We start from the raw sequence: 922746 nt of genomic DNA, 5'->3' as shown, positions 1-922746 counted from the left end.
GAGCCACGGCGCTGCTGGCAGAGCTCCATGATCGCGCCGACGTAGTCCTTCGGCGCGAGGATCGCCGCGCGCACCATCGGTTCGCGGACCTCGACGATGCGCCCCGTCGGGAACTCGGACGGGTTCGTGACCTCGGTGACGGTGTTGTCCTCGGTCGTGACCTCGTAGACGACGCTCGGCGCGGTGGTGATGAGGTCGAGGTCGAACTCACGACGCAGGCGCTCGGTGATGATCTCGAGGTGCAGCAGGCCGAGGAACCCGCAGCGGAAGCCGAAGCCGAGCGCCACCGAGGTCTCCGGCTCGTACACCAGGGCGGCGTCGGACAGCTTGAGCTTGTCGAGCGCTTCGCGGAGGACCGGGTAGTCGCTGCCGTCGATCGGGTACAGGCCAGAGAACACCATCGGCTTCGGGTCGGTGTACCCGGCCAGGGCGTCCGTCGCGGGACGCTGCGCGCTCGTCACGGTGTCGCCGACCTTGGACTGGCGCACGTCCTTCACGCCCGTGATGAGGTACCCGACCTCGCCGACCGACAGGCCCTTCGTCGGGCTCGGCTCGGGGCTCGACACCCCGATCTCGAGGATCTCGTGCGTCGACTTGGTCGACATCATCTGGACCTTCTCGCGCGGCTTGATCGAGCCGTCGATCATGCGCACGTAGGTCACGACACCGCGGTAGCTGTCGTAGACGGAGTCGAAGATCATCGCGCGGGGTGCGGCGTCGACGGTCCCGACCGGGGCCGGCACCGTCCGGACCACCCGGTCGAGCAGCTCCGCGACACCTTCGCCGGTCTTGCCGGACACCCGGAGGACGTCCTCCGGCTTGCCGCCGATGAGCTGCGCCAGCTCGGCCGCGTACTTCTCCGGCTCGGCGGCCGGCAGGTCGATCTTGTTGAGGACCGGGATGATCTCGAGGTCGTTCTCGAGCGCCAGGTACAGGTTCGCGAGCGTCTGGGCCTCGATGCCCTGCGCCGCGTCCACGAGGAGGATCGCGCCCTCGCACGCCGCGAGGGACCGCGAGACCTCGTACGAGAAGTCGACGTGCCCCGGCGTGTCGATCATGTTCAGCGCGAAGGTCTCGCCGTCGAGCTCCCACGGCATGCGCACGGCCTGCGACTTGATCGTGATGCCGCGTTCGCGCTCGATGTCCATCCGGTCGAGGTACTGCGCACGCATCGCCCGGTCCTCGACGATGCCGGTGATCGACAGCATGCGGTCGGCCAGCGTGGACTTGCCGTGGTCGATGTGCGCGATGATGCAGAAGTTGCGGATCGCGGCGGCCGGCGTCGAGGCGGGCTCGAGCGGCGCAGATGCTTGTGGGCTCACGGTTCCTCGGGGTGGGTCGGACGGTTCGTCGATTGTCCCATGCTCGCGCCTCGGCGGCGCGCACGGACGGGAGGCGCCGACCGGCACCCGACACCGGTCGGGCCGGCGCGTCCCCGCGACGACGCTGCTCAGACGTCGGTCGCGTGCGCTCCGACGGTCGGGACGGGCAGGGCGCCGAGCCCGCGGCGGAGGTCCTCGGCCGTGGCCGCCAGGCACACGCGGATCCACCCCTCGCCGGTGCGGCCGAACGCGCTGCCCGGCGCGACCGCCACCCGTTCGCGCTGCAGGAAGGCGAGCGCCCACTCGGCCACGTCGCCGTCGGTCGCGTGCGACACGTCGATCCAGAGGTAGAACGCGCCCTTCGGGTCGTTGTACCGGATGCCGGCGGCGTCGAGCACCCCGGTCGCGATCTCGAGGTTCCGGCGGTAGTGCTCGCGGGCGTCCTGCACGGGCGAGTGGTCGCCCACGATCGCCGCCAGCGCAGCCCACTGGTCGGGCTCCGCCACGCAGCTGATGATCGACTCCTGCACGGTGCGCATCGTCGGGCCGAGGCCCTTCGGCGTCACCAGGTACCCGACCCGCACGCCCGTCATCGCGTACGTCTTGCTCAGCGAGAAGGCCGAGAACACCCGGTCGTCCTCGTCGAGCGAGGCCAGGCTGACGTGCCGGGTGCCGTAGGTGAAGTACTCGTAGACCTCGTCGCTGATCACCCACAGGTCGTGCCGCTTCGCCAGTGCCAGCAGGTCCCGCAGTGTCTGCTCGCCGAAGACGGAGCCGAGGGGGTTGGACGGCGAGTTGACGACGATCGCGCGCGTACGGTCGGTGATCCGCGCCTCCAGGGCCGCCAGGTCCGGCTCGAACCCGTGCGCCGGGGACAGCTGGTACGGCACCGGGTCCGCGCCGATGATGTGCGCGTTCATCGTGAAGGTCGTGTAGCCGGGGTCGGGCACCAGCACCTCGTCGCCGGGCGAGAGCACGAGCGTCATCGCGGTGAACAGCGCCTGCGTGGCGCCGACCGTGACCCACACCTGCTCGAGGTCGACCTCCATCCGGTTCTCGCGCCGCAGCTTGTCCTGGATCGCCTGCCGCAGCTGCGGGATGCCGCCGTTCGGGCCGTAGTCGGTGCGGTCCTCGGCCCAGGCGCGGCGCGCGGCGTCACCGATGTGCTTCGCGACCGGGACGTCCGGCTCACCGATGACGAGCATGGTGACGTCGTCGAGGAGTGCGGCCTGCTCGAACACCCGGCGGATGCCCGACGGCGGGACGGTGTCGATGCGGGGTGCGAGGGACGGCATGTCGACACCGTATCCGCTCCGCTCGTGGCGCCACGCGGACCGTGTCGGGCTTTGGTCGGGACGGGTCGGCCTGGTAACGTTTGTCGCTGGCTTACGCGTTCCGTCGCCCACGGGTGGAACGCGATGCGACGAAGGGCCCCTCTACCCGGGATCGCAACCACCCGTCCGAGACGAAACCAGGAGCAACACGCATGGCGAACATCAAGTCGCAGCTCAAGCGCATCAAGACCAACCAGAAGGCCACCGACCGCAACAAGGCGTACAAGTCGGAGCTGAAGACGTACATCCGTCACACCAACGAGGCCATCGCCTCGGGCGACAAGGACAAGGCCGTCGCCGCCCTGTCGCTCGCCGCGAAGAAGCTCGACAAGGCCGTGAGCAAGGGTGTCATCCACAAGAACCAGGCCGCGAACCGCAAGTCGGCCATCGCGAAGAAGGTCTCCGCGCTCTGATCTGAGTCGCTGACGACGAAGGCCCCGCACCGGTGGTGCGGGGCCTTCGTCGTTCCCGGGGGTCGCCACGGCTGTGAGGCTCGCTGTCGGCACGGCCGGGAGGCTCGGTGCCCGTCAACGTTCCTCGCCGCGTCGGGCGATGGTACGGACCATCAGCTCCAGCGCGAAGTGGGCGTCGCGGGAACCGCCCTTCACGGCCGCATCGGCCGCTGCGATGCTCATGATGGCGTTCGCGAGACCGGCTTCGCTCCACCCGGCGACGTCGCGCTGGGCACGCTGCACCTGCCACGGCGCCAGACCGAGTGCGGAAGCGGCCTGCCCGCTCGACCCGCGGTAGGAACTCACCTTCGCCATCGTGCGGATCTTGCTCGCGAAGGCGGCGACGATCGGGACCGGGGCCTCACCGGTCGCGAGGGCGTGCCGCAGTTCGACGATCGCCGGAGCGGAACGACCGGCGAGGGCGATGTCGGCCACCTTGAACGCGTTCGTCTCGACCCGGCCGCCGTAGTACTTGTCGACGGTGCGGTCGGTGATCTCGTCGGCCTCGTCCGCGAGGAGCTGGCGACATGCAGCGGCGAGTTCGGCGAGGTCGTCGGCGAACGCGGCGACCAGGGTGCGGACGGCCGAGGGTGCGATCTTCCGGCGGGCGGCGCGGAACTCCGCGTTGACGAAGTCGATCCGGTCGGTGTCGCGCTTGATCTCGTCGCACTGGACCTCGATGCCGCCACCGACCCCGCTGCGGATGGTGTCGAGGAGCTTCTTGCCCCGGACTCCCCCACCGTGTCGGAGCACCAGGGTGACGTCGTCCGCCGGGGCCTGCAGGTACGAGATGCTCTCGGTGATGAAGGCGTCCGTGCACTTCTCGACGTGCGTGACGCGCACGAGCCGGGGTTCACCGAACAGCGACGGGCTCGCCAGCGTGGCCAGCAGGCCGGGCGCGTACTGGTCGGCTTCGAGGTCGTGCACCTCGAGCGCCGGGTCCTCGCCGACGAGCAGGTCCCGGAGCATGCCGATCGACCGCTCGGCGAGGAACGTCTCCGCGCCCGTGACCAGGACGACCGGTGCCGGCCGGATCGCCGACCACGGGACCTGGTCGATCTTCGCTGCGGCGCGCGCGGGCTTCTTGGCAGGCATGCGGGTCCTTCCGGTGGTGCTGGGTGGCGACGCCGGCCCTTCCGCTGCACAGTCGGCAGGAACGGTCGAGGTCGCCTCGATCCTACGGGCGACAGCCGACGAGCCCGGCCGACGACGGCGACCAGGGCTGCGGGCCTGCTGCTGGTGCCGGACATGCTCTGGCCGGAACCTGTGTCGTCATCGCGACGTTCCGTCCACACCTCGAGCGGGCGAAGACCGATCGCCTCGGCCGGGCCGCTGACGTCTCCCCCGATTGCCCCGTCATCGGCATCGTCGCCGGCGCCCCTGTCCGGAGGCTCGCCGCCCCGGATGACGATCGTGCCCGACCGGTCCGTCCGGTACGGAGTGGTGCCGGCCGCCACGAGCATCTCCAGCGCCCGTTCCGTCGGGTGCCCGTAGTCGTTGTCCGCCCCGACCCCGATCAGGCCGACGCGGGCAGCGAGCACGCGGTACAGCTCCGGGTCCTGGTCGGCGGATCCGTGGTGCGCGACCTTGACCACGTCGACCGGCGCGAGCGCGTCCGGCGCCGCGGTCCGGAGGAGTCGGCGTTGCGCGTCCTCGCCCAGGTCGCCGAGCAGCACCGTGCTGAGGCACCCGGGGCAGGGCTCTCCCGGCGCCGGGTCGACCCGGAGGACGATGCTCGCCGCGTTGCCGGCGCGCTCGTCCCCGCTCGGCGGCCACAGCACGCGCCACCCGAGCTCGCCGAGCAGCCCGCTGGTCCCGTCGGCAGCCTGGCGGACGTCGACCTGCGCCGCCCGCAGATCGGACACGACGCGGGCGTCCGCGGGCCTGCCGACGGGTCCGACGAGGGCGGTGTCGACCTGGCGGGAGACCTCGGCCACGGCACCGACGTGGTCGCGGTCGAAGTGCGTCAGGACGAGCAGGTCGAGGTGGTCCACGCCGAGCAGCGCGAGGCAGTCCCGGAGCCGTCCGGGATCGTCCCCGGTGTCGACGAGCGCCGTCCGGCCGGCACTCCGGAGCACGGTGGCGTCCCCCTGCCCGACGTCACACATCGCGATCGTCCACCCCGTCGGCACGCTGCCGCGCACCAGGACCTCGGGCACCGCGACCGAACCGACGCCGACCGCAGCGATGACGGCTGCCAGGACGAACAGGCTGCGGCGGACCCGACCCGGCGCGAGCACCCCCACCGCCAGCGCGACACTCACCGCGGCGGCGCCGACGATCCCGCCCGTGCCGGACGGCCACGGCACCGATGCCACCGGCAGCGCGGCCGCCCCGTGGGCGACGGCTCCGATGGCCGCTGCCGGGACCCATCCCACGCCCGCGAGCACCCCCGCGCCGGTGGGCCACAGCGGTGCGAGCAGACATGCGCCGAGGCCGACGACGGTGGCGACCGGGGCCAGGAACTCCGCGAGCAGGTTCGCCGGCACCGCGTAGGTCGGCACCGTCGGCGACAACGGGATGGTGACCGGCCAGCACGCGATCTGCGCCGCGACCGGCACCGACACGGCTGCCGCGACCGGGGGCCAGGTCCGACGGGCGAGCAGGTCGGTGAGCGGCGGGGCGAGGACCACGATGCCGGTCGTCGCCAGGACCGAGAGCGCGAACGCGAACGAGCGGGCGACCCACGGGTCGACCACGAGCATGCCGAGGACCGCGATCGCGATGAGCGGCACGCCGCGCACCGGCCGTCCGGTCAGGTGCACGACGAGGACCACCACGGCCATCACGGCAGCCCGGGTGATCGACGGGTCGGGGCGGACCAGGACGACGAAGCCGAGCAGCACCGCGACCGCGACTGTGGCCCGCACGATCCGCGGGACGCCCAGCGCACGGCCGAGCAGGACCACCAGGGCGACGACGACTGCGCAGTTCGAGCCGGAGACCGCCGTCAGGTGCGTCAGCGCCGACGTCTCCATCGCCTGCTCGGTCTCCGGGTCCAGCCCGGACCGGTCACCGATCGCGAGCCCGCGGAGGAGCGCGCCGCCCGGCTCCGGGAGGCCCGTGGTGACCGTCACGAAGGCCGCCCGCGCGACGGCACTGACGCCGAGGACACCCGTCGGACCCGCCGTGGTCTCGATCGGACCTTGGGCGAAGACGACGACGGACGTCGGTGCACCGGGATCGTCCGCCTGGAGCTGACCCCGGACGGTCACGAGTGCTCCGGCCGGCACCACGGGCGCGCGTGGCTCGTCGGCCGGCGGGACGAGCCGGACCGGCACGCGCAGACCCGTGTGCAACTCGGCGCGCACCACGACCGTCTCGAGCGTGCCGACCACGGACCGGTCGTCGGCGGCGAGGTCGCGGTCGAGCCGGACACGGGTCTCCACCCTGTGGTCGGTCGCGTCGAGCACGATCGCGGGAGCCCGGGCACCCTGGCCGGCAGCGACCGCACCGGCCGCCAGGGCGACCAGGAGGGCCGTGGTGAGCACGAGCGCGGCGGTGCCGCGCACGGCGTCGACCGGGACCGCGCGAGCGGGACGGAGCCAGCCCGCTCGGTACCGACCGTCCCCGACCGGACCGGTCGCGGACGGACCACTCCCGAACAGGAGCGCACCGGACACCAGCCCCGCCACGGCAGTCGCGACTGCGGCGACCACCACCCCCACCTGCGGCACCCCGACGAGCACGACCACCACGATCCACGTCACCGCGACCGGGCCGGCCAGTCGCAGGTCCGCCACGGAGGTCCGCGGCGGACCGCCGCGAGCGAGACCGGCACCGGTCGACGTCTCCGCGCTCACACCCGCACCCGGTCCTGCAACTCGGCGAAGCGGCCTTCCCCGATGCCGCTGACCTCGAGCAGGTCCTCCACCGAACGGAAGCCACCGTGCTCCTCCCGCCACGCCAGGATCCGCTCGGCCAGCGCGGGCCCGATGCCGGGCAACGTCTCGAGGGCAGTGGCGTCGGCGACGTTGAGGTCGACGACCGCCGGAGCACCGCCGGCTCCCGCGCCCCCGGCCCCACCGCCTCCCGGCGCGGCCACGCTGCCACCAGGGCCGGCGCCCGCACCCCCGCCACCACCCGCCGGGATCTCGGCGGGGATCTCGGTCTCCCCGGCCCGCGGCACGTACAGTCGCTCCCCGTCGACGACGGGCCGGGCCAGGTTGAGCCGGGAGAGGTCCGCGTCCGCCGACGCTCCCCCGGCCGCCGTCAGCGCGTCCGAGACCCGTGCATCCGGCGGCACCGTGACGACTCCCGCCCGACCGACGGCCCCGACGACGTACACCACGGCCACGGCGGGCGCGCGCGACGGCGAGCCGGAGGGGGCGCCGGACAGCCCGGCCACCGGTGAGGACCCACCGGTGGCCGGAGACGACGGGGAGCGCCTCGACGGCTCGCCCCCACCCGCCACCGTCGGCGCTCCGGAGACGACCGTTACCCCGTCGGCCGACGCTCCTCCGCCGTCACCCGTCCATGATCCGGCCAGGACGACCCCGAGCGCGAGCACCAGCACGATGCCGACGAGCACCAGGGCGGCGCGGGGAGTGAGCACGAAGCGGGACATGCCGGAACGCTACGGAGCCCGGTCTCCCGACCGGGCTCCGTAGCGACACCCCTGTGGACGGCGTCAGCCGTACCGGTGCTGTGGAGGGGCGTTACCCCTTGATGGCGATGTTGACGAGCTTCGGCGCCCGCACGATGACCTTCACGATCTCGCGGTCCCCGATGTACCGCTGCACCGCTGCCGAGGTCCGGGCGAGCTGCTCGAGCTCGTCGGCCTCGATCGACTTCGACACCTCGAACGAGTCGCGCACCTTGCCGTTGACCTGCACGACGGCGGTCAGGGTCTCCTGCACGAGCAGCGTCGGGTCGGCCTTCCGCCACCCGAACGTCGCGACCGGCGAGTCGTAGCCGAGCGTCTGCCACATCTCCTCACCGGTGTACGGCGCGAAGACGCTGAGGCCCAGGGCGATGGTCTCGGCGGCCTCCCGCACGGCGGGATCGGCGGCACCGGGGCCGCTGTCGATCGCCTTGCGGGTGACGTTCACCAGGTCCATCAGCCGCGCGATCACGACGTTGAACTTGAACGACTCCATGAGCCCGGGGGCGTCCGCCAGGAACCGGTGGGTCGCCTGTCGCACGCTGCGGTCACCGGTCGACCAGACGGCGTCCGGCGTCGAGGTGACGTCGACCGCGATGCGGTACGCCCGGGCCAGGAACCGAGCCGAGGCCGCCGGCGAGACGTCCTCCCAGTTGATGTCGTCCTCCGGCGGACCGGCGAAGCCCATCACGAGGCGGATGGCGTCGACACCGTGTGCGTCGAGCTCGTCGCCGAGCGACACCCCGCCCTTCGACTTCGACATCTTCGAACCGCCGGAGAGCACCATGCCCTGGTTGAGCAGCGCCGAGAACGGCTCGGTGAAGTCGAGGTAGCCGAGGTCGAAGAGCACCTTCGTCACGAAGCGTGCGTAGAGCAGGTGCAGGATCGCGTGCTCGACGCCGCCGATGTACTGGTCGACGGGCGCCCACTTGTTGACCAGCGCCGGGTCGAACGCCTGGGTCTCGTCGTTCGGCGACAGGAAGCGCAGGAAGTACCAGGACGAGTCGACGAACGTGTCCATCGTGTCCGGGTCACGGCGGGCCGGGGTGCCGTCCACCGGGTTCGGCACGTTCACCCAGTCGGTGGCACCGCCGAGGGGCGAGGTGCCCTTCGGCTTGAGGTCCAGGCCCTCGGTGTCGGGCAGGACGACGGGCAGCTGGTCCTCCGGGACCGGGTACTGCGTGCCGTCCTCACCGTGGATGATCGGGATCGGGGTGCCCCAGAAGCGCTGGCGGGAGATGAGCCAGTCGCGCAGCCGGTACGTCTTGGCGGCACGGCCGGTCCCGCGCTCCTCGAGCAGCCCGATGGCGGCGGTGATGGCGTGCTGCTTGCTCATGCCGTCGAGCGGGCCGGAGTTGATCATCCGGCCCTGTCCGGTGAGGGCCTCGCCCGTGGTGGTCGGGTCGAGCGACGGCAGGTCGTCGAGGGTCGCGCCCTCGGCGATGACCGGGATCGCACCGGTGACGGGCTGGTTCGTGTCGACGACGACCTTGACCGGCAGGTCGAAGGCGCGGGCGAAGTCGAGGTCGCGCTGGTCGTGCGCCGGAACGGCCATCACGGCGCCGTGACCGTAGTCGGCGAGGACGTAGTCGGCGGCCCACAGCGGCAGGCGCTCCCCGGTCAGCGGGTGGATCGCCGAACGACCGAGCGGCACACCCGTCTTCGGTCGGTCCGCGTTCTGGCGGTCGATGTCCGACGCCTTCTGCGTGGCGACCAGGTACTCCTGGAACGCGGCACGGGTGGCGTCGTCGACCGAGGGGTCCGCGACGAGCTCCGCGGCGAGGTCCGAGTCGGGTGCGACGACCAGGAAGGTCACGCCGTGGATCGTGTCGGGACGCGTGGTGAACACCGTGACGGGCTCGTTCCGCCCCTCGATGAGGAAGTCGACGTCGGCACCGACCGAGCGCCCGATCCAGTTGCGCTGCATCGCGATGACCTTCGACGGCCACCGGCCCTCGAGCTGGTTGAGGTCGTCGAGCAGGCGGTCCGCGTAGTCGGTGATCTTGAAGTACCACTGCGTCAGCTTCTTCTTGACGACGACGGCACCGGAGCGGTCCGAGGTGCCGTCGGGCAGGACCTGCTCGTTGGCGAGGACGGTCTGGTCCACCGGGTCCCAGTTGACCCAGCTGTCCTTCCGGTACGCCAGGCCCTTCTCGTACATCTTGAGGAACAGCCACTGGTTCCACTTGTAGTACTCGGGGTCCGAGGTGTGGATCTCGGTCGACCAGTCGAACGAGGGCGCGTACCGCTTGAACGAGGCCTTCTGCTGCGCGATGTTCGCGTAGGTCCAGTCCTTCGGGTCGACCCCGCGCTTGATGGCGGCGTTCTCGGCGGGCAGGCCGAAGGAGTCCCAGCCGATCGGGTGCAGCACGTTGAAGCCCTGCTGGCGCCAGTACCGCGCCACGAAGTCGCCGAGCGCCCAGTTCTCGGCGTGCCCCATGTGCAGGTCACCGGACGGGTACGGGAACATCTCGAGGATGTACTTGCGCGGGCGCTTGTCGTCGGGGTCGGCGGTGAAGAGGCCGAGCTCTTCCCACCGTGCCTGCCACTTCTGCTGGATGCGCCGGAAGTCGTAGGTGTGCGGGTCCTCGACGTGCTGCTCGATGGTCACGGTCCACAACGATACAAGCCGGGAGGCTCCCCCCGCGTCCGCGCATCGGCTCACCGCGCGAGCAGGCGTCCGTCCGCCATCCGCAGGGTGCGGTCGACCAGGTCGGCCGGAACCGGCACGTGGGACACGACGAGCAGCGTGCGGCCCGCGGCCCGGACGGTCGTGACCAGGTCGCGGAGCACGGCGTCGCCGAGGTCGGGGTCGATGTCGGCGGTCGGTTCGTCGAGCACGAGGACCGGGAACGCGTGGAGGAGCGCCCGGGCCAGCGCCAGCCGGTGCGCCTGCCCGCCGGACACGAGCGACCCGCGCTCCCCGACGCTGGCGTCGAGTCCCCCGCGTCGTGCCACCCAGTCACCGAGCCCGACCCGGTGGAGCACGTCGAGCAGTTCGGCGTCGGTGGAGCCCTCGCGGGCGAACAGCAGGTTCTGACGGACCGACTGGTCGAAGACGAACGGGTCCTGCTCGATGAGCCCGACGCGGGCGCGGACCGCGTCCGGGTGCAGGGTCCGCGCCGCGACGCCGTCGAGCGTGTACCCGCCGGTGTGGTCAACGAACCGGACGAGTGCATCGACGAGGGTCGACTTGCCCGCGCCGCTCGGACCGCTCAGCACGACGACCTCGCCGGGCTCCAGGTCGAACGACACGCCGTCGACTGCGGGCGCCGGTGCGCCGGGCCACCGGACGGACAGGTCGCGCACCCGGACTGTCACGGCCGACGGCACGGCGAGTTCCTCGGCCGTCGCGGCCCGGTCCGGCTCCGGCACGAGTCCGGCGGGCAGCTCGGCGGGCACGACCTGCTCGACGCGCTCGGCGGCGGCACGGACCCGGCGGAGGGTGAGGACCGCCAGCGGGACGCTCCCGACGACCTCGAACAGCGCGAGCGGGACGAACACCGCCAGGGCCCAGAGCGGACCGTCCAGGGCGCCCGCCACCACAGTGGGGGCCCCGACGGCGAGCACACCGAGGACCGCGGCACCGCCGACGAGCCCCACGAGCGCACCGACGAGGGACTCGACGGCGCCGCGCCGACGGACCGCACGGGTCACCCGGTCGTCGAGGCGGCCGAGGTGCGTGAGTCGCTCCTCGAGCGTGCCGTACGCGGCGAAGACGTCGAGCGTCCGCACGGTGTCGAGCACGAGGTCGGCGACGTGCCCCCGGTCGGCCGCGGTCTGCCGGTCGGACCGCGTCGCCACGACGCTCGTGACGACCGTCCCGACGAGCGCGGCGACGCCGAGCGCCAGGAGGAGCACGAGGGCCGCCGGCAGGGACACGAACGCGACCGCGACCACCGAGAGGAGCGCGGTGGCACCGGCCGAGACGAGCGGACCGACCACCCGGATCGGCAGGTCCTGCAGCCGGTCGGTGTCGGTGACGAGCCGGGTCATGAGGTCGCCGCGACCGGTCGACCCGAGCCCGGCGGGGGCGACCGACGCCAACCGGCGGTACATCTCGGTGCGGACGACGGCGAGTTGACGGAAGGACGCGTCGTGCCCGGCCAGGCGGTCCACGTACCGGAAGACGGCGCGGCCGAGTGCGAAGGCGCGGACCCCGACCATGACGAGCGTCAGGTAGAGGATCGGCGGGTGTTCCGCTGCACGGGTGATGAGGTACCCGCTCGCGGCGAGCAGGGCGACGCCGCACAGCGCGCTGAGCACGCCGGCGGCGACCGCCTTCGCCCAGCCGCGCCCGCGGGGCATGGCGAGCCGGAGGACGGAGCCGGGACGGGCCTCCCGGTCGGTCCCGGCGGCACTGCCGCGCGTCGCCGTCATGCGGACACCACCCGGGCGGTCCGGATCGTGACGGCACCCGAGGGGTCGACGGTCGCCACGACGTCGGCGGCAGCGATGACCGCACGCCGGTGGCTCGCGACGACGACGACGGCCCCGTCGTCCGCCAGTCGGCGCGCCGCGGCGACGACGAGCGACTCGGACTCCGCGTCGAGGGCGGACGTCGGCTCGTCGAGGAGCACCAGCGGGGTCCGGCGGGCCGCGGCCCGGTACAGGCCGCGGGCCACCGCGACCCGCTGCGCCTGACCGCCGGACAGCCCCGTGCCACCGGAACCGACCGGGAGGCCCGGCTCCAGTCCCAGCCCGACCGCACCGAGCGCGGTCCGCACGCGCTCGACGTCGGGGGTCGCGGACAGGGCGACGTTCTCGGCGACCGTGCCCCGGACGAGGCGGGGGCGCTGGTCGACCCAGGTGGTGCGCTCCGTCACGGGTGTGCCCGCCGCGCCGGGGACGACGACCGTGCCGTCGTGCGGGAGGACGCCACGGAGCGCGGCGAGGAGGCTCGACTTGCCGGACCCGCTCGGGCCGGCCACCGCGACGACGGTGCCGACCGGGGCGGTCAGGTCGACCGGACCGACGACGACGTCGGGACGGTGGACGGTGAGGCCCCGGAGGACCAGTGCGTCGGCGGCAGCGTCGTCCGCGCTCCGCGCGGCTGGTGCCGAGGCGTCGGACGTGTCCCGCTGCGGGTCGTCGAGCACGTCGAGCACGGTCCGCGAGGCCTCGACCCCGTCCTGCGCCGCATGGAAGTCGGCACCGACCTGTCGGAGCGGGGCGAACGCCTCGGGCGCGAGGACGAGCACGAACAACGCCGCACCGAGGCCGAGCGAGCCGTCGACCAACCGGATGCCGATCGACACCGCGACCAGGGCGACGGAGAGGCTGGCCGCGAGCTCGAGCGCGAACCCGCTCACGAAGGACAGCCGGAGCACCCCGAGGGTCCCGCGGCGGTACTCGTCCGTGACGCGTCCGATCCGGCTGACCTGCCGTCGGGCCCGCCCGAAGACCTTGAGCGTCGCGAGCCCCTCGACCGCCTCGGTGAACGCGCCGCCGAGTCGCGCCAGCGCGTCCGCCTGACGGCGCTGGAGCGTCTGCGTCGCCAGGCCGATGAGGATCATGAAGACCGGGATGACGGGCATCGCGCACACGATGACGATCGCGCTCGTCAGGTCGCCGAGTGCGATCGCGACCAGGAGGACCGGGGTCGCGACCGCCGTGAGCGCGAGCTGCGGGAGGTAGCGGCCGAAGTACGCGTCGAGGGCGTCGAGACCGGGCCCGAGCGTCGTGGCGAACCCGGCGCTCGACCGACCGGCGAGCCATCCCGGCCCCCGGTCGGCCGCGCGCCGGAGCACGGCCGCGCGGAGTTCGCTCTTCACCCGGGCGCCGGCACGCGCCGCCAGGTCGTCCGTGGCCCACGCCGCGACCGCCCGGAGCAGGAAGGCGGCGCCGAGGAGGGCGAGCGTGCCCCCGAAGGTCGTGGGCACCTGCCCGGACCGGACCGCGTCGACGACCTGGGTCACCGCCGCGGCGATGCCCCAGGCGATCCCGATGGTGGCGGTGGTCCGCACCGCGCCGGTCCCGGCGGCGGCGAGGACGAACCCGCGCGCGGTCCGGGACAGCCGGAGCAGACGGGGGTCGAGCGGCTTCATCCGGGCCTCCGGCTCAGTGCGCGGCCTGCGCGACGGTGGCGCGTGAGACCCGTTTGCGGAAGACCCAGTACGTCCACGCCTGGTAGGCGAGCACGAGGGGGATGAACACGACCGCGACCCAGCTCATCACGGTCAACGTGTAGCTGCCGGAGGAGGCGTTCGCGACGGTGAGGCTGTTCGCCGGGTCGTTCGACGCGGGCATGACGTCGGGGAACACCGCGGTGAACATGGCCATGACGACCGCGGCGATCGTGACGGCCATGAGGGTGAACGCACGGCCCTCCCGCCCGCGTGCGGCGCACAGGACGGCGATGATCAACGCGACCGCGGCGACGGCGGAGAGCACCAGCGACGCCGGGGTGGCGCGCACGAACGCCATCGTGACGAGGAACGCGGCGGCCACGGCGATGGTGAGGACGCCGGATCGCTTCGCGAGGTGGATCGCCCGCTGGCGCATCTCGCCCTCGGTCTTCAGCGCGACGAACACGACGCCGTGGGTGAAGAACACCAGCAGTGTCGCCGCGCCGGTGAGCAGCGCGAACGGGTTGAGCAGGTCGAACAGGGTGCCGGTGTGGTTGTGGCCGGCGTCCATCGGGATGCCGCGGACGACATTGCCGAACGCGACCCCCCAGAGGAACGAGGGCACGGCGCTGCCGATGACGATCATGCGGTCGAAGCGGCGCTTCCACTCGGGGTGCTTGCCCTGGTGGCGGTACTCGAACGACACCCCGCGGGCGATGAGGGCGGCGAGGATGAGCAGCAGTGCCAGGTAGAAGCCGGAGAACATCGTGGCGTACCACTCGGGGAACGCGGCGAACAGGCAGGCGCCGGCGACGATGACCCAGGTCTCGTTGAGGTCCCAGACCGGGCCGATGGTGTTGATGAGGACACGGCGGTCGGTGTCGTCCTTGCCGAGGAACGGCAGGGACATCCCGACTCCGAAGTCGAACCCGTCGAGCACGAAGTACCCGACGAAGAACGCCCCGACGATCGCGAACCAGAGAACGGGCAGGTCCATCTCAGTACACCGTCACTTCGTGCTTGACCTCGCCGGTCCCCTGGTCGACCTCGGCCGGAGCGGCCGGCCCCTCCTGGGCGACCTTCTTGATGAGTCGGAACTCGACCACCGCGAGGGATCCGTAGATGAGCGTGAACACGACGAGCGAGATGAGCACCTCGACGCCCGTCACGTTCGGGGAGACGCCGTCTGCGGTCTTGAGCAGCCCGAACACGAGCCATGGCTGACGGCCCATCTCGGTGAAGACCCAGCCGACGATCATCGCGGCCATCGGCAGCGGCACCGCCCAGATCGCGATGCGCCACATCCACCGCTGCTGCGGGAAGCGGCCCTTGCGGGTCAGCCAGAGCCCGGCGAGCGACACCATCACGGCACCGACACCGAGCGCGATCATCCAGCGGAAGGACCAGTAGGTCACCCAGATGACCGGCTTGTAGTCACCAGGGCCGTAGACCTGCGTGTACTGCGCCTGCAGGTCGTTGATCCCCTCGACGGTGCCGGTGAAGGTGTGCGTGGACAGGAAGGACAGCAGGTACGGGATGCGGATCGAGAACAGCTCGCGGACACCGTCGGGTGTGCCGAGGGTGAAGACCGAGAACGAGGCGTCCTTGCCGGTCGCGGTGCCGTAGAGCGCCTCGGCCGCGGCCATCTTCATCGGCTGCGTCTCGACCATGGTCAGGCCGAGCTGGTCACCGGTGAGGACCGTGAGCGCACCGGCCGCGACCATCGTCCACAGCCCGAACTTCAGTGCTGGCATCATCGTCTCGAGGTTCTGGTTGCGCGACAGGTGGAACGCCGCGACGGAGATGATCACGCCGGCTGCGACCATGAAGCACGCGAAGACCGTGTGCGGGAACGCGGCGAGGGCGACCTTGTTGCCGAGGACGGCCCAGATGTCGGTGAGCTCCGCGCGGCCCTTGGCCTCGTTGAGCGCGTACCCGACCGGGTGCTGCATGAACGCGTTGGCGGCGATGATGAAGTACGCCGACATGATCGTGCCCGCGCTGACGCACCAGATGCTCGCGAGGTGGAGCTTCTTCGGCAGCCGGTCCCAACCGAAGATCCAGACGCCGATGAAGGCTGCTTCGAAGAAGAACGCCAGGATGCCCTCGAGCGCGAGCGGGGCACCGAAGACGTCGCCGACGAACCGCGAGTAGTCCGACCAGTTCATCCCGAACTGGAACTCCTGCACGATGCCGGTGACGACACCCATCGCGAAGTTGATGAGGAAGATGCGCCCGAAGAAGCGGGTGAGCTGCAGGTAGTGCGCGCGACCGGTGCGGACCCAGGCCGTCTGGAACACCGCGACGACGACCGCCATGCCGATCGTCAGCGGGACGAAGAGGAAGTGGTAGATCGTCGTCAGACCGAACTGCCACCGCGACAGGAGGAGCGGATCGAGGAGGTCGTTCATGCGGCCGGGCCCGTCGGGGTCGCCGCGCGCTGTTCGTGCACGTTGAGATGCTTCCTGTGGAAGGGGTTCTGCTCGTTGCCGTCACGTCGTCGGGACCCTTCGACGGTACTGCTCGGCGACTCACTTCGACAAGTTGTAGAGGCCTCTCCTGCACATACGTGCACGGGCCCTGCACGGCACAACCGTGCGGAACCGATGTCGCTCCAGGGGCACATTCGTGCTGAACAGCTGTGCCCGGTCGAGCCCCTCCGGGAACGCGGACAGGCGCCGGGCTGGGAGCCCGACGCCTGTCCACGAGATGGAGGATGTGCCGCCTAGAGGAGGCCCTTCTCCGTCAGGAACTCCTCGGCGATGTCCGAGGACTTCTCCTTGTCGACCGTGCTCTTCGTGTTGAGGTCGATGAGCGCCTCGGTCGTCAGGACCTCGCTCACCTCGTCGATGGCGTCGGCGGCCTTCTCGTCGACCTTGTCCGACACGACCGGCGTGACGTTCTGCGGGACGATGAGGTTCTCCGGGTCCTTCAGCGTGACGAAGCCGTTCGCCTTGATGCTCGGGTCCGCGGTGTAGATGTCGGCGAGCTGGACGGTGCCGTCCTTGAGCGCCTTGACCGTGAGCGCGCCGCCCGAGTCCTCGATCGCCTTCGACTCGACGTCGACGCCGTACACGGACTTGAGCCCCTTCGGGCCGTACGGCCGCGTCTGGTTCTCGGAGTTCGCCCCGACGGTCAGCTTCTCGTCGACGTTCTTCAGGTCGGCCAGGCTCGTCACGTCGTTCTGTTCGGAGAACTCCTTCGTGACGGTGTAGCTGTCCTGGTCGGTGGCCTCGGCGGCGTCGAGGGCGCGGATGCCCTCCGGCAGCGCCGACTCGAGCTCGTCGGCGATGTCGGACTCGCTCTTCGCGGTCGAGTCCTTGTCGTAGTACTGCAGCAGGTTGCCGCTGTACTCCGGCATGACGTCGATCGCGCCCTTCTGCAGCTGGGGCAGGTAGACCTCGCGCTGACCGATCTGGTAGTTGCGCTCGACGGTGAAGCCGTCCTTCTCGAGGACCTGCGCGTAGAGCTCGGCGATGATCTCGTTCGAGTAGTAGGCCTGCGACCCGATGACGATGGTCTTCGAGTCCGACGAGGCGCTGGAGCCGCTGTCGAGCGGGCTGCTGGACGAGCAGCCGGCGAGGGCGGCTGCGACGCCCAGGGCGACCGCGGCGGCGATGCCGGCGCGGAGCTTGGGTGCTGTGATCACGAGGGGGTTCCTTCCGGGATGGGTTTGCGGGGCCGCTCGCGCGATCCCGAGCGTCGCCGTGTCGCGCGCTCGGCGACGCCCGCGGGCACCACCGCCCGCTGGAGCACGGCGAAGACGGCTTCGAACGCGATCGCCAGGGCGATCACGAGGACGGAGGCGCCGAGCATCATGGCGTAGTCCTGGGTCTTGAGCCCGAGGAACACGTAGCCGCCGAGACCACCGGATCCGACGTACGCGGCGAGCGTGGCGGTCGCGACGACCTGCAGCACGGCGGCACGGATGCCGCCGACGAGCAACGGGAGTCCGAGGGGGATCTCGACCTTCGTCAGGATCTGCCACCCGGTCATGCCCTGCGCGCGCGCGGCGTCGACGGTGACCGGGTCGACGGACTCGATCCCGGCGTAGGCACCGGCGAGCACCGACGGGATCGCCAGGATGACGAGCGCGAGCAGCGGCGCCTGCAGGTTCACGCCGAGCAGCAGGCCGAACAGCGTGAGCACCCCGAGCGTCGGGAGCGCACGGACGCCGCCGGACAACGCGATCGCGAGCCCCCTGGCCTTGCCGGTGTGACCGATGAGGTAGCCGATCGGCACCGCGATCACCGCGGCGATGACGACCGCGAGGAGCGAGATCCAGACGTGCTCCCACAGCCGGACGGGGATGCCGTTCGGGCCGGGGTGGTTGGCGGGGTCGAGCACCCAGGCGAAGGCCTGTCCGATGATCACGACGAGACCTCCGCGGTCTGCAGCATCCGTCGGGCCGCCCGCTTCGACGGGACCGACCGACGCGTCCACGGCATCACGATCCGACCGAGCAGCACGAGCAGCCCGTCGAGCACGAACGCGAGGACGAGGACCATGACGATGCCGGCAACGATCTCCTCCGGGATGTTCCGCCCGATGCCGTCGGTGAACAGCGACCCGAGGCTCTGGATGCCGAGTACTGCGCCGACCGTGGTGAGCGAGATGGTCGACACCGACACGACCCGGAGGCCGGCGAGCAGGACCGGACCGGCGAGCGGGAGGTCGACACGGAAGAAGCGCTGCACGCCCGAGTAGCCCATCGCCGTCGCCGCCGACGTGGTGGCCGGGTCGACCGACCCGAGCCCGTCCACGGTCGACCGGACCATGAGCGCGAGACCGTACAGCGTCAATCCGATCACGACGTTGACCGGGTCCTGCAGACCGGTACCGATCAGCCCGGGCAGTGCGATGAACAGCGGGAGGGACGGGACGGCGTACAGCAGTCCCGCGAACGTGACGATGCCGCCGCCCACGCCGCTGCTGAGCCGCCGAGCGCCGGGTCGCCGGAGTCGGACCACCAGCCAACCGATCGGGATCGACAGCAGGAACGCGATGACGATCGGCGGCAGGGCGACGGCCAGGTGCGCCAGCGTGTCGTCCCCGATCGTGTCGAGGTTCGACAGCACCCACTTCACCGGGTGCTCCCACCCTGCGCCGCAGCACCCGGGACGCGTGCGGGCGTCCCGGCCTCGGAGCGGACAGCGGCAGCGGCGTCGACGACGCCCGTGGGACCGGTCAGGACGCCGGCGGCGCGGCCGTCACCGTCCACGACGATCGGACCGGTCGGGGTCTGTTCGACCCGGAGCGAGCGGCGTCCCCGCCCGGCACCGATGAAGTTCGCGACGAAGTCGTCGGCCGGCTCGGACAGGATCTCCGCCGGTGTGCCGAGCTGGGCGATCTCGCCGCCCTTCTTGAGGATGACGACCTGGTCACCGAGCTTGAAGGCCTCGTCGATGTCGTGCGTCACGAAGACCACGGTCTTGCCGAGCTCACGCTGCAGCCGGATCAGCTCGTCCTGCAGGTCGTTGCGTACGAGGGGATCGACGGCACCGAACGGCTCGTCCATGAGGAGGATGTTCGGGTCCACGGCCAGACCGCGGGCCACACCGACGCGCTGCTGCTGGCCGCCGGAGAGCTGGGAGGGGTACCGGTCCGCGAGCGAGCGGTCGAGACCGACGGTGTCCATGAGCTCGAGCGCGCGCTTCCGCGCGTCGCCCTTGGACACCCCCGTCAGGAGCGGCACGGTGGCGATGTTGTCCGCGACCTTCCGGTGCGGCAGCAGACCGGCGTTCTGCATGACGTAGCCGATCCGGCGCCGGAGCTGCACGGGGTCGACGCCGGCGATGTCCTCGCCGTCGATCTGGACGGAGCCCGCCGTGGGGTCGATCATCCGGTTGATCATCCGGAGCAGCGTGGTCTTGCCGCATCCGCTCGAACCGACGAACACCGTCGTGGTCCGCGAGGGGATCACGAGGTCGAACGACTCGACGGCGGTCGTGCCGTCCGGGTAGGTCTTGCGCACCGAGCGGAACTCGATCATGGGTGCCCTTCTTGGTGGAGGTAGCCCGACTCCGGACGACAGTACAGGCCGGAGTCCATACCGGTTCTCTCGTGTCGGCGCATGACGTCTGGCGGACATCGGGGCGGTTCCCGCGCAGTCCGGACAGCTCCGGACACACGGACGCCCGCCCCTCCTGTTCGGAAGGGACGGGCGTCCGGGTTGGGTCGGGTCTGGGCAACCGGTCAGGAGGCTCGGATCACCGACTCCAGGTAGGGCCGGCTCATCGCGCGGTAGGCGTCGATGAGCGCCTGGTCCGGGTGCTCGCGGTCGACGTGGGCCCGGGCGAGGACGGCGTGCGCCGATTCGGCCAGCACCACCCAGGCCCGTGCGAGTGCCTCGGACTGGGGCAGGCCGAAGCGTTCGCGCATGACGGTACCGACGGCTCCGCCGAGCGCGGCGAGCCGGTCGGCGTCCTCGTCTCCGGAGGTGGTGTCGATGTCGGCGAACCGGATCGCCCGGAAGCCCGGCTCGGTGCGGTACATCTCGGCGGTCATCTCGATGAGGGCGTCACAGCCCTCCTGCCAGGTGGTGGCACCGGACGCGTCGAGCGTCTCGACGAACCGGGAGGCGAGACGCTGCGTGCAGCGGATCGCCAGCGCCTCGACCACGGCGATGCGGTCCGGGAAGTACCGGTAGACCGTGCCGATGGACGCCCCGGCGCGCTCGGCGACCATGGCCGTCGTCAGGCGCTCGAACCCGATCTCGTCGATCACCGCCGCGGCGGCGTCGAGCAGACCTGCGAGGCGGGCCGAGCTCCGTGCCTGGACCGGCTCGTTCCTGAGCAGTGATGATCCCCCTGGCAGAGCGTTCGGAACCTCGGTGACGAGCACGTGTTCTCCTTCTCGCGGTGACCGCGGGCTTGGTGACTGAGACGGCAACTCTGACAGAGACCGCCTTGGTCTTGGCTGCGATTCCCGGGGTGTCGGACGCGGACCGGGCTCCTGGACACCCCCGCATGGGATGATGGCCAGATGCCCGAGACGACGCCTCCGGACCCTTCTGCGCCCCGGGACACCAGCACTCCCCCACAGCGGGACGCCCGGTCCGTCGAGCGGGAACACGACCGCCGGGAGCAGGCGCCGTGGGGCATCCAGCAGTGGGAGACGGCGATCCCGGAGCCGATCCTGCACCGGGCTGCCCGGATCGAGGACGCCGTGCAGGAGTTCCGCGAGCAGCACGCCCGGAAGCGCGGCCAGGTCCCGACGGTCATCCCGTACACGGGGTACGGCGCACCCGGGTGGGTCCGTGTGCTCTGCCGGGTGCTGCTCACCCGTCGCGGCTTGGCGTCGGACGTCTCGTACTCCGGGGTCCGCGGGTGGCGCAGCTTCACGAGCGTCGCCGTCGACCACGCCGAGGTCACCATCACGGCCGGGGGAACGACGCACACCGTGACGAGTGACCGCGGTGGCGTGGTCGACACGATCGTCCCGATCGACCTCGAGCCGGGCTGGCAGAAGATCCGCCTGTCCGCCGGGGGCATGCGCGATGTCGACGCCGACGTCTTCGTGGTGCACCCGGACACCCGCTTCGGCCTGCTCTCCGACATCGACGACACCGTCATGGTCACGAGCCTCCCCCGCCCGATGCTCGCCGCCTGGAACTCCTTCGTGCTCACCGAGCACGCCCGCCGTCCGGTGCCCGGCATGTCGGTGCTCTACGAACGCGTCCTCGCGCAGCACCCGGGCGCGCCGACCGTGTACCTGTCCACCGGGGCGTGGAACGTCGCGCCCACGCTCGGACGGTTCCTCTCCCGCAACATGTACCCGTCCGGCACGCTGCTGCTCACCGACTGGGGCCCGACGCACGACCGCTTCTTCCGCAGCGGGCAGCAGCACAAGCAGGACAACCTGCGGCGGCTCGCGCGGGACTTCCCGGACGTCCAGTGGCTCCTGGTCGGTGACGACGGCCAGCACGACGAACAGCTCTACGGCGAGTTCGTCCGCGAGCACCCGGACAACGTCGCCGCCGTGGCGATCCGACAGCTGTCGACGAGCGAGGCCGTGCTCGCCGGTGGTCGTTCCCGGGCGCAGGAGCGCACGCGGGACTCCACGAAGCCCTGGGTGTACGCCCCGGACGGCGCCGGGCTCTGGACCGAACTCGGCCGGGTCGGGATCGCCGACGTCGACTGAACCGAGCCGTCGGCGGGCCTGCTGCCAGCGGGATCCTCGGGATTCCCGTCGGCCGAGGTCCTGCCGGGCGTGATCTGAACGCACCCTCAGCGCAGGTGCCCTCGGGGGCCGGGTGGTTCGATCGGGGACATGGCTCAGCGCATCGAGGACCACGCCCTCATCGGGGACTGTCACACCGCCGCACTCGTGACGCGGGACGGTGAGATCGACTGGGCGTGCCTCCCCCGCTTCGACAGCGCGTCCACCTTCGCCGCCCTGCTCGGCGACGAACACGACGGGCAGTGGTCCCTCCGCCCGACCGACCCGGCGGCCACCTCGGTCCGACGACACGACGGCGACTCCCTCGTGCTCTCGACGGTCTGGACGACACCGACCGGCGTCGTCGAGGTCACCGACTTCATGCCCGTCGACGCGCACCGAGCCACGATCGTCCGCCGGGTGCGCGGTCTCTCCGGCACGGTCGAGGTGCAGCAGGTGCTCCGCATCCGGTTCGGCTACGGCGACGTCCTCCCCTGGATCCGCCAGGTCGGCGACGACGACGGACCGGTTCTCGTCGCGACCGCCGGCCCGGACGCCGTCGTCGTCCGGGGGCCCCGGTTCCGCCCGGACGACCACCGCCACGTCACGACGACGACGATCGCCGACGGGGACGTCCTCGACACCACCCTCACGTGGTACCCGTCGCACCGTGAACCACCGGAGCCGTTCGACGTCACCGCCGCCCTCCACCACACGCGCGACTGGTGGCACGACTGGACCTCCCGCACCCGCGCCGAGGGGAAGTACGCACCCGCCGTCCGCAGGTCCCTCATGTACCTGCGCGCGATGACCCATGCGGAGACCGGCGGCGTCGTGGCGGCCGCGACCACGAGCCTCCCGGAGGACCCCGGCGGCGAACGCAACTGGGACTACCGCTTCGTGTGGCTACGAGACGCCTCGTTGGCGCTCGCGTCCCTCATCGCACACGGCTACCGCGACGAGGCGTCCGACTGGCGGTCCTGGCTCCTGCGGGCCATCGCCGGCGACCCGGAGGACGTGCAGATCATGTACGGCATCGCCGGCGAACGCGAGCTGCCCGAACGGACGCTCGAGCACCTCACCGGGTACGCCGGGTCCACGCCCGTCCGCGTCGGCAACGGCGCCTCCACGCAGTACCAGGGTGACGTCTTCGGCGAGGTCCTGTCGGCGCTGCACGACGCCCGAGAACTGGGCGTCGAGGAGAGCGGGGCGTCCTGGTCCCTCCAGCGGGCCCTCCTGCGGTACGTGGAGGAGCACTGGCAGGACCCGGACAACGGCATCTGGGAGATGCGTGGTCCCCGACGGCACTTCACCCACTCCCGGGCCATGATCTGGGCGGCCTTCGACCGCGGTGTCGCCGCGTGCGAGGAGTTCGGGCTCGAGGGACCGGTCGAACGGTGGCGGACCCTCCGCGACCAGGTGCGCGCCGAGATCGAGGAGCACGGCTGGAACGCCGGACGCGGCTCGTACCGCCAGCACTACGACACCGACGAGGTCGACGCCAGCCTGCTCGTCCTGCCCCAGATCGGCTACTGCCGGCCGGACGACCCCCGGATGCTCGGGACCGTCGCGGCGATCGAGGAGGACCTCCGCGTCGGCGACGACGGGCTCCTCCTCCGCTACCGGACCTCCTCCGGCTTCGACGGCCTGCGCGGCGCGGAACACCCGTTCCTGGCCTGCTCGTTCTGGCTCGTCGAGCAGTACGCCGGTTCCGGCCGGTCAGCGGACGCCGAACGCCTCATGGACGTGCTGGTCGGGTTCGCGAACGACGTCGGCATGCTCTCCGAGGAGGTCGACGTCGCCACCGGCCACCACATCGGCAACACCCCGCAGGCGCTCTCGCACCTCACGCTCGTGACCGCGGCGGACGCGATCGCCCGGGCCCAGGGCGCTGCGGCTGGGCACCGGACGCGCGCGGCCCGGCGCAGCGGCGGCACCTGGAGCGTCACCGGGGCCGGCGAGCAGGCCGGGCGCGCCGGCTGACCACGGGCGCGGACACGACGGGAGGCCCGGTGCCAGCTGGCACCGGGCCTCCCGTCATCAGGGGTGGGAACGTCCGTCAGGGCAGGCGCCGCCCCGATCGGTCAGGACGAGCTGACCCAGTCCGCCGGGCCGCGCGAGCCCGCGCGGTACTCCTCGAGCGGGACCTGGTCGGCCTTCCACGCCGAGACGACCGGCTCGACGATCTCCCAGCAGCGCTCCGCGACGTCACCACGGATGGAGAGCAGCGGGTCGTCGTGGAAGATGCCGTTGAGGACCTCGCCGTAGGGCGTCAGCTCGCCGTCGTCGAAGGACGACGACAGCGTGACCTGCCCCATCTCGAACGGGTTGCCGCCACCGTTCGCCGACACCGACAGCTCGATCTCGTCGGGGTTGAGGACGATGCGCAGCGTGTCCGCCTTCGGCCGGCCCGTCAGGCCGGACGGGAGGCGCGTCACCGGCTTGAAGGTGATGAGGACCTCCTTGCGGCTGGCGCCGAGCGCCTTGCCGGAACGGAGCGTGAAGGGGACACCGGCCCAGCGAGCGGTGTCGACCTCGACCTCGATCTCGGCGAGCGTCTCGGTACCGCGCGAGGGGTCGACGCCGTCCTCCTGCTGGTACGACGGCAGGTCCTTGCCGTCGATCGTGCCGGCGGTGTAGACCGCGCGACGCGAGGCGATCGTCGCGTCGTCGCCCTTGAGGCGGGTCGACCGGAGCACACGGGCCAGCGACGAACGGAACTCGACCGAGTCGATCGCTGCCGGGGCGTCCATCGTCACGAGGGCCAGGATCTGCAGCAGGTGCGACTGGATCATGTCGACGAGCGCGCCGGCCTCGTCGTAGTACTGGGCGCGGTTCTCGAGGCCGAGCGTCTCGTCGTAGAAGACGTCGACCTTCTCGATGTTGTCGGCGTTCCAGATCGGTTCGAACAGACGGTTCGCGAAGCGCAGACCGATGATGTTGAGCACGGTGGTGCGACCGAGGAAGTGGTCGGTGCGGTGCACGCGCTCCTCGGGCACGAGCTCGAGGACGGTCTTGTTGAGGGCCTCGGCACTCGCGACGTCGGTGCCGAACGGCTTCTCGAAGGCGAGGGTGGTGCCCTCCGGGAGCTCGACGTGCTGCAGGGCCTCGCAGATGTCCGACGCGATCTGCGGCGGGAGCGCGAAGTAGAGGATCGGCTCGGCCTCGGCGGCGTCGAGCAGTGCCGTCAGGTGCTCCGGGTCGGTCGGGTCGCCCTGGATGAACTTCGTCGACTCGATGGTCGCGTCGACCTCCGGGCCCTTCACGTCCTGCGAGGCGAACGACTTCGTGACGACGTCCTTCCACTGCTCCTCACTGCGGGCGCTGCGCCCCGTGCCGATGAGCTGCACCGGGACGGACCGACCGCTCTGCAGGAACGTGCCGAGACCGGGCAGGAGGAGGCGGGAGGCGAGGTCGCCCGTCGCGCCGAAGATGATGAGGGTGCGCTTGTCGGTCACCTGAGGTGACTCCTTTCGCTTGTGGACGGTCCGCAGGACCTCAGGCCGCGAGCATGCGGTCCTCAGGACCCAAGGCCCATCGTGCCCGGGTGATTCCCGGACCGTTTCGAGATGTGGTCGATGTGTGTCGGTGGGCGGGGCGGAGGGGTGCCCCGGACGGGGACCCGAACTGCCCCGGACGCAGTTCGGGCGGCACCGAGATGGTGCCGCCCGAAGCGCGTGTGGTGTGGGTCAGTGACCGAAGTTGCCGCGGTAGTACTCGTAGACCCAGCCGACGAGGGTGATCGCGACGAGGGCGAGACCGATCGGCACGATCCAGAGGCCGGCTGCGACTCCGAGGAAGCAGACCGCGATCGCCGCGGCCAGGAAGATCGGCCACCACGACCACGGGCTGAAGTGCCCGAGCTCGGCGTCGCCGTCCTCGATGTTGGCGTCCTGGCGGTCCTCCGGCAGCACTCCGCCCTGAGCCGACATGACGCGACCCAGGTAGAAGGCGATGAAGGCGGACATGATCCCGGTCAGGCCGATCGACAGGGTGCCGACCCACTCGATGCTGCCGTAGTAGATCACGGACCAGATCGTGTACGCGGCATCCGCGATCACGAAGAAGATGAACAGGATCCAGAACAGGTTGGTGTTCGCGCGCATGGCGGTTACTTCACCTCGCCCTTCGCGGCGTCGTAGGTCGGAGCGTCCGGAGCGTCCTTCGCCGGGCCCACACCGACCGGCACGCCGGCCTCGGGGTGGTTCAGGTCGAACGCCGGGGACTCGGAACGGATCCGCGGGATCGACGTGAAGTTGTGCCGCGGCGGCGGGCAGCTCGTGGCCCACTCGAGCGAGCGACCGTAACCCCACGGGTCGTTCACGGCGACCTTCGGCGCGTTCCGCGCGGTGACGTAGACGTTGAAGATGAACGGCAGGAAGGAGATGCCGAGGATCATCGAGCCGACCGTCGACACCTGGTTCATCCACGTGAAGCCGTCGTCCGGCAGGTAGGTCGCGTAGCGGCGGGGCATGCCCACGACGCCGAGCCAGTGCTGGATGAGGAACGTCGTGTGGAACCCGATGAACAGCAGCCAGAAGTGGATCTTGCCGAGACGCTCGTTGAGCATCTTGCCGGTGAACTTCGGCCACCAGAAGTAAAAGCCGGAGAACATCGCGAACACGACGGTGCCGAAGACCACGTAGTGGAAGTGCGCCACGACGAAGTACGAGTCGGAGACGTGGAAGTCGAGCGGCGGCGAGGCGAGGATCACGCCGGTGAGACCACCGAACGTGAACGTCACGAGGAACCCGATCGCCCAGAGGATCGGGGTCTCGAAGGTGACCGAACCGCGCCACATGGTGCCGACCCAGTTGAAGATCTTCACGCCGGTCGGGACCGCGATGAGCATCGTCATGAGCGAGAACCACGGCAGCAGGACACCGCCGGTGACGTACATGTGGTGCGCCCACACGGTGATCGACAGGGCAGCGATGGTGATGGTCGCGTAGACGAGGGTCTTGTAGCCGAAGATCGGCTTGCGGCTGAACACCGGGAAGACTTCGGACACGATGCCGAAGAACGGCAGCGCGATGATGTACACCTCGGGGTGCCCGAAGAACCAGAACAGGTGCTGCCAGAGCAAGGCGCCACCGTTGGCCGGGTTGAAGATCTGTGCGTCGAACACACGGTCGAGCCCGAGGCCGAACAGCGCCGCCGCCAGGACCGGGAAGGCCATCAGCACGAGGAGGCTCGTCACGAGGACGTTCCACGTGAAGATCGACATGCGGAACATCGTCATGCCCGGAGCACGCATCGTGATGATCGTGGTGATGAAGTTCACCGCACCGAGGATCGTCGAGAAGCCGGTCATGCCGAGCCCGAACACCCAGAGCGTCCCGCCGAGCCCCGGCGTGAACGTGGTGTCACTCAGCGGCGCGTAGGCGAACCACCCGAACGAGGCGGCACCCTGCGGGGTGAGGAACCCACCGACGGCGATCGCGCTGCCGAAGAAGTACATCCAGAACGCGAGGCCGTTCAGACGCGGGAACGCGACATCCGGTGCACCGATCTGGAGCGGCATGATCGCGTTCGCGAAGCCCGAGAAGAGCGGCGTCGCGAACATCAGCAGCATGATCGTGCCGTGCATCGTGAACAGCTGGTTGTACTGCTCCTTGGTCGCGAGGACCTGGAGACCCGGTTCGAACAGCTGCGCGCGGATGACGAGCGCCATGATGCCGGCGAGCAGGAAGTAGAGGAACGAGGTGATCAGGTACATGTACCCGATCGTCTTGTGGTCGGTGGACGTCGCCCACCGCACGATGATGTTGCCCTTGCGACCGACCTTCGACGCCTGGAAGTCCGGCGTCGAGGGCCTGGTGGTCGCCTGGCCGACGAATGACGTTGTCATTGAGACGCGCCCTTACTTCTTGTCGCTCGACGCCTCGGCAGGCGCCTCGTTGTTCGGCTGGTTCGTGTTGGTGTCGTACTCGTTGCCGAGCAGACCGACCTTGCCCTCGTCCCGCAGGGACGCGAGGTAGTCGTCGTACTCCGCCTGCGACACGACCTTCACCTGGAAGAGCATCAGGGAGTGGTACTCACCGCAGAGCTCGGCGCACTTGCCCTGGAACGTGCCTTCCTTCTGCGGGATGAAGTACTCGTAGTTCGTCTTGCCCGGGAGCATGTCCTTCTTGTAGAGGAAGTCGATGACCCAGAACGAGTGGTTGACGTCGCGCGAGCTGAGCTCGATCTCGACCTTCTTGCCGACCGGGAGGTACAGCGTGGGGAGCAGCGACTCGTCGATCGCCCCGCCGCCGTTCTCTTCTTCCTGGGCCTGGATGCCCTGGTAGTAGACGCTCTCGTTCGGGTTCTTCTGGTCGATGTAGTTGAAGTCCCAGCCCCAGCGCTTGCCGTAGACGTGCACGGTGGCGTCCGGCTGCGCGAAGGGCTTCTCGATCGCTTCCTGGTCCTTCGCGGTGAACGCGAAGAAGCCGAGCACGAGGATCAGCGGCACGAGCGTGTAGAAGATCTCGAGCGGCATGTTGTACCGCATCTGCACGGGCAGGCCGGTCTGGCCCTTCCGGCGGCGGTAGACGATCGCGGCCCAGATGACGAGGCCCCACACGATCAGACCGACCGCCAGCAGGACGATCCAGCTCGTGGTCCACAGGCCGACGATGCGGCTCGTGTGGTTGGTGACGTCCTTCGTCTCTCCCGTGCCGGGGAGCCATCCGTTCAGCTGCTGCTGCGAGCAGCCAGCCAGTGCGATGACCAGACCGACGGCCACCGGGACGGCCGCCCAACGTATACGGCGATTCGAACGCACTGTTACCTCTCGGAAAGACGTGGGCCGGATCCAGTCGTCGTGCGACTGGCTGACGACGGGGACCCCGTCGACGAGCACCGCGGTCGGCACGAGGCCGGCGCATGGGTGGCTCCCAGCTTGGTTGGAACACTCCTAGCTTACTCGCAGCTGTCGACACCGAGCGCACAACCGACACGCGTTGTGGACGGAACGAGGCCTGCGGCAGCGGGTTTGCCCTGGTCATCGGCGTCGGGACGGCGATGCGGAGACGCGAGTGGGGAGCGACCGTGTCGGTCGCTCCCCACTCGCGTGTCGGACTGACGGGCGATCAGTGGAAGCTGTCGCCACACGCGCAGCTGCCCTGCGCGTTCGGGTTGTCGATGGTGAAGCCCTGCTTCTGGATGGTGTCCTCGAAGTCGATCGTCGCACCGTCGAGGTAGGGCACGCTCATCTTGTCGACGACGACTTCCACGCCGTCGAACTCCGCCGTGGCGTCGCCGTCGAGCAGTCGCTCGTCGAAGTACAGCTGGTAGATCAAGCCCGAGCACCCGCCCGGCTGGACGGCGAGACGGAGGCGCAGGTCATCGCGGCCCTCCTGTTCGAGCAGGCTGGCGACCTTCGCCGAGGCCGCGTCGCTCAGCAGCACACCGTGCGACGTGGCGTCGGTCGCTGCTTCGGTCGTGATGGTGTCGCTCATCGGCGTCTCCCTCGTTGGCGGTGACCTTCACCGGCTGTCGCGTCGATTCTAAGCACGCGCACCGACGACCGACACCCGGGTCCAGGACCTGTGGAGGACGGACGTCACGCGCGACCCTGCAGTCGGGCGAGCAGGACGGCCTCCGACAGCACCGCGCGGTGCAGCACGCCCAGGTGCTGCGACTCGTTCGGGCTGTGTGCGCGGGTGTCCGGGTCCTCGACCCCGGTGACCAGGATCTGGGCCTCCGGGAACTCGGCGGCCAGGTCGGACACGAACGGGATCGACCCGCCGATGCCCTGCTCCACGGGTGCCGCGCCCCAGCCCTCCGACATCGCGGTCCGGGCCTCCTGGACGGCCCAGCCGGACGCGTCTACCAGGAAGCCGTCACCGGTGTCGACCTCGGTGATCTCGATCCGGGCGCCGAAGGGGACGTGGCTGCGCAGGTGCGCCTCCACGGCGGCGAAGGCCTCCGTGGCGGGCTGACCGGGCGCGACCCGCACGGACACCCGAGCGGCGACGGTGGGCAGCAGCGTGTTGGACGCGTTCGCGACGCTCGGGACGTCGAGGCCGGTCACCGTGATCGACGGCTGGAACCACATCCGGGACAGCACCGGACCGCTGCCGACCGGACGCGCACCGTCGACCAGGGCGGCCTCGGCCGCGAACTCGTCCTCGGAGCGCTCCGGCACGGGGGCGTCGTGCGCGCTGAGGCCCGCGACCGCGACCGCCCCGTCGTCGTCGTGCAGCGACGCGAGCAGGCGGACCATCGGCATCATCGCGTCCGGCGCCGCTCCCCCGTACATGCCGCTGTGGCTGGCGTGCTCGAGCGTCGTCACGGTGAGCTTGAACGTCGTGTTGCCCCGGAGCGAGACGGTGATCGCGGGGACCTCGGTCGACCAGTTGTCGCTGTCGGCCACCACGATGACGTCGGCGGCGAGGTGCTCCCGCTGCTCGCGCAGGAACGTGCGGAACGAGCGGGACCCGAACTCCTCCTCGCCCTCGACGAACAGCACGATGCCGACGTCCAGGTCGTCGCCGAACTGTGCGTGCACCGCTCGGAGCGCTGCCACGTGGGTCATCACGCCGGCCTTGTCGTCGGAGGCGCCGCGGCCGTACAGGCGGTCGCCGCGGAGCGTCGGCTCGAAGGGAGGTGTCTCCCACAGCGCGTCATCGCCCTGCGGCTGCACGTCGTGGTGCGCGTAGAGCATCACGGTCGGCCTGCCGTTGCGGGCGGGGCGGACGGCGAGCACCGCCGGCTGGCCGAGCTCGGCGTCCGCCGCAGTGGACCCGCCGTCGATCGGCGTGTCGCCCTCGACGGCCGACCGGACGACGCGTACCTCGTCGAAGACCCCGGTCGAGCGGACCAGGTCGGCGACCGCCTCGGCGCTGCGCTCGACGTGGGCCGGGTCGAAGGCCGACCACGACACCGAGGGGATGCGGACGAGGGCGGACAGGTCGGCGATCGTGGTGGGCAGTGCGCCGTGCACGTGCTCGCGCAGCGCCTCGAGCAGAGCGGGGTCGGTCGCGGGTGCCTGCGACCCGGCGTCGGGACGGTGCTTCTCGGTGTCGGTCATGGCCGGTAATCTAGAGGACGTCCAGCACGCAGAGCGCCGTTAGGAACCACCGTGGCGAAGGCATCCCCCAAGACCAACGTGACCGTGAACCCCGGTGACGACGAGCTCGTCGCGCACGGCAAGGGTCGCCCGACGCCCTCACGACGTGAGCGAGAGGCCGCCAACCGGCGTCCGATCGTCGGCAACTCCCCCGCCGACAAGAAGGCCGCTCGGGCGCGTCTGAACAGCGAGCGCGAGCGTGCGCGCGTCGGCATGGCGAACGGTGAAGAGCGCTACCTGCCGGCGAAGGACCGCGGTGACCAGCGTCGCTTCATCCGCGACTTCATCGACGCCCGCTGGAACGTGGGCGAGGTCATGATGCCGGTCCTCGTGCTCTTCCTCATCGTGGGTTTCGTCGCCGCGCAGACGCCCGCGGCGTCGTACTCGCTGCTGTTCATCTGGGCGTTCGTGTTGCTCTTCGTGCTCGACTGCACCGTGCTCTGGTTCGCGCTGCGTCGCAAGTTCGCCGCGGCCGGGCAGGACTTCCAGCGCGGCAACTTCCTCTACATCCTCACCCGCGGGTGGCAGCTGCGGTTCCTCCGTCTGCCCAAGCCGCAGGTCAAGCGCGGGCAGTACCCGACGCTCTGACCGAGCGTGTGCCGTGCGAGCGCCGTCGACCTCCGGGTCGGCGGCGCTTCGTCGTCCGTCCGGGCGTCGTCGGCGTCGTCCGGGACCCCGCGGCCGCGCGGTCGCGACCAGGTGCCGGACGGGAGGACCGTGCCGGCCAGGTCCGAGCCTTCCGGCCGGGCCGCCAGCGGCTCGCGACCACGCGCCGCCCGGGCCGACGTCCGACCCCGGGCCCGACGCGCCGCCACACGGCCACTCGCCAGGTGCGGCGTCAGCGGCGGCGCAACCGCCGCCGCCGGAGCCGGTTGATCCGCATGGCCCAGGTCGGCCCCTCGTAGAGGAACGCCGTGTAGCCCTGCACGAGCGTCGCCCCCGCGTCGATGCGCGCCTGGACGTCCGCCTCGGTCGTGACCCCGCCGACGGCGATGACGCAGAACCCGGCGGGAACGGCAGCGCGGACGCGACGGAGCACCGCGAGCGAGCGCTCCCCGAGCGGCGCACCGGACAGTCCCCCGGCGCCCATCGCCGCCACCTCGGCGTCCGGCGTCGTCAGGCCGTTGCGCTCGATGGTCGTGTTCGTCGCGATGACGCCGGCCAGTCCGAGTTCGACCGCGAGCCCCGCGATCGCGTCGATCTGATCGTCGGTGAGGTCCGGCGCGATCTTCACGAGCACGGGAGTCCGTCCGGCGGTCTCGTGCACGGCGGCGAGCAGCGGCCGGAGCTGGTCCAGTTCCTGCAGTCCGCGCAGACCCGGCGTGTTCGGCGAACTGACGTTGACGGCCAGGTAGTCGGCGAAGGGGGCCAGCAGCCGCGTGGACTCGCGGTAGTCCTCGGCGGCGTCCTCGACGGAGACCACGCGGCTCTTGCCGATGTTCACGCCGATGACCGGGCGACCGGGGTTGCGGCGGGCACGTTCCAGGCGACCGGCGGCCTTGACGGCCCCGTGGTTGTTGAAGCCCATCCGGTTGATGAGCGCGCGGTCGGCGATGAGCCGGAACAGCCGGGGGCGTTCGTTGCCCGGCTGCGCCCTGGCGGTGACGGTGCCGACCTCGACGTGTCCGAAGCCGAGCAGACCGAGGCCGGCGATGCCCCGAGCGTCCTTGTCGAAGCCGGCGGCCATGCCGAAGCGCGACGGGAAGTGGATCCCCATGGTGGTGATGCCGTCCTCGGCGGGGGGCCGAGCGTACCGCTCGACCGTGCTGGCGAGGAAGGGCACCTTCGGGAGGACGCGGATCACGGCGAACGCCAGGTGGTGCGCCCGTTCCGGCTCCATCTTCGCGAACACGGAGCGGAACACGACGCCGTACCCGGCCCGGACGAGCGCCTCGACGCCGGTCACGCGCTGGCGCCGTCCGTGGTACGGCCCGGTGCGCCGACCGTGCCGGGCCCGGCGTGGTGGTCGATCCGGAGCTGGCCGATCGCGTCCTCGAAGTCCTCGAGCGAGTCGAACGCCTGGTAGACGCTGGCGTAGCGGAGGTAGGCCACCTCGTCGAGCTCCCGGAGCGGGCTGAGGATCGCCAGTCCGATGTCGTTCGCCTCGATCTGGCTCGCGCCGGAGGACCGGACGATCTCCTCGACGCGCTGCGCGAGCACCGCCAGGTCCGAGTCCGTCACCGGCCGCCCCTGACAGGCCTTCCGCACACCCGAGATGATCTTCTCGCGGCTGAACGGCTCGAGGACGCCGTTGCGCTTCACGACGCTCAGCGACGCGGTCTCGGTGGTCGAGAACCGCCGTCCGCAGTTCGGGCACTGACGGCGTCGGCGGATGGAGGTTCCGTCGTCGCTCGTCCGGGAGTCGACGACGCGGGAATCCGGGTGGCGGCAGAAGGGGCAGAACATGTCGCCCTCAGGCTACCGGTTCGTGCGTTCCGACACGGCGGCCCCGTGCGCCGGCAGCTGCTCTTCGGTGCAGAGCGCCACGATGTGCGGGACCACCTCGGCCAGGGCGGCCGCCGTGTACCGGACGACCTGCTGGGGCCGGAGGAACGTGGACGCGGACAACCCCGCTCCGAACCGCGCCTGACCGCCGGTCGGCAGGACGTGGTTCGAGCCGGCCAGGTAGTCGCCGAGGCTGACGGGCGAGTCCGGCCCGACGAACACCGCCCCCGCCGCGTCGATGTCGGCGAGTACGGCGTCGTCGTCGGCCGTCTGGATCTCGAGGTGCTCCGGCCCGTACGCGTTGCTGACGGTCGCGGCATCGGCGAGCGAGTCCACGAGGACGATCGCCGACTGTGGCCCGTCCAGGGCTGCCTGGAGGCGCGTCGCGGTCCCGAGCACCGCCGTGCGTTCCGGGATCGCGGCCTCGACCGCGTCGGCGAACGCGGCCGACGTCGTCACGAGGACGCTCCCGGCCTGTTCGTCGTGCTCGGCCTGGCTGATGAGGTCGGCGGCGACGTACCCGGGGTCGGCCGTGTCGTCCGCGATCACGAGGATCTCGGAGGCACCGGCCTCGGAGTCGATGCCGACGACACCGCGGACGAGACGCTTCGCCGCGGCCACGTAGTTGTTGCCCGGACCGGTGACCAGGTCGACCGGCTCGAGGTCGATCTCGGGCACGCCGTACGCGAGCGCGCCGACGGCTCCGGCGCCGCCCATCGCATAGACCTCGTCCACGCCGAGCAGTCCGGCGGCGGCGAGGATCGTCGGGTGCACGCGGCCCCCGTGGTCACGCTGCGGCGGGGAGACGAGTGCGATCGACCCGACGCCGGCGACCTGCGCCGGGACGACGTTCATGACGACGCTCGACGGGTAGACGGCCTTGCCACCGGGGACGTAGAGGCCGACGCGACGCATCGGCTGCCAGCGCTGGTGGACCGCTGCCCCGTCGGCGAGGGAGGTCACCGATCCGGTGGGGACCTGCGCGGCGCTGGCCGCGCGGACCCGGCGGATCGCTTCGTCGAGGGCGACCCGGAGCTCGGGTGCGAGACCGGCCACGGCCGCTGCGATCTCGGCGGCCGGCACCCGGACGTGCTCGGGCGCTCCCCCGTCGAAACGCTCCGCCTGCTCGTGCAGCGCGGCGGCCCCGTGCTCGCGGACGGCATCCACCAGCTCCTGGGCCGCGGCCGTGGCACTGCTGACGTCACCGGCGGCCCGCGGCATGAGACGGAGGAGTTCGGCGCGGGGCGGGAGCCCGCCGCGGAGGTCGATTCGCTGCATCATGAGGCCCCCAGCGTACCGAGCACCGCCGTCGGTCGGTGACCGGCAGCGGTGCTCGGGCGTCGGGCAGCGACGAGCCGGTCAGACCAGGCAGCGCGGACCGAGCAGGCTCTTCAGTTCGCCGAACAGGTCCGGCGTCAGGGCCACCGGGAACGGCAGCTCGAACGTCCGGGCCACGTCGTCCTTGAGGAGCTTCAGCCGCACCTCGGTGTCGCCCTGGTGCCGACCGAGCACGGCCGCCAGCTCGGTCACCGTCTGCGTGGTGGCCTGCCGCTCCGGCAGGGACAGCGTGAGCGGCCCGGAGCCCATCGCGTCGCCGACGTTCGGCTGGAACATGCTCACCGCGTGCAGGGCCTTGCCGTCGTCGCGGACGTTGACGCGGCCGCGCAGGACCACGATCGAGTCCGGGACGAGCGACGGGCCGAACTCCTGGTACGTCTTGCCGAGGAACATCACGCCGATCTGGCCGCCGAAGTCCTCGATGTCGACGATGCCGTACGGGTTGCCGCTCGTCTTCGCCACACGGTGCTGCACGCTGGTCAGCAGTCCGGCGACCGTGACCGTCTCGCCCTCGACCGAGTCGTCGGCCACCAGCAGGTCGGCGATCGTGATCGACTGGTGCTTGGCGAGTTCGATCTCGAGTCCGGCGAGCGGGTGGTCGGACACGTAGAGCCCGAGCATGTCCCGCTCGAACGCCAGCTTGTCGCGCTTCGACCACTCGGGGCGCTCCGGCACCTGCGACACCGTCAGCGATGCCGGGTGCTCCTCGGCGACCTCGGCGAAGAGCGAGTCGAAGTCGAACCCGACGTTGCCGTGGGCCTCGTCGCGCTTGACCTTCACCGCGGCCTCGACCGCGCCCTCGTGGATCTCGACGAGCGCGCGCCGACTGTCGCCGAACTCGTCGAACGCACCCGCCTTGATGAGCGACTCCACCGTCCGCTTGTTCGCGGACGAGATCGGGATCTTGCGGAGGAAGTCGTGGAAGGACTCGAAGGCGCCCTTCTCGGTGCGCGCCTTCACGATGTCGTCGACGACGTTGAACCCGACGTTGCGGATCGCGCCCATGCCGAAGCGGATGTCGTCCCCGACGGCCGCGAAGAAGCCGATCGACTCGTTGACGTCCGGCGGCATGACCCGGATGCCCATCCGGCGGCACTCGTTGAGGTAGAGCGCGAGCTTGTCCCGCGCGTCCCCGACACTCGTCAGCAGCGCGGCCATGTACTCGGCCGGGTAGTGGGCCTTGAGGTAGGCGGTCCAGAACGACACCACACCGTACGCCGCCGAGTGCGCCTTGTTGAACGCGTAGTCGGAGAAGGGCAGCAGGATGTCCCACAGCGTCTTGATCGCCGCGTCGGAGTACCCGTTGTCCTTCATGCCCTGCTGGAACCCGGCGTACTGCTTGTCCAGCTCGGACTTCTTCTTCTTGCCCATCGCGCGGCGGAGGATGTCCGCCTGGCCGAGGGAGAACCCGGCGACCTTCTGCGCGATGGCCATGACCTGCTCCTGGTAGATGATCAGGCCGTAGGTCCCGCCGAGGATCTCCGCCAGCGGCTCCTCGAGTTCCGGGTGGATCGGGGTGATCGCCTGCTCGCCGTTCTTGCGCAGCGCGTAGTTCGTGTGCGAGTTCGCACCCATCGGCCCCGGCCGGTACAGGGCGATGAGCGCGGAGATGTCCTCGAAGTTGTCCGGCTTCATGAGGCGGAGCAGCCCGCGCATGGGCCCACCGTCGAGCTGGAACACGCCGAGGGTGTCGCCGCGCTGCAGGAGCGCGTAGGCCTCGGGGTCCTCGAGCCCCATGTTCTCGAGGTCGAGGTCGATCCCCCGGTTGGTCTTGATGTTGTCGAGGGCGTCACTGATGATCGTGAGGTTCCGCAACCCCAGGAAGTCCATCTTGATCAGGCCGAGCGACTCCGCTGCCGGGTAGTCGAACTGCGTGACGATCTGGCCGTCCTGCTCCCGCTTCATGATCGGGATGATGTCGATCAGCGGGTCGCTCGACATGATGACGCCGGCGGCGTGCACGCCCCACTGCCGCTTCAGCCCCTCGAGCCCGAGCGCGGTGTCGAACACCGTCTTGGCCTCCGGATCGGTCTCGACGACGGTGCGGACGTCGACGGCTTCCTTGAACCGGGGGTGGTCCTTGTCGAAGATCCCGGTGAGCGGGATGTCCTTGCCCATCACGGGCGGCGGCATCGCCTTCGTGAGCTTCTCGCCCATGCCGAAGGGGAAGCCGAGCACGCGCGAGGAGTCCTTGAGGGCCTGCTTCGCCTTGATCGTGCCGTAGGTGACGATCTGCGCGACGCGTTCCGACCCGTACTTCTCGGTGACGTACTTGATCGCCTCACCGCGGCGCCGGTCGTCGAAGTCGACGTCGAAGTCGGGCATCGAGACGCGGTCCGGGTTGAGGAACCGCTCGAAGATCAGGCCGTGCCGGATCGGGTCGAGGTCGGTGATGCGCATCGCGTAGGCGACCATGGAGCCAGCGCCGGAACCACGGCCGGGGCCGACCCGGATGCCGTTGTTCTTCGACCAGTTGATGAAGTCCGCGACCACCAGGAAGTAGCCCGGGAACCCCATCTGGTTGATGATGCCGACCTCGTAGTCGGCGCGCTGCTGGACCTCTTCCGGGATGCCGCCCGGGTACCGGTACTCCAGCCCCTTCGCCACTTCCTTCTCGAACCAGGAGTGCTCGGTCTCGCCCTCGGGCACCGGGAACTTCGGCATGTAGTTCGCCGCGGTGTCGAACTCGACGTTGCAGCGCTCGGCGATGAGCAGCGTGTTGTCACACGCTTCGAGGTTGTCGCGGAAGACGTGCCGCATCTGCGCCGGGGTCTTGAGGTAGAACTCGTCGGCGTCGAACTTGAAGCGGTTCGGGTCGTTGAGCGTGGACCCGGACTGCACGCAGAGCAGGGCCGCGTGCGAGGTGGCGTCGTGTGCGTGGGTGTAGTGCAGGTCGTTCGTGCCGACGAGCGGGATGTCGAGGTCCTTCGCCAGGCGGATGAGGTCGCTCATGATGCGCCGCTCGATCTCGAGCCCGTGGTCCATGACCTCGGCGAAGTAGTTCTCCTTGCCGAAGATGTCCCGGTAGTCCGCCGCTGCCTGGACGGCTTCGTCGTACTGCCCGAGGCGCAGCCGCGTCTGGATCTCCCCCGAGGGGCAGCCCGTGGTGGCGATGACGCCCTCGTGGTACTCCTGCAGCAGCTCGATGTCCATGCGGGGCTTGAAGTAGTAGCCCTCGATCGACGCCCGCGACGAGAGGCGGAACAGGTTGTGCATGCCCGTCGTGTTCTCGGCGAACATCGTCATGTGCGTGTACGCGCCCGACCCGGACACGTCGTCCCCGCCGCCGTCGCCCCAGCGGACACGGGTCTTGTCGGAGCGGTGCGTGCGCGGCGTGATGTACGCCTCTGTCCCGATGATCGGCTTGACGCCACCCGCCTTCGCGGTCTTCCAGAACTCGAACGCCCCGAACATGTTGCCGTGGTCGGTCACCGCCACGGCCGGCATGCCCTGCGCGGCGGTCTCGGCCACGAGGTCGGAGAGCCTGGCGGCACCGTCGAGCATCGAGTACTCGCTGTGCACGTGCAGGTGGACGAAGGAGTCGGAATCCGACACGGAACCTCCGGTTCGTACGGTCTGCGGCGGGGTGGGAACAGCCTAACCGCGACCGGTGACGAACCCGAGCGTGTCGCGTCGGGAGCAGCACGGGCCGCGCGACGACGCGGGTCAGGCCGCGCGGATCCGGTCGAGTGCCTGCTGCAGGTCGTCGGGGTAGGACGCCTGGAACTCGACCCAGTCCCCGGTCCGCGGGTGCGCGAACCCGAGCCGGACGGCGTCGAGCCACTGCCGGGTCAGGCCGAGCTCCGCTGCGAGCACCGGGTCGGCGCCGTACGTGGTGTCGCCCACGAGCGGGTGCCGCGTCGCCGCCATGTGGACCCGGATCTGGTGCGTGCGCCCCGTCTCCAGGTGCACCTCGAGCAGGGTCGCGGAGCGGAACGCCTCGAGGGTCTCGTAGTGCGTGACGCTCGGCTTGCCGTCCGCCGTGACCGCGAACTTCCAGTCGCTCGACGGGTGCCGTCCGATGGGGGCGTCGATCGTGCCCGACGTCGGGTCCGGGTGGCCCTGCGCGAGCGCGTGGTAGACCTTCTCGACGGTCCGCTCCTTGAACGCCCGCTTCAGGTGCGTGTACGCCAGCTCCGTCTTCGCGACCACCATCAACCCCGAGGTGCCGACGTCGAGTCGGTGCACGATCCCGGCGCGCTCGGCGGCACCCGACGTGGCGATCGTGAAGCCGGCGGCGGCGAGACCGCCGGGCACGGTCGGACCGTCCCACCCGGGTGACGGGTGCGCGGCGACGCCGACCGGCTTGTCGACGACGACGATGTCCTCGTCGTCGTGCACGACGGTCATGCCGGGGACGGCGGCCGGGACGATGCGGGGCGGCTCCTTCGGCTGCCACTCGACCTCGAGCCAGGTGTCGGCGTGCAGACGGTCGGACTTGTCGACGACCGCGCCGTCGACCCGGACCCCGCCGGCTGCGACCACCTCGGCGGCGAAGGAGCGGCTGAAGCCGAGGAGCTTGGCGATGGCGGTGTCGACGCGCTCACCGGCGAGCCCGTCGGGCACGGGGAGGCTGCGGGACTCGGTCATGATGCCGGCGTCACGTCGCGTCGTGGCCGAGGGCGTCGTGCGGACGGCCGTCGTGGGGGCGGCCGTCGTGCACGGTGCCGTCGCGGTCCGTCCGGGAGGCCCGTCCCTCGTCCGGCACGTCGGTCGCGTCGGCAGCGGCACGCGCCTGCTGCTTCTCCGACACCGCTCGCGTTCCGTCGAGGTTGACCCCGAGGACCACCAGCAGCACGAAGACGACCATGCTGACGCAGATGAACGAGTCGGCGACGTTGTAGATCGCGGGCATCATCCACGGCGTCGAGATGAAGTCGACCACGTGTCCGCGGCCGAAGCCGGGCTCACGGAAGAGCCGGTCGGTCAGGTTCCCGAGCGCACCGCCGAGGAGCATGCCGAGCACGAGCGCCCACCACATCGAGCGGATGCGACGGGCGTACACGACGATCGCGACGACGACGGCTGCCGAGATGACCGAGAACACCCAGGTCATGTTGACCGCGAAGGAGAACGCCGCTCCGGGGTTCCGGACGGACAGCAACTGCAGTGCGTCCCCGAGCACGGGGACGACGACGCCCTCGGGCAGGTTCGCGACGACGAGCGCCTTCGTGACCTGGTCGAGCGTCACCACCACGACAGCGGCGAAGGCCAGTGCCGCGATCGCGCGTGCACTGACCTTCGCTCGTGGGACGGGTCGGTCCAACGTCAGTTGCCGAAGCCCTGCGCCGAGGCCGGGGCCGGAGTGAAGCCGGACTGCTCGGTGCTGGCAGACGAGTCGAGCTCGGCGAGCTGGCTCTGGATGTAGCTCTTGAGCTGCGCACGGTAGTCGCGCTCGAACGTGCGGAGTTCGTCGATCTTGCCCTCGAGCTGCGTGCGCTCCTGGTCGAGCACCGCGACGCGCTGACGGTTCTGGTTCTCGGTGTCCGCGATGATCTGGCGCTGCTTGGCTTCGGCCTCGGAGACGAGGCGGGCGGCCTGGGCCTGGCCCTCGGCGATCAGGGCGTCGCGCTTCTCGACACCTTCACGGACGTGCTCTTCGTGGAGGCGGCGGGCCAGCGTGAGCAGGTTCGTCGTGCCCTCGGTGTCCTCGTCCGGGTTGACCGTGGTGGTCGGCGCGGCGGCGGGCACCGGGGTGGGCTCGGGCGCGGCGGCGACCGGGGCCGGCTCCGGAGCCGGTGCCGGCGCGGACTCGTCGTCCTTGGCGAGCGACGGCGCGGAGTCGGCCGACTGGAGGCGCTGGCGCAGCTCCTCGTTCTCCTGGTTCAGGCGACGCAGCTCGGCCACGATCTCGTCGAGGAAGTCGTCGACCTCGTCCTGGTCGTAGCCCTCGCGGAACTTGGTCGGCTGGAACCGCTTGTTGACTACGTCTTCCGGCGTCAAAGCCATTGCCGTCACCTCAATAGAACTGCTGAACGTGTGGAACCGGGGCCCTGCTGGCCGTCCGTGCTGAACCTACCAGCCGGGGCTCCCGGTGCGGATGTCCCGCCAGGGCGGGGCATCGATCCCGACCACCGTACACCGAGGGCGGCTCGGAACCGTGTCGGTTCGCCGCGTGGCGCGTGTCGGGGTGGTCGGGATCAGACGAATCGGTAGGCCAGGGACTGGACCACGACACGCAGGATGATCACGACGAGCATCACGATCGTCCACCCGAAGTCGAGCGCCACGGGACCGAGCCGGAGCGGCGGCAGGACGCGTCGGACGGCCTTGATCGGCGGGTCCGTGACGGTGTACACGAACTCCGCGATGACGAGCAGCACACGCTGCGGACGCCAGGTGCGGTTGAACGCCTGGACCATGTCGAGGGCGAAGCGACCCCACATGATGAAGAAGTACAGCGTGAGGAGTAAGGAGAGGATCGTGAAGATGAACACGGTTCGGCTCGCTCGTCTCGTGTGACCGGGGCCGGGGTGGGCCGGTCACGGGGCGGGTGGGCCTGGGTGCCGAGCGGTGTTCCGGGACCCGCGGGCACCGGCACCGCACGGGCGGCTCAGGACTGGGCGAAGAAGTTCGCCTCGATGTCGGACTCTACCTCAGCAGGCTCGCCACTCACTGCGATGTGCGCGGGCGACAGCAGGAAGACCTTGTTTGTGACACGCTCGATCTTGCCGTACAAGCCGAGCGACAGGCCGCTCGCGAAGTCGATCATGCGACGGGCGTCCGTCTCGGTCATCTGCGAGAGGTTGATGATGACGGGGATGCCGTCGCGGAAGCTCTCGGCGATGGACTGGGCGTCCTTGTACTCGCGCGGGTGGACGGTGAGGATCTCGTTCATTTCCTGGACCGGGGTCGCCTTCTGTGCGGTCGTGTGCGAGCGGCGGAGCGGGGTGACCTGCGCGCCGCGCTGGGAGGTGTGCTGGGGCTTCACGGCGACGGCGGCCGGAGCGGCAGCCGCCGGTGCTGCGGCGGCCGGAGCGGCAGCGGGCGTCGCGGCGGCCGGGGCCTCCTGCTGCGCTGCCGCGCCCGGAGCCTGCTGCCGCGTCTGCGTTGGCGCGGTCTGCTGCTCGTCCTCGTACTCGAGTTCCTCATCGGCGAGGCCGAGGTAGACCATCGTCTTCTTCAGGGGGTTGGCCATGGTTCCTCCGGGGAGTGCGTGCTCGTTGGTGCCCTGCGTCGAGGCTAGGGCGCGGCGGGGCGATTCCCGGTGATTGCGGTCCCGATCCGCAGGTGTGTCGCGCCCTCCGCGATCGCCTCGGCGTAGTCGCCGCTCATGCCGGCGGAGATGTCCGTCGCCGCGGGATCGAGCAGACGGACCCGCTCGGAGACCACACGGAGCCGGGCGAACGCGGCGCGGGGCTCCTCGTCGAGCGGGGCGACCGCCATCACGCCGCGGAGTCGGAGGGTCCCGGTCGCCAGGACCCGCTCGGCCAGCGCGTCGACGTCGTCCGGCGCGACCCCGCCACGACCGGGGTCGTCCGTCAGGTTCACCTGGACGAACCCGTCGAGCACACGGGGCTCCGGTTCGGTCTCGGTCGGGGCGAAGGCGTCGACGACGCTCGCGCGGTCGAGGGACTGCACCACGTGGGCGTACCGACGCGCCTGCCGGGCCTTCTTCGACTGCAACTGCCCGACGAAGTGCCAGGTCAGGCCGAGGTCTGCGAGTTCCGCGGCCTTGGCCTGCGCCTCCTGGTGGCGGTTCTCCCCCACGTCGGTCACCCCGAGCGCGGCGAGCTGCCGGACCAGGGTTGCCGGGTGGTACTTCGTGACGACGACGAGCGTCAGCTCGTCGGCGGAGCGACCGGCGGCGCGGGCGGCGTCTGCGATGCCCGCCCGGACGGACTCGAGCCGAGCCTCCAGACCGGTGTCGGACGCTGCGGACACGGGCCGAGCCTCCGGTCCGGGGTCGGACGGGAGGCTCGGCTCACGCTGGTCGGCGTCACTCACGTGCGCGGACGGCTCACTTCAGGAAGTCGGGGACGTCGAGCTCGTCGTCGTCGTCGTCGAAGGCCGGGTCGGCGGCGCGCTGCGCCGGCGGCTCGTGCTCCTGCGACGCCCAGGACGGGGTCGAGTGGCCGGAGTCCTCGATGCGGTTGGACGAGCCGGTGGTGACCGGCACGGTGGCACCGGCATCCGGGTCGACGTAGCTCGAGCGCCGCTCCTGGTGCTGCTGCTGCGACGGCTCGCCGCCGTCGAAGCCGGCGGCGATGACGGTCACGCGCACCTCGTCACCGAGTGTGTCGTCGATCACCGCACCGAAGATGATGTTGGCCTCGGGGTGGACGGCCTCCTGCACCAGGCGGGCCGCGTCGTTGATCTCGAAGATGCCGAGGTTCGAGCCGCCCTGGATCGACAGCAGCACGCCGTGCGCACCGTCGATCGAAGCCTCGAGCAGCGGCGACGCGACGGCGAGCTCGGCCGCCTTGATCGCACGGTCGGCACCCCGCGAGGAGCCGATGCCCATGAGCGCCGAGCCGGCACCCTGCATGACGCTCTTGACGTCGGCGAAGTCGAGGTTGATCAAACCCGGGGTCGTGATGAGGTCCGTGATGCCCTGGACACCGGCGAGGAGCACCTGGTCGGCCGTGGCGAAGGCCTCGACCATGGAGATCCCGCGGTCGGAGATCTCGAGCAGGCGGTCGTTCGGCACGACGATGAGCGTGTCGACCTCGTCCTTCAGGCTCGCGACGCCGTTCTCGGCCTGGGACTGGCGGCGCTTGCCCTCGAAGCCGAACGGCTTCGTGACGACACCGATGGTCAGCGCACCGATGGACTTCGCGATGCGCGCGACGACCGGGGCGCCGCCCGTCCCGGTGCCACCACCCTCGCCTGCGGTGACGAAGACCATGTCGGCGCCCGCGAGCGCTTCCTCGATCTCCTCCGCGTGGTCCTCGGCGGCACGGCGGCCCACCTCGGGGTCGGCACCGGCGCCGAGCCCGCGGGTGATCTCGCGACCCACGTCGAGCTTCACGTCGGCGTCGCTCAGGAGCAGCGCCTGCGCGTCGGTGTTGATGGCGATGAACTCGACCCCGCGGAGTCCGAGTTCGATCATGCGGTTGACGGCGTTGACACCGCCGCCGCCGACACCGACCACCTTGATGACGGCGAGGTAGTTGTGGTTCGTGGTCACGTCTGTCCGGCCTCCGGTCAAAACCCTCAACCTGTGCTTGAAGTTCAGAGTTCTAGCTGCTACGAATGGTGCTGGCCCCGACGCTACGGGTGCCGTCGTGCTCGTGACGACCCGCCACGCCGCGTGTCGCCGATGCCGCCCGGCTTTTGTCCGACGGTGTCAGGACCGCGGCCGGATGATCCCGTTGTCGGGTGCCGACACGTCGAACTCGACCTTCGAGTCCGGCGACCGCTTCGCGTGGTCCGCCACGAGGGCGGCGAGGAGCTCGGCCTTCGCCGCGGACTCGTCCGGACTCCCCCACACCACGCTCGACCCGTCGCGCATGCTCAGGGTCACGTCGTCGGTCGTCGAGGCGCCGATGCCCGACACCTGGGCCCGGACGGCCTCCGGCATCGCGAGGACGACCTCGGTCATGGTCCGGAAGACCGGGCTCCCGAGCTTCGCGCGTCCGATGTCCGCGACCGGCATGTCGCCCGGTCGCTTCGTCGTCGACTGCACGACGATGCCGGCCGGGTCGACCAGGTCGAAGGTGCGCCCGGACTGCACCGCGACGACCGGGGTCCGCTCGGTGACCGTGACGACGAGGGTGTGCGGTGGCTCCTCTTCCGTCACGTAGCTCTCGATGAGCGGGAACCCGGCGATCCGCTGCTGCACCTCGTCGAGGTCGATCCGGGCGAGCGGCGTGCCGAGCTGCCCGGACAGCGCTGCTCGCACCTGTGCGGCGTCGACCCGGTCGGTGCCCTTCACCTCGATCGTGCGGAGCGCCATGAGCGGCGAGTACACCGCGACGAGGATCGACACGACGAGCACCGCGACGACACCGCCCGCCGCGGTCCACGCAGCGCGGCGGTGTCGGCTGCGACGCGTGAACCGACGGACCTCTGCGCGCTCGAGCAGACGGCGACGCTTGCGGGCGACCCGGGCCTCGCGGGCCGTCTCGGCAGCGCGGACACGGGCACCGATCGGGGTGGTGGTCGAGGGGACGTGCGGTGCGACGCCCGGGGTCGCGCCCTCGTCGACGCGCGCGTCCGGTCCACCGGCCGGCTCCGGCTCCGCCGTCGGTTCGACGACGCGGTCGTCCTCCGTGACGTCGACCACCGGCAGCTCCGGCAGACCCGCCGGCTGCTCAGCGGCGCCGCGGACGGCATCTTCGCCGCGGCGCCGTACGACACGGTCGCCGTCGGCGGCATCCCGTGCCGGACCCGCTCCGCGCAGGGCGTCCTCGTCCCCAGCCGGTGTCCCGGAGCCGCGGCGGGCCTCCCGGACGCCGTCCAGCGCTGCGCGCAGACCGGCACCCCGGGACGGACGCGGCGGCTTCCGTGGCCGGTCCGCCGCAGCGCTCGGTCCGGTGCGGCGGTCGTCGGCCCCGGCGTGCTCGTCGAAGCCCTCGGGACGCTTCACCGGCCCGCGGCTCCCGGGCCGCTCTGCAGCGCGGTCAGCACCTGCGGGATGATGCGGTACACGTCACCACAGCTCAGGGTCATCACGATGTCGCCCTCCCGGGCCACCGCGGCGGCACGGGCGGAAGCCTCGGCCCAGTCGGGCAGGTAGTCCACCCGTTCCTGGTCGGCGAAGCGCTCCTGCACCAGTGCGCCGGTGACGCCGGGCTCCGGGTCCTCACGGGCGCCGTAGACGTCGAGGACCACGGTGTGGTCGGCGAGCTCCTCGTACACCGCCGCGAACTCGCCGGCCATCATGCGGGTGCGCGAGTACAGGTGCGGCTGGTGGATCGCGATGATCCGGCCGTCGCCGACGACGTTGCGCGCGGCCCGGAGCGCCGCGGCGACCTCGGTCGGGTGGTGCGCGTAGTCGTCGTAGACCGACACCCCGCGCTCGACGCCGTGCAGTTCGAAGCGTCGTTCGGTCCCGCCGAACGCCTCGATGCCGCGGACCGCGTCGGACGGCTCGACCCCCAGGCCGACCAGTACCGCGAAGGCGCCCACGGCGTTCACCGCGTTGTGACGACCCGGCACCCGGAGAGCGAGGTGGTACGAGGAGCCGCCCCAGCGGAGGTCGACGCCGACGCCGACGCCCTCGTCGATGCGTTCGATCCGGACGTCGGCGTCCTCGGCCACACCGAAGGTGACGATCTCGGGGGCGTCCGACCGTGCCCGGAGGCCCTCGGTGACCCGCACGGCGCCGGCGTCGTCACTCGAGACCACGACGCGTTCGCGTGCCTCGGCGGCGAACGCGACGAACGCGTCGATGAAGGCCTGCTCACTGCCGTAGTGGTCGAGGTGGTCCGGGTCGACGTTCGTGATGAGCGCGATCGCGACGTCGTAGAGCAGGAAGGAACCGTCGGACTCGTCCGCCTCGACGACGAACAGGTCGCTGCTGCCCGGTGCCGAACTGGTGCCGAGGGACTGGATGACGCCCCCGTTGACGAAGCTCGGGTCGAGACCGAGTTCGACGAGCGCGGTCACGATCATCCCCGTCGAGGTGGTCTTGCCGTGCGCACCGGCGACGGCGACCAGGCGGTGTTCCGAGATGAGGGCGGCGAGGGCCTGCGACCGGTGCAGCACCGGCAGCCCCCGGCGCTTCGCCTCGAGCAGTTCCGGGTTGTCCGGCCAGAGCGCGCTGGTGACGACCACCGTGTCGGCGTCGCCGAGGTTCGCGGCGTCGTGGCCGATCCGGACGTCGGCGCCGAGCTCGCGCATGCGGCCCGTCGTCGCGGTCTCGCGGGAGTCACTGCCCGTGACGCGGTGGCCGGCGGCGAGGAACATCCGGGCGATGCCGCTCATGCCGGAGCCGCCGATGCCGACGAAGTGCACCGTCCCCAGGTCCTCCGGGATCGGCTGCGTGAGGTCCGGCTTGATGGTCATGGTTCCTCCGTGGTGCTGGTGGTGCTGGTGCCGCGGGCGTTCCCGGTCCTGCCCGTGCTGCGTCCGCTGGCCTCCGCGGCACCGAGGACGAGCTCGGTCATGCGGTCGGCGCCGTCGCGGTGTCCGACGCTGCCGGACCGGACGGCCATGTCCGCGATGCCGGCACGGTCCTCCAGGATGCTCAGCAGCTGCAACGTGATCCACTCCGGCGTGAATTCCTGGTCGGCGACGAGCACCGCTCCCCCGGCGGCCACGACGTCGCGCGCGTTGTGCCGCTGCTCGCCGTTCCCCACCGGGTACGGCACCAGGACGCTCGGCAGGCCGACGGCCGTGAGCTCGCACACCATGCCGGCACCCGACCGCGAGACCACGAAGTCCGCGGCGGCGTACGCCAGGTCCATGCGGTCGCAGTACGGCAGCACGTGGTAGCCGTCCAGGTCGCTCGCGCCGATGTCGGAGGCGGCGCCCACCACGTGCAGGATCTGCCAGCCCGCGCCGAGGATCGTCGCCGCCGCACGGTGCACCGTGCGGTTGATGCTCCGTGCGCCCGAGGAACCGCCCGTGACGAGCAGGACGGGCCTGTCCGGGTCGAGCCCGAACTCCGCGAAGCCGGCGGCGCGTTCGGCACGCCGGTCCAGGCGCTCGATCTCCCGGCGCAGCGGCATGCCGACGACCCGCGAGTGCGGCAGACGGGTGTTCGAGAACGTCACCCCGACGTGCTCGGTCAACACCGCCGCCATCCGGTTCGCGAGCCCCGGCTTGGCGTTCTGCTCGTGCACGACGATCGGGGTCCCGGTGCGCTTGGCCGCGACGTAGGCCGGGGCGGCTGCGTACCCGCCGACACCGAGGACGACGGCGATCTCGCGCTCGCGGATGATCCGCTCGGTGCGGCGGACGGCCGACCAGAAGGCACCCGGGAACCGGAGCGCTGCGGCGTTCGGCCTGCGTGGGAACGGCAGGCGCGGGATGGTCACGAGCTCGTACCCGCGCATCGGCACCAGCCGGGACTCGAGCCCCTCGGCGGTGCCGAGCACCAGGACCTCGTCCTCCGGGGACCGCTGGGTCAGCCGGTCGGCCACCGCGAGCAGGGGGTTCACGTGGCCGGCGGTCCCGCCGCCGGCGAAGAGGTAGCGGCTCACCGCAGGGCTCCGTTCTGCGTCCCGGCAGCCGGGACGGTGGTGCGACCGGTGGAGCTGCCGGCCCCGCCCGACCCGGTCCGGGTGGGCAGGTCGCGGGCGAAGGACAGCACGATGCCGATCGCGACGAGGGTCATGATGAGGGCCGATCCGCCGGCGGAGATCAGCGGCAGGGGGACGCCGAGGACGGGCAGCAGGCCGAGGACGACGGCGATGTTGACGAGCGCCTGCCCGATCACCCACGCGAGCACGCCGCCCGTGACGGTCCGGACGAACGGGTCCGGGGAGAGTCGGATGACCCGCACCATGCCGATCGCCAGCACGACGAACAGCGCGAGCACGACGACCGCGCCGATGAGTCCGAGCTCTTCGCCGACGATCGCGAAGATGTAGTCGTTGTCCGCCTCGGGCAGCCACGACCACTTCAGCTTCGAGTTGCCGAGCCCGACGCCGAACACTCCGCCGGACGCCAGGGCCCACATGCCGTGCACGGGCTGCCAGCAGAGGTCCTGGGCCTGGTTCGAGTCGGTGCAGCCGGAGAGCCACGCGCTGATGCGCGACTGCCGGGAGCTCGAGGCCATCGTGACGACGGGCAGCATCACCGCGATCGCGACGATGCCGACGGCGAGGTGCCGGAGGCGCGCGCCCCCGACGAACAGACTGCCGAACACGAGGATCATCATGATCATCGCCGTGCCCTGGTCACCGCCGAGCAGCACGAGGCCGATCGACACGGCCGTCGCCAGCCCGACGGGGATGAAGACCTCGCGCCAGTCGTGGAGCTTCTCGCGCTTCCGGAAGAGCACCGCACCGATGCCGAGCACGAGCGCGAGCTTGAGGATCTCGGACGGCTGCGCGGTGAACCCGCCCAGACCGATCCAGTTCCGGTTGCCCTGCACCGAGATGCCGATCGGGGTGAAGACGAGCAGCTGGAGCACGAGCCCCGCGCCGAGGATCCGCATCGCCCACCGACGCCAGAACTCCGCGGAGAGCCGGCTCACCACGAGCATGAGCGGCACGCCGATGAGCGCGTAGAGGCCCTGCTTCGCGAACGCGCCGAAGAAGCCGTGCTTGTAGCGGTACTCCTCGACGCTCGACGACGACAGGACCATCACCACGCCGAAGACGACGAGGAAGAGCGTGACGCCGAGGATCGTGTAGAAGGTCGTCGACTCGGCGACGAACACGTTCTTCACCGCCACGACGGCCCCGTTCGAGCGGCGTCGTGCACCGTCGACACCGGACGTGACGCGGGCACCAGCAGCGGCCCCCGCGGCGCTCGCTCGTGCTCGGGGGCTACGGCCGTTCGTCGGCAGATCCGTCGGTGTCGCCATCGGCGTCGCCTCCCAGGTGCTCGTGGACCGCAGCCGCGAAACGCTCGCCCCGGTCGGCGTAGGAAGCGAACTGGTCGAACGACGCCGCCGCCGGGGCGAGGAGGACCGTGTCGCCCGGTCGCGCGACCGATGCGGCATGCCGGACCGCCTCGGGCATGACCTGCTCAGTGTCCGTCGCTTCCACCTGGAGCACCGGGACCGCGGGCGCGTGTCGTGCGAATGCCTCGAGTACCGGGGCGCGGTCGGTGCCGATGACGACGACGCCTCGGATGCCGGGACCGAACCGCTCGACCAGCCCGTCGACGTCAACGCCCTTGAACAGCCCGCCGACGATCCACACCACGGATTCGAACGCCGACAGCGACGCCGTCGCCGCGTGCGGGTTCGTGGCCTTCGAGTCGTCGACCCAGGCGACGCCGTCGGAGCTCGCGACCGACTCGGTGCGGTGGTGGTCGGCACGGAAGCCCTGCACCGCGGCCCGGACGGCGCTCGGCTGCACGGCCGCCGCGCGTGCGAGTGCGGCCGCGGCGAGCACGTTCGCCGTCATGTGCGGGCTGTCGAGACCGGCGAGCTCGAGGTCCGCCACGGTCGCGAGCTCGAGCGCGCTGTTGCGGCGGTCCTCGGTGAACGCTCGGTCGCAGAGCACGTCGTCCACGACGCCGACGTCGCCGGGCGCAGGCACGCCGAGTGAGAAGCCGACCGCGCGGCAGCCCTCCACGACGTCGGCCTCCTCGACCATGCGTCGGGTGACCTCGTCTGCGGTGTTGTACACGCACGCCATGACGGTGCGCTCGTACACCTTGGCCTTGGCGGCCCGGTAGGCCTCGGCCGAGCCGTGCCACTCGAGGTGGTCGTCGGCGATGTTCAGGCACGCCGACGCGAGCGGGACCACGGCGCCCGGCCCGGTGGTCGGCATGTAGTGCAGCTGGTGACTGGACAGCTCGACGACGAGGACGTCGAAGCCCTCGGGGTCACGGACGACGTCGAGCACGGGGACCCCGATGTTGCCGCAGGCGACGGCCCGCAGGCCACCCGCGGTGTACATCGCCGTCGCGAGCTGCGTCGTGGTGGTCTTCCCGTTCGTGCCGGTGATCGTGACCCACGGCGCGGCGACGGGTCCCTTCACGACCTTGTCCCGCACCCGCCAGGCGAGCTCGATGTCCCCCCACACGGTGCTGTTCGCGACGGCCCACGCGACCGTCGCGTTGTGCGGCGGCAGCCCGGGCGACACGACCACGAGGTCCGGCGCGTGCGCGACGAGTTCCGGTGGCACGGTGTCGAGCGGCGTCTGCACGAACCGGGCACCGATCACGTCGAGCAGCTCCACGCTGTCGTCCGGCGCGTCGGTCGAGTACACCACCACGTCGCTGCCGAGTTCGGCGAGCGTGTCGGCGACGGAGAACCCCGTGGCACCGAGTCCGAGCACGGCGACCCGCAGGCCCTTCCAGCCTCCGGAGTACCAGCTGTCGAGACCGTTCAGGCGTTCGCTCATTGGACTCGTGCGATCCATTCCAGGTAGAACAGTCCGACCCCGGCCGCGACGCAGAGCCCCGCGATGATCCAGAACCGGACGACGACGGTCACCTCGGCCCAGCCCTTGAGCTCGAAGTGGTGGTGGAGGGGGCTCATCCGGAAGATGCGCTTGCCGTGCGTGATCTTGAAGTACGCGCGCTGCAGGATCACCGACCCGGTGACGATGAAGAACAGGCCACCGATGAGGATGAGCAGGAGCTCGGTGCGGCTGAGGATCGCGAGACCGGCGAGGGCACCGCCGAGACCGAGCGAACCGGTGTCGCCGAGGAAGATCTGGGCCGGCGAGGTGTTGTACCAGAGGAACCCGATCAGCCCACCGCAGACCGCGGCCGCGACGACCGCGAGGTCGAGCGGGTCGGTGACGGTGTAGCAGGCGTGCCGGGTGCTCTCGTCGATGCGGGCACCGCCGCAGATCTGGTTCGACTGCCAGAACCCGATGACGACGTAGGAGCCGATCGCGAGGATGCTCGATCCGGTCGCGAGGCCGTCGAGGCCGTCCGCGACGTTCACGCCGTTCGAGGTCGACACCGTCAGCAGCACGATCCACGCCAGGAACAGGATCGTCCCGATGACCGTGCCGAGTGCCATGAAGTCGAGCCACGGCACGTCCCGGATGGCCGAGATCATGGTCGACGCCGGCGGCTTGCCGCTGTCGGTCGGCACGACGAGGGCGATCGTCGCGAAGACGACGCCGACGATGACCTGACCGAGGACCTTCGCCCAACCGCCGAGACCCAGGCTGCGCTGACGACGCACCTTGAGGAAGTCGTCCACGAACCCGACCACGCCGAGCCCCACCATGAGGAACAGCACGAGCAGGCCGGACAGCGTCAGCGGGTCACGACCGGCCAGGTGCCCGACGAAGTACCCGAGGACGGCGCCGAGGATGAGGACGATGCCGCCCATCGTGGCGGTGCCGCGCTTGGTGTGGTGCGACTGCGGGCCGTCGTCTCGGATGAACTGTCCCCACCCGAGACGGTGGAACAGCTTGATGAACAGCGGCGTGAGCAGCAGTGTGAACACCAGCGACACGGCGCCGGCGACGAGGAGCGCGATCATTCGGGGACACCTCCGAGGCGGTCGCCGAGGAACCGCAGCCCGGCCGACTTCGAGGACTTGACCAGGACGACGTCACCCGGACGCACGATCTCCTGGAGGGCACGGACGGCGTCGTCGACGTCCTCGATGTACACGGACTCGCCGTCCCACGATCCCTCGAGGGTGGCGGCCTGGTGGACGGCCATCGCGCCGCGGCCGACGACCACGAGCTGTCCGATGCCGAGACGGACGACGAGCCGACCGATCCGGTCGTGCTCCTCCACCGAGAACTCGCCCAGCTCGGCCATCTCGCCGAGGACGGCGACCGTGCGCTCCCCCGGGCGGGCGACCTGCGCGAGCGTCCGGAGCGCCGCAGCGGTCGAGTCGGGTGACGCGTTGTACGCGTCGTTGATGACGGTGACGCCGTCCGGGCCCTGCAGCAGCTCCATCCGCCAGCGCTCGGCGCGCGTCATGGACGCCAGCGCGTCGGCGCCGTCGGCGAGTGGCACACCCCAGAGGTGCGCCACCGTCAGGGCGGCGGCCGCGTTCATGGCGTGGTGCTCACCGAGGATGGCGAGGCGGACGTCGACGGTCTCGAGAGCGTCGGACGGGCCTTGCGTCACGTCGTCGGGTGCCGGTGCACCGTCACCGACGGGAGGCGCGGTGAGCGTGAAGCGGGTGCCCTCGCGGTCCGTGGTGACCCCGCTGATGCGGTAGTCCGCCCCGGCGGACGTGCCGAAGCCGACCACGCGGGCGGCGGTGCGCTCGCGCATCCGCGCGACGCGGTCGTCGTCGACGTTGAGGAGCGCGGTGGCGGTGGTCGGCAGATCGGTGACCATCTCCGACTTCGCGCGCTCGGTGGCTTCGATCCCGCCGAATTCACCGGCATGGGCGAGCCCGACCTTGAGGACGACGCCGACGTCCGGCTCCGCGATGCGGACGAGGCTGGCGATGTGACCGATGCCGCTCGCGCCCATCTCGACCACCAGGAACCGGGTGTCGACCGTGATCCGGAGCATCGAGATCGGTGCGCCGACGTGGTTGTTGAAGGACCCCTCCGGCGCGACGGTCTCGCCCGCGCGGGACAGGATCGTGCGGAGCATGTTCTTCGTGCTCGTCTTGCCGTTCGAGCCGGTGATGCCGACGACCCGCAGGGCACCGCCGGCGCGGACGCGCGCGACGACGTCGTGCGCGAGGGCGGCCAGCGCGGCGTACCCGTCGGTCACCACGATCTGCGCGGTGGTGGAGTCCGTCGGCAGGTCGACGGCACGCTCGGTGACGACCAGGGCGGCCCCGGCGGTGGCCGCGGCCGGCACGAACCGGTGTCCGTCCGTCTCCTCGCCGAGCAGGGCGAAGAAGACGCTGCCCGGCCCGACGAGACGCGAGTCCGTCTCCACCGAGCCGTCGACGGTCGTGTCGGCGGCACCGCGGACGAGCTCGCCGTCGACCGCGGCAGCGATCTCGGCGAGGGTCAGAGCGATCATCGGGCGTCCTCCGCCGGACCGGAGTTCGGTTCCCAGCCGGCTTCACGGAGCGCCGCACGGGCCTCGTCGCGGGCCGAGTACGGCGTCCGGACACCCTGGATGTCGCGGTAGTCCTGGTGGCCGGGGCCGGCCCAGAGGATCGAGTCCCCGTCGCCGACGAGCGCGACGGCGGCGCGGATCGCCGCTTCGGGCGGGCTGACCTCGTGGATCTCGTGGTCGGGGTACGCGGCGCGGGCGGCGTCGACCAGGGTCTTCCGGATCGACGCGGCGTCCTCGAAGCGCGGGTGGTGGTCGGTCACGACGAGGATGTCGGAGCCCGCTGCCGCGACCCGGGCCATGTCGGCGCGCTTCGTCGTGTCGCGGTCACCGTCGGCACCGAAGAGCATGACGACCTTGCCGGGCGTGAACTGTCGGACCGCCGCGAGCGTGTTGAGGAACGCGTCCGGGCTGTGCCCGAAGTCGACGTAGACGCTCGGCCCGGTGTCGCCGGAGACGCGCTCGGTGCGCCCGGGCAGGTAGCACTCGATGGCGCTCACCACGGTGCCGTCGGTCTCGTCGGGGTAGCGACGGTGGTTGGTCTCGAGCGCGTGCGCGATGGCCCCGAGCTCGAACCCGCCCTCGACGAGCATCACGATCGCGAGTGCGGCGTTCGCCGCCATGTGCCAGCCGATGAGCGGCACGCGGGTGGTGAGGCCGCGGCCCTCCGGACCGGTCAGCCGGAACTCGGTGTACGCGGCGTGCGCCTCGAGGATGTCGACGTGCCACTCCGCCTCGACGTCCGGGTGCACCGTGATGGTGGTGACCGGGATGCGGGAGTCCTGCACGACGCGGTGACCCCAGTCGGTGTCGAGCGAGACGACCCCGCGGCGGCCGTGCTCCGGCTGGAACAGCGGCAGCTTCGCCTGGAAGTACTCCTCCATGTCGGCGTAGTCGTCGAGGTGGTCGTGGCTGAGGTTCGTGAAGGCGACGACGTCGAACACGATGCCGTCGACCCGGTGCCGGCTGAGGGCCTGCGCGCTGACCTCGACGGCGACCGCGCGCACCTCGCTCTCGCGCATCCGGGCGAGGAGCGCGTGCATCTCGCTGGCCTCGGGCGTGGTGAGGCGGCTCGTCACGCTGAGCGACCCGATGTGGCGCTCGGCGGTGGAACTCAGACCGGTGACCAGCCCGAGCTGCTTGAGGACGCCCTCGAGGATGTACGACGTGCTCGTCTTGCCGTTCGTCCCGGTGACGGCGAAGAGCTGCGGCAGCTCGGCCTCGTCGGGGTTCGTGCGGTACACCCAGGCCGAGACGTCGCCGAGCGCTGCCCGGGGGTCGTCGACGACGAGGACCGGCAAGCCGGAGGCCTCGGCGATCGCGACACCGTCGGCGTCGGTCAGCACCGCGACGGCGCCGCGCTCGGCGGCGTCCGTGGCGAACTCCGCGCCGTGGCGGTTCGCGCCGTGCACACCGACGAACAGGTCACCGGGCTGCACCTCGGCGGCGCTCAGGGTGACGCCGGTCGTCTCGACACCGTCGAGCGAGCCGACGACCCGGAGCCCGAAGGCGTTCGCGAGTTCGGCGACGGGCCGCGGGGTCGGGTGTTCGGGCCGGAGGACCGGGGGGATCCGTGCTGACAAGTGCTCCTTCTTCCTCACCACGTGGACGGGCAGGCCTACCAGGTCGACGGGTAGGTCCGTGGCTGCGTCGTGGAGGGGGCGACTCGGTACTTCTCGAGCACCTGGGACATGAGTGTGCGGAACGCCGGAGCCGCTCCGCTCGACCACTTGGTGGTCTGCGGCTTCGTGAACGTCACCGTGACAACATACTGGGGGTCTTCGGCGGGTGCCATTCCGGCCACCGAGATGATACGGTCCGCGCCGTAGCCCTTCGCGCCGTCCGCGACCTCGGCGGTACCGGTCTTCGCGGCGATGTTGTAGCCGGAGATCGGCTTCATGCCGACGAGCGTGCCGCCGGTGACGACGCTCTGCAGCATGTCGACCGTCTGGCTCGCCGCCTGCTCGGAGACGACGCGCTTGCTCTGCACGTCGGGCGCGTCGGTCACCGTGCCGTCCTCGGCCTCGCAGCCCTTCACCATGTGCAGCGGGATCCGGACGCCGTCGTTGGCGAGGGTCTGGTAGACGCTGGAGACCTGCATGGCGGTGGTCAGGATGCCCTGGCCGAACATCGAGTTGATGTCGGTCTGCTGGTCCCACTGCGGGCTCGAGCCGTAGTCCATCGTCGGTTGGCCCGGGTAGTCGATCGCGGGCTCCGGCTCGAAGAGCCCGAACTCGCGCATCACGTCGTACCGCTGCTGGGTCGACATCTGCGCACCGAGGTCGGTGATCCCGACGTTCGAGGAGTCGCGCAGGATGCCGGTCAGCGTCAGGTTCTCGGTCGGGTGGAACTCCGAGTCGTGGATGGTGCCGCCCCACGGGAACGTCTTGGAGTACGGCACCACGACCGGCGTCGTCGGGCTCGCGAGCCCCCTGTCGATCAGGGCGGCGGCGATCGCGGCCTTGATGGTCGATCCGGGCTCGTAGGCCGCTGTCAGCGCCCGGGAGCCGTACGCGCCCGGGTCCGTCGTGGCGTCGACGTCGTTCGGGTCCACCGTCGGGTAGTCCGCGACGGCGAGGACCTCGCCGGTCTTCGCCTTGATCACCGTGGCGGTCGCCGACTCGGCCTTCAGCTGCTGCGCGGCGTCGGCGATGTCCTGCGAGGCCATGTACTGCAGGTCACTGTCGATCGTGGTGACGAGCGTGCCGCCGTCCTTCGCCCGCTTCTTCGTGACGGTGCTGCCCGGCAGTTGCACGCCGTCCTCGCCGCGCTCGTACGTCTCGGAGCCGTTCGTCCCGGCGAGGCACTCCTGGTACGCCAGCTCGAGGCCGGCCTGGGCACCGTCCGTGCCCATGAAGCCGGTGATGTTGCCCGTCGCCGCAGCCGTCGGGTACGTGCGGGACGCCTGCTGCTCCTTGTAGACCCACGGGATCCCGAGTGCGGTGACGGCCTCGTAGTGCTTCGCGTCGATGCCCTTGACCAGGTAGGCGAAGTCCGACTTCCGGTCGGCGGCGATGTTCTTCCGCATGGTGTCGACGTCCCCGCCCGAGGCCTGGGCGACGGCGCTCAGCGCCTGCTCGACGGTGACGTCCTTGACGCGGGTGCCGCCGAGCTTGCCCTCGAAGCCCTTGACGAGCCGGGGCGAGGTCGTGATGTTGTAGCGGATCACGCTCTCCGCCAGCGCGGTGCCGTCCCGGTCGACGATCGCGCCACGCGTGCCGTAGAGGGTCACCGGGATGCTGCGCTTCGACTCGGCGGCCTTCGTGAGTTCGGCGGCCTGCACGACCTGGATGTCGACCAGGCGGACGACGAACACCGCCACGAGCGCGATGACCGCGATCATCACCACGCTGTAGCGGAGTCGGCGGTTGCGGAGGGTCTTCGTCACGAGCGGCCTTTCCGGGATGGAGCTGAGCCGTGGGTCACCGGGTCGTGGGTGCCTGGAGCTGGTTCGCGTCGGACTCTACGGACGACTTCGCGGAACCCTGGTCCGACGCGCTGGCCCCACCGGTGTTCCCAGCGTCGTTGGCCGACGCGCCGGCAGCAGGGGCGTCGGCAGCGGTGGCAGGGTCCGCGCCGGTCTCCTTGCTCGTGGCGGTGTCGCCCGCCTGCGCCGCGAGCGGGACGTCCCCGAGCAGGGAGTTCGGCACCTGGTTCGCGGTGTTGCCGGTGGCCTCTTCCGGGGTCGCGGGCTTGGGCGTGCCGTACACCGTGCCGGTCTTCGGGTCGAGGTAGACGGGCGTGGAGTTGGCGATCATCCCGAGGGCCTGCGCGTTCCGGGCCAGGTTCTGCGGCGACTCGAGCACCTTGAGGTCCTCGGACAGCGAGGCCTGCGTCCGGTTGAGGCCGGTCTGCTCGCTCTTCAGGGAACTGAGCGTGTAGGCCCCCTGACTGAGCGCCATGCTGATGCCGAGCTGCGCGAGGAGCAGGACGCCGAGCGCGGCGATCGCCACCACGGCGTAGGCGACCCGCGGCCGGGCCCGACGCTGCGCCTTGGTCGGGGTGACCTCGACGAGTTCGGGGCGGTTCCGTGCCGGACGGTCGTGCTCCGGACGCGGGGCACGCGACGGGGCGACGGCAGGGTCGACGAGTGCGAGGTTCGTGCTCATGTCACTTCCGGATCCGCTCGGCCGCGCGCAGGCGCACGGGGGTAGCTCGGGGGTTGGCGGCGCGTTCGGCCTCGTCGGCCTGTTCCGCGCCCTTGACGACGAGGGCGAAGGTCGGCGCGTGCTCGGGGAGCTCCACCGGCAGGTCCGCCGGGGCGCTCGAGGTGGTGCGCTCGACGAGGGCCCGCTTGACGATGCGGTCCTCGAGCGACTGGTAGGACTCGACGACGAGGCGCCCGGCGACCCGGATGCGGTCGAGTGCGGCGGGGATCGCGCGCTCGAGGACGCTCAACTCGGTGTTGACCTCGATCCGGAGCGCCTGGAACACGCGCTTGGCGGGGTGGCCCTGACGCTGCACGGCGACCGGCGTCGCGTCGTGCAGCACCTGCACCAGGTCGCCGGACATCGTGAACGGGGCGGTCGCGCGCCGCTCGACGATGGCCTTCGCGTACCGGCCCGCCAGCTTCTCCTCGCCGTACCGCTGGAAGATCCGGCGGAGTTCACCCTCGTCGTACTCGGCCAGGACCTCCGCCGCGGTGATGCCCTGCGTGCGGTCCATCCGCATGTCGAGCGGGGCGTCCTGGCTGTAGGCGAAGCCGCGTTCGGCGCGGTCGAGTTGCAGCGACGAGACGCCGAGGTCGAACAGGACGCCGTCGACCTCGGCGATCCCGAGACCGTCGAGCGCGGCCGGGAGTTCGTCGTAGACGGTGTGCACGAGGTGGACACGGTCGCCGAACCGGGCCAGCCGCTCACCCGCGATGCCGAGTGCATCGGTGTCGCGGTCGAGCCCGACGAGCGTGAGCTCCGGGAACCGCTCGAGCAGGCCGGCGGAGTGTCCACCCATGCCGAGCGTGGCGTCGACGACGACCTTGCCCGGCCCCTCGAGCGTCGGGGTGAAGAGGTCGACGATCCGTTCGAGCATCACGGGGGTGTGCGGGAACTTCTCCGGTGCTGCCATGTGCGCCCCTGGACTCCTGGGCCGCGGGTCCGGATCCCCATCCATGCGACCTGACACCGGGGAAGGTGTGTCAGGGCTTCACGGCTGGGAGTCCCGATCCGCGGATCAGAAGATCCCCGGGATCACCTCCTCGTCGTTCTCGGCGAAGGCCTCCTCGGCCTCGGCGTAGTAGGCCTCCCATGCGCTGGTCGACCAGATCTCGGCACGGTCACCGCTGCCGATGACCGTCAGGTCCCGCTCGAGCCCCGCGTACTCGCGGAGGTTCTGCGGGATCGTGACGCGGTTCTGCTTGTCGGGTTGTTCGGCGCTCGCTCCGGAGAGGAACAGGCGCATGTAGTCGCGGGTGCGCTTCGACGTCATCGGCGCCTGGCGGATCCGTTCGTGGAGTTCCTCGAAGGTCCTGGCGCTGAAGACGACCACGCACCGCTCCTGGCCGCGGGTCATGACGAGACCGCCGGACAGTTCGTCCCGGAACTTGGCCGGGAGGATCACGCGACCCTTCTCGTCGAGCTTCGGGGCATGGGTACCGAGCAGCACGTCGGGGCCTCCCCTCAGCTCCACCGGTCTTCGTCGTGCCCCACCGTACTCCACTTCCCTCCACTTCGCTGCTGATCTGCCCCACTCTCAGCCTCAGCCACCCCTACTGGGGGCACATGAGAGCCCGGCGTGGGCCGCTCGATCCGCGCTGTGACGGGCCTGGAGCCCGGGTGGAGGGCAGTGGAGGGAGACCAGGGCGCAGCGAACACCGGTGACCGTCGATCGGACCGCGCGATGCGGCGGCGCCGACGACGGACACCGGGGGTCCGCCAGGGTCGATGAGTCCGGCGGGCACGGAAAACGGGGCCGGCCCGGGAGGGCCGACCCCGTGGAGGATCGTGGAGGACCGGTGGAGCTAGTCCTGCTGGTTGCGCTTGTCCCAGCGCTCGTTCATCCGGTCGATGAAGGAGCCGCCGGACGACCCGCGTGCGGGACGGGAGCCGCCACGCGCTGCCGGTCCGGAGGACGCGGTCCGGGTGGGGCGGGCGGTCGGGGTACGACCGCCGGGCCGGAGGGCGAACAGCACCCCGCCGAGCATCACGACGAAGCCGAGCACCCCGATCAGGGGCTGCTTGACGACCAGCCCGAGGACGATCACACCGACGCCGACGAGACCGATCAGGACACCGATCGTGATGGCGGTGTACGTCGGACGTCCCTGGCGGCGGGTGACGCGCGCCACGAAGTCGGAGTCGTTCTGGTAGAGGCTCCGCTCCATCTCTTCGAGGAGGCGCTGCTCTTGCTCCGAGAGTGGCATCTTGGTTCCCTCTTGTTCCTGGGATCGACGCGGTGGAAGGGGTGGATCGATCTTACGACCGGACCACCCACTAAGGTAAGGACCGTGGCTGAGAGTACGCGATTAGTGGACCTCGTCTCGGCGCGGATCGATCGGGCTCTCGACGAGCAGCGCGACCGCCTCGCGGCGATCAGTCCGGACCTGCTCCCGTTCGACACGTTCGCCCGCGACCTGCTCGCCGGCGGCAAGCGCTTCCGGGCCCTGTTCTGCTACTGGGGCTGGCAGTCCGTCGCCGGCCGGTCGGGGTCGTTCGACCCGCTGTCCGAGGGCTCACGCCAGACCACCGCGGAGGCCGTCGTCACCGCCGCCGCCGCACTCGAGGTCTTCCACGCCGCGGCCCTCGTGCACGACGACATCATGGACCGCTCGGACACCCGGCGCGGGCGTCCCGCCGCGCACCGCCGTTACGAGTCGCTGCACGCCGAGTCCGGCTGGGTGGGCGACCGTGCGCTCTACGGCACGAACGCCGCCCTCCTCCTCGGTGACCTGCTGCTCTCGCTGAGCGACGCGGTCTTCGACGAGGCCCTCGCACTCCTCGACCCGGTGCGGGCGCGCATCGTCCGCCAGGAGTTCCACGCGATGCGGCTCGAGGTCACGGCCGGTCAGTACCTCGACATCCACGAGGAGACCGCCTGGCCGACGGTGGACGACGCCGAACAGCTCGTCCGCGCCCAGCGCGTCATCGTCTTCAAGTCCGCCAAGTACTCCGTCGAAGCACCGCTCCTCATCGGCGCCCTCATCGCCGGCGCGGGCGAGAACCAGCTCGACGGCCTGCGCTCGTTCGGCCTCCCCCTGGGCGTCGCCTACCAGCTGCGCGACGACATGCTCGGGGTCTTCGGCGACCCGGAGGTGACCGGCAAGCCCGCGGGCGACGACCTCCGCGAGGGCAAGCGCACCGTCCTCGTGGCCACCGCCCGGAAGGCGCTGCCGGTCGGGGCACGCCAGCTCCTCGACGAGCTGCTCGGCGACCCGGACCTCGACGACGACCAGGTGCAGATGCTGCGCGCGACGCTCACCGAGTCCGGCGCGGTCAGCGCGGTCGAACGGTCGATCGACCGGCACGTCCAGCGCGCCAAGGCCGCACTCGACGCCGCCCCGCTCACCCCGTCGGCACGTGAACAGCTCGCGGCCCTCGCCGACACCGTCAGCCGCCGGGCCTCCTGAGCGGAACGACTGCTCGCTGCGCCGACAGCAGCGACTGCGCGCTGTGCCTACAGCAGCGACTGCGCCACGCGGCGCACTTCCGCCTTGCGTCCGGCGCGGAGCGCGGCGATGGGCGTCGTGCCCATGGAGTCGTCGACGGTGAGCATCCAGCGGACGGCCTCGTCGTCGGTGAAACCGTTGTCACCGAGCACGATGAGGGTCCCGCGGAGTTCGGGCAGCGGTTCGTCGTCCTCGAGGAACTCGACCGGCACGCGGAGCACGCCGTCGACGCGGGCGGGCAGCAGGGTGCGCTGCTCGAACAGACGGTGGACTCGGCCGGGGCTCACCCCCAGCAGGTCGACCAGGTCGGGCACGGTCAACCAACGTTCGGACAGGGCGTCGTCTCCGGGAAGGGTGGCACTCACGAGGTCCATCGTGCCAGAGGCGGACGGGCGCGCACAGCACCGGGCTGCCTCGAGGACCACCGTGGCCTGCGCCAGGACGACCACTGATGTCCCATCAGTCACACCCACAACATCCGACTCTCTGGTTGACTTGGGATTCACAGCATGTCAGCGTGTGGTCACCTGTGCGTGCCGTGCGTGCGCGCACGGCCGCCAGACCCACCCCGTGCCGACGACGTGCGGAGACAGGAGAACGACCGTGGACAGGGACACGACCGCAGACGAGGCGGCTCGCCGCATCCGCTCGGCGCGCTTCGCGACGATGCCGATCGTCCTGGCCGGCACGATCGCCGTGACCGCCGGGCTCACCGGACCGATCGCGCACGCCGACCAGCGCCACGACGACCAGGCCGGCGGGCGTCACGTGGACGAGGACCGGAACGTCGGGTCGCGCCCGGTGTTCGGGACCGCCGTGGCTCGGCCCTCGACGCCGGTCGCCACCACCGTCGCCGCGACGCGCACCGCCACCCCCACCACGTACACGGTGCAGCAGGGCGACACCGTCTCCGGCATCGCGGCCCGGTACGGCCTCTCCGCACAGGAGATCCTCGTCCGCAACGGCCTCGGCTGGAACACGATCATCCACGCCGGTCAGACGCTGCGCCTCGCCTCGACCCCGGTCGGCGCGGCGGTGTCGACGACCGCCAGCACGGCGAGCTACCACGTCAAGCAGGGCGACACGGTGTCCGGCATCGCCGCGAAGGTCGGCGTCCCGACCGCTGCACTCCTCACCGCGAACGACCTGTCCCAGCGCAGCGTCATCTACCCCGGGCAGAGCCTCAAGGTCCCCGCGGGCACGGCCAGCACCCCGAAGACGTCGACCACCGCAGGACCGGCGGTCGCGTCCCCCGGCGCTCCGACCACGTCCGCCGCGGTCTCGCGCGGCGGCTCGGTCACCATCGGCAACGGTGACACCATCGCCTCGGTCGCGACGACGCACGGGGTGTCCGTCGCGTCGCTCCTCGCCGCGAACGGCCTGACCTACACGAGCACGATCTACGCCGGCGGCACCCTGGTCCTGCCGACGAGCGGCCCGTCCCTGACGAGCGAGCAGCGCACGAACGCCGCGACGATCGTCCGCGTCGGACGTTCCCTCGGCGTGTCCGACCGCGGGCTCGTCATCGCGCTGGCGACCGCCATGCAGGAGTCGAGCCTGCGCAACCTCGCGCACGGCGACCGCGACTCCGTCGGGCTCTTCCAGCAGCGGCCGAGCCAGGGCTGGGGGACGCCCGGGCAGCTCCAGGACACCGCCTACGCCACCGAGCTGTTCTTCGGCGGGTCGCGGAACCCGAACGCCGGTGTCACCCGGGGGCTCCTCGACATCCCCGGATGGTCGTCGATGAGCGTCACCGAGGCCGCGCAGGCCGTACAGCTGTCGGCCTACCCGAAGGCGTACGCCCAGTGGGAGCAGTCGGCCACCACCTGGTTGCGCTCGCTCTGAGCCGACTCCACCGGGTCTGACCGCGTCGCCCGGGTCATCCCTCCGGTCGAGATCGTGTAACGACCGGAGCGCCGGTGCAGCCGTCCGCCGCGCCGCTTCGTAGAATGCCGCAGATGACCACGAACGCCGCCACGGACCCGATGATCGGTCGCATGATCGATCAGCGGTACCGCGTGCGCTCCCGCATCGCGCGTGGGGGCATGGCGACGGTGTACCTCGCCACCGACGTGCGTCTCGAGCGCCGCGTCGCGGTCAAGATCATGCACGGCCACCTCGCCGACGACCAGGCCTTCCGGGAGCGCTTCATCCAGGAGGCCCGTTCGGCCGCCCGGCTCTCGCACCCGAACCTCGTGGGCGTCTACGACCAGGGCGCCGAGGACGACTGCGTGTACATCGTCATGGAGTACATCCCGGGCATCACGCTCCGCGACCTCCTGCAGGAGCACCGGGCGCTCACCCCGGAGCAGGCGACCGACATCCTGCGTGCCGTGCTCGCCGGTCTGGCCTCCGCGCACCGCGCCGGGATCGTGCACCGCGACCTCAAGCCCGAGAACGTGCTGCTCGCCGACGACGGCCGGATCAAGCTCGGCGACTTCGGACTCGCCCGTGCCACCACCGCCAACACGGCCACCGGTGCGGCGCTGCTCGGCACCATCGCCTACCTCTCCCCCGAACTCGTCACCCGCGGGGCAGCCGACTCGCGCAGCGACATCTACGCGCTCGGCATCATGCTCTACGAGATGCTCACCGGCGAACAGCCCTACAAGGGCGAACAGCCGATGCAGATCGCCTACCAGCACGCGAACGACACCGTCCCCGCGCCCAGTGCCGCGCTGCCCGGTGTCCCGTCCGAACTCGACGACCTCGTCGCCTGGGCCACCGCCAGGGACCCCCGCGACCGCCCCCGCGACGCCCGCGAGATGCTCGACCACATGGCCGTCGCGCAGCAGCGCGCGACCGGGCAGTACCGCACGGCCGTGCTACGCCCCGAGAACGCGACCGCGATCCTCCCGTCCGGTGGCAGCGCCGGGGCCGTGGCGTTCGGCGACGACGACGTCGAGGACGCGAGCGAGCACGACACCACCGTCCTCGACCGCCGCGGCACGCAGGAGACCCCGCCACGCCGCCCGGGTGGCCGTTCCGCTCCGGGGCCCCGACGGACCGGCGCGGTCGCCGCGACGCTCTCCCCGGCCGGGCAGCGCCTCGCCGACAAGTCCGCCAAGCGGCGCAAGCGCGGCTGGATCGCCCTCGTCGTCGTCGTCGTCCTCGCGCTCGTCGGCGCCGGGATCGCCGCTTGGTACGGGCCGGGCCCCGGCGGCAACGTCCGGATCCCCGCCGTCGCCGGCAAGACCGTGCAGCAGGTCCGGCAGGTGCTCGCCTCCAACGGCCTGCAGGCCGCCGCCGCGACCCGGAGCGAGCCGGACCGGACCATCGAGGCCGGCCTGGTCACCGCGACGCAGCCGCCGGCCGACCGGACGGTGCGCAAGGGCACCGCGATCCGCATCGTCGTCTCGAGCGGACCGCGGATGATCGCCCTGCCCGCGATCGTCGGCCAGTCGGTCACCACCGCGCAGGCGGCGCTCGACGACGACTTCGACCTGCAGGACGTCCGGTACCAGTTCTCGGCTGACGTCGGCGCCGACACGGTGATCGCGGCGACCGGACGTGGTGACGACGGTCCGGTGGACCTCACCACCGTGGAGCGGTACCCCGAGGGGGCCCCCGTGGCACTCACCGTGTCACTCGGGGCCGTTCCGGACGTCACCGGGAAGACCGTCGACGACGCCAGGGCCACGCTCGAGGGCGTCGGCCTGGCACTGGGCGCCCAGGCACGGCAGTTCAGCGACACGGTGCCCGCTGGTCAGGTCATCTCGGCCACCCCCGCCGCCGACCCCGCCGTGGAGGGCACCGCCGTCGACGTCGTCGTCTCGGACGGGCCGGTCCCGATCGCCCTGCCGGACGTCCGCGGGGCGACCATCGACGAGGCGCGGGCGACCCTCGAGGCGAGCGGCCTCGAGGTGACCTACCCCGACTGCACCAACATCCTCTGTGGCTTCTACGACTGGGAGAGCAAGCTCCCCGTGCGGTCCACCGACCCCGCCCCCGGGACGACGGTGCACAAGGGTGACACCGTCACCCTCACCTACCAGCAGTAGGCGCAGCCCGGCCCGGACGGACGGGAGGCCCGACACCGGTCCCGGTGTCGGGCCTCCCGTCCGTCCGGGACCTGCGTCCGCAGGACGGCTGTCAGCGGGCGACGGAGGGGTGCGCGCGGAGCTCCTCGGCCACCAGGAAGGCGAGTTCGAGGGACTGCATGTGGTTGAGCCGCGGGTCGCAGAGCGACTCGTAGCGGGTGGCCAGGGTCGCCTCGTCGATGTGCTCGGAACCGCCCAGGCACTCCGTCACGTCGTCGCCCGTGAGCTCGACGTGCATGCCGCCCGGGTACGTGCCGACCGCGCGGTGCACCTCGAAGAACCCGAGGACCTCGTCCACGACGTCGTCGAACCGGCGGGTCTTGTACCCGTTCGGCGTGGTGAGGCCGTTGCCGTGCATCGGGTCCGTCACCCAGAGCGGGTTCGCGTCCATGCCCTTGACCGCCTCGAGCAGCTTCGGCAGCTCGTCGCGGATCTTGCCGGCACCCATGCGGGTGATGAACGTCAGACGGCCCGGTTCGCGCTCCGGGTCGAGCTTCTCGATGAGTGCTTCCATGTCGGCGACCGTGGTGGTCGGACCGAGCTTGACGCCGATCGGGTTCCGGACGCGCGACAGGAAGTCGACGTGCGCTCCGTCGAGGTCGCGGGTGCGCTCCCCGATCCAGATGAAGTGACCGGACGTGTCGTACGCCTGGCCGGAGCGCGAGTCGATGCGGGTCATCGGGCGCTCGTAGTCCATGAGCAGGCCCTCGTGCGAGGCGTAGAACTCGACGTGCTTGAGGGCCTCGAAGTCCGCGCCGCAGGCCGCCATGAACTGGATCGCACGGTCGATCTCGGCCGCGAGGTTCTCGTAGCGCGCGTTCGCCGGGTTGGCGGCGAAGCCCTTGTTCCACGAGTGCACCTGGCGCAGGTCCGCGAACCCGCCCTGCGTGAAGGCGCGGACGAGGTTCAGCGTCGACGCGGCCGTGTGGTAGCCCTGCACCAGGCGACGGGGGTCAGCCTGTCGGGACTCCGGGGTGAAGTCGTAGCCGTTGACGATGTCGCCACGGTACGCCGGCAGGGTCACGTCCCCGCGCGTCTCGAAGTCGCTCGAACGCGGCTTGGCGAACTGTCCCGCCATCCGGCCCATCTTGATGACCGGCGTCGACGCACCGTAGGTCAGCACGACGGCCATCTGCAGGATCGTCTTCACCCGGTCACGGATGGAGTCGGCGGTCGCCCCGGCGAAGGTCTCGGCGCAGTCGCCGCCCTGCAGCAGGAACGCCTTGCCCTGGGCGGCGGCGGCCAGACGGTCGCGCAACTGGTCGACCTCACCCGCGAACACGAGCGGCGGCAGCGTGGCGATCTCGGCGGAGGCGGCCTCGGCAGCGGTGGGGTCCGGCCACGTCGGCTGCTGCTTGATCGGGAGCGTGCGCCAGTGGTCGAGGCCCTCGATCACGTCCGGATCCTGCAGGGTGAGGGAGTCGATCGACTCGGACAAGGCTGCACCTCGGTGTTCTGGTCGCACGCGGCCGTCACGCGGACGGCGCCCCGGCGGTTGCGGGACTGTCCGAGCCTACCGTCCGGGGGTGACCCGACGCTCCCGCATGACGGTCTCGCGTGCGGTCGTCGCGCGCTCCTTGACGCTCGTCGCGTAGACGTCCTCGTACTCCTGCCGGCTCAGGCCGCGGAGCTCGTGCATGATCTCGTCCGTGACGCTCCGGAGGATGAACCGGTCGGTCTCGAGCCCCTCGAAGCGCGAGAAGTCCAGCGGCTTGCCGAAGACGACGCCCACCCGCTTGAACTTCGGGAACTTCTGGCCGATCTGCTGGACCTCGCGGGTGCCGACCATGGCGACGGGCACGACGACGACGCGACCCTCGAGCACCATCCGGGCGATGCCGGTCCGGCCGCGGTACAGCTTGCCGTCCGGGCTGCGGGTGCCCTCGGGGTAGATGCCGAGCTGCTCGCCGCGGGCCAGGACCTGCAGCCCGGTGCGGAGCGACGCCTCGGACGCCTTGCCGCCGGAGCGGTCGATGGGCAGCTGACCGATGGCGTTGAAGAACGTCTTCGTCGCCCAGCCCTTGAGCCCGCGTCCGGTGAAGTAGTCGCTCTTGGCGAGGAACGACATCCGCCGGTCGAGCACGGCGGGCAGGATCACCGAGTCGATGAACGACACGTGGTTCGAGGCGAAGATGACCGGGCCGGAGCGGGGGACGTTCTCGCGTCCGATCACCCACGGTCGGAACAGCGTCAGGATGAGCGGGCCGAGCACGAAGTTCTTCAGCAGCCAGTAGAGCATCGTCGACTCCGTCGGGTGGGGGTGCGGGTCAGGCCGTGCGGGCGTGGATGCGGGCGAGGTCGGCGGCTCCGACCACGCCGGCGTCGTTGACGAGCTCGGCGATGACGAAGTCGGGCTCCGGGTGGTATCCACGCGCCGGCAGGTTGTTGAGGTACGCCTGCTTGATCGGTTCGAGCAGCCGGTCCCCCGCGCTCGCGACCCCGCCACCGAAGACGAACAGCTGCGGGTCGAGCACCGCGGACAGCGACGCACACGCCTCGCCCAGGTGCCGACCGAGGCGGCGGAGTGCCGCGAGGGCGCCAGGGTCGTCGGCGAGGATGAGGTCCCCGACGACCGCGCCGTCGAGGTGCCCGCCGTTCGCGTCACGGGCCTCGGCCAACGCCACGCCGATGCCGCCGGCGTCCGCGACGTCGTTCGCCATCCGCTGCAGCGCGCGACCGGAGCCGTACTGCTCGATGCAGCCGCGGGCGCCGCACCCGCACGGCAGGCCGTTCGGGACGATGCGCAGGTGGCCGATCTCGCCGCCGGTGCCGAACCCGCCCCGGAACAGGCGGTCCTCGGTGACGATCGCGCCACCGACCCCGGTGCCGATGGTGAGCATGGTCATGTCCGACACCAGACGGCCGGCGCCGAATCGGAACTCGGCCCAGCCGGCGGCGTTCGCGTCGTTGTCGACCGTGATGTGCAGGTCGCCCAGGCGCTCCTGCAGCTTCTGGCGGAGCGGCTCGTTCCGCCACCGGATGTTCGGCGTGTAGTAGACGATCGACTGCGAGGCGTCGATGAAGCCCGGCGCCGCGACCCCCACCGCACCGACCTGGTGCTGGAGTCTGAGGCGCTCGACCATCGACACGACGTCGTCGAGCATGGCGATCGGGTCCGCAGCGTTCGTGGCGACGCGGTCCTCGGCGAGGATCTCGCCGAGCTCCGTGACGACCGCTCCCGCGATCTTGGTGCCCCCGATGTCGATTCCGATGGCATGCACGAACACGGAGCCTACCGGGTCGACGCGTCCGCACCGAACGGTCGGACGCTCACCGAACTCGGGAGGAGTCGTCCTATGCTGAGTGTGAGCCGACTCGACGATGAGCGGACTCACATCGAACCGGCCGACGAGGGAGTTGCCGTGACCGATCAGCGTGCCGACCGCACCACGTCCACCAGCAGGGGCGGGACACCCGCCGAACACGACACCGGCCCGGTCGCTCCCGACCACGGCTCGGCGGCGCGCCTGCTCTCCGACCGGGCGCGGCTCACCCCGGACCGCCCGATCCTCGCCGAGCGCACCGGTGACACCTGGACCGGCATCAGCGCCGCCGACGTCCTGGCTCGCGTCCGTGGCATCGCGAAGGGCTTCGTGGCCGCGGGCCTGCAACCGGGCGCCCACGTCGCGATCCTGTCGCGGACCCGGATGGAGTGGACGCTCGTCGACTTCGCGGTCTGGACCGCGGGGTTGGTGTCCGTCCCGGTGTACGAGACGAGCGCGCCCGACCAGATCCGGCACATCCTGTCCGACTCCGAGTCCGTCGCGATCGTGGTGGAGAAGGAGGAGCACGCTCGTCGTGTCGCGGGCATCGCCCCCGACCTGCCGCACCTCGGCCAGCACTGGACGATCGACGGCGGCGGCCTCGACGACCTGACACGGCTCGGCGAGGACGTCAGCGACGCGGAACTGGACGGTCGGACCGCCACGGTCTCGGGCCGTGACGACGCGACGATCATCTACACCTCGGGCACGACCGGTCGGCCGAAGGGCTGTGTGCTCCGGCACGACAACTTCACCGCCACGGTCGAGAACTCCACCGAGGCGATGTCCGAGGTCGTCTCCGGCGATGCGTCCACGCTCCTCTTCATCCCGATGGCCCACGTCTTCGCCCGGTTCATCGCGGCGATGTCCGTCTCGGCCGGGGTGCTCGTCGGGCACGAACCGGACACGAAGGACCTGCTCAAGGCGGTGTCGACCTTCAAGCCGACCTTCCTGCTCGCCGTCCCCCGGGTGTTCGAGAAGATCTACAACTCGTCGGAGCAGAAGGCCGACCTCGGCGGCAAGGGCCGGGTCTTCCGTGCCGCCGCCGCCACCGCCGTCGCGCACTCCGAGGCCGTCGCCGCCGGTCGTGTGCCGTTCGGACTCGCGCTGCGCTTCCGGCTCTTCGACAAGCTCGTGTACGCGAAGCTCCGGGACGCGCTCGGCGGCCGGGTCCGCTACGCGATCAGCGGGTCCGCGCCGCTCTCTCCCCGGCTGTCGCACTTCTTCCGGTCCATCGGCGTGCACATCCTCGAGGGGTACGGGCTCACCGAGACGACCGCCCCGGCGACCGTGAACCGTGCCACCGAGCTCCGGATCGGCACCGTCGGCCGGGCCCTCCCCGGCGTCGAGGTCCGGATCGCCGACGACCAGGAGATCCTCATCCGTGGCGTCGACGTCTTCGACCGCTACTGGCAGAACCCGGAGGCGACCGCCGCCGCGTTCCGGGACGGCTGGTTCCGTACGGGCGACCTCGGCCGGCTCGACCCGGACGGCGTCCTCACGGTGACCGGGCGGGCGAAGGAGCTCATCGTCACGGCGAGCGGCAAGAACGTCGCGCCGGCCCCGCTCGAGGACGCCATCCGCGAGCACCCGCTGGTCGCCCAGGTCGTCGTGGTCGGCGAGGGCAAGCCCTTCGTCGCCGCGCTCGTCACGCTCGACCGCGAGATGCTCCCCGGCTGGTGCGAGGCCCGCGGCATCACGCCCGCGCTGACCCCTGGCCAGGCCGCCCGTGACGACCGCGTGCAGCAGGCGGTCCAGGAGGCGGTGGACGCCGCGAACGGACGCGTGTCCCGCGCCGAGTCGATCCGGTCATTCTCGGTCGTGGACGTGGAGCTGACGGAGGGCTCGGGTCACCTCACGCCGAAGCTCACCGTCAAGCGGTCGGTCGTGCTCCGCGACTTCGCCGCCGACATCGAGCACATCTACTCGGGCTCTGCGGTGCAGACCACGTCGACGCCGGTCGTGCCGTCGCGGCGTCGGCACTGACCGCCGCGTCCGCAGGACCCCGCAACCGCCTGGAGGCCCGTCACCTGTCCATGAGACGGGTGACGGGCCTCCAGTGCGTCGCCTGGCGGCGACAGGCCGGACGGATCAGGCCTGCGGGACCTCGGGAGCGTCGATCGGGTCGAGGACCGCGGTCGCGGCGGTGCTCGTCGAGACCTGCTCGGGGCGGCGGTTGGTGCGGGTGCGGTGCGAGCTGAGCTCGTCGTTCTGGGGTGCCATCGTGCTCGTCCTGGGTGAGTGGGGACCGCCGGCGGGTGACCGACTGGGCAACACGGTACCTCGCGATCAGGACAGCGCGACAATCCCGCGTCCGGGTGTCACGGACCGTCCCCCACGGGCGTCCCCCGCCCCGGTCACCGGGGGTGCCGGAGCGCGCGTCAGCGGACGGTGACGGACCGACACCCGAGCAGCGGGTTGGTCGTCCCGGCACCGACGTTGATGCCGTACGTGCAGAGCTCGTGGGTGCCCTTCGACAGGGCGATCGTGCGTGCGTACCCGGAGTTCGCCGGCGCTGCCGGGTGCGCTCGGACCACGTCCGGACGTGCCACCGAGGTCGACACCCGGCCGAGGTGCCGCGACCCCGAGGTGCGGTCGTAGAAGGCGACGGAGAGCGGATCGCGCGTGTCGGGGTCGTACGCCCAGCCCGTGACGGTGACGCCGCCGCTGCCCACGGTCGCGGTGTCGAGGCGGCCGACCGGGTCGTGTGACCGGTCCACGCCCACCGTCACCTGCCGGCAGGCGCCCAGCAGGGGGTTGGTCGTGCCGGGACCGGTGTTGAGGCCGTAGGCGCAGATCTTGTGCGAGCCGGCGGAGAGCGGCACGGTGAGCGACCATCCGCTGTTCGCCGGGGCAGCCGGACGCGCACGCCGGACGTCGCTCCGGGCGATCGACGTCGTGACCGTGCCGAGGGAGCGGGAGCCCGAGGTGCGGTCGTACACCCGGACCTGCACCGCGCTCGCGTCGGGGTCGTAGGCCCACCCGGTCAAGGTGACGCCGCTCGTGGTGCCGGTGCCGCGCTCGAAGTTGCCGATCGGGTCGTGCGACGTCGCCGGGTCCACCGCGGCACCCGCCTTCATCACGACGGGAGCGCTCGCGGTCTCGCTGTCCGAGCTGCCGTCGGGGTGACGCAGCGTCACCTGGACGGCGTACTTGCCGGCTGGCCGTGACCCGAGCCGGAAGGGCACGGTGTTCGACCCCTTCGTCACGGCCACGCCCGATGCGATCCGCTGCCATCCGCCGCTGCCGGTCCTCACCGCGACGTCCGCCGTGCTCCCCGCGACCCAGGCGTTGTCGTGGAACGTCACGTTCGTCGACCCGGTCGCCGCCGGATCGGCGCGCAGGTGCACGGACTTCAGGTGCCACACCGCCTTGCCCGGGTCCTCGTTCGGGTCGAAGCGCAGCCCGGTGATCGTCTGCCCACCCCAGCCGGCCTTCGGCGCGATGGCGTCCTCGTCGAGCGGGTTCTGCGCCGTGAGGTCGACGGTCGTCTCGGCGGCGTTGCCCGACGAGTAGGTGAGGATGTCGTTGCTGATCTGCGGGGTCCCGGTGCCCGAGACGTTCCAGATCGCCCTCGCCATCTTGCCGCCGCCCGCCGAACCGGACAGGTCGAACGGGCCGTCGTAGGTCAGGTCGAACTGCAGGTGGTGGTAGGTGCTGCCGGCGAGCCGGGAGACCGGGAGGTGCACCTGCGGGTCGTTCTGCCGCGGGCCGTTGTTGCGGGCGGTGATGCCACGGCTGTCGCGCGCCAACACCGTCGTGTTCGAGTACCTGACCCGCGACGTGGCCGCGGCCGACGTGAAGTTCCACGGCCGACCGGTCGTGGCGGTCGCGTAGTCCTGCCCCTGCGTCGGGTTCGGGCTGTCGACGACGAGCTGCGGTCGCGGCGTCACCGTGTACCCGCTGTAGGTCCCGGCCGGCATGCCCGCCTGCGGGTGCGTCGCATCCGGTGCGGCGTGCAGGCGCATCCAGTCGATGCTTGCCTGCTTCCCGGTGTTCCCGGAGCCGTTGGCGAGGATCACGGGGTCGACGCGGAAGACCACCTTCTTCGCCGATCGCCACGGCACCTTCGCGAGCAGGTTCGACTTCGCCGTCAGGTCGAAGCTGTACACGTGCGGGCCCTGCACGATGGGGAACGTGAACCCACCGCCGCAGGCCGAGGTCTGCTCACGGCAGGTGAACCAGTAGACCGCGCCGATGTGCTTCGTGAGCGGCTGGTCCATCGAGAAGGTCAGTCGCGAGTACCGCGCGGGGTCCACCGGCTGCCGCGCGCCGTCCCGACCGGTCGCCAGGCTGCCCGAGATGGAGTGCACCATGAACAGGCGGTTGCCGGGTGCGAGGTCGACCTTGAGTGCGCCGCCCGTGACCCGAGCCGGGGTCCCCGAGAAGTCCGTGTTGAAGTCCGAGGAGTTGGTGAAGTCCCAGGCGTCGCCGTGGACGTCGCTGGCGTAGTCCGCGGCCTCGGACTCGCTCGCGGGCGCCGCGGTCGCGCGGCCCGGTGAGCCGACGGTCACGCCGACGGCGAGACCCGCCGCGACCGCGACGGCCGTGGCGACGGCCAACGCTCGTCGTGTGGCGCGCGAGATGGGAGTGTGGTCGTGCATGTGCTGTCCCCTGCCTGGTCATCCGGTGCCCTGTGGACGGGGCAACGGTACGCAGACGGCCCGGCCGCGCCGAGCCCCCGTTCCGGGCGCGGCACGTCGGGAGTGCACGAGGCCGTCGACCGGAGCCTACGACGCCCAGGGCGGCAACGGAAGCGTGACGATCCGCGGCGCGCAGTGGTCGGTCGAGCCCTAGTGGAACCAGTCCTGCGCGCGGATGTCGCGGAGCGCCTGACGACGGGTCTCCGGGTCGAGCGTCATCACGTAGACGGTGCCGTCGAGGTGGTCGCACTCGTGCTGCAGTGCCTCCGCCATCAGGCCGGTGCCCTCGAGCACGACCTCGGCGCCGTCGACGTCGACACCGCGCACCTTCGCGTACGGGAACCGCTTCGTGGGGTACGCCAGGCCGGGCACCGACAGGCACCCCTCGTCCATGAGCTCGGGCTCGCCAGCGGTCTCGACGAGTTCCGGGTTGAGGACGTACCCGACCTCGCCGTCGACGTTGTACGAGAAGGCCCGGAGCCCGACGCCGATCTGTGGCGCCGCGACGCCGGCACGACCGGGTTCCTTGACGGTGTCGATGAGGTCCTGCACGAGCTCGCGGACTCCGTCGGACCCGATGCGGACCGGGTCGGCGGGCGAACGGAGGACGGGGTCGCCGAACAGGCGGATGGGACGGACGGTCACGTTACTGCAGCACCACCAGGAGGTCGCCGGCGTCCACCTGCTGGGTCACCGGGATCGCGAGACGGCCGACGGTCCCCGCGACGGGAGCCGTGATGGCCGCTTCCATCTTCATCGCCTCGATGCTCGCCACGGCCTGACCGGCCTCGACGACGTCACCGACGGCGACCTTGAGCGTCACGACCCCGGAGAACGGGGCTGCGACGTGCTTCGGGTCGGACCGGTCCGCCTTCTCGGCGGCCTTGGTCTCGACGACGACCGACCGGTCACGCACGGCCACCGGCCGCAGCTGCCCGTTCATGGTGGCCATCACGGTCCGGATGCCCCGGGCGTCGACCTCGCCGATCGCCTCGAGCCCGACGAGCAGGTTCACGCCCTTGCCGAGCGGCACCACGTGCTCCTCCCCCTGGCGCAGGCCGTAGAGGTAGTCGACGGTCGGGACCACCGACAGGTCGCCGAACTCGTCGCGGACCTGCTGGAACTGCCGGGTCGGCTGCTCGAACAGCAGCCGGTTGAGGGCCTGCTGGCGGACGGTGCCCGGAGTACCGAGGGCTGCTCGCTCGTGCTCCGGGACCGGGGTGACCTCGATCCGGATGTCCCGCCCGGCCAGGACCTTCGACCGGAACGGCTCCGGCCACCCGCCCGGCAGGTCGCCGAGTTCGCCCGCCATGAAGCCGATCACCGAGTCCGGCACGTCGTACTTCTCCGGGTGTTGCTCGAAGTCGGCAGGGTCGGCGTCGACCGCGGCGAGCTGGAGCGCGAGGTCGCCGACGACCTTCGACGACGGCGTGACCTTCGTCGGACGGCCGAGGATCCGGTTCGCCTCGGCGTACCAGTCCTCGACCTGCTCGAACCGGTCGCCGAGCCCGAGGGCGATGGCCTGCTGTCGGAGGTTCGACAACTGTCCGCCCGGGATCTCGTGCTTGTACACGCGGCCGGTCGGCCCGGCGAGCCCGGACTCGAACGGGGCGTAGGCGCGGCGGACCGCTTCCCAGTAGGGCTCGAGGTCCCCGACGGCACCGAGGTCGATGCCGGTGTCGCGTTCGGTGTGGGCCAGTGCGGCGACGAGGGCCGACATGCTCGGCTGGCTGGTCGTCCCGGCCATCGGTGCCGCGGCGACGTCGACGGCGTCCGCACCGGCACGGGAGGCCGCGAGGAGCGTCGCGAGCTGACCACCGGCGGTGTCGTGCGTGTGCACGTGGACGGGCTGGTCGAAGCGCTCGCGCAGCGCGCCGACGAGCTTCTCCGCAGCACCCGCGCGGAGGAGCCCCGCCATGTCCTTGATCCCGATGACGTGCGCGCCCGCCTCGACCATCTGCTCCGCGAGTCGCAGGTAGTAGTCGAGCGTGTACAGGTCCTCGGCCGGGTCGAGGAGGTCGCCCGTGTAGCAGAGCGCCGCTTCCGCGACCGCCGTGCCGGTGGCGAGCACGGCCTCCAGGGCGGGACGCAGCTGACCGACGTCGTTCAGCGCGTCGAAGACCCGGAACACGTCGACGCCGGTGGCGGCGGCCTCGGCGACGAACGCGTCCGTCACCTCGGTCGGGTACGGCGTGTAGCCGACGGTGTTGCGACCGCGCAGCAGCATCTGGATCGGGATGTTCGGCATCGCCTGACGCAGCGCGGTCAGGCGCTCCCAGGGGTCCTCGCCGAGGAACCGGAGCGCGACGTCGTAGGTCGCACCGCCCCAGGCCTCGACGCTGAGCAGCTGCGGGGTGAGCCGCGCGACGTGCGGGGCGACCGCGACGAGGTCCTTCGTGCGGACCCGGGTGGCGAGCAACGACTGGTGTGCGTCCCGCATCGTCGTCTCGGTCACCGCGAGGGCGGTCTGCGCGCGGAGCGCCTCGGACCACGCGGCCGGACCGACGCGCAGCAGCAGGTCGCGCTGTCCCTCCGGCACCGGTGCCGCGAGGTCCGTGGTCGGCAGCTTCAGCGCCGGGTCGACCACGTGCGCGGCGGGTGAGCCGTTGGGCTTGTTGACGGTGACGTCGGCGAGCCAGTTGAGGACCTTCGTGCCGCGGTCCTTCGACACGTGGCCGTCGAACAGCTGCGGACGCTCGGCGATGAACGCGGTCGAGACGTCACCGCGGGCGAAGTCCGGGTCCTCGAGGACGGCCTGCAGGAACGGGATGTTCGTGCTGACGCCGCGGATCCGGAACTCGGCGAGGGCACGGCGCGCCCGCGCGACCGCGGCGGGGAAGTCCCGACCGCGGCACGTCATCTTCGCGAGCATCGAGTCGAAGTGCGGGCTGATCTGGGCGCCGGTGGCCACGGTGCCGCCGTCGAGGCGGACACCGGCGCCGCCCGGACTGCGGTAGGTCGTGATCCGGCCGGTGTCCGGGCGGAAGCCCTGCGTCGGGTCCTCGGTCGTGATGCGGGTCTGCAGCGCCGCGCCGTGCACCGAGACGGTGTCCTGGGTCAGGCCGAGCTCGGCGAGCGTCGCTCCGGCGGCGATGCGCATCTGCGACTGCACGAGGTCGACGTCGGTCACCTCTTCGGTGACGGTGTGCTCGACCTGGATGCGGGGGTTCATCTCGATGAAGACGTGCTGCCCCGCTCGTTCCCCCACCGTGTCGAGGAGGAACTCCACGGTGCCGGCGTTGACGTACCCGATCGACCGCGCGAAGGCCACGGCGTCGCGGTGGAGCGCCGCCGCGATCGACGGGTCGAGGTCGGGCGCCGGGGCGATCTCGACGACCTTCTGGTTGCGGCGCTGCACGGAGCAGTCCCGCTCGAACAGGTGGATCGTGCCGGTCTCGCTGCCCGTGGCGTCGGCCAGGATCTGCACCTCGATGTGCCGCGGACGCAGGACCGCCTGCTCGAGGAACATCGTCGGGTCGCCGAACGCGCTGTCGGCTTCGCGCATCGCTTCCTCGAGGGCCGGACGGAGCTCCGCGGGCGTCTCCACCCGGCGCATGCCGCGACCGCCACCACCGGCGACCGCCTTCGCGAACACCGGGAAGCCGATCGCCTCGGCCCCGGCGACGAGTTCGTCGACGTCGCGGCTGGCCGGCGTGCTCGCCAGGACCGGGACTCCGGCGGCGATCGCGTGCTCCTTCGCGGTGACCTTGTTGCCGGCCATCTCGAGCACGTGCTCGCCCGGGCCGATGAACGTGATGCCCGCGGCCGCGGCCGCAGCGGCGAGCTCCGGGTTCTCGGACAGGAAGCCGTAGCCCGGGTAGATCGCGTCGGCACCCGACTCGCGCGCGACCCGGATGATCTCGGAGACGTCCAGGTAGGCCCGGACCGGATGCCCGCGCTCCCCGATGAGGTACGCCTCGTCGGCCTTCAACCGGTGCAGGGAGTTGCGGTCCTCGTACGGGTAGACGGCCACGGTGCGGGCACCGAGCTCGTACGCCGCACGGAATGCTCGGATGGCGATCTCGCCACGGTTGGCGACCAGGATCTTGTCGAACACGAGGTCCCTTTCAGCCCGGGTTGAGGTGTCACAACCCTACTGGCGGTAACGTTGCTCATCGTGCATGTACTCAGCGTGAGCTCCCTCAAGGGCGGTGTCGGCAAGACGACCGTGACACTCGGCCTGACCTCGGCAGCGTTCGCCAAGGGTCTGCGCACCCTGGTGGTGGACCTCGATCCGCAGTCGGACGTCTCGACGGGCCTCGACATCGACCTGACCGGGCACCTCAACGTGGCCGACGTCCTCGAGAACCCGAAGGAGAAGATCGTCCGTCAGGCGATCGCCCCGTCCGGGTGGACGAAGGGGTCCCAGGGCAAGATCGACGTGATGGTCGGCTCCCCCTCGGCCATCAACTTCGACGGGCCGCACCCGTCGATCCGCGACATCTGGAAGCTGGAGGAGGCGCTGGCGAACGTCGAGGCCGACTACGACCTCGTCCTCATCGACTGCGCTCCCTCGCTGAACGCGCTGACCCGCACCGCCTGGGCTGCCTCTGACCGGGTCTCGGTCGTCACTGAGCCCGGCCTGTTCTCCGTCGCCGCCGCCGACCGCGCCCTCCGTGCGATCGAGGAGATCCGTCGCGGACTCTCGCCGCGCCTCCAGCCGCTCGGCATCATCGTGAACCGCGCGCGGGTGCAGTCCCTCGAGCACCAGTTCCGCATCAAGGAACTGCGCGACATGTTCGGCCCGCTCGTGCTCTCCCCGCAGCTGCCCGAGCGCACCTCGCTCCAGCAGGCGCAGGGTGCTGCGAAGCCGCTGCACGTGTGGCCGGGTGAGTCGGCGCAGGAGATGGCGCGGAACTTCGACCAGCTGCTCGAGCGGATCATGCGCACGGGCAAGATCGGGCCGTACGCCGACGGCGCGGGCGCGATCGCCTGACGCGGGTTCGTCATCCGGAGGGTCGCCCGCGGGCGGCCCATCGTCGTTCCCGGTGCGGTGCTGCCACTGCTGGGGCTCGAGTCTGAGCCCCTGCGGCTCACCGCATGCGGTACGTCACGGTTCCACGACGTGCCGCATGCGGTCGTCGCGGTTCCAGAAGTCCGGCATCTCGGACGCCGAGATGCCGCGATCCCGGAACCTGGAGCTGGCTGGCGGCCCGGGAGGCGCCGAGCGGCCGCGTCAGGACGCCGGCGGCGTCAGGAGGCGCGCGTCGCGCGGCGCGCCGCGAGTTCGTCGCTCGGGTCCTCCGCCGGGGTGGCGTCGAGCTCGACCAGCGAGGACTCGACCTCGCGCAGGACCTTGCCGACCGCGATGCCGAACACGCCCTGGCCGCGGGACACCAGGTCGATGACCTCGTCGTCCGAGGTGCACAGGTAGACCGAGGCGCCGTCCGACATGAGGGTGGTCTGCGCCAGGTCGCTCACGCCGGCTTCGCGGAGCTGGTTCACGGCGGTGCGGATCTGCTGCAGGGAGATGCCGGTGTCGAGCAGGCGCTTGACGAGCTTGAGCACGAGGATGTCGCGGAAGCCGTAGAGCCGCTGCGACCCGGATCCGGCAGCGCCGCGGATGGTGGGCTGGACGAGCTCGGTGCGGGCCCAGTAGTCGAGCTGGCGGTAGCTGATGCCGGCTGCCTTCGCGGCGACGGTGCCGCGGTAGCCGTTCTGCTCGTCGTGCTCGGGCAGGCCGTCGGTGAACAGCAGCCCGAGGTCGTACCGCGTCATGTCAGACGGGGTACCGGGGACATCGTTCCCACTCATCAGCTTGCCTTCCACGACGATCGAGCTCCCACCCGAAGCTTCAACAGCGGGTTGAGAGTTGTTCCGAGGTCCACGGTAGCGAGTCGGGCGGCGTGGAGGCGGGACATCCGCTCCGGCGCGTCCGGCGTGTCGAGGATATGCCCCGGCACCGACCCACGTCGAGGGTCGACGACGCCCTGAGCGCTCACGAGTCGAGCCGACCGATGGCCGCTCGGATGAGTGACGAACGGATGACCTCGAGGTGTCCGGCGATCTCCCGGGCGAGTTCGAGCGCCTTCGCACGCGAGGTGGCGTCACCCCGGCGAGACACCGGCATGAGCGCGGACTCGATGAGTCCGACCTCGCGCTCGGCGGTGGCACGGAAGGTCCGGAGGTGTCGCGGCTCGATCCCGGAGCGCTGCAGCTCGACGAGGGCCTTGAGGACGCCGACGGACTCCTCGCCGTAGGTGTCCGCCGCCGGGATGAGCGATGACGACACCGCGTCCCCCACCAGCATCGGGGACGCACCCGCCGCACGCTGGAGTTCGTCCCGCGAGTACCGACGCTCGCGCCCGAGCATCGACGGACGGGGGACGTCCCCACCACCCGGCAGGGCCGGCTCGCGCCCCGCGTCGAGGTCGGCGAGGTACTCCTTGATGACCTTGAGCGGCAGGTAGTGGTCCCGCTGCAGGCCGAGGACGATGCGCAGCCGGTCGACGTCGGCGGGCGAGAACTTCCGGTAGCCGCTCTGTGTCCGGACGGGCGTGACGAGCTCACGCTCCTCGAGGAACCGGAGCTTCGAGCTCGACAGATCCGGGAAGTCCGGCTTCAGTCGTGCCAGCACCTGACCGATCGTGAGCAGGTCCGGCGCCGGCGACACCGCCCGCGCCGCAGCGGAGCGGGGGGCCACTACGCGTTCGCCAGGCGCGCCAGGTCGACCCGGGAAGCGTAGAACGTCAGGCGGAACTTGCCCACCTGGACTTCGGACCCGTCGACGAGCAGTGCTTCGTCGATGCGCACACCGTCGAAGTACGTCCCGTTGAGGGACCCGAGGTCCTTCACGCTGAACGACGTCCCGCGGCGGACGAAGTCGGCGTGCTTGCGTGAGACCGTGACGTCGTCGAGGAAGATGTCGGCGTCCGGGTGTCGACCGGCCGTCGTGACGTCCGAGTCGAGGAGGAAACGCGCTCCGACGTTGGGACCGCGTCGGACGACGAGCAGCGCCGACCCCGACGGCAGCGCCGAGATCGCGTCGCGTTCTTCCGCAGAGACTCCGGCCTCGGGCGTGAGCGCCGCGGCGTTCTCCATGCTGAAGGTCAGCGTGGTGTCGACCAGCCGCTGCTCCGGGGTTCGTCGTCCCGGCTGCGGGACCACTGGATCTGGCATCGTGGACCTCCTCCTCTTGGTCGTCCAGCGTATCGGAAACCGGCGGGTCGGCGAGAGCCCCGTCCACAGGGGACACGGGAGGCTCCCCACCGACCGGTGGGGAGCCTCCCGTCCGGAGCCTGCCGGACCCGTCCACGCAGGTGTGCAACCGGATCCAGGGCGAGCCGTCCGGGTCGCTGGTCGACGCCTCGGGGCTGTCGCCGGTGTTCCACCACTCCGCCTGGTACGGCGTGCCGTCGAACAGCACCCGGTCGCCTGTGCCGGACCGGCGAGTCCGACCGGGGGCTGCGCCCCGCCTGGAGGCCCGGTCCACGCAGGTCGAGCGCGTCCCGGACCGCATCCGCTCGGCTTCCCAGCACGCGCGGGCTATCCGGGTCGGCTCCGGCCGGTCAGCGTCCCGGTGGCACCCGGTCAGCGTCCGCGCGCGAGGAGCCAGAGCAGGTACGGCGCGCCGACCACCCCGGTGACGACCCCGACGGGCAGGGTCACACCGGGCAGTGCGAACTGCGCGACGAGGTCGGACCCCAGCGTCACGACCGCACCGACCGCGGCCGCCGGGCCGAGGGCGGTGCGTCCCCCGCCGACGAGCCTCCTGGCGATCGGGGCGGCCATGAGCGCGACGAACGACACCGGCCCGGCGGTGGCGACGGCCCCCGCGGTGAGGAGCACGGCGGTGAGGAGCAGCAGCACCTTGGCGCGGTCCGGCCGGAGCCCGAGCGAGGCCGCGACCTCGTCCCCGAGCGACAGCACGCCGAGGCGCGGCGCCTGCAGGAGTGCGAGCGCCATGAGCACGACGAAGCCGACGAGCAGCGCCCCGACGACGACACGGTCGACCGCGTTGAGACTGCCGGAGAGCCACAGCAGCGCGGTCCCCGCCTGCTGCACGCTGCCACTGGTGAGGAGCCACCCGGTGATGCTCAGCGAGACCGCGCCGACACCGACGCCGACGAGGACGACGCGGTTGCCGGTGATCCCCCGGCGCCAGGCGAGCGCGGCGATGAGCACCGCGACCGTGACGGCGCCGACGAGCACCACGCCGAAGAGGGCGACTCCGGATGCGCCGAACAGCACGATCGCGACCAGTCCCGAGGCGCTCGCCCCGGCCGTGATGCCGATGATGTCCGGGCTCGCGATCGGGTTCCGGACGACGCTCTGCACGATGGCACCGGCCGTGCCGAGACTCGCGCCGACGAGCAGTGCGGCGAGGACCCGTGGGCCGCGCAGCTGCCCGAGCACGAAGTCCGACACCGCGTCGCCGCGTCCGAGGAGGGCGCCGAGGACCTGTCCGGGGGACAGCGGGATGTCGCCGACGCCGAGGCCGACGAGCACGAGGCCGAGCAGCACGACGAGGGCGCCGGCGAGCACGAGGACCTCACGGCGGGCGGCACCACGGCGGGGGACGTCGCCGGTCCCCCGGGCGGTGGTCCTGGTCGGTGTCGTGCTCACAGGCCCCGCACCGCCCGGGACCGGACCAGGGCGATGAAGACCGGCGCGCCGATCAGCGCCGTGACGATGCCGACCTGCAGCTCCCCCGGGTACGCCACGACACGGCCGATGACGTCGGCGACGAGCAGCAGCGCGGGCGCGACCACGGCGGACAGGAGGATCGTCCAGCGGTGGTCGGGCCCCGACAGCCGACGGACGGCGTGCGGGACGGCCAGTCCGACGAAGGCGATCGGCCCGGCGGCCGCGACGGCCGACCCGGCGAGCAGCACCGTGACGACCGCCCCGACCGCGCGGACGAGCACCACGCGCTGACCGAGCGAGGCGGCGAGTTCGTCGCCGAGCGCGAGGGTGTTCAGCGAGCGCCCGAGCCCGACCGCGACGACGAGCCCGAGGACGACCGGAGCGACGACCACGCCGGCCGTGCCGAGGTCCCCGCCGGCGAGCGCACCGACCTGCCAGAATCGCAGCTGGTCGAGGAGCGACGCGTTCGTGACGAGCACCGCGGTCGTGATCGAGGACAGGGCGGCGGCGGTGACCGCCCCGGAGAGCGCGAGGCCGACCGGGGTGAGACCGCCGCGGGCGACCGCGGCGATGCCGTACACGAGCAGGGCGGCGAGGGCGGCCCCGGCGAACGCGAACGGCAGGTAGGCGGCGGTCCCGCTCACACCGAACACGGCAATCCCGACGACGACGGCCAGGGCGGCTCCCGCGTTGACACCGAGGATGCTCGGGTCGGCCAGCGGGTTGCGGGTGATCCCCTGCATCACCGCGCCGGCGACGCCGAGTGCGGCACCGGCGAGGAGGCCGACGACGGTGCGCGGTACGCGGTTGCCGACGACGATGAGACCGACCTCGTCGTCACGCCGCGGGTGGGCGAGCGTGTCGAGGACGACTCCGAGTGGGATCGGCCGGGACCCGACGGCGATGCTCAGGGCACAGGCGACGGCCAGCACGACGACCGCGAGGACGACGGCCAGCACGAGCCGGGACACGGGAGCGGGCGCGGGACGCACGACGGTTCGGGAACGCATGGGAGGTGCGGCGAGCCTAACCGATCACGCACGCAGCACGGGGGGGCCGCGTTCGGCGGCTCCCGAGGGTGTGCACGGCCAGGCCACGGTTCGTTCATGGGTTGGTCATCGGAAGCGGACCTGTACTGGTCTCCATCGACGGCCGACCGGGCCGTGAGGACGACCGGAGAGCACCATGAACGAGACCCCGAACCGAGCCGCGGACGACGCCGGGCAGCCCCGTGACGAGCAGCACGGGACGGCGTGGGAGTCGCCGCACGCGGACCCGGCGACCCTCCGTCCCGCCCACGCCTTCGACGGCTCGGGTCCGTACCTGTTCGGCCCGGACGGTTCCGGCCCGTACGCCTACTCCCCCGACGGTCGCGGCCCCTACCGGGTCGGCAGCGCGGCCCTCGGGGTCGCCACCGCACCGGAGGGGTGGACGGGGGCCTTCGGCGCTGTTCCCGGTGCCGCTCGTGGGACGGGTCGACGACCGCGTCGTCTCGGGCTCGTGATCGGGTCGGGCATCGCCGCCCTCGCGATCGTCGGGGCCGCCGGCGGCACCGCACTCGGCCTGTCGTCCCCACACACCACGACGACGTCGAGCCAGTCGCAGGGCACCACGACCGTCCCCGGCACCGGCTCGGGGTCGGCCGGGGACGGCAGCGGCACCGACGGCTTCACGGTCCCCGGACCGGGCGGGACGAGCGGCGGGACGGGCACCGACGGCGGCACGGGCACCGACGGCGGCACGGGCACCGGCGGCAGCGGCGGCACCTCGCAGTCGGCCGCGACGGCGGCCACCGCGGCGCAGACGGAGGGCGTCGTGACGATCGACACCGTGATCGGCTACGACGACTCCCAGCGGGCCGCCGGTACCGGCATGGTGCTCACCTCGGACGGCACGGTGCTCACGAACAACCACGTCATCCAGGGCGCCACCGCCATCGAGGTGACGGACGAGACGACCGGGAAGCAGTACACGGCCGACGTGGTGGGGGCCGACGCGACGAACGACGTCGCGGTGCTGAAGCTGCGGAACGCCTCCGGGCTGTCGACCGTCGCGCTCGACGACGACGGCGGGGTCAGCACCGGCGACGCCGTCACCGACGTCGGCAACGCCGAGGGCACCGGTGACCTCGTCGCCGCCGAGGGCACCGTGACCGCGACGGACCAGGACATCCAGGTGCAGAGCGAGTCCGGTACCGGCACCGAGTCGCTGACCGGGCTCATCGAGGTCGCCGCACAGATCGTCTCGGGCGACTCGGGCGGCCCGGTCCTGGACAGCGAGGGCGAGGTCGTCGGCATGGCGACCGCCGCGTCGTCGGGCTCGGCGGAGGTCACCGGCTACGCGATCCCGATCAGCACGGCGAAGAGCATCGCGGACGAGATCCTGGCGGGCCGGTCCTCGGACACCATCACGATCGGCCTGCCGGCGTTCCTCGGCGTGCAGGTCAGCAGCAGTGCGACCGGCACCACCAGCGGTGTCCCGGTCGCCGGCACCGTCGAGGGTTCCGGCGCCGCCACCGCCGGGCTCGCCGCGGGCGACACGATCACGAGCATCGACGGCACCACGGTCACGAGCCCGGAGCAGCTGACCGCGGCGATCGGGCAGCACGAGGTCGGCGACCGGGTCACCGTCGGCTACACGACGGCCGACGGGACCGCGACGACGGCCACCGTCACCCTGACCGCCGGCCCGGCGCAGTGACCCGGGCCGGCACAGTGTGACCCGGGCCGGGGACGGCCGGGTCGATCGTGGCCGCGGGACGAGCAGCGTCAGCCGAGCACGGCCCGGACGACCGACCGGTAGACGTTCGCGGACGCCTCGGCGGTGAACGCCGTCGCCCCGCCCTCGGAGCGACCGACGCGCGCGAAGCCGATCCCCTCGGCCGACACGACCACGACCGGACGTGTCCGTCCCGGGCGGAGGAGCGCCGACACGGTCCACGGGGCCGCCCAGAAGGCAGCGAGCGTCGGGTCCTCCGCGGCCAGAGCGGCGGGAAGGTCGGGTGCGGACGCGCCACCCGCCAGACGACGGTCCAACAGGTCGCTCGACAGGACGGGTGTGCGGAACGGCCAGGTCCACGTCGGGCGGACCCCGAGCCTCCCGGCCAGCAGCCCGACCACGCGGTCCGCCGGAACGGACGCGACGACCGACCGGCCGTCGGCCCCCGTGTCCACGACCGTCCCGGCCCAGGCCTGGAGGCGCGTCACGCGCCCGTCGTCGTCGTGCTGGTCGAGCGTGGTCGGCTGGACGCCCTCGGCCCAGGGGGCGAGGACCGCGGCGGTCTCGGGCGGCACCGTGCCGAAGCGGCCCACGAGGTCGGCCGCGACGAGCTCCCGGCCGCCGTCGGTGCGGAGCAGGGCGGGGTTCCAGCGCCTGCCGGCGAGGTTCTGCAGCGTGGCGACGGCCTCGGCGCCGAGCGACGGACCGGTCAGTGTCGACCCCGAGAGCAGGACCGGCAGCGCCTCGAGGGTGCGGGTCTCGGTGGCGGTGACATGGTCGAGCACCCGGACGGAGTCGAGGACGGCGAACACGCCGTCGTCGGTCGCGGTCATGCGGGCGAGCGGTCGTTCCACCGTGACGTCGACCCGGTGCCGACCCGTCACGAGCAACAGGTGCGCGCCGACGACGTCCCCCGCTTCGTCCGGGCGGACGTACTCGACGAGACGAGCAGGAGCCCCCGCGGTCGTCCAGACGTCACAACCGAGCAGGAGCAGTCCGTCGACCGAGCCCGGCAGTCGTTCCAGCAGCGAGGCGTTCTCGTCCCCGATCGCCCGGTCGCTCGGCCGGGACCGGACGGTGAGGACGACGTCGTCACCGCGCACCCGGAGGTCGGCGCCGGGGGCCTCCTCGGCACGCCAGCCGGTCGGACGGGTGAACCGGACGCGGGCGGTGCGGTCCTCGGTGGTCCCGGCAGCGGCGGCGGGTGGGTCGGGGACGGCCATGTTGCGAGGCTACGTGCGCCCTGGTGGAGAGCGGTCAGCGGCTCGCCGGGACCGGTCGGATCGCGTCGGACGGTCAGCTCGACGGCTCGACCTCCGACCGACGCGCCCGGCGCGGTGGGGGCGGCGGCACGGGCTTCGCGGCGACGACGTCCGAGCGGCGGACGGTGACCGGTCCGCGACGGGTGGCGATCGTCACGGTGTCCGCGGTCCGGTCGGTCAGTTCACCGAGTGCGTCCCGCGCACCGTCACCGTCGTGCGCCCGGACGACGAGCCGGTCGCCGAGCTCCGCCCCGTCGAGTGCGGCGAGTGCCCGCGCGCGGGCGAGCGCCGCCTGGGACGGACCCGTCGTCGGCAGGTCGGGGTCGGTCATGGCTCCGAGGGTACGGGCGCGGACGGGTCGGGTGGGGACGGGACGGACGTCGAGGGGACGCGGGACCGGCGCGGCTAGGGTGGCGGGATGGACAAGGCCCGGGTGGACAGCTGGATCTGGGCGGTCCGGATCACCAAGACCCGGTCCGCGGCGACGACGGCGTGCAAGGCCGGGCACGTCCGCGTCAACGGGGAGCGCGCGAAGCCGTCCCAGCCGGTCGGCCCCGGGGACGAGGTCCGCGTGCGCCAGTCCGGCTTCGACCGGATCGTCGTCGTGAAGAGCATCATCCTCAAGCGGGTCGGTGCGACCGAGGCGGCGAAGCACCTCGAGGACAAGACCCCGCCGCGCCTGCCGCGCGAGGAGGCCGGCTTCGTCCCGATCCGGGAGCGCGGGGCCGGACGGCCGAGCAAGCGGGAGCGCCGCGACCTCGAGAAGCTCCGGGGCTACTGAGCCCCGCCGCTCAGACGAACCGGACGGTCTGCTGCAGTCGGTCGCGGATCGCGAAGACGTCGACCGAACCCTCGGGCGACCAGACGCCGGAGAGCACCTGCCCGAGCGCACTCCGGCGGACGATGAACGCCGTGGGCTTCCGGGGCGTGCCGATGAGCTCGACGTCCTCGTCGACGGCGGAGTCCGCCACCACGAGGACCCGGCCGGTGAACCGGACCCTGGTCTGCTTCTGCACGGCACGGGCCGCACGGACCAGTTCCTTGACCGGCCGTTCCCCCGACCCGAGCGTCTCGCCCACGACCTCGCCGTGCTCCACCGTGACCGGGCCACCCCAGTCGATCGACTCGACGGCCCACAGCCCGGTCGGCGTGAGGATCGCGTGGTCGAGCTTGCCCTCGGCCCCGGCGTCGAGGTCGTGCCACACGGTGACGCCGATGCCCATGTCCGCGACGATCGCCGCCGTGGCCTCCTCGGCCAGCGCCTCGCCGAGGAGCCGCCGGACGTGCCGGGGCGCCGAGCGCACGAGCACCGGGTCGTAGGGGTCCTCGATCGGGTCGCCGAGACCGACCCACTCGCGCTCCGCGGCGAGGAAGACCTCGCGCGAGCGCCCGCCGGGATGCCCGTACGACCGGGCCCGCGGGCGGGAGTCGCGACGGGCCGACGGGGGTGCGTAGGCGTCGCGACCGGCGTCGGGCCTCCAGGCGGCGGAGCCCGTCGGGGCGGAGGTCGGCGACGACGTACCCGGCCGGACCGCGCCGGAGTCGTAGGCACGGCGGGCCGCAGGTGTGCCGATGCGCTCCCAGGCCACCTGCACCCGGCGGAACCGCTGCGCGTCCCCACCGAGGTCGGGGTGGCTCTCCCGCGCGGCACGCCGGTAGGCGCGGCGGAGGGTGTCGTCGTCGGCGGTCGCGGGGACCCCGAGGACCTCGTACGGGGTGGCGTCCGCCGGGCTGTCGGTCATGGCCCTGGAACGCTACCCGACGCAGCGTCGGTGTCCGCCGCGAGCGCGCTGGACACGCGCTGAGCCGCCGGGGCCGGACGGGCTCCTGCGGTGCGGGACCGCCCTCAGCGCAGCGCGGCCGTGATCCGGTCCCCGTGCTCCTCGAGCCAGGCGACGTCGGCCCGGTACAGGTCGGCGTGCCCGTGCGCCAGGTCGCTCACGAACTTCGGGTTGCCGGCGGCGGCCTCGGTCTCGAGGGTCGTCACGAGGGCCACCAGTCCGGCGGTGATCGTCTCGACGAGCATGCCGCGTGAACGGTCGTCGAGGCCGTAGGCGCGGCAGAACTCGGCGGCACGGGTGATCCGGTCCTCGAACGCCGGCACGGGTCGACCCTCGTCCGCCCCCGTCGTGAACGGCGCGAACCGGTACACGGCACTGGCGACGTCCCAGACGCGAGGGCCCGGGTGGGCGGTGTCGAAGTCGATCACGCCGACCGCTGCGATGCCGTCGTAGACGACGTTGTACGGGGCGAAGTCGCCGTGCACGACCGTCTCGACCGGCACGCGGGCGGCCTGCGACCAGACGTCGACGGAGTCGTCCAGGGGGAAGCTCGCCGCGGCGTCGTGGAACTGACGGAGGAGCCGCGCACTCGTGACGAGCGCGGCCTCGCTGGCGACGTCCTCGGTCCAGGGGTACTCGCCCGCCACACCCGGCACGAACGACACCGTCTCGAGCGCGTCGCCGAGGGCGATCGGTGCCGGGGCCGCGACGAACCCCTGCTCGTGCAGGTGCGCGAGCAACCGGTGGACCGTCGGGGTCCACGGACCGGCAGGGCGGTGCACCCGGTCGTCGGTCTTGGTGATCCGTTCCATGGGGGAACCTCCTGAGCGTCGTCGTCGACGTGCCCGCAACTGTAGTGGCTGCACCCCTGGCGGTGTCCGGCTGGTGCGGACACCATCCGGAGGACGCGCTCTGGTGCGACGACTCGCGCGCGTGGTCCTCAGGCGGGCAGGAGCTCCCGCAGCCACGAGGGCCCGCGCACGTCGGCACCGACGGCCGTCACCCGCTCGCGGAGCCCCCGGTCCGCGGTCACGACGACGACCGGCCCGTCCCCGGCGACGACGGCGGCCTCGGCCGCGGTGACGATCGCGTCGTCCCCCGCCGCGGGCGCGCGGTGGATGACGACCGTGGGCAGACCCGGGCGGCCGTCGACGTCGGTCGGGGATGCACCGCGGGCCTCCCCCTCGAGCACCACGGTCCACCGCGGCCACCACCTGGCCGGCGGCAGGTCGAGGGCTCCGCCGTCGACCCCGGACGCGGCGAGCGCCGACACCCGGGCGACGAGTCGGGAGGCGGCGCCGGCACGGTCCGCCCACCAGCCGTCCGGGACACTCCCGACGACGTTCGCCGCGTCGACGACGACGTGAGGTGTCCGGTCGAGGGTGGCGCGCAACGCCGGCCACGAGGCGCCGAAGCCGGGGTGGAGCGGCAGGTCCTGGACCTCTGCGACGGGGACCCACGCGAGCGCGAGGCTCTCGCGGTCGGCCACGACCGGCTGGAACGGCCGGGAGGCCCGCCCCACGACGGTCGTGTAGGTCCAGAACCCGAGGTCGAGCACGGCGGTGTGGCGGAGGTCGATGCCGTCCTCCGGGACGCCGGCTTCCTCGGCGGACTCGCGGAGGGCGGCGGTGACCGGGTCCTCGTGCTGGTGGCGGGCGCCGCCGGGGATGCCCCAGGTGCCGCCGTGGTGGCTCCACTCGACGCGGTGCTGCAGGAGCACGCGGCCGTCGCCGTCGTCGACGAGCAGGCCGGCCGCACCGAAGCGACCCCAGGCCTTGGTGCCGTCGGGTCCGATCGCCCAGGCGTCACCGGGGTCGCGCGGCCCGGTCGGGGGTCCGGGTGGCGGTCCCGCCGGGGTCGCGGTCCGTCGTTCGTCGTCCACGGCCCCAGCCTCCCACACCGGTCGTGCACGTGCCCCTGGACGTGGGCGCGGGAGCGTGTACGGTGTCGTCCGAGACACGGGGTGCCGCATCCGAGCGGCTGAGATCACACCCGTCGAACCTGCTCGAGCTCGTACTCGCGAAGGGATCGTCCATGGAGCACGCTGCGCCCACGACCGACTGGGCACACCGCACCGCCGACCTGCTGGAGGCCGTCCGTACCCGGGCGCCGCTGGTGCAGTGCATCACGAACACGGTGGTGCAGAACGTCACCGCGAACGTGTTGCTCGCGCTGGGGGCGTCGGCCGCGATGGTCGACGTGCCGACCGAGGCGGGGCCGTTCGCCGGCGTCGCCGACGGTCTGCTCGTCAACACCGGCACGCCGCACGCCGAGCCGTCGGCCGCGTCGCTCGAGGCCGCTGCCGCAGCCGTCGTCGCCGGGACGCCGTGGGTCCTCGACCCGGTGGCGGTCGGGTCGTTGCCGGTGCGGACGGCCCTGGCACGTGACCTGCTCGCGCTGCGGCCGACGGTGCTGCGCGGGAACGCGTCGGAGGTGCTCGCGGTCCTCGGGGCCTCGGCGGGTGGTCGGGGCGTCGACAGCACGGTGGGCACGGAGGACGCCCGCGACGCCGCGACCGCCGCCGTGGACGCCGGCACCGTCCAGGCGGTGGCGGTGTCCGGCGCGGTGGACCTCCTGGTGGCTCCGGACGGGCTGGTCCGCGTCGCGAACGGGACCGAGCTCCTCACCCGGATCACGGGTGGTGGGTGCGCGCTGGGTGCGGTGGTCGCCGCCTTCGCCGCGGTGGCCCCCGGCCGCCCGCTCGACGCGGCGGTCGCCGCGACGGCGGTGCACACGATCGCCGCGGAGCTCGCCGCGCGGGACGCCGGCGGCCCCGGCACCTTCCAGCCGCTGTTCCTCGACCGGCTCGCGTCACTGACGCCGGAGGACGTGGTCCGGGAGGCCCGGATCACCGCCCACGGTCCGGCCACCACGGCCGCTGCCGCGACGAGCGGACCGACGTCGTGAGCACGCCCGACACCGCTGCTGCGACCTCCGGGAGCGCCGGCCTGGGCGTCTACCTGGTCACCGACACCGCCATGGCCGAGCGGCACGGGCACGGGGTCGTCGGTGTCGTGCGGGCTGCCGTGGGAGCGGGGGTGCGGATCGTGCAGGTGCGGGACAAGACGGCGTCGGCGCGGGACCTCCTCGCGCTGACGGCCGCGGTTGCCGACGCGGTGGGCGACCGTGCCCTCGTCGTCGTGGACGACCGGCTCGACGTGGCGTTGGCGGCCCGGCACGCGGGTCACCGGGTGGCCGGGGTGCACCTCGGCCAGTCGGACGTCCCGGCGAGCGCCGCCAGGGCACTGCTCGGTCCGGACGGCCACGTGGGGTTGACGGCGAACACGACCGAGCACCTGGTGGCGGTCGCGGCCCTGCCGACCGGGACGGTGGACCTGCTCGGTGTCGGGGTCGTGCACCCGACGAGCACGAAAGCGGACCACCCGCCGGCGCTCGGCGTGGACGGGTTCGCTCGGATCGCGGTGACGACGACCGTCCCGTGCGTCGGCATCGGCGGTGTCGGGTTGGCTGACGTCGGACCGCTGCGGGACGCCGGGGCCGCGGGGGTGGCGGTCGTGTCGGGGATCTGCGCGGCGCCGGACCCGGCGGCTGCTGCTGCGGCGTTCGTCGCTGCGTGGGACGGAGCGGGGCGATGACCGCGGGGACGGTCACCACGGCGGGTCCGTCGCCGATGCCGCGGGTGCCGCGGGTGCTCAGCATCGCCGGCACGGACCCGACCGGTGGGGCGGGCATCCAGGCGGACCTCAAGTCGATCGCCGCGCACGACGGGTACGGCATGGCGGTGGTCACGGCCCTGGTCGCGCAGAACACCCGCGGCGTGCGGTCCGTGCACGTCCCCGACTCGGCGTTCCTGGGCGAGCAGCTCGACGCGGTGTGGGACGACGTCACGGTCGACGCGGTGAAGACCGGCATGCTCGGCACCGCCGAGGTCGTCCGGGTCGTCGTCGACGGGTTGCGACGGCACCGGCCGCGGTGGCTGGTCGTCGACCCCGTGATGGTGGCGACGAGCGGGGACCGCCTGCTCGACCGTGACGCCGAGGCGGCGATGGTGGACCTCTTCGCCCTCGCTGACCTCGTCACCCCGAACCGCGACGAACTGCGGGTCCTCGCCGACCTCGCCGGGTCCGACGCCACCGACCCCCTCGACGCGGCCCTGGCGGTCGCCCGGCACTTCGACGTCCGGGTCCTCGCGAAGGGCGGACACGACGGCGGTCCCACGTCGGACGACGCCCTGGTCACGCCGGACGGCTCCGTGCGGGTGTTCACCGGGCCACGGGTGGCGACGGAGAACACGCACGGGACGGGCTGCTCGCTCTCGAGTGCGATCGCGACGACCGTGGCCCGGCACGGGGACTGGGAGCTCGCCGTCGGCACCGCCAAGACGTGGCTCACCGCGGCACTCCTCGGGGCGGACGCGCTCGCGGTCGGACAGGGTCACGGACCCGTCGACCACAACGCCGTCGTGCGTGCTGCACTGCCGACGCCGCGGGTGACCGACGTGTGGTGGACCGATGCCACGGCGGTGCTCGACGACACCCTCGCGTGCACGTTCCTCCGGGGCCTCGCCGACGGCACGCTCGACGCCGAGGTCTTCGCCGGGTACCTCGCGCAGGACGTGCACTACCTCCGCGCGTACGAGCAGCACCTCCGGGCGGTCGCAGCGGGGTCGACGGGTGACGCCGCGGCGTTCTGGACCTCGGCGAGCGAGGGCTGCGCGGACGAGGCCCGCGACCTGCACCACCGCCGGTTGGCCGGCTCGCACGCCGACGACCCGGTGCACCCGGTCTGCGCCGGCTACCTCGCTCACCTGTCGTCGGCCGCCGACGAGGCCGCTCGGACGGGTGACGTCTCGGTGCTCGCCGCCGCCGTGCTGCCCTGCTTCCGGGTGTACGCGTGGGTCGGGGAACGGCTCGGCACGGCGCCGGTCGGGCATCCGTTCGCGGACTGGATCACGGCGTACGGGGATCCGGCATTCGCGACGTCGAGTGCGCGGGCGACCGACCTCGTCGAGGAGCTCGCGGCACGAGCGGACCCGGAACTGCGCGGGCGGATGGCCCGCGCCTTCCGGGAGTCGGTCGCGCAGGAGCTCGCGTTCTTCCGCATGCCCGAGCAGTTCACCGGTCCCCTGCCCGACGGAGGCGGGGCGGGCCTCCCGGCCGGTGCGCCCCTTCCGGGTCCGACCGCGGGTGCGGGGTCAGGCCGGGTGTGAGCGGGCGGTGCGGACCCCGTCCGCACCGGGCCCGCGCCGCACGAGGGTGACCTGCACGTCGGTGCCGTCCACCGAGCAGCGCATCCACGTGTGGTCCGGTTGACGACGACGGTCGGTGGGCGACCCTGGGTTGAGCAGGCGCATGCCGTTCGCTGCTGTCGAGTCCCACGGGATGTGCGAGTGCCCGAACACGAGCACGTCGACGTCCGGGTGGTCGACGACCGCTCGTCGTTCGCGTCCCGTCGCCGCGCCGGTCTCGTGCACGACCGCGAACCGCAGCCCCTCGACGCGGCGGGAGGCGACGAGCGGCAGCCGGTCCTCGAACCCGACGTCGTTGTTCCCCCGCACCGCGAGGAGGTCACGGGACCGGGCCGCCAGGAGGTCGACCGTCGCCAGGTCCACCCAGTCCCCCGCGTGCACGACGAGGTCGGCGGCGTCGATGTCCGCCCAGAGTTCCGGTGGCAGGTCCTTCGCCCGCTTCGGCAGGTGCGTGTCGGACAGCAGGACGAGCGAGGTGGTCACGGCTCGGTCGATCTGGCCGGCATCGGCAGCTCGGCCTCGTCCGCGGCACCGAGCCGCTCGAGCATCCCGGCGAGCAGCGCGACGTCGTCGTCGGACCAGTCGGCCAACCGCTCCACCAGGGCGTCGCGGTGGAGCTGGACGGATCGGTCGAGGGCCTGGCGGCCGGCATCGGTCGCCTCGAGCGGCTTGGCGTTGCCGGTGCCGCCGTCGACGGTGCGGACGAGCCCGGCGGCGAGGAGCCCGGACAACTGGCGCGAGATGGTCGACCGGTTCAGACGCAGGTACCGGGCGATGTCGATGGCCATGCACCCCGGGTGCTGCACCACGAAGTCGACCAGGGACTGGTCGACGACACTCAGCACGTCCGCGGTCCCGCGGGCCCGGACACTCGCGCGTCGGGTGATGCGGGAGAGCTCGGTGTACGCCCGTCCGATGTCCGCTTCGCGGATCCCCGGGCCCCTCGGGTCGGCCATGGTGTTCCAGTCTGTCGTCCGGCCGTCGGCCGGTGGCGGGTCGCCCCGGTACGGAGCGCGGTGCTGCGTCGGCGGTCCCCCGCGTCGGTGTCGCGAGGGCCCCTCCGCCGACGGTGTCGACCCCACGATAACGACGGTCCCCCGGAACGGGGACCGGTGTGACGGGACGAGCCCGGACCTCCGTGCGGCGGTCCCTGCCGGTCTCGGCCTCAGTCCGCGACGCCGCGGCTGAGCAGGTCGACCTTGTCGGGGTGCTCGTCGAACCACTGGCTGACGAACCAGCACATCGGGACGATGCGCTTCGTGGACGTCGTCTCGACGTCCGTGACGGCGTGCTCCACGAGCTCACCGGCGTACCCGTGCCCGCGGTGCGCCGGGACCGTGTACGTGTGCGGGAAGGCGATCGCGTCACCGTTCACGCGGTAGTCGAGGACGCTCACGAGCGCCCCGTCGACGTACATCGCGTAGCGGTCGCGCTCGGCCTCGTTCCGGAACTCGTGTGTCATGGCGCCATCCTGCACCGCGCACGCACGGCCGGTCATGCGTCGGTCCCGAAGGCGTGGCGGTGCGCGTGGAATGACCGGTGCGCGAGCGTGTTGCACCCCTCATGACCACCATCGGAATCATCGGAGCAGGCAACATCGGATCCCAGCTCGCACGCCTCGCGGTGCAGCACGGCCACCAGGTCGTGATCGCGAACTCACGGGGACCGGAGACGCTGACGGACCTCGTGGCGGAGCTCGGCGAGCACGCCACCGCCGGCACCCGCGAGGACGCGGCCGCGCAGGGTGAGATCGTCGTCGTGACGGTGCCGCTCGGTGCCGTCGAGACGATCCCGGTCGAGCCGCTCGTCGGCAAGGTCGTCATCGACACGGACAACTACTACCCGCAGCGCGACGGGCACATCGCGGCCCTCGACGACGAGACGACCACCACGGCCGAGATGCTGCAGGAGCGCCTGGTCGGCGCGCACGTCGTCAAGGCCTTCAACCACATCGTCGCCGCCGACCTCACCACGGACGGCGCCGCCCGCGGCACCGAGGGCCGCCGCGCCCTCGTCGTGGCCGGTGACGACGAGGGCGCCAAGCGCACGGTCGCGGACCTCATCGACGAGTTCGGGTTCGACACCGTCGACGCCGGTCCGCTCGCCGAGGGGTGGCGCATCCAGCGCGACACCCCGGGCTACGGCGTGCGCATGACCGCGGACGAGCTGCGTGACGCCCTCGCCGCCGCGAAGCGGTACCGCGACATGTGACGGTCCTGCACCGACCGTTCCACCCCCTCTGACTGGGGCGTTCGGCCGCTGGTCCCTCCCGGTAGAACTGACACTGGATCGATCCAGGGAGAGGAACAGCGGCCGTGGCGTCTCATCGCATGCCCGAGTCCGAGCGACCCCGTCGCGCGGTGCCCGCCTGGGTGACCGCGCCCCCGGAGGACGCCGGTGCACCTGCCCCGAGCAGCGTCGTCCCCGCGGTCGTCGTCGCCGACCGCGCCGGTGCCGATCCGGTCACCGACCGCACCCGGCCCGGTGCCGAGGCGGCGCCGGTCCTGGAGGCACGCCCCACTGCCGCCCCGCCGGTCCTCGACCCGGACGCGGTCGTCCCCGACTTCCCGCCGACACCGGAACTGCTGCCGCCGGCTCCGACGTCGCCCAACGTCGACACGGTCCCCTTCTCGGCGCTCGCCAGTGCTCGCGCGGTCGTCGCGGGTCCCGGCCCGGCCGATGGCTCCGGTGTGCAGGTCGCCGGTGACCGGGGGGAGGCCGGGAACGCCGACAGCACGCGCGCCGCCGGGCGACACGGGGCTGCCCGGGTCGCCTCGGGCGATCGACAGGACGTCGCTGCCGGCAGCGGGATGGCCCTGCCGGTCGCACCCGTCCTCGGTGGTGCCCACGCTGCCCACACGCGCTCGACCGCCCGCGCGCCGGGCACCCACGAGGTCCAGCCCGCCACGCCCACCTCGCTGCCGACCGCTCCGCACGGGCTGCTCCCGAGCGGCTCACTCCCCGCCGGGTCACCGCTGCCCACCGTCGGCAGCGACCAGGGCACTGCGGCGGGAGCGACCACCGTCGGCACTCGGGCAGCCGGCAGCGCACCGGCCCCGGCCATGCCGCCGGCACCCGTGCTCCCCGTGGTGCCCGCGCCCGGTCAGCCGCGGTTCTCGGTGCCCGGACTCGAACACGTCGTCGTCGAGGGTGTCGAGCCCGAGCCCGTCGGACCCATCGGGTACCGCACTCCGGCCCGCTTCGCCCGACAGCAGGCACGTGTCGTCCCGCCCGCGGTCACCGCACCGCCGACGTTCGACGCCGTGCTCGCCAGCCCGGCACAGAGCACCGCAGCCCGGTTCCCCGGTCCGGCGGCCGAGGCGCAGCCCGTCACCGCGCCGGTCGTCCCCGCGGTCACGCGCGCCCTCCCGGCCGTCACGCCGACCCAGGACATCGCGACGGAGACCGTGGCGTCCGACGGTGCGGCGACGCACCTCCCGACCCCTGCCCGCGAGCACCGGAACGCTGCCCGTGGCCGCGCCACGAGCAGCCGACGTCCCTTCCTGCCTCGGCGACCGACGGCCCCGCCCGCCAAGACGCGCTCCACCGCGGTTCCCCTCGCCGGGACGACGACGCCGGAACACGCCCCGACGGCGGCGCCCGTGTCGGAAGCCACCACAGGCCGACCAGCCAGCACGGCTCGCTCCGCCGCGCGCGCGGGACGTCCGCTCGGGTCGACGCCGGGTGCCGTGCTCGGCGCCCTGGCCGGTCTCGGCACGCTCGGCCTGGCCGCCTGGTGGTTCACCGCCACCGCGACCGTGCACGCCGTCGGTGTCCTGCTCGGCGTGATCGCGGTCGTGGTGTCCTCGATGGCGATGCGGAATCCGGCGTCGACCTGGCAGAGGCCGGTCGCGCTCCTCGGCACCGTGCTCGGCGCGGTCGGCGCGCTCGTGCTGCTCTGGGCGGCCGCATCCGCGCTCGGTGCGCCGCTACCGGACCTGACCGGCACGGGAACCACGCCGACGATCGTGCCCTGAGTCCACTCCGGGCTCACCCCCTCACACGGCACGGACGACGCCGCGCGACAGGATCGCGTTCGTCAGCGCCTCGATCGGCTCGCGCTGCACGGTCGGGTTCGCGATGAGGACGTAGTCGACCGCCGGCAGGTCCGGCAGCGACGCCGATGCCGGCACGGACCGCGGCGAGCACCCCGTTGACGTCGCGGGTGTTGCAGGTGATCCGCCAGGTGCGGCCCCCGGCCTCGAGGGCGTCGATGGCCATCTGTCGGCTGATGCTCGGCGCCTGGTACGCGATCAACGGCACCGGGTCATCGACCTCGAGCGCGATGCCGTCCTGGGCCATCCACACCATCTGGTCCGACGCGACCCGGGTGCCCTCGGCGGACTCCCCCGCCGTCCGCTTGATGAAGACGAGGTCGAGCTGCCCCGCGTGCACCCGTCGGAGCAGCGGTGCGGACTGGTTCACCGTCAGCTCGAGGTCCACCTGCGGGTGCAGCTTCCGGAAGTCGCGGAGGATGCGCGGCAGCTGCGTGATCGCGAGGTCGTCGGCCGCGCCGAACCGGAGACGCCCGCGAGCGGCCACCCCGGAGAAGTAGGCGTCCGCGGTCGCGTGCGCCGCCAGGATCGTCCTGGCGAACCCCGCCATCGCGTCGCCGTTGTCGGTCAGGCGCACGCCGCGGGTGTCCCGGGCGACGAGGGTCCGGGCGACCGCGGACTCGAGCCGGCGCACGTGTTGCGAGACCGTCGGTTGGCTGATGCCGAGACGGACACCGGCCTGCGTGAAGCTGCTCGTCTCGGCGACGGCGAGGAAGGTCCGGAGCAGGACGGGATCGAGCACAGCGGGCCCTTCATTCGACATCGCAATGGAGTGATGCCGATCATAGGAGGATCGAATGGGTTCGGAACGGTTAGTTTCGATCGGGTACCGTTCCCGCCCTCGACAGCCGGAGTCCCCCACACCGTGCGTCCGTCCCCGACGACCGTCCACCCGCCCACCGAGCCGCTCCCGATCAGCACGACCCGCCCTCCGTGGCGACGCTCCTTCATCGCGCTGTCGGTGCCGAACTTCCGGCTCTTCACCGCCACCAACCTGGTGGCGATGACCGCCGGGTGGATGCAGCGGATCGCCCAGGACTGGCTCGTGCTGCAGCTCACCAGCTCGGTCGCGCAGGTCGGCATCACGGTCGCGTGCCAGTTCGCCCCGATGCTGCTGTTCGGGCTCCTCGGCGGGGTCTTCGTCGACCGGTACTCGAAGCGCGCGCTGATGATGATCACGCAGGGCGCCTTCGCGGTCCTCTCCCTGCTCCTCGCCGTCCTCACCCTGGCCGGGGTGGTGGAGGCGTGGCACATCTGGGTGATCGCGTTCCTGGTCGGCATGGTCACCGTGATCGACAACCCGGCGCGGCAGGTGTTCGTCACCGAGATCGTCGGGCACCAGCACCTCCGCAACGCGATCAGCGTCAACTCGTCGGTGTTCCAGCTCGGCGGGATGATCGGTCCGGCGCTGTCCGGGATCCTGCTCGTCGCCGTCGGGGCCGGGTGGTCGTTCGGCATCAACGCCGTCGCCTGTGTCGCGGTGGTCGTGACGCTCGGGTTCCTCCGCGTCTCCGAACTCCACCGCACACCGCCGGCCGCCCGGGCGAAGGGGCAGCTCGTCGAGGGGCTGCGGTACGCCGCGGCCAAGCCGACGATCATCGTGCCCGTCGTCCTGCTCGCGTTCTTCTCCGTCTTCGCGCTGACGATGCCGGTGCTGCTGTCCGCCTTCGCGTCCGACGTGTACGGAGTCGGTGCCGGCGGCTACGGCCTGTTCAACTCCGCCGTCGCGGTGGGCGCGCTGACCGGCGCGGTCCTCTCCACCCGTCGCGCGGTGGTGCGCCTGCGCACCATCGTCGGCGGGGTGTTCTGGACCGGGCTGTTGCTCGTGGTCGCCGGGTCGGCGCCGACCATCGCGCCGTTCACCGTCCTGCTCGTCGTGGTCGGCCTGTCGCAGCTGCTCTTCATGACGGCGTCGAACTCGCTCGTCCAGCTGTCGTCGAACGTCGCGATCCGCGGGCGGGTCATGTCGTTGTACGTCCTCGTACTGCTCGGCGGCCAGGCCGTCGGTGGTCCGGTGATGGGCCAGGTCGTCGACCACTTCGGCGCGCACGTCGGGATGGTGGTCGCCGGTGGCGTGCCGGCCGCGGCGGCCGCGGTGATCGCCCTCGTCCTGGCCCGGCGAGGCGGCCTGCACCTCGAAGTGCGGATGCGCCACCACCTGCCGCTGCCGGCCATCGTCGGCGACCGCTGACCGCGGACGGTGCGCCCCCCCCCCACGCCGCCGGTACCGGACCGACGCGCCAGCGGCGGGGCGGCCGTGACGGACGGGAGGCCCGTGACCAGCCGGTCACGGGCCTCCCGTCCGTCCCGTGGTGACGCGAGTGCCTGCGCTCAGTAGGCGACGCCGAACCGCGCCTGGTGGTGCTTCGGCTCCTCGATCTCGTCGACGACCGCGATCGCATAGTCGGCGCCCGAGATGTCCGAGTTGCCGTCGGCGTCGGTGAGGAGGACGTCGTCCGAGGTGCGGTACGTGCCGCGACGCTCGCCCGGGTTGTAGCTGCCGAAGGCGGCGGCGGGGCTGACGTAGAACCAGTCGACGTCGGTGCCACCGGCGCGGAGGGACTCGAGGACCTGACCGTGGCTCTTCGCCTCGCCCTTGAACGCGTCGGGGAACTCGGCCGTGTCGTAGAGGGCCGGGCCGCCCTCGGCGACGAGGAGCGAGCCGGCACCGCCGACGATGCCGAGGCGCGCACCGGCAGCGGCCGCGGCGTCGACGAAGTGCTGGAACCGGTCCTTCAACTCGGTACCGTCCGACTGGACCGCGTGCAGGGCGACGATGACGACGTCGGCGTCCTTCGTGACGTCCGAGACGAAGCCGGCGTCGAACGCGTCGCCCTGGGCGAGGGTGAGGTGCTCGGCCGCGTCGAGCTTGGAGGTGTCACGCGCGACGGCGATGACCTCGTGGCCGCGGGAGAGGGCTTCACGGACAATGGCGGAGCCGGCGTAGCCGGTACCCCCGAAGACGACGATGGTGGACATACGAGCTCCTTCGTGGTGGTGGTGCCGACGCGATCGCGCGCCGTGTCACTCACTGTACGGGTGTTACTCTCTTTCGGTGAGTAGGCACCTCGCGGTGCGTGACGGAGGTCCGGATGAGTGCGCTCGAGTACAGCCCCTACGCGGCGGACTGCCCCTCGCGGCAGCTCCTCGACCGGATCGGGGACCGCTGGAGCGTCCTGACGATCGGTGCCCTCGCCGACGGACCGCGACGGTACTCCGCGATCGCGACGCGGGTGCAGGGTGTGTCGCAGAAGATGCTCACGCAGACGCTCCGGGCCCTCGAGCGTGACGGCTTCGTCACCCGGACGGTCTTCCCCGAGATCCCGCCGCACGTCGAGTACGAGCTCACCGACGTCGGCAGGTCCCTGCGCGCGGTGCTCGTGCCGCTCGAACAGTGGGCGATCGACCACATGGACGGGGTCGCCGAGGCACGCACGGGGTACGACTCCCGCTCCTGACCGCACCCGGTCTGGAATCGTCGCCGACCGCGGGTGGTTGCGTGGAGGCATGCGATCCATCGTCTACTCCCAGCCCGGAACGTCCGCCGTCCTCTCCCTCGCCGACCGTCCTGTCCCCGAGCCCGGCGCCGGTGAGGTCCGCGTCCGCGTCGTCGTCTCCGGGGTGAACCCCACTGACTGGAAGGCCCGGCAGGGCGGCACGTACGGCGACGGTCTGCCGTTCCCGGAGATCACGCCGAACCAGGACGGCGCCGGCGTGGTCGATGCAGTCGGCGACGGCGTCGAGGGTCTGTCCGTCGGCGACCGCGTCTGGCTGTTCATGGCCGCCGCGTCCCGCCCGACCGGCACCGCGCAGGAGTTCACCGCCGTGCCCGCCGCCCGCGTCGTCCCGCTGCCCGAGGGCGTCTCGTTCGACGTCGGTGCCAGCCTGGGCGTCCCGGCGATGACCGCACACCGTGCCCTCACCGTGCACGAGGACGGCCCCACCCGCCTGTCCCCCGGCTCCCTGTCCGGCAAGACCGTGCTCGTCGCCGGCGGCGCGGGGGCCGTCGGACACGCCGCGATCCAGCTCGCCCGCTGGGCCGGCGCGACCGTCATCGCGACGGTCAGCTCGGACGACAAGGCAGCCCTCGCCACCGCTGCCGGCGCGCACCACACCGTGAACTACCGCGAGGACGGCGCGTCCGACCGCATCCGGTCGATCGCCCCGGACGGCGTGGACATCGTCGTCGAGGTCTCGATCCCCGCGAACGCCGACCTCGACGCCGCGGTCCTGGCGAACCACGGTGTCGTCTCGATGTACGCGGACAACGGCGGCGACGCGGCCTCGATCCCGGTCCGGCCGAACATGGGCATCAACGCGCGCTACCAGTTCCTGCTGCTGTACACGATCGGCGACGCCGCCCTCGCAGCGGCGGCCGAGGACATCACGGCTGCGCTGCGGGACGGGGTGCTGGCAGTGGGCGAGGACGCCGGGCTCGCACTGATCCGCTTCCCGCTCGAGGAGACCGCGGCGGCCCACGACGCGGTGCAGGGCGACGCGGTCGGCAAGGTGCTCATCGACGTGCAGTCGGTGGAGTAGGACGGGTCAGCGCGGCCGGTGCCCACCGGTCGCGCGCCCGCCCGTCGCACGAGCGAGCCGCGTCCGTGCGGCAGCGACGGCACGTTGCAGGTTGGCTGCGACGACGCGCGGGTCGTCGTAGTCCCGGTCGTCGCCGCCGACGGATCGCGGCGGCGTCACCCGAGCGCGGCCGAACCCGGCAGCGCCCGACGGACTGATGCTCGTCATGGCGTCATGCTACGTCTCGGCCCCGACACGAGGACGCTGCTCACCGGACGGGTTCCGTGCCAGCCGCCGACACCGGGTCCAGCACCGGTGGGAAGGCGAGCACACAGGCGGTCGCGACGAACTCCGCGATGACGGCGACGTTCCGCACGTCGAGGTCGACGAACGCGTCCGGCGCCGGACTGTCGACGGTGAGCATGCCGAACGAGTAGTCCTCCGACCGCACCACGACCGCGACGTAGGAGCGCCAGCGCGGCTCGAACTCGGGATCGTCGTCCTCGGCGTCGACGTCGGACTCACGGTCACCGACGACCCGCGGCGGACCGCCCTGCAGCACCCATTCCAGGTTCCGGTCGCCGTACGGGGTGCCCGCACGGAAGGTCCCGGCGGTGTCGCCGGCGCCACCGTGCCCGATCGGTTCGAGGGCGTCCAGCGCCGGTGCGAGCAGGTACACGTTCGCCCGGACGTCGGGGACGTGCGGCAGCAGGTAGAAGGCCAGGGCCGCGGCCGCCCGGTCCGCGAACGCGCTCAGCTCGGTCCGTCGGACGACCGGGTCGTGCCCGGCGAACCGCGCCAACCGCGTGGCGATCTGCCCGAAGCCGTACTGCACGGCGACCTCGTACGCGGCGAGCGCAGCCGCACCGGTCTCCTCGGCGGAGGCACGGGCCCGTGCAGCGTGTCGGGCCCGGAGGACCTGCCAGAGGACGACGGCGACGAACACCACGAGGCCCGAGACGACGAGCCAGGCGCGGCCGACCGGCACGCCGACCAGGTTCGGCAGTTGGAAGACCGCCGTCGGCAGCGCCGCCGCGACGATCGGCAGCGCCACGTCGCCGGCGCGCCCTCGCCGTCCGTTCCCCTGTCCCACACGAGCACGGTACGGCCGACCACCGACGACCGAACACCGACGACCGGAACGGTCGGGAGGCGCGTGGCGGTGTTGGTCCGCGCCTCCCGTCCGTCGCGTGACGGGGCCGGCAGGACCGACACGGTGCCCGCTCATCGGTGGGCTTGGTATGCAGGAGGCATGACCGACGTCGCAACGCCCCCTCCCACGCCCGGAACCAGAGCAGTCGTCCTCGGAGGGGGTGGTGTCGCCGGCATCGCCTGGGAGCTCGGCGTCCTCTCCGCCCTCGAGGACGCGGGGGCCGACCTCGGGGCCGCGGACCTCGTGGTCGGCACGAGCGCCGGCAGCGTCGTCGGGGCCTTCCTCCGCGCCGGAGGGGTCCGCGGGGCCTACGAGCAGCAACTGAGCCCGCTCCCGACCACCTACGAGGAGCCCGCACCCGTCGACGTCACCGCGGTCGAGCAGCGGTTCGCCGCCGCACTGCAGGGTGCCACCTCGGAGCAGGACGCCCGGGCACGCATCGGCGCCGCCGCGCAGGAGGTCACCGGCGGACAGAGCGACGACGAGCGCGTGGCCACCTTCCGCGAGACGCTGCCCACGGCCGAGTGGCCGGACCGCCCGTACGCGGTGACCGCGGTCGACGCCGTCGACGGCTCCTTCCGCGTCCTCCGCGCCGAGGACGGCGTCCCGCTCGAGCGGGCCGTCGCCGCGAGCTGCTCGGTACCGATGGTGTGGTCACCGGTGCGCATCGACGGGCACCCGTACGTCGACGGCGGAGCCAGGTCGGCGACCAACGCGGACGTGGCGGCCGGGTACGAGCGCGTGCTAGTGATCGCCTGCAGCCCCGAGGGACCGTCCCCGCTCGGGCCGTGGCTCGACCGGGCCGTGGCGACGCTGCGCGACGGCGGCTCGCAGGTGGAGGTCCTCGTCGCCGACGAGGCGTCGCAGCGGGCCTTCGGCACGAACTCGCTGGCGCTGTCCACGCAGCGACCCGCCGCGGAGGCCGGGCGTGCGCAGGCGGAGCGGGTCGCTGACCGGATCGTCGCGTTCTGGCGCTGAGCCGACCCGGCGGGGATCAGCTCAGACGAACGCCGCCTGACCGGTGACGGCGCGCCCGACGATGAGCGTGTTGACCTCCCGCGTCCCCTCGTACGAGTAGATCGCTTCGGCGTCGGCGAAGAACCGGGCGACGCCCTTGTCGAGGACGATGCCGTTGCCGCCCTGGACCTCGCGGCACCAGCCGACGGTCTCGCGCATCTTCGCCGTGGCGAACGCCTTTGCCATCGCCGAGTGCTCGTCGCCGCCGAGGCCCTGGTCCTGCAGCGCGGACGCCTGGGTGCACAGGGCGATCGACGCGGTGATGTTCATGAGGGACTTCACGAGCAGGTCCTGGATGAGCTGGTGCGACGCGATCGGCTTGCCGAACTGCTCCCGCTCCCGGGCATACCGCAGGGCGGCCTCGTAGGCACCGACCGAGATGCCGACGGCCTGCCACGCGACCTCGGTGCGGGTCAGGCGGAGCACCGCAGCCGTGGACCGGAACGAGTCGGCGCGCTGCAGACGACGCGACTCCGGCACGCGGACGTCCTGGAGCGTGATGTCGGCGTTCTGCACGGACCGGAGCGCGATCTTGTCCTCGATCTTCGTCGCGGTGAACCCCGCGGTGTCGGAGGTCACGAGGAAGCCCTTGACCTGGCCGTCGGCTTCGTCCTTCGCCCAGATGACGACGACGTCGGCGAAGGTGGCGTTGCCGATCCAGCGCTTCGAGCCGTTGAGCACCCAGGTGTCACCCTCGCGCCGGGCGGTGGTGCGGAGGCCGCGGGCGGAGTCGCTGCCGGAGAGCGGCTCAGTGAGCCCGAACGCCCCGACGAGTTCGCCGGACGCCATGCGCGGCAGCCACTCGCGCTGCTGCTCGTCGCTGCCCGCGACCGCGACCGAGTTCATCGCCAGGCCGGACTGCACGCCGATGAAGGTCGCGACGCCGGCGTCGACCCGACCGAGTTCGAGCGCCGCCCAGCCGCGGTACACCGCGGAGTTCTCGAACTGACGCACGAGCGGCACGCCGGGCCCGTACATGCCGAGCTCGGCGAGCGGTGCGATGACCTGCTTCGGGAACTCGGCGCGGGCCCAGTACTCGTCCGCGATCGGCGCGACGTCGCGCTCGAGGTACTCGCGGAGCCTACCGAGCGAGTCGCGCTCCTGGTCGGTCAGCTGCTCCTGGAACCGGTAGAAGTCGGATTCCAGCAGGGGCGTCCGCGCAGCCGTCGTTGACATGGATCCAACGATGCATCATTCTCAGAAACGTTGCAAGACGCTGACGACGACTTGGGGGCAACCGTGAGCAGACAGCCACTCGGTGCCCTCGGGTCGGCGCTCGTCCCGAGCGCGCTCGCCACCCGCCTGGAGGCCCATCCCGACGCCCGACGTGCCTTCCGCGCCGCCCGCCACAGCTTCATCGACGGCGCCCGCGTCGACATGGGAGCGCTCGCGTCGTCGCTCGGGGTCGACCGGACCTCGTTGTTCCGCTGGGTCGGCAACCGCGACCAGCTCCTGTCCGAGATCCTCTGGTCGCTGGCCGTCCCGACGCTCGACGCCGCCGGCCGAGCAGCTGCACCGTCGGGAGCGGCACGGATCGTCGACGTCCTCGACCACTTCACCGCGGACCTCATCCGGGCGCCGTACTTCCGCGCGTTCCTGACCCGCGAGCCGGCCCGGGCACTGCGACTCCTGACGACGACCGACAGCGACGTGCAGCGCCGGTTCGTCGCCGTGGTCTCGACCCTGGTCGCCACCGAGCAGGAGTCGGGGGCATTCGACCCGTCGCCGCTCTCCCCCGAGGAACTCGGTCGACTGCTCGTCCGCGTCTCGGAGTCGTTCACCTACGCGGACCTGATCTCGGGTGACATCCCCGACTCCGAGCGGGCACGCACGACGTTCGAGTACATCCTGCGCCCTGCACGGTGACGGCCAGTGGTGAGCCAGCAGCTCAGTGGAACCCGTCCCCGTCGACCGAACGCGGCACCCCGTGGCCCGGACAGCGGTCACGACGGCGGACGCCACGGAGGACCTCGCGGACGTGCTCTCCGCACCCGGTCCACGTCGCCTTCCCACACACCAGGCACTGCACCGACTCACACATGCACCCGTTCTACCGACGCCTCGCCGAGGGCGGACCCGGAGAGCGTCGACCGGCTGCTCCCTGCCTCCGCCGGGCCCTTCCCACGGCACGCACCGCGGAACGGACACAGCACCACGACGATGCGCGGTGCTGTGTGGCGTTCTGCGGTGTCGAGCCGGCAGCAGCCGTCAGATGAGGTCGTCCGACAGGTGGTTCGGCGTCCCGAAGCGGTGCGCCGTGATGGACACCGCCTGCTCCCGGAGGAACGGCAGCATCTCGATGCGGCCGGCCTCGGTCACGGGCTCCGCGTAGACGGCGACGTCGGGCCGCCCGTCCGTCCCGACGGCGAGCGCGGCAGCGTCCCCGGCGATGACTCGGACGCGCGTGGACGGGCCGGCAGCGATCCGAGCGGCGAACGTCTCGTCCGACTCGGTCTGCCGCACGGACTCGACGACCGGGAGGGCTCGGAGCGCGGTGGCCACCGCGTCCGGGAGCGCGACGGCAGTGGAGACCTCGACGGCGGTGCCCGCACGGAGCGCCGCGGCGACGACCCGCACGAGGTCCTCGGTCGTGCCCTCGGCACCCAGGCGCACGTGCACGCTCGGGAACGGCAGGTACCGGAAGACGTTGCGCTCGGCCGAGAGTGCGGACACGTCAGCCGCGGTCCCGAACTCGGACGTCCACGCGAGCTCGTCGGACGCGATCGCACGGTCGACCGACTCGGACGCCACACCGGTCGCCCGGACGAAGGCCGACACGTCGGACGAGGGCGTCGAGCCCGCAGTGGCGACGGAGGGCGCCCACGAGCCGAGGCCGACCAGGTAGTTCACGCCGCCGGCCTTGGTGCCCGCACCGACCGCCGACTTCTTCCACCCGCCGAAGGGCTGACGGCGGACGATCGCGCCGGTGATGCTGCGGTTCACGTAGAGGTTGCCCGCTTGGATGCGTCGGAGCCACGTCCCGATCTCGCCCGGGTCGAGCGAGTGCAGGCCGGAGGTCAGGCCGTAGTCGACCTCGTTGACGATGTCGATCGCCTCGTCGAGGGTCTCCGCGACCATCACACCGAGGATCGGCCCGAAGTACTCCGTGCGGTGGTACTCCGAGCCGCGCCGGACTCCCTGCCGGACACCGGGGCTCCAGAGCTTCCCGGTCTCGTCGAGCTGCTTCGGCTCGATCGCCCAGGACTCCCCCGCGCCGAGCGTCGTGAGGCCGTCGAGCAGCTTGCCCGACGCCGGTTCGATGATCGGCCCCATCTGCGTCGTCGGGTCGGTCGGGTAGCCGACGGTCAGCGAGGACACCGCGTCGAGCAGCTGGTTCCGGAAGCGCTTGGACTTCGCGACCGAGCCCACCATGACGACGAGCGACGCGGCCGAGCACTTCTGCCCCGCGTGTCCGAAGGCCGAGGCGACGACGTCCTTCACGGCCAGGTCGAGGTCCGCCGACGGGGTGACGATGACGGCGTTCTTGCCGGAGGTCTCGGCGAGCAGGGGCAGGTCCGGACGGAAGGACCGGAACAGCTCGGCCGTCTCGTACGCGCCGGTCAGGATCACGCGGTCGACGAGCGGTGACGCGATGAGGTCCTTGCCGAGCTCCGACTCCTCGACGTCGAGGAACGCCAGGACGTCGGCCGGAGCACCGTGCGCGTCGAGGGCGGTCTCGATCACCGACGCCAGCACGGCGCCGCTGCGGGCGGCCGGCGGCGCGGGCTTCAGCACGACGGCGGACCCGGCGGCGAGGGCGGCCAGCGTCGACCCGGCCGGGATCGCGACGGGGAAGTTCCACGGCGGTGTGACGAGCGTCAGCGCAGCGGGGGTGAACGACGCACCGTCGACGGCGTCGAGCGACGCGGCCAGTTCGCCGTAGAAGTGCGCGAAGTCGATCGCCTCGGACACCTCCGGATCGGCCTGGTCGATGGTCTTGCCGGTCTCCGACGCCATGACCTCGATGAGAGCGGCACGGTTCGCCTCGAGGGCGTCACCGACGGCGTGCAGGACGGCGCCGCGAGCCGCGCCCGACCACGAACCCCAGGTCGTGCCGGCAGCGCGGACGCGCTGCAGGGCGGACTCGAGGGTCGTGGCGGAGGTGATGCGGGCCTCCCGGACGGCGGAGACGCCGAGCGTGGAGGTGGCGATCCGCTCGGTGATGGCGGCGCCCCACTCGCGGACGGCGCCGACGGACGGATCGCTGTCCGGGGTGTTCTCGAAGTGGCCGGGGACCGGACGCTCGACGGCCGCGTAGCGGTCGGCGACGCGGTGCGACGCGGGAGCGTCGAGTCCGCCGGGCAACGCGAGCGGCGCGAGGGAGTCGCGGAAACGTGCCTCTTCGCGGGCGAACAGCGTCGGGGACGAGGCGAGGGAGAACACCGCGGACATGAAGTTGTCCTGCGACGCACCCTCCTCGAGGCGACGGATCAGGTAGGCGATGGCGACGTCGAACTCCCCCGGGTGCACGACCGGCGTGTAGAGGAGCAGCGAGCCGACGGTCTTCTTCACCGCGGCCGCCTGTCCCTGCGCCATGCCGAGGAGCATCTCGAACTCGATGCCGTTCCGGACCCCGCGCTGCCCGGCCAGGAGCCAGGCGTGTGCGACGTCGAACAGGTTGTGCCCGGCGACCCCGACCCGCACGTTCGCGATCCGCTCGGGCGTCAGTGCCCAGTCGAGTACGCGCTTGTAGTTCGTGTCGGAGTCCTGCTTCGTGTGCCAGGTCGCGAGTGGCCACCCGTGCACGGAGGCCTCGACCTGCTCCATCGGCAGGTTCGCGCCCTTGACCAGGCGGACCTTGATGTCAGCGCCTCCGCGGGCACGGCGGGCGGCGGACCACTCCTGCAGGTGCTCCATCGCGGCGAGCGCGTCAGGCAGGTACGCCTGCAGCACGATCCCCGCTTCGAGGTCGGTGAACTGCGGCTCGTCGAGGAGCTTCGTGAAGACCGCGATGGTGAGGTCGAGGTCCTTGTACTCCTCCATGTCGAGGTTGATGAACTTCTTCGGCGTCGCCGCTGCCGCACGCTCGAACAGCGGCCGGAGCTGCCCGACGATGTCCTCGACGGCGTGGTCGAACGCCCACGGCGAGTGCGGGTGCACGGTCGACGAGACCTTGATCGAGACGTAGTCGACGTCACCGCGGCTCAGCAGCGCGTGCGTGCCAGCGAGGCGCCTGGCGGCTTCGCGCTCGCCGAGCACGGCTTCACCGAGCAGGTTCACGTTGAGGCGGATGCCGTCCTGCTTGATCTTCGCGATCGCCGGACCGAGCTTGGCGTCGGTGGCGTCGACGATGAGGTGGCCGACCATGTTCCGGAGGACCCGTCGGGCGACGGGGACGACGACACCCGGGAGGCTCGGTGCCAGTCCGCCGCCGAGGCGCACCAGGCCGCGGAGCGCGGCCGGCAGGAAACCGGGGGCGTCCGGCGCGATGGTGCGAAGTTTGCGTGCGGCGACGCCGAGGTCCTCAGGACGGACGACACCGTCGACGAACCCGACCGCGAACGCGAGGCCCTTGGGGTCGGCCAGCACGCCGGCGAGCTGCTTCGCGGAGCCGTCGACCGGGTACGTCTCGGCCTCGGCGAGCCACTGCCGGACGAGGGCGACGGACTCGTCGGCGAGGTCGTCGGATGCGGGCGAGGTGGCGGCGTCGGTGCGCGGCTGGACGTCGGTCATGGGGACAGTGTGACGGGCGCTCTTTCGGTAGCGGAAGCAACTCTTCCTGATGCATTCCGTTCAGCTCAGCTACGCTTTCGGCATGCTCGACGTCCGTCGCCTGGTGCTCCTGCGCGAGCTGTCGATCCGCGGCACCGTGGCCGCGGTCGGCGAGGCGATGAACTTCACCCCGTCGGCGGTGTCGCAGCAGCTCGCGGTGCTCGAGCGCGAGGCCGGCGTCCAGCTCCTCCGCCGCGCCGGTCGGCGCCTGCAGCTCACTCCGCAGGCCGAGGTACTCGTGGCAGCGGCGAGCGAGGTGCTCGACACGCTGGAGCGCGCACAGGCGTCGGTGGAGTCGACGCTGACGAGCGTGCAGGGGCGGATCCGGGTCGCCGTGTTCCAGTCGGCGGCGCTGGCCCTCATGCCGTCCGCGCTCCGCACGATGGCCCTCGAACACCCGGACGTGCGGGTCGAGATGGTGCAGCGCGAACCGGAGACGGCCCTCAACGAGACCTGGGCCCGGGACTTCGACATGGTGGTCGCCGAGCAGTACCCGGCGCACGCCGCTCCCCGCTTCCCCGGACTGGACCGGCGCGACCTGACCACGGACCCGGTGCGCCTGGCGCTGCCACCGGTGGCGACGGCGCTGTGGCCGGTGACGTCCCTCGACGAGGCGGCGACCCTGCCGTGGGTGATGGAACCGCGCGGTGCCGCCTCCCGGCACTTCGCCGAGCAGACTTGTCGTCGTGCCGGGTTCGAGCCCGACGTCCGGTACGAGACCGCGGACCTGCAGGCGCAGATCCGGCTCATCGAGTCGGGCAACGCCGTGGCGCTCATGCCCGACCTGGTCTGGGCCGGTCGGTCGACGAGCTGCCGACTGCTCGAGTTGCCGGAACCGGGCCGTCGGACGATCTTCACGGCGCAGCGGATCGCGAGTGCGGAGTCCCCCGCGGTGACCGCGTTCCGCGCTGCGCTCGAGCGGGCGGCGAACGCACCGCGAACCTGAGCACACCATGTCGGAAAACCCCCGATCATGACGACTGTCCAGCCGTTTTTTCCGTGACGGATTCGTGACCGGGAACGGCCTTCCCGGGGCGCCTGACGACCCTACGATCAGCTCACGGGCACCACCAGGGCGACCCAACCACACGTTCATCCCAGGGGGGAACACATGCACAAGACCTGCCTGCCGCCGATCCACCGGATCGCGGCCATCGGCTCCGCCGTCGCGATCGTCGCGGCGTCGTCGGCATTCGGCATCGGCGTCACCAGCGCCTCCGCCGACGAGCTCGCACCGACCACCGGCGTCGGCACCTCCACCAGCGTCGACGCACCGACCGCGAGCCCGACCACGGACCCCGCTGCCGACCCGGCCAGCGCCGCCGCCGAGATGCCGGCCGAGCCAGCTCCTGCCGTGACCGCTGCACCGGCGCCGACGACCACGCCGACGGCACCGACGACTCCGGCCGCTGCAGCCCCGGCCGCCCCCGCTGCGGCAACCCCCGCGCCGAGCGACGACGCCGCCGCGACGGCGACTCCCGCCGGGACCGTCACGATCAGCGGCACGACCCGAGCGTGGCGTACCGTCTCGGCGGACACCGCCGGCTGGCCCGCCGGCACGACCTTCACCTACCGGTGGGACTTCCACCACCCGGTCCTCACCAACCGTGACCAGGGCACCGAGCGGACGTACATCGTCGACCCCGAGCAGGCCGACGGCACCTTCACGGTCACCGTCACCGGCACGGCTCCCGGCCTGACGCCCACGTCCGTCACCAGCGCACCGAGCACACCGGTCGTCGTCGAGGACTCGGACCGCCAGTTCATCTACGGTCAACGCGTCATCCCCGTCACGAGCGGGGAGCCGTTCTCCGTGGACCTCGCCCCGGCCGACAACCCGGACCTGTCCTTCTTCGTGAACGGCTCCATCGGCGGAACGGCGGACCCGAGCGTGCTGCCCGAGGGCGTCACCCTGTCGGCGAACGGGGTGATCTCCGGGACGCTCGACTCCTCGACGCCGCTCCGCGACCAGATCTGGGTCCACGTCTCGACGCCGTACCACCCGGGCGGCGGGCTGTCGGAGCGCATCCTGCTCTCGGCCGCGCCCCCGGAGAACACCGGCGGACTGTCCTTCGCGGGCGGGACGACCGAGGACCACGCCGTGCAGCTCCACGCCCAGGCCGGCGAGCCGTTCTCACACACCTTCCGCGCCACGGGCGGCCCCGTCGACGAGCCGGTGCGCTACTCGATCCTGCGGACGGACGGGCAGCCGTTCCCGGCGTCGGACGTCGGCGCCTCCTTCCCCGCGGGCATCACGCTCGACCGGACCACCGGGGTCCTCAGCGGCACGGACGACCAGGCGGCCTTCTACTCCTTCGCCGTGGTCGCGACCTCCGGCGGGCAGACGGCCGTGCAGTACGTCGACCTCCGCACGGCTCCCGCTCCGGCCGTCGGCGCCCTCGTGACGGTGACCCGCCCCGGGGACCGGTGGGAGCAGCGCACCTGGGTCATCCAGCCCGACGGCTCGGTGGAGAGCACCTGGTTCCCGAACGGACCGCAGCACGAGATCGAGCGGGAGGTCGGCGGTCGTCCCACCGCCGCGCAGGGCTCGACGTTGCGGATCGCAGCAGCACCGGTCGACGCCTTCGGCAACATCACCGTCCCGTTGGACGGCGACTGGGACGGCAGGACCCCCGTCACCGTGACGAGTGACGTCGCGACCGACGTGGTTCAGCGGGTCGGGTGGAACGCGGAGATCACCTTCCCCCACGCGTCGACGCACACGTTGACCGTGACGAGCCAGGGCGTCTCGACCACGTTCCCCGTCACGGTGGTCCCGTCCACCCCCACCGGGACGACCGGGACGACCGGGACGACCGGCAGCCTTGCCTTCACCGGCGCCGACACGACCGGCCCGGTCACGTGGGGGCTCGGCCTGCTCGCTTCGGGAGTGGCGCTGCTCACGGTACGGGCGCGCCGCCGGCGGGCCTGACCACCGCACGGGGAGGAGGGGCGTGTCCGTGTGGGCACGCCCCTCCTCCCGTGCGCGGCCGTGGCGCCGACGGGCCCGACCGGGGGAAGACGAGGGGCGCGTCCTGACCGAGCGTGCGGGAACCGGATCGGGCGGTTTGCGGGAAACCGCACGATCCGTGTCGGCGACGCATGCGTACCCCCAACCCGGGGTACTTCTGCTGTTGCGCGTCCCGTTACACCTTCAGAGCCCAATACGCTCCGACCACCCGAGGATTCTCGGCGAACTCTTGTATTCCGGCACCCGGCCGGACTCGACCTGGGGGAAGACCCGTGCACCGCAGCACCTCCTTCGTCCGACGCGCCTGCGCCGTCGGCACCGCAACCGCCCTGATCGGCCTCACGACCGGCCTCGGTGTCATGACCGCCACGACCGCGTCCGCGGCCGAGGCCCCGACGACCGGCTCGTCGGTCGCTGCTCCCGTCCCCCCGGGAGCCGACACGACCGCGCCCGGCGCAGACGCCACCACCCCGGGAGCCGGCGCGACCGCGCCGGCCGAGCCGGGCCTCCCCGCCGACGGCGCGACCAGCGCACCCGGCGGCACCACCCCGATGGCTCCCGTGACCGCCGCACCGGCGCCGTCCGGGTCGACCAGCACGAAGCCGAGCGCCACCAGCCCCGCCGAGGCCGCTCCCGCGGCAGCGGCTGCTGCGACCGTCACGATCTCCGGCACCGCCAAGGTGGGTGAGACGCTCAACGCGAAGCCGAAGGGCTTCACCGACCCGGCCGCCCTCGCGTACCGGTGGTCCGTCGACGGCGTCGTGACCGGCGACCAGGGATCGACCTACGACGTGGTCGCAGCGGACGCCGGCAAGGTCGTCTCGGTGACCGTGCAGAACACCTCGACCGGGCACACCGACGAGACGGCGACCACGAGCAGTGCCGTCGTGCGGCAGGCCCCGGTGTTCGTCGACGCCGCCGGTGCGCCCGTCGTCGGCGGGACCGATGCCGACGAGGACGTCCTGCCCCTCGGGACGACCGCCGGCGAGGCCTTCTCGTACACCTTCCGGACCGTCGGGTTCCCCGCTCCGGAGCTGACGCTCGCGTGGTTCTACGACGGGCTCGAAGCGGACCCCGAGTTCCCGGAGGACACCCCCGAGGGTCAGCTTCCCGAGGGCATCACCTTCGACGCGGAGACCGGCGTCCTGTCCGGGACGGCCGAGTGGGCGTCTTCCTACGACTTCGCCGTCACCGCGTCGAACGGCACCGACTCCGTCACGCAGTACGTCGAGCTGACGGTCGACGCCGCAGCACCGGTCGGTGTCGAGGTGTTCGCCTCCGACCGCGCCGACTACATCGAGTTCATCGAGGACGGTCTGGCGTTCGGCTTCGAGGACGACGCGGCCCGCGAGGGCAGCGTCCGGAGCTGGATCATCGACGCGGACGGTGACATCGACACGCTCGACCTCAACTGGAGCACCGGCCCGGAGGGTGGTGACGTCATGCCCGTCGTCACTCCCGGTGGGCAGCCCACCGTGGCCCAGGGCGGGACCCTCCTGGTGAACGGCGGGGTCGTCGACCGCTTCGGGAACCAGGTGATCGACGAGGAGGGGGACCTCTCCCCGGTCACCGTGACGTCCGACGTCGCGTCGGACGTCGTCACGGTCGACGAGGATTTCGGGGGCTTCACGAACTTCGTGGACGTGACCTTCCCGCACGCGTCGACGCACACCCTGACGGTGGCGTCGGAGCAGTTCGCCACCTCGTTCCCGGTCGAGGTCGTCCCGACCGCCACCGCCCCGGTCGCGACGCCCCCGATCGTCACCCCGCCGACGGCCGCGGCCCCGATCGGCACCGTCCCGGTCCGGTCCGCCTCGCACGGCCGTCTTGCCTACACCGGCTCCGACAGCACCGACGCCCTGCCCTGGGCGCTCGGCATGCTCGCCGCCGGTGCGGCCATGGTGGGCCTGCGCATCGTCCGTCGTCGCGCCCAGCGCTGACCCGGACGGGAGGCTCATCCCGCGGCCCCGTCGATCCCGTCACGGATCGACGGGGCCGTTCCCGTTCGGCAGCGCGATCGGTCGGCTGCCCGCCGGCGGGTCAGACGGGTCGGACCTCGTCGGCGCGACCGAGCAGGTCGACGTGGTACGCGGTCTGCCGCAGAGCGCTGCCGAGCAGGTACCCCGACAGCGCTCCGATCCCGCCCGTGAACGGCACGCGGGACGCCACCTCGAACAGTGTGGGGCGGTCGAGTCGGTCGAGGGCGTCCGCCACGTGCCGGGTGCGTTCGTCCCGGTGCCGCACCAGCTCCCGGCCCCGCGACACGACGTCACGGAAGCGGTACTCGTGCCCCGGGCACACCTCGAACGCGGCGAACCCGGCCAGTGCGGCCAAGGAGTCGAGCGAGTCGCGCAGCGGGTTCGACTCCGTCCGGCCACCGAGTCCGATGCCGGAGTTGATGCGCGGCAGCACGTGGTCGCCCGTGAAGAGCAGCCCGTCCGGCTCGTCCACGAAGCAGACGTGTCCCCCGGTGTGCCCCGGCGTCCACAGTGTGCGGATCGACCGGCCCGGGATCGGCAGCACGTCGCCGTCCGCGAGCAGCAGGTCGGCGACCGGAGCCCCCGTGGCGCCGGAGCCGATGCGCCGACCGGTCCCCCACGCAGCCAGCACCCCGCCGAGCAGGTGCTCGGGCACGCCCCACGTCCGGACGTCCCGCTCGTCCTGCTCGGCGTCGTCACGCTCGTGCTCGAGCGCCCGGACCTCCGCCGCGTGCATCGCGACCGGGGCGCCGGAGACCCGTCGCACGTGGGCGGCAGCACCGAGGTGGTCGGCGTGCAGGTGCGTGACCGCGATCAGGGTGACGTCCTCGACGGCCCGACCGATGGCCCGGAACCCCTCGGACAGCACGTCGAGCGCCCCGTCCCCGCTCCCCCCGGGGTCGATCACCGCGAGCGATCCGTCGGCGCCCTCGACGACGTACGCGAGCGTCGCGTCGGGGACACCGCCGCGGAAGGGGACGGCGACGGTCCAGATGCCGGGCCGGACCTCCTCGACGGGCGGCAGGACACCGGCGGCGAGCGCCTCGGCCTGCACGCTGCTGACGGGCGGCGGGATCGACACGCGACCACCATAACGACCGACGGCGTCCTGGCGGGCCCGGGTCGCGCCTCCAGGCCGGACCCGTCGTCTGCGCGTAGACAGGCCGCATGGAGACCATCGCGCCCATGCTCGCCAAGGCCGTCGCCACCGTGCCCGACCCCGACAGCGTCGCCGGCGGCCTGCGGTACGAGCCGAAGTGGGACGGCTTCCGCGGCATCGTGACGATCGAGGGCGACGAGGTCGAGATCGGCAGCCGCGGGTCGAAGCCGCTGACCCGGTACTTCCCGGAGCTGGTCAAGGCGTTCCGCGACCAGTTCGGCGGTCGCGACCACCCGGTCGTGCTCGACGGTGAGGTGATCGTCCGCTCGGGCGAGCCCGGGCACGAACGGCTGGACTGGGAGGCGTTGTCGCAGCGGATCCACCCGGCGGCGTCCCGGATCGCGAAGCTGTCGGTGGAGACACCCGCGCAGTTCGTCGCGTTCGACGTGCTGCACCTGGACGGCGAGGACCTGACCGGTCGACCGTTCGACGACCGACGGGCGGCGCTCGAGGGACTCGGCGACGGTCTGACGGCTCCCCTGTTCGTGACCCGGACGACGCTCGACGTGGAGACCGCCCGCCGGTGGTTGACGACCTTCGAGGGGGCGGGACTGGACGGGGTGGTGGCGAAGCCGCGGCGTCGTCCCTACGAGCCGGCCAAGCGGACGATGCTCAAGGTGAAGCACCACCGCGAGGCCGACGTGGTGGCGGTCGGGTACCGGGTCCACAAGAGCGGGACCGGCGTCGGGTCGCTGTTGCTCGGCCTGTACGACGAGGACGGCGAGCTGCGGATGGTCGGCGGCGTGTCCGCGTTCTCCGACAAGCGCCGTCGCGAGCTGGTCGACGAGTTGGAGCCGCTCGTCGAGCGGGACGCGGACGGGAGGCCCGTCACCGGCGACGGGGAACGGTCGCGGTTCTCGTCCGGCCGCGACACGTCCTTCGTCCGGTTGGCACCGGAGCGCGTGCTGGAGGTCCGGTACGACCAGATGGAGGGCGACCGGTTCCGGCACACGGTGCAGTTCTCGCGATGGCGGCCGGACCGCGAGGCGCGCTCGTGCGGGTTCGACCAGCTGGAGGTCCCGGCGGCGTACGACCTCAGCGACGTCCTGTCCTGACAGGGCAGCAACGGGCGAGCAGTTGTCCGATTGGCGCTTCGGTCCCATCAGTAGTTAGCCGAACTAGTGAAACTGTGGAAGCATTCGAGATACCAGGGGAACGGTGGCCCGCCACCGTCTCGACACCACGGATCGGAGTGGACATGAGCAACGAGATCCTCGTACGCCGAGCACAGCGCAGCCCTCTCAGCGAGGTCCGCGAGGCGCGTCACCAGCGTGCCCTCCAGACCAGCGCGGTCGTCAGCGGCATCGCCGGCGTCACCGCCGCAGCGCTCGCCTTCGTCACGGTCGGGCTCGGCGCATGATCGTCCTCGACGGCGTCACGCAGGGCAACCGCCGCACCTGGTCGCGCCTCACCCGACTGCACACCGCCACGGTCGGCCTGCCGCTGCAGACCTCCCGCGTCGAGGACGACGGGGCCCGTCGCGAGGACGCTTCCTCGTTCGTCTAGGCCTTCCTGGCTCGGGACGGCTGCACGCGGGGCGGCTCGCCGGGCATCTTCGGGAAGTCCGGCGGGAACGGCAGTTCGCCGAGACCGTCCTCCAGGTCCCGTCGCCACCACTCGAGCAGGGGGTCGATGCTCCGCGGCGCAGCGGACATCGCCTCCCACGGGTCGCCGACCGTGGCGAGCCGCTCGGGCACGGTCCGGATCGTGAACGCGGTCGGGTCGGCTGCGTCCAGCTCGTCCCAGGCGAGCGGGGTCGACACCGCGGCGTGCGGCAGTGCGCGCGGACTGTACGCGCCGGCCATCGTCCGGTCGCGGTTCGCCTGGTTGAAGTCGACGAAGACGCGCTGGCCGCGCTCCTCCTTCCACCACGCCGTCGTCACCTGCTCGGGCATCCGTCGCTCGAGTTCGCGTGCCGCCGCGATCACCGCGTGCCGGACGTCGAGGAACTCGTACGCGGGCTCGATCGGTGTGAACACGTGCAGGCCACGGTTGCCGCTCGTCTTCACCCATGCCTCCAGACCGACCTCGGCCAGGACCTTCCGCAACTCGTGCGCGGCGGGGACGGCGTCGTGGAAGTCGGTACCGGGCTGCGGGTCCAGGTCGATGCGGAGCTGGTCCGGGTGGTCGCTGTCCTCGGCTCGGGACGCCCACGGGTGGAAGACGACGGTGTTCATCTGCGCCGCCCAGACCGCGACGGCCGGCTCATCGACCACGAGTTGCGGGTGACTCCGGGCGCTCGGGTAGGTCACCGTCACGGCGCGGACGTAGTCGGGGGCGCCCTTCGGCGGGTTCTTCGAGAAGAACTGCTCGCCGTCGACGCCGTCCGGGAACCGCTGCAGCGAGATCGGCCGGTCGCCGTTCGCCCGGACGAAGGGCTCGCCCACGTCGACGAGGTACTGCGCCAGGTCGAGCTTGGTGATGCCGAGGTCCGGCCAGAGCACGCGGGACGGACTGGAGATCCGGACCTCCCGGTCGCCAGCGGGTCCGGGCACGGTCAGCGTCGTCGCCGGTGTCGCCATGCTGCGGAACCTACTCCCTCGGCGCGGGTGCAGGTGCTCGGGACCGGTCCGGGCCTCCCGTCCGACCCGGTGGACGACGTGGGCCGGCAGCCCGCCGTCGTCGCTCCTGTGCGCCGGGAGCAGCGTCCCGCGGCCTGGCCGCGGCCACCCGCTCGCTAGGCTGGTCCGGTGAGCACGACGACCGAACCGCTGCGCATCGGGCTGGTCTCGCTGCACACCTCCCCCGGTGACGAACCGGGTTCCGGCGAGGTGGGCGGCATGAACGTCGTCGTGCGGCACCAGGCCGAGGCCCTCGCCGACCGGGGCCACCAGGTCGACATCATCACCCGCCGGTCGGCTCCGACGCAGCCCGACTCCGTGGCCCTCGTCCCCGGGGTCTGCCTGCGGTTCCTCTCCGCCGGCCCTGCCGAACCGGTCCCGAAGGGCGAGCACGACGGCTTCATCGAACCATTCCGACAGGGACTCGCCGCCCTCGGACCGTTCGACGTGTTCCACTCGCACCACTGGTTCTCCGGCGCAGCCGCACTGCCCGTAGCCCGTGATCGCGGCGTGCCGCACGTGCAGTCCTTCCACTCGATCGCCGCCGACGCCGCGACGCCCCTGTCGGAGGGCGAGCGACCGGAGTCGGCCGGGCGGATGGCCGCCGAGCAGCAGCTCGCCCGCGACTCCGACGCGATCGTCGTCGTGAGCGAGGCCGAGGCCGAGACCGTCCGCGCCCGGCTCGGCGGCGACCCGTCGCGCGTCTGGATCGTCCCGCCGGGGGTGGACGGGTCGGTGTTCCGACCCGCCGGCCTCGGTGCCCGCCGCGCGGCCGCCCCGTACGTCGTCGCCGCCGCACGCGTGCAACCGCTCAAGGGCCTGGACCTCGCGATCGAGGCCGTCGCCGGCATCGACCGGGAGGCCCGTCCCACCCTCGTCATCGCCGGGGATGCCTCGAGCGAGGCGGGCGACCACGTGGCCGAACTGCGTCGGCTCGCCAAGTCGCGGGGCATCGCCGACCGTGTCACCTTCATCGGGCCGCAGTCGCGCGCCGACCTGGCGTTCCTGTTCCGCGGGGCGGCAGCCGTGCTGGTGCCGTCGCACTCCGAGACCTACGGCCTGGTGGCGCTCGAGGGTTCCGCGTCCGGTGTGCCCGTCGTGGCAGCCGCTGCCGGCGGCCTCCGCGAAGCCGTCGTCGACGGGGAGACCGGTGTCGTCCTCGAGTCCCGCGACCCCGCTGTCTGGGCCTCGGAGATCCAGCGCATCCTGACCGAGCCGGAGTACGCCGCCGCGCTGGCCTCCGCCGGTCGCGAGCACGCGGAGCGCCTGAGCTGGGAACGGTCGGCCGCCGGGCTCGAGCGCGTGTACCTGCGGGTCCTCGGACGCTGAGGGCGACGTGACGCTCGACACCGCACCGGTCGACCTGGCCGCGTTCTGGGCGGCGCTCGACGCCGTCCCGGCAGCGGCGGACGCCGAGCGCTTGTTCGACGTCGACGGCGTCGGCGGGGCGGGGACCCTCCGGCGCGCGAACCTCGACCGCTACCTGCAGCGGTCCGGGCCGGGCGCCGACACGATCCTGGTCGCGGAGGCTTCCGGCTGGCGCGGCATGACGAACACCGGCGTGCCCTTCACGAGCATGCGGGAGCTGCAGGACCCGGACGGGCTCTTCGCCGACGTCCCCCTCACCGTCCCCGACGCCCCGACCGCGCCGTGGGAGGCGTCCTCCCGGGTGGTGCACGCCGCCCTCCGCGGATGGCACGGCCCACTCCCGGTGCTGTGGGCGGTGTTCCCGCACCACCCCTTCGTCGCCCCGGACCGGCTGACGAACCGGACGCCGCGGCCGGCCGAGGTGCGGGACGGCGCTCCCGTCGCACTCGCCCTGGCCGAGGCCGTCGGAGCGCGTCGGTTCGTCGCGGTGGGGCGGAAGGCACAGGGCGCCCTGGCGGCAGCGGGCATCGACGCGATCGCCGTGCGGCACCCCGCTCAGGGAGGCGCGGCGCAGTTCACCGCGCAGCTCGCCGAACTACGCTGACGCGTGGTGTGCGGCCGGGCGGTGTTCGACCGGTCGGTGCGCGGTCAGGCGTCGCAGGCGGGCGGTGCCCCACGGTGCGTCGGCGTCAGGCCGAGCGGACCTCGACGCCCTTCGCGGTGAGCGCCTCGGACACGTGCGCCGGCAACGGCGCTGCCGCGTACACGACCCGGAGGGCCGGCAGGTCGACGAGGTCGTCCCAGTTCTGCGGGTCGTAGCGGTCGTCGGACCCGTCCCACCCGGGGTGCAGGTCCTGCAGGATCTCCAGGTCCGAGTCGACGGTGAGCTCCGTCACCAGGTCGAGCTGCGACGGCAGGAGGTCGAGCTCGTCGTAGTACTCCCGCGCCCGGTCGTCCTGCCCGTCGACGTCCTCCTCCGCGACGACGTCCTCGTCGTCGTCCCCGTCGTAGGGCTCGATGACGTCGAGGTCGTAGCAAAGCACGTCGAGCACGAGCAGCTTCGCGTTGAAGTCCGCGAACTCGATGGGTTCTTCGGTGGTCGTCGACTCCTCGTCCATGCAGGGCAGCGTATCGACGGACCGCTGCACGTGCCCGGGCCGGCGGATTTCCCTGTGGGACTGGACAGGGAGCGGTCAGCAGGACCAGGGTGAGGCATGGCGACCACCACGAAGACCGAGCACGACCCGGGGCAGCAGACCGAGCTCCGTCGCGTCATCGGTCCGAAACTCCTGCTGCTGTTCATCGTCGGCGACATCCTCGGAACGGGGGTGTACGCGCTCACCGGGCAGGTGGCGGCGGAGGTCGGCGGTGCTGCGTGGCTGCCGTTCCTCATCGCCTTCTCGGTGGCGCTGCTCACGGTGTTCTCGTACCTGGAGCTCGTGACGAAGTACCCGCAGACGGCCGGTGCCGCCCTCTACGTGCACAAGGCGTTCGGCATCCACTTCGTCACGTTCATCGTCACCTTCATCGTGATGTGCTCGGGGATCACGTCGGCGTCGACGGCGTCGCGGGCGTTCGCGGCGAACCTCGGCGTCGGCTTCGGGCTCGAGCTGCCGAACACCGTGGTGATGCTCATCGCGATGGGGTTCATGCTCGCGGTGATGGCGGTGAACTTCCGCGGGGTCAGCGAGAGCGTGAAGACCAACGTCGTGCTCACCCTCGTCGAGCTCTCGGGTCTCGTGCTCGTCATCCTGGTGGGCTTCGCCGCCATCGCCGGGGGCAACGCGGACTTCTCGCGGGTGGTGATGTTCGAGACCCCGGAGGACAAGAGCCTGCTGCTCAGCGTCTCGACGGCGACGTCGCTGGCGTTCTTCGCGATGGTCGGGTTCGAGGACTCGGTGAACATGGCGGAGGAGACGAAGGACCCGTCGCGGATCTTCCCCCGCGTGATGCTGACCGGCCTCGGCATCACCGCCGTCATCTACGTCCTCGTGTCGATCTGTGCCGTCGCCGTGGTCCCGATCGGCCAGCTCGCGGGCAACGAGACCCCGCTGGTGACCGTCGTGCAGACCGCGGCGCCGGACTTCCCGATCGGTGCGGTCCTGCCGTTCATCTCGATGTTCGCGGTCGCGAACACCGCGCTCATCAACATGATGATGGCGTCCCGGTTGCTGTACGGCATGAGCAAGCAGGGCGTGCTGCCGGGCTTCCTCGGACGGGTCTCCCCCACGCGTCGGACCCCGTCGACCGCGATCGTCTTCACGACCCTCATCTCCCTGGTGCTCATCGGCTGGGTGTCGCTCGACCCGGAGTCGCCGATCGTGGTGATCCTGGGCGGGACGACCTCGCTGCTGCTGCTGGCCGTGTTCGCGGTCGTCAACACCTCGGTGCTCGTGCTGCGACGGGACAAGGTCGGGCACAAGCACTTCAGGGCGGGCGTCGTCCTCCCCGTCATCGGGGTGGTGGCGTGCCTGTGGCTGGTGCTGCCGTTCTCGTCGGGCCGCGCCGGTGAGCAGTACCAGATCGCCGGGGCGCTGCTCGCGCTCGGCGTCGTGCTGTGGCTCGTGACCTGGTTCACGCACGGCCGCAAGGTCGCGGACAAGGCGCCGACCGGCCTCGTCACGGAGCCGACCGCCGTACAGCGCGACCGCAGCGACGACCACCGCTGACCCGGACCCGTGCGCCGGGCTCAGCCCGGCGCACCGACGGCACCGACGACCCCGGTGGCCCGCCCGACTCAGGCCCACCCGGCTCAGGCCCGGCGGGCCGGCAGCCCGAGCGGGCCCGGGGTCCGCTCGATCGCCCGGACGGCCAGCGCCCGGACCCAGTCGAGCCGCTTGCCCGGCCACCCGTGCACGAGCACGGTCCAGTGCTCGGGCAGCGCCGACGCCCCGGCGAGCGCTCCGGCCAGTCCGCCGGTGATCGCGGCGACGGTGTCGGTGTCCCCACCCCCGCGGACGGCCCGCTCGAGGGTGTCGACGACGCCGTCCCCGTGCGTGATCGCCGCGACGGCGCCCTGCAGCGACGCGACGACCCAGCCGTTCCGTCCGGTGTGGTCCGCCGGCGTCGAGGCCTCGGCCTCCGCGATCCGGTCGAGCCACAGGGTGCGGCGTTCCCGCGGCAGCAGCGGCACCCCTCGGCGGACGTCGAGCCGCCCGCGGCGGATTGCGTGCCGGATCGCCACCGTCCAGAGCACGCAGGCGTCGCCGGCGTCGTCCTCGTGGTGCGTGAGGTCGCTCACCCGCCGGGCGGCGACGGCGAGGGAGCGCTTCGTGCCGTCGCCGAGGAACCCGAGCACGAGTGGCGTCGTCCGCATGAGCGAGCCGTTCCCCGCCGACTGTCCGCGCTGGTCGTGCACGGCCCGAGCGGCGGTCTTCGCGGCGTCCTCGGTGTTCGCGGTCATCCGGCCGAGGACGGCACGGGTCTGCGCGCCGACGTCGGGAGCGTCCTGCGCCCAGTCCGACCACGCGGCCAGGAGCCGTCCGTGGGTCCGGGTCTCGTTCCACCGAGCGCCGTTCGCGACCGCTTCGAGGACCGGGATCGCCATGCTGGTGTCGTCGGTCCACTCCCCCGGCCCCCAACCGAACGGCCCGCCGCCGCGCATCTCGACCGGGTGGTCGGCCGCCAGTGGCGGACCGAACTCGTACGGGGCTCCGAGCGCGTCCCCGCACGCACTCGCCAACACGGCGCCGAGCGCCCGGTCCTGCATCGCTGTGTCCATCGTTCCCTCCGCGCCCCACGGTAGTGCCGCGAACCGGGGGCATGTCGGCACGCCCGCCGTCCAGCAGGAGCGCTTAGCCTCGTGGTACCGGAGGGTGCCCGATCCGTCCGGTCCCGTTCCGACCCGCCCACCCTGACGGAGGACCCGCCCATGCGCCGTGCCGGCATCGCACTCGCATCGGTGTTCGGCGTGGGCGTCGTCGCTGCCGTCATCGGGGTGATCGTCCTCGTCGTCATCGCGGTGAACTCGCTGTCCGGGGTCCTGTCGTCGTCGGCGACCCCGCAGGCGCTGACCTGCCCGGCCGCTCCCGCCCGGACGGTGGGCGGTCTCGTGGTGCCGGCCGGCCCGGTCGCCGGCTTCTGCCAGGACCGCCTGGTGAACGCCGCCGAGGTCATCCGCGCCGCCCGTGCCCTCGGCATCGGCCCGCACACGCAGGCGGTCGGGGTCATGACCGCCATCGGGGAGTCCGGTCTCGTCAACCTCGACCACGGCGACGCCGTCGGACCGGACAGCCGCGGGCTGTTCCAGCAGCGCGACAACGGCGCCTGGGGCACGTACGAGCAGCGGATGGACCCGTACACGGCGGCGTCGATGTTCTACGCCAAGCTCGTCAAGGTGCCCGGGTGGAAGACCATGACGCCGACGCAGATGGCACACGCGGTGCAGGTGAACGCCGATCCGGACCACTACGCGAAGTACTGGCCGACGGCGAAGCGCGTGGTCGAGGGCCTGACCGGCGAGACCGTACCGGACGTGGCACCGCAGGGGTAGCAGCACGCCACGGCTGCGAGGGGCCCGCTGGCCGCCGTGGGCAGCCCCCGGCGCCGCGGTCACGCCACCGCCGCGGTGACGGGTTCGTCGTCGTCGAGTTCGATCATCGACGCGCCGTCGTCGTGCACGACGACCTGACCGCGCAGCCGGACGCCGTGCTCGTCGAGGCTGCACGCCATCGCGTCGACCCACTCCCAGTCGACGGGGAACAACCCCGTGGCGCCCGGCCGTTCCCAGGCGATGACGACCTGGGCGGCGCCGACCTGCGCGACGACGTCCTCGATCAGGGCGCCGAAGTCGGCGACCCGGTCGTCGGGCTCGTAGGGCAGGTCCGCGACGGGCATCACCAGGTGGACGGGGACGCCCCGCTCGCTGAGGAACAACACCCAGCACTGTCGTCGGACAGGGGTCTCGAGGAGGGCGACGACGAGGTCGACCACGTCGTCGTCGGTACGGACTGCGGTTCGCTCGAGTCGTTCGAGCACGTCGGTGTCTGGCATGCCCTCAGCGTCACCGCTCGAGGCCGGACCAGGCCTCCTCGGCGATCGACCTGTGGACGACCACGCCCGTCGGAGCAGCTGTGCAGGACTGTCGGCTCAGATCCCGATCGTGACCGTGCCGCCCACGACGAGCCGCGCCACCAGGAACACGACGACGAGCACCCCGAGTCCGAGCAGCGCCACCGGCCACGCGATCCGCCGCCGGACCAGGCGGCGCACGCAGCAGAGGACCGTCGCGAGGAACACCAGCGCGACGAGCACCGGCGCGAGCGTCACGACCGTCCCGCCGAGCCCCTCGTCGCACCGGTTGCCGGGGGCCTCGCACGAGCCGAACCCGAGTGCGAGCAGCGAGATCCCCCACCCGGCGGTCACCGCGGCGAGCGCGTCGACCACCAGCAGGACGACGGAGGCGACCACGTCGGCGGCGCGGCGGGCCCCGCGCGGGCCGGTCCGGGCCTCCCGGCCGTCACCGTCGGCGGGCGTCATCGACGGCCACGCGTCCGGCGGCTCGACCACAGGGCGGCCGCGAGCACGAGGACAGGACGCAGGAGCACCCGAGCGGAGGAACGCATGGGTCCATCGTGCCTCGTCGCCGCCGCGCCGGTTGCCGCTACGGTCGGGGCATGGCCCGTGCGCGCGACCACGAACCCCCGGCAGCTCCTGCCACCGCAGCCGTGCTGCTCGGCGGGTTCGCGTTCCTGCAGGGGCTGATCCTGCCCGCCGAGGGTGTCGGCCGGCACCTGGCGATCGGGTTCCTGTTCGGCGGACTCGGCCTGTTGTCGGCGTGGCGGGCGATCAGGATCGGCCGTCGCCGACGTGCCGCTCGCCGGTGGGCGTGGTTCGCGGCCGCGCTGGGGATGCTCGGGGTCGGGATGCTCGCCTACCAGGGGCTCGTCATCCTGACGGGCGGAGCGCTGCCGCCGCCGTTCTGGTGGCCCTACGCGCGACGGTGAGGGACGGGCAGCCGTCCGGCCGTGCTCGGCCACCGACCGGACGGGAGGCCCGACCCGCCTCCGGTGCGGCGGGTGCCGATCCGCCGTGACGGGTGCAGGATGGGCCGCATGGCAACGACGCCGCGCTCCTCCACCGTGTTCCGCCGGAAGCCGATCGACACGATCGACGACGACTCCGGGGGCGAGGGCGGCCTGAAACGCCACCTCGGGCTGTGGCAGCTCACCGCGATCGGCATCGGCGGCATCATCGGCGCGGGGATCTTCACCCTCGCCGGTACCGTCGCGAACGGCGTCGCCGGGCCCGCCGTCCTCATCAGCTTCCTGGTCGCCGGCGTGGCCAGTGCGGCGGCGGCACTGTCGTACGCGGAGTTCGCGGGCCTCATCCCGAAGGCCGGCAGCGCCTACACGTACGGCTACGCGGTGCTCGGCGAGATCGTCGGGTGGTTCATCGGCTGGGACCTGCTGCTCGAGTACACCGCGATCGTGGCGGTGGTCGCGATCGGCATCTCCGGGTACGTCGGGTTCCTGGTCGGACAGTTCGGCATCGAGCTGCCCGCCTGGATGCTCGGTGCACCCGGCACCGGGCAGGGCCACGTCGTCGACGTCTTCGCGATCGTGCTGTGTCTGCTGACGGCGTTCGTCCTCACGCGCGGCATCCGGAGTGCCGCCCGGTTCGAGTTCGTCGCGGTCGGCATCAAGGTCGGACTCGTCGTGCTCATCATCGTGCTCGGGGTCTTCCACATCGACAGCGCCAACTACTCGCCGTACTTCCCGTTCGGCTTCGGCGGCGTGATGACCGGTGCCGCGACGGTGTTCTTCGCCGTGTTCGGCTACGACGCGATGTCCACCGCCGCCGAGGAGTCCACCGACGCCCGCAAGCACATGCCGAAGGCGATCCTGCTGTCCCTCGGCATCTCGATGGTCCTCTACGTGCTCGCGACGCTCGTCCTGACCGGGATGCAGGACTACCGGGACATCGACCCGGCCTCCGGCTTTTCGTCGGCGTTCGCGTCGGTCGGCCTCGGCGGGATCGCGAACGTGATCGCGATCGGGGCGATCGTCGGCATCGTGACGGTCCTGGTGACGTTCATGCTCGGGGCTTCTCGCGTCTGGTTCTCGATGAGCCGCGACGGCCTGATGCCCAAGTGGTTCGCGAAGACCGACCCGAAGCGCCACGTGCCGACCCGGGTGACCTGGATCCTCGGGATCGCGTCGGCGGTCCTGGCCGGCGTGCTGCCGATCGGGGTCGTCGCCGAGCTGACGAACATCGGGATCCTGCTCGCGTTCGTGGTCGTGTGCACCGCGGTCATCGTGCTCCGCTACCGGCAGCCCGACCTCGACCGGCAGTTCCGGCTGCCCCTCATGCCGATCGTGCCGGCGGTCGGCGTGCTGGCGTCGCTGTGGCTCGTCTCGTTCCTGCAGTGGGAGACGTGGGTGCGCTTCGGGATCTGGTTCGCGATCGGCCTGGTCGTGTACTTCGCGTACTCGCGGAAGCACAGCGAACTCGCCGGACCCCCTCCCCGGTGAGCGCCCGTTTTCGGCGGCGGTCAGTCGCGCCGGTGCTTGCCGAGCGAGGCCGTCGGCGCCGCCATCGGGTGGTTCCGGAACCAGCGGAGGAGCTCGCGCGACCGGCTCGCGTCGGCGCTGGTGTCCCCCGTCCCGAGGAAGTCGCTGAAGCCCGAGGGCGGTTCGACCTGCTCGTCCCGGTCGAAGGCCATCTTCCACTCCGGGAACCGGCGCGTGTGGATCGACTCCTCCACCAGCAGCCGGACCTCGTCGTGGCGCGGGTCGGTGACGATCCGGCCGTAGGTCGCGACGACGGCGTCGTGCGGCCCCTCGAGCAGCTGCATGAAGCGCCCGGCGCGGTGCACCAGGAGACCGGTCAGGCCGTCCTGGGTGTTCCGCTCGCGCGAGTACTCGAGCACCTCGTCGAGGGCGTCGTCATCGAACGGCTGGGTGGCCGAGCTCATGTAAACGAGTGACTGCAGCATGGTGATCCCGATGATGGCTCAACGACGCGGCCACCGACCAGCCCCCGAACGGGCCTGACACGATGCGGACAGACCGACCGCGTGCCGCCCGCCGGCCTGGTACCGGAGCGTCGGCGGCGCCTGGCACGATGGCCCTGTGCCAGCTGCCCCGATGATCGACGCCGTCGACGTCATCCGGTTCGTCGGGCCGCAGACCTTCGGGCGGGCCCGTGACGTCGTGCGCGCCGGTCTGGTCGAGCACGCCACCTGGCACGAGGACGGCACCATCACCGCGACCGTGAGCGGCAGCGGTGACCACCCGTACGACGTGCACGTCGACACGACGACCGCCCGCGGTGAGTTCGTCCGCCCGGTCCGCAGCCGCTGCACGTGCCCCCTCGGCGGCGAGTGCAAGCACGTCGCCGCCGCACTCCTCACCGTCAACGCCCGGGCCCTGGCCGCGCAGGCCGGCCCGCGCACACAGGCCCCGACGCCGCCGACCCCGGACTGGAGGCGCGACCTCGCCCGCCTCGCCGGCGACGACGGCCCCGCCGGGTCAGGAACCCTGCCCGCGACCGGCGGGATGGGCCTCCAGTTCGAACTCCGGGACGCCGTACCGGCCCGACTCGCCGGTCGAGCGCGGGCGGCGGGGCGGACGATGCCCGTCGCGTCCCGCGCAGTGCGACTCGGAGTGCGGCCGGTGAGTCGGAGCGCCGCCGGCAACTGGGTGCGTGGACAGCTGACCTGGGGCGCACTCCCCTACTCGATGAACCGTCTCGGCCTCGAACCGGAGCAGCACGCCTGGTTCATGCAGTTCGCGGCACTGCACCGCGCCGGGCAGCTCGCCGGCCTGCCGGGTGAGAGCGACTGGATCCACCTCGACGACTTCCGGAGTCCCCTGCTCTGGCCGCTGCTCCGCCAGGCCGGACCACTCGGCATCGCGTTCGTCACCGGCAAGCGGGAGGCCGGGGTCGACCTCGGCGCTGACGCCCGCGTGCTGCTCGACGCCGTCCGCACCGCCGACGGGTTGGTCATCGGCGCGAGCGCCGTCATCGACGGGCGGCCGGTCGCCGAGGGCGCCGCACGCGTCGTCGGGGACCACGGTGTGTACGCGTTCCGGGAGTCCCCCGAGTTGCACGTCGCGCTCGCCCCCACCCCGGCACCGGTGCCGGAGGACCAACGCCGGATGCTGGTCGAAGCGGCCCGGATCACCGTCCCCGCAGACGAGGTCGACGAGTTCCTGGCCGACTGGTCGCCGCGCCTGCGCGGGTCGCTCGGGCTCGTCAGCTCCGACGGGTCGCTCGAGCTGCCGGAACGGACGCCGCCGGAACTCGTGCTCACCGTGACGTTCGAACCGGCACGGGCGCCGCGGACCGACGACCGGGCGCATCTGCAGTGGCGGTGGAGCGTCGACGGGCGGAAGGACCCGGTCGCGCTGCACGGGCCGCTGCCCGACCTCGGGAGCGTCCTGGCCGCGGACGATGCTGCGGGTGCGGACGCTCCTGCTGCTGATGCGGACGCGGACGCTGCGGCCGATCCGGCGGCGAACGCGGGCGCAGATGCCGCCCTGGAGCCGGCCGAGCCGGAGACGCAGGACGCGGCGGCGGGGCGATCCGAGCCTCCCGGACCGGGCGGCGGCCTCGCCTGGTTCGAGGACGGGACCATCGACGGCGCCGACGTCGCGGTCCTCGCGAACGAGCTGTTGCCCGCGCTGCCGGCCCTCGGCGTCCGCGTCGTCGTGCAGGGCGAACGGGTCGACTACGAGCGCCTGAGCGGCCGGCCGCACATCCGTGTGACGACGATGCCGTCGGAGAAGCACGACTGGTTCGACCTCGGGATCATCGTCAGCGTCAACGGCAAGGAGATCCCGTTCACACCGCTGCTCCGGGCGCTCGCGAAGCGCGACCGGCGGCTGAAGCTCGTCGACAACTCCTACCTGTCCTTGGCGGACCCGGCGTTCGACCGGCTCAAGGAGATCATCGAGGAAGCGCGCGAGCTCGACGAGTGGGAGCCCGACCAGCCCCTGACCGTCACCCCGTACCGTGCCGCACTCTGGTCGGAGTTCGACCAGCTCGCCGACGAGACCGAGCACGACGAGCGGTGGAAGGAGATCGCCGGCCGCCTGCTCGACGCGACCGCTCCGGCCGACGCCGTCGTCCCCGCGACGGTCCACGCCGAGCTCCGGCCCTACCAGCGTGACGGCTACGCCTGGCTGACGTTCCTCGTCGAGCACGGTGTCGGCGGCGTGCTCGCCGACGACATGGGCCTCGGCAAGACACTGCAAGCACTCGCGATGATCGCGGACCGTCGGGCCGCCGACCCGGAGGCGCCGCCGTTCCTCGTCGTCGCGCCGACCTCCGTCGTCGGCAACTGGGCGGACGAAGCGGCGAAGTTCGTGCCGTCGCTGCGCGTCACGACGGTCGCGGGGACCTCGCTGAAGGACCACGCCCGGGTCGCGCGAGCCGCCGCAGCGTCCGACGTCGTCGTCACCTCGTACGCGCTGCTCCGCCTCGATGCGGCCGCCTACCTCGACCGGACCTGGTCGGCGCTGCTGCTCGACGAAGCGCAGTTCGTGAAGAACCCGCAGTCCCAGACGCACCGGGTCGCCGCGGAGCTCCGTGCTCCCGTCAAGATCGCCGTGACCGGGACACCGCTCGAGAACGGGCTCGCCGACCTCTGGGCGCTGTTCTCGATCGTCGCGCCCGGGCTGCTGTCGTCGTGGACGCGCTTCGGCGACGACTACGTGAAGCCCCTCGCCTCGCCCGACCTCCGTGGTGCGGCGCGGAAGGAACTGACCGACCGACTCCGGCGTCGGATCCGGCCGCTCATGCTCCGACGGACGAAGGAGAGCGTCGCCGCTGACCTGCCCGAGAAGGTCGAACAGGTCGTGCGCGTCACCCTCGACCCCGCTCACCGCGACCTGTACGAGACGACGCTGAACCGGGAGCGGCTCAAGGTCCTCGACCTGGTGGACGACCTCGACCGCAACCGGATGATCGTGTTCCGGTCCCTCACCCTGCTCCGGATGCTCGCGCTCTCCCCCGCGCTCGTGTCCGACGACCACGACGACGTGCCGAGCGCCAAGCTCGACCTGCTGCTCGACGAACTCGAACAGCTCGCGGCGGAGGGCCGGCGGGCGCTCGTGTTCAGCCAGTTCACCTCGTTCCTCACGATCGTGGCGACCGCCCTCGACGAGCGTGGTGTCGCGTACGAGTACCTCGACGGGTCCACCCGGCGCCGAGGGGTCGTCATCGACCGCTTCCGGGACGGCACGGCCCCGGCGTTCCTCATCTCGCTCAAGGCCGGCGGGTTCGGACTCACCCTGACCGAGGCGGACACGGTCTTCGTGCTCGACCCCTGGTGGAACCCGGCCGCCGAGAACCAGGCGGTCGACCGGACGCACCGGATCGGACAGACCCGGTCGGTAACGGTCGAACGGCTCATCGCCGAGGACACCATCGAGGAGAAGGTGCTCGCGCTGGCGCAGCGGAAGGCGCAGCTCTTCGCGACGATGATCGACGACGACGCGCTGTTCGCCGAGGGGTTGAGCGCGGAGGACATCCGGTCGTTGCTGGCGTGAGCCCGAGACCGGGCTGCAGCGACATACGAAGTACCGATTCGTTGGCCCTGGCCGGACCTGCTCGCTACCGTCTCGCCATGCTCCTCGCCAGCCCTGCTCCGCACGCCGCCACCCGCGTGCGGACCACGGGCGGATGCTGACGCTCGACGCCAACGTCATCATCGCGGCACCGACGCGGAGGACGCGGCGCACGCGCGAGCGCTGGACGTCGTCGAGTCGTACGAGTGGGAGGGCTTCGCCACGACCTACGCGCAAACTCGGGTTCCCCGTGATCGACTGCAGCGAGACGGATCCCCACAGAGAACCGGCCTGGCGGGTGTGGGTCCCACCAGGCCGGTGACGGTGCAGCGGTCGGTCAGTTGCCGAGGCCGTCGATCCGCGCGATCTCGTCCGCGCTCAGCTCCAGCGTCGCCCCGGCGGCGTTCGACCGGATGCGGTCCGGGTTCGACGACTTCGGTATGACGACGAACTGGTGCGCAACGTGCCACGCGACGATGACCTGCGCGGCGTCGGCGTCGTGCGCCTGGGCGATCTCGACCAGCGTCGGGTCCTGCAGGTTGCTCGCCTTGAAGGGGCTGTAGCCCTCGAGGACGACACCCCGGTCGCGCAAGCCGTCGGCCACGGCACGATCGAACTCCACCGGGCTCCAGCGGATCTGGTTCACGGCCGGGGTCGCACCGGTCGCGTCGATGAGCTCGTCGATCTGGTCGAGCGAGTAGTTGCTCACACCGATCGCCTTCGTCAGGCCGGCCTGCTGCGCCTCGACGAGCTGCTGCCAGACGTCCGGACGGGCCTCGCCGTTCGGCGGCCAGTGCACGAGCCACAGGTCGAGGTGGTCGAGGCCGAGCTGGTCGAGGCTCTCCTCGATGGTCTGCCGGACGCGGTCGGCGTTGTCCGGCGGGAGCTTCGTGGTGATGAACAGGTCCTCGCGGGCGAGGCCGGAGTCGGCGATCGCCTTCCCGACACCGCGCTGGTTGCGGTATCCGGTGGCGGTGTCGATGTGGCGGTAGCCGGCCTGGAGGGCGGCGGCGACCGCGGCGGGAGCGTCGGGCTCCTCGATCTGCCAGGTGCCGAAGCCGAGGAGCGGCATCGAGCCTCCGGTGACGGGTACGGACGGTTGTGCGTAGTCGGTCATGGCTCCTCTCTACGCGCGGTGCGGGACGGCGGACCCAGGTCCCTTCGTCCGTGCACGGTGCGGCTTCCCGACCGTGTCGGCGGCCTCCGCCAGGATCGACGGGTCCCCCGAGCACCACCAGGAGCACCACCAGGAGCACCACCGAGCATGACGTCCCGTCGACGCCGCACCCGCACCACCGTCCAGTCCTCGATCGTCGCGCTCGCCCTCGCCCTGGGCATCTGGGCGCTGTTCGCGTCGGGGGTCCTCACCACCGACGCCGGTGCTTCGACGAGCGCCGCGACCACCAGCGCCACGATCGATCCCGCTGACGAGCCGACCATCGCGACCGCGTCGACACCGACGCCCGGCGCACCAGAGCCGAGCCGGGCCTCCAGTCCGTCGGCTGGCGGGAGCAGCGACGGGAGCAGCGACGGGACCGATGCCGCGGCAGCCCGGGCGACCCTCGCCGCCCTGCCCGTGAAGGGGAAGGCGCCGTCGACGGGCTACGACCGCGAGGCGGACTTCGGCACCGCGTGGCTCGACGTCGACCACAACGGCTGCGACACGAGGAACGACGTCCTGGCTCGCGACCTGACCGACATCGTGCGGCAGGGCCCCTGCAAGGTCATGTCCGGCGACCTCGTCTCCCCCTACACGGGCGCTCCGATCACCTTCGTGCGGGGGAACACGACGTCGACCCTCGTGCAGATCGACCACGTCGTGGCGCTCGAGAACGCGTGGCGCACCGGGGCACAGCAGCTCAGCCAGGCCGAACGGCAGGCACTGGCGAACGACCCGGACAACCTGTTCGCCGTCGACGGGCGGTCGAACGCGCAGAAGCGGTCGGCGGACGCGGCGACCTGGCTGCCGGCGGCGAAGGGCTTCCGCTGCGAGTACGTCGAACACCAGATCGCCGTGAAGGCGGAGTACCGACTGTGGGTCGTGCCGGCCGAACGCGACGCGATGGAGCGGGTGCTCGCGGCCTGCTGAGAGACCTCGCCACACCGCTCGCAGTCAGACGACACCTGTAGCGTAACTCGTGTCCGGCGGACACCGTCGGACCGGACTCGCCGCCCGGTGCCGCGACCCAGCGCACCGTTCCCGGACCCCGAGCCCTTCATCGTCGAAGACCGCAGGAGGCCCTCATGACCAGCACCAGTTCCACCAGCACGCGTTTCACCGACCGCGTCGTGCTCATCACCGGCGGCGGCTCCGGCCTCGGCCGCGCCACCGCCGTGCGTCTCGCCACCGAGGGCGCGAAGCTCGCCCTCGTCGACGTCTCCGAGCAGGGCCTCGAGGCGACGAAGGCCGCCGTCCTCGAAGCCGCTCCGGATGCCGAGGTCCTCACGACCATCGCCGACGTCGCTGACGAGGCGCAGGTCGACGCGTACGTCGCCGCCACCCGCGAGCGCTTCGGCCGCATCGACGGCTTCTTCAACAACGCCGGCATCGAGGGCAAGCAGAACCTCACCGAGTCGTTCACCGCCGCCGAGTTCGACAAGGTCGTCTCGATCAACCTCCGTGGTGTGTTCCTCGGGCTCGAGAAGGTCCTCGCCGTGATGCGCGAGCAGGGCTCCGGCATGGTCGTCAACACCGCGAGCGTCGGCGGCATCCGGGGCGTCGGCAACCAGTCCGGCTACGCCGCCGCCAAGCACGGCGTGGTCGGACTGACCCGCAACTCCGCCGTCGAGTACGGCCAGTACGGCATCCGCATCAACGCGATCGCCCCGGGCGCGATCTGGACGCCGATGGTCGAGAACTCGATGAAGCAGATCGACCCGGAGAACCCGCGCAAGGCCGCCGAGGAGTTCATCCAGGTCAACCCCACCAAGCGCTACGGTGAGGCACCCGAGATCGCGTCGGTCGTCGCGTTCCTGCTGTCCGACGACGCGTCCTACATCAACGCCGCGGTCGTCCCGATCGACGGCGGGCAGTCCGCCAAGTACTGACCCCCACGGTCCATGCGGGTGGGGCGCGCCGTCCTGACGGGAGGCGCGCCCCACCCGTCCAGACCCTCCTGCGTGGCAGCATGGCCGGTGACACGACCCTGGAGGGGGAACGCGATGAGCGCGAACGGAACGACCGGGTCGAGCTTCGGCCCGGGTGCCGATGACGCGGTGCCGAACGACGCCGGCCAGCTGCGGCGACGCATGAGCGAGTCTGCCGAGGGCTTCCTCGGCAGCGCCGCTTGGGTGCCGTGGAAGACCGACGGGGCCGGCGGTGACCCCGCGGACGGCAGTGTCGCGCACGTCGTCATCCGCGAACGCCAGTTCGTACCGGTCTTCACCGACCCGTCGGAGCTGCGGACGAGCCTCCCGGGCCTGGAAGCACGTGCGATGCCGATGGCCGAGCTCGTGACGGCACTGCCCGAAGACTTCGGGATCGTCGTCGACCCGACCAGCGCCCAGGCGGCGAACTTCCTGCAGGCCGACGTGCTCGCCGGGCTGCGGGCCGGCATCGGCGGCGTCACGCCGGACGACCTCCGCCCGTCGGGCTCCGACCCGTCCTGATGCCAGGCCGGCTCACGCTGCCAGAGGCGCTGGCGCTCCTGCTGCTCGCTCCCGACGGCCGACTGACGACCACCGGACAGGTCGTGGACGCCGGTCTCGCCGGAGCGATGCTCGGCGAACTCGCTCTGCGCGGCCGGATCTCCCTCGATCGTGGGCGCGTCGTCGTCACGAAAGCGCCGCCCTCGGGCGAACCGACACTCGACGGCTTCGTCGGGTTCCTCGAAACCGCACCGTCGCCACGCCGCCCCACCAGCTGGGTCTCCCGCCTGGGGAACCGCAACCTCCGCGACGCGGTCCTCGGCGGGCTCGCCGAGCGCGGTGTCCTGGGTCGGGAGGAACGGCGGGTGCTGGGGGTCTTCCCGTCCCTGCGCTGGCCGGAGCGTGACAGCGGGCCGGAGAAGGCGCTGCGCGCAGAGGTCTGGGGACGTCCTGCAGGGACACGTTGCGCCCATGCCGTTCCCGGCGGCGCTCATCGGGCTGCTCAAGGCGACCCGCACGCTGCGGACGCAGTTCGGGACGCAGGACCGGACGCGGGTGCGGTCGATCACGGAGGGCGCCTGGGTCGCCGCGGCGGTCCGGACCGTCGTGCAGCAGGCGCAGTCAGCGGGTAGCGGGTTCGGCGGCGACAGCGGAGGCGACGGCGGAGGCAGCGACGGGGGCGGCGGCGGCGACTGATCCCACCGCCGGCCTACGGGCTCACTCCCGCGGCGCGACCAGCTCGATGAACCGCGACAACAGCGCCAGACCCGGGATCGACGGCGGCAGCGCCGTCGTCAACGCCGGCGAGTGCACGAGGTACGCCGCCCACTTGGCCCGCGACAGCGCCACGTTGAGCCGGTTCGGCATGAGCAGGAAGTCGAGCCCGCGCGGGATGTCCGCCGCCGAGGACGCGGCCAGCGAGGTGATCGAGACCACCGCCTCCCGGCCCTGGAACAGGTCCACGGTCCCGACCTGCGTGCGGCCGAAGCCTGCCCGGTCGAGCGCGTCCCGGATGACTGCACCCTGCGCGTTGTACGGCGCGACGACGATCACGTCCTCGTCGGTCAGCTGGCGGGTGCCGCGGTCGTCGGTCCACGTCCGACCGACGACGTCCGCGACGAGGGCGACGACCTGCGCCGCTTCCTCCGGGGACGAGGTCGTGTTGCCCGCGTGCACGACCGGCACCGGGTGGACGCCGGCGTCGATGCCGTCTAGGTGCCGCCCGGACACCATCGACGCGAGCTGCCCGTCGTAGGACAGCCCCGACACCGCCGCGGTCAGCGCCGGCTCCATCCGCCGGGTCTTCGCCAGGAAGTACCCGAACTCCGGCGGCAGCACGTGCTCGCCGTCCGCCAACCACCCCAGCGCGGACTCGTCGACCGGCTCGGGGTGCGACCCCTGCGACACCTGCGGGAGCTGCTGCGGATCGCCGAGCAGGAGCAGTCGTGATGCGGCGATCGCGGAGGCGATGGTCGGCGCGAGGGAGAACTGCCCGGCCTCGTCGACGACGAGCAGGTCCAGGGAACGCCGGCCGATGGTCGCGTCGTTCGCGAAGGTCCACGCCGTCCCGCCGACGACGCCGCCGGTGCCCGTGTCGGCGCAGGACTGCAGGAATGCCGCGATCGCCGCGCCGTTCTTCACGGGCGTCCACTGGGCGGCCTCGATCTCGTCGGCGTCGGCACCGCTCTTCGGCTGCTTCACCACGCGCTCCGCCGGCACACCGGCGGCGATGACGGCGTCGAGGAAGTTCTCGCTGGTCGCGTGCGACTGCCCGACGACGCCCACCCGCCACCCGTGCTCGCGCACGAGCTTCGCCACCACGTTCGATCCGACGTACGTCTTGCCGGTGCCGGGAGGCCCCTGGATCGCCAGGTACGACCGGTCCAGTCCGAGCAGGGTCGCCACCACGGCGCCCACCGTGTCGTCACCCGCGACCGGTACGAGGGCCCCACGAGGCGGCACCCGTCGGAGGAGGTCGAGCGCCGGGTCGGGCAGCATCTCGGGCAGGGCGTCGAGCACCTCGGCGCCCCACTCGGCGATGGCCTCGGGCTGCGGCTTCGCCCGAGGGGGCGACGACGGCGCGAGCGCGACCGGGTAGTCGGTGTGCGGTTCTCCCCCGCCGACCGGCATGCGTTCCAGGAGGAGTACCTCGGTGGCGTCGCCGTTGTCCCACACCTCCAGGATCGAGGCGCGGTCCGTCGCACCCTTCGAGCCGGGCCCGGGGGCGGCGATCGACGCCGGGAGTGGGTCGTCGTACACGAGGTGGGGCGAGCCTCCCGGCCGGAGCCGCGAGCCGGGCGCGAGCGTCCCCGACACCCGGATCTCCCGTGACACCGAGCGGGCGCGCGGCAGCGTCGCCCAGTCCCGCTCGGTGGAGGCGCGCTCGACGACCAGGACGTCCCGGGTGTCGGCCCACTCGTCGACGGGGTTGCGGAGCCGGTCGAAGTGGTCCTGCCAGAAGGTCTTCGCCTCGCGGCGGTGGTAGTCGATCGCGGCCGCGGCGAGCGCCAGCGCGGTCTGGTCGGGCGTCCGGTCGAGGGCGTCCACGTCGCCGAGGTACTCGGTGAGCGCGACGGTCACCGGGTTCGGCTCGCGCTCGACCGGGATCGGCGGGAGGCCCTCGAGCTCGGTCGTGGTGGTGGCGTCCGGCGCGTGTTCGGCGCGGAGGCCGAGCAGCCAGTCGCGGAGGCGCAACGTCGACCGGCAGTCGTAGGCGTTGTAGTCGGCGACCTGGTCGAGCTGCCGCTGCCCCTCGGCGGGGTCGCCGGTCCGGAGCTCCTTGATCGCGTCGACGTAGGCGGTGATGCTGTCGGCGGCGTTCGTCACGTCGCTCAGGCGGAGGTCGTCGCCCATGTACAGCGGCTCGAGCTTCTTGATCGAGTAGCTGCGGCTGCCGACCACCAGGGCCTTCCGCACGATCGGGTACAGGTCGACCAGGACGCCCGCGCGCAACAGGTCGTCGACCGCGTCCTCCCCCACTCCATGCCGGGCGGCGAGGGACAGCAGGTGCGTCCGCTCGTAGGCGGCGTAGTGGTAGATGTGCATGTCCGGGTACTGCTCGCGGCGCTCGGCGACGAACGCGAGGAAGTCCAGCAGCGCCTGCCGCTCGTCGCGGATCGTGTGCGCCCAGAACGCGCGGAACTCGGCTTGGTCGTCGACGAGGCCGAACAGGTAGTCGAGGCCCCAGTGCACGCCGTCCTCGGTGTGGAGCGGGTCGCCCTCGAAGTCGAAGAAGACGTCGCCAGGATCGGGTGCCGGGATCGCGTCGAGGGCACGCGGGTCGCGGACCTCGAAGGCAGGACCGGTCCGTCCCGCGTCCGTCCCGTCGCTCAGGTTCGCTGCGCGCTCCGTCTCGATCTGGAGGCTCGCCTGCCGCACCAGACGATCCAGCGTCGTCTTCGACATGGTCGCCACCGGCGCGGTCCGGACCGCCAGGTCGTCGATCGACCGGACGCCCTGCCGGATCAGCTTCGTCCGCTGGTCCAGGCGCATGCCGGCGACGAGGACCAGGTCGCGGTGCAGCTGCACCTCCTGCTGGCAGGCGGCGCACCGGCCACAGCTCGAGTAGCGCGGGTCGCCCCACTGCATCGGCTCGTCGGCGGCCAGGCGCTCGGAGATCACCCGGATCAGCTCGGTCCGCTGCGTGCGGTACACCGGCACGATGTCGGCCAGCTCGTGTGTGGTCGTCGTGCGGTCGCCGAGGACCAGGTGCACCTGCTGCCCGGTCGGGATGTCGTTCGCCCGCATCTGCTCGGCGTAGGCGGCGAGCTGGAGCAGGGCGCTGATCTTGGCGTGGCGGGCGAGCTTGGTGTCGTAGACCTCGTACTCACCGCGGTCGTTGCGGATGATGAAGTCCGCGAAGCCGATGAAGCCCGTGCCGTCTGCGGACGCCGGGACGTGGAACGTCGGTTGGAAGAGGACGTTCGCGCCGTTCCGCATCGCGTTCCGCGCTTGTTCGGCGGCTTCGGCGTACTGCGGCGGGGCCGGGCGGTCGAACTCCACGACGTCGTGGGTTTCCTTGAGGATCTCGAGGTAGCCGAGCTCGTGCTGGTCCCCCAGGCGGGCCGTCCGGTCGAGCATGTCGTCGTGCTCGTCGGGCAGGGGTTCGCCGCGGCCGAGCTTGGCGTCGAGGCGGCGGAGGAACGCCCACTCGCAGGTCGCCCACGTGGTGAGGTCGCTCGGGCTGAGCAGGGCTCGGCCGTCCTCGGTGATCTGCACTGCGCTCCCTGCTGTCGGTGTCCGTCCAGGGTAGGGGCGGGCACCGACGTGCCCGGCACCACCGACCACCGCCGTCATCGTGCGCGATCGCGCAACCCTCGAACGGGGCCTGGCGAAACGTGACCGAAGCTCCGAAACTGAGCGCACACCAACTCTGGGGAGCACTTCGTGATCAGGAACCTGAAGCACCGTCGCACAGCTGTGATCGCCGGAGGTGCTCTCGCCGTCGTCCTCGCGCTCAGCGCCTGCAGCTCCCCGGGCGAAACCGAAGCGGCTGCCGGCACCACGACGCCGACCTCCACCAGCTCGGCGTCAGCGACGGCAGCGGCACTCCGAGCGGCGGCGGAGGAAGCAGCGGCAGCGAAGGAAGCAGCCGAGAAGAAGGCAGCAGAAGAAGCCGCTGCGGTGCAGGCCAAGGCCGAGGCGGACGCCAAGGCTGCGGCAGACGCCGCTGCGGCGAAGGCGGCGGCCGACGCGAAGGCAGCGGCAGATGCAGCGGCCGCCAAGGCCGCCGCGGATGCGAAGGCTGCGGCCGATGCCGCTGCCGCCCAAGCCGCCGCGGCCGCCGCGGCAGCACCGGCACCGCTCGCGCAGCCCGCACCGGCCGGTGGCTCCGCCTACTACGAGAACTGCGACGCAGTCCGGGCAGCGGGCGCAGCACCGATCACCGTTGGAGACCCCGGATACTCGCGGAAGCTCGACCGCGATGGGGACGGCGTGGGCTGCGAGGTCTGAGGAGGGCAACGCCAGGCGCGCTGCTCGCTGCCCTACGGTTGCCCCATGGATCCCGGGGACTCCAGCACCGAACTGCTGCGGAAGAACGCCAACCTGCTCATCGACCACGGTGCGAAGGACCAGTCCGTCGCGGCTGAGCTGGGCCTGCTCGTGCCGGGGCGGAAGGGCACGGAGGGCATCGGCGGCAAGCTCGTCCTCACCTCGACCGCGCTGTTCTTCGAGGGGCACGCGGTGAACCGCGTCCGTCCGCAGTTCGGCTTCCCCCTGTCCGAGATCGCGTCCCTCAGCGACGTTTCACGCGGCCTGTCGCGGCAGCTCCGGGTCGAACTGCGGAGCGGTGTGCACGGGCGCTTCGTGGTCTGGGGTGTGCCGGGGCTCATCGCGGCGATCGAAGAAGCCCGCGCCGCGCTCTGAGCCGAGGTCGCGGCCGGGGCCGCGCCCCGCCGCCTCAGGCTTCCAGGCGCACGAACCTCGGTCCGTCGTACCCGTCGCGCGACACGTGTGCGCTGAAGTCCGCGAGGGCCCGCACCCAGTGCCCGTGCTCGCCGTACAGCGCCTGGTAAACGACGACGGGGTCCTCGGTCTCGACGTCCTGCGCCAGGAGCACCACCTGGTACTCGCCGCCCTTGAAGTGCCGGTACCGCCCTGGGGTCACGTCGTCGCTCATCCTCCCGATGGTACGGAGACAACAGCCGACCGTGCGCCGCGGTTCCCGGTACGGTTTCCGTCGAAGGGGGAACGATGAGCGACAGCATCAACCAGTGGGGCGGAAGCACGACCAAGGCGGAGGTGGCGCCGATGATCGTCGTGCGCCGGCCGCTGTTCCCCGGGGTGATCTTCTTGGCCCTCGGGGTGTTCGGCCTGGTCATCGGGATTCCGGGGATCCTCTTCCAGCTCACCGCCGGCTCCGATGACAGCCCCGCGTTCGGGATCCTCTTCGGCCTCGGAGCCGTCTTCCTCCTGTTCGGCCTGGCCCTCGCCGCCGGCCGCATCAACGTGTACGACCGGCACTACGACGTGAAGTCGGGGTTCGGCAAGTTCCGCCGCCGCGAGGTCGACGACATCCACACGCTCCGCCTCGGCAAGCAGTCGAACGGCAGCGTGACGTTCATCAGCCTCACCGCTTGGAATGAGCAGCGGAAGAAGCAGTTCATGGTCTTCACGAACTACCGCGGCTACCGCGAGTTCACCGCTTGGCTCGACAAGCGCCGCCCCGAGCAGTGGGCGGAGTGCGAGCGGCTCGGGCTGCCCGACTAGTCACACCGCTCAACATCCTTGGTCCGGCGGCCCGGGCGACGTAGGGTCCAGGCCATGACCGTCGCCCTCTCACTCGCGATCGTCGCCGGCGTCCTCGCCGTCGCGACGGTCCTGGGTCTGCTGCTCCGTAGCCGCACCGGCCGAGCACGAGTGGTCTCCTCAGGCGTCAGCGATGCGACCACAGTTGCCGACCTCGCCAGCCGGGAGGCGTTCGGCACCGCCGCCACGCTCCTCCAGTTCTCGACGCCCACGTGCGCACGCTGCCCCGCCACCGCGAGACAACTCGACGCGGTCGCCGCGTCAATGTCGACGACGGCGCCGGGTCCGGACCGCGTCCGCCGACTCGAGATCGACCTCGCCGAACGCCCGGAGCTCGCCCGGCGCTTCGACGTGATGCAGACGCCGACCGTGCTCCTCGTGGACGGAACACAGACCGTCCGTGCCCGCTTCGGTGGACCGCCCCGCCAGCCCGAACTCGTCGCCGCACTCGACGCCGTCCTCACCGAGGAGCACTCATGACCACCAGCCCTGCACCCTCCCGAGGGATCGACCCGCGTTCGCCCCGCTTCGGCGCCGCGATCACGACGGTCCTGCTCGCGCTCGACATCGTCCTCACCCTCAACGACAGCACTCGGACGATCGGCATCGTGCTGCTCGCCGTCATCGCCGCGCTCTTCGCCTGGGGAGGCCTGGCCGGTATCACGCGGCACCCGTACGGCGCATTGTTCCGCCGCCTGGTGCGCCCGCGGCTCGGCCCGCCCGCCGAACTCGAGGCACCCGAGCCCCCGACGTTCGCGCAGCGGGTCGGACTCGTGGTGACCGGGGTCGCACTCGTTCTGGCGCTCATCGGCGTTCCGTACGCAGCTCCGGTCGGCGCTGCCGTCGCACTGGTCGCAGCCTTCCTCAACGCCGCGTTCGACGTCTGCATCGGGTGCCTGATGTACGTCTGGCTGGTGCGTGCCGGGGTGTTCCGGGGCCGCAGCAGCGTGGCGTAGAACCGAGTTCGGCGCCGGGCGCCGAGCGCCGAATGGGGTCCTAGAGCGGGTCGAGGGTAACGCCGCTGAGTTGTCCTCGCGGCTCGAGGGCCCAGTGACTCATGGCGGCATCGCGTTCGGACGTTGATGGTGCGGCAGGCCTTCAAACCACGCATCGGTCAGGAGCGAGTAGGGAACGAACCACAGCGCGGCCTCCTATAGAGGACTGAGCCGCGTAAAACCGCCACGATCCGAGTGCCAGACCGTTATCCCGAGAGAATGGCAGAGCTCAAGCAGGTCCTCACCTGGCCGAGCCGGCAAGAGGATCGACGGGGCCACTTGGAAGCCGTTGAGGCGGGCGACGTTGGAGTAGTCCAGGGCCTGACCAATCGCCATGCGGACATCGTGTCGAGCTACCGATCTCTTCGCCTCGACTACCTCACCGGTCGACGAGTTGTAGAGGTCGGGCTCGATGAAGGTGCCGGCGGTGGCGAGCCTCAGCGCTCTCACTCGATCCCCACGCGCGATCAGCCATCGCCCGAATTGAGCCTGCAGCCTGAACTCGTCACGCATCGCCGCGCGCGCCACCGTGCCCGAAGACGCCGTGAGGTACTGGTTGCTCGACGGCGCAATCCAGTCCCGAATCCCGGTCGACTTCTCAATCCCTCCGTAGGCAGGGAGAACGTCGCACGCTGCAGCTTCGATCGGCTCGAGGTTGAAGATGATGCCATCGCGATCGGGACCTGCCGTCGACGGAATGCGTCTGATCTCGAAAGCAGGCTCACCGAGCGTGAAAGCCCCGACGTAGGTAGCCATGACGCCAGCAGTGCGGAACAAACGGATGTCGCGGCCCTCCGCCTGCGCGTCGCGCAGCGCGCGGTTCCCACGCTGGAACGTCTGGTCGCCGTTCTGCCCCTCGCCGGTGTAGGCGTACGTCCCGTCCTCGCGCAACCCCTCAAACCGGTCGTACCCGTGATGAGCGCCAAATGCGGGGGTCAGTGAACACGAGAATCTCCGGAGAACCCGCAACGGGCGCGATACCGTTCTGACGACTACCCCCGCCGACCAGCTTGTGGACCTCTCGACGCCTGAGCGTCTGCCCGACGGTGATCTCCCAGACCATTCCCATACCCCCTGTGATGGGAATGGTAGCCGCTCAACGCTAGGCGATTGGATCCGCTTCGGAGGATGGTCCTCTCCGAGCTCAGTGGTGGCACTTGAAGCACCCTGTCAGAGGAATCTGCGAAGCCATGCTCGGAGAGACGGGTCACTGACGAAGAGGTACGTTCCGCGAACACCGCGAGTGAGTAGAACTGCGTACACATTGGCGACCAGGACGAGAAGGTCTTCATCTGAGTACGTGATGCCCAGGCGGGGGTTGTTCTCCATGCCCTTCTTGTCGAAGTAACTCGAGCGCTCGAACACGAGCCGCTGCGCGTCAGCGTCGAAGCGAAGGTCCGGCCCGATGATGACACCGACGTAGTTCAGGTCATAGCCCTGAACCGTGTGGATTGATCCGACCTGATCGATCGCGCCAGGCGAGTTGATCCAGTCGGTCTGCGCCTGGTTCCACTGCAGGTGCTGGCCGTCAATCTCGATGTCGAACGCCTCACTGTCCCTCTTGCTCTTCCACTCCCACGCGTAACCTGCGACGAGACGCGACAGACCTACTTCCGAGTCCCGAGCACGGATCGCCTCGTGCATCTCTCCGACGTCATCGAACATGCGGAACTCGTAGTCTCCGAATGTTCGACGCTCCGGCGACTCTCCCCTCATTATTGCTCGGACGTAGGAGACGTAGTCGGCCCCTCCCTGCACTCGCATTTGCGTGAACAGGCGGTAGTACCGATCGCGGTCGCGCGCGGAACGAACCAGATCAGCCTGGACTCTCTGCGGCAGATCCGCAGGACGAACGCTTTGTTCCGAGTCGAGCAGAAACAATTGATTCGTGCTCTGCTCGCGGATCCAGTCCAGCTGGGTCCAGTGATCCGCGTCAGCGCCGAACAACTTCGCATTGATGTCACCGAAGCTTTTGTTCTGCGGTCCCGACGCCTGATTCGCCCGATGATTCAGGCGGTGCGACTCGTCGACGACCAGCAGATCCCACTTCTCATCGCTCTTACCCACCTCAAACGGCGTGAGCACCATCGTCTGATCGAGACCCGGCGTCTTCCGGAAAACACGCTTCAACGACGCACGCAACGCCTGTTGCGGCACCACCAGTCCGAAACGGAAGCCAGCCAGGAGACGGCGGTTCTCCTCCGTGAAGAAGTCGGCGAACAACGAATCTCCACCGACGTCATCGACACCGGTGCCGTCCGAGATGTCCCGCAGGAGCTTGAGCAAGAAGACGGCGACGACCGTCTTCCCCGTACCTGGATCACCTTGCACGACGATGGTGCTGCCGCCAGCACCACTGGCACGGTCGGCGAACAAGCCCTCGAGGATGTCCTCCATGACGATCGCCTGGTCCCGGTTGAGCGCCTTGAACGGCGACAGCTTGAACAGCTCGCTGTTCTCGATCTCCGGGATGCTCCGGGTGAACAGGTTCTGTCGGCGAAGAGCTTCGAATATTTCGGTGAACTTGTCGCGGTACTGATCGCGGTCGTAGTAGTCGCCGTTGACGATGCCCTTGTTACTGTTCATCACCACGTACTTGTCGTCGCCCGCGAACAGCCCGATGAGTTGGGATTCAAGGTCGAGGCAGACCGACTTGTTGAACGTGCTGTCGAGCACCAACCGGACTGCCTTGAGTGAGCGGCGGTCTTCCGATTCCAGGTGCTGCCGCATGCGCGCGGCAGTGTTCAAGGTCTCACCGACGTAGACACGCCGTCCGTCGTCGAGAATGTACACAACGGGCCAATTCACGAAGCGCGGGTCGGCGTCCCGCCATGATCGAAGATGTTGCTCAGTGAACGGCCATCGCATGATCTCAAAGTCGGTCATGTTTCGTGCTCCGTCCGCGTGCTATGTCTGAGGGGTACTTCACCCTCGTCACGGCGAGCTTGCCCCTGACCACAGCGTCCGGATCGAGGCCAAGACGGTCGGCCAGCAAATGACAGTAGGTGAGAACGTCTGCGAGCTCCGATTCAACCCGCGTGATGTCTCCGTCTCCCGACCACTGGAAGCATTCGAGGAGTTCCCCGGCCTCGATCGCGATGCTCTTTGCCAGGTTCTCCGGTGTGTGAAACTGTTCCCAGTCGCGTTCCGCCACGAACTCGCGAAGCTCGTCGCGCAGTCCCTCATCCGTCATGTCGGAACGCTAGCAGTCTGTATGAAGCCTCTACGGCCGGGTGCATGTTCATCTTTCCTCCATCGACACGGGCTCGTGCCAAGCAGGAATTGGTCGGGTCGACTGTTCCGTGGCCGCCCCACCCCCCACAACAGGTGCTCCCGCCGCCGCGCCCGCTCCCCGAGGATGAGTCAGCACCGCCAGTTCCGGGGACCACAGGCGGTGCCCGTCTCGATGCGTCCCCGAGGGGCACATCACGATGACGATCGCAGGGGAATCGGCAGGCGTCGAAGCACGCCGTCAGCGCGGCCGAGCAAGCGAACTCCGCCGACAGGCCGACGAAGCCGAGCAGCGCGCAGGCCGCTTCGAGATCGCCCACCGCACCGAGGCCGAGACAGCACGCACGCTCGCGCCCCTGGCCGGCGTCGGCTACCACCTCCTCGCCGACCGCCGCTGGCCTGGTAGTGGCACCGCGAACGTCGACATGGTCGTCGTCGGCAACTCCGGCGTCTGGATCGTCGACACGAAGGCTTGGCGCGAGGTCGCGATCGACAACGACCGCATCAGGCGCGGCCAGGAGGACGTCACGGACGACGTTGCACGCCTCGCCGACCTCGCGTGGGACACCGAGAAGGTCCTGGCCGACGTCGGCCTCGCTCCCGGTGAGGTGCACGCCGTCGTCGCGCTCGCAGGCAAGAAGGGCATCGAGGCGCGTGTGGCCTCGGTCGACATCGTCGGCACGCACGACCTCATCGGACACATCACCCGCCCGAAGGCTCGACTCTCCCCCAGGCGCGTCGACGAGGTCCTCGCCGCCATCATCTCGCACTTCCCGGTGATGGACGGCGCGGCCGCAAGTACCCAGCAAGTGATCGTCCCGCAGACCGTCATCTCTCGCACGCCCGAGCCGCAACCGGAGCCGGTCGATCAGGACGAGCTCGACCGTCACCTCCTCGACGGCATCCTCGAGGCGCCGATCGAGGAGTGGATGGCCTCGCTCGACCCCGCACAGGCGAAGCTCGTCCGTCGCAGCTTCAACGGCCCGGCCCGTATCCGCGGGGCAGCCGGCACGGGCAAGACCGTGGTCGGCCTGCATCGGGCCGCCTACCTGGCCCGCTCGACGGGCGGCCGCATCCTCTTCACCACCTACATCCGCACGCTGCCGGCAGTGCTCGAGTCGCTCCTCGAGCGCCTGGCCCCGGAGATGGTCGGCCGCGTCGACTTCGTCAACGTGCACGCATTCGCCACCCGCCTCCTCAAGGAACGCGGGATCGCGTTCCGCACGCCCGGACGGGAGGCCCAGTTGGCGTTCGCCGATGCATGGAACGCGATCAGCGCCTCCAGTCCGTTGAAGGCGACGCGCTTCACGCGTCGCTACTGGGAGGAGGAGATCAGCCACGTCATCAAGGGACGCGGGCTGACGCACTTCGACGAGTACGCGGACCTTGCGCGTGTGGGCCGCAAGCACCGGTTGACCGTGGACGACCGCCAGGCCGTGTGGGACCTGTACGAGGCGTACTCGGCCGGTCTCCGCGAGCGCGGCGGCTGCGACTGGGAAGACGTCATCCTCCTCGCCCGCGACGCACTGCGGGAGGTCCCGCTCGACCGGTACGACGCGGTGATAGTCGACGAAGCGCAGGACCTGTCCTGCGCGATGGTCTCGCTGCTCCACTCGCTCGTCGGCGACCGCTCCGACGGGCTCACCCTCATCGGCGATGGGCAGCAGACCATCTACCCGGGCGGCTACACACTCGGAGAGGTCGGCATCAGCCTCGCCGGACGCGGTGTCGTGCTCGACGTGAACCACCGCAACACGGCGGAGATCCTCGAGTTCGCCAAGCAGATGGTGGCCGACGACCAGTTCGTCGACATCGAGGGCGTCGACGGTGCCGGCGACTCGGTCTCCGCGGTCACGCGCTCCGGACCGCAGCCAGGCATCAACCGGTTCTCGAGTCGGGCGGAGCACGACGACGCACTGCTCACCCGTGTGGAGGAGGTCCTCCGCCTGGTGGGCACGGGACGTGGTGACGTCGGCATCCTGACGGCGACGAACCCGCAGGCCGACAAGGTGATGGCGCTGCTCGCCGATGCCGGGGTGCCGACCGTCTCGCTGAAGAACTACGCCGGCAAGAGTTCCGACATGATCCGTGTCGGCACGATCAAGCGGGCGAAGGGCCTGGAGTTCAAGCAGGTGCTCCTCCCGCACGTGCCCGCGAAGCTGCTCGCCGACCCGCCGCTCACGGAGTCGGAGTCAGCGAAGGAGCGGCGCGAGCTCGACCGACGGGAACTGTACGTCGGGATGACGCGGGCGCGGGACGGGCTCTGGGTCGGGGTGCGGTGACCTCCTTCGTCGCCGCTGGCCGCGAGGCCGGAGAAGAGCATCGCTGGTCTGTGGGTTCGTACCTCGCAAGACCGATGAGACGTGTGTGGGTCGACGAGCAGTCGTCACCTGATCACCTAGGAGAAAGGACCTCGAGTGCTTCGTAGGGTCGAGAATGTCGGATTCACGCATCGGGTGAACTTGTTCACCAGGAGGGGCCGGGTTCAGCTTCGAATCGGCAGGGACACGTACCTCGTGGGTCCGAAGCTCCGGAAGGACGAGCTCCAGGAGATCTTCGCGCAGTCGAACGACCGACCGGCGCGTATCGGCCGGATCAAAGAACGTCAGTACTGGTGGTTCCGCGACCGGTGGTTCTGGGACAACGACGGCCTCCAGGCCGAAGACGTCTTCGCTCTGCTCGTCACGCGCGACCGTCGACAGGCGGCGACGCTGGCACGGGCGCAGACCACGGCTTTCGCTCCCGAGCAGCCGACGCGGTACCGGAGGGGGGCGATCCCGGCCGATGTGAAGCAGTACGTCTGGGCACGCGACGGCGGCAGGTGCACGTTGTGCGGGTCCGTCACAGAACTCCAGTACGACCACGTCATCCCGGTGTCGCGCGGTGGCAGTAGCGAGCCCGAGAACCTCCAGATCCTCTGCGGCTCCTGCAATCGGCGGAAGGGTGCCTCAGTGAGCTGACTCCTGCCCGTTCGACACGACGAGCCGCCCTTCGTCGCACGGCGGCGGAGCGACGCATGCCACGATGAGACCCACGACCCGGAGAGGGGCACCAATGGTCGACAAAGCACTCCGTGACCGACTGCAGATGCTCTCCACCGTTGCGGCAGAGGTCCGCCACCACCGCGCCTCCATTCAGGACGCCGCCTCAACGGCGAAGGACACCCTCCTCGCCCGCCGCCTGACGATCACCGGCCCAGCCCTCTCGTGCTCCGTCCTCCCCCTCCGCGCCGCCGACACCACCCTCGCCGCTGCCATGCAGCACGCCGCGACGCTCCCCCACCTCGACGCCCCCGCCGACAACGTCCTCACCGTCCTGACGAAAGACGTCCCACTCGCCCTCGCCGACATGGACGCCACCTCCGGCATCGCCGGCATCTTCGCCGGCAAGGAACGCCGCGAAGCAGCCGCACGAGCCGAGTACTACCTGGCCGAGACCAGCGCATGGCTCGACGCCAGCGGCGCCCTCACCTCCCTCCAAGCCGTCGACACCCGCCACCTCCCCCGTCCCGACGTCACACTCGACGCCCTGCTCGACACCGAGGGCCCGCTCCTCACCGCCACCGCGCACCTCGGCCCGGTCGCACTGATCGACCTCGCCCCGATGGCGCACCTCCCCACGACGATCGCGACGCTCCGGTCGGTGGTCGAGACGGAACAGGAGGCACGGGCCCGCGTCCTCGACGCCGGCCACCGCGTGCGGGACGTCGCCGCCCGGCGCGAGTTGAACGCGATGGACATCGACCGCCTCCGCGACGTCACCCGCGACCAGCTCCGGCTCAGCGCGGCCCGGGACGCCGGCATCCAGTCGGTCGGCGAACTCCTGCGTGCCCCGATCACCGCCGGTCAGCTCCCCGGCGTCGGCGAGACCACCGCCGCACGCATCAACGCCGCCGCCCGGTCGATCCAGGACGCTGCCCGCGAGGACGCCGCCGTCCAGATCGACGCCCGCCGCCAGGACACCGCGAGCGTGGCGTTGGTCTCGGCGCTCCGTCAGTGGGAGGCCGCGAAGAACGGTGGTGGCCCGCGAGCCGCCGTCCTCGTCGAGGAGCTCGCTCCCCTGGCCGACGCGGTCGCGCAACACGCGGTCCTGGGCATCGTGCACCAGCCGGGAGCACTGGCCTCCGGCTCGTTCAACCCGGCCGAAGGTGCCGTCGAGCGCATCGAGGCGGACGTCGACGACGCCCGCCAGCGTGCTGTCCGCGCAGCCGGCGACCGTGACCGGATCGCGACCACGGACGACTGGAGCGACTTCCTCGACCGCCCGGCGAGCTACTTCGCCCTCCTCGACGAGGTCGGCCTCACCGACTCGACGACGGCCGGCCGCGGGTCACTGCCCGAGGGCCTGATCGAGCAGATCGAACAGTTCCACCTCGACACGTCCCTCCTCTCTGCCTCCCTCCGCGGGTACCAGCGCTTCGGCGCCGCGTTCGCCCTCGTGCAGGAGCGGGTCGTGATCGGCGACGAGATGGGCCTCGGCAAGACCGTCGAGGCACTCGCTGCGATCGCTCACATGGCCGCCACCGCGCAGGACGGCATGCCGCGGTTCGTGGTCGTGTGCCCCGCCGCGGTGGTGGTGAACTGGCTCCGTGAGACGGAGAAGCACACGTCCGTCCCGGCGTTCCGCCTCCACGGCCCGGAGCGGGTGCGCGGCATCACCGGCTGGCTCCGCGACGGCGGTGTCGCCGTCACCACCTTCGAGACCCTCGAGTGGTTCCGCTCACAGGTGCCCGAGGAGCAGCGCTTCGCCGCGGTCATCGTCGACGAAGCGCATTACGTCAAGAACCCCGACGCGAAGCGCACGAAGCACACCCGCGCACTCCTCGAACGCGCCGACCGCGCCCTGCTCATGTCCGGCACCCCGCTCGAGAACCGGGTCGAGGAGTTCCGCGTCCTCATCGACCACATCCGCCCGGACCTCCTCGTCGACGATCAGGACCACGACCCGCTGACGTTCCGGAAGCAGATCGCGCCGGTCTACCTCCGCCGAAGCCAGGAGGACGTCCTCACCGAGCTCCCCGAACTCGTCGAGGTCGAGGAGTGGACCGACCTGACCCCTGCCGAGGCCGAGCGCTACGCCACCGCAGTGGCCGGCGACAGCTTCCACACGATGCGCCAGCTCGCGATGCTCGACGGCGCCGCGTCGAGCAAGATCGCGTCGCTGCGCGACGTCATCGCCGAAGCGCGTTCCACCGGCCGCAAGACGATCGTCTTCTCGCACTACCGCGCCGTCCTGGAGGCGGTGCTCGCCTCCGTCGACGGAACCGTCTTCGGTCCGCTCAGCGGCTCGATGACGCCCTCCGGGCGGCAGGACATGATCGACGCGTTCTCCGCCGCGGCACCCGGCGCGGTGCTGGTCGCGCAGATCATCGCCGGCGGCGTCGGCTTGAACATCCAGGCGGCGTCGGTCGTCGTGATCTGCGAGCCACAGCTGAAGCCGACCACGGAGTGGCAGGCCATCGCCCGAGCCCGTCGGATGGGCCAGCTCGACGTGGTGCAGGTGCACCGCCTCCTGTCCGAGGACGGTGTCGACGCTGCGCTCGTGCGGATGCTCGCGCGGAAGACCAGGACCTTCGCGGACTTCGCCGCCGTCAGCGAGACGGCGAGCGCGTCGGCGCAGGCCTTCGACATCTCCGAGTCGCAGCTCATCGCGCAGGTGCTCGCCGAGGAGCGTGCGCGGCTGGCCGGTGCCGTGGCGACGCCGGAGCTGGCCGTCTATCCGGCTGAGCCCTGACCGGCGGCGGCGAGCGCCGCCTCCAGGACGTCCTCTTCGATGATGGGGATGCCGTACTGGCGCGCCTTCCGCGCCTTGCCGGACAGGCTGTCGACGTCCGCTGCGATGAGCACCGCGGTCTTCTTCGTGACGTTCGGCGCCGACTTGATGCCGAGCCGTGCGAGGTCCGCCTCGATCTCGGGACGACTGCGACGCATCTCGCCGGTGAGGGTGACGATGCTGCCTTCGCCCAGGTCGATCGACGGCTCGGCAGCTGCCGCGGTCGACGTCGGCTGCTGCGCGGCGGAGTACGACCGTGCACCCATGCGGGCGGGCTGCCGGCTGTGCACCGCGTGCTCGAGCTCGTCGTCGGTCACGTCGAGCAGCCGCGCCACCCGCTCGAGCTGGATGTGGTCCTGGATGGTCAAGACGCCGTCTGCCCAGACCGCTTCGACCAGGTCGCCGAAGTACCGCCGGTGCAGGTTCGCGCGGGCACCCGCGTCCAGCCCGAACTCGGTCGCGTACGCGCTGAGCTGATCGGCGTCACTCGCGGCGAGCAGGTCCTCGGACACCGCCCGGTCGAGGACGGCCGCGTAGAGCGTGGCCTCCGCGCTGCCGTCGACGGCGGGCAGTCGGTCCGTCGCCACGTCGACGCGGGTCCGGGGCGCTGCTCCGGTCGAGCGGTTGCGCGCGGTCCACGCCCGGCCACTCCGCGGGACTCCGGGCCAGCGCTGCCCGCCGGCCAGGGTGCCCCAGGTCGCCCACCGCGGGTCACGCCGTGACGATCCGATGTAGGCGCCGAGCAGGCGGGCGGTGGCGTGCGCGTCGGCGAGCGCCTCGTGGGCGTCGACGAGCTCGATGTCGTAGGCGCTGCAGCAGTCAGCCAGCTTCCGGCCGGACCCGGGGAGGAACTCCTGCGCGAGCCGCATGGTGCAGAGCGCACTGCTCGCTTGCTTCAGGGGCGAGCGATGTCCGAGCCGTTCGTACTCGGCGTGCAGGAACCGCGCCTCGAACGAGGCGTTGTGCGCGACGACGACGCGACCCTGCAGACGCTCTGCCAGGTCACCGGCGACGTCCGCGAAGGTCGGAGCGCCCGCCATGTCGGCACCACGGAGGCGGTGGATGTGCACGGGGCCGAGGTCGCGGTTCGGATTGACGACGGTCTCGAAGGTCTGCTCGACCTCGCCGTCCGGCGTGACATGGACGATCCCGATCTCGATGATGCGGTGCCCGTACGACGGAGCGAGTCCGGTCGTTTCGAGGTCGATCACCGCGTAGCCGTTGTGCATCGTGCACTCCTCCTCAGGGCCACGGTCCCGCGCGGCGCTGCCCCATCATCACCGCGATGGTGACCCGCGGCGACCACCTGTTCGAGGGGCGTCCGCCCGAGCCCTCGGCCCAAGCCATGGTCCCGGACCGGGCGCCAGGCCCCCGACCAGCACGGAGGGGCATCCTCCGCCATCGAGGTCCGCCCGCAACGCACCGCTGACCGTCATCCGATCGGTACGAAGCGCGGCCCCTCGTACCCGTCACGCGACACGTGCGCCGTGAAGTCCGCGAGGGAACGCACCCAATGCCCCCGCTCCCCGTACAGCGCCTGGTACACGACCATCGGTTCCTCGGTTTCCACGTCCTTCGCGACGAGCACGGCCTCGTACTCCCCGCCCTTGAAGTGGCGGTACCGGCCGGGCATCACGTCGCTGCGGTCAGTCCCACGTCGCCAACGCCAGGATCACCGCGATCGGCAGCGACACCGCGAGCACGATCCCCACGACGATCGCCAGGATCCTCGCTGCCCTGACCCCCTGCTGCCCGACCCACACGAGCAGCAGGATCGCCGAGAGGTACAGCGGCGGGACGAACAGCAGCGGCACGAAGCCGAGCCCGGTCCACTCCACGAGCGCGCCGGCGAGCAGTTCGTACACGGTGCACGCTGTCGACACCGCGAGCGCGACCCACACGCCGGACGACGTTCGGTGGCGCGGGACAGCGATCTCGTCCTTCTCACTCATCGTCGTACCCATCGCCAGGCCCTCCGGCAAGGCACGTCGTCTCGATGGACACGTCGCCCGACACCTCGGTCACACCCGCGTACGCCTCGCGCAGCCAGTCGTCACCGATCGCGCGGACGTCCCAGCCGTACGGGTCGACCTCGCGGAGTCCGGCGTCGCGGAAGACCTCGCGGACGGGAGCGATCCGCCGCTCGACCTCGGCCGCCGGCAGTTCGTCTGCCTTCCGCTCCGCGTCGGAGCGCGGGTCACCGTCCGGCACTGACGATGCGGACCACTCCCACGTGTACTCCGTGCCCTGCTGCAGGTTCGACAACGGGCACTGGCGCGTGTACCGCCCGACCTCGCCGGCGCGCAGGTCTTCACTCAGTGCGCGCACGGCACGCTCTCCGACGCCCGCGAGGTCGTGCTCTGCCTCCGTCTGCGTCCTGCTCGTCTCGAGCTCGGTGAGCGGCTGCGCCCGGCGATCCGCATCCGCAGCCAAGGTCTCCGCGACCCCCACCGTCGGGTAGCCGAGGCTCCCGGCCGCGAGGACCGCGAACACCGTGCACGCCACCGGCCCGACCAGCGTCACCGACCGGTCCCGTCGTCGCTGCACCAGCAGCACGACCACTCCGGTCAACGGCACCCCCGCACACACGGCCGTGACGACGATGCTCCTTGTCGTCTGCGTTGCCAGTGAGTGGGTCGAGTTCCCAGCGCCGTTGTAGCCAGCGAGCGCGACGAGCAGCCAGGCGATCCACCCGGCCGGCAGCAGTAGTCCGCTCGCCACGATCCACCAGATTCCGTTCCGCCGCCTCGGCGGCGACCACGCGATGTCGTCCATCATCCGTCCCCCGTTCCCCGCGTCCACCGTACCGACGGCCCGGGAGGCGCGGCACCCGACCGCCACGCCCCTCCCGTCCGCACCCGCCGGACGGGAGGCACGGCACCGGCCCGCACCGCCTCCTGTCCGTCCGACGGGAGGCACGGTACCGGCCCGCACCGCCTCCTGTCCGTCCCCCGGTCACCGGCACGCGGCCACCGGTCCTCCGCCGATCGCCTGCTCCGAACCGCCGGTCGTCCAGACGCCCCGTCAATGAGGGGCCGTGCTCGCGCCGACATGCAATGACTCGCCCGCCCACGCGACGAGCGCCGGATCGTGCGTCGCGACCAAGATCGCGCTGCCCGCGGTGCGGAGTACGTCGAGCCCGAGGCGGACGCGCTCGGCGCTGCCCTCGTCGAGGGACGCTGTCGGCTCGTCCGCCAGGACCACGCGGGGCCGTTGCACGAGGACCCTGGCGACGGCGACCCGCTGCTGTTCGCCACCACTGAGTCGGCCGACCCGCGCACGAGACCGACCGCCCAGGCCGACCACGACCAGGGCGTCCTGCACCCTCGCCTCGAGCACGGCCCGCGGGACGCCAGCCGGACGGACGACCCGGAGGTTCTGCCCGACAGTCCAGTCGGGGACGACCGCATGGTCCTGCATGACGAAGCCGAGCACCTCACGTCGGAGGCGGCGCCGGACCCGGGCGGATGACTGGTGGAGCTCGACATCACCGATGCGGACCATGCCGCGGTGCGGTCGATCGAGCCCGCCCAGGCACCGGAGCAGTGTGCTCTTCCCAGCCCCGGACGGACCACCGATCGCGATGACGTCTCCGGGCGTGACGACCAGGTCGAGGCCGTCCCAGAGCGTCCTCGTCCCCAGGTCGTACCCGAGGTTCGATGCAGTCAAGAGCGGTCGCCGGTTGGTCATGGCTGGTCCTTCCCGCGCAGACGGTCGACGACGATCTGGATCGTGAGGACGAGTGTGGCGAGGCACACGGCGCCGGCTGCGGGAACGACCACCGCGGCTCCGACCAGGCCCGTCGCCCCGAGCGTCGCGAAGACGGTCACGCCGGTCACACCTGCGGCGCCGAGCACGAACGGCACGTGGTGCACTGCGGGGTGGCGTCCTGTCAGCGAACGGACCGCGGCGGCGTCCCGACGACGGGTCCGATGGTCGGCCACGAGGCTCGACGCCACGAAGAGTGCCGCGAGCCCAGCTGCGATCGTCGCGCCTGCGAGGCCGAGCTGCTCGGCGCGCACCTCCGCCAAGCGTCGATCCACCACAGCGCCGACACGGTTGACCTGTGTCACGACGTCGAAGACGCCTGACCGATGGAGCGCTCGGACGAGGGCCGCTCGGTCGGAGAACCGGACCTCGCCGTTGCGGGTCGCTGTGGCGATGCGGTTCGGAGCGATGTCCTCGACCCCTGCCACCACGACCACCGTGTCCAGCGGACCAGTGCTGTCCGGGAACCCGAGTTCGACCCATCGACCCGCCGCGTGCACGATGGCATCCGTGCTCGGGACGATCTCGGAGCGGACACGTGGCCGGCGCGGCGGGTCGCTGTCGTCCACTTCCCATCCTTCCGCGATGCCGTCGAGCACCGTGTCCTCGACGGCACGAGCCCGCCCTGCGAGAGCGTGCGGAATGAGGACGGTGACGCCGTCCCGGTGCACGACGTCGCTGGCGACGCCCGGGGTGCCGTCACCGATGACGAGGAGCGCCTCCGGGATCGCGTTCGTCATCGCCATCCGTGCGGTGCCGCTGACGAGCGCCCGACGACCGATGTCTCCGAGCAGGTCTTCTTGCTCCTCGTCGCTGAAGCCCACGCCCAACACGACGTCGTCACCGTGCTCGGCTTCGGCGCTGAGCGACCGCTCCAGCTGTCGGGCCCTGCTGTTCTCGACGACGGCGCCCGACGCCCCTGCGGCGATGAGCGCCACGAGGACCACGCCGGACACCCCGACGACGACGGCGCGCCAGCGTCCTGCATCGACGCCGTCCAGTCGGTACCCACTGACCATCGCGAGCACGACGTGCAACGCGGCCACCAGCGACACGGCCGCGGGGACCACGAGTGCGGCGGACAGCGCGGAGAAGACCCACACGGCATGACCGGCACTCCGCACGACGAGGAACAGGCTCAGCGCCCCGAAGACCGTGCCGAACACGGCCGCGATGAGCACCATGAGGTCGACCAGCTCGCACACCGCGATCCGCCGCGACGTCCGACCGGCGAGGCGGCGGACCCGCTGGCGTGAGGCGCGCCGGTGCGAGTCAGCGACGAGCGCGACCACCACACCGACCGCCACGGCGACACCGACGATGGCGACGCCGGGTGTCCTGAAGACGTCGACCAGCGTCGGGACCGCCTGCGGAGTCGAGTCGACGAAGGCGAACCCTCGGTCGTGCAGGTCTTCGAAGAACCGTGCGACGTCGGTCGGTTCGCCGTCGACGGCGTAGGTCCACGCGATGACCGCATCGTCGATCGCGCTCGCGGGTCGCTCCGTGATCTCGCCCCAGAACACCGGTCGGGGCAGTCCTCCATGGAGCACGTACGCGTCGAGTTCGTTCGGCGCGCCCGACCGCTCCGGTGTGAGGAGGACGAGGGACACGTCAGCATCGGCTGCGATCTGCTCGAGCATCTCGACGTGTTCGCGCTTCGACGGTCCGAGCGGCAGGTCGATCAGGTCGATCGTGGAGCGAGCGGACACAGACCCGAGGGCTTCCACGCTCCCGACGGCGAGGACGACCAGGCCGGCCGCGAACAGTGCGACGGCTGCCACCGCGGTGACGGTGGCAGCCGCGAAGCCCCGGATCAGTAGATGTTCCAGAACGCCTGGTTCCCGCTACGAGCGGAAGGACGGCTCGCGACGGCCAGCTTCCCCTTGGCCACCCGGCCGGACGACTTGGTCACTCCGGACGACTTCACCGCCGTGCTGTGGACGAACCGGTGGTTGTCGTACACCGACGTGACCGCTCCCGCGCCGACCCCGTACGTCCAGATCCCACCGCCGACCACGTGCGTACCGCCACGGGTTTCCCGCGTGGCGTCGGCCGACGCGCTTCCACTCGTCGTCGTCACCGCCGGCGTGTTCGGCGCCGCAGACGCGGTCCCGCACGTCAGCGCCGCGACGAGCACGGCTGCTCCGAGTCCGGCGATCGTCGTGGTGGTCCTCTTCATGGTCGTTCCCCTCGTGGTGTGGACGGTTCGGGAGACGAACCTACCGGCTGAAACATCAGACATCAACACCGGATCCGTAGCTGCCGGAGCCGAGGGCGGCCCGGCACACCGCAGCCGGTCCGCGTACGCTCGAACGAATGCCCGCACCACGAACCACAACGGATCCGACCAGCGAGCGGGACACCATCGCGACCCCGGCCCCCGACGGCTTCATCCGCGTCCGCGGCGCCCGCGAGAACAACCTCCGCGACGTCGACGTCGACATCCCCCGTGACCGCATCGTCGCCTTCACGGGCATCTCCGGCTCCGGCAAGTCGAGTCTCGCGTTCGGCACGGTGTTCGCCGAAGCTCAGCGCCGCTTCCTCGAGTCCGTCGCCCCCTACGCCCGCCGCCTCATCGCGCAGGGCTCCACCCCGCACGTCGACTCGATCACGGGCCTCCCGCCGGCGGTGGCCCTGCAGCAGCGCCGCGGTGCCCCGAGCTCCCGCTCGACGGTCGGTACGCTCACGACGCTGAGCAACTCGACGCGCATGCTCTACTCCCGCGCCGGCACGTACCTGGAGGGCGCCGAGCAGCTGTACTCGGACTCGTTCTCACCGAACACGGTCGCCGGCGCCTGCCCGCGCTGCCACGGCCTCGGCGTCGCCCACGAGGTGACCGAGGCATCCGCCGTCCGCGATCCGTCGCTGAGCATCCGCGACGGTGCGATCACGGCGTGGCCCGGTGCTTGGCAGGGCAAGAACCTCCGCGACGTGACGGCCGTCCTCGGCTACGACATCGAGCGCCCCTGGCGGGACCTCCCGCAGGAGGACCGCGACTGGCTCCTCTTCACCGAGGAGCAGCCCGTGGTCGAGGTCAACCCGAAGCGTGACCGCGTCGCCAAGCCCTACAAGGGGCGGTTCTGGAGCGCCCGCCAGTTCGTCATGCACACGCTCGCCGACTCGCAGAGCGAGACCCAGCGGAACAAGGTCCTGCAGTTCGTCGAGTCCGGCCCGTGTGCACTGTGCGGCGGCTCCGGGCTGACGCGGGCAGCGCTCGCGGTGACGTTCGGCGGCAGGACCATCGCCGAGCTGAACGCCCTGCCGCTCTCGGGCGTCGCCGAGGTCCTCCGCCCGACGGCCGAGCTGACCGACGCCGCTGCCGCCACGTCGCGGACGTCATCAGGCGAGCGCACCGAGGTCGCCGTCGCCATCGCCCGCGACCTCCTCGGCCGGGTCGAGGTCCTCACCGGCCTCGGTCTCGGGTACCTCAGCCTCGACCGCGCAACCCCGACACTCTCCCCCGGCGAGATGCAGCGCCTCCGCATCGCCACGCAGCTCCGCAGCGGTCTGTTCGGTGTCGTCTACGTGCTCGACGAGCCGAGTGCCGGCCTCCACCCGGCCGACGCCGAGCCGCTCGTCCAGGTCCTCGAGGACCTCCGCGCCAGCGGCAACAGCGTCTTCGTCGTCGAGCACGACATGCGCATCGTCCGCCAGGCCGACTGGGTCGTCGACGTCGGCCCCGGAGCCGGCTCCGCCGGCGGCACCGTCCTCTACAGCGGCCCCGTCGAGGGGCTCGCCGACGTCGAGGCGTCCGTCACTCGCCGCTTCCTGCAGCCACGTGCCTCCGGCCTGGAGGCCCGCCCTCCTCGACAACGGATCGGCACCCTGGAACTGCGCGGCGTCACGCAGCACAACCTCCGGGACCTCGACGTCGACGTCCCGCTCGGCGTCCTCACCGCGGTCACGGGAGTGTCCGGCTCCGGCAAGTCGTCACTGGTCGGAGGCGTCCTCGCCGACCGGGCCGCCGAGCACCCACAGGTCAGCCGCGTCGTCGAGGTCGATCAGAAGCCGATCGGCCGCACGCCCCGCTCGAACCTCGCCACCTACACGGGCCTGTTCGACGCGGTCCGTGCCGCGTTCGCCGCGACCGACGACGCGAAGGCCCGTGGGTGGACGGCCGGCCGGTTCTCGTTCAACGTCGTCGGCGGCCGGTGCGAGGTGTGCCAGGGCGAGGGCTCGGTGTCGGTCGAGCTGCTGTTCCTGCCGGGCAGTTGGGCGCCGTGCCCGGAGTGCCACGGCTCCCGGTACAACGACGAGACGCTCGAGGTCCGCTGGAACGGATCGACCATCGCCGAGGTGCTCGGCATGACGGTCGACGATGCCGCTGAGTCCCTCGCCGACCTCCCCGCCGCTGCCCGCGCCCTCGATGCCCTCCGTCAGGTCGGTCTCGGCTACCTGCGGCTGGGTCAGCCCGCGCCGGAGCTGTCGGGCGGAGAGGCCCAGCGCATCAAGCTCGCCACCGAACTCCAGCGCGCCCGCTCCGGCCACACGCTGTACCTGCTCGACGAACCCACCACTGGCCTGCACCCCGCCGACGTCGAGCGCCTGACCGAGCAGCTGTCTCGCTTGACGGACGCGGGCAACACGGTCGTCGTGGTCGAGCACGCGATGTCCGTCGTGGCGGCAGCTGACCACGTCATCGACATGGGTCCGTCCGGCGGCGATGCGGGCGGCCAGATCGTCGCGGCGGGCACACCGGCCGAGGTCGCTGCTTCCCCCTCGAGCCGCACGGCGCCGTACCTCCGCGCCGAGCTCGAGGGCTGACCGCCGGAGTCCTCCACGGATCCCGCCGATGCGACTCGGGGGGCTCCACTCCCTCGGTACCGTCACGGCATGCAGCACTGGGACGCCGACGAGGAGCGCAGCCGCCACATGGCCCGGTTCGGGCGCCGTGACACCGCGCCGGAACTCGCCCTGCGCCGCACCCTCCACGCCCGCGGCCGACGGTTCTTCGTCGACCGCCGCATCAGCACCCGGACACGGGCGCGTCCCGACGTCGTGTTCCCCCGTGCCCGTGTCGCGGTGTTCGTGGACGGCTGCTTCTGGCACTGGTGCGAGGAGCACGCCCACCTGCCGAAGGCCAATGCCGAGCTGTGGCGGAGGAAGCTGCTCGCGAACCGGCAACGTGACGCCTGGCACGACGCCGTCCTCCGCAGCGAGGGGTGGAGCGTCATCCGCGTCTGGGACCACGACGACGTGCAGACGGCTGCGGACACCGTCGAGGCAGCGCTCGACCGCTGGGACCAGATCACCGGCGGGCACCACCGGCACCGTGGCCAGGGGACACACCCGTCGCAGCGAGCGGTTCCCGGTCCGGAGCCGCAGGCGCCGCCTTGTGCGTCACGAGGCGCGACGTGGCCAGCGCCGTCGCAACGACTGCGTGCGATGGCGAACGACGAACGGACGCGAGGCCCGGCACCGGCTGGTACCGACCCTCCCGTCCGTCATGCGGTCACCGCAGCTGCGTCACCAGGTGAGGACGAAGCGACCGCGCGTCCCGCCGGCCTCGAGCCGCTCGTGCGCCTCGGGTGCGCGCTCGGCCGGCAGGACCTCGGCTACCCGGGGCACGATCGTGCCACCCTCGACGCCGTGGCGCAGCCGCTCGAGCTTGTCGAACGACCGGTACTCGCTGAACACGGACACCCGCTCGAACCGGATGGTGGGGGCACCGTTGCCCTCCCAGCCACGGACGTCGACGAACACACCGCCGTCGCGGATCGCCGGGACCACCAGTTCGCGCTGCAGCGCACAGTCGAACAGGGCGTCGACACCCTCGGGCACGATCGACCGAACGGAGGCAGCGAAGCCATCCCCCCGCGGCACCACGTGGTCCGGACCGAGCGAGCGGACGAGGGCCTGGTCCTTCTCGGAGCTGTCAGCGATCACGGTGATGCCGGCGGCCTTGGCGAGTTGCACGACGTAGTTGCCGAGGAGTCCGGCGGCGCCGGTCACGGCGAGCGTCTGCCCACGTTCGAGCCCGGCGAGCTCGAGCATCTGGATGGCGGTGAGCCCGTTCATCGGCACGGTGGATGCTTCCTCGATCGTGGTCCCGCGCGGGATCCGCGTGAACGACCCGACCGGGGCGACGAGGTACTCGACGTACGCACCGCCGTGCCCGGTGAGCGGCAAGGCGATCGCCATCACCTCGTCACCGACGGACCATCCCTCGACGTCGGGTCCGACCTCGTCGATGACGCCGGCGGCGTCCATGCCGGGGACGTACGGCGCCGTGGCCTTCGAGCTGTCACGCTCCCCCGCTCGCACCCCGGTGTCCGTGGGGTTCACCGCGAACGCGCGGACGGCGATGCGGACGGAGCCGGCACCGGCGTGCACCTCGGGTACTTCATGGACGGCGAGGGCGCGGGGCCCTCCGAATGTTTCGACTCCGACGACCTTCATGTCTCCGGTCTACCCGGAGCCCGTCACCGCCTGCTCAGCCGCGGTGTACCTCGTTCCGACCGGGATCGAGAATGCGTCCGGGGACGCAAAAGAGCCCCTGGGCGGGTGAGCATTTCTGCTCGCCCGTCCAGGGGCTCTTTGTTGTGAAAAGGAGTCCGGCGGCGTCCTACTCTCCCACAAGGTCCCCCTTGCAGTACCATCGGCGCTGAGAGGCTTAGCTTCCGGGTTCGGAATGTGACCGGGCGTTTCCCTCTCGCTATGACCACCGGAACACGTTCGACACTTCTACCAGGGAAGGTTCGAAACAGTTCCGCGCATGCGCGGTGTTCAGTTTCAGTTGTTCCCGATCGTCTGTCGGGAACCACAAAGTGGACGCGAGCCCCACACCGAAGTGTGGGAAAAAAGTGTGTGTCAAGTCTTCGGCTTATTAGTACCGGTCAGCTCCACGGGTCGTTAGTCCCCGCTTCCACATCCGGCCTATCAACCCAGTAGTCTGCTGGGAGCCTCTCACACTCAAGGTGCATGGAAATCTCATCTCGAAGACGGCTTCCCGCTTAGATGCTTTCAGCGGTTATCCGGTCCGAACGTAGCTAATCAGCGGTGCCCTTGGCAGAACAACTGACACACCAGAGGTTCGTCCATCCCGGTCCTCTCGTACTAGGGATAGATCTTCTCAAATTTCCAACGCGCGCAGCGGATAGGGACCGAACTGTCTCACGACGTTCTAAACCCAGCTCGCGTACCGCTTTAATGGGCGAACAGCCCAACCCTTGGGACCTACTCCAGCCCCAGGATGCGACGAGCCGACATCGAGGTGCCAAACCATGCCGTCGATATGGACTCTTGGGCAAGATCAGCCTGTTATCCCCGAGGTACCTTTTATCCGTTGAGCGACAGCGCTTCCACAAGCCACTGCCGGATCACTAGTCCCGACTTTCGTCCCTGCTCGACCTGTCAGTCTCACAGTCAAGCTCCCTTGTGCACTTACACTCGCCACCTGATTGCCAACCAGGTTGAGGGAACCTTTGGGCGCCTCCGTTACTCTTTGGGAGGCAACCGCCCCAGTTAAACTACCCATCAGGCACTGTCCATGAACCCGATCAGGGTCCTACGTTAGACATCCAAAGTGACCAGAGTGGTATTTCAACAATGACTCCACGAACACTAGCGTGCCCGCTTCACAGTCTCCCACCTATCCTACACAAGCCACTCCGAACACCAATACCAAACTGTAGTAAAGGTCACGGGGTCTTTCCGTCCTGCTGCGCGTAACGAGCATCTTTACTCGTAGTGCAATTTCGCCGAGTTCGCGGTTGAGACAGCTGGGAAGTCGTTACGCCATTCGTGCAGGTCGGAACTTACCCGACAAGGAATTTCGCTACCTTAGGATGGTTATAGTTACCACCGCCGTTTACTGGGGCTTAAATTCAGAGCTTCGCCGTGAGGCTGACCCTTCCTCTTAACCTTCCAGCACCGGGCAGGCGTCAGTCCGTATACATCGTCTTGCGACTTCGCACGGACCTGTGTTTTTAGTAAACAGTCGCTTCCCACTGGTCTCTGCGGCCTTCAACGCTCACGGAGTGAATCCGGTCACGTGTCCGGCCCCCCTTCTCCCGAAGTTACGGGGGCATTTTGCCGAGTTCCTTAACCACGATTATCTCGATCTCCTTGGTATTCTCTACCTGACCACCTGAGTCGGTTTCGGGTACGGGCGGCTGCAACCTCGCGTCGATGCTTTTCTCGGCAGCATAGGATCACTGATTTCCCCTTACGGGTACGCGTCGGGTCTCAGGCATACAGACGACGGATTTGCCTATCGTCAGCCCTACATCCTTACACCAGGTTCACCTTACGGATACCATCGCCTGGCTCAGCTACCTTCCTGCGTCACACCTGTTCATACGCTAACCGCACCAGCATGGGGTCGAGCGTTAGACCGGCGACCATCACCCCGAAGGGATCCGGTACGTCCGGGTTAGGACTCTTAGCACCACTGGATTAGCTTGGGCGGTTGTTCGCCGGTACGGGAATATCAACCCGTTGTCCATCGACTACGCCTGTCGGCCTCGCCTTAGGTCCCGACTTACCCAGGGCGGATTAACCTGGCCCTGGAACCCTTGGTCTTTCGGAGGACGGGTTTCTCACCCGTCTTTCGCTACTCATGCCTGCATTCTCACTCGTGTGGCGTCCACGGCTGGATCACTCCGCCGCTTCACTCGCCACACGACGCTCTCCTACCACTCCGCACGACTGAACCACGAAGGCTTGTCTAGTGTGCGAAATCTACAACTTCGGCGGTGTGCTTGAGCCCCGTTACATTGTCGGCGCGGAATCACTTGACCAGTGAGCTATTACGCACTCTTTCAAGGGTGGCTGCTTCTAAGCCAACCTCCTGGTTGTCTGTGCAACTCCACATCCTTTCCCACTTAGCACACGCTTAGGGGCCTTAGTTGGTAGTCTGGGTTGTTTCCCTCTCGACGATGAAGCTTATCCCCCACCGTCTCACTGCTGCGCTCTCACTCACCGGCATTCGGAGTTTGGCTGACGTCAGTAACCTGTTGAGGCCCATCGGCCATCCAGTAGCTCTACCTCCGGCGAGAAACACGCAACGCTGCACCTAAATGCATTTCGGAGAGAACCAGCTATCACGAAGTTTGATTGGCCTTTCACCCCTATCCACAGCTCATCCCCTCCATTTTCAACTGAAGTGGGTTCGGTCCTCCACGACGTCTTACCGTCGCTTCAACCTGGCCATGGATAGATCACTTCGCTTCGGGTCTAGGACATGCGACTGAAATCGCCCTATTCAGACTCGCTTTCGCTACGGCTACCCCACACGGGTTAACCTCGCCACATATCGCTAACTCGCAGGCTCATTCTTCAAAAGGCACGCCGTCACCCCTACAAGGAGGCTCCGACGGTTTGTAAGCAAACGGTTTCAGGTACTATTTCACTCCCCTCCCGGGGTACTTTTCACCTTTCCCTCACGGTACTTGTCCGCTATCGGTCATCTGGGAGTATTTAGGCTTATCAGGTGGTCCTGACAGATTCACACGGGATTTCTCGGGCCCCGTGCTACTTGGGATACACATCCGGCCATAACACCATTTCGTCTACGGGGCTGGCACCCACTACGGCCCGGCTTTCAAACCGGTTCGACTATGATGCGCTGTAACCGCCCCAGTCCGGCAGAACTGAGCGACGTGTCCCACAACCCCGACCATGCAACGCCCGCCGGCTATCACACATGATCGGTTTAGCCTCATCCGTTTTCGCTCGCCACTACTCACGGAATCACATGTTGTTTTCTCTTCCTGTGGGTACTGAGATGTTTCACTTCCCCACGTTCCCTCTACCCGCCCTATATATTCAGGCGGGAGTCACCAGGTCGACAAGTCGCCTGGCGGGGTTTCCCCATTCGGAAATCCTCGGATCGAAGCTCGATTATCAGCTCCCCGAGGCTTATCGCAGATTTCTACGTCCTTCTTCGGCTCCAGATGCCAAGGCATCCACCGTTTGCTCTTAGAAACTTGACCACAAAGATTAAAATTGCGATCCAACGCCACACCAACACCACGCCGATCACCACAAAGGCAACCAACCGGTCTCGGATGACGCGAATCTAAAGATGCTCGCGTCCACTGTGTAGTTCTCAACATACGATCGGCACCACACTCCCCCAGACCAACCGGTCTGACATCATGCGGCCCACCGAAGGACCTTCCGGCCCAACCCCCAACCACCGAACCACCCGAAAGTGACCCACCGTGGCCAGGAAGCCTGGTCCCTCAGGACCCAACAACGTGCACCAGCCGACCCGCTCCCACCCGACCCGTTCCAACCCCGCAAGCGGGACGTACTGAGACCGGAAGACGCGCTCCCGACTGCACTGTCAATGTTCCACCCATGAGCTACCCGTCGGACACGTTCGGTCCGAACCGGGCGCCTGGACCAGCAACCAACCCACCACACGGTGAGCAGCGCTGACCAGATGCTCCTTAGAAAGGAGGTGATCCAGCCGCACCTTCCGGTACGGCTACCTTGTTACGACTTAGTCCTAATCACCGATCCCACCTTCGACGGCTCCTTCCACAAGGGTTAGGCCACCGGCTTCGGGTGTTACCGACTTTCATGACTTGACGGGCGGTGTGTACAAGGCCCGGGAACGTATTCACCGCAGCGTTGCTGATCTGCGATTACTAGCGACTCCGACTTCATGAGGTCGAGTTGCAGACCTCAATCCGAACTGAGACCGGCTTTTTGGGATTCGCTCCACCTTACGGTATCGCAGCCCTTTGTACCGGCCATTGTAGCATGCGTGAAGCCCAAGACATAAGGGGCATGATGATTTGACGTCATCCCCACCTTCCTCCGAGTTGACCCCGGCAGTCTCCTATGAGTCCCCGGCATAACCCGCTGGCAACATAGAACGAGGGTTGCGCTCGTTGCGGGACTTAACCCAACATCTCACGACACGAGCTGACGACAACCATGCACCACCTGTACACCGACCACAAGGGGGCGACCATCTCTGGCCGTTTCCGGTGTATGTCAAGCCTTGGTAAGGTTCTTCGCGTTGCATCGAATTAATCCGCATGCTCCGCCGCTTGTGCGGGCCCCCGTCAATTCCTTTGAGTTTTAGCCTTGCGGCCGTACTCCCCAGGCGGGGCGCTTAATGCGTTAGCTACGACACAGAAACCGTGGAAAGGTCCCTACATCTAGCGCCCAACGTTTACGGCATGGACTACCAGGGTATCTAATCCTGTTCGCTCCCCATGCTTTCGCTCCTCAGCGTCAGTTACGGCCCAGAGATCTGCCTTCGCCATCGGTGTTCCTCCTGATATCTGCGCATTCCACCGCTACACCAGGAATTCCAATCTCCCCTACCGCACTCTAGTCTGCCCGTACCCACTGCAAGCCCGAGGTTGAGCCTCGGGATTTCACAGCAGACGCGACAAACCGCCTACGAGCTCTTTACGCCCAATAATTCCGGACAACGCTTGCACCCTACGTATTACCGCGGCTGCTGGCACGTAGTTAGCCGGTGCTTTTTCTGCAGGTACCGTCACTTTCGCTTCTTCCCTACTAAAAGAGGTTTACAACCCGAAGGCCGTCATCCCTCACGCGGCGTTGCTGCATCAGGCTTTCGCCCATTGTGCAATATTCCCCACTGCTGCCTCCCGTAGGAGTCTGGGCCGTGTCTCAGTCCCAGTGTGGCCGGTCACCCTCTCAGGCCGGCTACCCGTCGTCGCCTTGGTGAGCCATTACCTCACCAACAAGCTGATAGGCCGCGAGTCCATCCCCAACCAAAAAATCTTTCCACCACCAGGCCATGCGACCAGTAGTCATATCCAGTATTAGACGTCGTTTCCAACGCTTATCCCAGAGTCAGGGGCAGGTTACTCACGTGTTACTCACCCGTTCGCCACTAATCCGCCCAGCAAGCTGGGCATCATCGTTCGACTTGCATGTGTTAAGCACGCCGCCAGCGTTCGTCCTGAGCCAGGATCAAACTCTCCGTAAAAAATTACAACCAACACCGAAGTGTCAGCGAGTTGATCTTGACTGTTGACTGTCTACTGACAATCTTCAATCCAAAAGGAATTGCTCCACACCCGATCAGCCGAAACCGACCAGGCACGGGGTCAATAAAATTGGCATTGACAATGTGCACGCTGTTGAGTTCTCAAGGACCAGACGCACTCCCCACTCGACATCATCACGATGTCTCGCCAGAGAGGCTGGTTCGTTGCCCGGGGAAGATCGGAGCCAGACTGCATCTCCCAGGTCGTTGACCCGGTCAGCGTCTCGGCCGATCCGTTCTCCGCCTCAGCGGCAACGAGTGATTACTTTACGCACGGGTGAACGGCAGCGCCAAGCCAGCTCGACTCCCGGGCGTGTCGCGCCTGCTCCCCTGCTGTTCCGGGCGGCGGAAGCCGTACGCGATCGCGGCCGCTGACCGTCCCTGGGAACGACAGAAGGCTCCCCACCGGGCACGGCCAGCCCGCCGCTGGCGCGTCGGTCTGGAACCGGCCGTCGTGGGCCCAGATGCGTACTCGCACCGCGCCTCCCGTCAGAGCCGTCGCTCACCTGACCGACGAGTCGGTCAGCCGTCAGTCGGCCGCTGCCAACTGCCCGCAGGCACCGTCGATCTCCTTGCCGCGGGTGTCGCGGAGGGTGGTCGGGATGCCGGCGGCGTTGAGTCGGCGGACGAACTCGTCCTGCACGTGCACCTCGGACGAGGTCCACACAGACCCGGGCGTCGGGTTGAGCGGGATCGGGTTGACGTGCACCCAGCCCTTGCCGCGCTTGTTGAGCTTCTCCGCCAACAGATCCGCACGCCAGGCGTGGTCGTTCATGTCCTTGATGAGCGCGTACTCGATCGAGACGCGGCGACCGGTCTTGACGTAGTAGTTGTGGGCGGCGTCGATCGCCTCGTCGACCTTCCACTTCGAGTTCACCGGGATGAGCTCGTCGCGGAGTTCGTCGTCCGGCGCGTGCAACGACAGCGCGAAGGTCACCGGGATGTCCTCGTCGGCGAGCTTCAGGATCGCGGGCACCAGGCCGACCGTCGAGATCGTGATGCCGCGGGCGCTCATGCCGAGGCCGTTCGGCTGGGGCGCGGTCATGATCCGCACCGCGTCCATCACGCGCTTGTAGTTCGCGAGCGGCTCCCCCATGCCCATGAAGACGATGTTCGTGACGCGCTCGGCATCGACCCGGTCCTTGCCGCCCTTGCGAGGATCGCCGCCGAGTTCCCCGGCAGCGATCGCCTCGTTCGCCCGGACGATCTGCTCGATGATCTCGGCCGTCGACATGTTGCGCGTCAGGCCTGCCTGGCCGGTCGCGCAGAACGGGCAGTTCATCCCGCAGCCGGCCTGGGACGAGACGCAGAGCGTGATGCGCCCCGGGTACCGCATGAGCACCGACTCCACGAGGGCGCCGTCGTGCAGCTTCCAGAGGAACTTGATCGTGTCGCCCTTGTCCGTCTCGAGACGACGGGTCTCGGTCAGCAGGGGCGGCAGCATGCCGGCGACGAGTTCGTCGCGCTGGGCCGCCGGCAGGTCGGTCATCTTGGCCGGGTCGGACGTGTAGTGCGTGAAGTAGTGGGTGGCGAGCTGCTTGGCGCGGAACCCGGGCAGACCGAGTTCCTTGACCTTGGCTTCGCGCTCCTCGGCCGTCAGGTCGGCCAGGTGCACGGGCGGCTTGCCCCGCTTCGGCGACGCGAACTGCAGCAGTGGTCGGCCGTCGGTCCCCGTGGCCTGCTGCCAGCCCTCGGTGCGCGGGCGCACCTGCGGGCGGACGGAGCGTGCTGCGCTCTGCTCCTCGAACGGGGTGCGGGTGTCGGTGGCCATCACTCCAGCTTACGGGAGGCCCGCAACCCTTCGCGAGTCAGCCCAGCGATCCTGCGTGGTCGGGCTGGTCAGACCGACTGCACGACGGTCCCGGCCTCCGTGAGCACACGCACGGGGAACACGTGGCCGGTCGGAGCCGTCGGCCTGCACGGCGACGACCCCGCCGCTCAGGAACCGGCAGGCAGGAGCCGGGCGAAGTGGTGCGGCATCGAGTACATCGGGACGATGTCCACGACCTCGCCCGGGTGCGGTGCCTGGAGCACGAGTCCCTGCCCGAGGTACAGGCCGACGTGGTCCTCGTCGTCGAAGACCACCAGGTCCCCCGGCGCCGCCTCGGACTCGGGGACGGTCTCCGCGGCGGCGTCCTGCGTGGGGACGTAGTGGGCGAGCTCGATCCCGACCGCCTGGTACGCCACCATCGTCAGGCCGGAGCAGTCGATGCCCGCGTGGTCCGCTCCGCCCTCGAGGTACGGGTCGCCGAGGTACTGCAGTGCCGTCTGCAGCACCGTGGCGCGGTCGCCGCCTGCCGAGAGCGCCGCGGACAGTGCCGACTGCGCCTGGGCCTCGGTCACGCCGAAGCGGAGGACCAGGGTCGGGTACGACACGACCGATGTCGTCGTCACGCCGTCGGACGACGTGATCGGGACCTCGACGTCGTGGGCGACGGTGTAGGTCTGCAGCTCGAGGGAGGTCGTCGTGGGCACCGCAGCCGGTGCGGCCGTGGCGGCCTCGGCCGGGATCGAGAGGGACAGGGTCGAGGTGACCGCCAGTGCCGGGGCGATCAGCAGTGCGGCGCGTCTGGCGGTGGCGGCACGTCGCACGTGCCGCGGGTCGGCCGCGCGCTCGGCGCGGAGCGCGGCGGTCCGGGAGACGAGCGTGCCGGTCACGGGGTCGGCGACCGGGTGGGCGGTCCGCGCCGGGGAGAGCGTCACGACGCGGGCCGGGCGCTCGTGCGCCACCCAGGTGCTGCGGGCGACGGATGGTCCGGCGGCGGCGCGGCGGCCGCGTGCCCGGGTCACGGGGGCGACGGTTGTGGGGACGGTGCCGGCGCCCGATCGACGGTCGTCGTCAGCGGGCAGTGCTTGGCGTCCCATGGTTCCTTCCGTGTCTGGACCGCCCGTCTCGGGCGGCGACCCGGAGAGACAACGTATCGGTCAGGAACCTGACCACGGCTGGGGAACCTCGGCGAGTTCCTGCGGTCCGTCACAGACACGCGGCCTCCCGGTCGTCGGCGAGCGCGTCGAGCCGTGCGGCGAGCGCGAGCACGGACGGGTCGGGAGCCGTGGCCGACGCGGCGGCGAGCGCTCCCGACACCGGTGCGCCGGCACGCACCGCGACCGGCAGGACACCCGCCCAGACACGGTGGTCCTCACCGTCGTCGGGTGCCTCACCGACGCCGGCGGCACGGACCTTGACGCTCGCCGTGTCGAGCGGGAGTTGCAGGACCTGGGTCTGGCGGACCTCCTTGGCGGTCATCTCGCGCACCTCGGCGCGCCGGCCGGGCATGAGGTGGTCCGCGACCTGGCGGAGCGCCTCGGCACGCTGCTCGGTCGGCACCACAGTCGCGCGGCCGACGACCATCGCGCTGCGGTAGTTCGCGGAGCTGTCGAAGGTCGAGCGGGCGAAGACGATGCCGTCCAGGTGGGTGACCGTGGCGGAGACGGGGACGCCCTCCGCGCCGGCGTCGAGGAAGAGCCCGCCGCCCGTCGACCCGTGCAACAGCAGGACCGGTCCGGCACCGAGGTCGCCGACGCCGTACAGGTACGGCAGGACGATCGGGAAGCCGTCACGGACGAGGGCGACGTGGGCGACGAAGCCCTCGGCGAGGACCTGACGGAGCGCCTCCGGATCGGTCTGCTGGCGCTCGCGGAGACGGCGGACGGTGAGGGAAGGCAGTGCGTCGGGAGCGGGCATGTCTCGACGCTAGGGTCGGGACTGGACCAGCACGTAGACCAGATCGGGGCGCTCCAGGTGGACCAGTCGAGCAAGGTGGCCGCCGTCGTCGCACGGGTGCGGGCCCTGGTGCACGACGGGACCCTCGGCGCCGGTGACCCGCTGCCGTCGACGCGGTCCCTGGCGGGCGAGCTCGGGGTCGCGCGCGGCACAGTCGTGGCGGCCTACGAGCAGCTCGACGGCGAGGGGTACCTCCGGACGCGGCAGGGCGCGGCGGCCCGGGTCGTGGCCGGAGCGGGCGGTGCGCCCGGGGTGAGCCGCGGGCAGCGGGGGCCGGCGCCGGATGTCGCACCTGCCGAGGCGCCGGAGCGACTCGGCGTCGACTGCCGACCGGGGATCCCGGCCGTCGCCGCGATCAGCGACCGGGACTGGCGAGCGGCCTGGCGGGCCGCGGCCGACGCGCCGCTCCGCAACGCGCTGTCCGAGCCCGCGGGGCTGCCCGCCCTGCGCGAGCAACTGGTCGTGCAGCTCGGTCTCGCGCGCGGGTTCTCCCCGTCGGTGTCGCAGGTCCTCGTCGCTGCCGGGACCTCGGAGGCGCTGTCCCTCGTCGCCGAGGCACTGGGCACCCTGCTCGGCCGCGCGCCCCGGATCGCCGTCGAGGACCCCGGGTACCGTTCCGGCCACCGCGCCCTGACGAGTGCCGGCGCGGACCTGGTGGCCGTCCCCGTCGGACCGGACGGCGTCGACCTCGCCGCCCTCGCCGCGGTCGACGTCGACGCGGTCGTCGTCTCCCCCACGCACCAGTACCCGCTCGGCTCCGTGATGCCGGTCGGGCACCGGCGAGCGCTGCTCGCGCACGCCTCGGCGGTCGGCATGGTCGTGGTCGAGGACGACTACGACTCCGAGTTCCGCCACCGGGGCAGTCCCGTCCCGGCCCTCGCCGCGCTCGACACCGACGGCGTCGTGGTGCACCTCGGCGGCTTCTCGAAGACCCTCGACCCGCGGCTCCGGTGTGCCTACGTCGTCGTGCCCGCCGGTCCGGTCGGCGAAGCGGTCCGATCGGCCCGGACGGCCCGCGGTGCGGTCGTCGCCGAGCCGGTACAGGTCACGCTCGCGCACCTGCTCCGCACCGGGGCGTTCCGCCGCCACCTCGGCCGGGTGCGCCGGGACTACACGCACCGACGGGAACGGATCGCGGTCCGGCTCGCCGACACGGGCATCCCCGGCCTGGAGGCCCGTGCCCTCACCGGCGGTCTACACGCGGTCCTGACGTGGCCGGGTACACCGACCGGCGCTGCCGTGGTCACCCGCGCGGCGGCGGACGGTGTCCTGCTGGCCGACCTCGCCGACTACGAGCTCGAGCGGGGACGGTCGGGCAACGGGATCGTGCTCGGGTACGGGGCCGTGACACTGCCCGAACTCGACCGGGCGCTCGACGTCGTACTCACCGCGGTCCGGGCGGGGTCGTCCGGTCCGGGCTGAGGACGGTCTCGCCGGAGCCGGGCCGTGGTCGGCCGTGCTCCGGAGCTCATCGCGACGGGGTCAGCGCTGTCGGGCCCGGTCCGCCGGGGTGCGGTCGCTGCGCCAGACGTCCTCGAGCGACGGCACCGGCACGTCCGCCGGGACCGCCCACCCGCGGCGAGCGGCCTTGCGGGCGGAACGGTAGGTGGTCACGTGGAGCGGCTCCACGTCCTGGTTCGATTCGTACTTCGTCATGGCGTGCTCCCTGTTCACGGCGCCCGCGCTCCGGTGCCGTCCTCCCCGGGACGATCATGGACCGCGGGACACGAGACGAACTCTCTTCTGCTCGGACGGTACGCGGCACCGGGCCGGGGTGCGCCGCCCGGCCCGAGGGCCCGCGCCATCCGGACGAGGGCACGCGGGGGTCCGCGACAGCCGCCCGGTCAGGACCGGGGTCAGCTGTCGGGCAGCGCTTCCTTCGGGAGCTTCCGCAGCTTCGTGCGTCGACGACGGCGGTCCGGGATCATCGAGCGCATCTCCTCGAGCTTGCCGAAGCACAGCAGCCGGTCACCGGGCTCGAGCACCACGCCACTGCGGGGGTTCGGGATGACCGACGTCCCGCGGTGCAGCGTGAGGACCGTGATGTCGCGGTCCCACAGCCCCGAGTCTTTGATCGTCTTGCCGACCAGGTCCGCGTTCGTGTGCACGAGCAGCTCGGCGACGCCGTACCCCGTCGAGACACTGAGGCGCTGCCGGACGTCGATCTCGGGGAACGCGACCTGGTTCGCGATGAAGTCGATGATCGCACCGGCGACGTCGAGGCCGGTGGCGCGCTCGATGCCCTCCAGGCCCGGGGAGGAGTTGACCTCCATCACGAGCGGTCCCTCGTTGCCCTCGAGCATGTCGACGCCGGCGACCCGGAGCCCCATGATCTGGGCGGAGCGCACGGCGGCCTCCTCGTACTCCGGCGTCAGCGTGACCTGCTCGACGGTGCCGCCGCGGTGCACGTTCGAGCGGAACTCGTCGCCGGACGCGGACCGGCGCATCGCCGCGACCACCCGGTCCCCCACCACGAGCGCGCGGATGTCCTTGCCGCGGCTCTCCGAGATGAAGCTCTGGATGAGCACGTTCTGCTTCGTCGAGTGGAGGGTCTCGACGATGGACTCGGCGACCTTCGCCTCGGGCGCCAGGATCACCCCGATCCCCTGCGTGCCCTCGAGCAGCTTGATGACGACCGGGGCGCCACCGACCCGCTCGATCGCACCGCGGACGTCCGCCCGGCTGTTGACGAACGTCGTCGCCGGCATGCCGATGTCGTGCCGGGACAGGATCTGGTTCGCGCGGAGCTTGTCGCGCGAGTTCGTGATGCCGTTCGCGGTGTTCGGCGTGTAGACGTCCATCTGCTCGAACTGTCGGACGACCGCGGTGCCGTAGTACGTGATGGAGTTGCCGATGCGCGGCAGGACGGCGTCGTAGTCGGACAGCAGCTTGCCGCGGTACTGCAGGTCCGGCTGCTCACCGGTGAGGTCGATCGCGAACCGGAGGGTGTTCAGCACCTTGACGGTGTGACCGCGTTCGGCGGCAGCGGTGCGGAGACGCTGCGTCGAGTACGCGTGCGGAGCGCGCGACAGGATGGCGAGTTTCATCACTGCCAAGATAGGGGCATGGCCGACCCCGCGAAGCGCCCCGACGGCGGGAAGTCCGCGTCCCGTGTGCGGATCGTCGCCGGGTGGCGGGAGTGGGCGGCGCTGCCGGACATCGGCATCCCCTGGATCAAGGTCAAGCTCGACACCGGTGCCCGGAGTTCGGCGCTGCACGCCTTCGACGTCGAGGAGCTCCCCGGCGGCCGCGTCCGGTTCTCGGTGCACCCGTGGCAGGACTCCGACGTCGACCCGCAGACCGTCGAGTGCGCGATCCACGACCGCCGCGTGATCCGCAGCTCGAGCGGTCACACGCAGGAGCGGATCGTGGTGCTGATGTCGATCGAGCTCGCCGGGCGCACGGTCCTGGCCGAGGTGACGCTGAGCAACCGCGACCAGATGGGCTTCCGGATGCTCGTCGGGCGCGAGGCGCTGCGGCAGGGGTTCGTCGTCGACCCGGCCCGCTCGTTCATGGCGGGGCGTGCCCCCAAGGCCGTGCGTCGGCGGAACCGCGGCCGGAGCTGAACGGGCTCTGAACTCCTGGGAACCCCATCACCGCTGGGAACAGTCGTCTCCCCCGCAGGCCACACTCGGGCGTGAACCCGAGTCCGTGACCAGAACGCAGAGAGGACGACGCCATGACCGACGTCTCCAGCCAGCCACCCGCCGAGGGTGACGACCGCCGGGTGCTCACCAACCGGCAGGGCCACCCCGTCTACGACAACCAGAACCAGCGCACGGTCGGGGCCCGCGGCCCGGCGACGCTCGAGAACTACCAGTTCCTCGAGAAGATCAGCCACTTCGACCGCGAGCGGATCCCGGAGCGGGTCGTGCACGCCCGCGGCGCGGTCGCCTTCGGGTACTTCGAGGCCACCGGCACCTGGGGTGACGAGCCGATCGCGCAGTACACCCGCGCGAAGCTCTTCCAGGAGGCCGGCAAGCGCACCGACGTCGCCATCCGGTTCTCGACCGTGATCGGCGGGCGCGACTCGTCAGAAGCCGCTCGCGACCCCCGCGGCTTCGCGGTGAAGTTCTACACCGAGGACGGCAACTGGGACCTCGTCGGCAACAACCTCGGTGTCTTCTTCATCCGCGACGCCATCAAGTTCCCGGACGTCATCCACTCCCTCAAGCCGGACCCCGTCACGTTCCGTCAGGAGCCGGCCCGCATCTTCGACTTCATGTCGCAGACGCCCGAGGCGATGCACATGCTCGTCAACCTGTTCAGCCCGCGCGGCATCCCCGCGAACTACCGGACGCAGCAGGGCTTCGGCGTGAACACCTACAAGTGGGTGAACGGCGACGGCGACACCAAGCTCGTCAAGTACCACTGGATCCCGTCGGTCGGCGTCAGCTCGATGACCGAGGCCGACGCGGCCGTGGTGCAGGGCGGTGACCTCGGCCACGCGTCGAAGGACCTGTACGAGGCCATCGAACGGGGCGAGTACCCGGAGTGGGAGCTCCGCGTGCAGCTCATGGACGACCACGACCACCCCGAGCTCGACTTCGACCCGCTCGACGACACCAAGGTGTGGCCCGAGAACGAGTTCCCGCCGAAGGTCGTCGGCAAGATGGTGCTCAACCGGAACGTCACGAACCACTTCGCCGAGAACGAGCAGCTCTCGTTCGGCACCGGCGTGCTGGTCGACGGACTCGACTTCTCCGACGACAAGATGCTCGTCGGCCGCACGTTCTCCTACTCGGACACGCAGCGGTACCGCGTCGGCCCGAACTACCTGCAGCTGCCGGTGAACGCGCCGAAGAACGGGAACGTCGCCACGAACCAGCGCGACGGGCAGATGGCGTACCACCAGGACCACGGTGGCGAGAACCCCCACGTCAACTACGAGCCCTCGATCACCGGCGGACTGCGCGAGGCCGAGTACCCGACGCACGACGACCAGGGTCCGGAGATCGTCGGCCGACTCACCCGCAAGCGCATCCCGCGGACGAACGACTACACGCAGGCCGGTCAGCGGTACCTGCTGCTCGAGGACTGGGAGCGCGACGACCTGGTCGCCAACTTCGTCGACCTCATCTCGCAGGCGGCCCGACCGGTGCAGGAGCGCATGCTCTGGCACTTCTACATGGTCGAGGACGACCTCGGCCGCCGCGTCGGCGAGGGCCTCGGCATCACGCTCGACGAGGTGAAGGACCTGCCGCCGCTGCAGTCCCAGACCCTCGACGAGGCCGAGTTCGCGCGCCTGGCGAACCTCGGGCACAACGGCTCGCGTGACGTCGAGGGCCTCATGATGACGCACTGCGTGCCCGACGAGCGCGCCGTGCGCGTCTGAGACGCGACCTGCCGCAGACGGGAGGCCCGGTGCCAGCTGGCACCGGGCCTCCCGTCTGCACGACCAGGCCGGCCCCGTCCGGCAGGATGGACCCATGCCACACGCACCATCAGAGGGCATCGACGAGTTGCTCGCAGCATCACGCGGACTGCTGGGAGTCGTCGCCCGGTCACTCGCACCCGCACTCGAGCACGTCACCGTCCCGCAGTTCCGCCTCATCGTCCTCGTGACGACCCTCGGTCCCACACGGTCGGGCGACCTCGCCGAGCGCCTCGCGGTCGGCGCGTCGACGCTCACGCGGATCGTCGACCGTCTCGTCGAGGACGGGTGGGTCGAGCGGCTGCCGAGCACCGAGAGCCGCCGCGAGGTCCTCGTCGGAGCGACCGGGCAGGGGCGCGCCCTGGTCGCGGACGTGATGGAGCGGCGCCGGGTCGAGATCGTCGGGCTCCTCGACGCGATCCCGGAGGCCGAGCGGGCGAGCGTCGTCGCGGGGGCGGCCGCGCTCCGGCGGGCGATGCACGAGCCGCTGGTGGAGGAGATCTCCGCGTTCGGTGGCTGACGCGCTCGCCCTCAGCGCAGGGCGCAGAACCGTTCGGTCCGTGCGACCGGCCCGATGACGATCAGGGTGTCCCCGGCCTGCGGGACTGTGTCCCCGGCGGCGCTGTGCCACTGCCCGTCGGCACCCTTGATCTTCACCACGGTGATCCCGAACCGCCGTCGGAGGACCGATTCGTCCAAGCGGTGGCCGACGACCTCCTCCGGCACCACGGTCTTCGCCACGACGAGGTCCTGGTCGAACTCCACGTAGTCGAGCATCGACCCGCGTACCAGGTGCGCGACGCGCCGCCCCATGTCGGCCTCCGGGTACACCACGTGGTCGACGGCGAGCTGCTCGAGGATGAGGCCGTGCTGCTCGCTGATCGCCTTCGCCCAGATCGTGGGCCCGCCCATCCGTTTCAGCAGCGACGTCGTGAGGATGCTCGCTTGGATGTCGGTCCCGATGCCGATGACCACACGGTCGAACTCGCGCAGCCCGAGCTGGTCGAGGGTCGCCTGACGGGTGGCGTCGGCGCGGACGACGTGCGTCAGGACGCCGTTGTGCGCCTGCACGATGTCCTCGTCGGTGTCGATCCCGAGGACCTCGGTGCCGGACCGGGCGAGCTCGACGGCGAGTGCACCGCCGAAGCGTCCGAGGCCGATGACGGCCACGGCGGAGGCGGTACGGGACGCCGCCTTGCGGGAGAACGGGTTGTCAACCAATGATCGGACGCTCCTTCGGGAGTTCGTAGACGCGGGTGCCCCGGGACAAGGCGAGCGCGGAACCGAGCGCGACCGGCCCGAGACGGCCGATGAACATCAGTGCCACGAGGACGAGCTGCGCCGCCGCCGGCAGGTCCGCAGTGATCCCGGTCGACAGTCCGACCGTCGAGAAGGCGGAGATCACCTCGAACAGGACGCGGTCGAGCCGGACGTCGGTCATGAGCATGATGACGAACGTGGAGGTGACGACCAACGCGACGGACAGGAGCGCGACGGTGAGGGCCTCCCGGTGCGTCGACCGCGGCAGCCGCTTGTTGAACATGTTGACGGCGGTGTCACCGCGCAGTTCTGCGATCACGATGAAGAGGAGCACCGCGAACGTGGTGATCTTCAGCCCACCACCGGTCCCGGCCGGTCCGGTGCCGATGAACATGAGCACGTCCGTCACGAGCCAGCTCGCCGGGTGCATCGCGCCGATGTCGATGTTGTTGAACCCCGCCGTGCGCGGCATGACGCCGGCGGTGAACCCGACCAGGAGGCGCTGCAGCGGATCGTAGGCACCGAGCGTCGCCGGGTTGCGCCACTCCAGGGCCGTGATGGTCGCGGCTCCGACGACGAGCAGCACGACGGTGCCGACGACGACCGTCGTCGTGTTGAGCGTCCACGTGCGCGGGACGAGGAACCGGCGGCGCAGCTCCATGATGACCGGGAACCCGAGCCCGCCGAGGATGATGGCGGCGCAGATCGGCAGGCAGATCCAGGGGTCGGCGGCGTAGCTGACCAGGCTGTCCGCCCGGAGCGCGAAGCCGGCGTTGTTGAACCCGGAGATGCTGTGGAAGACGCCGAGCCAGAGCGCACGGCCTGGTGACTCGTCGTACGCGAGTGCCCACCGTGCGGTGAGCAGCACAGCCACCGACGCCTCGACCACCACGGTGATGAGCCCGACACCGCGGAGGACGCGCGCCACGTCCCCCGGCCCGACGCCGTGGGTCTCGCTCACGGCTGTGAGGCGGGTCCGCAGGCCGAGTCGCCGGGCCACGAGCAGCCCGAGCAGTGTCGCGAGGGACATCACCCCGAACCCACCGACCTGGATCAACGCCAGGATGACCACCTGCCCGAACGGTGACCAGAACGTCCCGGTGTCGACGACGACGTGGCCGGTCACGCACAGGGCACTCGTCGCGGTGAAGAGCGCCTCGACCACGGTCGCCCGGTTGCCGGGGGTCGTCGACACCGGCAGGAGCAAGAGGACCGTGCCGACGAGGATCGCGGCGGCGAAGGCGGCCGCGATCACCCGGCTCGGCTGCGCGAGGACGCGCAGTCGGCGGAACGGTCCTCGCACGCTGCTCCTCGTCCTGGGCGGTCGGTGGTCCCGACCCTGGTCGATGCTAGCCGTCCGGTCGAGTGCCGCGCAGCCGCATCGTGCTCGTCCGATCGCCGGGCGGTCGCCGTTGCCGCGTGGTCTCGTCGCAACGGAGGAATGGCCCTTCGGCGTCGGCGCTTGTTGCGTCCATGACCACCCCTTCGGACCGCCGCGGCTGGCTGAGCGTCCTGTCGGTCGCCCTCGGCTCGTTCGTCCTCGTCCTCTCGGAGTTCCTGCCCATCGGTCTGCTGCCGTCGATCGCCAGGGACCTCGACGTCGACACCGGCACGGCGGGACTCATGGTGGTGTTCACGGGCCTCACCGGGGCCGTGGCCGCTCCGGTCGTCACGGTCGCGACGTCACGCCTGGACCGCCGGACGGTCCTGCTCGCCCTGACGGTCCTGTTGGTGGTGGCGGACGCCCTCGCGGCACTCGCGCCGACCTTCGGCGTCCTGCTCGTCGCCCGGATGCTCCTCGGCGTCGGCATCGGCGGGTTCTGGGCGATCGGCGCGGGCATCGCCGGGAGGCTCGTGGCACCGTCCGCGGTGATCCGTGCGACCTCCTTCATCACCGCGGGGGTCTCCGTCGCCACGGTGGTGAGCCTGCCGCTCGGCGCCTTCGTGTCGTCGCTGGCCAGCTGGCGGCTCGCGTTCGTGATCGGTGGCGCGCTGGGGCTGGTGGCGCTGGTGCTCCAGGTGATGATGCTGCCGAGCATCCCGTCGTCGCAGCGGGTCCGGTTCTCGACACTCGCGGGCCTGCTCCGGGTCCAGCGTGCCCGCGTCGGCCTCATCGCGGCCGCGTTCCTCTTCGTCGCGCAGTTCGCTGCCTACACCTACGTCGCCCCGTACCTGGAGGAGCTCGTCCGGGTCGGTCCGGACACCGTCACCCTGGCGCTGCTCGTGTTCGGGATCGCTGGCATCGCCGGGAACTTCGTCGCCGGCGTCACGCTGAGCCGGAACGTCATCGGCACCATCGGTGTCGCGAAGATCGTGCTCGCCGCGGCCGTGGTCCTGCTGCCCTTCGCCGCACACTCGGTCGTCGGGGTGTTCGCGCTGCTCCTGGTCTGGGGATTCGTCTGGGGTGCGCTGCCACTCGGGACGCAGACGTGGATGTCGACCGCCTCGCCGGCGGGCGCGGAGAGCGGGCTGGCGTTGTTCGTCACGACGATCCAGCTCGCGATCGCCGCGGGGTCGGTGCTCGGCGGCGCGGCGGTGACCTCGTTCGGCCTCTCGGCGGACTTCTGGTTCTCCGGAGCGGTCGCCGTGGTGGGAGCGGTCGTGCTGCTGACACTGGGCCTGCGCCGGTCGAGCGCGGTCCCGCAGGCCGAGGCGCCGACGCACCCCACGCCGGTCGTGGCACCAGCGGACTGACAGGTCAGCCGACGGGAGCGCCGCCGTCATCGGACACGGTGAGCCGTCGCAGTCCGTGCCGACGGATCATGAACACGACCGTCACCGCGAGGAACACCAGCGGCACCACCAGGACCAACGGCACGTGGTCGTACGGACTGCCGGACACCGCAGCCGCCAGCAGGAGCAACGGTCCGTTCGACAGGTACGCCCCGGCGAGCGCCGTCACGACCCAGCCGCCGACGACCAGGCGGGTGAGCCGCTGGTCCCGAGCCGCCAGCTCGTTCGACGCGTAGCGCGGTCCGGGGCGGCGCAACGCTCGTCGGGCGAGGACCAGCACGAACGCCAGGACCACGCCGAAGAGCACGAACGCGGCGACGAAGCCGCCCGGGCCGAAACTCCAGCCGAGCGCGAGGGCGAGACCGCCGCCGACCGAGAGCGGGATGCACACCAGGATGATCCCGGCGTGCACGAACCGGCGTGCCGGGGCCCGCACCAGCAGCCCGAAGGCCGTCAGGACCGTCGCGATCGGCACCCCGGTGAAGACGAGCCCGAGGACCAGTTCGCCAGCGGCCTCCGGAAGCCGCAGGACGCTCGAGAACGCCATGCTGAGGAGCGCGGCGACGACCACGATGTCGGCCGCGAGGACGACGAGCGCGAACACCTGCTCACCGCGGCCGGACGACGTCGGCTGCTCCCCCGGTCCGGTCGGTGCCGCCGATGCGTCCGCGTCCCGTGCCGGTTCCGTCATGCGCTCCCCCTGGTCGATCGTTCCCCTCCGATCAGTCTGCCCGCGCATTCCGTTGCGCGTCCAGGAGGCCCGCGCGGCTCCGGCAGACCGGTCAAAAGAACGAGCACGCACGAGGAGCTCGATGTCCTGGCCGCCACCTGCCAGTTCTGGCGCGATCGGTCCGGCCATCATCCGAGTTCAGTGGAGGATCACGCCTCGATCCTGCCAGGGCAGCCGCCGCCCTCCGCCGTGAGGGCCACGTCGACGTGTTTCACGGCGGCGAAGCGTCGACCGGGGTACCGCAGTCCCGCGAAGTACATGTTGGTGTGGGCGACGATCTGCTCACCGGTGATGACGACGCCGTCGTGCTCGGCGTCCGTGGTGGTGTGGGCATCGGAGACCAGCGTCACGTCGTACCCTCGAACAGCTGCTGCCTGCGTGGTCGTGCGGACGCAGTAGTCGCTCTGCGCGCCGGCGACGACGAGGTGCTCGGCACCCAGACCTTCGAGTACCTCCGCCAGGTCGGTACCCGCGAAGGAGTCGCGGAAGTGTTTCCGCACGAGCGGCTCGTCCTCGCTCCGGCTCAGCGGCTCCGCCAGCTCCCACCCAGGGGTCCCCTCCGCGAAGCCCTCGTGGTCCTGGACCCAGACGACGGGGACGCCCTCCGCTCGCGCACGGTCGACCAGACGGGCGATCCGACGTAGCACCGCGACGACATCGAAGCACCCGTCGACGACCCCCGTCTGGAGGTCGATGACGAGCAGCACGGTCGAGGGCACGGCCCGAGTCTCCCACCGGAGTTGGCGGTCCTGCGCGCGGCGACGGCAGTTCGAGCAGACCCGACAGTCGCTGGCTGCCAACACCGGAAGTCGACGCGGACGGGCAGACGCAGCCTGAGCACGAGAGAGCCCCGGCGGAACCTGTATTCCGTCGGGGCTGTCCGGTCGGGCTGACAGGATTTGAACCTGCGACCCCTTGACCCCCAGTCAAGTGCGCTACCAAGCTGCGCCACAGCCCGTGAGTCCGTGAAGACCCAGACCCCGCGTCCACGAAGGATGCTGCAGGCCCTGCTCCCCACCCGACCGAGCGCGGAGCAGCCCATCCAGCATAGCGGAAGCGCGAGCCCCACCGCGCCACGGCCCGCAGCCCGCGCGCGTCAGCCCTGGGGGTGCAGCGCCGACGTGCCCTCGCGGTGAGCGCCGACACCCTGGGCAACGTGACCAGGTCGCACGACCCGCCGCTCCCGCGACAACCACGGCAGCGCGAACCCGGCGAGCAACGCGCCGAACCCGTCCGCGGCCAGGTCCCCGATGGTGTCGTCGTAGCCGACGACGATCGTCTCGTCGACGAAGTTGTGCCCGAGCCACTCCCCGATCTCCCACACCGAGCCGGTCGCCATCCCGGCGGCGAGCGCCACGAGGGCGGACAGCAGCACCCCGGCGCGTGGGGCCGAGGCGATGACCCCGGCGTCCGAGGCGATGACGTACAGCAGTCCGGCGAGCAGCCCGACAAGGATGACGTGGACGACCTTGTCCCACAGGAACACGGTCGTGTACCAGTCGAGCATGCTGCTCCACGCGGCGACCAGGCTCAGCAGGACGACGGCTGCGTCGAACGTCGGCCGGAGTCCGAGCATGCGCGGGACGACGGCGCCGAGGAGTGCGAGCGCCATCACGGCGAACGCCACCGCGCCCCATCCGACGGCGGCGACGGGCACGCTGGCGAGCGTCAGGATCCGGAGCACGTCGGCGGCCCAGACGGCGCCGTGCGGCCGGCGGAGGAACGTCAGCCCGAGCGTGGCGATCACGCGGGCGCTCCGAACGACAGGACGGCGTGCACGGCGAGGTGGTCCGAGGGCCACACTCCCCCGGGCCGTCTGGTGGACACGGCGACGCGGGACACGACGGCGTCCTCGGTCGCGAGCACACCGTCGATGCGCGGCCGGTCGGCACGTGGCTCGCGGTAGGCGGCGTACGTCCCGACCTCCGGCGTCTCCTGACGGGAGGCCCGCCCCCAGGTGTCGGACACGCCTGCGTCCGCCAGCGCGCGCCACGGCGCCGACCCGGCGGCGGCGTTGAAGTCGGCCATCACGACGGCCGGCAGCCCGGATTCGGCCACGATCCTGCCGAGGAGCTGCGCGGACCGGAGCCGCGCCCACGGTGAGGCGACGTCGAGGTGCGTCGCCAGGGCGAGGAAGCGTCTGCCGGTGGCGTGGTCGTCGAGGACCACCCCGACCGCGTGGCGGGGGAAGGCGGTGGCCCAGGCGCGGCTGCCCGGGCGGAGCGGGCGGCGGGAGAGCGCCCACGAGCGGCGTTCGACGACGGTGCAGCGCTCGGGGTCGACGAGGACCCCGACGGCCTCGCCGTCCCCGTGGCGGTCCCGCCCGAGCAGGACGGCTTCCCAGCGTTCGCCGATGCCGGTGGCGAGGTCCACCGCCTGCGGACGCAGGGCCTCCTGGACGGCGAGCACGGTCGGCTGCTCGGAGGCGACGAGCGCGACGACGGCGTCCCGTCGGTGCTCCCACGCGTCCGGGTGCCCGGCAGGGCGAGGGACCTGACGGCGCAGGTTGAGGGTCATGCAGTGCAGATCGGGAGGCGACACCGGCCCGATGGTCGGTCGGTCGTCGGCCTGTCGGAGCATGCTCCCGTTCTACCGACCGGACGGACCCGGTTCCCAGGCTGGTGGTCGTCCGGCTCCTATGGTGGCTCGATGCGTTCCCGACCCGTTCGTTCCCTGCTCGCGCTCGCGGTGACCGGCCTCGTCCTCGGTGTCACCGCCTGTTCCGGTGCCACGCCGGTCCCGCGCCCGACCTTGGCCCGCGCAGCGTCCGACGCCGTGACGGTGGTCGCGCAGGACTCAGGAGTGGAACGGTCGATCCGGACGAGTCGAGCGCTGTTCCGGTCGGCTCCCGGGGCGGTCGTGGCGCCGGCGGACGACGCCGACGCGGTGCGACGGGCCGCGAGCGCCGCGGTCCGCGCGCACGTGCCCGCGCTCCTCGTGGGGACGGGACCGGAGGCGGTCGACGCCGAGCTCGAACGACTCGATGCGTCCTGGTATCAGGCGGTCGGCAGGGTCTCGCTCGACACGGACGTCGCGGAGCGGGACGCGCCGGAGGCGGGCCAGCGGGCGGAGGGGGGACGTGCCTCCCGGCAGACGGTGCTCGTGGCGGACCGGTCAGCGGACGCCGCTGCGGTGGCGACCGCCCGCGCTGCCGGTGCTCAGCTGGTGGAGATGCCCTCGGGCGTGTCGGACCCTGCCGCGTCGGGTGACGTCGTGCGTGCGCTGCACGGTGCGGAGGGTCGGCCGACGCTGCTGCTCGGTGCCGCCTTCGCGGACCTCGGCGACCCCGAGTGGGTCGTCCGGGCGGCGCAGACCGGGTACCGGATCGGTGACGGCGGGCAGCGGCCCTTCGACGGACACCGGTACACGGCTCTGTACGGCGCTCCGGGGGCGTCGGTGCTCGGGGTGCTCGGCGAACAGGACCCGGCGGCGAGCGTCGAGCGCGCGAAGACGCTCGCGCAGGAGTACCGCGGCATCTCGGACGTACCCGTGACGCCCGCGTTCGAGGTGATCGCGACCGTCGCTGCCGGCGAGGCCGGGGACGACGGCGACTACTCGCGTGAGCTGCCCGTGTCCACCCTCGAGCCGTACGTCGACGCCGCGCACGAGGCCGGCATGCCGACGATCATCGACCTCCAGCCCGGACGGAGCGACTTCCTCTCCCAGGCGCAGCGGTACGAGTCGCTGCTCCGGCGGCCGGACGTGTGGTTGGCGCTCGACCCGGAGTGGCGGCTCGGGCCGGACCAGGTCCCGCTCGAGCAGATCGGCTCGGTCAGTGCGCGAGAGGTGGACGAGGTGTCGGAGTGGCTCGCGGAGCTCGTCCGGCGTGAGGGGCTGCCGCCGAAGGCGCTCGTGCTGCACCAGTTCCGGTCGTCGATGATCGCCGACCGGGGATCGCTCACGTCACACCCGGAGCTCGACCTGCTCGTGCACGTCGACGGGCAGGGGGCGCAGCCGGACAAGCAGGCGACGTGGAAGGCGCTGCACGAGGGCGGTCCGGAGGGGCTGCACTGGGGGTGGAAGAACTTCCACGACGAGGACTCGCCGATGCTGACGCCGGAGCAGACGATGTCCGAGGTGCAGCCGACCCCGTCGCTGGTCACCTACCAGTGACTGGTCGCGGATCCTCCACAGCCTGGCGCGCCCGCTCAGCGGCGACGCGGAGCGTTGCGCGGGGCGCGCCGACCGAGCCTGCGAGGGAGGGGCCGGGTTCGTCGGTCGCTGCTGACAGCATGGGGGCATGAGTTCAGCTGCTGCTTCCTCCGTCCCGCCGGCTGCGGGGGTCGCGCCGACCGCGGGTCCGACCGCCGCCGCGGATGCGGCACCGTCGGCCGGTCCGGCACCATCGGCTGCGATCGCTGCCGAGGCACAGGAGGCCCTGCAGGCGTTGACCGGTCGGGTCGACGCCGTCTTCCACCCGGGGCAACTCGAGGCGATCTCCGCGCTCGTCGAGCACCGGCAGCGTGCCCTCGTCGTGCAGCGCACCGGATGGGGCAAGTCGGCGGTCTACTTCCTCGCGACCCTGCTGCTCCGGCGCCGGGGCGGCGGGCCGACCGTGCTCGTGTCGCCCTTGCTCGCGCTCATGCGGGACCAGGTCGCCGCGGCCGCGCGGGCCGGGGTGCGAGCGGTGTCCATCAACTCGGCGAACGCGCACGAGTGGACCGAGACGCAGGCCGCCCTCGCCCGCGACGAGGTCGACGTGCTCCTCGTCTCCCCCGAGCGGCTCAACAACCCGAAGTTCCGCGACGAACAGCTGCCCGCGCTCATCGGGCGGATGGGGATGCTCGTCGTCGACGAAGCGCACTGCATCTCCGATTGGGGGCACGACTTCCGGCCGGACTACCGGCGCCTGGCCGAGCTCATCCGCTCCCTGCCGCACGGCGTCCCGGTGCTCGCGACGACGGCGACCGCCAACGAGCGCGTGGTCGAGGACGTCGCCGAACAGCTCACGGCCGGCCCTGATGACCCGGTGTTCACCATCCGCGGGTCGCTCGCCCGGGCCTCCCTGCGGCTCGGCGTGCTCACGCTGCCCGATGCCCGTGCCCGGCTCGGCTGGTTGCTCGCGCACCTCGGCGACCTGCCCGGCAGCGGCATCATCTACACGCTCACGGTCTCAGCTGCCGAGGACATCGCCCGCCTGCTGCGCGAGTCCGGGTACGCGGTCCGCGCCTACACGGGCCGCACCGACAACGAGGAACGCGAACAGCTCGAAGGGCAGCTGAAGGGCAACGAGCTGAAGGCACTGGTCGCGACGAGTGCGCTCGGCATGGGGTTCGACAAGCCCGACCTCGGCTTCGTCGTGCACATCGGCGCGCCGTCCTCCCCCGTCGCGTACTACCAGCAGATCGGTCGTGCCGGCCGCGCGACGGACAACGCCGACGTGCTGCTGCTGCCCGGACGTGAGGACCAGGAAATCTGGCAGTACTTCGCCAGCGCGTCCATGCCGACCGAGTCGCGCGCCTCGGCAGTGCTCGGCGCGCTCTCCCCCGACAGCGCCATGTCGACCGTCGCCCTCGAAGGGCTCGTCGACATCAAGCGATCGACGCTCGAGCTCCTGCTCAAGGTGCTCGACGTCGACGGCGCCGTCCGTCGTGTCGGCGGGGGCTGGGTCACGACCGGCCGCCCGTGGGAGTACGACGCCGCCCGCTACGAGCGTGTCGCCGCTGCCCGTGCCGCCGAAGCCGCGTCGATGCTGGCGTACGAGTCGACCAGCGCGTGCCGGATGCAGCTGCTCCAGCAGGACCTCGACGACCCCTCGGCCGAACCGTGCGGCCGGTGCGACAACTGCGCCGGCGCCTGGTACCCGACGGACGTCTCCGACGCCGACCGCTCCGGCGCCGCGACCGCACTGGACCAGGTCGGCGTCGAGATCGCCCCGCGTGCGCAGTGGCCCTCGGGCATGGCGTCGCTCGGGGTCGCGGTGAAGGGGAAGATCCCGGCCGGCGAACTGGTCGCGCCGGGCCGTGCGGTCGCCCGCCTCACCGACCTCGGGTGGGGCGGGCCGCTCCGTGCGCTGTTCTCTCCGGGGACGCCCGACGGGCCGGTCTCGCGGGAACTCGTCGACGGCTGTGTCCGCGCGCTGAAGGACTGGCCATGGGAGGTCCGGCCGACCGGTGTCGTCGCGATGCCCTCACACTCCCGCCCGCAACTCGTCTCGTCGCTCGCGCAGGCCCTGTCGTCCATCGGGCGGCTGCAGCACCTCGGGACCCTCGACCGCGACGGCGGGGTTCCCCGTGGGGACGGTGCGACGAACAGCGCCTACCGACTGTCCGGCGTCTGGGACACCTTCGTGGTCGGTCCCGAGCTGGCAGCCGCACTGCAGGCGCACGAGGGGCCGGTGCTGCTCGTCGACGACCTGGTCGACAGCCGGTGGACGATCACCGTCGCGGGGCGCGAACTCCGCCGAGCCGGTGCATCGGCCGTGCTGCCGTTCGCGCTCGCCACGGTGGCCTGATCCACGACGCGGGATCACGATGCTCGGCCGACGAGTGGGACGAGACGATCGCGGTCAGCGATCCCGAGTGGCCCCCCGCGTCGGCTTCGGGAAGGTGGTCCGCATGTGGTCGCTGGTCAGGACGTCCCCGACGCCGACCATGAGCACCGAGAACACGATCTGCTCGATGACCATCCAGAACGGGTAAAGGCCCGGGATCGCAGCGACCACCAACGTCACGATCGGGAAGATGCGACTGAAGAGCCGCAGCCGCTGGTACGCCCAGTAGTACCCGAGCTGCGCCCGCCACGCGAACACGGAGAGCGTCAGGGTGATGAGCAGCACGACCGTCGCGCGGAACCAGACCGCCCACGGAACGTCCTGCCCGGCCCGGGTCAGGACCGCGGCGACGACGATCGCGGTCAGTCCGACGACGGTCTCGGCGATGAGCAGCCACCGGATCCACCGGAACGACCGCACGGTGTCGGCATGGGCGAGCATGTCCTCGCGGATGACGTAGCTGCCCTGACGTCCGCCAGCCAACCGGTCGAGCCGGAGACGGGTCCACGCACGGTCCGCTCGGACGGAGAGGGCGGGAAGATGCTGCGTCACCGTCCCATCGTGCCGTATCCAGTCCGGCTTCCGGCCCGCGGGTCTCCCAGTGGCAACGCGGCCCCGGTAGGCAGCACAGGTCCGGCAGGGAGCACAGGTCCGGCAGGGAGCACGGCTCCGGCTGAGAACACGAACGGCCACCAACGCGGTGACGTCGATGGCCGTTCGTGACCGGTGCCGCGGGGAGCGCTCCGGCTCCCCGTTGCGGGGTCAGCGCTTCCGGCGCTCGCGGACGCGCATGTTGACCACGATCGGAGTGCCGTCGAAGCCCCAGACCTCGCGGAGACGTCGGGTGATGAAGCGGCGGTACTGCGGGTCGAGGAACGCCGACGTGAACAGGACGAAGGTCGGCGGCTGGCTCGACGCCTGCGTGGCGAACAGGATGCGGGGCTGCTTGCCGCCGCGCACCGGGTGCGGGTGCTCCTGCACGAGTTCGGCGACGAAGGCGTTGACCTTGCCCGTCGGGATGCGGGTGTCCCACGACTCGAGTGCGGTCTCGAGGGCGGGCACGAGCTTCTCGAGGTGACGTCCGGTACGGGCCGAGATGTTCACACGAGGAGCCCAGGCGACGTGCGCCAGGTCCTGCTCGATCTCGCGCTCGAGGTAGCGGCGTCGCTCGTCGTCGAGCAGGTCCCATTTGTTGTAGGCGAGGACGAGGGCGCGTCCGGACTCGAGCACGAGGTCGATGATGCGGAGGTCCTGCACCGAGACCGGCTCCGTGACGTCGAGGACGACGACGGCGACCTCGGCCTTCTCCAGCGCGGCCGTCGTGCGGAGCGAAGCGTAGAAGTCGGCGCCCTGCTGCATGTGCACGCGCTTGCGGATACCCGCGGTGTCGACGAAGCGCCAGGTCTTGCCGCCGAGCTCGATCTGCTCGTCGACCGGGTCACGGGTCGTCCCCGCGAGCTCGTTGACGACGACGCGCTCCTCGCCGGCGGCCTTGTTGAGCAGCGAGCTCTTGCCGACGTTCGGGCGTCCGAGGATCGCCACGCGACGCGGCCCACCGATCTCCTGCTTCGCGACCGCGGACACGTCCGGCAGCGTCGCGATGATGAGGTCGAGCAGGTCTGCGACACCGCGACCGTGCAGGGCCGACACCGGGTGCGGCTCGCCCAGCCCGAGGTTCCACAGCGCGTGGGCCTCGAGGTCGCGGCGCTCGTCGTCGGACTTGTTGGCGACGACGATCACGGGGCGGTCGGTGCCGCGCAGCATCTTGACGACGTGCTCGTCGGTCGCGGTGATGCCGACCGTGACGTCCACGACGAAGAGGACCGCGTCGGCGAGGTCGATCGCGACCTCGGCCTGAGCGGCGACCGAGGCGTTGATGCCCTTCGCGTCGGGCTCCCATCCGCCGGTGTCGACGATGGTGAAGCGCTTGTCGTTCCACTCGGCCTTGTAGCTGACCCGGTCTCGCGTGACGCCCGGCGTGTCCTGCACGACGGCTTCACGGCGGCCGAGGATGCGGTTCACGAGCTGCGACTTGCCGACGTTCGGCCGTCCGACGATCGCGAGCACCGGGAGGGCCGGCAGGTACGCGACCCCGTCGACACCGAGCTTGCCGGCTTCGAGGAGCGCGATGTCCTCGTCGTCGAGCTCGTAGTCCTCGAGCCCGGCGCGGAGCGCGCTCGCACGCTGGTCCGCTTCGGCCTCGTCGATGTCAGCGAGCCGCTCGCCGAGGGAGTCGTCGTACTCGGGGAAGTCGTCGTCGCTTCGGTCGTCCAGCTGCGCCATGGTGGTTTCCTTGCCGGCGGCCGGGCGGCCGCGTGTTCGTGGTCCAGTTGCGGCCGTGTGGCCGCCTTGTCGTCAGTTCGTGGCCGAGCGGGCCAGATCGACCACCGCCTGCACGGTCTGGTCGAAGTCGAGGTCGGTGGAGTCGAGGGTGGTGACGCCGTCGGCGGCGTTCATGAAGTCGACGACCTTCGCATCGGCAGCATCCCGACGGGCGAGGGCGGCCGAGGTCTCTTCGGCCGACTGGGTCGTGACCTCTGCCGACCGACGTGCCATCCTAACGGATTCGTCGGCGGTCAACAGGATGCGGACTTCGGCGTCCGGCGCGACGACCGTCGTGATGTCGCGCCCCTCGGTGATGATCCCCTGCCCATCGGCCATCCGCATGACCTGGCGGAACAGCGAGACGAGCTTCGCGCGGACGTCGGGCAGCTTCGAGATGTGCGCGACCGCGGCCGTGACCTCGGGCGTGCGGATGGCGTCGGTGACGTCGACACCGCCGACGCGCACGTAGTAGTCGTCGGGATCGGTTCCGATCTCGTAGTCGAAGTGGTCCCAGCTCGCGAGCACCGCTGTCGGGTCGTCGAGGTCGATGCCCTGCTGCAGTGCGTGCCAGGCGAGCGCACGGTAGGCCGCGCCGGTGTCCTGGTACCCGAAGCCGAGCGCACGGGCCGCAGCACGGGACACGCTCGACTTGCCGCTGCCGGCGGGACCGTCCACGGCGATGACGAACTTCGCGACGAACGCGCCGGCCGGGAGCCCGGCGGGCATCGGGTCGCGCGTCGAGCCCAGTTCACCGGCGCCCTGACCGTCCGGACCGCCGGTGACGTCCCCACCGCCGAGCGGGCCGGGCTGGTCGGCGGGGGTCGGCAGACCGGCGTCGGGCCCGTCCGGGCCTCCGGTCACGCCGGACTCGAGTGCGGTGTCGTGGTCGTTCAGGCCCATGCTGCTGCGATCCTCCATCCGCGACCCTCGAGTTCCTCGACGAGTCGCTGTTCGTGCTCGGGGACGACCGACACCTCGACGATGCCGATCTGCGCCCGTGGCGAGTGCTCGAGGTGCAGGTCCTCGAGGTTGATGCCGAGCTCCCCGATGGTGGTGAGGAGTGCGGCGAACTGCCCGGGCCGGTCATCGATGAGGACGACGACCCGGGCGAAGCGGGTGGTGGAGCCGTGCTTGCCGGGCAGCCGCTCGACCCCGCGGTTGCCGGATGCGATGGTCTCGGCCAGGCTCCGGGGCGACCCGGGGGCCGTCGGATCGGCGAGGGCGCCGATCACCCGGTCGAGTTCGTCCCGCAGGTCCGTCAGCACCGGTCGGATGTGGGCGGCGTTCGCCCCGATGATCTGTACCCAGAGCCCGGGGTCGCTCGCAGCGATGCGGGTGACGTCACGCACCCCGCCGCCAGCGAGCCCGAGGGCCTCCCCGGGAGCGTCACGGAGCCGAGACGCCATCAGCGTCGACACCAGCTGCGGCACGTGCGAGACGACGGCGACCGCCTGGTCGTGCGACTCGGGGTCCATCGGGACGACGGTCGCACCGAGGTCGAGCGCCAGGTCCTCCACCGCGGCAGCTCGGTGGTAGGTGATGTCGTCGTGTCCGGCGATCACCCACGGTCGACCGATGAACAGGTCGGCCCGGGCGGCGGTGGGGCCGCTACGCTCTCGACCGGCCATCGGGTGCGAGCCGATGTACCGCGAGACGTCGGCGCCGACGGCACGGAGCCGTTCGAGCGGCCCCGACTTGACGCTGGCGACGTCGGTGACGACGGCGTCCGGGAAGGCGGCCAGTTCGCGTTCGACGACGGCGGCCGTGACGTCCGGCGGCACCGCGACGACGATGAGCTCCGGCGCGTCACCCGGCGACGGACGACGCCCGGCACCGTAGTCGACGGCGAGCGCCAGCGCGGCCGGGGACACGTCGTCGAGGACGACGTCCACCCCCTTGTCACGCAGGGCGAGCCCGATCGAGGCGCCGAGCAGCCCGGTGCCGACGATCCGGACCGGCCCGCGGAGGCGCCGGTCCGTCTCCGACGGCGAGCGGTCGTCGGAGACCGGTGCGTCGGGGGTGTTCGTGCTGGCGTCGGTCACGCGGCAAGCCTAGCGAGGGGTGCTGCTCGGCAGCGGGACGGCGCCGGGCCTGTGGAGAACTCCCCACACGCTCCCGGCGCCGTCCGTGGCCTCGTCAGTCCGTGCTCTCCGCGTCTTCGTCGCCCGTGCGGGTCCCCGCCGTCCGCGCGATGCCGAGCAGCTTGCCGAGCTCGACCGTGGTCAGCTCGCGCACCTGACCGGGCGCGAGGCTGCCGAGCTGCAGCGGTCCGAAGGACCGTCGGACGAGCTCGAGGACCGGGTGCCCGACCGCTTCGAGCATGCGGCGGACGATCCGGTTGCGACCGGAGTGCAGCGTGATCTCGACCAGGGACTCCCCGCGCGAGGACTCGAGCAGACGCGCCTTGTCGGCGGCGATCGGCCCGTCCTCCAACTCGATACCGTCGAGCAACAGCTGCAGGGTGGACGGCGTCATCGTGCCGTCCACCTTCGCGACGTACGTCTTCGTCACACCGAACGACGGGTGGGCCAGCACGTGCGCGAGTGCGCCGTCATTCGTCAGGATGAGCAGGCCGGCGGTGTCGTAGTCGAGGCGGCCGACGTTGAACAGTCGCTCCTCGAACCGGTCGACGAACCGGGAGAGGTCCGGACGGTCGTGCTCGTCCTGCATGCTCGAGACCACACCGGTCGGCTTGTTGAGGACGACGTAGCGGCGGGAGGTGTCGGTCTGCACCGGCACACCGTCGACGGCGACCTCGTCGGTGTCCGGGTCGACGCGACGACCGAGCATGTCGGCGACCTCGCCGTTGACGGTGACACGTCCCTCGGCGATCAGGTTCTCCGCGACACGACGGCTGGCGACGCCCGCAGCGGCGATGACCTTCTGCAGGCGCTCACCACCCTCCTGGAGGTCCGGCTCGCCTCCGTCGGTCGTCGTCCCGTCCGCCGGGTCCCAGTCCGGGATGATCGGGCGTTCGGGCGTGCCCTCGGCGGGACGACCCGCGTCGTCCCGCTCGCCGGCGGGCAGGGGCGTCGTGCGCTTGCGTGCGGGGTCATTGCGCGGGCTGGTCGTGCCACCGACGTAGCGGCGGCCGTTGTGCCAGACGCTGCTCGGGGCACCGTCCGGGCTCCGACGGTCGTCGCGGCGCGGGTCGCCACCACGCTCGGCACCCCGGTCGTCCGGGCGACGGGTCGCCCCGCGGTCGTCACGGCCTCGGTAGCCACCGCGCTGGTCGTCGCGGCCGCCACCGCGGGAGTCACGTCCCTGGTAGCCGCCACGCTCAGCGCCACCGCGGGAGTCACGTCCCTGGTAGCCGCCACGCTCACCGCCACCGCGGGAGTCACGTCCCTGGTAGCCGCCACGCTCACCGCCACCGCGGGAGTCACGTCCCTGGTAGCCGCCACGCTCACCGCCACCGCGGGAGTCACGTCCCTGGTAGCCGCCACGCTCGGCGCCGCGGTCGTCGCGCGGCCGGTCACCGCCGCGGTACCCGCCGCGCTGGTCGTCACGACCACCGGCGCCGGGCCGACGGTCGGAGTCGTCGCGGCGCACGAAGCGGCCGCGGTCGTCGTCCCGGCTCACGAAGCCACCACGGTCGTCCGATCGACGGTCGGAGCTGCGCGCGTCGCGGTCCGGACGTCCGCGGAACCCACCGGAAGACCGGTCGTCACCGCCGCGGTACCCACCGGAACGGTCGTCACGGCCTCGGAAGCCACCCGTCGGACGGTCGCCACCACGGTCGTCCCGCCCTCGGAAGCCACCGGAGGACCGGTCGTCCCGCCCACGGAAGCCACCGGTCGGACGATCCCCGCCCCGGTCGTCACGCCCACGGAACCCACCGGTCGGACGATCCCCGCCCCGGTCGTCACGCCCACGGAACCCACCGGCCCCGCGGGCGTCGTTCCCGCGGTACCCGCCCCGGTCGCCGGCACCACGCTCGTCGCGCCCGCGGGACCCACCGCGGTCTGAGGACCCGCGGTCGTCGCGACCTCGGAAGCCACCCGTCGGACGGTCGCCACCGGCACGGTCGTCGCGCCCGCGGTACCCGCCCGTCGGACGGTCGCCGCCGCCCGATCGGTCGTCACGCCCGCGGTACCCACCGGCACCCCGGTCGTCGCCGCCGCGGTACCCACCACGGTCGCCGCCAGCACGCTCGTCGCGCCCGCGGTACCCACCGCGGTCACCGGCACCCGCACCACGGTCGTCGCGCCCGCGGTACCCACTGCGGTCACCGGCACCCGCACCACGGTCGTCGCGCCCGCGGTCGTCGCGCCCGCGGTCGTCGCGCCCGCGGTACCCACCGGAGCCGGCCCCGTCACGTCCGCGAGGTGCGTCGTCACGGCGACCCGCGCCTCCCGGCCGGTCACCGCCCGCGCGTCCGGAGCCGCCGCGGCGGTCGCCGTCTCGTCGTGGTCTGTCGTTCTGGTCAAACCCGGCCATCGGGGATCCCTTCGGTCTGCCCGAAGCCGTCCGCGCCGTCCTCGAGGAGGGGCGAGATGAGCGGAAGCTCGTCGAGCGAGTTGATGCCGAGCTGCTGGAGCAGCAACTCGGAGGTGACGTAGTTGATGGCGCCGGTCTCGGAGTCGGTGAACGACTCCTCGATGAGGCCGCGCGCGACGAGGGTCCGGACCACGCCGTCGACGTTGACGGCCCGGATCGCGGCGATCTGGGAGCGGGTGATCGGCTGCTTGTAGGCGACCACGGCCAGGGTCTCGAGGGCTGCCTGGGACAGCCGTGCGGGACGCTCGGCCTCGACGAACTGCTCGACGACCGCGTCGAGTTCGGCGCGGACGTAGAAGCGCCAGCCGCCGCCGACCTCGCGGAGTTCGAAGCCGCGACGGACGGTCCCGTCGACACCGTCGAAGTCGGCGACCAGACGGTCGACCGCCTGTCGGACGACGGCCACCGGTTCCCCGACGGCGGCGGCGAGCGCGACGAGGGACTGCGGTTGGTCCGCGATCATGAGGATGGCTTCGAGCTGTCGGTCGACGGGGGCGTCGACCGGAGCAGTGCCCACATCGCCGGACGCAGCGTCCGCGTCCTCGACATCGGCGCCGACCTCAGCACGACCCGCTGTCGTTGCCCGGAGCGCGAGTTCGAGCGCTCGGGCGTCCTCGATCTCGTCGGAACCACCCGGCTCGGCGGACCCACCGGCGCGGGCGCGAGCACCGCGAGCATGCACGTCATCCGTCATAGTCGGCTCCCAGGTTCGCGAGGCTCTCGTCCGTCCAGTCGAGCGCGGTCCACCGGAGGATCAGTTCCCCGAGTGGTTCGAGTTGCTCGAACGAGATGGAGGCGTTCCGGTACAGCTCCAGGATCGCGAGGAAACGAGCCACCACGATACCCGCCTGGTCGACGCCCGCGATCAACTCGCGGAAGGTCACCTCCGGGGCTCCCTCTTCCGCGCGGGTGCGGAGGACCGACACGACGATGGCGGCCTGCTCCCGGATGCTCACCGCGGGGGCGTGCAGGTGGTCGAGTCCGACGGTCGGGATCTCCCGTGGGGCGAAGGCCAGCGCCGCCATCGCCGCGAAGTCCTGCACGGACAACGTCCACACCAGTTCCGGCGTCCGGGCCCGGAACCGTTCCTCGAGCCGGACGCTCCGGACGTGCCGTCGGGACTCGGTCGCCCAGCGGTCGCCGAACCATTCCGCGGCCTGCTTGAACGCCCGGTACTGCAGCAGTCGTGCGAACAGCAGGTCACGGGCCTCGAGGAGCGCGACGTCCTCGGCGTCGACGAGTTCGCCCTGCGGCAGCAGTCCGACGATCTTCAGGTCGAGGAGCGTCGCCGCGACGACGAGGAACTCGCTCGCCTCGTCGAGTTCATCGCTCGACTCGGCCTGGCGCACGTACGCGATGAACTCCCCCGTGACCGCACTCAGGGCGACCTCGGTGATGTCGAGCTCGTGCTTCGTGATGAGCGAGAGCAGCAGGTCGAACGGTCCGTCGAAGTTGCTGAGACGCACCCGGAACCCGGGTGCCGTCGTGGTGCCGACCGGCGCGTCGCGCGCGTTATCGACGGGTCCGGGCGTGCCGGACGGGAGGCTCGTGGCCGGGTCCTCAGGCGACGGCGCCACGCTGGACGAGCTCTCGGGCCAGCTGCCGGTAGGCGTGCGCCGCGGCGTGCTCGGGAGCCGTCTGCGTGATCGGCCGTGCGGACACCGTGGCGTCCGGGAACTTCACGGTGCGCCCGATGACGGTGTCGAGGACACGGTCGCCGAACGTCTCCACGACCCGCTCCATGACCTCGCGCGAGTGCAGGGTCCGCGAGTCGTACATCGTCGGCAGGATGCCGTCGAGCGTGAGCGCGGGGTTCAGGCGGTCCCGCACCTTGTCGATCGTCTCGATGAGCAGGGCGACACCGCGGAGCGCGAAGAACTCGCACTCGAGCGGGATGAGCACGCCGTGCGCCGCCGTCAGGGCGTTCACGGTGAGGAGGCCGAGCGAGGGCTGGCAGTCGATGAGGATGACGTCGTAGTCGTTCGACACCTTCCGCAGCACGCTCGCGAGGATCTGCTCCCGGGCGACCTCGTTGACCAGGTGCACCTCGGCCGCGGACAGGTCGATGTTCGCCGGGATGACGTCCAGCAGGGGCACGTTGGTCGGCTGGATGACCTGGTTCGGGTCCTTCACGGCGCCCATGAGCAGGTCGTAGACGGTGGGGATGTCGTGCGTCCGCACCCCGAGACCGGCGGAGAGGGCGCCCTGCGGATCGAAGTCGACCGCCAGGACCCGGCGACCGTACTCGGCGAGCGCCGCGCCGAGGTTGATGGCGGTGGTGGTCTTGCCGACCCCGCCCTTCTGGTTGCACAGCGAGATGATGCGCGCGGGACCGTGGCCGTCCAGCTCGTCCGGCACGGGGAACGCCCGCACGGGCCGACCGGTCGGACCCGTGACGATGTCGCCGGTACCGGAGGCTGTCGTCGGGATGCTGCTCACTCGGCCATCGTACCGGCGTGGCCGCGGGTGGCCGGGCCGCACCGCCGGTCGGGGCGAGCGGCGGTGGTTGCGCGGGCGGGTCCTCCCGGCCGACACACCGGGGTGGACGGCCGCGCGGTCGCGCGTGTCAGGCGGCGCGCAGCGCGACGCGCATGCTGTCGACCCGCTCGGCGATCACCGGATCGGTGGCCCATCGCTGCTGCAGGCGGCCGACCAGTTCACCGATCTGCTCCCGGTCGAGTCCGGCGACGAGCCGGAGGCCGACCGTGAGTTCGGGCCCGGCGAAGCGCGACAGCGGGTCCCCCGGCGACAGTTCGACCCGGACCACGGCGGGCTCGGTCTCGATCGTGCCCGCGAAGGCCCGCGCCACCTCAGGGTCCTCCGAGCACGGCGTCCACGGCAGGTCCTGGCCGAGTGCCCACACCGCGGGGCGGCGCAGGACGAACTCGGTCGTGGCCGTCGGGTCGAGCACGACCAGCTGCGTGTCCTCGCTGGCCGCGGCCATCGCGACCCGGCGGGACTCGACCGGGATCGGGCGCGCGTCCGCGTCCCAGGCGCGCATCGCCTCGACCGAGGTGAACGCCGGCATCACCGCGCGACCGTCCGGCCCTGCGACCGTGACGATCGAGAGCTCCTGGGTCTTGTCGACGATCCGACCGTCCGGGGTCTCGCCGACGTCACCTGCCTCGGCGACGAGCGGGATGAGCAGTCGTGCCGTCCGGAGTGCCGCCACGACCGCCGCGTGGGACCCGCCGTCGGCGACGGCGGTGATCGCCGCGACGAGGGCCGGGTCGGCCAGCCCGTCGTCCTCGGTGAACGTCGTGTCGTGCGCGTCGAAGGTACGGCCGGCCCACGGGTTGCCCGCCGAGTCAGCGGCGTGCGCGTGGTCGTGCACTGCCTGCTCGTCGGCGTCCGGACCCGCGCCGCGGCCGTTCGAGATGCCCGCCACGGAACGACTACTCCGACGCGATGTCGAGCGCGGCCGGCAGCGTGAACGCGCCGGAGTAGAGCGCCTTGCCGATGATGGCGCCCTCGAGGCCGTGCGGCACGAGCTCGCGGAGCGCCCGCAGGTCGTCGAGCGTCGAGATGCCCCCGGACGCAACGACGGGCTGGTCGGTCCGGTCGCACACCTGGCGCAGGAGGTCGACGTTGGGCCCCTGCAGCGTGCCGTCCTTCGTCACGTCGGTGACCACGTACCGCGCGCACCCGGCGTCCTCGAGCCGGTCGAGCACCTCCCACAGGTCCCCGGCCTCCTCGGTCCACCCGCGGCTCGCGAGGGTCGTGCCACGGACGTCCAGGCCGACGGCGATCTGCTCGCCGTACTGCCCGATGACGCGTGCGGCCCAGTCGGGGTTCTCCAGCGCGGCGGTGCCGAGGTTCACCCGGGCGGCGCCGGTGGCGAGGGCGGCCTCGAGCGAGGCGTCGTCGCGGATGCCGCCGGAGAGCTCGACCGAGACACCCTCGACCTCGCGGATGGCGTGCGCGATCACCCGTCGGTTGTCGCCACGACCGAAGGCCGCGTCGAGGTCGACGAGGTGGATCCACTCCGCGCCCTGGTCGCGCCAGGTGCGTGCCGCGACGACGGGGTCGCCGTACCCGGTCTCACTGCCGGCTTCGCCCTGGGTGAGGCGCACCGCCTGGCCGTCGACGACGTCGACGGCCGGCAGCAGGACGAGGGGTTGGGTGGTGGAGAGCTCGGTCATGGTCCCGTCGGGATCGGGGGTCACAGCGACGAGACCCAGTTGCGGAGGAGGCGGATGCCCGGCTCACCGGACTTCTCCGGGTGGAACTGCGTGGCACTCAGCGGGCCGTTCTCGACGGCGGCGACGAAGCGTTCCCCGTGCTCGGCCCAGGTGAGCTTCGGCGCGCGGAACGGCCCGTACGCCTCGAGCGGGAAGTCCGTGACGCCGTAGGAGTGCACGAAGTAGAACCGTTCGTCACGGAGACCGTCGAACAGGACCGAGTCCTCCGGGGCCTCGACCGTGTTCCACCCCATGTGCGGCAGCACCTCGGCCTCGATCGGTTCGACGACGCCGGGCCACTGGCCGAGGCCCTCGACGTCGGCGCCACGCTCGACCCCGCGCTCGAAGAGCACCTGCATGCCGACGCAGATGCCGAGCACAGGGCGACCACCGGCCAGGCGGTGATCGACGATCTCGCCGCCGCGCACCCCCTCGAGCTGGTCGACGACCGCGGCGAACGCACCGACACCCGGGACGAGGAGTCCGTCGGCCTTGAGCGCGGCCTGCTTGTCGTTCGAGAGCGTCACGTCGGCGCCGGCCCGCTCGAGGGCCTTCGCGGCGGAGTGGACGTTGCCGGAGCCGTAGTCGAGGACGACGACGTTCGGCCGGGTGGTGCTCACAGCTTGCCCTTCGTGGACGGGATGCCGTCGACGCGCGGGTCGAGTTCGACGGCGCGGCGCATCGCTCGGGCGAAGGCCTTGAACTCGGCCTCCGCGATGTGGTGGGGGTCGCGCCCGTCGAGGACGCGCAGGTGGACGGTGATGCCGGCGTTCATCGTGATCGCCTCGAACACGTGGCGGACGAGCGACCCGGTGAAGTGGCCACCGATGCGGTGGAACTCGAAGCCCGCGGGCTCCCCCGTGTGCACGAGGAACGGGCGACCGGACACGTCGACGACGGCCTGCGCGAGGGCTTCGTCGAGGGGGACGAGGGCGTCGCCGTAGCGGCCGATCCCCGCGCGGTCCCCGAGCGCCTGCCGGAGCGCCTGGCCGAGCACGATGCCCGTGTCCTCGACCGTGTGGTGCACGTCGATGTCGGTGTCGCCCGAGCTCTGCACGCGCAGGTCGATCAGGGAGTGCTTGCTGAACGCCGTCAGCATGTGGTCGAAGAACGGCACGCTCGTCGAGATCTCGGACCTGCCGGTGCCGTCGAGGTCGAGCGACAGGGAGACGGTCGATTCGCTCGTCGAGCGGGTGATCTCGGCGGTGCGCGCGGTCATGCTGCAACCCTAACGGGCGGCTGCTCGGCGGCGACCTGCCGCATGGCGTCGAGGAAGGCGGTGGTCTCCTCCGCCGTCCCGGCGCTGACGCGGAGGTGGTTCGGGATGCCGAGGTCGCGCACGATCACGTCCTGCTCCAGCAGCGACTCGAACGCTGCCCGCGGGTCGGCGACGCCACCGAACAGGACGAAGTTCGACCACGTCTCGTGCGGCTGGTACCCCATGGCACCCAGCTCCGCCACCATGCGGTCGCGCTGCCCACGGATGTCGTCGACCATGCGGAGCATCTCCGGGGCGTGCCGGAGCGCGGCGACCGCTGCCGCCTGTGTCAGGGCGGACAGGTGGTACGGCAGCCGGACCAGGCGGAGGGCGTCGATCACGGCCGGATCGGCGGCGAGGTAGCCGACACGGGCGCCGGCGAAGGCGAACGCCTTGCTCATGGTCCGCGACACCACGAGGCGCTCCCGACCCGGCAGGAGGGTCAGGGCTGTGGGCTGCCCGGGCGGCATGAACTCGGCGTAGGCCTCGTCGACCATCACGATCCCGTCGGTGGCGTCGTACACGGCCTCGATCGTCGCGAGTTCGAGCGGGGTCCCCGTCGGGTTGTTCGGGCCGCACAGGAACACGAGGTCGGGCTGGTGGGCATCCACCGCGGCGACGGCGGTCTCGGGTGAGATCCGGAACTCGGCGTCGCGGTCGGCGGGGATCCACCGGGTCCCGGTCCCCGACGCGATGATCGAGTGCATCGAATAGGTCGGCGGGAAGCCCAGCACGCTGCGCCCCGGGCCCCCGAACGCCTGGAGCAGCTGCTGGATGACCTCGTTGGAGCCGTTCGCCGCCCAGATCGACTCCGCGCTCAGGCCGTGCCCGAGGTACCCGGCGAGGGACTGCCGCAGCTGGGTGAACTCGCGGTCGGGGTACCGGTTGACCGTGCCCAGGGCCTGACGGATCGAGGCGACGATGTCCTCGGCCACGTCCTCCGGCACGGGATGCGTGTTCTCGTTGACGTTGAGCTGCACGCGCACGTGCTTCTGCGGAGCGCCGTACGGGCTCTGCCCGCGCAGGTCGTCGCGGATGGGGAGGTCTTCGAGCGTGGTTGCCACCGATCCATCGTAGGCCGCTCCGGCTCTGCGACGACCGCCCGTCCGGACGGTCACCGGAGCACGACGGCCCTCGGATCAGCGGTCGTACTGAGCCGGGATCGAGATCTCCTGCCCGGCCTGCACGCCCGAGCCGTCGAGCGCGTTGAGGTTCACGACGTCCTGGATGAAGTCACGGGGGTCGGAGTCCGGAGCGGTCTGCTCGGCCAGCTGCCAGAGGGTCTCACCGGACTGGATCGTGACGGTGTCGAAGTGCACGTCCGCCGCACGGTCCCCGGCCGACGCCTGACCGCCGTTCAGCATGGCGAGCCCGACGCAGAGCAGCACCGGAAGGGCGGCGAGGGTCGTGAAGACGACCCGGCCACGGCGGGTGAGACGGAGGCGCGTGCGCGCGACGGGTGCTGCGGTGTGCTGCGAGTCCGCGATGGCGTTGGTGCTCATGTCGTTGCCTTCCTGCTTGCCGTCGGTGCCGGTCGCCCGGGAATGGGTCAACCGAAGCCGTGTACCGAACATACGTTCGACTCAGTGGATACACAAGTCCCCTGAGGGGATCGGTGTGGGTTTTTCGTGCGACACGCTCGAACAGGTGTTTGTCCGACATGTCACGGTCGGATACTGTTTCGAGCGACTGGAGCAAGTCTTCACGGGACCACCGACATTCCCGCGGGCACCGTTCCACTTCCGACGAAGGGCGAGACGTGACGGACGAACTGCGCGGACAGAAACCGTTGACCGCGAAGCAGCAGTCGATCCTCGACGCCATCCGCGCGTCGATCGCCAGCCGGGGTTACCCGCCGAGCATGCGCGAGATCGGCGACGCCGCCGGGCTGTCGTCCCTCTCGAGCGTCTCCCACCAGCTCGGGCAGCTGGAGCTCGGCGGCTGGATCCGCCGTGACCCGAACCGCCCCCGCGCCCTCGAGGTCCTGGTCGACGAGCCCACCCCGGACTCCGACGGCCCGGACGTCGACGCCACGACGCTCGTGCCCCTGGTCGGCCGCATCGCCGCCGGTGTCCCGATCACCGCCGAGCAGCACGTCGACGAGATCATCCCGCTCCCCCGACAGCTCGTCGGGACCGGCGACCTCTTCATGCTCAAGGTCGTCGGCGAGTCCATGATCGACGCCGCGATCTGCGACGGCGACTGGGTCGTCGTCCGGTCGCAGCAGACCGCCGAGAACGGTGACGTCGTCGCGGCGATGCTCGACGAGGAAGCCACCGTCAAGGTCTTCCGGCAGCGCGACGGTCACACCTGGCTGCTGCCCCGCAACACCGCGTTCGAACCGATCCTCGGCGACGCGGCGACGGTCCTCGGCAAGGTCGTGGCGGTCCTCCGCTCCATCTGACCCCCGGTCGGCCCCTGGACGGGACGGGGCGGACGGACGGGAGGCGCGGTGCCAGCCGGCACCGCGCCTCCCGTGGGTCAGACCAGTCGTCAGGCCGAGGCGACGGGCGCGACCACGTACGGGTCGAGTTCTGCGACCTCGCGCTGGAAGACCCGCACCCGCAGGCGCGTGCCCTCCGGTACGTAGTCGAGCGACTCGACCGCGCCGGAGTCGTGCAGCTGCGAGACGAGGTCACCGCGCGAGAACGGCAGCACGACGGTGAGCTCGACGTCGGGCTCGGGCAGGCGGGACTCGATCGCCGCGAGCAGGTCGGAGATCCCTTCGCCCGTCCGGGCCGACACGAACACCGCGTCGGGCGCGAGCCCGACGAGCACCATGCGCTGCGTGTCGTCGACCAAGTCGGCCTTGTTGAAGACGACGACCTCGGGGATGTCGCGGGCGCCGACGTCGCCGATCACCTCGCGGACGGTGGCGAGCTGCGCTGCCGGGTCCGGGTGCGACCCGTCGACCACGTGCACGATGACGTCCGCGTTCCCGACCTCTTCGAGGGTGGAACGGAACGCCTCGACCAGCTGGTGCGGCAGGTTGCGCACGAAGCCGACGGTGTCGGTGAAGGTGAACTCCCGGCCCTTCGACGTCTCGGTCCGACGCACCGTCGAGTCGAGCGTGGCGAACAGCTGGTTCTGCACCAGGACACCGGCACTCGTGAGGCGGTTGAGCAGCGAGGACTTCCCCGCGTTCGTGTAGCCGGCGATCGCGACGCTCGGGACGTCGTTGCGGTCGCGGTCCGCTCGCTTGGCCTCGCGCGCGGGTGTGAACGACGCGATCTGGCGGCGCAACTTGGCCATCCGGGTGTGGATGCGGCGACGGTCGAGCTCGATCTTCGTCTCACCAGGACCACGGGAGCCCATACCGGCACCGCCGGAGACCTGACCACCGGCCTGGCGGGACATCGACTCACCCCAACCGCGCAGACGCGGGAGGAGGTACTCGAGCTGCGCGAGCTCGACCTGGGCCTTGCCCTCGCGCGTGGTGGCGTGCTGGCTGAAGATGTCGAGGATGACCGCGGTCCGGTCGATGACCTTCACCTTGACGACGTCCTCGAGCGCACGGCGCTGCGAGGGCGCCAGTTCGGTGTCGGCGATGACCGTGTCGGCACCGGTGGCCTTGACGACCATCGCGAGCTCCTGGGCCTTGCCCTTGCCGAGGTACGTCGCCGGGTCGGGGTTCGGCCGGCGCTGCAGGAGCCCGTCGAGGACCACGGCACCCGCGGTCTCGGCGAGGGCCGACAGCTCGCGGAGGGAGTTCTCGGCGTCGGAGGCGTCGCCCTGCGCGTACACGCCGATGAGGACGACGCGCTCGAGCCGGAGTTGCCGGTACTCGACCTCGGTGACGTCCTCGAGTTCGGTGGAGAGACCGCCGACGCGCCGCAACGCCGCACGGTCCTCACGGTCGTACTGTTCGCCGTCACCGTCCCAACCCTGCTCGTCCACCGAGCGGGTCTGGATCGCCTGTGCCGGCGCGAAGATGGAGGATGCCGCACGCTTGTCGGCGTTGCGCAGCACCCGTTCGACGACACCGTCTGCGCTGTCGTCGTGGATGGTCTGTTCGTCCTGCTGATGGGATTCCGTCATGCTGTGCACAGGCTACCTCCGGAGCCCTCTGGACACACGGGGTTCCCGGTACGGTTCTTCCATGGCGAACGACCACTACTTCTCGGCCACCCCGGAGAGCCAGGCGCGTCCGCGGCAGATCCGTGTCACGCTCGCCGGTCGGACGCTCGAACTCACCACCGCCGCCGGTGTCTTCAGCCCCGACGGCATCGACCGCGGCACGAGTGTGCTGCTCCACAACGTCCCCGCCCCCGCCGTCGACGGCGACCTCCTCGACGTCGGGTGCGGATGGGGTCCGCTGGCGATCACGATGGCGCTCCGTTCCCCCGACGCGCACGTGTGGGGCGTCGACGTCAACGAGCGGGTCCTCGACCTCGCCCGGACCAACGCCGCCGCCGCCGGGGCCGGCAACGTGACGGTCGGACTCCCCGCCGACGTCCCCGCCGACAAGTCGTTCCGGACCATCTGGTCGAACCCGCCGATCCGTGTCGGCAAGGACGAACTGCACGACATCCTCCGCACCTGGATCCCGCGGCTCGAGGTCGGCGGCGACGCCTGGCTCGTCGTGTCGAAGGACCTGGGCGGTGACTCCCTGCAGCGGTGGCTGCAGCAGACCCTGGCCGACGGCTTCACGGTCACCCGCGCCACGACGGACAAGGGGTTCCGCGTCATCCGGGTGCACCGGACCGCCTGACGCGGGCGGCCCTGCGCCGGCAGACCCGGGTTCAGACCGTGAGGTCGCCCGAGAACACGAGCTCCGCCGGGCCGGCGAGCGACACGTGCTCGCCGTCCTCCGTCGCCGTCATCCGCACCGTCAGGACCCCACCGGGGACGCGCACACGCCAGGTGTCCGGTGCCGCGGATCCTGCCCAGTAGCGGGTCGCGAGAGCAGCGGCGACCGCCCCCGTGCCGCACGACAGGGTCTCGCCGCTGCCGCGCTCGTGCACACGCATGGTGATCTCGCCGACGCCGTCGGTGACGAGCGGGTCACCGGGCAGCACGAACTCCACGTTCGCTCCCGAGGCCGGCGCCGGGTCGAGGACGGGCACGTAGGTGAGGTCGATCCCGGCGAGCTCTTCCTCGCTGGCGACGGCCACGACGACGTGGGGGTTGCCGACGTCGATGCCGAGACCGGGTCGGGCCCGGTCGAGGTCCTTCGCCCGCACGAGGACGTCGTCCGATCCGCCGCCGTCGATGCCGAGCCGCCAGCGGCCGAGGTCCGCGGCGAACCCGGTCGAGGAACGCTGGATGTCGACGACGCCCTTCCGGCTGCCGACGGTCAGGGTCCGCCCGGGAGCGAGGTCGACGAGCCCCGCCTCGGTCAGGTACCGCGCGAACACGCGGATGCCGTTGCCGCACATCTCGGCGACCGAGCCGTCGGCGTTGTGGTAGTCCATGAACCAGGTCGCGTCCGGGTCCTCGGCGAGGATCGCCTGCCCCTCGGGGATGGCGTCGGAGCGCACCGCGCGGATGACCCCGTCGGCCCCGACGCCGAAGCGGCGGTCCGCGATGGCGCGGATGCGGTCGGGGGTGAGGTCGACCGTGGCGTCGGGGTCGGCGAACAGGACGAAGTCGTTGCCGGTCCCGTGTCCCTTGGTGAAGTGCAGCTCGGTCACGGGACGATCCTACGGGCCAGTCCCGACAGCTCCGCGGCCCCGGCACCCGTGACGTCGAGCGCGGTGACGCGGGTCGTGTCCGTGTCGGCGTACCGCTTGAACCAGGACACCTGCCGGCGCGCGTACTTCCGCGTCGCGATGCTGGTCGCCTCGACGGCGTCGTCGATGGTCGCCCCGCCGCGGAGGACCTCGAGCGCCTGGGAGTAGCCGATGGCGGCCCGCGCGGTCCGCCCCTGTTCCAGTCCCCGCTCCCGCAGGCCCGCGACCTCGTCCACGAGCCCGGTGGCGAACATCCGCTCGGCTCGGGTCCGCAGGGCGGCGACGAGCTGCTCCCGGTCACGGCGCAGGTGCAGCACGTGCGCCGGCCGCCACAGTCGCGGGGCTGCCGGGAGGCTCGGGGTGACGCGGTCGGACCGGCTCGCGATCTCGACGGCGCGGATCAGGCGGCGCGGGTTCCGGGCGTCGATCGCGGCGGCTGCCGCCGGGTCGAGTCGGCGGAGCCGTTCGAGGAGGACGTTCGGACCGAGCTCCAGGTGCTCCCGCTCGAGCTGCTCCCGGAGCACCGGGTCCGTGCCGGGGAAGTCGAGGTCGAAGAGCACCGCGGAGACGTACAGCCCGCTGCCACCGACGAGTACCGCGACCCCGCCGTCCGCGGTGATCTCCGCGATCACCGCGCGCGCATCGCGCTGGTACGCCGCCACACTGGCCTCGTCCGTGACGTCGAGCACGTCGAGCTGGTGGTGCGGGACACCGCGGCGGTCGGACTCCGGCACCTTCGCGGTCCCGATGTCCATGCCGCGGTAGAGCTGCATGGCGTCGGCGTTGACGATCTCCGCCCGACGGCCCTGGGCACGATGCCGTTCGGCGAGTGCGAGGGCGAGCTCCGACTTGCCGGTGCCGGTCGCGCCGACCACGGCGACGAGCTCCGCGGCACCGGCCGCCTCGACCGGTGCGCCCTGCCCGTCCCCGACGCTCGGGTCGACGTCGGCAGCGGCGCCCGGGTCAGCGGCCGACACGGAGTGTGGGGAGGCCGAGCGAGACCGGACGCGGTCCGTCGCCCGGCACCGTCGGGGTGGGCACCCCGCACGACTCTGCCTGCGCCCGGTCCCAGGCGTCACCCGCACGGGTCCGGCGGATGCGCAGGGGTGCGTCCGAGTCGGCGACGAGGAAGTGCGGTGCCGTCCGGGTCACCTCGACCGAGACGACGTCGCCTGGTCGCGGAACGTCGGACCCGCTCGGCACCGAGAAGTGCACGAGCCGGGAGTCCTCCGCACGCCCCGAGAGCCGGTGCGTGCTGGCGTCCTTCTTGCCCTCCCCGGTGGCCACGAGGACCTCCAGGGTGCGACCGAGCTGAGCGGCGTTCTCCTCCGTGGTGATCCGTTCCTGCAGCGCGATGAGCCGCTCGTACCGCTCCTGCACGACGTGCTTGGGCAGCTGCTCGGGCATCGTCGCCGCCGGGGTGCCGGGGCGGATGGAGTACTGGAACGTGAAGGCCGTCGCGAACCGGGCCTGCTCGACGACACGCATGGTGTCCTCGAAGTCCTCGTCCGTCTCGCCGGGGAACCCGACGATGACGTCGGTCGAGATGGCGGCGTGCGGGATCGCAGCCCGGACGCGGTCGAGGATGCCGAGGAAACGCTCGCTCCGGTAGCTGCGCCGCATCGCCTTGAGGACCCGGTCGGATCCGGACTGCAGCGGCATGTGCAGCTGCGGCATGACGTTGGGGGTCTCCGCCATCGCCGCGATGACGTCGTCGGTGAAGGCCGCCGGGTGCGGGCTGGTGAAGCGGACGCGTTCGAGGCCCGCGATCTGCCCGGTCGCGCGGAGGAGCTTCCCGAACGCCTGTCGGTCCCCGAACTCCACCCCGTACGAGTTGACGTTCTGCCCGAGCAGCGCGACCTCGATGGCGCCGTCGTCGACGAGGGCCTGGATCTCGGCGAGGACGTCCCCCGGGCGACGGTCCTTCTCCTTGCCGCGGAGGGACGGCACGATGCAGAACGTGCAGGTGTTGTTGCAACCGACGGAGATCGACACCCAGCCGCTGGAGGTCGACTCGCGCTTGGTCGGCAGGGTCGACGGGAAGACGTCGAGCGACTCGAGGATCTCGAGCTGCGCCTCGTCGTTGTGGCGGGCCCGCTCGAGCAGGGTCGGCAACGACCCCATGTTGTGCGTGCCGAAGACGACGTCGACCCAGGGCGCCTTCTCGAGGATGACGTTCTTGTCCTTCTGCGCCAGGCACCCGCCGACGGCGATCTGCATGCCCGGCCGCTCACGCTTGATCGACGCCAGACGGCCGAGGTTGCCGTACAACCGGTTGTCGGCGTTCTCACGCACGGCACAGGTGTTGATGACCACGACGTCGGCCTGCTCGCCCTCGGCAGCGACGTACCCGGCGGCGCGGAGGGAGCCGCTGAGGCGCTCGGAGTCGTGCACGTTCATCTGGCACCCGTAGGTGCGGACTTCGTAGGTACGCGGGCGCGAGGCGACGGTGTCCATGATCGTCCCAGTGTAGAACCGGGCGTGCACGGGACCGGGCAGGAGCCCGTGCGTCCGGAGCACGTGCTCAGGAGCCCGTGCGTCCGGAGCACGTGCTCCGGTGCGGACTACTCGAACCGGACGGTCCCGCCACCGGTCGGCGGACGGCGCGGACCGTCGAGGGCCCGCGCGACGGCGATGCGCACGACGCCGCCGTTGTAGCCCTTGCGCATCAGGAAGCCGGACAGCCGGCGCTCGGCGGTCGCACGGTCGAGGCCGCGCATCTGGCCGGCTCGCTTGGCCGCGAGCTCGATCGCCCGGACGAACTCGTCGTCCTCGTCGTCGGCAGCCGCCTCGAGGGCGGCGTCGATCGCGACTTGGTCGATGCCGCGGCGGCGGAGATCGGCGACGATCGCCTGGCGTCCGAGGCCCTTCCGCGCGTGCAGCCGGTCGACGAGGTCGGTGGCGAGCGCGACGTCGTTGAGCAGACCGACACGGGTCAACCGCTCGATCTCGTGCTCGACCACGTCGGCGTCGAGGTCGTCGTGCGCGGACAGCATCGTGCGCAGTTCGGAGGTGCTCACCCCGCGTCGCCCGAGGGCCCGCATGCTGATGCGCTCGGCGTCCGCACGCTGCTCGTCGAGTGGCCGAGGGGCATCCGCCGGATCGAGCTCGTCGCCGGCGATCGAGAAGACGGAGGCCGACTTCGCCTCCGCCTCGTCACCGTCGTAGCCTCGCTGCTCGGCGCGGGAACTCGCACCGGAGCCGTCCCCGACGACCGGAGACAGCCAGGCCGTCTGTGCACCTCGGACGGGTAACGGGACCGGCGTGTCGGCGTCGAACGACGTGGGCTCCGGAGCACCCCCGGCGTCGGCATCGGTGCCCCCGTCAGCCTCCCCGCTGCGGCCAGTCCCTGCGCCAGTGCCACGGGTGTCCGTGGGACCCGTACCCGCATCGGACTCCGTGGTGCGGGATCGACGACGTGACCTCGCACCGAACAGGTCGGTGACCGGTGCGAGGTCGTCGTCGTCGTGGTCGGTCGTCACGCGCCCTTGCGCTCCGCGAGCTTCGGAGCGATCGAATCGACCGGCGCTTCTTCCTTCGCCCCACCGACGCCGAGCTTGGCGAGGATCTTGCCCTCGATCTCAGCGGCGATCTCGGGGTTCTGGATGAGGAACGACCGCGAGTTCTCCTTGCCCTGTCCGAGCTGGTCGCCGTCGTAGGTGTACCAGGCACCGGACTTCTTCACGATCCCGTGGTCGACACCGAAGTCGAGCAGCGAGCCCTCTCGCGAGATGCCCACCCCGTAGAGGATGTCGAACTCGGCCTGCTTGAAGGGCGGCGCCATCTTGTTCTTGACGACCTTGACGCGCGTGCGGTTACCGACGGCGTCGGTCCCGCTCTTCAGCGTCTCGATGCGACGGATGTCGAGGCGGACCGACGCGTAGAACTTGAGCGCCTTACCACCGGACGTCGTCTCGGGCGACCCGAAGAACACGCCGATCTTCTCGCGCAGCTGGTTGATGAAGATCATCGTGGTCTGCGTCTGGTTGAGACCACCGGCGAGCTTGCGGAGCGCCTGCGACATGAGTCGCGCCTGCAGACCGACGTGGGAGTCACCCATCTCGCCCTCGATCTCGGCGCGTGGCACGAGCGCCGCGACGGAGTCGATGACGATGAGGTCGATGGACCCCGAGCGGACGAGCATGTCAGCGATCTCGAGGGCCTGTTCGGCGGTGTCCGGCTGGGACACCAGGAGGGCGTCGATGTCGACACCGAGCTTCTTGGCGTACTCCGGGTCGAGCGCGTGCTCGGCGTCGATGAACGCCGCGATGCCGCCGTTGCGCTGCGCGTTCGCGATGGCGTGGATCGTCAGCGTCGTCTTGCCGGAGGACTCCGGACCGTAGATCTCGATGATGCGGCCACGCGGGAGCCCACCGATCCCGAGCGCGACGTCCAGCGCGACGGAGCCGGTCGGGATGACGGCGACCGGAGCACGTTCGTCCGTGCCGAGGCGCATCACGGCACCCTTGCCGAACTGACGGTCGATCTGGGCGAGTGCGGTCTCGAGGGCCTTCTCGCGGTCTACTGGTGATGGCACGGGGTGCTCCTTCGTACTGGTGGCGGCCGCCTGTAGGCTGTCGCGTCCGGACCGGCCGATGGTGCAAGGCCACTCGTTCTGCGACAAGGCTTCGGACGTGTTCCGATGTCCATGAACCTACGGCCGCCCACCGACATCGCTGCCGACGAGCGCGTCGGTTGTGGATGGAGCACCCGGTCAACGTCGCTGTGCAGGAACGTAGCACCGTCCGAACAGGTGTTCGAGCGACACGCCGAACACACGTTCGGCACGGGTGCGTGTACCCGGAACCGCTCGGTCGGTCAGTCGCGCGGTTCCTGCAGCCCCTTGCCGTGCCGTCGTTCGAGCGGGACGTCCTGCGAGTCGCAGAGCGCGTCCCACACCGCGCGGGCGTCGATGCCCGCCGCCAGGGCGTCCGCCGCCGACCGACCGCCGAGCTGCTCGAGCACGACGTCACGGGCGACGACCGCACCGTAGGCGTCCCCGAACACCTGGTCGACGGCCCGCCAGAACTCACTCACCCGCATCAGGCCACCCTAACAACGGCGAACGCCCCCGCCGGCGGACCGGCGGGGGCGTTCGTGCGGTGCTGCTCAGCGCACCGCGAGGTCGTTGTCGAACTCGGCGACGAGTTCATCGGGAAGCGTGTCCGGGACACGGGCGAGGCCTTCGACCACGGCGAGGCGGTCGCCCACTTCGCGCATGATCGTCGAGATCGGAGTGTCGAGTGCATCCGCCACCGACGCGAGGATCTCCGAGCTGGCTTCTTTCTGACCGCGCTCGACCTCACTGAGGTACCCGAGGGCAACGCTGGCCTTGGACGCGACCTGACGGAGGGTCCGGCCCTTCTGCAAGCGGAAGTCCCGCAGCACATCGCCGATTTCCTGACGAACGAGAACCATGAGAACTCCTCCTTCCTGTCATCTCCGCGCCCGCTCGGTCCGGATGACCGAGCTCGGGTCCGGCAACGCTGACGTTGCCGGTTGCAGCATGTTAGCCAGTACGGCTGCCGTCCTGCTGGAGATTGCGTGAGATGTAACCTGGCGGTCACGCCGCCTATTCCACGCTCCGGAGCCTGGATCGCAGTCGTGCCAGGAGTTCGGAGACGACCGCCGCTCGGATTGCTCCGCGGTCCCCGTCCAGGTGGAGTTCGACCGCCTCGCTGCCGGTCCCCGTCGCGATCCCGATGAACACGGTGCCGACGGGCTGGCCGTCCTGCGGGTCAGGGCCGGCGACCCCCGTCGTGCTGATCCCCCACGTGGCCGGGACGCCGTCGACGGTCAGCGCCATCCGCACACCGGCTGCCATCTGCCGGGCCACCTCGGGGTCGACGGCTCCACGTGTGGCGAGCAGGTCGGCGTCGACGCCGAGGACCGTCGCCTTCACCGGGGTCGCGTAGGCCACGACACCACCGCGGACCACGGCACTCGCACCGGGCACCCCGACGAGTTCGGCGACGACGAGCCCCCCGGTCAGGGACTCCGCGACGGCGACCGTCTCACCGCGCGCGGTCAGCTCGCCCACGACGGCAGCCGCGGCTCCGACGGGCGCGGTCACGCAGTGGTCCGGTTGTGCTTCCACGCCTGCACGAGGTAGTCGATGCCGCTCGCCACCGTCGCGACGACGGCCGCGGTCATGGTGATGCCGTTCGCCCAGTGGGCGAGGTCACCGACCAGGTGCCACCACGGGAACAGCGCGAGGGTGATCGCGACGGCCTGCAACACGGTCTTGACCTTGCCGCCGCGGCTGGCCGGGATCACCCGGTCCGACAGCACGGCGAACCGGAAGACGGTGATCCCGATCTCGCGGACCATGATGAGCACGGTCACGTACCAGGGCAGTTCACCGAGGATCGACAGGGCAACGAGTGCGCCGCCGATGAGGACCTTGTCGGCGATCGGGTCGACGAGCTTCCCGAAGTCCGTGACCAGGTTCTGGCGCCGGGCGATGATGCCGTCCGCACTGTCGGTGACGATCGCCACGACGAACAGCACGGCCGCCCAGAGGCGCACCGGCCCGTCGGCACCGGCGTCCGCCAGGAGCAGGACGAAGAACAGCGGTGCCATGAGGATGCGCACCACGGTGATGATGTTGGCGACGTTCGCGGTCGATGCCGGACCGGGCCCCTTGCGGAGGATCCGGCCTCGCCACGGGAATCGATTGGTCGTGCCGTCGGAGGCGGTCATGGTCTCACTCCCTGCCCGTCAGGCCCCAGGCGTCCTCGTCGGTGTCGCCCTCCACCTCATCGTACCCGCGCGTCATGCCGGCCACCGGGTCGTCTCCGTAGCGGTCGTCGGAGCCGTCGCCGGACGGCGCAGCCGCTGCTGGCGCAGCGGGAGCGGCGGGCGCCGCCGGGGGTTCCTCACCGCGCAGCTTCGCGAGCACCGCCGGCAGCTGGTCCCCGGTGACGAGCACGTCGCGGGCCTTGGAGCCCTCGGACGGCCCCACGATGTCGCGGGACTCCATGAGGTCCATGAGACGCCCGGCCTTGGCGAAGCCGACCCGGAGCTTGCGCTGCAGCATGGACGTCGAACCGAACTGCGTCGAGACGACCTGCTCGACCGCCGCGAGCAGCAGTTCGAGGTCGTCGCCGATGTCCGCGTCGATCTCCTTGCGCTCGACCACGGCGGCGACGTCCTGCCGGTACTCGGGCTGGGCCTGCCGGGTGACGTGCTGGACGACCTCGGCGACCTCGGTCTCCTGCACCCACGCGCCCTGCACGCGGACGGCCTTCGACGACCCCATCGGCAGGAACAGTCCGTCACCCTGGCCGATGAGCTTGTCGGCACCGGGCTGGTCGAGGATGACGCGGGAGTCCGTGACGCTCGTGACGGCGAACGCGATGCGCGACGGCACGTTCGCCTTGATGAGCCCGGTGATGACGTCCACCGACGGGCGCTGCGTCGCGAGCACCAGGTGGATGCCGGCGGCGCGGGCGAGCTGGGTGATGCGGACGATCGACTCCTCGACGTCGCGTGGGGCGACGAGCATGAGGTCGGCGAGCTCGTCCACGACGACGAGCAGGTACGGGTACGGCTTGAGCTTCCGCTCACTGCCGGCCGGCAGCACGATCTCCTCGTTCTGGACGGCCTTGTTGAAGTCGTCGACGTGCCGGAACCCGAAGGACGCCAGGTCGTCGTACCGCATGTCCATCTCCTTCACGACCCACTGCAGCGCTTCGGCCGCCTTCTTCGGGTTCGTGATGATGGGGGTGATGAGGTGCGGCACGCCCGCGTAGATGGACAGCTCCACGCGCTTCGGGTCGACGAGGACCATGCGGACCTCGGACGGCTTCGCGCGCATGAGCAGCGAGGTGATCATCGAGTTGATGAACACCGACTTGCCGGAGCCGGTGGAGCCCGCGACGAGCAGGTGCGGCATCTTCGCGAGGTTCGCGACGACGAACCCGCCCTCGACGTCCTTGCCGACACCGATGGTCATCGGGTGCTTCGACTTCGTGGCGGCGCTCGAGCGCAGCACGTCGCCGAGGGACACGATCTCGCGGTCGGTGTTCGGGATCTCGACACCGATCGCGCTCTTGCCCGGGATCGGCGAGAGGATCCGGACCTCGTTCGAGGCGACCGCGTACGACAGGTTCTTCGACAGCGCCGTGACCCGCTCGACCTTGACACCGGGGCCGAGCTCGATCTCGTACCGGGTCACCGTCGGCCCGCGCGAGAAGCCGGTGACCTTCGCGTCCACCTTGAACTCCGTGAGCACGCCGGTGATCGCCGCGACGATCTCGTCGTTGGCCTGGCTGCGCGCCACGGACGGCGTGCCGGCGCTGAGCGTCGTCGCCGCAGGCAGGCGGTAGGGGTGCGCCGGGTCCTCCTCCGCCGCGACGGGCGGGAGCCCGTCGGGCTCGTCGTCGACGCCGACGTCGCCGAGGTCCGACTCCGCCGCCACGACGGGGACGGAGGGAGCCTCCGGCGCGGGACCGGTCGCGAGGCCCGTGGCGACGGCCGCCGCGACGTCGCGGTCCGGACGGAACGCCTCGGTCGGGGACGACGGTGCGGGTGACCCGAAGTCGCGAAGCGCCTGCTCCGCCCGGTCCAGGTCGTCGGCGACGTCCTGCTCGAGTGAGTCGTTGAGGTTGACCGACACGGGCTCGGCCGGCGTCAGGTCGCGCAGGCCGCCGGCAGCGCCGGTGGCAGGTGCGGCGGCAGCAGCGGCCGGAGCGACCCCGGTACCGGTCGGCGGGATGACGGGGCTGTCGTACGCCGGGTCCTCTTCCCGCCCGGACTTGTTGCGACGCCACCACGGCAGGTGCTCGTCGGCGTCCTCGCCGGCGGGAGCGCCGTCCTCGTCGAACCCGAGGTCCTCGAACAGCGGGAAGTCCTGCGACTGCCCCTTCGCACCGCGCTTGCGGGTCGGCTTCGTCGCGGGCGCTGCCGCGTCCTCGGCGACCGGCGCCTCGGCGGCGGGACCGGGCGCACCGAACAGGTACGCGTACAACTCGTGCAGACGTCGGCCGAGCTTGTTCGGCGGCGTCTTCGTGATGATGAAGAGCGAGAGCGCCAGCAGCACGATCGCCACCGGGACCGCGACCCACGCCGTGGCGACGGCGACGAGCCAGCCGATGACGACCCAGCCGAGCACACCCCCGGCCGCGGCCAGGGCCGGCATGCCGTCCGACGCGTTCGGCTGGCCACCGAACACGTGGCAGAGCGAGGCGATCGACACCACCATCAGACCGAGGCCGATGCCGATCCTGGTGTTGTCGTGCACGGACGCCGGGTGCCGGAAGAGCCAGCCCGCGAAGACGACCATGATCACCGGCAGCGCGAACGCCAGACGCCCGAACAGGCCGCCGAACGTGTACGCGTCGAGCGCGACGGAGACCGGGTTGGTGGGGTTGAGCCACTCCACGACGGCCCCGACCACCGCGAGGACGAACAGCAGGAACGGGAACCCGTCCCGACGCTGGTCCTTCTCGAGCGACTCCTTGCCGAGCAACCGGAAGCCGGCGCCGACGCCGTGCGCCATGCCCAGCCACGCGGTGACCAGCGGGTTCTGCTCGCGGAACACCGGTGTCGGTGCCGCCTGTGGCAGTTTCTTCGTCGTGGCCTGGGTGCGCGACGTCCCGCGCGACCCGCCTCCACGGGTCGACGACGAGGACGCGCGCGAGCGCGTGGTCGACTTGGTGCCTCCGGCCATGGGGAGACCCTAACGCCAGCGGGCGACGAACGACGCGAGGCCCGCCGCAGCGTCCGTGGTGGACGTGCGACGGGCCTCCTGGCCGTGTGACGGGACCTACGCCTCGATGACCACCGGGACGATCATCGGACGTCGGCGGTGCTTCGTGTTCACCCAGCGACCCACGGTGCGGCGGACGACCTGGCTGAACGCGTGCGCGTCGCGCGTGCCGTTGCCGGCGGCGTCGGCCAGGGCCTTGGCGATCTGCGGCCGGACCTCGTCGAAGACCGAGTCGTCCTCGGCGAAGCCCCGCGACTGGATCTCCGGGCCGATGACGCACTGCCCCGTGGTGAAGTCGACCGCGCAGAAGACGGTGATGAAGCCCTCTTCGGCGAGGACCCGGCGGTCCTTGAGGTCGGCGTCCGTGATCTCGCCGACCGTGGAGCCGTCGACGTAGACGTACGCGATGTCGAGCTGCCCGGCGACGGTGACCTGGCCGTCCTTGAGGTCGACGACGGTGCCGTCCTCGCCGAGGATGACGTTGCGCGGCGGGACACCCGTCTGGATCGCCAGGTCGGCGTTCGCGAACAGGTGGCGGTGCTCGCCGTGCACGGGCATGACGTTGCGCGGACGCAGGATGTTGTAGCAGTAGAGCAGTTCGCCGGCGGAGGCGTGTCCGGAGACGTGCACCTTGGCGTTGCCCTTGTGCACGACCTTCGCGCCGAGCTTCGTCAGGCCGTCGATGACCCGGTAGACGGCGTTCTCGTTGCCCGGGATCAGCGACGAGGCGAGGATGACGGTGTCGCCCTCGCCGATCTCGATCTGGTGCTCGAGGTTCGCCATGCGTGCCAGGACCGCCATCGGCTCGCCCTGTGACCCCGTCGACATGTAGACGATCTGGTCGTCGGGGACGTTCTTCGCCTTCTTCGTGTCGATGAGCACGTTCTCCGGCACCCGCAGGTACCCGAGCTCGGCGGCGATCGTCATGTTGCGGATCATCGACCGGCCCATGAACGCGACCTTGCGGTCCGCAGCGGCGGCGGCGTCGAGGACCTGCTGGACGCGGTGCACGTGCGACGAGAAGCTCGCCACGACGACCTTCTTGCGGGCGCGCGTGATGATGTTCTCGAGGACCGGTCCGATGTCGCGCTCCGGAGCGGTGAAGCCCGGCACGTCGGCGTTGGTCGAGTCCGGCAGGAACAGGTCGACGCCCTGCTCGCCGAGACGCGCGAACGCACGGAGGTCCGTGATCCGGTCGTCGAGCGGCAGCTGGTCCATCTTGAAGTCACCGGTGTGCAGCACGCGGCCGGCCGGCGTCGTGATGGCGACGGCGAGAGCGTCCGGGATCGAGTGGTTCACGGCGACGAACTCGAGGTGGAACGGGCCGATCTGCTCGGTCTGGTCCTCGGCCACGTTCAACGTGTAGGGCTTGATCCGGTGTTCCTTGAGCTTCGCCTCGACGAGCGCGAGGGTCAGCGTGGAGCCGATCAGCGGGATGTCACCGCGGAGCTTCAGCAGGTACGGGACGGCGCCGATGTGGTCCTCGTGGCCGTGCGTGAGCACGACACCGAGGACGTCGTCGAGGCGGTCCCGGATCGGCGCGAAGTCCGGCAGGATCAGGTCGACACCGGGCTGGTGCTCCTCGGGGAAGAGCACCCCGGCGTCGACGATGAGGATCTTGCCCTCGAACTCGTAGACGGTCATGTTGCGACCGATCTCGCCGAGTCCCCCGACGGGGATGACTCGGAGCGTTCCGGGTTCGAGCGGCTGGGGTGTGGAGATCTGTGTGGGCATTCGGTCCTTGCTGCTTCCGGCGGCGCACCGTGGTGCGCCGCGTCCTGTCAACGGGTGGTGCCTGGCACCTTCGGTAGAGCGCCTCCGGCCGCGGCGTTGCGGTCGGGGCGGAAGTTGGAGAAGTCGGCGCCCGGGACGCCCTGGACGGCTTCGAGCGAGGTCTCGATGGCGTACGCCTCGGAGTCCTCGGGCCCGACGAGGGGCAGGCGGACACGCGGGCTGCCGATCCGGCCGAGGCCGTGCAGCACGTACTTGGCGGCGACGGTGCCGGGCACGTGGGTCATGATCGCGCGGACGAGGGGCTCGAGCCGCTTGTGCTCGGCGGTCGCGGTCGCCAGGTCACCACGGTTCACGGCGTCGACGATGGTCCGGTACGGCGCGCTGGTGATGTTGGCGGTGACGCCGATGAGCCCGGTGGCACCGATCGACAGGTGCGGGAGCACGTTCGTGTCGTCGCCCGAGAAGTACATGAGGTCGGTGTTGTTGAGCACGCGGGAGACCTCGGCGAAGTCGCCCTTGGCGTCCTTCACGGCGAGGATGTTGGGGTGCTTCGAGGCTCGGAGGATCGTGTCGTACGTGATCGGGATGCCGGTGCGGCCCGGGATGTCGTAGAGGATGACCGGCAGGTCGGTCGCGTCGGCGATCATCCGGAAGTGCGTCAGGACGCCGGCCTGCGTCGGCTTGTTGTAGTACGGCGTGACGATCATCACCCCGTCGGCGCCGGCCCGCTCGCTCTGCTTGTACAGGTGGATCGCGTGCGCGGTCTCGTTCGAGCCACCGCCCGTGATGATCTTCGCGCGTCCGGCGGCGACGGACTTGCCGACCTCGACCAGGCGGAGCTTCTCGGGGTCGGTGAGCGTGCTCGTCTCACCGGTCGTCCCGGTCACGACGATGCCGTCGGCACCGGCGGTGATGCAGTCGTCGATGTGCTGTTCGACGCCCGGCCAGTCCACCTCGCCGTCGGCGGTGAACGGGGTCACGAGCGCGACGAGGACCTGACCGAAGGGATTCTCACGCGTGGACACGGGGTCCAGCGTACCGGGGATGCGCGCGAGCACCGCCGTCCGCCCGGACGGTGGGCGGCCGGGAGGCTCGGATCACCTCCGGCGGGCGGCGCGGGAGCGCGGGTTCAGGCGCCGCGCCGCCACTCGAGGAAGCGGTAGCGGGTGCCGTCGACGCGGGACTCCTGCCAGGGCCCCTCGTCGACGAGGGTCCAGTCGTCGCCGAGGGTCGGCGCGACCGTGTCCCCGTCGACCTCGACGTCGACGACGGTCTCGGAGACGCGGTCGGCGAAGGCCACGGCGTCGGCGTAGACCGCACCGCCACCGATCACCCAGACGGGCTCGTCGGTGTCGAGTGCGGTCGCGAGGTCGTGGACGACCTCGGCACCGGCCGCGGACCAGGTGTCGTCACGGGTGAGCACCACGTTCCGCCGGCCCGGCAGCGGCCGGAACCGTTCGGGCAGCGACTCCCACGTGCGTCGGCCCATCACCACGACGCCGTCACCCGTGACCTGCCGGAAGTGCGCGAGGTCCTCCGGCACGTGCCACGGGATGCTCCCGTCCGCACCGATCACCCCCGAAGCCGTGCGGGCCCACACCATGCCGACACCGGTGCCGTGGGACTCCATCAGACCGCGACCTTGCCGGAGATCGCCGGGTGGTGCTCGTAGCCGACGACGGTGATGTCCTCGTACTCGTAGTCGTCAATCGAGTCGCGGGCGGCGAGCTCGAGCGTCGGCAGTGGGAACGCCGTCCGGGACAGCTGCTCCTGTACCTGCTCGACGTGGTTGTCGTAGATGTGGCAGTCGCCGCCGGTCCAGATGAAGTCGCCGACCTCGAGCCCGGTCTGGGCCGCGACCATGTGCGTCAGCAGCGCGTACGAGGCGATGTTGAACGGGACACCGAGGAACATGTCCGCGCTCCGCTGGTACAGCTGGCACGAGAGCTTGCCGTCGTTGACGTAGAACTGGAAGAACGCGTGGCACGGGGCGAGCGCCATGCTCGGGATGTCCGCCACGTTCCATGCCGACACGATGAGCCGACGCGAGTCGGGGTCCGAGCGGATCTGCTCGATGACCTGGGCGACCTGGTCGACGTGTTCGCCGGACGGGGTCGGCCAGGATCGCCACTGCACGCCGTAGACCGGTCCGAGGTCGCCGTCCTCGCCGGCCCACTCGTTCCAGATCCGGACGCCGTGCTCCTGCAGCCAACCGACGTTCGAGTCGCCGCGGAGGAACCAGAGCAGCTCGTACGCGATCGACTTCATGTGCACACGCTTCGTGGTGACGAGCGGGAAGCCCTGCGACAGGTCGTAGCGCAGCTGGGCACCGAACAGGCTGCGGGTCCCGGTGCCGGTCCGGTCGCCCTTCGGGGAGCCCTCCTCGAGCACTCGGCGCAGCAGGTCTTCGTACGGCGTGGGGTTCTCGGTCACGACGACGAGCCTAAGCGACCGCAGGGACATCACGGGGGCGTCCGTTCCGGACGTGGTCCGCGCCCGCGAGCCGGGGTACGGGGTCGCACCGGGCCCCCGGCAGCTGGCTGAGTACCGTGGCGGCATGACGTCACAGCCGCTCTCGATCCTGGTGGCCGGCGCGTCCGGCTTCATCGGCACCCCGCTCGTCCGCGCCCTCCGCGACGCCGGACACCACGTCTCGACGCTGGTGCGCCGCGAACCGCGGACGCCGACCGAGTTCCGGTGGTCGCCGGGCGAGCGGCCGCTCGACCCGACCGTCCTGGACGGCGCCGACGTCGTCGTCAACCTCTCGGGGGCCAACCTCGGCAAGTTGCCCTGGACGGACGCGTACCGTCGCGAGATCCTGTCGTCCCGCATCGACGCCACCACGACCCTGGTCGAGGCGATGCACGCCGCGACGACACCGCCCCGCGCCTTCCTGTCCGGCTCGGCGTCGGGCGTGTACGGCGACCGGCCGGCCGACGTGTTGGAGGACGACGCGACGAGTGGCAGCGGGTTCCTCGCCGACGTCTGCACCGCGTGGGAGGCCGCTGCGACCCGCGCACCGGAGGGCGTCCGCGTCGTGCTCCTGCGGACCGGCATCGTGGTCGGGCAGGGCGGCGGGGCCCTCGCCCCGCTCGTCCCGCTCACGAAGGCCGGCCTGAGCGGCCGCCTCGGCACGGGCGGTCAGTGGTGGCCCTGGATCGCCCTCGAGGACGAGGTCGGCGCGATCGTGCACCTGGTCACCGCCGAGGACGTCTCCGGCCCGGTCAACCTGGCCGGTCCGGAACCGGCGGTGGCGGACCGCATCACCAAGCGCGTCGCCGAGGCCCTGCACCGCCCGTACCTGTTCCGCGTGCCGGCGTTCGCCCTCCGCACGCTGCTCCGGGACGCGGCGGACGAGATGCTCCTGTCCAACCAGCGATTGGTCCCGACCAAGCTGCTGGGGTCCGGCTACACATTCCGGTACACGCGGGCCGAGGACGCCGTCGACGCCGCGTTCTGAGCGTCGCGGCGACGGACCTGCGCCGACGCGCCTGCGTCGACGGACCCGCGTCGACGGACCCGCGTCAGCGCGCTGCGTCAGCGCGCGTGCGTCAGGGCGCGTGCGTCAGGGCGGTGCGCATGGCCGCGCGGGCGCGCTTCCGGTCCCCCGCCGCGTCGTAGACGACCCCGAGGCGGTACCAGGCGCGCCAGTCGGACGGGTCGGCCTCGACCGCTGCCCGGTAGCGCGGGAACAGGTCGTCGGCGGCGCTGCGGTCCGGACGTCCGGACGGGCGGACGGGGACCACGTCGTCCGGCGCTCCGCCGTCGCGTTCGAGCCGGGCGCCGAGGCGGGTGATGCGCACCCCGAAGCGGAGCTCCAGCACGAGGAGCAGCGCCCCGACCACGGCGACGACGATGAGCGCGACGCCGATGCCGATCCCGACCGGGATGCCCGTCGCGACGAACGCCACCGCCCGCTGCCCGACGAGCACGATGTAGACCACGAGCAGGACGGTCATGAGCAGCACGCCCCAGAGCGGTGACCGCAGGCCTCGCACGAGCGTCTCCTAGCCGATGCCGAGCACGGAGCCGAGTCCGACCGTCAACCCGCGCATCGGACCGACGGCCTGCAGTGCGGCACGGATGCCGGGCAGGTACGCCGCGTCGTCCCCGGTGTCGTGCCGGATGGTCAGGGTCTCGCCGGGGCCGCTCAGCACGACGTCCTGCACGGCCTTCACCCCGGGCAGCCGGAGCGAGTGGACCGGCACGCTCGCGACCTGCTGTCCGCGGGCGCGCTGGTCGACGTGTGGCGCCTCGACCGGGCCGACGTCCCGCCGGGCCTCGGCGATGAGCTCGGCCGTGCGGACCGCGGTGCCCGACGGCGAGTCGATCTTGCCCGCGTGGTGGCTCTCGACGATCTCGACCGAGGGGAACCAGGGTGCGGCGATCGTCGCCAGGTGCGTGCCGATCACCGACCCGATCGAGAAGTTCGGCACGACGAAGGCGCCCTGCTCGGGCCGGTCGGCGAGTGACGTCCGCAGCCTGCCGAGCCGCTCCCCCGACCAGCCGGAGGTGCCCACCAGCACGTTCGCGCCCGTGGCCAGGGCGTTCTCGACGATCGCGGGACTCAGAGCCGGGACGGTGACGTCGACGACGATCCGGGCGCCCGCGAAGACCGACCCGGGGGCGTCGTGTGCGCTGTCCCGCGAGGACAACCGTGCGACGAGTTCGAAGTCGTGGAGTTCCTCGACGACGGAGGCCACGAGACCCCCGAGCCGACCGGAGGCGCCGACGACGGCGACGGGAGTGACCATGCCCCCATCCTAGGATCGGAGCATGCCCGAGGATCGCAGTCAGGTCAGCGTCCGCGTCGTCCCCGCCGACCTCCCCGAGGTCGACGACCTGCTCGACCGGTACCTCGACGAACGCGAGGCGACGTTCCCGAGCGCGCAGGGCAGCTACTCACGCAAGCGCACCCCGGCCGCCGAGTTCGTCCCGCCGAACGGTGTGTTCGTGGTCGCGTTCGACGGTGACACCGCGGTGGGCTGTGGTGGGCTCCGGCGCATCCCGGACGCCGACGGCGACGTGCGCTTCGAGGTGAAGCACGTGTTCGTCGCGCCGGAGGGCCGGGGCCGCGGGGTCGCGACCGCCGTCATGGACGTGCTCGAAGCCGCCGCGGTGGAGTTCGGGGCGACCGGCGTCGTCCTCGACACCAACGACTCGCTCGTCGCAGCGGGGGCGATGTACCGCGGTCGCGGCTACGAGCGGGTGGCGGCGTTCAACGAGAACCCCAACGCGACCGCCTGGTACCGCAAGCCGGTGCGCTGACACGGCCGGCAGCCTCCCGTCCGGGATCGTCCACGGGACGGGCGGCCGGCGTCCCGTCAGAGCGGCTGCGGGACGGGCAGTCCGGTGCGGAGCTCCACCGGCAGGTGCGCCAGGTCGTTGAGTGTGACGAGCTCGGCGGGCTTCGCCGAACGGATGCGGACGATCGTGAGCGACCCGTGCGCGACGTTCGTGCCCATCCAGCGCCACTCCGGGGCCTGGAAGACCTCGCGCACGAACCAGCCGATCACGGCGTTGTGCGTGATGAGGAGGTCGTGCCGGTCCTCCATGGCGGGGGTGAACCACTCGGCGACCGCGTCGCCCATCTGCGCCTGCCCGGCAGCGATCTCCTCCTCGGTGACACCGCCGTACCAGCCCTTGTAGGCGTGCGGCATGTCGGGCGTCGGTCCGGACGGGATGCAGTCGAACAAGAGGGTGGACGGCTCCGGCTGGATGGCCGGCAGCCGCTGCTGCAGGAAGGACGCGGTCTCGCTCGGGGCGTCGAGCGGGGAGTGCCAGACGCCGTCGAAGGGCACGCCACCCAGTCGGTCCGCGATGAGCATCGCCTGCCGCTTGCCGCGTTCCGAGAGCTTGCCGTCCCGCAGACCGTGCTCGGCGTCCTGGTGTTCACCGTGCCGGACGAGGTAGAGGTAGTGCGACATCGTGGAGGTCAACCGTCGATCCCGAGTGCGGCCGCCAGACGGTCGCGCTGCACGTCGCCGACGACGGCGGTCACCGTCGGCCGGGTCAGGAGGTCGCGGGACAGGTCGAGCACGTCGGCGGCGGTGACGCGGTCGACGCGCTCCAGGGCGGTTGCGAGGTCGGTGAACTCACCGGTGCCGAGCTCGGCGCGGCCGAGGCGGGTCATCCGCGCGTCGGAGTCCTCGAGCGAGAGGGTCAGCGCGCCTTCGATCTGGCCCTTGGCACGGCGGAGCTCGTCCTCGGTGATGCCGTCGTCGACCATGCGGCGGAACTCGCCGTCGATGATCTCGACGACGCCGGTGACGTTGTCCGGAGCGCAGCCGGCGTAGACCCCGAAGGCACCGTTGTCGAGGTAGGCGGGCGCGAAGGACGAGACCGCGTAGGCCAGTCCGCGGCGCTCACGGACCTCCTGGAAGAGCCGTGAACTCATCCCGCCGCCGAGCACGGCGTTGAGGACACTGAGCACCGGGCGGCGGTCGTCGCGGAGGTCGAGACCCTGGGATCCGCGGAGCATGCTGACCTGCTCGGTGGGGCGGTGCACGACCCGCACCGAGGACTGCACCGGGTCCGCCACGGGCTGCGCGGTGCGCCGTCCGAGCGGCGCGGCTGCCGCGGCGTCGGCGAAGACGGACTCCACGAGCGCACAGAAGTGGTCGTGGTCGACGGCGCCGGCGGCGGTCACGACGATGCCGTTCGGCTCGTAGTGCTCGGCGTAGTGCGCCATCACCTCGTCGCGCTGGACCTCGCGGATCGACTCCGGGGTTCCACCGATCGGTCGGCCGAGGGCGTGTCCGTCGAAGGTCGCGGCGAAGAACGCCTCTCCGGCGACGTCGGCCGGGTCGTCCGCAGCCATCGCGAGTTCTTCGAGGATGACGCCGCGCTCGACGTCGAAGGCCGCGGGGTCGAGTGTCGAGTTCGTCACCATGTCGCCGATGACGCCCACCGCCATCGGGACGTCGGTGTCCCGGACGCGGGCGTAGTAGCAGGTGTACTCCTTCGCGGTCGCGGCGTTGTGCTCGCCACCGACGGAGTCGAACGCCACCGCGATGTCGAGCGCGCTGCGGTTCGCGGTGCCCTTGAAGAGGAGGTGCTCGAGGAAGTGCGTGGAACCGTACTGCCCGGCGCGCTCGTCTCGAGAGCCGACTCCCACCCAGTACCCGATGCTCGTGGAGTGGACGGACGGGACGGACTCGGTGAGCACACGGACGCCCGAGGCGAGAACGGTGCGCCGGACGAGGGCTCCACCGGACGTCACGAAGGACGTTTCCGGAGCCTCGAGCGGCAGCGGCACTGGGCGGTTCATCGTGATGACTCTACTGAAGGCCGTCGGGTGCACCGCCCAGTTTCCCGCCCGTGTGGGGAGGTCACTCGATCAGGGGTACAAAAAAGAAGGACAGACGGACTCGTCTGTCTGTCCTCCTTGTGCTACAGTGATGTCACCGGATCGGGAGCCCCCCTAGATCTCGATCCGGTGGCTCGGGACATCAGTCCTGCGCGGCAACGAGTCCCCCCACTCCGCCGCGGAGCCGATGACCCAAGGAGAGCCACGCTGTGACGGTCGATTCCCCCCAACCGACCGTCCAGCGTCTCCTGGGCCAGCGTCTGCAAGGACCGGTCTCGAGCAACCAGAACCTCGCGTCGCCGGACGGGTCGAGCGTCCCCCCGGCTCCCCGCTCCGGCGGCGCGAAGGTCCGCATCCTCGAGACGGCGACCCGTCTGTTCTACGAAGAGGGCATCCACGGCGTCGGCGTCGACCGTCTCATCTCCGAGGCGAGCGTCACGAAGGCGACGTTCTACAAGCACTACGGCTCGAAGGACAACCTGATCCTCGCCTACGTGCGTGAGCAGCACACGCGCGTGCAGGCCTGGATGGAGTCCGTCGTCGCCGACGCGGACACCCCCGAGTCGGCCGTCCGCGCCTGGGTCGACGCCCTCGCTGCCGACGTGAACCGCTCTGGCTTCCGCGGTTGCGCGTTCCTCAACGCCGCCGCCGAGTACCACGACCCGCGTGACCCGGTGCGCGAGGTCGTCGCGATGCACCGCGACTGGTACACCGAACGACTCGGCGACCTGCTGCAGGCCGCCGGACACCCGCTCGCCGGGGACGGTGCCGACGAGCTCATGCTCGCCCGCGACGGTGCGATGTCCGGCGCCTACGCCGGTGACGCGATCGCGGCGACCGCGGCGCTCACCCGGGTCGCGGACCGGGTCCTGTCCGCCTGAGGGGCCGGTCGACCGTTCCCGGTGTCCGTGGGGCGTGCGGGTGTTGGCTCGGAGCATGACCAACGACCCCAACTGGAACCTGCCCGACGTGGCGTCCTTCGCCCTCTCCAGCCCCGACTTCACCGACGGTGGACAGCTGCCCGGATGGGCGCGCGGCACCGACGCCGGCGGCGAGGACCGCTCCCCCGCGCTGACGTGGTCCGGGGCACCCGAGGGCACGCAGAGCTTCGTGCTCACGGTGTACGACCCCGACGCCCCCACCGGCTCGGGCTTCTGGCACTGGACGGTCTCGGACATCCCCGCGTCGGTCACGTCCCTGCCGCAGGGCGCCGGCACCGACGACACGCTGCTGCCCGAGGGCGCGACCCGTCGCCGCAACGAGTACGGGACGGACACCTTCCTCGGTGCGGCCCCGCCTGCCGGCCACGGCCCGCACCGCTACTTCTTCACGCTGAGCGCGCTCGCCGTCCCGACGCTCGAGGTCCCCGCCGACGCGACGCCGGCCGTCGTCGGCTTCATGCTCCGCGAACACCTGCTGGGTCGCGCGCAGCTCGTCGGCATCCAGGAGACGCCCGCCTCCTGACCCCGCCGCCGCCCGGCGACGGACCGTCGGGAGGCCCGCCCCGCGACACGACGACGGCCGCCGTCCATCAGGACAGCGGCCGTCGTGGTGTTCCGGCGATCGGTGATCAGCCTTCGGCGGGCATCTCCGCGTGGGTGCCGTGGTCGTCGCGACCCTCGGTGTCCACCTCGTCGGCCACGACCGGGGCGAGCGACAGCTTGCCGCGGTCGTCGACCTTGGTGACCTCGACCAGGATCTTCTGGCCGACGCCCAGGACGTCCTCGACGTTCTCGACGCGCTTGCCTCCGGCGAGCTTGCGCACCTCGGAGACGTGCAGCAGACCGTCACGGCCCGGCAGCAGCGACACGAAGGCGCCGAAGGTGGCGATCTTCACGACGGTGCCGAGGAACTGGTCCCCGATCTCCGGGTTCGTCGGGTTCGCGATCGCGTTGACCTGGGCACGGGCGGCCTCGGCCGACGGACCGTCGACGGCACCGATGTAGACCGTGCCGTCGTCCTCGATCGAGATGTCGGCACCGGTGGTGTCCTGGATCCCGTTGATCGTCTTGCCCTTCGGGCCGATCAGCTCGCCGATCTTGTCGACCGGGATGGTGACCGAGATCACGCGCGGGGCGGTGTCGGCCATCTCGTCGGGGGCGTCGATCGCCTCGGTCAGCACGCCGAGGATGGCCGAGCGGGCCTCCTTGGCCTGCTTGAGGGCGGCGTCGAGGACCGACGACGGGATGCCGTCGAGCTTGGTGTCGAGCTGGATCGCGGTGACGAAGTCCGCGGTGCCGGCGACCTTGAAGTCCATGTCGCCGAGGGCGTCCTCGGCACCGAGGATGTCGGTCAGCGCCGCGTAGCGGGTCTGACCGTCGACGGTGTCGGAGACGAGGCCCATCGCGATGCCCGCGACCGGCGCCTTGAGGGGCACACCGGCGTTGAGGAGCGACAGGGTCGAGGCGCAGACGGAGCCCATCGACGTCGAACCGTTGGAGCCGAGGGCCTCGGACACCTGACGGATGGCGTACGGGAACTCCTCGCGCGACGGCAGCACCGGCACGAGGGCGCGCTCGGCCAGGAAGCCGTGCCCGATCTCACGACGCTTCGGCGACCCGACGCGGCCGGTCTCACCGGTCGAGTAGGGCGGGAAGTTGTAGTGGTGCAGGTAGCGCTTCTTCGTGACGGGCGACAGCGAGTCGATCTGCTGCTCCATCTTGAGCATGTTCAGCGTGGTGACGCCCAGGATCTGGGTCTCGCCGCGCTGGAAGATCGCGGAACCGTGGACGCGCGGGATCACGGCGACCTCGGCGTCGAGCGGACGGATGTCGGCGAGGCCGCGGCCGTCCATGCGGACCTGCTCGGTCAGGATGCGGTCGCGGACGACCTTCTTCGTGACCGACTTGTACGCGGCGCTGACCTGGCCGTTGGCGGTCTCGGGCAGCGTGCCCGCGGCGACCTGCTCGGCGATGGCCGCCTTGACGCGGGCCTTGAGGGCGTCGTCGGCGTCCTGGCGCTCGAGCTTGCCGGCGATCTGGTAGACGCCCGTGAGGTCCTCGAGCGCGATGGACTCGACGGCGGCGTAGACCTCGTCGGCGTACGGCGGGAAGACCGGGTAGTCCTGGATCTCCTTGGCCGACTGCGCGGCCATCTTCGCCTGCGCCTCGACGAGCACCTTGAGGAACGGCTTGGCCGCTTCGAGGCCCTGCGCCACGACGGCCTCGTCCGGCTTCGTCGCACCGCCCTCGATGAGGTCCCAGCTGTGCTCGGTGGCCTCGGCCTCGACCATCATGATCGCGACGTCCTCGTTGCCCGCCTCGTCGGTGACGACACGGCCGGCGACGGTGAGGTCGAAGACGGCGTCGGCGAGCTGCGAGGCCTTCGGGAACGCGACCCACTGGTCGGTGCCGTTCGCACCCGGGATCAGGGCGAGGCGCACACCGGCGATCGGGCCGGAGAACGGCAGACCGGAGATCTGCGTCGACGCGGAGGCCGCGTTGATCGCGAGCGCGTCGTAGAACTCGTCCGGCGCGATGCTCAGGACGGTGATGACGATCTGGACCTCGTTGCGGAGGCCGTCGACGAACGACGGGCGCAGCGGCCGGTCGATGAGTCGGCAGACGAGGATCGCCTCGGTGCTGGGGCGGCCCTCGCGGCGGAAGAACGAGCCGGGGATCTTGCCCGCGGCGTACGAGCGCTCCTCGACGTCGACCGTCAGGGGGAAGAAGTCGAAGCCCTCGCGCGGGTGCTTGCCGGCGCTGGTGGCCGACAGCAGCATGGTTTCTTCGTCCAGGTACGCGGCGACGGCACCCTGTGCCTGCTGCGCGAGACGACCGGTCTCGAACCGGACCGTCCTGGTGCCGAAGCGACCGTTGTCGATGATCGCTTCGGCGAACTTGATCTCGGGACCCTCCAAGAGGATGCCTCCTTGCGTGTGTGATGCAGCAGACCCGGCCTCGGGCACACGCGTGCACGTGCGCTCCACGACGCGGAACGCATGTCTGGCCAGCAGTAGAAGCACTCGGGACGCATGTCCGGCCCGGATGCCACCACCGATGACCAGCTTCGTGCCGGTCTGCGTGCGGTGTTGTGTGTCGTCTCGGGGAACGGTCCCCAGACGAGCCGACCTTAGCATTCTGCGGTGGACCAGCGGCGGCGCTGACGGCGAACGGGCGTGTCCTCGGTAGCCTGCACCCATGCGCGGGGAAGCAGCACGACGGAACGCCGGACCACGGGTCGCAGCACCGGGCGACGTCCCTCGGCGGACGGGGGCCCGTCGTGCCCTCCTCGTCGCGGGCGTGCTGGTCGGCGCCCTCCTGGTCCCCGCCGTGACCGCGGCGCCGTCCTCGGCGACCGAGTACCCGACGTGGCAGGACGTCGAGCGGGCGAAGGGCGACGAACAGGCGAAGCAGGCCGAGGTGACGAAGGTGCGCGCGGCGCTGCGCGCGGTCCAGGCCGACGCGGCCGAGACGTCGCAGGCCGCCCTCGAGGCCGCAGCCGACGCCGCTGCGGCCGAGGCGGACCTGACCGAGGCCACGCGGACCGCGACGGGCCTCCAGGCCCAGGCCGACGAAGCGTCCGCGACCGCCGAGCGCGCCCGCACCCGGGCCGGGCAGCTGGCCGCCGACCTGTACCGGGACGGCTCGACCGACCAGATGACGACGCGGATCGCGACGGCCGACGACCCCGAGCAGCTGCTCTACCAGCTCGGCGCGCTCGACCAGCTGTCGACGACGTGGGACGGGGTGATGGACGAGGCCGAGGTCGCCGCCGGGACCGCATCCGCACTGCACGACCAGGCGGCGCGGGCCGAACACGAGCGTGCGTCCCTCGCGGCCGCGGCGGAGACGACGGCGTCGACCGCGCGCGCGGCGAAGCGCCGGGCGGACGCGGCCGTGGCCCGGACCCGGTCGCACAGCGACGAGCTGTACGCGCAGCTCGCCGAGCTCGAGGACTCCACCGCCGAGACCCAGCGCCGCTACGAGGTCGGGCAGGCGGTCGCGGCACAGGCGGCGGCGCAGGCAGCCGCGGCACGGGCCGCCGCCGAGGCTGCGGCACGGTCGGCATCGGGGGCTGCGACGTCGTCGGACAACGCCTACCCGAGCACCGACGGTGTCACGGTCGACCCGGCGGCCGCGCAGGCCTACGCGCACAGTGCCCTCGGCAGCCACGGGTGGGGGGACGACCAGTTCGGCTGTCTCGTCTCGCTGTGGACGCAGGAGTCCGGCTGGCGGGCGAACGCGCTCAACTCCTCGAGCGGTGCGTACGGGATCCCGCAGGCCCTGCCGGCGTCGAAGCTCGCCGCCGCGGGCGCGGACTGGCGGACGAACGCCGAGACGCAGATCGACTGGGGCCTGGCGTACATCCAGGACCGCTACGGGTCACCGTGCGGTGCGTGGGACCACGAGATGAGCGTCGACCCGCACTGGTACTGACCGTGCGGGCCCCAGCGGCCTGCAGCTCGGGCGGGTCGATCCCGGCGGCCTAGTTCCGCAGGCCGCCGAGCAGCGACGCGAAGTCGGTGACCGCCGGCAGCGTGTCCGCCGACTGCGGCTGCCGCCGGGAGGCCCGGACCGCCCAGGCGAGGTCGGCCCCACCCCGCCGGATCCGTGCGTCGAGCGCGCCCGCGTCGTCGCTCCCCCAGTCGTCCGTGGCCGCGAAGACCGCGGTGGGGACGACGGCGGCGCGGAGGTAGGCGAACACCGGCCGGATGCCGTGCTCGAGGGCGAGCGAGTGCCGTGCGGTCCCGCCGGTCGCGCCGAGCAGCACCGGCATGTCGGTGAGGGCGTCCTTGTCCAGCACGTCGAGGAAGGACTTCGCCAGGCCGCTCATGCCTGCCGTGAAGACCGGCGTGACGAACACGACCGCGTCCGCCTCGACGACCGTTGCCGTCGCGGCCGCGAGTGCCGGTGCGGAGAAGCGGGTCAGCATCGCGTCGGTGATCTCGTGCGCGAGCGGGCGGAGGTCGACGTTGCGGACCTGGACCGGGCCTCCCGGCTCGCCCTCGAGCGCGGCGACGGCGGCGGCCGCGAGGCGGTCGGCGAGGAGGCGGGTCGAGCTGGGCTCGGAGAGACCGGCGGAGACGACGGCGATGGTGGTCATGGGAGCTCCCGACTTTCAATGCGTTTGCATGAACAGTACACGGAACCGGGCCGGACCCGTCGGCATTCCCGCGGTGCTCGTGCGGGCACGTGGCGGAACGGGGCACTGGTCGGCGACCGGGCACCCTGGACGACGGAACTCCGGGAACGACGGAGCCCCGACCCTCACGAGGAGGACCGGGGCTCCGGACCAGCAGGGCTGCGACGAGGCAGCACCCTGACGATGACTAGCGGCGCAGGCCGAGGCGCTCGATGAGCGCGCGGTAGCGGGCGATGTCGACGTCGGAGAGGTAACCGAGGAGACGGCGACGCTGACCGACCATGAGCAGCAGGCCACGACGCGAGTGGTGGTCGTGCTTGTGCTCCTTGAGGTGCTCGTTCAGGTCGTTGATACGACGCGTCAGAACGGCGACCTGGACCTCGGGGGATCCGGTGTCGCCCGGGTGGGTCGCGTACTCTTCGATGATCTCCTGCTTGATCTTCGCGTCAAGTGCCATGGAGGATCCCCTTTCCTGCTCTGCGTGAGAGCGTGTCCGTTGCGCGGTGCCCACACCTGCTGTGTGAGCGCTCTTGATCCGCGGCCGTTCGACGGCAACCGAACGAGCATACCAGAGCGGGAGCAGGCCAGGACGAGCCGGCGGGCTCAGGCGGTCCGGGCACGCAGGGGTCGACGCCGACGCCGCTCGGGCAGCAGGCTCCGGACGAACCCGACGAACGTCGCACCGAGCAGGCCGCCCATGCCGTTCGACAGCACGTCGCGGGGGTCGGCGACCCGGTAGGGCAGGTACACGGCCTGCGCGAACTCGATCCCGACCGACAACCCGACGGCGACGACCGCGCCGAGGATCCACCAGCGTCGGGGCAGCCACAGCGCGGCGATCAGCCCGACCGGCACGAACATCGCGACGTTCGCGAGGAACTCCGTCCGGTCGTAGGTGAACCACGCGCCGTGCGGCAGCTGCTGGACCCAGGCGACCGCGTGCAGGACGAGGGAGTTCTCGGCCTCGGTGAAGACGTGCGGCGTCAGCGTCATGCGCCAGATCACCCAGGCGTAGCCCGCCGTCAGGGCGAGGAGGAGCAGTTTCCGCAGCATCACGTCAGTCTGCGGCACCGCTGCTGGCCGGGTGCTGGGCAGTGCCCTGGCATCCGGTGCCGATCGGATGGGAACATGGCCGACAGCAGCGGCGTCGATCGGGGGCGGCGCGCGACAGGGAGGATCGGCCGATGCCGGGAGCGCAACGGGCGTCGACCGCGAGACAGTGGGTGTGGATCGGGGTCGTGGCCGCGCTCGTCGTCGCGGTGGTCGTCGCGGTGACCGTGGTCCTGCCCCGGACCGGGGACCGGCAGGTCGTGCACCGCAAGAGCGTCGCCGAGGCCTGGCCCGGCGGGCTCGCGCACCAGCCCTCCAGCGCCAACCAGCCGCGCTGGCACGTGACGGCCGCGCGCGAGGCGGGACAGGTGGCCACGGCGGAGCGGCTGGCCGTGATCGCCGACCAACCCATCGCGACCTGGCTCACCGACCCCTCGGTACCGGAGACGGTCGCCACCGTGGAGCGCGTCCTCGCCGCCGCCCGGACACAGCAGAAGACGCCGGTGTTCGTGCTGTACGCGATCCCGGACCGCGACTGCGGACACTGGTCCCGCGGCGGCACGACGGCCGACGCCTACCTGCCGTGGGTCCGGGCGGTCGTGCGGGCGCTCGCGGGCTCGCAGGCGGTCGTCCTCGTCGAGCCCGACTCGATCGCGCAGATCGCCGTCTGCGCGCGCCTGCGCGACACCCGGCTGCCGCTCCTCCGGGAGGCCGTCGGCGCCCTGAGCGGCCACGGGCTGACGGTGTACCTCGACGGCGGCAACGAGAACCGCGTACCGGTGCCGACGATGGCCGACTGGCTGCGGCGCGCGGGCGTCGACCGGGTGCAGGGCTTCGCCACGAACGTGTCGAACTTCTACCGCGTCGACCAGGAGCGTGCCTACGCCGACGAGCTGGCCGACACGATCGGCGGTGACCCGCACTTCGTCATCGACGTCTCGCGGAACGGGCAGGGCTGGCGCGGTGACTGGTGCAACCCCGACGGCGCCGGCCTCGGGCAGACGCCGCACGTCACCCGCGGCACGACGCGGCTCGACGCACTGCTCTGGGTGAAGACGCCCGGACTGAGCGACGGCAGCTGCAACGGCGGTCCGGCCGCCGGCGAGTGGTGGGAGTCGTACGCGCTCGCCCTGGTCGCCAACCGCAAGCGGGACTGACGACAGCCCGGTCGCGCTGTCGGCCGCCGGTGGTTGCATGTCGCCATGACCAGCCGCACCCGGCGCTCCGTCGTCCCGCCGTACCTGCTCCGTGCCGTCGCCGACGCGCCGGAGGACCGCTTCCCACGGGCCACCTCGGCCGCACGCACGGCGCTCGCCACGATCGACCTCGTCCAGGAGCCGAAGCAGGCGACCGGCCTCCGGGCTGCCCGGACCGTCGGTCGGACGGACACGTCGCCGCAGCGGACGGTCTCGGACGCTGCCGGCACCACCACCCTGCCGGGCAGGGCGGTCCGGCTCGAGGGCGAGGGCGACACCGGCGACCCGGCCGTCGACGAAGCGTACGCCGGGCTCGGCGCCACGCACGCGTTCTGGCTCGACGTGTTCGGCCGTGCGTCGATCGACGGCGCCGGACTCCCCCTCGACGCCACCGTGCACTACGGACAGCAGTACGACAACGCCTACTGGGACGGTCGACGGATGGTGTTCGGTGACGGGGACGGCGAGGTCTTCCGGCGCTTCACGATCGCCCTCGACGTGATCGGGCACGAGCTCGCACACGGTGTCACCCAGTACACCGCCGACCTCGTCTACCAGGGGCAGTCGGGCGCGCTCAACGAGTCGATGAGCGACGTGTTCGGGTCGCTCGTGGCCCAGTACGCGGCCGGGCAGACGGCGGAGCAGGCGACCTGGCTCATCGGCGCCGGCCTCTTCACCGACGCCGTGCAGGGGGTGGCCCTCCGCTCGATGCGGGCGCCCGGCACGGCGTACGACGACCCGGTGCTCGGGAAGGACCCCCAGCCGGCGACGATGGCGGACTACGTCGACACGACCGAGGACCAGGGCGGGGTGCACCTCAACTCCGGCATCCCGAACCACGCGTTCTTCCTGGCGGCGACGGCGATCGGCGGTCCGACCTGGACCGGGGCCGGTGCCGTGTGGTGGGACGCGCTGACGTCCGCCGAGGTCGGCGCGTCGATCGACTTCGCGGGGTTCGCGGCCGTCACCGTGCGGGTGGCCGCCGACCGGTTCGGTGGCCGCTCCCGCGAGCACACCGCGGTGGCCGAGGCGTGGCGGAGCGTCGGGGTGCGGCCCTGACCCGCGGCCCGACGGCTGGACCGACCGCGTGCTGACGGCGTAGGTTCCGCAGCATGCAGATCGTCGTGCGCCGCAGCGGTGGGTTCGCCGGGACGACGCGGAGCTGGCGGGTCGACACCGACTCCCGACCCGACCAGGACCGGTGGGACGCGCTCGTGGGGGCACTCCCCCGCGACGTCGCCGGGCCGGCGGACGACGACGGTGTCCGGGACGACTTCGTCTGGACGGTGAGCGTGGCCCGGACGACGGTGACGATCCCCGGGCGGCGGCTCGACGGCCCGTGGGCGACGCTCGTGGAGCGCGTGCGCGACCAGGGCGAGCCGGGCTGACGGGCGAGCGCCGGGCCTCCCGTCCGCCCGGACGGGCAGCCGCCGCGCCGACGGCTGCGCACCGCTCGCTGCTCGCTGTTCGCTGAGCGAGGGCGGCCAGAGCGGTTCGGGGACCGCTGCCCTTGGTCGGAGGCAGGTTCAGGCGACCGTCAGGACCGTCAACCGCCGCGTCGGACGCGTCATCGCGACGTAGACCGCTGCCGCCGCCCGGGCCGCGTCGGACCCGACCCGGTCCGGGTCGACGAGCAGGACGCCGTCGAACTCCAGCCCCTTCGCGTCCGCGCCGGTGAGCACGGTCACCGACCCCGGGCGCGGCGAACCCAGACCACGGACGTCGGCGTCGGTCCGGGCGAGGCGCTCCCGGACGGCGGTGACGTCGGCCTCCGGCACGATGACGCCGATCGTCCCCGACCCGATCAGGTCCCGCTCGGCGTCGACGCGCTCGGCGACCGCGTCGAGGAGGTCCGCACGGGCGACCGTCAGCTCCTCGACCGGGTCGCCGTCGCGCACCGCCTCGTTCGCGGTCACGGTGAGGCCCGCCGACTCGGCGAAGGCACCGGCGGCCTCGACGATGGAGCGCGGCGTGCGGTAGTTGACGGTGAGCTCCTCGACCCGCGAGTCGAGCGGCACCTGCGGAGCACGACCACGACGACGACGGGCCAGCGCCCCGCGCACGTCGTCCCAGGTCCGGGCGGCACCGGGCGACGACCCCTGCGCCATGTCCCCGACGATGGTGAAGGACCGGAGCGGGTTGCGCCGGGCGAGGATCCGCCACTGCATCGGCGAAAGCTCCTGCGCCTCGTCGACGACGATGTGCCCGTAGGTCCATTCGCGGTCCTCGGCGGCGCGCTCGGCCGTGGAGCGGGGGTCCCCGCCCTCGGCGAACGCCCCGGCGACCTGCTCGGCGCTGACGATCCCCTCGACACCCATGTTCTCGATGGCCTGCCGGGCGTTCTCGATGTCCCGGTTCCGGCTCGCCTTCGCCTGCCGCTTCGCCGCACCACCGGTCGGGTCGAACACGCCGAGCAGCTCGGCGGCCTCATCGAGGAGCGGGACGTCCTCCACCGTGAACCCGGAGCCGCGCGCACGGCGGAGCAGTGCCCGACGCTCGGGGGTCCAGTTCGGCGTCAGGGACTCGAGCCAGTTCGGCCGGGCGTACAGGTCCTCGAGGAGCTTCTCGGCGGGCAGCGGCAGCCATGCGGTGTTGAGCAGGACGCGGGCATCGTGCGAGCTCCGGATGTCCTCGCGCAGGACCTTCTCGTCGGCCTCGTCGACCGTCGTCCCACGCTGCCGCAGCTGCTCGGCCAGGAGACGCGTCATCGCGTCGAGCGCGGTCTTGTTGAAGGTGACCCGAGCGACGTTGTGCGGCTTCCCGCGGTCCTGCGCCCGACGCATCGCCTCGGCGACGAGCTGCGGCGGGACGACCAGTCGCTCGCCCTCGACGTCGAGCGTCACGGTCTCGGTCGGGACGACCTGACGCGAACGGACGGCTCGACGGAGCAGGTCGGCCATCTCGGCGGAGCCCTTCACGGCGGCGACGTCACGGCGGTCGTGGACCGTGGTGTGCAGCCCCGGGTACAGCGAACCGAGGGACGCCATCACGACGCCGGTCTCACCGAGGGACGGGAGCACCTGCTCGATGTAGGTGAGGAACGCCGGCGACGGTCCCACGACGAGCACGCCGGACCCGCGCAGCCGCTCGCGGTACGAGTAGAGCAGGTACGCCGCCCGGTGCAGGGCGACGGCGGTCTTGCCGGTGCCGGGACCACCCTGCACGATGAGGACGCCCTCGAGCGGCGACCGGATGATGCGGTCCTGCTCACCCTGGATCGTCGCGACGATGTCGGTCATCCGGCCGGTGCGCTCGGCGGTGACGGCCGCGAGCAGGGCTCCTTCGCCCTGCAGGTGCGTCCGCTCGTCGTCGTACAGCGAGGCGTCGAACACCTCGTCCTCGACGCCGACGACCGACCGGCCCTCGAGCGTCAGGTGGCGACGGGCACGCATGCCCATCGGGTGAGCCGCCGTCGCCTGGTAGAAGGCACTGGCCCCGGGCACGCGCCAGTCGAGGAGCAGCGGACGGTGATCGGCGTCCCGCAGGCCGACCCGGCCGATGTACCGGAACGTGTCCTCGTCGGCGGGCGGGTCCTGGACCTCGAGTCGCCCGAACACCAGGCGGTCGCCCACCTGTCGGAGCGTGGCGACGGTGTCCTCGTACAGCCTGGCGAAGGCGTCACGCTCGGTGCGGCTCTGGTGGTTGCCCCCGACGGCCTGGCGACGGGTCTCGACGAGGCGCTGTTCGGCGTCGGCGGTCAGCTCGTCGAGACGGCGGAACAGCCCGTCGACGTACCCGCGCTCGCGGTCGATCTCGGTCGGTTCGGACACACGCGCTTCGGACACTCGCAACCCTTCGGGACAGGGGTACCAATGGTATCCCCCTGCCCCGGTCGGGTTCGACGCGTGTGCGGCGTCTACATCTCCTCGTGCGTGTCCGGGTCGCCGTCCCAGAGCCGACCGCGCTCGAGCGCCGAGATGGCCCGGACCTCGTCGTCGGTCAGCGTGAAGCCGAACACGTCGAGGTTCTCGCGCTGGCGGTCCGGGTCGCCCGACTTCGGGACCGGGACGGCGCCGAGCTGGACGTGCCAGCGGAGCACGACCTGGCCGGCCGACACCCCGTGTGCCGTGGCGGCGGCGGTGACGGGCTCCTCGGTGAGGAGCTCCGACTGCTTCGCCAGCGGGCTCCAGCTCTCGGTCGCGATGCCGAGACGCTCGTGCACGGCGCGGAGCCCGGCCTGCGGGAAGTACGGGTGCAGCTCGACCTGGTTCACCGCGGGGGCGACCCCGGTGGCGTCGAGGATGCGGTCGAGGTGCTCCGGCGTGAAGTTCGAGACGCCGATCGAGCGCACCTTGCCGCTGTCGCGGAGGTCGACGAACGCCTTCCAGGTCTCGACGAACTTCCCGACCGAGGGGTTCGGCCAGTGGATGAGGTACAGGTCGAGGTGGTCGAGCCCCAGGTTCGCCAGGGTCTCGTCCACGGACCGGTGCGCCTCGTCGTAGCCGTGGTGGCGTCCCGGCAGCTTCGACGTCACGACGAACTCGTCGCGCGGCACGTCGGACTCGCGGACCGCGCGGCCCACCGCGTCCTCGTTGCCGTAGTTCAGCGCGGTGTCGAGCAGGCGGTACCCGCTCGTGATCGCTGCGCCGACCGCCGCGACCCCGTCGTCCCCGTCGAGCGAGTACGTGCCGAGACCGAGCGCCGGGATCCGGTGCCCGTCGTTCAGCTCGAGGGTCGGGACCTCCGGGACGCCCGCCATCAGCGGACCCCGAGCAGGTCGATGACGAAGATGAGCGTCTTGCCGGAGAGGAAGTGTCCGCCACCGGCCGGGCCGTAGGCGAGCTCCGGCGGGACGACGAGCTTGCGGCGACCGCCGACCTTCATGCCGGGGATGCCCTCCTGCCAGCCGCGGACGAGTGCCGCGAGGGGGAAGTCGATCGGCTCGCCGCGGCCCCAGGAGCTGTCGAACTCCTCGCCGGACTCGTACTCGACGCCGGCGTAGTGCACCTTGACGGTCGAGCCGGCCTCGGCGACCTCGCCGTCGCCCTCGACGATGTCGGTGATGACGAGGTCGGTGGGGGCCGGGCCCTCGGGGGCGTCGAACTCGGGCTTGCTGTTCAGGTCAGTCATGCCCGCCAGTCAACCAGAGGACGCGCACGTGCCCCGCAGGAGCCCTCCAGGCCACAGAATGGTTCCATCGTGACACCAGATGCCCCCGCGAAGCTCCGCCGTTCCCTGCTCGCCGACCTGACCCCGCTCCGCCGCTCCCCCGCGTTCGCGCGGCTCTGGATCGGCAGCTCGATCGCCGGCATCGGCACCATGATGACGAGCGTCACGGTGGGCCTCGAGGTGTACGAGATCACCCGGTCCACCTTCATGGTGTCGCTCGTCGGCGTCATCTCCCTCGTCCCGATGATCCTCGCCGGCCTGTACGGCGGGATGCTCGCCGACGCCTTCGACCGCCGCACCGTGGCCCTGGTCTCCGCGGTCCTGGCGTGGGTGTCGACCGCGCTCATCGCCGCCCACGCGTGGCTCGGCTTCGACAGCGTCACGCTGCTGTACGTCCTCGTCACCGTGAACGCCGTCGCCGGCACCGTGATCGGGGCGTCGCGGGCGGCGATCGTGCCCCGCCTGGTCGGCATCGAGCTGCTCCCCGCGGCGAGCGCCCTCAACAGCATCAGTGCCGGGTTCTCGGTGACCGTCGGTCCTGCCGTCGGCGGCGTGCTCGTCGCCGCGTTCGGCTTCGCGCCCACCTACACGGTCGACGTCGTCCTGTTCAGCGCGGCGTTCCTCGGGGTGGTCACCCTGCCGCGGATGGCCCCGGAGCACGACGCCCTGCGCCCCGGGCTGTCGTCGCTGATCGAGGGGGCGAAGTTCCTCCGCCGCTCGCGCAACATCACGATGACGTTCGTGCTCGACATCATCGCGATGACCTTCGGGCAGCCCCGGGTGCTGTTCCCCGCGATCGGCGCCCTCGTCGTCGGCGGCGGGTCGATCACCGTCGGGACCCTGACGGCGGCCTACGCCATCGGCGCGCTGCTCTCGGGGATCTTCTCCGGCCCGCTCGGCCACGTGCGCCGCCAGGGCGAGGCGGTCGGCTGGGCGATCACGGTCTACGGCGGAGCGATCGCTGCGTTCGGCGTCGTCGTCGCCTGCGCGCACCTCCTCGGCGGCCGGGCCTCCGAGACGTTCTCGGCGGGCATCCTGCCGGCGCTGGCGCTCTGCGCGCTCTTCCTCGCCGTGGCCGGCGGCGCGGACAACGTGAGCAGCGTGTTCCGCGGGACGATCCTCCAGGCCGCCGCGCCGGACGGGATGCGCGGCCGGTTGCAGGGCATCTTCATCGTGGTCGTGACCGGTGGACCGCGGGTCGGCGACCTGTACGCCGGGCTCGTGGTCGCCGCCGGGTTCGCGTACCCGCCGGTGATCGGCGGGGTGCTCATCATCGCGCTCGTGGCGCTGTTGCTCCGGCTCGTCCCGTCCTTCCGGCGGTACGACGCCCTGCACCCGAACGCGAACTGAGGCGCCCGGCACGTCACCGGCTGACGGACGGGAGGCGCGGGGAGCGGCCGCCACGGGCCTGCCGTCCGACGTCGGACGGGGACCCGCCGCTCGCCTCCCAGGTCAGGGCTGGCGGGGGCGGGAGGCCGCCTCGCGCTCGTGCTGCTCGAGCATCGCCTCGGTGACCACCGGCATCGCGCCGGTCGCCAGTTCGATGCCGGACAACCGGGCCGGGCTGAGGACGCGGTGCACCTGGTGCTCGTCCATCAGGCCGGCCGCGATCACCAGTGTCGAGATCGGCGTCGAGGTCGTCAGCGCCGTGTGCGCGATCGAGGCGGCGGCCGCGTAGCCGATGTACGGCGTCAGCGCGGTGACGACGCCGACGTTCGTGTCGACCTGAGCGGCGAGCTTGGCCTCGTTCGCCTCGATGCCGGTGACACAGTGCTCGCGGAGGGTCGCGCAGCCCCGCGCCATCCACTGCAACGACTGCAGGATCGAGTGCGCGATGATCGGCTCGAAGGCGTTGAGCTGGAGCTGTCCGCCCTCGGCCGCCATCGTCACGGTCGTGTCGGCGCCGGCGACGGCGAACGCGATCTGGTTCACGACCTCCGGGATCACCGGGTTCACCTTGCCCGGCATGATCGACGAGCCGGCCTGGCGTGCCGGCAGCGTGATCTCGCCGAGGCCCGCCTGCGGACCGGACGCCAGCAGCCGCAGGTCGTTGCAGATCTTCGAGAGCTTGGCGGCACTGCGCTTCACCGTGCCGGAGAGGGTCATGAACGAACCGGCGTCACTCGTCGCCTCGATGAGGTCCGGAGCGGTGACGACGTCGATGCCGCTCGCCTCCTGCAGCTGCCGGCGCACCTCGTCGCGGTAGAGCGGATCGGCGGTGATGCCGGTCCCGATGGCCGTCGCGCCGAGGTTCATCTCCGCCAGCAGCGGCACCACCCGGCGGAGCTGGACGACGTCCTCCTGGATGGTGTGCGCGAAGCCGGTGAACTCCTGCCCGAGGGTCATCGGCACGGCGTCCTGCAGCTGGGTGCGGCCGACCTTGAGGACGTCGGCGAACGCGTTCCCCCGCTCGGCGAACGCGGCCGAGAGCTGCTCGAGCTGGTCGGCCAGACGGCGCACCCCGTAGATCATCGCGATCTTGATGCTCGTCGGGTACGTGTCGTTCGTCGACTGGCTGCGGTTCACGTGGTCGATCGGGTGCAGGTACGCGTAGTCCCCGCGCTCCCGGCCGAGCAGTTCGAGGGCCCGGTTCGCCAGGACCTCGTTCGTGTTCATGTTCGTGCTGGTGCCCGCGCCGCCCTGCACGACGTCGACGACGAACTGGTCGCGCAGCGCCCCGTCACGGACCTCCTGCGCGGCCCGGTCGATGGCGTCGGCACGCTCGGCGTCGAGCACCCCGATCGCCCGGTTCGCGCGGGCGGCGGCCTGCTTCACGGTGACGAGGGCGGCGACGAGGTCCGGGTACACCGCGATCGGCACCGACGCGATCGGGAAGTTCTCCATCGCCCGCAACGTGTTGATTCCCCAGTAGGAGTCGACCGGCACCTCCCTCGAGCCCAGCGAATCGGTCTCGGTGCGGGTGGCAGCGCTCGTCAACGTCGTGGTCCTCTCCGTCGCGGTCAGATCCCGAGGGTAGTCCGCGACCGTCCGGTCGGTACGGCGCGGCGTGCTCGGCGGGACGTGGCCGTGCGGTCGGCGTCAGTGGAAGGCGGGGACGATCAGGTAGATGCCGTACAGCACGGCCGCGCCGCAGAGCGCGAAGCAGACCACGGCGAGCGCCCGGAACAGCCGGATCGCCGTCGCGGCCGCGGTCGGGTCCGGGAACCCGGCGGTGGCGGGGCCGATCGTCCCGTCGTCCTTCACGGTGTACTTGCCGGCGCGGGCGTCGGCGGCGCTCCAGAACCGGAGGCCGACCGAGTACACGGCGACGACGAAGCAGGCCGAGACGACGGCGACCAACGCCACGAGCAGGAAGGCTCCCCAGTCGATGCCCATCAGCAGGTCCTCCCCAGCAGGAACGCTCCACAGCGTCCGTCCACGGTGATGCCCATCAGCGACGGCCTCCCTTGCGTCCGGCCATGCGACGGAGGGTCCGCTCGCGGCTCAGTTCTGCGCGTCGGGCGGCGACCGCCTCGGCACGCTTGGCGCGCTGCAGGTCGCGCTGCTCCTTGCGGGTCAGCACGGCGTTCGCGGCGACGTCCACCTCGATCGCCGAGGCGTGCTCGTGCGGTTTGCGCAGCGACCAGAGGTACAGGCCGAGGACCACCGCACCGCCGACCACGGCGTCGATGACGAGGCCGACCACGCCGAAGTGCGCGATGCCCGAGGCGACCGCGCCGACCGCTGCGGCAGCCGGGAGCGTGATGAACCAGGCGATGACGATCTTGCCCGCCGTCGACCACTGGATCTTCGACCCGCGGCGGCCGAGGCCGGCACCGATGATGGACCCGGACGACACCTGGGTCGTCGACAGGGCGAACCCGAGGTGGCTCGAGGCGAGGATCGTCGCGGCGGTCGACGCCTCGGCCGCGAAGCCCTGCGTCGCCCGGATCTCGGTGATGCCCGATCCGAGCGTTCGGATGATCCGCCAGCCGCCCGTGTACGTGCCGAGCGCGATCGCCAGGGCGCAGGCGGCGACGACCCAGAACTGCACGCCCTGGTCGGCGGACTGCGCTCCCGAGGCGATGAGCGTCAGCGTGATGACGCCCATCGTCTTCTGCGCGTCGTTCGTGCCGTGCGCCAGCGACACCATCGAACTGGTGAACACCTGGCCGATCCGGAAGCCGCCGCGCTCGTTCGGGAACACGGGTCGCCGGGTGATCCGGTACGCGATCCGCGTGGCGAGCAGCGACACCAGGGCCGCGATCACCGGCGACAGGAACGCCGGGATGATCACCACCGTCAGCAGGGCCGCGTAGTTCACCGAGTCGAAGCCAGCACCGACGATCGCGGCACCGATGAGCCCGCCGAACAGCGCGTGCGAGGACGACGACGGCAGTCCGCGCAGCCACGTGATCATGTTCCAGACCACCGCCCCGATCAGGCCGGCGAAGATCATCTCCGGACTGATGGCGACGCCACCGGGTCCCTCGTTGATGAGCCCGTGCGAGATCGACGTCGCCACAGCGGTGCTGAGGAACGCCCCGACGAGGTTGAGCACCGCTGCGACGGAGACCGCCACCGTGGGCTTCATGGCGCCGGTCGCGATCGGGGTCGCCATTGCGTTGGCGGTGTCGTGAAAACCGTTTGTGAAGTCGAAGAAGAGGGCCAACGCAATGACCAGGACGACTATGAGCGTGATGTCCACCGCGGGCAAGTGTCCCAGGCCGGGCGGTGCTGAGCAAGCCGAGTGGTCACCTGGTGTTCACCCGGGCTTCACATCCGCTCAGGTCGGGACGGAACCGATGGGAGGATGGAGCCCGTGGACATCGCCGAGTTGCTCATCCTGTTGGTCGGATCGCTCGCCGTCACCGGGTTCGCCCGCGCCTGGGGTCTCCCCGCTCCGCTGCTCGTGACGGCGGTCGCGCTCGGGGTGTCGTTCATCCCTGGCCTGCCGCACATCGAGATCGACTCCGAGGTCATCCTGACGGTCGTCCTGCCGCCGCTGCTCTACTCCGCCGCGCTCGACGTGTCGTGGCAGAGCTTCCGGGGGTCGATCAAGCAGATCCGACGACTCGGCGTCTTCCTCGTCATCGTCACGGCGCTGGCCGTGGGCCTGGCCGCGTACCTGATCATCCCGGACATGACGTGGCCCGCAGCGATCCTGCTCGGTGCCATCGTCGCCCCGCCGGACGCGGTCTCCGCCGCCGCGATCGGACGGAAGCTCGGACTCCCCCGTCGGGTGATGACGGTCCTGTCCGGCGAGAGCCTCATCAACGACGCCGCGTCGCTCACGCTGGTCCGGGTGTTCACGCTCATCATCGCCGGGACGTCCCTGACCATCTGGCAGGACCTCGGGATCTTCGGACTCGCGATCGGCGTCGGCCTCGTCGTCGGCGGCGTGCTCGGCGTCGTCGTGCACTGGATCCGGATGCGGATCAACGACCCCGTCGTCGAGACGATCATGAGCATCCTGCTGCCGTTCGTCGCGTACATCCTGGCGGAGGAACTGTCCGGCTCCGGAGTCATCGCGGTCGTCACGGCCGGTCTCTACATCGGCTACAACTCCCCCAAGGAGGGCTACGCGACCCGGCTGCAGGAACGCCCGCTGTGGACGAGCGTCGACGTCATCCTCGAGGGCTTCGTCTTCGCGCTCATCGGCCTGCAGCTCAGCACCGTCGTGCAGGACCTCGTCGAGAGCGAGCGGAGCCTCGGCCAGACCCTGACCGCGGCGGCCGTCGTGCTCGCGGTCGTCATCGTCGTGCGTCCCCTCTTCATCTTCGAGTCGTACGCACGGAACCGCCTGCACGGCCGGTTCATCCGACCGCTCCGGATCCGCGCCTCCCGGGGGCACCGGTCCCTCCGGTGGATCCGCGGCTCGGCCGAACCGAAGCTCAACTGGCGGGAACTCACCGTGATCTCGTGGACCGGCATGCGCGGAGTGGTGACGCTCGCTGCGGCGGCCTCCGTCATCGACAACCCGATCGAGATCCCCGCGCAGGACACCATCGTCGTCATCGCGTTCATCGTCACGGTCGGCACCCTCCTGCTGCAGGGCCTGACGCTGCCGCTCGTGATCCGCGCCCTCAAGGTGCAGGACCCCGCCGAGGACGACCAGGACCGCCGCAGCGAGATGCTGCTCAACCAGCGCACGACGGTGGCCGCGATCGAGCTCCTCGACCGTCGTCGCCCGGACTGGGCCGAGCGCTACGGCCACCAGGCGGTCGACTCGGTCGTCGCCCGGCTGAAGGCCCGTCTGGAACGGCAGGCCGAGACCTTCCGGCAGGACGCAGAAGAAGAGGAGACCGAGGAGCGCAACGCCCCCGCACGGCTCCGCGGCACCCAGATCCAGGACATCCGGCGTGAACTGCTCGACCGTCGCCGCGAGATCGTGCTCGAGGAACGCGAGAAGGGCAACCTGGACGAAGAGGTCATGCGCCGCGTGCTCGTGACGCTCGACGCCGAAGAGCTCGCGATGGACTCCGCGCAGGCCTCACGCAGCCGCTCCTGATCGCCGCCCTCCTCCCCCGAGCCGCCCGGCCGACGCGGCGTATCCTGGGTCGCCAGACGACGAGACAGGAGCGCAGCGCCGAGTGAGCACCCCGCGGAACCACGAACGCAGGAACAACGACCTGCCGGCGCCCAGCGCCGACACCGTGGTGAGCGGAACGCCGTCCGCGCCGCCACGGTCGCCGCGGTCGCCACGTCCACCGCGCGCGACCCGGCCCACGCCGCCACCGAAGCAGCACATCGGCCGTTACCGCCGCTGGTACTCCACGCTGCACCCGTCGCTCCAGCTCATCGGCCTGCAGCTCTGGATGCCGCTGTTCTTCATCGTCGGGTTCTGTCTCTGCTACGTCTTCGCCTTCCACGCACCGCACCCGCACGACGTCCCGGTGGCGCTCGTCGGCAGCGACCCGACGTTCGTCGCCGCCGTGCAGAAGGCCCTGCCGGGTGAGTTCGTCTTCCACTCCTACGACTCCCTCGCGGCGGCGAAGCGCGATGTCCTCGCCGGTTCGATGGCGGTGGCGTACGACCCGTCGACGAACGAGTTCTCCAAGGCCAGCGCGCACCAGTTCCAGGTCGCGAACCTCGTCCCGGCAACGCTCACGGCGGTGCTGACCGGCATCGGGGTCGCGACGCCGGAGGTCACCGAACTCGCCGCGCTCCCGGCGTGGGACGAGTACGGCACGGTTCCGATGTACGTCATGCTCGCGTGGTGCATCGGCGGCTACATGGTGGCGATGTTCATCGGCATCATGGGCGGCCCGCTGCGGCACCGCACCCGCATGACCGTGATCGTCGTCGGCGGCCTCGTCATCTCCGTCATCACGAACACCCTCGCGGGCCCGGTGGTCGGGGCGATCCACGGACACTTCCTGCCGCTCGTGCTCATCGCCTGGGGCTGGATCGTCGCCATCGGCCTCGCGGTGAACGGGCTGAGCTACTTCGTCGGACGCTTCGTCGCCGCCCCCGCGATGATCTGCTTCGTCTTCCTGTCGATGCCGTCGTCCGGCGGGGCCTACCCGAAGTGGTTCATGCCGGAGCCGTTCGCGTGGCTCAACCACGTCGTGGTGGGCTCGAGCATGGTCGACATGATCAAGCACCAGGTCTACGGCGTCGGCCCCGGTCCCGCCCGCGGCCTCGTCACGATGGCCTGTTACGCGGCCGCCGGACTCGTGCTCATGTACTTCGGCAAGAAGTGGTGGGAGCGCCGTCGCATCCGGGCGATCGTCACCGGCCGGACGACGATGTTCCAGGACGCGAACACGGCGAACCGCGAGTTCCTCGGCCGTGAGCGCGACGCCGAGCTCGAGCGGCACGGCCTCACCTCGACCGCGACCGGCACACTGCAGGTGGTGCCCGACGACGGGTGGGAGGACGAACGGGCCTCCGGGGACGTCTTCACCGGTGGACGCGACGGCCTCGAGAACGAACCGCTGAACCCCGGCCGGTAGCGGTTCCGGGGATCGGTATCCTGGGGCGATCATGTCGCGTACCGCCTGGCACCGCCTCCTCGTCACGATCGTCGTCGTCTTCCTCGTCATCGCGGCGATGTCGTACGTGACGAGCATCGTCCTCGCCCCGAGCGGTGGCCGCAGCGTCGCCGGACTCTGGGACGGCTGGGCGATGTTCTCGCTCGTGGCCGCGATCGCCTTCGGTGTCGTGGACTTCTTCGTCCGCCCGCTCGGCGGCCAGAGCGGTGACGCGGACGTCATGGCGGCGGCCGAGGAGGCCCGGACCGGCAGCACGCGCACCCAGCGCAGCCGCTGACGACGATCGATCGCCGCTCGGTCGCGGCGCGCCTCAGCCCGGCTCCCCGATGCCCGTCCCAGTGAACCCCGCGACCGAGGCGTTGTCCTCCGCGAACACCACGCGCGCGTCGACCCGTCCGCCCGCGAGCACACCGGGCAGCCAGTAGCGGGCGTCGTCCCACATCGCGTCGTAGGGTACGGCGTCGACCGGCACCCACCGCGGCTCCAGCTCGTCGCCGCCCGACGGGTCGCCCTGCCAGCGGCGGCAGACGAAGACGTCCGAGACCTGGGACCAGGACGGGCGGAACGGGAACCGGTAGCGCAACGTGCCACGGGCCTCCAGGTCGGCAGCGTCGACGCGGAGACCGACCTCCTCTGCGACCTCGCGGACGGCGGTCTCGACCGCCGTCTCGTCACCCTCGCGCTTGCCGCCCGGACCGACCACGCGGCCCGTGCCGAGCCCGCGTCGCTTCTCGCCGAGCAGGACCTCCGGCCCGGTCGCACCGTCCCGGAGCAGGTACACGACGACCACGGCCGGGTGCTGGGACTTGCTCTCGTCGCGCTCGGTCATGTGGTCCAGTGTGGCCGATCCGATGACGTACGCTCGATGCATGGCAGGCGTGCTCTGGGGGCGTCATGGCTGAGTCCCGGAGGGCGGGGCGCAGCCTCGAGGTGCTGCGCGCCGAAGCCGCCGAGGAGATCTCGGTCATCGTCGAACACCGCTGTCGGCAGGGCGACGACCCGTGGGACTTCATGCACACGCTGCCGAGTGTCGACGAGCAGGTCGTGCTCATCCTCCGTGCCGAGGCGATGGAGGTCGACGTCCGGATCGGCCGCCGGAGCTCGCAGTGGTCGGCGCACCCTGCCTCCGGTCACGGCACCGAGCACGGCGAGGAGTACCACCGCCTCCGCCGCATCGCGCTCCAGCACCCGGAGCTGACGCAGGCGGTCTGGAAACTCATGGACACGCTGCCCGGCGGTCACTGACCTGGGGTTGGATGGGGACCATGACCGACACCGTCCTCGCCGTCCTGAACCAGCCCTCGCGCGACGCAGCGCCGCACGACCCCGAGGCGGACGCCTTCACGTGGGAGAAGCCGCTCGAAGAGCACGTCCAGGTGATGGACCTCGGGCTCACCCGCGGGGACGGCGTGTTCGAGACGATCACGGTGATCGACGGTCGACCGCAGGCGCTCGAGGCGCACCTGGCCCGCTTCGGTCGCTCCGCCGCCAGGCTCGACCTGCCCGAGCCGGACCTGGACGCCTGGCGACGAGCGATCGAGGCCGTCTGCGCCCGCCTCGACCCGGTGCGCGAGGCGTACGCCAAGACCGTCCTGACGCGCGGTGTCGAGGGGCTGGGTCGGCCGACCGGCTGGGTCTACGCGGCACCGTCCGCCGATCAGACCCGTGACCGCACCGAGGGCATCGGGGTCGTCACGCTCGACCGCGGCTACCGGCACGACGTCGAGCGGACCTCGCCGTGGCTGCTGCAGGGTGCGAAGACGCTGTCCTACGCGATCAACATGGCGGCGCTCCGCGAGGCCGTCCGGCGCGGCGCCGACGACGCGCTCTTCGTCTCGACCGACGGCTACGTGCTCGAGGGCACGCGGGCGAACCTCGTCATGTCCGTCGGCGGGCGGTTCGTCACGCCCCGTACCGACATCGGCATCCTCGACGGCACCACACAGGCCGACGTCTTCCGCTTCGCCGAGCAGGAGGGCATCGAGACCGGCTACGAACTCGTCACGCTCGACGACCTGCGGGCCGCCGACGCGCTGTGGCTCGTCTCCAGCATCCGGCAGGCGGCGCCGATCCACACCGTCAACGGGGTGCGGATCGACATGGACCTCGGCATGACGGAGCGCATCAACGACTTCCTGCTGGCGCGCGAGGACTGACGCGGCGTCGGACGGGAGGCGCGGGGCGGCGCCGCGTCGCGCCTCCCGTCCGACACGGTGTCACCAGCGCGGCGTCGTGACGCCCTGACCGTCGACGTAGGCGAAGACCTGGCGGCCCTCGATCCAGACGCGCTGGGCGCGGCTGGTCGCGTCGAGCGGGTCGTCGTCCCAGAGGACGAGGTCGGCGTCGTACCCCACGGCGAGGCGGCCGACACGGTCGCCGAAGCCGAGGATGTCCGCGGGGGCGGAGGTGATCGCCTCGAGCGCGGTCTGCCGGGGCAGGCCGTCGCGGACGGCCATCGTGGCCTGGGTCACGAGCATGTTGATCGGGACGACCGGGGCGTCGGTGGTGATCGCGACGCGGACCCCGGCGGCGGCGATCGTGGCGAGGTTCGGGATGCCGCGGTCACGGAGTTCGACCTTCGACCGGCTGGTGAACAGCGGTCCGTAGACCACCGGGATGCCCTTCTCGGCGAGCAGGTCGGCGAGCTTGTGGGCCTCGGTGCCGTGGTTGACGACCAGGCGGTAGCCGAACTCCTCGGCGAGACGGACAGCGGTGGCGATGTCGTCGTGGCGGTGGGTGTGCTGGTCCCAGGCGAGTTCGCCGTCGAGGACGCGCGCGAGCGTCTCCTTCGTCAGGTCGCGCTCGAAGGGCTCCCCCTTCGTCTCGGCCGCTGCCCGGGCGTGCCGGTAGTGGTCGGCTGCGAGGAAGGCTTCGCGGATCACCTTCGCCACGCCCAACCGCGTCGACGGCGTCTGGCCCTTCTCGCCGTAGACCCGCTTCGGGTTCTCGCCGAGGGCGCTCTTCACGCTGACGCTGTCCGAGATGAGCTGTTCGTCGATCGTCCGCCCGCCCCAGGTCTTGATCGCGACCGTCTGCCCTCCGATCGGGTTGCCGGAGCCGGGCTTGACGACGATGCTCGTGATGCCGCCGGACAGGGCGTCGCGGAAGCCCTCGTCCTCGATGTCGACCGCGTCGATCGCCCGGACGGCGGCCATGTTCGGGCCGGTCATCTCGTTCGTGTCGTTGCCGGCCGAGCCGTTCGCCTCTTCGTGGATGCCGACGTGGCCGTGCGCCTCGACGAAGCCGGGCAGGAGCCAGGCACCGGCGGCGTCGACGACCGGCAGGCCGTCGGGCGGTGTCACGTCCGGGCCGACGGCCGTGATCCGGCCGTCCTGCACGACGACGGCACCGCCGTCGAACTCGTCGCGGTCGACGGGGACGACGTGGGCACCGGTGATCACGAACGAGTTGTCAGTCATTCTACAACGGTACCGATCGGGGCCCGGAGCGCCGCCGAGCGTGTACCGAGTGCCGCTCGTGCACACGACATCCCGATTCCTCGCTGTCGGGGCAGCCCGGCCACTACCGTCGACGGCCGCGAGGAGCGGGAGGCAGCATGACGGGCAACACGGAAACGACGGCCAGGACCGACACGAGGAGGACCGACACGACGGGAAACACGGCTGCGACCGGCAGGACGGCTGCGACCGACCGGACCGGCGCGACGGACCGGACCGGCGCGACGGAGGACGGCATCGCGATGACCGAGCGCGCCTGCGACGGCGTCGCGCTCGCGGCGACCGGGCGTGGTCATGGCGGAGCCGGGTGGCCGCGCCACGGCTCGACCACGCGTCCGTGGCGGAGCACCGGACGCCCGCCGCGGGCCGACCGCATGACGCGGTCGGTGCGGTGCTCGCTGCCGCCCGCGATCGCGGATCAGGCGTTCGTGGCGCCGCCCCACCTCGCCGACCTGCTGGCGCGCGCGACCGACCGTCTGGTCGACGTCGACCGCCGGCTCGGGGACCGCACGGCCGCCTTCGACCTGCTCCTCGCCCGCACCGAGGCGGTCTCGTCGTCCCGGATCGAGGAGGAGCACGCCACGCTCGACGACTACGCCCGGGCACTCGTCGGCATCCGGGCGAACGGCAGTGCCACGGCCATGGTCGGTGCGACCGCCGCGCTGCGCGGGATGATCACGGCCGCCGGACGCGGCCGCATCACCGAGCGGTCCGTGCTCGACGCCCACGCGGTGCTCATGCGGGACGACCCGGTGGACGGTCCCGTCGCCGGACAGTGGCGTCGGGTGCAGAACTGGATCGGCGGCGGGGCCTCTCCCCGGGACGCCGCGTACGTGCCGCCGCCTGCCGACGACGTCCCCGCTGCGATGGCCGACCTCTTCGCGTTCCTCGCGCGGGACGACGTCGACGCCCTGGCGCAGGCCGCGATCGCGCACGCCCAGTTCGAGTCCGTCCACCCGTTCACCGACGGCAACGGAAGGATCGGACGAGCGCTGGTCAACGCGGTCCTGCGACGGCGTGGCGTCACGACCGCACTCGTCGTGCCCGTGGCCGCTGCCCTGGTCGCCGATCGAGCGGGCTACTTCACCGAGCTCGAACGCTACCGGGACGGCCACGTCGACGGGATCATCGCCCTGACGGCGCGGGCGGTCGGGGTCGTCTGCGACGAGGTCGAGTTCACCGCGCTCCGACTCGACGAGGTCGAGCACGACCGGAGCGCGGTCCGCCCGTCGGGCAACGGGCAGCAGGTCACACACCACTCGGACCTCCTCCGCGTCCTCCTGGCCGACCCGGTCCTGACCGAGGCCGCGGTCAGCGCAGCGCTCCCGGCGGACCTGCCGTGGACCGACGCGGTGATCGGGGAGTTCGTCGACGCCGGCGTGCTCCGGCCCGTCACGGCACGTCGGCGGGACCGGGCATGGGTCGCGTCCGACGTCCTGGCAGAACTCGACGCACTGGCCGAGCGGATCCGGGCGGCAGCGGCACCGGGCATGTCCAGCCTGATCCCAGCGGCACCGGGCATGTCCAGCCTGATCCCAGCGGCAGCGTGACGGGGCGGCAGCGTGACCGGAGCGGGCGGTGACCGCAGCGGCGAGCGCCGCCGCCGGACGGAGCCGGGTCGGGCCTCCACCCCGAGCGCATAGGGTGGGCCGGTGACCAGCGAGCACGACGTGACCACCCCGCCGACCGCAGCCAAGCGGCCCGTGACGCGGACCCACCACGGCATCGACTTCGTCGACGACTACGAGTGGCTCCGGGACAAGGAGTCCCCAGACACCGTCGCGTACCTCGAGGCCGAGAACCGGTACACCGAAGCGCAGACCGAGCACCTCGGCGCGCTCCGCGACCGCCTCTTCGACGAGGTGAAGAGCCGCGTGCAGGAGACCGATCTCTCGGTGCCGGTGCGGATGGGGCAATGGTGGTACTTCACCCGCACGAGCGAGGGCAGCCAGTACGGCGTGCAGTGCCGCGCCCCGATCAGCGGGCCGGACGACTGGACGCCGCCGTCCCTCGACGACGGTGCCGCCACCCTCCCGGGTGAAGAGGTCGTCCTCGACGGAAACGCCCTCGCCGACGGACACGACTTCTTCTCGCTCGGCACGTACGACATCAGTGACGACGGCAGCCGCCTCGTGTACGGCGTCGACGTCGAGGGCGACGAGCGGTACACGCTCGCCGTCCGCGACCTCGAGACCGGGCAGGACCTCGCCGACACGATCCCGAACACCGGAGCCGGCGCGACGTTCGACCCCTCCGGTCGGTACGTCTTCTACCCGACGGTGGACGAGTCCTGGCGCCCGGACCGCATCTGGCGGCACGAGGTCGGAACTCCCGCCGAGGCCGACGTCGTCGTGTTCGAGGAGCCGGACGACCGGTACTGGGTCGGCGTCGGGGTCACCCGCTCGTCGCAGTACATCGTCATCGAGCTCGGGTCGAAGATCACCTCCGAGGCGCTCGTCCTCGACGCATCCGACCCGACCGGCGAGTTCCGCGTCGTCTGGCCGCGCCGCGAGGGCGTGGAGTACGAGATCGAGCACGCCATCGTCGGGGGCAGCGACCGTCTGCTCGTCCTGCACAACGACGGTGCCGAGAACTTCGAGCTGGTCGACGTCCCCGCGGACGACCCCACCTCGGCGTCCGACCGCCGGGTCGTCGTCACGCACCACCCGGAGCGTCGCATCGAGTCGGTGGACGCGTTCGCCGGGCACCTGGCGCTCGAGTACCGCTCCGAGGCACTCCCCCGGATCGCCGTCATCCCGATCGAGGGCGACGGCTACGGCGAGCCGCACGAGGTGCCCTTCGACGAGGCGCTGTTCTCGGCCGGGCTCGGCGGCAACCCCGAGTGGGACCAGCCGACCCTCCGCCTCGGGTACACGTCCTTCGTGACCCCGTCCGAGGTGAGCGACCTTGACCTCGCGACCGGACAGGTGACCGTCCTCAAGCGGCAGCCGGTGTTGGGCGGGTACGACGCGGCCGACTACGTGCAGGAGCGTGACTGGGCGTCCGCGGCCGACGGCACCCGGGTCCCGATCTCGCTGGTCTGGCGCAAGGACGCTGTGGACGCGGACGCCCCGGCGCCGCTGCACCTGTACGGCTACGGGTCGTACGAGCACTCGATCGACCCGGGCTTCAGCGTCATGCGCCTGTCGATGCTCGACCGTGGGGTCGTCTTCGCGGTCGCGCACGTCCGCGGTGGTGGTGAGATGGGCCGGCACTGGTACGAGGACGGCAAGACCCTGACGAAGAAGAACACCTTCACGGACTTCGTCGCCGTCGCCGAGCACCTCATCGACACCGGTCGGACGAGCGCGGACCAGCTCGTGGCCGAGGGCGGGAGCGCCGGTGGGCTCCTGATGGGCGCCGTCGCGAACCTGGCCCCCGAGCGCTTCGCGGGCATCCTCGCCGCGGTGCCGTTCGTCGACGCGTTGACGAGCATCCTCGACCCGGACCTCCCGCTGACCGTCATCGAGTGGGACGAGTGGGGCGACCCGTTGCACGACGCCGAGGTCTACCGGTACATGAGCGAGTACTCGCCGTACGAGAACGTCCGCGACGACGTGCAGTACCCGCGCATCCTCGCCGTGACCTCCATCAACGACACCCGGGTGCTGTACGTCGAGCCCGCGAAGTGGACCGCGAAGCTCCGCGAGGTCGGGGCACCTGTGCTGCTGAAGACCGAGATGGCTGCCGGGCACGGTGGTGTCAGCGGCCGGTACGACTCGTGGAAGGAGCGGGCGTTCGAGCTGGCCTGGCTGCTCGACGTCCTCGGTCTCGCCGACGTCTCCCCCGCCGCGGCGACGGCGAACCCGATCGCGGCGGGCTGACACCGCCCCGGAGCCGACACGACGACGGCGCGCACCCTGGTCGGGTGCGCGCCGTCGTCGTGTCGGAGTTCGACGTCAGACGCGGTCCAGCGCGTGTACCGCCTCGTCGTAGGACTCCTCCGCCAGCCGCACCCGGTCGCCCGCGAGGACGCCGTACCCGAACGTTCCCTCACCGCCGCGCTCGGCGATCCCGGACTGCACACGCAGCTGCTCGAGCGCGTGCAGGGACCGCACCCGCTCGGTGAGGACGTCGGCTGCCGTGCCGATGCGCTTCCAGAGGGCGTGCGGGAACGCGTCGTCGCCGAGGACGTCCATCGCCATCCGGGCGCGGAGCGTCGCGTGCCACGCGCGCTCGGTCGCCTCGCGGTCGCCGGTCTCGTCGGCAGGGTCGTCCCCGACGGCGGCCCGGACGAGCTCGCGGACGCGCGGCTTCTCGACGGCGGACACGTCCTGCGCGACCTGCTTCGGGTCGCGCAGGGCCCACGTCGTCGGCTGCGGACGTTCGACGGCGTCGTCGAGGGCCTCGAGGAGTTCGAGGAACGACTCCTCGTGGAGGGCGAGCACGACTTCACGGGTGGCGTCGTCCCGGCGCTGCCGGGTGGAGGCGAGGATGCGTTCGCGGGTGACCGAGTCGACGAGGGCCTCCTGTGCTGGGCTCGACGCGCGTGGCAGTCGGTCGACCAGGTACTCGGCGAGTGCGGCTCGCGCCGTGACCGCTGCGAGGGTGTCGGCCGCTGCGGCGGCACGGTCCATGGTCTCCCCGTCGGCGAAGGCGGGCCGGTAGGAGCCGAGGACGGCGGCGATGCCGAGTGCGGTCTCGGCCGTCTCGGTGAGGTCGGTGGGCGCACCGGACCGGAGCCGGGCCTCCTGTCGGAGCAACGCGGTCCGCAGCTTGCGGAGCCGCTTGGTGAGTGCACGCGCCGCGGTGCCCTTCTGCGGCTTCTCCTCGGTCTGGAGGCGCGGTGCCGGTGCGCCGGCGAGCCCGCGTGCCAACTTGGACGCGACGGCGGCGGGGCCGGCGCCGACGGCGGCGAACCGGTCGTCGAGGGCGGCGAAGAGCTCGCCGGCGACCTGTGCGTCCACACCCTCGACGGCTTCGACCTCGACCTCCCGCCAGGTGCGCGCGTCGGCCGGCGCGTCGGCGTCGAGGCGTTCGGCGACGACCCGGTCGTCCGCGAGCTCGGCGATCTGGTCGCCGTCCTCGTCGAGCAGTCGCGTGACGGTGCGGGTGGTGGTGATCCGGACGACCGGGTGCAGGCCGCGGCCCCGGCGCTCGGTGAACAGGGCGGCGAGGACCTCGTCGGGAACGGTGTCCGGGTCGTCGGTGAGCGGGAAGTGCTGCTCGTGCCGGACGGTGTCGGACTCGGCGCGCTTGATGTGCCAGCCGGCGTCGTGCCCCCCGGTGCGGCGGCGGACGGTGACGAGCGCGGCGACGAGGTCGTACCGCTGCGTGTCCCAGTAGGTGGCGTCGAGCTGGAAGGGCTCCTGGTGCTCGATGCGCATGACGCCACCGACTCCGATGAGGTCGGGCAGTGCCGCGCCGTCGGGTAGGTCGTAGGTGCGCTCGATCTCGAGGTGGGTGTCGCTCACACGGTCTTGTCTACCAGGGTGACGGCGTGCTCCTCACCGCGGGTGCTTCGACTGGACCGGGCGGTCCGCCAGGCGAGAAACCCGGCGACGACCACCGAGAGCCCGGGCAGGGAGACGATGCACGGCTGCAGCCGGATCGGCACGACCGCCCACAGCGCGCCGCTCTCGACCAGGGTGGCCACTCCGAGCGGGAGCAGCAGGAGCAGCCACGCGCGTCGTGGCGCCTCGATCGCGACGAGCCAGCCGGCGAGCGCGAGGAGGAACGGCAGCACCGCCGGGAGGATGCTGACGGGCCAGCCGGAGCCCGGGACGACGAGCGGGGTGACGACTGCACCGGCCGCAGCGGCGGCGACCAGCGCGGCGCCGAGGCGACGGCGACCGGGACCCGATCCGGACAGGAGCAGGGCCGCCGCGGTCACCGCTGCCCCCGGCACCAGGTACGACAGGAGCCAGATGCCGACCAGACCGACGGTGCGGTCGAGGTCGCTCTCGTACCCGTAGTTGGGCTGCAGGATCAGCCACGGTCCGGTCATCAGGATCGCGAGGACGGCGACCGTGACCAGCACGGGAACGGTGCGGATGGTGTGCGGTGTCGCCGCTGTCGAGAACGGTGTGGTGGTCATGGTCTCTCCCCAGGTGGTACGCCGAACCCCTCGGCGGTGGAACAGTGCGGTGGTCAAGGCGCCGAAGGCCAACGCCGTCGGCGAGAGCCCGAAGTCGGCCGCGTCGCGCAGGTCCGCCTGCCACTGCTCGCGGCGGACCAGGCGGTCCTCGGCGGGTGAGATGGCCACTGCGGTGGCGACGAGGGCGCGACCGAGCGCGATCACGAGGTCACCGGGCGGGAGCTCGGGCGCGGTGCGGGACGGGCGGCTGCGGCGTCGGCTGCTCGTCGGGCGTCGATGAGCTCGGCCGCTGCCTGTCGTCCGTCGGCGGTGAACTCGTAGAGGCGGCGTCGGGGGCCGGAACGCTCGGCGTCGTCGTCCCAGCTGGAGTCGATCCATCCCTGACGCTCGAGTCGTTCGAGGATCGGGTAGACCGTGCCGGACGGCCGTCCGATCACCTTGATGAGTTGCAGACCCCAGGCCGGGCCCTCTGCCGCGAGCAGGGCGGCGACGACGTCGAGCGTCGGAGCGGTGACGCGGAGCAGCGGTTCCATGTTGGTAACCTAGCTATGTAGGACAAGCCGGTCAAGGGCTTCCCGGGGAGCGGGGCGAGAATGAGCACATGAGCGAGACGATCACCCGTGACGCGTTCGTGCCCGAGGCCGGCGGCGTCACCATGTTCACCACGAGCTGGTGCGGCTACTGCGCGCGGCTGAAGAACCAGATGGCCAAGGCCGGTGTGCCCTTCCGCGAGGTCGACATCGAGCAGACGCCGGGCACCGCCGAGCTGGTCGCCGAAGTCAACGGCGGCAACCAGACCGTGCCGACCCTGGTGTTCCCGGACGGCAGCACCGCGACGAACCCGTCCCTGGCGGAGGTCCAGTCGCGCGTCTGACGCGCACGGCACTCCCGCACCCCGCGCGAGCCGCACACGAGCACGCGCCCCGTTCCGACGGGGCGCGTTGTTCGTTGCGGGGCGCGGAGCCGAGCCGCTAGCGGCTGAGGGCGTCCATCAGCAGCGCAGCCATGGCGTCGAGCTGGATGTCGCCGGAGTCGACGACCTCTTCGTCGGAACCGTCGAGCGCCCGCGCGGCCAGCCCGGCCTTGCTGTCGATGAGCTCGGCGATCTTCGTGTCGATCGTCTGCGCGGCGATGATGCGCCACGCGGTGACGGGCTCCTCCTGCCCGATCCGGTGCACGCGGTCGATCGCCTGGGTCTGCTCGGCGCTCGTCCAGGACAGCTCGGCGAGGACGACGTTGGACGCCACCTGCAGGTTGAGCCCGACACCCGCCGCGGTGAGCGAGCAGACGATGACGGCCACGTCCGGGTCGTTCACGAACGAGTCGATCTCGGCCGTGCGCTGCGCCGGCGTCTGGTCGCCGCGGATCGTCGCCGTGCGCAGGTGCCGACGGGCGAAGACCTCTTCCGCCTGGTCCATCACGTCGAGGTGCTTCGCGAAGAACACCACCTTGCCGACGTTCGAGGCGAGCTGCGCCGCGTAGTCCGCCGCGAGCTGCGCCTTGGCCCGGCCGATGCGGCGCACCATGGAGAACACGTTCTCGCCGGTGGACGAAGCGTCCTGGTCCTCGAGCTCCCAGCGGGCGACCTGGCGGACGAGCTTCTCGTCGATGCCGACGACCGGGTCCTGGCCGGTCCGGGCGGCGAGCGCCTGGTGGTACCGCTTGACGAGCTTCGCGGTGAGCTCGCGCTCGGCGTCGCGGATGGAGCGACCCTCGTCACCGTCGAGCTCGACGGGGATGTCGGCGATCCGGCGGGCGGGGATGTCCGCCGCGACGTCGACCTTGCGCCGTCGGACGATGCCGAGGTCGATCACGGCCTTCCGCGCTTCGGTGAAGAAGCCCTGGTCGGCCGGGGTGAGCCCGATCTCCTCGAGCTCGTTCATGAGCTGCGCGCGGGGCTTCTTGTCGTCGATCCAGCCGAGGAACTCCCAGATGGTGCGGAAGTCCTCGACGGAGTTGATGAGCGGGGTACCGGTCAGGGCCATGAGCAGCGGGTTCGCCGTCCGCTCCCGGATCTTCTCGGCGAGCTGCAGCACGTACTTCGAGCGCTGCGACTCCTTGTTCTTGATGAAGTGCGCCTCGTCGACGACCATGCCCTTGAACCCGAACGTGCCGAGCCAACCGACGTGCCGGTCGAGGATCTCGTAGTTGACGATGAGGATGTCCGCGAACCCGTCGAGGTCCTGGCCGTCACCGTGGATGACGGTCGCACGGTGGTTCGGGACCCAGCGCTCGGCTTCACGCGCCCAGTTCGTCTTGACGACGTTCGGGACGACGACGAGCAGCGGGAACGCCTTGGCCGCGTCCGCCGCGAGCAGCGACTGCGCGGTCTTGCCGAGACCCGGCTCGTCGGCGAGCAGGAACGTGCGGTGTCCCTGCGCGGCGGCGGTGACGAGTTCGGCCTGGTGCTTCATCAGGGTCACACCGGAGGGCGTGTGCAGCGAGGACGGTTCGGGCAGCGGCATCGAGGCAGCTCCCCCGCCCGCGCCGTACTCGAAGGACTTGAACAGGGGGCCGAACAGTTCCCAGTTCGCCAGCCGGCGCGGGTGCGCGACGGGCTGGTCGGCGAGGGCGAAGTCCGGCGGCAGGAACGGGTTCGCGAGCTGGCGCTGCACGACGGCCTGGGGCACCACGGCGCGTTCGGGGGTCTCGACCGCGGCGGCGGGCTCGGTCGCGATGACGAGGTCCTCGGGCTGGAGCTCCATGCCGGCGGCGATCATCATGTCGCGCTTGACGGTGCGGGTGGCCTCGGAGACCGCTGCCTCCTCGGTGAGGAGCTGGATGACGCTGGTGTCACGGGCGGCGGTCTTCGCCAGGATCGTGGCGACACCGTCGAGACGCTTGAGCTGCTCGGCGCGCTGGGCGTCGGTGAGGGTCGTGTCCGCCTTCACGCGGGCACGCTCCTCGCGCATGAGCAGGGCGACCGCCTGGAACTTCGTGCGGTTCGTGGCCTTGAGGGCTCCACGCTGCGCGGCGGCCTCGACCTCGCGGACGGCGCGGGCGAGGACGGGGATGAGACCGTCGTTGTCGAGCGGCCGGGTCCGGCGCGACGCCGTCCGCGTGCCACCGGCAGCGCGGCGGGTACCTGATCGAGCCAAGGCTCCTCCTGTTCCGCCCTCGTCGGGGCGAGCCACCCGGTACGGGCGGAAGTCGTGTCGGTGCGTCCGTCGCACCCGGGTCCACCACGGGCCGCCGTGGCCCGCAGTACGCCGGATCGTCCGGCTGACCGCATCGAGGGCCCAGGGTGTGGGCCGGTGGTCGATGTGCCGGTCTGCGCGGGGGTCCGGCGCCGTCACACGCACGCCCCGTCCTGGGTGTGCCCCAGCGAACTCCGACCACCGGGAGGCCACGCCTCGGAAGGCCTGCCCCGAGCGGTCCGAACTCAGACGACGCGGATCCGGTGCCCGCACCGGTCAGGTGACCGGTCGTCGCGTCAGGAATCGACGCCACATGCGAACACGCGGTGCGTGCGCGGTCAGTTTACTCCCCAGCCGCCGACGGGGGCGACTCTCCACAGCCCGCGCGTGGCGGGCCTCCCGGCGGGAAGCTGCCGATTCGGTCGCGTCCGGAGCAGTGCCCGGCAGCGGCCGGCCCCGCAGGCGACGAGCGACGGACGCTCAGACGCGCGGCGCGGACCGCGGACGGCCGGTGCCGGACGGGAGGCTCGGGGCCGGTTCCGCCAGCGCGGCCCGCGTCGCCGCGAGCAGCTGTTCCGCCGTCGCGATCCCGTTCGCCGACCCGGTCGTGGCCTGCCCGCCGGCGTGGGCGAGGAGCTGCGCGCCGATCGCGGGACCGATGCGCTCGGCCTCCTGCGGGTTGCGCGCCACCCAGTCGCGGGCGACGGCGTCCGCGAGGCGCTCGGCAGCCGCACCGCGCTCGGCGTCCCCTCGTGACCGGTGCCACAGCCCGGTGACGACGAGGTGCGCGACCACGGCACCGATGTCCCGCACCGGGTGCCCCCACCCCGCGGTGTCGATGTCGAGCAGCCCCGAGATGCGCCAGGGCTCGTCCTCGTCGACGAACACCTGCTCGAGGTGCAGGTCCCCGTGCACGACCTGCTTCGCTCCGGCGGCCCAGCCGATCGACCGACGTCCGATGGCGTCGTACAGGCGGTCGATCTCCTCGGCCTCCGCCGGCAACGCGGTCGTCAGGGTCCGGCGGTGCCAGTCGGCGTGGTCCATCGCGTCGGCGCGGGCCTGCTGCGTCATCGGCACGGTCGCGATCCGCCCGGTGAGGGCGGCGAGGGACGCCACGAACCGGGGGTCGTCGGCGATCTCGGTGATCCGGCTGCCCGCTGGTACGCCGCGGACGAGTTCGAGGACGAGCAGCCCGTCGCCGCGGCTCGACAGCACACGTGGGACCGGCAGGCCGGCTGCGGCGAACTGCTCGTGCGTCCGGACGATCGGGGCGACGCGGTGTGGGCGGACGATCTTGATGAACAGGGTCCGCTCCGGTGCGTCCACGCGGACGACTGCACGCTTGCCGGGCCGGTAGGCGGCGACCGTCAGCGTCGGGTTCGTCACCGGCATCCCGAGCGTGGTGAGGAGCTCCGCGACGGCGTCACGGTACGTCACCTGCGGCAGGACCGGGAGGCCCGGGTCGTTCGGGTAGGCCCACACCGACACCGGGTCCCCGGTGGCGGGGTCGGTGACGATGGCACTGTTCTGGTCGTGCGCACCGCCGGTGTCGACGTACGTCAGGACGGTGGCACGCTGACCGGCCCGGTCGACCGTGTCCACCTCGTACCCGTACAGGTACCCGTTGCCGGACGGTTCGACCGAGTGCGCGCGGGCGGCCACGACGGTCGTCCCGGACCCGGCGAAGGCCTCGGGGATGACTCGCTCATGGTTCGGCCACACAGCGACAGTCAACCGTGTCGCCGGGGTTTCGTCGCGTTCGTGCACGGCTCGGCGTGCGGCTCGTGGCTACCGTGGAGGGGTGAACCCGGTCGCGCGCCTCCGCAGCTCGAGCCGCACCCCGTTCCTGCAGGTCGTGAAGACCGCGGTGGCGGTGGTCGCGGCGGTGCTCCTGTGCGAACTCCTCATCCGCGGGCCCTTCCCCACCTTCGCCGCCATCGCCGCGCTGCTCGTGGTGCAACCGAACATCAACCAGTCGTTCGTGAAGGGCCTCGAGCGGAGCGCCGGGGTCCTGCTCGGGGTGGTGCTGGCGACCGGGGTGCACCTGCTCCTCGGCGATGCCGTGGCGGTCGTCCTGCTCGTCGTCGTCCTCGCGATCCTGCTCGCCTGGGCGCTGCGACTCACCCCGACGTCGGCGACGCAGGTCGGCATCAGCGGGATGCTCGTGCTCACCGCCGGGGTCGTCACCCCGAACTACTCGGCCGACCGGATCCTCGAGACCGTGATCGGCGCGGTGGTCGCCCTCGCGGTGAACGCCGTCATCGTGCCGCCGGTGCTCCTCGAGCCCGCCCACCTCGCCGTCGCCCGGCTCGCGCGGGACACCGCCGCCGCGTTCGAGCGGATCGCCGTCGGGCTCACCGAGGGGTGGGACGCTGCACGGTGGGACGAGGCCCTGCTGCAGGCGCGGGCGCTCCGGCAGCAGCACGCCCGGACCGAGGCGGCGCTGACGTCGGCCCGGGACTCGCTGACGATGAACCCGCGCGGGGGTCGACACCGCACGATCCTCGAGCGCGACGTCGCGGTCGCCGAGCACCTGCGCGTCCTCGTCACCCGGGTGACCGGCATGACCCGCGCCGTCCGGGACAACACCGCTCCGGACCTCCGCGCGGACCCGATGGTCGGCCGGATCGCCACCGAGGTCGCCCGGATCGGCGCGGACGTCCGTCGTCTCGGCGCGCAGGTGGAGTCCGCGCGCCTGACGCCGGGCGAGCTCGCCGACGGGCAGGACGACACGGACCTCGAGCACGCGTTGACGGCACCGCTCGAGGTGGTCCGCCCGAACTCCCGACACTGGGTGCTCATCGGTGCCCTGCTCGAGGACGTCCGACGGGTGCGTGAGGAGATCCTCGGCGAGGACGACTGACGCCCGACGGGCGCTGACGACGAGCGCGGACGGCCGACGGGCGTTTCAGCGGACGGGTTCGCCCGCTGCGTTCGCGGCCTCGACCGCGGTCGCCAGCACGTCGACCCACACTTCGGACGCCGGCCAGGTCGGGTCGGAGGTGACCACCTCGACGTCGGCGAACCGGCGGATCTCGGCGACCACGGCCTCCTGTCCGGCGGTCCGTGCCGCTCGACCCGCGCTGTCCGGCACGGCCGTGCGCAGGTAGGCGACCACGCGGTCGCGGTGTGGTCCGTCCGACGAGCCGAGGCTGACGACGCCCTTCCAGGCGGCGTCGAGTTCGGCGCGCAGGCGGACGATCTCCGGAAGGTCCGGGTCGTGCATCGTGCCCCCAAGTACAGGACGGTCTGTCGGGTACAGCGTCCGAGGCGGAGCATAGCAACGACGGGGGTACTGTCAGTACCCGTCAGTCTCGGGTGTCCACTGACCGCAGCTCGGCAGCAGCGGGCTGTGACGCTGCTCAGGCGTCGCGCAGCCGGATCCGCCCACACGGTCCGTGTTCGATGCCACGATGGTCGCAGGAGGTCCAGATGCGCTTGTTGGTGGTCGAGGACGACGACGAGATGCGCGCGCTCATGGAGCGCGGGCTCGCCGCCGAGGGGTACCGCGTCACCGCGGTCGAGAACGGCGTGGAGGCGCTCATCGCCCTGGGCGAGCAGGCCTACGACATCGCCGTGGTCGACGTGATGATGCCCGGCATGTCCGGATTCGAGCTGGCGCGCCGCGTCCGCGAGCGTGAGGACCCGGTCCGGATCCTGCTCGTCACCGCGCGCGACGCCGTCGACGACCGGGTCTTCGGGCTCGACGCCGGCGCCGACGACTACCTCACCAAGCCCTTCGCGTTCGCCGAGCTCACCGCTCGCCTCCGTGCCCTCGGTCGCCGCGAACCCGCCGGCGCTCCCCGGACCATCGAGGTCGGGGACGTCTCGATCGACTCCGAGGCCCGACGCGTCTCCGTCAAGGGCCAGCGAGTCGCCATGAGCCCGACGGAGTTCGCGCTGCTGCGCTTGCTCGCACGTTCGGTCGGCACCGTCGTCGACCGTCCGAAGATCCTCGAAGAGGTCTGGGACGGGTCGCAGCACGTCGACCCGAACGTCGTCGAGCAGTACATCTCGTACCTGCGGAAGAAGCTCGTCGCGCACGAGGCGACGGTCGTCATCAGCACCGTGCGCGGTCGCGGCTACCGACTCGACCTCGTCAGCGCCTGACGACCGCGTGATGCGGTCGGACGACGGGGAGACGGCGCGACGGACTCCAGGGTCGCGCGGGGCTCCGGGGTGGCGCCGTGGGCCGGGGACCAGGTGGCTGCGGACGTCGCGTCCGTCGTCGTCGCGGTCGCTGTCCCTGCGGTCGCTGTCCCTCCGTGCCCGGATCACCATCGGGTCGACCGTGATCGCGGCCGTCGTCATCGCGCTGCTCGTGCTCGTGATGCGTCTGCAGGTCGTCAACGTCGTCGCGAGTGCCACCGAGACCCTGCTCGACGCCGACACCGACCCGTACGTCGCCACGCTCGAGGTGGACAGCGACCCGAACCTCTCGCCGCCCGGCAACGCCCAGTTCGTCGCCGTCGTCTCCCCCACCGGCGACATCACCCTCTCCTCGATGCCCCGCCGGCTCGAACAGTCGCTCGGCAGCCTCCGCACGACGCCGGCGGGCACCTCGGTGGTCGAGCTCGGCGGGTCCCAGTACCGTGTGGTCGTCGAACACCCGGTCAACCAGGCCGGACGGTGGACCGTGGTCGCCGCCCGCAACTCGCAGGCCGAGGCGATCGTCGTCGACGAGCTCACCACCACCCTGTCGTTCACCGGGTTGGCGATCCTCCTGGCCTTCGGCGTCGCGTCGTGGGTGCTCGCCACCACCGCCCTCCGACCGGTCAACCGGATGCGCCGCGAGGCCGACCGACTCTCCGTCGCCTCGGAGCGTGCCGAACTGCCGGTCGGGCCGGCGCAGGACGAGCTCGCGTCACTCGCGACCACCCTCAACGCCTTCCTCGCCCGGACGCGGCAGGCCACCGAGCGCGAACGGCAGATGGTGTCGGACGCCAGCCACGAGCTCCGTACCCCGCTCGCGATCCTCACCACGCAGCTCGACCTCGCCGCCCTCGACCGTGGCGACGCGCGTGCCCTCGCCGCGCACATCGAGCGTGCGAAGAACAGCGTCGCCCGGCTCTCCCGACTGGCGAACGACCTGCTCACGCTGTCCCGCATCGAGGAGTCGGAACGCCGTGCCGCCGACGGTGCGCCGCAGTCCGCCACGTCCTGGTCCGACCTCGGTGACGAGGTGATGGCCGCCGTCGACCGGGTCCGGCTCATCGCGAGCGCGAAGGACGTCACCGTCGACTTCGAACTCGAGCCGCCGGTTCCGGTCGACGGCCCCGACGGGAGCGGCTCCGGCTCGGGTTCCCGTTCGGGTTCCGGTTCCGGTTCCGGTTCCGGTCCCGGTCCCGGTCCCGACGAGCCGCGGTACCGGCTCGACACCGGGGGGATGGCGCAGCTCGTCACGAACACCGCCGGGAACGCGGTCGCTGCGCTCCCCCGCGGCGGCACCGTGCTCGTCACGTGGCGGGCGACCCCCGGCGAGGGCGTGCTGCGGGTCACCGACGACGGGCCCGGCGTGCCGGAGTCGTTCGTGCCCGTCGCGTTCGACCGCTTCACCCGGCCCGACGAAGCCCGCACCTCGCGCCGCGACCCGGACCCGGCGACCGGCGGGATCCCGATGCCGGGCGGGTCCGGCCTCGGACTCGCGATCGTGCGCGCGGTCGCGGAACGGGCGGGAGGCTCGGCCTCCCTCCGCAACCTGCCGGCCGGTGGTCTCGAGGTGACGGTGCGGGTGCCGGAGGTGCGAGGAGCGCCGGAGGTGCGGGCAGCGCACTGAGCCGCTGTCGGCCGGTGTTCCTGGGGGCGTCCCCCTCGTGACGGCACGGCCGGTGTGCCCGTCCTGCCTGCATCCGTCCTGCCCGCGTCCGTCTGCCCGCGTCCGTCTGACCGCGTCCGTCCTGACCGCGTCCGTGTCACTGGAAGTCCCGCGACCGGGTCCGGACGGCGAGCGGTAGGTGCTCGATCCGGTCCGCGACGAGGTTGACCACCCCGTCCGGCGACCGCTCGAGGATGCCCCGCACGATGACCGCCGGGGACTCCCGCGCCACCCGTCGGTACCGCCCCCACACCCCGACGCTGCAGATCACGTTCACCAGGCCGGACTCGTCCTCGACGTTGAGGAAGGTGATCCCCGATGCCGTCGCGGGACGCTGCCGGTGCGTCACGATGCCGCCGACCTCCACGCGCCGACCGGTCTCCGCCGTCCGGGTGTCCTCGACGCTGAGCACACCCCGCGCCGACAACCGCTCGCGGAGGTGCCCGACGGGGTGGTCGTCGGTGGACATCCCCGTGGACCACATGTCCGCGATGAGGACGTCACCGCTCGTCATCTGCCCGAACAGCGGCGGTTGCACGACGACCTGCGTGTCCGGCAGCTGGTCGGGCCGTTCCGCCGCCGCCTGTGCCGCCGACCACATCCCACCACGTCGGTCGATCCCGAGTGACTCGAACGCGTCCGCGGCCGCGAGCGCCTCGAGCTGCGCGGTCGTGAGGCCGACCCGACGGGCGAGGTCGGACATGTCCGTGAACGGGCCGTTCGCGCGGCGTTCGGCGACGATCCGCTCAGCGCTCCGGCGACCGAGCGACGCCACCTCGGCGAGTCCCAGCCGCACGGCGAAGGCGCCGTCGCGACGGTGGTCGGCGGTGTCGTCCGGAGCATCCCGGTCGAAGGGCAGCACCGGTGGCTGTTCGGTGGCGAGGCACGCGTCGTGTCCGCCTGCCGTGGGCCCGCCGGCGGTGGCCGCGTCTGCCGTGGCCGCGTCCGTGTCCGTGTCCGTGTCCGTCCGACCCTCGATCGGCTCGAGCGTCGCATCGACCTCCGACCGCAGGATGTCCGGCCGGAGCACCCGCACACCGTGCCGTCTGGCATCGGCGACGAGGGTCTGCGGCGAGTAGAACCCCATCGGCTGTGCCCGGAGCAGCGCCGCCAGGAACGCGCCCGGGTAGTGCAACCGCATCCAGGCGCTGGCGTAGACGATGAGCGCGAAGCTGATCGAGTGGCTCTCCGCGAAGCCGAAGTTCGCGAACGCCTGGATCTTGGCGTAGATGGCGTCGGCGTCCTCGCCGTGGATGTCGTTCTCCGCCATCCCCCGGTAGAGCTTCTCGCGCAGCCGGTCGATCTTCTCGAGGCCGCGCTTGGACCCCATCGCCCGCCGGAGCAGGTCGGCGTCATCGCCGGAGCAGTTGCCGACGGCGATGGCCATCTGCATGAGCTGCTCCTGGAACAGCGGCACCCCGAGCGTCCGTTCCAGCACCGGTTCGAGAGCGGGGTGGATGTAGGTCACCGGTTCCTCACCGGTGCGTCGACGGATGTACGGGTGCACCGCGCCGCCCTGGATCGGCCCGGGACGTACGAGGGCGACCTCGATCACCAGGTCGTAGAACCGACGCGGCAGCAGCCGGGGCAGCGTGCCCATCTGCGCTCGGGACTCGACCTGGAAGACGCCGATCGTGTCGGCCCGGCAGAGCTGGTCGTAGACGCCCTGCTCCTCCTTCGGGATGGAGTGCATGTCCCACCGCTCCCCGCAGTGCTCGGCGGCCAGGTCGAACGAGTACTGCAGGGCGGCGAGCATGCCGAGCCCGAGCATGTCGAACTTGACGAGTCCCATGTAGGCGCAGTCGTCCTTGTCCCACTGCAGCACGGTCCGACCGTCCATCCGGGCGTGCTCGATCGGCACGACCTCGCCCACCGGCCGGTCGGTCAGGACCATCCCGCCGGAGTGGATGCCGAGGTGCCGCGGGAACCCGAGGACCTGCTGGGCCAGGTCGACCACCGGCTCCGGGATGTCGTGGTCCTGGCTCTCGGTGACCGACCCCCACCGTTCGACCTGCTTCGACCAGGCGTCCTGCTGGCCGGGGCTGTGGCCGAGTGCCTTCGCCATGTCCCGCACGGCCCCCTTCGGCCGGTAGGTGATGACGTTCGCGACCTGCGCCGCGTTGAACCGGCCGTACTTGTCGTAGACGTACTGGATGACCTCTTCCCGCCGGTCGGAGTCGAAGTCGACGTCGATGTCGGGTTCCTCGTCGCGCATGGCCGACAGGAACCGTTCGAACGGCAGCCCGTACCGGATCGAGTCGACGGCGGTGATCTCGAGCAGGTAGCAGACCGCCGAGTTCGCGGCCGAGCCCCGACCCTGGCACAGGATCCCCCGCCCGCGGGCGTACTGCACCATGTCCCGCACGATGAGGAAGTACCCGGGGAACCCCTTGTCCTCGATGACCGCCAGTTCGCGTTCGATGCGTTCCCGCTTGTGGGCGTCGACACCGTCCGCGTCGCCGGGGTAGAACCGACGGGCTCCTCGCCAGGTGAGTTCCCGGAGCCAACTCATCGGCGTGTGGCCCTCGGGCACGTCGAGGTCGGGCAGCCCGGGCTTCGCCGTCTTCAGCTGGAAGCCGAGTTCGTCGGCGAGCACCACGCTCTGCTCGACGGCACCCGGCCACCGGGCGAACCGCCGGGCCATCTCGGCGCCCGAGCGCAGGTGCGCGGTGTCGGCGGCCGGCAGCCACCCGTCGATCTCGTCGAGACTGCGCCGGGCCCGGACAGCGGCCAGTGCGGTCGCCACCGGGAACCGGTCGGGGGTCGCGTAGTGCACGTTCCCGGTCGCCACGACCGGCAGCGCGTGCCGGGCGGCGAGCGCGGCGAGGACGTCGTTCCGGGCACTGTCGAGCGGACCGCCGTGGTCGGAGAGTTCCACGACGACGGCCCCGGTGCCGAACCGGTCCAGCAGTGCCCGGAGTGCCCGCTCGGCAGCGCTCTCCCCGTCGCGTTCGAGGGCCTGTCTGACGGTGCCCTTCCGACAGCCGGTGAGCACCCGCCAGCGCCCACCGGACCGCTCCGCGAGGTCGTCGAGGTCGTAGCGGGGACGCCCTTTCTCGGAACCGGCGGCGAGGTGCGCGGCCGTCACCGCGCCGGCCATCCGGTGGTACCCGTCCTGCCCGTCGGCCAGGAGCAGCAGGTGCGAACCCTCCGGGTCCGGGACGCCGTTCTGGGGTTCGGTCAGCCCGAGGGACAGTTCGGCACCGTAGACGGTGGTGACACTCGGGTACGTCTCGGCGACCTCGGCCATCCGCGCAGCACCGTAGAAGCCGTCGTGGTCGGTGATCGCCAGGCCGTGCAGGCCCAGGCGTGCGGCCTCTTCCAACAGGTGTTCCGGTGGGCTCGCACCGTCCAGGAAGCTGAAGGTGGAGTGCGCGTGGAGTTCGGCGTACGGCACGGCGGGCGGCGCGTCCGGCGCGGCGACGTCCGTCGGGCGGTACGGCGCGCGCTTCCGAGACCAGGCCGGACTGTCGCCGCCGTCGCCCTCGGGGGTCGTGCCGGGACTCCGCTTGTCGGACAGGGCGTGCTCGAACTGCGACCACGGGATCGGCGGGTTGCTGTAGCCCATCAGTGTCCGTCCTTCACGTCGCGATCGCCTCTGCCCACCAGCGGTGGTCGGCGAGGACCAGGTACCACGCCCGCCCCTCGGCGTCGACGAGTTGCAGGCGGTGCAGTCGCCGTCCGCCCGACTCCCACCACCGCACGACGAGCGGCCACGGCCCCGCCCACGCCGTGACCGGCGCGAACCGCCCACCGCGGTCACCGTCGGAGCGGAACCGTCCGGGTTCCCCGGTCAGGGCACCCCGGTCGTCGACGTCCACCGCGCCGCCGTCCGCCGTGACGACGTCCACCGGCCGGGGGCGCTCGAGGACCGTCGCCGGCGGCGGCCCGGGCAGCTTGCCGGGCCACGGACGGTCCCGGACCACCGCGAGGGCGCGTTCACCCCCGGCCGGCGCGTCGCCCCACGGCACGAGCACGATGCGCTCGGCGAGCGTGCGACCGCCGCCGATCCGGGGGGTGACGACGCCGTCGTGTCCGACCATGCCCTGCACCCGGGCCAGTCCGTGGTGCACCCGTTCGTCCGGCCCGGAGCCCCAGAGTCCCCGCTCGTGGTTCGCGACGTCGTCCACGGCGACGGGTTCGAGCACGACCGTGGTGACCGGTGCCTCGAGCCCCGTGGGGTCGACCCCGCCCGCGAGCTGCCAGCGCACCCGGTCCACCACGTCAGCGGCGTCGAACCACCGTGGGTGCGCCCACACCCGTTCGAGCAGGACGTCCCGCTCGTCGACGATGCCGACCCGGATCGTCGTCGCGACGAGCCCGGCTGCGCGGAGCTTCGCGGCGAACTCGTCAGCGGAGCGGCGGAAGGCGAAGGCGATCTGGTCGGCACGGTCGAGGGGTGGTTCGAAGGACGCCTGGACCTCGAGGTCGGGCGGGACCTCACGCGCGGAGACCTCTCGGGGGTCGCGCCCGCCGGCGAGTCGGTGCAGGAACGCACCGGGGACGCCGAACCGGTCGCGCACCTGTTCGTCGGTGAGCGCGGCGAAGTCCCCGAGCGTCGCGATCCCGAGTCGGCCGAGCACCATCGCGAGGTCGGGATCGCCGAGCACACTGAGCGGCAACGGGGCGAGGAACTCCGCCGATCCGCCCACCGGTACCATCCGGACGCGCTCCCCGGGACGCCGAGGTCGTGCCCGTGCGGCCTGTTCGGCGGCGAACGGGGTGTCGGCCACCCCGGCTCGGACCCCCGGCGCACCGTGGTCGGCCGCGATGCCCGCCAGGATCGTCGCCGCCGCCCGTTCGCCACCGTGGTAGCGCGCCGGACCGCGGGCTCGGAGCGCGATCGTGCCGGGACGCAGGACCTCGACCCCGGGTGCGGCCGCCTCGATCGCGCGGATGACCGGCTCGAACGCACGGTGGTCGAGTGCGTCGTCGTAGGGCTGCGTGACGAGGTCGGTGCAGCGCGCCTGCGCTTCCCGCACGCGCAACCCCCGGACCACCCCGACCTGCCGTGCTGAAGCGGAGCTGGCGAAGACCAGGCCCTTGGCGATGAGGGCGAACGGCTGCTCCGGTGGCGTTCCGGCAGCCCGGGCGGCCGCGATGACGGGCCAGTCCGGGCACCAGAGGACGATCGTGCGGGTCGGCGGGGGTTCCGGCAGCCCCGCTCCGCGGCTGAGCGCGTCGGCCCTGACCGCACCGACCCCCGGCAGACCGACGCCGGGCAGCGCGGCCCCGGCCAGCGCGGCGCCGGCACCTCCGCCCGCCTTCGGCGTGCCGACCAGCGCGCGGCGTCCGCGGGGGCTCACGAGGCCACCGCCACGGGACGCAGGACCCGTCCGTCGGCCGGCACCGCCGTGACGGCAGCCGTCGGGACCGCCGCACGGACCGAACCGTCGGCAGCGGGCAGCAGCAGTTCGGCGCTCGTCGGTCGGACCGCACCGGCACGCCCCGAGGCCGTGACGGTCACCCGCCGTTCGGTGAGGTACCCGTGACCGAGGCCGATGCCGCTCCAGCGCGACTCGGTGACCCGCAGGGTGACGTCCGCCCCCGGCCAGGACCCGAGTGCGACGAGGGCCGCCCCACGCTGCCGGAGGCGCGCGGAGAGCCGGGCGACGTCACCGGGCACCACGCGGCCGAGGGGTCGGGTGAGCACGATCTGGGCGACGTCGGCGAGGGCCGCGGTCACCGCGAGCCACTGGTCGCCCGGGTCCGGCACGAGCACGAGTCGTTCGAGGTCGATCCCCGCCGCGGCCGCCGCTTCCACGCCGAAGGACGGCACACCGACCACCGCACACCAGGCGCCTGCTGCCGAGGCCGCCTGCAGCATGGTCTGGGCGAGCAGCACGGACTCCGGGACGGCGTAGGTCCCGCCCGCGCGGATCGCACCGCCGGGCAGCAGCGGGGCGAGGGCGTCCGCGGTGGGCAGCCCGTCGGTGTCCACCCGGGTCGACTCCAGGTCGGCCACCCGGGAGCGCAGCGCGGTGATCTGGTCGAGTGCTGCCCGTGCTGCTCCGACGTGGTCCGGCCCCCGGCTGCCGTCCCCGGCCCCACGGGCACCGCCCGCGCTCCCCCGGACAGCACCGTTCCGCCCGATGTGCTCACGATCGCCGCGTCCGCGGTCGCCGCGCTCATCGGGCGACCGGAGTGCCGCCGCCGTCTGCATGCCCTCATGTTCGAACATGTGTTCGATGATGTCAACCGGCACCGACATGCCGCGGACAACTGCATCGAACACGCGTTCGATCAGGTCACCAGTGCACCGCTGCCCCCACCCCACCGAGCACCGACACCGTCTTCGTCTCGACCTCGTCGGCCTCGTCCGCCGCGGTGGACGACCACGTCACGGCACCGCCCGCTCCGAGCGACCTCCGCCGTACGGACCCGTCCGGGTGGAGGACCGTCACCAGTGTCCGGATGGCCACCGACAGATCGACCGCCCCGTTGGCCGAGAAGTACCCGATCGCCCCCGAGTACACCCCGCGCGGCGCGCCCTCGAGCCGGTCCGCGATCGCCGTCGCACTGCGCTTCGGCGCGCCCGTCATCGACCCGGGCGGGAACGCCGCCCGCACGACCGCGGCCCGGGAGGCCCCCGACGGCAACCGGCCGGCGATCGTCGACACCATCTGGTGCACACTCGCGTACGTCTCCACGTCGCAGAGCCGCTCGACGCGTACGGACCCCGGGCGCGCCGTCCGCTGCAGGTCGTTCCGCAGCAGGTCCACGATCATGACGTTCTCGGCGCGGTCCTTCCCGCTGGCCGACAGTTCGCCACGGGTCTCGGCGTCCGCGACCGGGTCCGCCCGTCGCGGTCGGGTCCCCTTGATCGGCTCGGCCACCACAGCACCGTCGGCGTCGATGCGCAGGAAGCGCTCGGGTGACCGGCTGGCGATCCGCAGGTCACCGGTCCGCAGGTAGGCCCCGAACGGCACCGGGTCGGCCCCACGGACCCGCAGGTACTCGGCCAGGTACCGGTCACCTGCCGCCGCCGATGCGTCCGGGACGGCGAACGCCGTCGTCAGGCACACCTGGAACGCGTTCCCCTCGCGGATCTCGTGCCGGCACGCGTCCACCGCGCGTTCGTAGACCGCTCGGTCGACGCGACCACGGGCCTCCAGGACAGGCTGGTCCGGTGCCGGCACCCCCACCGGGATGCCGGCAGTGACGTCCGGGAGGCCCGTGGTGACGTCCGCCCGGTCGCGGGACGACGCCGGGACGGATGCTCCCGGCACGGCGGACTCCCACACGAGCGGCTCCGGCACACGCAGCCCCGACGACCAGGCCCGGTTCGCCGCGGAGGCAGTCGGCTCGTCGTCGTCGACCAGCGTCACCGCCCACGCGGCACCGTCCCCCCGCACGATGACCGCACGGTCCACGAACCGGAGGTCGGCATCTGCGTGTCCGTCCGCGACCCGGTCCGGCCCGTCGACCTCACGTCCGAGCTCGTACCCGAGGAAGCCGACCCACCCGAGCGCGAACGCGCAGCCGTCGACCGGGGCGTCGAGCGCCGGTGTGCGCCGCAGCAGGCCCTCGAGGACGGTGAACGCCGGGCGCCCCTCGGCCCGGGGCGGCCCGAACCAGCGCTCGGCCGGGGGCGACACGTCGACGCGGGCGACGCGGTCCTGGTGGCGGAGGCGCGCGGCGAACGGTCCGTCCGTGAGCGCGAGGACCGACCACGCTGCGCGCGCCGCTGCCGACCCCGGTGCCCCCTCCGGCAGGGCGGAGTCGAACCACACCAGGTCCGAGGTGCTGCCGAGGGCGAGCGCCCCGAGGTCGACGGAGCCGATCCAGCGGGTCTCGAGCCGTGGCCCGGCCGACGGCACCAGGTCCCGCTCGGCCGTCAGACCGCCGAGATCGTCCATGCGGCAGCGTGGGCGGCGCCCGGCTCGAGGACGACGAGACCGGCGTCCACGTCGCCCGCGAAGGCGTCGGCGTTGAAGGCGTTCGGAGCGCAGGTCATCGGCTCGACGGCCAGACCCGCGCGGTGGTACTCGGGGACGACGTGGTCGGCGGTGTGCACCTGGGCCCATCCGCACTCCGGACCGAAGACGACCCGCACGCCGTGCCCGTCCGCGGCCGTCACGGTGACGGCCGCGGTGCCGTCCGCGCCGCGGTCGAACCCGGTGAAGGCGTGGTCGATGAAGCGCTGCCCGATCGGCGTCGGCGTGCGGAGGTCGAACTCGTCGTGCACGGGCACGAGCCCGGTCGGGATGAGGCGGTCCTCGGTGACCTCGAGCACCTCGGCCGCGGGGAGCGTCAGCGTCCAGTCGTCGACCGTCCCGGCGCCGGCGACGAGGTACGGGTGCGGGCCGGTCCCCCAGGGCGCCCGGTCGTCGCCGGTGTTCGTGCCGGTGACGGTCGTGTGCAGACCATCGGCGTCGAGCCGGTACTCCACCCGGACCTCGACCCGGTAGGGGTAGCCCTCCTGCGGCTGCACGGTCGTGGCGAGCAGCACGCGCTCGGCGTCGTGCTCGAGCACCGCGAAGTCGGTCCAGGCGACGAGCCCGTGCAGGGCGTGGGAGCGCTTGGGCTCGGTCAGGGCGAGTTCGTGCTCGATGCCACCGAAGGTGTACCGGCCGTCCACGACGCGGTTCGGCCACGGTGCCAGGACTGCACCACGGAAGACCGGACGGACGTCGTCCGCGTCGAACGTGGTGACGAGGTCACGGCCGTCGTGACGGAGCGCCCGCAACGTCGCACCGACGCTCGCGATGTCGGCGGTGTAGCCGGAGGAGGCGATCGTCGTCTGGGACCCGGACCGGGGCGCTGCGCTGCTCATGCGGTCAGCGTATCGGCCGACCGCGGCCCTCCGGGCGTCCTGACGAGGCCCTGTGGAGAAGGTGGTTCCACGAGCCCAGCGGGAATGACAGAAGCCCCGCGGCTGACGAGCGTTCTCGACCAGCAACGGGGCTTCGGTGGTGGATCTGAGGGGACTCGAACCCCTGACCCCCTGCATGCCATGCAGGTGCGCTACCAGCTGCGCCACAGACCCATCGGCCGCAAGCGGCCTGTTGGTGTTCCCCCGGTTCCCCGGAGGCACCAGTACAGCGTACACCACGCGAACACGGGGTGACGAAATCGTCGTCGCCCCCCGGGCGCGTCGCCGCTCAGGCGGAGTGTTCGGCCGCCTGCGTCTGGTCGACCGGCAGCTCGAGCGGGATGACCGGGCAGTCCGACCAGAGACGCTCGAGCGAGTAGTACTGGCGCTCTTCTTCGTGGAAGACGTGCACGACGATGTCCCCGAAGTCGATGAGTGCCCAGCGGCCTTCGCTCCGACCTTCGCGACGCAACGGCTTGGAGCCGGCCTCGAGCATGCGGTCCTCGATCTCGTCCGCGATGGCGAGCACGTTGCGCTCGTTGCGGCCGGTGGCGAGCAGGAAGACGTCGGTGAGCTGGAGCGGTCGGGTGACGTCGAGGGCGACGAGGTCCTCGGCCTGCTTGGAGTCGGCCGCTTGAGCGGCGATCTGCACGAGTTCGAGTGCGCGAGCGGAGGCGGTCACGGATTCCTTCCGGTGGTCATCACGACGTCAGGCGTCGCGATGTTCATGATGGGTCACGATCATAGGTCAGACCGCTGACACGGTCACGCCCGGTGTGAGACGAGCAGCGCGGCGCAGCGACCGGACAGCGGCTCAGGAGCCGAAGAAGTTGGTGGCGACGAGGGCGATCACGATCACACCGGCCGCGACCACGCCGACCGCGCTGGCCGCGACGGCGAGCACGACGGGCGTCTTCGAGTCCTTCGGCTTCGCCGCGGCGAGGACGACCTGCCGCGTCGAGGTGTGGCTGGAAACCGCACGGCTGGCACGGACGGGGCTGGCGTCGGTGTCCGGCTGCTCGTCCTGCTGGTCGAGCATCCGGTCGACCTCGGCGCCGTCGATCGGCCGGTGCGACCCGGTCGAGGACAGCGACGACGGCAGGTCGATCGACCCGGTGAGAATGACCTCGCCGGTCGCGTTCAGCGCACCGGTCGGGTCCGCCAGTGCCGAGTTCGGCAGGATGATCGCGCTCGACCGGGCCTCGGCGACGCGGCGCGTACCGGTCTCCTCGTCGTGCACCTCGGCATCGTTCGAGTCGTGCGCGAAGGTCGACCAGTGGCCGGCCGGCGCCTCGAACGCGGTGGTGACGGGCTTGGGCTCCCGCGTGGCGTCGGACGACGCCGGACGCGACGCCGAACCGGGCTGCGACGCGGATCCCGGACGGGCGGCGGAGGCCGGCTGTACAACCGGAGCCTCGACCGGCACGGCGGGCACGACGGGGAGCGGGACCTCGTTCGTGTCGTCGTCGTCGAGGTCGAGCGGGAACACGCCCGGCGCCGCGGCGGGCGTACCGGTCGCGGGGACGACGTCGGCAGTCGCACCGGTGCCGTCGACGGCACCACCCTCGTCCGCCGCCCGGAGGTCTTCCGGGTCGGCGTCGTGGGGCGCCCAGGTGGTGCGGTGCTGACGCGGCTCCTCAGCGTGCGCCGCAGCCGCCTCGAGGGGCTCGATGGCGTCCGGCGAACCGTCGGCGGACGTGGCCTGCTCGACGGCCGCAGGGTCGAGGTGCGAGACCTCGGGGTTCGGGTCCTGCCAGTGCGAGGACTCGCCCTCGTCACCGGCAGCGGCGTCTCCCGACCGGTCGTCGTCCTCGGCGGAGTCGTCGGCCGAACGGTCCGCGGTGTCGGTGGGAGCGGTGAACCCGAGGGGCACCAGCGGGGTCCGTCCGGCGCCCGACGAGGCCGTCTCCTCCGGGGTCGGCAGCGACGGGACCTGCGCGTCGGGGGCCGGGTCGGACAGGGTGCCGAGGACGTCCTGCACCGTCCGGTCCGAGGAGGCCGGGGTGGGGTTCTGCAGTGGGACCGGTCGGCCCCCCTGCTCCTGCGCCTCGCGGAGCAGCCGCAGCTGGCGACGGGACATCCCGCCGGTGCCGGGCACGATCTCGGTGGCGGACGCCGGCGGCAGGTCGGGCACACCCGCGGACCGCGGCACTGCCGACTGCGCGGGCGCGGCCGACCCGGGGGCGACGTGCGAACCGGGTCGACGACGGCCCTCCGGGGCGCTGTCCGCGGCGACGGTCGGCGGCGGCGTGACGGGCTGGGCACCGCCCGAGGCGGCGCGCTCGCGCTCGCGCATCTGGCGCCGCGACAGCGGCGGCTGCGCGTCGGACGAACTCATGCAACGCTCCGATACAGATGGTGCTTCGAGATGTACTGGACGACGCCGTCCGGAACCAGGTACCAGACGGGGAACCCGCTTCTCACCCGGTCGCGGCAATCGGTCGAGGATATCGCCAGCGCGGGGACCTCGAGAACACTAACGTCCCGTTCTGGGAGTCCGGTGATGCTCAGCGCGTGTCCCGGTCGTGTCACGGCCACGAAGTGCGCCAGGTCCCAGAGCCCGTCGTGGTCCTTCCAGTCCAGGATCTGCTGGACCGCGTCGGCGCCCGAGATGAACACGAGCTGCGCGTCGGGCCGCTGTTCGCGGAGGTCGCGCAGAGTGTCCACCGTGTAGGTCGGGCCCGGGCGGTCGATGTCCACCCGGCTGACCGTGAACATCGGGTTCGACGCGGTCGCGATGACCGTCATCAGGTACCGGTGTTCGGCGTCGGTGACGTCGGCCTTCATGTACGGCTGACCGGTCGGGACGAACACGACCTCGTCGAGGTCGAAGTGCTTCGCGACCTCGGAAGCCGCCACGAGGTGACCGTGGTGGATCGGGTCGAACGTCCCGCCCATCACCCCGATGCGCGGCCGACCCGTGCTCTCGAGCATCGGGGGTCGGGTCAGATCTTCGAGTGGCCGAACTCGTCCACGCCGGTCTCGTGCTGCCGGGTGGCCTGGAACTTGTGCGAGTGACGGTAGGCGACGTCACGGAAGCTCCACGTGACGAACCCGAGGAAGGTGAAGAAGCAGGCGGCGACGATCGGGTAGACGATCGCGGGGACGCCGGCCGCGTGCTCGGCGGCCTCAGCGAGGAGTGACATCTGGCAGTGCTCCGATCGGTCGAGGAAGACTCCGGACCATCCTAGCCGCGGATGTGTCCCTGCCCGCGCACGAGCCACTTGGTGCTCGTGAGCTCCGGCAGCCCCATCGGCCCCCTGGCGTGCAACTTCTGCGTGGAGATCCCGACCTCGGCGCCGAAGCCGAACTCGCCACCGTCGGTGAACCGGGTGGAGGCGTTGACCATCACCACGGCGGAGTCGACGCCGGCCAGGAAGCGCTCCGCGGTGTCGACGTCGTTCGTGACGATCGACTCGGTGTGGTGTGTCGACCACTCGGCGATGTGCGCCATCGCCGCGTCGACGTCCGGCACGACGCGGATCGACAGGTCGAGGTCCATCGACTCGGTCGCCCAGTCGGCGTCGGTGGCGCGGAGGACCCCGGGGACGATCGTCCGCGTGGGGTCGTCACCGCGGAGGGTCACCCCGGCGGCGCGGAGCCGGTCGGCGAGCACGGGCAGCAGCCGCTCGGCAGCCCGCTCGTGCACCAACAGGGTCTCGAGCGCGTTGCACACGCTCGGCCGCTGGACCTTGCTGTTGAGGACGATGTCGACGGCGCGGTCGAGCGGCGCGGACTCGTCGAGGAACACGTGCACGACTCCGGCGCCGGTCTCGATCACCGGGACCTGGGACTCGGTCACGACGGTCTGGATGAGGGAGGCGCTCCCCCGCGGGATGAGCACGTCGACGAGCCCCCGTGCGCGCATGAGCTCGGTTGCTCCCTGACGTCCGAACTCGTCGATGGTCTGGACGAGTGCGCGCGGGAGTCCGACCGACGCGACGGCGTCCTGGATACGTCGGACGAGCACCGCGTTCGTCCGCTGCGCGGCCGATCCCCCGCGCAGAACGACGGCGTTGCCGGACTTCAGGGCCAGCGAGGCGATGTCGACCGTCACGTTCGGTCGCGCTTCGTAGATCGCCCCGACGACCCCGAACGGCACGCGGACCTGGGTGAGCTGCAGGCCGTTCGGCAGGACCGATCCGCGCACGTGCTGTCCGACCGGGTCGGTCAACCCGACGACCTGCTCGACCGCGTCGGCGAGGGCGTCGACCCGGGCCACGTCGAGCCGCAACCGGTCGAGCAGGCCCGAGGACAGCCCGCCGTCCTCACCCGCGACGAGGTCCTCGTGGTTGGCCGTGACGATGTTGGCGGTGCCGGCGCGCAGCTCGTGCGCGATCGCCCGGAGGGCGGCGTCCTTCACGGCGGTCGTCGCGGTCGCGAGCGCCGTGGACGCCGACCGGGCGTCGGTCAGGACGTCGACGAGGGTCGGAGCGGTGGCGGTGAGGGACATGGACCGATCGTAGTCCGGCGACCGGCCGCGTGACGCGGCCTGTGGACGGACGGGAGGCGTGCCTCCAGGCCGGCGGGGCCCCGCGCTCAGGCGCGGGGTGCGGCCCGGAACCAGGTGCCGACGTGCTCGCCGCCGAGCGCGCGCTCGACGAGCGCGGTGGCCGTGACGAGGACCGCGGTGCCGGCCTCGGCCGCGAGCCGTGCAGCGGCGACCTTCGTGCCGGCCCCTCCGGTGCCGACACCGGCTGCACCGATCGAGCCGAAGGTCACCCCGGCGAGTTCGTCCCCGAACGGGACCTCGTCGATGCGGGTGGCACCGGGCTGCTCCGGCGGCTTGGTGTACAGGGCTTCGACGTCGGACAGCAGGACGAGGACGTCCGCCTCGAGCTGACGGGCCACCAGGGCTGCGAGCCGGTCGTTGTCGCCGAACCGGATCTCGTGGGTGGCGACGGTGTCGTTCTCGTTGACGATCGGGAGGACCCGGAGCTCGAGCAGCCGGTTCATCGCACGGCGGGCGTTCACCCGGTGCGTCGGGTTCTGCAGGTCCCCCGCGGTGAGCAGCACCTGGGCCGCCGTGACGCCGTGACGGTCGAGCTCCTTCTGGTACCGGAACACGAGCACGGCCTGCCCGGTCGCCGCGGCCGCCTGCTGGGTCGCGAGGTCGTCCGGTCGTCCCTCGAGCCCGAGGAACGGGAAGCCCGTCGCGATCGCGCCGGAGGACACGAGGACGACCTCGGTCCCACGGCGGTACGCGCCGACCAGGGCGTCCACCAGTGGGCCGATCTGGGCGGCGTTGTCCCCGCTGACCGAGGACGACCCGACCTTCACGACGATCCGACGCGCGCGCGGGATGTCCGTTCGCTCGATGACGGCTCCGGCGGTGCGCTCGCTCGTGTCGGTCATGGTCGCTCCCGGGTCAGTCCCGCTCGCCGGCCGCCTGCTCGAGGGGCTCGGCAGCAGCCGTGTCGGCGCCGGTCGGGGTCGCGTCCGTGTCGACGGCGTCGTCGTCCGCCCAGAGCCCGGCCCGGCGCTCCTGCTCGAGCTCGGCGCGGGCTGCGGCCTTGGCGTCCATCCGCTCGAAGTAGTCCGCGCGACGCTCGTTGCGCGTCGGACGGGCGTTGAGGTCGAGTCGGGCGTCGGTGCCGCGGGCGCTCGTGATGAGCTCGGCGGTGGACGTGAGCGTGGGCTCCCAGTCGAAGACCATCCCGCCCTCACCGCCGATCACGACGGTCGAGCCGGCGACGGCACCGGCCTTGAACAGGCCGTCCTCGACGCCGAGCTTCGCGAGGCGGTCGGCCAGGTAGCCGATCGCCTCTTCGTTGGTGAAGTCGGTCTGCTGGACCCAGCGCTCCGGCTTCGCGCCGCGGACGCGGTAGAAGCGGTGCTCCTCGCCGCCCTCGGCACGCACCGTGAACGGCTTCGCGTCGACGGCCTTCGGGCGGATGACGATGCGCTCGACCTCGGGCTCGGCCGCACGTTCGGCCCGCGCCTGCTCGACGACGTCGGCCAGGGCGAACGTCAACTCGCGCAGGCCCTTGTGCGAAGCGGTCGAGATCGGGAAGACGCGGTAGCCGCGCGACTCGAACTCGGCGGTCACGAAGGCTGCGAGTTCGGCGGCGTCCGGCACGTCGATCTTGTTGAGCGCGATGAGCTGCGGACGTTCGAGGAGCGGCACCTGTCCCTCGGGGACCGGGTACTGCTCGAGCTCACGGAGGATGACGTCGAGGTCGCTCACCGGGTCGCGGCCGGCGTCGAGCGTCGCGCAGTCGATGACGTGCAGGAGTGCCTCGCAGCGCTCCACGTGCCGGAGGAACTCGAGCCCGAGGCCCTTGCCCTCCGATGCGCCCTCGATGAGGCCGGGGACGTCGGCGACGGTGAAGCGGGTCGTGCCGGACTCGACGACGCCGAGGTTCGGCGTGAGGGTCGTGAACGGGTAGTCGGCGATCTTCGGCTTCGCTGCCGAGATCGCGGCGATGAGCGACGACTTCCCCGCGCTCGGGTACCCGACCAGGGCCACGTCGGCGATGGTCTTCAGCTCGAGGCTGACGTCCCCGCTCCAGCCGTCGGTGCCGAGCAGCGCGAACCCCGGGGCCTTGCGCTTCGTGGTCGCCAGCGCGGCGTTGCCGAGCCCGCCCTGCCCACCGGGGGCCACGACGACGCGGATGCCCGGCTCGGTGAGGTCCGCGAGCACCTCGCCGTCCTCGTCGTACACGACCGTGCCGACGGGGACCGGGAGCTCGAGCGTCTCACCGCTGACACCGCTGCGGTGGTCCCCCATGCCCGGTTGCCCGTTGCGGCTGGAGCGGTGCGGCGACCGGTGGTAGCCCAGGAGTGTGGTGACCTGCGGATCGGAGACGAGCACGATGTCGCCGCCGTCACCGCCGTTGCCACCGTCGGGCCCGGCGAGGGGCTTGAACTTCTCGCGACGGACGGACACACAGCCGTTGCCACCGTTGCCTGCCGTCAGGTGCAGGGTCACGCGGTCGACGAACGTCGCCATGGGTTCACTCCTGGTTGTCGTGGGGGAATACAGAAGAGGGGCAGGCACACGGCCTGCCCCTCCCGCTGATGTCGTTCGTCAGCGACTACGCGTTGACGATGTTGATGACCTTGCGGCCACCCTTGGTGCCGAACTCGACCGAACCGGCCGAGAGGGCGAACAGCGTGTCGTCGCCACCGCGGCCGACGTTCGCGCCGGGGTGGAAGTGCGTGCCACGCTGGCGGACGATGATCTCGCCGGCGTTGACGACCTCGCCACCGAAGCGCTTCACGCCGAGGCGCTGTGCGTTCGAGTCGCGACCGTTGCGAGTGGAACTCGCACCCTTCTTGTGTGCCATGTCTCTGCTCCCGCCTTACGCGATCTTCGTGACCTTGACGCGCGTGAGGTCCGCGCGGAAGCCCTGGCGCTTCTTGTAACCGGTCTTGTTCTTGAACTTCTGGATGATGACCTTCGGGCCGCGGAGGTCGGCCAGGACCTCGGCGGTGACCGTCACGTTCGCGAGCTCGGCCGCGGCGGAGGTGATCTTGTCCCCGTCCACGAGGAGCACCGGCGCGAGGTCGATGTTGCCATTGTCGTCGGCCTTGATGCGGTCGATGGTGATGATCGAGCCGACCTCGACCTTCTCCTGACGGCCGCCGGCGCGCACTACTGCGTAAACCACGTGGATTCCTTACGTAACTCTGCTTGAGGGAAGTCTCGGGTGCCCACTTCTGCGCGATCCGCCCGGGTCGCCCCGGACTGCCCGGGTCACCCCGGATCCCGGGTCACCCCGAGTGGATCGGCGACGCAGGCAGAACGGCCCGCTGACACCAGGGATCGAGAATACTCGATCCGACCAGGTGGGTCAAACGCCGACACACGTACCATGGCGGGATGACCGTGCTGATCGATCCTCCGGCCTGGCCCGCGCACGACACGCTCTGGTCACACCTGGTCAGTGACTCATCCTACGACGAGCTCCACGCCTTCGCCGACCGGGCAGGTGTCCCACGACGTGCGTTCGACCACGACCACTACGACGTGCCGCAGGCCCGGTACGCCGAGCTGGTGGCCTCCGGGGCCTCGCCGGTGACCGGTCGCGAGCTCGTGCTGCGGCTCATCGCGAGCGGGCTGCGGGTCCCACAGCGCGACAAACGGCGCTGAGACGGCTCCGGCGACGCGATCGGTCGCTCCCCCGGGCTCTGGTCACGTCGTCAGTGCGCCGGGACGGGGCCGGGAGGACGGCGCGCCACGTCGTGTCGAGGCGCGACCGCCGACCTCAGCCCTCCGGCGGCCCGGACGGGTGGGACGGTCGGGAGCGCGCTCGTCCGAGCCAGAGCCAGGCCACTGTGGACGACCCGAGGAGCATGAGGGTGAGCGGCAGCCCGATCTGCACCGGCGTGGTCACCACGTCGACGAGCAGCCGGCCGATGCCCTGCCCGAGCGTCCCCTGACGGACGGCTTCGTACGCCCCGGTGGCGACGCCCACGAGTGCGAGCGCGAGGGTGCCGCCCGCACCGGCGAGCACGGTGCGCAGCAGGACCACCGGCAACGGAGCCCTGGGTACGACCGGCACCAGGAACGCCAGCACGAGGAAGGCAGCCAGGTGGAACGGGAAGCGTGCGACGAAGACGTTCTGGACGAACGCCTCGACCAGGCTGGTCCCGCCGTGGTTCCGGAAGGGCCCGACGATCGTGCTCGTCCCGATCAGGCCGACCAGGCCCGCCACGAACTCCACCACGACGACGCTCACGACCGTGAGGGCCGCGCCCGTCGTGGCCAGCGAGGAGGCTCCTGGCACGACGACCGGCGTCCGGTACCCGGTGTACGTCCCTGCCGGCTGCGGGGCGCGCGGGGGCACGGCGGTCCAGCCGCCGTCCTGGCGGTCACGGTCCGGCACGGGACCGTGACCACCCGGACGGCGCTCGTCGGTCACGTCACCGCCCGACGATGACGGTGCCGTCGTCCTCGGTGCCGGTGGGGTTCGCCGGAGCACTGATGCTGCCGGAGGAGACGCGACGCGACCGCGAGCGTCCCTGACCGGGCTGCTTGGGCTCCGGGAGTGCTTGCAGGACGGAGTCGAGGAGGGACTCCGCTGCCTCCTCGCTGACCCGGCGCGGCTCGCGCTTCGCGACGCCGACCGGGATGTCGAGGATGGCGACCGTGGTGTCCGCCGGCGTGATCGCAGCCGAGGAGCTGACCCGTCGACGGCCGGCGGGGCGTTCCTTCGGCACGACCGGCGTGACGGGCTCCGCTGCGACCGGCTGCTGCGTGACGGGCTGCTGCATGGCGGGTTCCCGGGTGCCGGAGACGGCAGCGGGCTGCTGCTCCTCGGGTGCGGCAGCGGCCTGCTGCGCGGCGGTCGTGTCACTGCTGGACGTCGTGCCCGGCAGGACGGCCTCGGCCGCGGGGGTCTCGAGCGTGGACGCCTGCTGCGCGTCACCGGCCCGGCTCCCGCGACGACGACGACGCTTCGACCCACCGGTGGACTCACTCGGCGTCTCGGCCGCCGGGGCGACCGGCGACGTCGGCGAGGCGACCGTCACCGGCGACACCGGCGACACGGTCGTGGCGATCCCCGTCAGGGGCTCGCCGGACTCCTCGTGCGCGATGGTCGACGCGGCGATCCGGGAGAGCGCGTGCTTGACGTCGTCCGTGATCTGGTGCGCCGACGACTTCTGCTCGGACCCGCCGTTGCCGCCGTTGGCGGCCCCGCCGTTCCCGTTCCCGTTGCCGCCCCTGGCCTTGCGGCGGCCCTTGCTCGGACCGGGATCGGCGTTGTTGTCGTTGACCTTCGCGTTGACCTCGTCGAGCGACTCGCGCAGGCCGACACCGATCTTCTTGCGGGTCATCTGCACGAGGCCGAGCGAGGTGACCTCGGCCACCTGGTGCTTCGTGCGGTCCCGGCTCAGGCACTCGACGAGGCGGCGGAGCACGAGGTCCCGGTTCTCCTCGAGGACCATGTCGATGAAGTCGACGACGATGATCCCGCCGATGTCGCGCAGGCGGAGCTGGCGGACGATCTCCTCGGCGGCCTCGAGGTTGTTCTTCGTCACCGTCTCTTCGAGGTTGCCCCCGGAGCCGACGAACTTGCCGGTGTTGACGTCGACGACCGTCATGGCCTCGGTGCGGTCGATCACGAGCGAACCGCCGGAGGGCAGCCACACCTTGCGGTCGAGGGCCTTCTCGATCTGCTCGTTGAGCCGGTACTCCTCGAACGAGTCCGGTCCGTCGTAGATCTCGACGCGGTCCTTGAGGTCCGGCGCCACGGCCGTCAGGTACTCGTCGATCGTCTGGCGGGCGGACTCGCCGTCGATGATGAGCTTCGTGAAGTCCTCGTTGAAGACGTCGCGGACGATCTTGACGAGCAGGTCGGGCTCCGAGTGCAGCATGACCGGGGCCTGCCCGCTCTGCACCTTCTTCTCGATGGCCTCCCACTGGCTGGTGAGGCGCTGCACGTCACGGGTGAGCTGGTCCTCGGTGGCGCCCTCGGCAGCCGTGCGGACGATGACGCCGGCGTGCTCCGGGAGGACCTCCTTGAGGATCTTCTTGAGGCGGGCACGCTCGGTGTCCGGCAGCTTGCGGGAGATGCCGTTCATCGAGCCGTTCGGCACGTAGACCAGGTAGCGGCCCGGCAGCGACACCTGGCTGGTCAGGCGGGCGCCCTTGTGGCCGACCGGGTCCTTCGTGACCTGCACGAGGACCTTGTCGCCCGGCTTGAGGGCGGCCTCGATACGACGACCGTGGCTGGTGTCGACCGAGTTCCAGTCGACCTCGCCGGCGTAGAGCACGGCGTTGCGGCCGCGGCCGATGTCGACGAAGGCGGCCTCCATCGACGGCAGGACGTTCTGCACCTTGCCGAGGTAGACGTTCCCGATGAGCGAGACGTTCTGCGACTTGGTGACGTAGTGCTCCGCGAGGACGTTGTCCTCGAGCACGCCGATCTCGATCGTGGAGGAACTCGACCGGACGATCATCTGGCGGTCGACGCTCTCGCGGCGGGCGAGGAACTCGTCCTCGGTGACGACCTGACGGCGACGCCCGGCGTCACGCCCGTCCCGGCGGCGCTGCTTCTTCGCCTCGAGGCGCGTCGAACCCTTGATGCGCTGCGGCTCGGTGATGAGCTCCGGCTCGCGGTGGCGCGGCTCGGCCTGCTCGCGGTCGCTGCTGCTCCCCCGGCGGCGGGTCCGGCGGCGGCCGCCACCCTGCTCGTCGCGGTCCTCGTCGTCCCAGCGATCGGTCCGGTCGGCGCGCTCGCTGCGCTCCGGACGGTCGTCGCGGTCGTCGCGGTCGAAACGGTCCGCACGGCCGTAGCCGTCACCACGGCCGCCACGCTCCGGACGCTCACTGCGCTCGTACCGGTCGCGGCCGGAGCGGTCGCGCTCAGGGCGGGCCGGCAGGTCGGGCAGCACCGGGGCGTGGAAGATCAGGCTGAGCGTGCTCGTGGCCTTCGGGACGAACGGCTCGGCGGGGGTCGGCTCGGCGGTCTCGCCGGTCCGGGCCGGACGGGAGGCCCGCTCCGCGTCCGCCTCGTCGCTCGCGTCCGCCGCGCTGACGGTCGGTGCGGCACCGGACTCGTCCGGGCCGGCCGCCGTGTCGTCCTGGCCGGCCGTCACGTCCTGGCCCGCGGTCTCGTCCTGCGCGGCCGTCTCGTCCTGCGCAGCGGTGCCGGTCGGCGTTGCGGTACCGGCCTGCGCGGCGGTGCCGGCCGTGTCCGCGACGGTGGCGTCTCCGGTGCGGGTGCTGACGTCCTCGGGCGCGGTGCCCGCACCCGAGGTCGTGTCCACGGCGACGGGCACGGGACCGGTGGCGGTGTCGAGCACGAGCTCGTCGGCCTCGGACGTCTGCTCGACGTCCGCCTCGGCCGTGTCCGTCACGTCGGCGGTGTCGACGACGTCCACGCCGTCCACGACGTCGACCGTCTCGGCGACGTCGACGGTCTCGGCGACGTTGACCGTCTCGGCGACGTTGACCGTCTCGGTCACGTCGACCGACCCGGCGACATCCGGCTCGTCGTCCGAGCTGACCGTCTCGACCGCGTCCGTCGACGTGTCGGACGGCTCGTGGGCCTCCAGGCCGCCGGACCGGGCGCGGCGGCCGCCGAAGAGGCGGGTCCGGCGCTTCGGCGCGTCGTCGGTGTTCTGGTTCTGGTTCTCGTTCTGATCCACCATGGACTGGTGCACTCCTCGACCCCGCACGCACCCGGAGGGTGGCGGGAATTCTCTCGTTTCGGTGCGGGCGGCGACTCCGCCCCCGCGCTCGCTGCTGTTGCGTGACCGGTCCGTCGTCTCCGCGTCCGTCGTCGTGGGCACCCGGCTCACGGCGGCTCGGCGTCGGAGGTGACGCGTCGTCCGGTCACGGTGCTCTCTCACAGCACCATCACGTCCGGGCGGTGGCCCGGCAAGTTCTCGTCGTCGCCCGGATCGGCCGGGTGACTCCCCCATCATCGCACGCGGTCACGGAGAACGTCGGGAGCCCCGTGCGAAGATGACGCCGTGAGTTCCACGCCTGTCGCTCCCCGCCGCCCCGTCGCCGTCGCGATCCTGCTGCTCGTCACCGGTGTGGTCGGGCTCTACGCGGCCTTCCGGCTGGTCCTCGACGAGTTCGAGAAGTACGAGAACCCGCAGGCCGTGCTGTCGTGTGACGTCAGCCCCTTCGTGAACTGCTCGAACGTCATGGCGAGCGCGCAGGGACACCTGTTCGGCTTCCCCAACCCGGTGCTCGGCGTCATGGGCTTCGTCGCCCCGATCGCCGTCGGCGCGGTGCTGCTGGCGGGCTTCCGCGGGACGAAGTGGTTCTGGACGCTCTTCAACGCCGGGCTGCTCCTGGCCTGGGTGTTCGTCACGTGGCTCTTCACCCAGACCGTGTGGTTCATCGGGTACCTGTGCCCCTGGTGCATGCTCGTGTGGGCGATGACCATCCCGATGTTCTGGGTGTTCACGATCTGGAACCTGGCGAAGGGGAACCTGCCCTTCGGTGCCGGCGCCCGCCGCGTCGGCAGAGCACTGCTGCCGTTCTGCTGGGCGTTCCCGCTGGCGAACTACCTGTTCATCATCGTGGTGATCCTCGTCACGTTCCCGACGGTCCTGACCACGCTCTGAGCCCGGGTCGGTGCCCCGTCCGACCCCGGCGGTCGTGACCGTCCGCCGACAACGCCGGTGACGCGTCACCGGATTCCTGGGTGCTTCCCAGCACAGCGGCCCGATCGTGTTGCCCGCGGGCATTACGCTCGTTCCCGATGAGCGACAACGAGAGCAAGAAGGCGCGCCGGAACGCTGCGCGCGAGCGTGCCCGCGAGGCCCGCCAGAAGGAGCAGGCCCGTCGGCGTCGGAACAAGACGCTCACGATCAGCGGGATCATCGTCGGGTCGCTCGCGCTCGTCGCGGTCGTCGTGCTGGTGATCGCCAACTCGATCCAGCCCGTCGGGCCCGGACCGAAGAACATGGCGAGTGACGGCATCGTCCTGACCGGTGAGAGCGGCAAGATCGTCCCCGTCGAGACGAAGGCCATCCCCGAGGGCGGGGAGCCGACACCGACGAAGCAGGACGACTCGGTCACGAACATCACCGTGTACGAGGACTACATGTGCCCGATCTGCAACCAGTTCGAGACCGGCAACATGGACCAGATCAAGCAGTGGGTCCAGGACGGCACCGCCACGCTCGAGGTGCGCCCGTTCAACCTGCTCGACCGCGCGTCGCTCGGCTCGAAGTACTCCACCCGCTCGGCTGCCGCCGCCGCCTGCGTCGCGAACTACGACCCCGAGGCCTTCCTCGACGTCAACAGCGCGTTCTACGAGAACCAGCCGTCGGAGAACACCCGCGGGCTCAGCAACGACGAGCTGGCCGACATCGCGAAGGAGGCCGGCGCGACGAACGCGAAGGTCGAGTCGTGCATCACCGACCAGGAGTTCGCCGGCTGGGTCGCGGACGCCACGAACCGGGCGCTCACCGAGCCGCTGCCGAACTCGGACCTGCCGAAGCTGACCGGCACACCGACGGTCATCGTCAACGGGAAGCAGTACAACGGCCAGGGCACGAACTCGTGGGCCGACGCGCAGGCGTTCGCCGCCTTCGTCGAGGCGAACGGCGCCTCGGGCCAGTAACACCCGCACCGCACGACGACGGCCCCGCACTCCGAGGAGTGCGGGGCCGTTGCCGTACCGAGCGGAACTGGTCCGATCAGGTCGCGTCAGGCGAACCAGAGACCGAGCTCACGGGCGGCGGACTCGGCCGAGTCGGAGCCGTGCACGAGGTTCTGCTGGACCTTGAGGCCCCAGTCGCGACCGAGGTCACCACGGATGGTGCCAGGCGCGGCCGAGGTCGGGTCGGTGGTGCCGGCCAGCGAGCGGAACCCGGCGATGACGCCGTTGCCCGCGACGCGGACGGCGACGACCGGTCCGGACTGCATGAACTCGACGAGCGGCTCGAAGAACGGCTTGCCCTGGTGCTCCTCGTAGTGGCTGTCGAGCAGCTCGCGCGGCGCGGTCAGCATCTTCAGGTCGACGATCTCGTAGCCCTTCGCCTCGATCCGGCGGAGGATCTCACCGGTGAGCTGGCGGGCGACGCCGTCGGGCTTGACGAGGACGAGGGTCTCTTCGAGTTCGGACACAGCGGGACTCCCTGCGGTTCGAGGTGGGATGGATCAGTCCTCGCCGAGTGCGGCGCGACGGGCGGCGTTCTGCCGGTCGAGCTGACCGCCCTTGACGAAGCAGAAGACCCACAACGCCAGGAACACCAGGCCCACCACGACCATGAAGGGCTCGATGAACCCGGTGGCGAGGATGGCCGCCTGCAGCAGCCACCCGAACCATACACCGGCCGGGGAACCCGTCATCCGGGACGCGAGGGCGAGCACGACGATCGCCGCGAGTCCCCCGCCGAACGCGAGTGCGGCCGGCAGGGTGTGCTTGCCGTAGACGACGAGCATCGGGAAGAAGAACATGATCGCCTCGAGCACGAGCGTGATCGACAGCAGGCTCTCGCGGGCTCCGCGGTCGCGACGCGGTCGGCGGGTGCGGGGTGGCCGGGAGGCCCCGCCGGCGTCCGTCACTTCGTCCCGCCTTCCCGGTGGACCAGGTCCATGACCGCACCGACCATGACGATCGAGCCGGCGACCAGGACCATCGCGTCCTCGGCGTCGGCGTCCTCGGCCAGGTCGCGAGCCTCCTGCAGGGCACCGGCGAGCGAGGGCTCGACGACGACGCGGTCGTTGCCGACCTCGTCGACGACGACCCGGGCGAACTCGTCCGCGTCCAGGGCGCGCTCCCCCGGCGGCTGCGTGACGACGAAGGTCGCGACGGTGTCCTTCAGCGCCCGGACGAACCCGCGGGCGTCCTTGTCGCGGAGGATCCCGACGACGCCGACGACGTGCCCGGACGGGAACGCCACCGGGAGCGCATCGGCGAGTGCCTTCGCCCCGTGCGGGTTGTGCGCGGCGTCGACCACGACGGTCGGTCCGGTCGCGATCGGCTGGAGGCGCCCGGGGCTCGTGGCGTTGGCCAGCCCCTCGCTGAGGACGTCCTCGTCGAGCGCCTGACTCCCCCGCCCGAGGAACGACTCGACCGCAGCGATCGCGACCGCCGCGTTGTGCGCCTGGTGCGCACCGAACAGCGGCACGAACAGGTCGTCGTACGTGCCGGCGATGCCCTGCACGCTGACGAGCTGCCCGCCGACGGCCGGGGTGTCGCTCGTGACCCGGAATCCCTGCGAGCTCGGCCTGCCTGCCGCTCCCCGACGGTCAGGTACCGGCTCGGAGGGGCCCACGGTGCCCTCGACCGCGAGGGTCGACTCGGTGAGTTCGGCCGCGCGCTCGAGCTCCGCGAGGGCCTCTGCGGTCTGCGCGCTCGTGACCACCGACGAGGACGGCTTCACGATGCCGGACTTCGTGCGGGCGATCTCGGCGACGGTGCTGCCGAGCTGCTTCGCGTGGTCGATGGCGATCGGGGTGAAGACCTGCACCTGGCTCTGCACGACGTTGGTGGAGTCCCACTCGCCGCCCATGCCGACCTCGATCACGGCGACGTCGACGGGCGCCTCGGCGAAGCACGCGAGCGCCAGCACGGTCAGCGCCTCGAAGAACGTCAGCGGCTGCTCGCCCTTCGCGGTGAGCTCGGCGTCGGTCATCTCGAGGATGGGGGTGATGTCGTCCCAGTTCTCGACGAACCGGTCGGCGGCGATGGGCTCGCCGTCGATGACGATGCGCTCCCGGATCGACACCAGGTGCGGGCTCGTCATGAGACCGGTCCGGAGCCCGTGGGCGCGGACGATGCTCTCGGTCATCCGAGCGGTCGACGTCTTGCCGTTCGTCCCGGTGATGTGGATGACCGGGTACGCCAGGTGCGGGTCGCCGAGGAGCTCGACGGCACGTCGGGTGGCGGTCAGGCGCCGTTCGGGAGCCTGCTCCCCGATCCTGGCGATGAGCGCTGCCTCGACACGGCGGACCTCGTCGTCGTCGCCGCCGTACGGCAGTTCCTCGCCGGGAGCGGTGTCGCCCGCCGGACCGACGGGGATCTCGATCCCGTCCGCGTCCTCCGCCGGGACCTCGTACTCGTTGCTGTCAGTCATGCGCGCTGGACCTCCACGGTCACCTTCGCTCCGTCGCCGACCGCGACGGTGTCCTCGTCCTGACCGAACACCGTCGGCACGACCTGCACTCCGCCGGCGAGGGTCTCGTTCGCGATGAGCGTCTCGTGCACGCCGATCGCGGCAGCGGCCGTCTCGTCGGCGCGGAGCGTCAGGACGATCCGGTCGCCGACGTCCAGACCGGCGTCACGACGAGCCTGCTGCACCGCGCGCACGACGTCGCGGGCGATGCCCTCGGCCTCGAGCTCCGGCGTGGTGACGGTGTCGAGGACGACGAACCCGCCGCCGTCGAGGAACGCCACGGCCTTCGACGTGTCGGCCACGGTGAGGTCGAGCGTGAACTCGCCCTCGACGAGGTCGATGCCGCCGACGGTCACACCGGTCTCGGTCGCGGTCCAGTCGCCCTTCTTGGCGGCCGGGATCACCTGCTGCACGGCCTTGCCGATGCGGGGGCCGGCCGCGCGGGCGTTGACGGTGAGCTTCCGCTCGATGCCGTACTGCGCCAGGGACTCCTCGGCCTGCTGCTCGAGCACGACCCGCTTCACGTTGAGCTCGTCGCGGAGGATGTCCGAGAACGGCTCGACGGCGGCGGTGTCCGGCACGACGAGGGTCAGCGTGGCGAGGGGCAGGCGGACGCGCTTGCCGGTCGCCTTGCGGAGCGCGAGACCCTTCGACGCGACGTCCCGCACCCGGTCCATCGCGGCGACGAGGGCGTCGTCAGCGGGGAACTCGTCGGCCGACGGCCAGTCCGTCAGGTGCACGCTGCGGTCACCGGTCAGGCCCTTCCAGACCTCCTCGGTGACGAGCGGTGCCAGCGGCGCCGCCACCCGGGCGAGCGTCTCGAGGACCGTGAACAGCGTGTCGAACGCAGCCCGGGCCTCCGCGGAGGTCTCCGCGCCGGCCCAGAACTTGTCCCGCGAGCGGCGGACGTACCAGTTCGTCAACACGTCGGCGAAGTCGCGGATCGCCTGCGCGGCCAGCGGGGTGTCGAGCGCGTCGAGGTGCGTCGTGACGTCGGCGACGAGCACGCGGGTCTTGGCGAGCAGGTACCGGTCGAGCACGTCGGTCGAGTCCGTCCGGCGCTCGGCACCGTAGCCGGACCCGCCCGACGCGTTCGAGTAGAGCGTGAAGAAGTAGTACGTCGACCACAGCGGGAGCAGGAACTCGCGGACGCCCTGGCGGATGCCCTCTTCGGTGACGACGAGGTTGCCGCCGCGGATCACCGACGACGACATGAGGAACCAGCGCATGGCGTCGGCGCCGTCGCGGTCGAACACCTCGGACACGTCCGGGTAGTTCCGCAGGCTCTTCGACATCTTCTGCCCGTCGGACCCGAGCACGATGCCGTGGCTGATCACGTTCGTGAAGGCCGGACGGTCGAACAGGGCGGTGGACAGCGCGTGCATGACGTAGAACCAGCCGCGGGTCTGCCCGATGTACTCGACGATGAAGTCCGCCGGGCTGTGGGTGTCGAACCACTCGCGGTTCTCGAACGGGTAGTGCACCTGCGCGTAGGGCATCGACCCGGAGTCGAACCAGACGTCGAACACGTCGGTGATCCGGCGCATGGTCGACCGCCCGGTGGGGTCGTCCGGGTTCGGCCGGGTCAGCTCGTCGATGAACGGGCGGTGCAGGTCGACCTCGCCTTCGGCGTTCCGGGGCAGGCGGCCGAAGTCGCGCTCGATCTCCTCGAGCGAGCCGTAGACGTCCTGGCGCGGGTACTCGGGGTCGTCGGACACCCACACCGGGATCGGCGTGCCGAAGTAACGGTTGCGGGAGACCGACCAGTCGATGGCGTTGCCGACCCACTTGCCGAACTGACCGTCCTTCACGTTGTCCGGCACCCAGGTGATGTCCTGGTTCAGCTCGCCCATGCGGTCGCGGAACTCGGTGACGCGGACGAACCACGACGAGACCGCCTTGTAGATGAGGGGCTTGCGGCAGCGCCAGCAGTGCGGGTAGCTGTGCTCGTACGAGGCCTGGCGGAGGAGCCGGCCGGCGTCGCGGACGGCCTTCGTCAGCGGCTTGTTCGCGTCGGACCAGAGCATCCCGGCGACCTCGCCGAACTGCGACGTGAAGAGGCCGCCCTCATCGAGGGAGAGCACCACGGGGATGCCCGCGGCCGCGCAGACCTCCTGGTCGTCGGCACCGTAGGCCGGGGCCTGGTGCACGATCCCGGTGCCCTCGCCCGTCTCGACGTACTCGGCGACGAGGACCTTCCAGCCGTTCTCCATGCCCTCGGTCTCCGACAGGAAGTCGAACAGGCGCTCGTAGGTGACGCCGTCGAGCTCCCGGCCCTCGATCGTCCGGGTGACGGCGTCGACGGCCTCCTCGGCCGAGGCGTAGCCGAGGTCCTTCGCGTGCGCGGCGACCGTGTCGGACGCGAGCAGGTACGTGGCGGAACCGGCGGCGCCACCGTCAGATGCGCCTCCCGGACCGGCCGGCAGGACCGCGTACGCGATCGCCGGACCGACCGCGAGCGCGGCGTTGGTCGGCAGCGTCCACGGGGTGGTCGTCCAGGCGAGGGCGCGGACGCCGGTCAGCCCGAGCTCGTCCGCCCGCGCACCCGTCAGCGGGAACGCGACCGTGACGGACTGGTCCTGACGCGTCTTGTAGACGTCGTCGTCCATGCGGAGCTCGTGGTTCGACAGCGGGGTCTGGTCGTTCCAGCAGTAGGGCAGGACACGGAAGCCCTCGTACGCCAGGCCCTTGTCCCAGAGGGTCTTCCACGCCCAGAGGACGCTCTCCATGTAGGTGACGTCGAGGGTCTTGTAGTCGTCCTCGAAGTCGACCCAGCGCGCCTGCCGGGTGACGTACTGCTGCCACTCGTCGGTGTACTGCAGCACCGAGCTCTTGGCGGCGGCGTTGAAGACGTCGATGCCCATGGCGTCGATCTCGTGCTTCTCCGTGATGCCGAGCTGGCGCATCGCCTCGAGCTCGGCGGGGAGGCCGTGGGTGTCCCAGCCGAAGCGGCGGTGCACCTGCTTGCCGCGCATGGTCTGGTAGCGCGGGAAGACGTCCTTGGCGTAGCCGGTCAGCAGGTGGCCGTAGTGCGGCAGGCCGTTCGCGAACGGCGGGCCGTCGTAGAAGGTCCACTCGTCCGATCCCTCGCGCTGCGCGACGGAGGCACGGAAGGTGTCGTCGCCCTTCCAGAAGGCGAGGATGCCGTCCTCGACCGCGGGGAAGGACGGGGACGGGGTCACGCCGTCGGAGTCGGAGTTCAGCGGGTACCGCACGGGAGGCTCCTGGAGGTCGGTGGAACTGGACCACGAGGACGGAGCCTGCGCTCCGCGGTACCACCTCGCTTGCCACGGACCGGCGCAACGCCTGCTCGTGACCACTCTGCGTCGGGGTGGTGTCGGTCCCGAACCCGCCTGGTTCTACTGACGACCCCCGTCGGGTGCCGCGTTCTTCCGGGAGGCTCCCCGGTGATGGCCGGATCGATGCCTGTGGGTCCGACTCTACCGGACGGGAGCATGCTGGAGCGATGCCCTCGTCGTCGTCCCCCGAGGCTCCGGGAACCGCTCCGGACGCCTCGTCCTCGCAGCAGAAGCCCGAGTCGCTGCTCACCGTCCTCATCGCCTTCGGGGCGAACCTGCTCGTCGCGATCGCGAAGTCGGTCGCCGCCCTCGTGTCGGGCTCGGCGTCGATGGTCGCCGAGGCCGCGCACTCGTGGGCGGACACCGGCAACGAGGTCTTCCTGCTCGTCGCGGAACGGCGGGGTGCCCGGAAGCGCGATGCGAGGCACCCGCTCGGCTACGGCCGCGAGACGTACATCTGGTCGATGTTCGCCGCGTTCGGGCTCTTCACCGCGGGCGCGATCGTCTCCATCACCCACGGCATCGGCGAGCTCGGGGACACCGGCCCGGCCGAGGACGTCACGCTGAACTACATCGTGCTCGGCGTCTCGTTCCTGCTCGAGGGCACGAGCTTCCTGCAGGCGTACCGACAGGCGCGCGGCGCCGCGACGAAGCGTCGGGTCCCGGTGCTCCGCCACGTGCTGCAGTCGTCGAACCCGACGCTCCGAGCCGTCTTCGCCGAGGACGCGGCCGCCCTCATCGGCCTGGTCATCGCGTTCCTCGGGGTCTTCCTGCACCAGGTCACCGGGCTCGCCGTGTTCGATGCGATCGGGTCCATCGCCGTCGGGCTGTTGCTCGGAGTGGTCGCGGTCGTGCTCATCGACCGCAACCGGCGGTTCCTGCTCGGCGAGAGCACCTCACCCGAGCTCGAGAACGCGGTCCTCGTCGAGCTGCTCGCCCGGGAGCAGGTCGAGAGCGTGAGCTACCTGCACCTCGAGTTCGTCGGCCCGTCGCGCGTGTACCTCGTCGCCGCGGTCGACCTGGTCGGCAACGACACCGAGGAGCACGTGGCCGGGCGACTCCGCCGGATCGAGGAGTCGCTGGAGGAGAGCCAGTACGTCGAGGAGGCGGTGCTCACGCTGTCCGTGCCGGGCGCACCGGTGCTGCAGCCGACGAGCGACGAGATCCCGGAGGTCGTGCGGGACGGGACGGTCGAGGACGTGGCCGCCGGCGGCGCAGGGACGCTGCGGGCCTGACCGGCCGACGGCGCCGCTCAACAGTCGTCGTTCGTGAACTCCAGGTCGACGGTCTGGTCGGAGCCCGGGAACACGTAGGAGTACCGCATCGCGATGTCCTCCTCGAGGATGTCGCGGGTCGCCGTCGTCGAGCAGAGGTTCGACAGCACGGAGTCACGGATCGACTGCTCGGAGATCGCCGTGGGATCGGCGTCCACGCTGTAGCGGTAGTGGATCGCCTCGTCCTCGGCCTCCACCCCGGTCCACGTGGTGATCGAGTCGACCTGCTTCGGGAACGTCGTCTGCTCGGAGATCTTCGCGACGCCCTCGTCGACCAGCTCCTGCTTGGACGGACCGCCGAAGGACGCGAAGCCCCACCGGACCAGCGCGGCGGCGATCACGAACGCGAGGATGCCGGCCACCGTCACCAGGACCCGGCGTCCGCGGGACTGCTGCGGGGGCTGGGCACCGAAGGCGGCAGCGCCGCCGGGCTGCGGCACGGGACCAGGGCCCTGCCACTGCTGCTGACCCTGTGGCCCGGCCGGGTACTGCTGCTGCCCGGGCATCGGCGACGCCTGCGCCGCGGGGCCCTGGGGAGCGCCGGTCTGCGCGTCACGCCCGCCGGTCCACTGCGGCGGCGGCACCTGCCCCTGGCCTGCCGGGCGCTCCTGCCCCTCGGGACGCTCGGGGTCCGGTCCGCCCGGTCCGGACGACGACGGCTGCTGTGCGGGTGTGTCGGACAAGGGTCCCCCTGGTGTCGGTGCCCGTCCCCCTCGGACGGCGCACCTGGGAACCTACCAGCGGCGCGGCCCCGCGGAGCCGTCCGACCGCGAGTCGCCCGGACGCGTCACACCGACGCCCACGACCGCGGCGTCAGCGTGCGTCGAGCCCCGCCGCCACCGGCGTCAGCGCCGCCCCGACGTACTCGACGAGCGGCCGCCGTGCGACCCCGTCGGTCACCCACACGCCGAACGCCGCAGCCGCCGCGCCGAGCATCGACCCCGCCACGGTCTGCGGCCAGAGGGACCCGGGGTGCTCGCCCGTCCGCCCGGCGACGAAGGACGCCACGGCCTGGTGCTGGGCCGTCACCCGTGTGGCCACGCTCGCCACGAGTTCGGCGCCGACGTCCATCACCTCGGCCTGCGCGATCGCCCACGGGACGCGCTCGGGGTCGTGTGCGCGGGCAGCGGCGAGCAGGGCGTCCTCGACGGCGCGGACGGCGCTCGGCTCGGTGGAGGAGGCCAGGTGCTGCGGCAGGTCCGTGACGGCGGCGTCGAGGTCGAGCCACATGACGTCGGACTTCGCGGTGAAGTAGTTGAAGAACGTGGCCCGGCTGACCCCGGCCCGGGCGGCGATCTGGTCGACCGTCGTGCGCGCGTAGCCCTGCTCGAGGAAGAGTTCGGCGGCCGCGTCCGCGAGCACCTCGGCGCTCGAGCGGCGGGGGCGGCCCCCGCGGCGGATCGGTTCGTCCATGCGCCCAGTAAAGCGCTAGACTCGACCAGCCATGATCTTGGACCCAGTACAGAAAAGCCCGGCGCTGCGGCGCATCGTGACCGGCGTCGCCGGCGCGGCCACGATCCTCCTGGCCGTCGCCGCGTGCTCCGGCGGCGCTCCCAGCGACAGCAGCACGCCGGTCCGCGGCGGCACGCTGACGTACGCCTCCGGTGACGCCGAGCCGACCTGCCTCGACCCGCACGTCGGCGGCAACTACCCGCAGGCGCTGCTGGCGACGCAGTACATCGAGGAGCTCGTCGGCCTCGACGACGACGGCGAGCCGACGCCCGAGCTCGCCCAGGAGTGGACGACGAGCGACGACGGCACGACCCTCACCTTCACGCTGCGTGACGACGTCACCTTCACGGACGGCACGCCCTTCGACGCCGAGGCCGTGGTCGCGAACATCGAGCACGTGCAGGACCCGGCGACGGCCTCGAGCACCGGGTACCTCGCCCTGCAGTCGATCGAGGAGGCCACGGCCACCGACGACCGCACGGTGACGCTCACGCTGAGCCGGCCCGACGCAGCGCTCCTCGAGTCCTTCTCGCAGCCCTGGGTCGGCATGGAGTCACCGAAGGCCCTCGAGCGCGACCAGGCGACGAACTGCGAGTCCCCGGTCGGCACCGGTCCGTTCGCGGTGTCCGACTGGAAGCACGGCGACCGCGTGACGCTGACGAAGAACGCGGACTACACCCCGCTCGGCGGCTCCACCACGAAGCCCCGGCTCGACGGCCTGACGTGGCGGTTCCTGCCGGACTCGACCTCCCGCTACGCGGCGTTGCAGTCCGGCCAGGTCGACGTGATCGACAACGCCCAGCCCGACCAGCTCAAGGCCGCGTCGTCGAAGGCCGCCATCCGCGACCTCGACGCTCCCCGCCCCGGCGCCTCGAACCGGCTGGAGCTCAACTCCGGTCACGGTGTGTTCCGCGACGAGGCCGTCCGCAAGGCGTTCATCGCCGCCGCCGAGATCGACCCCGGCCTACAATCGCTGTTCCTCGGCACCGCGAAGCGCTCGTACTCGGTGCTGTCGAGCGTCGAGCCGACGTCGTACTCGGACGAGTCGCTCTTCGCCTACGACCCGTCCGAGGCGAAGCGCCTGCTCGACGAGGCCGGCTGGAAGACGAACAGCGACGGCGTGCGCGAGAAGGACGGCACGCCCCTCACCGTGACCTTCCCGGTCTCGACGAACCAGTCGGTGCCCGCCGAGCGCAGCCTGTTCCAGCAGATCCAGGCCTCCGAGGCCGAGGTCGGCATCCGGGTCGAGCTGCAGGAACTCGACCTGTCCAGCTGGTACGCGGCACTGGCGGCGAACCGGTACGACGTCGTGAGCGCCCCGTACACGAAGGTCGGCCCGGACGTCCTCCGGATCCTCTACGACTCCGCGTCGATCACGCCGGCCCCGTCGGGGTACTTCGCGAACCTCGCCCAGCTCGACGACCCGGCCCTCGACCAGCTGCTCCAGAGGGCCGCGCAGACGTCGGACTCCTCCGAGCGCGCCGGTCTGGTCGAGCAGGCGCAGGAGACCATCCTCGAGAGCCGGACGGTCCTGCCGCTCTACGACCAGCAGAACCACTTCCTGTACCGCTCGGCCGTGCACGGCATCTCGACCACGTCGGTCTCCACGCCGTGGTTCGGGACGGCGTGGCTCGCCCGCTGACGCAGCGGTGACCAGCACACCGGTGTCGCCCGGGAGGCCCGGCACGCGTCCCCCGCGTCGCGCCCCCCGCGTGGGGTGGGCGCGCTGGGTCATGCGCCGGCTCCTCGGCGGCGTCGGGGTCCTCTGGGCGGTCGCCACGATCGTGTTCGTCGCGATCCGCCTCATCCCGGGTGACCCCGCCCTGGCGATCCTCGGAGGGCCCGGGTCGCAGGCCTCCGCCGACGCGGTGGCACAGGTCCGCAGCGAGTACGGCCTCGACCGACCGGTGCTCCTGCAGTACCTGGTGTTCCTCAGCCGCCTGGCCACCGGACAGCTCGGCGACTCGTACGCGTTCCGCACACCGGTGTCGACGCTGCTGGCCCAGCAGCTCCCGGTCACGCTCACCCTCGCGGTGGCGGGGCTCGTCGTGGCGTGGGTGCTGGCCGTCGTCGCCGCGTGGTGGTCGACACAGCGGGGCCGAACGGCGGCACTGCTGACGACCGGGCTCTCGGTGACCGCCAGCGTGATGCCGCACTTCTGGCTCGGCAGCGTCCTCATCGTGGTGTTCGCGAGCGGCCTCGGGTGGGTCCCCGCCGTGAGCGACGGCACGCTGCGCGGGTGGGTCCTGCCGGTGCTGGTCGTCGCGGTGCCGGTCGCCGGGTACCTGGCCGAGACGATCCGCGACGGCGTGGTGGACGCCCAGCGGTCCGCCTTCGCGCTCGCCGCCCGCGGCCGTGGGGAGTCCCGCGCGGGGCTCTTCGGCCGACACCTGCTCCGGCACGCCGCGCTCCCCGGGATCGCCCTGTCCGCCTGGGCCTTCGGGTCGCTCGTGTCCGGTGCGGTCGTCGTCGAGTCGGTGTTCGCCCTCCCCGGGATCGGCCGGGCGCTGGTGACCGCCGTGACGCAGCGGGACATGCCCCTCGTCGCGGGGATCGCCCTCGTGTCGGCGGCGGCGTACGTCGTCGTGCTGGCGGTCGCGGACCTCGTCGAACGGGCCGTCGACCCGCGGGGCGCCGAACGGCACGACCCGCCGGGGTCGACGCGTGACGGGGCGGAGGCACGATGAGCGGCATCGCCGACCCGGGCCTCCCGTCCCGGCCCGCCCCCGTGGACGGCGTGCCCGGCAGCACGCCGCCGCCCCAGGACTCCGGTGCCCGCGCCGGACGCCGGTCCGAGCGATCTCGTGGGGGGACGCTCGGGCCGGCAGGGACCACCGCGGCCGCCGTGGTGGCGGTCGCGGTGGTCGCCGCGCTGTGGCCCGCGCTGCTCGGCGGCGCGCACCCGCTCGCGGTGCAGCCGTCGGAGGCGCTCCTGCCGCCCGGTGCCGGCCACCCCTTCGGGACGGACGAGTCGGGCCGTGACGTGCTGGCACGGGTGGTCGCCGGCACGCGGGCGTCGCTCCTGGTCGGGGTCGTCGCCACGCTCGTCGGTGGCGGGACCGGTGTCGTGCTCGGCGTCCTGGCCGGCCTCGGCGGACGGGTCGTCGACGCCGTCGTGGGACGGGTGACCGAGGTCGCCTTCGCCCTGCCGCTGCTGCTCGTGGCGCTCGTGGTCATCGCCGTGACCGGGCCCGGGCCGGTGCCGGCGATGCTCGCGGTCGGGTTCGCGACGGCTCCCGGCTACGCCCGGATCGTCCGGGGCCTGGTCCGGACGGCCCGGTCCTCGCAGGTCGTGGAGACCGCCGTGCTGCTCGGCCGCTCCCCCACCACCATCGTGTTCCGCCACGTGCTGCCCGCGGCCCTGTGGCCGATCGTCGCCGTCGGCACGCTCGGCATCGGACAGGCGGTCGTCTGGGCGTCGGCGCTGAGCTACCTCGGCGTCGGCACGCCCCCGCCGGCACCGGAGTGGGGTGCGATGCTCGCCGACGGCCGTACCTACCTGCAGACCGCGCCGTGGATGAGCACGTTCCCCGGTCTCGCGATCGTGGTCCTCGCGACCGCCGTGACGGTGCTGGGTCGCGCCCTCCGCCGAGCGGGAGCGGCACGGTGACGGCGCGCGCGGCCGACGGGCTCCCGGTGTCCTCGGCCCCGGCACTCGAGGTCGCCGGGCTCTCCGTCGTGATCGGCGACGTCCCCCTCGTCACGGACGTCGCGCTCCGCGTCTCCGCCGGGGAGTGCGTCGCACTCGTCGGCGCGTCCGGCTCCGGCAAGTCCGTGACCGTCCGGGCCGCGCTCGGACTCTCCGCCCCGGGTGCCGTGGTCGCCGCCTCCCGGCTCATGGTCGCTGCGCAGGACGTCCGTGGTCTGTCGGAACGCCGTTGGCGCGCGGTCCGCGGTCGGCACGTCGGGTACGTCGGACAGGAGGCCCTGGGCGCGTTGGACCCGCTCCGCCCGGTCGGGCGCGAGGTCGCCGACGCCCTCCGGTTGCACACGGCACTGTCCGCGCGTGAGCGCGTCGAGGCCGTCCACGCCGAGCTCGAGGCCGTGGGGCTGGATCCCGCGCTGGCCTCCGACGGGCGCACGGCGGGCACGCTGTCGGGCGGGATGCGGCAGCGCGCCCTCATCGCCGCTGCGACGATCGGTCGGCCGGGCCTCCTGGTCGCGGACGAACCCACCACCGCGCTCGACGCCGGCATCGCACTGCGCGTGATGGAGCAGCTGCACGCCGCGCAGGAGCGTGGGACCGGGCTGCTCGTCGTCACGCACGACCTCGGACTCGTCGCCGGGTGGGCCGACCGGGTCGCCGTGATGGACGGCGGACGGATCGTCGAGGAGGGCTCCACCGACCAGGTCCTGGCCGCGCCGGCGCACCCGGCCACGCGATCGCTGGTGCGCGCAGCCCGTGCTCCGCGTCCCCCCGGTCGGGCGACGGCCGCGGTCAGGACGACCCCCGCGCGCTCGGCCGCCCCGGTGCTCGCCGCCGAGGGGCTCCGACGCTCCTACCCGGGCGTCGCCGCCGTCGCCGATGTCTCCCTCCGGGTCGCACCCGGGCAGGTGCTCGGGGTGGTCGGCGCGTCCGGGTCCGGCAAGACCACCGTCGCCCGGATGCTGCTCGGCCTCGAGACGCCCGACGCCGGCACCGTGCAGTTGAGCGGGCAGCCGTGGGCGCCGTTGCCGGAGTGTGAGCGCCGCGGCCGCCGGCACCGGGTCGCCGCCGTCGTGCAGGACCCGGGTGCCACGTTCGACGAGCGGTGGGACGTGGACCGGGTGCTCGCCGACGCGCTGACCGGTGGACGGGCTCGACGAGCGACGGGCGCGCTCGGCGACCGCGTGGCGGAGGCGCTGCGGGAGGTCGACCTCGACCCCGTCCTCCGGCGGCGGTCACCCCGCACGCTCTCCGGCGGGCAGCGGCAGCGACTCGCGATCGCCCGCGCGCTGGCCACCGACCCCGAGGTGCTCGTGCTCGACGAGCCGGTGACCGCCCTCGACGCCACCGTGCAGGACGCCGTGCTCGGGCTCCTCGAACGGCTCCGCGACGACACCGGGGTCGCGATGGTCTTCGTGTCGCACGACCTCCGTGCAGTCCGCCGCCTGTCCGACGAGGTGCTCGTGGTGCACGAGGGCGCGGTCGTCGAGCACGGCACTGCGGCGGACGTGTTCGAGCGGCCGCAGCACGCGGTCACCGCGCAGTTGGTCCGCGCGGCCGAGCGGCTCGCCGCCGGCCCCACCGCCTGACGCGCGTGCGACCCGACGGCGCCCCGGGGGGAAGGGTCAGGAGCCGGCGGGTGCCCTGTCTTGCGTGTCCACCGGACCGTCGGCGGACACGATCGGGATCTGGCTCGTCGAGAAGTCCTTCGCCCAGTCGGACTGCGCGAGCTCCGACGTCGGGTCGTTGTAGTCCGCGATGACGTCGGCGACCTCGTCCTCGTGCGCGACCGTCGGGCCGGAGCCCATCAGCGGTGAGCTCGCGGTCTCCTTCGTGAAGTACACCGCGACCAGCCCGATGACGGCGGCGAGCATGAGGTAGAAGGCGGGGATGTCCTCGGCCCACCCGAAGCCCGCGTCCTTCGCGCCCGCGATGAGCGCCTGCGTCGCGAGCGGTGTCGTACCGCCGAACAGCGACACCGACACGTTGAAGGCGATCGCCAGTGCGCCGTAGCGGATGATCGTCGGGAAGAGCGCCGGCAGGGTCGACGGCATGGTCGAGGTGAACGTGACCAGGACCAGACCGAGGATGAGCAGGCCGGCGAAGACCCCGGGGCCGGTGCCGGTCTGCACGAGCTCGAGTGCCGGCCAGGACAGCACGATGAACCCGATGCACCCCGCGGCCAGCACGGGGCGACGCCCGAACCGGTCCGACAGCCGTCCGCCGAACGTGATGACGACCATCATGAGGATCATCACGATCACGATGAGGATGAGGCCGAACGTGGCGTTCTGCCCGAGGTTCGTCTCGAGGTAGGTCGGCATGTACGACAGCAGCATGTAGTCGGTCACGTTGAACACGAGGACCAGGCCGATGCAGACGATGAGCGAGCGCCAGTTCTCGGCGAAGAGCTTGAGGAACGGCGTCTTCTGCGACTCGCGCTCGGCCGCCTGCTCCTGCTGCTTCTGGAACGCCGGGGTCTCCTCCAGCTTGAGACGCAGGTAGAGCCCGATGAGGCCGAGCGGTCCGGCGACGATGAACGGGATGCGCCAGCCCCAGCTGAGCAGGGCGTCCTCGGGCAACGTGTACTGCAGGATCGTCACGATCGACGCGCCGAGCACGTAGCCAGCGAGCGTGCCAAACTCGAGCCAGGAGCCCATGAAGCCGCGGCGCTTGTCGGGCGAGTACTCCGCGATGAAGGTCGCCGCACCGCCGTACTCACCGCCGGTCGAGAACCCCTGCACGAAGCGGGCGACGAGCAGCAGCACCGGGGCCCAGAAGCCGATCGTGTCGTAGGACGGGATCAGGCCGATCATGAGCGTGCCCGCGGCCATCAGGATCATCGTCAGCGCGAGGACCTTCTGCCGGCCGATCCTGTCGCCGATCGGGCCGAACACCGCGCCGCCGATCGGACGGACGATGAACGCGGCGGCGAAGAAGCCGAACGTGGCGACCAGGTTCGAGGTCGGGTCGCCCGCCGGCAGGAACACCTTCGAGATCGTGACCGTCAGGTAGGCGAAGATGCCGAAGTCGAACCACTCCATGGCGTTGCCGAGGGCCGCTGCGGCGACGGCACGCTTGAGCAGCGACTCCTCGACGACGGTGACGTCGTCCTCGGTGAGTTTCCGTCGTGCGCGCTTGACGGCGCCCTTCGTCCGCAGCGGGCGGTCCCCGTGCGTCTGCTTCGGTGTCTCGTTGGCTGGCAAGAGCGTTCCTCCGGTGTGCTGTGCGTCCTTCGGGCGTCCGACGAAGACGGCGACACTGGCGACCTGCGAGCCGCGCTCGCCGGACAAACCCCGGAAGCCTACCAGGCGGGCGGTCGCGGGTGGCATGTCAGTGCCGCCCGGCAGGCTCGTGGCAGCGGCGTGACCGCTACGCTGAGCAGACCCCGTCGAGCGCGGGGACACTCAGGCACCTCATCACGGACTCGGTGCCGCACATACGAACGGAAGGCGCAGCCATGACCAAGCCCATGCCCGACAAGCCATCGGTGGACGGACTCGAGCAGGTCTGGGGACCGCAGTGGGAGCAGGACGGCACCTACCGGTTCGACCGCGCCGCCGCGGGTGACCGCTCCGCCGTCTTCTCGATCGACACCCCGCCGCCGACCGCCTCCGGCTCGCTGCACATCGGACACGTGTTCTCGTACACACACACCGACCTCAAGGCCCGGTACGAGCGCATGCGCGGCAAGCACGTGTTCTACCCGATGGGCTGGGACGACAACGGTCTCCCCACCGAGCGTCGCGTGCAGAACTACTACGGCGTCCGCTGCGACCCGTCGCTCCCCTACGACCCCGACTTCACGCCGCCGTTCGAGGGCGGCGACGGCAAGTCGAGCAAGGCCGCCGACCAGCTGCCGATCTCCCGTCGCAACTTCATCGAGCTGTGCGACCAGCTGACCGTCCAGGACGAGCAGCAGTTCGAGGAGCTCTTCCGCACCCTCGGGCTCTCCGTCGACTGGACGCAGTCGTACCGCACGATCGACGCGACCTCCCGCGCCAGTGCCCAGCGCGCCTTCCTCCGCAACCTCGAGCGCGGCGAGGCGTACCAGGCCGACGCCCCGACCCTGTGGGACGTGACCTTCCGCACCGCGGTCGCGCAGGCCGAGCTCGAGGACAAGGAGATGCCGGGCGCGTACCACGGCCTCGCCTTCCACAAGTCCGACGGCAGCGGTGACGTCGTCATCCAGACCACCCGCCCCGAGCTTCTGCCGGCCTGTGTCGCCCTCGTGGCCCACCCGGACGACGAGCGGTTCCAGGACCTGTTCGGCACGACGGTCCGCTCCCCCCTGTTCGACGTCGAGGTCCCGGTGCTCGCGCACCACCTCGCGCAGAAGGACAAGGGTGCCGGCATCGCCATGATCTGCACGTTCGGTGACACCACCGACGTCGTGTGGTGGCGCGAGCTGCAGCTGCCGAACCGCTCGGTGATCGGCTTCGACGGCCGCATCCGCTCGGAGGAGCCGGCGTGGATCGAGTCCGCCGAGGGCCGCGCGCTCTACGCCGAGATGGCCGGCAAGACGGTCTTCTCCGCCAAGAAGGTCGTCGTGGACGCCCTCACCGAGTCCGGCGAGCTCGTCGGCGACGTGAAGACCATCAACCACCCGGTGAAGTTCTTCGAGAAGGGCGACAAGCCGCTCGAGATCGTCTCCACCCGCCAGTGGTACATCGTCAACGGCGCCCGCGACGAGCAGCTCAAGCAGACCCTGCTCGAGCGAGGGAACCAGATCGCGTTCCACCCCGACTTCATGAAGGTCCGGTACGAGAACTGGGTCGGCGGTCTGTCCGGCGACTGGCTCATCTCCCGCCAGCGCTTCTTCGGCGTGCCGATCCCGGTCTGGTACCCGCTCGACGCCGACGGCAACCCGGTCTTCGACCAGCCGATCGTCCCGACCGAGGCGCAGCTGCCCGTCGACCCGTCGTCCGACCCGGCCCCGGGGTACGACGAGTCGCAGCGCGGCGTCGCCGGTGGGTTCCAGGGCGAACTCGACGTGATGGACACCTGGGCGACCTCGTCCCTCACCCCGCAGCTCGCCGGCAAGTGGGAGACCGACCCGGAGCTCTACGGCCTGGTGTACCCGTACGACGTCCGCCCGCAGGCGCAAGACATCATCCGGACGTGGCTGTTCACGACCGTGCTCCGCAGCCAGCTCGAAGCGGACGTGGTGCCGTGGACGAACGCCTCGATCTCCGGCTTCATCGTCGATCCCGACCGCAAGAAGATGTCGAAGTCGAAGGGCAACGTCGTCACGCCGCTGTCGATCCTCGAGCAGCACGGTGCCGACGCGGTCCGGTACTGGGCGGCCTCGTCGAAGCTCGGGACGGACGCGGCGTTCGACCCGCAGAACCCGAAGCAGATCAAGGTCGGCCGTCGTCTGGCGATCAAGGTCCTCAACGCGGCGAAGTTCGTCTACGGCTTCGAGCTCCCCACCGGCGCCCACCAGGTGACGGAGGCGCTCGACGTCGACATGCTCGCCGCGCTCGGCACCGTCGTCGACCAGGCCACGGCCGCGTTCGACGCCTACGACCACGCCCGTGCACTGGAGATCACCGAGCGGTTCTTCTGGACCTTCTGCGACGACTACCTCGAGCTCGTCAAGGAGCGCGCCTACGGCACCGCTCTCGACGCGAGCCACGAGACGCAGGCGAGCGCGGTCCTCGCGCTCCGCGGCGCGATCGACGTCCTGCTCCGCCTGCTCGCGCCGTTCCTCCCGTACGCGACGGAGGAGGTGTGGGCCTGGACCCACGAGACCAGCGTGCACCGGGCCTCCTGGCCGACGCGCGCCGACCTGCCGGTCGACCAGGCCGAGACGGGGCTGCTCGCCGCCGTCGGACAGGCACTCATCGGCATCCGTGGCGCGAAGACCGCGGCGAAGGCGTCCCAGAAGACGCCCGTCACCCGGGCCGTCGTGCAGGCGCCCGCGGGGGTGCGCGAGCTCGTCGAGCGTGCCGCCGTCGACCTGGCGGCCGTGGGCCGGATCCAGGACCTGTCGTTCATCGACGGTGACGAGTTCGCCGTCACCGAGATCGAGCTGGCGGAACAGCCCTCCGCCTAGGCGGACCGCCCGGGCCTGAACCCGACGACGGACGCCCCGTTACCGTGGAGACACGGGCGGGGCGTCCGTCGTCCCGACGGACTCCGCCGTGGACACGAACCCGCCGGCACGGACTGGAGGCACGGATGCAGCTGGGAACGAGATGGAACGTCGGTGCGGAACCACCCGCGCGACTGCCCGAGACGATGGTCGTCGCCGTCCGGCGGGTCGAGGACGAGTTGGCCGCGGAGTCGGTCGACGCCTCGACCTGGCGCTGGACGATGACGTTCCTGGAGGGCAAACCGATGGTCGAGCTGGACGACGGAACGTCGATCCACCTCGACCCGCTCGGGCACGCGCAGGTGACCGACCCGAACGACGCGGGGTCCGAGGACTGACCACGGACCACGGGTGGGCGCGCAGCTGCCGGATGCTGCACGGTCCGGCAGGGTCCGTAGGCGCCGGACCGCGTCCGCCGTCCGGCGCAGGTCGGCGGTGTGGCGCGCGAGTACGATCGAGAACGCACGTTCCCGGACCACCAGGGGCCCGGCGGACGGACGAGCGGACGGGGAAACGGATGGCGACGACCACGGTCGAGTCGGAGACGGCATCGCGGATCCTCGACGCCGCCGACGCCCTGTTCTACGCGCGCGGCATCCAGGCGGTCGGCATGGACGAGATCCGTTCGGCCGCCGGTGTCTCCCTGAAGAAGCTCTACGCCGCGTTCCCCGGCAAGGAGCAGCTCGTCGCCGCCGTGCTCGCCGGACGCCACGCGGTCTGGGAGCACGGCATCCGGGCCGCCGTCGACGCGGCCGACGGCCCCCGCGCGCAGTTGCTCGCCGTGTACGACTTCCTCGAGTCCTGGTTCGGGGACGACACGTTCCGCGGCTGCGGCTTCATCAACGCATTCGGTGAGCTCGGCGCGACCTCCCCGGCCATCGCCGAGATCGCCCGCGAGCACAAGGACTCCTTCCAGCGCTTCGTCGCCGGGATCACCGCACGGGCCGTGGCCGACACCGGCCGTGCCGAGGAACTCGCAGCGCAGCTCGCCCTGCTCGCCGAGGGGGCGCAGACCACGGCGGCGATCGCGGGGACGACCGAGGCAGCCGTGCACGCCCGACGTGCGGCGGCGGTGCTCATCGACGCAGCGGCCCGGTGAGGACGCCGGCCCGCTCCGCGCCCCACCCGGTCGTCGCCCGCGTCGCTAGGTTGGGGCGATGGACACTCCGTTCGACGAACCGAGCACACTCCCCTACGCCCTCCCGCCGTTCGACGGCGTCCGGACCGAGCACTACCGGCCGGCCTTCGACGCCGGCATGGCCGAGCACCGGGCCGAGGTCGAGGCGATCGCCAACGACCCGCACCCGCCGACGTTCGAGAACACCCTCGTGGCCCTGGAACGGTCGGGGCAGCTGCTCCAGCGCGTCGAGATGGTCTTCTCCACCGTCACCTCGGCCGACTCCACGGATGAACTCCGTGACCTCGAGGCCGAACTCTCCCCGCTCCTCGCCGCCCACCGGGACGCGATCGTCCTGGACGCCCGGCTGTTCGCCCGGGTCCGTGCCGTGCACGACGACCTCGACGGCGTCGAGGGGCTGTCGGACGAGGACCGACGCTTGGTCGACCGCACCCTCACCGAGATGACCCTGGCCGGCGCCGGACTCGACGGCGCCGGCAAGGAGCGTCTCACCGCGATCAACCAGGAGCTGTCGTCACTGACGACGACGTTCGAACGGAACCTGCTCGAGGACACGAACGACGCCGCCGTGCACGTCACCGACGAGGCCGGACTCGCCGGGCTCGACGACGGGGCGAAGTCCGCCGCTGCCGGTGCCGCCGCCGACCGGGGCCTGGACGGCTGGCTCGTCACGCTGCCGCTGTACACCGGCCACCCGTGGCTCGCCTCGCTCACGGACCGGGGGATCCGGCAGCGGATCATGGAGGCGTCGCTCTCCCGCGGGCGTCGGGGCAACGCGTTCGACAACCGTGCCGTCCTGCTGCGGATCGTGCGCCTCCGTGCCGAACGAGCCGAGCTGCTCGGATTCCGTGACCACGCCTCGGTCGTCACCGCGGACGAGACCGCCGGCGACCCGGACGCGGTCGCCGGGCTGCTGTCGTCGCTCGTCACGGCGGCCACCGCGAACGCACGGGACGAACGGGCCGTCCGCTCCCGCACCGTCGGCTTCGAGGTCGAGTCGTGGGACTGGGCGTACGCCACCGAGGTCCTGCGCGGGGAGCAGTTCGCCGCCGACGGCGGAGCGCTCCGCCCCTACCTGGAGGCCGACCGGGTCCTCACCGACGGGGTCTTCCACGCGGCGTCGGCCCTGTACGGGCTCCGCTTCGCCGAGCGTCCCGACCTGCGCGGCTACAACGACGACGTCCGGGTCTTCGAGGTCACCGACGAGCAGGACGGGCCCGTGGGGCTGTACCTGCTCGACCTGTACACGCGGGACGGCAAGCGCGGCGGGGCGTGGATGAACCCCGTGGTGGAGCAGTCGTACCTGCTCGGCACGCTCCCCGTCGTCGTGAACAACCTCAACGTGCCGAAGCCCGCGCCCGGTTCCGCCACGCTCCTGACGCAGGACGAGGTGGAGACGCTGTTCCACGAGTTCGGACACGCGTTGCACGGGCTCATCGCACGGACGACCTACCCGCGCTTCTCCGGCACGAACGTGGAGCGGGACTTCGTGGAGTTCCCGTCCCAGGTGAACGAGATGTGGGTCACCTGGCCCTCTGTGCTCGCGAACTACGCCAAGCACCACGAGACGGGCGAACCGATGCCGCCCGAGCTCGTCCTCGGGCTGAGCGACTCCGAGGGCTTCAACGAGGGGTTCGGCACGACCGAGTACCTCGCCGCCGCGCTCCTCGACCAGGCCTGGCACCGGCTGACCGCCGCCGAGGCCGCAGCGGTCACCGACGTCGAGGCGTTCGAACGCCAGGCCCTGGCCGCGGCCGGCATCGACGCTCTGGCCGTCCCGCCCCGCTACTCGTCGACGTACTTCGCACACACGTTCTCCGGCGGGTACGACGCCGGGTACTACGGGTACATCTGGAGCGAGGTGCTCGACGCGGACACCGTGGAGTGGTTCCGCGAGCACGGCGGGCTGTCGCGCGAGGCCGGGGAACGCTTCGCACGCCTGCTGCTCGGCGTCGGTGGGGCGAAGGACCCGCTCGAGGCCTACCGCGAGTTCCGGGGCCGCGACGCCGAGGTCGGGCCGCTGCTGCGCCGTCGCGGGCTCGAGTAGCCCGCGCGGCCGACCGCTGCTACGCGGACTTCTCGACGCGCTTCGGTGCGGAGCGCGGCACGATCGTCGGTGCGGCGTTCTCGAGCACGGTGGCCCGGTTGATGACCACACGCGCCACGTCGTCATCCGACGGGATGTCGAACATGATCGGCCCGAGGACCTCTTCCATGATCGCGCGGAGTCCACGGGCGCCGGTCTGGCGCAGGACGGCGAGGTCCGCGATGGCCTCGAGCGCGCCCTGGTCGAACTCCAGCTCGACGCCGTCGATCTGGAACATCCGCTGGTACTGGCGCACGAGGGCGTTCTTCGGCTCCGTCAGGATCTGCATGAGCGCGGCCTGGTCGAGCTTCGACACCGTGGTCACGACGGGCAGACGACCGATGAACTCCGGGATGAGCCCGAACTTGTGCAGGTCCTCCGGCAGGACGTCGGCGTACAGGTCCTGCTGGTCGAGCGGGCTGTGCAGCTGCGCGCCGAAGCCGATGCCGTGCTTGCCGACACGCGACGACACGATCTCCTCCAGCCCCGCGAACGCACCGGCGACGATGAACAGCACGTTCGTCGTGTCGATCTGGATGAACTCCTGGTGCGGGTGCTTCCGGCCGCCCTGCGGGGGGACCGAGGCGACCGTGCCCTCGAGGATCTTGAGCAGCGCCTGCTGCACGCCTTCACCGGAGACGTCCCGCGTGATCGAGGGGTTCTCGGCCTTCCGCGCGATCTTGTCGACCTCGTCGATGTAGATGATGCCGGTCTCAGCGCGCTTGACGTCGTAGTCGGCGGCCTGGATGAGCTTGAGGAGGATGTTCTCGACGTCCTCGCCGACGTAGCCGGCCTCGGTCAGGGCCGTGGCGTCGGCGACGGCGAACGGCACGTTGAGACGCTTCGCGAGCGTCTGTGCCAGGTAGGTCTTGCCACAGCCGGTCGGCCCGATCAGCAGGATGTTCGACTTCGCGATCTCGACGTCGTCGCGGTCCTCTGCGGCGGTGATCTGCCCCTGCGCCCGGACGCGCTTGTAGTGGTTGTAGACGGCGACCGCGAGCGCTCGCTTGGCCGGGTCCTGCCCGATGACGTACTCCTGCAGGAAGTCGAAGATCTCGCGCGGCTTCGGGAGGTCGAACTCACCGCTGCCGGTGTCCTCGCTCGCTTCGGCGAGGCGCTCTTCGATGATCTCGTTGCAGAGCTCGACGCATTCGTCACAGATGTACACGCCGGGACCGGCGATCAGCTGCTGCACCTGCTTCTGGCTCTTCCCACAGAAGGAGCACTTCAGGAGGTCGGCGCTCTCTCCGATGCGTGCCATGCTCTCGGCCTTCCCTGGTCGACGTGCGCCGCCAGTGCGGTACACGAGGTCGTCGTGTCACCGAGCCTAACCGCATCCGGCGACACAGAGCGGGACCCCCGGCCGCGTTCGCCCACGGCGTCGCCGGCCTGGTAGCGTGGACCGCGTTGCTCTACAAGTTGTAGAGAACGGCTCCTGGAGGAACCATGCAGAAGCGCCTCGCCACCGGCGGCGTCGCGACCCTCGGTGTCGCCGCCGCGATCGTCCTCGGCTCCGCGGCATCGGCCAGCGCCCACGTCGGCGCGGAAGCCACCTCGACGGCGGCCAACTCGTACACCACGGTCACGTTCTCCGTCCCGCACGGCTGCGACGGATCCCCCACGACGAAGCTGCAGTTCCACGTGCCCGAGTCCGTGATCGAGGTCACGCCGACGGTCAACCCGAACTGGACGATCACGAAGCACACCGAGCCCTACGCCGCCGCCACCACCGCAGCGGGCGAGGACGAGTCCGAAGCAGCGGCCGAGCGCGTCACCAGCGTCACCTACACCGCGAAGACCCCGCTCCCCGCCGACGAGCGCGACACCTTCGCACTGTCGTTCGCGTTGCCCGACGGCAAGGCCGGCGACACCGTCGCCATGCCGGTCTCCCAGACCTGCGAAGAGGGCTCCACCGAGTGGGACCAGGCGACGACCGCCGGCGAGGCGGAACCGGAGCACCCGGCACCGATCATCACGCTGACCGCAGCGGACGCGGCCGACGAGCACGCGCACGGGGCCACGGAGTCGACCGAGTCCGACGAGGCGGCGGCGACCACCGCCTCCAGTTCGTCCTCGTCCATGCCCGCCGACCCGGACCTGGTCGGCCGCTTCCTCGGCCTCGGCGGTCTCCTCCTCGGTGCCGTCGCGCTCGTCGTCTCCGTCGCGGCCTCGCGCCGCCGCGGCAGCAGCAAGTGACGTCCGGCACCACGAAGAGCCACTCCCGCCCGGCGCAGCCTCGGCGCCGGGCCGGGAGGCTCGGCGCCGCGTCCGCCGCTGTCCTCGCGATCGCGGGTGGTGCGGTCCTCGGCCTCGCCGCGCCCGCCAGCGCGCACAACTACCTCGTCTCGGCGACGCCGGCGGCCGACAGCACCCTGACCGAGCTGCCGGACACGTTCGCGATCACGACGAACGACCGGTTGCTCGACATCGGCGACACCGACTCCGGGTTCGCCATGCGCATCGTCGGCCCCGACGGGAAGTACTTCGAGGACGGCTGCGTCGACGTCGACGGTCCGACGATGTCCACCGCGGCGTCGCTCGGTGACCCGGGCGAGTACCAGGTGGAGTGGCAGATCATCTCCGCCGACGGCCACACCGTCTCGGACGCGTACGACTTCACCTGGGATGCCCCGGCCGGGTACTCCCCCGCCGAGGGTTCGGCGACACCCCCGGCCTGCGCCACCGCCGGCGACGGGTCGTCCGCTGCCGCGACCACGACGGGGTCGGAGTCCGGCGAGTCCTCGTCGACCACCTCGGACGCGCTGTGGATCGGCGCCGGCGGGCTCGTCGTCGTCGCCGCGGTCGTCGCCGTCCTGCTGCTCGTCCGTCGTCGCCCGGCGCCGGCCGCCGACGACCCCGACGAGGGCTGACGCCGCGCGGCTCCGCTGCAGCGTGACGCCTGCTGTCCTGGCCGCTCCGCACGCCGTGGACACGACGACGGCCCCGCACCGATGAGGTGCGGGGCCGTCGTCGTCCGAGCGCTACTTGACGAGCGCCGGCAGGTTCTTGCGGCTGGTGAGGACCTGGTCGATCAGGCCGTACTCCACGGCTTCCTGCGCGGACATGATCTTGTCGCGCTCGATGTCGTGGTTGATCTCCTCCGGCGTCTTGTTGGAGTGCTTCGACAGGGTCTCCTCGAGCCAGGTGCGCATGCGGAGGATCTCCGCCGCCTGGATCTCGATGTCGGACGCCTGACCGCCACCCTGCTGGGTCGCGGGCTGGTGGATGAGCACACGGGCGTTCGGGAGCGCGAGGCGCTTGCCCGGGGTACCACCGGCGAGGAGCACCGAGGCGGCCGAGGCAGCCTGGCCGAGGCAGACCGTCTGGATCTGCGGACGGATGTACTGCATCGTGTCGTAGATCGCCGTCATCGCGGTGAACGAGCCACCGGGCGAGTTGATGTACATCACGATGTCGCGGTCGGGGTCCATCGACTCGAGCACGAGGAGCTGGGCCATGACGTCGTCGGCCGACGCGTCGTCGACCTGGACGCCGAGGAACACGATGCGGTCCTCGAAGAGCTTCGCGTACGGGTCCTGGCGCTTGTAGCCGTAGGCCGTGCGCTCCTCGAAGCTCGGGAGGATGTACCGATCAGTGGGGGCCGGGACGTTCTGCGCGCCACCGAGCATGGGGAGATGCATTCTCGTTTCCTTTTCTTCGGTGGGGATCAGGACTGGGCGTCGGGCTCGGCGGCCGGGGTCGGCGTCTCGCCGTCGCTGACCGTGCCGCCACCACCGATGACCTCGGCGGACGAAGCACGCAGGTGGTCGACGAACCCGTACTCGAGGGCTTCCTGCGCCGTGAACCAGTTGTCACGGTCGTTGTCCTTGAGGATCTGCTCGATCGACTTGCCGGTCTGCTCAGCCGTGAGCTCGGCCATCCGCTGCTTCATGTCGAGGATGACCTTCGCCTGCGTCTGGATGTCGGCGGCGGTACCACCGAACCCACCCGACGGCTGGTGCAGGAGCACGCGCGCGTTCGGCGTGATGTAGCGCTTGCCGGGCGTGCCGGACGAGAGCAGGAACTGCCCCATCGAGGCGGCGAGGCCGATGCCCACCGTGACGATGTCGTTCGGCACGAACTTCATCGTGTCGTAGATCGCCATGCCGGCGGTGATCGAGCCACCGGGCGAGTTGATGTAGAGGTAGATGTCCTTCTCAGGGTCCTCGGCGGCGAGGAGCAGCAGCTTGGCTGCGATCTCGTTCGAGTTGTCGTCGCGGACCTCGGAGCCGAGCCACACGATCCGGTCTCTCAGAAGGCGGTCAAAAACACTGGGGTTCAGTGTTGCTTCGGCCATGGAAAAGCTCCCGTTCAGTTGTCGCTTGTTGTCGAACTTATCGGTTGCAACGCACGTGGTCTCGTGTGTTCGCTGTCGGCGGTCAGGCAGACCGGGAACACGGTCGGAACGTGTGGGAAAGCGAACGGGAGGCACGGTGCCAGCTGGCTCCGTGCCTCCCGTTCGTGAGGATGGTCGCGACTACTTCGCGTCGGCCTCGGCCGACTCGTCGTCGGTCTCGTCGGCGTCGACGTCGTCACCCTGGGCGACACCCGCGGTGAAGGCGGAGAGGTCGACCGGGTTGCCGGCGGTGTCCTTCACGGTGACCTTCGACAGGACCGTGGCGACGGCCTTCGAACGAGCGACCTCGCCGACCATGCCGGGGATCTGGCCGTTCTGGTCGATGACCTTGATGAACTCGGCGGGCTCCATGCCGTACTGCGCAGCGGCCTGGATGAGGTACTGCGTGAGCTCCTCCTGCGAGACCTGGATCTGCTCCTTCTCGGCGATGGAGTCGAGCAGGATCTGCGAGCGGAACGCCGTCTCGCTGGACTCGGCGACCTCCTTGCGGTGCTCGTCGTCCTCGAGACGGTTCTCCTGCTCGAGGTGGCGGTGCACCTCGTCCTCGATGAGCTTCTCGGAGATCGGGATGTTCACCGACTCGAGGAGCTGCTCGACGAGCTTGTCGCGAGCGGCTGCGCCCTGGCCGAAGGTCTTCGACTTGGCGATCTGCTCCTTGAGGTCGGCCTTGAGCTCGTCGAGCGTGTCGAACTGGCTCGCGATCTGGGCGAACTCGTCGTCGGCCTCGGGGAGCTCGCGCTCCTTGACGGCGGTGACGGTCACGGCGATCTGGGCGGTCTCGCCCTCGCGGTCGCCACCGACGAGCTTCGACTCGAAGGTGGTGGACTCGCCGGCGGTGAGCGACTCGAGTGCCTCGTCGATGCCCTCGAGCAGGTCGCCCGAGCCGATCTCGTAGGAGACGCCGGTGGCCGAGTCGACCTCGTCGTCACCGATGGTGGCGGTGAGGTCGAGCTGCGCGAAGTCGCCGGTCTTCGCCGGACGGTCGACGGTCACGAGGGTGCCGAAGCGCGTGCGGAGGTTCTGCAGTTCCTCGTCGATCTCCTCGTCGGAGACCTCGACCGCGTCGACCTCGATCTCCATGGAGCCGTAGTCGGGCAGGTCGAACTCGGGCCGGACGTCGACCTCGAAGGTGAGGACGAGGTCGCCGGAGAAGTCCTTGACGTTCGGGAGCTCGGCGACGTCGGCCTCGGCACGGCCGAGGATGCGCAGCTCCTGCTCGTCCACCGCCTGGCGGTAGAAGGTGTCGATCGCGTCGCCGACGGCGTGGTTCAGGACCTCGCCCCGACCGACACGCTGGTCGACGATCGCCGGCGGGACCTTGCCCTTGCGGAAGCCGGGGATGTTGATCTGCTCGGCGATGTGCTTGTACGCGTGGTCGATGCTCGGCTTGAGATCTTCCGGCGTCACGTTCACGGTGAGCTTGACGCGGGTGTCGCTCACCTTGTCGACGGTGCTGGTGGCCAAGGGATGTTCTCCTGTTGGTTGACGTTCGATGTGACCTGGTCGGGGCGACAGGATTTGAACCTGCGACCTCCCGCTCCCAAAGCGGGCGCTCTACCAAGCTGAGCTACGCCCCGGTACGAGGGCCAGGATCGTCGTGTGCGCCTGTTGACGCGCGGGCAGGACGAGTCCGGCCCCACGACCTCGATGAGTCTAGCGGGCTCGCGATGCGCGATCCCCGGTAGGACCCTCGGTTGTGGGAAGTCAGTCGTCCGCGGACTTCCGCAGGCCCCGACGCCACTGCACCCCGACGACGACCTGCACCGCCAGCGCCGCGACCCCGAGCAGCAGACCGACGACGATCCGCCAGACGTGCAGGAGCGCGTGCCACGGCTGTGCCCGCGGGTCGCCGAACAGCTCCGGTCGCAGGGACAGCACCACCGCCGCGACGGCGACGAGCACGAAGGACAGCACCCGGGAGCGCTTGATCGTGCGCTGCGACGACTCGTCGGGCGGCGGCAGGATCATGGCGGTGTCGATCGTCCGGTATGGTGGTGGGGCTGCGACTCGTGCGCGGCTGCGGGGATGTAGCTCAATGGTAGAGCCCCAGTCTTCCAAACTGGCTACGCGGGTTCGATTCCCGTCATCCCCTCCGAAGAAGCACGCTGTACCCCGATGGTCCACATTCCCGGGGACTACCGTGGCGCTGGCCGGAAGGACGTCGACCGTGCGGAGCACTCCGCTGCCGTGAGGATCGACGGCGGCGCAACCATGTCACGAGTCCGCACGGCCGTCCGGTCCGCCGTCACGCTCCCCGCCCGCGTCGGACGGTTCAGCGAGTTCCTGTTCCGCCGTTCCGACGCGGCCTTCGACGTCTACCCGGACGACCCCGCGGAGGGGACGGTCCCCGGTCCGGACGTCGGACGAGTCTGGTTCCTCGGCGAACGCGGCGAGCTCTCCCTCGGCGTGCGCACCCACGAGCTGTCCCTGCCGGCGTTCTTCGCCCGGCACCGTGCAGCAAGGGGTCGCGGGACGTCGTGGTCGATCGCGAGCGCGCCGTCGTCGAGCGTCCGGGACCTGCCGTCCGTGGTCGAGGGACACCGGGAGCACCTGGGCGCGTGCGAGGTCGTCGTCGTCATGGTCGGCATCACCGACGCCCTGCGGGTGATGTCGCCGCTCACCTGGGAACAGCACCTCAGCGACACCCTCACCGCGCTCCTCGACGCACTGCCGCCCGGAGCCCGGGTCCTCGTCGGAGCGATCCCGCCCCTCGACAACGCGGGGAGCCTGTCCCGGCCCGCTCGGATCGCCGCAGGAGCGCACGGGCGGGAGCTCAACCGCCGGTCGTGCGCGGTGGCAGCGGACCACGCACGGGTCGACGTGGTGGACTTCCCCGAGGAACTGACACGGTCGGTCTGGCGCCCGGAAGCGGAGGAACACCGCTACCGGGACACCTACGCCGTGTGGGGCGCGCACCTGGCCGACCACGCCTGACGCTCCGTCACAGGCTGACTCAGCCCAGCAGTGCCCGCAGGGCGGCGACGTGCGCTCGGTACGCGCGCCGACCCTCCGGGGTGAGGGCGAGCCACGTCTTGACACGGCCGTTGCCGGTGGGCTTGCTCACCGTGAGGTAGCCGGCCGACTGCAGCACCTTCACCTGTTTGCTCGTCACCGAGTCACTCACACCGAGTGCGTCGCGGACGACCGAGAACTCGGCTTCGTCGAGCGGGTCGAGGAAGGCGCAGATCTGCAGACGGTTCGGGGCATGCACGACCTCGTCGAAGGTCGGAGACGCGCTGCTCGCCGGCTCGTCGAGCGGGGAGGCCATCAGGACGCGACCACGTGGCCGCTGCGCAACTCCGACCGCAAGCGCGCGTCGAACCGCCGCCCGAGAGCGACGATCAGGACGAACAGGACCCCGGCGCACACCCACACCGGCCAGAGGAGCCCCGTTGCGGCATGGACGACCATGGCGGTCACCACCACGACGACGCCCGACACCCCCATCGCCACCGCCCATCGCGTGGCGGCGCCTGCCCGGTGTCCGGAGACCCAGACACCGGTCCGGCGACGGTAGACGGAGACGAGGGCGCCGAGTCCGACGAAGAAGGCGATGAGGACGCTCATCCGGACGACTGTGCCGCCGAGCGTGTAGCCGACGAGGTAGGCGGCGGTCAGCAGCCCGAGCGTCGGGTGGTACCACCAGGGCGTCACGAGGCGGTCGGCGACGGAGGCGCGGGTGGCGTCGACCGCGGCGAGCGCCGCACGTGCTCGATCCAGGTCTTCGTCGTTTTCCATGTCGGCAAGTCAATCACTTGCCTTTCCGGAAAGTCAACGGATCAGCGCCACCGGCGGGTCATCGCGGAGGCGTTGGAACATGAGGTGATCCTGCCACCGGCCCGCGATCTCGAGGTACCGCGGCGCCAGGCCGTACTGCAGGAAGCCGTTGCGGGCCAGCACCCGCTGCGAGGCGGTGTTGTGGACCAGTGTCTCGGCCTGGACCCGGTGGAGGCCGAGCTCGTCGAACGCGTGGCCGAGCGCCGCCGCCACAGCCCGGGTGGCCAGCCCGCGTCCGGTGCGGTCCTCCGACAGCCAGTACCCCATCGCGCACGACCGGAAGGGTCCCCGCACGATGCCGCTCAGCGTCAGCCGGCCGGCGACCGCGCCGTCGTCGTCGAGGATCACGAACGGAGCGGCTTCGCCCCGCTGGTGTCGGTCCAGCACGAGCGCGATCTCCGAGCGCTGGCCCTCGACGGTTTCGTGGCCGTCGGCCCGGATCGGGCTCCACGGTGCCAGGAACTCCCGGTTGCGGACGAGCAGGTCGGCGAGCGCCGTGCTGTCCTCCGGTGAGACCAGACGGATCGGGCTCACCGGGGAGCGCCTTCCGGCCGACCGGCCTGCTCGAGTGCCCGGACCATCTCCAGCGTCGACCCGTCCGTGAAGCCCACCGGTCGGGTCCGGCCGGTCTCGACGAACCCGTGACGGGAGTAGAAGCGCCGCGCCGGCGTCCCGTGCTCGTACACGTACAACCTGAGGTGGTCCGCGCGGCGACCCGCCCAGTCCATGATGCCCGCGAGGAGGGCGTCGGCGACACCGTGCGTCCGACCGCGGAACGCCGGCGAGACGAAGACCCCGGTCAGGACCGGGCCCGGACCGTCCTCGTCCCCGATCTGGGCGCTCATCATCCCGATCCACCGGCCGGACAGGTCGTCGACCGCGGCGAGGCTGGTCGTGTCGTTCCCCTGGCCGCGCCGAGCGCGGAGACGCCAGTCGTCCTCCGTCATGCCGAGGGTGGTCTCCAGGGTCGCCCCGTACGAGATCGGGTTGTCGGTCGCGTTCTCGATCCGGAGCTCGCGGACCAGCGGCCAGTCGTCCTCGACGGTCCGGCGGATGGTGAACGCGGTGTCCATGCGAGCGACGGTACCGGTGCCACCGCCACCTCACGAGCCGCTCGTTGCGCGCGCCGCTTCAGTCGGTGACGTCGAGGGGGATCTCCGGCTCGCGGAGCGGTAGGCCCAACTCCCGCGCGGTCTCGACGTACGCCCGGTAGACCGCCGCGTACTGCTCCCGTGCCCGATCAGCCTGCTCCTGCATGAAGGGGCGCTCGACGTACGTCTCGTACCCGATCGTCCGACGTCGGTCGGCCTCGGCCGTGACGGCGACGCTCCACCGCCACACGTCGGCTGGGCTGGCGTTCGCCGGCGCTGCGGCCAGCACCTCGGCCGGGACGGGCACGACCGCCCCGGGGGTGCTCCGCGGTCCGCCCGAGGTGACCACGAACGCGGTTCCGATGCAGATCCAGACCCCGATCAACGCCCCGCCCGCTCCGAACGTCGTCGCGCGCAGGGACGGGCCCGCCACCAGGACGCCGACCCCGAGGCCCGCTGCCGCCACCAGTGCGACGGTCACGAGGGCGAGCAGCGTCCGACCCCATACCGTCCGTCGCTGTCGCCGGCGGACGGCAACGGGGTCGTACCGGTCCCGCCACCGCCGCAGCGTCGCGGCACCGGGGCCGTCGCGGTCCACGTACACGTCCCCGTCGGGTGCGACGAAGACGGCTGAGTCGGGCGAGCGCGGGTCGATCACGGACCCAGCGTCCCACCGCTCGCCACCGGGGGTGCGGGAGTCCGGGCGTCGGGCGAGCAGCGACCGCCGAGCGCCGGTGCGGGGACGAGGGTCAGGAGACCGCTGGCTGCGGCGTCCGCCGCCAGGCCAGCAGCGACCGCCACCGGGGGACTTCGGTGACCACGACGGTTCCGCACAGCGCGGTGACGACGACGGCCAGCCAGGAGGGCCAGATCGCCCATGCGGCGACGGTCGCGCCGACGAGGTGTGCCAGGACCGACACGATCGTGACGGTGCCGTGCGTCGCGATCGGTGCATCGCCTCCCGGCCGGTCACCGGGCGTCGAGAACACGGCGGGCGGGACGAGCAGCAGGAGCACGGCCACGATCGCGAGCGGGATCGAGTGCGGCCAGAGTGCCCACGGCACGGCGACCCAGGCGACGAGTTCGGCACCGGCGCGGAGGCCACCGCGGACGGGGTCGTGTCCGACGCTCATCGTGTCGGGCCGGCGCGCAGGCCGCGGTCGAGGAAGTCGATCATCCACGTGAAGCTCTCGTCGACGTCGGTCCCCATCTGGAACCCGCCCGACACCTCGAGCGTCGCGAAGCCGTGCAGCACGCTCCGGAGCATCCGGAGCGCGTGGACCTCGTCCGCCGGGTCGAGGCCGTAGTCGCGGAGGACGGCGGAGAACGACGACAGTGTCCGGTCGAGCGCGAGGGTGAGCGGGTCGTCGGCGTCCGCGGGACGGGCGCCGGTCGTGGCCGCGTAGCGACCGGGATGCTCGCGCACGTACCGGCGGACCGCGCCGGCGGCGGCGGCCAGGGCGTCCCTCCCGGCTCGCCCCTGCGTCGCGTCCCGCAGCGCCTCACTGAGTTCCGCGACCGCGAGGACGGCGATCCGTCGGGTGAGGTCGGTGAGCCCGCCGACGTGCTTGTAGAGCGACGGCGCCTTGACGCCGAGCCGTTCCGCGACGGTGCTCATGCTCACCTGCGCGAGACCGTTCTCGTCCGCGAGCGCAGCGGCGGCCTCGGTGACGACCGCCGCGTCGAGTCCCGCCCTAGGCACGGTCGTCGCCGGTGGGGATCGCGGTGAGCGTGCGACCGAGGAACGGGAGCAGGAGGGCCAGGACCTCGGCCGGGGTCTCGGTGTGCGGGTAGTGCCCGGCACCGTCGATGACGGCGAGCTCGCCGAGACCGGACGGCAGGTCGGCGAGGACCCGTCGGCCCTCGGCGGCGGGGTCGGCCCAGTCCGGGTCGGCGCTGCCCTCGACGACGAGGACCGGGCAGCGGACGTCCGCGAGCCGGGCGCCGGCGTCGGCCGGGGAGGTCTTCGTCATGGCGTGGAGGACGGCCATGCGCTCGGGCTGCTGGAGCGTCTCCTCGATGCGGCGACGCTCCTCCGTCCAGTCCGCGGGCTTGGTGTGCACCGCGATGTCGAGGTAGGCGAGCCAACCCGGCAGGCGGCCCATCGTCATGACCTTGAGGAGCTGGAACGTCCCGGCGCGGTGCTGGTTCCGGTTGCGGAGGAACCCACCGAGGTCGAACGACTGCGCGCGGGTGAAGGGGGCGAGCTCGACGATGCCGGCGACGACGTCGGGTGCGTCCGCGGCGGCGATCGTGGCAGCGCCACCGCTGATCGACTGCCCGACGATGACGGCGGGCCCACCGAGGTGCCGGACGACGGCCACGAGGTCGGCGGCGATGTCGGCACGCTCGTAGCCGGACCAGCCGGTGCTCGAGTCGCCGCAGCCGCGGATGTCGACGTTCGCGACCCGGTAGCCGGCAGCAACGAGCTCCGGGACGAGGAACCGGTACGAGTGTCGGCTGTCGCCCATGCCGTGGGCGAGGACGACGAGCGGACCGGTGCCACTGACGTCGACGGCGATGGTGCCGCCATCCAGTGCGATGTGTTCAAGCATGAGCGCCTCCCGGCTACGAGTGTTAGCCATAAGCTAACACCCTTAGCCAAGAGGTGTCAACGCCCGGTCAGGACGCACTCCCGTCGGCGGCGACGAGCTGCAGCTGCGTCAGGGTGACGGGCGTCACGGCCTCGAACGAGAGCGTCCCCGCGCTGACACCGCCGGCGAACGGGAAGACCCGCGTCTGGCCGGCCCACACGAACTCCTCGTCTTGCGCGTCCAACTGGTGGACCACGCGATCGTCGGCGTCCCGCAGGGTGATCCGCCACGACGACCGTCCGGCCTCGGCCGCCGTCACCGTGACGAGCGAGGCCGCCGCGACCGTGACCGGCACCACGACGGACTCCCCCGCGGCGAGTGCTACCCGGGTCAGCCCGGTGTCGTCGGTCAGCGGCGACACTCCCACGGGCAGGACGTCGTCCGGGGTGTCCCGGTACCCGTGATGCTCGGACGCCGAGGTCGGGCGCGTGTCCGCTGCCCAGCCGACCGGGGTCTCCGACAGCGCGACGACGATCCGCGACGCCCCGACCACGACCGCGTGCGGGATGCTGATCGACTCCCACGGTTCGTCGTCGACCGTGACGGCGGCGATGAACCGACCGGTGCCGGTGGTCTCGATGACGGTGGGCGAACCGTTCCCCGGCGGACGCAGCACCGTCCTCCGGACCGACGGCGGCACGAGCACGTAGGTGCCGGTCGACGGCGCCAGCGGGTACAGCCCGATGGTCGCGAAGACGTACCAGGCGCTCATCTCGCCGTTGTCCTCGTCACCGGGGTACCCCTGGCCGAGGTCGGAGCCGACGAACAGCCGGTCGAGGCACTCGCGGACGATGCGGTGCGCGTCGTCGTGCCGGCCGGTGAACATCGGGAAGAACGGGATGTGGTGTGCGGGCTGGTTCGACAGACCGAGCATGCCCATCCGGATGTCGCGGGCCTCGGTCATCTCGTGGATCGCGAACCCGTACGAGCCGGAGTGCTCGGTGCCGCCCGTCTCGCGGCGCTCGGAGAAGCGGGCGAACGCCTCGTCGAACGCCGCGGGGCCGCCGTGCAGGTCGACGACCCCGGCACCGTCGTGCGGGGCGGTGAACATCGTGCCCCAGGCGTTCGTCTCGGTGTAGTCGCTCCCCCACACGTCGGGGTCGAAGTCGTCCCGCCAGCAGCCGTCGGGCGTCCGGCCGATGAAGAACCCGCGCTCTCGGTCGAAGACGTTCCGGTACTGCAGGGACCGGCGGGCGAACCACTCGTGCTCGGCCCGGTAGCGCGCTTCGCCGCCCGCGTCGCCCGCGGCCGCGGCACGCTCCGCCATCACCCGGGCCAGGACGGCGACACCCCAGTCGTTAATGGCTGCGTCGAGGGTCCACGACATGCCCTCGCCGGTCGCCGTGTCGACGTACCCGCGGAACAGGCCCGGGAGGCTCCCCTTCCGTCCGACCCGCCGGTCCCGTGCCGGGACGGTCGCGTTCCGCACCGCGGACCGGTAGGCCTGCTCGACGTCGAACCCGTCGACGCCCTTCGCGACGAGGTCGGCGAAGACCGTGTCGCTCGTGGTGCCGGTCATGACGTCCTCGGCGCCGGGGGCACTCCAGCGCGGGGTCCAGCCGCCGTCGGCGAAGTGTCCGACGACGCCCTCGGCGAGGTCGGCCGCCGTGTCCGGGGTGAGGAGCGCGAGCAGCGGCCAGGCCGTGCGGTAGGTGTCCCAGAACCCGTTCGTCGTGGTGAGCGGTCCGTCGACGACCTCGGGACCGGGCTCGTCCCGGATCGGCTCGGTCAGGACGTCGCCGTAGGGGGAACGGTGGCGCGGTGTCCCGTCCAGGGCGGTCTCCCCCGCCCGCGTCGGGTAGAGGAACGCGCGGTACAAACCGGAGTACAGCGAGACGAGCTGGTCCTCGGTGGCACCCTCGACCCGCAGCACGTCGAGTTCCGCGACCCAGCGTTCCTCGGCGTGCTCGCGCATCGTGTCGAAGTCGCCCGCGGCGGCGAGGTTCGCGACGGCGTCCTCGGCGGAGACGGTCGAGATGCCGAGGAGCACGTCGGTGTCCCCGGCGACCTCGATCCACCCCCGGAGCTCGCCGTCGACGAACGCCGTGTTGTCGGCGACGGCGTGCGCGATCCGCACGTACACGTGGTGCGGCGGGGTCTCGGCCCGGTCGTCGAGCAGGGCATCCACGACGGCCGTCCCGTCCTCGAGTCGGACCGAGCACGAGCGGAGCACGCCGTGGTGGTCGAGCACGACGCTGCGGATGCCGGTGAACCGCCACGCCAGGGCGAACTCCCCCGCGGTCATCTCGGCGGCCACGCCCTCGTCGAGGGTGACCCGGTAGCGGTGCGGTCCGTCGAGTTCGTCGACGTGGTCGAACCCGAGCGCGCGGGCGGCCCGGTCCACGTCGGGCGAGACGAGCGGGGACGGCATGACCTGGAACACCCCGCGGTCGGCCATCCAGGGCGAGGGCAGGTGGCTCGTCGCGAACGCCTGGATCGTGGGCCGGTTGTCGCTCGGACGGTTGTGCTCCTGGTAGGCGTACGGCCACCGGTTGTCGGACGCGTTCGTCATCGGCAGGCCGAACACCCCGCCGTGCGGGAGTCCGACGAGCGGGGCGTTGTTCCCGCGCGAGAACGTACCCGACGAGTGCGTCCCTCGGGTGGTGCGGACGTGGTCGAGCGGGCGACAGCCAGGAGGCACGGCGCCGGTCCTGAGACCGGCCGGCTCGATGCGGACGTCGTCCAGCCAGCCGCGCACGGCGCTGTCTGACCCGTCGACGGTCGCTGGCCGGTCTGCCCTCCCGAGCCGAGCCTCCAGGCGGTCCACCACCCGGCCGGCGACCGCCGACAGGTCGACGGTCCGCCGGTTCCACTGGTCGACCCACTGCTTGCGGGCGTCGTCCTGCGCCTCGGGCGTGACGGGCTCGCCGTACTGGTCTCGGGCGCCGCCCTCGCTCAGTCGGGTGCCGTCGGTGAAGACGATGTCGAGTGCGAACGCCGTGGCGGCCCAGAACCCGTCGAGGTCCCGGACTGCCGGTTCGGTCTGCCCCTCGGGCAGCGACCGCTCTGGGAACCAGACCCAGGTCAGGACGTCGGCGCGGCCGACCTCGCGTCCCGCGAACCCCGGGACGACCTGCACGGTCCCCCTCGGGTCGGTCTGTTCGACCAGGGTCGCCTGCTGGGAGACGAACCCGACCCCGTTCCGGGCCGCGACCGCGGTCACGGGACCGGTGTTCGTCGGGCTGTCAGCGGTCGGGCCGCCACGGCGTTCGTCACTCATGGATCGATCGTTCCCCTACTTGTAGACGGCGGACTGACCGTAGAGCACCTGCGTGAACTGCGACACGTACGGGCTGACGTCACCGTCCGGCAGGTTGTACGTCATGAAGACGCCGTACCCGTCGGCCTTCGTGCGCTCCGCGAGCGTGACCGCGAGGTCCACCGGGGTGTTCTGGATGTCGACCGCCGCAGCCGAGAGCTTCGACTTCGGCAGACCCGGGATGGTCGGCGCCGTGTAGGTGCCGTAGTACGGGTTCCACGCGTAGTCGAGCTTGTGGCCGATCGACGGCTTCTCCTGCTGCAGTGACGTCGACGACGGGCCGATGTCGTAGAAGGAGATGATCTTGCCGGGCATGTCCGCGCGGAGCGCGGAGATGAGCCAGCCGATCGACTGGTCGTTCGGCTGCGGTGTGCCGTCCACGCCGTAGTCCGAGTACTCGTCGTCGAGGTCGACGCCGTCGAGCCCGTACTTCTCCACGGTCGCCGACACCTGCGCCGCGAAGTCGCGCGCGTCCGCCTTCGAGGTGAAGTTCGCCAGGCCGGTGCCCTGGTGGTTCCCGAGCACCGAGAGCGTCACCTTGATGCCCTTGGCCTGCAGCGGACGGATCTGCGTGGCCGCCTGGTCGAGGGTGCGCTGCACGTTCTCGTTGGCGTACAGGACCGCGTCGCCGTCCGCGTCTCGGTTGATGTTCGCGGCGAAGATGATCGCCACGTCGAAGGCGTTCGCGCCGTTCTCGAGCGTGTACCGGCCGACGTTCCGGAGTTCGTCGTTGTTCACCTCGACGTAGGCGATGCTCGTCGGCCCCGACTTGGTCGGAGCGTGCTGCCCCGGTCGCCCGTGGCCGTGGCCGTGGCCGTTGCCGTGCCCCGAACCGTGGCCCTGGGCTGCTGCCGGTCCGCCCGGTGCTGCCGACGCGGCGGCGGGCACCATCGGTGCCGCCACCATGGCGACGAGCGCCGCCACGATCCCGATCTTCATGGTCTTCTGCATGACACTCCTCTTCGAGTGGTGTCCGCGGCGGCGAGGTGCCGCCGCGGGCCCACGACCGGTCCGGCCGTGGGACCCACCGCCGGGACACCCGAAGTCCCGGCGGCGGGGGTCTTCTGAGCCGGTCGTCAGTGCGCCTCGCCCCGTCGGGGGAACCGGAAAGTGCGGACCTCGAAGGCGTCGACCGGGAAGGCCGCGCCCCCGTCCGTCACCGCGGCGACGCCCGGCAGCGCCGGGTCGGTCTCCTCGAGCAGCGTCACCTCGACCGGATCGCCGAACGGCCCGTCGACCGACAGGCCTCCGGTGCCACGGCGGCCCTCGGGCTCGTACACGCGGACGACCAGGTCACCCGAGCGGTCGTCGGCGAGCTTGACCGCCGAGACCACCACGTCGCCGGACGCCTGCACGAGCGAGTCGAACCCGTGCGCACCGGTCACCCGTCGGGCCGCGGTGTTCATCACGGTGCCGGCCGCGGTCGCACCGACGACGTCCGTCCCGATCACCAGGCCGTACCGGTGGGTCTGCACGCCCTGGTCGGTCTCCGGGTCGGGGAACCGCGGGGCCCGCAGGAGCGACAGTCGCAGCGTCGTCGTGACGTGGCCGTCGACCGCGTCGCGCGTCACGTCGAACCCGTGGATCGAGTCGTTCACCAGGGCGACGCCGAACCCGGGCTCCTCGACGAGCACGTAGCGGTGCATCGACGTCTCGAACTTCGCGGCCTCCCACGACGTGTTCGTGTGGGTCACCCGCTTCTGCGCACCGAACTGGGTCTCCGCGATGGTGTGCTCGGCGCGGACGTCGAGCGGGAACGCCACCTTGAGGAACTTCTCGGTCTCGTGCCAGTCCGTCACCTGGTCGAACTCGAGCGTCCGCCTTCCGGGAGCGAGCGTGATCTCCTGGGTGACCGTCGACTCGCTGAACGTGCGCGACACCGTGACGCGGGCGGTGCCGTCCTCGTCGACCGACCCGCGCAGGGCGGTCACGTCGACCAGGTCGTCGACCCGGTTCCGGTAGTACCGGTCGACGTCCCACGCGTCCCACATGTTCGGGAAGTCCTGGTGGAGCTGGAGCAGGTTCGCGACCTGCCCGGGGGCGATCGCGTCCCGACCGGTGGCCAGGTCGATCGCGCTCGGGACGAGCCCACGGCCGTCGATGACGACCCGGACCAGGTCGTTCGTCAGCACGAAGCCGCCGTCCGCCTCGGCGAGCGTGACCGGGGTCGTCGCCTCCAGGTCCGTCGTCAGGACGGCGCTGTGGGCGAGGGCACCGCCCTGGAGGCTCGGGGCCGGGTTCACGACGACCGACCGGTCCCCGTCGCCGGCGAGCGCCGACAGGGCGGACGTGATGAGGGCCTCCAGGCGCTCCGCGATCTCCGCGTACCGTTCGACGGCCTCGCGGTGCACCCAGGCGATCGAGGTGCCCGGCAGGATGTCGTGGAACTGCTGCAGGAGCACCTGCTGCCAGAGCGCGTCGAGCTCGTCGTACGGGTAGGCGAAGTCGGTGCGGGCGGCGGCCGTGGCGCACCACAGCTCGGCCTCGACGAGCAGGTGCTCGCTGCGGCGGTTGCCCTGCTTGGTCTGGTGCTGGCTGGTGAGGGTCGCCCGGTGCAGCTCGAGGTAGAGCTCGCCGACCCAGACCGGCGGGTTCTCGAGCTCGGACTTCGCGCGGTCGAAGAACGCGTCCGGGTGCTCCCACGTGACGCGGGCGCTGCCCTCGAGGGCGGCCAACCGCGCCGCCGTGCCGGTCATCTCGCGGGTCGTGCCGCCGCCGCCGTCGCCCCAGCCGACCGGGGCGATCGATCCGGTGGCCAGGCGGTTCTCGCGGAACTGGCGGGACGCCTTGGCGACCTCGGACCCTGACAAGCGCGAGTTGTAGGTGTCCATCGACGGGAAGTGCGAGAACACCCGCGACCCGTCGATGCCCTCCCAGAGGAACGTGTGGTGCGGGAACTTGTTCACCTGGTTCCACGAGATCTTCTGCGTGAAGAACCACTCGAAGCCCGCGCGGCGCATCAGCTGCGGCAGCGCCGGCGAGTACCCGAAGCTGTCCGGCAGCCAGACGCCCTTCGGCCGGATGCCGAACTCGCGCTCGAAGAACCGCTGGCCCTGCGAGAACTGACGGACGATGCTCTCGCCGGTCGGCATCACGGTGTCGGACTCGACCCACATCCCGCCGAGCGGCAAGAACCGGCCGGCGGCGACGGCGTCCTTGACCTTCGCGTAGACCTCGGGGCGGTGCTCCTTGATCCAAGCGTACTGCTGGGCGCTCGACATGCCGTAGAGGAAGTCGTCGGTCTGGCCGATGAGCTCGGTCATGCTCGAGGTGGTGCGGGCGACCTTGCGGATCGTCTCGCGCACCGGCCAGAGCCAGGCGGAGTCGATGTGCGCGTGGCCGACGGCGGAGATCCGGTGCGCGGAGGCCTCGGCGGGTGCGGCGAGCACCTCGGCGAGCGCGGCGCGTGCATCGGGCGCGGTCTCCGGGATGTGCTGCAGGTCGAGGGCGTCGAGGGCGTCGTCGAGCGCCTGGAGGATCCGCATCCGGCGGGGGCCCTGCGGCAGCTCCTCCTGCAGTTCGAGCAGGACGTCGATGTCGAGCGCGAGTTCGTGCACCTCGGCGGCGAACACGGCGAGGTCCATCCGGCGGCTCGTGTACAGCCGCTCCGGGGACGACGTCCGGATGTCGCCCTCCTGCGTGACGAGGAAGGGGTGGTAGTCGAGCAGCACCGGGTTGGACGCTGCCTCGACGAAGAACTCGACAGTCTCGCCACCGGCGGCTGCTTCCGTGATGAGCACCCACTGGTTGCGCGGGTTGATCGACTTCACGGGGGTGCCGTCGGACAGGTAGACGAGCCCCTCGCACTGGAAGCCGGGCATGTTCTTGTCGAAGCCGAGGTCGACGACGGCCTCGACCCGCTGCCCGGCCCAGCTCTCGGGCACGGTGCCGGAGAGCCGGAACCACGTGGTGCCCCAGGCGGCGCCCCACGGCGTGCCGACCTCGTACGGCTCGAACGTGAGCGACAGCCCCTCGGCGGGGGCGATCGGCTCGCCGGGCAGCTCGTGCCAGGCGGTGTCGAGCGGGACGGCGGTGGCGTGCACCTCGGGCAGGATGCGCTCGTCGAGCACGCGTCGCGCGCGGCCGATGGTGAGCGGGATGTCGTCGTGCATGGGGTCCTCCGGGGGACGGCGGTGCGCGTCCGGGTCGTCGGGGCGTGGGGCGTCGTGCGGGGTGGTGCGGTCAGTGCGGTCAGTGCGGTCAGTGCGATCAGTGCGGTCAGGGCATCGTCGCGGGGTGTGCGACGGAGACGGTCGCCGACGCCGTGCCGGTCGGGACGTCGACGCAGGTGGTGATCCCCCGCGCGGCGAGGAGTGCGGTGTCGCCGAGTCGCGAGCGCAGCGCGACCTGGGGGCCGCGGCCGTCCTGCTCGGCGATCGCGAGCCATGCCACCGCGAACCGGCCACCGGGGGCGGAGTCGGCCCGCGTCCCGCCGAGCGGCGCCCCGTCCGGGGCGACGTCGTCGAGCACGAGCGCAGTCGAGGGCGGGGTCGGGGGCTGGTACCGGCCGTCGCCGAACAGGGCCATCTCGCGGAACCGCTCCCCCGTCGGCTTCACGCGGCCGTCGTTCGTGAGCAGCCCGAGGTCGTACTCCAGCTCCGGGAAGTCTGCCAGCGACCGGGAGACGTCGTGCGAGCACCACCACGTGATGCCGGACAGCTCCTGCACGTCGAGGGCGTGCCGGATCGTCTGCTCGGTGAACGTCGGGGCGTCGGCCACGTCCACCACGTTGGTCGGTGCGCCGACCTCCTGCAACCAGTTCGGCCGGTCTGCGCGTCCGTTCCACGCGGCGGCGAGCTGGAGCAGGTACTCGCCGTGGCGGACGGACCCGGGGCCGAGGGCGCCGTGGAGGCGGGCGGCACCGTTGAACACCCACGAGTGGGTGACCGTCGCGTCACCGTGCTCGGCCGCGTGTTCGGGGCCGAACGGTTGGGCGTCGTCGTACCAGGCGGCGTCGTACTGGGCGAGGGTGACCAGCGGCTGCCGGGCCGGCGGGACGGAGGCACCACGGGCCTCCCGTCTGCTGTCGGTACCGGTACCGATGCCGAGGCCGGCGCGCGCCGCGGTGACCATCGCCGCCGCCCACGCGTGCCCCTGCGCCGGGCTCGTCTCGAACGGCGACGGGTGCGGCGCGTGCGCGAACTGGTTGACCTCGTTGCCGATGGTCACACCGAGCAGGTTCGGCCGGTCGGCCACCGCCCCGGCGAGCGCCCGCACGTAGTCCGCGGTCGAGGCGACGACGTCCGGGTCCGTGAACATGTTCCGGCGGTGCCAGCTGTCCAGCCATGACGGCACGAAGTCGAAGCTCGACAGGTGGCCCTGCAGGGCGTCGACGTTCACGTCGAGCCCGAAGGAGCCGGCGATGTCGACGACCGTGGCGACGTCCTCCAGCGCGGACGGCCGGATCAGGGTGCGGTTCGGCTGCACGACCGGCCAGAGCGGGAAGATCCGCACGTGGTCGGCGCCGAGTGACGCGATCGCCTCGAGGTCCCGCGCGGTGTCCGAGGCCGAGAAGTCGAGCCACGAGTGGAACCAGCCCACCGACGGCGTGTGGTTCACCCCGAAGCGCATCAGCCCTTCACCCCGCCCTCTTCCACGCCCTTGAAGAAGAAGCGCTGGAGCACCGCGAAGATCACCGCGATCGGGATGAAGGCGATCATCGTGCCGGCGGCGATCATGCGCTGGTCGGTGGCGAAGGTGCCCTGCAGGTACTGCAGTCCGACGGTCAGCGTGAGCTTGTCCGGCGACTGCAGCACGATGAGCGGCCAGAGGAAGTCGTCCCACGCGCCGATGAACGAGAAGATCGCGATCACGGCGATCGTCCCCTGTACGGCGGGCAACGAGATGTACCGGAGCCGCTGCATGGCGTTCGCGCCGTCCATCACGGCGGCCTGGTCGATCTCCTCGGGCACCTGCCGGAAGGCGTTGTACATGAGCAGCACGTTGAGCGCCGCGATCATGCCGGGCAGGGCGACACCGACCAGGGAGTCGGCGAGACCGAGGTCCTTGACCGTGACGAACTGGGAGATGATCGTCGCCTCGCCCGGCAGCACGAGGGTGGCGAGGAAGAGGCCGAGGACGACCTTGCGGCCCTTCCACTGCAGGCGGGCGATGGCGAAACCGGCGAGCGTGGCGAACACGATGTTCCCGATGACGTCGATCGCGGCGACGATGAGCGAGTTCCCGATGTACCCGAAGACCGGGATGGCGTCGCCCACGCGGAGGTAGTTGCCGAACGTCGGCTGCGACGGGATGAACGACGGGTTCGCGGTGTAGATGTCCTCGCCGGTGCCCTTGAGCGAGGTCGAGAGCTGCCAGAGGAACGGACCGATCGTGATGAAGAGCACCACGACGAGCAGGACGTAGCGGAGCACCTTCTCGCGGGTGGACATGACGCCCCAGACGGCGCGGCGGCGCTTGCGGCTCCCTGGCAGGGACTGCCGGGAGGCACGGCCCGCGTCCGTCGCGCCGGCCACGTCGGGTGTCGGTGCGGCGACACCGGCGTTGCCGCCGATGGCCGGTTCGCTGGTGCTGGTCGTGTTCGTCACTTGTCCGCCTTGCTGTTCATCCGGGCGAGGGCGAGCATCGGGATCAGCGTCACGGCGAAGAGCAGGAGGCTCAGGGCGGACGCGTAGCCGAGGTTGCCGGTGAAGCCGCGGGCGTACTGCTGGATGAGCATGACGAGGGAGTTGTCCTGGCCGCCGGGGCCACCCGTCCCGTTCGTCAGGATGTAGAGCTCGCTGAACACCCGGAGGGCGCTCACGCACACGAGGATGCCGACGAGCGTCATGGTGCCGCGCACGCCCGGCATCGTGACCGACCAGAACCGGCGAACCGCCCCGGCGCCGTCGAGCGCGGCTGCCTCGTGCAGGTCCTTCCCGACGTTGCCGAGGGCCGCCAGGAAGATGATCATGTAGTAGCCGAGGCCCTTCCACACGGTCAGGCTGATCGCACTGAAGAGCAGCAGCCACCGGTCGGACAGGAACGGGATCGCGCCCTGCACGACACCGAGCGACTGCGCCATCTCGTTGACGACACCACGGTCGTCGAGGATCCAGTTCCAGATGAGCCCGACGACGACCGCGCTCGCGATGACCGGCGTGTAGTACGCGGTCCGGAAGAACGCGATGCCGGGCATCTTGTGCTGCACGAGCACGGCCATGAGGAGCGGGAGGACCGTCAGCAGCGGCAGGCACACCACCATGTAGATGACGCTGTTGAGCAGCGCCTCCCACACCTGCGGGTCCGCGAGCAGGGTCCGGAAGTTCGCCGTCCCCACCCACGCACTGACCCCGCCGAGCGGGCTGGCGTTCGTGAACGACAGCCGCACGGTGTTGATCGACGGCCAGAGACTGAACGCGAGCAGCCAGACCAGTGCGGGCAGCACCAGCAGCCAGGGCGTGAACCAACGGTTCGCACGCATGACGATCCTCCCTCTTCCTTCGTGTGGCGGGCTCGATCAGCCGTTGGCGAGCAGGGTGTTCATCTTGGTCTGGGCGTTCTGCAGCGCCTTCTCCGGGCTCGTGCCGCCCTTCATGGCCAGCGCGATCTGCTGGTCGAGGAAGTCGGTCATCGCCGAGTTCGCCTCGACCGGGTTGAGGTTCTTCGCGGTCTTCAAGGCGTCGTTCGCGAGGACGCGGGCCTTCGCCTGCACGGTGCCGTCGTCCTCCGAGAAGAACGGGTCGGACTGCGAGGACTTGGTCGACGGGAAGATGTTCACCAGGTGGGCGAACTCCTCCTGGTTCTCCGCGTTGGTCATGAACGCGGCGAGCGCTTCAGCGGTGGCGAGGTGCTTGCTCTTCGCCGAGACGCTGAGGCCCTGCACGTACAGCGGCGGGTTGTCGAGGGCCGGCGAGACGATGATGTTGCCCTTGAGCGACGGGTTGTTCTTCTCGAAGTCGCTGATCGCGGTCGCGCCGCCGGTGGTCCAGGCGACCTTGCCCTGCGTGAACAGGGTCGAGTTGCCGAGGTAGTCGGTGTTGAGGACCGAGGACGGCATGAGGCCGTCCTGGTAGGCCTTCGCGTACTTCGCGATGAGGTCGGCGGCCTTCGAGGAGTCTGCGAACGTGAACTTCGTGCCGTCTGCGTTCAGGATCTTCACGCCGGCCAGTGAGAAGTCGGACAGGCCGGGCTTGCGGCTCATGAGGTAGTCGTCCGGGCACTGCTCGTGCATGGTCGCGGCCTGGTCGAAGAGCTCGTCGGTGGTCGTCGGCGGGTTCTCGGGGTCGAGGCCGCACTGCTGGAACATCGTCTTGTTCCAGTAGTCGATGTCGGTGTTGAGGTACCACGGGTACCCGAACGTGCCGTCGACGCCCTTGTACCGGTAGGCCGCGAGTGCGCCCTCGACGTAGGTCTTCCCGAGCGTGGAGTCGTCCTTCGCGACGTCCTGCAGGAACCCGCGCTTGGCGAGGGGCAGGGCGATGTCCGGCGGCAGGTTGACGACGTCGGGCAGGGAGTTCGACGACGCCTGGCTGAGCACCTTCTCGGCGTAGCCGTCGCCTGGCTGGTCGACGAGCTCGACCTCCGCGTCGGGGTACTTCTCCTCGAACGCCTTCACGACGCCGTCGAGGTAGTCCGTGTACGTCGGTGTGAGTGCCCAGGTCTGCAGGGTGATCGACCCGCTGACCTCTCCGTCGCCACCTCCACCGGTGGCCGCCCCGCTGCCGCTCGAGCAACCGGTGAGGACGAGCGCTGCGGCGGCAGCGCCGGCGAGGATCGCGGCCACTCGGCCCGACGTCGTGCGTGGGGTGGTTCTCATCGTTGCTGACTCCTTCGTCGAGCTACTGAACCGGTTCAGCCGTCATCGGTGAACCGCTGCGTGACGGCGACGATGCCTGACTAAAGCGCTATAGTCAAGCCTGTGGCCACAGGACGCCGGACGACGATCGCCGACATCGCGGCACGGGCTGGCGTTTCGATCAGCGCCGTGTCCTTCGCGCTGAACGGGCGCCCCGGCGTCTCCGAGGCGACCCGCGAGCGGGTCCGCCAGGCGGCACGAGAACTCGACTGGCAGCCGCACACCGCCGCCCGTGCACTCGGCGGCGCGAAGGCCGGGTCGATCGGCTTCGTGCTGAACCGGCCGGCACGCACCCTCGGCACCGAGTCGTTCTTCGGCGACCTCATCTCGGGGATCCAGCTCGGGCTCACGGGGACCCACATCGGCATGACGCTGCTCGTCGCCCGCGATGCCGACGAGGAGCTCGAGACCTACCGGGACTGGTGGCGTGGGCACCGGGTGGACGGCGTCATCGTGATCGACCCGCGCCGGGACGACGAGCGGCTCCGCCTGCTCGCCCAGCTCGGGATGCCGTCGGTCGTCGTCGGGTCGCACCCCACTCCGGCCGGATCGGCACCGAGCGTCTGGATCGACGACTCGGACGCCACCGACACCGTCCTGCGGTACCTCCGGGCACTCGGGCACCGCCGCATCGCCCACGTCTCCGGCCCGCCGGAGTTCGAGCACACAGCGCTGCGGATCGAACGCGTCCGGGCCTTCGCGGGCACCTTCCCCGACGCCAGCGACGACGACCGCACCGAGTCCGTGCCCACCGACTACTCCGCCGAGGCCGGTGCCGCTGCGACCCGCCGCCTGCTGTCCGGCGCGCGACGACCGACCGCGATCGTGTTCGACAACGACGTGTTGGCCGTCGCGGGCCTCGGCGTCGCGAGTGAGATGGGGGTCCGGGTCCCGCAGGACGTGTCGATCGTGTCGTTCGACGACTCGGCCATGATCCGCCTGGTCCGCCCCGCGATCACGTCCCTGACCCGCGACACCGTCGAACTCGGGCAGCGGGCGGCGGTCCTGCTCCGCGAGCAGATCGAGGCGGACGGCCCACTGCCGTCACGGCCGGGGCCGGAGCTGACGCTGAGCGTGCGGGAGTCCACGGCGCGCGTCGGGAGCTGAGGACCCGCTCGGCGAGCCCTCGAGCACCGGGGCGGACTCCGGCTGGGCTACGACCGCTCGTCGACGAGGGCGACGAACCGGCTGCCGATCCCCTCCACCTCGTGCCGGGTGAACCCCGCGGGAGGTTCGGGTGCCTGGTACGGCGCGTGGTAGTCGCACATCAGGTGGTCCCAGTCGGGCCACCACTTCTTCGGCCGGGCGACCTCGGCGAACCCGCAGACCACGCACTCGAGGTGCACCCACACCTTCTTGGCGCCGGTGCGGTTCGCCCGCGACTGGACGAGCCAGGCGGGCGGGTCCTGCTCGATCGCCTCGAGCTCCGCCTCGCTCAGGCGCGCCGGGATCCCGTGGTGGGTCGCCATCTCGAGGGGGATGTCGAGCCGGACAGCGGCGTCGCGTCGGGAGAGCATCCGCTCAGGGTAGGTCCTGTCGGCCCACACCCGGTGCAACGGCTCCGGCCCGGCTCAACCGAGGTCCTCGGGGTGCAACCGGTCGCCCGGCTGCGGCGTGCGGAACACGGGCTGCCCGTCCGTTCCGTCGGCAGCAGGGCCGTCCGCCCCGGTCGGGCTCTGGTCGTCGATCCCCGACGTCACCTGCTCAGCCTGACCACGCTCTCGGTCGATCTCACTGAGCGACGTCGAGTCGACCGGCGCGTCACCGGGATCGGGTTGACCAACGGGATTGAAAGGACCACTCATCGACATGACCCAGAGCTTGCTCCCCGGCCCGTGTGTGCGCGTTGCGGTCCCGCGATCGCGGCTCGATCGAGGCCGCTCCACGGTGCGCTCAGCCCGCGCCGCCCTCGTCGGCGGCCACGTCACGCTCGCGTCGGAGCGGCTCGGGGAGGCCCATCACGAGGCGCCATCGGTTCCCCTCGGGGTCGCGCTCGTACGAGAAGTCGTCCATCAGCAACTCGATCATCGCGATCCCGCGCCCGGACTCCGCCATCTCCTCGGGGTCCGGCATCTCCGTGCGGAACGGCACGTGCACCTCTGCTCCGCTGTCACTGAGCACCGCCTCCAACGCGGTCGACGTCCGCCGGAGCGTCAACTGGCACAGCAGGCGCTCGCTCCCTTCGGCGTGCTCGATGACGTTGCCCGCGAGTTCGAGCAGCGCGGTCTCGAACCGGATGCGTTCCGCGGTGCCGAGGTCGGCGTTGAGGTGCCAGAGGTCGTCCACCGACTCGTGCACCTCGTCCACGTCGTTCGGCGGGACCACGAGCAGCACCGTGCGTTCCCAGGCCGGCCCGTGGATCGCCGAGACATCCGCGCCGTCAGTTCCCATGGGCACATCCTCACATCCGATCGCCCCCGCCGGCCACGACCACCCGGATGGACACCGGTCCGACATGGTGTGCAGCCGGTCACGCCCTTCGTCGTGCATCCGTCAGAATCAGCTGGTGGACGAAGCGACGGTGGAACGGACGCGAACGGTCGAGCAGACCCGGGACATCGCGCACGCGCGGGAACTGGTCGCGCGGGCGTACCGCACCCACGGCCTGCAGGTGACGGCGGGCGAGAAGCCGTTCTCCTTCGAGGAGACGGTGACCGGGACGGAGCTGCTGTCCCTGGAGTCCACGAAGAGCACCGGGACCGTCCGGGGCGAGGTCGAGGGGGACGGCGAGGTGATCGTGGCCTGGTTGAAGTCCGGACGGGGCACGGTGGACGGTGACGAGTTGCTGGTCGGCCGTCCGGTGATCTACCGGGAAGGCCGACAGTCGTTCCGCTGGGACGACTTCGCCGAGGACGTGATACGCATCGACCGGGACACCGTCGAACGGGTCGCCGCCGAGCGCGGCGGGTGGAACCAGGCCCCGCTGGAGTTCAAGCCGCACCACGTGCCGGAAGGCGCACCCCTGGCGGCCTGGTGGCTCATCGTCCGCTCGATCGCGGGAGAGATCCTCGGCAGCGTCGGCCCGGTCTCGGCGGAACGGGAACGGGAACTGACCCGGTACGCGGCCGCGGGGTTGCTGACCGCGGTGCCGCACTGGCCCGTCGGGCAGGGACGGGAGGCACCAGCGCGGACACGACTGGCCAAGGCGGAGGCCTTCCTGCTGGACCACGTCCCGGACCGCATCACGATCGACGACGTCGCGGCGGCGGCCGGGCTCAGCGTCCGTGGGCTGCAGGGCGCCTTCCAACGCGTCCACGGAACGTCCCCGCTGACCTACCTGAAGGGCATCCGACTGCTGCTCGCGCGCGAGCAGCTCGAATCGGGGGCTGCCGGATCGGTCGCGGCGGTGGCGCGGTCCGTCGGGATGCACCACCTGAGCCGCTTCGCGAGCGCCTACCGGTCCGAGTTCGGCCAGCTTCCGGGTGAGGTGCTCCGCGAGGCGTCGACGGATCGGACGCCGGTCGAGCGGTAGTGCAGTGCCGTGTCGACGGCCACGAGCCGGTAGTACACGCGGCGATGGGCGCTCGTCAGACCGTCGGGGACGGTCAGCACGAGGAGGCCCGGGCCCGACGGGCGTGCTCGGCGAGCGCGGTCTGCGCCGCGCGCAGGGTGCGGTAGTCGCCGAGGTACTCCCCGAACCCGTTCCGGACGAAGAAGTGACGCCCGTGCTGGTCGACCGTGCCGGCGAAGGCACCGGCGTCATCGGCGACCCAGAAACCGTCGTCCGCTGCAGCCCATCGGAGCTCGGGCTGCGTGGTGACGGCGGTCGCGGGGCGGTCCAGGAGGACGGTCATGCAGTACGGCCTTTCCCGTGGCACGGCGGCCACGACGACTGTGCAGGCGCTACCCGGGTCGTGCTTCCGGCGTGACTGCCGGGGTCGTCGCGAGGGGCGCTGGGTTCCTGACGGGGATCAGGCTACGAACCAGCCCGCCGTGCGCCTAACTTTCTTAACCAGAAGCGCTATCTGGTCAGAGGGATCGGGTGGCGGTGCGGTCGACGACGACCTGCACCGCGGCTGCGAGCGCGATCATGCGCTCTGCTTCGGCGGTCGGCACCGCGTCGAGCAACTCCTGCACGGCGCCGGGGAGGTCCTCGTACGCCTCCGACAGACCGCGCTCCCCGTCGGCGGTCAGGCGGATGATCCGAGACCGGCGGTCGTCCGGATCGGGCTGCCGCTCGACGAGGCCACGGCCGACGAGGCGATCGACCGTCTGGGTCGCAGCAGCACTGGTGACACCGAGCACGTCCGCGAGGTCCGTCGCTCGAGCGGGCGCCCCGACGGATCCGCGGGCAGCGAGGAACTGGAGTGCCTGGAAGTCGCTGGCACGCAGGGCCATCCGAGCACGGGCGCGGGTCTGGAGCATCGTCTCCGCCGCCCGCAACCGGTTCACGGACTCCAGCAGCAGCACACCCACCGGTACCCCCTCGTGATGCTCCGCCATCACCGCCTCCGTCCACAGCCCGCTGCTCCCCGCGCCGGACCACCCGCGCGTCACCCGCTCGTGCCGAACTGCCACCTCGGGTCGGGCTGCGTCCAGTGTGGCAGGCCGGTGACGACGGGTCATCGCCCGTCCCGCACGGATGCCGGTCCCATCGACACCGGGGTCGGTGACGTCGGCGCCGCCTCCGACCCGAGGAAGCGCCGACGCGGACACGCCGGAACGCACCTCGGACTTGACGCAGCATTCGAACACACGTTCGAATACGAGGGTGGGACGGCGTCGCGAGAACCGGTGGCAGCCCCCGGAACACCCGGAGGTCGAACGCCCCCGCGCCTTCTCGTTGTCGGAGGAGGCCAGGGGCGGTGACGTCTGTCACGCCGTCACCCCGATCCCCGTCTGGGCGTGGGTGCAGTTCCCGACGTTCCACGTCCGCGTCAAGGCGTTCGCCCGCAGCTGGACACGGGACGCCGTGCTCGTCGAGTGGGCCCAGTTCGGGCAGCAGGCCGACGCGTGGATCTGGCGCTCAGCGGTCAAGCACCGCACCCTCCGCGCCGCCGACCCCCGTACCGGGCACACCCCGACGAACGGCGCACGCTCCGATCCCCGACCGGTCCGACAGCGCTCACCGGAGTCCGCCTGACGCACTGCGTTGACTTCGCGGACGACCGCGAGGATCGTTCCCGACACACCGGTTCGCGAAGATGCTCGACTTTCGAGCAGTCCGTCCGGACCGGGGATCGGAAGGAGGCACCATGAAGAAGACCGAGGTGCCGTCCTGGGTGGCCCACGTGCTCACCCCGCCCGAGGTCATCGCGGCCTACGTCGACCGGCGGGTCAACGACCCGTCGCTCCTGTCGGGTGTGCAGGCGGAACCCACGTACGCGGACTTCCTCCGCGGCGAGTAGACGGATGGCCCGGTGCGACCGACGTCGGTCGCACCGCCGACGTGGTTCGGGCCTCCTGGCCGGCCAGGAGGCCCGCGTCAGGTCCCGGACACCGCAGTCGGTGGTCACGACCACCGTCGATCAGAGCGGCGCCGCTCCGCGGCGCGCGGTGAGCGTGACACCGGCGCTCGCCGCGGTGACGCAGGCGAGGGCCACGACCTCCAGGGGTGAGAGCGCCTCGTGGAGGACGACGAGTCCGGCGAGGGCCGCGATCGCCGGACCGAGGCTCTGCAGCACGCCGAACACCCGCGTCGGCATCCGGCGGAGCGCGGTCATCTCGAGCGCGTACGGCAGCACGCTCGACAGGACCGCCACGACGCCGAAGACCACCAGGAGCACCGGGGCCGCGACGACGCCCTCGACCGCGGGCCGGATCCCGAACGGGAGCGCCACGACCATCGCGACGAGCATCGAGACGCTCAGGCCGTCGATCCCGGGGATCGCCGCGCCGACGCGCCGGTTCATCACGATGTAGGCGGCCCAGCACGCTGCGGCGAGCACCGCGGCGACGACTCCCCCGGCGTCACCGACCGCTGCGGGCCCGACGCCGAGCAGCACCACGCCGGCGAGCGCGAGGGCGGCCCAGACGGCGTCACGCCACCGGCGGGTGTGCACGAGGGACAGCGCCAGCGGGCCGAGGAACTCGATCGTCACGGCGACCCCGATCGGGATCGTCGCGAACGCCAGGTAGATGAAGACGTTCATGCCGCCCAGGGCGAGACCGAGCACGACGGCCCCGCGCCACTGGGCACGCGTCCAGTGCCGCACCCGCGGGCGGACGACCGACGCCAGGACCAGGGCGCCGATGACGAGCCGGAGGGTGACGGCGCCGAGCGAGCCGACCTCCTCGAACCGGGTCTTCGCGACCGCGGCACCGATCTGGACCGACACCATCGCGGCGAGCGCCAGCAGCGGTGCCGGGACCCGGTTCATCCGAGGTACGCCAGGACGGCCAGGACCCGGCGGTGGTCCTCGCCGGTGTCCTCGAGCGCGAGCTTGGCGAAGATGCTCGACACGTGCTTCTCGACCGCTCCGGTGCCGATCACCAGGGCGCGGGCGATGGCGGCGTTCGTGCGGCCCTCCGCCATCAGCCCGAGGACCTCGCGTTCGCGCGGGGTCAGGGCCGCGAGCGGATCGCGGCGGCGGCTCATGAGCTGCGTGACGACCTCGGGGTCGAGCACCGTGCCGCCCGAGGCCACCCGGCGTACGGCGTCGTCGATCTCGTCGAGCCGGGTGACGCGGTCCTTGAGCAGGTAGCCGATGCCCGAGCTGCCGGCGGCGAGGACGTCTTCCGCGTAGGTCGCCTCGACGTACTGCGAGAGGAGCAGGATCCCGGTCCGGGGCGCGATCCGCCGGGCCTGCACGGCGGCCCGGACCCCTTCGTCCGTGAACGTCGGCGGCATCCGCACGTCCATCACGACGACGTCGGGCGCGAGCGCGGGCAGCGCCGCCAGGAACGAGGCCGGGTCGCCGAACTGACCGACGACGTCGATGCCGGCTTCGTCGAGGACGCGGGCCAGTCCCTCGCGGAGCAGGACGGCGTCGTCGACGACGACGGCCCGGATGCGTGCTGCATCCGGGCCGTCGGTCATGCGGTCAGCCTAGCGGCGACCGGCAGCGGTCAGGCGCGCGGGGTGGGCACGCCGTTCAGTGCGCCGAGCGGGATCCTCGCGGTCGCCTCGGTGGGACCACCGGGAGGGCTCGACACGGTCAGTTCGCCGTCGAGCGCGCGCATGCGGCCCATCAGGCCCTCGATGCCGTGTCCCTCGCGCGGGCTCGCGCCGCCGCGGCCGTCGTCGGTGACGCTGACGGTGAGGAACCACGTCCCAGACGGGTCGACGAGCAGCCCGAGGTACACCCCGGCCGCCGAGGCACCGGCGTGCTTCGCGGTGTTCGTCAGCAGCTCGCTCACCGTGAAGTACACGTTCCGCTGGACCTCGGACCCGAGCTCGAGCCCGTCGGGCAGGCGGACGTCGAGCCCGACGGGGATCGGCGAGCGGGAGCACAGGGCTTCGAGGGCCGCGATGAGCCCGCGGTCGAGCAGGATCGGCGGTGCGAACCCACGGGACAGCGCCCGGAGTTCGTCGAGTGCGTCCTGGGCGTGGCCGGACGCCTCGGAGATGAGACGCTTGGCGCGCTCCGGGTCCTTCTCGAACGACCGTTCCGCCGATGCCAGGTCCATCCGGAGCCGGACGAGCCGCTGCTGCGGGCCGTCGTGCAGGTCGCGTTCGATCTGGCGGAGCGCCTGCCCCTCGGCCGTCACGGCGCCCGCGCGGGAGGCCTGCAGGCCCGCGACCCGCTGCTCGAGCACCTCGGCGCGGAAGCCCCCGAGCAGCCCGTGGTCGATCCAGTAGTGGGCGAGCACCGAACCGCGCAGCCAGAGCGGGAACAGCACGACGCTCGCCGCCATCGACAGGAGGGCGAGGAAGACGAGCCCGGCGATCGAGCCGATCTGGTTCGGGTCGATCATGTACTGCCCCAGGACGACGTAGGCCAGCACGACGGCGACCGGCCAGAGGAACCCGACCGCCAGGAGCAGACCGGCACCGACCGTGACCACCGCCGCCATCGGGTAGACGACGACCGCGTGCAGCAGGTACAGCCAGTAGTGCGGGTTCGCGACGGCGGAGCCGGTGCGCGTCCACCAGTTCTGCTGCCAGCGGGGTGTCCAGTCCACCGGGCGGATCGGCCGCGGCTCCGCCCAGCTCATCCGGAGCTTCTCGAACTGGCCGAGCCAACGCGCGACGAACAGCGCCACGAAGAAGAGCAGCAGGGTGAAGGGGTTGAACACGTCGCGCGAGCCGAGGCCTCCGATGCCGAGGACCGCCGGGAACGCGAAGTACAGCGTGCAGAGCAGCACAGCGGTGAGGGCCATGTACCCGAAGTCCCGCGGTGACCGACGCCAGGCCTCCCGGTAGAACGCGCCGGCCGACATGCCGCTGCCGCCACCACGACGCACCGGCGACGCCGGTCCCTGCCCGGAGCCCCGTGGGGCCGACGGCGGCGGGGTGGCGTCCCACGACGGCCCGCCCCCGTCGTGGGCGGGCTGGGAGGGCATCGGTGCGGTCGCTCTCGGGGTCGTGGTGGAGGTGTGTCGCTCCGGGTCGGTGTCGTTCCCGGGGGCGGCGGTCGCTCCGTCGAGCGGGGTGGTCTCGGCGGTGTCGGGCGAGCCCGTCACGTCGTGCAGCGGAACGGTCTCGGCGTGGTCGGGCGAGGCCACTGCGTCGCCCAGGGGGACGGTGCGTGCCAGGTCGAGCCGGTCGGTGTCGGTCATGCATCGAGCCTCGCGGAGACGAGCGCTCGGTCCCATCCTGCCGTCTCCCGGACCGGGGGTGGGGTTGTCCCCACCCCCACCCCGCGCCCTGGCGCAGGTCGCCGGGTGATGTGTAGAGTTCCGCTACTGCATCGAGGCACGAGGGGGAACCGTGGACCAGACCCAGTACGAACGACTGTCCGCGCTGGCCGCCGTCCTGGCCGCGCTCGTCCCGGCCTTCGCCGTCGTCGTCGGGTGGCTGGACCCGATGGCCGAGTGGCCCGTGTCGTCCGGACTCGGCGTCGTCGGTCTGGTGGCGGGAGCCGTCACGGCGCTCCTCGCCGCCCGACGCGGTGACCGCGCGACGCTCGGCTTCGGGCTCGCAGCCGTCGCCCTCCCGCTCGGTGTCCTGCTGCCCACCGTGCTGCACCCCGTCGGGACGGTGCTGCTGCTCCTCGCGCGCGTCCTGCTCGTGGTGTTCGGCGTCGTGCTCGTGGTGCGGTCGTCCGGGTCGCGCCGCACCGCGGGCTGGTTCGTCACGGTCGGCGCCGGCGTCTGGCTGCTCTCCGAAGCAGCGACGAACGTGCTGTTCCGGGTCTGGATCCCGCCGCAGGAAGCGCTCATGCCCCTCTTCACCGTGCCGCAGGCCGGCGAGTTCGTGGGCTTCGCCGCGGCCGCACTGGTGTTCGTCCCGCCGCTCGTCCGACCGGTCGGCGCGGGCGTGCGCCGGCTCTGGGACACCGCCGACGTGCGGTGACCCCGCCGACGTGCGGTGACCCGCCGCCGTGCGGACCGGTTCGGCCCGACGGGGCGTCACACGAGCGCGGCCGCGACCTCCGGCGTCTCGTCCGGAACCGACCACGGCCGCTGCGTCATGCCGCTGTCACCCCGCACGGACACGATCGCGCCCGATGCGTCGCGCGTGAACACGATGTCCTCGTCGATCGACCCGAACCGGTTGCCGGACGCCATCCGGACCGTGTCGGCGTCGAGGACCTCGAGCCGGACCGGTGACTCGGTCGGCACCGGCTGGGTCGGGTCGATCGCGAGCAGGCGGTCCCCGACGCGGGCGATGTCGGTGATCCCCTCGAACGTGGTGAAGCGGCCGGTGTACCGGTCGGGGTCGACGTCCGCGGGGACCGGCGCACCGGCAGCGTGCTCGTCGGCGGCGGCGTCGAGCAGGTGCACGATCCCGTACGCGAGCATCGTCGCGGGTCCCGTGGCGCTGCTCGTCAGGACGGACACGACCAACGAGGACTCGGGATCGAAGACCGACTGCGTGATCTGCCCGGGGAACCCGCCGGAGTGACCACGGACCTCCCGGCCGTTGATCCGGTCGACGACGAACCCGGCGCCGTACCCGCGGGCCGCCGGGTCGGAGTCGAGCGCACTCCACGCCTTCCGCTGGGCGAGCCGCTTGGCGCGGTCGGACAGCAGCGATCCGCGGCCCGGGACGTGTGCGGAGAAGTACCGGACCAGGTCCGAGGCGGTGCCGTGGAACCCGGTGGCCGCGGCGAGCGCCCCCGTCGTCACGTGCGGGACGCGCTGCCGGGTACGGGCGGTGTGCAGCCCGGTGTAGCCGACGACGAACTCGTCCTCGCGGGCGGGGTCGAACTCGGGGCCGGTGCCGGTCAGCCCGAGCGGCTCGGTGATCGCGGCGCGGACGTGTTCGGCGTACGAGGTGCCGGTGACGGCCTCGATGACGAGACCGAGCAGGCCGTACCCGAGGTTCGAGTAGTTGAACGCCGACCCGACGGGGACCTTCGCGCCGCCCGCCACGACGAGCGCGACGAGTTCGTCGGCGTCCGGGAACGGGTGCGCGAGCGCCCAGTGGTCCCCGTCAGCGCCGTCGCGGACGACCCCGGCGCCCATCTCCATGAGTTCGCGGACGGTGGCGTCTGCGATCGGGGACCCGGCCTCGACGAGGGCGGGGACGAACGAGCCGACGGTGTCGTCGAGGCGCAGCGCACCGGAGTCGGCGAGCTGCAGCAGCGCGGTCGCGGTGAACGTCTTCGAGTGCGAGGCGATCCGGAACAGGTCCGACGTGGTGAGGCGACGTCCGGCCTCGACGTCCGCGTACCCCCACGCCCCGGCGAACAGCTCCTCGCCCTCGAACCCGACGGCGACCTGCACGCCCGGCAGCCGGAGCTGCCACACCTTGTAGGCGATCCACTCGCGGACGTACGGCAGGACGGACTCGTAGGCGGCGCGCTTCTCCATGCCGACCAGCCTGGCATGTGCCACGCTCGTCGCATGCGGCACACACCCTCCTTCCTGATGACCGAGGTCGACGAGGTCCGACGACTCGTCCGCGGGAACCCCTGGGCGACGATCGTGTCCTCCACCGCGGCGGGGCTCGTCGCGTCGCACTACCCGTTCCTGCTCGAGGAGCAGCCCGACGGCAGCGACGACATCGTCCTCGTGTCCCACGTCGGCCGTCCGGACGAGGTCGCCCACGAACTGGGGCAGCACGAGGTCCTGGTCATCGTGCAGGGCCCGCACGGGTACGTCTCCCCCGCCTGGTACCCGCCCGAGCAGTTCGTGCCGACCTGGAACCACACCACCGCGCACCTCTGGGGCACGCCGGAGATCCTGTCCGACGACGACAACTTCCGCGTCCTCGGCGACCTGGTGGACCACTTCGAGCGGGAGATGCCGTCACCGGCGTCCCTCGACGTCGACGAGGACACCGCCCGGCGCATCGCCCGCGGCACCGTGGGCATCCGCCTCCGGGTCAGCCGCTTCGACGCCCGCGCGAAGCTCAGCCAGAACAAGGCACCCGAGGTGGTGGAGCGGATCATCGCCGGCCTGCGCGCCGACGGCCCCTACGCCTCCCCCGCGCTCGCCGACGAGATGGCGCGCGTCCACGACACCACGACCACCGGCCGGGAGGCACGATGAACGCGACCCTGCTCCGCACCGTCCGACGCGTGGGCACCTCGGGCGCCCCCGCCGACGTCCTGGTCATCGACGGTCGGGTCGCCGCGATCGCCCCGGCCGGCACGCTCGACCCGCTCGACCGCGGGACCGACACCGAGGTCGTCGAGGCGGAGGGTGCCTGGCTCGGACCGGGCCTGCGCGACCACCACGTGCACCTCGACCAGTGGGCACTCGTGCGTCGCCGGATCGACGTGACGGACTGCGGCTCCGCCGAGCAGACCGCGGACCGACTCGCTGCCGCAGCCCGGAGCGGCGACCCGGACCGCGTGCTCGTCGGACACGGCTACCGGGACGGGCTCTGGCCGCGTCCCGCCCGACGCGAGTTGCTCGACCAGGCCGCGCCGGGCCTCCCGGTCGTCGTCGTGAGCGCGGACCTGCACGCGGTCTGGTGCAACGAGCTCGCCCTGGCGCACTTCGGTGCCGTGCTCGGCCGGGCGCTCCCCGCCGGTGCCGACGGCGTGCTCCGCGAGCAGGACGCCTTCGACGTGACCGGCGCGCTGTCCCGCGCGCCGGACGACCAGCTCGACGCCTCCGTCGCGGACGCGGTCGAGGCGGCCGCGGCACGGGGCGTCACCGGGGTCGTCGACCTCGAGATGGACGCCGACATCGACCGGTGGGTGCGGCGGATCCACGCCGGGACGGACGGGCTGCGCATCGCCTCCGGGGTGTACCCGGCACGGCTCGACGAGGCGGTCCGGCGCGGGTTGCGGACGGGCGACGTCGTCGACGGAACCCGCGGCCTGCTCACCGTCGGGCCGTTCAAGGTGATCACCGACGGGTCGCTCGGCACCCGGACCGCCGCGACCGCCGACGGCGAGGGCGTCCTCACCTGGACGCCGGAGGACCTCGTCCCCCTGCTCCGTCGGGCGGTGGACGCCGGGCTCGTCCCCGCCGTGCACGCCATCGGCGACCGGGCCGTCACGCTCGCCCTCGACGCCCTCGAGACCGTCGGCAGCCGTGGCTCGATCGAGCACGCGCAGCTGCTCTCCGCTCTCGACGTCGAGCGCTTCGCCCGGCTCGGAGTCGTCGCGTCCGTGCAGCCCGAACACGCCATGGACGACCGGGACATCGCCGACCACTACTGGGCGGGCCGCACCGACCGGGCCTTCCCCTTCGCCGCGCTCGAACGTGCGGGCGGCGCGATGGTGCTCGGCTCGGACGCTCCGGTCGCGCCGCTCGACCCGTGGGTGTCGATGGCCGCCGCCGTCGGGCGCGACCGGGACGGCCGCGACCCGTGGCACCCCGAGCAGCGGATGTCGGCGCTCGCCGCGTGGCGTGGCTCGACGGACGGGCGGGTGTCGGTCACGGTCGGCGACGTCGCGGACCTCGTCCTCGTACCGACCGACCCGCTCGCGGCGTCGTCGTCCGCGCTCCGGGACATGCCGGTCCTCGGCACGGCGCTCGCCGGCCGCTGGACGCACCGCAACCTGTGACGCCAGGGGCTACTTCTGGTCCTTCGGGCACCAGTAGAGCTTGCGGCCGGCCATGTCGGCGACGCGGATCTCGGTGCCGCACACCCGACACGGCTCCCCCGCGCGGTGGTAGACCCAGTGGCGGTCGGCCCGGGAGCGCATCGCCTTCCGGTACTCGGCGTCGGTCAGGCCGTCCATCGTCATCATCTGACCGATGCGGACCCCGTCGTGCAGGAGCGTCGACCAGTCCTGCCACAGCGCCTTCGCCTGCTTGACGGTGATCTTCTTCCCGGGCTTGTACGGGTCGATGCGCTGCCGGAACAACAGCTCCGCACGGTAGACGTTCCCGATGCCGCTCACCACGGACTGGTCCATGAGCAGCTGGCCGATCGCGACGTTGCGCTTCCGGACGTTGTCCACGAAGACCTTCTCGGCCTCGGGTCCGTCGTCGTTCATCGGGTCCGGGCCGAGCTTGTCGAGCGCCCGCTGCACCCCGGCCGGGTCCTCGACCACGCAGGCGGTCGGCCCGCGGAGGTCGGCCACGGCGGTCTCGGTGAGGATCCGCACGCGGACCTGGCCGACCGGGTCCGGTGGGAACGCCTCGATGGGGTCCTCGACCTTCTCCTGCTCGGCCATCCGGTAGCGGGAGCGCCGCGGGGCGCCGATGGAGCGGAGGGAGTCCTCGCCGGCGTCGTCGGGGACGTGCTCGGCGCCGTCGCCCGCGTCGCTGTCCTCCGTGACCGTGCCGCGCTGGTTGGTCTGCCCGATCCGCCCCTTCGCGCTGCGCATCGTCGCGTCGGTCGAGATGTCACCCGCGAAGTCCCACGCCCCGTACAGGCCGAGGTGCACGCGGAGGAACAGGTCGCCCTCGAACTCCAGGAACATCTGCTTCGCCACGGCTCGTGCCGCGACCATCTTCCGGCCGTCGAGCTGCGCGGCCCCGGCGGCGAAGCGGCCCTGCGGGCTCGAGACCTCGCAGACCTGGCCGACGAAGTGCAGCTCGAACTGACGGGCGATGCGGTGGACGGAGTGACCCTCGGGCATTGCTCTTGTCTACTCGGCCCTACTGGTCGATCTGCTTGCCGGCGATGAGCCCGGTGGTCTCGTACTCCGCGAGCTGCGCGATCCGGCGGGCGTGACGCTCCTCGCCCGAGAACGGCTCGGCGATGAACAGGTCGACGAAGCGGATCGCCTCGTCCTCGGTGTGCTGACGGGCGCCGATCGAGATGACGTTCGCGTCGTTGTGCTGACGGGCGAGCAGCGCGGTGGACTCGTTCCACACCAGGGCCGCGCGGATGCCCTCGACCTTGTTCGCGGCGATCTGCTCGCCGTTGCCCGACCCGCCGAAGACGACACCGAGCGCCTGGACGCCGGCGCGCTGGTCCTGCACCACCGCATGGGCCGCGTTGATGCAGAACGAGGGGTAGTCGTCGAGCGGCTCGTACTCGGTCGGTCCGTGGTCCACGACCTCGTGACCGGCTTCGGTGAGGTGCGTCGCGAGGGTCTTGTTGAACTCGAGGCCAGCGTGGTCCGTTCCGAGGTGGATGCGCATGGGACCGATCCTATTCCTGTGTGCGGGCCGGACGGCCCTGTCCGGCGGACGCGGGACGGGCCTCCCGTCAGCGCTGTCGAACCACGACCACGACGTACCGGCACGGCTCGTCGCCAGGGTTCCGGTAGACGACGTCGGCGGGCTCACCGAGCTCGATGCGGTCGCCGGCGCCGAGACGGGTCGTCGTGTCGCCGACCTGGAGTTCAAGGGTGCCGTCGACGACCCAGATGCAGTGCCGGAGGAAGGCGTAGGCGCTGGCGGGGTACGCGACCTCGCGGCCGGACGGCAGCCGGACCTCGGTCACGTCGGCGGGGAAGTCGGCGCTCGACAGCGGGCGACGGCGGTACCCGGTCTCGGGGTCGGTCCACGAGTCGGCCGAGGCCGCACGCTGCACACCCCTGGCCTCGTCCGGGTCGCTCGTGCGCGGGACCTCGTGCTCGAGGGCTTCGTCGAGCAGCTGCGAGACGGTCAGTCCGAAGGCGCCGGACAGTCGGCCGAGGATCGTGGCGGTCGGACTCGAGACGCCCCGCTCGACGCGGTTGATCATCGCGCGGGAGACGCCGGACTCCTCGGCGAGCTCGGTGAGGCTCCAGCGACGTTCGGTGCGGAGGCGCTGCAGGCGTTCGCCGAGGCGGCGCTGGTCGGCGTCGTCCGGGTCCTCGACGGCGTCCCGGGTTGCAGCCGGAGCCTCCTGCTCGTCTACGATGTGAGACATGGCGACAGCATATGCGACGAACGCGGTGACGGTCCGCGACTGCACCCCCGCCGACCTCGACGTCGTGCACGCCCTCCACGTCGACGCCGTCCTGCACTCCACCGTGATCTGGCAGGAGGAACCGCACCCCCGGGCGTGGTTCGACACGTGGTTGGCGGAGCGCCAGGCCGACGGGTGGCCGGTCGTCGTCGCCGAGGTCGACGGTGTCGTCGCCGGGTACGCCTCGTACTCGCAGTGGCGGCCACACCCGGGCTACCGGCACACCGTCGAACACAGCGTCTACGTCGTCCAGGGCTTCCGCGGACGAGGTGTCGCCTCGACGCTCATGGGCGCACTCGTGACGCGTGCGACGGCGGAGGGCCGACACGTCATGATCGCCGGGATCTGCAGCACGAACACGGGGTCGATCGCGCTGCACGAGCGGCTCGGGTTCGAGACGGTCGCCGTCGTCCCGGAGGTCGGGCGCAAGTTCGACCGGTGGCTCGACCTGACGCTGATGCGGTTGCCGCTCACCTGAGCGGCGCGGGGGCCGCGCCCCGGTCCGCCCGTTCGCCCCGGTCGCACGTCGCGCCCCGTCGGAACGCGGCGCGATGCGCGTGCGGGGCGCGAACGGGCGGTCAGTCCTCGACGGTGTCGAAGACCGGGCCGGTGGTGCGGGAGCGCTTGAGTTCGAAGAAGCCCGGGTAGCGGGCCGCGGCGACGACGCCGTCCCAGAGGTTGAGCGCCTCCTGCCCCTTCGGCGCCGGCGAGATGACCGGCCCGAAGAACGCGACGCCGTCGACGGCGATGACGGGCGTGCCGACGTCCTGGCCGACGCGCTCGATCCCGTCCCGGTGACTCTCCCGCATCGCGGCGTCGGTCTCGTCCGTCCAGGCGGCATCGGCGAGGTCGGCGTCGAGGCCGAGCTGTTCGAGCACGGCCGGCACGACCTGCTGCGGGTCCTTCTGCTGGCGGTGGTGGACCTGCTCGCCGAGCGCGTCGTAGAGCGGCTTCACGACCGCCTGGCCGTTGCGGGTCTTCGCGGCGGTCACCAGGCGCGCGTACACCTGGTTCCGTTCCAGGGCGTCGCGGTACTCGGCGGGCATGTCCTCGTTGTGCTCGTTGAGGACGAACAGGCTCATCACGTTCCAGGTGACGTCGAGGTCGCGGTGCCGCTCGACCTCCCCCACCCAGCGGCTCGTCATCCAGGCCCAGGGGCAGGTCGGGTCGAACCAGAACTCCACAGCAGTCCGGGTCCCAGGGGTCTTCTCCACAGTCGTGTCGGTCACGGATCGCAGCGTACGCCCGCTCGCTAGGCTGGTCGCCGAGCCGTCCCACCGGTGCACGACGCCGGCCGGGACACCCGACACGCGGACATCGATCGTCCGCGTCCGCAGCGAAGATGGAGCGTCCGTGCCCGGAGAGAACCTCACCCGAATCGAAGCCCAGGAACGCGCCGGCATCGTCAGCGTGCAGACGTACGACGTCGAGCTCGACCTGACGCGCGGAGCCGAGACCTTCGGCAGCACCACCCGCGTGCGCTTCACCGCCACCGCCGGCGCATCGACCTTCATCGACGCCATCACGAAGACCGTGCACTCGGTCACCCTGAACGGCACGGCGCTCGACGTCGACGCGGTGAACGACGGCGTCCGCATCCAGCTCGCCGACCTGCAGGAGCAGAACGAGCTCGTCGTCGTCGCCGACGCGCTGTACACGAACACCGGTGAAGGACTGCACCGCTTCGTCGACCCCGTCGACGACGAGGTCTACCTGTACTCGCAGTTCGAGGTGCCGGACAGCCGCCGGATGTTCGCCGTGTTCGAGCAGCCCGACCTCAAGGCCGAGTTCTCCTTCACCGTCACCGCACCGGCCCGCTGGCAGGTCGTCTCGAACGCCCCGACGCCGGAGCCGCACGTCGACGGCGACCACGCCACATGGACCTTCCCGCCGACCGCGCGCATCTCGAGCTACATCACCGCGCTCATCGCGGGCCCGTACGAGGTCGTCCGCAGCGAGCTGACCAGCCGCGACGGTCGGACCATCCCGCTCGGCGTCTTCGCGCGCAAGTCGCTCGCCGAGTACCTCGACCCGGACTACGTCTTCGAGACGACGCGGAAGGGCTTCGCGTACTTCGAGGAGAAGTTCGACGTCGCCTACCCCTTCGAGAAGTACGACCAGCTCTTCGTGCCGGAGTTCAACGCCGGCGCGATGGAGAACGCGGGCGCGGTCACCTTCACCGAGACCTACGTCTTCCGCTCGAAGGTCACCGACGCCATCAAGGAGCGCCGGGTCGTCACGATCCTGCACGAGCTCGCGCACATGTGGTTCGGCGACCTCGTCACCATGAAGTGGTGGAACGACCTCTGGCTGAACGAGTCGTTCGCCGAGTGGGCCTCGACCATCGCGACGGCCGAGGCCACCGAGTGGACCGGCGCCTGGACGACGTTCCAGGCGATGGAGAAGTCCTGGGCCTACCGCCAGGACCAGCTCCCCTCGACGCACCCGATCGTCGCGACGATCAACGACCTCGAGGACGTCCAGGTCAACTTCGACGGCATCACCTACGCCAAGGGTGGCTCGGTCCTCAAGCAGCTCGTCGCGTGGGTCGGCATCGACGCGTTCTTCGCGGGTGTCTCGGCGTACTTCGGGAAGCACCACCACTCCAACACCGAGCTGAAGGACCTGCTCGTCGAGCTCGAGGCCACCAGCGGTCGCGACCTGTCCGAGTGGTCGAAGCTCTGGCTCGAGACCGCCGGCGTGAACACCCTGCGCCCCGAGATCGAGACCGACGACGACGGTGTCATCACCTCGTTCGCCGTCCTGCAGGAAGCTCCGTCGGACTACCCGACGCTGCGCCCGCACCGTCTGGCCATCGGCGTGTACGCCTTCACGAACGACCCGTCGGCACCCTTCGGTGCGGACACGGCTTCGTCCGGCGGCAAGCTCGACCGCGTCCACCGCGTCGAGATCGACGTCGACGGTGCCCGCACCGAGGTCCCCGAGCTGGTCGGCGTGCACCGCGGCGACCTCGTGCTGCTCAACGACGACGACCTGGCGTACGCCAAGATCCGTCTCGACGAGCAGTCGCGTCGCACCGCGATCGAGCACCTCGCGGCGATCGCGAACCCGCTCGCCCGGTCGATCGTCTGGGGTGCCGTCTGGGACGCCACGCGTGACGCCGAGTCCCCCGCCAGCGACTACGTCACCCTGGTGCTCGGCAACATCGCCACCGAGACCGAGTCCACCACGATCCGCACCACGTTGTCACAGCTGCTCCTGGCGGCACGCAACTACGTCGCCCCGTCGAAGTCGGACGCCACGGTGCGCACCGTCGGTGACACGCTGTGGCAGCTGGCCTCGTCGGCCGAGTCCGGTTCGGATGCGCAGTTCCAGTTCGTGAAGTTCTTCGCGCAGATCCCGTCGACGCCCGAGCACGTGGCGACGCTGCAGGGCCTGCGTGACGGCTCGGTGACGCTGCAGGGGCTCGAGGTCGACACCGACCTCCGCTGGGAGCTGCTCGAGGGCCTCGTGCTCGCGGGCGCTGCGGGCAACGACGAGATCGACACCGAGCTCGCCGCCGACCGCACGGCCTCCGGTGAGCAGGCAGCCGCTCGTGCCCGGGCGACGATCCCGACCGCCGAGGGCAAGCTCGCAGCGTTCTCGTCGCTCGTCGACAGTGACGACGCGCCGAACGCGATCGTCCGGCAGACCACGATCGGCTTCCAGCACGTGAACGCCCCGGTCGTGCTCGAGGGCCTCGTGCAGCGGTACTTCGACGTGATCACGCGGATCTGGGACGAGCGCAGCTACCACATCGCCGACACCGTCGTCACGGGCCTGTACCCGGCACCGCTGGCGTCGACGGAGCTGCGCGACGCCGCCCGGGCCTGGCTCGACGCGCACCCGGAGACGCCGGCGCTGCGCCGGATCGTCAGCGAGAACCTCGCCGGCACCGAGCGCGCGCTCCGCGTCCAGGCAGCGGACGCCTGATCCCGATGTGAGCAGGGGCGAGGCTCCGGCGTTCCTCCAGGGGCGTCGGAGCCTCGCCGTTTAGCATCGTCCGGACATGATCTCGGCAGCAGACACCACCGACGACGTCTCGAAGTGGGCGTCGAACACGTTCACCCAGTTCGTCGACACCTGGCACGTCCCGATCACGATCCTCATCGTCCTGCTCGCGGCGGTCATCATCCGCCTCGTCCTCCGCCGGACGATCAAGCAGGTCGTCGACCGCATCGTCAACGGCGTGAAGAAGCGGCAGGGCGCCGCGGACACCCAGGCCCTGGTGGCCTCCCCACTGCAGACCGCCCGCGTCGTCCAACGCACCCGGACGCTCGGCAGCGTGCTCGAGAACCTCGCGACCGTCGTGGTCGCGGTGATCGCGTTCGCGATCATCATCTCGACGGTGTTCCCGACCGCAGCGGTCGGGATCGTCGGTGGCGCCTCCGTGGTCGCCGCCGGCCTCGCCGTGGGCGCGCAGAGCATCGTCCGCGACATCCTGTCCGGCATCTTCATGATCCTCGAGGACCAGGCCGGCGTCGGGGACGTCGTCGACACCGGACAGGCGACCGGGGTCGTCGAGTCCGTCGGCCTCCGGGTCATGCAGATCCGCGACGTGAACGGCATCCTCTGGTTCGTGCCGAACGGTCAGATCCTCCGCGTCGGCAACCTGTCGCAGGGGTGGTCGCGCGTCCTCGTCGACATCACCGTGCCGTACGACACCGACATCGACGCCGTGCAGGACGCCCTCCTGCACGCCGCGGTCACGATGTCCCAGGAGTCCCGCTGGCGGCAGCGCATCGTGGAGAAGCCGGAGATCTGGGGTCTGCAGTCCGTCACCGACTCGGGCATGGTGTTCCGCCTGGTCGTGAAGACCCGCGCTTCGGAACTCGACGTCGTCGGTCGGGAACTCCGCGTCCGCCTGAAGCGCAGCGTCGACGAACTCGGCGTCACCCTGCCGGCGATGGCGATGATCATGCCCGAGGGATGGGAGAACGCCACGTCGGTGAACGGCCTCCGTCCCGTCCGCACCGCGCCGGTGCCCACCCCCGCGCCGCGGGCCCGCCGCGGCCGGATGAACATCCTGGGCCGGGCGATCCGGACCGGGGACGACAGCAAGGACCCTGAGGACACGCCATGACCGGACCGTCCATCCCCCTCGGCCCGCCTGCGGGCGAGCGGACAGGCGGCGTCCCCGCGCAGCCCGTCACCCTCCGTGTGGGACCGGGCGGGGCTGCGGCGAGCGGTTCCCTGTTCGACCGGATCGGTGGCGCCCCGACCTTCGACCGCCTGGTCCGCCGCTTCTACGAGGGTGTGCAGCAGGACGAGGTCATCTGGCCGATGTACCCGGCCGACGACCTCGAGGGCGCGGTCTGGCGGCTCTCGCAGTTCCTCCAGCAGTACTGGGGCGGCCCGTCGACCTACAGCGAGCAGCGCGGCCACCCCCGACTCCGGATGCGACACCACCCGTTCCGCATCACGCCCGAGGCGCGCGAGCACTGGCTCCAGCACATGCACGACGCCGTCGAGTCACTCGACCTCGCTCCGCTCGACGAGGCCGAGCTGTGGGCCTACCTCGACCGTGCGGCGCACGCGATGACGAACTCCTTCGACTGACGGGAGCGCCGGGTGCCGCCGCAGCGGCGTGCCGACGAACCGACGGGAGGCCCCTGGCGAGCACGCCACGGGCCTTGCGTCCCTCGGTCAGGAACTGAGCGTCCAGGCTCGGCGCTTCACGAGCACGTGCCCCCTGGAGGTCGTCAACCGGCTCCACGGGCCCGTCTCGAACAGCCGGACCGGCTCGGTCCCGAGGAAGCCGAGGCTCTCGGCGGCGAAGCCCGCGCCGGCCGGCAGGTGCTCGACGCCCGCGATCGGTCGACCCCACACCTCGGAGCGGACGCGGCGGACGATGGACTCCCCCGAGCTCGTCGGCACGGAGGCGGCGACCTCGTCGATCCCCTGGCGCGCGGCACGGTGCAGCAGTTCCGCCGAGACGTCGGGGAGCGGCACCCAACCGCCCCGGGGCGGGGAGATCGCAGCCCAGGTCACGGTGTGCACCTCGAGCGGGAGTTCGACCTCGATCGGGGTCGCCCGCGTGGGGTCCGCTGCATCGGCGTGCTCGACGTCGTTCGCCTCGGCGAGCAGGCGCAGGCGCTCCTGGAACGAGCGGAGCGGCACCACGACGTCGATGTGCTCCGGCTGGGTGAGGGCGAACGTGCGCAATCCGAGCACGGTGGGCAGTTCGTCGAGCAGCCCGAGCGGGTAGAGGATCGCCGTGTACACGGCCAGGACACCGGAGTCGGCGATGAGGCGGACCGACCCGTCCTCGATCCGAGCGGCTCGCCCGAGGTAGGTGCGGAGGTCACCGAGCGAGGCGGCGTCGGGAAGGGTGAACGAGCTGCTCATGTCACGTTCGATCCTAGCCGCGCACGACCTTCCGCTCCCTGGTCCCCGGCGCTCAGCGAGCTCTGAGCCCGTTTTTGGCACTCTCCGGGTTCGAGTGCTAAAACGGGAGGCAGTTGAGTCAGGGCGACTCAACCGCGAAGCACTCAGTGAAGGAGTTGATGCAGATGGCCATGACCTTCGATCCGTTCCGCGAGCTCGACCGCCTCGCCGGATCCCTCCTCAGCGGCGCAGCAGCCGGGCCGCGCTCGATGCCGATGGACCTCTACCGTGCCGGTGACCACTACGTGATGGACGTCGACCTGCCCGGAGTCGATCCAGGCTCCGTCGACATCGACGTCGACGGGTCGGTCCTCACCATCCGGGCCGAGCGCACCCTCGGCGCTCCCGACGGAGCGCAGTGGCTCACGCGGGAACGCCAGCCCGGCTCGTTCGTCCGCCAGCTCACCCTCGGCGACGGCCTGGACGTCGAGCGGATCGCCGCGCACTACGACAACGGTGTGCTGAGCGTCACGATCCCCGTCCAGGAGTCGTCGAAGCCCCGGAAGATCGCCGTCAGCACGAGCGGTGCGGACGCCGGTTCCGCCGCCGGAGCGCAGCCGCTCGCGGTCGGGCAGGGTGGCTCCGGCAGCTGAGCCGGCATCTCCCGGGGCCGACGGGCCGACCCGGAGCGGGTCGGCCCGTCGGCTCCGCCTCCCACTGTCACAGTCGACGTCCTCGCCGACTCGTCTCGTCTCGTCTCGTCTCGTCTCGTCTCGTCTCGTCTCGTCTCGTCACCACGGTCCCGCCCATGCCGCACCTCGTCAACGCACTGCTCTCCGTCCTCGTCGTCACCGGTCTGCTGGCCGGCCCGAGCCTCCGTCCCCGTCTCGCCCTGTTCCTCGGCGTGACGGGCTCGGTCATCGCCAACCACCTCGTCTGGCTGGCCGCACCCGTTCTCTGGTCCCATGTGCTCACACCATGGGCGGCCAGCGTCAGCGGAGCACTCGTCGCGGTGGCGATCTGGAGCCTGCTCCGGACCTCCCCGACGGCGGCGAGCCTCGTCGATCCGGATGCAGCGGCCCTCCAGGACGTGGCGGGCGACCCAGCCGACCAGGAGGAGCCGGTCCCGTCGGACGTCATCGACCTCGGTACGGCGGGCAGGCCCCCCGCGCCCTCCTCGGCCACACCGGGTCCCGTTCGTAGACTGGCGGCGTGATCCGCGAACCCGACTTCCTCACGACCCTGCGACTCGAGGACACCGGGGCGAGCACCAGGGAGACGATCCTGACCGGTGCCAGCCACTGGTCCCCCGGAGGACGGGTGTTCGGCGGCCAGGTGCTCGCGCAGTGCATCGTCGCAGCGCAGACCACCATCGAGGGCCGGGACATCCACTCCGTGCACGGCTACTTCCTGCGCCCCGGTGCGATCGACGTCCCGATCACGTTCGGCGTCGAGCGCATCCACGACGGACGCTCGTTCGCGACCCGACGAGCCCAGGCGTACCAGAACGGTCTCCCGATCTTCTCGATGATCGCGTCGTTCCAGGTCCCGGACACCGGCGCGGAGCACCAGGATCCGTTCCCCGTGGACGTCCCCGACCCGGAGTCGCTCCCGTCGGCGGCGTCGGTGCTGGGCGCGGTCGACCACCCCACGGCCCAGGCCTGGGCCGAGCGCTCGATCGACCTGCGGCACGTCGACGGCCCGGTCTACTTCGACGTGCAGGGCGCTCGCGTCGCCCACCAGGCGGTGTGGTTCCGGGTCGAAGGGGACCTGCCGGACGACCCCGCGTTGCACCGCGCGGTCCTGGCCTACGCGAGCGACCTGTCCCTCCTCGAACCGATCATGCGTCGGCACGGGGTCGCGTGGGGCACACCGGGCGTGAAACTCGCGAGCCTCGACCACGCGATGTGGTGGCACCGCGACGGGCGCGCTGACGACTGGGTGCTCTACGCGCAGGAGTCGCCGAGCGCCCAGGGCGGTCGGGGCCTCGCGCTCGGTCGCATGTTCTCCCGCGACGGACGGCTGCTGGCGACCGTCGCACAAGAGGGCATGATGCGCCTGCCCACCGAGTGAGACTGGCCCCGCTCGACGAGCGGGGCCTGTCTCAGCGACGTCGGTCAGCGGCGGACCGAGGTCACGGCCGAGGTCGCTGCGGGAGTCTCACGGCCGGGAGAACCGCACGGGTGGCTCGATGTACGGCTGGCACGCCGCTCGCTCGGCTTCAGTGAGCCGTCGCGGTCGGTTGGTCGTCGCGTCCACGAGGACGAGCGCCGTGGTGGCGCGCGTGTATAGCTCCGCCGGCTCGTGTCCGGCGGGCGACCAGACCTCGTACGAGATGTCCAGGCTGGCCCCACCGATCCGCCCGATCCACAACTGGATGTCGAGCGGCCGACGGAAGTACGGCGTGGATGCCAGGTACTCGAGCCGCTGCGCCGCGATGACCGTCATCGTCCCGGAACCCGGGCGCCCGTCGATCACGGGTTCCGGCGCGGACCCCGACTCGTCCACCTCGTCGGGGTCCGGCGCCCAGAACGCCAGCACGCGTGCTTCTTCGAGCAGCCGGAGCATCGCCGAATTGTTGACGTGCCCGTAGGCGTCGATGTCGCTCCAGCGGATGCGGACCGGCGCGTGCAGTCTCGCCACGGGGGCTAGTCCCGCGTGAGCTTGCGGTACGTCGCGCGTCCGGGCTTCGCGGCGTCGGCACCGAGGCGCTCGACCTTGTTCTCTTCGTACGCCTCGAAGTTGCCCTCGAACCAGTACCAGATCGGCGTGCCGTCCTCGTTGAGGCCTTCCCACGCGAGGATGTGCGTCGCGATGCGGTCGAGGAACCACCGGTCGTGCGTGATGACCACGGCGCAACCGGGGTACTCGAGCAGGGCGTTCTCGAGGCTGCCGAGGGTCTCGACGTCCAGGTCGTTCGTGGGCTCGTCGAGGAGCAGCAGGTTGCCGCCCTGCTTGAGCGTCAGCGCGAGGTTCAGACGGTTGCGCTCACCACCCGACAGGATGCCCGCACGCTTCTGCTGGTCCGGGCCCTTGAACCCGAACTGCGAGACGTAGGCACGCGACGGGATCTCGGTCTTGCCGACCTGGATGTAGTCGAGACCGTCCGACACGACCTCCCACAGGTTCTTGTTCGGGTCGATGCCGCCGCGGCTCTGGTCGACGTAGGAGATGTCGACCGTGTCACCGATCTTCAGCTGGCCGCCGTCGAGGGGCTCGAGCCCGACGATCGTCTTGAACAGCGTCGTCTTGCCGACGCCGTTCGGGCCGATGACCCCGACGATGCCGTTCCGCGGCAGCGTGAACGACAGGTCGCCGATGATGACGCGCTCACCGAACTGCTTGTGCAGGTGCTCGGCGTCGATGACCTGGGACCCGAGACGCGGGCCGACGGGGATCACGATCTCCTCGAAGTCGAGCTTGCGCGTGCGCTCGGCTTCGTTGACCATCTCCTCGTAGCGGGCCAGGCGCGCCTTGGACTTCGCCTGGCGGCCCTTCGCGTTGCTGCGGACCCAGTCGAGCTCGGACGACAGGCGCTTGGCGAGCTTGGCGTCCTTCTTGCCCTGGACCTCGAGACGAGCGCGCTTCTTCTCGAGGTAGGTCGAGTAGTTGCCCTCGTACGGGTAGAGACGGCCTCGGTCGACCTCGGCGATCCACTGTGCGACGTGGTCGAGGAAGTACCGGTCGTGGGTCACGGCGAGGACCGCACCGTGGTACTGCTGCAGGTGCTGCTCGAGCCACTGCACGCTCTCGGCGTCGAGGTGGTTGGTGGGCTCGTCGAGCAGGAGCAGGTCGGGCTTCTGGAGCAGGAGCTTGCAGAGCGCGACGCGGCGCTTCTCACCGCCGGAGAGGTGCGTGACGAGCTCGTCCCCCGGGGGGCACTGGAGCGCGGCCATCGCCTGCTCGAGCTGCGAATCGAGGTCCCACGCGTCGGCGGCGTCGATCTCTTCCTGCAGGGTCCCCATCTCGGCGAGGAGCGCGTCGAAGTCCGCGTCGGGCTCGGCCATCGCGGCCGAGATCTCGTTGAAGCGCGTGAGCTTGCCGTGGATCTCGCCGACGCCCTCCTGCACGTTCTCGAGCACCGTCTTGGTCTCGTCGAGCTCGGGCTCCTGCATGAGGATGCCGACGGTGAAGCCCGGGGTCAGCTTCGCCTCGCCGTTGGACGGCTGGTCGAGCCCCGCCATGATCTTCAGGATCGTCGACTTGCCCGCACCGTTCGGCCCGACGACGCCGATCTTGGCGCCGGGGAGGAACGACATCGTGACGTCGTCGAGGATCAGCTTGTCGCCGACCGCCTTGCGGGCGCGGACCATCTGGTAGATGTACTCAGCCATATCGGACCGAGTCTACCGATCCGAGGCCCTCAGCGCTGCCCCGCTCCCGGTGTCGGCGCGGTCGGCGCTGCGCCGGACCCCGCGGCGACGGTCGCGGCGTCACCCCGGCTCCTGCCCGGGGAACAGATCGACGGGTGACACGGAGCCGTCGGTGTGCGACGCGGTGTCGTGCGCTCCGACGCCTCCGGCGTCGTACGACGCGTCGACGAGCACGTCGTCACCGTGCTCGTCGCGCCCCCGGACGGGGTCGACGGACCCGGTCGTGTCCGCGGCCGGGCCGCGATCGTGGAGGTCCCCGTCGACCGGGTCGTCGTCGCCGACCTCGCCGGTCCGGGGGTCGACGTCCGGGCCCGCCCCGTACGCGGAGGGCGCGTCGCCGACGTGCCGCGGGACGCGGATCCAGTTGCTGATGCCCCAGGCGAGGTCGTGGCCGAGCGCATCGGCGTCGACCTCGACGGAGGTGCCGCCCCGGCCGTCGCGCTCCCAGTTCCGGATCCGGACGCGCCCGGTGACGACGATGCGGTCGCCCTTCTTCACGGACTTGTGCACGTTGGCCGCGAGCGACCGGAACGCCGTGACGGTGTACCAGTTCGTGGGGCCGTTGGCCCAGCTGGACGTGCTGCGGTCCCAGCGGCGCGAAGGCGAGGCGAGACGCATGCTCGTGATGGCGACGCCCGTCTCGGTGACGAGGTGGCGGGGTTCGGTGGCGATGATGCCGCAGACCGTGATCGTGTCGTTCATGCACCGATCGTCGGTCGGCGCTCCGCCTCGACGGCAGCGCAGAGTCGACCTGTGGACAGGAGGCCCGGACCACGGTCCCTGTGGAGGGAAGGTGATCCGGGCCTCCCGGTCGAGGGCCGCGTCCGCGGACTCCTCGGTCAGTGCGCGTGGAACTCCGGCCGGTCCGCGAGCGGACCCATCGCCTTGTGCACCGCGCCCTTGGCCGACTGCAGCGACGGGTACGTCCCGCCCGGACCCCGTCGTCCGTAGAGCTCGACCCGGAACCCGTCAGCCGCCCGGTGGATCGTGCCCACCGCACCGGCCGGACCGACGGCGACCCAGGTCTCCGTCGTCGCTGTCGCCGTCGTCGTGTCGTTCGTCATCGTCCGACCACCTCCTCGTGGCCCCGACGCCCCTCCGTCAGGACGCCAGGATGTACTGACCGTACGCCTTCCGGACCTTGTTCACCTTGGGCAGTGCGACGGCGAGGCAGTACCCCTGGCCCGGGTTCTTCGCGAAGAAGTCCTGGTGGTACTCCTCGGCCCGGTGGAACTCGCCGAGCGGCTCGAGGGTCGTCACGATCCCGCCGTCCCACATCTCCGACGCCCGCTCGAGCGCCTCCTCGAAGAGGGCTCGCTGCTCGTCGTCGGCCGGGAACATCGCCGAGCGGTACTGCGTACCGACGTCGGCGCCCTGGCGGTTGAGCTGCCGCGGGTCGTGCAGGGTGAAGAAGACGTCGAGGACGACGTCGGCGGGGATCACGGCCTCGTCGAAGGTCACGGCGACCGCCTCGGCGTGGCCGGTCGTGCCCGTGCACACCTGCTCGTAGGTCGGGTGCGGGTCACTGCCGCCGATGTACCCGGACACCACGTCCTGCACGCCCTGAAGCGTGCGGTAGACGGCGTCGAGACACCAGAAACAGCCACCGGCGAGGACGAACGTGGTCATGGGGACCTGCCTTCCTGGCTCCGGAGAGCGCGGTACTGGACTCCCCTCCACAACACGGCGACGCTCGTGCGTGTTCCCCAGCACGGGCTCGTCACCTCCGGCGTGTCGGTGGTCGGTCGTACGGTCGTCACAGATCACACGACCAGGAGGCCCACATGCAGTCCACGACGGACGCCCGGCTCAGCATCCACTCGCCCCGCCCGACGGCGCGGTCGCGGGGCGACCTCCGCATCCTCGACGTCCGCGACGACCTGAGCCGGGTCACCCGGGCGAACGGGGAGATCGTCGGGTACGTCGACCGCGTGGACGTGGCAGGGGGCACCGCCTACCGGGCACGTCGCTACGTGGCCGCCGAGCGACGGTTCGTCGAGCTCCCGAACGTCTGGAACGCCGAGGACGCGGTGGACACCCTCCGCTGGTGATCGTGGCGCGCGACGGGATCGGATGCGGCGGATGTCCGTCCCGTCCGCCTGTCGTCCCCGGCACCTGACCGATCCACAAGTACGGTACGCGCATGCAGTGGTGGAACGACCTGATCGACTGGACCTCGTCCGACACGGGCTGGCGCGTGCTGTCGGGGGCGGTCATCCCCTTCGTCGCGATCCTCGTGGCGGGCATCATCGCCGCACTGATCGGTCGTGGTGCTGTCAAGCGCATCGTCGCCCACCAGGAGCGCGAGGCCAGGAACGCCGCCGTCGCCGGCCTCGTCTCGGCCGCGCGGAAGGCCGTCAGCTGGGGCTCGCTCGGACACGACGAACGTGCCTACGCGGACCACCTGGCCGAGGACGCGGACATCCGGCTGCGTCTGCTCCCGATCGCCGGCGCACCGGTCGCCGCGGACTGGGCGAAGCACGAGATCGCGGACATCAAGAAGAACTCCTCGACCTTCACCTCCCACGCGGACAACTCCCTCGCCGAGTTCCGCGACCGGATGCTCGAGTGGCAGGCGCGGCCCAACCGGGCTCGCAAGCTCTTCAAGAGCGACCTCGAGCGGTGGAAGTTCGATTCCCCCGATCCGGACGCCGACCTCATCACGCGTCAGCAGGAGTGGAACGCGGACAGGGTCGACTCCTCCCGGGCCCCCGAGCCGGCCCCGACGCCGACGACCACCTCCCTCCGCCCGGCGCAGCCGAACGTGACCCCGGCACAACCGAGCGCGAGCCCGGCGCAGCGGAGCACGATCCCGCAGCAGCCGAGCGCGGGCCCGGCCCGTTCGAGCGTGCACCCGGGCCAGGCCGACGTCACGGCGATGGCTCCCACGAGCGGGCACGACGCGACCGTGCCGATCGGCGACGACGCCACCCGGCCGTACTCCGACGGTGAGACGACCCCGATCCGCCCGACGCTCGGCTCCCCCGCGTTCCGTGCCCCCGCCGTCTCTCCGGGGTCGAACGGCGGCGGTTGGTCGGCGTCGCGCGACGCCGACAACGACGACGTGGTCGACGACGTCCGGATCGGCGGTGCAGACCGTCCCGGTCCCGACGACCGTGCTGCCTCCGGCGACCGCTCCCCGGTCCGCGACGAGCAGGACCGCCGCGATGCCTCCCCCCGGGCGCACGGCTTCGGATCGACGACCACGACCACGGACCCGAGGGGCGCGGCCGACGGCACTGCCGTCCCCGCCGACGCCGACGAGACGTCCGGCACGCCGTACGCCAACCCGGTCAGCGCCAGCGAACTCCGGCGACGCGCTGACTCCGACGACGAGTGACCCGACGTCACTCCTGACGAGACCGTCACGACGAAGGCCGCCACCCGGGCAGGGTGACGGCCTTCGTCGTCGGTGCCCCCGGCAGGAATCGAACCCGCGGCACGGTGGGTAGAAACCACCTGCTCTATCCACTGAGCTACGGAGGCGGACGCCGACGATCTTATTCGGTACCGACCAGCAGGCGGTCGACGAACCGCTCGACCTCCCGCTGCGAGCGCAGGTGCACGACACGCAGGTGCGGAGCCGAGTCGGCGAGCGCCGGGACCTGCCTCCGCATCTCGTTCCGCTTCGCGATCCCCCACCGGAGGATGTGCTCCCTGCGGGTGACGAACGTCCACAGCGGTGGTTCGACGTTGCCGTTCCACAGGACGGTGCGCCGCAGACGTCGTCGAACGGTCCGCCGGAGCAGGCGCCAGAACGCGACCCGTCTCGGGAGGTCGAGCCACACCATGGTGTCCGCTCGCTCGACGAGGAGCGCGCGGACCTGCCGGTACTGCCACTCGGAGACCCACGTCCCCCGGGCGGTGAAGTCCTCGACCTCCTGCTCGAACGTCGGCAGGACCGTCCAGCCGGGCCCGTGGTACAGCGCGTCGAGCTCCGTGTGCGGCACTCCGACGGCCTGCGCGATGCGCCGTGCGGTGGTGGTCTTGCCGACGCCGGCGGTCCCGGCGACGAGGACCCGTCGGGGCGGTGGATCGAGGACGTCTCCGGCTCCGAGCACCCCTCGACCCTAGGCCGCGGTCGGCTCCCCCACCAGGTGGTCGAGGACGTGCCGGCGCCGACCACCTTCCGGAACGGTTCGTCGCCCGTCCCCCTGTCGTTCCCCTCGGCGTCACCACCGCTCCCTACGTTTCCCCCATGAGCTCCTTCCCCCGCGTGATCGCGGTGATCCCGGCGCGGGCGGGCTCGAAGGGCATCCCCGGCAAGAACCTCCGAGAGGTCGCCGGCCGCTCGCTCGTCGCGCGGTCGATCGAGGTCGCGCTGGCGACCCGGACGGTCGACGAGGTCGTCGTCAGCACGGACGGCGACGCCATCGCGGCCGAGGCCGTCGCAGCCGGTGCGCGCGTGGTCCGTCGTCCCGTGGAACTCGCCGGGGACGAGGCGTCGTCCGAGTCCGCGCTGCTGCACACCCTCGACGTGGTCAGCCAGGACGCCGCGGATCCCGAGGTCCTCGTCTTCCTGCAGGCCACCTCGCCCTTCACCGACCCGGCGGACGTCGACGCCGCGGTCGACCGCGTGCTCGCCGGTCGAGCCGACGCGGTCCTCGCCGCCGCGCCCTCGCACGCGTTCCTCTGGCGCGTGGCCGAGGACGGCTCGGCGATCGCCGTCAACCACGACGCCGCCACCCGACCGCGGCGACAGGACCGGGAGCCCGAGTACCGCGAGACCGGCGCGTTCTACGTGGTCCGCGTGGCGGGCTTCCGACAGGCGCGTCACCGCTTCTTCGGCCGGGTCGGACTCGCGATCGTCCCGGCGCGCACCGCTGTCGACATCGACGACGCCCACGACCTCGACCTCGCGTCGGCGCTGGCACCGCTGGTGGAACCGGAGGGCCGTGCGCCCTCGACCGGTGCGTCGCGGTCGGCGGCACCGGCGTCGCCCCCCGGCCCCACCGAACCCGACCCCACCGACCCCCACCCCGCGCGGACCCCCGCAGCGGAGAACGGAGCACCATGAGCGTCCGCATCGGCCTGTCCACCATCGGCACCGGGAACCCCGCCTACCTCATCGGCGAGATCGGCCTCAACCACAACGGTGACGTCGAGATCGCCAAGCAGCTCATCGACGTCGCGGCCGACGCCGGCATGCAGGCGGTCAAGTTCCAGAAGCGCACTCCCGAGATCTCCACGCCCGAGCACATGAAGTCGATGCCGCGCAGCACGCCGTGGGGCGAGATGACCTACCTCGACTACCGCTACCGCGTCGAGTTCGACCGCGACCAGTACATCGAGATCGGTGACCACGCGACCCTCCGCGGCCTCGACTGGTTCGCGTCACCGTGGGACGAGCCGTCGGTGGCCTTCCTCGAGGACCTCAACGTCGTCGCCTACAAGATCGCCTCGGCGTCGGTGACCGACCTCGGCATGCTCGCCGCCGTCGCCGCGACCGGCAAGCCGGTGATTCTGTCGACGGGCATGTCCACGCTCGATCAGATCGACCGTGCGGTGCAGACCCTCGGCACCGAGCGGCTCGTCCTCATGCACGCCACGTCGACGTACCCGCTCCCCGCAGAGGAGGCGAACCTCCGCATGATCGACACGCTCCGCACGCGCTACGCCTACGCCGGCGTCCCGGTCGGCTACTCGGGTCACGAGCCGGGCCTGCAGATCTCGCTCGCCGCCGTCGCGCTCGGTGCCACGGCGGTCGAACGCCACATCACGCTGGACCGCACGATGTGGGGCTCGGACCACGCCGCCTCGCTCGAGCCACACGGCCTCCGCACGCTCGTCCGGGACATCCGCATCATCGAGACCGCGATGGGCGACGGCGTCAAGCGCATCTTCCCCGGCGAGGAGGCGCCCCTCGCCAAGCTCCGCCGGGTGGGTGCGTGAGCGCTCCGGGGAACGACCTCGACGCGGTCGCTGACGGACGTCAGGCCCGCCTCCCGTCCGCCCCGCGGCCTCGCCGGCGGCGAGTGGTCGGTCTGGTCGACACCGACTCGTTCGCGAAGTGGGGCGCACACCTGCTCTCCGCAGCCCCGCCGAACTGGTCGCTCGAGCTGCTGACCGTGGCGACGCCGCGGTCGGCGAGCCCCGCGCAACTGCGTGCGGCCTTCCGCGACGTCGACGCACGGTTGGGCCCGATCGACCTCGCGCCTCCCGAGCCGATGAGCGTGGACGACGTGGTGGCGCGCCTCCAGGCCGAACCGCCGGACGCCGTCCTGGTGTCCTGCATCGGTCCGGTGGCCGAGGTGGTCATCGACGAGGTGACGCGTTCGGTCCCGCGCCGACCCGTGCTGGTGAGCGGGCTCCCGGGCATCTCGTTCCCGGCGAAGTGGAAGGGCGTGTTCCTCCGCGCCCGCGCCGACCTGTTCGTGCTGCACAGCCACCGCGAGGTCCGCGAGTACACCGCGATGTCGACGGCCGGCGGGATCGAGCCGTCCTTCGCACTCGCCACGCTGCCGTTCGCACGGCCGACCGTCGCGGACCGGGCGGGCGTCACGCGCGACTCGGTGGTCTTCGCGGCGCAACCGAGCGTGCCGAAGGACGAGGACGACCGCCGCCGAGTCGTGGGGTGGCTCGTCGAGACCGCCCGGGCGCACCCGGAGTGGCGCGTGGTCGTCAAGACCCGGGCTGCCGCGGGCGAGCACCAGACCCACCGTGAGACGTACCCGTACGCGGACCTGGTGCCGGCGGACGCGCCGTCGAACCTCGTGGTCGAGGCCGGTCCGATGTCGGTGCACCTCGACCGGGCCGTGGCGCTCGTGACGATCAGTTCGACCGCCGTCCTCGAGGCGGCGGCCCGTGGCGTGCCGGCACTGACGCTGACCGACTTCGGCACGTCCCGGTCCCTCATCAACGAGGTCTTCGTGGACAGCGGGCTCGAGGGCGACGCGGACGACCTGGTCCGTGGACGCTTCGGCACGGTCCGACCGGGGTGGATGACGGACAACTACTTCCACGATCCGGAGGACGACGACTGGGCCGACCGCACCGAGACGTTGATGGCGCTCCGCGACGCCGGCGCCCTGGTCGACCGCCCGGCCGCCCGGCGGAGTCGCGGCGGGGTGCTCCGACGTGCCTGGGAACGGCGGAACGCGCTCGGTGACCACGACCGCTCGGTGATCGGGCAGGTCGCACTGTCCATCGGCACGCCGATCCGTGCCGTGAAGCGACTCCGTCGGCGTGCGCTCAGGACACTGCGACGACGCACGGCCCCGGTCGCGCCCGAGGTGCGGCCGGAGTCAGTCCAGCGCCTTCGCGACCGCGACGAGGAACTGGTCGCGGGTCGGGACGCCCGCTGACCGGAACACCTCGGTCCCGTCGTCGCAGCGCACGATGACGGTGGGCGTCGAACGGATGCCGAGCTCCTCGACGACCTCGGGTTCGGCCGCGGCGTCCCGCTCCGTCACGGCGAGCGCCGGGACCAGGCGGGCGGCGTCGCCGACCACACGGCGCGCGGCGGCACACGGCGCGCAGAACGCGGACGTCCAGAGATCGACCTGCATGTCCTCCTCCAACGCGGACCGCGGCCCCGGCACTCCCGATCGGCGTCGGGCCACGGACGGAGTGGGCAGCGGAGCGCCCCGGCCGTCGACGACGACCGGGGCTGTCCGGGGCTGTCCGGGGCGCTGGCTACTCGCGGTCGAACTCGCCGCTGCGGTCGCCGCGGTCCTGCAGGTCGTCGACCGGGTCGGACTCGTCGGGCGCGAAGGTGTAGTCGACCGAGATCTGGTCGAGCACCTGGCGCGAACCGGTGGACTTGTAGGTGAAGGCCGTCTGGAGGCCCTCGACGTCCGCGAACACCGTCACCTCGTCGTCCAACGCATCGCTCGTGGCGGTGCGGGTGTCCGTGGTCCCGTCGAAGGGGCCCCCGTGGAAGATGGCGGTGAACTCGTCACCCTCGTGGATCGTGATGTCGCTCATGTGTCCCTTCTACCAGCACCCGGAGCAGCCCGGTCCAGCGCGCGGTGACCAGGGGCGCGACCCGAACGGTCCGGCGGGCGTGCCCCGGACCCCCTTGCCGAATCCATAGCTCGGCTATATAGTTCCGGTATGGAACAAGCGCGGGACCAGACCATCGAGACGCTCCTCGTCTCCGTCAACCGGCTCATCCGGTCCGCGCTCCAGGCCACGGGGCACACCACCTCGACCGCCGTCTGGCGGACCCTCGGCATCCTCGAGACGGAGGAGTCCCTCCGACTCGGCGAACTCGCCCGGGCGTCGCGGGTGTCCCAGCCGACCATGACCCGCCTGGTCGCCGGCATGACCGCCGACGGGCTGATCTCGCGCACCGTCGACCCGGACGACTCCCGCGGGCAGCTCATCGAGATCACCGACGCCGGCCGCGAGCGTCTCGCGGCCTGGCGGGCCGCCCTCACCAGCACCGTCGGTCCCCTGTTCGCGGACCTCAGCGACGACGACTGGGACATCCTGCACCACGCATCGGCCCTCATCGCAGCGAGGACCAGAACGGAGACCACCGCGTGAACACGCACGCACCCGCCGGACAGGCCGCCTCGCACGCACCCGCCGGCTCGATCCTCAAGCAGTCGTCCGCGGTGTGGGCCATCGCCTTCGCCTGCGTCGTCGCCTTCATGGGCATCGGCCTCGTCGACCCGATCCTCCCCGCGATCGCCGAGTCGCTCCGGGCCACCCCCGCGCAGACCGAGCTCCTCTTCACGAGCTACCTGGCCGTCACCGGCATCGCGATGTTCTTCACGAGCTGGGTGTCGAGCCGCATCGGTGCGAAGAAGACCCTGATGACCGGGCTCGCCCTCATCGTGCTGTTCTCGGTCCTCGCCGCCGTGTCGAACGACGTCTGGACGATCATCGGCTTCCGTGCCGGATGGGGTCTCGGCAACGCCCTCTTCATCTCGACCGCACTCGCGACCATCGTCGGTGCAGCGTCGGGCGGGACCGCGTCGGCGATCATCCTGTACGAGGCCGCACTCGGCCTCGGCATCGCGGTGGGCCCCCTGGTCGGCGGCCTGCTCGGTTCCGTCAGCTGGCGCGGACCCTTCTTCGGCGTCACCACCCTGATGGCCGTCGCGTTCATCGCGATCCTCGTGCTCCTCAAGTCCGGGAGCCTCGAGAAGCCCACCCCGACCAAGCTCTCGGCACCGTTCCGCGCCCTCGGTCGACCGGCCCTGGCCGCCCTCGCCGCGACCGCGCTGTTCTACAACATCGGGTTCTTCGTCCTCCTCGCCTACACGCCGTTCCCGCTCGGCTTCGGGGCGCTCGGCATCGGGTTCACGTTCTTCGGCTGGGGCGTCGGACTCGCGATCACCTCGGTGTGGGTCGCCCCGATGCTCACCGCGCGGATGCGCCGCACCAGCGTCCTCAAGCTCGCGCTACCGCTGCTCGCCCTCGACCTGTTCGCCGCCGCCGTCGTCGTCCGGTCACAGGCCGGGCTCATCGTCTGCGTCGTCATCGGCGGTCTCGTCCTCGGTGTCCTCAACACCGTGCTGACGGAGTGCGTCATGGAAGCGACCGACCTGCCCCGCTCCGTGGCGTCCAGCGCCTACTCGGCCGTCCGCTTCATCGGTGGTGCCATCGCCCCGCCCGTCGCCACCCTGCTCGCCGACGCGTACTCGCCGAGCGCCGCCTACGTCTTCGCCGGCGTGGCCGTCGCCGTGGCGTTCCTGGTCGTCGTGCTCACCACGAAGGTGCTGCGTCGCGTCGACGACGGGGCCGAGCCGGAGCGCGTCGAGGCCGAGGCGATCTCAGCCGGCGAGATGGCGTAGACCGGTGGGACACTCGTCCTCCACAGGGGCGCGGCGGCGTCGGCGGGCGGAAGTAGGATCAGGGCATGTCTGCAGCGAATGACCGCCTCGTCTGGATCGACTGCGAGATGACCGGTCTCGACGTCGAGGTCGACGAGCTCGTGGAGGTCGCGGTCGTCGTCACGGACTTCGACCTGAACCCCGTGCACCCCGGCTTCGACATCGTCATCAAGCCCGACCAGTCAGCGCTCGACAACATGAACGAGTTCGTGACGAAGATGCACACCACCTCGGGCCTGATCGAGGAGATCCCGAACGGCGTCTCCCTGGCCGATGCCGAGTACCAGGTGCTCGAGTACATCCTCGCCCACGTCCCCGCCGAGGGCACCGCTCCCCTGGCCGGCAACACCATCGGCACTGACCGGGCCTTCCTGGCGAAGTACATGCCGCGCATCGACAACCACCTGCACTACCGAAGCGTCGACGTGTCGAGCGTCAAGGAGCTCTGCCGTCGCTGGTTCCCGCGCGTGTACTTCAACTCGCCCGAGAAGCACGGCGGGCACCGCGCCCTCGCCGACATCCTCGAGTCGATCCGGGAGCTCGAGTACTACCGCCGCGCCGGGTTCACGCCCGAGCCCGGGCCGGCGAGCGACGACGTCAAGACCATCGCGGCCGAGGTCGTCGCGAAGTGGGAACCGCGCCTGACCCCGCAGCCGAGCCCGACACCCGCCGAGTAGCGATCGTGGTCCGGGCAGGCGCTCGGATGTACTACAATCGAGTGGTTGCTCCGGCTCGCCGGACCGACACGTGGTGGGTATAGCTCAGCTGGTAGAGCGCCTGGTTGTGGTCCAGGAGGTCGCGGGTTCAAGCCCCGTTACTCACCCCAGCATCGCTGACACAGCGACACGAAGGCCCTCGTCCGACGGACGGGGGCCTTCGTGATGTCGATGGTGTCCCGGAAGGAGCGGAGCCCGCCGCGGCCAGCTCTCCCCCGGGCAGCTGTGTCACGATCACCTCGTGATGGAGATGTCGGCCGAGGACTTCGAGCAGCTGGTGACCGACGAACTCGACCTGCTGCCGGACGAGATGGTCGACGGGCTCGACAACGTCGTCTTCGTCGTCGAGGACGAACCCGAGGACGGCTCTGACCTGTTCGGCGTGTACGACGGCGTCGCCACGACCGAGCGCGGCCAGTACGGGTTCGGTGAGCTGCCCGACCGGATCGTCGTCTTCCGGAAGCAGCACCTGGCGGAGTGCGACACCCTCGACGACCTCAAGGACGAGGTGCACACCACGCTCGTCCACGAGATCGGACACTTCTACGGCATCGACGACGAGCGGCTGCACGAGCTCGGTTGGGCATGAGTCGAGGGCGACGACCGCTCGATGCTCAGGTCCGCACCACCAGGTCGGCGAGTGCCACCGGCTGCTCCGCCGCGATGAACGCCTCCTCCTGCGCGGCCCATCGCTCCCACTCGCGCGCGAACGCGGCGCCGTCCCGGCCGATCGCCCGGTCCCACCGCACCGCGTCGTCGGCCTCGAGCCACACCCGCACGGTGGCCAGCGGCGCGGCGGCGCGGGAGAGCGCTCCGCACCCTTCGACGACCAGCGCCGCGTCGGGGTCGAGCGCCCGCCATCCGGACGGCCGGTCGGCCTGCCAGTCCCACCTGCGGTACCCGGACGGGGAGCCGAGCACGTCGGTCACCACGGCCTCGGCGGCGGCCCGCAGACCGTCCCACCCGGGGTAGAGGTCGTCGAGGTGCACCACCTGCGCGCCGAGCGCGGCGGCGAGCGCGTTCCCGAGCGTGGTCTTGCCCGTCCCCGACCGTCCGTCGACGAGCACCACCACGCGGGCACGGGCACCGGCACGACCGACACCGTCCGCACCGGCGGCGTGGACCCGTGCCACGACCTCGTCGACCACACCCCCGACGTCGGACGTGCTCCCCGCCGGCTCCTCAGGCACGCCAGGTCCCCGCGGCCACCGCGACGGTGACGGCCACCGCTCCGACGCCGACCAGTGCGCCGACCATGGCCCACTCGGGACCGGCGAACCGGACGCTGCGCGCCCAGGTCCGCCGTCCGGGAGCGCCGAACCCGCGCGACTCCATCGCCACCGCGAGCGTCGTCGCCCGCCGGAGCGCCAGCACGAGCAGCGCGAACGCCATCGACGCGCCGCGCCGCAGACGACCGGTGTCGGCCACGCCCCGGGCTCGCCGTGCGCTGCCGAGCTGTCGCCAGTCGTCACCGAGCAGGGTGGTCATCCGGATCGCCGCGAGGGCGCCGAGCACGAACCGCGACGGCAGCCGGAGCAGTTGCGCGAGTCCGTCGGCGAGGTCCGTCGGGTCCACCCGCACGAACAGCGCGATCGCGGGCAGTCCGACCGCGAGCACGCGCAGCGCGGTCGCGAGGGCGAGGACCAACGACCCGTCCGTCACGTGCGCGAAGCCGACGTCGAACCACTCCCGTCCAGAGGGACGGCCGTACAGGGCGATGCTCACCGCCGTCAGCGGCACCGCTGCCAGCAGGGGGACCGTCCGCAGCAGCAGCGTCCGGGGCGGGATCCGGAGGAGCGGCAGCAGCAGCACCTCGAGCGCGAGCGCGACGGCCGCCGACACGACGTCGAGACTCAGCACGAGGCACAGGCCGAGTGCCAGCACGCCGAGCAGCGACGCCACGGGCTGCACGCCACCGACACCGCGGGGGCGGACGGGAGGCTCGGCCCACCCGGGCGGTCCGGCCGCGGCCCCGGGGGTCGTCGCGCTGGTGCGCTCGGTGCTCGTGCTGCTGCGCCGGCCGACCGCGACGGCCGAGTCGACCGGCGCGGCCGGGTCGGTCCGGGCGGCCACCCCGGAGCGAGCAGCCGAGTCGGTGGCGGTGGCCGAGTCGGTCTCCGCGACCGAGTCGGTCTCCGCGACCGCCGCGACCGTCCGACCGGCGGCTACCACTCCCGTGTGCCGCAGCGGGTCCTGCCTCCGCGACCCCGCTGCGCGGACCCCGTCGGCACCGAGCACGACCTCGTCCGCGTCGAGCGCCCGCACGAGGTCGCGGTCGTGCGTCACGGCGACCACGGTGGTGCCGGCGTCGGCGAGTGCGCCGATCCGCTCGACCACCGCCTGCCAGGTCGCCCGGTCCTGCCCCGAGGTCGGTTCGTCGAGCACGAGCACGGGTGGCTCGGCGGCGATCACGGCCCCGATCGCGAGCCGGCGCTGCTCACCACCGGACAGGCTGAACGGGTGCTGGTCGGCGAGGTGCGCCAGGTCGAAGTCGGCGAGCACCCGGTCCACCCGGTCGTCGACGTCGTGGTGACCGACGGCGCGCGGACCGGCGGCGAGCTCCTCGCGGACGGTCCGGGCGATGAACTGGTGTTCGGGGTCCTGGAAGACGGTGCCGATCCGGGCGGCGAGCTCGCGGCTGGACCACGCCGAGGGGTCCTCCCCCGCGTCCCCTCGGAGCGCTGTGGTCGCACGGAGCGAACCCGCTGCGGGTCCGAGGAGCCCGCCGAGAGTCAGCCCGAGCGTGGACTTCCCGACGCCGTTCGGACCGGTGATCGCGATGACCCGGCCGGCGCGGACGGTGAGGTCGATCCCCCTGCCGATCTGCGGTCCCCGGCCCCGCGCCGTCCCGAGGGCCGACGCGACCAGGCGATCGGTGCCTCCCGACCGGTCTGCCGCGTGGGCACGGTCCGTGCGGCGACGTGCCGAACCGGGTGCGGGCTCGCTGCCCGGCACCCAGACGCCGGCCGCGGTGAGCGCCGGCCCGTGGGCGGCGAGCACCTCGGCCGGAGGCCCGTCGGCCACGACGCCGCCGGCCGGTTCGAGCAGCACCAGGCGGTCGACCAGGTCGAGCCAGGTGCTGATCCGGTGTTCGACGACCAGGAGCGTCGCTCCGGACTCCTCCAGCACGGCACGGACGGCGTCGTGGACCTGCGCGACCCCGTCCGGGTCGAGGTTCGCGCACGGCTCGTCGAGCACGAGGGCCCCCGGGCGCATCGCGAGCACCCCGGCGAGTGCCAGCCGCTGCCGCTGCCCGCCCGACATCGCCGTGGTGGACCGGTCGAGCGGCAGGTCGAGCCCCACGACGTCGAGCGCAGCGCGGACCCGTGGCCAGATGGCCTCCGGTGGCACACCGGTGTTCTCGCACCCGAAGGCCACGTCGTCGCCGATCCGGGACATCACGGTGTGCGCCTCGGGGTCCTGCATCACCAGACCCACCCGGCCGCGCGCGCTGCCGGGTGCGGTCCCGTCGACGAGCACCTCACCCTGGACCGCGGCGGCCGTGTCGTCGTCCGGATCGGGCTCGTCGGGCAACACGGCGGCGACGGCTCGGAGCAGGGTCGACTTGCCGGCGCCGGACGGTCCGACGATCGCCACGCGTTCGCCGGGTTCGACGGTCAGCTCGACCCCGCGCACGGCCCAGGCGTCACGCGATGCGTACCGCCAGCCCCAGTCGCGGAAGGTGATGCGGGCCGCTGGTGTGGCGGTCACGGACCCAGGGCCGGCAGCGGCTGCCGGTGCGGTCGTCACGCCGGGGTTCGGGCCGCACGCTTGGTGTGCTCACGGCCGGCGGCGAACGACGAGAGCACGCCCGTGGCCGCGAGCGCGCGGACGATGAGCCACGAGCCGAGGCCCGCGATCACGGCACCCGAGATGACGGCGCACACGACGTACACGGCCTTGAAGCCGGCGTCGAGCCCCGCGTACCAGAGCAGCGAGTCGTTGATCCCGAGCGCGAGGCCCGCGGCGGCCCCGGCGAGGACGATCACCGGCAGTCGGTAGACGCGGTAGAGGAACACCGCCAGGACGAGTTCGGCGCCGAGGCCCTGCACGAGACCGGCCTCGAGCGTGAGCCAGCCCCACTGGGTCCCGAGCAGGGCCTCGACCGACGCCGCGACCATCTCGGCGTACAGGGCGGCCCCGGGCTTCCGGACGACGATCGCGACGATCGGGCCGGCGAGCAGCCAGACACCGCCGAAGAGCGACTGGGACCCGGGGAGCACGAGCGCGGCGGCGGCGCTGATCGGCTCGTAGCCGAACTCCCAGAGCTTGAAGACGACGCCGATCGCGACGGCGAGGACGCTCGCGACGACGATGTCCACGACGCGCCACCGCAGCGAGCGGGTGGCCTTGGTGGACGGTACTGCGGACTGCATGACAGCAGGCATGACCTGGACTCCTCCCTGCGCCGGCATGATCCGGATCAGGTTCGACGGTCGGAGCGCCGTTCGCTCCCTCTCAGCCCGGTGAACCCGGACTCCCGTGTGTGTCCCGCCAGTGTAGTGGCGATGAGGTCATGGGACGCGACCACTGACGGCCGGGAGGCACGGTGCGGATCCGCACCGTGCCTCCCGGCCGTCACAGGGGTCAGACCGTCACTTCTTGAGCGCGCGGATCAACTTGGCGAGCACCTTGCCGGTGACCCAGATGACCGGGATGCTCACGGTGAGGAGCGAGATGAGGTTGGGCTCGAAGGCCAGGTCCTGCCCAGGGCGGCGGACGTACGCGCCGACCGGGAGCGAGACGGCACCGCCGCCACCGCCGCCAGCGCCGTCCTCGTCGGCGTCGGAGCCGCCGCCGAAGCCGTACCAGTTGACGGAGACGGGGATCAGCGTGCTGTCCCCGACGTCCACCGGGTCGCCGTAGTTCGAGGCGACGCCGACGGGCCGCACCTTGTCTGCGATCTGCGTGACGATGTTGGTCATGGCGGCGACGCTACTCCGCGAGCGCTGGCTGTCCGGTCGTCCGTGACGAACTGTGGAGAAGTCGTGCGAGGCCGTCAGCGGTGGCGGACAGGGCCACTGCACGGCACGACGCGGTGGGGAGGGAGAACGCTCCACAGTGCGCGGTCCGAGCCCGGACATCACAGGGGCCCGCCGATACGTTGGCCACGTTCACCCCTTCTGGAGGCACGTTTGCACACCTGGCCCGGCAACCCCTACCCGCTCGGCGCGACCTACGACGGCAGCGGCACCAACTTCGCCGTGTTCAGCGAGGTCGCCGAACGGGTCGAGCTCTGCCTGTTCGACGCCGACGGCACCGAAGAACGCGTCCGCCTCGTCGAGGTCGACGCGCACGTGTGGCACGCGTACCTGCCCACCGTCGGCCCCGGGCAGGAGTACGGCTTCCGCGTCCACGCCCCGTACGACCCGGCGAACGGCCTGCGCTCGAACCCGGCGAAGCTCCTGCTCGACCCGTACGCCAAGGCGACGAGCGGCGACATCGACTGGGACCAGTCCCTGTTCTCGTACACGTTCGGCGACCCGGACTCGACGAACGACGAGGACTCGGCGTCCCACATGATGAAGGGCGTCGTCATCAACCCGTTCTTCGACTGGCAGGGCGACCGCGCACCGCGGATCCCCTACGGCGAGACGGTCATCTACGAAGCGCACGTCAAGGGCCTCACCGAGACGCACCCCGACGTCCCCGAAGAACAGCGCGGCACCTACGCCGGCGTGGCCCACCCGGCGGTCATCGAGCACCTGAAGCGGCTCGGCGTCACCACCCTCGAACTCATGCCGGTGCACCAGTTCGTGAACGACTCGACCCTGCAGGACAAGGGACTGTCGAACTACTGGGGCTACAACACGATCGGGTTCTTCGCGCCGCACTCGCACTACTCCGCCGCGGGCGACAAGGGCCAGCAGGTGCAGGAGTTCAAGGCGATGGTGCGCGAGCTGCACCTGGCCGGCATCGAAGTCGTGCTCGACGTGGTCTACAACCACACGGCCGAGGGCAACCACCTCGGCCCGACGCTGTCCTTCCGCGGGATCGACAACGCCGCGTACTACCGCCTGATGGAGGACGACAAGCGGTACTACCGCGACTACACGGGCACGGGCAACTCGCTCAACGTCGGCCACCCGCACTCGCTGCAGCTCATCATGGACTCGCTCCGCTACTGGGTGACCGAGATGCACGTCGACGGCTTCCGCTTCGACCTCGCTGCCGCGCTCGCCCGTGAGTTCTACGAGGTGGACCGGCTCGCGGCGTTCTTCGAACTGGTGCAGCAGGACCCGATCGTGTCCCAGGTCAAGCTCATCGCCGAGCCGTGGGACGTCGGCCCCGGGGGCTACCAGGTGGGCAACTTCCCGCCGCAGTGGTCGGAGTGGAACGGCAAGTACCGCGACACGGTGCGCGACTTCTGGCGGGGTGAGCCCTCGACGCTCGGCGAGTTCGCGTCGCGCATCTCCGGGTCCGCCGACCTCTACGAGCACGACGGCCGCACGCCCAAGGCGAGCATCAACTTCATCACCGCGCACGACGGCTTCACGCTGTACGACCTGGTCGCCTACAACGAGAAGCACAACGACGCCAACGGCGAGGACAACAACGACGGCGAGAGCCACAACCGGTCCTGGAACTCCGGCGTGGAGGGACCGACGGACGACCCCGCCGTGAACGAACTCCGTCTCCAGCGCCGACGCAACTTCCTCGCGACGCTGCTCCTCAGCCAGGGCGTCCCGATGATCGCGCACGGCGACGAACTCGGACGCACCCAGCAGGGCAACAACAACGTCTACGCGCAGGACTCCGAGCTGAGCTGGATCGACTGGGCCGCCGCCGACGACGAACTGATCCAGTTCACCGCCGACGTCGTCAAGCTCCGCCACGACCACCCGACGTTCCGCCGGACCCGGTACTTCAACGGCCGTCCGGTCCGTCGTGGCGAGGGCGAGCCGTTGCCCGACGTGGTGTGGCTGACCCCGGCCGGCGACGCCATGCAGCCCGAGGAGTGGGACTCCGGCTTCGGCAAGAGCGTCGGCATGTACCTGAACGGCGAGGGCATCCGCGGCCGCGACGCCCGCGGCGAGCGGGTGACCGACGTGGCGTTCCTGACGTACTTCAACGCCCACGACGGGGTCGTCACGTTCACCCTCCCACCGGAGGAGTACTCCCCCGGCTGGACCGTCCGGATCGACACCGCGCAGCCGGGTGCCCGCGACGACGTGCTCGAGGCCGGCGACGCGCTCGACGTGCCCGCCCGGTCGATGATCGTGCTCCGCGCCGAACCGGAGCACGAGATCCAGCGGACGCCCGTCGACACCGCGCAGCAGGACGAGCCGGCGCACCCCGCCGCCAGCCCGGCGAACCCCGCGGGATCGGCAACGCCCAGTGCCGCGGGGACACCCGGCGCTGCCGGGACATCCAGTGCCGCCGGGACGCCCGGTGCCGCCGGCGTCGCCCCGACGATGTCGAGCACGCCGACGAACACGACGGCGGCGAGCACCCCGCCCGCAGAACCCGAGCCGGCTTCGTCCGCGACGACGGACGCCGACGCCGGAACCGAGACCCCTGCCACATCCCCCTCCGACGACGCTGCGTCCGAGCGCGACGCGCCCGGCGCCGCCGGAGCCGACACCCCTGGAAGTGCCGCATGACCCGCCGCAACCCGACCTCCACCTACCGCCTCCAGGTCACGGCCGACTTCGACCTCGACGCCGCCCGCGACGTCGTGGACTACGTCCGGGACCTCGGCGCCGACTGGCTGTACCTCTCCCCCGTCCTGCAGGCCGAGCCGGGCTCCGGCCACGGGTACGACGTCGTCGACCACACGCACGTCGACACCGAACGCGGTGGCGACGACGCCCTCCGGGCGCTGGCCGAGGCCGCACACGCGGCGGGCCTCGGTGTCCTGGTCGACGTCGTGCCGAACCACGTCGGTGTGGCCACGCCCGCGGTGAACCCGTGGTGGTGGTCGCTCCTCGAGCACGGCCAGGAGTCCCCGCTGGCGTCGGCGTTCGACGTCGACTGGGCGGCCCGCGGCGGACGCATCCGCATCCCGGTGCTCGACGACCGACTGCTCGACGGCGTCACGCTCGACACCGGCGACGCTGACGGCGCGCCCCGCCTGCTCGTCGGCGAGACCGCGTACCCGACCGCTCCCGGGACCGTGCACGACGGCGACGACGTCGAGACCGTGCACGCGCGGCAGCACTACGAGTTCGTGCACTGGAAGCGTGCCGACTCGGAGCTCAACTACCGCCGGTTCTTCGCGGTGAACACCCTCGCGGCGATCCGCGTCGAGGAGCCCGAGGTGTTCGCCGCCTCGCACGGCGTGATCGGCTCCTGGTTCCGGGACGGCCTCGTCGACGGTCTGCGCATCGACCACCCGGACGGTCTGACCGACCCGGCCGGCTACCTCGACGACCTCGCTGACCTGACCGGCGGCGCCTACACGCTCGTCGAGAAGATCCTCGAGCCCGGGGAACTCCTGCCCTCGTCGTGGCCCGTCGACGGCACGACCGGCTACGACGCGCTCGGGTACATCGACCGCGTGTTCGTCGACCCCGCGGGTGAGGCCCCCCTCACCGCGCTCGAGGACCGTCTCCGCGGTGCGCACGTGGCCTGGCAGGACCTGACCCGCGGCACGCGCCGCGGCATCGCCGACGGCATCCTCAACAGCGAGGTCCGTCGTCTCGCCCGCCTGCTCGTCGTCGACCCGGTCGTGCAGGCCGACGGTGCGCCGCTGGACGAGGAGCGGATCGTCGACGCCGTCGCCGAGGTCGTGGCGAGCTTCGAGGTCTACCGGACCTACCTGCCGGAGGGCATCCACCACCTCATCGAGGCGCTCGAGGTCGCCGCAGAGTCCCGTCCGGACCTCGCCGACGTCATCGACCGCATCGCGCCTGCGCTGTGCGACGGGGACGACGCCGCCGCGATCCGCCTGCAGCAGACCAGCGGCATGGTGATGGCGAAGGGCGTCGAGGACACCGCGTTCTACCGGACCTCCCGCCTGTCCTCGCTGAGCGAGGTCGGCGGCGACCCGAGCGTCTTCGCGGTCACCCTCGACGAGTTCCACGCGGCCCAGCGCGAGCGCCTGGCCAGCTGGCCGCTCGCCATGACCACGCTCACCACGCACGACACGAAGCGAAGCGAGGACACCCGCGCCCGCATCGCGGTCCTCGCTGAACTCGGCGAGGAGTGGACGGCGACGTTCGACCGGCTGAACGCCCTCGCCCCGCTCGAGGACGGCGTGTTCGCGAACCTGCTCTGGCAGGCGATCGTCGGCGCCCGCCCGGCCTCTCGCGAGCGTCTGCACGCCTACGCCGAGAAGGCCTCGCGCGAAGCCGGCGACAGCACGACGTGGACCGAGCCGGACGAGGCGTTCGAGCAGCAGATGCACGCACTGGTCGACGCGTCGTTCGACGATCCGGCCGTGGTCGCCGAGCTGGACGCCCTCGACGAGCGGGTCACCGCGGCGGGCTGGTCGAACGGCCTCGGCGCGAAGATCCTGCACCTGACCGCGCCCGGCGTCCCCGACGTCTACCAGGGCACCGAGGCGTGGGACCGCTCCCTCGTCGACCCCGACAACCGTCGTCCGGTGGACTACGCCGAGCGTCGGCGGGTCCTCGCCACGCTCGACGGTGCGGACCACGACGGCCCCGACGCCCTGCCCGGCATCGACCTCGACGCCGCCGCGAAGACCCTGGTCACGAGTCGGGCGCTCCGCCTCCGCCGAGACCACCCGGAGCTCTTCACCCGGTACGTCCCGCTCGACGCCACGGGCACGGCGGCCGACCACGTGGTCGCGTTCGACCGTGGCGGTGCCGTGACGGTCGCCACCCGGTTGCCGCTCGGTCTGGCGGCCGTCGGCGGCTGGGCGGACACCCTGCTGCACGTCGTCCCCGTCGAGCGCGTCGACCTGTTGACCGGCAGGCGTTTCCCGGCCGACCGCGACCTGCTGCTCGACGAGCTGCTCACCGACTTCCCGGTCGCGCTCCTCGTCCCGGCCGACGTCGTCGACGGCGCCGGGCACGACGCGGCCCTCGGCGCCGAGGACGCCCGGCACGCCGGCACCGGCGCCAGCGCCGGCACGACCACCAGCACCACCACCGATGACACCGAGACCGACGCGCAGGCCGAGGTCGAGATCCTGGAGGGTCACGCATGACCAGTCCTGACCGCTACGGCGTCTGGGCCCCCGAGCCCGAGAACGTCCGCCTCGTCGTCGACGGGACCGAGTACCCGTTGACGCGCGGTGACGACGACTGGTGGACCACCGACGAGGTCGTCCCCGTCGTCGGCGCTCGCTACGGCTTCCGCATCGGCGACGACGACGCCGTCCGTCCCGACCCGCGCAGCCGGTTCCAGCCCGAGGGCGTGCACGGCCCGTCCGAGGTCGTCGACCCCGCCCGCTTCGCCTGGACCGACGACGCCTGGACCGGTCGCCCGGCCCGCGGTGGGGTCGTCTACGAGATGCATGTCGGCACCTTCACCCCCGAGGGCACCCTCGACGCCGCCGCCGCCAAGCTCGAGCACCTCGTCGAGCTCGGCGTGGAGTTCGTCGAGCTCCTGCCGGTGAACGGCGTCAACGGCGAGTGGAACTGGGGCTACGACGGTGTCGCCTGGTACGCGGTGCACGCGCCGTACGGCGGCCCGGACGCCTACGACCGCTTCGTCGACCGGGCGCACGCGCTCGGTCTCGGGGTCATCCAGGACGTCGTGTACAACCACCTCGGCCCGAGCGGCAACTACCTGCCGCTGTACGGTCCGTACCTGGTGCAGGGCCTGGCGAACACGTGGGGCGACTCCGTCAACGTCGAGCACCCCGAGGTGCGCCGGTACGTCCTGGACAACGTGCGCATGTGGTTCCGCGACCACCACGTCGACGGGCTCCGGCTCGACGCCGTGCACGCCATCCGCGACACCACGCGACCGCACATCCTGGCGGAGATGGCGAGCGAGACCGACGCGTACTCGGCGTTCACGGGCAAGCCGCTCTCGCTCATCGCGGAGTCGGACCTCAACGACCCGGTCATGTTCCGTCCGCGCGAGGCCGCGGGCTACGGGCTCGCCGGGCAGTGGTCGGATGACTTCCACCACGCCGTGCACGTCGCCGTCACGGGCGAGACGAACGGCTACTACGCCGACTTCGCTCCCCTGACGGCGCTGGCGAAGGTCCTCGACCAGGGGTTCTTCCACGACGGCACGTGGTCCTCGTTCCGGGGCAAGCGGCACGGTCGTCCGATCGACCGGGGCACCTCCCCCACCACGGCGCTCGTCGTCGCGAACCAGAACCACGACCAGATCGGCAACCGGGCAGCCGGTGACCGCCTGGCCGCGACGGTGTCGGACGAGGGGCTCGTCATCGCGGCGGCCCTGACCCTGCTCGGCCCGTTCACGCCGATGCTGTTCATGGGCGAGGAGTTCGCCGCGACGACCCCGTGGCAGTTCTTCACGTCGCACCCGGAGCCCGAGCTCGGCAAGGTGACGGCCGAGGGTCGCATCAAGGAGTTCGCGGAGCACGGCTGGGACGAGTCGACGGTCCCGGACCCGCAGGACCCGACGACGTTCACGAACTCGAAGCTCGTCTGGGCCGACGCCGAGTCGGAGCGTGGCGCCCGGATCCTCAACGCCTACCGCGTGCTCGTCGCCCTCCGCCGGACCGACGAGGCCTTCATCGACCACCGGTACGAGGCGAACGCCGTCCGGTTCAGCGAGGACGAGCGCTGGCTCGTGCTCACCCGGGGGCTCCTCGGGCCGACCGCGGCACCGGTGCACGTGGTCGTGAACCTGTCCGACGGTGCGGCCGAGGTCCCGCTCGTCGGCGCCACGGGCGAGGTGCTCTTCAGTTTCGGTGACGCCGATTTCGACACGGACGGCGTCCGCTTCGGCGGTCGCGGACTGGTCGTGGTGCGCTGACGGCACACGTCACCGACAGACGGACGGGAGGCCCGGTACCAGTCGGTACCGGGCCTCCCGTCTGCCGTCGGGGGCGTCCGCGCGGACGGGCCCGCGACTACGCGGGGCGCGACGCGGGGCTGACGCTCTTCGAGGCGTCGCGCTCCGGGATGTCCCCGAGCGCCTCGTCGATGGCTGCGAGGGCGTCAGCATCGAGCTCCACGCCGGCGGCCTTGACGTTGTCGGTGACCTGCTCCGGACGGGATGCGCCGACGATGGCCGAGGCGACGTTCTCGTTCTGCAGCGTCCACGCGATGGCGAGCTGGGCGAGCGTCAGGCCGGCCTGGTCGGCGACGGGCTGCAGGCGCTGGACGGCCTCGAGGACCTCGTCGCGCATGAACCGCTTGATCATGTCCGCGCCGCCCTTCTCGTCCGTGGCGCGGGAGCCCTCGGGCAGCGGCTGACCCGGCTTGTACTTGCCGGTGAGGACGCCCTGCGCGATCGGCGACCAGACGATCTGCGACAGCCCGAGCTGCTTCGAGGCGGGGACGACCTCGCCCTCGATGACACGCCAGAGCATGGAGTACTGCGGCTGGTTCGAGATGAGCCGGAAGCCGAGCTCCTTCGCGAGTGCAGCACCCGCGCGGATCTGCTCGGCGTTCCACTCGCTGACGCCGATGTAGAGCGCCTTGCCCTGGCGGACGACGTCGGCGAAGGCCTGCATCGTCTCTTCCAGCGGGGTCTCGTAGTCGTAGCGGTGCGCCTGGTACAGGTCGACGTAGTCGGTCTGCAGACGCTCGAGCGAGCCGTTGATCGACTCCATGATGTGCTTGCGGCTGAGGCCGACGTCGTTGTGCCCCTTCGGCCCGGTCGGCCAGTACACCTTCGTGAAGACCTCGAGCGACTGCCGACGCTCACCCTTGAGCGCTTCGCCGAGGACGGTCTCAGCGGCCGTGTTGGCGTAGGTGTCCGCGGTGTCGAACGTGGTGATGCCGGCGTCGAGCGCTGCCCGGACGCACTGGGTGGCGACGTCGTTCTCGACCTGCGAGCCGTGCGTCAGCCAGTTGCCGTAGGTGATCTCGGAGATCTTGAGTCCGGAGTTGCCCAGGTACCTGAATTCCATGGGTGCGACGCTACTGGAGTGAGCGCTCCCGTGAGGGGTCTCGGCAGTACCCGGGTCGACGACCCGGTGAACAATGGTTGACGCTTCAACCAAACGCGTGCAGAATGGGCTACCATCAGGTTCGATGCAGGCGCATGCACCATCGCGTCCGCCCCAGCACTCACCGCTCGAAGAAGGACACACCATGGCTCTCACCGCCTCCGCCATCCCCGGCTACGTCACCGGCACCTGGAAGCTCGACCCGACCCACTCCGAGGTCAGCTTCTCGGTCCGCCACCTCGCGATCAGCAAGGTCAAGGGCAAGTTCGAGCAGTTCGACGCGACGCTCGTCACCGCCGAGAACCCCCTCGACACCACCCTCGAGGCCTCGATCGACGTCTCGAGCATCAACACCAACCAGCCGCAGCGCGACCAGCACCTGGCCACCGGTGACTTCTTCCTCACCGAGGAGCACCCGCACATGACCTTCCGCTCGACCGGCATCCGCGAGGACGGCGACGACATGCTCATCGACGGCGAGCTCTCGCTGCGCGGCGTCACCAAGCCCGTCACCCTGAAGACCGAGTTCGGCGGCGTCACCACCGACGGCTACGGCCAGGTCAAGCTCGGCGCCGAGGCGACCACCAAGATCGACCGCACCGAGTTCGGCGTGAACTGGAACGCGGCCCTCGAGGCCGGCGGCTTCACGCTCGGCAACGACGTCACCATCAACCTCGACGTCCAGTTCGTCCTCCAGGCGGCCTGACCCCTCCCCCGACACGGAGCCCCGGCGCCCTCGGCGTCGGGGCTCCGTGCTGTCCGGGCTCGGACGCGCGGGCAGCCCGGAGGGCCCGCACAGTCCCCCGACGCACCGTTCGGACCCAGGACGCGCCGACCCCGAGCGGACCACGACGAGCGGTAGCGTGGACCGCGCCCGAGCCGCCCGCGGGAATCCTCCCCGCAGCCCGGGAGTTGCACGCAGCACCGCTGGACAACGGCCGAACAGGAGTCATCACGATGCCCACCGACTGGATCGCCCTGCAGACCCTCGCGGCCGCGGAGTTCGGCCGCCGCGTCGCCGCCGTCACCGACTGGGACGCGCCCACCCCCGACTCTGAGTGGACCACCCGCGACCTCGTCGCCCACGTGGTGGACGAGCAGCGGTGGATCCCGAAGCTGCTGACGGGGTGCGACCACGAGCAGGCCGCTGCGGACCTCGAGCCGATCGGCGACGACCTCGTGGCCGAGTGGCAGCGGCACTCGAGCGCCGCGATCGAGGCCTGGCACCAGGCACCGCAGGACACCCCGGTTCACCTGTCGACCGACGTGGTGAGCGCCGGCGAGTACCTCGTCGAGCAGACGAGCGACATCGCGATCCACACCTGGGACCTCGCCCGGGCCACCGGCAGCGACGAGCACCTGCCGGGCGAGCTCGTCGAGGCGGTGTGGACCCACTTCGAGCCGCAGATCCAGTCGCTCGCCGCGACCGGCCTGTACGCGGCACCAGTGCAGGTAGACGACGATGCTCCGCTGCAGGTGAAGCTCCTCGCGGTGACCGGGCGCGACGCCCGTACCGACGCCTGACGCCGCACCACACACGTCACGGAAGGACCCCGTATGTCCGACACGACCGTCCCCACCACCCGCCTCGGCAGCACCGGCCTCGAGATCTCGAGTGTGATCCTCGGGATGATGTCCTACGGCGACCCGGCCGAGGGCTCGCATGCCTGGAGCGTCGGCCTCGACGACGCCCGCCCCTTCGTCCGCCGCGCCTTCGAGTCCGGCATCACGACGTTCGACACCGCGAACGTCTACTCCGCGGGCAGCAGCGAGGAGATCACCGGGACGCTCCTCAAGGAACTCGCCCCGCGCGAGGAGGTCCAGGTCTTCACGAAGGTCTTCAACCGCATGCGCCCCGGCCGGAACGGCGCGGGGTTGTCGCGTGCGGCGATCATGCACGAGATCGACGCGTCGCTGACCCGCCTGGGCACGGACTACGTCGACCTCTACCAGATCCACCGGTTCGACCCGGCCACCCCGGTCGAGGAGACGATGGAGGCACTGCACGACGTCGTCAAGTCCGGCAAGGCGCGCTACATCGGTGCGTCGAGCATGTGGGCGTGGCAGTTCGCCGAGATGCAGCACGTCGCCGAGCGGCACGGGTGGACGCAGTTCGTCGCGATGCAGGACCAGTACAACCTGCTCGAACGCGAGGAGGAGCGCGAGATGCACCCGTTCTGCGCGCACACGGGTGTCGGTGTGATCCCGTGGAGCCCGCTCGCCCGCGGCAAGGTCACCCGACCATGGGACGCGCAGGGGTCCGGCTCACGTGCCGACACGGACGAGTTCGGCAAGACCCTGTACCGCCAGGACGAGGACGCGAACCGTGCGATCGTGGACGCCGTCGGTCAGGTCGCCGAGGAGCGCGGTGCCAGCATGGCGCAGATCGCCCTGGCGTGGGTCGCCGGCAAGCCCGCGGTCTCCGCGCCGATCATCGGCGCGACGAAGGAGCACCACATCGACGACGCGGTCGCGGCCACCGCGATCACCCTGACCGAGGACGAGGTCGCGCGACTCGAGCAGGCGTACACGCCGCGGGTGCCGTCCGGCTTCTGACGCGGCGTCGTCCCCTCGGGCACGAGGCTCCGCACCGGCACGCCGGGACCGTCGCGCAGGCGTCGGCCCGGGAACGGCGGCGGCAGGCCCGGGCCAGCCGACACCGGGCCTGGCGTCCGTGCTCCGGCGGCCGACGAGAGCCTCAGGCCGCGCCGATGCCCTGCTCTCCCGTGGCCTCACGCTCGAGCCGCGCGATGCGGGCCAGTGCAGCGCGCTCGCTGCCCGTCTGGGCGCCGAGCACGCTGCTGATGCCGCCGAGGACGAGTCCCGTGGCCCGGTCGACCGGCAGTTCGACCGGGCCGATCGACGGCGTGCGGACGCCGAGGAGCGACCGGTGCCGCGGGTCGAGGGTGGACACCGCGCCCTGGTAGATGGCGCGGTACCCGGGCCGGAGCATCTGCGCGAGCGGCGGGTTCTTGATGAAGCGGAGGACCTCGCGGGTCCGGGGCGTCACGGCGAGCTCCCCGCGGTCGAGGTAGCCGTCCATCTGCGCCCGGAGTGCGGCTTCGGTCTCCGGAGCGTCCTCGACGCGCATGAGTCGCCCGGCGATCGCCCACTCGCGGACGTACGCGTCGGCACCGCCGGGGATGGGCTCACCCCAGCGCTGCGCGGTCCGGAGGAAGGCGTCCGTGAACGCCAGGTGCACCCAGCGCGCCAGGTCGGGGTCGTTCGCCGTGTACGGTCGGCCGATCCCGTGCCCGTCGACGTACTGCCCCCGCACGCGTTCGTGCAGCCGGAGCACCCACTCGCTCCCCGCCCTGGCCGTCGCGGTGTCGCCGTGCGTGACCGTGTAGATCCAGCGGATCGTGCCGGCGAGCCGCCCGAACGGGTCCTCTCGGTAGCGGGAGTGGTCGGCCACACCCGCCAGGGCACCCGGGTGCAGCGCCTGGACGAGCAGCGCGCGCACGCCGGCGACGATGGTCTGGTTGCCGCCGTGCACCGACCACGTGGCCGACCCGGGGCCGAAGAACCCGGCGTCGGTCCCCTGCTCGAGGTCGTCGACCCACTCGGGGCTGGTGCCGGAGGTGCTGCCCGTGAACGTGGCCTGCAGACGGGTGCGGAACGCATCGGTGACGAACGACATGCTCCATGGTCCGTCGGGCCCCTGACAGCGAGCCCTGACCTCGGCCACGGAAGGCGCCTGACAACGGCTCGGATCCGCCCGCTAGGTTGGACGGCGTGAGCATCGACACGCCTCGTCCCTGGCTTGCCTCGTACGCCTCAGGGGTCCCGAACGACATCGAGCCGATGACGGGGTCCCTGCCGGACCTGGTCGAGCAGTCGGCAGAACGCTTCCCGAAGGCGGTGGCGCTGGAGTTCTTCAAGCGGACGACGACGTACGCCGAACTCGACGAGCAGATCGCCCGTGCGGCGAACGGCCTGCGGAAGCTCGGCGTCACGAAGGGCGACCGCGTGGCCCTGGTGTTGCCGAACTGCCCGCAGCACGTGGTCGCGTTCTACGCGGTCCTGCGGCTCGGGGCGATCGTCGTCGAGCACAACCCGCTCTACACGCCGCGCGAACTCCGGCACCAGTTCGAGGACCACGGCGCCCGGGTGGCGATCGCGTGGGACAAATCGGTGGCGACGCTGCAGGACTTCCCGAAGGACGTCGCCCTCGACGCGATCGTCTCGGTCGACCTGACCCGGGCGATGCCGCGGAGCACCCGGCTCGCACTCTCGCTGCCGGTCGCGAAGGCCCGCGAGTCCCGGGCGAAGCTCACCACCACGGTGAGCGGCACGACCCGCTGGGACGACCTCGTGTCCGCCCGGAAGCTGTCGAAGCGGCACCCGCGCCCCGAGACCGACGACGTCGCCCTCATCCAGTACACCTCGGGCACCACGGGCACCCCGAAGGGCGCCGTCCTGACCCACCGCAACCTGCTCGCGAACGCCGCACAGGCGCGGGCGTGGATCCCGCAGATCAGCGCCGGCGACGGCAGCGTCGTGCACGCCGTCCTGCCGATGTTCCACGCGTACGGCCTGACGCTCTGCCTCACCTTCGCGATGAGCATCGCCGGCCGACTCGTGCTCTTCCCGGCGTTCGACCCCGCGCTCGTCCTGGCCGCGATCAAGAAGCGTCCGCCGACGTTCCTGCCCGCCGTGCCCCCGATCTACGCCCGACTGCAGCACGCCGCCGACTCCGCCGGGGTGTCGCTGCAGGGCATCGACATCGGCATCTCCGGTGCCATGCCGCTGTCGAAGGACGTCATCGAGCCGTGGGAGGCCCGGACCGGCGGGTTCCTGGTCGAGGGGTACGGCCTGTCCGAGTGCTCTCCCGTGCTCATGGCGAACCCGGTGTCCGACGCGCGACGCCTCGGCGCGATCGGCCTCCCGCTGCCGTCGACCGAGTGCCGCGTGGTGGACCCCGACGACCCGACGAAGGTCCTCGGCACCGATGAGTCCGGCGAGCTGCAGGTCCGTGGGCCACAGGTGTTCAGCGGCTACTGGGGCAAGGCGGACGCCACCGACGAGGTCTTCACCCCCGACGGCTGGTTCCGCACCGGCGACATCGTCGCGATCGACGCGGACGGCTTCGTGCGGATCGTCGACCGGCTCAAGGAACTCATCATCACGGGCGGCTTCAACGTCTCGCCGTCCGAGGTCGAGGACACACTCCTCAAGCACCCCAGCGTGAAGGAGGTCGCGGTGGTCGGCATCACGCAGGCCGGCAACGAGCAGGTCGTCGCCGCGGTGGTCCCGTCCGACCCCGCCTCGTTCGACGCCGACGCCCTGCGCTCGTGGTGCCGCGACCAGTTGGCGGCGTACAAGGTGCCGCGCCGCGTGGTGGTCGTGGAGGACCTCCCCCGGTCGATGATCGGCAAGGTGCTGCGCCGGAAGGTGCGTGACGCGATCCTCGGCGGCGACTAGCCCTCGTCACTTGCTGCTGATCCGGGTGTACTTGTTCACCGCCCAGGGCACGAACACGACCAGCATCACCGCGATGCCGATGAGCACGGTCGCGATCGGGTGCTGCATCGTCCAGACGTCGGGTACGGGCGCCGAGCCGGCGTTGCCGAACAGCTGCCGGGCGGCCTGCACGAGCGAGGAGACCGGGTTCCACTCCGCGAAGACCCGCAGCACCAGCGGCATGGTCTCGCTCGGCACGAACGCGTTCGAGATGAACGTCAGCGGGAACAGGATCATGAACGAGGCGTTGTTGATCACCTCGGGGGACTTGACGCTCATCCCGAGCAGCGCCATCACCCAGCTGAACGCGTAGCTGAACAGCAGCAGGAGCGCGAGCCCACCGACGAACTCGAGGGGTGACGAGTTGACGCGCCAGCCGACGGCCAGTCCGGTCGCCATCATGATGACCATCGAGATGCCGTTGAGCACCAGGTCGGAGTTGGTCCGCCCGACGAGCACCGCGGACGCCGACATCGGCAGCGTCCGGAACCGGTCGATGAGCCCCTCCTTGAGGTCCTGCGCCATGGCCGATCCCGAGAAGGTCGCCCCGAAGACGACGGTCTGCGCGAAGATCCCCGCCATCAGGAACTGCGTGTAGTCCGTGCCCTGGACGCTGATCGCGCCGCCGTAGACCTGACTGAACAGCAGGACGAACATGATCGGCTGCAGGACGGCGAACACGAGCATGTCCGGCGACCGCTTGATCTTCGTCAGGTTCCGCTTCGTGACGGTCCAGCCGTCCTCGAACCAGACCGCGACCGGCGAGGTGACGACGACGGGCAGCTGCCGCCCGAGGGCGGACGTGGTGGCGGTCATCGGACGTGCTCCGCTCCGGTGGTGTCCGCCGGGACGGTGGTCCGGTCGTCGCCGCCGGGTGGTCGGTCGCTCGTGCCAGGCCGGGAGGCCCGTCCGCCGCCCGCCACGGTCGTCGTGTCGTCCTCGTCCTCGGTGGCAACGTGCCCGGTGAGCCGGAGGAAGACGTCGTCGAGCGTCGGCCGTCGCATGCCCGCGTCGTGGAGTCCGACCCCGGCCGCACCGAGGTCGGCGAGCACCCGCTGGAGGGCAGCCGGCCCGGCGTCGACCGCGATCGCCCGGGTCCGCCCGTCCCCGCTCGTCTCGACGTCACCCGTGCCGTACCGCGCGAGCACGGTCGAGGCGGCGTCCCCGTCCGCGGCGTCGACGAGGGTGACGACCACGCGGTGCCCGCCGACCTGCGCCTTGAGCTCGTCCGCGGTGCCCTCGGCGATCACCCGGCGGTCGTCGATCACGGCGATGTCGTCGGCGAGCTGGTCGGCCTCCTCCAGGTACTGCGTGGTGAGGAGCACCGTGGCACCGTCGGTCACGAGGTCCTCGATGATGCCCCAGAGCGCGAGACGGCTGCGGGGGTCGAGCCCCGTCGTCGGTTCGTCGAGGAACAGCACGCGCGGGTTCATCACGAGCGCTCCGGCCAGGTCGATGCGCCGCCGCATGCCCCCGGAGAAGCCCTTGACCGGGCGGTCGCCCGCCTCGGACAGCCCGAAGACGTCGATGAGTTCGCGCGCCCGGTCCCGGGCGGCCCGCCGACCGAGGTGGTACAGCCGCCCGATCATCTCGAGGTTCTCGAACCCGGTCAGGTTCTCGTCGACCGCGGCGTACTGCCCCGAGACGCCGATCGCACGGCGGGTGCCCTGGGGATCGGCGACGACGTCGACACCGGCGACCCGGGCCGACCCCGTGTCGGGTTCGACGAGCGTGGTGAGCACCTTGACGGTGGTCGTCTTGCCGGCGCCGTTCGGCCCGAGCAGCGCGGTGACGGTGCCCTCGGGCACCGAGAGGTCGAGACCGGTCAGGGCGTGCACCGGCCCCGACTTCGATCGGTAGGTCTTGGTCAGGCCGGAGGCCTCGATGATCGCCATGTCGCTCCTTCGTGACCGGCCGGACACCAGTGGGTCGGAGGAGCGACCGGCGTCACTCAGACGTCGAAGTCGCCGCCACCGAAGTCGCTGAAGCCCTGGTCGAACCCACCGCCGTCGGACGCACCGCCCCAGTCGGATCCACCATCGCCCCAGGAGGCGTTCTCGGTCCCGCCGCCGTCGGTCGCACCGCCGTCGCCGGATCCGTCACCAGTGTCCCCCGCGCCGCCGTCATCCGCACCCCCTGCATCGGTTCCACCGTCGAACGAACCGGGGTCGGGCAGGAAGGCGCTCATCAGGGCGGACCCGATCACGTACCCGCCGACGGTGCCGAGCAGCGAGGCACCGAGCATGCTGCCGAAGCCGGAACCCTGTCGACCACCGAACCCACCACCGCCGCCGATGCCGCCGAGCGACCGCTCCATGTACCCGGGCTGCCGGAGCTCCGAACGGGTCGCCGACTGGGCGAGGGAGCGCGGGTCGTCGCCACGCGGGGCGTCACCGGCGGGTGCGGTGCGCGTGAACTCCTCGTAGACCATCCGGCGCTGCTCGGGCGTCAGCTGCGCGAAGGCCTCGGCGTGGACCTCCTCGATGCGCTCGGGCGGAGCGGTCCGGAGCAGGTAGCGGTAGCGGGCGACGGCGCGCTCGTCGTCGGCACCGCCCGGCTGCTGCGGTGCGCCGTACGGCTGTCCGGTTGCGCCGTACGGCTGTCCGGTCGCGCCGTACGGCTGCTGGTAGGACTGCTGGCCGTACTGGTACCCCTGCTGGCCTGCACCGGGTCGTGGCTGCTGCGGACGCTCCTCGCGGCCGAGCAGACGGTCGAGGAATCCCATGACGTGCTCCTTCGTGCGGACACCGTGCCCGCTGGCGCCCACGGTAGGCACCGACGGCTCCGGCTGACTGGGTGTGTGCTCAGAAGCAGCCGCGGAGCGTCACGGTCACGACTCGGAGCCGCGCAACGCCGCCGCCCACACCTCGTGCAACTCGTCGGCCGCGCCGGGGTGCGCCACGAGGAACGGCGCGCCCACCGGCGGGAACTCCGACACCGGGCCGTCGAGGGTCAGGACGAGGCCGCCGGCCTCGTGCACGAGCAGGACCGCGGCGCCGTGGTCGACCGGGTCGAACGCCGGCGTGCACGCGCCGATCCCCCGTCCGGCGGCGACCTGGGCGATGGTCAGCGTGCCGGACCCCGTCACCCGGACCGAGCAGGACCTCGCGGCGAGCGCCGCCACGAACGCGGTGAAGCCGGGCCACGGCCGGTGCCCGTCGAGCTCGGTGCCGACGACGGCACCGGCCAGTGCCCGCGGAGCGTCGTCGAGTCGCAGGACGCGGTCGCGTTCGGTCGCGCCCCGGCCGCGTCGGGCCTCCAGGACCTCGCCCCGCCACGGGTCCGCGACGACGCCGACGACGGGTCGCCCGGAGCGCGTCAGGCAAAGCGACGTGCTCGTCCAGGGCACGCCGTTCGCCAGGTTGGTGCTGCCGTCGACGGGGTCGAGGTACCACCGGTGCTTGTCCCCGGGGGCGACGCCGTACTCCTCGCCCGTGAAACCGTGCTCCGGGAACGCTGCCCGGACCCGTCCGCGGACGTGCTGCTCGATCGACCGGTCCACGTCGACGACCCGGGCGGCCGCGTCCCCGGCGTCCGTGCTGACCCGGTGCTCCCGGGTGAACGCGATCACCTCGTGTGCGATCCGGTGGGCCAGGGCCTGCGCACGCCCGGCGACCTCCGGCTCGGTCGGCTCGCGTCGGGGTACGTCCCACCCGTCCCGCTCCGCAGCGGCGAGCACGGCGTGCACGGTCGCCACGTCCTCGGTGAGGAGCAGGTCGGCGCCGAGTCGTGTCGCCCACCGCGTCGGCTCCGGGTCGTCGACGGTCCACACCGCGACGCACAGGCCCAGTGCGTGTGCCGCGCGGACGGTCGCCGGCGTGAGGAAGGCGACGTCGAGGTCGAGGGTCGAGGGTCGCAGCGCCGTCAGGTGCGCGGCGGTCGGGGGCTCGAGCGCGTCCCACGGCATCCACACGTCTGCTTCGGGCAGCAGCGCCCGGACCGCTCGCATCGCGGCGGTGGATCCGCGCCAGGCGACGACCGCGGTGCCGGTGACGCCCTGCACCGTGCGGACCGCCGCCTCGGCGTCGGCGGGGTCGGCGAGCCCGACCAGCAGCGTCGCCGAGCAGCCCTCCAACCGTTCGAGCACGGCGTCGAGCCGCGGGATGCGGTCGAGCCCGTTGCCGAGCCTGGCGACGTCGCACCACGAGACGTCCGACACCCGGCGTCCGTCGCCCCACATCCGGCCGAGGGTCGCGTCGTGCAGCAGCACCGCGACGTCGTCGGCCGTGCGGCGCACGTCGACCGCGATGACGTCCGCGCCGAGCGCCTCGGCGACCGCGACGGCCGGCAGGGTGTTCTCGCGGCGGACGCGCGGCGCACCGCGGGAGGCGACGACCCGTGGCGGACGGAGGGCGGGCCTCCCGGTGGGCGCGGGGGCCGGGCTCTCGAGCGTCGTCACCGCTCCATGGTGGGAGGGCCGTCCCAACGGCACGTGACGGGACGGTGAACAGCCGGCTGCCTGTGGACACCCGGTCGCCTGCGAGGATGGACGTGTGGAGACTCGTACCTGGGGTTGGCTCGCGGCGGTCGTCGACGTCGTGCTCATCGTGGCGTTCGCCGTGATCGGGCGGAGTTCGCACGGCGAACCGTTCGCGCCGCTCGGACTGTGGACGACCGCCTTCCCGTTCCTGGCGGGCTGGGCGATCGCGTACGTGACGTCCGGGGCGTGGTCGCGTCCGCTGGCGACCTGGCCCACCGGGGTCGTGGTGTGGGTCCTGACGGTGTTCGTCGGCCTGGCGATCCGGGTCGCCACCGGCCAGGGCGTGGTCGACGGGAACCCACTGCCGATCTCGTTCGTCGTCGTCACGACGATCGTGCTCGGGGTGTTCCTGGTCGGGTGGCGGCTGCTCGCCCGGCTCGTCCTGCGTGCCCGGGACCGCCGGAGCCCGGCGCACGGCGCGGAGCGCCCCGCCCGGCGCTAGAACAGTCCGCCGCGACGGCCCTCGTCCGGGCCGTCCAGCCCGCGGAACATGTCGGACACGAGCGCCGCGATCTGCGGTTCCACCAGGCGCTCGACCGCTTCGGCGATCCGCTCCCGGTGGTCGATGAGCGCCAGGCACACGGCCGTGCCGGTGGACCGAGCACACTCGTCGGACAGCTCGATCTCGTGCCGGAGCGCGGCCTTCGCTTCGTCCGACAGCGGCTCCCGCGGCTCCTGCTCGCTCGCGCCGGTGCCGGCGAGCTCACCGAGCGTGAACAGGAACGGCTCCCCGGGCTGCGGCTGCGGGTCGACGTCGAGGCCCTGGAACTCCGGCTCGAGCCCCTCGGCCGGCTGGTACCCGGCGCGCCGCCTGCGGGCCGCGGCGCGCTCGAGTTCGCGCTGGAGCAGCGGCAGGTTCCTCGCAGTGTACTCGTCGACGGCGTCCTCGACGATCACCGACATCCGACCGATCAACGCGTGCTGGACGGGGTGCGGCACGTCCGGGCCGAATCCCGCTGCCGCAGCGACCGGCGAGCCGGTGCAGCGTCGGCAGATCCGGGTGCGCGGGCGGGCGGAGCCGATCTGCCACCGCGGCAGCCAGCGCAGCCAGACGTCGACGGCGTTCCGCACGCGTCCGTCGATGCCGTCCATCCCGTCAGCGTAAGCGGCGCGCCCGGGATCTGCGCCGAGGCTCGGGGCGGACGACGGAACTCGTCGGTCGGAGCGCGCCGGTCCGGCGACGGCGTCTCGGCCGGGAGGCGCGGGGCGCCGCCGGCAGGCAGCGGATCAGGCTGCTTCGGTCACGAAGTCGATCAACTCCTCGACCCGGCCGAGCAGCTGCGGCTCGAGGTCGGCGAAGGTCCGCACCTGTCCGAGGATCCGCTGCCACGCCCGGGCGATGTCGGCCTGCTCCGCGTGCGGCCACCCGAGCGCCTGGCAGATGCCGGCTTTCCACTCGATCGACCGCGGGATCGTCGGCCACTCGCGCAGTCCGACCCGCGCGGGCTTCACCGACTGCCAGACGTCCACGAACGGGTGCCCGACGACGAGCACGTGTGCGCCCCACTTCCCGCGCATCACGGCGTCCGCGAACCGGGACTCCTTCGAGCCCGGCACCAGGTGGTCCACGAGCACGCCGACCCGGCGCTCCCGGGTCGGCCGGAAGTCGTCGAGGACGTCGGCGAGGTTGTCGACGCCGGAGAGCTCCTCGACCACGACGCCCTCGACCCGGAGGTCCGCGCCCCACACCTTCTCGACGAGTTCGGCGTCGTGCTTGCCCTCCACCATGATCCGGCTCGGCAGGGCCACGCGGGCGCGCTGCTGCTCGACCGCGAACGACCCGGACGCGGTGCGGAGGCGACCACCCTCGGGCGCACGCCGGACCGCCGGGGCCGGGTCGGGCCTCCCGGCAGGCCCGCTCGTCCTGGCCGGCGGCGCCGCGGCGGCGGAGCGGCCGACGGGTGCCTGCGGGCGGGTCAGCGTGACGAGTTCGCCCTCGAGCAGGAACTGCCCGGTGAAGGGGAAGGCGCGGGTGCGGCCCTTCCAGTCCTCGAGCGACACGGTGCCCGCCTCGAGCCCGACCACGGCGCCGGCCCACCCGGAGGAGGGGTCCTCGAGCACCATGTCCCGTTCGAGCGGCACCTGCCGCACCTTCCGCACGCCGCGCGAGCGCCAGTCGCCCGAGAGCACGTCACTGCCGTACCGGTCCTCGTCCACCCGCACGAGCGTACTGTCGACGGGCGGCCGGACGACGTCGACCGGCCGGTCCCCCACCATCACGACGGAAGGCACTCCCCGTGCGCGCAACAGTCATCCACGCCCCTCGCGACATCCGCGTCGAGGAGCGTGACGCCCCGACGATCATCGAGCCGACCGACGCCGTCGTCCGCATCACCGCCGCCTGCGTGTGCGGCTCCGACCTCTGGCCGTACCGGGGCGTCCGCGACACCGCGGAGCCGCGCGCGATCGGCCACGAGTTCGTCGGCGTCGTCGACCAGGTCGGCGACGAGGTGACCGACCTGCACGTCGGGGACTTCGTCATCGCGCCGTTCACCACGAACGACGGGACCTGCCAGGCCTGCGCGCACGGCATGACGAGCGGCTGTGACCACCGCTCCACCTTCGGCGTGACGCCGGACGCGTACGGCCACCCGCTCGGCGGCGCGCAGGCCGAGTACGTCCGCGTGCCGGATGCCGCGGCCACCCTGGTCGTCGTGCCGGGCCCCGTGGACGACGACCTCGTGCCGTCCCTGCTGACGCTGTCGGACGTCTTCTCGACCGGACACCACGCGGCGGTCTCCGCCGAGGTCGGCCCCGGCAAGACCGTCGTCGTGGTCGGTGACGGCGCGGTCGGCCTGTCGGGTGTGCTGGCCGCGGCGCGACTCGGCGCGGAGCGGATCATCGCCATGAGCCGGCACGCCGACCGGCAGGCCCTCGCACGCGAGTTCGGGGCGACCGACATCGTCGAGGCCCGCGGCGACGATGGCGTCCAGGCGGTGCGCGACCTGCTCGGCGGCGACCTGGCCGACTGCGCGCTCGAGGCCGTCGGCACGGCGGAGAGCATGGACCAGGCACTGCGGGTCGTCCGTCCGGGCGGCAACGTCGGCTACGTCGGCGTGCCCGCGGGTGACCCGGAACTGCCGATGCCGTTCTTGTTCGCCCGGAACATCACGGTCGGCGGTGGGATGGCCCCGGCCCGCGCCTACATCGAGGAGCTGCTCCCCGACGTGCTCGCGCGCACGATCGACCCGGGCCGCGTGTTCGACCTCGAGCTCCCGCTCGACGACGCCGCCGAGGCGTACGCCGCGATGGACGAGCGCCGGGCGATCAAGGTGCTGCTGCGGCCGTAGGGGTCCCTGTCTCGCCACAGCGGGGGGGGTCAGTCGCTGACCGCGAGGACCCGGTGCGGGGACGCCGGCTCGGCGCGCCACCCGGGTGGCAGGGCGGCGGCGAGCTCCGGCACCGTGAAGCTCCGTCGGATGGAGCGCAGCCCGTCCTCACGGATGAACGTCCCCGCGGTGACGAGCACCGACCCGACCGCGTACAGCCGGTAGGCGGCTGCGGACCGCCGGATGTCGGAGTGCACGCTCCGTGACACGGCGAGCGCCGCGGAGTCGCGCAGGAACGCGTCGCGCTCGGTGTCGCCGAGGTGGTGCAGCACGTGGTTCGAGACGACCACGTCGAACCGCTCCCCGGCGGCCACGAGCTCGGCGCTCGACTGCTGCCGGAAGGTGACCCCGGGCGCGGACCGCCGCTCGGCCGCCCGGATCGCCCGCGGGTCCGGGTCGACACCGACGACCTCGAGGTCGAAGCCGTCACCCCGAGCCCACCGGGTCAGCGACCGGGCGAGGTCTCCGCCCCCGCAGCCGAGGTCGAGCACGCGTGCCCGGCCGGTCGCCGGCAGCGCCGGCACCACGTGCGTCTGCCACACGGATCGCCAGCCGCTCACGGCGGCGTTGACGACCGCGAACCGTCGGAAGGTGCGGTCGAGGGTCGCGGCGTCACAGTCCGGATCGTCCATGAGTTCCCGCAGGTCGACGGCACGGGTGGACAGGTCGATCCGGTCCGTCACGCCTCCACCACCGTGAGGGCCGCGGCCTCCACCGTCAGCCCCGGCCCGAAGGCCAGCGCGACGACGGGGGTGCCGTCGGCGGGGTCCGCCGCCAGCGCCTCCCGGAGGACGAACAGGACCGTCGCGCTCGACATGTTGCCGTGCTCCCGCAGCACCGTGCGGCTGGCCGTCAACGCACTGTCGGGCAGGTGGAGGGCGTCCTGCGTGCGGTCGAGGATGGCCCGGCCGCCCGGGTGCACGGCCCACACCGGCACGTCGTCCGGCGTCCAGCCGCGCGGGTCGAGCAGCGGCGCGACCGCCGCCTCGGCGTGCACACCGATGAGCTTCGGCACCGCGGTGCTGAGGACCATCTCGAAGCCCTCGTCGCCGATGTTCCACGCCATCTCGCTCGCCCCTTCGGGCAGCACCATGGTCGTGAACGCGTCGAGCCGCAGGCCCGGGCCGTCGGCGGTGACGACCGCGGCGGCCGCGCCGTCCCCGAAGATGCTGTTCGCGACGATCTGGTCCGGGTCCTCGGAGTTCCGCACGTGCAGCGTGCAGAGCTCGGCGCAGACGACGAGCACGACCGCTGACGGGTCGGCGCCGACGAACGCGTCGGCGATCCGGAGCGCGGGGAACGCCGCGAAGCAGCCCATGAAGCCGATGTGCTGACGGAAGACGTTCCGCGGCAACCCGAGTTCCTCCACGATCGCCAGGTCCGGCCCTGGCTGCGTGAACCCGGTACAGGACACCGTCACGACGTGGGTGACCGTCCCCGGGTCGACGGCGGCGCGGTCGAGGGCGTCACGGGCGGCGCCGACGAAGAGCGGTGGCGCGAGCTCGCGGAACCGGTCGTTGCGCATCCCGGTGCTCGGCGAGGTGAGGACGCCGTCCACATCACGGAAGGGGCCGGGCGCCGCGGCGGCATCGAGCTCCGGCAGGACGCTGTGCCGGTGCTCCACCTCGGACGCGCCGAACGCCGCCGGGACGAGCCGCGACGCCAGCCGCCCCAGACCAGGCTGGGCGGCGAAGAGGTCACGGACCTCGGCCTGCCCGAGGGTGGTCCGCGGGACGGCGGTACCGATGGCTCGGATCGTTGCTGACACGCTCCATCCTGTCACCGGATCGCTGACGTGTCCCCAGGATGAGCCGGAGGCCATGGAACGCGGACGCGGACCGGTCGCGCAGCTGTCGCCGGACGGACCGGAGGCCCGTGGCGGATCCGCCACGGGCCTCCGGTCAGGGGGACGTGCCTACTGCTGCTGTGCGCGCTCCAGGACCAGCTCACGGACACGCGCCGCGTCCGCCTGGCCCTTCATGGCCTTCATCACGGAGCCGATGATCGCGCCGGCGGCCTGCACCTTGCCGTCACGGATCTTCTGCAGCACGTCGGGCTGTCCGGCCAGGGCCTCGTCGACCGCGGCGGTCAACGCCGAGTCGTCCGAGACGACCTTCAGCCCACGTGCCTCGACGACCTGGGCCGGCGAGCCCTCGCCGGCGATGACGCCCTCGAGGACCTGACGCGCGAGCCGGTCGGTGAGGTCGCCGGACTCGACGAGCGCGATGACCTCGGCGACGTGCTCCGGGGACACGAGGTCACCGGGAGCGGCGTCCTGGGCGTTGGCGACGCGGCTGATCTCGCCGGTCCACCACTTGCGGGCGGCCTGCGGAGCGGCACCGGCGGCGAGGGTGGCCTGGACCTCGTCGAGGAGCCCGCCGTTGACGACGTCCTGGAACTCGAGGTCGGCGAAGCCCCACTCGCCCTTGAGACGACGACGACGTGCGACCGGAGCCTCGGGCAGCGCGGCGCGCAGTTCCTCGATCAGGGCGGGGTCGGGCACCACGGGCAGCAGGTCCGGCTCCGGGAAGTACCGGTAGTCGTCCGCGTCCGACTTCGGTCGTCCCGCCGACGTGCGCCCGGTGTCCTCGTGCCAGTGCCGGGTCTCCTGCGTGATCGTCCCCCCGGCGGCGAGGATCGCAGCCTGGCGCTGGATCTCGTAGCGGATGGCACGTTCGACCGCCCGGAACGAGTTGACGTTCTTCGTCTCGGTGCGGGTGCCGAGCTTCTCCTGGCCCCAGGGGCGCAGCGAGATGTTCGCGTCGCAGCGCAGGTTCCCGCGCTCCATCCGGGCCTCGGAGACGCCGAGCGCACGCACGAGGTCACGGATGACCTGCACGTACGCGGCACCGAGCTCGGGCGCGCGCTCCTTCGCGCCGATGATCGGCTTCGTGACGATCTCGACGAGCGGGACGCCGGCACGGTTGTAGTCGACCAGGGAGTACTCGGCGCCCTGGATGCGACCGGTGGCACCGCCGACGTGCGTCAACTTGCCCGCGTCCTCCTCCATGTGGGCGCGCTCGATCGGCACCTGGAAGATCGTGCCGTCGGCGAGTTCGACCTCGACCTCGCCCTCGAACGCGATGGGCTCGTCGTACTGCGAGATCTGGTAGTTCTTCGGGTTGTCCGGGTAGAAGTAGTTCTTCCGCGCGAACCGCGAGCTCTCGGCGATCGAGCAGCCGAGCGCGAGCCCGAGCTGGATCGAGTAGCGCACGGCCTGCTCGTTGACGACCGGCAGTGACCCGGGCAGCCCGAGGTCGACCGGGGTCACGTTCGTGTTCGGTTCGCCGCCGAAGAAGTTCGGCGCGTCCGAGAACATCTTGGTCGCCGTCGCGAGTTCGACGTGCACCTCGAAGCCGAGGACCGGTTCGAACCGCTCGATCGCCTCGTCGAAGTCCATGAGTGCGTCCTTGGCCATCAGATGACACCTTCCTCTGCGGCGGACTGCTGTGCGGCGTCCAGGTTCGGGATCCGGGAGATGAGCGGGGCGCCCCACTGCTGTTCGAGCAGGCGCTCGAGGGCGGCGCCGACCCGGTAGAGCCGGGCGTCCTCGCGCTGCGGGGCCATCAGCTGGACACCGGTCGGCAGGGAGTCCTCGGGAGCCAGGCCGTTCGGGATGCTCATGCCGGGCACGCCGGCCAGGTTCGCCGGGATCGTGGTGAGGTCGTTGAGGTACATCGCGAGCGGGTCGTCGATGCGCTCACCGATCTTGAACGCCGTGGTGGGCGCCGACGGGCTGATGAGCAGGTCGACCTGGTCGAACGCGGCGGCGAAGTCCCGCTGCACCAGCGTGCGGACCTTCTGCGCGCTGCCGTAGTAGGCGTCGTAGTAGCCGGCGCTCAGCGCGTACGTGCCGAGGATGATGCGGCGCTTGACCTCGGGACCGAAGCCGGCCTCACGCGTGGCGGCCATGACGTCCTCCACCGTGGCCCCGCCCTCGGGGGTGACCCGCAGGCCGAAGCGCACGGAGTCGAACTTGGCGAGGTTCGACGACGCCTCGGCCGGGAGGATCAGGTAGTACGCGCTGATCGCGTAGGCGAACGACGGAGCGTCGATCTCGACGACGACCGCACCGGCGGACTCGAGCAGCGCGACGGTCTCCTGGAAGCGCTGGGTGACGCCGGCCTGGAAGCCCTCGCCACCGGCGAGCTCCTTGACGACGCCGATGCGGACGCCCCGGAGCGAGTCGGCCTGCAGGCCCTCCCGTGCGGCGGCGGCGAACGACGGCCACTCCTGGCGGAGCGACGTGGAGTCCTTCGGGTCGTGCCCGCCGATGACGTCGTGCAGGAGCGCGGCGTCGAGGACGGTGCGGGACACCGGGCCGATCTGGTCGAGGCTCGACGCGAGCGCGATCGCGCCGTACCGGCTGACGCCGCCGTAGGTCGGCTTGACGCCCACCGTGCCGGTGACGGCACCGGGCTGGCGGATGGACCCGCCGGTGTCGGAGCCGAGGGCGATCGGCGCTTCGTGCGCGGCGACCGCGGCGGCCGAACCACCGCCGGACCCGCCGGGGATCCGGTCGAGGTCCCAGGGGTTGCGGGTCGGACCGTACGCCGAGAACTCGGTCGACGAGCCCATCGCGAACTCGTCCATGTTGGTCTTGCCGAGCGGCACCAGGCCCGCGCGGCGGAGCTTGGCGACCGGGGTGGCGTCGTACGGCGGCACCCAGCCCTCGAGGATCTTCGACCCGGAGGTGGTGGGCATGTCCTGCGTGCACAGGACGTCCTTCACGGCGATGGGCACGCCCGCGAGCGGCCCGAGGTCGTCCCCGGCGGCACGGCGCGAGTCGATCGACTTCGCCGCGGCGAGGGCGTTCTGGTTGACGTGCAGGAACGCGTGGACGTCCCCGTCGACGGCGGCGATGCGGTCGAGGTGCGCCTGGGTGGCCTCGACGCTCGAGACGTCGCGGGCCACGAGGGCGTCGGCGAGCGCAGCGGCGCTCAGCGTGGTGATGTCGTCGGTCACTGTTCTTCCGCCTACTGTTCTTCGCCGAGGATCGCGGTCACCCGGAAGCGCTCGCCGTCCGAGTCGGGGGCGCCGGAGAGCGCCTGCTCCTGGGTCAGCGTCTGGCCGACCACGTCGGGGCGGGAGACGTTCTCGAGCGGGACCGGGTGGCTCGTCGCGGGGACGTCCGGGGTCGCGACCTCGGTGACCTTCGCGACGCTGTCGACGATGAGTGACAGCTCCTCGGTCATCTTCTCGATCTCGTCGGGCGTGAGTGCGATACGTGCGAGGTTCGCCAGGTGGGCGACCTGCTCGCTCGTGATGTCAGGCATGGTGCTCCGTCGATCGGTTCGTGGAATGCCGCCCAGTCTATTGGGAGCGCTGAGCGGGGGTCGGGTCACCCACGCCGGGCAGCGCCGCCTGCCCGGCGCCGCCGGCCGACTCCGGGCTCGTCGGCGCCGGCGACTGCGGCGACGGCACCTGCGTCCCCTGCTGCGCACTCGCTCCGGGCGCCGCTCCCGCCGCCACACGAGTGCCGATCATCGCCGGGTCCGGTGCCGGCAGCGCGTCCCCGCCGATGACGCCGTCCAGGTAGGCCATCATCTGCTTGCCGACCCCGAACTTCGCGCTGTACCCGGTCCTGCCCTGCAGGAACGGCCAGTCCGCCAACCGCACGTGCCCCTGCACGTTGCCGATCCACGTGGCGTTCGTGTACTTCGTCGACGAGGTGACGAGCCAGTTCTGCTCGTCGCCGTCGGTGGTGCCCGTCTTCGCGAACTTGGGCACCGCGTCGCCGGGGTCCGCACTCGCGGCGGTCCCCTTCCCCGCCAGCACGCCCTGGAGCGCGGAGTCGACGGTGCCCGCGACCTGGGCGCTGACGCCGCGCGTGCACGTCGACGGGGTCGGTCGGATCGTGGCGCCGCTGGCGGTCGTGACGGAGTCGATCGTGGTCGGCGTGCAGACGACGCCGCCGTTCGCGAAGCCGGCGTAGGCCTCCGCGAGGTCGATCGGTGACAGCGGGTTCGTCCCCAGGACCGATGCCGGGTTCGAGTCGGGCGCACTGCCGTCGGCCTGGTGGATGCCCATCGCCTCGGCGGTCTTCTGGATGCCGCACAGGTCGAGTCGCTTCGCCATCGCACCGAACGCGGTGTTGATCGACTCCACGGTGGCCTCGAGCACGCTCATCGACGCCGGCACGACCTCGGCGTTGGCCACCTGCCACGGCTCGCCGCCGAGCGGGCTGCAGGAGTTCGTGAACTCCGACTGCGGGAACCTGTGCTCGGTCGTCGACACCGACTCGGACAACGTGTGTCCGTTCGCCAGCCAGTCCGCCAGCGTGAAGACCTTGTAGGTGGAGCCGGTCGGGAAGCCGCCCGAGCTGCCGACGGCCTGGTCGGCGTTGTAGTCGACCGCCGTGGCACCGGCGGCCGGCGCGTCCGACTGCGTGTAGTCCGTGTTCTGCACCATCGACAGCACGCGCCCGGTCCCCGGCTCGACGGTGACGTTCGCGCCGCCGGCGTCGACGCCCGCCATGGTGGTGGGGACGTACGACGACAGCGCTGCCTGCGCGGTGTGCTGCAGGTCGAGGTCGAGCGAGGTGTGGATCGACAGCCCCTTCGTGTCGAGCGTCGCGATCCGGTCCGAGGCCGTCTTGCCGAACGCGGGGTCCGCGAGCACCTGTGACCGGACGGCGTCGCAGAAGTACCCCGCGTCGTACTCCGTCGCGGCGCTCGAGCACCCGTTCGCGGTGTCGGTGATCCGCGGGGTGATCGGCGTCGCCACGGCCTTGCGCAGCTCCGCCGACGAGATCGTCCCGTGGGCGTGCATCCGGCGCAGGACGTAGTCACGCCGGACCTTCGTCAGCCGGTACCCGTTCGCGGCACCGTTCGCCGTGCTGTCCGGCTCGTCGATGCGCAGGTACGACGGGTTGTTGAGGATCGCCACGAGGGTCGCGGACTGCACGAGGGAGAGGTCCGCCGCGTGCACGCCGAAGTAGTACTCCGCTCCGGCTTCCGCCCCGTAGACGCGTCCGCCGAGGCCGACGATGTTGAGGTACCCGGTCAGGACCTGGTCCTTCGTGTACTTCTCGTCCACCGCGATCGCGTACCGGATCTCCTGGAGCTTCCGGGCCTTGGTCTGGCCGGCGACCTTGTCGTAGCAGGCGTCCACCTTCGTCTTGGTCGACGCCGGGTCCGTGCCGGTGAGCTGCTCACACTGCTGCACGAGCACGTTCTTCACGTACTGCTGCGTGATGCTCGACCCGCCCTGGACCCCCGCGTGCAGGGCGTCGGCGATGGTGGCTCGGATGGTGCCGACGACGTCGATGCCGCCCTCGTCGCGGAACCGCGGGTCCTCGGTGTCGATCGCGGCCTGCTTGAGGGTGTCGGCGATCTGCGAGGACGTCACGTCCGTGCGGTTCTCCGCGTAGAACGAGGCGATCGGGACGTCCTTGCCGCCCTGCTTCGCGTACACCGTCGAGAGTTGCTGCGGGGTCTGGATGTCGAGGTAGCTCGGCAGGTCCTCGAAGAACTCCGCGGCCCCCGAGGCCCCCTCGCCCGCCACCGCCACCGTCGGCGTCACCGCGACGGCGACCAGCAGCCCGGCGAGCACGGACATGACGACGAACATCAGGAAGGCCCCCGGCCGGCGCGCGATTCGCATGTCGAGGACGGTAAGGAGCCGTGCTGGGTCCGGTCTGCTGCGCGGCGCCCCGCGACTGCGCAGCCCCACAGGAAGGGCCGAGACCGGCCCGGACCGACCCCGACGCCGCGGCTTGGAGGCACGGATCGCCTGCCAGCGCGCCTCCGGTCACGATCTGGTCACGTCTGCCTGCCCCGGGTGACGGTCAGTCGCGAGGCTGGAGGTCCTGCGGGCGGACGAGGTACATGTCCGGGGTCGCCTGCACGACACCGCCGTCCGGCCCGTCGCCCTCGCGGTGCTCGCCCCGGACCAGGTCACCCCGCCCCACCGCGATGAGCGCCACGTCGTGCAGCGAGGCGGTGCCCGGTTTCAAGTAGTCGTTGTGCCCGAAGGGCTGGCGGAACACGTCGCCGCGTCCGTCCGGGTCGTCGGTGGCGAGGAGGTCGAGCCGTGCCGCCCCGAAGGCGGCGAGTCCGGGGTCGGTGCCGAAGAAGCCCGTCCCGGCGACCGGATCCCAGTGGGCTCCACCGACGTACACCTCTCCCGGGGTCACCGCGAGCTGGTCGGCCGTCGTCACCGAGCTCCCGGGGGATCCGAGCATGGTGAGGCTGTCGACGGAGACCCGTCCCGACGACAGCGCGATCATCGCCGTGGTCGACCCGTACGAGTGCGCCACGACACCGAGCCGCGGTTCGTGGCCGGTGCGGACGGAACGGATGCCGTCGAGCGTCCGGACGAGCCGGTCCGCGCCGAGGTGCGCGAGGTCGAGCGACATGAAGTCCGAGATGCCCGGCGTGCGGTACCCCATCCAGGCCAGGACCGCCACCCCGGCGCCGTCCGCCGGAGCCGCCACGGGAGCGAGGGTCGCCTGCTCCCGGTACACGTCGCCGGCCGTCGCGGTGAAGTCCGCCATCTGCCCGTTGACGGTGAAGAAGATGCCCGGGACGACGACCGAGACGTGCCCGGCCGTGCCGATGTCCCCCACCGAGATCGCACACCGACCGCTCCCCCGGGTGTCGAGGGTGACGAGGTACTTGCGGGGGTCCCCCGGCTCCTGCGCCAGTGACTCCTGCACCTGCCCGAGCATCGCGGTGAGCGCGGTCGAGGCCTGCGGATCGGCGAGCCTCGACGTCAAGACCGCGCGGTTCGCGGCATCCCGGACGTCGAACGGCACGCCGTCGAGGTTCCCGACCACCACCGGGGCGTCATCGGTGAGGACCGTCCGGCTCGCGGGAGTGAGCGCTGCCCACCATGCGGTGACGAGCGTGCTGCTCGGCGGGTCGTCCATCGCGGTCGCGGTCACCCGGGCGTCCGAGTCGGCCGCCCGGAGGACCGTCGGCGGCGCTGCCGCGAGGACGTCGAGCCAGGCCTGGCCGGACGCGGCCGCCAGGGCGTCGACGGCTGGGCCGGGCGCGATCTCGGGAGGCGCGTGTCGCATGGGCGCGGACGCCGCCACCCGGGCGTCGGTACTCGTGGGCACGGCCGTGGCCTCGACCACTCCCAGTGAGTGCATCGAGGCGGTCAGCAGCGCCGCGGCGATGAACAGCAAACGGGTCTCCCCCTGGAAGGCCAGCCTGTCGTTCCCCTGCAGACGACAGGTGATGCTCTGTCGAGTGTAGGGAGAACGGCCCTTCGGGGGTCATGCGGGATGCAACTTGTCCCTCGAACTGGGGACACCCGCGGGCGCGTCGCAGCGGCCGGATCCCGCTCCGACGTGCAAGCGGTCGGGTCAGCGGGCGTCGTCGGCTGCTGCCTCGGCGTCGGTTGCGGTGACGGCCCCGGTTCCACCGTCCTCGTCCGTGCCCTCCGCCGGAGCGTCGGCGAGTGCCGCCGGCCCCTCGGTGACGAGGACGGCGAACTGGGCGGCATCGATGACCCGGACGCCGAGCTGCTCGGCCTTCGCGAGCTTCGAGCCCGCACCCGGACCGGCGGCGACGAAGTCGGTCTTCTTGCTGACGCTCGAGGCTGCCTTCCCACCGGCGGCCATGATCGCCTCGAGTGCGCCCTCTCGCGTGAAGCCCTCGAGGGACCCCGTCGCGACGACGGTCACACCGCTGAGGACGCCGCCCTCGGCGACCGCGGCACCGGGACCCGGGTGACCCGGCGTGCTGAGCTGCACGCCCGCGGCCGTCCAACGGTCGACGATCTCGCGGTGCCAGTCGACCTCGAACCAGTCGAGCAGCGCATCCGCGATGATGCCGCCGACGCCGTCCACCGCGGCCAGGTCCTCGCGCGAGGACGAACGGATGGCGTCGAGCGAGCCGAAGTGGTTCGCCAGGGCCCGGGCGGCCACCGGCCCCACGTGTCGGATGTTGAGGCCGACCAGGATGCGCCACAGCGGCTTGGTCTTCGCGGCGTCGATGTTCGCGAGCATCTCGAACGCGTTCTTCGACGGGTAGCGGGTCGGCTCGCCGGTGTAGTCGGCGCCGCGGGCGTCAGGGTCGTACGGCGGGTCGGTCTTCTTGCGCGCCCGGCTGAACGGGGTCACCCGCTTCGGGCCGCCGCCGTCCTCGGTCTTCTCCATGCCGGTCTCGGCGTCCCGCACGATGACCTCGATCGGGACGATGTCCTCCATCGTGAGGTCGAAGAGACCGGCCTCGGTCACGAGCGGCGGGGTCTCCGGGTGGACCGGCTGCGTCAGGGCGGCCGCCGCGACCTCGCCGAGGCCCTCGATGTCGAGTGAGCCGCGCGAGGCGATGTGCTCCACCCGCCCGCGCACCTGGGCCGGGCAGCTCTCGGCGTTCGGGCAGCGGAGGTCGATGTCGCCCTCCTTCGCCGGGCGCAGGGGCGTGCCGCACTCCGGGCACTCGGTCGGCATCACGAACTCGCGCTCGGTGCCGTCACGGAGTTCGACGACGGGCCCGAGGACCTCGGGGATGACGTCCCCCGCCTTGCGGAGCACGACCGTGTCGCCGATCAGGACGCCCTTCGCCTTGACGACCTGCTGGTTGTGCAGGGTGGCCTGGCGCACGACGGACCCGGCGACCTCGGCCGGCTCCATCGACGCGAACGGGGTGGCACGCCCGGTCCGTCCGACGCTCACGACGATGTCGAGGAGCTTCGTGTGGACCTCTTCCGGCGGGTACTTGTAGGCGATTGCCCAGCGCGGGGCACGGGAGGTCGAGCCGAGCTCCTCGTGCAACGCGAGGTCGTCGACCTTGATGACGATGCCGTCGATCTGGTGCTCGACCGCCGACCGGCGCTCCCCGTAGTCCGTGACGAACCCCAGGACGTCCTCCACCGAGTCGAACACGCGGTGGTGCGTGCCGGTCGGCAGTCCCCACTCGTGCAGGAGCTCGTAGACCTCGGACTGCGCCCGGACGTCGGTGTCACGCTCGAGTTCGCGGACCGGCCAGGCGCCGATGCCGTGCACGAGCATCCGCAGTCGGCGGAGCCGGTCGACCATGAGCTCGCGCTTCGCCGGCGACTTGCCCTCTTCCTTCTGCCGGAGCGACCCCGCGGCGGCGTTCCGTGGGTTCGCGAACACGCGCTCACCCGCATCACGCTGCCGGGCGTTCAGTTCGTCGAACTGCGCGACCGGGAAGAAGATCTCGCCACGGACCTCCACGAGGGGCGGGTGTCCGGTGCCGGCGAGCCGGTCCGGGATGGTGCCCATCGTGCGGACGTTGCCGGTGACGTCCTCGCCCACGACGCCGTCGCCACGGGTCGCCGCCGAGACGAGCCGGCCGTGCTCGTACCGCAGGTTGATCGCGAGCCCGTCGATCTTCAGCTCGGTCAGGAACCGGACCCGCTCCGCCCCGGCGTCACGCTGGACCTTGAGCGCCCAGTCCGTCAGCTCGTCCGGGCTGAACACGTTGTCGAGGCTGAGCATGCGTTCGGCGTGCTCGACCGGGGCGAACTGCGTCGTCTGCGCCTGCCCGCCCACGGTCTGCGTCGGGCTGTCCTCGGTCAGCAGCTCCGGGAACCGCTGCTCGATCGCGTCCAACCGGCGCATCATGGCGTCGTACTCGGCATCGGCGACCGGGGAACCGTTGCCCTCGTAGTAGGCGTGTCGGAGCTCCGTGACGCGGGCGCGCAGCCGTTCGACCTCCCGAGCGGCCTGCGCGGCGTCGAGCCCCGCGGGGTCGATGGTCTCGAAGGTCGCGTCGGTGTCGCTCATGTGTCAGTTCTACCGCGCGCCACCGACCCTGGTCGCACCGTCCGCGCTGGCCGGGAGCGCCGCACGCGGACGGCGTGGGACGGGAGTCAGGCGGGGACGGGCGCCGCCGACACGGTGGTGTCGATCGTGCACTGCCCGAGCACCCGCGTCCCGACGTACACGACCGCGGTCTGCCCGGGCGCGACGCCGGAGAGCGGCGCGTCGGGGACGATCACGAGCGCGCCGTCCTCGACCCGTGCGGTGGCGGGCTCCGGATCGGCGTGGGCGCGGATCTGCACGTCGCACCGGAACGGCTCCGACGGGTCGGCCGGTGCCGCACCGGCCCAGGTGTAGCGCGTGCCGGAGAGCGAGGCGACGTCGAGCGCCTCCTTCGGTCCGACGACGACGGTGTTGTCCTTCGGCCGGATCTCGAGCACGAACCGGGGCTTGCCGTCGGCAGCGGGACGACCGAGGGCCAGCCCGCGGCGCTGCCCGACCGTGTAGCCGTGCGCACCCTCGTGCGAGCCGACCACGGTGCCGTCACGCTCGACGACGTCACCGGTCGCGCTGCCCACGCGGTCGGCCAACCAGCCACGGGTGTCGCCGTCGGGGATGAAGCAGATGTCGTACGAGTCGGGCTTCTGCGCGACGGTGAGGCCGCGGGCAGCAGCCTCGGCCCGGACCTCGTCCTTCGAGGGCGTGGCCCCGAGCGGGAACATCGCGTGCCGGAGTTGCTCGGCGGTCAGGACGCCGAGCACGTAGGACTGGTCCTTCGCCCACGCCGCCGAACGGTGCAGTTCACGCGACCCGTCCGGGCCGGTGACGATGGAGGCGTAGTGGCCCGTGCAGACGGCGTCGAAGCCGAGGGCGAGCGCCTTCTCGAGCAGCGCGGCGAACTTGATGCGCTCGTTGCACCGCATGCAGGGGTTCGGGGTGCGGCCGGCCTGGTACTCGGCCACGAAGTCGTCGACGACGTCCTCCTTGAACCGCGCCGAGAAGTCCCAGACGTAGTAGGGGATGCCGAGTGCGGCGGCGGCCCGCTGAGCGTCCATCGAGTCCTCGATGGTGCAGCACCCGCGGCTGCCGGTCCGGAGAGTGCCCGGCATCCGGCTGAGCGCCAGGTGCACGCCGACCACGTCGTGACCGGCCTCGACCGCCCGGGCAGCCGCCACCGCCGAGTCGACCCCACCGCTCATCGCCGCCAGAACACGCATGCGTCCAGGGTAACTCCGACACCGGCGTACCGTTGCTCGACGATGACGAGCACTCCGAACGACTCCTTCGACCTGCGGGGCGTCCTGCTGTCCGGGTTCCTGCCCGCGGCGCTCTTCGCGATCGGCGAGGGCGCGATCATCCCGATCATCCCGATCGCGGCGGACTCCCTCGGAGCCAGCCTGGCGATCGCCGGCTTCGTCGCCTCGCTGATCCTGGTCGGCGAGCTCATCGGAGACGTCCCCTCCGGCGTCGTGGTCGCGAGGATCGGCGAGCGGAACGCGATGATCGGCGCCGCCGTCGTCTCGGTGCTCGGCCTGCTCGTCTGCACGGCGGCCCCGAACCCGCTCGTGCTCGCGGTCGGGGTCTTCCTGGTCGGCCTGTCGACCGCCGTGTTCGCACTCGCCCGACACGCCTACATGACCACCGCGATCCCGCTGCGGATCCGGGCGCGGGCACTGTCGAGCCTCGGCGGCGTGTTCCGGTTCGGGTACTTCGTCGGACCGTTCCTCGCGGCCGGCGTCGTGCACCTCACCGGGACGACGCAGAGCGCGTTCTGGGTGCACGTCGTGTGCTGCCTCGGCGCAGCCGTGGTGCTCCTCGTCATCCGCGACCCCGCGACGGGCGCGCGCGGCCTGCAGCGGCCGACCCGGGCCTCCCGGCCGGCACCCGCCGACGCGACGGACGGACCCCGCACGACGGACGGGTCCGCGACGGGGACGCCCGACCACGAGGGCGAGCAGTTCGTCAAGGAGGAGTCCGAAGGCCTCTTCCGCACCCTCCGTTCCCACCACCGGGTCCTCGTCCGGCTCGGCAGCGGCGCCGCGCTCATCGGCGCGATGCGCGCCGGTCGCCAGGTGATCCTGCCGCTCTGGGCGGTCGCCGTCGGCCTCGACGACTCGGCGGCCGCGCTCGTGATCGGCATCGCGGGGGCCGTCGACTTCGCGCTGTTCTACACGAGCGGGCAGATCATGGACCGCTGGGGCCGCCTGGCGAGCGCCCTGCCCTGCATGCTCGGCCTGAGCATCTGCTACTTCCTGCTCGCCTGGAGCGACCACCTCGACGCCCGCGTCGGCTGGTTCATCGCGGTCGCGATGGCCATGTCCCTCGCGAACGGTGTCGGCTCCGGCATCCTCATGACGCTCGGCGCCGACCTCGCGCCGGCCGACCGTCCGGCGCCGTTCCTCGGCGCGTGGCGCTTCACCGGCGACCTCGGTTCCGCCGCGGCACCGCTCGTCATCTCGGGCGTCACCGCGGTCGCGACGATCGCGGTCGCGAGCGGTGTGATGGGCGTGCTCGGTCTGCTCGGCGCGGGCATCCTGCTCCGGTACGTGCCGCGGTACCTGCCGCGGTCGCTGCGCTGACGAGCCCCGCGCGCCCCGGTCGCGGCGTAGCCGGTCCCGACGTGACGTCGGCACCGTCCGGGAGGACCGCCCACCGTCCGCCGGACGGGCTCCTGCGTACACTGGGTCGGCCAGCGGGAGTGGTGGAATCGGTAGACACGCAGGATTTAGGTTCCTGTGCTTCGGCGTGAGGGTTCGAGTCCCTCCTTCCGCACCGGGGACCGCCGTGTCGGCGAGCGGCGCCGTGCCCGTCCGCTCGCCGTGCGGCGGGGCCGACGACGTCACCCTCGCGACGGATGGGCCGGACACGCCCGCACGGTACCCTCGGTCCGGCGGGTGCACTGTCCGCCCTCGTCCGCCGACCGGAAGAACCATGCACTCCGTCGCACTCGCCCTGATCCCCTGGCTGGATCCGCAGTACATCCTCGACCACTTCGGGGCGTTCGCCGTGCTCGTCGTCTGCGCGATCATCTTCGCCGAGACCGGCCTGCTGGTCGGTTTCATCTTCCCCGGGGACAGCCTGCTCGTCATCACGGGCCTGTTCGCCTTCGACCGTGACGGGCAGATCGGCGGGATCCCGATCTGGGCCGTCGCGCTGATGATCGGTGCCGCCGCGTTCATCGGCGGGGAACTCGGCTACTACATCGGCAAGAAGGCCGGACCGCCGGTCTTCGAGCGCAAGGACAGCGGACTGTTCTCGAAGGCGAACGTCGACCGGACGAACGCGTTCTTCCACCGGTACGGCGCCCTCGCGGTGATCCTCGCCCGCTTCGTCCCCGTCGTGCGGACCTTCGCACCGATCGCGGCCGGGGTCGGTCGGATGGACTACCGCAAGTACTCGCTGTACAACGCCGTCGGCGCCGTCGTCTGGGGGGTCGGTGTGACCTTCCTCGGGTACTTCCTCGGCTACATCCCCGCCGTCGCGTACATCGTGCGCAACTACATCGACGTGATCCTGCTGGCGGCCGTCGTCGTCACGGTGGTCCCCGCCCTCCTCACCTACTTCCGCAACTCCCGAAAGGCGAAGCAGGCCGAGCAGTAGGAGCCGGCGGGCCCGCGTGCGAGACGGGCCCGTCGGTGCGGGACGCCGCGAGAGCACCGAGACGCCGCCGGACCCGGCGGCGTCTCACGTCCTCGGCGGCGTCGCGCCCCGACGGAGGCGTCTCGGCCGACACCCGGACGCGCCGTGCGGCTACCGCTCCGCGCCCTGGAACCACTCGCGGACGATGGGCGCGATGCCCCGGAACGCCTTCGACCGGTGGCTCAGCGCGTTCTTCTCGGCGCGGGTCAGCTGCGCCGCCGATCCGTCCGCGTCGTCCGGTCGGAACACCGGGTCGTAGCCGTGACCGCCGTCACCGACGGGCTCGGTCGCGACCTCGCCGTTCCAGACCGCCTCGAACACATGCTCGGTACCGGACGGCGTCACGAACGCCGCGGCGCAGACGAAGGCCGCGGTCCGCTCGACCACGCCCTCCAGGTTCTGCAGGAGGAGCGCGATGTTGTCCGCGTCCACCCGGGTCCCGGCGTACCGGGCGGAGTGGATGCCCGGTGCACCGCCGAGCGCGTCGACCGCGATGCCGGAGTCGTCCGCGAGCGCGGGCAGCCCCGTGTGCGCGACCGCAGCACGGGCCTTGATGAGGGCGTTCGCCGCGTAGCTGTCACCGTCCTCGACCGGCTCGGGCCCGTCGTAGGCGACGAGTTCGATCCCGCCGAGCGCGTCCCCGAGGATGTCCCGCAGCTCGACGACCTTCCCCTGGTTGTGCGTCGCGAGGACGACCGTGCCGGTCACGAGGCCAGCCCCAGGGCCGCGCGCTGGACCGCGGCGAGCGAGGCGTTGCCGGCGAGCCCGAGGTCGAGCAGCGCGTCCAGCTCGTCACGGTCGAACGGCGCGTGCTCGGCGGTGCCCTGGACCTCGATGAACTTCCCCGACCCGGTCGTGACGATGTTCATGTCGGTGTCGGCGCGGCTGTCCTCCTCGTACGCCAGGTCGAGCATCGGCACCCCGCCGACGATCCCGACCGAGATCGCCTGCACGCTGTCGGTCAGCGGCGTCGCCTTCTTGCCGATGAAGCCCTTCGACCGGCCCCACTCGATCGCGTCCGCCATCGCGACGTACGCGCCGGTGATCGACGCGGTGCGGGTGCCGCCGTCGGCCTGCAGCACGTCGCAGTCGAGGACGAGGGTGTTCTCCCCCAGGCCCTTCATGTCGACCACGGCACGCAGCGAGCGGCCGATGAGCCGCGAGATCTCGTGCGTGCGGCCGCCGACCTTGCCCTTGATCGACTCGCGCTGCATGCGCTCGTTGGTCGACCGCGGCAGCATCGAGTACTCGGCGGTGACCCAGCCGGTCCCCTTGCCGGCCATCCACCGCGGCACCCCGTTGGTGAACGAGGCGGTGCAGAGGACCTTCGTGTTGCCGAACGAGATGAGGGCGCTGCCCTCGGCCTGGGTGCTCCAGCCGCGCTCGATGGTGACGGGTCGGTGGTCGGTGGTGGTGCGGCCGTCGATGCGGGCGGGTCCGTCGGTGGCGTTCATGGTGTTCCTCTCGGTCCGGCCTGGAGGCTCGGTGCGGGTGGTCCGGTCGTCGTGCGCCCGCCGGGTGGCGGCGCGGGCATGGTCAGCGCGGGGCGCGCGGGAGCGTGATGGCGCCGGTCTCGAGGTGGCCGACGCTCGCGACCTCGGGCCCGAGGAACCGGCGGGCGAGTCGGATGAAGCCGGCCGGGTCGGCGCCGGTCGCCTCGAACGAGTGGCTCGGGGGCTCGGTGCTCGTGCGCTCGAGCCCGTGTTCGACCAGGCGTCGGTAGACGTCGCTCGCGGTCTCCTCGGCGCTCGAGACCAGCGTGACGTCCGGCCCCATGACGTACTGGATCGCGGCGGACATGAGCGGGTAGTGCGTGCAGCCGAGCACGAGGGTGTCGACGCCGGCGTCCCGCACCGGGGCGAGGTAGCCGGCGGCGACCTCGCGGAGACCGGCGGACGAGGTGTCCCCCGCCTCGACGAACTCGACGAAACGGGGGCAGGCCGCGGTGGTGAGGGTGACGTCGGCGGCGACCGCGAAGGCGTCCTCGTAGGCACGGGAGGCGATCGTCCCGATCGTGCCGATCACACCGATGCGGCCGGTGCGGGTCTGCTTGACGGCGGCGCGGGCCGCAGGCTGGATGACCTCGACGACGGGGATCCCGACGGCCTGCTCGTACCGTTCCCGGGCGTCGCGGAGCACGGCCGAGGACGCGGTGTTGCAGGCGATGACGAGCGCCTTGACGCCCTGGTCGACCAGGTCGTCCATCACCTGCAGCGCGTACCGCCGGACGTCGGCGATCGGCTTCGGGCCGTACGGCGAGTGCAGGGTGTCCCCGACGTAGCGGACGCTCTCGCGGGGCAGCTGGTCGATGATCGCCCGGGCCACCGTGAGCCCGCCGACGCCGCTGTCGAAGACTCCGATCGGTGCATCCGTCACGGTGACCAGCGTACCGACGCGCGCCGACCCGCCGTCGCGCTCCGGGCCTCCAGGGTCCGATCCGTGCCTGTCGGCCCGGTCCTGGCTAGGGTCGGTGGGGTGACCACCGCGCTCCTCACCGACCAGTACGAACTCACCATGGTCGACGCCGCGTTGAAGGACGGCACCGCCGACCGCCGCTGCGTCTTCGAGGTGTTCGCCCGCCGCCTGCCGGACGGGCGCCGGTACGGCGTCGCCGCCGGGCTCGGGCGGTTCCTCACCCAGCTCACGGAGTTCCGGTTCGGCGACGAGGAGATCGGCTTCCTCCGTGACCGTCGGGTGATCGACGAGGGCACCGCACGCTGGCTCGCCGACTACCGGTTCACCGGCGACGTCCGCGCCTACCGCGAGGGCGAGGTGTTCTTCCCGAACTCCCCCGTCCTGCAGATCGAGGGCACCTTCGCCGAGGCCGTGATGCTCGAGACCCTCGCGCTCAGCGTGTTCAACGCCGACTCGGCGATCGCCTCCGCCGCGGCCCGCATGGTCTCCGCCGCCGACCGCCGACCGCTCGCCGAGATGGGCTCGCGCCGCACCGGCGAGTGGAACGCGGTCGCCGCTGCCCGGGCCGCGTACATCGCGGGCTTCGGCGCGACGAGCAACCTCGAGGCCGGGCGCACCTGGGGGATCCCCACGATGGGCACCGCCGCGCACGCCTTCACGCTCCTGCACGACTCCGAGGAGGCCGCCTTCCGGTCGCAACTCGACGCCCTCGGCAGCGGCACGACGCTGCTCGTCGACACGTACGACATCGAGGCCGCGGTCGAGACGGCGGTCCGCCTGACGGACGGCAAGCTCGGCGCGGTCCGCATCGACAGCGGCGACCTGCCGTCGGTCGTCGCGAGCGTCCGCGCGCAACTCGACCGGCTCGGCGCGACCGGCACGAAGATCACGGTCACGAACGACCTGGACGAGTACACGATCGCCGCGCTCCGTGCCGCGCCGGTGGACTCCTACGGCGTCGGCACCTCGGTCGTGTCGGGCTCGGGACACCCGGCAGCCGGCATGGTGTTCAAGCTCGTCGCGCACCACTCCCCCGCCGGCGAGTGGGTGCCGGTCGCCAAGAAGTCGGCCGACAAGGCGTCGACCGGCGGCCGCAAGGAGGCGGGACGCCGTCTGCGGAACGGCATCGCGACGGCGGAGGTCGTGCTCACCTCCGGCTCGGTCGGGCCGGACGAGCGCGACCTGCTCGTGCCCGTGGTCACGCACGGCGAGGTGGACCCGGCGTTCCTCGGCGTCGCGGGCGTCGAGGCGGCGCGGGCGCACCACAAGCGGGCGAAGGCCGAACTGCCGGCGGACGCGGAGCGCATCGGTCGCGGCGACCCGGCGATCCCGACGCTCGTCATCTGACCCCGCGGGCGGGCGCGCCTGCAGCCCGGTGCTACTCGGACTTCATCCGCTCGTAGATCTTCTTGCAGTCGGGGCAGACCGGGAACTTCTCGGGGTCGCGGCCCGGGATCCACTTCTTGCCGCACAGCGCCTTGACGGCCTTGCCGGTCAGGGCGGACTCGAGGATCTTGTCCTTCTTGACGTAGTGCGAGAACCGCTCGTGGTCGCCGGGCTCGATCGCCTCCTCTTCCAGGAGCTTCTCGAGTTCGCGGTCCATCACGTCGAGGCCGCCACCACCGGGTTCCGTCGTGCTCATGACACCAGCGTACGTCGCCGTCCGCGGTCGCGCTGCCTCCGCGGGCTCCGGTCCCGCCCTGCCCGGTCGCGTGCGCCGGGTGGGGCGCCCGGGGTCCGGTGCGCCGGGTCGGGCGCCGCGGTCCGGTCCGCGGTGCGCCGCGTCAGTTGCGCTGCGCAGCGGCCAGGAGGTCCGGACCGCGTCGGTCGAACACCGCACCGCCGACGACGACGCCGACCACGAGCAGCACCAGCCCGACGCCGACGCCGAGCCAGAGGGTGGGCCAGGCGTCGCCGCCGTCGAGCAGGACCACGGCCGCGGACCAGCCGGCGGGGACCATGCAGACGAGGGTGCCGAGCACCATCAGCGTCTGCGCGACGGTGGCCGTGGCGCCGGCGGCCTGCGGCTGCTGGAAGGGGTGGTCGCCGGGCCGGACCGTCGGGTAGGGCAGCACGACCGACACGATGCTCGACAGGCCGAGTCCGCCGAGCAGCGCACTGACCGAGACCCCGACGAGCAGCGGGAAGGCGATCGGGTCGCCGTACAGGGTGGCCGACAGCCAGGCTCCGACGACGAGCAGCGGCAGGCCGACCACGATGAGCGGGACCAGACGGCCGAGGCGGTCCGTCCACCCCGGGGCACCCGAGGCGACGTGCAGCCAGACGGCCGTGTTGTCGTAGGAGACGTCGTTGTGCGGCAGGAACCCGGCGATGAGCGCCATGAGCGGCAGCGGTGCGAGCGCGGTCCACGCCCACGGCACCCCGGCGACGCCGAGCGGCACCACCACGAGTGGCACGAAGACCAGGATGAGGTACGAGCTGCGGTACCGCGGGTCGCGACCCCAGTAGGTCAGCGCCCGGGCGGCGACCGCACCGAGGGGGGTGGACCCGAGCCGGTCGAACCAGCCGAGCGTGCGGTGGTGGCGCGCCCGGGTCTGCCCCGACACCGTGACGAGCAACCGTCCGACCAGCCCCCACCAGGCGAGCGTGAGCACCCCGACGACGGCGAGTGCGACGGCGAGCTTGCCGACGGCGGCGCCGACGTGTCCGCTCGCCGCGTCTGCCGGGACGGCCCACGCGGCGCCCCACGGCGTCCAGCCGGCGACGTCGGCGATGCGCTGCAGTTCGGCGCCGGAGGCGTCGATCCAGTCGGGACGGAGCAGCAGCGGCACCGTGGCCACGAGCAGCACGACCACGACGAACGCGACGGACCAGGCAGCGTCCTGGACGCGGTGTGCCGGGAAGAGCCACGCGCCGACGGCGCTGCCGACCCGGAGGAGCAGCGCGGTCGTCGCGACGACGAGGACGGCCGCGAGGACGCCGAGGAGCGCCGGGCCGACCCCACGGCTCCACGTCACCACCTGTGCGACGGCGAGCACCGCGACCGCGAGCACCGGGATGCCCAGGAGTCCGGCGAGCCCCAACCCGACGGCGAGGTCCTTGCGACCGATGCCGTGCACGGCGAAGCGCCGCGGGTCGAGCGGGTCCGCCACCCCGACGGCGAGCGGGACGACCGTGCAGCCGACGGCGACGGCGGCACCGACCAGCACCACGACGGCCCGGGCGGCCGCGGGGTCGGCGGCGCGGAGGTCGACGAACACGGACGCGACCCAGACGGCGACGACGAGGGCGGCGAGACTGCCGAGCACGACGGCCACGGACCGGCGGGCTCCCCTGCGGACCTCGCCCGCGAGCAGGTCGGCCCTCAGCCGGAGAAGCTGTGCAACCATTCCATGCTCTCCGCGACGGGGCGACCGCCGGCGAGTTCGACGAACGTGTCCTCGAGGCTGCGGCGCCCGCGCACCTGCGCCATGGTGCCGGCGGCCAGGACCTTGCCACCGACGATGATCGCCACGGAGTCGCAGGTGCGCTGGACCAGCTCCATGGAGTGGCTGGAGAGCACGACGGTGCCGCCCCCGGCGGTGTACCGCCGCAGGATGTCGGTGATGGTCGTCGCGCTGACCGGGTCGACGGACTCGAACGGTTCGTCGAGCACGAGCACGCGCGGCGAGTGGATGAGCGTGGCGGCGAGGGCGATCTTCTTCGCCATGCCGACGGAGTAGTCCGCGACGGGTCGGCCGAGGGCGTCGCCGAGACCGAACGCTTCGGCGAGGTCGGCGCTCCGGCTGCGAGCGGTCGCACCGTCGAGCCCGCGGAGCGTCGCCGAGTAGAACAGCATCTGCGCGCCGGTCAGGCGGTCGAAGAGCCGGAGCCGGTCCGGCAGGACGCCCATCGCCCGCTTGGCAGCGGTCGGGTCCGCCCACACGTCGTGGTCGAGCACGGTCACCGAGCCGGCGTCGGGACGCAGGAGGCCCGTGAGGATGGACAGCGTCGTCGTCTTGCCCGCCCCGTTCGGACCGACCACGCCGAAGATCGAGCCCTTGCGGATCTCGAGGTCGACATCGTCCGCCGCCAGGGTCTGTCCGTACCGCTTGACGAGGCCGTCGGCACGGAGCACGACGGGCTGCTGTGGCACGTTCGGACGCGCGGTGGGCCGCTTGGTCGACGGCCGTGCGCTCGTCGAGGCGCCGGATGCACCGGACGCGTCCCGAGCGCCCGTGCCCGAACCGTCCCGCGCCTCCTGTCCGCCGCGCTCGGCCCGCTGCTCGGGCGTGCGCGCCGCTGCTGCCCCCTGCGGGCGTGTCGCCCGTCCGGAGCGCTTCTTGCCCTTCTTCACCGGTCGCGCCGGGGTCGCCCCCGCGGCGGCCGTCGGCGGGGCGTCCGCCCCGGCGCCTTCCGGGGCCTGGACCGCACTGCCGGTCGTCTCGTCCGTCATCTCGTCACCCGCGGGCGCACCCTGCGCACCCGTGTCCCCCGTGTCGTCGTGGTCGCCGCTGCCCGTCCTCGAGCCAGCGGTACTGCCCGTCCCCGGGGCAGCGTTCGCGTCGTCGTCCTGATCGGCCGTCCATGTGGCGTCCGACGTGCTGTACACGTCGTCGTCTCCCGTTGTTCCTGCCGACACGAGCCCAACCGTACCAACGGTTCCGACCGCCCGCTGGGCCGCGTCCGGCCGGGTCACGATCCGAACACGATGCCGGGCGAGCCGTACCCCGATCCCGGCTCGTTCCGTATCATTCACCGAGACACGATGCAGTGTTCACCACTCGGAAACCCGTCCGGACGAGCCGGAGCGGTCGCCGTACGGAGCGCACGTCGCTCCGGATCACGCGATCCGCGGCGTTCTCGCACGGATGACGAGCAGACTCGAAGAGTCCACCCAGCCCCACACGGAGCGCCCCCCGGGCGACTCCACCGCACGGGGCGGGCGGACACCGGAAGGGACAAGCATGACCACGCAGATCGTGATCCTCGCAGCGGGGATGGGCAGCCGCCTCGGGCGCAGCCTGCCGAAGCCGCTCACCGAACTCAGCGACGGCCGCACCATCATGCAGCAGCAGTTCGACAACATCCGCGCCGCCTTCGGGTCGAGCGCCCGGGTGACCATCGTCGTCGGCTACAAGTCGGAGTACATCGTCGAGGCGTTCCCCGAGGCGAACTTCGTCTACAACGAGTCCTACGACTCCACGAACACCTCGAAGAGCCTGCTGCGCGCCCTCAAGGCGACCGGCAAGAGCGGCGTCCTCTGGATGAACGGCGACGTCGTCTTCGATCCGATGGCCCTCGTCCGTGCCGCCGACATGATCGACGAAGGTCGCTCGTTCGTCAGCGTCAACACCGAGAAGGTCTCCGACGAAGAGGTCAAGTACACCGTCGACGCCGAGGGCTTCATCGCGAAGCTGTCGAAGAAGGTCGTCGGTGGGCTCGGTGAAGCCGTCGGCATCAACTACGTCTCGGCGGCCGACAAGCAGGCCCTCGTGCGCCAGCTCGGCCGGGTCGACGACCAGGAGTACTTCGAGGGCGGCATCGAGGCTGCCATCGCCGAGGACGGGCTACGCTGGACGCCGATCGACATCTCGGACCTCTACGCGGTCGAGATCGACTTCGCCGAGGACCTCGAGCGCGCGAACGACCTGTTCGCCTGACCAGCGTCAGGACCCCCTGGTCGTCTCCTCCCTCCGGCGTCGTCACGGCCGGAGGGAACCCATGAGTGGAACGCGCACGCAGTCAGCCGCCGTCGCGGCGTCACCGATGCGGTCCCGTGGCGCGGGCCGCCGGTACCGTCAGGCGCTCTGGCTGCTGACCGTCCGCGACCTGCGTGTGCGGTACTCGACGTCGGCCCTCGGGTACTTCTGGTCGATCCTCGACCCACTGGTGATGTCGGCGATCTACTGGTTCGTCTTCACGCAGGTGTTCCACCGCGGGTCGGTGGGTGAGGAACCGTACATCGTGTTCCTGCTCACGGCCCTGCTGCCCTGGATGTGGTTCACCGGCGGCGTCTCGGACTCGACCCGTGCCTTCATCAAGGAGTCGAAGCTCATCCGCTCGACGACGATCCCGCGGAGCATCTGGGTGGCGCGGATCGACGCGTCGAAGGCCGTCGAGTTCCTGCTGAGCATCCCGGTGCTCGCCGTCTTCGCGGTCGCCACCGGCGCGCACCTGCACTGGCAGGCCGTGCTCTGGCCGCTCGCGATCGTGCTGCAGGCCACCCTCGTCTACGGTCTGGGGCTCATCGTGGCGCCGCTCGTGGTCTTCTTCCGGGACCTCGAGCGCGCGGTGAAGCTCGTGCTCCGGTTCATGTTCTACGCGTCCCCGATCATCTACGGCACGCAGGCGCTCCCCCCGGTGCTGCACGACCTCGCCGCGATCAACCCGCTCAGCGGCATCTTCGGCATCTACCGCTCGGCGTTCTTCCCGGGCCAGCTCGACTGGGTGGAGGTGGCCGCATCGGTCGTCGTCACCGCGGTCGTGCTCGTCGTCGGGGTCGTCGTCTTCCGCCGAAGCGAGCACCGCGTCCTCAAGGAGCTGTGATGGCCACGACCGAACCCTCCGTGACCGCGAGCACCACCGCACCGGTGATCTCCGTCACCGACGCCGGCATCCGGTTCAAGCGCAACCGTCGGGCGAGCCGGAGCTTCAAGGACCTGTTCGGACGCGGACAGCGCCGCCGCAAGGCCGACGAGTTCTGGGCGTTGCGGAACGTGTCGTTCGACGTGCGCCCGGGCGAGGCGATCGGCGTCGTCGGTCGGAACGGACAGGGCAAGTCCACGCTGCTGAAGCTCGTGGCGCAGGTGATGCTCCCGGACGAGGGTCGCGTGCACGTCGGTGCCGGTGTCGCCCCCCTCATCGAGATCACCGGCGGGTTCGTCGGGGACCTCACCGTCCGCGACAACGTCTTCCTGACCGCCGGCCTGCACGGCATGTCGCGGGCCGAGATCCGCGACGCGTTCGACGAGATCATCGCCTTCGCCGAGATCGGCGACTTCGTGGACACCCCGTACAAGCACCTCTCCAGTGGCATGAAGGTGCGGATCGCCTTCGCCGTGATCTCGCGGCTGGACGAGCCGGTGATCCTGGTCGACGAGGTCCTGGCCGTCGGCGACAAGGCCTTCCGCGAGAAGTGTTACAAGCGCATCGAGGAGCTGCTGGCCGGCGGGCGCACGCTGTTCTTCGTCTCGCACAGCGACAAGGACCTGCGCCGTTTCTGCGACCGCGGGCTGTACCTCGACAAGGGCCGTCTGCAGTTCGACGGGCCGATCGACGAGGCCCTCGACCGCTACAACGCGGACCACGGGGCCTGAGCGCCTCTCCTCCACAACCCGGGCCTCCCGCAGCGCGCTCCACAGCCCGGTGTCCTCCGGGGGGCCGGCGGGGCCCCGACGTCGGACCCCACCCCTAGCGTGCTGCCCATGCACCACCCCAGCACCGCCTACCCAGTCCCGTTCACCGTCGACCGATCGGCCGCCCCACGGCGGTACGAGATCACCAACACCAGCAGCGAGACCCTCGACGGCATCGACCTGACGCATCTGGGCACGGGGTACTCCCCGCCGCTCGTCGTGCGTCGGCTCGAGCCCGGCCGTGGGTTGTCCCTCGCCGTGTTCGGTGCCGCCCCGGACGAGACCGGCGTCGTCATCGTGCGGTGGCGCCGACCGGACCGCTCCGAGTACCTGTGGCGGATGTCCCTGGCCGGGCCCGGGCTCGCTCCCTGATCCGCAGTCGGTCCGGGTCCTCAGCGACCGGAGCGCTCGGCGGCGACCTCGTGCCAGCGTGCGACCAGGCGGTCGACCGCGGCGTGGAAGCGCGAGGTCGCCGCACCGGGCGTCGTGTCGCCGAAGTAGCGCTCGACCCAGTGCCGCAGGCGAGCGAGCTGCTCGGCGTCGTTCGCGGCCCGGTCCACGCGCGCGAGCACGTCTCCGGCGTCCTCGGCCCGGAGCCAGTCGGCGTCGGACAGGTACCCGCGCTCGTCGACCTCGGCGTCCGCGGACACCGGACGGGTCACGAGCAGGGGCCGCCCCACGGCGAGCCGGTCGTAGATCATCGCGCTGATGTCGGTGATCGCGACGTCGGCGCCCGCGAGCTGCCAGCCCAGCGTCGGCCCGTCGTCGTACACGTGGTGCGCCGACGGGTCGGCGGCGTTGGCCGCGGCGATGGCGGCGACGATCCGCTCGTGGGCGGCCTTGTACCCGGGGTCGACCACGCCGCTCCGGGGATGCGGCCGGTACACGAAGCGGTGCTGCGGCGACGCGAGCACCCGCTCGGCGATCGTCGTCCCGTGGCTCGCGATGGACCCGTAGGCCGCAGCGCCGCGGTCTCCCTCCCACGTCGGTGCGTAGAGCACGACGGTCCGCTCGTCGGCGGGGTACGGGGGCTCCCCCACGAAGTGGTCCGCCTGGGGACGGCCGATGGCGATCGTCCTGGCGTCCAGGTCGTAGTCCCACAGCGCATCGGCGAGCCGGTCACGGGCGGCGTCACCGGCGATCAGGGCGTAGTCGTACGCCTTGAACTGGTTCGTCGTCATGTACATCTTGTCGCTCTCACCGTGGTTCACGAAGACGTGCCACATGCGCCCGTACCGCATCATCTGGAAGTTCCGGGCGTTCTGGTTGACGTAGAGCACCGTCTTCGGCGACTGCTCCGCGACGAACCGCTCGAGGTCCACCACCTGCCGTGCGTAGACGACGGGGACCGGCGACTCGTCGAGCAGCGCCAGCATGGTGCCGGGGCTCCGCGACACGATCGCGACCCCGCGGTGTCGGGACAGTTCGGCCAGCGGGCCGTACCACTGCCGGATCTGGTACATGTTCACCGGTCCGTCGGCGAAGTACACGGCGATCTCGACGGAGCCGGGCGCGGGCGTCGGTGCCGAGGGCAGCCGGCGGGCCAACCGGCCGCGCACCTGCCGCGACCGCACCAGCCGGAGCACGAGACGGATCGCGGTGCGGGCGTCGTTGACGATGGCCATGCTGTGCTCCTGGGCGCTGGTTCGGTGGAGTCGGGTCGGCACGGTGTGGACCGTGTCGGGACGGGTCGGCTGCGGGATCAGACGACGGGCGGTCGGCCCGCCAGCGTCATCCGTCCGATCGTCAGCCATCCCATCACGTGCACCGGACCGCAGTCCGTCCGCCAGCCCTCGGCGACGCCGGCGAGCCAGGTCGCGAGGCGTCGCGGCGAGCGCCACCACCGGAGCGCCTGGATCGCGGCCCAACTGCCCACGTAGAGCGGTTGCAGGACCGCTGGGAGGTTCCGTCGCGCCAACCACACCCGGTTCCGGGCGTTCAGCCGCACGTACTCGCGGTGCCGTGCGGGATCGATCGCTGGGTGGTTCGCCACGAGGTCCCCCGCGTACCAGGTCCGTCGTCCGGCGTCCCACACCCGCCACGCGAGCTCGATGCCCTCGTGCGCGTAGAAGTACTCCGCTCCCCAGCCGCCGACGGCACGCCAGACGTCCATCGGCAGGACGACGGCGCCCTCCCACACGGAGAACACCGGCGAGCTCTGCTCCGGGTCGCCCTTCCGGATGCGGGGCACCCAGCGCCGGGGGTTCGCCGCGCCGCTCGGATCGACGACCCGCGGCTGCACGAGGCCGAGCGACGGGTCCTGCTCGAACAACGCGATGGTGTCCCGCAGGAACGTCGGCGACGGCACCGACGCGTCGTCGTCGAGGAAGAACAGGTAGTCGCCGTCCACCACGGCCGCCCCGGCGTTCCGGCCGGCGGGGATGCCGAGGTTCTCCGGCAGCGCCAGTGCCCGGACCCCGTCGGGCAGGTCGACGGGCTCCCAGCCGTTGCCGACGCAGACCACGTCGAGTTCGACGTCCTGCTGCGCCAGCACGCTGTCGAGCCCGCGCCGGAGGTCCTCCGGCCGGGTGCCCTGCGTGAGACTGACGACGGCGACCCGAGGGCGGTCGCGGTGCGGTACCGCGTGGCGTCGGTCGGTGCCGCCGGTCACGCGCGGACCCGCTTCGAGGAGATGATGGCCAGGAAGTGGCCGGCGGTCGCCAGGACGGCGAGCGGCAGGAGCGCCCCGACCAGGATCCGGTCGGCCAGCGGGTGCCCGATGACGAGCGCCACCAGGGCCACGACGAACGTGATGATCGTCAGCTCGACCGAGTGGTAGAGCCGGTGGAACGGCAGGAACCGCGCGACGCGGCGGAGCGAGGCCAGGCGGGCACCCGACGGCGCGGTCGCACCGTCACGGCGGTCGGCGAGCTTCTCCATCCCGCCGTGCGCCCGGGCGACGTGAACCATGTCGTTGAGGGCCTTGTTGAGCACGATCACCAGACCGAGGGCGCACCCGATCGTCGTCCACATCCAGTCGACGCCCTCGATCGGCCACGTCGCGGCGCGGACACCGAGGGCGATCGGGATGAGTCCCTCGGTCGTGTAGTGCCCGACCTTGTCGAGGAAGATGCCGGCGGGCGACCGGGTGCCGCGCCACCGAGCGACCTCGCCGTCGGAGCAGTCGACGAGCATCTGGAGCTGACCGAGCACGAGGGCGATGAGCGCACCCCAGATGCCCGGGATGAGCAGTGCGGCCGCGGTCGACCAGCCGACCAGGATCATCAGGCCCGTGACCTGGTTCGCGCTGACCCGGGTCCGGAGCAGCACGGACGTCAGGTAGGGCGAGATGTCCCGCAGGTAGAGCGAGGCCGTCCAGTGCTCGGCGTTGGCGCGTGCGCGGACCTCGTCCGGCTGGGCCACGGCGCGGAGTTCCGCGATCGAGGTGGGACGTGCGAACCCGTGGCTGTCCCGGGGACCCGGCGCAGCGCCGTTCCCGAGGTCGTCGTCGGCCATGTCGGTCACCGTCCCGTGTGCGTGGTCAGATCGGAGGTCCGGGTGAGGAACCCGATGATGAAGCCGACGCCCCAGCCGACGTGGATGCACGGCAGCACGACGAGCAACCACGCCCGGGTCGCCGGATCCGATCGTCGCGACACCGCGAGCGCGCCGACGACGACGAAGAGCAGGTAGGTCGCCGGGATCGCGAAGCCGGTCAGTGCCCACGCGAGCGGGCCGCCGAGCAGCGCTCCGACGACGCCGACGAGACCGGCGACGAGGCCGAGTGCGACGGCGACGACCATGAGCGGCGGGACGAAGTAGCGCAGGCCGTTGCCGGCGGGGAACCGCCGGGCCAGCTCACCGCGCCACAGCCCGGTCGCGACGAACTGCCGCACCAGGCGGCGCAGGCTCGGTCGGGGCCGGTAGGTGACGACGAGCTCCGGGGTGAACCACACGGTGCCGCCGGTGGTCCGCAGCCGTCGGTTGAGCTCCCAGTCCTGGCCGCGCTTGATGCCCTCGTCGAAGAGCCCGACGGCGAACAGCCGCTCGCGCCGGAACACCCCGAGGTAGGCCGTCTCGGCCGGACCGGCCTGCCCGCCGACGTGGTGCGGCGTGCCGCCGAGGCCCACCCGGCTGCCGTAGGCCAGCGCGACGGCCTTCTCGAACGGCGTGCGGCCCTCGGCACGCATGATGCCGCCGACGTTGTCCGCTCCGGACTCCTGCAGGGTCCGGACGGCGATCCGCGTGTAGTCCTGCGGCAGGACGCTGTGCGCGTCGACGCGCACCACGATCGGGTGTTCGGAGGCCCGGATCGCCACGTTGAGACCGGCGGGCGTCGAGCCGACGGGGTTGTCGACCGCACGGATCCGCGGGTCGGCGGCGCTCATCTCGGCGACGAGTTCGTTCGTGCCGTCGATCGAGGGCCCGAGGGCGAGGATCACCTCGAAGGGACCCTGGTAGTCCTGCTCGAGCAGACTGCCCACCGCCGCGCGGACCTCGGTCACCTCGTTGAGCACGGGCATGACGTAGGAGACACCCGGCAGGGCCTGTCCGTCGTCGTGCTGCATGTGATCCTCGGGGTCCGGCGGGCGCGGCACGGCCCGCCTGGGCCGCCTCGCAGAGCGGACCCGAGCCTATCAAGCACCTGCGGCACCCACCTGGCCGCACCCCGCGTGCCCGACGGACGGACGGGAGGCTCCCCACCACCTGGTGGGGAGCCTCCCGTCCGGAATGTGCCGGGTCAGTTCGAGCTGTCGTACGTGCCGAGTTCCACGTCCGCCGTGCGGGTCTGCCCGTCGCGGACGTAGGTGACCTTGGTCGTCGCGCCTCCGGCGTAGAAGCGGACCTGGGCGGTGAGGTCGGTCGCGTCGGCGATCGAGGCGTCGCCGAGCTTGGTCACGACGTCGCCCTTCTGCAGACCGGCCTCGGCGGCCGCGCCGCCCGAGGTCACCGACTTGATGAGCGCGCCGACCTGCGAGGCGTTCGCGTCCTCGGTCGCGTCACCGACCGACGCGCCGAGCAGACCGTGGGTGGCCTTGCCGTTCTCGACGATCTCGGTCGCGACGCGCTTGACCAGGTTCGACGGGATCGAGAAGCCCACGCCGATGCTGCCGGCCTGCGAGCTGGACGAGTCCGAGCTGCCGGCACTGGCGATCGCGACGTTGATCCCGATGAGCGCGCCCTTGTCGTCGAGGAGCGCACCACCCGAGTTGCCGGGGTTGATCGATGCGTCGGTCTGGATCACGGGCAGCGAAACGGTCGTGCTGGCCCCGGAACTACTGCCGTTGTCGCCGTTGCCCCAGAAGTCGAACGGGCCGTTGCCGTTGTTGCCCTGGCCCTCGTTCGTGTCGCCACCGGCGTTCGGGTCGCTCGACGTGACCTGGATGCTTCGGTTCAGGGTCGAGACGATGCCGTCCGTGACGGTGTTCGACAGGCCGAGCGGGGCACCGATCGCGACCGCCGTGTCACCCACGTTGAGCTTCGACGAGTCGGCGAAGTCGATCGGGGTGAGGTCGGGCGCGTCGATCTTGACCACCGCGAGGTCCACCGTCGGGTCGGTGCCGACGAGCGTGCCCTTGTAGACCTTGCCGTTCGAGGTCGTCACCGAGATCGTGCCGTTCGCGCTGTCACCGTCGAGGGTCACCACGTGCGTGTTCGTGACGATGTACCCCTCCTTGTTCAGCACGACGCCCGACCCGGTGCCGGCCTCGCTGCTCGCGGAGACGTTGATCGTGACGACCGACGGGGTGGCCTTGGCGGCGACCGCGGTCACGACGGTGGCGGAGTCGTAGTCGTTGACGGTGAGGTTGCCGCCGCTCTGCGAGGTGCCCGAGCCGCCCACCACCGTGCCGCCGTCGGAGGCCGCACCGGCGGCCCAGCCGGCGCCGCCGCCGACGAGACCGGCGATCACCGCGGCCGCGACGAGCGGCAGGACGAGCCGGTTCTTCCCGGAGCGTTCACGTGTGGCGGTACCGGCCGACGCCGGGGCACCGCTGAAGTAGTGGCCGTTCGCACGCTGCTGGTCGGCTGCCTCGCCGAACGCGCTCGTCGCCGAGGTCGGACGCTGCTCGGAGGACCGGGCCGGAGCGGACGCGGCGGAGTACTCGCCGTACTGCGGGCGGTCCTGGCCGTACTGGCCCTGCCCGTACTGGCCGTACTGGCCGTACTCGCTCTGCTGGCCGTACTGGCCGTACTGGCCCTGGCCGTACTCGCTCTGCTGGCCGTACTGGCCCTGCTGGCCGTACTGGCCCTGGCCGTACTGGCCCTGGCCGTACTGGCTCTGCTGGCCGTACTGGCCCTGGCCGTACTGGTCCTGCCCGTACTGCGTGCCCTGGCCGTACTGGCCCTGCTGCGCGTACTGGCCGTACTGGCCGTACTCGGCGGTCGGCGCGGATCCACCGTCCGCGGTCGGGTACGGCGCGGTGGAGCGGTCGGTGCGGTGGTCCGAGGCGGCAGCGAACTGCTCGGTCTCCTGCGCCGGAGTCGTCCCCACCACGTCCGTGTCGTCGGCGCCGTGGTGCCCGTGACGGGCCCCGTTCGACTCGTCCGGACCGGTGGTCTCGTCGCGACGGTCGTCGTCGCCGTGCCCGTGGGGCGTGGTGTCGCTCATGCTGGACGTGCTCCTTCCAAAGCTCCTGCAGTCTTCCCCACCGACCTGGGCGGTCGTGATGGCGCAGCTGCGAGCTGACCAAGCCGATCGTATGCGTCAGCTGTGTGGAGGTTCCGGACGACTGTCCACCGGAGGCGACGGGAGGCGGACGCTAGGTTGGGGTGCGACGCGCGCCGAGCCTCCCGGTCGGTGCCCGGGAGGCTGAGAGGGGTCGCACATGCGGCAGACCGGTCCGTGGCTCCGAGCCGCCGAAGGCGCCATGCTGCTCGGGCCCGACGGGGTGCCGGCACCCACCGTGTTCGCGGAGATGAGCGCGCTCGCCGCCGCGACGGGAGCGATCAACCTGGGACAGGGGTTCCCCGACGAGGACGGGCCGGCCGAGGTCCTCGAGGCCGCGGTCCAGGCCATCCGCGCCGGCGCCAACCAGTACCCGCCGGGCCGCGGGACACCGGACCTGCGCGCCGCCGTCGCCGAGCACCAGGCACGCTGGTACGGGCTCGTCGTCGACCCTGACCGCGAGGTCCTCGTCACCGCCGGGGCCACCGAGGCGCTGGCAGCGACCCTGCTGGCCCTCGTGGAGCCGGGCGACGAGGTCGTGACGTTCGAGCCCTTCTACGACGCGTACGGCGCGCTCATCCGACTCACCGGCGCGGAGCACGTCACCGTCCCGCTTCGGGCGCCCGACTTCCTGCCCGCCGAAGCGGACCTCCGCGCGGCGTTCTCGGACCGCACCCGGGTCGTCCTCGTGAACACCCCGCACAACCCGACCGGACGGGTGTTGCCGGTGGAGGTCCTCCGCACCGTCGTCGAGCTGGCCGAACGGCACGATGCCGTGATCGTCACCGACGAGGTCTACGAGCACCTGGCCTTCGCAGGGTCGCACGTCCCGCCCGCAGCGCTCCCGGGGGCACGGGACCGCACGGTGTCGATCTCGAGCGCCGGCAAGACCTTCAACACCACGGGCTGGAAGATCGGCTGGCTCACGGCTCCGGCGGCACTGGTCGAGGCCATCACGACGGTCAAGCAGTACCTGACCTTCGTCAACGGGGCGCCCTTCCAACCGGCCGTCGCGACCGGTCTGCGGCTGCCCGACGCGGTCTTCACCGGGATCGCCACCGAGCTCGGGGCGAAGCAGGAGATCCTGGCCACGGGGCTGGCCGAGGCGGGGTTCGGGGTGCTCCGCCCGGATGCGGGCTACTTCGTCATCGCGGACGCCGCCCCGCTCGGACACGACGACGCCCGAGCGCTCTGCCTCGAGCTGCCCCGACTGGCCGGCGTCGTCGGTGTCCCGGTGTCGGCCTTCGTCCGGCCCGAGCACGTCGCCGGGTACCGGTCGCTGATCCGCTTCGCGTTCTGCAAACGACGGACGGTGCTCGAGGAGGCCGTGTCCCGTCTGACGGGAGTCGCTCAGTCGCGGGGAACGACCGCGTAGCGACGCAGCGACAGCGACGGGTTCACCCCGCGCACCCGGCGCGTGACGGCAGTGTCGACGGTCACGACGAGCAGGCCGGGCTCCGCACCGAGTGCTGCCACCGCCGTGCCGCTCGGGTCGAGCGCCACCGAGCCGCCGATCCCGGTCGGCGGTGCCTGCCCGACGCCGACCACCCAGACGGTGTTCTCGATCGCCCGAGCGGTCAACAGCGTCCGCCAGTGGTGCTCCTTGCCCGGACCGCGCACCCACTCGGCCGGGAGGACGACGACGTCCGCAGCACCGTCCTCGGCTCCGGCCAGGCGGCGGGTGACCTCCGGGAACCGCAGGTCGTAGCAGGTCTCGAGTCCGACCCGGACGCCGCCGACCTCGATGACGGGCAGCTGTGCCGGGTCGCCCGGCTCGATGCGGTCGGACTCGCGCGAGCCGAAGGCGTCGTAGAGGTGCACCTTCCGGTACGTGCTCAAGAGTGAGCCGTCGGGAGCGACGGCCACGAGGGTGTTCCGGAACCGGTCGGGTGTCTCCCCCGCCTCGGCGACGCCGACGACGAGTGCGACCCCGGTGCTGCGGGCGATGCGCCGGAGCCCGGTGACGAACGGACCGTCGAGCGGTTCGGCGGCTGCGACGAAGCGGTCGTCGATCTCCGGGGTGAAGTACGACGTGTACTCGGGCGTGACCAGCAGCTGGGCGCCCCGGGCCACGGCGTCCACCGCGGCTGCCCGGACGGTCTCGAGGTTGGCCGCGGTGTCGTCGACCGGAGCGAACTGCGCCGAGGCGATGGTCAGTGTCGTCACGGTGCCAGGCTACGGGAGGCCCGGTGCCCGGCGGCACCGGGCCTCCCGTCGCGTCCGAGCGGCACGGGACGCACCGGCCCGCGAACGCCAAGAAGCCCCGGTCCGTCAGGACCGGGGCTTCTCGTGTCGCGTTGGTTGCGGGGGCAGGATTTGAACCTACGACCTCTGGGTTATGAGCCCAGCGAGCTACCGAACTGCTCCACCCCGCGGCACATGGAAAACACTACACGGGTTCGGGCGGGGTGCCAAATCGAGCACCCCGCCCGCCCGGATCAGCCGTCGGAGCCGCTACCGCCCTGCGCTGCGATGGCGGCCTCGATGGCCTCCTGCAGTCGCTTGTCGGCCTCGGCCGCGGCGACCAGGTCGTTGTCGGCGTACGCCTGCTCACGAGCCCGGAGCGCCTCGTCGGCCTCGGACAGCGCCTGCTGCAGGTCCGGGCTCGCGCTGCCGGCGGACGAGCCGCCGGTCGCGCCGCCCGTGGCCCCGCCGGTCGAGCTGCCGCCCGTCGACGTGTCCGAACCGTCGTCGTCCGTCCCGGAGTCCGGCGTGCCCGCGGCGGCCTCGGAGTCACCCGCGGCAGCCCCGGAGTTGCCGCCGAAGAGCTCGTCGAGCGCCTGGTCGAGGGTGTCCTCGAAGGCGATCTTGTCGCCGAACGCCACGAGCACCTTCTGCAGCAGCGGGTACGACCCGCTCGACGTCGACTGCACGTACACCGGCTGCACGTAGAGGAACCCACCGCCGACCGGCAGCGTCAGCAGGTTGCCCTGCTTGACGGTGCTGTTGCCGCGCTTGAGGATGTTGAGCTCCTGCGAGACGGTCGGGTCCGAGTTGAACAGGTTCTGCACCTGCGACGGGCCGGGGATGCTGTCGGTCTTCGGGATTGTCAGCAGCGTGAGCTTGCCGTAGCCCTCGCCCTTCTTGCCCTCGCCGGCCCCGCTGGCGTCCGAACCGACGGCCAGGTACCCCGTCAGCACGTTCCGCGCGTTCGACGACGAGTTCTGCTTCGGGATGTAGGTGCTGTACAGCGAGTACGCCGTGCCCGCGCCCGGCACCTTCATCGTCAGGTAGTACGGGTCCTGCTGGTCCGGGTCGGTGGCGGTGGTCTGCGTCCCGAGCGCGTTCGTGGTGTTCGCGTTCGTCCCGGTGGTCGTGCCCGCCGAGTCGGCGTCCCCCGCGCTGGTCGAGGTCGAGGTCGGGTCGACCGGCGTCGTCCACGCGTCGTCGCCCGAGTAGAACGAGTTGGCGTTGGTGACGTGGTAGGTGCCGAGGATGCTCCGCTGGACCTTGAACAGGTCGGTCGGGTAGCGGACGTGGGCCAGCAGGTCGGCGCTCATCGCGGAGACCGGCTCGAGCGAGGTCGGGAAGACCTTCTGCCACGTCTTCAGCACCGGGTCCTTCGTGTCCCAGGCGTAGAGCGTGACCTTGCCCGTGTACGCGTCGACCGTGGCCTTGACCGAGTTCCGGATGTAGTTCACCTGGTCGGTCCGGAAGCTGCCGGAGTCGGTGCCGTTGATGCTGTCCGTCATGCTCTGGCTCTGCGAGTACGGGTACGCGTTGCTCGTCGTGTAGCCGTCGACGACCCACTGGATGCGGTTGTCGACGATCGCCGGGTAGGCGTCGCTGTCGAGCTTCAGGTACGGGGCGACCTTCTGGACACGCTGCACCGGGTCGCGGTCGTACAGGATCTGCGAGTCGGCGTTCACGGCGTTCGACAGCAGGATCTGCTCGGACTGGAACTTCGCCGCGTAGACCAGGCGGTTGAAGAAGTTCCCGATGGTGGGGCCGCCGTCCGCCGCGTACGTCGTGGTGGCGTTGCCGTCGTTGTCGTCCGAGCCCGACGGGTAGTCGAGTTCGACGTCCTTCGTGCCCTCGGGCGCACCGACGATCGAGTACGCCGGCGAGTTCTCGCCGAAGTACACGCGCGGCTGGTACTTGCCCAGGGCGTCACCGGACGGGATGCCCGACTCGATGAACACCGGCTTGCCGTCGGTCGCGCGCTGGTTGCCGTAGGCCGCGACGACGCCGTAGCCGTGCGTGTAGACGAAGGTCCGGTTGTACTGCGTGGCCGAGGCGCCGAGCCCGTCGAGGTCGATGTCGCGCACTGCCAGCACGGTGTCCTCGGTCTTGCCGTCCACCTGGTACCGGTCGACGTCGAGCTGGTCCGGGAACTTGTAGTACTGCCGGTACTGCTGGAGCTGGCTGTACGTGTCCGCGACGATCTTCGGGTCGATGATGCGGATGTTCGCGGTGGTCTGGGCGTCCTCGGACAGCGCGCCGGTCGTCGCCGTGGTGGTGGCGTCGTAGTCCTGCTCCTGCACGTCGGCCACGTTGTAGGCGTCGCGCGTGGCGTCGATGTTCCGCTGGATGAAGGCGGACTCGAACGACCGCTCGCTCGGGGCGACCTGCAGGCGCTGGACGATCCACGGGTAGATGCCGCCGATGACGATGGCGGACACCAGGAGCAGGCCGGTGCCGATGATGGACACGCGCCAACGGCCGATGACCGCCGTCACGATGAACAGGATCGCCACGATCGCCGCGATGCCGGCCATGATCTCGCGGCCCGGGATGGTGGCGTTCACCTCGGTGTACTGGGCACCGGTGATGAGCGAGTTGTCCTTGGTGAGCGCCGCGTACTGGTCGAGCCAGAGACTGGCGGCCTGCAGGGCGATGTACAGCCCGGCCGTGACGGCGAGCTGGATGCGCGCGGCCTTCGAGATGCGGACGTCGCGCCCGCCGAACCGGATCGCGCCGTACAGGTAGGTCGCGGCCAGGGCCGCGAGGCCGGCGATGAGCACGACCGCCGACGAGTAGGCCACGAGGGCGCGCCAGAACGGCAGCTCGAAGACGTAGAACCCGATGTCGAGCCCGAACTGCGGGTCGGTCTTGCCGAACGGCGTGCGGTTGAAGTACTCGAGGACCATGCTCCAGCGCGGTGCCGTGGCGAGCCCGGCGAAGACGCCGAGGACCGCGGGGATGCCGAGCATCACGACGCGACGGAGCGGCTCGATGACCTGCTGGTACCGGTCGAGCTGCGAGTTGAGCTTCGCGTAGACCGGACGGAACCGGAAGGCGAGCGCGATGCTCACCCAGACCGGGATCGCCATGCCCAGGAAGCCGGCGACGAACATGGCCGTCCCGGCGAGCCACCGGGTGGTCAGGACGCGCTCGAACCCGAGCTGCGCGAACCACGCGTAGTCGGTGTACAGGCTGGCGAAGATGAAGAAGCCGATCACCAGTGCGGCCAGCACGATGATCGTGACCACGATCGGGACACGCGGCGAGCGCCGTCCCGCGGTGGACGAGGTGTTCGTCACTTGTTGTGCTCCAGACGTGTCGGACCGGCGGCGCCGGCAGGCCGAGCCGTCAGTGCTGACGATCCTATTCGTCCTGACCGACAGTCAACCTGTGCCGCGTCTCAGGAACGCGCTCCGGGCCTCCCGTCCGTGCCGTGCGGCGCCCCGGCACGACGCCCTGGAGGCCCGTCCGCCGTCCGCCCCGCAGCCCCCGTCAGGCCGTGCAGCGCTCGAGACCGGCCGTGCTCCGGCCCGCCGCGAGCGTCTCGAGGTCCGTCACCGCCTGGTCGAGGGTCGAGACCGCGTACACGTCGAGTCCGTCCGGAACGTGCCCGACGACCTCGTCGCAGTTCTCCTGTGGCGCGAGGAACACGGTCGCGCCCGCGGCCTGGGCCCCGTAGAGCTTCTGTCGGATGCCGCCGATCGGGCCGACGTCGCCTGCGGCGGTGATCGTGCCGGTGCCCGCGACGTGCTTGCCGCCGTTCAGCTCGCCCGGCGTGATCTCGTCGATGATCCCGAGGGCGAACATCATGCCGGCCGAGGGTCCGCCGACGTCCTGCAGCTCGATGTCGACCTCGAAGGGGAAGTCGTAGCGCTCGACCACGCCGACGCCGAGGAGCGCTGTGCCCTGCTCGGACCGGGGGGTGACCGAGAGCTCCCTGGTGGCTCCGTCGCGCTCGACCGTGACCGTGGCGGGCGAGCCGGTGCCGTGCCGCGCGACGAGTTCCCGGAGGGCCGTGGCGTCGGAGTTCGTCGTGAGCGAGGTGCCGTCGAACGCCGTGACGATGTCCCCGGTGCGGATGACCCCGTCGGCGGGCGACCCCTCCTGCACGGTGCCGACCTCGAGCTCGCTCGGGATCTCGAACCCCTGCTCGACGAGGGCCGCGGCGACGGCGGACTGCTGCGAGTTCGTCATGTCGGCGGCGTCCTGCTCGTTCACCTGCTCGGTCGTGCGCCCCGGCGGGTAGATCGCACTGGCGGGCACCACGGCCTGCGACTTCGTGAACAGGGCCCGGATGACACTCGTCCACGGCGGCCGCTCCGTCGCCGTGCCCTGCACGCTGACGGTGAGCATGTCGAGCGCACCGGAGGTCGGGTAGGTGCGGTGCCCGTCGATCTGGATGAGCTCGACGTCCTTCGCGTCCTCGCCCGTCCCCTGCCGCTGCGTGCCGATCGTGTTGAACACCGGACCGGGCATCTCGATCACGTAGGGGCTCGGCAGCAGGCTCGCGACGACCGCCAGCACGAGGGCGCCGATGACGAAGGCCCAGCCGATGGTCCGTGATCGCGAGCGACGGCGTGGGGCGGGGGCGAAGAGGGTCACACGGGTCCTTCCGGGGGCTGTTCGCCCACGGCGCAGCCGGACGGGCGGATGCCCGGGCCGGTCCCAGGTCCGGGCCCGCGGGCAGCGGTTAGCGTAGTCGGCATGCCTGATGAACCGCAGCCGGGGCCGGACGACGACTTCCAGGAGATGCTCCGCAAGCTCCTCTCCGGCGAGGGCCAGATCGACCCGTCGCAGCTCGCCGGCGCCGCCGGCCTGCCGAACGACCCGGCCTTCGTCGCGAACCTGATGAGCCAGCTCCAGCGGGCCGCGCAGAACGGCGGCGACGGCATCGACTTCACCGTGACGGCCGAGCGCGCCGCCGCGATCGCCCGCGAGGGTGAACAGCCGCTCGACCCCGCCACCGCCCAGGCCGCAGCGCAGGCCTTCCAGGTCGCCGCACTCTGGCTCGACGAGGTGACGACCGTCGCGGAGCTCACCTCGACGCCGAGCGTCTACACCCGCGAGCAGTGGGCGAAGGCGACGGCACCCGTGTGGTCGCAGATCGCCGAGCCCGTCGCGTCGAGCATCGCGACCGCCCTCACCGAGGCGATCGACCAGCGCGCGCCCGAGGAGCTGAAGCTCATGCTCGGCGACGTCTCGAAGGCCATGCGCGGGGTCGGTGGCGCGCTCTTCGCGATCCAGCTCGGCCAGGTCGTCGGACAGCTCGCGAAGGAGGTCGTGTCCGGCGGTGACGTCGGCGTGCCGCTCCTCGACGAGCAGGTCGCCGCGCTCGTGCCGCAGAACGTCGCCGAGTTCGCCGACGGCCTGGACGTCCCCGCCGACGAGGTCCGGATCTACCTGGCCGTCCGCGAGCTCGCACACGCCCGGCTGTTCCGCTCGGCTCGCTGGCTGCGTCTGCACATCATCTCGTCGATCACGGAGTACGCGAAGGGCGTCCACATCCCGTTCGACCGCGTCGAGGAGTCGCTGTCCGGGATCGACCCGACCGACCAGGAGCAGTTGCGCGACGCACTGGCCTCCGGAGCGCTCATCCCGCCGCGGACGCCGGAGCAGGACGCCGCCCTCGCCCGACTCGAGACGATGCTCGCGCTCGTCGAGGGCTGGGTCGACACCGTCACTGCCGCCGCGACCGCCCGACTCCCCCGCTCCGGTGCGATCGCCGAGATGGTCCGGCGTCGCCGTGCCGCCGGCGGCCCCGCCGAGTCCGCCTTCGCGACACTGGTCGGCCTCGAGCTGCGGCCGCGTCGTCTGCGCGAGGCGGCGGCGATGTGGCAGCGGGTCACCGACGAGCTCGGCGCCGGGGAGCGCGACGCGCTCTGGGCCGCGTTCGACCTGGTGCCCGGCTCCGACGACATCGACGCCCCGGAGGCCCTGGTCGCCCGACTCCGCGACCCGTCGCAGACGCCGGAGGACGACGCGTTCGACCGCGCGCTCGAGGACCTGCTCAACGACGCGACGGACGACCGCCCGCACGAGGACGAGGACGGCGGCATCGACGGCCCCGGCAGTGGCCCGACGGACGGGTCCGCCGACGGTGGTCCTGGCGACGGCGGCCCGGCCGACGGCGGTCCGCGGCACTAGTCGACCACGCCGGTGGTGTGGCCGGGAGGTGCGACCCGCCTCCTGTCCACACCGCCCGACCCAGCCGGCTTGTCCACAGATCGGCCGTCTCCGTACCACCTCCGGCGCCGGATGCACCAGCGTTGACCCATGGGCATCCGCATCGATCCGGCCCTCGAGTTCGTCTGGCGCGATCCCTGCACCGTCCAGCTCGGGGTCGACCCGCCGCGCTCCGTGGTGCCGGTCCCGACGACGGCCGAGGAACGCTTCCTCTGCGCACTCCGCCGTGAGACCGGTCGGGATGCCATGTCGGGCGTCGCCCAGAGCGTCGGGTGTGCGCCGGCGGTCGCCGCCCGGCTGCTCGGTGACGCGGCCCCCGCTGTGGTCGACATCCGCCCGGAACCGACCGCCCGGGTCGAGGTCTCCGGCACCGGTCCGCTCGCGCAGGAACTCGACCGGATGCTCACCGGTGACGGGGTGACGGTCGTCCGGACGTCCGCTCCTCGGGGCGGTCCGGTGCCCGAGCCCGAGCCGCCGCCGGTGCTCGCCGTCCTCGTGGCCGACCACGTGACGGACCCGGCGGTCCGCGCCGCGTGGTGTCGCCGGTCGGTGCCGCACCTGCCGGTGGTGGTGGGCGACGGCCGGGTCCGCGTCGGTCCGTTCCTCGTGCCGGGCGCGGGGCCGTGCCTCCAGTGCGTCGAGCTCGAACGCACCGACGCCGATCCGGCCTGGCCGGCGATCGCCGCACAGGTGTGGGGCCGACCGGCGGCCGCGCTGTCGCCCTACCGTGCGGCGACGATCGCCACGACGGTGACCCGTCTGGTGCTCGAGCGCCTCCCCCTCGTGGCGCAGTACCCGGACGCGCAGCAGCTGCTGGTCGACCGGACGGACCTGTCGGTCACGGTCCGGCGGGTCGCTCCGCATCCGCGGTGTGCGTGCCGAGGGCTGCCAGGAACCGGCTCGCCACCCGGGCCCCGCCCCGTGTGGAGCCCTGCGCGGACCACGTCATGGTCAGGGAACGACGGGCACGGGTGATGCCGACGTAGAACAGCCGTCGTTCCTCGTCGATGCCCTCGTCGGTCGTCGCGTACGAGATCGGGAGCAGCCCCTCGGCGACGCCGGCCAGCACCACGTGCGGCCACTCCAGGCCCTTCGACGAGTGCAGCGTCGCGAGGGTGACGGCGTCGAGTTCCGGCTCGTGGTGGGTCGCGGCACGGTCGACCAGGTCGGCCGTGAACTGCTGCATGGTCGTCCCGGCCGGCGCGGCCTCGGCGAGCTGCATGATCGCCTGCAGCGCCTCCCACTGCTCGCGGACGGCGCCGGTGCCCTCCGGAGCGGTGCGGGTCCAGCCGCTGATCTGCAACACGAGCTCCACCCGGCGCAGGAGCTCGTCGTCCGTCTGCCGGACCGCCTCCCCGCGCATGTGGTGGACGGCGAGCTTGACCTCGGGTCGGTCGAAGAAGCGCTTGCCGCCCTGCACCCGGTACGGGATCCCGTTGCGGCCGAGCGCCGACTCGATCGCAGCGGACTGCGCGCCGACCCGGAACAGCACGGCGCAGTCGCCGTACGCGGCTCCGCCGTCGACGAGTTCCGTGATCCGCCTGGTGATCGTGGCGGCCTCGTCACCGTCGTGCGCGCACGCCAGCACGGTCGGGTCCGGACCCGACTCGGCCTGCTGCGCGACGAGGTCGAGCGCGCCCGGCTGCCCGCGCATCAGGGCGTTGGCGGCGTGCACGACCTCGCGCGTCGAGCGGTAGTTGCGTTCGAGCCGGAGCACCGACGCGCGCGGGAACTCGGAGCCGAACCCGAGCAGGTAGCGGCTGGACGCGCCGGTGAACGAGTAGATCGTCTGGCTGGCGTCGCCGACCACGCACAGGTCGTCCCGGCCGCCGAGCCAGGCGCGGAGCAGGTCGTGCTGCACGGGCGAGACGTCCTGGTACTCGTCCACCACGAAGAACCGGTACTGCTGCCGCACGTACGAGGCCACCCGGGGCTCGGACTCGACCATGCCGAGGGTCGCGAGGAGCACGTCCTCGAAGTCCATCTGCCGACGGTCGTCCTTCAGCCGCTCGTACGCGCGCATGAGGTCGACCACCCGGGACGGCGAGGTGTCGCGCGGCATCGTCCGTCCGGTCGCAGCGGACTCGTACTCGTCGTAGGTCAGGCGCTGCACCTTCCGCCACTCGACCTCGCCCGCCAGGTCGCGCAGCGTCGGGGTGTCGACCCGCAGGCCGATGGTGTCCGCGGCGTGCGCGATCATCCGGCCCTTGGACTCCACCAGCCCCGGGGCGTGCCCGCCGACGGTGTCCGGCCAGAAGTACCCCAGCTGGGACATCGCCGCGGCGTGGAACGTCCTGGCCTGCACCGCGCCGGCGCCGAGGGCACGCAGCCGGGACCGCAGCTCACCGGCCGCCCGGGTGGTGAAGGTCAGCGCGAGGACGTGGTTCGGCGAGTAGGTGCCGGTCGCGACGCCGTAGGCGATGCGGTGCGTGATCGCACGGGTCTTGCCGGTCCCCGCGCCGGCCAGGACGGCGACCGGACCGAGGAGCGTCCGGGCGACCGTCCGCTGCTCGGCGTCGAGCGCGGCGAGCAGGGCGTCGGGCGACGGGGTCGCCGGGTCGACGGCGCCGGGTGCGCCGGTCACGGCAGATCGAGCGGCCCGCCGTACCACTCCTCGATGATGACGCGGGCGATCGAGGTCCGGCCGGGCAGCAGGACGGTGTCACCGGCGTGCTCGCGGATCTCGTCGCGCGAGAACCAGCGGACGTCGATGATCTCCACGCCGTCCGGACGCGCGGTGGAGGGGTCGCCGTCGACGGCACGGGCGCGGAACCCGACCATCAGGGACGCCGGGAACGGCCACGGCTGCGACCCGAGGTACTCGGGCTCCTCGATCGCGACACCGGCCTCCTCGAAGACCTCGCGTCGGACGGCGTCCTCGAGGGACTCCCCCGGCTCGACGAACCCGGCGAGGAGCGAGTAGCGGTTCGCGTCCCACGCGGCGTTCGAGCCGAGCAGGATGCGGTCCTGGCCGTCCGTGATGCCGACGATGACCGCCGCGTCGGTGCGCGGGAAGTGCTGGTGGCCCTCGGGGTCGCGGCGGACCCACCCGCCGACGGTCGACTCGGTCGCCGAGCCGGTCCGCGGCGAGAACCCGTGCACGGCGTGCCAGTTCGCCATCGCGACGGCCTCGACCGCGAGCCCCTGGTCGCGGGCGGACAGTTCGGTGCCGAACATGCGGAGGTTCTCCCACGCCGCGGTGTCCGGTTCGATGCGGGCAGCGGCGTCGTCGTCGACGAGCGCGGCGACGAAGCGGGTGCCGGCCGGAGCGTCCGCGGCGTCGGCGATCGCCCGTCCGAGGTAGAGCAGCGTGGCGTCGTCGGGCACCTGCCCGGCGTCGACGAAGCGGAGCGTGCCGTCGCCGTTCCGGAGCATCGCACCACCGTGGACGGGCAGGAACCGGGTCGCCGGGTCGTCGCGCAGCACGCGGTCGAGGTCCGGCGTCGACCGGTACTCCGCGTCGCGGTCGAGCTCGTTGCGGGCGAGCGGCAGCCGGGCGGCGAACTCCACGGTCACACGGATCTCCTCGTGGTCGACACGTCCCGGGTCAGCGTGGCGCGCACCGATCGGATGCGCCGCGGACCTACCCTGATGGGCATGGCGGGATCGCAGTTCACTCTAGCCGCGTTGGCGACGACGGCCGTGCCCGGGCTCGTCCTGACCGGGACGCGCACGCTCGGCTCGGTGGCCGCCGGTGACTACGAGTCGGCGGTCGTCCGCGACGACGAGGGCCGGAGCTCGGCCATCCGCCGACCCCGGAACCAGCGCGCCGAGGCGCGTCAGTCCGCCGACCTCGTCGCGATCCGGGCCCTCAGCGCCGGGATCCGCACGCGCCTCCCGTTCGCCGTCCCGGAGTACCGCGGTCAGGCGCCGATCGGCTCGACCCGCGCGATCCTGACCTCGTACGTCGAGGGTGAGCACCCCGCGCTCCGTGACCTGACCGACCGCCCGGAGCTGGCCACCAGCGTCGGTCGTGCGGTCGCCGCACTCCACGTCCTGCCGACGAGCTTCGTCACGGACGCCGGCCTGCCCTCGTTGACGCCCTTCGAGGTGCTCCGCTCCGCCGTGTCCGTGATGGACCGCGCCGTCGCGACGAAGCTCGTGCCGGCCGCGCTCCAGGAGCGCTGGGAGGGTGCCGCCCGCGACCAGCAGCTCTGGCAGTTCACCCCCACCGTCGTGCACGGCTCGCTCGGCGTCGACTCGCTGCTCGTGCAGGGCGACGAGGTCACCGGTGTGCTCGGCTGGGGCGAACTCCGCCTCGGCGACCCGGCGAAGGACCTCGCCTGGGTGCTCGCCGGCCGTCGTGCGGCCTTCGACACCGTCCTCAGCGCCTACACCGCCGGTGGCGGCGGCCGTGACCGCCAGCTCGGCCAGCGCGCCCGCGTGCACCACGAACTCGAGACCGCGCAGTGGCTCCTGCACGGCGTGCAGGTGAAGAGCACCGAGGTCGTCGACGACGCGGTCGCGATGATGCACCGCCTTGCCGAAGCGGTGCACGCCCCCACCGCCGCTCCCCTGCAGGCGGTGTCGCCGGAGACCATGGAGATCGGCGAGGTCGAGCAGCTCCTGTCCTCCACCGAACGCCGGCACGGCTGACAGGGCCTCGTCGGGCCCGGACGCTCGGCGCGGTTCAGCCGATCGCCTCGCGCCAGGCGCGCTCCAGCCCGGCACGGTCGAGCAGTGACGTCGGTCGGACCTCGAGGTCGTCCGCGACGAAGTAGAACACCGCGTCGACGTCCTCGATCGGACGCCCGGTGAACTCGGCGTACGCGACCCGGTAGAGCGCGAGCTGCAACTGCCGACGATCGAGGTCGTCCGCTCCGGTCGGGGCCCCGCCGGTCTTCCAGTCGACGACCTCGATGCGACCGTCGATCTCGTACACGGCGTCGAGCTTGCACACGACGCTGTGCCCGAGGAACGGGATGTGGATCTCCCGCTCGACCTCGAGGGGGGTCAGGCCGGCCCACCGCGAACGGGCGAAGGTGTCCTGGAAGGCGGCCAGGCGCCGGGCGTCGTCGTCGGTCACCGCGAGGTCGCCGTCGACGGCGGGCGCGGTCTCGCCGAGGTCGAGGTCGAGCTCGCCGTCCCACGCGTCGAGACCGCCGTCCCACCCACCGAGCGGCGCCACGGCACCTCCACCACGAGCACGCTGCTCGACCCACTGGTGGAACAGCGTGCCGAGGCGGGTCGCACGGTAGGGCCGTTCCGGCATCGGGCGGCGCAACCGCTCCGCGACCCGGTCGGGCTCACCGAGGTAGTCCTTGAACCCGGACGCCGGCACGCGGTGCGGGACGGCCACCGCGTGCGTGGCCGATCGCGACGCCCGTCGTTCCGCGAGCAACAGGTCGATGTCGGCGGCGTGGCGACCGGCGGCTCCGGGGTTGGCGTTGCGCACGCGCTCAGCGGCCGCGAGCACCCGTGGCCCCCGCGAGCCGAACGGCACGTGGGGCCAGGTCTGCGACGCCCCCTGGTCGCCGAGCGGGTTCGACTCGTGCGCGGAGCCCTCCGGGATCCGGTCGGCCGGCAGCACCCCGGCGTCGACGAGGTCGTGCAGGTACCGGCTCGGAGCCGTGGGCTTCACGCCCGTCGACCATGACGACCCGGTCACGAGCAGCTCGTGCTTGGCGCGGGTGAGTGCGACGTACGTCAACCGACGCTCCTCGTCCTCGTTCCGCGCCTTGACCTCGTCCTTGAACGCGTCGATCGCGTCGACGACGTCCTTCTGGGTCTCCTGCCCGCGCCAGGCGAGGCGCGGCAGCTCCTCGGCGTCACCGCGGAACTCGTACGGCAGACGGCCGAAGCCGAGCCAGCCCGTCGAGCCCTCCTGCGGACGCGCCGGCAGGGCGCCCTCCACCATCCGGGGCACGGCGACGGCGTCCCACTCCAGGCCCTTCGACCCGTGGATCGTCAGGATCTGGACCGTGCCGCCCTCGGGCTCCTCGGACCGCGGGCCCATGTCGTCACGACGAGCGGCCGCGTCGATCCAACCGAGGAACGCGCCGAGGTCGGCGCGGTCGTCCGTCTGCACGAACCCGCTCAGCTCGTCGACGAAGGCGTCGAGGTACGCCGAGCCGCCCTGCTCGTGTGCGGCGACCTCGATGTCGAGCCGCATCTCCTGCACGACGAGGGTGACGAAGTCGACCAGGTCACCGCCGGCCCGCGCGCGGAGCGAGGCCAGCTGGGCACCGAGGGCACGCATCCGCTCGCGCCCGGTCGGGCTGATGTCGGCCAGCGCGGAGTGGTCGTCCGGGGCGGTCGTGACGAAGTCGAGGGCGTCGACCACGGAGCCCTGCTCCCCCGCGGCGACGGAGGCCCGGAACGCCGCCGTGACGTCGTCGTCGAGGCGCCGGTGCGTGTGGTCGCGCCCGAACAACCAGCGGGCGAGGCCGTGCAGGGCGACGACGTCCGCGGCGCCGACCCGCCACCGGGCCCCGGCGAGCAACCGGATGAGGTCGTTGCCGGCGGCCGGGTCGTGGAGCACGCGGAGGCACGCGACCAGGTCGACGATCTCCGGCCGCTGCAGCAGTCCGCCGGTGCCGAGCACGTGGTACGGCACCGCCCGGGCCGCGAGGGCCGCGGTGAAGGCCGCCAGGTCCTTCCGCGCGCGCAGCAGGAGCGCCATCGACCCACCGGGGTTCCGTGCGCGGTGGTCCGCGAACCAGGCGGCGACCGCATCGGCCTCTTCCGGCAGGGTCTCCGGGAAGACGACGGCGACGGTGCCGCGGTCGGCTCCCGGCCGGGGTGCGAGCTGCTCGACCCGGACCTCGGACGCGGCCGAGAGCGGGTGCACGACCGCGTTCGCGGCGGCGAGCACGTCGACGGGGTTCCGCCAACTCGTCGACAGGGCGTACGTCACGACGGGTCCGGCGGCCGGCTCGCCGAAGTCCGCCGGGAAGCGGGCGAGGTTCGCGGCGCTCGCACCGCGGAACCCGTAGATGGACTGGTGCGGGTCCCCGACCGCCATCACCGGGTGGTCCCGGAACAGCCGAGCGAGGAACCGCGTCTGCACGACCGACGTGTCCTGGTACTCGTCGAGGAGCACCACCGCGAAGCGTGCGCGCAGGTCGGTGGCCACCCGGGGGGCTGCGTCGGCCGCGGCGAGCGCCAGGGCGATCTGGTCGGAGAACTCGACGAAGCCGCGGTCCACCTTCTGCCGGCGGAACTCCTCCACGAGGTCGGCGAGCGGCTCGAGCGACCCGATCGCGGCGACGGCGTCGGTGACGGCCCGGTACGGCGTGCCCCGGCTCGACCCGGGCAGTTCCAGCAGCTCCCCGAAGTCGATGGCGAAGCGTCGGAGGTCCGCCGGGTCGACGAGGTGCTCGGACGCGGCCCCGGCGAGCGCGACGACCGCCGCGGTGATGGTGTCGACGTTCCGGTCGAGGCCGGCCAGGCGGTCGTCCCGCGCGGCGACCACCACCCGGCGGGCGAGCTGCCAGGCGGAGGGTTCGGTGAGCACCTGGGACTCGCCGTCCCGGCCGACGAGCAGGGCGTTCTCGCGGAACACGGCGTTGGCGAACGCGTTGTACGTCGACACCGTCGGCGCGAGGAAGGCGTCGCCGGTCGGGATGAGTCCGGCGTCCTCGAGCGCGGCGATCCGGTCGTTGATGCGGACGCCGAGCTCACCCGCCGCCTTGCGGGTGAAGGTCAGACCGAGCACCTGGTCCGGCTGGACGTACCCGTTCGCGAGCAGCCAGACGACCCGGGAGGCCATCGTCTCGGTCTTCCCGCTGCCGGCCCCCGCGACGACGAGGGCGGGCGCGAGCGGTGACTCGATGACCGCGCGCTGCTGCTCGGTCGGTCGGGGCTTGCCGAGCGCGTCGGCGATCGCGTCGGCACCGACCCGCGGGAGCCGCTCCAGGGCGCTGTCGGTCGCGGGACCGTCCAGCGCCGTCGTCTCCTCCGCGCTCACCAGGTCACTTCGCCCACCACGTGGATCCGGCACTCGGTACCCGTCCGGGCGCGGTCGCAGTGGTCGTCGACGTTCGCCAGGAACGTCCGCCCCGCCATGCCGCGGGCGACGTCGTGCAACCGCTCGCGGTACGCCTCGCGGGACTCCGGGTCGAGTGCCCGTTGCGTCCGCTCGGAGTAGGCGTGCACGCCCTTCGGGTTCTGCACGAACACGAGCCGCGCGTCAGTGGTCTCCGAGCCCGCCGGGACGCCCTCGACCGCACCGTCGGCGACGGCGAGCTGGTAGGCGGCGAGCTGCGGGTGCCCAGGCATGTCGTTCTTCTCGCTCGGCATGGAACGTCCGGTCTTGAGGTCGACGATGCTGATCCGCCCGTCCGGGTCGACCTCGATGCGGTCGATGCTCCCCCGCACCCGGGCCGGGCCGGTCACGAGCGCGAACGACGACTCCGCGCCGAGCAGACGACGCCCCGCGCTCGCGAAGGTCCGCAGGTAGTCGCTGAGGCCCTCGATCATCCGCCGGGTCCGGGCGCGCTCGCGGTCGGCGATCCACGGCGACTCGAACGTCAGCTCGTCCCACCGGTCCTCGACGCGCTGCCACAGCGACTCGACGTCGACGTCGGTCGCGTGCTCCATGGCCTCGTGCACGATCGTCCCGATGCCCATCGCGGGGCTCGGGGCACCGCCGCCGAACGTCTGCGCGAACCAGTGCACCGGGCACTCCTCGAAGGTGCCGATGCGCGACGGCGACACCGACACGGTCGGCGGGACCGGCTCGTCGCCGCCGTCGGGCACGACCGGCTCGGCGTCCAGGTCGACGAGCGGCGCATCCGTCGTGGGCTCGGCCAGGCCGTACCAGTCGTCGGGCGACGCGCCGGGGACGTCCTCGGCGGCGAGTCGTGCGAGCGCCGAGGCGGCCTCGGAGTCGCCCGTGGCGACCACGCGGCGGCGCAGTGACCCGGCCAGTCCGCGCAGCGAGAGCGGGTGCGCCGACGGCTGCCGGTCCGGCGGCACCGGCACGAGCCGGACGAACGGTGACGGCGACTCGTCGTCGTTCGCCACGGTCGCGATGACGACCTGGGTCGTCGCCCGGGACACGGCACGGGCGAACAACCGCAGCTCGTCCCCGATGACCGCCGCCCGGTCGTCCGTCGGCGAGTGCGGGATCCCGGCGGCGGCACGGACCAACCCGTCCGGGTCGAGCAGGCTGCCGCGCACGCGGGTGTTCGGCCAGACACCGTCCTGGAGGCCCGTCACCACGACGACGTCGCACTCCAGTCCGACGGTGGCCGAGGGGGTCAGCACCCGGACGCGCCCGGCGGTCCGGTCCGGCCCGATCGAGTCCTCGGGGAGGTCGGCACCGAGGAGGTCGTCGATGAACACGCGCGCCGGGGCGTCCGGCGTCCGCTCGACGAAGCGCTTGGCGGCGGTGAAGAGCCCCACCACGGCGTCGAGGTGACGGTCCGCCTCGGCAGCACCGACACCGCCGGCGACCGACTGCGACCGCCAGACACCGGCGAGGCCGCTGCGTTCCCACAGCCCCCAGAGGATCTCCTCGATGCTCGCGCCGGTCTCGGCGTCGTGACGGGCGGTCACGAAGCTCGTCGCCAGCCGCGCGGCCCGTCGGGCGAAGGCGGCGTCGATCGTCGCGAGCCGTTCCGGGGCGCCGAGGGCGTCGACGAGGAGCTCGTCGGCCGTGCGGGTCCCGCCACCGGCCAGCTCCTCGCGCCGGAGCGCCAGACGGAGTCGGCGGATCGCCAGGGTGTCGAGCCCACCGAGCGGCCCCGTCGCGAAGGACGTCGCGAGTGCGGCGTCGAGCGGCACCACGCCGAGTGCGACGGCGGCCGCGTCGACGAGCGCCCGGGAGGCCGTCTCGTCGCGGGGACGGGTGGGCGCGGCTCCGGCGGTCGCGGGGACCTCGGCGACCGAGAGCGCCCGGACGAGTTCCGGGATCGCGGCGCCGCTGCGGGTGACGACGACCATCCGGTGCCACGGCACCCCGTCGAGCAGCCGGTGTTCGCGGAGACGTCTCGCCACCGCCGCCACCATCGCGGAACGGCTGGGGGCTTCCAGGTGCAGGACGGCGTCGGAGCGGCCACGGGCCTCCCGCGATGCGGCAGCGCGTTGCCGACCGGCGGCCGCGGTGCCGATGCGCCCCGTGACGCCGGTGACGAGGGACCGGATCGGGGCCGCGTGCCGGTGCACCGTGCCGAGCACGATCTCCTGCACGTGCTCGACGCCGAGGCGTGGACCGAGCCGTCCGAGCACGTCGGGGACCCCACCGCGGAAGGCGGATGCGGCGATGTCCGGGTCCCCGAACGCCACGACCTGCACGCCGGAGCGGGCGAGCGCACCGAGCAGGGCGATCTCGCCCTCGACGAGTTCCTGGACGTCGTCGACGACCACCAGGCGCAGTGCGGCCACCGCGGGCGGGAGGTCGCCGCGGAGCACCGCGGCGGTCGCGAAGGCAACGAGTTCGGCCGCGTCGAGGTTCGTCGCACGGAACGCGGTCACGGTGGCGCGGTACTCGTCGACGAGGTCGCCCACCGCACGCCACTCGGGGTGGCCCGTCTCGTCGCCGAGCTCGCGCATGTCGTCGGGTTCGATGCCGGCGGCGACCGCCCGCATCATGAGGTCGCGGAGGGCCGTGCGGAAGCCGGCGCGCTCCCGCACCACCGCGGTGATCGGGGCCGGCCAGTCCGGGCCGGTGCCGTCGAGCTCGTGGCCGGCGAGGAGGTCGGCGAGGATGCGGTCCTGCTCACCACCGGTCAGGAGGGTCGGCGCCTCCTGCCCCTGCACGGTCGCCGCGTGCGCCACGACCTGGAAGGCCAGGGAGTTCACGGTGCGGGCGAGCGCTCCCGGCGTGACCCGGTCCACGGCGGCGGCGAGCCGGTCGCGGAGGGCGGTGGCGGCCACGCGCGCCGAGGTCAGCGCCAGGACGGTCGCGTTGCCCGCGGCGTCGACGGCGTCGGGACGGGCGAAGCGGTCGGCCACCAGACGCGTGAGCGTGCTCGTCTTGCCCGTGCCCGGGGCACCGGACACCGCCGCGTGCACCCCGTCCGGCAGTGCCAGGACGGCCTGCTGGCCGGGGTCCGCCACGAGCGCGCGCGTGACCGTGCCGAGGTCCGGCGCGGGCGTCAGGGTGGTCGGTGGCACGGTCGTACGGTACCGAGCGCGGCCGACATCCTGTGCCGCCCGCGCCGGGTGCCGGGCGGGGTGTGCGCCCGCGGCGAACGAGCCGGGCGGGCAGGGGGCGCTCGACTACGCTGAGCTTCGTGGACATCAAGATCGGCATCATCAACAGCCCGCGTGAGATCGGTTTCGAGACGGCGCAGTCCGCCGACGAGATCGAGACCGCCGTCTCCGAGGCCCTCGCCTCCCAGGCGACGCACCTGTCACTCAAGGACGACAAGGGCCGCCGGTTCATCGTGCCGGTCGCTGCTCTCGCGTACGTCGAGGTGGGCTCGGAAGAGTCGCGCCGCATCGGCTTCGTCGCCTGACGCTCCTGGCGTGGAGCTCCTCTTCGCCGTCCTCGGCGGGATCCTGCTCGGGGCCGTCGCCCACGTGGTCGTGCCGTGGCGCAGGACCCGTGGCGTCGTGGTCGGCCCGGTGGTCGGCGGCATCGTCGCGGCCGTGCTGTGGGAGGCGCTGACCTGGGCCGGGTGGCCGTACGACGGCACCTGGATCTGGGTCGTCCCCCTGCTCGGTGCCGCCGCGGTCGCCCTGGTGGTCGAGGTCGTCCTCGGCCGCCGTCGCACCGCCGCCGACCAGGCGCACTACGAGCGTTCGGTCAAGCAGGGCGTCTGACGCCCGCTGCGCGGTCGCGTCGCACCGGCGGGTCAGCCCCGACAGGCTGACTGTCAGGCCGTCAGGCCGAGCGCGTCCATCCGCCGGGTGTGCGCCGCGATGAGCTCGGTCCAGACCGGCTCGAGGCGCTCCTGGTCCTCCCGGGCGTGTGACGCCAACGCGGACCGGGCCACGAGCAGCGTGTCCCCGACCAGCCGTCGTCCCCACATCGCCAGACGGGACGCCACGACCGGGTCCTCGTCGATGCGGGCGGTGAGCTCCTCGACCACGGCGGGTTCCTCCCGCGCGTCGAACACCGTGCGCAGGCGCTGCCGGACGTCGATCGGGAGTGACCGGAGCAGGTTGGCGAACAGGTCGTTGAGGATGCCCGCGGTCACGTAGCCGGTCAGCATCGACTCGTACCAGTCCGCACCACTCGTCCGCTCGAGGAACGTGTCGATCGCGTCCCGGTGCGGCGCCATCAGCTCGGCGGGTTCCTCACCGCCGCGCTCGATCTCGGCGACGATGGTCCGGTGCCGCTCGAGGGCGGTCGTCGCGAGCACCCCGGTCACCAGACGGCCCGAGAGCGTCGGCGCACCGGCTCCGGCACGCCCCATCGTCTCGTACAGCGACAGCTGGAGGTAGGCGGCCTGACCGAGGTAGACGTCGAGCTCGGGACTGACGTCGTCGAGTCGCAGACGCTCGACGGCACCGCCGCGCGGGTTCCGCGACGCGAGCCAGGCCGCGGCGAGCTGCGCAGCGCGCTTCCGGTTCCACCACGACACCACACGACCAGCATACGGGTCGGCTCATCCCCGTCCGGCACGTCGGTAGACTGGGCGGGACTCCTCCCCACGAACAGGGTGAACTTCTTGACTTTCTCAGAACTCCAGATCGAGCAGGACATCGTCGATGCGCTCGCGAGCAAGGGCATCATCGAGCCCTTCCCGATCCAGCAGCAGACGATCCCGCTCGCCCTGACCGGCCAGGACATCATCGGTCAGGCCAAGACCGGCACCGGCAAGACCTTCGGGTTCGGCCTGCCGCTGATCCAGCGCCTCGGCGCAGACCCCGGGCCGGGGGTGAAGGCGCTCGTCGTCGTGCCCACGCGGGAACTCGCGGTGCAGGTGTCCGAGGACCTCGAGTCCGCGATGGTCAACCGGTCGACGAAGCTCGTCTCGATCTACGGCGGCAAGGCCTACGAAGGCCAGGTCGAGCAGCTCAAGGCCGGCGCCCAGATCGTCGTCGGGACGCCCGGCCGTCTCATCGACCTGCAGCGGCAGCGCCTCCTCGACCTCTCGCAGGTACAGGAGATCGTCCTCGACGAGGCCGACCGCATGCTCGACCTCGGGTTCCTCTCCGACATCGAGCGCATCTTCCAGTCGGTCCCGGCGGTCCGCCACACCATGCTCTTCTCGGCGACGATGCCCGCGCCGATCGTCGCACTCGCGCGTCGCTTCATGTCCCGCCCGGTGCACATCCGCGCGACGGACCCCGACGAGGGTCTGATGCAGGCGAACATCAAGCACGTCATCTACCGCGCGCACTCCCTGGACAAGGACGAGGTCATCGCCCGCATCCTCCAGGCGGAGGGCCGCGGCAAGACCGTCATCTTCACGCGCACCAAGCGTGCCGCCGCACGCATCGTCGAGGAGCTGAAGGACCGTGGCTTCAACGCCGCGGCCGTCCACGGCGACCTCAACCAGGAGCAGCGCGAGCGCGCGATGGCCGCCTTCAAGGCCGGCAAGCGCGACGTCCTCATCGCGACCGACGTGGCCGCGCGGGGCATCGACGTGGACGACGTCACGCACGTCATCAACCACACGATCCCGGACGACCCCGACACGTACCTGCACCGCGCGGGCCGCACCGGTCGTGCCGGCAAGACCGGCATCGCCGTCACCTTCGTCGACTGGGACGACCTGCACAAGTGGACGCTCATCGACAAGGCGCTCGAGTTTGGCATCCCCGAGCCCGTCGAGACGTACTCGTCGTCGCCGCACCTCTTCACCGACCTGGACATCCCGGCCGGCACCAAGGGCCGCCTGCCCGGCGCGTCGTCGCACGCCGCCACCGCCGGCGCCGAGAAGCCGGCTTCCGGTGGACGCTCCGGGTCCGGTTCGGGCTCCGGCAGCGCCAGCGGGTCGCGGTCGCGCAGCCGCACCCGGTCGTCGGGCTCCGAGCAGACCGGCTCCCGCCGCACCTCGGGTGACCGCCCGGCTCCGGAGCGCTCCGCCCCGGCAGCGGACGCCGCTGCCCCGGCCACTGCGTCGGCACCCACCTCCCCCGCCGGTGACGACGCCGCCGACGGCGTGCAGAAGCGCCGTCGGCGTCGCCGCCGTCGCGGCGGCGGTGGCTCGTCGGAGGCGGCCGCGTCGGCACCGCAGGGATCCACGGACGGCGAGTAGCGCCTCCAGGCCGAAGGCCCCGTCACGAGCGTGACGGGGCCTTCGTCGTCCCGGGGCCCGTGGCGCGGCTGCGACCGACACGGCCGGCTCGCCTGTGGAAACCGCGGTTCCGGCCCCTGCGGCGGCTCGACGCACCCTCGGACGGGAGGCCCGTGACCCGGCCGACGGACCGGCCGACCGGGTCAGGACAGGCGCGAACCAGGGCCGACGACGGGCACGCTACCGGTCGCCTGGCCGACGATCGTGTCGAAGGAACGGCGCGCCGTCCGGTGCTCCCCGAGGCGGTTCGGCTTGCCGGTGCCGTGGTAGTCGCTCGAACCGGTGACGAACAGGCCGTAGCGCTCAGCCCACTCCAGCAGCGTCCGCTTGCCCTCGGCGACGTTCTCCCGGTGGTCGACCTCGAGCCCGCCGAGGCCGGCGTCGACGAGTTCCCGGAGCATCGGTTCGTCGATCACGATGCCACGCGACGAGGCCGCCGGGTGCGCGATCACCGGGACGCCACCGGCCGCGCGGACGAGTTCCACGCCGCGCAGGGGCGTCGGGGCGTCGTGGGGTTCGTAGTACCCGGACGACGGGTGCAGGATCCCGCCGAACGCAGCACTCCGGTCCGTCTCGAGCCCCAGCCGGACGAGCGCATCGGCGATGTGCGGGCGCCCGATGGTCGCTCCGACGCTCGCCTCGGCCAGGACGTCGTCCCAGGTGATGGGGTGGTCACGGCCGATGGCATCGACCATGCTGCGGGCACGCGTGAGCCGACCGTCACGGATGGCGTCGGTCTCGGCGACGAGTGCGGGATCCGTCGGGTCGACGAGGTACCCGAGCACATGCACGCTCCGCCAGCCCGTCCGGGTGCTCAACTCGAGCCCGGGCACCAGGGTGAGCGGGAGCTCTCGAGCGGCGTCGGACGCCTCTGCCCATCCGGCGGTGGTGTCGTGGTCCGTGAGGGCGACGCAGTCGAGCCCGCTCACCGCCGCCGCACGGACGAGGTCAGCAGGGCGCTCGGTGCCGTCGGAGACGCTCGAGTGAGCGTGCAGGTCGATGAACGCTTCAGGCACGCGGCAATGCTATCCACAGGTCACCGGCCGGTCGCACGCCGTTCACGGACGCGTGGCCGATCACCCACCGCTGCCGCCGCTGCCGCCGTTGCCGGGGTGCATCTCGACCACGGGCGGAGTCCTCGGCGTGCTGGATCCGTCGCGGAGGGCGGCCGCGAGCCGGGACGCGAAGCGTTCCACGGCGGCCGCTTCGTCGTCGCTGAGCGCGTCGATGGTCGCGATCAGTGGAGCATGGATGTGTCCGTAGGCAGCTGCGAGGTCCTGCTCCGCTGTTCCAGCTGCGGTGACGACGACACTGCGACGGTCACGCGGGTTCGGTCCGCGAGCCGCCCGGCCGTCGCGGACGAGTCGATCGACGAGCTTCGTGATCCCAGCGGTCGAGAGCCGCAATGCCTGTGCGAGCTGCGTCGGCTTCACCGTTCGCGCCTCGTGCCGGGCGAGCACGAGGTACCGCAGGGCGAGAGCATCGATGGGCAACATCCCCAATGCGCGCAGCGCCCGCTCGTCCGCGTCGTGGACGCTGTCGCTGAGTTCCTGCAGGCTCGCGATGGCGGCGGCACCCCCGCTGGTCCGGGGCTCGCTGGTGAACAGGCCGGGTGTCTTGTGCGCGTCGCCTTCGGACTTCATCGTCGATCGTCCCCTCGTGTCCTGGATGATCGCCATCCTCCTCGGCGTCGCTGTGAACCGAAGCTGAGTGAGTAATCAACCGAGCGAGACAAATGTCGCGTGCATGACGCCATCGAAGTGCGGTGGCGGAGATCAGAAGGAGTGACCATGTCGAACACGGCAGGGAATCCCGCACGACACGACTCAGTCGTCCGTGCCACCTGGAACGAGACCAAGTCCGCGCTCAAGACGACCGAGTTCTACGCGTGGCTGGTCGTGTCGATCGCGATCCTCATCGCGTCGGCGGTCGTCGACAACGCGGACGAAGGCCACAGCGGCTTCGGCGCCGACCAGGCCTGGCTGTACGTCGCGATCGTGACGGCCGCCTACATCCTCAGTCGCGGTGTCGCCAAGTCCGGCGTGCGCAAGCCCGACTGGAACGACGACGACCGACGCGACGTCAACGGACGCTCGAACTGACCATCGAGCACCACTCGTCCAGCCGGTGGTCCCCCGACGGACCCGGCGGGCAGGCACCGGTGTCGCAGGTCGTCTGACCGGCGACGCGAGGGCGGGCCGTTCCGATCCCGGAACGGCCCGCCCTCCGTGTTCCGATGCCGCCACAGGTGGCCGCGGAACGCTCCCCCTGCGTCGCGGAACCGGCCGGGTCGATCCGATCGGACGCCCGCCACGCGAAGACCCGGAAGCGCGGTGCGATGATGGGGGACATGGCCGACACCACTCCCCGCGCGACGAGCAACCGCTCCACCACTCCCGGCTCGTCCGTGTTCAAGGACCACATCGCTTCGAACTGGGCCGAACGGGAGCGTCCGCTGCCGGCGCCACGCGAGCAGTCGGCCTTCGCCGCCGCACGTCGTGCCCGTCTGTCCGAGCTGCACACCGGCCGCACGATCGTCGTGCCGGCGGGACAGGCGAAGGTCCGCTCGAACGACTGCGACTACCCGTTCCGCCCGCACTCCGCCTTCGCCCACCTGACCGGGTGGGGCACGGACACCGTGGTCGGCTCCGTGCTCGTCCTCGCGCCGAACGGCAGCGGACACGACGCCACCCTGTACTTCCGTGCGACGGCGGGCCGCGACTCGGAGGAGTTCTACGCCAACCCGGAGATCGGCGAGTTCTGGGTCGGGCCGCGCCCCTCCCTGGCCGAGGTCGCGGCCGACCTCGGCGTCGCGACCGCCGACCTCGGTGAGCTCGACGACGCGCTCGCCGGGCTCGACGCCTCCGTGCTCGTGGTCCGTGACGCCGACCCCGACTTCACGCGCGCACTCGACGAGCGTCTCGGCACGACGGTCGGCGGAGCGGCGGAGCAGGACGGTACCCCCGCGACCGACGACGTCCTGTCGCGCGACCTGTCCGAACTCCGCCTCGTGAAGGACCCCTACGAGGTGCACGAGCTGCGCAAGGCCGTCGACGCGACCCAGTACGGCTTCGACGACGTCATCGCGGACTTCGACGCGGTGCTCGCGCACCCCCGCGGCGAGCGCATCGTCGAGGGCACGTTCAACCGTCGCGCCCGCGCGGACGGCAACACGGTCGGCTACGACACCATCGCCGCCGCCGGCCACCACGCCTGCATCCTGCACTGGACCCGCAACGACGGCGCCGTCCAGCCGGGCGACCTCATCCTCATCGATGCCGGGGTCGAGGTCGACTCGTTCTACACGGCCGACATCACCCGCACGCTACCCGTGAGCGGCACGTTCTCCCCCGTGCAGCGGATGGTCTACGAGGCCGTGCTCGAGGCCGCCGACGCCGCGTTCGCGATCGTCGAGCCGGGCATCACGTTCCGGCAGGTGCACGCCACCGCGATGGAGGTCATCGCGCGGAAGACCGCCGAGTGGGGCTTCCTGCCGGTCTCCGCCGAGGAGTCGCTGCAGCCGGACAACCAGTTCCACCGTCGCTACATGGTGCACGGCACGAGCCACCACCTCGGCCTCGACGTCCACGACTGCGCGAAGGCCCGGCGGGAGATGTACCTCGACGGCATCGTGCAGCCCGGGATGGTCTTCACGATCGAGCCCGGCCTGTACTTCCAGCAGGACGACCTCACCGTGCCCGAGGAGTTCCGCGGGATCGGCGTCCGGATCGAGGACGACATCCTGGTGACCGAGGACGGCGCCGAGAACCTGTCCGTCGGCATCCCCCGGACCCCCTCGGAAGTGGAGGGGTGGATCGCCCGTTCTGCGCGCTAGCCTGAGCCTCGTGAGCGCTGAAGCCCCCTCGAGTACCTTCCTGATCGACGTCGAGCACTTCGACTCGCCCGACGCACAGCGGCTGCGAGCAGCACAGCGCATCGAGATCGAGAGCACGTACGGAGCGGACACCGAGCCGGGCCCGAAGCCGACCGCCGACTCGATCGCCGTGTTCTTCGTCGCGCGCGACGAAGCGGGGACGCCGGTCGGGTGCGGTGGGCTGCGGATGGTGGACGACGGGATCGCCGAGGTGAAGCGGATGTACGTGCGGACCGAGTCCCGCGGGTCCGGCGTCGCGGCGCTGATCCTGCGTCGGCTGGAGGAGGCGGCGCTCGACCTCGGATCCCCGGCGCTCGTCCTCGAGACGGGGACGGAGCAGAAGGGCGCGATCCGGTTCTACGAGCGCGAGGGCTTCCGCCGCATCGCGAACTTCGGGCCGTACGTGGGCGCTGCACAGTCGGTCTGCTTCTCGAAGATCCTCTGACGACCCACCGAGTCGGACCCGGAGTGCTCCGGGAACGACGACGGGCTCCCGGTCGATCGGCGTCGACCGGGAGCCCGTCGTCATCTGTGGTGTCCGCCGGAACGGCGGCGCATCCGACACGTGCCGGCGACGCGGTCGACGCGCGCAGTCGGCCTGCAGCAGCGACGGGACGTCATGCCCGCCGGTCGTCACCCGCTCGCCGGTCCGTGCCGTCGTCCTGACGATGCCCGGCGTCCGGGGTCGCCGGGTCCCCCTCAGCGGCGGGACCGGTGCCGCCCGCCGACGTCGGAGCCTGCTCGCCGTAGCGGGGCCCGTCGTTCGTGCCGTAGCTCCGGGTCGACCCGGACGGACGCTGCGCCTGGTCGGCACCGGCACCGCCGTCGGATCCGGGTGTCCGGGCGGCCCCCTCGTTCGTCCCGTACCGCGGCGCGGCGGGGCGGTGCGCGGGACCGTCACCGGTCGGAGCCGGACGGACCGCTCCGTCGTTCGTGCCGTAGCGGGGCCCGTCGTTCGTGCCGTACCGGGGCGTCGCCGGCCCCTGTCCGCCCGGAGCGCTCGGCGCTGCTCCGTCCCCACCCTGCTGCTGGTCCGGTCCGGCGGGCCGCCCCGGGCCTCCCGGCTGGTGCGGCGTCGCGTGACCGCCGTACGGCGACCCCTGCGGCGCAGCGCCCGGACGCCACTGCTGACCAGGCTGGCCGTACTGCGGCGGCGCACTCTGCGGCGGGACGCCGGGACCGGGACCCCACTGCTGCTGGCCGGGCCCGCCGAGCTGCCCCTGGCCCTGCTGCTGCTGCTGCTGCTGCTGCTGCCCGCGGTACCCGGGCCCGCCGGGCTGGTCCCACGACGTGTGCTCGATCGCGCCGCCCTGACCGAGGATGCGCTGCGCCTGACCCGACAGCTGCGGATCGACGACGATCTGGTAGGTGGTGGCGAGGACCTGGTGGATGCTCGTGAAGTCCCGCTGCCGCTTCGTGATCGCGAACGAGACGATCCCGTACAGCATGCCGAAGCCCGCACCGATGACGGCCGCGGCGAAGAAGAGCCCGCCGGCCTGCGGCGAGAAGAGCGTCAGGACGATGCCGAAGAAGAACCCGAGCCAGAGCCCGGAGAGCGCACCCGCCAGGGCGGCCCGCCCGTAGGTCATCTTGCCGGTGACCCGCTCGACGGTCTTGAGGTCGTTGCCGACGATGGACAGTTTGGCGACCGGGAAGTCCGCCTCGGCGAGCTTCGCGACCACGCGCTGTGCTTCGGGGTAGCTGTCGAAGGTGCCGAGGACGTCACCGCGGGGCAGCGTGGGGAACGCCTGTGCCGTGCGGCCGCCGAAGGGGCTTTGAGTGCTCACCCAGTCATCATCCACCGGAGTCCTTGCGATCACACGAGAACCACCAGGGAAGGGGCGGCGAGCAGGGGCGGGCGAGCGACTACGCTGGACGGGTGAGCGCCTCGAAGGTCTTCGTCGCCCGCCTCGCCGGGTGCTCCGTCTTCGACCCCGCGGGCGACCGTGTCGGCCGGGTGCGTGACGTCCTCGTCGTGTACCGCCGCGTCGACGCCCCGCAGGTCGTCGGCCTGATCGTCGAGGTCCCCGGCAAGCGCCGTATCTTCGTCAGCATCGGCCGGATCACCTCGATCGGTGCCGGGCAGGTCATCACGACCGGACTGGTCAACATGCGCCGCTTCGAGCAGCGCGGCGGTGAGGTCCGGGTGATCGCGGAGATCCTCGGCCGCAAGGTGCTCATCAAGAAGGAGCAGATCCGGGCGACCATCGAGGACGTCGCGATCGAGGACCACGGGCAGGGCGACTGGTCGATCGCGCAGCTGTTCCTGCGCAAGCCGAAGACCACGCCCTCGCCGTTCGGCAAGGGGCCGACCACCTTCGCCACGTGGAACGAGGTCACCGAGGACGAGCTCCCCGGTGAGTCCCAGTCCGCCGAGCACGTCATCGCCGCCTACTCCGACCTGGTGCCCGCCGACCTGGCGTCGACCCTGCTCGACCTGCCGTCCGAGCGCCGCTTCGAAGTGGCCGAGGAGCTGCCGGACAACCGGCTCGCCGACGTGCTCGAGGAGATGCCGGACCAGGAGCGGATCGAGATCCTGTCCGCGCTGCGGGACGCCCGCGCCGCCGACGTCCTCGACCAGATGCAGCCGGACGACGCAGCCGACCTGCTGGCGCAGCTGCCCGACGAGCGCAGTGAGGCCCTCCTCGAGCTGATGGAGCCGGAGGAGGCGCAGGACGTCCGCATGCTGCTCGAGTACGAGCCGGACACCGCGGGTGGTCTCATGACGACCGAGCCGGTGATCCTGTCCGCCGACTCGACCGTCGCCGAGGGCCTGGCCCTGGTGCGTCGCCACGAACTCGCCCCGGTGCTCGGCGCCGCGGTGTGCGTCACGCTGCCGCCGTACGAGCCGCCGACCGGCCGGTTCCTCGGCCTCGTGCACTTCCAGCGCATGCTCCGGTACCCGCCGAACGAGCGTCTCGGCACCCTCATCGACCAGCAGACCGAGCCGGTCAAGGTCGACGCGAGCGCCGCCGAGGTCACGCGCGTGATGGCGACCTACAACCTCCTGTCCGTCCCCGTGGTCGACGACGCCCACCGACTCGTCGGGGTGGTGACCATCGACGACGTCCTCGACCACGTCCTCCCGGACGACTGGCGGAGTCAGGACGCGGCCGACGCCAACCCCGGCGCCGCGTCGCGACCGCGGACCCGCACCCGCCGCACGGCGGTCCCCTCGGGAAGGAGGACGAATCGTGGCACGCCCAGATGAGAACCGCCGGGAGCGGCCGGAGGAACGCCTCGACTCCCCGAAGGGCATGCGCACCCGCGTCCTGCCGACCCGTCGACGTGGACGCGGTGACGCGTTCGGTCGCGCGACCGAGGGCATCGCTCGTGCGATGGGCACGCCCTGGTTCCTGATCGGCCTGACCCTGTTCTGCGTGCTCTGGATGGGCTGGAACACGCTGTCACCGAAGTCGTGGCAGTTCGACTCCGCGGCGATCGGCTTCACCGCGCTGACCCTGGTGCTCTCGCTGCAGGCTTCGTACGCGGCACCGCTGATCCTGCTCGCGCAGAACCGGCAGGACGACCGCGACCGCGTGCAGTTCGAGCAGGACCGGCAGCGGGCCGAGCGGAACCTGGCCGACACCGAGTACCTGGCCCGCGAGGTCGTCGCCCTCCGCCTGGCGATGCGCGACATGGCCTCGAAGGACTTCATCCGCGCCGAGCTCCGCTCCCTGCTCGAGGAACTCGACCGTCGCGACGGCGACCCCGAGGACCTCGACGACCTGGACGACCGCGGGCACGGCCACGAGCGTTCGGTGACGCGTGGCTGACGGCACCACCACCGAGGACCAGCTCGCCGCCGCGGTCCTCACCGCGCTCGGCCGCGTCCTCGACCCCGAGATCCGCCGGCCCGTCACCGAGCTCGACATGATCCGCGGCGTGGACGTCCAGCCGGGAGGCTCGGTGCGCGTCGACCTGCAGCTCACGATCGTGGGGTGCCCGGCTGCGGACACCATCGAGCGGGACGTGCGGTCCGCCGCCGCTTCCGTGGCGGGCGTCGCGACGGTCGACGTGGACGTGTCCGTGATGGACCCGGCCGTGCGTCGGGCCCTCACGGAGCGGCTGCGCGAGGGTCGTCCCCAGGGCGTGCAGTTCACCCCGGATTCGCTGACCCGGGTGATCGCGGTGACGAGCGGCAAGGGCGGCGTCGGCAAGTCCACGGTCACGGCGAACCTCGCCGTGGCGCTCGCCCGTCGAGGGCAGCGCGTCGGCATCGTCGACGTCGACGTGCACGGTTTCAGCATCCCGGGCCTGATGGGCCTCACCGACGAGCACGGCGTCGCCCCGCGGCCGACCCGCGTCGACAGCATGATCCTGCCGCCGGTCGCCCACGAGGTGAAGGTCGTCTCGATCGGCATGTTCGTCGACGACGTCTCGACCGCGGTGTCCTGGCGTGGCCCGATGCTGCACCGGACCGTGAACCAGTTCCTGTCCGACGTGTGGTTCGGCGACCTCGACGTGCTCCTGCTCGACATGCCGCCGGGCACCGGGGACGTGGCGATCTCGGTCGGCCAACTGCTCCCGCACGCCGAGGTGCTCGTCGTGACCACCCCCCAGGCGGCAGCGGCGGACGTGGCCGAGCGCAGCGGGATCGTCGCGCGGCAGACCGGTCAGAAGGTCATCGGCGTCGTCGAGAACATGGCGGGGCTCGTGCAGCCCGACGGCAGCGTGTTGCACCTGTTCGGCGAGGGCGGCGGGGACGAGACCGCTCGGCGCCTGTCCCGCGGGCAGGACGCCCCCGTGCCGGTGCTCGGCCGGGTCCCGCTCTCGGTGCCGCTGCGCGCCGGGGGTGATGCGGGCCTCCCGGTCGTCCTCGGGGACCCGGCGGACCCCGCGGCGGTCGCGCTCGACGCCGTGGCAGACCGGCTCACCGCGATGGGTCGGGGACTCGCCGGCCGGAAGCTCGGCTTGACGCTGTCCTGACCCCCGGTGCCCGTGTGTGCCGACGTCAGGTCGCTTCGGCGTCGAACGGCGCGGGTTCACCCGCAGTGAGTGGCACGACCGGCGCGGGCGCCCGCACCTTGGCGGCGGTCACGGTCGCCGCCGTCGCTGCTTCCGCCCCCGACGAGGGCGAGTCGAGCAGGGCGTCCCGGATGATCCGGCGCGGGTCGTACTGACGCGGGTCGAGCTTCTGCCAGTCCACGTCGTCGAAGTCGGGGCCCATCTCCTCGCGCATCCGGTCCTTGGCGTTGTCCGCGAACCGGCGGACGGCCTTGACGAAGTCGGCGAGTTTCTGGGCGTAGAGGGGCAGCCGCTGCGGCCCGAGCAACAGCACGGCGATGATCCCGATGATCAGGATCTTGTCGAGCTGGATGTTCACGGGAGCGAGCCTAACGCGTGGAGTCGGCGAGTCACCCGTAGAGTTGACCGACGAGGAGTGTGCGTGTCAGAGAAAGACTCGAACTGGAAGTTCGCGGAGGACATCGTCTCCGAACCCGACGGTGTCGCCCGTGCGCGTGAGCACTCCCTCGAGCTCGGGGTCGAACCGGTCTCCCCGGCCATCGGGGCGCAGATGAGCGTCATCGCCGCCGCATCGCGTGCGACGAGCATCATCGAGATCGGGACCGGCCTCGGCGTGTCCGGGCTGTACCTGCTCGCGGGTGCGCCCGACGCCACGCTGACGACGATCGACGTCGAGATCGACCACCAGCAGTACGCGCGGGACGCCTTCATCGCCGCCGGTACCGCTCCCGGTCGGGTCCGCCTCATCCCGGGTCGTGCGGCCCAGGTGCTGCCGCGGATGAACGACGCCAGCTACGACGTCGTCCTCATCGACGCCGATCCGGAGCACGTCATCGAGTACGTCGAGCACGGCCTGCGCCTGGCGAAGACCGGCGGCACCGTGCTCGTCCCGCACGCGCTGTGGCGCGGCAAGGTCGCCGACCCCGTCAAGCGGGACCGTGCGACCACGGACTTCCGCCTGCTCCTCACCGAGGTCTCCACCTCCGGCGCGGTCCGCAGCGCCCTGTCCCCCGCGGGCGACGGGCTGCTGCAGATGACGAAGCTCACGGCCTGACGCGGTCGGCACCGGGTGCGTCGGGTCGGTGCGTCCGCCGGGAGACCCGGGTCACTCCAGGTGCCGCAGGTACCGTCCCGGGTCCTGCAGGAACGCGCGCTGGTTCCGGACGAGGTCCAGGTCCGCCCAGTCGGACCGCCGGATGCCCCACTCCCCGACCTCGAGGACCGTCGCGTCCGGGAACGCCGCGAGCACCGGCGAGTGGGTCGACAGAACCACCTGCCCGACCCCGTCCTCGACGATGGACCGCAGGAGCGCGATGAGCGTCAGGCAGCCCGAGAACGACAGCGCCGACTCCGGCTCGTCGAGGAGCCACAGACCGGGCCACCGTGCGCGGTCGATGACGAACTCCAGGAACGACTCCCCGTGACTGCGCTCGTGGTACCGCGTCTCGGGTCGGGCGCCCGGGTGCTGCTCGAGGGAGGTGAAGAGCCCGTGCATGGTCTCGGCCCGGAGGAAGAACCCACTCCGCGCGGCACCGAAGTCGCGGACCACGCGGATGTGCTCCGACAGGGACGACTCCGAGGGACGGGTCGAGTGCCCCGATCCCGTCGATCCGCCCTCCGGCGACATGCCGAACGCGAGGGCCATCGCCTCGACCAGGGTGGACTTGCCGACACCGTTCTCGCCGACCAGGACCGTCACGGGGCCGAGTTCGAGGCCGTCGTCGAGGAGCTGCCGGACCGGTGGTAGCGTCGCCGGCCACTCGTCGCGGGGCATGGGACTCGGGTCGAGGTACTCCTCGACACGGCGGATCGGCAGGTTGCGGATGCGGTCCCGGGGCACGTGACCATCATGGCGGGCGCGACCGACAGCTCCAGGCCAGGGCCGGACGCACGGAAGGCCCGGGACGTACGCGTCCCGGGCCTTCCGTGGTGGTGCGTCGACGTACTAGGCCGAGACGACCTCTGCCAGTGCGTCGTGGAGTTCCTTGGCCTCGGCGTCGTTGACCGAGACCACCAGGCGGCCTCCACCCTCGAGCGGAACCCGCACGATGATGAGTCGACCCTCCTTGACAGCCTCCATCGGCCCGTCGCCGGTCCTCGGCTTCATCGCTGCCATCAGATGTCCCCTTTCGTGCAGTACGAACAGGGGCCATTATCCCGTAGACAGGCGCGACTGCGAAACCGCCCGGCTCGGGGGTGTCCGCGGCGGGCACCCGGAACGGTCACGGTGGCGTCCAGTCGTACCCGTCGACCCACCAACAGAAGTACAGCCAGGTCCACTGCGACACGACCGCGAGGACCACGAGGACGACACGGTAGACCCGCGATCGCGGCAACGCCACGACGCCCAGCAGGGGTGCGATCGGGAGCAGGATCCGCCACGTGCTCGACTGCGGGAAGAACACCGCGAGCAGGTACACCAGGTACGCCACGCCCCAGAGCCGCAGTTCGAGGCCGATGCGACGGGCGGCCGGCTGGAACACCACGGCCGCGAACCCGACGAGCACCACGACGAGCAGGATCGTGCCCGCCGGCTGCCGGAACCACCACTCGAAGCCCTGCACCCACGGCGTGAACGGGACGAGTTCTCCCCAGCCGATGTAAGACGACCGCCAGGCGAGCTCGGTGTCGGTGTACGCCTTCGGGACCCCGGTCGCCGCCCACGCGATCGCGGGCCAGGCGAGGCCGACGAGTCCGGACACCACCGCGACCACGGCCGGGGCGAGAGCGGTGCGGAGGGTCAGCCGCTCGGACATCCGCAGCCAGGCCGGCCGGAGCACCCCGACGAGCACGAACAGGCCCATGAGGAGCGCGAAGGCCAGGCCGGTCGGTCGGGTCATGCCGAGCAGCAGCACCACGGGCAGCATCGCCCAGAAGCGCCGCTGCACGAGCAGGAGCAGCGCGACGAGGAGCAGCAGGAGGCCGAGCGCCTCGGCGTACGCGACCTGGAACACCACGGAGACCGGCGCGACACAGAACAGCACCGTGGCGAAGGTCGCGCGCGTCGGGTCGAGGAACCGTCCCATCAGCCGCCGGAACACCAGGGCGGCACCCCACCCGGCGAGCAACGAGACCCACACGGCGACGAACTCGAACGAGGCGCCCGTCAGGGTCATCAACGCGCGGACCGTGAACGGGTACACGGGCATGAACGCCCATGCGTTCTCCGTCACGTGTCCGGCGGCGTCCACCGGCAGCGTCGACGGGTACCCGCTCGCCGCGATGACCCGGTACCAGGCGCCGTCCCAGATTGACGCGAACGACAGGTACGTCGGGTGCTGCACCGTGAACGAGTTGGCGGGCTGGATCCTCGCGAAGCCGGACATGAGCGCCGTCGTCAGGACCCGCGAGAGCGCGTAGACCGCCGTGATGCGCAACCACCACGGCACGAGCCGCCACCGGACGACCACCCACGTCGGCGCCGCTCGCGACGACCGTGCACGCGGCACGGCCGATGAGGCGGTGGTCACGCCGTCAGCCACCGCCGCAGCCCGTCCTCGACGGCCGTGATCTGGGCGACGGGGACCTGCTCGTCGTCGTGGTGCGCGAAGACGGGCTCGCCGGGGCCGTAGTTCACGGCCGGGACGCCGAGCGCCGAGAACCGCGCGACGTCGGTCCAGCCGTACTTCGGGCGCGGCGCGGGACCGCCCACGGCTGCGACGAACTGCTGCGCCAGCGGTGCGTCGAGGCCCGGGCGGGCACCGGCGGCGAGGTCGACGATCGTGACGTCGTAGCCGTCGAAGAGCTCGCGGATGTGCTCGACCGCCTCGTCCGCGGAACGGGAGGGGGCGAACCGGTAGTTGACGTGCACCATCGCCTCGTCCGGGATGACGTTGCCGGCGATGCCGCCCGAGATCCCGACGGCGTTGAGGCCCTCGCGGTACTCGAGTCCGTCGACCGTGACCGTGCGGGGCTCGTAGGCGGCGAGGGTGGCCAGGATCGGGGCCGTCTTGTGGATGGCGTTGTCGCCGATCCAGCTCCGGGCACTGTGCGAACGCTTGCCGGAGGTGCGGATCTCGGCCCGGAGGTTGCCGTTGCAGCCGCCCTCGATCTGTGCGCCCGAGGGCTCGCCGAGGATCGCGAAGTCGCCGGCCAGGAGTTCAGGACGCGTCCTCGCCAGGCGGCCGAGACCGTTCAGGGCGTCGCTGACCTCCTCGTGGTCGTAGAAGACCCAGGTCACGTCGACGTTCGGGGCGACGAGGTCCACCGCGAGCTTGAGCTGCACCGCGCAGCCGGCCTTCATGTCGACCGTCCCGCGACCCCAGAGGATCTCGGTGCCGTCCTCGGTGGTGCGCAACTCGGTCGGCAGGTTGTCGTTGAGCGGCACGGTGTCGATGTGCCCGGCGATCACGACCCGGCGCTCCCGACCGAGCTGCGTCCTGGCGACGATCGCGTCGCCGTCGCGGACCACGTCGAGGTGGTCGAGCGGGGCCAGGGCGGCTTCGATCCCGTCGGCGAGCGCGCCCTCGTTGCCGGACACCGATTCGATGTCGCAGATCGCGCGGGTGATGTCGATGGACGAGGCACTGAGGTCGAGCGGCTGCGGCATGCGGTCACCTTATCCGGCAGCCCTGGCGTCCCGCTGGCGCGGCGGCGCTCCGCTCGGGAGGCCCGGTCCGGCCCCGCAGCGTCCGTCCGGCCGGTCCGGAGGTCCGGTCCGGCACCTCGGTACCCTGGTGCCGTGACCGACTCGACCGACACGACCGCCGACCCCCGCCCGACCTCCGCTTGGGGCCACGGCCTCGCGACGATCGCCGCCGACGGCACGGTCCTCGACACCTGGTTCCCGTCGACGTCCCTCGGCGAGCGCCCAGCGGACGCAGCGGTGCCCGCCGGCCTGCAGGCCGCGGCCGGGGAGGACCCCGTCCGCGAGGTCCGGCTCGAGGTCGTCACCGTCGACATCGTGATCGACGACGCTCCGACGAGCACGCCCGACGCCTACCTCCGCCTCCACCTGCTCAGCCACCTGCACGTGCGGCCGAACGAGATCTCCCTCGACGGCGTGTTCGGCCACCTGCCGATCGTCGCCTGGACCAACGCCGGCCCGGTGCACCCCGGAGCGCTCACCCGCCTCCGCCCGGCCCTGCAGCGCGCCGGCATCGCCGTGCACGCGATCGACAAGTTCCCCCGGCTGGTGGACTACGTCGTGCCGGACCGGGTCCGGATCGGTGACGCGAACCGGGTGCGGCTCGGAGCGCACCTCGCCCCGGGTACCACCGTCATGCACGAGGGCTTCGTCAACTTCAACGCCGGCACCCTCGGTGAGGCGATGATCGAGGGCCGGGTCTCGCAGGGCGTCGTCGTCGGCGACGGCACCGACATCGGCGGCGGCGCGTCGATCATGGGCACCCTGTCCGGCGGCGGCACGCACCGTGTCCGACTCGGCGCCCGCGCGCTCCTCGGGGCGAACGCCGGCCTCGGCATCTCGCTCGGGGACGACTCGGTGGTCGAGGCGGGGCTGTACGTCACCGCGGGGACGAAGGTCGTCCTGGTCGGAGCCGCCCCGAACCCGGACGGCACGCCACGCACCGTCAAGGCCGCCGAGCTGTCGGACGCGCCGAACGTCCTGTTCCGCCGCAACTCCCTGACGGGTGCGGTGGAGGCGCTGCAGCGGAAGGGCGAGGGGATCCAGCTCAACACGGCGCTGCACGCCTAGGGCGTGCTCGACGCGTCCGTGGCGCCGCTCGCTCCCTGTTCGCGCACGGCGTCGAACCGCTCACGGTGGTCCACGATCTCGTGCTGGTGGGCGCTGACCCAGTCGGCGAGCGAGAGCGAGACCTCCTGCAGGACGTGCGTCAGCCCGTCAGGGTGTCAGCGGTGCGGCAGGTCCCGCTTCGGGTGCCCCACGTACAGCTGCTGCGGGCGCCCGATCTTGTTGAGCGGGTCGTTGTTGAGCTCGCGCCACTGGGCGATCCAACCCGGCAGGCGGCCGATGGCGAACAGCACCGTGAACATGCGCGGCGGGAACCCCATCGCCTTGTAGATGATGCCGGTGTAGAAGTCGACGTTCGGGTAGAGCTTGCGGCTGACGAAGTACTCGTCCTCGAGCGCGATCTGCTCGAGCTCCTTCGCGATGTCGAGCAGGTCGTCCTGCACCCCGAGCGCCTCGAGCACCTCGTCGGCGGACTCCTTGACGAGCTTCGCGCGCGGGTCGTAGTTCTTGTACACGCGGTGTCCGAAGCCCATGAGCTTGACCCCGCGCTCCTTGTTCTTCACGCGCTCGACGAAGCGGGTGACGGGCTCGCCGGAGTCCTTGATCTGCTGGAGCATCTCGAGCACGGCCTCGTTCGCACCGCCGTGCAGCGGCCCGTAGAGCGCGTTGATGCCCGCGGAGATCGACGCGAACATGTTCGCCTTCGTCGACCCCACCAGGCGCACCGTGGCGGTCGAGGCGTTCTGCTCGTGGTCCTCGTGCAGGATGAGCAGCCGGTCGAGCGCCTTCGAGAGCACCGGGTTCGGCTCGTACGGCTCGGCCATGGTGCCGAAGTTGAGCCGGAGGAAGTTGTCGACGAAGGACAGCGAGTTGTCCGGGTACAGGAACGCCTGCCCGATGGCCTTCTTGTGGGCGTACGCGGCGATGACCGGCAGCTTGGCGAGGAGCCGGACGGTCTGCAGCTCGACCTTCTCGGGGTCGTCGACGTCCATGTCGTCCTCGTAGTACGTCGACAGGGCGCTGACCGCGCTGGACAGGACGGACATCGGGTGCGCCGAGTGCGGGAGCGCGTCGAACAGCCGGCGGAGGTCCTCGTGCAGCAGCGTGTGCCGCCGGATCCTGCTGTCGAACGCCTCGAGTTCGGTGGGCGTCGGCAGTTCGCCGTAGATCAGAAGCCAGGCGACCTCGAGGAAGGTGCAGTTCGAGGCGACCTGGTCGATCGGGTAGCCGCGGTACCGCAGGATGCCCTGGTCGCCATCGATGTACGTGATGGCGCTCTTCGTCGAGCCGGTGTTCACGAAGCCGTAGTCGAGCGTGTTCATCCCGGTCTGCTTCTTGAACGTGGAGATGTCCACGGTCGAGGCGCCGTCGACGCTCGGCAGGATCGGGAACTCCGCCTGCCCGCCCGGGTACGTCAGCGTGGCCGTCTCGGTCGCCTGTCCGGCGCCGGGGCTCACGGGGACGGGCGTCGTGGGCGGTGTGGCCGTCTTCTGAGCGTCGTTGGCAGTGTCAGTCACGCTGGACAGCCTAACGGCGGCGACTGTCGATCCGGTACAGCCCGGAGACCGTCGGTTGGTGTGGAACCACGGTTGCGCGGACGCCGGGTCGGTGGGTGGAGTCGGTCTGGAGGCCCGTCAGCCGCCCGTCACGCGCCCTGCGCTGGCGAGTCGCTGGGCGGCCGCCGCGATCCGGTCGTCCGTCGCCGTCAGGGCGACGCGGACGTGCCGCGCTCCGGCGGCACCGTAGAACGTCCCCGGAGCGACGAGGATGCCGCGGTCGGCGAGCCACGCGACGGTGTCGAGGGCGGGCTCGTCGCGGGTCGCCCACAGGTACAGGCCGGCGCCGCTGGCGTCGATGCGGAACCCCGCTCGCTCCAGTGCCGTCCTGAGCACGGTGCGCCGGTTGCGGTACCGGGCCTTCTGCTGCTGCACGTGGGTCTGGTCCTCGAGCGCGACGACCATCGCCTGCTGCACGGGCAGTGGCGGCATCATGCCGGTGTGCTTGCGGATCGCGAGCACGTCTGCGAGGAGTCGGGGGTCACCGGCGACGAAGGCCGCCCGGTACCCGGCGAGGTTCGACTGCTTCGAGAGCGAGTACACGCTGAGGACACCGTCGAACGAGTCGCCCACCACGCGGGCGTCGAGGATCGTCGGGGTGGGCGTGGTGTGGTGGGGGGCGTCCCAGCCGAGCTCGGCGTAGCACTCGTCGCCGACGATGACGGCACCGAGCTCCCGCGCGCGCTCGACGGCGGCACGGAGCTGCTCGACCGAGAGGACGCGCCCGTCGGGGTTGCCCGGGGAGTTCAGCCAGACGAGCTTCGTGCTCGTCGGCCACGACGCCGGGTCGTCGGCCGCGAGGGCCTCGGCGCGCACGAGTGCGGCGCCCAGCTCGTAGGTCGGGTACGCGGCCTCGGGGAAGACGACGGTGTCCCCCGGGCCGAGCCCCAGCCAGAGCGCGAGGCCGGCGATGAACTCCTTCGAGCCGATGGTCGGCAGGACGTGGTCGGCGGTGAGCTGCACGCCCTGACGTCGGCCGTACCAGGCGGCGATGGCCTCGCGCAGGGCCGGGGTGCCGGCGACCTGCGGGTAGGCGTGGGCGTCGGTCGCCTCGGCCAGCGCGCGACGGACGACGTCGGGCGTCGGGTCGACCGGCGAACCGACACTGAGGTCGACGATCCCGCCCTCGTACGCCGTCGCCCGCTGCTTGTACGGAGCGAGCTGGTCCCAGGGGAAGTCGGGCAGGTCGAGCGCCACGGGCGTCAGGCCCGGGGCTGGGCCATGACGACCGGGTGGTCCGCGTGGATCACGCCGACCTTGGCGGCACCGCCGGGCGACCCGATCTCGGAGAAGAACTCGACGTTCGCCTTGTAGTAGTCGGCCCACTCCTCGGGGAGGTCGTCCTCGTAGTAAATGGCCTCGACCGGGCAGACCGGCTCACACGCACCGCAGTCGACGCATTCGTCGGGGTGGATGTAGAGCGACCGGTCACCCTCGTAGATGCAGTCCACGGGGCATTCGTCGATGCACGCACGGTCCTTCACGTCGACACAGGGCTGAGCGATCACGTAGGTCACGAGCGGGTGCTCCCTTCCGGGGTTGAGCGACTGCGAGTCTACCCGTGCGGGGCTGCGACCTCGGACCGGGCGGCCTCCGGCGCGGGACGGACCCGGAGCCCGGAGAGGTCCGGCCAGGCCAGCACGAGCATCGCGACGACCGCCGGCCCGAAGGTCCAGACGTACCCGGCGGTGTTCGCGAGCACGAGCGGCGAGCTCGATCCGGCGACGGCCACGAGCACCTGGGTGGCGAGGATGATCCCGATGCCCACGGCCGCGACGAGCAGACGCGACCGGTACAACAAGCGGACGCCCACCACGACCCCGATGACGATGAGCGCGGTGAGGACCATGCCGATCGGTGCGGCGCTCCACGACCCGAGCGCGACGGTCTGCTGGTGCGTGATCGTGCCGAGGCCGCCGACGAGCAGCCCGACCGCCGCGGTGACGACGACGGCGGCAGCCCGACCGGGGCCGGACATCTCGACGAAGGTCTGCGGTGCCGTCGGGACGGGGGCCTGGTCGTGGCGGAAGCCCTCCTGCGCCGGTACGGCCTGGCGCACGCCGTGTGGCATCACGTAGGACAACCTGCCGGGCTCGGACGGGTCGGCGGGGTCGACCGTGATCTGGCTCCGGTACTGCTCGAGCGCGGCTCGGACCTTGCCGCGGACCGGGAGGACGTCGACCGTGGCGTCCGCGAGCCCGGAGTCCGCGTCGACGATCATCGAGAACGCGACCTCCTCCGCCCGGGCCGCGTACCGGGCGGCAGCGTGCACGCGGAGGTGGTCCGGGTGTCCGTAGCCGCCGTCGTCCGCGTAGCTCACCACCGCGTCGGCACCCGTCGACCGGATCGCCGCACGGATGTCGTCGACGACCTCGCCGAGGTCCGCCCGGGTCAGGGAGTCCGCGGGGGCGTCACCCGCGGCCGTGGCGCGGCCGTCCGGGCCCCACTGCATGCCCGAGTCGGTGTAGCGACGCTCGGGCAGGTCCGTCGGCCGGGCACCCGGGCCGCCGAGCCACAGGTGCGCCGGGCCGCCGAGGGCCGCGAGCGCCGCCGCGATCTCGGTCTCACGGTGGGCCGCGACGCGCCGGCCGTCCCCGGCGAGCGGTGCGAGTTCCGCGGTGAGCATCTCGCCGCGCTCCCCCCGGGTGGCGGTGAGGACCGTGACGTGGGCGCCGAGCTCGAGCAGGGTCGCGATCGTGCCGCCGGACGACAGCGTCTCGTCGTCGGGGTGCGCGTGGACGAAGAGGACGCGTTCGGGGCGCGTGGTCGGTGCCGTGGACATCGCCTGCAAGCGTACGGGAAGCGGTCCGGGAGCCCGGTGTCGGCCGCCCAGACCCGGCGTCAGCGCGAGGTGACGATGTACGTCGCGGTGGCGCCGCCGTCCGCCTGCGAGAACGTCAGGACGACGCGGTGGTCCTCGCTCCGGAACATCCCGAACGCGCTCGACCGGTCGGTCCGCTCCGCCGACGCCGTGAACCCGGCGTCCGCGAGCTGCTGGGCCGCGGCTGCGAAGTCGTCGACCGAGGCCGTGCGGACCTGCACGACCCAGCCAGAGCCTCCCGGGCCGGATCCACCACCGAGCACGCTCCCGTCGACGAGCGGGACGGCCGACGACGGGAACCCGTCGGGGACCTGGCCGTCGCTCGTCACGTCCGCACCGCGCAGGGCGGTGTCGAGCGCGCCGTCGATCCCGCCCGCGACGTCCGCCATGCCCCGCTCGATCGCGGCTCCGTCGATGCCGTCGACCCCCTCGCTCACGCTCGACGCGACCGAGGAGCCGAGGTCGGTCGCCTGGCGCACGGCGTCCGACGAGCAGCCGCTGAGACCGGCGAGTGCGATGCCGGCGGCGACGGCGGCGGTCAGTGAGGTGCGGATCGGGCGACGCATGCCGGTACCGTAACCGGCCGGACGGCGCACTCGTGGTGCGTTCGCTGGGAAGTCGCCTCGGCGGGCGTCAGGAGAGGTAGGCCCGGGCCGCCGCGACGAGGGCGTCGACCCCGACCGGGATCGACGTCTCCGCCTGCGGTGCGTAGAACGGCGAGTGGTTGCTCGGGATCTCCGCACCGCGGCGGAACAGCTCGGGGTCGGTGATGCCGGTGAACCAGTACACGATCGGGGCGCCGGCTGCGGTGGCGAGCTGTCCGACGTCCTCCGACGCCATCGCCAGCCCCGACTCCATGTCGACGGCGTGCGGCACGACGGCGCGCACGGCGGCCAGGACGACGGCGGCCTGCTCGGGGTCGTTGACGAGGACGTCCGCTCCCGGCGCACGCTCGATCGTCGGCTCGGCCAGTCCCCCGGCCTCGCTCTCGGCCCGGACGATCCGCTCGATCGACGCGATGATCCGCGCCCGGGTCTCCTCGTTGCGGGCTCGGGTCGAGATCTCGATCACGGCGGTGTCCGGGATGATGTTCGGCCGTGTGCCGGCGTGGAACGAGCCGACCGTGACGACACCGGCGTCGCTCGGGGAGACCTCGCGCGACACGATCGTCTGCAGCCGGACGACGGCGGACGCAGCGGTGACGATCGGGTCGAGGGACGCCTGGGGGGCCGAGCCGTGCGCCCCACGGCCGTTGAACGTCACCGTGAAGCGGTCGCTCGACGCCATCACGGCACCGGCACCGACCGCGACCACCCCGACCGGCGCCGGAGCGGAGTGCTGTCCGAGCACGACGGTCGGCTCCGGGAAGCGCTCGACGAGGCCGTCCTCGATCATGGCCCGTGCACCGGAGATGACCTCTTCCGCCGGCTGGAACACCGCCACCACCGTGCCACGCCAGTCCCCGGTGGTGGCGACGAGGCGCTCCAGGGCCCCGAGCAGCCAGGTCACGTGCATGTCGTGTCCGCAGGCGTGCATCGTCGGGCCCTCGTTGCCGTCCTCGTCGGTGCCGCGGTACGTGCTGGCATACGGCAGTCCGGTGCGTTCCTGCACGGGCAGACCGTCCATGTCGGCGCGGAGCCAGAGGACCGGGCCGTCGCCGTTCTCGAGCACCCCGACGACCCCGGTGCCACCGACCCCGGGCGTCACCGTGACGCCACCGATCTCCGCCAGCCGGTCGGCGATGACACCGGCGGTCCGGTGCTCCTGGAACCCGAGCTCCGGGTGGGCGTGCAGGTCCTGGTAGATCGAGAGCAGGTCGAGAGTCACCCGACCACCGTATCCCCCGGCTCGGACGCGTCCTGCACGGACGCCGACGGCCCGGCCACCTGGAGAGGTGACCGGGCCGACGGACGGAGGACGGGCCTCCTGGGCGGTGCTGGTGCTCAGGCGTCCTGGCGCTTCAGGCGGGCGTAGGCGCGCTGGCGTGCCTGCGCGTCGAGCTCGACCTTGCGGATGCGGACGGCGTCCGGCGTGACCTCGACGCACTCGTCCTCGCGGGCGAACTCCAGGCACTCCTCGAGCGACAGCTGCCGGGACGGCGTCATCGACTCGAACGTGTCGGCGTTGGCCGACCGCATGTTGGTGAGCTTCTTCTCCTTGGTGATGTTCACGTCCATGTCGTCGGCGCGCGAGTTCTCGCCGATGACCATGCCCTCGTAGACCTCCTCGGTGGGGTTGACGAAGAACGTCATCCGCTCCTGGAGGTTCGTGATGGCGAACGGCGTGACCACACCGGAACGGTCCGAGACGATCGAGCCGTTGATTCGGGTCTGGATCGAGCCGGCCCAGTCGTCGTAACCGTGGAAGATCGCGTTCGCGATGCCGGTGCCACGGGTCTCGGTGAGGAACGACGTCCGGAAGCCGATCAGGCCGCGCGACGGGACGATGAACTCCATCCGGATCCACCCGGTGCCGTGGTTCACCATGTTCTCCATGCGGCCCTTGCGGGCGGCCATGAGCTGGGTGATGGCGCCGAGGTGCTCCTCCGGCGTGTCGATCGTCATGTGCTCGTACGGCTCCTGCAGCTTGCCGTTCTCGTCACGCTTGGTGACGACCTGCGGCTTGCCGACCGTGAGCTCGAAGCCCTCGCGACGCATCTGCTCCACCAGGATGGCGAGCGCGAGCTCACCACGACCCTGGACCTCCCAGGCGTCCGGCCGGCCGATGTCGACGACCTTGAGCGAGACGTTGCCGACGAGCTCGCGGTCCAGACGGTCCTTGACGAGACGCGCGGTGAGCTTGTGGCCCTTGACCTTGCCGACGAGCGGCGAGGTGTTGGTGCCGATCGTCATCGAGATCGCCGGGTCGTCGACCGTGATGGTCGGCAGCGGACGGACGTCCTCCGGGTCGCTCAGGGTCTCACCGATGGTGATCGTGTCGAAGCCGGCGACGGCGACGATGTCACCGGGGCCCGCGGACTCGGCCGGGAACCGGTTGAGCGCCTTGGTGATGAGGAGCTCGGTGATGCGGGCGTTCTGGACGGTGCCGTCGTGCTTGACCCACGCGACCGTCTGGCCCTTCTTCATCGTGCCGTGGAAGATGCGGAGCAGGGCGAGGCGGCCGAGGAACGGCGAGGCGTCGAGGTTCGTGACGTGCGCCTGCAGCGGGTGCTCGTCGTCGTACGTCGGGGCCGGCACGTGCTGGAGGATCGCTTCGAAGAGCGGCTCGAGGTCGGCGTTGTCGGGCAGCTCGCCGTCGTTCGGCTTGTTGCGGCTGGCGGCACCGGCACGGCCGGAGGCGTACACCACCGGGACGTCGAGGATCGCGTCGAGGTCGAGGTCGTCGACCTCGTCCGCCATGTCGGACGCGAGGCCGAGGAGCAGGTCCTGGGACTCGGAGACGACCTCGTCGATGCGGGAGTCGGGCCGGTCCGTCTTGTTGACGAGCAGGATCACCGGGAGCTTGGCGGCGAGCGCCTTGCGGAGCACGAAGCGGGTCTGCGGCAGGGGGCCCTCTGACGCGTCGACGAGCAGCACGACACCGTCGACCATGGAGAGGCCGCGCTCGACCTCACCGCCGAAGTCGGCGTGGCCGGGGGTGTCGATCACGTTGATGGTGATGGGACCACCCGCGCCGTACTCAGCGGCGTGCTTGCCGTTGTAGAGCACCGACGTGTTCTTCGCGAGGATGGTGATGCCCTTCTCGCGCTCGAGGTCGTTCGAGTCCATCATCCGGTCTTCGCCCTCGAAGTGGGCGTCGAACGAGTTGGTCTGCGTGAGCATCGCGTCGACGAGGGTGGTCTTGCCGTGGTCGACGTGTGCCACGATGGCGACGTTGCGCAGGTCGGACCGAGTGGCGAGCGCCATACAGGACATCCTTTTGTGTTCGGAAGATGATCGGGCGAGCGCCCGGTTTCGGGACCGGCCCGAAGGTGTTCGGGACCAGCCCGAGGAGTGCGGGACGTGCCCGACGGAGTTCGGGACCATGCCCGACTCGCCAGTCTACCGGTAGTTGCGCAACCAGGAGGAGTACACCGCATGAGCCGACGGCGAACGTGGACCGAGATCACCGTCGTGCTGATGCTCTCGCTCGGTGCCAGCGCGCTGTACTCGATCCTGCAGATCGTCGACGACCTGTCGCAGACGACACCCCTGGGTGACCAGTCCACGGCGCTCAACAGCTCGACGACGACGGTGCAGTACGTCGACCTGGCGCGACAGCTGCTCGGCATCGCGGTCGACCTCGCCCCCGTCGCGCTCGTGTGCATGCTGCTCTGGAGCTCCTCCCGCCCGCACCTCGGCCGGCTCGGCATCGACCGGTTCCGGGCTCGGCCGGACCTCGGCGGCGCGGCGCTCATCGCCCTGGGCATCGGCGTCCCCGGGCTGGCGCTCTACTTCACCGGACGTGCGCTCGGCATCACCGTCGCGGTGGACCCGGCTGCACTCGACTCGTACTGGTGGACGATCCCGGTGCTGCTGCTCTCCGCCGTCCGGTCCGGGCTGCAGGAGGAGGTCATCGTCGTCGGCTACCTGTACGCCCGCCTCGGCGACCTGGGGTGGGGCCGCTGGCAGGTGGTCCTGTCCACCGCCGTCCTGCGTGGGAGTTACCACCTGTACCAGGGGTTCGGCGCGTTCATCGGGAACGCCGTGATGGGCGTCGTCTTCGGATGGATCTACACGAAGTGGGGGCGGCTGCTCCCCCTCGTCATCACGCACGTGCTGCTCGACGCGACGGTCTTCGTCGGCTACCCGTTCGTCGCGCGGGCGTTCCCCGGACTGTTCTCCTAGCCCGTCCTGGCGGTGCGGTGGCCCCACGTCCACCCCGCCCGTCCGGCCGGGAGGCCCGGTGCGGGTCCGGAGCTGAGTTCCCGGTCCGGCGCCGGACCTCCGGTCCGGCGTGCGCTCGGTTCTCCACACCGCGACGGTCGCCTCGCTCGTGAAATGCTACGTTCTACACGTCAGCAAGAGCGATGTGGGGGACGATGGGGATCGAGTTCGACGACGCCGCGGCCGTGCGGCTGCTCTCGTGCGCGACCGAGGTCGCGCTGTCACTCCGAGCGAGTGGCGCCGCTCGACGCGCTGCCGCCGAGCACGCCCTGCACGACTTCCACGGCGCCTACGCACGACTGTTCGAGCAGGCGCGCACGATCGAGTCGGAGGACCGCGTCCGCCTGGTCCGGGCGCTCGACGACCTCGCCGGGCAGCTCCACGTCCTCCGGCGTCAGGCGCACGACGAGCAGCGTCGGCAGCACGACCTGGCGGCATGGCGCGAGCGTGAACGGCAGCGCGACCAGGTGCTCGTCGGCATCGGGGCGCCGGTGCGATCCGCGCTGGACTGGAGCGACGCGGTGATCGACCCGAAGCCGTCCGAGATGCCGGTCCGCCCGACGCCGCTCACGGCGTGGTTCCGCGCGCGGGCCCGGGTCCGGACGAGCAGCGGCGGGTCCGGCGGCCGCAGTGGCGCGGACCCGGAACGCCTGCGCCGGTCCGCTGCACGCGCCCGCGCACAGGACGCGGCCACCGCCCAGGAACTCACCCGGGTACGGAACGCCTGGGTGACCTTCACCCGGACGTGCGCATGGGTGCCGGTGGACGACGCGACCCTCGTGCCGGGGTTCGAGGACCACCTCGCCGAGAACGCTGCGGACGCTGCGTGGCTCGACCGGATCGCGGACGCCTTCGCCGCTGCCGGAGGCGGGTCCCTGTCCGACGGCGTGCTCGACGTGGCCGGGGCGTCCCGACTGCCCGGGGAGCTCCAGCGCGTCCTCGACCCGTCGTCGACCACCGTCGAGGTCGCGGCGGCCTGGCACGCGCTCGGCCTGTCCGACCAGGACGTCGATGCGCTGCCGCTGACGACGAAGCTGCAGCTCGCCGGGATCGACGGGCTCCCGGCAGCGGTGCGGGACATCGCCTCGCGCGCGGTGCTCCGTGCAGCGGTCGCGGACCCGGGGCGGGTGTACCGGATGCTCGGGCTGCCGTACACGTACGGCGCGGTCGACCTCGAGGAGTTCACGCGGCAGGTCGTGGCGTTGCGGGACGGGCTCGAGCGCGCTGACCAGTCGGCTGCCAGACTCGCCCCGCCGTCGGCGAAGGTCGCTCAGCTGGTCGGGTTCGGAGCCTCGAACGGCGCCCTGGTGGCCGCGATCTCGCTCGGGGACCTCGACACGGCGTCGAACGTGACGGTGAACGTGCCGGGCGCGACGACGACGGTCGGGAGTGCGTCGGAGAAGGTACGCGCTGCACACGGGCTCCTCTCGACGGCAGCGCGTCTGGACCAGAAGTCGTCGTTCGCTGTCGTCTCCTGGTTCGGCTACCGCGCACCGTCCTTCCCCGAGGTGCCGGGCCGAGGCCGGGCCAGCACTGGTGGAGCGAACCTGGCTTCGTTCCTCGACGGCGTCGTCGACGCTCGCGCAGATCGCCCTCCGCGGTCGACGACCGTCCTCGGTCATTCCTACGGATCGACGACCGCTGCGGAAGCACTCGCGCAGGCACGGCACAGGATCGACTCCTTCGTCACGTACGGCTCGGTCGGCTTCACCGAGACCACGAAGCCGGACCACCTCAACGCCCACCGCGTGTTCGCGACCGAGGGTCGGGACGACCACGTCGCGGCCCTCGGTCGGTCGAACCGTACAGACCCACGGGATCTCCGTGGGGTCGAGGTCTTCTCCTCGGAAGTCGGCCCCGGCACGAAGGCCGTCACGGGCCACGAGATGTGTCCACGGCACGGAGTCGGGTACCTCTCGTCCGGGTCGACGGCGCAACGGCACATCGCCGAGATCATCGCGGACGGAGAGCCAGCATGAAGGCCATGAAGACGGAACTGCGCGCGATCGTCGTCGCTGCCCTGACACTCGGGCTGACGGTCAGCTGCGCAGCAGGAGGAACCCCCATGCCGAAGGACGCGGCTGGACTGACACGTGCTGACGTCGCCGAGCTCAGCTTGCACCAGGAGTTCGACCGGTACCGGGAGCACTACGAGGAGATGCAGCGGGTGCTGGCCGCGGCACAGCGTGCGGTCCACCAGGGCGAGTGGGACTGGAACGGTGGTGACGACAACCCGGGGATCGGTGGAGACGGTCGCACTCCCCTTCCCGGTGCAGACGTCGACAACAGCTACTTCCTCGAGTCGAGCCGAGCGTGGACTCCGGAAGGAGCCACGGGATCCAGAACAGACCTCGACCCGATGATCGACTACTTCGCACAACGGGGCTGGGACACCCACGTCGAGCGGGTCGCGGACACCTACTACCTCGACGGCACCGCCCACGACGGCTGGCACGTCGAGTACTTCATCCAACCGAGCGGCCGCTACTCCCTCACCGTTTCGAGCGACCTCTTCTGGACCAACAACGCCGACGCACTCTCCCGGGCGGTGTTCGGACGAGCACCGCTGCGATGGCCGGATCGCTCTTCTCCCGGCGAGTACCCGAAGCCGCCCGAGTGGGACACGCCGATCATCAATCGCCCCACGATCTGATGCAGTCACGAAGACGGACGCTCACCCTCGTCACCCTCGTCGTGGTCGTACTCCTGGCCGGCTGCGCAGCGGGAGCAGCGCACACGACGGAGGACGCAGCCGGACTCACGCAGGACGACGTCGCGGAACTCACGCTGCACGAGGAATTCGACCGGTACCGGGATCGCTACCGACACATGCAGCACCTCCTCGCGGAGACGCAGAACCAGGTACACCACGGAGAATGGGAGTGGGACAGGGGCGACGACCTTCCATTGGATGGATCGAACGGTGTCGCACCGCTCCTCGGCGCGACCTTCGTCAACAGCTACTACCTCCACGCGCCACGTACGTGGGCACCGCCCGGCGCATCGGGCGCGAAGCGTGACCTCGATCCGATGCTCGAGTACTTCAGGACGAAGGGATGGACGTTCCGAGTGCGAGCGATCTCGGGCAGTCACGAGGTCTGGGCGTGAACCGGGGACGGGTGGCAGATCCAGTACTCCCTCGACGTCGACGGCCGGTACTCCCTCGACGTCTACAGCGAACCGTTCTGGACCAACGACTCCGATGCGCTGTCCGCAGCCGTCTACGGTCGAGCAACGCTGAACTGGCCGACCGAGTCCCGACCGGGTGAGTACCCGACGCCGCCGACGTGGGACGATCCGGTCGTCAACCACCCGAAGATCTGAGCAGGCGGTCGGTGCACGGAGACGGACGGGAGGCGGCGTGCAGTCCGTGCGCACCGCCTCCCGTCCGGCATCCGGTTACGCCGCGATCGAGGGCACCTTCTCCGGGTAGTGGCACGCCGCCCGGTGGTCGACGTCCTCGCCGCGACGCGGCGCCTTCTCCGGCTCCTCCTGCTCGCACCGGCGCCGCTCGTCCTCCGGAAGGAGCGCGTAGAGCGGGCAGCGCGACCGGAACCGGCACCCGGTCGGGCGCTCGGTCGGGCTGGGCGGGTCCCCCGGCAGCAGGATCGTCTTCCGTGCGCGCTCGACGACCGGGTCCGGTACCGGCACCGCCGACATGAGTGCCGCGGTGTACGGGTGCATCGGGCGCTCGAAGACGTCGTCGACGGCGCCTTCCTCGACGGTGCGACCGAGGTACATCACGCTGACGCGGTCGGCGACGTGTCGGATGACCGACAGGTCGTGCGACACGAACAGGTAGGACAGTCCGAGCCGTGCCTTGAGCTCGGCGAGCAGGTTGAGCACGCCGGCCTGGATGGAGACGTCGAGCGCGGAGACCGGCTCGTCCAGCACCACGAGGTCCGGCTCGACGGCGAGGGCGCGCGCGATCGAGATGCGCTGCCGCTGGCCGCCGGAGAACTCGTGCGGGTACCGGTCGGCCTCGGCTGCCCGCAGACCGACGAGCTCGAGCAGCTCCGGCACGCGCTCGCTGATGCGCGACGCCGGCGCACCGACCGCGCGGAGCGGTTCGGCGACGACGTCGTACACCGACATGCGCGGATCCAGGCTGGCGGAGGGGTCCTGGAACACCATCGAGATGCGCTGCCGCAGGGCACGGGTGCCGGCAGCACCCCGGGCGGTCGCTTCGGCGAGTGACTCCCCGAACAGCTCGACCGTGCCGGCCTCGGGCCGGTCGAGGTCCATGAGCTGGTGCAGGGTCGTCGACTTGCCGGAGCCGGACTCCCCGACGAGGCCGAGGGTCTCACCGCGGCGGATGTCGAGGTCGACCCCGTCGACGGCGTAGACGTCACCGACCTTGCGGCGGAAGACGGACCCCTTGACGAGCGGGAACGTCTTCGTCAGGCCCTCGACGTGCACGACGGGCTCGCGGGCGGTCCGCGCCGCCTCGAACGCGACGGCATCGGCGTCCTGCGGGATGACGGGGAGCGAGAAGATCCGGCCGGCATCGGCTTGCTCGGCGGCGACCTCCGCCGTGCGGTGGCAGGCGGCGGTGTGTCCGGCCGACGCCGTCCGGGCGGCCGCGGCGATCGTGTCCGCGCCGTCACCGACGCCGACGGGCGGCGCGAGCACCGGCTCGGTGGACCGGCAGACCTCGCTGACCAACGGGCACCGATCCGCGAAGGGGCAGGCGTCCGGCAGGCCGATGAGCGACGGCGGTGCGCCTGGGATCGGCACGAGCGGTGACCGGTCGGTGGCGTCGAGCCTCGGCAGCGCGCCGATGAGCCCGATCGTGTACGGCATCCGCGGGCGGGCGAAGAGCTCCTCGGCCGTGGCCGTCTCGACGATCCGACCGGCGTACATGACCGCGATCCGGTCGGCGATCCCCGCGATGACGCCGAGGTCGTGGCTGACGAACACCAGCGCGGCACCGGTCTCGCGTTGCGCGGTCCGGAGCACCTCGATGATCTGTGCCTGGATCGTCACGTCCAGCGCGGTGGTCGGCTCGTCCGCCAGGATCACGTCCGGGTCGTTCGCCATGGCCATCGCGATCATGGCACGCTGGCGCATGCCGCCGGAGAACTCGTGCGGGAAGGCGTCCACGCGGCGGCTCGGTTCCGGGATGCCGACGAGTTCGAGGAGTTCGATGGCCCGTGCTCGCGCCTCCGCCTTCGAGGCTCCGCGGTGCAGTCGGACCGTCTCGGCGATCTGGTCGCCGATCGTGTACACCGGCGTGAACGCGGACAGCGGGTCCTGGAAGACCATCGCGACCTTGTCCCCGCGGAGCCGGCTCAGCTGCTTGTCCGACCGGCCGAGCAGCTCCTCACCGTCGAGCTCGACCGACCCGCTGACCTTCGTGGTGTCGGGCAGGAGTCCGAGGACCGCCATGCTCGTCACCGACTTGCCCGACCCGGACTCGCCGACGATGCCGAGCACCTCGCCCCGGCGGAGTTCGAGGTCCACGCCCCGGACCGCGTGCACGGTCCCCCGCGGGGTCGGGAACCGGACGTGCAGGTCCCGGACCCGCACGATCGGCTCCGTGGTGGTCGCGCCCGTGGTCGAGCCGTTCGTGATGGTGCTCATGCTGCTTCCCCGGTCGTCCGCGACGCTCATGCGCCCGATCCGGCCTGTGTGTTCAGCGCGGCCACGTCGACGGCCGCCTGGTTCTGGTCCCGACGGCGGTTGCGCTTCTGCCGCTTGCCGGTCGTCGAGGTCGGGTCCAGCGCGTCGCGGAGCCCGTCCCCGATGAGGTTCGCCGCGATCGCGAAGACCACGAGCGCCCCGGCGGCGAAGTAGAACAGCCACGGACTCGTCAGGGCGTTGTCCTGGTTCTGGGCGATGAGCGTCCCGAGTGAGACGTCCGGCGCCTGGACACCGAAGCCGAAGTAGCTCAGCGTCGTCTCGCCGAGCACCGCGGTCGCGACCTGGATGGTGCCGTCGATGATGAGGAACGACGCCACGTTCGGAAGGATGTGGCGGAAGATGATCCGGAACGGCCCGATGCCCATGTACCGGGCGGCCCGCACGAACTCGCGTTCCTTCACCGACAGCGTCATGGCCCGCACGACCCGTGCCGTGATCATCCAGCCGAAGACGGTGATGAGGACCACGAGCACGATCCACCCGGCGTTCTGGATGCGCGGGCTGATGATGGCGATGATGAGGAACGACGGCAGCACGAGCAGCATGTCGACGAAGAACATCACGATGCGGTCGACCCAGCCGCCGAAGTAGCCCGCCGCTGCCCCGGTGATCGCCGCGATCGCGGTCGAGAACACCGCGACGAGCAGCCCGATGAGCAGGCTCTTCTGCATGCCCCGCGCGGTCTGGGCGAAGACGTCCTGCCCGATGCCGTTCGTCCCGAACCAGTGCGCGCCGCTCGGGGGCCGGGTGAACGACGTGTAGTCGATCTCGGAGTACTGCCACGGGCTGACGAGCGGCCCGATGAAGGCGAAGGCGAACAGCAGCAGGACGACGACGACGCCGATCCCGGCACCGCGGTTCATGAAGAGCCGGCGCACCGTCTGGAGGAGCCGGTTGCCCTGCCCCGTCGGTCGGGCCGGCACGTCGCTGCGCGCGACGAGCGTCGGGTCGACGGGTTCGATCCGGGTGTCGGTCATGTCATGCCCTCCTGACGCGCGGGTCGAGCGCTGCGGTCGCGAGGTCCGCGAGGAACCCGGCGACGAGCACCACCACGGCCGCGAACAGCGTGTACGCCGTGACCACGTTGACGTCGTTGTTGTTCACCGCGTCGATGAACCACGACCCGAGCCCGTTCCAGGCGAAGATCTTCTCGGTGAGGGTCGCACCGGTCAGGATGCCGAGGAACCCGTAGGCGAAGAGCGTGGTCATCGGGATGAGCGCGGTGCGGAGGCCGTGCTTGAACGTCGCCCGTCCGCGCGTGAGTCCCTTCGCCCTGGCGGTCCGGAGGAAGTCGGAGCCGAGCACGTCGAGCATCGTCGCCCGCTGGTACCGGCTGTAGATCGCGATGAGGCCGACGGCGATCGAGATCGTCGGCAGGAGCAGGTGCACCCCGCGGTCGACGAGCAGTGTCCACGGTGTCCCGTCGAGCCCCGGGGTCGCCTCTCCGGTGAAGTTGACGAGCTGCCGGCCGGCGTCCTGGTTGAGCTTCGTCGCTCCGATCTTGAGGAACACCGCGGTGAGGAAGACGGGCGTGGAGAACAGCACGATCGAGATCGCCGCGCTCACGCGGTCCGAGATCCGGTACTGGCGGATCGCGTTCCACACGCCCACGAGCACTCCGAGCACGATGCCCGCGACCGACCCGACGAGCAACAGCCGGAGACTCACCCCGAGCCGCGGGAAGAACTGCTCGTTCACCGAACGGTCCTGGATCGTCTGCCCGAGGTCGCCATGCACGACGTCACCGAGCCAGTGCGTGTACCGCACCACGACCGGCGTCTTGTCGTTGACGCCGATGTCGTCGAGCTTCGCGTCGATGACCTGGGCCGAGGGTGCGGGGTTGCGCTCCGCGTAGACGGATCGAGGGCTGAACGTCGCCGAGGCCAGGAAGTACGTCAGCGAGGTCGCGAGGAACACGAGCACGACGTAGTACACGAGTCGACGCGCCAGGAAGCGGATCATGGAGGCCACCATAGGGCCTGGTTTGTTTCCGGTACATGTCGCCGGACGACCCGCTGCGTAACGAACGGACGTCGTGTGCAGAAAAAGCGCTCTACCCCCGTCGGAGGGCCCTAGGCTCGACGACAACTTCCAGAGGGGAACCACATGAAGCACAGGAAAGTCCTCGCGGTGACGGCGGCCCTCGCCGGCATCGCCCTCGCCGTGACCGGCTGCGCAGGCGGCTCCGGCGACTCCGGCGGAACCAGCGGGAACGACTCGGGCAAGAAGACGCTGCCGACCTCGGCTCAGATCAACGCCACGCCGGTGTCCGACCTGCAGGACGGTGGCACGCTCCGTCTGCCGATCTCGCAGTGGGTCTCGCAGTGGAACTACAACCAGGTCGACGGCCCACTCGTCGACGCGTCGACGATCGAACAGGCGACGATGCCGTTCATCTACACGATCGACGCGAAGGGCGCTCCGACGCTCAACAGGGACTACGTGACCAAGGCCGAGGTCACGAGCGACGACCCGCTCACGATCGAGTACACGATCAACGACCAGGCGCAGTGGAACGACGGCACGCCGATCACCTGGCGTGACTTCGAGAACGAGTGGAAGACCACGAACGGCGAGGACGAGGCGTACCTGATCGCCGGCGCGACCGGCTACGAGGACATCGAGTCCGTCACGAAGGGCGCGACCGACCGTGACGTCGTCGTGCGGTTCGCGACGCCGTTCTCGGACTGGAAGTCGCTGTTCAGCCCGCTCTACCCCGCGAGCCAGACGAGTACGCCCGAGCAGTTCAACAACGGCTACAAGGGCAAGGTCCCGGTCTCCTCGGGTCCCTACGAGATCACGGACCTCGACGAGACGGCCGGCACCGTCACGATGAAGCCGGACGACAACTGGTGGGGCGACGAGCCGAAGCTCGACCAGGTCATCTTCCGCTCGCTGGACGGCAACGCCGACGTGGACGCGTACCTCAACAAGGAGATCGACTCCGTCCTGACCACGACGTCGGAGCGGTTCGACCGGGTGAAGGACGCGAAGAACACGAAGATCCTCGCGTCGACCTCGGCCCAGTACACGCACGTGGACTTCTCGTCCAACGGCCTGCTCAAGGACAAGCAGCTCCGGCTGGCGATCCAGCACGCGGTGAACCGCGACGCGCTCGCGCAGGTCATCGGCGGCACCCTTCCCTACAAGCTCGGCACGCTCGACAACCACCTGTTCCTGTCCACGGACAAGGGCTACACGTCGAACACCAAGCCGAACGCCACGTTCGACGTCGAGAAGGCGAAGCAACTGCTCGACGACGACGGTTGGAAGACCGACGGTGAGTACCGGTCGAAGGGTGGGAAGAAGCTGTCCATCGCGATCACCATTCCGTCCGGCGCTCCGACGTCCCAGCAGCTGGCGCAGGTCATGCAGCAGCAGCTGAAGGAGGTCGGCGTCGAGCTGAAGCTGAAGTCCGTCGCCACCGACGACTTCTTCGAGCAGTACGTCACACCGGGCAACTACGACATGACGATCTTCGTCTGGGGTGGGACCGGCTTCCACTCGAGCAGCGCGACGATCTACACCTCGGGCGACACCGGTCAGAACTACGGCCGCGTCAGCTCGAACGCGATCGACAAGCTGACCGAGAAGGCCCTGTCCGAGCCGGACACCGACAAGGCGAACGCCATCTGGAACCAGATCGACGAGCAGGTGTGGGCGATCGGGCACTCGATGCCGATCACCGCGAAGCCGGCGCTGGTCGCGCAGAACCCGAAGCTCGCCAACTACGGCGCCTTCGCGGGCGCGCAGAACATCGACTGGACCAAGGTCGGGTTCACCGGCTAGCGGACGCCGCTGATCGAACCACGAGGGGCCGGACGCATCGCGTCCGGCCCCTCGTCGGATCCGGTGTGCGCTCTCGCAGCCGATTCGCGGTGCCGTCCCCGGGTCAGTGCACCGACCGACCGTACTGTTGGGCCATGGCCATCCCCGAGACCGGGTCCGCGGCGCCGGGCTTCACACTCCCCGGCATGCTCGTCCGCCAGGGCGTCCGCACCGACGCCGAGTACTCGCTCGCGTCCGAGATCGGTCGCCCCGTCGTGCTCGCCTTCTACCCCGGCGACGCGACCCCGGTCTGCACGGCGCAGCTCTGCTCCTACCAGGAGGAACTCGACGACTTCCGCGACCTCGGCGCGGTCGTGTGGGGCATCAGTCCGCAGGGACTCGACTCGCACGAGGGCTTCGCCCGCGGGTCGTCGCTCACCTTCCCCCTGCTCTCGGACGTCGGTGGGGACGTCATCCGTGCCTACGGCGTCCACGTCCCGGGCCTCGGACTCCGTCGTTCCGTGTTTGTCATCGGTCCCGACGGTGTGGTCCGCTGGCGACACGTCGGGCTCGTGGGACTGCGGTTCCCGCGCGCCGAGGTCATCCGCGAGCAGATCGAGCTGCTCGTCGCCTGATCCGCCGACAGTCCGACCCGTTGACAGTCCGACCCGTTGACAGCCGGACCCGTCGGGGTGACCATGGTCTGACGAAGACCTCCGGGTTCGCCTCCTCGGGACATCGGGTCTTCCGCCGGTACGCGCACGGCCTGTCTGGTCCGCTCGGTTGGTGGTCCCGAGGAGGCGCTCTCGTCGCCCTCGCGCAGGTCGTCTCATAGGCTTGCCCCATGCCCGCCCGGATCGTCGCGACGAACATGCGCCGCTTCGCCGTCGCCCTCTGGGTCGTCGCCGCAGCCCTCGTCGTCATCGGCCTCGTCACCAACGGGCCGAGTGCCGCGCTGCTCGTCCCCGTCCCGTCACTGTTCACCGCATGGTTCGCCTGGGTCGTGCTGTGGCGACCGCGGATCGAACTCACGGCGGACGCCCTGGTCGTCGTGGACGTCCGTCGCACCACCCGGTTCGCCTGGCGGCGCGTGCGGGCGGTGCGGACGAAGTACGGGCTCGAGGTCGTCACCGACCAGGGTGAACACCGCGTCTGGATCGCGCCCCGGCCGAACGCCCGGCTCACGCTCGTCCGACCGGGAGGCTCGGTGCCGGTGGACGTCGACGCAGCGGCCGACGAGATCCGTGCCGTCGTCCCGCCGCCGCTCGTGTACGACGGTGATCCCCCCGCCACGGTGACGGCCGCGCCGATCGTGCACGAGGCGCACGGCTGGGCGATCGTGGCCCTGGTGGTGCTCGGCATCGCCGGGAGCCTGGCCGGCGCTCGTCTCTGAGCCGGCGGTCCCGACACGTCTCAGTCGTTGGCGAGGCCCACGAGGACGCCGCCCGTGATCCGCACGCTGAGGTTGTACAGGACGCTGACCACGGCGCCCAGCACGGTCCCGACGACGACGTCGAGGACGCCGACCACGATCGAGAACCCGACGACCTGGCCCAGCGAGAACTGGTCCATGAGCGAGTAGCTGCTCTGCCCGGTGACGTCCTGCAACAGCCCGTCGGCCTTGTCGAACACCCCGGTCTGGTCGAGGACGCCCCACACGAGCGCCGTGGCGACGACGAGCACGATCGACACGGCCAGGGCGATGAGGAACGACAGCTTCACCATCGACCAGAAGTCGACGTACACCAGGCGGAGTCGGACCTGACGCGTCCCACTGGGACGTCTCGTCTTCTGCTGGAGCTTCTCGGCGACACTACTCATCGTGTGACTCGTCATCTCCGACCCGGGTGAGGTCGGCGTCGGTGGGCAGGTCGGTGGGAGCGCCGAACACGACGGGCCCACCGTCCGTCGCGCCGGTGCGCGGCTTCCAGGCTAGGAGCGACGGGTCCTCGTCACATCAGTCGGACGGCGGAACCCGTCCGACGACCGGACGATGTGTGGCGGCGGCAGGACGTGCCTCCCGTCCGCTCCGCAGACGACGGAACGCGCCGCCCCGGTACCGGGGCGGCGCGTTCCGTGGTGGCGGCGGAGCGGTCCGGGTCAGCGGCCGAACTCGAAGCCCGCGCCGGGGATGGCGGCCAGCAGGTCCTTCGTGTACTGCTCACGCGGGTTGGCGAAGACCTCGTCAGTCGTCGCCTTCTCGACGATCTGGCCCTTGCGCATGACGCAGACGTTGTCCGCGACGAGGCGGACCACCGCGAGGTCGTGCGTGATGAACAGGTAGGTCAAGCCGAGCTCGGACTGCAGCTCGGTCAGCAGGTCGAGGATCTGCCCCTGCACGAGCACGTCGAGAGCCGAGACCGCCTCGTCGAGCACGATGACCTCGGGCTTGAGCGCGAGCGCACGCGCGACGGCGATGCGCTGGCGCTGTCCACCGGACAGCTCGCTCGGGTAGCGGTTCACCATCGACTTCGGCAGCGCGACCTGGTCGAGCAGCTCGAGCACCCGCGCACGACGGGAGGCCTTGTCGCCGACCTTGTGCGTGGTGAGCGGCTCCGCGATCGTGTTCCCGACGTTGTACATCGGGTCCAGCGAGCCGTACGGGTCCTGGAACACCGGCTGGACGCGACGACGGAAGTCGAACAGGTCCTTGCCCTTGAGCGCGCCGATGTCGATGCCGTCGAACTGCACCGAGCCCGACGTGATCGACTCCAGCTGCAGCACGAGCTTCGCCACCGTCGACTTGCCGGAGCCGGACTCGCCGACGAGCGCCGTGGTGGTGCCCTTCGGGATCGAGAACGAGACACCGTCGACGGCCTTCAGCTCACGCGTGGCGACGCCCTGCCCGCGCAGCTTGTAGACCTTCTGCAGGTCCTTGACGACGATGAGGTCCTCGGTCGGCTTGCTCTCACGCTCGTGGGCACGGGCGAGGAGTTCGTCGTCCTCGCTGCCGGTACCGAAAGCGATGTCGACCGACTGGTGCTGGACCTTCGACTGGATGCGGCGGCTCGCGAGCGACGGCGCAGCAGCGACGAGGCGCTGTGTGTACGGGTGCTGCGGGTTCGCCAGGATCTCCTTCGACGGACCGGCCTCGACGACCTGCCCCTTGTACATCACCACGAGCTTCTCGGCGCGCTCGGCGGCGAGACCGAGGTCGTGGGTGATGAACAGCACCGAGGTGCCGAAGTCGCGCGTCAGGCTCTCGAGGTGGTCGAGGATGACCCGCTGCACGGTGACGTCGAGCGCGGAGGTCGGCTCGTCGGCGATGAGCAGCTTCGGACGGCTCGACAGACCGATTCCGATGAGCACACGCTGGCGCATGCCGCCGGAGAACTCGTGCGGGTACTGCTTGAGGCGGCTCTCGGCGTCACCGAGCCCGGCCTCCTGCAGGACCTCGATCGCCCGGGCGCGGATGGCGGACTTGCCGGTCGCCATGCCGTTCGCCTTGATGGCCTCCTCGACCTGGAACCCGATCTTCCAGAGCGGGTTGAGGTTCGACATCGGGTCCTGCGGGACGTACCCGATCTCGGTGCCGCGGATCTCGGCGAGCTGCTTCTCGCTGAGGCCGACGAGCTCGCGCCCGTTCAGCTTGATCGAGCCGCCGGTGATCGTGCCGGTGCCCGGGAGCAACTTGATGATCGCCTGGGCGCTGGTGGACTTGCCCGAGCCGGACTCGCCCACGATCGCGAGGCGCTCGCCCTGCTCGAGGGTCATGTTCACGCCACGGACTGCCTGGACGAGGCCGCTCTGCGTCTGGAACCCCACGTGCAGGTCGGTGATCTCGAGCAGCGGCGCGCCGGGGGTGCCGGACGTGCGGGCGTTCGGCTGGGTGAGTGTCTCGCTCATCGGCGGGCCCTCGCCTTCGGGTCGAGCGCGTCGCGGACCACGTCACCGAGGAGGAGGAACGCGAGCACGGTGATGGACAGGGCGGCGGACGGCCAGAAGATCGTCGACGGGTTCGTGCGGATCGACGTGCGCGCCGTGCCGATGTCGAGGCCCCAGCTGAGCGCCGACGGCGGCAGACCGATACCGAGGAACGACAGCGTCGCCTCGGCCACGATGAACGTGCCGAGCGAGACGGTGGCGACGACGATGACCGGTGCGAGCGAGTTCGGGATGACGTGCTTGACCAGGGTCTGGAAGCGCCCGACGCCGAGGGCCGCGGAGGCGGTCACGTAGTCGGCCTGCCTGGCGCTGAGCACGGCGCCACGCATGATGCGGGCGATCTGCGGCCAGGCGAACACCGCGAGCACGAGGGACACGGTCACCGCGTTGCGCTGCGGGATCACGGACATGATGACGATCGCGCCGAGGACGGTCGGGATCGAGAAGAAGATGTCCGCGATGCGGGACACGACCGCGTCGAGCCATCCGCCGTAGAACCCGGCGATGGAACCGACGACGATGCCGACGATCGTCACGAGGACGGTCGCGAGCAGGCCGACGATCAGGGAGTTCTGCGCACCCCAGATGACGCGGGCGTACACGTCGGAACCCTGGCGGGTGTACCCGAGCGGGTGACCGGCGCGAGGGCCCTCGTCGCTGTAGTCGAGGTTCGCGGCACGCGGGTCGATGTGCGTGAACAGCCCCGGCACGACGGCGACGACGACGATGAGCAGGATGAGGACGGCGGAGATCCAGAACGTCGGACGACGACGCATCGACTCCCAGGCGTCGGTCCAGAGGGAACGGGTCTTCTCGTCCTCGTTGACCTGGTCGACCGCCTGCAGCGGGGTCTCCTCGATCGGTGCGACGTAGTGCGTCGCCGAACGGGGTTCGGTGTTACTTGGCATAGCGGATCCTCGGGTCCAGGACGGCGTAGAGCAGGTCGACCAGGAGGTTGGCGAGCATGAAGATGATGACCATCACGGCGACGAACGACACGACCGTCGGGCCTTCGCCGAGGGTGACGGCCTTGTAGACCGTCCCACCGACGCCGTTGATGTTGAAGATGCCCTCGGTCACGATCGCGCCGACCATCAGGCTGCCGATGTCGACACCGAGGTACGTGACGACCGGGATGAGCGAGTTCCGGAAGATGTGGACGCTGACCACACGGCGACGGGACAGGCCCTTCGCGGTCGCGGTCCGGACGAAGTCGGCGCTGGTGTTCTCGCTGACGCTCGCACGCGTCAGACGCACGATGTACGCGAACGACACGGTCGCGAGCACGATCGCCGGCAGCACGAGTTCGGACCACGGCGCCTGACCGGACACCGTCACCCGGAAGAGCCCGAGGTTGATGCCGAAGACGTACTGCAGCACGAAGCCGACGACGAAGGTCGGGACCGAGATGAGCAGGAGCGACACGACGAGCGCGGTGGCGTCGAACCACTTGCCCTTGCGGAGACCCGCGATGACGCCGACGACGATGCCGGCGACGGCCTCGAAGACGAGGGCGAGGAGCGCGAGTCGAGCCGTGATCGGGAACGCGGTCGCGAGCTGCTGGCTGACCGGGAGGCCCGAGTACGTCAGCCCGAGGTCACCGCGGAAGAGACCGCCGACCCACAGGAGGTACTGGACGAGGAACGGCTTGTCCAGGTTGTACTGCGCCCGGAGCTGCTCGATCACCTGCGGCGACGGCTGTCGGTCGCCGAACAGCGCGGCGATCGGGTCGCCGGGCAGCGAGAAGACCATGAAGTAGATGAGGAACGTGGCCCCGAAGAACACGGGGATGAGTTGCAGGAGGCGCTTGCCGAGGTACCAGAGCATCAGATCCCTGCCTGGTTCGCTGCGCGCATGTCGTTCAGGTTCATGTCGTGTGGGGTGGACGGTCCGAGGGTCGGCACGGGTGTCCGGTGCGGGCGGCGGCGCCCGCGTTCGTGGGGGAAGGTGTAGCCGCCGTGGTACGGGGGTTCGGGGACAGTGTGGTCCCCGAACCCCCGTCCGGTTGGCCGCGGAGCAGGATACCTGCTCGCGATGGGTCCTCTGAGAGGACCGGTGTTACTTGGTGACTTCGATGTCGTAGTACAGCGGCACCGAGTCCCAGCCGAACTTGACGTTCTTGACGTTGTCAGCAGCCCACACGCCGGTCACGTTGGAGTACCAGAGCGGGATCTCGGGGAGGTCCTCGAACAGCAGCTCCTGCGCCTGGTCGAAGTACTTGTTGCCCTCTTCGACGGTCGAGGCCGAGCGGCCCTTGTCGAGCAGCTCGTTGAACTCGGCCGAGTCGTAGCGCGAGTAGTTGTTCGACGAGCCCTCACCCATGGTCGGGCCGAGGAAGTTGTACAGCGACGGGTAGTCGGCCTGCCAACCGGTGCGGCTTCCGCCCGTGAGCTTGTCGTCCGTCTGGAGCGCGAGCGCCTCGGCGAAGGTCGGGAGCGCGTTGCCCTCGGCCTTGATGCCCAGCGTGTTCGAGATCGAGTTGGTGACCGCGGTCACCCACGCCTCGTGCCCGCCGTCGGCGTTGTACGAGATGGTGAGGGTGTCGTCGTACTTCGAGATCTCGTCGGCCTGGGCCCAGAGCTTCTTGGCCTCGGCCTTGTCGTACTTCAGGACGTCAGAGCCCTCGAGGTCGTCCGACCAACCGTCGATGACCGGCGAGGTGAAGTCCTTGGCCGGGGTGCGGGTGCCCTGGAAGATCTTGTCGGTGATCTGCTTGCGGTTGATCGACATCGAGATCGCCTCGCGGCGGAGCTTGCCCTCTTCACCCTTCCAGTGGTCGAGGTAGTAGGGCAGGTAGATCGCCTGGAAGATCGCGGCGGCCTGGTTGACGTTCGAGTCGGGGAAGTCCGACTTGTAGGTCGAGAACGCGGCGTCCGGCACGGCGTCGAGGACGTCGAGGTTGCCGCCCTGTGCGTCGGAGTACGCGGTGTCCTGCGAGCTGTAGAACGTGATCGTGAGACCACCGTTCTTCGGCTTGCGCTTGCCCTGGTAGTCCTCGTTCGCGACGAGCTTGATGTCCTGGTTGTGCGTCCAGGCGCCTTCGCCGTCGAGCTTGTACGGGCCGTTGCCGATCGGGTTCTCACCGAACGCCTTGGGGTCGTCGTAGAACGCCGAGGGGAGCGGCACGAAGGCGTTGTAGCCGAGCGACAGCGGGAAGTCCGACTGGGCCGACTTGAGCGTGACGGTGAACTCGTCGTCGTCGACGACCTTCAGGCCGGTGAGCTCGGAGTCCTTCTCGGCGTCGTAGCCCTCGATGTTCTCGAAGAAGTAGCTCGCGCCCTGCGCGTTCGACTTCTGCGCTGCCCAGTTCCACGCCTTCGTGAAGGACTCGGCGGTGATCTCCTCACCGTTGGTGAACTTCCACCCGGTGTTGATCGTGATGTCGAAGGTCTTGGAGTCGTCGGTCGAGACGTCCTTGGCCAGTTCCTTGACGGGCTTGCCGTCGGCGTCGTACGTGAACAGACCATCGAACAGCGACGTGATGATCTTGCCGCCACCGGTCTCGGTGGTGTTCGACGGGATGAGCGGGTTCTGCGGCTCGCTGCCGTTGGTGGTGACGATGCCGTTCGCGTTCGTGGAGCCCGAGCCGGAGCCCGAGTCACTTCCGCCACCGTTGCCGGAGCAGCCGGTCAGGGCGAGTGCTGTGGCCCCGAGCACGGCGAGGGCAGAGAGCCCAGCGCGCTTCTTGATCAAGAGTTCCTCCTGGTGCATGGGACGCGCCGGGCACAGAGGTCCCTCCCGCCGCGTTTGACTCCTGAACTGTAGGCAGTGCTGACAGGCCCGTCCAAACCCAGCGCGCATCGGTTACACGCCCGAAACCAAGTTGCACGATCGTTGCGGCAAAGTGCAACATCCGCGCGTCCCTCGTCATCCCGCGCTCGATCTGTTGCGTTTGCATCGAGGTCCGTGCATCGTCCAGGTGACGTTCCGATGAACCACAGGTGCCATCGGCGACGGCTCGTGTTCGGAGCGCTCCACCCGTCGTCACGGTACCGGACCACGACGGACGGGAGGCCCGTGGCATGGTCGCCACGGGCCTTGCGTCCGTCGTCGCCGTCGCTGACGACTACGCGAACGCCTCGATCGGCGGGCAGGCGCACACGAGGTTTCGGTCGCCGTACGCCTGGTCGATCCGGCGCACCGGCGGCCAGTACTTCCGCCCGGCCTGCCCGGCCGACGGGTAGACCGCCTGCTCACGCGTGTAGGCGTGCTGCCACTCGCCCGTGATCACCGACGCGGCGGTGTGTGGCGCGTTGACGAGCGGGTTGTCCTCGGCCGGCCACTCGCCGCGAGCGACCGCGTCGGCCTCCGCGCGGATGGCGAGCATCGCGTCGACGAACCGGTCGAGCTCGGCGAGGTCCTCGCTCTCGGTGGGTTCGACCATGAGCGTGCCCGCGACCGGGAACGACATCGTCGGAGCGTGGAACCCGTGGTCGATGAGCCGCTTGGCGACGTCGTCCACCGTGATGCCCGTCGCCTCTCGCAGGGGACGGAGGTCGAGGATGCACTCGTGCGCGACCAGGCCGGACTCCCCCGTGTAGAGGACCGGGAACGCCTCGCGCAGTCGTGCCGCCAGGTAGTTCGCGCCGAGCACGGCGACCTCGGTGGCGCGGGTGAGCCCCTCGACGCCCATCATCCGCACGTAGGTCCAGGTGATCGGCAGGATGCTCGGGCTGCCGTAGGGCGCGGCCGAGACCGGTCCGCCGGCGTGGGCGAGACGGTCGCCGTCGGCGTTCGCGTCCGCGCCGGTGCGACGGTCGGCGTCCTGTGCCATCGGGTGCCCGGGCAGGAACGGTGCCAGGTGCGCCTTGGCTGCGACCGGCCCGACGCCCGGACCACCACCGCCGTGCGGGATGCAGAACGTCTTGTGCAGGTTGAGGTGCGAGACGTCCCCGCCGAAGTCCCCGAAGCGGGCGTGCCCGAGGAGCGCGTTGAGGTTCGCACCGTCGACGTACACCTGACCGCCGGCGTCGTGCACGGCGGCGCAGATCTCGGTGATGTCGTGCTCGTACACGCCGTGCGTCGACGGGTAGGTGATCATGAGCGCGGCGAGCTGCTCGGCGTGCTGGGCCGTCTTCGCGCGCAGGTCGTCGAGGTCGACGTTGCCGTCCTCGTCGCACGCCACGACGACGACCCGCATGCCCGCGAGGACCGCCGACGCAGCGTTCGTCCCGTGCGCGCTCGACGGGATGAGGCAGACCGTGCGTGCTTCGTCCCCGCGCGAGCGGTGGTACCCACGGATCGCCAGGAGTCCGGCGAGCTCGCCCTGGCTGCCGGCGTTCGGCTGGACCGAGACGGTGTCGTACCCGGTGACCTCGGCGAGCCAGGTCTCGAGGTCACCGATCATGGCGAGGTAGCCCTGCACGTCCTCACGCGGGGCGAACGGGTGCAGGCGGGCGAACTCCGGCCAGGTGACGGCGGCCATCTCGGTCGCCGCGTTGAGCTTCATCGTGCAGCTGCCGAGCGGGATCATGCCCCGGTCGAGCGCGTAGTCCTTGTCGGACAGGTGCTTGAGGTACCGCATCATCCGGGTCTCGCTGCGGTGGGCGCTGAACACCGGGTGGGTGAGGAACGCACTCGCACGCTCGAGACCGGCCGGGAGGCCCGGGACAGCGTCGCGCACGGCGGTCTCGGTCGCCGGGACGGTCGCGTCCGTCGCACCGAACACCGCGGCGAGGGCGACGAGGTCCTCCGGCGTGGTGGTCTCGTCGACGGACAGCTGCAGGGTGTCGGCGTCCACCAGGTGGAGCAGGTAGCCGGCGTCGTGCGCGGCGGCGACGACGGACTCCGCACGCCCGGCGAACCGGAGCGTCAGGGTGTCGAAGAACCCGTGGTGCGCGAGGTCGGCACCGGCGGCACGGGCGACCTCGGCGAGCACCGTCGTCGTCCGGGCGACCCGCTGCGCGATGAAGCGCAAGCCCTCGGGCCCGTGGTAGACCGCGTACATCGAGGCCATGACGGCGAGGAGCACCTGCGCGGTGCAGATGTTGCTCGTCGCCTTCTCCCGCCGGATGTGCTGCTCGCGGGTCTGCAGGCTGAGCCGGTAGGCCATGCTGCCGTCGGCGTCGAAGGAGACCCCGACGAGTCGGCCGGGCAGCTGGCGCTCGAGGCCCGCGCGGACGGCGAGGTACCCGGCGTGCGGGCCGCCGAAGCCGAGCGGGACGCCGAAGCGCTGGCTGGTCCCGACCGCGACGTCCGCCCCGAGGTCGCCGGGGCTCGCGAGCAGCGTCATCGCGAGCAGGTCGGCCGCGACGACGGCGATGCCGCCTCCGGCGTGGACGCGCTCGATGGTCCGGCTCGGGTCGACGATCCGACCGGAGGCACCGGGGTACTGCAGGACCACGCCGAACGCGCCGTCGAGCTGCTCGTCGGTGGGACCGTCGGCAGCGTCGAAGCCGCGCAGGGTGATGCCGACGGCTTCGGCACGGTGCCCGAGGAGCGCCGCGGTCTGCGGCAGGAGGTCGGCGTCCACGAGGAACGCGTCGCCCTGCACCTTGGAGGCACGTCGGGCGAGGAGCATCCCCTCGACCACGGCCGTGCCCTCGTCGAGCATCGAGGCGCCCGCGGTGGCCATGCCGGTGAGGTCGGAGACCATCGTCTGGAAGTTGATGAGGGCTTCGAGGCGTCCCTGCGAGATCTCGGGCTGGTACGGCGTGTAGGCCGTGTACCAGCTCGGGTTCTCGAGGACGTTCCGCTGGATGACGGCTGGCGTGTGCGTGTCGGAGTACCCCAGGCCGATCATGGCGCGGCGGACGGTGTTGCGCCCGGCGACGCCACGCAGCTCGGCGAGCGCCTCGGTCTCCCCCACCGCGGCCGGCACGGAGGAGTGCGCGATCGGGGCGGCGTGGATCGACTCGGGCACGGCGGCGCGGACGAGGGCGTCGAGGGACGGCTGCCCGACGACGTCGAGCATGGCCTGCTGCTCGGCCGAGGTCGTCCCGATGTGACGGTCGGCGAAGGTGGTCTGCAGGTTCGTCGACGTGGTGAGGTCCTGGTCCGCGGTCATGCGATCGAGGCCCGGTACGTGTCGTGGTCCATGAGGTCCTCGGGGAAGGAGGTCCCGTCGACCTTGAGCTTGACGAGCCAGCCGGCGCCGAACGGGTCCTGGTTGACGGTGTCCGGGGTGGCGACGACGGCGTCGTTGACCTCGACGACCTCGCCCTCGATCGGGGCGAAGAGCTCGCCGACGCTCTTGGTGGACTCGATCTCGCCGAGCTGCTCGCCGGCGGTCGTGGTGGTGCCCACGGCGGGGAGCTCGACGTAGACCACGTCACCGAGCTGCTCGGCCGCGTGGTCGGTGATGCCGACGGTGACGACGTCGCCCTCGACGAGGATCCACTCGTGGTCCTTGGTGTACTGCAGTGCGGTCTGGTCGGTCATGGGATCAGCCTTTCGAGGCGCGGCGGTAGAAGGGGAGGGCGGTGACGGTTCCGGGGATGGCGGTACCGCGGACGTCGATGTGGAGGACCTGTCCCCCGTCGGCGCAGTCGGGGTCGATGAACGCCATCGCGACCGGGTGACCGAGCGTCGGCGAGAGGGCGCCGGAGGTCACGGTGCCGACGACCGCTCCGTCGCGCAGGAGGTCGTACCCCGCACGGGCAGCGCGGCGTCCTTCCATCACGATGCCGACGAGCACGCGGGCGTCGGGGGCGGGCTGCACGCCGGCGTCGCCGACGAAGGAGCCCGAGGTGGCGACGACGCGGCCGAGCCCGGCCTGCGCCGGGCGGACCGAGGTGTCGAGCTCGTGGCCGTAGAGCGGCATGCCTGCTTCGAGACGGAGGGTGTCGCGCGCCGCGAGTCCGGCGGGCACGACCCCACGCTCGGCTCCGGCGTCGAGCAGGGCGTCCCAGATCACCGTGGCGACCTCGGTGTCGCTGTACAGCTCGAAGCCGTCCTCGCCGGTGTACCCGGTGCGGGCGATGAGGACCTCGCTGCCGTCGAACAGTGCGTGGAGCACGCGGTAGTAGCGGAGTTCGTCGAGCGGGGTCTCCGGCTGCAGCCGGTCGGCGACGACGAGGGCGTCGAGCGTACCCGCCGCGGCCGGCCCCTGGATCGCGACGAGGGCCGTCCGGTCGGAGTCGTCCGTCACGAGGACGTCGTGGCCGGCGGCGCGCTCCTGCATGGCCCGGACGGCGACGTCCCGGTTGCCGGCGTTCGCGACGACGAGGAAGACGTCGTCACCGGTGCGGTAGACGACGAGGTCGTCGAGGATCCCGCCGTCCGCGGTCAGGAGCAACGAGTACTTCGCGCGACCGACCGGCATCGCGCCGAACGACCCGGCGAGCGCAGCGTCGAGGTACGCCACGGCCTCGGGCCCCTGCACACCGATCTCGGCCATGTGCGAGAGGTCGAAGACACCCGCGGTCTGGCGCACGGCGTGGTGTTCGGCGAGGTCGGACGAGTACCGGACCGGCATGCGGTGCCCGGCGAAGTCGGTGAACGTGGCACCGGCGGCCTCGTGCGCGGCCTCGAGCGGCGACGAGCGCAGCGGTTCTGACATGACGGAGTTCTCCTGGCATCGGCAGGGCCCGACGACGCTCGTCGGGTGGGAACTCCCCCTCTGTCATGGGCCTGAGAGTTTCACCGCGGCCCGCGAGGTCCGTCGGCTTTCACCGTGGGCGAGGCGGACCACCGCGGGATGCGCCCACGTCGATCGCGTCTGCTTTTCAGAGTGGCCTGTCCGCTGCGGTGTTGGACCTGAGAGATTGGCGGGGAGCTTGCTCCTTCGGTGCCCGGGACCGGTGACGAGCATCGCTGGTGCTCGTCGGTCCGGTCGGGCTCTCCCGCGGCGGGTGGTCGGCCGTCGTGTTCTGTTGTCCGGCGAGCATACCGAGCCCGCGTTACGGGCATGTGTCGTGGCGCAGCGTCCGGCGCCTGCCCAGGGGCGGCGAGGACGACCGCCTGTGCCAGGCCGGCGAGACCCCGCCGACCGCCCTTCGACGTCACGTAGAGTGACGACGTGGCTGGACAGCGATCGCGCCCCCGTGGGCAGCTCGAGCAGGCGGTGCTCGACACGCTCTGGTCCGCCGACGCCTCGGCGGGCGACGGGCTCACCGCCCGCCAGGTCCTCGATGCCTTCGCCGAACCCCGGCCGGCGCTGACGACGGTCCTCACCGTGCTCGACCGGCTCGGCCGCAAGGGTGCCGTCCTCCGCGAGGAACACGCCGATGCTCCGCTGACGTTCCGGGCAGCGCACTCGCGCGAGGACCACACCGCGTCGCTGATGTCGAACGCGCTGGCCGCCGCCTCCGACCGTGAGGCCGCGCTCCTCCAGTTCACCGGTTCGCTCGCGTCCGGGGACCTCGAGGTCCTCCGCCGCGCGATCGACTCCCGAACGCGCTCCTGACCGGTCCGGCCCCGTGGTCGTCACCGGCGTCTGCCTGGTCGTGCTCGCCCTCGTCGTGGTCGCGTTCGTCCCACGCGTGCTCACGAGGTCCGGCTGGACGATCGACCGTCCACGGACCGCGATCCTGGCGTGGCAGGCCGCGGTGGTCGTCGGGATCGTCGGTTTCGTCGTCGGCATCGCGCTGGTCGTCCTCGCAGGTCGCCCGCTCGGTGACCCCTTCGGCATCGGGGACTCCCCGAGTCACGGGCTGAACGTCGGTGTCGCCGTCCTCGCGGTCATCGCGTTCGCCGTCGCGGTCCGCGTCCGGCCCGGTCCCGAGCACGAGGCCGTGCGCGAGGCGATCCGCACCGGTGCCGCCGGGCACCGCGAGGTCGACGGCACGCTCGTCGCCGTCCTGCAGGCCGACACCGCGCTGGCCTGCGCGGTGCCCGGCCGCTCCGGCGGTGTCCTCGTCAGCAGCGGCCTGGCGGACCGGCTGCGCACCGACGAGCTCGAGGCGGTGGTCGCGCACGAGCGCGCCCACCTCCGGCAGCACCACGCGTCCGTCGTCGGGTTCGCCGAGTCGGTCGAGCGGGCGGTCCCGTGGGTGCCGGGCGCGCGCGCGATGGCCCGCTCGACACGGGTCCTCGTCGAGTTCGCCGCCGACGACGCCGCCGCTCGTCGCGTCGGCCGTGACGCGCTCCGCCGGGCGGTCCTGGTGGCGGACGGGACAGGTGCACTCGGCGCGGTCCGGGCCTCCAGACTGTCCTGAAGCGGCCGGGAGGCCCGCTCTGCGTCCGCCTGTCGGCGCACGGGGCTAGCCTGGTCCGGTCCGCCACCGCGAGGGGAACCGTGCAGCCGCTCACCGAATCCGACATCCGATCGTCCTTCGTCAACGCGACGCCCGACGAGCTCGCCCAGCTCCCGATCCCGGGGCTGCACGAGACGTTGTGGAACGAGCGCGAGTACCTCGGCTGGCGCGACCCGCAGGCAGCCCGACGCGGCTACATGGTGTCGTGGATGGACGGCAAGCCCGTCGGCATCGTCGTCCGGGCCGCGGGCGGCTCGCTCCGTCCGGGCATCGCGGCGATGTGCTCGTTCTGCCACTCCCCCCAGCCGGCGACGCAGGTGCGCCTGTTCTCCGCGGCCCGCGCGGGTGAGGCCGGGCGGAACGGCAACACGATCGGCTCGTACATCTGCGAGGACCTCGGCTGCTCGATGCTCATCCGCACGGCACCGCCGCACCTCAACCCGCCGGCGACCATCGCGATGCGGTCCGAGTCGCTGCTCGCGCGGCTGCACAACTTCACGGCCGACATCATGAAGACGGCGTGACCGCGGACCGCTTCCGCACCGCACGGTGGGCCGTCGTCGAGGAGCTCGGCGACGGCCGCTGGCGTCTCACGATCCGGGACGAGGCCGACGACGAGCTCGGTGCGTTCGGCCTCGGCGTCGAGGGGCCGTGGGACCCCGACGTCGAACCCCACGTGGCGTTCGTGCTCGTGCAGCTCGGGCTCGCACTGACCGGCGCCCGGCCGTGGCGCGAGGACGAGCTCGGCGACCAGCGCGCCCCGGTCCTGCCACTCCGCTGACGTCGCTCCGGGTCAGTCCGCGGCGGCGAAGTTGCGGAGGACCTCCCGGTCGTCGTCCGCGCGCGATGCCCAGACGAGTTCACTGCGGTGCGGGCTGCCCTCGAGCGGCAGGAGCACCACCGTGTCCGGTGCCGCGAGCGCCGCGCTCTCCGGTAGCACCGTCACCCCGAGGCCGACGCCGACCAGGTGCAGCACGGTCGCCCAGGTCGTGGCTTCCTGCACGATGACGGGTCGTCGACCACCGGACGCGACGGGGGCGGTGTTCCGCTCCGTGGCGAGCGCGCCGGCCTCGGCAGGGAAGAACACGAACGGGTCGTCGAGCAGTTCCGGTCCCCGGATGGTCTTCCGTTCGGCGAACCGGTGGTCACGCGGCACCGCGGCCACGAACGGCTCGCTCCGGAACCGGGTGAACCGCACGCCGTCGACCGGGTCCGGGTCGCGCACCACGGCGAGGTCGAGCTCACCGCGTTGGACGGCAGCCACGAGACGGGAGGAGAAGCCCTCGGTGAGCTCGACGCGCACGAGGGGGAAGCGCTCCCGGAACCGTTGCACGCGTTCGATCGGACCGAGTGGCAGTGCCGAGACGACGAACCCCACGTCCAGGCGGCCGGCCTCGCCTCGCCCGACCCGCACGGTCTCGTCGAGGTCCCGTCGGGCCTGCGCCAAGAGGGACCGCGCCCGCCCCTGCAGCACCCGGCCGGCGGGCGTGAGGGCGACACTCCGCGAGGTGCGCGCGAACAGCTCCACGCCGAGGGCGACCTCGACCCGGCGGATGAGCTGCGACAGCGCGGGCTGCGCGATCCCCAGGTCGACGGCCGCCCGACCGAAGTGCAGTTCGTCGGCGAGCGCCAGGAAGGCCCGGAGTTGGCGGAGGTCGACCTCAGGAGCGCGTTCCATACATCGATGCTATCGATCCGATCGAACGAGTATTGGACGTGTCTGGTTCGTCGAACCAGGATGGAGGCATGCCCGTCACCACCCAGGTCGTCATCGACGACATCTCCTCCGCCGCCGACGCCGCCGCGTTCCGGTCCCTCAACGAGCGCTGGATCACGACGTTCTTCACGCTCGAGGACGAGGACCGTCGGCTCCTCGGCGACCCCGTCCAGCACATCGTCGAGCCCGGCGGCGTCGTCCTCGTCGCCCGTCTCGGCACCGCCGTGGTCGGCTGCGTCGGACTGGCCCCGCACGGCGCCGACGCGTTCGAACTCGTGAAGATGGCCGTCGACCCGGACCACCAGGGACACGGCACCGGACGCCAGCTCATCCGCGCCGCGGTGGACCGCGCTCGGGAGCTCGGCGCCCGCCGGGTGCTCCTCGAGACGAACAGCGCACTCGCGAGCGCCGTGCACCTGTACGAGACGACCGGGTTCCGCCACCTCGGAGCCGACGAGCACCCGCCGAGCCCGTACGTCCGGGCGGACGTGGCGATGGCGCTCGACCTCTGACGCCGGCGACGCAGGCCGGAGCGCGCACCGGTCGACGGGCCTCCCGGCCGGTCCGCGTACGGTCCTCGGCATGCCCCGTGACCAGTACGAGTACAGCGACCCGACGACCCGGTACCCGAACACCAGCCCGGAACCGCAGCAGCAGCCCGAGCCGGGCCTGGAGTCGCGGATGGACCCGGAGCCGGACCACGGCGAGGACTCCTACCGCGGCACCGGGCGTCTCACCGGGCGTCGTGCGCTGATCACCGGCGCCGACTCCGGCATCGGCGCGGCCGTCGCGATCGCCTACGCCCGAGAAGGCGCCGACATCGCCCTCGCCTACCTGCCCGACGAGGAGGAGGACGCACAGCGGATCGTCGCCCTCGTCGAGGCCGCCGGTCGCACGGCCGTCACGATCCCCGGTGACCTCACCGCCCCGAACTACCCCGCGGCCCTCGTGGAACGGGCCGTCACGGAACTCGGCGGACTCGACGCCATCGTCAGCTGCGCCGGCAAGCAGCACTGGCGCGCCGAGGTCACCGACATCCCCGACGACCAGCTCGTCGACACCTTCACCGTCAACGTGCTCTCGCTCTTCCGGCTCGTGCAGGCGGCGCTCCCCCACCTCGAGCCGGGCTCGACGATCATCACCACCGCGTCGATGGAGGCCTACCAGCCCGCTCCGGACCGGCTCGACTACGCGGCGTCGAAGGCAGCCGTCAACAACTTCTCGAAGGGGCTCGCGCAGCAGCTCATCCCGCGCGGCATCCGCGTCAACGTCGTCGCCCCGGGGCCGACCTGGTCGGTGTTGCAGGTGTCCGCCGGGGTCGACCCCGAGACGCTGCCGGACTTCGGGTCGAGCGAGTCCCCGATGGGACGCCCGGGACAGCCCGCCGAACTCGCACCCGCGTACGTGTTCCTGGCCTCGCACGAGTCGAGCTTCGTCGTCGGCGAGACGCTCAACGTGAACGGCGGCATGGTCACGCCGTGACCGTTCCCACCCGCTGACCGACCGGGGCGCTCCTGTCCTGGTCGGTCCGGTGGTGCCGTTGCTACGCTTCGGGCATGGCGACGCACGAGGTCCAGGCCGTCCGCGAGCAGGGCATGTGGCAGGTGTTCATCGACGGGTTCCCCGTGACCGAGGTCCGTCGGTGGCCGTCGGTCGCCTTCGTGGCCCGCGAGTGGATCTCCCTCACCGACCAGGTGCCCTCGCGCCAGGTCGACCTGCACGTGACCGTCATCGGACGCAACCACTTCGCGCCCGTCGCCTGAGCACGGGTCACTCCGCGGCGGCCACCAACTGCTGCGCTCGCCGGTACGAGACGTCGAGCAGCGGTCCGTCAGGCGACGTGCCAGACGACCCCCTCCTGCGCACTGGACGGGTACGCGGCAGCGATGCGGAACACCGCCTCGCGCAGCGTCTCCGGCGAGCACGCCAGGTTGATCCGGGCGAAGCCCCTCCCCTGCGCGCCGAAGGGCAGCCCGGAGTTGAGCGCCACGAACGCGTGCTCCCGGAGCTGCACCGCCGGGTCGTCGCCGAGCCCGAGCCCCCGGAAGTCGAGCCAGGCCAGGTACCCGGCTCGGGGTCGCGCGTAGACGACGCCGGGCAGGTGCTCGGCGAGGAGCTTCGCCAGCAGCCGGTCGTTCGCGACGATGCGGTCGATGACGTCGTCGAGCCACCCGACGGCCAGGCTGAAGGCCGCGACGTTCGCGTGCAGCCCGAGGATGCTCGTCCGACAGGCCACCTCTTCCCACAGCGTGTCGAGGAGCTCGGCGGTGCGGGCGTCCCCGGCGACGATGACCGAGCACTTCACGCCGGCGAGGTTCCAGCCCTTGCTCGCGCTCGTCACGCAGACGCTGCGCGCACCGGCGGGCTCGGCGACCGTCGCGAACGGCGTGAACTGCACGCCCGGGTGCGTCAGCGGCGCGTGGATCTCGTCGCTGATCACGAGCACGTCGTACCGCGCGGCGAGTTCGGCGAGCGCCACGAGGTCCGCTCGGTCGTGCACGAGCCCGATCGGGTTGTGCGGGTTGCAGAGCAGGAACACGCGGACCCCGTCGGCGAACGCCCGCTCGAGCCCGTCGAGGTCGAGGCGGTAGACGCCCCACCGCTCAGTGAGGGGTACCTCCTCGACCTGACATCGGGCCTCCTCGACGAGTTCGAAGAACGGCGGGTACACCGGCGGCGCGATCGCCACGCGCCCACCGTCCGGCAACGCGAGCCGGAGCGTCTCCACGATCCCGACGCTGACGTCCGTCGCGAGGTACACGCGCTCCGGGGCGACGTCCCAGCCCCAGCGGTCGCGGGCGAACCCGGCGAACGCCGGCGCGAGCGGCCCCGGCCCGTCCAGGTACCCGAGGTCCGACTGCTGCACCCGCTCGACGAGGGCCTGCCGGATCTCCGGCGCGACCTCGTGGTCCATCTCGGCGACGAACAGGGGCAGCACGTCGGGCGCGTACCGCGTCCACTTGATGCTCGTGCGGACCCCACGGAGCGTGCCGACCGGGTCCTGTTCGTCGCTCGCCATGCCTTCCAGCATGCCCCGCCGGGAGGCCTGGTGCGACTCGGTCCGTCATCCTGCGTCGTCTGCGTCCGCGTCCCAGGCCGAGTCTCGGCTGAGCGCCTGCGCACCGGAGGGCAGCCATCCGCCTACTGTCGGCGGCATGACCACGAGCACCGCCGAGAAGGCGACGACACTCAAGTCCCTGCACGAAGCACCGCAGATCCTGCGGGTCGTCAACGTCTGGGACGCGATCAGCGCGAAGACGGTCGCGGCCCTGCCCGAGACGCACGCGATCGCCACCGCCGGGCACTCGATCGCCGCGTCGTACGGGTACCAGGACGGCGGCATGCCGCTCGACCTCGCCCTCGCCGGCGCGAAGACCGTCGTGGACGCTGTCGACCTGCCGGTGACCGCCGACCTCGACGACGGGTACGAGGACCCGGCCGAGACGATCCGCCGCGCGATCGGCCTCGGCATCGTCGGCGCGAACGTCGAGGACCGCCTCCGCCCGTTCGACGAGTCCGTCGCCCGCGTCGCCGCGATCATGAAGGCCGCGGAGCAGGAGGGTGTCGACTTCCAGCTGAACGCCCGCACCGACGCCATCGCCCGCGGCGGCGACCGCCCGATCGCGGAGAGCATCGCGGACGCCATCGCCCGCGGCAAAGCGTTCCTCGACGCGGGCGCACCGCTCGTGTTCGTGCCGGGCGGGCACCAGCGCGAGGTCGTCGAACAGCTCGTCGAGGGCCTCGGCCACGGAAAGCTCAGCGTCATCGGCCTGCCGGGCGCGCTGCCCGCGTCGGAGTACGAGGCGCTCGGCGTCGCCCGCATCTCCTACGGCCCGCTCACGCAGCGCGTCGCCCTGCGGGCGCTCCGCGACCTCGCCGCGGACCTCTACCTCGGTGGCGTCGTGCCGGAGGACACCCCGACGCTCAACTGAACCGACGACGGACGCAAGGCCCGGGCACCAGCTGGTACCCGGGCCTCCCGTCCGTCCACGGTCGCGGCAGCGACCTACCCGAGTGCCGGGTACAGCGCCGGACTGGTGCGGGCGTGGGTCGCCTGCTCGAAGCTGTAACCGAGGCCGATGACGGTGCCCTCGTCGTAGGAGCGGCCGAGGAACTCGAGGTTCACGCCCGCCCCGGTGATCGTGGCGTCCGCCGCGGTGGCCTGTCCCATCGGGACGGTCACGGCCGGCATGCCGGTGTTCGGGCTGAGGCGCATGTTCGTGCCCTGCGTGCCGTACGGGGTGCCCGACGGGTAGACGAGCGCGTCGAGGTCCTGCGCGTCCATCATCCCGGTGACGACCTGCTTGCCCGTCGCGATCTGCGTGGTGTGCGAGCCCTCCGGTCCCGCCCAGGCCTGGTACTGCGCCTCCGTGATCGCGTTCCGCTGCTGGTACGTGCTCTTCCGGCTGGGAACGTACTTCCCGGAGTCGAGGATGCCCTGCAGCGAGCGCGCCGTGACGTCGGGGTCGAGGTGCTTCGCCACGTACTGGTCGAGGTCGTGCTTGAACTCGTTCGTGCTGCCGCTGCCCTCGCTGAGCACCCGGTTGAACTCGGGCGTCGCGGTGATCGGCACGACGGTCGCACCCTGGGCCTCCAGGGTGGCCCGGGCCTCGGCGAAGAGCCGCGCGGTGGTGCGGTTCGACCCGACCATCGACGTGACGTAGCCGATCCGCTTGCCGTGCAGGGCCGTCGGGTCGAGGAACTGCGTGTACGAGGTCGGGACCTTGCCCGCCTGGCCCTGCGTGACCGGGTCGGCGGCGTCGATACCGGTGACGGCGTCGAGCGCCACGGCGGCGTCGGTGACCGAGCGGGCGAGCGGGCCACCGGTGTCCTGGGACAGCGCGAGCGGGATGATGCCGTCGCGGCTCGCGAGACCGACCGTCGGGCGGATGCCGACGAGCTGGTTGTACGACGACGGGACGCGGATCGAGCCACCGGTGTCGGTGCCGAACCCGATGCCCGCCAGGTTCGCCGCGATCGCCGCGCCCGTGCCGCCGCTCGAACCGCCGGCGGTCTGCGTCGTGACGTACGGGCTCGCGACGAGGAGGGACGAGCCCGCCGGCTGGTTCGAGGAGAACTCGGACACGAAGCCGAAGGCGAACTCGTCGAGGCTCGCCTTGGCGAGGACGACCGCCCCCGCCTCGCGGAGGCCGGCGATCATGGCCGCGTCGGTCGTGGTCTGGTTGTCGTCCCAGCAGCCGCAGCCGCCGGTGGTCGGCATGTCCTTCGTGTCGTAGTTGTCCTTCAGCGCGATCGGGACGCCGAGGAGCATGCTCGTCATCCCGTGTGCGGCACGCTCGGCGTCGGCGGCCTTCGCGGCGGCGATCGCCCCGGCGTTGGTCGTGACGATCGAGTTGAGCGGCCGCCCGCCCGCCCCGGTGTCCGTGGTGGTCCGGTCGTAGGCGGCGATGCGGTCGAGGTAGTCCTGGGTGATCTCGGCTGAGGTCGTGACGCCCGCGTTCATGGCGGCCTGCATGTCGAGCGTCGACGCCTCGACGAGCGTGAACGGTCCGTCGTCGTAGATCATGCGCTGGGACGACGTGGCGACGTCCTGCAACGTGATCGTGCCGTCAGTGTCGCTGTCCGCGGCTGAGACGGCGGACCAGTCCGGGTCCGTCGAGGTCGCACCGAGGTGGTCGGACAGGACGGCGAGGTCGGCGGTCGTGACCTGGTCGTCGCCGGTCAGGTCGAGCGCTGTGTAGTACGGCGCGAGCATCGCCGCGGGGCTCGTGTCGACCGCGGCCGGCGCGGCGCTCGCGGCGAGGGACGGGGTCGCGACGACGGCGGTGCCGACGAGGGCCAGGAGCGCGGCTCCGGCGACGGTGGTGCGACGACGGCGGGTCACGGGGGTTCCTCCGGGGGTTCGGGTCGAGCTGGCGTCGGTCGTGCGGGTGCGGTCGGTGGCGGTCATCGCGCGTCCTCCGCCCGGGCACGGGAGGCACGGCGACGGGCGACGACGAGGCCTGCTCCGGCGAGCAGCAGGACGACGCTGGCGGCGACCCAGGGTGTGAGGTCGGCACCGGTCCAGGCGAGGGCACCGCCAGCGGGCGCCGACGAGGTGTCGGTCACCGGATCGACGGACCCGCCGGTTCCCGTGCCGGTCCCGCTCCCGCTCCCGCTCCCGGTTCCACCGGCACCGCCCGGTGCGGCGGTGGGGGCCGCCGTCGGGACGCTGGTGGGCCCGGCGGTCGGAGTCGGGCTCGGCGTCGGGACCGCTGTGATCGTGATCGTCGTCGAGGTCGGGTCGGTCAGGGTGGTGGTGCTGCCGTCGGTGGCGACCAGGGTGACGCTCGTGACGGCGAGGTCGACCGTGGCGGGGCTCGTCGCGGTCAGGTCGAACGAGGCGGCCAGGTCACCGGACACCGCGGGCGAGGTGCCGAGGCGGGTGTGCAGGAGCGTGACGGTATCGCCGTCCTGCTCGACCGAGTCGAACCCGCCGTCCGGGCCGGTCGCGCTGCCGTCGACGACCTCGACGGCGTCGGCGTCCGCCGCGACGTCGATCTGGTAGGCGAAGACATCGGACGTGGCGGGCAGGGTCAGGGCGACGTCGATGGTGTCGCCGACCGTCACCACGGCCGGTGCGGTGATCGTGGCCGTGGTGGCGGCCGGGGCCGCGGCGGCCGGTGACGCGGCGAGGACGGCGAGTCCGATGCCTCCGGCGGTGATGACGGCCGTGCGGAGTGTGGTGGTCAGGCGGGTGGTCGTGCGGGAGCGGAGCCGAGTGCGGTGCTGCATCCGTGCGGGTCCTTCGTCGGGGTTCGGGCTGAACGCTTGCTCAGTGCTCGAACCGTAACGACGGGGTGTTTCGCGCTCAGGCCCGGTCGGTTTCCCACGTGTTACGCGTTGCGAGTGCGACCGGCAGGGCCGGGAGCTGACCGCACGAGTGGACAGACGGGCTTGGGCGGAGTACAGTTCCTAGTTGGTGCATTGCAGCGAACCCATCTGACTCGCGCACACCGACCGTCTCGAACCGATCCCCCTGGATCGCATTCCAGCGAGACCACCGCTCCCCGACTGGCGAGCATGCACGTCGAGTGTCGACGTGCGCGTCCGTGCTCCTGCGGCCGACGAGACCATCGAGTCCGTCCGGCCCCGCGCGACGCCGAACGACTGAAGAAAGACAGCACCATGACCACGAACGAACACACCATCATCACCGGGACCGCCATCGCGGCTCCCACCGTCACCCCCGACCGCATCGCCGAGTTCCCCGTGCGTGACGACCGCTCGCAGCGCGAGTACCTCGTGCGCCTGCCGGCCGACGACCTCGGCCTCTTCCTCACCCCCGGCGCCCGCGTCGCGGTCGAGGGCGAAGCGGGCTGGGTCGTCCCCGGCCGCTCCTGGCGCGGCGAAGCCAGCCGCACGATCCTCCAGGCGCGGGCCGTGCACGCGCCGGAACTGGCGCTGGCCGCCTGACCCCGAGGTCGGGGCGCCCCGACACTCGGACACGAGACGCCGTCCCGTCGGGGCGGCGTCTCGTCGTCGTGGCTAGTCGTCCTCGGCGGCTCCGACGAACCGCCGTCGGCCGTCCGCGTTCACCGGGCGTTGATCGCCGCACTGCTCGGCGGCGTCCCGGAGTCGGCGGATGAACGACGGGTCCTCCGGCTCGAGCTCGTCGTCCGGCGCCTCCCGCACGACGAGTTCGCTCGCCGGACCGACGAGCATCGTGGTCCGTTCCAGTGCTCCGTCGTCCCCGATGGACGGTACGGCGATGGTGTCCGTCCGGGTGTTCGCCCCGAGGACCGCCGCGTAGTCCGCGACCGCGTCCGCGATGAGGTCCCCTGTCAGGACGTCAGTGCCGTCGTAGTGGATGTACTTCACGATCCGACCTCCCAGACACCGACGGTAGGCACCGGGGTGCTCCGGGTGGCACAGGATCGGGTCGGAGGCGCGGGCAGTGGACAACGCAGCGCTCGGTGCACGTCCGGAACAGCCGTCGGGCAGCGGATCCCGGCGCTGATCGCGGCGCGGCTGGGTCGCCTCTGTCGGTCTCCCCTGGTGGAGCTTCCCGATCGGGGGCTCAGTCGTCGAAGCGGAAGTCCGCCTCAAGGCCGGGCATGCCCGCCCAGGACCTGGTCCGTCGTGGCGATGCCGCCGAACGGGTACTGCACCCAGTGCTCTCGGTCGCCCGACTCGAACAGCTCGATCGCCCGGGAACGGCAGTGCTGTTCATCGTTCCGCGCACCGCCGGGCGCGATGCCGAGCGCGTCGCGCAGTCCCGCCGTCTCCACGACCGCCGACGCCCCTGCTCCGCTCGACACCTCCCACGTGGCGACGCTGGACGTGAGCACGAACCGGCGTCCCGGTCGTCCTACGACCCGGAAGTACCGCGTCTCCGATGCGGGTGACGGAGAAGGTGATGTCATCGCAGGTCCCGACCGAGCTGGGGGCCCTGGGAGTACCCGAACAATCGGCTCCCCTCCATGTCGTGGTACCGGCTCGGTCCAAACCGGTCGACCCCTGCGGGGCACGGTGGTCAGTTGTTGAAGCGGAACTCCACCACGTCGCCGTCCTGCATGACGTAGTCCTTGCCCTCGATGCGGGCCTTGCCCTGCGCGCGGGCCTCCGCGATCGAGCCGGTGGCGATGAGGTCGTCGAACGAGATGACCTCCGCCTTGATGAAGCCCTTCTCGAAGTCCGTGTGGATGACGCCGGCGGCCTGGGGAGCCTTCCACCCCTTGCCGATCGTCCACGCGCGGGACTCCTTCGGGCCGGCCGTCAGGTAGGTCTGCAGCCCGAGGGTCTCGAACCCGATGCGGGCGAGCTGGTCCAGACCGGACTCCGTCTGACCGGTGGACTCGAGGAGCTCCGCGGCGTCCGCCGGGTCGAGGTCGATGAGCTCGGACTCCACCTGGGCGTCGAGGAACACCGCGTTGGCCGGGGCGACGAGTGCGGCGAGCTCGGCCTTGCGGGCCTCGTCGGTCAGGATCGCCTCGTCGACGTTGAACACGAAGATGAAGGGCTTGGCGCTGAGCAGCCCGAGCTCCTTGATCGGCTCGAGGTCGATCGAGGTGGCGGAGAGCAGCACGCCCTTCTCGAGCTCGGCGCGGGCCTGACGAGCGGTCTCGAGCACGATCGGCTCGGCCTGCTTCAGCTTGAGCATCTTCTCGTACCGCGGGAGCGCCTTGTCGATGGTCTCCATGTCGGCGAGGATCAGCTCGGTGTTGATGACCTCGAGGTCGTCCGCCGGCGAGACCTTGTTCGCCACGTGCACGACGTCGTCGTCGGTGAACCCGCGGACGACCTGTGCGATCGCGTCGGCCTCACGGATGTTGGCGAGGAACTTGTTGCCGAGCCCTTCGCCCTCGCTCGCACCCTTGACGATGCCGGCGATGTCGACGAACGACACCGGCGCGGGCACGGTCTTCTCCGAGCCGAACAGCTCCGCGAGCTGGTCGAGGCGTGGGTCGGGCAGGTTCACCACGCCGACGTTCGGCTCGATGGTGGCGAACGGGTAGTTGGCCGCGAGCACCTGGTTCTTGGTCAGGGCGTTGAACAGGGTCGACTTGCCGACGTTCGGGAGACCGACGATTCCGATGGTGAGAGCCACGGGAGCACAGCCTACCGGCGGCGACCCGCCGGGGCCGACCCGGGCCTCCCGGCCGACGGTCAGAGCGCCGCGCGGACCGCGCGGTCGACGATGTCGAGCACGTCGGCCTGGAGGCGCTGGGAGCGCCGCCAGTCACCGGGGACCTCGAGCGCGTGGTCGGCTCCGTCGACGGTCACGAGCCGCGCCTCCGTCCGTGCGACGCGCCCCGGCTGCCACATGGGATCAGCGGAGCCGCCGACGGCGACGTGCGGGAAACCGACCGCGGCGAGCGCGTCCCGCACCACGTCGTCGGTGAGCACCGGCGTCAGCCAGACGCCCGGGACGTCGTTCGCCACCGCCCACGGGAGCGCGAAGCACCCGAAGGACTTGGCGATGACGAGGTCGGGTCGACGCCCTCCGAGCGCGGTCTCGACGTGCTGCGTGACGAAACCGACCGGGTCAGCACGGGCCGCGTCATCGACTGTCCACGCGGGCGCGATGAGCTCGCAGTCGGCCTGTCGCGTCACTGCCGCCGACCACCAGAGGAGCGGCGCCTGCTGCCCGTACCCCGCCCCCGCCAGGACGAGGACGAGCGGGGCGTGCGCGGGACCGGTCTCCATCGCCCCAGCGTACGAGCGGGGGCTCCCGCCGCCGGCACCACGCCGCGCCCGATTCCGGTGATGTCGTATCTCCGTGCGACGATCGATGACGTGTTGAACTTCACCGCGATCGACTTCGAGACCGCGAACAACTCGCCCGCCAGCGCGTGTTCCGTGGGTCTCGTCAAGGTGCGCGGCGGCCGCGTCGTGGAACGGGCCTCCTGGTTCATCCGTCCGCCCGCCGGGCACGGCGCGTTCCTCGAGTGGAACACGCGGATCCACGGCATCGTCGAGTCGGACGTGACCCACGCCAAGACGTGGGAGCAGCAGTACCCGGACCTCGTCGCGTTCGCCGAGGGGGACGTGCTCGTCGCCCACAACGCCCGCTTCGACATGGGCGTGATCGCCGGCGGGTGCGCGGCGACGGGGATCGACATCGCCGAGCACCACTCGATGTGCTCGCTGGCGGTCGCCCGCAAGACCTACACGCTCGACTCCTACCGCCTGCCGGTCGCCGCGACGGCAGCCGGCTTCTCCGGCTTCCAGCACCACGACGCGGCCGCCGACGCCGAGGCCTGCGCCGCCATCGTCGTGCACGCGGCCGGGTTCCACGGCGTCCCGACGGTGGAGGCGCTCGGCGCCGTGACCCGGGTCACGATCAACCCGGTCCGGGCCCGTGCCGAGAAGCCGAAGGCCACCACGCCGCAGCCCCGGCTGTCCCGCCGCCCCATGGTCTTCTCGGACTGACCGCCGGTCCGGCGGGCCCGACCGGTGCGTCGCACGGCTCGCCGCCGGCCGGGAGGCCCGGTGTCGGTGGGACCTGCCAGGGTCGCGTCATGCAGATCCTCGCCCTGGTCATCGGTCTCGTGATCGGCATCGCCGTCGGCGCCGTGGTCGCGTGGTCACTCGCCCGGTCCCGGGCCGGCGTGGACGCCGCCACCGCGAACGCGACGGCGGACGGCCTCCGCTCCCAGCTCGACGCAGCCCGGCGTGACGCCGAGGAGCGGCTCGACGCGCAGGACACGCAGTACCGCCGGCAGGTCGACTCCCTGGAGCGCCGGGCTGCCGAGCTGGAGCACCTCGTGCAGCGCATGCACGGCGCCGAGTCGAACCGCGCGCAGGACGAGTCGAAGGTGCTGTCCGCGCTCAGTCCGGTGGCCGACACGCTGCAGGTCATGCGGGAGAAGATCGCCGAGCTCGAGCGCTCCCGGAGCGAGCAGTACGGAGCGCTGTCAGCGCAACTCCGGTCGGCCGCCGAGTCCGAGGAACGCCTCCGCGCCACGGCCGAGACCCTCGCGAGCGCGCTGTCGTCGAACAGCACGCGCGGGGTGTGGGGCGAGACGCAGTTGCGGAACGTGGTCGAGGCCGCCGGCCTGCTCGAGCGGGTCGACTTCGACGTGCAGTCGTCGGTGACCACCACGGCGGGGGCGGCCCGCCCGGACATGATCGTGCACCTGCCCGGAGGCAAGAGCATCGCCGTCGACGCCAAGGTGCCGTTCGCCGCGTACCTGCAGGCGATGGACATCCCGGCGTCGGCGACCGGGGCGGAGGGCGCACGCCGCGAGCAGCTCATGGCGCAGCACGTCAAGGCGCTCCGGGCACACGTCGACGCCCTCGCGGCCCGGGAGTACTGGTCGGGCTACGACGCGTCCCCCGAGCTCACCGTGGCGTTCATCCCGTCGGAGTCCCTCATCGCGAGCGCCCTGGCCGCCGACCCGGGTCTGCTCGACCACGCGTTCCGCAAGCGGGTGGCCCTGGCCTCACCCGTGACGCTGTGGTCCGTACTGAAGACCGTGGCGTTCTCGTGGCAGCAGGACGTCGTCACGCAGGAGGCCCGTGAGCTCTTCCGCGTCTCGCGTGAGCTCCACGGGCGGCTGTCGACGATGGCCGGGCACGTGGACAAGCTCGGCCGGTCGATCCGCGGCGCCGTCGTCGACTACAACCGGTTCGTCGGGTCGCTCGAGCGGCAGGTGCTGCCGAGCGCCCGGCGGCTGTCGCTCCTCGACGAGTCGAAGGTCATCGCGGACCCGACGTCGATCGAGGACGAGCCGCGGTTGCTCACGGCGCCGGAGCTGGTCGCGAGCACCGAGCGCGACTGAGCGCCGCTGGAGCATCTCTGGGCGTCGCGGGGCGGCCGGTCGCGCCGGGCGGCCGGTCGCGCGGCGGTCGCGCCGGGCGGCCGGTCGCGCCCCGACAGGGAACGCGCCCCGTCGGGACGCGTTGTCCAGGCGGGGGCGCGATCCCCGGGGGGGGACGCTGGGCCGCGCGGCGGGTCAGCGGATCAGAACCACTTCTCGGCGCGGTGGTCCGCCTGGATGCGACGGATCGTGTTCGAGCGGGAGCGCAGCACGAGCGAGTCGGTGTGGATGACACCGCGCGAACGACGGACGCCGTCGACGAGGACACCGTCGGTGACGCCGGTCGCAACGAAGAACGTGTTGTCCCCCGTGACGAGGTCGTCCTGGTCGAGCACCTTGTCGAGGTCGTGACCGGCCGCGATGGCGCGCTCGCGCTCCTCGTCGTCCTTGGGCTGCAGCTTGCCCAGGATCACACCATCGAGCGCCTTGATCGCGCACGCCGTGATGATGCCCTCGGGGGTCCCGCCGACACCGACGCACATGTCGATGTTCGAGCCGGGCAGTGCGGCGGCGATGCCACCGGCGACGTCACCGTCGAGCAGCAGCCGCGTGCCGGCACCCGTTGCACGGATCTGCCGGATGAGTTCGTCGTGGCGGGGGCGGTCGAGCACGGCGACGACCATGTCCTCGAGGTCCTTGCCCTTCGCCTTCGCGAGCGCCCGGATGTTCTCGCCGATCGGCTTCTCGAGGTCGAGCACACCGCGACCCTCGGGCCCGGCGGCGATCTTGTCCATGTAGAACACGGCCGACGGGTCGTACATCGAGCCGCGGTCGGAGACGGCCATGACGGAGATGGCGTTCTGGCGGCCGGCGGCGGTCAGCGAGGTGCCGTCGATCGGGTCGACCGCGATGTCGCAGGCCGGTCCGTGGCCGTTGCCGACGTGCTCGCCGTTGTAGAGCATCGGGGCGTTGTCCTTCTCGCCCTCCCCGATGACGACGACGCCGTCGAAGTTGACGGTGCCGAGGAACTTGCGCATCGCGTCGACGGCGGCACCGTCGGCGAGGTTCTTCTCGCCCCGGCCGACCCACGGCTGGGCGCGGATCGCGGCGGCCTCCGTCGCACGCACGAGCTCGAGCGCCAGGTTGCGGTCGGGCTGGAGGAACAGGGAGCCGGTCTCAGTCGTGGGAGTCACGACCCGAGCCTACCGACCACCACCCTCCCGACTTTCCTGCGCGCACGGATGTGCACGCCGCGCCCCTCCACAGGTCCCGGTCACATCCACCGCCCACCAACCGGCCCTGACTAGCATCGGTTCCGACATCACCGAAGAAGTCGAAGGAGATCCCAGTGCCCATCGCAACGCCGGACCAGTACGCCGAGATGATCGACCGCGCGAAGGCCGGGAAGTTCGCCTACCCCGCGGTCAACGTCTCGTCCTCCCAGACCATCAACGCGGTCCTCCAGGGCCTGACCGAAGCGGGCTCCGACGGCATCATCCAGGTCACCACCGGCGGCGCCGACTACTTCGCCGGGCACACCGTCAAGAACCGTGCAGCCGGCGCGCTCGCGATGGCGGCCTTCGCGCACGAGGTCGCGAAGAACTACCCGATCACCGTCGCACTGCACACGGACCACTGCCCGAAGGACGCCCTCGACGGCTTCGTGCTCCCGCTCATCGCGGCGAGCGAGGAAGAGGTCCGCGCGGGCCGGAACCCGATCTTCCAGTCGCACATGTGGGACGGCTCGGCGGTCCCCCTCGACGAGAACATCGAGATCGCCAAGACGATGATCGAGAAGACGCGGAACATCAACGCGATCCTCGAGGTCGAGATCGGTGTCGTCGGCGGCGAAGAGGACGGCGTGCAGCACGAGGGCACGAACGACGCGCTGTACACCACCTCGGGCGATGTCGAACGTGTCGTCGAAGCGCTCGGCATGGGTGACCAGGGCCGCTGGATCGCCGCGCTGACCTTCGGCAACGTGCACGGCGTCTACAAGCCGGGCAACGTCAAGCTCCGCCCCGAGCTCCTGGGCGAGATCCAGGACGCCATCGCTCAGAAGCACGGCACCGGTCAGAACCCGCTCGACCTCGTCTTCCACGGCGGCTCGGGCTCGACCGACGACGAGATCCACGAGGCCGTGCGCAACGGCGTCATCAAGATGAACATCGACACCGACACGCAGTACGCGTTCACCCGCTCGATCGCCGGGTCGATGTTCTCCAACTACGAGGGCGTCCTCAAGATCGACGGCGAGGTCGGCAACAAGAAGCAGTACGACCCGCGCGCCTGGGGCAAGGTCGCCGAGACGGCGATGGCCGCTCGCGTCGTCGAAGCGACGAAGGTCCTCGGCTCGGCTGGCCAGTCCCAGAGCTGACGACACGGATCCGGCCCGGCCGGAGGAACGGGGCGCGTCCGACGGACGCGCCCCGTTCTGCGTCCGGCGGCCTCCACCGCGTCCGCCCACTGCCGCCGTGCCACGATGGACGGATGACCGTCGACGCCATCGCCAGCGAGTTCGCCCACTTCGTCACGGAGTCCCCGACGGCGTTCCACGCCGCCGCGGTCGCCCGCGACCGCCTGGTGGCGGCCGGGTTCACCGAACTTGCCGAGACCGAGGCGTGGCCGACCGGACCGGGCGCGTACGTCGTCGTCCGCGACGGGGCGGTCATCGCCTGGCGTCTTCCCGGGGGCGCCACGGCGACGACGCCGTTCCGCATCCTCGGCGCGCACACGGACTCCCCCGGGTTCCGCATCAAGCCGAACCCGACCGTCCGCGCCGGCGGCTGGGAACAGCTCAACGTCGAGGTCTACGGCGGTCCGGTCCTGTCGACGTGGTTCGACCGCGACCTCCGCATCGCCGGGCGGGTCGTCCACACCGACGGCACCACGAGCCTGTTCGACACCGTCGACGCCGTCGCGCGGATCCCGAACCTCGCGATCCACCTCGACCGTGGCGCCAACGACGGCCCCGGCATCGACAAGCAGCGCCACACGCTGCCGATCGTCGGCACGGACGGCACCACCGGTGGCACCGACGTCGAGGCGTGGCTGCGCTCCCGGCTCGGGGAGACGGCCGTGGCGTGGGACCTCTTCCTCGCCGACTCGCAAGCCCCGTCGCGGGTCGGCATCGACCGGGCGTTCCTGGCGTCCGGTCGGATGGACAACCTGACGAGCGTGCACGCCGGACTCCGCGGGATCGTCGAGGCGCCGGGCGACGGCGACCACATCCCGGTGTTCGCGGCCTTCGACCACGAGGAGATCGGGTCCTCCTCGCCCTCCGGTGCCGGCGGGCCGTTCCTCGAGGACGTCCTCGCCCGCGTGCAGGAGGGCCTCGGGGCGAACCGGTCCGAGGCCGCCCGGGCGTTCCGGTCGTCGTGGCTGCTCTCGAGCGACGCGGGACACCTGGTGCACCCGAACTACTCGGAGAAGCACGACCCGACGAACCGTCCGCGCCCGGGTGGTGGCCCGCTCCTGAAGATCAGCGCGAACCAGCGGTACATGACCGAGGCGAAGGGCACCGCCGTGTTCGCGGCGGCATGCGAGGCCGCGGGCGTGGCGTTCCAGCCGTTCGTCAACGTGAACACGATCCCGGGCGGCTCGACGATCGGACCGATCGCGGCGACGCGGCTCGGCATCCCGACGATCGACATCGGCGTCGGTCTGCTGTCGATGCACTCGGTCCGGGAACTCGTGCACGTCGACGACCTGGCCGACCTGCACGGTGCGGTCGCCGCGTTCCTCGCCTGACGTCGGAGCGGCCGCCCTCGGCTGACGGCACCTCGGCGGCCCTGGCCGCCGAGCCGCCGGGCTTCCGGTGGCCTCAGCCGCCGGCGGCCTGCCGCATCATCGCCGCGACGAGCCCGTCGTCCTGCAGGACCACGGCAGCGAAGACCACCGCGCTGAGCAGGGTCGCCACCGCTCCCCCGAGCAACGGCACCCAGAAGCTCCTCCGGCCTGCGCGGAGCCGGACGACGGACCACCAGAACACGAGCGCGAAGACCACGAGCATCACGACGGAGCTGATCATCGCCGCACCGTTGAGGGCTCCCGGGTCCTGCAGGGCGGTGTAGGTCGTCTCGAGCTGCTCGCGGACCGTGGAGGCGACGGACCCGATCGAGAGTGACTGGACGACACTCACGAGCCCCATCCCGAGGAGCACGAAGGTCAGGAGCACATCGACCGGGGAGGCGCCGAGCCGTCGGACCGACGAGGCGTCCCCGGTGGTCGGCTCGCGGTCGGCCGTCGCGGCAGCACGCGTCCGGACCGCGGAACGACCCGACCCGCCGGCCGTCCCGGGAGCGGCCGACGCAGCAGCGCGCTCACGGTCCTCGCGTTCCTGACGTTCCTGTTCGAGGAGGACCGGGTTCACCCATCCCTCGGGTGCGTACTCGCCGTACTGCGGAGCCGGTCGCCCAGCCGGGGCGGCTCCCGTGGTCTGCGTGGCGGCGACCGCGGAGTCGGAGGTGATCCGGGCCTCCTGAGCGTCCACGGCCGTCGTGCCGCGCGGCGGGACGCCGTCCCACCCGGTCGGGCGTCCGTCCGTCGCGCTCATCGGCTTCGCCCACCGAGCGGACGCGTCGGCTTGCCGTCGGCGTCGGTTCGGAGCTCGCGCGGGAGGGAGAACATGAGGTCCTCGTGCGCGGTGACGACTTCCTCGACCGTGCCGTAGCCGGCGTCGGCGAGCTGTTCGAGCACCTCGGTGACCAGGAGCTCCGGAACGGAGGCGCCGCTCGTCACCCCCACGGTCTCGACGCCGTCGAGCCACTCCTGGCGGATCTCCTCGGCGTAGTCGACACGGTGCGCGTCCTTGGCGCCGTACTCGAGTGCAACGTCGACGAGCCGGACGCTGTTCGACGAGTTCGCGGACCCGACCACGATGACGAGGTCCGCCGCCGGCGCGACCTTCTTCACCGCGACCTGCCGGTTCTGCGTGGCGTAGCAGATGTCGTCCGACGGCGGGTTCTCGATGGACGGGTACTTCTCACGCAGCAGCCGCACCGTCTCCATCGTCTCGTCGACACTGAGCGTGGTCTGCGACAGCCAGACCAGGTTGTCGGGGTCCGGGACGTCGAGCGCGGCGACGTCGGCCGGTCCGTTCACCAGGATCGTGCGCTCCGGAGCGTGCCCCATGGTGCCCTCGACCTCTTCGTGGCCGGCGTGACCGATGAGGATGATCGTGCGCTCGGCCTTCGCGAAGCGTGTGGCTTCGCGATGGACCTTCGTCACGAGGGGGCAGGTGGCGTCGATGGCGTGCAGGTCGCGCTCGGCCGCTCCGGCCACCACGGCCGGGGAGACGCCGTGCGCGCTGAAGACGACGTGCGACCCTCGGGGCACCTCGGCCACGTCGTCGACGAACACGGCGCCGCGCTGCTCGAGGGTGGACACCACGTGGACGTTGTGGACGATCTGCTTGCGGACGTACACGGGTTCGCCGTACTGCTCGAGCGCCTTCTCGACCGCGACGACGGCCCGGTCGACGCCGGCGCAGTAGCCGCGCGGGGCCGCGAGCAGGACCCGCTTGGTCCCGCTGACCGGGAGGTCACGCAGTCGTCCGCGCGCTGCGGGGACCCGCGGCGGGGCGAGCGGGACCGAGTGGCCGTTGGTGATCGTCACGTCCCCGATGATAGGTGAGCGGGACCCGCGCCGGCTGGGCGTGGACGAGCCTGTGGAGGGCGCCCGGACGGCCGGGATGTCCCCGGTGTCCGGCAGCATGGACCGGACGACAGAGAGGGGCACGATGGCGATCGAACAGGGGCCGCCCACGGCGGAGGACCCGTGGCCCGTCGCGCTGCTCGGCGCGAAGCTCCGCGACTGGATCGACCGGCTCGGCGTCGCCTGGGTCGAGGGCGAGATCACGCAGTGGAACGTCGCCGGTGGCAACGTCTACGGCAAGCTCAAGGACGTCGACGTCGACGCGACCGTGTCGTTCTCCATCTGGTCGAGCGTGCGCTCCCGGGTGCCGACCGACCTCAAGCAGGGCGACCGGGTGGTCGCCGCCGTCAAGCCGAACTACTGGGTCAAGGGCGGCTCGCTCACCATGCAGGTCGTCGAGATGAAGCACGTCGGGCTCGGCGACCTGCTCGAGCGGCTCGAACGGCTGCGACGGGCCCTGGCGGAGGAAGGGCTGTTCGACCCGTCCCGCAAGAAGCGCCTGCCGTTCCTGCCGCACCGCATCGGGCTCATCACCGGCAAGGACTCCGACGCCGAGAAGGACGTCAAGCGGAACGCGCAACTCCGGTGGCCGCAGGTCGAGTTCCGGACGGTGCACACGGCGGTGCAGGGTGACCGCGCCGTGGCCGAGGTGACGGCCGCCATCCAGGAGCTCGACGCGGACCCCGAGGTCGACGTCATCATCGTCGCCCGCGGCGGCGGCGACTTCCAGAACCTGCTCGGCTTCAGCGACGAAGGGCTGGTGCGGGCGGCGGCGGCGGCCGTGACCCCGCTGGTGTCCGCCATCGGTCACGAAGCCGACCGGCCGATCCTCGACGAGGTCGCCGACCTGCGCGCCTCCACCCCGACCGACGCGGCGAAGCGGGTCGTCCCCGACGTGGCCGAGGAACTCGCGAACGTCCGGCAGGCCAGGGCCCGACTCGGCCTGCGTCTCTCGCACACCCTCTCGGTCGAGGCGGACCGGATCGCAGCACTGCGGTCCCGTCCGGCGCTCGCCTCGACGGCCTGGCTGGTGGACACGCGCGCGGAGGAAGTCGCGCGGGACCTCTCCCGCGCCCGCGAGCTCCTCGACCGTCGGATCGAACGGTCCCACTCCGACATCGGTCACCTGACCGGGCGCCTCCGGGCGCTGTCACCGCGTGACACACTCCGCCGCGGGTACGCGATCGTCCAGACGGGCGACGGGGCGGTGGTCCGCGGAGCCGACGAGCTCGACGGCGCGACCGCCGTGCACGTGACGCTGGGTGCGGGGACCGCGGTCGGCACGCTCGAAGCGGACGGCCCCGGCCCCGACGGTTCGGGTGCCGACGGCGTGGGGGACGACGCTGTCTGACCCGGGAGGCCCGGCGAGACCTCCGCAGGCACGTCCCGTCCCCGGCTGTGCGGTCCTCCACAGCCGCTGGTCGGCAGCGGAATCGTCGGTGTCGGCTCGGTAGGATCGGACCGTGTCTTCCGAGCAGCAGTCCGAGCAACCCGACGTCCGCTCGCTGAGCTACGAAGCGGCTCGCGACGAACTCGTCCGTGTCGTCTCCGAGCTCGAGCAGGGGTCGGCGACCCTCGAGCGCTCCCTCGGGTTGTGGGAACGCGGTGAGGCGCTGGCGGCGCGCTGCGAGGAGTGGCTGATGGGAGCACGTGCACGCCTCGACGCTGCACGTGCCGCGACGGACGACCGGGCTGCGACCGGGTCCGCTGACGACTCGACGCTCGGCGGTGCCCGATGACCGACCCGGACACCGGCCGTCCGATCGTCGCCGAACTCGGGCGCCCCGAGACCCCTGAGGAGACCTGGGCGCGGAAGGACACCGCGCGGCGTGCCCGACGGGAGCACCAGACGGCGTTCAACCTCGTCCTGGCGCTCATCGCCTCGCTCGGCATCGTGCTCTTCCTCGTCGCGGTCGTCGTCCGCCCCGACCAGTCGATCGACCGGGCGGTGGACTACCGCCCGGTCGCCGAGCAGGCGGACGTCTCCGGTGCGACGCTCGTGGTCCCGACGCTGCCGTCCGGCTACACCTCGAACCACGCCGACTACCAGTCCGGCTCCGCTCGCGGCGTCGCGGTCTGGACGATCGGCCTGCTGACGCCGGACTCGCAGTACATCGGGATGCACCAGGGCATCGACGCGAACGACACGTGGATCGCCGACCAGCTCGACCAGCAGCCGGCGACCGGCTCCCGCACGATCGACGGCACGGAGTGGACCGTGTACGACCGTCGTGACGAGGGCCGGGACGCCGGCAACAACGCCTACGCCCTCGTGACGACCTCGGGCAGTGACACCGTGGTCCTCGCCGGGACCGCCGACGACCGCTCCTTCCGCACCGTCGCCACCGCGGTGGGCAAGCAGCTGCGCGACTAGGCCTCCGACCGGCCCGCACTCGTCGACGAGCAGCACCGGACCGATGCCAGCGACACGACCGACGACACACCGACCCCCGAGAACCCGAACGCCCGAGGAACGACACACGATGACCGACCGCGCCGCCTCCACCCCCGCCGACGCCCTCCGACTCCTCGTCGACGGCAACGCACGTTTCGCCGCCGACAAGCGTCGCACCGGGCGGATCGACCCCGAACGCCGCTCCGAGCTGCAGGGCTCGCAGTCGCCGTTCGCCACCGTCCTCGGGTGCTCCGACTCCCGCGTGCCGTTCGAGCACGTGTTCGACGCGGGCATCGGCGACGTCTTCGCCATCCGGAACGCCGGTCAGATCGTGGACGAGGTCGTGCTCGGATCGATCGAGTTCGCCGTCGTCGCCCTCGGGACCCCCCTGGTCGTCGTGCTCCGGCACACCAAGTGCGGAGCGGTCGCCGCGGCCCGGTCCGGCGAGCCCGTGCCGGCCCCGCACCTCCAGGTCCTCGTCGACGCGATCGCGCCGAGCGTCGAGCGCGTCCGGGCGACCGACCCCGACCTCCCGCAGGAGTCCATCGGGGCGGCGCACCTGGAGTCCAGCCTGAAGGCGATCCTCGACCGCTCCGGCGCCGTGTCCGACGCCATCGCGGAGGGTAGGTTGGCCGTGGTCGGCGCGACCTACGACCTCACCACGGGCGAGGTCACGATCGACACCGTCGTCGGACAGGCCTGACCCGCACGGCCCCGGCCCGCGCCGAGCAGCGCAGGCGGACGCCACGGGAGCGGACCACGCTCCGACGACGACACCGCCCCGGCAGCGACGAGCCGCCGGACGGACACCGACACCGCCCGCGACCGCGACCCGGTGCGAGCACCACGAGGAAGGACCACGACGACGTGACCGACACCACCACCCCCGCCGACGGCGAGTTCCGCATCGAGCACGACACGATGGGCGAGGTGCGGGTCCCCGCGTCGGCGCTCTACCGTGCGCAGACGCAGCGGGCGGTGGAGAACTTCCCGATCTCGGGCACGGGCCTCGAGTCGGCGCAGATCGTGGCCCTCGCCCGCATCAAGCGCGCTGCGGCGCTCGTGAACGGCCGCCTCGGCATCCTCGACGACACCGTGGCCCGGGCGATCGCGACCGCTGCGGACACCGTGATCGGCGGCGAGCACCACGACCACTTCCCCGTCGACGTCTACCAGACCGGCAGCGGCACCTCGTCGAACATGAACATGAACGAGGTCCTGGCGACCCTGGCCTCCCGGGTCGCGGGCACCGAGGTGCACCCGAACGACCACGTCAACGCCTCGCAGTCGTCCAACGACGTCTTCCCGACCTCGGTGCACGTCGCGGTCACGGACGCCCTCATCCGGTCGCTCGTGCCGTCGCTCGAGCACCTGGCCGAGTCCCTCGAACGCAAAGCGTCCGAGTGGGCCGGCGCCGTGAAGTCCGGGCGCACCCACCTCATGGACGCGACGCCCGTCACCCTGGGGCAGGAGTTCGGCGGATACGCGCGGCAGGTCCGCCTGGGCATCGAGCGCGTCAACGCCACCCTCCCCCGCGTCGCCGAGGTCCCGCTCGGCGGCACCGCGGTCGGCACCGGCATCAACACGCCGAAGGGGTTCCCGCAGCAGGTGATCGCCCAGCTGGCCGACGACACCGGTCTGCCGATCACCGAGGCCCTCGACCACTTCGAAGCGCAGGGCGCACGCGATGCGCTCGTCGAGGCGTCCGGTGCCCTCAAGGTCATCGCGGTCAGCCTGACGAAGATCAACAACGACCTGCGTTGGATGGGCTCCGGTCCGAACACGGGCCTCGGCGAACTGCACATCCCCGACCTGCAGCCCGGGTCGTCGATCATGCCAGGCAAGGTCAACCCGGTCATCCCCGAGGCAACGCTCATGGTCGCCGCCCGGGTGATCGGCAACGACGCCACGGTCTCGTGGGCCGGCGCCTCGGGTGCGTTCGAGCTCAACGTCGCGATCCCCGTGATGGGCACGGCCCTGCTCGAGTCCATCCGCCTGCTCGCGAACAGCTCGCGCGTCCTCGCCGACAAGACGATCGACGGACTGCAGGCCGACCTCGAGCGTGCGCGGGCCTTCGCCGAGTCGTCGCCGTCGATCGTCACGCCGCTCAACCGCGTCATCGGGTACGAGTCGGCGGCGAAGGTCGCGAAGCACGCGGTCGCCGAGGGGATCACGGTCCGCGAGGCGGTCGTCGCCCTCGGCTTCGTCGAGCGAGGTGAGGTCTCCGAGGAGCAGCTCGACAGCGCCCTCGACGTGCTCAGCATGACCCGTCCCGCCTGACCCGCCGGGTTCCCGGCGTCGGACGGGAGGCCCGGTGCCGGTCCGCACCGCGCCTCCCGTCCGCGGGTCGGCCGCCGCTACGCCAGGTCCGGCGAGTCGAGCATCTCCGTCACGAGCGCCGCGATGGCAGAGCGCTCCGACCGCGTCAGTGTGACGTGCGCGAACAGCGGGTGCCCCTTGAGACGCTCGATCACCGACGCGACCCCGTCGTGTCGGCCGACCCGCAGGTTGTCCCGCTGCGCGACGTCGTGGGTGAGCACCACGCGCGAGTTCTGCCCGATCCGGGACAGCATGGTGAGCAGGACGTTGCGTTCCAGGGACTGCGCCTCGTCGACGATGACGAACGCGTCGTGCAGCGACCGGCCGCGGATGTGTGTGAGCGGCAGGACCTCGAGCATGCCGCGTTCGACGACCTCGTCGAGCACGTTGTCGGAGACGAGCGCCCCGAGGGTGTCGAAGACGGCCTGTGCCCAGGGGTTCATCTTCTCGGAGGCGTCGCCCGGCAGGAACCCGAGCTCCTGCCCGCCGACGGCGTAGAGCGGCCGGAACACCATGATCTTCTTGTGCTGCTGACGTTCCAGGACGGCCTCGAGTCCGGCACACAGGGCGAGCGCCGACTTGCCGGTGCCGGCGCTGCCGCCGAGCGAGACGATGCCGATCTCCGGGTTGAGCAGCGCGTCGATCGCCAGGCGCTGCTCGGCGGAACGCCCGCGGAGCCCGAAGACCTCGCGGTCGCCACGGACGAGCGACACGGCGCCCGCCGAGTGCACCCGACCGAGGGCCGAGCCGCGCTCGGAGTGGATGACGACGCCGGTGTTGACGGGGACCCCGTCGAGTTCGGCGGTGCGGATCTCCTCGGTCTCGTAGAGGGCCGCGACCTGGTCACCGGACACCTGCAGGGTCGTGATGCCCGTGTAGCCGGTGTCGACGGCGAGTTCGGCGCGGTACTCCTCGGCGGCGAGGCCGATGGACGCCGCCTTCACCCGGAGCGGCAGGTCCTTCGAGACGACGACCACGTCGAGGCCGTCGTTCGCCAGGTTGGAGGCGACCGCGAGGATGCGTGAGTCGTTGTCGCCGAGCTGGAGCCCGGAGGGCAGGACCGACTGGTTGGAGTGGTTCAGCTCGACGCGCAGGGAGCCACCGTCACCGACCGAGACCGGGAAGTCGAGGCGCTCGTGTTCGATGCGCAGCTCGTCGAGGATCCGCAGCGCCTGCCGGGCGAAGTACCCGATCTCCGGGTCGTTGCGCTTCGACTCGAGTTCGCTGACGACCACGACGGGCAGGACCACCGCGTGCTCGTCGAACCGGAACAGGGCACGCGGATCGCTGAGCAGCACCGACGTGTCCAGCACGTACGTGCGCTGGGCGACCGGCGTGGACGAGTCCGCGGCCCGGCTGCGCGCAGCGGTGGGCTGCGGCGAGGTGGACGACGTTCCGCGAGAGACGTTCTGAGAGGTCACGACCACTCCATCCCCGGGCCGCGCTCGGCCCGGTCATGTCCTTCGACGCGGCCACAGGAGCGGTCCCGGAGCACCGACCGTGGCCGCTCCGACCGGGCGCGTTGCCCGATGTCGCCAAGCTACGACGACGGCGCGCAGGGCACCAGCGACACGCCTGATCCGGCGGTTACGGTCGTGTGTCGCCCGGCTGAACGTCCGGGAGGCGCGGGGCGGCACCGGCACGTGCCTCCCGTCAGCGCCGCGACATAACTCGGCTGACGGGGCGACGTGACCGATCGGCGGGACGGCGGTGCCAGCGGGCGGCGTCAGCCCGTCGTGGCGTACGAGACGCAGGCGTCGCGGAACATGCCGAGCGTCTCGTCCGTGGTGGACGCGAACACGGACACCCGCACCTCGCCGAGGCGGGCGGTCGCGGTGACACCGTGGTTGTGCAGCGCCGCGCTGAGCGCCGTGAGTCGGCCCTGCGCGGGTCGGAGCACGACGATGCCGGCGCGCTCCCGGGGGTCGCGGCTGGACTCCACGGGCAGCCCGAACTCGTCCGCGATCTCGATGACCCGGTCGACCCGGTCGGCGACGCGCTCCTGCACGGTGCCGACGCCGACGGCGGTGAGCCGTTCGAGGGACACGGCGAGGCGGGCCTGGGAGACGGGGTCGATCCGCGACATGGTGAAGGCCGCGGCACCGGAGCGGACGCTCGGCACGTCGGTGGGCCAGCCGGTGGTGCCGTGCGGGCCGGAGAGGGCCGGTCGGATCCGTTCGAGGGCCCGGTCGCTGAACGACACGAAGCCGGTGCCCCACCCGGCGTGCAGCCACTTCTGGCCGCCGGTGGCGACGACGTCCGCCACCTCGTACGGGGCGTCGACGACGCCGAAGCCCTGGATGGCGTCGACGATGAGCAGGCGGTCGCCGATGACCTCCCGGATCGCGGCGAGGTCGGCGAGGTACCCGGTCCGCCAGTCGACCAGCGACAGGGCGACCGCGGTGACGTCGTCGGAGAGCCGCTCGCGGATCAGCTCGGGCGTGAGCCAGCCGGCACCCGACTCGATGACGACGGGCTGCACCCGGCCGCCGGTCGCCGAGGCGGCGCTCGCGAGCGCGAGTGGCAGCGACGGGTACTCGTCCGCGGCGACGAGGACCCCACCCGTCAGGCCGAACGCGGTGTGCAGCAGGCCGGGCGTCGTGGCCGGCTGGGAGACGACCTGGTCGGCGCGACGACGGACGAGCCGGGCGGCCACGGCGCGCACCCGGGCGTCCTGCTCGTCGAGCGTCTCCATCGCCCCGAAGCGCATGTGCTCCTGGATGTGGCCGAGGACGCGCTGCTCCTCGAGGACGGCCGTCTGCACGGGGCCGAACGCGGCGTGGTCGAGGTAGCCGGGCTCCTCGGCGAAGCCGGCGACGTACTCGTCGATCGTGGTCACGGGGTGCACCTTCCAGTGGGCAGAACCCTGTGAGCCTACTGGGACCCGTCCATGCGGTCGAATGCAGTCCGCGGAACGCCAGGAGCAGGAGGCCGACGCCCGGCGGGCTCGAGCGGAGGTCGTTCCCTGTGGGGGGACTCAGACCGTGGTCCGGTCAGCCTCCGAACCGCCGCGACCGCAAGCCGAAGTCGCGGACCGCACGGAGGAAGTCGACCTCGCGCAGGTCCGGGTAGAACGCCTCGACGAAGTAGAACTCGCTGTGGGCGCTCTGCCAGAGCAGGAAGTCCGACAGCCGCTGCTCGCCCGAGGTGCGGATCATGAGGTCCGGGTCCGGCTGGCCCTGCGTGTACAGGTGGTCGCCGATGAGCTCGGGGGTGAGCACCTCGGCCAGGGTGTCGAGCGTCCCGCCGCCCTCGCCGTGCGACCGGACGATGCTCCGCATGGCGTCCGCGATCTCGCGCCGACCGCCGTACCCGACCGCCAGGTTGATGTGCAGCCCGGTGTGGTCCGCCGTGCGCTCCTCGGCGCGCTCGAGCGCCGCGACGAGTTCCGACGGCAGACCGTCGTTCGACCCGACGTGCTGGACACGCCACGTGCGGTGGTGCGAGAGCCGCTCGGCCAGGTCGGCGATGATCCCGACGAGCTGGTCGAGCTCCTCGCCGCCACGACCCTTCAGGTTGTCGGCGGACAGCAGGTAGAGCGTGACGACCTGGATGTCGAGGTCCTCGCACCAGGACAGGAACTCGGGGATCTTCGCGGCGCCGGCCCGGTGGCCGTGCGCCGCCGTCTCGAGCCCGAGCTGCCGGGCCCACCGACGGTTCCCGTCGACGATCATCGCCACGTGCTTGGGCTTCTGCGCACCCTCGATCTGGCGACGGATGCGGTTCTGGTACGCACGGTAGAGGAGCCCACGCCCCGCCCATCCCAGCCTGCCCGTCACGCGTCGACTGTAGTGCAAGCACCCCTCGGGAGGACTCCCAGCCGCTCTTCCGTGATCCGGTCGTAGCGTCGAGGGCATGCAGTCAGACCAGGACGCGCCAGCACTCCCCCACGTCCCGTTCACGGAGGAGGCCACCGCCGCGGCCACGACCACCTCCGACGCGCCCCGTCCGGCCTGGCGGGGCTGGATCCACGCCGGCACGTTCCCGTTCGCCGTCGCGATGGGGATCGTGCTCATCTCGCTCGCGGCCACCCCGGCGGCGAAGGCGGCGAGTGCGGTGTTCATGACGACGTCGATGGTCATGTTCGGCGTCTCGGCGACCTACCACCGGTTCCCCTGGGGACCCGTCGTCAAGCGCGTGCTGAAGCGCATCGACCACACGAACATCTTCCTGCTCATCGCCGGCACGTACACGCCCGTCGCCGTCTGCGCACTGCCGCACACGCTCATGGTCGTGGTGCTCTGGGTGATGTGGAGCGGGGCGCTGCTCGGTGTCGCCTTCCGCGTCTTCTGGATCGGTGCGCCGCGGTGGCTGTACGTGCCGTTGTACCTGGCGCTCGGCTGCGCGGCGTTCCTCATCCTGCCGCAGCTCTTCGCGGCGAGCGTGCCGATGACCGTGCTCGTGCTCGCCGGCGGGGTGGCGTACATCCTCGGCGCGGCCGTCTACGGCTTCAAGCGCCCGGACCCCTCGCCGACGTTCTTCGGCTTCCACGAGGTCTTCCACGCCCTCACGGTCGTCGCCTTCGCCGCACAGTGGGCCGGCATCCTCGTGATCGCGCTCGACCCCGTCCGCTGACCCGCCGGGGTCGTCGCACCACACGACGGACGGGAGGCTCCCCACCAGCTGCTGGGGAGCCTCCCGTCCGTCGTGCGTCGCGTCAGCCGCGCTCGGTGTCGTCGCCGACGTCGGCGCGGCCGTCCTCGGCCGCCCGCCGGGTCGGCTCGTCGGTCGCGGCGCCGTCGGAGCGGCCGTCAGCCACCTCGGCCTCGAGGCGCTCCCGCACCTCGGCGCGGTAGCGGGTGCGGCGGATGCGGCGGGTCATGTCCAGCACGAGCAGGATCGTCACGATCGCGACGACCGCGATGGCGACGAAACCGGCGACCCCGGGAGTGACGTCGACGTCGGGGACGCCGCTCGGGCTGGGGCTGGGGGTGGCGGCCAGTACCGCGGCGATGGTGCTCACGCGTGCGCGTCCTCTTCGGATGGGATCCCTGCGAACAGGTCGGACTCGGGGAGCTCGGTGGGCACACGGGCCTCGACGAGCTGGTAGTCCTCGGTCGGCCAGACCTCGGCGAGCAGGTCGTTCGGCCAGTAGAAGAACGGACTGTCGGGCGGCACCTGGCTCGCGTGGGCGCGGAGCGCGGCGTCCCGGGCGTCGAAGTACTCGTGCACGTCGACGTGGGTCGTGGCGAGGTCCGGCCGGTCCGCGAACCGGGCCACCCACTCCCCGAGCTGCTCGATGAGCGGGCTCTCCGGGTCACGGGCGCGGAGTGCGTCGTAGAACGCGGAGAAGCGCCGTGGGTTCATCGTGCGCTCGTAGTACAGCTTCGAGACGGACCACGCCGGACCGGCCTCCGGGTACGCGTCCGGGTCGGCGGCGTCGCGCCACGCAGCGACCGAGACCTCGTGCGTCCGGATGTGGTCGGGGTGCGGGTAGCCGCCGTTCTCGTCGTACGTGACCAGGACGTGCGGACGGAAGCGGCGGATCACCCGGACCAGCGCCGCGGTGCTGTACTCCAGCGGGACCGTCGCGAACGTGCCGGGTCGGACCGTCTCGCCCTTCTCGGCGTCGGGCAGACCGGAGTCGTGGTAGCCGAGCCAGACGTGGTCGATACCGAGAGCTGCCTGCGCGGCGGCCATCTCGGTGCGGCGGAAGCCGGCCATGTCCCGGTGCGCCCGGGCCTTCGCCGCGTCGGGGAGCTGCTCGTTGAGGATGTCGCCGGCCTCGCCCCCGGTGCACGAGACGACGAGGACCTGCGCGCCGTCGGCCACGTACTTCGCCGCCGTGGCCGCGCCCTTGCTCGACTCGTCGTCGGGGTGGGCGTGCACGGCGAGCAGACGATGGGGCACAGCGTTCCTCCACTGCTCACGGACCTGGGGTCGCGGGTGGCGCACGGCGAGCGTGAACTACCCTGGGATCAGGATAATCACCCCGGGAGCCCCGAACTGTCCGATCAGCACCACGCCCCAGCAGCAGGGCCAGCAGCAGCCGGCAGCGCAGGCCTCGACGACCGCGCAGCGCTCGACGACCGCTACGGTCGGAACGCCGACACCCGCCGTCGCGGGAAGCTGCTCGGGATCGTCATCGCGGTCGCGATCGCCGTGGTGTTCGCCGTCTGGGTGATCTGGGCCGGCCCCGGGCAGACCGACCACGGGCTCGACACCGACGACGTCGGGTACGAGGTGGTGTCGGACCACGAGGTCGTCGTGCACACCCAGCTGGCGGTCGACCCCGGGACGAGCGTCGAGTGCGCGGTCCAGGCGCTCGACAAGGCGTACACGATCGTCGGCTGGCGGGTCGTGACGGTCCCGGCGGACGACCAGCGCAGCCGCTCGATCTCGACGCCGGTGAACACCACGACGCGTGCCGTCACCGGCTTGATCCACTCGTGCTGGGTTCCCTAGACTGCTCGGAATCACGATTCGAGACCGGCCGCCGGCCGGTCTCGATTCTTTTGCGCCACACGCCGTGACCGGTCCTGACCGTCCCGGCCGAAGGGAAACGACATGAGCAACGACACGCAGGGCACCTGGCTGACCCAGGAGGCGTTCGACCGTCTCACCGCCGAGCTCGAGCAGCTCACCGGCCCGGCCCGCATCGAGATCGCGAGCCGCATCGAGGCCGCCCGTGAAGAGGGAGACCTCAAGGAGAACGGTGGCTACCACGCCGCCAAGGACGAGCAGGGCAAGATCGAGGCGCGCATCCGCTCCCTCACCGAGCTCCTCAAGCACGCCACCGTCACCGAGGCCGAGTTCGACGGCACCGTCGAGCCGGGCACGGTCGTCACCGCCACCATCGCGGGCGACCCCTCGACCTTCCTCGTCGGCAACCGCGAGATCGTCGCCGAGGGCTCCGACCTCACCGTCTACAGCCCGGTGAGCCCCGTCGGTGCCGCGATCGTCGGCCTCCGCGCGGGTGAGAAGACGACGTACACCGCACCGAACGGCAAGGAGATCGCCGTCGAGGTGACGAAGGTCGAGCGCTACGAGCCGTAGCGCTCGCTCAGCGTGCGGGCAGGGCGTTCCAGACCTCGGCCCAGACCGCCTCGAACCCCACGGGGTCGGTCCTGCCCGCACGGAGCTCGTCCTCTCCGAACGACAGCGCGCCGAGGGCCACGGTCATCAGTCGGGCGTCACCGTGCACCTTCGGTCGGCCGTTGCCGTGGAACGTCGTCACGGTGAGCGCCCGGACGAGTGACCGCACCCGACGCGTCGCCCACCGCAGCACGAGGAACCCCAGCGCGTACCCGACCAGGCCGACCACCGCCCCGAGCGCGGGTGCAGCGGTCCACGTCACCGTGACGACGCCGGTGAGGACCAGTCCGGCGAGGGGCCACGAATGCGCCGCCCGGAGCAGCGCGCGCTCGCGCCGGTCGGTGCCCGGCGGGTAGACCACGAGCGTGCGGGTCGCCCACATCGTCCGGCCGACCGGGCGGACATCGAGCCGACCCCAGCGGTGCGGTCCGTCGACGACCCGGGTCCGGACCGCGCCGACGACGGTCACCGGGACGCCCCGGTGACCGTCACGACCGCCGCCACCTCGCGGTGCGTGAGCGCTCGGCGGCACGGGAAGCACACGAGGTCCCCGACCGCGACGTCGCCCGGCACCACGAGCACGGCGGCGTCTCCGGCGGCAGGGTACGCCTCGGTCGCGGCTCCGACACCCGGGAGGGCCATGACCACGGCCGCCGTCCGGGGCGCGGTCGTGCGGCGTCCGATGAGCCGTGCCTCGTCCAGCACCGCGCAGTCGGGCAGCACGGCGTCGAGTTCGAGCACGAGCCCGGTCGGTGTCCGGCGCACGCCCGTCACCGCCGCGACCGCGACGCTCATCCCCCGCGGTGCCCAGTCACGGGGACGGTAGCGAGGCGGTGACTCCTCGGCCGTGTGCACGCACGGTGTCCCCGCCACGTCGGCGAGACGTGACATCGACACGGCGCTGACCCGGACGTCGTCGCAGGTCGGCTCGGTGTGCACGGGCCAGGCGGCCACGTCGAGCGGGTCGGGGATCGTCGCCCGGAGCGACGGGAGGATCGCGGTGAGGGTCATGCCGACGAGCCTCGCTCCCGTGGCGTCCGTCGGCGCTGCTCCTCACGGGTCGCTGACGCCCCGCCGGCCGATCCGTGCGCGCCGCTGACACTCCGGCGAGCGGCGACCGGTCAGTTCGTGAGCTGCTCCGGACGGAAGCCGGCCTCCTGCAGACGGGCCATCACCTCGTCGGCGTGGCCGGGGCCGCGCGCCTCGATCGACAGGTCGAGTGCGACCTCGCTGATGACGAGTCCCTGGCCGTGACGGGTGTGCAGGACCTCGACGACGTTCGCGCCGGCGTCCGAGATGATCTGCGAGACGCGGGCGAGCTGCCCGGGACGGTCCGGCAGCATGATGCGGATGCCGATGTACCGGGACGCGGCGACCAAGCCGCGTGTGATGATCCGCTCCATCATGAGCGGGTCGATGTTGCCGCCGCTCAGCAGCACCACGGTCCGCCCGGTGTCGTGCACCGCGCCGGACATGATGGCGGCGACCCCGACGGCCCCGGCAGCCTCCACCACGAGCTTCGCGCGCTCGAGGAGCACGAGCAGGGCCCGTGCGACGTCGTCGTCGGAGACCGTGACGATGTCGTCGACGAGGTCGCGGATGATCGGGAAGTTCATGTCGCCCGGACGGGCCACGGCGATCCCGTCCGCGATGGTCGGCGTCGTCGTGATCGTCACCGGCTCCCCCGCCTCGATCGATGACGGGTAGGCCGCGGCGTTCTCGGCCTGCACGCCGATCACCCGGATGTCCCGACCGAGGCGCTCGGCCATCCCCTTCACGGCGATCGCGATGCCGGAGATGACGCCGCCACCACCGATCGGCACGACGACGGTGTCGACGTCGGGCACCTGGTCGAGCATCTCGAGGCCGAGCGTGCCCTGACCGGCGATGACCGCGGGGTGGTCGAACGGCGGGATGAAGACCGCTCCGGTCCGGGTGGCGAAGTCCTTGGCGGCCGAGAGCGCCTCCTCCACCGAGTGCCCGCGGAGCACGACGTCGGCCCCGTACCGGCGCGTGGCCTGCAGCTTCGGCAGGGCGACGCCGACGGGGGTGAAGATCGTGGCGGGGATGCCGAGCTCGCGTGCGGCGAACGCGACCCCCTGCGCGTGGTTGCCGGCGCTGGCGGCGACGACCCCGGCCTCCCGCTGCTCCGGGGACAGTGTCGACAGCCGGTTGTAGGCGCCGCGCACCTTGTACGCACCGGTGCGCTGCAGGTTCTCGCACTTGAGGTGCACGGGCGAGCCGAGCAGCCCTTCGAGGAACTTCGACGTCTCCATCGGGGTGACCCGTGCGACTCCGGCGATCGTCTCGCGCGCGGCCTCGATGTCGGCGAGCGTCGGGATCGGGGGCGCAGTCGTGTCGGTCACGGTCCCATCATCGTCGGTCACGGCGCGGTCGGGTGCCACGTGACGCTCAGTTGGTGCTGGCGGTACCGGGCTCCGCCGCGGGCTCGGCATCGCTGCCCGGTGCCGGCACGTCGTCGCCGACCTGGTGACGGCGCCGTCGGAGGAGCTGGATCCGGCCGTGCTGGCCACGCTTCGGAGTGGCCTCGAGCACGTGGTCGGAGTCGAGCCCGCGCCACCGGCCGCTGGCGATCGTCGTCACCATGGCGTTGAGCGTCGCGATCAGCGGGACCGCGAAGAACGCCCCGGCGATGCCGGCCAGCCCGGAGGCCGCGGTCACGCCGAGCACGACCGCGAGCGGGTGCACCTTGACCGCGTTGCCCATGACGAGCGGCTGCAGGATGTGCCCCTCGATCTGCTGGACGAGCAGGACGACCGCGAGCACCAGGACCGCCGCGAGCGGACCGTTGAAGATCAGCGCGACGAAGACCGCCAGGAAGCCGGTGACGATGGCACCGACGACGGGGATGAACGCACCGAGGAACACGATCGCGGCGATCGGGATGATGAGCGGCATGCCGCCGAAGAACAGGCCGACGATGAACGCGCCGAGTCCGATGCCGACGGCGTCGACGAACGCCACGAAGATCTGCACGCGGATGAAGCTCGTCAGGGTGATCCAGCCCGCGACGCCCGCCCCGTCCACGGTGGCCCGGGCCTTGCGCGGGAAGAGCCGCACGGTCCAGCGCCAGACGTTCTTGCCGTCGACGAGCAGGAAGATCGTGGTGAACAGGATGATGAAGAGCGCCTCGAACACGTGCGTCGCGCTCGACCCGGCGCTCGCGACCCCGGACAGGATCGTCCCGGTGTTGTCCTGCACCCACTTCGTCGCCTCGTTGATCCAGGTGTCTACGTCCGCCTGTGAGATCCCGAACCCGGAGGTGAGCACGAGCTCCCGGACGTTGGCGAACTGGGACACGGTGCGGTCCCGGAGCGAGGGGTAGGACGCGATGATCTGGTCGATGACGAGCCAGAGCAGGCCCGTCACCGCGGCGAGTCCCGCGAGCAGGCTGAGGACGATGGCCAGCCACTTCGGCACGTGGTGGCGTTGCAGCCAGTTCGAGACCGGCACGAGCAGCGCGGAGATCACGATGCCGATCAGGAAGGGGATGAGGATGTCGCTGAACACCGTCATCAGCCAGACGAAGAGCGCGATCACGCCCGCGACGGCGAGCACCCGCCACGAGAACGCGCCCGCGATGCGCATGCCGATCGGCACCGAGTCCTCGACCACGGGGTCGGGATGCGTCTTCTTTCCCCAAGCCATGCGCACACTGTATCCACGGCGTGCCGGGCGAGTACCGGACGCGGCATGTGTCCGGCGACGGAACGCTGTCGGCCGCCCTCGGTAGCGTTCCCCCATGGTCAGGACCACGCTCTCCGCCGCCGAGGCCCGCCGTGTCGCCCTGGCTGCCCAGGGGTTCGGTCGAGCCCGCCTCGAGCCGGTCTCGGCACGGACGGTGTCCGCGGGCGCAGCTCGGCTGGGCCTGCTGCAGATCGACTCCGTCAACGTCTTCGAGCGCAGCCACTACCTGCCGTTGTTCGCCCGGCTCGGCGCCTACGACAAGGGGACCCTGGACCGGTTGACCCTCACGCAACGCAGCCCGTGGCTCGAGTACTGGGCGCACGAGGCCGCGTTCGTCCCACGCGACGACCTCCGCCTGTTCCGGTGGCGGATGGACGCGTACCGGGAGCGCGATGCGACACGACCGAACCGGGTGGCCGGGGTCGAGCGCACCGCGCGGGTCCGTGACGAGCTCCTGACGATGCTCGCGGCCGAGGGCCCGATGCCGGCGAGCGCGGTCGAGCACGAGTCGAATGTCCGACGCGGTCCCTGGTGGGGGTGGAGCGACGTCAAGCACGGTCTGGAGCAGCTCTTCCGCTGGGGTGACGTCGTCAGTGCGGGCCGCGCGGGCTTCGAGCGGGTGTACGCGTTGCCGGACCAGGTGTTGCCGACCGGGTACTTCGCGACCGCGCCGGGTCGAGCCGACGCCGTTCGGGAACTCGTCCGCCGGTCGGCCCGCGCCGTCGGCGTCGGTACCCGGGCGGACCTGGCGGACCACCACCGGTTGCGTGCGGACGACACCGCCGCGGCGATCACCGACCTCCAGGACGCCGGGGAACTCGTCCCGGTCACGGTCGAGGGCTGGCGGGACCCGGCATGGATGCACGTCGACGCCCGGGTGCCCCGACGGATCGATGCCGATGCGGTACTCAGCCCGTTCGACCCCGTCGTGTGGTTCCGCCCGCGCGCCGAGCGACTCTTCGGCTTCCACTACCGGATCGAGATCTACACACCGGCACCGAAACGGGTGTTCGGCTACTACGTCCTGCCGGTGCTGCAGGACGACGCACTCGTGGGTCGCGTCGACCTCAAGAGCGACCGGCAGCGCGGCGTGCTCCACGTCCGCACCGCGTGGCACGAGCCCGGCTCGGTGGTGGACGTCGGCCGACTGGCGGCGCTGCTGCGTCGGACCGCGGCATGGCAGGGGCTCGGGGACGTCGAGGTCACCGACCGCGGGACGGCGGCACCGGCACTGGCCGCAGCGCTGGGCGTCCGCCCGCACTGAGCCGTCCGGGTGGCCGGCGGCGCATCGCCGTCAGAACTGCACGCGCGGGGGTTCGGCGATCGCGGCCGGTTCGGCGGTCTCGAAGAACGGTGCCGGGCCGACGCCGCGGCTCTTCGCGAACGTCGACGTGGGGAACGACTTCACCTTGGTGTTGAGTTCGCGGACGCCGCCGTTGTAGTGCCGGCGGGCGGACTGGATCTTGTCCTCGGTGGAGACGAGCTGCGACTGGAGCTCGAGGAACGCCTGGCTCGACTGGAGCTGCGGGTAGTGCTCCGCGACGGCGAAGACGCCCTTGAGCGCCTTCTGCATGTGTCCTTCGGCGGAGGAGGCCGCGACGGCGTCCCCGGCGGCGAGCGTCTCGGTGCGGGCGTCGGTCACCGCAGCGAACACGGACTTCTCGTGCGAGGCGTACCCCTGCACGGTGCTGACGATGGTCGGGATGAGCTCGGCACGCTGCTGCAGCTGCTCGGCGATCTCCGACCACGCGCTGTCCACCCGACCCTGCAACGCCACGAGGGACTTGTGACTGACCCAGAGCCAGATCCCGATCACCACGAGGACGACGACCACCACGCCGATCACGATGAGTGTCGTGACGAGTCCGGTGTCCATTCGGGCGTACTCCTTTGCGCGTCGGGTCGCGGTCGTGCCGGACCCCTGCGGGTCCGTCGGGTCGGACCAGGACGGTCCGGATCGATCTTACCGAGCAGGTCCGGACGCCTTCGCCGGGGACCGATGTTCACGGGCGATTCCCGAGTGCCGCACACCGGGTTCGCGGGCGCTGTCCGGCGGAGACGTCGATCGAGCGCGGAACCGAACCGGTCACCGCGCGGGGTGTTGACCCCGGCGTCCGGATCACGTGGGATGGACCGGATGGACACGGCAGGGGACGACGTGGGACAGCGGGACGGCAGGGGCGACGTCTCCCGTCGTCGACCGCGGACGACCCCGGGCGGTGCCGGCAGACGCGGCCGGAGCACGAGCGGCAGCGTCGCCCGCCTGCTCGTCGTGACCGCCGGACTCGTCCTCGGGCCGCTCGTCCTCCTGCCGCTCGACGCCGTCCCCGCGGTGGCTGCCACGTCGACCCTCCCCGGCGCCGGCACGAGCCCGGCACCGACCCAGCCGCCCACCTTCGCGAACCCGGTGCCGGCGCCGGGCGCCCCGAGTCCCTCGCCGACCAGGACGCCGGTCGCCCCTCCGTCGAGCGGTGCCCCGACGGCCCCCACGATCACCGACCCTGGTGACATCACGACCGACCTCGCACGCTTCTCGGGACGCGCCACCCCCGGCCACGGTGTCCGCGTCGCCGACCCCGCCGTCCCCTCGGCCTCGGTCTGCCGGACGACCACCAGACCCGACGGGACGTGGTCGTGCGTCGGGACCGTGCACTCCGGTCCGGCCCAGGTCTTCACCGTCCTCGACACGACGACGTCCTCCCTCCCGAGCGTCGACGCAGCCCCGTCGGACGTCATCGTGCCGCCGGTCGTCGCGACGCGACAGCCGACCACGGGTGCCGTCGCCGGCACCGGGCGGGCCGGTGCGACCGTGACGGTGACCCGCGCCGGGAGCCCCGCGGTGCGCACCGCGACGGTCGGCCCCACCGGCACCTGGCACGTCTCGTGGGGTGTCGGCCCCGGTGCGCCGGCGGACGGCACCTTCACCGTCACGGCCACCCAGACCGCCAGCACGGCGGACGGCTACCGCTCCGACCTCCGCAGCGCGGTCTCCGCACCGAGGAGCGTCACGATCGACCGGACCCCGCCGGCGGCGCCGCGCATCAGCACGCCGGCCGCTGCCTCGCGGGTCGATGCACGCTCGCTGCGCATCGCCGGCAGCGCCGAGGCGGGCACCATCGTGACCGCCTACGTCGACGACGTGGCGGTGTGCCGCTCGGAGGTCACCACCGCCGGCTCCTGGTCGTGCCGCGTCGCGGACGTGTTGCGGCCCGGGTCGCACCGCGTCGGCGCGGGTGCGCAGGACGTGGCCGGCAACACCTCCCGGTCGGCGTCCGCGGTGACCGTCCGGGTGGGCGGTCCGTCCGCTGCGGGCTCCGGCGGACCGACCGGCGCGAGCGACGCCTCCGGAGCACCCTCGTCCGGTCGGGGTCCGACGACCGGCACCACGCCGGGAGCCGGTGCCGGGGACGGGACCGGCCGCGGTGGCGCAGCCGGCCGCGGCGCGGGGAGCGGTCCCGACGGCGGTGACGACCGGGGGTCGGCAGGCGGACTGCCCGGTGGCGGGACCGACGGTGGACACGGCGGGCGGCCGGACTGGTCCGGGCCCGCGGGCGACTGGTCGATCGCCACGACCTACGACCACGCGGTGCCGACGATCCAGTCCTCGTTCTCGTGGCGCACGCTCGCGATCGCCGCCGGTGCCGCCGTGGCGTTCCTCCTGCTCGTCGCCGGTCCGGTCCGGGCCCTCGCCGGGGCCCTCCGCGTCCGGGCACCGGGCCCTGCCTCCCGGTTCACCGGCCGGAACCGGCCCCGGTCCGAGCGCACCCGCGGCGACGACGCCCTGCCGGCCTGGGCCTCCGTCGGCATCGGGGTCGCCCTCGCGGGACTGCTCGCACTGCTGAGCACCGGCATCGCGCTCGAGGCCCGGTACGTCCGCCTCGCCCTCGGCGTCGTCGCCGGGGTCGCCGTGCTCACGGCCGGCGTCGTGCTCGCCGCTCGGTGGGCCGCGGGCGAGGACCGACGGGCCGTCACGTTCCGCGTCTCGCCCTGGCTCGTGCTCGCCGCGGTCGTCGCGAGCGGCCTGACCCGCGTCGCGGACCTCTCCCCCGCCCTCGTCGTCGGCGTCCTCCTCGTCCCGGTCGGACGCACGGACGTCGACACCGCAGCGATGCGGCTCGGCAACGGCGTCGCCGCGTGTGCCCGGAGCGCGACCTGGCGTTCGGTGACACTGCTCGTGATCGCGGCCGCCGGCTGGGTGCTCCACAGCGTGACCCCGAGTGCGGGCTTCGCCGGCTCGCTCGCGTCCGAGTTCGCGAGCACGCTCTGCGTCGGCGCCCTCGGCTCGCTCGTCGTGACGCTCCTCCCCCTGCGCGGCTCGGCGGGAGCCGCGCTCGCGTCCGTCTCCCGTCCGCGGTACGCGGCCCTCGCGGCGGTGGCCGTCGGGCTCGCCGCCGCGGTCTACTCCGGCCCGACCGGGACACACGTGCCGGTCGCCGCGATGGCTTCGGGCATCGCGGTCCTCGTCGTCCTCGGAGCGGCCGCGTGGGTCTGGCTCCGGCACCAGGAGGGCGCGCAGACTCCCTGATCCGGCCCCGCCGGCCGGACCGGACGGAGGCCCGTCAGGAGGTCGGGGCGGACCGGGCGAACAGACCGGGCAGCAGGCCGCCGATCTTCGTCCCGACGCAGAGACTGACGAAGGTCGCCAGCGGCGTCGCGAGGGCCGCCGCGTCGAAGGTCGCGACCGCGACCAGCCCGACCGTGCCGGGCACGAGCAGCAGGAACGCCGGGCGGAACGACACCGTCGCCGGGACCACCGGCACGATCCGCTCGAGGACGCGGGTCGCGACGAACAGCAGCGCCGCGGCGAGGCCGGTCGCGACGACGCTGCCGCTGAACGGCGTGAGCCATGACACCAGCGCATAGGCGGTGACCATGACGACCACCGACGCCGCCGTGAGCCGCCAGCCGGAGCCGAACACCAGGCTGATGCCGGTCGCGAGGACCACGACGGCGACCCAGGACGCCCAGAGCGCCGGGACGGCCTCCCAGCCGGCACGGTCGGTCCCGATCCCGGCGACCTCACCGACGAGCGCCGCGGAGGTCGGATCGACACGGAGCCCGGTCACCGCGCTCCCCGCAGCGATCCCCGCGGCCATGAAGCCGAGCATGATGAGGCCCTGCATGAGCCGGGCGGAACCGGTCACGATGTCGGCGGCGGTGAGCTCGAGCAGGGCGTTCGTGATGAGGGCTCCCGGCACGAACACCGCGACCGGGGCGCACACCGCGTAGAGCGGGACGTGGTCGAACCCGGTGCCGGCGGCCACGAGTCCCACCACGGCCGTCGAGCAGAAGGCCGCGAGGAACGGGACGACGGCCACGGCCTCGCGGAAGCGCCGCAGCAGCAGACCGATCACCCCGACGAGCGCTCCGACGACGAGCGCGAGGAGGACCGCCCACCACGGGCAGCGGAACACCACGGCGAGCCCGGCCGACGTGAGCGCGTTGCCGAGCACCCACGGCACCGGGGCCGGCGGCCGGGTCCCCTGCCGGATGCTCCGGACCCGGGCGGGTATCTCGGCGAGGGCGATCGCGCCGCGCTCCAGGCCGAGCACGAGACGGTTCGCGCGGGCGGACTGGCGGAACGAGAGCTCGATGCCCTCGGCGTTGACGATGGTGGCGGCACCGGTCGCGGTCTCGCTGACGATGACGAGCGCGGGCAGCACCCCGATGGCGAGTCCGTCGCCGACCCCGGCCGAGTCGCGGGCCTTCTCGAGCGCCGAGCGGACGTCCGTGACGGAGCTGCCGGCGTCGAGGAGCAGGGCGCCGAGCGTGCCGAGCAGCATGCCGACGGGGACGGTCTCACCGTCGATGACCTCGACGTGGGCCTCGGGGCGCCGCAGCGCATCCCGGAGGTTCGTCAGCGCACTCCCGATCCCGACCACCTGGTCAGCGTAACGAGTACGCCCGGAGGGACTCGAACCCTCGGGTCTTCGTACCCCCGGAGGGACTCGAACCCTCAACTCGGCGATTTTAAGTCGCATGCCTCTACCGATTGGGCCACGGGGGCGCACGACCGCTGACGGTCGGGCCGGATCAGCCTACCGACGCACGGAGGGCGGCCTCCCACCGGGTGACCGCCCTCTCGACCGCGTGTGTGCGGTGCTTACTCGGTCTTCGCCGACTCGCCGGCGCCGACGGGCTCGGCGGCCTTCGAGACGTCCTCGGCGGGCGTCGCGTAGGCGGGACCGGCAGCGCCGGCCGGCTGGCCCTCGGCCGGGGACTCTGCTGCCGGAGCGGCCTCGACGGCCGGCTTCGGGCGTGACGCCCAGGCCTCGAACGCTGCGCGCGGGGTCTCACGGTCGTCGAGGGAGGCGATGTCGCGACCCAGGAAGAAGTTCCCGACCCAGTCGCCGACGACGCGGATCTTGCGCTCCCACGAGGGCATGGCCAGGCCGTGGTAACCACGGTGGGCGCCCCAGGCGAGGAAGCCCTTCATCGAGAACTTGCCGGACTGGAAGACACCGATGCCGAGACCGAGGCCCGCGACGGCGCCGAGGTTCTCGTGCTTGTAGTCGACGGTGGCTTCGCCGCGGATCGTCGCGACGAGGTTCTTCGCCAGCTGCTTGGCCTGGCGGACCGCGTGCTGGGCGTTCGGGACGCACATGCCGCCGACGCCACCACCGGTGAGGTCCGGGACGGCCGCGACGTCACCGCAGGCCCAGGCGTCGGCGATGACCGTGCCCTCGTCGACGATGCGGAGGTCGGGCTGCACCGTGATGCGACCGCGGGGCTCGAGCGGGAAGTCGGTGCCCTTGACCATCGGGTTCGCCATGACTCCGGCGGTCCAGATGATGAGGTCGGACTCGATGACCTCGATCGACTCGTCCTTGGCCTTGAGCTGGCAGACGCCACCCACGGCCGAGGCGAGCTGCGTCTCGAGGTGCACCGTGGCACCCCGCTCGGCCAGGTTCTTGAGGACCCAGTGCGAGGTCTCGAGCGAGACCTCGGGCATGATGCGCCCCATGGCCTCGACCAGGTGGAAGTGCGTGTCCTCGAAGGCGATCTGCGGGTAGCTGCTGAGCAGGTCCGAGACGAAGGAGCGGAGTTCGGCGAAGACCTCGATGCCGGCGAAACCGCCACCGACGACGACGACCGTGAGCAGACGCTGCCGCTCGGGGCCCGCGGGCAGGTTCGCCGCCTTCGCGAAGTTGGTGAGGATCTTGTCGCGGATCGCGGCGGCCTCTTCGATCGTCTTGAGGCCGATGGCCTCGTCCGCGACGCCCGGGATCGGGAAGGTGCGCGAGACGGCACCGGCCGTCATGACGATCTGGTCGTAGGACTCCTGCCACGGCTCACCGACGGCGGGGGTGATCGTCGCGGTCTTGTTCGCGTGGTCGACCCCGGTGACCTTCGCGGTGACGACGCGCGTCGTCTTGAGGTGACGGCGGTGCGAGACCACGGCGTGACGCGGTTCGATCGAGCCGGCGGCGACCTCGGGGAGGAACGGCTGGTAGGTCATGTACGGCAGCGGGTCCACCATGACGACCTCGGCTTCGCCCTGGCGAAGGTGCTTCTCGAGCTTCCATGCGGTGTAGAAGCCGGCGTAACCGCCGCCGACGACGAGGATCTTGGGCACGGGTGGTGATCTCCTTGGGGTGGTTGAGCTGCTGGGAGGCTGGTCAGGACTCGCCGCCACCCACCCCGACTCCGGCGTCTGCACCATCATCATAGGCCCGGCACTCACACCGGGAGGGCGACCAGTCCGCACGCTGCAGCGCGAGGTCGCCGATGGGGTTGACGCCGGGTCCGGCGGCGAGGGCGTGACCGACGAGCGCGTGCAGGCACTTCACCCGGGTGGGCATGCCACCAGCGCTGATGCCCGCGATCTCCTCGACGTGCTCGATCGACTCGCGGTCGTCGAGGTACGCCTGGTGCGCGCGGCGGTACTGCTCAGCGGTGTCGGGGTCCTCGAGCAGTGCGGCCAGCTCGGGCATGACCTGGTTGGCCTCGAGGGTGCTGACGGCTGCGGTGGCGGCCGGGTGGCACAGGTAGTACAGCGTCGGGAACGGGGTGCCGTTGCCGAGGCGGGGCTTCGTGGACACGACCGTCGGGTTGCCGCAGACGCAGCGAGCGGCGATGCCGATGACGTCGCGGGCGGGGCGGCCGAGCTGGGCGCTCACCACCTGCACGTCGTGCGCGGTCGGCGGGTCGAACGGAGGGGTCGTCACGGGGACGTGAGCCTACCGGACTCCGCGCGTCGGCCCTACTTCGAGGTCGAGCCGCCGTCGGTGGCGCCGCTGTCCGAGCTGCCGCTGTCCGTGGTGCCGCTGCTGCCCTCGAGTTCGTCGCTCGTGTCGTCCGACAGGCCGGACTCGAGCACGGAGGACAGCATCGACTGCACCCAGTCGACCTTCGGCGTCTGCACGGTCGAGCTGACCGGAGTACCGGAGTCGGTGGTCGGCGCGGGCGTCGCCGAGGTCCCGCCGTCCCCGCCCATCACGAGGTAGCTCTCCTCGCCCGGGTACACGTAGAGCAGTCGGTCGCGCGCCTGCGCCTCGATGTAGGCCGGGTCGTCCCAGCGTGCGACGTCGTGCTTCTTCTGCGCCACGTCGGCCTTCTGAGCCGCGACCTGGCGCTGCATGCCGGTGATCTGCTCCTGCTGCTGCACGAGCGTGCGGAGCGAGGGGGCGAGCACCACGACGAAGAGCACGATGATCGCCAGCATGAGCAGGCTGAAGCCCGAGAAGTGCAGCGACCGGTACCACGGTTGCCCGGAGGTCGCGCCCTCGGGCATCACCACGGGGACGCGGCGGACGCGGGGCTTCTGGCTGGGCACGGGACGACGATAACGCGGCCGCCGGGGCTCGGCACCCCGGCGCGCGCGCGTTGCGCAGCCTCTCAGCGACGCGGCCGGCCTGGGAACCGGCCCCGACACGCTGCCGCGTCCAACGGGCGCCTCTGAGCGGACGAGACACCGCCGAGTGGACCGGACGCCACTCAGCGGGCCAGACGCCGCCGGATGGGCCCGGCGGCGCCCAATGGGCCGGACGCCGCCGAGTGGGCCAGACGCCGCCGAGTTCGACGGCGTCTCGCGCGGAAGAGGGCGTCACGCGCAGACAGACGCGTCTCGCACCGGAGGCCCGCCTCACCTCCCCGAGGGCCGTCTCAGCCTGCCGGGACGACGGGAACGCCGCCCTCCCCGGAGGGAGGACGGCGTTCCGAGGGTGCTGGTTACAGCGATGCCGAGCGCGGGAACGCCGAGCGGCCGGCGTAGACCGCGGCGTCGCCGAGCTCTTCCTCGATGCGGAGGAGCTGGTTGTACTTCGCCACGCGGTCCGAGCGGGCCGGGGCGCCGGTCTTGATCTGACCACCGTCGACCGCGACCGCGATGTCCGCGATCGTGGTGTCCTCGGTCTCGCCGGAGCGGTGCGACAGGATCGCGGTCATGCCGTGACGGTGCGCGAGGGAGACGGCGTCGAGGGTCTCGGTCAGCGTGCCGATCTGGTTCACCTTGACGAGGATCGAGTTGCCGGCCTGCTCGTCGATGCCACGCTGCAGACGCGTCGGGTTCGTCACGAACAGGTCGTCGCCGACGATCTGCAGCTTCGAGCCGAGCTCGGCGGTCAGGTGGGTCCAGCCCTCCCAGTCGTCCTCGGCCAGCGGGTCCTCGATCGTGGCGAGCGGGTAGTCGCGGGCCAGGTCGACGAAGTACTGCGTGAACTCTGCGCTCGAGAGCTGCTTGCCCTCGAAGGAGTACTTGCCGTCGTGGAAGAACTCGGTGCTGGCGACGTCGAGGCCCAGCGCGATGTCCTTGCCCGGGGTGAAGCCGGCCTTCTCGATCGCCGCGAGGAGGAAGTCGAGCGCCGCGCGGTTCGAGGCGAGCTCCGGTGCGAAGCCGCCCTCGTCACCGAGGCCGGTCGCCAGGCCCTGCTTCTTCAGCTCGCCCTTGAGGGCGTGGTAGGTCTCGACACCCCAGCGCAGGGCCTCCGAGAAGGACTCCGCGCCGTAGGGCACCAGGAAGAACTCCTGGATGTCGACGTTGGTGTCGGCGTGCGCGCCACCGTTGACGACGTTCATGAGCGGGACAGGCAGCGTGTGCGCGTTCGGGCCGCCGAGGTAGCGGAACAGCGGCAGGTCGACCGAGTCGGCCGCGGCGCGGGCCACGGCGAGCGAGGCGCCGAGGATGGCGTTCGCGCCGAGGCGGGACTTGTTCTCGGTGCCGTCGAGCTCGATGAGTGCGGCGTCGACGAGGCGCTGGTCGGTGGCGTCGAAGCCCTCGAGCGCCGGGCCGATCTCGTCGAGCACCGCCTCGACGGCCTTGAGGACGCCCTTGCCGCCGTAGCGGGAGTCGTCTCCGTCGCGCAGCTCGTACGCTTCGAAGGCGCCGGTGGAGGCACCGGACGGGACGAGGGCGCGCGAGACGACACCGTCGTCGAGGAGGACCTCGACCTCGACCGTCGGGTTGCCTCGGGAATCGAGGACTTCGCGTGCGCCTACGGCATCGATCACTGCCACGGGGTACTCCCTGTCGTTGGGTTGTTGTGGTTGCGTGGTCGATCCTAGCGACGCCGGTCGGGCTCGACGGCGGGCTGTGGATGACCGGCGGGCGTCCGTCAGGCGAGCGGACGGAACTCGACGCCCTCGAGCGTCTCGGTGTCGGCGCCCACGGAGGCGAACGCGCCGAACCCCTGCTCCGCGAGCCCGGCGAGCAGGTTCTTCATGTTCTTCGTCCGCTTTTCGAGCCGGACGCGGTGGTGCGCGTCGAGCGCCTCGGCCTTCAACGCCGCGAGCCGGACCGGATCGACGTCCTTGTCGTAGACCAGCACGACCGCGTCGGACTCCGCCGAGCCGGGCAGCGACACGAGGTCCACGAGCCGCTCGAACCCGAGCGAGAACCCGACCGCCGGGACGTCCTGCCCCAGGAAGCGTCCGATCATGCCGTCGTAGCGTCCGCCACCGCCCAGGCTGTACCCGAAGTCGGGGTGCGCGACCTCGAAGATCGTGCCGGTGTAGTAGCCCATGCCGCGGACGAGCGTCGGGTCGAAGCGGAGGTCGACACCGGGCAGCGCCGCCCGGAGCCGCTCGAGGTCGGCGAAGGCCTCGGCGTCGAGCCACTCGGCACCACGGACACTCTCCCAGTCGGCGGACTCGAACGCCCGGATGGTGTCGGCCGTGGTCCCGGGGTCGAGGCCGAGCGTCTGGCCGAGCTCCTCCGCGACGCCGACGGCCCCGATCTTGTCGAGCTTGTCGACCGTGATGAGGGCTCGGTCGGCTGCCGACTGCTCGGTGACCCCCCACGATGCGAGGAGGGCGAGCAGGATGCGGCGGTCGTTGATGCGGATCGACGTGCCGACGATGCCGAGCGCGTCGAGTGCCGCGGTGGTCGCCCGGATGAGCTCGATCTCGGCGAGCTGCCCGGGCTCCCCGAGGACGTCGATGTCGCACTGCACGAACTGGCGGTAGCGGCCCTTCTGCGGCCGCTCGGCACGCCAGACCGGGGCGATCTGCACGGCACGGAACACGCTCGGCAGTTCGGCACGGTGCGATGCGTAGAACCGCGCGAGCGGCACGGTCAGGTCGAACCGGAGCCCGAGGTCGGCGAGGTCGAGGGGTGCAGCGGCCTCGCGCAGGTCGTCGGTGGTGAGGCCGCGGCGCATCACGGCGAAGGCGAGCTTCTCGTTGTCGCCCCCGAGCCCGGAGTGCAGACGCGCGGCGTCCTCGACGACCGGCGTCTCGATCTCGTCGAACCCGTGGCGCGCGTAGACACCGCGGATGACGCCGAGCACGTGCTCTCGCCGGGCCTTGTCGGCGGGGAGGTGGTCTCGCATGCCTCGGGGGGCAGTCACGGTCGTGGCCATGGCGTCAATCTTCGCAGAGCAGGAGCCGGGGTTGCAGCCGCCGGTGTCCGCTGATATGCTGCATCCAGAACCTCGGCCGGAACGTGCCTGATCCACATGCCGGTCGTCAGCGGGGGCGATGTGCTGCAGGCGCCTCCGCGGTTCGGGCGGGATCCCCTGACGAGACGTTGCTCCCTGGTGGCGTCTCCTCCCGCTCGCGGGCGTCCTCCTTTTTCGGGTTAGGAGGACGCCCGCTCCACGTCGTCGCCGCCCCCGGGCTCGCTGGTCCCGGCGACGCCACGCTCGAGCTCCCGACCCGAAGCCTCGAGCATCGCCACGGCGGCGCGGAGACTCGCGACGGGATCGATCCCCTGCTCGTGCGCCACCGAGACCTCGGCCAACATCCCGGCTCCCCAGGCGGCATCGACCCGGGTCCCGGCCTGCGAGCCGAGCACGGCCGCAGCGACGTCCCCGGCCCCCGCAGTACCCGCGACAGCCACGTCTCCCGCAGGATCGGTCCCGCCGGTGGCGGTCGGAGTGGCCGTGCCGTCCGCCACACCGTCTGCATCGGCAGCGACCGGCTCGTCCCCCGCAGCGGAGGCCCCCACGACGTCGAGCACGGCCCCGTCCGTCACCGAGGCCACGGCTGCGTGCAGGTCGCCACGCTCTTCCAGGCGTTCGAACAGCTTCACCGCGCGTTCGAGCGGCGGCATCGCCCGCGGCACCCCCGTGTAGGTGCTCGTCCGCGAGGACTTCTCGGCGGCCTTCGCGGCACGCCAGACCCGGATGACGTCCTCGACCGTGTGCGCCTCCTCGTCGCCGAAGACGTGCGGGTGGCGGCGCTGCATCTTCTCGCGGACCGCCGCGGCGACGTCGTCGAGGTCGAACCGCCCCTGACGTGCGGCGATCCCCGCGTGCAACACCACCTGGTACAGGACGTCGCCGAGTTCCTCCCGGAGTTCGTCGTCGTCCCCGTCGTCGATGGCGTCGACGAGTTCGTACGCCTCCTCCACGGCGTACCGGGCGAGGCTGGCGTGGGTCTGCTCGCGGTTCCAGACGCATCCGTGCTCGGGGTCGAGCAGGCGGTCCACGACGGCGACGAGTTCGGCAACGACAGTCATGCCGCCATGCTGCCACCCGCAGCTCCGCGTGGATCGGACACCAGGGTCGCCCCACTACGATGGGCGTCGGTGTGTCGGGAAGTCTGGTCGACGGTCCGTTCCCCGTACCCGACCACCGGGTGCCCGTTCCCCCTCGGAGCCGCATGCCCTCCTTCGTCCGTTCGCCTCGCTTCAGCGCGATCGCCCTCCTCTCCGCCGCCGTCCTCGGACTGATCGTCGCGAACACCGCGCTCGGCCCCGGGCTCGAGCGCGGTCTCGACTGGCACACCCCCTGGGGCGCGGTCGGCCTCGACCTGTCGGTCGCCCATTGGGTCAGCGACGGCCTGCTCGCGGTCTTCTTCCTCCTGGTCGCCGTCGAACTGAAGCACGAGCTGGTCGCCGGTGAACTCGCCAACCCGAAGACCGCCGTCGTCCCCGCCATCGCCGCCGTCGGTGGAGTGCTCGTCCCGGCGCTCGTCTACCTGCTCGTCACCGCCGGCACGCCGTACACACACGGCTGGCCCATCCCGACGGCGACGGACATCGCGTTCGCGCTCGGGGTCCTGGCCATGTTCGGGCGGGGGTTGCCCTCGACGATCCGGGTGTTCCTGCTCGCCCTCGCCGTCCTCGACGACCTCATCGCCATCGTCATCATCGCCGTCGTCTTCGCCCACGGCACCGACTTCCCGGCCCTCGGCGGCGCCGCGGTCCTGCTCGTCGTGTTCGCGCTGCTCGGTCGTCGGCTGCGGCCGGGCAGCGCCGCGCAGCCGGTCCTCATCGTCGCGATGGTCCTCATCGGCCTGGTCACCTGGTGGCTCGTGTACCACTCCGGGGTGCACGCGACGATCGCCGGCGTGGCCCTCGGGCTGGTCCTCCCCCGTCGACCGGGCGGCACCCTGCACGAGCACGTGGAGCCGTGGTCGAACGCGATCGTCCTGCCGGTCTTCGCCTTCGTCTCGGCGGCCGTCGTCATCCCCGCCGTCGGACTCGGGGAACTCTCCCCGACGTTCTGGGCGGTCGTGCTGGCACTCCCCGTCGGCAAGGTCATCGGCATCACGCTGTTCGGTGTCGTCGCCGGTCGACTCTTCCGCGGTCCCGGTCGGTCGACGCTCTCGTTCGGGTCGGTGGTGACCGTGGGCGTCCTCGGTGGCATCGGGTTCACGGTCTCGCTGCTCATGAACGAGCTGGCGTTCGCCGCGAACGAGGAGATCGTCGACGAGGGCGTCCTCGCGGTCCTCGTCGGGTCGGGCATCGCGATGGTCGCGTCCGCCGTCGTCGTGTCCGTGCGGGCGCGCCGGTACCGCCAGCGCCGCGAGCTGTCCGAGGCCGAAGCCACCGAGTAGCGCCGGTCCGCGCACCAGCGCGACCACCAGACGGACGGGAGGCCCGGGACGGATCCGCCGCCGCGGGCCTCCCGTCCGTCCGGTGGTCACCGGACGACGACCGTCAGGCGGCCGGCGCCTCCGCACGGGCGGGCGCACCGTAGACCGCGGTGAGGATGCTCTCCACCCAGCTGATGAGCGCGTCGTCCGGCAGCGTCTCGCCGTGCGGCTTCGGCACCGGGATGCTCGCGGCGTCCTGCTGCGGGAACCACCGCGCGCCCGCGAACATCCGCTTGAGCCGGACCTGCGCGGAGTCGGCGAGTTCCTTGCCGGCGACCCGCAGGTTCGAGCCCATCACGACGACGTCGGACAGGCCGACCTGCTGGGCCATGCGACGGAGGCGCGAGACCTCGATGAGCGTCAGCACGGCCTGCGGCGGGGTGCCGTACCGGTCGGTCAGCTCGTCGAGGACCATGTCGATCGCCTCGGGCTGCGCGGCCGGGGCCGATGCGGCGGAGAGCTTCTGGTAGGCCTCGAGTCGGAGCCGCTCGGACTCCACGTAGTTGTCCGGGATGTGCGCGTCGACGGGGATCTCGAGCCGGAGCTCGGTCTGCCCCTCAGCGACGTCACCGCGGAACTGCGACACCGCCTCGCCGATCATCCGCAGGTACAGGTCGAACCCGACGCCCGCGATGTGCCCGGACTGCTCACCGCCGAGCAGGTTGCCGGCACCGCGGATCTCGAGGTCCTTCATCGCCACCTGCATGCCCGCACCGAGCTCGTTGTTCGCCGCGATGGTCTCGAGGCGGTCCTGCGCGGTCTCGGACAGCGGCTTGTCGGCGTCGTAGAGGAAGTACGCGTAGCCCCGCTCGCGTCCACGACCGACGCGACCACGGAGCTGGTGCAGCTGTGACAGCCCGTACTTGTCCGCCTTGTCGATGATGAGTGTGTTGGCGTTCGCGATGTCCAGGCCGGTCTCGATGATCGTCGTCGACACGAGGACGTCGAACCGGCGCTCCCAGAAGTCGACCATGACCTGCTCGAGGGCCTGCTCGCCCATCTGCCCGTGCGCGACGGCGATGCGCGCATCGGGGACGACCTCGGCCAGGTGCGCTGCGACCGACTGGATGTCCTTGACGCGGTTGTGCACGTAGAACACCTGCCCCTCACGGAGCATCTCACGCTTGATCGCCGCGGCCACCTGCAGGTCCGACTGCGGCCCGACGAACGTCAGGATCGGGTGGCGGTCCTCCGGCGGGGTCGCGAGCGTCGACATCTCACGGATCCCGGTCACCGCCATCTCGAGCGAACGCGGGATCGGCGTCGCGGACATCGCCAGCACGTCGACGTTCGTCTTGAGCTTCTTGAGCTGGTCCTTGTGCTCGACACCGAAGCGCTGCTCCTCGTCGATGATCACCAGCCCGACGTCCTTGAACTGCACGCTCTGCGACAGGATCCGGTGCGTGCCGATGACGATGTCGACGGTGCCGTCCGCGAGGCCCGCGAGCGTCTCCTTCGTCTCCTTCTCGGTCTGGAACCGGCTCAGGGCGCGCAGGTTCACCGGGAACCCGGCGAACCGCTCCTGGAACGTCTCCATGTGCTGGCGGACGAGCAGGGTCGTCGGCACGAGCACGGCGACCTGCTTGCCGTCCTGCACGGCCTTGAACGCGGCGCGGATCGCGACCTCGGTCTTGCCGTAGCCGACGTCACCGGACAGCAGCCGGTCCATCGGGATCGGGCTCTCCATGTCGCGCTTGATCTCGTCGATGGTCGTCAGCTGGTCGGCGGTCTCGGCGAACGGGAACGCCTCTTCCAGCTCGCGCTGCCACGGGGTGTCCGGGCCGAACGCGTGGCCCTTCGACGCCATGCGCGCCGAGTAGAGCTTGACGAGGTCGACCGCGATGTCCCGGACGGCCTTGCGCGCCTTCGACTTCGCCGCCGACCAGTCCGAGCCGCCCATCTTGGACAGCGTCGGGTTCTCGCCGCCGACGTACCGGGACAGCTGGTCGAGCTGGTCGGTCGGCACGAAGAGCTTGTCGCCTGGGTAGTTCCGCTTCGACGGCGCGTACTCGAGCACCAGGTACTCGCGCTGCTGCTTCACGGCGTTCCGGCCGCCGGAACTGACCTCGCGACTGACGAGCTCGACGAACTTGCCGATGCCGTGGGTGGCGTGCACGACCACGTCGCCCGGCTTGAGCTGCAGCGGGTCGACGACGTTCTTGCGCCGGCTCGCGAGCTTCTTCACGGTGCGCGCGCCCTGCTGGACGCTGCGGCCGTAGAACTCGGCCTCGCTGAGGAGCGCGATGCGCGGGTCGGCGACGGCGAAGCCGTGCTCGACGCTGGCCGTCGTGACGATGGCGACGCCCGGCTCGGGAGGCCCGTCCAGCGTCTCGGCGCGCGCGGCCACTCCGGCGTCCGCCAGCACCTGCACCGCACGTTCGACGAGGCCCTGGCCCTGCGCCGTCACGACGACGGCCCACTGGTCGTCGGTGAGCGCCTTGACGTGGGCGACCGCCCCGTCCGCGCTGCCGGCGAAGCTCGGGATCGCCTCACCGGGGACCCGGACGTACTCACCCGCCTCGGCGACGGCATCGGCGTCGGTCAGGGGTTCGTCGGCGCCGGAGTCGAACGGCGACACCGTCCACCACGTGCGCTGCCCCCGGGTGTTCTTGAGCTGCTGGACCGTCAGGAAGTTGCCGGCGTCGAGGTCGATCGGCGCCTGTGCACCCGCCACCGCCGCGCTCCACGCCGCCTGCAGGAACTCCTGGTTCGTCTCGGCCAGGCTGTGTGCCCGACCGCTGACCCGCTCGGGCGAGAAGACGGCGACGGTGGCGGCCTCCGGCAGGTACTCCGTCACCGGCACCAGCTTGTGGACGAGCGCCGGCGCGAGGGACTCCATGCCCTCGACCGGGATGCCCTCCGCCACCTTCGCGAGCATCTGCGACAGGTTCGGGAACTCGTGCAGCATCTCGCGCGCCCGCTGTCGGACGTCGTCGCTGAGGAGCAGCTCGCGCGAGGCGGTGAGCTCCACCGCGTCGAGGTCGTCGTCCGTGGACCGCTGGTCGGCCACCGAGAACGCCTTGATGCCCTCGATCTCGTCGCCGAAGAAGTCGACGCGCACGGGGTGGTCGGCGGTCGGCGGGAAGACGTCGAGGATGCCGCCGCGGACGGCGAACTCACCGCGGCGGGTGACGAGGTCGACACGGGCGTAGGCGAGGTCGACGAGTTGGGCGGCGATGGCGCCGAGGTCGTTGCCCCGCGAGCCGGTCCGCAGCACGACCGGTGCGAGCTCGGTGAGGTTGTCGGCGATCGGCTGCAGTGCTGCGCGGACGCTCGCCACGACGACGGTCGTCCGACGCTCGTCGACGGGGGCGTCCTGCCACCGCCGGAGGGCCCGGAGCGTGGCGATGCGCGTGCCGACGGTCTGCGGGCTCGGGCTGAGGCGCTCGTGCGGCAGGGTCTCCCAGGCGGGGAACTCGAGCACGTCGGCATCGGGGACCGTGCAGCTGAGGGCGTCACGGACCGCTTCGGCCTCGCGCCCGGTCGCGGTGATGACGAAGGCGCACTGGGGACCCGAGCGCTCGGCCAGCAGGGCGGCGAGCAGCGGCACGCGGAGGCCGTCGACCACCGAGAAGTCGGCGTCACGAGGAGCGGCACGGAGCGCACGATCGAAGGAGGATGCGCGCGAGAGCGCAGGGATGATGCCCGAGATCGTCACTCACCCCATGGTACCGGCGGCCCCCGACACCGGTCGCGGCGTGCGCGACGGGCGAACAGGAGGCGCGTGGCGGAGTCGGTACGGGCCTCCCGGCCGGTCCCGCGTCAGGAGCTGCCCGGCTCCAGGTCGTCCGGTGGGGGCGCCGGCTGGCTCTCGCGCGCCTGCTCGGCCACGCGGTGACCGAGGACGCGCGCCGTCCAGACGAGCGTGATGCCCATGACCGAGACGACGACGAGCGCACCCATGGCGAACGGGTTCGTCGCGAGCACCACGGCGGTCGTCATGCCGGCGCGTGGAAGCGCTGCTGCGCGGCGAGCAGGCCGTCGGTCACGATCGCCTCGACCGCGTCCGCGGCGTCGGCGAGGAGGTTCGGGAGCGTCTTCTTCTCGGCCGCGGAGAAGTCACGCAGCACGTAGTCGGCCGGGTCCTGGCGACCGGGGGGACGGCCGATGCCGACCCGCACCCGGGCGAACTCGTTCGTGTTCGTCGCCTTGATGACGTCACGGATGCCGTTGTGCCCGCCGTGGCCGCCGTTGCCCTTGAGCTTCACGGAGTCGAACGGCAGGTCCAGCTCGTCGTGCACCAGGATCAGGTCCGACGGGGGCACGCTGTAGAAACCCAGGACGGCCGAGACGGGGCCGCCGGAGGTGTTCATGAACGACCCGGGCTTCGCGAGGACGAGCTTCGGCCCCCCCGGCACCAGGCGCCCCTCGGCGACCTGGTTCGGGGTCTTGTGCTTCTTGAACGTGGCGCCCATCCGGGCTGCCAGTTCGTCGAGGACCATCTGGCCGACGTTGTGGCGGTTGCCCGCGTAGTCGGGCCCGGGGTTCCCGAGCCCGACCACGACGAACGTGCGGTCTGCCATCAGCGTCGGCCAGATGTCTTCGTGTGGTTACTCGGAGTCGGCGTTGGCGTCGACCGGCTCGGAGCCGCCCTCGGCACCGGCTTCGGCGCCGGCCTCGGCCGAGGCCTCGTCGGCGGCGTCGTCGTCAGCGGTGCCACGCGGGGTGACGATCGCGACGACGAGGGACTCGCCCTCGATCTCGAGCTCGGCGCCGGCCGGGAGCTCCAGCTCGGAGGCGTGGATCTGCGCGCCGTCCTCGAGGCCCTCGACGTTCACCACGACGTGCTCGGGGATGTCGGTCGCCTCGACGAGCAGGGAGACGCTCGCCAGGTCCTGCACGTGGATGGTGCCGGAGAAGGACTCGCCCTCGACGACGACGGGCACGTCGACCGTGACCTTCTCGCCACGACGGACGACCACGAGGTCGACGTGCTCGATGATCTGACGCACCGGGTCACGCTGGACGTCTTTGACGAGGGCGAGCTGAGCCGCACCCTCGATGTCGAGGTCCACGACCGCGTTGGCGGTACGGACGAGGAGCATCGTCTCGTGGCCCGGCAGGCTGATGTGCTGCGGCTCGGTGCCGTGGCCGTAGACGACGGCGGGGATCTTGTCGGCGGCGCGGAGCTTGCGGGCCGCACCCTTGCCGAACTTGGTGCGGACTTCCGCCGCGAGCTTGGTGTAGTCAGCCATGATGCCTCCTGGTGTCGGGGACGACGCCGGAGTGCCGGCATCGGGGGTCTGTGGTGTTGCAACTCGAACGCGTGCACGCGTGAGGAACGTTCCCAGGTCTGGCCGGGTCTCCCACCGCGTCGATCACGGCCGCTTGCGCGGCCCTCGCCGAAGTCAGTCACCGAGTCTAGCAGGGCCTCCGGGCGTGTCGCGACGATCAAAGGTGGATCGCGACGGCGACGACGCTTTCATCCGAGTGGATGAGGGCGCGGATCAGGAGCGCTCGCGTCGGTGACGGCGCGCGGCGACGAGGGCCTCGCGGGCGCGGTCGCTCGCGGCCTCGGCGTCGTCACGCTCCTGCCCGAGCCGTTCGGCCTCCGCGTCGAGGTCGGCCCGCTCCTGGTCGAGGGCGGCGAGCTGTCGCTCGAGGTCGCGACGGCGACGGTCGAGGTCGGCGCGTCGGTCCTCGACGTCCTCGAGAGCGGACTCCGCCTGGTCGAGAGCGGCATCGGCCTGCCGGGAGGCACGTCGCGCTGCCGCCTCGGCCTCGCGCGCGGCACGGCGCTCGGCTACGGGGTCGCGCTGGTCGTCGTCGTGGACCGGCGCGTCGGGCTCGGCAGGACCATCCGGTTCACCAGGAGCGTCCGGTTCGTCAGGAGCATCCGGTTCGTCAGGAGCATCCGGCTCGTCAGGAACTGCCCGCTCGCCGTCTGCGCGACCGCGCCCCGCCGGGCGGCGTGCACCGCGCCTCCCGGCCGTGATCGGGATGGGAGGCGCGTCACTGCCGGACCACGCGTCCGGGACGGCGCCCGGGACGGCCACCGCGTCGGTCAGGTCGACGTCCTCGAACCCGACGCTCTCGAGGGGCCGCAGGAGGAGGCCCGATCGGATCGCGGCGCCGGCGTGCGGGTCGGCCATGCCGGCCTCGATGGTCGCGCGGACCTGCTCGAGCACGGCCGGTGTCGGCGGGTGCCCGGCTGCGGCTGCCCGGTCGGCGCCGGTGTCGGCGAGCGCCGCCACGACCTGTGACCGCTGCTTCCGGAGTGTCGCGATCTGCTGCGGGTCCGCGGAGGCCTGCGCCTGCCGGAGGGCGGGACCGAGGTCGACGGCGTCGTCGAGGGCGTCCTCGGAGGCGAGCAGGTCGACGATCCATGCGGCCGGCGCGGGCTTCTTCAGCTTCCCGATCGCGGCCGCGAGCTCCCGGTCGTCCTTCCGGGCCGCTCGTTGCCGTGCCGTCCGCGCGGCCACGAAGTCGCCCGGAGCGGCGCGCAACAGATCGCGGGCGACGTCGGCGAGCGCTGCGGGGTCCACATCACCACTCTGCCCGTCGGGCACGGTGCGGCGCCCGAGAACAGCTCACCAGTCGTGCACGGTGCCGTCCGCCAGGCGGTTGAACGGCAGGTACGCCTGCTCGTACGGGTACTTCCCGGCCTCGTCGACGTCGAGCGAGACCCCGATGCCCGGCTCGTCGCCGGGGTGCAGGTACCCGTCCGTGAACGTGGCCGTCTGCTGGAACACCTGGTTCGTCCTCGGACCGTGCTGCATGTACTCCTGGATCCCGAAGTTGTGGATGGCGAGGCCGAGGTGCATCTGAGCCGCCATCCCCACCGGCGAGATGTCGGTCGGCCCGTGGAACCCGGACTTCACCTGGTACATCGCGGCGTAGTCCATCGTCTTCCGTAGCGGGGTCACGCCGCCCATGTGGGTGACGGCGCCGCGGACGTAGTCGATGAGCTGGTCGCGGATGAGGTCCTTGAAGTCCCAGATCGTGTTGAAGACCTCACCGATGGCGAGCGGTGTCGTGGTGTGCTGCCGGACGAGCCGGAGCGCTTCCTGGTTCTCGGCGGGGGTGCAGTCCTCGAGCCAGAACAGGTCGTACGGCTCGAGGGACTTGCCGAGCTTGGCGGCCTGGATCGGGGTCATCCGGTGGTGTCCGTCGTGCAGGAGGGGCAGCTCCGGCCCGAACTCGTTCCGGACGGCTTCGAACACCGTCGGCAGGTGCCGGAGGTAGGCGCGGGTGTCCCAGTCCTCCATGGCCGGGAACACACCGCGCTGTGCGGGTTCGAAGTCGTACCGGACACCCGCGTTGCCTTCGGTGGTCCGGTTCGACGCGATTCCGTAGATGCTCTCGAGCCCGGGGACGCCGGTCTGGACGCGGATCGACCGGTACCCCTCGGCCTGGTGGGCGCGGATGGAGTCGAACAACTCCGGCAGCTCCTTGCCGGAGGCGTGGCCGTACGCCATGAGCCCGGTCCGCGAGGCACCACCGAGCAACTGGTACAGCGGCATGCCGGCCGCCTTCGCCTTGATGTCCCAGAGCGCCATGTCGACGGCGGCGATCGCGGCCATGGTGACCGGGCCTCGGCGCCAGTAGGACGAGCGGTAGAGGAACTGCCAGGCGTCCTCGATGCGGCTGGCGTCGCGGCCGACGAGCAGCGGCACGACGTGCTCCGACAGGTAGGCGGCGACGGCGAGTTCGCGGCCGTTCAGGGTCGCGTCGCCGAGGCCCGTGACGCCGTCGGCGGTCGTCAGCTTGAGCGTGACGAAGTTCCGGTCCGGGCTGGTGACGATGACCTCGGCACGGTCGACGAGCTGTCCGCGGTCCGTGCTCGCCCAGGTGTCCGGCCTGGAGGCTGTGCCTCCGCCCGCAGAGCGGGCGTCGGTCGCACCGGGGGTCGGGTTCGCGGGATCGGTCACGGCGTTGCTCCTCCTCGAGGTGGGCACGGCGCTCCTCCGCGGCGGTGCGGGAGCGTCCGACGTCCACCTGTCGAGCCTGCACCGGCGGCGGCCGTGTGTCCATCGTCAGCAGCCGGCTCGAGGCGCGCTCAACCCCGACGCACGGCGGGTGTCAGGTGTCCGACGATGCTCGGGACGTCGTCGAGCCGTCCCTCTGCGATCGCGACGATGATGGTATCGAACTGGTGTCTCCGGTCATCCGGTCCATCCGGGAGTGACGAGGCCGGTCTCGTAGGCGAAGACCACGAGTTGGGCGCGGTCGCGAGCGCCGAGCTTGATCATCGCCCGGGACACATGGGTCTTCGTGGTGGCCGGGCTGACGAACAGGCGCTCGGCGATCTCGGCGTTCGTCAACCCGCTCGCCACCAGGCGCATGACCTGTCGTTCGCGGTCCGTCAGGGCGCCGAGCTCAGGGGCGAGCGCCGCCGGCTTCGCGTGCGCGGCGTACGCCTCGACGAGGGAACGGGTCGGTCCGGGCGACAGCAACGACTCCCCCGCGACCACGGTGCGGATCGCCCGGAGGAGTTCGCCGGGCTCGGTGTCCTTCACGAGGAACCCGGCAGCCCCACCACGGATCGCCTCGAAGACGGTGTCGTCCTCCTCGAAGGTCGTGAGCACCACGACGTGCACCGCGGCGAGCGCGCGGTCCTCGGAGATCCGCCTCGTCGCGACGAGGCCGTCGGTCCCCGGCATGCGGATGTCCATGAGCACGACGTCGGGCAACTCCCGTGCGGCGACTGCGACGGCCGCGTCACCGTCGGCCGCCTCACCGACGACCTGCATCCCGGGCTCGGCCGAGATGAGCGCGCGGAGTCCGGCACGGATGAGGCCCTGGTCGTCGACCAACACCACCCGGATCGGGTCCGGCGTGGTGGTGGTCGCGGGCATGCTCATCCGTCCGTCTCCTGCTCTCCGATTGTGGGGCGTGCGGGTTCGCCGATCGGCAGGCGAGCCCTGACCGACCACCCGCCGTCGGGCGTCGGTCCGACCGCGAGGGTGCCACCGGCGGCCGCGGCCCGCTCGTGCATCCCGACGAGGCCGTTGCCCTGACTGCTGCCGCTGCTGCGGGTCGACCACGCGGCCTCGGTGTCCGGGCCGACCACGCGCGCGGGACGGGACGAGGCACGGTGCCCTCGGTGCGCCTCCGCTGCTCGGGGAGCACCGGTGACGGTCGAGACCCTCGGGACGTCGGTCACCGTGATGTCGACGATCTCGGCACCCACGTCGACGACGACCGTGGCGCGGTGGTCAGCGGCGTGCTTCATGACGTTCGTGACCGACTCCTGCACGATGCGGAACGCGTTCCGCGAGACGACGCCGGCGACGCCGTCCACCGGGCCGTCGAGGTGCAGCGTCACGTCCACTCCGGCCGCGCGGGCTCGGTCGACCAGGTCGGGAACACGGTCGAGGCCGGCGACCGGCGCGCGGTCGGAGGTGCCCGACGGCGCGTCGACAGCACGGAGCACGCCGAGGATCGTCCGGAGTTCGACCAGCGCCTGCTTGCTGGAGTCTCGGATGCTCAGCAGCGACTCCCGCGTCTGTTCCGGGAGTTCCGCGCCGAGGTGCAGGGCCACCCCCGCCTGCAGGTTGATGAGCGACATGCTGTGGGCGACCGAGTCGTGGAGTTCCCGAGCGATGCGGACCCGTTCGGCACCGGCCCGCTGCTGCTCCGCCGCGAGCCGGGCACGACGGGCGTCAGCGGCGCGGACGAGCCGCACCCGGACGAGCTCGGTGACGGCGATCGTGACCGTCAGCCACGCCAGGCAGAGCGTCGTGGTGGTGACGGTCGGGAAGGGCGCGCGCCCGGTCAGGGTGTCCGCCGAGGGCAGGACGACCTGGGCGACCGCGGCGGCGACGTAGACCGGGACGCGGTGTCCGCGGAACCAGGCGTTGGCGAGCGCCATCGTCAGCGCCGCGACGAACGGACCCCGCGGGCTGACGACCAGGGCGTAGCCGATCGTGGTACCGAGGGTCAGGGCCAGGACCACGACCGGCCATCGCCAGCGGAAGGGCAGGACGACGATCCCGCTCACGAGCAGCACCCATGCCAGGGGCCCGAGGAACACCGGTTCGACGCCGTCCCCCAGGCGTTGCGTCCACGGTGGTCCGCCGTCGACACCACCGGGTCCGGCCCCGGTGGCCAACCGGGTGGCGACGACCGTCCCGACGAGCTGCACGAGCGCGACCGGCAGCACCCGCCCCACGCGGGCGAACCGGCGTCCGCCCACGGGGCGGTCGTCGGAGCGGGTGTCGGTGGTCATGCAGCGAGCCTACGGTCGGCCCTCCCCCGGGACATCGCGCACCGGGAGCGCCTGTGGACTACGCCCGAGGGAGTAGTCGCCTGTGGAGGGACGGGCGAGGGTGCACCGGCGGGAGCAGGCGGGAGTGGGCTCGCCCAGCGGACGCGCGTCGGGCCTCCCGGGCGGCAGCCTTGTCGTGTCGCGACCGCGGCACGAACACCGACCTCGGAGGTCCCCATGCTCACCACACTCGCTGCCACCGCTCCGTACTGGCACGGCGGAGCGCCGTCGCACGGCTTCCCCGTGTTCCCCGTGCTCCTGCTCCTGCTCGTCGTCGGAGCGCTCGTCTTCGGAGTCCTGCGCCGTGGTGCCGGACGGGCGCTCGCCGACGCGCGGTCGGTGCTCGCCGACCGGTTCGCGCGCGGCGAGATCGACGCCGAGGAGTACCGCGCCCGCCGATCGGAACTCAGCCGGAAGTAGACACGACGGTCAGACCGTCCAGCACGGGACGCTCAGGGCAGGACCGCGAGGATCGCGGCGACCGTCTCGTCGACGGACCCGCGGATCGGGACGGCGGCCGAGGCCTCGTCCGACTCCGGGCGCTCGAGCGTCGCGAACTGCGAGTCGAGCAGCGAGTTCGGCATGTACTCGTGGTGTCGGTGGCGCTGTCGCTCCGCGATGAGGTCGCGTGAGCCGTCGAGGAAGGCGATGAAGAGACCCGGCGCGTCCTCGCGGAGGCGGTCGCGGTAGACGCGCTTGAGGGCCGAGTTCGCCATCACGCAACGAGAGCCGGAGGCCTGGACGTCGGCGATCCGGGACGAGCACGCGTCGAGCCACGGCCGCCGGTCCTCGTCCGTGAGGGGGACGCCGTCGCGCATCTTGTCGACGTTGGACTGCGGGTGGAGCGCGTCGGCGTCGACGAACTCCGCGGCTTCCCCGCGGGCGACGAGCGCCTGCGTCAGGGCTTCGCCGACGGTGGACTTGCCGGAGCCGGAGACCCCCATCACGAGCACGGGCGGGAGGACGGTCGCATCGGCCATGCACCCACAGTACGAACCAGGGGGACCGCCGTACCCAGGATGCGGAAGACCTGGATGAGCACATCGGGGGCTGCATAGATTGGCCGTGGCCGTCAGGACACGAAGGAGTCGACGTGGCAGACAACAAGGAACAGGCGAACATCGGGGTCATCGGCCTCGCAGTGATGGGCTCGAACCTGGCGCGGAACCTCGCGTCACGAGAGGGCAACACCGTCGCGGTCTACAACCGCACCTACGCCCGCACCGAAGAGCTCATGAACGAGCACGGCGACATGGGCTTCATCGCGTCCGAGGACATCGACGGTTTCGTCGCCTCGCTGTCGAAGCCGCGGACCGCGATCATCATGGTCCAGGCCGGCAAGGGCACCGACGCGGTGGTCTCGCAGCTCGCCGAGCGGTTCGAGCCGGGCGACATCATCGTCGACGGCGGCAACGCGAACTTCCACGACACCATGCGCCGCGAGCACGACCTGCGTGAGAAGGGCCTCAACTTCGTCGGCACCGGCATCTCGGGCGGCGAAGAGGGCGCGCTGCACGGGCCGTCGATCATGCCCGGCGGATCGGACGAGGCCTGGGAGACGCTCGGGCCGATCCTGAAGTCGATCGCGGCCGTCGCCGAGGGTGAGCCCTGTGTGACGCACGTCGGGACCGACGGTGCCGGGCACTTCGTGAAGATGGTGCACAACGGCATCGAGTACGCCGACATGCAGCTCATCGCGGAGTCCTACGACCTGCTCCGCCGCGTCGGCGGGTACAGCGTCGACCAGCTCGTCGACGTGTTCGACGAGTGGAACAAGGGCGACCTCGAGTCCTACCTGATCGAGATCACCGGTGAGGTCCTCAAGCAGCAGGACGCCGACACCGGCACACCGCTCGTCGACCTCATCCGCGACGCCGCCGGCTCGAAGGGCACCGGCGTCTGGACCGTGCAGAACGCGGTCGGCCTCGGCATCCCCGTCTCCGGCATCGGCGAGGCGGTGTTCGCCCGCGCGGTGTCATCGAGGTCGTCGCAGCGCGCCGCGGTCCAGAAGTCGGTGCAGAACCGTCCGTCGATCGTCGAAGTGCCCGACACCTTCGCCGACGACGTCCGAGCGGCGCTCTACGCGTCGAAGGTCGTCGCGTACGCGCAGGGCTTCGACCTCATCATCGCGGGGGCGAAGGAGTACGGCTGGGACATCGCCCTCGGCGACATGGCGAAGATCTGGCGCGGCGGCTGCATCATCCGCGCGCAGTTCCTCAACCGCATCGTCGAGGCGTACGACGAGAACCCCGAGCTCGAGTCGCTGCTGGTCGACCCGTACTTCGCGAACGCCGTCGCCGAGGGTGAAGCAGCCTGGCGTCGCATCGTCGGGATCGCGGCCGCGTCGGGGATCCCGGCACCCGGTTTCTCGTCCGCGCTGTCGTACTTCGACTCGCTCGCGTCCGAGCGACTGCCCGCTGCGCTCATCCAGGGACAGCGTGACTTCTTCGGGGCGCACACCTACCAGCGCATCGACAAGGACGGCACGTTCCACACCCTGTGGTCCGAGGACGACCGTCGTGAGGTCGAACAGGAGCCGTCCACCCACTGAGCGGACGGGTGCGCTGGGCCCGGGACTGCTCGGGTCCGCCGGAACAGCGGGCTCCGTCGCTGACGGGGCCCGCTGCCCCGGGCATCGACCTCAGGCGACGATGCGTTCCCGGGCGAGCCGGGCGAGCAGCCCGTCGAGACGGTCGCCCGGACCGAGCAACCGGTCGGACCCCGGTGCCGCGCGGACGAAGAACGTCGCGACGGCGGTGGTGTCGTCGGCCCGGACGTAGTGGAGCGCAAGGGCAGGAGCAGTGCGTCGACCGGCGCCCGGCACGAGGACCTCCTCGACCCCGACGTGCATGACCCGGCTCCAGCGGATGACGAGCAACCGCGTCGCCCGGCGCTCGTCGAGTTCCCACATCGAGGCCTCCGTCGCGCCGAACGCCCACGTCACGCGGTCGGACAGGGGCACCTCGGGCCGGACGGCCTCGATCATCCCACGGAGTTCCTGGGTCGGGCTCGCGGGCACCGACCAGACAGTGGGGTCGATGCGTCGTACCGCGAGGGCGAGGACGTCGTCCTCACGACGACGGCCGACGCTGCGGGCCCGGACGACAGCGATGACGACGACCGCCACGCCGACGGTGACGGCGATCGCCTCGGCGACACCGAACGCACGCAGGTCCGCGTCCGGGTCGACCGTGACGACGACGACGCGGACGGTGAGGAGCGCAGCCCAGACCGCGACGACCGCCCACCGCAGCGCGAGGAGTCGACCCGCGGAGGTCCAGCCGTGCCAGCCCCGGGCGCGACCAGGGCCGGGCACACGGTCGGGTCGGCACCCTGCGATCCTGTCACGGCACCAGCACGATGCACCTCGCTCCCGGATGAACGCTCTGGCGGGACCCCGTCCGACGCCTGGTTCCCAGCACCACTGACCTACGATCCGAACGTGACCGAGCCAGACCCGCGCCTCCTCCCGCACCGCAGGTGGGCCGCAGCGCTCGTCGGCGTCATCGCGATGCTCGCGTTCCTCGCCGTGGCCGAGCTCGGCGCACTGGTCCTCGGTGGCGCGGGCAGCCCCCTGGTCGCGGTCGGTTCAGCCGTCATCGACCTCGCTCCCCGGGCGGCGAAGGACCTGATGGTTTCGCTGTTCGGCACCGGCGACAAGGTCGCACTGTTCGTCCTCATGACCGTCGTCCTGGTGGCGGTCACGGCCGGCGCGGGCGTACTCGAACGCCGCCACCCGCCGTACGGAGCGCTCGTCTTCGCCGCCGGCGGTGTCCTCGCGCTCCTCGCGGTCACGACCCGTGCCGGGAGCGGTACCCTCGACGGCGCTCCCACGGTCGCCGGTGTCGCTGCCGCCGTGGTGGTGCTGCGCCTCCTGCTGCAGCGCCTGCACCGGTGGGAGGACGCGCGTGCCGTCCCCTCCGCCGATCCCGCCCGGGCCGGGGCGGTCGGACGGCGGTCCTTCATCGCGTGGACGGTGACGACCGCAGCGGTCGCGGCGGTGGTGGGAGGGGCCTCCCGGATCGGGTCGGCCTCCCTGCAGGCAGCAGCCGCGGTCCGCCGGGCCGTGCGCCTGCCGGAGCCCGCGACGGCTGCCGCTCCCGTCCCGAGCGGTGCTGCTCTCGACGTCGAGGGGATCACCCCGTACGTCACGCCGAACGCCGACTTCTACCGCATCGACACCGCGCTCCGCGTCCCCGCCGTCGACCCCGCCGACTGGTCGCTCAGGATCACGGGTGAGGTCGAGGAGGACATCGAACTCACCTGGGACGAGCTGCTCGCGCTCCCCCTCGAGGAGCACATGGCGACGCTGAGCTGCGTGTCGAACGAGGTCGGCGGGGACCTCATCGGCAACGCGCTGTGGCTCGGCTACCCGATCCGCTCGCTCCTGGCACGCGCTCGGCCCCGCGCCGGGGCGGACATGGTGCTGTCCCGCAGCGTCGACGGCTTCACGGCCGGCACCCCGCTCGACGTCCTGCAGGACGAGGGGACGGACGCGCTCCTGGCGGTCGGCATGAACGGCGACCCGCTGCCCGCCGAGCACGGCTTCCCCGCACGGCTGGTCGTCCCCGGACTGTTCGGCTACGTGTCCGCGACGAAGTGGGTGACCGAACTCGAGGTGACGCGGTTCTCCCGAGCGCAGGGGTACTGGACGCCGCGAGGCTGGTCCGAGCGCGGTCCGGTCAAACTCGAATCCCGCATCGACACCCCGGCCGACGGCGCGTCCGTGTCCGTCGGCGACCGGGTCCCGATCGCGGGTGTCGCCTGGCAGCCGCACACCGGGGTGAAGGCCGTGCAGGTCAAGGTCGGTGACGCGGACTGGCAGGACGCCGAGCTGGCGGACTCGGTCTCCGCCGACACGTGGCGGCAGTGGGTCTACCGCTGGACGGCGACGGAGGGTCGGCACGACGTGCAGGTCCGGGCCGTCAGCGCGGACGGCGAGGTGCAGACGAGCGTGCAGCGGCCGCCGGCACCGAACGGTGCGACCGGGTGGCACGGCGTCACCATCACGGCGTCCTGACGCGAACCCCGTCGCCGCCGTCACGACGGCCGCGGCAGTCGCGACGGCCACGACCTCGGGGGGGGGAGCGACCGGCAGCCTGCGCTCAGGCGGGCAGGGTCGCGACGACGCAGGTCCCGTCGACCTCGTCGTCCTGTGCGAACTCCACGGCGAACCCGGTCGCGCGGAACAGGTCCGCGGAGACCGGCGCCTGCTCGCCCGACACCTCGATGACCACCGACCCGCCGGGCCGCACCCAGTCGGCAGCGCCGGCAGCGATCCGCCGGTGGAGGTCGAGTCCGTCGACACCGCCGTCGAGCGCGACCCGGCGCTCGTGCTCCCGGGCCTCGGGCGGCATCGTCGCGATGGCGTCGGTGGGCACGTAGGGGGCGTTCACGGCGAGGACGTCCACGACACCGCGGAAGCGTGTGGGCAGGGGTGCGAACAGGTCGCCGGTGACCACGATGCCCCGGTCGCCCAGGTTCTCCGCCGCCACCTCGGTGGCGTCGGGGTCGATGTCGGCCGCGACGAGGTCGAGCGCGCCCACCCGTTCGAGCAGCGCCATCGCGACGGCCCCCGATCCGCAGCACAGGTCGACGACACGGTCGTACCGCCGGAGACGTCGGGCGGCTTCGGTCACGACGACGCGTGTACGGGCTCGGGGCACGAAGACCCCCGGGGTCACGCGGACCCGGTGTCCGTCGAAGGCCGCCCAGCCGAGGACGTACTCGAGCGGCTCACCCGCGAGCCGCCGCTGCACCAGGCCGCGCAACCGGACGGCGTCACCGTCGCCGGCTGCGAGGAGCAGGTCCGCTTCGTCCTCGGCGAACACGCTCCCGCCGGCCCGGAGCCGGGCGGCGAGGGCGTCCCGCGCGGTCGGTGCCACCGTCAGCGCCGACCGATCAGGCGGCGCCGTCGAACATCGACGTCACGGAGCCGTCGTCGAACACCTCGTGGATGGCGCGGGCGATGAGCGGGGCGATCGGCAGCACCTCGAGCTTGTCCCAGCGCTTCTCGGGCGGCAGCGGCAGCGTGTCGGTGACGACGACGCGGTCGATGAACTCGCTCTGCAGCAGCTCGGTCGCCGGGTCCGAGAACACGGCATGGGTGGCGGCGACGACGACGCCCTTGGCGCCGCTGGCCTTGAGGGCTTCGGCCGCCTTGGCGATGGTGCGTCCGGTGTCGATCAGGTCGTCGACGAGCAGGCACCAGCGGCCGGAGACGTCACCGACGATCTCGTGCACGGAGACCTGGTTCGGCACGAGCGGGTCGCGACGCTTGTGGATGATCGCCAGCGGGGCGCCGAGCTTCTCGGACCAGATGTCGGCGACGCGGACACGCCCCATGTCGGGCGAGACGACGGTCAGGGTCTCCGGGTCGAGCATCTCCTTGAAGCGCTCGAGCAGGACGGGCATGGCGAACAGGTGGTCGACAGGTCCGTCGAAGAAGCCCTGGATCTGCGGCGCGTGCAGGTCGACGCTCATGATGCGGTGCGCGCCCGCGGCCTTGAACAGGTCGGCGACGAGGCGGGCCGAGATCGGCTCGCGCCCGCGGCCCTTCTTGTCCTGGCGGGCGTACGGGTAGAACGGCGCGACGACGGTGATGCGCTTGGCCGAGGCACGCTTCAGCGCGTCGACCATGATGAGCTGCTCCATGAGCCACTCGTTGATCGGGGCGGTGTGCGACTGGATGACGAAGGCGTCGCACCCCCGCACCGACTCGTCGAAGCGGGCGTAGAGCTCGCCGTTGGCGAAGGTCCGGGCGTCGGTCGGGACGAGGTCGACACCGAGCTCTTCCGCGATCGCCTCTGACAGTTCCGGGTGCGCTCGCCCGGCGACCAGGACGAGTCGCTTCTGGCCGGTTGTCTTGATTCCGGACACGTGTGGTGCTCACTCCCTGACCCCGAGTGGGGGCCGATCTGACCCCGCCGGGGCCGATGTCCTGGGCTCCGATCGGGGCCCACCGCTGACGGCCGCGTGGACCGTCGAAGGTGTCATTCGCCGCGCGCGCCGAGCAGCCTCGGCCGCCGGGGTGCCGGGTCGGTTCTCCTCGACCCATCCCTCGGTGTTGCGCTGGGGGGCGTAGCTGATCGCGAGCGACCCGGCCGGCACGTCCTTGCGGACGGTCGTACCTGCACCGGTGTACGCCCCGTCCCCAATCCTAACCGGGGCGACGAACACGTTGTGCGACCCGGTCCGGACGTCCGAGCCCACGACGGTGCGGTGTTTGTGCACGCCGTCGTAGTTCGCCGTGATGGTGTTCGCGCCGATGTTGGAGTCCTCACCGACCTCGGCGTCGCCGATGTAGGACAGGTGCGGGACCTTGCTCCCACGGCCGATCACGGCGTTCTTCGTCTCGACGAACGTGCCGATCTTGCCGCGGTCACCGAGGACCGTGCCCGGGCGGAGGTAGGCGAATGGCCCGACCGAGGCGCCGTCCCCGATGACCGCGAGGGTGGCGTCGACCCGGTTCACGGTGGCGCCGGCACCGACCTCGGTGTCGCGGAGCGTGGAGCCCGGACCGACGACGGCCCCGGACGCGATCGCCGTCGCGCCGAGCAGCTGCGTGTCGGGCAGCAGTTCCGCGTCCGGCTCGATCGAGACGTCGAGGTCGATCCACGTCGACGTCGGGTCCTGCACCGTGACACCCGCGAGCTGGTGACGGCGGACGATCCGCGCGTTGAGTTCCCTCGCGGCGTCGGACAGCTGGGCGCGGTCGTTGATGCCGGCGACCAGCCACGGGTCGGTCAGGGTGACGACGTCCACCCGGCCACCGCGGGCGGCGATGAGCGCCGGGACGTCGGTGATGTACTTCTCGCCCTGGGCGTTGTCGGTGGTCAGCGAGGGCAGGACCGCTCGCAGGTGCGTCACGTCGAACGCGTAGATGCCGGCGTTCGTCTCGGTGACGGCGCGCTGCTCGTCGGTGGCGTCCTTGTGCTCGACGACACCGGTGAAGGCTCCGGAAGCGTCACGCAGGATCCGGCCGAGGCCGGTCGGATCGTCCTGGATGGCGCTGACGAAGGTGACGGCGTTGGACTGGCTGGTGTGCGCGTCGACGAGCCCGTGGAGGCTCTGCGCGTCGAGCAGCGGGACGTCTCCGGAGAGCACCACGACGACGCCGTCGAAGTCGGCCGGGAGGGCGCCCACCGCGACCTCGACGGCGCGGCCGGTGCCCGGGACGTCGTCCTGGTCGACCACGAGGGCGTCCGGCGCACGCTCGGTGGTCTCCGCCGCGACGCGCTCGCGCTCGTGCCGCACCACGACGGCGACGTGCTCGGGCGACAGGGACTCGGCGGTCCGGAGCACGTGGGCGATGAGGGGCAGCCCGGCGAGCCGGTGCAGCACCTTGGGGAGCGAGGACTTCATGCGCGTGCCCTGCCCGGCGGCGAGGACGACGACGGCGATCCGCTGGTCGGTCATGCAACCCATCCTGGCGCACCGCTCCCCCGGCGTCCGACCGTCGCACCGATCTGTGCGCAACTCCGCGCCGCTCCCCGCTGTGGAGGAGCGGTGCCCGGTCGCGAGCGCCTGGAGGCCCGGCGCCGGTCCGCCGGACCGGTGCCGGGCCTCCAGGCCGAGCCGTGCGTGCGTGCAGGCCGAGCCTGCGTGCAGGCCGAGCCGTGCGTGCAGGCCGACCGTCAGGCCGACGTGTCCGTCAGCTCCACCTTGATCCACCCGGGCTCGCGGCGGTCGAACGCCTCGTACGCGTCGATCGCGGAGCCGATCCCCTCGTGCTCAGTGATGAGCGCGGTCGGGTCGAACTGCCCCGCGGCGACCATGTCGATGAGCGGCGGGGTGACCGAGTGGTGGTCACAGTTGCCCATCCGGATGGTGAGGTTCTTGTTCATCGCCTCGCCGATCGGGTACGACTGCGCGGTCGGTCCGTAGACGCCGATGATGCCGATCCGGCCGTACTTCGCGACCGAGGCGACCGCCCACTGCGCGACCTGCGACGGGCCGTCGCCGGGCTTCCACTGCTGCTGCTCGCCGAAACCGTCCGGGGAGGCGTCCGGGGCAACCTGCTGCACCTCGGCGTCGAAGGCCGCAGCCTGCTCGTCGGTGACTGCGGCCGGGCCCCGCTTCGGGCGCTCGGCGTCCACCCCCACCGCGTCGATGACGGCGTCGGCGCCGATCCCGTTGGTGAGGTCCAGGATCGCCTGCACCGGGTCCTCGCGGTTGTAGTCGACGATCTCGCAGTTCTGCGCGAGCGCCGCGGCCAGGCGGGTCTCCTCGCCGTCGACGACGATGACACGACCGGCGCCCTGCTTGAACGCCGACGCCGCGGCGAACTGCCCGACGATCCCGGCACCGAACACCACGACGACGTCCCCGCGGGTCACGCCCGCGAACTCCGCTCCGAACCAGCCCGTCGGGAAGATGTCGGAGAGGAGGATCGCCTGCTCGTCGGTGACGTTCTCGGGCAGCGGGTGCATGGTGTTCTGCGCCCATGGCACCCGGACGTACTCCGCCTGCAGGCCGTTGACCGGGCCGGTGGACTCGGGCCCGCCGAAGAAGCTCGTACCGGCCTGCGGCCCGTTCGGGTTCGCCACGTCGCACTGCGCCGTCTGTCCCATCCGGCAGTACCGGCAGGCGCCACAGGAGATCGTCGAGTTGATCACGACGCGGTCGCCGGCGCTGAAGCCGCGGACGGCGTCGCCGACCTGGGTGACGACGCCGACGGCTTCGTGGCCGAGGATCGTTCCCTCCTGCATCGGCGCCATCGTCCCGCGCACGAAATGCAGGTCGGTGCCGCAGATCGCGGAGCGGGTGATGTGCACGATCGCGTCGTGCGGGTCCTGGATGGTGGGCTCCGGGACCTCGTCGAGCCGGATGTCGCCGATGCCGTGCCAGACCACTGCCTTCATGGGGTTCCTCCTCGGGATTGCCGTTGCGCCGGACGGTACGCGCGGCCGACTCCGTGCCCGCAGACGTCACGCGCCCCGCGGACACCGGGAGCATGACGACCCGGCGGAACCGAGCGGGGTGTCGTGGCCGGAGCGGGTCAGGCCGCGGGGCGGCGTTCATCGCGCACGAAGGCCATGAGCACGAGTCCGGTGACGAGGACCACGACGACCCCGAGGATCCCGTACCGCGTCGACCCGCCGATCGTCACCGCGACGCCGAACAACGCCGGCGCGATGAACGACGCCGCGCGGCCGGTCGTGGCGTAGAGGCCGAACAGCTCGCCCTCGCGGCCCGGGGTCGCGAGCTTCGCCAGGTACGCCCGCGAGGACGACTGCACCGGCCCGACGAACATGCACAGCCCGAGGCCGAGCACCCAGAACGAGACCTGGGCCGAGCCGGCGAACAGCACCGCGGTGCCGAACACCGACAGTCCGACGAGCGACACCATGATGAGCGGACGGGAGCCGAACCGGTCGTCGAGTCGGCCGGAGAGCACGGTCGAGATGCCCGCGACGACGTTCGCCACGATCGCGAACAGGATCACCCCGGACGGGCTGAAGCCGAACACCTGTGCGGCGATGATGCCGCCGAAGGTGAAGACGGCGCCGACCCCGTCGCGGAAGACCGCGCTGGCCAGCAGGAACGCGAGCACGTTGCGTCGCGTCCGCCAGAGCCGTGCGACGTCACGTCCGAGATCGGCGTACGCCGTCCACAGTGACCCCCGCCGCGTCGGGTCGGCGGGGGCTTCCGGTACGGCGATGAAGAGCGGGATCGAGCTGACGGCGAGCCACACGGCGGCGATGCCGATCGCTGCGCGGACGTCCCACTGCCCGCCTGCCACGGTCGCCGGCAGCTGCAGGAGTCCGCCCCGTCCGTCGACCCCGAAGTCCTGGATGCACAGCAGGAGCAGGACGACGAGGAGCACGATGCCACCGAAGTAGCCGGCAGCCCAGCCGATCGCCGACACCCGACCGGTCTTCGGTCCGGGTGCGACCTGCCCGAGCATCGCGTTGTAGCCGACGCAGGCGATCTCGTAGGCGACCGTCCCGATGCCGATGAGTGCGGCGCCGAGGACCAGTGCGGGCTGCTCGGGCGCGACGAACACCATTCCGACGATCGAGAGGAAGACCCCGACGGTCGCGATGAGCACCGAACGCTTCCGGTGCCCGGACGTGTCCGCCAGTCGTCCGACCGCCGGGGCGACCAGCGCCACCAGGATGCCCGCGACGGTCAGTGCCGTCGAGACCACGGCGGCGTTGTGGGCGAGTTCCCGCTCCACGGCGGCGGCGGCGGCCGTCGAGGAGTCCTCGGCCGCGACGAGTGCCGGGTCCACGAAGGCCCGGCTCGCCAGGTAGGTGCTGAAGACGAACGTCGTGACGACGGCGTTGAAGGCCGCGGAACCCCAGTCCCAGAGCGCCCAGGACACGAGTGCCCGGCGTCGGGTCGGGGTCGGCGGGGCCGCGGCGGTCGTCGACGTACCGGTCATGGCGGAACCGTAGCGCGTCCGGGTGTCCGGTCGGGGAACCGTGCGGTGCGCGCACAGCGCTCCGGCTCGGCTCGTCGACCGCGGTCAGCGGCGGAGCGTCTGCTTCGGGTACTCACCGAACCGCTCGGCGTAGGCGGCGGAGAACCGTCCGAGGTGCGCGAAGCCCCACCGGGTGGCGACCTGCCCGACCGACACCGTCCTGGGGTCCCGGGCGAGGAGCTCCTCGTGCACGCGGTCGAGGCGCACCTGCCGCAGGTAGGTCAGGGGTGAGACGCCGCACGTCCGGCGGAACGACTCCTGCACGCTGCGCACGCTGAGCCCCGCGACCCGTGCCAGGTCCGCGATCGTGATCGGGTCCTCGGGGTGGGCGTGGATGTGCTCGACGGCTGCACGGAGCTTGGCCTGCCGGGGGTGCAGCAGTTCGGCGGGCAGCCGGTCGAGCTGTGGCGGGACGACCCGGAGGAAGGCGTCCACCGTCTGCCGCTTCGCCTCGTGCCACACGAGCGAGTCGGTACCGCCCTCGCGGAGCGCGCGGGCGAGTGTGCCGAGCGCGTCGCGCCAGTGCCGCACCGCCACGGCGTCCGGCGGTCTCAGGTGGTCGAAGCGCAGGTCGCGGGTCCCGACGTCGAAGTGCTCGGCGGCGACGTCGCGGACGAACCGACGGTCCAGGTGCACGAGCTGCTGGTCGTAGTCTGTGGCGACGAACACCACGTCGCGGTGGGCGGGGAACAGCATCGGGTTCCCGACGCGGAGCGGCACCCGGTCGCGGAGGGTGTCCGGGATCCCGGAGCCCGCGGTGAGCCAGCTCATCACCAGGTCGTCACCGGGTGCGGACGCGCCGCGGAGGAACCCGCTCATGGTGGAGCGCCGCATCGACAGCTCGGAGTCACCGACGGCCGTGTACCGGTACGAGAACTCCCCCTCGGTCCGGCGGGACAGCCACTGCTTGCCCTCGTAGATCCCGGCGAGGTCGCGGACGGCGGCGTCCGGCTCGGTCCCGGCGACCTCGAACCGGACCGGGACGACGGTGGGCTCGTCGGGGACGCCCTCGCTGGACCCCGTCGCCGTCGACCCGCTCACCGCGCCACCCCGCTGGAGCGCGGACCAGCGCCATCTGGATACCCTTGCCTCGAGCGTGCCGGGGACCCGACCTGCGCGCCGCTGCGGGGAGAGGAGGTGAGCCGGTGAGCGACCTCGACGTCATGGGCGCCCTGACCCGGCTCGAGCACGCCTCGATCTCGTTGCGGGACCGGCTCCGCGACCGCACGGGCATCTCCGGCACGGACCTGTCGGTGCTGCAGTACGTGTGGCGCGCGAAGTCCGGTCGTCGGACGGTCCGGGTGAAGGACCTCAGCGTGCACCTCGGTCTGACGGGTCCGGCGGTGACCGGCATCATCGACCGGCTGGAACGTCAGGGCGTGCTGCAGCGGGTGCCGAACCCGGAGGACGGCCGCAGCCGCTTCATCGAGCTGACGCCCGGACAAGAGGAGGTGTTCGCGGCGGCGCTGGACGGCACCAACGAGCAGTTGCACGAACTCCTGTCCTCCTTCTCCGAACGAGAGCGCCGGCGCCTCGTCCGCATCGTGGACCGCATCGTCACGGCGCTCGACGGCGGAGTACCACCGACGTCGTAGTGCAGGCTATGGGCCGGTCCGATCGCGGACGGGGGCTTTGTCCACGCAACGCGGATGGGTAACTGCACGACCTACTTCGGCGGACGCGTCCCCGTCCGCAGTCGTACCGTCGGATGCGATCAGGACCCCTCACACGGGGGTCATGTCCGACGGGAAGGGACACCATGGGCATGTACGAGTCCGAGCCGGGCGTCGACCCGGTGCGCATCACCACCATCCGACGTCTGCGCCGCCGCTGGAAGCACGGCGAGCAGCCGACCGACGACCAGGGGCTGTTCGACGACCTCTTCGTGGGCACGACGAAGCAGCGCTGACGCACCGAGGGCGATGCGCCAGCGCGGTCGCGCTGGAACCCATGACGGGAGGCCCGTGGCGGAGATCGCCACGGGCCTCCCGTCATGTCCGGGGCCGGTTCAGCCCTTGACCGCGCCCGAGGTGAGGCCGGAGACGATCGACCGGCGGAACACCAGCACGAGGATGACGATCGGCACCGTGGCCGCCACGCTCGCCGCGAAGATCTGCGCGAACGGCACCGTGAACTGTGTGCCGAAGAGGGCGATGCCGACCGGGATCGTCCGGAGCGAGTTCTCGCTGTTGAAGGTGAGCGCCATGAGGAACTCGCTCCACGACGCGGTGAAGGTGAAGACCCCGACGGTGAACAGCCCGGGCTTCGCCATCGGCAGGATCACCGAGAGCACCGTCCGCCAGGCGCCGGCACCGTCGATCTCGGAGGCCTCCTCGATCGTCGACGGGATGCCCTGCAGGTAGTTGCGCATGATCCAGATCGCGAACGGCAGGTTGAACGCCACGTACGGCACGATGAGGCCCGGGTACGAGTTGAGCAGCCCGAGGTTCCGCTCGAGCAGGTACAGCGGGGTGAGCACCGCGATCGCCGGGAACACCGACAGCATGAGCAGCGAGGTCATGATCGCCGTCCGCCCGCGGATCCACCGTCCGGCGAGCGCGTACCCGGCCAGGAACGCCAGCGCGAGCACGATCACCGTCGTGGACACCGACACGATGACGCTGTTCACCATGTACTGCCCGAGCGCGTTGTCGCGGAAGGCCACGACGAAGTTGTCGAGCGTGAACGACACCGGGAAGGCCGTCGGCGGGGACTGCGCGATCTCGGACGACGGCTTGAACGACGTCGTCACGAGCCAGTACAGCGGCAGCGCGGTCACCACCGCGATCACGACGGCACTGACGTTGACGGTGTTCACCCACCGCCGCCATCCCTTGCGGATCCGTTGACGGGGCATCAGGCCTCGCCTCCCTTCGCCTGGTTCCGGAACGCCCGGAGGAAGAGCAGGCAGCCGGCGGCCACGATGAGCGCCGTGCTCGTCGCGATCGCGGCTCCCGGCCCGATGTTGATGTCCTGGAAGAGCACCTTGTAGCCCATGATCGCGAGCGACTGGGTACTCGTGCCGGGGCCGCCGTTCGTCAGCACGAACGGCAGGTCGAAGACGCCGAACGCCTGCAGGATGCGGAACAGCACGGCGATGGTCAGGGTCGGCGCGAGCTGCGGCAGCACCACGCGCCAGAACGTCTGCCACCCGTTCGCCCCGTCGAGTTCGGCGGCCTCGTAGTGGTCCTCGGAGATCTGCACGAGCCCGGCGAGCAGGATGATCGCGACGAACGGCGTCGTCTTCCAGATGTCCGCGACCATGAGTCCGGTGATCGCCGGGACGGGCTCGCCGAGGATCACCGGAGCGTCGCCGAACAGGGTGAAGAACCACGTGGCGACGCCGTAGGTGGAGTCGTAGACGTACTTCCAGAGCTGCGCGTTGACGATCGTGACGAGCGACCACGGGATGAGCATGAGCGCGAGCATCCAGCCCCGGGTGGCGCCGAGCCGCTCGAGCACGAGGGCGACGAGCATGCCGAGGACGAGCTCCACGAACACCGTCACGATCGTGTACAGGAACGTGAAGCCCAGCGCCCGGTACCAGTCGGCACTCTGCACGAGGGCGACGTAGTTGTCGAACCCGAAGCCCTGGATCGCGAAGCCGTCGTAGCCGATCTCGACGTCCGCGAAGCTGAGGACGATCGAGTACACGACGGGGAAGATCGTCACCGCGGCGACGACCAGGAGGGCCGGGGCGGCGAAGCCCCAGGCGCTCCGGGCGCGGAGGCGGTCGAGACGGTTGCGTCCGCTCCGGCGAGCGACGGGGTCGGGCCGGGTCGGGCCTCCCGGACGGGTCGGTGTCCGGACGTCGGTCGCGGCGCTCACAGCGCTGCTCCCCGGAGCGCGAGGTCGATGGCGTCCGCCATCGCGCTCGTCCCGCCGTCGACGGTGCGCTGCCCGCCGAGGATGCCGTTGCCGTTCTGGTAGACCCCCTGCGAGACCTTCGGGTAGTAGGCCGTCGACGTCGGACGGGGCACGAGCGTGATGCCGGCCGCCGTGTCGTACGTCGGCCGCTGCTGGCGCTTCGCGTCGGCGCTGACGAGCGACGCGGAGCGGGCCGGCAGGACCCCGCCCTCGCGCGTGAGGAACTGCTGCGCGGTCTCGCTCGACATCCAGCGGGCGAAGGTGAGCGCCGCCGCCGGCTGCTGCGTGTGCGGGTTGATGTAGTTCCCCCATCCGCCGATCGTCGAGTGGTGGTCGTCCATCCCGTCGAAGGTCGGACGGGCGGCGAGCCCGACCTTGCCCTGGACCGCACTGTCCGGGCCGTTCGCGATGCCCCACGCGTAGGACCAGTTGCGGAGGAACGCGGCACGACCGCCGGAGAACGCGTCGTTCGTGTCCTGCTCCTGGTACGTGAGCGTCGCCCGCGGGCTGGCGCCGGAGGTGACGAGCGAACGCATGAACTCGAACGCCCGCCGGGTCTCGGAACTCGTCGTCGTCGCGTTCTCGAGGCCGTCGTCGAGGAGCGATCCGCCCGCGTCGGCCACGAACTCGGTGACGTTGCAGGTCAGCCCCTCGTACACGTCGCCCTGGAACGCGAACCCGTAGGAGACGTCCCCGGTGTCGACGAGCTTCGCGGCGGTCTCACGGACCTCCTCCCACGAACCCGGCACCTGGAAGCCGTGCTTGTCGAGCAGGTCCTTGCGGTACAGGAAGAACGACTCGTCGATGTACAGCGGGAACATGTAGTACGTGCCGTCGACGCTGGCGGCGAGCCGGAGCCCCTCGGGGAACTGCTCGAAGAAGTCCTCCCCCACGAGCGTGTTCACCGGTGTCGCGAGCTTGTTCTTCGCGAACTGCCCGGGCCAGGCGACGTCGCCCAGGTACACGTCCGGGGTCGGCGACCCGGCGGCGATCTGCGTCGTCAGCGAGGTCCGGTTCGTGTCGGTGTCACTCGGGGCGCTGACGATGCGGACGCGGATGTCGGGGTGCTCCTTCTGGAACTCCGCGATGAGCCTGCGACGCAGGTCCCCGCCGTCCTTCGACGCCACCTGGCCGGCCCACCAGCTGATGGTGGCGGGGCCCTCCGGCGGGTCGGTCGGCCAGTCGGCGACCTCGGTGCGCTCGGGCCGCGTGGAGCAGCCGGCGAGCAGCAGCACCCCCGTGCCTCCGAGCAGGAACAGCCTGCGGTCGATGTCCATCCGTCCTCCTTGACGTCCGGTCCGCACCCCCGGCCACCGTCTGAGCGGGCGCGCGAAGCTGTGCGCCCACTCAACCCCTGCCCACACGATCGCGCCTGGGAGTCCGCCGAGCACCGCGCCGCACCTGCGTCGACGCCCTTCCGTCCCGTCCGCCCGGCGCACCCATCGACCCCCCGGAGCCGTGCCGGACACGGCTCGGGTTACGGTGACCGGGTGCGCGGACGACGGACGACGGAGCCAGCGCCCGACGACGCCGACCGCGCACCGAGGGCCGTGGTCGTCGTGTCCCCCGACCCACGTCGACGTCCCGCCCGCGCGACCCCATGGCGTCGAGTCCTGGTGGGGGTCGTGCTCGCGGCGGTGTTCGGCGGGACCGCGGTCGCCGCAGCCGGGACGCTCGTGTCGCAGCGGACCGCCGAACGCTTCGCCGTCGAGGACGCCAGCCGCGACACCGCGACCGTCGCCCGGATCGTCGTCGAACCCGCGCTCCGCGACGCGATCGCCGAGCCGGATGCGGACGCCGCCGAACGTCGCCAGGCGCTGGACGGCCTCGACCGCGCCGTCCGCCGTGCCACCGCGGCGAGCGCCGCCGTCCGCGTCAAGCTCTGGGCACCGGACGGGACCGTGCTCTGGTCCGATGAACCCAGACTGACGGGCGAACGCTTCACCCTGTCCGACGAGGACCTCGAAGCACTCGCCGAGGACCGGTCCGATGCCGAGGTGTCCGACCTGACCGCACCCGAGAACCGCTACGAGCGGGGGCAGGGTCCGCTCCTCGAGGCCTACCAGGCGGTCCACGTCCCCTCCGGCGCCCCGCTGCTGCTCGAGGTCTACTACCCCTACGACGCCGTGCTGGAGAGTTCGGCATCGCTGCGGACCGCGTTCGCGGCGCTCGCCTTCGGCACGGTGACCGTCGTGATCGGTCTGCTCCTGCCGGTGCTCCTCTGGCTGCTGCTGCGCCTGCGCTCCGGCCAGCGGGACCGCGAGCGGCTGCTGGTCCGTGCGCTGGACGCCGAGACCGCCGAGCGCCGCCGGATCGCCGCGGACCTGCACGACGGACCGGTGCAGGACGTCGCCGGGCTCGCGTTCTCGCTCGGCGCGGTGGCGCGGGGTGCGACGGGACCGAGCGCCACAGCGCTCGACGCCGCCGCCTCGACCCTCCGCAGGGCGGTCTCCGCGCTGCGCTCGGTGATGTCGGCGGTGCAACCGGCGGCCCCGGACCGCGACGGCCTCGGTGCCGCGCTCGCCGACGCCACCGCGCGCGCCCACGCCTCCGGCATCGCCACCGTCCTGGACGTACCGGACCGGGTGGACGCCCCGCCGGCCGCACTCACGGCGGCCGTGCGGTTCGTGCGGGAGGCGGTGTCCAACACGGTGCGGCACGCCGGAGCCTCGCAGGTCGAAGTGGTCGTCCGGCGGCGAGACGCGGACCTGACGGTGCGGGTGGCCGACGACGGCGTCGGGTTCGACCCGCTGACGGTGCTCGCGACCCGGCGGGAAGGCCACCTCGGCACCACGCTGCTCCGACAGGTGGCCGAGGACTCCGGCGGGTCCCTGCACCTCCGGACCGCGCCGGGAGCCGGGACCACGTGGGAGTTCGCCCTGCCGGTGCGGGGCGACCGGTGGTGAGGGTGTTGCTCGCCGACGACCACGCACTCGTCCGCAACGGGTTGCGTGCGGTGCTCGACACGACAGCGGACTGCACGGTGGTCGGTGAGGCCGGAACGGGTGAGGCGGCCGTCGAACTCGCTGAGGACCTGCAGCCCGACGTCGTGGTGATGGACCTGTCGATGCCGGGCGCGGGCGGGGTGGCCGCGACAGCCGCACTCCGCGAGCGGGTCCCGACGGCACGGGTGCTCGTGCTCACGACGTTCGCGGACGACGCACGGGTGCGCGCGGCGCTGACCGCCGGGGCGACCGGCTACCTGCTCAAGGACGCCGACCCCGACGACGTGGTCCGCGCCGTGCGGGCGACGGCGCGGGACGAGGTGCCCCTCGACCCGCGGATCGCCCGGGGCCTCCTCCCGCGCGGTGGCGATGGTCACGGTGCCGGTGGTCCTGCCCGGAACGGCGCCGGTGGTCCCGTCCGGGCCGAGGCCGACCGGAACGCTCCGGACCTGCCCCCGCGCGAGCGCGACGTGCTGGTGCGCCTGGCCCGCGGTCTGTCGAACCGGCAGATCGCCTCGGAACTCGGCATCGCCGAACGGACCGTGAAGGTGCACGTCGGCAGCGTCTTCCGGCGGATCGGTGTCGCCGACCGGACGAGTGCGGCCCTCTGGGCCCGGGACCACGGGTGGTGATGGTGGGCGCCCGCCGTCCGGGATCCGGGTACTAGTACCAAGGTCCGATGGTGCCGTCCCGCCGGACCGGCGACGATCGTGCCCAGGGGACGCACCGCCCCCGAGCACAGGAGGCACACCATGGACACCACGACCACCCACCGCGCACGCACCGCGGGTCGCCGCACGGTCGGCATCGCCGCCACCGTCGTCGCCGCAGCGGTCGCCGCGGTCGCCCCTCGTCGGGGTCACCCCGGCGCAGGCATCCGGCAAGACCTCGACCGGCGGGGACTACGCCGTCACCGTCAACGGCACCACGACGAACCCCGCGGTCGGCAAGGACTTCAGGCTCCGCGACACCGCGGTGTCCGGCACGATCGCCGTCCGTGGCAAGCACAACGGATTCGACATCCGTCTCGCCGACCTCGGGGTGTACGACTACACGCTCACCGGCGCTCCGGACACCCAGCGGATGGTGACGAAGCCGACCGTCGTGTTCGCCTCGAAGGTCCCGGCGCTGACCGCCGCCCAGCTCGCCGGCACACGACTCTCCTCGCTCGAGGTCCGCGACGACACCCTGGTCGCGATCTTCAGCACCGGCGCCGGCAAGTTCAAGGTCCAGGCCAAGGACGGTGCACAGGGCGGCGTCTTCCAGATGGAGACCGAGTTCGCCGGACCGGTGACGTTCACGCACACCCTCGGCGCCGGCCTGTTCTACTTCGTCAACCCGTACACGGGCAAGGTCAACTTCGGCGACGGCACCGCGGCGGTGACCTCGGGCAGCGGCACGCACCAGATGCTCCTCGGCAAGGACAGCCCGCAGGTCGCGACGAAGACCTCGCAGACGGCCACCACCACGACCTGGACCGTGCAGCCGGGCGGACGCATGGGCGGGGTGCTCGGCGAGGACGCCGTCGAGCTGAGCGCGGGTGCGACGAACTGCACGAGTGACTGCCAGGCGCAGAACCAGGTCCGCGGCTCCCTGCCGGTGCCGCCGGACCCGGTGGACCCGACGCCGATCGCGTCGCGCTGACCGACGGACCGACGACCTGACGGACGGGAGGCCCGGTACCAGCTGGTACCGGGCCTCCCGTCCGTCTGGCGCCCGTCGGGTGTCGGAGGCCGTGCGTCGCGCTCCACGCGTCAGCGTGGGATGACCGAGAACATGAACTTCTTCCGCACCATGTACCAGACGAGCAGGATGAGCACCGTGTGGGTGATCGTGCCGATCCAGACGTTGCCGTAGTCGACGGGGATCGAGGCGATCACGAGCGCGAAGAACACCTGCCACACGAACACGTAGAGGCTGGCCTGTCCGAGCGGGATCCACAGCCACCCGATGACGGCGTTCACGGGCTTCCAGAACACCGTGAGGATCGCGTACGACACCGTCGCGAAGAACGCGATGTCGACCAGACGACCCCACTGCAGGTCCACGCGCTGGTACGCCGTGTTGTAGAGCTCGCGGTACATCTCGTCGGGGAAGGGCACCGGGGTGAACCCGAAGCGGTCCCCCGCCCAGACGTAGACGAGGAAGGCCGCGTACCCGCAGACCAGGACGCCGACGATGACCTTGCCGAGCCGTCCGGTCAGTGCCCGCGTGATCTGGCGTCGGTAGTACCCGAGCACGAGACCGTGCGTGAACACGACCTGCCAGATGAACAGCGGGAACACCGCGTCGAACTGGGCGTTGACCGGTTTGAACGCCGGGTTCAGCACCTGGAACACGTAGAGCGCCCAGCTGACGATGAGCAGCGCCCACCAGAACCCGCGGCGGATGACCCACATGAACACCGGGATGAACAGGCTCAGCACCACGAACAGGCCCATGATGTTGAACGGCCACGGGCCCATCTCGAGCAGCAGGAACTGCCGGATCGCGTACCAGGGCGGCGGGTAGGCGAGCAGCTGCATCGCGTTCGGGTACAGGTCGTAGATGCGGCCCTCGGCCTGCACACCGTCCGTCCCGGTGCCGCGGTCGGTGAACGTCGTGATCGCGTCCGTGTTGAGGAACGGGACGAAGCTCAGTGCGAAGACGACGAGGATCACCACGAGCGTCACGACGTACTGCTTCCGCGCGCGTTTGAACGCACCGATCGCGGAGGCCCACTCGCCGAACTTCGCGACACCGAGCGGGTAGACCATGCCGAGGACCATGCCGGACAGGAACACGAACATCTCGGCGCCGGTGATCGCGCCCACCGCGTGCAGCGTGAGGTACGAGTACGGACCGGACACCTCGATGTGCGTGATCACCACCGCGAGGATGATGAACCCGCGGAACAGGTCGAGGCGCAGATCGCGTCCGGGCTTGCCGTCGTCGGGGTACCGCCAGCTCGGCACGAGCCGCCCGACCAGTCCGCTCAGCACGAACACGACCGCGAGGCCGGCCGCCAGCCAGACGATCCACGCCATCTGGTCGCCGCCGGTGTCGAGCTGCTGGTTGGTGGCCTCGGCGCCCTGCTGCGGGGTGACCCGGTCGGTGACGGGGCCGAAGACGAAGCGGTCGGACTCCTGCATGTCGGTGCGGAAGGACCCGGCGACCCCGGGCGCCTTCGCGAACCGCCAGTCCGCGGGCCGGTTGCCCGCTTCGGGCTCGCGCCGGATCGCGTCGATGTACGTCACACCGCGGATCTCCGGGTGGTCCCGGACGGAGTCGATGACCTGCCGCCACCACCCCTGCTTGACGGGCAGTTCTGCATCCCCGCGGAGCGAGTGGTCGTAGAGCGCGCCGGTGTCGAGGAGCATCGGCAGGTCCCGGCCCTCGGCGAAGCGCTCGGTGAACGTCTCCGACTGGGGCCGTTGGTAGCCCCACGTCTCGGCGAAGCGCTGCGCGACCTCGTCGGACTCGGGCACGTCGTTCCGGGTCAGCGGGACGTCACGTCCGGCGGCCTGCGTCGCCGCCCCCTTGCCGAAGTAGAACATCGACAGCCCGACCCAGTCGACGGACGCATCGCCCGGCCAGTAGGGCAGGTACGGGTCGTCAGCCTCGGTGAGTTGCCCGTCGCCGCTCGTGTCGAGCTTGTCGGTGTCGGTCGCCGACAGGTCGGCCAGTCGCCCGGCGGAGGAGCCGAAGGGGTAGCCGGCGCCGTACGACGGCTGCCACACCATGCGGGCGTGCGAATCGCCCGCGTGCACCTGGGCCGCGAGCGCCCGGAAGGCCCGGATGAACTGCGTCGGCTGTTGCCCCCAGCGCACCCACGTGCCGTTCATCTGCGGGGCGAAGCGGACCAGCAGCTGCGTGCCGTACTGCCGGTTGATCTCCTGCAGGAGCGTGTTCGCCCGGCGTGCGTCCGCCTTCGTGAGGGTCCGGAGCGCACGGTCGGGCTCGAGGCTCACCACGAGCACGGCACCCTGCGCGGCAGCCGCGCGGGTCGCACGCAGGAGTTCCCGTTCAGCGGACCGGTCGATCGGGTACGCGACCTCGACGCCGTACATCGACGGCGTCGCGCCGAGTCGTCCCTCGTAGCCGTCCGGGGAGTCCGAGCCCCAGTCGAGGTCCGGACCGAACCAGGTCTTGCCGCTCGCGGGCTCGCGGACACCGGGCGTCACCGCCTCTGCTGGCAGTGCTCCCCCGAGCAGGAGCACGCCGAGCGTGACGAGGAGCGCGACGGCCTTCGCCGCGTGCCGCTTCAACGAGCGCACACCAGCGTCCAGACGTTGCGGCCACCCTGGTGACTGTGCTCGAGGTGGTCGAGGGCGGCGATGGCCAGGGCGAGCCCGCGGCCTCCTTCGTCCTCCGGGTCCGCCATGGTGACCTCGCTGAGGTCGATGTCGACCGGCATGCCGTTGTCGGACAGGACCGCGACGAGGTCGTCGCCGTCCGTGCCGAGGTCGAGCAGGAACCGACGGCCCTGGCCGACGTCCGACCGGCGCGTGTGCTCGATCACGTTGGCCGCGATCTCGACGAGCGCGGTCTCGAACCGGAACCGCAGCGAGGCGTCGTCGATCGCCAGGCCCTCCCACCACGACCCGAACGTGTCCTGCACGGTGTCGAGGGACGCCGGGACCGCGGGGACGTCGATGCTGGCGTGCACGTTCACAGGGGTCCTCCGACCGTGGTCGATTCGTGGGCCAGGGGCATCTCGGCCTCGGGCCCGCGGTAGCGCACCGCACGGATGACGATGCTGAAGATGAACAGGTCGAAGACGACCCAGGCGGTGTTGACGAGCGGCGCGATGCCCTCGGCCTGCCCGGCCAGGTAGCGGATCCCGATGATCACGAGTGCGGCGACCAGCGCCCCCATCGCGATGAGCTGCGGCTTGACCAGGTCCCACCGCGGTCGCGCCTCGGACTCGTCGCGCACCTTCGGCGTCACACGGAAGCCGAGGGGCTTGCCGCGGAAGACGTTCTCGAACGCACTCGTCACCGATTCGATCCACACCGGGAACAGCGCGAGGGAGTACTGCTGCCCACGCCAGGTCGGTCTGCCCGCGGCCACCACCCAGAACAGCAACTGGTTGAGCACCAGGAACGGGATGAGCCGGGCGAAGAAGTCGACGCTGTACGCCTGGACCGGCACCACGCCGAAGGACAGGCAGAGGACCGGTGCGGCGATGTAGACGACCGCGGCGAAACCCGACAGGTAGCTCCACATCGTCGAGAAGTACATGAGGCGCTGCCCGAACGACAGGCCCTTCTGCACGAGCGGGTTCTCGCGGAAGAACACCTGCATGGTGCCCTGCGCCCAGCGGAGCCGCTGCACGAGCATCGTCTGGAGGTCCTCGGGTGCCAGGCCCTTCGCGAGGATCTCGTCGTGGTACGCCGACTTCCAGCCGAGACCGTGCAGGCGCATGGCGGTCGCCATGTCCTCGGTCACCGAGATCGTCGCCAGCGGCATGATCGGCTGCGCCTCGTCGTCACGGTTCACGTCGAGCGCGCGGGTCAGCACGGCGATCGCCTCGATCGCCGCCACCGGCGACGCGTCGCGCTGCCCGAGCACGTCCAGCGCGGCGTCGTCGAGACCCGCGAAGGTGTTGGCGTCGGTCGACATCGCCGCGAGTTCCTGCAGTTCGGCGCGGACTGCGTCGAGGTCCGCCGCGGCGAACCGGAACGCGATCGCGTCGATGCCCCGCTGGAACCGGTAGGTGACGTCGCCGAGCGGCTCGCCCGCCGCGATGTCCGCCCGCGCCTGGTCGACGACGATCTCCGCGTCGTCGAGAGCGGTGAGCACGCGGGGGTCGGTCTCGGTCTCGCGCGCGCGGGCGAGGAGCTTCTTCGCGGTCTTGACCGTGCGCTGCACGCTCGTCTCGACCTCGCGGACGTACCGCGTGATGCCGAGCTGCATGAGGGCCTCCCGCCGGAGGATCGCGTTGGACCCGCAGAAGAACGCCGCGTTCCAGCCGTCCTTCGACTGCTGGATCGGCCCGTAGAACAGCGGCGCCTGGCTGCCGAGCGGGTCGGACTCCGGGACGTTCTCGAACCACTGCGGGGTCTGCACGAGCGCCATGCGCTCGTCCTTGAAGTACCCGAGCGTCCGGTCGAGGATGGCAGGGTCCGGCACCTGGTCGGCGTCGAGGATGAGCAGGAACTCGCCCTGCGTGGCGAGCAGCGCGTTGTTGAGGTTGCCGGCCTTGGCGTGACGTGGGCGGTCCACCCAGTCCTTGCCGCGCGTGATGACGCCGAGCCCCTCGGCCTCCGCCGCGGCACGCATCTCCGGACGGTTGCCGTCGTCGAGGATCCACGTCTCGTGCGGGTGGCGGATCGCCTTCGCTGCACGCGCGGTGCGCATGACGAGGTCGATCGGCTCGTTGTACGTCGTGATGAAGACGTCGACGGTGACCGGGTCCTTCGGCGGGGTCGGTGGCTCGCCGCGTTCCCGGAGCTTCCACGCCCCGAAGGCGAAGAGCACCGAGTCGATGACGCTGTACGTCTCGGCGAGGATCAACGGCACGGCGATCCACCACGAGTGCCAGTTCACCGAGGCCACCCACCGCCACGCGATGTAGTTGATACCGGAGACGGCCGCGAGCACGGCGACGGTCCGGACGGCGACGAGCCGGCGGCGAGGGGTGCCGACCTCGAGTCGTCGCCGGTCCTGGCGCCCGACCTCGACCGCCGTCATCGGCGTGCCCCCGGTGAACCGTGGAAGCTGTGCACGGCGTCCCCTCCTGATCCCGAAGCCCCGTGCGCGCGGTTGCCGAGCACGGGAGTGGCAGCGGGGTCGGCGGCGGTCCCGGGTCCCGTCGGTCGCTCCCCTCCGCGCGACGTCGCTCCCTGGCGACGTCGGCGTGCTGTCTTGTCTACCGCAGCCAGGCGACCACTGTCAGCACCACGCCCCGATCTGGGGACGCGCGTCCCGCTCCCCGTCCCGCCCCGGATCCCAGGCCTAGACTCGGCACATGCTGTTCGGGCGAGCACGACAGAACGCGGAACCGGTCGATCTCGGGTCGCTGGAACCCTGGCGGTCCGACGCCGTCACCGCCCGGTGCGTGCCGTTGCCCATCGGCCGCAAAGGCAAGACCATCCCCGGCGTCATGCTCTTCGACGGATCGGTCTCACCGGTGTTCGCGGTGCGCGAGGTCCAGCAGCTCGTCGACCACGACCTGAACACCGCCGAGAACGTCAACCAGCCGCCGATCGCCTTCCTCATGTGGCCGGACGACGCTGCCGACGACTCCCCCGCCGGGCGATGGCTCCGGCACGCTCCCGCCGAGAGCCTGACGCTGCTCGTCGACCCGCTGGAGACGCCGCCGACGGTCCAGCTGCAGGGCGAGGCGCTGGAGTCGTTCCGCGAGTGGGTCCACGCGCTCCCTCGCTGACCGCGGCTCAGCGGCCACGAGGCCCCGGGGATGCCCACCGGGACCGCGATGCCCACGACGGACCGGCAAGCAGCAGCGACCAGGGCCACGGCGTGACCACGCGCACGCGCACGCGCGAGGATCGTGCGGCGTCGGTCACCGCGGTGCGCGACCGTTGACGAGCCAGCGCACGTGTGCTCCGAACACCGAGCCCGCGAAGCTGCACATGATCCACGGCAGCAGAGCGGCGTCCCACCCGTCGAGGACGCGGGTGAACAGGAACACCGCGCCGACGATCCCCACGACGAGGAGCAGCGACGCCGTCGCCGGGCGGAACACGGCGAAGGCGCCCGTCCACACGAGACCCGCGACGAACTCAGGTCCGGCGCCTGCGCTCAGCCAGCCATCGGAGATGCGCACCGAAGACCGACCCGGCGAAGCTGGCGAGGATCCACGGTGGCAGCGCCACGCTCCACCCGTCGAGCACCCGGTTGAACAGGAACATGGCAGCGAACATGGCCGCGACGAGCACGAGTCCCGACCACCCCGGCCGGAGCAGGGAGAACGCCACGACCCCGAGCAACAGCCCCCCGACGAAGCCGACCGCCAGGTACGGTGCGGCCCGTCCGGCCTGGTCCCCGACGACCATGAGCGGCACGAGGAGTCCGACGCCCGCTCCGACCACGGCGGCGATCAGCGTGACGGGGTGCTGTCGCTGGCCTCGCCACTCCTTCGTCATGGTCACTGAGGGTAGACCCCCTGGTCCTTCAGCCACGACTGCGCCGCGTCCGTCCCGACCCCGAGGCTGCCGCCGACACCCGCGGACTGCCACAGCCGAACTGCGTTGGTCGACCCGCTGAAGACGCCTTCGAAGGTCCGGATGTTCGTCTGCGCCATCTGGTTGAGCGACGCGCTCGGAGACTGCCCGCCCGGTACGGACGCTCCGACGACGCCCGTGCCGGTGTTCCACAGGACGTCGGACACCGACGTGGGCTTGCCTGCGATGAGGTTGTCCGCGGCGCCGCCGATGACGCTGCTCCCGCCGCCGAACCCGAGCGTCGCGACGCGAGCGGTCACCGAGGTGGTCGTCTGCCCGAAGCGCTGCGCGAAGGTCCCCCCGGCCGGCCCCGCCATGCTGCCGAGCGCGGAACTCGCGCCACCACCCGCCACGTGCGCGAGGAAGTCACGGTTGTTCCACTCCCCCTCGTGGTTCACGGCGTACGAGACGCCGCTGCTCGTGGCTCCGACAGCACCGTTGACCGAGGCGTTGACGGCCGCGGCACCCGCCAAGCGGCTGGTCGACGACGCTGCTGCCGCCGCCCGGCTCGCGACCATCATCCCGCCGCCGCCGACGGCACCGGTGATCCCGCCCACTGCGGTGTCCACCGCGACCTGCCCCCAGTCGACCGTGCCCTTGGTGGCCTTCTGGGACGCCGTCGAGATCGCTCCGCTGACCATCGCGCCCGACGCCGCCATGAGCGCGATGCCCGCGGGTCCCCCCACCCCGGTGAACAGCAGCGCCACGCCGATGCCGACGCCGATCGCGCCGACGACCCCGGCGGCCACGTACTCCCAGTGGCTGCCGTGCTCCGCCTGGTACGCCTGCAGGTCCGCGTCCGTCGCCGGCCGGAGCCCGAGCGGGTCGGCCGCGTGCAGCGGGTCGTTCCCCGCGTACGCGTAGGGGTTCGCGGCCCACGCCGTCCCGATCACAGGCGGCAGCGGGTCGACGGACAGGAAGCCGCGCGCCACCGGGTCGTACACGCGGGCGCCGAGCCACTCGAGCCCGGCGATCGCCAGACCGCCCGTGACGCTCAGGCCGACACCGGCAGGGAGGCCCGGGGGCGCGTCGGCCGCGCCCGTCGCCCCGGGACCGGCCGTCGCTCCGGACGCACGCCACGGGTCGGCGAGGTCCGTCGCCCGACCCGGTCGCCACGACGGAGCAGCCCACGTGCCCCCGACCGCGGTGATGCCACCCGCCAGACCCAGGACCGCCGTGCCGCCGATCGACGTCAGCGACGGGAGCGGGGCGGCGCTGTCCCACCAGGTCTCGGCACCGTCGACCTCGAGCGGTTCGCCGAGGACGTCCACCCGGATACGGTGCCCGCCGGTCTCGACGTACGTCGCGTCCCGCTCGACCACGCCGGCGAGGTACCCGAGGTCGTCCCACGCGTACTCGGTCGTCGAGCCGTCGGCGGCGGTCCGTCGGGCCCGTCGCCCGAGCCCGTCGGAGACGTACTCCACCCGTGCGCCGGTCGCGACGTCGGTGCTCGCGACGAGCTGCCCGGCGGCGTCGTGCTCGTGGCGCAGGGAGGTGTCGCCGGAGCGCTCCGCGACGAGTCGTCCGGCGGCGTCGTACTCCCAGGTGGAGACGCTGCCGTCGGGACGCTCGGCGCGGACGAGCTGTCCGGCGGCGTCGTGCGTGTACGAGGTCGTGCCGTCCCCGTACACGACCGCGCGGATCCGGTCCTCGGCGTCGTGTTCGACGCGAGCGACCTCGACGCCGTCGGTCGTCGTGGTGGTGTGCGTGACGAGCCGGCCGCGCTCCCAGCTCCAGGCGTGCACGACGTCGCCCGCCGCTGCCTGCACCGGTCGGCCGACCGGGTCGAGGACGAACGAGACGTCGGGCAGGTCGGCCCGCTGGACGGCGACGACCCGGCCGGCTGCGTCGCGGCGGTACACCGTCCGGGTGCCGTCGGGGTCGGTCCGGGCGGTCCTGCGGCCGTCGGCGTCGTACTCCCAGACGACGGCGCGGTCCCCCCGGCTCCGCGAGACGAGCAGCCCACGCCGGTCGTACCGGAGTTCGTGGTCGAACGCGCGACCGGCACCACCGCTGTGGTCCGTGACCACGATGCTCCGAGCCGCCCGGTCGACGCGCACCTCGGACACCGTGCGACCGTCCACCGCCACGGTGGTCTGCCGACCGCCGTCCTCGAACGTCCACGTGGTGGTGTGCCCGTCGGGGTCGGTCTGCCCGGTCTGTCGACCGGCCGCGTCGTAGGACGCCGTCGACCTGCGGCCGAGCGGGTCCGACACGGCCACCACCCGGTCGGCCTGGTCGTACTCGTACCGGGTGACGCCGCCGAGCGGGTCGGTGACGCTCGTCACGCGCCCACGGAGGTCGTGGTCGAACCGGGTCACCCCGCCGAGTCCGTCGACGGCCTCGACGAGCTGTCCGGCGGCGTCGTACCGGAAGCGTCGCTGCCCGGACCGGACGTCCTGCGTGGCGACGAGTCGTCCGGCGGCGTCCCAGCGCCAGCGGGACGTGCCGGCACCCGGAGTGGTCCGCGACACCGGTCGGCCCACCGCGTCGTAGGCAGTGCGTTCGACGTCGCCGGTGGGCAAGGTCCGCGTGACGACCCGGCCGTCGGCGTCGTACCCGAGCTCCGTCCGCGCGCCGAGCGAGTCGGTGCTCGCGACCGGACGGCCGCAGGCGTCGTACTCGTACGTGGTCCGGGCACCCGAGGGCTCGACGACCGCGGTCACCCGGCCGGCGAGGTCGCGTTCGAGACGGGTCAGTCCGCCCTCGCCGTCGACGAGTTCGACCGGTCGGCCGCAGCGGTCGTACGTGACGAGCTCGGCGGTGCCGTCCGCACTCGCGACCTCGACCGGTCGGCCGTACTGGTCGGAGCGCACCGTCGTGGTGCCGAACGCGTCACGGAGGGTGGCGACGCCCGTCGACAGGTCCGTGGTGCCCTCGACACGCTGGCCGGTGGGGTCGGTCACGCCGGTGAGGTCGCCGTTCCGGTCGTGGTCGCGGCGCCACACCTGCCCCGCGGGGTCGACCGTCTCGCGGAGGCGGGAGAGCGGGTCGTGGACGAAGGTCCAGTGGCCGCCGTCGGGCAGGTCGAGCGCGGCGAGGTTGCCGAGGTCGTCGAAGGTCCGGGACGTGGTGCGTCCGAGCGGGTCGGTCGTGCGCTCGAACTCGCCGTTCGTGCCGTACCCGTAGGTCGTCCGTGCGCCGGTCGGATCGGTCGTGGCGACGAGGCGGGTCCCCTCGTGCTCGAACGACCACACCGCGCCGTCCGCGTCCCGGCGGGAGGTCACCCGGCCGGCTTGGTCGTAGCGGTACTCGGTCCGCGCACCGGACGGCATCACCACGGCGGTCGGGCGTCCGGCGGGGTCGCGCTCGACCCGCATGACGTCGCCCAGGGCGTTCCGGGTGGCGACGAGCTCGCCGTGCTCGTCGTGCTCGAGCTCGACGACCACCCCGGTCGGGTCCACCGCGCGCCGCAGGAGTCCCCGCTCCCATGTGAGTTCGCTCCGCCCGCCCTCGGGGTCGACGACGACGGAGGGGTCCCGGTCGTCGCCGACGTACTCGTAGGTGACGACGGAGCCGGTCTCGGTGACGACGGTGGTCACCCGGTCGCGTTCGTCGTACCCGTAGGTGATGTCCGCCCCTGAGGGCGTCACCGTCCGGGTGCGGCGGCCGCGGGCGTCGACCGCGTGGACCGTCACGGCTCCGGAACGGTCGGTGACGGAGACCAGGCGGCCGCGGGCGTCGTACTGCATCGACTGGCGGGCGTCGTCGGTGTCGACGACCCCGACCAGCCGACCCTTCGCGTCGGAGATCCAGGTGTTCGAGCGTCCGCCGTCCGGGTCGGACACGACGGTCACCCGACCTGGCAGGTAGGCGAACCGGACCGTGCGGCCGTGCGGGCTCACCTGCTCGACGACGCGGCGCCGTTCGTCGTAGGTGTTGCGGGCCTCGACGACACCGTCCTCGTCGACGACCGCGACGACGAGCCCCGCGTCGCCCCACTCGTACGTGCGGGTGCCGGTCGCGCCGTGGACGTGCGTGAGCCGCCCGGCCTCGTCGTACGCGTACTCGACCCGGCGCCCGTCCGAGGCGCGGGCGACGACGACCCGTCCGTCGAGCGTCTCGACGTCGATCCAGCGCCCGCGCTCGTGGGCGAGACGCGTCAGCGCACCGTCGGCGTCCCGCTCGACGGTCATCGTCGTGCCGGGGCCGGATCCGGCTGCCAGCCAGGTGCCGGCCGGTGAGAACGCCCACCACGCACCGGTGGAGTCACGGACGACGAGCCGGTCGTCCTCGCGCGTCAGTCGCAGGTACTCCTCCACCGCCGTGGCCCAGCCGTCCCCGTCGCGGGGAAAGCGGAGGACTCGGCCGTCGGCCTGGGTCAGGGAGACGCCCTCGTCGTCGACGTCGAGCCGCGTCTCGAGGACGGATGCCCAGCCCGGCCCGAACAGTCCGGAACGGTCGTCGAGCGAGTTGTACATGCGGGTGAGCCGGAGCGACTCGGACGCTCCGGCGAACCCGAGGTCGAGTTCCGACTCGAGGAAGTTGCCGGTCGAGGTGTTGATGGGGTCCATCGAGTAGCCGGTGGTCGGCACCGCGCCGAACGCCTGCGGCGGCTCGATGGTCAGGCCGGAGCGCTCAGCCGAGACCCCGGCGCCCTGCAACGCGGCCGCGAGCGCCACGTCGGACACGGTCGACACCGAGCCGCTGCCCCCCGCCGCCTCGAAGGCCGAGGCGACCGTGTTCGCCCAGGACACGTCGGTCTCGTTCGCCTCGAGCCACTTGTCGATCGCGGTCGCGACACCGTGGGCGCTGATGCTCCCCCACTTGCAGCGGGAGGCGAAGTCGTCGAGCTTGCCGCGCAGCGCGGAACCACGACCGGAGAGCTGTCCGTTCAACGACGACGACCCCGTGGCGAAGGAGCGCAGGTCGTCGGGGCGAGCGGACGACGTCCCGCCGCCGCCACCACCACCGGAACCGGGCGTCGGCGTCTGTCGAGCGGTCGTGGGCGGGGTGCTCGCGTGGAACACGGGTGCCGGTTCCGCTTCCTCCGTCGGCGGCTTGTCCTCGCCGAAGAGCCAGTCGTGGCCCTGCTCGAACCAGTTGCGGGAGTCGTGCTCGGCCTGCCAGTCACGGGCTCGCTTGCGGCGGGCGTTCTCCTGCTCGGCGGCGGTCTTGAGCGTCCGGACCCATCCGGCGACCTCGCGGAGCGTCCCGGTCAGGCGCGTGGCGTCGCTGGCGGCCGTCGAGGCGTTCTGTCCGAACAGGTCGGCGAAGTGCCCGCGGAACTCCTGCGCGGCGGTGCTGACGTAGGAGGAGCGGCTGCCTGCCTGCCCGTCGATCGAGTCGGCCGAGGACGTCAGCTCGGCGATGAGCGCGTCGGCGGTGCCGTTGTCGAACTCGAGCGGTTCCGCTCCGTGCAGGTCGGCCATGATCTGTCCCCCGGTCGTCGTGCTGGTCGTTCTGGTCGTTCTGGTCGTGCTCGCGGCCGCGTCTGCCCTGCCGGCCGCGCTGGTCCTGCTGCTCGTGCTCTCCGGCGGTCAGGCTCTCCGGCGGTCAGGGACCGGTCATCGGAGACGACAGCAGCCCGGGCCGTCGAGCTCGTCGACGACCCGGGCACTGTACGGGCGGTGTTACGCGCCGCCACCCGCGGTGAAGATGTCCTGCGAGATCTTGTCGAGCTGCGTGCGGAGCTGCTCGAGCTCGGTCTTCGCCTTGTCGAGCGCAGCCTTGGTCTCCGGCCACGTCGAGCCACGGAAGTTCGCCGCGAGCGGGCCGTCCCACACGTTCGAGTCGGACAGGATGCGCCCCTGGGCGTCGAGCTGCGAGATCTGGTCCGTGAACCCACCGTTCACGATGGACTGGATCTGACGGATGGCGGTCTTCGCCTGTTCGGTCGAAAGCACACGCGACATGGTGAACCCCTCTTCTCTTCGTACCTGCACCCCCGCGCAGAAGATCCCCCGGAGGCTCTGACGGTGCCCACCATACCCAATCCGTGACGACGCGCACCAGGGTGCGTCCAGGAACGACGGGAGGCCCGGTACCAGTGGTACCGGGCCTCCCGTCAGCAGGTGCTCGCGTCTGCGAGCGACGGCGTCAGTCGCGCGTCTGCCGCGGCTTGCGGAACGGGCGGTCGTCACCGTGGCCGCGGTCGTCACGACCACCGCGGTCGTCACGGTCGCCGTAGCGTCCGCCGTCACGGCGCGTCCCGCTGTCGCGGCGGATCGGTCCGCGGCGGTCGGGCTGGATCTCGATGAGCTTGCCGCTGATCCGGGTGTCCCGCAGCCGGTCGAGGACGTCGGAGCCCATGTCCGTCGGCAGCTCCACGATCGAGAAGTCCGGCCGGATCTGGATGGCACCGAAGTCGTCGCGACGCAGGCCGCCCTCGTTCGCGAGGGCGCCGACGATCTGACGGGGCTCGACGCGGTGACGTCGGCCGACCTCGATGCGGTAGGCCGTCATCGGCACCGACCGGCGACGACGGTCCCCACGGTCGCCGTCGTCGTCACGTGCGGGACGGTCGTCGCGGCTGCGGCGGTCGTCGCGCTCGGCCTGCTGGCGGACGCGGTCGTCGGACGGGTCGAGGAGGAGCGGGGTGTCCCCCTGTGCGACCACGGCGAGGGCGGCGGCCACGTCGGACTCGGGGACGTCGTGGTGCTCGACGTAGTGGGCGATGATGTCGCGGAACGCCGTGATGCGCGACTGCTGCTCGAGGGCCGCGGTGATGGCGTCGTCGAAGCGGGTGAGTCGCGTCGAGTTGACGTCCTCGACGCTCGGCAGTTGCATCTGCGTGAGCGGTTGCCGCGTGGCCCGCTCGATCGCGGTGAGCAGGCGACGCTCGCGCGGGGTGACGAAGCTGATCGCGGCACCCGAACGACCGGCACGACCGGTGCGGCCGATGCGGTGCACGTAGGACTCGGTGTCGACCGGGATGTCGAAGTTCACCACGTGGGTGATGCGGTCGACGTCGAGCCCACGGGCGGCGACGTCGGTCGCGACGAGGATGTCGAGCTTGCCGGACTTCAGCTGGTTGACGGTGCGCTCACGCTGGGCCTGCGCCACGTCACCGCTGATCGCCGCTGCCGCGTACCCGCGGGCACGGAGCTTCTCGGCCAGGGTCTCGGTCTCGCTCTTGGTGCGGACGAAGATGATCATGCCCTCGAAGTCCTCGACCTCGAGGATGCGGGTGAGCGCGTCGACCTTCTGCGGGTACGACACGATCAGGTACCGCTGCGTGGTGTTCGCCGAGGTGGTCGTCTTCGCCTTGACCGTGATCTCGGCCGGGTCGTTGAGGTACTGCTTCGAGATGCGACGGATCTGCGCGGGCATCGTCGCCGAGAACAGCGCCACCTGCTTCGTGTCCGGGGTCTCGGCGAGGATCGTCTCGACGTCCTCGGCGAAGCCCATCTTGAGCATCTCGTCGGCCTCGTCGAGCACGAGGTACTTCAGCTCGGACAGGTCGAGCGTGCCCTTCGCGATGTGGTCCATGATACGGCCGGGCGTGCCCACGACGACGTCGACGCCGCGGCGCAGTGCGGACAGCTGCACGCCGTAGGCCTGGCCGCCGTAGACGGGCAGGACGTGGACGTTCTTCATGTGCGACGCGTACTGCTCGAACGCCTCGCAGACCTGGAGCGCGAGCTCACGGGTCGGGGACAGCACGAGCGCCTGCGGCAGCTTCGCGCCGGACTCCATGCGGCTCAGGACGGGCAGCGCGAAGGCCGCCGTCTTGCCGGTACCGGTCTGCGCGAGGCCGACGACGTCGCGGCCCTCGAGCAGGGTGGGGATGGTGGCGGCCTGGATCGCGGAGGGGGTCTCGTACCCGATCTCCTTGACGGCCTTGAGGACGGGGTCGCTGAGCCCGAGGTCGGCGAAGGTGATCACGGGCTCCTCGTCGACTGCTTCGGTGGGGGTGTTCGTCTCGGTGCTCATAGGAGGAACGGTATCCCGTTTTCCGGCTGCACCCCAGACGGCACGGGGCGCAGCGGACGGACGGGAGGCCCGTGGCGGGGTCGCCGACGGACCTCCCGTGCGCCCCGGGGCCGACTCAGACGACCGACCAGCCGCCGTCGCTCGGCAGGACCGCTCCGTTGACGTTCGCGGAGTCGTCGCTGAGCAGCCAGGTGATGGCGGCCGCGAGCTGCTCCGGCTGGGCGACCGGCGGGATCGTGGTCTGCATGATCGGGCCGACCCGGCGAGCGGCGTACTCGCTCCGCATCGGGGCCTCGATGTTCGTGGCGACGGCGCCGGGTGCCACCGCGTTCGCGCGGATGCCCTGCGGACCGTGGAAGAAGGCGACGCTCTTGGTGTAGCCGGCGATCGCGTGCTTCGAGGACGTGTAGGCGGCACCCGCGGCGGAGGCCTTGAGCGCCGCCTCCGAGGCGACGTTGACGACCGAGCCCTTGCCGGCCGCGATCATGAGCGGCAGGACGGCGCGGGTGAGACGCATCGGGCCGGTGACGTTGACGCTGAACACGCGCTCCCAGGTGGCGTCGTCGACCTCGTCCGGCGGCAGGAACGCATCCATGATCCCGGCGACGTTGGCGATCCCGTCGACGCGGTCGCCCGCGGCGGCCAGGAGCGCGTCGATGGTCTCGCTCGCGGCGACGTCGCCGACGACGGTCTCGACGTCGAGACCGTCGAGCTCGGTACGCAGGTCGTCGAGGCGCTCGGCGACGACGTCCGTGGCGATGACGCGGCCGCCCTCCCGTGCGATCCGGGTCGCCGTGGCGCGCCCGATGCCGGAGCCCGCTCCGGTGACGATGATGGTGGAGCCGGCGAAGCGTCCGGCGGTGGTGTCGGTCATGGGTGTCTCCTCGCTGAGTCGCGCTGACTGCGCACCACAGTTGTAGCACTGAGTGCCGAAAGGGTGCCATGAACGACCGACCGACCGGCCGACCGCGGACGATCGACCCCGACGCGGTGTCCCTCGTGGCCCTCCGGCTGTTCGACGAGCGCGGGTACGACAGCGTGTCCATGGACGACGTGGCTGCCGAGGCCGGGGTCAGCCGACGGTCGCTCTTCCGGCTGTTCCCGACGAAGGGCGCCCTCGTGTGGGGCGGACTCGACGAGTTCCGCGAGCGGTTCGAGGACGCCCTGACCGACCGCCCCACCGACGAGCCCGCTGCCACGGCACTCCGCGGGGCCTACCGGGTCGCCGCGACGTTCCCCACCGACGCCCTCGAGGTGACGCGACGGCGGCTCCGGGTGATCGGGGCGAACCCGAGCCTGCGACAGGAGGGGGCCTTCTTCGTCACCGAACTCGAGCACACCCTCGTCGCCTTCGTCGCCGCCCGTGACGGCGTGCCGGAGGACGACCTCGGCGTCCAGGTGCGGTGCGCGGTGTTCGCGGCGGCGGCCGACGCGGCGCTCACGTGGTGGGCCCGGCACGGCGAGGGTGGGCCGGAGGAGGTCGTCGACGGGGTGCTGGCCGAGCTGGGCTGAGCAGCCGGAGCCACCGACCGCTCACTGCCCCTGCGCCGCCCCGGCAGCCTCGTCTCCCGTCCCCAGCACCTCGGCTGCCCGGTCGTTGAAGCGGGCCAGCAGTCGGGCCAGGTCGCGCAGTTCGTCGCCGTCGAACACGCTCGTGACGTCGTCGAACACCGCGTCCCCCTGTGCATCGAGCTCGTCGAGCAGCGCCCGACCGGCCGGTGCGAGGGCGAGGAGGGCCGCGCGACCATCGGCGGGGTCCGGCGTCGTCCGGACGTAGCCCGCCTCGACGAGCCCGGCCACCCGACGACTGACGACGGGGCGGGACAGGCCGGTTCGCTCGGCGACGACGGTCGACCGCACCTCGCCGAGCCGCTCGACGGCGCGCAGGATCACCCGCGCGGTGGGGTCGAGCCCGCCGGACTGCTCGATGAGCACGGTGCGGAGGGTCTGCCGCACCCACAGCCGGTCGAGTTGGCGGCGGAGCAGTCGTTCGGCCTCGGGGCGATCGTCCTGGGACACGCCGTCATCGTACGGTGCGCGGAGATGGTTGCTTCCAGAACGCAACGGATGTAAAGTTGCGGAGCCTGCAAGGTTTCAGGTTGCGCAGCGGCCCTTCCCGTGGCCCCCGCACCCGCCTCGCCTCCGCCCGACGACGCACTCGCCGTCCGGCACGTCGAACCAGAAGGACCCGCATTGTCAACAGTCACCGCACCGACGCCGATGCCGGGCCGGAGCGCCGCCACGCCCGGTACACCCGGTCAGCACCCCCTGATGACCCACCGTCAGATCCTGCTCGTCATCTACGGCCTGATGGCGGGCATGTTCCTGTCCTCGCTCGGACAGACCGTCTTCGGCACGGCGATCCGCACCATCGGTGACGACCTGCACGGGCTCGACCAGCAGGCCTGGGTCACCACGGCGTACCTCATCACCTCGACGATCGCCACGCCGATCTACGGCAAGCTCTCCGACATCTTCGGGCGCCGTCCGCTCTACATCTTCGGCATCGTGGTGTTCATCGTCGGTGCCGTGCTGTCGTCGATGTCCACGTCGATGCTCATGCTCGCGGCCTTCCGCGCCGTGCAGGGCATCGGTGCCGGCGCGCTCATGTCCCTGCCGCTGGCGATCATGGGCGACATCCTCGCCCCGCGTGAACGCGCCAAGTACCAAGGGTACTTCCTCGCCGTCTTCGGCATCTCCTCGGTCATCGGTCCGCTCATCGGCGGGCTGCTCGCCGGCGCGTCCGAGATCCTCTTCATCACCGGCTGGCGCTGGGTGCTCCTCATCAACGTGCCGATCGGCGTCGCCGCGCTCGTCATGGTGATCGTCTTCCTGCACCTGCCGAAGGTGCACGACACCAAGGACAAGCCGGTCGTCGACTGGTGGGGCGCGACCTCGGTCATCGTCACCCTCGTCCCGCTGCTCCTCGTCGCCGAACAGGGCCGCACGTGGGGCTGGGGCTCCGCGGCCGCCGTCGCGTGCTACGTCATCGGCGCCGTCGGCCTCGTCGCGCTCCTGCTCATCGAGTCGAAGATGGGCGATGCGGCGATCATCCCGCTGAAGCTCTTCCGCTCGGGCACGTTCTCGATGGCGACCGTCATCGGGTTCCTCGTCGGCTTCGCGATGTTCGGTGCCATGCTGACCATCCCGCTGTACCTGCAGATCGTCGTCGGCCTCAGCCCGACCGAGTCCGGCTTCGCCACGTTGCCCCTCGTCGGTGGCCTCATGATCGCCTCGATCGTGTCGGGCCAGATCGTCGCGCGGGTCGGTCGCTACCGGGTGTTCCCCGTCATCGGCACCGCGCTCGTCTCGGCCGGCTACGTCGTGCTGACGTTCATGACGATCGACAAGCCGCTCTGGTTCCTCATGATCGGCATGTTCCTCATCGGGCTCGGGCTCGGCTCCGTCATGCAGTCCCTGACCCTCGCGTCGCAGGGCTCGGTCGAGGCCCGGGACATGGGCGTCGCGACCAGCTCTGCGACCTTCTTCCGCCAGATCGGTGGCACGCTCGGCACCGCGGTGCTGCTGTCGATCCTGTTCTCGGTGATGCCCGCCAACATCGTGCACGCCACCGCGGACAAGGCCGACCTGACCGACGCACTCGACGCGGCGCTCAACCCGACCGTCGCCAGCGCGAAGGCGAACCAGGGCGTCATGGACCAGATCTGGAACCCGATCGTCGACCCGATCCAGGACAGCATCGACTCCGGGCTCGCCCGCGGCACCACCGCCGCGAAGCAGGCCGCCGACCAGGCCGTCACCCAGCAGGTCACCGCCGCCGTCCAAGCGCAGGTCGCCGCCGGCACGATCCCGGCGGCAGCCGCCCCGACCGTGATCGCCCAGCAGGTCGCCGACGCCACCCCGCAGGCCGAGGCCACCGCCCTCGCAACGGCCGCCGACCAGGCGCACGCCAGCGTCGTCGACGGACGGCTCGCGGTCGACTGGACGGACGCCGGACAGCGCACCTACTGGGTCCACCAGGTCGTCCCGGACCTGGTCGAGCAGATCGACGCGGGCGCGAACGACGACTCGAGCGCCTCGGCCACGAACGACACCTCGTTCCTGACCGGTGCCGACGCCCGTCTGACCCGCCCGTTCATGGCCGGCTTCAACGCCTCGTCCGTGACGATCTACTGGGTCGGACTCGGCGTGATCCTGCTCGCGTTCGTGCTCACCTGGTTCTTCAAGGTGCCGCCGCTGCGTCAGCGCTCGGCCCTGCAGGAGCAGGCGGACCTGTCCGCGCAGGCGCAGCTCGAGTCCGAAGCCGGTCTGGCCGCTGCCGAGGCCGGGTCCTTCACCGGCCCGATGACCGGTTCCACGCCGACCCAGCGTCGGTGACCATCCGGGCCGTCCGCTCGACCACGAGCGGACGGCCCGCCGTCGTCTCCCCCCAACGGAGGTCGCACCGTGCCCACCACGGCAACACCCGCACAGCACGCCGACACCGGCGGATCGTCCGACACCACACGGTACGGCAGCGTCCGCCCCGGCAGCACCGGACCCTGCACGCTCCGGGAACGCAAGAAGCAGCAGACCCGTCAGGCGATCCACGACGCCGCACTCACCCGGATCACCGAGCAGGGTCTCGACGGCGTCACGGTCGAGCAGATCTGCGCGGACGCCGACGTCTCCCCCAGGACGTTCTTCAACTACTTCTCGTCGAAGGCCCACGCGGCCATCGGGCTCGACACCGTCGAGGTCCCCGACGCCGTCCGTGACCGCTTCGCGACGGCTGACGGTCGGCTCATCGACGACGTCTGCGAGCTGGTCGCCGACACCGTCCCGCTCTCGGCGGACCGCGCCCGCGCCAAGGAACTCCTCGTCCGGCGCCCCGAGATGACGTCGATGGTGATGCGGTGGATGGCCGAGTCCCGTCAGGCCCTCATCGCGGTCGTCACCACCCGGACCGACGAGGACACCGCCCGCACCGCCGTCGCCCTCGTCATGTCCGCGCTGTCCGAGGCCGCGCACCGTTTCAGTGTGCAGTCCCAGGCCGACCTCGCCGCCCGCCTCCGCGCCGTCGTCGCCGAGATGGTCGCGCTCGCCACGGCCGCGCCGCAGCAGCCCGAGTAGCCGGACGGGAGGCCCGGGACGGCCCCAAGCCGCGCCTCCCGTCCGGCGCCGGTCACGCTCCAGGGACCGGGACGGGTCTCAGGAGCGCCGGTCCGGCCAGTCCCCGCCAGCGCGCCGCAGCGCTCGGAGCTCGCGGAGGAACGCTGTCGGTGTCGTGGCCCGCTCCTCCTTGAAGAGCTGCTGCAGGCGGCGCGGCCGGAGGCCGGCCGCCGCGGCGATGTCCGCCACCGAGCACGGCCCGTCCAGGTGCGCCTCGATGTACTCCACCGCGCGCCGGATCCGCCACGACGAGCGACCGTCGGACCGTTGCGACGTCGACGCCCGGAGCGTCGCCGACGGGTCCTCGCCGTGACGGGCGCGGTAGGCGACCGCGAAACGGCTCGGGTTCGTGAAGCGCCACTTCCGCGCGACCTCGAGCACGCTGTTCGGGGACGCTCCCCGGAGGAGCTCCCGGCGCACCTCGTCGAGCCGCTGGTCGCGGAGGAACCCGTTCGGAGTGACCCCGAGCGTCCGGGCGAAGACCTCCTGCAGGCCGCGCTCGCTCAGCCCCGCCGCCGCCGCGATGGCCGGGACCGAGGGCCGGTCACGCGCGTGCTCCTCGATGAACGCGATGGCGTCACGGAGACGACTCGCGGTCGGGACGTCGTCGCCCCGGTCGCGGAGCGGGAAGGTGTCGAGGACGACGGTCGCGAGCCGACGGTTCAGCGCCGTCCGCATCGCCCCACGTACCCGGTCGTCCATGAGCGTCGGGCTGACCTCGCCCAGCAGGCGACGCAGCGGCCCGTGGCGGGCGACCCGCTCGTCCTGCTGGTCGAACAGCACCGGCCCGTCCGGCATCCGGTACCCGAGCTCGGCCGCGGTCTTCCGGAGGAACGCGTCGGAGATGTGCACGCCGTTGTAGACGGTGCCCTCGGACGCGAAGCGGTACGCCTCGGACGCCGACGCGATGTAGGGGCTCCCCGGCTCGACCACCCGGGACCGGTCCGCGAAGTGCATCTCGAGGCGGCCTTGCTGGAGCCAGAACAGCACGTGGTCGTCCCGCGGCCCGATCACCCCGCCACGACGACCGCCGTGCGCGTTCATCGTCCGCAGGGTCAGGTCGGCGTCGCCGATGAGGAAGTACTCGAAGCGGGTGCCCTCGGTCGCGAAGGTGCCGGTGACCGTCGAGGTGGCGTCGGTGAGTCCCCGCTCGGAGTACTCCGATCGGAAGATCGCCGTGTAGTCCGAGCCGCCGGCGTCCGTGAACCGCTGTTTGCGGAACCCGTTGTCGTCGTCGGTCGGTGGCACCCGGCCATCATCCCATCCGGGGACCACCCGGCGACCGACCGTCACCCGCTCAGGGACGGTCGGGAGCGGTCAGCTGCGGATGAGCGGTGCCCAGAACGCGTCCGGGCCGTCCTGCTGCACGGCGTCCCCCTCGAACCGGAAGCCGTAGCCGCGGACGAACTCCGCGGCGGCGGCGAGTTCGTCGACCCCGTCGTCCTGGGAACGGTCGAAGAGGTGGATCCCGTGGCCCATGGCGACACCGCTGTCACTCACGATCGTGAGGTCCCAGCGGCCCTCCTCTGCGCGTTCGACACGGACGACGGCGGCCTGGTCTGCGGTGAAGTCGGACATGCCGTCCAGCCTACGCACGCGGCCCGGCGGCGGTGCGCCTGGCAACGGGGCCGCCGCACGCGGTCCGGGTGCGCAACGTCGGGTCAGACGCCCGCGAAGAAGACGGCGTAGGTGGACTCGCGGGAGTACGTCGACGGGACACCGTGTCCGCTGCGCGCATCGGCAGCACCCTGACTGCTCGTGAGGAGGGCGGGTCAGACGGTCCGGCGACGGCGCAGCGTCACCGACGGCGGCTCACCGAAGGTCGCCGCGTAGGTCCCCGAGAACCGCCCGAGGTGCCCGACGCCCCACCCGAGGGCGACCTGTGCGACCGTCGTGACGTCGGGGTCGGCCGCGGTGAGTTCGGCCCGGACCCGGTGCAACCGCACCTGCCGGAGGAAGTGCATCGGCGACGCACCGGTGTGCCGACGGAACGACGCCTGCAGGGACCGCACGGCGACCCCGGCGGCCTCGCTGACGTCGGTGATCGTGATCGGTCGCCGAGCGTTCGCGACCATCCACTCCTGGGCGATCCGCATCGTCGCCGGACCGTCGCTCAGGAGTCCGGACGGCGCGGCGGGAGCAGCTCGGAAGGTGTCGACGACGGCCTCGGCGACGGTCGTGTTCAGTGCGGTCCGGCGGTCACGGTCGGTGCGCGGGTCGAGCAGCGCTGCCGCTGCTCCCGCGATCACCGTGCGCAGACGGTGCAGGGCGTCAGGGTCCGGGTCGCGCGCGAAGCGCAGCGGTGCCGGAAGGTCGCCCTCTCGCGCGGCGGCGACGGACTCGAGGAAGGACCGGTCGAAGCGGATGACGTGCTGGGCGGTCGGAGCGGCGTCGAACGCGAACGCGCGCCCCGCCGGGTACATCACGGGTACGCCGGGCTGCATCTCGATCGGGTCCGCTGACCCGGTGTCGAGCCGGATTCCGGGTGCCGACGCCCAGGCGAGCACGTAGTCGTCGCCGGGTTCGACCGTGCCCCAGCGGCGCGCTGCCACCGACGACGTGCCGACGGTGACGTCGTCGTCGCCGACCGCTCGGTAGCGCCAGGAGAACCCCTCGGCCGCGGGCTCGCCGATGTGGATGTCGTGGCTCGAGTAGACGCGCTCGTAGAACGCGACCGCTTCATCGACGGCGAAGCCGCGGTGGTCGACGTGCACGAGGGGTTGTTCGACGGAGTCCATGCACGGTCAGCCTGACGCGCACCACCGACAGTCGCAGCCGGGCGGGCAGCATCACCGGAGCGGGTCCGCCCCGGACGCAGACGAGCCCCGCACCTGACGGTGCGGGGCTCGTCGTCTCGGCGGCGTGTGCCGCGGGGTCGGTCAGGCGCGGGCGCCGCGGCGACCGGTGATCGCGCCCCAGATGAGCAGGACGATGATGGCGCCGACGATCGCGATGATCCACGACTGGATGCTGAAGAAGCCGTCGTAGCCCACGTTGAAGATGAGGCCGCCGAGCCAACCGCCGATGAGGGCGCCGATGACACCGAGGACGAGCGTGGCGATCCAGCCGCCACCCTGGCGACCGGGGAGGATCAGCTTGGCGATGGCGCCGGCGATGAGGCCGAGGAGGATGAAGCCGAGGAAGCTCATGGGAGTGCCTTTCGAGACGGGCACGGAGTGCCGTTGTGGTGCAGGGGTGTCACCTCGTGAGGCGACGGGGAGACCGGTACCGGCCTCCCGGACCGGACGGTCCGATCAGATGGAGTCGACCAGGCTCTCGCGGGCCTGTTCGGCGAAGAGTGCGCTCATGTCGATCGCTTCGGTGGGGGTGTCCCCGTCCACGAACGACTGCGTCGCGGGCTTCGTGTGCATCTGACGGATCCTTCCGGGTTGCTGCGTGTACCGCTCCAGCATGCTCCTGGATCAGTAGTTAGGCAGACTACACACCTGATGGTGCGTTATGCGGATGAAATCCGGTCCCCCATCCGCGGGACGCCACGTCGGGCCGCTGCGATCGCGTCGTGACGAGGACCGGGAGGCCCGTGGCGTCCCGACTCAGACCGCCCGCCTCGGCTTCGAGGGTGCCGCGCGCGCCTCCGGTGACGGGGTACACCGTGCTGTGGACCGGGGCGATCCCGGAGGTAGGAACGACGCATGACGGCGACCGCGTTCTGCCTCCACGCCCTCGGGTCCAGCTCCGAGGAGTTCGTGGCACTGCGCGCGCGCCTCGGCGGCACCATCGACCTGGTCGGCATCGACCTGCCGGGCTTCGGGACGAGCTCGGCGGTGACCGGCACGACCGTCGAGGAGATGGCCGAGCTCGTCGAGCGGGCGATCGGGACGAGCGGCGCGACGGAGTGGGCCCTCGTCGGCCACTCGATGGGCGGCAAGGTCGCCGCGGTGGTCGCCGACCGCACCATGAGCGGCACGAACGGGCTGTTCGGCCTGCGGGCGGTCGTGCTCCTCGCCGCCTCCCCACTCTCCCCCGAACCGATGGAGGAGGCTCGTCGGACGCGGATGCTCGCGTGGGCGGCGGACCACGAGATCGGACCCGACGAGGCCGCCGAGTTCGTCGACGCGAACACGGCCGACCAGTTGCCGCCCGAGCCGTACGCCACGGCCGTGCACGACGTGCAGCGCGCCGATCCGGCCGCGTGGACTGCATGGCTCCTCCGCGGCAGCCGGGAGGACTGGTCCGACACCGTCGACCCGAACCCGGTGCCAGCACTCGTGCTCGCCGGTGCCGAGGACGGCGACCTCGGACCCGACGCCCAGCGCCGCCTGACCCTGCCGCACTGGCCGCAGGGCGAGTTCGACGTCGTCCCCGGTGCCGCCCACCTCCTGCCGTGGGAACAGCCCGACGCCGTCGCCGACCGGATCCGCTCGTTCTGGGAGCGTCGCGTGGACCACGGGCCCGTCGTCCCGACCGCGTCCGCGCGGGTGATCGCCTCGCCGCGGGTGAGCGCGAGGACCCGCGGGGTCCTCGCAGCGCGCGCTCTGCCCGACGATCCGGCAGCGTCACCGCGTGCCCTCACCCCGGCGCAGCTCGACGTCCTCCGCGCCGTCGCCCGTGTGGTCGTGCCGCAGCACGGTGACCGGGGGATCGACCTGGCACTCCGCGTCGACGCGCAACTCGCCGCGGGAGAGGGTGACGGCTGGCGCCGGGACGGGCTGCCGGCCGACCCGGACGCCTACCGGGCTGCCCTCGACACCCTCGCACCGGAAGCGGCCGTCTCCGACGAGCACCTCGCCGACGTGCTCGACGCGATCGACGCCGGTGGGTACACGCCCGCCGCCGGAACCCTCGACGCCGGGCAGCTCCGCGCGTGGTCGGAGGACGCCGGCGTCGACCTCGTCCGACAGTGGCTCGCACACCCGGCGACGATGGCCGGGATCGACTACGACGGCTTCGCCAACGGCGGGGACGGGGTGCGCAAGCAGGGCTTCCAGCTGCTCGGAGCCGGGCAGCGCGAAGCGTGGGAACCGGACGGAGTGACACGATGAGGCTCGACCACCAGCGTCGGTACGGCGAGGACGAGACCGTCGACGTGGTCGTCGTCGGGACCGGAGCGGGTGGGGCGCCCCTCCTCGCGACCCTCGCGCGCGCCGGCCTCCGGGTCGTCGCGCTCGAGGCCGGTCGCAACACCGAGCCGGGCGACCACCTGCCCGACGAGGTCGTGGCTCCGGCCGACATCAACTGGATGGAGGAGCGGATCAGCGGCGGCGGCACTCCGACCGCGTTCGGTCCGAACAACAGCGGTACCGGAGTCGGTGGGTCCACACTGCACTGGGGTGCCTTCACGCCCCGCCCGAGCGCCCACGACCTGCGCCTGGCGACGGAGTCCGGGTACGGTCACGACTGGCCGGTCGACCACGCCGAACTCGTCCGCTCCATCGAGCAGGTCGAACACGACGTGGGTGTCGCGGGCCCGGAACACTACCCGTGGGACCCCGCCCGGCGGTACTCGATGCGTCCGCCCGGTCGGAACGCCTCGTCCGACATGATGGTGCGCGGTGCCGCGGCGGCCGGGATCACCGCGACCGACGCGCCCGTCGCCCTGACCACCGAGGACCGCCAGCAGGAGCACCACGGGCTCCGGCACGCCTGCGTCTCGTGCGGCTCGTGCCACCAGGGCTGCCGGAACGGGGCGAAGGTGTCGATGGACACCACGTACCTGCCCACTGCCGTGGCGTTCGGCGCCGAGATCCGCCCGGAGTCCTTCGTGCACGGCATCGAGCTCGACGCCCGCGGCGAGGTCGGGGCGGTCGTCTACCGTCAGGACGGCCGTGACCACCGCCAGCGCACCCGAGCACTCGTCCTCGCCGCCGGCGGGGTCGAGACGCCGCGTCTGCTGCTGCACACCGGGATCGCGAACAGCAGTGGGCAGGTCGGGCGGAACTTCACCGCGCACGGTGCGACCCAGGTCTGGGCACGGTTCGATGAGTCGATGCGGTCCTACCGCGGGTACCCGTCCTCGATCATCAGCGAGGACTTCGTCCGGCCCACCGACGCGGACTTCGCCGGCGGGTACCTCATCCAGAGCCTCGGCGTGCAGCCGCTCACCTTCGCCACGTCCCTGGTGCGGGGCGGCGGGCTCCGTGGTGCTGCCCTGGTCGCGGCGATGCGCGACTACCCGTACATGGCCGGTGTCGGCATCAACGCCGAGTGCCTGCCGTACGAGGACAACCGGCTCGTGCTCGGGGACGAGGTCGACGAGCACGGGGTCCGCAAGGCGACCGTCACCTTCACGCCCGGCGCCAACGAGGAGGCCATCCGTCGGCATGCGGTCCGCTCCATGACCGCGATCGTCGAGGCAGCGGGCGGTCAGGACGTCCGGGTGCTGGAGCGGACCGCGCACACCATCGGCACGGCTCGCATGGGCGCGCACGGCGACAGCTCGGTGGTCGACGCCGCCGGTCGCTCGTGGGACGTCCCGAACCTCTGGATCGCGGACAACTCGGTGTTCCCGAGTGCGGTCATCGCCAACCCGGCCCTGACGATCATGGCGCTGTCCCTCCGGACCGCGGAACGCATGCTGCGCGGAGACGCGGCTGCCGACCGCAGCGCCGGAAGGGCCGTGGCCGCCTGAGCCGAGCCGGCCTGCGGACGGACGGGAGGCCTCGACGCGACGTGCGTGGAGCCTCCCGTCCAGCAACGTGGAGCCGACGCTCGCCTCGCGGTTCTACCACCCGAGACTGCTGCGGTCAACCCCTGATCGTCTGCCGGACAGATGCGTACAGTTCCAGGCAACGCGCCCCGTCGTCCGCTCGTCTGCGAGACCGGTCGGGGCACCGCGACCAGGACAGCAGGGAGTCCGTCATGACCAGCACGCTCGACGTCGACACCAGGCGGGCATCCGGCACGCGCCCTCGGTCATCGGTCCGGGCGGTCCGCATCGAGGCCTCGGGGACGTCGACGGACGCGGCGGTGGCGGACATCGGTCGGCTCTACGACGGCCGGGAGTGGACGGCGCGGGCCACCGACCACCCCTTCGCGTACCGGTACAGCGCCGTCGGCGACCGTGACGTCACGCTCCGCCGGTCGCAGATCGGTGGGTTCATCCGCGGGGTCGTCCCCCGTTCCGAGGACTACATCGTGCAGTGGATCACGAGCGGCCACGGGGTCCCGGACGTCGTGCAGGACCGCGTCCCGCTGCAGATCGACGTACCGATGCTCTTCCCGACCGGCCGTGACTTCCTGTTCGAGTACCAGGACCACGACCAGCGGCTGGTGCACCTGTCCCGCCGACTCGTGCACGAGGTCGCCGACGAGCAGTTCCACACCGGCGACGTCCGGGACCTCGGCCTCGACCACCTCCGGGAACTGGACCCGGCCGCCGTGACCCAGTGGCGCAACAGCCTGGCCCTGCTCTCCCGCGAACTCCGCACCGGCGGCGTCGACACCCTCCTCTGGCACACCCTGACCCGCGGCACCGCCGCAGCGTTCCTCCGGATGTACCCGCCGACCGTCACGGCCCTGCCGCCCGCCGTGCTCCTGCCCCGACGCGCCCGCCTCCGCGCCGCCGTCGAGTACGTCCACGAGCACGTCGCCGAACCCATGTGCGTCTCCGACATCGCCGGAGCCGCGGGCCTCAGCGTCCGGGCCACGCAGGAGGCCTTCCAGCGACACCTCGACCAGACACCGATGACGTACCTGCTCCGGACCCGGCTCGAGCACGTGCGCCGTGACCTGCTGCAGGCGGACCCCACGACGACCTCGGTCCAGGCCGTCGCCCGCCGGTGGGGGTTCGCGCACCTCGGCCGGTTCTCCGCGGCCTACCGGGACGAGTTCGGCGAGTACCCGCGCGCGACCCTCCGCAGCTGACGTGGCAGCGGGCCCGGCGCTCCAGGCGCCGGGCCCGCCCCGTGCGCACTACCGCATCGATCGCACCGTGCTCACCCGAAGGTGCTCGAAGGTGCTCGTCGACCCGGCACCGCCGAGCGAGATGAGCCCGATCCGCGGGGTCGACCCGAGGTCCGCCGTCCACGTCCCGCCGCGCACGAAGCGCCGACCGTCGACGCTCGTGTACGCCGTGTAGCGGTGTTCCCCGTCGACGACCCGGTGCACGATGCGGAGCGTGGTGGTGTCCCCCACCGGACCGACGACCATGTTGCCGTAGCTCGGCGCCCCCTCCGGCTGCCCGCTGACCTGCTTGCCGAACTCGGTCTGCCGGGTGTTGAAGATCGAGTTCGACACCAGTCGGACGTAGTTCCCGTCGTCGCCGTACACGACGAGCCCGCCCTGCCGGTAGTTGAACGTGTCACCGGTCGACGGGGTGTCCATCCGTACCCGGGTCTCGACCACGTAGTCCCCGGCGGGGGCCGCTTCGGTCAGCACCGAGGCGAGCGGGGTCTGCGGCGGGTGCAGGTCGGCGGCCTGGGTGCGCCACCGGAATGCGCCGCCGGAGACCCCGAACGTCGCGGGGTCCGGCTGCCGGGTCCACGTGAGCGTCGGTGGGAGGGCCCCGCCGTCGAACTCGGTGGACAGCGACCGGATCGGCCGCGCCGGGACGTCGACCGGGGCGAGCCGCGGCCGGTACGCCGACCGCTGCCCGGGCTGTGCCGCCGGAGCCGGCTCGACCGAGTCCGAGGGGCCCGCTCCCCCGCGGACCACCGGCCACCCACCGACCCAGTCGATCGGGTCGATGAGGGCCGGGCGCTTCGTGTACCCGGTCTGCCCGGCGTAGTACGGGTCGGTCCGGTCGACGGCGTGGTAGATCATCCAGTCCTGGCCGGCGAAGTCGGTGACGACGGTGTTGTGACCGGTGCCCACCCAGCGGTTGCCGTTCTGCGCGAGGAGGGGCGAGCCACCCACCCGGGTGTCGGTGATCGCCACCCCGTCACGGTCCCGGAACGGTCCGAGCGGGCTCTTCGAGCGGGCGACGAAGACGCCGTACCCGGTCAGCGAGCCGTTGCAGCAGTTCGTCGCCGAGCCCATGTAGTACCACCAGCCGCCGTGCCGCATGAGGTACGACCCCTCGTAGCGGTTGTCGATCGCGATCTGACGCTCGGTCTCCGGCCGTGAGCGCAGGCCGTCGGCCGTGAGCTGCCGCACGTGCACCCCGCCGAAGTAGCTGCCGAAGTACAGGTAGGTGCGGCCCGAGTCGGTGATGACCTCGGGGTCGAACGACCAGCGGAAGCCGTCGCCGTTCGGCGCCGTCTGCGGTGCCACGACGGGACCGCCGGAGTCCGTCCAGGGACCGGTCGGGCTGCTGCTCGTCGCGACGCCGATCGCCGATCCGCCGCCGGTCGGGCCGGTCGCCGAGGGGGTGTCCGACGCCGTGTAGTAGAGGAACCAGGTGCCCGGCCTCCCGTGCGCTCCGGCGCGGTACACGACGTCCGGGGCCCAGATGCCGTTCGCCGCACCGACCCACGCGGGCTTGGTGTCGAAGGCGTCCCCGACGTACGTCCAGTTCGTCAGGTCGGTCGACCGGTAGGTCGGGACGCTGTGCTGCACGAGCGCACCGTCGGGCGTCTGCTCCGTCTCCGTCAGCGCGTCCGTCGTGCAGTACAGGTACCAGTTCCGGTCGCGTCCGGCACCGTGGAGGGCGGTCGGGTCGGCGCAGCTCGCGGCCGTCTCACCGTCCGGGAGGCGCAGCGCCATCGGGTTCCGGTGCGTCGCCGTCGGCGCGTGACCGCGCGCGGTGATCGTCGGCGCGGCACCGGCCGCCGCAGCGGCGGGTGGTGCGGGAGCGGCGGGTGGTGCGGCGGTCGCGGGCCCGGCCAGGGCCTGCGCCCCGACGATGCTCACGGCCGCGAGGGTGATCGCGATGGTTCGGCGCACGGGACAGCCTCTCGTCGTTGAGGAGGTGGTGATCGCGAGCGTAGCCCCGCCCCGCTCCCGTCGCCAGGGTCCGGTTGCGATCGGTACCGCGGACCGGAGGCTCGCTGCCAGCTGGTGACGAGCCTCCAGTCCGTGCGGGCCGGCGGGTAGAACAGGATCATGACGCGACGCAGCCCCGGCCACCCCTCCCCCGTGCAGCCCGGCCCCGGCCAGGAATCCGTCTGGGACTACCCACGACCACCGCGGGTCGAGCGGACCGGTGCCCGGGTCGTCGTGCGCCTGGGCGGACGGGTCATCGCCGACACCACCGGAGCCGTCCGCGTCCTCGAGACCAGCCACCCGCCCGTCTACTACCTGCCGATCGCCGACTTCGCGCCCGACGCCCTCGTCCCGACCACGGGGTCGAGCATGTGCGAGTTCAAGGGCAGCGCCTCGTACTTCGACGTGCACGGCGGGGACGAGGTCGTGCCGCGCGGTGCCTGGACCTACCGGACGCCGTGGGCAGGGTACGGCGAGCTGCGCGACCACGTGGCGGTGTACCCGTCACGGATGGACTCGTGCGAGGTCGCCGGCGAGACCGTGCGGGCGCAGGCGGGCGACTTCTACGGGGGCTGGATCACGGCCGACGTCGTCGGGCCGTTCAAGGGCGAACCCGGGACCCTCGGGTGGTGAACCCGGCTCCGCTGCCCTCGGGCACCACCAGACGCCGGGTCGAGCTGCGGCTCCGGAAGCCCTGGTTCGCGTGGGGTGCGCGGCCGACGGTCACCGTGGACGGCGTGGGGAACCCGGCGCAGTGGGGCACCGGGACGTGGGCCCTGCCGGACGGGCGCGCCGTGGAGTTCGGCGTCTACGGCATCAACCGGGGCTGGCGGTTCGGCGCGGCGTCGGTGCGGGTCGAGGCCGCGGCTGCCGGTGCCGGTGCCGTGCTCGAGTACCGGGCGGGTCTGCTGCCGTTCGGCCGCGGGACCCTGGTCGTCGCGCCCCGGTGACGGCGGCCGGCGGCGGTCGCAGTCGCAGTCGCAGTCGCAGGCGCAGTCGCAGTCGCAGTCGCAGTAGAGGACGCGCCCACACCGGTCTCAGCGCCGGTCGGGCGACCGCGTCGGTCGAACGCCGACGTGCGTCAGGCGCGCTCGGGCCGTCGTTCCAGGGCGGTCCTCGTCCGCTCGGTGATGTCGGCCACGAACTCACGGTGCTCGGGCTCGAGCAGGTCGTCGGCTGCAGGCTCGGCCAGCACGCCGATGCCCGGACCGAGCACGATCTCGACGGTGATCGGCACCCCGGCGATGTCGACCGCGGGGACGGCGACCAGGTCGCTGCCGCCGGTCCGGACGAGCGCCACGGCGTAGTGCATGACCGCGGTGGCCGCTGTCGTGCTGGTGAGGACGGAGGTCAGTCCGTAGACGACGTACTTCATGGGAACCGGTTCTGACCAGTTCGATGCGCGCTCGGCGGAGGCCGGCGGGGTGTGGGCGGGTGGACTCCACCGGGAGGCGGAGCACCCGCAACCGGAGGCAGGGCAACGGTCTCGTCGGGAACGCACGCATCGGGATGGTCCGTACGCGCACAACGCTACACGGCACCCGAGCACGGCGCGGACGCGGGGTCCGAGCGGTGCGGACGCCGGACGAACCGATGTCCTCCGGACGGGAGGCGCGGGGCGGGCGACTCCGCGCCTCCCGTCCGGGCTCGACCCGCCGGAGCGGTCAGCTGCCGTCCGTCTCGAGCGCTGCGGTCAGCTTGACGATGACGTCGGCCGCGTCCGCGAGGACCGCCCGCTCCTCGGGCGTGAGCACCCGCTCGGCCGCCGCGAGGACGCGAGCCGATCGGCGCGTCCGCAGCTCCTCGATGGTCACCCGACCGGCGTCCGTCAGCGAGATGAGCACGCCGCGGGCGTCGGCAGGGTCCGGGGTCCGCTCGACGAGCCCCTGGGCTTCGAGGTCGGCGACCGTCACACGCATCGTCTGGTGTCGTACACGCCGGAGGCGTGCGAGGCCGGCGATGCTCTGCGCACCGTCCCGCACCAGGAAGCCGAGCACCTCGACCTGGCCCTCGGGCTCGGTCTCGGACCGGCGGACCGCGCGGGTGCTGTCGCCGATCGCGCGCCGCAGCGCGTTGGCGTCGTCGAGGGTGAAGGGACGGAGGGCCATGGACGAAAGTGTACAGGTTGCCTGTACAGTTCCGGTCATGGAACTCACCAAGCACACCCACGCCACCGTTGCCCTCCGCGACGGTGATCGCACCCTCGTCATCGACCCGGGTGCCTACACGCCGAACTCGGCCGACCTCGTCGCCGGCACCGACGCGGTGCTCGTCACCCACGACCACCCCGACCACCTCGATGTGGACGCGCTCACCGCGGCCCTCGATGCGCAGCCGGGGCTCCGGGTCTGGGCGCCCGCGAGCGTCGTCGCCGCGCTCGGCGAGCACGACGGACGCGTCACCGCCGTCGCTGCCGGTGACACCATCCGGCCGGCCGGCTTCGACGTCACGGTGTCCGGCGGTGCCCACGCGGTCATCCACGCGGACCTCCCGCGTACGGACAACGTCGGGTACCTGGTCGACGGCCGGCTCTTCCACCCTGGCGACTCGTACGCGGCCCCCGGGGTCCCCGTCGAGACGCTGCTCGTCCCGACGTCGGGTCCGTGGGTGAAACTCGGCGAACTCGTCGACTTCGTCCGTGCGGTCCAGCCCTCCCGTGCCGTGCAGATCCACGACCTCATGCTCAGCGAGGTCGGCAAGGGGTCGTTCGCGCAGTTCGCCGGGCAGCTCACCGGGGTCGATCTCGTCACGCTGGCCGACGGGGAGACGATCACGGTCTGACGACCCGGAGCGGCGCGCGTCCGTCCTGAGAGCGACACGCGCCGCTGGCACGAGGTCCCTCGGACTGGGGCGGCACCACGCCGTTGACCCGCGGTGCCGTCGCTCCGTAGCGTTGCCGGCACACGACCGGAGGATCCCGATGCGCGCCATCAGCACCGCCACCACGACCGTCCGGCTTGCTGCGGCGGTCGTCGCCGTCGTCCTGCTCGCCGCGCTCCTCGTGGCGCTCCGGTCCCCGTCGGCCAGCGCCGCCCCGACGGTGCTGTCGTCGGGCCGGCCCGCCACCGCGTCGTCCAGCGACTCGACCGCGCGCACGCCTGCGAAGGCGGTCGACGGGAACACCACCACCCGCTGGGCCAGCGCCCGCACGGACTCCCAGTGGTTGCGCGTCGACCTGGGCAGCACGGCGAAGATCTCGACCATCACCCTGCGGTGGGAGGTCGCGTACGCCAAGGCCTACCGACTGCAGGTGTCACGCGACGGCAATACCTGGGGGACGGTGTCGAACGTGACGGCCGGCAAGGGCGGCGTCGTCCGGACGAACGTGTCGGCGACGGGGCGGTACGTGCGCATGCTCGGCATCAAGCGCGGGACCCAGCACGGGTACTCGCTCTGGGAGTTCCAGGTCACCGGGACGCCGGGTGCCCCCGTTGCTCCCGCTGCCCCGACGCCGCCGCCGCCGGCCACCGGTGTCCGGGTCACCGGTACGCAGGGTGCGTGGCAGCTGACCGTCGACGGCAAGCCGTGGCTCGTCAAGGGCGTGACCTACGGGCCCCCGAACGCCGAGGCCTCGTCGTACATGGCGGACATCGCCGGCATGGGCGTGAACACGATCCGGACGTGGGGCACCGACGCGTCCTCGGGGCAGCTGTTCGACGCCGCGAAGGCCCACGGCATCCGGGTCGTCGCCGGACTCTGGCTGAACCAGGGCGCCGACTACGTGAACGACTCCGCGTACAAGTCGAACACGCTCGCGAGCATCACGAAGACCGTCACGAGCTACCGTGACCACGGCGGGCTCCTCATGTGGGACGTCGGCAACGAGGTCATGCTCGGGCAGGGCGAGGCGCAGCGCGTCGCCTACGCGAAGTACGTGGAACAGGTCACGAAGGCGATCCACGCCGCGGACCCCGCGCACCCGGTGACGTCGACCGACGCCACGACCGAGGCCTGGGACTACTACCGGCAGTACACGCCGAGCCTCGACCTCTACGCGGTGAACACCTACGGCGGCATCGGCTGGGTACAGCAGAAGTGGCGGGACGGCGGCTACACGAAGCCGTACCTGGTCACCGAGACCGGACCGGCCGGGTCGTGGGAGGTCCCCGCGGACGCGAACGGTGTCCCGCAGCAGCCGAGCGACACCGCTGCCGCGCGCTCGTACACCGACGCGTGGAAGGCCGTCACCGCCGCGCCCGGGGTGGCCCTCGGTGCGACGATGTTCCACTACGGCGTCGAGGACGACGAGCAGGGCGTGTGGCTGAACCTCCGCACCGGTGGTCTCAAGCGCCTGTCGTACTACGCGGTGCAACAGGCGTACGGCGGACCCGTGACCGGCAACCGGCCGCCCGTCATCCAGCGGATCGCCGCATCGCCCTCGACGGGTGTCGCACCCGGGTCGACGGTGACCGTGACGGCCCCGGCAGTGGACCCGGACGGCGACGCCGTGACCTACCGGGTGTCGGTGACGAGCCGCTGGATCAACGGCGACGGGGCGCTCCGGCCGACACCGGTGACGTCGGCGGGTGACGGGACGCTGCGCATCACCGCGCCGTCGACGGCCGGCAACTGGAAGCTCGCGGTGTACGCGATGGACGGGCACGGCAACGCGGGCATCGAGACCGTGACGGTGCGGGTGCGCTGAGCGCGGCGACGCGAGCACGCGTCGGAGCAGGCATGGATCGGACGCGGTGGAAGCAGGTGGAGTGGCTTCCGGCGCCGGGGAGGCGTCGTGTCGGATGATGGGTCGGTGAACCGGACCGATCGTCTCTACGGTCTCGTGGAGGAACTGCGAGCTGTGTCGCCGCGTCCGCGAAGCGCGCGTCGTCTCGCAGAACGCTTCGAGGTGTCCGTGCGGACCATCGAGCGCGATCTCGCCGCGTTGCAGCAGTCGGGTCTGCCGATCTGGGCGGAGCCCGGCCGAACGGGTGGGTACGTCATCGACGCGTCAGCGACGCTCGGCCCGGCAGGGTTCACGCTGGATGAGGCGCTTGCGGTGCTGATCGGGCTCGGCTCGCTCCGCCACAGCCCCTTCCGGCACTCTGCTCGGACTGCCGCCCGGAAGATGCTCGCGGTCATGCCGGACCGGGACGCGACACGTGCCAGGGCCTTCGCATCCCGGGTGCACTTCCTGGAGCGTGAAGAGGACACGGCCGCGCCGGTCGAGTTCGCAGAGGCCCTGCGAGCGGACCGTGTCGTGCAGCTGCGCTACCAGGACGCCGGCGGTGCGGAGTCCTGTCGGGACGTCGAGCCGTTGGGGTCGATCGAGAAGGGAGGGCAGTGGTACCTGGTCGCCTGGTGCCGGCTCCGACAGGGTGTGCGGGCGTTCCGTGGAGATCGGATGCTCTCGGTCAGGGTCACCGATGAACGGCCTCCGATGCGCACACTCCGCGCCGAGGACCTCGCGATCCAGTACGGACGACTCAGGTCCGTCGTCGACGACTGATCGCCATCCGACGTCTTCCACGAAACACCGACAGGACGGTGTCGCGACGACCAGCGACGCTGGTGCTTCCACCTCACCAGCGCCACTGAAGGAGCCCCATGTCGTTCGCATCCATCCGCATCGTCACCGACGACCTCGAAGGTCTCATCGCGTTCTACGAGCAGGTCACCGGCCGGCAGGCCGAGCGCCCCGCCCCGGTCTTCGCGCAGTTCAGCGGCCCTGGCGCGAACCTCGCGATCGCCAGCACCGCGACCGTCGCGATGCTCGGTGGCGCTCTCACCCCTGCCACGAACCGATCCGTGTTCATCGAGTTCGAAGTCGCTGACGTCGACGGCGACTTCGCCAAGCTCAAGCCCGAGAGCGAGGACGTCATCCTCAAACCGACCACGATGCCCTGGGGCAACCGCTCCGCACTGGTCCGTGATCCCGACGGCAACGTCGTCAACCTGTTCAGCAAGCCGACCGCCGGCTAGGCGGAGAGCCTCACAGCAACCGCCGCAGCACACCGCGATGTCCGATCGGGTCGTCGCCCCACCGCGCGCCGCACCCGCCCTCCGTCAACAGCGTGGAGCAGGGAGGTCGTTCGACCGCCGCCCTACACGTCGGCGGTGCTCATGGACGCCCGGGCACACCGCCTCAACGCGGCAGCCGCGGCACCGCGTCGAGCAGCGCCCGGGTGTAGTCCGACCGCGGCGACGCCAGGACCGCACCGGTGTCGCCCTGCTCCTCGACCCGACCTCCGCGGAGGACCACGGTCGCCGTGCAGAGTCGGGCGACCACCGCGAGGTCGTGCGACACGAGCACGATCGTCATCCCGTGCTCCTCGGCGAGCCGCTCGAACAACTCGAGGACGGTGACCCGGGTCGTCAGGTCGAGTGCGCTCACCGGCTCGTCGGCCACCAGCACCCGTGGGCCGGACACGACCGCGCGGGCGATGGCGATGCGCTGCCGCTGTCCGCCCGAGAACTCGTGCGGGTACCGCCGACCGGCATCGGCACCGAGCCCGACGTCCTGCAACGCGGCGGCGACCCGGTCGGACGCCTCCGACCCCGACGCCACCTGGAGGGAGCGCAGCGGCTCCCCCACGATGCGGTCGACGCGCTGTCGGGGGTCGAGGGACGAGTACGGATCCTGGAACACGGGCTGCACGGCGGTCCGGAACCGGCGGAGCGCGGCGCGGTCACCGAGGTCGAGGGGCGCTCCGTCGAACGACACCGTGCCGCTGTCCGGCGCCGCGAGCCCGAGGAGCATCCGGAGCACGGTGGTCTTGCCCGCGCCGGACTCCCCCACGATGCCGAGGTGCTGACCCGGCTGCACGGCGAAGGAGACACCGTCGAGCGCCAGCCCCGCGCCGCCGCTACGGCCGGTGCCACCGGTGCGGCGGGCACCACGGCCGGGGTACCGGAACGTGACGTCCGACAGCTCGAGCATGGCGGTCATCGCGCACCTCCGCGTCGGCCGGCGTCGAGGGCGTCCTGCAGTGCCCGGGCGCTGCCGACGAGCCGCTGCGTGTACGGGTGGGTCGGCGCGGCGATGACGTCGCGGACGGGTCCCTGCTCGACGGCACGACCGTGTTCGAGCACGAGCACGCGGTCCACCGTCCGAGCGACCACGGGCAGGTCGTGGCTGATGAACAGCAGGCCCATCCCCCGCTCGGTCACGGCCCGGTCGAGGAGGTCGAGCACCTGCGCCTGCACCGTGACGTCGAGCGCCGTGGTCGGCTCGTCCGCGATGAGGACCCGTGGCCGGCACGCGAGCGCCATCGCGATCGCGACACGCTGCCGCTGCCCGCCGGACAGCTCCCACGGGAACGACCCGGCGACGCGGTCCGGGTCGGCGAGGGCGACGTCGGCGATCGCCTCGCGCACCGCGGCACGAAGGGCCTCCCCACGGAGTCCACGGTGCCGCCGGAGCGGCTCGGCGATCTGGTCGCCGGCACGCATGAGGGGGTCGAGCGCGGTCATCGGCTCCTGGAAGACGGGAGCGACGACTGCGCCACGGACCTCACGCAGGCTCCGCTCGCGCGCGTCGAGCACCTCGACGCCACCGACCCGGACCGAGCCGCTGGCGGTCAGCCCCGTCGGCAGCAGCCCCATGACCGCGAGCGCGGTGAGCGACTTGCCACTGCCGGACTCGCCGACGATGCCGAGGCGGTCACCGACGTCGACGGAGAACGAGACACCGTCGACGAGCGGGGTGCCGTCGGCGGAGGTGATGCGGAGGTCGGTGACCTCGATGGCGGACGTCATGCGGGCCTCCCGTCCGGCTCGTCGGTGGCGGACGCGTCCGGGCCGATCGCGGTGCCGACGCCGTCACCGGCGACCGGTGCACCGGCCGGGAGGCCCGGGGCGGCACCGCGCCCCGCTCGCCGTCCACGACGGGTCGGGTCCGCGACGTCGCGGAGCCCGTCCGCCAGCAGGTTCGCGCCGATGACCAGCACGACGAGCGCGAGGCCCGGCGCGAGGACACCGGCGGGCGCCTCGAACGCGGTCTGCTGGGCGTCCTGGAGCATCCGCCCCCAGGACGCGTTCGGCGGCGGTGCACCGAGCCCCAGGTACGACAGGCTCGCCTCGGCGAGGACGGCGAGGCCGAACTGCAGCGCGAGGTTCACCGCCAGGGTCGGCCAGATGTTCGGGAGCACGTGCTGGGTGATGATCCGCGGCCAGGCCGTCCCGGAGGTCCGCGCCGCCGTGACGTAGTCCTGGCGGAGCACCCGCCGGGCCAGGATCCGGACGAGCCGGGCGACGACCGCGGCCATGACGAGTCCGATCGCGACGATCGCCGTGCCGAGCGACGCACCGCGGGCGGCGACGAGGAGCATCGCGACGAGCAGCGTCGGGAACGCGATGACGATGTCGAGCACGGCGGACAGCGTGTCGTCGAGCCACGGTCGGGCGAACGCCGCCGCCAAGCCGATCACCGTGCCGAGGACGCCACCGACCAGGACGGCGCCGAGGCCGGTCGCGAGCGCGATGCGGGCGCCGATGAGCAGCTGCGTGGCGAGGTCGCGGCCGAGCGTGTCGGTGCCGAGCCAGTGCGCGGCACCCGGCGGGGTGAGCCGGCCGCCCGAGGTGTCGTAGAGCGAGTACGGCAGCCAGACGAGGGAGACGACCGCGGCGACGACGACCACACCGACGAGCACGATGCCCGTGGTCAGGGACACCGACCGGCGGGCGCTCATCGGTTCCCCGAGACGCTCGTGCGCAGGCGCGGGTCGACGATGCGCTGCACGACGTCGGCGACGAAGCCGATGACGAGCACCGCGACGGTGGAGACGAGCAGGACGCCCTGGATGCTCGGGTAGTCGTGCTGCTCGATGCCGGTGATGAGCATGCTGCCCAGGCCGGGCAGGGCGAAGACGCTCTCGACGACGACCGCGCCGAGGAACGTCGACGCGAGCTCGATGCCGAGCACCGCGATCACCGGGACGACCGCGGACCGGACGCCGTGCCGGAGGAACGCGGACGCGGTGGACGCACCGAGCGCCCTGGCCGTGCGGATGTGGTCGGCGCCGAGGACGTCGAGGACCGCGCTCCGCACGTACCGGGCGATCGACGCCGTCATCACGACCGCCACGGTGATGATCGGCAGGGCGAGCGACTCGAGCGCGTCGCCCGGGTACGTCCAGTCGTCGCGGGGGAAGCCGCTCGACGGCAGCAGACCCCACTGCAGCGACACCACCTGCACGAGCAGGATGCCGATCCAGAACACCGGGACCGCGATGCCGAGCTGCGTGACGCCGGACAGCAGCACGCCGTACCAGCGGTCGGCGCGGGCCGCTGCCACGAAGCCGACGACGCAGGCCACGACGACGGCGATGCCGAACGCGATGAGGGTGAGCGGCACGGTGACGACCAGACGCTGCGCGAGGTCGGGCAGCACCGGCAGTCCGCTCGTGAACGACGTGCCGAGGTCGAAGTGCAGCATCTGACCGATCCACTGCACGAACTGCTGCGCCAGCGGGAGGTCGGAGCCGACCGCCCGCCGGGCGGCGGCGATCTGGTCGGGCGTCGCGTTCGCCGCGAGGAGCGCGTTGGCCGGGTCGCCGGGCAGGATCCGCAGGAGCGCGAACACCACCACCAGGGCGACCACGAGCGAGAGCACGAGGATGCCGAGGCGACGGAGGACGTACGCGGTCATACGGGAGTGCGGATCCTGTCCGGTCGGGTGCTAGGAGACGGTGATGTCGGAGACGGGGAACTGCGAGTTCAGCCCGTTCTTCCAGTATCCCGTGACGTCCCTGTCCGACACGACGATCTGCGGGTACAGGTACAGCCAGGCACTCGCAGCGTCCCGCACGATCTGCTCGTTCGCCTGCTTCAGCAGGTCGGTCTGCTGGTCCTCGGACGTGGCCTGCTCGGCGTCCGTGATGTCCTTCTGGACCTGCGCATCGTCGTACCCGAAGTAGAAGTCCGGGTTGCCGTAGAAGACGACGTCGCGGTCGTTGACGTGCTCCTGCAGCGTCGCCTCGAAGTCGTGCTGCTGGTACACCTTCGTGTACCACTCGTCGGCGCTGATCGTGTTGATGTCGACGGTCACGCCGACCTTCTTCAGCGCGCTCTGCAGGTACTGCGCGACAGCCGGGTGCGGGTCGTACGACGGGGTGTCGAGCGTGAAGGAGAACCCGTCGGCGTGGCCGGACTCGGCAAGGAGTCGCTTCGCCTTCGCCGGGTCGTACGCGTTGACGCTCGTCAGGTCCTCGTACCAGGGGTCGGTCGGCGGGACCATCGAGCCGTTCACGGTGCCGTAGTCGCCCCAGATCGCCTGCAACAGGGCCTTCCGGTCGATCGCGGCCGAGATCGCCTGGCGGAGCTTCACGTCGGTGAAGGGGCCCTCCGCGTCGTTGAACGCCAGGAGTTCCTTGGTCGTGGAGTCGCCCTCGCTGACCGTGTACTTCGACTTGTCCGCGGTGAACCGGGACAGGGCGTCGGGCGACTGGATGCTCGTGACGACGTCGACCTGGCCGCTCGCGAGCGCGTTCGACAGCGTCGAGGCGCTGGTGAAGTAGTCGAACTCGACCCCGCCGTTCGCGGGCTTCTCGCCCCAGTAGCCGTCGAAGGGCTCGAGGGTGAGGGAGGAGCCGCGCTTGAACGCGCCGAGGGTGTACGGGCCGGTGCCGTCCTCCTCGGTCTTGAGGTCCTTCTCGTCGGCGGGGACGATCCAGACGTACGACAGGTTGTAGACGAACGAGATCGACCGCTCGGACAGGTGCACCACGACGGTCTCGTCGTCGGGGGTCTCGATCGACTCCACGACGGCGAGGCTCGACTTGCGGGAGGACTGCGAGTCCTCTGCGGTGACGCGCTCGATGGAGCTCTTCACGTCGGCGCTGGTGAGCTCCGCGCCACTGTGGAACTCGACGCCCTTCCGGAGCGTGAACGTGTAGGTGAGCCCGTCGGACGACGTGTCGTACGACTCCGCCAGCAGCGGCGTCACCTCGCCGTCGTCACCGAGGCGGAACAGCCCCTCGTAGACGTTGTCCTGGAACGCCTCGTTGACGCCCTGGCCGCCGCCGTCGACGTTCGACAGGTTGGTCGGCTCGTACAGCGAACCGATCGCCACGGTGGCGTCCGCCCCGGAAGACGATCCGCCGCCGGAGGACGAGCAGCCGGCGAGGGCGAGGCTGAGGGCGATGCCGGACGCGGCGAGCGCGACGATACGGGTCTTCACGGGGCTCCTGGTACTTAGGGGGAGGTGGGGGGGCTTGCAGGGTCTGGCTGTGCGGCCGGGTGACCGCGTGGCGCCGTGTCCGCGCGTGCGGCCGGCGGTCGTGTGGCGCGTCAGTCGCGGTGCGCGACGTACCGCTCGCCGGCGTGGACGGGCACGTGCACGCGGTTCTGGAACGGCGGGAGCGGGCAGTTGTACTGGTCGCTGAACCCGCACGGCGGCACGAACGCCTGGTTGAAGTCGAGGACGACGTCCGACTCCTCGCCCGTCGACGACCCGTCCGGGCGCTCGACGAACAGGAAGCGGCCCGTGCCGTAGGTGCGCTCGGACTCGTCGGTGCTGCGGTTCGTCGGGTCGCCGAACACCAGCAGCAGGGTGCCGTCGTCGTCGAAGGCGCTGAGGGTGTACTCGCGGTCACCGATCGTCGCCGTGATGTCCCCGGGGACGACGAGGTCGCGGGTGGCACCGGCGGCGTCGCGGAGGTGCTCGTACGGGATCGTCCGGCCGGGCTCGGCGGGCGTGAAGTGCGCGGTGATCCGCCACGACGGGTCGTACGGGAACACCGGGGTGTCGACGTACGAGCGGATCGCCGGGGAGTCCGCGTCCCACAGGCGGTGGCCGTGCTGCGGCGCACCGGTGTCCAGGTCGATCCGACGCACTCGGGTCGCGGTGACCGTCTCCGGCTGGTCGGCGAGCGCCGCGTCGAGGTCGGGCTCCTGGCCGATCGGGAGCCACTCGGTGCGGATCAGCGCCAGGTCGCCCTGCGCGCCGGTGACCCGCTCGCGGCGGGCTGCGCGCCAGGCGTCCCAGGAGGCGGGGGCGTCGTGCGTCGTGTCGGGGTCGGTGATGCTCATCGGGGACGAGAATCGCAGAGTGGCGTTCGGTATTCCCGACACGGCGTCACACAGGGCAACACGGCCGTGCCGCTGCGTGCTCAGACGTGCGCGGACCGGGAGTCCTCCCGCTCCCCGGTCCGCTCGGCGCGACCGGGGAGCGCGAGGGTCACGCGGAGCGCTGGAGCCGGTCCTGCTCGTCGACCGCGATCTCGACCGTGCGCGACGCGACCGGCCGGCCCAGGGCCCGGTACTCCCAGCCCGCCGCGCGGTACCGGTCCGCGTCGAGCGCGTGCCGGCCGTCGACGATCCGCCGGGTGTGCACGAGGGCGCCGAGGTCCTCCGGGTCGACGTCCCGGAACTGCTGCCACTCCGTGAGCAGCACCACGACGTCGGCGTCGATGACCGCCGCGGTCATGGACGGTGCGTACCGGAGTTCGGGACGGACGCGCGCGGCGTTCGCCATGGCCTCCGGGTCGTAGACCGTGACGATGGCGCCGGCCTCGCGGAGCATGCGGGCGACGTCGAGGGCCGGGGCGTCGCGGATGTCGTCGGAGTTCGGCTTGAACGCGGCACCGAGCGCGGCGACCTTCTTGCCGGCCAGCTCCCCGTCGGCCATCTCGGCGATCAGGTCCACGGTGCGCTGCCGTCGACGGAGGTTGATCGCGTCGACCTCGTCGAGGAAGCGCACGGCCTGGCCGACACCGAGCTCGTCGGCGCGAGCCGAGAAGGCCCGGATGTCCTTCGGCAGGCACCCGCCACCGAAGCCGAGGCCCGGCTTGAGGAACCGCCCGCCGATGCGCGTGTCGTGCGACAGGGCGCTCGCGAGCAGGCTGACGTCGGCGCCGGTCGCCTCGCAGATCTCCGCCATCGCGTTGATGAAGGAGATCTTCGTGGCGAGGAACGAGTTGGCGGCGACCTTGACGAGCTCCGAGGTCGGCAGGTCCGCGACGACGAGGGGTGTGCCCTCGTCGAGGACCGGCCGGAAGGCCGCGCGCAGCTGCGCCTCGGCCCACGCCGACTCCACGCCGAACACCAGGCGGTCGGGGTGGAGCGTGTCCTGGACGGCGTAGCCCTCGCGCAGGAACTCGGGGTTCCAGGCGACTTCCACATCGGCACCGGCCGGGGCGACCTCACGGACGAGCTCGGCGAGGCGGGCGGCGGTGCCCACCGGCACCGTCGACTTCCCGACGACGAGTGCGCGGCGGGTGATGTGGCTGGCCAGCTCACGGAACGCGCCGTCCACGAAGGTGAGGTCGGCGGCGTTCGACCCGCGCTGCTGCGGGGTGCCGACGCAGACGAAGTGCACGTCGCCGAACTCGGCGGCCTCCTGCATCGACGACGAGAACCGGAGCCGTCCGGATGCCAGCGCCTCGACCAGCTTCTCCGGCAGGCCGGGCTCGTGGAACGGGACACGGCCGGCGACGAGGGCCTCGACCTTCGACGGGTCGACGTCGACGCCGAGGACCTCGTAGCCGAGGACGGCCATCGAGACGGCGTGGGTGGCGCCGAGGTAGCCGGTGCCGATCACGGTCAGGCGGGGCTGTTCGGCGACGGGCGGGAGGTCCCGGGTCGAGATCGGGGTGACGGATGCGGACATGGTGCACGCTCGCTTTCGGGTAGCGGGGACATGGTGTGACGGGGAGGGGCGGACGTCCCGGTGACGGGACGTCCTGAGCGCACGGGTGGTGCCGCGCGACGGGCGCGGTGCGGTCGTGGAGCTCGGAGGGCGGGGTGCGGGTCGCGGCGCGGTCAGCCCGTGCAGCTCGTGGTGCTCAGCTCGTTCGTCCCGACGACGGTGTTGTCGCAGGACACCGTGTTGCCCTCGACGGGCCGGAAGGCGAACGCCACGCCCTCGGGGTTGCCGAGGTCGACGGTGTTGTCGGTGAAGGTGTTGTCGGTCCCCCAGCCCGAGAGCAGCTCATGCGTCTGGAACCCGTCGAGCGGTGAGTCGACGCCCCGGTTGCCCGAGACGGTCCAGCCGTTCCCCTTGACGTCGACCCACGAGTCGGCGTGGTTCTCGCCCTGCATGCCGGTGCCGTCGAAGGAGTTGTCGGACAGTGTCCCGCCCGTCGTCCCCTCCTTGATGTCGACGTTCTCGGCCGCCGTGTCGGAGATCGTGTTCCCGGTCACGACGTTGCGGTCGCTCCGGTCCTCCTGGCAGTCCGAGACCCGGCACCAGTTGCTCTTCGAGGACCCGACGTAGATCCCCTCGCCGAACTGGGGCTTGCGGAGCCCGGTCTTCGTGACGGCGTTCCCGCTCACGGTGTTGTCACTGCTGCCGGCGCGCAGGTGGATGCCCTCGTCACCGATCTCGGTGACGGTGATCCCCTCGACGCTGGAGTGCTGGACGCCGTCGAACATGACGCCCTTCTGCCCGTTGCGGACGGTGAACCCGGCGAGCCGCCAGTGCGACGCCCCGTCGAGGTGCAGGACGTAGCCCTTGTCGGTGGTCCCGCCGTCCAGCACGGCGTCGGCCGACCCACAGAGGGTGATCGGCTGCGCGGACGTACCCGCGGCGGACCCGGTGAAGGTGCCCGTGTAGGTGCCGGGCGCCATGGCGATGACCTGCCCCGGCGCCGCCTTCGCGAGTGCCGACGTGAGCTCCTCGGCCGTCGAGACCGTCGTGGTCGCGTCGGCGGTGCACGAGACGGCCGCGCGGCGTGCGTCCGGTGCCGAGGTCGGGGCCGTCGTCGGTGCCGTCGTCGGGACCGCTGTCGGCGCCGGGGCCGGAGTCCTCGTTCCGGTCCGGTCCGGCGACGGCGTCCGGTCGCTGTCGGACGACGGGGCGGACGCCGCCGCGCGGGGTTCGCCGGGCGTGCTCGTCGCGACCCAGACCCCACCGACCACGACCGCGCCGAGCACCACACCGGCAGCACCGACCACCAGGTGGGAGCGGAGTCCTTGCAGAGGTGTCGCCATCGGTCAGCTCACCGTCCGCGACGAGGACGCGCCGGTGTCGGCAGCGTGGGAGCCCTGCAGTGCGGGTGCCGGCGGCAGGCCGAGCGTTGCCGGGTCGATCGCACCACGGGTGAAGCTCGAGAGCGGTGCGAGCTTGGCGTAGGGGTGCTCGCCCGGCTCGGCGCGGCGACGGCGACGGACACCACCGACCGCAGCGACCAGCACCACCGTGAGCAGCACGAGCCAGAGCACGGTCAGGGGCTGGAAGACCGCTCGCAGCGTCACGAGCAGCGGCTTCGTCGAGTGCCACTGCACGGTCGTGTTGCCCTCCTGTGCTGCGCCGTCGGAACGGGCCAGGTCGATGGCGCTCGGGCCCGATCCACGCACCGCGTTGTCCTCGATCGCGGTGCCGGCGGACGGCCCGACCGTGGTGACGCCGTGCACCCGCGCCGCGCTGATGGTGTTGTCCGTCACCGACGACGCGGTGCTCTCGCGGAGGTACACGCCGATCTCAGCACCGTTCACCGAGTTCTCCGAGACCTCGGTCGCGGTCGGTCCGTCCAGCACGGCGATGCCGTTCTGCGCCGAGTCCTTCACGACGTTGTTGCGGATGACCACGTCGTCGGCGTCGTGCCGCACGACGATCCCCATCTCGTTGCCGGCCGCGGTCGACCCGCTGACCCGCACGTTCTTCCCCCCGATCACCTCGACTCCGTAGCGACCGTTGTCGGAACTCGTGCTGTCGGTGAGGGCGTTGTTGCCGTAGGTGGTGGTCGGCATGCCGGCGGCGTTCGGACCGGCCGCCAGGCCGCTGCCGTTCAGCGTGATCCCGTTCCGCCCGTTGTCCGTCGCCCGGACCTGGCTGAACACGATCCCCGTGGACGCCCGCGTCATCTTGACGCCGTCCATGGCGTTGCCGGTCGCCCGCACGGACGTGAACGTCGAATTCGTCACGTACCGGTGCAGCACCAGCCCGTCGATCAGGGAGCGCTTGACGGTGGCGTCCGACATCGTCACGCCGTCGGCGCTCGTCAGGAACAGCCCGAAGGCGTTCCCGTCGAACGTGACGTGCTGCACGAGGGCCGAGACGTAACTGTAGGAGCCCGCGTTCGCCGACCCCTCTCCGGTGCTGGGGAGCGCGCCGGTCGGCAGGATGGCGTTGCCGAAGACGTCCTTCGTGGTCCGCTTCGTCTTGCCCTCCTGGTCGCCGGAGGCCCGGTCGAGGGTGGTCAGGTCGGTGCCCGTGAGTGAGACGCCGCCCGTCGTGCCGCTCCAGAAGCCGAGGTGCGAGAACGAGGCGTGCTGCAGCGTCGCGGTGCCGCCCTGCACCCGGACGTAGGCCCGTCCGTCGGAGGTCTGCTCGTCGACGGCGCCGGCCTGCGGGTCCCAGGCGTCGATCGCGACCGGTGCCTTCGCGGACCCGATGACCTGGATTCCGCCGGCCTGCGTCACGATCGACACGAAGCCCTCGTGGTTGCTCTCCAGGTGGACGCGCAGCCCGTCCGGACTCGCCAGTCGGAGGGTGGCGCCGTTCTCGACGACGATGTTCTCGCTGAGGAGCCACGAGCCGTCCGGCTGCTTCACGAACGTCGACGGGGCGAGCTCGGTGAGGTCGTCGATCGTGTACGCGGCGCCGCGCGCCACGAGCACGAGGGTGTACGACGACCCGGTGGCGAGCCGGTACGGCTGGGACACTGCCAGCCCGCTCCAGCGCGCGGCGGACGCCAGGGCCCGCACGTTGTAGATCCGGTCGTTCTCGGCGGCGACGAGTCGCGCCTCCTTGTCCGGGTCACCCGCGTACGGCCGGCCTGCCGACACCGTCGTGCTGCCGGTCGGGGTCGCAGCGGCAGCAGCGGTCGGCGCTGCCGCCAGACCGGCGAGGACGAGGCCCGCGCCGATCGCCAGTGCCGTCGCGCCACGCAGGACCGAGGTGCGCACGGCGCTCATGCGGCCACCACCTGGTCGCCAGCGGAAGCGGAGGCCGCGACCGCGCCGGGCTGGACGACCACCCCGGGGGCCGAGCGGCGCGTCTCGGTGACGGGCTCGGGCTGCAGGGTCCGGGCCTGCTGGCCGTCGCCGCCGATCTGGTCGGCGTGCCGGGTGAGCCAGCCCTGCTTGTTCATCGTCACGAACGCGTACACCTTGATCGGGAGGGCGACAGCGATCACCACGAGAGCGAGCATCGGGAGCACCAGGAAGTCGAGCGGGTGACGCTTGAGGTTCGAGGCGCCGCGGACGGCGCGGCCGAAGAGCAACCAGCCGATCGTGAACAGGACCCCGAGCGTGCTCAACTCGAGCCGACTGAAGAGCAGGTACCACATCGTGATGCCCATCGTCACGGGCGTCAGGATGATCTGCAGCACGGTGATCTTCGTCACGAACGGCACGCGCCAGACCCAACCCTTCGCGATGGCGGTGAGGTAGGTCCGGTACGAGTTCCGGCTCCAGCGGATGCGCTGCTTGAAGAACGCCTTGCCGCTGGCCGGGAACATCGACAGTGCCTTCGCGGTCGACTGGTGCACGGTCCGGAACCCGGACGCGATCACCAACCACGTGAGCCGGCCGTCGTCACCGGCGATGCAGCGCCGACCGAGGAAGAACTCGTTCTCCAGGTTGTCGAGCACCGGCATCACGGCCGACCGACGGTACGCGGCGGTCCGACCGGACAGGATCGGGACGGCTCCGGCCGCACCCATGGCCGGGACGTAGTTGTAGTAGCGCAGGTTGACGAGCCAGTCCGCGATGATCCGCCAGATGCTCGAGTTGCGCTGGTACACGTTCTGCTGCGTACCGACGCCGCCCACGCGCTCGTCGACGAACGGCATCTGCACGGCCTCGAGCAACCCCGGCTCCCACGAGGTGTCGGAGTCCACGAGCACGAGCACGTCGTACTTCGCCCGCCGGATCCCCTCACCGAGAGCGCTGCGCTTGCCGACGTGGTGGAACAGGACCGGCTTGACGGTCGGGTCGCCGACGGCGACGATGCGCCGGTACGCGTCGGTGTCCGCGATGTCGAGCACGATGATGATCTCGTCCGGGTGCTGCTCGCGCCAGGTCTCCAGGCAACGGAGCAGGATGTCAGGGTCCTCGTGGAAGGACGGGACGACGACCGAGGTCGACGTGCGGAACCCGTTGACGACCGGCTTCGCGCGGGCGGACAACACCACGCGGTACACCCAGAGTGCCCACACGATGATCCCGGCGATGCCGATCGGGAAGTACTTGAGGGCTTCGTGCCCGAAGGCGGCGACGTTGTCGAGCACGACCTGGGTCGATGTCTGCGACGCGAGGAGGACGAGCGGTTGCATGAGGTTCGGGTCCTTCGTGCGGGTTCGGGTACGGGTACGGGCGGCCGCGGATGGGCAGCACGGCGCAGCGTCCGGTGCAGGGCGGCACAGGAGGCGCGGAAGGCGTGCGATGGCGGAGCCGTCGGGCACACCGGCAGACGGGGTGAGGCAACGCGGCGGAGCAAGAGAGGAGATCCACGAGTCCGGCTCGACTCCGAGCGGATCGTTTCGCTGAACGTACTCGCGGGTTCGGATCCCTCACAAGGGGGGAAAACCGCACCACGGGATTGCGGGAAGCCGCATCGCCCCGGGGAGGACCACCGAGCGGATCTCTCGCGACGGCGTCGACACTGCGGTGCACGTCGACGCACAGAAGGCCACGACGGGTGGGGTCGACTGGGGACAGGTCGTGGTCAGCGATGCGTTCGGAGCGGTCGGCAGCGAACCTCGGTGACGAGATCGCCTTCCCGTTCGGCGGCCAGGAGATCTACCGTCTGTACGGTGGGAACGCAACGTGGACGGGTGCTTCCTGGTCGCCGACGCACCCAGGATCGGTGTCCGACCACCGTGACGTCGCCGGCCTCCCATCCGGCCTCGCCGAATCCGGGTACAGCACGAATTCGGGTCGCTTCCTCATCGAGGGCACTCTGATCGACCCCGATGCCGCCGTCAGTGGAGTCAACCCGGAGTTCTGAAGTGAAACCGACCTACTACCTTTCGTCGATGGAAGACGACCGATTCGATTCCGTGTTCCGGTGCGAACTGGAGTCGAGAGTCGAACTCCCCAACGGACACCACGCTCTCATCGTCAGTTGTGACCCACCAGCGCTCGGACAGGACCTCGGCCATCCCCAGGGGATCACTCGGCTCCTCCTCTGGAGCCGTTTCGAGGGCGACGACTTGTGGACCTTCCCGACCTTCCCGCAGTTCGTGCAGATCTGCCTCCCTGACGTTGTCGTCCCGCCCACGAGCATGCCGGCCAGCATTGCGTGGGGCGAGCTCTATGCAACCGAGGCGGACGGGACGGTGCAGTCCATGACCGAGCGCCCGCACATACCGACCCCGTGTCGGACCGGCGGAGACGTCGACGGCGTCGATCGAGAGTCCTGACATGCACGACGTCTTCTTCCTCTCGTCCATGGACAGCAAGCGGTTCTCGTCCGTCTTCCGGTGCGAGGTGGAACGACCGATCGAGCTCCCGAACGGTCACCATGCGCTGATGGTCAGCTGCGATCCGCCGGTGAACGGTCAGGAGCTCGGTCACCTGCTCGGCATCGGGGAGTTGCTGCTCTGGAGTCGGTTCGAGGACGAAGACCTCTGGACCTTCCCCGCCTTCCCGCACTTCGTGCAGATCTGTCTGCCTGACGTGGATCTGCGAGCTGATGCCTTGCCCGCGAGCCCCGCATGGGGCGAGATCTACAAGACCAAGGCAGACGCGCACGCGCATGAGATGAGCGCTCGCCCGCGCTCCTCGGCGGAGTGATCGAGTTGCTCGGCAAACGCCATCCGGTGAAGGCCGATCGCTCCGCCTCCAGGATTCGAACCCGGACCTAACGGCACCAAAGGCCGTCGTGCTGCCATTACACCAAGGCGGAACGCTCCCGGAGGAGCCCGACCATCCTCCCATGTGCCCGGCACTGGTCGTGCGCTGCCGATCCACGCCATGATGGACGGATGCCGCCAGAGGACGAGGTCGACCGGATCGTCGCGGCGTGGGGCCGAGAACGCCCTGATCTGGACTTCGCGCCGCTCGACGTGCTGTCGCGGGTGGACCGGCTCGCCCGGCACCTGGACCGCGCCCGACGTCAGGCGTTCGAGGCGGGCGGGATGGAGCCGTGGGAGTTCGACGTCCTGTCGGCACTCCGGCGCGCGGGTGAGCCGTACGAGCTGAGCCCGAAGGTGCTGCTCCAGCAGACCCTTGTGACGAGCGGCACGATGACGAACCGGGTGGACCGCCTCGCCGCGCGCGGGCTCGTCGCTCGCCGGACGGATCCGCGTGACGGCCGGGGCATCCTCGTGTCCCTGACGGTGGCCGGCCGGGCTGCGGTCGATGCTGCGATCGCAGACCTGCTCCGGGCCGAGCGCGCCATCCTGGCCGGGGTGTCCGACGACGAGCAGGGGCAGCTCGCGGGGCTGCTGCGGCGCCTCATCCTCGGCCTCGGCGACTAGCACCCGCCGGCCTGCGTTCGACGGCCGCTCGATCGCGCCCCACTCCGGTCATCGGGCCCCGCCCCGACAGGGCGCGACGTCACCGGCAGGGTGCAACGCGGCCACGTCTCGCCGACGCCGTGCCGCGCTACACCCCGAGCTGCTCCGCCACCTCGAGCCACCGCTCCTCGAGCTGCTCCACCTCGGCGTCGAGGTCGGCGAGCCGCCCCTGCAGCGCTCCGAGCCCCTCGTAGTCGGACTGGTCGTGCGTCGCGAACGAGTCGAGCAGTTTCTTCCGGTCGTCCCCGAGCTTGGCGATCCGGCGGTCGAGGGCTGACATCTCCTTCTCGACCGTGCGGCGCTCGGAGCCGGACAGGGTCGGCGCAGCCGCCGGAGCCGAACCGGACCCCGCTGCCGGACGCAGCCCCGAGGCGGCGGCGACCGCGGACGCACCGGCGGTGTCGGGCCTCCCGGCCGATGCGGCAGCAGCCGCCGACGCCGTCGTGCCACCGCTGCCGGAGGCGTGCAGGCGCATGTACTCGTCGACGCCGCCGGGCAGGTGGCGCAGGTGCCCGCCGAGGACGGCGTACTGCTGGTCGGTGACGCGCTCGAGCAGGTACCGGTCGTGGCTCACGACGAGGAGCGTGCCGGGCCAGGTGTCGAGCAGGTCCTCCATGGCGGCGAGCATGTCGGTGTCGAGGTCGTTCGTCGGCTCGTCGAGGATGAGGACGTTCGGCTCGTCGAGCAGGATGAGCATGAGCTGCAGGCGGCGCTTCTGCCCACCGGACAGGTCCTTGACCGGGGTCGACAGCTGCTCCGAGGTGAAGCCGAGCCGCTCGAGCAGCTGCGACGGCGTCATCTCCTTGCCGTCGGCGACGTAGCTCGTCTTCTTGCGGGCGACGACCTCGCGGACGCGGTCCTCGGCGTACTGCTGGAGGTCGGCGAGCTGCTGGTCGAGGACCGCGATCTGCACCGTCTTACCGGTCTTCACCCGGCCCGAGGTCGGCTGGAGCTTGCCGGAGACCAGGTTGAGCAGCGTCGACTTGCCGGCGCCGTTCGGGCCGAGGATGCCGGTCCGCTCCCCCGGGGCGATGCGCCACTCGACGCCCTCGATGATCATCGTGCCGTCGAAGGACACGCCCGCGTCGATGAGGTCGACGACGTCCTTGCCCAGGCGAGCCGTCGCCATCTGGGACAGCGCGACCGTGTCGCGGATCGGCGGCACGTCGTCGATGAGCGCGTTGGCCGCGTCGATGCGGAACTTCGGCTTGCTCGTCCGCGCCGGTGCACCCCGCCGGAGCCACGCGAGCTCCTTGCGGGCCAGGTTCTGCCGGCGCTGCTCGCTCGACGCTGCCTGCCGGTCACGTTCGACGCGCTGCAGGATGTACGCCGCGTAGCCGCCCTCGAACGGCTCGACGACGCCGTCGTGCACCTCCCACGTGTCGGTCGACACCGCGTCGAGGAACCACCGGTCGTGGGTGACGACGACCATGCCGCCCTGGTTCGACGACCAGCGGCGGTTGATGTGCTCGGCGAGCCACTGGATGCCCTCGACGTCCAGGTGGTTCGTCGGCTCGTCGAGGAACAGCACGTCCCAGTCGCCGACCAACAGGCGCGCCAACGCCACCCGCCGACGCTGACCACCGGACAGTTCGTCGACCGTCTCGTCCCACGGGATGTCCGACACGAGGCCGCCGATGACGTCGCGGATCTTCGGGTCGCCCGCCCACTCGTGCTCGGCGAGGTCGCCGACGACGACCTGCCCGACGGTCATGCCCTCGGGCAGGACGTCACGCTGGTCGAGGTACCCGATCGTGACCCCGCGGCGGTGCGTCACCCGCCCGGAGTCCGGTTCGAGTCGCTGCGCCAGGAGGGCGAGCAGCGTCGACTTGCCGTCGCCGTTGCGCCCGACGACGCCGATCCGGTCGCCCTCGTCGAGGCCGATGGTCACGCTGTCGAAGACGACACGGGTGGGGAACTCGAGATGCACGTTCTCGGCGCCGAGGAGATGAGCCACCTGACCAGGGTAGGCGGGCGCGGGGGCGCTCTGCGCCAGGGCGGAGCGGAGGCGACTCGCGACCGCCCGCGAACCGTGCGGCCACCTCGGTCCCCGCAAGGCGACTGCGGCTCCTGCTGCCCGGCTCCCCTGGCGCACCCGCACCGACCCGGGTCAGTCGGGCTCGGTCACGTCGATCAGTGCTCGCCATCGCGCCCGCTGACGGACAGACAGCATGAACACCACCAGGAACAGCAGCACACCGCCGGTCTGCATCCAACGGAAGAACTCGAACGGTGACGCGATCGCCTGGCCACCAGCGAAGGGGACCCAGCCCGCGAGGAACCAGATCGTCCATTCCGTCTGCCGCAGGCGCAGCGCCGCCAGCCGCCGGAGGACCGGTGCTCGTCCAGGCTCTGGCGGAGCCGCACTCCTGAGTTTCCGTTCGATCGAACGACGATCTCGCCACGGGATGCCGGACAGAGGATCTGACCACAGCTCGGCGAAGCGGCCCTTCCGCAGCACTTGCACGACACCGACGACCCACAGAGCGACGCCTGTCAGTGACATCAGGACGCCGAAGACTGTCGCGGCGTCGGATCGTCGGTCGCGCGACGAGTCCAGCCAGGACGTCTCCTCAGATCGGGTCGTCCCGATGACCAGACCGACAACGAGCGCGAGCACCGTCGTCATCGCGACGATGGCGAAACGCTTGCGACGAGCGCGTCGCTGCGCGGCGACCTGGGTGGGCAGTCCCCGTGTCCGGGCATCGATGAGGTCCCAGTGCCGGTCCAGCGGGTCGATGACCGGCACGTCGGACCAGGGGCGGGAGTCGGGCATGCGATCAGTCTGGCAGCGCGCGCCGGGAGGCCCGGTTCAGCTCGCGGGGGTCGGGTCACCCTCGCCAGCGGCTTCCTTCGCCCGCTTCAGGCGCGCCTGCGCTTCCCAGTACTCGATCTCACGCTCGAGCTCGGCGAGTTCCTGCTCCGTGCTCGAGACCCGCTTGTCCCCGTGTGCGGCCTTCGCGGCGCCGAGCGTGGCGTACCCGTCCTCGTGCCGCTTCGGCTCGAGGTAGCGGCCGTGGTTCCGAGACCCTGCGCTCCAGTCGTGTCCGATCGCGAACCACACGATGCTGCCGACGAACGGCAACAGGATCACGAGGATGATCCAGGCGACCTTCGGCAGGCCCCGGACCTCGCTGTCGGGGCGCGTGATGATGTCGATCAGGGCGAACACGAGCAGGACGACGCTCACGCCGGACAGCAGGATTCCCATGGTCCGGATACTAGGGAGTCTCGAGGTGGTGGCGCTACGCCCGTGTTCGTGGGTCGGTGGCGCAGCCACGGACATGGCCCGAGCTCGCCCGCGGGCCCGTCTCCTTCGCGAAAGCGACAGATGGAAGCGCGATCCTCGTGCTCATCTGTCGCTTTGGCGCCGGATCAAGCGTGACACCACGGTGGGACCGACGTCGCCACGACCTCCGGTCGTTCAGATCCGTCGTCGGAACGTTGGTCGGCCTGGAAGACCAACGCGGGCGCTCGTCCTCTCAAACCGATGCCTGCGCCTCGTAGCGCGAGACCGAATCACGGATCTCCGACGCGTGACTGTAGATGTCCTCGAGGTTGTCCAGCGGGTGCTTCGTCTCGACCTTGTTCTCGTCGAAGAGGCCGAGGTACTTCTGCTTCTTGCCGTTGAACCACAACCGCGCGATCGGCTTCCGGTTGTTGTCGTCGAGCAGGATCGCGAAGTAGGACTTTGAGTCCCGATGGGCGACGCGGTAGGGCTTCACTTCGCTGCATGCGATCGCCTTGACGATCTGGTAGCCGTCGAGCTCCTCCTGCGTGGTGACGATTCCACTATCGCCCTCGAGGTTCTCCTCAACAGCCCCCTCGCTCTCCACGACGGCAGCCGGCGCCTCCATCCGGCTGCTGCCGATGAAGGATGACCCAAGAGCCGTCTTGAGCCGGTCGTTCACCTGCTCGTTCAGGAATTGCTTGATGGCCTTGGCCACGAGCGGGTTGAACTGTTCCCTGACCTTCTGGGTGTAGGAGCCGTCGTAGACCTTCGTCGTCAGGAACTTCACGAATTCATCGGACGGTTCGCGGAGTTGTCCGCCGAGCGCCCGCTTGAGCGCTCCGACGTACTTGAGCTCCTCAGCAGCACTGATCACTGAGTCGAGGTCGAAGTTCTCTTTGCTCAACTTCTGAAGCTCCGCGAGAAGCGTCTCGTCGATGTCACCCAAGTCAAGGACGAGGAAGGGCTTGTCGTCCATCTTGTTCGGAGCGTCGAGGTCGGTGTAGAAGTTGTAGACCTCGCCGTTGGTCAGTACTGCGATCCTGGCGTTCGTGACGGAGAAGTACCGGAACAGCTGCGACGCATGCTCGACCTTCAGCGGCTCGGCCGACTTCTTGCACTCAATGAGGATCTGCACCTCTCCATCGCGCATGATCGCGTAGTCGACTTTCTCACCGCGCTTCACGCCGACGTCCGCGGTGAACTCGGGCACCACCTCGAGCGGGTTGAAGACGTCGTACCCGAGGATCGTCGAGATGAACGGCATCACGAAAGCGTTCTTCGTCGCTTCCTCGGTCTGGATCGCTTCACGCTGGTTCTGCACCTTCGTGGCGAGTGCGGCGAGCCGCTCTTCGAACTCCATCGTTTCCCCTTTGCTGATGAAGAAACGCTAATGGAGCCGACCTCAGCTACGAGGCATTCACTGTCACCAGTTCGGGGGACTTACACGGTGAGTGATCTGCGTCGAGCTCTTCCTTCGTCAGAGCGCCGCCACCCACTCGTCCGACCCGTCGGTGAACCGCTGGTGCTTCCAGATCGGCACCCGCTCCTTGACGAGGTCGACGAGGGCCCCACACGCAGCGAACGCCTCGGCGCGGTGCCCGGACGCCACCGCCGCCGCGAGCGCCACGTCCCCGATGCCGAGCGCACCGACGCGGTGCAGCACGGCGATGCGGACCTCCGGGTGCTGCTCGGCGATCGTCCGGGCGACTTCCGCCATGACCTCCCCGGCGCTCGGGTGCCGTTCGTAGTCGAGCGCGGTGACGCCCTTCCCACCGTCGTGGTCGCGGACGACCCCGGCGAAGGTGACGACCGCGCCCTCGTGGTCGGAGGCGACGACGCGGGAGACCTCGTCCACGGCGATGGCCCGGTCGACGACGTCCGCGACGACGACGCGGTCCGCGGCTCCGGCGCTCACGATGCGCTCCGGGGAGCGTGGCCGTCGCCGTGCAGTTGGGCGAGCAGGTGGTCGAGCAGCCCGTCGAGCACGGCCAGGCCGTCCGCGACTCCGCCGCGTGATCCGGGCAGCGTGACGACGAACGTGCCGCCGCCGATGATGCCGGCGACGCCCCGACTGAGCAGCGCGGTCGGTCCGGCTCCGGACAGTCCGCGTCGGCGGATCTCCTCGACGATGCCGGGGAGTTCGAGGTCGAGCAGGGGTGCGACGGCCTCGGGCGTGCGATCGGTCGGTGTGACACCGGTGCCGCCCGTGGTGATGACGACGCGTGCGCCGCCCGTGACGGCCGCGGCGAGCGTGTCGGCGACGGGACCACGGTCGGCGACGATGACCGGTTCACCGACGTCGAACGCCCGCTCACGCAGCCAGTCGGCGATGACGGGCCCGGTGCGGTCGAGGGCAGGGTCCGCTGCGGCCGAGGTCGAGACCACGACGACGGAGGCGCGCCCCCGGTCCGGGACGCCGGAGCCGCTCATCGTGCGCTCCAGTCGCCGGAACGTCCGCCGTGCTTCTCGAGCACGCGGACGTCGGTGATCGACGCCGTCTTGTCGACCGCCTTCACCATGTCGTAGACGGTGAGCGCGGCGACGCTCGCGCCGGTGAGGGCTTCCATCTCGACGCCGGTGCGGGAGGTGGTGCGCACGGAGACCTCGATGACGACGCGGTCGTCCGCGCCGGAGATGTCGACCTCGACCCCGGCGATCGGCAGCGGGTGGCAGAGCGGGATGAGGTCGGAGGTCTTCTTGACCGCCATGATCGCGGCGATGCGGGCAGTGCCGATGACCTCGCCCTTGGGCAGCGAGCCGTCGAGGATGCGTTCGACGACGTCGGGGCGGGTGACGAGCGTGGCGGTGGCGGTCGCGGACCGCGCGGTGACGTCCTTGTCGGAGACGTCGACCATGTGCGCGCTGCCGTCGGCGCGGACGTGGGACAGGTCGGTCATCGGATGCTCCAGACGGTCAGGGGGTCGCCCGGCTCGACGCTGGTGGTGCCGACGGGGACGTGGACGAGGTGGGTGGCTTCGGCGTAGTGCCAGAGCAGGTGCGAACTCGGCCCACCGACGAAGTGGACGCGGCCGTCGACGACGGTCCCGCGACGGACCTGGTGCTTGGCCGCCGGCGACGACGCGGACTCGGCGGCCGGCAGGTCCACGGTCGGGCGGTGCTCCGGCAGCCCGACGGCAGGGGCGAGGACCGGGCGGAGGAACACCTCGAACGAGACGAGTGCCGAGACCGGGTTGCCGGGGAAGGCGACCACCGGCACCGATCGTCCCGCGACCTGCACGGTGCCGAGCGCCTGCGGCCCGCCCGGCTGCATCGCGACCGAGGTCACGACGAGTCCGCGGGGTTCGAGGGCCTGCCGGACGACCTCGTACGCCCCCGCGCTGATCCCCCCGGTGGTGAGCACGAGATCCGCCCAGTCCCCCACGGCGTCGTCGAGGGCGCCGAGGAACCGGTCGGGGTCATCGGGGACCCGGACCCGCCGCGTGTCGACACCGACCTCGGCGAGCGCGGCGGACAGCGCCACCCCGTTCGCATCGCCGATGGCGGCACCGGCGCTGAGGTCGGCGTCGGCCGTCGAGCCGGGATCGAGCAGCTCGCTGCCGGTCGACACGACGAGCACCCGCGGGCGCCGCAGGACGTCGACGGTCGTGACCCCGGCACCGGCGAGCGCCCCGAGTACGGCCGGCGTGAGGGGTTGCCCGGCCCGGGCGATCGGAGCTCCCGCGGCCAGGTCGGAGCCGGCGACACGCACGAAGGACCCGGGCACGAGGTCGATCGGTACCGGCACGTGGTCGGACCCGAGCGCGGCGGGGAATGACCCGGCTGGCGTGGACTCGACCGGGAAGACGGCGTCCGCTCCCACCGGGATCCGCGCTCCGGTCATGATCGGGGCCGCGGTGCCCGACTCGAGCGGTGGGGGCACGACGCCGGCCGGGATCGGTGCGCTCACGCGGACGATCGCTCCGGCGTCGGCAGCGCGCACGGCGAACCCGTCCATCTGGCTGTTGTCGAAGGCCGGCAGGGGCGTCGGCGCGAGCACGGTGGTGGCGAGGACGCGGTACCCGTGGCCGGCTGCGGACCCGGCGGCCAGCGCGACGACCGATGACGACTCGACCGTCCCCGGCGACACCGCAGTCGGCAGGGCCGGACCCACGAGCGCCCGGACCGCGTCCCGGTGCTGACCGATCGTTCGCACGCGCGCCTCCGAATGATCCTGACGTGGCGCCGACGGGGACGACGGCACCGCGCGCGGGCCGTTCCTGGCCCGCATCTGTAGCGTAACGACGGCGCCGACCAGCGCCGAGGACGACCGGAGGACCTGTGGACAACGAGAAGACGACGACGATCGGTGTGATCGGCGGCTCGGGCCTGTACGAACTGTTCGAACCCGGCACCGCGGACGAGGTGGACGTGCCGACGCCGTTCGGACCGACCTCGAGTCCGATCAGCATCGGCACGATGTCCGGCCGTCGTGTCGCCTTCCTCACCCGCCACGGCCGGGCACACTCGGTTGCGCCCCACCGCATCGAGCACCGCGCGAACCTCTGGGCGCTGCGCTCCCTGGGCGTCCGCGCCGTCGTCTCGTCGAGTGCCGTCGGTGGCCTGCACCCGGACTACGCCCCCGGCACCTTCGTGGTGACGGACCAGCTCATCGACCGGACCTGGGGCCGCGCCGACACCTACTTCGAGGACGAGGTGCAGCACCTCTCCTTCGCCGACCCGTTCGACCCGGTGCTCCGTCGTGCGGCGATCGACGCCGTCGCGGCGCTCGACGTGCCCTTCCGTCCGACCGGCACGTGCGTCGTCATCCAGGGCCCGCGGTTCTCGAGCCGCGCCGAGTCGGTGTGGATGCGTGAGGCCGGTGGCCACACGATCAACATGACGATGACCCCCGAGGTCCCGCTCGCCGCGGAGCTCGGCATCGGCACGGTGAACCTGTCCTTCGTGACCGACGCCGATGCCGGCCTGGCCCCGGTCGCCGACGACACGAGCTCCGAGGCCCCGGTCACCCACCAGGCCGTCATGGACCGCCTGGCCCGAGCCAACGAGGTCATCGTCCGCGCCATCGGCTCGATCGTCGCCGCCGTCCCCGACTGCTACACCCCGCGCGAACTCGTCCCGGCGAGTGCCTCCGCCCGCGTGATGGAGCTCCGGCCGTGACCCGGCTGCTCGTCACCGGCGGCGCGGGCTTCATCGGCTCGACGATCGTCCGCCAGGCCCTGGCCGCCGGGCACGAGGTGCGCGTCCTCGACTCCCTGCGCACCGACGTGCACGGGGACCCCGACGCCGTCGTGACCGCACACCGCACCGCGGGCATCGAGCTCGTGCACGGCGACGTCCGCGACCGGGTCGCCCTCGACGCCGCGCTGCACGACGTCGACGTGGTGTGCCACCAGGCCGCGAAGGTCGGCCTCGGCGTCGACTTCCAGGACGCCCCCGACTACGTCTCGAGCAACGACGCCGGCACCGCGCACGTGCTCGCCGCGATGGACCGGATGGACATCGGCCGACTCGTGGTCGCGAGTTCGATGGTCGTCTACGGTGAGGGTGCGTACAGCACCGCCGACGGTGAGCCGATGCGCCCGCCGGCCCGCCGCCGCGAGGACCTCGACGCCGGCCGCTTCGACCCGATCGACCCCGACGGCCGTCCGCTCCTGCCGGGGCTCATCGACGAGTCCGCCGCCCTCGACCCGCGGAACGTCTACGCGCAGACGAAGGTGGCACAGGAGCAGCTCGCCTCGTCGTGGTCGCGTGCCACCGGCGGCCGGTCCGTCGCGCTCCGCTACCACAACGTGTACGGCCCCGGCATGCCCGCGAACACGCCGTACGCCGGGGTCGCGTCCCTGTTCCGCTCGGCGTTGGCGCGGGGCGAGGCACCGCGGGTCTTCGAGGACGGGGCACAGCGCCGCGACTTCGTGCACGTCGACGACGTCGCCGGTGCGAACCTGGCGGCGATCGACGCGACCGGGACCGCTCCGGCCGAGTCGTTCCGCGCGTTCAACGTCGGGTCCGGCACGGTGCACACGATCGGTGAGATGGCCGCGGCGATCGCGGGGCCGGACGGTCCGCAGCCGGTGGTGACGGGTGAGTACCGTCTCGGCGACGTCCGCCACGTCACGGCGTCCTCGGCGCGCATCGCCGACGAGCTGGGCTGGCGTGCGCAGGTGGACTTCACGCGCGGGATGCGGGAGTTCGCGACCGCGCCGCTCCGGGCGGCCGTGCGCTAGCGCCGCCACGCCGCACGCCGTCGCAGGACGGCCGTCGGGGGACGCGCTCCCCGTCCCCCGACAGCCGGGATCGTGTTTGCTCGTGTGCATGACGCAACAGCCCGCCGCCGACCCCGACGCCGGTCCGCACCCCGAGGACGACAGCGCGACCAGTCGATCCGACGGAGGGCACCGAATGGTCTCCATGAGCGTCGACGTGATCCTCCCCTGCCTCGACGAGGCGGACGCACTGCCGTCCGTCATCGGCCGTCTGCCCGAGGGCTACCGGGCCATCGTCGTCGACAACGGTTCGACCGACGGGTCCGCCGACGTCGCCCGCGCGCACGGGGCCCTCGTCGTGACGGAGCCGGTCCGCGGGTTCGGGTCCGCCTGTGCGGCCGGTGTCGCCGCAGCGACCGCCGACTACGTCGCCTTCTGCGACGCCGACGCGTCGATGGACCCCGCCGAGCTCCCCGCCCTCGTCCAGCGCGTCGCCGACGGCCGGGTCGACCTGGCCCTCGGCCGCCGCGTGCCGACCAGCCGTGGCGCCTGGGCGCCGCACGCCCGCTTCGCGAACCGCGTGCTCGCCGTCCTCATGCGCCGCGCGACCGGGTACCGCCTCCACGACCTCGGCCCGATGCGGGTCATGCACCGAGAGGACCTCGTCGCGCTCGACCTCCGCGACCGCCGCAGCGGCTACCCGCTCGAGATGGTCCTCGCCGCGCACGCCGCCGGCTGGCGCGTCGACGAGTCGGACATCGGCTACGCGCAGCGCATCGGCGACAGCAAGGTCACCGGCACGCTCCGCGGCACGGTCAACGCCGTCAAGGACATGTCGCGTCTGCTCCGCGAGTACCGCCGGGAGGCCCGGAACCGCCCCGCCGCGCCCGTGTCCGTCCGCCAGCGGGTCGCCACTGCACAGACCGCCGAGCAGACCACCGCCGAGCAGGTCGCTGCCGAGGCGCGCTCATGACCGCCGAGCACGGCACCGACGCGCCCACGACCGGCATCACCGTCGCCGTCGTCGCGAAGGAGTGCCTGCCCGGCAAGGTGAAGACCCGTCTCACCCCGGCGCTCACCCCCGAGGGTGCCGCCCGGGTCGCCGCAGCGAGCCTGGCCGACACGCTCGCCACCGTGCACGCGCTGCCGGCCGCCCGCCGGGTCCTGTTCTTCGACGGCGACGTCCTGCCCGACGGCGCCGAGGGCTTCGACGTCCTGCACCAGCCCGGCGGCGGACTCGACGAGCGCCTCGGGTTCCTGTTCGACACCGTGGACGGTCCGCTCCTCCTGGTCGGCATGGACACCCCGCAGGTCTCCGCCGCCTCGCTCGCCCCGGTGTTCGACGGGCCCGAGCGGGACGCCTGGTTCGGCCCGGCCGAGGACGGCGGCTTCTGGTCCCTGTACCTGCGCGAGCCGACCGGTGACCTGCTGCGCGGTGTGCCGATGTCGCAGGACGACACCGGGGCCGTGCAGCTGGCACGGTTGCGGTCCGCGGGACTCGACACGGGCCTCCTGGCCGAGCTGCTCGACGTCGACACGGTGCCCGATGCGGAGCGCGTCGCGGCACTCGCACCCACCACGCGGTTCGCCGCGGCTCTGGCCGCCGAGTCCGCCACCACCTCCGGAGGTGTCCGATGACCGACACGACCAGCACCACGCAGGCCTTCGGAGCCGGCGGCGACGAGCCGTACGCCCGAGCGCTGCGGTCCGACGGCCGCCTCCGTCTCACCGACCCCGACCGTCCGGACGAGGTCGTCACGATGGACGTCGGCCGGTGGAGCGCCGCCGCGGACCGGGTCGACGTGTCGTTGCTCGAGGGGGCCGACGGTCCGGTGATCGACCTCGGCTGCGGGCCCGGTCGGATGCTCGTCGCCGCGCTGCGGATGGGTCTGCCGGCCCTCGGTGTGGACGTCTCGGCCGAGGCCGTCGAGATCGCCCGACGCTCCGGCGGCCGGGCCGTCCAGGGCTCGGTGTTCGACCCGGTGCCGGACGAGGGGCACTGGGACACCGCGCTCGTCATCGACGGCAACATCGGCATCGGTGGCGATCCGGTGGCCCTGCTCGCCCGTGCGGCCGAGATCGTCCGGGTGGGCGGCCGTGTGGTCGTCGAGACCAACCGCGACGCCGACGCCGACCGCACCTACGTCGCCACGGTGACGGACGCCGACGGACACGCGAGCTCGGCGTTCCCCTGGGCCGAGGTCGGCCTGCGGGCACTCCGTGCGCACGCGGCCGCGGCGGGCCTGACCGTGCGCCAGAGCTGGACGGACAGCGGACGGCACTTCTGCGAGCTCGTCACCTGAGCCATCCTTCTTTTGCATGATGCAAGAGAAGGACGTAGACTGGTGTCCAGCAGTCGATGGTGTCGCGGACCCGTCGGCTCGACGGTCGCGACGCCTCGACACGACAGCGAGGAGAGCACCATGAGCACCTTCCCCCTCGGCGGGACCTTCGTGAGCGGGCTCCGGCAGCGCGACGAGCACGGCACGTACACCTCCACCACGGACGGCTCCGACACGATCGGGACCTACACGGGCGTCCGCGCGGACCGCATCGGTCGCTTCGTCGACACGCAGTTCCGTCACCCCCGCACCGCCACGGCGAGCACCCGGACGGTCACCGGCTCGGTCCGCACGGCGACCGGGTCCTTCCGCACCGCCTGACCCCTCCCTCCCCCAGACCGCGAGCGGTCGCACTCCCTGACGCCCCCCTTCGTCCGGGATGGCGGCCGCTCGCTCCTCGTCCGGCAGGCGACCGTTCAGCTCGTCCACCGACGACCCTGAACGCGTCCACCCGCCGGATGCCAGGATGGGTCCATGAACGACCGTGCCGGCACCCCAGCGACCGCAGACGACCTCGTCGACCTCGACGCCCTCGTCGCCGCGTACTACGACCGGGTCCCCGACGTGACGAACCCCGAGCAGAAGGTCGTCTTCGGCACCTCCGGCCACCGGGGGTCCTCGCTCGACACCGCGTTCAACGACACGCACATCGCCGCCATCACGCAGGCGATCGTCGAGTACCGCACCGCGCAGGGCACCGACGGCCCGCTCTTCATCGGCCGCGACACCCACGCCCTCTCCGGCCCCGCCGAGCGCACCGCACTCGAGGTCCTGGCGGCCAACGGCGTGCACGTCCTCGCCGACGCCGACAACGGCTACGTCCCGACGCCGGCCCTGAGCCACGCGATCATCGCCTACAACACCGCCGGGCACGACGACACCGCAGACGGCATCGTCATCACGCCGAGCCACAACCCGCCCCGCGACGGCGGCTTCAAGTACAACCCGCCGCACGGTGGGCCCGCCGACAGCGACGCGACGACGTGGATCGCCGACCGGGCGAACGCGATCATCGCCGGTGGCAACGCCGAGGTGCAGCGCGCCGAGCACGCCACGCACGACGGCTACGACTTCCTGCACAACTACGTCGCCGACCTCGAGAACATCATCGACATCGACGCGATCAAGCGCGCCGGGGTGAAGATCGGTGCCGACCCGCTGGGCGGCGCGTCGCTGCCCTACTGGAACCTCATCCGAGACCACTACGGCCTCGACCTCACCGTGGTGAACCCCGACGTCGACCCGACCTGGTCGTTCATGACGCTCGACTGGGACGGCAAGATCCGGATGGACCCGTCGAGCCCGTCCGCGATGGCCTCGGTCGTCGCCCGCAAGGACGACTTCGACGTCCTGACCGGCAACGACGCCGACTCCGACCGGCACGGCATCGTCACGCCCGACGGCGGCCTGATGAACCCGAACCACTACCTCGCCGTCGCGATCGAGTACCTGTACGCGCACCGTCCGCAGTGGCGCGAGGACGCGGCGATCGGCAAGACCCTGGTGTCGTCGAGCATCATCGACCGCGTCGCGGAGTCCCTCGGCCGCCGCCTGTGGGAGGTCCCGGTCGGCTTCAAGTGGTTCGTCCCCGGCCTGATCGACGGCTCGGTGGCCTTCGGTGGCGAGGAGTCCGCGGGCGCCTCGTTCCTCCGCAAGGACGGCACGGCGTGGACGACCGACAAGGACGGCATCATCCTGGCGCTCCTGGCGTCCGAGATCATCGCCGTCACGGGCAAGACCCCCTCGCAGCTGTACGCCGAGCTGACCGAGCGCTTCGGTGCCCCGGTCTACCAGCGCGTCGACGCAGCAGCGAGCAAGGAGCAGAAGGCCCGCCTGTCGAAGCTCGACGGCGACGCCATCACCGCCGAGACCCTGGCAGGCGACCCGATCACCGCGAAGCTGTCGAAGGCCCCGGGCAACGAGGCGGCGGTCGGCGGCGTCAAGGTCGTCACCGACCGGGCCTGGTTCGCCGCCCGACCGTCCGGCACCGAGGACGTCTACAAGATCTACGCCGAGAGCTTCGTCGGGCAGGAGCACCTCGAGCAGGTGCAGCGCGAGGCCAAGGAGATCGTCGACGCCGCACTGGGGGCCTGACACCCCGGACGTTCCGTGCCAGGCTGGGCCACATGCCGTGGTTCGGACGCAGGAAGCCGGCGGGTGACGCACCGTCGCTCGTCGTGCTCGCGCAGCGGACCCTGGCCGAGCGGGGCGTCGAGACGACCGTCGACGGTCCCGCGGACGACCCGGGTCGCGCACGGCTCCTCGGCAGCGACGGCCAGGTGTACCTGCTCGCGAACCTCGCCGTGCAGGTGCGCGGTGAGAACGAGGTCCGCCGCGCGGCACTCGTCGCGGCGCACTTCGACCGGATGCTGCAGGCGCACCGCGAGCCGCCGCCCGAGGAACTCGGTGCCGACGAGCTCCGCGACCGGATCCGGCTGCGACTCATGGCCGACGACGGCGCGGACCCGACCGACCTCACCTACGCACGGCCGTTCGCGCCCGGACTCGTGCTCGGCCTCTGCGTGGACTACCCGACGATGGTCAGCACGCTCTCCACCGCCACCCTGCCGAAGCTCGCGCTCGGCAGTGACGAGCTGTGGGCGATGGGCCGGTTCAACACGGACGCCGAGCCGGTCGACGCGAACGCCGAGATCGCACCCGGCGTGCACATCGTCGAGGGCGAGTCGCTGTTCACCGCGTCGAAGGCCGTGAACCTGCCGGCGTTGTTCGGTGCAGCGCCGTTCGGCACCGTGTTCGCGGTCCCGCACCGCCACCTGCTGCTCGCCGTCCCGCTCCGCGACGTCGACAGCGTGCAGGCGATCCAGACGCTCGCCGGGCTCCTGGTGCGGGTCCTCGGCGACCGCGAGGCCGGCCTCCCCGGCGGAGTGCTCTGCCCCGACCTGCTGTTCTCCCGCCACGGTCACGTCTCCCCCGTCTCGGCCTACGACCAGGACACCGGCGAGCTCCGCATCGAGGTCGACGAGCGCTTCCAGGAGGCCCTCGAGCAGGCGGTCGCCTGAGCGCAGGTCCGCCGCGCGTCGCCCTGTGGACGGCTGCCGATGTCCACAGGAACGCGTTCCCGGGCCGCGGCGCTGCTGCGGCGGTTGTAACTTTGCACGCAGCGCAAAGTCCTCGGGAGTCCCGCACATGACACAGACCGCGACCGCACCCGCGGCCCCCTCGACGTCGTCCGACGTCGTGATGAACCACCGTCAGATCCTGCTCGTGATCTACGGCCTGATGGCCGGCATGTTCCTCGGTGCCCTCGACCAGACGATCGTCGGCACCGCCATCCGCACCATCGGCGACGACCTGCACGGGCTCGACCAGCAGGCGTGGGTGACGACCGGGTACCTCATCGCCTCGACGATCACGACGCCGATCTACGGCAAGCTCTCCGACCTGTTCGGCCGGCGACCGCTGTTCATCACGGCCATCGGCATCTTCATCATCGGCTCGCTCGCCGCGTCGTTCTCGACGTCGATGCTCATGCTCGCCGGGTTCCGCGCGCTGCAGGGCCTCGGCGCGGGCGGTCTGATGTCGCTGCCGCTCGCGATCATGGGCGACATGCTCGCCCCGCGTGAGCGCGCCAAGTACCAGGGGTACTTCCTCGCCGTCTTCGGCATCTCGTCGGTCATCGGTCCCCTGGTGGGCGGGGTCTTCGCGGGAGCGGACGACCTGCTCTTCATCACCGGGTGGCGCTGGGTCTTCCTGATCAACGTCCCGATCGGCATCATCGCGCTGTTCATGGTGCTGACGTTCCTGCACCTGCCGAAGTTCGGCGAGCGCCGGAAGCCGCGCATCGACTGGTGGGGCGCGACCCTCGTCATCGTGACCCTCGTACCGCTGCTGCTCATCGCCGAGCAGGGTCGCGAGTGGGGCTGGGACTCCCCCGGTGCCTTCGCCTGCTACGGCATCGGCGTGCTCGGTCTGATCGCGTTCGTCATCGTCGAGCGGGCGATGGGCGACGACGCGATCCTGCCGCTCAAGCTGTTCGGCTCGCACGTGTTCTCGATGGCGGCCGTGCTCTCCGTGCTCATCGGCTTCGGCATGTTCGGCGCGATGCTGACCATCCCGCTGTACCTGCAGATCGTCAAGGGCGTCACCCCGACCGAGTCCGGCTTCGCGATGCTGCCGATGGTCCTCGGCCTGATGATCTCGTCGATCGCGTCGGGGCAGATCGTGTCCCGCACCGGCAAGTACCGGATCTTCCCGGTCACCGGTACCGCCTTCACCGCCGTCGGCTACACCGTCCTGACGTTCCTCACCGCGGACCGGCCGCTCTGGTTCCTGATGACGGGCATGTTCCTCATCGGCCTCGGGCTCGGGCAGCTCATGCAGACCCTGACCCTCGCGGCGCAGAACTCGGTCTCCCCGCGGGATATCGGCGTCGCCACGAGTGCCGCCACGTTCTTCCGCCAGATCGGCGGCACGATGGGCACCGCGGTGCTGCTGTCCGTGCTGTTCAGCCTGATGCCGACGAACATCACCGGCGCCCTGCAGAACGAGACCGACCTGAAGAGCGCCCTGAACGCAGCCCTGGACCCCGCGGTGGCGAACGCCGAGGCGAACAAGGGCGTGATGGACCAGATCTGGGATCCGATCGTCACCCCGATCAAGGAGAACGTCCAGGACGGTCTCGACCGGGGCGCTGTGCGGGCGAAGCAGGCAGCCGACCAGGCCGTGACGAAGCAGGTCACCGCGGCCGTGCAGCAGCAGGTCGACGCGGGCACGATCCCTGCAGCGGCGGCCGACACACTCATCGCCCAGCAGGTCGCCGACGCGAAGGGCGACGCCGAGCAGAAGGCGCTGCAGACCGCCGCGGCCGAGGCGGGCGCCGAGGTCGTCGACGGCACCCTGCAGGTCGACTACTCGAACGCCGCGCAGCGACGAGACATCGTCGACACGGTGGCGCCGAAGCTCGTCGACCAGTTGCGCGACGGCACGGGCGGCACCTCGGCGAGCACGTCGTCCACCAACGACACGTCCTTCCTCAACGGAGCCGACGAGCGCCTGAGCCGTCCGTTCCTGGTCGGGTTCAGCGACTCCGCGGTCACGGTGTACTGGGTCGGCCTCGCGGTCATCCTGCTGGCCTTCGTCCTCACCTGGTTCTTCAGGGTGCCGCCGCTCCGCAAGACGTCGGCGCTGCAGGAGCAGGCCGACGCCGCCCGGAAGAGCGCGGACGCCGACCGTCTGACGGTCGACGCCCAGCAGGCCGCAGCGGGGGCCGGGTCGCTCGTCTCCCCGGACACCGGGTCGACGGCGGTCGTGCCGACCTCGCCCGACGTCGCCGCGGAGCCGCGCTCGGCGCGGGCGGCCAGCGGTGCGGATGTCCCGGTCCTGCCCCGGCAGCGGACGGGAGGCCCGACCGCCTCCGACGAGTCGGCCACCGCACGCCCCGCGGACGGCACCAGGGCGTCCCGGCCGGAGGCGACCACGCACGGCGCGCACGCGGCGTCGAGCCCGGTGGACGAGCCTCCGACGGTGACCGGAGCGATCCGGACGCAGCACGGCGCCCACGCTGCCGGCTCGACCCCGGTCCCGCCCGCCGGGCACGACGACCACCAGCACGGTCGCCACAGCGCCGAGTAGCCCCGCAACACGCACCGTGACGGCGGCGTTCCCGGGTCGGCGCCGTCTCTCCGACAGCTCCGGGGCGGCCGGGGTACCGTCCGGACCATGAGTCTCGAAGTCCGCAACGACACCGACCTGAACCAGTACTCCCTCGTCGAGGACGGCACCGTCATCGGCCTCGCCGCCTACGAGGTCGACGGCGACGAGATCCGCTTCGTGCACACCGAGGTCGACCCCGAGCACCGCGGTGGCGGACACGCGTCGATGCTCGTGCAGCAGGCGCTCGACGACGTCCGTGCGAACTCGGACCGTCGCGTCGTGCCGCAGTGCAGCTACGTCGCAGCCTGGGTCGAGCGACACCCGGACTACCAGGAGCTCACCGCCCGCTGACGGGCGCGCCCCGGACCTCCCGGCGCGGACCGCGGGTCCCGGGGGCGTCGAGCGGCGTTCCGCCCGACTTCCGCGGCGGGACCCGCTCCGCGGCGGGACCGCTCCGCGTCAGCGGCCGTCAGTACTGGCGGTGGTGCGTGCCGGCCCGGTGCGCGGCCGTCGAGTGCGCGCCGACCGACGGCACCCGGATGAGCACGGTCCCGCTGAGCAGGTCGTGGTCGTGGCGGGCCGGCGTCGGCGCCTCCCGCGGCAGCCGCACCTGTCGCTCGAACTCGGTCTGCGTCTCGTGCCGGGTCGGGGCGAACACCTCGTCCAGCATCCCGACCGCACCACCGGACCCGCCCCCGCGCGTGGACTTGTTCGACAGGTCGATCCAGCCCACGCGGTCGGCGATCCACATCACGACGACCGCAGCGGCCACCGCCCCCAGGAAGATCAACCAGTCCACGGCAGCGACGCTACGTGGCCGATCGACGGAGGACATCCGCCGCGCGGCTGATCCTCGCGATCCGCACCGACCGCGATCGCCGCGCCTCGCCCCCAGGGACACTCCGCACCGGCCGGACGCCGAGTCCTGTCCGCCAGGCCGGGTCTCGGCGCGTCCGCCGCGGCCCGCTCAGGGCACGCGCTCGAGCCACTCCCGCGTCGAGAACTTCGTGTCGACGAGTTCCTGCGCCCGCTGTCGCTCGGCTTCGGTGACGTGCCCCTCCGTCGCCCCGTACAGCTTCGTGAAGGTACCGATGAGCCGGTCGATGATCTCGGCACGCGTCAGGCCGGTCTGCGAGCGCAGTGGATCGACACGCTTCGCGGCGCTCGTCGTCCCCTTGTCGCTCATCTTCTCGCGGCCGATGCGGAGGACCTCGACCATCTTCTCGCCGTCCATGTCGTAGCTCATGGTGGCGTGGTGCAGGAGCGACCCGGTGCCGAGACGCTTCTGCGCGGCGCCGCCGATCTTGCCCTTGGTCGAGGTGATGTCGTTGAGCGGCTGGTAGTACGCCTCGATGCCGAGGGACTTGAGCGCCTCGATCACCCACTCGTCCAGGTAGGCGTACGAGTCGGCGAACGTCATGCCCTGCACGAGGTCGGTCGGCACGTACAGCGAGTACGAGATGATCGCGCCGGCGTCCATGAACATCGCTCCGCCGCCGGAGATCCGCCGGACGACCTGCACGCCGTACTTCTCGGCACCGGCGGGGTCGACCTCGTTCTTCAACGACTGGAACGACCCGATGACGACGGCTGGCTGGTCCCACTCCCAGATGCGCAGGGTGGGTCCGCGGCGTCCGGCCCCGACCTCCTCGGTCAGGACCTGGTCGAGCGCGAGGTGCTCGTTGGGGCTGACCGGCCCCTCGTGGACGACCTGCCACTCGTAGTCCCGCCACGACGACGCCCGCGAGAGCGCTCGACGCACCGCGACCCCGACGGACTCGGGGGTGAAACCGAGCAGGACGGCGTCCTCCGGCAGCGCGTGCCGGACGGCGGCGGCGATGCCGGCGGCGTCGGTGTCGGCACGCAGGCCGTCCACCGCCTGGTCGATGAGCGGGAGCGCGTCGTCCGGCTCGAGGAAGAAGTCACCGGCCAGCCGGAACTGGTCGATCTTGCCGTCGACGACCTCCAGGTCGACGACGACGAGCTTGCCTCCGGGGACCTTGTACTCACCGTGCATGCGGCCACCCTATTCCGGGAGGCCCGTGGCGGCCCCGCACCGGGCCTCCCGTCCGTCGGCGGGTGCCACCGGCACCTCGGCGGAGCACCTGAAAACGAACCGAGTTGCCGCCGCAGGTGCGCGGGCGTACCGTCAGTGGCACGCCTGGGGTGAGACCCCCCTCGACCCTCGGGCGTCGCCGCTCGATCCGTTCCCCCCAATGGGTCGAGTGGCCCGGCCCCGGTCTGTTCCCCCCAACAGGCCGGGGTCCTCTCGTTCACCGGCCGGTTCCCCACAGGCCCCCGGCTCGCCCGCCGTTTGCGAATAGGGTCGTCGCGTGGGCAGACAGGGCAGCGGCGGACCGGACAGCGGCAGATCGGACAGCGGCAGATCGGACAGCGGCAGACCGGACGGACGATGCACCGGCGGGGGCAGCGCATGGGCCTGATCGGCGTCGCGGCGCGTCTCGTGGCGGCCGCAGGGGTCGTGGGCCTCGCAGCGTCGACGACGGCGGGTGTGGTCGTCGCCCGCAAGGCCGTGCACCCGCGGCCGAAGCGGACCGTGCCCGTGCTCCAGGTGACCCCGACGACCGTCACGGTGCCGGCTGACGAGCAGACCCGGTGTCCCGGCGTGTACCGGGTCTACTTCGGCGACGACGAGCACAGCATCCTGCTCGGCGACGTCCTCACCGACGACGGCGACCGGGTCGGTCGCGCCGTGCTGGACGCCCCGGCGGTGCTGCCGGAGCAGGGCGACGAGTTGCTCTGGACCGGGTACCTCATCGACGACCCGGCAGCCGTGTCACCCGATGCCACCGAGGTCACGATCACGGCGCACGGCTCGGAGCATGCCGCCTGGTTCTTCCCGGTGCCCGGATCGACCACGTGGGCGATCCACGTGCACGGCATCCACTCCAGCCGGAGCGCCGTCCTCCGCGGTGTCCCCGACACCCTCGCCGCCGGCATGAGCTCGCTCGTGATCGGGTACCGCGGTGACGCCGAGGACGACCGTGGGCTGCCGGCGACCTTCGGCTCGACGGAGTGGCACGACCTCGACGCCGCGATGCGGTACGCCGTCGACCACGGCGCTGGACGACTCGTCCTGGTCGGGTGGTCCATGGGAGCGACGATCGCGATGCACGCGGCACGCGACTCGGCGCTGCGGGACCGCGTGGACGCGATGGTCCTGGTGTGCCCGGCCCTCGACTGGTTCACCGCGCTCCGGTGGGGTGCCGTGAAGGCGGGTTTCCCCGGGTTCCTCGGCGCGCTCGGAGCCGTCGCGCTCACGGTCCCCGGACTGTCCCGGCTCGCCGGCATGCGGGCGCCCATCCCGCTCCGACGGATGCGCCCGTCGCCACCAGCGGGGGTGCCACTGCTCCTCGTGCACAGCGTCGGCGACCGTGACGTGCCGGTCGACGCCTCCCGGCGCTTCGCCGCGGCAGCCGGCTCGGCGGCCACCCTGGTGGAGGTCGCGCCCTGCCCGCACGGCTCGGAGCTCAACCGGGACCCGGACCTGTTCCACGGTTCGGTGCGCCGGTTCCTGCAGGGGGTGGCGCCCCGGCCGGACGCCGCTGCTCCCGGACGCTACGAGGCGTCGTCGGCCGCGGCGACGCCGGCGGCGGCGGACGGGCCGGCCGAAGCGGCGTCCTGACGGTCCACCGCGGCCGGCCAGCCGGCCGACCGATCAGCGGAGCGCGACCGCCCGGTCGAGCCACGCGACGAGGTCCGCGACCACCTCGTCGCGGTTGGTCTCGTTGTAGACCTCGTGTCGGGCCTCCGCGTACACGCGGACCGTGACGTCGGACAGGCGTCCCCAGCGCCGGTACGCGCGGGCGAGGAGCTCGACGGACCGGGGCCCGCCCAGCGAGTCCTCGGACCCGACCTGCAGGAGCATCGGCAGGTCGTGCGGGATCCTGCGCCGCGGCAACCCGAGCAGTCGGAGGGTGTCCGGCAGCCCGAACAGACCGAGGACGTCGGCCTCCACCGCCAGCGGGTCGGTCCCGACCGCGTCGATGACCGCACGGTCACGCGTGAGCCACTCGTGCTTCGTCGGGCCGGAGGCCGCGTGCCGTCGGTTCAGGTCGCCGCCGTTCATGAAACCGGGCACCCGCAGCGCGCTCGCCGACAGGACGACTCCCGCGTACCGCTCCGACGAGGTGTTCACGATCCGCTGGGCCATCAGCGAGCCCCACGAGTGACCGAGCAGCACGACGGGCAGCCCCGGGTCGTCGGCCTTCGCGACGGCGGTCATCTGCTCGACGGCCGCGATGGCAGCCCGGAGCCCGCCGGGTCCCAGTCGGCCGAGCCGACCGTGGTCGCCGTCCCACTGCACCAGGCCCGTCCGGCCGTGGCCGCGGTGGTCGTTCGCGTGCACGGTCCAGCCCGCGCGCACGAGGTCCTGCGCGAGCGGCTCGTACCGGAGCCCGTGCTCCCCGACACCGTGCGCGATCTGCACGATGCCCTTCGGCGTACCCGCACGCCAGGTCGAGTAGACGATCTCGACACCGTGGGCGTCGGTGAACGAGGAGTCGCCTCGTGCGGCGGAGAAGGTGGGCACGGCGTCATCCTGGCAGACGCCGCACCTGTTCATCCGTCGTTCACGCGCACCGCTCGGCACGGGCCTAGCGTCTCGCGCATGGACGTCCTCGTCACCGTCGTGTTGGTGATCGTGGTGGCCCTCGTGTTCGACTTCACGAACGGGTTCCACGACACCGCGAACGCCATGGCCACCTCGGTGGCCACGGGTGCCCTCAAGCCCCGCACCGCCGTCCTGATCTCCGCAGTGCTCAACCTCGTCGGCGCGTTCCTCTCCACCGAGGTGGCGAAGACCGTGTCGCAGGGCCTCATCCGCGAGGGGCAGGACGGCATCCACATCACGCCGACGATGATCTTCGCGGGACTCGTCGGCGCCGTGCTCTGGAACCTGGCCACGTGGTACTTCGGGCTGCCGTCGTCGTCCACGCACGCGCTGTTCGGCGGGCTCATCGGCGCGTCGATCATCGGCGCCGGCCTGGACTCGGTCGACTGGGCCACGGTCGTCTCGAAGGTCGTGCTGCCGGCACTGCTGTCGCCGGTCATCGCCGGGGTGATCGCCCTCGTCGCGACCTACCTGGCGTACACGATCACGAAGAACGCGACCACGCACGGCGCCGCCACCGGCTTCCGACACGGTCAGACTGTCTCGGCGTCGCTGGTGTCGCTCGCGCACGGCACGAACGACGCGCAGAAGACGATGGGCGTCATCACCCTGACCCTCATCGCCGCGGGGTACCAGGGCTCCGGCACCGGTCCCGAACTCTGGGTGGTCCTGGCCTGCGGGCTCGCGATCGCCCTCGGCACGTACATGGGCGGGTGGCGGATCATGAAGACCGTCGGCAAGAAGATCTCCGACGTGCAGTCCCCGCAGGGTTTCGCGGCGGAGACGAGTTCGGCCGCGACGATCCTGGTCTCCTCACACCTGGGCTTCGCCCTCTCCACCACCCACGTCACGAGCGGCTCGGTCATCGGGTCGGGTCTCGGCAAGAAGCTCGCCGACGTGCACTGGGGCGTCGTGGGCCGGATCGTCGTCGCCTGGGTCATCACGCTGCCGTCCGCGGCGATCGTCGGTGGCCTGGCGACGTGGCTCGCGTCGACCTCGACGATCGGGCTGGTGGTCGTGGCGGTGCTCGCCCTCGTCGGCGGCCTGACCTTCTTCGTCCTGGCCCGCCGCAGGCCGATCGGTGCGGACGACGTCCGCGAGGGCAGCACGGAGCGCGAGCCCGTGTCCGCCGGGAACTGAGGGAGGACCCCATGGACATCGACTTCGGTGCCATCGCGACCGTCGCGGGAGTGGGCTTCGTCGCCGCCGTGACCGTCGTGCTGCTCTACACGCTCGGTCTCCGTCTGCTCGGGACCGGGCAGCCCACCGACGCCGGCGGCGAGCGCACCCAGTACGCCGAGGAGACGCCACGCTCCGGTTCCACGCCGAGGATCGCCTCCTTGGGTGCCGGCGTCTGCTTCGCACTGTGCGTCGCCGCCGTCCTGTACGGCATCTGGCTGACGATCCCGCAGTTCCACTGACGCCGGCGTCGTGCCGCGACGCCGGCGTCGTGCCGCGACGCCGGCGTCTCGTCTCGACGTCCCCGGAGCCGCGCCTGGGATGATCACCCGGTGACCCACCACCGCATCGAGACCACCGCGGACACCGCCGTCGACGTCCTCACCGCCGAGCGCCCTCCGGTGTTGACCGTCGCTCCGGGCGACACCGTCACGGTCCAGACCCTCAGCGCCGCCGGTTACACCGAACGCCTGCCGGCCCCGGGGGTCGAGGTGTCGACGCTCATCGCCTCCCGCCGGGGCCACTGCCTGCTCGGTCCGATCGCCGTGGCCGGGGCCCGTCCCGGTCAGGTCCTCGCGGTCCGCTTCGACGAGCTGGTACCGGACGACTGGGGCTACACCGGCTCCGGCGGCGTCGACACCCCGTTGAACCGTGCCCTCGGCCTGGCCGACCCGTCCACACGCGGGCCGCTCCTCTGGGACGTCGACCCGGCAGCGGGCACCGCGCACAACCAGCTCGGGCTCGGCGTGCGGACGGCCCCGTTCCTCGGCGTCGTCGGACTCCCGCCGGAGGCGACCGGCGAGCACTCGACGATCCCACCGCGACCCCTCGGTGGCGGCAACATCGACTGTCGCGAACTCGTCGTCGGCGCCACGCTGTACCTGCCGGTGACGGTCCCGGAGGCGCTGCTGTCGGTCGGCGACGGCCACGCGGCCCAGGGCGACGGCGAGGTCTCCGGCACCGCCGTCGAGTGCGGCATGACGACCACGATGACCCTGACCCTGCTCGACGAGGCACCGGTCGAGGGCATCCACGCCGACACCCCGGCGGGCCGCATCACGTTCGGGTTCGACGCGGACCTGAACGCCGCGACCGCGACCGCGCTCGACCGGATGGTCGACTGGATCGCCGGCTCCCACGACATCACGCGCGCCGAGGCGCTCGGCATGGCGAGCGTCGCCGTCAGCATGCGCGTCACCCAGGTCGCCAACCGCACCTGGGGCGTGCACGCACTGCTCCCGCACGACGCGATCCTCACGCGGTCGGCCCACTGACGCGGTCGCCGGGTGACGCGATGGCCGGGCTGACGCGGTCGGCCCACTGACGCGGGCGCCGGGTGACGCGGGCGCCGGGCTGACGGACGGGAGGCCCGGCGGACGTGAGCGCATCTGCTCACGTCCGCCGCGCCTCCCGTCCGGTCTCGGCGTCCCGCGGACCGCAGGTCAGTGCGCGGAGTAGCCGCCGTCGACCAGGTGGTAGCTGCCGCTGATGAACGACGCCTGGTCGCTGAGCAGGAAGAGGACGAGCGCGGCCACCTCGGCGTCGGTGCCGAGGCGCCCGGCGGCGTGCTGCACCTCGAGGCCGGCGAGCTCGTCGCTGCTCAGCGACGAGCGGACGAGCGGGGTGTCGATGAAGCCCGGGCCGACGGCGTTCGTGCGGACGCCCTTGGCGGTGTACTCGAGCGCGGCGACCTTGGTCAGACCCACGAGGGCGTGCTTCGACGCCACGTAGGCGGCGTTGTTGGCGATGCCGACCGAACCGAGGACCGACGACATGTTGACGATCGCGCCACCACCGGCCTCGAGGATCGCGGGGATCTCGTAGCGGAGGCCGTAGAAGACGCCGTCCAGGTCGACGGCACGGACGCGGTCCCACGCCTCGACGTCGTACTCGCCGATGGGCTGCGGGGCGGCGCCGATGCCGGCGTTGTTGACGGCGAGGTGCAGTGCGCCGTAGGTGTCGACGGCGAACCGGACGGCCCGCTCGTTGTCCGCGGCGATCGACGAGTTCGCGGAGACGGCGGCTGCGGTGCCGCCGGCCTGCTCGATCTCGGCGGCGACGCGCTCGGCGGCCTCCTGCTTGATGTCCGTGACGACGACCGAGGCGCCCGCTGCCGCGAGCTCCTTCGCGATCGACTCGCCGATGCCGCTGCCGCCACCGGTGACGATGGCGACCTTGCCCGCGAACCCGTTCATGCGTCCTGCTCCTCCCGCGCCTTCCGGCCCGTGTCCAATGGGCAACACGTGTTGTCCATGTCGTCCATGCTACGCCCGTCCGACGCAGCGAGGCAGCAACTGATTCGTTCGCTGAACTAATGAGCTAGGCTGACGAACCGTGACCGTCACCGACCCGCTGCGCACTCCCGCGCGTCGCCGTTCCGCTGCCGGTGCTCCGCTCGCGACCGACGTCCGCATCGCCGTCAACCGGCTGTCCCGGACGCTCCGCGCGCAGAAGTCCGACACGACCGTCAGCGACGCCCAGTTCTCCGCCCTCGCCCTGCTGCTCCGTGAGGGTGCCATGACCCTCGCCGACCTCAGCCGACACGAAGGTGTCACCCCGCCGTCGATGACGAAGACCGTCACGGCACTCATCGAGCGGGGCCTGATCACGAAGGACGGGCACGGTGACGACCGCCGCAAGGTGCTCCTGTGCCCCACCACGGCAGGCGAGGACCTGGTCGCCGAGACCCGGCAGCGCCGCGACGGCTGGCTCACCCCACGCCTCGCCGCCCTGACGCCCGCCGAGCGGAGGACGCTCGCCGCCGCCACCGACATCATGCGGAGGCTCGCTGCCCAGTGAGTGCCATGTTCCGGTCCCTCTCGGGACGCAACTACCGCATCTGGTTCGCCGGTGCCCTGGTGTCGAACATCGGCACCTGGATGCAGCGCACGGCGCAGGACTGGATCGTCCTCACCCAGCTGACCGACGACGACGCCGTCGCGGTGGGCGTGACGATGGCACTCCAGTTCGGGCCGCAGCTGCTGCTGCTCCCGTGGACCGGGTTGGTCGCCGACCGCTTCGACCGGCGCCGGATGCTCATGCTCACGCAGGGGTCGATGGGGCTGCTCGGCCTCGGGCTCGCCGTCATGGTGCTCACCGACACGGCGACGCTCTGGTCGCTGTACGGCTTCGCGCTCGCGCTCGGCGTCGTCGCCGCGTTCGACACCCCGGTCCGCCAGGCGTTCGTGTCGGACGTGGTGACGGGCGAGAACGTGTCGAACGCCGTCGCGCTGAACTCCGCGTCGTTCAACGCCGCCCGACTCGTCGGTCCCGCAGTGGCCGGGGTCCTCATCGCCGCGATCGGCTCCGGCTGGGTCTTCGTCATCAACGCGGGGTCGTTCCTGGCGGTCCTCGTCGCCCTGCGCTTCGTCGACCCGCAGCAGCTCGCCGAACGACCGCGGGCTGCGCGGGGCAAGGGGCAGCTCGTCGCCGGCTTCCGGTACGTGCGGACCAGGCCCGACATCGTGGTCGTGCTCGGCATGGTCTTCGTCGTCGGGACGTTCGGCGTGAACTTCCCGATCTTCACCTCGACCATGGCGCGGGTCGAGTTCGACCGGGGTGCCGGGGAGTTCGGGCTCCTCAACTCCGTGATGGCGGTCGGCTCGGTGCTCGGCGCCCTGCTCTCCGCCCGGCGCATGCGCACGCTCACCCTCGCCGCGGGCGGGTTCGGACTCGCCTGCACCGCGGCGGCCTTCGCCCCGACGTACTGGACCTTCGCGGTCCTGCTCGCGTTCGTCGGCCTGGCGTCCCTGACCTTCATGACCACGGCGAACGCCCTCGTGCAGACCACCACGACACCCGCCATGAGAGGCCGGGTGATGGCGCTCTACATGGCGATCTTCGTCGGCGGGACCCCCGTCGGTGCTCCGATCGTCGGCGCGGTCGCGGACGCCTGGGGGCCGCGGTGGGCGATCGGCGTCGGGGCGGCCTCCGGCTTCGTCGCGCTCGCGATCGCGCTCGTGTGGCTCGTCCGGTTCCAGCACGTCCGGCTCCGCTACGACGCCGACACCCGTCTGCACCTCGCCGTGACGCGGTCGCTACCCGTGGTCGGGTCACGGGCGGGACGGGCTGCGGTGCGCCGGGACCTCGAGCACGACGAGGTCGTGGCCGACCGGTCCAGCGGCGTCTGACGTTCGCCTGCCGCGCCGGCTCCGTCAGCGTGCCGGCTCGGGGGCCGCGAAGACGCGGGCGTCGAGCGCGGCCGTGACCGTCTCCGCCGCGAGCGCCAGACGGGCCCCGGCCGACCGGGCCGCGTCGACCGCAGTGTCCGGCGTCACCGTCTCGAGCTCGACGCGGGCGTCCCCGAAGGCACGGACCTCGGCAGCGAGGTGCACGCCCACCAGGTCCTCGAGGCACTCCTCGCTCCGGCGCGCGAGGAACAGCAGCGACCGCGGGCTGTGCGCGTCGAGCAGGAGGAACGCGGCGGCCTCCGCCGAGGTGGTGCCGTGCCGGTGCTCGCGGTGGAACGCCTCCCCCGCTCCGCAGGCACGGAGGGCGGTCGCCCAGGACGCCGCCGATCCCGGGTCGAGCAGGTCGGAGGCGAGCATCCGCGCCGTGACCGTGAGCCGGGTGAGCGACCGGCCGAGCGTGAAGAACTCCCACACCTCGTCGCGACTGGCGTCCCCGTCGACGACCCCGACCGCGAGGGCGCTCCGCTCCCGCACCCAGCCGAGGAACTCGTGCGCACGTTCGCCGGCGATCTTGCGCGGGAGCCGGGAGCGGGTCGTGTTGAGGCAGTCCCAGAGCTCGGTCGAGACGACGTCCCGTGCCCGCCGGGCATCGTCCCGCGCCACGGCCACGGCAGCCGCGATGGACGCCGGTTCGTGACGGTCCAACGCCAGGGCCTCGAGCGTCGCAGCTGGACTGAGGTCGGCGTCCCCCTCCGGCACCACGGCGCCGACGACTCCGCGCAGGCTCCGACCGAGCGCACTGCTCTCGACCGCCGGGTCCCGCCGAGCGAGGTGTACGTCGAGCAGGCGCGCCACGACGTCCGTCCGCTCGACCGCGCCCCCGACGCTGTGGACGCTCCGCGCGAGTCGGTTCAGCACGTCGACTCCTGCATGCGGCGAACCTACTGACCACGCGTTGCCGGGGTGTTTCCGATCGGGGTCCCGGGTGTTGCAGCCACGTCCCGACTTCGTTCCCTGGACGCCCGGCGTGCATGTGCCGCCCTTCGCTAGACAAACTAACTAGACCGTCTAGCATTGAGAGCATGACTTCCGAGGTGACGACGACAGCCCCGGGGTTCTGGTACGGCGAGGACTCCCGGGTCGACGCGGTGGACGTCTTGAACGCCCTGCGTCGGTACCGCACTGCCGAGAGTTCCGCCCAGCGTCGCGTGCGTGAGGAACTCGGGATCGGTGAGAACGCGTTGATGGCCCTGCGGGTGCTCGTCGACGCCGAGACCTCGGGCCGCACCGTCAACTCGAAGGAGCTCGCCGAGCGACTCGGGATCACCGCTGCGTCCACCTCGGCGCTGGTCGACCGCCTGGTCCGCTCCGGGCACGTCGAGCGTCACGCCGACCCGGCCGACCGCCGGGGGGTCATCCTCACCGCGACGGGCCGGTCGATGCGTCGCGCCCTCGCCGTCATCGGTGACCTGGATTCCCGGGCCGTCGAGGTCGCGCAGCACCTGCCGCCCGAGGACATGGCTGTCGTCGTCGCGTTCCTGCGTGAGATGGCCGGCGCGGTCGACGACAACGCGGCGGACGACGACGAGGACTGACGTCCGGGCCGACACCGACCCCGGCGTACGCTGAGCAGATGCGCGAGCCCGAGGACGACATGCCCGCGGCCGAGCTCGACGCCCGCGCCAGGGCCGACGCGGCGCTGCGACGGATCCGCGACGGAGCTGATCCGGCGCGTGAGGCCTTCATGCTCGCGAACACGCTGAACGACGAGTCCGTCGGGCGTCTCGGTCGCCGACTCCGGGCGTTGTTCCGTCGGCCCTGAGCGCCGTCAGAACGCGGTGCCGACCGCCGCGATGTCGTCGCCGCCGTGCCCGGCAGCGCTCGCCTCGGCGTACACCCGACCGAGGGCGTCGAGCAGGGTCGTGTCGACGCCCGCACCTCGGGCCGCGTCCGTGATGAGGCCGATGTCCTTCCGCAGCCCGTCGAGCGCGAACTGCGCCGGGAAGTCACGGGCGATCATGGCCGCCCCCTTCGTGTGGGCGTAGGCGGAGTCGCTCGCCGAGCCCTCGATCGCCTGGAGGAAGAGCTGCGGGTCGAGCCCGAGCGCCGCGGCGATCGCCAGCGACTGCCCTGTGGCCGCGGTGATGGACGCGATCCACGCGTTCGCAGCGAGCTTGAGCGCCGTCCCTTCGCCGACGCGGTCTCCCGCGCGGACGACCTTGGCGCTCACCGCGTCGAGCACGGGATCGACGACGGACACCGGCGCATCGGCTCCGGCCACGAGCATCGTCAGCTTCCCTTGCTCCGCGGGGGCCTTCGTGCCGAGCATCATGGCCTCCACCAGGGTGATCCCGTACTTCCCGGCGAGCTGCACCACGGTCTCGGTACCGGCGACGCCGATCGTGGACGCCTGCACCCACACGGCGTCCTGCGGGGCGTCACCGGCCGCCTGCTCGAGGACGTCGACCACGGCATCGGTGTCGAACAGGGTCAACATGACGACCTGGGCGTCGGAGACGGCATCGGCGACGTCGTCGACGACGGTCGCGCCGTGTTCCCCGAGCGGTCGGGCACGCTCCACCGTGCGGTTCCACACCGTGACGTCGTGCCCGGCGCGGAGCAACGACTGCGCGACACCCGCCCCCATCGCTCCGGTCCCCAACACCGACACCCGCACCGTGGTCTCCTCACCGCGTGACGTCCGCGCCACGACGGGGTCGACGGTACCCGGCTCACCGGGGCGGCGATGCAGCACCGGGTGCCCTGGGTGCTGCCGACGGCGCCGATCCGCTCGCCACGTGCCGGCCGACCCACTTCGGCACGGGAGGCCCGGTTTCAGTCCGGCTCGACCTCGCCACCGCGGTCATCGTGGTGGAGCATGCGCTTGACCCGCTCGACGATCGTCGCCGGCGGTTCGTTGTAGGCACCGGCCAGTTCCTGTCCGCTCAGCGCCTGGATCGCCGCCGTCACCGCATCGGTCGCCTGCCGTCGAGCCCGTCCCGAGCTCGCGGCGCCGAACGACGACAGGTCGAGTGGCTCCCCGAACTCGATGCGGACCCGGGCCAACCGCGGCATCCGTGAACCGACGGGCTGGACGTCCTCGGTGCCGGTCAGGGCGACGGGCACCACGGGCGCCCCGCTCGTCAGCGCCAACCAGGCGACGCCGGTCCTCCCCTTGTACAGGCGGCCGTCGAGGGACCGGGTGCCCTCGGGGTAGATCGCGAAGGCCTCCCCCGCCTCGAGCCGCGCGAGGCCGAGGTCGAGGGCGTGCTGAGCCGCAGCACCCGCACCGCGCTCGACGCCGATCGCGCCGATGCCGGAGAAGAACGCGCGGGACATGGCACCGCGGAAGCCCGTACCGGTGAAGTACTCCTGCTTCGCGAGGAACGACACCTTACGGGGAGCGAGCAGCGTGATCGTCGGGGAGTCGATGAAGGAGCGGTGGTTGCTCGCGAGGATGACCGCGCCGCGCTTCGGGACGTTCTTCCGACCGACGACCTGTGGCCGCCAGAGCAGTCGTGCGAGCGGCGCCACCACGGCACGACCGAGCACGGTGGCGGACTTCGACGAACCGGTCACACGGCCTCCTGTCAGACGGGAGGTACCGAGTGTAGTGACGGGCTCCGGAGCAGCATGCCCCGAGCGGCATGGATCAGACGGCGGCAGCCACGACGTCGAGGACGGCCCGCCCGTAGGACTCGAGCTTCGCCGCACCGACGCCGGAAATCTCGGACAGTTCGTCGAGATCGGACGGTCTGACGGCAGCGATCCCCCGCAGGGTGGCGTCGTTGAACACCACGTAGGCCGGGACTCCTTGCTCACGCGCCTGACCGGCTCGCCACTGCCGCAACGACTCGAAGAGCGGCATGGCTTCCTGCGGCATGTCGGACACGACGGCGCTGCGTCGGGACCGACCGGCGCGCGGGGCCTTCACCGGGTCGCGACGCATCCGGACGTCGACCCGGCCGGCGAGGACGTCGGCGCTCGTCGGGCTGAGGACGAGGGTGCCGTACCCGTCGCCCGACACCGCCACGTACCCCTGAGCGAGGAGTTGCCGGGCGACCGCCTTCCAGTCGGCGTCGGACAGGTCCTGCCCGATGCCGAACGTGGCGAGGGTGTCGTGCCGGAGCTCCTGCACCCGCGGCGACTGCTTGCCCGTCAGGATGTCGACGAGGTGTGCCACGCCGTACCGCTGCCCGCGTTCGCGGTCGAGCCGCACGATCGTCGACAGCAGCTTCTGCGCCGGGACGGTCCCGTCCCACGACTCCGGCGGGGCCAGGCACGTGTCGCAGTTGCCGCAGGCGGTGGACTCCTGCCCGAAGTACGCGAGCAGGCGGACGCGGCGGCACTCGACCGTCTCGCAGAGGGCGAGCATGGCGTCGAGGTGGGCGCTGAGCTGCCGTCGGTGCGCCGCATCGCCTTCGGACTGGTCGATCATGCGGCGCTGCTGCACGACGTCGTTGAGGCCGTACGCCAGCCAGGCGGTCGAGGGCAGACCGTCGCGCCCGGCACGACCGGTCTCCTGGTAGTAGCCCTCGACCGACTTCGGCAGGTCGAGGTGCGCGACGAAGCGGACGTCGGGCTTGTCAATGCCCATGCCGAACGCGATCGTGGCCACCATGACGATGCCGTCCTCGCGGAGGAACTGCGCCTGGTTGCGCTCCCGCACCCGGGCATCGAGACCAGCGTGGTACGGCAGGGCGGCGATGCCCTGCTCGACCAGGGCCGCTGCGGTGCGCTCGACCGAGTTGCGTGACAGGCAGTACACGATGCCGGCGTCGCCGCTGTGCTCGGTCCGGATGAACGTGAGGAGCTGCTGCAGTGCGCCGGTCTTCGGTTCGATCCGGTACTGGATGTTCGGCCGGTCGAAGTCCGCGACGAAGTGCGCGGCGTCGTCGAGTCCGAGGCGGGCGGAGATCTCGCGGTGGGTCTGCGGCGTCGCGGTGGCGGTCAGCGCGATCCGGGGCACGGTCGGCCAGCGCTCGTGCAGGACGCTCAGCTCGAGGTAGTCCGGTCGGAAGTCGTGCCCCCACTGCGCCACGCAGTGCGCTTCGTCGATGGCGAAGAGCGCGATCCGGGCCCGGTCGAGCAACGCGCGGGTCGACTCGATCTTCAGCCGCTCGGGTGCCAGGTAGAGCATGTCGACCTGCCCGGTGACGACGTCCCGCTCCACCCGCGCACGCTCGTCCGGCCCCTGCGTCGAGTTGAGGAAGGCGGCCCGGACACCGTTCGCGGCCAGGGCGTCGACCTGGTCCTGCATGAGGGCGATGAGCGGCGAGACGACCACCCCGATGCCGTCGCGGACGAGCGAGGGCACCTGGTAGCAGAGCGACTTGCCGCCGCCGGTCGGCATGAGCACGAGCGCGTCCCCGCCGGCGACGACGCGCTCGATGATGGCGGCCTGTTCACCACGGAAGGCGTCGTACCCCCACACCCGGTGCAGCACGTCGAGGGCGGCGGAACGGGTGCCCGCCGACTCGGGCGCGGGCGCGGTGGTGCTCATGCGACGAGCCTACGGCCGCGGTCCGACACCACCGGACTTCTCCACAGGGACAGCCTCAGCTCCAGTCCCGGCCCCCTCCTCAGAACCGGAGGCGGGCGCGGACACGGACGATCGCGCACCGGCGCCCGTACCGGCGCCGGAACCGACACCGGCACCGGCACCGGCACTGGCACCGACCAGCGCCGGGTCGCCGGAGGTGACCGACCCGTCACCGAGCGCCGGCGCACCCGACCAGCCCGGGCCTCCCGGCCGGAGCCACTGCCGCCCGCCGGCCCAGCGCGGTGCCGGTCCGTGGAACCGCGGGGCTTCCTGCCCCGGGAACCGACGGTCCAGGCGGCGCCAGTGCGCCATCAGCTCGATGAGTCCCCAGTAGCCGAGCGAGGTCGCGAGGGTGACGAGGAACCCGGCAGGGGTCCCCTGCGAGCCCTCTCCGGTCAGGTCGATCTCCGACCATCCCGGTGCCTGCAGCACGAAGATCATGATGTTGTTGAGCGCGTGCTGGAGCACCGTCGCCTCGAGCCCGCCGGTCCGGAGCACGATGACCGCCGCGACGAGCCCGAACGAGCCGACGTCGAGGATGCCCCAGATGTTGTAGCCGTTCGGCACGTGCAGGACGGCGAACAGCACGGTCGACACCCCGACCGCCACGACCGTGCTGACCACCCGCACCGGGATCCACGAGCCGATGGTCTGCATGAGGAACCCGCGGAAGACGTACTCCTCGGCCGCTGCCTGGAACGGCACGAGCAGGACGACCAGCAGGATCGTCACGGTCAGCGTCTGCACCGACACGGTGGACTGACCGATCGCGGCGGTGTTCCAGTGCAGACCGGCATCGAACACGAACATGCCCCACGACTGGAGCAGGAACATGACGATACCGAGCACCAGCAGCGGCAGCAGGCACCAGCCGAGCCAGCCCCACCGGACCCGCAGCCGGATCGAGGACAGCAACCCGTACGGACCGAGCCGCGCGATCCTCGTCGACAGCATGATCGCCGGCAGGAGCACCACGAGGGACACGAGCGACATCGACAACACGAGCGGGTCCGTCGGGTCGAGCGCCCCCTCGGACAGCTTCGTCAGCAGGTCGTCCAGCCCCTCCGGGCCGCGCTGCGTCGCGATCGGCACGAGGTAGGCGATCCCGATGACGATCTGCGACAGCACGTAGAAGCCGAGGAACACCGCCAGCGCCACGAGCGGGCGCCACCACCGCCAGTTCGCGTCGACACGGGGCAACCGGTGGTAGGGAACACTCACGCCGTGCAGGGTACCGGTCCGGGCAGGATGGGACCCGTGATCACCGTGCTGCTCGGCCTCGCCGGCGCCGTCGTCTACGGCGCCGCCGACTTCCTCGGCGGGCTCGCGTCCCGCCGGGCACGGCCGGTGTCCGTGACCGCGGTCGCCGCGGCCGTCGGCGTCGCCCCGCTCCTGGTCGGACTCGCCCTGCTCGGCGGCCGATTCGGCTCCGAGGCGGCCCTGTGCGGCGCGGTCGCAGGGGTGTCGGGCGGGGCCGGGGTGCTCCTCCTCTACGTGGCGCTCGCGACCGGGCCGATGAGCGTCCTCTCGCCGCTCACCGCGGTCTTCACCGCGGTGGTGCCGGTCGCGGTCGCACTGCTCCGCGGCACCGTGCTGTCCGCGCTCGGCATCGTCGCGCTCGTCGTGGCGGTGGTGGCCGTCGTGCTCGTCGCGGCGGTGCCGGACCGCGGCGGTGCCCGCCTCACCACCCGTGGTGTGGTGACGGCCGCCGCCGCGGGTTGCGGCCTGGGTGGGATCGTCCTGGCCTACGACGCGTCGCCACCGGACGCCAGCGTCGCGACCCTCGTGGTGGCGCGGGTCGTGCAGGTGGTGCTGCTCGGCACGGCGGCGGTCGTGGTCGCACGGCTCCGGCCGGGAGGCGCCGCACACGACGCAGGAGCAGCCGGTGGTGGCGCCGGGGCGGGGTCCGAGGCCGCGGCCGGTTCCGTGGGCGCGGCCGGTGGCGGGGTCGGTTCCGTGGGCGCGGCTGGTGGCGCGGTCGGTTCCGTGGCCACGGCCGGTGGCGGGGTCGGTTCCGTGGGCACGGCCGGTGGCGGGGCCCCGGTCGGTGCCGTGCGGTCGCGGCCGGGTCGAGCGCTCGTGCTGGCGGTGGTGGGGTGCGGGGTCCTCGACGCCCTGGCGAACGTCTTCATCCAGGCGGGCCTGCACTCGAGCGACGACCCGTCGACGCTGCCGGTGATGAGCGTCCTCAACGCGCTCTACCCGATCGGGACGGTCGTGCTCGCAGGGGTGGTGCTCCGGGAACGGCTCACGGGACTGCAGACGACGGGCATCGTGCTCGCGTTCGGGGCGTCCGTCGGACTCGCACTGTCCTGAAGATCCAGCGAGGATCGCTCAGCGATCATTGGCGGCGACGGTGTCGTCGACACTCGCGTCCCGGGCAGGACCGCCGTCGTCCGGGATCAGGCGCTTGCCGAGCGAGACCGCGTGGTCCGGGGCGTACCCGAGCGACTCGTAGAACGCCATGACCTGCTCGTTGCCGGCGCGCACCTGCAGGTTGAGCTTCGGACATCCCATCGCCGTGAGCAGCCGCTCGAACTCGGTCATCATCGCTCGACCGAGCCCGCCGCCCTGCAGTTCCGGGCGCACCGCGAGGTAGTTGACCCAGCCACGGTGCCCGTCGAACCCGGCCATGCCGGCGGCGACCACGGCCTCCCGGTCGGTCGCCACCAGGAACAGTTCCGGCTGCACGGTCAGCTTCCGGGCGATGTCGCGGCGGGGGTCGTTCCACGGTCGGACGAGCCCGCAGGACTCCCAGAGCGCGACGACCGCGTCGGTGTCGGCGGGACGGAACGGGCGGATGACGTACTCCATCCGGCCCACGGTAACGCCTGGACGACCTGTGGATGATGCCCGCAGGCAGCCGTCGCCGTGGTCTGATAGACCTACTGCGCCGTCCACACGAACCGGAGCCCCAGTGACCTCTCACGACACGCTGCCGTCGCGGCGCGACGCCCGCGACGCGACCGAGGCCGAGCGGCCTCGGCGACGGCGTCCCCGCCAGACCGTCTTCGGGGCCCTCGTGGCACTCCTCGCGGAGCTCCTCATCATCGCCGGAGCGGGCACCGGGCTCTACGTGGTGTGGACCGCATGGTGGACCGACGTCGTCGCCGTGAACGAGCAGAACGAGTTGGTCAAGACGCTCGAACAGCCCGAGACGAAGCAGGCCGTCGGCACCGAGCACCGCGACGATGCCCCCGTGCTCTCCGAGCCGCCGGGGATGTCCACCGTGTTCGGCACGATGCAGATCCCCCGGTTCGGCGCGGACTACACCCGACCGATCGGTGAGGGCACTGATCGTGAACAGGTCCTCAACACGATCGGGCTCGGGCACTACCAGGACACCGCGATGCCCGGAGCAGAGGGCAACTTCGCCGTCGCCGGCCACCGGGTGACCTACGGCAAGCCGCTGAACCAGATCGCCGAGATGCAGGACGGCGACTCCATCGTCGTGCGCGTGACCGACGCGGAGCAGGACTTCGACGTCTGGTACGTCTACAAGGTGACCGACAGCCAGATCGTCACGCCGGACAAGATCGAGACCATCGCCCCCGTCCCGAACCAGCCCGGGGTCGAGCCGACGGCCGACGACCGCTGGCTGACGCTCACCGCCTGCCACCCCATGTGGTCGGCTGCCGAGCGGTACATCGTGCACGCGAAGATGGACTACTGGATGCAGGCGTCGGACGGTACGCCGAAGGAACTCTCGGAGACGGCCAAGTGATCTTCCCCCTCGTCTGGCGCATCCTGCCCGGACCCACCGCCCTCAAGGTGCTCGAGCTGCTCGTGCTCCTGGCCGCCGTCGTCTTCGCGCTGTTCACGTGGGTGTTCCCGTGGATCGCCGCCGACATCCTGCCGCCGCCCGACGGCACCGTCGACGCTCCGCACTCGCCCTGACCGCAGCCGGACACGGGCCCGACGTGCGCTGATGCTCATGTCACCGGAGCGGGCGCCCACGGGTCCGGGCATGCACCGGGCCGGGCGCGCACCGGTCCGGTCATGCACCGGTCCGGGCGAGCACGGCCTGAGCGTCGGCTGCTCGGGCGCTGGCGCGTCCCGGTCAGACGGTGGTGGTGACGCGCGAACCGCCCTCGGGCGTGCGTCGTACCGCGATGCGCTCCGGGATCCGCTGCTTGAGTTCCTCGACGTGACTGACGATGCCGACCTGGCGCCCGCCCGCCGTCAGCCGTGACAGCTGCCCGATGACGTCGTCGAGGGTCTCGGGGTCGAGGGTGCCGAAGCCCTCGTCGACGAACAACGTCCCGAGTGACACCCCGCCGGCCTCGGCCTGCACGACGTCGGCGAGCCCGAGCGCCAGGCAGAGCGAGAACGTGAAGGTCTCGCCGCCGGACAGGCTCCGTGGGTCCCGGGTGCTGTCGGTGAGGTGGTCGCGGACCGCCAGTGCGAGGCCGGTCCGACGTGCTCGGGTGCCGGACTCCCGCTCGTCGGAGGTCTCGAGGGTGAACCGTCCCGCGAGCATCGCCCGCAGTCGGTCGTTCGCGGCGGCCACGACGTCCTCGAACCGGCGCATGAGCACGTAGGTGCCGAGGGTGATGCCCGTCGGGTTGGCGTTCAACGCCGCGGAGGCGATGTCGGCGAGACGGACCACCGCCCGGCTCTCGGCGCTCGTCGTGTCCCGCGCCCGGACGGCCCGCGCCAGGTCTGCGGCGCACCGCTCAGCAGCGGCGGCACGTTCGGACCCGGCGGCCGCGGCCCGGGTGGCGTCGTCGAGGGCGTCGGCGGCGGCGTCCCGAGTGGTCCGGGCAGCGTCGAGGTCGAGCACGGCGACGCCAGGCGCAGCGGCGTCGAGTGCTGCGAGGTCCTCGGCGGCGGCGACCACGGCAGGGTCGGCCAGTCCGGCCTCCACCACGGCGTGCTCGCGGTCCGCCGCCACGACGAGTGCACGGAGTCGTCCCGCTTCGGCTGGGCTGAGCGCGGCGGCCCGTGCGGACGTGACGTCGGTGAACCCCTGCGCCTGCACGGCGGCGTCGACCTCGGCCTTGCGGTCGGCGACGTCGCGCTCGGTCGCGGTGACCCGGTCGTCGAGGTCGGCCAGGGCACGGAGGACCGTCGTCACGGCGTCCACCCGCTCGACCACTGCGGCCAGGCTGTCATCCCCGTCCCCGTCCCCGTCGGAACCGGCTGCCCGCCGCGCTTCCGCCCCTGCCCCGCCGGCCGCTGCGTCGCCCGCGGCCGCCAGCACGACGTTCCGGGCGGAATGCACGCGCTGGCCGTCCTCGTCGAGACGGACACGGTCACCCTCGATCCGGTCGGCGAGGACCCGACTCCGGGTGACGAGGTCGTTGTGGTCCACCTCGAGCGCCCGGGTCGCGCGGTCGTGGGCCTGCAGTCGGCGCTCGTGCTCGGCGACGGCGTTGGCCGCCACACGGGCCGCGGTGAGTCGGGCGTCGGCATCATCGCGCTGCCGTGCGACGGACTCGTCGTCGTGGTCACCGACGGCCTCGGTCAGACGGGCGAGTTCGGCCCGCGCGACGGCGTGGTCCGCCGTCGCGGCGGCGAGACCGCGTTCGGCGTCGGCACGAGCCGCTGCAGCGCGGTCGATCTGCTCGGCACTCGGGTGGTCGTCCTGCGGCTGGGCCACCGCCGGGTGCTCGACCGCGCCACAGACGGGGCAGGGATCACCGGGCGTGAGCGCCCCGCCGAGTTCGCCCGCGAGCCCCGCGATCCGACGGGCACGGAGGTCGTTCTCGGCTGCGAGGGCAGCGGAAGCGGCGGTCACGGACTCCGCGACGGCGGTGGCGGCGACCGCGGCGCTGTCGGCGGCGGCGTCACGAGCGGCGAGCAGCCGAGCGAGCTCCTGTGCCGTCTCGACCGCTCGTTCGGCGGCTCCGGCGTCGGCCGCGGTCTGGGCCGCGCGGGCGGCGGTGGCGACGATCTCGGCGCGCTCGTCCGGTCGGTCGGCGAGTGCGGCGACCGCCTCTGTCAGCCGCGCCTGCGTCCGTTCGAGGTCGGCGGTGGCGGTCTCGACAGCGGTCGCCCGCTCGGCGAGGGTCCGCTCGAGCTCGACGAGGTGCCGCACGTCGGTGAGGACCCCGACGAGTCGGTCGTGGGTCGCACGGGGTGCCGGGTCGGTGAGGTCGTGTCGGTCGCGGACCGTCGAGCGCTCTCCGACCAGTGCCGTCAGGCGGTCCTCGGCCGACGCCGCACCGTCGGCGACCGCGACGACCACGGCGGCGTGCTCCGCCAGTGCGAGGGCGGTGCGGTGCTCGGCGACGACCTGCGCTCCGTCGGCAGCGGCGTCCCGACGGCGGAGCAGGTCGCGGCGCCGGTCGACGGCCGCCGAGCGCGCCGTCACGTCGTGCAGGTGGGAGACGGCCTGCTCGGCAGCGACCGCGGCCTCGGCACGAGCACGCTCGCGTCCGGCGGCGTCCTGCTGGAGCGCGACCACCACGTCGGGCGCGGTCGACTCGTCGGCGTCATCGTCCCCGGACGCCTGACGGAACCTGCCGAGTGCGTCCCGCACCCGGGCGTCCGCTGCCTCGACGTCCGCGAGGGCGGTCCGGCGACGTGCCGCGAGCTCGTCGGCGGTCCGGTCGTAGACCGCCGTGCCGAACAGGGACTGCAGGAGCCTGCGCCGGTCTTCCCCCGGGGACCGGAGGAAGCGGGCGAACTCGCCCTGGGGCAGGACGACGGTCTGCAGGAACTGGTCGCGGTTGAGTCCGACGACCCGGGCGACCTCGGCACCGATCTCCGGCGCGCGGTGGGACAGCGGCTCGCCCACCAGGTCCGCCGGATCGGCGAGACGCCAGAGCTGCGCCGAGGCCTGCTGACGGATCGTGCCGCTCCCCCGCTGCTTCGGTCGGTCGTACGACGGGGTGCGGCGGACCCGGTACACGCCGGCGCTCGTCTCGAAGACGAGGTCGACGAAGGGCTCCACGCCCGGGTCGGCGTGCTGGCTGTGCAGTCGGTCCGTGCTGGCGTCGCTGCCGGCGAGCCCGCCGTAGAGCGCGTAGACGACCGCGTCGATGATCGTGGACTTGCCGGACCCGGTCGGACCTTCGAGCAGGAACACCCCGGACGCGGCGAGGGACGCGAAGTCGATCGAGACGAGTTCCGGGTACGGGCCGACGGCACGCAGCTCCAGGCGGTGCAGGTACATCAGCGTGCTCCCTGCTCGGCGAGCGCGGCGGCAGCGGACTCGTAGGCGTCGCGGAGGATCGCGAGCTCCACGTCGTCCGGGCCGCCACCGGTGGCGTAGGTGACGAAGTCCGCTGCGACCTCCACCGGGTCGGACGTTGCGCTGACGGCACGCGCTGGCGACCGGTCGGGGGCGTCGGCGGGCTCGTGCGTGATCGCGAGGGCGTGCGGGAACCGGTCCTTCACGCGGGCGTACAGGCGCTCGGGGTGCACGGTGTCCGTCACGGCGACCCGTACCCAGGCGTCGGTGTGTTCGGCGAACGCCCCGGACTCGATCTGCTCGATGCTGCCGCGCACGTCCACGAGCCGCCGGGGCACGGGTGTCGGGAGGAGTTCGACGGACACGGCACCGTCGATGCCGAGGTCGACCAGGGTCACCGACTTCGTGTGGTTCCGCTCGCCGAACGAGAAGGCCAGCGGTGACCCGGCGTAGCGGATGCGGTCCCCCGCTCCGACGCGCTGCGGCCCGTGCAGGTGGCCGAGCGCGACGTAGTCGACGCCGTCGAAGGTGGACTCGGCCACCCGGTCGACACCCCCGACGCGGATGTCCTGCTCGCTGTCGCTCGGCAGCGCACCACCGACGAAGGCGTGCGCGACGACCACCGAGCGGGTCCCGGTACGGGTGGCGAGGTCGCTCCGCACGCGGTCCATCGCCGCACCGACGACGGCCTGGTGGGAGCGTGCGAGCGGTTCGTCGGGCACCGGCGCGAGGGCGTACCGCACCATGTCGGGCTGCAGGTACGGCACCCCGTACACCGCGACCGGGCCGCCACCGTCGGACGTGTCGACCAGCACCGGTTCCGCCAGCCGCGACGGTTCGGCGAGGATCCGCACGCGGTCGCTCATCACGCCGGCGCCGAACCCGAGTCGGACCGCCGAGTCGTGGTTGCCGGGAGTCACGACGACCGTCGCCGTCTCGGCCAGGCGTTCGAGCACGTGCGAGAGCATGCGGACCGCCTCGACCGGTGGGATCGCCCGGTCGTAGACGTCCCCCGCGACGACCACGAGGTCGACCGATCTGTCACGGACGACCTGCACGAGGTGGTCGAGGAACGCCGCCTGGTGCTCGAGCAGGTCCGCGCCCAGGAGGGTGCGCCCGAGGTGCCAGTCGCCGGTGTGCAGGATCCGCATGCGAGCCACGGTAACGGCCGCCGCGGACATCCCGGGCGCCCACGCGGAACCCGTGGAGGACCGGCTGCCACCGGACGACGGTGGAGGACAGCGGCGTACCGTCGGTCGCATGACCACTCCCGCCGAACTCCTCGTCGAAGCGTTCTCCCGCGTGCCCGAGACGGTCGGACGTGCCGTCGACGGCCTGTCCGAGGACCAGCTCGCATCCCGACCGGCCGCCGGGGCGAACACCCTCGCCTGGCTCGCCTGGCACATCGCGCGCGGCCAGGACTCCCAGATCGCCGCCCTCGCCGGAACGGAACAGGTGTGGACCGCGGACGGCTGGGTCGGACGCTTCGGTCTGCCGTTCCCCGCCGAGGCGCTCGGCTACGGCATGTCGCGTGACGACGTCGGCCGGGTCCGCGCGTCAGCCGACCTCCTGACCGGGTACCTCGCCGCCGTGCACGAACGCACCGTGTCGTACCTCGGGACGCTGTCGCCCGAGGACCTCGAGACCGTCATCGACGAGGACTACGACCCGCCGGTCACCGTCGGCGTGCGCCTCGTCAGCATCCTCGACGACTGCGTCCAGCACGCCGGCCAGGCCGGCTACGCGCGCGGGGTGCTGTTCTTCAACCGCTGACACCTCCGCGACACGCAACCGCGGCGACAGGCGCAACGGCATCGCGTCGCACGTGCGCGCACCTGTTCGTCCCGCGGGTGGACGACGGACGGGAGCTGGACCCCACCAGCCGGGCCGCACACGACGCGCCAGCGGTGTGGCGGCGGTGTGGCGGCGGTGTGGCGGCGGTGCCGGGAGGCCCGGTACCGACTGGTACCGGGCCTCCCGGACGCGCGGCGCTCAGAGCGACGCGCCAGCGCGGACCGAGCCTTCGATGTCGGTCAGATGCCGAGGTCAGCGCGCGGCGAGCTCAGCGATGATGCGGTCGCCGGGACCGCTCTCGACGAGGTCCGCCTCGATCTCGGCGTGCTCGAGGATGCCCTCGATCTTGCGGCGACGGCCACGCGGGACGATCGTGACGACGGTGCCCTCCTTGCCGGCACGACCCGTGCGGCCGGAGCGGTGCATGTACGCCTTGTAGTCGTCGGGCGCATCGGCCTGCACGACGAGCGAGACGTCGTCGACGTGGATGCCACGCGCAGCGACGTCGGTGGCCACGAGCACGTTCACCCGGCCGCTCGTGAGCAGCTGCAGGTTGCGCGTACGGCGCGACTGGTTGAGGTCACCGTGCAGGGAGGTCGCACGGATGCCGGCGTCCTCGAACTGGTCGGCCAGACGCTCGGCGTAGGCACGCGTGCGGGCGAAGACGATGGTCTTGCCCTCGCCGGCGACGAGCTCCTCGAGGACGCGGTCCTTGTCGCGCTGCTCGACCACGAGCACGCGGTGGTCGATGGTCGAGGACGCCTGGTCCTCACCCGCGACCTCGTGCACGCTCGGCTCGTGCAGGAACTCGTCGACGAGCGCCGCCACCTGGGTGTCGAGCGTCGCGCTGAACAGGAGCTTCTGCGCCCGGTTGCCCTGCGGGGTGACGTCGGCCGTTGCGGAGAGGATCTCCTGCACCGGCTCGAGGAACCCGAGGTCGCACATGTGGTCGGCCTCGTCGAGGACGGAGATGACGACCTCGCTGAGGTCGAGCGTCCCCTTGTTCATGAGGTCCTGCACGCGGCCGGGGGTGCCGACGATGATGTCGACGCCCCGCTGGAGGGCACCCTCCTGGCGCCCGTAGGGCACACCGCCGTAGATCTGGGTCGTGAAGAGGCCCACCGACCGGGCGATCGGCTGCACCGTGCGGTCGATCTGCAGGGCGAGCTCGCGGGTCGGGGCGAGGATGAGCGCACGCGGGGCGCGGCCCATCTTGCGCTTCGTGCCGCCGCCGTGCTCCATGAGCTTCTCGACGAGCGGGGCGCCGAACGCGATCGTCTTGCCGGAGCCCGTGCGGCCACGGCCGAGGACGTCCTTGCCGGCGAGCACGTCGGGGATCGTCGCGGCCTGGATCGGGAACGGGCTGCTCGCGCCGAGCTCGGCCAGGGCAAGGGAGATGTTGCCACCGATGCCGAGGTCGCCGAAGGTCACGCCCTCGACGTCGGCCGCGACAGTGGAGTCGGCCTGGAGCTTCTCGAGCTTGACGTCGTCCGCCGGGACGAAGTGTCCGCGGGGAGCGTCGTCGCGACGCCGGGCCCGCTCGTCGCGGTCGAACGAGCGGGGTGCCCGGTCGTTGCGATCGGACTTGCGCGGGGCGCGGTCATCACGGTCGAAGCGACGCGGCGCACGCTCGTCGGCGTCACGACGCGGAGCACGATCGTCACGGTTGAACGAGCGCGGGGCACGGTCATCGCGGTCGAAGCGACGCGGGGCACGGTCATCGCTGTCACGACGCGGCCCGCGGTCATCGCGGTTGAACGAGCGCGGGGCACGGTCATCACGGTCGAAGCGCCGCGGCCCACGCTCGTCGCTGTCACGACGCGGCCCGCGGTCATCACGATCGAAGCGACGCGGAGCACGGTCATCACGATCGAAGCGACGCGGGGCACGGTCGTCGCTGTCTCGACGCGGGGCTCGGTCGTCGCGGTCGAAGCGACGCGGCGCGCGCTCGTCGGCGTCACGACGGGGAGCGCGGTCGTTGCGATCGAACGAGCGCGGGGCACGGTCGTCGCGGTCGAAGCGACGCGGCGCACGCTCGTCGGCATCACGACGCGGCGCACGCTCGTCGCGGTCCGAACCGCGGGCGGGACGGCCCGCACCGCGCGGCTCCCACGCGGGACGGCTGCCGCGGCTGTCGCGCGGCTCCCAGTTCGGGCGCTCGCCCGAGGACGGACGGGAGCGACGTTCGTCGGCGTCCCAGCGCTGCTTCTGGCGCGGAGCGGTCGGGTCGGCGGCACGGAAGCCGCGGTGCTTGGCGCTGCGAGCGGCAGGGGTGCCGTTCGGGTGACGCGTGCGGTCGGAGCGGTCAGCGCGGGAGTTCGCGCCCTTGTCGTACGGGGCCATGTGTTCTTTCCGGGGTGCAGACGTACCACGCAGCCCGGCAGCGACATCGGCGGGGGCGGTTCGTGGAGAGGGGGTTCATCGCAACGTCGATCGACGCGATTCCAGCCCTCGAACTACACAACACCCAAACACGTCCGCGGCTCGCAGCCGCGGTGTCGAAGGCCGACCGATCGAGCATACGCGACCGGGCGCGATGAGACCAGCCCTGTGGCCCGGCGGGGTCGGAGACGGAGGCGGGCGGGCCTCCCGGCGGCCGGCGGCTCGGTCAGGACGCGGCGAGCCGCTGCCGCTGTTCGGCCACGTCGAAGTCCGCGGCGGGCCAGGAGAGGCGCATGTCCTCGAGGGCGCGCAGCAGGAGCTGCTGCACGGCGAGACGGGCGTACCACTTGCGGTTCGCCGGCACGACGTACCACGGCGCCTGCGGCGTCGAGGTGCGGTCGAAGACGATCTGGTACGCGTCCTGGTAGTCGTCCCACAGCAGGCGGTCGTCGATGTCGCCCGGGTTGAACTTCCAGTGCTTGTCCGGCCGGTCGAGACGCTCGCCGAGCCGTTCACGCTGCTCGTCCTTCGAGATGTGCAGCATCACCTTGACGACCGTCGTGCCCTGCTCGGCGAGGCGGTGCTCGAAGTCGACGATCGCCCCGTACCGCCGCTCGATCTCGGACGGCTCGGCGAACCCGCGGACGCGCTGGACCAGGACGTCCTCGTAGTGGGACCGGTCGAAGACACCGAGTTGCCCCGCGTCCGGCAGCTGCCGTTCGACGCGCCAGAGGAAGTCGTGCTCGCGCTCCTCGGCGGTGGGTGCCTTGAAGCCCGCGTAGCGGACGCCGTTCGGATCGACCGCGCCGACCACGTGCGAGACGATGCCGCCCTTGCCCGCGGTGTCCATCGCCTGCAGGACGAGCAGCACGCGGCGCTGGTCCCCCGCCGTCGCCGCTGCCCAGAGCCGTTCCTGCAGCGCAGCCAGGCGGGAGGCACCGGCGGCGAGCGCCTCGAGCCCGTCGATCTTGCGACCGGGGAACCCCGGTGTCGAGTCGGGGTCGACCGTGTCGAGCCGGAACCCGGGACCGACTCGGAGGAGCGGTTCGGGATCGGCGTTCCAGGACTTCTGACGGCTCACGGGTCCTCCTGCGGGTCTCGCGCCCATCCTGGCACCCCCGGCTGCCCATGTACCGTGGCTGGCGATGAAGTCCGGCCGCCGCACCCTGCTCGCGCTCGTCGCCGCGGTCGCGGTCGTCGGCGTGGCGGCGTCGTGCAGCGTCGACGGGACCGGTGACCGGAACACCACCGTCACCGCCGACCCGGTCATCTACCCGCTGTCGCTGGAGTACCACGGCATCGACGTCGTCCAGGACGTGCCGTACGGACAGGACCCCCTGCAGCAACTCGACGTGTGCCTGCCCGCCGACAGTCCGGCCGAGAGCACCGCGACGCCGACCACGGTGCCGACGGCGCCGGCCTCCGCCGCACCGGACCGCGTCGAGGTCGGCTCGCGCCCGGCCGTGATGATGGTCCACGGCGGCAGCTGGTCGCACGGTGACAAGGCCACGGCGGCGTACCGATCGGTGTGCCAGTTCCTGGCGTCCGAGGGCTTCGTGACGTTCAACGTCGACTACCGGCTCGCCCCGACGGACCCGTTCCCCGCCGGGTTCGACGACGTCCGGCGTGCGCTCGACTTCGTCTTCCGACCGACGACCCTGCAGACGTACGACGTCGACCCGGACCGGGTCGGTGTGTTCGGCGGCAGCGCCGGCGGCAACCTCGCCGCACTGCTGGCCGTCGAGGACCACGAGTCGAGCGCCTACGCCGACGGCTTCCGCATCCGGGCCGTCGTCGACCTCAGCGGCCCGACCGACCTGACCGCCCGGTCGACCGGCGCCGACGGGGTCTCGGCTTCGTTCCAGCGGAAGCAGCTGCTCTACCTCGGATGCACCTCGTACCGATCGTGCCCGGCCGCCGAGCGGGCATCGCCGGAGTACCAGGTGACGCAGGAGACGGCCCCGTTCTTCATCGGGCACTCGACCGACGAGTTCATCCCGCTCTGGGAGTCGCAGCGCTTCGCGTCGACCCTGCGCTCACACGGTGTGCCGGTGACGTTCGTGGCGGTGCAGGGATCGGCGCACTCGATCGCCCAGCTCGACCGGGCGATGAGCCGACGTGTGACGGCGTTCCTGCGCGACGGCCTGCGCTGACGCGTGCCCCGGCAGCCTGCGTCGACCCGTCCTGACCCGTCCTGGCCCGGCCTGACCCGTCCCGACCCGGCCTGACGCGGTGGTGCGGTCGCGACGCCGTACCCCGCGCGGGTGCCACCCGGAGCGGGACTGCCGTCCGGACGAGCCCGTCGTCAGACTTCCGTGGTGACCCAGACGCCGACGACTCGCACCCTGCACGCCCCCACCGCTCCGTCGACGGGTGTCCGGACAGCCGTCGAACTGTTGCTCGGGCTGTCGTTCCTGGTGACGGTGTCGTCCGCCGGGTACGGGGCCGCGACCGGGCAGATGTCGGTCGTGGCGCAGGTCGGGGCCGTCGTCTTCCTGGTCACCCTGACGTGCGCGCTCGTGTCGTGGTTCCGCACCGCGGACGGGGAGCCCAGCGACTGCTGAGCCCCCGCGCGGCCGCTAGGACTGCGCCCGCGACCGGTTGCGCCGGAACACTCGACGGATCATCGACCGGAACCGTCTCTCCGGCGGCAAGCCCGCCGCCTTCCGCTCCGCCCGCCGCTCGCGCGCCCCCTCGACCAGGGCGTACAGCGCTGGCAGCACGATGAGCGTCAACAGCGTCGACGACACCAGTCCGCCGATCACGACGAGCGCCAACGGCTGCGAGATGAAGCCCGACTTGCCGGTGAGCCCGATCGCCATGGGCAGCAGCGCGAAGATCGTCGCCATCGCCGTCATGAGGATCGGCCGGAGACGACGGGTGGCGCCTTCGAGCAGTGCCTCCCGCACCGGCAGGCCTCGTCGCCGGTACTGGTTCACCAGGTCGATGAGGACGATCGCGTTCGTCACCACGATGCCGACGAGCATGAGCAGACCGATGAGCGACGCGACACCGATCGGGACGCCGGAGACGATCTGCAGCAGGATCGCACCGGTCGCGGCGAACGGCACCGAGACCAGGAGCATCAGCGGCTGGAGCAGGCTCCGGAACGTGGCGACCATGATCACGTAGACGATCAGGACGGCGACGAGGACGGCGAGTCCGAGTTGGGAGAACGCGGACGACTGGCTCGCGGCGACACCCCCGATGGACGCGCTCGCACCCCGCGGAAGGTCCAACTCGTCGACCGCCGTCGTGACGGACTGCACGGCGGCACCGAGGTTCGTCGCGTCGGGCGTCACGGTGATCGTGGCCGTGCGGGCGGCGTTCGTCGTCGTGACGGTGGTCGGACCCTCGGACTGCTCCACCGTCGCGACGTCCGTCAGCGGGACCGTCCCGGTGCTCGTCGGCACCTCGAGGGCGCGCAGGGCAGCGACCGTGGTCGGCGGTTCCGCGGCCGCGATGTAGACGTCGAGTGTCGCGTCGTCGATCTCGATGCTGCCGGTGTCGCGCGGCGAGACCGCGGCGGCCACGAGCCCGCCCACCTGGGTCTCGGTGAGCCCGAGGTCGGCGGCCTTCGCCCGGTCGACGCGGACGGCGAGGAACGGCTCCGCCGCCGACAGGTTGCTCGTCGCCCCGGCGGTGCCCTCGACCGCGCGCATGGTCGCGAGCACCTGGCGCGAGGCGGTCTCGAGTTGCGCCTGCGTCGGGGCGGTGACGTCCACCTCGATGTCGCTGCTGCCACCGAACCCGCCCCCGGACGAGGCGATGGTGATCTCCCCGACGCCGTCGATCGCCCCGAGACGCTCGCGGGCATCGGCCTGGATGGTCGGCTGGTCGGCCTCGGCGTCGGTCGTCACCGCGTACTGCACCGATGCGGAGCCACCACCGCCGAAGGCCGCCTGGATGGACTGGCCGCTCGTGCCGATGGTGGTCTGCACGGTCTCGACGCCGGGGACGTCCTGCAGCTCGCGCTCGACCTGTCGCGCGGACTCGGACTGGACCTCGAGGCTCGACCCGGCCTCCAGGTCCTGCGTCACCGTGAAGGTGTTCTGCCCGGAGTCGCCGAGGTAGTTCGTCGTGACGAGCGGCAGCGCGGCGACCGTGCCGCCGAGGACGACGACGGCCAACAGGACGACGACGACCGGGGCCCGGACGGCCCATCGCAGCACCGGCAGGTACACCCGCCGCAGACGGTCCGAGGTGTCGGCGTCGTGGAGGTCCGCCGCGGACGCGAGTGACCGTTCGGGGGTCGCGCCGACGGCGGCGGGTTCCTCGACACGACGACCGGCGTGGGCGCTCGGCGGGGTGTCGGCGGCCTGCGCGGCGTGGGCGGGCTGCGCGGTGTCGGCGGCGGTTCCGCCCTCCGCGGCCTCGGTCCGCTTCGGCTTCCGCGGGCGGAGCCACCAGTACGCCAGCACCGGGACGATCGTGAGCGACACGAGCAGCGAGGCCACGAGCGCCAGGGTGACGGTCACGGCGAACGGTCGGAAGAGTTCGCCGACGAGTTCCGCCACGAAGGCCACCGGCAGGAACACCGCGACCGTCGTGAGCGTGGAGGCGGTGACGGCGCCGGCGACCTCGCGCACGGCGTCGAGGACCGCCTGCCCACGGTCGACGCCCGGGCGCATGTGCCGCTTGATGTTCTCGATGACGACGATCGAGTCGTCGACCACGCGGCCGATCGCGATCGTCAACGCGGCGAGCGTGATGATGTTGAGCGAGTAGCCCGCCGCCTGCATGCCGATCGCCGCGAGGAGCACCGACGTCGGGATCGACACCGCCGTGACGAGGGTGGACCGCACCGAGAGCAGGAACACCAGGATCACGATGACGGCGAAGGCGAGGCCGAGCAGGCCTTCTTCGGCGAGGGAGTCGATCGACTGCTGGATGTACGGCGCCTGGTCGAACACCACGGTGAACCGCGGGTCGCCCTCGATCTTCTGTTCGATCTCCGGCAGCGCGTCACGCACGGTGGTCGACACGTCGACGGTGTTGGCCTCCTGCGTCTTCGTGATCGAGATCGTCAGGGCCTGCTCGCCGTCGACGCGGCTGATCGACGTGCGCGGGGACTCCTCGATCGCCACGGTCGCGACGTCGCCGAGCGTGGTGTCGGTCGGGGTCGCGGCGGGCGTCGCCGCGCCGTCGGTCGGTGCAGCGCCGGTCGTGTCACCGGTCGTCGTCCCGCCCGTGGTCGCCCCACCGGTCGTCGTTCCGCCGGCAGCGGGTGCGCCGGCAGCGGGTGCACCCGCAGCCGAGCCGTCGGTCGCCGCGCCGCCCGAGACGCTGTCGCCCGAGGCGGTGTCGCCCGAACCCGAACCGCCGGACCCCGACGAGCTGGTCAGCGGCAGGTCGCGGATGTCGTCGAGCGATGCGATGCGCTCACCGGTCTGCACCGACAGGGTCGAACCGTCCTCGGTGATCGTGCCACCGGGGATGAGCGTGCCGTTGTCGTCGAGTGCGTCGGAGATCGCCGTCTGGCTGAGGCCGCGTGCCGCGAGCTCGTCCTCGTTCGGCGTGATGACGACGCGACGACCGGGGTTGCCGAAGACGTCGGCCTGTCGGACGCCGTCGAGCTTCTCGAGGTCGGGGATCGCCGTGGCCTGCAGCCGGTCGACCAGCTCCTCCTGGTTGCCGGAGGCCGAGATCGCGACCTGGAGCACCGGCAGGTCGTCGAAGGACCCGGTGACGATCTGCGTCTGCACGGAGTCCGGCAGCGACAGGGCGTTGACCGCCGTCTGGATCTTGTCCTCGGCGCTGGCCAGGTTCGAGCCGTAGTCGAACGAGGCGGAGACGACGCTCTGCCCGGTGGACGAGGTCGCGCTCGTCGACTCGAGGTCGGGCACGACCTGGATCGCCTGCTCGATCTTCGTCGAGACGTCGTTGGACACGACTTCCGGCGTGGCGCCGGGGTAGGCGCTGACGATGGCGACCTGCGGGAACTCGACACTCGGGATGAGTTCCTGCTTCAGGCTCGACAGGGCGACGCCACCGAAGACGGCGACCACGATCGTCACGAGGGCGATGAGGGCGCGGTTCCGGAGACTGAAGACGGAGAGGAGGTGCACGAGCTGATCCTCGCAGCCGCGTCGTCCGTACTCCCACCGGACATGCATCCTGTGGATGAACGTGCAGTTGCGCGGACCCGCTCGGGGGGCTCGGGTCAGGCGGCGCCGAACGCGGAGTACACGACGAAGACGCCGACCGAGCCGACGACGCCGGTCCCGAGCGCGACCGCGCGGCCGATCGGCGACCGGGCGAACGCGATGCCCACCACCAGGACGGCCACCCCGACCACGATCTGCACGACCCAGGTGGTCGTCCCGGTGGTGGCTGCGACCTGCAGCAGTGCGCGGCTCCCCTCACCGATGAGGACGGCGGCGGTCACACCGGCGGCCGCACCACGCCAGCGGCCGTCCGTCGACCGGAGCGCCACGACGACGGCGCCGGCGAGCAGCCCCGCGGGCACGCCCATCACGACCCAGAAGTTCGTGATCGACAGCGTGTCGACGAACCCGCGCAGGTTCGTCGCCGCCCAGTACCCGATGTGCATGAGTTCGAGCAGGACGACGCCGAGCACCATCGCGGACGCGGTCCGTACCCGGGGCCGGTCACCGCCGCGGGCGACCCCTGCTGCGAGCACGAGCAGCACGGCGACGACGAACCACGGACCGGCCGCGTTCGACATCGACGCGAGCCCGGGCACCGCCTGCCCGAAGCTCGTCGCGACCCCGGCCAGCACGGCCGCGGTCAGCGCCATCGTGACCCGGGCCAGCGGCGGCACCGTGCTGGCGGACAGGTGGTCGGGGGTCGCCGACGCGCTCCGGGTCACGCCGGCGGAGGACAGGGTGCTGTTCATGGTCTCGATGCTGGCGCGCGCGGGACCGTCACCGCATCCCCCGGGAGGGGCATCGGCATCCACCGGAGGAGTGACACGTCCGCCGTCACACCACCGCCGCGGACGACCCTCGTGCGCCCACGGTCGCGCCGCCCACCCGCGCCCAGGACCGCGCGAGTGCCTCCACCACCCGTTCCCGTTCCGCTCCGGTGACGGTGAACGGCACGCGCAGGGACCGTTCGAACCCGCCGTCCGGCCCGAAGACGCCCCCGGACGCCAGGACGACGCCCTCCGACCGCGCGGCGAGGACCAGCGCGGTCGACACCGGTCGTCCGAGCCCCACCCACGTCGTCAACCCGCCGGCCGGTGAGGGGACGTCCCACTCCGGCAGCCGCGTGCGCAGCGCGGCCACGAGCCCGTCGCGACCCTCGCGCAGGGCCGGACGCCGGGCCTCCAGGACGGCCGCCGTCTGCGGCACCAGTTCGCGCGCGACGAGTTGGTCGAGGGTCGGCGTGCCGAGGTCCCCGGTCGGTCGGGCGAGCAGCAGACGGTGCAGCAGCTCCGGCGCGGCCCGGATCCAGCCGATCCGTAGGCCGCCCCAGAACACCTTGTCCGCCGAACCGACCATCAAGACCTCGCCAGGGGCCCCGGCGGCGAGCGGCGGTGCGGACGGGCCGTCGATGCGGAGCTCCCCCATCGTCTCGTCGGCGACGACCACGGTGCCGACGGCTGCGGCGGCCTCGAGCAGGACGGTCCGGGTGGACGCGGGCATGGTCGCCCCGGTCGGGTTGTGCAGCTCGGGCATGACGTACGCCATCGTCGGGGCCGACCGGCGGATCGCCGCGTCGAGCACGCCCTCGTCCCACCCGCCCCTCGGGTCGACGGGGACCGACACCAGCCGACCACCGGCAGCGCGGAGGGCCTCGTGCGCGTGCGGGTAGGTCGGCGACTCGACGAGCACCGGGTCGCCGCGGCCGACGAGCACCCGCGCCAGCAGCGCGATCGCGTGTTGGGCACCGACGGTGACGATCACCTCGGCCGGCGAGGTCGGCAGCCCCCGCGCCGTGTACCGCTCCGCGATCGCCGCACGGAGACCCGGGTCGCCGACGGTGTCGAACCCGATCCCGGCGAGCGCCGCCGGCAGGTGCCGCATCGCGCGTTCGACGGCCTCGGCCACGACGGGGGCGCTCCGGAGGGCGGCCTTCCGCAGGTCGAGCACGTCCGCCGGCACGACGCCGCCGAGCTGTTCCGGGTCCGGTCGTCCCTCGAGCGGCAGGCGGACGACGCTGCCGGAGCCGCGCAGGGAGGTGAGGTAGCCGTCGTCCCGGAGCCGTGCGTACGCGTTCGCCACGGTGGTGCGGGAGACGCCGAGCGCGCTCGCGAGCCCGCGCTCGGCCGGCAGGCGTGCGCCGTGCGGGATGCGCCCGTCGATGACGAGGACCCGCACGGCGTCGGCGAGGGCCTCGTAGGCGGGCGCGGCCGACCCGGCGCGCCAGTGCGTCAGGAGCACGGCGGCGGAGCGGGCGCTGAGCAGGACGGGCGTCATGGGTCCACGATAGTCGGATTGGCTCTCGACCAGCAGGCCAATCGAGACGAGCATCGAGACATGCCCCGCTCCACAGCCGTCCCCCTCCGGTTCGTGCAACTGCTCGTCGGCCTCTTCCTCTATGGCGCCTCCGTCGCACTCCAGGTCCGGGCCGTCGTCGGTGTCTCGTCGTGGACGGTCCTCACCCAGGGTCTGGAGCACGTGCTGCCGTGGTCGTTCGGCGTCATCACGGTCGTGTCGAGCCTGGTGATCCTGCTGTTCTGGGTCCCGCTGCGACAGCGCCCCGGGATCGGGACGCTCCTCAACGCGCTGGCGATCGGTCCGGCTTCCGACCTGGTCCTGTGGCTGGTGCCCGAGCCGGGTGACCTGGTCGGTCGGGTCCTGCTCTTCGTCGCGAGCCTCGCCCTGCTCGCAGTCGCCACGGCGTGCTACATCGGTGCCGGTCTCGGCACGGGTGCGCGGGACGGTCTCATGGTCGGGTTGCACGAGCGGTTCGGCTGGCCGGTGTGGGCGGCGCGGACGGTCGTCGAGGTCACGGTCGTGGTCGCGGGCTGGTTGCTCGGCGGGGACGTCGGTGTCGGCACGGTGGTCGCCGCGTTCGCGATCGGGCCGCTGGTCCAACCGCTCATGCCGCTCTTCCGCCGGTTCCCCTGGAGCCCTGCCACCCCGGCCGGTCCCACCGCCCAGGCCGGTCCCGCCACCCAGGCCGCTCCCGCTCCCGGTCCCGCTCCCGCCTCGCCGGCTGCTGAGGGAGCGCCGGACGTCTCCGCCTGACCCTGGCGGACCCACAGAACGCGATGTAGCGTGAGCTCCGAGACGCGATACATCGCGTCTCGTCCCGCGTACCGAGGAGACGGCATGGCACAGGAGAAGTGGCTCGTCGACGAGCCGAAGGTCATCGACACCGGGATCGTCCGCGCACTGCGCGTCGGCCTGGTCGGCGGGCAGGTGGACGTCGTCACCCACGACGAGCCGACCGCCCGCGTGGAGATCCACCAGGTCTCCGGCAAGCCGATCAAGGTCGAGATCGAGGGCGACACCCTCACGGTCGACCACCCCCAGATGCGCTGGGACGACCCGCTCGGGTTCCTGAAGTCGTTCCGCGGCGGCGGCGCCCGAGCCGACGTCAGCATCCTCGTCCCGCGCGACGTGACGGTGAACCTCGGGGTCGTCTCCGCCGGCGTCCTGCTCGCCGGCACCGAGCGCGGCGCGGTCCTCAACAGCGTCTCCGGTGACGTCGTCGTCGACGGAGTGATCGGCGACGTCGCCGTGCACGCGGTGTCCGGCACCACGACCATCCGCGACCAGGTCGGCACCGTGACGCTCCGCACCGTCTCGGGCGACGTCGTCGCGACCGGCGAGATCCGTCGGTTCTCGGCGGACGCCGTCTCGTCGGCCGTCGTGCTCGACCTGCACGGCTCGCCCGACCACGTGAAGGTCAACACGGTGTCCGGCTCGGTGGACGTCCGGCTCGAACACGGCACGCCCTACTCCAGCACGATCGCCACCGCCACAGGCCGCCTGCTGTTCGACGACGCCGAGATCCGGGGCGCCCGCGGGACGTACACGCGGACCGACGGGGAGCTCTCCGGCTCGTACGTCGACATCCGGGTGAACTCGGTCTCCGGCGACGTCGCGATCGTGCACGGACCGCCGGCGACGACGGGCCGGGCCCCGGGCACGGACCCCGGCTCCGACTCCGCCGCGCCGAGCTCCGCCGAGCAGGGCGGCGCCGCATGAGCCCCGTCTTCGCGCACGGACACCTGCGCCTCTACCTGCTCGTCCTGCTCGCCGACCACCCGATGCACGGGTACGAGGTCATCACCGCACTCGGCGACCGCTTCGGCGGCACGTACGTCCCGAGCGCCGGCACCGTCTACCCCCGGCTCGCGAAGCTCGAGGAGGACGGCCTGGTCACGAAGACCTCGGACGGCCGCAAGACCGTCTACGCCATCACCGACGCCGGTCGCGCCGAGCTCGACGCCCGTGCGGACGAGGTCGCCCAGCTCGAGGACGGCGTCGCGGACAGCGTGAAGTCCCTGGCCGACGGGGTGCGCGCCTCGGTGGGCGCCGCGATGGAGTCACTCCGCGCCGACCTCGCCGCCGCGCAGCACAGCGGCCCGGCCGGGCCCGCCGGCGCAGCGGGAGCCGAACCGACGTCCGTCCCGGGTTCCGGTGGCCGGACACTCCGCGACGCCGAGATGGCCGTCGCCGTGTTCCGGCAGCAGCTCCGCGCCGACCTCCGGCGCCGCGCAGCCCGCGGGACGCTCGACGACGCGGCGGTCCAGCGACTCCGCGATGGTCTGGAGGCCCTGCGCAAGTCCCTCTGAGGACTGCGGGAGACCGCATGGCCGGCGCCGACGGGGTGGGCGCGATCCGGGCCTCCCGTCGCGCCGGCCGGCCTGATCCGCCACCCTGTCCGTTCCTTCAGGAACCGGCGGACAACCCCTCCCGATCCGCACGGACAAGCGGATCGGGAGGGGTCGCCGCCATCCGTTCGGTCACGGCGGAATACCGTTCGGCCTCCCGGTGTTGCGTTCGCCCCCCGATTGAGTAAGTTCGTCGCTCGTGACCAACGAGACCCGGTCGTTGAAAGCCCGACTGATCGGCGACCCGCTCCCCTCCGAGAAACTCGAGGGGCAGCTCCTGCCGAAGCACCTGGCGCTCCCCATCTTCGCCAGCGACCCGCTCTCCTCCGTGGCGTACGCGCCGCAGGAGCTGCTCATGATCCTGCTGCTCGGCGGGATGGCGTTCCTGACGTTCGCACCCTGGGTGGCCGCCCTCGTCGTGCTGCTGCTCGTCGTGGTCGTCGCGTCGTACCGGCAGCTCATCAAGGCGTACCCGTCCGGCGGCGGCGACTACGAGGTGGCACACCGGAACCTCGGCGAGAAGGCCGGGCTCGTCGTCGCGAGCGCCCTGCTCGTCGACTACGTGATGACGGTGGCCGTGTCGGTGGCCTCCGGCGTCGACAACATCATCTCGGCGCTGCCGATGCTCAACCCGTTCCGCGTGGAGTTGGCGATCCTGTTCGTCGTGCTGCTGGCGGCCGCGAACCTCCGCGGTGTGCGCGAGTCGAGCAAGGCCTTCGCCGTCCCGACCTACCTGTTCGTGGCGAGCGTCTTCCTGATGGTCGTGACCGGCCTCGTCCGGATCGCCGCCGGGGACGCGCCCGTGGCCGAGTCCGCCGGCTACACCGTCGAGAACATCGAGCACACCACACAGGCGGCCTTCATCCTCCTGCTCCTCCGGGCCTTCGCGTCCGGCTGTTCGGCGCTCACCGGTGTCGAGGCCATCGCGAACGGCATCCCGGCCTTCCGCCGCCCGAAGATCAAGAACGCGCAGCAGACCCTCGTGCTCATGGGCGGGATCGCGATCGTGCTGTTCGTCGGCCTCATCACGCTCGCCCTCGTCTCCCGCGTGCACTACGCGGAGAACGCGTGCGACCTGCAGGGCTTCGCGGACTGCGCCGCGACACCGCAGCGCTCCCTCATCGCCCAGATCGCCGCGGCCACGTTCGGCAACAACTCGGTCCTGTTCTTCGTCATCCAGGCGACCACGGCGGCGGTGCTGCTCCTCGCGGCGAACACGGCGTTCAACGGGTTCCCGCTGCTCGGCTCGATCCTGGCGCGCGACTCCTACGCCCCGAAGGCGCTGTCCACCCGCGGCGACCGGCTCATCTACTCGAACGGCGTCATCGTGCTCGCGCTCGTCGCGGCCGCCCTGCTCTTCGTCTACCGGGCGAACGTCACCAGCCTCATCCAGCTCTACATCATCGGCGTGTTCGTCTCGTTCACGCTCGGGCAGAGCGGGATGGTCAAGCACTGGGTGAGCCTGCTCCGTGCGGACCGCGCCGGGACCGCCGGCGAGCCGGTGAACCGCGCGCAGGTCATCCGGAGCCTCACCATCAACTCGGTCGGTGCGACCTTCACCTTCGTGGTGCTCGTCATCGTCACCATCACGAAGTTCACGCACGGCGCCTGGCTCGTCTTCGTGATCATGCCGGTGCTGTTCGTGCTCATGCTCGGCGTGAACCGCTACTACCGCGACGTCTCGCACGAGATCGCCGCGGACGCCGACACCGAGTTCGGTGCCACCGGCGACCACGCGATCGTCCTCGTCAACAAGCTGCAGAAGCCGGTCCTCAAGGCGCTCGACTACGCCATCGCCGCCAAGCACGCCGACCTCGAGGCGGTGCACGTCGCCATCGACGACGCCGAGGCCGCCCGCCTCCGTGAGCAGTGGGCCGAGCACGGCATCGAGGTCCCGCTGACGATGGTGCCGAGCCCGTACCGCGACATCTCGATGCCGCTCATCAAGTACATCAAGGCACACCGGCTCGAGCACGGGTCCGAGGTCGTCACGGTCTACACGCCGGTGTTCATCGTCGGCCACTGGTGGGAGGGCCTGCTGCACAACCACCGCGGTCGTCGCATCCGGAAGAAGCTCCTGCTCATGCACGGCGTCACCGTCGCCCTCGTGCCGTGGCTGCTCGACTCGTCGGAGCTGCTGTACGGCAAGCGCTCCCGCCCTTTCCCCGGGCAGGACCGACGTGGCGAACCCGTCCGGCCGGCACTCCGTCGCTCGCCGCACGGCGTCTTCCGCTCCGAGGCCGAGGAGGACCGCCTCATCCGCTCGGCCCAGCGCAACAGCCTGGAACCGCAGAAGTTGGCACACACCGGGACGCCGTCGCGTCGCGCGACCCGACCGGCCGGCCCGGCGGAGGGCGTCGACCCTGCGACCTGCACCGGTGAGGTCCGCACCCTCGTCCCCACCGCCCCGCCCGTCCCGTCCGCGCACGACGACCAGCACTGAGGACGGCGGGTGCCCGACCATGACCGCGCGTGACGGTGCCCGGTCGTACCATGTGACCCCATGACGACCGCTCCCGAGGACCTCCGCACCTTCGCGACCTTCGACGGCCACGGCGGCAAGGTCCCGAAGCGCGTCGAGGTGCTCGACCACCGGCCGCCGGTCTCGCCGGACGGCCGCTACGACGGACTCGTCGCGGTTCGCGGCGAGCACCCCCTCGGCGCGCTCGACGAGCGGGCGGCCGACGACTCGGCGGAACTGGCGCGCGGGGTCGCGAGCATCGGCTGGGTCGACCCGGCCACGCTCCGGGACTGGTACCGGCCGGACCGGGTGGTGGTGAGCCTCCTGGAGGCCCGCCGTTCCGGGCTCGAGCCCGGCGTCTACGCCGACTCACGCGGTCGCGGTCGCGTGCGGATCGACGGCCAGGAGGCCCACCTCGGCGCCGACGGTCGGCCGGCGTTCCGAGCGCTGGCCGGGTCGGCGGAGTCACCGAAGGTGGACGTGCCGCTGCCGATGGACCAGGTGGTGCGGCTCGTGGTCGTGACGACTGCGGGTGCGGGTGCGGGTGCGGGTGCGGGTCGCGACGGCGCCACCGCCGGTGCGGGTGTGGATGCGGATCCGCTCCCCCGCACCGCCACCGGGGCGACCGGGGTGGAGGTCGTGACCACACCCGTCGCACCGGTCCTGACGCCCGGCGAGTACCCGGAGTACGCCGACGACGTCCCCGGCCTGCCGCCCCGGCCCGCGTCCGGGCGGGTCCGCGTGACCGCGTCCGTCCTGCTCGGCGGCACCCTGCACCGGGTGGACCGGCTCGACGAACGGGCGAACACACTGTGGATCGAGCGGGGCGGTCGGGTCGTGCCGATCGCGGCGAGCGACGTCGGCGGGGACCTGGTCCGGTACACGGCGACGCCGGTCTGACCCCGGCCGGTCCGACTCCGGCCGGTCACGCCGAGTGGCGGCCACTGTCCGTCCCCGGTCGTCGGGGGACGCCAGTGCTGCGCGGGACGTCGGCGGTGCGGCGTACCGTCACGCTCATGAGTGATGCAGACCAGAACCAGCCGGAGACCCTCGGCGGCGAGCGCCCGGACCCGTCGACCACCGCGAGCAAGGACCCCGAGCAGTGGGTCACCGGCGACGAGCCGATGACCGGCCCGCAGCGCAGCTACCTCGACACCCTCGCGCGTGAGGCCGGCGAGGAGCTCTCGGCCGACCTCACGAAAGCGGAGGCGTCCGAGCACATCGAGCGCCTGCAGGAGAAGACGGGCCGCGGCTCCGGTTCCTGAGGGACAGACGTTGCCGTACGGCGGTCCGCTCTCCTGCGGACCGCCGTCTGCCGTTCCCCTGGTGGTCGCCCACCTGCCGTCGTCAGGCGGGCGCGACCGTGTCGTCAGCGGCCAGCACCGCCATCACCTGACGCGCGGTGCGCCGGCCGGCCCGGTTCGCTCCGATCGTCGATGCCTGCGGGCCGTAGCCGGCGAGGAAGAGCCGGGGTTCGGCTCCCGAACGGCCGTCCTCGACGACGATCCCGCCCGCCTCGGTCCGCAGGTGCAGTGGCGCGAGGTGCCGGAGGTCCGCACGGAAGCCCGTCGCCCAGATCACCGCGTCGGCGCGGACGTGCTCGCCGGTGGCGGTCTCGACCCCGTCCGCGTCGAGTCGTGTGAACATGGGTTCGGGCTGCAGCAGCCCACGTGCCAGACCGCGCCGGATCCGCGGGGTGACCGGCAGGCCCGTCCCGCTGACGATGCTCGGCAGCGTCCGCCCTGCTCTCGCTGCGCGGTCCTGGTCCTCGACCGCCGACACCGCGGCTCCGACGGCGAGGGCGGGGTCCTCCGACCAGACCACCGGTCGACGGGTGAACCACCGCGTCGACCGGGCGACGCCGTCGAGCTCGAGCAGGAACCCGATCGCACTCGTCCCGCCGCCGACGACGACGACGTCCTGCCCGGTGAAGTCCGCCGCGTCGCGGTAGCCCGTCGTGTCGAGCTGGCGGCCCCGGAACACGTCGCGGCCCGGGATCCACGGCACGAACGGGGTGCCCCACGTGCCGGAGGCGTTGACGACCACCTCCGAGCGGATCGCCCCGGTGGTGCCGTCGTCCTCTCGGGTCTCGACGACCAGGGCACCGGCGCTCCCGTCGGGACGGCGCTCGTCCTCGCGGTGGACGGCGGTGACGGCGACCGGGCGCCGCACCCGCAGGTCGTGGCGCTCCTCGAACCGGCGGTAGTACTCGGCGACGACCTCGCGGGCCGGACGCGACCGATCGGCCTCGTCGAACCGCAGGCCCATCTCGTGCATGCCGGGCAGGTCGTGCACGCGGTGCGCGAGACCGAGACGGAGCGCGTCCCACCGGAACTGCCACGCGCCTCCCGTCCCCGGCGCACGGTCGAGCACGACGAGGTCGCTGCCCGCGCTGAGGCCGGCGCGCTGGAGGTGCCACGCCACCGAGAGGCCTGCCTGGCCCGCACCGATGACGACGACACGGGCTTGCTGGACGGCGGTGCGCATCACCCTCGATTCTGCTGTGCTCGGGACGCGCCGGGCGAAGCCGGCAACGGGGTACATGGTAAAGTGGCCGACAGATTTCAAACCACGAACCGTCTGTTCTTCCCGGGTGATCACTCCTCGCCCGCCGAGACCGGACACGAGCCGACACAGAGGGGGTCACGCATGGGGCGCGGCCGTCAGAAGGCGAAGCACACCAAGGTCGCCCGAGAGCTGAAGTACTTCAGCCCGGACACGAACTACGGTGCTCTCGAACGCGAACTCTCCGTCGCACAACAGTCGGACGAGCCCGACTACGTCGACCGCTGGGCCGACGAGTTCGGTGACGACGGTGACCTGGACCAGTCGGACACCGACAAGTCCGCCTGACCCTTCGGTCTGACGACGCCGCGCGCCTCCGGGCAGCGCGGCCTCTCGTCGTGTCCGGACGGTCCGCCGTCCGGCGACGTGCATCACGGCCCGGCACGCCGGGCTCGGCCGAGGTCACACGGCGTGCCGCCTCGCGGCCCGGTACGCCGGGCTCGGCCGAGGTCGCACGACGTGCCGCCTCGCGGCTCCGCCCGCGCTGCCGCCCGCCGCGCGGGGTTCCAGGACTCGCCGTCGGTCGACCGTCCCGGTTCCACGATCGCGGGATCTCGCACGCCGAGGTTCCGCGATTGCGGAACCTCGGCGTGAGCGGGCGGCCTCGGCGGCCGCGGGGCGGGCGTCAGCCGGCGTAGGACCCCACGAGACGCACGGCTCCGCCGTCGACGCCCTTGGCGCCCTGCTCGAACCCGGTCAGGTCGCGGGCACTCGTCGACACCGAGCCGACCGTCCACGCGGGCAGACCGGCTGCCCCGAGGGACGCGATGACGTCGGCCGCCGCAGCCCCCGACACGACGGCGAACATGCCGACGCCCAGGTTCCAGGTGCCCTCGGTGTCCTCGATCGGGGTGCCGGCCAGGTCGGCCAGCACGCGGAACACCGGGAGCGGCTGCCAGGTCGAGCGCTCGACTTCGACCCACGAGCCCACGGGCAGCACGCGCGCCAGGTTCGCCGCGATGCCACCACCGGTCACGTGCGACAGGGAGTGCACGGCACCGGGGTGCTGCTCGATGAGCTCGAGCAGCGGGGACGTGTACAGCCGCGTGGGCTCGAGCAGGGTCTCCCCCACCAGGCCGCCGAGCTCCGGCAGCGTGTCGGTGTACCCGATGCCGCGCTGCCCGAGGATGTGCCGGACGAGCGAGTACCCGTTCGAGTGCAGGCCGGAGGACTCGATCGCGATGACCGCGTCACCGTCCTGCACGAGGTGCGCCCCGAGCTGCGACCCGGCCTCGACCGCACCGACCGCGGCACCGGCCACGTCGTAGTCGTCCGGACCGAGCAGGCCCGGGTGCTCCGCGGTCTCGCCACCGACGAGCGCGGTCCCGGTCGCCGCGCAACCGCGGGCGATGCCGGCGACGATGTCCGCGATGCGGTTCGGCACGACCCGGCCGCAGGCGATGTAGTCCGTCATGAACAGCGGCTTCGCCCCGACCACGACGATGTCGTCGACGACCATGCCGACGAGGTCCTGACCGATCGTGTCGTGCTTGTCGATGGCCTGCGCGATCGCGACCTTGGTGCCGACGCCGTCGGTCGAGGTGGCGAGGAGCGGCCGCTCGAAGTCCTTGAGGAACGAGACGTCGTAGAGCCCGGCGAAGCCTCCGACCCCGCCCAGGACCGACGCGTTGTGCGTCGCCGAGACGGCGGACTTCATGAGCTCGACGGCCAGGTCACCGGCTGCGGTGTCGACACCGGCCTCGGCGTAGGGGTTGGGCATACGTCGTCCTCCGCAGGGCATGGCAGACTTGTTCGGTACCACCCGATCCTACGGTCTGGAGCACCCCGCGAATGTGCGGCATCGTCGGCCTCGTTGCGCAGGGGCCTGCAAACCAATCCATCTACGACGCCCTGCTCCTCCTGCAGCACCGGGGACAGGACTCGACGGGCATCGCCACGGTCGACGGGCACGTGCACCACATGCACAAAACCCGCGGCCACGTGCGCGAGGCCTTCCGCACCCGTGACATGCGGGCGCTCCTCGGGACGATGGGCCTCGGCCACGTCCGCTACGCCACCCGCGGCGCCGCGGTGAACGAGGAAGAGGCCCAGCCGTTCTACGTGAACGCGCCGTACGGCATCGTCCTCGTGCACAACGGCAACCTCACGAACACCCGCGAACTCACTCGGGAGCTGTTCGACATCGACCGTCGGCACCTCAACACCACCTCGGACACCGAGCTGCTGGTGAACGTGCTGGCGCACGAGCTGCAGGGCCAGGTTCGCGGCACCCACCTCGACGCCGGGCAGGTGTTCGACGCGGTCGAGCGCGTGCACGAGCGGGTCGAGGGCTCCTACGCGACGATCGCGACGATCGCCGGCCACGGCCTGCTGGCGTTCCGCGACCCGTACGGCATCCGACCGCTCATCCTGGGCCACAAGTTCGACGACGCCGGCAAGAGCGAGTGGGTCGTCGCGAGCGAGTCCCTCGTGCTCGAGTCCGGCGGCTACGACATCGTCCGCGACGTCGCACCGGGCGAGGCCGTCTTCATCGAGATGGACGGCACGATGCACGCCCGGCAGTGCGCGAAGGACCCGCGCCTGGTGCCGTGCTCCTTCGAGTACGTCTACCTGGCCCGCCCGGACTCCGTGATGAACGGCATCTCGGTGTACGACGCCCGCCTCCGTCTCGGCAACCGCCTGGCCGACACGATCGCGCAGTACGCCCCGACCGGCGACATCGACGTGGTCATGCCCATCCCGGACTCGTCCCGGCCCGCGGCCATGCAGGTCGCGCAGAAGCTCGGCATCGAGTACCGCGAGGGCTTCTACAAGAACCGCTACGTCGGCCGGACGTTCATCATGCCGGGCCAGGCGGAGCGCAAGCGCTCGGTCCGCCAGAAGCTCAACGCGATGTCGTCCGAGTTCAAGGGCAAGAACATCCTCATCGTCGACGACTCGATCGTGCGCGGCACGACCAGTCGCGAGATCGTCGAGATGGCCCGGGCGGCGGGCGCGAACGAGGTCACGTTCACGAGCGCCGCGCCGCCTGTCCGGTACCCGCACGTGTACGGGATCAACATGCCGACGCGGGCCGAGCTCATCGCTCACGACCGGAAGATCCCGGAGATCAACCGGGTGCTCGGCAGCGACCACCTGATCTACCAGGAGATCGGTGACATGCGGGACGCGATCATCGAGGGGTCCGACGTCACGGACCTCGAGATGAGCTGCTTCACGGGTGAGTACGTCACCGGATCCGTCTCGCCGGAGTACCTCGCCTGGGTCGAGGCGAACCAGCTCAGCTGACGTCCCGACGGACGTCAGCACCTGACGCACGCAAGGCCCGTCACCAGCTGGTGACGGGCCTTGCGTGCGTCACGTTGCTCGCGTCGGCGACCGCAGGCCGCACGCCGCACGCCGCACGCCGGTGGAACGCCTGCGTCGCCTGCCGATCCCTGCGGATCCCCGCAGGCTCAGCGATCGAGGCGCTCGTCCGGCTCGTCGAGCTCGCCGTCGACGGTCTCGGGCGCGGGGTCGACCGCCACCCGCTCCGCCGTGAGCCGGGCGGCGCGGCGAGTCGAGACCCGGTCGAGCACGACCGCGACGACCGCGCCGACGAGCATGCCGATCGAGACGCCGTAGAGGCTGAAGTAGCCGACGAGGCCGGCGAACCCGGTGGTCTCCTGCTGGTCCCCGCGGTCGATGCCCATGGTGAGGGCCACGACGAGGACGGTCACGAGGAAGCCGAGCACGGCGCCGCCGAGGATGAAGACGCTGAAGCGCGGGGCACGTCGGATGGTGACCTGGTCCGGGGTGGTCACCGCGTCGGGCGCCGGGGCCGGACGCTCGTCGGGGCGGTCGGTGTTGCTCACCTCCCCATTGTCCCCCACCTTGGGAGGAGCCACGCCCGGCAGTCCGTCCCCCGGACGCGAGATGATGGTCCATCACCGCGGGTACCGCGGAGTAGCGAGGACGGAGGTGCGCCATGGTCGACGAGACCGGAGCAGGCGACCGTCGTCCACCGACCGCACCCGCCCGGCTGTCGTGGCCGGTCCTCACTCGCCGCGAGGAGGACCGCGCCGTCGCCGTCGTCGGCGAGCACCGGTGGAGCGTCGCGCTCGTCGGCGCTCCCGGGCTCGGCAAGACCACCGTCGCCGCCCGTGTGACCGACCGCGTCGTCCGCCAGACACCGGGACCGGCGCCCCTCGTCGTGCCGATCACCGCGGTCGCCGCCGGGTCGTCGATGCCGTTCGGCGCCGTGTCCGACCGCTTCGGTGACGTGCTCGGCGACGACCTGACCGAGCCCGTGCCGGCCGAGGAGCGCCTGCGCCGGGCCGCCGGGACGGACGGGCGCGACCTCGTGCTCCGCGTCGACGACGCCGACCTGCTCGACGCGCTCTCCGCCCGGTACGTCGCCTGGCTCGTCCGAGAGCAGGGCGCCCGACTCGTGCTGACCTGCCGGGACTTCACGTCACTCGCCGGACCACTGCGCGCCCTCTGGCAGGACGACCTGCTCGAGCGCATCGACCTGGAGCCGCTCGACCTCCACGAGACGTCGTCGCTCATCGGACGGGCGCTCGGGGCGCCGCTCGAACCGGCCTCGGTCGAACAGGTGCACCGCGCGACCGAGGGGAACCCGCTGTACCTGCGGGAGGTCGTCCGCGCCGGCCTCGCCTCGGGCGCACTCGAGCACACCGCCCTGAGCTGGTACTGGCGCGGGCGGATCACGGCGTCGCACAGCCTGGCCGACATGTACCGGACGGAGCTCGCGGGCCTCCCCGGTGACCTGCGCGACGTCGTCGAGATCGTGGCCCTCGCCGACCCGATCCCGCTGTCCCGGCTGCTGGCCCTGGTGGACGGCGCCGACCTCGACCGGACGGTGGGCCTCGGCTTCGTCCGGATCGACTCCGCCGACACCGGAAGTCCCGTCGCACGGTCGTCGCACCCCCTCGTCGGCGAGGTCGTCCGGGCCCTGGTGCCCGTCGCCCGGCGGACCGCGCTGTTCGCACGGGCGAACGCCTTCCGCACCGACCGGCAGGAGGGTGCGCCACCGGCCGCCCGGCTCCGCGCGACGCTCTGGGCGCTCGAGTGCGGTGTCGTCCCACCCGTCGACCAGCTGCTCGACGCCGCCCGGGTCGCCGAGGGCCTGCAGGAGCACGAGAGCGCCATCGCGTTGACGTCCGCCGCGCTCGGGTCGGACCTCACCCCGACCGAGCGTGTCCGCGCGCACTGTCTGCGCTCGCTCGCGCACGGCTACAGCAGCGGACGCGAGGCCGGACGGGTCGACGCCGAAGCGGCCTGGTGCCTGGCGACCTCCGGGGCGGACGTCGACGACGTCGCCGTCGTCGAGGCCTGCGAGACCCTCGCGAACCTCCGGCAGTTCCACGACGACGACACCGCGGCCGCCGTCGCCCTCACCGAGATCGCCGTCCGGCACGTCGGACCGGGGACGCTCGAACAGCTCCGCGTCCTCCGACTGTCCCACCTCGGCTGGGGCGGCGACTTCGCCGAGGTCCGGCAGGAGCTCGAGCGGAGCGGCGTCCTGCGCTCCCCGACGATCGCCCGGTCCTTCCTGCCGATCGCCCCGGTCGCCGTGATGGCCCTGGGCACCGGCGGGCGCCTCGACGACGCGCTCCGGCTCGGGCAGGCGTGCTTGGCCACCGCGATGGTCCACCTCGAGGACTCGCCCTGGAGCGTCGGGGAGATCGTGTCGGTCCTGCACCAGGTCCAGGTGTGGCGCGGAGACATCGCCGACATGCTGACGCAGGTCCCGGTCGGCCGGTCCGACCCGTTCCTGAAGTACGACTTCACCCTGGAGCTGTTCGGCATCGGGAACCGGGCGCTCGGACAGCGCCGGTGGTCGGATGCGGTGACCGCCTTCACGGCGGCCTGCGAACGGTACGAGATCGCCGACCCCGGCGGGTTCGCCGCGTACGCGTGGTCGCGCCTGGCGCTGTCGCAGGCGTACGCCGGCTCGCCGGACGCGGCCGCGGAGTCGCTGGAACGCGCCCGCAGCACGCCGCTCCGGGCCATGCGGATCCTCGGCGACCAGATCGAGACGACGATCGCCTGGACGGAGGCCCTGCTCGGCAACCCCGCGGGACTCCGGCGCGCGGACACGATCATCCTGCGGGGGACGGCCTCGGGCGCCTGGACGCACGTGCTGTACGCGCAGACGCTGCACTACGCGATGGACGCGTTGCACGGTCGGGACACCACCGCCTCCCTGGCGCGCATGGAGGAGGCCGCCACCAGGGTCGACGGTCCCCTCGCGTCGGCGATCACCGACTACGCCGCGGCGCTCCGCTCGGGCGATCGCGCGTGGATCGCGAGCGCCCAGGCCGCGCTGGCCGCGTGCGGGATGGCCGTGACCGCGGGGCGGACGAAGCAGCCGCTCACGAAGCGGGAGTACGAGGTGGCGGAGCTCGCCGCTCGCGGCCACTCGAACCGACGGATCGCCGACCAGCTCGGGCTGTCGGTCCGGACCGTGGACGCGCACATGTCGCGCGTGTTCTCGAAGTGGGACCTGCACGCACGGTCGGAGCTCGCCGAACTGGTGTGACCGCCGTCCGGGACAGAACGGTCTGAGCCCGGCAGGACGTGCTGGGCAGACCGCAGGAGAAGTTGCGGGATGCAGCACGACTCGCCGCTCCTGTTGACACAGGTCGGCGGGTTTCGCGTAGCGTTGTCTGCGTCGCCGGGTTCGGACCCGTTCGGGTCGGGTCCGAATCCCGGCGACTTCTCCCAGCGTAGGTACGCCGGACCATCGGCACATCGGTAGGACCTACCTAGTTCCCCTCGGGACGCCGATGTCGTCCGGCACCGGCGAGCACGACGTTCCGGCACCGGCGAGCACGACGCGGATCGGGCCTCCCGGACGCGCGCCGTCGGTCAGGGCAGCCGGACGGGCAGGAACGCCGCCAGGTCGGCCCGTGAGCCCGAGGCGCTGACGCGCTTCGTCGTCTCCGGGTCGTCCCACCGCAGCCGCCCCGTGGCGAGCGCGAGCCACGTCGTCGAATCCGTCTCGACCACGTTCGGCGGGGTGCCGCGCGTGTGCCGCGGGCCCGGGACGGCCTGCACGGCGGCGAACGGCGGGACCCGGACCTCGACGCTGTTGCCGGGCACGTCCTCGGCGAGGCGCTGCAACGTCCAGCGGACGGCGGTCGCGACCGAGGTGCGGTCCGTCGCGCCGGCGGTGACGGCCTCGAGCGCGGCCCGACCCACGGCGTCGTCGATGGTCTTCGGCGGCATCTCCACAGGCTAGCCGGTGCACTGCGGGCGGCGACCCGGGCTCGGTAGGGTGATCGGGTGCGAATCCTCGTCCTCGGTTCCGGTGCCCGCGAGCACGCGATCATCACGGCCCTCCTGGCGGAGCAGGCCGGTCACGTCATCACGGCCGCGCCCGGGAACGCCGGCATCGCCGCCGACGTCGAGACGGTGTCGCTGGACCCCACGAACGGCGCGCTGGTGGCGGAGTACGCGCTCGAGAACGACGTCCAACTCGTCGTCGTCGGACCGGAAGCCCCCCTCATCGCCGGTGTCGCCGACCCGCTGCGCACCCGCGGCATCCCGGTGTTCGGCCCCGGCAGGGCAGCCGCGCAGCTCGAGGGCTCCAAGGCCTTCGCCAAGCGGGTCATGGCCGAAGCCGGTGTGCCGACCGGTCGGCCGGTGTCCGCCGGCACGGTCGACGAAGCCGTGGCGGCGATCGACGAGCTCGGCGCACCGTACGTCGTGAAGGCCGACGGGCTGGCGGCGGGCAAGGGCGTCCTCGTGACGGACGACCGCCAGGCGGCGATCGACCACGCCACCTACTGGCTGCAGCACGGACCCGTCGTGGTCGAGGAGTTCCTCGACGGCGAAGAGGTCTCGCTGTTCTTCCTCAGCGACGGGCACGACGTCCGCGCGCTGTCCCCGGCACAGGACTACAAGCGGCTCGCCGACGGCGACCTCGGACCGAACACCGGCGGGATGGGCGCGTACTCGCCGCTGCCGTGGCTCGACGAGCGCTGGGGCTCTGAGCAGGCCTTCGTCGACGAGGTCACCGAGCTCGTCGCCCTGCCCACGGTCCGACGCCTCGAGCACGAGGGCACCCCGTTCGTCGGGCTGCTCTACTGCGGGCTGATCGTCACCGAGCAGGGCGTGCGGGTCATCGAGTTCAACGCCCGGTTCGGCGACCCGGAGACCCAGGTCGTGCTCCCCCGCCTGGCCACGCCGCTGAGCGGCCTGCTGCTCGCCGCGGCCTCGGGGCAGCTCGCCTCGGTCCCGCGTCCGGAGTTCCGCGACCAGGCGGCCGTGACGGTCGTCCTCGCGAGCGAGGGGTACCCGGAGAGCCCGGTGACCGGCCGGACGATCACGGGCGTCGACGACGCGAACGCGCGGGACGGGGTCGTGGTGCTGCACGCGGCGACCGGGGTCCTCGACGGGGAACTCGTCGCGACCGGCGGGCGGGTGCTCAGCGTCGTGGCCACCGGATCTGACTTCGCCGAAGCGCGCGACCGTGCCTACGCGGGCCTGCACGACATCACCCTCACCGGCGGCCGGTTCCGGACCGACATCGCCACGAAGGTCGCCCGATGAGCGCCCCCGTCGTCGAAGGCTGGCGGCACGTCTCGTCCGGCAAGGTCCGTGAGCTCTACGTCCCCGCGGCCACGGCGGACGTGGCCGGTGCCACCGAGCTCCTCCTCGTCGCCTCCGACCGCGTCAGCGCCTACGACTTCGCGCTCGAACCACCGATCCCGGGCAAGGGCGAGCTCCTCACCCGGCTGTCCCGCTTCTGGTTCGGCCAGCTCCGTGACGTCCCGAACCACCTGCTCGCCCCGAGCGGCACGACCACGCCGGTCCCGGCCTCGGTCGAGTCACGGTCCATGCACGTCATGCCGCTCCGGATGTTCCCGGTCGAGTGCGTCGTGCGCGGGTACCTGGTGGGCAGCGGCTGGGCCGAGTACCAGGAGACCGGCAGCGTGTGCGGCGTCGAGCTGCCAGCCGGCCTGTCGAACGGGGACCGCCTGCCGGAACCGATCTACACGCCGGCGTACAAGGCTCCGCAGGGCGAGCACGACGAGAACATCTCGTTCGAGCGCACCGAGGAGCTCATCGGTCCGGCCGACGCCGCGGCGCTGCGCGACCTGTCGCTGGCCGTGTACTCCGAGGCGGCGGCGATCGCCCTCCAGCGCGGGGTCGTCATCGCGGACACGAAGTTCGAGTTCGGCCGCGACGCCGACGGCCTGATCCGGATCGCCGACGAGGTCCTGACGAGCGACTCGAGCCGCTACTGGGACGCCGCCGCGTACGAGTCGGGCAACCGGACGGACTCGTTCGACAAGCAGATCGTGCGCGACTGGCTCAGCGCGAACTGGGACCGGACCGGCACGCCGCCCGTCCTGCCGGAGCAGGTCGTCGAGCGGACCGCGGCACGCTACCGGGAACTGATCGAGCGCCTCGGTGCCTGACCTCGGGCGGAGTGCTCAGGCGTCGCGCGACACGACGACGACGGTGAGGTCGTCGCCGGGGTCGTGCTCGAGCACGCGGCCTTGGACGCCGGCCAGGAACGTCGTCACGTCCGGCGCCGCCCGGTAGAGCGCCCCGAGTCGGGACAGGGACGCGAGCGTCGAGTCCCAGAGTTCGAGGGCACCGTCGCTGACGAGCAGCAGGGTGTCACCGGGTTCGAGCACGAGTTCGCCGGCAGCGCGGTCGATCCCGACCGGGTGGAGGCCGATCGGCAGGTCGACGGAGCGCAGGACCGACTCGGTCCCGTCGGCGTGCAGGTGCAGGACGAGGCCGTGACCGGCGTCGACGAACGCCAGGTGTCCGGTCGTGGTGTCGAGCCGACCGTGGAACAGGGTGGCGAAGGCCTCGGCGGCGCTGAGGTCCGGGGCGACCTGCTCCTCGAGTTCGGCGATCGCGGTGGACGGCTCCTCGTGGCACCGCGCGAGCAGTGCTCCGCGCATGCCCGCTGCCAGGAGTCCGGCGGCCATGCCCTTCCCCATCACGTCCGCGACGGTGAGGTCGACCGTGCCGTCGGCCGAGCGCCAGTCGTGGAAGTCGCCCGAGACGATGCCGTGCGGGATCGACGTCCCACCGATGGTCCACCCCGGCACGTCGATCATGCGGGGCTGCAGGCCGGACAGGACGGTGCGCAGCCGGTCGACGTCGAGCCCGGTGGCGAGTTCCCGCTCCGCCCAGAGGCCGAGTTCCTCGAGCAGGGCGACGTCGTCCGTGTCGAGCGCACGCGGACTCGGGTCGATGAGGCAGAGCGTCCCGACCTTCGTGGCGTCCGCTCCGACCCGGAGTGGGACCCCGGCGTAGAAGCGGACGTTGGGGTCGAGGTTGACCATCGGCAGGTCCGAGAACCGCTGGTCGGCACGCGCGTCCGGCACCACCACGGGGCCGTCCTGGTGCAGCGTCCGGCCGCAGAAGGTGTCCTGCAACGGCGTCGACCCGGGGAACACCTGGTCGGACTGCTGCGACTTGTGGAAGAGCTGGTCGTCGCCGGCCAGGTTGATGAAGGAACCCGCCACCCCGAACGCCTCGCGGGCGATCCGGGTGATGCGTTCGAACCGTTCCTCGGGCCCGCCGTCGATCACGTCGAGGGCGGCGAGGACCGCGGCACGCCGAGCCGCGCCGGGAGCGGAAGCGGGGATCGACTGCGCGACGTGCTCGGTGCTCATGACTCCACGCTAACGCGGATACCGGACACGCCCTCCCGGGCTCCGCACAACGCATGCCCCCAGTGGACGGGTCATCCCCGCGACCGGCGCGTAGCCTGACCGGGTGCTCCGTCGTGTGGTCCCCGTCTTCGCCCTCGGATGCGGCATCGTCGTCGCGCTCACCGGCTGCGGGGGCGTTGAGAACCCGACGGGGCGGGTGTCGGTCACGGTCTCGCCCGATGCCGCCGATCGGCCGTACCGGGTGCAGGTCGTCCTGCCGAACGGCGAGCCCTCGGCACGACAGCAGGTCTACCCGGGCGACACCGCCGACTTCGCCGGGATCCCGCTCGGAGACGTGACCGTCCGGGCCGGGGACCTCTGCTCCGGGAGGACGACCGTCGTGGCGGACCAGGTGGCGCGCGTGACCCTCACGGCCACCGGCTGCTGACCCGGCTCCGTCGGTCGTCGACCGGGGGTCAGGGGCCGCTCGGGTCGGGGTCGGGACCGCTGGTCGGGGTCGAGGACCGCGGGTCGGTGCCAGGGACCGCGTCCCACTCCTCGCCGTACCGGGACAGCACGGACCACCGGTCGACCGGCCACGTGATCACGAACGCCCGACCGACCACGTCGTCGACGGGCACGTTGCCGTGGATGCGCGAGTCGGCGGAGTCGTACCGGTTGTCACCCATGACCCAGAGGCGCCCGGCCGGCACGGTGATGGCGAAGTCCTCGCCCGACACCCGATCGACGTCGGGGGGCAGTCGCACGTACGGCTCGTCGACCGCGTGCCCGTTCACCGACAGCCGACCCTGGGCGTCGCAGCACTCGACCCGATCCCCGGGCAGTCCGATCACGCGCTTGATGAGGTCCTCGCCCTGCCCCGGCGCGAGCCACGCGTTCGGGTCCCGGAACACCACGACGTCACCGCGCTCGAGCGACATCACGTCGGGCACGAGCTCGTTCACCAGGACGCGGTCCCCGACGAGCAGGGTGTCCTCCATCGACTCCGACGGGATGTAGAACGACCGCACGAGGAACGCCTTCACCAGGAAGGACACGACCAGCGCCGCCACCACGATCACGACCAGGTCGCGCAGGAACCGCGTCGTCGATCGCCGGCGGGTCTGCTCGCTCGCGGTCGAGGGACCTGTCTCGCTCACGGCGTCACCACGACCGTCGCGACGGGCGCGACCGCGATCGAGACGGCCGGCACGGCGATCGCGCCGGAGGGGGACGGCCACGGCCGGTCACGGGCTCGCTCGATGGGCAGGTCCTGGGGTCGCGGTCGGCGGCCTCGGCGTTCAGGGGGCATCGGTCCATCTTGGCCCGTCCCGGCCGGGTCCGGCTGACGAGCACCCGGATGTGATGCCAAGGTGGTCAGGACCGCGCACCGCTGCACGGTCGGGATGGAGGCCCACATGACCGACCGCAGACCACTCGCCCTGGTGACCGGGGTGGGCCGACGGGCCGGCATCGGTGCCGCGATCGCGATCCGGCTCGCCACCGACGGCTGGGACCTCGCCATCAGCTGGTGGGGGCCGTACGACGAGCGGGTGCACGGGGGTGCCGACCCGGAGGGGGTGGACGCGGTCGTCGCGGAGTGTGTGGCGGCGGGGGCCGCCGTGACGCGCCTCCCGGTCGACCTGGCCGACCCGGAGCAGGCGGCCGCGCTCGTCGGCCGCGCCGAGGCCGAAGCCGGTGCGCCCGTGGCGGCCGTCGTCATGTCGCACTGCGAGTCGGTGGACTCCGACTTCGCGACGACGACCGTCGAGTCGTTCGACAAGCACCTGGCCGTGAACGTCCGCGCCCCGTTCCTCGTCGTCCAGGCGTACGCACGGCGACTGCGCGAGGGAGCCGACGCGCCGCTCGACCGGCGCCGGGTGATCGCGCTGACGAGCGACCACGTCGGGTTCAACCTGCCGTACGGCACGAGCAAGGGTGCGCTCGACCGGCTGATCGTCGGCGCGGCGATCGAACTCGGGGACGTGCGGGTCAGCGCGAACACCATCAACCCGGGGCCGAACGACACGGGATGGATGACGGACGAGATCCGGCAGGCGGCCGTCGACCAGACTCCGCTCGGCCGGCCGTCGATGCCCACGGACACGGCGGCGCTCGTCGGGTTCCTCTGCGGGCCGGACGGCGGGTGGGTGAACGGACAACTGCTCAAGACGGACGGGGGCTTCAGCGCGAAGTGACAACTCGTTGACGTGTCACCGAAGCGGGCGCAGACTGAGGGCATGCACTCGCAGGACCTCCTCGCCGCGGACACCGGGATGGGCGCCGTCACGCTCCGGGTCGCCGACCTCGACGCCATGACGGCGTACTACCGGGACGGCGTCCGGCTGACGGTGCTCGCGCAGGAGGGCGGTCGGGTGGTGCTCGGGCGCCCGGCGGCCGGGGAGGCCGCGGGAGGGCTCACCGTGCCGGTCCTGGTCCTCGAGCACGAGCCGTCGCTCCGGAACGCCAGCCCGGGGCAGGCCGGCCTGTTCCACACCGCCGTGCTCTTCGACACCCGGGCTGACCTCGCCGCGGCGCTGTACTCCGTCGCCACCGGCTACCCGCAGTCCTTCACCGGCAGCGCCGACCACCTGGTCAGCAACGCGTTCTACTTCTCCGATCCGGAGGGCAACGGCGTCGAGTTGTACTGGGACCGCGACCGGACGCAGTGGTCCTGGACGCACGGCTCGGTCGACATGGACACCGTGTACCTCGACCCGAACGCCTTCCTGCAGGAGCACCTGACGGCCGATGCTCTGGAGCACGCAGGTTCCCGGCCGGGCCGCGTCGGCCACGTGCACCTGTCGGTCGGGGACGTCGCCGCCGCGAAGGCGTTCTACGTCGACACGCTCGGCTTCGCCACGACCGCGGCGATGGGCGGGCAGGCACTGTTCGTCAGCGCCGGCGGGTACCACCACCACATGGCGATGAACACGTGGAACTCACGCGGGGCCGGACGCCGACAGCTCGCCCTGGGGCTGGGGCTCGTGCGCATCGAGGTGCCGGCCGCCGACGACCTCGGCGCGCTCACCGCGCGCATGCGGAACGCCGGCGTGCAGACCGCGGACGACGGCCGGACGGTCGCGTTCGAGGACCCCTGGGCGAACCGCATCGAGGTGACCACCGCCGGTCGCGGGTGAGTCGGCGGGCGCGAGCTGCGCCTCCCGGCTGGGGCGCGCGTGGTCCGTCCGTGTGCGCGGCCGGCGGGCCGGGTCGCGATCACGGCCGGAAGGCTCGTGTCGGCGTCCCGAGCCCGCTCGTGTCGGCGTCCCGAGCCCGCTCGTGTCGGCGTCCCGAGCCCGCTCGTGTCAGTGTCCCGTACCCGCTCGCGTCAGCGGGTGCGGAAGTAGCGGTGCAGCGCCCGCTCGCGGACGAGCGGGACGGCCGCCGCACCTCCTGTGACCGCTCCGACGAGTCCGAGCCCGCAGAGGAGCGCGGCGCCCTCGACGACGGGCAGTCCGTCACCGAACGGGAGGCCCCGGACCAGCACCACGGACACGGCGAGCGCCAGGACGGCGCCGATCGCACCCCACACGAGGTGCTGGACGGCGATGCCGAGTGCCTGCGCCGCGGTGCTGACGCCGACGTGCCGGTCGGAGGCGATCGACAGCCGCCGACAGAACACGGCAGCGCTCCCGACGACCAGCCCGAGTCCGAGCGCCGCGCCAGCTCCGAGTCCGAGTCCGGTTCATCCGTGCCGCCACAGTCCGAGCGGATCCAACCTGCACTGCACCGCTTCGGGTGCCCATTGGTCGTACGAGTAGACGCCCTTGTCGTCTTCATCCCGCCACTCGCGCTCGGAGTACGCCTTCGTCACGAGACCCGCCTTTTTGAGGCAGGCCACCGTGATCTCCGCATCATCCTGCTTCTCCGGATTCCGTCGGACCTCGTTGAACAAGTACGTGATGCTCCTGTCGAATCGAGTGGCGCATCGCTGCTTGGTTGCGAGGGCGGCATCGCTTTGTCCCACTTCATCACCATCCAGGGGCTGGATCTCCGCCGTACCGTCGTCGAGTTCGCGGTACCCGTAGCCCGCTTCAGCCATGCATTCCCGCATCTTCGCTTGCGCATCCGCCAGTTCCTTCGGCGTCACCACACCGTCCTCGAGGATGGCCAGCTCGTGATCGCTGGCGTCTGAGATCGCCGTAGCGAACTCATCTGCCCACGGCCCCGCCCCGAGGAGGGAGATCGGCCCGTCGCTGCCCCGCTCCGTACGCGACGCGCTGCACGCGCTCGCCGTGCTGATGAGAGCGCCCACGATCGCAACGACGCACCAGCGACCCCGGCTGATCACGCCGCTCGGATCATGCCGTACTGCGCGATCCCCGCCCAGCTGAACGATTCCCTCGACCAGCTGTTCGCACCCGCCCGGTTGCCGAGTTTCACGAGTCCGTTGCTCAACCGGTTGAAGTGCTGCGCAACTCCGCACCCCGTGTAGTTCTTCCCCTGTGACTGCGTGATCTGTCCCCAGCACGCCCGAGCCTCTGCCCCCGGTGCCGTCGCTGCGTCGACGGCGACGCCAGCACTCAGGACTGTCCCGACGCTTGCGACTCCGAGGATCAGCTTCGAGACCATCATGTTCGTTCCCCTCCATCGCCGCGACCGTCGCAGCGTGATGTGTAATGTATGAGCGTTCTCGGCCTGACGCAAGGGCTCATGCCGAATGTCGAATGGCCGACTTGCGGAGTGATTCCCGGTACTGCTCCACCCACGACCGATCTGCAACGGAGAACGGCACGATCCCGGAATGCCACTTTTCGGTACACGACATACGCGGGCGGTCAGTGCACGATGCGGTTCGCCGGGCAGGATGGTCGGATGACTGACGAAATCCGGTGGGAGGTGGTCGAGGAGAGCGCGCTGACGCTCATCGACCACGAAGCGATCGCGGCGATGCTGGCGCAGGCCTTCCCGGACTGGTCGCACTGGTACGTCGGCGGCCGGAGCTGGGCGGGGATGCAGCCCGAACGCCGGGTCATCGGGCGGACCGAGGACGGCGTCGTCCTGGCGCACGTCGGCATCCGGCGGATGTTCGTCACGGTCGGCGGCGAGGACGTCCTGGTCGGCGACACCGGCCTGGTCGGCGTCTCGCCGCGACTGCAGGGAACGGGCGTCGGCCGCGAGCTGATGGACCGCGTGCACGACGTCCTCGACGGGCTGCGCGTGCCGTACGGGTTCCTCGGCGCGGGTGAGGACCGGGTCCCCTTCTACGCCCACATGGGCTGGCACGAGTTCCCGGAGGCGATCGGCACCTTCAGTGCGTTCACGGCGGACGGTGCCGGGGTCGTGGAGACCGAGCAGGGCGGCTGGATGGTCCGACCCGTGACGGCCCGGCTCGAGGACTGGCCGGAGGGCCCGATCCTGCTCAACGGCCAGCAGGTCTGATCGCCCCCGTCCCGACGCGCCCGACCGCGGTCGCCGAGCGGTCAGGAACGGTCGCACCGGGCCTCCCGGGACGACAGGCCGTGACCGCTCCACGGCACTGCGCGGGACGTCCCGACCAGTCGGCGCTCCGCCCAGGGGCACCCGGCGACCGCCGGATCACGGACGGGAGGCGCGGTGCGAGTCCGACTCGCACCGCGCCTCCCGGCAGTTCCAGCGTCGACTACGCCTCGACGGCGACCTTCTCCGGGTCCTCGTTCGAGCCCGGCGCGCTCGGCGCGACCGCGGCGCGCACGCGCGCTCCGAGGTCGGGGTCGACGTTCGTCCAGTAGGCGAAGACGCGCTCGCGCAGGTCGTCGCGCGTCACCTTCGAGACGTGCCCGGCGATGTTGCCGACGAGACGCTCACGGGCGGCATCGTCGAGCACCTCGCGGTAGAGCGTGCCGGCCTGACCCCAGTCGTCGTCCTCCGGGTGCAGGGTGGCGGCGGAGCGCTGCAGCGCACCGTCGGACTCCCAGCCCGGCGCGTCGTCGGTCGCGTTCGGGTCGGCGTGGGCACCACCGAGCGAGTTCGGCGCGTACACCGGCACCTCGGACTTCTGGAAGTCGAAGCGCATGCCGCCGTCCTTCGAGTACGAGTGGACCTCGTTCTTCGGGGCGTTCACCGGCAGCTGCGCGTGGTTCGTGCCGACGCGGTAGCGGTGGGCGTCTGCGTAGCTGAAGATGCGCGCGAGGAGCATCTTGTCGGGGCTCGCCGCGATGCCGGGCACGAAGTTCGAGGGGGCGAAGGTCGCCTGCTCGATCTGCGCGAAGTAGTTCTCCGGGTTGCGGTTGAGCTCCATCGTGCCGACCTCGATGAGGGGGTAGTCCGCGTGCGGCCACACCTTCGTCAGGTCGAACGGGTTGAAGCGGTACTCCGCGGCGTCGTCGTACGGCATGACCTGCACCTTGAGGGTCCAGCGCGGGAAGTCCTGGCGCTCGATCGCGGCGTGCAGGTCACGGATGTGGAAGTCCGCGTCCTCGCCGGCGATGCGGTCGGCGTCCTCCTGCGTCAGGGTCTTGTGGCCCTGCTCGGTGATGAAGTGGTACTTCACCCAGAAGCGCTCGCCGTCGGCGTTGATCCACTGGTACGTGTGCGAGCCGAAGCCGTCCATGTTGCGCCAGCTGGCGGGCAGGCCGCGGTCACCCATGAGCCAGGTGACCTGGTGCGCCGATTCGGGCGACAGGGTCCAGAAGTCCCACTGCATGTCGTGGTCGCGCAGGTGGGAGCCCGGCAGGCGCTTCTGCGAGCGGATGAAGTCGGGGAACTTGATGCCGTCGCGGAGGAAGAACACGGGGGTGTTGTTGCCGACGAGGTCGTAGTTGCCCTCGCTCGTGTAGAACTTCAGCGCGAAGCCGCGGGGGTCGCGCCAGGTGTCGGGCGAGCCCTGCTCACCGGCGACGCTCGAGAACCGCGCGAGCATCTCGGTGGTCTGTCCGGGCTGGAGGAACGCGGCGCGCGTGTACCGCGAGACGTCGTGGGTGACGGTGAAGGTACCGAAGGCACCACCGCCCTTGGCGTGCACGACGCGCTCCGGGATCCGCTCCCGGTTGAACTGGGCGAGCTTCTCGACCAGGTAGTGGTCGTGCAGCGCGATCGGGCCGTCGGCCCCGACACCCATGGAGTGCTGGTCGCTGGAGACCGGAGCCCCGCTGTTGGTGGTGGTGGTGGGCGTGTTCTGGTCGGACACGGTTCCTCCTCGGTGGAACGGTTGGATCGGTCAGGGTGGCTCGGGTTGGTCTTCTGGGTACGGCGCTGGGCAGGGCACAGCGGACGTCCCGGGTTTGCCGGGAGGCCCGTGCTGCGCAGGCGCTCAGCTCGCGCTGGGTGCGACGGCGGTGGCGCTGGGCGCGACGGCGGGCGCGGCAGCCTCCGCCGTGTCGTCACGCTCGGCAGCGGCGCACTGCGCGCAGATGCCCCAGTAGGTGACCTCGGCGGTGGTGACCGCGAAGCCGTGGGTCTCGGACGGGGTCAGGCACGGCGCGTGGCCGACGGCGCAGTCCACGTCACCGATGGCGCCGCACATGGTGCAGACGATGTGGTGGTGGTTGTCCCCGGTGCGGCGCTCGTACCGTGCCGGGCTGCCGGCGGGTTCGATCCGGCGGACGAGCCCGGCGCCGGTCAAGGCGTTCAGCACGCCGTAGACCGCCTGGTGGCTCGTGGTCGGGAGTTCGGCCGCGAGCGCACTGACGAGGTCGTCGGCCGTGGTGTGCGGCGACGCCTCGATCGCGCGGAGTGCCGCGAGCCTCGGCGCGGTGACCCGGAGTCCGGCCCCGCGGAGGAGTTCGGTGTCGTCGACCATGCGGAGCCCTTCTCTTGCAGCGTTCAAGACAACGCTCACTGTACACGGCCGGCCCGTCCCCGCGGCCACGACACGTACGCGTTGCGGAATACGATGTGTCACGATCCGGTCGCGATCAGCTGAGCATCGCTCGGGACGGTGGGAACGGCCGGTAGCGTCCAGCCATGTCCATGCAGCAGGCCGACGCAGCGTCGGCGAACACCGCTCAGGACGTCCGGGGGACCATCGCGCAGCGGGACCTGGTCGTCGACCTCATCCGGACGGCCTGCGTCGTCCTCGTCGTCGTCGTGCACGTCACGATGGTCGGCGTCGCGTCCGATGCCGCCGGGATCCGGGTGACGAGCCCCCTGCAGCAACTGCCCTGGTACGTCGGCGCGACCTGGATCGGTCAGGTGATGCCGCTGTTCTTCGTGGTGGGCGGGTTCGCGAGCGCCCTGGGATGGCGCAGCACCGTCGCCCGCACGGATGCCTCCGGCAGCCCCGCGCGGGACTACGTCGCGACCCGGCTCGTGCGGCTGTTCCGGCCGGCGGTCCCCCTCTTCGTGGTGCTCGCGGTCGGACTCGGCATCGCCACGGCCGTCAACACGCCGGCCGAGCTGCTCGACGAACTCGCGTTCGGCATCGGGTCCCCGCTCTGGTTCCTCGCCGCCTACGGCATCACGCAGTGCTGCGTCCCCCTCATGGCCCGGCTGCACGCACGCGCGCCCTGGTGGACCCTCGTCGTGCTGCTCGTGCTCGCCGCCGTCGTCGACTCGGTCCGCCTAACGACCGGCGTCGCCGAGGTGGGGCTCCTCAACCTCGGCCCGGTGTGGCTGTTCGCGCAGCAGCTCGGGTTCCTGTGGGTCGACGGCTGGTTCGCCCGGCGGTCGCGCCTGGTGCTGCTCGGGATCGCGGGGTCCGCGTACGGCCTGCTCGTGCCCCTGACCTCCGTCGGCCTCTGGGCGCCGGACATGCTGCAGGACCTCAACCCGCCGATGCTCCCGCTGGCGTTCCTCGCCGTCGGGCAGGCCTGTCTCGTGCAGGTCGTGCACGCGCCGCTGACGAGGCTCATGCAGGCCCGTCCCGCGCAGGCCGTCGTGTTCCTGCTCGGTCGGGACGGCATGGCGATCTACCTCTGGCACCTGCCGCTGTTCATCCTGCTCAACGGGATCGGCCTGCTCGTCGGGCTGCCCTTCCCCGAGCCCGGCTCCGGGACGTGGTGGGCGACGCGGGTGATCGCGGTCGTGGTGCTCCTCGCGACGGCGCTCGGCGTGGCGCGGGCGGTCCGCCGCTTCGACCGGCCGCTCCCCCGCCTGGCTCCGGGGTCCGACCGCCCGACCTGGCCGGTCCTCGCGGTCGCAGCCATCTGCACGATCGGCCCGGCCTTCGCGGTCATGCAACTGCACCTGTCGTTCCCGATCGCACTCGTCGGTGCCGTCCTGATCCCGGCGGGCGTGTGGCTGCTGACGCGCACGGTGCCGACCCGGCGCGTGGCGACCGTGTCCGGGTCCTCGTCCACCGGAGTCGGGCCGGGCCTCCCGTCCCGAGAGCACTGACGCCCACCGCGGTCTCCGGGACGACGAGCCCGGCCGGCAGCTGCCGGACGGTGAGCCGGGAGCGGCGGCGGGCGTTGCTCGGCACGGCGGACACGACGCGAGCCCCGGCCCCTCGAGCGAGGGACCGGGGCTCGCGGTCCGTGGCCGGCGTCCGGCGTCCGGCGGCCAGCGGAACGGGGCGACTACGCGCCGACGTGCCTGCCGTGGTGGTCGTCGGCGGCGGGCTCGTCCGCGGCGGTCGCCGGGGCCGGTGCGGACGCGTGGGCACCGACGTGCTCGCGCGCACCGGCACCTGCCTGATCGGCGCCGGCCTGCTCCCCGTCCGGCTGGGTGGCGACGGACCCGGTCTGCTTCCACGCCACGGTCTGCTTCGGCTTCGTCAGGAACAGGGCCGCGACGATCGCCGCGATGAGGACGACGGCCGGCAGGACCAACGACTGGCCCATCGCCCGCGAGAACGGGTCGAGCAGGAAGCCCGGCAGCGACCCCGTCTGCTCGGCGCTGATCCCGGACCCACCGGACTGGCTCGGGAACTCCGCGCGGATGCGGGCCTCCATGAGGGCGGCGATGCCGGCGGAGCCGAGCACGGCACCGATCTGACGGGTCGTGTTGTAGACGCCCGAGCCGGCGCCGGCGAGACGCGGCGGCAGGTTGCGCGTGGCGGAGACGGAGAGCGGTCCCCACATGCAGGCGTTCGCGAGCCCGAGGAGCGCGCTCGGCAGGAGCACCCAGCCCCAGTCGGCGTTCGCGGCGATGAGCGCGCCGAACCAGAACAGTCCGCCGGAGAAGCAGGCGAGGCCGAACGATGCGACCCAGCGCGGGTTCCAGATGTTGAGCCGCTTGCCGACGTAGGGCGCGAGCGCGGCCGAGAGGACGGCCTGCGGGACCAGGAGGAGCGCGGCCTGCGTCGGCGAGAACCGGAGCACGTCCTGCGCCCACAGCATGATCGGCAGCGCGAAGGACGCGATGGCGACGCCGACCGCGGTGATCGCGATGTTGGCGAGGGTGAAGTTGCGGTCCGTGAACAGGCCGAGCGGGAGGAGCGGCTCCCCCTTCTGCACGCCCTGCCAGACGACGAACGCAGCGAGGACCACGATGCCGGCGATGATGAGCGACCAGACGGAGATCGGACCGGTGATGGTGCCCCAGTCGTAGGTCTCGCCCTCCTGGATGCCGAAGACGAGCAGGAAGAGCCCGACCGCGGACAGCACGACGCCGAGCAGGTCGAAGCGGTGACGGTTCGTGGCGAAGGACGGCACGAACTTCTGCGCGAGCACGAACGCGACGACGCCGACGGGGACGTTCACGAAGAAGATCCACTCCCAGCCGAAGCCGTCGACGAGCAGGCCGCCGAGGATCGGGCCGACGAGCGAGGCGACACCGGCGACGGCGCCCCACAGGCCCATCGCGGCACCGCGGTTCTGCGGCGGGAAGATGCGGGTGATGACGGCCATCGTCTGCGGGGTCATCATCGCGGCACCGAGGCCCTGCACGACGCGGGCGAGGATGAGCACCTCGATCGAGCCTGCGAGTCCGCACCAGAGGCTGGCGAGGGTGAACACGACGAGGCCGACCTGGTACAGCACCTTCGGGCCGAAGCGGTCACCGAGACGGCCCGTGATGAGCAGCGGGACGGCGTACGCGAGCAGGTACGCGCTCGTCACCCAGATGACGGCGTTGATGTCGGCGTCGAGGGCCTGGGAGATGGTCGGCGTCGCGACCGAGACGATCGTCGAGTCGACCAGGATCATGAAGAAGCCGACGACGAGCGCCCAGAGCGCTGGCCACGGCTTCTTGCCGTGCTCCAGGTCGGCGGCGGTGGAGGCGGATGTCATCGAGTGGTGTCCTTGCTGTTGCTGTTCATCGTGGTGTCTGCGGGGGCGTCGGCTCCGGCGTCCGGACCACCCCAGGGGACGTCGCCGCGCTGGATGCGCTCGACGGTGGCGTGCAACCACTCGATCTGCGCGGTGAGCATGGCACGGACGTACGACACGTCCAGCCAGTAGCGCTCCGGCAGGTCCTTGGCGGTCACGACGCCGAGGATCTCGTCGGTGTCGGCCCGCCTGCCCTCCAGCGCCGCCGCCCGCGCGGTCAGTGCTGCGACCGCCTCGGCGAGCGAGATGTTCTCGATCTCGGCGACGGCCAGGTGGAAGACCGGGTACTCGTCGGCGGGCTCGGCGAGCAGGTGGAGCAGCCCGTCGTGGAGGACCGTCCTGCCCTGGTCCGTGATGGCGTACGTCGTGCGCTCCGGCCGGTTGCCGCCGCGGTCGGTCCCGACGGCCTCGGCCAAGCCCAGGTCGACGAGCCGTCCGACCTGGTGGTAGAGCGTGCCGGGGCGGACCTTGACGTTCCGGGCGTCACGCCGGTGGACCATCGTCTGGAACATCTCGTACGGGTGCGCGGGTCCCTCGTTGAGGAGCCCGAGCGCCGCGTACGCGAGCGGCGTGAGGTCCGGCACCGTGCCTCCGGGAGATGAGTGGCCGTACAGGATGATCGAAGCGGAATGTTCGAGTTGGAATAGTACGTCGCGGAACGGTTCCCCACAAGCGCTGGGGCCGGTCCCGAGCGGCACCTAGACTGTTCTCGTCCCCACCCGACCCCTGTGCTGGAGTGAACACGTGCCAACGATCGTCGTCGAGGTCATGCCGAAGGCCGAGATCCTCGACCCCCAGGGCAAGGCGGTGGGCAACGCCCTCGCCCGCCTCGGCAAGAACGACCTGACCAACGTCCGCATCGGCAAGCGATTCGAGGTGTCGGTCGACGGTCCCGTCGACGACGCCAAGCTCGCCGAGGTCCGCGAGATCGCGGTCGACGTCTTCTCGAACGCCGTCATCGAGGACGTCGTCTCCGTCAGCGTGGTCGAGTGACGATGCGCATCGGCGTCATCACCTTCCCCGGCTCGCTCGACGACCGCGACGCCCAGCGCGCCGTCCGTCTCGCCGGAGCCGAGCCCGTCGCGCTCTGGCACGGCGACCACGACCTGCAGGGCGTCGACGCGATCGTCCTCCCCGGCGGGTTCTCCTACGGCGACTACCTGCGTGCGGGTGCGATCGCCGCCAAGGCCCCGATCATGGCCGAGGTCATCGACGTCGCGGGCAAGGGGATGCCGGTCCTCGGCATCTGCAACGGCTTCCAGATGCTGGCCGAGGCCCGTCTGGTCCCCGGAGCACACACCCGGAACGCCCACCAGCAGTTCATCCGGCGCGACCAGGTGCTCCGTGTCGAGAACGCCGACACCGCCTGGACCTCCGGCTTCGACGCGCAGCAGGAGATCACCATCCCGCTGAAGAACGCCGACGGCCGGTTCGTCGCCGACGCGGACGAGATCAAGCGCATCGAGGACAACGGCCAGGTCGTGTTCCGCTACGTCGGCGTCAACCCGAACGGGTCGATCGACGACATCGCCGGTGTCTCGAACGAGCGCGGCAACGTCGTCGGCCTCATGCCGCACCCCGAGCACGCCACGGAGCCCGGGTTCGGCCCGGACACCCGCGCTGCCATGGCCTCCGGCACGGACGGCCTCACCTTCTTCACCTCCGTGATCGAGCGCGCGCTCGTCAAGTGACCGTTTCGCCCTCACTTCGTCACTCATGTCAGTGATGTGAGTGACGCGCTCAGTGATACAGTGACGACACTGAAGCGAAGTGAGGCCGACGGTGGAGACCAGTCAAGGGGACCTAGCGTCCGTCGTGGCACTGCTTCGTATGGCAGCTACGGACAGTGAGCAGATCGAGGCCAAGGCCGCGGTCCACGGCCTACCGAGAACCATCTGGACCACAGTCAGTGCGTTCGCGAACGGCAGCGGCGGTCTCATCATCCTCGGACTCGACGAGAAGTCCGGCTTCCTGCCCGCAGAGGGCTTCGACGCTTCAGTGACGCAGGACCGTGTAGCAGACGGATTCAGGCCGCGGAGTGCTCAGGAACCGCCAGGTCCCCTCACCCCGCCTCCGCACGCCTCCATCACGATCGCCGACGTTGACGGTGCTCCTGTGGTGCTCGTCGACGTCCATGAAGCGGCTGTGACCGACAAACCGACGTACGTCACGACACAAGGCCCGGAGAACGGCACGTACGAACGCGTCGGCGACGGCGACCGGCGGATGAGTCGGTACGGCGTCTATCTCCTCAGCAGTGATGTCCGACAACCCGCTGACGACCGCGCCGAGATCGTAGGCACGAGCATCGACGATCTCGAACCTGGCGCAATCCGTCGCTTCATCGAACGTGTTCGAACGCGTCGACCGCGAGCAGTCGCGGACGCGCGCACCGACGAGGAAGTACTCCGTCGTTTCAACGTGATCACCGCTGGTGGGACGCCGACGCTCGCTGGGCTCCTGACGCTCGGCAAGTACCCCCAGGAACAGTTCCCGCAGTTGGTGATCACCTTCGCGTCCTACCCGTCGGTCACGAAAGCCGCGGCGACCGGGGACATCCGCATGCTGGATCGCCGAACACTGGATGGTCCGATCCCGGACATGATCGATGACGCCGTTCGTGTCGTTGATGAGAACCTGCGACATCGAAGGGTCAGTGCGGTCGGCGCCGGTGCTCGCGACGTCCCTGAGATCCCACTCGATGCAGTACGAGAAGCGGTGACGAACGCGGTGTCGCATCGGGACTACAGCGACTGGGCCAAAGGCGCGCAGGTTCAAGTCGAGCTCTACGCTGATCGGCTCGAGGTCAACAACCCCGGCGGTATCTGGGGAGGACGGAACATCACCGACTTGTACGACGGGGAGTCGCGATCACGGAACGCCGTACTCGCGTCACTCCTCACGGAGGTACCCCTGCGCGGTAGAGATGAAACCGTGTCAGAGAATGCGGGATCAGGGATCCCGCGAATGACCGGCGTGCTTGAACGCGAGGGTCTGGCAGCCCCGAAGTTCAGTGACGACCGCACAGCCATGACGGTCACTCTCGACCGGCATGGGCTCCTCGACCCCGAGATGGACGCGTGGCTGACGCAGGTCGGGGCCGCTGATCTCCCGGAGGACCAGAGGCGAACGCTCGCCCTCGTCCACTCCGGAAGAATAGTCGACGACCACCTGCTGGAGATCCAGCTCGGGATCGATCGGCGCTCAGCCCGTGACACACTCGACACCCTCGTGCACCGGGGTTGGCTGCAGTACCCGAAACGAGTCGGAGCTGGGTACACGCCAGCCACCCTTCTCCTGGACGCAGAACTCCTCGGCGGCGACCTGCTCGAGATCTTCCACGAGGTTCCGGAAACGCGGGGTCTGTCGCCTGAAGAGCGGATCATCGAAGCGCTACGGAACGCCGGGGAACTCAGCATCCACGAACTCGCCGAGCGGACCACGCTGTCGATTCCCACCCTGCGACAGAAGCTCCGCGTATTGATCGATCAAGAGGTCGTGTGGCCGACGGCGCTCCCGCAGAGCCGGAATCGACGGTACCAACTCCGCCGATCCCCACGAACCGGGTAGGGCAGCGCTCCCCTTTAAGATGGCGCTGTGACCACACACGTGCGACCGAAGCCCGACACCGTCCAGGACGCCGCCGAGACGCCCGACAAGGAGCAGCCGTACGCGGCACTCGGGCTCAAGGCCGACGAGTACGCCGAGATCCGCGAGATCCTCGGCCGCCGACCCACCTCGGGCGAGCTGGCGATGTACTCCGTCATGTGGTCGGAGCACTGCTCGTACAAGTCGAGCAAGAACTACCTCCGGCAGTTCGGCCAGAAGGTCACGCCGGAGATGAAGAAGAACCTCATGGTCGGCATGGGCGAGAACGCGGGTGTCGTCGACGTGGGTGACGGTTGGGCGGTGACCTTCAAGGTCGAGTCGCACAACCACCCGTCCTACGTCGAGCCGTACCAGGGCGCCGCCACGGGAGTCGGCGGCATCGTCCGCGACATCATCTCGATGGGTGCCCGTCCGGTGGCGGTGATGGACCAGCTGCGCTTCGGTGCGATCGACCACGAGGACACCGCCCGGGTCGTGCACGGGGTCGTCGGTGGTATCTCGTTCTACGGCAACTGCCTCGGCCTGCCGAACATCGGCGGCGAGACCTACTTCGACCCGGTGTACCAGGGCAACCCGCTGGTGAACGCGCTGGCGGTCGGCGTCCTCCGCCACGAGGACCTGCACCTCGCCAACGCCTCCGGCGCGGGCAACAAGGTCGTGCTCTTCGGTGCCCGCACGGGTGGCGACGGCATCGGCGGCGCGTCGATCCTGGCGTCCGACACCTTCACCGAGGGCGGCCCGACCAAGCGCCCGGCCGTCCAGGTGGGCGACCCGTTCGCCGAGAAGGTCCTCATCGAGTGCTGCCTCGAGCTCTTCCAGAAGGAGCTCGTCGAGGGCATCCAGGACCTCGGCGCCGCGGGCATCTCCTGCGCGACGAGCGAGCTCGCGAGCAACGGAGACGGTGGGATGCACATCTCCCTCGACGACGTCCTGCTGCGCGACCCGTCGCTCACGGCAGAGGAGATCCTCATGTCGGAGAGCCAGGAGCGCATGATGGCGGTCGTCCGCCCCGAGAAGCTCGACGCGTTCCTCGCGGTCGTCGGCAAGTGGGAGGTCGAGACCAGCGTCCTCGGCGAGGTCACCGGTACCGGCCGCCTCGTCATCGACTGGCAGGGCCAGGAGATCGTCAACGTCGACCCGCGCACCGTCGCGGTCGACGGCCCCGTGTACGACCGCCCCGTCGCCTACCCGACGTGGATCGACGCGCTGCAGGCCGACGGCGCCGAGTCGCTCGACCGTCCGGAGACGGGCCCCGCGCTCAAGGCGCAGTTCCTGCAGCTGCTCGGGTCCCCGAACCTGTCGGACAAGCGCTGGGTCACGAACCAGTACGACACGTACGTGCTCGGCAACACCGCGCTCGCCTTCCCCGACGACGGCGGCATGATCCGTGTCGACGAGGAGACCGGCCTGGGCGTCGCCATCGCGACGGACGCCAACGGCCGGTACTGCCAGCTCGACCCGAAGCAGGGCGCTCGCCTCGCCCTGGCCGAGGCCTACCGCAACGTCGCCGTCACCGGCGCCGTCCCCGCCGCGGTGACCGACTGCCTGAACTTCGGGTCGCCGGAGAACCCCGAGGTCATGTGGCAGTTCTCGGAGGCCGTCGAAGGCCTCGCGGACGGCTGCATGGAACTCGGTATCCCGGTCACCGGTGGCAACGTGTCGTTCTACAACCAGACCGGTGACACCCCGATCCACCCGACGCCCGTCGTCGGTGTGCTCGGCGTGATCGACGACGTCGCCAAGCGCATCCCCTCGGGCTGGCAGGACGACGGCCACAACATCTACCTGCTCGGCACGACGAGCCTCGAGCTCGACGGCTCGGCGTGGGCCGGCACCGTGCACGGGCACCTCGGCGGACGCCCGCCGGCGGTGGATCTGCAGCGTGAGAAGGCACTGGCGGAGCTCATCGCCGCCGCTGCCGACGAGCAGCTGCTGACGAGCGCGCACGACCTGGCGGACGGCGGCCTCGGCCAGACCCTCGCCGAGTCGGTCCTGCGTTTCGGGCTCGGCGCCCGCGTCGTGCTCGACGAGCTCGAGTCCCGTGACGGCGTGGACACCGCGACCGCGCTGTTCTCGGAGTCGACCGGTCGCGTGATCGTGACCGTCCGCCGCGAGGACGACGTCCGTTTCCAGGGCCTGTGCAACGGTCGGGGCTACCCGGTCCTGCGCATCGGCGTGACGGATGCGGCATCTGACTCCCTCGAGGTCCAGGGTGCGTTCGAGGCGACGATCGACGAGCTCCGCGGTGCCCACGGCGCCACGCTGCCGTCGCACTTCGGTGACGTCATCCAGGAGAACGTGACCGAGGGCTACATCGGTCGTGGGCCGCTCGACGACCACGGCGCGTTCTCGCCCCGCACGGACGCCTGAGCACGGTGCCGATCGTCACGCTGCCCTTCCAGGAACTGGTCGACCGGTTCGGCCCGGTGCCGGACGGCATCGAACTCGACGTCTGGGACGTCGAAGCGCCGCACCCCCGGGCCGACGAGGTCGCCATCGCCTTCCTGCCGTTCTACTTCGGCGGACGGCACCGGTGGCAGTACGTGCACGACCTGCCGAACCTCGAGCTGCTGCAGCTGCCGAGCGCCGGGTACGAGTGGGCGATCCCGCACGTGCCCGGCCACGCGCACCTGGCGAACGGCCGGGGCATCCACGACGACGAGACGGCCGAACTGGCAGTCGGTCTCGCACTGACGTCCCTCCGCGAGATCTCGGCGTTCCAGTTCGACCGGACCGAGCAGCGATGGGACTCGCGCGAAACCCGTTCCCTGGCCGACCGTCGGGTGACCGTGGTCGGCTACGGTGCGATCGGCTCCGCCATCGCGACGCGGTTCGAGGCGTTCCGCACCGAGGTGACCGTGGTGGCCCGGACCGCACGGGAGCAGGACGGCCGGCAGGTGCACGCGTTCGGTGACCTGCCCGAGCTCGCCCGCACCACCGACGTACTCGTGCTCATCACGCCGCTCACCGACGAGACCGAGGGACTGGTGGACGCGCGGATCCTGGCAGCGCTGCCCGACGGCGCCCTCCTGGTGAACGTGGCGCGCGGCAAGGTCGTGGACACCGACGCCCTGGTCGCCGAGCTGCGGTCCGGCCGACTGTCGGCGGCGCTCGACGTCACGGACCCGGAGCCCCTGCCCGCCGGTCATGCGCTGTGGACGACGCCGAACACCGTGCTCACGCCGCACGTCGGGGGCAACACGGACCTCAGCGTGCCGCGATCGCTCGACCTGGTGCGCCGGCAGGTGTCGGCGTTCGCCGAGGGTCGACCGTTCGAGAACCTCGTCGAGGTCCCGGTCCGCCAGGCCTGACCGGGGTGAACCCCGGTCGGGGCTGCTCGGCCTAACCCGCCCGAGCCCGGGTCAGAGCGGCACGATGCAGGTCGGGCTGCCCACGGCGATCTGCGCGACCGCCTCGCCCGGCACGCCGTCGTCGCCGACGGGGAGCACCGCGACGGCGTCGGACATCTGGTTCGCGACGAGCAGGTACCCGGGCACCCGCGCGAAGTGCCGCGGCCACACGCCGCCCGCCGACGCTGCCCCGACGACCTGGAGCCCGCCGTCGGATGCGTCGAGCACCACGATCTGGTCGCGGCCCCGGACCGCGACCGTGACGAGCCCGTGCTCGTCGACCTCGATGTGGCTGAGCAGGGAGGTCTTGACCGGCCCGTCGAAGGCGGCGGCCGTGCAGACCTCACGGAACGACCCCGACCCGTCCCGTCGCATCCGGTACACGTGACCGTCGAGCTCCCCGGCGACGAGCAGGTCCCCGTCGAACCAGGCCATGTGCCGCGGCCCCGCCCCCGGTGCGACGTGGTGCACCCGCAGGGGCTCGATCGACACCGAGGTCGCGTTCGCTGCGACCCGGAACTCGTGCAGGGCGTCGCCCCCGAGGTCGGCGACCAGGACGGTGCCGTCCGGGGTGGCGGTCGACTGGTGCGCGTGTGGGCGGTCCTGACGGTCCTCGTCGGGACCGGTCGCGTCGGGCAGGACCTCGGTCGCGACGGCCGCGTCGGGCAGCACGGCGGACACCCCGGTCCCCCGCCCGGCGACCCCGTGTCCGGCGGCAGTACCGGCGCCGTCAGCCCCGGCCCCGGCCCCGACTGCGGCACCAGGCCCGCCGACGATCCCGTCACTGGCCGACACCGAGGCCGCGTACGACTCGGCCGCCTCGAGCGAGACCGCCGTCACGGTGCCGGAGACGTAGGTCGTGACGACGAGCGCGCCGGCGGGGTCGACCCGGATGTGGCACGGCGCGTCACCACCGGCGGATGCGTCCCAGAGGTGTTCGAGCGACGAACCCGATCGGCGGAAGGCGTGGACCCCGCCGTCGGTGGTCTCGGAGACGGCGTACACGCGGTCCCCCGAGACGGCCAGGAACGACGGGTCGTCCAGCACGGCGACGGTCGACGCGACGAGCGCAGGCCCGTCGGCGCCGGCACCGCTCGACCCGACGATCGAGATGCCGGTCGCGTTCCCCCCGCCGGTGGCCGTGTACGACCCGATGAGCAGGTGCAGCTCGGGCAGGTGCTGCCCCGGCAGGCTCACAGCTCGCCGACCGCGATGCGCTCGTGGTGGTGGATGACCTCCGCGACGATGAAGTTGAGGAACTTCTCGGCGAACGCCGGGTCGAGGTGCGATTCGGCAGCGAGGGACCGCAACCGTGCGACCTGGATCTGCTCGCGTGAGGGGTCGGCTGCCGGCATCCCCGCCGCGGCCTTGAGGTACCCCACCCGCTGTGTGTACTTGAAGCGCTCGGCGAGCATGTGGATCACGGCGGCGTCGATGTTGTCGATGCTCTGCCGGATGCTCTGGAGTTCGGCGACGGCGTCTTCGTCGTTCGTGCTCGGGGCCTCGTTCATGCCCCGAGCCTACTGACCGAGCGCGGACGCGACGAGGGGCGGACCAGAGCACACCTCCACTCCTGAGATGATGGCTGCATGACGGTTCTGCTGGCGATCTCCGGCGTCTTCGCGGTCCTGGCGGGCCTCGTGCACGTGTACATCTTCTTCCTGGAGTCCGTGGCCTGGACGAGTCCCCGCGTCCGCCGCATCTTCGGGATCGCCTCGGACGCCGACGCGCAGGCCACGCGCTCGCTGGCCTTCAACCAGGGCTTCTACAACCTGTTCCTCGCGATCGGCGCGGTCCTCGGTGTCGTGCTGGTGCTGGCGGGCAACGGCGCCACGGGGTGGACCCTCGTCGTCTTCGCCTGCGCGAGCATGCTCGGTGCGGCGGTCGTCCTGGCCGGCACCGGTCGGAAGTACCTGAACTCGGCCTTCGTGCAGGGCTCGTTCCCGCTCATCGCGCTGCTCTTCGCGTTCCTCGCGTCGACGTTCGGCGCCTGACCGCGCGCGGCGACCCCCCGCGTCTGCGGTCGCTGGCCACGGCCACGGCCCCGGCCCAACACGAACCGGCTCGAACCGCGTCGTTCCGCGGTTCGAGCCGGTTCTCGTCGTACAGGGCCGGTCGGCGCCAGCATGGCCAGTCGGCGCCAGCAGGCCGCTCTCCAGCGCCGACCGCCGTCAGCCGTCAGCCGTCAGCCGTCAGCCGTCAGCCGTCAGCCGTCAGCCGTCAGCCCAGCTTCGCCGCGAACTCGTCCGGCAGGCGCTCGAGCGCCCACTCGATCGCCGCGGTCGTGCCGAGCGAGAACGCCGTCGAGACGTCCGAGTCGTCGATCACGATGGCGTGCCCGGCCTCGACCGACGGCACCTTCTTGAAGAGCGGGTCCGACGACGCCTTCGACGCCTCGACGTAGATCGGCAGCACGACGGTCAGGTCGGCGTCGAGCAGGTCCAGGTTCTCGTTCGACAGCGAGACGGAGAACTCCTTGCCGGCGGCCTCGTCGATCGCTTCCGGGATCGTGAACCCGAGGTTCTGCATGAAGGTCGCACGGCTGTCGCGGGAGGCGTAGACGCCGAAGCCCTCGGACGTGTAGGCGCCGATCGCGGCGGTCTTGCCGTCGAACTCGGGGTGCGCCTCACGCGCTGCCGCGTACGAGTCGTCGAGGTCGGCGAGGAGCTGCTTGCCCTCGCTCTCCTTGCCGAGCGCCTTCGAGATCATGTCGACCTGCTCCTCGGTCGAGGCGAGGTAGTTCTCGCCACCCTTCGGGATCGCGACGGTCGGGGCGATGGCGGAGAGCTTGTCGTAGCGGTCTTTGTCGCCCGAGCTCTTCACGTCGAGGATCACGTCGGGGTCGAGCTTGAGGATCTCTTCGTAGCTCGGCTCGAGCGTCTCGATGATCTTCGGCGCCTTGTCGTACGCGCCCTTCAGCCACGGCCCGACGCCCTCGCCGCCGAACGCGAGCCAGTCGCTGGCGCCGACGGGCTGCACACCGAGTTCGAGTGCCGTCTCGGCGTCACCCCAGCCGAGGGCGACGACGCGCTTCGGGGCCGAGTCGATCGTCGTCGTGCCGAGTCCGGTCGTGATGGAGACCGGGAAGGCGCCGTCCGACGAGCCTCCGTCGGAGGAGTCGGACGAGGACGGCGTGCTCGACGACGAGCAGCCGGAGAGGACCAGGGTGGCGGCGACGACGGCACCGGCCGCGGCGAGCACGCGCCCGAGGCGGCGCTTGGGGAGGGAGGTACGGATCACGAAGGGTAGCCTAACCTAAGCGCTCCTCCTCCGGGAGGCCTGGTGAGGGCCCCGCGGATAGGCTGCGCGCGTGGCCCCGACCTTCCCCGACGCCGACCGGACGCAGCTCGCCGTGCTCGGCTCCCCCATCGCCCACTCGCTCTCCCCCACGCTGCACGCGGCGGCCTACGACGTGCTCGGTCTCCCCTTCTCGTACGGGAGGCACGAGGTCGCGTCCGGCGAACTCGCCGCGTTCGTCGCGGGGCTGGGTCCGGAATGGCGGGGCCTCAGCCTGACGATGCCGCTCAAGCGCAAGGTGCTGCCACTCCTCGACCGGACGACCCCGCTCGTCGACGAGCTCGGGGTCGCGAACACGGTCGCGTTCCGCCAGGAGGGGTCCTCGGTCGTCCTCGCCGGCGCGAACACGGACGTCGCCGGGCTCGTGCGCCCGGTCGCCGCACTCGGTCACGTCCCCGGCGAGGCCACCGTCCTGGGTGGAGGAGCCACCGCGGCGAGCGCCCTCACCGCGTCCCTGCGGCTCGGGGCGTCCTTGGTCCGGGTGTTCCTCCGCGACACCGGCAAGGCGGGCGACCTCGTCATGCTCGCCGCCCGGCTCGGCGTGACGCTCGAGGTGCATCCGCTCGACGACCTGTCGTCCGCCGGGCCGATGGGCTTCGTGGTGTCGACCCTCCCGGGCGGCGCCGCAGACGACCTGCCCCTCGTGCCGTCGGGTCCGGACGCGGTGCTGTTCGACGTGGCCTACGAGCCGTGGCCGACCCGGGCCTCCACGGCGTGGAACGCGGCGGGGGGCCGCGTGCTGAACGGCCTCGACATGCTCACCGAGCAGGCCATCGGACAGATCCGCTTCTTCCTGACCGGTGACGAGGACGAGCTGCTGCCCGACGAGGCCGAGGTGCGCCGGGCGATGCGCGCCGCCGTCGGGCTGCCGCCGACGATCGGCTGACGCGCGGCCACTGCACGCGGTGCCGCGAGACACCCCCGTCCCGCCCGGTACCGGCTCGAGCCTGGTGGGTCAGGCCACGATGCCGTCGACGTAGTACCAGCGCCCGGCCTCGCGGACGAACTCGCTCGTCTCCTCGAGCGTTCCGCGCGAGATGTCGGTGCGCCACCACGCGCGGAACGTGACCGTGCCCGCGGTGTCGAACGGGCCTCCCGACCGGGCCGCGACGATGTCGAGCCGCGTCCACCGCTGCGCCGGGTCGAGTTCGAGCGTCGCCGGGCGCGTGCTCGGGTGCCAGCTGTCGAGCAGGTACGCGGGCAGACCGAGCGCGAAGGCGGAGAAGCGCGACCGCATGAGCCGCTCGGCGGTGGGGGCGGGCGCGCCGGCGTGCAGGGGGCCACAGCACTCGTCGTAGGGGTTCCCGCTCAGACAGGGGCAGCGCTCGGTGCTCACCGCTCCAGCCTAGGGAGCGGCGAGCACCGCCAGGCGCTCAGTCGACGAGGGAGAGCGTCACCGTGATGTTGCCGCGGGTGGCGTTCGAGTACGGGCAGATGGTGTGCGCCAGCTCGACCAGACGCTGCCGCGACGACCCCTCGACCGCGGGGGCGTAGACGTCGAGCTCGACCGCGAGACCGAATCCGCCCGCGCCGTTGCCGCCGATGCTGACCTCGGCGGAGACCTCGGCGCCGGTGGTGTCGAGTTCGAGCTGCTTGCCGGCGACGTGCAGCGCGCCGAGGAAGCACGCGGCGTACCCGGCGGCGAAGAGCTGCTCGGGGTTCGTGCCCTCACCGCTGCCGCCCATCTCCTTCGGCGGGCGGGTGTCGAGGTCGATGCGGTCGTCCTCGGTGCGGACGTGTCCGTCGCGGCCGCCTCCGGTGGCGTGGGCGGCTGCGGTGTAGACGATGTCGAGAGTCATGAGCCCAGGTCATCGACCGTCGCTGGACGATCGCTGAGGAGGCCCGGCCGCGGGCTGCTCACCGGTTCCGCTGGTGCACGGCGTCGGGCGTGTCCGGGTGCTGGCGGCGCACGGGGGTGTGCGGCGGCCCGGCTCAGCCGATGAAGGCGTCGACGAGCGCGGTGGCGTCCTCGACGACCGTGCGCTCCCACTGCTGCCGGGTCTTCCGGATACGGGTGACGACGAGCCCGTGCAGGGAGATCCAGAGCAGGTCGGCCTGCAACCGCTCGTCGCGGTCCCCCGCGGGCAGGCCGACGAGGAGGGCGTCGAGACGGCTCTGCAGTCGGTCGATCCCGGACTCGATCTGCGCCGGGTCCTCCAGGAGGTCCCGCCCCTCGAACAAGAGCTGGTACGCCCCGGGGTTCGCGACCGCCCACGTCACGTAGGCGCTCGCGGTGGTCCGGAGAGCCGCGGCGCGGTCGTCGGTCGACACGCTCGCGCCGGAGTCCTCGATCGCGGCGGTGAGCGCGGCGAGACTCTGGCTGGCCACGGCGATGAGCAGCGCCTGCTGCGACGGGAAGTGCCGGTACACGGCGGTCGCCGAGACACCGCACGCGCGCGCGGTCTCCCTGAGGGACGGCGGGGTGACGGCCAGTCGCTGCGACAACAGATCCGTCGCGGCTGCGAGGAGGTCGTCGCGCAGCTGGTCGCCCGTGCGGGTACGCGACGCGTTCGTCATGGAGCCACTGTCGCACAACGGGCTGGTTGACACCCGTCAACCGAGCGCCTAGGTTTACACCCGTCAACCCGTCAACCCCGAAGGAGCAGTGCATGGACCACCGCAACACGACCGCCCTCGTCACCGGCGCGAGTTCCGGCATCGGTCGGGAGTTCGCCCGTGCCCTGGCCGCGCGCGGAGCCGACCTGGTGCTGGTCGCACGCCGGGCCGACGTCCTCGAGGAGCTGGCGCAGTCGCTCCGGGCTGCGCACGGTCGGGTGGTGACCGTCGTGCCGCTCGACCTCACGCAGCCGTCGAGCGGCGCGCGCCTCCTCGCCGAGCTCGACCGGCTGGGCGTCCGCGTGGACACGGTGGTGAACTGCGCGGGCATCGGTCTGACCCGCGACTTCGTGGACAGCACGCCGTCCGAACTCGAGGACCAGCTCGCCGTCAACATCGACGCCGTCGTCGACGTGTGCCACGCGTTCCTCCCCGGGCTCGTGTCCACCGGCCGCGGCGTGCTGCTCAACGTCGCGAGCCTCACGGCCTACATGCCGACGCCGGGGATGGCGGTCTACGCAGCCTCGAAGGCCTTCGTCCTGCGGTTCACCGAAGCGCTGGCGTACGAGTTGCGCGACTCCGGGGTCACCGTCATGGCATTCTCGCCCGGTCCGACGAAGACCGAGTTCTACCGGAACTCCGGCACCGACGAAGGTCGGGTGCGGTTCGAGACGCCCGAGCAGGTCGTCGCTGCGGCCCTCCGTGCCCTCGACAAGCCGACGCCCCCGGTCAGTGCCGTCTCGGGCAACGCGAACACGCGGACCAGTCGCATCGCGCCGCTGCTGCCGAGGCGGACGGTCCTGCGCCTGGCCGACTCGTCCCCGAGGACGACGGCCTGACCTCGTCGCTGCACCGGGACTGCCTGACCTCGTCGCTGCACCGAGCGTCCGCCGAGGAGGCCTGAGCGGTAGACAGGTGGTGTGTACCGACTCGGGTGGCAGGTGTTCCGCGCGCGGTTCCGGCAGGACGTGTCCGTCGACCGGCTCCGACGCGCCCTGCTGGTCGGCGTCGTCGTCGCGGTCGCCATCGGGGTGCTGCTCGCAGTGACCGACGCAGGGACCGGCTGGATCGACGTCGGTCCGGGGCAGTCCCCACTCATCGTCCTCCTGGGGGCGCTGGCGGCCGGACTCATCACGGTGTCGTGCTTCCCGATGCGACGCAGGGACGAACCGCCGGCGACGATCAACGGGTACCAGGTGCGGCCGGACACGATGCGGATCGCTCGGGCCTCGGTGCAGCGGTACCTCGGGCGCCGGATGCCCGACATCGAGCCCGACGACCGGGATACCGTCCTCACCGACACTGCCCTGGTGCGCCGGACGCTCGTCGTCGACGTGATGCGGGCAGCTCCTGGCCTCATCGGACTCGCGTTCGCCGGCATCGCGCTCTTCTTGCTCGGCGGCCGGTCTGCGCTCGCGTTCTTGTGGGTCTTCGGCTACCTCGGACTCGTTCCCGACCGCATCCTCCGGCTCGGCCGGACGGAGCGGGCCCACCGTGCCGCCGCTGCCCTCCCGCCGACAGAGCCCGGATCGGCCACCCCGACCGGCCGGAACCGGTTCCCGTCCGGGTCGAAGGTCGGCCTGCCCGACGTCTGACCCACGCCCGGTGACCGCCACGGCAGGATGAGCCCATGGACATCCGCGCACTGTTCGCCCCGACCGCGTCGTCGTTCGTCGACCTGGTGACCGCGCTGCCCTCCCCCGCCGAGGACCCAGCGCTCTGGGCTTCGCCAGCGCTCGGCGTCTGGGACCTCCGCGCGCTCGTCGGACACACGAACCGGGCGCTCGTCACTCCGCGCTCTGACCGTCGGCGACGCCGGCAGCACCGACGACGCCGGCAGCACCGGTGACGGCCCGTGCGATCCGCTGGACGGCGTCGTCGACGAGGGCTCGGCGGGCCGCGTCGTCGTCCTGCTCCGACTCGTACACGAACGCCGTCACCCCACGGACCGCCCCGCAGTAGTCCACGATCCCGTGTTCGATCTGCGTCCGCAGCGCCTGCTCGTAGCCGTGTCGCTCGTACGTGCCGGCCGTGTCACCGGCGACCGGCAGCAGGTGCACGGTGAGCCGCCCGAGGTTCCGCCGCGTCCCGTCGGCGGGGTCGATGTCGAACGCCCACCCGTTGACGAACACGCGGTCGATCCAGCCCTTCATGAGGGCCGGCATCGACCACCAGTGGACGGGGAACACCAGCACGACGTGGTCGGCGGTGTCGAGGCGTTGCTGCTCGCGGACGACGTCGGCGGGGGAGCGTCCCGGTGCCGCGGTAGGCGTCCCGGTCCCCGGAGCCGAACCGCGGGTCGAAGCCCTCGGCGGCGAGGTCGACGAGCGCGACCTCGCCGGGGTGCAGGGCGGCTTGCAGCTGTCGAGCGATGCCCGCCGTGAGCGAGTCCGGGTCGGGGTGGGCGGTGACGATGAGGGTCTGCACGGCCGACAGTCAAGCGGACCCGGCTGAGCCCGCACCGACGTCGGCGGGTCCGGGCACACTGGTCGCATGTGTGGCCGCTTCGTCGTCTCCGACACCACCGCTGACCTGTTGCCCGAGCTCGTCGGTGAGCTCGCCGCGCGCACCGAGCACGTCGACGAGGACACCGGCGAGGTGCACACCGGCCTCGCGCCGAGCTGGAACGTCGCGCCGACGGACCCCGTGTACGCGGTCCGACAGCGGCACGGGCAGCGCGAGCTCCCGCAGATCAGCTGGGGCTTCGTGCCGAGCTGGGCGAAGGACTTCGCCAAGCAGCGCCCGAAGCCGATCAACGCCCGCATCGAGACCGTGGCCACGAGCGGCATGTTCAAGCGGGCGTTCGCCACGAACCGGTGCATCGTCCCCGCGCAGGGCTACTACGAGTGGGTCGTGCGCGAGGACGGCAAGGAACCCCACTTCGTGCACGAGCCCGGCGGTGCGCTGGCGATGGCCGGCGTCGTGAGCGCGTGGCCGGACCCGACCAAGCCCGAGGACGACCCGGACAAGTGGCGCCTGTCACTCGCGATCATCACGCGGGACGCCCACGTCGCCCCGGGCGAGGTGCACGACCGCATGCCGGCGTTCCTCACCCCCGACGGCTACGACGCCTGGCTCGGCGAGGGTGCCGGCACGGGCGACCTGCTCACCCTGCTCGACCGGGAGTCGCTCGAGGTCGCGGCGGGCCTGCAGCAGTACGAGGTCGCCCGCACGGTGAACAGCGTCCGGAACGACGGCCCGCACCTCATCGACCCGGTCGCCTGACCCGGCGGGGCCGGACGGGCGACAGGACGGACCGATCTCCCGACGGGACGGGACAGGCGGCAGGACTGGCCGATCCGACACGGCTGGCCGACACAACTGGTCGGCGGCTGGCCGACACAACTGGTCGGCCCGGCTGGCCGACCCGGCTGGCCGACCCGGCTGGACCCGACCGCCTGGACCAGCGACCCCGGCTGGCGGACGGGAGGCCCGGCCCACGCGAGTCTGTCGGCTGACGTGGGCCGGGCCTCCCGTCCGGTGCTGTGGACCTACCCCCGGCGACGCGGTCCCACCACCGGCGCGGCCACCCGCCGCCGGAGCAGGAGCGCCGCGCCGGCGAGGACGAGGGCGAGCGCCCCGAGCCCCAGCCCGAGCAATCCGGTGCTGCCGGTGAAGGCGAGCTCCGCGACGTGCGCGACGGCGGCGAGCCCGGTCGGGTAGGTGACGGTGATCGTCGCGGTGACGACCTGCCCGGCGCTGCCCTGCACCGTGTAGTCCGCCGTGACGGTGCCGTGGTGGTCGCCCTCAGGGGTGAAGGTGACCACGCCGTCCTCGACGCTCCAGCTGCCCGAGCCGTCCACCGTGAAGCGGTCGGTCATGTGTCCCGTTGCCGGGTCGAGCAGGTGCAGCGTGTCGGTGTCGAACATGGCTCCGCCGGTCGGGGTGTCGTTCTCGAGCGGGTCGATCGTGACGGGCTCGCCCGTGCTGCCGGTGCGCGCGTCGTCGCTGGCGACCGCTGCGGCGACGACCCGGATGGTCGCGGTCGCGGTGGTCGTCTGCCCCGAGGCGTCGGTCACGCGGTAGGCGAAGGTGTCCGTCCCGGTGAAGCCGGCCGACGGCGTGTAGACGTACGACCCGTCGGCGTGCACGCGGACCGTGCCGTGCGCCGCCTTCCGGTGCAGGTTCGTCGAGAGCCCGGTGCCGTCGTCGTTGCGGAGCAGACCGTGTCGGGCGTCGACGGTGAGCGGCGTGCCGGCGACGGTGTCGCCGGCGTCGTCGGTCGCGGTGACGCCGACCGTCACGGTGACGGTCGCCTCGGTGCGTTGTCCGGCGGCGTCCTGCGCCGTGTACGGCACCGTGTCGACGCCGGAGAACCGCTTCGCCGGGGTGTAGACGAAGGTGCCATCCGCGGCGAGGGTCGCGGTGCCGTGCACCGCGCTCCCGACGGACACGACGGTCAGGTCGGTGCCCGAGTCGTTGCCGAGCACGCCGGGGCCGCGCACGGTGACGGGGCGACCGGCACCGGTGCGGGCGGCGTCGTCGAGCGCGGTCGGCGTGACGTCGATCGCGACGAGGCCGACGGCGGTGTTCTCCTCGGAGTCGTGTGCCGTGTAGGTGAACCAGTCGCGACCGGACCAGTTCGCCGTCGGGGTGTACTCGTACGACCCGTCCTTCTCGAGCGCGAGCCTGCCGTGCTGCGGCGCGAGGTCGAGCGACGCCCAGAGCCCGCTGCCGGCGTCGTCGGACAGGACGCCCCTGGCGGCGGGCATCCGGACGACGCCGTTCGTCTTCGTGGTGCTCCAGTCGTCGACCGCGACGGCGCCGACCAGGACGGTGACGGTGGCGGTCGTCGTCTGCCCGGAGGCGTCGGTCGCCCGGTACCCGAACCGGTCGGTCCCGGAGGTCCCGGCCACCGGCGTGTAGACGAGGCCGCCGTCCGTGCCGGTCGTGACGGTGCCGCGGCGGGCGTCGCCGTGTCCGGTGACCGTCAGGCCGGTGCCGGAGTCGTTGCCGAGGAGCGTCGACGCGGCGATCGCGACCGGCGTGCCGGCGGGGGTCTTCACGGCGTCGTCGACGGCCGTCGGGGTGACGGTCACGGTGACGGTCGCCGAGGCGGTGCCTCCGGTCGGGTCGACGACGGTGTACCGGAAGGTGTCGGTGCCCGAGGTCCCGTCGGCCGGGACGTACGTGACCGTGCCCGCACCGGTGACGCTGGCGGTGCCGTGCGCTGCGGTGCCGACGCCGCTGACCCGCAGCGCGGTGCCGGAGTCGTTGCCGGTGACGTCGACCGCGACCGGCGTGGACGCCGTGGTGGTGGCGGTGTCGTCGACGGCCTTCGGGATGACGGTGATCGTCACGGTGCCGGTCGTGGTGGTGCCGGAGCCGTCGGTCACGGTCACGTCGAAGGTGTCCGGGCCGGAGTAGCCGGGCTTCGGCGTGTACGTGTACGAGCCGTCCCGGTCGACCTCGACGGTGCCGTGGTCGGGCGTCGTGTGGTCGGTGACCTCGAGGTCGGTGCCGGTGGAGCCGTGCAGGACGCCCTGGTCGGCGGGGACGACGAGTTCACCGTCGGCGGTGGCGCTCGTGTCGGTGGCGGCGACGACGGGCGTGACCGTGATGGTCAGCGAGCTCGTCGCGGTGCTGCCGACGGCGTCGGCCACGGTGACCGTGACGGTGTCCTGGCCGGACCACCCGGCTGCGGGCACGTAGGTGACGGAGCCGTCGGCGGCGACCGTGGCGGTGCCGTGTGCACCGTTCGTGACGCCGGTGACGACCAGTCCGGTGCCGGAGTCGTTCGCGGTGAGCGCGGCCGAGGTCGCGGTCACCGGCTGCCCGGCCGGAGTGGTGCGGACGTCGTCGCCCGCGGTGGGCGTGACGACGACCATGACGACACCCGTCGCCACGTTGCCGGAGCCGTCGGTCGCCGTGTAGGTGAAGGTGTCACGTCCGGAGAAGCCGTCGGCGGGCGTGTACGTGTACGAACCGTCGGCTCGCAGCACGAGGTCACCGCGGGCGGGTGCCCGGTCGACCGCCGCGGTCAGGTCCGAGCCGCGGTCGTTCGCCAGGACGCCGTCCGCCTTCGACACGGTCAGCGTCGCACCGGCGGTCGCCGTCGCGCTGTCGCGCATCGCCATCGGGCCGACGACGACGATGACGGTGGCGGTCGCCGTCTGCCCGGAGGCGTCGGTCACGGTGTACGTCAGGGTCTCGGTTCCGGAGAACCCGCGATCCGGCGTGTAGACGACCGAGCCGTCCGCACCGAGGGTGACGGCGCCGTGGGCGGCACCCGACACCTTCGTGACCGTGAGGCCGGTGCCGGAGTCGTTGCCGAGGAGCGTCGCGGCCGGGACCGTCAGGGGGCGACCGGATGCGGTGCCGAGGGTGTCCGCCATCGCGACCGGTCGTACGGTGATCGTCACGGTCACCGGGTCGGTGGTCCGCCCGGCTGCGTCGGTCACCCGGTAGGTGAAGGAGTCCGTGCCGGAGAACCCGGCGACGGGCGTGTAGGTGACCGAGCCGGAGCGCTCGACGACGGTCGTGCCGTTCGTCGCCTCCGTGACGAGGGCGGTGCGGAGCCCGGACCCGGAGTCGTTGCCCTGCACGGCGATGGTCGTCGGCCGGTTCGCCGAGGTCGTGGCGGTGTCGTCCTGCGCCACCGGGGTGACGACGAGGCGGACGGTGGCGGTCACCGGGGTGCCGGCGGTGTCGGTGGTGGTGTAGGCGAACGCGTCGTCGCCCGAGAAGCCGTCGACGGGCGTGTACCGGAACGCACCGGTGGCCGGGTCGAGGACGAGGACGCCGGAGGTCGGCTCGGTGTGGCTCGTGACGGTGAGGCCGGTGCCCGAGTCGTTGCCGAGCACACCGGTCGCGCTGGTGGTGCGGGCCAGGGTCTCCCCCGCCCGGACCGTGCCGGAGTCGGGCTTCGCCACGGGGGCGACCATGACGGTCACGGTCCCGGTGCTGGTCGACCCGTTCGCGTCCGTCACCGTGTAGGTGAGGGTGTCCGTGCCGGAGAAGCCGTCCGCCGGGGTGACCGTGATCGAGCCGTCGGTGCCGAGGGTGACGGTGCTGTGCGCCCCGTTCGACACCACGGTGACGGTCAGGCCGACGCCGGAGTCGTTGCCGGTCAGGGCTCCCGAGGTCACGACGAGCGCCTGGCCCGCCACCGTGGTGAGGGTGTCGTCGCCCGCGCGCGGCGTGACGGTGATGGTCACGAGCCCGGTCGCCTGGTTGCCGGAGCCGTCGGTCGCCGTGTAGGTGAAGGTCTCCTTGCCGGAGAAGCGGTCGGCCGGCGTGTACGTGTACGAGCCCTCGGCCCGCAGCACGAGCGTGCCGTTCGCCGGCGCCTGGTCGACCTTCGCGGTCAGGTCGGAGCCGCGGTCGTTGGCCAGCACGCCGTCCGCCTCCGACACGGTCAGGGTGGCCCCGGCGGTGGTGGTCGCGCTGTCGCGCATCGCCATCGGGCCGATGACGACGGTGATGGTCGCGGTGGTCGACTGCCGGGAGGCGTCGGTCACCGTGTACGTGAGGGTCTCGGTCCCCGAGAACCCGCGTTCCGGCGTGTACACGACGGAACCGTCGGCGCCGAGGGTGGCGGTGCCGTGCGCGGCGCCGGTCACCCTCGTGACCGCTAGGCCGGTGCCGGAGTCGTTGCCGAGGAGGGTGGCGGCGGCGATGGTGACGGTCTGGCTCGCCTTGCCGCCGGCGGTGTCTGCCGTGGCGACGGGTGTGACCGTGATCGTGACGGCCACGGGGTCGGTGGTCCGCCCGGCGGCGTCGGTCACCGCGTAGGTGAAGGAGTCGGTGCCGGAGTAGCCGGCGGCCGGCGAGTACTGCACGGTGCCGTCGGTCCCGACCGCGACCGTGCCGTGCGCCGGCTGGGTGACGACCGCCGTGGTGAGGCCCTTGCCGTGGTCGTTCGCCTGGACGTCGACGGTCACGGGCCGGTTCGCGGGCGTGGTCGCCGTGTCGGCGGTGGCGGACGGTCGGACCGTGATCGTCACCGTGGCCGAGGTCGTCGCGCCGGTGGCGTCCGCAGCGGTGTAGTCGAAGCGGTCCGTGCCGGAGAAGCCGGCGGCCGGCGTGTAGGTGTACGTGCCCGAGGCGGCGTCGAGCACCAGGGTGCCGTGCGCCGGGTCGGTCGAGGTCGTCAGCCGCAGGCGGTCCCCGGAGTCGTTGCCGAGGATCCCCGCCGCGCGGGTGGTCGTGCTGACCGAGCGGCCGGCGTCCACCGTGGCGGTGTCGTCGACGGCCTTCGGCGCGACGCGGACGGTCACGGTGACGGTGTCGGACTTCCCGTTGCCGTCGGTGATGGTGACGTCGAAGCTGTCCGTGCCGGAGTACCCCGGGGCCGGTGTGTAGACGGTGGTGCCGTCCGTCGCGACCGTGACGGTGCCGTGCGCGGGCGTCGTGGTGCCGGTGACCGTGAGGCCGGAGCCGAGGTCGTTGCCGAGCAGCCCGGGTGCCGCGACGGTCGTGGTTTCACCGGCGGTGGCCGCGATCGTGTCGGCCTTGGCGGTCGGCAGGACGGTGATGCTGACGGTGCCGGTGATCGTCGTGCCGGCGGAGTCCTCCGCCGTGTAGGTGAACGAGTCCTGGCCCGAGAACCGCGCGCTGGGTGTGTACGAGTACGAGCCGTCGGCGTCGAGCGTCAGGGAGCCGTGCGCGGGCGCGGTGTTGCCGGTCACGGTCAGTCGGGAGCCGCGGTCGTTCGCGAGCACGCCGTCGGCGGCGGTCGCGGTGACGGTCGAGCCGGCGTGCAGGCTGAACGCGTCGTCCGTGGCGGTCGGCGTGACCGTGATGGTGACGGTGCTCGTCGAGCTCTGCCCGCCACCGTCCGTCGCGGTGTAGTCGAACTGGTCGGTACCGGAGAAGCCGGCGGCCGGGGTGTACGAGAAGCTGCCGTCGGTCGCCGTCATGGTCAGCGTGCCGCTGGCCGGCGTGGTGTGCTTCGTGACCGTCAGGCCGGTGCCCGTGTCGTTCCGCAGCACGCCGGCGGCCGGGACGGCGAGCGCGGTGCCGACGGGGGTCGAGTACGTGTCCGCCGTGGTGGCGGCCCGGACGGGCTTCATCCGGTTCGTGAACGTCACGACGACGTCGGTGCCGTCGGATCCCACGGCCTGCGGGAAGGTGAAGGAAGCGACCTGGTCGACGCCGGAAGCGACGACGGTCCCGCTGTTGACGTCGACCGCCCTCCACGTGGTGTCGTAGTCAGCGAGCTTCGTGGTCCCGGCAGCCGTCTGCGTCACGGTGACCTGCTTGCCGGGCGTCGTGAGGATCGCGCCGGCCTTCCTGCTCTGCAGCCCGGTGGTGTCGCCGGTCGTGGTGGCGGACGCGCCCGCGCTCGTCGGGTCGACGTCCTTCCCGCTGATGGCGAGGTGGAACTGGTCGCCGGTGTTCCAGCGCTGGTCGACGCTCGTGCGGCCGGTGACGGTGTCGGCGTAGTTGCAACTGGCCAGGTCACTCGCCCCGAAGTTCCCGGTGACCGGGAAGCTCCGGACCTGGGTGCCCGAGGTCGGGTCGAGCTGGTAGATCGTCGTCGTCGAGACGGCGCTCGTGCCGGAGCCGGTGGTGGTCGTGTTCGAGACGTAGAGGTAGCCGTCCGACGAGAACGCGATGCCGGGGCTGTTCGTGCCCGCCGGCAGCGTCGCGATCTCGGTGGTGGTCAGTGCCGTGGTTCCCGGCGCCGTGGGGACGGTCTCGTTGTCCACCCGGTAGACCTTGTCCGCCGCGACGACGAAGAAGAGCCCCTGGGAGCTGAACGCGAAGTCCCCGTTGCCGGACTTCAGACCGGTGATCTGACCGACCTGTCCGATCGCCTTCCGGGTGGCCGGGTCGTACGCCAGGAGCGCTCCGGCGTTGTCGCCGTAGTAGTACATGCCCGTGACCGGGTTGACGGCACCGCGGATGACGGTGCGCACCTTGTCGGTGGCCACCGGAGCGGAGGCGGTGTTCGTCTTCGGGTCGAACGAGCGCAGCGTCGCGGTGGTGTTGTTGCCCGCGGCGTACATCGCCGTGCCCTCGCGGGAGATGCCGAGACCGTTGTTGGCCCCGGTGCCGAGGTCCGCGACGTCGACCGTCGAACCCTTGCTCGTGCCCTGCGTGATGTCGATCGCGACGACCTTGCCGGCGCTGTTCGACGCGTACAGCGTGTTCTGGTCGCAGACGAAGTGCCCGCCGTCCGTGGCCTGCACCGCGGCCGACGCCGGAGCAGCGGTGACGACGGTGGCGGTCGTGCCGAGACCGGCTCCGACCAGCAGGGCCGCGCCGAGCATGGCGAGGGGGCGGAGGCCGAATGCACGGCGAGGCACAGCAGTGCCCTGGGGAGCAGGCAGCATGAGTCACTTTCGGGTCGAGACAGCGAGCCTGGCGCGGTCGAGGACCCGAGGATCTCGGGGACGGTCGTCGGCGCCGTTCTCGATCCTGGCAGGAACCTGAACACTGCGGGGACAACCCGAGTCCCCAGTAGGGGGGACCAGTGCCGGAATCCGGGGTACACGCCCCCGAATCGGGGACGTCACCGCCGGGACGCACCCGCTCCGGGCACGTCGAAGCCCCGCCGGTGTTCCGGCGGGGCCTCGGTCATGCTGGTCCGGGGGTCAGGCCTCCGGGTGGTGCTTCGTTTCTGCGTGCTCCGTGCTGCGGTCGGTCAGTCGACCGGTCGGATGACGGACGGGAGCACGATGTGCAGGCGCTCGGCGAGACGCGACTGTGCGTCCTCCAGCGAGCGGAAGTCCCCGACGTACTGGCCGAACGTGTCGGACACGAAGTAGTGCCCGTCCCGCTTGTCGACCGTGCCACCGAAGTAGCCGCCGTAGTTGGCGGACCAGAGGCCGGTCTCGACCTCGGTCCACGAGAGCGCGGCGCGGGAAGGAGTGTGGGCGACCTGGGCCTCGAGCACGGCGATCGTGTCGACGGTGTCCGTGTCGAGGGTCACCTCGACCTGGTGCACGTCGTGGCTGATGATCGTCATGGCCCTGCTCCTTCACGTTCTGGGGTACATCTGCTTGCGGTGACAACGGTACGGGGGACGACCTCTGGTCTCCAGCCAGCCCCGTGGATTCACGGGTTCTCCTGATCCGCGTCGGTACGGACCCCCGGAAAACCGGGACAACACGTCACGTTTCCGGGGTACAGAGGACAAACCGGGGTACTCGCGATGTGGACGGAATCCAGGAACATGGGTCGGGCCTCCCGTCCGGTTGTCCGCCAGACGGCGGACGCGGCCGGGAGGCCCGCCCCGGTAGCGTCACTCCCTGTGACCCCTGATCACCCGGACGACCGCGTGCGCGATGTGCCGCCGCCGTCGGTCGGCCGCGTGGCCGGGTCCGGCAGCGCCCTGCGTCGCCGCGGCAGGACGAGCGCGCACGCGACGGGGCGGAGCCGCCGCGTCGCCGGGGTGCTCGCCATCGGCTACGGGGTGGCGGTGGTCCTCATCGGGTTCTGGGGTTCCCCCGTCGACGCGCGGGCGCAGCCGTTGCTGGATCGGCTCATCGCCGCCGCGCAGCGCCGTGGTGCGCCGAGCTGGTTCGGGTACGAGCTGTTCGAGTCCCTGGCGAACGTGGCGTTCTTCGTGCCGTTGGGGCTGCTCGTCGTGCTGCTCGCCGGGGCGCGCTGGTGGTGGGCCGGCGCGGCGGCGGGGCTGCTCGTCAGCGCGGCCATCGAGACCGGGCAGGCGCTGTTCCTGCCGGCGCGGGTCGCGACGATCGACGACGTGGTGGCGAACACGATGGGCGCTGTCGTGGGTGCGCTGCTCGGGGTCGTGCTGCTCGGGGTGGCCGCGCGGCGACGGCGGTCCTGACCGGTCGTTCCGTCAGAGCTGGCCGAGCGCGTACGTGATCAGGACCACGCCGACGAGCAGACCCAGGGCGAGTACCAGGTGCAGCCCGCACAGCAGGGCTCCGGCAACGGCGGATTCCCGCCGCTGCTCACCGCGCCGGTTCGCCCGCTCGTCCCGGACGCCGATGGTGAGTCCCTTCGCGGCGATGACCACGGTGACGACGAGCCACAGCACCGACACGAGCAGGACGACCCACAGTCCGGGGTGCCGACCGCCGATCATCGCTGTCACCGTCAGGACGAGCGCCGCGGGAGCGGTCATCGCGATCATCCCCGCAGCGAGAGCGGCGCTCCGCTCAGTCGCCGCCATCAGCCCGACTCGGAGGTGCAGACGGAAGGCTCGTCCCCGCCATCGCGATCGGCTCGCCGCGGTCCGCGATGGACACCGTCACGACTTCGGCTGGTCGTCCACCTCGACGTGCACGCTGTACTGCTCGCCGTCCTCGGTGCTGATCCGCACGAGCGAGTCGTAGACGACGTCGTAGCCCGCGGTGTTGACGTCGCAGTGGACCTCGTTGCCGTCCTCGATGGCGATCTGGTCGTCACCGCAGTCGACCTCGGGCTCAGCGTCGGAGAGCTTCTGCAGCGCCTCGACCACCGTCGCCTCGAACCGGTCCGGACTGATCGTGCGGGACACCGACGCCGAGGCCGAGCACCCCGCCAGTGTCGTCGCGAGCATCGCCGCCCCGAATGCGGCCCCCATCACGTGCTTGATCTGCATGCGCTTCCCCCATGGTCGCTGCGGCCCACCGTTGTCGACCTCGGCTCAGCCTATCCGCACGTCCTTCCGCCTACGGTCGGGGACATGGCCTCGAACAGCACCCCGATGATGGAACAGCACATCGCCGTCTTCGGAGGAAGTGGCAGCGGCAAGACCGTGCTGCTCTCGTCGTTCTACGGCGCCGCGCAGGAGCCGAGCGTCCGTCGCGCGAACCGGTACGCCGTGACCGCGGAGGACCGTGCCCAGGGCCGTACCCTGCACCGCAACTACCTGGGCATGCGCGACGGTGACACCGTGCCGAGCTCGACCCGCTTCGCGTCGACCTCGTACCGCTTCGTCATCGAGCCGTCGGCGGAGTCCGCGCCGAAGGGCCGGTCGAAGCAGAAGGCATCGAAGCCCCTGCGGATCATCTGGCACGACTACCCCGGCGAGTGGTTCGAGGAGGACCCGAGCTCCGCCGACGAGGCCACCCGTCGCGTCGAGACCTTCCGCTCGCTCCTCAGCGCGGACGTCGCCGTGCTCCTGGTGGACGGGCAGCTGCTGGCCGAGCACGCCGGCGAGGAGGACCGCTACCTGAAGGCCCTGCTGACGGACTTCCACACCGGGCTCTACGCCTTGCGTGACGACGTGCTCGAGGACGGCAAGCGGCTCACCCGCTTCCCGCGGATCTGGACCCTGGCCTTGTCGAAGTCCGACCTGCTGCCCGACGTCGACGTCGAGGCCTTCCGGGAGCTCGTCATCGGCAAGGCCGGCGGAGAACTCGACGAACTCCGCACCGTGCTGCAGAGCTTCGTGCAGGACCCCGACGCGCTCGACGTCGGTGAGGACTTCCTGCTGCTGTCCTCGGCCAAGTTCGAGCCGGGGAACATCGACGTCAGCACGCGCACCGGCGTGGACCTGCTCCTGCCGATCACCGCGATGCTGCCGTTCGAGCGCTTCGCGAAGTGGGCGACCACCCGGCAGCGCGGGGCACAGGTGGCCGAGCAGCTGCTCAAGTTTGTCGGGCCCGTCGTCGGGTTCCTCGCCACCTCGCGCTACGGCAAGTCCCCGCTCGTCGGTGCGGCTGCGGGCTGGATCGGTGGCGGCATCGGTTCGCGGGCGGTCAGCTTCGCCACGAAGCGCGTCGCGAAGTTCAAGGACGATGCCGTGGCAGAGCAGGAGTTCACCTCCCGCGTGCTGGCGCGATTCGGCGAGGACCTGGACCGCGGAGTCGAACAGCGCGTCCTGCGCCGGGGTGACGCATGAGCTTCATCTGGGCGACCCGGGGCCGGACGTGGGGCTTCCGCTTCCTCGCGACCGAGCAGCCCGACCAGGACCCCCTGGCGCGGTACGAGCAGGCGTTCAAGGGGGTCCGTGACGTGCCGGCTGTCGTCCGGCGCCGCTCGGGCATGCTCGCCGTGCGGTTCCCCGACCCAGAGGGCCGCCGAGACCGCTCTGGTCGGCCGATCCCCCACGAGTTCGTGCTGAGCCCGCCGCTCAGCGACTCGGTCCGCACGGTCGAGGACGCGGTCGCGCAGGTCTGGCCGCTGGTGCGGGAGCGGTACGACGAGGTCTGGGAGCTACCGAAGGCGCCGTAGCGACGTCGGTTCCGTGTCCGCTGTCCGGAGGACCGGGAGGGGTCACGACCACCGCGCATGTTACGAGAAGCCGAGAATGTGCCGCGTGGCCCTGCCAGGAGGCGCAGTCGGACCCGCGCCGGATGTCCGCCCGACGTACGGTCGGCTCGTGAACCCGAATCGCAGACAGTACCGTCGTCCCTCCGCCTTCCCGTGGTGGCTGTGGGTCGTTGCCCCCCTCGCCGTCATCGGTGTCGTCGGGATCCTCCTCGTCGTCACGTGACGACCGGCAGCTCCTCAACACGACAAAGCCCCCGGAACCTCACGGTTCCGGGGGCTTCGCTCAGTGAGCTGAAGCTCAGACGGTCTCGCGCTGGCGACGGACCGAGCCGCGCACGGCGAGCAGGCCGCCACCGAGGACGACGGCGCCACCGGCGACCCAGAGGGCCAGGGTGGAGACGGTCGAACCGGTGAAGGCGAGCGAACCGTTGGTGCCGGTGCCACCGGTCGAGCCGGCGCCAGCAGCAACGTCAGCCGGGGCGATGGTGAAGGACGCGACGCCGACGACACCGGAGGTGGCGCCCGTGGCGGTCAGGTTGTAGCTGCCCGAGCCGCCGACCGGGAGGGTGACGCGAACGTCGAGCGAACCGTCAGCGTCGGCGACGTACGCACGCGAGACGGTGGTCACGGGCAGGGCACCGAGCGTCGCGTCGTTGACGCCGGCGCCGGTGATCTGGACGTTGACCGTCTCGTTGTCCTGGAAGGCGCCTTCGCTGAAGTTGATGACGACGACGCCACCAGCAACGTAGTTGCCGGAGATCGAGACGTCCGAGTCGGGTGCGTAGCCAGCAGCGTTTGCAGCGGCGGGAGTGGCGAGCAGTGCGGCGCCAGCCAGCACGACCGCGGCGATGAGCTTCTTCATGAAGTGGTTCCCCTAGTGATCTGATCCGACAGACCCTGATACCAGAGCCCTGCCTCCGCAGATGTCAATCCCCCCGTGACCACAGACATGGCAGGTGCGATTGGCGAAGTTCCCTCAATGTAGCGGATGTTCACAGTTTGTTGCCACCCTTCGTGCAACGAATTCGTGAACAGGGGCTGGATCCGCTCCCAGGCGCGGCGTGATCGCTCGATCGAGGCGCGACCAGCACATTCCGAGCTCACGCGAAATCCCAGTTCACAGGAGGATCCAGCGGCGTCACCGTGCCGTTGACGCCGGCCCCCGATCGACTTGACACGCGTTGCGATCAACTCAGACAAGCCCAGGCCCCCCGGACTGGGGACATCCACGGAGCGCGCATAGCGGCGAATCGCCGTCCTGCCCTGCCGACGGGACACCGGTCGAAAGGCCTACAGTTCGCCCTTGCGCCCCGACGCCTCAGCCGACCGGGACCGGCTCGGTGCAGTCGAACTGCAGCGGCTCCACCTTGGTCTGCCGGACCCCCGGTGTCGACTCCGCCTGAACACCGGCCTTCGCGAACTTCGCTTCACCGAGGAAGGCCACGCGGAACGTCGTGCTCTGTCCGGGGGCGAGGAGAGTCTGGATCTGCGCGACCGGGTGCTCGCCGTCCATGGCGGTCTGCAGCGCTGCTCCCTTGCCGTCCTGCGAGGCGCCGAGGTAGATCGCGTTCGGCGGCGCGTAGACCGCCATCAGGGTCTTGATCTTGCCCGGTTCGGTGCCGAGTGCCCCTCCGCCCGTCACGTACGCCGGAAGACTGGTTGCCGCGTCGGCTGGTGCCGTGTTCTTGAGCGTGACCTCGACCACGGAAGTTGGTCGCCCGTCCTTCCGGCACACCGAGCTGCCGACCGACACCTTCTTGTCGAGGTAGTAGTCCATCTTCGAAGCGGTGCCGTCATTCAGGTAGACGCCGAACTCCCGCGTCTGCATCGATGCGGTCGGGAGATCACCTGCTACAGCTGTCCCGGCGATCTGTACCTGCTCCGCCTTGTCGGCACTCCACAGCCGAAGGCGCCCGTCCCTCGTACCGTCCGTCAACGCGGCGATGAACTTCTTCGAGTCGAACCCGCCGCTCGACACCTTCTCGAACACCGCACTCGCTGCGGACGCGAAGAACGCATCCTGCACCGTCGGGTCCGGGTACTTGGCGTAGACATCGCTGAGCAGGAGCTTCGTGGCGTTCTCTGACGTCAGAGTGTCACCCGACGGCAGTTGCACCGGACCGGTTGCGCGCAGGATGTAGCCGAGGGTCACTGGATCGATGGCCAGCACACCGTCGACCTCCTGGCCGAACTTCTGCTTCCACATCTCGCGCGCCAAGGCACCCGTGACGTCGAAGCGCGGCGTGAGGTTCACGTCCTGCATGTAGCGACCCGTGATGTCGCCGTACAGGCTCGTCGTCGCCGCCGACAGCGGTAGCACCGGCTTGTCATACGGCCCGAAGGACGACCCCGCGGCTTGATCAGCGAGCGCGATTGCGCCGTCTCTCGCCTGCAGCAGGGCGACCGCGCCAGGGATACCGCCCCCGGCACGCAGCTCGGCGTTGTTCTGGAAGAGCAGGACGTAGTCGCGGTCGCCGTCGTGTCCGAGCATGGTCGGCGCGAGTTGCACCACCTTGTTGGCCGCGTCCGCCTGCTCGGCTACCGATCCGAGGGCATTGCGCAGTTGGTTGACCGCCGACGTCACCGGTGACAATGTCGCGCTCGTGTCGATGGCCTCCGCTTCAACACTGGCCTTCGCCAAGGTCTTCGTCGCGCGGGCGACCGACGGCTGTGCGTCCACGAGCGGCTGGAGTTCGATGCGACCGCCCTTCGGTGTGAGCGCATCCTGATTCAGGTCGCCGATGACCTCGGTGACCGGTCGCACTGCGCCAGTTGCGACTTCATCCACGACGACCGCGACCTCGCGTACGGCCCGGAGGTTCGACCCGAAGAAGGGCGTGATCTGCGCGGCGCTCCAGACCGGATCGCTCGTCAAGCTCCTCGCCGACGACGCATGGTCTTCCAGCTGCTTCGCCGTGCGCTGCGCCGCCGATGTATCGCCGTCAGTGATCTGCGAGCGCAGGGTGCTCACGAGGGCGACCGACTGCTCGAGGTGCCGTTTCGCGAGCAGCCCGCGAACTCCGACCCAGGCAACGGCGACGATCAAGAGGAGGACGAGCGCAAGGACGATCCACAGCACTATCCGGGCCCTGGAACCCCGGCGTGCAGCAGTGCGTCGCGACTCGGGCAGGTCGGACATGGCACTCATCCTACGGTTGCTCATGTCCGACCTGCGTTGTCATTCGCGGATCGTGCCGACGTGCTCGCGGTACCAGCTGATGGTGCTCCGAAGCCCGTCCTCCAGACCGATACCGGCGGTCCAACCCGCATCCGCGAGCTTGGACACATCGAGCAGCTTCTGGGGAGTGCCATCGGGCTTCGTTGTGTCCCAGACGGTCTCCCCGTCGAACCCGACGATCGTCGCGACCGTTTCGGCGATCTCCTTGATGGTCACGTCCGAACCGGTGCCGACGTTGACTTGCTCCGGCCCGTCGTAGTGCTCCATCAGGTGCAGGACTGCTGCGGCCATGTCGTCGACATGCAGGAACTCACGTCGGGGCGAACCGGTCCCCCAGTTCTCGACACGGTCCGCGCCTGACTTCGCCGCCTCGTCGTACCGGCGGATGAGAGCGGGCAGGACGTGAGACCCCTGCGGCGAGAAGTTGTCGCCGGGTCCGTAGAGGTTCGTCGGCATCGCCGAAATCCAGTGCTTGCCGTACTGACGGCGAACCGCCTGGACCTGCATGATCCCGGCGATCTTCGCGATGGCGTAGGCATCGTTGGTCGGTTCGAGGTGACCCGTGAGCAGCGAGTCCTCGTGGATCGGCTGCTCCGCGAACTTCGGGTAGATGCACGACGACCCGAGGAACATGAGGCGCTCGACGTCGTGCTCGACGGCGGCGTCCATGACGTTCACCTGAATCTGGAGGTTCTCGCTGAGGAAGTCGTGCGGGTACGTGTTGTTCGCCATGATGCCGCCGACCTTGGCCGCGGCGAGGACGACATAGCGGGGCTTCTGCTCGGCGAAGAACGCGAAGACGGCACCGCGGTCCTTGAGATCGAGCTCCGAAGAAGTACGTCCGACCAGGTCGGTGAACCCCTCGGACTCAAGCTTGCGCCAGACCGCGGATCCGACGAGCCCTCGATGGCCAGCCACGTAGACGCGCCCCGACCTGTCGAGCGGCCCGGGGACGAACTCGTTGTCCGACATCACGACTCCCAGCTCGCGAGCTTCACCTTGTCGATCCACGGGCGGCCCTCGTGCTCGAGCGCTTCGATGTCAGCGTCGACCATGATGCGCGCCAGTTGCGCGGTGTCGACCGTGGCTTCCCAGCCGAGTTTCTCCTTGGCCTTCGACGCGTCGCCGACCAGAGCGTCCACCTCACTCGGACGCAGGTAGCGCTCGTCGAACCGGACGTGGTCTTCCCAGTTCAGCCCTACGTGCGAGAACGCGGTCGAGAGGAAGTCCTTGACCGTGAAGTCGCCACCCGTCGCGAGCACGAAGTCGTCCGGCTCGTCGACCTGCAGCATCCGCCACATGCCCTCGACGTACTCAGCGGCGTACCCCCAGTCACGAACGGAGTCGAGGTTGCCGAGGTACACGTGGTCCTCGAGCCCCGCCTTGATCCGAGCCACTGCCCGCGTGATTTTGCGGGTGACGAAGGTCTCGCCTCGACGCGGCGATTCGTGGTTGAACAGGATGCCGTTGACCGCGAACATCCCGTACGCCTCGCGGTAGTTGCGGGTCACCCAGTAGCTGTAGACCTTCGCCGCACCGTATGGCGACCGCGGCCAGAACGGAGTCTCCTCGTTCTGCGGCGGAGGTGTCGCGCCAAACATCTCGGATGACGAGGCCTGGTAGAACCGCGTGTGGATGCCCGACATCCGGACGGCTTCGAGCATGCGCATGGAGCCGACACCGGTCACGTCGCCGGTGTGCTCGGGCTCGTCGAACGACACCCGTACGTGCGACTGCGCCGCGAGGTTGTAGACCTCGTCCGGCTTCAACTCACCAAGGAGACTCACGAGCCGCGCGCCGTCACCGAGGTCGCCGTAGTGCAGGAACAGCTTGGCATCCGGGTTGTGCGGGTCGACGTACAGGTGATCGATCCGCGAGGTGTTGAACGTGGACGCGCGGCGGATGACCCCGTGCACCTCGTACCCCTTGCGGAGGAGCAGTTCCGCCAGGTACGAGCCGTCCTGTCCGGTGATGCCTGTGATGAGCGCGCGCTTCGTCAAATGTTCCCCGATTCCCTGGTGTCGCCGCGTCCCGCAGCGAGCTCCTGCAAGAGCTGAGTAAATGTATCGAAGGATGCGCGGGGAGTCAGTCGAGTGGCTCGAAACCGCCGCCCGTTCTCACCGAATTCTGCGGCCAACTCGGCGTCGCCCGCCAGTGACTCTGCTGCTTCCAAAAGCGCTTGGGGATTGCCCGCCGGGACCACGAGACCTGCGTCAGCCAGGAGCACCTCACTCTCGGTGACACTCCCCGGGTCGGTCGCAGCAATGACTGGAAGTCCCGTGCTGAAGTACGACGTCAGCTTGCTCGGGACCGCCATACCGGCAACGCCGCGCCGCTCGTTGACGAGCAGCGCATCCGCAGCGCCGATAGCGTTGCGGAACTCGTCGTCCGGAAGCGAACCGATCATGGAAACGGCGGGCACCCCCGCGCTCAACTCAGCCAGGTGCTCGCGCTGGTTGCCATCACCAAGTAGCACGAAGCGCACTCTGCTGCCACTCGATGCGGCGAGTCGTGCAGCCTGCACGACGTTGTCGAGCCCCTGCTTCACGCCCATGTTGCCCGCGTGCAGAACCACGAAGTCCGACCGATCCCACCCCTGTTCGGCACGGGCGGCATCACGGTCGACGGGTTCGGCGTCTTCCAAATGTGACCAATTCCGCACGACCGTGACGGCGGCTGGGTCGACTCCGAGCATGTCGACGACCGTGTCCCGGAAGCGTTCATGGATCACGACGACAGCATCGGCGGAACGGAGGCACCACCGCTCGACCGCAGCTATCGCCCGCTCAGCGAGCGTGGCTCTACCCGCCCCCAACTCCTGAAGACCCAGCGTGTAGAGGTCCTGCACCCAAATCACCACTGGCCGCCGCGTCACCAGCCGCGCTTTGAGAAGCGCCACGGCCGACGAGAGCAGCGCCGGGGACACGAGGACCACGATGTTTGGGCGACCGAAACGAGTGGCTGCAGCAGCCACGCCGAACGACAGTTCCGACAGAGCACGTGACAACCCGCCTGGCTTCCTCGGGAGCCGGTGACGTCGCCGCACTACGGTGACGCCCGCTTCGGTCGTGATCGACATCGACGGGACACCGCCGTCCGGGAACCGCCACTGCGGGTAGTGCGGGAACGAACTGATGGCGCGGACACGAACACCTCGACGAGCTAACTCCGCGGTCAGTCCCGAGGTGTACGGAGCGATCCCGGTCGATTCTGGTCGGTAGTTCAGCCCGATCAACAGGACGGAGAAGGGTCTGTGCACCGAGTGAACATAACAGTTGCTCGCGAGCCGGGGAGGGGTGCCCCCCGATCACCGGCAGGACGGCCACATCAGGTCAACCGCGAGGGCGGCACCTCGAGAAACCATCGAACAGGCACTATCCTGACCCTGAGATCGCAGCACAAGACCTCACGAAACCATCGATCAGAACGCATCCGGTCCGGTCCTGGTGGACAGGGGCAGTTCGACGGGGGTTCACTCTCGGTTCGTCATACCCCCATTCGGCACCCTTGAGGACAGTGATCACTCTCGCCCTGAACGGTGACGAGGGGTCGTGAACATCGCGTACGAAATGAGAACGACAATGGCCTCGATTGCGGTCGTGATTGCAACTGCCGGGCGCCCTGGCGCGGCGCGGGACATCATCACCACGCTCGAAGACAGCCGGATCCCAGACTTCATCGGGTTCCTGTCTGCCCCTGACGACTCCGACGTGCCTGACATGCCGATACCGGAGAAGTGGACTGTTTGCACGGGCGCTCGCGGCGCATCGAGTCAACGAAACAAAGCACTCGACATGATCCCCGAGACGGTGTCGTACGTTTTCTTCTTCGATGATGATTCGGTGCCACGCCACGACTACATCAGCAGCATGCTCGACGTTCTCGGATCAACCCCGGAAGCTGTAGCGGCGACCGGTCGAGTGGTACTGGACGGCGCAGCTGTAGGAACTGAATTTACGCTCGAGCAGTGTGAAAGGGCTCTGGTTGAGAGCCTTTTGCCCCCGACGAGTGTCACCTCACGACCAGTTGCACTCACCGACAGCCTCTACGGCTGCAACTTCTGCATCCGGTGGAAAGCCACCCACGATCTACGCTTCGACGAGGACCTGCCCCTGTACTCCTGGCTCGAGGATCTCGACTACGCCAAGCGAGCGCTTTCACGAGGACAGCTACTCCGGGTCGACAGCGCGGTGACTGCCCACAGAGGCTCCAGCACCGGAGGCAGGACCTCGCACCGTCGGTTCGGTTACTCCCAGATTGCGAACCCCCTTCACCTACGAAAGAAGAGGTCGTTGACAGTCGCCCAAACCGCCCGCGAGATGATGCGGCCGTCGCTGAAGAACCTCGCCCTGGCGCTCGTCCCTTCCGCCCGGTTTGCGTCGAGACGCTCGCGCCTTGCGGGCAACTTGCTCGCAGCCGGTCACGCCATGGTCGGTAGAGCCCACCCCTCAAAGATGCTCAATATCAAGGACGGCGACATCCGGGACGTCGAGCTCCGGTCGTGACCTGTGACGGCACCCCGCTCGCGGGAACCAGCGGGGTCCGCTTCGCCGTAGTTCATTCGACGAGAACTCCCCAGGAGTGGCATTGACCCATTCAGCCCCATCCGATCCGAGGATCCCGATCGTGGACCTTAGCAAGGCTCCCGGTCAACGCGAATCCTGGGATGCGCCGCGATGGAAGGTGTACCTCTGGGGTGCTGTGGAGCTGCTACTGGTCACCAACCCCTGGCAGGTCAGCTCCTCGTTACGCGTGCGTACGCTACGAGCCTTCGGTGCACGTATCGGTTCAAATGTCGTCTTCCGTCCACGCACCCGTGTTCGTTTCCCTTGGAAGTTGACCATCGGCGACAACTGCTGGATTGGCGAAGGTGCTTGGTTCCACAACCAGGACCACATCCGGGTCGGCGCAAATGTCGTCGTCTCCCAGGAGTCGTTCCTGACGACCGGCAGTCATGCGCATCGTCGCGACATGGCTCTGGTGACTCGTCCAATCCGCATCCACGACGGGGTGTGGCTGACGGCGAGATGTATCGTCCTCGGTGGGACTGAGATCGGGCAGTCAGTCCTCGCGAAGCCCATGACCATCGTCCAAGGGCGCGTGGCTCCGAACGCCGTGGTTGAAGGTCCGCGATGCGAGCCGGTCGGACAACGTTTCAAGTTAGGCGACTACGACGCGGGGAGATCGTGATGCGGGTTCTGCACGTTGTTTCGCTCATCAGTTCAGACGGTGCTTTCGGAGGACCGACACGAGTCTGCCAAAACCAATCGCAGGCTCTCCAGGCAACAGGTCACCAGGTGACCGTGGTGGCGGGCGCACGCGGTGGTGACGTTTCACCTCCGGCGATGATCGACGGCGTTCGGACTTTGATGTTCCGAGCGAGACGCGTACCCGGTCTGGGATTCGCTGGCATGTTCGCCCCCGGAATGGTGAGGTGGCTGCTCGAGCACAGCACGGACTTCGACGTAGCGCATGTCCATCTCGCTCGTGACCTCGTGACGCTTCCTGCAATGATGACGCTACTCAGGAGCGGGATACCTGTCGTCGTGCAGCCCCATGGCATGATCGACCCTTCACGGAAGCCGTTGGCCCGGCCGGTCGACGCCTGGGGTACTCGACCAGTTCTCCGGCGAGCCAGCGCAGTTCTCGCTTTGAATAATCGGGAACGCGACGACCTGAAGCTTGTGGCCCGCGACCTCCCGCAGCCAGTGGTCCTGCCGAACGGCGTGCCCGAGCAGAAGGCCCAGGATCGTCCACTTGGGACGGAGTTCGCCGAGGTGCTGTACCTGGCGCGTTTGCACGCACGGAAACGTCCCTTGTACTTCATCGAAGCAGCAAAGCGGCTTCATGGAAGTTTCCCGTCTACCCGGTTCACGCTCGTCGGACCAGACGAAGGCGAGGCGGCAGCTGTGCAGAGCGCCATCGGCGACCACACGAGCACGATGTCCTGGGAAGGACCCATCGACCCGGCCCGAACAATGGATCGCATGGCTCGATGCGACATCTACGTCTTACCAGCCGTCGACGAACCGTTCGGCATGACCGTCCTCGAAGCCATGTCCCTTGGTAAACCCGTGGTCGTGACAGAGTCATGCGGTTTGGCCGCGGCTGTTCGCCGTCATGAAGCAGGCATCGTGTCCCGGGACGACCCGGATGATCTCGCGCAGGCGATCGCCGAGCTTCTCGCAGATCCTGCCAAGCGCGCACGGATGGGTGAGCACGGGCGCACCGCGGTTAGGACCGAATTCGGGATGCCAGCGGTCGCCGCTCGACTCGGGGATATCTATCGGAAAGCAGTGCAACAGGTCCGATGAGACAGGTCTTCGCGACGACTTGGCAGCGTCTACGCCGGGCAGCCAACAATCCGCTCCTGCTCGCCCAGGCGTTCTCCAGCGTTTCGGGCGCGTTGGCGATGGTGATCGCGGTAGGGGTACTGACACCGCAACAATTCGCCATCTTCTCACTCCTCACCCTCATCAGTTCGACCAGTGTCGGGCTCGTACGAGCGAGTTTGACACGGCCAGCCCTGTTCCTTCTTCGTACCGATCCCGACGCCCGCGTGCCCTTCAGGTACGGACTCACCGCCAGCGTGGCCACCGCTATCCTGAGTATCCCCCTGATCTGGGCTCTCGGAGTGCGCTCTCTCGAATCTACGGCGCTGGTGACTGCGACCTTCGGGCTGCCGGTCTTCTACGACTGGTTGCGCAGTCGCTTCATAGCGGCAGACCGCAGGTGGCACGCTGCACTCGGCGATGCTGTGCGCCTGCTCGCGCTCGGCCCGGTCGTCCTTCTACAGTTCGGTGATCTGCAGTTCGATGCAGCGGGGCTGCAGGCAATCGTCGCGGCTACCGCTGGCTTGTCAGCAATCGTGTTGTGGTCGCGCCTGTGGACGATCCGGATCGCCCGCTGGACCCCCTATCGGGCGTACCGCCACCAGGCCCACCTCCAGTTCCTCGAATTCGCGGTCGGACAGCTTAACTCCACAATTCCGATGTTCGTCCTGGGCGGCCTCGGGGCATCGCAGCTCGTCGGAGGCTTCCGGTTCGCCCAAACGCTACTGGGGCCCATGAACCTCATCTTCGCTGCGACCTCGGCGAATTTCGTCGCCGACGGAGCAACCCGAGATTCCCACCGGAGCACGGCTTCGCTCCTTCAGAGAGGCCGACAGCTATCAACCCGATTGATCGTCATGTCTGCGGTTATTGTCGCGGGTATCATTTTGACGGTGCGGCTGCTTGGCATCAACCCGTCGGGCGTACAGTCTTCAGCTCTACAGGTCGGAGTGTTGCTCGTGGGGCTGGTCGCGATCAGTTCCGGCTGGGCCGGCATCCAAGGCGTGACCCTTCGACTGCTCGGACATCACGCTCTGGTCACCACGACACGGGCACTCCTCGTAGCAGCATCCTGGATTGGCTTCGTCATCGGTTTCGTCCTGGGCGGAGTAGACGCCAGCCTGGTGGCCGGCTTCGCCGCGAGCGCTGTCTGCTACCCCCTCATACTCGGCATACCCGCAGCGCGGCGTCTCCGAAAGATTGCCGTCCGGGAGCCCTCGCCGCCTCCGCTCGTCGACCAAACCACCGAGAGTGAAGCGATGACCGTTCCCAACGACACTCGAGAAGCCGATCGGAGACCCATTGATGACTGACCGGAAAACCGGGAGAAACTTGATCGCGGTGTCGCAACCGTTCGTGCCGGACTACCGCGTGCCCTTCTTCAACGAATTGGCTCGCCAGCTCTCTGCCGAAGGGTTCGAGCTGGAGGTCTGGCACGGAAGCCCCGGTGCCGAAATGCGCAAAGTAGGTAGCGCTCGTACCGGCCCGTGGAGCGTAGAAGTGCCGCAACTCCGGCTGCAGATGTTCGGCCGCACTCTCGCTCTCCGCCGTATCTGGAGACGAGCCCGAGGAGCCCGAGCAGTCGTGGCACCGTTCTCTGCCACTGCGCTGGAAGCTATACTCATCCTGTTCTTGGGCAGGACAAAGACGTTCCTTTGGGGACATGGTCGCTCATACGTGAACAAGGAGAATCGCGTAGGAAAAGCCATCAAGACCGCAATGGCTCGTCGCGCCCAAGGCGTGCTGGTCTACACCCCGAGCGCGGTAGCAGCGGTCGAGTCCATGGGTGTTCCGAGAAGTCGTGTCCGCGCAGTGTTCAATGCCACGGATACGGCGACACTGCGCCGCATGCGGGCAGGTCTGTCCTCGACAGACATCGAAGCGTTTCGGCACGCTCAGGAGATACCACCTGGGCCAGTCGGACTCTTCGTGGGCGCATTCATCGAGGCAAAGCGTCTCGATTTTCTCTTCAGTGCCATCGACCGCATCGTTGCGGCTGTCCCGAACTTCACAGCTGTGATAGCGGGGTCAGGGCCACAGCAGGAGTTCGTCTCCGCCCAGGCACATCGTCGGCGCCACGTCCAAGTGGTCCAGCGGCTCGACCAGGAGGAGCTGGTTCGCTTCTCCAGCGTGTCAGACATTCTGTTGATGCCGGGAAGGGTGGGACTCGTGGCGGTCGACGCGGTGGCCCTCGGACTTCCGGTGATCACAACGGACTGGCCTTTCCACGCACCGGAAGCCGAGTATCTCAACTCGTCGAACTCGATCCGTTCTGAGGATTCTGAGACCGAGTACGCCAACGTCGTCATCGACCTCCTCAGCGACACGGACCGGCTGCTGGAATTCCGCGAACGAACATGGGAAAGCGGCGAGTTCTACAGCGTCGAGGCGATGGCCGCACACTTCGTGGCCCATCTCAAGGATCAAAATGTCCTTCCATCGGGTAGGGGGCCGTCCGGTGAGGGGTGACGTGAGCAGGCTGAGGCGATCGGGCAGCGATTCAGTCGCCCTAGGTCGTCGAGTCGTGCGGAAGGCCGCTTGGTCGGTCCTGTCGAAGACGCTTGGGGCGATGACGCATCTCCTGCGTCGGCAGCGGCTTGTCGTCGTGAACGGGTTCCCCGCGCTCGAGGGGAACGCGGTACAGATCGTCAGGGAACTGCAGGACCGATACGACGGGCGCATCACGTGGATCGATGCTCCGTCGGAGCGTGAGCTCGCCGATCTCGGCCTCGTGCTGGCGCCGCACGTACGAACTGCCAAGTACTGGTCGTTCGCAGCTCTCTCCTCGTACGTTGTCGCAGAGGCGGTCTTCTACACCCACGGCCTCTACGGCAACCCTCGCCTCGCCCCGTCGCGTATTGTCATTAACCTGTGGCACGGACACGGGATCAAACGCGTCGACTATCCCGGCTACGCCACACACCTGGTCGTTCCGACGCAGATGCACGCCCAGACGCGAGCGTCTGCCTTCCGGGTCGATCCGGCCAATGTCATGATCGCCCTGCCTCCGCGGGCAACACGACTCCGAGAGCCAGCCACAGCCACGGCGCTGAAGAGGCTCGGGCTCAGCGAAAGACCATTCGTCGTCTGGATGCCGACCTATCGGAAGGCCGCGGTGAAGGAAGGCGCCAACGACGGATGGATTTCGACCACTGAAGACGTGGGCGGGCGCTCGACGGCCCAGGCGATCCAGGACGGTTTTGACGTGCTCCGCGCGAGGGGGATTGACGTGGTGGTTAAAGCGCACCCGGCGGACACCGTGAACCGCGACGTCCCCGGTGCGGTCAACATCTCGTCAGATCTTCTGACAGCCGCGGGGACGACGCTGTACAACGTACTGGGTGCCTCTGCCGGCCTCATTACGGATTACTCGTCCGTCTGGTTCGAGTACATCGCAACCCGAAGCCCCATCGCCTACTTCATGCCGGACAAGGTGGAGTACGTATCGACTCGCGGCGTTGTCCCCGGCGACGCCCTCGACTGGCTTCCGGGACCAGAGTTGCACGCCGCCGACGACTTCAACCGTCTCGCGGACGAGATCCTGAGTGGTAGGTGTTTCGAAGAGCACAGAGAACGATCGTCTGAGCACTTCGGATTGGTCGGCGATTGGTCGTTGCAGGCTTCAGTCCTCGATGAACTCGCAAAACGGCGCTTGATCCGGCTGCACCAGTAGGGTCACCTGATCGCGGAAGAAGGCTCATCACCGTGTAGATTTACCACTACACTGCGGCACGAACACCTCGTCGGCCGGGAAGGAACCGCTTCGTGAACTTTGGGCAACAAGGTCCCCTGATCGGCGTCGTCCTGGCGGGCGGAGTCGGGACACGCTTCGGAGCTGCTCAACCGAAACAGCTGGCACGGCTCTCCGGACACACGGTGCTCTCCTATTCCCTGCGCGCATTCGATGCTCATCCCGAGACCGAGCGAATCGTGATCGCCGCGAATCCGGAGTGGGGAGCAGAGATCGAAGAAGTCGTCAGCGATGCCGTACGACGCAAGCCCTGGAAGATAGTGGACGCCGGCGAGCATCGCAACGGCTCCGTACTCAACGCGATCGCCTCCGTCGAATCTGATGATGCGCGCTTGTTGGTGCACGACGGGGTGCGGCCCCTCGTTGATCACTCCTTGATCAATCGCGTCGTGGAAGCACTCGAGCATGCGGACGCGGTGATTCCGGTCATCGATTCGATCGATCCCATCGTGAAGACCCGGGGCAACAAGGTCGTCAAGTTCACGCGACGGTCTACGCATCTCCGGGGTCAGTCCCCGCAGGGGTTCTGGCTCAAGACGCTCCGCGAGGCTTTCGCGCGGAGCAGCGCGGAAGAGCAACAGACCTTTGGAACCGTGTTCGAACTCTTGCAGAACGCCGACCCCTCTGCACGAATCACAACCGTCGACGGGGATATGAACAACATCAAGATCACCGTGCCGGTTGACCACATGATCGCGGGACAGCTCCTCCTCAACTGGGGTCGATAGAGCCTGACGACAATCACCTGCATCCCGGTGTGCAACCTCCACCACACGTGAGTTGGTCGCGCTCCGCCTCGCGGAACACGCACCCGCCCGCGGACCGAGAGCCTGTTGACCAGTAGCATGAGGGAATGTTCCGCCCACCTGCCGGTCCGATCGACAAGTTCTACGCGTGGGCCATCCTCGCTCAGAAGAAGCGCATCGTCGGGCCCATCCTTCGACAGGCCCTGAAGTTCCGCGGAATAGACATCCCGGCGAAGACCCTTGACCCAGGTACCGGCCTCATCCTCCGGCATGCTGGAAGCGTGGTAGTGCACGGTTTGACGCGGATCGGCAGGAACGTGATGCTGCACCAGGGCGTCACGGTCGGGCGGTCAGACATCTGGCAAGAGCCCGATCCAGATTTCAAGGGATTCGTCCTGGCGGACAACGTAATCCTGGGCGCCAATGCGGTCGTGGTCGCGAAGAGCGGCACCTTGGTCGTCGCGGAGGGAACTGTTGTCGGAGCCAATTCAGTGCTGACGAAGAGCACCAGCCCCTGGGAAATCTGGTCTGGAGTGCCAGCCCGGAAGACGGGCACTAGGCCGCACTGAAAGAGTTCAACCTCGAGTCAGTCGCACGATGATCCGCAGCACGGGGCCCCGTTGAGGGATGTCCCGCCCTTCGGCCTGATCGGCGCCTCTGGAAGCTAGAGTAGTCGCCCGGTCAGGAACGTGATTCAGCAGCTTGTGTCGCCATCTTTCGCTGGGAACCGGCAATGAGAGCCAGAGAGTACCCGAGCAGGGCCGGCCAGAATGTATACCGTTCCGTGAACCCATTGTTCAGGAGACCGAGGAGCGGAACCAGCGAGGCCGAGATCACACAAGCCGTGACCATGAACTCCGAGCGGTACTGGAGCATCACAGAGATCGGTCTGAAGACAAAAACGGTGTAGATGGCCAAGAACACCGCCCCGCCGGACACAAGAAGAACGAGTGGCGCCAGCTCCCCGACCCAAGCACCCAATCCGGCTCCCGCCAAAGGGTGAGTAAGAAACGCCTCCCATCCCTCGCTCAGTGCCTGTACACGTGCGGTGTTGCTCGCGGTTGAGCCGGAATCCGACGCGAATCTCGTTCCTGCGATGAGTCCCGGGCCGTAGATCGTTGCGGTCGCGGACGCGAGCAGGACGAGAGGGAGAACCCATCTCAGGGCATGAGCACGCATCGCTACGACGCATCCGCAGAGCAAGACGGCCACGAAGCCGACCAGGAGACCGGCGCGTGACCCTGATTGATACAGGGCTACGCCACACAAAACGAGCCCCAGGACCCGCGACAACACAGAACCGAATCGGGCCCTTGCCGGCACGAGCAGTGCGAAGGGGAGTGCCAACACCAGAGTCTGGGCCAGGGCGTTCGGATGACTTGTGAGTCCAGCGAAACGTGACGAGCCATTCAGTTGCACCAAATCACCCACGGCGAGGATGCCGGCGCTCTGACCAAGAGCGTATGCAGCACTAATTGCGATACCGAGCAGCCACCAACCGACAATCCGCTGGAGACCCCGGTGCCCCAGGGTTGTGTTGGCGATGCACAGTACTGCGACACACACTGTAGACAGCGCGATCCGCAATAACATCTGCGACGGACTGATGCCCTCAATCGTGTCGATCGTCCCGTTGATCGGGCGTCCAAAGATTATGACGTCACGCGCCATGAGGACCAACGCCAAGAGGGCCGGAAGCACCATCCATCCCTTGATCAAAGCGACACGGGAGCCGGCCGATAGCAGTGCCGACAGCGCGCCGAGGATGAGGCAGATATCAGCGAGGGTCACTCCGCCGACGCGGACAGCACTCCAACTTGATGTGAGCGCAGCAGCTACCGTCAGGAAATGAACAGCTCTAGTAGGAGAATCCGCTCTCGACAGTGCATGCGCAGCTAGCGGGTCATTTAGTGAAATGGTTCTGCCCTGTCCCGTCACTTGAGCAAGGTCCCCTTCATCAATAGGCCCCTTGCGAATGCATCACAGCGCGCGCAGTCCGCCACAGGATGGTCAAGTCACCGACCAGAGACCAGTTCTCTACGTAGTAGAGGTCCAGCCGCACCGAGTCCTCCCACGAAAGGTCCGACCGACCGCTGACTTGCCACAGGCCCGTCATGCCCGGCTTGACCAGGAATCGCCGGTGCACGTGCACGTCGTACCGCTCAACCTCGCGAGAGAGCGGCGGACGAGGTCCGACGAGGGACATGTTGCCGATGAAGACATTGAACAGCTGCGGCACCTCGTCCAAGCTGTAGCGCCGCATGTAGGCACCGACGCGAGTCACACGAGGATCATTCTTCATCTTGAACAGGACGGAGTTGCCCTCGGCGCGGTCGAGAGCGCTGAGTTCCTGGAGCCGAGCTTCGGCGTCGACGACCATCGACCGGAACTTGATCATGTGGAACATGGTGCCGTTCAGGCCGACGCGCTCCTGCCGGAAGAAGACTGGCCCCGGCGACGTCAGCTTCACCAACAGGGCCAGGACCAACAGCAGCGGCGACAGCACGAGGATGAGCACCGAGGACCCGAGCAGGTCGAACGCCCGCTTCGTGTAGAGCTTTCGCCCCGAGTAGGTCGGCGTCTCGACGTGGATCAGCGGCAGGCCCTGCACCGGGCGGGTGTGGATGCGCGGGCCACCGATGTCGGTCAGGCTCGGGGCGACGACCAGGTGCTGCCGGCCGGGCTCGAGCGACCAGCTGAGCTGCCGGACACGCTCAGGCGGCAGGTCGTCGGCGCTGGTGATGACGACGGTGTCGGCACCCGTCTCGGCCAGGGCCTCGGTCAGGTCGTCGAACCCGCCGAAGCTCTGCACGGTCGAGCCGGGCAGGACGCCTCGCGTCCCCGCTGAGACGGCCGCGCCCACGACGCGGTAGCCGGCTTCCGGCGACCGGCCGAGCTCACGCGCCAGGTGCAGGACGCTGCTGGTCGAACCGACCAGCAGGACCTTGGCGGAGTAGTTCCCCCGCTTCCGCTCGGCGACGAGCCACTGGCGCCATATCCACCGCGACAGCAGCAGGACGAGGATGCCGACCGGGAACGCGATGAGGATGTACCCGCGGGCCAGGTCCACGTGCAGCAGGTAGGCGGCGATCGCCAGGACCCCGAACACTCGCACGCTCGAGTCCGCCACCAGGCGGTACTCGGTGCTGCCGACGCCGATGACCCGGTGGCCGCGGGTGTCGTACAGCGCGAGGGCGCTCATCCACACGGCGATCACGACGATGGAGATCCCGGTGTAGCTGAGGCGCAGGTCGGCGGTGTTCGTCGCCAGGTTCGAGTCGAGCCCAAGCCAGGCGATCTGCACGCCGAAGACGACCCAGAAGAGCGCCAGGAGGTCGGTGACCAGGACGCGGCGCGAGTAGGACCGGCTCCATTCTTCGGTGGAGCCAATGGGAGCCGAGACCCGCAGCACGCCCGCCGTCATGTCCACCACCGGGTCACCATGTGACGCCGCCGTCCACCGAGACGGAGACGGAGTCGCCGGCCCAGAGCCAGATGCTCTCCCCGACGCGATCCAGGCTGATCGGGCCGGTCGTCCTCGCGTCGGCATCGCAGCCGACGGCAGGCGTGCCGGTCTCCGGCGTCACGCCGATCGCCGTCATCGAGGCAATTTCGACGCCCTCGCACGCTTCGGCACCGACACGGGCCAACAGGTACTCGTCGCCGTTGTCCGCCATCGCGCGGACCCCACCCACCGATACGTCGACCCACGCGCCAGCGCCGGACCGCCACTCGACCTGCTCGTCACAGATGACGACTGAGGTCTGCTGCCCCTGGTACGCCTCGATCGGGTCGGTGCAGGGCGGCTCCACGACGCCGGTGGACGTGACGACGCCGGCGGTCGAGATGCCGGCACCGGCTGCGCCGGGGGTGCCGTCCGTCCAGGTGGCGCCGTCGTCGGCGCTGGTTCGGACGGTGGGGGTGCACTCCGCACCGATGCCCGCCAGGATCGCCAGGTCTGTACTCGAGGCCCGGATCGCCATCACCGTTGACACGTCCGGTCCGAGCGCGACCGGCACCCACGTCACCCCACCGTCCACGGTGTGTTCGAGGGTGGTTGCGGCACCGCCGCACGTCGCACCACCGGAGGCGCGCCACGCCTCCTGGCCGTCTACCGCGGACAGGAAGCGACGCGTGTCGCCCGCCGCGTCCGCAGACGGAGTGGGGGTCGGACTGGTGCTGGCGTCGGGACGAGCGGAGAAGGTGGGGATGGGGCCCGCCTGGTCACCGGCGTTCGGCGCGGTGCGACCGAGCGCGAGCGTGACGAGCGCGATGTCGATGACCACCAGCACGACGACCACGACGGCGACCCAGACGAGGGTCGACCGTGTCACCGTCGAGCCGAGGTTTCGGGTTCCCCGGCGAGTGTCCATGTCCCCCGACCTCGTCTCAGCGCTCGGCGCGGCTCAGTGCGCCGAGCTTCTTCCCGCCGCGCTTGGGCGGCTTGACCTTCGGCGTGCTCGCGTCCTCTTCGAGCCCGTAGCCGTACCCGTAGCCGTACCGGCCGTAGCCGTAGGCGCCCGGACCGCGGACCGGCATCATCGTGATGACGTACCCGGCGATCGGTGCGCCGACGTTCTCGAGCGCCGAGACGGCGGCGGCGAACTGGCCCTTGTGCGTCTTGCCCGACGCCACGGCGACGATCGCGCCGGACGCCTTCTTCGACAGGATCGCGGCGTCGGTGACGGGCAGCAGCGGCGGGGCGTCGAACAGCACGTAGTCGAACTCGCCCTCGAGTCGCTCGATGAGGTCCTGCATGGCACGCGATCCGAGGAGCTCCGACGGGTTCGGCGGGATCTGGCCGGCGGGGAGCACGACGAGGTTGCCGCGGCCCCAGGGCTGTGCGACGTCCTCGAGCTCGGCGCGGCCGATGAGGACGTCGGTGAGCCCGGCGTTCGTGTCGACGTCCATGTACTCGGCCACGCGGGGACGGCGCAGGTCGGCGTCGATGAGGATGACGCGGAACCCGGCGCTGTCGAGCGCGATCGCCAGGTTGGCGACCGTGGTGCTCTTGCCCTCGGACTGGACGGAGGACGTCATCACGAAGGTGCGCGAGCCGGTGCCGAGGTCGAGGAACTGCAGGTTCGTGCGGAGCGTGCGGAAGGACTCCGCCCGAGGGCTGCGCGGGTCGACCTGCACGATGAGCGGACGCTCGGACGCCTTGCTGTCGAACGCGATGCCGCCGACGACGGGCTTGTCGCTGATCTTCTCGACGTCCTGCTCGGTGCGGACCCGGTTGTCGAGGGTCTCGCGGAGGACGGCGATGCCGACGCCGAGCGCGAGCCCGACCAACAGGCCCAAAGCCACGTTGACCGGCACGTTCGGGCTCACCGGGACGCTCGGCACGTCGGCTTGCTTGACGCGGGTGAGCTTGACGGTGCTGGTGCCGTCCGCATCGGTCGCCTCGATGTTCTCGACGACGTTGGTGAGGCTCTGCGAGGCCGCGTTCGCGATGTCGGCTGCGCGCACGGGGTCGATGTCATTCACCGCGATCGAGATGAGAGTCGTGTCCGTCGGCGCGGTCGCGGACACCATCGTCGCGAGCTGGTCGGCGTTCATGTCGAGCTGGAGCTTCGAGATGACCGGCAGGAGCACGATCGGCGTGGACACCAGGTTGGAGTACGTCAGGACACGCTGCTGCGTGAAGGTGTTGCCCTGCGCCAGGTCACTCGCGCTGCCCGACGTCTCCGTCGACACGAACACCTGCGCGGACGCCGAGTAGACCGGCTTCTTCAGCAACGAGAAGCCCGCTGCCGCGGCCACTCCGACGAGTGCCAACACCAGGATGAGGACCCACCCCTTGCGCAACACTGTGATGTAGTCGCGTAGTTCCACGCGGCCCGCCTTCCCCGACGATTCCGCCGCTCTCCTGTGGTCCCAGCACAGGTGCACCGGGGATGTCCCGGTGTACGGCATTCAAATAGTGCCACATGATCGAGCAACGCTCGGCTGTGTCGTGTGTTCCGGTCGTCGCGTCCTCTACGGTGACCCCATGAGCACCGAGTCCGACGTCAAGCACGCCGAGCCCGACACCAGCCGCCAGCGTGACCTGGTCATCCTGCTCGTCGCCCTCGGGGTGGCGGTCATCCTGGCCCGTGTCGTCGGCGGCGTGAGCCGCAGCGGGGGCATCCCGTCGCCCGTCCTGCAGGTGCTCGCGGCCGACCTCGCCGTCTGGCTGCCCCTGGTGGCGGGGATCGTCTGGGTGCTGCGGCGGTCGCCGAACCCGGGCCGTGGCCGGATCCTGCGGCTCGAGATCGGGGACGCGATCTTCGCGATCGGCATCGTCATTCTGGTCCGCGTGTTCGACGCGTTCCTCGGGATCGCGTTCGGCGGCAGGACCGGCCTGGAGCCCGTCCCCACCCTCGGGACGCCGGACATCACGCTGCTCGTGGTGTCGGCGATCGGCATCGTGCTGGTCAGCCCGTTCCTCGAGGAGGTCTTCTTCCGCGGGCTGTTCCAACGCCGGATGGCCGAGGAGCTCACCCCGCGCACACGCTTCATGGCCGTGCTGCTGACCGCGTTCTTGTTCGCCGTGCTGCACGTCCTGCTCGGCGCCGGGACGACCCAGCTCGACGGCTTCCGGGTGTTCCTGACGACCTTCGCGCTCGGGTCCCTCACCGGCACGCTCGTCGCCATGACGAACCGGCTCGGTGGCGCGGTCCTGGCGCACGTCCTCTTCAACGCGGTGGCGGTCGTCGCGACCTGGCCGCGCTGACCATCACGCTGCCGTCGACGCTCGATCAGAGTGACGCCGTGGGCTCCGTGGATGTCCCGACCGCGGACGGCGCATCGGCTTCGGTGCGGTGCTCCTGGGCGTAGGTCCGTGCGCGACGGATCCGGCGCACGGTCAACGGCACCGTGACGAGCAGGACGACGACCATCGCGGTGAGGACGACGGCCGGGAGCACACCGAGGTCGCCGCGGATCGCCGTCGACACGAACTGGAACGCGATCCCGACGTACAGGAGACCGAGGAAGACGAGCTGGAACTGCAGGGCGAGCGGAGCCAGACGGGCGTACTCGACAGCACCGCGCTGCTCGGCCTCGTCGAGCGGGAGGGGCTTGCCCCCGAGGACGACCTTCCCGAAGCGATGCACCCGACCGATGTCACGACCGGCCGTGTCCCGGAGCGCGCGGCCGTACGGGAGTGACACGACGGCGGCCGCCATCGCCGTCGCCGTGAAGGTCAGCTGCCCGGCGAGCAAGACGGTCTGCGCGAGTTCCGAGCCGTCGTCGCCGCCGAGCGCGATGAGCAGCGCAGCCCCGATCGACGTGACCATCGCCGCGACGACGAACGTGACGGCGATCGGACGGACCTTGCGACGGACGACCCCAGCGTCCGCGATCGACGATCCCGGCGTCTCGGGGATCGGGCGCTCCGTTCGTCGGAACAGCGCGCCGAGGGGCCGCGCGCTCGCGAGCAACACCGCCGTGCCGATCGCCAGGACGACCGGCACCCAGATCGGGGCCTGAGCCGACAGCGCCGCGAGCACCACGATCACCACGGCGGCGGCGTCGATCGCGACCACGCCGGAGAACCACCGGCCCAGGAACCGACGGCTCTCCGTTGACGACCGGTGGTCCCAGGAGCCGGCGAGCGCCCCGATGATGACCGGACCCATCACGAGGAACGGCGAGGTGGTGGCCGCCGCGATCAGGAGACCCTCGGATGCGTCCCGGAGCTGGAAGCCGACGAGCAGCCCGGCGCCCAGGGACAGCGCCGTCGTGATGATGATCGTCAGCAGGAAGATCAGGACTCGCAATGGTGCTCCTTCGAACGGGCGGCTCAACTTCCTCATCATGGCCCGCGTCGCGTCGCGTCGCGCTGGCCCGGTCCCCGCGCTCGCCCTCGCGGCCGCCAGCGCGAGGGCGTCCTGATCCGGTGATCCGGGCCTCCTGTCCGGTCCGCTGAGCGCGACCGCGAACCCTCCGGTCTCCTGTCGGACTTCCCTGAACCGCCTGTGAGCTTTACTCTTTCCCACGTTGTAACGCGGGCGGCCAGGGGGTGCTCGCGCAACGACCTCACCCAGATCGCTGTCGGCCTCCCGCTGACGAACGACCGGACGACGACGTCCACGAGGAGCACACCTTTGCGTCCCACTCTCATCTCGACCCGGAGGCGCCGACGCGCACTCGGGTCGTCCCTCGCCGGAGCTCTGGTCGGCGCTCTCGCGCTCGGCGGCCTCGGCATCTCCGCCCTGCCGGCAGCCGCCGCGCCGGACGCCCGCACCGTGGTGTCGGGAGACGCCCGCTTCCAGGTGCTCTCCCCCACCCTGATCCGGACCGAGTACGCCGGTGACGCCCAGTTCATCGACCAGGGCACGTTCAACGTCATCGGTCGCGACGACTTCGCCGCGACGCCGTTCACGCAGACGCGGGCGGACGGCTGGCTGACGCTGAGCACCGGGAAGATGACGGTCAAGTACCGCGAGGGGTCCGGGGACTTCACCCAGGACAACCTCCAGGTCGAGCTGACGTCGTCCACTGGCCAGGCCGTCACCGGCACCCCGTGGGTGGCCGCCGAGACGCCGGACTGCACGATCGGGTCGCTCTGCGAGGCCGAGACGCTCGCGCTGCAGGGCGTGGCACCGGCGAAGGACCACGGCGGGTACACCGGCAGCGGTTTCGCGGCCGGGTTCGAGTCCGTCGGCAACACGATGACGTTCCGCACCACCGTCGCCGAGGCCGGCAGCTACGACCTCGCCATGCGGTACGCGAACTCGCAGGGCGGCGACGGCAAGGTCGAGACCCGCACCCTGAGCATCGTCGTCGACGACGCGGCGCCCGTGACGCTGCGCCTGCCGGCCGGCGCGAACTGGGACGAGTGGAAGCAGACCACGGCGGCCCTCGACCTGACCGCCGGCACCCACACCGTGCGCATCGAGCGCACCGCCGCCGACTCGGGCCGCGTCAACATCGACAGCCTGGCGATCGTCCCGTCCGGTGCCGACTACCCGGCACCGACGGCAGCCTCCGACGGTGAGGACTGCGCGTTCGGCGCGGTGTGCGAGGCCGAGGAGGCCGGACGCGCCGGCAACGCGCAGGTCGCCACCGACCACAACGGGTTCTCGGGCGACGGCTTCGCCTCCGGGCTGTGGGGCGGCGCGGACTCGGCGCTGACCACGCACGTGACGGGCGTGCCGAAGGCGGGCGACTACGCCCTGCAGGTCCGGTACGCGAACGGCACGGCGAACTCCCCGGAGCTCACCGTCGCCCCGGCCGGCCAGGAGGCCACCACCGGCAGCCTCGCCCCCACCAGCGGCTGGGACTACTGGAACACCACCACGATCCCGGTGCACCTGGCAGCGGGAGCGAACGACGTCACGCTCGGCTGCCCGACCGTCGAGAACAACTGCAACGTGAACATCGACACCATCGCGGTCGTCGACCAGTCGTCACCGCTGCTCACCGCGCACGCCCCGCTCGGCGGGTACCGACGCGACCTCGACACGGCGAACGGCTCCGTGAAGACCAACCCCGGCCTGCTCTACCAGGACGGCTGGTCGCTCCTCGACGACACCGCGTCGGCGCTGTACGACACCGCCACCGAGCAGACCACCCCCCGCGGTGACCACGGCGGCGAGGGCTACCAGGACGGCTACGTGTTCGGGTACGGCACCGAGTACACGACGGCACTCAAGGACCTCGCGACCCTGACCGGGCCGTCGAAGCTCCTGCCCCGCTGGGCCTACGGCGTCTGGTACTCGGAGTACTACGACCGCTCGCAGGAGGACTACCTCGCGATCGCGAAGCGCTTCCAGGACGAGGGCGTGCCCGTCGACGTGATGGCGATCGACACCGACTACAAGACCGGCAGCACCACGAACCAGGGCGACAGCAAGTGGAACGGCTGGTCGGTCGACCCGGCCCGTATCCCCGACATGACGAGCCTGCTCGCCGACTGGCACGAGCAGGGCATCCACAACACGCTCAACATCCACCCGTCGATCTCGGGCAGCGACCCGGAGTTCGCGACGGCGCAGGCCACCGCGAAGGGCAAGCTCACCAAGGGCGACGGCGACCGTTACCTGTTCGACTGGTCCGACCCCGACCAGCTCAAGGCCTACTTCGAGCTCCACGACACCCTGCAGCCCGAGGGCGTCGACATGTGGTGGCTCGACTGGTGCTGCAGCGAGAACTCGAAGTACTCCGCCAACGGCGTCACGCCGGACTCGTTCATCAACCAGCAGTACGCGAAGTACACGGACGAGCAGCTCGAGGGCCGCGGTCTGGCGTTCTCCCGCGCGTACGGCTCGCTGACCGCGGGCGGCTACGGCAACCCGCAGGCCGTGCCCACCGGGCCGTGGGCGGACAAGCGCACCACGCTGCACTTCACCGGTGACACCACCTCCAGCTGGCAGGAGCTCGCGGCGCAGGTCGGCTACACGCCGGGTGAGTCGGCGGCCACCGGCCTGTCGGCGATCAGCCACGACATCGGCGGACACAACGGTGGCCAGTACGGCATCGAGGGTGCCGAGCCCGGCACGACGCAGCTCCCGCCGGACATGTACGCCCGCTGGGTGCAGTTCGGCGCCTTCCAGCCGATCGACCGCCTGCACAGCAACCACAGCGACCGCCTGCCCTGGCAGTACCCGGCCGAGGCGAACGCGTCGGCGAAGCAGTTCCTCAACCTCCGCGAGGACCTGCTCCCCCTGACGTACACCCTCGCCGCCGACGCCTCGCGCACGGGCACCCCGATGCTGCAGCCGCTCTACCTGCAGTACCCCGAGGCACAGGAGTCCTACGCGCAGGCCGGCAAGGAGTACCTGTACGGCGAGGACGTCCTGGTCGCCCCGGTGACCACGGCGAACGGCGACGACGGCACCGCGACCACCTCGGTGTGGTTCCCGGCCGGTGACACCTGGACGGACTGGTTCACGGGGAAGACGTACGAGGGCGGGACCACCGCCGACGTCACGACGGACCTGACCACCATGCCGGTCTTCGTCCGGAGCGGCGGCATCGTCCCGACCCGCTCGCACCACGTCGCGAACGACGCCGCACCGCTCGACGCGGTCACGGTGACCGTCGCGGCCGGCGCGGACGGCACGTTCGCCCTGCACGAGGACTCCGGCGAGGGCCAGCCCGCCGCCGCAGCCGGCGCCTCGGCCCGTGCGGCCGGGAACTCGGCCGCGACCGCCATGCGGTTCACCCAGCAGGCGGACGGCGGGACGCTCGACATCTCCCCCGTCGACGGCTCGTTCGACGGTCAGGTGCGCGAGCGCTCCTGGACGGCGACGTTCACGAACGCCGAGCGTCCGCAGACGGTCACGGTCGACGGAGCCCCCGTCGCCGCGTCCGAGTGGACGTACGACGCCGACAGCCGCACCCTCACGGTGCCGGTCGCCGAGCGCTCGGTGACGGACCGGACCGTCGTGCGGTACTCGACGCTCGCGGCCGCTGTCCCGAGCCTCCAGGTCGAGGACCCGCGCGTCACCGCCGGTGACACGCAGACCGTCACCGGCACCGGGTTCCCGGCGGACGCGACGGTCACGCTGGCGACGACGCCCGACCTGGGCGACGACGTCACCGTGCGCACGGCCGCCGACGGGTCCTTCACGGCCGAGCTGGCCGTGCCGGCGACGGCCGCCGCCGGTCGCGTCGCAGTGACCGCCTCGGTGGGCGGAGTGGTCCTCGCCCGCGCCGCCTTCACCGTGGTGGCCGCTCCCCCGACGGCGTCGCCGTCGCCGACCCCCGCGCCCGGCACCGGTCCTGGTGCCGGCGGCCCGGGGACCGGTGGCCCCGGTGCCGGTGGCCCTGGTGCCGGTGGTTCCGGTGCTGACGGCTCCGGTACTGGTGGTTCCGGTGCGCAGCCCGTCGGCGACCAGCCGGGAAGCTCCGGTGCGGACCGCGACGGTGCCCTCGCCTGGACCGGTGCGAACGTCGTACCGATCGGCATCCTCGCCGTGGTGCTCCTCGCCGCGGGCGGGCTGCTCCTCACGCAGCGGATGCGGCGCCGCCGCGCGGAGTGAGCCGGACGGGCTGGGCGCGCGACGCTGAGCCCGAGGTCGGACGACGGCGGGGTACCCGGGAACGGGTGCCCCGCCGTCGTCGTCCTGGCCCCTCTTCGGGACGCCACACCGGCATGGCCCAGCCCGAACCAGTAGCCTGCCGTGAGCATGCCTCGCCCAACCAGCGTCATCGACAACCCCCTCGTCCGGCAGGCCCCGATCAGCGGCCTGCTGGCCCTCGGTGCGCTGTGCAGCCTGGTGCTGCCGTCGCTCGCGGTCACGCACATCGAGCTCTTCCTCGCGAGCCTCGTCGCCACCGCGGTCGCGACACTGCTCGCCGCGTTCGCCCTGCGCTTCCCCCGGGCACTCCCCCTGGTGCCGATCCTGCTGGCCGTCGACTTCGTGTCCATCGCCCTGTTCCGCACCGGCACGGGTGCCGGAGCGTCGGTGTTCACGTCTCTCGTGGTCCTCCCCGTGGTGTGGTGGGCGTCCCTCGAGGGTCGGCGCACGATCCTCTACTCGGTCATCGGCGTGACCTTCGTCATCCTCGCCCCGTTCGCGCTCCTGCCGGGCAACCCCCCGCGTCCCAACGAGCTCGTCCGCCTCGGCATCACCGTGATCGTGTTCGGCACCGTCGCCGTCATCGTGCACGAGCTGTCCCGCCGTGCCCGACGCTCCGTGATCTCCGCCCAGGCCCGCGAGGACAAGGTCCGCGCCGAGATCAGCCGGGCCGCCGCCGTCCAACGCTCGCTCCTGCCGACCTCGAGCGACCACATGGGCCACGCGGTCACCGTCGCCGGGGCCTGCCTGCCGGCCAAGAGCGTCGGCGGGGACTTCTACGACTGGTACCGGACCCGGGGCGGCATCGCCGTCAGCCTGGGGGACGTGATGGGCAAGGGCGTCGGCGCCGGCCTCATCGCCGCGGCCGTCCGGGCCACGATCCGGAGTGCCCGCACCGTCGACGACGCGTCCGAGGCCCTGCGCCGAGCCTCCGACGGCCTCGCCGCCGAGGGCGCCGGCACCGACGTCACCTTCACCACGCTGTTCCACGCCCGGATCGACGACGACGGCACGCTGCAGTGGGCGGACGCCGGGCACGGGCTGAGCTTCGTCCTCCGCGCCGACGGCGGCGTGGAGCGCCTGCGCTCGGTCGACCTGCCGCTCGGGATGGGCCTCCGCGACGAGTGGGCGACCACCACCGGCATCCTCGAGCCGGGCGACCTGCTCATCTCCTTCAGCGACGGCGTCCTCGACCTGTTCGGCGGGCGCGACGACGCCGTCGACTCGGTCGCCGAGCTGGCCGGCACGACGCGGGAGCCGGCGGCGATCGTCGCAGCGCTCACCGAGCGGGCCGCCGCCGTGCCGCACGACGACGACGTGACCGTCATCGCGATCCGCCGCGAGGCCATCGCCACCGAACCCACCGAAGTGGCGGCTGCGCCGCTGACGCGCTCCGCCTGACGAGCAGGCCTGGTCCGGGCCGCGGCGGGCGGGCCTGGTCCGCGCAGATCGGGCGGGCTCGTTCCGCGCTCAGCGACGCCGTTCGTGGTCGCGTGCGCGAGCGGTGTCACCCGACGCGGACGGTGCCGGACGGGAGGCCCCGCGCGGTCCCGCCACGAGCCTCCCGTCCGGATCAGGCGGACCAGTCAGGACGGACGAAACCGCTCTCGTAGGCGAACACGACGGCCTGCACGCGGCTGGTCGCGCCGACCTTGCCGAGGACGCTGCTGATGTGCGTCTTCACCGTGGCCTCGCTGATCCAGAGGTCCTTCGCGATCTGCGCGTTGCTGGCACCGCGGACCAGGGCGCCGAGGACCTCTCGCTCCCGGGCGCTCAGCGTCGCGAGGGCCGACGCGTGCGCGGTCGGTGGGGCCGGCGCTGCGGGGCCTCCGGCGGCGGGGGTCGTGAGCAGCCGGTTCTCGAGCAGCGCGCGGGTCATCGAGGGCGCGATGAGGGTGTCCCCGGTGAGTGCGGCGCGGACCCCGGCCGCGATGAGGTCGGGTCCGGCGTCCTTGAGCAGGAACCCGAGCGCCCCGGCACGGACGGCGTCGAGCAGGTACTCCTCGTCGTCGAAGGTGGTGAGGATGACGACGGCACCCGCGGTCCCCTCGGACACGATCGTGCGGGTGGCGGCGATGCCGTCGAGCACCGGCATCCGGACGTCCATGAGCACGACGTCCGGGCGGAGCTGAGCGCACACGGTGACCGCCTCGGCGCCGTTCTGGGCCTGACCGACGACGGTCAGGTCCACCTCGGCGTCGACCATCATGCCGAGCCCGGTCCGGACGACCGCCTGGTCGTCGACGATCACGACGCGGATCACGGGGCCACCACCTGGCGGTCAGCGGGCGAGGCAGCGGCAGCGGCAGCGGGAACGGTGGATGCCTGGCCCCGTGCCGCAGCCGGAGCCGGAGTGGTCGACCGGGCCGCGACGGACGACCGGGGCGAGGTCGGCTCGGTCGCGGGCGTGCCCACAGCCGGAGCCGCGTCCGCCCCTCGGACCTCGCGCGGGGCCTCCAGGGTGACCCGCCACCCGCCGCCGTCGACCGGACCGGCGTCGAGCACCCCGCCGATCGACGCGGCGCGCTCGCGCATGCCCCGGATGCCGGCCCCACCCGCGGCGAGCGCCGGCACCCTCGGGCTGCCGTCGGTCCCGCCGTCGTCCAGGACCTCGAGGCGGATGCGGTCCTCTGACGCTGCGAGGGTGATCCGCACCGAGGAGCCGTCGGAGTGCACGAGCGTGTTCGTCAGTGCCTCTTGGCAGACCCGGAGCACGGCGAAGTCCTGCATGACGCCCAGACGTCCCGGCACGCGGAGGTCGACATCGACCCGGACGCCGGTCGCCCGCACGCGCTCGGCGGCGTCCTCGATCGCTGCCCGCAGCGACAGCGGTGCGTCGGTCGTGCCGCCGTCCCCACCGGCACGGAGGACCCGGACCACCTTCCGCATCTCGGACAACGCCTGCTGCCCCGTGCCCGCGACCCATGAGGCGTACTCCGCGAACTCGGCCTGGTCGGCGACCCCGACGCGCACGAGGGCCTGGGACCGGACGACGATGGCGGCCATGTGGTGGGCGACGACGTCGTGCACCTCGCGGGCGACCGCGGTCCGCTCCTCCGACGCGATCCGGGCCTGGTCGGCTTCCCGCAGGCGCACGAGCTCCTCGTTCCGGCGCTGCAGCACGAGCTCGGACCGCCGGCGTCGTGCGGTCGCGCGGCCGAGGAAGGAGCACGCGACGAGCAGGATCCCCATCAGGACGACGGTCGACCAGTCCGCGTTGCTCGACCAGACCCGCCAGTCCCCGAGCACGGGAATCCAGTCCTGGACGGGGACGAAGGCCAGCGGCAGGAACATCGCGAGCGCGGTCGGGACCGCTGCGACGGCGAGCACCGCGAGCACCCGGCGGCCGGCGGCACATGCCAGGTAGACGGCGATGACGAGCGGGATGAGTCGGACCTGGAGGACGTCGAAGGTCCACGACGGCCACGCGACGACGACTCCGACCACCGCGAGCAGCGGGTACGGCAGGCGCTGCCCCACGGCGATGCACACCGCGACGAGCAGCGCGGTCAGCCGGTAGTCGTCGAGCCGGGTCGGGTACCACCCGGCCCGGTGCAGCCCCTCCATCGCGATGAGGGCGACCGCGAGGAACGCCACCCCCGCGAGCGCGGACCGCACCCACGGCGGGATCGGCAGAGGGCGCATGGCGAGAGGCTAGCCGCCGCTGCCCGCGTCGCGCCTCCTCCGAAGGTCGGAGTCGTGACCGGGTCGATCAGTCGGACGGCCGGGAGGCCCAGCCGATCTGCCGATGCGGTCACCGTCCGCCTCGCCGCAGGCTGGTGCTGCCGCACTCGGCGGCCGACCGGACGGAGCACCTGATGCAGAAGAAGACCGCAGCCACCCTGGCCACGCTGGCCCTCGTCGCCGCCATCGCCGCCACCGGCGTCGCCGCGGCGACCGTCGCCAGCCCGGACGCGTCCGGGACGGAGGGCGGCTCCGTCCGGACGAGCGGGACGTCCACGGTCGTGCAGACGACGGCGGCGACTGCTGACGAGGACGAGGACGGGTGGCAGGGGCAGCTGCCGGACGCCGACCGCTTCCGCGAGCTCTCGCACACCGACCAGCGAGCGGTGTTCATGCGCGTCGACCGGCTCATCGGGGACCTCCGCGGAACGGGGGACGGTGCCGGGCTCGTCGCGCAGCTCACCGGCTACCGCAGCGAGATCGAGCGCGCTCGCGGGTGACCGGATGACGGGCGGGAGGCGCGGATCGGTTCGGTTCCGCGCCTCCCGTCTCCTCACCGGCGCCGGGCGCGGCTCCGGCGTCCGAGGACGATCGCACTGCCGAGCGCGAGGAGCAGCAGCGCGGCACCGAGTGCGATCGGGAGGCCTGCCACGCCCGTGAAGGCGAGGTCGCCCCGACGCGCAGTGCCCGTGACATGTGCTGGCCCCGGGACCGCCGCAGATGAGCCGGACGACTGCTCCGCCGGGCGGCCGCTCCCACTGCCCGAGCCGTCGGGCGTGCCGTCGCCGCCAGGTGTGCCCGATCCGCCGTCACCCGCTCCGCCGTCACCCGCTCCACCATCCCCCGGTCCACCGTCGCCGGGGCCGACCGAGTCCTCCGCCGGCAGCAGGCCGGCGTCGACGGAGGTGGTGCGATCCACCCCGTCGAGGACACCCTCGGGCGTCGTCAGTCGGCGGAGCGTGATGGTCTCGGTGGAGCCGTCCTCGGCCGCGTCCGAGTCGACGGCATCGTCATCGCCGACGTGCTGCCGCGTGAAGCGTCGGTCGTCAGGCGCGTCGAAGGTGACGACGTACACACCGGGCCTGAGGCCGCCGAACCGGTACCCGCCGTCGGCGTCGCTCGTCGTGCGTCGCTCCACGGCGCCACCGGTGTCATCCGTCCCCGCGATCCGCACCTCGACCGCCCCGATGCCGGGCTCGTCCGCGTCCTGGAGACCGTCGCGGTCGACGTCGGACCAGATCCGGTCGCCGATCGTGCCGGCCGCCACCCGGATCGTGGCGCGGTTGGACTGCACGGGGAGGGAGATGTCCGCCACGCTCAGACCGAACCGGTTCGCGTACGTGTCGCCGTCCTGCTCACCCTCGGTCACGAGCGCCAACCGGTGGGTGACGGAGGCGCCGACGGCGACCGGGGCCGTCCGGGTGATCCGGATCGCCGTCACGTCCCGGAGTGCCGCAGGACACCCGTCTGCGCCGAACTCCTGTTCCGAGCACCACGTGGTCGAGCCACCGGGCCGGTTCGACGGGTCCGCGCCCACGAGCGAGACGGCAGCGGGCGCAGCGGCCGTGTAGCGCACCTGCTCCCCGGCATCAGCATCGGCCGCCACGGGCTCGGCGAGCACTGTCCGACCGTGGAAGGACCCGTCCTGCGCGACGGTCCCGTCCGGCAGGACGTCGATGAGGTCGGAGCCGTGGAACGGGTCGGGGTCGGTGTTCGTGTAGACGAGGTCCCACTCCAGCCGGTCGCCGGCGACCACGACCGGTTCGACGGCGTGTTCCTCCACACCGACCCCGCCCGTGGTGGTGACCTGCACCGCGCGCTGCGCCCGGCGGTACTCGGCGGGCGATGCATCGGTGGGGGAAGCGACCTCGGCCACGTTGTCGATCGGACCGGCGGGCGCCGCGGTCGAGATCGTGGCCCGGTAGGTGATCGGCGGGATGGACGAGTTCGGTCGGACGTCGTGCATCGTCCAGGTGAGCCGCTGGTGCCGCTGCCCCTGCGCGTCCTGCACGGTGTCGACCGCCGGGGTCGTCGACGCACTGTCGGGGACGTAGGTGGTGTCCAGCGGCAGGGTGTCACGGACGGTGACCGTCGTCGGACGTCCCTTCGCGTTCCCGTTGGTCAGCGTCGGGTAGAGGGCGTACTCGAGGGTGTCGCCCGCGACGGCGGAAGTTGTCCGGTCCGGGGTGTCGGCAGCGTCGTGGCCGGGGTCGACGGTCTTCTTCGCGATCCGCGCGAGGTTCTCGGTGATGATGACGCTGTCCGTCAGGCCGCCGACGCCGAGCGACGGGTCGGCGCTGTCGTGGACCCACCCGGGGTGCTGCGTGCCCGAGGAGAGGTGCCCGAAGTCGAGGGCTCGGGTCCCGTCCGGTGCGTCGAGGACGGTGACCCACGAGTACAGCGCCGCCTGGCGCCCACCGGCCAGGTCACCGACGGCCCGGACTGCGCCGACCGCGGCGATGCCGCCCGGCACGTCCTCCGGAGCGTCGTACCAAGGTCCGTCCTCGTCGTCGCACGTGCGCTGCTGCCCCTCGGCGGCGGACGTCATGTCGTACGCGGCGTACTGCACGTGCGCGTCCGAGAGACCGGCGACCTGCGCGGCCCGGGCCGGACTCCCGAGCCGGGTGAGGCGCTGGGTGGCACGGTCGAACGTGTCGCAGAGGACCGCGTCCTGGTACGGCGAGAGCCCGCCGTTGCGCATGGTGACCTCGCTCCGGAGCCGGGCCCCCGCGGTCGCCCACGGGTCACCCTCGCGCGCGGATCCGGGCCGGACCTCGTGGGCGTCGCCGACCACCCGGTAGAGCCGCTTCCCGCCACTGCCCGGGTCGAACTCGACGAGGTTGCGCTCGGACACGTTGTCCGCCGTCGGTTCGGTCTCGCCCGCGAAGTTCGGGGCTCCGCTGACCGACGTGGTCTGCAGCGGGGTGAAGGTGTTGCGGGACAGGACGTTCGTCCCGCTCGACGGCTCGGGCAGCCAGAAGCTGATGTACCCGGCGACGACGAGGCCGACCTTGCCACCGGCGATGGGGCCGCCGTACTGGTTCTCCGTCGGCATCCGTGTGGGGTCGGTCACCGTCCCCGTGATCGTGACGTCGACGTCCTCCCCCGGGCGGCTCTGCGTACAGCTGATCGTGCCCGAGTCCGCGACGGCCCGGGCACCACCACCCGCGCCGCCCGGCAGCCCCGCGAAACCGGAGGCACCGCGCGCGTTCGGACCGCACACGGGTTCGTCGCCGTTCCAGAGCCGGGCGCCGGACGGCAGGTCGCCGAGGAGCTCGGAGACGTCGTCGGTGAAGGTCATCGGGCCGCCGGCCCCCTCGAAGCCGAGCAGACCCTGACCCGGGACGACCGGTTGCCAGTCGACCGCGATCGGGTAGACGAGCTGGATCCCGCGCTGTCCGCCCGGACCGGTGACGTCCGTCCGGAGGGACGACGCCTGGATGTCCTTCGCCAGGTTGTACCGGGCCACGGCGGAGACCGTCGTGGTGGGCGAGGTGGCCGTGACGGTCCCGTTGTCGGCGTCGTCCGCGGTCCCGGTCGCGCTGACCGCGATCTCGTCCCCGTGCCGGAGGTCCGCGGAGACGTCGAGCACCGCCGGCACCGCGACCGCTCGGCCTTCGGGGACGGAGCCGAGGTCGCAGACCAGCTCCTGGCCGTCGATCCGTGACCCGCTGCCGGTGCAGCGCGAGGGCACGGCGGCCCAGCTGGTGCCGGCCGGCGCGGTGAGGGTGAAGCGCTCGTGCGAGCTGGCTCCGCCGGTGGAGTTCATGCTGACGCGGTACGTGATCGCGTCGAGCGTGCGGACGATGCCGTTCTCGGCGCCGCTGTCGCCGCCCGGCTGGTCATCGGGGGTGAACGGACCGTTGCCGTCCTTCGCGACCTCGATCGCCATCGCGACCTCGGCGTCGGTCGACGTCGCCGGGGACGGGGTCGGCGCGGTCGATGCGGCTGGTGCGGACGGCTGGGTCCGTGCCGTCGGCTTCGGCGATGCCTGCGGTTCCGACGGTGCCGGCGACTCCGTCGGTGCCGCCGGTGCGGACCTCCCAGCAGCGTCGATGACGGACGGTCGCCCCGCGACTGCCCAGGTCGGTGTCGCCGCGGTCAGGACGAGGCTCGCGGCGGTCACCACCGTGACCGCGACGCGGGAGGGAATGCGTGGTCGCAAGGGGACTCCAGTTCAGGACGGGCACCCGCAGGTGCCCGGAGGCGGTCATCCGTACGTCACACATCAAACATGACCAGCGTCCTCGGGCCTCCTTTTCGACATTCTGCATTCCACCCGCATGCGAACAGGCACGATCGGGTCACGATGCCGCGACGACGTGCCCGACCTGACCGAGACTGACGCCATGACATGGGGGAAGACGGGGGTCTCGATCGGGGTCGTGCTCGCGCTCTGCGGCGGACTCGGTGGCTGCGCGACGATTGCTGCTGGGCAGTGCGTCGACTGGGTGCCGCTCTCCCCGGCCGAGCAGGAGCGGGAAGCGAGCCTGGTCGTGGACGCCGATCTCCGGTCGACCGACCGCACCGTCGAGGCACTCGGGCGCTACCGCGTCCGCGAGGCGGTCATCACCGGCGTCCGGAAGGGCCACACACCCGACGACCGCATCGACGTCATCGCGACCTCGGACCAGTGCACGAGCAGCGGGGAGCCGGTGGAGTACGTCGACGGTGATCCACTCGCCGAACCGGGCTCCTACCGGCTGTACCTGACGCAGCAGCAGGCCGGAGGGGCCTGGCGACTCGTCGTGCCCGGAGCCGCCGAACGTCTCGACGATCGACGGGGGTGAGCACGGGCCCGCGCGAGCACGGGCGCGTCAGACCTCGACGTCGCTCCCCATCGTCACCGTGCGCCGGAGCGGCAGCCCGAAGCGCGCGGCCGGATCGGCGGCGTTGTGGGCCATCGCGACGAAGAGCTTCCGCCGCCACGACACCATGCCGCCCTTGCCCGAGCCGGTCCGGAGCGCACCTCGGGAGATGAAGTAGGACGCCTCGGACATGTCCTCCTGCGCAAGGTCGAGCACGCCGGCGGCGCACGCGGCACGCATCGCGGCGGGCAGATCCTGGTCGTCAGAGAACCCGAACGTGATCGTGATGTGGTCGATGCCGTCCTCGTCGTGGCCGAGCTCGTCGCGGGTGAACGCCTCGGACAGCGGCACGTGCGGCACGTTCGCGGTGAGCACCGAGACGATGACGACCCGCTGGTGCACGACCCCGTTGTGCTCGACGTTGGCCCGGAGCGCGAGCGGCGTCGTCTCCTTGTTCGGGTGCGGGAACACCGCGACGCCGGGGACCCGCGGGATGTGGTCGGTGTTCACCGTCTCGATGAACTCTGCGAGGGAGCCCTCGCGCTTCCGCCGCTCCTGCTGCACGAGCTGTCGGCCGCGGTGCCACGTGGTCATGAGGGTGACGACGGCGAGGGCGATGAGCAGCGGCACCCACCCGCCGTGCACGACCTTGGACAGGTTGCCGGCCAGGAACGTGAGCTCGAGCCCGCCGAACACCACGGCGACGAGCACGAGCTTCCACGTCGCCCAGCGCCACAGCGGCTTCACGACGACGAGCAGCAAGAGCGTGTCGACCACGAGCGCCCCGGTGACGGACACCCCGTACGCGGTGGCGAGCGCGGCCGAGGACCGGAACGCGAGCATGATCGCCATGACACCGATGAACAGCAGCAGGTTGACGGCCGGCAGGTACACCTGGCCGCCCTCGCGCTTGGACGTCTGGCGGATCGTCAGCGGCGGGAGGAGCCCGAGCTGCACGGCCTGCCGGGTGAGCGAGAACGCGCCGGAGATGACGGCCTGGCTCGCGATGACGGTCGCCGCGGTGGCCAGGATCACGACGGGGATCTGCGCCCAGCTCGGGAACAGCAGGAAGAACGGGTCCTTCGTGGCGGTCGGGTCCTCGAGGACCAGGGCGGCCTGGCCGAGGTAGTTGCACACCAGCGCGGGGAACACCACGAAGAACCAGGCGCGGAGGATCGGCATCCGCCCGAAGTGGCCCATGTCGGCGTACAGCGCCTCGGCACCGGTGATCGCGAGGACGACCGCGCCCATCGCGATGAAGGTGATGAACGGGTGCGCGAACAGGAACGCGATCGCCCAGGTCGGGGACAGCCCCTGCAGGACGCCGGGGTGCTCGACGATGTGCGGGATGCCGGCGACGGCGATGACGACGAACCAGAGCAGCATCACGGGCCCGAACGATGCGCCGACCTTGGCGGTGCCGAACCGCTGGACGACGAACAGGCCGATGAGGATGACGGCCGCGATCGGCACGACGAGGTGCTCGACCGACGGCGCCGCGGTGCCGAGGCCCTCGACGGCGGAGAGCACCGAGACGGCCGGGGTGATGACGGAGTCGCCGTAGAACAGGGCGACGCCGACGATCCCGATGACCAGGAAGACGGTCGTCCCGCCCGGACGGTCGGCGTAGAGCCGTCGGGCGAGTGCGGCGAGCGCCATGACCCCGCCCTCGCCGTGGTTGTCGACGCGCATGAGCACGAGCACGTACTTGATCGACACGACGATCGTGATGGACCAGACGAGCAGCGAGATGACGCCGTAGACGTCCTCCGGGATCGGCCGGACGATGCCACCGTCGACCGAGAACACCGTGCGCATCGAGTAGAGGACGCTCGTGCCGATGTCACCGAAGACGACGCCGAGTGCGGCGAGGGCGAGCGCCGCTGTGCCACGGCGCCCAGGGGCCTCCCGGCCTGCGGGCTGCTGGGCGGCCGTCGCGGGGTGCGTGGCGTCGTCGCCGGGGCCGGCGTCTCCCGGCTGGGCGTCGCGCGCACCCGACGGCTGGTCGGACGACTGCGACGACGCGCGGGTCTCGGTCACGGCGGGCACTCCACTCCAGGCCGTCCGGGCGACGGCCGCGCCCATCATGCACCCGTGGAGTGACAGCGGACGTCGGGCAGTGAGCGACCGTGCGCCGAACGGCTGCTGCGCCCCTCTACTCCGGCACCGTGACGATGCGGTTCTGGTACGCCCAGACCACGGCTTGCAAGCGCGACCGCACCCCGAGCTTGGGCAGCATGCGCGCCAGGTGTGACTTCACCGTGGAGACCTCGACGACCAGCTCCGCCGCGATCTCCTCGTTCGACATCCCCTGCGCCAGGAGCAGCAGCACGTCCCGCTCCCGGGCGGTCAGCACCCCGTCGACCCGGTCCCCCGTCACCGGTTGCAGGCTCCGACGCGAGGTGAACTCGCGGAGCACCCGCCAGGTCAGGGCCTGGTCGAGCGTGCCGTTCCCCGCCGCGACCTGGCGGACGGCGCCGATGATCGTGTCCGGCTCGGCGTCCTTGAGGAGGAACCCGGACGCCCCGGCCTCGAGCGCGCCGAACACCAGGTCGTCCATGTCGAACGTCGTGAGCATGAGGACGGGCACCGCGGGGTCGGCGTCCGGCCGGCAGAGTTCACGGGCGACCTCGATGCCGTTCCGGACCGGCATCCGGATGTCGAGAACGGCGACGTCCGGCCGCGTGCTGCGGGCGAGCGCGAGCGCCTCACCGCCGTCGGCGGCGACCCCGACGACCGTGATGTCGGGCTCCGCGTCGAGGAGCGCCGAGACGCCGGCCCGGACGAGCGGTTGGTCGTCGGCGACGAGCACGCGGATGACCGCGTCGCCGCCGTGCGCTGGTTCCTCCGCGCTCACCGCGCCACCTCCGTGTCGTCGTTCGTCGTGTCGGAGCCGGGCTGGGCCTCCCGGCTGAGCCGCAACGCGACCAGCCACCCGCCGTCGTCCGTCGGACCGACCTGGAGGCCCGCCCCCACCAGTTCCGCCCGCTCGCGCATGCCGCGCAGTCCGTTGCCACCGGCGGGCGTGCTGCCCTGCGCCGGCACGGCGGCCGGGCCGTTCTCGACACGCACCTCGAGGTGGTCGTCGGCGCGGTCGTCGATCGTGACGGTGCACGCGGCACCCGGAGCGTGCAGGGCGGCGTTCGCGAGGGCCTCCTGGACCGTGCGGTACGCGGCGAGCTGCGCGAGCGGACCGACCCCGTCGCCGAGCGGACGGCTGCTGCCACCCGCACGGTCGGCAGCCAGGACGCCCAACCGCACGTCGCTGCGGAACCGGGCCCGTTCCACCAGGTCGACGATCCCGGCGACGGTCTCGACCGCTCGTTCGGCGGGGCTGTCGTCGCGGAGCAGGCCGACCAGGCGGCGCAGGTCCTCGAGGACGGCGGTGCTCTGCTCCCGGACCTGGCGGACGCCCTCGTGGGCACGCTCCGGGTCGGTGTCGATCTGGCGGTCGATGACGGCGGACATGAGGGCGATCCCGGACAGGTGGTGGGCGGCGATGTCGTGCAGTTCCCGGGCCATGGCGGCGCGCTCGCGGGAGACGGCGGCGTCGATCAGGGCGTCCTGCTCCCGGTCGACCGCGGTGGCCTCGGCGCTACGGGCGACGCGGACCTCGCGGCGGGACAGCACCACCAGGGTGACGAGCAGCGGCAGGCCGACGGCGCCGACCGCCTGCAGGACGCCCTGCCCGACCGAGGTCGTCAGGCCCTGGGCGACGTCAGCACGGAAGCCTCCCGCGACCACGGCCCACAGGACCGCTCCCCCGACGACGACCAGGACGGCCGCTGCGGTGAGCGCGGGCCACAGCCGGGCGAGTGGGACCCGGAGGGCGGCCAGCACGACGGCCACCGCGATGGCGAACGGCGTGAGCCCGAAGAGCTCGAACGCCTGCGGGGCGAGGACGGCGACGAGCACCGGGATCGCCGCGACGACGACGAGCGTGGTGCGCGGTGCCCGGCGGGCGGCGAGCAGCGCGGCCGCCTGGGCGAGGAGCCCGAGGGTCAGGACCGTCCACGGCGCACTGCCGACGGCCGGGTAGCTGACGGCCTCGCCGATCGTGTCCGGGTCGGCGGCGTCGAGCGGCGGCAGGGCGAGCAGCAGACCGAGGGCGACCACGGCGGTGCCGAGCGCGACGAGCAGGTCGGTGCGGCGCTCGCGGGCGGTGGCAGGACGCCGAGCGGGCGCAGCACCCCCGGCCTCGGCCTGGGGGCGCTGCGCGCGCGGCTCAGCGGGTGCCATGCTGCGATCCTACGAGGGGCTTCGACGACGGGATCGGGGCGTCGATCGGCAGGGCCCGACGTGCCGGGTCGTACCCGAGGTGCCCGCGGGTCGCGACGAGGAGCACCACGGCGGCGATCGTCGACATGATCGTCAACCCGATCATCAGCGTGCCGGCGGTCATGCTCGGGTACATCGTGGGGAAGAACGTCGAGATCGTGTTGTTCACGCCGACGTGCAGCAGCAGCGCGAGCGGCAGGCTCTCACCGGTCTTGTTGAACACCTGCACCATCACGACGTTGAACGTGATCGTGAAGAGGGCGAACACGACGGGCTCGCTCCAGTGCGCGTTCGGCCACCCGCCCCAGTCGCTGAGGTACAGCGGCATGTGCCACAGCGCCCACACCGGGCCGAGGATCGCGGCCGCACCGAGGCCACCGAAGCGGTGCTGCAGGCGGGGCAGGGCGAAGTCGCGCCAGCCCGGCTCTTCGCTCAAACCGGTGGAGAACAGCTGGATGACCAGGCCCGGCACCACGGCGGCGAAGACGAGGGCGGTCGGTGCGTGCACGTCCCCGCCGGCGAACGGCAGCGCCGACACGATGATCAGGGCCGGCACGACGACGAGCGCCAGGGCGTACCAGTACCAGGCGACCCGCCAGCGGAACAGGCGTCCCACCCAGCGGCGGAGGCCCGGGCGACCGTCGGCGACCGCGGTCACGATGAACGCGCCGCCGAGCGGGCCGAGCAGTGCGCCGGGCAGCACGCCGGTGAACTGCGCGCTGCCGAGGACCTCGGCGAAGTGGATGTCCCAGACACCCATGCCGTGCGGCGACAGGATGTAGGGGACCCACGCGAGCCAGCTCAGCCCGAGCGCGAGGGTGAAGAACGACCCGAGCGGGTGCCGCGCGACGACGCCGCGGATCCCGTGCCGGTCCTGCGGGGCGGTGCCGGTCTGGGACCGGGCTTCGATGGTGTTCGTCATGACATCGACGCTAGGAACTCCGCCCCGCGGGGACGACCGGCGGAGGGAGGCACGTGCGGGACTTGCATCGAAAGGATGCACCCCCGCCGCACCCGTCAGCGGCCCCGGTCCGGAGCCGCGGCGGCCAGCACCACCGGGTCCTCGCAGCCCCGCGCGAAGCCCGCGATCCGCCGGTCGATGTCCCGCTGCAGCACGAGCACGCCGATGCGCTCCGCGAGCGGCGCCAGCCACTTCGGCTTGCACGTGAAGTTGTAGCGCCAGACGGCGAGCGTGTGCCCCGGCTGCCCGTCAGCCGCGCTGAACCGCCAGCCGCCGCCCATGCGCTCGAAGAACCACGAGCCCTTCGTCATCTTCATCCCCACGTTCGACGGCGGGTTGTACGAGACGTACTCGCTCTCCATCGCCAGGCCGAACCGCTGCACCGTGTACGTCCGCACGCCCTTGCCGGGAACGGTCGCGCCGATGAGGTGCTGCCGCCGGATGAACGGGTCCCACCGCTTCCGGACCTCGCCCTGCGTCTGCGAGACGGCGAAGGCGACGTCCACGTCGACCGGGACGACACAGCGGGACTCGACGACGGGCATGCGCCCATGCTGGCACGCGGCGGGACCGCCGGACGGGAGGCCCGGGGCGGGCCCGCACCGCGCCTCCTGTCCGGCAGGGACACGCCTGTCGACGGACTCCACTTCTCGTCGCCAACTCCGAGTCTCGGCGACGGCTCGCGTGTCACTCGATCCGACCGAGCACCTCGTCGCCGTTCCAACGGCGCTGTGGCGGTCTCGATAGCCGACGGTCTAGCGGTCGCAAGCGCGTCACGAACGTCAGCCGGCCCCCGCCGAAGATCTCGGAAGGGGCCGAGCCGGGCGTCACCAACACGAATGGCCAGCCCGCCCGCCTGCCTGCCTGCCTGGCGCCCGGTTCAGAGGGAGCGGAGAACGCGGTAGCGGTTCTCGAGGGAGCGCTGTGTGACTCCCGCGTTCTCGTCCAGCCACTCGTAGGCATGCGGCGTTCCGGGGTGAACGTGGAGCTCGAGCGGGACGTCGGCAGCCGACAACTTCATTGCGTAGGCGATGCTCTCGTCTCGCATGAGGTCGAGGTCACCCACTTCGACGTACGCCGCGGCGAGGCCGCGGGCGTCGATCAGCCGCGCCGGAGAGGTGGTCTCCGAGACGGGACCGCCAGAGCGGGCGTTCCAGGAGGTCGCATTCATGGGGGCGGTCCAGGCCAGGAACGGCGCGAGCGCCTCGCTGGCGGTGTCCACGGTGTCGTCGAGCATGGCGTAGATCAAGATCTGCTGAGCGATCGGGATGCCTCGGTCCCTACCCAGCACGGCGGCCGCCGCGGCGAGTCCGCCGCCACCACTGTCGCCCATCACCGCGATCCGTGCACGGTCGATCCCGAGCCGGTCAGCATGCTCGTTCAGCCACAGCACTCCGGCGAAGACGTCTTCGCTCAGCTGCTGGCCCTTCCCCTCCGGGGCGACACGGTAGCCGACCGACAGGATCGGCACGGAGGTCTCCGTGACGTAGACCCGCATCCGGCGGTCGTAGTGATCGAGAGTGCCAGCAACCTGACCGCCGCCGTGGGCGTAGACGACAGCAGATCCGGGGCGCGCGTCCCACTTGGTGTACCAGCGCGCTTCGAGCGTCACGCCGTCGCCGACCGGGATGGAAACGTCCTCCCGATTCACGCCGTCCGGGGCGGGCGGTGCCAGCTTGCCCATCTCCGTGTACTGGAAGTTGATCACCTCGCGCAGCGCGTGCACGTCATTCGCGGGGGGCTCGGCCATGTTCATGAACTCTGATGGGAGCTGCACGATCGCCTGCGCGAACTCCTCGTCGAGACGGTATTCGGTCATTGACTGTTCTCCTCAGGGAGCGGTCGCGGCTGCGACGCGCTCGGCGTCTTGGGTTGAAATGGTTCGTAGGCGCGGCTGTTCAGGCCCGACTTCGGATGCCACAGACGGGCGGCTGAAGTGGGACGTTCGGCGTCCTGCACCTTGCTTGCCATCGGAGACCTCAGCGTTTGCGGGCGAGATTTGCTCGCAGGACCTCTTCGAGGTTGAGCTCGACTTCACGCGTGTGCGCGCCGGCGGCGAGGGCTGCCTTGGCAAGCTCCCCGGAAGCGGGCGTGAAGGTCTCTCCGAGGTAGCGGTCCTCGGCACGCAGCGCATCCTCGAGGGGGCCGTCGGCTGCGTCGATCGCCTTCGTGGCTGCGACGCGGACACCGGCAGGCAGGTTGGCGATCGTCAGCGCGACCCAGTCGACGTACGCATCCAGCTCCGCGGCGGGCAGTGCACGGTTCACCCATCCCCAGCGCTCGGCGGTCGCAGCGTCGATGAGACCGCCGGTGAGGACGACTTCGAGGGCTCGAGCGCGTCCGAGCAGACGGGGCAGGTGTGCGGTTGCGCCGGCGCCGGGGACGATGCCGGTGAGGGTTTCGAACTGGCCGAAGGCCGCGGTCTCGAGCGCTGCGAAGCGGAGGTCCAGGCTGGCGATCATCTCCGGGCCGCCACCACGGGTCAGGCCTGCAACCTTCGCGATGGTGGTCTGGGGCAGGCGCCGCCAGCGCTCGTGGAGCCGCATCATCGGGCCGGTTCCGACGAGAGTGTCCTCCGCGATCGGAAGGGCAGCGTACGACGCGGGGTCCTCGACGAACGTCAGATCGCCGTGAGCCATGAAGAACTCAGGGTTGGCGCTCTGGATGACGATGACGTGCAGGTCGGGGTCCTTCTCGGCCGATGCCGCGACGGCGTCGAAGTCGAGCAGGAGCTGGGCCGTCATGAGGTTGATCGGCGGTACGTCGATCGTGACCCACAGCACGCCGTCCTGGCGCTCGAGCTGGAGGGTGGTCAGGGACTGCTCGGTCATGATGATCCTTTCGTCGGGACTAGGTATCTCTGGTATACCTGGTACATGACAGGTACTTCAACGAAACCTGGTACCCGCGAAGGCCAGACGATTCCGGGCCTCATCGTGGGGCCGCAGCGCGAACTCCTCGATCAGCTCCTCGACAAGTGGGGGCAGCTGATCCTGACGCTGCTATGCGAGGAGTCGCGCCGCTTCAACGAGCTCAAGCGCGACCTCGAGGGCGTCACGCAGAAGTCCCTGACACAGGCGCTTCGGCGTCTCGAGCGCAACGGACTCGTCGAACGTCACGTACTCGAGCAACGCCCCATCGCCGTCGAGTACCGCATCACATCCCTCGGTCGCACTCTCGACAAGCCATTCCTCGCACTGCTCTCCTGGACCGCCGACCACCTCGACGAGGTAGAGGAGTGCAGGCAGGCATACGACCAGGGCACACCCGGCCTGTCTCACTAGGCGATCGGCTACCGGGCACGTTTTGATGTGCTGATGCTCAGCCGTGCGGCTTGGGGCGGGCGGGCGGTCAGTCAGAGCGACAGCATCCGAGAGCGGTGGCGCAGATTCCCCGCGGGCTAACCCGTCCGCGAGGTGCGGGGCTGCTCGGGGTAGGTGCACTTCCAGCCTCGGTGGTCGTCGGTCGTGTCGCTGCCTCGCCCGTCATCCAGGTGTCTTTGCACGGTGATGGCCTGACCTGCTGCGAGATGGCCGCCGTCGGCTTCATACGAGAGCGCGATGTCGATTTGGCATAGGTCGAACCGCTCGAGCAGGCCAGAGGTGGTGTCGTTGGCGGCGACCACGTACCGGTAGACGCCGGGCGTTTCCTCGGTTGCCTGGCCCATTGCACCCTGACGCTGACCGAGATCGGTTGCGGGCCAATCCTGGGTCGCGTCGCCCAGTGGCGTCGTCGCTTCGCCGCCCTGAGTACTCGAGCCCGCATCGGAAGGCGATGCTGCATCGGTTGGACGGGAGGTGTCGGCAGGCGTCGATTGCTTCGCCGCGGAAGATGAAGATGGGACACGCAGCTCTTCTTGCTCGCTCGAAGCGGAGCAGGCGCTCACCCCCAGAGTGACGCCCAGAACCAGTGCGATTCCGGTTCCCCGGAGCATGTTGCGCTTGTCCAAGTGTTCCCCCTCATCACTGGGCAAGTCCGCCCGGTTTCGGTCGCCCGGAGCTTACCGTCCCTCCCTCCCGCTCGGCATGCGCGCGAGTCCCGGTAGCGGATCGGTCACCGAGCGTGGCTCCTGGGAGGATGACGGCGTGCGCACCTCTCCGTGGCCCGCTCGGAGCGGGGCTCTCCTTCTCCGCGATTCCCGACCCGAGGATGCGGACCAGCTCGTCGCTCTGCGGAACAACCCCGTGGTCAACCGGTTCATGCTCCGTACCCACGTCGACTCGGACGCCTACGTCCAAGAGTGGGCGAGCATCCCCGACAGCGACACCGACTTCTCGTGCATCGCCGAAATAGACGGCCAGATCGCGGGCCTGGGCTTCCTCGACGTCACCGACGGACTGGGACAACCAGGGATGCCCCGAGGCACGCAAGGCGTCATCGGCTACATGCTGCAACCCGACCTCACCGGACGAGGACTGGGAACGGACCTGACACGCGGCCTCCTGACCGCGGCGTTCGACGCGCTCCGACTCCGGCGCGTCACCGCCAGCTGCAACGCGGACAACATCGCCTCAGCCCGCATCCTCGAAAAGAACGGGATGCGACGCGAGCAGCACGGCATCGAGGACTCCTGGCACGCCGACCTGGGCTGGGTCGACGGCTACCAGTACGCCATGCTCGATCGCGAGTGGGCCGCCGCTCGAACCGTCCGTTGACCGATCGGCTATCGGGACAGCTGATGCTCGGTCGTGTGATCAGTAGCCGCGGCGGTAGAGCGCTTGGAAGACGAACACCCATGTGATGAGAAGGGCCAACCCCATCCCAACGACCCACTTCTCGGCAGTTCCGCCGTCGAACAATGCCCAGAAGCACAGCAGGGCCAACAGGCCGGTACCGGCTGCGATGGGGATGCGGTACGCCGTCATCCAGGTCTTCACGGCGGGTCGGTCCGCGTCATTCAAGTTGGTCATGATGCGAGCGTATGGGCGCACTCGTCGCATCGGAACGACGACGTTCGAGAGATGCGGTCCCACGGCGTGGGTGCCGCGCTGCGTGGTATCGGCGCACGGACGCCATCACAGCTTATAGCGCAGCGCGAACCACGACACCGAGCGCGTTCGGTAGCCGATCCTCTTCCGGACCCGCTTCGGTAGATGAAAGCTCGCGGTGGTGGTGGGCTACTCGCCGGCTTGCCCATCGACGGCTTCCCGGAGGAGGTCCGCGTGGCCGTTGTGGCGGGCGTACTCCTCGAGCATGTGCATGAGGATCCACCGCAGGCTCGGTGAGCGCCCATCCCGCCAGACACTGACCGCCTTCTGGCTCAGGCCGCCCGTCTCGTAGGCCGTGAGGGCAACGGACCGGGCGTGCATCACGGAGCCCTCCCAGAGGCTGAGCAGTTCAGTCGGATCCTGCCCGATCGCGGAGTCCCAGTCCCAATCCGGAGTGGCAGCCCAGTCCACCGAAGCCCACGGTTCCCGACGGGGCTCACCGAGCAGACAGCCGTCGAACCAGCCGTGTTCGACGTACGCGAGGTGCTTCAGCAATCCGGCGAGGGTCATGGTCGACGGCGGGAGTGGCCGGGCCAGCTGGGTCGCGTCGAGCCCCGCGACCTTCCAGGCGAACGTCGCCCGCTGGTAGTCGAGGAACCCGTTCAACGTGGCCCACTCGTCGCCTCCGACATCCGGCTCGATCCTGCCGTGCTCATCCACGCCTGCGTCCATGCTCGGACGCTACAGGCATTCACCACCGACCGATCCTGTCGCACTGAGATCGCGAGTTGTGAACCCATCCGGTAGCCCATGGTTGACCGCGGCGAGTCCGGATTCAGAGCCCGCCAGCGACGCGCAGTGTGGCGCCGGTGGTGTATCCGGCCTCGGCGGACAGTAGCCAGGCGACGGCACCGGCGATCTCGGCCGGTTCGCCGGCTCGGCCCCAAGGGATCGACGCGGCGACCTTCGCTGGCCGCTCCGGGTCCTGGTGAAAGTCGGTCCAGACCGTGCCGGGTTCGACGCAGTTGACGCGGATCGCAGACGCGGCGAGTTCCTTGGACAGGCCGACCGTCAGTGCGGCGATGCCGGCTTTCGCTGCGGCGTAGTGCACGTACGAACCGGGGCTGCCGATGGTGGCCGCAGCGGAGCCGATGAGGACCATTGACCCACGGGATTGCGCGAGGTACGGGATCGCGGCACGGGCGGTGAGCACCGCCCCGAGCAGGTTGACCTCCAGGTCCCGCTTGATCGATTCGGGGTCGAGGTCGACGAGACGTCCGACCGCCTGGACGGCACCGGCCGATGCGACGAGACCCGTGAGCGGGCCGAGGGACGTTCCGGCTCGGAGGAAGTCGTCCAACGACTGCGGATCAGTGACGTCCACTCGAGCCGTCACCGCCTGCCGACCGGTCCGACGGACCTGCTCCGCCACCGTCTGTGCCGCGTCCTCCTCGCCCCGGAAACCGATGAGGACATCAGACCCAGCTGCAGCGGCCCGTTCCACGACGGCCGCGCCGATACCGCGTGAGCCGCCCGTCACCGCGATCAATCCACTCATGCGGCTGCCTCGTCCATCGCGGTGGGGTCGGAGAGGTCCTTGGTGAAGCTCAACGCCGTGTTGGTCCACCCGAGCTTTCGGTATGCAGCGTGCGCATCTACACGGCTCGTGTTCGAACTCAGGCCGGCCTTCGTGGCCCCATTGCTTCGTGCCCATTCCTCAAACGCCGCTGTCAGCAGCCGCGCCGTCCCTTGCCCGCGTGAGCGTTCGTCGACGACGAGTGCCGTCAGGCGAGCCGCTGGCCCGTCGGTCTCGATGCTCCGGCTCAGCTGGCCGGTGAGCAGACCCGCGAGTCCGGCGTCGTCTTCAGCGACCCAGCAGCCGACCGCGGTATCGGACAGGAGGAACTCGAGGCGGCCACGAATCGCCTGTTCCGAGGACGGATAGCCGAGCTGGTCGAGGAGGGGAACGAGAGCGGCAGAGTCATCGACGTCGAGCAGGCGCACCTTCACCCAACGAGCCTACTTGTGACCAGATTCGCTCGGTGTCGTCCTTCTCGCAGCGCTCCATGCCATAACCGCGTCCCGCAAGCCGGTCGTCGACCGGGGCACGGAGCGGTGCGTCAACCAGGACAACTCACCCGTGTCCTCCTTGACCTGGGGATCTTCGTATGCCTGTCTCGCGAAAGTGCCCGGTGAAGGGGCGCTGAACGCAACACTGTCCACGTACCCGAGCAAGGGCGCGGCACGTCCCGTCGGGGGACGCCAGCGCGGGGTCCAGATCGCTGCACCCGTCCCGCTCGAACACGATCTTGCCGAACGCCGTGTCCACCCCGACAACGAGCAAGCGCGCACAGCACGCTGCTCCTGACTCGCCGGGGGACGTTCGCTGACTGAGGCAGCACCGAGGAACGCGCTCCGGTGACGAGTCGTGTGCGAAGGAGACAAATCATCCGCGCGGCGACAGCGCCCCGCGTCGCCTCCCGCTCACGCTGTGGTCACACTCAGGCAACCGGCGGGACAGACGACGCCACCAGCATCGTCGCGTGACCGCACACCGACCACTCCCCCGAGCCTCCCGCCGGAGGACCACCGCCCTGGGCGTCAGCGCCCTCGCCGTGGCCGCCGCCGTCGGCCTCCCCGCCCTGACCGCGACCCCCGCACCGGCCGCCGCCGCTCCCGCACCGGCCGCCGACCTCGCCTCCCGCTTCACCCTCGCGGTGCTGCCGGACACGCAGTTCTACTCCCGCTACTCGGCGTCGCAGTTCCTCCCCCGCTACGGCGACGACCCGTTCCACGTGCAGACGCAATGGCTCGCCGACAACGCCGACGAGCTGCACATCCCGTTCACCACCCACGTCGGCGACGTCGTCGACCAGGTGGGACAGGCCGGCGAGTGGCAGGCCGCCGACCGGGCGATGTCCGTGCTCGACGCGGCGGACATGCCGTACAGCATCACGACGGGCAACCACGACGTCCGGAACTCCGCGGACACGGTGTTCGACACGTCGTACGACCTCGCCGCCGAGCCGTACCTGCGGACCTTCCCCGCCTCCCGCGCCACCGGCCAGCCGACCGTCGAGTCGGGCACGGACCGCACCGGACTGAGCCAGTTCCACGTGTTCGAGGCCGAGGGGCAACGCTTCCTCTCCCTCGCACTGCCGTGGCGGGCCTCCGACGAGACGCTCGCGTGGGCGAACCAGGTCATCGCGGCCCACCCGACGCTGCCGACGATCCTCACCTCGCACGAGGTCATCAACATCGCCACCGACGGCCTCACCGCGGTGGACACGGCCTACGGCGAGCGCCTGTGGAAGAACGTCATCGCCCCGAACGACCAGGTGTTCCTGACGCTCAACGGCCACTTCCACGGCTCGACGTGGAAGAGCCGCACGAACGACGCCGGGCACGCGGTCACGCAGGTCCTCATCGACCACCAGATGGACTACGAGGGCGGCAACGGCTACCTCGGCCTCATGGAGTTCGACCTGACGAACGGCACCCTGGCCATGCAGACCGCGTCGCCGTGGGTGACGTGGAAGCCGACCGAGACGCTGACGTCCTACGACCAGCCGCTGCTCGACGCGGCGAACCAGCGCTACTCGGTGCCGGTGGACTTCCGGACCCGGTTCGCCGGCTTCGCGCCGGACTTCCGTGCGGGCAGCGCCGACGAGCCGCCGCTCATCGAGCGCGCACGGCAGATGCTGCTCGACGGTTTCGAGGGCGCACCACCCGTCACGACCGAGCTCCCCGGCGGCCGCGCCGACCACACCATCGTCGACGGCACCCTCGCCTGGTGGCGTCCCGGTGAGCAGGAGACCGGCACCCTGGTTCCCGGCGCCACCGTGGACGACGTCGTCGGCGACGCGGACCTCACCCGCATGACCCACGCCGAGTCGGGATCCTCGACCGCGCAGGACGGCGACGTGACCGTCACCGACGAGGCGCACCCGCTCTCCTCGGACGGCGCCGGCCTCTGCTTCGCGAACGCCGACAAGGCCGCGAAGCGCTTCAGCGCGCTCACCTCCCCCGGTGACACGGCCGTCGACCGGGCGACCTTCCCGGAGGGCTACACGATCGAGACGTTCCTCGAGGTCGACCCCTCGTGGACCGACGGCGCGAACTCGTGGTCGAAGGCGATCGTCCGCAGCGGCAACCGCTCGCAGATCGGCGTCCCGCAGACCCGCTGGGACTGGACGGCGTCGCCCGCGGCGCTCGGCATCTCGAACCTCAAGGAGTTCCAGTGGACCGAGGTGACCGCCGACCCGTCGAAGGGTGACCGCACCGCCTGGTCGGGCGAGATCATCCCCGGCCGCTGGCTGCACGTCGCCCTCGTGAACGACGTCGACGCCCGCACCACCACGATGTACATCGACGGCGCCCCGGTGCTCCGCAACGCGACCGACACCGGTGGGCAGACCGTGCAGGACGGCATGCCGTGGCTGTTCGGCAGCGACTGGGTCGACGACGCCGCCACGAACGGCTGGAACGGCTGCATCGGTGAGACCCGCGTGGTCGACCACCCGATCGGTGCCGAGTCCTGGCTGACCGCCCGCGCCGACCTCGACGCGCTGACCGTCGACGAGCCGGGCACCGAGGTCGCCCCGACCGCCGTCACCGGCTCCGGCCACCCGGGCGCCACCGTCACGCTCTCCGGCGCGGTCGCCGGCAGCACCGAGGTCGCCGAGGACGGCACCTGGTCGGTCGAGCTCGCCGGCGAGGACGTCGACGCCGTGCGGGCCGCCGCACTCGTCCGCGCCGCAGCGACCGGCGAGGCCCAGGCCGTCCAGTCGATCGGCAACCGCAGCGGTGCAGCGGTCGCGTTCGCGGTCGCCCTGCCGGACGATGCCGACCCGACGGACCCGACGGACCCGACCGACCCGACGCCGACCGACCCCGGGTCGCCGGGTCCCGGTGACGGTGATGACGGCTCGGGTGACGACGGCACGGTGACCCCCGCGCCGGGTGCCCTCCTGCCGGGCGCTGACGGCCCGGACGCCGGCGACGGCACCGCACCGGACGGCGACCTCGCCTTCACGGGTGCGCACGGCCTCGGCGTCCTCGGTGTGACGGCGCTCCTGCTGCTCGCCGCGGGGACCGCGGTCCTCGTCCGCCGACGACTGGGCACCCTGCCCCGGATCACGCCCACGGAGCAGTAGCCCACACCGCACACCACGGGAGGCACGGTGCGGGTCCGCACCGTGCCTCCCGTCCGTCGTTCCGCGGTCGCCTCCGAAGGTGCCCCTGGCCGGGAGGGGCACCGGGTCACCGGCCGGGTTCCACCGTCCGGCACGGCTGCGGGGCCTCCGCGAAGTGCAGCCATCCGGGCAGCCCTCCGACGAAGGCAGCACGGGTAGCCGGGTCGTGCAGGACCGTCCAGTCGACGTGCTCCTGCACCTCGGTCTCGTACTTGTCCCACTCGAACCAGTTGACCATCCGCACGTTCGGGAAGCGGGAAGCGGTCTCGGCGGAGAAGACCTGCGACCACCAGGCCTGCTTGATGGCGCGTTCACCCTCGGGGTCGCCCCGCGGGACGACGAGCGCGGCGGTCTCGGGAACGGCGACCGGCTTGTTGCGACGCACCCCGAACAAGTCGTAGAAGTCGGGCACGGGGGTCTCGTCACCGCCCGCACCGTTGTACGTACCGGTGAGCTTCGCTGCGAACTTGCCCTCTTCCGGCAGGACGTTCGCACCCCAGGGTGCCGCGGCTCCCCAGTGGTAGATGGACAACCCGACCCAGTCGAACACGTCATCGCCGGGGTAGTAGGGCGTGTACGGGTCGTCACGTGTCGTGAGGACCCCGTCGCCGTCGGTGTCGAGCACGTCGAACGCGGGCGTGCCGGCGACGGCTGAGGAAGGACCACCGATGAAGGGGTAGCCGCCGCCCTCGTTCGGCGCCCACATCGTCGCGCTGCCCGGCGCCCCGCTCCGCAGCGCTCGGGCCACGCGGCGGAAGGCGGCGACGTACGCGTCGGGCTGCTGGCCCCAGGGGTACCAGGACCCGTTCATCTCGTGTGCGAAACGGACGATGACCGGAACGCCGCTCTCCTGCATCTCGTTCACCAGGGCGGCGACGTCGTCAGCGACGTGGTCCGTGACGGACTGCAGGCCGTCCTGCGGTTCGAGCGTCAGCAGCAGCGTGCCACCCTGGCCGCGCACCTGGTCGGCGGCGCCGCGCACGTCCTCGACGTCCTGCACTCCGAGCGGGACGTCCGCGAACACGACCGCCACTGCGGGCCTGTGCCCCAGCAGCGTCGCGTACTCCTCGAGCGTCTGCTGGCCCCAGTCCAGGTTCACGCCGAACAGGGACCCGGTGTCGGGCACCACCTCGGACGCACGGCGGGGAGCACAGCGGGCGGACGCACTCCTGAAGGCGCGCGGGAACGTCGTGCAACCGGACAGCGCGACGGAGCTGACGATGGTCACGCCCGCCAGTGCTGCCATCGACAGGAACGAGCGGCGAGGCACGGCAGGGGACACGGACTCCATCGTCCCACGAGCCGAGCGATCCGCCTCTCGAGGTGTCGTGGTCATCGGTTCCGCGACGGCTCGGTACGGTGGCAGCGCCCCACCCACCCCGTCCTGCCCCGTCGTCCGAGAGGCCCCCATGCGCCAGCTGTACCCACCGCTCGAACCGAACCACTCCGGCCTGCTCGACGTCGGCGACGGCCAGCAGGTGTACTGGGAGGAGTGCGGCTCACCGGACGGCAAGCCCGTCGTGTTCCTGCACGGCGGGCCCGGGGCCGGCTGCTCACCCGACCACCGTCGCCTGTTCGACCCCGCCCGCTACCGGATCGTGCTGTTCGACCAGCGGAACTGCGGCCGCAGCCTCCCGCACGCCGGCGATCCGGCGACCGACCTGTCCGCGAACACGACGTGGACCCTCGTCGAGGACATCGAACGGTTGCGCGAGCACCTGGCGATCGACGCGTGGCAGGTGTTCGGCGGCTCCTGGGGGTCGGCCCTCGCACTCGCGTACGCGGAGACGCATCCGGAGCGGGTCACCGAACTCGTCATCCGGGGGATCTTCACGCTGCGGACGAGCGAGATCGACTGGTTCTACGAGGGCGGTGCCGCGAACGTCCTCCCCGACCTGTGGGAGCAGTACCTCGCTCCCGTCCCGGTCGAGGAGCGCCAACCCGGCGGACTCGTGCGCGCGTACGAGCGGCTGCTGGCCGACCCGGACCCCGCCGTGCACGGTCCGGCCGCGGTCGCCTGGGCGAGCTGGGAGGCCGCGTCGATCACGCTCCTGCCCCGCCCCGACCTCGTCGCCCGGTACGCGGACCCGACGACCGCGCTGGCGTTCGCACGCATCGAGAACCACTACTTCACACACGACGGCTGGTTCGACGACGGGCAGCTGATCCGCGACGCTCCCCGACTCCAGGGCATCCCGACCGTCATCGTGCAGGGGCGCTACGACATGTGCACGCCGGCCGTCACCGCATGGGACCTGCACCGGGCCCTGCCGTCGGCCGAGTTCCGCATGGTCGACGACGCCGGGCACGCGTTCGACGAGCCGGGGATCCTCGACGCCCTGCTCGAGACCACGGACCGGTTCGCCGGCGACGTTCGCTGACGCGATCCCGCCGACGCTCTCCGTGACGACGGCGGAGGTGCGGAGGACGCGCCGACGCAGGACCGGCCTCCAAGCCGGTCGGCGTGGTGTGGTTGTCCCATGACCAGCGACCTCGTGCCGTGGTTGGTCGCCGGGGGGCTCGCCGTCGTGGTGGTCGTCCTGGTGATCCTGCTGCGGCGACACCAGACCTCGTCCCGTTCCGAGCTCGAGGCCGCCGAACGGACGCGCGCCGCGGAGCTCGCGCACCGTGATGCGGAGCACCGGGACGCCACGGCGCGGATCGAGGCGGACCGGGCCGCACAGGTCGAGGCCGCGGAGGCCCGCCGCCGTGACGCCGTCTCCGAGGTCGAGGAGAGCCGCGCGCTCCTGCGGCGGGGCATGAAGTGGGAGGAGGCCTCGGAGCAGGCGATCCTCCGTGCATGCCGGGCAGCGGGCGTCAACGGCGTGCTCATGACCAACGTCGTGTTCGTGCCCGTCGGTGAGACCGAACAGGGATCGTGGCGGAAGTTCGTCGCGCAGGCCGACCACGTGCTCGTCTCGGACTCCGGGCGGGGGCTGGTGATCGAGAGCAAGCGCTGGGGCGGCATCGTGTTCGACGGACGTCGTCCGAGTGAAGTGCACCCGGCCTTCCGCAACCTGGTCGACGAGTCGTCCCTCGTCCCACCGTTCGCCGTCCAGGTGCAGAGCCGGACCGTGCTCAACGCCGAGCAGGAGGCCGAGAACTGGTGGCGGGTCCACGTCACGGCGAAGGGCGCGTCACCGGCGTTCCAGGTCCGGCAGCAGGCACGACGGCTCGCCCGGTTCGTGGACGAGCAGACCGGGGTCTCCCGCACGTGGTTCGACACGTGCGTCTACTACTCGTCGCCGTCGGCAACGGCCTTCGTGCAGGCGGAGGACCGCAGCGGCACCGTCACCACGAGCGTCGTGACGAACGACCACGAGCTGCAGTCGGCGCTCGCCGCCTGGGCCGCGAAGGACTCGGTGCCGAACCGCGCCCGCGCCGACGCGGTGGTGCGGGTCCTCGCGGGGCAGGGCGCGCACGCGATCACGGTCGGGAGCTACCGCCTGCCGGAGTGACTCCGCCCCGCACGCGACGACGCCCCGCCGGCCTGAGCCAGCGGGGCGTCGTCGGTGGAACAGGATGCGCTACGCGACCGGACGGATGACCGACGGGAGCATGACGTGCAGGTGACCGGCCAGGGCCGTCTCGGCCTCCTCGAGCGAGGCGAAATCGCCGACGACCAGGCCGAAGGTGTCCGAGGCGACGTAGCGGCCGTCGCGCTTGTCGACGGAGCCGCCGAAGTAGCCGCCGTAGTTGGCGATCCACTCGTCGTCGCCCTCGAGCGTCCAGGTGAGCTTCGCCCGAGCGGCACGGGCGCTGGTGGCGGCCTCGGCCTCGAGGACGGCGACGATGTCGACGGTGTCGGTGTCGAGGGTGACGTCGGTCCCGGTGGCGGTCCGGTTGATGGTCGTGCTCATCGCGCTCTCCTGTCGTGTTCGGGGTACGTGCTGCGGTACCTGAACGCTACGACACCGAGCCCGCCGATCGACAGCGGAGCCCGTCGATTCACGGGTTCAGCCCCGGATGTTCATCCGCGATCCCCGGAAGTCCGGGCCTCCACCACAGCCGATCGGGGTACAGAACGGCGGATCGGGGTACTCGCGTTCCGGACGATCCGACCTCAGGAGACGGCGCGGACGGCGTCGGCGATCGACACGAGCGCCGCGTCGATCTCGTCGGCGACCCGCACGTGCGTCGACTCTGACCGGCGGTAGGGGTCGTCGACGTCGTCGTCGGCCGGATCCGCCGGCGGCGGGACCGCACCACGCAGGCGTGCGACCCGCTCGACGAGGGCTTCGGGCGTGTGCACGTCGGCGAGGTCCCCCGGCTCGAGGCCGTCGAGCACCCGCGCGAACTGCTTGATCGTGAATGCCCGCTTCGCCGCCCGCGGCGCGAGTTGCACGACCGCGGCACGGTGCGAGCGCTCGGCTGTCAGCACGAGGTCGGCGGACGCGGCGATCTGCTCGGTCAGGTAGCGGGACCGGTGCGCCTCGGTGGAACCGCCGAGGCGCTGCGACTGCGCCGCCGCCGCACCGTCCATGACCGCGCCGTCGTCGGCGATGGTGCCGGCCGACTCGACGACGTGTGCCGAGGCGGCCGGACCGAGCCGGGCCTGCAGCACCTGCGCACCCAACGGGGAGCGACAGATGTTGCCGCTGCAGACGAAGAGGATCCGCACGCTCAGCCCTGGCCGAGCAGGTCGTGGCGGACGACGATCGCGTCACGACCGGGGCCGACACCGATGGCCGAGATCCGGGCGCCGGACATCGCCTCGACCGCGAGCACGTAGTCCTGCGCGTTCTTCGGCAGGTCCTCGAACGAGCGGGCACCGGTGATGTCCTCGGACCAGCCGGGGAACTCCTCGTAGATCGGCTTCGCGTGGTGGAAGTCCGACTGCGACACGGGCACCTCGTCCACGCGCTCCCCGTCGACCTCGTACGCCACGCAGACCGGGATGGTCTCGAGACCGGTCAGGACGTCGAGCTTCGTGAGGACGAAGTCGGTCACGCCGTTGATGCGTGCCGTGTACCGCGCGATCGGGGCGTCGTACCACCCGCAGCGGCGCGGTCGCCCGGTCGTCGTGCCGAACTCGAACCCGTTCGCACGGAGGAACTCCCCCGACTCGTCGAACAGCTCGGTCGGGAAGGGGCCGGCGCCGACACGGGTGGTGTACGCCTTGACGATGCCGATGATGCGCTCGAGCTTGCCGGGGCCGATGCCCGAACCGGTCGCGGCACCGCCGGCCGTGGCGGACGACGAGGTGACGAACGGGTACGTGCCGTGGTCGACGTCGAGCATGGTGGCCTGCCCGGCCTCGAACAGGACGGTCTCGCCACGCTCCAGCGCCCGGTGGATCTCGAGCGCGGTGTCGGCGACCATCGGACGCAGTCGGTCGGCGAAGGACAGCAGCGACTCGACGACCTCTTCCGCGTCGATGGCGCGGCGGTTGAAGACCTTGACGAGCAGGTGGTTCTTCTGGTCGAGGGCCGCCTCGACCTTCTGTCGCAGGATGTTCTCGTCGAAGATGTCCTGGATGCGGATGCCGACCCGGTTGATCTTGTCGGCGTAGGTCGGGCCGATGCCGCGACCGGTCGTGCCGATCTGGCGCTTGCCGAGGAAGCGCTCCGTCACCTTGTCGATGGTGCGGTGGTAGTGCGTGATGACGTGGGCGTTCGCGGAGACGCGCAGCTTCGACACGTCCACCCCGCGGGCCTTGAGTGCGTCGAGCTCCTGGAACAGGACCTCGAGGTCGACGACGACGCCGTTGCCGATGACCGGGGTGACACCCGGGGTGAGGATGCCGGAGGGCAGCAGGTGCAGCGCGTACTTCTCACCGCCGACGACCACCGTGTGACCGGCGTTGTTGCCGCCGTTGAACTTCACGACGTAGTCGATGCGGGAGCCGAGGAGGTCGGTGGCCTTCCCCTTGCCCTCGTCGCCCCACTGGGCGCCGATGATGACTGCTGCGGGCATCTGGTTCTCCTCACGTTGGCGGAGGACCGCACACGGCCGTCCGGGCCGGTGGTCCACCCGAGTCTATCGGCTGGTCATCTCCGCGTCACCGTCCGACAGGTGGCTGTGGACGGCCGACCCGGTCGGGAGCACCCTGGACGGACACGACCGACGGAACGGAAGGAACCCCATGAGCGACCCGATCGACGACATGAGCCGCCTGCTCGACACGCAGCAGGCCGACGACCTCACCGACGGCGGCATCGGGAGCGTCGAGGGCGCCCCGCAGGTGGTCATGCCCGAGACCGACCGAGGGCGCGAGGCCGCCGAGGAACGTCCCGACGCCTGAGCGCGGACGGATGGTCCTCGGAGCACGGTGGACCGGTCAGTGATCCGACGAACGGAAGGAACACCATGAGCGACCTCAGCGACAAGGCCAAGGACTTCGCGAACAGCGACAAGGGCGAGAAGGCGACCGACGCCGGTCTCGACAAGGCAGCCGGCGCGGCCGACAAGGCGACCGGCGGTGGCCACGGCGACCAGATCGACAAGGCCGAGAACGCGGCCGACGGCAAGATCGGCAACTGAGCCGGTCACGCCGACATCGGCGCCCGTCGGCGCCGAGCACGACGGGAGGCCCGGTACCAGCTGGTACCGGGCCTCCCGTCGTGTCCGTGGTCGGGTCGGCGCGACCACGGGGGTCAGCGCGACCGTCAGGGTCGTCCGGAGCGTCAGCCCCGGAAGAAGTCCGCGTACGATGGGTCGCCGATCGGCTGCGTGTGGCCGGGCTCGGACAGGCGCTCCTCGACCATCGCCCGGATGACGTCCGGCGGGGTGAGGCCGCGTCGACGCCACTCCATCGGGTTCTGCCGGAGCTGCACCAGGGTGTTCGTTCGCATGACCACGACTCTTCCACGAACTACCTAGTTCGTCTAACTACGTGTCCCCTAGGCGCACTCCCGGACGGAAGAGCGTCCGCACGGTCAGCACACGACGGAGCGGGCGGCCCGTCCCCGGACCGCCCGCTCTCGACTGCTGCTACCTGGTGATCGTGCCGGTCTGCGGCGAGGTGATCGAGGTGCTCTCGTACCCCGACTTCTTCGCGGTCAGGACGAACGAGATCTTGTGCCCGACGTCCTTCGACCCGACCTTGTACGTCGACCTCGAGATGCCGACGTCCTTGCCGTCACGGAGCCACTTGTACGTGAACGTGATGCCGTCCGTGTTCCACGTGCCGGTGTGCGAACGCAGGTTCGTCCCGACCTTGAGCGAACCCGTCACCGCGACGCGGCCGGACACCAGCGCGAGCTTCGGGGTCACCGAGGTCGTGCTGAGCACGTCCGCCTGGTCGCCCGGCGCGTTGTGCAGGTGCAGGAGCAGGACCTTCGCCGAGGTCGAGCTCGCCGATGCCCGGACGACCTTGATCGACGTGTCCGGGTAGGTCAGGCTCGACGCCCCGTTCGCCGTGAAGGACACCGCCGGCTGGAAGGCGTTGTACGTCACCGTCTTGGTGTCGTCCACGACCGAGGAGGCAGCGGTCGGCAGCGTGGGCGAGTAGGCCGACTCGGTCACGACCGCGTAGTCGAACACCGCGGAGGTCGACTTCGCCGTGTACCCGAGGGCCGCGAGCGACACCGGGAGCACCTTGACCGCGGAGTCGAACGTGTTGACGTCCACACCGGCGGCGACGCCGCCGAGGGGCCGCGTGTCGACGACCTGCTTCTCCGGGTCCTCCTGGTGCAGGTCGATCGTCTCCACGACGGTCGCGTCGACGGTCGCCGACTTCCGGTCGTACGTCAGGTAGTCCGGCTCGCCGTCACGGTTCGTGTCGATGAGCACCTCGACGTTGTTCGAGGCACCGGGGTTCGCGTCGGCACCGTCGGTCTGGACACCGAACGAGACGAGGCCCTTCGACCGGTCCGCCAGGCCGAGCGCCGTCGAGTTGGCCCCGAAGGCGCGGATGTCCGCACCGCCGAGGGTCTGCTTCGCGGTGCCGTCCGGGAACGACTCCTTCGGGTCGGTGCCGCCGAGCTGGAACGGTGCGACGAGTGCCTGGTAGCCGGTCGCGCCGGTGCCCTGGGAGAGACCGCGACCCTCGGAGGTGATGGTGCTGGTGCGGGCCTTGCCCTCGAACACGACGTCGTCCGCGTGCAGGGCACTGACCGGCTCCGGGGCGGCGTACACACCGAGTCGGAGCGGCGTGACACCGTCGGCGGCCGGGGTGAACGTGACCAGGCCGGTGGCCGCCGGCACGAACTCGCGCTGCGTGCCGCTCTCGACCGCGGCCTGCGTCGGGTCGATGACCTTCCGCAGGAGCGTCGGGTCGGCGATCGTCATGGTCAGCGTGACCGTGGCGGTCCCGCCGGCCGGGACGGTGACCGTGTCGGCGCTGAGCGTGAACACGACGCCCGGCTGGGCGATGCGCGACTCGTACGCGACGCGGTAGGTGTGCGCCTCGGCCGTGGTGTTGCGCACCAGGAGGGTCCGCTTCTCGGTGGTCGCTGCGCTGACCTCGACGACGCCGAAGGAGGCGGTGACGAGCTGGCCGTTCTCCTGGCTGCGGACGGTGGTGCCGTCCTGCACCACCTGGAGGGCGTCGACCCGGCCGGTGCCCTGACGGAGCAGGGTCGCCGACTGGCCGTCGGTCGCGCTCTGGCGCACGTCGTGCGTGGCCGTGTTCATGAGCGCGGCCTTGATCTCCGGTGCGCTCCACCCCGGGTGGGCCTCGAACGCCAGGGCGGCGACGCCCGCGACGTGCGGGGTGGCCATCGACGTGCCGCTCATCGAGAGACGGTCGTTCCCGGTGCCGTTCGCGGCCGAGACGACGTTCACGCCGGGGCCGGCGATGTCCGGCTTGACGACGTCGCCGTAGGAACCGTGGTCACCGCGGCTGGTGAAGGACGCCAGGGTGTTGACCGTGTCCGCGTCGGTCGCCACCTCGAAGCCCCGGAGCTCGTCGGCGAAGCGCACGTGCAGGGTCCCCGCCCGGGCGGCGGCCTGGAGGCCCGCCACGCTGTCCCGGGTCAGCTCGGCACCCGGGATGGTCGTGTTGCCGGCGATGCCCGAGTCGAAGGTGTTCACCGTGCCGGCGAGGAGCACGCCGATGCCGCCGGCGGCCTCGACGTTCCGGAACCGGACGCCCGAGCCGCACTCGAGGGCACCGTCGGTCCACTTCAGCCAGACGATCTTGCCCGTGATCGCGGCGGCCTGGTCGGCACTGAACGCCGCACAGCCGTCGATGTTCGTGGTCGGGACGACGACGTCGCCCTCGACCGGGAGCGCGCCCTGGAACTGCTGCGAGTACTGGCCGCGCCAGGTCTTCGCGACGTCCGCCGGGGCGGTCGCCTCGACACCGTCGAACAGGCTCTGTCCGGTCGCCGCGGCGGCGACCGTGAGGGCCCCGGCGGCGTTGCCCGGCGATCCACCGACGTCGGTGAAGTCCTCGGCGTTGCCGGCGGCGATCACCGGCAGGACACCGCGGGCGGTGAGCGCGTCGATCTTCGCGTTGTCCGGGTCGTCGGCGGCGCCGTAGTCGGAGCCGAGCGACAGGTTGATGACGTCGATGCTCCGCCCCTCGGTGAGGGACTGCCCGACCCAGTCGAGGGCGGCACCGGTCAGGTCGGTGGACCCGCCCTGGTCGCCGAACACCTTGAGGGCGTAGAGACCGGCCTGGGGCGCGCTGCCCGGGCCGACCCACATGTCCTGGACCTGCTGCGGGGTGAGCGTCGTGTGGTCACCGCGGAAGGTCGTCTTGTCGGCGTTCAGGCCGTAACCGGCTGCAGTGCCGGCGACGTGCGTGCCGTGGTCGCCGCCCTTGCCGTCGATGGGGTTGGCGTCCGGGGCGGGCACCGGGTCGTAGGTGTCGGGGTCGCGCGGGTCCGCGTTGTACGTGGGGCCGGCGAAGTCGTGGCCGCCGAGGTACTTCGACGGGTCGTACCAGCTCGAGGCCGGGGTGCCGGTGCTGGCCAGGGCCTCCTGGTAGGCGGCTCGGGTGCCCGGGCCGCCGAAGTCCGCCTGCGTGTAGTCGAGGCCGGTGTCGATCACGGCGACGTTCACGCCCTCGCCGGTGTGCCCGGTCTGGGTCCACGCGTCGTGGGCCTTGGTGTACAGGTCGCTCGCGGCGTTCTTCGGCGCCACCCCGTCGGCACCGGGCTGGGCCAGGTCGGGGTCGACGCCCGAGGGCGCGGCGTCGGCGGAGGGGTTCCGCTCCGGCTCGACGACCTTCTTCGGCAGCAGCGGGGCGATGCTCAGCACGTCAGAGCGCTTCGCGAGCTCGGCGAACGCGGCAGCGTCGGCGACGACCGCGACACCGGGCACCGTGTACGCGGTCGAGTAGAGCTCGGCCGCCTCGCGGTCCGCGCCCTTGACCGCGCTGAGGACCTTCGCGTTGGTCGAGCGGATCGTGGCGAGGCGGCTCTTCGCTGCCGACGACGGGGCCTTCGAGCGGGAGAGGTCCCCGCCCTTCGCCTGCGCGTCGACCTCGAGTGCGCCGGCGCCCGTCGTCCGGACGAAGGCGCTGACGGTCGTGCCCGGCGAGGCGGTGCGGAGCGGCTCGGTCAGCTTGAGACCGGCGGCGGCGCTGCCGGCGGGTGCGGCGGACGCGGCGCCGCCGACGGCGAGTCCGCCGCAGGCCAGGGCCGCCACCGCGACGATCGAGGTCAGCAGGCGCGGTGCGCGATGCCGACGGGAGGGGTTGTTGGGCGGTGTCGCTCGTGGCACGCAGCACACTCCTGGTGAGTCCGACGTTCGGGTGAAGTTCTGATGAAGCTATGTGGTCCTTCCCAGGACAGGGAGTCGGCAGTTCAGGGGACAGAACCTGTGTCCGTTCGAAGTTGCACACCGGTGTGCACGTTAATAGGCTGTCGTCATGACCACCGCAGAACGGCAGACCCGTGCGCCACGACGGGACGCCACGGAGAACCGCGCCGCGCTCGTGCAGGCCGCGCGGACCGTGCTGCAGGCCGACCCGGACGCCTCGCTCGAATCGATCGCGGGTGCCGCCGGGCTCTCACGGCGTGCGGTCTACGGACACTTCCCCTCGCGCGACGACCTCGTCCGCGAGGTCGTCGCGGGTGGAGCCGAGCGCATCCTGGACGCGATGCCCACCCGGGCCGAACTCGTGGAGCTGCCCCCGGCCTCCCGGCTCGCCAGGATCGCGGTGTCGCTCTGGACCGAGGTCTCGCACGTCCGCTCGATGGCCGTCATCGCCGTCCGCGGTCCCCTCGTCGAGACGGTCGCCGCCGTCTTCGCGCCGCTGCGCGCCCAGGTCCGTGATGCCTGCGCACTCGGCATCGCGGACGGCACCCTGCGCGACGACGTCGACGCCGCGACGCTCGGCCGCCTGGTCGAGGGCGCCTGCCTGGCCGTCCTCGACGAAGCCACGCGCTCCGGCACCTCCGACGACGCCGGCCGCCGCATGGTCGTGGTCTCGGCCCTCGGCATGGCCGGCGTCGACTGGCGCACCGCCCTCCTCGCACTCCCCGCTCCCACTCCCGTCCCGGAGGACCACGCATGACGCTCGAACTCGCCGCCGTCGGCATCGGCACCGGCCCCGGGGCCGCGCTCCCGGTCGTCAGTGCCGTCGCCGCCCCCGGGCACCCGGGCATCGTCGCGGTCGAGACCGAACAGGCACCCGTGCTCGCGTCCCTCGTCGCCGGCGGTCGGATGAAGCCGGACACCGGACAGGTGCTCCTCGACGGGCACGACGACCCCGCGGCCGTCCGACGCACGTTCGCCCTCGTCGACACCCCCGGCGTCGCCGAGCCCTTCCCGGTGATGACCCTCAAGCAGATCGTGCACGAGGAACTCGCCTTCGCGGACCGTCGGCCCTCGCGGTCGGACGCCGCGACCGTGCTCGACGAACTCGACGTGACGCGCTGGGCGGACACCCACGTGCAGCGGGTGCCGACCGATGCCCGCGTGCGCCTCCTCGCCGAGCTCGCGCTCCTGCGGCCGGACGTGACCGGACTCGTCATCACCGCACCAGAACGGCACGGCGGCGCGGTCGCCGACTGGTTCGCCGTCGTGCGCGACATCGCGCGCCGCGGAGTGACCGTCGTGCTCGTCACGTCGAAGGCCGCGGCCGAGACGGCGACCGCCCTGCTCGACACGATCACCGACCACGACGACGTGGCGGACACCACCCCCGAGGGTCCCGAGGACGCGACCCGGACCGAGGACGCCCCTCCGGGCCTCCCGACCGAGACCTCCGACACCACCGACGCAACCGCTCCCCTGGAGACCCGCTCGTGACCATCCCCGCCCTCGTCCGCGCCGAACTCGCGCGCCTCACCGCCACCCCGCTCGCGCGGCTGGCGTTCATCGCCCTCATGTGCGTGCCGCTGCTGTACGGCGGCGCGTACCTCTGGGCGAACCGCGACCCGTACGCCAAGCTCGACCAGATCCCGGCGGCCATCGTGGACCAGGACGCCGGTGCGACCCTCGACGGTGAACACGTCGACTACGGGAAGGACGTCGCGGAGGAGGCCGTCGACGGCCACGACTTCGACTGGACCGAGACCACCGCGGCGGACGCCCGGTCCGGCGTGCGCAACGGCACCTACGACTTCGTCGTGACGATCCCGCACGACTTCTCCGAGTCGCTGGCCTCCGCGCAGTCCGACCACCCCGAGCGCGCCGAACTCGTCATGACCACGGCGGACACGAACTCGTACCTCGCCTCGACCATCGCAGAGCAGGCCGGCAAGACCATGCGGACCGCCGTCGCCGAACGCGTCGGCAAGGAGGCCGCCACCACGCTGCTCGTCGGGCTCGCCGACGTGCGGGACAGCCTCGGGGACGCCGTCGACGGTGCCGGCGAGCTCGCTTCCGGCGCGACGACGGCGGCGAACGGAGCCGACGCACTCGAGGACGGCACGGCGCAGCTGTCCACCGGCGCCGGGACCCTGGCGTCGAGCACCGCCGCGCTGCCGTCGCAGACCGCGCAGCTGGACGCGGGCGCGCAGCGGGTCGCGACGGGTGCGGCGTCACTGGCCACAGGCCTCCGTGACGCGCAGCAGCAGACCGCGGCCCTGCCGGACCAGACGCGCCAGCTCGCCGACGGCGCCGCGCAGGTCGCGGCAGGCAACGCGGAACTCGCGGCCCGCGTCGACGAGGCGAACACGGCGGTGCAGGCGATCCAGCCCCTCGACGCGGGCACCGTGCTCGAGGACATCACCGCGAACCTGCCCGAGGGCGTCACCCTGACCCCCGAGCAGCAGCAGGCGTTGACCGCCACCGTCACCTCCGCCGTCGATCGCGCGAACAGCGCAGGTGCCGACGCGAAGCAGCAACTCGGGGCCACCACGGGTCAGGTCGACACCCTCAGCGCCGGAGCCCGCCAGGTGTCCGACGGCGCCGCGGCGCTGGCTGACGCCGCCCCACAGCTGTCGTCGGGCATCGCCACGGCCGCAGACGGCGCATCGACGCTGTCGAGCGGCGCGACGAAGGTGGCCGCCGGGACGCACGAGCTGGCCGCCGCCGCGCCGCAGCTGTCCTCGGGTGCGTCGCAGCTCGCGACCGGAGCGGCCTCGGCCGACGACGGTGCGAAGTCGCTCGCGACCGGACTGCACTCGCTGGAGTCCGGCTCGTCCGAGCTCGCGTCCCAGCTCGACGAGGGGCGGACGAAGATCCCCGCGTCGACCTCGTCGTCGCGGAACGCGCAGGCGTCCGTGATCTCCGACCCGGTGGAGGTCGGCGACGACAACATCGCGGCGGCCTCGAACTACGGCGCCGGCCTCGCCCCGTTCTTCATCTCGCTCGCCGCGTGGATCGGCATGTACGCGCTGTTCCTCATCCTCAAGCCGATCTCGAAGCGGGCCATCACCGCCGTCCGACGCCCCGTGCGCGTCGTCCTCGGCGGCTGGCTGACCCCGGCGCTCCTCGGCGTCGTGCAGATGGCCGCGCTCTTCCTGATCGTCCGGTACGCCCTCGACCTCGACGTGGTGCACGCCGGTGGGACGGTCGGCGTCATGGTCCTGGCATCGGCGACCTTCGCGGCGATCATCATGACGCTCAACGTGCTGCTCGGCTCGGTGGGACAGTTCCTCGGGCTGGTCCTCATGCTCATCCAACTCGTCACCGCGGGCGGCACGTTCCCGTGGCAGACGCTGCCGGGGCCGCTCGCCGCGCTGCACTTCGCGCTGCCGATGACGTACTCGGTCGACGCGATCCGGCAGACGATGTACGGCGGGTCGCTCGCCACGGCGTGGAGTGACGCCGGGGTCCTGCTCTGCTGGCTGCTCGGCGCGCTGCTGGTGTCGTACCTCGTCACCGCGCGGCAGACGCGGACGCGGACGTTGCGGGACCTGCGGCCGAGCCTGATCGGGTAGCGGGGCGGCGCACGGGCCGGGCGGCGGCCGGGAGGCGCGGGTCGGCGCCGCCCCGGGCCTCCCGTCCGACGCCCGGTCGCCTGTCCGACGCCCGGTCGCCTGTCCGACGCCCCACGTCCTCGGTGGCGTGGAGCGCGACAGCGCTACGATCGTGTGGACGCACCCGGCGGGTGCGCAGCCGGAGGTCGAGGATGACGATGGGGAACACCAAGCCCGCGACGATCTACGACGTCGCCGCTCGTGCGGGGGTGTCGAAGTCGCTCGTGTCCCTCGTGCTGCAGCGGTCCCCGCGGGTGAGCGAGCAGCGTCGAGCGGCTGTCCTCGCGGCGATCCAGGAGCTGGACTACCGGCCGTCGACCGCTGCGGTGTCACTCGCCGGCACCCGGTCCCGCACGATCGGCGTCGTGCTCGACGACTTCCGGAACCAGTGGTTCGTCGACCTGCTCACCGGCCTCCGCGAAGCACTGCAGGACCAGGGGCACCGCCTCGTCGTCGCCGACCGCTTCCTCAACACCGGGCTCGATGTCTCCCCCGTCGAGGGGTTCCTGTCCATGCGCGTCGAGGGGCTCGTCATCGCCGGGGAGCCGGACACCGACCTCGCGATCCCGGCGAGCACACCCGTCGTCGTCGCCGGCGGTCGGGCAGCACTCGCTCGAGCGGACACGGTCGCGAACGACGACCTCGCCGGCGGGCGCATGGCTGCGGAGCACCTCATCGGGCTCGGCCACACGCGGCTCGGTTTCGTGGGGGGACGATCGGCGGCGAGCGACGCCCGGCTCGAGGGCTGGCGCGCCGCCATCGACGCAGCGTCGCCGACCGACGTGACCGGGGTGGCGGTGGTGCTCGCCGCCGACGTCACCGAGGAGACCGGGTTCACCGGGACGCACCGCCTCCTCGACGAACACCCCGAGGTGACCGCGGTGTTCGCCGCGAACGACGTGACCGCGCTCGGCGCGATGTCCGCGATCGCCGACCGGGGCCTCCGCGTGCCCGAGGACATCTCGGTGATCGGGTACGACGACACCCCGATCGCGGCCTCGCGCTACGTGGGCCTGACGAGCATCGACGACCGGAGCATCGACATCGGCCGCGGTGCCGGGGTGCGGCTGCTCGAACGGATCGCGGACCCGGGGCTGACCCCCACCGAGGTCCTGGTCGAGCCCCGACTCGTCGCCCGCAGGACGACCGCGCAACGGTAGCGCGACACGCGGCTGGCGGGCTGGCGTCAGCCCGGCAGCTCCGCGTGCCGGACGACCCAGCTGTGCATGACGATCGCCGCCGCGGCCGAGGCATTGATGCTCCGCGTCGACCCGAACTGGGTGATCTCGAGGTGCCCGTCGGCGCCCGCGACCGCCTCGTCCGTGAGCCCCGGCCCCTCCTGCCCGAACAGGAACACACAGCGCTCGGGCACGTCGGCGGTCTCGATGCGGTCGGCCCCCGGGGTGTTGTCGATCGCGATGACGGGCCGTCCCTCGTCCCGCATCACCCGGAGGAACGCGGCGACGTCCTCGTGGTGCCGGACGTGCTGGTACCGGTCGGTCACCATCGCCCCGCGGCGGTTCCAGCGGCGGCGCCCGATGATGTGCACGGTCCCGGCCAGGAACGCGTTGGCGCTCCGGACGATCGACCCGATGTTGAGGTCGTGCTGCCAGTTCTCGATCGCCACGTCGAAGGTGTGCCGGCGGGTGTCGAGGTCGGCGACGATCGCCGCCATCGACCAGTAGCGGAAGCGGTCGACGACGTTGCGGGTGTCCCCGTGTTCAAGCAGTTCCGGGTCGTACTGCGGCCCGTCCGGCCACGGCCGCGGGTGCGGTCCGACGCCGTGCGTCGTCGCCTCGTGGGTGGGCGGGAACGCCGGAGACGGCTCCGGCAGGTCGCCGGACGGGAGGCCCTGGGTCACGTCACCAGCGTACGGCGCGTGCACCGCACCTCTCGTCCCGACCGGCACCGCGCGCCTCCGGTGCGATCACGCCAGCAGCACCGGGCCCGCCGCGCCACCGGCGACGCACCGCTCAGCCGGCGACACGCGCCTCGATGCCCGCGAGGAGCACATCGATCCCGAGGGCGAACCGTGCCTCGTACGAGTGCTCGCCCAGGACCTCCCCGACCAGGCGGTGCCGCTCCGGACGCCCCGCCTCGGAGTCGCCGCGCCCGACCTGCACGGCGGTGTGCCCGACGACGAAGTCGTAGACGACGAAGAACGCGTACATCGCCTCCGTGTCGGACAACCCGGCGGAGCGGAGGGCCCCGACGACGGTCGCGACGACGGCGTCGGACTCCGACGAGGCGAGCGGCGCCCGGCTGCTGTGCGACTCGAGGACGAGCGGGTGCCGGATGAGCAGGTCGCGGAAGGTGGTGGCGAAGACCCGGACCACGGCGCGCCAGTCCTCCGGCCAGACGAAGGTGGCGGTGAACTCGTCGACGGTGCGTCGGACGAGTTCGGCGTGCAGGTCGTCGAGCCCGCCGATGGTGCGGTGGACCGTCATCGGGGCGACGCCGAGTGCCGCTCCGAGTGCGCGGAAGGACAGCCGGTCGAGCCCCTCCTGGTTCGCGATCACGGTGGCGGCGTCGACGACCTGGTCGCGCGAGAGCACGTTCGGCCGGCCGCGGCGACGCCGGGGCGCTGCCGAGGGACCGTCCGGGGTGGCACGGGAGTCCTGGTCGACGAGCACGGGCTTCCTCCTGACGTTCCGGTACGCGTACGGGAACGCACCGGTGAAAGCCTAGGGCACGTCGGGATTCGGCTCCGCTCGGCCCACTACGCTGACCCCATGGCATCCCGCGACGAGGTCGAGTGCTGGCTGACCGACATGGACGGCGTGCTCGTCCACGAGAACCAGGCGCTCCCCGGCGCCCCGGAGTTGATCCGCCAGTGGCAGGACCAGGGCACCGAGTTCCTCGTCCTCACGAACAACTCGATCTTCACGCCGCGCGACCTCAGCGCCCGACTCCGCCAGTCAGGGCTGCACGTCCCCGAGGAGCGGATCTGGACCTCGGCCCTCGCCACCGCCGACTTCTGCGCGTCGCAGATGCCGGACGGCTCCGCGTTCGTGATCGGCGAGGCCGGCATGACGACCGCCCTGCACGAAGCGGGGTTCATCATGACCGAGACCGCACCGGACTACGTCGTCGTCGGCGAGACCCGGAACTACTCGTTCGAGGCGATCACCAAGGCCGTCCGCCTCATCCGCGACGGCGCCCGCTTCATCGTCACGAACCCCGACGCCACCGGCCCGAGCGCCGAGGGCGTCCTGCCCGCGACCGGCGCGATCGCGGCGATGATCGAGAAGGCGACCGGCAAGCAGCCGTACGTCGTCGGCAAACCGAACCCGATGATGTTCCGCTCGGCGATGAACCGCATCGGCGCGCACTCCGAGAACACCGGCATGATCGGCGACCGGATGGACACCGACGTGCAGGCCGGCATCGAGGCTGGCCTGCACACCGTGCTCGTCATGACGGGGATCAGCGACCAGGCCGAGATCGACAAGTACCCGTTCCGCCCGAGCGAGGTCATCGCCGGCGTGCACGAGCTCCTGCACACGGAGCCGTACGAGGTGGAGATCTAGTCCGGGCGGCCGATCAGCTGCCCGGGGCCTCCGCTCCGGCCGGGAGGCCCCCTCCGGACCGCGCACCGCGACCGCCCGCAGGGGCGGTACCGCCCGCCACCGGCGGCGCAGCCGCCGGCCCCGGTCGTCCCGCCACGCGACGAGCCCGCCGGCGACGACGCCGAGCAGCAGCACCGCGATCGTCGCGAGACCGAGCAGTCCGACGAGCAGCAGGTCCACCGACCCCGGTGCGGAGGCGCTGACACCGATCGCGCCGAAGTCCCAGAAGGCGTGCAGCAGCACCGGCGCGAGCAGGGTGCCGGTCAGGCGCCGGGCCAGGTAGAGCACCGACCCGAACGAGGTGGCGAACACCACCTGCAGGACGGTCGTGGCCACCGGGGCGCCCGACAGGACGTTCACGAAGTGCAGCAGACCGAACAGCACGCAGGACACCGCCCACACCCAGATCTCGGGCAGACGGCGTCGGAGGCCGACGAGGAGCACGCCGCGGGTCAGCAGCTCCTCGAAGACACCGACCAGCAGGACCCCGAGCGCGAGGAGCAGGAAGTAGTGCAGGCCCTTCCCGCCCCAGTCGAGGAGCGGGAGCCTGCCGAGGCACACCGCCAGGACGAGGAGCGGCGCCACGACCGTCCACCGCGGCCCGCCGCGTACCGGGTCGACCGTCGCGATCCGCCACCAGCCGAGCGCCGTGACGACCACCGCCAGGATGCCCGCCACGACCGCCTCGGGGCCGACGAGGTCGTACAGCACGCTGTCGACCGTCCGGCCGAGCGCCGGGTAGTCGTCGCTCGGCCGGGACCGCACGATGCTCACGACGGCGAAGACGACCAGCGGAGCGAGCCCGATCAGCAGCGACGGCGGGACCGGCCACCACCCGCGACGACGACGGCGGACGGCGGGAGGCTGGACGGGGGTCACCTCCCGGTTGTACCAGGAGCGGCCGTACCATTGGCGCATGCGCCTGCCCTCGCTCAGCACGATGGCGGAGGACTACGTCAAGCTCGTCTGGAAGGCGGGTGAACGCGGCAGCGGCGGCATGGCCACGCGGGACATCGCAGCAGCCCTGCACGTGTCGGCGTCGACGGTGTCGGGGAACCTCCGGAAGCTCGACCGTGACGGCCTCATCGAGCACACCCCGTACCGCGGTGTCGTGCTCACCCCGCTCGGGCAGCAGGCGGCGGTGGCGATGGTCCGGCGGCACCGCCTCATCGAGACGTTCCTGGTCGAGCGGCTCGGGTACTCGTGGGACGAGGTGCACACCGAGGCCGAGGCACTCGAGCACGCGGTGTCGGAGACGTTCCTCGACCGGGTGGACGCCGACCTCGGCCACCCGACGCACGACCCGCACGGCGACCCGATCCCGAGCGCGGCCGGCGTCGTGCCGGACGCCCCCGGAGCCCTGCTCGGCACGGTCGACCCCGGCGTCTGCGGGACCGTCGGTCGGGTGTCGGACGACGACCCGGCGCTGCTGCGGTACTTCGACGAGCTCGGGGTCGGACTCGGGACGCACCTACGCGTCGAACGCGTGCGGGACTACGCCGGCGTCGTGGCCGTCACGCGTCGGGACGCCGGCGGGGCGGAGGCGCCCCTGGACCTCCCGGCCGCGGCCGCGACGGCCATCTGGCTGACGCCCGACGCACCGCACTGACGCCGGCCGCGCCACCGGCGTCAGCCCTTCGCGGACCGGGTCCGGCCGAGGGCGACCTCGCGGCGGGCCCGCGCGAGCGCCAGCGCCGAGCCAGCGTCCGGGTCCTCGAGCAGCCGGGAGGTCTCGGACGCGTGCTCGCGGACGGCCTCGTTCCGGTGGTCCGCCCCGGCGGCGAGGACGGGCCCCGCGACCTCGGCCCCGAGTCCGGCGAGCGCCCGGCTCAACGCCGACCGGGTCTCCGCGTCCCCGTGGCCGAGCTGCACGGCGAGCGTCTTCGCGAGCTCGGGTCGTTCGGACTCGGGCGCGAGCAGCACCGCGGCACGCCAGGCGGTCCGGGCGACACCCGGGTCGACGTCGGACAGCCGGTCGGCGACGTGCCGGTACACCGAGCCGTCGCGGATCTTCGACAGGGTGTGCAGCGCCTGGCTCCGCGCCTGCGCCTCCGGACGCTCGAGTTCGGGGAGCAGCCGCGGCACGACGACCTCGGCCGGCAAGCGCACCAGGGCCCAGGTGAGCATCTCGCGCACCTGGAGGTCCGGCTCGACGGCGCACTGCGCGACGAGGGTGTCGAGCTCGTCGACGGAGGGGGTGGTCCCGGCGGCCATCACGGCACGGAGGCGCACGGTGGGACGGGGATCGGTCAGGTACGAGGCGAGCGTCGGCATGGCCCTCCCACCTCACCCCTCGCACCTGGGTGACGGCTCTGACGTGGAGCCGCCCGTCCGTCCGGACCCGGGTCGAGCCCGGTCCGGCACGCGGCGGCGGCGGCGGCGAGCGTCAGCCGACGGGCGGGAGCGTGCCGGACGTCGCGGGATGCGCTGCAGCGGCGGCGGCCGGGCTGCTCGACGGCGCTGCCGGGTGGTCCTCGATCGTGTTGCCGAGCAGCCACCTGGTGAGCAGGAACACCACGACGAGCAGCACCACGATGATCGCGATCGACCCGTAGACCAGGAGCTGCTTCCCGCGCCTGCCCTCGCTCTGCAGGCGGGCGAAGCCCTCGTTGATGAAGTTGTCCCGGTCGGCACCCGCTGCGCCGGCCGAGTCGTCCCTGCGAGCGCCGTTGCCGGGGGCCGCGGGGACGGCGGGCATCATCCGCGTGCTCGTGTCCTCGGGCAGACCACGGATCTGGTCGATCGCCTCGGTGCCGAACAGGTCCTTGATGACGCCGGTGTCGCTCGTCTCGCGGCCCTGCCACTCGGACTGGTCGATGTCCTCGGGCGCGAGCGGCCGAGGCGCGTCGTCCTGACCCGCTCGGTCGTGCTGGTCACGCCGGTCGTCGTACCCGGCGGAGGCGTTCCGGTCCGTGCGGTCGGCGCCGCCGCCGCCGCCCGACACGGAGTCGGTCCAGGGCGTCGGCGGGACCGGTGGCCGGGACGCGGATCGCGGCCCCGGCTGGACCGACGGCGGGACACCGTCGGCGGGGACCACCCGCGGCGACTCGTCGTCCTCCGCCGCCCACCACCCAGTCGCGGCGGACGGTGGCACCACGGGCGGGAGGACCGACGGCGGCGGTACCGGGGCGGCCGAGCGGGGCGCGAACGCGGCGGTCGGAGCGGGTCCGCCGGTGGTGCCGACGTCGGGGTCGTCCAGGTCGTCGTCGAGGTCGCGGTCGTGCTCGACCGGCGTGGCCGGGGCAGGTGTGGTGGCAGACGGGACGGGGTCGGACACGACCGGGAAGACCGAGGTCCCCTCGTCCGTCACGTCACCCGGGAAGACCTCACCGGTCCGGGCGGCCTCGTCACTCAGCGACCAGCTCGACCCGCCCGACGGAGTGGTCCGCTCGCCGGCCGGGTCGGCGTCGGGCACGTCGGGCACGGGCCCGCCGGTGTCGACGTCGTCGGGGACCGACGTGCCGGCGGCCCAGGAGCCCGCGGCGACGAGGTTCGTGTCGAAGGAGTCCTGCGTCAACGCGGTCTGCACTTCGCCGGTCTCGTCACCGAGGACGGACCAGTCGAACGGACGGTCGGCCTGCGGGGCACCGTCGACGTCGTCGTGCAGGCGGAGCAGCTCGGTGAAGCTCGGCGGCTCGGCGGTCGAGGGCAGGACGTCCTCGACGCCGAGCGGTTGCGCGGCGGGGCCCCCGGCCAGGGCTGGCGGCACCGACGCGACCGATGCGGGATCGTCGGCGGACGGCGTGGCGGTGGGCTTCGCGCGTCCGAGCCAGTCGACGTCCGAGCGGCCGAGACCGTCCGGGTCGGTGCGGCGACGCTCGTCCTCGATCGCGCGGGACTCGGCGGCGCGGGCCTCGCGGTCGGAGCGGGCGGTGGGCAGCGAGATCGCGCGGGGGTCGGGGGCGTTCGGGACCGGGGGCACGGCAGCGGGCGGCGGGACCCGGCCGGCGACGCCGCCGGGCAGTGCGAGTTCCTCGGGCATCGAGATCGCCTGCGTGGCCCCGGGGTCCGGCACGGACGCGGGAGCGGACGTCGACGCGGGAGCCGGTGCCGACGCCGGGGCGGCCGGCACGGACGCGGGGGCGGTGAAGGGCTCCGGCTCCGGTCGACCCGCCTGCCGGGCGGCGCGCTCGGCCTCCCGGCGCTCGCGGCGGGAGGGCCACTCGTCCTCCGTCAGCGGCGCGCCGAAGATGTCGGCGGCACTGCGGAGCCCCTGGAACGGAGCGCCCGTGTCGGAGCCGCGTCGAGCCTCCTGTCCGTCGTCCCCGGTGTCGGGGGTGACGGACCGGTCGGACTCGTCGCGCCCCTCCGGACGCTCCTCGGTCACGCGGACAGCCCCAGGTCGGCCAGCCCGATCGCCGCGAGGTACGGGTACCCCGCCGCCTCGATCCGTTCCTTCGCGCCGGTGTCCCGGTCGACGACGACGGCGACGGCGGCGATGACGGCGCCCTCGCGCTCGAGCGCCTCGGCGGCCTTGAGCGGCGATCCGCCGGTGGTGGAGGTGTCCTCGAGCACGACGACGCGCTTGCCGCGCACGTCGGGCCCCTCGACCTGCCGGCCACGGCCGTGGTCCTTCGGCTCCTTGCGCACGACGAAGGCGTCGTACGCGAGGCCGCGGGCGGCTGCCTGGTGCAGCACGGCGCTCGCGATCGGGTCGGCGCCCATGGTGAGACCGCCGACGGCGTCGACGTCGGCAACGTCCGCGATGAGGTCGGTCATGACCTGGCCGATGAGGGGGGCGACGCGGTGGTCGAGGCTCACCTTGCGGAGGTCGATGTAGTACGACGCCTGCTTCCCGCTGGTCAGCGTGAAGTCGCCGTGGAAGACCGCATCGGCCTTGATGTGCTCGATCAACTGCTCGCGCGCGTGGGTCACGGTGCCCAAGATTAGCGGGGACGGCCGGTCCGCGCTCCCCGGGCGCTCTGTCCGGCTTCCGGGACGCCGTCGCAGGTACGCTCCGGTCATGCCCCTCGTCCGACCGCAGGACGGAGTCCGGCCGCTCGAGGCCGGCGACCGTCCTGCCCGTTCCGCCGTCGTGTGGGCGGTCGCGCACGAGGTCGTCGGCGCCCTCCTGTCCGTGGCCCTGGCGGTCGTCGCACTCCGGCACGTGCTCGCCACGGAACGGGTGGCCCTCCTCTGGTACGACGGCGACTCCGTGCTGCTGCCGCTCGTGGCGCGGTCGATCGCGCTCGGGCAGCCGTTCGAGTGGGCGATGTCGCCGGCGCTGTTCTTCTTCCCGGAGCTGCCGGTCTACCTCGCCGTCTCCGCCGTCACCGCGACACCGCAGCAGGCCCTGGCGCTGAACGGCGTCCTCGTGCTGCTCGCCGTGTACGCGATCGTGCGGGCAGCGGCGACCGAACTCATGCCGGCTGCTGCCCGTCCGGCCCGGGTCGCGGTGTCCGTCCTCGCCGCCGTCCTGGTGACGATGCTCGTCCTGACCGAGTCCTCGGCGACCGCGACCTCCCTCGAGCTGGCGTCCTTGCTGCTCACGACGACCTACTACTACGGGGCGGTGCTCGCGATGCTCGGCACCGCGGTGCTCGTGCTCCGGACGGTCCGGACCGGTCGGGCGTCCGTGGCGGTCCTCGTCACCCTCGGCCTCGTGGCGGCGGTGACCACCGCCTCCAACCCGCTGTACGTCCCGTGGTCGGCCGGACCGGTCGTGGTGACGCTCGCGCTGCTCGTCGTGGCCCGACGGCTGCCGTGGCGACCGTCGGTGGCCGTGGCCGTGGCCGCGACGCTCACCCTGGGAGCGGTGGTCGGGTACCTCGTCCGGATCCCGCTCCGACCGTTCGTCTCGCTCGACCCGTCGACCTACGTGCACCCGGAGCAGGCGGGCGAGACGGCCGCGTTCTTCGCCGCGCTCACGGACGACCGGGCCGCCTCGGCCTCGGGGGACGCCGGGCTCGTCCTCATGCTGCTCGGTGTGCTGCTCAGCGCGGGCGGGACGGTCTGGGCGTGGCGGGCACGGTCGTCCCGGACGGTGCTCGTGGCGACCGCGCTGCCGCTCGTGACGATCGTCGCGGTCTCGGTCGGGGTCGTCGTCGCGGGGTCGGAGACGCCGCGCTACCTCGAGCCGGTCGTGACGATGCCGCTCCTGGCGCTCGTCGCGGTGTGCGAGCTGACTCGGACCGCCGTCCGGCAGACCCGGCTGCACCGCCCCGTCCGTGCCCTGCGGACGGTGCTGACGGTCGGGGCCGCGCTGGTCCTGGTCGCGGGGGTCGCCGTGACGCCCGGCACGGTCCGGACCGTGGCCGATGCCCGGTACACGCCGGTCTCGTGCCTCGACCGCTGGGTCGACGCGAACCGCACCGCGGGTCGCGACCCCGTCGGCGTCGGGCAGTTCTGGACGATCCGGCCGCTCGCCGCCTACGCGGAACAGGACGTCCGGCTGCTCCAGGTCCGTGACACCTTCGACACCTACCCGTGGCTCGTCGACCTCGGGTCCTACCGCGACGCCCGGCCGGACTACGTCGTGATCGGCTCCGGCGACGTCTGGACCACGCCGGTCGAGGACTCGCTCGGACGCCCGGCGACGATCACGCACTGCACCGGGTACGACGTGTACGACTACGCGGGCACCCGGGGTGCCGAGCTGCTGCGCACGCGCGTGGTCGGGTCGGCGGAGCGGATCCTCCGCGAGCGCGGCTTCTGACGGTCATCCCGTCCTCCACAGCCTCGATCTCGCCACGGATCCGTCCACAGCGGAGCGTCGCCGCAGCGAAGCGCCTGTGGAGATGTATAGGCTCCGTTCCGATGTCTCGCTCCGTGGTCACCGCTCCCCGTCCCCGCTCCGCGCCGACGGGCCGACGGCGCCTGCTCGCCACCGGGTTGGCGATCGCCGGCCTCATCGGCACGCTGGTCCTCGACGCGCCCGCCGCACAGGCCGCCACCTACCCCTCGTGGGACGACGTGGTCGCGGCCCGCGGCAAGGAGTCCGCCAAGCAGTCCCAGATCGTCGAGATCCGCGGCATCATCTCCGGCCTGTCGGAAGAGGTCGACTCCGCGCGTGCCGAAGCCGAGCGTCTCGGCGCCGCGTTCGAAGCCGCTCAGCGGAAGGCCCTGCGTGCTGCGGAGAAGGAACAGTCCCTGCGGGAGGACGCCGAGGACCACGCCGAGGTCGCCGAGGCCAGTGCCGCGCAGGCCGGTCGGTTCGCCGCGCAGATGGCCCGCTCCGGTGGGGCCGACGTCACCACGAGCGTGCTCACCGGTGGCGAGGATGCCCGCGACCTGCTCTACGACCTCGGCGCGCTGAGCAAGCTCTCCGAGCAGGCCGAGCGCGTCGAGACCGCGGCCACGAACGACGCCTCCGTCGCCCGCTCGCTGACCGACCAGGCCGACCGCGCGGCCCTCGCGCTCGAGGACCTCGCCCAGGCCGCACAGGACCGGATGAGCGAGGCGCAGGCAGCGTCCGACCGCGCCCAGGCCGCCTACGACGAACAAGAGGCGAACAAGTCCCGCCTGGAGGCGCAGCTCGCGTCCCTGACGTCGGGTCGCGCCACCACCGAGGCCCAGTACGAGAAGGGCGAGCGGATCCGCAAGGCGGAGGAGGAGCGTCGACGCAAGGCCCTCGAAGCCGAACTGGCACGCCAGCAGCGCGAGCAGGCCGCAGCGGCCGCAGCCGCCGCGAACCAGGGAGGTGGCGGTGGCGGCGGTGCCCCGGTCAGCTCCGGTGGTGGAGCCGCCCCCGGCAGCGGCTCGGGTTCCGGGTGGGTCCGACCGGCCGGTGGTTGGATCACCAGCGGGTACGGCGTCCGCGTGAACCCGGTCTCCGGCGTGGTCCGCATGCACGACGGCATCGACCTCGGCAGTGGCTGCTCGACCGCCATCGTCGCGGCGTCCTCCGGCACGGTCGACTACGTCGGGCCCTACGGCGGGTACGGCAACTACGTGCGGATCGACCACGGCGGCGGCGTGAAGACCGCGTACGGGCACATCGTCAACGGTGGCTTCCGGGTCTCCCCCGGTCAGCAGGTCAGCGCGGGGACGCTCATCGCCCTCGTCGGCTCGACGGGCAACTCGACCGGGTGCCACCTGCACTTCGAGACGCACGTCGGCGGCGGCACCGTGGACCCGGTGTCGTTCATGGGCGCCCGCGGCGTCGGCTTCTAGCCCACCGGCAGCGTCTGGGGTCGCGCGACCGGACCACCCCGCGGCTCAGGCCGTGCGACGCGGATCGTCCACGTCGTCCACGTCGAGCTCCCAGAGGGCCCGGTACCAGGCTGTCCGCTCCGGGTCCTGCGGCAGCCCGTAGGCCTCGTGGAACAGTCGGTCCCAGCCCGGGCCGTGGTTCCAGCCGAGGCTCATCGACGCCACCGCCAGGTCGGCCCACCGGTCCGCGACGCCCAGCGCTCCGAGGTCCACGTGTCCGAGCCACCGGCCGTCCGCGCCGAGCAGGGTGTTCGGCGTGCAGGCGTCCCCGTGACAGACCACGAGCTGGTCCACCACGGGTCGCGGGCCGATCGCGTCGACGTCGGCGCCGGCCGCCCGGGCACGGTCGAGCCGCTCGTCCGTCGACCACGTGAACGGGCACGGTGCCACCGGCAGCGTGTCGTGCATCGCGCGGAGCCCCTCCCCGACGGCGACCACGACCGCACGCGGGTCGTCCGCCCAGCGGGGGTCGACCCCGCTCCAGCCCGGCACCGGTCGGGTCGTCATCCACGCGCCGGACTCGTCCGCGCCGTGGTCGACCACCTCCGGCACCGGCAGCCACCGGCCGGCCCAGCGGAGCCGCTCGACCTCGGCGACGATCCAGGGCGCGTTCCGCGGCGGCACCCACTTCACGTAGCCCGCAGCACGGGCCGGGGACGGTCCGATCCGGAAGGTCTTCCCACCGGCGGAGTTCACCCACACCGGCTCGACCGCGCGACCAGCGGCGAGTCCGATGACGGCGGCCGGGAGTTCGACGTGCCCGTCCGGTGCCCCGCCACGACCGGCGAGGTCGTCGGGCACCGCTCCGGATGCGAGCGGGTCGTCCGGCAGGGCACCGACGTCCCTCACGGTTCAGCGCACCCGGTCGGGCCGTGACGAGCCACCGCGGACGATCCGCAGCAGCACCGGCAGCCGCTCCCCGAGCAGCGCATCGAGGTCGCGGACGACGTCCTCGACGCGCTCGACGAGTTCGCGCGGGGGCGCACCGCGACGGGTGCGGACGACGATCCGGACCGCGGTGCGTCGGCGGACGCGCCGGACGTCGACCGCGAGGGACGCCACCTGCGGCAGCGGGGCGATCGCGGACGACAGCGCGTGCTCGATCGCCGCGGCCTCGATCCGGACCCGCCCGGGCAGACCGTCCACCGGACCGTCGTCGTCCACGACGGTGCCGGTCCGGCCACCCCCGAGCGACGAGAGGACGAGCAGCGCGAGGACGCCGAGCACGACGGCGCCGCCGAGCACCCACGACCAGGCGGGCACGGCGACGTCCCGTGCCGCCCCGGACCCGAGGCCGCCGAGCACGGGACCGGCGGCACTGCGCCAGCGGTCGGCCGCCTCGGGACGGGTCTGCACCAGGACGACGGCGGTCCCCAGGCCGAGGAACGCGAGACCGACCAGGACGAGGACCAGCCGGCCGAGGGTGCGGTTCGTGCCGTTCATCCGTCGATCCTGCCGGTGGGTCGTACCCGGACCCGGGTGGTCAGGGGTGGTGCGACCTCGACGGCGGCGAGTTCCCGTTCGACCGCGGCGGTCGCGGCGGCCGCGTCGACGTCCACGCCGGAGGCCGGCAGCAGGACGACGTCCAGCGTGCGGCGACCCACGGAGCCGACGGTGGCGTCCGGCCCGAGGCGCGTGGCGGAGCGCGCGGCACGGGCGGCTGCGGACGCGAGGACCTCGTCGTCGACGACCACGCCCAGGCGGGTGGACCGGACGGCGTGCCGCGGTCGTCGGGCCGGCAGGACACCGTGCAGCAGGAACCACAGCCCGAGCACCGCGAGCGCGGCACCGGTCGCGATGACCACCGCGTCGACGAGTCCCGCCGGTGCACGGACGGCGGCGTCGATCGTCGTCCGCGGATCGATGCCCGCGATGCGCTGGTCGAGCAGGACGACGACCGCTGCGGTCGCCACCGCCACCGCGACGAGGAGCAGGACCGTCATCGCGACGACGACGGACGCCGACCGTGACACGGTCGTCTCCCGACGGACGAGTCGGCGCACGAAGCGGTCGTCGTCCGCCGAGGGGGTCGTCGCGGCGGGGCCCCCGCTCACCGGACCCTCCGCGGCGCGTCGAGGACGGCCGACGAGAACGTCAGTGAGACACGCTCGACCTTCCGTCCCGTGATCGCCCCGAGGCGCTCGGCGATGGTGGCCCGGGCACGGTGTGCGGTCGCGAGGACGGGTTCACCGGGGAGGACGTGCGAGCCGAGGACCGGCAGGGTGAGCGGGCTCGTGACCTCGACCGCCAACGCACCGCGACCGTCGTCGACGACCCGGGCACGGACCTCCCGGAGCGGTGCGCGGAGTGCCTCGGCGGCCACCGCCTGCGCGGTGTGCACGAGGGCAGGGGACGCGATGCGGTCGGTCCCCGGCACCGGTCCTGGGGTCACGACGAGCTCCGGCGGCCGCGGAGCACGTCGAGCAGACGGCGCAGGTCGACGTCACCGCTGACGATCCGGCCGACCAGGCCACCGATCGCGATCGCGACGGCGACCACGACGAACGCCCAGAAGCCGAGCGTGAGGGCGACGATCGCGAGGACCGCGCCGACCGCCATGCCGACGACGGTGGCGTTCACCGGACGCGCGTCTCGGGGACGACCGGTGCGTCGAGCGCCGGGATGTCGACGTCGACGATCGCGATGTTCACCTCGGTGACCTGCAGGCCGACGAGGTCGGTGATCGCGTCGGTGACGGCTTGCCGGACCGCTGCGGCGACCTGCTGCATCGGCGTGGGGTACTCGACGACGATCGTCAGGTCGACGGCGGCCTGGGTCTCGCCGACCTCGACGCGGACGCCCTGCCCGAGGTCGCTCGAGCCGATGGCGTCACGGATGGCACCGAAGGCCCTGGCCGTGTTCCCGCCGAGGGCGGCGACCCCGGCGACGTCGCGGGCGGCGATGCCGGCGACCTTCGCGACCACTGCGTCGTCGATGATCGTGCGGCCGGCCGAGGTGACCTGGGTGGTGGTGCTGCCGGTGGTCGTGCCGTCCACACGGTCGGAGTTCGCCGTCGTTGCCATGAGTGCCTCCTGCGGTCCTGGTCTGGATGTGCCCCCAGGCAACACCCTGGCACCGGAGCTCGTCCGGGTCCACGGGGTCCCGTCCAGCTGCGGCAACTGACGACCGCCGACGGCTCCGGCGGCCGGTCGGTCGCTCCCGGTAGGTTCGATCCCATGCGCGTCGCGACCTGGAACGTCAACTCCGTCCGTACCCGAGTGGGCCGGGTCGTCGACTGGTTGGTCCGTGAGGACGTCGACGTCCTCGGCATGCAGGAGATCAAGTGCAAGCCGGAGCAGTTCCCGGTCGAGGCGTTCGAGGCCGCCGGGTACACGGTCGAGGCACACGGCCTCAACCAGTGGAACGGCGTCGCCTTCGCCAGTCGTCTGCCGATGGAGGACGTGACCCGGGACTTCCCCGGACAACCCGGCTTCCTCAAGGGCCAGGAGGGCCCGGACCTGCCGGTGGAGGCCCGTGCCATCGGCGTCACCGTCGAGGGTGTCCGACTGTGGAGCCTCTACGTCCCGAACGGCCGGGAGCTCGGTGACCCGCACTACACGTACAAGCTCGACTGGCTCGCCCAGCTGGCCGACCGCACCACCGAGTGGCTGCAGGCCGAGCCCGACCTGCCCCTCGCGCTGATGGGCGACTGGAACGTGGCGCCCCTCGACCAGGACGTCTGGGACATGCGGGTCTTCGAGGGTTCGACCCACGTCAGCGAGCCCGAGCGCGCGGCGTTCCGCACGTTCGAGGAGCGCGGCCTGCAGGACGTGGTCCGCCCGATCGTCCCGACCGGGTACACGTACTGGGACTACAAGCAGCTCCGGTTCCCCCGCAACGAGGGCATGCGCATCGACTTCGTGATGGGCTCGCAGGCCTTCGCCGACGTCACGGTCGCCGCGACCATCCACCGCGACGAGCGCAAGGGCGACGCCCCGAGCGACCACGTGCCGGTGTCGGTCGACCTGGACCTCGACACGGTCCTCGACGACGACCGCCCGATGATCTTCTGACCTCGCCCCTCCCGGACAGGAGGCGCGCGCCGGGTCCGCACCGCGCCTCCCGTCCGCCGCGCCCCACCTACGGGTGCAGCAGCGCCGCGATGGCGACGAGGACCGGCACGGAACCGACGGTCGTCAGCAGCACCACGCCCCGCGCGACCGGGACCGCCGCGTCGTACCGCTGGGCGTAGTTGAAGACGTTCTGCGCCGCCGGCAACCCGGCGAGCACCGTCGACACGAAGACGTGCTCGGCGTCGAGCCCGAACGCGTACCGGGCCAGGAGGAACGCGACCACCGGCATCACCAGGAGCTTCCCGACGGTCGCGAGCAGCACGTCGAGGCGGATGGCAGGGTCCCGCAGCGGTGCCGACCCGTGCAGGCTCATCCCGAACGAGAGCAGCACGAGCGGGACCGCGGCCCCGCCGACGAGCGCGAACGGTTCGAGCACCGGTTCCGGCAGCGTGAGCTGCGTGACCGAGCACACGAGTCCGAGCAGCGACGCGATGATGAGCGGGTTCGACACCGGCCCGAGCACCCGACGCCGCCACCCGCCCCCGGAGGCCGTGGCCGCGTCGAGGACGGTCAGCGCGATCGGCGCCATCACGACCAGCTGCAGCATGATCACGGGCACGACCGCGGTCGCCTGCCCGAGGACGTAGACCGCGACGGGCAGGCCGATGTTGTTCGCGTTCGAGTACGACGCCGCCAGGGCCCCGACGGTGGTCGTGGGAAGCGGGCGCCGGAGCACGAGCGCGAAGACGACCGCGGTCACGACGGCGACCGACAGCGCGGTGAGGGCCGAGACGGCGAGCATCGGGGAGAACAACGTCGCGACGTCGGCCGTGGCGATCGTGTGGAAGAGCAGGCACGGCATGAGGACGAAGAACGCCAGTCGACTCATCACGAACTGCGCGTGCGGCCCGAGCAGCCCGGCTCGGCCGACACCGTAGCCGGTTGCGATGACGACGCCGATGATCGCGAAGCCGACCAGGACACCACTCATCCTGCCCATCCTCGCAGGCGATCGCGGAAATACCGGTGATCCCACGGATGTTCGGTCGACCATGACGACGAACACGCTCTCCCGCTCGACCGACTCCAGCCAGCCCCTCGTGCCCCTGCTCGAGGAGCGATGGAGCCCCCGTTCGTACGACGAGACCGCGACGATCTCGGACGAGCAGCTCGACGCCGTCCTCGAGGCCGCGCGCTGGGCTCCCTCCGCCGCGAACACGCAGCCCCGTCGCTTCATCGTCGGCCGTCGCGGCACCCCGACCTTCGACCGCATCCACGCCACGCTGATGGGCTTCAACGGCGCCTGGGCCCACCGCGCCGGAGCACTCCTCGTCGCGATCGCCGAGCCGGTCACGGCCGACGGTGAGCAGCGCCGCTGGGCGGAGTACGACCTCGGCCAGTCGGTCGCCGCGCTCGCCGTGCAGGCCCACGCAGAGGGGCTGCACCTGCACCAGATGGGCGGCTTCGAGGTCGACGCGCTCCGTGCCGCTTTCGACCTCCCGGAGCACCTCGTGCCGGTGACCGTCACCGCGATCGGCCACGTCGCCGACGCCTCGCAGCTGGACGAGAAGGCCGCCGAGCGCGAGACCGCACCGCGCACGCGCCTCCCGCTCGACGAGGTCGTGCTCGTCAAGGAGTGACGCGGCGGTCGGGCCCGACACCGAGCCGGGGCCGTCCCGGACCGGTGGGCGCACCCGGCCCTGGCATGATCGAGGGCATGTCCGCACCTCGCCTCGTCGCCTTCGACCTCGACGACACGCTCGCCCCGTCGAAGTCCCCGCTCGACGCCCGCATGCTCGAGACCTTCGCGTCCCTGCTCGAGGTGGTCCCCGTGGCCGTCATCAGCGGCGGCAACTTCCAGCAGTTCGAGCAGCAGCTCGTCACCCCGCTCCGGAAGCGCGAGGGACTGCGCCTCGACGACCTGCACCTCATGCCGACGTGCGGCACGCGGTACTACCGCTGGGATGCGGGCGACTGGGCACTGCAGTACGCCGAGGACCTCACCGAGGACGAGAAGGCCCGTGCCCTCGTGGCGGTCGAGGCGCAGGCGAAGGCCGCCGGCTACTGGGAGGCGGAGCCCTGGGGCGACATCCTCGAGGACCGCGGGTCGCAGATCACGTTCTCCGCGCTGGGGCAGACGGCTCCGGTGGACGTCAAGAAGCAGTGGGACCCCACCGGTGCGAAGAAGGACGACCTCCGTCGCCGCGTGCAGGCCGAGCTCCCGGACCTCGAGGTCCGCTCCGGCGGCTCCACGAGCATCGACATCACCCGCAAGGGCATCGACAAGGCCTACGGCATGCAGCGGCTGGCCGAACTGACCAGCATCGCGCTCGACGACATGCTCTTCGTCGGGGACCGGCTCGACCCGGAGGGCAACGACTACCCGGTCAAGGCGCTCGGCGTCCCGTCGCACGCGGTCGAGGGATGGGAGGACACCGACGCGTTCCTCCGCGACCTCGTCCCCACGCTCCGGCCCGCCTGACGGCGACCACGCGACGGACGCGAGACACGGCGCCGGTCGGTAGCGTGCCTCGCGTGGTTCAGGGGATGCTGCGGACGGCCTCGACGAACGCGCGGATCCTGGCCGGGTCCTTGACCCCGCGCTCGGACTCCACGCCGCTGGAGACGTCGACACCGTCCGGGTCGAGCCGCTGTACCAGGTCGGCGACGTTCGCCGGGGTGAGCCCGCCGGCGAGGATCCACGCCTCGTCCACCGTGCCGGTCAGGGTGGCCGGGTCGACGAGGTGCCCGCTGCCGGGGACCGCCGCGTCGAGCAGGAGCAGGTCGTGGTCGTACGATCCGCGCTGCTCGGGCGTCTCGCCGAGGTAGTCCGCGGCGGCGACGGCACGGATCGTGAAGAACCCGGCGTCGCGGGCGCGTGCGAAGTCCGACGCGGATTCGCGGCCGTGCAGCTGGAGGGTGGTGAGCCCGACCTCGGAGGCGATGCCGACGACCTCGTCGATCGCCTGGTCGCGGAACACGCCGACGGCGTCGATGCCGTCGGGCAGGCGCTCGACGAGTTCCTTCGCGGCGTCGGCGGTCACCGTGCGGGGGCTGCCGGCGGCGAAGACGAACCCGACCGCGTCCGCACCGGCGTCGACGGCCGCGTCCACGGTCTCCGCCGTGGAGAGGCCACAGATCTTGATCCAGCGCTGGTCGCTCATGCTCCCATCCTGCCTGATCGCTCCCGGGCGGGAACGGTCCACCCATCGTGCGCTGAGCGAACGGGGGCCGGGACCGGGGAGGTCGGTCAGTGCAGCGCGCCGACCACGTACGACCCGACGCAGGCCGCGGCGACCGCGAGGGCGGTGACCGACGCCGCGATCACGTTCCGCCGACGCCACCGTCGCACCACGTCGAACGTCCCGCGGCGGGCGTGGCGGTGCGCGGCGCGGTGCATGCGGTGTTCCCGTCGGTGGACCTCCCGGCCCGGCCCGAGCGGCACTGGTCCGGTGACCTGGGTCGATCCGCCGCGGAGTGCGCGTGCGACCGCGACCGCCGTCGGTCGCTTCGCCGGGTCACGCGCGGTCATCCGGGTGAGCAGGTCCCGCCACTCCGACGCCACCGAGTCCGGCACCTTCGGGTCACGTCGGAGCCGGGCGAGTGCCGCCTCGATCACCGTGCCGGAGTACTCCTGCGTGCCGGTCAGGGCCTCGAGCAGCACGAGTCCGAGGGAGTAGACGTCGGTGGCGTAGCTGATCGGCTCCCCGGCGACCTGCTCCGGCGACAGGTACGCCGCTGTGCCGATGATCGTGCCGTCGTTGGTGAGCCGGGAACCGTCGACGAAGTGCGCGACCCCGAAGTCGGTGAGCTTGACGGTGCGGACGAACCCGGAGGCACCCTCGTCGCTCAGCAGGATGTTCGCCGGCTTCACGTCCCGGTGCACGATGCCGCGGGAGTGCACGTAGGCCAGGGCGTCGGCGAGCTGCGCGCCGAGGTCCGCGACCTCGTAGTTGTGCAACGGTCCCTCGGCCAGGCGGCGGAGCAGGGTCGCGTCGGCGATGAGCTCCATCACGATGTAGCGGTGCGGGCCGTCCTCGAAGTCGTGCGTGCCGGCGTCGTAGAGCGGGATGAGGCCCGGGTGCGAGAGCATGCTGAGCAGGCGGATCTCACGCTCCTGGCGCACCCGGTCGGCGGTGGTCATCCGCTCCGGGGTGGCGAACATCTTGACCGCGACGGCGCGGTACGTGTGCTCGTCCCGGGCCTCGTACACGGACCCCATGCCGCCGGTCCCGATCAGTTTGACGAGACGGTACCGTCCGGCCAGGACGGTCTCCGCCCTCGCGCTGTCGGTGGCCAGGCTCATGGTGCACGTCGATCCCTCGGGAGTCCGGACCCGCGTCGGGTGTTCGCGGTGTGACTCCTCGGCAACGGTACCCCGCGGCCCCGCCGATCCGAGCCGCCGTCACCCGATCGTGATGGTGGACGGGGCCGGAACTGCGCACCAGGGATGATGCAGCGTCTGCGCGTACCGTCCGGGTCCCGGACGGATGGTCCTCCGGAGGACGGCGGGAGGCCGACATGCGCAAGGGCGACGAGGTCCAGTGGAACACCTCGCAGGGGAAGACGACGGGGAAGCTCGTCGAGAAGAAGACGGAGGACTTCGAGTTCGACGGCCAGACCTTCAAGCCGACCGACGACGACCCGTACTGGATCATCGAGTCGGAGAAGTCGGGCAAGCAGGCCGCGCACAAGGAATCGGCGCTCACCGCGAAGTAGCGCCTGCGGGTGCGGGTGCCGCGGCGCGACCGGGGGCTGGCGCCCTCGGTGGTCGTCGGACTGGCGGGGCCGCCGGGGTCAGTCGCGCGCTGCGGCACGACCCCGGCGGATGCGCCGGACGACGAACGCCACGACGACCACCACGACGGCCAGGTACACGGCCCGGTCGATCCACTCGGTGTACGCCTCGACGCGGTCGTACTGGGTGCCGAGTGCGGCTCCGCCGAGCACGAGGACCGAGTTCCACAGCCCGCTGCCCAGGATCGTGAAGAGCGAGAACGTGGCGAGGTGCATCCGGTCCGCGCCGGCGGGCAGCGAGATGAGGCTCCGGACGACGGGCACGAGGCGACCGAAGAAGACCGCGCTCTTGCCGTGCCGGTGGAACCACGACGCCGCCTTGCGGAAGTCGTCCTCGTCGACGAGCGGGAGCTTGCCGAACCACCGCACGGTGCGTTCGAAGCCGATCACCGCGCCGAGCCAGTAGAGCACGAGTGCCCCGACGTACGAACCGACCGTGGCGAGGACGAGCACCAGTGTCAGGTTCATCCGGCCGGCACCCCCGAGGAACCCGGCGAGCGGCAGGATCACCTCGGACGGGATCGGCGGGAACACCGTCTCGATGAAGAGCATCAGGGCGACGCCCCACTCCCCCATCGTGTCGATGACCTGCAGGACGAGGCCGGTGAGCCCGCCGATGTCCGGGTCCGGGCCTCCGCCTGATCCGGGGTCGCCGGAGGCGGTGCCGACGTGGGCGACGGTCGAGGGGACGGCGGTCGTCATCCCGCCACCCTGCCTGAGCGGGCTGACAGAGTCCGGTGTGCGGCGCCGCCCTGCCTCCGGTGGGGAGCCTCCCGTCCGGACAGGGCTGCGTTAGGCGGCGACCGGCGCGCGCTGCCCGACCGTGTCGCCTGCCGCGGCTGCCTCACCGGCCGCGACGTCCGTCGCCGCCGGAGCCCGACGCACCCACTTCTTCAGCGCGACGAGCACGAGCGCGGAGACGACCGTGCCGGCGAGGACCGCGACGATGAACATGAGCACGTTGCCGATGGCGAAGAACACGAAGATCCCGCCGTGCGGTGCCCGCGAGGTGACGTCCGCCGCCATCGAGATGGCACCCGTGACGGCCGCACCGACCATCGACGCCGGGATCACCCGCAGCGGGTCGGCCGCGGCGAACGGGATCGCGCCCTCGGAGATGAACGAGGCACCGAGCAGCCACGCGGCCTTGCCGTTCTCCCGCTCGGGCTTCGTGAAGCCCTTGCGGTACAGGAGGGTCGACGCGAGGGCCAGTGCCAGCGGCGGGACCATGCCGGCGGCCATCACCGCGGCCATGATCTCGAACGGCACGACGTTCGACGCGCTGCCCGCACCGAGCCCGGCGACGGCGAACGCGTACGCCACCTTGTTGACCGGGCCGCCGAGGTCGAACGCCATCATGAGCCCGAGGATGATGCCGAGCAGGACCGCCGAGGCACCGGTGAGCGAGTTGAGGAACCCGGTGAGCTGGGTCATCAGCCAGGCGATGGGGCCGCCGAGCACGAGGAGCATGAGGCCCGAGGCGATGATCGACGCGAACAGCGGGATGATCACGACCGGCATGAGCCCGCGCAGCCAGCGCCACGTCGGGATGCGCCCGATCCAGTACGCGGCGGCACCGGCGATGAGGCCACCGACGAGGCCACCGAGGAACCCGGCGTTCATGAACACGGCGATCGACCCCGCGACGAAGCCCGGGGCGATGCCCGGCCGGTCGGCCATGGCGTACGCGATGTACCCGGCGAGTGCCGCGACGAGGAACCCGAGGGACACGCCGCCGATCTGGAACGCCGCAGCACCGAGGTAGTACCCGAGCCCCTCCGGCGGCAGGTCCAGCAGCGTGTGGTTCGTCAGCGTCCAGACGGCGTTGTTCTGCCCCGAGTCGCCGTGGTCGAGCGCGATGCCGTAGCCCGACAGCAGGAACCCGAGCGCGATGAGCAGCCCGCCGCCCGCGACGAACGGGATCATGTACGACACACCCGTGAGCAGCCAGCGCTTGAGGGCCTGGCCGAAGTGCTCGTCCTTCGCGGTGCCCGTGCCGGCCTCGGCCGCGGAGCCGGAGACGCGGGCGGCCGCGGGGTCGTCGGCCGCGCGGAGCGCCTCGGCGATCATCGCGTCCGGCTCGTCGACGCCGCGCTTGACCGGCCCGGAGACGAGCGGCTTCCCGGCGAACCGCGCGCGGTCCCGGACGTCCACGTCGACCGCGAAGACGACGGCGTCGGCGCGGGCGATGAGGGCCGGGTCGAGGGGCTCCACCTGCGAGGACCCCTGCGTCTCGACGTGCATCTCGGCGCCGGCCCGCTGGGCGGCGGCGACGAGGGCGTCGGCGGCCATGTAGGTGTGCGCGATGCCGGTGGGGCAGGCGGTGACGCCGACGATGACCTTCCGGCGACCGGTGGTGCCGGAGGTGTCGCTGTCGACGACGTGCGTCTCCGCGGCGCGGTCGGGACGGGCCTCCTGTCCGGTCGCCGTGGAGGCTCCGCCAGCGGTGCCGACACCGGCTGCGGCGACCTCGCCGCTCACCTCGCGGTCGACCAGGTCGACGATCTCCTGCGCGGTGGTGGCGGCGCGGAGCGCAGCCGTGAAGTCCTCGCGGATGAGCGCCCGGGCGAGGGTGGAGAGCACGGTGAGGTGGTCCTTGTCCGCCCCGTCGGGCACCGCGATCATGAAGACGACGTCGGCGTCGCCGTCCGGGGCACCGAACGGCACGGTCCGGGCCAAGCGTGCGAAGGCGAGGGTCGGACTCGTCACCGAGGTCGACCGAGCGTGCGGGATGGCGATGCCCCCGGGGACGCCGGTGCCGACGGAGGCTTCGCGCGCGATGGCGTCGGCGGCCAGGCTCTCGCCGGAGTCGGCGCGGCCGGTCGCGGCGATGCGGTCGGCGAGCACGCGGATGACGTCGGACGAGGTGGCGCCGAGGTCCTCGTCGAGCCCGACGAGATCGGGGCTGATGAGACGCTGGTCGCGTCCCGCGCTGTGCGCAGCGGACATGGTGTGCTCCTTTGCAGTGGCGACGGGCGCCGGGCGTGCTGGTGTCGGGGAGGGCGCGTCGCCTAGGCGACGGTGGGGACGGGGCCGGTGGTCCTGGTGGGGGCCGGCCCGAGGGCGTGGACGGTGACGGCGTCCGGGTCGGTGGTGTCGAGGGCGGGCACGTCGCTGCCCGGCAGGGCGGCCGCCGCGGCTCCGGTGGCGACGGCCTGGGCGAGCCGGGCGGCGGGGTCGACGCCGGCGACCTCGGCGAGCAGGTACCCGGCGAGCGCGGAGTCCCCCGCACCGACCGTCGAGCGTGCGGTGATGCGGGGCGCGGCAGCGGTCCAGGAACCGTCCGGGGTGACGAGCACGGCTCCGGCGCTGCCCAGGGTGAGCAGGACGGAGTCGACTCCGCGGCTCCGGAGCCGTCCGGCGGCCTCGGCGGCGAGGGCCGGGTCCTGCTCGTAGGCTTCCGGGTCACCGCCGACGACCTCGGCGAGCTCCTCGGCGTTCGGCTTCGCCAGGTCGATCCGTTCGCCGGACTGCAGCAGCGCGGTGAACGGCACGCCAGACGAGTCGACCGCGATCCGCACGTCGGCGCCGTGTCGGGCGCGGACCGCGCGGACGAGGACGGCGAGGGCGTCGTCGGGCAGCCCGGGCGGCAGCGACCCGGCGAGGACGACCCAACGCGCGGCCGGCCCGGTGGCCGTGGCGCCGGCCGTGCTCGCGACGAGGTCGGCGAGGTCGTCGAGGCGTCCGGCGAGCGAGGGGCCCGGCTCGTTGAGCTTCGTGGTGGTGCCGGTCGGCTCGGTCACGGTGACGTTCGAGCGGAGGGCGGCACCGATGGGCAGCGCGGCCGTCGGGATGCCCCGGGTCGCGAGGCCGAGGAGCACGGGGTCGGCGTCGTCACCGGGCAGCACCGCCGTGGTGTCCCCGCCACTCGCGACGACGACGCGGGAGACGTTGACGCCCTTGCCGCCGGGCTCGGCCGTCGACCGGGTGGCCCGCTGCACGGCACCGCGCTGCAGTTCCCCGGAGAGTTCGATCGTGCGGTCGAGCGATGGGTTCGGGGTGACCGTGACGATCCGTGTGGAGGTGCTCATGCGACGACCACCTCGACGTCGGCGTCGGCGAGCGCGCCGGCGAGGTCGGCCGGGGGCGCCTGGTCGGTGACGAGCGTGTCGACCTCGTCGAGGCGTGCGAAGCGCATCAGGGCCTCGACACCGTGCTTGGCCGCGTCGGCGAGGACGACGCTGCGCCGGGCGGCACGGACGTAGGCGCCCTTCACTGCGGCCTCGTGTTCGTCCGGGGTGCTGAGCCCGAATCCGGCCGACAGACCGTTCGTGCCGACGAAGGCGACGTCGGGGCGGAGGGCAGCGATCTGGTCGACCGTGGCGGTGCCGACCGCGGCACTCGTCACGCCACGCACCCGACCGCCGAGCAGGTGCAGCTCGACGTGCGCACTGTGCTGCAGCGTGCTGGCGATCGGCACGGAGTTCGTGATGACCGTGATCGTGGTGCCTGCGTCCGCCGGGGTCCAGCGCGCGAGTTCCATCGCGACCGCCCCGCTCGTGGTGCCCGCGTCGAGGGCGATCGAGCCGGTGAAGGTCGGTGGGACCAGGCGCATCGCGGCTCGTGCGATCGTGGTCTTCTCCGGGCCGTGCTGTCCCTCGCGCTCGGCGACACTGAGCTCGACGAGGCTCGACCGGTCCACCGGCACCGCTCCCCCGTGCACCCGGCGCAGGACCCCGAGGGTCTCGAGGGCGTCGAGGTCGCGGCGCACCGTCTCGGTCGTGACGTCGAGGTGCTCGGCGAGCCCGGCCACCGAGACCCGCCCCGCGGACTGCAGGGCGGCGGCGATGGCCTCGTGCCGCTCCGTTGCGTACATGCCCGGACTCCTTCGTTCCTGTTGCTTCCGAGCACTGTACGCGCGGACGCAACACGAACGCAACCATCCGGCGTCGGAAAGCAACAGGACCACAGACGCAAGGCCCGGGGCCGGTCCGGCCGACCGGTCCCGGGCCTCCTGGCCGCCCGCCTCAGACGGCTGCCAGCGCGCTGGTCGGCGGGATCCGCGCTGCGCGCGCCGCCGGGTAGAGCCCGGACACGCCGCCGATGAGGACCGTGGCCCCGAGTCCGCCGGCGACGGCCCACAGCGGTACCGCGATCGGCCAGCCCTGCCCGAGGGCGAACGCGATGGTCACGCCGAGACCGATCACCACGCCGGCGACCCCACCGAGGAACGACAGCAGCAACGACTCCACGAGGAACTGGTCGCGGATGTCCCGCCGCCGGGCACCGAGCGCGCGTCGCACCCCCACCTCGGCACGCCGTTCGAGCACCGTGATGACCATCGTGTTCGCGACGCCGATGCCGCCGACGAGCAGCGCGACCCCGCCGATGCCGACGAGCAGCCCGGTGAACGAGTCGTCCGTCGCGTTCTTCGCGGCGAGGGCATCGGACGGCCGGGTGACCCCCACGTCCTGGGGCGACGACGGGTTGACCGTGCGGGCGAGGACGGCACGCGCCTCGGACACCCGCTCCGGGTCCACCCGGGTGTACACGGCCGTGGGATGCCCGTCGAACCCGAGATCGCCAGCGAGCCCTCGCGGGACGAACGCCTGGTTGTCGAGGTCCGGTGCGAGCTGCATCGGCCCGAGGACCCCCACGACCTGCACCCACCGGCCAGCCGTCCAGATCCGCGTGTCCGGGGTGACCCGGTCGATGCCGAGCGCCAGGGCGGCATCCGCGCCGAGGACCATCTGCGGCGGAGCGTCGGCCGCCGTGTCGAGCCATCGCCCCGAGGCGACCGAGCCGCCGAGCACCTCGGGCACGTCGCCCCACGAACCGAACACCCCGATGCCCTTCGTCTCGGCGGCCGGCACGAACGGGTTCCGGTACACCTTGCCGCCGTCGACCTTGCCGACCCCGGCGGCCGTGAGCACGTCGTCCTGTCGCCGTACGGAGTCGACCGCGGTCTCGGGCAGCGGCACCGGTTCCCCGAACCCCTCTGCCTTCGTGACGGTGAGCACGTTCGTGCCGAGTGCGTCCAGCACACGGTCGAGTGCGGCCTTGCTCGACGCGGAGATGCCGACGACCGCGATCATCGCCGCGATGCCGATGGCGATGCCGAGTGCGGAGAGCACCACCCGCGTGGGGCGCGTGCGGAGGCCGAACACCCCGAGCCGCAGCAGGTCGCCGGCGCCGAGGGTGCGTCGGGCGCTCACCGCCCGACCCCGATCGCCGTCGCGAGGGAGGGCGCGTCGCTCGCTGAGTCGTCCTCGATGGCGCCGTCCCGCATCCGCACCTGGCGCGGCAACGAAGCGGCGAGGTCGAGGTCGTGCGTGATCACGAGCACGGTGGTCCCGGCGGCGTTGAGCTCCCGGAGCAGGGCGAGGACCGTCGCACCCGAGGCGGTGTCGAGCGCGCCGGTCGGCTCGTCGGCGAGGAGCACCGTCGGCTCCCCGACCACCGCCCGGGCGATCGCCACCCGTTGCTTCTCGCCACCGGAGAGTTGTCCCGGCCGGTGGTCGACCCGGTGCCCGAGTCCGACGCGCTCGAGCGCCGCGACCGCGCGATCCGACCGCTGCCGACGGTCCGTGCCCGTGTAGAGCAGCCCGTCCGCCACGTTCTCGGCGGCGGTCGCGCCGGCCTGCAGGTGGAAGTGCTGGAACACGAAGCCGATGTGCTCGGCCCGCAGGGCGGACAGCGCGTCGTCCGGCACGGCTCCGACGTCGGTGCCGGCGATCGACACGGATCCGGACGTCGGCCGGTCGAGGGTGCCGACCACGTTGAGCATCGTCGACTTCCCGGACCCGGACGGCCCGACCACGGCGACGAGTTCTCCTCGCCGGACCCGGATCGAGACGCCACGCAGCGCGTGCACCTCGCCGTACGTGCGCGTCACGTCCCGCAGCTCGAGCACCACCTCGCCGCTCACGAGGGCACCACCACGCGGTCGCCCTCGTGCAGGTCCCCGATGACCGCGGCTCGTCCGTCCGCGACGAGGCCGACCTCGACCCGCACCGACTCCGTCGGCTCGCCCGCGCGCACCACGTCGACCGCGTAGCCCGAGCCGTCGGACGCCCTGAGCGCCGACACCGGCACGGACAGGACGTCGCGTTCGGTCCGACCCCGGGCGATGACCTGGGCGGACGCGGCCTCCGGCAGACGACGGCGACCGGCGTCGAACGAGACCGTGACCGCGACGGACTGTCCGCCGTCGTCGCTCTCCGTCGGCTCGGCATCGGTCACCTCACCGGGCATGGCGTCACCCGTGCCGTTCACGAGGACCTCGACCGCGGTCCCGACGGCGAGTTGCCCGGCGTCCCGGTCCGGCACGGTGGCCTGGACCACGCGCCGGGTGCTCGTCACCTGCAGGACCTCGCCGCCCGCCGGCTGCCCGAGGCCCGCCGGTACCGAGGCGACCCGGACGTCCCCGTCGACGAAGGCGATCTGGTCGGCCGTGACGGTGCCGGTGACCGTGAGCCCGTGGTCCTCCTGCCACGTCCGGACCGCGGCGGCGGTGCTCCGCCCGAAGTCGTCGTCCTGCACGACGTCGTAGCCGAGGGCGGCGAGGTTCTCGTTGAGCTGCCGGACGTCCGCGCCCGCCGTGCCGGGGACGAGGTCGCGCCAGAGCGGGGTCGTGCCCATGAAGGCACGGACCGGGCGCTCGTCGACCGCGTAGAGCGGTTCGTCGCGGTGGATGACCTGTCCAGGCTCCGGCAGCCAGGTGATCGTGCCGGAGGCGGAAGCGGACACCGCGGCCGTCTCGCCGTAGCCGAGCACGCCCGCGAAGGTCCGCGACTCGACGAGGTCGCCCTTCGTGACGACGGTGGTGCTGCGGTGCGTCGTCGTGTCGGCGGTCGCGGTGCTCGGTGCGGCGACGGTCGCCCATGCGGCTGCTCCCGCGCCGAGAGCGGCGACCAGGCAGCCAGCCGTGACGAGGACGGTGGTGCGACGGCGGTTCATCGGTCGCCGCCGCTCGAGGAGGCCTCGTCGCCGAGGCCGGCGAACGCCTCGTCCTCGCACTGCTCCGCGACGCGCTCGAAGGCGCTCTCGTCCGCCGGGCGGTACGCGGATCGGTCCTCGTCGTCGTCCGGGTAGTCGGCGAACCCCTGCTCGCGGATGCACTCCGACGCCTTCCGGTCGGCCTCCTCGTACCCCGGAGGTGTCTTCGCCTCCGACACCTCCCCCGCAGATGTGCTGGTCCCCGAGCAGGCGGCGGTGTCCTCGAGCCACTGCTGCGCGTCGACCCCTCCGGGGAGCGAGAGCTCGGCTGACGTCCCACCGCCGACCCCGAGCTCGTCGTCGGAGACGTCGTAGCCCTTCTTCCGCAGGCAGTCGCCCAACTCCCCTGCCTTCACGTGGGCGGCGCTCCTGCTCGTCCCGGTGCCGGGTCCGGTTCCGTCGTCACCGTTGCCGCTGCAGCCGGCGAGCAGGCCTGGTGTGAGCAGCAGCACGGCGAGGGCGCCGAGGGTCGCGGTGGTCTTCGTGGTCGTGGTGCGTGTCATGGTCGTGGTCCTTCTTTCGTCGTGGTCGTCGTCGTGTCGGGAGCACTGTCGGGACGTGCGCGGCCCGGCGGGCGTCATCCGGCCTGCTGCGTCTTCGTGCCCGGGGAGAACTCCTCGAGGCAGGCGTCGGCCTTCTCCTGGAACCCGGACTCCGTGGCCCGCGGGTAGTCCTCCGGGGAGAGGCCGAGCGTCCCCTCCGGCTGCTCCGGGTAGTCCGGGTACTCGTCCCGGATGCAGGACGCGACGCGCTCGTACTGGCGCGCCCACGAGTCCTGCGCCGCGGAGTCCTTCCGCTCGACGCCGACGGCGGACGAGCAGCGGTCGGCGGCCGCGGCGTACCGCTCCTGGTCCACGCCCTGGGGCGCGAGCACCGTGCCCGACCGGACCAGGTCGTCACTCGGGTCCTCGACGTCGAAGCCGGCGGAGCGCATGCAGGTGCCCCAGTCGGCGCCGATGCCGGTGCTGGCGGTGGAACTCGAATGGGCGTCCGGGCGGTCGTCGCCCGAGCCGCTGCAGCCGGCGAGGCCGCCGATGAGCCCGAGGGCGAGTGCGGCCGTCAGGAGCAGTCGTGTCGGGATGTGTGCGGTGATCGTCATGCTCACAGCACAGCCGACCGGGTGTTTCGGCAGCGGACCGGTCGGGGTTGCACCGACGAAACACCCGCGGGCGGGCGCACCACCGGCATCGGGACGATCAGCGCGCCCTGGTGCCGACCGACACGACGAGTCCGCCGCCGCCGCGCGGCGTGACCTCGACGCACCACCCGTGGGCCTGCGCCACGGCGTCGACGATCGACAGTCCGAGGCCGCTGTGTCGACGCGCGACCGGAACGCCGACACCGCGGCCGGTGCCGGCACCGGTGACGCCGTCCGCCCGGCGGAACGGTTCGGTGAGCGTCGCGACGACCTCGGCGGGCAGGGGATCGCCGGTGTTCTCGACGCGGAGGCCCGTCCCGTCGACGGTGACGCGGACGTCACCTCCGGCGTGGTTGTACTCGATCGCGTTGTCGACGAGGTTGTGCACGAGTTGCCGGGTCAGCACCGGTTCGCAGTCCACGGTGATCGGCGTACCGCCGGGAGGCCCGGACGCACGTCGGCACGTCACCGTCACGCCCGCCGCCGTGGCCGTGTCCGACAGCTCCGCGACGACCTCGTCAACGAGGGCACCGAGATCGACGGCGACCGTCCGGCCGTCCAAGCCGCGCTCGGCCTCCGCCAGCACGAGGAGCGACTCGACCAGGTGCTCCGTCCGCCGGTTCTGCTCGAGCAGGTCCTCCCGAGCGCAGGCGATCTCCGTGGGACGGGCACCGTCGTGCAGGCCGATCTGGATGGCGGCGCGCTGCACGGCCAGGGGCGTCCTGAGTTCGTGCGAGGCCTGCGCGACGAACCGACGCTGGCTCTCGAACGCCTGCTCGAGCCGGTCGAGCAGGCCGTCGATGGTCCGCGACACCCGCCGGAGCTCGTCGTCCGGGCCCTCGAGCGCGATCCGTTCGTGCAACGTCGACGCCGAGATGCGTGTCGCGGTCGCCGTGATGGCATCGATCGGCGCGAGCATCCGCCGGCTGAGCAGCCAACCCGTGCCGCCGGAGAGCACCCCCGCGGCACCGATGCCGAGTACCGACCACTGCCACTGCGACGTCGCCACGCGCGACACGATGGCGATCCGCTCGGTGGGCGGTGGTGACGACGGATCGGGGCGGACCGCGGGTGTCGGGTGCAGCATCGGCTCGGGCAGGGTCTCGGAGAGCTCCGTCACCTCGGCGATCGAGTGTTGCGATCCGATGTTCACGACGACGATCGCCGCGGCGGTGAGCGCCATCGACGTGAGCGCGAACGCGAGCGCCGTGCGGGCGCGGATGCTCCAGGCACGCCTCACAGGGCGTAGCCCTGCCCGGGGACCGTCCGGATCCGGTCGGGCGGGCCGAGCTTCCGCCGGAGCTTCGACATGGTGACCCTGACCGCCGCGGTGAACGGGTCGACGTTCATGTCCCAGACCTTCTCGAGCAGCTCCTCGGCGGGGACGATGCCACCATCGGCCTGCAGGAGCACCTCGAGCACGCCGAGCTCCTTGCTGGTCAGGTCCAGGGGGCGGCCGTCGCGGGTCGCCATGCGCCGGTTCGAGTCGACGACGATGCCGTCGCGTTCGAGGACGGGCGCGATCGGCACGACCGCGCGTCGGCCGAGGGCTCGGACCCGCGCGACGAGCTCGGGGTACTCGAACGGCTTCGCCAGGTAGTCGTCCGCGCCGAGTTCGAGTCCGTGCACCCGGTCGGTCAGGGTCGTCGCCGCGGTGAGCATGAGCACGCGGGTGAGGCGTCCCCGGGCTGCGAGGCGCTTGGCGACCTCGTCGCCGTGCATGCCGGGCAGGTCGCGGTCGAGCACGACGACGTCGTAGTCGTGCACGGACAGCAACTCGTCGGCGTGGTCCCCGCGGTACGCGACGTCCACGGCCATGTCCTGCCGTTGCAGCCCACGGGCGATCAGGTCGGCCAGCGGGATCTCGTCGTCCACCACCAGTACGCGCACTGACATACCGTATGCCGGTGCGCTGTGGATCAGCTGGGGCGAGGGAGACGGTGCCGTGCCGGTCGTCGCCGTGCACGCCGGAGACCGGTGCGCCGGCCCGAGCGGACCTCGGCGGGCACCGGTCCCCGCGGGGCTCAGGCCTCGGCGTCGTACGGCACTTCGCCGTGCTCGCTCACGCCGGCTCGCTGCCGGTAGGACAGGTGCCCACCGAGGTAGCCGCCGACGCTCACGACGGTCAGCCCGGCGAACCCGAGGAGCCTGCCGGCGCCGTGGTTGCCGCGCTTCCGCTGCAGCCAGGACAGGCCGTACAGCGAGATCCCGACCCAGTTCACGGCCTGGTGCACCCATCCGGTGCGGAGCTGCTCACGGTTCAGCTCCGACCAGTCGACGTACCCGGCGACGCTCGCGGTGCCCGCCGACGCGACGCCGACGCCGACGAGCGTCTTCGCGGCCTTCGCGTTGCCCGGGCCGCCGACCAGGTCGAGGACCGCTGCGGAGATCCAGGCACCCAGGGGCACCTGCACCATGAGCGGGTGGATCGGGTGGCCGAAGGGCACACCGTGCAGGAGCTGCCGGAGGGCACGGGGTCGAGCGACGGCGCGGACGAGCGCACGGTCGACGTCGACGGCTTTGTCGAGGATGCTGGCGCGCTCGATGGACTCGGTGATGCGACGGATGGCGCGGAACTCGGGCATGGAACCGACCGTAGGCCGGTGGCGCTGTGGCGGCCCACATCGGCGGGCGGCAGTGCGCTCCGCGGACCCCCTCGTCCGGTCGTCCGCCGTGCCGGACGCCCCGGGCGTCCGCCACCCGCCGCTGGTGCCCCCGGCGGACGGGAGGCCCGGGGCCGTTCCTGCGGACCGACACCGGGCCTCCCCCACCGACACTGCTTGCCCCGCCGGCACGGCCTGACCGCCGCTGACGCGGCGATCAGGTACCGGCGGCGTGGGCCGGTCCGGTCACTCCTCGACGAGCTCGGCGACCTCGAACGGTTCGACGACGAGCTGTTCGCCGTCCGCTGCCACGTCGACGCGGACCGTGTCGCCGTCCCGCACGTCGCCGGCGAGGATCGCGCGGGCGAGCTGGTCGTCGATCTGGCGCTGCATGAGGCGCCTGAGTGGACGGGCACCGTAGGCCGGGTCGTACCCGCGCTCGGCCAGCCAGGCGCGGGCGTCCGGCGTCACGGCGAGCTCGAGGCGACGACCGGAGAGCCGACGCGCCAGCCGGTCGACGTAGAGCGAGACGATCTGACTGAGGTCGTCCGGGGTGAGCGCCTGGAACACCACCATGTCGTCGAGGCGGTTGAGGAACTCCGGCCGGAACGTCTGCTGCACGAGCTCGCGGACGGCGCCCTCACGCTGTTCGGCGGTGAGGGCAGGGTCGGTGAGGAACTGCGACCCGAGGTTCGACGTGAGCACGAGGATCGTGTTCCGGAAGTCGACCGTCCGGCCCTGCCCGTCGGTCAGGCGACCGTCGTCGAGTACCTGCAGCAGGACGTCGAACACCTCGGGGTGGGCCTTCTCGATCTCGTCGAGGAGGATCACCGAGTACGGCCGACGTCGGACGGCCTCGGTGAGCTGACCGCCGGCCTCGTACCCGACGTACCCCGGAGGAGCACCGATCAGCCGCGCGACGGAGTGCTTCTCACCGTACTCGCTCATGTCGATGCGGACGAGGGCCTTCTCGTCGTCGAACAGGAACTCGGCGAGCGCCTTCGCCAGCTCGGTCTTGCCGACGCCGGTGGGGCCGAGGAACAGGAACGAGCCGGTGGGCCGGTCCGGGTCGGAGATCCCGGCGCGAGTGCGACGGACCGCCTCCGAGACGGCACTGACGGCGGTGCGCTGCCCGATGATGCGACGGCCGAGCTCGCTCTCGAGGTGCAGGAGTTTCTCGGTCTCGCCCTGCAGCAGTCGGCCGACCGGGATGCCGGTCCACTGCGCGATGACGGCAGCGATGTCCTCGTCGGTGACGCTGTCGTTCACCATGCGATCGGCGGACCCGGCCTGCTCGGCGGCGGCGAGTTCGGCCTCGATGCGGGGCTTCTCGCCGTACTCCAGCCGCGACACGGTCTCGTAGTCGGCCTCGCGCTGGGCGCGCTGCGACCGCATGTTGAGGTCGTCGAGCTGCTGCTTGAGCTCACCGATCCGGTTCAGGGTCGCGCGCTCGGCCTGCCACCGCGCCTCCAGGCCGTCGAGGAGTTCACCACGGGTGCGGAGTTCGTTCCGCAGGGTCTCGAGCCGGGCCTTCGAGGCGTCGTCCTTCTCCTGCTTCAACGCGAACTCCTCGACGCGGAGCCGGTCGACCGTGCGCTTGAGCTCGTCGATCTCGACCGGGCTGGAGTCGATCTCCATCCGCAGTCGGCTGGCGGCCTCGTCGATCAGGTCGATGGCCTTGTCGGGCAGCTGTCGGCCGGAGATGTAGCGGTCGGACAGTGCCGAGGCCGCGACCAGTGCGGAGTCGTTGATCGTCACCTTGTGGTGCGCCTCGTAGCGCTCCTTGAGGCCGCGGAGGATCGCGACGGTGTCCTCGACGCTCGGCTCCCCGACGTAGACCTGCTGGAAGCGTCGTTCGAGGGCGGCGTCCTTCTCGATGTACTCGCGGTACTCGTCGAGCGTCGTCGCACCGATCAGCCGGAGCTCGCCGCGGGCGAGCATCGGCTTGAGCATGTTCGACGCCGCGACCGACCCTTCGCCGCCACCGGCGCCCATCAGCGTGTGCAGCTCGTCGATGAACGTGATGACCTGGCCGTCGGAGTCGTCGATCTCCTTGAGGACGGCCTTGAGCCGCTCCTCGAACTCACCGCGGTACTTCGCGCCGGCGATGAGGGCGGACATGTCGAGCGACACGAGCCGCTTGTCCTTGAGGGAGTCCGCCACGTCACCGGCGACGATGCGCTGCGCGAGCCCCTCGACGACGGCGGTCTTGCCGACACCGGGCTCGCCGATGAGCACGGGGTTGTTCTTGGTACGGCGGGTGAGCACCTGCGACACCCGTCGGATCTCGGCGTCGCGGCCGATCACCGGGTCGAGCTTGCCGCTGCGGGCGACCGCGGTGAGGTCGACGCCGTACTGCTCGAGGGCGGTCTTCTGCTTCTCCTGCGAGTCAGGGGCGCCCTGGAGGTTCGCCATGCGTTGTCCTTTCCGTTGCGTCGGTCGTGTGGTCACGGAGTCATCGGACTCGCATTGAGTCCACCTGGCTCAACTTTACAACGGGCTGGTTTCTTCCGCTTCTGGTGATCGTACGTCCACGATGCCGATCGCACTCACCACGGCACCGGCCAGGAGCAGGACCGCCATCACCACCATCGCCCGGTGGACGCCGGCGACGCTCACCTCACCACCGAGCACGACACCCGCGAGCGCGACCGTGACCAGGCCGGCGATCCGGGCGACCGCGTTGTTGATCGCGGACCCGGCCCCGGCCTCGTGCTGCGGCACCGAGCCGAGCACCGCACTCGTCAGCGGCGAGACCATCAGGGTGATCCCGAACCCGACGAGCACCAGCCCGGGCAGCACCCCGGTCCAGTAGCCGCTCGGGTCCTCGCCGACCGTGACCATGAGGAGCGCACCGGCGGCGGCCACCGCAGGGCCCGCGGCCATGAACCACCGCGGGCCGAACCGTCCGGCCAGTCCGCCGACCGTGGTCGAGAGCAGCAGGAGCACCACGGTCGGCGGCAGGGTCGCGAGCCCCGCCACCCACGCAGGGAAAGACCAGACCTCCTGCAGGAACAGCGTGACGACGAAGAAGACCATGCCGAGCGCCCCGTAGATCGACAGCGTGGCGAGGTTGCCGACCGCGAAGTTCCGGGCCCGGAAGAGCGCGAGCGGCACGAGCGGCGACCCGGAGGTCCGCGTCACCCGGAGTTCCCACGGCACGAAGGCGAGGAGCGCCAGTGCGCCGACGACCAGCGCCGCGACGACGATCGGTGCACCCCACCCCAGGCGCTCCTGCTCGATGAGCCCGAGCACCACCCCACCCACCCCGACGACGGCCAGGACTGCGCCGACCACGTCCACCCGGGGGCGGTCCCCCGCGACGACGTCGCCCGAGATCCGCCGGACCAGCGGGATCGTCACCGCGATCGGCACCGCCGTGACGACGAAGATCCACCGCCAGCCGATGCCGTCCACGATGAGCCCGCCCACGACCGGGCCGAGGATCGACGCCGCGCTCGACCAGGCCGTCCACGTGCCGATCGCCTTCGCTTGCACGGCCCCGCGGAACGCCGCCACGATGAGTGCCAGTGCACTCGGCGTGACGAGCGCTCCGCCGACGCCCTGGAACGCCCGGGCGACGACGAGGACCTCTCCGGTCGGGGCGATCGCGCACACCACCGAGGCGATGCCGAACACGACGAGCCCCCACGTGATGATGCGCACCCGGCCGAACAGGTCCGAGAGCGAGCCGGCGACGAGGATCAGCGAACCGAGCGTCACCAGGTAGGCGTCGACGGTCCACTGCTGCACGACCAGTCCGCCGCCGAGCTCGGTGCGGATCGCGGGCAGGGCCACGTTGACGACGCTGGAGTCCAGGCCGACGACGAACGAGGACAGGATCGCGACCACGAGCACGAGTCGGCGGTCGTCGTGGAGGGGTGCCGTGCCTCCCGACCGGTCGGCGGCGGGGCGGGCAGACGTCATGGTGCCATCATGCGCCGCCGGACGACCGCGTGGTGGCGGAGCGCAGGACGACGACAGCCTCCGGGCGACCTGCGGAGGAGCAGGTGCACGGAGGCTGTCGGTCCCGGGGCCGGGATGCCGAACGGTCGGCGGTCTGGAGGCGCTACTGGGGGCGCGAGTCGTTGTTCGGCTGCACCGAGGGGCCGGGGTTGACGACCGGCTGCTGCACCGGGGCGGCCTGCTGCGCCGTCGCGCCGTAGCCCGCTGCGTCGGTCACGTCCGGCGTCGTCGGCTTCTTGCGGTCGTCGGTGTCCATCTCCTTCTTGAAGATGTTGATGGACTGACCCAGGCCCTTCGCGAGTGCCGGCAACTTCGTCGCACCGAACAACAGCAGCACGATGCCGAGGATGATCACCAGGTGGAGTCCGGTGAGGCCTTGGAACATGATGTCTCCTTCGGTACTGGGACTGATCGCGTGGTCCGGTCATCGTCGACCGGCGCGGCGGCGTCCCGCTGTCCGACCATGCTAACTCGCGGGGGCCGAGAAACCCAGGCGGGCAGTGCAACGGACACCGATCGTCCAGGGTGGCCCGACGCGACGCCTCAGTACGCGCCGCGCGACCGGAGGACCGACGGCACCGTGCGGGCCAGGATGACGAGATCGTGCAGGAAGGACCAGTTCTCGACGTAGTGCAGGTCGAGCCGGACCCCTTCGGCCCAGTCCAGGTCGGACCGTCCACTCACCTGCCAGAGCCCGGTGATGCCCGGGGTCACGAGCAACCGGCGCTCCGCGTAGTCCGCGTAGACAGCGACTTCGCCGGGGAGCGCCGGGCGTGGACCGACCATGCTCATCGAACCGGTCAGGACGTTCCACAGCTGCGGGAGCTCGTCGAGCGACGTCCGACGGAGGAACGCGCCGACGCGGGTGACCCGCGGATCGGCCTGGAGCTTGAAGAGCGGGCCGGAACCCTCGTTCGCCGCGAGCAACTCGGCCTTCCGGTCCTCGGCGTCGACGCACATGGTCCGGAACTTGACGATGGAGAACTCCGAACCGCCGCGCCCGACGCGCTGCTGACGGAACAACACCGGTCCGCCGTCGTCCAGACGGATCGCCACCGCGATCGCCGCGGCGACCGGAGCCAGCAGCACGAGGCCACACAGTGCCCCGACGACGTCGAAGGCCCGCTTGCTCGGACGTCGCGTGTAGTCCGGCGTCTCGACGTGCATCAGCGGGAGACCGTCGACGGCTCGGTGGTGCACGCGCGCGGCGGCGACGTCCACGAGCGGAGAGGAGACGACGAGCTCGATGCCGTGACGCTCCATCTCCCACCCCAACCGCCGCAGACGCTCATGACCGCCGGGGACCGCGCCGGCGAAGACGACCGCACGGACGCCGGCACTGCGGGCGACGGCGAGGACGTCGTCGACGTGGCCGAGCACCGGGACGCGGGTCGTCCCGTCCAAGGCCACGTGCCCACTCGGGCGACCCTCGGTGAGGACACCGCGCACCCGGTACCCGGCTGCCGGTGACGCCTCGATCCGGTTCCCGACGTACTCGACGTCGTCCAGATCACCCACGAGGAGGACGTCGACCAGGTGGAGACCCCGGGCCCGACGGCGGACGAGCGCCGTCCGCCAGGTCTTCCTGCCGATGGCGAGCAACACGAACGCGAGCGGGAGCGCGACGGCGACGTACCCGCGGCTGATCTGCAGGTCGAGCAGGAACGCGGTCACGGCGAGGGTGCCGCCGGTCGTGAGCGACGCGAAGAGCAACCGCCGGTACTCGTCGCCGCCGACCCCGACGACGCGCGGGTCACGAGTCCGCATCGTCGCGAGCAGGACTGCCCAGAACCCGATGGTCACCAGACCCACGAGCCAGTCGACGCTGACGGGGGGACGCACGAGCGAACCGTCCGGGAACCTGACGATGTGCGCAGCGGCGAACGCGATGAGCAGTGCCCCCACATCCGTCACGGCCATGACGAACGGGACGGAGACGAGACGCTTCGGTGTGGACACCTGCGTCCGGGAGCAGGTCCCGGGGGTCGACCGGGTCGACCGGGTCGATCGGGTCGACCGGGTGGACCGGGTGGACCGGGTGGACCGGGTGGACCGGGGAAGGGTCTGGGACAACGGGCCTCCTGATCTCGGGCGACCCGCAACTGCAGCCGCCGTCGGCGACGGATCGACCGACGCTCAGACGACCAGTATACGTCCTTTGAATATCACATGCAGGCAGACGGTCAGTCGGCGAGCACGCGGTCGAGTGTCCAGAGCACCGGTGCCGAGGTCAGGGCCGCGGCGTCCGCCTCCGTGACGCCCGCGACGCGGTACTCCACCCGCTCGCCGGGCAGCAGCGTCATGAACCCCCGGTCCACGGTGCCGGTCGGGGACACCCGGTCCGGCTGCACGAGCAGGTCCCGCACGAGCGACTCCGCCTCGACGACCATCCGGACGCCGGAGCGGTCCGGCTCGTCCGCCATGGTCACCCGGTAGTGGGCCGGCTGCCAGCGCATGTCCTGGTCGGGCGCCGGCGTCCACACCGCTCGACGCCAGTCCATGTCCGCCACGATCAACTCACCGCGCGGGTCCGCCACGACGCCGACCGAGGCCGGCAGCCGCACCACGGCGACTCCGGGGCCGTCCAGGAGCACCGGCAGGTACTCCTCGGCCAGGATCTGCCCGGCCAGGTCGATGCGCCGCACGCGGACCACCGAGTCGATGCCGTTCCGCGCGGACCGGACGGCGACCTCGACCGGGGAGCCGTCGGCGTCGGGAACCGGCAGCTGCGCGGTCGGCGGGTGCGCGCCTCCCGTCCGGTCCTCGCGCTCCGCGCCCGGCGCGAGCGGCGTGATCGTGGTGACCACGGTCGAGACCGGACGGATCGTCAGCAGGACGTCGTCGTACAGGCGACGCAGCTCGTGCGCGAGCGGCTTGCGGCGCCCCGCCGAGTCGATCGCCGACCACGACGACACCGGCCACAGGTCGTTGAGCTGCCAGACGACGACGCCGGTGGTTCGCGGCCAGTGCGTCCGCCAGTGCTCGACACCGGTCGCGATCGCGCGTGCCTGCTGCAGCTGGGTGAGCCAGTGCCAGCGGTCGAAGTCGGTGTCCCGACCTCCGCCGAACCGGGGCTCCAGGCCGCGGGCGAGCTTGCCCATGCCGTCGTCGGCCTTCTGGTGGTGCACGACCCCGGGAGAGGTCGGGGTCATCGGGTCGTCCGTGACGGCCTCGCGGAGGGTCCGCCACGCGGGCGGCGCCTGCCAACCGAACTCGGACACGAAGCGCGGCACCGAGTCGCGGTAGTGCTCGTCCGACACCCGGTTCCAGACGTCCCACGAGTGGTGCGTCTCGTGGTCCACGTCGTTCGGAGCCAACGCCTCGTCACCGGACCAGGGCGACGCCACCGTGTAGAACCGCGACGGGTCCACGGCGTCGACGATCGTCGGCAGCAGGTCGAGGTAGTAGTCGAGCCCCCAGCCGCGGTCGCCGAGCTCGTCGCCCCACCCGTCGGCGTCGTGCAACCAGATGTTCTCGTTGTTGCCGTTCCAGACCACGAGGGACGGGTGCCGGGCCAGGCGGCCGACGTTGTCCCGCGCCTCCGCGATGACCTCGCTGCGGATCGGTTCGATCTCGGGGTACGAGGCGCAGGCGAACAGGAAGTCCTGCCACACCAGCAGCCCGAGTTCGTCGCAGCGCTCGTAGAAGTCGTGCGACTCGTAGACGCCGCCGCCCCACACCCGCACCAGGTTCGCGTTGAGCATCACCGCCGCGTCGAGCCGCTCGGCGTACCGCTCCTTCGTCACCCGGGAGACGATCACGTCGTCCGGGATCCAGTTCACGCCACGGACGTCGATCAGGGTGCTGTTCACCCGGATCGCGAAGGGACGACCGACCGAGTCCTCGGCCGTGTCCACGTGCACCGAGCGGAAGCCCGTCCGGAAGGACGAGCGGTCGAGGACGTCCCCGTCCACGGTCTGCAGGTGCACCTCGACGTCGTAGAGCGGCTGGGGGCCGTACCCGCGCGGCCACCAGAGTTCGGCCTCGGGGATCCGGACCGTCACGACGGCCTCGTCCTCCTTCGGCGTCACGTTCACCCGCGAGCGCTGCTTCGTGCCGTGACCGGACACCGTGACGACGAGCACCAGGTCGTCGTCCTCCCCGTCCTGGTCCAGGTCGTTCATGCCGGAGCGCTCGAACGCGATGTGGGCGTCGAGGACACCTTCCCCCGCTTCGACGTCGACCAGCGGCCGGACGTCGCGCAGTCGTGCGGTGGACCAGCGCTCGATGGCGACCGGACGCCACGGGCCGCTCGTCACCGCCGTCAGACCCCAGTCCCAGCCGAAGTTCGACGCCTGCTTCCGCACGTACGGGAACGGCTCGTCGTACGGGCCGGGCATCGTGCCCGCGCGGGCGGCGACCCGCTCGGCCTCGCGGTACGGTGACTCGAACAGGACCTCGAGCTCGCGGTCGGTGCTCGCGTTCGTCCCGTCGGTCAGGTCGAGCAGGTCGAAGCGGTAGCGACGGTGCATGTTCCGGGTGGTCCCCACCTGCACGCCGTCGAGCGTCAGGGTGGCGACGGTGTCGAGACCGTCACAGACCAGGTCGACGCGTTCGAACCCGCGCGGGTCCACGTCGACGGTCCGTCGGTAGACCCAGTCGGTCTGTCCGACCCACGCGGTCGACGACTCGTTGCGGTCGAACGCGGGGTCCGGCAGCAGCCCCTCACGCTCGAGGTCGATGTGCACCTGGCCGGGCACCGTCGCCGGGATGGCCCGGCCGCGCACCGCCTGCGGGAGGTCGGCGCGCGCGTCCTCCTCGGCCGCGGACACGGTCCAGTCGTCGCGGAGTTCCTCGCGTTCGAGGGTCATGCGGGTCCTTCTCTGCTGGCGGATCGGTCCGCATCGAGCACGGTCCGGGACGTCGTCCGACACTCCGGCACCTCGTCGGCCACGGCCGGGAGGCACGGCACCGGTCGCCCGGGCGTCGCCACGTCGCGCACGCGGACCGGCGGGCGGTCGCACGTGAGGATGCTCGGTGATGCTAGTACGGCTGCCCGGCATCGTGGTCCGAGGTGCGGAACGTGCGGTCCACCGGCCGCGACCTCCACGGTCACCTGCCACGGGCCTCCCGGCCGGACCGCACCCCCGAGTGCCAGGGTGGAGCGCATGATCAGCGTCGAACTCGCCCGCTCCCTGCGTGACGCCGGCCTCCGCTGGCACCCGGACACCGGCGACCGCTTCGTCATCGACAAGCCGGGCGTCGACGAGGACGTCTACACCGTGTCCGAGATGACCGTCGAACGGCACGACCACCCGACCGGCACGATCCTGGGCTTCAACGGCACGACGGAGTGGGCGCTCGACTCGGTGACGGCGGACGAGTCGCTCTGGCTCCCCCGCGAGGACCAGTTGCGCGACCTCCTGGGGCCCGCGTTCGTCGGACTGACCCGGACGGTCACGCCGGCCGGAGGCGCCCTGCACACGGTGTCGGCGACGATCGGTGGGGCCGACCGGACGTTCGCCGCGACGGACCCGGCGATCGCGTACGGCGAGGCGCTGGTGGCCTACATCGCCGCGGCGCTCGAGTAGTCACCGGGCCCTGGGTCTTCCCGCAACGTCTGTGAGCTGCGCGGGTGTTGTCTGGGGACATGACCGTTCCGAACATCACGCTCAACGACGGACGCACGATCCCCCAGCTCGGCTTCGGCGTCTTCCAGATCGACCCCTCCGAGACGAAGGCCGCCACCCTGGCCGCGCTCGAGGTCGGCTACCGCCACATCGACACCGCCGAGATGTACGGCAACGAGAAGGAGGTCGGCGAGGCCATCGCGGAGTCCGGCATCGACCGCTCCGAGATCTTCGTCACGTCGAAGCTCAACAACGGCTTCCACGACCCGCAGCTCGCCGCCGAGAACGGCAAGAAGTCGGCCGACCTGCTCGGCGGCTACACCGACCTGTTCCTCATCCACTGGCCGCTCCCGACGGTGAGTGACTTCGTCCCGACGTGGAAGGCGCTCGAGGAGCTCTACCACGCCGGTACGGCGCGTTCGATCGGCGTCAGCAACTTCCAGGCGCACCACCTCAACCGCCTCGCTGCCGAGACGACGGTCACCCCGGCCGTCAACCAGATCGAGGTGCACCCGTACCTCGTGCAGGACGAGCTCCGCGCCTACGGTCGCGAGCACGGCATCGCGACCGAGGCCTGGTCCCCGATCGCGCAGGGCCTCGTCCTCGACGACGAGACCATCGTCCGCATCGCCGGAGCCACGGGCAAGACCCCGGCACAGGTCGTCCTCCGCTGGCACATCCAGCGTGGCGACATCGTCTTCCCGAAGTCGGTCACCCGCTCCCGCGTCGAGGAGAACTTCGCGATCTTCGACTTCGAGCTCTCCGACGAGGACATGACGGACATCACGACCCTCGACAAGGGTCACCGCACCGGCCCGGACCCGGACACGTTCGACTACGTCCCGGCCTGAGCCTCCCGGCTCGCCGACCGCGCCGGCCCCGCGCCCGTCACACGACGGGGCGGGGCCGTTCGCTGTCCGGAAGGGCTTCAGTGCCGAGCGACCGAGGCGGTCACTGTGTACTTGGCCGTCCGCGCGACCTGACGGGTGGGTCCGACCGTGCGCTCGAGCACCGGGCGGTAGCGCAGGTGCGAGTTCCAGACCGTCCACAGCTCACCGCCGGGTCGGAGGATCGCGGCCGCGTTCCGGAACATCGCCTCGGCCGCGTCCGTGGTCACCGTGGTGTCGGCGTGGAACGGCGGGTTGCAGAGCACCAGGTCGGCGGTGTCCGCGTCGAGCTCGTCGCCGGCGTCACTGCGGATCGTCCGGACACGTTCGCCGACGCCGTTGGCGTCGGCAGTCGACCGCGCTGAGGCGATCGCCGCCGCCGACACGTCGGTCGCCACGACGCGGACGTGCGCGCGGCGGCGAGCGAGGACGGTCGCGACGACGCCGTTGCCACACCCGAGGTCGACGGCGTCCCTGGCGGTGGGGACCGCAGCCTCTGCAGCCTCGAGGAGCACCCGGGTGCCGAGGTCGAGCGACGTCCCCGCGAAGACGCCGCCGTGCGCGGTGATCGTCACGTCGAGGTCGTCCTGGTGGACACGGCGCGGCCACGGGTCGGCGCGGTCGGCCTCCGCGGCGGCGTCCTGCCGAGGATCCGACGCGATGAGCAACCGGGACTTCCCCCGGCCACGGCTCGCGGTGACCTCGCCGAACCAGCGGCGGAGCAGGTCGTTCTGCGAGAGCGTCATGTACTTTGTCCGGCCGCCGCACACGAGCACGACGTCGGGGGCAGCCCAGCGTGCGACGGCCCGGGCGACCTCGTCCAGGCGATCATGCCCCTTCGTCAGCCGCAGGAGCACGAGCCGAGCGTCCCGGAACGCCTCCTCGAAGCCCTCGGGGTGGTGGAACCCGCGCCGGCCGAACGTCCCGGCGCTGGCCTCGAGCGCACGCTCCCCCACGAGCGAATCCTGGACGACCCGCACGTCGGAGGCGCCGTGCAGGGCGAGGACGCCGAGCGTGAGCACGCCGTACCGGTCGTCGACGACCGTGACCGCGCCGGGGTGCCGCAGGGCGTCGCCGTGGAGGTGCGGCACCTCGTCGAGCAGGAAGCGGTCCGTCCCGTCGATCGCGATGAGGTCCGGGCCGTGTTCCCGGGAGTCGCGCCGGAAGTGGTCGGCGAAGTCGAAGGACGGCACGGTCCGAGGGTAGTGGTCGCGAGCTGTCGAGCACCGCCGGATGGACAGTCGCCGGTATATCACACGTGACGCAGGCTGGGCGGGACCCTACGCTCGGGATCGTCCGGACCGACCGGGCTTCAGCCGAGGGGCGAGAGGGGCCGATGTTCGCACCGCGATCCGACACCAGGCCGTTGCTGCGTGACCTCGCCCGGGAGCGCCTCCGGGTCGAGATCATGCGCGGGTCCCTGTGCCCCGGCGACCGCCTCGACGACGAGGACCTCGCGGTCCGACTCGGATGCTCCCGGACGCCGGTGCGCGAGGCCCTGGCGGACTTGGCGCACCTCGGCCTGGTCGAGCTGCGGGCGAACCGGTACACACGGGTCGCCGTGCCCGCGCGTGAGGACGTCGTGCCGGCGCTCCAAGCGCTCGGTCTGCTCTTCGGCGGCGTCGTCCGTATCGTGGTGCCACGGCTCGGCGACCGGAGCCGAGCCGTGCTCTTCCGGCGCCTCGGCGTTCTGCTCGACTGCCTGGAGACACCGTCGTGGCGCTCGTCGGCGGACGCCGCGACCCCGGTCTACCGGACCTTCATCCAGGAGTGCCGGAACCCGATGCTCACGGCGACGCTGCACGGGTCACTCGACGGCCTGACGTTCCGGCTACGGCACGAGGAACTCGACGCCGTGCTGCCGTGGCCGGACATCCGGAACAGCGTCGTCGCCCTCCGCGTGGCCGTGGACTGCCGCGACGGCCGGCTGGCAGAACGGGCGACGTGGGCGGCGCACCTGCTCCCCGACCCGGACGCGGCGGACCGCTGACATGTGCTCGTCGTGCATCCGCGCCGTCATTGCACACGTGCGGTCCGCCCGGCCCGGTGCACCGCTCGACCCGGGAACCCCCCAGGAGGCGAACCGGCACTGTGCGTCCGCGGGCGCAGACTTCGACGCGCTCTTCGACGACCCGCTACCGTGACGGGACGATCGCCGGCATCGGAGGCGATCACGCACGCGAGGACGAGAGCGGGCCCGGGCCTGCACGCCGAGCATGCAGGCCCGGGCCCGGGCATCACTGGCCGCGCAAGGACACGGTGTCCGTCGTCGTGTTGGCACCGCGGGACTTCGCCGTCGCGAGGAGCGCCTGGTTCCGCACCTCGAGCGCCGGTGTCGTGATCGCCCAACGACCGGCGTCGTTCGCGGTCACGGTGCCGAGGTCGCTCCCCGCCACGCCCTGCTCGCTGAGCCGGACGACGGCATGCGGGGCCGCGGTGCCGACGATGCGGACCTCGGGGTACACCGGCGGGATGACGAACCCGTTGCCGGGCGACGTGATCCGGACCCCGGGACCGTAGTCGATGTCGACCGACGCCCGTGCGGCCGGGACGCCGGCGCCCGACTGTTCGACCTCGACCCGCCGCACGCCACCGCGGTCGGGTGCGGCCAGCGTCACCGACCACGCCCCCGCCGGGTCGACCGTCGCGTGCGCGAGCTCATCGTCGCCGTCGCGCACGACGACCGTGGCCCCGGGAGCACCGTTCCCGCCCACGGTCACCGGCTTCGTCACGTCGTCGGGGAAGGATGCCGTTGCGCTGAACGCCGGCGCGGGGACGTCGACCACGACCGAGGCTGTGCCGATCGACTGCGCGCCGGCGAACGCCTCGACCCGCACGGCGTTCTGCCCGAACACCAACCCGTCGACGTCGAGCGTCCACGAGCCGTTCGACGGCCGGACGATCCGCTTCTCCTCCACGCCGTTCCGGGTCCAGACGACGTCGATGCTCGTCGCGCGGTTCGGTGCTTTCCCGGAGACCGTCGCCGTCCGCGCGACCGGGTCGACGTGCGACGCGGTCGCCGTGAGCGCCTGGTCGGTGATGGTGACCGACACGGGCTTCTGGTCGCGGTAGGTGCCGTCGACGTACTGCTGGTACGTGCGTGTGTTCGTCCCGACGCTGAGGCCGGTCAGGGTGTGCGACCAGGTGCCGGACGAGTCCGCCTTCGCGACCTCGTCACCGTTCAGGCGGATCGATGCACTGGGAGTCGCGGACCCTTGGACGCGAGCGGTGCGGGCGACGTCGTCCTTGCTCGCCACCGACACGTTCAGCGCTCGCGGGGCGTACGGGCGCGTGATGGTGCCCACGGAGGCGCTCCGACCGAGGTTGTAGTAGCAGTTGATGAGGTCACAGGCCTCGCTCAGCACGACGCCGTCGGAGCGTGACGTCCCCTCGGCCCAGTTCGACGGCCAACGGACGAAGTACCCGTTCCGGGTGTTCACCTGCCATTTGTCGACCTGGGCGCTGAGGACGCGGACCCACGACTTGCAGTAGGTCGCGAGGGTGCACTGCGGTGTCGCGTACACCGTGAAGCCCTCGGTGCTCGTCTCGACGCGGACGCCGATCGGCACATGCGGGATCGTCCTGGTCGACGACCCCTCAGGCGCACCGCGCTGCTCGGCGGACTCGTGCTGCGGGAGTTCCGCAGCGGTGGCACCGGTGACCGGACTGACGAGTGTGCTGATGGCGATGAGCGCTGCCGTCACGGCCGCGATGACGGATGGTCGGGATCGCATGGTTCCTCCTCGGTGTCGATGGGTGACTCGAACGAGCCACCTCGAAGCTACCGAAGAGGTATGTCACATGTCACCGGAGAAGGGAGTCAGCGCGGCGGGCGGTAGAGCACCACGGCGTTGTTGCGCTGCGGTCGCATGCCGGCTCGGAGTGAGACCGCCGCTCCGGTGGTCGTCGCTGCGAAGACGCGTGCGCCCGGCCGGTTGATGAGCTGGTCGGCGAGCGCGGTCTCGAGCTCGCGGACGCGGGTCCGCAGCAGGGCGTTCTCGTTCTCGAGGTCCAGCACCCGGCGGATCCCCTCGAGGGACACGCCCTCGGACCCGAGCCGCGCGATCTCCCGGAGCTGCGTGATGTCGCGCATCGAGTACCGACGCGAACCACCACGGGTACGCCCGGGCACGACGAGGCCGAGCCGGTCGTACTGCCGCAGGGTCTGCGGGTGCATCTCGGCGAGCTCGGCTGCGACCGCGATCGCGAAGACGGGCGAGTTCTCGTCCATGTCGGCCATCAGAGCGCTCCTTGCCGGATCGACTGGAGGCCCGGTGCGGTTCCCTGACGGAGCCACACCGGGCCTCCCAGCTGGGTGTGGTGCGCGCTACTCGCGCGCCCTGGCGAGGAGGTCCTCGCGGGGGTCCTCGTCCGGCAGGGCGTCCGCGAGGGCGTCGAGCGCTGCGCGTGCCTTGTCGGACAAGTGGGAGGGGACGGCGACCTGGACGGTGGCGAGCAGGTCACCGGTGCCGTTCTTGCCCGGGACGCCCCGGCCCTTGACGCGGAGGACCCGGCCCGAGGGCGTGCCCGGCGCGACCCGCAGTTTGACGGGTTCACCACCGAGCGTGGGCACCTGGATCGTGGCACCGAGCGCAGCCTCGACGAACGTCACGGGGACGTCCACGCGGAGGTTCTGCCCGTCGCGCTCGAACACCGGGTGCTTGCGGACGGAGACGGTGACCACCAGGTCGCCGGCCTCGCCGCCGTCGGGGCTCTGTTCACCCCGACCTCGCAGCCGGATCTTCTGCCCGTCGGCGACGCCCGCGGGGATGCGGACGTTCACCGGCCGGCCGTTGCCCTGCGCCAGCTTGACCGTGTCGCCGGCGATCGCGGTGGCGAAGTCGAGCGTCGTCGTCGCGGTGACGTCGCGCCCCTTCGTCGGTCCGCCGAAGCCCCGGAAGCCGCCGGAGTTCTGGCCGAAGCCGCCCCCGCCGAACATGCCGCCGAGGATGTCCTCGAACCCGCCGGCACCACCGGCGCCGCCCTGGCCGAAGCGCACGCGCTGTCCGCCGCCGCCTCCACCGAACATGCCGCCGAAGACGTCCTCGAAGCCGCCCTGGCCGCCCGGCCCACCCGAGGTGAACCGAGCGCCGGAGCCCATCGCGCGGACCTGGTCGTACTCCTTGCGCTGCTCCTTGTCGGAGAGCACCGAGTACGCCTCGCTGATCTCCTTGAACTTCGACTCTGCAGCAGCGTCACCCGGGTTGGAGTCCGGGTGGTACTGCCGCGCGAGCTTGCGGTACGTCTTCTTCAGATCAGCCTCGGAGGCGTCCTTCGACACCCCGAGCACTGCGTAGAAGTCCTTGTCGAACCAGTCCTGACTGGCCACGGCTCACCTCCCTTCCACCGTCGCCGACCCTCAGGCCGGCACCGCCACGGCGACCTTGGCCGCACGGAGCACGCGGTCACCGAGCTTGTAGCCCGGCTCGACGACGTCCGCCACGGTCTGGCCGGTCGCACCCGGCGTGGGCAGCTGGACGATCGCCTCGTGCACGTTCGGGTCGAAGGTCTCGCCCTTCTCGCCGATCTGCACGAGCTTGAACTTGTCGAACCCGCTGCGGAGCTTCTGGGCGATGACCTGCATCGGCCCCTCGGCGAGGTCGCCGTGCGACTCGGCCCGGTTCAGGTCGTCGAGGGCGGGGAGCAGTGCACGCACCACCTCGGCGATGACGGCCTCGCGGTTGGCGTCCCGGTCACGCTCGACGCGCTTCCGGAAGTTCACGAGCTCGGCCTGGGCGCGGAGCATGTCCGTCCGCATCTCGCCGACGAGGTCGCGGTCGGACGGCGAGAGCCGGTCCTCGGCGATGCCGGTCGCTGCGTCAGCCAGGAGCGCCTCGTCCTCGGGGGTCAGGTCGTTCGCCGGCGCGGTGTCCGTCGACACCTCGACGTCCGGACCCTCGGCCTCGATGAGGTCCTCGGCGCCGTCGACGTCAGCCGTCGCGCCGTCCTCGGAGCCCTCGACCGGGTTGCCCGGTGTCTGTCCGCCCGCTGCCTGTCCGCCCTGGGGGGCGGAGCCGGCGGACCCGGCGGGCCCGGCGGAAGCGTCCGCCGGGCCGGAACCGGTCTGCCCACCGTCAGCCGAGCCTCCGGGCAGGTCGGCGCCGTCGTGCTGCGGGTCCTGCGGGTTCTCGTTGCTGGTGGTCATGTGTCCTACTTCTTGTCGTTGTCGTTGTCGTCGTCCACGACCTCGGCGTCGACGATGTCCTCGTCGTCACCGGTGGTCTGGCCCTCGGCACCGGCGTCCGCTCCCGCAGCACCGGCGGCGTCCGCCGACTGGCTCTGCGCGTAGATCGCCTGTCCGAGCTTGCCCTGCGACTCGTTGAGCTTGTCGAACGCGGTCTTCACGGCCTCGTCGTCGTCGCCCGCGAGTGCGGACTTGAGGCCGTCGACGTCACCCTGGACCTCGGACTTGACGTCCGCGGGGAGCTTGTCGTCGTTCTCCTTGATGAGCTTCTCGATCGAGTAGACGAGCTGCTCGGCCTGGTTGCGACGCTCGCTCGCCTCGCGGCGGGCCTTGTCCTCGGCCGCGTGCTCCTCGGCCTCGCGGACCATGCGCTCGATGTCCTCCTTCGGCAGCGACGAGCCGCCGGAGATGACCATCGACTGCTCCTTGCCGGTGCCCTTGTCCTTCGCGGACACGTGCACGATGCCGTTGGCGTCGATGTCGAACGTGACCTCGATCTGCGGGATGCCCGCGGGTGCCGGCGCGATGCCGGTGAGCTCGAAGGTGCCGAGCGGCTTGTTGTCACGGGTGAACTCGCGCTCGCCCTGGAAGACCTGGATCGCGACCGAGGGCTGGTTCGAATCTGCGGTCGTGAAGGTCTCGCTGCGCTTGGTCGGGATCGCGGTGTTGCGGTCGATGAGCTTCGTCATCAGGCCGCCCTTGGTCTCGATGCCGAGCGAGAGCGGCGTGACGTCGATGAGGAGGACGTCCTTGCGCTCGCCCTTGAGGACACCGGCCTGCAGCGCGGCGCCGACGGCGACGACCTCGTCCGGGTTGACACCCTGGTTCGGCGACTTGCCACCGGTCAGCGACTTGACGACCTCGGCCACGGCGGGCATGCGGGTCGATCCACCGACGAGGACGACGTGCGCGATGTCGTTGACGCTGACACCCGCCTCCTTGATGACGTCGTTGAACGGCTTCTTCGTGCGGTCGAGCAGGTCGGAGGTCATCTGCTCGAACTGGGCGCGCGAGATGGTCTCGTCGAGGTTGAGCGGGCCCTCGGCCGTCAAGGTCAGGTACGGGAGCTGGATGCTCGCGCTGAGCTGGCTCGACAGCTCCTTCTTCGCCTGCTCCGCAGCTTCCTTGAGGCGCTGCTTCGCGATCTTGTCGGTCGACAGGTCGACACCGTGCTCGTCCTTGAACTTCTTGACGAGGTGGTCGACGATGCGCTGGTCCCAGTCGTCGCCGCCGAGGCGGTTGTCGCCGGAGGTCGCGCGGACCTGGATCGTTGAGAAGTCCTCGTCCTTGCCCACCTCGAGCAGGGAGACGTCGAACGTGCCGCCACCGAGGTCGAAGACCAGGATGAGCTCGTCTTCCTTGCCCTTGTCGAGGCCGTACGCGAGTGCCGCGGCGGTCGGCTCGTTGATGATCCGGAGGACGTTGAGGCCGGCGATCTCACCGGCGTCCTTGGTGGCCTGGCGCTCGGCGTCGTTGAAGTACGCCGGGACGGTGATGACCGCGTCGGTGACGTCCTCGCCGAGGTACTGCTCGGCGTCGCGCTTGAGCTTGCCGAGGGTACGGGCCGAGATCTCCTGCGGCGTGTAGCTCTTGCCGTCGATGTCGACCTTCCAGTCGGTACCGATGTGGCGCTTGACGCTCGCGATGGTGCGGTCGACGTTCGTGACGGCCTGGCGCTTGGCGGTCTCGCCGACCAGGACCTCGCCGTCCTTCGTGAACGCCACGATCGAGGGCGTCGTGCGGAGCCCCTCGGCGTTGGCGATGACGGTGGGCTCGCCGCCCTCGAGAACAGAGACGACGGAGTTGGTGGTTCCGAGGTCGATGCCTACTGCACGTCCCATGTGTTGGTGCTCCCTTTCGTCGAGTGCCGGGAGGCCCGGCATGTGGTGCTGAAGTCCGCGGACTTGCGTCCTATGGGCTCAAGTTTACCCGGGACAGGTGGCACGTCAAGTCCAGGCAGGAGAAGTTGCGTCAGGTGGACGCAAGGTCGCTGGTACACATTGCATGCGGCATGCCCACAGGGACTACATGTGATATTTCCTACTCCATCAATTCGCCGCGCTGCGGTGCGGCCCTACCCCGAAAGCCACCTCTTCACATGAAGTCATTCCTTCGAGCTGCGGCCGCGACCGGCGTCGCCGCAGCCACCATCTCCGGAGTACTCCCCGGTACCGCTCTGGCAGCGACACCGCAGGACAGCGAGACGAAGCCGGCGGTCGTCGCCGGGACGAACGGTGAGTTCTGGGGCATGACAAAGTCTCCCGGTCACACCGATTTCATCCAGTACGACAGCTACGACGCAGCGGTGGAGGCATCACGAAGCCTCGCCTTCCCGGTCGGTGACTGGGGGCGGATCCGCTATGATTCGACGACCTGCTACGGGCTCTGGGGGAACACGTCACTGCTCATCGGCAACAACTCGTGCTCCAGCGACAGCTCTCTGGTGCGCCTCGACGCTCACGGCGAGTTGGAGGTCAAGTCCGCCCCCGGCCTGCATCTCGACGGCTTCAGCGAGTACGGCGGACCTCAGGCTCATTTCGGGTCAGGTGAGGACCGCTACTACTTCGCGAGCTCGGCGCTGCACGCCGAGATCGCAGATGTGGACATCGAGGCGGGGACGGCGACGCTCAAGGACGGCCGGGCTCCGAAGGACGCAACGGATGTCGAGGTCACGTACACGGACAAGAACAACCGGTCCCAGACGCTCAACGCGAGAGTCACGGACGGATCCTGGACGAAGCAGCTGAAGGACCTCGCGCTCGGGAAGACCACTGCGCACCTCGAGGCCTTCAACGGGGGCGACCTCATCGCGGAGAGTGACGTCACCGTCGACCTGCACGTCGCCCCGCTCGTGGCGGAGGGTCACTTCGACGCGGAGGTCACCGAGGTGGCGAAGATCACCGGTACCGCGACGCCGAACACCGTGATCTCCGCCCGTCGGGCCGACAAGCAGGTCGCGACGACCATGTCCAACGACGAGGGCGCGTTCATCCTGCCGATCAACCCCTCGAACACCCCTGGCACGTACGACCTGCAGGTCTCCCAGATGATCCGCGGAGAACAGCAGACCCCCATCGAGGTCATCCTCGATTACGGCGCCGGTGTGACGATCACGTCCCCGGCACCCGACTTCGTCCTCGACCCGGGCGCGGACCTGGTCGTGCGTGGGACGGCACAGCGCAACTCGAAGATCAAGGTCTACGAGGCGGGCAAGCCGACCGAACCCCTGGCTGAGCTCATCGCCGGCACGAGCGACACGTACCGCGCGGTCATCCAGAACCTCGAGGACCGGGAGTACAAGCTCGTGGTCGCTGGGATCTCCAAGGGGTACAACACCACGACAGCCGAGGTCACCGTCAACCCCGGTACCTCCTCCGTCGTCACCCCGACGGCGACAGCGTCGTTCGATGCGGACGTGTCGAAGAAGGCCACCGTGTCCGGGACCGGTGCGGCGAACGCGACGATCACGGTGAAGACCGGGTCCAAGACGCTCGGCAGCACGACCGTCGACGAGCAGGGCGAGTGGTCGCTCGCCGTCGACCCGATCGGCGCCGGGAAGCACACCCTGACGATCGAGCAGACCGGCATGGAGGGCACCCAGACCATCACGACGGAAGCGGACTTCGGTGACGGCGTCGCGATCAGTGGTCCGACCGGCGCGGTCACCCCCGGCCGCACCACCGTGACGGGCACCACGCAGAGCGGTGCCCGCGTGAGCGTCGTCTCCGGCGACCAGACCGTCGAAGCGACCGTGGACGGCACCAGCTGGACCGCGGAGATCGAGATCGCGCCCGCGACCGCCCCGGTCACGATCACCGCGAAGCAGCAGTCCAAGGGGGCGCTGCACACGGAGGCCAGCACGCAGGTCACCACCACCGGCGCGCAGGAAGCGCGCCCCGTGACCATCAACAGCCCGACGAGCGGAACCTACAAGCCCGGCCAGAGCACCACGGTCAGCGGCACCGCAACCCCGTACGCGAAGATCGCGATCAAGAACCAGTGGGGCGCCACTCTCGCCACGCCCACTGCGAACGTCGATGGTGACTGGTCCTTCAACCGCACCTACGGCCCGTCTGCTGTCTACAAGCTGACCGCAGTGCAGACGCGCCTGGACAACAGCACCAGCACCTCGGCCGAGTTCACCCTGTCCCCGGAGAACGCGTTCAAGAAGCTGACGCTCAGCACCCCGGAGTCGACCAGCACCTACACCCCCGGCAAGAACGTGCTGTTCCAGGGAACGGCCACCCCGGGCGCGACAATCACGGCGAAGTCCAGCTGGGGCTCGACGCTCTTCACCACCCGCGCGAACCAGACCGACGGAACCTGGGCAGCGACCCGCGGCTTCGGCCCGAGCGCGACCTACGTCATCACGCTCACCCAGACTGCCCTGGACGGCACGACCGACTCGATCTCACCGATCATCCTCAAGCCGGTCGCCCACCAGGACGTCACCCTGACCTCGCCCACGCAGGGCGAGGGCTACACCGCAGGCAAGCCGGTCACCTTCAGCGGCACGGCAACCCCCGGAGCGGCGATCGCCATCAAGTCCCAGTACAGCTGCGCGACCTTGACCACCGCAACGGCCAACGACGACGGCAACTGGTCCGTCAAGCGCACCTTCGGGCCCACGGCGATCTACAACCTCGACATCATCGCCACGGACGCCGACGGCACCACCAGCAGCACCGAGCTGCTCGGCTTCGGTCCCGCCACCCAGTAGACCCACCGCAACACGACCGGCCAGGGCCCTCCCACAAGGAGGGCCCTGGCCGCACTGTTTCCCGGCCGGAGGCGCTGAACACCTGGTCGATCGCCTCCCTCGTGATATATTCATTTCATGTTCGATATCCGGTACCGTCCGCACGCGCATCCTCCGAACGTGCTCGCATACCCGATGCACGGCCAGACAAAATTGTCAGCGGAGGGCTACCGCACCCGCGACGGCCACGTCATCGAATGGCTCGGCCGACTCGTCGGGGACGTGGACGTCATCAGCCGACCCGAGCCGATCCCGACGGCCTTCCTCCCCCTCCGGGGTCTCCCGCCAGCAGCTGGCACTCGGTCGATCCGGAGTGTCGCCCACACCATCCCCCTGTCGAGCGATCGCCGGCGCTGGTGGCCGCGTGCAACGCCCTCCTACCCGCGCATCCCCTCGTCGGCTTCGTCGACACCGGCCATCGTCTGGAACCCGTTCACGGCCCTCGCTCCGGAGCCCAGGAACCCCTTCCACTCAGGACGAGTCGTCCTGCTCGACCTGCTCGACGACTGGACCCGGCACTTCGCGTTCGCAACGATCTCTCGCGAGGTCGAGCGCGCGTACCGCGCCGCGTTCGCCCGAGCTGATCACGTCACAGCCAACGGAGAAGGAACGGCGGCGTTGGCGCGTCGGTTCGGCCGCGACGACGTGGTCCTCATCCCCAACGGGTGCGACCCGGACGCATTCGATCCTGAACCACTCGCTGCTGGAGCAACGGTCGTCGGCTACGTCGGGAAGCTGGGTCGTCGTCTGGACGTCGACGGCGTGCTCGCCACCGCAGCAGCCCTCCCCGAGGTGGACTTCCGGTTCGCGGGCCCGATCCTCGACCCGAGCTGGGTCGCGCCGCTGCGAGAGATGCGCAACATCGCGCTGATCGGCGACGTCCGCTACGACCGCCTCGCAGGACTCCTGCAGACGTTCGATGTCGGCTGGGTCCCGCACCGCGTCGGTGGTGGGGAGGTCGGCGGCGACGTCATCAAGACCTACGAGTACCGCGCGGCCGGGCTCCCCGTCCTCTCGACGCCCATCGACGGAGCCGGCGACCGGGGCGTGGACGGTGTCCACACGGCTTCCATCAGTGCGCACGCCGCCATCATCGGCGGGTGGATCACAGACGAGGGTCGGGTTCGGCGGCATCCCGCCCAGCTCCCGGCCACCGTGACCTGGCGCAACAAGACCGAGATCCTGGTCCGGCTCCTCCACGACCGCACGAGGAAGGACTGACTGTGCGCGTCTTGATCCTTGCTGCACCACTGTCCGCCCGGAGCGGCGTGTACCGTTCGACGGTCGAACTGGTCGCGGCAGCGCGAGACCGGGATCTCGACTGGCACGCCTGGATCGGCATGCGGCCCGACGCTCCCGGGCGACGCGAGGTCGGAGCTGGAATCACCGAGGAGTGCATCCGGGAGCGGAACCTCTCGGGGACGAGGGCACTTCGCAAAGCGTGGTCGTCCGCCGTCGTAGACGCCGATGTGGTCATCACCATGACACCGCAGAGCGTCTTCGGGTTCCGCGGCACAGCTCTGACCGCTTCTACCCGACACGTCGCGTGGATCCGAGGGCTCCCCTGGCCGGGTCCGGAGGAACAGCCATGGCCGCGCCGTGTCCTGCTGTGGGGTGCCGCCCGTCACGCACTCCGTGGAGCCGACGGCGCATGGGCGACGACTCCGCTCCTGCAGCGGGAGGTACGGTCAGCCGTTCGCGCAGACGTGGTTCCCGCGGGCATCCCGCTCCAGCCCCGGCGTCACGACGGCTCGAGCACCGGGCCGCTGGTCTTCGCCGGGCGCCTGTCGCCCGAGAAGAACCCGGGGCTGGTGGTCGAGATGGCGCAGCGAACCGGGCGCCGCGCCGTCATCCACGGCGACGGACCGCTCGGCAGACCGCTGCGCGCGGCAGCACCTGGTCTTCTCGGCTGGGCGGGGTGGTCGACACCGGAAGACATGTGGTCCACGCCGGGCATCTTCGTCTGCCCCTCGTTCCGCGAGGCCTTCGGTCGGAGCGCCGTGGAAGCAGCCAGCTCCGGCATGCCCGTGATCCTCAGCGACCGTACCGGCGTCGCTCCCATGCTCATCCGCGATCGCGACCTCGCCTCGCGGTTCATCGTCCCCGCTCACGACATCGATGCTTGGCTCGCGGCCGTCGACGAACTGGACTCGGACCCGGACCTTCGCCGACGTCTCTCCGACCACGTGTCGGACAACGCTCGACGTCTCGGGACCGAGGCTTCCCTCGACGGAGCCCTTGCCGCTCTCGATCAGCTCTTCAGGAGAACCCCTTGACCGCATCCCAGGTCCTTCGCATCTTCCGCAGATCCTGGTTGCTCATCGTCGCGGCAGTACTGCTCGGGACCGCGGTCGGCACGGCCAGCGCCCTCGTGACAGATCCGTCCTACCGCTCCGACACCCGACTCTTCGTGGCGATCCAACCGACTGCGCCGAGCACCACTGACCTCGTTCAGGGCAACAGTGCCGCTCAGCAGAAGGTCACCTCGTACGTCGCAGTCGTCACGAGCGCCCGGGTACTCCAACCGGTCATCGACGAGCTCCGTCTCGACACGAACGTCTCGACACTGGCCCGTAGCATCTCAGCGAACTCGCCACTCAACAGCGTGCTGCTCGATGTCTCCGTCCGGGCGGACAGCCCGGACGAGGCCCGGCGGATCGCGGGCGCGGTGGCGAAGAGCCTCACGACCGTGGTCACTGAACAGTTGGAGAAGCCGACAGCAGGCGGGGCGTCTCTCGTCAAGATCGAGAGCATCCAACCACCGACGCTGCCGCAGGGAGCCGATTCACCGAACCTGCCCCGCCGGGTCATCGCCGGCGCGGCGCTCGGGCTGCTGGCGGGCGTGGCAGCAGCGGCGCTCCGTCATTCACTCGACACGCGGGTCCGGACGCAGTCGGACATCGAAGCGATCACGGATGCGCCCGTCCTCGGTGCGATCGGTCATGACGCCGATGCCGATCGGCGTCCGCTGATCGTGCACGCGGACCCGCGCAATCCCAGGGCGGAATCCTTCAGGAGCCTGCGTACCAACGTGCAGTTCCTCGACCTCGACCAAGCGAAGCGCAGTTTCACCGTCACGTCTGCAGTTCCCGCTGAGGGGAAGTCGACCACGGCCGCGAACCTCGCCATCGCCATGGCCGAGAACGGCGCACGAGTCGTCCTGGTCGATGCGGACCTCCGTCGCCCGAGGGTCGCAGAGATCCTCGGGATCGACGGGTCAGCAGGCTTGACCGACGTCCTGATCGGGAAAGCCGAACTCGACGACGTCACCGTCCCCTGGGGCCTCGGCGGACTCAACGTCCTCCCAGCAGGGCGGATCCCACCGAACCCCAGCGAGCTCCTCGGGAGCGCGTCGATGCAAGCACTGATGCACGAGCTCGAACTGCTCTACGACACGGTCATCGTCGACGCGCCACCGCTCCTGCCGGTGACGGACGCCGCCGTCCTCTCCAGGCTGACCAGTGGCTCGATCCTCATCACAGCACTCGGACGAAGCACACGTCATCAGCTGCGCGCGGCGTTCGAGAAGATGTCGAGCGCGGGAGCTCGCACGTTCGGCATCGTGATGACGATGGTGCGCAACGAGAGCTCTTCGGTGGGGGCCTACGGGACGTACGACAGCTACTACGGGGACGCCCAGCGGATTGACGAATCGGTCTCCCCGGCTGCAGCGCCGAGTGGTCGGCGGGTGGCCTCCGCCGAGTGAGTCGCGACTGCGTCTCCACCTCCGCACCCGCGACGGCGGCTCAGGGCACCAGAGGCAGGAGCCGCCGTCGTGGTCGGGGTCCCAGTGCCATCCACACGACGAAGGGCCCGACCCCGCTGATGCGGGGCCGGGCCCTTCGTCGTGGTGCTGTCGGTCAGAGGGAACGCACCATCGGAGCGGGAGCGAGGGCATGCCGCGTGTCGAAGGTCGGCACCCCACGCAGCATCTCCGCGTCGACGTCGTCGTGGTTCGTCAGCAGCACCGCGAGATCGCAGTCCTCGAAGCTCTCCGTGCGCGGCGGGCGCCGTGCGATGAAGTCCGGCCAGAGGTGCTCCTCGACGTGAGGGTCGACGCCGACGACTTCCGCTCCGAGATCGCGCAGCAGCTCGATCACGCGAACCGACGGCGACTCCCTGACGTCTCCTGAGTTCTTCTTGTAGGCGAGACCCACCAGGGCGATCCGCGAGCCTCGAACCGCTCGCCCGCCATCGTTCAACATCGACACGACCTTCCGGACGACGTGGTCGGGCATGTGCTCGTTGACATCGTTCGCGAGCTCGATGAACCGGAACGTCCGGCCCAGCTTCCGGCGCACCTGCCACGACAGGTAACTCGGATCGACCGGCAGGCAGTGACCGCCGACACCAGGCCCTGGAGCGAAGGGCATGAAGCCGAACGGTTTCGTGGATGCCGCACGGATGGTCTCCCAGACATCGATCCCGAGCTCGTCCGCGAACACGGCGAGTTCGTTCACCAGCGCGATGTTGACGTGTCGGAACGTGTTCTCGAGCAGCTTCGTCAGCTCGGCCTCCCTGGTCCCGGACACCGGTACGACCGTGTCGACGAGCGTGGCGTAGAAGTCCTGGACGGCCGCGCTCGACCGAGCATCGACACCGGACACGACCTTCGGGGTGTTCACGAGGTTCCACTGCGCGTTCCCTGGATCGATGCGCTCCGGGCTGTACCCGACGAGGAACTCAGCACCGGCGCGGAGGCCGGATGCCTTTTCGAGGATCGGGACGACGAGTTCCTCGGTCGTCCCGGGGTAGGTCGTCGACTCCAGCACGACGAGACACCCGCGGCGCAGCGACGACGCCAGAGCCCGACAAGCGTCCTCCACGAACCGGAGGTCAGGGCGAGCGTCGCGGAGCGGGGTCGGGACCGTCACGACCGCGATGTCCCACTCGGGGAGGTCCGCGTAGTCGCTCGCGACGGTGTACCGCCCGGTGGCTCCGATGGCTCCGAGACGTTCGGAGTCGATGTCCTCCACGTAGGAGACGCCTGCAGCGAGCGCGGCGGCTCGGCGTTCGTCGACGTCGAGGCCGGTCACGGTGTGACCGGCCTCGACCGCACGGACGGCGAGCGGAAGCCCGACGTACCCCTGACCGATCACGACGATGTTCTTCTCACGCATGGGGACTCTCCTTCAGATTGCGATGTGCCATCCTTAGTGTAACATTTCACATCCGAGCGTTATCCGAACGGAGGAACGATGAAGAAGCAGATTGCAGCACTCTCGGCCGTCACCGCCGCCCTGGCCCTGCTCGTCACGGGATGCACGGGATCCGCGCCTGACGCGAAGCAGACCCCGACAGCAGGACCGAGCAGCGCCGCGGCTCAGGAAGAGACCTACAACGAATGCATCGACGGCCGCGCCACGGTGCTCGCCTCCGATGTCGAGCGAGGTGGCGAGATCACGCTCGGAGACTGCGACGAGGTCTCGGTCGTCGGTGCCGCAGCCGCCGGGTCGAGCATCGAGTTGGGCGCCGTCAAGCTCCTCGTGATCGAAGCAGACGGTGCAACGGTGCGAGCGGGGGCCGTCGGCCGGATCGTCGTCCCCGGAGCCCACAACACGGTGACGCACACGGGTGAGGCGACCGTCGACGACCAGGGCGTCGAGAACACGGTCACGAAGTCCTGAACCGACGGCCGGGGCGTGCGCCGCCCCGGCCGTCAGCCGGCTCCGTCCCACCGTGTCACGACCGCTCATGTCTGCCATCGACACCTTCAGGAGACACAGATGCTCGTCATCACGACACTCGGACGGCTGCAGCGCCGTTCCGTCACGACTGCTCGGAGAGTCGCGGCTCAGGTGGCCGCGGCCTGGTACACGACCGTGGCACGGTTCGGGCGGCGTCCGGTCACGGACGCCGCCGAGTCCATCGTCGTCTCACTCACGTCCCACGGGGACCGCCTCGGTACCGTCCACCTCACCATCGAGTCCATCGCGCGCGGTTCCACTCGACCCGGCCGACTGGTCCTCTGGCTGGATCCGGACCAGGACCAAGACACCCTCCCCGAGCCGGTCCGTCGTCTCGTCGACCGAGGCCTCGAGATCAGGAACAGCGAGTGGGACATCGGCCCCCACAACAAGTACCTCCCCGCCGTTTCGGAACCCGAGCTTCCTGAGGTCCCACTCGTCACAGCGGATGACGACCTCTTCTACCCGCGGCGCTGGCTCGAACTGCTCGTCAGGGCGTCCTCGGAGACGCCGGACCTCGTCGTCGCGCACCGGGTCCGCGAACTGCTGCTCGACGACGAAGGCCAGCTGGCTCCGTACCACCGCTGGCCCCTGGCTCGCGGCACGGGCGCTGCCGTGACACGTTTCCCGACGGGGTGTTCGGGTGCGCTCTACCCGGTTGACGTCCAGCTCCACCTGCGTGCCCTCGGTCGCTCCTTCGCGTCGTGCTGCCCGCAAGCCGACGACCTCTGGCTGCACCACGAGACCGTCCGATCAGGCTCCTGCGCCCGCCAGGTCCGTGCACGAGCCCGCACCTTCCTCGAGGTACCGGGCACACAGGCGCAGGCACTCAACCACGACAACACCGGGAAGAACGCCAACGACGACCAGGCACGGGCGACCTACTCGCAGCTCGTGCTCGAGCTCCTGCGAGCTGGACGCACCGGAACTCCTGGGCTTCGGCCGTGATCGGCACGGTTGCAGTGCTCCTCACGGCATGCAGCGTCGCTGCGTGGCTCGCTCCCCGTCGTCCCGGTGCTTGGCTCGGACTCGGGCTGACAGGAGCGATGCTGCCGGTCGGCGCGACACGCTCCTGGTTCGAGGGGCCACTCGCCTCGACCCCGCCCTCGACCTGGTTCCTCCTCACCGGCACGCTGGTGCTCCTCTGCGACCGGCGCCGGTTGCTCCGACACGGCGTCCCGACGATGCTGGCTGCCGTGACCAGCGTCGCGGGCGTCGGGATCGTCACGGTCTTCCTGCTCCACGGCGCATCATCGAGCAACGCACTGCTCGTCCTGTGGGTCCTGCCGTTGACCGGTCTCACGGCGCTGCTGGCGGCGTCGACCTCCCCGCGGATGACCGACCTCGTCGACGCGATGACGCCGTGGCTGACGGCGCTCGCATCGGCCGAGGCGCTGCTCGCCGTCATGCAGCGGATGGTCGGCAGCGCGATCCTGTTCGACGAGTACCGGGCAGCAGCGAACCAGTTCACCCGGACCGGACGCTCGAACGGGACGTTCGACTCTCCTCTCGACCTCGCTGCGTTCCTCACGCTCGCGCTCGTCATCATCGTCCGCGGGCACCAGCCGTGGCGGACGTGGCTCGTCAGCGTGCTCGTGGTGAGCGGCATCGCCTGTACCGGGTCGCGGACAGGGATCGTCCTGGCGGTGGCGATCGTCACACTCGGGGTCGCCAGCCGCGGCATGCGCCGCCCGATCGACCTCGTCATCGTCCTCGCCACGGCCGTGGCCGGCATCATCGCAGCCGCCTCTCCGGTCCTCAATTCGTTGTTCGAACGCTTCGGGGAGCGGGGGGACCGCTCCACGTGGGCGCGTGGGTTGGCACGGGATACCGGAATCCGTCTCGTCGAGGACCACCCCGTGACCGGGAGCGGCTTGACGTACGCGTACGAATACGCGCTCGCGAACCTCCCGAGCAGCTTCGAGAACGCTTGGCTGTCATTGGCGATCGGAGCCGGCCTGCCGGTCGCAGCCCTCTTCCTGGCCGTCCCGGTCGCCGTCGCCCTCCTGCCCGGCAGACCCGTGCTGCTCGCGCGTGCTGCGGCGGTCACGGCACTGGTGTGGGGGTTCTCCTACAGCGCCTACACCGCGACGAGCACGTTCGGGCTCCTCTCGTGGATGACGGTGGGGCTCGCAGCGACCGACCTGCTCCGACGGTGGGACCCCGTGTCTCGGGCAGACCGCGAGAAAGCTCTCGCGACCACCGCCAGTCCTGAGCAGTCGCCGATGGTGACGCGCGGAGTGTACGGTGCCCGCTGAGACGACGGAACGCGCCCCTCGCCTCGTGCGCTCGGTGATCCGCAATGCCCTCGGAAATCTCGCTGGGCCGGCCGCAGGGCTCGCGAGCGCACCCGTCCTCGCACAGACGGTCGGAGTCGAAGGACGAGGAACCGTCGCTGCTGTCAGCGCGCCCATCGTGCTCGCTGCACTCATCGCGGGCTTCGGCATCCCTGAAGCGGTGACGTACCACGTCGCCCGCTCCGCCCGGACGATCCGCGGGCTCCGTCGCGACGCTGCCCTCCTCGCTGCGACGACAGGCGCCGTCGGCTCCCTTGCTGTGGCGTCGAGTGCGACGCTCCTGCTGCAGGATCCCGAAGCGGCCCGCCTGCTCGCCGTCCTCGCGATCAGTGCGATCGTGCCCGCCGTGCTCATCGGGGTCCTCCGCGCCCACGCAGCGGGACTCGGGCGATGGGGGCTCGTCTCCCTCGAGCGCACGGTGGGGCCCGTCCTGCGCCTGGTCGCCTTCCTGATCCTGCAGTCGTACGGCCGACTGGATGCTGGTACGGCGGCCGTGGTCATGGTCACCGCGCCACTGGCGGCCGGGGTGGTGTACCTGGTCCGGTGCGACCGCCCTCGCGGAGCGAACACAGGCGAAGCTCCCGGCCGACGGTCGTTGCTCGGGTACGGCGCCCGCGCATGGCTCGGAACACTGGCCGGCACCATCGTGATGCGACTCGACCAGGTGCTCATGGTGCCGTTGGCGTCTGCACAACAACTCGGTCTCTACGCAGTCGCCGTCACCGTCAGCGAGCTCCCACTCGTCGTCACCAGCGCGGTCAGGGAGGTGATGCTCACCACTGACGCGAGACGGCGTGACGACCAGAGCCTCGCGCGCGCTGCGCGGATGGCCACCGCCACGAGTGCCGTCACCGCAGCGTGCTTGTGCGGCAGCGCTCCCTGGTGGTTGCCGGTGCTCTTCGGCGAGGGCTTCACCGATGCACTGCCACCAGCGCTCATCCTCGCCGCTGCTGTGGTCGCGGGTGTCCCGGGCTCGGTCGCCGGCGCAGCGTTGGGAGCGCGGGGGCTGCCGCACCTGCGGAGCGCTTCGCTCTGCGTCGCGGCGCTGGTGAACGCGGCACTCCTCGTCGCCCTGGTCCCCGTGTCCGGAGCAGTCGGAGCGGCGATCGCCACGGTCGCGTGCAACTCCGTCGGAGGGTGGGTCAACGTGGCACACCTGATCAGGAAGTCGTCCCTGCGCTGGCGGGACTTCCTGCTGCCGTCGGTCGACGACTGGCGAACACTCGTACACCCGCTCCGCAGCTGTGCAAGGCGGGGAGCGACCTCCGGCGAAATGTGAAATACGTACACCTGCTGTCAGTGCTGAAGGAACATGGTTCCATGCCGACCAACCGCCTTGCTCACGTCGACGGCGCCAAGGGCATCGCGATCACTGCGATCGTGCTCGTGCATGCGAACGCCGTGCTACCGGGGAGGGAGCACATCTCGCTCGGGGCCGCGGCCTCGATCGCACTCGCCGTCCTCTTCCTCGTCTCCGGGTTCGTCTCCGGAGGACGGTTCTCCGACGCGGCGCCGGCTGGAGCCATCACCTCCCGAGTGGTCGCGTTGTCGTGGCTCTACGCGCTCTGGCAGCCAGTGGTGGTGGTGCAACGCACCGCTCTGGCGTGGGCAGAGGGACGGACGGTCGACGTCGCAGGCGAGGTCGCGCGCTTCCTCGCTGCTCCGGTCCGTCCCAACGGAGAGCTCTGGTACCTGTGGGCGCTGGCGCTGCACCTCGTGCTCGTGGCACTCACCCGGCGTCTCCCCGCCTGGTCTGTGCTCGTACCCTCGGCAACGTTGTTCGTGGTCATCAACGGCATCGGCGAGCAGCTGGTCGGCGACGTCACCTGGCACATGCTCGGGCCCGGCCTGCAGGGGCTTCCGCAGTTCGCGTTCTTCACCATCCTCGGCTCTCGTCTCCGCGTCCTCCTCCCCGTGCAACGGCCCCGTGTCCTCGGCCTCCTCACCACGGGGGCCTCCGTCCTGCTGCTCTTCCTGCTCGTGGTCCGGCCCGGACCCTGGTTCCGACCGGCTGAGACAGTGCTCGGCGTGATCACTGCTCTCGGGCTCGCAAGCCTTGCGTCGCAGTGCAGCGCTCTCCGTCTCCTCGCTCGCATCGGTCGGGACTCCGTGGCGCCCTACCTCATGCACATGTCCGTTCTCACGCTCCTGACGGTCCTCGTGACGGGCTCTTCGAGTCCAGGTGCCGAAGCAGGCTGGGCCGGCGCTCGCCCCCTGTTCCTCGTGGGAGCATCGGCCATCGCGATCTCGGTCTCGGTCGCCGTCCTCGGTGCGGTACGTGGTACTCGGGCGGAGCTCCTCTTCCGGGCGCCGGACCGTGTCGTGGAACAGAGCGTTCGATGGCTGACCGCGGCTCGATCGGGCCTCGTGCCGGGCCGGTAGGGTCAACGCGTGCGCTGGAGTCGAGTGGGCTGGCCCGGGGTCGGGTACGTCTCCCTCGAGGACGTCGAGGGCTACGCCGAACACCTCGCCCGCCTGGTCACCGACGCACCCCCGTCCGTCGCCGCCCTCGCGTCCGTGACGTGGAACGAGGCCCGCATCGCCGAGTGGCACGAGACCGCCACCACGACGCCGACCGGCACCCTGGACACCAGCGGCGTCGACGAGACACCGACGCGGACGGTGCGTGCTGTCGTCGTCGTCCGCACCGACGAGGTCCTCGACACCCCGGACGGCCTGTGGCGCCGCTGGAACCACGCCCGCGTCACGCTGCACTTCCACCGCGCCGTGCTCGAGCCCGAGGACACCGCGCCGCTCGCGGTCCTCGCCGGCGACGTGCAGGTCTCCCGCGGCGAGATCGCGCACGCCGACGCGGACGTCTGGGAGCTCCGGCTGCTGCTCTCCCCCACCGGCGAGCTCGCGGTGCACTTCCGCGACGTGGTGATCGAGGTCCATCCCGTCGCCGAGTCGGCGTGGTCCGACCTGCAGGAACGCCCCGCCCACGGCTGGCACGGCCCGGTGCCGGACGGCTGGCTCGAGTGGGCCGCTCCGGCGGTGCGCGCGGCGGGTCACGGCGACGTCGGCGGTCTCTCGCTCGAGCTGGACGGGTTCGGTGCGGACCCGACCGGCATCGACGAGGTCGACCCACGCTGGGGCTTCGCTCCGCTCCACGCGGCCGCCTGGTTCGACCGGCGCGGCACGACCGAGACGCTCATCGAGCGGGGTGCGGACGTCACGGTCCTCGACGCCGAGGGCCGGACGGCACTCGACATCGCCCGCGAGCGCGGGTCGCGCAAGGCCGAGGAGGTCCTGCTCTCCTGGTTCGACGCGCACGCCGTCGGCGAGGCGTACGTCGCCGACGACCCGTCGAGCGACGAGGCGACCCGCTGACCCGACCCTCACGGAACGGGCGGGAGGCGCGGTACCAGCTGGCACCGCGCCTCCAGTCCGTCAGCCGGTCGCGTCAGTCGCGACGCGTCTCGAGCGCGTTGGCCTGCGCGACCTTCCCGTACCAGTGCGCGGACGGCTTCGGCGTGCGCTCGAACGTCTCCCGGTCCCACGCGACGAGCCCGAACGTCGGCCGGAACCCGGACGCCCACTCGTAATTGTCGAGCAGCGACCAGTGCTGGTAGCCGCGGACGTCGATGCCGTCCTCGATGCAGCGGTGGATGCCCTCGAGCGCGCCCTGCGTGTAGGCGATGCGACGGGTGTCGTCCGCGGTGGCGATGCCGTTCTCGGTGATCATCACGGGGACGTGTCCCGACAGTTCCCACGCGCTGCGGATCCCGTCGGCCGCGGCCTCCGGGTAGAACTCCCACCCCGTCAGCGTGGTCTCGACGTCGTCTGCGACGGGCAGCGGCCCGTCCGGTCCGATGAAGGTCCGCGTGTACGCCTGCACGCCCACGAAGTCGTCGCCGGCCGCCGCTTCGAGGTACCAGTCGTCGCGCGGGTACCCGTATTCACGGAGCATCTCTTCGGACCCTGGCTCGCCGGAGGGCTTGAACGCTTGGGTCGCGACGGTCCACCCGGACTGGAGGCCCGACACCTGCCCCAGGACCTCGCGCGACCGCCGGTGGCTGGCCAGCAGGGCGTCGGCCACCTGGAGGTCCGGGTTCGGCAGGCCGTAGGCCACCAGGTTGGCCGCGTCCTCGCCGCCGGCGAGCATCGCGGCGATGTTCGGCTCGTTGATCGTGCACACGTAGCGGACGCCGTCCTGCACGACGGGGAGCGCGGCCTCGGTGTAGCGGGCGAACAGGTCCGCGGCGTCGTCCGCGCGCCAGAAGCCGTCGCGTTCGAACCAGCGCGGCACGGTGAAGTGCATGAGGGTGACGATCGGTTCGATGCCGAACTCGTGGCAGGCCTCGACCATGCGGCGGTAGTGGTCGACCTCGGCGCGGCTGACGAACCCGCGCTCGGGCTCGATGCGGGACCACTCGATGCTGAACCGGTACGAGTTCAGGCCGAGGCCGGCGGCGATCCGGATGTCCTCACGGTAGCGGTGGTAGCTGTCGGCCGCGTCGCCGGAGGGCTCGACGATCGTGGTGTCCGGTTCGTGCTCGTGCACCCACCAGTTGCTGTTGACGTTGTTGCCCTCGATCTGGTGGGCGGCGGTGGCGGCACCCCAGAGGAAGCCGTCGGGGAAGTGCAATGTGGTGATGATGGTGCCTTTCAGTGCTTGCGCAAGAACCGGTCGAAGACCTCGACGGTTCCCTGTGGGTTCTCGATCTGGGGGCCGTGCCAGCTCTCCGGGATGACGACGTACTCGGCGCCGGTGTCCTCGGCCATGGTCCGCTGCCACGGGATCGGCCAAGCGCCGTCCCACTCCCCGTGCGTGACGAGGACGGGGAGCCCGGTGGCGCGGAGTTCGGCGGATGCGTCGGTGTGGTCCTCGAGGATGTGCCCGCCGGCGACGACGCTCAAGGGGCTCGTCGCGTTGAAGCGGTCGCGGACCATCCGGACGTCGTCGGGCAGTTCCTCGTCGGGCCGGTACGCCCAGAGCGGGTTCGTCGAGTCGAAGAGCTGCCGGAGGTCGCCGCCGGTGTCGTGCAGGATCGTCAGCTCGGCGACCTTGCGGTAGGGCCAGCCGTACGGCCCGGAGCAGAACTGCACGACGTCACGGAAGGCGCTCGGGTCCTGGATCGCGGCGGCGCGGACGATCACGCCGCCGAGCGAGTGCCCGACCAGGTGCACGGGAGCGCCGCCGTCGAGCAGCCGGGCGACGCGGACGACGTCGGCCGCTTCCTCGTCGAGGGCGTAGTCGCGGGGCTCGGTGGGCGCGGCGGAGTCGGCCTGCCCGCGCCGGCTGATCGCGACCGCGGTCCAGCCGGCGTCCCGGAGGAGCGGCATGAACGTGCGCCAGTCCTCCTTCGAGCCGGTGTACCCGGGGACGATGAGCACGACGCCCTTGCTCGGCCCCGTCGGGACGACGCGGTAGGCGGTGAGCCGGCCGACGGGCAGGTCGATGCCGACGACGTCGACGCCCTCGGGTGTCGGCAGGTGGCCGAACGGCGGGACGGTGGGGAACGCGTGCAGGTTGGTCATGAGGCCAGTCTGCGGCGGGGGTTGGGCACGGCGTCCAGCAGCGCCACCGTGTACTCGTCCTGCGGGTGCTGCAGCACGTCGGCCGTCCGGCCTCGCTCGACCACGGCGCCCTCGTGGAGCACCATGATGTCGTCCGTGATGAGCCGGGCGCTCAGCAGGTCGTGCGTGATGTAGAGGAGCGAGACGCCCCACTGCTCGCGCAGGTCCTCGAGGAGCGCGAGCACCCCGGCGCGGAGCGTCACGTCGAGCATCGAGACCGGTTCGTCGGCGATGATCACCTGCGGGTCGCTCGCGAGCGCCCGGGCGATCACCACGCGCTGCCGCTGCCCGCCGGAGAGCTGGTGCGGGAGCTTCTGCGCGAACTGCTCCACGGGCGTGAGGCCCACCGTCTCGAGGAGTTCGAGCACGCGACGCCGGGCATCGCGACCGCGGAGCCCGGTGTAGTTCACGACCGGACGGGTGAGCGTGTACTCGACCGTGTGCAGCGGGTTGAGCGCCGAGTACGGGTCCTGGAACACCATCTGCACCTCGGAGCGCAGGTCACGCATGCCTCGGCGGCCGAGCTTCGCCACGTCGAGGTCGCCGAACCGGACGGTGCCGGAGCTCGGCTTCTCGACGCCGGTGAGCAGCTTCGCGATGGTCGACTTGCCGGAGCCGGACTGGCCGACCAGGGCCAGGGACTGCCCCGGTTCGAGCGTGAAGGAGACGTCGCGGACCGCCCGGACCGGGTCCTCACCACGACGGGGCGGGGCGTAGGTCTTCACGAGGTGGTCGACGACGATCGGGTTCCTCGCCGCGCTGCGCTCGCGGGTGCCGACCGTGGCGTGGGAGGTCGTGGCCTCCTGCCGCTTCTCGCCGTGTTCGGCGCGGAGCGAGCGGTCCGGGAAGCCCGGGAGGCTCACGACCGAAGCGCGGGGGTCGGCGTAGTGCGACAGGAGCATCTGCGTGTACGGGTCCTGCGGGTCGCGGAGGATCTCGCGGGAGCCGCCGTCCTCGACGATCCGGCCCTCGTGCATGACGAGGACGCGCTCGGTGGCCTCGAGCACGATGCCGAGGTCGTGGCTGATGAGCACCGCTGTGAAGCCCTCGGCTCGCTGCAGCTCGATGATCGTGTCCATCACCGCGTGCTGCACGAGGACGTCGAGCGCCGTGGTCGGCTCGTCGAACACCATGAGCTGCGGCTCGAGCGAGAGTGCCAGGGCGATGGAGACGCGCTGCCGCATGCCGCCGGAGAGCTCCCCGGGGAACCGGGCGAGCATCGAGGTCGGCAGCTTCACCTTCTCGATGAGCTCCTTCATCCGGGCGTCCCAGCGGTCGCGCGACACGTGGCCGTGCGCCGTGAAGACGTCGATGAAGTGGTTGCGGATCGTCCGCACCGGGTTGAGCGCGTTCATGCCGGACTGCAGGACCATCGCGAAGCCGCCCTGGCGCTGCTGACGCAGGGCTTCCTCGTCGAGGTCGCGGATGTCCTTGCCTGCGAAGACGATGCTGCCGCCGTTCGTGCGTGCCGGGGGCTTCTGCAGCCGGGTCAGCGCGTAGCCGAGCGTCGACTTGCCGGACCCGGACTCGCCGACCAGGCCCACGAACTCGCCCTTCCGCAGCGAGAAGGACACGTGGTCGACCGCCTGGACGGCGGTCTGCCCCGACGACTCGTAGACGACCGACAGGTCGCGGACGTCGAGCAGGACGGATGCGTCGCCCTGGTCGTGACGGGCGTCGGACTGGAGGCCCGCGGCGGCGCCGGTGCGCGCCTCCAGGCCGTCTGCCGGTTGCGTTTCTGGCAAGCCGCTCATGCGGTCTTCTCCTTACGGGGCCGCGCGCCCTCGCGCAGCCGCGGGTTGGACACGGCGTCGACGCCGAAGTTGATGAGGGTGAGGCTCATCGCGAGGAGGGCGATGCAGAGGCCCGGGGCGAACAGCAGGATCCACTGGCCGGTGAGCAGCGCGTTGGAGTTCTGCGCCCAGTAGAGGATCGTGCCCCAGCTGACGATCGAGGAGTCGCCGAGGCCGAGGAACTCGAGGCCCGCCTCGGCGAGGATCGCGCTCGTCGCGGCACCGAAGAAGCTGCCGACGATGAGGCTGGTCATGTTCGGCAGGATCTCGCGGAAGACGATGCGGGTCGCGCCGTCACCGGAGAACTGGGCGGCGGTGACGAAGTCCCGGCCGCGCAGCGACTGCGTCTGCGAGCGGAGCACGCGAGCGCCCCATGCCCAACCGGTCACGACGATGACCGCGATGATCACCGCGATGCCGCCGTTCTGCAGGTAGGCGGCGATGACGATCATCAGGGGCAGACCCGGGATGACGAGGAACAGGTTCACGATGAACCCGATGACCTCGGCGATCCAGCCGCGGACGTAGCCCCAGCTGAGGCCGATCGCGACGGCGACGAGCGTGGACAGGATGCCCGCGACCGCGCCGACCATGACCGAGATGCGGGCGCCGTGGATGATCTGGGACAGGACGTCCTCGCCGGCGGCGGTGGTGCCCATCCAGTGGTCGGGGGTCGCGTCGGCGGAGCGGGCGAAGCCGTTCTGGCTGGCACCGTACGGGGCCAGGAGCGGCGCGAAGACGGCGACGAACACGAAGACGCCGAGGATGACGATGCCGGTCCGGGCCTTCCCGTTCGACCAGACGACGCCGAACTGGCGGGCGGCGGCACGCCACTTGGACGGTGCCTGCTGTTCCGGGGCGTCTTGTGTGCGTACTGCGACTGTGCTCATCGGCGCGTCCTCGGGTCCAGGACGCCGTACATGACGTCCACGATGAAGTTGGCGATGAGCACCGACACGGTGATCATCAGGAAGAGGGCCTGCATGAGCGGGTAGTCCTGCCCGATGACGGCGTTGAACAGCAGGTAGCCGATGCCCGGGTAGCCGAAGACCTGCTCGACCAGCACGGAACCGCCGACCACGCCACCGAGCGCCAGACCGAAGCCGGTCAGGTTCGGCAGGATCGCGTTGCGGGCCGCGTAGCGGACGGCCACGGTGCGTCCGCGCAGGCCGTTGGCCTCGGCGAAGGTCACGTAGTCGTCACCGAGGGTGTTGATCATCGCGTTGCGCATGCCGATGATCCAGCCGCCGAGGCTCGTCACCAGGATCGTGACCGCCGGCAGCACCGCGTGCTGCAGTGCGTCGCCGAAGAACGCACCGTTCAGGCCCGGCGTCGTCGTCGCCGAGTAGGCGCCCGTGGTCGGGAACCAGTGCAGCACGTAGCCGAGGAAGAACAGCAGGAGCAGCGCGGTCCAGAAGTACGGGAACGTCGACATGAACGACCCCGACAGGGTGGGGAGCGAGTCGAGCCAGGTGCCGCGCTTCCACGCCGCCGCGACACCGATCAGGGTGCCGAGCACGAACGCCAGGACCGTGACGACCCCGACCAGGATCAGCGTGTACGGCAGGGCCTTCGACACGAGGTCGCCGACGGGCTGCGGGTAGAACGTGTAGCTCGTGCCGAAGTCGAGGGTGATGACCTGGTGCAGGTAGCTGACGTACTGGTCCCAGAGGTTGCCGGTCGGCACCCCGAGCTGGGCCTCGATGGCTCTCTTGGTGGCGTCGGTGACCGGACCGTTCTGGCTGAGCTTCGCGAGTGCGGCGTCGGCCGGGCTGCCGGGCATCAGGCGCGGGAGCACGAAGTTCAGCGTGACCGCGGCCCAGAGGGTCAGGACGAAGAGGACGAGTTTCTGGAGGACGTACTTCACTTCTGGTCCTCCTGCTGCGCGGCGTCCTGTTCCTGCAGGATCTGCTTGCCGGCGGCGCTGTCGCGGAGCCGGAGCTTGGTGAAGATGAGCAGCGGTGCCGAGTCGTAGTTCTGCGGTGCCATGTAGGGGTCCTTCGCGCTCGGCCAGCCGACGAACTTGCCGGTGTTGAACAGACCCCAGAGCCCGCCGTGGTACATGCCGATGACGGGGAGTTCGTCGTAGACGGTCTGCTGCAACTGGTCGAGGATCTCCTGCTGCTTCGCGGTGTCCGTCGTCGCCTTGTACTCGTCGAGGAGCTTCTGGGTGTCGGCGTTCTTGTACCGCTCGTAGTTGTTGACCGTCGACTTGCCGACGGGCTGGTAGAACTCGCTGCTGAGCAGGGAGTTGTACGCCTGGTAGACGTCGCCGTTGCCCATGCCGCCCATCGCCATGTCGAACGTGCCGTTGTTGATGTTCTGCTGGTACCCGGCGGGCTGCGGCGCCTGGATCGTCACCTTGATGCCGATGGCCGTCAGTTCGCGGCGGACCTCCTGTGCGGCGCGGAGCCAGTCGGAGTAGCCGTTCGCGGTCATGATCGTGATGGCGAGCTGTTCGCCGTCCTTGACGACCTTGCCGCCCTGCACGGTGTAGCCGGACTTCTCGAGGCTGGCGAGCGCCGCCTTCGTGTCCTGCGCGATCATGCCCTGGTCGGGGATGTCCGGGTTGCGGTAGCGCTCCTGGTTCGGCAGGATCAGGCCGGTCTGGCTCGCCGCCGACAGGTTGCCCTCGGACGCGGTCTCGGCGATGGCGTCGCGGTCCAGCGCGAGCGAGATGCCCCGGCGGACGTTGACGTCGTTGTACGGCGCCTTCGTGAGGTTCGGGATGAGGCCGATCACGCCGCCGGCCGGGAACCACCACTCGTTCGTCTTCGACGCGGCACCCCAGGTGCCCTTCACGTCGGAGATGAACGAGTACGCCCAGTCGTAGCCGCGGGTGACGGTGTCGAGCTGCGTGTTCGTCGCCGGCAGGATGAGGTGCTCGATGGCGATCTCGTCGGCCTGCCAGTACTTCGGGTTCTTGTCCATCGAGTACTGCTGGTCGGTGTAGTTGCCGAGGACGAACGGCCCCGTGCCGACCGGGTTCGGGTCGCGCCAGGTCGTCGGGTCCTCCACGCCGCCCCAGTGGTCCTCGCCGAGGATGTACGTCTGCCCGATGATCGTCAGGCTCGGGACGTCCTCGCTCTTGAGGTGGAAGACGACGTGGTCACCGTCCTGCTCGATGCGCTCGATGTGCTGCCAGGCGCCCTTGACGTCCATGGCGGGGAACTCCTTGAGCAGGTCGAAGGTGAAGACGACGTCCTTCGCGCTGAACGGCGACCCGTCGGACCACTCGACACCCGAGCGGATCGTCATGTCGATGGTCTTCGCGTCGGGCTGGCTCCACGCGCTGGCGAGCCACGGGTTGCGCTTGCCGTCGAGGGGATTCACCTCGATGAGGGGCTCGTACATCCACTTGGAGGCCGTGCGGGCGTTCGCGATGTACGGGTTGAAGTTGCGGTCGAACAGCGGGTTGCCGCGGTCCGCGTTGATGAGCATCGTGTCCTTGCCGATGGTGGGATCGGGTTCGGAGCGGACCTGGATGCTGCAGCCGGTGGCCACGAGGGCCACGACGGCGAGCCCGGCGATCGCTGCGACGATGCGGCCACTGCGGGATCGGGCGCTGCGAGCACGAGGGTCGCGGGCGGCTGGCTCGCGCGTGCGCTGTGGGGGAAGCGTCATTGCTCGGTCGACCTCCGTGTCGAGTGGGTACTCGTTCAATGTATGCGCTTACATAGCGAAGCGCAACCGGCGGGCGTCGACACGCAGGGCGCACCGCTCCGCGCCTGGTCCGGCCCGTCAGAGCGACGGCGGGCAGCTCTCCCGCAACAGCACCTCGACCGGCAGGCGGACGGCCCGCGGTGGCCCGTCGCGGTGGTCGAGACGGTCGACGATCGCCCGGACCGCCGCTCGCCCCAGGTCCCCCATCGGCTGGTGCACCGTGGTCAGTCGCGGAGCGGAGAACCGTCCCGCGTCGATGCCGTCGAACCCCGTCACGACCACGTCGTCCGGCACCCGCAGCCCGCGGGACAGGACGGCGTCCAGGACCCCGAGCGCCGACTGGTCGTTCGAGCAGACGACGGCCCGGGGCACCCGCTCGTCGAGCAGCGTCCGCGCGAGCTCCCGCGCCCGCACCCGGCCGAAGTCACCGTGCACCGTCCGCACCGCATCCGGCGCGAGCCCGTGGTCCTCGAGTGCCCGGCGGAACCCGGCGGCGCGCTCCTGGTCGTCCGGCGAGTCGACCGGTCCGGCGACGTAGGCGATCGACCGGATGCCGAGCCGCCCGATGACGTGCGCCGCGAGCGTGCGCATCCCGGCGGCGTTGTCGACGCTGATCGAGTCGAAGCCCCGCGACCGCCGGTCGTCCGCGAGCACCACCACGGGGATGCGACGGGCGACGTGCTCGAGCAGCTCGTCCGGGACGGTCTGCGCCAGGACCGCCAGGCCGTCCACCCGCCCGGCGACGTCGTTCACGATGACGTCGCGGGACGGTCCCCGACCGGCCGCCACCATGAGCGCCAGCCCACGCTGCCACGCCTCGGTCTCCGCGCCGCGCAGCACCTCGTCGAAGTACAGGTTGGAGGACGTCGGGTGGGTCACGTGCCGTCGGTCGTCGACGACACGCACGCCGCCGTCCGTCACGACGTCCGGTCGTTCGTCGGGCACGACGTCGAAGCCCGGCAGCAGGAGTCCCACCACCCCGGTCCGGCGTCCGGCCAGGGCACGCGCGTTCCCCGATGGCACGTACCCGAGGGAACGGATCGCCGCCTGCACGCGGTCACGGGTGCCCTCTCGGACGGCGTCCGGTGTCCGGAGGACGCGGGAGACGGTCGCGATCGACACACCGGCAGCCGAGGCGACGTCGTAGACCGTGGGAGGTGCGCTGTGCTGCGGTTCCACGCCGGTCCTCCCCTCGCGATCGGAGCCCCGGACGGCCCGCCCGACGACGCCGACCATCCTAAGCACGCCCCTTCCTGCACAGGTGCCGGAAGGGTCTTGCGGACGGGCGCGGGCAGGACGACACTGGCCCGACCATCCGGAGAAAGGACGATCAGATGTCACAGTCGACTCCGTCCGGGCGCAGGGACGCGCACCGGCTCTCCCACGACGAGGCCGAGGTCCAGGAGGCCCTCCTCGACCACGACGGCGACGCGCACCTGTCCTGGGTGACGGCCCAGTTCGACGGGACGGAGGAACGTCCGCTCGTCGAGTAGCGGCACGAGGGCGCCCGCAGGGCGAGACCGCTCAGGCCCCGCCTGACGCCACGCTCACTCCGGCTCCGGCCCCGGCCCGGGCGTCGGCGTCGGTTCCGCCGGCCAGCAGGTCCGGTGCGCCGACGATGGCCATGCCGGCCCCGCGGAGTCGACGCCGCTCCTGGGCGATGAACCCCAGCAGACGGTCGTTGGTGCCCGCGACGTGCGCGGCGACCAGGTCCGCCGCACGGTCGGCGTCACCGCGCTGCACGGCGTCGAGGATGTCGCTGTGCTCCTGCCAGGCGGCGTCGCGGGCCTCCGGCGTGCGGACCTCGATCCACCGCGTGCGCTCGAGCCGCGTCAGGGCGTCGGCGACGGCGTCCGTGATGAAGCGGTTGCCGCCGAGTGCGGCGAGGTCGAGGTGGAACGTGGACCCCATCCGGATGCCGGCCTGTCGGTCCGGGGTCGGGCGGAGCGCGTCGAGGTGCGACCGGACCGCGGCGATCGCGTCCGGCTGCGCTCGGGCGACGGCGAGCCGGGCCGCGGCGGGCTCGAGCACGCCGCGGAGTTCGGCGAGCGAGGCGATCTCGTCGAGGTCGATCGGGGTGACCGTCCAGGAGCGGCCCTCGTGCAGGATGAGTCCCTCACGCTCGAGCCGCGACAGCGCCGCACGGACCGGGGTGCGCGAGGCGTGGAATCGCGCTTCGAGCCCGCGCTCCGAGATGCGTTCCCCCGGTGCGATGTCGAGCGTCAGGATCGCGGCTCGGAGGTTGTCGTAGAGCTGGGCCGTCTGCGACACGGGTGCTGCGTCGGTCGGTTCGGTCACGGGCATCCAGCGTAGTGCCGTCCGACGCGTGTTGGTATACCGTTCCGGTACACCAGCCGAGTCGAGACGGGGAGCGCGTGGTCCGGACGCCAGCACGAGCGTGGCGGATGCTCTCGCTCGGCGTCGCCGCGCAGGCCGCCGGGACGCTCGTCGTCACCGCACCGGCGCTGCTCATCCCGCACCTGCACGGCGCGGGCATGTCCCTCGCGCAGGCCGGGCTGTTCGCAGCGGCACCCACGGCGGGCATGGTGCTGACGCTCATCGCGTGGGGCGCGGTGACCGACCGGATCGGGGAACGGGTCGTCATCGCGGGTGGCCTGGTGCTCACCACGCTCGCGGTCGCCGGCGCGTGGCTCGCGGCCGGTGACCCGGTGCTCCTCGGGCTCGCGTTCCTGGCTGCGGGGATGACGAGCGCCTCGACGAACGCGGCGAGCGGTCGTGTCGTCGTGGGCTGGTTCCCGAGGGAGCGGCGGGGCCTGGCGATGGGCATCCGGCAGATGTCGCAGCCGCTCGGGGTGACCCTCGCGGCGGTCACCGTGCCCCTGCTCGCCGAGACGTCCGGCATCCGCGCGGCTCTGGTGCTGCCGTTGCTGCTCTGCGCTCTGCTCGCCGCGCTCTCCGTCGTCGGGATCGTCGACCCGCCGCGGCCGCCGGCGGTGCTGGCGGCCGTGACGAGCACGGCGGGAGCAGGGACGGCCACGGCGAACCCCTACCGGTCGGACGGGTTCCTGTGGCGGATCCACGCGGTGTCCGTGTTGCTCGTCGTACCGCAGTTCACGCTGTCGACCTACGGCCTGGTCTGGCTCGTCACGCTCGGCTGGTCGACGTCCGCCGCGGGCCTCCTGGTCGGTGCGGCACAGTTCGTCGGCGCCGTCGGTCGGATCCTGGTCGGGCTCTGGAGCGACCGCGTCGGTTCCCGCGTCGGTCCGCTGCGGGTGGTCGCGGTGTCGGCCGCGGTGGTGATGGTGGTCCTCGCGCTCGTCGACGTCACGCACCTGCCCGCCGCCGCCGTGGTCCTCGTCGTGGCGACGAGCGTCACGGTCGCAGACAACGGCCTCGCGTACACGTCCGTCGCCGAAGCCGCCGGTCCGTTCTGGTCCGGACGCGCACTCGGGGCGCAGAACACCGGGCAGTTCATCGCGGCGAGCGCCGTCGGTCCGGGCGTCGGTGCCCTGGTGGGCCTGGTCGGCTTCGCGGGGTCGTTCCTCCTCGTCGCCGCCCTGCCGGTGCTCGCCCTGCCGCTCGTGCCGCGGACGGACCGCTCGCACGACTGAGCGCGCCCACCCGGCCCGCTCGCCGGCAACGGGACGGACGGGAGGCCCGTGGCAGTGCCGCCACGGGCCTCCCGTCCGTCGGTCGCGCCGGATCAGGTGCCCGGGATCTCCGGGCCGGTCCGCCAGCGGAGGAGGGCCGCGGTCGGTGCTCCGCCGGGGAGCGCCGCCGTGTTGGCGTAGACGACCTCGGCGTCGGTGAGGAGCGCCGCGCGGACCAGGCCGACAGCGGCCGGGACGGGCCCGAGCACCGTGGCCCCGAGCGCCTGCTCGGGTGCGGTCGCGATCCACGGCGCGGCGTCGAGCGCGAGCACGGTGCGGTCCTCGAAGCCGGCCGGGTCGAGGACGACGATCGACGGCTGCGCTTGCTGCAGGGCCTCGACGACCGGGCCGAGGCCGGAGGCGACCTCACCGTCGCCGCGTCCCTCGTGGGTGCGGAGGAGGTCCTCGACGTCGTGCCGGCGCTGCGCCACCACCCGGGCGAGGGCGATGTCGACGTGCTCGCGCACACCGTCCTCCGAGGCGTCGGACGCCCGCGGGTCGATCGGCACCTCGGAGAGCAGGGGCGCGGTGGCCTTCGTCTTCGACAGCTCGGTGATGAGCAGCTGCCGGGCGCGGATGTCGCCGGCGACGACGATGAGCCGCGGGGAGAGGCGGTCGACCGCGTCCTGCACCGCGGCGGCGACCTCGGACTCGTTCTGCCGCCAGAGTTCCTCGGTGTGGTGCTGCCAGCGCAGGTGCGCCCAACCGCCGCCCTGGAACTTGTGGAGGGTGTCGGTGCGTCCCTGCACCTCCTGTTCGTCGCGCTGCTCCGGGTGGTCGGCGTGGCCGAGGCGGTAGGCCCGGTACCCGCCGCCGCCGCGACCGACCTCGACCACGAGGAACGGCACGTCGAGCGGGCGGTGTGCCAGGAGCGGCACGAGGTCCGGCACCGCTCCGTGGCCGACGCTCTCCGGGCCGTGCATGTGACCCGGGAGGACCTCGCTGAGCACGAGTTCCCCGTCGTGGACGAGCACGTACCGGCTGACCGGCGCGGGGACCCCGGGGGTCTCCTCGAGCTCGGCCATCACGGTGTCGACGACGTCCGCGTCGGCGCCGGCGGCACGGAGGGCGTCCTCGGCCTTCCGGCGCTGCAGGGCGGCCAGGTGCTGGGGGTCCTCACGGTCACCGGAGGCGTCGACGTAGGCCCAGGCCCACGTGCCGCCGGCCGCGAGTCGGGCGCCGAGCGCCCGGCCGTCCTCGGTGGTCTCATTCTGCGTGATCGGCATCGTCGCTTCCTGTCGTCGCGGTGGTCAGGTCGGGGGTGCTCGGGGTGGCGTCCGGGACGGCCGCGTTCGACGCGGTGACGTCGGCCGTGCCGTCGTCCGCCCCGGCGGTCGAGGTCGAGTAGACGGTCGCGTCGGCACCGTCCCCGCTGCCGTCCGGCTGCTCGGCGGCGACGCCGTCCGGGTCGTCGGCGGCGTCGACGTCCGTCGTGTCGTCGACGAGTCCGCCCTCGAGGTCACCGTCGTAGCCGGACGCCTGGACGGTCTCGGCGGGGTCGGTGTCGTCCGGCATCGGTTCGGACTGCCGGAACTCCTCGACGTGGGCGTTGCTGCCGTGTCCCTGGACGATGCTCTGCGCTTCGTGCGCGAGCTGGTCGTCGAGCTCCGGGTTGTGGGTGGTGTTCCCGCGTTCGCTCATCGTTGCTCCTCTCGTGGGCATCCCACGGTCCGCGACCGCGCCTGATCCCGTTCGCAGGTCCCGCGCGGGGCGGCCGGGCCGTTGATCCGATCGTCTGCGAGAGTTGGGCCAGCGCACCACCGGCGGCGTGCTCGTCCCGGTCATCCCGCTCGTGGTCGCTCCCATCGTCCTGCAGCGCTCCGGCGCGGAGGGCCTCACGGAAGGACCGGTCCGCAGTTGACCTCTGCCGCACTCGACGACCTGCACTCGACCACGCCGGGATCGGCGACACGACTGGCACCGCGCGCCTGGTTGCACACGGACGCACCGTCCCTGTCGCTCGCCGGCGAGTGGGACTTCCGCTGGTCGCCCGTCGCCGACGCCCCGGGGTTCGACGACCCGGACGGCTGGGGCACGCTCCCGGTGCCGTCACACTGGGTCCTCCACGGACACGGCGCGCCGAGCTACACGAACGTCCAGTACCCGTTCCCCGTCGACGCGCCGCACCCGCCGGACGAGAACCCGACCGGCGACCACCGCCGGACGTTCACGCTACCGGATGCGTTCGACACGGCGGCACGGGTGCTGCTCCGGTTCGACGGGGTGGAGTCGCACTTCCGGGTGTGGGTGAACGGCTCGCTCGTCGGATGGTCGACCGGCTCACGACTGGCCACCGAGTTCGACGTGACCGCGTTCCTGCGGCCCGGCTCGAACGAGCTCCTGCTCCGGGTGCACCAGTGGTCGGCGGCCTCGTACCTCGAGGACCAGGACCAGTGGTGGCTGCCCGGCATCTTCCGCGACGTCACCCTGCTCGCACGTCCGGCCGCGTCGATCGACGACGTGTTCGTCCGCGCCGGCTGGACCGCGACGCTCGGGGACGCTGCCTCCGCCGGGTCCGCTGCGTCGGGCCGCCCGTCGACCGGGACCGGCACGATCGCGGTGCCGACCCTCGACGCGGTGTTCCCGGTGCGCCTGGCCGTGCCGGAACTCGGTGTCGACGTGACCTGGGGCTCCGTCGACGACGTCGCCCCGATCACCGTCGAGGGCGTCGAACCGTGGAGCGCCGAACTCCCCCGGCTGTACGACGCGACCCTGGCCTCGGGCAGCGAGGGCAGCAGCAGCAGCGACGGCGAGACCGTGTCGCTCCGTCTGGGCTTCCGGACCGTGCAGATCGTCGGCGACCGGTTCCTGGTCAACGGGGAGCGCGTCGTGTTCCACGGCGTGAACCGGCACGAGACGCACCCCGTCCGCGGCCGGGTGTTCGACGAAGCCCACGCCCGCGCGGACCTGGCGCTGATGAAGCGGTCGAACGTCAACGCCATCCGCACCTCGCACTACCCGCCGCACCCGCGGGTGCTCGACCTGGCGGACGAACTCGGCTTCTGGGTCGTCCTGGAGTGCGACCTCGAGACGCACGGGTTCGAGTTCCAGGGCTGGGTCGGCAACCCCTCCGACGACCCGGCGTGGGAGGACGCGTACCTCGACCGCATCGCCCGCACCGTCGAACGGGACAAGAACCACCCGTCGATCGTGATGTGGTCGCTCGGCAACGAGTCCGGCACGGGGCGGAACCTCGCCGCGATGTCGCAGTGGGTGCACGCCCGCGACGTCGAACGCCCCGTGCACTACGAGGGCGACCACACGGGCGCGTACACCGACGTGTACTCGCGGATGTACCCGACGCTGCAGGAGACCGGGTCGATCGGCGGCGGTCCGGCCACGCCCCTGCTCGGCTGCGGGCCTGCCGAGGCCGCTCGCCAGCGGTCGAAGCCGTTCATCCACTGCGAGTACGTGCACGCGATGGGCAACGGCCCCGGTCAGATCGCCGAGTACGAGGCCCTGGTCGACCGGTACCCGCGCCTGCACGGCGGCTTCGTGTGGGAGTGGCGCGACCACGGGCTCCTCGCCCACACCGCCGACGGCACCCCGTACTACGCGTACGGCGGCGACTTCCACGAGGTCGTGCACGACGGCAACTTCGTGATGGACGGCCTCGTCCTGCCGGACGACACCCCGACGCCCGGACTCGCCGAGTTCGCGGCCGTCGTCGCGCCGGTGCGGCTGTCCGTCTCCCCGCTCGGAGGCGGCACGGTCGCGGGCGGGGGCACCGTCCTGGTCGAGAACCGGTACCACTCCGCCTCGACCGCGGGCCTGCGGTTCGTGTGGACGCTGTCGCGGAACGGCGTCGTCGAGGCGTCCGGGAGGCTCACCCCCGGTGTCGTCGCAGCGCGCGAGTCCACCACGGTGCCGGTCCCGGCGGAGGTTCTCGCGGCAGCACGGGCGGACCAGAGCCCCCTCCCCCCGGGCGACGAGCTGTGGCTCGAGGTCGTGGCGGAGCTCGCCGGGCCGACGTCGTGGGTGGACACCGGCCACGTCGTGGCACGCACCCAGACGCTCGTGGCGAGCGCACCGGCGGCGGCGCCCCGGGCCTCCACGGCCGGCTGGGACGGCGACCGCCTCGGGGACGCGACGTTCACCGCCCGCGGCGACCTCGCCTCCTTCAAGGGGCACGCCGTCGCCGGCCCTCGACTCGAACTGTGGCGCGCACCGACGGACAACGACCGCGGCGCCTCGCAGGGCGGGTACGAGACCGCCGACCCGGTGCTGACGCACGGCGTCGGCGACCCCACGGCCCCCTCGTCGGCGTCCCGGTGGGAGGCCCGTGGGCTCGACCGTCTGACGCACCGGCTCGTCTCGGTGGAGCGCACCGACGACGGCCTCGTGCAGCGCGTCCGCGTCGCGGCGGCGAACAGCGCGGCCGGTGTGGAGGTCGTGCACCGGTGGACGCTGACCGACGCCGGCCTGCTGCTGCGCACCGACGCCGTGCCGTTCGGCGGCTGGGACGTGACCTGGCCACGCATCGGTGTGCGGATCGACCTACCGGCGGAGCTGCTGTCCGAGACCGCGTCGTGGTTCGGTACCGGGCCGGACGAGTCGTACGCCGACTCGTCGCACGCCGCTCGGGTCGGACGCTTCGAGGCCCCTGTGTCAGCGCTGACCACGCGCTACTCGATGCCGCAGGAGACCGGGCACCGGCCGGGGCTCCGCACGCTGAGCGTCGGGCCGGTCACGGTGACGACGGTGCCGGACCCGGCGTCGGGACACCGCGCCGGGTTCACCCTGACGCCGTGGACCGCGCAGCAGGTCGGGCGTGCCGGGCACCCGCACGAGTTGCCGACGCCGGACGCGCTGTACCTGTACCTCGACGACGCGCAGCACGGCCTCGGGAGCCGGGCGTGCGGGCTCGACGTCCTGCCGGAGCACCAGCTCTGGTCGAGTGCCCGGAGCTGGAGCGTGCTGCTGGCGTAGGGCCGACGGCAGGGCGTGCCCGTCACGCCCCGCCGCGGGAGTCGCGCCCAGTCCCGACAGGGTGCGATGTCCGTGCGGGGGCGCGATCCTGAGCCCGACGCCCGCGCCGCGGGTCAGCCGCGCGCGATGGCGTCGGCGGCGGCGGGGTCCGCGCCGTCGAGGAACTGCGTCAGGCGCTCGGGTTCGCCGGGCTCGTCGATCGCCTCGGCCGCGCGGCGCAGGGCGAACAGGGACCGCAGGACGCCCTGGTTCGGCTCGTGCGACCACGGCACCGGCCCGGCACCGCGCCACCCCGCCTTGCGGAGCGCGTCGAGACCGCGGTGGTAGCCGACCCGGGCGTACGCGTAGGACTCGAGCGTGGCGCCCCGCTCCCAGGCCTCGTCGGCGAGCAGCGCCCACGCCAGGCTCGACGACGGGTGCGACACCACCACCGCGGAGACGGGTGCGTTCGACCGGAGGAGCGCGTCCACCTCGGGCTCGGCGGGCAGCAGGGTCTCGGGGTTCGTCGAGGGGTTCGGGAGCAGGTTGTCCGGCATGCCCGCCACGCTACTTGAGCGGCCTGCCTACTTCAGCGGGTCGTGGCCCCAGTTCATGAGCGAGTACCGCCACTTGGTGTCGGTGACGTCGCCTGAGGGGCGCTGCTCCGAGTGCCGGGCGACGTAGCCGACGACCTTGCGCATGTGTGCGTGGTCCTCGTCGGTGAGGTCGCCCTGCTTCTTGCCGAGGATCGCCACGATGTGCCGACCGGACTCGTGCCCGGTCGACTCGGTCGCGCCGTCCTTCTTCTGTCCGACGGACTTCGACTCGTCGGTGTCCAGCCACTTCTCGAGCTGTGACGCGGTCATGTTCACCGCGTCGTGGAAGTCGTCCCGCGTCTGCTTCTCGTCGTCAGCCATGCCGGACATCTTGCGCGCTGCCCCTGCGCGGCCGTCCGGCCTGCCGTACCCCGTCGTGTGCTCAGCGCCGCCGCGACGGCCGGATCGAGAGCATCTCGACGGTGCCACGCTCCGGCAGGTCGACCACCGTGCGGACGGCGGCGGCGACGTCCTCGGGAGCCAGGTAGTAGTCGGTGTCGTACTCCTCGCCGAGCTTCTCGGTGAGGGCCCGCTGCATGTCCGAGTCGGTGCGGCCCGGGTGCACGCTCGACACCCGCACGCCGTTCGCCCGTTCCTCGTCGCGCAGGGCGTCGGTGAAGGCACGGAGCGCGAACTTCGAGGCCGCGTAGACACCACCCCCGGGGCCGGCCGTGAAGCCGGCGCCGCTGTTGATCGTCACGACGAGCCCGCGGGCCGCACGGAGGCCGGGCATCGCCACACGGGTCAGCTCGGCGACCGCGAAGACGTTGGTGGCGAAGACGGCCTCCCAGGTGTCCCGCGGGGTGTCGGCGATGCGCGTGCCCTGCTCGACGCCGGCGGAGTGCACGAGCACGTCGATCCAGCTCGGCACGGCGGGCACGTCTCCGGCGCCGAGGTCGCCGACGAACGGCTCCGCGCTCGGCAGCTCCGCCACGACGGCGGCGACCACGTCGGCGTCCCGGCCGCCGACGAGCACGTGGTGCGTCCGCCCCAGGTCGGCGGCGATCGCACGGCCGATGCCGCGGGTCGCGCCGGTGACGAGCGCGACCGGCCGGTCGCTGGCAGGTGCGGAGACGAGGACGGGAGGCTCGGTGTCGGTCACGCAGGCAAGCCTACGGAACCGTCACCGAGCCTCCCGGGCAGGACGCGCTCGCGCGCCGTGCTCACTCGTCCTTGGTCTCGCCGGCGCTCTGCCGGATGCGGATGCCCTGCAGGACGTCCTCGGCGCGCTTCTCGTCCTGCTTCTCGGTCTGGCGGGTGTCGCGCTCGGGGAGCTGGATGTCCTCCTCCGCCTTGATGCCGGCCTGGAGTTCACGGCCGCGCTCGATCTCGGCGTCGAACTCGGCACCGAACAGCAGCGCGTTGTTCGTGATCCAGATCCACAGCAGGAAGACGATCACACCACCGAGGGAGCCGTACGTGGCGTTGTAGTTCGAGAAGTTCCCGACGTAGAACCCGAAGCCGACGCTCGCGATGATCCAGATGAGGAGCGCGAGGATCGAGCCACCGCCGACCCAGGTGAACTTCGGCTGCCGGACGTTCGGCGACCAGTAGTAGAGCACCGCCACGATGACGATCGCGATGACGAGCAGGATCGGCCACTGCACGATCGACAGCACGGTCACCGCCACGTCCCCGAGACCGATGACGTCACCGAAGCTGCGGGCGAGCGGTCCGGACACGAGGGTGAGCAGACCGACGACGAGCAGGACGACCGTGGTCACGGTGACGCCGAGCATGGTCGGACGGAGCTTCCAGATCGGACGTCCCTCGCGGACGTTGTAGATGCGGTTCATCGCGCGGCCGAACGCGCCGACGTAGCCGGAGGCCGACCAGAGCGCGCCGAGGATACCGACGATGAACGTGACCGGGGCGGCGGGCGACCGGACGAGGCCCTCGACCGGGTCACGGAGGAGGTCTGCGACGTCCTTCGACCCGACGTTGCCGATGATCTGCAGCAGGGTGTCGATGGTCTTCGACGGGTCGCCGAACAGACCGAGGATCGACACCACCGCCAGCAGACCCGGGAAGAGCGCGAGGACGGAGTAGTACGTCAGGCCCGCCGCGAGGTCGGTGCACTGGTCGGCGGTGAACTCGCGGAGGGTCTTCTTCAGTGTGTAGAAGACCGTCGGCTTCTTGAGGTCGGTGGGTGAGTCCGGCTTGCGCGGGTCGTTCGCTGCCGGCTTCTGTGATTCCTTCGCCATGGTCAGCCCTTCGCCGCCTTCTTGATCCGCTTGATCGACTTCCCGGTCCGCGCGGCGTCCTTCTTCCGACGCTTCTCAGCCGCCTTGCGCTCCTGGTACACCGGGTTGCCCGTCGGGTCCTTGCGCGCGAAGAGCGGGACGCCCTTCGACTTGCCGTCCTTGCCGACCTTGACCGGCTTGAACACCGGCACGGGCGCCGGCTCGCGGAGGGCGGCGAGACGACCGGCGGGGGTGTTCCGGATGCGGATGCCGACGACGACCGCGGCGATGCCGGCCGCAGCGGTCATCGCGACGGCGACGAGGGGCGTCGGATCACGGTGCCAGCGCTGCTTGGTCTTCGCGACGGCCAGGCGGGTGCGCGCGGGCACGTCCGCCTTCTGCCGGATGCGGTCCACCGTCTCGGTGATCCGCTCCCGGGTCCGCACGTTCGCGAGCTCGAGCTCGGGGAGGGAGTCGTTGGGCATGCACCCTGAGTACACGCTCCGGACCGAGAGCACTCGCGGAACGCGCTGCGGTGGAACCGGGTCGGTGCGACCACGGCAGCGGCGCAGCGCTCGTCCGCCCGGCAAGGCGTCCAGCAGTGTCGGCCTAGCGTGCCCGTCATGCTGTTCCGGGACGTCGCCGAGGGCATCCACCGCCTCGAGCTCGCACACACCAACACCTACCTGGTCGAGACCGGGGACCGACTGCTCGTCGTCGACGCCGGGCTGCCCGCGGTCTGGCCGCACCTGCAGCTCGCCGTGCACGACCTCGGGTACTCCCCCGACCGGGTCGAGGCCCTGCTGCTCACGCACGGGCACTTCGACCACGTGGGCACCGCGGCCCGGATGCACCGGGAATGGGGCACACCGGTGTACGTGCACCCGGGCGACCGCGACCTGGCCGCGCACCCCTACTCGTACCGACCGGCGGTGAACCGGTTCGGCTTCGTCCTCACCCACCCCGGCGGGCTGCGGCCCCTCGGCCGGATGCTCCTGGCCGGAGCGGCGACGGTCGACGGGATCGACGAGGTCGAGACCATGGAGTCCCGCGCCGACACCCCGGGCAACCCGTGGATCATCGAGACACCCGGGCACACGGACGGACACGTGGCGCTGCACTTCGCGGACCGCGACGCCGTGGTCGTCGGCGACGCCCTGGTCACTCTCGACCCCTACACCGGCGGGATCGGTCCGCGGATCGTCGCCCCGGCGGCCACTGCCGACGTCGACACCGCCGTGGCGTCGCTCGACCTGCTCGTGGACACCGAGGCGCAGCACGTCCTGCCCGGCCACGGTCCGTCGTGGTCCCGCGGGGTCCGGGCAGCGGTGAGCCAGGCGCGGCGGGTGGCCGGCGCGGCCTGACCCCCGTCGGCCGGCGCAGCCAGCGCGGCCGGCGCACCCCGCCGTGCTCAGTGCGTGAAGGCGTACCCGATCAGGGCCATCGTCACGATGAAGCCCGCCAGGTAGTTGATCCAGAGGAACCGCTTCCACCCGGCGTTCGCCGCCTCGGCCCCGTCGTCCGTGACGTTCCACCACGGCAGCACGTTGAGCGCGTACGGCACGACGACGACCGCGGCGATCGGCCCCGGGAACGCCGAGAACAGCAACGCCACCCCGGCGACCAGGTAGGCCACGAACGCCAGTCGGACGGTCGCGCGGGCACCGATGACGGTCGCCACCGACCCGATCCCGCCGGCCCGGTCGGCCAGGACGTCCTGGACGGCACCGAACGCGTGCGAGGCGACGCCCCACAGGAAGAACGCCACGCACACCGCGACGAGTTCGCGGGTCCACCCGGGCCCGGCGAGCGCGAGCCCGTAGACGGCCGGGGACACGAAGTGCGTCGACGAGGTCAGTGAGTCGAGGAACGGCTTCTCCTTGAACCGCAGTCCCGGTGCCGAGTAGGCGACGACGGCGAACACGCTGACCGCGAGCACGAGCCACGTCCACGGCCCGTTCCCGCTCGCAGCGCTGAGCAGCACGAGCGCGACGAGGAACGGCACGTTGGTCACGGCCACGGCCCACAGGGTGGCGCGGTGCACGCTCCGGTCGAGCAGTGCGCCCTCGACACCGCCCTTGCGCGGGTTGCGCAGATCGGACTCGTAGTCGAAGACGTCGTTGATGCCGTACATCGCGAGGTTGTACGGCACGAGGAAGTACACGACCCCGACGAGGAACGCGGCGAGCGAGGACCCGCCGCCCCCGTCGACGCCGACCCCGCTGCCGAGCAGGTAGGCGGCACCGAACGGGTACGCGGTGTTCACCCAGCTGATCGGCCGGGAGGACACGAACAGGGCGCGGAGCGTCGACGGCCTGGAGGCGCGACTGACGGTCATGGGCTCTCCTCCGGGGTGCGGGACGGCTGGGTCGGGCGTTCCGACCGTACCGGTCGGTCGAGCAGGACCCAGCAGCTCGGCAGCAGCAGGACGGCGCCGATCGAGTACGCGAGGTCCTCCACCGGGAACAGACCGACGCGGGCCCCCAGCACGAGCGCCTGGTCGTAGGCGACGATGCCGAGCCCCACGATGACGTTGTTGAACACGCACGTCATGACGAGCAGTGCGATCCCCGCGACGACGGCGCTGGTGACGCCGGTCCGGCGAGGACGAGGAGGAGCGGGCGCCGGGCCCGGGTCGGCGGTCGTGGCGCCACGCACCCGGCGGGCGGACACGACCCCGGCCAGGACCGCGACGAGCGTCGCGAGTCCGAGGAACGGCACCGCGAGCAGCGCGTACGTCGTCGACTCGTTCACGAGGCCTCCCGGCCTCGACGCGCAGCGGCACCGTCCGCAGCGGCACCGTCGTCCGCGGTGTCGCCGGCAGCGGCGGCGCGGCGCCCGGCCAGCCTCCCGACCACCGGACGCACCGCGCCGAACAGGTCCATCGTCGTCCAGCACAGCAGCACCAGGAAGAAGAGCTCCTCGAGCGGGACGTCCGGGGCCAGGAGCACGCCGGTGAGCAGCCCGTCCGCGCCGATGAAGAAGATGCCGAGGTGGACACCGGCGACGTCCCACAGCATGAAGAACACCAGCCCGATGACCATCACGAGCGCAGCCCGCAGCGGTGCGCGCCAGAAGAACAGCCGGTGGCGGGCGTCGAGCACCGCGATCCCGGCGATCGAGACGAGCAGGCCGGCCAGGTACGACCCCGGCATCAGCCCGTCGTCCGTACCGGCGGTGCGTCGGCGTGCCGCGGGAGCGGGGTCGGCAGCGGCTCGGTCGAGGTGTCGCCGTGGATGCGCTTCAGCAGGACCTCGGCGCTGATGAGGCACATCGGCAGACCGATCCCCGGGATCGTCGAGGCACCGACGTAGTAGAGCCCGTCGACCTTGGTCGAGGCGTTCTTCTCGCGGAAGAACGCGCTCTGGGCCAGTGTGTGCGCCGGGCCGAGCATCGAGCCGTTCCAGGCGTTGAGGTCGTCGGCGAAGTCCTGCGGGCCGATCGTGCGGCGGACACGGATCCGGTCGCGGAGGTCCGGCACCCCGGCGCGCTCGGCGATGACGTCGATCGCACGGTCGGCGATCGCCTCGACCTGGGCGTCACCGGCGCCGTCGATGCCGCCCTTGCCGATCGAGACGTCGGCGGGCAGCGGCACGAGGACGAACAGGTTGCTCTGCCCCTCGGGCGCGACCGAGTCGTCGGTGATCGAGGGGGCGCAGACGTAGATCGACGCGGGGTCCGGCACGTGCCGGTCCTTGCCGAAGATGGCGCCGAAGTTCGCCTTCCAGTCCTCGGTGAACACCAGCGTGTGGTGCAGCAGCCCGGGGACGGGGCCGTCGACGCCGAGGTAGACGAGCACCGCCGAGGGGCCCGGGTCGCGCTTGGCCCAGTGCCGGGCGTCGTGGGTGCGGTGCTCCTGCTCGAGGAGCTCCATCTCGGTGTGCCGGAGGTCGGCGGCGCTCACCACGAGGTCGGCGCGCTCGACGTGCTCCGCGCCGTCCTGGTCGCGCCAGGCGACACCGGTGGCATGGCCGTCCTCCACGAGGATCCGGGAGACGGTCGCCCCGGTGGTGACGGCGGCTCCCTCGGCGAGCGCGACCCGCTCGACGGCGGCGATGACCTGCGTGATGCCGCCCTTCGGGTAGAGCACCCCGTCGGCCAGGTCGAGGTGGCTCATCAGGTGGTACATGCTCGGCGCCGCGTACGGGCTCGTGCCGAGGAACACCGCCGGGTAGCCGAGGACCTGCCACAACCGGTGGTCCTTCACCGCGGTGGACGCGAACGAGGACAGCGGCTGGACGAGCAGTCGGGCGAGCTTGCCCAGCCGCTTGAGGACGTCTGGGGCGGCGAGTTCCGTGAGGTCCTGGAACGTGCCGTAGAGGAACCGGCGCACGGCCATGTCGTACGTGTCGGCCGCCGAGTCGAGGTACTCCGCCATCCGCGCGCCGGCTCCGGGCTCGATGGACTCGAAGAGCGCGATGTTCTCCTCGCGCGAGGCGCGCAGGTCGATCGGCTCGTCGTACCCCTCGGTGTACACGCGGTAGCCGGGGTCGAGGACGTCGAGGTCGAGCTGCTCGTCGGCGCTGGTGCCGAGCAGCTGGAAGAAGTGGTCGAACACCTCGGGCATGAGGTACCAGCTCGGCCCCGTGTCGAAACGGAAGCCGTCCTGCTCCCACGTGCCGGCGCGACCGCCGAGCTGGGTGCGCTGCTCGAGGACGGTCACGGCGAAGCCGTCCCGGGCGAGCAGGGCGGCGGCCGCCAGCCCGCTGATCCCGCCGCCGATGACGACGGCGCGACGGACCGGGACGGTCCGGCGGGTGGACGCTGCGGCCGTTGCGGTGGCCGGTGCTGCCGTGGCCGGTGCATCGGTCGGACGGGAGGCGCGGGTCGGGCTCATGACGAGCCTCCAGTCTGGAGGGTGGTGACGGTGCGCGCGGGCAGGGTGCCGCGGCGGCTGAGGACGCGGGCGGCGAGTCGCGCCTTCACGGGGTTCGGGACCCGGACCCGCGAGGTGACCAGCCGGTCCGCCGGGGTGGCGGCGATGCGGTCGTTGAGCTCCTGGAACAGGGCGTGCGCGAGGGCGACCGCGGGGCGGGCGTCCCTCGGCAGCAGCGGGACGGTGACGGCGGCGCGGTCGAGGTCGGCCTGCACGTCGGCGACGAGCCGGTCCTTCGTGGCCTCGTCGAAGGTGCGGACGTCGACGCCCGGGAAGTACGAGCGCCCGAGGACCTCGAAGTCGGCGTGCAGGTCACGGAGGAAGTTGACCTTCTGGAACGCGGCGCCGAGTGCCCGGGCGCCGTCGACGAGCACGGCGTCGTCGAACGTCGGCCGTCCGGCGCGGTACACGAAGGCGCGGAGGCACATCAGCCCGACGACCTCGGCCGAGCCGTACACGTAGGCGTCGAACGAGGTCTGGTCGTGCTCGGTCTGCTCGAGGTCCATCCGCATCGACGCGAAGAACGGCCGGGTGAGTCCGCTGCCGAACCCGACGGTCCGGGCGGTCCGTGCGAAGGCGTGCACGACCGGGTTCACCGAGAACCCGCGGGCCATGGCACGCTCGGTGTCGGTCTCGAGCTCGTCGAGGACCGTCCGGGCCAGGACCGGGTCGAGGCCGGCCTCGGTCGCCGGTCCGTCCACGACCTCGTCGGCGACCCGGACCAGGGCGTAGACGTTCCGGATGTGCTCACGGGTGTCCTTCGTGAGCAGGCGGCTGGCGAGCCCGAAGGACGTGGAGTACCGACTGATGACGACGCTCGAGGCGGCCTCGGCGGTGGCGTCGTACAGCGGGAGTCGGTGCGGGGTGGTGCTCGCGCTCACCGGACGCGCTCCACGAGTTCGGTGACGAGTCCCTCGAGCCGGGCGCCGAGCTCGTACGGCAGGCCGGCGAGTTCGGCGCGGGCCAGGGCGGTGTGGTCGCGGACCCGGTCGAGGGCGGCGTCCCGGGCGCCGCACTCCACGAGCAGGTCGCGGAGGCCGGCCGCGCGTTCCTCCGTCAGGTCCGGGTCGCCGAGGTAGGGGGCGAGGTCCGGCCAGCAGTCGGTGGTGGCGGCGTGGGCGATCAGCATGGTGCGCTTGCCCTCGCGGAGGTCCCCGATCGCGGTCTTGCCGGTCGAGCCCTCGTTGCCGAAGACCCCGAGGAGGTCGTCGACGATCTGGTAGGCGATGCCGATCTCCCGCCCGAAGGCGCCGAGCGAGGCGACGACGGGCTCGGGTGCGCCGGCGAGCACCGCCCCGGACTGCAGTGGCGCCTCGAAGCTGTAGACACTCGTCTTCGCGCGCTCCATCTGCAGGACCTCGTCGACGGTCGGCATGACGCCGAGGGCGAGGTCGACGTCCGCCATCTCACCGGCGGCGCTGGCGAAGACCGCGTCGTCGAACAGGTCGAGCAGGCGCGACCGGCGTTCCCCGGTGACGCCGCTGGCCTCGATGAAGCGCGGGGCGGCTGCGAGGGCGAGGTCGCCGGCGATCACGGCGGCACTCGTCCCACGGTGCTCGGCCGTCGGCAGCGGCAGGCCGCCGGTCGTCGCGGTGTCGCGGAAGGACCCGGCCACGTTCGGTCGGCCACGACGTGACCAGTCGCGGTCGATCACGTCGTCGTGCACGACGAGGGCCGTGTGCAGCAGCTCGTAGGCGGCGGCGACCTGCGACGCAGCGTGCACGTCGTCACCCCCGAGCGCGGTGTACGAGGTGAGGACCATGCGCGGCCGGAACCGCTTCCCGCCCATGCTCGCCCTGCGCAGCACGCGCCAGAGTTCCTCCGACGGCCGGCCGAAGGCCTGGGCTCGGGCGCTCGACACCGTGAAGAAGCGCTCCAGGCACTCATCCACCAGCGCGAGGTCGATGTGCGCCACGGTGGCCGCTTCCTCGGTCATTGGCCTAATCTATCGAGGCAGATGAGCCTTTTCCCGGAAACCGTGGTGCTGCTGGCCGACGATCGTACCCCGATCGGTACGGCCGACAAGTTCACGGTGCACACAGACCAGACGCCCCTCCACCTCGCCTTCAGCTGCCACGTCCAGAACGCGGCGGGCGACCTCCTCGTGACCCGACGCGCCCTCGTCAAGAAGACGTGGCCGGGCGTGTGGACCAACTCGTTCTGCGGGCACCCCGGCCCGGACGAGTCCTTCGAGGACGCCATCGCCCGCCGTGCCGACCGTGAGCTCGGCCTCACCGTGCACAGCGTCGAGATGGTCCTGCCCGACTTCCGCTACCGCGCGGTCGACGCCTCCGGGATCGTCGAGAACGAGGTCTGCCCGGTGTTCCGGGCGGTGGCCGACGGCGACCCGCAGCCCGCCGCCGACGAGGTGTCCGAGTGGGTGTGGCTGTCCGAGGACAAGCTCCGCGCCGCCGTCACGAACGCCCCCTTCGCGTTCAGCCCCTGGCTCGGCTGGCAGCTCGCCGAACTGCCGCTCGACGCCCTCGCCGGTCGGGGGTAGGTTGGCCGACGGCCCTGCGCAGCGCACGGGCCGACGGACTGACGAAGGGCAGGTGAGGCGCGATGTCGGGTGACCATCACCGCACGGGCCGGCCGTCCCTCGTGGTCCGTGCCGCGCCCGTGTCCTGATCTCCCCTGCCGCCGGGTCGTCCCCGGCAGGCGTCGCGCCCGCTCGCCCTCCCGACCGAGGGAGCAGAGCATGGCACTCATCGACAACGCGGTGTACGTCGACGGCCGACGGGTGGCGTCGCAGCAGAGTCTGACGCTCGGCACGAGTGGCGACCTGTCGTGGATCGGGCTGCTCCGCCCGGACCCGCACGAGCTCGCTGCCGTCGCGGACGAATTCGGCCTGCACGAGAACGCCGTCGAAGACGCCCAGAAGGGCCACCAGCGGGCGAAGCTCGAGCGGTACGGCGACACCCTCTTCGTGGTGCTGCGGCCGGCCTGGTACCGGCAGGACTCCGGCACGGTCGAGTTCGGCGAGGTGCACCTGTTCGTCGGCGCCCGCTTCGTCGTGAGCGTGCGGCACGCCGAGCGCCCAGACCTGGCCTCGCTCCGCGCCCGGTGCGAGGCGGACCCGGAGTTCCTGGCGAAGGGGTCCGAGGCGGTCACCGCGGCGGTGCTCGACGAGGTCGTCGACGGCTACGCGCCCGTCGTCGAGGTGCTGCAGGACGAGATCGACGAGATCGAGGACCAGCTGTTCGCCGGACAGGTCGACCCCGGGGTGTCGAAGCGGATCTACCAGCTGCTCAGCGAGGTCCTGGCCTTCCAGCGGGCGACGAAGCCGGTGCCGGCGATGGTGCGCGGGCTCCTGCGCGGAGCCGAGAAGTACGGCGTGGACGACGACGTGCAGCACCGGCTGCGGAACGTGCTCGACCACGCCCTGCGGGTCACCGAGCGGGTCGACTCGTTCCGGGCCCTGCTCGAGAACGCACTGACGTTGCACGCCACCCTGGTGTCGCAGGAGCAGAACGAGGCGATGCGCCGGATGACGAGCGCGAGCCTGGCGCAGGGCGAGGAGAGCCGGCAGCTGGCCCGGGCGGCGCACCAGCAGGGCGAGGAGGTGAAGAAGATCTCGTCGTGGGCCGCGATCCTCTTCGCCCCCGGTCTCATCGCGGGCGTCTACGGCATGAACTTCGACCACATGCCGGAGCTGCACTGGCGGTACGGGTACCCGGTGGCGATCCTCGCGATGCTCGCGCTGGCCGGGGTCCTCTGGGTGGTGTTCCGGAAGCGCAACTGGCTGTAGCCGTCGGCGGCGCCGGACGGGAGGCCCGTGGCGGCTCGCCACGTGCCTCCCGTCCGACGTCCTGGCGGCCCCCTCAGGTGGCGCGCATCCGGGAGCCGTGCATAATGATCTGGCTCGGGATGTGAACGTGCACATGGGCGTGCCGCTGACCCGAGCTGGGAGAGAGCAGCAATGGCGACCACGCGGGCACAGCAGCCGCGGTCCCCCAGCATCCGCGACGTCGCGCGGGTCGCGGGCGTCTCGCACCAGACCGTCTCGCGGGTGCTCAACAACTCGGACGCGATCCGGGCCGAGACCCGTGACCGGGTCCTCGCCGCCATGGAGGAGCTGCAGTACCGGCCGAACCGGGCCGCGCGCGCACTGGTGACGAGCAGGACGCGCACCATCGGCGTCCTCACAGCACAGCGGTCGCACTACGGCCCGACCGTCACCCTGCAGGCGATCGAGGACGCCGCCGTCCTCCGCGGGTACTCGGTGACGACCGCGAACATCGCGGACCCGACGGACGCCGCGGTGCGGGACGGGCTCGGGCACCTCCTCGACCAGGACGTCGAGGGCATCGTCGTGATCGCGCCGCAGCAGCGGGTGTTCGACCTCATCGAGGAGCTCGGCGTGCGGACCCCGTACGTCACCATGCGGTCGAGCGTCGGCGAGGACCCGACGGCACTCTGGATCGACCAGATGGAGGGTGCGCGCCTGGCGACGGCCCACCTGCTCGACCTCGGCCACGAGTACGTCCGGCACATCGCCGGGCCGCAGGACTGGATCGAGGCGGACGCCCGCATGCAGGGCTTCCTCCGCGAGATGTCCGACCGCGACATGCCCGTGCAGCCGCCCATCCTCGGGGACTGGACGGCCGACTTCGGCTACCACGCCGGCCGCGAACTGCTGCGGTGGCGGGACTGCACCGCCGTGTTCTGCTCGAACGACGCCATGGCGCTCGGCGTCATGCACGCGGCACGGTCCTACGGGCTGGACGTCCCCGGCGACCTGTCCGTGGTCGGGTACGACGACATCCCCGAGGCGAAGCACTTCTGGCCGCCGCTGACCACCGTGCAGGTCGACTTCGCCGAGCTCGGGCGGCGGAGCGTCGACATCCTGCTGCCGAGCGGTGACGACCTGCTGCGGCCGGTCGACATCGTCCCGCAGCTCGTCGTCCGCGGGTCGACCGGGGCGCCACGCAGCCGCTGAACCGGTCGGTCTGTCCCCAGCCCGAGGGGCGCACCGTCCGCTGCGCGCGGATGTTGCGCGGGGCGTTACCGAAACGGGACCGATCCGAATTGACAGCCCTGCCGAGCGTGTGCGTAGGATTACCTCCGTTCCTCGATGTGACCGTTCACATCGGCCGTCACACGAGGGACACCGGACGCGACAACGAAGTCCGCACGCACCCTCGTGCCCTTCGGATGCCGCAGCTGTTCCACCGAAGGACTGCCGCATCGCAGCGGCAGAAGGAGATGCACCGTGGCGTCAACCCCACAGGGTCACGACCCGATCGCAACCGGGCTCGAGACCCGATCGATCACCGCTCCCGAGACGATCCTCGAGATGCGTTCCATCACCAAGGAGTTCCCTGGTGTGAAGGCGCTCTCCGACGTCTCGCTGAGCGTCCGCGCCGGCGAGATCCACGCGATCTGCGGCGAGAACGGCGCTGGCAAGTCCACGCTGATGAAGGTGCTGTCGGGCGTGTACCCGTACGGCACGTACGAGGGCGAGATCGTCTACGAGGGCGAGGAAGTCCGCTTCTCGAACATCAAGCAGTCCGAGCAGGCCGGCATCGTCATCATCCACCAGGAGCTGGCGCTGATCCCGGAGCTCTCCATCACGGAGAACCTGTTCCTCGGCAACGAGCCGGGCCGCTTCGGTCGCATCGACTGGACCGCTGCCCAGCTCCGCGCGCAGGACCTGCTCGCCCGCGTCGGCCTGGCCGACGACCCGGACACGCAGATCAAGAACATCGGTGTCGGCAAGCAGCAGCTGGTGGAGATCGCCAAGGCCCTGCACAAGGACGTCAAGCTCCTCATCCTCGACGAGCCGACCGCCGCGCTGAACGAGAACGACTCCCAGCACCTCCTCGACCTCATCGTCGGGTTGAAGGCCAAGGGCATCTCGAGCATCATCATCAGCCACAAGCTCAACGAGATCGAGCAGATCGCCGACGAGATCACGATCATCCGCGACGGCAAGACCATCGAGACGCTCAACGTCAAGGCGGACGGCGTCAACGAGGACCGGATCATCCGCGGCATGGTCGGCCGTTCGCTCGAGTCGCGCTTCCCGGACCGCACGCCGAAGATCGGCGAGACGTTCTTCGAGGTCCGCAACTGGACCGTGCAGCACCCGCTCGACTCGTCGCGCCTGGTCTGCAAGGGCTCGAACTTCCACGTCCGCAAGGGCGAGATCGTCGGCTTCGCCGGCCTGATGGGCGCCGGCCGCACCGAGCTCGCGATGAGCCTGTTCGGTCGCTCCTACGGCACCTGGCTCGACGGCCAGATCATCAAGGACGGCCGCGAGATCAAGGTCACGAACGTCCAGCAGGCGATCGACAACGGCCTCGGCTACGTCTCGGAGGACCGCAAGGCCCTCGGCCTCAACCTGCTCGACACCGTCAAGCGCTCGACGGTCGCCGCCGACCTGCGGAAGATCTCGAAGGGCGGGGTCGTCGACTCCCTCGAGGAGTACTCGGTCGCCGAGAAGTACCGGAAGATGCTCCGCACGAAGGTGCCCTCGGTCGAGGACAACGTCGGCAAGCTCTCCGGCGGCAACCAGCAGAAGGTCGTCCTGTCGAAGTGGATGTTCACCGACCCCGACCTGCTCATCCTCGACGAGCCGACCCGCGGCATCGACGTCGGTGCGAAGTTCGAGATCTACGGGATCATCCAGCAGCTCGCGGCCGAGGGGAAGGGCATCATCCTCATCTCGTCCGAGCTCCCCGAACTCCTCGGTCTCTCCGACCGGATCTACACCATCTTCGAGGGCCAGATCACCGCTGACCTCCCGGCCGACCAGGCCGATCCAGAAACGCTCATGCGCAGCATGACGTCCGCGCGGAAGGGCGCCACCGTCTCATGAACAACCTGAAGCTGCTCTTCGGCAAGGGCAACAGCATCGGCCAGTACGGCATGGTCATCGCGCTCATCGCGATCCTGATCTTCTTCTCGATCACGACGAACGGGCTCATCCTCGAGCCCACCAACGTGATCAACCTGTTCCTGCAGTACTCCTACATCCTCATCCTCGCGCTGGGGATGGTCATGGTGATCATCGCCGGCCACATCGACCTGTCCGTCGGATCGGTCGCGGCGGTCGTCGGCATCGTCGTGGCGCAGTCCATGGCGGTCTGGAACTTCCCGGTCTGGGCCGCGATCATCCTCGGCCTCGCCGTCGGTGCCCTCATCGGCGCCTGGCAGGGCTTCTGGGTGGCGTTCGTCAAGGTCCCGGCCTTCATCGTGACCCTCGCCGGTCAGCTCATCTTCCGTGGTGCGAACCAGATCATCGGTTCGTCGACCTCGGTCCCCGTCCCGGAGGAGTACACGCCGATCGGCGCCGGCTTCCTCGGTGACTTCGGCCCCGACTTCGGCTTCAGCAACGGCACCCTCCTGATCGGGCTCGCCACGATCATCGCGCTCATCGTCATCGAGGCCCGTGGCCGCGCCCGTCGCAAGAAGATGCACGCCGAGGTCCCGCCGCTGTGGGTCTCGATCGTCCGCACGGGCATCCTGGTCGCCGTCACGCTCTTCGCCACCTACCTGTTCGCCGCCGGCCCGGTCGGCACCTCGGTCCCGATCGTCGCGATCATCCTCGGTGTCCTGACCATCGTCTACGGCTTCGTCACCAAGAACACGATCTTCGGCCGCCAGGTCTACGCCGTCGGTGGCAACGCCAACGCCGCGGTCCTGTCCGGTGTCTCCGCGAAGAAGGTCAACTTCTTCGTCATGATGAACATGTCCGTCCTCGCCGCGATCGCCGGCATGGTCTTCGTCGGCTACTCGGGTGCCTCGGGCCCCGCGGACGGCACCGGTTGGGAGCTCGACGCGATCGCCGCCGTGTTCGTCGGTGGTGCCGCCGTCGCCGGTGGTGTCGGCACGATCTCCGGCTCGATCATCGGTGGTCTCGTCATGGCGCTGCTGTCCAACGGTCTGCAGCTCATGGGCCTCGAGTCGAACAAGGTGCAGATCATCCGTGGTCTGGTCCTGCTCGTCGCCGTCGCCTTCGACGTCTACTCGAAGTCGCAGGGCCGTCCGTCGCTGATCGGCGGCATGATGCGGCAGTTCCAGCGCAAGGACACCGAAGAGAACACGATCGGCGCGCAGCAGCCGCGCTCAATCGAGGACCAGCCTGACAAGGTCACCCTCCCCTAGCTCGGCACTCCCGGCGGTCGGGTGACCGACCGACGGGACACCCGGTACGACCCATCCACCACAGCGGGGCTCCGGCCCCACCTCCTCAACGAAGAGAAAGCAATCACATGCGCAAGAAGATCGTCGCCGGCGTCAGCCTGGCGCTCATCGCGGGCCTCGCCCTCAGCGGCTGCTCGGCTCGTGGCAACACGGAGGCCGGCGACTCGGGCTCCGGCTCGACCTCGACCATCAAGAAGGGCGACCTCATCGGCGTCGCCCTGCCGGCCAAGACCTCGCAGAACTGGGTCCTCGCGGGCGCCGCGTTCAAGAAGTCGATCGAGGAAGCCGGCTTCAAGGCCGACATCCAGTACGCCAACGCCGGCAGCCCGGTCCCGGACCAGCAGTCGCAGATCTCGGGCATGGTCACCAAGGGTGCCAAGGCCGTCATCATCGGCGCCGCCGACGGTTCGCAGCTCGGCTCGCAGGTGAAGGCCGCCAAGGCTGCCGGTGCCACCGTCATCGCCTGGGACCGCAACATCCTGAACACCGAGAACGTCGACTACTACGTCGCGTTCAACAACTTCAAGGTCGGCCAGCTCCAGGCGCAGGCGCTCCTCCAGGGCCTCGAGGAGAAGAAGGGCGACAAGCCGTACAACGTCGAGCTCTTCGCCGGTTCCGCGGACGACGCCAACGCCACCGTGTTCTTCAACGGTGCGATGGACGTCCTGCAGCCGAAGATCGACGACGGCACGCTCAAGGTCACCTCGGGTCAGACCACGTTCGCCAAGGTGAACACGCAGGGCTGGCTCGCGCAGAAGGCCCAGTCGCGCATGACGGACCTCCTGGCGCAGTACTACACGGGTGACACCGAGCTGGACGGCGTCCTCTCGCCGAACGACACGCTCGCCCGTGCGATCCTCACCGCGACCAAGGCCGCCGGCAAGGACAACCCCGTCGTGACTGGTCAGGACTCCGAGACCGCGTCGATCCCGCTCATCATGCAGGGCACGCAGTACTCGACCATCTACAAGAACACCACCGACGAGGCCCAGGCCGCGATCGACCTGGTGTCCGACCTGGCCGCCGGCAAGGAGCCGAAGACCGTCGAGGACAAGAACAACGACAACGGCAAGAAGATCGTCCCCACCGTCGAGCTGACCCCGGTCCTCGTCACGAAGGACAACGCCGTCGAGGCCTACAAGAACGACGCGACGCTCTCCGAGCTCGCCAAGAAGGGCTGAGCCTCCCCGGTTCCAGCAGAAGGGCCCCGTTGCGACCGCGACGGGGCCCTTCCTCGTTCCGGCCGCGCTTCCGTGCGCCGGCCTGGAGGCCCGCCCCCGCGCCTCCAGGCCGGTCCGGCTCGGTGCGCCCGTGCGCCGGTAGCGTGTCCCCGTGGCCGAGGGTGAGGTGATGGAGGTGCGGGCGGTCCTCGCGCTCCTCGAACCGGTGTTCCGCGAGATGCTCCGCGCGGACGAGCTGCGCTCGACCCGCTTCCACCTCGCCCCCATCGACGATCCGTGCGGGCACGCCCTCCAGCCGGACGACCTGGTCGAGACGAACAGCGCGGTGGTGTGGTGGCGGATCGTCGGCGAGCGCGGAGCGTCCGGCGGGCTCCGGCTCGACGACGGGCCCGAGATGACGGCCCGCTGCGTGCAGAGTGACCTGCAGGACTTCATCGCCGAGAGCCGCTTCGGCTGGGGCGAGTTGCGGGGCCCGCACGGCCTCCCCTGACTGCTCGCCAGCCTATGTACCGGCGTTGGAGTGGAGCTCCGCACCTCGGGCCTCCAGGACAGGGCCGGTCCGACGTCGGTCGCGTCGGTCAGCGCACCGCGAGCAGCGCCCCGTGCGGGCGCGGGCGGGGCGTCCCGGCTGTCCGGGTGTGGAGCTCGACGACCGTGAACCCGGCGGCGCGGACCTCGTCCGCCAGCGTGTCCGGCGGCCAGCGGTACGCGGTCGTCACCGCGTGGTCGAACGGCTCCACGCGCTCCCCGGTGAAGAAACCCACGAGCAGCCCGCCACCAGGCCGGAGGACCCGCGCGGCCTCGGACAACGGCCGACCGATGCCCCCCGGGTCGTGGTGGACGAGCGAATACCAGGCGAGCACGCCGGCGAAGTGCTCCTCCTCGACCGGGAGCTCGTCGACGCTGCCGACGACGTACCGAGCGCCGGGGTGGGTCCGACGGGCGTGCTCGACGAAGGCCGGTACCTGGTCCAGTCCGACGACGTCGAGCCCGCGCTCGGCGAGGTGGCCGCTCCAGTGCCCGGGGCCGCACCCGGCGTCGAGGACCGGGCCACCGAGTCCGGCCGCCCACGTGGTGACGAGGTGGACGTCGGCGGGGTGCACCGAGGCCATCGTCCCGAGCTGGCCGATGTAGTCAGCCGCGCGACGCCCGTAGGCATCCCGGACGGGGCCGCCGTCGCCCTCCGGACCGGTCGGCGTGGACGGTCGCGCCGCGGCGTCTCTGGGCACCCGTCTCACCCTGCGTACTCGGGGTCGGCGGCCGGGTCGTACCGCGCTCCCGCTGCCGCGGAGAACAGCTGTGCGTCAGGATGCTCGGCCTGCCACATCGCGTCCACGTCAGTGAGTTCGGCTGCGCCACAGCGAGCGTCTGCTTGCGTCCCTTCGGCGGCGATGCCGATGGCGAACACGACGGGCTGCTCGGGGCCGAGGACGACCGGATGCCCGGATGCCCGCATGCAGCCGACGTAGCGGTCCCAGGCCGCGACGTACTCGGGGCGGGTGACGACACCGTCCTCGACCGCGGCCTGCTGCTCCGGTGACGGGCCAGGCACGGGATCAGGCCGTGCCCACGCGGCCCAGACCGTCATCGAGCCGTCGTGGTCGATGCGGACGGAGGGCCGCTTCTTCGTCTCGACCGGCACCGTGACCGACGTCCCGCAGGCCGCGGTCGTCGGACCGCCACCGGTGACGGTGACCGTCACCGACCCGTCCGGCGCACACTGGAGGCCGATCGCGACGGCGGCAGCACCGGGGGGTCGAGGCGGCAGCGTCACCGAGGTCGGCCCGTCTGCGACCCGCACGACCGGGCTCCCGATCAGGGTCACGTCACCGGCGGACCCCGTCTGGACCAGCATCGCCGCGTCCTCGGGCGAGAGCGACCGTTGGAGCAGTCCGGTCCCGACCAGCGCCCCGGCGGTGAGCGAACCCGCCACCACGAACGCGCCGATGCTGATGACGGGGACGGTCCAGCGGCGACGCCGCCCGGACCGCTCGACGCGGTCGACGAGCACGGCGCGGAGGGCACGGTCTCGGGAGGTCGTGGTCATCGTGGTCCTCCGGTGGTGGTCGCTGATGGGATCGGGGGCGTCGTCTGCTCGGTGAACTGCGCGCCGAGGCGCTTCCGGGCGCGGGAGAGGCGGGACTTGACGGTCCCGACCGGGACGCCGAGGACCTCGGCGGCCTCGGCCTCGCGGTGCCCGGCGACGACGCAGAGCGCGAGGACCTGCTGGTCGGCCGGGGAGAGCCTCCGGAACGCGGCGACGGCAGCGCCGTCGTCGTGACGATCGGCCGGGTCCGGGGCGTGTTCGGCGGGCGGGAGCGTGGCGAGGAGGCGCCGGTACCGCATCGTGGTCCGGGTCGCGTTCCGTGCGACGTTCGTCGCGGTGACGAGCAGCCAGGGCAGCAGGTCGCCGTCGACGAGCCGGGCGCTCCGCCGACGCCGCCAGGCTTCGAGGAAGACGACGGCCACGACGTCGTCGACGTCCACCTCGGGCGGCACCAACCGGAGCGCGTGCCGGTGCACCCGGTCGCGGTGCCGGTCGAAGACGCGGCCGTAGGCCTCGCCGTCACCGCGGCCCGCGGCCGCCCAGTCCTCGGCGTCGTCGCCGCTCCCGTTGCTCATGTCCTGGAGTGTCCGGCACCGACGAGATGGTTCCACCCAGTCGGCAGCTGGGCCGAGCTGGCCTCAGTCGCGCCGCTGCATCGCCGACAGGCGCTCGTTGTACGCGTCGAGCTCTGCGTCGCCGTCCCGCTCGGCCTGGCGGTCCTTGCGCTTGGCGGTGCGCTCGTCCGACCGCACCCAGTTCCGGACGACGATGAGCACGACGAACACCATCGGCAGCTCGGAGGCACCCCAGGCGATGCCGCCGCCGGTGTGCTGGTCGTCGAGCAGGGCCGCGTCGTTCGTCTGCCCGAGGGCGTGGAACCAGTCGATCGCGTACACCGACTGCGAGGTCATCACCGCGACGCCGAAGAACGCGTGGAAGGCCAGGGTGGCGAGCAGGGCGATGATGAGGATCGGGTACTGCGGCCGCTGCGGCCCCGGGTCGATGCCGACGAACACCCAGAAGAACAGGTACCCGCTCAGGACGAAGTGCACGATCATCACGATGTGCCACTCGTGGGACTGCATGGCGTACTCGAACGCCGGGGTGAAGTAGAACACGACGAGGGACCCGGCGAAGACGACGCCGGCGACCGCGGGCTTGGCGAGGAACTGCATCCACCGCGAGTGCACGAACAGCATGAGCCACTCGCGGGCGCCGCGGGAGCCGTCGTTGCGCACCGGCAGGGTGCGCAACGCGAGGAGCACCGGGCCGCCGAGCACGAGCGGCAGCGGGACGAACATCATGAGCAGCATGTGCTGCACCATGTGCGACGAGAAGTGGATCATGCCGTAGACGGCCGGACCCCCGGAGGTCGTCCAGATGAACACGGCGCAGCCGACGAGCCAGGCGATGGTCCTGCCGACCGGCCACGAGTCGCCGCGCTGCTTGAGCTTGCGGACGCTCCACAGGTACCAACCGGCGCCGACCAGGGCGAGCGCGAGCCACATCCAGTCGATGTGCCAGTGCGACAGGTAGGTCTGCATGGTCTGCTCGGGCGGGTACGGGTACCCGATGAGCCCGGAGCGGGTGTCGGCTCCGGTCTCCGGCGTCTGCGGGATCGGCGGCTGGCTGCGGGCGACGGCGACGGAGACGCCGATCGCGACGGCCATGAAGACGATCTCGGCCAGGGCGAAGCGCACGAAGAGCCGGCGGTCGGTCGGCGCGCGGAGCAGCCCGGGCACGAGCTTGCGGCGCTGCAGGACCCCGGCGACGCCGAGGAGCACGAGGATCACGGCCTTCGTCGTGATGAGCCAGCCGTACGGCGTCGTGACCAGGTCGAGCGGCCCGGTCAGCCGGAGCTGCGCGTTGACGACGCCGGAGAACGCGACCGCGGCGAACGCCCAGCCGGCGAGCGTGGAGTACCGGGCGACGACGCGTCCGGTGGCGCCCTTCGTCCGCGTCCGCAGGAGCACGACGGCGACGAGCCCACCGGCCCAGACGCACACGCCGACCAGGTGCACGGCGAGCGAGTTGACGGCGTTCGCATGCTCGAGGGACCCGGCGGCGTGGCCGGAGAGCGCGAGGGGCAGCAGCGCGAACAGCGACGCGACCGTGGCGACGGCGAGGGTGGTGGCCCTGGTGGCGAACGCGGCGACGACGGTCGCGATGAGCACCGCTGCGGCGGAGACGACGAGCGACTGTCCGATCTCGACCTGGAACGCGAAGAGCATGAAGTTGCGGGCGAAGACCGGGCTCGTCAGCGGGACGCCGAGTGTGTTCGCGCCGGTCAGCACGATGCCCGCGACGGCGGCGAGGAACCACACCGACCCGGACACCGCCGCCCACCGCGCTGCCCGGTGCTGCACGGACGACATCGCGCCGTGGTCGGCCTTCTGTGCCGGCAGCGCGAACGCGGCGACGATGAGCAGACCGATCGTCAGCGCGGCGACCCCGTCGTGCACACCACGGGCTGCGACGAGGCCGAACTGCACGGTGTCACCGGCGGAGACGAGCTGCTGGTTCGCGGTGAACGCCCCGGTGATCGTCATCCCCAGGACCGCGCACGCCACGACGAGCGGCAGCGCGATCACGAGGACGGTCGCGACGGTGGACGTGCGCGTGGTGACGGGCGCGGTGTCCGGTGCCGGGCCTCCTGGTCGGGAGGCGGAGTCCGGACGATCTGCCGCGTCCGGGTGGGGCTGGGGTGACGTGACGGCCATACCTGTCTCGGGTCGGTTCCGTCCGCGGTCCGCGGACCCTCCATCGTAGGCGCGCGGGTCTGGACGCGCGAGGGCAGGTTGCTGGGCGGTGTCCCCGACTGCCGTCCGTAGCGTGGGGGACGTGACTCCAGGACAGCGCGACGACGACCAGGACCGGTTCGACCAACTGCTCCGCGCGGTCGGCGAGGTCCTCGATCCGGAGCTCGACGTCCTCGACGCGATGAGCCGAGCGGTCGACGCCTGCGTGCGCACCACCGCGGCGACCGAGGCCGGCATCGTGCTGGCCGACCGCGAGGGTGTGCTGCACGTCATCGCCTCGTCGAGCGAACGGAGCATCGACGCGGAGGAGGCGCAGCTCGGCACCGAGGAAGGCTCCTGCATCGACTGCGTCCGGACCGGCAGGACGGTCGACGTGCCCGACGTGTCGACGCGCGCGTCCGAGTGGCCGACGTTCGCCACCACGATGCGCGAGCGCGGACTGGTCGGGACGTTCGCCGAACCCGTTCGCCTTCGGACCGCGACGATCGGCTCACTGTGCGTGTTCGCCGACCACGACCATGGTCACGACGACCGCGACGTCGTCGCGATCCAGCTCTTGGCGGACGCGGCCTCCGCCGCCCTGGTCCGGCAGCGTGACCCGGACCGCCTGCGCACGCTCCACGACCAGGTCGCGGACGCCCTGGAGGCGCGGGTGACGATCGAGCAGGCCAAGGGCGCCCTCGCCTACCGCCGCGGCGTCGAGATCGACGAGGCCTTCCGCGTCCTGCGCGACGGCGCACGACGGTCAGGGCGCGGACTCCGGGCCGCCGCCGAGGACGTCGTCCGCAGCGGCGGCGACCTGCTCGACGCCTCCTGACGTCGCGCCTCCTGACGGCGACGGGCCGACGGCCGACCCGTCAGATCGTGATGGTCCGCGCCACGACCTGCCGAGCTGTGTCGGCGAGCTGCAGCTGGTGCGAGCGCGCGTAGGAGCGGAGCAGGCGGAAGGCCTCGTCCATCTCGACCGCGTGCGTCTGCGCCAGAACGCCCTTGGCCTGCTCGATGACGACCCGGCTGTCCAGCGCCCGCTGCAGCTGCGACCGGGCGACGGTGGCCTGCTCGAGCACCCGCTGCTGCAGGATGCTGATCGTCGCGACGTCCGTCAGGGCCTGGGCGGCGACGACGTCGTCCTCGTTCAGGACGCCCGGGTGCTCGCGGTACAGGTTCATCGAGCCGAGGGTCTCGTTCCGCAGGCGGAGCGGGATGGCGTGCACGGAGGCGTACCCGGAGGACGCCGACGCCTCGGCGAACCGCGGCCACCGCGCGTGCAACTCGTCGACGCTGCCGACCGAGACGACCTGGCCGGAGCGGTACGCCTCGATGCAGGGGCCCTCGCCGGCGTCGATCTGCATGATCCCGACCAGGTTGCTCCGCTCGCTCGTCGACGCGACGAGTTCGAGTTCGTCGGTCGGTGTTGCGAGCATGATGCCTGCCGCGCTGACGTCGAACAGTTCGGCGGCCTTGCCGACCAGGAGTTCGAGCAGTTCGATGACGTCGTAGTCGTCGACCAGGGTGTCGGCGAGGGTGACGAACGCCTCGACGAGGCCGTGCTCTCTGCTCTGCGCCATCAGCGTTCCTCTTCCTGTGCTGAGTCGGTGGTGCCCGGGTCGCGGAAGTCGATACGGCGTTCGATGACGCCTTCCGCGATCGCGTGCAACGGCTGCCCGTCCGCGAACGCCCGCGCGCGCAGGACGAGCAGTGCCTCGTCCGGTGTGAGCCCGAGCTGGGCGATGACCATCCCGGTGGCCTGGTGCACGTGCCGACCGGAAGGCTGGGACACCGAGACCGACGGCGGGGTACGACCGTCCTCGACGTCTCGCGTCGCCGAGGACAGGACCCGGAGCGCCGCCAGCCGGGCGAGCAGTGCCGCTTCGCCGAGCTGGCCGGCGGCGAGGGGGTCGGTGTCGAACCGGTACAGGGTCACGGCACCGAGGTCGAAGGTCCCGACGGACAAGGGGAACGACAGCAGGCCCGCCCAGCCGGTCTCGCGCAGGGCCGACCTCGCGGACGGCCATTCGTCACCGCCCGTGGTCAGGTCGTAGACCAGGACCGGGGACCGTCGGCGCAGCGCCGACCAACCAGGCCCTTCGCCGAGGAGCACCTGCTGCTCGTCGGACTCCGCGGACTTCGGGTCGGTCGCGGTGATCACGGAGCTGCCGAAGGGCGGCCCGAGCGTCGACAACGCCGCACCGCTGATGGGCAGGACGTCGACGAACGCGGTCGCGATCGCGTCGTCGTCACCGCTCTGCAGCCGGCGGGCCGCGTCGTGGAACGCGCTCACGGCCGTGCGCGCGACGGGCAGCGCGGGCCGTGGAGGGCGGTCGTCATGGTGGTCATCAGCGCTCCTGCTGGACGGTGCTGCAGCGCGGGGGCTGGGTGCTGAAGCGGATGCGTTCAGCCTAGTCGCGCGGACTCCGCCCACTCGGAGGTCCGTGCAGGTACCGTCCTTCCTGGTAGCCCCAGACCCCGGCCACTCGTTCACTCGCATCCCTGCGAAGAGCTGGAGTCCTCGTGCGCCTTCTACACTCCCACGACCGCGTCGTCCGTCGTGCTCGTCTCCCCCGTCGCGCACGCAACGTGCTCGGCATCCGGGTCCCGCGTTTCACCGGTCCCGCCGGTTCCGTTCCCTCCGGCTGCGGCGCGACCCTGCACGGCCACCGCTGTCAGCGCGCCCTGGCGCACCGCGGGATGCACGTCGTCGAGGTCGGTGACGTCCGCCTGCGCTGGGACGACCGCACGCCGCCGACGGACGGCTGGGTCCTCGACGCGTTCGACTCCTGAGGCTCCGGCCCCACGGTCGGCCGACGTCGCCGCGGGCAACAGCGCGACTAGGCTGCCACCGTGCTGCTCTCCGACCGTGACATCACCGCTCAGCTCGACCAGGGCCGGATCGGCCTCGACCCGTACGACGCCTCGCTCGTGCAGCCGTCGAGCATCGACGTGCGGCTCGACAAGTACTTCCGGTTGTTCGACAACCACAAGTACCCGCACATCGACCCCGCCGAGGACCAGCCCGAGCTCACCCGCCTGGTCGAGACCGACCCGGACGAGGCCTTCGTCCTGCATCCGGGCGAGTTCGTGCTCGGGTCCACGTTCGAGGTGGTCTCACTGCCGGACGACATCGCGGCGCGACTCGAGGGCAAGAGCTCGCTCGGTCGCCTCGGACTCCTCACGCACTCGACCGCCGGCTTCATCGACCCGGGCTTCTCCGGGCACGTGACCCTGGAGCTGTCGAACGTCGCGACCCTGCCCATCAAGCTGTGGCCCGGGATGAAGATCGGGCAGCTCTGCTTCTTCCAGCTGTCGAGCCCGGCCGAGAAGCCGTACGGGTCCGCCGAGTACCAGTCGCGGTACCAGGGGCAACGTGGTCCGACGCCGTCCCGTTCGGCGCTGAACTTCCACCGGGCGGACGTCGCGCGCCAGGGGTGACCCGCTGCTGACACCGCGCTCCGGGCGCAGCCAGCTGGTCCCTGCGATGCCTGATGTCTGTGATACGGAATACAAAATCCTGTGTAGCGTGGTGATCATGCCGCCAGGACAGCGCCGTGCATCACCGGCGACACTCTCCGCCGCCGCCATCATCCGCGAGGCACGGCTGCGCGCCGACCTGACACAGGTCCAGCTCGCCGCCCGCGCCGGTGTCACGCAGAGTGTCATCAGCACGTACGAGAACGGGCGTCGGGAGCCCTCCCTCGCTGCCCTGCAACGGCTCTTGCTCGCAGCGGGGTTCCGGACCGCCATCGACCTGCAACCCGTGGCGCAACCGGCGCCGCTCCGCGAACTCGTCGCGCGACACCGTGACGAACTGCTCACGGTCCTGCACCGGCACGGCGCCGTCGACGTCCGGCAGCTCCTCGACGTCAGCGGGCGGACCCGGGCCGACGACTGGCTCGCGGACATCGAACTCGTCGTGGACCTCGCGCCCGGGGCCGGGATCTTCTCGCTCATGCGGATGCAGGACGAGTCCGAGCGGATGCTCGGCGTCCGGGTCGACGTCCTCGCCGCCGACGCACTGCCCGACGACGTCCTCGAGCGGGCGGTCCCGCTGTGAGCGGCTCGACGGAGCAACGGCTGGACGACCTGATCGCGGCGTGCACCCGGATCGAGGAGTACATCGCCGACCCGGCGGTGCCCGAGGCGGTCGTGCTCGACGCCGTCCGGATGCGCCTCGTCGACATCGCGTCGTCGGCCCGGCAGTTGCCGCCGACGATGACCGCGGCGGAACCGACCATCCCCTGGTCGCAGGTGTCGGCGCTCGGCGAACGGCTGACGGGACGGCACGGCGAGACCCCGGCGTCGCTCCTGCTCCGCACCGCCCGGACCGATGTGCCCGTGCTGCGCGATGCCGCCATCCGGATGCGCGCCCGGTGCCCGGGACCGGGACGGTGACCGGGTGCCCGTGTCCGTCAGTCCCCGTGCACGATGCACACCGCATCGAGGTCGAGCGATGCCTCGAGCGCCGCACTCACCCCGGCCTCACCGTCCGCGTTGTTCGGGGTGACGGCATCGACCCACCACAGCGGGACGGACATCGCCGGGGCGTCCGGCAGGAGTCGGGTGACCTCGTCGAGACCATCGACCCGTCGGACCCCGAGCACCGTGATGACCGGGTGGGTGGCGTCGCGACAGACCTGCACCATGGGGCCGTCGTCGAGCGCCCGGACTCCCCAGGCGTCGTCGTGCAGCAGCAGCGCCTCGGCCACGTCGCGGACCTGTACCTCGGCGCGGCAGAGCAGGGTCACCTCACGCGGCACCCTGCGACCCCTGCCCGCCGTGCTGCATCGCGTGCGGTCCGAGGGCACCGTCGTCGTGGGCCGGGTCGAGGGGCGCACCGCCGACGAGCTGCAGGAAGCGGTCCTCGTCGATCCGGTCGAGGAACGACTCGAGTGCGACCCAGCCGTCCTCGAAGCGGACGACGAGCCCCTCACCGACCTCGCCCGCGAAGGTCTCGGTCGTGGTGCGGACCGGCGGCCATTCGCCGCGACGGTCCAGGAAACGGGTGGCCTCGGGGCCGACGATCACCGCGAGCGGCTCCGGCTCACCGTACGAGACCGCGCGGACCAGGTGGTCGGCGTCCCCGCGGCGCTGCATGACGACGCCGAACACCGGCTCGACGTCGCTCGCGACCCGGTGCACGGCGTCCAGCAGACGACCGGCGAGCCCGGGGTCCGTTCCACCCTCGGGCACCGTGAGCACCGCGGACATCGTCTCGACGACGACCCCATCGGTCAGGTGCGCCGTCATCGTGGCGGAGATGCCGTCGCCGACCGCGTACGAGGTGCTGATGCCCGGTGACTCGTGCTTCGCGTACTGCGTGACGACCCAGCGGTCCCAGCTCGAGTTGAGCGGTTCCGAGGTGCCCCAGCGGGTCGGGCAGGTGCCCACGGTCGCGCAGAGCGCCTCGATCGCGGAACCGATGTCGACCGACCGCTCGTCGTGGTGGCGCAGGGTGAGGTCGATGCTGATCTGCCGGACGGAACCCACGGCCTCCGGATGCTCCGGCGACGGCTCGCCGAGCAGTTCCGGTCCGTGCTCGACGAAGTCATCGATGCCGGCGGCGGGCACACCGGTGCGACCGTCCCGCAGCTCGCCGTCCGGCCCGCGGACAGCCCATGCGGCACCGTGCGCGCCGAGCGCGTGCCGGAGGGCGGGCGTGAGTGCAGCCTCCGGTCCGGTCCGCAGGACGACGGTCCGACCGGCACCGGACGCGCGACGCAGGAGCGAGTCGAGGGACTCGGTGAGCCACACCACGGGTGCGCTGGAATCCACCACGATGGCCGGTCCGACCACGTCGTCGATGAGGGGATGCCTGACCATCCGGTTCCTCCTCGGGTCGGTCCTGCTGGCGCTGCCTTGATCCCCCTGGACGGTACACACACGGTCCCGGACTGTCCGTCGGGAACGGCGGCTCACAGCGGAGAGACAGGGGCGGCCGGGAGGCCCGGTGCAGGCCCGCCCCGCGGCTCGCTGGAGCGCTCGGCTGGCATCCGGCGGATCATCCGCTAGGCTGGTGCGGTCCCGTTCGACGGGATGCGCGAGTGTAGTTCAATGGTAGAACTCCAGCTTCCCAAGCTGGTAGCGCGGGTTCGATTCCCGTCACTCGCTCCGTTTCTCGACCGGTGTCGCTGCTCAGCGCGGTCGTTCTTCTCTCGATTCAGCTGAGGCTCACCCCCTCCCCCGCTGGCTTCCGAGCGGAACCGCTCCCTGTTGACTCTCGGGACGTACGAACTCCATGCCGAGGCCAGGGCGACGGGGGATGTCCGAGCATCTTCGGTGTGACCGGAGTCTCGCCGAGGCGGCGACCGACGACCGTCACCGGACGGTCTGCTGCACGCTCTTCCGTCGGTCGAGCTCGGCGAGCATCGTCTCCGTCTTCCGGAGCACTCGTGGAGTGGTGACAGCGGTGCCGATGAACACGGCGAGGAAGAAGACCGCACCGATCCAGAACAGCGGCTGACCGGTGACCGCGAGCCAGATGGCGAGGGCGGTCATAGGCAGGTACAGCAGCGGCGCCGCCCAGCGCAGTGGCCGGTACTGCCGCTGATGGTGCTCCACCGCGCGCCGCCACTCGTCCACGTCCACGTCGGCCGGAACGGTGCCGCGGCGGACGGCCCGGCCGAAGTCGGGTCGTCGTGCCACCCCGCCGTACCCGCGTCGTGTCCGCCCGAGCCACAGCCACATCCCGACGCCGTACAGTGCCCCGACCAATGCGGACACGAGCGCTCGAGCTCCGACGCCGAGTTCCGGCGCCGTGACGAACGTGAACGCGAACCACACCGCGGCGAACAGGACCGCCATGATGACTCCGACGATCCACGTCGGCAACTGCTTCGTCCACCCCATGACCGACAGCTTGGCACGACCACCCGGGGCTCTGCCTTGCGTGGAAGAGGCGGAGCGACCGCGGACGGTGTGCGGACCAAGATCCCGCGCAGGAGGTGGCGGGGTGTCCGGCCCCGGTCCTGAGCGCGGTTCCGTTCCTGCCGACGGGCAGAAAAGGCGGAGCCGACTTGATCTCGTGAGTTGCACGACGACCCGTTCGCGCGATGGAGGTGTCGTCGGGCGCAACCGCAGTTCATCTCGCTGCCGCGACTCGGCATGGCAAGGAACCCCTCGGTATCGTCGCTGCACCCAGGCAACGAAGGAGGACTCAACGTGAGTACGCACTCCGCGCTCCGGCGCGCACGACAGGTGGTCGCGGCCACGATGAACCCGACGATCCCGGCGGACCGCTTCGACTGGGTCGGAACCGACGGCACGGTCGACACCGGCCTGCTCCGGAAGACAAAGGAGGCGATCGAGCTCCTCCTCACCGACCGCGCGGTCCTGCATGTCGGACGGATCAGGGAAATGCCGATGGAGGCAGGCGGACGCCAGGAGCTCTCGAGTGCGATCGTCCGCACCGTCTTCGACCGGCTCCCGGCCCGGCGGAGCATCTCCGAGGAGACCTTGAACGCCGCCCTCGCGATGTTCGTCGAGGACGTCGCGCTCGTCCGCCGAGACGCGGTCGACACCGGCGTGGTCACACGCTCGGCAGATGGTTCGTCGTACAGCCTTTCGGCTCCAGAAGCGAAATCCTAAAATTTTGCACTGCAGTTCCGTGCGTCGATAGGTTCTCCTCCATCGATGGCTCGATCGAAGCCATGGATTCATCCAGAGAGAGGAAGAGCACATGAACTCGGACCTGTTCAGCGCCACGGAACGCAACGTGGGGGCCACCCGTCAGGCTGGCGGCTACGGGCCCGGCGTCGCGATCGAGGTCCCGGCGTCGAGCGCCGTGGCTCGGACGACCGACGCTCACTGATTGCTTGCGAGAAGAGCCCCGTGGAGGACCGCGGGGCTCTTCCCGTTCGTGAGGACCGATGAACTCGCTCGAAACCATCCACGCTGAACTGGCAGGCATCCCGAGCTTCCCCGACGCCGCCCCTGTGGTCCACCTCCGGCAGCATCCGACCAACCCCGACGTCCGAACGGTCTGGGCGCAGCCAGTCGACGCACCACAGGTCTGCGGCGACTGCCTCGACCGGAAAGTGACACTGCTGTTCGAATCACAAGAGTCGCCACCGACGACGATCGGGACCGACGAACTCGACGCGATCGTTCACGGGAGCGCATCGCGCGGGATCGGGCTCGCCGTGACGAACGCCGACGTCGCGCAGAGTTGGTCACTGGTCGCCCCATGGCCCGACTGCGGTCGGTGCGATCCTGCGATCTCCCACCTGACGGCCGTGGCGGCTGGAGACGTCGTCGACCAGCCCGACGACCCCACAACCGGGAACGGACTCCCGAGGCGAGGAACGGCCCGGGACTTCGTGTCTCGCCACCGCGGCCTCTTCGGCTTCGCCTCCGTCCTGCTCAACCCGTCGTTCGACCAGGCATGTGGCCTGTTCACCGTTGACACCGGCATGTTCCTCGGGACGCCCACGGTGTACGCACCCGTCGGCGGGAAGGGTGACACGCTCGATCAAGCGCTCGCCAGCTGCGTCGGCGAGGGGCTCGAGCGGTACTGCATCGCGACGCGCTCCAGCCGAAGCAAACTCGAGACCATCCGCGCGTTCCCGGGAGCGTCGTGGCGAGCGGCGAAGGACTTCACCGGAGCGACCATCCCCGTCGACGCGGAGGCGGTGATCGAGGTCACGACGCTCGAGCCGCTCGACGGTCTCAAGCCGGTCACACTCCCGGAGTCCCTGGTACGGGCACCGTACACGCCACCCTCCTCAGGAGTCGCAGTGCCCACGGCAAGCAGCACGACCGGGGCCGCGGCCGGCGGCACAGTTGCCGAAGCAACCCTGCAGGGCATCCTCGAGCTCCTGGAGCGTGACGCGTTCTGGTTCGCTGCACGGACGCGGATGCCACTCGTGCCCGCCGACCCGGCGCCGGTCTCGGAACTGGTCGACGTCCTCGACCGGCACTACGAGGTCGAAGTCGTGCTCCGTTGGATCCCCAACCCGCTCTCACTCCCCGTTGCACACTGCGCACTGGTCGGTCGGGCGGCAAGCCCGATGGCTGCACGTGGGATGGGTGTTTCGGTCTCCTCGACTGCCGCCCTGCGCAAGAGCGTGCTCGAAGCGGTCCAGATGTGGCGGTCGGTCGCGACAGGCGTCGATGTCGCCCCGTCCGACACCCACATGCGGAGCCTCTGGTGGTCCGGACAGGCGCAGGAGCAGTTCCCCGCCTTCTTCGGGCACACCGAGCTCGCTCAGGAGACCACGCACTGGGGAAGCGAGCTCGATTCCCTCGGCACGGAGTCGATCCTCAACGCCCTCATCGGGCACGCCGCCCGACACGGTCTGCGATTCGCCCGTGCGGTCCTCGCTGATCACCCGAGCCACTGCGTGGTCCGGGTGATCAGCGACCGGATCCTCCCGCTCGATGACCTCTACTTCCCGAACCTCCGCCGGTTCCGCGACTGGGAGCGGGTGAGCGGGCACGAGGGCACCATCCAGTACCGCGGCTCGTTGTTCATGTGAACGCCATGAAACGGACCGGCATCGGGATCTGGCTCTTCCTGGGCTGCAGCGGAATCGGCATCGGATGCTTCAGCGTCCTGGACACCTTCTACTTCCGCGGACTGGGCTACTCCGTCGCGGTGATCGGAGCGCTGACTGCGACGTTCAACATCTCGCTCGCGGTCGCAGAGCTCCCCTCTGCCGTCGTCTTCGATCGACGGTCCCACTGGGCGGCGATCCAGGTCGGCAACGCGATCCGTCTCGTCGGACTGATCCTCTTCTTCCTCGCGCTCGGTCCGGTCGGCGACTTCCTCGGCGAGGGCTTGGCCGGGATCGGCGCCGCCGCCATGAGCGGTACCTCGGTGGCCTACGTGCTGAACCAGCTCGGTCCTGTCGAAGCCCACGAACGACGACGGGTGATGGGGTTCTCCGTGGCGCTCGGAGCAGCCACGTCCTTGGCAGGCGGGGCGCTGGGACTCTTCGGGTACTCGGTGGCACCCAGACTGATCTGGGGACTTGGCGCGCTCTGGATCACTGTCGCCGCCGTTGTCTTTCTCGTCGGACGACCCCGGACGTCGACTCTTGCCTCACGCCATGTCGAGCCGCTTGCCGCCTACGCCAGTGGCTTGGTCCAGATCGGGCGCCACCCGCGGGCCTGGCTCGCGGTCACGGCTGATGCAGCGCTGGTCGGGCCCCTCCTGCTCTGGCAGCTCCGACTGGGTGCGACGGACATCTCAGCAGTCTTCGTCGGCTTCGCCGTGATGAAGGTCGCCGGCCTGCTGGGAGGTCAGCTGCTGGGGCACCGTCGAGTGGGAACGCGGGTGCTCTTGGCGTGCGTCACGGGCAACATCGTGTCGGTCGTGGGGTTCGCTGCAAGCGACCAGATACCACTCATCGCCGGGTTCTTCGGGGTGCACGTCATGCTGCAGATCGCCGTGAGCGTGTACTGCAGGTCCGAGCTGCACGCGGTCGTGGACGATTCGCGCCGAGCCGGTGCCAGTTCGGTCGTGTCGCTGCTGGGTTCCCTGGTGAGCGGGGCCGCGGCGCTCGTCGTCGGACACATCGCCGACGTGTCCGGCGCACTGCCCGCGATGATCCCCAGCATCGTGCTGTACCTGACGGTCGCGGCCTTGACGATCGCGACCGCTCAGGCGCAGCGAAGACGCAGCGCCAGGCTGCTCGAGCCCGACGTCGGGGGCTGATCCGGCCCAGCTCGGGTCGACCGGTGGTCTTCGACCCGAGTCCGGTCACGCTGCCCGGCTGGCCCGGGACGCCGGCGATGCGGACAGGCTCCCGATCGGACGGCGAAAGCTCCGGCAGGTCACCCGGTCGAGGTGGGCCGTAGCCTGATCGCATGGCCGTCCCCGTACCTGGTTCCCCTGACCACGTCGTCATCGGCGGAGGCGTCGTCGGTGCGGCTACGGCCCGGTCCCTGGCTGCCCGCGGGGAGCAGGTCCTGCTCGTCGAACAGCACGGCCGCGGGCACGACCACGGTTCCTCGCACGGGGCGACGCGGATCTTCCGGATGGGCTACGCCGAGCCGGACTACGTCGCCCTCACGCAGCGCGCCTGGGAGGCCTGGGCGGCGCTCGAGTCCGCGTCCGGTCGGACGCTGCTCGACCGCACCGGGGCCGTTGACCACGGTCGGCCCGAGGTCGTCGACGCAATCGCCCGGACACTCGAGCAGGCCGGCGTGCCCGTCGAACGGCTGAGCACCGACGAGGCTGCGACCCGTTGGCCCGGCCTGGCGTTCGAGGGCCACGTGCTCGCGCACGCCACCGCCGGTCGGATCAGGTCCGCCGAGACGATCGAGGCGCTGCTCGACCTCGCCGAGTCCGACGGCGCGACCCTCCGGTTCGGCGTCCGGGTGACGGGGCTCGACGACCACGGTGACACCGTGACCGTCCACCTCGACGACGGCACCGCGGTGACGACGCCGAGCGTCGTGGCGGCCGTCGGCTCCTGGGCGCCCACGCTGGTCGGCGAGCTGCTCGCACGACGCGGGGCGGGCCTCCCGGCCATCCGGGTCACGCAGGAGCAACCCGCGGACTTCCCCAGCCACCTGCCGGACGAGGCGTGGCCGTCGTTCGTCCACTACCCGCTCGACGGCGGGGACGTGTACGGGCTCCTCACGCCCGGTGAGGGTGTGAAGGTCGGGTTCCACGGCATCGGCCCGGTGGTCGACCCCGATGCCCGCGACCGGACGCCCGTCGCCGCCGAGGTCGAGCGACTGCAGGCGTACGTGGCGCGGTTCGTGCCGGGTGTCGACGCCTCGGCTCCCGCGCTGATCAGCTGCCTGTACGACAACTCCCCGAGCGACGACTTCGTGATGGACCGCCGGGGCCCGATCACCGTCGCGACCGGGTTCTCCGGGCACGGGTTCAAGTTCGCGCCGGTGCTCGGGGAGATGCTCGCGGACCTGGCGACCGGTGGCGTGCCGCACCCGCGCTTCGCCCTGGCCGGGGCCTGACGGCAGCCACGTCCCCGGGTCCGCGCGCCGCGCTCAGCCCTGTTCGTGGTCCGCGCGCTCCGGGTCGTCCTGCGAGCCGCGGCGCCGATCCTGCATGAGCTCCTTCGTCCGGAGCAGCCGCAACGCGGTCACGAGCACCAGGCCGCCGAGCAGGTTGAACAGCAGTGTGTAACCGAACCAACCGAGCCACTGCCCGTAGGTGATGTCCTCGCCGGCCTGGATCGCCCCGAACACGAGCAACGAGTCCAGGATCGAGTGGAAGAGCTGCAGGCCGGCGAGCAGGAACCCGCCCGCGACGGCGGCCACGAGCTTCGCCGGGTCGGAGTCGGTGCCCTGCTGCATGCGTGTCATCAGGGTGATCGTGCTGCCGCCGAGGACCGCGAGCACGATGCTCTGCAGGCCGAACGGCGCGTCGATGAAGTGCCGGGCGGACTCGGACATCGTGGCGTGCCACTGCGGGAATGCCTGCACGACGAGCCACATGAAGACCCAGCCGCCCGCGAGGTTCGCGACGAGGGTGCCGCCCCAGAGCTTCACGAGCTGCAGGACCGTGCCCTCGCGTGCGACCACGGCGGCGACGGGCATGAGGAAGTTCTCGGTGAAGAGTTCGCTGTGCGCCAGGTGCAGGGCGATGAAGCCGATGCCGAACGCGAGTCCGGCGAGCAGGTGGCTGTCGGTCTCGGTGAGCACCGCCAGGTACGCCATCACACCGAGGCCGACCTCGAGCCCGCCGAAGAAGCCCGTGATCAGGACCGCCCGGATGGTCCGCTGCAGCCGTTCGGCGCCCTCCTCGATGGTGGCGTCGAAGGACTGGGCGAGCTCGTCCTCCACGGGGGCGTCGGTGGCGCCGAGTTCACGGCGGCGGTCGTCGGTCATGGCGGGGACGGTACACAGGCGCGGCGGAGTGGGCGCACCTGCACGGGGGCGGTTTCCTGGTCGCGTGCCGCCGGTAGCGTGGCGACATGCGCGTCGTCATCGCACCGGACTCCTTCAAAGGCACCGCGTCGGCGGCCGACATCACCGAGGCCGTCGCGGAAGGCTGGCGGACCGAACGCCCTGACGACGACCTCGTCCTCGTTCCGATGGCCGACGGCGGGGAGGGGACGATCGACGCCGTCGCCGCGGCGGTCCCCGGCAGCGAACGGATCCCGGTGACGGTGACCGGACCGGACGACCGACCCGTCGAGACGTGGTGGCTGCGGCTGCCCGACGGCCGTGCGGTGGTCGAGCTCGCGGCGACGAGCGGGCTGACACTGCTCGACGGCCTCCGGCCGGACACGGCGCACACGACGGGGTTCGGGCAGGCGATCGCCGCCGCACTCGACGCGGGAGCGACCGGGTTGCTCCTCGGGATCGGTGGGAGCGCCTCGACGGACGGCGGCGTCGGGGCGTTGCTGGCACTGGGGCTCGCCACCGGCGCACCGTCGGGCGTGACCGGTGCCCTGGTGCTCGACCACGTGCCTCCCGTCGACCCGGGCGCGCTGCGGGCGCTGCCGCCGCTCGGTGCCGTGGTGCTGAGCGACGTGACCTCGCCGCTGGTCGGCGAGCACGGGGCGGCCGCGGTGTTCGGCCCGCAGAAGGGCGTCACCCCGGACCGCGTCGCCGTGCACGACGACCGGTTGCGGCGTTGGGCGACGTGCTTCCCCGGCATCGACCCCGCAACTGGCGGAGCCGGCGCCGCCGGTGGGACCGGGTTCGGCATGCTCGCATGGGGCGCGACGATCGCCAGTGGCGCGCAGGCGGTGGCGGAGGCGGTCGGGCTCCCTGACGCGGTGGCCGAGGCGGACCTCGTCGTGACGGGTGAGGGGCGCTTCGACGGGCAGAGCGCCGCGGGCAAGGCACCGGCGATCGTGTGCGCACTCGCGGCGCACCTCGGCACGCCGACCGCGCTCGTCGCCGGCGAGGTCACCGCGCCGGTCGACGCCTTCGCGCAGGCGGCCTCGCTCACCGTGATCGCGACGCAGACGACGGGGGAACCCGACGACGCCCTGCGCGACCCACTCCGGTTCGCGCGGATCGCGGGTGCGCGCATCGCACGGGCGCACCTGACCTGATCGGGCCGACCGCCCGGCTTCACCCTGATCGAGCGGACCCGTGAGGATCCGCGTGCGTCGGACACCCCATGAGCGCCTCCAGCGCGGCTGCGGTAGTCAGGACGACATGGACCGCCCAGCCACCGTCGTCACGTTCGCCGGCGTCGTGTCCGCGCTCCTGACGCTCACCGGGTGCAGCGCGGGCGGGTCCACCCGAGCCGCGGCGGCCGACGCTGCCGCCGACTTCACCGGTGCGCTCGCCGCGCGGCACGGGGACGCAGCGTGCGCGCTGCTCGTGCCGGATGCTCGCGACGCGGTGACCAGCGAGACCGACCAGGACTGCGCGGTCGGCGTCCTCGGCCTCGGGCTGCCGACCGACGTCGACACCGGGTCCACCGAGGTGCACGGCCGGGCTGCGATCGTGCGCGGGGACGGGGACGGCACGCTGTTCCTCGCCCGGTCCGGATCGACGTGGCTCGTCCGGGCGGCCGGTTGCACCCCCGTCCCCGACGCTCCCTTCGACTGCGCGTTGGACGGGAGTTGACGTGCGGAAGGTCCCCGTCGCGTACGCCGTCCTCATCGCCGCCGGCCTCGGCTACTGCTTCGTCATCGCAGCGCTGGGGCGGTGACCGGGGTGCTGAGCCGCCCTGGCCTGGTCCGCCGGTTCCTCCGCGACAACTCGCTCGGGCTGTTCTTCGGCGCACTGTTCCTCGCCGCGGTCGTCGGGCAGTCCTTCGCCGGGTGGTCCGCGTTCAACGACACGCAGACGGCGAGCGGCCTGCTGCCGATCGGGTACGTCGAGTACGTCACGTCGTCGAGCTTCACCACCGACGTCGCCGAGAACTGGCAGTCCGAGTACCTGCAGTTCCTGCTCTACATCTGGGCGACGGTCTGGTTCGTGCAGCGCGGGTCGCCGGAGTCGAAGGAGCTGGACCAGCGCGGACTCGAGTCCGACGAGGACCAGGAGGTCGGTGCCCACGCCGGGCCACGGTCCCCCCGATGGGCCGCCGTCGGCGGTCTCAGGCAGGCAGTGTTCTCGCACTCACTGCTCCTGGTGATGGGCGCGGTGTTCCTGCTGTCCTGGGCCGCCCAGTCCGCGGCGGGAGCCGTGTCGTACGACGAGGAACAGCTGCTCGACCTGGAGGCGCCGGTGACCTGGGCGCAGTACGTCGTCAGCGCCGACTTCTGGAACCGCACGCTGCAGAACTGGCAGTCGGAGTTCCTGGCCGTCGGCAGCATGGCGGCGCTGTCGGTGTTCCTCCGCGAGCGCGGGTCACCGGAGTCGAAGCCCGTCGGCGCCGCGGACGACGACACCGGGGCGGAGGGCTGATCCGGCCCAGGACGGACGACGCCGGCGCACCGCCGCGACCGCTGCGGTGACGGCCGCGCCGAGGGCGACCAACGCGCCGGCGACGAGCCCCCAGCGTGCGGGGTCGACGTCGGACCCGGTGTACGCGAGCCCGTCCCAGTTCCTGGGCTCGGCCGGTGCGCGTCCGGCGTCTGCTGCGGGCCGGGCGAGGACCCGGAACGCGGCGCTCACCGTGACGGCCGACGTCGCTCCGCGCGCCTGGACCTCGTGGGCACCGGGTCGCGCCGCCGACGGGACCGTGAAGGAGCCGCTGAGGACGCCGTCGGCGTTCGCCGTCACCGTACCGAGCGCGAGGGGCTTGCTGTGCAGGGTGAGCGTGACCCGCTCGTTCGGCGCGAAGCCGCTGCCCGAGTAGCCGACGACGGTGCCCTCGGTGCCGGACCCGGCGAGGAGCCGGAACTCCGGCGCCCACGAGCCGTGGCCGCCGCCGTGGCCGGGACCGCCGTTGCCGCCCCCGTTCCCGGAGCCGCCGCCGTCGCCACCCCCGCCGTTCCCGCCACCGTTGCCCCCGCCGTTGCCGGGGACGACGACCTGGAAGGCCACGGTCGCGAGGGTCGCCGAGCGGTCACCGACCGCCGAGACGCTGTGGCTGCCCGGGCGCCCCGGAGCCGTGACGTCGAAGGCGACCGACCCGTCGGCCGCGACGACCGCGGTGCTGCCTGCGGCCGCCCCGTCGACGTTGACCGTGACCGTCTCGCCTGCGGCGAACCCGGCACCCGTGACGTGGACGGTGGCCCGCGGACGGACCCCCGACCCGGCCGAGGTGGTGAGGGTCGGCGTCCACACCGGAGCTGCCGCGATCTCGACCGGCGTCCGCACGCTGGCGCTGCCGGTGCCGTCGTCGACCGTGACCACGGCCTCCCGGCTGCCCGCCGTCGCGTACGTGTGCGCACCGGTGACGGTCGCGGTGCCGTCGGTGACCGTCACCGTCGCGGTCTCGAGCGGTGATCCGTCGCCCCAGTTCACGGTCGCGGTCGTGGTGCCGGTCCCGATCGTGCCGCCGGTGGCGGTCGCGAGCGTGCCCGAGACCTCCTCGCCGGCGGTACCGCTCAGGCGTGCACCGGCCGTGGCCGTGAGCGCCGTCGTCGGCACGCGCGTGCCGTTCGTCGCGATCGCGAAGACGTGGATCCGTCCTGCGCTCGACGGCGAGCCGGTCTGGGTCGGCAGCGTGATCGAGACGGCCTGCTTGCCGGCGGGCACGGTGGTGACCGGGGTCGCGAAGACCCCTGCCGCCGCCCGGTCGCTGCCGTTCACCCCGACGGTGCGGTGGTCGCTCGTCGCGACGAGCGTGTCGCCGAACCGCGGTGCCGCGAGCGAGGCCGTCCAGTCGCCGAACTCGATCGGCAGGTCGGCGGTCGTCCCGTCCGAGTACCGGATCGTGCCGACGGTCTGCTGTGCCCGCTCGTTCGCGGTGCCGATGACGGCGAGCTGGGTGATGTCGGTGCCGGTCGGGACCGGGATGGTCTGACCGTTCCCGGTCGCGTTGTCCGGCTCGCCGGGCTCCACGGCGGGGAGGTCGAACGTCAGGTCGGTCCCCGGCACGGCGTTCGTCGCACCCTGGGTGAACCCGTCGGCGGCGAGCGCCGAGCGGGAGAACCCCCGGCCTCCGAAGTCGCAGTTCGCGGCCTGACCAGGATCACCGAGACAGACGTTGTCGTACGCGCCCTGGAGGCTCGGAGCGGTTCGCGAGACCGTCACCGTGGTGTCGATGCTGGCCTGCTCCGTGCCGGAGCGGACCACGACATGCACCGTGTGGGCACCGGCGGTGTCGAACACGTGGTCGCCGGGCACCTCCCACGCGCCGAGCGCCGACCGGATCGGCGTGACCTCCTGCGGGCCCGCACCGTCCTGCCAGTCCACGGTCACCGTGTAGTCGGACGCCTTCGTGCCCGGTCCGGTGACCGCAGCGACCGTGCCGGCGAACGGCTGTCCGACCTCCGCGGTGAGCCCCGGCGTCGGTTCGACGGCGAACGCACTGGTGGTCTTCCCGCTGTCGGCGAGGAGTTCGAACTCCCCGATCGACGGCGCCTTCCCCGTGCTCGTCCCGGTGACCGACAGGCGGTACCAGGTCAGCGCCGCCGGGTGCGCGATCGTGGTCGGACGGGTCTGGAGCGGCGCGTCGAAGGTGCTCTTCGCGACGGTCGACAGCGGCACCCACGTGCTGCCGTCGCTGGAGCCCTCGAGCTTCCACGAGGTCGGCTGGGCGCCGCTCGCCGCGGTGGTGAGCGTGTACTGGTCGACGGTCACCGGGCCCTGCGACGACTTCCAGGTGATCGCCGGGGTGGCGCTCGAGAACGTCGTCGCGGTGAGCGACTCGTCGTCGGTCAGTGCGCCGACAGCGGTGTCGTCGTCGCTCGTCGTGGTGCCGAACCCGGAGGTCGTGGCGTCGACGAGCGGCTTCGGCGCGACGGCCGGGGCGTCGAGCCCCTCCGCACCCTGGGTCTTGCCAGCGCCCCAGTTCGACGCGGTCGACCCCATGCGGAAGTCGAGCGTGCCGCCCTTCGCGATGTCGGACTGCGCGATGACCGCACGGTCCAGGGCCTCGCCGTTGAACGAGGCCGACTGCACGTGGACGTTCTGCGCGCTGTTGCCCGCCGCGTTGACGCGCAGGTCGCCACCGGGCAGGTGCACGGTCGCCTCTGAGAACAGCGGCGAGCCGATCGTGTACTGGCCGGAGCCCTGGGCGAGCGGGTAGAAACCGAGCGCGGAGAACACGAACCACGACGACATCTCGCCGTTGTCCTCGTCGCCGGTGTAGCCCTGCCCGATGTCGCTGCCGACGAACAGGCGCCGCAGGCTCTCGCGGACGACCTGCTGCGTGAGCGAGGGGTCGCCCGCGGCTGCCGCGATGTACGGGATGTGGTGCGAGACCTGGTTGCTCATGCCGAGCTGGCCCATCCGGACCGAGCGCGCCTCGAGCATCTCGTGGATCTGACCGCCGTACGAGCCGACGTTCTCGGCCGTCTCGGGCGTCGCGTAGAACTCCTTGAGCTTCGCGATGAGCTGCTCGTCGCCGCCGTACAGACCCGCGAGGCCCTGCACGTCGAAGGGAGCGTGGAACGCGAAGTTCCAGCCGTCGGTCTCGGTGAAAGCGCCGCCCCACTCGGCGGGGTCGAACTCCTCCGCCGGGACCTCGAACGACCCGTCGGCGTTCCGGCCCTGGAAGAACCCGGCGTCCGGGTCGAACAGGTTGACGTAGTCCTCGGCCCGGTCGTTCAAGTAGGCCGCGGCGGTCTCCAGCTCCTCGACGCGGTCAGCGGGGGTGGCCGGGTCCTTCGCCAACGCCTCGGCCATCTTCGCCAGACCGTGGTCGTTGATGGTGCCCTCGAGCCCCCACGAGACGCTCTCGTGCAGTGAGTCCGGCACGTAGCCGAGGAAGGCGGACTGGTCGAGTGCCTTGCGTCCTGCTCCGGAGACGTCGGTGGAGACGGTCGTGGCGTTCTTGTAACCGGCGTCGAAGGCCTCGAGCGCGGTCTTCGTGTCCAGCGCACCGTCGAGGTAGGCGGTGGCGAACGCGACGTCGGAACTCGTGCCGGTCATCAGGTCGGCGTAGCCCGGCGAGGACCAACGCGGCGTCCATCCACCGTCGCGGTACTGCTGCACGAACCCGTCGACGAGCTGCTCGGCGACGTCCGGGTAGAGCATCGAGTACAGCGGCCAGACCGTGCGGTAGGTGTCCCAGAAGCCGTTGTTCACGTAGACCTTGCCGGCCTTCACGACGGCGTTCGTCGTCGTGGCGGTCGCCGTGCCCTTCGGGGCGACGTTCGGGCTGGCGTGCTCCCAGACGGGTGCACCGGTGGTGCCGGTGTTCTCGTGCTGCGAGTTCGGGTAGAGGTTCATCCGGTAGAGCGAGCCGTAGAGTGCCTGCAGCTGGGAGTCGCTCGCGGCGGTCTGCGGCACGGTGACGACGCCGAGCCGGTCGTTCCACTGCGCGGCGGCGGCCTGCTGGACCTGGCCGAACGACTTGCCGGTGAGCTCGAGGTCGGCGTTGTGCCGAGCCTGGTCGAGCGAGATGAACGAGGTGGCGAGGCGGAGCTCGACGACGCGGTCGCCGGTCAGCCCGGAGAACGAGGCGTAGCGGGCGCTCGAGCGGTTCCCCGCGGCGGTGCCGGTGCCGGACGGGTCCGTGTCGAACCGACCGGCGAAGAACATCCGCGTGGCACCGACGGACAGGCCGGAGCCGCCCTCGGTCCACCCCGTCACGGTGCCGTCGTCACCCATCGTGATCGACGTGCGCTCGTCGGAGCCGACGTTGTCGAGGACGACGCTGCCGCTGCTCGACGGGAAGGCGAACCGGAGCACGGCGCCGTGGTCGCTCGGCGTGACCTCGGCCACCGTCCCGGACGTGGTCTTCACGGAGTAGAGGTCCGGTCGCGCGACCTCGTCGGCGTGGTCGAACGCGAGTGCACGGGCGCCGAGGGAGGCGTCCGGGGTCGTGCCCGAGGTCGACGGCATGATCGCGAGCTGGTTGCGGTCACCCATCCACGGGCTCGGCTCGTGGGAGATGCCGATGCCCTGCAGGCGCGGCAGGTTGGCCGCGTCGTTGTCGGACTGCCACGAGTACTCCCACGACTGGCTCGACGCGTCCGTCATCGGCGTCCAGAAGTTGAAGCCGTTCGGGACGGCCGCGGCGGGGATGTTGTTGCCCCGCGAGAAGCCGCCGGAGGAGTTCGTGCCACGGCGGGTGTCGACGTAGTTGGTGAGGCTCGACCCGTCGATGCGCTCGGCCGCGGGGTCGATGCGGATGCCGTCGACCCAGCCCTGGAACTTCGTCGAGGCGCTGGTGCCCTCGGCATCGTCGTCGTAGGTGAAGAGGACCTTGTCGACGGTCTTGCCGGCGAGCGCGCCGAGTGGGATCCGGATCGAGTTCCACTGGTCGACGAAGAAGACCTTGCCGGCCCCGAGGGCCTCCGCAGAGACGCGGTTGCCGTTCTCGTCGGTGACCTGCGGGTCGGCGGAGACGAGCGAGCCGTCGGTGAGCTGCAGGTCGACCGCCGCGTAGGTCGCCGGGTAGGTGGTGTCCCCGTTCAACTCGGGGAAGAGCTTGTAGCTGAGCTCACTGTCCGCGGTGATGGGCATCGCGACGTCGTCGTAGAGGACGTTCGTCGCGCTCGCCGCACCGGCGGCGACGTGGGCGCCGGCGTAGCGGAGCGCCTTGGTCCCGCTGAAACCGACGGTCGAGCGGATGTTCAGCCCGGACACCGGGCCGTTGCCGACCTGGGTCACCATGGGGCTGGGCGGCGGCGGGGTCGTCGAGCCGTCGGAGATGCTCCAGTCGGCGAGCTGGGTGATGCCGTCACCGCTGTTCTGCGTGATGCGGAGGCGGTACCGGTCGTACGAGCCGGGCGTCGCCGCGGTGTACTCGTTCGTCTTCCCGCGACCGGTGAAGGTCTGCGCGGTCTGCGTGTCCACCGTGGTCCACGTGGTGCCGTCGGTGGAGCCCTCGAGGGTCCACGCCGCCGGGTCACGGCCGGGGGCGTCGTTGGCGCTGGTGAGCGAGTACGCCCGCAGCGTCTCGGGCTGGTCGAGCCGGTAGGTGACGACGCCGGTGCTCCGGAACGCGAGCCACTTGGACCCGGGGTTCCCGTCGGCGAGGCTGGCGGCGACCTCGTTCGGTGGGTTCTCGGCGTCGGCGGTCACGCCCGTGACGTGACCGAGGAGGCTCCCGGGCGGGAGCGTCGACCCGGTGACGGTCGTCGACGGCGTGAGCGGGGTGTTCGCGAGGGGCGCCCTGTCCCCTTCCTCGAACGAGGTGGTGAAGGGTCCGGACGCGGCCTGCGCCGGGACGGCCCCGAGGAGTGCGCCCGATGCGGCGAGCGCCGCCCCGAGCACCACGGCCGTGGCACGGGTCCCGAACCCGCCGCGCCGACCGCTGATCTGGTGCATGGTCCGGCTGCGCCGGGAACCGTATGACGACATCGTCACCTTCCGTGGTTGGGGAGGAGTGACGCCGCGTCGACCATGACAGCGTTGTCACACTCGCTGTTTCTAACGGTTCGGTGTGAGTCGTGTCAAGGAATGCCCAGGAATCCGGACGACCGTACGATGACGAGGTGAGCACCGAGCGACCCACGCTGCGCGCCGTGGCCGAGCGCTCCGGCGTGAGCATGAAGACGGTGTCGCGCGTGGTGAACGGCGAGCGGTACGTGGCCGCCGACACCGCGGCGCGGGTCCTGACCGTCGCCGCCGAGCTCGGGTTCCGCCCGAACACGCTGGCCCGTGAGTTCCGCGCCGGCGGCCGGTCCGCCACCGTCGGACTCGTCACCGGAGACGTCGCGAACCCCTTCTACTCACGCATCGCACGGGGCGCCGAGCACGCGCTCCGTGCCCCGGGGATCAGCCTGCTGTCCGCGTCGAACGACGAGGACGCGACCCGCGAGCGCACGCTCGTGGCGCAGCTCGTCGAACGCCGCGTCAGCGGCCTGCTCGTGGTGTCCGCCGACGACGACCACACCCTGCTCGCCCGCGAACGGGCCCTCGGCACGCCCGTGGTGTTCATCGACCGCGCCCCCGCCGACGTCGACGCCGACTCGGTCGTCCTCGACAACGCCGGTGGGATCCGGATGGCCGTCGAGCACCTGCTGGAGCGCGGACACCGCCGCATCGGCCTGGTCGGCGACCTCAGTCGACTGTCGACCCACCGGCAGCGCGTGGACGCGTTCGGCGACGCCGTGCGCGCGGCCGGCGTGCCGGACTGGCAGCGGTGGGTCCGCAGTGACGCGCACGACCTCGACGAGGCCTCGCGTGCTGTCCGCGACCTGGTGGACGGTCCGGAGGCGCCCACCGCGATCGTCACCACGAACAACCGGATCACGACCGGGGCCCTCCGCGCGCTCGTCGACCGGACCGACCGGCCGGCCCTGGTCGGGTTCGACGAATTCGACCTCGCCGACGTCCTCGGCATCACGGTCATCGCCTCCGATCCCGACGCGATGGGCCGGGTCGCTGCCGAGGAACTCCTCGCACGGATCGCCGGCGACGACGGTCCGCCACGGCACCACGTGCAGCCGGTGCGGTTGGTCGTCCGGGCCTCCAGCAGCACGGCCCGCTGACACCTCCGACCGCGAGGGGTGCTCCACCCGTACCCCTCTCGTGGCGGGCGCCGGGGGCAGGATCGACGGTGGGCCGCACCCGGCCCGTCATCCCCACCCCCACGAGGAGACCCTTGCGCACCGTCAACGCGTACGCGGCACCGTCCGCGACCGAACCGCTCGTCAAGACCACCATCGAGCGCCGCGACCTCCTGCCCGGCGACGTCATGATCGACATCGCCTACGCCGGCATCTGCCACTCCGACATCCACACCGTCCGTGGCGAGTGGGGTCCCATCGAGTACCCGCAGGTCGTCGGCCACGAGATCGTCGGCCACGTGTCCGAAGTCGGCTCGGGCGTCACGAAGTACGCCGTCGGCGACCTCGTCGGTGTCGGCTGCATGGTGAACTCCTGCCGCGAGTGCGAGCAGTGCCTCGCCGGCCAGGAGCAGTACTGCCTGCAGGGCAACACCGGCACCTACGCCTCGGTCGACCGCGCCGACGGCACGATCACACAGGGTGGCTACTCGCAGGCCGTCGTCGTCGACCAGGACTTCGTCCTCCGCGTCCCCGAGTCGCTCGACATCGAGCGGGTCGCGCCGCTGCTCTGCGCCGGCATCACGCTGTACTCGCCGCTGCACCACTGGAACGCCGGCCCCGGCATGCAGGTCGCGATCGTCGGCCTCGG

At 71.4% G+C, this 922746-nt stretch carries 836 protein-coding genes, 11 tRNA genes, 3 rRNA genes, 7 pseudogenes and 3 riboswitches (2 of these 860 running past the window's edge); of the genes and pseudogenes, 332 read left to right on the top strand and 525 right to left on the bottom strand.

Translation table 11 applies throughout. The features are described 5' to 3' along the window. On the bottom strand, positions 1 to 1322 hold the 5' portion of the coding sequence (lepA, locus tag DEJ18_RS06140; RefSeq protein ID WP_111210307.1) for a translation elongation factor 4. Its footprint begins 526 nt before the window's first position; only the first 1322 of its 1848 coding nucleotides appear in the window; the start codon lies at positions 1320 to 1322; the stop codon falls past the left edge of the window. Between the two features lie 128 nt (positions 1323 to 1450). Next, positions 1451 to 2617, bottom strand: a complete 1167-nt coding sequence (locus DEJ18_RS06135; RefSeq protein WP_111080323.1) for a pyridoxal phosphate-dependent aminotransferase — start codon at positions 2615 to 2617, stop codon at positions 1451 to 1453. 191 nt (positions 2618 to 2808) lie between these two features. Here DEJ18_RS06135 and rpsT point away from each other — a divergent pair, with 191 nt between their 5' ends. Next, positions 2809 to 3069, top strand: coding sequence for a 30S ribosomal protein S20 (gene rpsT, locus DEJ18_RS06130; protein ID WP_110889633.1), 261 nt, complete (start codon positions 2809 to 2811; stop codon positions 3067 to 3069). A 114-nt stretch (positions 3070 to 3183) separates the two neighbouring features. Here the strand turns inward: rpsT and holA are convergent, their stop codons facing one another. The 13 genes and pseudogenes from holA to DEJ18_RS06065 all read right to left on the bottom strand — a co-directional run bounded on the left by holA (position 3184) and on the right by DEJ18_RS06065 (position 20622). Next, entirely contained in the window at positions 3184 to 4203 is a 1020-nt protein-coding gene (holA, locus tag DEJ18_RS06125; RefSeq protein ID WP_111210308.1) for a DNA polymerase III subunit delta, read from the bottom strand. Positions 4204 to 5015: 812 nt separating this feature from the next. Beyond that, positions 5016 to 6086, bottom strand: a pseudogene (locus DEJ18_RS15985) (ComEC/Rec2 family competence protein); the annotation flags it as partial. Positions 6087 to 6907: 821 nt separating this feature from the next. Beyond that, positions 6908 to 7675 carry a ComEA family DNA-binding protein gene (locus DEJ18_RS06115; protein WP_111210310.1) on the bottom strand — a complete coding sequence of 256 codons (768 nt, stop codon included), beginning with the start codon at positions 7673 to 7675 and terminating at the stop codon, positions 6908 to 6910. 91 nt (positions 7676 to 7766) lie between these two features. Further along, entirely contained in the window at positions 7767 to 10322 is a 2556-nt protein-coding gene (leuS, locus tag DEJ18_RS06110) for a leucine--tRNA ligase (protein ID WP_111210311.1), read from the bottom strand. A 50-nt stretch (positions 10323 to 10372) separates the two neighbouring features. After that, positions 10373 to 12091 carry a thiol reductant ABC exporter subunit CydC gene (cydC, locus tag DEJ18_RS06105; RefSeq protein WP_111210312.1) on the bottom strand — a complete coding sequence of 573 codons (1719 nt, stop codon included), beginning with the start codon at positions 12089 to 12091 and terminating at the stop codon, positions 10373 to 10375. Further along, entirely contained in the window at positions 12088 to 13758 is a 1671-nt protein-coding gene (gene cydD, locus DEJ18_RS06100; RefSeq protein WP_111210313.1) for a thiol reductant ABC exporter subunit CydD, read from the bottom strand. Before cydD ends, cydC begins: the two co-directional genes overlap by 4 nt. 13 nt (positions 13759 to 13771) lie before the next feature. Then, positions 13772 to 14776: a cytochrome d ubiquinol oxidase subunit II gene (cydB, locus tag DEJ18_RS06095; protein ID WP_111210314.1), complete on the bottom strand. Its 1005-nt coding sequence runs from the start codon at positions 14774 to 14776 to the stop codon at positions 13772 to 13774. A gap of 1 nt (position 14777) precedes the next feature. Further along, positions 14778 to 16190: a cytochrome ubiquinol oxidase subunit I gene (locus DEJ18_RS06090; RefSeq protein ID WP_111210315.1), complete on the bottom strand. Its 1413-nt coding sequence runs from the start codon at positions 16188 to 16190 to the stop codon at positions 14778 to 14780. Between the two features lie 314 nt (positions 16191 to 16504). Then, positions 16505 to 17428 carry an ABC transporter substrate-binding protein gene (locus DEJ18_RS06085; RefSeq protein ID WP_111210316.1) on the bottom strand — a complete coding sequence of 308 codons (924 nt, stop codon included), beginning with the start codon at positions 17426 to 17428 and terminating at the stop codon, positions 16505 to 16507. After that, positions 17425 to 18153 carry an ABC transporter permease gene (locus tag DEJ18_RS06080; RefSeq protein WP_111210423.1) on the bottom strand — a complete coding sequence of 243 codons (729 nt, stop codon included), beginning with the start codon at positions 18151 to 18153 and terminating at the stop codon, positions 17425 to 17427. The genes DEJ18_RS06085 and DEJ18_RS06080 overlap by 4 nt, the downstream gene beginning before the upstream one ends. Continuing rightward, entirely contained in the window at positions 18150 to 18866 is a 717-nt protein-coding gene (locus DEJ18_RS06075) for an ABC transporter permease (RefSeq protein ID WP_111210317.1), read from the bottom strand. The genes DEJ18_RS06080 and DEJ18_RS06075 overlap by 4 nt, the downstream gene beginning before the upstream one ends. Further along, positions 18863 to 19771, bottom strand: coding sequence for an ABC transporter ATP-binding protein (locus DEJ18_RS06070; RefSeq protein WP_111210318.1), 909 nt, complete (start codon positions 19769 to 19771; stop codon positions 18863 to 18865). Before DEJ18_RS06070 ends, DEJ18_RS06075 begins: the two co-directional genes overlap by 4 nt. A 203-nt stretch (positions 19772 to 19974) precedes the next feature. Further along, positions 19975 to 20622, bottom strand: a complete 648-nt coding sequence (locus DEJ18_RS06065) for a TetR/AcrR family transcriptional regulator (RefSeq protein WP_181431049.1) — start codon at positions 20620 to 20622, stop codon at positions 19975 to 19977. A 141-nt stretch (positions 20623 to 20763) separates the two neighbouring features. Between DEJ18_RS06065 and DEJ18_RS06060 the strand changes: the two genes are divergently transcribed. Together DEJ18_RS06060 and DEJ18_RS06055 are read left to right on the top strand one after the other, a co-directional pair. Continuing rightward, on the top strand, positions 20764 to 21921 hold the full coding sequence (locus DEJ18_RS06060; RefSeq protein ID WP_111210319.1) for an App1 family protein phosphatidate phosphatase: 1158 nt from the start codon (positions 20764 to 20766) through the stop codon (positions 21919 to 21921). 129 nt (positions 21922 to 22050) lie between these two features. After that, entirely contained in the window at positions 22051 to 23922 is a 1872-nt protein-coding gene (locus DEJ18_RS06055) for a glycoside hydrolase family 15 protein (RefSeq protein WP_111210320.1), read from the top strand. A gap of 101 nt (positions 23923 to 24023) precedes the next feature. Here the strand turns inward: DEJ18_RS06055 and DEJ18_RS06050 are convergent, their stop codons facing one another. The 6 genes from DEJ18_RS06050 to DEJ18_RS06025 all read right to left on the bottom strand — a co-directional run bounded on the left by DEJ18_RS06050 (position 24024) and on the right by DEJ18_RS06025 (position 30955). Continuing rightward, positions 24024 to 25397: a glucose-6-phosphate dehydrogenase gene (locus DEJ18_RS06050; protein ID WP_111080336.1), complete on the bottom strand. Its 1374-nt coding sequence runs from the start codon at positions 25395 to 25397 to the stop codon at positions 24024 to 24026. Between the two features lie 231 nt (positions 25398 to 25628). After that, positions 25629 to 26045, bottom strand: coding sequence for a cytochrome c oxidase subunit 4 (locus tag DEJ18_RS06045; protein WP_111080337.1), 417 nt, complete (start codon positions 26043 to 26045; stop codon positions 25629 to 25631). A 5-nt stretch (positions 26046 to 26050) separates the two neighbouring features. Continuing rightward, the gene (gene ctaD, locus DEJ18_RS06040; RefSeq protein WP_181431050.1) at positions 26051 to 27790 is read right to left on the bottom strand and encodes an aa3-type cytochrome oxidase subunit I; all 1740 of its coding nucleotides are present in this window, start codon (positions 27788 to 27790) and stop codon (positions 26051 to 26053) included. A gap of 12 nt (positions 27791 to 27802) precedes the next feature. Beyond that, a complete protein-coding gene (gene ctaC, locus DEJ18_RS06035) occupies positions 27803 to 28705 on the bottom strand; it encodes an aa3-type cytochrome oxidase subunit II (protein ID WP_111080338.1) in 903 nt (300 codons plus the stop codon). 307 nt (positions 28706 to 29012) lie between these two features. Then, a complete protein-coding gene (locus DEJ18_RS06030) occupies positions 29013 to 29381 on the bottom strand; it encodes a HesB/IscA family protein (RefSeq protein WP_111053050.1) in 369 nt (122 codons plus the stop codon). Between the two features lie 104 nt (positions 29382 to 29485). Then, a complete protein-coding gene (locus DEJ18_RS06025) occupies positions 29486 to 30955 on the bottom strand; it encodes a dipeptidase (protein ID WP_111210321.1) in 1470 nt (489 codons plus the stop codon). A gap of 51 nt (positions 30956 to 31006) precedes the next feature. On the opposite strand from DEJ18_RS06025, the gene DEJ18_RS06020 reads away from it, so the two are divergent. Next, positions 31007 to 31582, top strand: coding sequence for a DUF3043 domain-containing protein (locus DEJ18_RS06020; protein WP_258371034.1), 576 nt, complete (start codon positions 31007 to 31009; stop codon positions 31580 to 31582). Positions 31583 to 31832: 250 nt separating this feature from the next. Here the strand turns inward: DEJ18_RS06020 and DEJ18_RS06015 are convergent, their stop codons facing one another. From DEJ18_RS06015 to DEJ18_RS05900, 24 genes are all read right to left on the bottom strand, one after another. Then, positions 31833 to 32900, bottom strand: coding sequence for a quinone-dependent dihydroorotate dehydrogenase (locus DEJ18_RS06015; RefSeq protein WP_111080340.1), 1068 nt, complete (start codon positions 32898 to 32900; stop codon positions 31833 to 31835). Beyond that, the gene (gene nrdR, locus DEJ18_RS06010) at positions 32897 to 33400 is read right to left on the bottom strand and encodes a transcriptional regulator NrdR (RefSeq protein WP_111080341.1); all 504 of its coding nucleotides are present in this window, start codon (positions 33398 to 33400) and stop codon (positions 32897 to 32899) included. The genes DEJ18_RS06015 and nrdR overlap by 4 nt, the downstream gene beginning before the upstream one ends. Positions 33401 to 33412: 12 nt before the next feature. Next, on the bottom strand, positions 33413 to 34720 hold the full coding sequence (hisD, locus tag DEJ18_RS06005) for a histidinol dehydrogenase (protein ID WP_111210322.1): 1308 nt from the start codon (positions 34718 to 34720) through the stop codon (positions 33413 to 33415). A gap of 78 nt (positions 34721 to 34798) precedes the next feature. Continuing rightward, the gene (dnaE, locus tag DEJ18_RS06000; RefSeq protein ID WP_375334642.1) at positions 34799 to 38281 is read right to left on the bottom strand and encodes a DNA polymerase III subunit alpha; all 3483 of its coding nucleotides are present in this window, start codon (positions 38279 to 38281) and stop codon (positions 34799 to 34801) included. A 162-nt stretch (positions 38282 to 38443) separates the two neighbouring features. Next, a complete protein-coding gene (locus tag DEJ18_RS05995; protein ID WP_111210323.1) occupies positions 38444 to 39367 on the bottom strand; it encodes an RluA family pseudouridine synthase in 924 nt (307 codons plus the stop codon). A 10-nt stretch (positions 39368 to 39377) separates the two neighbouring features. Next, the gene (lspA, locus tag DEJ18_RS05990) at positions 39378 to 40043 is read right to left on the bottom strand and encodes a signal peptidase II (protein WP_258376906.1); all 666 of its coding nucleotides are present in this window, start codon (positions 40041 to 40043) and stop codon (positions 39378 to 39380) included. Positions 40044 to 40045: 2 nt separating this feature from the next. Then, positions 40046 to 40726, bottom strand: coding sequence for a DivIVA domain-containing protein (locus DEJ18_RS05985; protein ID WP_111210324.1), 681 nt, complete (start codon positions 40724 to 40726; stop codon positions 40046 to 40048). A gap of 191 nt (positions 40727 to 40917) precedes the next feature. Then, complete coding sequence (locus tag DEJ18_RS05980; RefSeq protein ID WP_258376907.1) at positions 40918 to 41214, bottom strand: YggT family protein; 297 nt, start codon at positions 41212 to 41214, stop codon at positions 40918 to 40920. Positions 41215 to 41330: 116 nt separating this feature from the next. Continuing rightward, positions 41331 to 41915: a cell division protein SepF gene (locus DEJ18_RS05975; RefSeq protein ID WP_111210325.1), complete on the bottom strand. Its 585-nt coding sequence runs from the start codon at positions 41913 to 41915 to the stop codon at positions 41331 to 41333. Positions 41916 to 41959: 44 nt separating this feature from the next. After that, positions 41960 to 42661 (bottom strand): YggS family pyridoxal phosphate-dependent enzyme, encoded by a 702-nt coding sequence (locus DEJ18_RS05970; RefSeq protein WP_111210426.1) that lies wholly within the window; start codon positions 42659 to 42661, stop codon positions 41960 to 41962. 76 nt (positions 42662 to 42737) lie between these two features. After that, a complete protein-coding gene (gene ftsZ / locus DEJ18_RS05965; RefSeq protein WP_111210326.1) occupies positions 42738 to 43907 on the bottom strand; it encodes a cell division protein FtsZ in 1170 nt (389 codons plus the stop codon). A gap of 159 nt (positions 43908 to 44066) precedes the next feature. Next, a complete protein-coding gene (locus tag DEJ18_RS05960; RefSeq protein ID WP_111210327.1) occupies positions 44067 to 45308 on the bottom strand; it encodes a cell division protein FtsQ/DivIB in 1242 nt (413 codons plus the stop codon). Further along, complete coding sequence (gene murC / locus DEJ18_RS05955) at positions 45305 to 46729, bottom strand: UDP-N-acetylmuramate--L-alanine ligase (protein ID WP_111210328.1); 1425 nt, start codon at positions 46727 to 46729, stop codon at positions 45305 to 45307. The genes DEJ18_RS05960 and murC overlap by 4 nt, the downstream gene beginning before the upstream one ends. Then, complete coding sequence (murG, locus tag DEJ18_RS05950) at positions 46726 to 47868, bottom strand: undecaprenyldiphospho-muramoylpentapeptide beta-N-acetylglucosaminyltransferase (protein WP_111210329.1); 1143 nt, start codon at positions 47866 to 47868, stop codon at positions 46726 to 46728. Before murG ends, murC begins: the two co-directional genes overlap by 4 nt. Continuing rightward, a complete protein-coding gene (gene ftsW, locus DEJ18_RS05945) occupies positions 47865 to 49199 on the bottom strand; it encodes a putative lipid II flippase FtsW (RefSeq protein ID WP_111210330.1) in 1335 nt (444 codons plus the stop codon). Before ftsW ends, murG begins: the two co-directional genes overlap by 4 nt. Continuing rightward, positions 49162 to 50691, bottom strand: a complete 1530-nt coding sequence (murD, locus tag DEJ18_RS05940; RefSeq protein WP_111210331.1) for a UDP-N-acetylmuramoyl-L-alanine--D-glutamate ligase — start codon at positions 50689 to 50691, stop codon at positions 49162 to 49164. The genes ftsW and murD overlap by 38 nt, the downstream gene beginning before the upstream one ends. Then, on the bottom strand, positions 50688 to 51791 hold the full coding sequence (mraY, locus tag DEJ18_RS05935) for a phospho-N-acetylmuramoyl-pentapeptide-transferase (RefSeq protein WP_111080353.1): 1104 nt from the start codon (positions 51789 to 51791) through the stop codon (positions 50688 to 50690). Before mraY ends, murD begins: the two co-directional genes overlap by 4 nt. Next, positions 51788 to 53254, bottom strand: coding sequence for a UDP-N-acetylmuramoyl-tripeptide--D-alanyl-D-alanine ligase (locus DEJ18_RS05930; RefSeq protein WP_111080354.1), 1467 nt, complete (start codon positions 53252 to 53254; stop codon positions 51788 to 51790). The genes mraY and DEJ18_RS05930 overlap by 4 nt, the downstream gene beginning before the upstream one ends. After that, a complete protein-coding gene (locus DEJ18_RS05925) occupies positions 53251 to 54873 on the bottom strand; it encodes a Mur ligase family protein (protein WP_111210332.1) in 1623 nt (540 codons plus the stop codon). Before DEJ18_RS05925 ends, DEJ18_RS05930 begins: the two co-directional genes overlap by 4 nt. Positions 54874 to 54908: 35 nt before the next feature. Continuing rightward, positions 54909 to 56678: a peptidoglycan D,D-transpeptidase FtsI family protein gene (locus DEJ18_RS05920; RefSeq protein WP_111210333.1), complete on the bottom strand. Its 1770-nt coding sequence runs from the start codon at positions 56676 to 56678 to the stop codon at positions 54909 to 54911. Positions 56679 to 56712: 34 nt separating this feature from the next. Then, a complete protein-coding gene (gene ftsL, locus DEJ18_RS05915; protein WP_111210334.1) occupies positions 56713 to 57399 on the bottom strand; it encodes a cell division protein FtsL in 687 nt (228 codons plus the stop codon). Between the two features lies 1 nt (position 57400). Continuing rightward, a complete protein-coding gene (rsmH, locus tag DEJ18_RS05910; protein ID WP_111210335.1) occupies positions 57401 to 58354 on the bottom strand; it encodes a 16S rRNA (cytosine(1402)-N(4))-methyltransferase RsmH in 954 nt (317 codons plus the stop codon). 105 nt (positions 58355 to 58459) lie between these two features. After that, positions 58460 to 58891: a division/cell wall cluster transcriptional repressor MraZ gene (gene mraZ / locus DEJ18_RS05905; protein WP_110825266.1), complete on the bottom strand. Its 432-nt coding sequence runs from the start codon at positions 58889 to 58891 to the stop codon at positions 58460 to 58462. Positions 58892 to 59246: 355 nt separating this feature from the next. Continuing rightward, on the bottom strand, positions 59247 to 59648 hold the full coding sequence (locus DEJ18_RS05900) for an SCO2097 family morphological protein (RefSeq protein ID WP_111210336.1): 402 nt from the start codon (positions 59646 to 59648) through the stop codon (positions 59247 to 59249). A gap of 84 nt (positions 59649 to 59732) precedes the next feature. On the opposite strand from DEJ18_RS05900, the gene DEJ18_RS05895 reads away from it, so the two are divergent. Continuing rightward, positions 59733 to 60851 carry a polyprenyl synthetase family protein gene (locus DEJ18_RS05895; RefSeq protein WP_111080359.1) on the top strand — a complete coding sequence of 373 codons (1119 nt, stop codon included), beginning with the start codon at positions 59733 to 59735 and terminating at the stop codon, positions 60849 to 60851. 47 nt (positions 60852 to 60898) lie between these two features. Here the strand turns inward: DEJ18_RS05895 and DEJ18_RS05890 are convergent, their stop codons facing one another. Further along, positions 60899 to 61255 carry an Rv2175c family DNA-binding protein gene (locus DEJ18_RS05890; protein ID WP_258371037.1) on the bottom strand — a complete coding sequence of 119 codons (357 nt, stop codon included), beginning with the start codon at positions 61253 to 61255 and terminating at the stop codon, positions 60899 to 60901. 238 nt (positions 61256 to 61493) lie between these two features. On the opposite strand from DEJ18_RS05890, the gene DEJ18_RS05885 reads away from it, so the two are divergent. After that, the gene (locus tag DEJ18_RS05885) at positions 61494 to 62735 is read left to right on the top strand and encodes a LysM peptidoglycan-binding domain-containing protein (RefSeq protein ID WP_258371038.1); all 1242 of its coding nucleotides are present in this window, start codon (positions 61494 to 61496) and stop codon (positions 62733 to 62735) included. Between the two features lie 113 nt (positions 62736 to 62848). Next, complete coding sequence (gene pknB / locus DEJ18_RS05880; RefSeq protein WP_111210427.1) at positions 62849 to 64891, top strand: Stk1 family PASTA domain-containing Ser/Thr kinase; 2043 nt, start codon at positions 62849 to 62851, stop codon at positions 64889 to 64891. Positions 64892 to 64982: 91 nt separating this feature from the next. Here pknB and DEJ18_RS05875 read toward each other — a convergent pair whose 3' ends face one another. The 3 genes from DEJ18_RS05875 to DEJ18_RS05865 form a co-directional block, all read right to left on the bottom strand. Then, complete coding sequence (locus DEJ18_RS05875; RefSeq protein WP_111210428.1) at positions 64983 to 66326, bottom strand: class II 3-deoxy-7-phosphoheptulonate synthase; 1344 nt, start codon at positions 66324 to 66326, stop codon at positions 64983 to 64985. 117 nt (positions 66327 to 66443) lie between these two features. Further along, a complete protein-coding gene (locus DEJ18_RS05870) occupies positions 66444 to 67169 on the bottom strand; it encodes a lysophospholipid acyltransferase family protein (protein WP_110889603.1) in 726 nt (241 codons plus the stop codon). A gap of 28 nt (positions 67170 to 67197) precedes the next feature. Further along, complete coding sequence (locus tag DEJ18_RS05865; protein WP_111210429.1) at positions 67198 to 68151, bottom strand: ROK family glucokinase; 954 nt, start codon at positions 68149 to 68151, stop codon at positions 67198 to 67200. 141 nt (positions 68152 to 68292) lie between these two features. Here DEJ18_RS05865 and DEJ18_RS05860 point away from each other — a divergent pair, with 141 nt between their 5' ends. Continuing rightward, entirely contained in the window at positions 68293 to 70179 is a 1887-nt protein-coding gene (locus DEJ18_RS05860; protein WP_502866259.1) for an AMP-dependent synthetase/ligase, read from the top strand. 105 nt (positions 70180 to 70284) lie between these two features. On the opposite strand, the gene DEJ18_RS05855 is transcribed toward DEJ18_RS05860, so the two are convergent. The 4 genes from DEJ18_RS05855 to DEJ18_RS05840 all read right to left on the bottom strand — a co-directional run bounded on the left by DEJ18_RS05855 (position 70285) and on the right by DEJ18_RS05840 (position 76893). Continuing rightward, positions 70285 to 70416: a hypothetical protein gene (locus DEJ18_RS05855; RefSeq protein ID WP_258371039.1), complete on the bottom strand. Its 132-nt coding sequence runs from the start codon at positions 70414 to 70416 to the stop codon at positions 70285 to 70287. Positions 70417 to 70574: 158 nt separating this feature from the next. Beyond that, positions 70575 to 72797, bottom strand: a complete 2223-nt coding sequence (locus DEJ18_RS05850) for a hypothetical protein (protein WP_146241540.1) — start codon at positions 72795 to 72797, stop codon at positions 70575 to 70577. 189 nt (positions 72798 to 72986) lie between these two features. Further along, the gene (locus tag DEJ18_RS05845) at positions 72987 to 73481 is read right to left on the bottom strand and encodes a peptide deformylase (protein WP_111210339.1); all 495 of its coding nucleotides are present in this window, start codon (positions 73479 to 73481) and stop codon (positions 72987 to 72989) included. 1 nt (position 73482) lies between these two features. Continuing rightward, positions 73483 to 76893 carry a pyruvate carboxylase gene (locus tag DEJ18_RS05840; protein WP_111210340.1) on the bottom strand — a complete coding sequence of 1137 codons (3411 nt, stop codon included), beginning with the start codon at positions 76891 to 76893 and terminating at the stop codon, positions 73483 to 73485. A 60-nt stretch (positions 76894 to 76953) separates the two neighbouring features. Between DEJ18_RS05840 and DEJ18_RS05835 the strand changes: the two genes are divergently transcribed. After that, the gene (locus DEJ18_RS05835) at positions 76954 to 77772 is read left to right on the top strand and encodes a ParA family protein (RefSeq protein WP_111080436.1); all 819 of its coding nucleotides are present in this window, start codon (positions 76954 to 76956) and stop codon (positions 77770 to 77772) included. 257 nt (positions 77773 to 78029) lie between these two features. Here DEJ18_RS05835 and DEJ18_RS05830 read toward each other — a convergent pair whose 3' ends face one another. The 5 genes from DEJ18_RS05830 to DEJ18_RS05810 form a co-directional block, all read right to left on the bottom strand. Continuing rightward, a complete protein-coding gene (locus DEJ18_RS05830) occupies positions 78030 to 78590 on the bottom strand; it encodes a MerR family transcriptional regulator (RefSeq protein WP_110825505.1) in 561 nt (186 codons plus the stop codon). A 184-nt stretch (positions 78591 to 78774) separates the two neighbouring features. Beyond that, complete coding sequence (ftsR, locus tag DEJ18_RS05825) at positions 78775 to 79479, bottom strand: transcriptional regulator FtsR (protein ID WP_111210430.1); 705 nt, start codon at positions 79477 to 79479, stop codon at positions 78775 to 78777. Continuing rightward, positions 79479 to 79955, bottom strand: coding sequence for an FHA domain-containing protein (locus DEJ18_RS05820; protein WP_111080364.1), 477 nt, complete (start codon positions 79953 to 79955; stop codon positions 79479 to 79481). Before DEJ18_RS05820 ends, ftsR begins: the two co-directional genes overlap by 1 nt. A 411-nt stretch (positions 79956 to 80366) precedes the next feature. Further along, a complete protein-coding gene (locus DEJ18_RS05815; protein WP_181434173.1) occupies positions 80367 to 81401 on the bottom strand; it encodes a FecCD family ABC transporter permease in 1035 nt (344 codons plus the stop codon). Beyond that, on the bottom strand, positions 81398 to 82432 hold the full coding sequence (locus tag DEJ18_RS05810) for a FecCD family ABC transporter permease (protein ID WP_111210341.1): 1035 nt from the start codon (positions 82430 to 82432) through the stop codon (positions 81398 to 81400). Before DEJ18_RS05810 ends, DEJ18_RS05815 begins: the two co-directional genes overlap by 4 nt. Before the next feature lie 175 nt (positions 82433 to 82607). Between DEJ18_RS05810 and DEJ18_RS05805 the strand changes: the two genes are divergently transcribed. Further along, complete coding sequence (locus tag DEJ18_RS05805; protein WP_111210342.1) at positions 82608 to 84122, top strand: trypsin-like peptidase domain-containing protein; 1515 nt, start codon at positions 82608 to 82610, stop codon at positions 84120 to 84122. Between the two features lie 68 nt (positions 84123 to 84190). On the opposite strand, the gene DEJ18_RS05800 is transcribed toward DEJ18_RS05805, so the two are convergent. Together DEJ18_RS05800 and DEJ18_RS05795 are read right to left on the bottom strand one after the other, a co-directional pair. Next, positions 84191 to 85363 (bottom strand): hypothetical protein, encoded by a 1173-nt coding sequence (locus DEJ18_RS05800; RefSeq protein ID WP_111210343.1) that lies wholly within the window; start codon positions 85361 to 85363, stop codon positions 84191 to 84193. A gap of 73 nt (positions 85364 to 85436) precedes the next feature. Beyond that, a complete protein-coding gene (locus DEJ18_RS05795) occupies positions 85437 to 85733 on the bottom strand; it encodes a ferrous iron transport protein A (protein WP_111210344.1) in 297 nt (98 codons plus the stop codon). 87 nt (positions 85734 to 85820) lie between these two features. On the opposite strand from DEJ18_RS05795, the gene DEJ18_RS05790 reads away from it, so the two are divergent. Further along, positions 85821 to 86183 (top strand): RNA-binding S4 domain-containing protein, encoded by a 363-nt coding sequence (locus DEJ18_RS05790; RefSeq protein WP_111080368.1) that lies wholly within the window; start codon positions 85821 to 85823, stop codon positions 86181 to 86183. 10 nt (positions 86184 to 86193) lie between these two features. Here DEJ18_RS05790 and DEJ18_RS05785 read toward each other — a convergent pair whose 3' ends face one another. The 3 genes from DEJ18_RS05785 to DEJ18_RS05775 form a co-directional block, all read right to left on the bottom strand. Further along, positions 86194 to 87144, bottom strand: a complete 951-nt coding sequence (locus tag DEJ18_RS05785; RefSeq protein WP_111210345.1) for a DnaJ domain-containing protein — start codon at positions 87142 to 87144, stop codon at positions 86194 to 86196. A gap of 104 nt (positions 87145 to 87248) precedes the next feature. Continuing rightward, on the bottom strand, positions 87249 to 87995 hold the full coding sequence (locus DEJ18_RS05780; protein WP_111210346.1) for a phosphotransferase enzyme family protein: 747 nt from the start codon (positions 87993 to 87995) through the stop codon (positions 87249 to 87251). Between the two features lie 128 nt (positions 87996 to 88123). Then, on the bottom strand, positions 88124 to 89065 hold the full coding sequence (locus DEJ18_RS05775) for an NUDIX domain-containing protein (protein WP_111210347.1): 942 nt from the start codon (positions 89063 to 89065) through the stop codon (positions 88124 to 88126). Between the two features lie 67 nt (positions 89066 to 89132). Continuing rightward, positions 89133 to 89229, top strand: a riboswitch (TPP riboswitch). Between DEJ18_RS05775 and thiM the strand changes: the two genes are divergently transcribed. From thiM to thiD, 3 genes are all read left to right on the top strand, one after another. After that, positions 89218 to 90090, top strand: coding sequence for a hydroxyethylthiazole kinase (thiM, locus tag DEJ18_RS05770; RefSeq protein WP_111210348.1), 873 nt, complete (start codon positions 89218 to 89220; stop codon positions 90088 to 90090). It overlaps the preceding riboswitch by 12 nt. After that, positions 90087 to 90779, top strand: coding sequence for a thiamine phosphate synthase (thiE, locus tag DEJ18_RS05765; protein WP_258376908.1), 693 nt, complete (start codon positions 90087 to 90089; stop codon positions 90777 to 90779). Before thiM ends, thiE begins: the two co-directional genes overlap by 4 nt. Next, entirely contained in the window at positions 90776 to 92353 is a 1578-nt protein-coding gene (gene thiD / locus DEJ18_RS05760) for a bifunctional hydroxymethylpyrimidine kinase/phosphomethylpyrimidine kinase (RefSeq protein ID WP_258376909.1), read from the top strand. The genes thiE and thiD overlap by 4 nt, the downstream gene beginning before the upstream one ends. On the opposite strand, the gene DEJ18_RS05755 is transcribed toward thiD, so the two are convergent. The 3 genes from DEJ18_RS05755 to DEJ18_RS05745 all read right to left on the bottom strand — a co-directional run bounded on the left by DEJ18_RS05755 (position 92339) and on the right by DEJ18_RS05745 (position 93854). Further along, positions 92339 to 92875 (bottom strand): metallophosphoesterase family protein, encoded by a 537-nt coding sequence (locus DEJ18_RS05755; RefSeq protein WP_111210349.1) that lies wholly within the window; start codon positions 92873 to 92875, stop codon positions 92339 to 92341. The genes thiD and DEJ18_RS05755 overlap by 15 nt on opposite strands. Beyond that, positions 92872 to 93348 (bottom strand): MarR family winged helix-turn-helix transcriptional regulator, encoded by a 477-nt coding sequence (locus tag DEJ18_RS05750; protein WP_111080374.1) that lies wholly within the window; start codon positions 93346 to 93348, stop codon positions 92872 to 92874. The genes DEJ18_RS05755 and DEJ18_RS05750 overlap by 4 nt, the downstream gene beginning before the upstream one ends. Before the next feature lie 209 nt (positions 93349 to 93557). Beyond that, complete coding sequence (locus tag DEJ18_RS05745; protein ID WP_111210350.1) at positions 93558 to 93854, bottom strand: GNAT family N-acetyltransferase; 297 nt, start codon at positions 93852 to 93854, stop codon at positions 93558 to 93560. Positions 93855 to 93955: 101 nt separating this feature from the next. On the opposite strand from DEJ18_RS05745, the gene DEJ18_RS05740 reads away from it, so the two are divergent. Next, the gene (locus DEJ18_RS05740) at positions 93956 to 94603 is read left to right on the top strand and encodes an NADPH-dependent F420 reductase (protein ID WP_111210351.1); all 648 of its coding nucleotides are present in this window, start codon (positions 93956 to 93958) and stop codon (positions 94601 to 94603) included. 104 nt (positions 94604 to 94707) lie between these two features. Next, positions 94708 to 96369, top strand: coding sequence for a hypothetical protein (locus tag DEJ18_RS05735; RefSeq protein ID WP_146241541.1), 1662 nt, complete (start codon positions 94708 to 94710; stop codon positions 96367 to 96369). Positions 96370 to 96382: 13 nt separating this feature from the next. On the opposite strand, the gene DEJ18_RS05730 is transcribed toward DEJ18_RS05735, so the two are convergent. Beyond that, on the bottom strand, positions 96383 to 97189 hold the full coding sequence (locus DEJ18_RS05730) for a LysR substrate-binding domain-containing protein (protein ID WP_502866258.1): 807 nt from the start codon (positions 97187 to 97189) through the stop codon (positions 96383 to 96385). A gap of 123 nt (positions 97190 to 97312) precedes the next feature. Here DEJ18_RS05730 and DEJ18_RS05725 point away from each other — a divergent pair, with 123 nt between their 5' ends. Next, positions 97313 to 98638 carry an MFS transporter gene (locus tag DEJ18_RS05725; protein ID WP_258376910.1) on the top strand — a complete coding sequence of 442 codons (1326 nt, stop codon included), beginning with the start codon at positions 97313 to 97315 and terminating at the stop codon, positions 98636 to 98638. Between the two features lie 140 nt (positions 98639 to 98778). On the opposite strand, the gene DEJ18_RS05720 is transcribed toward DEJ18_RS05725, so the two are convergent. Next, positions 98779 to 99426 carry an NAD(P)-dependent oxidoreductase gene (locus DEJ18_RS05720; protein WP_111080379.1) on the bottom strand — a complete coding sequence of 216 codons (648 nt, stop codon included), beginning with the start codon at positions 99424 to 99426 and terminating at the stop codon, positions 98779 to 98781. Positions 99427 to 99539: 113 nt separating this feature from the next. On the opposite strand from DEJ18_RS05720, the gene DEJ18_RS05715 reads away from it, so the two are divergent. Together DEJ18_RS05715 and DEJ18_RS05710 are read left to right on the top strand one after the other, a co-directional pair. Then, on the top strand, positions 99540 to 99905 hold the full coding sequence (locus tag DEJ18_RS05715; RefSeq protein ID WP_111080380.1) for a winged helix-turn-helix transcriptional regulator: 366 nt from the start codon (positions 99540 to 99542) through the stop codon (positions 99903 to 99905). 49 nt (positions 99906 to 99954) lie between these two features. Beyond that, positions 99955 to 100986 carry an NADPH:quinone reductase gene (locus DEJ18_RS05710; RefSeq protein ID WP_111210354.1) on the top strand — a complete coding sequence of 344 codons (1032 nt, stop codon included), beginning with the start codon at positions 99955 to 99957 and terminating at the stop codon, positions 100984 to 100986. 6 nt (positions 100987 to 100992) lie between these two features. Here DEJ18_RS05710 and DEJ18_RS05705 read toward each other — a convergent pair whose 3' ends face one another. Further along, on the bottom strand, positions 100993 to 101193 hold the full coding sequence (locus tag DEJ18_RS05705; protein ID WP_111210355.1) for a hypothetical protein: 201 nt from the start codon (positions 101191 to 101193) through the stop codon (positions 100993 to 100995). Positions 101194 to 101233: 40 nt separating this feature from the next. Continuing rightward, on the bottom strand, positions 101234 to 102058 hold the full coding sequence (locus DEJ18_RS05700) for a GAF domain-containing protein (RefSeq protein WP_146241542.1): 825 nt from the start codon (positions 102056 to 102058) through the stop codon (positions 101234 to 101236). Positions 102059 to 102217: 159 nt separating this feature from the next. On the opposite strand from DEJ18_RS05700, the gene DEJ18_RS05695 reads away from it, so the two are divergent. After that, positions 102218 to 103096 carry a patatin-like phospholipase family protein gene (locus DEJ18_RS05695; protein ID WP_111210357.1) on the top strand — a complete coding sequence of 293 codons (879 nt, stop codon included), beginning with the start codon at positions 102218 to 102220 and terminating at the stop codon, positions 103094 to 103096. Between the two features lie 21 nt (positions 103097 to 103117). Here the strand turns inward: DEJ18_RS05695 and DEJ18_RS05690 are convergent, their stop codons facing one another. Continuing rightward, positions 103118 to 104311, bottom strand: coding sequence for an acyl-CoA dehydrogenase family protein (locus tag DEJ18_RS05690; protein ID WP_111210358.1), 1194 nt, complete (start codon positions 104309 to 104311; stop codon positions 103118 to 103120). 63 nt (positions 104312 to 104374) lie between these two features. Between DEJ18_RS05690 and DEJ18_RS05685 the strand changes: the two genes are divergently transcribed. Continuing rightward, positions 104375 to 105001: a QsdR family transcriptional regulator gene (locus tag DEJ18_RS05685; protein WP_181434174.1), complete on the top strand. Its 627-nt coding sequence runs from the start codon at positions 104375 to 104377 to the stop codon at positions 104999 to 105001. A 22-nt stretch (positions 105002 to 105023) separates the two neighbouring features. Here the strand turns inward: DEJ18_RS05685 and DEJ18_RS15980 are convergent, their stop codons facing one another. Next, positions 105024 to 105176 (bottom strand): DUF8730 family Cys-rich protein, encoded by a 153-nt coding sequence (locus DEJ18_RS15980; protein ID WP_502866256.1) that lies wholly within the window; start codon positions 105174 to 105176, stop codon positions 105024 to 105026. A gap of 167 nt (positions 105177 to 105343) precedes the next feature. Beyond that, positions 105344 to 108808 (bottom strand): proline dehydrogenase family protein, encoded by a 3465-nt coding sequence (locus DEJ18_RS05680; RefSeq protein ID WP_111210359.1) that lies wholly within the window; start codon positions 108806 to 108808, stop codon positions 105344 to 105346. A gap of 82 nt (positions 108809 to 108890) precedes the next feature. Between DEJ18_RS05680 and DEJ18_RS05675 the strand changes: the two genes are divergently transcribed. The 3 genes from DEJ18_RS05675 (at position 108891) to DEJ18_RS05665 (ending at position 113758) form a co-directional block, all read left to right on the top strand. Next, the gene (locus DEJ18_RS05675) at positions 108891 to 109793 is read left to right on the top strand and encodes a LysR substrate-binding domain-containing protein (RefSeq protein WP_111210360.1); all 903 of its coding nucleotides are present in this window, start codon (positions 108891 to 108893) and stop codon (positions 109791 to 109793) included. Positions 109794 to 109958: 165 nt separating this feature from the next. Further along, the gene (locus tag DEJ18_RS05670) at positions 109959 to 111779 is read left to right on the top strand and encodes a putative Ig domain-containing protein (protein WP_111210361.1); all 1821 of its coding nucleotides are present in this window, start codon (positions 109959 to 109961) and stop codon (positions 111777 to 111779) included. Between the two features lie 311 nt (positions 111780 to 112090). Next, complete coding sequence (locus DEJ18_RS05665) at positions 112091 to 113758, top strand: putative Ig domain-containing protein (protein ID WP_111210362.1); 1668 nt, start codon at positions 112091 to 112093, stop codon at positions 113756 to 113758. 100 nt (positions 113759 to 113858) lie between these two features. Here DEJ18_RS05665 and DEJ18_RS05660 read toward each other — a convergent pair whose 3' ends face one another. Then, a complete protein-coding gene (locus tag DEJ18_RS05660; protein WP_181434175.1) occupies positions 113859 to 114878 on the bottom strand; it encodes an MBL fold metallo-hydrolase in 1020 nt (339 codons plus the stop codon). A gap of 86 nt (positions 114879 to 114964) precedes the next feature. Between DEJ18_RS05660 and DEJ18_RS05655 the strand changes: the two genes are divergently transcribed. The 3 genes from DEJ18_RS05655 (at position 114965) to DEJ18_RS05645 (ending at position 116462) form a co-directional block, all read left to right on the top strand. Next, a complete protein-coding gene (locus tag DEJ18_RS05655) occupies positions 114965 to 116011 on the top strand; it encodes an ATP-dependent DNA ligase (RefSeq protein WP_111210364.1) in 1047 nt (348 codons plus the stop codon). Between the two features lie 143 nt (positions 116012 to 116154). Beyond that, the gene (locus tag DEJ18_RS05650; protein ID WP_181431053.1) at positions 116155 to 116316 is read left to right on the top strand and encodes a hypothetical protein; all 162 of its coding nucleotides are present in this window, start codon (positions 116155 to 116157) and stop codon (positions 116314 to 116316) included. After that, positions 116313 to 116462, top strand: a complete 150-nt coding sequence (locus DEJ18_RS05645) for a hypothetical protein (protein ID WP_181434176.1) — start codon at positions 116313 to 116315, stop codon at positions 116460 to 116462. The genes DEJ18_RS05650 and DEJ18_RS05645 overlap by 4 nt, the downstream gene beginning before the upstream one ends. Here DEJ18_RS05645 and ligD read toward each other — a convergent pair. Next, positions 116459 to 117478 carry a non-homologous end-joining DNA ligase gene (gene ligD, locus DEJ18_RS05640; protein ID WP_111210365.1) on the bottom strand — a complete coding sequence of 340 codons (1020 nt, stop codon included), beginning with the start codon at positions 117476 to 117478 and terminating at the stop codon, positions 116459 to 116461. The genes DEJ18_RS05645 and ligD overlap by 4 nt on opposite strands. 168 nt (positions 117479 to 117646) lie before the next feature. Here ligD and DEJ18_RS05635 point away from each other — a divergent pair, with 168 nt between their 5' ends. Both DEJ18_RS05635 and DEJ18_RS05630 read left to right on the top strand, forming a co-directional pair. Then, positions 117647 to 118846: a glycosyltransferase gene (locus tag DEJ18_RS05635; RefSeq protein ID WP_111210366.1), complete on the top strand. Its 1200-nt coding sequence runs from the start codon at positions 117647 to 117649 to the stop codon at positions 118844 to 118846. A 7-nt stretch (positions 118847 to 118853) separates the two neighbouring features. Next, entirely contained in the window at positions 118854 to 119489 is a 636-nt protein-coding gene (locus DEJ18_RS05630) for a uracil-DNA glycosylase (RefSeq protein ID WP_258376912.1), read from the top strand. A gap of 85 nt (positions 119490 to 119574) precedes the next feature. Here DEJ18_RS05630 and DEJ18_RS05625 read toward each other — a convergent pair whose 3' ends face one another. Further along, positions 119575 to 120003, bottom strand: coding sequence for a DUF6892 domain-containing protein (locus tag DEJ18_RS05625; RefSeq protein WP_111210367.1), 429 nt, complete (start codon positions 120001 to 120003; stop codon positions 119575 to 119577). A 96-nt stretch (positions 120004 to 120099) separates the two neighbouring features. Here DEJ18_RS05625 and DEJ18_RS05620 point away from each other — a divergent pair, with 96 nt between their 5' ends. Further along, a complete protein-coding gene (locus DEJ18_RS05620; RefSeq protein ID WP_111080394.1) occupies positions 120100 to 121554 on the top strand; it encodes an APC family permease in 1455 nt (484 codons plus the stop codon). A gap of 83 nt (positions 121555 to 121637) precedes the next feature. Here the strand turns inward: DEJ18_RS05620 and DEJ18_RS05615 are convergent, their stop codons facing one another. Further along, positions 121638 to 122606, bottom strand: coding sequence for an ADP-ribosylglycohydrolase family protein (locus tag DEJ18_RS05615; RefSeq protein WP_111210368.1), 969 nt, complete (start codon positions 122604 to 122606; stop codon positions 121638 to 121640). 150 nt (positions 122607 to 122756) lie between these two features. On the opposite strand from DEJ18_RS05615, the gene DEJ18_RS05610 reads away from it, so the two are divergent. After that, positions 122757 to 123377 (top strand): hypothetical protein, encoded by a 621-nt coding sequence (locus tag DEJ18_RS05610; RefSeq protein WP_111210369.1) that lies wholly within the window; start codon positions 122757 to 122759, stop codon positions 123375 to 123377. 59 nt (positions 123378 to 123436) lie between these two features. On the opposite strand, the gene DEJ18_RS05605 is transcribed toward DEJ18_RS05610, so the two are convergent. Continuing rightward, positions 123437 to 123877: a hypothetical protein gene (locus tag DEJ18_RS05605; protein WP_111082710.1), complete on the bottom strand. Its 441-nt coding sequence runs from the start codon at positions 123875 to 123877 to the stop codon at positions 123437 to 123439. A gap of 96 nt (positions 123878 to 123973) precedes the next feature. Further along, on the bottom strand, positions 123974 to 124363 hold the full coding sequence (locus DEJ18_RS05600; protein ID WP_146241543.1) for a hypothetical protein: 390 nt from the start codon (positions 124361 to 124363) through the stop codon (positions 123974 to 123976). A 137-nt stretch (positions 124364 to 124500) separates the two neighbouring features. On the opposite strand from DEJ18_RS05600, the gene DEJ18_RS05595 reads away from it, so the two are divergent. Next, the gene (locus DEJ18_RS05595) at positions 124501 to 124830 is read left to right on the top strand and encodes a hypothetical protein (protein ID WP_111082712.1); all 330 of its coding nucleotides are present in this window, start codon (positions 124501 to 124503) and stop codon (positions 124828 to 124830) included. Positions 124831 to 124938: 108 nt separating this feature from the next. Next, positions 124939 to 126357: an amino acid permease gene (locus DEJ18_RS05590; RefSeq protein ID WP_111210370.1), complete on the top strand. Its 1419-nt coding sequence runs from the start codon at positions 124939 to 124941 to the stop codon at positions 126355 to 126357. A gap of 20 nt (positions 126358 to 126377) precedes the next feature. Here the strand turns inward: DEJ18_RS05590 and DEJ18_RS05585 are convergent, their stop codons facing one another. Next, positions 126378 to 126821: a BLUF domain-containing protein gene (locus DEJ18_RS05585; protein WP_220034315.1), complete on the bottom strand. Its 444-nt coding sequence runs from the start codon at positions 126819 to 126821 to the stop codon at positions 126378 to 126380. A 136-nt stretch (positions 126822 to 126957) separates the two neighbouring features. On the opposite strand from DEJ18_RS05585, the gene DEJ18_RS05580 reads away from it, so the two are divergent. Continuing rightward, entirely contained in the window at positions 126958 to 130380 is a 3423-nt protein-coding gene (locus tag DEJ18_RS05580) for a DEAD/DEAH box helicase (RefSeq protein ID WP_146241544.1), read from the top strand. A gap of 355 nt (positions 130381 to 130735) precedes the next feature. On the opposite strand, the gene DEJ18_RS05575 is transcribed toward DEJ18_RS05580, so the two are convergent. After that, positions 130736 to 131515: an aldo/keto reductase gene (locus tag DEJ18_RS05575; protein WP_111210373.1), complete on the bottom strand. Its 780-nt coding sequence runs from the start codon at positions 131513 to 131515 to the stop codon at positions 130736 to 130738. 147 nt (positions 131516 to 131662) lie between these two features. On the opposite strand from DEJ18_RS05575, the gene DEJ18_RS05570 reads away from it, so the two are divergent. The 5 genes and pseudogenes from DEJ18_RS05570 (at position 131663) to DEJ18_RS05555 (ending at position 134682) form a co-directional block, all read left to right on the top strand. Then, entirely contained in the window at positions 131663 to 132487 is an 825-nt protein-coding gene (locus DEJ18_RS05570) for an HNH endonuclease family protein (protein ID WP_111210374.1), read from the top strand. Positions 132488 to 132642: 155 nt separating this feature from the next. Then, entirely contained in the window at positions 132643 to 133446 is an 804-nt protein-coding gene (locus DEJ18_RS05565) for an SDR family oxidoreductase (RefSeq protein ID WP_111082717.1), read from the top strand. A gap of 114 nt (positions 133447 to 133560) precedes the next feature. Next, positions 133561 to 134007: an SseB family protein gene (locus DEJ18_RS05560; protein WP_181434177.1), complete on the top strand. Its 447-nt coding sequence runs from the start codon at positions 133561 to 133563 to the stop codon at positions 134005 to 134007. Continuing rightward, positions 134007 to 134414 (top strand): annotated as a pseudogene (locus DEJ18_RS15975) (GOLPH3/VPS74 family protein); the annotation flags it as partial. The gene DEJ18_RS05560 and the pseudogene DEJ18_RS15975, both read left to right, overlap by 1 nt. Positions 134415 to 134457: 43 nt before the next feature. Then, on the top strand, positions 134458 to 134682 hold the full coding sequence (locus DEJ18_RS05555; protein WP_258376913.1) for a hypothetical protein: 225 nt from the start codon (positions 134458 to 134460) through the stop codon (positions 134680 to 134682). A 21-nt stretch (positions 134683 to 134703) separates the two neighbouring features. Here the strand turns inward: DEJ18_RS05555 and DEJ18_RS05550 are convergent, their stop codons facing one another. After that, on the bottom strand, positions 134704 to 138204 hold the full coding sequence (locus DEJ18_RS05550; protein ID WP_258376914.1) for a TM0106 family RecB-like putative nuclease: 3501 nt from the start codon (positions 138202 to 138204) through the stop codon (positions 134704 to 134706). A 168-nt stretch (positions 138205 to 138372) separates the two neighbouring features. Between DEJ18_RS05550 and DEJ18_RS05545 the strand changes: the two genes are divergently transcribed. Both DEJ18_RS05545 and DEJ18_RS05540 read left to right on the top strand, forming a co-directional pair. After that, entirely contained in the window at positions 138373 to 138939 is a 567-nt protein-coding gene (locus DEJ18_RS05545; protein ID WP_111210378.1) for an excalibur calcium-binding domain-containing protein, read from the top strand. Positions 138940 to 138984: 45 nt separating this feature from the next. Further along, positions 138985 to 139353, top strand: a complete 369-nt coding sequence (locus DEJ18_RS05540; RefSeq protein ID WP_111210379.1) for a hypothetical protein — start codon at positions 138985 to 138987, stop codon at positions 139351 to 139353. A 34-nt stretch (positions 139354 to 139387) separates the two neighbouring features. Here the strand turns inward: DEJ18_RS05540 and DEJ18_RS05535 are convergent, their stop codons facing one another. Then, a complete protein-coding gene (locus tag DEJ18_RS05535; protein ID WP_181434178.1) occupies positions 139388 to 139606 on the bottom strand; it encodes a DUF1653 domain-containing protein in 219 nt (72 codons plus the stop codon). A 74-nt stretch (positions 139607 to 139680) separates the two neighbouring features. Between DEJ18_RS05535 and DEJ18_RS05530 the strand changes: the two genes are divergently transcribed. From DEJ18_RS05530 to DEJ18_RS05520, 3 genes are read left to right on the top strand one after another with little or no spacing between them, the layout of a single operon-like run. Beyond that, on the top strand, positions 139681 to 140196 hold the full coding sequence (locus tag DEJ18_RS05530; protein WP_111210380.1) for a hypothetical protein: 516 nt from the start codon (positions 139681 to 139683) through the stop codon (positions 140194 to 140196). Positions 140197 to 140250: 54 nt separating this feature from the next. Next, the gene (locus tag DEJ18_RS05525; RefSeq protein WP_111210381.1) at positions 140251 to 140715 is read left to right on the top strand and encodes a thioredoxin family protein; all 465 of its coding nucleotides are present in this window, start codon (positions 140251 to 140253) and stop codon (positions 140713 to 140715) included. Then, positions 140712 to 141191, top strand: a complete 480-nt coding sequence (locus DEJ18_RS05520; RefSeq protein WP_111210382.1) for a DUF4395 domain-containing protein — start codon at positions 140712 to 140714, stop codon at positions 141189 to 141191. The genes DEJ18_RS05525 and DEJ18_RS05520 overlap by 4 nt, the downstream gene beginning before the upstream one ends. Positions 141192 to 141386: 195 nt before the next feature. On the opposite strand, the gene DEJ18_RS05515 is transcribed toward DEJ18_RS05520, so the two are convergent. The 3 genes from DEJ18_RS05515 to DEJ18_RS05505 all read right to left on the bottom strand — a co-directional run bounded on the left by DEJ18_RS05515 (position 141387) and on the right by DEJ18_RS05505 (position 144423). Next, complete coding sequence (locus tag DEJ18_RS05515) at positions 141387 to 142121, bottom strand: SRA domain-containing endonuclease (protein ID WP_111210383.1); 735 nt, start codon at positions 142119 to 142121, stop codon at positions 141387 to 141389. A 279-nt stretch (positions 142122 to 142400) separates the two neighbouring features. Next, on the bottom strand, positions 142401 to 144116 hold the full coding sequence (locus tag DEJ18_RS05510; RefSeq protein WP_111210384.1) for a DNA/RNA helicase domain-containing protein: 1716 nt from the start codon (positions 144114 to 144116) through the stop codon (positions 142401 to 142403). Continuing rightward, entirely contained in the window at positions 144103 to 144423 is a 321-nt protein-coding gene (locus DEJ18_RS05505; protein ID WP_111210385.1) for a nucleotide pyrophosphohydrolase, read from the bottom strand. The genes DEJ18_RS05510 and DEJ18_RS05505 overlap by 14 nt, the downstream gene beginning before the upstream one ends. A 238-nt stretch (positions 144424 to 144661) precedes the next feature. On the opposite strand from DEJ18_RS05505, the gene DEJ18_RS05500 reads away from it, so the two are divergent. The 3 genes from DEJ18_RS05500 (at position 144662) to DEJ18_RS05490 (ending at position 150194) form a co-directional block, all read left to right on the top strand. Beyond that, a complete protein-coding gene (locus tag DEJ18_RS05500) occupies positions 144662 to 146743 on the top strand; it encodes a nuclease-related domain-containing DEAD/DEAH box helicase (RefSeq protein ID WP_111210386.1) in 2082 nt (693 codons plus the stop codon). Positions 146744 to 146917: 174 nt separating this feature from the next. Continuing rightward, a complete protein-coding gene (locus DEJ18_RS05495; RefSeq protein WP_258376915.1) occupies positions 146918 to 147421 on the top strand; it encodes an HNH endonuclease in 504 nt (167 codons plus the stop codon). Between the two features lie 94 nt (positions 147422 to 147515). Beyond that, positions 147516 to 150194, top strand: coding sequence for a DEAD/DEAH box helicase (locus DEJ18_RS05490; protein ID WP_111210388.1), 2679 nt, complete (start codon positions 147516 to 147518; stop codon positions 150192 to 150194). Here DEJ18_RS05490 and DEJ18_RS05485 read toward each other — a convergent pair. The 7 genes from DEJ18_RS05485 to DEJ18_RS05455 form a co-directional block, all read right to left on the bottom strand. Next, entirely contained in the window at positions 150176 to 151462 is a 1287-nt protein-coding gene (locus tag DEJ18_RS05485; protein ID WP_111210389.1) for an exonuclease domain-containing protein, read from the bottom strand. The two genes, DEJ18_RS05490 and DEJ18_RS05485, sit on opposite strands and share 19 nt — an antisense overlap. Before the next feature lie 203 nt (positions 151463 to 151665). Beyond that, positions 151666 to 151866, bottom strand: a complete 201-nt coding sequence (locus tag DEJ18_RS05480) for a DUF1653 domain-containing protein (RefSeq protein WP_111210390.1) — start codon at positions 151864 to 151866, stop codon at positions 151666 to 151668. Positions 151867 to 151879: 13 nt separating this feature from the next. Continuing rightward, positions 151880 to 152185: a hypothetical protein gene (locus DEJ18_RS05475; protein ID WP_111210391.1), complete on the bottom strand. Its 306-nt coding sequence runs from the start codon at positions 152183 to 152185 to the stop codon at positions 151880 to 151882. Then, a complete protein-coding gene (locus DEJ18_RS05470) occupies positions 152178 to 153011 on the bottom strand; it encodes a hypothetical protein (protein ID WP_146241545.1) in 834 nt (277 codons plus the stop codon). The genes DEJ18_RS05475 and DEJ18_RS05470 overlap by 8 nt, the downstream gene beginning before the upstream one ends. A 246-nt stretch (positions 153012 to 153257) precedes the next feature. Next, the gene (locus tag DEJ18_RS05465; RefSeq protein ID WP_181434179.1) at positions 153258 to 153923 is read right to left on the bottom strand and encodes an ABC transporter ATP-binding protein; all 666 of its coding nucleotides are present in this window, start codon (positions 153921 to 153923) and stop codon (positions 153258 to 153260) included. Beyond that, complete coding sequence (locus DEJ18_RS05460; RefSeq protein WP_181434180.1) at positions 153920 to 155782, bottom strand: hypothetical protein; 1863 nt, start codon at positions 155780 to 155782, stop codon at positions 153920 to 153922. Before DEJ18_RS05460 ends, DEJ18_RS05465 begins: the two co-directional genes overlap by 4 nt. 32 nt (positions 155783 to 155814) lie before the next feature. Then, a complete protein-coding gene (locus DEJ18_RS05455; protein WP_181434181.1) occupies positions 155815 to 156180 on the bottom strand; it encodes a lactococcin 972 family bacteriocin in 366 nt (121 codons plus the stop codon). Between the two features lie 137 nt (positions 156181 to 156317). Here DEJ18_RS05455 and DEJ18_RS05450 point away from each other — a divergent pair, with 137 nt between their 5' ends. Both DEJ18_RS05450 and vsr read left to right on the top strand, forming a co-directional pair. Continuing rightward, complete coding sequence (locus DEJ18_RS05450; protein WP_111210394.1) at positions 156318 to 158765, top strand: AAA family ATPase; 2448 nt, start codon at positions 156318 to 156320, stop codon at positions 158763 to 158765. Positions 158766 to 158834: 69 nt separating this feature from the next. Next, positions 158835 to 159182 (top strand): annotated as a pseudogene (vsr, locus tag DEJ18_RS05445) (DNA mismatch endonuclease Vsr); the annotation flags it as partial. A 285-nt stretch (positions 159183 to 159467) separates the two neighbouring features. On the opposite strand, the gene DEJ18_RS05440 reads toward vsr, so the two are convergent. From DEJ18_RS05440 to DEJ18_RS05410, 7 genes are all read right to left on the bottom strand, one after another. Next, entirely contained in the window at positions 159468 to 160400 is a 933-nt protein-coding gene (locus DEJ18_RS05440) for an NADP-dependent oxidoreductase (RefSeq protein WP_111210395.1), read from the bottom strand. Positions 160401 to 160553: 153 nt separating this feature from the next. Continuing rightward, a 5S ribosomal RNA gene (gene rrf / locus DEJ18_RS05435) occupies positions 160554 to 160670 on the bottom strand. A gap of 137 nt (positions 160671 to 160807) precedes the next feature. Continuing rightward, positions 160808 to 163936: ribosomal RNA gene (locus DEJ18_RS05430) — 23S ribosomal RNA — on the bottom strand. A gap of 466 nt (positions 163937 to 164402) precedes the next feature. Further along, a 16S ribosomal RNA gene (locus DEJ18_RS05425) occupies positions 164403 to 165924 on the bottom strand. Together the 16S, 23S and 5S rRNA genes form the textbook arrangement of a ribosomal RNA operon. Positions 165925 to 166513: 589 nt before the next feature. After that, entirely contained in the window at positions 166514 to 167755 is a 1242-nt protein-coding gene (rlmN, locus tag DEJ18_RS05420) for a dual-specificity RNA methyltransferase RlmN (RefSeq protein ID WP_111211218.1), read from the bottom strand. Between the two features lie 167 nt (positions 167756 to 167922). Then, on the bottom strand, positions 167923 to 168849 hold the full coding sequence (locus DEJ18_RS05415; RefSeq protein WP_111211219.1) for a C40 family peptidase: 927 nt from the start codon (positions 168847 to 168849) through the stop codon (positions 167923 to 167925). Between the two features lie 109 nt (positions 168850 to 168958). Further along, a complete protein-coding gene (locus tag DEJ18_RS05410; RefSeq protein WP_146241613.1) occupies positions 168959 to 169669 on the bottom strand; it encodes a pyridoxamine 5'-phosphate oxidase family protein in 711 nt (236 codons plus the stop codon). Between the two features lie 57 nt (positions 169670 to 169726). Between DEJ18_RS05410 and pdxR the strand changes: the two genes are divergently transcribed. After that, on the top strand, positions 169727 to 171130 hold the full coding sequence (pdxR, locus tag DEJ18_RS05405; protein ID WP_181434257.1) for a MocR-like pyridoxine biosynthesis transcription factor PdxR: 1404 nt from the start codon (positions 169727 to 169729) through the stop codon (positions 171128 to 171130). Between the two features lie 60 nt (positions 171131 to 171190). On the opposite strand, the gene DEJ18_RS05400 is transcribed toward pdxR, so the two are convergent. Beyond that, positions 171191 to 171364 (bottom strand): hypothetical protein, encoded by a 174-nt coding sequence (locus DEJ18_RS05400; protein WP_181431118.1) that lies wholly within the window; start codon positions 171362 to 171364, stop codon positions 171191 to 171193. 200 nt (positions 171365 to 171564) lie between these two features. Continuing rightward, on the bottom strand, positions 171565 to 172755 hold the full coding sequence (gene rimK / locus DEJ18_RS05395; protein WP_111081100.1) for a 30S ribosomal protein S6--L-glutamate ligase: 1191 nt from the start codon (positions 172753 to 172755) through the stop codon (positions 171565 to 171567). A gap of 18 nt (positions 172756 to 172773) precedes the next feature. Between rimK and DEJ18_RS05390 the strand changes: the two genes are divergently transcribed. From DEJ18_RS05390 to DEJ18_RS05380, 3 genes are all read left to right on the top strand, one after another. Continuing rightward, the gene (locus DEJ18_RS05390) at positions 172774 to 173274 is read left to right on the top strand and encodes an ATP-dependent zinc protease family protein (protein ID WP_111211221.1); all 501 of its coding nucleotides are present in this window, start codon (positions 172774 to 172776) and stop codon (positions 173272 to 173274) included. 113 nt (positions 173275 to 173387) lie between these two features. After that, positions 173388 to 175043: a catalase gene (locus DEJ18_RS05385; protein WP_111211222.1), complete on the top strand. Its 1656-nt coding sequence runs from the start codon at positions 173388 to 173390 to the stop codon at positions 175041 to 175043. Positions 175044 to 175137: 94 nt separating this feature from the next. Then, on the top strand, positions 175138 to 175602 hold the full coding sequence (locus tag DEJ18_RS05380) for a MarR family winged helix-turn-helix transcriptional regulator (RefSeq protein WP_111081103.1): 465 nt from the start codon (positions 175138 to 175140) through the stop codon (positions 175600 to 175602). Between the two features lie 11 nt (positions 175603 to 175613). On the opposite strand, the gene DEJ18_RS05375 is transcribed toward DEJ18_RS05380, so the two are convergent. Continuing rightward, complete coding sequence (locus DEJ18_RS05375; RefSeq protein WP_111211223.1) at positions 175614 to 176303, bottom strand: potassium channel family protein; 690 nt, start codon at positions 176301 to 176303, stop codon at positions 175614 to 175616. Then, the gene (locus tag DEJ18_RS05370; protein ID WP_111211224.1) at positions 176296 to 177645 is read right to left on the bottom strand and encodes a TrkH family potassium uptake protein; all 1350 of its coding nucleotides are present in this window, start codon (positions 177643 to 177645) and stop codon (positions 176296 to 176298) included. Before DEJ18_RS05370 ends, DEJ18_RS05375 begins: the two co-directional genes overlap by 8 nt. A gap of 170 nt (positions 177646 to 177815) precedes the next feature. On the opposite strand from DEJ18_RS05370, the gene DEJ18_RS05365 reads away from it, so the two are divergent. Beyond that, on the top strand, positions 177816 to 179036 hold the full coding sequence (locus tag DEJ18_RS05365; protein ID WP_111211225.1) for an MFS transporter: 1221 nt from the start codon (positions 177816 to 177818) through the stop codon (positions 179034 to 179036). A gap of 4 nt (positions 179037 to 179040) precedes the next feature. Here the strand turns inward: DEJ18_RS05365 and DEJ18_RS05360 are convergent, their stop codons facing one another. The 5 genes from DEJ18_RS05360 to DEJ18_RS05340 all read right to left on the bottom strand — a co-directional run bounded on the left by DEJ18_RS05360 (position 179041) and on the right by DEJ18_RS05340 (position 182385). After that, positions 179041 to 179766 (bottom strand): hypothetical protein, encoded by a 726-nt coding sequence (locus DEJ18_RS05360; RefSeq protein ID WP_111211226.1) that lies wholly within the window; start codon positions 179764 to 179766, stop codon positions 179041 to 179043. Positions 179767 to 179954: 188 nt separating this feature from the next. Then, positions 179955 to 180524, bottom strand: a complete 570-nt coding sequence (locus tag DEJ18_RS05355) for a cysteine hydrolase family protein (protein WP_111211227.1) — start codon at positions 180522 to 180524, stop codon at positions 179955 to 179957. Between the two features lie 165 nt (positions 180525 to 180689). After that, positions 180690 to 180763, bottom strand: a tRNA-Pro gene (locus DEJ18_RS05350). 138 nt (positions 180764 to 180901) lie between these two features. Further along, positions 180902 to 181552 (bottom strand): DUF2238 domain-containing protein, encoded by a 651-nt coding sequence (locus DEJ18_RS05345; protein ID WP_111211228.1) that lies wholly within the window; start codon positions 181550 to 181552, stop codon positions 180902 to 180904. After that, the gene (locus DEJ18_RS05340; protein WP_111211229.1) at positions 181549 to 182385 is read right to left on the bottom strand and encodes an endonuclease/exonuclease/phosphatase family protein; all 837 of its coding nucleotides are present in this window, start codon (positions 182383 to 182385) and stop codon (positions 181549 to 181551) included. The genes DEJ18_RS05345 and DEJ18_RS05340 overlap by 4 nt, the downstream gene beginning before the upstream one ends. Positions 182386 to 182454: 69 nt before the next feature. Between DEJ18_RS05340 and DEJ18_RS05335 the strand changes: the two genes are divergently transcribed. Both DEJ18_RS05335 and DEJ18_RS05330 read left to right on the top strand, forming a co-directional pair. Beyond that, complete coding sequence (locus DEJ18_RS05335; protein ID WP_111211230.1) at positions 182455 to 183918, top strand: hypothetical protein; 1464 nt, start codon at positions 182455 to 182457, stop codon at positions 183916 to 183918. Between the two features lie 127 nt (positions 183919 to 184045). Further along, positions 184046 to 186259, top strand: coding sequence for a RecQ family ATP-dependent DNA helicase (locus DEJ18_RS05330; protein ID WP_258376988.1), 2214 nt, complete (start codon positions 184046 to 184048; stop codon positions 186257 to 186259). A 54-nt stretch (positions 186260 to 186313) separates the two neighbouring features. On the opposite strand, the gene DEJ18_RS05325 is transcribed toward DEJ18_RS05330, so the two are convergent. The 15 genes from DEJ18_RS05325 to DEJ18_RS05255 all read right to left on the bottom strand — a co-directional run bounded on the left by DEJ18_RS05325 (position 186314) and on the right by DEJ18_RS05255 (position 200115). Beyond that, positions 186314 to 186850, bottom strand: a complete 537-nt coding sequence (locus tag DEJ18_RS05325; protein ID WP_111211231.1) for a hypothetical protein — start codon at positions 186848 to 186850, stop codon at positions 186314 to 186316. Positions 186851 to 187060: 210 nt separating this feature from the next. Then, entirely contained in the window at positions 187061 to 188581 is a 1521-nt protein-coding gene (gene der, locus DEJ18_RS05320) for a ribosome biogenesis GTPase Der (protein WP_111081120.1), read from the bottom strand. Between the two features lie 72 nt (positions 188582 to 188653). Further along, complete coding sequence (gene cmk, locus DEJ18_RS05315) at positions 188654 to 189349, bottom strand: (d)CMP kinase (protein WP_111211327.1); 696 nt, start codon at positions 189347 to 189349, stop codon at positions 188654 to 188656. 164 nt (positions 189350 to 189513) lie between these two features. Then, on the bottom strand, positions 189514 to 190665 hold the full coding sequence (locus DEJ18_RS05310; RefSeq protein WP_111211232.1) for a prephenate dehydrogenase: 1152 nt from the start codon (positions 190663 to 190665) through the stop codon (positions 189514 to 189516). A gap of 94 nt (positions 190666 to 190759) precedes the next feature. Next, positions 190760 to 191512 (bottom strand): pseudouridine synthase, encoded by a 753-nt coding sequence (locus DEJ18_RS05305; RefSeq protein ID WP_258376997.1) that lies wholly within the window; start codon positions 191510 to 191512, stop codon positions 190760 to 190762. A gap of 689 nt (positions 191513 to 192201) precedes the next feature. Continuing rightward, entirely contained in the window at positions 192202 to 193053 is an 852-nt protein-coding gene (locus tag DEJ18_RS05300) for a hypothetical protein (RefSeq protein WP_220034350.1), read from the bottom strand. Next, complete coding sequence (scpB, locus tag DEJ18_RS05295) at positions 193050 to 193817, bottom strand: SMC-Scp complex subunit ScpB (protein WP_111081123.1); 768 nt, start codon at positions 193815 to 193817, stop codon at positions 193050 to 193052. The genes DEJ18_RS05300 and scpB overlap by 4 nt, the downstream gene beginning before the upstream one ends. Next, positions 193807 to 194700: a segregation and condensation protein A gene (locus tag DEJ18_RS05290; protein WP_502866255.1), complete on the bottom strand. Its 894-nt coding sequence runs from the start codon at positions 194698 to 194700 to the stop codon at positions 193807 to 193809. Before DEJ18_RS05290 ends, scpB begins: the two co-directional genes overlap by 11 nt. After that, entirely contained in the window at positions 194684 to 195562 is an 879-nt protein-coding gene (locus DEJ18_RS05285) for a ParA family protein (RefSeq protein ID WP_111081124.1), read from the bottom strand. Before DEJ18_RS05285 ends, DEJ18_RS05290 begins: the two co-directional genes overlap by 17 nt. A 127-nt stretch (positions 195563 to 195689) precedes the next feature. Then, the gene (locus DEJ18_RS05280) at positions 195690 to 196511 is read right to left on the bottom strand and encodes an SseB family protein (RefSeq protein WP_111081125.1); all 822 of its coding nucleotides are present in this window, start codon (positions 196509 to 196511) and stop codon (positions 195690 to 195692) included. A 7-nt stretch (positions 196512 to 196518) separates the two neighbouring features. After that, entirely contained in the window at positions 196519 to 197265 is a 747-nt protein-coding gene (gene priA, locus DEJ18_RS05275) for a bifunctional 1-(5-phosphoribosyl)-5-((5-phosphoribosylamino)methylideneamino)imidazole-4-carboxamide isomerase/phosphoribosylanthranilate isomerase PriA (RefSeq protein ID WP_111211234.1), read from the bottom strand. 20 nt (positions 197266 to 197285) lie between these two features. Continuing rightward, positions 197286 to 197924 carry an imidazole glycerol phosphate synthase subunit HisH gene (hisH, locus tag DEJ18_RS05270; RefSeq protein WP_111081127.1) on the bottom strand — a complete coding sequence of 213 codons (639 nt, stop codon included), beginning with the start codon at positions 197922 to 197924 and terminating at the stop codon, positions 197286 to 197288. Further along, positions 197921 to 198523 carry an imidazoleglycerol-phosphate dehydratase HisB gene (hisB, locus tag DEJ18_RS05265; RefSeq protein WP_111211235.1) on the bottom strand — a complete coding sequence of 201 codons (603 nt, stop codon included), beginning with the start codon at positions 198521 to 198523 and terminating at the stop codon, positions 197921 to 197923. Before hisB ends, hisH begins: the two co-directional genes overlap by 4 nt. Then, positions 198520 to 199626: a histidinol-phosphate transaminase gene (locus tag DEJ18_RS05260; RefSeq protein WP_111211236.1), complete on the bottom strand. Its 1107-nt coding sequence runs from the start codon at positions 199624 to 199626 to the stop codon at positions 198520 to 198522. Before DEJ18_RS05260 ends, hisB begins: the two co-directional genes overlap by 4 nt. Before the next feature lie 75 nt (positions 199627 to 199701). Then, positions 199702 to 200115: a LysM peptidoglycan-binding domain-containing protein gene (locus DEJ18_RS05255; RefSeq protein WP_349775059.1), complete on the bottom strand. Its 414-nt coding sequence runs from the start codon at positions 200113 to 200115 to the stop codon at positions 199702 to 199704. Positions 200116 to 200321: 206 nt separating this feature from the next. Between DEJ18_RS05255 and lexA the strand changes: the two genes are divergently transcribed. Next, positions 200322 to 200966 carry a transcriptional repressor LexA gene (lexA, locus tag DEJ18_RS05250; RefSeq protein ID WP_111081130.1) on the top strand — a complete coding sequence of 215 codons (645 nt, stop codon included), beginning with the start codon at positions 200322 to 200324 and terminating at the stop codon, positions 200964 to 200966. A gap of 89 nt (positions 200967 to 201055) precedes the next feature. Here lexA and hflX read toward each other — a convergent pair whose 3' ends face one another. Then, a complete protein-coding gene (gene hflX / locus DEJ18_RS05245) occupies positions 201056 to 202600 on the bottom strand; it encodes a GTPase HflX (RefSeq protein WP_111211237.1) in 1545 nt (514 codons plus the stop codon). A gap of 61 nt (positions 202601 to 202661) precedes the next feature. Between hflX and DEJ18_RS05240 the strand changes: the two genes are divergently transcribed. Continuing rightward, positions 202662 to 203273 carry a class I SAM-dependent methyltransferase gene (locus DEJ18_RS05240; RefSeq protein ID WP_111081132.1) on the top strand — a complete coding sequence of 204 codons (612 nt, stop codon included), beginning with the start codon at positions 202662 to 202664 and terminating at the stop codon, positions 203271 to 203273. A 31-nt stretch (positions 203274 to 203304) separates the two neighbouring features. Here DEJ18_RS05240 and dapF read toward each other — a convergent pair whose 3' ends face one another. The 14 genes from dapF to DEJ18_RS05170 form a co-directional block, all read right to left on the bottom strand. Continuing rightward, on the bottom strand, positions 203305 to 204195 hold the full coding sequence (gene dapF / locus DEJ18_RS05235) for a diaminopimelate epimerase (protein ID WP_111081133.1): 891 nt from the start codon (positions 204193 to 204195) through the stop codon (positions 203305 to 203307). After that, entirely contained in the window at positions 204192 to 205211 is a 1020-nt protein-coding gene (gene miaA / locus DEJ18_RS05230) for a tRNA (adenosine(37)-N6)-dimethylallyltransferase MiaA (RefSeq protein WP_111211238.1), read from the bottom strand. The genes dapF and miaA overlap by 4 nt, the downstream gene beginning before the upstream one ends. Continuing rightward, positions 205198 to 206691 (bottom strand): tRNA (N6-isopentenyl adenosine(37)-C2)-methylthiotransferase MiaB, encoded by a 1494-nt coding sequence (gene miaB, locus DEJ18_RS05225; RefSeq protein ID WP_111211330.1) that lies wholly within the window; start codon positions 206689 to 206691, stop codon positions 205198 to 205200. The genes miaA and miaB overlap by 14 nt, the downstream gene beginning before the upstream one ends. A 107-nt stretch (positions 206692 to 206798) precedes the next feature. Then, complete coding sequence (locus DEJ18_RS05220) at positions 206799 to 207716, bottom strand: regulatory protein RecX (RefSeq protein WP_111211239.1); 918 nt, start codon at positions 207714 to 207716, stop codon at positions 206799 to 206801. Continuing rightward, positions 207713 to 208771, bottom strand: a complete 1059-nt coding sequence (recA, locus tag DEJ18_RS05215) for a recombinase RecA (RefSeq protein ID WP_111081136.1) — start codon at positions 208769 to 208771, stop codon at positions 207713 to 207715. The genes DEJ18_RS05220 and recA overlap by 4 nt, the downstream gene beginning before the upstream one ends. Before the next feature lie 281 nt (positions 208772 to 209052). Further along, complete coding sequence (locus DEJ18_RS05210) at positions 209053 to 209277, bottom strand: DUF3046 domain-containing protein (protein ID WP_111052679.1); 225 nt, start codon at positions 209275 to 209277, stop codon at positions 209053 to 209055. Positions 209278 to 209343: 66 nt separating this feature from the next. Further along, positions 209344 to 209652, bottom strand: coding sequence for a helix-turn-helix domain-containing protein (locus DEJ18_RS05205; protein ID WP_111211240.1), 309 nt, complete (start codon positions 209650 to 209652; stop codon positions 209344 to 209346). A 154-nt stretch (positions 209653 to 209806) separates the two neighbouring features. Further along, complete coding sequence (locus DEJ18_RS05200; RefSeq protein ID WP_111081138.1) at positions 209807 to 210307, bottom strand: CinA family protein; 501 nt, start codon at positions 210305 to 210307, stop codon at positions 209807 to 209809. Next, positions 210304 to 210936 (bottom strand): CDP-diacylglycerol--glycerol-3-phosphate 3-phosphatidyltransferase, encoded by a 633-nt coding sequence (gene pgsA / locus DEJ18_RS05195; RefSeq protein WP_111211241.1) that lies wholly within the window; start codon positions 210934 to 210936, stop codon positions 210304 to 210306. Before pgsA ends, DEJ18_RS05200 begins: the two co-directional genes overlap by 4 nt. A gap of 4 nt (positions 210937 to 210940) precedes the next feature. Beyond that, positions 210941 to 213907 (bottom strand): FtsK/SpoIIIE family DNA translocase, encoded by a 2967-nt coding sequence (locus DEJ18_RS05190; RefSeq protein ID WP_111211242.1) that lies wholly within the window; start codon positions 213905 to 213907, stop codon positions 210941 to 210943. A 96-nt stretch (positions 213908 to 214003) separates the two neighbouring features. Beyond that, positions 214004 to 215680: a ribonuclease J gene (locus DEJ18_RS05185; RefSeq protein WP_111081141.1), complete on the bottom strand. Its 1677-nt coding sequence runs from the start codon at positions 215678 to 215680 to the stop codon at positions 214004 to 214006. A 47-nt stretch (positions 215681 to 215727) separates the two neighbouring features. Further along, on the bottom strand, positions 215728 to 216705 hold the full coding sequence (dapA, locus tag DEJ18_RS05180; protein ID WP_111081308.1) for a 4-hydroxy-tetrahydrodipicolinate synthase: 978 nt from the start codon (positions 216703 to 216705) through the stop codon (positions 215728 to 215730). A gap of 104 nt (positions 216706 to 216809) precedes the next feature. Next, positions 216810 to 217310 carry a dihydrofolate reductase gene (locus tag DEJ18_RS05175; protein ID WP_111211243.1) on the bottom strand — a complete coding sequence of 167 codons (501 nt, stop codon included), beginning with the start codon at positions 217308 to 217310 and terminating at the stop codon, positions 216810 to 216812. Then, positions 217310 to 218143: a thymidylate synthase gene (locus DEJ18_RS05170; protein ID WP_111211331.1), complete on the bottom strand. Its 834-nt coding sequence runs from the start codon at positions 218141 to 218143 to the stop codon at positions 217310 to 217312. The genes DEJ18_RS05175 and DEJ18_RS05170 overlap by 1 nt, the downstream gene beginning before the upstream one ends. A 94-nt stretch (positions 218144 to 218237) precedes the next feature. Here DEJ18_RS05170 and DEJ18_RS05165 point away from each other — a divergent pair, with 94 nt between their 5' ends. Beyond that, the gene (locus tag DEJ18_RS05165) at positions 218238 to 219140 is read left to right on the top strand and encodes a TIGR01777 family oxidoreductase (RefSeq protein WP_111211332.1); all 903 of its coding nucleotides are present in this window, start codon (positions 218238 to 218240) and stop codon (positions 219138 to 219140) included. Positions 219141 to 219231: 91 nt separating this feature from the next. Here the strand turns inward: DEJ18_RS05165 and DEJ18_RS05160 are convergent, their stop codons facing one another. Next, positions 219232 to 219639 carry a tetratricopeptide repeat protein gene (locus tag DEJ18_RS05160; protein ID WP_111211333.1) on the bottom strand — a complete coding sequence of 136 codons (408 nt, stop codon included), beginning with the start codon at positions 219637 to 219639 and terminating at the stop codon, positions 219232 to 219234. 48 nt (positions 219640 to 219687) lie between these two features. Continuing rightward, entirely contained in the window at positions 219688 to 220434 is a 747-nt protein-coding gene (locus DEJ18_RS05155; protein ID WP_111081144.1) for a 4-hydroxy-tetrahydrodipicolinate reductase, read from the bottom strand. A gap of 22 nt (positions 220435 to 220456) precedes the next feature. Here DEJ18_RS05155 and DEJ18_RS05150 point away from each other — a divergent pair, with 22 nt between their 5' ends. Then, positions 220457 to 220948 (top strand): GNAT family N-acetyltransferase, encoded by a 492-nt coding sequence (locus DEJ18_RS05150; RefSeq protein ID WP_111211244.1) that lies wholly within the window; start codon positions 220457 to 220459, stop codon positions 220946 to 220948. Positions 220949 to 221004: 56 nt separating this feature from the next. On the opposite strand, the gene DEJ18_RS05145 is transcribed toward DEJ18_RS05150, so the two are convergent. Both DEJ18_RS05145 and DEJ18_RS05140 read right to left on the bottom strand, forming a co-directional pair. After that, positions 221005 to 221607, bottom strand: coding sequence for a histidine phosphatase family protein (locus DEJ18_RS05145; RefSeq protein WP_111081146.1), 603 nt, complete (start codon positions 221605 to 221607; stop codon positions 221005 to 221007). 8 nt (positions 221608 to 221615) lie between these two features. Next, positions 221616 to 222950: a M16 family metallopeptidase gene (locus DEJ18_RS05140; protein WP_111081147.1), complete on the bottom strand. Its 1335-nt coding sequence runs from the start codon at positions 222948 to 222950 to the stop codon at positions 221616 to 221618. A 248-nt stretch (positions 222951 to 223198) separates the two neighbouring features. Between DEJ18_RS05140 and DEJ18_RS05135 the strand changes: the two genes are divergently transcribed. Together DEJ18_RS05135 and DEJ18_RS05130 are read left to right on the top strand one after the other, a co-directional pair. Continuing rightward, positions 223199 to 223870 carry a TetR/AcrR family transcriptional regulator gene (locus DEJ18_RS05135; protein WP_111211245.1) on the top strand — a complete coding sequence of 224 codons (672 nt, stop codon included), beginning with the start codon at positions 223199 to 223201 and terminating at the stop codon, positions 223868 to 223870. Between the two features lie 55 nt (positions 223871 to 223925). Next, positions 223926 to 224453: a YbhB/YbcL family Raf kinase inhibitor-like protein gene (locus DEJ18_RS05130; protein ID WP_111081149.1), complete on the top strand. Its 528-nt coding sequence runs from the start codon at positions 223926 to 223928 to the stop codon at positions 224451 to 224453. 106 nt (positions 224454 to 224559) lie between these two features. On the opposite strand, the gene DEJ18_RS05125 is transcribed toward DEJ18_RS05130, so the two are convergent. Continuing rightward, complete coding sequence (locus tag DEJ18_RS05125; RefSeq protein WP_111211246.1) at positions 224560 to 226848, bottom strand: polyribonucleotide nucleotidyltransferase; 2289 nt, start codon at positions 226846 to 226848, stop codon at positions 224560 to 224562. Between the two features lie 280 nt (positions 226849 to 227128). On the opposite strand from DEJ18_RS05125, the gene DEJ18_RS05120 reads away from it, so the two are divergent. Continuing rightward, entirely contained in the window at positions 227129 to 228367 is a 1239-nt protein-coding gene (locus DEJ18_RS05120) for an aggregation-promoting factor C-terminal-like domain-containing protein (RefSeq protein WP_146241615.1), read from the top strand. A gap of 49 nt (positions 228368 to 228416) precedes the next feature. Here DEJ18_RS05120 and DEJ18_RS05115 read toward each other — a convergent pair whose 3' ends face one another. From DEJ18_RS05115 to DEJ18_RS05105, 3 genes are all read right to left on the bottom strand, one after another. Further along, on the bottom strand, positions 228417 to 229034 hold the full coding sequence (locus DEJ18_RS05115; RefSeq protein ID WP_111211248.1) for a CE1759 family FMN reductase: 618 nt from the start codon (positions 229032 to 229034) through the stop codon (positions 228417 to 228419). A gap of 226 nt (positions 229035 to 229260) precedes the next feature. After that, the gene (gene rpsO / locus DEJ18_RS05110) at positions 229261 to 229530 is read right to left on the bottom strand and encodes a 30S ribosomal protein S15 (RefSeq protein WP_110823867.1); all 270 of its coding nucleotides are present in this window, start codon (positions 229528 to 229530) and stop codon (positions 229261 to 229263) included. A gap of 146 nt (positions 229531 to 229676) precedes the next feature. Then, positions 229677 to 230126: a VanZ family protein gene (locus DEJ18_RS05105; protein WP_111081153.1), complete on the bottom strand. Its 450-nt coding sequence runs from the start codon at positions 230124 to 230126 to the stop codon at positions 229677 to 229679. Positions 230127 to 230257: 131 nt separating this feature from the next. On the opposite strand from DEJ18_RS05105, the gene DEJ18_RS05100 reads away from it, so the two are divergent. Genes DEJ18_RS05100 through DEJ18_RS05090 form a run of 3 tightly spaced genes read left to right on the top strand, consistent with a single transcriptional unit; the run spans position 230258 to position 232707 of the window. Beyond that, on the top strand, positions 230258 to 231280 hold the full coding sequence (locus tag DEJ18_RS05100; RefSeq protein WP_111211250.1) for a glycoside hydrolase family 6 protein: 1023 nt from the start codon (positions 230258 to 230260) through the stop codon (positions 231278 to 231280). A 45-nt stretch (positions 231281 to 231325) separates the two neighbouring features. Continuing rightward, a complete protein-coding gene (locus tag DEJ18_RS05095; RefSeq protein WP_111211251.1) occupies positions 231326 to 232378 on the top strand; it encodes a M4 family metallopeptidase in 1053 nt (350 codons plus the stop codon). A gap of 53 nt (positions 232379 to 232431) precedes the next feature. Next, positions 232432 to 232707 (top strand): protealysin inhibitor emfourin, encoded by a 276-nt coding sequence (locus DEJ18_RS05090; RefSeq protein WP_111211252.1) that lies wholly within the window; start codon positions 232432 to 232434, stop codon positions 232705 to 232707. A gap of 138 nt (positions 232708 to 232845) precedes the next feature. On the opposite strand, the gene DEJ18_RS05085 is transcribed toward DEJ18_RS05090, so the two are convergent. The 3 genes from DEJ18_RS05085 to DEJ18_RS05075 all read right to left on the bottom strand — a co-directional run bounded on the left by DEJ18_RS05085 (position 232846) and on the right by DEJ18_RS05075 (position 236389). Continuing rightward, a complete protein-coding gene (locus DEJ18_RS05085; protein WP_284178366.1) occupies positions 232846 to 235104 on the bottom strand; it encodes a HelD family protein in 2259 nt (752 codons plus the stop codon). A gap of 71 nt (positions 235105 to 235175) precedes the next feature. Next, positions 235176 to 236018: an aldo/keto reductase gene (locus DEJ18_RS05080; protein ID WP_111211253.1), complete on the bottom strand. Its 843-nt coding sequence runs from the start codon at positions 236016 to 236018 to the stop codon at positions 235176 to 235178. Then, positions 236018 to 236389 carry an FKBP-type peptidyl-prolyl cis-trans isomerase gene (locus tag DEJ18_RS05075; protein WP_111211254.1) on the bottom strand — a complete coding sequence of 124 codons (372 nt, stop codon included), beginning with the start codon at positions 236387 to 236389 and terminating at the stop codon, positions 236018 to 236020. Before DEJ18_RS05075 ends, DEJ18_RS05080 begins: the two co-directional genes overlap by 1 nt. A 69-nt stretch (positions 236390 to 236458) precedes the next feature. Here DEJ18_RS05075 and DEJ18_RS05070 point away from each other — a divergent pair, with 69 nt between their 5' ends. Beyond that, positions 236459 to 237778 (top strand): MFS transporter, encoded by a 1320-nt coding sequence (locus DEJ18_RS05070; RefSeq protein ID WP_111211255.1) that lies wholly within the window; start codon positions 236459 to 236461, stop codon positions 237776 to 237778. 102 nt (positions 237779 to 237880) lie between these two features. Here DEJ18_RS05070 and DEJ18_RS05065 read toward each other — a convergent pair whose 3' ends face one another. The 3 genes from DEJ18_RS05065 to DEJ18_RS05055 form a co-directional block, all read right to left on the bottom strand. After that, positions 237881 to 239392: an aspartate ammonia-lyase gene (locus DEJ18_RS05065; protein ID WP_502866266.1), complete on the bottom strand. Its 1512-nt coding sequence runs from the start codon at positions 239390 to 239392 to the stop codon at positions 237881 to 237883. Between the two features lie 75 nt (positions 239393 to 239467). After that, positions 239468 to 239764, bottom strand: a complete 297-nt coding sequence (locus DEJ18_RS05060; RefSeq protein WP_111211257.1) for a hypothetical protein — start codon at positions 239762 to 239764, stop codon at positions 239468 to 239470. A gap of 55 nt (positions 239765 to 239819) precedes the next feature. Next, positions 239820 to 241076 carry an inorganic phosphate transporter gene (locus DEJ18_RS05055; protein WP_111211258.1) on the bottom strand — a complete coding sequence of 419 codons (1257 nt, stop codon included), beginning with the start codon at positions 241074 to 241076 and terminating at the stop codon, positions 239820 to 239822. Positions 241077 to 241181: 105 nt separating this feature from the next. Between DEJ18_RS05055 and DEJ18_RS05050 the strand changes: the two genes are divergently transcribed. From DEJ18_RS05050 to DEJ18_RS05040, 3 genes are all read left to right on the top strand, one after another. Further along, positions 241182 to 242879, top strand: a complete 1698-nt coding sequence (locus tag DEJ18_RS05050; protein ID WP_258376989.1) for a cation:proton antiporter — start codon at positions 241182 to 241184, stop codon at positions 242877 to 242879. An 82-nt stretch (positions 242880 to 242961) separates the two neighbouring features. Beyond that, positions 242962 to 244326, top strand: a complete 1365-nt coding sequence (locus tag DEJ18_RS05045; protein WP_111211259.1) for an ABC transporter permease — start codon at positions 242962 to 242964, stop codon at positions 244324 to 244326. Between the two features lie 31 nt (positions 244327 to 244357). After that, entirely contained in the window at positions 244358 to 244642 is a 285-nt protein-coding gene (locus DEJ18_RS05040) for a hypothetical protein (protein ID WP_111081166.1), read from the top strand. A 33-nt stretch (positions 244643 to 244675) separates the two neighbouring features. Here the strand turns inward: DEJ18_RS05040 and DEJ18_RS05035 are convergent, their stop codons facing one another. Next, entirely contained in the window at positions 244676 to 245194 is a 519-nt protein-coding gene (locus tag DEJ18_RS05035; RefSeq protein ID WP_181434258.1) for an 8-oxo-dGTP diphosphatase, read from the bottom strand. A gap of 65 nt (positions 245195 to 245259) precedes the next feature. On the opposite strand from DEJ18_RS05035, the gene DEJ18_RS05030 reads away from it, so the two are divergent. Together DEJ18_RS05030 and DEJ18_RS05025 are read left to right on the top strand one after the other, a co-directional pair. After that, entirely contained in the window at positions 245260 to 245610 is a 351-nt protein-coding gene (locus tag DEJ18_RS05030; protein WP_111081168.1) for a tryptophan synthase subunit alpha, read from the top strand. A 20-nt stretch (positions 245611 to 245630) separates the two neighbouring features. Then, on the top strand, positions 245631 to 246521 hold the full coding sequence (locus tag DEJ18_RS05025) for an aminodeoxychorismate lyase (RefSeq protein ID WP_111211335.1): 891 nt from the start codon (positions 245631 to 245633) through the stop codon (positions 246519 to 246521). A gap of 60 nt (positions 246522 to 246581) precedes the next feature. Here the strand turns inward: DEJ18_RS05025 and DEJ18_RS05020 are convergent, their stop codons facing one another. Continuing rightward, on the bottom strand, positions 246582 to 247784 hold the full coding sequence (locus tag DEJ18_RS05020; protein ID WP_111211261.1) for an amidohydrolase: 1203 nt from the start codon (positions 247782 to 247784) through the stop codon (positions 246582 to 246584). 137 nt (positions 247785 to 247921) lie between these two features. Here DEJ18_RS05020 and DEJ18_RS05015 point away from each other — a divergent pair, with 137 nt between their 5' ends. After that, positions 247922 to 249373, top strand: coding sequence for a Fic family protein (locus tag DEJ18_RS05015; protein ID WP_111211262.1), 1452 nt, complete (start codon positions 247922 to 247924; stop codon positions 249371 to 249373). 102 nt (positions 249374 to 249475) lie between these two features. Next, entirely contained in the window at positions 249476 to 251647 is a 2172-nt protein-coding gene (locus DEJ18_RS05010) for a S9 family peptidase (protein ID WP_111211263.1), read from the top strand. Between the two features lie 75 nt (positions 251648 to 251722). Here the strand turns inward: DEJ18_RS05010 and DEJ18_RS05005 are convergent, their stop codons facing one another. The 3 genes from DEJ18_RS05005 to DEJ18_RS04995 are packed head-to-tail and all read right to left on the bottom strand — an operon-like array spanning position 251723 to position 254393. Next, on the bottom strand, positions 251723 to 253237 hold the full coding sequence (locus tag DEJ18_RS05005; protein WP_111211264.1) for a CYTH domain-containing protein: 1515 nt from the start codon (positions 253235 to 253237) through the stop codon (positions 251723 to 251725). Continuing rightward, positions 253234 to 254064: a hypothetical protein gene (locus tag DEJ18_RS05000; RefSeq protein ID WP_111211265.1), complete on the bottom strand. Its 831-nt coding sequence runs from the start codon at positions 254062 to 254064 to the stop codon at positions 253234 to 253236. The genes DEJ18_RS05005 and DEJ18_RS05000 overlap by 4 nt, the downstream gene beginning before the upstream one ends. Next, positions 254061 to 254393 carry a PadR family transcriptional regulator gene (locus DEJ18_RS04995; protein WP_111211266.1) on the bottom strand — a complete coding sequence of 111 codons (333 nt, stop codon included), beginning with the start codon at positions 254391 to 254393 and terminating at the stop codon, positions 254061 to 254063. The genes DEJ18_RS05000 and DEJ18_RS04995 overlap by 4 nt, the downstream gene beginning before the upstream one ends. 68 nt (positions 254394 to 254461) lie before the next feature. On the opposite strand from DEJ18_RS04995, the gene DEJ18_RS04990 reads away from it, so the two are divergent. Next, positions 254462 to 254734 (top strand): mycoredoxin, encoded by a 273-nt coding sequence (locus tag DEJ18_RS04990; protein ID WP_111211267.1) that lies wholly within the window; start codon positions 254462 to 254464, stop codon positions 254732 to 254734. Between the two features lie 97 nt (positions 254735 to 254831). On the opposite strand, the gene DEJ18_RS04985 is transcribed toward DEJ18_RS04990, so the two are convergent. Together DEJ18_RS04985 and DEJ18_RS04980 are read right to left on the bottom strand one after the other, a co-directional pair. Beyond that, positions 254832 to 256958 (bottom strand): DEAD/DEAH box helicase, encoded by a 2127-nt coding sequence (locus DEJ18_RS04985; protein ID WP_111211268.1) that lies wholly within the window; start codon positions 256956 to 256958, stop codon positions 254832 to 254834. Positions 256959 to 257477: 519 nt separating this feature from the next. After that, positions 257478 to 258719, bottom strand: a complete 1242-nt coding sequence (locus DEJ18_RS04980) for an aminoglycoside phosphotransferase family protein (protein WP_146241616.1) — start codon at positions 258717 to 258719, stop codon at positions 257478 to 257480. Between the two features lie 79 nt (positions 258720 to 258798). On the opposite strand from DEJ18_RS04980, the gene DEJ18_RS04975 reads away from it, so the two are divergent. Then, positions 258799 to 259860: an FUSC family protein gene (locus DEJ18_RS04975; protein ID WP_258376990.1), complete on the top strand. Its 1062-nt coding sequence runs from the start codon at positions 258799 to 258801 to the stop codon at positions 259858 to 259860. 45 nt (positions 259861 to 259905) lie between these two features. Here the strand turns inward: DEJ18_RS04975 and DEJ18_RS04970 are convergent, their stop codons facing one another. After that, positions 259906 to 260223 carry a hypothetical protein gene (locus DEJ18_RS04970; protein ID WP_111211269.1) on the bottom strand — a complete coding sequence of 106 codons (318 nt, stop codon included), beginning with the start codon at positions 260221 to 260223 and terminating at the stop codon, positions 259906 to 259908. 206 nt (positions 260224 to 260429) lie between these two features. Between DEJ18_RS04970 and DEJ18_RS04965 the strand changes: the two genes are divergently transcribed. Both DEJ18_RS04965 and DEJ18_RS04960 read left to right on the top strand, forming a co-directional pair. Continuing rightward, positions 260430 to 261107, top strand: coding sequence for a response regulator transcription factor (locus DEJ18_RS04965; protein ID WP_111081179.1), 678 nt, complete (start codon positions 260430 to 260432; stop codon positions 261105 to 261107). 181 nt (positions 261108 to 261288) lie between these two features. Continuing rightward, entirely contained in the window at positions 261289 to 262773 is a 1485-nt protein-coding gene (locus DEJ18_RS04960; RefSeq protein WP_258376991.1) for a sensor histidine kinase, read from the top strand. Positions 262774 to 262909: 136 nt separating this feature from the next. Here DEJ18_RS04960 and DEJ18_RS04955 read toward each other — a convergent pair whose 3' ends face one another. From DEJ18_RS04955 to rplU, 15 genes are all read right to left on the bottom strand, one after another. After that, positions 262910 to 266380: an error-prone DNA polymerase gene (locus DEJ18_RS04955; protein WP_111211271.1), complete on the bottom strand. Its 3471-nt coding sequence runs from the start codon at positions 266378 to 266380 to the stop codon at positions 262910 to 262912. Positions 266381 to 266393: 13 nt separating this feature from the next. Continuing rightward, on the bottom strand, positions 266394 to 267971 hold the full coding sequence (locus DEJ18_RS04950; protein ID WP_502866265.1) for a DNA polymerase Y family protein: 1578 nt from the start codon (positions 267969 to 267971) through the stop codon (positions 266394 to 266396). 143 nt (positions 267972 to 268114) lie between these two features. Then, positions 268115 to 268993, bottom strand: a complete 879-nt coding sequence (gene imuA', locus DEJ18_RS04945) for a DnaE2-dependent mutagenesis accessory factor ImuA' (RefSeq protein WP_258371100.1) — start codon at positions 268991 to 268993, stop codon at positions 268115 to 268117. Between the two features lie 67 nt (positions 268994 to 269060). Further along, on the bottom strand, positions 269061 to 270671 hold the full coding sequence (locus DEJ18_RS04940) for an anthranilate synthase component I family protein (protein ID WP_111211272.1): 1611 nt from the start codon (positions 270669 to 270671) through the stop codon (positions 269061 to 269063). Beyond that, positions 270650 to 271588, bottom strand: a complete 939-nt coding sequence (locus DEJ18_RS04935) for an aldose 1-epimerase family protein (protein ID WP_181431123.1) — start codon at positions 271586 to 271588, stop codon at positions 270650 to 270652. The genes DEJ18_RS04940 and DEJ18_RS04935 overlap by 22 nt, the downstream gene beginning before the upstream one ends. A gap of 137 nt (positions 271589 to 271725) precedes the next feature. Then, positions 271726 to 271801, bottom strand: a tRNA-Ala gene (locus DEJ18_RS04930). A gap of 115 nt (positions 271802 to 271916) precedes the next feature. After that, the gene (gene rsfS, locus DEJ18_RS04925) at positions 271917 to 272309 is read right to left on the bottom strand and encodes a ribosome silencing factor (RefSeq protein WP_111081189.1); all 393 of its coding nucleotides are present in this window, start codon (positions 272307 to 272309) and stop codon (positions 271917 to 271919) included. A 132-nt stretch (positions 272310 to 272441) separates the two neighbouring features. Beyond that, positions 272442 to 273965 carry a hypothetical protein gene (locus DEJ18_RS04920; RefSeq protein WP_111211274.1) on the bottom strand — a complete coding sequence of 508 codons (1524 nt, stop codon included), beginning with the start codon at positions 273963 to 273965 and terminating at the stop codon, positions 272442 to 272444. After that, on the bottom strand, positions 273962 to 274561 hold the full coding sequence (nadD, locus tag DEJ18_RS04915) for a nicotinate-nucleotide adenylyltransferase (protein ID WP_111211275.1): 600 nt from the start codon (positions 274559 to 274561) through the stop codon (positions 273962 to 273964). Before nadD ends, DEJ18_RS04920 begins: the two co-directional genes overlap by 4 nt. An 11-nt stretch (positions 274562 to 274572) precedes the next feature. Next, complete coding sequence (locus DEJ18_RS04910) at positions 274573 to 274773, bottom strand: hypothetical protein (protein WP_110823838.1); 201 nt, start codon at positions 274771 to 274773, stop codon at positions 274573 to 274575. A 41-nt stretch (positions 274774 to 274814) separates the two neighbouring features. Next, the gene (locus DEJ18_RS04905) at positions 274815 to 276080 is read right to left on the bottom strand and encodes a glutamate-5-semialdehyde dehydrogenase (protein WP_111211276.1); all 1266 of its coding nucleotides are present in this window, start codon (positions 276078 to 276080) and stop codon (positions 274815 to 274817) included. 86 nt (positions 276081 to 276166) lie between these two features. Beyond that, on the bottom strand, positions 276167 to 276982 hold the full coding sequence (proB, locus tag DEJ18_RS04900) for a glutamate 5-kinase (protein WP_111081197.1): 816 nt from the start codon (positions 276980 to 276982) through the stop codon (positions 276167 to 276169). A gap of 13 nt (positions 276983 to 276995) precedes the next feature. Continuing rightward, positions 276996 to 278579 (bottom strand): GTPase ObgE, encoded by a 1584-nt coding sequence (gene obgE, locus DEJ18_RS04895; protein ID WP_258371102.1) that lies wholly within the window; start codon positions 278577 to 278579, stop codon positions 276996 to 276998. A gap of 85 nt (positions 278580 to 278664) precedes the next feature. Beyond that, on the bottom strand, positions 278665 to 278916 hold the full coding sequence (rpmA, locus tag DEJ18_RS04890) for a 50S ribosomal protein L27 (protein WP_111081199.1): 252 nt from the start codon (positions 278914 to 278916) through the stop codon (positions 278665 to 278667). 15 nt (positions 278917 to 278931) lie between these two features. After that, positions 278932 to 279240 carry a 50S ribosomal protein L21 gene (gene rplU / locus DEJ18_RS04885; protein ID WP_110823834.1) on the bottom strand — a complete coding sequence of 103 codons (309 nt, stop codon included), beginning with the start codon at positions 279238 to 279240 and terminating at the stop codon, positions 278932 to 278934. 212 nt (positions 279241 to 279452) lie between these two features. Here rplU and DEJ18_RS04880 point away from each other — a divergent pair, with 212 nt between their 5' ends. Beyond that, on the top strand, positions 279453 to 279722 hold the full coding sequence (locus DEJ18_RS04880; RefSeq protein WP_111081201.1) for a DUF4031 domain-containing protein: 270 nt from the start codon (positions 279453 to 279455) through the stop codon (positions 279720 to 279722). Positions 279723 to 279837: 115 nt separating this feature from the next. Here DEJ18_RS04880 and DEJ18_RS04875 read toward each other — a convergent pair whose 3' ends face one another. After that, positions 279838 to 280494, bottom strand: a complete 657-nt coding sequence (locus DEJ18_RS04875; protein ID WP_111211277.1) for a hypothetical protein — start codon at positions 280492 to 280494, stop codon at positions 279838 to 279840. A gap of 1 nt (position 280495) precedes the next feature. Beyond that, on the bottom strand, positions 280496 to 283729 hold the full coding sequence (locus DEJ18_RS04870) for an Rne/Rng family ribonuclease (protein ID WP_181434260.1): 3234 nt from the start codon (positions 283727 to 283729) through the stop codon (positions 280496 to 280498). 324 nt (positions 283730 to 284053) lie between these two features. Here DEJ18_RS04870 and DEJ18_RS04865 point away from each other — a divergent pair, with 324 nt between their 5' ends. Further along, a complete protein-coding gene (locus tag DEJ18_RS04865) occupies positions 284054 to 284659 on the top strand; it encodes a vitamin K epoxide reductase family protein (protein WP_111211278.1) in 606 nt (201 codons plus the stop codon). 137 nt (positions 284660 to 284796) lie between these two features. Beyond that, positions 284797 to 285663 (top strand): DsbA family protein, encoded by an 867-nt coding sequence (locus DEJ18_RS04860; RefSeq protein ID WP_111081210.1) that lies wholly within the window; start codon positions 284797 to 284799, stop codon positions 285661 to 285663. Between the two features lie 86 nt (positions 285664 to 285749). Here the strand turns inward: DEJ18_RS04860 and ndk are convergent, their stop codons facing one another. Genes ndk through ileS form a run of 4 tightly spaced genes read right to left on the bottom strand, consistent with a single transcriptional unit; the run spans position 285750 to position 291378 of the window. After that, entirely contained in the window at positions 285750 to 286169 is a 420-nt protein-coding gene (gene ndk, locus DEJ18_RS04855; protein ID WP_111052520.1) for a nucleoside-diphosphate kinase, read from the bottom strand. Between the two features lie 33 nt (positions 286170 to 286202). After that, positions 286203 to 286610 carry a DUF4233 domain-containing protein gene (locus DEJ18_RS04850; RefSeq protein WP_111211279.1) on the bottom strand — a complete coding sequence of 136 codons (408 nt, stop codon included), beginning with the start codon at positions 286608 to 286610 and terminating at the stop codon, positions 286203 to 286205. Then, on the bottom strand, positions 286607 to 288124 hold the full coding sequence (locus DEJ18_RS04845) for a bifunctional folylpolyglutamate synthase/dihydrofolate synthase (RefSeq protein WP_111211280.1): 1518 nt from the start codon (positions 288122 to 288124) through the stop codon (positions 286607 to 286609). The genes DEJ18_RS04850 and DEJ18_RS04845 overlap by 4 nt, the downstream gene beginning before the upstream one ends. Beyond that, positions 288121 to 291378, bottom strand: a complete 3258-nt coding sequence (ileS, locus tag DEJ18_RS04840) for an isoleucine--tRNA ligase (RefSeq protein WP_111211281.1) — start codon at positions 291376 to 291378, stop codon at positions 288121 to 288123. Before ileS ends, DEJ18_RS04845 begins: the two co-directional genes overlap by 4 nt. Positions 291379 to 291629: 251 nt before the next feature. Here ileS and DEJ18_RS04835 point away from each other — a divergent pair, with 251 nt between their 5' ends. Continuing rightward, the gene (locus DEJ18_RS04835; RefSeq protein WP_111211282.1) at positions 291630 to 292697 is read left to right on the top strand and encodes a cation diffusion facilitator family transporter; all 1068 of its coding nucleotides are present in this window, start codon (positions 291630 to 291632) and stop codon (positions 292695 to 292697) included. Positions 292698 to 292714: 17 nt separating this feature from the next. Here the strand turns inward: DEJ18_RS04835 and DEJ18_RS04830 are convergent, their stop codons facing one another. Both DEJ18_RS04830 and DEJ18_RS04825 read right to left on the bottom strand, forming a co-directional pair. Next, positions 292715 to 293419: a hypothetical protein gene (locus DEJ18_RS04830; protein ID WP_146241617.1), complete on the bottom strand. Its 705-nt coding sequence runs from the start codon at positions 293417 to 293419 to the stop codon at positions 292715 to 292717. Between the two features lie 130 nt (positions 293420 to 293549). Beyond that, on the bottom strand, positions 293550 to 294149 hold the full coding sequence (locus DEJ18_RS04825; RefSeq protein ID WP_111211284.1) for a TetR/AcrR family transcriptional regulator: 600 nt from the start codon (positions 294147 to 294149) through the stop codon (positions 293550 to 293552). Positions 294150 to 294180: 31 nt separating this feature from the next. Here DEJ18_RS04825 and DEJ18_RS04820 point away from each other — a divergent pair, with 31 nt between their 5' ends. From DEJ18_RS04820 to DEJ18_RS04805, 4 genes are all read left to right on the top strand, one after another. Further along, positions 294181 to 295830, top strand: a complete 1650-nt coding sequence (locus tag DEJ18_RS04820; RefSeq protein WP_111211285.1) for an ABC transporter substrate-binding protein — start codon at positions 294181 to 294183, stop codon at positions 295828 to 295830. Positions 295831 to 295921: 91 nt separating this feature from the next. Next, positions 295922 to 296875 carry an ABC transporter permease gene (locus DEJ18_RS04815; protein ID WP_111211286.1) on the top strand — a complete coding sequence of 318 codons (954 nt, stop codon included), beginning with the start codon at positions 295922 to 295924 and terminating at the stop codon, positions 296873 to 296875. Beyond that, a complete protein-coding gene (locus DEJ18_RS04810) occupies positions 296872 to 297798 on the top strand; it encodes an ABC transporter permease (protein ID WP_111211287.1) in 927 nt (308 codons plus the stop codon). Before DEJ18_RS04815 ends, DEJ18_RS04810 begins: the two co-directional genes overlap by 4 nt. Then, entirely contained in the window at positions 297795 to 299423 is a 1629-nt protein-coding gene (locus tag DEJ18_RS04805) for an ATP-binding cassette domain-containing protein (RefSeq protein WP_111211288.1), read from the top strand. Before DEJ18_RS04810 ends, DEJ18_RS04805 begins: the two co-directional genes overlap by 4 nt. A gap of 36 nt (positions 299424 to 299459) precedes the next feature. Here DEJ18_RS04805 and proP read toward each other — a convergent pair whose 3' ends face one another. Next, on the bottom strand, positions 299460 to 301040 hold the full coding sequence (proP, locus tag DEJ18_RS04800) for a glycine betaine/L-proline transporter ProP (protein WP_258376994.1): 1581 nt from the start codon (positions 301038 to 301040) through the stop codon (positions 299460 to 299462). A 254-nt stretch (positions 301041 to 301294) separates the two neighbouring features. On the opposite strand from proP, the gene valS reads away from it, so the two are divergent. The 4 genes from valS (at position 301295) to DEJ18_RS04780 (ending at position 307116) form a co-directional block, all read left to right on the top strand. After that, positions 301295 to 303892, top strand: a complete 2598-nt coding sequence (gene valS / locus DEJ18_RS04795; protein WP_258376995.1) for a valine--tRNA ligase — start codon at positions 301295 to 301297, stop codon at positions 303890 to 303892. A gap of 125 nt (positions 303893 to 304017) precedes the next feature. After that, positions 304018 to 304269 (top strand): hypothetical protein, encoded by a 252-nt coding sequence (locus tag DEJ18_RS04790; protein ID WP_111211289.1) that lies wholly within the window; start codon positions 304018 to 304020, stop codon positions 304267 to 304269. A gap of 179 nt (positions 304270 to 304448) precedes the next feature. After that, complete coding sequence (locus DEJ18_RS04785; protein ID WP_111211290.1) at positions 304449 to 305030, top strand: TetR/AcrR family transcriptional regulator; 582 nt, start codon at positions 304449 to 304451, stop codon at positions 305028 to 305030. 58 nt (positions 305031 to 305088) lie between these two features. Further along, positions 305089 to 307116, top strand: coding sequence for a M3 family metallopeptidase (locus DEJ18_RS04780; RefSeq protein ID WP_111211291.1), 2028 nt, complete (start codon positions 305089 to 305091; stop codon positions 307114 to 307116). 19 nt (positions 307117 to 307135) lie between these two features. Here DEJ18_RS04780 and clpX read toward each other — a convergent pair whose 3' ends face one another. Beyond that, positions 307136 to 308416 (bottom strand): ATP-dependent Clp protease ATP-binding subunit ClpX, encoded by a 1281-nt coding sequence (gene clpX, locus DEJ18_RS04775; protein ID WP_111081236.1) that lies wholly within the window; start codon positions 308414 to 308416, stop codon positions 307136 to 307138. Between the two features lie 185 nt (positions 308417 to 308601). Here clpX and DEJ18_RS04770 point away from each other — a divergent pair, with 185 nt between their 5' ends. Both DEJ18_RS04770 and DEJ18_RS04765 read left to right on the top strand, forming a co-directional pair. Then, on the top strand, positions 308602 to 309351 hold the full coding sequence (locus DEJ18_RS04770; RefSeq protein WP_111211292.1) for a YcnI family copper-binding membrane protein: 750 nt from the start codon (positions 308602 to 308604) through the stop codon (positions 309349 to 309351). After that, a complete protein-coding gene (locus DEJ18_RS04765; RefSeq protein ID WP_111211293.1) occupies positions 309348 to 310025 on the top strand; it encodes a copper resistance CopC family protein in 678 nt (225 codons plus the stop codon). The genes DEJ18_RS04770 and DEJ18_RS04765 overlap by 4 nt, the downstream gene beginning before the upstream one ends. Before the next feature lie 111 nt (positions 310026 to 310136). Here DEJ18_RS04765 and DEJ18_RS04760 read toward each other — a convergent pair whose 3' ends face one another. From DEJ18_RS04760 to DEJ18_RS04740, 5 genes are all read right to left on the bottom strand, one after another. Beyond that, on the bottom strand, positions 310137 to 310796 hold the full coding sequence (locus DEJ18_RS04760) for an ATP-dependent Clp protease proteolytic subunit (protein ID WP_071257265.1): 660 nt from the start codon (positions 310794 to 310796) through the stop codon (positions 310137 to 310139). A gap of 26 nt (positions 310797 to 310822) precedes the next feature. Next, positions 310823 to 311452, bottom strand: a complete 630-nt coding sequence (locus DEJ18_RS04755; protein ID WP_111081241.1) for an ATP-dependent Clp protease proteolytic subunit — start codon at positions 311450 to 311452, stop codon at positions 310823 to 310825. Between the two features lie 180 nt (positions 311453 to 311632). Beyond that, a complete protein-coding gene (gene tig, locus DEJ18_RS04750) occupies positions 311633 to 312976 on the bottom strand; it encodes a trigger factor (RefSeq protein ID WP_111211294.1) in 1344 nt (447 codons plus the stop codon). A gap of 36 nt (positions 312977 to 313012) precedes the next feature. Then, positions 313013 to 313089, bottom strand: a tRNA-Pro gene (locus DEJ18_RS04745). 127 nt (positions 313090 to 313216) lie between these two features. Beyond that, entirely contained in the window at positions 313217 to 313480 is a 264-nt protein-coding gene (locus DEJ18_RS04740; protein ID WP_111211295.1) for a hypothetical protein, read from the bottom strand. Positions 313481 to 313533: 53 nt separating this feature from the next. Here DEJ18_RS04740 and DEJ18_RS04735 point away from each other — a divergent pair. Together DEJ18_RS04735 and DEJ18_RS04730 are read left to right on the top strand one after the other, a co-directional pair. After that, positions 313534 to 313604, top strand: a tRNA-Gly gene (locus tag DEJ18_RS04735). A gap of 119 nt (positions 313605 to 313723) precedes the next feature. Next, complete coding sequence (locus tag DEJ18_RS04730) at positions 313724 to 314446, top strand: GDSL-type esterase/lipase family protein (protein WP_111211341.1); 723 nt, start codon at positions 313724 to 313726, stop codon at positions 314444 to 314446. Between the two features lie 19 nt (positions 314447 to 314465). Here DEJ18_RS04730 and DEJ18_RS04725 read toward each other — a convergent pair whose 3' ends face one another. The 15 genes from DEJ18_RS04725 to DEJ18_RS04655 form a co-directional block, all read right to left on the bottom strand. Next, the gene (locus tag DEJ18_RS04725; protein WP_111211296.1) at positions 314466 to 314780 is read right to left on the bottom strand and encodes a transcriptional regulator; all 315 of its coding nucleotides are present in this window, start codon (positions 314778 to 314780) and stop codon (positions 314466 to 314468) included. Beyond that, positions 314780 to 315250 (bottom strand): hypothetical protein, encoded by a 471-nt coding sequence (locus tag DEJ18_RS04720; RefSeq protein WP_111211297.1) that lies wholly within the window; start codon positions 315248 to 315250, stop codon positions 314780 to 314782. Before DEJ18_RS04720 ends, DEJ18_RS04725 begins: the two co-directional genes overlap by 1 nt. Before the next feature lie 33 nt (positions 315251 to 315283). Further along, entirely contained in the window at positions 315284 to 315823 is a 540-nt protein-coding gene (locus DEJ18_RS04715; protein WP_111211298.1) for a GNAT family N-acetyltransferase, read from the bottom strand. Further along, on the bottom strand, positions 315820 to 316362 hold the full coding sequence (locus DEJ18_RS04710; RefSeq protein WP_111211299.1) for a GNAT family N-acetyltransferase: 543 nt from the start codon (positions 316360 to 316362) through the stop codon (positions 315820 to 315822). The genes DEJ18_RS04715 and DEJ18_RS04710 overlap by 4 nt, the downstream gene beginning before the upstream one ends. Before the next feature lie 58 nt (positions 316363 to 316420). Beyond that, entirely contained in the window at positions 316421 to 317038 is a 618-nt protein-coding gene (locus tag DEJ18_RS04705; RefSeq protein ID WP_111211300.1) for a hypothetical protein, read from the bottom strand. Between the two features lie 91 nt (positions 317039 to 317129). Further along, the gene (locus DEJ18_RS04700; RefSeq protein ID WP_111211301.1) at positions 317130 to 317513 is read right to left on the bottom strand and encodes a hypothetical protein; all 384 of its coding nucleotides are present in this window, start codon (positions 317511 to 317513) and stop codon (positions 317130 to 317132) included. Further along, positions 317510 to 318082 carry a TetR/AcrR family transcriptional regulator gene (locus tag DEJ18_RS04695; protein ID WP_111211302.1) on the bottom strand — a complete coding sequence of 191 codons (573 nt, stop codon included), beginning with the start codon at positions 318080 to 318082 and terminating at the stop codon, positions 317510 to 317512. Before DEJ18_RS04695 ends, DEJ18_RS04700 begins: the two co-directional genes overlap by 4 nt. Beyond that, positions 318075 to 318935 (bottom strand): alpha/beta fold hydrolase, encoded by an 861-nt coding sequence (locus DEJ18_RS04690; protein WP_111211303.1) that lies wholly within the window; start codon positions 318933 to 318935, stop codon positions 318075 to 318077. Before DEJ18_RS04690 ends, DEJ18_RS04695 begins: the two co-directional genes overlap by 8 nt. Before the next feature lie 67 nt (positions 318936 to 319002). Next, positions 319003 to 322194 (bottom strand): GH92 family glycosyl hydrolase, encoded by a 3192-nt coding sequence (locus tag DEJ18_RS04685; RefSeq protein WP_111211304.1) that lies wholly within the window; start codon positions 322192 to 322194, stop codon positions 319003 to 319005. Between the two features lie 15 nt (positions 322195 to 322209). Then, a complete protein-coding gene (locus tag DEJ18_RS04680; RefSeq protein WP_111211305.1) occupies positions 322210 to 323184 on the bottom strand; it encodes an endo-beta-N-acetylglucosaminidase H in 975 nt (324 codons plus the stop codon). A gap of 125 nt (positions 323185 to 323309) precedes the next feature. After that, a complete protein-coding gene (locus DEJ18_RS04675; protein WP_111211306.1) occupies positions 323310 to 326345 on the bottom strand; it encodes an alpha-mannosidase in 3036 nt (1011 codons plus the stop codon). A gap of 106 nt (positions 326346 to 326451) precedes the next feature. Then, the gene (locus DEJ18_RS04670; RefSeq protein WP_111211307.1) at positions 326452 to 327804 is read right to left on the bottom strand and encodes a glycoside hydrolase 5 family protein; all 1353 of its coding nucleotides are present in this window, start codon (positions 327802 to 327804) and stop codon (positions 326452 to 326454) included. Further along, positions 327804 to 328781: a carbohydrate ABC transporter permease gene (locus DEJ18_RS04665; RefSeq protein ID WP_220034351.1), complete on the bottom strand. Its 978-nt coding sequence runs from the start codon at positions 328779 to 328781 to the stop codon at positions 327804 to 327806. Before DEJ18_RS04665 ends, DEJ18_RS04670 begins: the two co-directional genes overlap by 1 nt. Continuing rightward, a complete protein-coding gene (locus DEJ18_RS04660) occupies positions 328778 to 329656 on the bottom strand; it encodes a carbohydrate ABC transporter permease (protein WP_110823792.1) in 879 nt (292 codons plus the stop codon). Before DEJ18_RS04660 ends, DEJ18_RS04665 begins: the two co-directional genes overlap by 4 nt. A 36-nt stretch (positions 329657 to 329692) precedes the next feature. After that, a complete protein-coding gene (locus DEJ18_RS04655) occupies positions 329693 to 330991 on the bottom strand; it encodes an ABC transporter substrate-binding protein (protein ID WP_111211308.1) in 1299 nt (432 codons plus the stop codon). 102 nt (positions 330992 to 331093) lie between these two features. Here DEJ18_RS04655 and DEJ18_RS04650 point away from each other — a divergent pair, with 102 nt between their 5' ends. Next, the gene (locus tag DEJ18_RS04650; protein WP_111211309.1) at positions 331094 to 332137 is read left to right on the top strand and encodes a LacI family DNA-binding transcriptional regulator; all 1044 of its coding nucleotides are present in this window, start codon (positions 331094 to 331096) and stop codon (positions 332135 to 332137) included. A gap of 47 nt (positions 332138 to 332184) precedes the next feature. Here the strand turns inward: DEJ18_RS04650 and DEJ18_RS04645 are convergent, their stop codons facing one another. The 3 genes from DEJ18_RS04645 to DEJ18_RS04635 all read right to left on the bottom strand — a co-directional run bounded on the left by DEJ18_RS04645 (position 332185) and on the right by DEJ18_RS04635 (position 333421). Next, on the bottom strand, positions 332185 to 332547 hold the full coding sequence (locus DEJ18_RS04645) for a hypothetical protein (protein WP_111081283.1): 363 nt from the start codon (positions 332545 to 332547) through the stop codon (positions 332185 to 332187). A gap of 54 nt (positions 332548 to 332601) precedes the next feature. After that, positions 332602 to 332730 (bottom strand): hypothetical protein, encoded by a 129-nt coding sequence (locus DEJ18_RS04640; RefSeq protein ID WP_258371108.1) that lies wholly within the window; start codon positions 332728 to 332730, stop codon positions 332602 to 332604. 193 nt (positions 332731 to 332923) lie between these two features. Continuing rightward, the gene (locus DEJ18_RS04635; RefSeq protein ID WP_181431124.1) at positions 332924 to 333421 is read right to left on the bottom strand and encodes an ATP-binding protein; all 498 of its coding nucleotides are present in this window, start codon (positions 333419 to 333421) and stop codon (positions 332924 to 332926) included. Positions 333422 to 333551: 130 nt separating this feature from the next. Here DEJ18_RS04635 and DEJ18_RS04630 point away from each other — a divergent pair, with 130 nt between their 5' ends. Then, the gene (locus DEJ18_RS04630) at positions 333552 to 334502 is read left to right on the top strand and encodes an AraC family transcriptional regulator (protein ID WP_181434261.1); all 951 of its coding nucleotides are present in this window, start codon (positions 333552 to 333554) and stop codon (positions 334500 to 334502) included. Between the two features lie 73 nt (positions 334503 to 334575). Here the strand turns inward: DEJ18_RS04630 and DEJ18_RS04625 are convergent, their stop codons facing one another. Together DEJ18_RS04625 and DEJ18_RS04620 are read right to left on the bottom strand one after the other, a co-directional pair. Continuing rightward, on the bottom strand, positions 334576 to 334824 hold the full coding sequence (locus DEJ18_RS04625) for a hypothetical protein (protein WP_111081287.1): 249 nt from the start codon (positions 334822 to 334824) through the stop codon (positions 334576 to 334578). A 175-nt stretch (positions 334825 to 334999) separates the two neighbouring features. Then, on the bottom strand, positions 335000 to 335473 hold the full coding sequence (locus DEJ18_RS04620; RefSeq protein WP_181434262.1) for a MarR family winged helix-turn-helix transcriptional regulator: 474 nt from the start codon (positions 335471 to 335473) through the stop codon (positions 335000 to 335002). 268 nt (positions 335474 to 335741) lie between these two features. Here DEJ18_RS04620 and DEJ18_RS04615 point away from each other — a divergent pair, with 268 nt between their 5' ends. Both DEJ18_RS04615 and DEJ18_RS04610 read left to right on the top strand, forming a co-directional pair. Next, a complete protein-coding gene (locus DEJ18_RS04615) occupies positions 335742 to 336113 on the top strand; it encodes a hypothetical protein (RefSeq protein ID WP_111211312.1) in 372 nt (123 codons plus the stop codon). Between the two features lie 112 nt (positions 336114 to 336225). Further along, on the top strand, positions 336226 to 336378 hold the full coding sequence (locus DEJ18_RS04610; protein ID WP_181431126.1) for a hypothetical protein: 153 nt from the start codon (positions 336226 to 336228) through the stop codon (positions 336376 to 336378). 120 nt (positions 336379 to 336498) lie between these two features. Here DEJ18_RS04610 and DEJ18_RS04605 read toward each other — a convergent pair whose 3' ends face one another. The 3 genes from DEJ18_RS04605 to DEJ18_RS04595 are packed head-to-tail and all read right to left on the bottom strand — an operon-like array spanning position 336499 to position 339691. Continuing rightward, positions 336499 to 337350, bottom strand: a complete 852-nt coding sequence (locus DEJ18_RS04605; RefSeq protein WP_111211313.1) for an EamA family transporter — start codon at positions 337348 to 337350, stop codon at positions 336499 to 336501. Next, positions 337347 to 338009 carry a response regulator transcription factor gene (locus DEJ18_RS04600; RefSeq protein ID WP_111052564.1) on the bottom strand — a complete coding sequence of 221 codons (663 nt, stop codon included), beginning with the start codon at positions 338007 to 338009 and terminating at the stop codon, positions 337347 to 337349. The genes DEJ18_RS04605 and DEJ18_RS04600 overlap by 4 nt, the downstream gene beginning before the upstream one ends. 29 nt (positions 338010 to 338038) lie before the next feature. After that, a complete protein-coding gene (locus tag DEJ18_RS04595) occupies positions 338039 to 339691 on the bottom strand; it encodes a sensor histidine kinase (RefSeq protein WP_111211314.1) in 1653 nt (550 codons plus the stop codon). A gap of 151 nt (positions 339692 to 339842) precedes the next feature. Between DEJ18_RS04595 and DEJ18_RS04590 the strand changes: the two genes are divergently transcribed. Continuing rightward, entirely contained in the window at positions 339843 to 340427 is a 585-nt protein-coding gene (locus tag DEJ18_RS04590) for a hypothetical protein (protein WP_111082788.1), read from the top strand. Positions 340428 to 340483: 56 nt separating this feature from the next. On the opposite strand, the gene DEJ18_RS04585 is transcribed toward DEJ18_RS04590, so the two are convergent. After that, positions 340484 to 341890: a serine hydrolase domain-containing protein gene (locus DEJ18_RS04585; protein ID WP_111082789.1), complete on the bottom strand. Its 1407-nt coding sequence runs from the start codon at positions 341888 to 341890 to the stop codon at positions 340484 to 340486. Positions 341891 to 341923: 33 nt separating this feature from the next. On the opposite strand from DEJ18_RS04585, the gene DEJ18_RS04580 reads away from it, so the two are divergent. Together DEJ18_RS04580 and DEJ18_RS04575 are read left to right on the top strand one after the other, a co-directional pair. Continuing rightward, positions 341924 to 342571 (top strand): FMN-binding negative transcriptional regulator, encoded by a 648-nt coding sequence (locus DEJ18_RS04580; protein ID WP_111082790.1) that lies wholly within the window; start codon positions 341924 to 341926, stop codon positions 342569 to 342571. Continuing rightward, complete coding sequence (locus DEJ18_RS04575; RefSeq protein ID WP_111211315.1) at positions 342568 to 344043, top strand: amidohydrolase; 1476 nt, start codon at positions 342568 to 342570, stop codon at positions 344041 to 344043. Before DEJ18_RS04580 ends, DEJ18_RS04575 begins: the two co-directional genes overlap by 4 nt. 9 nt (positions 344044 to 344052) lie before the next feature. On the opposite strand, the gene DEJ18_RS04570 is transcribed toward DEJ18_RS04575, so the two are convergent. From DEJ18_RS04570 to DEJ18_RS04560, 3 genes are all read right to left on the bottom strand, one after another. Continuing rightward, on the bottom strand, positions 344053 to 345066 hold the full coding sequence (locus tag DEJ18_RS04570) for an Fpg/Nei family DNA glycosylase (protein WP_111082792.1): 1014 nt from the start codon (positions 345064 to 345066) through the stop codon (positions 344053 to 344055). A gap of 19 nt (positions 345067 to 345085) precedes the next feature. Continuing rightward, positions 345086 to 345574 (bottom strand): ribose-5-phosphate isomerase, encoded by a 489-nt coding sequence (locus DEJ18_RS04565; protein WP_111211316.1) that lies wholly within the window; start codon positions 345572 to 345574, stop codon positions 345086 to 345088. 67 nt (positions 345575 to 345641) lie between these two features. Next, positions 345642 to 346289: a helix-turn-helix domain-containing protein gene (locus tag DEJ18_RS04560; RefSeq protein ID WP_111211317.1), complete on the bottom strand. Its 648-nt coding sequence runs from the start codon at positions 346287 to 346289 to the stop codon at positions 345642 to 345644. On the opposite strand from DEJ18_RS04560, the gene DEJ18_RS04555 reads away from it, so the two are divergent. Then, positions 346288 to 346806, top strand: a complete 519-nt coding sequence (locus DEJ18_RS04555; RefSeq protein ID WP_111211318.1) for a GNAT family N-acetyltransferase — start codon at positions 346288 to 346290, stop codon at positions 346804 to 346806. The genes DEJ18_RS04560 and DEJ18_RS04555 overlap by 2 nt on opposite strands. 100 nt (positions 346807 to 346906) lie before the next feature. On the opposite strand, the gene DEJ18_RS04550 is transcribed toward DEJ18_RS04555, so the two are convergent. Further along, complete coding sequence (locus tag DEJ18_RS04550; RefSeq protein WP_349775058.1) at positions 346907 to 347557, bottom strand: mycothiol-dependent nitroreductase Rv2466c family protein; 651 nt, start codon at positions 347555 to 347557, stop codon at positions 346907 to 346909. A 124-nt stretch (positions 347558 to 347681) separates the two neighbouring features. Between DEJ18_RS04550 and pepN the strand changes: the two genes are divergently transcribed. From pepN to DEJ18_RS04535, 3 genes are all read left to right on the top strand, one after another. Further along, the gene (gene pepN / locus DEJ18_RS04545) at positions 347682 to 350261 is read left to right on the top strand and encodes an aminopeptidase N (RefSeq protein ID WP_111211320.1); all 2580 of its coding nucleotides are present in this window, start codon (positions 347682 to 347684) and stop codon (positions 350259 to 350261) included. A 76-nt stretch (positions 350262 to 350337) separates the two neighbouring features. Further along, entirely contained in the window at positions 350338 to 351411 is a 1074-nt protein-coding gene (locus tag DEJ18_RS04540; protein ID WP_111082798.1) for a mechanosensitive ion channel family protein, read from the top strand. Then, positions 351408 to 351887, top strand: a complete 480-nt coding sequence (locus DEJ18_RS04535) for a globin (protein WP_111082799.1) — start codon at positions 351408 to 351410, stop codon at positions 351885 to 351887. Before DEJ18_RS04540 ends, DEJ18_RS04535 begins: the two co-directional genes overlap by 4 nt. A gap of 87 nt (positions 351888 to 351974) precedes the next feature. On the opposite strand, the gene DEJ18_RS04530 is transcribed toward DEJ18_RS04535, so the two are convergent. Then, on the bottom strand, positions 351975 to 352676 hold the full coding sequence (locus DEJ18_RS04530) for a DUF8185 domain-containing protein (protein ID WP_111082800.1): 702 nt from the start codon (positions 352674 to 352676) through the stop codon (positions 351975 to 351977). Positions 352677 to 352840: 164 nt separating this feature from the next. Here DEJ18_RS04530 and DEJ18_RS04525 point away from each other — a divergent pair, with 164 nt between their 5' ends. The 3 genes from DEJ18_RS04525 (at position 352841) to DEJ18_RS04515 (ending at position 354728) form a co-directional block, all read left to right on the top strand. Further along, positions 352841 to 353308 carry an Hsp20/alpha crystallin family protein gene (locus tag DEJ18_RS04525; RefSeq protein ID WP_111082801.1) on the top strand — a complete coding sequence of 156 codons (468 nt, stop codon included), beginning with the start codon at positions 352841 to 352843 and terminating at the stop codon, positions 353306 to 353308. A 155-nt stretch (positions 353309 to 353463) separates the two neighbouring features. Continuing rightward, positions 353464 to 353871, top strand: a complete 408-nt coding sequence (locus DEJ18_RS04520; RefSeq protein WP_111211321.1) for a hypothetical protein — start codon at positions 353464 to 353466, stop codon at positions 353869 to 353871. Further along, the gene (locus tag DEJ18_RS04515; protein ID WP_111211322.1) at positions 353868 to 354728 is read left to right on the top strand and encodes an acyl-CoA thioesterase; all 861 of its coding nucleotides are present in this window, start codon (positions 353868 to 353870) and stop codon (positions 354726 to 354728) included. The genes DEJ18_RS04520 and DEJ18_RS04515 overlap by 4 nt, the downstream gene beginning before the upstream one ends. Before the next feature lie 87 nt (positions 354729 to 354815). On the opposite strand, the gene DEJ18_RS04510 is transcribed toward DEJ18_RS04515, so the two are convergent. From DEJ18_RS04510 to msrA, 5 genes are all read right to left on the bottom strand, one after another. After that, on the bottom strand, positions 354816 to 355298 hold the full coding sequence (locus tag DEJ18_RS04510) for an acyl-CoA thioesterase (protein WP_111082804.1): 483 nt from the start codon (positions 355296 to 355298) through the stop codon (positions 354816 to 354818). A 5-nt stretch (positions 355299 to 355303) separates the two neighbouring features. Continuing rightward, the gene (ettA, locus tag DEJ18_RS04505) at positions 355304 to 356989 is read right to left on the bottom strand and encodes an energy-dependent translational throttle protein EttA (RefSeq protein WP_111082805.1); all 1686 of its coding nucleotides are present in this window, start codon (positions 356987 to 356989) and stop codon (positions 355304 to 355306) included. Positions 356990 to 357088: 99 nt separating this feature from the next. Next, entirely contained in the window at positions 357089 to 357730 is a 642-nt protein-coding gene (locus DEJ18_RS04500; RefSeq protein ID WP_111211323.1) for a single-stranded DNA-binding protein, read from the bottom strand. A 137-nt stretch (positions 357731 to 357867) separates the two neighbouring features. Then, complete coding sequence (locus DEJ18_RS04495; RefSeq protein ID WP_111082807.1) at positions 357868 to 358092, bottom strand: methyltransferase; 225 nt, start codon at positions 358090 to 358092, stop codon at positions 357868 to 357870. A 37-nt stretch (positions 358093 to 358129) separates the two neighbouring features. Next, positions 358130 to 358657, bottom strand: coding sequence for a peptide-methionine (S)-S-oxide reductase MsrA (gene msrA, locus DEJ18_RS04490; RefSeq protein WP_111082808.1), 528 nt, complete (start codon positions 358655 to 358657; stop codon positions 358130 to 358132). A gap of 155 nt (positions 358658 to 358812) precedes the next feature. On the opposite strand from msrA, the gene DEJ18_RS04485 reads away from it, so the two are divergent. Both DEJ18_RS04485 and DEJ18_RS04480 read left to right on the top strand, forming a co-directional pair. Then, entirely contained in the window at positions 358813 to 359079 is a 267-nt protein-coding gene (locus DEJ18_RS04485) for a hypothetical protein (protein ID WP_110823762.1), read from the top strand. A gap of 92 nt (positions 359080 to 359171) precedes the next feature. Beyond that, a complete protein-coding gene (locus DEJ18_RS04480; protein ID WP_111211324.1) occupies positions 359172 to 360368 on the top strand; it encodes a hypothetical protein in 1197 nt (398 codons plus the stop codon). A gap of 73 nt (positions 360369 to 360441) precedes the next feature. On the opposite strand, the gene DEJ18_RS04475 is transcribed toward DEJ18_RS04480, so the two are convergent. Together DEJ18_RS04475 and DEJ18_RS04470 are read right to left on the bottom strand one after the other, a co-directional pair. Further along, positions 360442 to 360514, bottom strand: a tRNA-Arg gene (locus tag DEJ18_RS04475). 14 nt (positions 360515 to 360528) lie between these two features. Continuing rightward, positions 360529 to 361089, bottom strand: a complete 561-nt coding sequence (locus DEJ18_RS04470) for a P-loop NTPase family protein (protein ID WP_111211325.1) — start codon at positions 361087 to 361089, stop codon at positions 360529 to 360531. Positions 361090 to 361226: 137 nt separating this feature from the next. On the opposite strand from DEJ18_RS04470, the gene DEJ18_RS04465 reads away from it, so the two are divergent. From DEJ18_RS04465 to DEJ18_RS04455, 3 genes are read left to right on the top strand one after another with little or no spacing between them, the layout of a single operon-like run. Further along, positions 361227 to 362045, top strand: coding sequence for an acylneuraminate cytidylyltransferase family protein (locus DEJ18_RS04465; protein WP_284178312.1), 819 nt, complete (start codon positions 361227 to 361229; stop codon positions 362043 to 362045). Next, a complete protein-coding gene (locus tag DEJ18_RS04460; protein WP_111209681.1) occupies positions 362042 to 362920 on the top strand; it encodes an N-acetylneuraminate synthase family protein in 879 nt (292 codons plus the stop codon). Before DEJ18_RS04465 ends, DEJ18_RS04460 begins: the two co-directional genes overlap by 4 nt. Then, positions 362917 to 364332, top strand: coding sequence for a DUF6716 putative glycosyltransferase (locus DEJ18_RS04455; RefSeq protein WP_146241482.1), 1416 nt, complete (start codon positions 362917 to 362919; stop codon positions 364330 to 364332). The genes DEJ18_RS04460 and DEJ18_RS04455 overlap by 4 nt, the downstream gene beginning before the upstream one ends. Here the strand turns inward: DEJ18_RS04455 and DEJ18_RS04450 are convergent. After that, positions 364273 to 364536 (bottom strand): thioredoxin family protein, encoded by a 264-nt coding sequence (locus DEJ18_RS04450; RefSeq protein ID WP_111209744.1) that lies wholly within the window; start codon positions 364534 to 364536, stop codon positions 364273 to 364275. The genes DEJ18_RS04455 and DEJ18_RS04450 overlap by 60 nt on opposite strands. A gap of 127 nt (positions 364537 to 364663) precedes the next feature. After that, positions 364664 to 364954, bottom strand: coding sequence for a hypothetical protein (locus tag DEJ18_RS04445; RefSeq protein WP_110823756.1), 291 nt, complete (start codon positions 364952 to 364954; stop codon positions 364664 to 364666). A gap of 129 nt (positions 364955 to 365083) precedes the next feature. On the opposite strand from DEJ18_RS04445, the gene DEJ18_RS04440 reads away from it, so the two are divergent. The 5 genes from DEJ18_RS04440 to DEJ18_RS04420 all read left to right on the top strand — a co-directional run bounded on the left by DEJ18_RS04440 (position 365084) and on the right by DEJ18_RS04420 (position 368118). After that, complete coding sequence (locus tag DEJ18_RS04440; protein ID WP_111080900.1) at positions 365084 to 365518, top strand: MarR family winged helix-turn-helix transcriptional regulator; 435 nt, start codon at positions 365084 to 365086, stop codon at positions 365516 to 365518. Next, positions 365515 to 366774, top strand: coding sequence for an MFS transporter (locus DEJ18_RS04435; protein WP_111209679.1), 1260 nt, complete (start codon positions 365515 to 365517; stop codon positions 366772 to 366774). Before DEJ18_RS04440 ends, DEJ18_RS04435 begins: the two co-directional genes overlap by 4 nt. A gap of 65 nt (positions 366775 to 366839) precedes the next feature. Further along, positions 366840 to 367490 (top strand): oligoribonuclease, encoded by a 651-nt coding sequence (gene orn / locus DEJ18_RS04430; protein ID WP_111209678.1) that lies wholly within the window; start codon positions 366840 to 366842, stop codon positions 367488 to 367490. 73 nt (positions 367491 to 367563) lie between these two features. After that, positions 367564 to 367639 (top strand) — tRNA-His (locus tag DEJ18_RS04425). A gap of 134 nt (positions 367640 to 367773) precedes the next feature. Continuing rightward, complete coding sequence (locus DEJ18_RS04420) at positions 367774 to 368118, top strand: metallopeptidase family protein (protein WP_111209677.1); 345 nt, start codon at positions 367774 to 367776, stop codon at positions 368116 to 368118. 25 nt (positions 368119 to 368143) lie between these two features. On the opposite strand, the gene DEJ18_RS04415 is transcribed toward DEJ18_RS04420, so the two are convergent. The 4 genes from DEJ18_RS04415 to DEJ18_RS04400 all read right to left on the bottom strand — a co-directional run bounded on the left by DEJ18_RS04415 (position 368144) and on the right by DEJ18_RS04400 (position 372454). After that, positions 368144 to 368719, bottom strand: coding sequence for a nucleoside/nucleotide kinase family protein (locus DEJ18_RS04415; protein ID WP_258376849.1), 576 nt, complete (start codon positions 368717 to 368719; stop codon positions 368144 to 368146). Then, positions 368712 to 371240 carry an ATP-binding cassette domain-containing protein gene (locus DEJ18_RS04410; RefSeq protein ID WP_181434122.1) on the bottom strand — a complete coding sequence of 843 codons (2529 nt, stop codon included), beginning with the start codon at positions 371238 to 371240 and terminating at the stop codon, positions 368712 to 368714. The genes DEJ18_RS04415 and DEJ18_RS04410 overlap by 8 nt, the downstream gene beginning before the upstream one ends. 35 nt (positions 371241 to 371275) lie before the next feature. Then, on the bottom strand, positions 371276 to 371917 hold the full coding sequence (locus tag DEJ18_RS04405; protein ID WP_258371081.1) for an ECF transporter S component: 642 nt from the start codon (positions 371915 to 371917) through the stop codon (positions 371276 to 371278). Next, a riboswitch (TPP riboswitch) is annotated at positions 371912 to 372023 on the bottom strand. (Overlaps the previous gene by 6 nt.) A gap of 101 nt (positions 372024 to 372124) precedes the next feature. Next, positions 372125 to 372454, bottom strand: coding sequence for a hypothetical protein (locus DEJ18_RS04400; RefSeq protein WP_110824005.1), 330 nt, complete (start codon positions 372452 to 372454; stop codon positions 372125 to 372127). A gap of 210 nt (positions 372455 to 372664) precedes the next feature. On the opposite strand from DEJ18_RS04400, the gene glgX reads away from it, so the two are divergent. The 3 genes from glgX to treZ are packed head-to-tail and all read left to right on the top strand — an operon-like array spanning position 372665 to position 379397. Continuing rightward, complete coding sequence (gene glgX / locus DEJ18_RS04395) at positions 372665 to 375133, top strand: glycogen debranching protein GlgX (protein WP_258376848.1); 2469 nt, start codon at positions 372665 to 372667, stop codon at positions 375131 to 375133. Continuing rightward, positions 375130 to 377646, top strand: a complete 2517-nt coding sequence (gene treY, locus DEJ18_RS04390) for a malto-oligosyltrehalose synthase (RefSeq protein ID WP_111209675.1) — start codon at positions 375130 to 375132, stop codon at positions 377644 to 377646. The genes glgX and treY overlap by 4 nt, the downstream gene beginning before the upstream one ends. Further along, positions 377643 to 379397, top strand: a complete 1755-nt coding sequence (gene treZ / locus DEJ18_RS04385; protein WP_111209674.1) for a malto-oligosyltrehalose trehalohydrolase — start codon at positions 377643 to 377645, stop codon at positions 379395 to 379397. The genes treY and treZ overlap by 4 nt, the downstream gene beginning before the upstream one ends. 97 nt (positions 379398 to 379494) lie before the next feature. Here treZ and DEJ18_RS04380 read toward each other — a convergent pair whose 3' ends face one another. Next, positions 379495 to 380499 carry an aldo/keto reductase family protein gene (locus DEJ18_RS04380; RefSeq protein WP_111209673.1) on the bottom strand — a complete coding sequence of 335 codons (1005 nt, stop codon included), beginning with the start codon at positions 380497 to 380499 and terminating at the stop codon, positions 379495 to 379497. 184 nt (positions 380500 to 380683) lie between these two features. Here DEJ18_RS04380 and DEJ18_RS04375 point away from each other — a divergent pair, with 184 nt between their 5' ends. The 3 genes from DEJ18_RS04375 to DEJ18_RS04365 all read left to right on the top strand — a co-directional run bounded on the left by DEJ18_RS04375 (position 380684) and on the right by DEJ18_RS04365 (position 383094). Beyond that, on the top strand, positions 380684 to 381244 hold the full coding sequence (locus tag DEJ18_RS04375) for a YceI family protein (protein ID WP_111080984.1): 561 nt from the start codon (positions 380684 to 380686) through the stop codon (positions 381242 to 381244). Between the two features lie 251 nt (positions 381245 to 381495). Continuing rightward, positions 381496 to 382062: a TIGR03086 family metal-binding protein gene (locus DEJ18_RS04370; protein ID WP_111209672.1), complete on the top strand. Its 567-nt coding sequence runs from the start codon at positions 381496 to 381498 to the stop codon at positions 382060 to 382062. A 33-nt stretch (positions 382063 to 382095) separates the two neighbouring features. Further along, on the top strand, positions 382096 to 383094 hold the full coding sequence (locus DEJ18_RS04365; RefSeq protein ID WP_111209671.1) for an aldo/keto reductase: 999 nt from the start codon (positions 382096 to 382098) through the stop codon (positions 383092 to 383094). 142 nt (positions 383095 to 383236) lie between these two features. Here DEJ18_RS04365 and DEJ18_RS04360 read toward each other — a convergent pair whose 3' ends face one another. Further along, positions 383237 to 384178, bottom strand: coding sequence for an oxygenase MpaB family protein (locus DEJ18_RS04360; RefSeq protein WP_111209670.1), 942 nt, complete (start codon positions 384176 to 384178; stop codon positions 383237 to 383239). A gap of 95 nt (positions 384179 to 384273) precedes the next feature. On the opposite strand from DEJ18_RS04360, the gene DEJ18_RS04355 reads away from it, so the two are divergent. Further along, positions 384274 to 385962 carry a long-chain-fatty-acid--CoA ligase gene (locus DEJ18_RS04355; RefSeq protein WP_111209669.1) on the top strand — a complete coding sequence of 563 codons (1689 nt, stop codon included), beginning with the start codon at positions 384274 to 384276 and terminating at the stop codon, positions 385960 to 385962. Between the two features lie 6 nt (positions 385963 to 385968). Here DEJ18_RS04355 and DEJ18_RS04350 read toward each other — a convergent pair whose 3' ends face one another. From DEJ18_RS04350 to DEJ18_RS04335, 4 genes are all read right to left on the bottom strand, one after another. Further along, positions 385969 to 386817 (bottom strand): ABC transporter permease, encoded by an 849-nt coding sequence (locus tag DEJ18_RS04350; protein WP_111209668.1) that lies wholly within the window; start codon positions 386815 to 386817, stop codon positions 385969 to 385971. After that, on the bottom strand, positions 386814 to 387896 hold the full coding sequence (locus DEJ18_RS04345; protein WP_111209667.1) for an ATP-binding cassette domain-containing protein: 1083 nt from the start codon (positions 387894 to 387896) through the stop codon (positions 386814 to 386816). The genes DEJ18_RS04350 and DEJ18_RS04345 overlap by 4 nt, the downstream gene beginning before the upstream one ends. Positions 387897 to 387952: 56 nt before the next feature. Further along, entirely contained in the window at positions 387953 to 388726 is a 774-nt protein-coding gene (locus DEJ18_RS04340) for a hypothetical protein (RefSeq protein ID WP_146241481.1), read from the bottom strand. Between the two features lie 105 nt (positions 388727 to 388831). Continuing rightward, positions 388832 to 390400 carry an inositol monophosphatase family protein gene (locus DEJ18_RS04335; protein ID WP_181434121.1) on the bottom strand — a complete coding sequence of 523 codons (1569 nt, stop codon included), beginning with the start codon at positions 390398 to 390400 and terminating at the stop codon, positions 388832 to 388834. A 94-nt stretch (positions 390401 to 390494) separates the two neighbouring features. Here DEJ18_RS04335 and DEJ18_RS04330 point away from each other — a divergent pair, with 94 nt between their 5' ends. Next, a complete protein-coding gene (locus DEJ18_RS04330) occupies positions 390495 to 390923 on the top strand; it encodes a DUF3054 domain-containing protein (protein ID WP_111209742.1) in 429 nt (142 codons plus the stop codon). Here DEJ18_RS04330 and DEJ18_RS04325 read toward each other — a convergent pair. After that, the gene (locus tag DEJ18_RS04325) at positions 390920 to 391573 is read right to left on the bottom strand and encodes a spermidine/putrescine ABC transporter substrate-binding protein (RefSeq protein ID WP_111209663.1); all 654 of its coding nucleotides are present in this window, start codon (positions 391571 to 391573) and stop codon (positions 390920 to 390922) included. The two genes, DEJ18_RS04330 and DEJ18_RS04325, sit on opposite strands and share 4 nt — an antisense overlap. 135 nt (positions 391574 to 391708) lie before the next feature. Further along, complete coding sequence (locus tag DEJ18_RS04320; RefSeq protein WP_111209741.1) at positions 391709 to 392638, bottom strand: DUF3097 domain-containing protein; 930 nt, start codon at positions 392636 to 392638, stop codon at positions 391709 to 391711. An 80-nt stretch (positions 392639 to 392718) separates the two neighbouring features. Between DEJ18_RS04320 and DEJ18_RS04315 the strand changes: the two genes are divergently transcribed. Continuing rightward, the gene (locus DEJ18_RS04315; RefSeq protein ID WP_111209662.1) at positions 392719 to 393771 is read left to right on the top strand and encodes a zinc-dependent alcohol dehydrogenase family protein; all 1053 of its coding nucleotides are present in this window, start codon (positions 392719 to 392721) and stop codon (positions 393769 to 393771) included. A 29-nt stretch (positions 393772 to 393800) separates the two neighbouring features. Here the strand turns inward: DEJ18_RS04315 and DEJ18_RS04310 are convergent, their stop codons facing one another. From DEJ18_RS04310 to mnmA, 9 genes are all read right to left on the bottom strand, one after another. Then, positions 393801 to 394493, bottom strand: coding sequence for a methyltransferase domain-containing protein (locus tag DEJ18_RS04310; protein ID WP_258376847.1), 693 nt, complete (start codon positions 394491 to 394493; stop codon positions 393801 to 393803). Then, positions 394490 to 395578, bottom strand: a complete 1089-nt coding sequence (locus DEJ18_RS04305) for a type III polyketide synthase (protein WP_111209661.1) — start codon at positions 395576 to 395578, stop codon at positions 394490 to 394492. The genes DEJ18_RS04310 and DEJ18_RS04305 overlap by 4 nt, the downstream gene beginning before the upstream one ends. 147 nt (positions 395579 to 395725) lie before the next feature. Then, positions 395726 to 397228: an Asp-tRNA(Asn)/Glu-tRNA(Gln) amidotransferase subunit GatB gene (gene gatB, locus DEJ18_RS04300; RefSeq protein ID WP_111209660.1), complete on the bottom strand. Its 1503-nt coding sequence runs from the start codon at positions 397226 to 397228 to the stop codon at positions 395726 to 395728. Beyond that, positions 397228 to 398775, bottom strand: a complete 1548-nt coding sequence (gene gatA, locus DEJ18_RS04295; protein ID WP_111080996.1) for an Asp-tRNA(Asn)/Glu-tRNA(Gln) amidotransferase subunit GatA — start codon at positions 398773 to 398775, stop codon at positions 397228 to 397230. The genes gatB and gatA overlap by 1 nt, the downstream gene beginning before the upstream one ends. An 11-nt stretch (positions 398776 to 398786) precedes the next feature. After that, complete coding sequence (gene gatC / locus DEJ18_RS04290; protein ID WP_111080997.1) at positions 398787 to 399086, bottom strand: Asp-tRNA(Asn)/Glu-tRNA(Gln) amidotransferase subunit GatC; 300 nt, start codon at positions 399084 to 399086, stop codon at positions 398787 to 398789. Positions 399087 to 399123: 37 nt separating this feature from the next. Beyond that, on the bottom strand, positions 399124 to 401415 hold the full coding sequence (locus tag DEJ18_RS04285; RefSeq protein WP_111209659.1) for a transglycosylase domain-containing protein: 2292 nt from the start codon (positions 401413 to 401415) through the stop codon (positions 399124 to 399126). Positions 401416 to 401599: 184 nt separating this feature from the next. After that, positions 401600 to 402943 carry an alpha/beta hydrolase gene (locus tag DEJ18_RS04280; RefSeq protein WP_111209658.1) on the bottom strand — a complete coding sequence of 448 codons (1344 nt, stop codon included), beginning with the start codon at positions 402941 to 402943 and terminating at the stop codon, positions 401600 to 401602. A gap of 180 nt (positions 402944 to 403123) precedes the next feature. Further along, positions 403124 to 405514 (bottom strand): NAD-dependent DNA ligase LigA, encoded by a 2391-nt coding sequence (gene ligA, locus DEJ18_RS04275; protein ID WP_111209657.1) that lies wholly within the window; start codon positions 405512 to 405514, stop codon positions 403124 to 403126. A gap of 86 nt (positions 405515 to 405600) precedes the next feature. Further along, the gene (gene mnmA, locus DEJ18_RS04270; RefSeq protein ID WP_111081001.1) at positions 405601 to 406707 is read right to left on the bottom strand and encodes a tRNA 2-thiouridine(34) synthase MnmA; all 1107 of its coding nucleotides are present in this window, start codon (positions 406705 to 406707) and stop codon (positions 405601 to 405603) included. Between the two features lie 42 nt (positions 406708 to 406749). On the opposite strand from mnmA, the gene DEJ18_RS04265 reads away from it, so the two are divergent. The 3 genes from DEJ18_RS04265 (at position 406750) to DEJ18_RS04255 (ending at position 409090) form a co-directional block, all read left to right on the top strand. Continuing rightward, on the top strand, positions 406750 to 408069 hold the full coding sequence (locus DEJ18_RS04265) for an MFS transporter (RefSeq protein ID WP_111209656.1): 1320 nt from the start codon (positions 406750 to 406752) through the stop codon (positions 408067 to 408069). Positions 408070 to 408182: 113 nt separating this feature from the next. Further along, positions 408183 to 408262, top strand: a tRNA-Leu gene (locus tag DEJ18_RS04260). Between the two features lie 159 nt (positions 408263 to 408421). Continuing rightward, complete coding sequence (locus DEJ18_RS04255; protein ID WP_111209655.1) at positions 408422 to 409090, top strand: DedA family protein; 669 nt, start codon at positions 408422 to 408424, stop codon at positions 409088 to 409090. Positions 409091 to 409240: 150 nt separating this feature from the next. Here the strand turns inward: DEJ18_RS04255 and rdgB are convergent, their stop codons facing one another. From rdgB to murI, 3 genes are all read right to left on the bottom strand, one after another. Further along, positions 409241 to 409837, bottom strand: coding sequence for an RdgB/HAM1 family non-canonical purine NTP pyrophosphatase (gene rdgB / locus DEJ18_RS04250; protein WP_111209654.1), 597 nt, complete (start codon positions 409835 to 409837; stop codon positions 409241 to 409243). After that, positions 409834 to 410583 carry a ribonuclease PH gene (rph, locus tag DEJ18_RS04245; protein WP_111081005.1) on the bottom strand — a complete coding sequence of 250 codons (750 nt, stop codon included), beginning with the start codon at positions 410581 to 410583 and terminating at the stop codon, positions 409834 to 409836. Before rph ends, rdgB begins: the two co-directional genes overlap by 4 nt. Before the next feature lie 82 nt (positions 410584 to 410665). Further along, on the bottom strand, positions 410666 to 411505 hold the full coding sequence (gene murI / locus DEJ18_RS04240; RefSeq protein ID WP_111081006.1) for a glutamate racemase: 840 nt from the start codon (positions 411503 to 411505) through the stop codon (positions 410666 to 410668). A 99-nt stretch (positions 411506 to 411604) separates the two neighbouring features. On the opposite strand from murI, the gene DEJ18_RS04235 reads away from it, so the two are divergent. After that, positions 411605 to 412891: a nicotinate phosphoribosyltransferase gene (locus DEJ18_RS04235; RefSeq protein WP_111209653.1), complete on the top strand. Its 1287-nt coding sequence runs from the start codon at positions 411605 to 411607 to the stop codon at positions 412889 to 412891. 31 nt (positions 412892 to 412922) lie between these two features. Here the strand turns inward: DEJ18_RS04235 and DEJ18_RS04230 are convergent, their stop codons facing one another. From DEJ18_RS04230 to DEJ18_RS04220, 3 genes are all read right to left on the bottom strand, one after another. Further along, positions 412923 to 413186 (bottom strand): DUF3039 domain-containing protein, encoded by a 264-nt coding sequence (locus DEJ18_RS04230; RefSeq protein ID WP_111081008.1) that lies wholly within the window; start codon positions 413184 to 413186, stop codon positions 412923 to 412925. A gap of 142 nt (positions 413187 to 413328) precedes the next feature. Further along, complete coding sequence (locus DEJ18_RS04225; protein WP_146241479.1) at positions 413329 to 414894, bottom strand: ABC transporter permease; 1566 nt, start codon at positions 414892 to 414894, stop codon at positions 413329 to 413331. Next, complete coding sequence (locus tag DEJ18_RS04220; protein ID WP_258376846.1) at positions 414870 to 416126, bottom strand: ABC transporter ATP-binding protein; 1257 nt, start codon at positions 416124 to 416126, stop codon at positions 414870 to 414872. Before DEJ18_RS04220 ends, DEJ18_RS04225 begins: the two co-directional genes overlap by 25 nt. Before the next feature lie 325 nt (positions 416127 to 416451). Here DEJ18_RS04220 and DEJ18_RS04215 point away from each other — a divergent pair, with 325 nt between their 5' ends. The 4 genes from DEJ18_RS04215 to DEJ18_RS04200 all read left to right on the top strand — a co-directional run bounded on the left by DEJ18_RS04215 (position 416452) and on the right by DEJ18_RS04200 (position 419214). Further along, positions 416452 to 417147 (top strand): phosphocholine cytidylyltransferase family protein, encoded by a 696-nt coding sequence (locus DEJ18_RS04215; protein WP_110823712.1) that lies wholly within the window; start codon positions 416452 to 416454, stop codon positions 417145 to 417147. A gap of 61 nt (positions 417148 to 417208) precedes the next feature. Further along, complete coding sequence (locus DEJ18_RS04210) at positions 417209 to 418033, top strand: ABC transporter permease (RefSeq protein WP_181434120.1); 825 nt, start codon at positions 417209 to 417211, stop codon at positions 418031 to 418033. After that, a complete protein-coding gene (locus DEJ18_RS04205; protein ID WP_111081010.1) occupies positions 418033 to 418803 on the top strand; it encodes an ABC transporter ATP-binding protein in 771 nt (256 codons plus the stop codon). Before DEJ18_RS04210 ends, DEJ18_RS04205 begins: the two co-directional genes overlap by 1 nt. A 108-nt stretch (positions 418804 to 418911) precedes the next feature. Further along, on the top strand, positions 418912 to 419214 hold the full coding sequence (locus DEJ18_RS04200; protein WP_111081011.1) for a hypothetical protein: 303 nt from the start codon (positions 418912 to 418914) through the stop codon (positions 419212 to 419214). 20 nt (positions 419215 to 419234) lie between these two features. On the opposite strand, the gene DEJ18_RS04195 is transcribed toward DEJ18_RS04200, so the two are convergent. The 5 genes from DEJ18_RS04195 to DEJ18_RS04175 form a co-directional block, all read right to left on the bottom strand. Then, positions 419235 to 420467 (bottom strand): CDP-glycerol glycerophosphotransferase family protein, encoded by a 1233-nt coding sequence (locus DEJ18_RS04195; RefSeq protein ID WP_111209737.1) that lies wholly within the window; start codon positions 420465 to 420467, stop codon positions 419235 to 419237. Positions 420468 to 420544: 77 nt separating this feature from the next. Then, positions 420545 to 421453 carry a glycosyltransferase family 2 protein gene (locus tag DEJ18_RS04190; RefSeq protein ID WP_111209651.1) on the bottom strand — a complete coding sequence of 303 codons (909 nt, stop codon included), beginning with the start codon at positions 421451 to 421453 and terminating at the stop codon, positions 420545 to 420547. After that, entirely contained in the window at positions 421450 to 422298 is an 849-nt protein-coding gene (locus DEJ18_RS04185) for a CDP-alcohol phosphatidyltransferase family protein (protein WP_111209736.1), read from the bottom strand. The genes DEJ18_RS04190 and DEJ18_RS04185 overlap by 4 nt, the downstream gene beginning before the upstream one ends. A 5-nt stretch (positions 422299 to 422303) precedes the next feature. Then, on the bottom strand, positions 422304 to 423350 hold the full coding sequence (locus DEJ18_RS04180) for a glycosyltransferase family 2 protein (protein WP_111209650.1): 1047 nt from the start codon (positions 423348 to 423350) through the stop codon (positions 422304 to 422306). Between the two features lie 173 nt (positions 423351 to 423523). Further along, positions 423524 to 425392 (bottom strand): S1C family serine protease, encoded by a 1869-nt coding sequence (locus DEJ18_RS04175; protein WP_111209649.1) that lies wholly within the window; start codon positions 425390 to 425392, stop codon positions 423524 to 423526. 217 nt (positions 425393 to 425609) lie between these two features. Here DEJ18_RS04175 and DEJ18_RS04170 point away from each other — a divergent pair, with 217 nt between their 5' ends. Further along, positions 425610 to 426824 (top strand): aminotransferase class I/II-fold pyridoxal phosphate-dependent enzyme, encoded by a 1215-nt coding sequence (locus DEJ18_RS04170; protein WP_111209648.1) that lies wholly within the window; start codon positions 425610 to 425612, stop codon positions 426822 to 426824. Here DEJ18_RS04170 and DEJ18_RS04165 read toward each other — a convergent pair. The 4 genes from DEJ18_RS04165 to DEJ18_RS04150 form a co-directional block, all read right to left on the bottom strand. Then, positions 426800 to 427615 (bottom strand): carbon-nitrogen hydrolase family protein, encoded by an 816-nt coding sequence (locus DEJ18_RS04165; protein WP_111209647.1) that lies wholly within the window; start codon positions 427613 to 427615, stop codon positions 426800 to 426802. The genes DEJ18_RS04170 and DEJ18_RS04165 overlap by 25 nt on opposite strands. Positions 427616 to 427747: 132 nt before the next feature. After that, positions 427748 to 427824 (bottom strand) — tRNA-Met (locus tag DEJ18_RS04160). A gap of 63 nt (positions 427825 to 427887) precedes the next feature. Then, entirely contained in the window at positions 427888 to 430932 is a 3045-nt protein-coding gene (locus DEJ18_RS04155; protein WP_181431106.1) for a UPF0182 family membrane protein, read from the bottom strand. A 193-nt stretch (positions 430933 to 431125) separates the two neighbouring features. Further along, positions 431126 to 432235: a YlbL family protein gene (locus tag DEJ18_RS04150; RefSeq protein ID WP_111209646.1), complete on the bottom strand. Its 1110-nt coding sequence runs from the start codon at positions 432233 to 432235 to the stop codon at positions 431126 to 431128. A gap of 102 nt (positions 432236 to 432337) precedes the next feature. Between DEJ18_RS04150 and DEJ18_RS04145 the strand changes: the two genes are divergently transcribed. Next, positions 432338 to 433777 carry a zinc-dependent metalloprotease gene (locus DEJ18_RS04145; protein WP_111209645.1) on the top strand — a complete coding sequence of 480 codons (1440 nt, stop codon included), beginning with the start codon at positions 432338 to 432340 and terminating at the stop codon, positions 433775 to 433777. A 129-nt stretch (positions 433778 to 433906) separates the two neighbouring features. Further along, positions 433907 to 434662, top strand: a pseudogene (locus DEJ18_RS15905) (hypothetical protein); the annotation flags it as partial. Here the strand turns inward: DEJ18_RS15905 and DEJ18_RS04135 are convergent. Both DEJ18_RS04135 and nudC read right to left on the bottom strand, forming a co-directional pair. After that, on the bottom strand, positions 434655 to 436400 hold the full coding sequence (locus DEJ18_RS04135) for an ATP-dependent helicase (protein ID WP_181434119.1): 1746 nt from the start codon (positions 436398 to 436400) through the stop codon (positions 434655 to 434657). The pseudogene DEJ18_RS15905 and the gene DEJ18_RS04135 overlap by 8 nt on opposite strands. Next, a complete protein-coding gene (nudC, locus tag DEJ18_RS04130; RefSeq protein WP_111209642.1) occupies positions 436397 to 437332 on the bottom strand; it encodes an NAD(+) diphosphatase in 936 nt (311 codons plus the stop codon). The genes DEJ18_RS04135 and nudC overlap by 4 nt, the downstream gene beginning before the upstream one ends. Before the next feature lie 81 nt (positions 437333 to 437413). Here nudC and DEJ18_RS04125 point away from each other — a divergent pair, with 81 nt between their 5' ends. Beyond that, a complete protein-coding gene (locus tag DEJ18_RS04125; RefSeq protein WP_111209735.1) occupies positions 437414 to 438412 on the top strand; it encodes a phosphotransferase in 999 nt (332 codons plus the stop codon). 34 nt (positions 438413 to 438446) lie between these two features. Here DEJ18_RS04125 and DEJ18_RS04120 read toward each other — a convergent pair whose 3' ends face one another. Both DEJ18_RS04120 and DEJ18_RS04115 read right to left on the bottom strand, forming a co-directional pair. Further along, positions 438447 to 441725: an ATP-dependent DNA helicase gene (locus tag DEJ18_RS04120; protein WP_258376845.1), complete on the bottom strand. Its 3279-nt coding sequence runs from the start codon at positions 441723 to 441725 to the stop codon at positions 438447 to 438449. After that, positions 441722 to 444877, bottom strand: coding sequence for a UrvD/REP family ATP-dependent DNA helicase (locus tag DEJ18_RS04115; protein ID WP_111209641.1), 3156 nt, complete (start codon positions 444875 to 444877; stop codon positions 441722 to 441724). The genes DEJ18_RS04120 and DEJ18_RS04115 overlap by 4 nt, the downstream gene beginning before the upstream one ends. Positions 444878 to 444996: 119 nt before the next feature. On the opposite strand from DEJ18_RS04115, the gene DEJ18_RS04110 reads away from it, so the two are divergent. Both DEJ18_RS04110 and DEJ18_RS04105 read left to right on the top strand, forming a co-directional pair. Next, complete coding sequence (locus DEJ18_RS04110) at positions 444997 to 445221, top strand: DUF3107 domain-containing protein (RefSeq protein WP_111081023.1); 225 nt, start codon at positions 444997 to 444999, stop codon at positions 445219 to 445221. A 10-nt stretch (positions 445222 to 445231) separates the two neighbouring features. Then, a complete protein-coding gene (locus DEJ18_RS04105; RefSeq protein ID WP_111209640.1) occupies positions 445232 to 445528 on the top strand; it encodes a hypothetical protein in 297 nt (98 codons plus the stop codon). 53 nt (positions 445529 to 445581) lie between these two features. Here DEJ18_RS04105 and DEJ18_RS04100 read toward each other — a convergent pair whose 3' ends face one another. Continuing rightward, positions 445582 to 446292 (bottom strand): ferritin-like fold-containing protein, encoded by a 711-nt coding sequence (locus tag DEJ18_RS04100; protein WP_258376844.1) that lies wholly within the window; start codon positions 446290 to 446292, stop codon positions 445582 to 445584. Positions 446293 to 446379: 87 nt separating this feature from the next. Between DEJ18_RS04100 and DEJ18_RS04095 the strand changes: the two genes are divergently transcribed. After that, on the top strand, positions 446380 to 447915 hold the full coding sequence (locus DEJ18_RS04095) for a DEAD/DEAH box helicase (protein ID WP_111081090.1): 1536 nt from the start codon (positions 446380 to 446382) through the stop codon (positions 447913 to 447915). A 182-nt stretch (positions 447916 to 448097) separates the two neighbouring features. On the opposite strand, the gene DEJ18_RS04090 is transcribed toward DEJ18_RS04095, so the two are convergent. Both DEJ18_RS04090 and DEJ18_RS04085 read right to left on the bottom strand, forming a co-directional pair. Then, a complete protein-coding gene (locus DEJ18_RS04090) occupies positions 448098 to 448970 on the bottom strand; it encodes a PHP domain-containing protein (RefSeq protein ID WP_111209639.1) in 873 nt (290 codons plus the stop codon). Positions 448971 to 449030: 60 nt separating this feature from the next. After that, positions 449031 to 449597 carry a MarR family winged helix-turn-helix transcriptional regulator gene (locus DEJ18_RS04085; RefSeq protein WP_181434118.1) on the bottom strand — a complete coding sequence of 189 codons (567 nt, stop codon included), beginning with the start codon at positions 449595 to 449597 and terminating at the stop codon, positions 449031 to 449033. A gap of 147 nt (positions 449598 to 449744) precedes the next feature. Here DEJ18_RS04085 and DEJ18_RS04080 point away from each other — a divergent pair, with 147 nt between their 5' ends. The 3 genes from DEJ18_RS04080 to DEJ18_RS04070 all read left to right on the top strand — a co-directional run bounded on the left by DEJ18_RS04080 (position 449745) and on the right by DEJ18_RS04070 (position 452273). After that, positions 449745 to 450056 (top strand): hypothetical protein, encoded by a 312-nt coding sequence (locus tag DEJ18_RS04080; protein WP_111081027.1) that lies wholly within the window; start codon positions 449745 to 449747, stop codon positions 450054 to 450056. A 248-nt stretch (positions 450057 to 450304) separates the two neighbouring features. Next, entirely contained in the window at positions 450305 to 451789 is a 1485-nt protein-coding gene (locus tag DEJ18_RS04075) for an aminopeptidase P family protein (protein ID WP_181434117.1), read from the top strand. Between the two features lie 10 nt (positions 451790 to 451799). After that, positions 451800 to 452273, top strand: coding sequence for a GNAT family N-acetyltransferase (locus DEJ18_RS04070; RefSeq protein ID WP_220034284.1), 474 nt, complete (start codon positions 451800 to 451802; stop codon positions 452271 to 452273). A gap of 172 nt (positions 452274 to 452445) precedes the next feature. On the opposite strand, the gene DEJ18_RS04065 is transcribed toward DEJ18_RS04070, so the two are convergent. Then, complete coding sequence (locus tag DEJ18_RS04065; RefSeq protein WP_181434116.1) at positions 452446 to 453615, bottom strand: general stress protein; 1170 nt, start codon at positions 453613 to 453615, stop codon at positions 452446 to 452448. A 92-nt stretch (positions 453616 to 453707) separates the two neighbouring features. On the opposite strand from DEJ18_RS04065, the gene DEJ18_RS04060 reads away from it, so the two are divergent. The 3 genes from DEJ18_RS04060 to DEJ18_RS04050 are packed head-to-tail and all read left to right on the top strand — an operon-like array spanning position 453708 to position 456757. Further along, complete coding sequence (locus DEJ18_RS04060; RefSeq protein ID WP_111081029.1) at positions 453708 to 455039, top strand: magnesium transporter MgtE N-terminal domain-containing protein; 1332 nt, start codon at positions 453708 to 453710, stop codon at positions 455037 to 455039. A 46-nt stretch (positions 455040 to 455085) separates the two neighbouring features. Then, complete coding sequence (locus tag DEJ18_RS04055; protein WP_111209732.1) at positions 455086 to 455604, top strand: DUF1003 domain-containing protein; 519 nt, start codon at positions 455086 to 455088, stop codon at positions 455602 to 455604. Beyond that, positions 455597 to 456757, top strand: a complete 1161-nt coding sequence (locus tag DEJ18_RS04050) for an Mrp/NBP35 family ATP-binding protein (RefSeq protein WP_111209636.1) — start codon at positions 455597 to 455599, stop codon at positions 456755 to 456757. Before DEJ18_RS04055 ends, DEJ18_RS04050 begins: the two co-directional genes overlap by 8 nt. Positions 456758 to 456782: 25 nt before the next feature. Here DEJ18_RS04050 and DEJ18_RS04045 read toward each other — a convergent pair whose 3' ends face one another. After that, on the bottom strand, positions 456783 to 457154 hold the full coding sequence (locus DEJ18_RS04045) for a twin-arginine translocase TatA/TatE family subunit (RefSeq protein WP_111081032.1): 372 nt from the start codon (positions 457152 to 457154) through the stop codon (positions 456783 to 456785). Positions 457155 to 457217: 63 nt separating this feature from the next. Between DEJ18_RS04045 and DEJ18_RS04040 the strand changes: the two genes are divergently transcribed. Next, positions 457218 to 457850: an O-methyltransferase gene (locus DEJ18_RS04040; protein ID WP_110823687.1), complete on the top strand. Its 633-nt coding sequence runs from the start codon at positions 457218 to 457220 to the stop codon at positions 457848 to 457850. 51 nt (positions 457851 to 457901) lie between these two features. Here DEJ18_RS04040 and DEJ18_RS04035 read toward each other — a convergent pair whose 3' ends face one another. The 4 genes from DEJ18_RS04035 to dapE form a co-directional block, all read right to left on the bottom strand. Further along, complete coding sequence (locus tag DEJ18_RS04035; RefSeq protein ID WP_111209731.1) at positions 457902 to 458570, bottom strand: AAA family ATPase; 669 nt, start codon at positions 458568 to 458570, stop codon at positions 457902 to 457904. Between the two features lie 171 nt (positions 458571 to 458741). After that, positions 458742 to 458912, bottom strand: coding sequence for a DUF3117 domain-containing protein (locus DEJ18_RS04030; protein WP_017887054.1), 171 nt, complete (start codon positions 458910 to 458912; stop codon positions 458742 to 458744). A 106-nt stretch (positions 458913 to 459018) separates the two neighbouring features. Then, on the bottom strand, positions 459019 to 460266 hold the full coding sequence (locus DEJ18_RS04025) for a putative hexosyltransferase (RefSeq protein WP_258376843.1): 1248 nt from the start codon (positions 460264 to 460266) through the stop codon (positions 459019 to 459021). Then, complete coding sequence (dapE, locus tag DEJ18_RS04020; RefSeq protein WP_111209635.1) at positions 460263 to 461345, bottom strand: succinyl-diaminopimelate desuccinylase; 1083 nt, start codon at positions 461343 to 461345, stop codon at positions 460263 to 460265. Before dapE ends, DEJ18_RS04025 begins: the two co-directional genes overlap by 4 nt. Positions 461346 to 461477: 132 nt before the next feature. Here dapE and dapD point away from each other — a divergent pair, with 132 nt between their 5' ends. Continuing rightward, a complete protein-coding gene (gene dapD / locus DEJ18_RS04015) occupies positions 461478 to 462452 on the top strand; it encodes a 2,3,4,5-tetrahydropyridine-2,6-dicarboxylate N-succinyltransferase (RefSeq protein ID WP_111209634.1) in 975 nt (324 codons plus the stop codon). Between the two features lie 155 nt (positions 462453 to 462607). On the opposite strand, the gene DEJ18_RS04010 is transcribed toward dapD, so the two are convergent. From DEJ18_RS04010 to typA, 7 genes are all read right to left on the bottom strand, one after another. Beyond that, entirely contained in the window at positions 462608 to 463906 is a 1299-nt protein-coding gene (locus DEJ18_RS04010; protein WP_111081035.1) for a citrate synthase, read from the bottom strand. Positions 463907 to 464083: 177 nt separating this feature from the next. Further along, positions 464084 to 465202, bottom strand: a complete 1119-nt coding sequence (gene dapC, locus DEJ18_RS04005; RefSeq protein WP_111209633.1) for a succinyldiaminopimelate transaminase — start codon at positions 465200 to 465202, stop codon at positions 464084 to 464086. Positions 465203 to 465207: 5 nt separating this feature from the next. Beyond that, on the bottom strand, positions 465208 to 465522 hold the full coding sequence (fdxA, locus tag DEJ18_RS04000) for a ferredoxin (protein WP_111081037.1): 315 nt from the start codon (positions 465520 to 465522) through the stop codon (positions 465208 to 465210). A 38-nt stretch (positions 465523 to 465560) separates the two neighbouring features. Further along, positions 465561 to 466787 (bottom strand): PIG-L family deacetylase, encoded by a 1227-nt coding sequence (locus DEJ18_RS03995; RefSeq protein ID WP_111209632.1) that lies wholly within the window; start codon positions 466785 to 466787, stop codon positions 465561 to 465563. A 59-nt stretch (positions 466788 to 466846) separates the two neighbouring features. Further along, positions 466847 to 467392, bottom strand: a complete 546-nt coding sequence (locus DEJ18_RS03990; RefSeq protein WP_111209631.1) for a hypothetical protein — start codon at positions 467390 to 467392, stop codon at positions 466847 to 466849. Positions 467393 to 467459: 67 nt separating this feature from the next. Beyond that, positions 467460 to 468653 (bottom strand): amidohydrolase, encoded by a 1194-nt coding sequence (locus DEJ18_RS03985; RefSeq protein WP_111209630.1) that lies wholly within the window; start codon positions 468651 to 468653, stop codon positions 467460 to 467462. Between the two features lie 116 nt (positions 468654 to 468769). Beyond that, entirely contained in the window at positions 468770 to 470692 is a 1923-nt protein-coding gene (gene typA, locus DEJ18_RS03980; protein ID WP_111081041.1) for a translational GTPase TypA, read from the bottom strand. A 171-nt stretch (positions 470693 to 470863) separates the two neighbouring features. Here typA and DEJ18_RS03975 point away from each other — a divergent pair, with 171 nt between their 5' ends. The 4 genes from DEJ18_RS03975 to DEJ18_RS03960 all read left to right on the top strand — a co-directional run bounded on the left by DEJ18_RS03975 (position 470864) and on the right by DEJ18_RS03960 (position 474760). Beyond that, on the top strand, positions 470864 to 471613 hold the full coding sequence (locus DEJ18_RS03975) for a CPBP family intramembrane glutamic endopeptidase (RefSeq protein WP_111081042.1): 750 nt from the start codon (positions 470864 to 470866) through the stop codon (positions 471611 to 471613). Between the two features lie 194 nt (positions 471614 to 471807). Next, complete coding sequence (locus DEJ18_RS03970) at positions 471808 to 473631, top strand: alpha/beta hydrolase (protein WP_181434115.1); 1824 nt, start codon at positions 471808 to 471810, stop codon at positions 473629 to 473631. Between the two features lie 5 nt (positions 473632 to 473636). Then, positions 473637 to 474305 carry a DUF4148 domain-containing protein gene (locus DEJ18_RS03965; protein ID WP_146241478.1) on the top strand — a complete coding sequence of 223 codons (669 nt, stop codon included), beginning with the start codon at positions 473637 to 473639 and terminating at the stop codon, positions 474303 to 474305. Continuing rightward, positions 474305 to 474760 (top strand): hypothetical protein, encoded by a 456-nt coding sequence (locus DEJ18_RS03960; RefSeq protein WP_111209627.1) that lies wholly within the window; start codon positions 474305 to 474307, stop codon positions 474758 to 474760. The genes DEJ18_RS03965 and DEJ18_RS03960 overlap by 1 nt, the downstream gene beginning before the upstream one ends. Positions 474761 to 475051: 291 nt before the next feature. Here the strand turns inward: DEJ18_RS03960 and DEJ18_RS03955 are convergent, their stop codons facing one another. The 3 genes from DEJ18_RS03955 to DEJ18_RS03945 are packed head-to-tail and all read right to left on the bottom strand — an operon-like array spanning position 475052 to position 479257. After that, complete coding sequence (locus tag DEJ18_RS03955; protein ID WP_111209729.1) at positions 475052 to 477235, bottom strand: dipeptide ABC transporter ATP-binding protein; 2184 nt, start codon at positions 477233 to 477235, stop codon at positions 475052 to 475054. 26 nt (positions 477236 to 477261) lie between these two features. Then, positions 477262 to 478272: an ABC transporter permease gene (locus tag DEJ18_RS03950; RefSeq protein ID WP_111209626.1), complete on the bottom strand. Its 1011-nt coding sequence runs from the start codon at positions 478270 to 478272 to the stop codon at positions 477262 to 477264. Position 478273: 1 nt separating this feature from the next. Continuing rightward, complete coding sequence (locus DEJ18_RS03945) at positions 478274 to 479257, bottom strand: ABC transporter permease (protein WP_111209728.1); 984 nt, start codon at positions 479255 to 479257, stop codon at positions 478274 to 478276. 144 nt (positions 479258 to 479401) lie between these two features. Here DEJ18_RS03945 and DEJ18_RS03940 point away from each other — a divergent pair, with 144 nt between their 5' ends. The 3 genes from DEJ18_RS03940 (at position 479402) to DEJ18_RS03930 (ending at position 482456) form a co-directional block, all read left to right on the top strand. Next, positions 479402 to 481084, top strand: coding sequence for an ABC transporter family substrate-binding protein (locus tag DEJ18_RS03940; protein ID WP_111209625.1), 1683 nt, complete (start codon positions 479402 to 479404; stop codon positions 481082 to 481084). 134 nt (positions 481085 to 481218) lie between these two features. Then, the gene (locus DEJ18_RS03935; protein ID WP_111081049.1) at positions 481219 to 481698 is read left to right on the top strand and encodes a peroxiredoxin; all 480 of its coding nucleotides are present in this window, start codon (positions 481219 to 481221) and stop codon (positions 481696 to 481698) included. A 209-nt stretch (positions 481699 to 481907) separates the two neighbouring features. Beyond that, complete coding sequence (locus DEJ18_RS03930; protein WP_111081050.1) at positions 481908 to 482456, top strand: PH domain-containing protein; 549 nt, start codon at positions 481908 to 481910, stop codon at positions 482454 to 482456. Positions 482457 to 482476: 20 nt separating this feature from the next. Here the strand turns inward: DEJ18_RS03930 and DEJ18_RS03925 are convergent, their stop codons facing one another. The 8 genes from DEJ18_RS03925 to gcvT form a co-directional block, all read right to left on the bottom strand. Further along, the gene (locus DEJ18_RS03925) at positions 482477 to 482884 is read right to left on the bottom strand and encodes a DUF3566 domain-containing protein (RefSeq protein WP_111209727.1); all 408 of its coding nucleotides are present in this window, start codon (positions 482882 to 482884) and stop codon (positions 482477 to 482479) included. Between the two features lie 279 nt (positions 482885 to 483163). Further along, complete coding sequence (locus DEJ18_RS03920) at positions 483164 to 484909, bottom strand: dipeptide ABC transporter ATP-binding protein (RefSeq protein WP_111209624.1); 1746 nt, start codon at positions 484907 to 484909, stop codon at positions 483164 to 483166. Next, positions 484906 to 485856: an ABC transporter permease gene (locus DEJ18_RS03915; protein WP_111081052.1), complete on the bottom strand. Its 951-nt coding sequence runs from the start codon at positions 485854 to 485856 to the stop codon at positions 484906 to 484908. The genes DEJ18_RS03920 and DEJ18_RS03915 overlap by 4 nt, the downstream gene beginning before the upstream one ends. After that, complete coding sequence (locus tag DEJ18_RS03910; protein WP_111081053.1) at positions 485846 to 486775, bottom strand: ABC transporter permease; 930 nt, start codon at positions 486773 to 486775, stop codon at positions 485846 to 485848. Before DEJ18_RS03910 ends, DEJ18_RS03915 begins: the two co-directional genes overlap by 11 nt. Positions 486776 to 487006: 231 nt before the next feature. Continuing rightward, entirely contained in the window at positions 487007 to 488641 is a 1635-nt protein-coding gene (locus tag DEJ18_RS03905) for a peptide ABC transporter substrate-binding protein (RefSeq protein ID WP_181434114.1), read from the bottom strand. 373 nt (positions 488642 to 489014) lie between these two features. Then, positions 489015 to 491954, bottom strand: a complete 2940-nt coding sequence (gene gcvP / locus DEJ18_RS03900; RefSeq protein WP_111209622.1) for an aminomethyl-transferring glycine dehydrogenase — start codon at positions 491952 to 491954, stop codon at positions 489015 to 489017. Then, positions 491951 to 492328, bottom strand: coding sequence for a glycine cleavage system protein GcvH (gcvH, locus tag DEJ18_RS03895; RefSeq protein ID WP_110903296.1), 378 nt, complete (start codon positions 492326 to 492328; stop codon positions 491951 to 491953). The genes gcvP and gcvH overlap by 4 nt, the downstream gene beginning before the upstream one ends. 4 nt (positions 492329 to 492332) lie before the next feature. Then, positions 492333 to 493448 (bottom strand): glycine cleavage system aminomethyltransferase GcvT, encoded by a 1116-nt coding sequence (gcvT, locus tag DEJ18_RS03890; protein ID WP_111209621.1) that lies wholly within the window; start codon positions 493446 to 493448, stop codon positions 492333 to 492335. Positions 493449 to 493624: 176 nt separating this feature from the next. After that, positions 493625 to 493744: riboswitch (glycine riboswitch) on the bottom strand. Positions 493745 to 493907: 163 nt separating this feature from the next. Here gcvT and DEJ18_RS03885 point away from each other — a divergent pair. The 4 genes from DEJ18_RS03885 (at position 493908) to DEJ18_RS03870 (ending at position 495865) form a co-directional block, all read left to right on the top strand. Continuing rightward, entirely contained in the window at positions 493908 to 494294 is a 387-nt protein-coding gene (locus DEJ18_RS03885) for a BlaI/MecI/CopY family transcriptional regulator (RefSeq protein ID WP_111081057.1), read from the top strand. Positions 494295 to 494307: 13 nt separating this feature from the next. Further along, positions 494308 to 495045 carry a M56 family metallopeptidase gene (locus tag DEJ18_RS03880; protein WP_111209620.1) on the top strand — a complete coding sequence of 246 codons (738 nt, stop codon included), beginning with the start codon at positions 494308 to 494310 and terminating at the stop codon, positions 495043 to 495045. Between the two features lie 80 nt (positions 495046 to 495125). Next, entirely contained in the window at positions 495126 to 495608 is a 483-nt protein-coding gene (locus tag DEJ18_RS03875) for an FBP domain-containing protein (protein WP_181419408.1), read from the top strand. Next, positions 495605 to 495865, top strand: coding sequence for a hypothetical protein (locus DEJ18_RS03870; RefSeq protein ID WP_111081060.1), 261 nt, complete (start codon positions 495605 to 495607; stop codon positions 495863 to 495865). The genes DEJ18_RS03875 and DEJ18_RS03870 overlap by 4 nt, the downstream gene beginning before the upstream one ends. A 12-nt stretch (positions 495866 to 495877) precedes the next feature. Here the strand turns inward: DEJ18_RS03870 and DEJ18_RS03865 are convergent, their stop codons facing one another. Then, positions 495878 to 496762 (bottom strand): LysR substrate-binding domain-containing protein, encoded by an 885-nt coding sequence (locus tag DEJ18_RS03865; protein ID WP_111209618.1) that lies wholly within the window; start codon positions 496760 to 496762, stop codon positions 495878 to 495880. Between the two features lie 68 nt (positions 496763 to 496830). Between DEJ18_RS03865 and DEJ18_RS03860 the strand changes: the two genes are divergently transcribed. From DEJ18_RS03860 to DEJ18_RS03850, 3 genes are all read left to right on the top strand, one after another. Continuing rightward, positions 496831 to 497313: a GNAT family N-acetyltransferase gene (locus DEJ18_RS03860; protein ID WP_111209617.1), complete on the top strand. Its 483-nt coding sequence runs from the start codon at positions 496831 to 496833 to the stop codon at positions 497311 to 497313. 70 nt (positions 497314 to 497383) lie between these two features. Further along, positions 497384 to 498283 (top strand): SDR family oxidoreductase, encoded by a 900-nt coding sequence (locus tag DEJ18_RS03855; protein ID WP_111209616.1) that lies wholly within the window; start codon positions 497384 to 497386, stop codon positions 498281 to 498283. Between the two features lie 74 nt (positions 498284 to 498357). After that, entirely contained in the window at positions 498358 to 498564 is a 207-nt protein-coding gene (locus DEJ18_RS03850) for a hypothetical protein (protein ID WP_111081064.1), read from the top strand. A gap of 68 nt (positions 498565 to 498632) precedes the next feature. On the opposite strand, the gene DEJ18_RS03845 is transcribed toward DEJ18_RS03850, so the two are convergent. Next, the gene (locus DEJ18_RS03845) at positions 498633 to 499820 is read right to left on the bottom strand and encodes a MalY/PatB family protein (protein ID WP_258371089.1); all 1188 of its coding nucleotides are present in this window, start codon (positions 499818 to 499820) and stop codon (positions 498633 to 498635) included. A 136-nt stretch (positions 499821 to 499956) separates the two neighbouring features. Between DEJ18_RS03845 and DEJ18_RS03840 the strand changes: the two genes are divergently transcribed. Further along, a complete protein-coding gene (locus DEJ18_RS03840; RefSeq protein ID WP_111209615.1) occupies positions 499957 to 500733 on the top strand; it encodes an isocitrate lyase/PEP mutase family protein in 777 nt (258 codons plus the stop codon). 74 nt (positions 500734 to 500807) lie between these two features. Here DEJ18_RS03840 and DEJ18_RS03835 read toward each other — a convergent pair whose 3' ends face one another. Continuing rightward, positions 500808 to 502712, bottom strand: coding sequence for an amidase family protein (locus tag DEJ18_RS03835; RefSeq protein ID WP_111209614.1), 1905 nt, complete (start codon positions 502710 to 502712; stop codon positions 500808 to 500810). Then, complete coding sequence (locus DEJ18_RS03830) at positions 502709 to 503536, bottom strand: LAVTG motif-containing sortase-dependent surface protein (RefSeq protein ID WP_111209613.1); 828 nt, start codon at positions 503534 to 503536, stop codon at positions 502709 to 502711. Before DEJ18_RS03830 ends, DEJ18_RS03835 begins: the two co-directional genes overlap by 4 nt. A gap of 393 nt (positions 503537 to 503929) precedes the next feature. Here DEJ18_RS03830 and DEJ18_RS03825 point away from each other — a divergent pair, with 393 nt between their 5' ends. Continuing rightward, positions 503930 to 504217: a hypothetical protein gene (locus tag DEJ18_RS03825; RefSeq protein ID WP_111209612.1), complete on the top strand. Its 288-nt coding sequence runs from the start codon at positions 503930 to 503932 to the stop codon at positions 504215 to 504217. A 72-nt stretch (positions 504218 to 504289) separates the two neighbouring features. On the opposite strand, the gene DEJ18_RS03820 is transcribed toward DEJ18_RS03825, so the two are convergent. The 4 genes from DEJ18_RS03820 to DEJ18_RS03805 form a co-directional block, all read right to left on the bottom strand. Further along, positions 504290 to 504622 (bottom strand): hypothetical protein, encoded by a 333-nt coding sequence (locus DEJ18_RS03820; protein ID WP_111209611.1) that lies wholly within the window; start codon positions 504620 to 504622, stop codon positions 504290 to 504292. A 224-nt stretch (positions 504623 to 504846) separates the two neighbouring features. Beyond that, entirely contained in the window at positions 504847 to 505092 is a 246-nt protein-coding gene (locus DEJ18_RS03815) for a hypothetical protein (protein WP_111209610.1), read from the bottom strand. A gap of 185 nt (positions 505093 to 505277) precedes the next feature. Continuing rightward, on the bottom strand, positions 505278 to 506351 hold the full coding sequence (ychF, locus tag DEJ18_RS03810) for a redox-regulated ATPase YchF (protein WP_111209609.1): 1074 nt from the start codon (positions 506349 to 506351) through the stop codon (positions 505278 to 505280). A 59-nt stretch (positions 506352 to 506410) separates the two neighbouring features. Continuing rightward, positions 506411 to 506950, bottom strand: a complete 540-nt coding sequence (locus DEJ18_RS03805; RefSeq protein ID WP_111209608.1) for a hypothetical protein — start codon at positions 506948 to 506950, stop codon at positions 506411 to 506413. Positions 506951 to 507010: 60 nt separating this feature from the next. Here DEJ18_RS03805 and DEJ18_RS03800 point away from each other — a divergent pair, with 60 nt between their 5' ends. Together DEJ18_RS03800 and DEJ18_RS03795 are read left to right on the top strand one after the other, a co-directional pair. Then, entirely contained in the window at positions 507011 to 507676 is a 666-nt protein-coding gene (locus DEJ18_RS03800; protein ID WP_111209607.1) for an exonuclease domain-containing protein, read from the top strand. A gap of 89 nt (positions 507677 to 507765) precedes the next feature. Continuing rightward, positions 507766 to 509028, top strand: a complete 1263-nt coding sequence (locus DEJ18_RS03795) for a DNA recombination protein RmuC (RefSeq protein WP_111209606.1) — start codon at positions 507766 to 507768, stop codon at positions 509026 to 509028. 182 nt (positions 509029 to 509210) lie between these two features. Here DEJ18_RS03795 and glpX read toward each other — a convergent pair whose 3' ends face one another. After that, the gene (gene glpX, locus DEJ18_RS03790; RefSeq protein WP_111051233.1) at positions 509211 to 510200 is read right to left on the bottom strand and encodes a class II fructose-bisphosphatase; all 990 of its coding nucleotides are present in this window, start codon (positions 510198 to 510200) and stop codon (positions 509211 to 509213) included. Between the two features lie 155 nt (positions 510201 to 510355). On the opposite strand from glpX, the gene fbaA reads away from it, so the two are divergent. Both fbaA and DEJ18_RS03780 read left to right on the top strand, forming a co-directional pair. After that, the gene (gene fbaA, locus DEJ18_RS03785; protein WP_111082050.1) at positions 510356 to 511384 is read left to right on the top strand and encodes a class II fructose-bisphosphate aldolase; all 1029 of its coding nucleotides are present in this window, start codon (positions 510356 to 510358) and stop codon (positions 511382 to 511384) included. A 113-nt stretch (positions 511385 to 511497) separates the two neighbouring features. Next, the gene (locus tag DEJ18_RS03780; protein WP_111209605.1) at positions 511498 to 512757 is read left to right on the top strand and encodes a M18 family aminopeptidase; all 1260 of its coding nucleotides are present in this window, start codon (positions 511498 to 511500) and stop codon (positions 512755 to 512757) included. 73 nt (positions 512758 to 512830) lie between these two features. On the opposite strand, the gene DEJ18_RS03775 is transcribed toward DEJ18_RS03780, so the two are convergent. Beyond that, the gene (locus tag DEJ18_RS03775; protein ID WP_111209604.1) at positions 512831 to 513562 is read right to left on the bottom strand and encodes a DUF6264 family protein; all 732 of its coding nucleotides are present in this window, start codon (positions 513560 to 513562) and stop codon (positions 512831 to 512833) included. After that, positions 513559 to 514623: a 4-hydroxy-3-methylbut-2-enyl diphosphate reductase gene (locus DEJ18_RS03770; RefSeq protein ID WP_111209603.1), complete on the bottom strand. Its 1065-nt coding sequence runs from the start codon at positions 514621 to 514623 to the stop codon at positions 513559 to 513561. The genes DEJ18_RS03775 and DEJ18_RS03770 overlap by 4 nt, the downstream gene beginning before the upstream one ends. A gap of 124 nt (positions 514624 to 514747) precedes the next feature. On the opposite strand from DEJ18_RS03770, the pseudogene xseA reads away from it, so the two are divergent. The 5 genes and pseudogenes from xseA to DEJ18_RS03745 all read left to right on the top strand — a co-directional run. Continuing rightward, positions 514748 to 516035: pseudogene (gene xseA, locus DEJ18_RS03765) on the top strand (exodeoxyribonuclease VII large subunit); the annotation flags it as partial. Between the two features lie 90 nt (positions 516036 to 516125). Next, the gene (locus tag DEJ18_RS03760; protein ID WP_111082046.1) at positions 516126 to 516401 is read left to right on the top strand and encodes an exodeoxyribonuclease VII small subunit; all 276 of its coding nucleotides are present in this window, start codon (positions 516126 to 516128) and stop codon (positions 516399 to 516401) included. After that, positions 516398 to 517036, top strand: coding sequence for a DUF4245 domain-containing protein (locus tag DEJ18_RS03755; protein WP_111209602.1), 639 nt, complete (start codon positions 516398 to 516400; stop codon positions 517034 to 517036). The genes DEJ18_RS03760 and DEJ18_RS03755 overlap by 4 nt, the downstream gene beginning before the upstream one ends. Positions 517037 to 517145: 109 nt before the next feature. Beyond that, entirely contained in the window at positions 517146 to 517760 is a 615-nt protein-coding gene (locus DEJ18_RS03750; RefSeq protein ID WP_111082044.1) for a carbonic anhydrase, read from the top strand. 164 nt (positions 517761 to 517924) lie between these two features. Further along, positions 517925 to 519337: a class II fumarate hydratase gene (locus DEJ18_RS03745; RefSeq protein WP_111082043.1), complete on the top strand. Its 1413-nt coding sequence runs from the start codon at positions 517925 to 517927 to the stop codon at positions 519335 to 519337. Positions 519338 to 519414: 77 nt separating this feature from the next. Here DEJ18_RS03745 and phoH2 read toward each other — a convergent pair whose 3' ends face one another. From phoH2 to DEJ18_RS03730, 3 genes are all read right to left on the bottom strand, one after another. Continuing rightward, a complete protein-coding gene (phoH2, locus tag DEJ18_RS03740) occupies positions 519415 to 520803 on the bottom strand; it encodes an RNA 5'-3' helicase PhoH2 (RefSeq protein WP_502866254.1) in 1389 nt (462 codons plus the stop codon). Positions 520804 to 521102: 299 nt separating this feature from the next. Continuing rightward, entirely contained in the window at positions 521103 to 522215 is a 1113-nt protein-coding gene (locus DEJ18_RS03735) for an aminotransferase class V-fold PLP-dependent enzyme (RefSeq protein WP_111209600.1), read from the bottom strand. A 154-nt stretch (positions 522216 to 522369) separates the two neighbouring features. After that, complete coding sequence (locus tag DEJ18_RS03730) at positions 522370 to 523155, bottom strand: isoprenyl transferase (RefSeq protein ID WP_258376840.1); 786 nt, start codon at positions 523153 to 523155, stop codon at positions 522370 to 522372. A 76-nt stretch (positions 523156 to 523231) separates the two neighbouring features. Between DEJ18_RS03730 and trhA the strand changes: the two genes are divergently transcribed. Next, entirely contained in the window at positions 523232 to 523951 is a 720-nt protein-coding gene (gene trhA, locus DEJ18_RS03725) for a PAQR family membrane homeostasis protein TrhA (RefSeq protein ID WP_111209598.1), read from the top strand. An 82-nt stretch (positions 523952 to 524033) separates the two neighbouring features. Here the strand turns inward: trhA and DEJ18_RS03720 are convergent, their stop codons facing one another. Both DEJ18_RS03720 and mca read right to left on the bottom strand, forming a co-directional pair. Next, positions 524034 to 524339: a hypothetical protein gene (locus DEJ18_RS03720; protein ID WP_111082039.1), complete on the bottom strand. Its 306-nt coding sequence runs from the start codon at positions 524337 to 524339 to the stop codon at positions 524034 to 524036. Beyond that, positions 524336 to 525226, bottom strand: coding sequence for a mycothiol conjugate amidase Mca (mca, locus tag DEJ18_RS03715; protein ID WP_111082065.1), 891 nt, complete (start codon positions 525224 to 525226; stop codon positions 524336 to 524338). The genes DEJ18_RS03720 and mca overlap by 4 nt, the downstream gene beginning before the upstream one ends. Positions 525227 to 525262: 36 nt before the next feature. On the opposite strand from mca, the gene DEJ18_RS03710 reads away from it, so the two are divergent. Both DEJ18_RS03710 and greA read left to right on the top strand, forming a co-directional pair. Next, positions 525263 to 525781: a DUF4307 domain-containing protein gene (locus tag DEJ18_RS03710; RefSeq protein WP_181431187.1), complete on the top strand. Its 519-nt coding sequence runs from the start codon at positions 525263 to 525265 to the stop codon at positions 525779 to 525781. Between the two features lie 102 nt (positions 525782 to 525883). Beyond that, entirely contained in the window at positions 525884 to 526372 is a 489-nt protein-coding gene (gene greA / locus DEJ18_RS03705; protein WP_111209597.1) for a transcription elongation factor GreA, read from the top strand. Between the two features lie 7 nt (positions 526373 to 526379). Here the strand turns inward: greA and DEJ18_RS03700 are convergent, their stop codons facing one another. From DEJ18_RS03700 to DEJ18_RS03685, 4 genes are all read right to left on the bottom strand, one after another. Then, positions 526380 to 526880 carry a SoxR reducing system RseC family protein gene (locus DEJ18_RS03700; protein ID WP_111209596.1) on the bottom strand — a complete coding sequence of 167 codons (501 nt, stop codon included), beginning with the start codon at positions 526878 to 526880 and terminating at the stop codon, positions 526380 to 526382. Further along, positions 526877 to 527422 (bottom strand): hypothetical protein, encoded by a 546-nt coding sequence (locus DEJ18_RS03695; protein WP_111209595.1) that lies wholly within the window; start codon positions 527420 to 527422, stop codon positions 526877 to 526879. The genes DEJ18_RS03700 and DEJ18_RS03695 overlap by 4 nt, the downstream gene beginning before the upstream one ends. Before the next feature lie 110 nt (positions 527423 to 527532). Continuing rightward, positions 527533 to 528777 (bottom strand): threonine ammonia-lyase, encoded by a 1245-nt coding sequence (gene ilvA, locus DEJ18_RS03690; RefSeq protein ID WP_111209724.1) that lies wholly within the window; start codon positions 528775 to 528777, stop codon positions 527533 to 527535. Positions 528778 to 528823: 46 nt separating this feature from the next. Next, positions 528824 to 530080, bottom strand: coding sequence for an AI-2E family transporter (locus tag DEJ18_RS03685; protein WP_258376839.1), 1257 nt, complete (start codon positions 530078 to 530080; stop codon positions 528824 to 528826). A gap of 94 nt (positions 530081 to 530174) precedes the next feature. Here DEJ18_RS03685 and DEJ18_RS03680 point away from each other — a divergent pair, with 94 nt between their 5' ends. After that, the gene (locus DEJ18_RS03680; protein ID WP_111209593.1) at positions 530175 to 531383 is read left to right on the top strand and encodes a winged helix-turn-helix domain-containing protein; all 1209 of its coding nucleotides are present in this window, start codon (positions 530175 to 530177) and stop codon (positions 531381 to 531383) included. 30 nt (positions 531384 to 531413) lie between these two features. Here DEJ18_RS03680 and DEJ18_RS03675 read toward each other — a convergent pair whose 3' ends face one another. Beyond that, positions 531414 to 531995 (bottom strand): LemA family protein, encoded by a 582-nt coding sequence (locus DEJ18_RS03675; RefSeq protein WP_111082032.1) that lies wholly within the window; start codon positions 531993 to 531995, stop codon positions 531414 to 531416. 261 nt (positions 531996 to 532256) lie between these two features. Between DEJ18_RS03675 and DEJ18_RS03670 the strand changes: the two genes are divergently transcribed. Next, positions 532257 to 534644, top strand: coding sequence for an Ig-like domain-containing protein (locus DEJ18_RS03670; protein ID WP_146241476.1), 2388 nt, complete (start codon positions 532257 to 532259; stop codon positions 534642 to 534644). 34 nt (positions 534645 to 534678) lie between these two features. On the opposite strand, the gene DEJ18_RS03665 is transcribed toward DEJ18_RS03670, so the two are convergent. The 8 genes from DEJ18_RS03665 to DEJ18_RS03630 form a co-directional block, all read right to left on the bottom strand. After that, on the bottom strand, positions 534679 to 536001 hold the full coding sequence (locus tag DEJ18_RS03665) for a threonine/serine exporter family protein (protein ID WP_181434113.1): 1323 nt from the start codon (positions 535999 to 536001) through the stop codon (positions 534679 to 534681). A 51-nt stretch (positions 536002 to 536052) separates the two neighbouring features. After that, positions 536053 to 536126, bottom strand: a tRNA-Leu gene (locus DEJ18_RS03660). A gap of 96 nt (positions 536127 to 536222) precedes the next feature. Beyond that, positions 536223 to 537695 carry an NAD(P)/FAD-dependent oxidoreductase gene (locus DEJ18_RS03655; RefSeq protein WP_111082029.1) on the bottom strand — a complete coding sequence of 491 codons (1473 nt, stop codon included), beginning with the start codon at positions 537693 to 537695 and terminating at the stop codon, positions 536223 to 536225. Between the two features lie 43 nt (positions 537696 to 537738). Next, positions 537739 to 538287, bottom strand: coding sequence for a DUF501 domain-containing protein (locus DEJ18_RS03650; protein WP_111082028.1), 549 nt, complete (start codon positions 538285 to 538287; stop codon positions 537739 to 537741). 35 nt (positions 538288 to 538322) lie between these two features. Beyond that, on the bottom strand, positions 538323 to 538895 hold the full coding sequence (locus DEJ18_RS03645) for an FtsB family cell division protein (protein ID WP_111209591.1): 573 nt from the start codon (positions 538893 to 538895) through the stop codon (positions 538323 to 538325). 395 nt (positions 538896 to 539290) lie between these two features. After that, entirely contained in the window at positions 539291 to 540574 is a 1284-nt protein-coding gene (gene eno / locus DEJ18_RS03640) for a phosphopyruvate hydratase (RefSeq protein WP_111082026.1), read from the bottom strand. Between the two features lie 98 nt (positions 540575 to 540672). Further along, the gene (gene hisS / locus DEJ18_RS03635) at positions 540673 to 541917 is read right to left on the bottom strand and encodes a histidine--tRNA ligase (protein WP_111209590.1); all 1245 of its coding nucleotides are present in this window, start codon (positions 541915 to 541917) and stop codon (positions 540673 to 540675) included. A gap of 218 nt (positions 541918 to 542135) precedes the next feature. Continuing rightward, positions 542136 to 543017, bottom strand: coding sequence for a MazG family protein (locus DEJ18_RS03630; RefSeq protein WP_111209589.1), 882 nt, complete (start codon positions 543015 to 543017; stop codon positions 542136 to 542138). A 143-nt stretch (positions 543018 to 543160) separates the two neighbouring features. Here DEJ18_RS03630 and nhaA point away from each other — a divergent pair, with 143 nt between their 5' ends. After that, on the top strand, positions 543161 to 544339 hold the full coding sequence (gene nhaA / locus DEJ18_RS03625) for a Na+/H+ antiporter NhaA (RefSeq protein WP_111209588.1): 1179 nt from the start codon (positions 543161 to 543163) through the stop codon (positions 544337 to 544339). Positions 544340 to 544442: 103 nt separating this feature from the next. On the opposite strand, the gene mfd is transcribed toward nhaA, so the two are convergent. The 8 genes from mfd to DEJ18_RS03585 form a co-directional block, all read right to left on the bottom strand. After that, positions 544443 to 548036 (bottom strand): transcription-repair coupling factor, encoded by a 3594-nt coding sequence (gene mfd, locus DEJ18_RS03620; protein WP_111209587.1) that lies wholly within the window; start codon positions 548034 to 548036, stop codon positions 544443 to 544445. Positions 548037 to 548140: 104 nt separating this feature from the next. Further along, positions 548141 to 548320 carry a hypothetical protein gene (locus DEJ18_RS03615; protein WP_146241475.1) on the bottom strand — a complete coding sequence of 60 codons (180 nt, stop codon included), beginning with the start codon at positions 548318 to 548320 and terminating at the stop codon, positions 548141 to 548143. Further along, positions 548317 to 548901, bottom strand: coding sequence for an aminoacyl-tRNA hydrolase (gene pth / locus DEJ18_RS03610; protein WP_111209586.1), 585 nt, complete (start codon positions 548899 to 548901; stop codon positions 548317 to 548319). Before pth ends, DEJ18_RS03615 begins: the two co-directional genes overlap by 4 nt. 27 nt (positions 548902 to 548928) lie before the next feature. Further along, entirely contained in the window at positions 548929 to 549573 is a 645-nt protein-coding gene (locus tag DEJ18_RS03605; protein WP_111209585.1) for a 50S ribosomal protein L25/general stress protein Ctc, read from the bottom strand. A 252-nt stretch (positions 549574 to 549825) separates the two neighbouring features. Continuing rightward, entirely contained in the window at positions 549826 to 550863 is a 1038-nt protein-coding gene (locus DEJ18_RS03600; protein WP_111209584.1) for a hypothetical protein, read from the bottom strand. A gap of 45 nt (positions 550864 to 550908) precedes the next feature. After that, entirely contained in the window at positions 550909 to 552249 is a 1341-nt protein-coding gene (manD, locus tag DEJ18_RS03595) for a D-mannonate dehydratase ManD (protein ID WP_111209583.1), read from the bottom strand. 234 nt (positions 552250 to 552483) lie between these two features. Next, a complete protein-coding gene (locus DEJ18_RS03590) occupies positions 552484 to 553182 on the bottom strand; it encodes a response regulator (protein WP_258376838.1) in 699 nt (232 codons plus the stop codon). Further along, on the bottom strand, positions 553179 to 554549 hold the full coding sequence (locus DEJ18_RS03585) for a sensor histidine kinase (protein WP_111209581.1): 1371 nt from the start codon (positions 554547 to 554549) through the stop codon (positions 553179 to 553181). Before DEJ18_RS03585 ends, DEJ18_RS03590 begins: the two co-directional genes overlap by 4 nt. A gap of 216 nt (positions 554550 to 554765) precedes the next feature. Here DEJ18_RS03585 and DEJ18_RS03580 point away from each other — a divergent pair, with 216 nt between their 5' ends. Then, complete coding sequence (locus DEJ18_RS03580) at positions 554766 to 555008, top strand: SHOCT domain-containing protein (protein WP_111082012.1); 243 nt, start codon at positions 554766 to 554768, stop codon at positions 555006 to 555008. A 32-nt stretch (positions 555009 to 555040) separates the two neighbouring features. Here the strand turns inward: DEJ18_RS03580 and DEJ18_RS03575 are convergent, their stop codons facing one another. Beyond that, positions 555041 to 555568 (bottom strand): gluconokinase, encoded by a 528-nt coding sequence (locus DEJ18_RS03575; RefSeq protein ID WP_111082011.1) that lies wholly within the window; start codon positions 555566 to 555568, stop codon positions 555041 to 555043. A 113-nt stretch (positions 555569 to 555681) separates the two neighbouring features. Between DEJ18_RS03575 and gnd the strand changes: the two genes are divergently transcribed. Then, positions 555682 to 557139 (top strand): NADP-dependent phosphogluconate dehydrogenase, encoded by a 1458-nt coding sequence (gene gnd / locus DEJ18_RS03570; protein WP_111209580.1) that lies wholly within the window; start codon positions 555682 to 555684, stop codon positions 557137 to 557139. 90 nt (positions 557140 to 557229) lie between these two features. Here gnd and DEJ18_RS03565 read toward each other — a convergent pair whose 3' ends face one another. Continuing rightward, complete coding sequence (locus DEJ18_RS03565) at positions 557230 to 557904, bottom strand: hypothetical protein (RefSeq protein WP_111209579.1); 675 nt, start codon at positions 557902 to 557904, stop codon at positions 557230 to 557232. A gap of 195 nt (positions 557905 to 558099) precedes the next feature. On the opposite strand from DEJ18_RS03565, the gene DEJ18_RS03560 reads away from it, so the two are divergent. Then, complete coding sequence (locus DEJ18_RS03560) at positions 558100 to 559608, top strand: molybdopterin-dependent oxidoreductase (protein ID WP_111209722.1); 1509 nt, start codon at positions 558100 to 558102, stop codon at positions 559606 to 559608. A gap of 85 nt (positions 559609 to 559693) precedes the next feature. On the opposite strand, the gene DEJ18_RS03555 is transcribed toward DEJ18_RS03560, so the two are convergent. The 6 genes from DEJ18_RS03555 to DEJ18_RS03530 all read right to left on the bottom strand — a co-directional run bounded on the left by DEJ18_RS03555 (position 559694) and on the right by DEJ18_RS03530 (position 567057). Continuing rightward, positions 559694 to 560479, bottom strand: coding sequence for a putative protein N(5)-glutamine methyltransferase (locus tag DEJ18_RS03555; protein ID WP_502866275.1), 786 nt, complete (start codon positions 560477 to 560479; stop codon positions 559694 to 559696). 10 nt (positions 560480 to 560489) lie between these two features. Then, positions 560490 to 561467 (bottom strand): ribose-phosphate diphosphokinase, encoded by a 978-nt coding sequence (locus tag DEJ18_RS03550; RefSeq protein ID WP_111082007.1) that lies wholly within the window; start codon positions 561465 to 561467, stop codon positions 560490 to 560492. A gap of 9 nt (positions 561468 to 561476) precedes the next feature. Continuing rightward, positions 561477 to 563006: a bifunctional UDP-N-acetylglucosamine diphosphorylase/glucosamine-1-phosphate N-acetyltransferase GlmU gene (gene glmU, locus DEJ18_RS03545; RefSeq protein ID WP_111209577.1), complete on the bottom strand. Its 1530-nt coding sequence runs from the start codon at positions 563004 to 563006 to the stop codon at positions 561477 to 561479. Between the two features lie 218 nt (positions 563007 to 563224). After that, positions 563225 to 564451, bottom strand: coding sequence for a zinc-dependent alcohol dehydrogenase (locus tag DEJ18_RS03540; protein ID WP_111209576.1), 1227 nt, complete (start codon positions 564449 to 564451; stop codon positions 563225 to 563227). Between the two features lie 137 nt (positions 564452 to 564588). Next, the gene (locus DEJ18_RS03535; RefSeq protein ID WP_111209575.1) at positions 564589 to 565977 is read right to left on the bottom strand and encodes an MFS transporter; all 1389 of its coding nucleotides are present in this window, start codon (positions 565975 to 565977) and stop codon (positions 564589 to 564591) included. 84 nt (positions 565978 to 566061) lie between these two features. Continuing rightward, complete coding sequence (locus DEJ18_RS03530) at positions 566062 to 567057, bottom strand: helix-turn-helix transcriptional regulator (protein ID WP_220034283.1); 996 nt, start codon at positions 567055 to 567057, stop codon at positions 566062 to 566064. 104 nt (positions 567058 to 567161) lie between these two features. On the opposite strand from DEJ18_RS03530, the gene DEJ18_RS03525 reads away from it, so the two are divergent. Both DEJ18_RS03525 and DEJ18_RS03520 read left to right on the top strand, forming a co-directional pair. Further along, complete coding sequence (locus DEJ18_RS03525) at positions 567162 to 567611, top strand: MarR family winged helix-turn-helix transcriptional regulator (protein ID WP_111082003.1); 450 nt, start codon at positions 567162 to 567164, stop codon at positions 567609 to 567611. 164 nt (positions 567612 to 567775) lie between these two features. Further along, complete coding sequence (locus DEJ18_RS03520) at positions 567776 to 567925, top strand: hypothetical protein (protein WP_181419412.1); 150 nt, start codon at positions 567776 to 567778, stop codon at positions 567923 to 567925. 99 nt (positions 567926 to 568024) lie between these two features. Here the strand turns inward: DEJ18_RS03520 and DEJ18_RS03515 are convergent, their stop codons facing one another. The 3 genes from DEJ18_RS03515 to DEJ18_RS03505 are packed head-to-tail and all read right to left on the bottom strand — an operon-like array spanning position 568025 to position 571160. Further along, entirely contained in the window at positions 568025 to 568873 is an 849-nt protein-coding gene (locus tag DEJ18_RS03515) for a carbohydrate ABC transporter permease (RefSeq protein WP_111209574.1), read from the bottom strand. Continuing rightward, positions 568873 to 569844 carry a carbohydrate ABC transporter permease gene (locus DEJ18_RS03510; RefSeq protein ID WP_111209573.1) on the bottom strand — a complete coding sequence of 324 codons (972 nt, stop codon included), beginning with the start codon at positions 569842 to 569844 and terminating at the stop codon, positions 568873 to 568875. The genes DEJ18_RS03515 and DEJ18_RS03510 overlap by 1 nt, the downstream gene beginning before the upstream one ends. After that, positions 569841 to 571160 carry an ABC transporter substrate-binding protein gene (locus DEJ18_RS03505; protein ID WP_111209572.1) on the bottom strand — a complete coding sequence of 440 codons (1320 nt, stop codon included), beginning with the start codon at positions 571158 to 571160 and terminating at the stop codon, positions 569841 to 569843. Before DEJ18_RS03505 ends, DEJ18_RS03510 begins: the two co-directional genes overlap by 4 nt. A 339-nt stretch (positions 571161 to 571499) precedes the next feature. On the opposite strand from DEJ18_RS03505, the gene DEJ18_RS03500 reads away from it, so the two are divergent. From DEJ18_RS03500 to DEJ18_RS03490, 3 genes are all read left to right on the top strand, one after another. After that, positions 571500 to 572789, top strand: coding sequence for a sensor histidine kinase (locus DEJ18_RS03500; RefSeq protein WP_111209571.1), 1290 nt, complete (start codon positions 571500 to 571502; stop codon positions 572787 to 572789). Between the two features lie 2 nt (positions 572790 to 572791). Then, positions 572792 to 573460 carry a response regulator gene (locus DEJ18_RS03495; RefSeq protein ID WP_284178649.1) on the top strand — a complete coding sequence of 223 codons (669 nt, stop codon included), beginning with the start codon at positions 572792 to 572794 and terminating at the stop codon, positions 573458 to 573460. Between the two features lie 343 nt (positions 573461 to 573803). Continuing rightward, complete coding sequence (locus tag DEJ18_RS03490) at positions 573804 to 574472, top strand: hypothetical protein (protein WP_111209569.1); 669 nt, start codon at positions 573804 to 573806, stop codon at positions 574470 to 574472. Between the two features lie 110 nt (positions 574473 to 574582). Here the strand turns inward: DEJ18_RS03490 and DEJ18_RS03485 are convergent, their stop codons facing one another. From DEJ18_RS03485 to DEJ18_RS03475, 3 genes are read right to left on the bottom strand one after another with little or no spacing between them, the layout of a single operon-like run. Continuing rightward, entirely contained in the window at positions 574583 to 577084 is a 2502-nt protein-coding gene (locus DEJ18_RS03485; RefSeq protein WP_111209568.1) for an OpgC domain-containing protein, read from the bottom strand. Further along, positions 577072 to 577476 carry an ATP-binding protein gene (locus DEJ18_RS03480; RefSeq protein WP_181431182.1) on the bottom strand — a complete coding sequence of 135 codons (405 nt, stop codon included), beginning with the start codon at positions 577474 to 577476 and terminating at the stop codon, positions 577072 to 577074. The genes DEJ18_RS03485 and DEJ18_RS03480 overlap by 13 nt, the downstream gene beginning before the upstream one ends. Before the next feature lie 2 nt (positions 577477 to 577478). Further along, positions 577479 to 579503, bottom strand: a complete 2025-nt coding sequence (locus DEJ18_RS03475) for a glycosyltransferase (protein WP_111209566.1) — start codon at positions 579501 to 579503, stop codon at positions 577479 to 577481. Between the two features lie 277 nt (positions 579504 to 579780). Here DEJ18_RS03475 and DEJ18_RS03470 point away from each other — a divergent pair, with 277 nt between their 5' ends. Then, the gene (locus DEJ18_RS03470; RefSeq protein ID WP_111209565.1) at positions 579781 to 580200 is read left to right on the top strand and encodes a hypothetical protein; all 420 of its coding nucleotides are present in this window, start codon (positions 579781 to 579783) and stop codon (positions 580198 to 580200) included. Between the two features lie 135 nt (positions 580201 to 580335). Here DEJ18_RS03470 and DEJ18_RS03465 read toward each other — a convergent pair whose 3' ends face one another. The 6 genes from DEJ18_RS03465 to DEJ18_RS03440 form a co-directional block, all read right to left on the bottom strand. Beyond that, entirely contained in the window at positions 580336 to 580599 is a 264-nt protein-coding gene (locus DEJ18_RS03465) for a hypothetical protein (RefSeq protein WP_146241474.1), read from the bottom strand. Then, the gene (locus DEJ18_RS03460) at positions 580556 to 580918 is read right to left on the bottom strand and encodes a hypothetical protein (RefSeq protein WP_111081992.1); all 363 of its coding nucleotides are present in this window, start codon (positions 580916 to 580918) and stop codon (positions 580556 to 580558) included. The genes DEJ18_RS03465 and DEJ18_RS03460 overlap by 44 nt, the downstream gene beginning before the upstream one ends. Positions 580919 to 580920: 2 nt before the next feature. After that, on the bottom strand, positions 580921 to 586368 hold the full coding sequence (locus DEJ18_RS03455; RefSeq protein ID WP_111209563.1) for a DUF6531 domain-containing protein: 5448 nt from the start codon (positions 586366 to 586368) through the stop codon (positions 580921 to 580923). Positions 586369 to 586569: 201 nt separating this feature from the next. Continuing rightward, positions 586570 to 586851 (bottom strand): pyrophosphorylase, encoded by a 282-nt coding sequence (locus DEJ18_RS03450; RefSeq protein WP_110823592.1) that lies wholly within the window; start codon positions 586849 to 586851, stop codon positions 586570 to 586572. A gap of 184 nt (positions 586852 to 587035) precedes the next feature. Continuing rightward, entirely contained in the window at positions 587036 to 588871 is a 1836-nt protein-coding gene (locus DEJ18_RS03445) for a DEAD/DEAH box helicase (protein WP_111209562.1), read from the bottom strand. A 115-nt stretch (positions 588872 to 588986) separates the two neighbouring features. Continuing rightward, positions 588987 to 589745 (bottom strand): SDR family NAD(P)-dependent oxidoreductase, encoded by a 759-nt coding sequence (locus DEJ18_RS03440; protein ID WP_111209561.1) that lies wholly within the window; start codon positions 589743 to 589745, stop codon positions 588987 to 588989. Between the two features lie 68 nt (positions 589746 to 589813). Between DEJ18_RS03440 and DEJ18_RS03435 the strand changes: the two genes are divergently transcribed. Beyond that, positions 589814 to 590383 (top strand): TetR/AcrR family transcriptional regulator, encoded by a 570-nt coding sequence (locus DEJ18_RS03435; RefSeq protein WP_111209560.1) that lies wholly within the window; start codon positions 589814 to 589816, stop codon positions 590381 to 590383. Between the two features lie 21 nt (positions 590384 to 590404). On the opposite strand, the gene DEJ18_RS03430 is transcribed toward DEJ18_RS03435, so the two are convergent. Further along, positions 590405 to 590890, bottom strand: a complete 486-nt coding sequence (locus tag DEJ18_RS03430; RefSeq protein WP_181434112.1) for a MarR family transcriptional regulator — start codon at positions 590888 to 590890, stop codon at positions 590405 to 590407. A 252-nt stretch (positions 590891 to 591142) separates the two neighbouring features. Between DEJ18_RS03430 and DEJ18_RS03425 the strand changes: the two genes are divergently transcribed. Both DEJ18_RS03425 and DEJ18_RS03420 read left to right on the top strand, forming a co-directional pair. Then, on the top strand, positions 591143 to 593209 hold the full coding sequence (locus tag DEJ18_RS03425) for an MDR family MFS transporter (RefSeq protein ID WP_111209558.1): 2067 nt from the start codon (positions 591143 to 591145) through the stop codon (positions 593207 to 593209). Positions 593210 to 593278: 69 nt separating this feature from the next. Beyond that, entirely contained in the window at positions 593279 to 593944 is a 666-nt protein-coding gene (locus DEJ18_RS03420) for a TetR/AcrR family transcriptional regulator (RefSeq protein ID WP_111209557.1), read from the top strand. Positions 593945 to 594022: 78 nt separating this feature from the next. Here DEJ18_RS03420 and DEJ18_RS03415 read toward each other — a convergent pair whose 3' ends face one another. The 4 genes from DEJ18_RS03415 to DEJ18_RS03400 form a co-directional block, all read right to left on the bottom strand. Further along, a complete protein-coding gene (locus tag DEJ18_RS03415; protein WP_111209556.1) occupies positions 594023 to 595231 on the bottom strand; it encodes an AraC family transcriptional regulator in 1209 nt (402 codons plus the stop codon). A 69-nt stretch (positions 595232 to 595300) separates the two neighbouring features. Beyond that, positions 595301 to 595561 carry a hypothetical protein gene (locus DEJ18_RS03410; protein ID WP_111081983.1) on the bottom strand — a complete coding sequence of 87 codons (261 nt, stop codon included), beginning with the start codon at positions 595559 to 595561 and terminating at the stop codon, positions 595301 to 595303. Between the two features lie 194 nt (positions 595562 to 595755). Beyond that, complete coding sequence (locus tag DEJ18_RS03405; protein ID WP_111209555.1) at positions 595756 to 596721, bottom strand: AraC family transcriptional regulator; 966 nt, start codon at positions 596719 to 596721, stop codon at positions 595756 to 595758. 141 nt (positions 596722 to 596862) lie between these two features. Continuing rightward, positions 596863 to 597132, bottom strand: coding sequence for a GlsB/YeaQ/YmgE family stress response membrane protein (locus tag DEJ18_RS03400; protein ID WP_111075805.1), 270 nt, complete (start codon positions 597130 to 597132; stop codon positions 596863 to 596865). Between the two features lie 504 nt (positions 597133 to 597636). Between DEJ18_RS03400 and DEJ18_RS03395 the strand changes: the two genes are divergently transcribed. From DEJ18_RS03395 to DEJ18_RS03385, 3 genes are all read left to right on the top strand, one after another. Continuing rightward, positions 597637 to 598986, top strand: a complete 1350-nt coding sequence (locus DEJ18_RS03395; RefSeq protein WP_111209554.1) for an alpha/beta fold hydrolase — start codon at positions 597637 to 597639, stop codon at positions 598984 to 598986. Next, positions 598983 to 600572 (top strand): GMC oxidoreductase, encoded by a 1590-nt coding sequence (locus tag DEJ18_RS03390; RefSeq protein WP_111209553.1) that lies wholly within the window; start codon positions 598983 to 598985, stop codon positions 600570 to 600572. The genes DEJ18_RS03395 and DEJ18_RS03390 overlap by 4 nt, the downstream gene beginning before the upstream one ends. Before the next feature lie 230 nt (positions 600573 to 600802). Further along, complete coding sequence (locus DEJ18_RS03385; protein ID WP_111209552.1) at positions 600803 to 601807, top strand: AraC family transcriptional regulator; 1005 nt, start codon at positions 600803 to 600805, stop codon at positions 601805 to 601807. A gap of 48 nt (positions 601808 to 601855) precedes the next feature. On the opposite strand, the gene DEJ18_RS03380 is transcribed toward DEJ18_RS03385, so the two are convergent. Beyond that, entirely contained in the window at positions 601856 to 603766 is a 1911-nt protein-coding gene (locus DEJ18_RS03380) for a family 43 glycosylhydrolase (protein WP_111209551.1), read from the bottom strand. A 159-nt stretch (positions 603767 to 603925) separates the two neighbouring features. On the opposite strand from DEJ18_RS03380, the gene DEJ18_RS03375 reads away from it, so the two are divergent. Continuing rightward, complete coding sequence (locus tag DEJ18_RS03375) at positions 603926 to 604438, top strand: DUF427 domain-containing protein (RefSeq protein ID WP_111209550.1); 513 nt, start codon at positions 603926 to 603928, stop codon at positions 604436 to 604438. After that, on the top strand, positions 604435 to 604755 hold the full coding sequence (locus DEJ18_RS03370; RefSeq protein ID WP_146241473.1) for a hypothetical protein: 321 nt from the start codon (positions 604435 to 604437) through the stop codon (positions 604753 to 604755). Before DEJ18_RS03375 ends, DEJ18_RS03370 begins: the two co-directional genes overlap by 4 nt. Before the next feature lie 131 nt (positions 604756 to 604886). Here DEJ18_RS03370 and DEJ18_RS03365 read toward each other — a convergent pair whose 3' ends face one another. Further along, entirely contained in the window at positions 604887 to 605180 is a 294-nt protein-coding gene (locus DEJ18_RS03365; protein WP_111209548.1) for a hypothetical protein, read from the bottom strand. Positions 605181 to 605469: 289 nt separating this feature from the next. Beyond that, positions 605470 to 605913, bottom strand: a complete 444-nt coding sequence (locus DEJ18_RS03360) for a MarR family winged helix-turn-helix transcriptional regulator (protein WP_181434111.1) — start codon at positions 605911 to 605913, stop codon at positions 605470 to 605472. Between the two features lie 37 nt (positions 605914 to 605950). Here DEJ18_RS03360 and DEJ18_RS03355 point away from each other — a divergent pair, with 37 nt between their 5' ends. From DEJ18_RS03355 to DEJ18_RS03340, 4 genes are all read left to right on the top strand, one after another. Next, positions 605951 to 606586, top strand: a complete 636-nt coding sequence (locus DEJ18_RS03355) for an MBL fold metallo-hydrolase (RefSeq protein ID WP_111209547.1) — start codon at positions 605951 to 605953, stop codon at positions 606584 to 606586. Positions 606587 to 606725: 139 nt separating this feature from the next. Then, positions 606726 to 608450: a discoidin domain-containing protein gene (locus DEJ18_RS03350; RefSeq protein WP_111209546.1), complete on the top strand. Its 1725-nt coding sequence runs from the start codon at positions 606726 to 606728 to the stop codon at positions 608448 to 608450. A gap of 87 nt (positions 608451 to 608537) precedes the next feature. Continuing rightward, positions 608538 to 609251: a helix-turn-helix transcriptional regulator gene (locus DEJ18_RS03345; protein ID WP_349775056.1), complete on the top strand. Its 714-nt coding sequence runs from the start codon at positions 608538 to 608540 to the stop codon at positions 609249 to 609251. 98 nt (positions 609252 to 609349) lie between these two features. After that, the gene (locus tag DEJ18_RS03340) at positions 609350 to 609724 is read left to right on the top strand and encodes a VOC family protein (RefSeq protein WP_111209544.1); all 375 of its coding nucleotides are present in this window, start codon (positions 609350 to 609352) and stop codon (positions 609722 to 609724) included. Between the two features lie 163 nt (positions 609725 to 609887). On the opposite strand, the gene DEJ18_RS03335 is transcribed toward DEJ18_RS03340, so the two are convergent. The 10 genes from DEJ18_RS03335 to DEJ18_RS03290 form a co-directional block, all read right to left on the bottom strand. Next, complete coding sequence (locus DEJ18_RS03335) at positions 609888 to 610691, bottom strand: ABC transporter ATP-binding protein (protein ID WP_111081970.1); 804 nt, start codon at positions 610689 to 610691, stop codon at positions 609888 to 609890. Next, positions 610688 to 611500, bottom strand: a complete 813-nt coding sequence (locus DEJ18_RS03330; RefSeq protein WP_111209543.1) for an ATP-binding cassette domain-containing protein — start codon at positions 611498 to 611500, stop codon at positions 610688 to 610690. The genes DEJ18_RS03335 and DEJ18_RS03330 overlap by 4 nt, the downstream gene beginning before the upstream one ends. Continuing rightward, positions 611497 to 612432, bottom strand: coding sequence for an ABC transporter permease (locus tag DEJ18_RS03325; protein WP_111209542.1), 936 nt, complete (start codon positions 612430 to 612432; stop codon positions 611497 to 611499). Before DEJ18_RS03325 ends, DEJ18_RS03330 begins: the two co-directional genes overlap by 4 nt. Next, positions 612429 to 613391 (bottom strand): ABC transporter permease, encoded by a 963-nt coding sequence (locus tag DEJ18_RS03320; protein ID WP_111209541.1) that lies wholly within the window; start codon positions 613389 to 613391, stop codon positions 612429 to 612431. Before DEJ18_RS03320 ends, DEJ18_RS03325 begins: the two co-directional genes overlap by 4 nt. 30 nt (positions 613392 to 613421) lie before the next feature. Further along, positions 613422 to 614921: an ABC transporter substrate-binding protein gene (locus DEJ18_RS03315; protein WP_258376836.1), complete on the bottom strand. Its 1500-nt coding sequence runs from the start codon at positions 614919 to 614921 to the stop codon at positions 613422 to 613424. Positions 614922 to 615031: 110 nt separating this feature from the next. Then, the gene (locus DEJ18_RS03310; RefSeq protein WP_111209540.1) at positions 615032 to 615772 is read right to left on the bottom strand and encodes a DUF1684 domain-containing protein; all 741 of its coding nucleotides are present in this window, start codon (positions 615770 to 615772) and stop codon (positions 615032 to 615034) included. Between the two features lie 148 nt (positions 615773 to 615920). Next, positions 615921 to 617351 (bottom strand): UDP-glucose dehydrogenase family protein, encoded by a 1431-nt coding sequence (locus DEJ18_RS03305; protein WP_111209539.1) that lies wholly within the window; start codon positions 617349 to 617351, stop codon positions 615921 to 615923. 152 nt (positions 617352 to 617503) lie between these two features. After that, positions 617504 to 618673: a right-handed parallel beta-helix repeat-containing protein gene (locus DEJ18_RS03300; RefSeq protein WP_111209538.1), complete on the bottom strand. Its 1170-nt coding sequence runs from the start codon at positions 618671 to 618673 to the stop codon at positions 617504 to 617506. 3 nt (positions 618674 to 618676) lie between these two features. Next, positions 618677 to 620599 (bottom strand): right-handed parallel beta-helix repeat-containing protein, encoded by a 1923-nt coding sequence (locus DEJ18_RS03295; RefSeq protein WP_111209537.1) that lies wholly within the window; start codon positions 620597 to 620599, stop codon positions 618677 to 618679. Next, on the bottom strand, positions 620596 to 621960 hold the full coding sequence (locus DEJ18_RS03290; protein ID WP_111209536.1) for a glycosyltransferase: 1365 nt from the start codon (positions 621958 to 621960) through the stop codon (positions 620596 to 620598). The genes DEJ18_RS03295 and DEJ18_RS03290 overlap by 4 nt, the downstream gene beginning before the upstream one ends. A gap of 398 nt (positions 621961 to 622358) precedes the next feature. On the opposite strand from DEJ18_RS03290, the gene DEJ18_RS03285 reads away from it, so the two are divergent. From DEJ18_RS03285 to DEJ18_RS03275, 3 genes are read left to right on the top strand one after another with little or no spacing between them, the layout of a single operon-like run. Next, positions 622359 to 622634: a hypothetical protein gene (locus DEJ18_RS03285; protein WP_111209535.1), complete on the top strand. Its 276-nt coding sequence runs from the start codon at positions 622359 to 622361 to the stop codon at positions 622632 to 622634. A 28-nt stretch (positions 622635 to 622662) separates the two neighbouring features. Then, complete coding sequence (locus DEJ18_RS03280; protein WP_146241471.1) at positions 622663 to 623049, top strand: hypothetical protein; 387 nt, start codon at positions 622663 to 622665, stop codon at positions 623047 to 623049. A 1-nt stretch (position 623050) separates the two neighbouring features. Further along, the gene (locus DEJ18_RS03275) at positions 623051 to 623422 is read left to right on the top strand and encodes a hypothetical protein (RefSeq protein ID WP_111209533.1); all 372 of its coding nucleotides are present in this window, start codon (positions 623051 to 623053) and stop codon (positions 623420 to 623422) included. Between the two features lie 40 nt (positions 623423 to 623462). Here DEJ18_RS03275 and DEJ18_RS03270 read toward each other — a convergent pair. Then, positions 623463 to 623534: transfer RNA gene (locus tag DEJ18_RS03270), tRNA-Gln, on the bottom strand. A 79-nt stretch (positions 623535 to 623613) separates the two neighbouring features. Between DEJ18_RS03270 and DEJ18_RS03265 the strand changes: the two genes are divergently transcribed. Beyond that, the gene (locus DEJ18_RS03265; RefSeq protein WP_111209532.1) at positions 623614 to 624108 is read left to right on the top strand and encodes a MarR family winged helix-turn-helix transcriptional regulator; all 495 of its coding nucleotides are present in this window, start codon (positions 623614 to 623616) and stop codon (positions 624106 to 624108) included. A 127-nt stretch (positions 624109 to 624235) separates the two neighbouring features. Here DEJ18_RS03265 and DEJ18_RS03260 read toward each other — a convergent pair whose 3' ends face one another. From DEJ18_RS03260 to DEJ18_RS03225, 9 genes and pseudogenes are all read right to left on the bottom strand, one after another. Further along, positions 624236 to 625579 (bottom strand): ABC-F family ATP-binding cassette domain-containing protein, encoded by a 1344-nt coding sequence (locus DEJ18_RS03260; protein WP_502866274.1) that lies wholly within the window; start codon positions 625577 to 625579, stop codon positions 624236 to 624238. Positions 625580 to 625635: 56 nt separating this feature from the next. Further along, positions 625636 to 626038: pseudogene (locus tag DEJ18_RS15970) on the bottom strand (ATP-binding cassette domain-containing protein); the annotation flags it as partial. Between the two features lie 219 nt (positions 626039 to 626257). Further along, positions 626258 to 626896, bottom strand: a complete 639-nt coding sequence (locus tag DEJ18_RS03255; RefSeq protein ID WP_146241470.1) for a hypothetical protein — start codon at positions 626894 to 626896, stop codon at positions 626258 to 626260. A 63-nt stretch (positions 626897 to 626959) separates the two neighbouring features. Then, the gene (locus DEJ18_RS03250; RefSeq protein ID WP_181431150.1) at positions 626960 to 627358 is read right to left on the bottom strand and encodes a PLD nuclease N-terminal domain-containing protein; all 399 of its coding nucleotides are present in this window, start codon (positions 627356 to 627358) and stop codon (positions 626960 to 626962) included. 271 nt (positions 627359 to 627629) lie between these two features. Continuing rightward, positions 627630 to 628739, bottom strand: coding sequence for a type I restriction endonuclease (locus DEJ18_RS03245; RefSeq protein WP_111209528.1), 1110 nt, complete (start codon positions 628737 to 628739; stop codon positions 627630 to 627632). A 117-nt stretch (positions 628740 to 628856) separates the two neighbouring features. Further along, the gene (locus tag DEJ18_RS03240; RefSeq protein WP_111081714.1) at positions 628857 to 629294 is read right to left on the bottom strand and encodes a molybdenum cofactor biosynthesis protein MoaE; all 438 of its coding nucleotides are present in this window, start codon (positions 629292 to 629294) and stop codon (positions 628857 to 628859) included. Beyond that, on the bottom strand, positions 629291 to 629809 hold the full coding sequence (locus tag DEJ18_RS03235) for a MogA/MoaB family molybdenum cofactor biosynthesis protein (protein WP_111081715.1): 519 nt from the start codon (positions 629807 to 629809) through the stop codon (positions 629291 to 629293). Before DEJ18_RS03235 ends, DEJ18_RS03240 begins: the two co-directional genes overlap by 4 nt. Beyond that, positions 629806 to 630276 (bottom strand): cyclic pyranopterin monophosphate synthase MoaC, encoded by a 471-nt coding sequence (gene moaC, locus DEJ18_RS03230; protein WP_111081716.1) that lies wholly within the window; start codon positions 630274 to 630276, stop codon positions 629806 to 629808. Before moaC ends, DEJ18_RS03235 begins: the two co-directional genes overlap by 4 nt. Then, positions 630273 to 631532, bottom strand: a complete 1260-nt coding sequence (locus tag DEJ18_RS03225) for a molybdopterin molybdotransferase MoeA (RefSeq protein ID WP_258376835.1) — start codon at positions 631530 to 631532, stop codon at positions 630273 to 630275. The genes moaC and DEJ18_RS03225 overlap by 4 nt, the downstream gene beginning before the upstream one ends. A gap of 125 nt (positions 631533 to 631657) precedes the next feature. On the opposite strand from DEJ18_RS03225, the gene DEJ18_RS03220 reads away from it, so the two are divergent. The 10 genes from DEJ18_RS03220 to DEJ18_RS03175 all read left to right on the top strand — a co-directional run bounded on the left by DEJ18_RS03220 (position 631658) and on the right by DEJ18_RS03175 (position 641849). After that, positions 631658 to 632497 carry an MTAP family purine nucleoside phosphorylase gene (locus DEJ18_RS03220; RefSeq protein WP_111209526.1) on the top strand — a complete coding sequence of 280 codons (840 nt, stop codon included), beginning with the start codon at positions 631658 to 631660 and terminating at the stop codon, positions 632495 to 632497. Further along, the gene (locus DEJ18_RS03215) at positions 632494 to 633564 is read left to right on the top strand and encodes an NAD-dependent epimerase/dehydratase family protein (protein WP_111209525.1); all 1071 of its coding nucleotides are present in this window, start codon (positions 632494 to 632496) and stop codon (positions 633562 to 633564) included. Before DEJ18_RS03220 ends, DEJ18_RS03215 begins: the two co-directional genes overlap by 4 nt. Positions 633565 to 633652: 88 nt before the next feature. After that, positions 633653 to 634516, top strand: coding sequence for a glycosyltransferase family 2 protein (locus DEJ18_RS03210; protein WP_349775055.1), 864 nt, complete (start codon positions 633653 to 633655; stop codon positions 634514 to 634516). Next, positions 634513 to 635181: a TIGR04282 family arsenosugar biosynthesis glycosyltransferase gene (locus DEJ18_RS03205; protein ID WP_111081720.1), complete on the top strand. Its 669-nt coding sequence runs from the start codon at positions 634513 to 634515 to the stop codon at positions 635179 to 635181. The genes DEJ18_RS03210 and DEJ18_RS03205 overlap by 4 nt, the downstream gene beginning before the upstream one ends. Further along, the gene (locus DEJ18_RS03200) at positions 635178 to 635846 is read left to right on the top strand and encodes a methyltransferase domain-containing protein (RefSeq protein WP_111081721.1); all 669 of its coding nucleotides are present in this window, start codon (positions 635178 to 635180) and stop codon (positions 635844 to 635846) included. The genes DEJ18_RS03205 and DEJ18_RS03200 overlap by 4 nt, the downstream gene beginning before the upstream one ends. A 120-nt stretch (positions 635847 to 635966) precedes the next feature. Further along, on the top strand, positions 635967 to 636206 hold the full coding sequence (locus DEJ18_RS03195) for a hypothetical protein (protein ID WP_111209523.1): 240 nt from the start codon (positions 635967 to 635969) through the stop codon (positions 636204 to 636206). A 153-nt stretch (positions 636207 to 636359) separates the two neighbouring features. Next, positions 636360 to 637979 (top strand): phosphoglucomutase (alpha-D-glucose-1,6-bisphosphate-dependent), encoded by a 1620-nt coding sequence (gene pgm / locus DEJ18_RS03190; protein ID WP_111209522.1) that lies wholly within the window; start codon positions 636360 to 636362, stop codon positions 637977 to 637979. A 32-nt stretch (positions 637980 to 638011) separates the two neighbouring features. After that, the gene (locus DEJ18_RS03185) at positions 638012 to 638905 is read left to right on the top strand and encodes a hypothetical protein (protein ID WP_111209521.1); all 894 of its coding nucleotides are present in this window, start codon (positions 638012 to 638014) and stop codon (positions 638903 to 638905) included. Positions 638906 to 639032: 127 nt separating this feature from the next. Then, a complete protein-coding gene (locus DEJ18_RS03180; RefSeq protein WP_111209520.1) occupies positions 639033 to 641477 on the top strand; it encodes an MDR family MFS transporter in 2445 nt (814 codons plus the stop codon). 87 nt (positions 641478 to 641564) lie between these two features. Further along, positions 641565 to 641849, top strand: coding sequence for a GNAT family N-acetyltransferase (locus DEJ18_RS03175; RefSeq protein WP_111081726.1), 285 nt, complete (start codon positions 641565 to 641567; stop codon positions 641847 to 641849). Positions 641850 to 641967: 118 nt separating this feature from the next. Here the strand turns inward: DEJ18_RS03175 and DEJ18_RS03170 are convergent, their stop codons facing one another. Together DEJ18_RS03170 and lplAB are read right to left on the bottom strand one after the other, a co-directional pair. Then, positions 641968 to 642297, bottom strand: a complete 330-nt coding sequence (locus DEJ18_RS03170) for a hypothetical protein (RefSeq protein ID WP_111209519.1) — start codon at positions 642295 to 642297, stop codon at positions 641968 to 641970. A 168-nt stretch (positions 642298 to 642465) separates the two neighbouring features. Then, positions 642466 to 643515, bottom strand: coding sequence for a lipoate-protein ligase LplAB (gene lplAB, locus DEJ18_RS03165; protein ID WP_111081728.1), 1050 nt, complete (start codon positions 643513 to 643515; stop codon positions 642466 to 642468). Positions 643516 to 643932: 417 nt separating this feature from the next. Here lplAB and DEJ18_RS03160 point away from each other — a divergent pair, with 417 nt between their 5' ends. After that, positions 643933 to 645144, top strand: coding sequence for an alpha/beta hydrolase (locus DEJ18_RS03160; protein WP_181434110.1), 1212 nt, complete (start codon positions 643933 to 643935; stop codon positions 645142 to 645144). A 33-nt stretch (positions 645145 to 645177) separates the two neighbouring features. Here DEJ18_RS03160 and DEJ18_RS03155 read toward each other — a convergent pair whose 3' ends face one another. Next, positions 645178 to 646050, bottom strand: coding sequence for an alpha/beta hydrolase (locus DEJ18_RS03155; protein WP_258376834.1), 873 nt, complete (start codon positions 646048 to 646050; stop codon positions 645178 to 645180). A 78-nt stretch (positions 646051 to 646128) separates the two neighbouring features. On the opposite strand from DEJ18_RS03155, the gene DEJ18_RS03150 reads away from it, so the two are divergent. The 3 genes from DEJ18_RS03150 (at position 646129) to DEJ18_RS03140 (ending at position 648584) form a co-directional block, all read left to right on the top strand. Beyond that, positions 646129 to 647271, top strand: coding sequence for an inorganic phosphate transporter (locus DEJ18_RS03150; RefSeq protein ID WP_111209515.1), 1143 nt, complete (start codon positions 646129 to 646131; stop codon positions 647269 to 647271). A gap of 11 nt (positions 647272 to 647282) precedes the next feature. Then, positions 647283 to 647552 carry a hypothetical protein gene (locus tag DEJ18_RS03145; RefSeq protein ID WP_111081732.1) on the top strand — a complete coding sequence of 90 codons (270 nt, stop codon included), beginning with the start codon at positions 647283 to 647285 and terminating at the stop codon, positions 647550 to 647552. A gap of 90 nt (positions 647553 to 647642) precedes the next feature. Continuing rightward, on the top strand, positions 647643 to 648584 hold the full coding sequence (locus DEJ18_RS03140) for an acetamidase/formamidase family protein (protein WP_111209514.1): 942 nt from the start codon (positions 647643 to 647645) through the stop codon (positions 648582 to 648584). Between the two features lie 168 nt (positions 648585 to 648752). On the opposite strand, the gene DEJ18_RS03135 is transcribed toward DEJ18_RS03140, so the two are convergent. After that, on the bottom strand, positions 648753 to 649505 hold the full coding sequence (locus DEJ18_RS03135) for an SDR family NAD(P)-dependent oxidoreductase (RefSeq protein ID WP_111209513.1): 753 nt from the start codon (positions 649503 to 649505) through the stop codon (positions 648753 to 648755). Between the two features lie 139 nt (positions 649506 to 649644). On the opposite strand from DEJ18_RS03135, the gene DEJ18_RS03130 reads away from it, so the two are divergent. Both DEJ18_RS03130 and DEJ18_RS03125 read left to right on the top strand, forming a co-directional pair. Further along, on the top strand, positions 649645 to 650109 hold the full coding sequence (locus tag DEJ18_RS03130; protein WP_258376833.1) for a MarR family winged helix-turn-helix transcriptional regulator: 465 nt from the start codon (positions 649645 to 649647) through the stop codon (positions 650107 to 650109). Next, positions 650106 to 651440 carry an MFS transporter gene (locus DEJ18_RS03125; protein ID WP_111209512.1) on the top strand — a complete coding sequence of 445 codons (1335 nt, stop codon included), beginning with the start codon at positions 650106 to 650108 and terminating at the stop codon, positions 651438 to 651440. Before DEJ18_RS03130 ends, DEJ18_RS03125 begins: the two co-directional genes overlap by 4 nt. Positions 651441 to 651464: 24 nt before the next feature. On the opposite strand, the gene DEJ18_RS03120 is transcribed toward DEJ18_RS03125, so the two are convergent. Next, on the bottom strand, positions 651465 to 652358 hold the full coding sequence (locus DEJ18_RS03120; RefSeq protein WP_111209511.1) for an alpha-E domain-containing protein: 894 nt from the start codon (positions 652356 to 652358) through the stop codon (positions 651465 to 651467). Positions 652359 to 652522: 164 nt separating this feature from the next. On the opposite strand from DEJ18_RS03120, the gene DEJ18_RS03115 reads away from it, so the two are divergent. Together DEJ18_RS03115 and DEJ18_RS03110 are read left to right on the top strand one after the other, a co-directional pair. After that, positions 652523 to 653035, top strand: a complete 513-nt coding sequence (locus tag DEJ18_RS03115) for a MarR family winged helix-turn-helix transcriptional regulator (protein ID WP_111209510.1) — start codon at positions 652523 to 652525, stop codon at positions 653033 to 653035. Between the two features lie 38 nt (positions 653036 to 653073). Continuing rightward, positions 653074 to 653262: a hypothetical protein gene (locus tag DEJ18_RS03110; protein ID WP_111081738.1), complete on the top strand. Its 189-nt coding sequence runs from the start codon at positions 653074 to 653076 to the stop codon at positions 653260 to 653262. 6 nt (positions 653263 to 653268) lie between these two features. On the opposite strand, the gene DEJ18_RS03105 is transcribed toward DEJ18_RS03110, so the two are convergent. The 4 genes from DEJ18_RS03105 to DEJ18_RS03090 form a co-directional block, all read right to left on the bottom strand. Next, positions 653269 to 654150, bottom strand: a complete 882-nt coding sequence (locus DEJ18_RS03105) for an NAD(P)-dependent oxidoreductase (protein ID WP_258376832.1) — start codon at positions 654148 to 654150, stop codon at positions 653269 to 653271. A 125-nt stretch (positions 654151 to 654275) separates the two neighbouring features. Beyond that, on the bottom strand, positions 654276 to 655019 hold the full coding sequence (locus DEJ18_RS03100; protein WP_111209509.1) for a lysophospholipid acyltransferase family protein: 744 nt from the start codon (positions 655017 to 655019) through the stop codon (positions 654276 to 654278). Positions 655020 to 655092: 73 nt separating this feature from the next. Continuing rightward, positions 655093 to 656943: a DNA helicase RecQ gene (recQ, locus tag DEJ18_RS03095; RefSeq protein ID WP_111209508.1), complete on the bottom strand. Its 1851-nt coding sequence runs from the start codon at positions 656941 to 656943 to the stop codon at positions 655093 to 655095. A gap of 9 nt (positions 656944 to 656952) precedes the next feature. Further along, a complete protein-coding gene (locus DEJ18_RS03090; protein WP_146241467.1) occupies positions 656953 to 658203 on the bottom strand; it encodes a CPBP family intramembrane glutamic endopeptidase in 1251 nt (416 codons plus the stop codon). 36 nt (positions 658204 to 658239) lie between these two features. On the opposite strand from DEJ18_RS03090, the gene DEJ18_RS03085 reads away from it, so the two are divergent. Then, positions 658240 to 659298 (top strand): EamA family transporter, encoded by a 1059-nt coding sequence (locus tag DEJ18_RS03085; protein WP_111209506.1) that lies wholly within the window; start codon positions 658240 to 658242, stop codon positions 659296 to 659298. 18 nt (positions 659299 to 659316) lie between these two features. Here the strand turns inward: DEJ18_RS03085 and DEJ18_RS03080 are convergent, their stop codons facing one another. After that, positions 659317 to 659796, bottom strand: a complete 480-nt coding sequence (locus tag DEJ18_RS03080) for a GNAT family acetyltransferase (RefSeq protein WP_111209505.1) — start codon at positions 659794 to 659796, stop codon at positions 659317 to 659319. Between the two features lie 103 nt (positions 659797 to 659899). Here DEJ18_RS03080 and DEJ18_RS03075 point away from each other — a divergent pair, with 103 nt between their 5' ends. Together DEJ18_RS03075 and DEJ18_RS03070 are read left to right on the top strand one after the other, a co-directional pair. Then, positions 659900 to 660706, top strand: a complete 807-nt coding sequence (locus tag DEJ18_RS03075) for a class E sortase (protein WP_258376831.1) — start codon at positions 659900 to 659902, stop codon at positions 660704 to 660706. Then, entirely contained in the window at positions 660703 to 660879 is a 177-nt protein-coding gene (locus tag DEJ18_RS03070; RefSeq protein ID WP_181434126.1) for a hypothetical protein, read from the top strand. The genes DEJ18_RS03075 and DEJ18_RS03070 overlap by 4 nt, the downstream gene beginning before the upstream one ends. Positions 660880 to 661042: 163 nt before the next feature. Here DEJ18_RS03070 and DEJ18_RS03065 read toward each other — a convergent pair whose 3' ends face one another. Together DEJ18_RS03065 and DEJ18_RS03060 are read right to left on the bottom strand one after the other, a co-directional pair. Beyond that, a complete protein-coding gene (locus tag DEJ18_RS03065) occupies positions 661043 to 664102 on the bottom strand; it encodes an AAA family ATPase (RefSeq protein ID WP_111209504.1) in 3060 nt (1019 codons plus the stop codon). Then, positions 664102 to 665271 (bottom strand): exonuclease SbcCD subunit D, encoded by a 1170-nt coding sequence (locus DEJ18_RS03060; protein ID WP_111209503.1) that lies wholly within the window; start codon positions 665269 to 665271, stop codon positions 664102 to 664104. The genes DEJ18_RS03065 and DEJ18_RS03060 overlap by 1 nt, the downstream gene beginning before the upstream one ends. 109 nt (positions 665272 to 665380) lie before the next feature. On the opposite strand from DEJ18_RS03060, the gene DEJ18_RS03055 reads away from it, so the two are divergent. Further along, entirely contained in the window at positions 665381 to 665893 is a 513-nt protein-coding gene (locus tag DEJ18_RS03055; protein WP_111209716.1) for a mycothiol transferase, read from the top strand. A 273-nt stretch (positions 665894 to 666166) separates the two neighbouring features. Here DEJ18_RS03055 and DEJ18_RS03050 read toward each other — a convergent pair whose 3' ends face one another. Then, the gene (locus DEJ18_RS03050) at positions 666167 to 668257 is read right to left on the bottom strand and encodes a DEAD/DEAH box helicase (protein ID WP_111209502.1); all 2091 of its coding nucleotides are present in this window, start codon (positions 668255 to 668257) and stop codon (positions 666167 to 666169) included. A 265-nt stretch (positions 668258 to 668522) separates the two neighbouring features. Further along, positions 668523 to 669377, bottom strand: a complete 855-nt coding sequence (locus DEJ18_RS03045; RefSeq protein ID WP_258376830.1) for a polyphosphate kinase 2 family protein — start codon at positions 669375 to 669377, stop codon at positions 668523 to 668525. Positions 669378 to 669441: 64 nt separating this feature from the next. Here DEJ18_RS03045 and DEJ18_RS03040 point away from each other — a divergent pair, with 64 nt between their 5' ends. Together DEJ18_RS03040 and DEJ18_RS03035 are read left to right on the top strand one after the other, a co-directional pair. Beyond that, on the top strand, positions 669442 to 670449 hold the full coding sequence (locus tag DEJ18_RS03040) for an alpha/beta hydrolase (protein ID WP_111209500.1): 1008 nt from the start codon (positions 669442 to 669444) through the stop codon (positions 670447 to 670449). A gap of 165 nt (positions 670450 to 670614) precedes the next feature. Next, positions 670615 to 670860, top strand: a complete 246-nt coding sequence (locus DEJ18_RS03035; RefSeq protein ID WP_146241466.1) for a hypothetical protein — start codon at positions 670615 to 670617, stop codon at positions 670858 to 670860. A 15-nt stretch (positions 670861 to 670875) separates the two neighbouring features. Here the strand turns inward: DEJ18_RS03035 and DEJ18_RS03030 are convergent, their stop codons facing one another. The 3 genes from DEJ18_RS03030 to yczR all read right to left on the bottom strand — a co-directional run bounded on the left by DEJ18_RS03030 (position 670876) and on the right by yczR (position 676680). Next, a complete protein-coding gene (locus DEJ18_RS03030) occupies positions 670876 to 674364 on the bottom strand; it encodes an efflux RND transporter permease subunit (RefSeq protein ID WP_111209498.1) in 3489 nt (1162 codons plus the stop codon). Positions 674365 to 674459: 95 nt separating this feature from the next. After that, positions 674460 to 675155, bottom strand: coding sequence for a DUF6518 family protein (locus tag DEJ18_RS03025; protein WP_111209497.1), 696 nt, complete (start codon positions 675153 to 675155; stop codon positions 674460 to 674462). Between the two features lie 85 nt (positions 675156 to 675240). Further along, the gene (gene yczR, locus DEJ18_RS03020) at positions 675241 to 676680 is read right to left on the bottom strand and encodes a MocR-like transcription factor YczR (protein WP_111209496.1); all 1440 of its coding nucleotides are present in this window, start codon (positions 676678 to 676680) and stop codon (positions 675241 to 675243) included. Positions 676681 to 676740: 60 nt separating this feature from the next. On the opposite strand from yczR, the gene yczE reads away from it, so the two are divergent. From yczE to DEJ18_RS02990, 6 genes are all read left to right on the top strand, one after another. After that, complete coding sequence (gene yczE / locus DEJ18_RS03015) at positions 676741 to 677454, top strand: membrane protein YczE (protein ID WP_111209495.1); 714 nt, start codon at positions 676741 to 676743, stop codon at positions 677452 to 677454. Between the two features lie 84 nt (positions 677455 to 677538). Continuing rightward, the gene (locus DEJ18_RS03010; RefSeq protein ID WP_181434109.1) at positions 677539 to 678420 is read left to right on the top strand and encodes a DUF4097 family beta strand repeat-containing protein; all 882 of its coding nucleotides are present in this window, start codon (positions 677539 to 677541) and stop codon (positions 678418 to 678420) included. Further along, positions 678417 to 679010 (top strand): PadR family transcriptional regulator, encoded by a 594-nt coding sequence (locus DEJ18_RS03005; protein ID WP_111209494.1) that lies wholly within the window; start codon positions 678417 to 678419, stop codon positions 679008 to 679010. Before DEJ18_RS03010 ends, DEJ18_RS03005 begins: the two co-directional genes overlap by 4 nt. Before the next feature lie 238 nt (positions 679011 to 679248). Beyond that, a complete protein-coding gene (locus DEJ18_RS03000) occupies positions 679249 to 681492 on the top strand; it encodes an APC family permease (protein ID WP_258376829.1) in 2244 nt (747 codons plus the stop codon). Positions 681493 to 681552: 60 nt separating this feature from the next. After that, positions 681553 to 682410, top strand: coding sequence for a hypothetical protein (locus tag DEJ18_RS02995; RefSeq protein WP_111209493.1), 858 nt, complete (start codon positions 681553 to 681555; stop codon positions 682408 to 682410). A gap of 116 nt (positions 682411 to 682526) precedes the next feature. Beyond that, positions 682527 to 682775, top strand: a complete 249-nt coding sequence (locus tag DEJ18_RS02990) for a DUF3072 domain-containing protein (protein ID WP_111081824.1) — start codon at positions 682527 to 682529, stop codon at positions 682773 to 682775. 82 nt (positions 682776 to 682857) lie between these two features. On the opposite strand, the gene DEJ18_RS02985 is transcribed toward DEJ18_RS02990, so the two are convergent. Further along, positions 682858 to 683997 (bottom strand): FAD-dependent oxidoreductase, encoded by a 1140-nt coding sequence (locus tag DEJ18_RS02985; RefSeq protein ID WP_111209492.1) that lies wholly within the window; start codon positions 683995 to 683997, stop codon positions 682858 to 682860. A gap of 162 nt (positions 683998 to 684159) precedes the next feature. Between DEJ18_RS02985 and DEJ18_RS02980 the strand changes: the two genes are divergently transcribed. Beyond that, a complete protein-coding gene (locus DEJ18_RS02980) occupies positions 684160 to 684363 on the top strand; it encodes a DUF3073 domain-containing protein (RefSeq protein WP_111081756.1) in 204 nt (67 codons plus the stop codon). A gap of 337 nt (positions 684364 to 684700) precedes the next feature. Here DEJ18_RS02980 and purM read toward each other — a convergent pair whose 3' ends face one another. After that, positions 684701 to 685795 carry a phosphoribosylformylglycinamidine cyclo-ligase gene (gene purM, locus DEJ18_RS02975; RefSeq protein ID WP_111209491.1) on the bottom strand — a complete coding sequence of 365 codons (1095 nt, stop codon included), beginning with the start codon at positions 685793 to 685795 and terminating at the stop codon, positions 684701 to 684703. Between the two features lie 71 nt (positions 685796 to 685866). Here purM and purF point away from each other — a divergent pair, with 71 nt between their 5' ends. Continuing rightward, positions 685867 to 687324: an amidophosphoribosyltransferase gene (gene purF / locus DEJ18_RS02970; RefSeq protein ID WP_111081758.1), complete on the top strand. Its 1458-nt coding sequence runs from the start codon at positions 685867 to 685869 to the stop codon at positions 687322 to 687324. Positions 687325 to 687491: 167 nt separating this feature from the next. On the opposite strand, the gene DEJ18_RS02965 is transcribed toward purF, so the two are convergent. Beyond that, entirely contained in the window at positions 687492 to 687890 is a 399-nt protein-coding gene (locus tag DEJ18_RS02965) for a hypothetical protein (RefSeq protein WP_111081759.1), read from the bottom strand. 113 nt (positions 687891 to 688003) lie between these two features. Here DEJ18_RS02965 and DEJ18_RS02960 point away from each other — a divergent pair, with 113 nt between their 5' ends. Beyond that, positions 688004 to 690580 (top strand): helix-turn-helix transcriptional regulator, encoded by a 2577-nt coding sequence (locus DEJ18_RS02960; protein WP_111209490.1) that lies wholly within the window; start codon positions 688004 to 688006, stop codon positions 690578 to 690580. A 329-nt stretch (positions 690581 to 690909) separates the two neighbouring features. On the opposite strand, the gene DEJ18_RS02955 is transcribed toward DEJ18_RS02960, so the two are convergent. Then, the gene (locus DEJ18_RS02955) at positions 690910 to 691269 is read right to left on the bottom strand and encodes a sterol carrier family protein (RefSeq protein ID WP_111209489.1); all 360 of its coding nucleotides are present in this window, start codon (positions 691267 to 691269) and stop codon (positions 690910 to 690912) included. Positions 691270 to 691326: 57 nt separating this feature from the next. Here DEJ18_RS02955 and purD point away from each other — a divergent pair, with 57 nt between their 5' ends. Together purD and DEJ18_RS02945 are read left to right on the top strand one after the other, a co-directional pair. After that, complete coding sequence (gene purD, locus DEJ18_RS02950; RefSeq protein ID WP_111081761.1) at positions 691327 to 692595, top strand: phosphoribosylamine--glycine ligase; 1269 nt, start codon at positions 691327 to 691329, stop codon at positions 692593 to 692595. After that, the gene (locus DEJ18_RS02945; protein WP_111209488.1) at positions 692592 to 693467 is read left to right on the top strand and encodes a phosphoribosylaminoimidazolesuccinocarboxamide synthase; all 876 of its coding nucleotides are present in this window, start codon (positions 692592 to 692594) and stop codon (positions 693465 to 693467) included. The genes purD and DEJ18_RS02945 overlap by 4 nt, the downstream gene beginning before the upstream one ends. 15 nt (positions 693468 to 693482) lie before the next feature. On the opposite strand, the gene DEJ18_RS02940 is transcribed toward DEJ18_RS02945, so the two are convergent. After that, positions 693483 to 694685 carry a SpoIIE family protein phosphatase gene (locus tag DEJ18_RS02940; RefSeq protein WP_111209487.1) on the bottom strand — a complete coding sequence of 401 codons (1203 nt, stop codon included), beginning with the start codon at positions 694683 to 694685 and terminating at the stop codon, positions 693483 to 693485. Between the two features lie 103 nt (positions 694686 to 694788). Here DEJ18_RS02940 and DEJ18_RS02935 point away from each other — a divergent pair, with 103 nt between their 5' ends. Further along, on the top strand, positions 694789 to 695112 hold the full coding sequence (locus DEJ18_RS02935) for a hypothetical protein (RefSeq protein ID WP_111209486.1): 324 nt from the start codon (positions 694789 to 694791) through the stop codon (positions 695110 to 695112). 28 nt (positions 695113 to 695140) lie between these two features. Here DEJ18_RS02935 and lepB read toward each other — a convergent pair whose 3' ends face one another. Continuing rightward, positions 695141 to 695824: a signal peptidase I gene (gene lepB, locus DEJ18_RS02930; RefSeq protein WP_111209714.1), complete on the bottom strand. Its 684-nt coding sequence runs from the start codon at positions 695822 to 695824 to the stop codon at positions 695141 to 695143. Further along, positions 695821 to 695976: a hypothetical protein gene (locus DEJ18_RS02925; RefSeq protein WP_181431155.1), complete on the bottom strand. Its 156-nt coding sequence runs from the start codon at positions 695974 to 695976 to the stop codon at positions 695821 to 695823. Before DEJ18_RS02925 ends, lepB begins: the two co-directional genes overlap by 4 nt. A 106-nt stretch (positions 695977 to 696082) precedes the next feature. Between DEJ18_RS02925 and DEJ18_RS02920 the strand changes: the two genes are divergently transcribed. Beyond that, positions 696083 to 696862 carry an SDR family oxidoreductase gene (locus DEJ18_RS02920; protein ID WP_111209713.1) on the top strand — a complete coding sequence of 260 codons (780 nt, stop codon included), beginning with the start codon at positions 696083 to 696085 and terminating at the stop codon, positions 696860 to 696862. Positions 696863 to 696904: 42 nt separating this feature from the next. Continuing rightward, complete coding sequence (locus DEJ18_RS02915; RefSeq protein ID WP_111209485.1) at positions 696905 to 697804, top strand: VOC family protein; 900 nt, start codon at positions 696905 to 696907, stop codon at positions 697802 to 697804. A 191-nt stretch (positions 697805 to 697995) separates the two neighbouring features. Here the strand turns inward: DEJ18_RS02915 and DEJ18_RS02910 are convergent, their stop codons facing one another. The 3 genes from DEJ18_RS02910 to DEJ18_RS02900 form a co-directional block, all read right to left on the bottom strand. After that, complete coding sequence (locus DEJ18_RS02910; protein WP_111209484.1) at positions 697996 to 698289, bottom strand: hypothetical protein; 294 nt, start codon at positions 698287 to 698289, stop codon at positions 697996 to 697998. 63 nt (positions 698290 to 698352) lie between these two features. Then, entirely contained in the window at positions 698353 to 698922 is a 570-nt protein-coding gene (locus DEJ18_RS02905; protein ID WP_146241465.1) for a hypothetical protein, read from the bottom strand. A 32-nt stretch (positions 698923 to 698954) separates the two neighbouring features. After that, positions 698955 to 699242 carry a hypothetical protein gene (locus tag DEJ18_RS02900; RefSeq protein WP_146241464.1) on the bottom strand — a complete coding sequence of 96 codons (288 nt, stop codon included), beginning with the start codon at positions 699240 to 699242 and terminating at the stop codon, positions 698955 to 698957. Positions 699243 to 699482: 240 nt separating this feature from the next. Between DEJ18_RS02900 and DEJ18_RS02895 the strand changes: the two genes are divergently transcribed. After that, complete coding sequence (locus DEJ18_RS02895; RefSeq protein ID WP_181434108.1) at positions 699483 to 700049, top strand: GNAT family N-acetyltransferase; 567 nt, start codon at positions 699483 to 699485, stop codon at positions 700047 to 700049. Between the two features lie 220 nt (positions 700050 to 700269). Here DEJ18_RS02895 and DEJ18_RS02890 read toward each other — a convergent pair whose 3' ends face one another. Continuing rightward, entirely contained in the window at positions 700270 to 701775 is a 1506-nt protein-coding gene (locus DEJ18_RS02890; protein ID WP_111209480.1) for a catalase, read from the bottom strand. Positions 701776 to 701898: 123 nt separating this feature from the next. After that, positions 701899 to 702387: a Fur family transcriptional regulator gene (locus DEJ18_RS02885; RefSeq protein WP_111209479.1), complete on the bottom strand. Its 489-nt coding sequence runs from the start codon at positions 702385 to 702387 to the stop codon at positions 701899 to 701901. A 164-nt stretch (positions 702388 to 702551) separates the two neighbouring features. On the opposite strand from DEJ18_RS02885, the gene DEJ18_RS02880 reads away from it, so the two are divergent. Then, positions 702552 to 703922, top strand: a complete 1371-nt coding sequence (locus DEJ18_RS02880) for an acyltransferase family protein (RefSeq protein ID WP_111209478.1) — start codon at positions 702552 to 702554, stop codon at positions 703920 to 703922. A 182-nt stretch (positions 703923 to 704104) separates the two neighbouring features. On the opposite strand, the gene DEJ18_RS02875 is transcribed toward DEJ18_RS02880, so the two are convergent. After that, complete coding sequence (locus DEJ18_RS02875) at positions 704105 to 705730, bottom strand: DHA2 family efflux MFS transporter permease subunit (RefSeq protein WP_111209712.1); 1626 nt, start codon at positions 705728 to 705730, stop codon at positions 704105 to 704107. Positions 705731 to 705753: 23 nt separating this feature from the next. Beyond that, entirely contained in the window at positions 705754 to 706380 is a 627-nt protein-coding gene (locus DEJ18_RS02870) for a PadR family transcriptional regulator (protein WP_111209477.1), read from the bottom strand. A 160-nt stretch (positions 706381 to 706540) separates the two neighbouring features. On the opposite strand from DEJ18_RS02870, the gene purS reads away from it, so the two are divergent. From purS to DEJ18_RS02845, 5 genes are all read left to right on the top strand, one after another. Further along, positions 706541 to 706789 (top strand): phosphoribosylformylglycinamidine synthase subunit PurS, encoded by a 249-nt coding sequence (gene purS / locus DEJ18_RS02865; protein ID WP_110823495.1) that lies wholly within the window; start codon positions 706541 to 706543, stop codon positions 706787 to 706789. A 2-nt stretch (positions 706790 to 706791) separates the two neighbouring features. Further along, the gene (gene purQ / locus DEJ18_RS02860; RefSeq protein WP_111074887.1) at positions 706792 to 707487 is read left to right on the top strand and encodes a phosphoribosylformylglycinamidine synthase subunit PurQ; all 696 of its coding nucleotides are present in this window, start codon (positions 706792 to 706794) and stop codon (positions 707485 to 707487) included. A 124-nt stretch (positions 707488 to 707611) separates the two neighbouring features. After that, complete coding sequence (locus tag DEJ18_RS02855; RefSeq protein WP_146241463.1) at positions 707612 to 709366, top strand: ATP-binding protein; 1755 nt, start codon at positions 707612 to 707614, stop codon at positions 709364 to 709366. Between the two features lie 27 nt (positions 709367 to 709393). Then, positions 709394 to 711775: a phosphoribosylformylglycinamidine synthase subunit PurL gene (gene purL, locus DEJ18_RS02850; protein WP_111209476.1), complete on the top strand. Its 2382-nt coding sequence runs from the start codon at positions 709394 to 709396 to the stop codon at positions 711773 to 711775. 5 nt (positions 711776 to 711780) lie between these two features. After that, positions 711781 to 712716 carry a 2-hydroxyacid dehydrogenase gene (locus tag DEJ18_RS02845; protein ID WP_111209475.1) on the top strand — a complete coding sequence of 312 codons (936 nt, stop codon included), beginning with the start codon at positions 711781 to 711783 and terminating at the stop codon, positions 712714 to 712716. Positions 712717 to 712767: 51 nt separating this feature from the next. Here the strand turns inward: DEJ18_RS02845 and DEJ18_RS02840 are convergent, their stop codons facing one another. Together DEJ18_RS02840 and DEJ18_RS02835 are read right to left on the bottom strand one after the other, a co-directional pair. Continuing rightward, complete coding sequence (locus DEJ18_RS02840) at positions 712768 to 713952, bottom strand: lactonase family protein (RefSeq protein WP_181434107.1); 1185 nt, start codon at positions 713950 to 713952, stop codon at positions 712768 to 712770. After that, positions 713949 to 714266 (bottom strand): chorismate mutase, encoded by a 318-nt coding sequence (locus DEJ18_RS02835; RefSeq protein ID WP_110823490.1) that lies wholly within the window; start codon positions 714264 to 714266, stop codon positions 713949 to 713951. Before DEJ18_RS02835 ends, DEJ18_RS02840 begins: the two co-directional genes overlap by 4 nt. Positions 714267 to 714344: 78 nt before the next feature. Here DEJ18_RS02835 and DEJ18_RS02830 point away from each other — a divergent pair, with 78 nt between their 5' ends. After that, positions 714345 to 714749, top strand: a complete 405-nt coding sequence (locus tag DEJ18_RS02830; RefSeq protein ID WP_220034282.1) for a DUF1304 domain-containing protein — start codon at positions 714345 to 714347, stop codon at positions 714747 to 714749. Positions 714750 to 714975: 226 nt separating this feature from the next. Here DEJ18_RS02830 and DEJ18_RS02825 read toward each other — a convergent pair whose 3' ends face one another. Continuing rightward, positions 714976 to 715995, bottom strand: coding sequence for an iron-siderophore ABC transporter substrate-binding protein (locus DEJ18_RS02825; RefSeq protein ID WP_258371158.1), 1020 nt, complete (start codon positions 715993 to 715995; stop codon positions 714976 to 714978). Between the two features lie 70 nt (positions 715996 to 716065). Here DEJ18_RS02825 and DEJ18_RS02820 point away from each other — a divergent pair, with 70 nt between their 5' ends. Further along, on the top strand, positions 716066 to 716938 hold the full coding sequence (locus DEJ18_RS02820; RefSeq protein ID WP_111209474.1) for a shikimate dehydrogenase family protein: 873 nt from the start codon (positions 716066 to 716068) through the stop codon (positions 716936 to 716938). Positions 716939 to 717007: 69 nt separating this feature from the next. Here the strand turns inward: DEJ18_RS02820 and DEJ18_RS02815 are convergent, their stop codons facing one another. The 3 genes from DEJ18_RS02815 to DEJ18_RS02805 form a co-directional block, all read right to left on the bottom strand. Next, positions 717008 to 717388: a YchJ family protein gene (locus DEJ18_RS02815; RefSeq protein WP_111209473.1), complete on the bottom strand. Its 381-nt coding sequence runs from the start codon at positions 717386 to 717388 to the stop codon at positions 717008 to 717010. A gap of 37 nt (positions 717389 to 717425) precedes the next feature. Further along, positions 717426 to 717851: an organic hydroperoxide resistance protein gene (locus tag DEJ18_RS02810; protein WP_111081778.1), complete on the bottom strand. Its 426-nt coding sequence runs from the start codon at positions 717849 to 717851 to the stop codon at positions 717426 to 717428. Positions 717852 to 717984: 133 nt separating this feature from the next. Beyond that, on the bottom strand, positions 717985 to 718569 hold the full coding sequence (locus DEJ18_RS02805) for a TetR/AcrR family transcriptional regulator (RefSeq protein ID WP_111209472.1): 585 nt from the start codon (positions 718567 to 718569) through the stop codon (positions 717985 to 717987). Between the two features lie 92 nt (positions 718570 to 718661). On the opposite strand from DEJ18_RS02805, the gene DEJ18_RS02800 reads away from it, so the two are divergent. The 3 genes from DEJ18_RS02800 to DEJ18_RS02790 all read left to right on the top strand — a co-directional run bounded on the left by DEJ18_RS02800 (position 718662) and on the right by DEJ18_RS02790 (position 720457). Further along, the gene (locus DEJ18_RS02800; RefSeq protein WP_111209471.1) at positions 718662 to 719447 is read left to right on the top strand and encodes an SDR family NAD(P)-dependent oxidoreductase; all 786 of its coding nucleotides are present in this window, start codon (positions 718662 to 718664) and stop codon (positions 719445 to 719447) included. Between the two features lie 81 nt (positions 719448 to 719528). Further along, positions 719529 to 720203: a hypothetical protein gene (locus DEJ18_RS02795; protein WP_111209470.1), complete on the top strand. Its 675-nt coding sequence runs from the start codon at positions 719529 to 719531 to the stop codon at positions 720201 to 720203. Positions 720204 to 720238: 35 nt separating this feature from the next. Further along, a complete protein-coding gene (locus tag DEJ18_RS02790) occupies positions 720239 to 720457 on the top strand; it encodes a hypothetical protein (protein WP_111209469.1) in 219 nt (72 codons plus the stop codon). Here DEJ18_RS02790 and DEJ18_RS02785 read toward each other — a convergent pair. Beyond that, positions 720396 to 721103 (bottom strand): NAD(P)H-dependent oxidoreductase, encoded by a 708-nt coding sequence (locus tag DEJ18_RS02785; RefSeq protein ID WP_349775054.1) that lies wholly within the window; start codon positions 721101 to 721103, stop codon positions 720396 to 720398. The genes DEJ18_RS02790 and DEJ18_RS02785 overlap by 62 nt on opposite strands. On the opposite strand from DEJ18_RS02785, the gene DEJ18_RS02780 reads away from it, so the two are divergent. Further along, positions 721102 to 721833: an SOS response-associated peptidase gene (locus tag DEJ18_RS02780; protein ID WP_111209468.1), complete on the top strand. Its 732-nt coding sequence runs from the start codon at positions 721102 to 721104 to the stop codon at positions 721831 to 721833. The two genes, DEJ18_RS02785 and DEJ18_RS02780, sit on opposite strands and share 2 nt — an antisense overlap. Before the next feature lie 266 nt (positions 721834 to 722099). Here the strand turns inward: DEJ18_RS02780 and DEJ18_RS02775 are convergent, their stop codons facing one another. After that, the gene (locus tag DEJ18_RS02775; RefSeq protein WP_181434106.1) at positions 722100 to 728861 is read right to left on the bottom strand and encodes an Ig-like domain-containing protein; all 6762 of its coding nucleotides are present in this window, start codon (positions 728859 to 728861) and stop codon (positions 722100 to 722102) included. Positions 728862 to 729199: 338 nt separating this feature from the next. After that, on the bottom strand, positions 729200 to 729523 hold the full coding sequence (locus tag DEJ18_RS02770; protein WP_111209466.1) for a hypothetical protein: 324 nt from the start codon (positions 729521 to 729523) through the stop codon (positions 729200 to 729202). Between the two features lie 285 nt (positions 729524 to 729808). Between DEJ18_RS02770 and DEJ18_RS02765 the strand changes: the two genes are divergently transcribed. Next, a complete protein-coding gene (locus tag DEJ18_RS02765; RefSeq protein ID WP_181434105.1) occupies positions 729809 to 730351 on the top strand; it encodes a VanZ family protein in 543 nt (180 codons plus the stop codon). A gap of 12 nt (positions 730352 to 730363) precedes the next feature. Here the strand turns inward: DEJ18_RS02765 and DEJ18_RS02760 are convergent, their stop codons facing one another. Both DEJ18_RS02760 and DEJ18_RS02755 read right to left on the bottom strand, forming a co-directional pair. Next, positions 730364 to 730699, bottom strand: coding sequence for a hypothetical protein (locus tag DEJ18_RS02760; RefSeq protein ID WP_146241462.1), 336 nt, complete (start codon positions 730697 to 730699; stop codon positions 730364 to 730366). A gap of 78 nt (positions 730700 to 730777) precedes the next feature. Then, positions 730778 to 731110, bottom strand: a complete 333-nt coding sequence (locus DEJ18_RS02755) for a DUF4333 domain-containing protein (protein ID WP_111209463.1) — start codon at positions 731108 to 731110, stop codon at positions 730778 to 730780. 84 nt (positions 731111 to 731194) lie between these two features. Between DEJ18_RS02755 and DEJ18_RS02750 the strand changes: the two genes are divergently transcribed. After that, on the top strand, positions 731195 to 732355 hold the full coding sequence (locus DEJ18_RS02750) for an ATP/GTP-binding protein (protein ID WP_258376828.1): 1161 nt from the start codon (positions 731195 to 731197) through the stop codon (positions 732353 to 732355). Beyond that, positions 732352 to 732687 carry a hypothetical protein gene (locus tag DEJ18_RS02745; RefSeq protein WP_111209462.1) on the top strand — a complete coding sequence of 112 codons (336 nt, stop codon included), beginning with the start codon at positions 732352 to 732354 and terminating at the stop codon, positions 732685 to 732687. Before DEJ18_RS02750 ends, DEJ18_RS02745 begins: the two co-directional genes overlap by 4 nt. A 337-nt stretch (positions 732688 to 733024) precedes the next feature. On the opposite strand, the gene DEJ18_RS02740 is transcribed toward DEJ18_RS02745, so the two are convergent. The 5 genes from DEJ18_RS02740 to DEJ18_RS02720 form a co-directional block, all read right to left on the bottom strand. Continuing rightward, positions 733025 to 733588 (bottom strand): hypothetical protein, encoded by a 564-nt coding sequence (locus DEJ18_RS02740; protein WP_111209461.1) that lies wholly within the window; start codon positions 733586 to 733588, stop codon positions 733025 to 733027. A gap of 456 nt (positions 733589 to 734044) precedes the next feature. Continuing rightward, positions 734045 to 735865, bottom strand: a complete 1821-nt coding sequence (locus DEJ18_RS02735; RefSeq protein ID WP_181434104.1) for a DUF4012 domain-containing protein — start codon at positions 735863 to 735865, stop codon at positions 734045 to 734047. 39 nt (positions 735866 to 735904) lie between these two features. Next, positions 735905 to 736876, bottom strand: a complete 972-nt coding sequence (locus DEJ18_RS02730) for a GDP-L-fucose synthase family protein (RefSeq protein ID WP_111209459.1) — start codon at positions 736874 to 736876, stop codon at positions 735905 to 735907. Continuing rightward, entirely contained in the window at positions 736876 to 737904 is a 1029-nt protein-coding gene (gmd, locus tag DEJ18_RS02725; protein ID WP_111209458.1) for a GDP-mannose 4,6-dehydratase, read from the bottom strand. The genes DEJ18_RS02730 and gmd overlap by 1 nt, the downstream gene beginning before the upstream one ends. Continuing rightward, complete coding sequence (locus DEJ18_RS02720; RefSeq protein WP_111209457.1) at positions 737901 to 739163, bottom strand: glycosyltransferase family 4 protein; 1263 nt, start codon at positions 739161 to 739163, stop codon at positions 737901 to 737903. Before DEJ18_RS02720 ends, gmd begins: the two co-directional genes overlap by 4 nt. A gap of 292 nt (positions 739164 to 739455) precedes the next feature. Here DEJ18_RS02720 and DEJ18_RS02715 point away from each other — a divergent pair, with 292 nt between their 5' ends. The 8 genes from DEJ18_RS02715 to DEJ18_RS02680 all read left to right on the top strand — a co-directional run bounded on the left by DEJ18_RS02715 (position 739456) and on the right by DEJ18_RS02680 (position 747302). Next, positions 739456 to 740409 (top strand): glycosyltransferase family 2 protein, encoded by a 954-nt coding sequence (locus tag DEJ18_RS02715; RefSeq protein ID WP_111209456.1) that lies wholly within the window; start codon positions 739456 to 739458, stop codon positions 740407 to 740409. 121 nt (positions 740410 to 740530) lie between these two features. Beyond that, entirely contained in the window at positions 740531 to 741094 is a 564-nt protein-coding gene (locus tag DEJ18_RS02710) for an LbetaH domain-containing protein (RefSeq protein WP_258376827.1), read from the top strand. Next, complete coding sequence (locus DEJ18_RS02705; protein WP_349775053.1) at positions 741037 to 742218, top strand: glycosyltransferase; 1182 nt, start codon at positions 741037 to 741039, stop codon at positions 742216 to 742218. Before DEJ18_RS02710 ends, DEJ18_RS02705 begins: the two co-directional genes overlap by 58 nt. Beyond that, positions 742215 to 743549: an MATE family efflux transporter gene (locus tag DEJ18_RS02700; protein ID WP_111209454.1), complete on the top strand. Its 1335-nt coding sequence runs from the start codon at positions 742215 to 742217 to the stop codon at positions 743547 to 743549. Before DEJ18_RS02705 ends, DEJ18_RS02700 begins: the two co-directional genes overlap by 4 nt. Beyond that, a complete protein-coding gene (locus DEJ18_RS02695) occupies positions 743542 to 744705 on the top strand; it encodes a glycosyltransferase family 4 protein (protein ID WP_111209453.1) in 1164 nt (387 codons plus the stop codon). The genes DEJ18_RS02700 and DEJ18_RS02695 overlap by 8 nt, the downstream gene beginning before the upstream one ends. Positions 744706 to 744805: 100 nt before the next feature. Further along, positions 744806 to 745909 (top strand): CDP-glycerol glycerophosphotransferase family protein, encoded by a 1104-nt coding sequence (locus DEJ18_RS02690; protein WP_181434103.1) that lies wholly within the window; start codon positions 744806 to 744808, stop codon positions 745907 to 745909. Positions 745910 to 746001: 92 nt separating this feature from the next. Next, positions 746002 to 746715: an IspD/TarI family cytidylyltransferase gene (locus tag DEJ18_RS02685; protein ID WP_181434102.1), complete on the top strand. Its 714-nt coding sequence runs from the start codon at positions 746002 to 746004 to the stop codon at positions 746713 to 746715. A 125-nt stretch (positions 746716 to 746840) separates the two neighbouring features. Continuing rightward, positions 746841 to 747302, top strand: a complete 462-nt coding sequence (locus tag DEJ18_RS02680) for an LbetaH domain-containing protein (RefSeq protein WP_111209450.1) — start codon at positions 746841 to 746843, stop codon at positions 747300 to 747302. A gap of 112 nt (positions 747303 to 747414) precedes the next feature. Here DEJ18_RS02680 and DEJ18_RS02675 read toward each other — a convergent pair whose 3' ends face one another. The 4 genes from DEJ18_RS02675 to DEJ18_RS02660 form a co-directional block, all read right to left on the bottom strand. Next, a complete protein-coding gene (locus tag DEJ18_RS02675; protein ID WP_111209449.1) occupies positions 747415 to 748524 on the bottom strand; it encodes an O-antigen ligase family protein in 1110 nt (369 codons plus the stop codon). A gap of 166 nt (positions 748525 to 748690) precedes the next feature. Continuing rightward, positions 748691 to 750157, bottom strand: coding sequence for a sugar transferase (locus DEJ18_RS02670; RefSeq protein ID WP_111209707.1), 1467 nt, complete (start codon positions 750155 to 750157; stop codon positions 748691 to 748693). 13 nt (positions 750158 to 750170) lie between these two features. After that, positions 750171 to 751067, bottom strand: coding sequence for a beta propeller repeat protein (locus DEJ18_RS02665; RefSeq protein WP_111209448.1), 897 nt, complete (start codon positions 751065 to 751067; stop codon positions 750171 to 750173). Positions 751068 to 751122: 55 nt separating this feature from the next. Next, positions 751123 to 752568 (bottom strand): tyrosine-protein kinase domain-containing protein, encoded by a 1446-nt coding sequence (locus tag DEJ18_RS02660; RefSeq protein ID WP_111209447.1) that lies wholly within the window; start codon positions 752566 to 752568, stop codon positions 751123 to 751125. 157 nt (positions 752569 to 752725) lie between these two features. On the opposite strand from DEJ18_RS02660, the gene DEJ18_RS02655 reads away from it, so the two are divergent. Continuing rightward, positions 752726 to 753448, top strand: coding sequence for a CPBP family intramembrane glutamic endopeptidase (locus tag DEJ18_RS02655; protein ID WP_111209446.1), 723 nt, complete (start codon positions 752726 to 752728; stop codon positions 753446 to 753448). Between the two features lie 25 nt (positions 753449 to 753473). Here the strand turns inward: DEJ18_RS02655 and DEJ18_RS02650 are convergent, their stop codons facing one another. After that, positions 753474 to 754496 carry a hypothetical protein gene (locus DEJ18_RS02650; RefSeq protein ID WP_111209445.1) on the bottom strand — a complete coding sequence of 341 codons (1023 nt, stop codon included), beginning with the start codon at positions 754494 to 754496 and terminating at the stop codon, positions 753474 to 753476. A gap of 327 nt (positions 754497 to 754823) precedes the next feature. Between DEJ18_RS02650 and DEJ18_RS02645 the strand changes: the two genes are divergently transcribed. After that, complete coding sequence (locus DEJ18_RS02645; protein ID WP_220034281.1) at positions 754824 to 758705, top strand: TIM-barrel domain-containing protein; 3882 nt, start codon at positions 754824 to 754826, stop codon at positions 758703 to 758705. A gap of 147 nt (positions 758706 to 758852) precedes the next feature. Beyond that, positions 758853 to 760145, top strand: coding sequence for a PP2C family protein-serine/threonine phosphatase (locus DEJ18_RS02640; protein ID WP_111209444.1), 1293 nt, complete (start codon positions 758853 to 758855; stop codon positions 760143 to 760145). 172 nt (positions 760146 to 760317) lie between these two features. On the opposite strand, the gene DEJ18_RS02635 is transcribed toward DEJ18_RS02640, so the two are convergent. Both DEJ18_RS02635 and DEJ18_RS02630 read right to left on the bottom strand, forming a co-directional pair. Beyond that, on the bottom strand, positions 760318 to 761007 hold the full coding sequence (locus DEJ18_RS02635) for a response regulator (RefSeq protein WP_111209443.1): 690 nt from the start codon (positions 761005 to 761007) through the stop codon (positions 760318 to 760320). After that, positions 761004 to 762389, bottom strand: a complete 1386-nt coding sequence (locus tag DEJ18_RS02630) for a sensor histidine kinase (protein ID WP_111209442.1) — start codon at positions 762387 to 762389, stop codon at positions 761004 to 761006. The genes DEJ18_RS02635 and DEJ18_RS02630 overlap by 4 nt, the downstream gene beginning before the upstream one ends. A 173-nt stretch (positions 762390 to 762562) precedes the next feature. Here DEJ18_RS02630 and DEJ18_RS02625 point away from each other — a divergent pair, with 173 nt between their 5' ends. Beyond that, a complete protein-coding gene (locus DEJ18_RS02625; protein WP_146241461.1) occupies positions 762563 to 762928 on the top strand; it encodes a hypothetical protein in 366 nt (121 codons plus the stop codon). A gap of 53 nt (positions 762929 to 762981) precedes the next feature. On the opposite strand, the gene DEJ18_RS02620 is transcribed toward DEJ18_RS02625, so the two are convergent. Beyond that, positions 762982 to 766593 (bottom strand): SdrD B-like domain-containing protein, encoded by a 3612-nt coding sequence (locus DEJ18_RS02620; RefSeq protein WP_146241460.1) that lies wholly within the window; start codon positions 766591 to 766593, stop codon positions 762982 to 762984. 184 nt (positions 766594 to 766777) lie between these two features. Here DEJ18_RS02620 and DEJ18_RS02615 point away from each other — a divergent pair, with 184 nt between their 5' ends. Beyond that, complete coding sequence (locus DEJ18_RS02615) at positions 766778 to 767218, top strand: hypothetical protein (protein WP_146241459.1); 441 nt, start codon at positions 766778 to 766780, stop codon at positions 767216 to 767218. A gap of 27 nt (positions 767219 to 767245) precedes the next feature. On the opposite strand, the gene DEJ18_RS02610 is transcribed toward DEJ18_RS02615, so the two are convergent. The 7 genes from DEJ18_RS02610 to DEJ18_RS02580 all read right to left on the bottom strand — a co-directional run bounded on the left by DEJ18_RS02610 (position 767246) and on the right by DEJ18_RS02580 (position 775306). Further along, positions 767246 to 769276 (bottom strand): potassium transporter Kup, encoded by a 2031-nt coding sequence (locus DEJ18_RS02610; RefSeq protein WP_258376826.1) that lies wholly within the window; start codon positions 769274 to 769276, stop codon positions 767246 to 767248. A gap of 115 nt (positions 769277 to 769391) precedes the next feature. Continuing rightward, positions 769392 to 770093 (bottom strand): response regulator, encoded by a 702-nt coding sequence (locus tag DEJ18_RS02605; RefSeq protein WP_111209437.1) that lies wholly within the window; start codon positions 770091 to 770093, stop codon positions 769392 to 769394. Next, complete coding sequence (locus DEJ18_RS02600; RefSeq protein ID WP_111209436.1) at positions 770090 to 771475, bottom strand: sensor histidine kinase; 1386 nt, start codon at positions 771473 to 771475, stop codon at positions 770090 to 770092. Before DEJ18_RS02600 ends, DEJ18_RS02605 begins: the two co-directional genes overlap by 4 nt. Further along, positions 771462 to 772436 carry a CPBP family intramembrane glutamic endopeptidase gene (locus tag DEJ18_RS02595; RefSeq protein WP_111209435.1) on the bottom strand — a complete coding sequence of 325 codons (975 nt, stop codon included), beginning with the start codon at positions 772434 to 772436 and terminating at the stop codon, positions 771462 to 771464. The genes DEJ18_RS02600 and DEJ18_RS02595 overlap by 14 nt, the downstream gene beginning before the upstream one ends. 95 nt (positions 772437 to 772531) lie before the next feature. After that, the gene (locus DEJ18_RS02590; RefSeq protein WP_111209434.1) at positions 772532 to 773020 is read right to left on the bottom strand and encodes an SRPBCC family protein; all 489 of its coding nucleotides are present in this window, start codon (positions 773018 to 773020) and stop codon (positions 772532 to 772534) included. 335 nt (positions 773021 to 773355) lie between these two features. Then, entirely contained in the window at positions 773356 to 774294 is a 939-nt protein-coding gene (locus tag DEJ18_RS02585) for an alpha/beta hydrolase fold domain-containing protein (protein ID WP_111209433.1), read from the bottom strand. Positions 774295 to 774454: 160 nt separating this feature from the next. Beyond that, entirely contained in the window at positions 774455 to 775306 is an 852-nt protein-coding gene (locus DEJ18_RS02580) for an enoyl-CoA hydratase/isomerase family protein (protein ID WP_111209432.1), read from the bottom strand. Between the two features lie 45 nt (positions 775307 to 775351). Here DEJ18_RS02580 and DEJ18_RS02575 point away from each other — a divergent pair, with 45 nt between their 5' ends. Beyond that, positions 775352 to 775759: a winged helix-turn-helix transcriptional regulator gene (locus DEJ18_RS02575; protein WP_111209431.1), complete on the top strand. Its 408-nt coding sequence runs from the start codon at positions 775352 to 775354 to the stop codon at positions 775757 to 775759. A 116-nt stretch (positions 775760 to 775875) separates the two neighbouring features. On the opposite strand, the gene DEJ18_RS02570 is transcribed toward DEJ18_RS02575, so the two are convergent. Next, positions 775876 to 776424: a hypothetical protein gene (locus DEJ18_RS02570; protein ID WP_146241458.1), complete on the bottom strand. Its 549-nt coding sequence runs from the start codon at positions 776422 to 776424 to the stop codon at positions 775876 to 775878. Positions 776425 to 776500: 76 nt separating this feature from the next. On the opposite strand from DEJ18_RS02570, the gene DEJ18_RS02565 reads away from it, so the two are divergent. Continuing rightward, positions 776501 to 777130 (top strand): GNAT family N-acetyltransferase, encoded by a 630-nt coding sequence (locus tag DEJ18_RS02565; protein WP_258376825.1) that lies wholly within the window; start codon positions 776501 to 776503, stop codon positions 777128 to 777130. A gap of 39 nt (positions 777131 to 777169) precedes the next feature. Here the strand turns inward: DEJ18_RS02565 and DEJ18_RS02560 are convergent, their stop codons facing one another. The 4 genes from DEJ18_RS02560 to DEJ18_RS02545 all read right to left on the bottom strand — a co-directional run bounded on the left by DEJ18_RS02560 (position 777170) and on the right by DEJ18_RS02545 (position 779413). Further along, a complete protein-coding gene (locus DEJ18_RS02560; RefSeq protein ID WP_146241457.1) occupies positions 777170 to 777385 on the bottom strand; it encodes a hypothetical protein in 216 nt (71 codons plus the stop codon). 207 nt (positions 777386 to 777592) lie between these two features. Next, on the bottom strand, positions 777593 to 778135 hold the full coding sequence (locus DEJ18_RS02555) for a DinB family protein (protein WP_111209427.1): 543 nt from the start codon (positions 778133 to 778135) through the stop codon (positions 777593 to 777595). 103 nt (positions 778136 to 778238) lie between these two features. Next, positions 778239 to 778961 (bottom strand): SDR family NAD(P)-dependent oxidoreductase, encoded by a 723-nt coding sequence (locus DEJ18_RS02550; protein WP_111209426.1) that lies wholly within the window; start codon positions 778959 to 778961, stop codon positions 778239 to 778241. Then, positions 778958 to 779413 carry a GNAT family N-acetyltransferase gene (locus DEJ18_RS02545; protein WP_111209425.1) on the bottom strand — a complete coding sequence of 152 codons (456 nt, stop codon included), beginning with the start codon at positions 779411 to 779413 and terminating at the stop codon, positions 778958 to 778960. The genes DEJ18_RS02550 and DEJ18_RS02545 overlap by 4 nt, the downstream gene beginning before the upstream one ends. Before the next feature lie 533 nt (positions 779414 to 779946). On the opposite strand from DEJ18_RS02545, the gene DEJ18_RS02540 reads away from it, so the two are divergent. Next, the gene (locus DEJ18_RS02540) at positions 779947 to 782559 is read left to right on the top strand and encodes a metallophosphoesterase family protein (protein ID WP_111209424.1); all 2613 of its coding nucleotides are present in this window, start codon (positions 779947 to 779949) and stop codon (positions 782557 to 782559) included. Positions 782560 to 782665: 106 nt separating this feature from the next. Here DEJ18_RS02540 and DEJ18_RS02535 read toward each other — a convergent pair whose 3' ends face one another. Beyond that, the gene (locus tag DEJ18_RS02535) at positions 782666 to 783889 is read right to left on the bottom strand and encodes a glycoside hydrolase family 26 protein (protein ID WP_502866253.1); all 1224 of its coding nucleotides are present in this window, start codon (positions 783887 to 783889) and stop codon (positions 782666 to 782668) included. Positions 783890 to 784007: 118 nt separating this feature from the next. Here DEJ18_RS02535 and pip point away from each other — a divergent pair, with 118 nt between their 5' ends. Both pip and DEJ18_RS02525 read left to right on the top strand, forming a co-directional pair. Further along, a complete protein-coding gene (gene pip / locus DEJ18_RS02530; protein ID WP_111209704.1) occupies positions 784008 to 784979 on the top strand; it encodes a prolyl aminopeptidase in 972 nt (323 codons plus the stop codon). A 99-nt stretch (positions 784980 to 785078) separates the two neighbouring features. Then, positions 785079 to 786056: a hypothetical protein gene (locus DEJ18_RS02525; RefSeq protein WP_111209423.1), complete on the top strand. Its 978-nt coding sequence runs from the start codon at positions 785079 to 785081 to the stop codon at positions 786054 to 786056. Positions 786057 to 786125: 69 nt separating this feature from the next. Here DEJ18_RS02525 and DEJ18_RS02520 read toward each other — a convergent pair whose 3' ends face one another. From DEJ18_RS02520 to DEJ18_RS02510, 3 genes are all read right to left on the bottom strand, one after another. Beyond that, positions 786126 to 786458, bottom strand: a complete 333-nt coding sequence (locus DEJ18_RS02520; protein WP_111209422.1) for a hypothetical protein — start codon at positions 786456 to 786458, stop codon at positions 786126 to 786128. 203 nt (positions 786459 to 786661) lie between these two features. Continuing rightward, positions 786662 to 787219: an arsenate reductase/protein-tyrosine-phosphatase family protein gene (locus tag DEJ18_RS02515; protein WP_181431268.1), complete on the bottom strand. Its 558-nt coding sequence runs from the start codon at positions 787217 to 787219 to the stop codon at positions 786662 to 786664. 2 nt (positions 787220 to 787221) lie between these two features. Beyond that, positions 787222 to 788514, bottom strand: a complete 1293-nt coding sequence (locus DEJ18_RS02510; RefSeq protein WP_111082816.1) for an adenylosuccinate synthase — start codon at positions 788512 to 788514, stop codon at positions 787222 to 787224. A 169-nt stretch (positions 788515 to 788683) separates the two neighbouring features. On the opposite strand from DEJ18_RS02510, the gene DEJ18_RS02505 reads away from it, so the two are divergent. Next, positions 788684 to 788842 (top strand): hypothetical protein, encoded by a 159-nt coding sequence (locus tag DEJ18_RS02505; RefSeq protein WP_181431269.1) that lies wholly within the window; start codon positions 788684 to 788686, stop codon positions 788840 to 788842. Positions 788843 to 788907: 65 nt separating this feature from the next. Continuing rightward, positions 788908 to 789081, top strand: a complete 174-nt coding sequence (locus DEJ18_RS02500; RefSeq protein WP_111051011.1) for an Rv0909 family putative TA system antitoxin — start codon at positions 788908 to 788910, stop codon at positions 789079 to 789081. 143 nt (positions 789082 to 789224) lie between these two features. On the opposite strand, the gene DEJ18_RS02495 is transcribed toward DEJ18_RS02500, so the two are convergent. Together DEJ18_RS02495 and DEJ18_RS02490 are read right to left on the bottom strand one after the other, a co-directional pair. After that, the gene (locus DEJ18_RS02495) at positions 789225 to 789392 is read right to left on the bottom strand and encodes a hypothetical protein (RefSeq protein ID WP_181431270.1); all 168 of its coding nucleotides are present in this window, start codon (positions 789390 to 789392) and stop codon (positions 789225 to 789227) included. Positions 789393 to 789531: 139 nt separating this feature from the next. Then, positions 789532 to 793212 carry a S8 family serine peptidase gene (locus DEJ18_RS02490; RefSeq protein ID WP_146241456.1) on the bottom strand — a complete coding sequence of 1227 codons (3681 nt, stop codon included), beginning with the start codon at positions 793210 to 793212 and terminating at the stop codon, positions 789532 to 789534. A 148-nt stretch (positions 793213 to 793360) separates the two neighbouring features. On the opposite strand from DEJ18_RS02490, the gene DEJ18_RS02485 reads away from it, so the two are divergent. The 4 genes from DEJ18_RS02485 to DEJ18_RS02470 all read left to right on the top strand — a co-directional run bounded on the left by DEJ18_RS02485 (position 793361) and on the right by DEJ18_RS02470 (position 798022). Continuing rightward, a complete protein-coding gene (locus DEJ18_RS02485) occupies positions 793361 to 794008 on the top strand; it encodes a TetR/AcrR family transcriptional regulator (protein WP_111209420.1) in 648 nt (215 codons plus the stop codon). Beyond that, positions 794005 to 794745: a hypothetical protein gene (locus DEJ18_RS02480; protein WP_111209419.1), complete on the top strand. Its 741-nt coding sequence runs from the start codon at positions 794005 to 794007 to the stop codon at positions 794743 to 794745. The genes DEJ18_RS02485 and DEJ18_RS02480 overlap by 4 nt, the downstream gene beginning before the upstream one ends. Then, on the top strand, positions 794742 to 796823 hold the full coding sequence (locus DEJ18_RS02475) for a YhgE/Pip domain-containing protein (RefSeq protein WP_111209418.1): 2082 nt from the start codon (positions 794742 to 794744) through the stop codon (positions 796821 to 796823). The genes DEJ18_RS02480 and DEJ18_RS02475 overlap by 4 nt, the downstream gene beginning before the upstream one ends. Positions 796824 to 797020: 197 nt before the next feature. Then, positions 797021 to 798022, top strand: a complete 1002-nt coding sequence (locus DEJ18_RS02470; protein ID WP_111209703.1) for a LacI family DNA-binding transcriptional regulator — start codon at positions 797021 to 797023, stop codon at positions 798020 to 798022. Between the two features lie 26 nt (positions 798023 to 798048). Here the strand turns inward: DEJ18_RS02470 and DEJ18_RS02465 are convergent, their stop codons facing one another. Continuing rightward, positions 798049 to 798723 carry a TrmH family RNA methyltransferase gene (locus DEJ18_RS02465; RefSeq protein ID WP_375334676.1) on the bottom strand — a complete coding sequence of 225 codons (675 nt, stop codon included), beginning with the start codon at positions 798721 to 798723 and terminating at the stop codon, positions 798049 to 798051. Positions 798724 to 798835: 112 nt separating this feature from the next. After that, entirely contained in the window at positions 798836 to 799495 is a 660-nt protein-coding gene (locus tag DEJ18_RS02460) for a TetR/AcrR family transcriptional regulator (RefSeq protein ID WP_111082822.1), read from the bottom strand. Positions 799496 to 799594: 99 nt separating this feature from the next. On the opposite strand from DEJ18_RS02460, the gene DEJ18_RS02455 reads away from it, so the two are divergent. Next, positions 799595 to 800392: an HAD-IIA family hydrolase gene (locus DEJ18_RS02455; RefSeq protein WP_111209417.1), complete on the top strand. Its 798-nt coding sequence runs from the start codon at positions 799595 to 799597 to the stop codon at positions 800390 to 800392. A gap of 267 nt (positions 800393 to 800659) precedes the next feature. Here DEJ18_RS02455 and DEJ18_RS15965 read toward each other — a convergent pair. Then, a pseudogene (locus DEJ18_RS15965) lies at positions 800660 to 801349 on the bottom strand (CPBP family intramembrane glutamic endopeptidase); the annotation flags it as partial. On the opposite strand from DEJ18_RS15965, the gene DEJ18_RS02450 reads away from it, so the two are divergent. Continuing rightward, a complete protein-coding gene (locus DEJ18_RS02450; protein ID WP_111082825.1) occupies positions 801348 to 802040 on the top strand; it encodes a metal-dependent transcriptional regulator in 693 nt (230 codons plus the stop codon). The pseudogene DEJ18_RS15965 and the gene DEJ18_RS02450 sit on opposite strands and share 2 nt — an antisense overlap. A 20-nt stretch (positions 802041 to 802060) precedes the next feature. Here DEJ18_RS02450 and DEJ18_RS02445 read toward each other — a convergent pair whose 3' ends face one another. The 3 genes from DEJ18_RS02445 to pyrE form a co-directional block, all read right to left on the bottom strand. Then, the gene (locus tag DEJ18_RS02445; protein WP_111209416.1) at positions 802061 to 802705 is read right to left on the bottom strand and encodes a HEAT repeat domain-containing protein; all 645 of its coding nucleotides are present in this window, start codon (positions 802703 to 802705) and stop codon (positions 802061 to 802063) included. Between the two features lie 112 nt (positions 802706 to 802817). Further along, positions 802818 to 804758 (bottom strand): hypothetical protein, encoded by a 1941-nt coding sequence (locus DEJ18_RS02440; protein WP_111209415.1) that lies wholly within the window; start codon positions 804756 to 804758, stop codon positions 802818 to 802820. Further along, positions 804755 to 805306, bottom strand: coding sequence for an orotate phosphoribosyltransferase (gene pyrE, locus DEJ18_RS02435; protein ID WP_220034279.1), 552 nt, complete (start codon positions 805304 to 805306; stop codon positions 804755 to 804757). The genes DEJ18_RS02440 and pyrE overlap by 4 nt, the downstream gene beginning before the upstream one ends. Before the next feature lie 88 nt (positions 805307 to 805394). On the opposite strand from pyrE, the gene DEJ18_RS02430 reads away from it, so the two are divergent. Beyond that, entirely contained in the window at positions 805395 to 807086 is a 1692-nt protein-coding gene (locus DEJ18_RS02430; RefSeq protein WP_111209413.1) for a hypothetical protein, read from the top strand. Between the two features lie 101 nt (positions 807087 to 807187). After that, entirely contained in the window at positions 807188 to 808543 is a 1356-nt protein-coding gene (locus DEJ18_RS02425) for a M23 family metallopeptidase (RefSeq protein ID WP_111082630.1), read from the top strand. Positions 808544 to 808588: 45 nt separating this feature from the next. Here DEJ18_RS02425 and DEJ18_RS02420 read toward each other — a convergent pair whose 3' ends face one another. Genes DEJ18_RS02420 through DEJ18_RS02395 form a run of 6 tightly spaced genes read right to left on the bottom strand, consistent with a single transcriptional unit; the run spans position 808589 to position 811605 of the window. Continuing rightward, on the bottom strand, positions 808589 to 809431 hold the full coding sequence (locus tag DEJ18_RS02420; RefSeq protein ID WP_258376823.1) for an aminoglycoside 3'-phosphotransferase: 843 nt from the start codon (positions 809429 to 809431) through the stop codon (positions 808589 to 808591). Between the two features lie 3 nt (positions 809432 to 809434). Continuing rightward, the gene (locus tag DEJ18_RS02415; RefSeq protein WP_111209411.1) at positions 809435 to 810025 is read right to left on the bottom strand and encodes a hypothetical protein; all 591 of its coding nucleotides are present in this window, start codon (positions 810023 to 810025) and stop codon (positions 809435 to 809437) included. Beyond that, positions 810022 to 810636, bottom strand: a complete 615-nt coding sequence (locus DEJ18_RS02410) for a hypothetical protein (protein WP_111209410.1) — start codon at positions 810634 to 810636, stop codon at positions 810022 to 810024. Before DEJ18_RS02410 ends, DEJ18_RS02415 begins: the two co-directional genes overlap by 4 nt. Then, positions 810633 to 810974 carry a hypothetical protein gene (locus DEJ18_RS02405; protein WP_146241455.1) on the bottom strand — a complete coding sequence of 114 codons (342 nt, stop codon included), beginning with the start codon at positions 810972 to 810974 and terminating at the stop codon, positions 810633 to 810635. The genes DEJ18_RS02410 and DEJ18_RS02405 overlap by 4 nt, the downstream gene beginning before the upstream one ends. Continuing rightward, a complete protein-coding gene (locus DEJ18_RS02400; RefSeq protein WP_111082626.1) occupies positions 810971 to 811162 on the bottom strand; it encodes a DUF2273 domain-containing protein in 192 nt (63 codons plus the stop codon). The genes DEJ18_RS02405 and DEJ18_RS02400 overlap by 4 nt, the downstream gene beginning before the upstream one ends. Continuing rightward, entirely contained in the window at positions 811159 to 811605 is a 447-nt protein-coding gene (locus tag DEJ18_RS02395; RefSeq protein ID WP_111082625.1) for an Asp23/Gls24 family envelope stress response protein, read from the bottom strand. Before DEJ18_RS02395 ends, DEJ18_RS02400 begins: the two co-directional genes overlap by 4 nt. A 153-nt stretch (positions 811606 to 811758) precedes the next feature. Between DEJ18_RS02395 and DEJ18_RS02390 the strand changes: the two genes are divergently transcribed. Next, positions 811759 to 812595 (top strand): exodeoxyribonuclease III, encoded by an 837-nt coding sequence (locus tag DEJ18_RS02390; protein WP_111082624.1) that lies wholly within the window; start codon positions 811759 to 811761, stop codon positions 812593 to 812595. Positions 812596 to 812662: 67 nt separating this feature from the next. On the opposite strand, the gene DEJ18_RS02385 is transcribed toward DEJ18_RS02390, so the two are convergent. Continuing rightward, positions 812663 to 813586, bottom strand: a complete 924-nt coding sequence (locus DEJ18_RS02385) for an AEC family transporter (protein ID WP_111209408.1) — start codon at positions 813584 to 813586, stop codon at positions 812663 to 812665. A gap of 61 nt (positions 813587 to 813647) precedes the next feature. Here DEJ18_RS02385 and DEJ18_RS02380 point away from each other — a divergent pair, with 61 nt between their 5' ends. Both DEJ18_RS02380 and DEJ18_RS02375 read left to right on the top strand, forming a co-directional pair. After that, entirely contained in the window at positions 813648 to 814235 is a 588-nt protein-coding gene (locus DEJ18_RS02380; RefSeq protein ID WP_111209407.1) for a nitroreductase family protein, read from the top strand. Between the two features lie 77 nt (positions 814236 to 814312). Further along, positions 814313 to 815077 carry an HAD-IIB family hydrolase gene (locus tag DEJ18_RS02375; protein WP_111209701.1) on the top strand — a complete coding sequence of 255 codons (765 nt, stop codon included), beginning with the start codon at positions 814313 to 814315 and terminating at the stop codon, positions 815075 to 815077. A 58-nt stretch (positions 815078 to 815135) separates the two neighbouring features. Here the strand turns inward: DEJ18_RS02375 and DEJ18_RS02370 are convergent, their stop codons facing one another. Beyond that, on the bottom strand, positions 815136 to 815759 hold the full coding sequence (locus DEJ18_RS02370; RefSeq protein WP_111082621.1) for a phosphoribosylanthranilate isomerase: 624 nt from the start codon (positions 815757 to 815759) through the stop codon (positions 815136 to 815138). 86 nt (positions 815760 to 815845) lie between these two features. Further along, a complete protein-coding gene (locus DEJ18_RS02365; protein WP_111209406.1) occupies positions 815846 to 816901 on the bottom strand; it encodes a serine/threonine-protein kinase in 1056 nt (351 codons plus the stop codon). A gap of 215 nt (positions 816902 to 817116) precedes the next feature. Between DEJ18_RS02365 and DEJ18_RS02360 the strand changes: the two genes are divergently transcribed. Then, a complete protein-coding gene (locus DEJ18_RS02360) occupies positions 817117 to 817314 on the top strand; it encodes a hypervirulence associated TUDOR domain-containing protein (RefSeq protein WP_110891495.1) in 198 nt (65 codons plus the stop codon). A 78-nt stretch (positions 817315 to 817392) separates the two neighbouring features. On the opposite strand, the gene DEJ18_RS02355 is transcribed toward DEJ18_RS02360, so the two are convergent. From DEJ18_RS02355 to DEJ18_RS02275, 17 genes are all read right to left on the bottom strand, one after another. After that, complete coding sequence (locus tag DEJ18_RS02355) at positions 817393 to 818094, bottom strand: DedA family protein (protein ID WP_111082619.1); 702 nt, start codon at positions 818092 to 818094, stop codon at positions 817393 to 817395. A 90-nt stretch (positions 818095 to 818184) separates the two neighbouring features. After that, positions 818185 to 820341, bottom strand: coding sequence for a PTS fructose transporter subunit IIABC (locus tag DEJ18_RS02350; protein WP_111209405.1), 2157 nt, complete (start codon positions 820339 to 820341; stop codon positions 818185 to 818187). Positions 820342 to 820403: 62 nt separating this feature from the next. Next, a complete protein-coding gene (locus DEJ18_RS02345) occupies positions 820404 to 821423 on the bottom strand; it encodes a 1-phosphofructokinase family hexose kinase (protein WP_111209404.1) in 1020 nt (339 codons plus the stop codon). Beyond that, positions 821420 to 822208 (bottom strand): DeoR/GlpR family DNA-binding transcription regulator, encoded by a 789-nt coding sequence (locus DEJ18_RS02340; protein WP_111209403.1) that lies wholly within the window; start codon positions 822206 to 822208, stop codon positions 821420 to 821422. The genes DEJ18_RS02345 and DEJ18_RS02340 overlap by 4 nt, the downstream gene beginning before the upstream one ends. A 151-nt stretch (positions 822209 to 822359) precedes the next feature. Then, positions 822360 to 823547, bottom strand: coding sequence for an ABC transporter permease (locus DEJ18_RS02335; RefSeq protein WP_220034278.1), 1188 nt, complete (start codon positions 823545 to 823547; stop codon positions 822360 to 822362). After that, positions 823544 to 824260: an ABC transporter ATP-binding protein gene (locus tag DEJ18_RS02330; RefSeq protein ID WP_220034277.1), complete on the bottom strand. Its 717-nt coding sequence runs from the start codon at positions 824258 to 824260 to the stop codon at positions 823544 to 823546. The genes DEJ18_RS02335 and DEJ18_RS02330 overlap by 4 nt, the downstream gene beginning before the upstream one ends. Beyond that, positions 824257 to 825291, bottom strand: a complete 1035-nt coding sequence (locus DEJ18_RS02325) for an efflux RND transporter periplasmic adaptor subunit (RefSeq protein ID WP_111209402.1) — start codon at positions 825289 to 825291, stop codon at positions 824257 to 824259. Before DEJ18_RS02325 ends, DEJ18_RS02330 begins: the two co-directional genes overlap by 4 nt. Next, positions 825288 to 825833, bottom strand: a complete 546-nt coding sequence (locus tag DEJ18_RS02320; RefSeq protein WP_111209401.1) for a hypothetical protein — start codon at positions 825831 to 825833, stop codon at positions 825288 to 825290. The genes DEJ18_RS02325 and DEJ18_RS02320 overlap by 4 nt, the downstream gene beginning before the upstream one ends. A gap of 74 nt (positions 825834 to 825907) precedes the next feature. Continuing rightward, positions 825908 to 826429: a hypothetical protein gene (locus tag DEJ18_RS02315; RefSeq protein ID WP_146241454.1), complete on the bottom strand. Its 522-nt coding sequence runs from the start codon at positions 826427 to 826429 to the stop codon at positions 825908 to 825910. A 97-nt stretch (positions 826430 to 826526) separates the two neighbouring features. Further along, on the bottom strand, positions 826527 to 827708 hold the full coding sequence (locus DEJ18_RS02310) for a sensor histidine kinase (protein WP_111209399.1): 1182 nt from the start codon (positions 827706 to 827708) through the stop codon (positions 826527 to 826529). Beyond that, positions 827705 to 828358: a response regulator transcription factor gene (locus tag DEJ18_RS02305; RefSeq protein WP_220034276.1), complete on the bottom strand. Its 654-nt coding sequence runs from the start codon at positions 828356 to 828358 to the stop codon at positions 827705 to 827707. Before DEJ18_RS02305 ends, DEJ18_RS02310 begins: the two co-directional genes overlap by 4 nt. Positions 828359 to 828492: 134 nt before the next feature. After that, a complete protein-coding gene (locus DEJ18_RS02300) occupies positions 828493 to 829053 on the bottom strand; it encodes a DUF2231 domain-containing protein (RefSeq protein WP_111209397.1) in 561 nt (186 codons plus the stop codon). Positions 829054 to 829317: 264 nt separating this feature from the next. Next, positions 829318 to 831486 carry an ATP-dependent Clp protease ATP-binding subunit gene (locus DEJ18_RS02295; RefSeq protein WP_111209396.1) on the bottom strand — a complete coding sequence of 723 codons (2169 nt, stop codon included), beginning with the start codon at positions 831484 to 831486 and terminating at the stop codon, positions 829318 to 829320. Between the two features lie 75 nt (positions 831487 to 831561). Further along, entirely contained in the window at positions 831562 to 832998 is a 1437-nt protein-coding gene (locus DEJ18_RS02290; RefSeq protein ID WP_111209395.1) for an MFS transporter, read from the bottom strand. A gap of 142 nt (positions 832999 to 833140) precedes the next feature. Next, the gene (gene tatA / locus DEJ18_RS02285) at positions 833141 to 833422 is read right to left on the bottom strand and encodes a twin-arginine translocase TatA/TatE family subunit (protein WP_111209394.1); all 282 of its coding nucleotides are present in this window, start codon (positions 833420 to 833422) and stop codon (positions 833141 to 833143) included. A 158-nt stretch (positions 833423 to 833580) separates the two neighbouring features. Continuing rightward, positions 833581 to 834996, bottom strand: coding sequence for a sugar transferase (locus DEJ18_RS02280; protein WP_181434101.1), 1416 nt, complete (start codon positions 834994 to 834996; stop codon positions 833581 to 833583). A 224-nt stretch (positions 834997 to 835220) separates the two neighbouring features. Next, positions 835221 to 837848, bottom strand: a complete 2628-nt coding sequence (locus DEJ18_RS02275; protein WP_111209392.1) for a glycoside hydrolase family 2 protein — start codon at positions 837846 to 837848, stop codon at positions 835221 to 835223. 297 nt (positions 837849 to 838145) lie between these two features. Between DEJ18_RS02275 and DEJ18_RS02270 the strand changes: the two genes are divergently transcribed. Both DEJ18_RS02270 and DEJ18_RS02265 read left to right on the top strand, forming a co-directional pair. Beyond that, complete coding sequence (locus DEJ18_RS02270) at positions 838146 to 838568, top strand: pilus assembly protein CpaE (RefSeq protein WP_111209698.1); 423 nt, start codon at positions 838146 to 838148, stop codon at positions 838566 to 838568. A 59-nt stretch (positions 838569 to 838627) separates the two neighbouring features. Beyond that, positions 838628 to 839458, top strand: a complete 831-nt coding sequence (locus DEJ18_RS02265; protein WP_111082604.1) for an aldo/keto reductase — start codon at positions 838628 to 838630, stop codon at positions 839456 to 839458. 77 nt (positions 839459 to 839535) lie between these two features. On the opposite strand, the gene DEJ18_RS02260 is transcribed toward DEJ18_RS02265, so the two are convergent. After that, positions 839536 to 840687, bottom strand: a complete 1152-nt coding sequence (locus DEJ18_RS02260) for a class I SAM-dependent methyltransferase (RefSeq protein ID WP_111209391.1) — start codon at positions 840685 to 840687, stop codon at positions 839536 to 839538. Positions 840688 to 840830: 143 nt separating this feature from the next. Between DEJ18_RS02260 and DEJ18_RS02255 the strand changes: the two genes are divergently transcribed. Beyond that, the gene (locus DEJ18_RS02255) at positions 840831 to 841484 is read left to right on the top strand and encodes a GntR family transcriptional regulator (protein WP_111209390.1); all 654 of its coding nucleotides are present in this window, start codon (positions 840831 to 840833) and stop codon (positions 841482 to 841484) included. A 247-nt stretch (positions 841485 to 841731) separates the two neighbouring features. Here DEJ18_RS02255 and DEJ18_RS02250 read toward each other — a convergent pair whose 3' ends face one another. The 5 genes from DEJ18_RS02250 to dnaK form a co-directional block, all read right to left on the bottom strand. Continuing rightward, positions 841732 to 843228 carry a hypothetical protein gene (locus DEJ18_RS02250; protein WP_111209389.1) on the bottom strand — a complete coding sequence of 499 codons (1497 nt, stop codon included), beginning with the start codon at positions 843226 to 843228 and terminating at the stop codon, positions 841732 to 841734. 86 nt (positions 843229 to 843314) lie between these two features. Then, positions 843315 to 843725: a heat shock protein transcriptional repressor HspR gene (locus DEJ18_RS02245; protein ID WP_111082632.1), complete on the bottom strand. Its 411-nt coding sequence runs from the start codon at positions 843723 to 843725 to the stop codon at positions 843315 to 843317. 96 nt (positions 843726 to 843821) lie between these two features. Then, on the bottom strand, positions 843822 to 844823 hold the full coding sequence (locus tag DEJ18_RS02240) for a DnaJ C-terminal domain-containing protein (protein WP_111082601.1): 1002 nt from the start codon (positions 844821 to 844823) through the stop codon (positions 843822 to 843824). A gap of 30 nt (positions 844824 to 844853) precedes the next feature. Beyond that, the gene (gene grpE / locus DEJ18_RS02235; RefSeq protein ID WP_111209388.1) at positions 844854 to 845639 is read right to left on the bottom strand and encodes a nucleotide exchange factor GrpE; all 786 of its coding nucleotides are present in this window, start codon (positions 845637 to 845639) and stop codon (positions 844854 to 844856) included. 5 nt (positions 845640 to 845644) lie between these two features. Next, on the bottom strand, positions 845645 to 847519 hold the full coding sequence (gene dnaK, locus DEJ18_RS02230) for a molecular chaperone DnaK (RefSeq protein ID WP_111209387.1): 1875 nt from the start codon (positions 847517 to 847519) through the stop codon (positions 845645 to 845647). 257 nt (positions 847520 to 847776) lie between these two features. Between dnaK and DEJ18_RS02225 the strand changes: the two genes are divergently transcribed. The 4 genes from DEJ18_RS02225 (at position 847777) to DEJ18_RS02210 (ending at position 854143) form a co-directional block, all read left to right on the top strand. Beyond that, complete coding sequence (locus DEJ18_RS02225) at positions 847777 to 850398, top strand: Ig-like domain-containing protein (RefSeq protein ID WP_111209386.1); 2622 nt, start codon at positions 847777 to 847779, stop codon at positions 850396 to 850398. A gap of 159 nt (positions 850399 to 850557) precedes the next feature. Beyond that, positions 850558 to 851658 (top strand): glycosyltransferase family protein, encoded by a 1101-nt coding sequence (locus DEJ18_RS02220; RefSeq protein WP_220034275.1) that lies wholly within the window; start codon positions 850558 to 850560, stop codon positions 851656 to 851658. Positions 851659 to 851777: 119 nt separating this feature from the next. Beyond that, a complete protein-coding gene (locus DEJ18_RS15900; RefSeq protein ID WP_349775063.1) occupies positions 851778 to 852713 on the top strand; it encodes a glycosyltransferase family 4 protein in 936 nt (311 codons plus the stop codon). Then, on the top strand, positions 852710 to 854143 hold the full coding sequence (locus DEJ18_RS02210) for a tyrosine-protein kinase domain-containing protein (RefSeq protein WP_181434099.1): 1434 nt from the start codon (positions 852710 to 852712) through the stop codon (positions 854141 to 854143). The genes DEJ18_RS15900 and DEJ18_RS02210 overlap by 4 nt, the downstream gene beginning before the upstream one ends. 154 nt (positions 854144 to 854297) lie before the next feature. Here DEJ18_RS02210 and DEJ18_RS02205 read toward each other — a convergent pair whose 3' ends face one another. Further along, positions 854298 to 855557, bottom strand: a complete 1260-nt coding sequence (locus DEJ18_RS02205) for a nucleotide sugar dehydrogenase (RefSeq protein WP_111209382.1) — start codon at positions 855555 to 855557, stop codon at positions 854298 to 854300. Positions 855558 to 855635: 78 nt separating this feature from the next. On the opposite strand from DEJ18_RS02205, the gene DEJ18_RS02200 reads away from it, so the two are divergent. The 6 genes from DEJ18_RS02200 to DEJ18_RS02175 all read left to right on the top strand — a co-directional run bounded on the left by DEJ18_RS02200 (position 855636) and on the right by DEJ18_RS02175 (position 861751). Further along, positions 855636 to 856064 carry a hypothetical protein gene (locus tag DEJ18_RS02200; RefSeq protein ID WP_111209381.1) on the top strand — a complete coding sequence of 143 codons (429 nt, stop codon included), beginning with the start codon at positions 855636 to 855638 and terminating at the stop codon, positions 856062 to 856064. A 99-nt stretch (positions 856065 to 856163) separates the two neighbouring features. Next, on the top strand, positions 856164 to 857072 hold the full coding sequence (locus DEJ18_RS02195) for a glycosyltransferase family 2 protein (protein WP_111209380.1): 909 nt from the start codon (positions 856164 to 856166) through the stop codon (positions 857070 to 857072). Beyond that, on the top strand, positions 857069 to 858382 hold the full coding sequence (locus DEJ18_RS02190; RefSeq protein WP_146241451.1) for an O-antigen ligase family protein: 1314 nt from the start codon (positions 857069 to 857071) through the stop codon (positions 858380 to 858382). The genes DEJ18_RS02195 and DEJ18_RS02190 overlap by 4 nt, the downstream gene beginning before the upstream one ends. Continuing rightward, on the top strand, positions 858372 to 859700 hold the full coding sequence (locus DEJ18_RS02185; protein WP_111209378.1) for a lipopolysaccharide biosynthesis protein: 1329 nt from the start codon (positions 858372 to 858374) through the stop codon (positions 859698 to 859700). The genes DEJ18_RS02190 and DEJ18_RS02185 overlap by 11 nt, the downstream gene beginning before the upstream one ends. A gap of 41 nt (positions 859701 to 859741) precedes the next feature. After that, positions 859742 to 860803 carry an acyltransferase family protein gene (locus tag DEJ18_RS02180; protein ID WP_111209377.1) on the top strand — a complete coding sequence of 354 codons (1062 nt, stop codon included), beginning with the start codon at positions 859742 to 859744 and terminating at the stop codon, positions 860801 to 860803. 9 nt (positions 860804 to 860812) lie between these two features. Further along, complete coding sequence (locus tag DEJ18_RS02175) at positions 860813 to 861751, top strand: ankyrin repeat domain-containing protein (protein WP_146241450.1); 939 nt, start codon at positions 860813 to 860815, stop codon at positions 861749 to 861751. Positions 861752 to 861824: 73 nt separating this feature from the next. Here the strand turns inward: DEJ18_RS02175 and DEJ18_RS02170 are convergent, their stop codons facing one another. The 7 genes from DEJ18_RS02170 to DEJ18_RS02140 form a co-directional block, all read right to left on the bottom strand. Then, positions 861825 to 863009: a glycoside hydrolase family 1 protein gene (locus tag DEJ18_RS02170; RefSeq protein WP_220034274.1), complete on the bottom strand. Its 1185-nt coding sequence runs from the start codon at positions 863007 to 863009 to the stop codon at positions 861825 to 861827. 20 nt (positions 863010 to 863029) lie between these two features. Then, positions 863030 to 863902 carry an alpha/beta fold hydrolase gene (locus DEJ18_RS02165; protein ID WP_111209375.1) on the bottom strand — a complete coding sequence of 291 codons (873 nt, stop codon included), beginning with the start codon at positions 863900 to 863902 and terminating at the stop codon, positions 863030 to 863032. Beyond that, positions 863899 to 865695 (bottom strand): ABC transporter ATP-binding protein, encoded by a 1797-nt coding sequence (locus tag DEJ18_RS02160; protein ID WP_111209374.1) that lies wholly within the window; start codon positions 865693 to 865695, stop codon positions 863899 to 863901. Before DEJ18_RS02160 ends, DEJ18_RS02165 begins: the two co-directional genes overlap by 4 nt. Next, positions 865692 to 866624 carry an ABC transporter permease gene (locus tag DEJ18_RS02155; protein ID WP_111209373.1) on the bottom strand — a complete coding sequence of 311 codons (933 nt, stop codon included), beginning with the start codon at positions 866622 to 866624 and terminating at the stop codon, positions 865692 to 865694. The genes DEJ18_RS02160 and DEJ18_RS02155 overlap by 4 nt, the downstream gene beginning before the upstream one ends. Beyond that, the gene (locus DEJ18_RS02150; RefSeq protein WP_111209372.1) at positions 866621 to 867601 is read right to left on the bottom strand and encodes an ABC transporter permease; all 981 of its coding nucleotides are present in this window, start codon (positions 867599 to 867601) and stop codon (positions 866621 to 866623) included. The genes DEJ18_RS02155 and DEJ18_RS02150 overlap by 4 nt, the downstream gene beginning before the upstream one ends. Further along, positions 867598 to 869358, bottom strand: coding sequence for an ABC transporter substrate-binding protein (locus DEJ18_RS02145; protein ID WP_258376822.1), 1761 nt, complete (start codon positions 869356 to 869358; stop codon positions 867598 to 867600). The genes DEJ18_RS02150 and DEJ18_RS02145 overlap by 4 nt, the downstream gene beginning before the upstream one ends. A 117-nt stretch (positions 869359 to 869475) precedes the next feature. Further along, positions 869476 to 870576, bottom strand: coding sequence for a LacI family DNA-binding transcriptional regulator (locus DEJ18_RS02140; RefSeq protein ID WP_258376821.1), 1101 nt, complete (start codon positions 870574 to 870576; stop codon positions 869476 to 869478). A 155-nt stretch (positions 870577 to 870731) separates the two neighbouring features. On the opposite strand from DEJ18_RS02140, the gene DEJ18_RS02135 reads away from it, so the two are divergent. Further along, complete coding sequence (locus DEJ18_RS02135; protein ID WP_181434098.1) at positions 870732 to 870890, top strand: hypothetical protein; 159 nt, start codon at positions 870732 to 870734, stop codon at positions 870888 to 870890. Positions 870891 to 870921: 31 nt separating this feature from the next. Here the strand turns inward: DEJ18_RS02135 and DEJ18_RS02130 are convergent, their stop codons facing one another. Then, positions 870922 to 871695: a GntR family transcriptional regulator gene (locus tag DEJ18_RS02130; RefSeq protein ID WP_258371167.1), complete on the bottom strand. Its 774-nt coding sequence runs from the start codon at positions 871693 to 871695 to the stop codon at positions 870922 to 870924. A 107-nt stretch (positions 871696 to 871802) separates the two neighbouring features. Here DEJ18_RS02130 and DEJ18_RS02125 point away from each other — a divergent pair, with 107 nt between their 5' ends. Then, positions 871803 to 872969, top strand: a complete 1167-nt coding sequence (locus tag DEJ18_RS02125) for an MFS transporter (RefSeq protein WP_111209370.1) — start codon at positions 871803 to 871805, stop codon at positions 872967 to 872969. A gap of 92 nt (positions 872970 to 873061) precedes the next feature. Here DEJ18_RS02125 and DEJ18_RS02120 read toward each other — a convergent pair whose 3' ends face one another. Then, entirely contained in the window at positions 873062 to 874234 is a 1173-nt protein-coding gene (locus tag DEJ18_RS02120) for a baeRF2 domain-containing protein (protein ID WP_111209369.1), read from the bottom strand. Then, entirely contained in the window at positions 874215 to 874649 is a 435-nt protein-coding gene (locus tag DEJ18_RS02115) for a hypothetical protein (RefSeq protein WP_111209368.1), read from the bottom strand. Before DEJ18_RS02115 ends, DEJ18_RS02120 begins: the two co-directional genes overlap by 20 nt. A 216-nt stretch (positions 874650 to 874865) precedes the next feature. On the opposite strand from DEJ18_RS02115, the gene DEJ18_RS02110 reads away from it, so the two are divergent. Continuing rightward, a complete protein-coding gene (locus tag DEJ18_RS02110) occupies positions 874866 to 877937 on the top strand; it encodes a glycoside hydrolase family 2 TIM barrel-domain containing protein (protein ID WP_111209367.1) in 3072 nt (1023 codons plus the stop codon). A gap of 113 nt (positions 877938 to 878050) precedes the next feature. Here the strand turns inward: DEJ18_RS02110 and DEJ18_RS02105 are convergent, their stop codons facing one another. The 5 genes from DEJ18_RS02105 to DEJ18_RS02085 all read right to left on the bottom strand — a co-directional run bounded on the left by DEJ18_RS02105 (position 878051) and on the right by DEJ18_RS02085 (position 881180). Then, on the bottom strand, positions 878051 to 878473 hold the full coding sequence (locus DEJ18_RS02105; RefSeq protein WP_111209695.1) for a DUF3151 domain-containing protein: 423 nt from the start codon (positions 878471 to 878473) through the stop codon (positions 878051 to 878053). Between the two features lie 27 nt (positions 878474 to 878500). Next, complete coding sequence (locus tag DEJ18_RS02100; RefSeq protein WP_111209694.1) at positions 878501 to 878833, bottom strand: DUF3140 domain-containing protein; 333 nt, start codon at positions 878831 to 878833, stop codon at positions 878501 to 878503. 61 nt (positions 878834 to 878894) lie between these two features. Beyond that, positions 878895 to 879614, bottom strand: coding sequence for an SDR family oxidoreductase (locus DEJ18_RS02095; RefSeq protein ID WP_111081921.1), 720 nt, complete (start codon positions 879612 to 879614; stop codon positions 878895 to 878897). Between the two features lie 61 nt (positions 879615 to 879675). Beyond that, on the bottom strand, positions 879676 to 880716 hold the full coding sequence (locus tag DEJ18_RS02090; RefSeq protein ID WP_111081920.1) for a YihY/virulence factor BrkB family protein: 1041 nt from the start codon (positions 880714 to 880716) through the stop codon (positions 879676 to 879678). A 2-nt stretch (positions 880717 to 880718) separates the two neighbouring features. Then, complete coding sequence (locus DEJ18_RS02085; RefSeq protein WP_111209366.1) at positions 880719 to 881180, bottom strand: hypothetical protein; 462 nt, start codon at positions 881178 to 881180, stop codon at positions 880719 to 880721. A 138-nt stretch (positions 881181 to 881318) separates the two neighbouring features. Between DEJ18_RS02085 and DEJ18_RS02080 the strand changes: the two genes are divergently transcribed. Then, on the top strand, positions 881319 to 882059 hold the full coding sequence (locus tag DEJ18_RS02080; RefSeq protein WP_111081952.1) for an MBL fold metallo-hydrolase: 741 nt from the start codon (positions 881319 to 881321) through the stop codon (positions 882057 to 882059). 47 nt (positions 882060 to 882106) lie between these two features. Here the strand turns inward: DEJ18_RS02080 and DEJ18_RS02075 are convergent, their stop codons facing one another. Genes DEJ18_RS02075 through DEJ18_RS02050 form a run of 6 tightly spaced genes read right to left on the bottom strand, consistent with a single transcriptional unit; the run spans position 882107 to position 887507 of the window. Next, positions 882107 to 883033 carry a prenyltransferase gene (locus DEJ18_RS02075; protein ID WP_111209365.1) on the bottom strand — a complete coding sequence of 309 codons (927 nt, stop codon included), beginning with the start codon at positions 883031 to 883033 and terminating at the stop codon, positions 882107 to 882109. Further along, complete coding sequence (locus DEJ18_RS02070) at positions 883030 to 883449, bottom strand: lycopene cyclase domain-containing protein (RefSeq protein ID WP_111209364.1); 420 nt, start codon at positions 883447 to 883449, stop codon at positions 883030 to 883032. Before DEJ18_RS02070 ends, DEJ18_RS02075 begins: the two co-directional genes overlap by 4 nt. Then, positions 883446 to 883850: a lycopene cyclase domain-containing protein gene (locus tag DEJ18_RS02065; protein WP_111209363.1), complete on the bottom strand. Its 405-nt coding sequence runs from the start codon at positions 883848 to 883850 to the stop codon at positions 883446 to 883448. The genes DEJ18_RS02070 and DEJ18_RS02065 overlap by 4 nt, the downstream gene beginning before the upstream one ends. Beyond that, positions 883850 to 885532 (bottom strand): phytoene desaturase family protein, encoded by a 1683-nt coding sequence (gene crtI / locus DEJ18_RS02060; protein WP_181434097.1) that lies wholly within the window; start codon positions 885530 to 885532, stop codon positions 883850 to 883852. The genes DEJ18_RS02065 and crtI overlap by 1 nt, the downstream gene beginning before the upstream one ends. Then, a complete protein-coding gene (locus tag DEJ18_RS02055; RefSeq protein WP_181434096.1) occupies positions 885529 to 886452 on the bottom strand; it encodes a phytoene/squalene synthase family protein in 924 nt (307 codons plus the stop codon). The genes crtI and DEJ18_RS02055 overlap by 4 nt, the downstream gene beginning before the upstream one ends. Then, a complete protein-coding gene (locus DEJ18_RS02050; RefSeq protein ID WP_181434095.1) occupies positions 886449 to 887507 on the bottom strand; it encodes a polyprenyl synthetase family protein in 1059 nt (352 codons plus the stop codon). The genes DEJ18_RS02055 and DEJ18_RS02050 overlap by 4 nt, the downstream gene beginning before the upstream one ends. Before the next feature lie 21 nt (positions 887508 to 887528). On the opposite strand from DEJ18_RS02050, the gene idi reads away from it, so the two are divergent. The 7 genes from idi (at position 887529) to DEJ18_RS02015 (ending at position 895390) form a co-directional block, all read left to right on the top strand. After that, the gene (idi, locus tag DEJ18_RS02045; protein ID WP_111081915.1) at positions 887529 to 888071 is read left to right on the top strand and encodes an isopentenyl-diphosphate Delta-isomerase; all 543 of its coding nucleotides are present in this window, start codon (positions 887529 to 887531) and stop codon (positions 888069 to 888071) included. Positions 888072 to 888269: 198 nt separating this feature from the next. Then, positions 888270 to 889319: a magnesium and cobalt transport protein CorA gene (locus DEJ18_RS02040; RefSeq protein WP_111081914.1), complete on the top strand. Its 1050-nt coding sequence runs from the start codon at positions 888270 to 888272 to the stop codon at positions 889317 to 889319. A gap of 171 nt (positions 889320 to 889490) precedes the next feature. Beyond that, the gene (locus DEJ18_RS02035; RefSeq protein WP_111209362.1) at positions 889491 to 890510 is read left to right on the top strand and encodes a LacI family DNA-binding transcriptional regulator; all 1020 of its coding nucleotides are present in this window, start codon (positions 889491 to 889493) and stop codon (positions 890508 to 890510) included. Between the two features lie 357 nt (positions 890511 to 890867). Continuing rightward, complete coding sequence (gene mmsA / locus DEJ18_RS02030) at positions 890868 to 892391, top strand: multiple monosaccharide ABC transporter ATP-binding protein (protein ID WP_111209692.1); 1524 nt, start codon at positions 890868 to 890870, stop codon at positions 892389 to 892391. Next, positions 892388 to 893680: a multiple monosaccharide ABC transporter permease gene (gene mmsB, locus DEJ18_RS02025; protein WP_111209361.1), complete on the top strand. Its 1293-nt coding sequence runs from the start codon at positions 892388 to 892390 to the stop codon at positions 893678 to 893680. The genes mmsA and mmsB overlap by 4 nt, the downstream gene beginning before the upstream one ends. 107 nt (positions 893681 to 893787) lie before the next feature. Next, positions 893788 to 894900, top strand: a complete 1113-nt coding sequence (locus DEJ18_RS02020) for a substrate-binding domain-containing protein (RefSeq protein ID WP_111209360.1) — start codon at positions 893788 to 893790, stop codon at positions 894898 to 894900. A 151-nt stretch (positions 894901 to 895051) separates the two neighbouring features. Then, positions 895052 to 895390: a hypothetical protein gene (locus DEJ18_RS02015; protein WP_111209359.1), complete on the top strand. Its 339-nt coding sequence runs from the start codon at positions 895052 to 895054 to the stop codon at positions 895388 to 895390. Between the two features lie 88 nt (positions 895391 to 895478). Here DEJ18_RS02015 and DEJ18_RS02010 read toward each other — a convergent pair whose 3' ends face one another. The 4 genes from DEJ18_RS02010 to DEJ18_RS01995 form a co-directional block, all read right to left on the bottom strand. Then, positions 895479 to 896129, bottom strand: coding sequence for a class I SAM-dependent methyltransferase (locus DEJ18_RS02010; RefSeq protein ID WP_258376820.1), 651 nt, complete (start codon positions 896127 to 896129; stop codon positions 895479 to 895481). A 5-nt stretch (positions 896130 to 896134) separates the two neighbouring features. After that, a complete protein-coding gene (locus DEJ18_RS02005) occupies positions 896135 to 896947 on the bottom strand; it encodes a hypothetical protein (protein WP_111209358.1) in 813 nt (270 codons plus the stop codon). Beyond that, a complete protein-coding gene (locus tag DEJ18_RS02000) occupies positions 896944 to 897522 on the bottom strand; it encodes an RNA polymerase sigma factor (RefSeq protein ID WP_111209357.1) in 579 nt (192 codons plus the stop codon). The genes DEJ18_RS02005 and DEJ18_RS02000 overlap by 4 nt, the downstream gene beginning before the upstream one ends. 63 nt (positions 897523 to 897585) lie before the next feature. After that, entirely contained in the window at positions 897586 to 899667 is a 2082-nt protein-coding gene (locus DEJ18_RS01995; protein WP_111209356.1) for a cytochrome c oxidase assembly protein, read from the bottom strand. 121 nt (positions 899668 to 899788) lie between these two features. Here DEJ18_RS01995 and DEJ18_RS01990 point away from each other — a divergent pair, with 121 nt between their 5' ends. Continuing rightward, complete coding sequence (locus DEJ18_RS01990; protein ID WP_146241449.1) at positions 899789 to 900523, top strand: ANTAR domain-containing protein; 735 nt, start codon at positions 899789 to 899791, stop codon at positions 900521 to 900523. 40 nt (positions 900524 to 900563) lie between these two features. On the opposite strand, the gene DEJ18_RS01985 is transcribed toward DEJ18_RS01990, so the two are convergent. After that, entirely contained in the window at positions 900564 to 901274 is a 711-nt protein-coding gene (locus DEJ18_RS01985; RefSeq protein WP_111209354.1) for a GAF and ANTAR domain-containing protein, read from the bottom strand. After that, on the bottom strand, positions 901274 to 901987 hold the full coding sequence (locus tag DEJ18_RS01980; protein ID WP_111209353.1) for a GAF and ANTAR domain-containing protein: 714 nt from the start codon (positions 901985 to 901987) through the stop codon (positions 901274 to 901276). Before DEJ18_RS01980 ends, DEJ18_RS01985 begins: the two co-directional genes overlap by 1 nt. A 230-nt stretch (positions 901988 to 902217) precedes the next feature. Here DEJ18_RS01980 and DEJ18_RS01975 point away from each other — a divergent pair, with 230 nt between their 5' ends. The 4 genes from DEJ18_RS01975 (at position 902218) to DEJ18_RS01960 (ending at position 904095) form a co-directional block, all read left to right on the top strand. After that, entirely contained in the window at positions 902218 to 902487 is a 270-nt protein-coding gene (locus DEJ18_RS01975) for a hypothetical protein (protein ID WP_146241448.1), read from the top strand. A gap of 60 nt (positions 902488 to 902547) precedes the next feature. After that, positions 902548 to 903135, top strand: coding sequence for a dCTP deaminase (gene dcd / locus DEJ18_RS01970; protein ID WP_111209351.1), 588 nt, complete (start codon positions 902548 to 902550; stop codon positions 903133 to 903135). A gap of 97 nt (positions 903136 to 903232) precedes the next feature. Then, on the top strand, positions 903233 to 903757 hold the full coding sequence (locus DEJ18_RS01965) for a helix-turn-helix transcriptional regulator (protein ID WP_181434094.1): 525 nt from the start codon (positions 903233 to 903235) through the stop codon (positions 903755 to 903757). Beyond that, complete coding sequence (locus DEJ18_RS01960) at positions 903754 to 904095, top strand: HepT-like ribonuclease domain-containing protein (protein ID WP_111209349.1); 342 nt, start codon at positions 903754 to 903756, stop codon at positions 904093 to 904095. Before DEJ18_RS01965 ends, DEJ18_RS01960 begins: the two co-directional genes overlap by 4 nt. A gap of 17 nt (positions 904096 to 904112) precedes the next feature. Here DEJ18_RS01960 and DEJ18_RS01955 read toward each other — a convergent pair whose 3' ends face one another. Then, positions 904113 to 904460 carry a hypothetical protein gene (locus DEJ18_RS01955; RefSeq protein WP_111209348.1) on the bottom strand — a complete coding sequence of 116 codons (348 nt, stop codon included), beginning with the start codon at positions 904458 to 904460 and terminating at the stop codon, positions 904113 to 904115. Next, positions 904450 to 905523: a DUF6177 family protein gene (locus tag DEJ18_RS01950; protein WP_111209347.1), complete on the bottom strand. Its 1074-nt coding sequence runs from the start codon at positions 905521 to 905523 to the stop codon at positions 904450 to 904452. The genes DEJ18_RS01955 and DEJ18_RS01950 overlap by 11 nt, the downstream gene beginning before the upstream one ends. 217 nt (positions 905524 to 905740) lie before the next feature. Between DEJ18_RS01950 and DEJ18_RS01945 the strand changes: the two genes are divergently transcribed. Continuing rightward, positions 905741 to 905811, top strand: a tRNA-Gly gene (locus tag DEJ18_RS01945). A 207-nt stretch (positions 905812 to 906018) separates the two neighbouring features. On the opposite strand, the gene DEJ18_RS01940 is transcribed toward DEJ18_RS01945, so the two are convergent. Continuing rightward, positions 906019 to 906549, bottom strand: coding sequence for a hypothetical protein (locus tag DEJ18_RS01940; RefSeq protein ID WP_111209346.1), 531 nt, complete (start codon positions 906547 to 906549; stop codon positions 906019 to 906021). 312 nt (positions 906550 to 906861) lie between these two features. Here DEJ18_RS01940 and DEJ18_RS01935 point away from each other — a divergent pair, with 312 nt between their 5' ends. The 5 genes from DEJ18_RS01935 to DEJ18_RS01915 all read left to right on the top strand — a co-directional run bounded on the left by DEJ18_RS01935 (position 906862) and on the right by DEJ18_RS01915 (position 911625). Beyond that, on the top strand, positions 906862 to 907287 hold the full coding sequence (locus DEJ18_RS01935) for a DUF2087 domain-containing protein (protein ID WP_146241447.1): 426 nt from the start codon (positions 906862 to 906864) through the stop codon (positions 907285 to 907287). A 91-nt stretch (positions 907288 to 907378) separates the two neighbouring features. Then, entirely contained in the window at positions 907379 to 907510 is a 132-nt protein-coding gene (locus DEJ18_RS01930; RefSeq protein WP_258371166.1) for a hypothetical protein, read from the top strand. Between the two features lie 508 nt (positions 907511 to 908018). Then, entirely contained in the window at positions 908019 to 909176 is a 1158-nt protein-coding gene (locus DEJ18_RS01925; RefSeq protein WP_181434093.1) for a YcaO-like family protein, read from the top strand. Positions 909177 to 909181: 5 nt separating this feature from the next. After that, positions 909182 to 910357, top strand: a complete 1176-nt coding sequence (locus DEJ18_RS01920) for an MFS transporter (RefSeq protein WP_146241446.1) — start codon at positions 909182 to 909184, stop codon at positions 910355 to 910357. A 152-nt stretch (positions 910358 to 910509) separates the two neighbouring features. Then, a complete protein-coding gene (locus tag DEJ18_RS01915) occupies positions 910510 to 911625 on the top strand; it encodes an FAD-dependent oxidoreductase (RefSeq protein WP_111209342.1) in 1116 nt (371 codons plus the stop codon). 33 nt (positions 911626 to 911658) lie between these two features. Here DEJ18_RS01915 and DEJ18_RS01910 read toward each other — a convergent pair whose 3' ends face one another. Continuing rightward, entirely contained in the window at positions 911659 to 912501 is an 843-nt protein-coding gene (locus DEJ18_RS01910; protein ID WP_111209341.1) for a formate/nitrite transporter family protein, read from the bottom strand. A gap of 86 nt (positions 912502 to 912587) precedes the next feature. On the opposite strand from DEJ18_RS01910, the gene DEJ18_RS01905 reads away from it, so the two are divergent. From DEJ18_RS01905 to DEJ18_RS01895, 3 genes are all read left to right on the top strand, one after another. Further along, positions 912588 to 913679 carry a glycerate kinase gene (locus DEJ18_RS01905; protein ID WP_111209340.1) on the top strand — a complete coding sequence of 364 codons (1092 nt, stop codon included), beginning with the start codon at positions 912588 to 912590 and terminating at the stop codon, positions 913677 to 913679. Positions 913680 to 913785: 106 nt separating this feature from the next. Then, positions 913786 to 914202, top strand: a complete 417-nt coding sequence (locus DEJ18_RS01900; protein ID WP_111209339.1) for a hypothetical protein — start codon at positions 913786 to 913788, stop codon at positions 914200 to 914202. Positions 914203 to 914292: 90 nt separating this feature from the next. Beyond that, positions 914293 to 914988, top strand: coding sequence for a DUF6766 family protein (locus DEJ18_RS01895; protein ID WP_284178113.1), 696 nt, complete (start codon positions 914293 to 914295; stop codon positions 914986 to 914988). On the opposite strand, the gene DEJ18_RS01890 is transcribed toward DEJ18_RS01895, so the two are convergent. Next, on the bottom strand, positions 914932 to 920913 hold the full coding sequence (locus DEJ18_RS01890) for a GH92 family glycosyl hydrolase (RefSeq protein ID WP_220034273.1): 5982 nt from the start codon (positions 920911 to 920913) through the stop codon (positions 914932 to 914934). The two genes, DEJ18_RS01895 and DEJ18_RS01890, sit on opposite strands and share 57 nt — an antisense overlap. Before the next feature lie 167 nt (positions 920914 to 921080). Between DEJ18_RS01890 and DEJ18_RS01885 the strand changes: the two genes are divergently transcribed. Both DEJ18_RS01885 and DEJ18_RS01880 read left to right on the top strand, forming a co-directional pair. Then, positions 921081 to 922079 (top strand): LacI family DNA-binding transcriptional regulator, encoded by a 999-nt coding sequence (locus tag DEJ18_RS01885; protein ID WP_220034272.1) that lies wholly within the window; start codon positions 921081 to 921083, stop codon positions 922077 to 922079. 113 nt (positions 922080 to 922192) lie between these two features. Next, positions 922193 to 922746 carry the 5' portion of an NAD(P)-dependent alcohol dehydrogenase gene (locus DEJ18_RS01880; protein WP_111081891.1) on the top strand. 493 nt of this gene lie beyond the right edge of the window, so the window shows 554 of its 1047 coding nt (coding positions 1-554); it begins with the start codon at positions 922193 to 922195; its stop codon lies beyond the right edge, outside the window.

It is taken from the genome of Curtobacterium sp. MCSS17_015, assembly GCF_003234265.2.
In the GTDB taxonomy this organism is placed as follows: Bacteria; Actinomycetota; Actinomycetes; order Actinomycetales; family Microbacteriaceae; genus Curtobacterium.
Note: the sequence above shows the minus strand (reverse complement) of the source record. Positions and strands in the feature narration are given on the sequence as shown.

Coding starts and splice junctions, on each gene's coding strand:
- DEJ18_RS06135 (WP_111080323.1), bottom strand. CDS start 2,617: ATGCCGTCCCTCGCACCCCGCATCGACACCGTCCCGCCGTCGGGCATC.
- rpsT (WP_110889633.1), top strand. CDS start 2,809: ATGGCGAACATCAAGTCGCAGCTCAAGCGCATCAAGACCAACCAGAAG.
- holA (WP_111210308.1), bottom strand. CDS start 4,203: ATGCCTGCCAAGAAGCCCGCGCGCGCCGCAGCGAAGATCGACCAGGTC.
- DEJ18_RS06115 (WP_111210310.1), bottom strand. CDS start 7,675: ATGTCCCGCTTCGTGCTCACTCCCCGCGCCGCCCTGGTGCTCGTCGGC.
- cydC (WP_111210312.1), bottom strand. CDS start 12,091: ATGACGGCGACGCGCGGCAGTGCCGCCGGGACCGACCGGGAGGCCCGT.
- cydD (WP_111210313.1), bottom strand. CDS start 13,758: ATGAAGCCGCTCGACCCCCGTCTGCTCCGGCTGTCCCGGACCGCGCGC.
- cydB (WP_111210314.1), bottom strand. CDS start 14,776: ATGGACCTGCCCGTTCTCTGGTTCGCGATCGTCGGGGCGTTCTTCGTC.
- DEJ18_RS06090 (WP_111210315.1), bottom strand. CDS start 16,190: ATGAACGACCTCCTCGATCCGCTCCTCCTGTCGCGGTGGCAGTTCGGT.
- DEJ18_RS06070 (WP_111210318.1), bottom strand. CDS start 19,771: ATGATCGAGTTCCGCTCGGTGCGCAAGACCTACCCGGACGGCACGACC.
- DEJ18_RS06060 (WP_111210319.1), top strand. CDS start 20,764: ATGCCCGAGACGACGCCTCCGGACCCTTCTGCGCCCCGGGACACCAGC.
- DEJ18_RS06055 (WP_111210320.1), top strand. CDS start 22,051: ATGGCTCAGCGCATCGAGGACCACGCCCTCATCGGGGACTGTCACACC.
- DEJ18_RS06045 (WP_111080337.1), bottom strand. CDS start 26,045: ATGCGCGCGAACACCAACCTGTTCTGGATCCTGTTCATCTTCTTCGTG.
- ctaD (WP_181431050.1), bottom strand. CDS start 27,790: ATGACAACGTCATTCGTCGGCCAGGCGACCACCAGGCCCTCGACGCCG.
- DEJ18_RS06030 (WP_111053050.1), bottom strand. CDS start 29,381: ATGAGCGACACCATCACGACCGAAGCAGCGACCGACGCCACGTCGCAC.
- DEJ18_RS06025 (WP_111210321.1), bottom strand. CDS start 30,955: ATGACCGACACCGAGAAGCACCGTCCCGACGCCGGGTCGCAGGCACCC.
- nrdR (WP_111080341.1), bottom strand. CDS start 33,400: ATGTTCTGCCCCTTCTGCCGCCACCCGGATTCCCGCGTCGTCGACTCC.
- hisD (WP_111210322.1), bottom strand. CDS start 34,720: ATGATGCAGCGAATCGACCTCCGCGGCGGGCTCCCGCCCCGCGCCGAA.
- dnaE (WP_375334642.1), bottom strand. CDS start 38,281: ATGCTCGACGGTGCCGCCAGGCTCTCCGACCTCGTGGCCGAGACCGCC.
- DEJ18_RS05995 (WP_111210323.1), bottom strand. CDS start 39,367: ATGACCGAGTCCCGCAGCCTCCCCGTGCCCGACGGGCTCGCCGGTGAG.
- DEJ18_RS05985 (WP_111210324.1), bottom strand. CDS start 40,726: ATGGCTTTGACGCCGGAAGACGTAGTCAACAAGCGGTTCCAGCCGACC.
- DEJ18_RS05975 (WP_111210325.1), bottom strand. CDS start 41,915: ATGGCCAACCCCCTGAAGAAGACGATGGTCTACCTCGGCCTCGCCGAT.
- murC (WP_111210328.1), bottom strand. CDS start 46,729: ATGACCATCAAGCCGGACCTCACGCAGCCGATCCCGGAGGACCTGGGG.
- ftsW (WP_111210330.1), bottom strand. CDS start 49,199: ATGGCGACACCGACGGATCTGCCGACGAACGGCCGTAGCCCCCGAGCA.
- murD (WP_111210331.1), bottom strand. CDS start 50,691: ATGAGCGAACGCCTGAACGGTCTCGACAGCTGGTACTCCGGAGGCTGG.
- mraY (WP_111080353.1), bottom strand. CDS start 51,791: ATGATCGCGCTCCTCGTCGCCGGCGCCGTGTCGCTGGTGTTCACACTG.
- DEJ18_RS05930 (WP_111080354.1), bottom strand. CDS start 53,254: ATGATCGCTCTGACCCTCGCCGAGATCGCTGCCGCGGTCGACGGCGAG.
- ftsL (WP_111210334.1), bottom strand. CDS start 57,399: ATGAGCACGAACCTCGCACTCGTCGACCCTGCCGTCGCCCCGTCGCGT.
- rsmH (WP_111210335.1), bottom strand. CDS start 58,354: ATGGCAGCACCGGAGAAGTTCCCGCACACCCCCGTGATGCTCGAACGG.
- DEJ18_RS05900 (WP_111210336.1), bottom strand. CDS start 59,648: ATGCCACTCTCGGAGCAAGAGCAGCGCCTCCTCGAAGAGATGGAGCGG.
- pknB (WP_111210427.1), top strand. CDS start 62,849: ATGACCACGAACGCCGCCACGGACCCGATGATCGGTCGCATGATCGAT.
- DEJ18_RS05870 (WP_110889603.1), bottom strand. CDS start 67,169: ATGCTCTACTGGCTGCTGAAGAACTTCGTGCTCGGCCCGCTCATCCTG.
- DEJ18_RS05855 (WP_258371039.1), bottom strand. CDS start 70,416: ATGGCACCCCAGAACGACGAGCTCAGCTCGCACCGCACCCGCACCAAC.
- DEJ18_RS05850 (WP_146241540.1), bottom strand. CDS start 72,797: ATGCACGACCACACTCCCATCTCGCGCGCCACACGACGAGCGTTGGCC.
- DEJ18_RS05830 (WP_110825505.1), bottom strand. CDS start 78,590: ATGAGTGGGAACGATGTCCCCGGTACCCCGTCTGACATGACGCGGTAC.
- DEJ18_RS05820 (WP_111080364.1), bottom strand. CDS start 79,955: ATGCCAGATCCAGTGGTCCCGCAGCCGGGACGACGAACCCCGGAGCAG.
- DEJ18_RS05810 (WP_111210341.1), bottom strand. CDS start 82,432: ATGCGTTCCCGAACCGTCGTGCGTCCCGCGCCCGCTCCCGTGTCCCGG.
- DEJ18_RS05805 (WP_111210342.1), top strand. CDS start 82,608: ATGAACGAGACCCCGAACCGAGCCGCGGACGACGCCGGGCAGCCCCGT.
- DEJ18_RS05800 (WP_111210343.1), bottom strand. CDS start 85,363: ATGGCCGTCCCCGACCCACCCGCCGCCGCTGCCGGGACCACCGAGGAC.
- DEJ18_RS05795 (WP_111210344.1), bottom strand. CDS start 85,733: ATGACCGACCCCGACCTGCCGACGACGGGTCCGTCCCAGGCGGCGCTC.
- DEJ18_RS05790 (WP_111080368.1), top strand. CDS start 85,821: ATGGACAAGGCCCGGGTGGACAGCTGGATCTGGGCGGTCCGGATCACC.
- DEJ18_RS05785 (WP_111210345.1), bottom strand. CDS start 87,144: ATGACCGACAGCCCGGCGGACGCCACCCCGTACGAGGTCCTCGGGGTC.
- DEJ18_RS05780 (WP_111210346.1), bottom strand. CDS start 87,995: ATGGAACGGATCACCAAGACCGACGACCGGGTGCACCGCCCTGCCGGT.
- thiM (WP_111210348.1), top strand. CDS start 89,218: ATGGAGCACGCTGCGCCCACGACCGACTGGGCACACCGCACCGCCGAC.
- thiD (WP_258376909.1), top strand. CDS start 90,776: ATGACCGCGGGGACGGTCACCACGGCGGGTCCGTCGCCGATGCCGCGG.
- DEJ18_RS05750 (WP_111080374.1), bottom strand. CDS start 93,348: ATGGCCGACCCGAGGGGCCCGGGGATCCGCGAAGCGGACATCGGACGG.
- DEJ18_RS05745 (WP_111210350.1), bottom strand. CDS start 93,854: ATGACACACGAGTTCCGGAACGAGGCCGAGCGCGACCGCTACGCGATG.
- DEJ18_RS05740 (WP_111210351.1), top strand. CDS start 93,956: ATGACCACCATCGGAATCATCGGAGCAGGCAACATCGGATCCCAGCTC.
- DEJ18_RS05720 (WP_111080379.1), bottom strand. CDS start 99,426: ATGTCCACCATCGTCGTCTTCGGGGGTACCGGCTACGCCGGCTCCGCC.
- DEJ18_RS05715 (WP_111080380.1), top strand. CDS start 99,540: ATGAGTGCGCTCGAGTACAGCCCCTACGCGGCGGACTGCCCCTCGCGG.
- DEJ18_RS05710 (WP_111210354.1), top strand. CDS start 99,955: ATGCGATCCATCGTCTACTCCCAGCCCGGAACGTCCGCCGTCCTCTCC.
- DEJ18_RS05705 (WP_111210355.1), bottom strand. CDS start 101,193: ATGACGAGCATCAGTCCGTCGGGCGCTGCCGGGTTCGGCCGCGCTCGG.
- DEJ18_RS05695 (WP_111210357.1), top strand. CDS start 102,218: ATGACCGACGTCGCAACGCCCCCTCCCACGCCCGGAACCAGAGCAGTC.
- DEJ18_RS05690 (WP_111210358.1), bottom strand. CDS start 104,311: ATGTCAACGACGGCTGCGCGGACGCCCCTGCTGGAATCCGACTTCTAC.
- DEJ18_RS15980 (WP_502866256.1), bottom strand. CDS start 105,176: ATGTGTGAGTCGGTGCAGTGCCTGGTGTGTGGGAAGGCGACGTGGACC.
- DEJ18_RS05680 (WP_111210359.1), bottom strand. CDS start 108,808: ATGACCGACGTCCAGCCGCGCACCGACGCCGCCACCTCGCCCGCATCC.
- DEJ18_RS05675 (WP_111210360.1), top strand. CDS start 108,891: ATGCTCGACGTCCGTCGCCTGGTGCTCCTGCGCGAGCTGTCGATCCGC.
- DEJ18_RS05670 (WP_111210361.1), top strand. CDS start 109,959: ATGCACAAGACCTGCCTGCCGCCGATCCACCGGATCGCGGCCATCGGC.
- DEJ18_RS05655 (WP_111210364.1), top strand. CDS start 114,965: ATGGAGACCATCGCGCCCATGCTCGCCAAGGCCGTCGCCACCGTGCCC.
- DEJ18_RS05650 (WP_181431053.1), top strand. CDS start 116,155: ATGAGCAACGAGATCCTCGTACGCCGAGCACAGCGCAGCCCTCTCAGC.
- DEJ18_RS05645 (WP_181434176.1), top strand. CDS start 116,313: ATGATCGTCCTCGACGGCGTCACGCAGGGCAACCGCCGCACCTGGTCG.
- ligD (WP_111210365.1), bottom strand. CDS start 117,478: ATGGCGACACCGGCGACGACGCTGACCGTGCCCGGACCCGCTGGCGAC.
- DEJ18_RS05625 (WP_111210367.1), bottom strand. CDS start 120,003: ATGGACGAGGAGTCGACGACCACCGAAGAACCCATCGAGTTCGCGGAC.
- DEJ18_RS05620 (WP_111080394.1), top strand. CDS start 120,100: ATGGCGACCACCACGAAGACCGAGCACGACCCGGGGCAGCAGACCGAG.
- DEJ18_RS05615 (WP_111210368.1), bottom strand. CDS start 122,606: ATGGACACAGCGATGCAGGACCGGGCGCTCGGCGCCGTGTTGGCGAGT.
- DEJ18_RS05610 (WP_111210369.1), top strand. CDS start 122,757: ATGCGCCGTGCCGGCATCGCACTCGCATCGGTGTTCGGCGTGGGCGTC.
- DEJ18_RS05605 (WP_111082710.1), bottom strand. CDS start 123,877: ATGCCAGACACCGACGTGCTCGAACGACTCGAGCGAACCGCAGTCCGT.
- DEJ18_RS05600 (WP_146241543.1), bottom strand. CDS start 124,363: ATGACGCCCGCCGACGGTGACGGCCGGGAGGCCCGGACCGGCCCGCGC.
- DEJ18_RS05595 (WP_111082712.1), top strand. CDS start 124,501: ATGGCCCGTGCGCGCGACCACGAACCCCCGGCAGCTCCTGCCACCGCA.
- DEJ18_RS05590 (WP_111210370.1), top strand. CDS start 124,939: ATGGCAACGACGCCGCGCTCCTCCACCGTGTTCCGCCGGAAGCCGATC.
- DEJ18_RS05585 (WP_220034315.1), bottom strand. CDS start 126,821: ATGCTGCAGTCACTCGTTTACATGAGCTCGGCCACCCAGCCGTTCGAT.
- DEJ18_RS05575 (WP_111210373.1), bottom strand. CDS start 131,515: ATGACCGACTACGCACAACCGTCCGTACCCGTCACCGGAGGCTCGATG.
- DEJ18_RS05570 (WP_111210374.1), top strand. CDS start 131,663: ATGACGTCCCGTCGACGCCGCACCCGCACCACCGTCCAGTCCTCGATC.
- DEJ18_RS05565 (WP_111082717.1), top strand. CDS start 132,643: ATGACCAGCACCAGTTCCACCAGCACGCGTTTCACCGACCGCGTCGTG.
- DEJ18_RS05560 (WP_181434177.1), top strand. CDS start 133,561: ATGAGCGCGAACGGAACGACCGGGTCGAGCTTCGGCCCGGGTGCCGAT.
- DEJ18_RS05555 (WP_258376913.1), top strand. CDS start 134,458: ATGCCGTTCCCGGCGGCGCTCATCGGGCTGCTCAAGGCGACCCGCACG.
- DEJ18_RS05540 (WP_111210379.1), top strand. CDS start 138,985: ATGGATCCCGGGGACTCCAGCACCGAACTGCTGCGGAAGAACGCCAAC.
- DEJ18_RS05535 (WP_181434178.1), bottom strand. CDS start 139,606: ATGAGCGACGACGTGACCCCAGGGCGGTACCGGCACTTCAAGGGCGGC.
- DEJ18_RS05530 (WP_111210380.1), top strand. CDS start 139,681: ATGAGCGACAGCATCAACCAGTGGGGCGGAAGCACGACCAAGGCGGAG.
- DEJ18_RS05525 (WP_111210381.1), top strand. CDS start 140,251: ATGACCGTCGCCCTCTCACTCGCGATCGTCGCCGGCGTCCTCGCCGTC.
- DEJ18_RS05520 (WP_111210382.1), top strand. CDS start 140,712: ATGACCACCAGCCCTGCACCCTCCCGAGGGATCGACCCGCGTTCGCCC.
- DEJ18_RS05510 (WP_111210384.1), bottom strand. CDS start 144,116: ATGACCGACTTTGAGATCATGCGATGGCCGTTCACTGAGCAACATCTT.
- DEJ18_RS05505 (WP_111210385.1), bottom strand. CDS start 144,423: ATGACGGATGAGGGACTGCGCGACGAGCTTCGCGAGTTCGTGGCGGAA.
- DEJ18_RS05500 (WP_111210386.1), top strand. CDS start 144,662: ATGACGATCGCAGGGGAATCGGCAGGCGTCGAAGCACGCCGTCAGCGC.
- DEJ18_RS05490 (WP_111210388.1), top strand. CDS start 147,516: ATGGTCGACAAAGCACTCCGTGACCGACTGCAGATGCTCTCCACCGTT.
- DEJ18_RS05485 (WP_111210389.1), bottom strand. CDS start 151,462: ATGCACAACGGCTACGCGGTGATCGACCTCGAAACGACCGGACTCGCT.
- DEJ18_RS05480 (WP_111210390.1), bottom strand. CDS start 151,866: ATGCCCGGCCGGTACCGCCACTTCAAGGGCGGGGAGTACGAGGCCGTG.
- DEJ18_RS05475 (WP_111210391.1), bottom strand. CDS start 152,185: ATGAGTGAGAAGGACGAGATCGCTGTCCCGCGCCACCGAACGTCGTCC.
- DEJ18_RS05470 (WP_146241545.1), bottom strand. CDS start 153,011: ATGATGGACGACATCGCGTGGTCGCCGCCGAGGCGGCGGAACGGAATC.
- DEJ18_RS05465 (WP_181434179.1), bottom strand. CDS start 153,923: ATGACCAACCGGCGACCGCTCTTGACTGCATCGAACCTCGGGTACGAC.
- DEJ18_RS05455 (WP_181434181.1), bottom strand. CDS start 156,180: ATGAAGAGGACCACCACGACGATCGCCGGACTCGGAGCAGCCGTGCTC.
- DEJ18_RS05450 (WP_111210394.1), top strand. CDS start 156,318: ATGCCCGCACCACGAACCACAACGGATCCGACCAGCGAGCGGGACACC.
- DEJ18_RS05440 (WP_111210395.1), bottom strand. CDS start 160,400: ATGAAGGTCGTCGGAGTCGAAACATTCGGAGGGCCCCGCGCCCTCGCC.
- rlmN (WP_111211218.1), bottom strand. CDS start 167,755: ATGGCCACCGACACCCGCACCCCGTTCGAGGAGCAGAGCGCAGCACGC.
- DEJ18_RS05415 (WP_111211219.1), bottom strand. CDS start 168,849: ATGGGACGCCAAGCACTGCCCGCTGACGACGACCGTCGATCGGGCGCC.
- DEJ18_RS05410 (WP_146241613.1), bottom strand. CDS start 169,669: ATGCCCGCTCCCGACGCACTGCCTTCCCTCACCGTCCGCCGTCTCCGC.
- DEJ18_RS05400 (WP_181431118.1), bottom strand. CDS start 171,364: ATGACGAAGTACGAATCGAACCAGGACGTGGAGCCGCTCCACGTGACC.
- rimK (WP_111081100.1), bottom strand. CDS start 172,755: ATGAAACTCGCCATCCTGTCGCGCGCTCCGCACGCGTACTCGACGCAG.
- DEJ18_RS05390 (WP_111211221.1), top strand. CDS start 172,774: ATGGCCGACCCCGCGAAGCGCCCCGACGGCGGGAAGTCCGCGTCCCGT.
- DEJ18_RS05385 (WP_111211222.1), top strand. CDS start 173,388: ATGACCGACGTCTCCAGCCAGCCACCCGCCGAGGGTGACGACCGCCGG.
- DEJ18_RS05380 (WP_111081103.1), top strand. CDS start 175,138: ATGCCACACGCACCATCAGAGGGCATCGACGAGTTGCTCGCAGCATCA.
- DEJ18_RS05365 (WP_111211225.1), top strand. CDS start 177,816: ATGACCACCCCTTCGGACCGCCGCGGCTGGCTGAGCGTCCTGTCGGTC.
- DEJ18_RS05360 (WP_111211226.1), bottom strand. CDS start 179,766: ATGACGGAACCGGCACGGGACGCGGACGCATCGGCGGCACCGACCGGA.
- DEJ18_RS05340 (WP_111211229.1), bottom strand. CDS start 182,385: ATGCTCCGACAGGCCGACGACCGACCGACCATCGGGCCGGTGTCGCCT.
- DEJ18_RS05335 (WP_111211230.1), top strand. CDS start 182,455: ATGCGTTCCCGACCCGTTCGTTCCCTGCTCGCGCTCGCGGTGACCGGC.
- DEJ18_RS05330 (WP_258376988.1), top strand. CDS start 184,046: ATGAGTTCAGCTGCTGCTTCCTCCGTCCCGCCGGCTGCGGGGGTCGCG.
- der (WP_111081120.1), bottom strand. CDS start 188,581: ATGGCGCAGCTGGACGACCGAAGCGACGACGACTTCCCCGAGTACGAC.
- cmk (WP_111211327.1), bottom strand. CDS start 189,349: ATGCCCGCCGGGCTCCCGGCCGGCGCGTTCGTCGCGAAGTTCGTCATC.
- scpB (WP_111081123.1), bottom strand. CDS start 193,817: ATGACGGATGACGTGCATGCTCGCGGTGCTCGCGCCCGCGCCGGTGGG.
- priA (WP_111211234.1), bottom strand. CDS start 197,265: ATGACCGAGCTCTCCACCACCCAACCCCTCGTCCTGCTGCCGGCCGTC.
- hisB (WP_111211235.1), bottom strand. CDS start 198,523: ATGACCGCGCGCACCGCCGAGATCACCCGCTCGACGAGCGAATCGACC.
- hflX (WP_111211237.1), bottom strand. CDS start 202,600: ATGACGGAATCCCATCAGCAGGACGAACAGACCATCCACGACGACAGC.
- DEJ18_RS05240 (WP_111081132.1), top strand. CDS start 202,662: ATGGCGAACGACCACTACTTCTCGGCCACCCCGGAGAGCCAGGCGCGT.
- miaB (WP_111211330.1), bottom strand. CDS start 206,691: ATGGACACCGTCGCCTCGCGCCCGCGTACCTACGAAGTCCGCACCTAC.
- DEJ18_RS05210 (WP_111052679.1), bottom strand. CDS start 209,277: ATGCGGGTGAGTGAGTTCTGGCGGGCCGTCGACCAGGTGTTCGGGGAC.
- DEJ18_RS05205 (WP_111211240.1), bottom strand. CDS start 209,652: ATGGTTCTCGTTCGTCAGGAAATCGGCGATGTGCTGCGGGACTTCCGC.
- pgsA (WP_111211241.1), bottom strand. CDS start 210,936: ATGACCGCCTCCGACGGCACGACCAATCGATTCCCGTGGCGAGGCCGG.
- DEJ18_RS05190 (WP_111211242.1), bottom strand. CDS start 213,907: ATGGCCGGAGGCACCAAGTCGACCACGCGCTCGCGCGCGTCCTCGTCG.
- DEJ18_RS05185 (WP_111081141.1), bottom strand. CDS start 215,680: ATGCCCACACAGATCTCCACACCCCAGCCGCTCGAACCCGGAACGCTC.
- DEJ18_RS05175 (WP_111211243.1), bottom strand. CDS start 217,310: ATGGAGTCCCACGGCACCGGTGTCGGCATGGTGTGGGCCCGCACGGCT.
- DEJ18_RS05170 (WP_111211331.1), bottom strand. CDS start 218,143: ATGTCCCTGCGGTCGCTTAGGCTCGTCGTCGTGACCGAGAACCCCACG.
- DEJ18_RS05165 (WP_111211332.1), top strand. CDS start 218,238: ATGACGTCACAGCCGCTCTCGATCCTGGTGGCCGGCGCGTCCGGCTTC.
- DEJ18_RS05160 (WP_111211333.1), bottom strand. CDS start 219,639: ATGACCGTCCTGCTCGTGGTCTACATCGTGCTCGTCGGGCAGCGGGCG.
- DEJ18_RS05155 (WP_111081144.1), bottom strand. CDS start 220,434: ATGGTCACTCCCGTCGCCGTCGTCGGCGCCTCCGGTCGGCTCGGGGGT.
- DEJ18_RS05150 (WP_111211244.1), top strand. CDS start 220,457: ATGCCCGAGGATCGCAGTCAGGTCAGCGTCCGCGTCGTCCCCGCCGAC.
- DEJ18_RS05145 (WP_111081146.1), bottom strand. CDS start 221,607: ATGTCGCACTACCTCTACCTCGTCCGGCACGGTGAACACCAGGACGCC.
- DEJ18_RS05140 (WP_111081147.1), bottom strand. CDS start 222,950: ATGAACCGCCCAGTGCCGCTGCCGCTCGAGGCTCCGGAAACGTCCTTC.
- DEJ18_RS05130 (WP_111081149.1), top strand. CDS start 223,926: ATGACCAACGACCCCAACTGGAACCTGCCCGACGTGGCGTCCTTCGCC.
- DEJ18_RS05120 (WP_146241615.1), top strand. CDS start 227,129: ATGCGCGGGGAAGCAGCACGACGGAACGCCGGACCACGGGTCGCAGCA.
- DEJ18_RS05115 (WP_111211248.1), bottom strand. CDS start 229,034: ATGACCACCATCGCCGTCGTCTCCGCCGGTCTCTCCGAGCCCAGCTCG.
- rpsO (WP_110823867.1), bottom strand. CDS start 229,530: ATGGCACTTGACGCGAAGATCAAGCAGGAGATCATCGAAGAGTACGCG.
- DEJ18_RS05105 (WP_111081153.1), bottom strand. CDS start 230,126: ATGCTGCGGAAACTGCTCCTCCTCGCCCTGACGGCGGGCTACGCCTGG.
- DEJ18_RS05100 (WP_111211250.1), top strand. CDS start 230,258: ATGCCGGGAGCGCAACGGGCGTCGACCGCGAGACAGTGGGTGTGGATC.
- DEJ18_RS05095 (WP_111211251.1), top strand. CDS start 231,326: ATGACCAGCCGCACCCGGCGCTCCGTCGTCCCGCCGTACCTGCTCCGT.
- DEJ18_RS05090 (WP_111211252.1), top strand. CDS start 232,432: ATGCAGATCGTCGTGCGCCGCAGCGGTGGGTTCGCCGGGACGACGCGG.
- DEJ18_RS05080 (WP_111211253.1), bottom strand. CDS start 236,018: ATGGCGGGCGTCCCGGAGGTCCCGACCCTCGAGCTGAACGACGGGCAC.
- DEJ18_RS05075 (WP_111211254.1), bottom strand. CDS start 236,389: ATGACTGACCTGAACAGCAAGCCCGAGTTCGACGCCCCCGAGGGCCCG.
- DEJ18_RS05060 (WP_111211257.1), bottom strand. CDS start 239,764: ATGGGCATCGACTGGGGAGCCTTCCTGCTCGTGGCGTTGGTCGCCGTC.
- DEJ18_RS05050 (WP_258376989.1), top strand. CDS start 241,182: ATGGAGCCCGTGGACATCGCCGAGTTGCTCATCCTGTTGGTCGGATCG.
- DEJ18_RS05040 (WP_111081166.1), top strand. CDS start 244,358: ATGTCGCGTACCGCCTGGCACCGCCTCCTCGTCACGATCGTCGTCGTC.
- DEJ18_RS05035 (WP_181434258.1), bottom strand. CDS start 245,194: ATGACCGAGCGCGACGAGAGCAAGTCCCAGCACCCGGCCGTGGTCGTC.
- DEJ18_RS05030 (WP_111081168.1), top strand. CDS start 245,260: ATGGCTGAGTCCCGGAGGGCGGGGCGCAGCCTCGAGGTGCTGCGCGCC.
- DEJ18_RS05025 (WP_111211335.1), top strand. CDS start 245,631: ATGACCGACACCGTCCTCGCCGTCCTGAACCAGCCCTCGCGCGACGCA.
- DEJ18_RS05020 (WP_111211261.1), bottom strand. CDS start 247,784: ATGACTGACAACTCGTTCGTGATCACCGGTGCCCACGTCGTCCCCGTC.
- DEJ18_RS05015 (WP_111211262.1), top strand. CDS start 247,922: ATGACGGGCAACACGGAAACGACGGCCAGGACCGACACGAGGAGGACC.
- DEJ18_RS04995 (WP_111211266.1), bottom strand. CDS start 254,393: ATGGAACCGCTGCTCCGCGTCACCGCTCCGACGCTCGACGTCGTCGCC.
- DEJ18_RS04990 (WP_111211267.1), top strand. CDS start 254,462: ATGAGCGAGACGATCACCCGTGACGCGTTCGTGCCCGAGGCCGGCGGC.
- DEJ18_RS04970 (WP_111211269.1), bottom strand. CDS start 260,223: ATGCACGACCCGGACCTTCCGGAGATCGTCCGCCTGCGCGCCGAACTC.
- DEJ18_RS04965 (WP_111081179.1), top strand. CDS start 260,430: ATGCGCTTGTTGGTGGTCGAGGACGACGACGAGATGCGCGCGCTCATG.
- DEJ18_RS04955 (WP_111211271.1), bottom strand. CDS start 266,380: ATGGGCTACAGCAACCCGCCGATCCCGTGGTCGCAGTTCGAGCACGCC.
- imuA' (WP_258371100.1), bottom strand. CDS start 268,993: ATGTTCGAACATGAGGGCATGCAGACGGCGGCGGCACTCCGGTCGCCC.
- DEJ18_RS04940 (WP_111211272.1), bottom strand. CDS start 270,671: ATGGACGATCTCGGCGGTCTGACGGCCGAGCGGGACCTGGTGCCGTCG.
- DEJ18_RS04935 (WP_181431123.1), bottom strand. CDS start 271,588: ATGAGCAGCGCAGCGCCCCGGTCCGGGTCCCAGACGACGATCGCCTCC.
- DEJ18_RS04920 (WP_111211274.1), bottom strand. CDS start 273,965: ATGAGTTCGTCCGACGCGCAGCCGCCGCTGTCGCGGCGCCAGATGCGC.
- nadD (WP_111211275.1), bottom strand. CDS start 274,561: ATGCTCGAGAGCACGGGTCGGCCGCGCATCGGGGTGATGGGCGGGACG.
- DEJ18_RS04910 (WP_110823838.1), bottom strand. CDS start 274,773: ATGTCACTCCTCGCTGAGGCCGCCGAGCACGCGGCCGGCGTCCCCGCG.
- DEJ18_RS04905 (WP_111211276.1), bottom strand. CDS start 276,080: ATGTCCCTCACCGCCACCGCTCCGACCCTCGTCGACGTCCTGACCGAC.
- proB (WP_111081197.1), bottom strand. CDS start 276,982: ATGACCGACACGAGCGAGCGCACCGCCGGAGCCGTCATCGAGCGAACG.
- obgE (WP_258371102.1), bottom strand. CDS start 278,579: ATGGCGACGTTCGTCGACCGCGTGACCCTGCACCTGACGGCAGGCAAC.
- rpmA (WP_111081199.1), bottom strand. CDS start 278,916: ATGGCACACAAGAAGGGTGCGAGTTCCACTCGCAACGGTCGCGACTCG.
- DEJ18_RS04880 (WP_111081201.1), top strand. CDS start 279,453: ATGACCGTGCTGATCGATCCTCCGGCCTGGCCCGCGCACGACACGCTC.
- DEJ18_RS04870 (WP_181434260.1), bottom strand. CDS start 283,729: ATGGTGGATCAGAACGAGAACCAGAACCAGAACACCGACGACGCGCCG.
- DEJ18_RS04860 (WP_111081210.1), top strand. CDS start 284,797: ATGAGCGACAACGAGAGCAAGAAGGCGCGCCGGAACGCTGCGCGCGAG.
- DEJ18_RS04845 (WP_111211280.1), bottom strand. CDS start 288,124: ATGACTGACAGCAACGAGTACGAGGTCCCGGCGGAGGACGCGGACGGG.
- DEJ18_RS04835 (WP_111211282.1), top strand. CDS start 291,630: ATGCCCTCGTCGTCGTCCCCCGAGGCTCCGGGAACCGCTCCGGACGCC.
- DEJ18_RS04825 (WP_111211284.1), bottom strand. CDS start 294,149: ATGGACGAACCGATCCGCCGCGGGGGCCGCCCCCGCCGCTCGAGCGCC.
- DEJ18_RS04820 (WP_111211285.1), top strand. CDS start 294,181: ATGATCTTGGACCCAGTACAGAAAAGCCCGGCGCTGCGGCGCATCGTG.
- DEJ18_RS04815 (WP_111211286.1), top strand. CDS start 295,922: ATGCGCCGGCTCCTCGGCGGCGTCGGGGTCCTCTGGGCGGTCGCCACG.
- DEJ18_RS04810 (WP_111211287.1), top strand. CDS start 296,872: ATGAGCGGCATCGCCGACCCGGGCCTCCCGTCCCGGCCCGCCCCCGTG.
- valS (WP_258376995.1), top strand. CDS start 301,295: ATGACCAAGCCCATGCCCGACAAGCCATCGGTGGACGGACTCGAGCAG.
- DEJ18_RS04790 (WP_111211289.1), top strand. CDS start 304,018: ATGCAGCTGGGAACGAGATGGAACGTCGGTGCGGAACCACCCGCGCGA.
- DEJ18_RS04785 (WP_111211290.1), top strand. CDS start 304,449: ATGGCGACGACCACGGTCGAGTCGGAGACGGCATCGCGGATCCTCGAC.
- DEJ18_RS04780 (WP_111211291.1), top strand. CDS start 305,089: ATGGACACTCCGTTCGACGAACCGAGCACACTCCCCTACGCCCTCCCG.
- clpX (WP_111081236.1), bottom strand. CDS start 308,416: ATGGCACGCATCGGAGAGAGCGCCGACCTCCTGAAGTGCTCCTTCTGT.
- DEJ18_RS04770 (WP_111211292.1), top strand. CDS start 308,602: ATGCAGAAGCGCCTCGCCACCGGCGGCGTCGCGACCCTCGGTGTCGCC.
- DEJ18_RS04760 (WP_071257265.1), bottom strand. CDS start 310,796: ATGCATCTCCCCATGCTCGGTGGCGCGCAGAACGTCCCGGCCCCCACT.
- DEJ18_RS04755 (WP_111081241.1), bottom strand. CDS start 311,452: ATGGCCGAAGCAACACTGAACCCCAGTGTTTTTGACCGCCTTCTGAGA.
- DEJ18_RS04740 (WP_111211295.1), bottom strand. CDS start 313,480: ATGATCCTGCCGCCGCCCGACGAGTCGTCGCAGCGCACGATCAAGCGC.
- DEJ18_RS04730 (WP_111211341.1), top strand. CDS start 313,724: ATGTCACGAGTCCGCACGGCCGTCCGGTCCGCCGTCACGCTCCCCGCC.
- DEJ18_RS04725 (WP_111211296.1), bottom strand. CDS start 314,780: ATGGCCTCCCCGCTCGACGAGCCGGCGAGCAGCGCGTCTCCGACCTTC.
- DEJ18_RS04720 (WP_111211297.1), bottom strand. CDS start 315,250: ATGGAAAACGACGAAGACCTGGATCGAGCACGTGCGGCGCTCGCCGCG.
- DEJ18_RS04710 (WP_111211299.1), bottom strand. CDS start 316,362: ATGGACACCGCGTTCACCATCCGCCGGACCGTCGAGGACGACTGGCCG.
- DEJ18_RS04700 (WP_111211301.1), bottom strand. CDS start 317,513: ATGAGCGTCGGACACGACCCCGTCCGCGGTGGCCTCCGCGCCGGTGCC.
- DEJ18_RS04690 (WP_111211303.1), bottom strand. CDS start 318,935: ATGCTTGAACACATCGCACTGGATGGCGGCACCATCGCCGTCGACGTC.
- DEJ18_RS04685 (WP_111211304.1), bottom strand. CDS start 322,194: ATGAGTGACGAACGCCGTGGCGGCCCGACCGCTGACAGCCCGACGAAC.
- DEJ18_RS04680 (WP_111211305.1), bottom strand. CDS start 323,184: ATGCAGAAGACCATGAAGATCGGGATCGTGGCGGCGCTCGTCGCCATG.
- DEJ18_RS04675 (WP_111211306.1), bottom strand. CDS start 326,345: ATGCACGACGACATCCCGCTCACCATCGGCCGCGCGCGACGCGTGCTC.
- DEJ18_RS04670 (WP_111211307.1), bottom strand. CDS start 327,804: ATGCGCTTCGGGGTGAACCACACGCCGTCGGTGGGCTGGTTCCACTCG.
- DEJ18_RS04660 (WP_110823792.1), bottom strand. CDS start 329,656: ATGCGTGCGAACCGTTGGTTCACGCCCTGGCTGCTGGTGCTGCCCGCA.
- DEJ18_RS04655 (WP_111211308.1), bottom strand. CDS start 330,991: ATGAGAACCACCCCACGCACGACGTCGGGCCGAGTGGCCGCGATCCTC.
- DEJ18_RS04645 (WP_111081283.1), bottom strand. CDS start 332,547: ATGCTCTCCCGACGCGACGCCGCTGTCCGGCTCGACATCCCCCTCGAG.
- DEJ18_RS04635 (WP_181431124.1), bottom strand. CDS start 333,421: ATGGGAACTGACGGCGCGGATGTCTCGGCGATCCACGGGCCGGCCTGG.
- DEJ18_RS04625 (WP_111081287.1), bottom strand. CDS start 334,824: ATGACCGTCCTCCTGGACCGCCCCGCGACCGCCGTCACCACGCAGCCC.
- DEJ18_RS04620 (WP_181434262.1), bottom strand. CDS start 335,473: ATGGCGGAGCATCACGAGGGGGTACCGGTGGGTGTGCTGCTGCTGGAG.
- DEJ18_RS04610 (WP_181431126.1), top strand. CDS start 336,226: ATGAAGAAGACCGAGGTGCCGTCCTGGGTGGCCCACGTGCTCACCCCG.
- DEJ18_RS04605 (WP_111211313.1), bottom strand. CDS start 337,350: ATGAACCGGGTCCCGGCACCGCTGCTGGCGCTCGCCGCGATGGTGTCG.
- DEJ18_RS04600 (WP_111052564.1), bottom strand. CDS start 338,009: ATGACCGACGGCCCGGATGCAGCACGCATCCGGGCCGTCGTCGTCGAC.
- DEJ18_RS04595 (WP_111211314.1), bottom strand. CDS start 339,691: ATGACCGACACCGACCGGCTCGACCTGGCACGCACCGTCCCCCTGGGC.
- DEJ18_RS04585 (WP_111082789.1), bottom strand. CDS start 341,890: ATGGAGAAGCGCGCCGCCTACGAGTCCGTCCTGCCGTACGTCCGCGAG.
- DEJ18_RS04580 (WP_111082790.1), top strand. CDS start 341,924: ATGCGGCACACACCCTCCTTCCTGATGACCGAGGTCGACGAGGTCCGA.
- DEJ18_RS04575 (WP_111211315.1), top strand. CDS start 342,568: ATGAACGCGACCCTGCTCCGCACCGTCCGACGCGTGGGCACCTCGGGC.
- DEJ18_RS04570 (WP_111082792.1), bottom strand. CDS start 345,066: ATGCCCGAGGGTCACTCCGTCCACCGCATCGCCCGTCAGTTCGAGCTG.
- DEJ18_RS04565 (WP_111211316.1), bottom strand. CDS start 345,574: ATGCGCATCCACCTCGGAACGGACCACGCTGGCCTCGAGTTCAACAAG.
- DEJ18_RS04555 (WP_111211318.1), top strand. CDS start 346,288: ATGGCGACAGCATATGCGACGAACGCGGTGACGGTCCGCGACTGCACC.
- DEJ18_RS04560 (WP_111211317.1), bottom strand. CDS start 346,289: ATGTCTCACATCGTAGACGAGCAGGAGGCTCCGGCTGCAACCCGGGAC.
- DEJ18_RS04540 (WP_111082798.1), top strand. CDS start 350,338: ATGATCTCGGCAGCAGACACCACCGACGACGTCTCGAAGTGGGCGTCG.
- DEJ18_RS04535 (WP_111082799.1), top strand. CDS start 351,408: ATGACCGGACCGTCCATCCCCCTCGGCCCGCCTGCGGGCGAGCGGACA.
- DEJ18_RS04530 (WP_111082800.1), bottom strand. CDS start 352,676: ATGAGCAGCTCGTTCACCCTTCCCGACGCCGCCTCGCTCGGTGACCTC.
- DEJ18_RS04525 (WP_111082801.1), top strand. CDS start 352,841: ATGGCCATGACCTTCGATCCGTTCCGCGAGCTCGACCGCCTCGCCGGA.
- DEJ18_RS04520 (WP_111211321.1), top strand. CDS start 353,464: ATGCCGCACCTCGTCAACGCACTGCTCTCCGTCCTCGTCGTCACCGGT.
- ettA (WP_111082805.1), bottom strand. CDS start 356,989: ATGGCTGAGTACATCTACCAGATGGTCCGCGCCCGCAAGGCGGTCGGC.
- DEJ18_RS04500 (WP_111211323.1), bottom strand. CDS start 357,730: ATGAACGACACGATCACGGTCTGCGGCATCATCGCCACCGAACCCCGC.
- DEJ18_RS04495 (WP_111082807.1), bottom strand. CDS start 358,092: ATGACGAACGACACGACGACGGCGACAGCGACGACGGAGACCTGGGTC.
- msrA (WP_111082808.1), bottom strand. CDS start 358,657: ATGACCACGTTCGTCCTCGCCGGTGGCTGTTTCTGGTGTCTCGACGCC.
- DEJ18_RS04485 (WP_110823762.1), top strand. CDS start 358,813: ATGCAGTCCACGACGGACGCCCGGCTCAGCATCCACTCGCCCCGCCCG.
- DEJ18_RS04480 (WP_111211324.1), top strand. CDS start 359,172: ATGCAGTGGTGGAACGACCTGATCGACTGGACCTCGTCCGACACGGGC.
- DEJ18_RS04465 (WP_284178312.1), top strand. CDS start 361,227: ATGAGCTCCTTCCCCCGCGTGATCGCGGTGATCCCGGCGCGGGCGGGC.
- DEJ18_RS04460 (WP_111209681.1), top strand. CDS start 362,042: ATGAGCGTCCGCATCGGCCTGTCCACCATCGGCACCGGGAACCCCGCC.
- DEJ18_RS04450 (WP_111209744.1), bottom strand. CDS start 364,536: ATGCAGGTCGATCTCTGGACGTCCGCGTTCTGCGCGCCGTGTGCCGCC.
- DEJ18_RS04445 (WP_110823756.1), bottom strand. CDS start 364,954: ATGAGCGACATCACGATCCACGAGGGTGACGAGTTCACCGCCATCTTC.
- DEJ18_RS04440 (WP_111080900.1), top strand. CDS start 365,084: ATGGAACAAGCGCGGGACCAGACCATCGAGACGCTCCTCGTCTCCGTC.
- orn (WP_111209678.1), top strand. CDS start 366,840: ATGTCTGCAGCGAATGACCGCCTCGTCTGGATCGACTGCGAGATGACC.
- DEJ18_RS04420 (WP_111209677.1), top strand. CDS start 367,774: ATGGAGATGTCGGCCGAGGACTTCGAGCAGCTGGTGACCGACGAACTC.
- DEJ18_RS04405 (WP_258371081.1), bottom strand. CDS start 371,917: ATGCCTGCTGTCATGCAGTCCGCAGTACCGTCCACCAAGGCCACCCGC.
- DEJ18_RS04400 (WP_110824005.1), bottom strand. CDS start 372,454: ATGACCAACATCGTCACGCAGATCGCAGACAAGGTGCGGCCCGTCGGC.
- treY (WP_111209675.1), top strand. CDS start 375,130: ATGACCCGCCGCAACCCGACCTCCACCTACCGCCTCCAGGTCACGGCC.
- treZ (WP_111209674.1), top strand. CDS start 377,643: ATGACCAGTCCTGACCGCTACGGCGTCTGGGCCCCCGAGCCCGAGAAC.
- DEJ18_RS04380 (WP_111209673.1), bottom strand. CDS start 380,499: ATGGAATTCAGGTACCTGGGCAACTCCGGACTCAAGATCTCCGAGATC.
- DEJ18_RS04375 (WP_111080984.1), top strand. CDS start 380,684: ATGGCTCTCACCGCCTCCGCCATCCCCGGCTACGTCACCGGCACCTGG.
- DEJ18_RS04370 (WP_111209672.1), top strand. CDS start 381,496: ATGCCCACCGACTGGATCGCCCTGCAGACCCTCGCGGCCGCGGAGTTC.
- DEJ18_RS04365 (WP_111209671.1), top strand. CDS start 382,096: ATGTCCGACACGACCGTCCCCACCACCCGCCTCGGCAGCACCGGCCTC.
- DEJ18_RS04360 (WP_111209670.1), bottom strand. CDS start 384,178: ATGTCGTTCGTCACCGATGCGTTCCGCACCCGTCTGCAGGCCACGTTC.
- DEJ18_RS04350 (WP_111209668.1), bottom strand. CDS start 386,817: ATGACCGCCACCACGTCCGCCCTCGGGCGGCAGCTGCCCGTCGTCGTC.
- DEJ18_RS04345 (WP_111209667.1), bottom strand. CDS start 387,896: ATGGCGATCATCGAGGCCTCCGGCCTGACCAAGACCTACCGATCGAAG.
- DEJ18_RS04340 (WP_146241481.1), bottom strand. CDS start 388,726: ATGGGATTCCTCGACCGTCTGCTCGGCCGCGAGGAGCGTCCGCAGCAG.
- DEJ18_RS04325 (WP_111209663.1), bottom strand. CDS start 391,573: ATGGACGGCATCGACGGACGCGTGCGGAACGCCGTCGACGTCTGGCTG.
- gatB (WP_111209660.1), bottom strand. CDS start 397,228: ATGGCCAAGGACGCACTCATGGACTTCGACGAGGCGATCGAGCGGTTC.
- gatC (WP_111080997.1), bottom strand. CDS start 399,086: ATGCCTGACATCACGAGCGAGCAGGTCGCCCACCTGGCGAACCTCGCA.
- DEJ18_RS04285 (WP_111209659.1), bottom strand. CDS start 401,415: ATGCGAATCGCGCGCCGGCCGGGGGCCTTCCTGATGTTCGTCGTCATG.
- ligA (WP_111209657.1), bottom strand. CDS start 405,514: ATGAGCGACACCGACGCGACCTTCGAGACCATCGACCCCGCGGGGCTC.
- mnmA (WP_111081001.1), bottom strand. CDS start 406,707: ATGCGTGTTCTGGCGGCGATGAGCGGTGGGGTCGACTCGGCGGTGGCG.
- DEJ18_RS04265 (WP_111209656.1), top strand. CDS start 406,750: ATGACGAGCACTCCGAACGACTCCTTCGACCTGCGGGGCGTCCTGCTG.
- DEJ18_RS04255 (WP_111209655.1), top strand. CDS start 408,422: ATGCACTCCGTCGCACTCGCCCTGATCCCCTGGCTGGATCCGCAGTAC.
- rph (WP_111081005.1), bottom strand. CDS start 410,583: ATGAACGCCACCGACGGACCCGCCCGCATCGACGGCCGCACCACCACC.
- DEJ18_RS04230 (WP_111081008.1), bottom strand. CDS start 413,186: ATGAGCACGACGGAACCCGGTGGTGGCGGCCTCGACGTGATGGACCGC.
- DEJ18_RS04225 (WP_146241479.1), bottom strand. CDS start 414,894: ATGGTTGCACAGCTTCTCCGGCTGAGGGCCGACCTGCTCGCGGGCGAG.
- DEJ18_RS04215 (WP_110823712.1), top strand. CDS start 416,452: ATGACCACGCAGATCGTGATCCTCGCAGCGGGGATGGGCAGCCGCCTC.
- DEJ18_RS04210 (WP_181434120.1), top strand. CDS start 417,209: ATGAGTGGAACGCGCACGCAGTCAGCCGCCGTCGCGGCGTCACCGATG.
- DEJ18_RS04205 (WP_111081010.1), top strand. CDS start 418,033: ATGGCCACGACCGAACCCTCCGTGACCGCGAGCACCACCGCACCGGTG.
- DEJ18_RS04200 (WP_111081011.1), top strand. CDS start 418,912: ATGCACCACCCCAGCACCGCCTACCCAGTCCCGTTCACCGTCGACCGA.
- DEJ18_RS04195 (WP_111209737.1), bottom strand. CDS start 420,467: ATGGCCATCGTCAACGACGCCCGCACCGCGATCCGTCTCGTGCTCCGG.
- DEJ18_RS04185 (WP_111209736.1), bottom strand. CDS start 422,298: ATGGCCGACGACGACCTCGGGAACGGCGCTGCGCCGGGTCCCCGGGAC.
- DEJ18_RS04180 (WP_111209650.1), bottom strand. CDS start 423,350: ATGCAGCACGACGACGGACAGGCCCTGCCGGGTGTCTCCTACGTCATG.
- DEJ18_RS04175 (WP_111209649.1), bottom strand. CDS start 425,392: ATGAGCGACACCACGCCCCACGGGCACGGCGACGACGACCGTCGCGAC.
- DEJ18_RS04170 (WP_111209648.1), top strand. CDS start 425,610: ATGCGGCAGACCGGTCCGTGGCTCCGAGCCGCCGAAGGCGCCATGCTG.
- DEJ18_RS04145 (WP_111209645.1), top strand. CDS start 432,338: ATGCCTGATGAACCGCAGCCGGGGCCGGACGACGACTTCCAGGAGATG.
- DEJ18_RS04125 (WP_111209735.1), top strand. CDS start 437,414: ATGGCGGGATCGCAGTTCACTCTAGCCGCGTTGGCGACGACGGCCGTG.
- DEJ18_RS04085 (WP_181434118.1), bottom strand. CDS start 449,597: ATGAAGTCCGAAGGCGACGCGCACAAGACACCCGGCCTGTTCACCAGC.
- DEJ18_RS04080 (WP_111081027.1), top strand. CDS start 449,745: ATGTCGAACACGGCAGGGAATCCCGCACGACACGACTCAGTCGTCCGT.
- DEJ18_RS04075 (WP_181434117.1), top strand. CDS start 450,305: ATGGCCGACACCACTCCCCGCGCGACGAGCAACCGCTCCACCACTCCC.
- DEJ18_RS04055 (WP_111209732.1), top strand. CDS start 455,086: ATGCGCACCCGCGTCCTGCCGACCCGTCGACGTGGACGCGGTGACGCG.
- DEJ18_RS04035 (WP_111209731.1), bottom strand. CDS start 458,570: ATGCCCCGCGACGAGTGGCCGGCGACGCTACCACCGGTCCGGCAGCTC.
- DEJ18_RS04030 (WP_017887054.1), bottom strand. CDS start 458,912: ATGGCAGCGATGAAGCCGAGGACCGGCGACGGGCCGATGGAGGCTGTC.
- dapE (WP_111209635.1), bottom strand. CDS start 461,345: ATGCCGCAGCCGCTCGACCTCAGTGCCTCGTCCATCGACATCACCCGC.
- DEJ18_RS03995 (WP_111209632.1), bottom strand. CDS start 466,787: ATGTCCACGGCACCGACCACGCGCCCCGAACGCGTCCTCTTCGTCCAC.
- DEJ18_RS03990 (WP_111209631.1), bottom strand. CDS start 467,392: ATGCGTCGCCCGATCCGCACCTCACTGACCGCCGCCGTCGCCGCCGGC.
- typA (WP_111081041.1), bottom strand. CDS start 470,692: ATGGCGCTCGCCACTCGGTCCGACCTGCGCAACGTCGCCATCGTGGCA.
- DEJ18_RS03975 (WP_111081042.1), top strand. CDS start 470,864: ATGAGCCGACGGCGAACGTGGACCGAGATCACCGTCGTGCTGATGCTC.
- DEJ18_RS03970 (WP_181434115.1), top strand. CDS start 471,808: ATGGGGATCGAGTTCGACGACGCCGCGGCCGTGCGGCTGCTCTCGTGC.
- DEJ18_RS03965 (WP_146241478.1), top strand. CDS start 473,637: ATGAAGACGGAACTGCGCGCGATCGTCGTCGCTGCCCTGACACTCGGG.
- DEJ18_RS03960 (WP_111209627.1), top strand. CDS start 474,305: ATGCAGTCACGAAGACGGACGCTCACCCTCGTCACCCTCGTCGTGGTC.
- DEJ18_RS03955 (WP_111209729.1), bottom strand. CDS start 477,235: ATGAGCACCATCACGAACGGCTCGACCACGGGCGCGACCACCACGGAG.
- DEJ18_RS03950 (WP_111209626.1), bottom strand. CDS start 478,272: ATGACCGACACCCGGATCGAACCCGTCGACCCGACGCTCGTCGCGCGC.
- DEJ18_RS03945 (WP_111209728.1), bottom strand. CDS start 479,257: ATGATCCGCTTCCTGGCGCGTCGACTCGTGTACTACGTCGTGCTCGTG.
- DEJ18_RS03940 (WP_111209625.1), top strand. CDS start 479,402: ATGAAGCACAGGAAAGTCCTCGCGGTGACGGCGGCCCTCGCCGGCATC.
- DEJ18_RS03935 (WP_111081049.1), top strand. CDS start 481,219: ATGGCCATCCCCGAGACCGGGTCCGCGGCGCCGGGCTTCACACTCCCC.
- DEJ18_RS03930 (WP_111081050.1), top strand. CDS start 481,908: ATGCCCGCCCGGATCGTCGCGACGAACATGCGCCGCTTCGCCGTCGCC.
- DEJ18_RS03925 (WP_111209727.1), bottom strand. CDS start 482,884: ATGAGTAGTGTCGCCGAGAAGCTCCAGCAGAAGACGAGACGTCCCAGT.
- DEJ18_RS03920 (WP_111209624.1), bottom strand. CDS start 484,909: ATGAGCGAGACACTCACCCAGCCGAACGCCCGCACGTCCGGCACCCCC.
- DEJ18_RS03915 (WP_111081052.1), bottom strand. CDS start 485,856: ATGCCAAGTAACACCGAACCCCGTTCGGCGACGCACTACGTCGCACCG.
- DEJ18_RS03910 (WP_111081053.1), bottom strand. CDS start 486,775: ATGCTCTGGTACCTCGGCAAGCGCCTCCTGCAACTCATCCCCGTGTTC.
- gcvP (WP_111209622.1), bottom strand. CDS start 491,954: ATGACCGCGGACCAGGACCTCACCACGTCGACGAACCTGCAGACCACC.
- gcvH (WP_110903296.1), bottom strand. CDS start 492,328: ATGACCGACCAGACCGCACTGCAGTACACCAAGGACCACGAGTGGATC.
- gcvT (WP_111209621.1), bottom strand. CDS start 493,448: ATGTCAGAACCGCTGCGCTCGTCGCCGCTCGAGGCCGCGCACGAGGCC.
- DEJ18_RS03865 (WP_111209618.1), bottom strand. CDS start 496,762: ATGGAACGCGCTCCTGAGGTCGACCTCCGCCAACTCCGGGCCTTCCTG.
- DEJ18_RS03860 (WP_111209617.1), top strand. CDS start 496,831: ATGCCCGTCACCACCCAGGTCGTCATCGACGACATCTCCTCCGCCGCC.
- DEJ18_RS03855 (WP_111209616.1), top strand. CDS start 497,384: ATGCCCCGTGACCAGTACGAGTACAGCGACCCGACGACCCGGTACCCG.
- DEJ18_RS03850 (WP_111081064.1), top strand. CDS start 498,358: ATGGCGACGCACGAGGTCCAGGCCGTCCGCGAGCAGGGCATGTGGCAG.
- DEJ18_RS03845 (WP_258371089.1), bottom strand. CDS start 499,820: ATGGCGAGCGACGAACAGGACCCGGTCGGCACGCTCCGTGGGGTCCGC.
- DEJ18_RS03840 (WP_111209615.1), top strand. CDS start 499,957: ATGACCACGAGCACCGCCGAGAAGGCGACGACACTCAAGTCCCTGCAC.
- DEJ18_RS03835 (WP_111209614.1), bottom strand. CDS start 502,712: ATGACCGCCACCGACCGCACCCGCACGACCGACGCCAGCTCGACCCGA.
- DEJ18_RS03830 (WP_111209613.1), bottom strand. CDS start 503,536: ATGCAGCACCGCACTCGGCTCCGCTCCCGCACGACCACCCGCCTGACC.
- DEJ18_RS03825 (WP_111209612.1), top strand. CDS start 503,930: ATGACCACGAACGAACACACCATCATCACCGGGACCGCCATCGCGGCT.
- DEJ18_RS03805 (WP_111209608.1), bottom strand. CDS start 506,950: ATGGAGACCGGTCCCGCGCACGCCCCGCTCGTCCTCGTCCTGGCGGGG.
- DEJ18_RS03800 (WP_111209607.1), top strand. CDS start 507,011: ATGTCGTATCTCCGTGCGACGATCGATGACGTGTTGAACTTCACCGCG.
- DEJ18_RS03795 (WP_111209606.1), top strand. CDS start 507,766: ATGCAGATCCTCGCCCTGGTCATCGGTCTCGTGATCGGCATCGCCGTC.
- DEJ18_RS03780 (WP_111209605.1), top strand. CDS start 511,498: ATGACCGTCGACGCCATCGCCAGCGAGTTCGCCCACTTCGTCACGGAG.
- DEJ18_RS03775 (WP_111209604.1), bottom strand. CDS start 513,562: ATGAGCGCGACGGACGGACGCCCGACCGGGTGGGACGGCGTCCCGCCG.
- DEJ18_RS03755 (WP_111209602.1), top strand. CDS start 516,398: ATGACCGACCCGGACACCGGCCGTCCGATCGTCGCCGAACTCGGGCGC.
- DEJ18_RS03750 (WP_111082044.1), top strand. CDS start 517,146: ATGACCGACCGCGCCGCCTCCACCCCCGCCGACGCCCTCCGACTCCTC.
- trhA (WP_111209598.1), top strand. CDS start 523,232: ATGCAGTCAGACCAGGACGCGCCAGCACTCCCCCACGTCCCGTTCACG.
- greA (WP_111209597.1), top strand. CDS start 525,884: ATGAGCAACGACACGCAGGGCACCTGGCTGACCCAGGAGGCGTTCGAC.
- DEJ18_RS03695 (WP_111209595.1), bottom strand. CDS start 527,422: ATGACCCTCACCGCGATCCTCCCGTCGCTCCGGGCGACGATCCCCGAC.
- DEJ18_RS03685 (WP_258376839.1), bottom strand. CDS start 530,080: ATGGCTTGGGGAAAGAAGACGCATCCCGACCCCGTGGTCGAGGACTCG.
- DEJ18_RS03680 (WP_111209593.1), top strand. CDS start 530,175: ATGGTCAGGACCACGCTCTCCGCCGCCGAGGCCCGCCGTGTCGCCCTG.
- DEJ18_RS03675 (WP_111082032.1), bottom strand. CDS start 531,995: ATGGACACCGGACTCGTCACGACACTCATCGTGATCGGCGTGGTGGTC.
- DEJ18_RS03670 (WP_146241476.1), top strand. CDS start 532,257: ATGGACACGGCAGGGGACGACGTGGGACAGCGGGACGGCAGGGGCGAC.
- hisS (WP_111209590.1), bottom strand. CDS start 541,917: ATGGCCACGACCGTGACTGCCCCCCGAGGCATGCGAGACCACCTCCCC.
- DEJ18_RS03630 (WP_111209589.1), bottom strand. CDS start 543,017: ATGACTGTCGTTGCCGAACTCGTCGCCGTCGTGGACCGCCTGCTCGAC.
- nhaA (WP_111209588.1), top strand. CDS start 543,161: ATGCCCTCCTTCGTCCGTTCGCCTCGCTTCAGCGCGATCGCCCTCCTC.
- DEJ18_RS03615 (WP_146241475.1), bottom strand. CDS start 548,320: ATGACGACCGCCGTGGTGCTCGCGACGAACCCGTTCGCCATGGGTGCG.
- pth (WP_111209586.1), bottom strand. CDS start 548,901: ATGGCAGACCGCACGTTCGTCGTGGTCGGGCTCGGGAACCCCGGGCCC.
- DEJ18_RS03605 (WP_111209585.1), bottom strand. CDS start 549,573: ATGGCTGACTACACCAAGCTCGCGGCGGAAGTCCGCACCAAGTTCGGC.
- DEJ18_RS03590 (WP_258376838.1), bottom strand. CDS start 553,182: ATGAGCATGCCCGCGACCACCACCACGCCGGACCCGATCCGGGTGGTG.
- DEJ18_RS03585 (WP_111209581.1), bottom strand. CDS start 554,549: ATGACCACCGACACCCGCTCCGACGACCGCCCCGTGGGCGGACGCCGG.
- DEJ18_RS03580 (WP_111082012.1), top strand. CDS start 554,766: ATGCTCACCACACTCGCTGCCACCGCTCCGTACTGGCACGGCGGAGCG.
- DEJ18_RS03575 (WP_111082011.1), bottom strand. CDS start 555,568: ATGGCCGATGCGACCGTCCTCCCGCCCGTGCTCGTGATGGGGGTCTCC.
- DEJ18_RS03560 (WP_111209722.1), top strand. CDS start 558,100: ATGCTCGCGTTCCTCGCCGTGGCCGAGCTCGGCGCACTGGTCCTCGGT.
- glmU (WP_111209577.1), bottom strand. CDS start 563,006: ATGACCGACCAGCGGATCGCCGTCGTCGTCCTCGCCGCCGGGCAGGGC.
- DEJ18_RS03540 (WP_111209576.1), bottom strand. CDS start 564,451: ATGAAGGCAGTGGTCTGGCACGGCATCGGCGACATCCGGCTCGACGAG.
- DEJ18_RS03535 (WP_111209575.1), bottom strand. CDS start 565,977: ATGACCGGTACGTCGACGACCGCCGCGGCCCCGCCGACCCCGACCCGA.
- DEJ18_RS03520 (WP_181419412.1), top strand. CDS start 567,776: ATGGGCATGTACGAGTCCGAGCCGGGCGTCGACCCGGTGCGCATCACC.
- DEJ18_RS03515 (WP_111209574.1), bottom strand. CDS start 568,873: ATGCCCCGTCAACGGATCCGCAAGGGATGGCGGCGGTGGGTGAACACC.
- DEJ18_RS03505 (WP_111209572.1), bottom strand. CDS start 571,160: ATGGACATCGACCGCAGGCTGTTCCTGCTCGGAGGCACGGGGGTGCTG.
- DEJ18_RS03475 (WP_111209566.1), bottom strand. CDS start 579,503: ATGACGGCGGTCGAGGTCGGGCGCCAGGACCGGCGACGACTCGAGGTC.
- DEJ18_RS03470 (WP_111209565.1), top strand. CDS start 579,781: ATGCTGTTCGGGCGAGCACGACAGAACGCGGAACCGGTCGATCTCGGG.
- DEJ18_RS03460 (WP_111081992.1), bottom strand. CDS start 580,918: ATGACGAAGGAGTGGCGAGGCCAGCGACAGCACCCCGTCACGCTGATC.
- DEJ18_RS03455 (WP_111209563.1), bottom strand. CDS start 586,368: ATGGCCGACCTGCACGGAGCGGAACCGCTCGAGTTCGACAACGGCACC.
- DEJ18_RS03450 (WP_110823592.1), bottom strand. CDS start 586,851: ATGTCGCGTGTGCTTTCGACCGAACAGGCGAAGACCGCCATCCGTCAG.
- DEJ18_RS03445 (WP_111209562.1), bottom strand. CDS start 588,871: ATGAGCACCGAGACGAACACCCCCACCGAAGCAGTCGACGAGGAGCCC.
- DEJ18_RS03440 (WP_111209561.1), bottom strand. CDS start 589,745: ATGACCGACACCACCGCCGGACGCTTCGCCGGCTCCACCATCATCGTC.
- DEJ18_RS03435 (WP_111209560.1), top strand. CDS start 589,814: ATGAACGACCGACCGACCGGCCGACCGCGGACGATCGACCCCGACGCG.
- DEJ18_RS03425 (WP_111209558.1), top strand. CDS start 591,143: ATGACCCACCGTCAGATCCTGCTCGTCATCTACGGCCTGATGGCGGGC.
- DEJ18_RS03410 (WP_111081983.1), bottom strand. CDS start 595,561: ATGTCCGACTTCACCGCAGACCAGGCCGCCGTCGTCCGTGTCGAACGC.
- DEJ18_RS03405 (WP_111209555.1), bottom strand. CDS start 596,721: ATGGACTCCGTCGAACAACCCCTCGTGCACGTCGACCACCGCGGCTTC.
- DEJ18_RS03400 (WP_111075805.1), bottom strand. CDS start 597,132: ATGAGCTTCCTCGGCTTCATCCTCCTCGGCCTCATCGCCGGCGCCATC.
- DEJ18_RS03395 (WP_111209554.1), top strand. CDS start 597,637: ATGACGGCGACCGCGTTCTGCCTCCACGCCCTCGGGTCCAGCTCCGAG.
- DEJ18_RS03390 (WP_111209553.1), top strand. CDS start 598,983: ATGAGGCTCGACCACCAGCGTCGGTACGGCGAGGACGAGACCGTCGAC.
- DEJ18_RS03385 (WP_111209552.1), top strand. CDS start 600,803: ATGACCAGCACGCTCGACGTCGACACCAGGCGGGCATCCGGCACGCGC.
- DEJ18_RS03375 (WP_111209550.1), top strand. CDS start 603,926: ATGACGCGACGCAGCCCCGGCCACCCCTCCCCCGTGCAGCCCGGCCCC.
- DEJ18_RS03365 (WP_111209548.1), bottom strand. CDS start 605,180: ATGAAGTACGTCGTCTACGGACTGACCTCCGTCCTCACCAGCACGACA.
- DEJ18_RS03360 (WP_181434111.1), bottom strand. CDS start 605,913: ATGGCCCTCCGTCCCTTCACCCTCGACGACGCCAACGCGCTGCGGCGC.
- DEJ18_RS03355 (WP_111209547.1), top strand. CDS start 605,951: ATGGAACTCACCAAGCACACCCACGCCACCGTTGCCCTCCGCGACGGT.
- DEJ18_RS03350 (WP_111209546.1), top strand. CDS start 606,726: ATGCGCGCCATCAGCACCGCCACCACGACCGTCCGGCTTGCTGCGGCG.
- DEJ18_RS03340 (WP_111209544.1), top strand. CDS start 609,350: ATGTCGTTCGCATCCATCCGCATCGTCACCGACGACCTCGAAGGTCTC.
- DEJ18_RS03335 (WP_111081970.1), bottom strand. CDS start 610,691: ATGACCGCCATGCTCGAGCTGTCGGACGTCACGTTCCGGTACCCCGGC.
- DEJ18_RS03330 (WP_111209543.1), bottom strand. CDS start 611,500: ATGACGTCCGCCATCGAGGTCACCGACCTCCGCATCACCTCCGCCGAC.
- DEJ18_RS03325 (WP_111209542.1), bottom strand. CDS start 612,432: ATGAGCGCCCGCCGGTCGGTGTCCCTGACCACGGGCATCGTGCTCGTC.
- DEJ18_RS03320 (WP_111209541.1), bottom strand. CDS start 613,391: ATGACCGCGTACGTCCTCCGTCGCCTCGGCATCCTCGTGCTCTCGCTC.
- DEJ18_RS03310 (WP_111209540.1), bottom strand. CDS start 615,772: ATGAGCATCACCGACCCCGACACGACGCACGACGCCCCCGCCTCCTGG.
- DEJ18_RS03305 (WP_111209539.1), bottom strand. CDS start 617,351: ATGTCCGCATCCGTCACCCCGATCTCGACCCGGGACCTCCCGCCCGTC.
- DEJ18_RS03300 (WP_111209538.1), bottom strand. CDS start 618,673: ATGGCGACACCTCTGCAAGGACTCCGCTCCCACCTGGTGGTCGGTGCT.
- DEJ18_RS03295 (WP_111209537.1), bottom strand. CDS start 620,599: ATGAGCGCCGTGCGCACCTCGGTCCTGCGTGGCGCGACGGCACTGGCG.
- DEJ18_RS03290 (WP_111209536.1), bottom strand. CDS start 621,960: ATGCAACCGCTCGTCCTCCTCGCGTCGCAGACATCGACCCAGGTCGTG.
- DEJ18_RS03285 (WP_111209535.1), top strand. CDS start 622,359: ATGCGTTCGGAGCGGTCGGCAGCGAACCTCGGTGACGAGATCGCCTTC.
- DEJ18_RS03280 (WP_146241471.1), top strand. CDS start 622,663: ATGGAAGACGACCGATTCGATTCCGTGTTCCGGTGCGAACTGGAGTCG.
- DEJ18_RS03275 (WP_111209533.1), top strand. CDS start 623,051: ATGCACGACGTCTTCTTCCTCTCGTCCATGGACAGCAAGCGGTTCTCG.
- DEJ18_RS03265 (WP_111209532.1), top strand. CDS start 623,614: ATGCCGCCAGAGGACGAGGTCGACCGGATCGTCGCGGCGTGGGGCCGA.
- DEJ18_RS03260 (WP_502866274.1), bottom strand. CDS start 625,579: ATGGTCGTCGTCACCCACGACCGGTGGTTCCTCGACGCGGTGTCGACC.
- DEJ18_RS03250 (WP_181431150.1), bottom strand. CDS start 627,358: ATGGGAATCCTGCTGTCCGGCGTGAGCGTCGTCCTGCTCGTGTTCGCC.
- DEJ18_RS03245 (WP_111209528.1), bottom strand. CDS start 628,739: ATGGAGTTCGAAGAGCGGCTCGCCGCACTCGCCACGAAGGTGCAGAAC.
- DEJ18_RS03235 (WP_111081715.1), bottom strand. CDS start 629,809: ATGAGCGGCTCCGGCGTCCCGGACCGGGGGCGCGCCTCCGTCGTCGTG.
- moaC (WP_111081716.1), bottom strand. CDS start 630,276: ATGACCGACCTGTCCCACGTCCGCGCCGACGGCAGCGCGCACATGGTC.
- DEJ18_RS03210 (WP_349775055.1), top strand. CDS start 633,653: ATGACGCAACAGCCCGCCGCCGACCCCGACGCCGGTCCGCACCCCGAG.
- DEJ18_RS03205 (WP_111081720.1), top strand. CDS start 634,513: ATGACCGCCGAGCACGGCACCGACGCGCCCACGACCGGCATCACCGTC.
- DEJ18_RS03200 (WP_111081721.1), top strand. CDS start 635,178: ATGACCGACACGACCAGCACCACGCAGGCCTTCGGAGCCGGCGGCGAC.
- DEJ18_RS03195 (WP_111209523.1), top strand. CDS start 635,967: ATGAGCACCTTCCCCCTCGGCGGGACCTTCGTGAGCGGGCTCCGGCAG.
- pgm (WP_111209522.1), top strand. CDS start 636,360: ATGAACGACCGTGCCGGCACCCCAGCGACCGCAGACGACCTCGTCGAC.
- DEJ18_RS03185 (WP_111209521.1), top strand. CDS start 638,012: ATGCCGTGGTTCGGACGCAGGAAGCCGGCGGGTGACGCACCGTCGCTC.
- DEJ18_RS03180 (WP_111209520.1), top strand. CDS start 639,033: ATGACACAGACCGCGACCGCACCCGCGGCCCCCTCGACGTCGTCCGAC.
- DEJ18_RS03175 (WP_111081726.1), top strand. CDS start 641,565: ATGAGTCTCGAAGTCCGCAACGACACCGACCTGAACCAGTACTCCCTC.
- lplAB (WP_111081728.1), bottom strand. CDS start 643,515: ATGCACGGTGAGTACAAGGTCCCCGGAGGCAAGCTCGTCGTCGTCGAC.
- DEJ18_RS03160 (WP_181434110.1), top strand. CDS start 643,933: ATGGGCCTGATCGGCGTCGCGGCGCGTCTCGTGGCGGCCGCAGGGGTC.
- DEJ18_RS03150 (WP_111209515.1), top strand. CDS start 646,129: ATGGACGTCCTCGTCACCGTCGTGTTGGTGATCGTGGTGGCCCTCGTG.
- DEJ18_RS03145 (WP_111081732.1), top strand. CDS start 647,283: ATGGACATCGACTTCGGTGCCATCGCGACCGTCGCGGGAGTGGGCTTC.
- DEJ18_RS03135 (WP_111209513.1), bottom strand. CDS start 649,505: ATGAACGGGTTCGCGGGCAAGGTCGCCATCGTCACCGGTGGCGGCAGC.
- DEJ18_RS03115 (WP_111209510.1), top strand. CDS start 652,523: ATGACTTCCGAGGTGACGACGACAGCCCCGGGGTTCTGGTACGGCGAG.
- DEJ18_RS03110 (WP_111081738.1), top strand. CDS start 653,074: ATGCGCGAGCCCGAGGACGACATGCCCGCGGCCGAGCTCGACGCCCGC.
- recQ (WP_111209508.1), bottom strand. CDS start 656,943: ATGAGCACCACCGCGCCCGCGCCCGAGTCGGCGGGCACCCGTTCCGCC.
- DEJ18_RS03080 (WP_111209505.1), bottom strand. CDS start 659,796: ATGGAGTACGTCATCCGCCCGTTCCGTCCCGCCGACACCGACGCGGTC.
- DEJ18_RS03065 (WP_111209504.1), bottom strand. CDS start 664,102: ATGTACCTGCACCGCCTGGAGCTGCGTGCCGTCGGCCCGTACCCGGAA.
- DEJ18_RS03060 (WP_111209503.1), bottom strand. CDS start 665,271: ATGCGGATCCTGCACACCGGCGACTGGCACCTCGGGCGCACCCTCCTG.
- DEJ18_RS03055 (WP_111209716.1), top strand. CDS start 665,381: ATGACCACTCCCGCCGAACTCCTCGTCGAAGCGTTCTCCCGCGTGCCC.
- DEJ18_RS03050 (WP_111209502.1), bottom strand. CDS start 668,257: ATGGCCCCGTACGACAAGGGCGCGAACTCCCGCGCTGACCGCTCCGAC.
- DEJ18_RS03040 (WP_111209500.1), top strand. CDS start 669,442: ATGAAGTCCGGCCGCCGCACCCTGCTCGCGCTCGTCGCCGCGGTCGCG.
- DEJ18_RS03025 (WP_111209497.1), bottom strand. CDS start 675,155: ATGAACAGCACCCTGTCCTCCGCCGGCGTGACCCGGAGCGCGTCGGCG.
- yczR (WP_111209496.1), bottom strand. CDS start 676,680: ATGACGCCCGTCCTGCTCAGCGCCCGCTCCGCCGCCGTGCTCCTGACG.
- yczE (WP_111209495.1), top strand. CDS start 676,741: ATGCCCCGCTCCACAGCCGTCCCCCTCCGGTTCGTGCAACTGCTCGTC.
- DEJ18_RS03010 (WP_181434109.1), top strand. CDS start 677,539: ATGGCACAGGAGAAGTGGCTCGTCGACGAGCCGAAGGTCATCGACACC.
- DEJ18_RS03005 (WP_111209494.1), top strand. CDS start 678,417: ATGAGCCCCGTCTTCGCGCACGGACACCTGCGCCTCTACCTGCTCGTC.
- DEJ18_RS02995 (WP_111209493.1), top strand. CDS start 681,553: ATGACGACCGCTCCCGAGGACCTCCGCACCTTCGCGACCTTCGACGGC.
- DEJ18_RS02990 (WP_111081824.1), top strand. CDS start 682,527: ATGAGTGATGCAGACCAGAACCAGCCGGAGACCCTCGGCGGCGAGCGC.
- DEJ18_RS02985 (WP_111209492.1), bottom strand. CDS start 683,997: ATGCGCACCGCCGTCCAGCAAGCCCGTGTCGTCGTCATCGGTGCGGGC.
- DEJ18_RS02980 (WP_111081756.1), top strand. CDS start 684,160: ATGGGGCGCGGCCGTCAGAAGGCGAAGCACACCAAGGTCGCCCGAGAG.
- purM (WP_111209491.1), bottom strand. CDS start 685,795: ATGCCCAACCCCTACGCCGAGGCCGGTGTCGACACCGCAGCCGGTGAC.
- purF (WP_111081758.1), top strand. CDS start 685,867: ATGTGCGGCATCGTCGGCCTCGTTGCGCAGGGGCCTGCAAACCAATCC.
- DEJ18_RS02960 (WP_111209490.1), top strand. CDS start 688,004: ATGGTCGACGAGACCGGAGCAGGCGACCGTCGTCCACCGACCGCACCC.
- DEJ18_RS02955 (WP_111209489.1), bottom strand. CDS start 691,269: ATGCCGCCGAAGACCATCGACGACGCCGTGGGTCGGGCCGCGCTCGAG.
- DEJ18_RS02945 (WP_111209488.1), top strand. CDS start 692,592: ATGAGCGCCCCCGTCGTCGAAGGCTGGCGGCACGTCTCGTCCGGCAAG.
- DEJ18_RS02940 (WP_111209487.1), bottom strand. CDS start 694,685: ATGAGCACCGAGCACGTCGCGCAGTCGATCCCCGCTTCCGCTCCCGGC.
- DEJ18_RS02925 (WP_181431155.1), bottom strand. CDS start 695,976: ATGCCCCCTGAACGCCGAGGCCGCCGACCGCGACCCCAGGACCTGCCC.
- DEJ18_RS02920 (WP_111209713.1), top strand. CDS start 696,083: ATGACCGACCGCAGACCACTCGCCCTGGTGACCGGGGTGGGCCGACGG.
- DEJ18_RS02915 (WP_111209485.1), top strand. CDS start 696,905: ATGCACTCGCAGGACCTCCTCGCCGCGGACACCGGGATGGGCGCCGTC.
- DEJ18_RS02900 (WP_146241464.1), bottom strand. CDS start 699,242: ATGATGGTCTCGAAGCTGATCCTCGGAGTCGCAAGCGTCGGGACAGTC.
- DEJ18_RS02895 (WP_181434108.1), top strand. CDS start 699,483: ATGACTGACGAAATCCGGTGGGAGGTGGTCGAGGAGAGCGCGCTGACG.
- DEJ18_RS02885 (WP_111209479.1), bottom strand. CDS start 702,387: ATGGTCGACGACACCGAACTCCTCCGCGGGGCCGGACTCCGGGTCACC.
- DEJ18_RS02880 (WP_111209478.1), top strand. CDS start 702,552: ATGTCCATGCAGCAGGCCGACGCAGCGTCGGCGAACACCGCTCAGGAC.
- purQ (WP_111074887.1), top strand. CDS start 706,792: ATGCGCATCGGCGTCATCACCTTCCCCGGCTCGCTCGACGACCGCGAC.
- DEJ18_RS02835 (WP_110823490.1), bottom strand. CDS start 714,266: ATGAACGAGGCCCCGAGCACGAACGACGAAGACGCCGTCGCCGAACTC.
- DEJ18_RS02830 (WP_220034282.1), top strand. CDS start 714,345: ATGACGGTTCTGCTGGCGATCTCCGGCGTCTTCGCGGTCCTGGCGGGC.
- DEJ18_RS02810 (WP_111081778.1), bottom strand. CDS start 717,851: ATGACTCTCGACATCGTCTACACCGCAGCCGCCCACGCCACCGGAGGC.
- DEJ18_RS02805 (WP_111209472.1), bottom strand. CDS start 718,569: ATGACGAACGCGTCGCGTACCCGCACGGGCGACCAGCTGCGCGACGAC.
- DEJ18_RS02800 (WP_111209471.1), top strand. CDS start 718,662: ATGGACCACCGCAACACGACCGCCCTCGTCACCGGCGCGAGTTCCGGC.
- DEJ18_RS02790 (WP_111209469.1), top strand. CDS start 720,239: ATGGACATCCGCGCACTGTTCGCCCCGACCGCGTCGTCGTTCGTCGAC.
- DEJ18_RS02780 (WP_111209468.1), top strand. CDS start 721,102: ATGTGTGGCCGCTTCGTCGTCTCCGACACCACCGCTGACCTGTTGCCC.
- DEJ18_RS02785 (WP_349775054.1), bottom strand. CDS start 721,103: ATGCGACCAGTGTGCCCGGACCCGCCGACGTCGGTGCGGGCTCAGCCG.
- DEJ18_RS02770 (WP_111209466.1), bottom strand. CDS start 729,523: ATGACGATCATCAGCCACGACGTGCACCAGGTCGAGGTGACCCTCGAC.
- DEJ18_RS02760 (WP_146241462.1), bottom strand. CDS start 730,699: ATGGCGGCGACTGAGCGGAGCGCCGCTCTCGCTGCGGGGATGATCGCG.
- DEJ18_RS02755 (WP_111209463.1), bottom strand. CDS start 731,110: ATGCAGATCAAGCACGTGATGGGGGCCGCATTCGGGGCGGCGATGCTC.
- DEJ18_RS02750 (WP_258376828.1), top strand. CDS start 731,195: ATGGCCTCGAACAGCACCCCGATGATGGAACAGCACATCGCCGTCTTC.
- DEJ18_RS02745 (WP_111209462.1), top strand. CDS start 732,352: ATGAGCTTCATCTGGGCGACCCGGGGCCGGACGTGGGGCTTCCGCTTC.
- DEJ18_RS02740 (WP_111209461.1), bottom strand. CDS start 733,588: ATGAAGAAGCTCATCGCCGCGGTCGTGCTGGCTGGCGCCGCACTGCTC.
- DEJ18_RS02735 (WP_181434104.1), bottom strand. CDS start 735,865: ATGTCCGACCTGCCCGAGTCGCGACGCACTGCTGCACGCCGGGGTTCC.
- DEJ18_RS02730 (WP_111209459.1), bottom strand. CDS start 736,876: ATGTCGGACAACGAGTTCGTCCCCGGGCCGCTCGACAGGTCGGGGCGC.
- DEJ18_RS02705 (WP_349775053.1), top strand. CDS start 741,037: ATGCGAGCCGGTCGGACAACGTTTCAAGTTAGGCGACTACGACGCGGG.
- DEJ18_RS02700 (WP_111209454.1), top strand. CDS start 742,215: ATGAGACAGGTCTTCGCGACGACTTGGCAGCGTCTACGCCGGGCAGCC.
- DEJ18_RS02695 (WP_111209453.1), top strand. CDS start 743,542: ATGACTGACCGGAAAACCGGGAGAAACTTGATCGCGGTGTCGCAACCG.
- DEJ18_RS02690 (WP_181434103.1), top strand. CDS start 744,806: ATGACGCATCTCCTGCGTCGGCAGCGGCTTGTCGTCGTGAACGGGTTC.
- DEJ18_RS02680 (WP_111209450.1), top strand. CDS start 746,841: ATGTTCCGCCCACCTGCCGGTCCGATCGACAAGTTCTACGCGTGGGCC.
- DEJ18_RS02670 (WP_111209707.1), bottom strand. CDS start 750,157: ATGACGGCGGGCGTGCTGCGGGTCTCGGCTCCCATTGGCTCCACCGAA.
- DEJ18_RS02655 (WP_111209446.1), top strand. CDS start 752,726: ATGAGCACCGAGTCCGACGTCAAGCACGCCGAGCCCGACACCAGCCGC.
- DEJ18_RS02640 (WP_111209444.1), top strand. CDS start 758,853: ATGCCTCGCCCAACCAGCGTCATCGACAACCCCCTCGTCCGGCAGGCC.
- DEJ18_RS02630 (WP_111209442.1), bottom strand. CDS start 762,389: ATGCGCCCTCTGCCGATCCCGCCGTGGGTGCGGTCCGCGCTCGCGGGG.
- DEJ18_RS02625 (WP_146241461.1), top strand. CDS start 762,563: ATGCAGAAGAAGACCGCAGCCACCCTGGCCACGCTGGCCCTCGTCGCC.
- DEJ18_RS02615 (WP_146241459.1), top strand. CDS start 766,778: ATGACATGGGGGAAGACGGGGGTCTCGATCGGGGTCGTGCTCGCGCTC.
- DEJ18_RS02600 (WP_111209436.1), bottom strand. CDS start 771,475: ATGGCACCCGCTGAGCCGCGCGCGCAGCGCCCCCAGGCCGAGGCCGGG.
- DEJ18_RS02595 (WP_111209435.1), bottom strand. CDS start 772,436: ATGACGAACACCATCGAAGCCCGGTCCCAGACCGGCACCGCCCCGCAG.
- DEJ18_RS02590 (WP_111209434.1), bottom strand. CDS start 773,020: ATGCCCGTCGTCGAGTCCCGCTGTGTCGTCCCGGTCGACGTGGACGTC.
- DEJ18_RS02585 (WP_111209433.1), bottom strand. CDS start 774,294: ATGACCGAATACCGTCTCGACGAGGAGTTCGCGCAGGCGATCGTGCAG.
- DEJ18_RS02580 (WP_111209432.1), bottom strand. CDS start 775,306: ATGACCGAGCAGTCCCTGACCACCCTCCAGCTCGAGCGCCAGGACGGC.
- DEJ18_RS02575 (WP_111209431.1), top strand. CDS start 775,352: ATGACAGGTACTTCAACGAAACCTGGTACCCGCGAAGGCCAGACGATT.
- DEJ18_RS02565 (WP_258376825.1), top strand. CDS start 776,501: ATGCGCGCGAGTCCCGGTAGCGGATCGGTCACCGAGCGTGGCTCCTGG.
- DEJ18_RS02560 (WP_146241457.1), bottom strand. CDS start 777,385: ATGACCAACTTGAATGACGCGGACCGACCCGCCGTGAAGACCTGGATG.
- DEJ18_RS02555 (WP_111209427.1), bottom strand. CDS start 778,135: ATGGACGCAGGCGTGGATGAGCACGGCAGGATCGAGCCGGATGTCGGA.
- DEJ18_RS02550 (WP_111209426.1), bottom strand. CDS start 778,961: ATGAGTGGATTGATCGCGGTGACGGGCGGCTCACGCGGTATCGGCGCG.
- DEJ18_RS02535 (WP_502866253.1), bottom strand. CDS start 783,889: ATGGAGTCCGTGTCCCCTGCCGTGCCTCGCCGCTCGTTCCTGTCGATG.
- pip (WP_111209704.1), top strand. CDS start 784,008: ATGCGCCAGCTGTACCCACCGCTCGAACCGAACCACTCCGGCCTGCTC.
- DEJ18_RS02525 (WP_111209423.1), top strand. CDS start 785,079: ATGACCAGCGACCTCGTGCCGTGGTTGGTCGCCGGGGGGCTCGCCGTC.
- DEJ18_RS02520 (WP_111209422.1), bottom strand. CDS start 786,458: ATGAGCACGACCATCAACCGGACCGCCACCGGGACCGACGTCACCCTC.
- DEJ18_RS02510 (WP_111082816.1), bottom strand. CDS start 788,514: ATGCCCGCAGCAGTCATCATCGGCGCCCAGTGGGGCGACGAGGGCAAG.
- DEJ18_RS02505 (WP_181431269.1), top strand. CDS start 788,684: ATGAGCGACCCGATCGACGACATGAGCCGCCTGCTCGACACGCAGCAG.
- DEJ18_RS02500 (WP_111051011.1), top strand. CDS start 788,908: ATGAGCGACCTCAGCGACAAGGCCAAGGACTTCGCGAACAGCGACAAG.
- DEJ18_RS02495 (WP_181431270.1), bottom strand. CDS start 789,392: ATGCGAACGAACACCCTGGTGCAGCTCCGGCAGAACCCGATGGAGTGG.
- DEJ18_RS02485 (WP_111209420.1), top strand. CDS start 793,361: ATGACCACCGCAGAACGGCAGACCCGTGCGCCACGACGGGACGCCACG.
- DEJ18_RS02480 (WP_111209419.1), top strand. CDS start 794,005: ATGACGCTCGAACTCGCCGCCGTCGGCATCGGCACCGGCCCCGGGGCC.
- DEJ18_RS02470 (WP_111209703.1), top strand. CDS start 797,021: ATGGGGAACACCAAGCCCGCGACGATCTACGACGTCGCCGCTCGTGCG.
- DEJ18_RS02455 (WP_111209417.1), top strand. CDS start 799,595: ATGGCATCCCGCGACGAGGTCGAGTGCTGGCTGACCGACATGGACGGC.
- DEJ18_RS02450 (WP_111082825.1), top strand. CDS start 801,348: ATGCGCCTGCCCTCGCTCAGCACGATGGCGGAGGACTACGTCAAGCTC.
- DEJ18_RS02445 (WP_111209416.1), bottom strand. CDS start 802,705: ATGCCGACGCTCGCCTCGTACCTGACCGATCCCCGTCCCACCGTGCGC.
- DEJ18_RS02430 (WP_111209413.1), top strand. CDS start 805,395: ATGCCCCTCGTCCGACCGCAGGACGGAGTCCGGCCGCTCGAGGCCGGC.
- DEJ18_RS02425 (WP_111082630.1), top strand. CDS start 807,188: ATGTCTCGCTCCGTGGTCACCGCTCCCCGTCCCCGCTCCGCGCCGACG.
- DEJ18_RS02415 (WP_111209411.1), bottom strand. CDS start 810,025: ATGAACGGCACGAACCGCACCCTCGGCCGGCTGGTCCTCGTCCTGGTC.
- DEJ18_RS02395 (WP_111082625.1), bottom strand. CDS start 811,605: ATGGCAACGACGGCGAACTCCGACCGTGTGGACGGCACGACCACCGGC.
- DEJ18_RS02390 (WP_111082624.1), top strand. CDS start 811,759: ATGCGCGTCGCGACCTGGAACGTCAACTCCGTCCGTACCCGAGTGGGC.
- DEJ18_RS02385 (WP_111209408.1), bottom strand. CDS start 813,586: ATGAGTGGTGTCCTGGTCGGCTTCGCGATCATCGGCGTCGTCATCGCA.
- DEJ18_RS02380 (WP_111209407.1), top strand. CDS start 813,648: ATGACGACGAACACGCTCTCCCGCTCGACCGACTCCAGCCAGCCCCTC.
- DEJ18_RS02375 (WP_111209701.1), top strand. CDS start 814,313: ATGTCCGCACCTCGCCTCGTCGCCTTCGACCTCGACGACACGCTCGCC.
- DEJ18_RS02370 (WP_111082621.1), bottom strand. CDS start 815,759: ATGAGCGACCAGCGCTGGATCAAGATCTGTGGCCTCTCCACGGCGGAG.
- DEJ18_RS02365 (WP_111209406.1), bottom strand. CDS start 816,901: ATGAGCCTGGCCACCGACAGCGCGAGGGCGGAGACCGTCCTGGCCGGA.
- DEJ18_RS02360 (WP_110891495.1), top strand. CDS start 817,117: ATGCGCAAGGGCGACGAGGTCCAGTGGAACACCTCGCAGGGGAAGACG.
- DEJ18_RS02355 (WP_111082619.1), bottom strand. CDS start 818,094: ATGACGACCGCCGTCCCCTCGACCGTCGCCCACGTCGGCACCGCCTCC.
- DEJ18_RS02350 (WP_111209405.1), bottom strand. CDS start 820,341: ATGTCCGCTGCGCACAGCGCGGGACGCGACCAGCGTCTCATCAGCCCC.
- DEJ18_RS02345 (WP_111209404.1), bottom strand. CDS start 821,423: ATGAGCACCTCCACACGGATCGTCACGGTCACCCCGAACCCATCGCTC.
- DEJ18_RS02340 (WP_111209403.1), bottom strand. CDS start 822,208: ATGTACGCAACGGAGCGGCACGAGGCCATCGCCGCCGCCCTGCAGTCC.
- DEJ18_RS02325 (WP_111209402.1), bottom strand. CDS start 825,291: ATGAACCGCCGTCGCACCACCGTCCTCGTCACGGCTGGCTGCCTGGTC.
- DEJ18_RS02320 (WP_111209401.1), bottom strand. CDS start 825,833: ATGACACGCACCACGACCACGAAGACCACCGCGACCCTCGGCGCCCTC.
- DEJ18_RS02315 (WP_146241454.1), bottom strand. CDS start 826,429: ATGACGATCACCGCACACATCCCGACACGACTGCTCCTGACGGCCGCA.
- DEJ18_RS02300 (WP_111209397.1), bottom strand. CDS start 829,053: ATGCCCGAGTTCCGCGCCATCCGTCGCATCACCGAGTCCATCGAGCGC.
- DEJ18_RS02295 (WP_111209396.1), bottom strand. CDS start 831,486: ATGGCGAACCTCCAGGGCGCCCCTGACTCGCAGGAGAAGCAGAAGACC.
- DEJ18_RS02290 (WP_111209395.1), bottom strand. CDS start 832,998: ATGACGTCTGCCCGCCCCGCCGCCGACCGGTCGGGAGGCACGGCACCC.
- tatA (WP_111209394.1), bottom strand. CDS start 833,422: ATGTTCCAAGGCCTCACCGGACTCCACCTGGTGATCATCCTCGGCATC.
- DEJ18_RS02275 (WP_111209392.1), bottom strand. CDS start 837,848: ATGACCCTCGAACGCGAGGAACTCCGCGACGACTGGACCGTGTCCGCG.
- DEJ18_RS02270 (WP_111209698.1), top strand. CDS start 838,146: ATGATCAGCGTCGAACTCGCCCGCTCCCTGCGTGACGCCGGCCTCCGC.
- DEJ18_RS02265 (WP_111082604.1), top strand. CDS start 838,628: ATGACCGTTCCGAACATCACGCTCAACGACGGACGCACGATCCCCCAG.
- DEJ18_RS02255 (WP_111209390.1), top strand. CDS start 840,831: ATGTTCGCACCGCGATCCGACACCAGGCCGTTGCTGCGTGACCTCGCC.
- DEJ18_RS02250 (WP_111209389.1), bottom strand. CDS start 843,228: ATGCGATCCCGACCATCCGTCATCGCGGCCGTGACGGCAGCGCTCATC.
- DEJ18_RS02245 (WP_111082632.1), bottom strand. CDS start 843,725: ATGGACGAGAACTCGCCCGTCTTCGCGATCGCGGTCGCAGCCGAGCTC.
- grpE (WP_111209388.1), bottom strand. CDS start 845,639: ATGACCACCAGCAACGAGAACCCGCAGGACCCGCAGCACGACGGCGCC.
- dnaK (WP_111209387.1), bottom strand. CDS start 847,519: ATGGGACGTGCAGTAGGCATCGACCTCGGAACCACCAACTCCGTCGTC.
- DEJ18_RS02225 (WP_111209386.1), top strand. CDS start 847,777: ATGAAGTCATTCCTTCGAGCTGCGGCCGCGACCGGCGTCGCCGCAGCC.
- DEJ18_RS15900 (WP_349775063.1), top strand. CDS start 851,778: ATGCGGCCCGACGCTCCCGGGCGACGCGAGGTCGGAGCTGGAATCACC.
- DEJ18_RS02205 (WP_111209382.1), bottom strand. CDS start 855,557: ATGCGTGAGAAGAACATCGTCGTGATCGGTCAGGGGTACGTCGGGCTT.
- DEJ18_RS02200 (WP_111209381.1), top strand. CDS start 855,636: ATGAAGAAGCAGATTGCAGCACTCTCGGCCGTCACCGCCGCCCTGGCC.
- DEJ18_RS02195 (WP_111209380.1), top strand. CDS start 856,164: ATGCTCGTCATCACGACACTCGGACGGCTGCAGCGCCGTTCCGTCACG.
- DEJ18_RS02180 (WP_111209377.1), top strand. CDS start 859,742: ATGCCGACCAACCGCCTTGCTCACGTCGACGGCGCCAAGGGCATCGCG.
- DEJ18_RS02165 (WP_111209375.1), bottom strand. CDS start 863,902: ATGACCAACCTGCACGCGTTCCCCACCGTCCCGCCGTTCGGCCACCTG.
- DEJ18_RS02160 (WP_111209374.1), bottom strand. CDS start 865,695: ATGAGCGGCTTGCCAGAAACGCAACCGGCAGACGGCCTGGAGGCGCGC.
- DEJ18_RS02155 (WP_111209373.1), bottom strand. CDS start 866,624: ATGAGCACAGTCGCAGTACGCACACAAGACGCCCCGGAACAGCAGGCA.
- DEJ18_RS02145 (WP_258376822.1), bottom strand. CDS start 869,358: ATGACGCTTCCCCCACAGCGCACGCGCGAGCCAGCCGCCCGCGACCCT.
- DEJ18_RS02135 (WP_181434098.1), top strand. CDS start 870,732: ATGTCACAGTCGACTCCGTCCGGGCGCAGGGACGCGCACCGGCTCTCC.
- DEJ18_RS02125 (WP_111209370.1), top strand. CDS start 871,803: ATGCTCTCGCTCGGCGTCGCCGCGCAGGCCGCCGGGACGCTCGTCGTC.
- DEJ18_RS02120 (WP_111209369.1), bottom strand. CDS start 874,234: ATGCCGATCACGCAGAATGAGACCACCGAGGACGGCCGGGCGCTCGGC.
- DEJ18_RS02115 (WP_111209368.1), bottom strand. CDS start 874,649: ATGAGCGAACGCGGGAACACCACCCACAACCCGGAGCTCGACGACCAG.
- DEJ18_RS02105 (WP_111209695.1), bottom strand. CDS start 878,473: ATGCCGGACAACCTGCTCCCGAACCCCTCGACGAACCCCGAGACCCTG.
- DEJ18_RS02100 (WP_111209694.1), bottom strand. CDS start 878,833: ATGGCTGACGACGAGAAGCAGACGCGGGACGACTTCCACGACGCGGTG.
- DEJ18_RS02090 (WP_111081920.1), bottom strand. CDS start 880,716: ATGGCGAAGGAATCACAGAAGCCGGCAGCGAACGACCCGCGCAAGCCG.
- DEJ18_RS02085 (WP_111209366.1), bottom strand. CDS start 881,180: ATGCCCAACGACTCCCTCCCCGAGCTCGAGCTCGCGAACGTGCGGACC.
- DEJ18_RS02080 (WP_111081952.1), top strand. CDS start 881,319: ATGCTGTTCCGGGACGTCGCCGAGGGCATCCACCGCCTCGAGCTCGCA.
- DEJ18_RS02075 (WP_111209365.1), bottom strand. CDS start 883,033: ATGACCGTCAGTCGCGCCTCCAGGCCGTCGACGCTCCGCGCCCTGTTC.
- DEJ18_RS02065 (WP_111209363.1), bottom strand. CDS start 883,850: ATGCCGGGGTCGTACCTGGCCGGCCTGCTCGTCTCGATCGCCGGGATC.
- crtI (WP_181434097.1), bottom strand. CDS start 885,532: ATGAGCCCGACCCGCGCCTCCCGTCCGACCGATGCACCGGCCACGGCA.
- DEJ18_RS02050 (WP_181434095.1), bottom strand. CDS start 887,507: ATGACCGAGGAAGCGGCCACCGTGGCGCACATCGACCTCGCGCTGGTG.
- idi (WP_111081915.1), top strand. CDS start 887,529: ATGAGCCTTTTCCCGGAAACCGTGGTGCTGCTGGCCGACGATCGTACC.
- DEJ18_RS02040 (WP_111081914.1), top strand. CDS start 888,270: ATGGCACTCATCGACAACGCGGTGTACGTCGACGGCCGACGGGTGGCG.
- DEJ18_RS02035 (WP_111209362.1), top strand. CDS start 889,491: ATGGCGACCACGCGGGCACAGCAGCCGCGGTCCCCCAGCATCCGCGAC.
- mmsA (WP_111209692.1), top strand. CDS start 890,868: ATGCGTTCCATCACCAAGGAGTTCCCTGGTGTGAAGGCGCTCTCCGAC.
- mmsB (WP_111209361.1), top strand. CDS start 892,388: ATGAACAACCTGAAGCTGCTCTTCGGCAAGGGCAACAGCATCGGCCAG.
- DEJ18_RS02020 (WP_111209360.1), top strand. CDS start 893,788: ATGCGCAAGAAGATCGTCGCCGGCGTCAGCCTGGCGCTCATCGCGGGC.
- DEJ18_RS02005 (WP_111209358.1), bottom strand. CDS start 896,947: ATGACCACGACCTCCCGAGACCGTGCCCTCCGCGCCGTGCTCGTCGAC.
- DEJ18_RS02000 (WP_111209357.1), bottom strand. CDS start 897,522: ATGAGCAACGGGAGCGGCGACGACGCCGAGGACTGGGCGGCCGCGGGC.
- DEJ18_RS01995 (WP_111209356.1), bottom strand. CDS start 899,667: ATGGCCGTCACGTCACCCCAGCCCCACCCGGACGCGGCAGATCGTCCG.
- DEJ18_RS01985 (WP_111209354.1), bottom strand. CDS start 901,274: ATGGCGCAGAGCAGAGAGCACGGCCTCGTCGAGGCGTTCGTCACCCTC.
- DEJ18_RS01965 (WP_181434094.1), top strand. CDS start 903,233: ATGCCGCCAGGACAGCGCCGTGCATCACCGGCGACACTCTCCGCCGCC.
- DEJ18_RS01950 (WP_111209347.1), bottom strand. CDS start 905,523: ATGGTCAGGCATCCCCTCATCGACGACGTGGTCGGACCGGCCATCGTG.
- DEJ18_RS01940 (WP_111209346.1), bottom strand. CDS start 906,549: ATGGGGTGGACGAAGCAGTTGCCGACGTGGATCGTCGGAGTCATCATG.
- DEJ18_RS01930 (WP_258371166.1), top strand. CDS start 907,379: ATGAACTCGGACCTGTTCAGCGCCACGGAACGCAACGTGGGGGCCACC.
- DEJ18_RS01920 (WP_146241446.1), top strand. CDS start 909,182: ATGAAACGGACCGGCATCGGGATCTGGCTCTTCCTGGGCTGCAGCGGA.
- DEJ18_RS01915 (WP_111209342.1), top strand. CDS start 910,510: ATGGCCGTCCCCGTACCTGGTTCCCCTGACCACGTCGTCATCGGCGGA.
- DEJ18_RS01910 (WP_111209341.1), bottom strand. CDS start 912,501: ATGACCGACGACCGCCGCCGTGAACTCGGCGCCACCGACGCCCCCGTG.
- DEJ18_RS01905 (WP_111209340.1), top strand. CDS start 912,588: ATGCGCGTCGTCATCGCACCGGACTCCTTCAAAGGCACCGCGTCGGCG.
- DEJ18_RS01900 (WP_111209339.1), top strand. CDS start 913,786: ATGGACCGCCCAGCCACCGTCGTCACGTTCGCCGGCGTCGTGTCCGCG.
- DEJ18_RS01890 (WP_220034273.1), bottom strand. CDS start 920,913: ATGCACCAGATCAGCGGTCGGCGCGGCGGGTTCGGGACCCGTGCCACG.